The 922746-nt window shown below is 35.8% G+C and carries 836 protein-coding genes, 29 tRNA genes, 3 rRNA genes, 8 pseudogenes, 3 riboswitches and 8 other annotated features (1 of these 887 only partly in view); of the genes and pseudogenes, 712 read left to right on the top strand and 164 right to left on the bottom strand.

Annotation, left to right across the window (positions count from 1 at the left end):
- The first annotated feature begins 87 nt into the window (after nt 1-87).
- The 3 genes from AC4BB7_RS17060 to AC4BB7_RS17050 all read left to right on the top strand — a co-directional run bounded on the left by AC4BB7_RS17060 (nt 88) and on the right by AC4BB7_RS17050 (nt 2167).
- Nucleotides 88-510: an Rrf2 family transcriptional regulator gene (locus AC4BB7_RS17060; protein ID WP_490483864.1), complete on the top strand. Its 423-nt coding sequence runs from the start codon at nt 88-90 to the stop codon at nt 508-510.
- Between the two features lie 70 nt (nt 511-580).
- The gene (locus AC4BB7_RS17055; protein ID WP_490483863.1) at nt 581-1204 is read left to right on the top strand and encodes an NAD(P)-dependent oxidoreductase; all 624 of its coding nucleotides are present in this window, start codon (nt 581-583) and stop codon (nt 1202-1204) included.
- Between the two features lie 174 nt (nt 1205-1378).
- A complete protein-coding gene (locus AC4BB7_RS17050; RefSeq protein WP_490483862.1) occupies nt 1379-2167 on the top strand; it encodes a TraX family protein in 789 nt (262 codons plus the stop codon).
- A gap of 61 nt (nt 2168-2228) precedes the next feature.
- Here AC4BB7_RS17050 and AC4BB7_RS17045 read toward each other — a convergent pair whose 3' ends face one another.
- Nucleotides 2229-3407, bottom strand: a complete 1179-nt coding sequence (locus AC4BB7_RS17045) for a hypothetical protein (RefSeq protein ID WP_490483861.1) — start codon at nt 3405-3407, stop codon at nt 2229-2231.
- 178 nt (nt 3408-3585) lie between these two features.
- Here AC4BB7_RS17045 and AC4BB7_RS17040 point away from each other — a divergent pair, with 178 nt between their 5' ends.
- From AC4BB7_RS17040 to AC4BB7_RS16985, 12 genes are all read left to right on the top strand, one after another.
- Complete coding sequence (locus AC4BB7_RS17040) at nt 3586-4833, top strand: competence/damage-inducible protein A (RefSeq protein WP_490483860.1); 1248 nt, start codon at nt 3586-3588, stop codon at nt 4831-4833.
- 107 nt (nt 4834-4940) lie between these two features.
- Nucleotides 4941-5990, top strand: coding sequence for a recombinase RecA (gene recA, locus AC4BB7_RS17035; protein ID WP_086314634.1), 1050 nt, complete (start codon nt 4941-4943; stop codon nt 5988-5990).
- A gap of 258 nt (nt 5991-6248) precedes the next feature.
- Nucleotides 6249-7805 carry a ribonuclease Y gene (gene rny, locus AC4BB7_RS17030; RefSeq protein WP_086314633.1) on the top strand — a complete coding sequence of 519 codons (1557 nt, stop codon included), beginning with the start codon at nt 6249-6251 and terminating at the stop codon, nt 7803-7805.
- Between the two features lie 162 nt (nt 7806-7967).
- On the top strand, nt 7968-9620 hold the full coding sequence (locus AC4BB7_RS17025) for a peptide ABC transporter substrate-binding protein (protein WP_490483859.1): 1653 nt from the start codon (nt 7968-7970) through the stop codon (nt 9618-9620).
- A 147-nt stretch (nt 9621-9767) separates the two neighbouring features.
- On the top strand, nt 9768-10652 hold the full coding sequence (locus tag AC4BB7_RS17020; RefSeq protein ID WP_490483858.1) for an ABC transporter ATP-binding protein: 885 nt from the start codon (nt 9768-9770) through the stop codon (nt 10650-10652).
- A complete protein-coding gene (locus AC4BB7_RS17015) occupies nt 10649-11401 on the top strand; it encodes an ABC transporter permease (RefSeq protein ID WP_490483857.1) in 753 nt (250 codons plus the stop codon). The genes AC4BB7_RS17020 and AC4BB7_RS17015 overlap by 4 nt, the downstream gene beginning before the upstream one ends.
- Nucleotides 11402-11410: 9 nt before the next feature.
- Nucleotides 11411-12529: a sensor histidine kinase gene (locus AC4BB7_RS17010; protein ID WP_490483856.1), complete on the top strand. Its 1119-nt coding sequence runs from the start codon at nt 11411-11413 to the stop codon at nt 12527-12529.
- Complete coding sequence (locus AC4BB7_RS17005; RefSeq protein ID WP_086314628.1) at nt 12522-13121, top strand: response regulator transcription factor; 600 nt, start codon at nt 12522-12524, stop codon at nt 13119-13121. Before AC4BB7_RS17010 ends, AC4BB7_RS17005 begins: the two co-directional genes overlap by 8 nt.
- Nucleotides 13122-13310: 189 nt before the next feature.
- The gene (locus AC4BB7_RS17000) at nt 13311-13898 is read left to right on the top strand and encodes an LPXTG cell wall anchor domain-containing protein (RefSeq protein WP_490483855.1); all 588 of its coding nucleotides are present in this window, start codon (nt 13311-13313) and stop codon (nt 13896-13898) included.
- 784 nt (nt 13899-14682) lie between these two features.
- On the top strand, nt 14683-15393 hold the full coding sequence (locus tag AC4BB7_RS16995; RefSeq protein ID WP_490483854.1) for a hypothetical protein: 711 nt from the start codon (nt 14683-14685) through the stop codon (nt 15391-15393).
- A 289-nt stretch (nt 15394-15682) separates the two neighbouring features.
- Complete coding sequence (locus AC4BB7_RS16990) at nt 15683-16354, top strand: hypothetical protein (RefSeq protein ID WP_490483853.1); 672 nt, start codon at nt 15683-15685, stop codon at nt 16352-16354.
- Between the two features lie 15 nt (nt 16355-16369).
- Nucleotides 16370-17902: a C47 family peptidase gene (locus AC4BB7_RS16985; RefSeq protein WP_490483852.1), complete on the top strand. Its 1533-nt coding sequence runs from the start codon at nt 16370-16372 to the stop codon at nt 17900-17902.
- 186 nt (nt 17903-18088) lie between these two features.
- Here the strand turns inward: AC4BB7_RS16985 and AC4BB7_RS16980 are convergent, their stop codons facing one another.
- Nucleotides 18089-18601 (bottom strand): DUF6933 domain-containing protein, encoded by a 513-nt coding sequence (locus AC4BB7_RS16980; RefSeq protein WP_490483851.1) that lies wholly within the window; start codon nt 18599-18601, stop codon nt 18089-18091.
- Between the two features lie 362 nt (nt 18602-18963).
- Here AC4BB7_RS16980 and AC4BB7_RS16975 point away from each other — a divergent pair.
- From AC4BB7_RS16975 to pepG1, 3 genes and pseudogenes are all read left to right on the top strand, one after another.
- A pseudogene (locus AC4BB7_RS16975) lies at nt 18964-19527 on the top strand (recombinase family protein).
- 216 nt (nt 19528-19743) lie between these two features.
- Entirely contained in the window at nt 19744-20352 is a 609-nt protein-coding gene (locus AC4BB7_RS16970; protein ID WP_490483850.1) for a hypothetical protein, read from the top strand.
- A 151-nt stretch (nt 20353-20503) separates the two neighbouring features.
- Nucleotides 20504-20659, top strand: coding sequence for a type I toxin-antitoxin system toxin PepG1 (pepG1, locus tag AC4BB7_RS16965; RefSeq protein ID WP_490483849.1), 156 nt, complete (start codon nt 20504-20506; stop codon nt 20657-20659).
- A gap of 275 nt (nt 20660-20934) precedes the next feature.
- Here the strand turns inward: pepG1 and AC4BB7_RS16960 are convergent, their stop codons facing one another.
- Nucleotides 20935-22824 (bottom strand): BglG family transcription antiterminator, encoded by a 1890-nt coding sequence (locus AC4BB7_RS16960; protein ID WP_490483848.1) that lies wholly within the window; start codon nt 22822-22824, stop codon nt 20935-20937.
- A 190-nt stretch (nt 22825-23014) separates the two neighbouring features.
- On the opposite strand from AC4BB7_RS16960, the gene AC4BB7_RS16955 reads away from it, so the two are divergent.
- The 20 genes from AC4BB7_RS16955 to AC4BB7_RS16860 all read left to right on the top strand — a co-directional run bounded on the left by AC4BB7_RS16955 (nt 23015) and on the right by AC4BB7_RS16860 (nt 47861).
- On the top strand, nt 23015-23332 hold the full coding sequence (locus AC4BB7_RS16955; protein WP_207695286.1) for a PTS sugar transporter subunit IIB: 318 nt from the start codon (nt 23015-23017) through the stop codon (nt 23330-23332).
- A gap of 23 nt (nt 23333-23355) precedes the next feature.
- A complete protein-coding gene (locus AC4BB7_RS16950) occupies nt 23356-24597 on the top strand; it encodes a PTS sugar transporter subunit IIC (RefSeq protein WP_490483847.1) in 1242 nt (413 codons plus the stop codon).
- Nucleotide 24598: 1 nt separating this feature from the next.
- Nucleotides 24599-24922, top strand: a complete 324-nt coding sequence (locus AC4BB7_RS16945) for a PTS sugar transporter subunit IIA (RefSeq protein WP_490483846.1) — start codon at nt 24599-24601, stop codon at nt 24920-24922.
- A 4-nt stretch (nt 24923-24926) separates the two neighbouring features.
- Nucleotides 24927-26348, top strand: coding sequence for a glycoside hydrolase family 1 protein (locus AC4BB7_RS16940; protein ID WP_490483845.1), 1422 nt, complete (start codon nt 24927-24929; stop codon nt 26346-26348).
- A 1175-nt stretch (nt 26349-27523) separates the two neighbouring features.
- The gene (locus tag AC4BB7_RS16935; RefSeq protein WP_490483844.1) at nt 27524-29506 is read left to right on the top strand and encodes an immunoglobulin-like domain-containing protein; all 1983 of its coding nucleotides are present in this window, start codon (nt 27524-27526) and stop codon (nt 29504-29506) included.
- Nucleotides 29507-29846: 340 nt separating this feature from the next.
- The gene (locus tag AC4BB7_RS16930) at nt 29847-31013 is read left to right on the top strand and encodes a glycosyltransferase (RefSeq protein WP_490483843.1); all 1167 of its coding nucleotides are present in this window, start codon (nt 29847-29849) and stop codon (nt 31011-31013) included.
- Nucleotides 31000-32310, top strand: coding sequence for a polysaccharide biosynthesis tyrosine autokinase (locus AC4BB7_RS16925; RefSeq protein WP_490483842.1), 1311 nt, complete (start codon nt 31000-31002; stop codon nt 32308-32310). Before AC4BB7_RS16930 ends, AC4BB7_RS16925 begins: the two co-directional genes overlap by 14 nt.
- Nucleotides 32311-32465: 155 nt before the next feature.
- On the top strand, nt 32466-33710 hold the full coding sequence (locus AC4BB7_RS16920; RefSeq protein WP_490483841.1) for an O-antigen ligase family protein: 1245 nt from the start codon (nt 32466-32468) through the stop codon (nt 33708-33710).
- The gene (locus tag AC4BB7_RS16915) at nt 33697-34575 is read left to right on the top strand and encodes a hypothetical protein (RefSeq protein ID WP_490483840.1); all 879 of its coding nucleotides are present in this window, start codon (nt 33697-33699) and stop codon (nt 34573-34575) included. Before AC4BB7_RS16920 ends, AC4BB7_RS16915 begins: the two co-directional genes overlap by 14 nt.
- A 1-nt stretch (nt 34576) precedes the next feature.
- Complete coding sequence (locus AC4BB7_RS16910; protein WP_490483839.1) at nt 34577-35368, top strand: glycosyltransferase family 2 protein; 792 nt, start codon at nt 34577-34579, stop codon at nt 35366-35368.
- Entirely contained in the window at nt 35365-35970 is a 606-nt protein-coding gene (locus AC4BB7_RS16905) for a sugar transferase (RefSeq protein ID WP_490483838.1), read from the top strand. The genes AC4BB7_RS16910 and AC4BB7_RS16905 overlap by 4 nt, the downstream gene beginning before the upstream one ends.
- A gap of 57 nt (nt 35971-36027) precedes the next feature.
- Nucleotides 36028-37149: a glycosyltransferase gene (locus AC4BB7_RS16900; protein ID WP_490483837.1), complete on the top strand. Its 1122-nt coding sequence runs from the start codon at nt 36028-36030 to the stop codon at nt 37147-37149.
- A 54-nt stretch (nt 37150-37203) separates the two neighbouring features.
- Nucleotides 37204-37695 (top strand): acyltransferase, encoded by a 492-nt coding sequence (locus AC4BB7_RS16895; RefSeq protein WP_490483836.1) that lies wholly within the window; start codon nt 37204-37206, stop codon nt 37693-37695.
- A 98-nt stretch (nt 37696-37793) separates the two neighbouring features.
- Nucleotides 37794-39242, top strand: coding sequence for an oligosaccharide flippase family protein (locus AC4BB7_RS16890; RefSeq protein WP_490483835.1), 1449 nt, complete (start codon nt 37794-37796; stop codon nt 39240-39242).
- On the top strand, nt 39199-40509 hold the full coding sequence (locus AC4BB7_RS16885; protein WP_490483834.1) for a nucleotide sugar dehydrogenase: 1311 nt from the start codon (nt 39199-39201) through the stop codon (nt 40507-40509). Before AC4BB7_RS16890 ends, AC4BB7_RS16885 begins: the two co-directional genes overlap by 44 nt.
- A gap of 159 nt (nt 40510-40668) precedes the next feature.
- A complete protein-coding gene (locus AC4BB7_RS16880; protein WP_086314600.1) occupies nt 40669-41466 on the top strand; it encodes a TIGR00282 family metallophosphoesterase in 798 nt (265 codons plus the stop codon).
- A gap of 185 nt (nt 41467-41651) precedes the next feature.
- Entirely contained in the window at nt 41652-43160 is a 1509-nt protein-coding gene (locus tag AC4BB7_RS16875) for a helix-turn-helix domain-containing protein (protein ID WP_490483833.1), read from the top strand.
- Between the two features lie 280 nt (nt 43161-43440).
- Nucleotides 43441-45846 (top strand): MucBP domain-containing protein, encoded by a 2406-nt coding sequence (locus AC4BB7_RS16870; RefSeq protein ID WP_490483832.1) that lies wholly within the window; start codon nt 43441-43443, stop codon nt 45844-45846.
- Nucleotides 45847-46135: 289 nt separating this feature from the next.
- Nucleotides 46136-46720: a WxL domain-containing protein gene (locus AC4BB7_RS16865; RefSeq protein WP_086314596.1), complete on the top strand. Its 585-nt coding sequence runs from the start codon at nt 46136-46138 to the stop codon at nt 46718-46720.
- Between the two features lie 82 nt (nt 46721-46802).
- Nucleotides 46803-47861: a WxLIP family cell surface protein gene (locus AC4BB7_RS16860; RefSeq protein WP_490483831.1), complete on the top strand. Its 1059-nt coding sequence runs from the start codon at nt 46803-46805 to the stop codon at nt 47859-47861.
- 857 nt (nt 47862-48718) lie between these two features.
- Here AC4BB7_RS16860 and AC4BB7_RS16855 read toward each other — a convergent pair.
- Nucleotides 48719-48991, bottom strand: coding sequence for a hypothetical protein (locus AC4BB7_RS16855; protein WP_490483830.1), 273 nt, complete (start codon nt 48989-48991; stop codon nt 48719-48721).
- Nucleotides 48992-49936: 945 nt separating this feature from the next.
- Here AC4BB7_RS16855 and AC4BB7_RS16850 point away from each other — a divergent pair.
- From AC4BB7_RS16850 to AC4BB7_RS16775, 16 genes are all read left to right on the top strand, one after another.
- Nucleotides 49937-50227 carry a TIGR04197 family type VII secretion effector gene (locus tag AC4BB7_RS16850; RefSeq protein WP_490483829.1) on the top strand — a complete coding sequence of 97 codons (291 nt, stop codon included), beginning with the start codon at nt 49937-49939 and terminating at the stop codon, nt 50225-50227.
- A complete protein-coding gene (locus AC4BB7_RS16845) occupies nt 50224-50598 on the top strand; it encodes a hypothetical protein (RefSeq protein ID WP_490483828.1) in 375 nt (124 codons plus the stop codon). Before AC4BB7_RS16850 ends, AC4BB7_RS16845 begins: the two co-directional genes overlap by 4 nt.
- Entirely contained in the window at nt 50588-51907 is a 1320-nt protein-coding gene (locus tag AC4BB7_RS16840; protein ID WP_490483827.1) for a T7SS effector LXG polymorphic toxin, read from the top strand. The genes AC4BB7_RS16845 and AC4BB7_RS16840 overlap by 11 nt, the downstream gene beginning before the upstream one ends.
- 18 nt (nt 51908-51925) lie before the next feature.
- The gene (locus tag AC4BB7_RS16835) at nt 51926-52312 is read left to right on the top strand and encodes a hypothetical protein (protein WP_490483826.1); all 387 of its coding nucleotides are present in this window, start codon (nt 51926-51928) and stop codon (nt 52310-52312) included.
- 239 nt (nt 52313-52551) lie between these two features.
- Nucleotides 52552-52920 (top strand): YlbF family regulator, encoded by a 369-nt coding sequence (locus tag AC4BB7_RS16830; protein ID WP_490483825.1) that lies wholly within the window; start codon nt 52552-52554, stop codon nt 52918-52920.
- Nucleotides 52921-52922: 2 nt separating this feature from the next.
- Nucleotides 52923-55490 carry a DNA mismatch repair protein MutS gene (gene mutS, locus AC4BB7_RS16825; RefSeq protein ID WP_490483824.1) on the top strand — a complete coding sequence of 856 codons (2568 nt, stop codon included), beginning with the start codon at nt 52923-52925 and terminating at the stop codon, nt 55488-55490.
- 35 nt (nt 55491-55525) lie between these two features.
- Nucleotides 55526-57619, top strand: coding sequence for a DNA mismatch repair endonuclease MutL (gene mutL / locus AC4BB7_RS16820; protein WP_490483823.1), 2094 nt, complete (start codon nt 55526-55528; stop codon nt 57617-57619).
- A gap of 27 nt (nt 57620-57646) precedes the next feature.
- Nucleotides 57647-58204 carry a Maf family protein gene (locus AC4BB7_RS16815; RefSeq protein ID WP_086314578.1) on the top strand — a complete coding sequence of 186 codons (558 nt, stop codon included), beginning with the start codon at nt 57647-57649 and terminating at the stop codon, nt 58202-58204.
- A gap of 28 nt (nt 58205-58232) precedes the next feature.
- Entirely contained in the window at nt 58233-58727 is a 495-nt protein-coding gene (locus tag AC4BB7_RS16810; RefSeq protein ID WP_025871723.1) for an acyl-CoA thioesterase, read from the top strand.
- A gap of 98 nt (nt 58728-58825) precedes the next feature.
- The gene (gene msrB / locus AC4BB7_RS16805) at nt 58826-59263 is read left to right on the top strand and encodes a peptide-methionine (R)-S-oxide reductase MsrB (protein ID WP_490483822.1); all 438 of its coding nucleotides are present in this window, start codon (nt 58826-58828) and stop codon (nt 59261-59263) included.
- Nucleotides 59264-59449: 186 nt separating this feature from the next.
- Nucleotides 59450-61123 carry a peptide ABC transporter substrate-binding protein gene (locus AC4BB7_RS16800; protein WP_490483821.1) on the top strand — a complete coding sequence of 558 codons (1674 nt, stop codon included), beginning with the start codon at nt 59450-59452 and terminating at the stop codon, nt 61121-61123.
- A gap of 172 nt (nt 61124-61295) precedes the next feature.
- A complete protein-coding gene (gene ruvA, locus AC4BB7_RS16795) occupies nt 61296-61907 on the top strand; it encodes a Holliday junction branch migration protein RuvA (RefSeq protein ID WP_086314575.1) in 612 nt (203 codons plus the stop codon).
- A 12-nt stretch (nt 61908-61919) separates the two neighbouring features.
- Nucleotides 61920-62930: a Holliday junction branch migration DNA helicase RuvB gene (gene ruvB, locus AC4BB7_RS16790; protein ID WP_086314574.1), complete on the top strand. Its 1011-nt coding sequence runs from the start codon at nt 61920-61922 to the stop codon at nt 62928-62930.
- A gap of 295 nt (nt 62931-63225) precedes the next feature.
- On the top strand, nt 63226-63801 hold the full coding sequence (locus AC4BB7_RS16785) for a TetR/AcrR family transcriptional regulator (RefSeq protein WP_490483820.1): 576 nt from the start codon (nt 63226-63228) through the stop codon (nt 63799-63801).
- Between the two features lie 108 nt (nt 63802-63909).
- Nucleotides 63910-65604 (top strand): oleate hydratase, encoded by a 1695-nt coding sequence (locus AC4BB7_RS16780; RefSeq protein ID WP_086314560.1) that lies wholly within the window; start codon nt 63910-63912, stop codon nt 65602-65604.
- Between the two features lie 327 nt (nt 65605-65931).
- Nucleotides 65932-67455 (top strand): helix-turn-helix domain-containing protein, encoded by a 1524-nt coding sequence (locus AC4BB7_RS16775; protein WP_490483819.1) that lies wholly within the window; start codon nt 65932-65934, stop codon nt 67453-67455.
- 2 nt (nt 67456-67457) lie between these two features.
- Here the strand turns inward: AC4BB7_RS16775 and AC4BB7_RS16770 are convergent, their stop codons facing one another.
- On the bottom strand, nt 67458-68957 hold the full coding sequence (locus AC4BB7_RS16770) for a helix-turn-helix domain-containing protein (protein WP_490483818.1): 1500 nt from the start codon (nt 68955-68957) through the stop codon (nt 67458-67460).
- A gap of 258 nt (nt 68958-69215) precedes the next feature.
- On the opposite strand from AC4BB7_RS16770, the gene AC4BB7_RS16765 reads away from it, so the two are divergent.
- The 15 genes from AC4BB7_RS16765 (at nt 69216) to AC4BB7_RS16695 (ending at nt 85564) form a co-directional block, all read left to right on the top strand.
- Nucleotides 69216-69935: a winged helix-turn-helix domain-containing protein gene (locus tag AC4BB7_RS16765; RefSeq protein ID WP_490483817.1), complete on the top strand. Its 720-nt coding sequence runs from the start codon at nt 69216-69218 to the stop codon at nt 69933-69935.
- Between the two features lie 247 nt (nt 69936-70182).
- Entirely contained in the window at nt 70183-73101 is a 2919-nt protein-coding gene (locus AC4BB7_RS16760; RefSeq protein ID WP_490483816.1) for a MucBP domain-containing protein, read from the top strand.
- Between the two features lie 14 nt (nt 73102-73115).
- On the top strand, nt 73116-73511 hold the full coding sequence (locus AC4BB7_RS16755) for an EF2685/EF0750 family sortase-dependent surface protein (RefSeq protein WP_490483815.1): 396 nt from the start codon (nt 73116-73118) through the stop codon (nt 73509-73511).
- Complete coding sequence (locus AC4BB7_RS16750; protein ID WP_490483814.1) at nt 73492-74292, top strand: WxL domain-containing protein; 801 nt, start codon at nt 73492-73494, stop codon at nt 74290-74292. Before AC4BB7_RS16755 ends, AC4BB7_RS16750 begins: the two co-directional genes overlap by 20 nt.
- A gap of 31 nt (nt 74293-74323) precedes the next feature.
- Nucleotides 74324-75109 carry a WxL domain-containing protein gene (locus AC4BB7_RS16745; RefSeq protein WP_086314554.1) on the top strand — a complete coding sequence of 262 codons (786 nt, stop codon included), beginning with the start codon at nt 74324-74326 and terminating at the stop codon, nt 75107-75109.
- A gap of 111 nt (nt 75110-75220) precedes the next feature.
- Nucleotides 75221-76285, top strand: a complete 1065-nt coding sequence (locus AC4BB7_RS16740; protein WP_086314553.1) for a WxLIP family cell surface protein — start codon at nt 75221-75223, stop codon at nt 76283-76285.
- A 43-nt stretch (nt 76286-76328) separates the two neighbouring features.
- A complete protein-coding gene (locus AC4BB7_RS16735; protein ID WP_490483813.1) occupies nt 76329-76994 on the top strand; it encodes a hypothetical protein in 666 nt (221 codons plus the stop codon).
- Nucleotides 76995-77021: 27 nt separating this feature from the next.
- Nucleotides 77022-77702: a signal peptidase I gene (gene lepB, locus AC4BB7_RS16730; RefSeq protein WP_490483812.1), complete on the top strand. Its 681-nt coding sequence runs from the start codon at nt 77022-77024 to the stop codon at nt 77700-77702.
- A gap of 24 nt (nt 77703-77726) precedes the next feature.
- Nucleotides 77727-78299 (top strand): signal peptidase I, encoded by a 573-nt coding sequence (gene lepB / locus AC4BB7_RS16725; protein WP_490483811.1) that lies wholly within the window; start codon nt 77727-77729, stop codon nt 78297-78299.
- A gap of 24 nt (nt 78300-78323) precedes the next feature.
- A complete protein-coding gene (locus tag AC4BB7_RS16720) occupies nt 78324-80900 on the top strand; it encodes a YfhO family protein (RefSeq protein ID WP_490483810.1) in 2577 nt (858 codons plus the stop codon).
- 60 nt (nt 80901-80960) lie between these two features.
- Nucleotides 80961-81938 (top strand): DUF5067 domain-containing protein, encoded by a 978-nt coding sequence (locus AC4BB7_RS16715; protein WP_086314549.1) that lies wholly within the window; start codon nt 80961-80963, stop codon nt 81936-81938.
- A 22-nt stretch (nt 81939-81960) separates the two neighbouring features.
- Nucleotides 81961-82698, top strand: a complete 738-nt coding sequence (locus AC4BB7_RS16710; protein WP_490483809.1) for a hypothetical protein — start codon at nt 81961-81963, stop codon at nt 82696-82698.
- Between the two features lie 32 nt (nt 82699-82730).
- Nucleotides 82731-84425 carry a hypothetical protein gene (locus AC4BB7_RS16705; protein WP_490483808.1) on the top strand — a complete coding sequence of 565 codons (1695 nt, stop codon included), beginning with the start codon at nt 82731-82733 and terminating at the stop codon, nt 84423-84425.
- 135 nt (nt 84426-84560) lie between these two features.
- Complete coding sequence (locus AC4BB7_RS16700) at nt 84561-84782, top strand: hypothetical protein (protein WP_086314546.1); 222 nt, start codon at nt 84561-84563, stop codon at nt 84780-84782.
- Between the two features lie 347 nt (nt 84783-85129).
- Complete coding sequence (locus tag AC4BB7_RS16695; protein ID WP_490483807.1) at nt 85130-85564, top strand: hypothetical protein; 435 nt, start codon at nt 85130-85132, stop codon at nt 85562-85564.
- Between the two features lie 127 nt (nt 85565-85691).
- Here AC4BB7_RS16695 and AC4BB7_RS16690 read toward each other — a convergent pair whose 3' ends face one another.
- From AC4BB7_RS16690 to AC4BB7_RS16660, 7 genes are all read right to left on the bottom strand, one after another.
- The gene (locus AC4BB7_RS16690) at nt 85692-86429 is read right to left on the bottom strand and encodes a class A sortase (protein ID WP_086314544.1); all 738 of its coding nucleotides are present in this window, start codon (nt 86427-86429) and stop codon (nt 85692-85694) included.
- Between the two features lie 206 nt (nt 86430-86635).
- On the bottom strand, nt 86636-87010 hold the full coding sequence (locus AC4BB7_RS16685; RefSeq protein WP_490483806.1) for a hypothetical protein: 375 nt from the start codon (nt 87008-87010) through the stop codon (nt 86636-86638).
- Nucleotides 86979-88355: a T7SS effector LXG polymorphic toxin gene (locus AC4BB7_RS16680; RefSeq protein ID WP_490483805.1), complete on the bottom strand. Its 1377-nt coding sequence runs from the start codon at nt 88353-88355 to the stop codon at nt 86979-86981. The genes AC4BB7_RS16685 and AC4BB7_RS16680 overlap by 32 nt, the downstream gene beginning before the upstream one ends.
- Nucleotides 88356-88370: 15 nt before the next feature.
- Entirely contained in the window at nt 88371-88736 is a 366-nt protein-coding gene (locus tag AC4BB7_RS16675; protein WP_490483804.1) for a DUF3958 family protein, read from the bottom strand.
- Nucleotides 88737-88739: 3 nt separating this feature from the next.
- Nucleotides 88740-89015, bottom strand: a complete 276-nt coding sequence (locus AC4BB7_RS16670) for a TIGR04197 family type VII secretion effector (RefSeq protein WP_490483803.1) — start codon at nt 89013-89015, stop codon at nt 88740-88742.
- 135 nt (nt 89016-89150) lie between these two features.
- On the bottom strand, nt 89151-90473 hold the full coding sequence (locus AC4BB7_RS16665; RefSeq protein WP_490483802.1) for an SMODS domain-containing nucleotidyltransferase: 1323 nt from the start codon (nt 90471-90473) through the stop codon (nt 89151-89153).
- Nucleotides 90460-91044, bottom strand: a complete 585-nt coding sequence (locus AC4BB7_RS16660) for an SLATT domain-containing protein (protein ID WP_490483801.1) — start codon at nt 91042-91044, stop codon at nt 90460-90462. Before AC4BB7_RS16660 ends, AC4BB7_RS16665 begins: the two co-directional genes overlap by 14 nt.
- 183 nt (nt 91045-91227) lie before the next feature.
- Between AC4BB7_RS16660 and AC4BB7_RS16655 the strand changes: the two genes are divergently transcribed.
- The 11 genes from AC4BB7_RS16655 (at nt 91228) to AC4BB7_RS16605 (ending at nt 96058) form a co-directional block, all read left to right on the top strand.
- Nucleotides 91228-91869, top strand: a complete 642-nt coding sequence (locus tag AC4BB7_RS16655) for a recombinase family protein (RefSeq protein WP_490483800.1) — start codon at nt 91228-91230, stop codon at nt 91867-91869.
- A gap of 227 nt (nt 91870-92096) precedes the next feature.
- Nucleotides 92097-92507 carry a hypothetical protein gene (locus AC4BB7_RS16650; protein WP_490483799.1) on the top strand — a complete coding sequence of 137 codons (411 nt, stop codon included), beginning with the start codon at nt 92097-92099 and terminating at the stop codon, nt 92505-92507.
- Between the two features lie 27 nt (nt 92508-92534).
- On the top strand, nt 92535-93233 hold the full coding sequence (locus tag AC4BB7_RS16645) for a hypothetical protein (protein ID WP_490483798.1): 699 nt from the start codon (nt 92535-92537) through the stop codon (nt 93231-93233).
- Nucleotides 93234-93269: 36 nt separating this feature from the next.
- Nucleotides 93270-93638, top strand: a complete 369-nt coding sequence (locus tag AC4BB7_RS16640; protein ID WP_490483797.1) for a hypothetical protein — start codon at nt 93270-93272, stop codon at nt 93636-93638.
- A gap of 38 nt (nt 93639-93676) precedes the next feature.
- A complete protein-coding gene (locus AC4BB7_RS16635) occupies nt 93677-94108 on the top strand; it encodes a hypothetical protein (RefSeq protein WP_490483796.1) in 432 nt (143 codons plus the stop codon).
- 212 nt (nt 94109-94320) lie between these two features.
- Nucleotides 94321-94449 carry a hypothetical protein gene (locus AC4BB7_RS16630; protein ID WP_490483795.1) on the top strand — a complete coding sequence of 43 codons (129 nt, stop codon included), beginning with the start codon at nt 94321-94323 and terminating at the stop codon, nt 94447-94449.
- Nucleotides 94450-94475: 26 nt separating this feature from the next.
- Nucleotides 94476-94847, top strand: a complete 372-nt coding sequence (locus AC4BB7_RS16625) for a hypothetical protein (RefSeq protein ID WP_490483794.1) — start codon at nt 94476-94478, stop codon at nt 94845-94847.
- Nucleotides 94848-94878: 31 nt separating this feature from the next.
- Nucleotides 94879-95340 carry a hypothetical protein gene (locus tag AC4BB7_RS16620; protein ID WP_490483793.1) on the top strand — a complete coding sequence of 154 codons (462 nt, stop codon included), beginning with the start codon at nt 94879-94881 and terminating at the stop codon, nt 95338-95340.
- Between the two features lie 21 nt (nt 95341-95361).
- Nucleotides 95362-95526: a hypothetical protein gene (locus AC4BB7_RS16615; RefSeq protein WP_490483792.1), complete on the top strand. Its 165-nt coding sequence runs from the start codon at nt 95362-95364 to the stop codon at nt 95524-95526.
- A gap of 1 nt (nt 95527) precedes the next feature.
- Entirely contained in the window at nt 95528-95854 is a 327-nt protein-coding gene (locus tag AC4BB7_RS16610; RefSeq protein WP_490483791.1) for a hypothetical protein, read from the top strand.
- A 78-nt stretch (nt 95855-95932) separates the two neighbouring features.
- A complete protein-coding gene (locus AC4BB7_RS16605) occupies nt 95933-96058 on the top strand; it encodes a hypothetical protein (RefSeq protein ID WP_490483790.1) in 126 nt (41 codons plus the stop codon).
- A 592-nt stretch (nt 96059-96650) separates the two neighbouring features.
- Here the strand turns inward: AC4BB7_RS16605 and AC4BB7_RS16600 are convergent.
- Entirely contained in the window at nt 96651-96992 is a 342-nt protein-coding gene (locus AC4BB7_RS16600; protein ID WP_490483789.1) for a hypothetical protein, read from the bottom strand.
- 159 nt (nt 96993-97151) lie between these two features.
- On the bottom strand, nt 97152-97682 hold the full coding sequence (locus tag AC4BB7_RS16595; protein WP_490483788.1) for a hypothetical protein: 531 nt from the start codon (nt 97680-97682) through the stop codon (nt 97152-97154).
- A 274-nt stretch (nt 97683-97956) separates the two neighbouring features.
- Here AC4BB7_RS16595 and AC4BB7_RS16590 point away from each other — a divergent pair, with 274 nt between their 5' ends.
- From AC4BB7_RS16590 to AC4BB7_RS16550, 9 genes are all read left to right on the top strand, one after another.
- Nucleotides 97957-101151 (top strand): P-loop NTPase, encoded by a 3195-nt coding sequence (locus tag AC4BB7_RS16590; protein WP_490483787.1) that lies wholly within the window; start codon nt 97957-97959, stop codon nt 101149-101151.
- A gap of 129 nt (nt 101152-101280) precedes the next feature.
- Nucleotides 101281-101589, top strand: coding sequence for a hypothetical protein (locus tag AC4BB7_RS16585; RefSeq protein WP_490483786.1), 309 nt, complete (start codon nt 101281-101283; stop codon nt 101587-101589).
- Between the two features lies 1 nt (nt 101590).
- Complete coding sequence (locus tag AC4BB7_RS16580) at nt 101591-101836, top strand: hypothetical protein (RefSeq protein WP_490483785.1); 246 nt, start codon at nt 101591-101593, stop codon at nt 101834-101836.
- A gap of 225 nt (nt 101837-102061) precedes the next feature.
- Nucleotides 102062-102274, top strand: coding sequence for a hypothetical protein (locus tag AC4BB7_RS16575; RefSeq protein ID WP_490483784.1), 213 nt, complete (start codon nt 102062-102064; stop codon nt 102272-102274).
- A gap of 1 nt (nt 102275) precedes the next feature.
- Nucleotides 102276-104504 (top strand): type IV secretory system conjugative DNA transfer family protein, encoded by a 2229-nt coding sequence (locus AC4BB7_RS16570; RefSeq protein WP_490483783.1) that lies wholly within the window; start codon nt 102276-102278, stop codon nt 104502-104504.
- 170 nt (nt 104505-104674) lie between these two features.
- Nucleotides 104675-105523 (top strand): replication-relaxation family protein, encoded by an 849-nt coding sequence (locus tag AC4BB7_RS16565; RefSeq protein ID WP_490483782.1) that lies wholly within the window; start codon nt 104675-104677, stop codon nt 105521-105523.
- A 1-nt stretch (nt 105524) separates the two neighbouring features.
- Complete coding sequence (locus tag AC4BB7_RS16560) at nt 105525-106472, top strand: DNA-methyltransferase (protein ID WP_490483781.1); 948 nt, start codon at nt 105525-105527, stop codon at nt 106470-106472.
- A 262-nt stretch (nt 106473-106734) separates the two neighbouring features.
- Complete coding sequence (locus tag AC4BB7_RS16555; protein WP_490483780.1) at nt 106735-108375, top strand: recombinase family protein; 1641 nt, start codon at nt 106735-106737, stop codon at nt 108373-108375.
- A 272-nt stretch (nt 108376-108647) separates the two neighbouring features.
- Nucleotides 108648-109430, top strand: coding sequence for a hypothetical protein (locus AC4BB7_RS16550; RefSeq protein ID WP_490485164.1), 783 nt, complete (start codon nt 108648-108650; stop codon nt 109428-109430).
- A 61-nt stretch (nt 109431-109491) separates the two neighbouring features.
- Here the strand turns inward: AC4BB7_RS16550 and AC4BB7_RS16545 are convergent, their stop codons facing one another.
- Complete coding sequence (locus AC4BB7_RS16545) at nt 109492-110259, bottom strand: MurR/RpiR family transcriptional regulator (protein ID WP_490483779.1); 768 nt, start codon at nt 110257-110259, stop codon at nt 109492-109494.
- Nucleotides 110260-110475: 216 nt separating this feature from the next.
- Here AC4BB7_RS16545 and AC4BB7_RS16540 point away from each other — a divergent pair, with 216 nt between their 5' ends.
- From AC4BB7_RS16540 to AC4BB7_RS16530, 3 genes are read left to right on the top strand one after another with little or no spacing between them, the layout of a single operon-like run.
- Complete coding sequence (locus AC4BB7_RS16540; RefSeq protein ID WP_490483778.1) at nt 110476-111858, top strand: glycoside hydrolase family 1 protein; 1383 nt, start codon at nt 110476-110478, stop codon at nt 111856-111858.
- Nucleotides 111859-111881: 23 nt separating this feature from the next.
- Nucleotides 111882-113207 carry a PTS sugar transporter subunit IIC gene (locus AC4BB7_RS16535; RefSeq protein WP_490485163.1) on the top strand — a complete coding sequence of 442 codons (1326 nt, stop codon included), beginning with the start codon at nt 111882-111884 and terminating at the stop codon, nt 113205-113207.
- Nucleotides 113208-113227: 20 nt separating this feature from the next.
- Nucleotides 113228-113470: a hypothetical protein gene (locus tag AC4BB7_RS16530; RefSeq protein ID WP_086314541.1), complete on the top strand. Its 243-nt coding sequence runs from the start codon at nt 113228-113230 to the stop codon at nt 113468-113470.
- Nucleotides 113471-113494: 24 nt separating this feature from the next.
- Here AC4BB7_RS16530 and AC4BB7_RS16525 read toward each other — a convergent pair whose 3' ends face one another.
- From AC4BB7_RS16525 to AC4BB7_RS16505, 5 genes are all read right to left on the bottom strand, one after another.
- Nucleotides 113495-113893, bottom strand: a complete 399-nt coding sequence (locus AC4BB7_RS16525; protein WP_086314540.1) for a DUF1622 domain-containing protein — start codon at nt 113891-113893, stop codon at nt 113495-113497.
- A 24-nt stretch (nt 113894-113917) separates the two neighbouring features.
- On the bottom strand, nt 113918-114661 hold the full coding sequence (locus AC4BB7_RS16520) for a class I SAM-dependent methyltransferase (protein WP_490483777.1): 744 nt from the start codon (nt 114659-114661) through the stop codon (nt 113918-113920).
- Between the two features lie 109 nt (nt 114662-114770).
- Nucleotides 114771-114998, bottom strand: a complete 228-nt coding sequence (locus AC4BB7_RS16515) for an ACT domain-containing protein (RefSeq protein WP_490483776.1) — start codon at nt 114996-114998, stop codon at nt 114771-114773.
- Nucleotides 114999-115143: 145 nt separating this feature from the next.
- A complete protein-coding gene (locus AC4BB7_RS16510; protein WP_490483775.1) occupies nt 115144-115611 on the bottom strand; it encodes a GNAT family N-acetyltransferase in 468 nt (155 codons plus the stop codon).
- Nucleotides 115612-115797: 186 nt separating this feature from the next.
- On the bottom strand, nt 115798-116163 hold the full coding sequence (locus AC4BB7_RS16505) for a hypothetical protein (protein ID WP_086314536.1): 366 nt from the start codon (nt 116161-116163) through the stop codon (nt 115798-115800).
- A gap of 242 nt (nt 116164-116405) precedes the next feature.
- On the opposite strand from AC4BB7_RS16505, the gene AC4BB7_RS16500 reads away from it, so the two are divergent.
- From AC4BB7_RS16500 to AC4BB7_RS16490, 3 genes are all read left to right on the top strand, one after another.
- Entirely contained in the window at nt 116406-117170 is a 765-nt protein-coding gene (locus tag AC4BB7_RS16500; RefSeq protein ID WP_086314535.1) for a C39 family peptidase, read from the top strand.
- A gap of 145 nt (nt 117171-117315) precedes the next feature.
- Entirely contained in the window at nt 117316-118014 is a 699-nt protein-coding gene (locus AC4BB7_RS16495; RefSeq protein ID WP_490483774.1) for a glucosamine-6-phosphate deaminase, read from the top strand.
- Between the two features lie 122 nt (nt 118015-118136).
- Nucleotides 118137-118703, top strand: a complete 567-nt coding sequence (locus tag AC4BB7_RS16490; RefSeq protein ID WP_490483773.1) for a DNA-3-methyladenine glycosylase I — start codon at nt 118137-118139, stop codon at nt 118701-118703.
- Between the two features lie 60 nt (nt 118704-118763).
- On the opposite strand, the pseudogene AC4BB7_RS16485 reads toward AC4BB7_RS16490, so the two are convergent.
- Nucleotides 118764-119254: pseudogene (locus AC4BB7_RS16485) on the bottom strand (DUF4865 family protein).
- A 165-nt stretch (nt 119255-119419) separates the two neighbouring features.
- Here AC4BB7_RS16485 and AC4BB7_RS16480 point away from each other — a divergent pair.
- On the top strand, nt 119420-120196 hold the full coding sequence (locus AC4BB7_RS16480; RefSeq protein WP_490483772.1) for a LysR family transcriptional regulator: 777 nt from the start codon (nt 119420-119422) through the stop codon (nt 120194-120196).
- Between the two features lie 16 nt (nt 120197-120212).
- Nucleotides 120213-120974, top strand: coding sequence for a MurR/RpiR family transcriptional regulator (locus AC4BB7_RS16475; protein WP_490483771.1), 762 nt, complete (start codon nt 120213-120215; stop codon nt 120972-120974).
- A 121-nt stretch (nt 120975-121095) separates the two neighbouring features.
- Here AC4BB7_RS16475 and AC4BB7_RS16470 read toward each other — a convergent pair whose 3' ends face one another.
- A complete protein-coding gene (locus AC4BB7_RS16470; RefSeq protein ID WP_490483770.1) occupies nt 121096-123642 on the bottom strand; it encodes an LTA synthase family protein in 2547 nt (848 codons plus the stop codon).
- Between the two features lie 808 nt (nt 123643-124450).
- A complete protein-coding gene (locus AC4BB7_RS16465; protein WP_490483769.1) occupies nt 124451-125914 on the bottom strand; it encodes an AcpB/EbpR/MafR family transcriptional regulator in 1464 nt (487 codons plus the stop codon).
- Nucleotides 125915-126304: 390 nt separating this feature from the next.
- On the opposite strand from AC4BB7_RS16465, the gene AC4BB7_RS16460 reads away from it, so the two are divergent.
- Nucleotides 126305-127783, top strand: coding sequence for a lytic polysaccharide monooxygenase (locus AC4BB7_RS16460; protein ID WP_490483768.1), 1479 nt, complete (start codon nt 126305-126307; stop codon nt 127781-127783).
- 250 nt (nt 127784-128033) lie between these two features.
- Here the strand turns inward: AC4BB7_RS16460 and AC4BB7_RS16455 are convergent, their stop codons facing one another.
- Nucleotides 128034-128384 (bottom strand): DUF4260 domain-containing protein, encoded by a 351-nt coding sequence (locus AC4BB7_RS16455; protein ID WP_490483767.1) that lies wholly within the window; start codon nt 128382-128384, stop codon nt 128034-128036.
- A gap of 11 nt (nt 128385-128395) precedes the next feature.
- Nucleotides 128396-128809, bottom strand: a complete 414-nt coding sequence (locus tag AC4BB7_RS16450; RefSeq protein WP_490483766.1) for a MerR family transcriptional regulator — start codon at nt 128807-128809, stop codon at nt 128396-128398.
- A gap of 148 nt (nt 128810-128957) precedes the next feature.
- Between AC4BB7_RS16450 and AC4BB7_RS16445 the strand changes: the two genes are divergently transcribed.
- Nucleotides 128958-129578 carry a GyrI-like domain-containing protein gene (locus tag AC4BB7_RS16445; protein WP_490483765.1) on the top strand — a complete coding sequence of 207 codons (621 nt, stop codon included), beginning with the start codon at nt 128958-128960 and terminating at the stop codon, nt 129576-129578.
- A gap of 154 nt (nt 129579-129732) precedes the next feature.
- Here the strand turns inward: AC4BB7_RS16445 and AC4BB7_RS16440 are convergent, their stop codons facing one another.
- The 3 genes from AC4BB7_RS16440 to AC4BB7_RS16430 all read right to left on the bottom strand — a co-directional run bounded on the left by AC4BB7_RS16440 (nt 129733) and on the right by AC4BB7_RS16430 (nt 134992).
- Nucleotides 129733-131406 (bottom strand): glycoside hydrolase family 13 protein, encoded by a 1674-nt coding sequence (locus tag AC4BB7_RS16440; protein WP_490483764.1) that lies wholly within the window; start codon nt 131404-131406, stop codon nt 129733-129735.
- Nucleotides 131407-131565: 159 nt separating this feature from the next.
- Nucleotides 131566-133206: a glycoside hydrolase family 13 protein gene (locus AC4BB7_RS16435; protein ID WP_490483763.1), complete on the bottom strand. Its 1641-nt coding sequence runs from the start codon at nt 133204-133206 to the stop codon at nt 131566-131568.
- On the bottom strand, nt 133127-134992 hold the full coding sequence (locus tag AC4BB7_RS16430; protein ID WP_490483762.1) for a glycoside hydrolase family 13 protein: 1866 nt from the start codon (nt 134990-134992) through the stop codon (nt 133127-133129). The genes AC4BB7_RS16435 and AC4BB7_RS16430 overlap by 80 nt, the downstream gene beginning before the upstream one ends.
- A gap of 374 nt (nt 134993-135366) precedes the next feature.
- On the opposite strand from AC4BB7_RS16430, the gene AC4BB7_RS16425 reads away from it, so the two are divergent.
- From AC4BB7_RS16425 to AC4BB7_RS16415, 3 genes are all read left to right on the top strand, one after another.
- Entirely contained in the window at nt 135367-136602 is a 1236-nt protein-coding gene (locus tag AC4BB7_RS16425; RefSeq protein WP_490483761.1) for an extracellular solute-binding protein, read from the top strand.
- Nucleotides 136603-136714: 112 nt separating this feature from the next.
- Nucleotides 136715-138070: a carbohydrate ABC transporter permease gene (locus AC4BB7_RS16420; RefSeq protein WP_490483760.1), complete on the top strand. Its 1356-nt coding sequence runs from the start codon at nt 136715-136717 to the stop codon at nt 138068-138070.
- Nucleotides 138071-138078: 8 nt separating this feature from the next.
- Nucleotides 138079-138918 carry a sugar ABC transporter permease gene (locus tag AC4BB7_RS16415; RefSeq protein WP_010772099.1) on the top strand — a complete coding sequence of 280 codons (840 nt, stop codon included), beginning with the start codon at nt 138079-138081 and terminating at the stop codon, nt 138916-138918.
- 33 nt (nt 138919-138951) lie between these two features.
- On the opposite strand, the gene AC4BB7_RS16410 is transcribed toward AC4BB7_RS16415, so the two are convergent.
- Nucleotides 138952-139587 (bottom strand): NAD(P)H-binding protein, encoded by a 636-nt coding sequence (locus AC4BB7_RS16410; protein WP_490483759.1) that lies wholly within the window; start codon nt 139585-139587, stop codon nt 138952-138954.
- Between the two features lie 85 nt (nt 139588-139672).
- Here AC4BB7_RS16410 and AC4BB7_RS16405 point away from each other — a divergent pair, with 85 nt between their 5' ends.
- Nucleotides 139673-139846: a hypothetical protein gene (locus AC4BB7_RS16405; RefSeq protein ID WP_490483758.1), complete on the top strand. Its 174-nt coding sequence runs from the start codon at nt 139673-139675 to the stop codon at nt 139844-139846.
- A 356-nt stretch (nt 139847-140202) separates the two neighbouring features.
- Here AC4BB7_RS16405 and AC4BB7_RS16400 read toward each other — a convergent pair whose 3' ends face one another.
- Nucleotides 140203-141051, bottom strand: a complete 849-nt coding sequence (locus tag AC4BB7_RS16400; RefSeq protein WP_490483757.1) for a helix-turn-helix domain-containing protein — start codon at nt 141049-141051, stop codon at nt 140203-140205.
- A gap of 325 nt (nt 141052-141376) precedes the next feature.
- Between AC4BB7_RS16400 and wgkB the strand changes: the two genes are divergently transcribed.
- The 3 genes from wgkB to wgkD are packed head-to-tail and all read left to right on the top strand — an operon-like array spanning nt 141377 to nt 144121.
- Entirely contained in the window at nt 141377-142492 is a 1116-nt protein-coding gene (wgkB, locus tag AC4BB7_RS16395; RefSeq protein ID WP_490483756.1) for a radical SAM/SPASM peptide maturase WgkB, read from the top strand.
- Nucleotides 142486-142818, top strand: coding sequence for a PqqD family peptide maturation chaperone WgkC (gene wgkC, locus AC4BB7_RS16390; protein WP_490483755.1), 333 nt, complete (start codon nt 142486-142488; stop codon nt 142816-142818). The genes wgkB and wgkC overlap by 7 nt, the downstream gene beginning before the upstream one ends.
- Before the next feature lies 1 nt (nt 142819).
- Nucleotides 142820-144121: a tryglysin-associated MATE efflux transporter WgkD gene (gene wgkD, locus AC4BB7_RS16385; RefSeq protein WP_490483754.1), complete on the top strand. Its 1302-nt coding sequence runs from the start codon at nt 142820-142822 to the stop codon at nt 144119-144121.
- Nucleotides 144122-144400: 279 nt separating this feature from the next.
- Here wgkD and AC4BB7_RS16380 read toward each other — a convergent pair whose 3' ends face one another.
- Together AC4BB7_RS16380 and AC4BB7_RS16375 are read right to left on the bottom strand one after the other, a co-directional pair.
- Complete coding sequence (locus AC4BB7_RS16380; protein ID WP_490483753.1) at nt 144401-145222, bottom strand: endonuclease/exonuclease/phosphatase family protein; 822 nt, start codon at nt 145220-145222, stop codon at nt 144401-144403.
- 85 nt (nt 145223-145307) lie between these two features.
- Complete coding sequence (locus AC4BB7_RS16375; protein ID WP_490483752.1) at nt 145308-147485, bottom strand: PTS transporter subunit IIBC; 2178 nt, start codon at nt 147483-147485, stop codon at nt 145308-145310.
- A gap of 183 nt (nt 147486-147668) precedes the next feature.
- Here AC4BB7_RS16375 and AC4BB7_RS16370 point away from each other — a divergent pair, with 183 nt between their 5' ends.
- The 4 genes from AC4BB7_RS16370 (at nt 147669) to AC4BB7_RS16355 (ending at nt 154488) form a co-directional block, all read left to right on the top strand.
- On the top strand, nt 147669-150008 hold the full coding sequence (locus AC4BB7_RS16370; RefSeq protein ID WP_490485162.1) for a glycoside hydrolase family 65 protein: 2340 nt from the start codon (nt 147669-147671) through the stop codon (nt 150006-150008).
- Nucleotides 150001-150675 carry a beta-phosphoglucomutase gene (gene pgmB / locus AC4BB7_RS16365; protein ID WP_490483751.1) on the top strand — a complete coding sequence of 225 codons (675 nt, stop codon included), beginning with the start codon at nt 150001-150003 and terminating at the stop codon, nt 150673-150675. The genes AC4BB7_RS16370 and pgmB overlap by 8 nt, the downstream gene beginning before the upstream one ends.
- 134 nt (nt 150676-150809) lie before the next feature.
- Nucleotides 150810-151820 (top strand): LacI family DNA-binding transcriptional regulator, encoded by a 1011-nt coding sequence (locus tag AC4BB7_RS16360; RefSeq protein WP_490483750.1) that lies wholly within the window; start codon nt 150810-150812, stop codon nt 151818-151820.
- A 202-nt stretch (nt 151821-152022) separates the two neighbouring features.
- On the top strand, nt 152023-154488 hold the full coding sequence (locus AC4BB7_RS16355) for a heavy metal translocating P-type ATPase (RefSeq protein WP_490483749.1): 2466 nt from the start codon (nt 152023-152025) through the stop codon (nt 154486-154488).
- Nucleotides 154489-154596: 108 nt separating this feature from the next.
- On the opposite strand, the gene AC4BB7_RS16350 is transcribed toward AC4BB7_RS16355, so the two are convergent.
- From AC4BB7_RS16350 to AC4BB7_RS16340, 3 genes are all read right to left on the bottom strand, one after another.
- A complete protein-coding gene (locus tag AC4BB7_RS16350) occupies nt 154597-155268 on the bottom strand; it encodes an NAD(P)H-dependent oxidoreductase (RefSeq protein WP_490483748.1) in 672 nt (223 codons plus the stop codon).
- Nucleotides 155269-155372: 104 nt separating this feature from the next.
- Entirely contained in the window at nt 155373-155732 is a 360-nt protein-coding gene (locus AC4BB7_RS16345) for a winged helix-turn-helix transcriptional regulator (RefSeq protein WP_490483747.1), read from the bottom strand.
- Between the two features lie 106 nt (nt 155733-155838).
- A complete protein-coding gene (locus tag AC4BB7_RS16340; RefSeq protein ID WP_490483746.1) occupies nt 155839-156846 on the bottom strand; it encodes a serine hydrolase domain-containing protein in 1008 nt (335 codons plus the stop codon).
- Between the two features lie 726 nt (nt 156847-157572).
- Here AC4BB7_RS16340 and AC4BB7_RS16335 point away from each other — a divergent pair.
- The 3 genes from AC4BB7_RS16335 to AC4BB7_RS16325 all read left to right on the top strand — a co-directional run bounded on the left by AC4BB7_RS16335 (nt 157573) and on the right by AC4BB7_RS16325 (nt 160051).
- Nucleotides 157573-158775, top strand: a complete 1203-nt coding sequence (locus AC4BB7_RS16335) for a multidrug effflux MFS transporter (protein WP_490483745.1) — start codon at nt 157573-157575, stop codon at nt 158773-158775.
- A gap of 146 nt (nt 158776-158921) precedes the next feature.
- Nucleotides 158922-159830: an AEC family transporter gene (locus AC4BB7_RS16330; RefSeq protein ID WP_490483744.1), complete on the top strand. Its 909-nt coding sequence runs from the start codon at nt 158922-158924 to the stop codon at nt 159828-159830.
- Nucleotides 159831-159946: 116 nt separating this feature from the next.
- Nucleotides 159947-160051 (top strand): IS3 family transposase, encoded by a 105-nt coding sequence (locus AC4BB7_RS16325; protein ID WP_490483743.1) that lies wholly within the window; start codon nt 159947-159949, stop codon nt 160049-160051.
- Nucleotides 160052-160130: 79 nt separating this feature from the next.
- On the opposite strand, the gene AC4BB7_RS16320 is transcribed toward AC4BB7_RS16325, so the two are convergent.
- Nucleotides 160131-161648: a UDP-N-acetylmuramoyl-L-alanyl-D-glutamate--L-lysine ligase gene (locus AC4BB7_RS16320; RefSeq protein WP_490483742.1), complete on the bottom strand. Its 1518-nt coding sequence runs from the start codon at nt 161646-161648 to the stop codon at nt 160131-160133.
- Between the two features lie 460 nt (nt 161649-162108).
- On the opposite strand from AC4BB7_RS16320, the gene AC4BB7_RS16315 reads away from it, so the two are divergent.
- The 5 genes from AC4BB7_RS16315 (at nt 162109) to AC4BB7_RS16295 (ending at nt 167092) form a co-directional block, all read left to right on the top strand.
- Nucleotides 162109-163758, top strand: a complete 1650-nt coding sequence (locus tag AC4BB7_RS16315; RefSeq protein WP_086314507.1) for a putative polysaccharide biosynthesis protein — start codon at nt 162109-162111, stop codon at nt 163756-163758.
- A gap of 115 nt (nt 163759-163873) precedes the next feature.
- Nucleotides 163874-164593 carry a pseudouridine synthase gene (locus tag AC4BB7_RS16310; RefSeq protein WP_490483741.1) on the top strand — a complete coding sequence of 240 codons (720 nt, stop codon included), beginning with the start codon at nt 163874-163876 and terminating at the stop codon, nt 164591-164593.
- A gap of 143 nt (nt 164594-164736) precedes the next feature.
- Complete coding sequence (locus AC4BB7_RS16305; RefSeq protein ID WP_490483740.1) at nt 164737-165624, top strand: ABC transporter ATP-binding protein; 888 nt, start codon at nt 164737-164739, stop codon at nt 165622-165624.
- Nucleotides 165621-166442 carry a DUF2705 family protein gene (locus AC4BB7_RS16300; RefSeq protein ID WP_490483739.1) on the top strand — a complete coding sequence of 274 codons (822 nt, stop codon included), beginning with the start codon at nt 165621-165623 and terminating at the stop codon, nt 166440-166442. Before AC4BB7_RS16305 ends, AC4BB7_RS16300 begins: the two co-directional genes overlap by 4 nt.
- Nucleotides 166442-167092: a TetR/AcrR family transcriptional regulator gene (locus AC4BB7_RS16295; RefSeq protein ID WP_490483738.1), complete on the top strand. Its 651-nt coding sequence runs from the start codon at nt 166442-166444 to the stop codon at nt 167090-167092. The genes AC4BB7_RS16300 and AC4BB7_RS16295 overlap by 1 nt, the downstream gene beginning before the upstream one ends.
- A gap of 3 nt (nt 167093-167095) precedes the next feature.
- Here the strand turns inward: AC4BB7_RS16295 and AC4BB7_RS16290 are convergent, their stop codons facing one another.
- A complete protein-coding gene (locus AC4BB7_RS16290; RefSeq protein ID WP_490483737.1) occupies nt 167096-167947 on the bottom strand; it encodes an NAD(P)H-hydrate dehydratase in 852 nt (283 codons plus the stop codon).
- Nucleotides 167948-168098: 151 nt separating this feature from the next.
- Here AC4BB7_RS16290 and pepV point away from each other — a divergent pair, with 151 nt between their 5' ends.
- From pepV to AC4BB7_RS16265, 5 genes are all read left to right on the top strand, one after another.
- Nucleotides 168099-169514: a dipeptidase PepV gene (pepV, locus tag AC4BB7_RS16285; RefSeq protein WP_490483736.1), complete on the top strand. Its 1416-nt coding sequence runs from the start codon at nt 168099-168101 to the stop codon at nt 169512-169514.
- 413 nt (nt 169515-169927) lie between these two features.
- On the top strand, nt 169928-174148 hold the full coding sequence (locus AC4BB7_RS16280) for a WxL domain-containing protein (protein ID WP_490483735.1): 4221 nt from the start codon (nt 169928-169930) through the stop codon (nt 174146-174148).
- Nucleotides 174149-174342: 194 nt separating this feature from the next.
- Nucleotides 174343-175296, top strand: a complete 954-nt coding sequence (locus AC4BB7_RS16275) for an ABC transporter ATP-binding protein (protein ID WP_490483734.1) — start codon at nt 174343-174345, stop codon at nt 175294-175296.
- Between the two features lies 1 nt (nt 175297).
- Nucleotides 175298-176815: an ABC transporter permease/substrate-binding protein gene (locus AC4BB7_RS16270; RefSeq protein WP_490483733.1), complete on the top strand. Its 1518-nt coding sequence runs from the start codon at nt 175298-175300 to the stop codon at nt 176813-176815.
- 1478 nt (nt 176816-178293) lie between these two features.
- Nucleotides 178294-179913, top strand: coding sequence for an ABC transporter transmembrane domain-containing protein (locus AC4BB7_RS16265; RefSeq protein WP_490483732.1), 1620 nt, complete (start codon nt 178294-178296; stop codon nt 179911-179913).
- 144 nt (nt 179914-180057) lie between these two features.
- On the opposite strand, the gene AC4BB7_RS16260 is transcribed toward AC4BB7_RS16265, so the two are convergent.
- On the bottom strand, nt 180058-180339 hold the full coding sequence (locus AC4BB7_RS16260) for a hypothetical protein (RefSeq protein ID WP_490483731.1): 282 nt from the start codon (nt 180337-180339) through the stop codon (nt 180058-180060).
- 217 nt (nt 180340-180556) lie between these two features.
- Here AC4BB7_RS16260 and AC4BB7_RS16255 point away from each other — a divergent pair, with 217 nt between their 5' ends.
- The 5 genes and pseudogenes from AC4BB7_RS16255 (at nt 180557) to AC4BB7_RS16235 (ending at nt 183273) form a co-directional block, all read left to right on the top strand.
- Nucleotides 180557-181606, top strand: coding sequence for a radical SAM protein (locus AC4BB7_RS16255; protein WP_490483730.1), 1050 nt, complete (start codon nt 180557-180559; stop codon nt 181604-181606).
- A 1-nt stretch (nt 181607) separates the two neighbouring features.
- Entirely contained in the window at nt 181608-182198 is a 591-nt protein-coding gene (locus AC4BB7_RS16250; protein WP_490483729.1) for a hypothetical protein, read from the top strand.
- 22 nt (nt 182199-182220) lie between these two features.
- Entirely contained in the window at nt 182221-182361 is a 141-nt protein-coding gene (locus tag AC4BB7_RS16245; protein ID WP_490483728.1) for a hypothetical protein, read from the top strand.
- 15 nt (nt 182362-182376) lie between these two features.
- Nucleotides 182377-182649: pseudogene (locus AC4BB7_RS16240) on the top strand (LMxysn_1693 family intestinal colonization protein); the annotation flags it as partial.
- A gap of 27 nt (nt 182650-182676) precedes the next feature.
- A complete protein-coding gene (locus tag AC4BB7_RS16235) occupies nt 182677-183273 on the top strand; it encodes a CPBP family intramembrane glutamic endopeptidase (protein WP_490483727.1) in 597 nt (198 codons plus the stop codon).
- Nucleotides 183274-183429: 156 nt separating this feature from the next.
- Here the strand turns inward: AC4BB7_RS16235 and AC4BB7_RS16230 are convergent, their stop codons facing one another.
- Both AC4BB7_RS16230 and AC4BB7_RS16225 read right to left on the bottom strand, forming a co-directional pair.
- Nucleotides 183430-184413 carry a LacI family DNA-binding transcriptional regulator gene (locus AC4BB7_RS16230; protein ID WP_086314485.1) on the bottom strand — a complete coding sequence of 328 codons (984 nt, stop codon included), beginning with the start codon at nt 184411-184413 and terminating at the stop codon, nt 183430-183432.
- Nucleotides 184414-184426: 13 nt separating this feature from the next.
- Complete coding sequence (locus AC4BB7_RS16225; RefSeq protein ID WP_490483726.1) at nt 184427-185908, bottom strand: sucrose-6-phosphate hydrolase; 1482 nt, start codon at nt 185906-185908, stop codon at nt 184427-184429.
- 249 nt (nt 185909-186157) lie between these two features.
- Here AC4BB7_RS16225 and AC4BB7_RS16220 point away from each other — a divergent pair, with 249 nt between their 5' ends.
- Together AC4BB7_RS16220 and AC4BB7_RS16215 are read left to right on the top strand one after the other, a co-directional pair.
- Nucleotides 186158-188119 carry a sucrose-specific PTS transporter subunit IIBC gene (locus AC4BB7_RS16220; protein WP_490483725.1) on the top strand — a complete coding sequence of 654 codons (1962 nt, stop codon included), beginning with the start codon at nt 186158-186160 and terminating at the stop codon, nt 188117-188119.
- Entirely contained in the window at nt 188109-189722 is a 1614-nt protein-coding gene (locus AC4BB7_RS16215) for a glycoside hydrolase family 13 protein (RefSeq protein WP_490483724.1), read from the top strand. Before AC4BB7_RS16220 ends, AC4BB7_RS16215 begins: the two co-directional genes overlap by 11 nt.
- A gap of 125 nt (nt 189723-189847) precedes the next feature.
- Here the strand turns inward: AC4BB7_RS16215 and AC4BB7_RS16210 are convergent, their stop codons facing one another.
- Nucleotides 189848-192034, bottom strand: a complete 2187-nt coding sequence (locus tag AC4BB7_RS16210; RefSeq protein WP_490483723.1) for an alpha-galactosidase — start codon at nt 192032-192034, stop codon at nt 189848-189850.
- 88 nt (nt 192035-192122) lie between these two features.
- On the opposite strand from AC4BB7_RS16210, the gene AC4BB7_RS16205 reads away from it, so the two are divergent.
- The 4 genes from AC4BB7_RS16205 to AC4BB7_RS16190 all read left to right on the top strand — a co-directional run bounded on the left by AC4BB7_RS16205 (nt 192123) and on the right by AC4BB7_RS16190 (nt 195723).
- A complete protein-coding gene (locus AC4BB7_RS16205; protein ID WP_490483722.1) occupies nt 192123-192920 on the top strand; it encodes a helix-turn-helix domain-containing protein in 798 nt (265 codons plus the stop codon).
- A 152-nt stretch (nt 192921-193072) separates the two neighbouring features.
- Nucleotides 193073-193528, top strand: a complete 456-nt coding sequence (gene argR, locus AC4BB7_RS16200; RefSeq protein ID WP_086314480.1) for an arginine repressor — start codon at nt 193073-193075, stop codon at nt 193526-193528.
- A 37-nt stretch (nt 193529-193565) separates the two neighbouring features.
- Nucleotides 193566-195074 (top strand): phosphohexomutase domain-containing protein, encoded by a 1509-nt coding sequence (locus AC4BB7_RS16195; RefSeq protein WP_490483721.1) that lies wholly within the window; start codon nt 193566-193568, stop codon nt 195072-195074.
- A 118-nt stretch (nt 195075-195192) separates the two neighbouring features.
- Nucleotides 195193-195723: a DUF5067 domain-containing protein gene (locus AC4BB7_RS16190; protein ID WP_490483720.1), complete on the top strand. Its 531-nt coding sequence runs from the start codon at nt 195193-195195 to the stop codon at nt 195721-195723.
- A gap of 114 nt (nt 195724-195837) precedes the next feature.
- On the opposite strand, the gene AC4BB7_RS16185 is transcribed toward AC4BB7_RS16190, so the two are convergent.
- The 3 genes from AC4BB7_RS16185 to AC4BB7_RS16175 all read right to left on the bottom strand — a co-directional run bounded on the left by AC4BB7_RS16185 (nt 195838) and on the right by AC4BB7_RS16175 (nt 198762).
- Complete coding sequence (locus tag AC4BB7_RS16185; RefSeq protein WP_490483719.1) at nt 195838-196698, bottom strand: RluA family pseudouridine synthase; 861 nt, start codon at nt 196696-196698, stop codon at nt 195838-195840.
- A 32-nt stretch (nt 196699-196730) separates the two neighbouring features.
- The gene (locus tag AC4BB7_RS16180) at nt 196731-197465 is read right to left on the bottom strand and encodes a methyltransferase domain-containing protein (RefSeq protein WP_490483718.1); all 735 of its coding nucleotides are present in this window, start codon (nt 197463-197465) and stop codon (nt 196731-196733) included.
- Nucleotides 197466-197805: 340 nt separating this feature from the next.
- Nucleotides 197806-198762 carry an endo-beta-N-acetylglucosaminidase gene (locus tag AC4BB7_RS16175; protein ID WP_490483717.1) on the bottom strand — a complete coding sequence of 319 codons (957 nt, stop codon included), beginning with the start codon at nt 198760-198762 and terminating at the stop codon, nt 197806-197808.
- Between the two features lie 520 nt (nt 198763-199282).
- Between AC4BB7_RS16175 and AC4BB7_RS16170 the strand changes: the two genes are divergently transcribed.
- The 3 genes from AC4BB7_RS16170 (at nt 199283) to AC4BB7_RS16160 (ending at nt 203641) form a co-directional block, all read left to right on the top strand.
- On the top strand, nt 199283-201445 hold the full coding sequence (locus AC4BB7_RS16170) for a PBP1A family penicillin-binding protein (RefSeq protein ID WP_490483716.1): 2163 nt from the start codon (nt 199283-199285) through the stop codon (nt 201443-201445).
- 68 nt (nt 201446-201513) lie between these two features.
- A complete protein-coding gene (locus AC4BB7_RS16165; RefSeq protein WP_069654996.1) occupies nt 201514-201855 on the top strand; it encodes a YlbF/YmcA family competence regulator in 342 nt (113 codons plus the stop codon).
- Nucleotides 201856-202135: 280 nt separating this feature from the next.
- A complete protein-coding gene (locus tag AC4BB7_RS16160) occupies nt 202136-203641 on the top strand; it encodes a helix-turn-helix domain-containing protein (protein WP_139844059.1) in 1506 nt (501 codons plus the stop codon).
- Between the two features lie 27 nt (nt 203642-203668).
- On the opposite strand, the gene AC4BB7_RS16155 is transcribed toward AC4BB7_RS16160, so the two are convergent.
- On the bottom strand, nt 203669-205177 hold the full coding sequence (locus AC4BB7_RS16155) for a helix-turn-helix domain-containing protein (RefSeq protein ID WP_490483715.1): 1509 nt from the start codon (nt 205175-205177) through the stop codon (nt 203669-203671).
- Nucleotides 205178-205416: 239 nt separating this feature from the next.
- Between AC4BB7_RS16155 and AC4BB7_RS16150 the strand changes: the two genes are divergently transcribed.
- The 17 genes from AC4BB7_RS16150 (at nt 205417) to AC4BB7_RS16070 (ending at nt 222667) form a co-directional block, all read left to right on the top strand.
- On the top strand, nt 205417-206007 hold the full coding sequence (locus AC4BB7_RS16150; protein ID WP_170923012.1) for a winged helix-turn-helix domain-containing protein: 591 nt from the start codon (nt 205417-205419) through the stop codon (nt 206005-206007).
- A 78-nt stretch (nt 206008-206085) separates the two neighbouring features.
- On the top strand, nt 206086-206748 hold the full coding sequence (locus AC4BB7_RS16145) for a hypothetical protein (protein WP_490483714.1): 663 nt from the start codon (nt 206086-206088) through the stop codon (nt 206746-206748).
- A gap of 29 nt (nt 206749-206777) precedes the next feature.
- Nucleotides 206778-207887, top strand: a complete 1110-nt coding sequence (locus AC4BB7_RS16140; protein ID WP_490483713.1) for a DUF3324 domain-containing protein — start codon at nt 206778-206780, stop codon at nt 207885-207887.
- 10 nt (nt 207888-207897) lie between these two features.
- Complete coding sequence (locus AC4BB7_RS16135; RefSeq protein WP_375179514.1) at nt 207898-208236, top strand: EF2685/EF0750 family sortase-dependent surface protein; 339 nt, start codon at nt 207898-207900, stop codon at nt 208234-208236.
- Nucleotides 208237-208240: 4 nt separating this feature from the next.
- Nucleotides 208241-208465 (top strand): hypothetical protein, encoded by a 225-nt coding sequence (locus AC4BB7_RS16130; RefSeq protein ID WP_375179513.1) that lies wholly within the window; start codon nt 208241-208243, stop codon nt 208463-208465.
- A 95-nt stretch (nt 208466-208560) separates the two neighbouring features.
- On the top strand, nt 208561-209376 hold the full coding sequence (locus AC4BB7_RS16125; protein ID WP_490483712.1) for a hypothetical protein: 816 nt from the start codon (nt 208561-208563) through the stop codon (nt 209374-209376).
- 167 nt (nt 209377-209543) lie between these two features.
- Nucleotides 209544-210089, top strand: a complete 546-nt coding sequence (locus AC4BB7_RS16120; protein ID WP_490483711.1) for a hypothetical protein — start codon at nt 209544-209546, stop codon at nt 210087-210089.
- 22 nt (nt 210090-210111) lie between these two features.
- A complete protein-coding gene (locus tag AC4BB7_RS16115; protein WP_490483710.1) occupies nt 210112-210639 on the top strand; it encodes a hypothetical protein in 528 nt (175 codons plus the stop codon).
- A gap of 122 nt (nt 210640-210761) precedes the next feature.
- Nucleotides 210762-213194, top strand: coding sequence for a hypothetical protein (locus AC4BB7_RS16110; protein WP_490483709.1), 2433 nt, complete (start codon nt 210762-210764; stop codon nt 213192-213194).
- Nucleotides 213195-213595: 401 nt separating this feature from the next.
- Nucleotides 213596-214201, top strand: coding sequence for a CDP-alcohol phosphatidyltransferase family protein (locus tag AC4BB7_RS16105; RefSeq protein WP_086314455.1), 606 nt, complete (start codon nt 213596-213598; stop codon nt 214199-214201).
- Between the two features lie 21 nt (nt 214202-214222).
- Nucleotides 214223-215092 carry a phosphatidylserine decarboxylase gene (locus tag AC4BB7_RS16100; RefSeq protein ID WP_490483708.1) on the top strand — a complete coding sequence of 290 codons (870 nt, stop codon included), beginning with the start codon at nt 214223-214225 and terminating at the stop codon, nt 215090-215092.
- A complete protein-coding gene (locus AC4BB7_RS16095; protein WP_490483707.1) occupies nt 215085-216215 on the top strand; it encodes a metallophosphoesterase in 1131 nt (376 codons plus the stop codon). The genes AC4BB7_RS16100 and AC4BB7_RS16095 overlap by 8 nt, the downstream gene beginning before the upstream one ends.
- 170 nt (nt 216216-216385) lie before the next feature.
- Complete coding sequence (locus AC4BB7_RS16090; RefSeq protein WP_490483706.1) at nt 216386-217618, top strand: metallophosphoesterase family protein; 1233 nt, start codon at nt 216386-216388, stop codon at nt 217616-217618.
- A complete protein-coding gene (locus AC4BB7_RS16085) occupies nt 217615-220311 on the top strand; it encodes an ATP-binding protein (protein WP_490483705.1) in 2697 nt (898 codons plus the stop codon). Before AC4BB7_RS16090 ends, AC4BB7_RS16085 begins: the two co-directional genes overlap by 4 nt.
- Nucleotides 220312-220313: 2 nt before the next feature.
- Nucleotides 220314-221258, top strand: coding sequence for a 3'-5' exoribonuclease YhaM family protein (locus AC4BB7_RS16080; RefSeq protein ID WP_086314450.1), 945 nt, complete (start codon nt 220314-220316; stop codon nt 221256-221258).
- An 18-nt stretch (nt 221259-221276) separates the two neighbouring features.
- A complete protein-coding gene (locus tag AC4BB7_RS16075; protein WP_490483704.1) occupies nt 221277-221735 on the top strand; it encodes an ASCH domain-containing protein in 459 nt (152 codons plus the stop codon).
- 86 nt (nt 221736-221821) lie between these two features.
- On the top strand, nt 221822-222667 hold the full coding sequence (locus AC4BB7_RS16070) for a PhzF family phenazine biosynthesis protein (RefSeq protein WP_490483703.1): 846 nt from the start codon (nt 221822-221824) through the stop codon (nt 222665-222667).
- 217 nt (nt 222668-222884) lie between these two features.
- On the opposite strand, the gene AC4BB7_RS16065 is transcribed toward AC4BB7_RS16070, so the two are convergent.
- The 3 genes and pseudogenes from AC4BB7_RS16065 to AC4BB7_RS16055 form a co-directional block, all read right to left on the bottom strand.
- The gene (locus AC4BB7_RS16065) at nt 222885-223916 is read right to left on the bottom strand and encodes a peptidylprolyl isomerase (protein WP_490483702.1); all 1032 of its coding nucleotides are present in this window, start codon (nt 223914-223916) and stop codon (nt 222885-222887) included.
- A gap of 302 nt (nt 223917-224218) precedes the next feature.
- A complete protein-coding gene (locus AC4BB7_RS16060) occupies nt 224219-224560 on the bottom strand; it encodes a YtxH domain-containing protein (protein ID WP_490483701.1) in 342 nt (113 codons plus the stop codon).
- Nucleotides 224560-225003 (bottom strand): annotated as a pseudogene (locus AC4BB7_RS16055) (HIT family protein); the annotation flags it as partial. The pseudogene AC4BB7_RS16055 and the gene AC4BB7_RS16060, both read right to left, overlap by 1 nt.
- Nucleotides 225004-225123: 120 nt before the next feature.
- Here AC4BB7_RS16055 and AC4BB7_RS16050 point away from each other — a divergent pair.
- The 5 genes from AC4BB7_RS16050 to trmB all read left to right on the top strand — a co-directional run bounded on the left by AC4BB7_RS16050 (nt 225124) and on the right by trmB (nt 229596).
- Complete coding sequence (locus tag AC4BB7_RS16050; protein ID WP_086314444.1) at nt 225124-225861, top strand: ABC transporter ATP-binding protein; 738 nt, start codon at nt 225124-225126, stop codon at nt 225859-225861.
- A gap of 1 nt (nt 225862) precedes the next feature.
- Nucleotides 225863-227080 (top strand): ABC transporter permease, encoded by a 1218-nt coding sequence (locus AC4BB7_RS16045; protein ID WP_490483700.1) that lies wholly within the window; start codon nt 225863-225865, stop codon nt 227078-227080.
- Nucleotides 227081-227082: 2 nt separating this feature from the next.
- Complete coding sequence (gene dat, locus AC4BB7_RS16040; protein WP_490483699.1) at nt 227083-227952, top strand: D-amino-acid transaminase; 870 nt, start codon at nt 227083-227085, stop codon at nt 227950-227952.
- Nucleotides 227953-228056: 104 nt separating this feature from the next.
- Nucleotides 228057-228836 (top strand): phosphotransferase family protein, encoded by a 780-nt coding sequence (locus AC4BB7_RS16035; RefSeq protein ID WP_086314441.1) that lies wholly within the window; start codon nt 228057-228059, stop codon nt 228834-228836.
- Nucleotides 228837-228951: 115 nt separating this feature from the next.
- On the top strand, nt 228952-229596 hold the full coding sequence (trmB, locus tag AC4BB7_RS16030; RefSeq protein ID WP_086314440.1) for a tRNA (guanosine(46)-N7)-methyltransferase TrmB: 645 nt from the start codon (nt 228952-228954) through the stop codon (nt 229594-229596).
- Between the two features lie 68 nt (nt 229597-229664).
- On the opposite strand, the gene AC4BB7_RS16025 is transcribed toward trmB, so the two are convergent.
- Complete coding sequence (locus tag AC4BB7_RS16025) at nt 229665-230006, bottom strand: PepSY domain-containing protein (protein WP_086314439.1); 342 nt, start codon at nt 230004-230006, stop codon at nt 229665-229667.
- Nucleotides 230007-230245: 239 nt separating this feature from the next.
- Here AC4BB7_RS16025 and pepA point away from each other — a divergent pair, with 239 nt between their 5' ends.
- The 4 genes from pepA to ytpR all read left to right on the top strand — a co-directional run bounded on the left by pepA (nt 230246) and on the right by ytpR (nt 232965).
- Entirely contained in the window at nt 230246-231322 is a 1077-nt protein-coding gene (gene pepA / locus AC4BB7_RS16020; protein WP_086314438.1) for a glutamyl aminopeptidase, read from the top strand.
- Between the two features lie 10 nt (nt 231323-231332).
- Entirely contained in the window at nt 231333-231647 is a 315-nt protein-coding gene (locus tag AC4BB7_RS16015) for a thioredoxin family protein (protein WP_086314437.1), read from the top strand.
- A 63-nt stretch (nt 231648-231710) separates the two neighbouring features.
- Nucleotides 231711-232172, top strand: coding sequence for a universal stress protein (locus AC4BB7_RS16010; protein ID WP_490483698.1), 462 nt, complete (start codon nt 231711-231713; stop codon nt 232170-232172).
- Between the two features lie 175 nt (nt 232173-232347).
- Nucleotides 232348-232965 carry a YtpR family tRNA-binding protein gene (gene ytpR / locus AC4BB7_RS16005; RefSeq protein ID WP_490483697.1) on the top strand — a complete coding sequence of 206 codons (618 nt, stop codon included), beginning with the start codon at nt 232348-232350 and terminating at the stop codon, nt 232963-232965.
- Between the two features lie 56 nt (nt 232966-233021).
- Here the strand turns inward: ytpR and AC4BB7_RS16000 are convergent, their stop codons facing one another.
- Both AC4BB7_RS16000 and AC4BB7_RS15995 read right to left on the bottom strand, forming a co-directional pair.
- Nucleotides 233022-233306, bottom strand: a complete 285-nt coding sequence (locus AC4BB7_RS16000) for a hypothetical protein (RefSeq protein ID WP_490483696.1) — start codon at nt 233304-233306, stop codon at nt 233022-233024.
- 154 nt (nt 233307-233460) lie between these two features.
- Nucleotides 233461-234777, bottom strand: a complete 1317-nt coding sequence (locus tag AC4BB7_RS15995; protein ID WP_086314433.1) for a S1C family serine protease — start codon at nt 234775-234777, stop codon at nt 233461-233463.
- A gap of 424 nt (nt 234778-235201) precedes the next feature.
- Here AC4BB7_RS15995 and rlmH point away from each other — a divergent pair, with 424 nt between their 5' ends.
- From rlmH to AC4BB7_RS15950, 9 genes are all read left to right on the top strand, one after another.
- A complete protein-coding gene (gene rlmH / locus AC4BB7_RS15990; protein ID WP_490485161.1) occupies nt 235202-235681 on the top strand; it encodes a 23S rRNA (pseudouridine(1915)-N(3))-methyltransferase RlmH in 480 nt (159 codons plus the stop codon).
- Nucleotides 235682-236502: 821 nt separating this feature from the next.
- The gene (locus AC4BB7_RS15985) at nt 236503-237480 is read left to right on the top strand and encodes a tyrosine-type recombinase/integrase (RefSeq protein WP_490483695.1); all 978 of its coding nucleotides are present in this window, start codon (nt 236503-236505) and stop codon (nt 237478-237480) included.
- Nucleotides 237481-237788: 308 nt separating this feature from the next.
- Nucleotides 237789-238541: a signal peptidase I gene (locus AC4BB7_RS15980; RefSeq protein WP_490483694.1), complete on the top strand. Its 753-nt coding sequence runs from the start codon at nt 237789-237791 to the stop codon at nt 238539-238541.
- Nucleotides 238542-238626: 85 nt separating this feature from the next.
- Complete coding sequence (locus AC4BB7_RS15975) at nt 238627-239859, top strand: hypothetical protein (protein ID WP_490483650.1); 1233 nt, start codon at nt 238627-238629, stop codon at nt 239857-239859.
- Between the two features lie 37 nt (nt 239860-239896).
- A complete protein-coding gene (locus AC4BB7_RS15970) occupies nt 239897-240655 on the top strand; it encodes an LPXTG cell wall anchor domain-containing protein (protein ID WP_490483693.1) in 759 nt (252 codons plus the stop codon).
- 25 nt (nt 240656-240680) lie between these two features.
- A complete protein-coding gene (locus tag AC4BB7_RS15965) occupies nt 240681-241493 on the top strand; it encodes a hypothetical protein (protein WP_490483692.1) in 813 nt (270 codons plus the stop codon).
- Between the two features lie 87 nt (nt 241494-241580).
- A complete protein-coding gene (locus AC4BB7_RS15960) occupies nt 241581-242111 on the top strand; it encodes a hypothetical protein (protein ID WP_490483691.1) in 531 nt (176 codons plus the stop codon).
- Complete coding sequence (locus AC4BB7_RS15955; RefSeq protein WP_490483690.1) at nt 242112-245153, top strand: hypothetical protein; 3042 nt, start codon at nt 242112-242114, stop codon at nt 245151-245153.
- Nucleotides 245154-245578: 425 nt separating this feature from the next.
- The gene (locus AC4BB7_RS15950) at nt 245579-246301 is read left to right on the top strand and encodes a winged helix-turn-helix domain-containing protein (RefSeq protein ID WP_490483654.1); all 723 of its coding nucleotides are present in this window, start codon (nt 245579-245581) and stop codon (nt 246299-246301) included.
- 228 nt (nt 246302-246529) lie between these two features.
- On the opposite strand, the gene AC4BB7_RS15945 is transcribed toward AC4BB7_RS15950, so the two are convergent.
- Entirely contained in the window at nt 246530-246790 is a 261-nt protein-coding gene (locus AC4BB7_RS15945) for a helix-turn-helix domain-containing protein (protein WP_490483689.1), read from the bottom strand.
- 762 nt (nt 246791-247552) lie between these two features.
- Here AC4BB7_RS15945 and AC4BB7_RS15940 point away from each other — a divergent pair.
- From AC4BB7_RS15940 to AC4BB7_RS15900, 9 genes are all read left to right on the top strand, one after another.
- The gene (locus AC4BB7_RS15940) at nt 247553-248761 is read left to right on the top strand and encodes a TPM domain-containing protein (RefSeq protein WP_490483688.1); all 1209 of its coding nucleotides are present in this window, start codon (nt 247553-247555) and stop codon (nt 248759-248761) included.
- 255 nt (nt 248762-249016) lie between these two features.
- Nucleotides 249017-249907, top strand: coding sequence for a helix-turn-helix domain-containing protein (locus AC4BB7_RS15935; RefSeq protein ID WP_490483687.1), 891 nt, complete (start codon nt 249017-249019; stop codon nt 249905-249907).
- A 652-nt stretch (nt 249908-250559) separates the two neighbouring features.
- Entirely contained in the window at nt 250560-250982 is a 423-nt protein-coding gene (locus AC4BB7_RS15930; RefSeq protein ID WP_490483686.1) for a hypothetical protein, read from the top strand.
- A 24-nt stretch (nt 250983-251006) separates the two neighbouring features.
- Nucleotides 251007-251309 carry a hypothetical protein gene (locus tag AC4BB7_RS15925; RefSeq protein ID WP_490483685.1) on the top strand — a complete coding sequence of 101 codons (303 nt, stop codon included), beginning with the start codon at nt 251007-251009 and terminating at the stop codon, nt 251307-251309.
- 9 nt (nt 251310-251318) lie between these two features.
- Nucleotides 251319-251993: a DUF5081 family protein gene (locus tag AC4BB7_RS15920; protein ID WP_490483684.1), complete on the top strand. Its 675-nt coding sequence runs from the start codon at nt 251319-251321 to the stop codon at nt 251991-251993.
- Entirely contained in the window at nt 251983-252279 is a 297-nt protein-coding gene (locus AC4BB7_RS15915) for a hypothetical protein (protein ID WP_490483683.1), read from the top strand. The genes AC4BB7_RS15920 and AC4BB7_RS15915 overlap by 11 nt, the downstream gene beginning before the upstream one ends.
- Nucleotides 252280-252319: 40 nt before the next feature.
- Nucleotides 252320-253630, top strand: coding sequence for a deaminase domain-containing protein (locus AC4BB7_RS15910; RefSeq protein ID WP_490483682.1), 1311 nt, complete (start codon nt 252320-252322; stop codon nt 253628-253630).
- Between the two features lie 15 nt (nt 253631-253645).
- On the top strand, nt 253646-253987 hold the full coding sequence (locus AC4BB7_RS15905) for a hypothetical protein (protein ID WP_490483681.1): 342 nt from the start codon (nt 253646-253648) through the stop codon (nt 253985-253987).
- On the top strand, nt 253988-254365 hold the full coding sequence (locus AC4BB7_RS15900; RefSeq protein ID WP_490483680.1) for a hypothetical protein: 378 nt from the start codon (nt 253988-253990) through the stop codon (nt 254363-254365). It begins immediately after the preceding gene.
- Between the two features lie 247 nt (nt 254366-254612).
- Here AC4BB7_RS15900 and AC4BB7_RS15895 read toward each other — a convergent pair whose 3' ends face one another.
- Complete coding sequence (locus AC4BB7_RS15895; protein ID WP_490483679.1) at nt 254613-254957, bottom strand: helix-turn-helix domain-containing protein; 345 nt, start codon at nt 254955-254957, stop codon at nt 254613-254615.
- A 176-nt stretch (nt 254958-255133) separates the two neighbouring features.
- Here AC4BB7_RS15895 and AC4BB7_RS15890 point away from each other — a divergent pair, with 176 nt between their 5' ends.
- The 10 genes from AC4BB7_RS15890 to AC4BB7_RS15845 all read left to right on the top strand — a co-directional run bounded on the left by AC4BB7_RS15890 (nt 255134) and on the right by AC4BB7_RS15845 (nt 260053).
- Nucleotides 255134-255532, top strand: coding sequence for a hypothetical protein (locus tag AC4BB7_RS15890; RefSeq protein WP_490483678.1), 399 nt, complete (start codon nt 255134-255136; stop codon nt 255530-255532).
- Nucleotides 255525-255779 (top strand): Fic family protein, encoded by a 255-nt coding sequence (locus tag AC4BB7_RS15885; RefSeq protein WP_490483677.1) that lies wholly within the window; start codon nt 255525-255527, stop codon nt 255777-255779. The genes AC4BB7_RS15890 and AC4BB7_RS15885 overlap by 8 nt, the downstream gene beginning before the upstream one ends.
- Before the next feature lie 56 nt (nt 255780-255835).
- Nucleotides 255836-256114 carry a condensation domain-containing protein gene (locus AC4BB7_RS15880; RefSeq protein ID WP_490483676.1) on the top strand — a complete coding sequence of 93 codons (279 nt, stop codon included), beginning with the start codon at nt 255836-255838 and terminating at the stop codon, nt 256112-256114.
- A complete protein-coding gene (locus tag AC4BB7_RS15875) occupies nt 256093-256332 on the top strand; it encodes a hypothetical protein (protein WP_490483675.1) in 240 nt (79 codons plus the stop codon). The genes AC4BB7_RS15880 and AC4BB7_RS15875 overlap by 22 nt, the downstream gene beginning before the upstream one ends.
- 14 nt (nt 256333-256346) lie before the next feature.
- Nucleotides 256347-256685: a hypothetical protein gene (locus AC4BB7_RS15870; protein ID WP_025871991.1), complete on the top strand. Its 339-nt coding sequence runs from the start codon at nt 256347-256349 to the stop codon at nt 256683-256685.
- Between the two features lie 215 nt (nt 256686-256900).
- Nucleotides 256901-257326: a hypothetical protein gene (locus AC4BB7_RS15865; RefSeq protein WP_490483674.1), complete on the top strand. Its 426-nt coding sequence runs from the start codon at nt 256901-256903 to the stop codon at nt 257324-257326.
- 238 nt (nt 257327-257564) lie between these two features.
- A complete protein-coding gene (locus AC4BB7_RS15860; protein WP_490483673.1) occupies nt 257565-258608 on the top strand; it encodes a hypothetical protein in 1044 nt (347 codons plus the stop codon).
- A gap of 3 nt (nt 258609-258611) precedes the next feature.
- Entirely contained in the window at nt 258612-258992 is a 381-nt protein-coding gene (locus tag AC4BB7_RS15855; RefSeq protein ID WP_490483672.1) for a hypothetical protein, read from the top strand.
- Nucleotides 258993-259195: 203 nt separating this feature from the next.
- A complete protein-coding gene (locus AC4BB7_RS15850; RefSeq protein ID WP_490483671.1) occupies nt 259196-259516 on the top strand; it encodes a DUF960 family protein in 321 nt (106 codons plus the stop codon).
- A 48-nt stretch (nt 259517-259564) separates the two neighbouring features.
- Nucleotides 259565-260053 (top strand): JAB domain-containing protein, encoded by a 489-nt coding sequence (locus AC4BB7_RS15845; RefSeq protein ID WP_490483670.1) that lies wholly within the window; start codon nt 259565-259567, stop codon nt 260051-260053.
- Nucleotides 260054-260202: 149 nt separating this feature from the next.
- On the opposite strand, the gene AC4BB7_RS15840 is transcribed toward AC4BB7_RS15845, so the two are convergent.
- Nucleotides 260203-260751, bottom strand: coding sequence for a GNAT family N-acetyltransferase (locus AC4BB7_RS15840; protein WP_490483669.1), 549 nt, complete (start codon nt 260749-260751; stop codon nt 260203-260205).
- Nucleotides 260752-261013: 262 nt separating this feature from the next.
- Between AC4BB7_RS15840 and AC4BB7_RS15835 the strand changes: the two genes are divergently transcribed.
- From AC4BB7_RS15835 to AC4BB7_RS15760, 16 genes are all read left to right on the top strand, one after another.
- Nucleotides 261014-261520: a hypothetical protein gene (locus tag AC4BB7_RS15835; RefSeq protein WP_490483668.1), complete on the top strand. Its 507-nt coding sequence runs from the start codon at nt 261014-261016 to the stop codon at nt 261518-261520.
- Between the two features lie 3 nt (nt 261521-261523).
- Nucleotides 261524-262645 (top strand): cysteine desulfurase family protein, encoded by a 1122-nt coding sequence (locus tag AC4BB7_RS15830; protein WP_490483667.1) that lies wholly within the window; start codon nt 261524-261526, stop codon nt 262643-262645.
- A gap of 111 nt (nt 262646-262756) precedes the next feature.
- On the top strand, nt 262757-263410 hold the full coding sequence (locus AC4BB7_RS15825; RefSeq protein ID WP_490483666.1) for an ArsR/SmtB family transcription factor: 654 nt from the start codon (nt 262757-262759) through the stop codon (nt 263408-263410).
- Nucleotides 263407-263727, top strand: a complete 321-nt coding sequence (locus AC4BB7_RS15820) for a DsrE/DsrF/TusD sulfur relay family protein (protein WP_490483665.1) — start codon at nt 263407-263409, stop codon at nt 263725-263727. The genes AC4BB7_RS15825 and AC4BB7_RS15820 overlap by 4 nt, the downstream gene beginning before the upstream one ends.
- Nucleotides 263728-263747: 20 nt before the next feature.
- Nucleotides 263748-264665 (top strand): thioredoxin-disulfide reductase, encoded by a 918-nt coding sequence (gene trxB / locus AC4BB7_RS15815; protein WP_490483664.1) that lies wholly within the window; start codon nt 263748-263750, stop codon nt 264663-264665.
- A gap of 56 nt (nt 264666-264721) precedes the next feature.
- Nucleotides 264722-264967 (top strand): hypothetical protein, encoded by a 246-nt coding sequence (locus AC4BB7_RS15810; RefSeq protein ID WP_490483663.1) that lies wholly within the window; start codon nt 264722-264724, stop codon nt 264965-264967.
- 314 nt (nt 264968-265281) lie between these two features.
- A complete protein-coding gene (trxA, locus tag AC4BB7_RS15805; RefSeq protein WP_490483662.1) occupies nt 265282-265593 on the top strand; it encodes a thioredoxin in 312 nt (103 codons plus the stop codon).
- Between the two features lie 1202 nt (nt 265594-266795).
- The gene (locus tag AC4BB7_RS15800; protein ID WP_490483661.1) at nt 266796-267773 is read left to right on the top strand and encodes a tyrosine-type recombinase/integrase; all 978 of its coding nucleotides are present in this window, start codon (nt 266796-266798) and stop codon (nt 267771-267773) included.
- Between the two features lie 325 nt (nt 267774-268098).
- The gene (locus AC4BB7_RS15795; RefSeq protein ID WP_490483660.1) at nt 268099-268854 is read left to right on the top strand and encodes a signal peptidase I; all 756 of its coding nucleotides are present in this window, start codon (nt 268099-268101) and stop codon (nt 268852-268854) included.
- An 83-nt stretch (nt 268855-268937) separates the two neighbouring features.
- On the top strand, nt 268938-270170 hold the full coding sequence (locus AC4BB7_RS15790) for a hypothetical protein (protein ID WP_490483659.1): 1233 nt from the start codon (nt 268938-268940) through the stop codon (nt 270168-270170).
- Nucleotides 270171-270207: 37 nt separating this feature from the next.
- Complete coding sequence (locus AC4BB7_RS15785) at nt 270208-270969, top strand: hypothetical protein (RefSeq protein WP_490483658.1); 762 nt, start codon at nt 270208-270210, stop codon at nt 270967-270969.
- 25 nt (nt 270970-270994) lie between these two features.
- Entirely contained in the window at nt 270995-271807 is an 813-nt protein-coding gene (locus AC4BB7_RS15780) for a hypothetical protein (RefSeq protein ID WP_490483657.1), read from the top strand.
- Between the two features lie 16 nt (nt 271808-271823).
- A complete protein-coding gene (locus AC4BB7_RS15775; RefSeq protein WP_490483656.1) occupies nt 271824-272426 on the top strand; it encodes a hypothetical protein in 603 nt (200 codons plus the stop codon).
- Complete coding sequence (locus AC4BB7_RS15770) at nt 272427-275465, top strand: hypothetical protein (RefSeq protein WP_490483655.1); 3039 nt, start codon at nt 272427-272429, stop codon at nt 275463-275465.
- A gap of 448 nt (nt 275466-275913) precedes the next feature.
- Complete coding sequence (locus AC4BB7_RS15765) at nt 275914-276636, top strand: winged helix-turn-helix domain-containing protein (protein WP_490483654.1); 723 nt, start codon at nt 275914-275916, stop codon at nt 276634-276636.
- 385 nt (nt 276637-277021) lie between these two features.
- Nucleotides 277022-277960 carry a hypothetical protein gene (locus AC4BB7_RS15760; protein ID WP_490483653.1) on the top strand — a complete coding sequence of 313 codons (939 nt, stop codon included), beginning with the start codon at nt 277022-277024 and terminating at the stop codon, nt 277958-277960.
- Nucleotides 277961-278180: 220 nt separating this feature from the next.
- Here the strand turns inward: AC4BB7_RS15760 and AC4BB7_RS15755 are convergent.
- Both AC4BB7_RS15755 and AC4BB7_RS15750 read right to left on the bottom strand, forming a co-directional pair.
- Nucleotides 278181-278921, bottom strand: a pseudogene (locus AC4BB7_RS15755) (transposase).
- 202 nt (nt 278922-279123) lie between these two features.
- Nucleotides 279124-280552 (bottom strand): annotated as a pseudogene (locus AC4BB7_RS15750) (IS1182 family transposase).
- 1073 nt (nt 280553-281625) lie between these two features.
- Between AC4BB7_RS15750 and AC4BB7_RS15745 the strand changes: the two are divergent.
- The 8 genes from AC4BB7_RS15745 to AC4BB7_RS15710 all read left to right on the top strand — a co-directional run bounded on the left by AC4BB7_RS15745 (nt 281626) and on the right by AC4BB7_RS15710 (nt 291610).
- Complete coding sequence (locus tag AC4BB7_RS15745; protein ID WP_490483652.1) at nt 281626-282603, top strand: tyrosine-type recombinase/integrase; 978 nt, start codon at nt 281626-281628, stop codon at nt 282601-282603.
- 390 nt (nt 282604-282993) lie between these two features.
- Nucleotides 282994-283746 (top strand): signal peptidase I, encoded by a 753-nt coding sequence (locus AC4BB7_RS15740; protein WP_490483651.1) that lies wholly within the window; start codon nt 282994-282996, stop codon nt 283744-283746.
- 85 nt (nt 283747-283831) lie between these two features.
- The gene (locus tag AC4BB7_RS15735; RefSeq protein WP_490483650.1) at nt 283832-285064 is read left to right on the top strand and encodes a hypothetical protein; all 1233 of its coding nucleotides are present in this window, start codon (nt 283832-283834) and stop codon (nt 285062-285064) included.
- 37 nt (nt 285065-285101) lie between these two features.
- Nucleotides 285102-285860, top strand: coding sequence for an LPXTG cell wall anchor domain-containing protein (locus AC4BB7_RS15730; protein WP_490483649.1), 759 nt, complete (start codon nt 285102-285104; stop codon nt 285858-285860).
- Between the two features lie 25 nt (nt 285861-285885).
- Nucleotides 285886-286701, top strand: a complete 816-nt coding sequence (locus tag AC4BB7_RS15725) for a hypothetical protein (RefSeq protein WP_490483648.1) — start codon at nt 285886-285888, stop codon at nt 286699-286701.
- A 14-nt stretch (nt 286702-286715) separates the two neighbouring features.
- Nucleotides 286716-287318, top strand: a complete 603-nt coding sequence (locus AC4BB7_RS15720; protein ID WP_490483647.1) for a hypothetical protein — start codon at nt 286716-286718, stop codon at nt 287316-287318.
- Entirely contained in the window at nt 287319-290462 is a 3144-nt protein-coding gene (locus tag AC4BB7_RS15715) for a hypothetical protein (RefSeq protein ID WP_490483646.1), read from the top strand.
- 425 nt (nt 290463-290887) lie between these two features.
- Nucleotides 290888-291610, top strand: a complete 723-nt coding sequence (locus tag AC4BB7_RS15710) for a winged helix-turn-helix domain-containing protein (RefSeq protein WP_490483645.1) — start codon at nt 290888-290890, stop codon at nt 291608-291610.
- 902 nt (nt 291611-292512) lie between these two features.
- Here AC4BB7_RS15710 and AC4BB7_RS15705 read toward each other — a convergent pair.
- Together AC4BB7_RS15705 and AC4BB7_RS15700 are read right to left on the bottom strand one after the other, a co-directional pair.
- The gene (locus tag AC4BB7_RS15705) at nt 292513-293814 is read right to left on the bottom strand and encodes a sensor histidine kinase (RefSeq protein WP_490483644.1); all 1302 of its coding nucleotides are present in this window, start codon (nt 293812-293814) and stop codon (nt 292513-292515) included.
- Nucleotides 293801-294568 (bottom strand): LytR/AlgR family response regulator transcription factor, encoded by a 768-nt coding sequence (locus AC4BB7_RS15700; RefSeq protein WP_490483643.1) that lies wholly within the window; start codon nt 294566-294568, stop codon nt 293801-293803. Before AC4BB7_RS15700 ends, AC4BB7_RS15705 begins: the two co-directional genes overlap by 14 nt.
- Before the next feature lie 356 nt (nt 294569-294924).
- On the opposite strand from AC4BB7_RS15700, the gene AC4BB7_RS15695 reads away from it, so the two are divergent.
- From AC4BB7_RS15695 to AC4BB7_RS15660, 8 genes are all read left to right on the top strand, one after another.
- Nucleotides 294925-295950, top strand: a complete 1026-nt coding sequence (locus tag AC4BB7_RS15695; protein WP_490483642.1) for a WxLIP family cell surface protein — start codon at nt 294925-294927, stop codon at nt 295948-295950.
- Nucleotides 295951-295963: 13 nt separating this feature from the next.
- The gene (locus tag AC4BB7_RS15690; RefSeq protein ID WP_490483641.1) at nt 295964-296314 is read left to right on the top strand and encodes an LPXTG cell wall anchor domain-containing protein; all 351 of its coding nucleotides are present in this window, start codon (nt 295964-295966) and stop codon (nt 296312-296314) included.
- A 356-nt stretch (nt 296315-296670) separates the two neighbouring features.
- Entirely contained in the window at nt 296671-297354 is a 684-nt protein-coding gene (locus AC4BB7_RS15685; protein WP_490483640.1) for a WxL domain-containing protein, read from the top strand.
- Between the two features lie 137 nt (nt 297355-297491).
- Nucleotides 297492-298196 carry a WxL domain-containing protein gene (locus AC4BB7_RS15680; RefSeq protein ID WP_490483639.1) on the top strand — a complete coding sequence of 235 codons (705 nt, stop codon included), beginning with the start codon at nt 297492-297494 and terminating at the stop codon, nt 298194-298196.
- A 52-nt stretch (nt 298197-298248) separates the two neighbouring features.
- Nucleotides 298249-298953, top strand: a complete 705-nt coding sequence (locus tag AC4BB7_RS15675) for a WxL domain-containing protein (protein ID WP_490483638.1) — start codon at nt 298249-298251, stop codon at nt 298951-298953.
- A gap of 14 nt (nt 298954-298967) precedes the next feature.
- The gene (locus tag AC4BB7_RS15670) at nt 298968-299996 is read left to right on the top strand and encodes a WxLIP family cell surface protein (protein ID WP_490483637.1); all 1029 of its coding nucleotides are present in this window, start codon (nt 298968-298970) and stop codon (nt 299994-299996) included.
- A 149-nt stretch (nt 299997-300145) separates the two neighbouring features.
- A complete protein-coding gene (locus AC4BB7_RS15665; protein ID WP_490483636.1) occupies nt 300146-303031 on the top strand; it encodes a hypothetical protein in 2886 nt (961 codons plus the stop codon).
- A gap of 249 nt (nt 303032-303280) precedes the next feature.
- A complete protein-coding gene (locus AC4BB7_RS15660) occupies nt 303281-303994 on the top strand; it encodes a winged helix-turn-helix domain-containing protein (protein WP_490483635.1) in 714 nt (237 codons plus the stop codon).
- Between the two features lie 1107 nt (nt 303995-305101).
- Here AC4BB7_RS15660 and AC4BB7_RS15655 read toward each other — a convergent pair.
- Together AC4BB7_RS15655 and AC4BB7_RS15650 are read right to left on the bottom strand one after the other, a co-directional pair.
- Complete coding sequence (locus tag AC4BB7_RS15655) at nt 305102-306397, bottom strand: sensor histidine kinase (RefSeq protein ID WP_490483634.1); 1296 nt, start codon at nt 306395-306397, stop codon at nt 305102-305104.
- Nucleotides 306398-306426: 29 nt separating this feature from the next.
- The gene (locus AC4BB7_RS15650; RefSeq protein WP_490483633.1) at nt 306427-307179 is read right to left on the bottom strand and encodes a LytR/AlgR family response regulator transcription factor; all 753 of its coding nucleotides are present in this window, start codon (nt 307177-307179) and stop codon (nt 306427-306429) included.
- Nucleotides 307180-307599: 420 nt separating this feature from the next.
- Between AC4BB7_RS15650 and AC4BB7_RS15645 the strand changes: the two genes are divergently transcribed.
- From AC4BB7_RS15645 to AC4BB7_RS15560, 18 genes are all read left to right on the top strand, one after another.
- Nucleotides 307600-308715, top strand: a complete 1116-nt coding sequence (locus tag AC4BB7_RS15645) for a tyrosine-type recombinase/integrase (protein ID WP_490485160.1) — start codon at nt 307600-307602, stop codon at nt 308713-308715.
- A gap of 273 nt (nt 308716-308988) precedes the next feature.
- Complete coding sequence (locus AC4BB7_RS15640) at nt 308989-309702, top strand: signal peptidase I (protein ID WP_490483632.1); 714 nt, start codon at nt 308989-308991, stop codon at nt 309700-309702.
- A gap of 62 nt (nt 309703-309764) precedes the next feature.
- The gene (locus AC4BB7_RS15635) at nt 309765-310964 is read left to right on the top strand and encodes a hypothetical protein (protein ID WP_490483631.1); all 1200 of its coding nucleotides are present in this window, start codon (nt 309765-309767) and stop codon (nt 310962-310964) included.
- Nucleotides 310965-311025: 61 nt separating this feature from the next.
- Nucleotides 311026-311715 carry a hypothetical protein gene (locus AC4BB7_RS15630; protein ID WP_490483630.1) on the top strand — a complete coding sequence of 230 codons (690 nt, stop codon included), beginning with the start codon at nt 311026-311028 and terminating at the stop codon, nt 311713-311715.
- Between the two features lie 25 nt (nt 311716-311740).
- Entirely contained in the window at nt 311741-312553 is an 813-nt protein-coding gene (locus AC4BB7_RS15625; protein ID WP_490483629.1) for a hypothetical protein, read from the top strand.
- 19 nt (nt 312554-312572) lie between these two features.
- Nucleotides 312573-313220, top strand: a complete 648-nt coding sequence (locus tag AC4BB7_RS15620) for a hypothetical protein (RefSeq protein ID WP_490483628.1) — start codon at nt 312573-312575, stop codon at nt 313218-313220.
- Nucleotides 313221-313234: 14 nt separating this feature from the next.
- Nucleotides 313235-313456: a hypothetical protein gene (locus AC4BB7_RS15615; protein WP_490483627.1), complete on the top strand. Its 222-nt coding sequence runs from the start codon at nt 313235-313237 to the stop codon at nt 313454-313456.
- Nucleotides 313457-313683: 227 nt separating this feature from the next.
- Nucleotides 313684-318552: an isopeptide-forming domain-containing fimbrial protein gene (locus AC4BB7_RS15610; protein WP_490483626.1), complete on the top strand. Its 4869-nt coding sequence runs from the start codon at nt 313684-313686 to the stop codon at nt 318550-318552.
- Between the two features lie 295 nt (nt 318553-318847).
- Nucleotides 318848-319438, top strand: coding sequence for a DUF1307 domain-containing protein (locus tag AC4BB7_RS15605; RefSeq protein WP_490483625.1), 591 nt, complete (start codon nt 318848-318850; stop codon nt 319436-319438).
- A gap of 382 nt (nt 319439-319820) precedes the next feature.
- The gene (locus tag AC4BB7_RS15600) at nt 319821-320540 is read left to right on the top strand and encodes a winged helix-turn-helix domain-containing protein (RefSeq protein ID WP_490483624.1); all 720 of its coding nucleotides are present in this window, start codon (nt 319821-319823) and stop codon (nt 320538-320540) included.
- A gap of 707 nt (nt 320541-321247) precedes the next feature.
- The gene (locus tag AC4BB7_RS15595) at nt 321248-321535 is read left to right on the top strand and encodes a TIGR04197 family type VII secretion effector (protein WP_025871987.1); all 288 of its coding nucleotides are present in this window, start codon (nt 321248-321250) and stop codon (nt 321533-321535) included.
- Complete coding sequence (locus tag AC4BB7_RS15590; protein WP_208930124.1) at nt 321535-321921, top strand: DUF3958 family protein; 387 nt, start codon at nt 321535-321537, stop codon at nt 321919-321921. Before AC4BB7_RS15595 ends, AC4BB7_RS15590 begins: the two co-directional genes overlap by 1 nt.
- The gene (locus AC4BB7_RS15585) at nt 321911-323335 is read left to right on the top strand and encodes an LXG domain-containing protein (RefSeq protein ID WP_490483623.1); all 1425 of its coding nucleotides are present in this window, start codon (nt 321911-321913) and stop codon (nt 323333-323335) included. The genes AC4BB7_RS15590 and AC4BB7_RS15585 overlap by 11 nt, the downstream gene beginning before the upstream one ends.
- 25 nt (nt 323336-323360) lie before the next feature.
- Nucleotides 323361-323786, top strand: a complete 426-nt coding sequence (locus tag AC4BB7_RS15580) for a hypothetical protein (RefSeq protein WP_490483622.1) — start codon at nt 323361-323363, stop codon at nt 323784-323786.
- Nucleotides 323787-323933: 147 nt separating this feature from the next.
- Nucleotides 323934-324254, top strand: coding sequence for a DUF960 family protein (locus AC4BB7_RS15575; RefSeq protein WP_490483621.1), 321 nt, complete (start codon nt 323934-323936; stop codon nt 324252-324254).
- Between the two features lie 387 nt (nt 324255-324641).
- A complete protein-coding gene (locus AC4BB7_RS15570; RefSeq protein WP_490483620.1) occupies nt 324642-325790 on the top strand; it encodes a PD-(D/E)XK nuclease family protein in 1149 nt (382 codons plus the stop codon).
- A 44-nt stretch (nt 325791-325834) separates the two neighbouring features.
- Nucleotides 325835-326446 (top strand): hypothetical protein, encoded by a 612-nt coding sequence (locus AC4BB7_RS15565; protein WP_490483619.1) that lies wholly within the window; start codon nt 325835-325837, stop codon nt 326444-326446.
- 180 nt (nt 326447-326626) lie between these two features.
- Complete coding sequence (locus AC4BB7_RS15560; RefSeq protein ID WP_490483618.1) at nt 326627-327136, top strand: DinB family protein; 510 nt, start codon at nt 326627-326629, stop codon at nt 327134-327136.
- A 63-nt stretch (nt 327137-327199) separates the two neighbouring features.
- On the opposite strand, the gene AC4BB7_RS15555 is transcribed toward AC4BB7_RS15560, so the two are convergent.
- The 3 genes from AC4BB7_RS15555 to AC4BB7_RS15545 are packed head-to-tail and all read right to left on the bottom strand — an operon-like array spanning nt 327200 to nt 329263.
- Nucleotides 327200-327970, bottom strand: a complete 771-nt coding sequence (locus tag AC4BB7_RS15555) for an ABC transporter permease (RefSeq protein ID WP_490483617.1) — start codon at nt 327968-327970, stop codon at nt 327200-327202.
- Nucleotides 327963-328898 carry an ABC transporter ATP-binding protein gene (locus AC4BB7_RS15550; RefSeq protein WP_490483616.1) on the bottom strand — a complete coding sequence of 312 codons (936 nt, stop codon included), beginning with the start codon at nt 328896-328898 and terminating at the stop codon, nt 327963-327965. Before AC4BB7_RS15550 ends, AC4BB7_RS15555 begins: the two co-directional genes overlap by 8 nt.
- Entirely contained in the window at nt 328895-329263 is a 369-nt protein-coding gene (locus AC4BB7_RS15545) for an ArsR/SmtB family transcription factor (protein WP_490483615.1), read from the bottom strand. The genes AC4BB7_RS15550 and AC4BB7_RS15545 overlap by 4 nt, the downstream gene beginning before the upstream one ends.
- Before the next feature lie 272 nt (nt 329264-329535).
- Here AC4BB7_RS15545 and truA point away from each other — a divergent pair, with 272 nt between their 5' ends.
- Complete coding sequence (gene truA, locus AC4BB7_RS15540; protein WP_490483614.1) at nt 329536-330273, top strand: tRNA pseudouridine(38-40) synthase TruA; 738 nt, start codon at nt 329536-329538, stop codon at nt 330271-330273.
- Between the two features lie 395 nt (nt 330274-330668).
- Here the strand turns inward: truA and AC4BB7_RS15535 are convergent, their stop codons facing one another.
- Both AC4BB7_RS15535 and AC4BB7_RS15530 read right to left on the bottom strand, forming a co-directional pair.
- The gene (locus AC4BB7_RS15535; RefSeq protein WP_490483613.1) at nt 330669-331574 is read right to left on the bottom strand and encodes an ROK family protein; all 906 of its coding nucleotides are present in this window, start codon (nt 331572-331574) and stop codon (nt 330669-330671) included.
- Nucleotides 331575-331610: 36 nt separating this feature from the next.
- Nucleotides 331611-332483 carry an alpha/beta hydrolase gene (locus AC4BB7_RS15530; protein WP_490483612.1) on the bottom strand — a complete coding sequence of 291 codons (873 nt, stop codon included), beginning with the start codon at nt 332481-332483 and terminating at the stop codon, nt 331611-331613.
- Between the two features lie 309 nt (nt 332484-332792).
- On the opposite strand from AC4BB7_RS15530, the gene AC4BB7_RS15525 reads away from it, so the two are divergent.
- The 11 genes from AC4BB7_RS15525 to AC4BB7_RS15475 all read left to right on the top strand — a co-directional run bounded on the left by AC4BB7_RS15525 (nt 332793) and on the right by AC4BB7_RS15475 (nt 343412).
- The gene (locus AC4BB7_RS15525; protein ID WP_490483611.1) at nt 332793-333392 is read left to right on the top strand and encodes a helix-turn-helix domain-containing protein; all 600 of its coding nucleotides are present in this window, start codon (nt 332793-332795) and stop codon (nt 333390-333392) included.
- 126 nt (nt 333393-333518) lie between these two features.
- Nucleotides 333519-334169 (top strand): DUF998 domain-containing protein, encoded by a 651-nt coding sequence (locus tag AC4BB7_RS15520; protein ID WP_490483610.1) that lies wholly within the window; start codon nt 333519-333521, stop codon nt 334167-334169.
- A gap of 326 nt (nt 334170-334495) precedes the next feature.
- The gene (locus AC4BB7_RS15515; protein WP_490483609.1) at nt 334496-334885 is read left to right on the top strand and encodes a DUF1307 domain-containing protein; all 390 of its coding nucleotides are present in this window, start codon (nt 334496-334498) and stop codon (nt 334883-334885) included.
- Between the two features lie 432 nt (nt 334886-335317).
- Nucleotides 335318-336223, top strand: coding sequence for a phosphatase PAP2 family protein (locus tag AC4BB7_RS15510; protein ID WP_490483608.1), 906 nt, complete (start codon nt 335318-335320; stop codon nt 336221-336223).
- A gap of 306 nt (nt 336224-336529) precedes the next feature.
- Entirely contained in the window at nt 336530-337456 is a 927-nt protein-coding gene (locus tag AC4BB7_RS15505) for a DUF4767 domain-containing protein (RefSeq protein WP_490483607.1), read from the top strand.
- Between the two features lie 270 nt (nt 337457-337726).
- Nucleotides 337727-339040: an NCS2 family permease gene (locus AC4BB7_RS15500; RefSeq protein WP_086314405.1), complete on the top strand. Its 1314-nt coding sequence runs from the start codon at nt 337727-337729 to the stop codon at nt 339038-339040.
- A 172-nt stretch (nt 339041-339212) separates the two neighbouring features.
- A complete protein-coding gene (locus AC4BB7_RS15495; protein ID WP_490483606.1) occupies nt 339213-339581 on the top strand; it encodes a MarR family winged helix-turn-helix transcriptional regulator in 369 nt (122 codons plus the stop codon).
- A gap of 86 nt (nt 339582-339667) precedes the next feature.
- The gene (locus AC4BB7_RS15490; RefSeq protein ID WP_490483605.1) at nt 339668-340771 is read left to right on the top strand and encodes an NADH-dependent flavin oxidoreductase; all 1104 of its coding nucleotides are present in this window, start codon (nt 339668-339670) and stop codon (nt 340769-340771) included.
- 389 nt (nt 340772-341160) lie between these two features.
- Nucleotides 341161-341436 carry a hypothetical protein gene (locus AC4BB7_RS15485; RefSeq protein ID WP_490483604.1) on the top strand — a complete coding sequence of 92 codons (276 nt, stop codon included), beginning with the start codon at nt 341161-341163 and terminating at the stop codon, nt 341434-341436.
- A gap of 210 nt (nt 341437-341646) precedes the next feature.
- A complete protein-coding gene (locus AC4BB7_RS15480; RefSeq protein ID WP_490483603.1) occupies nt 341647-342102 on the top strand; it encodes a GNAT family N-acetyltransferase in 456 nt (151 codons plus the stop codon).
- A gap of 113 nt (nt 342103-342215) precedes the next feature.
- Complete coding sequence (locus AC4BB7_RS15475; RefSeq protein ID WP_086314400.1) at nt 342216-343412, top strand: AbrB/MazE/SpoVT family DNA-binding domain-containing protein; 1197 nt, start codon at nt 342216-342218, stop codon at nt 343410-343412.
- A gap of 71 nt (nt 343413-343483) precedes the next feature.
- Here AC4BB7_RS15475 and AC4BB7_RS15470 read toward each other — a convergent pair whose 3' ends face one another.
- Together AC4BB7_RS15470 and AC4BB7_RS15465 are read right to left on the bottom strand one after the other, a co-directional pair.
- The gene (locus AC4BB7_RS15470) at nt 343484-344341 is read right to left on the bottom strand and encodes a sce7725 family protein (RefSeq protein WP_490483602.1); all 858 of its coding nucleotides are present in this window, start codon (nt 344339-344341) and stop codon (nt 343484-343486) included.
- Nucleotides 344341-345012, bottom strand: a complete 672-nt coding sequence (locus AC4BB7_RS15465) for a hypothetical protein (RefSeq protein ID WP_490483601.1) — start codon at nt 345010-345012, stop codon at nt 344341-344343. The genes AC4BB7_RS15470 and AC4BB7_RS15465 overlap by 1 nt, the downstream gene beginning before the upstream one ends.
- A gap of 332 nt (nt 345013-345344) precedes the next feature.
- Here AC4BB7_RS15465 and AC4BB7_RS15460 point away from each other — a divergent pair, with 332 nt between their 5' ends.
- The 3 genes from AC4BB7_RS15460 to AC4BB7_RS15450 all read left to right on the top strand — a co-directional run bounded on the left by AC4BB7_RS15460 (nt 345345) and on the right by AC4BB7_RS15450 (nt 351938).
- Nucleotides 345345-349799, top strand: a complete 4455-nt coding sequence (locus AC4BB7_RS15460; RefSeq protein WP_490483600.1) for a bacterial Ig-like domain-containing protein — start codon at nt 345345-345347, stop codon at nt 349797-349799.
- Between the two features lie 105 nt (nt 349800-349904).
- Entirely contained in the window at nt 349905-350507 is a 603-nt protein-coding gene (locus AC4BB7_RS15455; RefSeq protein ID WP_086314396.1) for a bacterial Ig-like domain-containing protein, read from the top strand.
- Nucleotides 350508-351938: a helix-turn-helix domain-containing protein gene (locus AC4BB7_RS15450; protein WP_490483599.1), complete on the top strand. Its 1431-nt coding sequence runs from the start codon at nt 350508-350510 to the stop codon at nt 351936-351938.
- Nucleotides 351939-352192: 254 nt separating this feature from the next.
- On the opposite strand, the gene AC4BB7_RS15445 is transcribed toward AC4BB7_RS15450, so the two are convergent.
- Nucleotides 352193-352780, bottom strand: a complete 588-nt coding sequence (locus tag AC4BB7_RS15445; RefSeq protein ID WP_490483598.1) for a helix-hairpin-helix domain-containing protein — start codon at nt 352778-352780, stop codon at nt 352193-352195.
- Nucleotides 352781-352995: 215 nt separating this feature from the next.
- Between AC4BB7_RS15445 and AC4BB7_RS15440 the strand changes: the two genes are divergently transcribed.
- From AC4BB7_RS15440 to AC4BB7_RS15375, 14 genes are all read left to right on the top strand, one after another.
- Nucleotides 352996-353727, top strand: coding sequence for a GntR family transcriptional regulator (locus AC4BB7_RS15440; protein WP_086314393.1), 732 nt, complete (start codon nt 352996-352998; stop codon nt 353725-353727).
- An 18-nt stretch (nt 353728-353745) separates the two neighbouring features.
- Nucleotides 353746-354156, top strand: coding sequence for a PTS sugar transporter subunit IIA (locus AC4BB7_RS15435; protein ID WP_490483597.1), 411 nt, complete (start codon nt 353746-353748; stop codon nt 354154-354156).
- A 12-nt stretch (nt 354157-354168) separates the two neighbouring features.
- The gene (locus tag AC4BB7_RS15430; protein WP_490483596.1) at nt 354169-354921 is read left to right on the top strand and encodes a BtpA/SgcQ family protein; all 753 of its coding nucleotides are present in this window, start codon (nt 354169-354171) and stop codon (nt 354919-354921) included.
- Nucleotides 354914-355387 carry a PTS sugar transporter subunit IIB gene (locus AC4BB7_RS15425; RefSeq protein WP_086314390.1) on the top strand — a complete coding sequence of 158 codons (474 nt, stop codon included), beginning with the start codon at nt 354914-354916 and terminating at the stop codon, nt 355385-355387. Before AC4BB7_RS15430 ends, AC4BB7_RS15425 begins: the two co-directional genes overlap by 8 nt.
- Before the next feature lie 29 nt (nt 355388-355416).
- The gene (locus AC4BB7_RS15420) at nt 355417-356187 is read left to right on the top strand and encodes a PTS mannose/fructose/sorbose/N-acetylgalactosamine transporter subunit IIC (RefSeq protein WP_071879278.1); all 771 of its coding nucleotides are present in this window, start codon (nt 355417-355419) and stop codon (nt 356185-356187) included.
- On the top strand, nt 356171-357013 hold the full coding sequence (locus AC4BB7_RS15415) for a PTS system mannose/fructose/sorbose family transporter subunit IID (protein WP_490483595.1): 843 nt from the start codon (nt 356171-356173) through the stop codon (nt 357011-357013). Before AC4BB7_RS15420 ends, AC4BB7_RS15415 begins: the two co-directional genes overlap by 17 nt.
- A 378-nt stretch (nt 357014-357391) precedes the next feature.
- Entirely contained in the window at nt 357392-358939 is a 1548-nt protein-coding gene (locus tag AC4BB7_RS15410; protein ID WP_490483594.1) for an ABC-F family ATP-binding cassette domain-containing protein, read from the top strand.
- 12 nt (nt 358940-358951) lie between these two features.
- Nucleotides 358952-359323 (top strand): FAD-dependent oxidoreductase, encoded by a 372-nt coding sequence (locus AC4BB7_RS15405; protein WP_490483593.1) that lies wholly within the window; start codon nt 358952-358954, stop codon nt 359321-359323.
- Between the two features lie 59 nt (nt 359324-359382).
- Complete coding sequence (locus AC4BB7_RS15400; protein WP_490483592.1) at nt 359383-360219, top strand: GNAT family N-acetyltransferase; 837 nt, start codon at nt 359383-359385, stop codon at nt 360217-360219.
- Nucleotides 360220-360413: 194 nt separating this feature from the next.
- Nucleotides 360414-361226, top strand: coding sequence for a helix-turn-helix transcriptional regulator (locus AC4BB7_RS15395; RefSeq protein ID WP_490483591.1), 813 nt, complete (start codon nt 360414-360416; stop codon nt 361224-361226).
- Between the two features lie 137 nt (nt 361227-361363).
- Nucleotides 361364-361681 carry a PadR family transcriptional regulator gene (locus tag AC4BB7_RS15390; protein WP_086314384.1) on the top strand — a complete coding sequence of 106 codons (318 nt, stop codon included), beginning with the start codon at nt 361364-361366 and terminating at the stop codon, nt 361679-361681.
- The gene (locus tag AC4BB7_RS15385; protein WP_490483590.1) at nt 361674-362261 is read left to right on the top strand and encodes a DUF1700 domain-containing protein; all 588 of its coding nucleotides are present in this window, start codon (nt 361674-361676) and stop codon (nt 362259-362261) included. The genes AC4BB7_RS15390 and AC4BB7_RS15385 overlap by 8 nt, the downstream gene beginning before the upstream one ends.
- Complete coding sequence (locus tag AC4BB7_RS15380) at nt 362258-362413, top strand: hypothetical protein (protein WP_170923010.1); 156 nt, start codon at nt 362258-362260, stop codon at nt 362411-362413. Before AC4BB7_RS15385 ends, AC4BB7_RS15380 begins: the two co-directional genes overlap by 4 nt.
- 189 nt (nt 362414-362602) lie before the next feature.
- Entirely contained in the window at nt 362603-363697 is a 1095-nt protein-coding gene (locus AC4BB7_RS15375; RefSeq protein ID WP_490483589.1) for an acyltransferase family protein, read from the top strand.
- 67 nt (nt 363698-363764) lie between these two features.
- Here AC4BB7_RS15375 and fabI read toward each other — a convergent pair whose 3' ends face one another.
- Nucleotides 363765-364517 carry an enoyl-ACP reductase FabI gene (gene fabI, locus AC4BB7_RS15370; RefSeq protein ID WP_086314381.1) on the bottom strand — a complete coding sequence of 251 codons (753 nt, stop codon included), beginning with the start codon at nt 364515-364517 and terminating at the stop codon, nt 363765-363767.
- Nucleotides 364518-364820: 303 nt separating this feature from the next.
- On the opposite strand from fabI, the gene fabF reads away from it, so the two are divergent.
- Nucleotides 364821-366059, top strand: a complete 1239-nt coding sequence (gene fabF / locus AC4BB7_RS15365; RefSeq protein ID WP_490483588.1) for a beta-ketoacyl-ACP synthase II — start codon at nt 364821-364823, stop codon at nt 366057-366059.
- Nucleotides 366060-366061: 2 nt separating this feature from the next.
- Nucleotides 366062-366496: a 3-hydroxyacyl-ACP dehydratase FabZ gene (gene fabZ / locus AC4BB7_RS15360; protein WP_010762460.1), complete on the top strand. Its 435-nt coding sequence runs from the start codon at nt 366062-366064 to the stop codon at nt 366494-366496.
- 92 nt (nt 366497-366588) lie between these two features.
- On the opposite strand, the gene AC4BB7_RS15355 is transcribed toward fabZ, so the two are convergent.
- Complete coding sequence (locus AC4BB7_RS15355) at nt 366589-368265, bottom strand: PucR family transcriptional regulator (RefSeq protein ID WP_490483587.1); 1677 nt, start codon at nt 368263-368265, stop codon at nt 366589-366591.
- A 170-nt stretch (nt 368266-368435) separates the two neighbouring features.
- Here AC4BB7_RS15355 and AC4BB7_RS15350 point away from each other — a divergent pair, with 170 nt between their 5' ends.
- The 9 genes from AC4BB7_RS15350 (at nt 368436) to AC4BB7_RS15310 (ending at nt 378710) form a co-directional block, all read left to right on the top strand.
- Nucleotides 368436-369323: an oxamate carbamoyltransferase subunit AllH family protein gene (locus AC4BB7_RS15350; RefSeq protein WP_490483586.1), complete on the top strand. Its 888-nt coding sequence runs from the start codon at nt 368436-368438 to the stop codon at nt 369321-369323.
- 174 nt (nt 369324-369497) lie between these two features.
- A complete protein-coding gene (gene fdrA / locus AC4BB7_RS15345) occupies nt 369498-371048 on the top strand; it encodes an acyl-CoA synthetase FdrA (protein ID WP_490483585.1) in 1551 nt (516 codons plus the stop codon).
- Entirely contained in the window at nt 371045-372469 is a 1425-nt protein-coding gene (locus AC4BB7_RS15340; protein WP_490483584.1) for a YlbE family protein, read from the top strand. Before fdrA ends, AC4BB7_RS15340 begins: the two co-directional genes overlap by 4 nt.
- A gap of 20 nt (nt 372470-372489) precedes the next feature.
- A complete protein-coding gene (locus AC4BB7_RS15335; RefSeq protein ID WP_490483583.1) occupies nt 372490-373632 on the top strand; it encodes an ankyrin repeat domain-containing protein in 1143 nt (380 codons plus the stop codon).
- A 24-nt stretch (nt 373633-373656) separates the two neighbouring features.
- On the top strand, nt 373657-375099 hold the full coding sequence (locus AC4BB7_RS15330; RefSeq protein WP_490483582.1) for a cytosine permease: 1443 nt from the start codon (nt 373657-373659) through the stop codon (nt 375097-375099).
- Entirely contained in the window at nt 375096-375572 is a 477-nt protein-coding gene (locus AC4BB7_RS15325; RefSeq protein ID WP_086314373.1) for a nucleoside deaminase, read from the top strand. The genes AC4BB7_RS15330 and AC4BB7_RS15325 overlap by 4 nt, the downstream gene beginning before the upstream one ends.
- A complete protein-coding gene (gene arcC / locus AC4BB7_RS15320; RefSeq protein WP_490483581.1) occupies nt 375569-376525 on the top strand; it encodes a carbamate kinase in 957 nt (318 codons plus the stop codon). The genes AC4BB7_RS15325 and arcC overlap by 4 nt, the downstream gene beginning before the upstream one ends.
- Before the next feature lie 314 nt (nt 376526-376839).
- Nucleotides 376840-377403, top strand: a complete 564-nt coding sequence (efp, locus tag AC4BB7_RS15315) for an elongation factor P (RefSeq protein WP_010772247.1) — start codon at nt 376840-376842, stop codon at nt 377401-377403.
- Between the two features lie 143 nt (nt 377404-377546).
- Nucleotides 377547-378710, top strand: coding sequence for a cation:proton antiporter (locus AC4BB7_RS15310; protein ID WP_086314371.1), 1164 nt, complete (start codon nt 377547-377549; stop codon nt 378708-378710).
- Nucleotides 378711-378767: 57 nt separating this feature from the next.
- Here the strand turns inward: AC4BB7_RS15310 and AC4BB7_RS15305 are convergent, their stop codons facing one another.
- Nucleotides 378768-380237: a peptide MFS transporter gene (locus tag AC4BB7_RS15305; RefSeq protein ID WP_490483580.1), complete on the bottom strand. Its 1470-nt coding sequence runs from the start codon at nt 380235-380237 to the stop codon at nt 378768-378770.
- Between the two features lie 188 nt (nt 380238-380425).
- Between AC4BB7_RS15305 and AC4BB7_RS15300 the strand changes: the two genes are divergently transcribed.
- From AC4BB7_RS15300 to AC4BB7_RS15270, 7 genes are all read left to right on the top strand, one after another.
- Entirely contained in the window at nt 380426-380803 is a 378-nt protein-coding gene (locus tag AC4BB7_RS15300; RefSeq protein ID WP_490483579.1) for a YbgA family protein, read from the top strand.
- A 214-nt stretch (nt 380804-381017) separates the two neighbouring features.
- Nucleotides 381018-381854 carry an ABC transporter permease gene (locus tag AC4BB7_RS15295; RefSeq protein WP_086314368.1) on the top strand — a complete coding sequence of 279 codons (837 nt, stop codon included), beginning with the start codon at nt 381018-381020 and terminating at the stop codon, nt 381852-381854.
- Entirely contained in the window at nt 381847-382626 is a 780-nt protein-coding gene (locus tag AC4BB7_RS15290; protein WP_086314367.1) for an ABC transporter permease, read from the top strand. Before AC4BB7_RS15295 ends, AC4BB7_RS15290 begins: the two co-directional genes overlap by 8 nt.
- 57 nt (nt 382627-382683) lie before the next feature.
- Nucleotides 382684-383724 carry an ABC transporter ATP-binding protein gene (locus AC4BB7_RS15285; RefSeq protein ID WP_490483578.1) on the top strand — a complete coding sequence of 347 codons (1041 nt, stop codon included), beginning with the start codon at nt 382684-382686 and terminating at the stop codon, nt 383722-383724.
- 27 nt (nt 383725-383751) lie between these two features.
- Nucleotides 383752-384816 (top strand): ABC transporter substrate-binding protein, encoded by a 1065-nt coding sequence (locus tag AC4BB7_RS15280; protein ID WP_490483577.1) that lies wholly within the window; start codon nt 383752-383754, stop codon nt 384814-384816.
- A 22-nt stretch (nt 384817-384838) separates the two neighbouring features.
- Nucleotides 384839-386578, top strand: a complete 1740-nt coding sequence (locus AC4BB7_RS15275; protein WP_490483576.1) for an adenine deaminase C-terminal domain-containing protein — start codon at nt 384839-384841, stop codon at nt 386576-386578.
- Entirely contained in the window at nt 386562-387884 is a 1323-nt protein-coding gene (locus tag AC4BB7_RS15270; RefSeq protein WP_490483575.1) for an amidohydrolase, read from the top strand. The genes AC4BB7_RS15275 and AC4BB7_RS15270 overlap by 17 nt, the downstream gene beginning before the upstream one ends.
- Before the next feature lie 112 nt (nt 387885-387996).
- Here AC4BB7_RS15270 and AC4BB7_RS15265 read toward each other — a convergent pair whose 3' ends face one another.
- On the bottom strand, nt 387997-389100 hold the full coding sequence (locus AC4BB7_RS15265; RefSeq protein ID WP_490483574.1) for an NAD(P)/FAD-dependent oxidoreductase: 1104 nt from the start codon (nt 389098-389100) through the stop codon (nt 387997-387999).
- A 229-nt stretch (nt 389101-389329) separates the two neighbouring features.
- On the opposite strand from AC4BB7_RS15265, the gene AC4BB7_RS15260 reads away from it, so the two are divergent.
- Together AC4BB7_RS15260 and AC4BB7_RS15255 are read left to right on the top strand one after the other, a co-directional pair.
- On the top strand, nt 389330-390976 hold the full coding sequence (locus tag AC4BB7_RS15260) for a peptide ABC transporter substrate-binding protein (protein WP_086314361.1): 1647 nt from the start codon (nt 389330-389332) through the stop codon (nt 390974-390976).
- A gap of 29 nt (nt 390977-391005) precedes the next feature.
- On the top strand, nt 391006-392070 hold the full coding sequence (locus AC4BB7_RS15255) for a C45 family autoproteolytic acyltransferase/hydrolase (RefSeq protein ID WP_490483573.1): 1065 nt from the start codon (nt 391006-391008) through the stop codon (nt 392068-392070).
- 25 nt (nt 392071-392095) lie between these two features.
- Here the strand turns inward: AC4BB7_RS15255 and AC4BB7_RS15250 are convergent, their stop codons facing one another.
- Genes AC4BB7_RS15250 through AC4BB7_RS15240 form a run of 3 tightly spaced genes read right to left on the bottom strand, consistent with a single transcriptional unit; the run spans nt 392096 to nt 396301 of the window.
- Nucleotides 392096-394291, bottom strand: a complete 2196-nt coding sequence (locus AC4BB7_RS15250; protein WP_490483572.1) for a transglutaminase TgpA family protein — start codon at nt 394289-394291, stop codon at nt 392096-392098.
- Nucleotides 394281-395357, bottom strand: coding sequence for a DUF58 domain-containing protein (locus AC4BB7_RS15245; RefSeq protein WP_490483571.1), 1077 nt, complete (start codon nt 395355-395357; stop codon nt 394281-394283). The genes AC4BB7_RS15250 and AC4BB7_RS15245 overlap by 11 nt, the downstream gene beginning before the upstream one ends.
- A 2-nt stretch (nt 395358-395359) precedes the next feature.
- Complete coding sequence (locus AC4BB7_RS15240) at nt 395360-396301, bottom strand: AAA family ATPase (protein WP_490483570.1); 942 nt, start codon at nt 396299-396301, stop codon at nt 395360-395362.
- Nucleotides 396302-396716: 415 nt separating this feature from the next.
- Here AC4BB7_RS15240 and AC4BB7_RS15235 point away from each other — a divergent pair, with 415 nt between their 5' ends.
- Together AC4BB7_RS15235 and AC4BB7_RS15230 are read left to right on the top strand one after the other, a co-directional pair.
- Entirely contained in the window at nt 396717-398210 is a 1494-nt protein-coding gene (locus AC4BB7_RS15235) for a MucBP domain-containing protein (protein WP_490483569.1), read from the top strand.
- Between the two features lie 148 nt (nt 398211-398358).
- Nucleotides 398359-399423, top strand: coding sequence for a zinc-binding alcohol dehydrogenase family protein (locus AC4BB7_RS15230; RefSeq protein ID WP_490483568.1), 1065 nt, complete (start codon nt 398359-398361; stop codon nt 399421-399423).
- 118 nt (nt 399424-399541) lie between these two features.
- On the opposite strand, the gene AC4BB7_RS15225 is transcribed toward AC4BB7_RS15230, so the two are convergent.
- Complete coding sequence (locus tag AC4BB7_RS15225) at nt 399542-401506, bottom strand: MucBP domain-containing protein (protein WP_490483567.1); 1965 nt, start codon at nt 401504-401506, stop codon at nt 399542-399544.
- 312 nt (nt 401507-401818) lie between these two features.
- Between AC4BB7_RS15225 and queG the strand changes: the two genes are divergently transcribed.
- Nucleotides 401819-402964, top strand: a complete 1146-nt coding sequence (gene queG, locus AC4BB7_RS15220; RefSeq protein ID WP_490483566.1) for a tRNA epoxyqueuosine(34) reductase QueG — start codon at nt 401819-401821, stop codon at nt 402962-402964.
- 87 nt (nt 402965-403051) lie between these two features.
- On the opposite strand, the gene AC4BB7_RS15215 is transcribed toward queG, so the two are convergent.
- Nucleotides 403052-403351, bottom strand: coding sequence for a hypothetical protein (locus AC4BB7_RS15215; RefSeq protein ID WP_010762485.1), 300 nt, complete (start codon nt 403349-403351; stop codon nt 403052-403054).
- Nucleotides 403352-403589: 238 nt separating this feature from the next.
- Here AC4BB7_RS15215 and AC4BB7_RS15210 point away from each other — a divergent pair, with 238 nt between their 5' ends.
- From AC4BB7_RS15210 to AC4BB7_RS15200, 3 genes are read left to right on the top strand one after another with little or no spacing between them, the layout of a single operon-like run.
- On the top strand, nt 403590-404291 hold the full coding sequence (locus AC4BB7_RS15210) for an NAD-dependent protein deacylase (RefSeq protein WP_490483565.1): 702 nt from the start codon (nt 403590-403592) through the stop codon (nt 404289-404291).
- Between the two features lie 16 nt (nt 404292-404307).
- Nucleotides 404308-405147 (top strand): chorismate mutase, encoded by an 840-nt coding sequence (locus tag AC4BB7_RS15205; protein ID WP_490483564.1) that lies wholly within the window; start codon nt 404308-404310, stop codon nt 405145-405147.
- 19 nt (nt 405148-405166) lie between these two features.
- Nucleotides 405167-405685, top strand: coding sequence for a transcription repressor NadR (locus tag AC4BB7_RS15200; protein WP_490483563.1), 519 nt, complete (start codon nt 405167-405169; stop codon nt 405683-405685).
- Nucleotides 405686-405749: 64 nt separating this feature from the next.
- On the opposite strand, the gene AC4BB7_RS15195 is transcribed toward AC4BB7_RS15200, so the two are convergent.
- Nucleotides 405750-406730 (bottom strand): L-lactate dehydrogenase, encoded by a 981-nt coding sequence (locus AC4BB7_RS15195; protein WP_086314348.1) that lies wholly within the window; start codon nt 406728-406730, stop codon nt 405750-405752.
- 348 nt (nt 406731-407078) lie between these two features.
- Between AC4BB7_RS15195 and pth the strand changes: the two genes are divergently transcribed.
- The 52 genes from pth to AC4BB7_RS14935 all read left to right on the top strand — a co-directional run bounded on the left by pth (nt 407079) and on the right by AC4BB7_RS14935 (nt 442433).
- Nucleotides 407079-407645 (top strand): aminoacyl-tRNA hydrolase, encoded by a 567-nt coding sequence (gene pth / locus AC4BB7_RS15190; protein WP_086314347.1) that lies wholly within the window; start codon nt 407079-407081, stop codon nt 407643-407645.
- A 51-nt stretch (nt 407646-407696) separates the two neighbouring features.
- Complete coding sequence (gene mfd, locus AC4BB7_RS15185; protein ID WP_490485159.1) at nt 407697-411212, top strand: transcription-repair coupling factor; 3516 nt, start codon at nt 407697-407699, stop codon at nt 411210-411212.
- 192 nt (nt 411213-411404) lie between these two features.
- Nucleotides 411405-412988, top strand: coding sequence for a putative polysaccharide biosynthesis protein (locus AC4BB7_RS15180; RefSeq protein WP_490483562.1), 1584 nt, complete (start codon nt 411405-411407; stop codon nt 412986-412988).
- A 5-nt stretch (nt 412989-412993) separates the two neighbouring features.
- Complete coding sequence (locus AC4BB7_RS15175; protein WP_086314345.1) at nt 412994-413269, top strand: RNA-binding S4 domain-containing protein; 276 nt, start codon at nt 412994-412996, stop codon at nt 413267-413269.
- Nucleotides 413270-413332: 63 nt separating this feature from the next.
- Nucleotides 413333-413794, top strand: a complete 462-nt coding sequence (locus tag AC4BB7_RS15170) for an FtsB family cell division protein (protein WP_086314344.1) — start codon at nt 413333-413335, stop codon at nt 413792-413794.
- A 43-nt stretch (nt 413795-413837) separates the two neighbouring features.
- On the top strand, nt 413838-414311 hold the full coding sequence (locus tag AC4BB7_RS15165) for a S1 domain-containing RNA-binding protein (protein WP_025873388.1): 474 nt from the start codon (nt 413838-413840) through the stop codon (nt 414309-414311).
- Nucleotides 414312-414409: 98 nt separating this feature from the next.
- Complete coding sequence (gene tilS / locus AC4BB7_RS15160) at nt 414410-415792, top strand: tRNA lysidine(34) synthetase TilS (protein ID WP_490483561.1); 1383 nt, start codon at nt 414410-414412, stop codon at nt 415790-415792.
- A 201-nt stretch (nt 415793-415993) separates the two neighbouring features.
- Nucleotides 415994-416539, top strand: a complete 546-nt coding sequence (hpt, locus tag AC4BB7_RS15155; protein WP_086314342.1) for a hypoxanthine phosphoribosyltransferase — start codon at nt 415994-415996, stop codon at nt 416537-416539.
- Nucleotides 416540-416639: 100 nt separating this feature from the next.
- Entirely contained in the window at nt 416640-418802 is a 2163-nt protein-coding gene (ftsH, locus tag AC4BB7_RS15150) for an ATP-dependent zinc metalloprotease FtsH (RefSeq protein ID WP_086314341.1), read from the top strand.
- Between the two features lie 132 nt (nt 418803-418934).
- Entirely contained in the window at nt 418935-419831 is an 897-nt protein-coding gene (gene hslO / locus AC4BB7_RS15145) for an Hsp33 family molecular chaperone HslO (RefSeq protein ID WP_010772279.1), read from the top strand.
- Nucleotides 419832-419843: 12 nt separating this feature from the next.
- Nucleotides 419844-420848, top strand: coding sequence for a tRNA dihydrouridine synthase DusB (gene dusB, locus AC4BB7_RS15140; RefSeq protein ID WP_490483560.1), 1005 nt, complete (start codon nt 419844-419846; stop codon nt 420846-420848).
- Between the two features lie 94 nt (nt 420849-420942).
- Nucleotides 420943-422439, top strand: coding sequence for a lysine--tRNA ligase (gene lysS, locus AC4BB7_RS15135; protein WP_490483559.1), 1497 nt, complete (start codon nt 420943-420945; stop codon nt 422437-422439).
- A 720-nt stretch (nt 422440-423159) separates the two neighbouring features.
- Nucleotides 423160-424720: ribosomal RNA gene (locus AC4BB7_RS15130) — 16S ribosomal RNA — on the top strand.
- A gap of 283 nt (nt 424721-425003) precedes the next feature.
- A 23S ribosomal RNA gene (locus tag AC4BB7_RS15125) occupies nt 425004-427915 on the top strand.
- Between the two features lie 95 nt (nt 427916-428010).
- Nucleotides 428011-428126 (top strand): 5S ribosomal RNA (gene rrf, locus AC4BB7_RS15120).
- The 16S, 23S and 5S rRNA genes sit together here with 25 tRNA genes alongside, the layout of an rRNA operon.
- Before the next feature lie 14 nt (nt 428127-428140).
- Nucleotides 428141-428213, top strand: a tRNA-Val gene (locus tag AC4BB7_RS15115).
- Between the two features lie 6 nt (nt 428214-428219).
- A tRNA-Lys gene (locus AC4BB7_RS15110) sits at nt 428220-428292 on the top strand.
- A gap of 12 nt (nt 428293-428304) precedes the next feature.
- Nucleotides 428305-428386 (top strand) — tRNA-Leu (locus AC4BB7_RS15105).
- 35 nt (nt 428387-428421) lie between these two features.
- A tRNA-Thr gene (locus tag AC4BB7_RS15100) sits at nt 428422-428494 on the top strand.
- Nucleotides 428495-428502: 8 nt separating this feature from the next.
- Nucleotides 428503-428574 (top strand) — tRNA-Gly (locus AC4BB7_RS15095).
- Nucleotides 428575-428588: 14 nt separating this feature from the next.
- A tRNA-Leu gene (locus tag AC4BB7_RS15090) sits at nt 428589-428674 on the top strand.
- A 10-nt stretch (nt 428675-428684) separates the two neighbouring features.
- Nucleotides 428685-428758 (top strand) — tRNA-Arg (locus AC4BB7_RS15085).
- A gap of 10 nt (nt 428759-428768) precedes the next feature.
- Nucleotides 428769-428842: transfer RNA gene (locus AC4BB7_RS15080), tRNA-Pro, on the top strand.
- A gap of 10 nt (nt 428843-428852) precedes the next feature.
- Nucleotides 428853-428925 (top strand) — tRNA-Ala (locus tag AC4BB7_RS15075).
- Between the two features lie 18 nt (nt 428926-428943).
- A tRNA-Met gene (locus AC4BB7_RS15070) sits at nt 428944-429017 on the top strand.
- A gap of 20 nt (nt 429018-429037) precedes the next feature.
- Nucleotides 429038-429111 (top strand) — tRNA-Ile (locus AC4BB7_RS15065).
- Nucleotides 429112-429148: 37 nt separating this feature from the next.
- A tRNA-Ser gene (locus tag AC4BB7_RS15060) sits at nt 429149-429238 on the top strand.
- Between the two features lie 134 nt (nt 429239-429372).
- Nucleotides 429373-429446, top strand: a tRNA-Met gene (locus AC4BB7_RS15055).
- A 55-nt stretch (nt 429447-429501) separates the two neighbouring features.
- Nucleotides 429502-429575, top strand: a tRNA-Asp gene (locus AC4BB7_RS15050).
- Nucleotides 429576-429587: 12 nt separating this feature from the next.
- Nucleotides 429588-429658: transfer RNA gene (locus AC4BB7_RS15045), tRNA-Gly, on the top strand.
- A 4-nt stretch (nt 429659-429662) separates the two neighbouring features.
- A tRNA-Ile gene (locus AC4BB7_RS15040) sits at nt 429663-429736 on the top strand.
- A gap of 20 nt (nt 429737-429756) precedes the next feature.
- Nucleotides 429757-429844, top strand: a tRNA-Ser gene (locus AC4BB7_RS15035).
- Between the two features lie 9 nt (nt 429845-429853).
- Nucleotides 429854-429925 (top strand) — tRNA-Glu (locus AC4BB7_RS15030).
- Nucleotides 429926-429943: 18 nt separating this feature from the next.
- A tRNA-Ser gene (locus AC4BB7_RS15025) sits at nt 429944-430033 on the top strand.
- Between the two features lie 51 nt (nt 430034-430084).
- Nucleotides 430085-430158: transfer RNA gene (locus tag AC4BB7_RS15020), tRNA-Met, on the top strand.
- Nucleotides 430159-430214: 56 nt separating this feature from the next.
- Nucleotides 430215-430288: transfer RNA gene (locus AC4BB7_RS15015), tRNA-Asp, on the top strand.
- 14 nt (nt 430289-430302) lie between these two features.
- A tRNA-Phe gene (locus tag AC4BB7_RS15010) sits at nt 430303-430375 on the top strand.
- A 17-nt stretch (nt 430376-430392) separates the two neighbouring features.
- Nucleotides 430393-430463, top strand: a tRNA-Gly gene (locus AC4BB7_RS15005).
- 12 nt (nt 430464-430475) lie between these two features.
- Nucleotides 430476-430549, top strand: a tRNA-Ile gene (locus AC4BB7_RS15000).
- Nucleotides 430550-430560: 11 nt separating this feature from the next.
- Nucleotides 430561-430632, top strand: a tRNA-Glu gene (locus tag AC4BB7_RS14995).
- Nucleotides 430633-430886: 254 nt separating this feature from the next.
- Nucleotides 430887-431726, top strand: a complete 840-nt coding sequence (gene licT / locus AC4BB7_RS14990; RefSeq protein WP_490483558.1) for a BglG family transcription antiterminator LicT — start codon at nt 430887-430889, stop codon at nt 431724-431726.
- A 148-nt stretch (nt 431727-431874) separates the two neighbouring features.
- On the top strand, nt 431875-433776 hold the full coding sequence (locus AC4BB7_RS14985; RefSeq protein ID WP_086314260.1) for a beta-glucoside-specific PTS transporter subunit IIABC: 1902 nt from the start codon (nt 431875-431877) through the stop codon (nt 433774-433776).
- Between the two features lie 75 nt (nt 433777-433851).
- Nucleotides 433852-435285 carry a 6-phospho-beta-glucosidase gene (locus tag AC4BB7_RS14980; protein ID WP_086314259.1) on the top strand — a complete coding sequence of 478 codons (1434 nt, stop codon included), beginning with the start codon at nt 433852-433854 and terminating at the stop codon, nt 435283-435285.
- Between the two features lie 16 nt (nt 435286-435301).
- Complete coding sequence (locus tag AC4BB7_RS14975; protein WP_490483557.1) at nt 435302-436123, top strand: histidine phosphatase family protein; 822 nt, start codon at nt 435302-435304, stop codon at nt 436121-436123.
- 132 nt (nt 436124-436255) lie between these two features.
- Nucleotides 436256-437017, top strand: coding sequence for a tyrosine-protein phosphatase (locus tag AC4BB7_RS14970; RefSeq protein ID WP_490483556.1), 762 nt, complete (start codon nt 436256-436258; stop codon nt 437015-437017).
- Between the two features lie 27 nt (nt 437018-437044).
- Entirely contained in the window at nt 437045-437527 is a 483-nt protein-coding gene (locus AC4BB7_RS14965) for a nucleoside deaminase (protein WP_490483555.1), read from the top strand.
- Between the two features lie 170 nt (nt 437528-437697).
- On the top strand, nt 437698-438015 hold the full coding sequence (locus AC4BB7_RS14960; RefSeq protein WP_490483554.1) for a cupin domain-containing protein: 318 nt from the start codon (nt 437698-437700) through the stop codon (nt 438013-438015).
- Nucleotides 438016-438037: 22 nt separating this feature from the next.
- Nucleotides 438038-439675 carry a peptide ABC transporter substrate-binding protein gene (locus AC4BB7_RS14955; RefSeq protein WP_490483553.1) on the top strand — a complete coding sequence of 546 codons (1638 nt, stop codon included), beginning with the start codon at nt 438038-438040 and terminating at the stop codon, nt 439673-439675.
- 132 nt (nt 439676-439807) lie between these two features.
- Complete coding sequence (locus AC4BB7_RS14950) at nt 439808-440524, top strand: DUF1003 domain-containing protein (protein ID WP_086314254.1); 717 nt, start codon at nt 439808-439810, stop codon at nt 440522-440524.
- Nucleotides 440517-441053, top strand: coding sequence for a GrpB family protein (locus tag AC4BB7_RS14945; protein WP_086314253.1), 537 nt, complete (start codon nt 440517-440519; stop codon nt 441051-441053). The genes AC4BB7_RS14950 and AC4BB7_RS14945 overlap by 8 nt, the downstream gene beginning before the upstream one ends.
- Nucleotides 441054-441062: 9 nt before the next feature.
- On the top strand, nt 441063-441521 hold the full coding sequence (locus tag AC4BB7_RS14940) for a GNAT family N-acetyltransferase (RefSeq protein WP_490483552.1): 459 nt from the start codon (nt 441063-441065) through the stop codon (nt 441519-441521).
- Nucleotides 441522-442001: 480 nt separating this feature from the next.
- Complete coding sequence (locus tag AC4BB7_RS14935; protein ID WP_086314251.1) at nt 442002-442433, top strand: hypothetical protein; 432 nt, start codon at nt 442002-442004, stop codon at nt 442431-442433.
- A gap of 160 nt (nt 442434-442593) precedes the next feature.
- On the opposite strand, the gene AC4BB7_RS14930 is transcribed toward AC4BB7_RS14935, so the two are convergent.
- Nucleotides 442594-442929, bottom strand: coding sequence for a hypothetical protein (locus AC4BB7_RS14930; protein WP_490483551.1), 336 nt, complete (start codon nt 442927-442929; stop codon nt 442594-442596).
- 317 nt (nt 442930-443246) lie between these two features.
- Between AC4BB7_RS14930 and AC4BB7_RS14925 the strand changes: the two genes are divergently transcribed.
- From AC4BB7_RS14925 to AC4BB7_RS14875, 11 genes are all read left to right on the top strand, one after another.
- Nucleotides 443247-443936: a winged helix family transcriptional regulator gene (locus AC4BB7_RS14925; RefSeq protein ID WP_490483550.1), complete on the top strand. Its 690-nt coding sequence runs from the start codon at nt 443247-443249 to the stop codon at nt 443934-443936.
- A gap of 326 nt (nt 443937-444262) precedes the next feature.
- Nucleotides 444263-447619, top strand: a complete 3357-nt coding sequence (locus AC4BB7_RS14920) for an isopeptide-forming domain-containing fimbrial protein (protein WP_490483549.1) — start codon at nt 444263-444265, stop codon at nt 447617-447619.
- Between the two features lie 21 nt (nt 447620-447640).
- Nucleotides 447641-447994 (top strand): LPXTG cell wall anchor domain-containing protein, encoded by a 354-nt coding sequence (locus AC4BB7_RS14915; protein WP_490483548.1) that lies wholly within the window; start codon nt 447641-447643, stop codon nt 447992-447994.
- Nucleotides 447991-448800, top strand: a complete 810-nt coding sequence (locus AC4BB7_RS14910) for a WxL domain-containing protein (protein WP_086314246.1) — start codon at nt 447991-447993, stop codon at nt 448798-448800. The genes AC4BB7_RS14915 and AC4BB7_RS14910 overlap by 4 nt, the downstream gene beginning before the upstream one ends.
- 51 nt (nt 448801-448851) lie before the next feature.
- Entirely contained in the window at nt 448852-449625 is a 774-nt protein-coding gene (locus AC4BB7_RS14905) for a WxL domain-containing protein (RefSeq protein ID WP_490483547.1), read from the top strand.
- A gap of 113 nt (nt 449626-449738) precedes the next feature.
- Complete coding sequence (locus AC4BB7_RS14900) at nt 449739-450809, top strand: WxLIP family cell surface protein (RefSeq protein WP_086314244.1); 1071 nt, start codon at nt 449739-449741, stop codon at nt 450807-450809.
- Between the two features lie 78 nt (nt 450810-450887).
- Nucleotides 450888-451550 (top strand): hypothetical protein, encoded by a 663-nt coding sequence (locus tag AC4BB7_RS14895; RefSeq protein WP_086314243.1) that lies wholly within the window; start codon nt 450888-450890, stop codon nt 451548-451550.
- 12 nt (nt 451551-451562) lie between these two features.
- Complete coding sequence (lepB, locus tag AC4BB7_RS14890) at nt 451563-452261, top strand: signal peptidase I (RefSeq protein ID WP_490483546.1); 699 nt, start codon at nt 451563-451565, stop codon at nt 452259-452261.
- 150 nt (nt 452262-452411) lie between these two features.
- Nucleotides 452412-452553: riboswitch (SMK box riboswitch) on the top strand.
- Nucleotides 452551-453738, top strand: a complete 1188-nt coding sequence (gene metK / locus AC4BB7_RS14885) for a methionine adenosyltransferase (protein WP_086314242.1) — start codon at nt 452551-452553, stop codon at nt 453736-453738. It overlaps the preceding riboswitch by 3 nt.
- 545 nt (nt 453739-454283) lie before the next feature.
- Nucleotides 454284-455747 carry an MDR family MFS transporter gene (locus AC4BB7_RS14880; RefSeq protein ID WP_490483545.1) on the top strand — a complete coding sequence of 488 codons (1464 nt, stop codon included), beginning with the start codon at nt 454284-454286 and terminating at the stop codon, nt 455745-455747.
- A gap of 244 nt (nt 455748-455991) precedes the next feature.
- Nucleotides 455992-456780 (top strand): alpha/beta hydrolase, encoded by a 789-nt coding sequence (locus tag AC4BB7_RS14875; protein ID WP_086315726.1) that lies wholly within the window; start codon nt 455992-455994, stop codon nt 456778-456780.
- A 51-nt stretch (nt 456781-456831) separates the two neighbouring features.
- Here the strand turns inward: AC4BB7_RS14875 and AC4BB7_RS14870 are convergent, their stop codons facing one another.
- Nucleotides 456832-457479, bottom strand: coding sequence for a TetR/AcrR family transcriptional regulator C-terminal domain-containing protein (locus AC4BB7_RS14870; RefSeq protein ID WP_086315729.1), 648 nt, complete (start codon nt 457477-457479; stop codon nt 456832-456834).
- Between the two features lie 225 nt (nt 457480-457704).
- On the opposite strand from AC4BB7_RS14870, the gene AC4BB7_RS14865 reads away from it, so the two are divergent.
- The 3 genes from AC4BB7_RS14865 to AC4BB7_RS14855 all read left to right on the top strand — a co-directional run bounded on the left by AC4BB7_RS14865 (nt 457705) and on the right by AC4BB7_RS14855 (nt 462253).
- A complete protein-coding gene (locus tag AC4BB7_RS14865; RefSeq protein ID WP_086315727.1) occupies nt 457705-459426 on the top strand; it encodes an ABC transporter ATP-binding protein in 1722 nt (573 codons plus the stop codon).
- A complete protein-coding gene (locus tag AC4BB7_RS14860) occupies nt 459419-461188 on the top strand; it encodes an ABC transporter ATP-binding protein (protein WP_490483544.1) in 1770 nt (589 codons plus the stop codon). The genes AC4BB7_RS14865 and AC4BB7_RS14860 overlap by 8 nt, the downstream gene beginning before the upstream one ends.
- A 249-nt stretch (nt 461189-461437) precedes the next feature.
- Nucleotides 461438-462253 (top strand): hypothetical protein, encoded by an 816-nt coding sequence (locus AC4BB7_RS14855; RefSeq protein ID WP_490483543.1) that lies wholly within the window; start codon nt 461438-461440, stop codon nt 462251-462253.
- A 71-nt stretch (nt 462254-462324) separates the two neighbouring features.
- Here the strand turns inward: AC4BB7_RS14855 and mnmM are convergent, their stop codons facing one another.
- The 5 genes from mnmM to AC4BB7_RS14830 all read right to left on the bottom strand — a co-directional run bounded on the left by mnmM (nt 462325) and on the right by AC4BB7_RS14830 (nt 466348).
- Nucleotides 462325-462894, bottom strand: coding sequence for a tRNA 5-(aminomethyl)-2-thiouridylate-methyltransferase MnmM (gene mnmM / locus AC4BB7_RS14850; protein WP_490483542.1), 570 nt, complete (start codon nt 462892-462894; stop codon nt 462325-462327).
- Nucleotides 462894-463862, bottom strand: coding sequence for a tRNA modification radical SAM protein MnmL/YtqA (gene mnmL / locus AC4BB7_RS14845; RefSeq protein WP_086314239.1), 969 nt, complete (start codon nt 463860-463862; stop codon nt 462894-462896). The genes mnmM and mnmL overlap by 1 nt, the downstream gene beginning before the upstream one ends.
- 15 nt (nt 463863-463877) lie before the next feature.
- A complete protein-coding gene (locus AC4BB7_RS14840; RefSeq protein ID WP_490483541.1) occupies nt 463878-464528 on the bottom strand; it encodes a phosphatase PAP2 family protein in 651 nt (216 codons plus the stop codon).
- Between the two features lie 130 nt (nt 464529-464658).
- Nucleotides 464659-465690: a DUF4097 family beta strand repeat-containing protein gene (locus tag AC4BB7_RS14835; protein ID WP_490483540.1), complete on the bottom strand. Its 1032-nt coding sequence runs from the start codon at nt 465688-465690 to the stop codon at nt 464659-464661.
- A gap of 1 nt (nt 465691) precedes the next feature.
- Nucleotides 465692-466348: a DUF1700 domain-containing protein gene (locus AC4BB7_RS14830; RefSeq protein ID WP_490483539.1), complete on the bottom strand. Its 657-nt coding sequence runs from the start codon at nt 466346-466348 to the stop codon at nt 465692-465694.
- 296 nt (nt 466349-466644) lie between these two features.
- Here AC4BB7_RS14830 and AC4BB7_RS14825 point away from each other — a divergent pair, with 296 nt between their 5' ends.
- From AC4BB7_RS14825 to wrbA, 11 genes are all read left to right on the top strand, one after another.
- Nucleotides 466645-468711 carry a muramidase family protein gene (locus tag AC4BB7_RS14825; protein ID WP_490483538.1) on the top strand — a complete coding sequence of 689 codons (2067 nt, stop codon included), beginning with the start codon at nt 466645-466647 and terminating at the stop codon, nt 468709-468711.
- A gap of 51 nt (nt 468712-468762) precedes the next feature.
- Nucleotides 468763-469005: a binding site (T-box leader), on the top strand.
- A gap of 155 nt (nt 469006-469160) precedes the next feature.
- Entirely contained in the window at nt 469161-471674 is a 2514-nt protein-coding gene (gene leuS / locus AC4BB7_RS14820; protein ID WP_490483537.1) for a leucine--tRNA ligase, read from the top strand.
- 73 nt (nt 471675-471747) lie between these two features.
- Nucleotides 471748-472149, top strand: a complete 402-nt coding sequence (gene fosX, locus AC4BB7_RS14815) for a FosX/FosE/FosI family fosfomycin resistance hydrolase (protein ID WP_490483536.1) — start codon at nt 471748-471750, stop codon at nt 472147-472149.
- 447 nt (nt 472150-472596) lie between these two features.
- Nucleotides 472597-474198: a ribosomal protection-like ABC-F family protein gene (abc-f, locus tag AC4BB7_RS14810; protein ID WP_490483535.1), complete on the top strand. Its 1602-nt coding sequence runs from the start codon at nt 472597-472599 to the stop codon at nt 474196-474198.
- Between the two features lie 329 nt (nt 474199-474527).
- Complete coding sequence (locus AC4BB7_RS14805; RefSeq protein ID WP_490483534.1) at nt 474528-477179, top strand: fibronectin type III domain-containing protein; 2652 nt, start codon at nt 474528-474530, stop codon at nt 477177-477179.
- A gap of 10 nt (nt 477180-477189) precedes the next feature.
- Nucleotides 477190-477717 carry a hypothetical protein gene (locus tag AC4BB7_RS14800; protein ID WP_490483533.1) on the top strand — a complete coding sequence of 176 codons (528 nt, stop codon included), beginning with the start codon at nt 477190-477192 and terminating at the stop codon, nt 477715-477717.
- Nucleotides 477718-477780: 63 nt separating this feature from the next.
- A complete protein-coding gene (locus tag AC4BB7_RS14795) occupies nt 477781-478437 on the top strand; it encodes a hypothetical protein (protein WP_490483532.1) in 657 nt (218 codons plus the stop codon).
- 23 nt (nt 478438-478460) lie between these two features.
- Nucleotides 478461-478784, top strand: coding sequence for a hypothetical protein (locus tag AC4BB7_RS14790; RefSeq protein ID WP_490483531.1), 324 nt, complete (start codon nt 478461-478463; stop codon nt 478782-478784).
- 441 nt (nt 478785-479225) lie between these two features.
- Nucleotides 479226-480692: a glycoside hydrolase family 1 protein gene (locus AC4BB7_RS14785; protein WP_490483530.1), complete on the top strand. Its 1467-nt coding sequence runs from the start codon at nt 479226-479228 to the stop codon at nt 480690-480692.
- A 183-nt stretch (nt 480693-480875) separates the two neighbouring features.
- Complete coding sequence (locus AC4BB7_RS14780) at nt 480876-481187, top strand: rhodanese-like domain-containing protein (RefSeq protein ID WP_086314226.1); 312 nt, start codon at nt 480876-480878, stop codon at nt 481185-481187.
- 256 nt (nt 481188-481443) lie between these two features.
- Nucleotides 481444-482052 (top strand): NAD(P)H:quinone oxidoreductase type IV, encoded by a 609-nt coding sequence (gene wrbA, locus AC4BB7_RS14775; protein ID WP_170922985.1) that lies wholly within the window; start codon nt 481444-481446, stop codon nt 482050-482052.
- A 34-nt stretch (nt 482053-482086) separates the two neighbouring features.
- Here wrbA and AC4BB7_RS14770 read toward each other — a convergent pair.
- From AC4BB7_RS14770 to AC4BB7_RS14755, 4 genes and pseudogenes are all read right to left on the bottom strand, one after another.
- Nucleotides 482087-483515: pseudogene (locus tag AC4BB7_RS14770) on the bottom strand (IS1182 family transposase).
- Nucleotides 483516-483658: 143 nt separating this feature from the next.
- Nucleotides 483659-484477 (bottom strand): amino acid ABC transporter substrate-binding protein, encoded by an 819-nt coding sequence (locus AC4BB7_RS14765; RefSeq protein ID WP_490483529.1) that lies wholly within the window; start codon nt 484475-484477, stop codon nt 483659-483661.
- A gap of 12 nt (nt 484478-484489) precedes the next feature.
- Nucleotides 484490-485125: an amino acid ABC transporter ATP-binding protein gene (locus tag AC4BB7_RS14760; RefSeq protein ID WP_086314224.1), complete on the bottom strand. Its 636-nt coding sequence runs from the start codon at nt 485123-485125 to the stop codon at nt 484490-484492.
- 157 nt (nt 485126-485282) lie between these two features.
- Nucleotides 485283-485924: an amino acid ABC transporter permease gene (locus tag AC4BB7_RS14755; RefSeq protein WP_490483528.1), complete on the bottom strand. Its 642-nt coding sequence runs from the start codon at nt 485922-485924 to the stop codon at nt 485283-485285.
- Between the two features lie 64 nt (nt 485925-485988).
- Nucleotides 485989-486235, bottom strand: a binding site (T-box leader).
- A 147-nt stretch (nt 486236-486382) separates the two neighbouring features.
- Nucleotides 486383-486611 (bottom strand) — a binding site (T-box leader).
- 254 nt (nt 486612-486865) lie between these two features.
- Here AC4BB7_RS14755 and AC4BB7_RS14750 point away from each other — a divergent pair.
- From AC4BB7_RS14750 to AC4BB7_RS14725, 6 genes are all read left to right on the top strand, one after another.
- A complete protein-coding gene (locus AC4BB7_RS14750) occupies nt 486866-487588 on the top strand; it encodes a gamma-glutamyl-gamma-aminobutyrate hydrolase family protein (protein WP_490483527.1) in 723 nt (240 codons plus the stop codon).
- Nucleotides 487589-487726: 138 nt separating this feature from the next.
- The gene (locus AC4BB7_RS14745; RefSeq protein ID WP_490483526.1) at nt 487727-489370 is read left to right on the top strand and encodes a peptide ABC transporter substrate-binding protein; all 1644 of its coding nucleotides are present in this window, start codon (nt 487727-487729) and stop codon (nt 489368-489370) included.
- Between the two features lie 257 nt (nt 489371-489627).
- Entirely contained in the window at nt 489628-490191 is a 564-nt protein-coding gene (amaP, locus tag AC4BB7_RS14740; RefSeq protein ID WP_490483525.1) for an alkaline shock response membrane anchor protein AmaP, read from the top strand.
- 13 nt (nt 490192-490204) lie between these two features.
- A complete protein-coding gene (locus AC4BB7_RS14735) occupies nt 490205-490420 on the top strand; it encodes a DUF2273 domain-containing protein (protein WP_490483524.1) in 216 nt (71 codons plus the stop codon).
- A 38-nt stretch (nt 490421-490458) separates the two neighbouring features.
- Nucleotides 490459-490929 carry an Asp23/Gls24 family envelope stress response protein gene (locus tag AC4BB7_RS14730; protein ID WP_086314218.1) on the top strand — a complete coding sequence of 157 codons (471 nt, stop codon included), beginning with the start codon at nt 490459-490461 and terminating at the stop codon, nt 490927-490929.
- 36 nt (nt 490930-490965) lie between these two features.
- The gene (locus tag AC4BB7_RS14725) at nt 490966-491214 is read left to right on the top strand and encodes a GlsB/YeaQ/YmgE family stress response membrane protein (protein WP_490483523.1); all 249 of its coding nucleotides are present in this window, start codon (nt 490966-490968) and stop codon (nt 491212-491214) included.
- Between the two features lie 291 nt (nt 491215-491505).
- Here AC4BB7_RS14725 and AC4BB7_RS14720 read toward each other — a convergent pair whose 3' ends face one another.
- Nucleotides 491506-491826 carry a DUF960 domain-containing protein gene (locus AC4BB7_RS14720; protein WP_069646433.1) on the bottom strand — a complete coding sequence of 107 codons (321 nt, stop codon included), beginning with the start codon at nt 491824-491826 and terminating at the stop codon, nt 491506-491508.
- Nucleotides 491827-492005: 179 nt separating this feature from the next.
- Nucleotides 492006-492617, bottom strand: coding sequence for a 50S ribosomal protein L25/general stress protein Ctc (locus AC4BB7_RS14715; protein WP_086314216.1), 612 nt, complete (start codon nt 492615-492617; stop codon nt 492006-492008).
- Between the two features lie 527 nt (nt 492618-493144).
- Here AC4BB7_RS14715 and AC4BB7_RS14710 point away from each other — a divergent pair.
- Both AC4BB7_RS14710 and AC4BB7_RS14705 read left to right on the top strand, forming a co-directional pair.
- Complete coding sequence (locus AC4BB7_RS14710; RefSeq protein ID WP_490483522.1) at nt 493145-493900, top strand: 16S rRNA pseudouridine(516) synthase; 756 nt, start codon at nt 493145-493147, stop codon at nt 493898-493900.
- Complete coding sequence (locus AC4BB7_RS14705; protein ID WP_086314214.1) at nt 493890-494573, top strand: YjjG family noncanonical pyrimidine nucleotidase; 684 nt, start codon at nt 493890-493892, stop codon at nt 494571-494573. The genes AC4BB7_RS14710 and AC4BB7_RS14705 overlap by 11 nt, the downstream gene beginning before the upstream one ends.
- 54 nt (nt 494574-494627) lie before the next feature.
- Here AC4BB7_RS14705 and AC4BB7_RS14700 read toward each other — a convergent pair whose 3' ends face one another.
- Entirely contained in the window at nt 494628-495080 is a 453-nt protein-coding gene (locus AC4BB7_RS14700; protein WP_086314213.1) for a GNAT family N-acetyltransferase, read from the bottom strand.
- Between the two features lie 145 nt (nt 495081-495225).
- On the opposite strand from AC4BB7_RS14700, the gene udk reads away from it, so the two are divergent.
- The 35 genes from udk to lepB (AC4BB7_RS14525) all read left to right on the top strand — a co-directional run bounded on the left by udk (nt 495226) and on the right by lepB (AC4BB7_RS14525) (nt 530943).
- Nucleotides 495226-495855: a uridine kinase gene (udk, locus tag AC4BB7_RS14695; RefSeq protein WP_086314212.1), complete on the top strand. Its 630-nt coding sequence runs from the start codon at nt 495226-495228 to the stop codon at nt 495853-495855.
- A 178-nt stretch (nt 495856-496033) separates the two neighbouring features.
- Complete coding sequence (locus AC4BB7_RS14690; protein WP_490483521.1) at nt 496034-496702, top strand: response regulator transcription factor; 669 nt, start codon at nt 496034-496036, stop codon at nt 496700-496702.
- Nucleotides 496693-497784, top strand: coding sequence for a sensor histidine kinase (locus AC4BB7_RS14685; protein ID WP_490483520.1), 1092 nt, complete (start codon nt 496693-496695; stop codon nt 497782-497784). The genes AC4BB7_RS14690 and AC4BB7_RS14685 overlap by 10 nt, the downstream gene beginning before the upstream one ends.
- A gap of 57 nt (nt 497785-497841) precedes the next feature.
- The gene (locus AC4BB7_RS14680; RefSeq protein WP_490483519.1) at nt 497842-499191 is read left to right on the top strand and encodes an ABC transporter permease; all 1350 of its coding nucleotides are present in this window, start codon (nt 497842-497844) and stop codon (nt 499189-499191) included.
- A 50-nt stretch (nt 499192-499241) separates the two neighbouring features.
- Nucleotides 499242-499865: an ATP-binding cassette domain-containing protein gene (locus AC4BB7_RS14675; protein WP_490483518.1), complete on the top strand. Its 624-nt coding sequence runs from the start codon at nt 499242-499244 to the stop codon at nt 499863-499865.
- 94 nt (nt 499866-499959) lie between these two features.
- Nucleotides 499960-501444, top strand: coding sequence for an ABC transporter permease (locus AC4BB7_RS14670; protein ID WP_490483517.1), 1485 nt, complete (start codon nt 499960-499962; stop codon nt 501442-501444).
- Between the two features lie 12 nt (nt 501445-501456).
- Nucleotides 501457-502131, top strand: a complete 675-nt coding sequence (locus AC4BB7_RS14665) for an ABC transporter ATP-binding protein (RefSeq protein WP_086314206.1) — start codon at nt 501457-501459, stop codon at nt 502129-502131.
- Nucleotides 502124-503629, top strand: a complete 1506-nt coding sequence (locus tag AC4BB7_RS14660; RefSeq protein ID WP_490483516.1) for a PASTA domain-containing protein — start codon at nt 502124-502126, stop codon at nt 503627-503629. Before AC4BB7_RS14665 ends, AC4BB7_RS14660 begins: the two co-directional genes overlap by 8 nt.
- Nucleotides 503630-504157: 528 nt before the next feature.
- Nucleotides 504158-504499 (top strand): type II toxin-antitoxin system PemK/MazF family toxin, encoded by a 342-nt coding sequence (locus AC4BB7_RS14655; RefSeq protein ID WP_025873157.1) that lies wholly within the window; start codon nt 504158-504160, stop codon nt 504497-504499.
- Between the two features lie 385 nt (nt 504500-504884).
- Nucleotides 504885-505853 carry a Gfo/Idh/MocA family protein gene (locus tag AC4BB7_RS14650; RefSeq protein ID WP_490483515.1) on the top strand — a complete coding sequence of 323 codons (969 nt, stop codon included), beginning with the start codon at nt 504885-504887 and terminating at the stop codon, nt 505851-505853.
- 639 nt (nt 505854-506492) lie between these two features.
- Nucleotides 506493-508361 carry a BglG family transcription antiterminator gene (locus AC4BB7_RS14645; protein WP_490483514.1) on the top strand — a complete coding sequence of 623 codons (1869 nt, stop codon included), beginning with the start codon at nt 506493-506495 and terminating at the stop codon, nt 508359-508361.
- 5 nt (nt 508362-508366) lie between these two features.
- Nucleotides 508367-508705, top strand: a complete 339-nt coding sequence (locus AC4BB7_RS14640; protein ID WP_490483513.1) for a PRD domain-containing protein — start codon at nt 508367-508369, stop codon at nt 508703-508705.
- A gap of 59 nt (nt 508706-508764) precedes the next feature.
- Nucleotides 508765-509118: a glycine-rich SFCGS family protein gene (locus AC4BB7_RS14635; RefSeq protein WP_010771052.1), complete on the top strand. Its 354-nt coding sequence runs from the start codon at nt 508765-508767 to the stop codon at nt 509116-509118.
- A gap of 146 nt (nt 509119-509264) precedes the next feature.
- Nucleotides 509265-509639: a DUF4312 family protein gene (locus AC4BB7_RS14630; RefSeq protein WP_490483512.1), complete on the top strand. Its 375-nt coding sequence runs from the start codon at nt 509265-509267 to the stop codon at nt 509637-509639.
- The gene (locus AC4BB7_RS14625) at nt 509640-510422 is read left to right on the top strand and encodes a DUF4311 domain-containing protein (RefSeq protein WP_086314200.1); all 783 of its coding nucleotides are present in this window, start codon (nt 509640-509642) and stop codon (nt 510420-510422) included. It begins immediately after the preceding gene.
- A gap of 24 nt (nt 510423-510446) precedes the next feature.
- Nucleotides 510447-511109, top strand: coding sequence for a DUF4310 family protein (locus tag AC4BB7_RS14620; protein WP_086314199.1), 663 nt, complete (start codon nt 510447-510449; stop codon nt 511107-511109).
- Between the two features lie 123 nt (nt 511110-511232).
- A complete protein-coding gene (locus AC4BB7_RS14615; RefSeq protein ID WP_010771056.1) occupies nt 511233-512552 on the top strand; it encodes a PTS sugar transporter subunit IIC in 1320 nt (439 codons plus the stop codon).
- Between the two features lie 54 nt (nt 512553-512606).
- Nucleotides 512607-512858: a hypothetical protein gene (locus tag AC4BB7_RS14610; protein ID WP_490483511.1), complete on the top strand. Its 252-nt coding sequence runs from the start codon at nt 512607-512609 to the stop codon at nt 512856-512858.
- A 5-nt stretch (nt 512859-512863) separates the two neighbouring features.
- Nucleotides 512864-513952 carry a DUF871 domain-containing protein gene (locus AC4BB7_RS14605; RefSeq protein WP_010771057.1) on the top strand — a complete coding sequence of 363 codons (1089 nt, stop codon included), beginning with the start codon at nt 512864-512866 and terminating at the stop codon, nt 513950-513952.
- Between the two features lie 8 nt (nt 513953-513960).
- The gene (locus AC4BB7_RS14600; RefSeq protein WP_490483510.1) at nt 513961-515070 is read left to right on the top strand and encodes an amidohydrolase/deacetylase family metallohydrolase; all 1110 of its coding nucleotides are present in this window, start codon (nt 513961-513963) and stop codon (nt 515068-515070) included.
- Nucleotides 515060-516154: a DgaE family pyridoxal phosphate-dependent ammonia lyase gene (locus AC4BB7_RS14595; RefSeq protein ID WP_490483509.1), complete on the top strand. Its 1095-nt coding sequence runs from the start codon at nt 515060-515062 to the stop codon at nt 516152-516154. The genes AC4BB7_RS14600 and AC4BB7_RS14595 overlap by 11 nt, the downstream gene beginning before the upstream one ends.
- Nucleotides 516155-516182: 28 nt before the next feature.
- A complete protein-coding gene (gene dagF / locus AC4BB7_RS14590; RefSeq protein ID WP_010770858.1) occupies nt 516183-516926 on the top strand; it encodes a 2-dehydro-3-deoxy-phosphogluconate aldolase in 744 nt (247 codons plus the stop codon).
- Nucleotides 516927-517104: 178 nt separating this feature from the next.
- Nucleotides 517105-518115: a sugar kinase gene (locus AC4BB7_RS14585; RefSeq protein WP_490483508.1), complete on the top strand. Its 1011-nt coding sequence runs from the start codon at nt 517105-517107 to the stop codon at nt 518113-518115.
- A 192-nt stretch (nt 518116-518307) separates the two neighbouring features.
- A complete protein-coding gene (locus tag AC4BB7_RS14580) occupies nt 518308-519318 on the top strand; it encodes a DNA topoisomerase IV subunit B family protein (RefSeq protein ID WP_086314194.1) in 1011 nt (336 codons plus the stop codon).
- Nucleotides 519319-519341: 23 nt separating this feature from the next.
- Complete coding sequence (locus AC4BB7_RS14575) at nt 519342-519800, top strand: YaiI/YqxD family protein (RefSeq protein ID WP_490483507.1); 459 nt, start codon at nt 519342-519344, stop codon at nt 519798-519800.
- A 316-nt stretch (nt 519801-520116) separates the two neighbouring features.
- Nucleotides 520117-521193, top strand: a complete 1077-nt coding sequence (locus AC4BB7_RS14570) for a D-alanine--D-alanine ligase (protein WP_086314192.1) — start codon at nt 520117-520119, stop codon at nt 521191-521193.
- Nucleotides 521194-521321: 128 nt separating this feature from the next.
- The gene (locus AC4BB7_RS14565) at nt 521322-522689 is read left to right on the top strand and encodes a UDP-N-acetylmuramoyl-tripeptide--D-alanyl-D-alanine ligase (protein ID WP_490483506.1); all 1368 of its coding nucleotides are present in this window, start codon (nt 521322-521324) and stop codon (nt 522687-522689) included.
- Between the two features lie 333 nt (nt 522690-523022).
- Nucleotides 523023-524561 carry a degradosome RNA helicase CshA gene (cshA, locus tag AC4BB7_RS14560; protein ID WP_490483505.1) on the top strand — a complete coding sequence of 513 codons (1539 nt, stop codon included), beginning with the start codon at nt 523023-523025 and terminating at the stop codon, nt 524559-524561.
- Between the two features lie 322 nt (nt 524562-524883).
- Nucleotides 524884-525237, top strand: a complete 354-nt coding sequence (gene acpS, locus AC4BB7_RS14555; protein WP_086314189.1) for a holo-ACP synthase — start codon at nt 524884-524886, stop codon at nt 525235-525237.
- A gap of 136 nt (nt 525238-525373) precedes the next feature.
- Nucleotides 525374-526492 carry an alanine racemase gene (gene alr, locus AC4BB7_RS14550; protein WP_490483504.1) on the top strand — a complete coding sequence of 373 codons (1119 nt, stop codon included), beginning with the start codon at nt 525374-525376 and terminating at the stop codon, nt 526490-526492.
- 15 nt (nt 526493-526507) lie between these two features.
- Entirely contained in the window at nt 526508-526888 is a 381-nt protein-coding gene (locus tag AC4BB7_RS14545; RefSeq protein WP_010763889.1) for a type II toxin-antitoxin system PemK/MazF family toxin, read from the top strand.
- A 409-nt stretch (nt 526889-527297) separates the two neighbouring features.
- Nucleotides 527298-527999, top strand: coding sequence for a hypothetical protein (locus AC4BB7_RS14540; RefSeq protein WP_490483503.1), 702 nt, complete (start codon nt 527298-527300; stop codon nt 527997-527999).
- 32 nt (nt 528000-528031) lie between these two features.
- A complete protein-coding gene (locus AC4BB7_RS14535) occupies nt 528032-529384 on the top strand; it encodes a coiled-coil domain-containing protein (protein WP_086314186.1) in 1353 nt (450 codons plus the stop codon).
- A gap of 32 nt (nt 529385-529416) precedes the next feature.
- Nucleotides 529417-529809 carry a LysM peptidoglycan-binding domain-containing protein gene (locus AC4BB7_RS14530; RefSeq protein ID WP_086314185.1) on the top strand — a complete coding sequence of 131 codons (393 nt, stop codon included), beginning with the start codon at nt 529417-529419 and terminating at the stop codon, nt 529807-529809.
- A 285-nt stretch (nt 529810-530094) separates the two neighbouring features.
- Nucleotides 530095-530943, top strand: a complete 849-nt coding sequence (gene lepB / locus AC4BB7_RS14525) for a signal peptidase I (RefSeq protein ID WP_490483502.1) — start codon at nt 530095-530097, stop codon at nt 530941-530943.
- A gap of 223 nt (nt 530944-531166) precedes the next feature.
- Here lepB (AC4BB7_RS14525) and AC4BB7_RS14520 read toward each other — a convergent pair whose 3' ends face one another.
- Nucleotides 531167-532648 (bottom strand): AcpB/EbpR/MafR family transcriptional regulator, encoded by a 1482-nt coding sequence (locus AC4BB7_RS14520; RefSeq protein ID WP_490483501.1) that lies wholly within the window; start codon nt 532646-532648, stop codon nt 531167-531169.
- Nucleotides 532649-532830: 182 nt separating this feature from the next.
- Here AC4BB7_RS14520 and AC4BB7_RS14515 point away from each other — a divergent pair, with 182 nt between their 5' ends.
- The 9 genes from AC4BB7_RS14515 (at nt 532831) to AC4BB7_RS14475 (ending at nt 544684) form a co-directional block, all read left to right on the top strand.
- Nucleotides 532831-534174: an FAD-dependent oxidoreductase gene (locus AC4BB7_RS14515; RefSeq protein WP_490483500.1), complete on the top strand. Its 1344-nt coding sequence runs from the start codon at nt 532831-532833 to the stop codon at nt 534172-534174.
- A gap of 208 nt (nt 534175-534382) precedes the next feature.
- Nucleotides 534383-534610 carry a hypothetical protein gene (locus AC4BB7_RS14510; RefSeq protein ID WP_069646395.1) on the top strand — a complete coding sequence of 76 codons (228 nt, stop codon included), beginning with the start codon at nt 534383-534385 and terminating at the stop codon, nt 534608-534610.
- Between the two features lie 255 nt (nt 534611-534865).
- A complete protein-coding gene (locus AC4BB7_RS14505; RefSeq protein WP_490483499.1) occupies nt 534866-537532 on the top strand; it encodes a YhgE/Pip domain-containing protein in 2667 nt (888 codons plus the stop codon).
- Between the two features lie 259 nt (nt 537533-537791).
- The gene (locus tag AC4BB7_RS14500) at nt 537792-538955 is read left to right on the top strand and encodes a cation diffusion facilitator family transporter (protein ID WP_170922983.1); all 1164 of its coding nucleotides are present in this window, start codon (nt 537792-537794) and stop codon (nt 538953-538955) included.
- A gap of 148 nt (nt 538956-539103) precedes the next feature.
- The gene (locus AC4BB7_RS14495; protein WP_086314177.1) at nt 539104-539430 is read left to right on the top strand and encodes a hypothetical protein; all 327 of its coding nucleotides are present in this window, start codon (nt 539104-539106) and stop codon (nt 539428-539430) included.
- Between the two features lie 123 nt (nt 539431-539553).
- Nucleotides 539554-541215: a MutS-related protein gene (locus AC4BB7_RS14490; protein ID WP_490483498.1), complete on the top strand. Its 1662-nt coding sequence runs from the start codon at nt 539554-539556 to the stop codon at nt 541213-541215.
- A 246-nt stretch (nt 541216-541461) separates the two neighbouring features.
- On the top strand, nt 541462-543285 hold the full coding sequence (locus AC4BB7_RS14485; RefSeq protein WP_490483497.1) for an amino acid permease: 1824 nt from the start codon (nt 541462-541464) through the stop codon (nt 543283-543285).
- Between the two features lie 142 nt (nt 543286-543427).
- On the top strand, nt 543428-544336 hold the full coding sequence (locus tag AC4BB7_RS14480; RefSeq protein ID WP_490483496.1) for a prenyltransferase: 909 nt from the start codon (nt 543428-543430) through the stop codon (nt 544334-544336).
- A 141-nt stretch (nt 544337-544477) separates the two neighbouring features.
- Entirely contained in the window at nt 544478-544684 is a 207-nt protein-coding gene (locus tag AC4BB7_RS14475) for a hypothetical protein (protein WP_490483495.1), read from the top strand.
- A gap of 180 nt (nt 544685-544864) precedes the next feature.
- Here AC4BB7_RS14475 and AC4BB7_RS14470 read toward each other — a convergent pair whose 3' ends face one another.
- From AC4BB7_RS14470 to AC4BB7_RS14455, 4 genes are read right to left on the bottom strand one after another with little or no spacing between them, the layout of a single operon-like run.
- Nucleotides 544865-545539, bottom strand: a complete 675-nt coding sequence (locus AC4BB7_RS14470; RefSeq protein ID WP_010771082.1) for an ABC transporter permease — start codon at nt 545537-545539, stop codon at nt 544865-544867.
- Nucleotides 545539-546471 carry an osmoprotectant ABC transporter substrate-binding protein gene (locus AC4BB7_RS14465; protein ID WP_010771083.1) on the bottom strand — a complete coding sequence of 311 codons (933 nt, stop codon included), beginning with the start codon at nt 546469-546471 and terminating at the stop codon, nt 545539-545541. The genes AC4BB7_RS14470 and AC4BB7_RS14465 overlap by 1 nt, the downstream gene beginning before the upstream one ends.
- Complete coding sequence (locus tag AC4BB7_RS14460) at nt 546471-547106, bottom strand: ABC transporter permease (RefSeq protein WP_010762608.1); 636 nt, start codon at nt 547104-547106, stop codon at nt 546471-546473. Before AC4BB7_RS14460 ends, AC4BB7_RS14465 begins: the two co-directional genes overlap by 1 nt.
- Nucleotides 547107-547110: 4 nt before the next feature.
- Nucleotides 547111-548304, bottom strand: coding sequence for a betaine/proline/choline family ABC transporter ATP-binding protein (locus AC4BB7_RS14455; protein ID WP_490483494.1), 1194 nt, complete (start codon nt 548302-548304; stop codon nt 547111-547113).
- 300 nt (nt 548305-548604) lie between these two features.
- On the opposite strand from AC4BB7_RS14455, the gene AC4BB7_RS14450 reads away from it, so the two are divergent.
- The 6 genes from AC4BB7_RS14450 (at nt 548605) to AC4BB7_RS14425 (ending at nt 554682) form a co-directional block, all read left to right on the top strand.
- Nucleotides 548605-550593 (top strand): glycosyltransferase family 2 protein, encoded by a 1989-nt coding sequence (locus tag AC4BB7_RS14450; RefSeq protein ID WP_490483493.1) that lies wholly within the window; start codon nt 548605-548607, stop codon nt 550591-550593.
- 18 nt (nt 550594-550611) lie between these two features.
- On the top strand, nt 550612-551301 hold the full coding sequence (locus AC4BB7_RS14445) for a hypothetical protein (protein WP_086314170.1): 690 nt from the start codon (nt 550612-550614) through the stop codon (nt 551299-551301).
- Between the two features lie 38 nt (nt 551302-551339).
- A complete protein-coding gene (locus AC4BB7_RS14440; RefSeq protein WP_086314169.1) occupies nt 551340-551876 on the top strand; it encodes a hypothetical protein in 537 nt (178 codons plus the stop codon).
- 188 nt (nt 551877-552064) lie between these two features.
- Nucleotides 552065-552382 carry a PadR family transcriptional regulator gene (locus tag AC4BB7_RS14435; protein ID WP_086314168.1) on the top strand — a complete coding sequence of 106 codons (318 nt, stop codon included), beginning with the start codon at nt 552065-552067 and terminating at the stop codon, nt 552380-552382.
- 8 nt (nt 552383-552390) lie between these two features.
- On the top strand, nt 552391-553938 hold the full coding sequence (locus AC4BB7_RS14430) for a DUF4097 family beta strand repeat-containing protein (RefSeq protein WP_490485158.1): 1548 nt from the start codon (nt 552391-552393) through the stop codon (nt 553936-553938).
- A 231-nt stretch (nt 553939-554169) separates the two neighbouring features.
- Nucleotides 554170-554682 (top strand): hypothetical protein, encoded by a 513-nt coding sequence (locus tag AC4BB7_RS14425; protein ID WP_490483492.1) that lies wholly within the window; start codon nt 554170-554172, stop codon nt 554680-554682.
- A 198-nt stretch (nt 554683-554880) separates the two neighbouring features.
- On the opposite strand, the gene AC4BB7_RS14420 is transcribed toward AC4BB7_RS14425, so the two are convergent.
- Both AC4BB7_RS14420 and AC4BB7_RS14415 read right to left on the bottom strand, forming a co-directional pair.
- A complete protein-coding gene (locus AC4BB7_RS14420; RefSeq protein WP_490483491.1) occupies nt 554881-555012 on the bottom strand; it encodes a hypothetical protein in 132 nt (43 codons plus the stop codon).
- Nucleotides 555013-555668: 656 nt separating this feature from the next.
- Nucleotides 555669-556559, bottom strand: coding sequence for a VOC family protein (locus AC4BB7_RS14415; RefSeq protein ID WP_490483490.1), 891 nt, complete (start codon nt 556557-556559; stop codon nt 555669-555671).
- Nucleotides 556560-556719: 160 nt separating this feature from the next.
- Here AC4BB7_RS14415 and queA point away from each other — a divergent pair, with 160 nt between their 5' ends.
- Nucleotides 556720-557751: a tRNA preQ1(34) S-adenosylmethionine ribosyltransferase-isomerase QueA gene (gene queA, locus AC4BB7_RS14410; protein WP_490483489.1), complete on the top strand. Its 1032-nt coding sequence runs from the start codon at nt 556720-556722 to the stop codon at nt 557749-557751.
- Between the two features lie 151 nt (nt 557752-557902).
- On the opposite strand, the gene spx is transcribed toward queA, so the two are convergent.
- Complete coding sequence (gene spx / locus AC4BB7_RS14405) at nt 557903-558301, bottom strand: transcriptional regulator Spx (protein ID WP_086314163.1); 399 nt, start codon at nt 558299-558301, stop codon at nt 557903-557905.
- A gap of 459 nt (nt 558302-558760) precedes the next feature.
- Between spx and AC4BB7_RS14400 the strand changes: the two genes are divergently transcribed.
- The 5 genes from AC4BB7_RS14400 to AC4BB7_RS14380 all read left to right on the top strand — a co-directional run bounded on the left by AC4BB7_RS14400 (nt 558761) and on the right by AC4BB7_RS14380 (nt 564504).
- The gene (locus AC4BB7_RS14400; RefSeq protein ID WP_490483488.1) at nt 558761-559498 is read left to right on the top strand and encodes a MerR family transcriptional regulator; all 738 of its coding nucleotides are present in this window, start codon (nt 558761-558763) and stop codon (nt 559496-559498) included.
- Between the two features lie 7 nt (nt 559499-559505).
- Nucleotides 559506-560117, top strand: coding sequence for a GNAT family N-acetyltransferase (locus AC4BB7_RS14395; protein WP_490483487.1), 612 nt, complete (start codon nt 559506-559508; stop codon nt 560115-560117).
- A gap of 88 nt (nt 560118-560205) precedes the next feature.
- Nucleotides 560206-561123: an alpha/beta hydrolase family protein gene (locus AC4BB7_RS14390; RefSeq protein WP_490483486.1), complete on the top strand. Its 918-nt coding sequence runs from the start codon at nt 560206-560208 to the stop codon at nt 561121-561123.
- Nucleotides 561124-561354: 231 nt separating this feature from the next.
- Nucleotides 561355-564249: a type 2 lanthipeptide synthetase LanM gene (lanM, locus tag AC4BB7_RS14385; RefSeq protein ID WP_490483485.1), complete on the top strand. Its 2895-nt coding sequence runs from the start codon at nt 561355-561357 to the stop codon at nt 564247-564249.
- Between the two features lie 81 nt (nt 564250-564330).
- Nucleotides 564331-564504 carry a hypothetical protein gene (locus AC4BB7_RS14380; protein WP_170922980.1) on the top strand — a complete coding sequence of 58 codons (174 nt, stop codon included), beginning with the start codon at nt 564331-564333 and terminating at the stop codon, nt 564502-564504.
- Nucleotides 564505-564558: 54 nt separating this feature from the next.
- Here the strand turns inward: AC4BB7_RS14380 and AC4BB7_RS14375 are convergent, their stop codons facing one another.
- Nucleotides 564559-564891 carry a hypothetical protein gene (locus tag AC4BB7_RS14375; RefSeq protein WP_086314158.1) on the bottom strand — a complete coding sequence of 111 codons (333 nt, stop codon included), beginning with the start codon at nt 564889-564891 and terminating at the stop codon, nt 564559-564561.
- Nucleotides 564892-564910: 19 nt separating this feature from the next.
- On the bottom strand, nt 564911-565165 hold the full coding sequence (locus AC4BB7_RS14370) for a helix-turn-helix transcriptional regulator (RefSeq protein ID WP_010762625.1): 255 nt from the start codon (nt 565163-565165) through the stop codon (nt 564911-564913).
- A 708-nt stretch (nt 565166-565873) separates the two neighbouring features.
- Between AC4BB7_RS14370 and AC4BB7_RS14365 the strand changes: the two genes are divergently transcribed.
- The 14 genes from AC4BB7_RS14365 (at nt 565874) to AC4BB7_RS14300 (ending at nt 586496) form a co-directional block, all read left to right on the top strand.
- A complete protein-coding gene (locus tag AC4BB7_RS14365; RefSeq protein WP_086314157.1) occupies nt 565874-568510 on the top strand; it encodes a cation-translocating P-type ATPase in 2637 nt (878 codons plus the stop codon).
- Between the two features lie 499 nt (nt 568511-569009).
- Nucleotides 569010-571019 (top strand): KUP/HAK/KT family potassium transporter, encoded by a 2010-nt coding sequence (locus AC4BB7_RS14360; RefSeq protein WP_490483484.1) that lies wholly within the window; start codon nt 569010-569012, stop codon nt 571017-571019.
- Nucleotides 571020-571230: 211 nt separating this feature from the next.
- The gene (locus AC4BB7_RS14355; protein ID WP_086314155.1) at nt 571231-572529 is read left to right on the top strand and encodes a hemolysin family protein; all 1299 of its coding nucleotides are present in this window, start codon (nt 571231-571233) and stop codon (nt 572527-572529) included.
- Between the two features lie 265 nt (nt 572530-572794).
- Nucleotides 572795-573712, top strand: a complete 918-nt coding sequence (locus AC4BB7_RS14350; RefSeq protein WP_490483483.1) for an L-lactate dehydrogenase — start codon at nt 572795-572797, stop codon at nt 573710-573712.
- Between the two features lie 69 nt (nt 573713-573781).
- Complete coding sequence (locus tag AC4BB7_RS14345; protein WP_490485157.1) at nt 573782-574477, top strand: epoxyqueuosine reductase QueH; 696 nt, start codon at nt 573782-573784, stop codon at nt 574475-574477.
- 154 nt (nt 574478-574631) lie between these two features.
- On the top strand, nt 574632-576896 hold the full coding sequence (gene metE / locus AC4BB7_RS14340) for a 5-methyltetrahydropteroyltriglutamate--homocysteine S-methyltransferase (protein WP_490483482.1): 2265 nt from the start codon (nt 574632-574634) through the stop codon (nt 576894-576896).
- Nucleotides 576897-577760 (top strand): methylenetetrahydrofolate reductase [NAD(P)H], encoded by an 864-nt coding sequence (metF, locus tag AC4BB7_RS14335; protein WP_490483481.1) that lies wholly within the window; start codon nt 576897-576899, stop codon nt 577758-577760.
- 611 nt (nt 577761-578371) lie between these two features.
- Nucleotides 578372-579274 carry a signal peptidase I gene (locus tag AC4BB7_RS14330; RefSeq protein ID WP_490483480.1) on the top strand — a complete coding sequence of 301 codons (903 nt, stop codon included), beginning with the start codon at nt 578372-578374 and terminating at the stop codon, nt 579272-579274.
- 86 nt (nt 579275-579360) lie between these two features.
- Nucleotides 579361-580608: a hypothetical protein gene (locus AC4BB7_RS14325; RefSeq protein ID WP_490483479.1), complete on the top strand. Its 1248-nt coding sequence runs from the start codon at nt 579361-579363 to the stop codon at nt 580606-580608.
- Between the two features lie 39 nt (nt 580609-580647).
- The gene (locus tag AC4BB7_RS14320; protein ID WP_490483478.1) at nt 580648-581379 is read left to right on the top strand and encodes an LPXTG cell wall anchor domain-containing protein; all 732 of its coding nucleotides are present in this window, start codon (nt 580648-580650) and stop codon (nt 581377-581379) included.
- Between the two features lie 16 nt (nt 581380-581395).
- Nucleotides 581396-582238: a BsaA family SipW-dependent biofilm matrix protein gene (locus AC4BB7_RS14315; RefSeq protein ID WP_490483477.1), complete on the top strand. Its 843-nt coding sequence runs from the start codon at nt 581396-581398 to the stop codon at nt 582236-582238.
- A gap of 13 nt (nt 582239-582251) precedes the next feature.
- A complete protein-coding gene (locus tag AC4BB7_RS14310; RefSeq protein WP_490483476.1) occupies nt 582252-582872 on the top strand; it encodes a hypothetical protein in 621 nt (206 codons plus the stop codon).
- A gap of 141 nt (nt 582873-583013) precedes the next feature.
- Nucleotides 583014-585443, top strand: coding sequence for a C-type lectin-like domain-containing protein (locus tag AC4BB7_RS14305; protein WP_490483475.1), 2430 nt, complete (start codon nt 583014-583016; stop codon nt 585441-585443).
- A gap of 345 nt (nt 585444-585788) precedes the next feature.
- Complete coding sequence (locus tag AC4BB7_RS14300) at nt 585789-586496, top strand: recombinase family protein (protein WP_490483474.1); 708 nt, start codon at nt 585789-585791, stop codon at nt 586494-586496.
- 71 nt (nt 586497-586567) lie between these two features.
- Here the strand turns inward: AC4BB7_RS14300 and AC4BB7_RS14295 are convergent, their stop codons facing one another.
- The 3 genes from AC4BB7_RS14295 to AC4BB7_RS14285 form a co-directional block, all read right to left on the bottom strand.
- Entirely contained in the window at nt 586568-587719 is a 1152-nt protein-coding gene (locus tag AC4BB7_RS14295; RefSeq protein WP_490483473.1) for a pyridoxal phosphate-dependent aminotransferase, read from the bottom strand.
- Between the two features lie 97 nt (nt 587720-587816).
- Nucleotides 587817-588539 (bottom strand): amino acid ABC transporter ATP-binding protein, encoded by a 723-nt coding sequence (locus AC4BB7_RS14290; protein ID WP_086314142.1) that lies wholly within the window; start codon nt 588537-588539, stop codon nt 587817-587819.
- Nucleotides 588532-589995 (bottom strand): ABC transporter substrate-binding protein/permease, encoded by a 1464-nt coding sequence (locus AC4BB7_RS14285; protein WP_086314141.1) that lies wholly within the window; start codon nt 589993-589995, stop codon nt 588532-588534. The genes AC4BB7_RS14290 and AC4BB7_RS14285 overlap by 8 nt, the downstream gene beginning before the upstream one ends.
- 224 nt (nt 589996-590219) lie before the next feature.
- Between AC4BB7_RS14285 and AC4BB7_RS14280 the strand changes: the two genes are divergently transcribed.
- From AC4BB7_RS14280 to AC4BB7_RS14240, 9 genes are all read left to right on the top strand, one after another.
- Nucleotides 590220-591308, top strand: a complete 1089-nt coding sequence (locus tag AC4BB7_RS14280) for an iron-containing alcohol dehydrogenase family protein (RefSeq protein ID WP_490483472.1) — start codon at nt 590220-590222, stop codon at nt 591306-591308.
- Between the two features lie 166 nt (nt 591309-591474).
- On the top strand, nt 591475-592620 hold the full coding sequence (tgt, locus tag AC4BB7_RS14275) for a tRNA guanosine(34) transglycosylase Tgt (protein ID WP_010771116.1): 1146 nt from the start codon (nt 591475-591477) through the stop codon (nt 592618-592620).
- An 82-nt stretch (nt 592621-592702) separates the two neighbouring features.
- Nucleotides 592703-593065 (top strand): preprotein translocase subunit YajC, encoded by a 363-nt coding sequence (yajC, locus tag AC4BB7_RS14270; protein WP_490483471.1) that lies wholly within the window; start codon nt 592703-592705, stop codon nt 593063-593065.
- Nucleotides 593066-593428 (top strand): post-transcriptional regulator, encoded by a 363-nt coding sequence (locus AC4BB7_RS14265; protein WP_339099117.1) that lies wholly within the window; start codon nt 593066-593068, stop codon nt 593426-593428.
- Nucleotides 593429-593618: 190 nt separating this feature from the next.
- On the top strand, nt 593619-596216 hold the full coding sequence (gene adhE, locus AC4BB7_RS14260; RefSeq protein WP_490483470.1) for a bifunctional acetaldehyde-CoA/alcohol dehydrogenase: 2598 nt from the start codon (nt 593619-593621) through the stop codon (nt 596214-596216).
- Nucleotides 596217-596306: 90 nt separating this feature from the next.
- Complete coding sequence (locus tag AC4BB7_RS14255) at nt 596307-596738, top strand: GNAT family N-acetyltransferase (protein ID WP_490483469.1); 432 nt, start codon at nt 596307-596309, stop codon at nt 596736-596738.
- Between the two features lie 393 nt (nt 596739-597131).
- Nucleotides 597132-598307: an RtcB family protein gene (locus AC4BB7_RS14250; protein ID WP_490483468.1), complete on the top strand. Its 1176-nt coding sequence runs from the start codon at nt 597132-597134 to the stop codon at nt 598305-598307.
- A 31-nt stretch (nt 598308-598338) separates the two neighbouring features.
- A complete protein-coding gene (locus AC4BB7_RS14245) occupies nt 598339-598857 on the top strand; it encodes a GNAT family N-acetyltransferase (RefSeq protein WP_490483467.1) in 519 nt (172 codons plus the stop codon).
- A gap of 105 nt (nt 598858-598962) precedes the next feature.
- Entirely contained in the window at nt 598963-599823 is an 861-nt protein-coding gene (locus tag AC4BB7_RS14240; protein ID WP_490483466.1) for a VOC family protein, read from the top strand.
- A gap of 233 nt (nt 599824-600056) precedes the next feature.
- On the opposite strand, the gene fni is transcribed toward AC4BB7_RS14240, so the two are convergent.
- The 6 genes from fni to AC4BB7_RS14210 all read right to left on the bottom strand — a co-directional run bounded on the left by fni (nt 600057) and on the right by AC4BB7_RS14210 (nt 606256).
- A complete protein-coding gene (gene fni / locus AC4BB7_RS14235; protein WP_490483465.1) occupies nt 600057-601103 on the bottom strand; it encodes a type 2 isopentenyl-diphosphate Delta-isomerase in 1047 nt (348 codons plus the stop codon).
- Nucleotides 601087-602184, bottom strand: coding sequence for a phosphomevalonate kinase (locus AC4BB7_RS14230; protein WP_086314130.1), 1098 nt, complete (start codon nt 602182-602184; stop codon nt 601087-601089). Before AC4BB7_RS14230 ends, fni begins: the two co-directional genes overlap by 17 nt.
- Complete coding sequence (gene mvaD / locus AC4BB7_RS14225; RefSeq protein WP_490483464.1) at nt 602181-603179, bottom strand: diphosphomevalonate decarboxylase; 999 nt, start codon at nt 603177-603179, stop codon at nt 602181-602183. The genes AC4BB7_RS14230 and mvaD overlap by 4 nt, the downstream gene beginning before the upstream one ends.
- Nucleotides 603179-604123, bottom strand: coding sequence for a mevalonate kinase (gene mvk, locus AC4BB7_RS14220; protein WP_490483463.1), 945 nt, complete (start codon nt 604121-604123; stop codon nt 603179-603181). Before mvk ends, mvaD begins: the two co-directional genes overlap by 1 nt.
- Nucleotides 604124-604531: 408 nt before the next feature.
- Nucleotides 604532-605167, bottom strand: a complete 636-nt coding sequence (locus AC4BB7_RS14215; RefSeq protein ID WP_490483462.1) for a pentapeptide repeat-containing protein — start codon at nt 605165-605167, stop codon at nt 604532-604534.
- A 30-nt stretch (nt 605168-605197) separates the two neighbouring features.
- On the bottom strand, nt 605198-606256 hold the full coding sequence (locus AC4BB7_RS14210; RefSeq protein ID WP_086314126.1) for an FUSC family protein: 1059 nt from the start codon (nt 606254-606256) through the stop codon (nt 605198-605200).
- Nucleotides 606257-606596: 340 nt separating this feature from the next.
- Between AC4BB7_RS14210 and AC4BB7_RS14205 the strand changes: the two genes are divergently transcribed.
- On the top strand, nt 606597-608273 hold the full coding sequence (locus AC4BB7_RS14205) for a peptide ABC transporter substrate-binding protein (RefSeq protein WP_490483461.1): 1677 nt from the start codon (nt 606597-606599) through the stop codon (nt 608271-608273).
- Nucleotides 608274-608351: 78 nt separating this feature from the next.
- Here AC4BB7_RS14205 and AC4BB7_RS14200 read toward each other — a convergent pair whose 3' ends face one another.
- Nucleotides 608352-608699, bottom strand: coding sequence for a DUF3899 domain-containing protein (locus tag AC4BB7_RS14200; RefSeq protein ID WP_086314124.1), 348 nt, complete (start codon nt 608697-608699; stop codon nt 608352-608354).
- An 81-nt stretch (nt 608700-608780) separates the two neighbouring features.
- Here AC4BB7_RS14200 and opp1B point away from each other — a divergent pair, with 81 nt between their 5' ends.
- From opp1B to AC4BB7_RS14110, 18 genes are all read left to right on the top strand, one after another.
- Nucleotides 608781-609722 (top strand): oligopeptide ABC transporter permease Opp1B, encoded by a 942-nt coding sequence (gene opp1B, locus AC4BB7_RS14195; RefSeq protein WP_010771133.1) that lies wholly within the window; start codon nt 608781-608783, stop codon nt 609720-609722.
- Nucleotides 609722-610774 carry an oligopeptide ABC transporter permease gene (gene opp3C, locus AC4BB7_RS14190; protein WP_086314123.1) on the top strand — a complete coding sequence of 351 codons (1053 nt, stop codon included), beginning with the start codon at nt 609722-609724 and terminating at the stop codon, nt 610772-610774. Before opp1B ends, opp3C begins: the two co-directional genes overlap by 1 nt.
- Nucleotides 610775-610779: 5 nt before the next feature.
- A complete protein-coding gene (gene opp1D, locus AC4BB7_RS14185; RefSeq protein WP_010771135.1) occupies nt 610780-611841 on the top strand; it encodes an oligopeptide ABC transporter ATP-binding protein Opp1D in 1062 nt (353 codons plus the stop codon).
- Nucleotides 611841-612800 (top strand): ABC transporter ATP-binding protein, encoded by a 960-nt coding sequence (locus AC4BB7_RS14180; protein ID WP_490483460.1) that lies wholly within the window; start codon nt 611841-611843, stop codon nt 612798-612800. Before opp1D ends, AC4BB7_RS14180 begins: the two co-directional genes overlap by 1 nt.
- A gap of 360 nt (nt 612801-613160) precedes the next feature.
- Nucleotides 613161-614285 (top strand): RNA-guided endonuclease TnpB family protein, encoded by a 1125-nt coding sequence (locus tag AC4BB7_RS14175; RefSeq protein WP_490483459.1) that lies wholly within the window; start codon nt 613161-613163, stop codon nt 614283-614285.
- Nucleotides 614286-614553: 268 nt separating this feature from the next.
- On the top strand, nt 614554-615339 hold the full coding sequence (locus tag AC4BB7_RS14170) for a Cof-type HAD-IIB family hydrolase (protein WP_490483458.1): 786 nt from the start codon (nt 614554-614556) through the stop codon (nt 615337-615339).
- 15 nt (nt 615340-615354) lie between these two features.
- Complete coding sequence (locus AC4BB7_RS14165) at nt 615355-616155, top strand: Cof-type HAD-IIB family hydrolase (protein WP_490483457.1); 801 nt, start codon at nt 615355-615357, stop codon at nt 616153-616155.
- 311 nt (nt 616156-616466) lie between these two features.
- Nucleotides 616467-616988: a translation initiation factor IF-3 gene (gene infC / locus AC4BB7_RS14160; protein ID WP_010762696.1), complete on the top strand. Its 522-nt coding sequence runs from the start codon at nt 616467-616469 to the stop codon at nt 616986-616988.
- 111 nt (nt 616989-617099) lie between these two features.
- Nucleotides 617100-617300 carry a 50S ribosomal protein L35 gene (gene rpmI, locus AC4BB7_RS14155; protein WP_010762697.1) on the top strand — a complete coding sequence of 67 codons (201 nt, stop codon included), beginning with the start codon at nt 617100-617102 and terminating at the stop codon, nt 617298-617300.
- 78 nt (nt 617301-617378) lie between these two features.
- Nucleotides 617379-617738 (top strand): 50S ribosomal protein L20, encoded by a 360-nt coding sequence (gene rplT / locus AC4BB7_RS14150; protein WP_069639337.1) that lies wholly within the window; start codon nt 617379-617381, stop codon nt 617736-617738.
- 232 nt (nt 617739-617970) lie between these two features.
- Nucleotides 617971-620898: a glycoside hydrolase family 3 C-terminal domain-containing protein gene (locus tag AC4BB7_RS14145; protein ID WP_490483456.1), complete on the top strand. Its 2928-nt coding sequence runs from the start codon at nt 617971-617973 to the stop codon at nt 620896-620898.
- A 174-nt stretch (nt 620899-621072) separates the two neighbouring features.
- Nucleotides 621073-622176 carry a UDP-galactopyranose mutase gene (gene glf, locus AC4BB7_RS14140; protein WP_490483455.1) on the top strand — a complete coding sequence of 368 codons (1104 nt, stop codon included), beginning with the start codon at nt 621073-621075 and terminating at the stop codon, nt 622174-622176.
- A 38-nt stretch (nt 622177-622214) separates the two neighbouring features.
- Nucleotides 622215-622922 carry a LytR/AlgR family response regulator transcription factor gene (locus tag AC4BB7_RS14135; RefSeq protein WP_086314110.1) on the top strand — a complete coding sequence of 236 codons (708 nt, stop codon included), beginning with the start codon at nt 622215-622217 and terminating at the stop codon, nt 622920-622922.
- Complete coding sequence (locus AC4BB7_RS14130; protein WP_490483454.1) at nt 622919-624232, top strand: ATP-binding protein; 1314 nt, start codon at nt 622919-622921, stop codon at nt 624230-624232. The genes AC4BB7_RS14135 and AC4BB7_RS14130 overlap by 4 nt, the downstream gene beginning before the upstream one ends.
- Nucleotides 624233-624354: 122 nt before the next feature.
- On the top strand, nt 624355-626808 hold the full coding sequence (locus AC4BB7_RS14125) for a glycoside hydrolase family 3 C-terminal domain-containing protein (protein ID WP_490483453.1): 2454 nt from the start codon (nt 624355-624357) through the stop codon (nt 626806-626808).
- Nucleotides 626809-626851: 43 nt separating this feature from the next.
- Nucleotides 626852-627301, top strand: a complete 450-nt coding sequence (locus AC4BB7_RS14120; protein ID WP_170923008.1) for a GtrA family protein — start codon at nt 626852-626854, stop codon at nt 627299-627301.
- 2 nt (nt 627302-627303) lie between these two features.
- Nucleotides 627304-628314: a glycosyltransferase family 2 protein gene (locus tag AC4BB7_RS14115; RefSeq protein WP_490483452.1), complete on the top strand. Its 1011-nt coding sequence runs from the start codon at nt 627304-627306 to the stop codon at nt 628312-628314.
- Between the two features lie 161 nt (nt 628315-628475).
- Nucleotides 628476-629144, top strand: a complete 669-nt coding sequence (locus AC4BB7_RS14110) for a CPBP family intramembrane glutamic endopeptidase (RefSeq protein ID WP_490483451.1) — start codon at nt 628476-628478, stop codon at nt 629142-629144.
- 174 nt (nt 629145-629318) lie between these two features.
- On the opposite strand, the gene celB is transcribed toward AC4BB7_RS14110, so the two are convergent.
- Nucleotides 629319-630641, bottom strand: coding sequence for a PTS cellobiose transporter subunit IIC (celB, locus tag AC4BB7_RS14105; protein ID WP_490483450.1), 1323 nt, complete (start codon nt 630639-630641; stop codon nt 629319-629321).
- Nucleotides 630642-631101: 460 nt separating this feature from the next.
- Here celB and psiE point away from each other — a divergent pair, with 460 nt between their 5' ends.
- Entirely contained in the window at nt 631102-631554 is a 453-nt protein-coding gene (gene psiE / locus AC4BB7_RS14100; RefSeq protein ID WP_490483449.1) for a phosphate-starvation-inducible protein PsiE, read from the top strand.
- A 70-nt stretch (nt 631555-631624) separates the two neighbouring features.
- Here the strand turns inward: psiE and AC4BB7_RS14095 are convergent, their stop codons facing one another.
- On the bottom strand, nt 631625-632671 hold the full coding sequence (locus AC4BB7_RS14095; protein WP_086314102.1) for a YeiH family protein: 1047 nt from the start codon (nt 632669-632671) through the stop codon (nt 631625-631627).
- A 106-nt stretch (nt 632672-632777) separates the two neighbouring features.
- On the opposite strand from AC4BB7_RS14095, the gene AC4BB7_RS14090 reads away from it, so the two are divergent.
- From AC4BB7_RS14090 to sapS, 12 genes are all read left to right on the top strand, one after another.
- Entirely contained in the window at nt 632778-633602 is an 825-nt protein-coding gene (locus AC4BB7_RS14090) for a LysR substrate-binding domain-containing protein (protein ID WP_490483448.1), read from the top strand.
- Nucleotides 633603-633821: 219 nt separating this feature from the next.
- Nucleotides 633822-634178, top strand: coding sequence for a DUF7006 family protein (locus tag AC4BB7_RS14085; protein WP_086314100.1), 357 nt, complete (start codon nt 633822-633824; stop codon nt 634176-634178).
- A 359-nt stretch (nt 634179-634537) separates the two neighbouring features.
- Nucleotides 634538-635341: a PTS mannose/fructose/sorbose/N-acetylgalactosamine transporter subunit IIC gene (locus AC4BB7_RS14080; RefSeq protein WP_086314099.1), complete on the top strand. Its 804-nt coding sequence runs from the start codon at nt 634538-634540 to the stop codon at nt 635339-635341.
- Entirely contained in the window at nt 635334-636152 is an 819-nt protein-coding gene (locus tag AC4BB7_RS14075; protein ID WP_086314098.1) for a PTS system mannose/fructose/sorbose family transporter subunit IID, read from the top strand. The genes AC4BB7_RS14080 and AC4BB7_RS14075 overlap by 8 nt, the downstream gene beginning before the upstream one ends.
- Nucleotides 636153-636183: 31 nt before the next feature.
- Nucleotides 636184-636660, top strand: coding sequence for a PTS sugar transporter subunit IIB (locus tag AC4BB7_RS14070; RefSeq protein ID WP_490483447.1), 477 nt, complete (start codon nt 636184-636186; stop codon nt 636658-636660).
- A gap of 19 nt (nt 636661-636679) precedes the next feature.
- Nucleotides 636680-637531, top strand: a complete 852-nt coding sequence (locus tag AC4BB7_RS14065) for a MurR/RpiR family transcriptional regulator (protein WP_490483446.1) — start codon at nt 636680-636682, stop codon at nt 637529-637531.
- Nucleotides 637532-637540: 9 nt separating this feature from the next.
- The gene (gene murQ, locus AC4BB7_RS14060) at nt 637541-638449 is read left to right on the top strand and encodes an N-acetylmuramic acid 6-phosphate etherase (protein WP_490483445.1); all 909 of its coding nucleotides are present in this window, start codon (nt 637541-637543) and stop codon (nt 638447-638449) included.
- Between the two features lie 15 nt (nt 638450-638464).
- Nucleotides 638465-638884 carry a PTS sugar transporter subunit IIA gene (locus tag AC4BB7_RS14055; protein WP_490483444.1) on the top strand — a complete coding sequence of 140 codons (420 nt, stop codon included), beginning with the start codon at nt 638465-638467 and terminating at the stop codon, nt 638882-638884.
- A 168-nt stretch (nt 638885-639052) separates the two neighbouring features.
- On the top strand, nt 639053-639580 hold the full coding sequence (locus tag AC4BB7_RS14050; RefSeq protein ID WP_490483443.1) for a MepB family protein: 528 nt from the start codon (nt 639053-639055) through the stop codon (nt 639578-639580).
- Between the two features lie 1106 nt (nt 639581-640686).
- Nucleotides 640687-640896, top strand: a complete 210-nt coding sequence (locus AC4BB7_RS14045; RefSeq protein WP_490483442.1) for a hypothetical protein — start codon at nt 640687-640689, stop codon at nt 640894-640896.
- A 132-nt stretch (nt 640897-641028) separates the two neighbouring features.
- Complete coding sequence (sapR, locus tag AC4BB7_RS14040) at nt 641029-641703, top strand: two-component system response regulator SapR (protein ID WP_086314084.1); 675 nt, start codon at nt 641029-641031, stop codon at nt 641701-641703.
- Nucleotides 641704-641716: 13 nt separating this feature from the next.
- A complete protein-coding gene (gene sapS, locus AC4BB7_RS14035) occupies nt 641717-642742 on the top strand; it encodes a two-component system sensor histidine kinase SapS (RefSeq protein WP_490483441.1) in 1026 nt (341 codons plus the stop codon).
- Between the two features lie 230 nt (nt 642743-642972).
- On the opposite strand, the gene AC4BB7_RS14030 is transcribed toward sapS, so the two are convergent.
- The gene (locus AC4BB7_RS14030) at nt 642973-643767 is read right to left on the bottom strand and encodes a hypothetical protein (protein WP_490483440.1); all 795 of its coding nucleotides are present in this window, start codon (nt 643765-643767) and stop codon (nt 642973-642975) included.
- A 280-nt stretch (nt 643768-644047) separates the two neighbouring features.
- Nucleotides 644048-644341, bottom strand: a complete 294-nt coding sequence (locus AC4BB7_RS14025) for a hypothetical protein (protein ID WP_490483439.1) — start codon at nt 644339-644341, stop codon at nt 644048-644050.
- A 1364-nt stretch (nt 644342-645705) separates the two neighbouring features.
- On the opposite strand from AC4BB7_RS14025, the gene AC4BB7_RS14020 reads away from it, so the two are divergent.
- The 6 genes from AC4BB7_RS14020 to AC4BB7_RS13995 all read left to right on the top strand — a co-directional run bounded on the left by AC4BB7_RS14020 (nt 645706) and on the right by AC4BB7_RS13995 (nt 654443).
- Nucleotides 645706-646569, top strand: a complete 864-nt coding sequence (locus AC4BB7_RS14020) for a GRP family sugar transporter (protein WP_490483438.1) — start codon at nt 645706-645708, stop codon at nt 646567-646569.
- A gap of 83 nt (nt 646570-646652) precedes the next feature.
- Complete coding sequence (locus tag AC4BB7_RS14015) at nt 646653-648041, top strand: amino acid permease (RefSeq protein WP_086314081.1); 1389 nt, start codon at nt 646653-646655, stop codon at nt 648039-648041.
- Nucleotides 648042-648176: 135 nt separating this feature from the next.
- Nucleotides 648177-649541 (top strand): class II fumarate hydratase, encoded by a 1365-nt coding sequence (fumC, locus tag AC4BB7_RS14010; RefSeq protein WP_490483437.1) that lies wholly within the window; start codon nt 648177-648179, stop codon nt 649539-649541.
- A gap of 30 nt (nt 649542-649571) precedes the next feature.
- Nucleotides 649572-650750 carry an NAD(P)-dependent malic enzyme gene (locus AC4BB7_RS14005; RefSeq protein ID WP_490483436.1) on the top strand — a complete coding sequence of 393 codons (1179 nt, stop codon included), beginning with the start codon at nt 649572-649574 and terminating at the stop codon, nt 650748-650750.
- Between the two features lie 267 nt (nt 650751-651017).
- A complete protein-coding gene (metG, locus tag AC4BB7_RS14000; RefSeq protein WP_086314078.1) occupies nt 651018-653027 on the top strand; it encodes a methionine--tRNA ligase in 2010 nt (669 codons plus the stop codon).
- 183 nt (nt 653028-653210) lie between these two features.
- Entirely contained in the window at nt 653211-654443 is a 1233-nt protein-coding gene (locus tag AC4BB7_RS13995) for a hypothetical protein (protein ID WP_490483435.1), read from the top strand.
- Between the two features lie 68 nt (nt 654444-654511).
- Here AC4BB7_RS13995 and AC4BB7_RS13990 read toward each other — a convergent pair whose 3' ends face one another.
- Nucleotides 654512-655102, bottom strand: a complete 591-nt coding sequence (locus AC4BB7_RS13990; RefSeq protein WP_490483434.1) for a hypothetical protein — start codon at nt 655100-655102, stop codon at nt 654512-654514.
- Nucleotides 655103-655265: 163 nt separating this feature from the next.
- Nucleotides 655266-657440: a HelD family protein gene (locus AC4BB7_RS13985; RefSeq protein ID WP_490483433.1), complete on the bottom strand. Its 2175-nt coding sequence runs from the start codon at nt 657438-657440 to the stop codon at nt 655266-655268.
- A 152-nt stretch (nt 657441-657592) separates the two neighbouring features.
- On the opposite strand from AC4BB7_RS13985, the gene AC4BB7_RS13980 reads away from it, so the two are divergent.
- From AC4BB7_RS13980 to AC4BB7_RS13875, 22 genes are all read left to right on the top strand, one after another.
- Nucleotides 657593-658363, top strand: a complete 771-nt coding sequence (locus tag AC4BB7_RS13980; protein WP_490483432.1) for a TatD family hydrolase — start codon at nt 657593-657595, stop codon at nt 658361-658363.
- Nucleotides 658360-658926, top strand: coding sequence for a ribonuclease M5 (gene rnmV / locus AC4BB7_RS13975; RefSeq protein WP_490483431.1), 567 nt, complete (start codon nt 658360-658362; stop codon nt 658924-658926). Before AC4BB7_RS13980 ends, rnmV begins: the two co-directional genes overlap by 4 nt.
- Before the next feature lie 26 nt (nt 658927-658952).
- Complete coding sequence (gene rsmA, locus AC4BB7_RS13970) at nt 658953-659834, top strand: 16S rRNA (adenine(1518)-N(6)/adenine(1519)-N(6))-dimethyltransferase RsmA (RefSeq protein ID WP_490483430.1); 882 nt, start codon at nt 658953-658955, stop codon at nt 659832-659834.
- Nucleotides 659835-660020: 186 nt separating this feature from the next.
- Entirely contained in the window at nt 660021-661214 is a 1194-nt protein-coding gene (locus AC4BB7_RS13965) for an MFS transporter (protein WP_490483429.1), read from the top strand.
- Nucleotides 661215-661256: 42 nt separating this feature from the next.
- The gene (locus AC4BB7_RS13960; RefSeq protein ID WP_490483428.1) at nt 661257-662246 is read left to right on the top strand and encodes a linear amide C-N hydrolase; all 990 of its coding nucleotides are present in this window, start codon (nt 661257-661259) and stop codon (nt 662244-662246) included.
- 27 nt (nt 662247-662273) lie between these two features.
- A riboswitch (glycine riboswitch) is annotated at nt 662274-662377 on the top strand.
- Between the two features lie 185 nt (nt 662378-662562).
- The gene (gcvT, locus tag AC4BB7_RS13955) at nt 662563-663648 is read left to right on the top strand and encodes a glycine cleavage system aminomethyltransferase GcvT (RefSeq protein WP_490483427.1); all 1086 of its coding nucleotides are present in this window, start codon (nt 662563-662565) and stop codon (nt 663646-663648) included.
- Between the two features lie 24 nt (nt 663649-663672).
- Entirely contained in the window at nt 663673-664056 is a 384-nt protein-coding gene (gcvH, locus tag AC4BB7_RS13950) for a glycine cleavage system protein GcvH (RefSeq protein WP_490483426.1), read from the top strand.
- Between the two features lie 3 nt (nt 664057-664059).
- The gene (gene gcvPA, locus AC4BB7_RS13945) at nt 664060-665376 is read left to right on the top strand and encodes an aminomethyl-transferring glycine dehydrogenase subunit GcvPA (RefSeq protein WP_490483425.1); all 1317 of its coding nucleotides are present in this window, start codon (nt 664060-664062) and stop codon (nt 665374-665376) included.
- Complete coding sequence (gcvPB, locus tag AC4BB7_RS13940; RefSeq protein WP_490483424.1) at nt 665373-666806, top strand: aminomethyl-transferring glycine dehydrogenase subunit GcvPB; 1434 nt, start codon at nt 665373-665375, stop codon at nt 666804-666806. Before gcvPA ends, gcvPB begins: the two co-directional genes overlap by 4 nt.
- A gap of 173 nt (nt 666807-666979) precedes the next feature.
- Complete coding sequence (gene lpdA / locus AC4BB7_RS13935; RefSeq protein WP_490483423.1) at nt 666980-668362, top strand: dihydrolipoyl dehydrogenase; 1383 nt, start codon at nt 666980-666982, stop codon at nt 668360-668362.
- 137 nt (nt 668363-668499) lie between these two features.
- Nucleotides 668500-669687: a M20 metallopeptidase family protein gene (locus AC4BB7_RS13930; RefSeq protein WP_490483422.1), complete on the top strand. Its 1188-nt coding sequence runs from the start codon at nt 668500-668502 to the stop codon at nt 669685-669687.
- A gap of 26 nt (nt 669688-669713) precedes the next feature.
- Nucleotides 669714-671378 carry a formate--tetrahydrofolate ligase gene (locus AC4BB7_RS13925; RefSeq protein WP_086314065.1) on the top strand — a complete coding sequence of 555 codons (1665 nt, stop codon included), beginning with the start codon at nt 669714-669716 and terminating at the stop codon, nt 671376-671378.
- Nucleotides 671379-672061: 683 nt separating this feature from the next.
- A complete protein-coding gene (locus tag AC4BB7_RS13920; protein ID WP_490483421.1) occupies nt 672062-673162 on the top strand; it encodes a tyrosine-type recombinase/integrase in 1101 nt (366 codons plus the stop codon).
- A gap of 539 nt (nt 673163-673701) precedes the next feature.
- Entirely contained in the window at nt 673702-676506 is a 2805-nt protein-coding gene (locus AC4BB7_RS13915) for an isopeptide-forming domain-containing fimbrial protein (RefSeq protein WP_490483420.1), read from the top strand.
- Between the two features lie 16 nt (nt 676507-676522).
- Nucleotides 676523-676873 carry an LPXTG cell wall anchor domain-containing protein gene (locus AC4BB7_RS13910; RefSeq protein ID WP_490483043.1) on the top strand — a complete coding sequence of 117 codons (351 nt, stop codon included), beginning with the start codon at nt 676523-676525 and terminating at the stop codon, nt 676871-676873.
- Nucleotides 676870-677679 (top strand): WxL domain-containing protein, encoded by an 810-nt coding sequence (locus AC4BB7_RS13905; RefSeq protein ID WP_490483042.1) that lies wholly within the window; start codon nt 676870-676872, stop codon nt 677677-677679. The genes AC4BB7_RS13910 and AC4BB7_RS13905 overlap by 4 nt, the downstream gene beginning before the upstream one ends.
- Nucleotides 677680-677747: 68 nt before the next feature.
- Nucleotides 677748-678581, top strand: coding sequence for a WxL domain-containing protein (locus tag AC4BB7_RS13900; RefSeq protein ID WP_490483041.1), 834 nt, complete (start codon nt 677748-677750; stop codon nt 678579-678581).
- Nucleotides 678582-678693: 112 nt separating this feature from the next.
- Nucleotides 678694-679773 carry a WxLIP family cell surface protein gene (locus tag AC4BB7_RS13895; RefSeq protein WP_490483040.1) on the top strand — a complete coding sequence of 360 codons (1080 nt, stop codon included), beginning with the start codon at nt 678694-678696 and terminating at the stop codon, nt 679771-679773.
- Nucleotides 679774-679797: 24 nt separating this feature from the next.
- A complete protein-coding gene (locus tag AC4BB7_RS13890; protein ID WP_086314058.1) occupies nt 679798-680475 on the top strand; it encodes a hypothetical protein in 678 nt (225 codons plus the stop codon).
- A 13-nt stretch (nt 680476-680488) separates the two neighbouring features.
- Nucleotides 680489-681115 carry a signal peptidase I gene (gene lepB, locus AC4BB7_RS13885; RefSeq protein WP_490483039.1) on the top strand — a complete coding sequence of 209 codons (627 nt, stop codon included), beginning with the start codon at nt 680489-680491 and terminating at the stop codon, nt 681113-681115.
- Between the two features lie 25 nt (nt 681116-681140).
- Nucleotides 681141-681827 (top strand): winged helix-turn-helix domain-containing protein, encoded by a 687-nt coding sequence (locus tag AC4BB7_RS13880; RefSeq protein WP_339099090.1) that lies wholly within the window; start codon nt 681141-681143, stop codon nt 681825-681827.
- Between the two features lie 160 nt (nt 681828-681987).
- A complete protein-coding gene (locus AC4BB7_RS13875) occupies nt 681988-682620 on the top strand; it encodes a hypothetical protein (RefSeq protein WP_490483419.1) in 633 nt (210 codons plus the stop codon).
- Between the two features lie 51 nt (nt 682621-682671).
- Here the strand turns inward: AC4BB7_RS13875 and AC4BB7_RS13870 are convergent, their stop codons facing one another.
- Nucleotides 682672-683781, bottom strand: a complete 1110-nt coding sequence (locus AC4BB7_RS13870) for an ABC transporter ATP-binding protein (RefSeq protein WP_086314054.1) — start codon at nt 683779-683781, stop codon at nt 682672-682674.
- Nucleotides 683782-683966: 185 nt separating this feature from the next.
- Between AC4BB7_RS13870 and mgsA the strand changes: the two genes are divergently transcribed.
- Nucleotides 683967-684389, top strand: a complete 423-nt coding sequence (mgsA, locus tag AC4BB7_RS13865) for a methylglyoxal synthase (protein ID WP_086314053.1) — start codon at nt 683967-683969, stop codon at nt 684387-684389.
- Nucleotides 684390-684462: 73 nt separating this feature from the next.
- A riboswitch (THF riboswitch) is annotated at nt 684463-684551 on the top strand.
- A 295-nt stretch (nt 684552-684846) separates the two neighbouring features.
- Complete coding sequence (locus AC4BB7_RS13860; protein ID WP_490483418.1) at nt 684847-685383, top strand: folate family ECF transporter S component; 537 nt, start codon at nt 684847-684849, stop codon at nt 685381-685383.
- A 70-nt stretch (nt 685384-685453) separates the two neighbouring features.
- Here AC4BB7_RS13860 and AC4BB7_RS13855 read toward each other — a convergent pair whose 3' ends face one another.
- Both AC4BB7_RS13855 and AC4BB7_RS13850 read right to left on the bottom strand, forming a co-directional pair.
- Complete coding sequence (locus tag AC4BB7_RS13855) at nt 685454-687217, bottom strand: ABC transporter ATP-binding protein (protein ID WP_490483417.1); 1764 nt, start codon at nt 687215-687217, stop codon at nt 685454-685456.
- Nucleotides 687214-688938, bottom strand: a complete 1725-nt coding sequence (locus AC4BB7_RS13850) for an ABC transporter ATP-binding protein (protein ID WP_490483416.1) — start codon at nt 688936-688938, stop codon at nt 687214-687216. The genes AC4BB7_RS13855 and AC4BB7_RS13850 overlap by 4 nt, the downstream gene beginning before the upstream one ends.
- Before the next feature lie 207 nt (nt 688939-689145).
- Here AC4BB7_RS13850 and AC4BB7_RS13845 point away from each other — a divergent pair, with 207 nt between their 5' ends.
- Both AC4BB7_RS13845 and AC4BB7_RS13840 read left to right on the top strand, forming a co-directional pair.
- Nucleotides 689146-689991, top strand: coding sequence for a putative ABC transporter permease (locus AC4BB7_RS13845; RefSeq protein ID WP_490483415.1), 846 nt, complete (start codon nt 689146-689148; stop codon nt 689989-689991).
- 228 nt (nt 689992-690219) lie between these two features.
- Nucleotides 690220-691392 carry a 3D domain-containing protein gene (locus AC4BB7_RS13840; RefSeq protein ID WP_490483414.1) on the top strand — a complete coding sequence of 391 codons (1173 nt, stop codon included), beginning with the start codon at nt 690220-690222 and terminating at the stop codon, nt 691390-691392.
- Between the two features lie 25 nt (nt 691393-691417).
- On the opposite strand, the pseudogene AC4BB7_RS13835 reads toward AC4BB7_RS13840, so the two are convergent.
- Nucleotides 691418-692846: pseudogene (locus AC4BB7_RS13835) on the bottom strand (IS1182 family transposase).
- Nucleotides 692847-693091: 245 nt separating this feature from the next.
- Here AC4BB7_RS13835 and AC4BB7_RS13830 point away from each other — a divergent pair.
- Nucleotides 693092-693661 (top strand): GNAT family N-acetyltransferase, encoded by a 570-nt coding sequence (locus AC4BB7_RS13830; protein WP_490483413.1) that lies wholly within the window; start codon nt 693092-693094, stop codon nt 693659-693661.
- 16 nt (nt 693662-693677) lie between these two features.
- On the opposite strand, the gene AC4BB7_RS13825 is transcribed toward AC4BB7_RS13830, so the two are convergent.
- Complete coding sequence (locus AC4BB7_RS13825) at nt 693678-694193, bottom strand: LURP-one-related/scramblase family protein (protein WP_490485156.1); 516 nt, start codon at nt 694191-694193, stop codon at nt 693678-693680.
- 42 nt (nt 694194-694235) lie between these two features.
- Entirely contained in the window at nt 694236-695105 is an 870-nt protein-coding gene (locus AC4BB7_RS13820) for a Cof-type HAD-IIB family hydrolase (protein WP_490483412.1), read from the bottom strand.
- A 197-nt stretch (nt 695106-695302) separates the two neighbouring features.
- Between AC4BB7_RS13820 and AC4BB7_RS13815 the strand changes: the two genes are divergently transcribed.
- The 5 genes from AC4BB7_RS13815 (at nt 695303) to AC4BB7_RS13795 (ending at nt 699748) form a co-directional block, all read left to right on the top strand.
- Nucleotides 695303-695986 (top strand): uracil-DNA glycosylase, encoded by a 684-nt coding sequence (locus AC4BB7_RS13815; RefSeq protein ID WP_086314044.1) that lies wholly within the window; start codon nt 695303-695305, stop codon nt 695984-695986.
- A gap of 152 nt (nt 695987-696138) precedes the next feature.
- Nucleotides 696139-697119, top strand: coding sequence for a phosphate acetyltransferase (gene pta / locus AC4BB7_RS13810; protein ID WP_086314043.1), 981 nt, complete (start codon nt 696139-696141; stop codon nt 697117-697119).
- A 126-nt stretch (nt 697120-697245) separates the two neighbouring features.
- Nucleotides 697246-697719: a tRNA (adenosine(37)-N6)-threonylcarbamoyltransferase complex ATPase subunit type 1 TsaE gene (tsaE, locus tag AC4BB7_RS13805; protein ID WP_490483411.1), complete on the top strand. Its 474-nt coding sequence runs from the start codon at nt 697246-697248 to the stop codon at nt 697717-697719.
- Nucleotides 697716-698237, top strand: a complete 522-nt coding sequence (locus tag AC4BB7_RS13800; protein WP_490483410.1) for a GNAT family N-acetyltransferase — start codon at nt 697716-697718, stop codon at nt 698235-698237. Before tsaE ends, AC4BB7_RS13800 begins: the two co-directional genes overlap by 4 nt.
- A gap of 182 nt (nt 698238-698419) precedes the next feature.
- Nucleotides 698420-699748 carry a 6-phospho-beta-glucosidase gene (locus AC4BB7_RS13795; protein ID WP_490483409.1) on the top strand — a complete coding sequence of 443 codons (1329 nt, stop codon included), beginning with the start codon at nt 698420-698422 and terminating at the stop codon, nt 699746-699748.
- A gap of 25 nt (nt 699749-699773) precedes the next feature.
- Here the strand turns inward: AC4BB7_RS13795 and AC4BB7_RS13790 are convergent, their stop codons facing one another.
- The 3 genes from AC4BB7_RS13790 to AC4BB7_RS13780 are packed head-to-tail and all read right to left on the bottom strand — an operon-like array spanning nt 699774 to nt 701562.
- The gene (locus AC4BB7_RS13790) at nt 699774-700526 is read right to left on the bottom strand and encodes a MurR/RpiR family transcriptional regulator (RefSeq protein WP_010771198.1); all 753 of its coding nucleotides are present in this window, start codon (nt 700524-700526) and stop codon (nt 699774-699776) included.
- A gap of 17 nt (nt 700527-700543) precedes the next feature.
- A complete protein-coding gene (locus AC4BB7_RS13785; protein WP_490483408.1) occupies nt 700544-701068 on the bottom strand; it encodes a GNAT family N-acetyltransferase in 525 nt (174 codons plus the stop codon).
- A 20-nt stretch (nt 701069-701088) separates the two neighbouring features.
- Nucleotides 701089-701562 carry a GNAT family N-acetyltransferase gene (locus AC4BB7_RS13780; RefSeq protein ID WP_490483407.1) on the bottom strand — a complete coding sequence of 158 codons (474 nt, stop codon included), beginning with the start codon at nt 701560-701562 and terminating at the stop codon, nt 701089-701091.
- A 252-nt stretch (nt 701563-701814) separates the two neighbouring features.
- Here AC4BB7_RS13780 and AC4BB7_RS13775 point away from each other — a divergent pair, with 252 nt between their 5' ends.
- The 14 genes from AC4BB7_RS13775 (at nt 701815) to AC4BB7_RS13710 (ending at nt 714644) form a co-directional block, all read left to right on the top strand.
- A complete protein-coding gene (locus AC4BB7_RS13775) occupies nt 701815-702024 on the top strand; it encodes a hypothetical protein (protein WP_490483406.1) in 210 nt (69 codons plus the stop codon).
- Nucleotides 702025-702051: 27 nt separating this feature from the next.
- Nucleotides 702052-702561 (top strand): phage major tail protein, TP901-1 family, encoded by a 510-nt coding sequence (locus tag AC4BB7_RS13770; protein WP_490483405.1) that lies wholly within the window; start codon nt 702052-702054, stop codon nt 702559-702561.
- 49 nt (nt 702562-702610) lie between these two features.
- On the top strand, nt 702611-702952 hold the full coding sequence (locus tag AC4BB7_RS13765) for a tail assembly chaperone (protein ID WP_490483404.1): 342 nt from the start codon (nt 702611-702613) through the stop codon (nt 702950-702952).
- 95 nt (nt 702953-703047) lie between these two features.
- Nucleotides 703048-703305: a hypothetical protein gene (locus AC4BB7_RS13760; RefSeq protein WP_086346281.1), complete on the top strand. Its 258-nt coding sequence runs from the start codon at nt 703048-703050 to the stop codon at nt 703303-703305.
- A gap of 41 nt (nt 703306-703346) precedes the next feature.
- On the top strand, nt 703347-704900 hold the full coding sequence (locus tag AC4BB7_RS13755; RefSeq protein WP_490483403.1) for a phage tail protein: 1554 nt from the start codon (nt 703347-703349) through the stop codon (nt 704898-704900).
- A gap of 13 nt (nt 704901-704913) precedes the next feature.
- Nucleotides 704914-705681 (top strand): distal tail protein Dit, encoded by a 768-nt coding sequence (locus AC4BB7_RS13750; protein ID WP_086314034.1) that lies wholly within the window; start codon nt 704914-704916, stop codon nt 705679-705681.
- A complete protein-coding gene (locus AC4BB7_RS13745) occupies nt 705678-708440 on the top strand; it encodes a phage tail spike protein (protein WP_490483402.1) in 2763 nt (920 codons plus the stop codon). Before AC4BB7_RS13750 ends, AC4BB7_RS13745 begins: the two co-directional genes overlap by 4 nt.
- Nucleotides 708441-708465: 25 nt before the next feature.
- Complete coding sequence (locus AC4BB7_RS13740) at nt 708466-709341, top strand: phage baseplate upper protein (RefSeq protein WP_490483401.1); 876 nt, start codon at nt 708466-708468, stop codon at nt 709339-709341.
- A complete protein-coding gene (locus AC4BB7_RS13735) occupies nt 709341-709571 on the top strand; it encodes a hypothetical protein (protein WP_010771210.1) in 231 nt (76 codons plus the stop codon). Before AC4BB7_RS13740 ends, AC4BB7_RS13735 begins: the two co-directional genes overlap by 1 nt.
- Entirely contained in the window at nt 709568-709888 is a 321-nt protein-coding gene (locus AC4BB7_RS13730; RefSeq protein WP_086314031.1) for a collagen-like protein, read from the top strand. The genes AC4BB7_RS13735 and AC4BB7_RS13730 overlap by 4 nt, the downstream gene beginning before the upstream one ends.
- On the top strand, nt 709888-710406 hold the full coding sequence (locus tag AC4BB7_RS13725) for a hypothetical protein (RefSeq protein ID WP_490483400.1): 519 nt from the start codon (nt 709888-709890) through the stop codon (nt 710404-710406). The genes AC4BB7_RS13730 and AC4BB7_RS13725 overlap by 1 nt, the downstream gene beginning before the upstream one ends.
- Before the next feature lie 158 nt (nt 710407-710564).
- A complete protein-coding gene (locus AC4BB7_RS13720) occupies nt 710565-711029 on the top strand; it encodes a MarR family winged helix-turn-helix transcriptional regulator (RefSeq protein ID WP_490483399.1) in 465 nt (154 codons plus the stop codon).
- Entirely contained in the window at nt 711026-712762 is a 1737-nt protein-coding gene (locus AC4BB7_RS13715; protein WP_490483398.1) for an ABC transporter ATP-binding protein, read from the top strand. The genes AC4BB7_RS13720 and AC4BB7_RS13715 overlap by 4 nt, the downstream gene beginning before the upstream one ends.
- Entirely contained in the window at nt 712755-714644 is a 1890-nt protein-coding gene (locus AC4BB7_RS13710; RefSeq protein WP_490483397.1) for an ABC transporter ATP-binding protein, read from the top strand. The genes AC4BB7_RS13715 and AC4BB7_RS13710 overlap by 8 nt, the downstream gene beginning before the upstream one ends.
- Nucleotides 714645-714708: 64 nt before the next feature.
- On the opposite strand, the gene AC4BB7_RS13705 is transcribed toward AC4BB7_RS13710, so the two are convergent.
- Nucleotides 714709-714782 (bottom strand) — tRNA-Arg (locus AC4BB7_RS13705).
- A gap of 172 nt (nt 714783-714954) precedes the next feature.
- Nucleotides 714955-715034 (top strand) — a sequence feature (ribosomal protein L21 leader region).
- Between the two features lie 19 nt (nt 715035-715053).
- Between AC4BB7_RS13705 and rplU the strand changes: the two genes are divergently transcribed.
- From rplU to AC4BB7_RS13675, 6 genes are all read left to right on the top strand, one after another.
- On the top strand, nt 715054-715362 hold the full coding sequence (rplU, locus tag AC4BB7_RS13700; protein ID WP_010762829.1) for a 50S ribosomal protein L21: 309 nt from the start codon (nt 715054-715056) through the stop codon (nt 715360-715362).
- A gap of 34 nt (nt 715363-715396) precedes the next feature.
- Nucleotides 715397-715741 carry a ribosomal-processing cysteine protease Prp gene (locus AC4BB7_RS13695; RefSeq protein WP_086314026.1) on the top strand — a complete coding sequence of 115 codons (345 nt, stop codon included), beginning with the start codon at nt 715397-715399 and terminating at the stop codon, nt 715739-715741.
- 12 nt (nt 715742-715753) lie between these two features.
- The gene (gene rpmA, locus AC4BB7_RS13690) at nt 715754-716041 is read left to right on the top strand and encodes a 50S ribosomal protein L27 (RefSeq protein ID WP_010762831.1); all 288 of its coding nucleotides are present in this window, start codon (nt 715754-715756) and stop codon (nt 716039-716041) included.
- 164 nt (nt 716042-716205) lie between these two features.
- Nucleotides 716206-716673, top strand: a complete 468-nt coding sequence (locus tag AC4BB7_RS13685; RefSeq protein ID WP_086314025.1) for a DUF2798 domain-containing protein — start codon at nt 716206-716208, stop codon at nt 716671-716673.
- A 166-nt stretch (nt 716674-716839) separates the two neighbouring features.
- Entirely contained in the window at nt 716840-717244 is a 405-nt protein-coding gene (locus AC4BB7_RS13680; RefSeq protein WP_086314024.1) for a pyridoxamine 5'-phosphate oxidase family protein, read from the top strand.
- Nucleotides 717245-717498: 254 nt separating this feature from the next.
- Nucleotides 717499-717645 (top strand): hypothetical protein, encoded by a 147-nt coding sequence (locus AC4BB7_RS13675; protein WP_490483396.1) that lies wholly within the window; start codon nt 717499-717501, stop codon nt 717643-717645.
- 125 nt (nt 717646-717770) lie between these two features.
- Here AC4BB7_RS13675 and AC4BB7_RS13670 read toward each other — a convergent pair whose 3' ends face one another.
- A complete protein-coding gene (locus AC4BB7_RS13670; RefSeq protein ID WP_490483395.1) occupies nt 717771-718580 on the bottom strand; it encodes a metallophosphoesterase in 810 nt (269 codons plus the stop codon).
- A gap of 174 nt (nt 718581-718754) precedes the next feature.
- Here AC4BB7_RS13670 and AC4BB7_RS13665 point away from each other — a divergent pair, with 174 nt between their 5' ends.
- The 10 genes from AC4BB7_RS13665 (at nt 718755) to recN (ending at nt 727857) form a co-directional block, all read left to right on the top strand.
- Nucleotides 718755-719819 carry a M24 family metallopeptidase gene (locus tag AC4BB7_RS13665; RefSeq protein WP_490483394.1) on the top strand — a complete coding sequence of 355 codons (1065 nt, stop codon included), beginning with the start codon at nt 718755-718757 and terminating at the stop codon, nt 719817-719819.
- A 263-nt stretch (nt 719820-720082) separates the two neighbouring features.
- On the top strand, nt 720083-720508 hold the full coding sequence (locus AC4BB7_RS13660; protein WP_010771224.1) for an Asp23/Gls24 family envelope stress response protein: 426 nt from the start codon (nt 720083-720085) through the stop codon (nt 720506-720508).
- A complete protein-coding gene (gene nusB / locus AC4BB7_RS13655) occupies nt 720501-720950 on the top strand; it encodes a transcription antitermination factor NusB (RefSeq protein WP_170922974.1) in 450 nt (149 codons plus the stop codon). The genes AC4BB7_RS13660 and nusB overlap by 8 nt, the downstream gene beginning before the upstream one ends.
- Nucleotides 720951-721282: 332 nt before the next feature.
- Nucleotides 721283-722128, top strand: a complete 846-nt coding sequence (locus AC4BB7_RS13650) for a bifunctional methylenetetrahydrofolate dehydrogenase/methenyltetrahydrofolate cyclohydrolase (protein WP_086314019.1) — start codon at nt 721283-721285, stop codon at nt 722126-722128.
- A gap of 9 nt (nt 722129-722137) precedes the next feature.
- On the top strand, nt 722138-723481 hold the full coding sequence (xseA, locus tag AC4BB7_RS13645; RefSeq protein ID WP_086314018.1) for an exodeoxyribonuclease VII large subunit: 1344 nt from the start codon (nt 722138-722140) through the stop codon (nt 723479-723481).
- Nucleotides 723482-723485: 4 nt separating this feature from the next.
- Nucleotides 723486-723725: an exodeoxyribonuclease VII small subunit gene (locus tag AC4BB7_RS13640; RefSeq protein ID WP_490483393.1), complete on the top strand. Its 240-nt coding sequence runs from the start codon at nt 723486-723488 to the stop codon at nt 723723-723725.
- Nucleotides 723725-724615 carry a polyprenyl synthetase family protein gene (locus AC4BB7_RS13635; protein ID WP_490483392.1) on the top strand — a complete coding sequence of 297 codons (891 nt, stop codon included), beginning with the start codon at nt 723725-723727 and terminating at the stop codon, nt 724613-724615. Before AC4BB7_RS13640 ends, AC4BB7_RS13635 begins: the two co-directional genes overlap by 1 nt.
- 13 nt (nt 724616-724628) lie before the next feature.
- Complete coding sequence (locus AC4BB7_RS13630) at nt 724629-725444, top strand: TlyA family RNA methyltransferase (RefSeq protein WP_086314015.1); 816 nt, start codon at nt 724629-724631, stop codon at nt 725442-725444.
- A gap of 254 nt (nt 725445-725698) precedes the next feature.
- Nucleotides 725699-726148, top strand: coding sequence for an arginine repressor (locus AC4BB7_RS13625; RefSeq protein WP_086314014.1), 450 nt, complete (start codon nt 725699-725701; stop codon nt 726146-726148).
- Between the two features lie 17 nt (nt 726149-726165).
- Nucleotides 726166-727857: a DNA repair protein RecN gene (gene recN, locus AC4BB7_RS13620; RefSeq protein ID WP_086314013.1), complete on the top strand. Its 1692-nt coding sequence runs from the start codon at nt 726166-726168 to the stop codon at nt 727855-727857.
- Nucleotides 727858-728003: 146 nt separating this feature from the next.
- On the opposite strand, the gene AC4BB7_RS13615 is transcribed toward recN, so the two are convergent.
- Entirely contained in the window at nt 728004-728117 is a 114-nt protein-coding gene (locus AC4BB7_RS13615) for a DUF4044 domain-containing protein (protein WP_490483391.1), read from the bottom strand.
- A gap of 71 nt (nt 728118-728188) precedes the next feature.
- Complete coding sequence (locus AC4BB7_RS13610; protein WP_490483390.1) at nt 728189-729145, bottom strand: magnesium transporter CorA family protein; 957 nt, start codon at nt 729143-729145, stop codon at nt 728189-728191.
- 185 nt (nt 729146-729330) lie between these two features.
- Between AC4BB7_RS13610 and AC4BB7_RS13605 the strand changes: the two genes are divergently transcribed.
- The 17 genes from AC4BB7_RS13605 (at nt 729331) to ileS (ending at nt 747553) form a co-directional block, all read left to right on the top strand.
- Nucleotides 729331-729702, top strand: coding sequence for a DUF3397 domain-containing protein (locus AC4BB7_RS13605; RefSeq protein ID WP_010764034.1), 372 nt, complete (start codon nt 729331-729333; stop codon nt 729700-729702).
- Nucleotides 729703-729984: 282 nt separating this feature from the next.
- Complete coding sequence (gene mraZ, locus AC4BB7_RS13600) at nt 729985-730416, top strand: division/cell wall cluster transcriptional repressor MraZ (protein ID WP_010762855.1); 432 nt, start codon at nt 729985-729987, stop codon at nt 730414-730416.
- 13 nt (nt 730417-730429) lie between these two features.
- The gene (gene rsmH, locus AC4BB7_RS13595) at nt 730430-731389 is read left to right on the top strand and encodes a 16S rRNA (cytosine(1402)-N(4))-methyltransferase RsmH (RefSeq protein ID WP_490483389.1); all 960 of its coding nucleotides are present in this window, start codon (nt 730430-730432) and stop codon (nt 731387-731389) included.
- 16 nt (nt 731390-731405) lie between these two features.
- A complete protein-coding gene (ftsL, locus tag AC4BB7_RS13590; protein WP_086314011.1) occupies nt 731406-731807 on the top strand; it encodes a cell division protein FtsL in 402 nt (133 codons plus the stop codon).
- Entirely contained in the window at nt 731808-733679 is a 1872-nt protein-coding gene (locus tag AC4BB7_RS13585; RefSeq protein WP_490483388.1) for a peptidoglycan D,D-transpeptidase FtsI family protein, read from the top strand.
- A 59-nt stretch (nt 733680-733738) separates the two neighbouring features.
- Nucleotides 733739-734704, top strand: coding sequence for a phospho-N-acetylmuramoyl-pentapeptide-transferase (mraY, locus tag AC4BB7_RS13580; protein WP_086314009.1), 966 nt, complete (start codon nt 733739-733741; stop codon nt 734702-734704).
- Nucleotides 734705-734976: 272 nt separating this feature from the next.
- Nucleotides 734977-736347, top strand: a complete 1371-nt coding sequence (gene murD, locus AC4BB7_RS13575; protein WP_490483387.1) for a UDP-N-acetylmuramoyl-L-alanine--D-glutamate ligase — start codon at nt 734977-734979, stop codon at nt 736345-736347.
- A 7-nt stretch (nt 736348-736354) separates the two neighbouring features.
- Complete coding sequence (gene murG, locus AC4BB7_RS13570) at nt 736355-737446, top strand: undecaprenyldiphospho-muramoylpentapeptide beta-N-acetylglucosaminyltransferase (protein WP_086314007.1); 1092 nt, start codon at nt 736355-736357, stop codon at nt 737444-737446.
- Nucleotides 737447-737539: 93 nt separating this feature from the next.
- Entirely contained in the window at nt 737540-738505 is a 966-nt protein-coding gene (locus AC4BB7_RS13565; RefSeq protein ID WP_490483386.1) for a cell division protein FtsQ/DivIB, read from the top strand.
- A gap of 162 nt (nt 738506-738667) precedes the next feature.
- A complete protein-coding gene (gene ftsA, locus AC4BB7_RS13560; protein ID WP_490483385.1) occupies nt 738668-739990 on the top strand; it encodes a cell division protein FtsA in 1323 nt (440 codons plus the stop codon).
- Between the two features lie 26 nt (nt 739991-740016).
- Nucleotides 740017-741267 (top strand): cell division protein FtsZ, encoded by a 1251-nt coding sequence (ftsZ, locus tag AC4BB7_RS13555; protein ID WP_086314004.1) that lies wholly within the window; start codon nt 740017-740019, stop codon nt 741265-741267.
- A gap of 15 nt (nt 741268-741282) precedes the next feature.
- Nucleotides 741283-741960 carry a YggS family pyridoxal phosphate-dependent enzyme gene (locus tag AC4BB7_RS13550; protein WP_490485155.1) on the top strand — a complete coding sequence of 226 codons (678 nt, stop codon included), beginning with the start codon at nt 741283-741285 and terminating at the stop codon, nt 741958-741960.
- Nucleotides 741961-741973: 13 nt separating this feature from the next.
- On the top strand, nt 741974-742582 hold the full coding sequence (locus AC4BB7_RS13545; protein WP_086314002.1) for a cell division protein SepF: 609 nt from the start codon (nt 741974-741976) through the stop codon (nt 742580-742582).
- 10 nt (nt 742583-742592) lie between these two features.
- Nucleotides 742593-742862, top strand: a complete 270-nt coding sequence (locus tag AC4BB7_RS13540; RefSeq protein ID WP_249921845.1) for a YggT family protein — start codon at nt 742593-742595, stop codon at nt 742860-742862.
- A 25-nt stretch (nt 742863-742887) separates the two neighbouring features.
- Nucleotides 742888-743670: a YlmH family RNA-binding protein gene (locus tag AC4BB7_RS13535; protein WP_086314001.1), complete on the top strand. Its 783-nt coding sequence runs from the start codon at nt 742888-742890 to the stop codon at nt 743668-743670.
- A 19-nt stretch (nt 743671-743689) separates the two neighbouring features.
- Nucleotides 743690-744394 carry a DivIVA domain-containing protein gene (locus AC4BB7_RS13530; protein ID WP_086314000.1) on the top strand — a complete coding sequence of 235 codons (705 nt, stop codon included), beginning with the start codon at nt 743690-743692 and terminating at the stop codon, nt 744392-744394.
- A 369-nt stretch (nt 744395-744763) separates the two neighbouring features.
- Nucleotides 744764-747553: an isoleucine--tRNA ligase gene (gene ileS, locus AC4BB7_RS13525; RefSeq protein ID WP_490483384.1), complete on the top strand. Its 2790-nt coding sequence runs from the start codon at nt 744764-744766 to the stop codon at nt 747551-747553.
- 87 nt (nt 747554-747640) lie between these two features.
- Here ileS and AC4BB7_RS13520 read toward each other — a convergent pair whose 3' ends face one another.
- The 3 genes from AC4BB7_RS13520 to efaR form a co-directional block, all read right to left on the bottom strand.
- Nucleotides 747641-749809, bottom strand: coding sequence for a GH25 family lysozyme (locus tag AC4BB7_RS13520; RefSeq protein ID WP_490483383.1), 2169 nt, complete (start codon nt 749807-749809; stop codon nt 747641-747643).
- A gap of 17 nt (nt 749810-749826) precedes the next feature.
- Complete coding sequence (gene zwf / locus AC4BB7_RS13515) at nt 749827-751344, bottom strand: glucose-6-phosphate dehydrogenase (protein ID WP_490483382.1); 1518 nt, start codon at nt 751342-751344, stop codon at nt 749827-749829.
- A gap of 67 nt (nt 751345-751411) precedes the next feature.
- Nucleotides 751412-752059: a transcriptional regulator EfaR gene (gene efaR, locus AC4BB7_RS13510; protein ID WP_086313996.1), complete on the bottom strand. Its 648-nt coding sequence runs from the start codon at nt 752057-752059 to the stop codon at nt 751412-751414.
- 443 nt (nt 752060-752502) lie between these two features.
- Here efaR and glpK point away from each other — a divergent pair, with 443 nt between their 5' ends.
- The 4 genes from glpK (at nt 752503) to AC4BB7_RS13490 (ending at nt 755684) form a co-directional block, all read left to right on the top strand.
- Nucleotides 752503-754008, top strand: a complete 1506-nt coding sequence (gene glpK / locus AC4BB7_RS13505; protein WP_490483381.1) for a glycerol kinase GlpK — start codon at nt 752503-752505, stop codon at nt 754006-754008.
- Nucleotides 754009-754039: 31 nt separating this feature from the next.
- Nucleotides 754040-754819: a DUF6597 domain-containing transcriptional factor gene (locus AC4BB7_RS13500; protein ID WP_490483380.1), complete on the top strand. Its 780-nt coding sequence runs from the start codon at nt 754040-754042 to the stop codon at nt 754817-754819.
- Between the two features lie 42 nt (nt 754820-754861).
- Nucleotides 754862-755239, top strand: coding sequence for a VOC family protein (locus AC4BB7_RS13495; RefSeq protein WP_490483379.1), 378 nt, complete (start codon nt 754862-754864; stop codon nt 755237-755239).
- A gap of 82 nt (nt 755240-755321) precedes the next feature.
- On the top strand, nt 755322-755684 hold the full coding sequence (locus AC4BB7_RS13490; RefSeq protein WP_086313992.1) for an MmcQ/YjbR family DNA-binding protein: 363 nt from the start codon (nt 755322-755324) through the stop codon (nt 755682-755684).
- 66 nt (nt 755685-755750) lie between these two features.
- Here the strand turns inward: AC4BB7_RS13490 and AC4BB7_RS13485 are convergent, their stop codons facing one another.
- From AC4BB7_RS13485 to AC4BB7_RS13460, 6 genes are all read right to left on the bottom strand, one after another.
- Nucleotides 755751-756656 (bottom strand): NAD(P)-dependent alcohol dehydrogenase, encoded by a 906-nt coding sequence (locus AC4BB7_RS13485; protein WP_490483378.1) that lies wholly within the window; start codon nt 756654-756656, stop codon nt 755751-755753.
- 30 nt (nt 756657-756686) lie between these two features.
- Nucleotides 756687-756884 (bottom strand): helix-turn-helix transcriptional regulator, encoded by a 198-nt coding sequence (locus AC4BB7_RS13480; protein ID WP_212637419.1) that lies wholly within the window; start codon nt 756882-756884, stop codon nt 756687-756689.
- An 18-nt stretch (nt 756885-756902) separates the two neighbouring features.
- Nucleotides 756903-757340 (bottom strand): hypothetical protein, encoded by a 438-nt coding sequence (locus AC4BB7_RS13475; protein ID WP_490483377.1) that lies wholly within the window; start codon nt 757338-757340, stop codon nt 756903-756905.
- 273 nt (nt 757341-757613) lie between these two features.
- Entirely contained in the window at nt 757614-758357 is a 744-nt protein-coding gene (locus AC4BB7_RS13470; protein ID WP_490483376.1) for a TraX family protein, read from the bottom strand.
- A gap of 122 nt (nt 758358-758479) precedes the next feature.
- A complete protein-coding gene (locus AC4BB7_RS13465) occupies nt 758480-758992 on the bottom strand; it encodes an NUDIX hydrolase (protein WP_086313987.1) in 513 nt (170 codons plus the stop codon).
- A 73-nt stretch (nt 758993-759065) separates the two neighbouring features.
- Entirely contained in the window at nt 759066-759800 is a 735-nt protein-coding gene (locus tag AC4BB7_RS13460; RefSeq protein WP_490483375.1) for a dihydrodipicolinate synthase family protein, read from the bottom strand.
- Nucleotides 759801-759958: 158 nt separating this feature from the next.
- On the opposite strand from AC4BB7_RS13460, the gene AC4BB7_RS13455 reads away from it, so the two are divergent.
- The 12 genes from AC4BB7_RS13455 (at nt 759959) to hisE (ending at nt 769086) form a co-directional block, all read left to right on the top strand.
- Nucleotides 759959-760426 (top strand): hypothetical protein, encoded by a 468-nt coding sequence (locus AC4BB7_RS13455; protein WP_490483374.1) that lies wholly within the window; start codon nt 759959-759961, stop codon nt 760424-760426.
- A gap of 328 nt (nt 760427-760754) precedes the next feature.
- A complete protein-coding gene (locus AC4BB7_RS13450; protein ID WP_086313984.1) occupies nt 760755-761555 on the top strand; it encodes a MerR family transcriptional regulator in 801 nt (266 codons plus the stop codon).
- Between the two features lie 181 nt (nt 761556-761736).
- Nucleotides 761737-762186, top strand: a complete 450-nt coding sequence (locus AC4BB7_RS13445) for a GyrI-like domain-containing protein (protein WP_490483373.1) — start codon at nt 761737-761739, stop codon at nt 762184-762186.
- Nucleotides 762187-762313: 127 nt separating this feature from the next.
- Nucleotides 762314-762585 (top strand) — a binding site (T-box leader).
- Between the two features lie 68 nt (nt 762586-762653).
- Complete coding sequence (hisZ, locus tag AC4BB7_RS13440; protein ID WP_490483372.1) at nt 762654-763844, top strand: ATP phosphoribosyltransferase regulatory subunit; 1191 nt, start codon at nt 762654-762656, stop codon at nt 763842-763844.
- Nucleotides 763841-764476, top strand: a complete 636-nt coding sequence (gene hisG / locus AC4BB7_RS13435; protein ID WP_490483371.1) for an ATP phosphoribosyltransferase — start codon at nt 763841-763843, stop codon at nt 764474-764476. Before hisZ ends, hisG begins: the two co-directional genes overlap by 4 nt.
- A gap of 1 nt (nt 764477) precedes the next feature.
- The gene (gene hisD, locus AC4BB7_RS13430) at nt 764478-765758 is read left to right on the top strand and encodes a histidinol dehydrogenase (RefSeq protein WP_490483370.1); all 1281 of its coding nucleotides are present in this window, start codon (nt 764478-764480) and stop codon (nt 765756-765758) included.
- 36 nt (nt 765759-765794) lie between these two features.
- Complete coding sequence (gene hisB, locus AC4BB7_RS13425) at nt 765795-766379, top strand: imidazoleglycerol-phosphate dehydratase HisB (protein ID WP_086313979.1); 585 nt, start codon at nt 765795-765797, stop codon at nt 766377-766379.
- Nucleotides 766380-767006 carry an imidazole glycerol phosphate synthase subunit HisH gene (gene hisH / locus AC4BB7_RS13420; RefSeq protein WP_490483369.1) on the top strand — a complete coding sequence of 209 codons (627 nt, stop codon included), beginning with the start codon at nt 766380-766382 and terminating at the stop codon, nt 767004-767006.
- Nucleotides 766984-767709 carry a 1-(5-phosphoribosyl)-5-[(5-phosphoribosylamino)methylideneamino]imidazole-4-carboxamide isomerase gene (gene hisA / locus AC4BB7_RS13415; protein WP_086313977.1) on the top strand — a complete coding sequence of 242 codons (726 nt, stop codon included), beginning with the start codon at nt 766984-766986 and terminating at the stop codon, nt 767707-767709. Before hisH ends, hisA begins: the two co-directional genes overlap by 23 nt.
- Entirely contained in the window at nt 767699-768454 is a 756-nt protein-coding gene (hisF, locus tag AC4BB7_RS13410; protein WP_490483368.1) for an imidazole glycerol phosphate synthase subunit HisF, read from the top strand. The genes hisA and hisF overlap by 11 nt, the downstream gene beginning before the upstream one ends.
- Nucleotides 768451-768756, top strand: coding sequence for a phosphoribosyl-AMP cyclohydrolase (gene hisI / locus AC4BB7_RS13405; protein ID WP_086313975.1), 306 nt, complete (start codon nt 768451-768453; stop codon nt 768754-768756). Before hisF ends, hisI begins: the two co-directional genes overlap by 4 nt.
- An 18-nt stretch (nt 768757-768774) precedes the next feature.
- Nucleotides 768775-769086, top strand: a complete 312-nt coding sequence (gene hisE, locus AC4BB7_RS13400) for a phosphoribosyl-ATP diphosphatase (RefSeq protein ID WP_490483367.1) — start codon at nt 768775-768777, stop codon at nt 769084-769086.
- A gap of 58 nt (nt 769087-769144) precedes the next feature.
- On the opposite strand, the gene AC4BB7_RS13395 is transcribed toward hisE, so the two are convergent.
- A complete protein-coding gene (locus AC4BB7_RS13395; RefSeq protein WP_086313973.1) occupies nt 769145-769543 on the bottom strand; it encodes a DUF4828 domain-containing protein in 399 nt (132 codons plus the stop codon).
- A 221-nt stretch (nt 769544-769764) separates the two neighbouring features.
- Here AC4BB7_RS13395 and sfsA point away from each other — a divergent pair, with 221 nt between their 5' ends.
- From sfsA to AC4BB7_RS13325, 14 genes are all read left to right on the top strand, one after another.
- On the top strand, nt 769765-770502 hold the full coding sequence (gene sfsA, locus AC4BB7_RS13390; RefSeq protein ID WP_490485154.1) for a DNA/RNA nuclease SfsA: 738 nt from the start codon (nt 769765-769767) through the stop codon (nt 770500-770502).
- An 8-nt stretch (nt 770503-770510) separates the two neighbouring features.
- A complete protein-coding gene (locus AC4BB7_RS13385; protein ID WP_086313971.1) occupies nt 770511-771521 on the top strand; it encodes a Gfo/Idh/MocA family protein in 1011 nt (336 codons plus the stop codon).
- 16 nt (nt 771522-771537) lie between these two features.
- Nucleotides 771538-772821, top strand: coding sequence for a DEAD/DEAH box helicase (locus AC4BB7_RS13380; RefSeq protein ID WP_490483366.1), 1284 nt, complete (start codon nt 771538-771540; stop codon nt 772819-772821).
- A 38-nt stretch (nt 772822-772859) separates the two neighbouring features.
- Nucleotides 772860-775574 carry a sigma-54-dependent transcriptional regulator gene (locus AC4BB7_RS13375; protein WP_490483365.1) on the top strand — a complete coding sequence of 905 codons (2715 nt, stop codon included), beginning with the start codon at nt 772860-772862 and terminating at the stop codon, nt 775572-775574.
- 150 nt (nt 775575-775724) lie between these two features.
- Nucleotides 775725-776045: a PTS sugar transporter subunit IIB gene (locus AC4BB7_RS13370; protein WP_010764085.1), complete on the top strand. Its 321-nt coding sequence runs from the start codon at nt 775725-775727 to the stop codon at nt 776043-776045.
- 35 nt (nt 776046-776080) lie between these two features.
- Nucleotides 776081-776401, top strand: coding sequence for a PTS lactose/cellobiose transporter subunit IIA (locus tag AC4BB7_RS13365; RefSeq protein WP_010764086.1), 321 nt, complete (start codon nt 776081-776083; stop codon nt 776399-776401).
- Nucleotides 776402-776534: 133 nt separating this feature from the next.
- Entirely contained in the window at nt 776535-777989 is a 1455-nt protein-coding gene (locus tag AC4BB7_RS13360; RefSeq protein WP_086313968.1) for a PTS sugar transporter subunit IIC, read from the top strand.
- 76 nt (nt 777990-778065) lie between these two features.
- A complete protein-coding gene (locus AC4BB7_RS13355) occupies nt 778066-778284 on the top strand; it encodes a hypothetical protein (protein ID WP_086313967.1) in 219 nt (72 codons plus the stop codon).
- Nucleotides 778285-778307: 23 nt separating this feature from the next.
- Nucleotides 778308-778508 carry a DUF3188 domain-containing protein gene (locus AC4BB7_RS13350; RefSeq protein WP_086313966.1) on the top strand — a complete coding sequence of 67 codons (201 nt, stop codon included), beginning with the start codon at nt 778308-778310 and terminating at the stop codon, nt 778506-778508.
- Nucleotides 778508-778921, top strand: coding sequence for a DUF3284 domain-containing protein (locus AC4BB7_RS13345; RefSeq protein ID WP_086313965.1), 414 nt, complete (start codon nt 778508-778510; stop codon nt 778919-778921). The genes AC4BB7_RS13350 and AC4BB7_RS13345 overlap by 1 nt, the downstream gene beginning before the upstream one ends.
- A gap of 205 nt (nt 778922-779126) precedes the next feature.
- Nucleotides 779127-780320, top strand: a complete 1194-nt coding sequence (locus AC4BB7_RS13340) for a GNAT family N-acetyltransferase (RefSeq protein ID WP_490483364.1) — start codon at nt 779127-779129, stop codon at nt 780318-780320.
- 176 nt (nt 780321-780496) lie between these two features.
- A complete protein-coding gene (locus tag AC4BB7_RS13335; protein ID WP_086313964.1) occupies nt 780497-780619 on the top strand; it encodes a hypothetical protein in 123 nt (40 codons plus the stop codon).
- Nucleotides 780620-780719: 100 nt separating this feature from the next.
- A tRNA-Arg gene (locus tag AC4BB7_RS13330) sits at nt 780720-780793 on the top strand.
- 462 nt (nt 780794-781255) lie between these two features.
- Nucleotides 781256-782122, top strand: coding sequence for a hypothetical protein (locus AC4BB7_RS13325; RefSeq protein ID WP_490483363.1), 867 nt, complete (start codon nt 781256-781258; stop codon nt 782120-782122).
- Nucleotides 782123-782174: 52 nt separating this feature from the next.
- Here AC4BB7_RS13325 and AC4BB7_RS13320 read toward each other — a convergent pair whose 3' ends face one another.
- Together AC4BB7_RS13320 and AC4BB7_RS13315 are read right to left on the bottom strand one after the other, a co-directional pair.
- Nucleotides 782175-782819: a uracil-DNA glycosylase gene (locus AC4BB7_RS13320; RefSeq protein WP_490483362.1), complete on the bottom strand. Its 645-nt coding sequence runs from the start codon at nt 782817-782819 to the stop codon at nt 782175-782177.
- Between the two features lie 62 nt (nt 782820-782881).
- Complete coding sequence (locus AC4BB7_RS13315) at nt 782882-784120, bottom strand: aminopeptidase (RefSeq protein ID WP_490483361.1); 1239 nt, start codon at nt 784118-784120, stop codon at nt 782882-782884.
- Nucleotides 784121-784375: 255 nt separating this feature from the next.
- Between AC4BB7_RS13315 and AC4BB7_RS13310 the strand changes: the two genes are divergently transcribed.
- Nucleotides 784376-784948, top strand: a complete 573-nt coding sequence (locus AC4BB7_RS13310; RefSeq protein ID WP_086313960.1) for a TetR/AcrR family transcriptional regulator — start codon at nt 784376-784378, stop codon at nt 784946-784948.
- 69 nt (nt 784949-785017) lie between these two features.
- Here AC4BB7_RS13310 and AC4BB7_RS13305 read toward each other — a convergent pair whose 3' ends face one another.
- Nucleotides 785018-785461: a flavodoxin gene (locus tag AC4BB7_RS13305; RefSeq protein WP_086313959.1), complete on the bottom strand. Its 444-nt coding sequence runs from the start codon at nt 785459-785461 to the stop codon at nt 785018-785020.
- A gap of 350 nt (nt 785462-785811) precedes the next feature.
- Between AC4BB7_RS13305 and map the strand changes: the two genes are divergently transcribed.
- The 53 genes from map to glmS all read left to right on the top strand — a co-directional run bounded on the left by map (nt 785812) and on the right by glmS (nt 852604).
- Entirely contained in the window at nt 785812-786576 is a 765-nt protein-coding gene (gene map / locus AC4BB7_RS13300) for a type I methionyl aminopeptidase (protein WP_490483360.1), read from the top strand.
- 18 nt (nt 786577-786594) lie between these two features.
- Nucleotides 786595-787509, top strand: a complete 915-nt coding sequence (locus tag AC4BB7_RS13295) for a YihY/virulence factor BrkB family protein (protein ID WP_086313957.1) — start codon at nt 786595-786597, stop codon at nt 787507-787509.
- 132 nt (nt 787510-787641) lie between these two features.
- Complete coding sequence (locus AC4BB7_RS13290; RefSeq protein ID WP_086313956.1) at nt 787642-788778, top strand: glycosyltransferase family 4 protein; 1137 nt, start codon at nt 787642-787644, stop codon at nt 788776-788778.
- A 249-nt stretch (nt 788779-789027) separates the two neighbouring features.
- On the top strand, nt 789028-789810 hold the full coding sequence (locus AC4BB7_RS13285; RefSeq protein ID WP_086313955.1) for a glycosyltransferase family 2 protein: 783 nt from the start codon (nt 789028-789030) through the stop codon (nt 789808-789810).
- Nucleotides 789810-790643: a glycosyltransferase gene (locus AC4BB7_RS13280; RefSeq protein WP_490483359.1), complete on the top strand. Its 834-nt coding sequence runs from the start codon at nt 789810-789812 to the stop codon at nt 790641-790643. The genes AC4BB7_RS13285 and AC4BB7_RS13280 overlap by 1 nt, the downstream gene beginning before the upstream one ends.
- A complete protein-coding gene (locus AC4BB7_RS13275; protein ID WP_490483358.1) occupies nt 790644-791357 on the top strand; it encodes a glycosyltransferase family 2 protein in 714 nt (237 codons plus the stop codon).
- A 129-nt stretch (nt 791358-791486) separates the two neighbouring features.
- Nucleotides 791487-792356 (top strand): glucose-1-phosphate thymidylyltransferase RfbA, encoded by an 870-nt coding sequence (gene rfbA / locus AC4BB7_RS13270; protein WP_086313952.1) that lies wholly within the window; start codon nt 791487-791489, stop codon nt 792354-792356.
- A gap of 13 nt (nt 792357-792369) precedes the next feature.
- A complete protein-coding gene (gene rfbC, locus AC4BB7_RS13265; protein WP_086313951.1) occupies nt 792370-792942 on the top strand; it encodes a dTDP-4-dehydrorhamnose 3,5-epimerase in 573 nt (190 codons plus the stop codon).
- A 24-nt stretch (nt 792943-792966) separates the two neighbouring features.
- Nucleotides 792967-793995, top strand: coding sequence for a dTDP-glucose 4,6-dehydratase (rfbB, locus tag AC4BB7_RS13260; protein WP_490483357.1), 1029 nt, complete (start codon nt 792967-792969; stop codon nt 793993-793995).
- Between the two features lie 201 nt (nt 793996-794196).
- On the top strand, nt 794197-795039 hold the full coding sequence (rfbD, locus tag AC4BB7_RS13255; protein WP_490483356.1) for a dTDP-4-dehydrorhamnose reductase: 843 nt from the start codon (nt 794197-794199) through the stop codon (nt 795037-795039).
- A 47-nt stretch (nt 795040-795086) separates the two neighbouring features.
- Nucleotides 795087-797030, top strand: coding sequence for a DUF2142 domain-containing protein (locus tag AC4BB7_RS13250; RefSeq protein WP_490483355.1), 1944 nt, complete (start codon nt 795087-795089; stop codon nt 797028-797030).
- Between the two features lie 30 nt (nt 797031-797060).
- Nucleotides 797061-797789, top strand: a complete 729-nt coding sequence (locus tag AC4BB7_RS13245; RefSeq protein ID WP_490483354.1) for a glycosyltransferase family 2 protein — start codon at nt 797061-797063, stop codon at nt 797787-797789.
- On the top strand, nt 797789-798130 hold the full coding sequence (locus AC4BB7_RS13240) for a DUF2304 domain-containing protein (RefSeq protein WP_490483353.1): 342 nt from the start codon (nt 797789-797791) through the stop codon (nt 798128-798130). Before AC4BB7_RS13245 ends, AC4BB7_RS13240 begins: the two co-directional genes overlap by 1 nt.
- Complete coding sequence (locus AC4BB7_RS13235) at nt 798130-798474, top strand: hypothetical protein (RefSeq protein ID WP_086313945.1); 345 nt, start codon at nt 798130-798132, stop codon at nt 798472-798474. The genes AC4BB7_RS13240 and AC4BB7_RS13235 overlap by 1 nt, the downstream gene beginning before the upstream one ends.
- A gap of 152 nt (nt 798475-798626) precedes the next feature.
- The gene (locus AC4BB7_RS13230; RefSeq protein ID WP_086313944.1) at nt 798627-799421 is read left to right on the top strand and encodes an ABC transporter permease; all 795 of its coding nucleotides are present in this window, start codon (nt 798627-798629) and stop codon (nt 799419-799421) included.
- A gap of 18 nt (nt 799422-799439) precedes the next feature.
- Nucleotides 799440-800657, top strand: coding sequence for an ABC transporter ATP-binding protein (locus AC4BB7_RS13225; RefSeq protein WP_086313943.1), 1218 nt, complete (start codon nt 799440-799442; stop codon nt 800655-800657).
- Nucleotides 800647-803790, top strand: a complete 3144-nt coding sequence (locus AC4BB7_RS13220; RefSeq protein WP_490483352.1) for a glycosyltransferase — start codon at nt 800647-800649, stop codon at nt 803788-803790. The genes AC4BB7_RS13225 and AC4BB7_RS13220 overlap by 11 nt, the downstream gene beginning before the upstream one ends.
- A gap of 32 nt (nt 803791-803822) precedes the next feature.
- The gene (locus tag AC4BB7_RS13215) at nt 803823-805967 is read left to right on the top strand and encodes a glycosyltransferase family 2 protein (protein ID WP_490483351.1); all 2145 of its coding nucleotides are present in this window, start codon (nt 803823-803825) and stop codon (nt 805965-805967) included.
- Between the two features lie 43 nt (nt 805968-806010).
- On the top strand, nt 806011-807972 hold the full coding sequence (locus tag AC4BB7_RS13210; RefSeq protein WP_490483350.1) for a DUF7657 domain-containing protein: 1962 nt from the start codon (nt 806011-806013) through the stop codon (nt 807970-807972).
- Between the two features lie 28 nt (nt 807973-808000).
- On the top strand, nt 808001-809155 hold the full coding sequence (locus AC4BB7_RS13205) for an EpaQ family protein (RefSeq protein ID WP_490483349.1): 1155 nt from the start codon (nt 808001-808003) through the stop codon (nt 809153-809155).
- Between the two features lie 153 nt (nt 809156-809308).
- Nucleotides 809309-810703: a sugar transferase gene (locus AC4BB7_RS13200; protein ID WP_086313939.1), complete on the top strand. Its 1395-nt coding sequence runs from the start codon at nt 809309-809311 to the stop codon at nt 810701-810703.
- 14 nt (nt 810704-810717) lie between these two features.
- Nucleotides 810718-811542, top strand: a complete 825-nt coding sequence (locus tag AC4BB7_RS13195; protein ID WP_490483348.1) for a glycosyltransferase — start codon at nt 810718-810720, stop codon at nt 811540-811542.
- Between the two features lie 422 nt (nt 811543-811964).
- Nucleotides 811965-814697, top strand: coding sequence for a GW domain-containing glycosaminoglycan-binding protein (locus AC4BB7_RS13190; protein WP_490483347.1), 2733 nt, complete (start codon nt 811965-811967; stop codon nt 814695-814697).
- Between the two features lie 267 nt (nt 814698-814964).
- On the top strand, nt 814965-816527 hold the full coding sequence (locus tag AC4BB7_RS13185; RefSeq protein ID WP_490483346.1) for an ArnT family glycosyltransferase: 1563 nt from the start codon (nt 814965-814967) through the stop codon (nt 816525-816527).
- 327 nt (nt 816528-816854) lie between these two features.
- The gene (locus AC4BB7_RS13180; RefSeq protein ID WP_490483345.1) at nt 816855-817739 is read left to right on the top strand and encodes a LicD family protein; all 885 of its coding nucleotides are present in this window, start codon (nt 816855-816857) and stop codon (nt 817737-817739) included.
- Complete coding sequence (locus AC4BB7_RS13175) at nt 817740-818444, top strand: IspD/TarI family cytidylyltransferase (RefSeq protein WP_086313935.1); 705 nt, start codon at nt 817740-817742, stop codon at nt 818442-818444.
- Between the two features lie 9 nt (nt 818445-818453).
- Entirely contained in the window at nt 818454-819509 is a 1056-nt protein-coding gene (locus AC4BB7_RS13170) for an NAD-dependent epimerase/dehydratase family protein (RefSeq protein ID WP_490483344.1), read from the top strand.
- 1 nt (nt 819510) lies between these two features.
- On the top strand, nt 819511-820491 hold the full coding sequence (locus tag AC4BB7_RS13165) for a glycosyltransferase family 2 protein (RefSeq protein ID WP_490483343.1): 981 nt from the start codon (nt 819511-819513) through the stop codon (nt 820489-820491).
- Between the two features lie 16 nt (nt 820492-820507).
- Nucleotides 820508-821866, top strand: coding sequence for an O-antigen ligase family protein (locus AC4BB7_RS13160; protein WP_490483342.1), 1359 nt, complete (start codon nt 820508-820510; stop codon nt 821864-821866).
- A gap of 19 nt (nt 821867-821885) precedes the next feature.
- A complete protein-coding gene (locus tag AC4BB7_RS13155) occupies nt 821886-822710 on the top strand; it encodes a LicD family protein (RefSeq protein WP_490483341.1) in 825 nt (274 codons plus the stop codon).
- 24 nt (nt 822711-822734) lie between these two features.
- Complete coding sequence (locus AC4BB7_RS13150) at nt 822735-823703, top strand: glycosyltransferase (RefSeq protein WP_086313930.1); 969 nt, start codon at nt 822735-822737, stop codon at nt 823701-823703.
- Between the two features lie 11 nt (nt 823704-823714).
- Nucleotides 823715-825139, top strand: coding sequence for a lipopolysaccharide biosynthesis protein (locus tag AC4BB7_RS13145; RefSeq protein ID WP_086313929.1), 1425 nt, complete (start codon nt 823715-823717; stop codon nt 825137-825139).
- 167 nt (nt 825140-825306) lie between these two features.
- Entirely contained in the window at nt 825307-827706 is a 2400-nt protein-coding gene (locus AC4BB7_RS13140; protein ID WP_490483340.1) for a C39 family peptidase, read from the top strand.
- Nucleotides 827707-827721: 15 nt separating this feature from the next.
- Nucleotides 827722-828237 carry a hypothetical protein gene (locus AC4BB7_RS13135; protein ID WP_490483339.1) on the top strand — a complete coding sequence of 172 codons (516 nt, stop codon included), beginning with the start codon at nt 827722-827724 and terminating at the stop codon, nt 828235-828237.
- A 156-nt stretch (nt 828238-828393) separates the two neighbouring features.
- Nucleotides 828394-829368, top strand: coding sequence for an NAD-dependent epimerase/dehydratase family protein (locus tag AC4BB7_RS13130; RefSeq protein WP_086313926.1), 975 nt, complete (start codon nt 828394-828396; stop codon nt 829366-829368).
- A 133-nt stretch (nt 829369-829501) separates the two neighbouring features.
- Nucleotides 829502-830242, top strand: a complete 741-nt coding sequence (locus tag AC4BB7_RS13125; RefSeq protein WP_490483338.1) for a glycerophosphodiester phosphodiesterase — start codon at nt 829502-829504, stop codon at nt 830240-830242.
- Between the two features lie 5 nt (nt 830243-830247).
- A complete protein-coding gene (miaA, locus tag AC4BB7_RS13120; RefSeq protein WP_490483337.1) occupies nt 830248-831168 on the top strand; it encodes a tRNA (adenosine(37)-N6)-dimethylallyltransferase MiaA in 921 nt (306 codons plus the stop codon).
- A 3-nt stretch (nt 831169-831171) separates the two neighbouring features.
- Nucleotides 831172-832413 carry a GTPase HflX gene (hflX, locus tag AC4BB7_RS13115; protein ID WP_490483336.1) on the top strand — a complete coding sequence of 414 codons (1242 nt, stop codon included), beginning with the start codon at nt 831172-831174 and terminating at the stop codon, nt 832411-832413.
- A gap of 173 nt (nt 832414-832586) precedes the next feature.
- A complete protein-coding gene (locus tag AC4BB7_RS13110; protein WP_490483335.1) occupies nt 832587-833909 on the top strand; it encodes a DUF6056 family protein in 1323 nt (440 codons plus the stop codon).
- 73 nt (nt 833910-833982) lie between these two features.
- Nucleotides 833983-834606: an alpha/beta fold hydrolase gene (locus tag AC4BB7_RS13105; RefSeq protein WP_490483334.1), complete on the top strand. Its 624-nt coding sequence runs from the start codon at nt 833983-833985 to the stop codon at nt 834604-834606.
- 361 nt (nt 834607-834967) lie between these two features.
- A complete protein-coding gene (locus AC4BB7_RS13100) occupies nt 834968-835351 on the top strand; it encodes a MerR family transcriptional regulator (RefSeq protein WP_010764139.1) in 384 nt (127 codons plus the stop codon).
- A gap of 44 nt (nt 835352-835395) precedes the next feature.
- A complete protein-coding gene (gene glnA, locus AC4BB7_RS13095; RefSeq protein WP_086313920.1) occupies nt 835396-836736 on the top strand; it encodes a type I glutamate--ammonia ligase in 1341 nt (446 codons plus the stop codon).
- A 216-nt stretch (nt 836737-836952) separates the two neighbouring features.
- Nucleotides 836953-837261, top strand: a complete 309-nt coding sequence (locus AC4BB7_RS13090; RefSeq protein WP_490483333.1) for an antibiotic biosynthesis monooxygenase family protein — start codon at nt 836953-836955, stop codon at nt 837259-837261.
- A gap of 130 nt (nt 837262-837391) precedes the next feature.
- Nucleotides 837392-838411, top strand: coding sequence for a DUF3114 domain-containing protein (locus AC4BB7_RS13085; protein WP_490483332.1), 1020 nt, complete (start codon nt 837392-837394; stop codon nt 838409-838411).
- A gap of 196 nt (nt 838412-838607) precedes the next feature.
- Nucleotides 838608-842282, top strand: a complete 3675-nt coding sequence (nifJ, locus tag AC4BB7_RS13080; protein WP_490483331.1) for a pyruvate:ferredoxin (flavodoxin) oxidoreductase — start codon at nt 838608-838610, stop codon at nt 842280-842282.
- A gap of 159 nt (nt 842283-842441) precedes the next feature.
- The gene (cdaA, locus tag AC4BB7_RS13075) at nt 842442-843329 is read left to right on the top strand and encodes a diadenylate cyclase CdaA (RefSeq protein WP_086314324.1); all 888 of its coding nucleotides are present in this window, start codon (nt 842442-842444) and stop codon (nt 843327-843329) included.
- Complete coding sequence (locus AC4BB7_RS13070; protein ID WP_490483330.1) at nt 843326-844474, top strand: CdaR family protein; 1149 nt, start codon at nt 843326-843328, stop codon at nt 844472-844474. The genes cdaA and AC4BB7_RS13070 overlap by 4 nt, the downstream gene beginning before the upstream one ends.
- A gap of 90 nt (nt 844475-844564) precedes the next feature.
- A complete protein-coding gene (gene glmM, locus AC4BB7_RS13065) occupies nt 844565-845920 on the top strand; it encodes a phosphoglucosamine mutase (RefSeq protein WP_086313915.1) in 1356 nt (451 codons plus the stop codon).
- Between the two features lie 217 nt (nt 845921-846137).
- Nucleotides 846138-846995 carry an SAM hydrolase/SAM-dependent halogenase family protein gene (locus AC4BB7_RS13060; protein WP_490485153.1) on the top strand — a complete coding sequence of 286 codons (858 nt, stop codon included), beginning with the start codon at nt 846138-846140 and terminating at the stop codon, nt 846993-846995.
- A 10-nt stretch (nt 846996-847005) separates the two neighbouring features.
- The gene (locus tag AC4BB7_RS13055; protein WP_086313913.1) at nt 847006-847557 is read left to right on the top strand and encodes an ECF-type riboflavin transporter substrate-binding protein; all 552 of its coding nucleotides are present in this window, start codon (nt 847006-847008) and stop codon (nt 847555-847557) included.
- 132 nt (nt 847558-847689) lie between these two features.
- Nucleotides 847690-849399, top strand: coding sequence for an ABC transporter ATP-binding protein (locus AC4BB7_RS13050; protein WP_490483329.1), 1710 nt, complete (start codon nt 847690-847692; stop codon nt 849397-849399).
- Nucleotides 849396-850229: an energy-coupling factor transporter transmembrane component T family protein gene (locus tag AC4BB7_RS13045; protein WP_490483328.1), complete on the top strand. Its 834-nt coding sequence runs from the start codon at nt 849396-849398 to the stop codon at nt 850227-850229. Before AC4BB7_RS13050 ends, AC4BB7_RS13045 begins: the two co-directional genes overlap by 4 nt.
- 563 nt (nt 850230-850792) lie before the next feature.
- Nucleotides 850793-852604 (top strand): glutamine--fructose-6-phosphate transaminase (isomerizing), encoded by a 1812-nt coding sequence (glmS, locus tag AC4BB7_RS13040; RefSeq protein ID WP_490483327.1) that lies wholly within the window; start codon nt 850793-850795, stop codon nt 852602-852604.
- Between the two features lie 80 nt (nt 852605-852684).
- Here the strand turns inward: glmS and AC4BB7_RS13035 are convergent, their stop codons facing one another.
- Nucleotides 852685-854193: a HAMP domain-containing sensor histidine kinase gene (locus AC4BB7_RS13035; protein WP_490483326.1), complete on the bottom strand. Its 1509-nt coding sequence runs from the start codon at nt 854191-854193 to the stop codon at nt 852685-852687.
- Nucleotides 854183-854881, bottom strand: a complete 699-nt coding sequence (locus AC4BB7_RS13030) for a response regulator transcription factor (protein WP_490483325.1) — start codon at nt 854879-854881, stop codon at nt 854183-854185. The genes AC4BB7_RS13035 and AC4BB7_RS13030 overlap by 11 nt, the downstream gene beginning before the upstream one ends.
- A gap of 128 nt (nt 854882-855009) precedes the next feature.
- Between AC4BB7_RS13030 and AC4BB7_RS13025 the strand changes: the two genes are divergently transcribed.
- Nucleotides 855010-855354, top strand: a complete 345-nt coding sequence (locus AC4BB7_RS13025) for a hypothetical protein (RefSeq protein ID WP_490483324.1) — start codon at nt 855010-855012, stop codon at nt 855352-855354.
- A gap of 243 nt (nt 855355-855597) precedes the next feature.
- On the opposite strand, the gene AC4BB7_RS13020 is transcribed toward AC4BB7_RS13025, so the two are convergent.
- The gene (locus AC4BB7_RS13020; RefSeq protein ID WP_490483323.1) at nt 855598-856491 is read right to left on the bottom strand and encodes a C40 family peptidase; all 894 of its coding nucleotides are present in this window, start codon (nt 856489-856491) and stop codon (nt 855598-855600) included.
- Between the two features lie 389 nt (nt 856492-856880).
- Here AC4BB7_RS13020 and AC4BB7_RS13015 point away from each other — a divergent pair, with 389 nt between their 5' ends.
- The 6 genes from AC4BB7_RS13015 (at nt 856881) to AC4BB7_RS12990 (ending at nt 862149) form a co-directional block, all read left to right on the top strand.
- Entirely contained in the window at nt 856881-857462 is a 582-nt protein-coding gene (locus tag AC4BB7_RS13015) for a TetR/AcrR family transcriptional regulator (protein ID WP_086313905.1), read from the top strand.
- Nucleotides 857463-857606: 144 nt separating this feature from the next.
- Nucleotides 857607-858698, top strand: coding sequence for an ABC transporter permease (locus AC4BB7_RS13010; RefSeq protein WP_490483322.1), 1092 nt, complete (start codon nt 857607-857609; stop codon nt 858696-858698).
- 3 nt (nt 858699-858701) lie between these two features.
- On the top strand, nt 858702-859373 hold the full coding sequence (locus tag AC4BB7_RS13005) for an ABC transporter ATP-binding protein (RefSeq protein WP_086313903.1): 672 nt from the start codon (nt 858702-858704) through the stop codon (nt 859371-859373).
- 207 nt (nt 859374-859580) lie between these two features.
- Nucleotides 859581-859871 (top strand): hypothetical protein, encoded by a 291-nt coding sequence (locus tag AC4BB7_RS13000; RefSeq protein ID WP_086313902.1) that lies wholly within the window; start codon nt 859581-859583, stop codon nt 859869-859871.
- Between the two features lie 134 nt (nt 859872-860005).
- The gene (locus AC4BB7_RS12995) at nt 860006-860983 is read left to right on the top strand and encodes a tetratricopeptide repeat protein (RefSeq protein WP_490483321.1); all 978 of its coding nucleotides are present in this window, start codon (nt 860006-860008) and stop codon (nt 860981-860983) included.
- A gap of 1073 nt (nt 860984-862056) precedes the next feature.
- The gene (locus AC4BB7_RS12990) at nt 862057-862149 is read left to right on the top strand and encodes a hypothetical protein (RefSeq protein WP_490483320.1); all 93 of its coding nucleotides are present in this window, start codon (nt 862057-862059) and stop codon (nt 862147-862149) included.
- Nucleotides 862150-862223: 74 nt separating this feature from the next.
- Here the strand turns inward: AC4BB7_RS12990 and AC4BB7_RS12985 are convergent, their stop codons facing one another.
- Entirely contained in the window at nt 862224-862781 is a 558-nt protein-coding gene (locus AC4BB7_RS12985; RefSeq protein WP_490483319.1) for a hypothetical protein, read from the bottom strand.
- A gap of 1000 nt (nt 862782-863781) precedes the next feature.
- Between AC4BB7_RS12985 and AC4BB7_RS12980 the strand changes: the two genes are divergently transcribed.
- On the top strand, nt 863782-865029 hold the full coding sequence (locus AC4BB7_RS12980; RefSeq protein WP_490483318.1) for an acyltransferase family protein: 1248 nt from the start codon (nt 863782-863784) through the stop codon (nt 865027-865029).
- 207 nt (nt 865030-865236) lie between these two features.
- Here AC4BB7_RS12980 and AC4BB7_RS12975 read toward each other — a convergent pair.
- Nucleotides 865237-865308: transfer RNA gene (locus AC4BB7_RS12975), tRNA-Arg, on the bottom strand.
- 60 nt (nt 865309-865368) lie between these two features.
- Here AC4BB7_RS12975 and rpoN point away from each other — a divergent pair.
- On the top strand, nt 865369-866694 hold the full coding sequence (gene rpoN / locus AC4BB7_RS12970) for an RNA polymerase factor sigma-54 (RefSeq protein WP_490483317.1): 1326 nt from the start codon (nt 865369-865371) through the stop codon (nt 866692-866694).
- Between the two features lie 79 nt (nt 866695-866773).
- Here the strand turns inward: rpoN and AC4BB7_RS12965 are convergent, their stop codons facing one another.
- The 3 genes from AC4BB7_RS12965 to AC4BB7_RS12955 all read right to left on the bottom strand — a co-directional run bounded on the left by AC4BB7_RS12965 (nt 866774) and on the right by AC4BB7_RS12955 (nt 867858).
- Nucleotides 866774-867268 carry a GNAT family N-acetyltransferase gene (locus tag AC4BB7_RS12965; protein ID WP_490483316.1) on the bottom strand — a complete coding sequence of 165 codons (495 nt, stop codon included), beginning with the start codon at nt 867266-867268 and terminating at the stop codon, nt 866774-866776.
- A 59-nt stretch (nt 867269-867327) separates the two neighbouring features.
- Nucleotides 867328-867651 carry a YrdB family protein gene (locus AC4BB7_RS12960; RefSeq protein ID WP_490483315.1) on the bottom strand — a complete coding sequence of 108 codons (324 nt, stop codon included), beginning with the start codon at nt 867649-867651 and terminating at the stop codon, nt 867328-867330.
- Nucleotides 867652-867785: 134 nt separating this feature from the next.
- Nucleotides 867786-867858 (bottom strand) — tRNA-Thr (locus AC4BB7_RS12955).
- A gap of 191 nt (nt 867859-868049) precedes the next feature.
- Between AC4BB7_RS12955 and AC4BB7_RS12950 the strand changes: the two genes are divergently transcribed.
- The 7 genes from AC4BB7_RS12950 (at nt 868050) to AC4BB7_RS12920 (ending at nt 875887) form a co-directional block, all read left to right on the top strand.
- A complete protein-coding gene (locus tag AC4BB7_RS12950) occupies nt 868050-868310 on the top strand; it encodes a zinc-ribbon domain-containing protein (protein WP_086313897.1) in 261 nt (86 codons plus the stop codon).
- Nucleotides 868311-868379: 69 nt separating this feature from the next.
- Nucleotides 868380-868614, top strand: a binding site (T-box leader).
- Nucleotides 868615-868690: 76 nt separating this feature from the next.
- Nucleotides 868691-868942: a binding site (T-box leader), on the top strand.
- Nucleotides 868943-869012: 70 nt separating this feature from the next.
- The gene (locus tag AC4BB7_RS12945; protein WP_490483314.1) at nt 869013-869861 is read left to right on the top strand and encodes a MetQ/NlpA family ABC transporter substrate-binding protein; all 849 of its coding nucleotides are present in this window, start codon (nt 869013-869015) and stop codon (nt 869859-869861) included.
- Nucleotides 869858-870928, top strand: coding sequence for a methionine ABC transporter ATP-binding protein (locus tag AC4BB7_RS12940; RefSeq protein ID WP_490483313.1), 1071 nt, complete (start codon nt 869858-869860; stop codon nt 870926-870928). The genes AC4BB7_RS12945 and AC4BB7_RS12940 overlap by 4 nt, the downstream gene beginning before the upstream one ends.
- Nucleotides 870929-870949: 21 nt before the next feature.
- A complete protein-coding gene (locus AC4BB7_RS12935; RefSeq protein ID WP_490483312.1) occupies nt 870950-871630 on the top strand; it encodes a methionine ABC transporter permease in 681 nt (226 codons plus the stop codon).
- A 22-nt stretch (nt 871631-871652) separates the two neighbouring features.
- Nucleotides 871653-872486, top strand: a complete 834-nt coding sequence (locus tag AC4BB7_RS12930) for a MetQ/NlpA family ABC transporter substrate-binding protein (protein ID WP_490483311.1) — start codon at nt 871653-871655, stop codon at nt 872484-872486.
- 16 nt (nt 872487-872502) lie between these two features.
- Nucleotides 872503-873702 carry an amidohydrolase gene (locus AC4BB7_RS12925; protein WP_490483310.1) on the top strand — a complete coding sequence of 400 codons (1200 nt, stop codon included), beginning with the start codon at nt 872503-872505 and terminating at the stop codon, nt 873700-873702.
- A gap of 646 nt (nt 873703-874348) precedes the next feature.
- On the top strand, nt 874349-875887 hold the full coding sequence (locus AC4BB7_RS12920; RefSeq protein ID WP_490483309.1) for an ABC-F family ATP-binding cassette domain-containing protein: 1539 nt from the start codon (nt 874349-874351) through the stop codon (nt 875885-875887).
- 93 nt (nt 875888-875980) lie between these two features.
- On the opposite strand, the gene efaA is transcribed toward AC4BB7_RS12920, so the two are convergent.
- From efaA to AC4BB7_RS12900, 4 genes are all read right to left on the bottom strand, one after another.
- Nucleotides 875981-876910, bottom strand: a complete 930-nt coding sequence (gene efaA, locus AC4BB7_RS12915; RefSeq protein ID WP_490483308.1) for an Mn/Fe ABC transporter substrate-binding lipoprotein EfaA — start codon at nt 876908-876910, stop codon at nt 875981-875983.
- Nucleotides 876907-877764 (bottom strand): metal ABC transporter permease, encoded by an 858-nt coding sequence (locus AC4BB7_RS12910; protein WP_490483307.1) that lies wholly within the window; start codon nt 877762-877764, stop codon nt 876907-876909. The genes efaA and AC4BB7_RS12910 overlap by 4 nt, the downstream gene beginning before the upstream one ends.
- Nucleotides 877761-878516, bottom strand: a complete 756-nt coding sequence (locus AC4BB7_RS12905; RefSeq protein WP_490483306.1) for a metal ABC transporter ATP-binding protein — start codon at nt 878514-878516, stop codon at nt 877761-877763. Before AC4BB7_RS12905 ends, AC4BB7_RS12910 begins: the two co-directional genes overlap by 4 nt.
- Before the next feature lie 185 nt (nt 878517-878701).
- A complete protein-coding gene (locus AC4BB7_RS12900) occupies nt 878702-879898 on the bottom strand; it encodes a serine hydrolase domain-containing protein (RefSeq protein WP_490483305.1) in 1197 nt (398 codons plus the stop codon).
- Between the two features lie 243 nt (nt 879899-880141).
- On the opposite strand from AC4BB7_RS12900, the gene AC4BB7_RS12895 reads away from it, so the two are divergent.
- The 5 genes from AC4BB7_RS12895 to mnmA all read left to right on the top strand — a co-directional run bounded on the left by AC4BB7_RS12895 (nt 880142) and on the right by mnmA (nt 885121).
- Nucleotides 880142-881107 (top strand): ribose-phosphate diphosphokinase, encoded by a 966-nt coding sequence (locus tag AC4BB7_RS12895; RefSeq protein ID WP_086313886.1) that lies wholly within the window; start codon nt 880142-880144, stop codon nt 881105-881107.
- A gap of 130 nt (nt 881108-881237) precedes the next feature.
- The gene (gene rarD / locus AC4BB7_RS12890; RefSeq protein WP_086313885.1) at nt 881238-882134 is read left to right on the top strand and encodes an EamA family transporter RarD; all 897 of its coding nucleotides are present in this window, start codon (nt 881238-881240) and stop codon (nt 882132-882134) included.
- A gap of 84 nt (nt 882135-882218) precedes the next feature.
- The gene (locus AC4BB7_RS12885; protein WP_490483304.1) at nt 882219-883361 is read left to right on the top strand and encodes a cysteine desulfurase family protein; all 1143 of its coding nucleotides are present in this window, start codon (nt 882219-882221) and stop codon (nt 883359-883361) included.
- Nucleotides 883362-883446: 85 nt separating this feature from the next.
- A complete protein-coding gene (locus AC4BB7_RS12880) occupies nt 883447-883788 on the top strand; it encodes a DUF1831 domain-containing protein (protein ID WP_086313883.1) in 342 nt (113 codons plus the stop codon).
- A 208-nt stretch (nt 883789-883996) separates the two neighbouring features.
- Complete coding sequence (gene mnmA, locus AC4BB7_RS12875) at nt 883997-885121, top strand: tRNA 2-thiouridine(34) synthase MnmA (RefSeq protein ID WP_086313882.1); 1125 nt, start codon at nt 883997-883999, stop codon at nt 885119-885121.
- Nucleotides 885122-885146: 25 nt separating this feature from the next.
- Here mnmA and AC4BB7_RS12870 read toward each other — a convergent pair whose 3' ends face one another.
- Entirely contained in the window at nt 885147-885539 is a 393-nt protein-coding gene (locus tag AC4BB7_RS12870; RefSeq protein ID WP_490483303.1) for a hypothetical protein, read from the bottom strand.
- 225 nt (nt 885540-885764) lie between these two features.
- On the opposite strand from AC4BB7_RS12870, the gene AC4BB7_RS12865 reads away from it, so the two are divergent.
- Nucleotides 885765-886130, top strand: coding sequence for a DUF1033 family protein (locus AC4BB7_RS12865; RefSeq protein WP_086313880.1), 366 nt, complete (start codon nt 885765-885767; stop codon nt 886128-886130).
- A 45-nt stretch (nt 886131-886175) separates the two neighbouring features.
- Here AC4BB7_RS12865 and AC4BB7_RS12860 read toward each other — a convergent pair whose 3' ends face one another.
- The 3 genes from AC4BB7_RS12860 to AC4BB7_RS12850 form a co-directional block, all read right to left on the bottom strand.
- Nucleotides 886176-886556 (bottom strand): hypothetical protein, encoded by a 381-nt coding sequence (locus AC4BB7_RS12860; RefSeq protein ID WP_490483302.1) that lies wholly within the window; start codon nt 886554-886556, stop codon nt 886176-886178.
- Entirely contained in the window at nt 886557-886763 is a 207-nt protein-coding gene (locus AC4BB7_RS12855) for a helix-turn-helix transcriptional regulator (protein WP_010771364.1), read from the bottom strand.
- Nucleotides 886764-886915: 152 nt separating this feature from the next.
- A complete protein-coding gene (locus AC4BB7_RS12850; RefSeq protein WP_490483301.1) occupies nt 886916-887629 on the bottom strand; it encodes a DsbA family oxidoreductase in 714 nt (237 codons plus the stop codon).
- A gap of 189 nt (nt 887630-887818) precedes the next feature.
- Here AC4BB7_RS12850 and AC4BB7_RS12845 point away from each other — a divergent pair, with 189 nt between their 5' ends.
- From AC4BB7_RS12845 to cydC, 7 genes are all read left to right on the top strand, one after another.
- Nucleotides 887819-889900 carry a DNA topoisomerase III gene (locus tag AC4BB7_RS12845; protein WP_490483300.1) on the top strand — a complete coding sequence of 694 codons (2082 nt, stop codon included), beginning with the start codon at nt 887819-887821 and terminating at the stop codon, nt 889898-889900.
- A gap of 131 nt (nt 889901-890031) precedes the next feature.
- A complete protein-coding gene (locus tag AC4BB7_RS12840; RefSeq protein WP_490483299.1) occupies nt 890032-890508 on the top strand; it encodes a nucleoside deaminase in 477 nt (158 codons plus the stop codon).
- 27 nt (nt 890509-890535) lie between these two features.
- Nucleotides 890536-890835, top strand: coding sequence for a nucleoside triphosphate pyrophosphohydrolase family protein (locus tag AC4BB7_RS12835; RefSeq protein WP_086313875.1), 300 nt, complete (start codon nt 890536-890538; stop codon nt 890833-890835).
- A 505-nt stretch (nt 890836-891340) separates the two neighbouring features.
- A complete protein-coding gene (locus AC4BB7_RS12830) occupies nt 891341-892756 on the top strand; it encodes a cytochrome ubiquinol oxidase subunit I (protein ID WP_490483298.1) in 1416 nt (471 codons plus the stop codon).
- The gene (gene cydB, locus AC4BB7_RS12825; RefSeq protein WP_490483297.1) at nt 892753-893778 is read left to right on the top strand and encodes a cytochrome d ubiquinol oxidase subunit II; all 1026 of its coding nucleotides are present in this window, start codon (nt 892753-892755) and stop codon (nt 893776-893778) included. The genes AC4BB7_RS12830 and cydB overlap by 4 nt, the downstream gene beginning before the upstream one ends.
- A complete protein-coding gene (cydD, locus tag AC4BB7_RS12820; RefSeq protein ID WP_086313872.1) occupies nt 893775-895505 on the top strand; it encodes a thiol reductant ABC exporter subunit CydD in 1731 nt (576 codons plus the stop codon). The genes cydB and cydD overlap by 4 nt, the downstream gene beginning before the upstream one ends.
- The gene (cydC, locus tag AC4BB7_RS12815) at nt 895505-897265 is read left to right on the top strand and encodes a thiol reductant ABC exporter subunit CydC (protein ID WP_170922967.1); all 1761 of its coding nucleotides are present in this window, start codon (nt 895505-895507) and stop codon (nt 897263-897265) included. Before cydD ends, cydC begins: the two co-directional genes overlap by 1 nt.
- A gap of 93 nt (nt 897266-897358) precedes the next feature.
- Here the strand turns inward: cydC and AC4BB7_RS12810 are convergent, their stop codons facing one another.
- Nucleotides 897359-898339, bottom strand: a complete 981-nt coding sequence (locus AC4BB7_RS12810) for a polyprenyl synthetase family protein (protein WP_490483296.1) — start codon at nt 898337-898339, stop codon at nt 897359-897361.
- Nucleotides 898340-898458: 119 nt separating this feature from the next.
- Here AC4BB7_RS12810 and AC4BB7_RS12805 point away from each other — a divergent pair, with 119 nt between their 5' ends.
- The 16 genes from AC4BB7_RS12805 to rlmN all read left to right on the top strand — a co-directional run bounded on the left by AC4BB7_RS12805 (nt 898459) and on the right by rlmN (nt 915084).
- Entirely contained in the window at nt 898459-899364 is a 906-nt protein-coding gene (locus AC4BB7_RS12805) for a prenyltransferase (protein WP_490483295.1), read from the top strand.
- Nucleotides 899365-899393: 29 nt separating this feature from the next.
- Nucleotides 899394-900605: an NAD(P)/FAD-dependent oxidoreductase gene (locus AC4BB7_RS12800; protein ID WP_086313868.1), complete on the top strand. Its 1212-nt coding sequence runs from the start codon at nt 899394-899396 to the stop codon at nt 900603-900605.
- Between the two features lie 14 nt (nt 900606-900619).
- Nucleotides 900620-900840 (top strand) — a binding site (T-box leader).
- 69 nt (nt 900841-900909) lie between these two features.
- Complete coding sequence (nhaC, locus tag AC4BB7_RS12795; protein ID WP_490483294.1) at nt 900910-902298, top strand: Na+/H+ antiporter NhaC; 1389 nt, start codon at nt 900910-900912, stop codon at nt 902296-902298.
- A 111-nt stretch (nt 902299-902409) separates the two neighbouring features.
- Nucleotides 902410-904782, top strand: coding sequence for a DNA translocase FtsK (locus AC4BB7_RS12790; RefSeq protein ID WP_490483293.1), 2373 nt, complete (start codon nt 902410-902412; stop codon nt 904780-904782).
- A 450-nt stretch (nt 904783-905232) separates the two neighbouring features.
- Nucleotides 905233-905631, top strand: coding sequence for a hypothetical protein (locus AC4BB7_RS12785; protein ID WP_490483292.1), 399 nt, complete (start codon nt 905233-905235; stop codon nt 905629-905631).
- A 3-nt stretch (nt 905632-905634) separates the two neighbouring features.
- Nucleotides 905635-905763, top strand: coding sequence for a hypothetical protein (locus AC4BB7_RS12780; RefSeq protein WP_283936094.1), 129 nt, complete (start codon nt 905635-905637; stop codon nt 905761-905763).
- Entirely contained in the window at nt 905760-906173 is a 414-nt protein-coding gene (locus AC4BB7_RS12775; protein ID WP_086313864.1) for a hypothetical protein, read from the top strand. Before AC4BB7_RS12780 ends, AC4BB7_RS12775 begins: the two co-directional genes overlap by 4 nt.
- A 2-nt stretch (nt 906174-906175) precedes the next feature.
- Nucleotides 906176-907372: a hypothetical protein gene (locus AC4BB7_RS12770; protein WP_490483291.1), complete on the top strand. Its 1197-nt coding sequence runs from the start codon at nt 906176-906178 to the stop codon at nt 907370-907372.
- A gap of 13 nt (nt 907373-907385) precedes the next feature.
- Nucleotides 907386-907694 (top strand): hypothetical protein, encoded by a 309-nt coding sequence (locus tag AC4BB7_RS12765; RefSeq protein WP_086313862.1) that lies wholly within the window; start codon nt 907386-907388, stop codon nt 907692-907694.
- Between the two features lie 12 nt (nt 907695-907706).
- Nucleotides 907707-907976, top strand: a complete 270-nt coding sequence (locus tag AC4BB7_RS12760) for a hypothetical protein (protein WP_086313861.1) — start codon at nt 907707-907709, stop codon at nt 907974-907976.
- 350 nt (nt 907977-908326) lie between these two features.
- Nucleotides 908327-909100, top strand: a complete 774-nt coding sequence (locus tag AC4BB7_RS12755; RefSeq protein WP_490483290.1) for a helix-turn-helix domain-containing protein — start codon at nt 908327-908329, stop codon at nt 909098-909100.
- Nucleotides 909101-909164: 64 nt separating this feature from the next.
- Nucleotides 909165-909521, top strand: coding sequence for a VOC family protein (locus AC4BB7_RS12750; RefSeq protein ID WP_086313859.1), 357 nt, complete (start codon nt 909165-909167; stop codon nt 909519-909521).
- Nucleotides 909522-910056: 535 nt separating this feature from the next.
- Nucleotides 910057-910758 (top strand): GntR family transcriptional regulator, encoded by a 702-nt coding sequence (locus tag AC4BB7_RS12745; RefSeq protein WP_490483289.1) that lies wholly within the window; start codon nt 910057-910059, stop codon nt 910756-910758.
- A gap of 254 nt (nt 910759-911012) precedes the next feature.
- On the top strand, nt 911013-911762 hold the full coding sequence (locus AC4BB7_RS12740) for an ABC transporter ATP-binding protein (RefSeq protein WP_086313857.1): 750 nt from the start codon (nt 911013-911015) through the stop codon (nt 911760-911762).
- Nucleotides 911752-913575 (top strand): ABC transporter permease, encoded by a 1824-nt coding sequence (locus AC4BB7_RS12735; RefSeq protein WP_490483288.1) that lies wholly within the window; start codon nt 911752-911754, stop codon nt 913573-913575. Before AC4BB7_RS12740 ends, AC4BB7_RS12735 begins: the two co-directional genes overlap by 11 nt.
- A gap of 420 nt (nt 913576-913995) precedes the next feature.
- Nucleotides 913996-915084, top strand: coding sequence for a dual-specificity RNA methyltransferase RlmN (gene rlmN / locus AC4BB7_RS12730; protein ID WP_086313855.1), 1089 nt, complete (start codon nt 913996-913998; stop codon nt 915082-915084).
- An 89-nt stretch (nt 915085-915173) separates the two neighbouring features.
- Here the strand turns inward: rlmN and AC4BB7_RS12725 are convergent, their stop codons facing one another.
- The 3 genes from AC4BB7_RS12725 to AC4BB7_RS12715 form a co-directional block, all read right to left on the bottom strand.
- Nucleotides 915174-916103 carry a LysR family transcriptional regulator gene (locus AC4BB7_RS12725; RefSeq protein ID WP_086313854.1) on the bottom strand — a complete coding sequence of 310 codons (930 nt, stop codon included), beginning with the start codon at nt 916101-916103 and terminating at the stop codon, nt 915174-915176.
- 164 nt (nt 916104-916267) lie between these two features.
- A complete protein-coding gene (locus AC4BB7_RS12720; RefSeq protein WP_490483287.1) occupies nt 916268-917035 on the bottom strand; it encodes a DeoR/GlpR family DNA-binding transcription regulator in 768 nt (255 codons plus the stop codon).
- Nucleotides 917036-917815, bottom strand: coding sequence for a hypothetical protein (locus AC4BB7_RS12715; RefSeq protein WP_490483286.1), 780 nt, complete (start codon nt 917813-917815; stop codon nt 917036-917038).
- A gap of 198 nt (nt 917816-918013) precedes the next feature.
- On the opposite strand from AC4BB7_RS12715, the gene ulaG reads away from it, so the two are divergent.
- From ulaG to AC4BB7_RS12685, 6 genes are all read left to right on the top strand, one after another.
- The gene (gene ulaG, locus AC4BB7_RS12710; protein WP_490483285.1) at nt 918014-919078 is read left to right on the top strand and encodes an L-ascorbate 6-phosphate lactonase; all 1065 of its coding nucleotides are present in this window, start codon (nt 918014-918016) and stop codon (nt 919076-919078) included.
- Between the two features lie 15 nt (nt 919079-919093).
- Nucleotides 919094-919552, top strand: coding sequence for a PTS sugar transporter subunit IIA (locus AC4BB7_RS12705; RefSeq protein WP_490483284.1), 459 nt, complete (start codon nt 919094-919096; stop codon nt 919550-919552).
- A gap of 15 nt (nt 919553-919567) precedes the next feature.
- Nucleotides 919568-921046 carry a PTS ascorbate transporter subunit IIC gene (gene ulaA / locus AC4BB7_RS12700; protein WP_086313849.1) on the top strand — a complete coding sequence of 493 codons (1479 nt, stop codon included), beginning with the start codon at nt 919568-919570 and terminating at the stop codon, nt 921044-921046.
- A gap of 28 nt (nt 921047-921074) precedes the next feature.
- Nucleotides 921075-921374, top strand: coding sequence for a PTS sugar transporter subunit IIB (locus AC4BB7_RS12695; protein ID WP_069634574.1), 300 nt, complete (start codon nt 921075-921077; stop codon nt 921372-921374).
- A 77-nt stretch (nt 921375-921451) separates the two neighbouring features.
- Nucleotides 921452-922090, top strand: coding sequence for a 3-keto-L-gulonate-6-phosphate decarboxylase UlaD (locus tag AC4BB7_RS12690; protein WP_490483283.1), 639 nt, complete (start codon nt 921452-921454; stop codon nt 922088-922090).
- A gap of 5 nt (nt 922091-922095) precedes the next feature.
- Nucleotides 922096-922746, top strand: the 5' portion of a protein-coding gene (locus AC4BB7_RS12685) for an L-ribulose-5-phosphate 3-epimerase (protein ID WP_490483282.1). The gene runs 210 nt beyond the window's last position; the window shows 651 of its 861 coding nt (coding positions 1-651); its start codon is at nt 922096-922098; the stop codon falls past the right edge of the window.

Below are 922746 nucleotides of genomic sequence, written 5' to 3'. Positions count from 1 at the left end.
AGCGAAGTTTATCTATTGACATTTCCAATGAATCGCAGTATGATTCAAATGTAACTTAGAATGTTACTAAGAGTTGGAGTGATAGACATGGCCATGTCGACGAAATTAAGCGTGGCGATCCATATTCTCAGTTTGATCGAAATCGGTCCGCCCGATCGCGTTAATTCTGAATTGATCGCATCAAGTGTAAATACGAATCCAGTCGTTGTCAGACGATTGATGAGCAAGCTAAAAAAAGCTGGACTCATTCATACAAGCAGAGGGGCAACCCAAACATACTTGTTGAAAAAGCCAGAAGATATCTCCCTCTATGATATTTATGAAGCAGTTGAATTAGATCATGAAGTATTCAATATTCACCAAAATCCTAATCCAAACTGTTTAGTAGGAGCAAATATCCAAACGGCTTTAGAAGAACAATATACAAAAGTACAACATAGTATGGAATCAGAATTAAAAGAGATTGCTTTGGCTGATGTAATCCATCAAATCAAGCAACAAGAGACCTAGACGTGTCTCTTCTCTTTTTAGATTTAAATGTAACAAAAAAAGTTTCATTAATAGAAAGGAAGAATAAAACATGAAAGTAGCAATTTTAGGAGCAAACGGTAAAGCAGGTTCAGCAATTTTGAAAGAAGCTAAAAAAAGAGGTTTAGAGGTTACAGCGATCGTTCGTGATGCAGCGAAAATCACCGATGGTACCCCAGTCATTGAAAAAGATGTTTATGGTTTGACTACAGATGATGTAAAAGGGTTCGATGTTTTGGTCAGTGCGTTAGGTTTTTGGGGCGATGTTAGTGAGTTTACTGGATCGACTCAACATTTGATCGACATTTTAACAGGTCAAAAAACTCGTTTGTTAGTTGTTGGAGGGGCAGGAAGCTTATTTGTAAACCCTGAACATACTGTTCGTTTGAGTGAAACACCTGATTTTCCAGAAGCATTTAAGCCACTCGCTACAGCAATGGGCAAAGGGTTAGACTTATTAGAAGGTTCTAAAGATGTTAACTGGACATATATCAGCCCAGCGGCAGAGTTTGATGCTGAAGGTGCAGCGACAGGTAAATATGTTGCTGCTGGAGAAGAGTTAGAAACAGATAAAGAAGGCAAAAGCTATATTTCGTATGCAGATTACGCAGTTGCAATGGTGGATGAAATTGAAAAAAATGTACATCCTAACCAACGCTTCAGTGTTCATCAATAAATAGAAATAAATGGATGAGTTAAAGCAAGACCTTGAAAGGTTTTGTTTTAGCTCATTTTTTATTTGGCTTAACGATTGAACATGACAAAATTGATAGATTCTTGAAAGATGATTCTAAGGTAAAAAAGGACCTTTTATTTTATAATACGTTAGGTTAGTAAGGAGTGTATTATAATGGATAATGTAACAATAGGTAAGTTTAAAGGGTTTACGACATTCGACTTAAAAATAATCGGGATCGTTTTGATGTTCATCGATCATATTCATCAAATGTTTGTTCCAATGGGAGCACCTAGTTGGTTGGATTGGTTCGGTAGACCCGTTGCAACGCTGTTCTTTTTTGTCAGTGTGATTGGTTTTAGTCATACGAGAAGCAAAGAAAAATATATGTTGCGTTTGTACCTAGGGATGGTACTAATGACTCTGGGTAGTTTCTTTTTACAAAAAATTGTAGGTTATGAAGAAGTTCAGTTGATGAACAATATTTTTCGTGATCTTTTAGTGGGAACATTGATGATGTATGGTATCGATAAACTTTCAGAAGGGTTCGCAAATAAAAAATTTGGAAAGATACTATTTGGGATCGTCATGATAGTATTTCCAATCATTTCGTCAGGCATTTTACTTTCACTTATGTCAAATCCAAGTACGATCATGGCGGCAGTTTGGGGAGCGAATTTTATTCCAGCATTATTGTTCGCTGAAAATAGTGTAATGGTCTTGTTGATTCCATTGATGTATCTAGCTAAAAACCAACGTTGGCTGCAATGTGTGCTGATTGCCTTGGTTGCGGTGCTGTTCTTTTTTCAAGGTTCAACACAATGGATGATGATTTTTGCTGTGATTCCGATTATGTTGTTCAATGGAGAAAAAGGACGAGGAATGAAAAATTTCTTTTATGTCTTTTATCCACTGCATATTTGGATTTTGTATTTAATTTCTGCTTATGTGTATACGCATTGATTTATTGGTGAAAAAAAGGCCTTCCTATGATTGGAAGAGCCTTTTTTTATCTATGATGCGTTTAATAGCATTTGGAACAAGGCGTCAGACCTCTCGCTTGGGCCTCTTCTAATGTCGCTGGCGTATAGGTTCCATTGCCGCATTTACGATTGTGATATTTTGATCCAGTTGGCGTAACTAAGACTGTTTGCCCAGTTCCTTGTGTATCTGGGGCTGGGGTTTCTGGTGTTTGAGCGGCAGCGGCGACTTGTGCTTGTTGTTGTTCCTCAGCTGCTTTTTGTGCTTCTTGCTCTGCTTTCTTTTGTGCTTCGGCCACTTTTTTTGCTTCTTCTTTTTGAGTAGCAAGTGTTTGTTTGACATTGTTTACGCGGTTTGTTAATTCACTATTGCCGTTTGGTAGTTCTTTGATTCGGGCAATTGCTTGATTGTAATGCTCATCTGTGGGTTCCTGTTCAGCTTTTTCTACGGCTTCACGAGCAGAAGCGATTTGTTTTTCAGTCTTTTCTTTTTCTGTGATTTTTTGTTGAACGGTTGTTAAACGTTTTAGTAAATCTTCTTTATTTAAAGTTGCTTTGGCTACTAAAGCTGTGGCTGAATCAACATGTTCTTTAGTTTGTTTGGTTTCAGCTAGTTCCACAGCTTCGTAAATCGGTACGTTTTCTTTTACGATGGCTAATCGTTTGGTGAAGTCCTTTTGCTCCTTAGTTAATGAAGTAATACGTGTTGCAGCCTCGTCATAATTTTTTTGAGTGGGTTTACTTTCAGCTAGTGTTAAAGCAGTTTCGGCTTTTTTCAGTGTTTCTTGGTCTTGTTTTTCTTCATTTAAAAATGCCACGAAGGCTTTTGATGGTTTGACTTCGATTGTTTCAGCTTTGTCCTTATCGCCGATAGAAGCGACAAATGTTAGTTTTTGCGGCTGGTCGTCTTTTAACGTAACTTTATACGTAAATTTGCCGTTTTCTGTTTCGATTTTTTCTCCATCCAGGGTGATGCTACTTTCGTCATTGGTTTTCCCCTCGATTACTGCGGTTCCTTGGTCGTTTGTTTCTATTGATTTATCCGCAATGTCAACGCGTGGTGATGCTGGTAACGCAAAACCTGCTCCGATCATCAGGATAAAACTAGCTCCTGTTAAAAGTAAGGCTTTCTTTTTCGGTTGTTTTTTGAAGAAGGCTTTCAATGAAAGAACGCCTCCAACTATAATTCCTAAAAAACTTATAAGTGCAATAAATCCTAGCATACTTTTCGTTTCCTCCTTTTTAATCAACATACAAATTGTATCATATTATTATATAAAAGATAATTATATTGACGTTTGAAATATAAATCCAACAAGACGTTTGGCAGTAATAAAAAAAATTCCTGTGATAAAATGAAATAAGAATCATTTACGTATCTTATTAGAGAAGAGGAGAAAAATGAAAGCAGAGATCATTGCAGTTGGTACAGAGTTACTGCTGGGACAAGTCGTCAACACAAATGCGACTTTTCTATCAGAAGAGTTAGCAGATTTAGGAATCGAGGTGTATTATCATACCGTTGTAGGAGATAATCCGCAGCGTTTGGAACAACTATTAGTTGAGGCGGAAGAGCGTAGCGACTTGATCGTTTTGTGTGGCGGATTAGGTCCCACAGATGATGATTTGACCAAAGATACCGTTGCTGCACATATTCAGCATTCTTTGGTGCAAGATGAACAGGCGCTTATTCGTCTTAATGAATTTTTCACGTTTTCAAAACATAAAATGACAGAGAATAATTTAAGACAGACATTGATGATCGATGGGGGAATTGCGGTTCAAAATCCTACTGGACTTGCAGTTGGGACATTGATCACCGAAAATAAAACGACTTATCTGTTACTACCAGGACCTCCCAATGAGTTAAAACCTATGTTTCAGCAAAACGCCCGTCCGTTGCTAGAAGAGCTTTTCCCACAAGCGGAGCAGTTGATTTCCAGAGTTTTGAGGTTTTATGGGATCGGCGAATCGCAATTAGTGACAGAATTAAAAGAGCTGATCGATACGCAAACCAATCCTACGATCGCGCCTTACGCTAAACCAAATGAAGTAACATTACGTTTAACAGCCAAGATAGCTGATGAAAGAGTTGGTCAGGAGTTATTGGATAACTTGGAAAATGCGGTCATGGATAAAGTAGGGGAGTATTTCTACGGCTATGGTGACGAGAACAGTTTAGTAAAAGTCACCGTTGATGCATTAAAAAAACACGGAAAGACTGTGACCGCAGCAGAAAGTCTAACAGCAGGTCTTTTTCAAAGTACGTTAGGAGATGTTTCAGGTGTTTCAGAAGTATTTAAGGGCGGTTTTGTCACGTATTCTGCTGAGACAAAAGCTCGTTTTTTAGGCATCGATCCTGCAATGCTTGATAAAGAAGGAACAGTGAGCGAGGCTTGCGCGGTTGCAATGGCCGAACAAGCAAGACAATTAGCGGATGCCGATTTTGCGGTATCATTTACAGGAGTAGCAGGTCCAGATGAATTAGAAGGACAACCAGCAGGAACAGTCTGGATCGGCTTAGCAGAAAAAGGACAGCCGACTATTGCTGTTCTGCAGCATTTTAATCGCGATCGGCATTATATTCGTAAAAGTGCCGTTATGAAAGGCTTAGATCTGATTCTAAGAGCCGTAGAGAAGAAAAAATAAAAAGGCGAATGTTTGTTCGTTTTTCTCTTGCTTTTTTTAAATAAACCAGTTATGATATATTTATTGAAAAGGAATTTAAATCGTTTATATATAAGGAGGATTATCGATTGGCAGATGATCGTAAAGTGGCCTTAGATGCCGCACTAAAAAAAATCGAAAAGAACTTTGGTAAAGGTTCAGTAATGAAATTAGGGGAGAAGATCGATCAACAGATCTCAACTATTCCTAGTGGTTCTCTAGCATTAGATGTTGCATTAGGTGTTGGTGGGTATCCCCGCGGACGTATCGTTGAAGTGTATGGACCAGAAAGTTCTGGTAAAACGACAGTTGCATTACATGCGATCGCTTCTGTACAACAACAAGGCGGAACAGCTGCATTTATCGATGCGGAGCACGCTTTAGATCCTCAATATGCCCAAGCATTAGGTGTAAATATCGATGAATTACTTCTGTCGCAACCAGATACTGGTGAACAAGGCTTAGAAATCGCAGATGCGTTAGTTTCCAGTGGAGCGATCGATATCGTGGTTATTGACTCTGTAGCAGCTCTAGTACCTCGTGCGGAGATCGATGGAGAGATGGGCGCCAGCCACGTTGGTTTGCAAGCACGTTTGATGTCACAAGCGTTACGTAAGCTTTCAGGATCTATCAATAAGACTAAGACGATTGCGATTTTCATTAACCAAATTCGTGAAAAAGTCGGCGTAATGTTTGGTAACCCTGAAACAACACCAGGTGGTCGTGCCTTGAAGTTCTACGCGACAGTTCGTTTAGAAGTAAGACGTGCAGAACAATTGAAGCAAGGAACAGACATTATCGGGAACCGCACTAAAATCAAAGTCGTTAAAAACAAAGTGGCACCGCCATTTAAAGTCGCTGAAGTAGATATCATGTATGGTCAAGGTATTTCTCAAGAAGGAGAATTGCTAGATATGGCTGTGGAAAAAGATATTGTGGATAAGAGTGGCGCATGGTATAGCTATAAAGAAGAACGAATCGGTCAAGGTCGGGAAAATGTTAAGGTCTACATGACTGAACACCCAGAAATGGTAGAAGAAGTTTCAAAACGTGTCCGTGATGCATTTGGTATCGGTGATGGAACAGCATTTGTTGAAGAAGAACAAGCACAAGAGGAACTTCCTCTTGACGAAGAATAATATAGAGTAAAAAGCAAACCAATGAACGCTGTCAAAAGCATTTTATTGGTTTGCTTTTTTATGTAATAAGGATTCTTTTCAAGATAGAAGCTCTTTCAGTCAGAAAGGGCTTTTTTGAGTTGACACACTGGTGTACAAACATTAGAATAAAGTTGTGTGCAAAACACGTATGCAAGTAGGCATATTGATAATTGATTATAGTTTATCAGAAAACTACATGAATATTGAAAATTTGAAGATAGTACGGAGGTGGAAACAATGGTTTTAGGAATTCTCCTCGCTATCATCGGTTTAGTTGTCGGTCTTGGTTTAGGGTTAGTCGTTGCAAAATCACGTCATGAAAAGGCAATAGATGGTGCAAAGTCCTCTGCAGAAGGTATACTCGAAAGTGCCAATAAAGAAGCAGAGACTCTGAAAAAAGAAGCTTTATTAAAAGCTATGGAAGAAAACCAGAAGTATCGGTCAGAAATTGAAAGTGAGTTGAAAGAAAGCAAAGTAGAACTTAAATCTCAAGAAAATCGTTTATTACAAAGAGAACAAACGTTAGATCGTAAAGATGATTCTCTTGAAAAACGTGAAAACTCACTGGAAGAAAAAGAAGAGAAACTTGGTGCTAGACAGCAATTAATTGATGAGCGAGAAAAAGATGTAGAGAAACTAGTTGAAAAGCAACATCAAGAAATAGAACGTATTGCTTCACTATCTAAAGACGAAGCAAAAGATATTATTATGAAATCAACAGAAGAAGAATTAAGTCATGAGTTAACAGTAATGGTTAAAGAATCTGAGCAACGTGCCAAAGAAGAATCAGATCGAAAAGCCAAAAATTTACTTTCTCTGGCAATTCAACGCTGTGCCGCGGATTCAGTTTCTGAAACAACGGTTTCTGTTGTTAGTTTACCAAACGATGAAATGAAAGGAAGAATCATTGGGCGTGAAGGACGTAACATTCGTACATTAGAAACCTTAACAGGAATCGACTTGATTATTGATGATACGCCAGAAGCCGTGGTACTTTCAGGATTTGATCCAATTCGTAGAGAAATTGCTCGAATGACTCTTGAAAAATTAATTCAAGATGGTCGAATCCATCCAGCACGTATTGAGGAAATGGTTGAAAAATCTCGCAAAGAAATGGATGAACGTATTCGTGAATACGGTGAGCAAGCTGCATTTGAAGTAGGTGCACACACGTTGCATCCTGATTTGATCAAGATTTTGGGACGCTTACGTTTCCGTACAAGTTATGGTCAAAATGTATTGAATCACTCAATTGAGGTTGCTAAATTGACAGGCGTCTTGGCTGCAGAAATTGGCGAAGATATTCAATTAGCGAAACGCGCAGGGTTATTACATGATATTGGTAAAGCGCTAGATCATGAGATCGAAGGCTCACACGTTGAGATTGGTGCAGAATTAGCTGCTAAATACAAAGAGAATTCAACAGTTATCAATGCGATTGCATCCCATCATGGTGATGTCGAAGCAACTTCTGTTATTTCTGTATTGGTTGCTGCAGCAGATGCTTTATCAGCTGCTCGTCCAGGTGCCCGTAGCGAGTCAATGGAAAATTACATTCGACGCTTAGAAAACTTAGAAAACATTTCTAATGGATTTGAAGGAGTTGAGTCTAGTTTTGCCGTTCAAGCTGGACGCGAGGTTCGCGTTATGGTCAAACCAGATGAAATCACAGATTTAGAAGCTGTTCGTTTAGTTAGAGATATTCGTAAGAAGATCGAAGACGACTTGGATTACCCAGGTCACATCAAAGTGACCGTTATCCGAGAAACACGTGCAGTAGATTATGCGAAATAAATTAGAAAGAAGCGAGCCCTTTAGGAGCTTGCTTCTTTTTTTACTCTAAATTAGAAAAAATTCAGAATATTTTTACTAAACCGCTTGTAGTATTTTAATTACGACCAACTTCTTTTTTTGATATATTCTTTGTAGTTTTTATTAAAATCGGGGGGTTTTTATATGAAATTAAAGAAAAGTGCCTTACTAGGCTTAATCGCAGTATCAAGCATAGCTCTAGTTGCATGTGGCGGAAACTCTAAAAGTGCGGACAACGGATCTGGCACGGATGAAAAAGTATTTAGATTTATTGAAAGACAAGAAATGCCTAGCGCAGATCCTTCATTAGCAACAGACGAAGTAAGCTTTGTAGCATTGAATAATGTTTACGAAGGAATTTATCGCTTAGACAAAGACAGTAAACCTCAACCCGCTGGAGCAGCCGAAATGGCAGAAGTCAGTGAAGATGGATTGACTTACAAAATTAAATTAAGAGAAGATGCAAAATGGACAGATGATAAACCAGTAACTGCAGCAGATTTCGTATATGGATGGCAGAGAACGGTTGATCCAGCAACTGGATCAGAATATGCATATATGTTCAATTCTGTAAAAAATGCTGAAAAAATCTCTAAAGGTAAAATGAAAAAAGAAGAACTTGGCATAAAAGCGATTAGTGATCATGAATTAGAAATTACGTTAGAAAAAGCAACACCTTATTTTGATTACTTATTAGCGTTCCCTTCCTTTTTACCACAAAGACAAGATATTGCTGAAAAATATGGCAAAGATTATACAACAGCAAGTGATAAAGCGGTCTATAACGGACCATTTACTTTAACTGATTTTGATGGACCAGGAACAGATACAAGCTGGTCTTATACAAAAAATGAAAAATATTGGGATAAAGACACTGTTAAATTAGACAAAGTCGCAATCGATGTTGTAAAAGAAGCACCAACTTCATTGAACTTATTCCAAGATGGTCAAGCAGACGAAGTACCGCTTTCAGGTGAATTAGCACAACAAATGAAAAATGAACCAGACTATATTGTCTTAAAAGGTGCCTCAACGTTTTATCTTGAACCAAACCAAAGAGAAGCCGACTCACCTTATCGTAATGTGAATTTACGTAGAGCCTTATCTTATGCAATCGATCGTAAAGCGTTAGTTGAGCAAATTTTGGCTAACGGTTCAGCTATTCCGACAGGACTTGTGCCAGAAGGTTTAGCTGCTGATCCGAAAACAGATGAAGATTTTGCGAAAGAATCAGGAAACGAAATTGTTTACGATGTTGATAAAGCAAAAGAATCATGGAAGAAAGCAAAAGATGAATTAGGGATTTCTACATTATCAGTAGATTTATTGATTGATGATACCGATAATGCTAAGAAAATGGCTGAATATCTTCAAGGTTCATTATCTGATACTTTAGAAGGCTTGAAAGTATCTGTTAGCCCAGTGCCATTCTCTGTTCGTTTGGATCGTTCTAACAAAGGCGATTTCCAAATTGCTGTTAGTGCTTGGGGCGCCGATTATGCTGATCCAAGTAGTTTCTTAGACTTATTTACAACGAATAATTCTTATAACAGAGGCCGCTACTCAAATCCTGAATATGATAAACTAGTAGAAAGTGCTGCAACAACTAACGCAAACAATCCAGAAGCACGTTGGAAAGATATGTTAGATGCTGAAAAAATGATCACGGATGACATGGGTGTTATTCCATTGTATCAAAAAGCCGAAGCACACCTTCGCTCTGACAAAGTCAAAGATGTTGTGTATCACTCAACTGGTGCAAAATACGACTTTAAATGGGCTTATATCGAAGAATAAAAATAAGTAAAAAAACTCTTTCAGAGGTGATCTGGAAGAGTTTTTTACTGTTTACATGACAAATGTCATAGAGATTCATGACAAGAACATCTAACACAATCCCCAAGCGTTAGGTAAGATAAATACATAAGTAAAGGGGAGAAAAAAATGATTACAGTAAATAATCTAACAAAAACAATCAAGAATAAAACAATCTTAAAAAATGTATCACTAACTGTCGATAAAGGAGAAATCATCGCTTTAGTCGGACCCAATGGCGCAGGGAAAACAACCTTGATCAATTGTCTAACGGGGCTGATTCGCCTAACAAGTGGTGAAATCGAACTCTTTGGGAAAAATCCAATGAATAAAAAAAATAAAATCAATCTTGGTGTCATGCTTCAAGAAAGCACGACGTTAGAAAATGTTAAAGTCAAGGAACTGTTTACGTTATTTCGCAGCTTTTATTCTCAGCCGTTGTCACTAGAGGAATTATTAGAGTTGACAGGCTTAAACGAACATCAAAATACCTACACGACTAAATTATCCGGCGGACAAAAACGTCGTTTAACCTTTGGATTATCTATTATTGGCAACCCAGAACTGCTTTTTTTAGATGAACCAACAACGGGAATGGATGTCACTAGTCGTAAAATTTTCTGGGAAAAAATCAATAAGCTAAAAGAACAAGGCAAGACAATCATCTTAACCACGCATTACTTAGAAGAAATTGAAAAAGTAGCCACGCGGATTTTACTAATGAAACAAGGGGAAATCGTTCATGATGGTACATTGAAAAGTATTCAATCTGAAATGCTGCAAAATAAAATGAGCTTTCAGTTACTAGACAAAAAAGATGAAGCGAAGCTAGCTGAGTTACCTCACGTTTCAACAATCGAAAAAGAAACCGAAAAAATCACGCTTTATACCACAAATAGTGATGAAACACTGTTGGAAATAGTAGCAACTAAGATCAGTTTTAAGGATTTACTGATTATCCCAGGGAATTTAGAAACAGTTTTTAACACATTAGTCGAGGAGGAAAACAAATGAACGCACTTGTTATACAAACGAAAATAGATTTAAACCGATCATTACTTAGAAGCAAACCATTTATCTTTTTTTCACTAGGAATGCCAGTGGGGTTCTATTTACTGTTTACTAAAGTATTTAATATGGGGATTCCAGCAGAACATATGGCTACTTTTTACAAGGAAAGTATGATTCAAATGGCGACATATAGCGTGATGATCAGTTCTTTATTTTCATTTTCTATGACCTTGATCGAAGATCGCAAGCAAGGGGTCAAACAGTTTTTACGATTATCACCGCTTCCAGAAAGTATCTACTATACTAGCAAAATTTTTACTCAATTTCTGATCAATATTTTATTGCTGATCGTTATTTTTTTAGTAGGTCATTTTGTTAATGGCGTGGAAATGAATGCAGTCGCTTGGCTGACTAGCGGTTTATGGATTTTATATGGTTGCTTACCGATTACAGCTCTGGCTACGATCATTAGCTTAGTGAAAGATCCTAATACTGCAAGCGTATTGAATAATATGGTGTTGATGCCATTAGCTATCATTAGCGGATTATGGTGGCCGATCGAGATGTTTCCAGACGTGGTTCAAAAAATCGCCGCATCTCTACCGACATTTTACGCAGCACAAGGAGCAAAACAATTGGCTAACGGACAACGACCAGATGTAAAAGGAATTTTGATCATTTTCGTTTATTTCATTGTCCTTATGGTATTATCAATATATCTGAATGGGCGCAAAGAAGAAGTAAAACGTTAGGGGAAAGTTATGATTGGTAAATTTAGGTTGTATCCAAAAGAAGATGGTTTTGTAGCATTTATATGGTTGATTTTTATATTGATTCCGATTATTGCTATGTTTCCGTATGATAATGTTGATAAGCAGTTGGCATTGGTGCTGTTGGGTATTTTTGTGGTGACGTATCGAAATTGTTTGTTTAATGGGAAGTGGTTTCCGTTTTGGATGGGGTTGATGTATGTGATATCCCTGTTTTATACGCTGTACTTTGGTTATATCTATTTGTTCATCTATCCAGCGTGGATGATCGGTTTCATGCCAATGAAGAAAAAGGTATTTCGCTATTATTATATTGCCTTGTTATGTATGCTGGTGCCAGTTCCTTTTGCATTGAACCAATTGCCAGAATATATGACAAATGAGCTGCGAATCACGATTTTTGTCTATGGATTTTTTATCTGTGCCGCTCCTTTTGCGGGGCGTTCAATTCGTAAACAAGCGCAGCTACGTAAGCAGATGTATCAATCAACGCAACGAATGGAATATGTTATTAAACAAGAAGAACGCTATCGAATTGCCAGAGATTTGCATGATACTTTAGGACAATCCTTATCCATCATGACAATCAAAGCGGAACTTGCTGGAAAGCTTATAGATAAAGATCATGAGCTAGCCAAAAAAGAAATGACGGAAGTGGCTGACACGTCAAGAGGGACCTTGCAGACGGTGCGGGAAATTGTTTCAAGTATGCGTTATGTTTTGATTGTTGAAGAAATGATCACGATCGAAAAAAATTTACGAACAGCAAAAATCATCTTATCCACAGAAGGAGAAGAATTAACAGAGGGGATTCCAGCTGATATTCAAAATACAGTGAGTTATTGCTTAAGAGAATGTATCACAAATGTGATTCGTCACAGTAAAGCGGGGCAGTGTAAAATTTGTATAAAAAAAACAGCAACGGATTATCTATTTATTGTTGAAGATGATGGTCGTGGAATGGGGCAATCAATACAGGGCAATGGCCTAACTGGACTAAGAGAACGAATTGAGAGTGTTGATGGAGAACTGGAATTTACGCAAAAAAATGGAACGAAGGTTTTATTCACAGTACCTGTGAATAAAAAAGAGGAGACAATCAATGATTAAACTGATTATTGCAGAAGACCAAGGCTTATTGTCTTCTGCCTTGGCGACGATTTTAAGTTTGGAAGAAGATTTAGAGGTTGTGGGGATTGCTAAAAATGGTGTGGAAGCATTAGAATTGATAGAAAAACATCAACCAGATATTTGTTTGACAGATATTGAAATGCCGTTAAAAACGGGACTGGATTTAGCGGAAGCGTTAAAAGGTCAAGCACAAAAAGTTATGATCTTGACGACATTTGCCAGAGAAGGCTACTTTGAACGTGCGGTGAAAGCGAATGTAGCGGGTTATCTCTTAAAAGATACACCGACGGATGAATTGATCGGAAATATTCGGGCAGTCATGCAAGGTAAAAAGTTTTATTCACCTGAACTTGTAACAGGTCTATTTTTACAACAAGACAATCCGCTGACTGAGCGAGAACAAGAAGTGTTACTAGCAGTTGGTGAAGGCTTGTCTTCTAAGGAAATTGCTGCAAAATTATTTTTAACTAGTGGAACGGTACGAAATTATATGTCGGAAATCTTGAATAAATTGGACGCAAAAAATCGGATCGAGGCAGTGAGTATTGCAAAGGAAAAAGGGTGGATATAGGCAAAGAAAAGATAATTAAGTGATGATAGATGGTTAGGTTTTACACGGGATAGTTTAACCAGTCGCAAAAAATGAAAAAAACCCTTATTATTTATTAATTTTTTTATAAATAAATTTTAATTAAATATGTTTTTGTTTTTTTATCATTTATTATATGAAAGTATGTTTTAAAATAGAAGGAGTTTAATTATGAAAAAGACTATCATCAGTTTATTTACTTTGGTAATGGCACTATTCTTGGTGCCTTTATCAAGCGAAGCGGCCCAGATCAACTTTTACGATATTGACTATCTTAGTCCACAAGAACAAGCTGCTATTATTAAGGAAAAACCTTCAGTAAGTGGAAAGTATGAACAGTACAATCTTATTTACCAAAAAATATCAGCTGCTGCAACACCTAACGATAATTCTAATTCAGGATTATCCATTGGGTCAAAGAATGACGGGATGACTGCAAAACCAAGCAGTCAGTCTCAGTTGCCAAAAGCAGGAGAGTTTGAGCATTCTAACTTGTTGTTATATGGAAGTGGGTTTATAGTTGCGAGTTTGTTTATTTTTTATAAACGGAGAAAGTACAGTAAACTATTACTTATCATTATGATTCCAGCAGCTATAAGTAGTTCATCGATGATTGCCTTAGCGGCAGGAGAGCCTTTGCTTCCGAAAGAAAATATCTCGATTTCTAAAGACGAAACAAAAATCATTGAGCCAACTCTGATCGAAGGATATGAATATGTAGGATACTATCCAGACGCTGAAGTGGTTCCGCTGAAATAGGCTATGTAAGTTCTGCAATTCCTGAATCATAGGTAAGAATAGTCTGGGCTAGGAGCAGTTAAAATTATCAAAGAAACCAAAAATAAGCTTCTTCGATACGTGTAGAAGAAGCTTATTTTGGGTTTGAGATCATTTAAGCATGTGGGGAACCAAGTAAGAAAATTTTACATAGAATATGAAATTTCTCGGTACTGTTTTAGTTGCTTAATAAAATAGGAATCTCTTTTCTTAATAGTGATAGCTGGAAAGGTGCTGGGGATAAAAAAGAGTAATCAAGAGAGCAAACAAATGGGTAATATCACTAGATTAGCCATTTCTAGGAAAGGATAGAATTGTCCTTTTGTTTTATTTTTTTCGTGTAAATGGTGTAATTTTTATTTTTAAATGGCGTATTTTTTATATAGAAAAATAGCACAAACCTAAATTATTTCGGGAAAAAATCTATTTAATAAAGTTTATTCGTTTACTTTGCCAAATAATTTTAGAAAAACTGTGTCATTTAAATAAACAAATTACAGTAACTTTATAGTGTTAATTTTTAATGTAAATTAATTTTAGATTGTAGGACTGATGTCCGAAGTTAAAAGCATGAAAAAACACTGTGATGAAATTCATATTGTTTTTCCATGCGTTTGTATAGGAATTTGAAAGAAAATTTAAAGTTTTGTATATTATGCTAATAAACATATTTTTAATATTAATGTTTACAAATAATATAATTAATGATAAGTTTGCAATACGTTATGTATAACGCTTACAAATTCAAAGTGTGGAGGTTAGTCAAATGAAAAAAATGTTAGGATTAGTAATGTGTACCATAATTACATTAGGTTTTGCAGCACCCACAGTATCATTCGCAAATGAACAATTAGAGCCACAGTCTGAGGTTTCGGTATCAGCAACTGAAAATCCTCAAGATACTTTTGAGAATTTTAAAAGTTTCGTGGATAGTAAGATCAGTTTTGATGGAAATAAATATGTTCTTGATGATCCTATGGAAATTAAGGAAGTTTTGATTCAAAATGAGAATCAAATCAGTCTAGAAATTAATTCAGAATTTTCAGGTGTAGCGTACTTTAATAATATTACAAAAAATATTGAAGATATGAATGCCAAGCTAGCTGGTGGGAATTATCATAAAACAGGAGATAATGGAATTGAAAAAAATATTCCTTTAACTCGTCAAGCGAAACCGGAAAAACCATATCAAGCAACATCTCATTGGTGGGGGGTAAAATTTCAATCTTTTGGACCAAAAGGAACTATAGATTTGAGGACTATGTTTTTAAATAGTACTTTAGTTCAAGGTGCTTTAGTTGCAGTTCTTGCTTTCACCCCAGCTGCGGTATTATCAGTGTTTCCAATTTTATCGGGAGCGTATGATGGAATGGTTGCAAACTCAATACAAGGTGAAATAGATAAAGGAACAGATAAAAAAGGTATATCAGTGGATGTAAATAACTGGGTACCTACATACTCTGTGTATCCAAACTAATTATGAAATCGAATAAAATTGTCAGTCTTATGCTTTTTATCGCAGCTTTATTTTTTTTATACATGTATATAAATGTAAATTCATTCTTTGTATTCTTAATTATTTCTATATTGTATTTTTTTGTTTCAGTTTATTTGTTTCAAAAAAAAGATTAAAAATTACAGGTATTAGACAATAGAAATTTAAATAGATACAAAATTACAAATTTAACAAGAAAAATATAAGGTATCGACAAAGATCAATAGATTTTTTAGATTCTTATATTTTTTTAATTAGAGGAGGAGAAAAAATGAACCAAAGAAAATGGGCAAAAAAAATTTTTTTATCAGGTATTTTTTTTCTATTGTTTTTTTCGTTTTTAACAAATAGCAAAACTGTGCAAGCTGATTTTGTTCCACCTGAAGTAGAAACAGTTGTGATACCAGAATATAATCAACCATTCAATAAAGTATTTACTATGCAACCTACACCACTATCAGTAGTGAATGTATTAAATTTTGTGGAAGGTTCAACTAGCAGAAAACCTAATCAATTACTTAAATATGTTTATCCAAATTATAGCGATGCGCAATTAAATTCTGTAACTGCTAATTTGGAACAATCAAATAAATTTTTGAACAATCAAAGCTATAAAACGAAAATTAGTGTTGGTCAACTGAATCTGACTTTATTGAAAGAAGAACTATCAAACCGGAGACCAGTTATTGCCTATTTATCTGCAAATGGTGATTATTGGATTGAGCAAGAAACGTCAATAATTATATACGGGTATCAAAAGATTACTTTTCCTGGTAGACCTTCTCAAGTTGTTTACATGTATCGGAGTGTGAATCATGGAAATGGTGCTATATACAGCGGTGGTGAGAATGCAATACCATTATTACTCAAAGAAAGTCAAACAGATCCTACTGCAAATATCACCTTTAAATGGGTTTCTACATTATATGGGTTTAACAAATAAGGGAGTGGAATACAGATGAAGAATGTAAAACGTTTTGGACTTGGATTGTTTTTGACTGTTGGCTTTATGTTGAATGTAGGAGTAGCAACAAAAACTGATGCTGCTTCTTTGTATATCGAATCAACTGATGTCCCAAATGAAACGACTGTACTTGCTACGCAAAATTGGCAAGACTATCTAAATAAAATGATGCTGGCAGATAATGGAAGTAGTGCAGACTATTATCTAGGGCAACCTTTTACCATTAGTTACCCTGAAAGTACGACCTTTAGTTATCCTATTGTAGCGAAAGAAAACAAGCAGATAGCTTATCTTTTACAAATTGATTCTTCAGATAGTCAAAATCCTGATAGTTTCATGCTATCAAAGGCGTTAGCAAAAAAATTAGAAGATGTTAGTTTAACAATTACTACGAATAATGAGCAAGCAATTCAGTTAGATGGTTTAAATCAAAATGTATTCTATAACTATATGAATACAAAACAGCCTTTGTTAACGATCAATACTACAGATATTCCAGTTGAAATCCCCATCAGTCAACCTGTTAAAACAATTGATATAACAGAGCCGACAGCACAACCAAATTTGAGATCAGCAAGAGCTTTAGTAGAATTTGATACAAATATTCTTCCCTGGAACGTCTATGAAACACAGGGAAACCAGCCGTGGTGTCAAGATTTTACTATGGCTGCAGTAATTAATCACCAAGCAGGTAAACAAATTACCTCAGCTAATGATATCATCCATAAGACTTATCCTAAGGCAACAGAAGCACAATTGATGGACAGTAATTGGGTTACTAAACAAAATTTGTTTGATACAATAAATTATGTGAATAAAACATACAAGTATTCACTTAAATTTGAGAGTAATGTCTTACCCTTCTCAATGATAAAGAATGAAATTGGTAAGAATGCACCTATTATTACAAATTTGAAATCGACTACGACTGCTGGACATTCAATTGTTCTTATGGGATATACTGCACCTAAAAATGGAGATACTGCGTCCTATCCCCCATACTATTTTTACTGGAATCCATGGTGGGAAGATACCTTTATTGTCTCAAGTAAATCACAATATATGACACTTGGGCAAATAAATTATGAATGGAACCAAACAATCTATAATTTTAGACAAGGAAAGTATCAAGATAAGATAGATACCATTGTTACCTTGCAATCCTTTGCATCGCAGTATCAAACTGGTGGTAATATTCCTACAAATCTTAGAGGTAAAGAATATATCATTAAAGATGTAAAAGAAGTGAAACAATCTAATTCTAAATTAGCTTATTATCTTGAAGGGCTTAATCAGTGGGTATTAGAACAAGATGTAAAGCCTTATGCAACACCTCTATTAAATAAAAATGTATTATTATTATCGAAAGCAAGTAATGCTCAGACTGGAGAGTTTATCGATCCGTCCTTGAGGAATAAACGATACTCAGCAATACGGGTGAAGCCAGTAAGACAATCCAATTCAAAATTGGCTTACTATTTAAATGGACTGAACAAATGGATTTTAGAGCAAGATCTTTCTCAATAAAAAATTCATTTTCTTAAGTGTTACTATCTAAAATAATAACTACGTGCAAAGAGCTTAGACTTATGTCGCAAGCTCTTTGTTTTGAAATAGTTCAATGAGGTATAGGCAATTGACCATTTTATGAACGTTGATTTGACAAGATTATTCAGTGTTCAATAGAGTTGCCCAAAAAAAGAGTTAGATAAGCTATAAGCTTTCTAACTCTTTTTTTACTACGTCAATGCTAAACGTATATTCAGGTGTCATACTACGATATGGCGTTTTAGCAAGGAAATCCATTACAGATGTCTGTAGCCGTGAATTCAGGTCAATGTCTTCAGGATAAGAATTCAACATTTGAATCATATTGTTATTAATGCCGCTGATTGAACGGTTATAGGAATAAGAAATTTCCATTCTGCCAGCTCTAAGAAAATATTTTTTTAGTTGATAAGGTTTGTTTGTACTATAGCCAAAAACATGTTCAATGCCTTCTTTTATGTAAACAGAAAGCTGTTGTTTGTTTTTAGCGTTAATATCAGCCAAAACGATTGGAGAAAAGGACAGATCATTTACCAAAACTAAAACTTTTTTTCTGTCTAAAGTAAAATAATTTGCATGCCAAGAGAAAAAGGATCGTTCAGTTGAGCTGGATGTAGTAGTAGAAACTGGAAATTCACTAAAAAGTGGTAATGATTTTTTTGTAGGTACAATGATCATAAGTAAACTCCTTTTACGTTAATCATGAGTACAGTATAACATACACAGAGAAAATAATTTGAAATACAAGGCGTACTTATACCAAAAACATTGGTTTTAGGTGAAGGAAAGAATGATTTATTTTATATCAAATTAGCAAGTAGCTAAAAGTGATTTTACGCAGAAGCAGCGAGATCACTTATATATATGTGACTGGTCATCATTTGCTTAATTAGGTAATTCCAAAAAACAGTCGTTTTTAGGGCAAGAAGGATAATTCTCAATTACCCTTTAATATTTTAAATTTTCTTTCCCAAAACTTACAACAAAATCTATATGTCAATAACTCCTGCTTATGGTACAATTTTAGCAAGAGTGATGACATGAAATACACAGGTTATGCACGAATCAGTACAAAGTCACAAGAACTGAATCGGCAGCTTGATATTTTAAAAAAATACAATTGTGATGGAATTTTGACTGAAAAAATTAGTGGGACTAAAGCAAGTCGACAACAACTAGATACACTGAAAGAGTCTGTTCGAGAAGGCGGTACTTTAGTGTAGAAAGTTGGAGAAGATCAGAACGTAGTACAAGGGAGCTTTTAGAGTTAGTTGATTTCTTTTCTAAAAAAAACGTACAAGTGATTAGTGACAAAGAAAAATTTGATACGTCCACACCACAAGGCAAGGTAATACTGACCGTCTTTCAAGCTTTTGCAAAATTTGAGAGGGATTTAATAGTTGAAAACGTACTAGAGAGGGGCTTAAAAGTGCAAGAGCAAGAGGACGTGTTGGTGGTCGTCCTAAAGTGTTAGAGAAAAAAATTCAGGAAGCTATTAGTCTATAGATATAAAACAGTATTCAGGAAAAGAAATATATGAAATGACAGGGATTTCTTCTTCAACGTTTTATAGATACCTCGAAAAAAGAAATTACAGTGACTAGAGAATCATTCTAATTTTATGTGGATATCTATATATTGTAGATTAGACGATTAGTTTCAGCAAAAAAATAACACGGAATAAGGACAGAATTGAAAGCCTAACTAAAGTAGATCAACATCTTTTTAAAAGTGAAATTGAAGAACATAAGGAAGAAAACAAGCTTCTACAGTCAGAACTAGAAGTTTTTATATAGTAATATCAAAAATAACCAGTAAGGGTGAAGAAATATGAAAAATTTTTTTTAGTTTTAGTTTCAGCTGTACTATTAGCAAGCTGTGCTAGTAATCAATCAACCAGGTCTGTAGATTCAACTAATCATTCGGTTACTAATAACACCACTCATAAAAAAGAAGAAACCTCATTATCAAGTTCGAAAAAAAAAGAATCAATAGAAACTACTCAAAGTTCACTAGCAACTACAAATTCTGCAGAAGCCAAATATCCTAAAATTACAAAGATGTTGCTTAATGGAAAATCTTGGTATGAAGGAAATTCTACTAGTGTAGAGAACCAACCAAGACAAGGTTTTACTGAAGATAAGCTTCATGATCTGTTCGGGAATGAATTGGAGTATGAAATTATTATTGATGATAATGAACAAACATATAGAGTTCTTGATTATAGAAAAAATGAACTTGTCGATATTAAACTTAAAACAAAAATTAAAGTGAACAAGCCAACGGTTGATGGCACCTATAGAGACGTATTCTACTATTTATATTATAAATATGACGGAACATTGATGATTGCACGAGAAGAAGCTCCGTCAGAAGACAGTGATTTAACAAGTTATCCTTTAGAGGAAATAAATATTTGGGATAATTAGAGTGAATGAAAAAATGATTTATTCCCAAAAGTGACAGTTATAATATAATCAAACATTTATCAAAAATGATTAGAATAAAATGGATTAAACAATCTCAAGTTAATCAATGTAGAAAAGTTATGAAGGTGACACTCTATAGGAGTTGGTGCATATGATTGTATATATTGAATCTAACGAAAGGAGAAGTCTTTTGGCCGCATTAGAAACAATTCAATTGATTCTAAGCTTTGGTATGTTTACCATTGCGCTCGTTAAATTGATTGTAGATATGCTTAAGAACGACAAAAAAATAACCGTCAAAATGTAGTGACCCCACAAAGTTAGACTTTTTTGGGTCACTACATTTCATACCTTATACACCTTTTACAAGAAAAAAGAACTACAAATCATCGTTGAAATTACGTTTAACTACGCATACTCAGCCGATCATAGAAGATTATTTACCTGAAGTCTCACCCGTAGGTTAAAATCAGGACAAGAATTTTTGAAAGAAATTGCTATGTCGCATGATCAAAACGGGACATTCAGAGAACTCTATACAGAGATTTCCGATCAGAGATAATGGAAGTTTTCAGCAATAAATCAAAACCTAAACGAATCCACCAAACAACTCACAAACTCTTCATAAGAAGCCGCTTTTAACAATGCCTCGATCGTCTCTTGATTATCCAATGATTCAACAATCAAATTAAATATTTTCCGAAATTCTTTTCGTTCAGACTTGTTCATGGCCATCATCACGACGATTTGTACATATTCTTCGTCCCAAAGCAGCGGCTCTTCATTGATCACAAAGTAGAGGGACGTTTTTAATGCATTCATTTCCATCGAATGAGGCATGGCCAGACCGTTTCCAAAGCTTGTGGAGGACATTTTTTCACGCCTAAGGATTTCTTCTTCAAAATTTGGCTTTACTCGGTTTAACTCAGTTAAGTGTGCGGACATGCGATGAATCAGCTGATATTTCGTTTCTGAACGTTGATTTTTTTCAAATAACTCTTTAGAAAAATATTGTTCGATTATTTTTTTCATTTTTAGCTGTTGCATACTTAAATTTATTTTTTTGACTGCTTGTGTGAGGATCTCTTTATCCTTTTCATTGAAAAAAGGTGTGATTTTTACATATTCTACATTGGTTGGTAGTATGATCGTAGAAATAATCAGCTCTTGATTTAGGTTAGAAATCGGCGCATCAACCTCTGTAATGATTTTTTTTATGTCTAATTGATAATCAAACGCGGCTAAAATTTTCTCAGAAAGATCGACATGCATATCGTAATAACTAGGACAAATCAACGTAGCGAACAACTTACTTTGGTTTATTTTAGCATGTTCAAAATAAGCACCTAGATGAAAAGCTAAGTAAGTGATTTCATCTTCCGCAATTTCTGATCCTAAGTATTCTTCCAATTCATTAGAGACAAAAACAGCTAAATCATAAACCAATGGATAATTCTCTTTGATCTCTTTGGTCATCGGATTTAAGGCAACTTGTTTTTCCCGATTACGGCTCAGCAGGTTTTGTAAATGTAGGGAAAATTTGATGAAGAAGTCTTCATCATCTAAAGAAAGTAAAAATTCTTCATTGATTTTCTGTAAAATCCGATTAGACAATTGAATACTTTCGTCTGCGATATACTCTTTCAAATCTTCTTTGATATCTGCGTAATTCAATAAGGTTGTTTTACTTTTTAAAAGAATCGTCATATAAGAAATTTCACTTTCTTTTAAGGGAATATCATAAGTATGCTGAATGTAGTTCGCAATATCAATGGCTGAGCGATGTTCTGCTGCTAGACGCGCATCGATTTCTGGAATAGCTGTCTCTACGATTTGATTGCTGTCGTAGATTCGTTCCATGGCAACTACTATGTGTAAGATAATGCTATTTAAAGTATAGCCGTTGATATATAAGTTGTTTTCTTTAAGAATTTGGGTGATCGTTAGTTTCAACTCATCCAAGTCATAGCCGTAAAAGGCAGCTTGAATCGTTGCTAGATGGAGAAAATCAGCACTTGTTTCGTGATAAAATTGTTCTCTGATCCACGCACGTTTCTTCTCTTCAGCTCCAGATAAATAAACACTATTTTCTTGACTGATGATTTTCAAGTGAAATTTACTCAATTCCTTATTTGCTTTACTGATCGTTCGATCTAAAGTAGAAAGGCTGATAAAAAGCTGTTCTGCTAAATCGTATTTATTGATAGGAGTGATTAAATAAATGAGCTTTTCAGTCAATATCTGTTCTCGACTGACTTCTTTTGAAGATAGGTCGACTGATTCATTTTGGTCGATAACATACCCTTTTGATGTCGCTTGAATCAGTTTTTGAGTCTGGCGTGCATTGATTTTTTTGATATAGTTTTTAATCGTTCTAGTTGAAACCGAAAAAGCATGGGCTAACTGACTAGAAGAAGTAAGACCGTTTACGCGAAGATATTTTATCAATTGTTCTTCAGATAATTTTTTCATCGCACTTTCCCCCACAATCTTTGTTTAAACATATGCTTCGATCATTCTTGGCTTCATTATATAGTCTTAGATCAAAACCCACAAATCACACTTTTTCACCGTAAGTGATTACTAGTGCAAAAGGTTGGATTGCTTACGTGACAGAAAATCGAGATAATTTGAGTGTAAAAGATCAAAGGAGGAAATGAATATGACCAAGAAAAATATTTTATTAGTTTGCGGTGGTGGAGCATCCAGCGGTTTTTTAGCTCAAAGTATGAAAAAAAGTGCTAAGACACAAGGGCTATCAGTAACGGTTGAAGCGGTTGGAGATTCTGAAATTGAAGATTATATCGATGAAAAAGATGTAGTGTTGTTCGGTCCACATTTACGTTATATGGAAGCTGAATTAAAAGAAACGATGAGTGAATTTGATTCGATTCCTTATGATTTTATTCCAGATGAGTATTACGGTGCGCTAAACGGGGAAGGGACATTGAATTTTGCTTTGTCATTAATGGCAGATTAGATTAAAAATTAGGTGGGAGAAAAATGAAAAAGATTATTGATTGGATGACAAATGTTTTTGCGCCAAAAGCCAATAAAATCACGAAAAATCCATGGATTGGCGCTATTCAAGAAGCAATGACAACGGTAATGCCAATGATTTTAGTCGGTTCACTAGTGACGATTTTTGCTATTTTTGAAGAATATATTCCAAATTTTCCAGATATTTCGCCAATTAGCAGTTTTAGTTTTGGTTTAGCATCAGTCTTCGTGGCTTTTTTTATTCCTTATCTGCTGTTGGAGAAAAAGAAGAAACATAAATTAAAAAAACAAGCTGGGATGATTGGAATCGCATTTTTCTTGATGTTGGTTTTTCCGACATTTAATGAAGAAGGTGATATCATCATCGAATTTGCTAAATTAGGTTCTGGCGGTATGTTTGCAGCAATTGTTGGGGGATTGTTTGTAGCATTTGTAATGGATAAGTTTTCGAAATTTAGTTTATTTAAGGAAGATACCATGATGCCGCCATTTTTAGTAGAAGGATTTGACAGTATTGCACCAACATTTTTGATTTTAGCGATTGGCTGGGTAGCGATTTTTATTTTTAATATTAATCTGTATGATGGCATTTACTGGATTCTATCTCCCTTAGTTAATGTGTCTCAAAGTTTCTGGGGATTTGTGTTGATTATGTTTATTCAAGCGTTCCTTTATTCATTTGGTATCAGTAGTTGGGTTTTAGAGCCGCTGTATGTGCCAATTGGGTTGCAGGCAGTGGGACAAAATGCGGCAGATCTAGCACGTGGTGTTGATCCATCGTTGATTTTGACTAATGAAACATTGCAAGGATGGGTTTGGATCGGGGGAGCAGGTTCTACGTTAATGCTTTCTATATTTATGTTATTCACGAAGTCAAAACGTTTGCGGGCTATTGGAAAGTCATCGATCGTTCCTTCATTGTGTAATATCAATGAGCCCTTGGTATATGGCGCACCAGTCGTCTTTAATCCAATGTTGATGGTGCCGATGTGGATTTCAGGCATTGTCGTACCAGCGATAACCTATCTTTCTTTCCAACTTGGCTGGGTTAGTATTCCGACAAAACCATTTGCTTTATGGTATTTACCAGTGGGTATCCAAACTTGGCTGATAAATGGTGATTTAAATGGGCTAATTTTATTAGGGGTATCGTTAGTTTTAACAGGATTTATCTACTATCCATTCTTGAAAGTATATGACAATCAAATTTATAAAGAAGAATTGCTAAAAGCGGAGGAAGCCTAAGATGACACAAGAAGAAATAAATGAAGTAGCAATGCAAATGATCTTGCATGCCGGCAATGGTCGTAATTTGATCAAAGAAGCACTAGAAAAAATGGATGAAGATTATTTTATCGAAGGAGAAGAGCTGTTAAAAGAAGCTAAAAAAGAATTAAACTTAGCACACAATGCTCAAACAAAAGTTGTTCAGTACAGCATGGAAAACACAGTTGAAATCAATTTATTGTTCACTCATGCGCAGGATACGTTGATGACGATTTTAAGTGAATATAATATTGCCAAACACTTATTTAAATTGTATTACAAAATCAGTAAAATCGGAGGGTGATCAAATGCCTTCTTTTCCAAATGAATTTTTATGGGGAGCAGCGACTGCGGCGTATCAAGTGGAAGGGGCTTATTTAGAAGACGGGAAAACATTGTCTGTTGTGGATGAAAGTATTGCTCCTGAATACGCAGATACAAGTATTGCTAGCGATCATTACCATCGGTTTGAAGAAGACATTCGCTTGATGAAAGAATTAGGCTTGACGGCCTATCGTTTTAGTATTGCTTGGACGCGAATTTTGCCTGATGGTAGAGGGAAAATCAATCAGGCGGGGGTTGATTTTTATACTCAGCTGATCGATGAATTGCTTAAAAATAAGATAGAACCCATTGTGACGATCTATCATTTTGATTTACCAGTCGTTTTACAAGAGGAGTATGGCGGTTTTAGTTCAAGGAAAATCATTCCTGATTTTATTGAGTATTGTCGCGTATTATTTGAACAGTTTGGTGATCGAGTAAAGTATTGGCTGACGATCAATGAACAAAGCAATATGTTTTTATTGCCGTACCTGATTACGTTTACTGAAGAGAATGAGCAATCGTTATTAAAGCAAAAGTATGAAATGAACCATATCATGACTTTAGCACAAGCTAGTGCAGTAAAATTATGCCATCAGCTTTTACCCGATGCAAAAATTGGTCCAGCGATCGGGATCTCACCCGTGTATCCCAAAACCTGTGATCCAAAAGATATCTTGGCTGCCGAAAAAGCAGAAGAGTTACGGAATACCTTCTTTTTAGAATTATATTGTAAGGGAAACTACTTACCTGCGATGCAAGCTTATATGAGAGAACATGACTGCCAGCCAACGATTGAAGCAGGTGATATGGAGCTGATAAAAGAAGGGCGCTGTGATTTTCTTGGACTTAATTATTACGATAGTAAAACGGTCGAACATGTAACAGCGCATGATCGTGGTAAAGAATTAGTGATCAATAAATCAGGTGAAGTTGGTTCAACTGAAAAAGAAGTTATCGAAGGAATTTATAAAGGTTGCAACAATCCTTATTTGGAAAGAAATGATTGGGATTGGGAAATCGATCCGGAAGGGTTGCGGATAACCTTGAATCGAATCTATCAGCGTTATGAAGTCCCTTTGATCATCACTGAAAATGGTTTGGGTGCAGTCGATACACTGACTGTGGACAAACAAATTCATGATGAGTACCGTATTGATTATTTGAAAAAACATCTTGAGCAAGTTCATTTAGCGATTGTACAAGACGGTGTAGAAGTATTTGGTTTTTGTCCGTGGTCGTTTATTGATTTAATTAGTACGACTAGTGGGTTTAGAAAGCGATATGGTTTTGTTTATGTAGATCGAACGGATACAGAAATCAAAGAGTTGATTCGATATAAGAAGGACAGTTTTTATTGGTATCAAGGAGTTATTAGGAGAAATAGACAAGGGTTTGAATTATAGAGCATACTATAGAGAAGGTTATATTTTTGAATATAACCTTCTTTAGTGTGTTCATAAATCAACTATTCTATACCAACCAAAAACTTCTAATGTCTAAGAATAAAAGCAGGTCAGGATTAGCTAGCTATGACAAAAGAATCAAAGAGTCTAAAGAAGCAATCAAAAAGATTATTTACCTATTATGAACAATGCAAGGGGGTTAAAAGTAGAGCAAGAATTTCTGATCAGAAATAGGCATAACATACTAAAAAAGTAAGTTTTTAGGATTCATTTATCAAAGATATAAGCTGTAGTATAAAATTGTATAAATAAAAAGAATATTAAGGAAGCTAGCTCTATTATCAACTAAATATGAGCTAGCTTCCTATTTTTATGAAGGCTTATTCTAATAATAATAGCTATCAACATGACTTTTAAAAGTACTGTATGGCATCTCCAATAGCATTAGCTTGTTCACATTAAGAAATTAAAGTTAGCTAGATAGGACAAAATCATTTATTTCCGAAGTTTTTTTACCACGTCAGTTCAAATTTTCAGGAAGTGAGGTATAACTCAAAAGGGTTTCTTCATGGTTATAAACAAGGAAAAATCATTAGAAATAAAAAAATATTATTTTTATTAAAATAACGATGTGTATTTTTTTTGTGAGTGGAAAATATGCTGTTTATTTCATAAAAAGGATATGTTTTATAATTTTTCTATTTATTATGATTATTTATTTAATAATTATTTAAGTAAGAAAGATTGTTTTTCGGAAAAAGGGCTATCGATTTTCGAATCAAATAGACGTAGAAAAAATAGGGGGACGAATGTAATCCTTAATGGCTATTTTTCCTATTAATTATAGAAAAATAATTTTTTTTAGTTGAGGGAAATAGAAAAACAAATTGATTTAACTGTGTTCATGGTTGTTATATCAGTTATTTATACTGTATATATATTTATTTTTTATTAAAAAACGATTTCGTTATATTATCATTGTCTATATGGAAATAAAAAACGATATATAGTTTGATATAAATCACAAATGGTGGTAATCTCTTCGTGAAATGAATTTTCCGAAAATTGACAATATTTATTTTTATAAAGGAGGGTAGTTATTTGGAATGAATCATTTCAATCATACCTAATGGAAGGTAGCGGAATAAAATCAGAAATAAAAAGGAGTAGTAATGATGAGAGAACAGACACAAAATCTTAAAAAGTTATTGAAAGGAGGTATGGCGGCAGTTCTTTTTAGTGGTGTATTAGCTTCTGGGAGTCCAGCTTTAGCTCACACTGTTGACAATATTCAAGAAGATCAATCGGTAAACGAAGTTGAGCAATTACAATCACCCCAAGATGTGATGGATGAAACCTCTCCTTTATTGTCGAATAGTTATGAGATGACGGTTGAAAACTATAACATTTCTACAGATGAAGTAGTCAAAGGGACGGTCAGTCCAGCGACGGCTCGAGTTAAATTAGAAGTGGACGGTGTTCTTGTCCGTACGTTTATTCCTGTGGATAATCAATTTGGTATCTATGCAAAAGATAAGGTCAAGTCTAAAGATCAATCAGTATTTATAGTTGCCTATGATAGCAAGGACAATGAACAAAATAGAATCAGGGTCAATTTAGTTGATAGTGCGCCGATTTTACATGGACTAGAGGATAAGAGTATTGAATTAGGAACGATATTCGATCCATTAGCTGGCGTTACAGCTACAGATGCTACAGGAAAACTAGATTTGACAGCGATGATTGTCGTGACTGGAACGGTTGATGTCGCGAATGCGGGTGAGTATAAATTAACTTACTCAGTTGTTCAAGGTAGTAATACAACGAGTCAAACAATCACAGTCAAAGTAACGGTCAAAGAAACACTAGTGGCTCCTCAAGTAGATCCATTTTCAATTGATAAAGTGACTGTCACAGGTACAGTGCCAGGAAGTGCAACACAAGTAGGAATCTATGTAAATGGTGAATTAAAACGCACCGCAGCGGTTACAGCTGATCGTAGGTTTGAAATTTATGTAGCTGATTTAGGTGTGGGAACACCAGGCCAAATCACCGAAGTGGCATTGATTGGAGAGGATGGCACCGTTGGAGCTAAGACTCCAGTAACAGTCGTGCAACCTGAAAAAGTTGAAGTATCTGCGAATGAATATAATATCACCACAGATAGTTATATCAAAGGGACAACTAGCTCTGTTGATTATAATATTAGATTAGAAGTGGACGGTAAAATCGTTCGTAACTACTCGCCTAAAACCGCGGATTATATTATCTATGCTAGAGATCATGTAACATCAGTCAAACAACAAGTTTATATCGTTGTATGCGATTCAGCTCATGTAGAAAAAGCTAGAACAAAAGTTAATTTAAAAGAAAATGCACCAATTCTAACCGGTGTAGCAGACAAAACGATTGAAATCGATAGTTCATTTGATCCTCTAGCAGGCGTAACTGCAACTAACTATGACGGAAAAATTAATTTAACCGATCAAATCAAAGTATCCGGAGAAGTTGATGCAACAACCACGGGTGATTATCCAGTGACCTATACCGTTGTTTATGATGGAATTACTGTTTCTAAGACGATCATAATTAAAGTGGTTGAAACAATTCCAGCGCCTACAATCGATACGTATTATACACATCATGTTTTTGCCACTGGTAAAGTAGGTGGATCAGCGAAAACAGTAGGCGTTTATGTAAATGGTAAATTGAAACGTATCACTGCAGTACAAGAAGATGGGACATTTAAAATTTATACTGGAGATTTGGCGTTAACCGCTGAAGGAAAAACATTTGCAATTTCTGCTTTTGGAAAAACGGGTACTGAAGGTCCAAAATCAAAAAGTACAGTAGCAGCAAAACTTTATGAAGTGACTGCTCAAGAATTTGACTTATCAAAAGATGTTTACGTAAAAGGAACTGTGAATGAACATGTTGCTAAGGTAAGTTTAGAAGTAGACGGTAAAATTGTCAGAAGTGCCAGAGCTCCAGGAACAGATTATATTATTTATGCCAATGACGTTTTACATTTAGCTGGCCAAAAAGCATATGTGGTCGCACATGATTCAAGAGGGATTGAGAGAAGCCGAGTACAAGTGAACTTTTCGGGGAATACGCACGAATCGCCGACTAGACTTCTTTTGAATAACTTGTTTTAAAGTCAGATATCCACAGTGGATATTGAGCAACGTTATTCGGTAAAAAAAACTCTTTACAACTGTTGATACGGATGATGAGTTTAGCAAATTACTAGTTACAGCACCAAAACGAGGTTGGGACAGAAGCGGTTGACTCTAAGGCCAAGGTAGGTATTGTGCAACATTCCTTTATTCTATTCATTGTGTGTTACAACAATCCCAGCTTATTTGCGAAGACATTGCTTTTGCTCCAGCCGTTTATTCGGATTTCTTGAGGCTGGGATATGACTCGTGGAGTTATGTCCCAACTTTGTGTAATTAGTAAAAAAATAAGGGCTTTTCGTATAAAAAGGAGAGTGTCATGGACAAGCAGTTAAATCAGCATAAAATTTTTATGTTTAGTTCAGTTCATTTTTGGCAGGATACACGAATTTTTTTTAAAGAAGCTAAAAGTTTATCAAATAATGGGTGGGACGTTTCCTTTTTTGCTGTAGGACAAACCGAAGGGTATGAACAAATAGAAGATCACAATCTCACTATCTGTTTACTGCCGAGAAATAAAAGTAAATTTAGATTCCACCAGTGGTTTTTTTTATATAAAAAAGCCTTGGAAAGTGATGCTAAATATTATCATTTTCATGATCCAGAATTATTGCTTGTTTCTTGGCTCATTAAAAAAAAGAAGCCTGATGTGATTACTATCTATGACATGCACGAAAATTTTCCGAAACAGATACGCACAAAATCATGGATACCAAAATTACTACGGCTCCCGTTATCGATTTTTATCAAATCTACAGAAAAAATTTTTTTAAATAGTTGTGATCAAATTATTTTTGCTGAGACCTCTTATAAAGAAGACTATCAAGGGTTAGCAGTAAATACGATCGATATTTTAAATTATCCTTTACATGTAGAAGATGATTCCTCAGAAAAAACAACTATGATGCCTACGCTGATTTATGTAGGGGATATCACAGAAGATCGAAATATTTTCGGGATGATTGAAGTTATTCATCGAGTGGTAAATAAGTTTGGCTGTATGTGTTGTTTGAAATTGATTGGGCCGATTGAAGAAAAATTAAAACGTAAAGTCGATCAACTGATCAACAACTATCAGCTAAGTCATTTGGTCCATTGGTATGGAAGAATTCCTTATGACGAGATTTGGCCCCATTACTATCAAGCAGATATTGGTTTATGTCTATTGCACCCAATTCCAAACTATCAAAATTCGTTAGCAACCAAGTTATTTGAATATATGGCTGCTCGATTGCCGATTGTGGCATCAAACTTTCCTGATTGGGAAGAATTAGTACATGAGTCAAATTGTGGTATTACAATAGATCCTTTAGATCATAATCAAACGGCAGTCGAAATTGTTCGGTTGTTGAACAATCCAGAATTACTGAAAAGGCATGGGAATTCGGGTAGAAAAGCGTTTGAAAAACAGTTTAATTGGTCTAGTGAGGAAAAAAAATTATTGTCTATTTATGACCAAAGGAAGTACCTTGATGGGAAATGTTAGAGTCACTCATTACTTAGAATTTTTAAAGAAATACGTTTATCTATTACTTTTGTTTCCAGTTTTGGTTTTGATGCTGGTTTATTTGCTTAATCAGTTTTTTATACCGGCTAAATTTTCGACGAATTCTCAGATACTTGTGAAATTCGATCAACAAGCTAGTCCGAATCTAGAAATGTTAAAAGCAAGTATTCAGTTAATTCCTACATTCTCATCGGTAATTCAAAGCAAAGAAATTGAAGATGAAGTAGAACAGAGATTAAACAGACCGATTCATGAAAAACTAGCTGTTCAAACTACGGAAGGTTCATTGCTTGTGACGATTGCTCTAACGGGTGAGGATCAAACAGAAGTTGTTCGTGTGGCGGATACTTACACTGAAGTGATAGCGCAAAGATTTCCAAAGCTATTTGAAGGCAATGAAATTTTAGTGTTGCAAAAAGCAGCGCCAGCTGTGAAAGCTTCGAAGCTATTTCACTACATATTAGCTCTTTGTATTGGGGAATTAGCCGCATTATCATTTGTTTGTTACTTATTATTATCGGATCCTATTATCTTCGATAAGCTGAGTATACAAGAGATGGGGGTGACCTTTTTAGGAGAGGTTCCTCCGACCAAATTGGCTAATAAAATCAGTACAAGAAAAGAAGAACGTTTATTAGGGCCGCTACATCGGAAAAAGCAAGTTCATAAAAATGTGAAGATTTTGGATGAAAAAAAGGGAATAGTGCCGATCATTTTACAGAATTGTTCTGTATTTTCAGGGAACCCGCAAGTCTATATTATTACATCACCGAATGAAAGAGACGGAAAAAGTGTTGTTTCGTTTTATCTCGCTAAAAAATTCAGTGAAGCTGGTTATAACACATTATTAATAGACTTCAATATAAATAATCCTGAATTATCTGAACAACTGACATGCTTGAAAAAAGAAGGTGTAACGGACTACTTAAAATCAAAGAAAAAGGTTAAAGATTTGTTTGGATATATTCATTCGACTACAGTGGAAAACTTATCTTTTCTATCGATTGGAAGCGCATCAAAATATCAGAATAGGCCTTATCGAATGAATCGAACGAGAAAAATGTTTGCTCTACTGAAAGAAAATTTTGACGTGGTAATCGTTGATACTCCAACCGTATCTACTAGTAATGTTGCTAGGGTCTTAGGACGTCAAGGTGATAGAGTTATTATGGTGGTAAAAAGCAAGCAAACGAGAAAAAAAGAGTTAACGAAGGCAGTCAAATTGCTAGGAAAAGTTGAGAAGGACGCTTTAGGTGTACTTTTAAACGAAAACTAGAATGAGAAAAAGAATAGTTATTTTAAATAACGGAAAGATGAATCATTGTGAGACGAAAAAATAGTATGGTTTTCCTTTTGTTCCTCTTTATTGCTGTAGGGCTATCTTTTCTGCATCTCTATGGAATCCTCTTCGTATTACTTGTTGGAGGTGGGGTGTTAGTCTTTCAGAAAACAACTTTAAATAAAATAGAATTGATTTGGCTAATTACGTTAGGTTCTGCTTTTTTAGGATCTTACTTAGGTATACCAGGACGGGAGAGTATCTTTTTATTTAGAATTTTATTAGTTGTTTTTCTTTGTCTGTGTCCTTCTTATTTTTTGAAGGAATATAAGGGGAGGCAGTCTGATAAAATTGTGTTGTCATTGTTGATGGTTTGGTTGATTGGTTGCGTGTGCACATTATTTTGGTCCAAACATCTAGTGTTTGCATTGAGGCATTTTTATTACACTCTTGAGGCTAGTAGTTTGGTTTTTTTGACTTCTTATTTTTTAAAATCTAAAAGGATCTTTCAACAAGTTTGTCAAATTATAACGGGGATTTATGTTCTGTCTATCGGCCTTGGTTTTTTTGAAGTTTTTTTTGGGATTCACCTTAAGTTTTCAGGAGCTTTAGTTTATGAAACAATGACTAGTCAGTTTCAACCAACAGGTTTTTTATTTAATACAAATGACTACGCTATTTATTTAGCGCTATTTTTACCATTTGTTTTTAATTATTTGTACACTATATTAAATCGTAATTGGAGCAAACTAGCGGCAATCTTTTTATGGTTAAGCAGTATTTACTTGATTATTTCTTCTTATTCTCGTTTAGGAATAATTTCAATTGTACTAGTTAGTATCGCCATTTTTGGTTACTACTTTTATAGATATACCTTTATGCTTTTGTTAGGAGTCGTCACAGGTTTCCTGATAGGAGATCGGTTTTTCGAGAAATTGACTAGAAAAATTTTTTTAAGCTTTACGACAAAAGGAAGGTCTTCTGAGGATCGTTTAGATTTATATCGTATTTCGGTAGAAATTGCGCGTGAAAATCATTTTTTAGGTGCTGGTTTAGGTTCAGTTCCAGTAGAAATTGCTGAAATACGAAAAGGATATGAGACATTCCCCGTGGTCATCGCTGCACCGCACAACTTTTTTTTGGAACTTATAGGAGAAATGGGCATTTTTTCACTATCTTTTTTTCTATTACTTTTAGTTGCACTGTTTCAGGCTGGCCAATTTGTGTTGAGAGGAAAACTGTTTTTTTATTGTATTCCTTTGTTGATGTTACTAGTGTTTTTATTTGGTGGAGTGGCGCTAAGTACAATTATAGAGCAACGTTTCTTGTGGATCGGATTAGGCATCATATTGGCCATACCTAATATTGAATGGATGGATAGCAATGGACATCGTTAGATATGTAGTAGGAGTTGTGTGTATTGTTTTGTTTAGTTTGGTGATTTATTTCTTTTTATATAAGTCAAAAGGAATTGAACGGATAAGGGTTTTGGAAACCGTTAAAAGTAGTTTCAGTAAAAAAATTCAGCAACCCAAACTAATCATTATGGGAGGCAGTGATGTGTTATACAGCTTTCGTACAGATTACTTGGCAGAACAATTAAATATGCCTGTTGTCAACTTTGGAACCAATGTTGGATTAGGTCTGGGTCATCTGATTGATTTTACAAAAGAACATGCCAAAGCTGGTGATACAATTGTCGCCTGTGTTGCGTATTCTTTGTATAGTAACCCAGCGTACCATATTTTTGCTTTTGAGTATTACCGAATGTTTGCTAGAAGAAAGCTGAGATATTTCAGCTTAAATCGATTGATTCTCTACTTTTTCGGGAATCTGAAATTAAATATAACGTATGTTCAAAAAAAATTCGATCTTGATCCAAGTGGTTGCTATCTGAATGTGATTGGAACGGATTTTCCAGCTGAGAAAAACAAACCGTTATCCTTTCCAAAAGAGTTTGTAAAGACTGAAGCCCTTCAAAAATTGGAGGACTTTAGAGATTACTGTAAAGAAAAAAACATAGATTTTTGGCTCACATTTCCATCTACTTTGAAATGTGAGAATTATTCCAGTGAACCTTATTTGAAGAAATTGGAAAAATACTTACGGGAAAATTATCAAGTGATCGGTGCACCAAGTGATTATTATGTTGAAAAAGAGGAGATTTATAATTCTATTTATCATATAAATGAAAAAGGCCAACTTTCACGGACAGAAAAAGCAATTCAGGAATTTAACCAAATTTTGAATGGAGGTCAATGATATGTACAATAACGATCGTGTAAGTGTAATTGTCCCTTGCTACAATCCGGATCAAAATTTAAAAATTTCGATTGATAGCATTTTACAACAACAATATCATGATATAGATATTTGGGTTATTGATGATGCTTCGACGAAGGCCGATTGTGATTTCCTTGAACAATATATTTCTGAGAAAAAAATCAACTATATTAAGCTAACTAAAAATGGCGGTCCAGCTAAAGCGCGAAATATTGGACTGAAAAAAAGTTCAGGAAGATACGCCGCATTTTTAGATGCCGATGATTTATGGTTACCAAACAAGTTAACTGTCCAAATTAATCAAATGAAACAAAAAAAGATCGCCCTTTCATATAGTGGCTATGCGGTGATTGATGAACAAGATAGTAAAATAAAAAATATCGTCAAAGTACCAGAAAAGTTAACGTATCATCAACTACTTAAAAATACGATCATGGGGTGCTTAACGGTTATTGTAGACAGGAAAAAAGTAGGGGACTTTTACATGCCTGAAATTTTGGGTGGTGAAGATACGGCTACCTGGTTAAATATTATGCGAAAGGGATATGTAGCTATTGGAATTCCCCAAGTATTAGCGAAGTATCGCTTAACGCCAAATTCCTTTTCAAGAAACAAAGTAAAGATGGTTGTGAGAACGTGGAACATGTATAGAAAAACACAGAATTTATCTGTATTAGGCACTGCTTATTATTTTACTTTTTACTTGAAAAATGCTGTTTTAAAGCGAATGCCAGAAAGTAAAGAACTCTTGGAAGTGGAGATGTTCCAATGAAGATGGGAATAAAAAGACTGATGGATATAGTACTAAGTATTATTTTTTTAGTCATGGGGATGCCTATCATGATCATCATTAGTTTATTGATTAGGATTGAAGATCATGGTCCCATTTTATTTCTACAAAAAAGAGTAGGTTTAAACAATCAGCCATTTATCATTTACAAATTTAGATCGATGAAAAAGAATACGCCAGTTAAAAAATATGAGTTCAATGATACTGGCGTTCCAGATGATTTTATTTTTAAGAAATCTTGTGAAAAAGATGTGTATGTCACTAGAGTTGGGAATATTATTAGAAAAACAAGCTTAGATGAATTGCCTCAACTGTTCAATATATTGATCGGTAATATGAGTTTTATCGGACCACGCCCGGAAATTCCAGAAATTGCTGACTATTATAATGATTATCAGAAAAAGCGTTTATTAATGAAACCTGGACTAAGCGGATTAGCACAGGTCAGTGGTCGTAGTGATATCACAAATGGCAGAAAAATTGAATTGGATATCTATTATATTGAACATTACTCTTTTTTATTGGACATAAAAATCTTTTTTCAGACGATAGCAAAAGTAATTAGATTTGAAGGGGCTATGTAATCAGCCAAACGTGTGTAGAGATGAGTAGTGATCTTATTTGTAAGAAGGTGAAATTTTTTGAGAAAAAAAATAGTACTTGTTTTGGAAAGTTTGGATATGGGAGGAGTATCAAGAGTTGCTTGCGTTTTAAGTGATTACCTACAGCACACACATGATATAACGATCTACTCTACATTGAGTAATTACAGTTATTATCAGACACGAGCGTCCATGTATTTTGCCCGTAAAAAAAAGCGATTCATTACATTAGTCAGAAAATCAACAGCAAAAACAAAGTTTTTATTCTTTAAAAAAGAAACGGATCCGATCTTCGTAGGAAAAGAAGAAGTAGCTGAATTGCTTGAGTATATAGAAAAAGAACAAACTGAGGTTGTGATTTTGACTTCACGTTCCATTTCCTATGCCAGAATTATTAGAGAAAAATTCCCTCATGTTAAGCTGATTGGCTGGGTCCATAATAATGCTTCTGTCTATCTAGAGCAGTATTATCTTGGAATCCGTACCTATTTTATAGAAAGTTTGTCTGCTTTAGATAGGCTAGTTGTCTTAACTCAATCTGATAAACAAACCTTTTCATTCTACATGGATCATGTTATCTGTATATATAATCCTCTAACGTTGGAGAATGAAAAGGGGGTTTCTCATTTAAAAAATAAAACGATTAGCTTTGTTGGTCGTCTAGATTTTCAGCATAAAGGCATTGATTATTTAGTTCAAGCTGCTCGTGCTTTGCCAGAAGGTTGGCGAATTAAGATAGCAGGGACAGGGGCAAAGGGAGAAGTAAAAAAATTTTATCAGCTTCAAAAAAAATACCAACTCGCCGAAAAATTAATCATGGAAGGACAGAAAAATGATGATGAGCTGAAACGGCATTATCTAAATAGTTCGATGTACTTAATGACTTCTCGTTGGGAAGGGATGCCATTAGTATTGGCTGAGGCGATGAGTTTTGGGTTGCCTATCCTTGCGTTTGACCAAACGGGTGCAAACGAAGTACTTGATAATGGCAAATACGGTATTTTGGTAGAAAATGGTAATGTTCCTGAACTAGTAGAACAAATGCTGGGACTGATAGAAGATATAGAAAAAAGACTAGAATATCAAAAGCGATCATTAGAACGATTAGAAAAATTTAAAATCGAGTGTATTGTTCAGCAATGGCTAACGATTTGTGAATAAAAAGAAGGAGGAAGTGCAATCAATCAACTAAAGTGGCTGTTAAAAGTATTAAAAATGATTTATATCAGGATTTACATGAAGCTTCGCTGCTTATTTGGTGAATCAATTACAGTTGGCAAACACTTTTATTATCGTAAATGCTTTTCGTTGATTACCATTAATGGTGGAAAAGTAGTGATAGGAGAGAGCGTCTTTTTTAATACAGGTTGCTCGGTCAATTGCTGTATCTCCATTGAAATTGGGAACAATGTCATGTTTGGTGAAAATGTTCATCTCTACGATCATGACCATAAATATGCATTAAGTAATAAAAATTTTGCCGAGCAAGGATATGTGATGAAACCAATCGTTATTGGCAACAACTGCTGGATTGCGACAAATGTAGTAATTCTTAAAGGTGTCAAAATCGGGAACAATGTAGTGATTGGCGCCAATTGTATTGTTAATACAGATATTCCTGATAACTCAGTCGTTGTAAATGAATCAACATTAACAATTAAACCAAACACCAAAAAATATTCTACTACCGCCTATTATGATGTTTAGACTGCGTAACCGCCTATAGGAGTTAGGACAAGCCTTATAAAAAGACTTGTTGAGCAGAGCTAAATGGTGTTGAAAATGAAAATAACGGAGAGTAACAAATGAGAAAAAATTATTTTTCAGTGATGCTGTTTCAATTGTTAACGGTTATCGCTCCGTTGGTATCCATGCCCTATATTGCCAGAAAATTAGGACCTGAGATGATTGGTAGGGACGCTTTTGTCGGATCGATCGTACAAATTTTTTTAGTTGTTGTCATCCTAAGCGTTGATACTTATGGAAAAAAACAAATCGCTCAAAGCGAAAACGCAAACGATGTATTTCTGGAAGTGTATAGTATTCAACTTTTCAACACACTGATTGTTATGTTGGTTTATTTTCTCTTTATTTTTGTCTACCAAAGATATACTTCTTTATTTTTATTTTATAGTATTACTCTATTTAGTACAGGAATTGATTGCGCTTGGTATTTTATTGGGAAAGAACAAATATCACGAGTGATGTATCGCAATATTTTTATTAAATTATTAAATTTATTGGCGATCTTTTTATTTATCAAAGGTAGCGGTGATTTATGGTTATATATTTTATTGAATGGGTGTTCATTACTTATTGGCCAAGTTGTTATTATTAAAGAATTGTTGAATGATGTAGGTAAATTTCGTTTAACGACCAACAATTGGAAAAGCCATTTTCCTTTTATTCTTACGCTATTTATTGTGCCTTCGATGGGGCTGATCTATACATCTGTAAATAAAATTTTGTTAGCTTTTTTTGTTAGTGAAATTGAGATGGGATACTATAATCAAGCCTATAAATTATATGTGATGATCGTAGGTTTTATGACCGCATTTTCTTCCATCTTGATTCCTAGGATTGCTCTTCATTTCATAAAAAAAGAGCATAATCACGTAAAAAGATACATTGATCTTTCTATACAGTTAGTATTACTCATAACCCTACCGTTTATTGTAGGTGTTTTCTTGTGCGGTAAAGAATTTATTGAACTCTTTTTAGGGGAAAGTTTTTCAGCTACTTATCAGGTGTTGATCATCTTTGCTCCTTGTTTCTTAGTGAAATGTTTAGTGGATATTTTAGGCGTTCAGTATTTGGTTATAGCAAATAGGCAAAAAGAATACGCAGCTTCAGTTGTATTAGGGGCGATTATGAGTGTGAGTACCTGTTATCTTTTCTTATCTATGGGATTAGGTTTTCGGGCACCAGCAGTGGCTTTATTAATAGGAAATGTTTGTACATTACTTAGCGAATTGTATGTAACAAGGAGGGTCTATTCTATTCGTTATTTATGTAAAATGTTTTTGAAGTATGGCAGCATTAGTTTGTTTATGGGTACTTTTATTTATCTGTTAGGAACACAGCTTACAGAATATACAACTTTGAAGGCCTTTAGTATAAAAGTTTCATTAGGTTTGGTGATATATGTGGGAACTTTATTGCTGATTGGAGATTCAAGTATAAAAGTTTTATTTAAAAAGGATGAAAAAAATGAAAAACAACCTATTAAAAAAAATAGAGAACCGTACTGCTAAGATTGGTATTATTGGACTAGGCTATGTTGGTTTGCCGTTAGCAGTAGCCTTTGCGAAAACAGGCTTTATTGTTCAAGGCTACGATCAAGATGCTCAGAAAATAGCTGTGTTAAAAAAAGGTGAATCAGATGTTATCGATATTCAAGCAGAACAATTAAAACCGCTAATTCTTAATAAGCAACTAAAAGTAAGTATGTCAAAAGAGTCTTTATCAGGTATGGATGTTCTCCTTATTTGTGTACCTACACCTCTAAATGAGCATTATGAACCGAATGTATCAGCGATCGAAAGCGCTGTTCAGACAATTATTCAAGAGTGGTCAGATGAGATGCTTATCATTTTAGAAAGTACAACGTATCCTGGTTCATCTAGAGAACTTATTTATGATGTGTTATTGAAAACAGGCAAGTTGGACAAAGACTTTCTGGTTGCGTATTCACCAGAACGAGTTGATCCTGGCAACCAAACATTTAATGTTGAAAATACGCCAAAAGTTGTTGGCGGCATCAATCAGGATTCTTTAGAAGTGACATCAGCTTTATATGAAACGATAGTTGAACAGGTGGTTCCAGTTTCTTCAACCGAAGTTGCTGAGATGAGTAAGTTGCTTGAAAATACGTTTAGAACAATCAATATTGCCTTTGTAAATGAAATGCTGCAGCTTTGCGAAAGTTTCGGAATCGATGTTTGGGAGGCAATTGATGCGTCAAGTACGAAACCGTTTGGCTTTATGAGGTTTTTACCCGGACCTGGTGTGGGGGGACATTGTATTCCTTTAGATCCGATGTATCTGTCGTGGAAAGCCAAAGAAAATAATTTTTTTAGCAAATTTATTGAAATTGCTCATGAAATCAATCATAAAATGTCAGATTATCTTATGGTAAAAATTATGGAGCTGTTAAATAAACAGAAAAAATCAGTGAAAGGATCAAAGATTTTATTATTGGGAATGGCTTATAAAGAAAATATAGATGATTTGAGAGAGTCGCCTAGTTTGGAAATCTACGAAAATTTAACTAAGCTAGAGGCCGTTGTCGATTTTTGTGATCCTTTAGTAAAAGAATTTCGTGATAAAAAAGGGGCGATTCAAGAAACGATTCCGTTGGATTATGATGTATTTGGAACCTATGATTTGGTCGTTGCCCTGGTCTCTCATGATTGCTTTGACAAAAAGGCCGTAATCAATAAAGTAACCTTGATTTTGGATACAAAGAATATTTTTAAAAATGAAGAATCTAATAATGTAGTGAAAATGGGTGGATCGTAAGTCATGAATAATAGTAGAAATACCATAAAAATTTTTAGAAAATAATAAGGAAATGAACGCAGGGAAAAGCTAGTATAACGCAATAAAGGACCAGCCCTTTCCTTCCATCCCAAAAACCTCTATAATAACAATAGAAATCAAAAGAGAAGAGGAAGTTTTTTGCGTATATTATTTATAGGAGATGTGGTAGGTTCACTAGGCCGAGATACGATCACCACTTATTTACCCAAGCTGAAGAAAAAATATCGTCCCCAAGTAACGATACTGAATGGGGAAAATGCGGCAGCAGGTCGAGGCATCACGGGTAAGATTTATAAGAAGTTTTTACAAGACGGCGTAGATGTTGTCACATTAGGTAATCACACGTGGGACAATAAAGAAATCTTCGAATTTATCGATGACGCTAAAAAAATGCTTCGGCCAGCTAACTTTCCAGAAGGCACACCAGGCCAAGGCATGGTTTTTGTCAAAGTCAATCAGCTAGAATTAGCTGTCATCAATATGCAGGCGCGTGTTTTTATGGCAGATATCGATGATCCATTTCGTAAAGCAGAGGAATTGGTAGCTGAAGCGCGCAAGCGGACGCCATTGATTTTTGTTGATTTTCATGGAGAAACAACTAGTGAGAAGCAAGCAATGGGCTGGTTTTTAGATGGACAAGTCAGTGCAGTTGTAGGCACGCATACGCATGTCCAAACGAATGATGCTAGAATTTTACCAGAAGGCACGGCTTTTCTAAGTGATGTGGGGATGACCGGACCCTATGACGGCATATTAGGGATGAAGCGCGGACCGATTATTGAAAAGTTCAGAACGGCGTTGCCAAAACGTTTTGAAGTTGTTGAAGAAGGCCGGAGTGTCTTATCAGCTTGTGTGATTGATATCGATGATCAGACAGGAAGAGCGAAAAAAATTGAACCCATCCAGATCAGCGAAGATCGTCCATTTGAAGAATAAGTAGCTTAATTGATTGAAATACAAAAAAAGAGACCGAAGTACAAACTCCACTCAATAAAAGGAGTTGCTTCAGGCTCTTTTTATTTGAGTTGGCAAATCTGTGAGCATTTATGAACCAGAGTGTAGCAATTTGCTTTATAATGAAGAAAATAATCAGAGTACAAAGACTAAGACAGGAGGCATCTATGCGAAATTCATTTATGGGGAAAAAAGAACGGATGAAGTTTGATCTATTCAAATCGATTGTTTTCTCGAAAAATGGGTTGAGCTTTAATGAGTTGATGCAAAAGCATACTCTTACGAAAAGTACCTTGAGTAGATATATCAATGATTTAGCGCAGGAGGTAGAAGAGACCTTTGATGGACAAGTTCATTTAGTCCAAAATGCTCAGACTGGAACATATCAAATCGAAACATCTGAACCGTACAGTATTGGCTATCTGGTGGACTATATTCATTTGTTTTTTGTCAAAAAAAGTGGTGTTTTTTTCATTTTAGATGGGATGTTAAAAAATCATTATAGTTCAATTGAGGCAATGGCTCTTGATTTTCATATGAGTAGTTCAGCGCTCTACAAACAAATACGGGAGCTAAAACAAATGTTAGTTCCTTTTGGCGGGAAAATTTCATTTGATAAAGAAGCTAGTCCATTGACAGGTAATGAAGTCGGGATTCGTCTTTTTGCTTTTTATTCATACTGGTCAATTTTTAAATCAACGGAGTATGATAATAAGAATTACTCAGCTTCATGGTGGGAAATCAAAGAATTTGAGGAATATTTTGATCATACAGCATCATTATCAGAATCTCAACGAGCGAAATTGCGTTTTATTCAATTGATTACATTAAAAAGGGCTGTCAGGCAAAAAAATCCTATAGAGATATCAGAAAGCTTTTTATCTGATATTGTCTATTTTGATACGAAAGATTCGGAATTGTTGCCAGTGCTGAAGCAACGATTATCAATGGAGGATTACCATAAAGAACGAGCGTTATTGCTATATGCGACTAGAGGTTTGATTTACAATTTGGATTCAATGGAAACCAAAAAGAAAATTGTTGAAAACTATCAACAGTCATCACTAGAGATTGCAGAATACACGACAAAATTAATGGCAGAGATTCAAAAAGAATTCAACTTAGAATACAGCGAAGAAGGATATGTTAATTTTTATTTTTATCTGCTTATTTTATTGATCTATATCAAACATATCAATATTGATATTTCCGGCTACTATAAAAATGGATTGTCGTTTCATTCCATCATCGATTACGATGAAACGAGCGTGGAAATTTTCAGTAAGATTGAGAAAGTGATCGAGCAGCAGGAATTTTATTCTAAAATAAACAAGAAATCGTTGAAAGGTGTCATGTCGATTCTTACACTAACAATCTACTCAGGTATTTATTTAAATAAAAAAGCGGGGAGTATGTCAATTTGTGTTATCTTTAACAATAACTTGATCTTGGCAGATGGTATCAAAAAAATTATTCTAGATATTTATAATCGGGAACGAATTATTTTTACGAACGACGTATTGACAGCTGATCTAGTTATTTCGGATTCATATGAGATTGTAAATCCTAAGACAGAATATTTTTATTTTGATGAGCAGTTGAATCCTGAACAATGGGGGAAAATGATCGACGCAATCAATGATATTTTTTACAAAACGATTTTTTCTGTGTCGTAGACAATACTTGTTAAAAGTGGAATGTATATTATTTATCGCTGAATTCTCACTATTTTATCTTATTTTTAGAGTTGGAACAGAACAGTTGAATGTTTTGTTTCAGCTCTTTTTTGCATGCTGTTAAAGGGTTTTTGAATAAAAAACCGTTGTTTTTTTAATTTTGAAACAGATTGTTTCAGAAATATATAAATTTTTTCTGAAAAAAATTGTATTATTTCATAGTAGTCAAGAAGTTGCTTAGCAGGTATTGCTTAATGAAATAAGCAGATAGGAGAAATCGATGAAAAAAAACATGTTTCGTTTACTCATTTTGTTTTTCTGTCTTTTATATAATGTAAGTTCGATGGATAAGGTTTTCGCTGAAACGACTGTACCACCTGATAGCTATCCACTAGGTGTTTCAACAAAAACGAATTTGACGGCTGGCGGTACACTTTATTTTAATACCGATCAATTGCAAGACAAACAGCTTGTAGGACAATTTCTAGCAAAAAATATAACGTCTAATGGCTCCTCTGGTTTGTCAGACGGTGGCTTTCAAAATTACCAACATTCACTACGTCAGTGGGACTTGGAACAAATCGATCCGGGAGTTGTTTCTGAAACGGTCACGGGGAGTGATATCATTCGTTGGTATGCTAACGCAACAAGTTTTAAGTATGTTGATGGTCAAGATTTACATTATTATATAGGAAGTTTACCAACGGAAAAGGAAATGAATGATGCATTACAATATTATCCTGCTTTGCGGGAAAATTTTTCGAAACGAATATATAAGGACTCACTTGACTCATTTCCATCATTCACGGATAACGGCATTTCGAACTTTTCCCAAGTGACAGGAAATATTCAGAGTGTCAGCGATTATTACGCAGCACTGACCGATACAGAACAGTCAACGGTTTATAATTCGGCAGTTCAAACAGCTGAAATAAACACCGAGCAAAAAGTAGTGAACCCGAATGACTGGGGCGGACAGTCATCTATTCAGATCAATATCGCCTTGAAAAAAGGGGCGACGGAACAGGCAGTGGTGATTGTCGATGTGGATGGACAAATCGATCATTTCAAAACGGCACAGGATATTTCGATCAATTATACAAATTACGATCCAGATACGATGTTGCCGCCGTATTTATTTATTAACTATAAACATTTTCCATCTTTTAATTTCAGTGGCAGTACCTTCTTTCATGCGACAGCCTATCCTAGTTTGCCCGGTGATGAAGAATACAGTTTTGAAGGAAATAAAGGTGTCTTTTTTGAAAGAAAATATGCGGACAAAGCAATGCCATTGATAAAATCAGATAGCCATACAATTTCTGAAGAGTTAAAAGAAAAAACGTATAAAACGGCAACTCATCTTGTTCACAATTTTAATGATGAAGAAAAAGAAATTCAATTTAGAAGCAACGCTTCATTATTTATAGGAACAGTCTTAGCACCGCGAACTTCTGTGACCCTTGATGATACACAGGGACGAGTGTTAGGAAGCGTGATTTCAGGCTACGATATCCATACGAATATGTCGATTGATACGGAAGAAAGTACAGCGATGTTTGATTATGATGATTTCCCAGGATTGGGAGACATTGCAGGTGGTGAAGAGCTTGAAGCACCAGTGAAAACTGGGGACCATTTCACTTATACAGGGAATGACAAGCGACACTTATACACGATTGCTCAAAAAATTCCGGCTTATTCATCTCGATTTCCGATTCAATCAGTCAAAATCACAGATGCTTTATCAAATTTACTAGACGTTTCATCAGAGGACATTACGATCAATGATGAAACAGGAAATAACGCTATTGATTATTTTTCGTTTAGTAAAAATGCAGAAAATGAACTACAGATTGAAGCAAAACCAGAAAGTTTAGCGGATGAAGCCTTTTATGGAAAGACCTATACGATTGAGCTGAACGGCACTTTAAATCCAACTCAAGAAGATATATCTGATCCTAGTGTCAACCAACTTCTGATTCCAAATACAGCCATAACGACTGTAAATGACGAAGTTAAACTTAGTAATGAAGCGCAACTTGAAGCTGACTTTGTTCAAGGCGAACCAGTTGTTGTAACCTATTTAAATGAAGACGGACAAGAGATTGCGCCATCCGAAATATTGAATGGCAAAATCAGCCAACCCTATCAGACTGAAGCAAAAGAAATTCCAGGCTATACGCTGACAGCCGCACCACCAAATGCGACAGGGACTTTCTCGAGCGAAGGACAAACAGTGGTGTATAACTATCAAGGACACTTAAGTTTTTCTACTGTACCAACGAAAATTAGTTTTGGAACCCATGCATTATCTAGTAAAGATGAAGAGTATAAGATTGAATCTAAGGATCAAGACATCATCGTAAAAGATACACGGACCTTAGGCTCCAATTGGCAGTTAAGAGCGACTTTAACCAAACCACTGACTGGAAATAAAACACAGCATACACTGAGCGATGCTTTATTTTATGTAAAAGACGGGAAAACAGTGCCAATCCATACAAACACATCTGCGATCATTGAATCAGCAGTCACAACGACTCATGAGGATTACAACATAAGTCATGACTGGGAAACCTCAAATGATGGTTTGAAAGTATCTGTGAAATCAGGGGACGCATTAGCTGATCAATATTCTGGAGAAATCAGTTGGGAACTTTACGATGTTGTTGCAAATGATTGAAAGGTGCCAAACTGTGAAAAATAAGAAAAGAAAATGGCTCAAACTATTCGTAATCAGTGGTTATTTGATCTATTTCAGCATAATGGACATAAGTTATGCAAAAGAAAATTCAAAAACTACAGTTGGATTTTATGAAGTGAACGAAAAAGAACCAGACAAAACGAGTCTGTTGCCCCAGACGGGTGAAGATCCAACGAATAATGTGTTTCTAATAAGTGGAATATCCATTCTGTTGTTTATAACAGGGATGATATCATATAGAATTTTAAAGAATGAGGAGAGAATTTAAATGAAAACAAACAAAATTTTAGTAGGAATTGCCGCAATATCAATGATTTTTAGTACAAGCATGGTCGTAAATGCAGAAGAAATGGTAGACCAAGAATCAAAAAGTGACATTGGCTTCACTGCACCAACCGAAGGCGCTTTGACACTATTAAATGTGGCTGATTTTGACTTTGGATCAAATCCAATTTCGGCAAAAGATGAAGTTTACAAAAGCAAAACAGATACAGCAACAACTGTTCAAGATATCCGCGGAACAGAAGCAGGTTGGACAGTACAAGTTGCTCAAAACGGCCAATTTAAAGCAGATAAAAAAGAATTGACAAACGCTCAAATCACATTGAAAACACCAACGATCTCAGACAAATCAACAGGTTCTGCCACTGCTAAAACAGATGTTGTGCTAAATACAGACGGTTCAAGCGCAACGATTTTAGATGCAGAAGCAGGCTTTGGTAATGGGGTAACGATCGAAAGTTTTGGTAAAGATGCTGCCGTTTTAGCCGTTCCAGGTGAAACAGTCAAAGTAGCAAAACAATATGAAACAACCTTAACATGGACATTGTTAGATCAACCAACAAATAGTTAATCGAATTTAGAAAATGGAGCGGGTTAAAAAAAGTTTATCCCGCTCCAAAACATACATAGAAATAAAAAATGGAGGAATTTACATGTTAAAACGAACACTTAAAGTTGCATTGCCGCTGATCGGGTTTGTATTCGGATGTCTGGTAGGAACACTGAATGTTTGGGCTCAAGATGCAGACTATGAAGTAAAAGCGATTCCTTCGATCAAGCAAGTAGATAAAACGAAAACCTATTTTGATTTACGACTTACTCCAGAAGAAACCCACACAGTAAAGGTCAAGGTAACAAATAAGTCCGATCAAGAACGAACGATCAATACAAAAGTTAAAACAGCCACGACTAATTCCAACGGAGTGGTTGAGTATATCAATAGTGACCAAAATCAATCAATCGATTTACCTTATGATCTAAGTAAGCTGGTCAAAGCAAATACACCTGCAATCACGTTAGCGCCTCATGAATCAAAAGAGGTTGACTATGCGATTGCAATGCCAAAAAAAGATTTTTCAGGCATCTTATCTGGTGGAATTATTTTCACAAGTGACAGTATGGAAGAAAAATCAGCAGAATCGACCGCTGATGTTGCAATCAAAAATCAATTTGGCTATGTGATCGCCCTTGTTTTACATGGTGAGAAGGAAGTCACACCTGACTTACAATTATCCAAAGTAAATCTAGGACAAATCAACAATAGAAATACCGTGTTTGCACAATTGACGAATCCTAAAGCCGCTTATTTAAACAAACTGAACGTAAATGTAAAAATCAGCAAGAAAAACACAGATAAAGTTCTCTATGAAACAGAAAAAAGTGACCTACAAATGGCGCCAAATTCTGTGTTTAACTATCCAGTAAGCTTACAAGAAACAGAATTTAAACCTGGAAAATATGTATTAGCAGTTCATGCAGAATCAAAAGGAAAAACATGGGATTTTGAAGAAGAATTTGAAATCAAAGCAACCGAAGCAAAAAAACTAAATGACCAAGCCTATATTCATCAAGATAAAAACAACTATTTGCTTTATATCATCTTATTGTTCGTTCTGTTCGTGTTGATTCTGCTTTTTGTTTTATATAGAAGAAGACAACAAAAAATCAACGCGTTAGAAGAACAATTGGCAGAGTTGAAGAAAGAGAAGTAGGAAATAGAATCGGAGGAGTGGAGACTGAGACAAAGTGTTTAGCTCTGAGAATCAAGTAGGTGCATCTACAGCTACCATTAGTCTTCGCGCAAAAATAAATGGTTCTAAACTCAATGTTTCTGTTTCAACTTAAGAATCAGGTGTATAGATTACTTCGATTCTTTGATCTCACAAGAGGTAGTCACCACCCATAATAAATGTGAAATACAAATTAATTAGAATGCAGCACATACTTACAATGTTAATTAGCATGTAAAATGTGTTGCTTTTTATTCAGTTTCATAATAATAGGTGCAAGAAATAGACTTAATGGAGCAGAGGTATTTTATGTGTGGGATTAACAGTAGCTATAGTAGATTTTTCTGGGATGTTCCTCTATTGGTCAGTAATAATGTAAAGGGAGGGAATACTGTTGAAGAAAATAAATTCAAACAAAATAATTTTATTTATTAAAGATAATTCCTTTCTAGAAACTTTCATTCCACTATTGGTCATCGTGTCTATTTACTATCTAAAAAATATTGAAAATAGTCCAAATGAGAATTTAAAAATCTACGATATTCTGTTACTTATTTTAACTTGTTTAATACTAATTCCTATTTTTATTTCTCTTATTTTATCAAGATAAATAATTTGTATCTAAAAAAACAACTTACTTGTACTTTCTCTTATTTTGATAAATTTGGGAAATATAGTAATTATAAGTATTTATTTTTAACATTTTTTTACCTTCAAAGTAAGAAAGTGACTGGAATAATAATCAGATTTTTTCTGACTATTATTCCAGACTCAGACTCTCATAGTTATGAATAAAAGCAAGACAAATACATTTAGCTTCTCTTTTATTATGCAAGTGGTCATTCGGTACTTGCTTCTTGTATTTTCGATAGTTGTTTTTTAGCAATTAAGTTGAGTTTTTCAAACTCTGTATTAAATGTTTGGAAAATCTTTGAACACGCATAATATTGCTTAACGACTTGTTTTTTATTGATCGGCGTATTCGGATTCGTAAAATACTTCTCCAAAATCGCTAATGGTTCTTGCCATGATTGTAATTGTTCAAGTGTCTCCCTAAGATCAATAATCTCTTGATAAGGAACAGCTTTGACACAAAGTGCGGGATTTTTCATAAGTGAATTCTCCTTTGTTCTAATGAATTTAAGCAACAAACAACAATTGAGAAAAAGAAAAACGATAGAGGTTGCCGCCTCCATCGTTGGGATGACTAACAGACTACAGCACGCTTCTTCTCCCATCTTGAAAAAATTTTCCGAACTGTCTAGAAATTCTTACAAAAATTAGGTACAATAAAGAAGCTAGTGCTACGGTACTAGTAATCAGGCAACTTGGATAGATAGGTCGTAATATCTATTCGGGGCTTCATTTACTGGGTGGTACCAGTGGATGAAGTGCCTATTTTTTTATTCTTTTTCTCAAATTTTATAGGATAGCAACAAAAAAACGATCACAGACTCCCTGCAATCGTTGACAATAGGCACATCAAAGAACAGCTATTTTTACTCGTTTGTACTTGGAAGGAGAAGAGTTGTGGTCTTCTGGTAGACAAAAGTATGTAAAAATAAGAATTTGATGTACACTATTGGCGATTTGCTTAAGCAGGTCGTACTGTTTAATCAAAACTTCTCTAGTTTGGTTGGTAGCCAGATCAGGAAGTGCCAATTATTTAGTTTTATCTTTAGAGGTAATAGCCACAAATCCACTCAGTTCTGGCTAAGTAAATCATTGCTCTATTCCTTGTTAATTATTTCTATCCTATGGCTATTAGTATACCCAAAGAAACAACTGTTCGCAATAAAAATTCTTACATTCCTAGATTAAATAACACTCAAAATCCTCTCCCTTATATATAAGGAAAAATAACAAAATTAATTTTTAAATACCTCCATTTTAACCTGCTTAGTAATACGATTTTTTTATCATTTGTTTGTAAATATATCCTAAAAGAAATTCAAATATGCTTAAAAGTTTTGTTTAAAAACTAAAAAGTTATATATTTCTTCATTTATGTTCGCTATAATAAAAAGATAATGATAGAAATAAAAGGGTGTATATGTATGGCAATTTCAAGTAATACAAGTATTGCAGGAGTCATTTCAGCTTCTTTCAGTCAATCCGCTAGCGCATTAAATAGTGTCAGCGCTTCAACTGTTTCATCGGGTACGAATGTTTTGGGCAATGCCAAAGCGAAACAAGCAATGAATAAATATGAGCAAGGGTTAAAGCTTTTATCTTCAAGCGTCGTTTCTGCGGGGAATAACATTCATTCCGTTGCAAAAGAATTTGAAAAAGTCGATCAGAATATTGCTCAACTAACCAACTTGAATAATTTTGGAGGTTTTCGATGAGTGATAGAGAGTATGATCAAAAAAAATATCAATTTCGCTTGCGCATAGAACAATTGCAAGAGGATCAGCTAAACAGCAAGAAAGAACAACGCCAAGTAGAAGAGCAACAAGAAGCTTTTTTCTACCTCCAACAAAAAGAGCAACAAGCCTATGAATTTATTTTAAATAGTTGTGAAGCAGAAGAACGTACTTTTTACCAAGAACGAGGAGATGAAAGCCTTTATCTAGCTAAAAAGGCGCAACGAGAGCTTGAAGAACAACAAGTTGAATTACAAAAAGAATATCGCTCGTTGTTAGATCAAGAAGAATCAATAAATGCAGAACAAACTTCTTTTTGGAAGCAAAAGGAGGGCGAGTTGAGTGGGCCTTAATTTTTATGTGAGTGAAGTTCAAGCGCAAGCCAATCAAGCATCTCGAATGAATAATCAAGCAAGCCAAGCCATTGCTTCACTACAAAGAAGTATTCAGTCATTTTTATCAGCGCCTTTATCTAGTAAAGCGTATGATTCAGCGAAAAGCTATTTCATGGTGGCTTATACACCGTTGTGTCAATCTGCTATAATGACAGGAGAAGCGCTAGAAAGTGCGAACAAACGCCTGCTTAGTGACTATCAAAGCATGGTTTGTGGAATCAATACGATCGAAGATGAAATCTTGGAACAAATCGCTCGTTTCGAAGAAGTAAAGCGAGATATTGAGCAACAAATGAGTATGGTAAAAACAACACGCCCTGATTTAGAACGGCGTTACGTGAATGCCTGTGAGACTATTGAGAAACGCCGAGAGAAATTAAGAAAGTTCCATGAATATAATACCCATTCAGCGAGTATCTTTTCTGATTACGAAGCCAGTGAAGCAGAATTTAGTACAGGTTTGAATCAAGTAGCAAACTGTAAAGCATGGAATCCAGCAACAGGAACGTTTGATATGACTCGTTTAAATATGAGTTGGGCGAAACCGATTCATAATCGGTGGCAAAAACGGGAGAGAATGAGACAAGAGAAACTGAAAAAAATTCAGGGGAAACTTGACGAAGATGTGATTCCTAAAAATAAAAAAGAATTATTTGAACATTATTATTGGTCAACAAATGCTAATGCATGGATATCTAAAAAAACTGGAAAACCAGTTCCAGGACTTTCTGGTGTAGTTAATAAAATGATGCGGACTGAACCGCCAAAGATGAATAACGAGCTATTGGAATATTATAACAGGATGGTGACAACAGGCATTGATCCGTTAACTGGTAGAAAGTTAATAGATTGGGAAATTCAACAAGCAAGACTATTACAGATAGCCACAGCATTAACACCCGCTTATCAAGCAACTGTACTTGCGAAAATGGCACCAGAAATTGAGGGTTATGGAAAAAAGAAACCAAATCCTGTTCCAGAAGCAGTTCCTAAATTAGATAATTTAGCGCCTGCTGAAATTAACCAAATGTCATTAGAGCAATTAAGAAATAGTATTCCAGAGGGGTGGAAAATTTTTGAGAACAATGGACGTGTTCATGTAAAAGATGCAGGTGGGCAAATGCGAGTACGTATTGATCCACCTGATACAATAACAGATTATCAACATATGCATGTTTATGATGATTTGGGAAATCCGTTAGATAGATTAGGGAGTATAGTTGATAGAACCAGTCCAGATGGTCATTTACCATGGAATGACAAATAAAAGATAGGAGCTATTTTTATGATGAATGAGATTCAAAAAAAAATTGATGAAATAAATTACTGGGATTTACTAGTTTTAGATGTTCAAAGTAAATATTTTGGTGATGAAGTATACGTTTATATTGAAAAAAATGATGAGTATTGTTGGAAAATAGAGTTTACTTCTTGCTATAAAGTTGCCTATGAAACTGATGCGAATTGGCGAGGTGATTTCAAAGTTAAAGATACAGGACCGAAATCTGGTTATTACGCACAAGACATTTCGTTGAACAAATACATGGAAACCGAAGGATTTACTGAATGTTCTCTTGATTTATCTATCATGACAATGACTATCATTTGCAAAGATATCATTGTTGAAGAAGCAGAAATGAAAGATGTAGCTTTTTTCTGGCAAGACAAGTAGATTTAAAAATAAATTAGATAGTTGCCGAGGAAGCACGAATTCACTAACAGCGTAACCTAACTAAAAGGGCACGCTGTTTTTCCATCCACTATTTCCAATTTCAACTATTTGCCATAAAATAAACAACAATAAATAGATTCTGTTTTCTTTTCCACAAACTGTTGATTCTGCTGGAATTATGTTAAAATAAGTAGACTTGTTTTACAACAAAATCTTACCCAGAATAAAGGTGTGAAATCATGGAGCCATCCATTGAAGATAAAAGAATCAACGAAGAATTAACAAAGTTACTGACCTTACTTGGCGAGGATGATTTGATCAAGCGTTACAAAGAACTAGAAGAAAAAGTTCAACATAACGAGAAGCTCACTGAATTAGTTGAGCAAATCAAAGCAGCACAAAAAGATGCGGTTCAATTTGCACATTATGATAAACCAGAAGCAGAAAAAGCGGCAATCAAACGAGCGGACGAACTAACGAAAGAATTTGATGAGCATCCTTTAGTTGTAGCATATCGAGAGCAACTGATGGAAGCAAACGACCTCTTACAACACGTCACAGACATGATCCAATATAGAATTAACGAAGAACTAGAGAAGGAAGGGTAACAATGCCTCAAAAAACGAAAAACACACCCATGATGGAACAATACTTAGCAATCAAAGACCAATACCAAGATGCGTTTCTATTTTACCGATTAGGTGACTTTTATGAAATGTTTTATGAAGATGCGATCAATGCGTCGCAGGTATTGGAATTAACCTTAACTAGCCGCAATCGTAATGCTGATGATCCGATTCCAATGTGCGGCATTCCCCATCACGCAGCTCAAGGATATATTGATACCTTGATCGAAAAAGGCTATAAAGTAGCGATTTGTGAACAAGTAGAAGATCCTAAAACAACAAAAGGAATGGTCAAACGAGAAGTTGTTCAGTTGATCACACCTGGAACCGTTATGACCAGCAAAGGCTTAGATGCAAAAGACAACAACTACCTAACCGCGATCGTTGAGGAAAATGGTACGTTTGGTTTAGCGTATGTTGATTTAAGTACGGGAGAATTAAAGACGGCTGTTTTGAGCGATGAAGATGGTGTCATCAATGAAGCATCAGCTTTACAAACCAAAGAAGTCGTATTAGGAAGTCCCTTGTCGGAAACTCTAAAACAAACATTGAAAGATCGTTTGAATATTATATTTTCTGAACAAGATCAAGCAGAAGAAAATGCTGAATTTAGCTTCTTGACGAGTGAACTGACACACCCCCTAGAAGTGGAAGTCACAGGCAAGTTACTGACATATTTAACGGTGACTCAAAAACGAGGATTATCTCATATTCAAAAAGCTGTAGAATATCAGCCAGATCACTTCTTGAAAATGGATCATTATTCTAAATTCAACTTAGAATTGAGCCAATCGATCCGAACAGGTTTGAAAAAAGGGACGTTATTATGGCTGCTAGATGAAACAAAAACCGCAATGGGCGGCCGTTTACTAAAACAATGGCTCGATCGTCCCTTGATCCAAGAAAAACAAATCCAAATGCGTCAAGAAATGGTGCAATCGTTACTAAATGCCTATTTTGAACGTGTGGATTTACAATCGACTTTAACAAAAGTCTACGATTTAGAACGGTTAGCTGGTCGTGTCGCCTTTGGGAATGTGAATGGGCGCGATTTGATCCAACTGAAAACATCGTTAGAGCAAGTCCCATTGGTTCGTGAACTGATCGTTGGAATCAATCAAGGTGAGTGGAATGATCTGCTATTAGATTTAAACCCAGCTGAAGATATCGTGGAACTAATCAATACGGCCATCAACGAAGAAGCGCCGCTTGCGATCACAGAAGGAAATATCATCAAAGATAATTACAATGAAAAACTAGATGAATACCGCGATGCTATGCGCCATGGAAAACAATGGTTAGCAGAGTTAGAAGCAAAAGAACGTCAAGAAACAGGAATCAAAACGCTAAAAGTAGGCTTTAATCGAGTATTCGGTTACTATATCGAAGTCACAAAATCAAATTTAGCCAATCTAGAAGAAGGCAAATACGAACGCAAACAAACGCTAGCAAATGCGGAACGTTTTATCACCCCTGAACTAAAAGAAATGGAAACCTTGATTTTAGAAGCAGAAGAAAAATCAGTGGATCTAGAATATCAATTATTCCTAGAAGTCCGAGAACAAGTCAAAGCCAATATCGAACGTCTGCAAAAACTAGCAAAAACAATCAGCGCAGTCGATGTTTTACAAGCTTTTGCCACAGTCAGCGAACGATACCAATATGTTCGACCTACCTTGAAAAGCAATAGCAAAGAGTTGCACATCGTGGAAGGGCGTCACCCTGTTGTAGAAAAAGTCTTAGGGCATCAAGAATATATTCCAAACAGTGTTCATATGAGTAAAGAGAACATCATTCTATTAATCACAGGACCAAACATGTCCGGTAAAAGTACCTACATGCGTCAATTAGCACTAACGGTCGTGATGGCTCAAATCGGTTGTTTCGTGCCAGCTGAATCTGCTGATCTACCAATTTTTGACCAAATTTTCACTAGAATTGGGGCATCGGATGATTTGATTGCGGGGCAAAGCACGTTTATGGTAGAAATGATGGAAGCCAATCAAGCCTTACGTCATGCCACACCAAACAGTTTGATTTTATTCGATGAGCTTGGTCGAGGAACAGCAACCTATGATGGCATGGCATTAGCACAAGCAATCATTGAGTATATCCATCGAGAAGTCAAAGCCAAAACATTATTCTCTACCCATTATCATGAATTAACGGTCTTAGACGAAAGCTTGACTGGCTTGAAAAATGTTCATGTCGGGGCAGTGGAAAAAAATGGCGAAGTTGTCTTCTTGCATAAAATGATGGATGGACCTGCTGACAAAAGTTACGGGATTCACGTAGCGAAAATTGCTGGCCTACCTAGTGCGTTATTAGAACGTGCGGCTACGATTCTTACTGCTTTAGAATCAGACGAGCAACCGCTTAAAACAGTTGAATACAAAGACGAGATCAAAGAAGATACTGAACAATTATCTCTATTCAAAGAAGTATCCACAGATGAATTAGGTGTGATCGATACCTTGAAGAAAATCAATTTATTAGAAATGACACCAATGGATGCTTTAAATAAATTGCATGAACTGCAAAAAAGAATCTAAATCCAAAAAAACTGAGCAATGAAAGGATCGTATAGATGGGAAAAATACAAGAATTATCAGAACAACTTGCCAATCAGATCGCTGCTGGTGAAGTAGTAGAACGTCCTGCATCAGTTGTCAAAGAACTTGTAGAAAATGCGATCGATGCTGGAAGTACACAAATCGATATTTTTATTGAAGAAGCAGGACTTAAAACGATTCAAGTCATCGATAATGGTGAAGGCATCGCAAAAGAAGACATTCTAAGTGCATTTAAGCGTCATGCCACAAGTAAAATCCATACAAGAGACGATTTATTCCGCATTCGTAGTTTAGGGTTTCGTGGAGAAGCCCTGCCCAGTATCGCCTCTGTTTCAGAAATCATCGTAGAAACAGCTGTTTCCGAAGAAGAGGAAGGCAGTTATGTTCAAATGAAAGGCGGCAAGGTCGAAGAACACCGTCCGGCTGCTTTAAGAAAAGGAACAAAAATCACTGTTTCAAATTTATTTTTTAATACACCAGCTCGTTTAAAATATGTCAAAACGATCCAAACTGAACTTGCTAATGTAGGGGATATCGTCAATCGCTTGGCATTAAGCCATCCTAAGATTGCTTTTCGTTTAGTTCATGATGGGAATAAAATGATGAATACAGCTGGCAATGGCGATTTGAAACAAACGATTGCCGGAATTTATGGGATTGGCACTGCAAAAAAAATGTTGAAAATCGAAGCAGAAGATTTAGACTTTAAATTGACAGGCTATGTCTCATTACCCGAAGTGACTAGAGCAAGTCGAAACTATTTATCAACGATCATAAATGGCCGTTATATCAAGAATTTCGCGCTGAATAAAGCAATCGTTGACGGTTACGGCTCAAAATTAATGGTAGGACGTTTTCCACTGGCTGTATTAGAAATTGAAATGGACCCATTGCTAGTGGATGTCAATGTGCATCCCACAAAACAAGAAGTTCGTTTGAGTAAAGAAAAAGAATTGATGCTCTTGATCAGTGAAGCCATTCGTGAAGTGTTGAGTCATCAACAACTTATCCCCAATGCTGCAGACAACCTTCAGTTTAAAAAGAAAGTCGAACAGCAACCTAAAGTGGAACAAATGGAGATTCCATTAACAGAGCAAGCAGAAACGAGCCAACCAATTCGAAAACCAGGCAGTTTAGGCTATGATCCAACTAGCGGCAATTTCTTTGTCAAAGAATCATCGCCAACATTTCAAGCGCAAAAGCCTACTAGTAATTGGGTAAAAGAAACGAAACCTCAAACCAAAGAAGAGCTTGAAAAAGAAGCATTGATGGCCTACGCCTTCAGTTCACCAACGGATGTTGAGGAAGAGACTCATTCAGCAAACAGTCATTTGGACGAACCTGCAGAACCATTAAAAGCAGAAGAAATCCCTCAAGTGGAAGAGAAGCCAACGATTGATGAGAAAGTGTATCAAGAAGAATTAAGCCATCATCCAGAAGTTGATTTTTCAGCACAAGGTGCTCAAAATGACTTAAATAAAATGTTGAACAAACTAGCAGATGAAAGACCCAAAGAACGTTTTCCTGAATTAGAGTATTTTGGTCAAATGCATGGCACGTATCTATTTGCTCAAAGTAAAGATGGTTTATATATCATCGACCAACATGCTGCTCAAGAACGAGTCAAGTATGAGTATTTTAGAGAAAAAATCGGCGAAGTGACGAATGATTTACAAGAATTATTAGTACCGATCGTGATCGATTATCCAAATAGTGATGCATTGAAAATCAAAGAACAAAAAGAAACTCTGGCAGAAGTCGGAATTCATTTAGAAGACTTCGGTCAAAATAGTTTTATTATTCGGGCGCATCCAACGTGGTATCCTGCTGGTGAAGAAGAGACGATCATTCGAGAAATGATCGATATGTTTTTGACTACAGGTTCAGTCAGTGTGAAAAAATTCCGTGAAGCAACAGCGATCATGATGAGTTGTAAACGCTCGATCAAAGCCAATCATTATTTAAATGAACAACAAGCTCGGGTTTTATTGAAGGATCTTGAGACCTGTGAAAATCCTTTTAATTGCCCGCACGGCCGACCTGTTTTGATTCATTTTACCAATTCAGATATGGAAAAAATGTTTAAGCGTATACAAGATCCACATTAAAAATTATGGGAAGAAGGTTTTATCCTAATGGCAGTTATTCTTGCCTCACAATCTCCTCGCAGATGTGAGTTGCTGAGTCGAATTATTTCTGATTTTGAAGTGGTGCCAGCAGACATCAACGAAGAAGTCAAAGACTATTTCACTCCAATGGATTATGTGTTAACGATGGCAGCACAAAAAGCGATGCATATCGCCAAGCAATACCCCAATGATTTAGTGATCGGTTCCGATACCATCGTGACGATCGATAATGAAATATTGGGTAAACCAACTTCCAGAGACGATGCTTTTCGTATGTTAAGACAATTAAGTGGTAGAACGCATAAAGTATATACCAGTGTGGTCTTGATGAAAGACGATCAAGAATCTTCAGCGACGGTTCCAGCAACAGTCGAATTTTATGATTTGACAGATGACGAAATCAATCGTTATTTAGATACAAAAGAATACCAAGATAAAGCTGGAGCCTATGGAATTCAGGAACAAGGGGCTTTACTAGTAAAAAGTATTCAAGGCGATTACTATTCGATCATGGGGCTGCCAATTGCGACACTCTATAGAATGTTGCCAGCTTTTGACGAGTAATCGTACGATGAAAGAAGGAAATACATCCATGAAATGTTCTCAAACTAGAGCAATCCAAACACATATGATCACATATCCTCACTTGAATTTTCATAAAACTTTATTTGGCGGTCAATTAATGGCTTGGCTAGATGAAACAGCTGGACTTTCGGCTGTCCGAGTATCTAGAGCGGCAATTGTCACAGCTTCTGTCGATCATTTAGATTTTTTGGCACCTTTAAAAGCAGACCATTCTGTTTGTATCGACGCTTATGTATCAGGCGTTGGTACACGTTCAATGGAGATTTTTGCAAAAGTCATCGGTGAAGATTTATTTTCAGGAGAGCGTTATTTGGCTGGTACCTGTTTTATGACGTTTGTAGTGCCTAAAGGAGCTACTTTACCAGAAACGATCGAGCCTGAGACAAAAGAAGAACGATTTATTTGTCAGGGCTATGAAGCGCGAAAACAATTCAGACAAGCCAAACGACAAGAAAGTATCGATCTTGCTAAAAATGTCGATTTAGATATTCCGTGGAACTAATAATAGACGTAAACACTCACTTTCTAAACAGAAGCTGAGTGTTTTTTTATCAATGATGCTATGATAAGAGTAACTAAAATGTAAGGGTGTGATTTGTCATGGAAAAACCATCAAAAGAAGAGTTGAAGGAAAAGCTATCCGATATTGAATATGCCGTAACACAGGAAAATGCGACTGAACGACCTTTTACTGGTAAATATGACGATTTTTACCAAGAGGGAATTTATGTTGATGTGGTGAGTGGCGAACCACTTTTTAGCTCGAAAGATAAATATGATGCAGGCTGTGGCTGGCCAGCATTTACTAAACCCATTGAAAAACAAGGTGTTAAAGAAAATTCAGATTTTTCTTTAGGTATGCGTCGTGTGGAGGTTCGTAGTAAAGAAGCGGATTCCCACTTAGGTCATGTTTTTACAGATGGACCACAAGAGCAGGGCGGCTTACGTTATTGCATCAATGCAGCAGCGTTGCGGTTTGTTCCAGTACAAGAATTAGAAAAAGAAGGTTATGGAGAATATAAGTCTTTGTTTGAATAGAAATTTTTGCTTATCTGAGTAGCAACATCTACTCAGATAAGCTTTTTTTTACTATTTTAAAGGGGAAAAACTGGTTACGTTTTTATTACATAAAATAGTTGCTATTTGTCTGTATTTTTAGTAATATAAGAATATTCAGAAAATTAAAATTTGAAAAGAAAATTATTGATTATTGAGGAGAATAGAATGAAAAAGACGAAGAAGACGAAATTAATAAGTGTTATGATGCTCTCGACATTAGTTTTAGCAGCCTGTGGTGGCGGCGGTAAGACTGGTTCTACAGATAGTAGTAATGAAGGTAAAAAAGCAAGTGGGGAACAGCTTTTTAAACTAGTCGTACAACAAGAAATACCTACGGCGGATCTATCATTAGGAACAAATACCATCAGTTTTTCAGCATTTAATAATATTTATGAAGGATTATACCGTTTAGACGAAAAAAGTAAGCCACATGCAGCAGGAGCCGCAGAAATGGCGAAGAAAAGTGAAGATGGTTTGACGTATACTTTCAAATTAAGAGAAGACGCCAAGTGGTCTAATGGTGATCCTGTAGTTGCTGCGGATTATGTCTATGGATGGCAACGAACAGCCGATCCTAAAACAGCTGCTGAATATGCTTATATGTTTGAATTAGTAAAAAATGGAGCGGACGTTTCTGCTGGGAAAAAAGGTCTTGATGAATTAGGAATCAAAGCAATCGGTGATTATGAACTAGAAGTAACATTAGAGCAAGAAACACCATACTTTGATTACTTATTAGCGTTTCCATCATTTTTCCCGCAAAATAAAAAAATAGTCGATGAAAAAGGCAAAGACTACGCTTCAAACAGTGAGTCTTCTGTCTACAATGGTCCATTCACATTGACTGATTTCGATGGTGCAGGAACAGATACTGAATGGTCTTACACAAAGAACGATCAATACTGGGACAAAGATACTGTTCAATTAGATAAGATAGAGGTAAAAGTAGTTAAAGAAGCACCAACATCATTGAACCTTTTCCAAGACGGACAAGCTGATGACGTGATCTTGAGCGGAGAGTTAGCGAAACAAATGGCAGATGATCCAGAACTTGTGATCGAAAAAGATGCGCGTACTTCTTATCTTGAGTTCAACCAACGAGATGAGAAATCACCCTATCACAATGCAAATTTAAGAAAAGCTATTTCTTATTCTATTGATCGTGACGCGGTTGTTGAACGTATCTTAGGAGACGGATCAGTAGCTTCCACAGGACTTGTTCCAGAAGGCATGTCTTATTCACCAAAAGACAACAAGGACTTTGCAGATGAGAATAAAGACTTATTGAAATATGACAAAGAAAAAGCCAAAAAATATTGGGAAGCAGCAAAAAAAGAATTAGGGATCAGTACATTCAAATTCGACATTGTAGGAGATGATACAGATTCTACGAAAAAAATCTTAGAATATATCCAAGGAGCAGTCAAAGAAACATTAGATGGCGTGGATGTAACAGTTACAAACGTACCGTTTACTGTTCGTCTAGACCGTGGTAAAAATGGTGACTTTGAAGTACTCATGGGTGGCTGGGGAGCTGACTATGCAGACCCAAGTAGTTTCACTGATTTATTCCTAACGGGTGGATCATATAATAGAGGGCGCTACTCAAACGAAAAATATGATGCATTGGTCAAAGCGTCAGGTAGCAAAAATGCTTCTGATCCAGAAAAACGCTGGACAGATATGGTAGATGCTGAAAAACTACTGATGGATGATATGGGTGTTGCACCTGTGTATCAAAAAGCAGAAGCACACATGCGTAGTAAAAAAGTCAAAGGTGTAGTGGCTCATGGAGCGGGCGCACGATATGACTATAAATGGACGTATATTTCTGAATAAGAAAATAAGCCAGTACGAATGGATTCATAATTCGTATTGGCTTTCTTTTTATCAAGCTACTGATTTTCCCAAATCTGTGCTAAAATAGAAACGTATGTGCGTATCAAGCATAAGAACGTTGGCGCAAAAGAATCTATCCGCTAACTTTAATGGAATCGAGAAAGGTGAAATTATGTACGAGTATATCATTGGTAAGGTTACATTTATCAGCCCTTATTATATTGTAGTAGAAACAAATGGCATCGGTTATCAGGTTTCTGTAGGCAATCCCTATCGTTATTCTGGCAAAACCGATCAGCAAATTAAAATTTATATCCACCAAGTCATTCGTGAGGATGCCCATCTATTATATGGGTTTGGTGATTTAGATGAAAAACAACTCTTTTTAAAACTAATCAGTGTGTCAGGAATCGGACCAAAAAGTGGGCTTGCGATCATGGCATCAGATGATCACGGTGGTTTGATCAATGCAATTGAGAGTGAAGATGCTGCGTATCTAACAAAATTCCCGGGCGTAGGTAAAAAAACAGCACAGCAAATGATTCTAGACCTAAAAGGTAAACTTGGAGAACTGGAAACGTCAGAAGCGGCTGTTGAAGCAATGGCTAAAACACCAACTGCCCAATCAGTAAATCAATCACTAACAGAAGCGTTAGAAGCTTTGAGTGCGCTAGGCTACAGTGAAAAAGAAATCAAACGAATTACACCGAAATTAGAAGAATTAGGTAGCCAACCAACGGATGAATACTTGCGTAATGCACTGAAATTCATGATGAAACGCTAAGGAGGAATCGCTATGACAGAAGATGAAAGACTGCTTTCCGCTCAAACAAGCGAAGGGGAAGAATCACTGGAAAAGTCACTGCGCCCCCAATTTCTCGAACAGTATATCGGTCAAGATAAAGTCAAACAAGAGCTTACAATTTATATAGAAGCAGCTCGTAATCGAGAAGAAGCGCTAGATCATACGCTTTTATACGGACCGCCAGGACTTGGTAAGACAACCATGGCTATGGTGATTGCCAATGAAATGCATGTTAATATTCGAACGACTAGCGGACCTGCAATTGAACGAGCTGGTGATCTTGTTGCGATTTTAAATGAATTGGAACCAGGAGATGTTTTGTTTATTGATGAAATCCATCGTTTACCTCGTGTAGTGGAGGAAATGCTGTATTCCGCAATGGAGGATTTTTATGTAGATATCATGGTGGGACAAGGGACAACGGCTCATCCCGTTCATTTTCCGTTGCCGCCATTTACCTTGATCGGTGCCACAACTAGAGCAGGGATGCTATCGGCGCCACTAAGAGATCGCTTCGGGATCATTTCTCATATGGAATATTATGAAACACAAGACTTAAAAGAAATCGTATTGCGTTCTGCGGATATTTTCCAGACAGAAATCGTAGAAGAAGGTGCTTTTGAAATTGCTCGCCGCTCTCGTGGTACTCCTCGTATCGCCAATCGTTTATTAAAACGTGTCCGTGATTTCGCTCAAGTTCAGTCAAATGGCACGATTGATCGCAGTATTGCAGATCAGGCATTGACCTTACTGCAAGTCGATCATCAAGGACTGGATTATGTCGATCAAAAATTATTGAAAACAATGATCGAATTATACGGTGGAGGTCCAGTTGGTTTAAGCACCTTATCTGTGAATATTAGTGAAGAAACTGAGACGGTCGAGGATATGTATGAACCGTATTTGATCCAAAAAGGTTTTATTAAGCGAACGCCAAGAGGACGGATTGCAACAGCTTTAGCCTATGAACACTTTGGTTATGAATCTTATTATCAGGAATAAAGAAAATAGTAAAATATAAAGCGAGGATGAAGCAAGCTAGTAATAGTTTGTTCCATTCTCGCTTTTTTTCTAAATTTTGAAATATGATATATCTCAACGATATATTTATAATTGATTACCAAAGGAAACCCATCTTTATAAGCAGTGGAATTAGTTCTATCTGTTCCTTCAAAAATCACTTCATGAGTTCCATTTTTCCGTACTATTAACAATCCCTAAAAATCCCTCAAAACCTTATATTTCTTTCCATTTTTTTGGTATGATAAACCTATCTAAAAAAAGTGAGGAAAAAATCATGAGCGAATCACAAATAACCAAAAAAGCCATCTCGTCTGCATTGATCGAATTATGCGACAAAAAGCTATTCAGTAAAATCAGCGTGCAAGATATCACCAAAGAAGTCGGCTTAAACCGCCAAACATTCTATTATCACTTTACGGACAAACAAGATCTGTTACGTTGGATCTACACCCACGATGCATTGATCTATCTAGACTCATCAGACGTTAGCATCGACAATTGGGAAGAGCAAGCCTTAAAAATGTTAAAAGCGATCCAATCCAAAAGTGATTTCTACTATAATACTGTTAGTTCAGATTCAGATATCCTAAGAAAATGCTTTTCGGCAATCACAAATAAACTCTTCATTAATTTATTCGATCAAATGGATAAAGAAAATCAACTACTTCCAGAAGACAAACTATTTTACGCGCGATTTTTTTCGTATGGCTGTAGTGGTGTCTTGATCGATTGGATTTTAGGCAGTTATAAAGAATCACCATTAGAAATCGCCACACAGTTATTCCGTTTAGCCAAAGATACAGAATTTTTCTCTTATCGTCTGTATGCGCAAGAAAACGAACTATTATGACAAATTGTCCATTCTGTCTAAAAAGAAGACGGAATGGAAAGGCTATCACAAGACATTTACATGGAATCATTGTACGCTAGGTTCATAAATTGAATCGGGGGGATTTTCATGAAAAAAAGACATATTGGATTAGCCGCAGCAGGTGCATTAGGTGCAGCTTTCCTTGCTAAAAAAGTATCCGCTGAAAAGAAAGTAGAAAAAGTTGCTGAGATAGAAGAAGAGATCAACAGCCGTTATTATGGAGACAAACAGGTTTATCTAATTGGCGGCGGAATCGCTACAATGGCAGCAGCGGCTTACTTGATTCGTGATGCAAACTTTAATGGGAAAAATATCCACGTGATCGAAGGCATGAAAATTCTGGGCGGAAGCAATGACGGAATCGGTACCAACGAAAAAGGGTTCGTTGCTCGCGGGGGTCGAATGTTAAATGAAGAAACGTATGAAAACTTCTGGGAATTATTTAGTAGCATCCCTTCACTTGAATGGGCAAATCACAGTGTAACAGAAGAAATTTTGAACTTTGATCACTTACATCCAACACATGCTCAAGCACGCTTAGTGACAAAGGACCAAGAAATCCTTGACGCACATACAATGGGATTTGACAATGAAGATCGTTTAGCGATGACAAAATTATTAGCTGCTTCAGAAGAAAGTTTAGATGGCGTAACGATCGAAGAGTGGTTTGGTCCACATTTCTTTGAAACCAACTTCTGGTACATGTGGCAAACAACTTTCGCTTTCCAAAAATGGAGCAGTGCCTTTGAATTACGTCGTTATATGAATCGAATGATTTTAGAATTTTCTCGTATCGATACATTAGAAGGCGTAACGCGTACACCTTTGAATCAATATGATAGTGTAATTTTACCGTTAAAAGCCTTTTTAGAAAAACACGGTGTTGATTTTACTCTGAATGAAGATGTGGTTGATTTAGAATTTAAACCAGGTGCAGAAATCACTGTTACAGCATTGAAGCTGGGGAATGGTGAAACTATTGAACTGAATGAAGAAGACGTCGTGATCATGACCAATGGAACCATGACTGATAGTTCGACAGAAGGGGATTGGAGTACTCCAGCGCCAGAGGTTACAGAAGAATCACGCTCTGCTCGTCTATGGCGCAATATCGCCAAGAAAAAAGCAGGATTAGGGAATCCGGAACCATTCTTCGGTAATGAAGCACAAACTAACTGGGAAAGTTTTACGGTTACTTGCCGCGGTGATAAGTTATTAAAACGAATCGAAGAATTTTCTGGCAATATTCCAGGATCAGGTGCATTAATGACGTTGAAGGATTCAAGTTGGTTGATGAGTACCGTTGTCGCAGCACAACCTCATTTTAAAAATCAAGATCCTGATACAACGATTTTCTGGGGATACGGGATTTATACAGACAAAGTCGGCGATTATGTGAAAAAACCAATGCGTGATTGTACAGGAGAAGAAATTTTATATGAGTGGATTTGTCAAATGGGTTGGCAAAGTGATTGGGAGGAAATTCACAAAGATGTGGTAAATGTGATTCCTGCCTATATGCCATATATTGATGCGCAGTTCCAACCACGCAAAATGGACGATCGTCCCCAAGTCGTTCCAGAAAATAGCACGAACTTTGCGATGGTCAGTCAATTTGTTGAAATACCAAAAGATATGGTCTTTACAGAAGAATATTCAGTGCGTGCAGCTCGAATTGCAGTGTATACGTTGTTTGATATTGATAAGGAAATCATTGCTGTGACGCCGTATAATCGCGATCCTAAAGTGTTAGCTAAAGCTGCACAAACAATGTTTAGATAGAAAAAATCACAATTTTATAAAAAAGAAGGACAACAAAAAATAGTTGTTCTTCTTTTTTTTAGTGTATTTAGGACTATTACGTTCAAATGATATTCAAATTATAAAGATATAATTTCGTGTTTTTACTTTTTTTTGATACTTTTTATTCTGAAAAAAAATAATAAAAAATATGTGAAATATTGCATAATGATGATGTTCACAAGTTATTTCTTTTTTTACTGGAAAAAGAGGATAAAAAGAAACGGGAAAAGAAAAAAAAAGTATATTATTTGTAAAAAGAGATGTTTGGGGAAGCGAAACAAAAACAAAAAAGATTTGGGGATACTAATGAGAGCTTTTTTAGATGAAACATATGATAGACAATTGAAAATTCTAAGTTATATAGATAACAAAAAAAAGATAGTCAGTGTGAAGCAAATATCTGAAAACACAAATCTTTCTGAAAAGACTGTTTTGCAAGTGATCAGAAGATTTGAGCAAGAATTTTCTTTTTCTGACAATCAATTTCAAATTATTTATGCAAACAAGACAATTAAAGGGATATATGCAGAAAATTTAGATTTAATGAGCATAGCATCCGAGTGTATAAAAAAATCAGTACTATATAAAATAATTCGTACTATATTTTTATATGAAAAAGTAGACGCAAAAAAATTCTGTGACTTAGAGTACATAAGTCCGCCTACATTTTCTCGTTATCGTCAAAGACTAGCCGCGATTTTAGAAAAGTTTGATTTACAATTGACACGTGATAATCAGATTCAAGGGAATGAATTAAAAGTCAGAAACTTTTTTTATCTATTTTTTTGTTACTCATCAAGTAAATGGGAGTTTAGTGAACAAGAATATCGTGAAATAGAAACAACGATCTATAAGTATGTTGAAAATTGGCAGACGCTTAATCAAGTTCGTCAACGAAAAATTTGTTTGCTTATTTATATTAGCAATATTCGTTCTTCGCAAAAATACTATTGCAAGAATGATGTTTTGACAAAGCTAACGAAGCAAGGGTTATTTGAATATAAAAATGTATTGGTCGATTACTTCAATTCAAAAAAAAATAGAACTATAGATCAAGTGTGGCATGAGGTAAGTTTTGTTGAATTATTGATGTACAAGGAGGACTTAAGTTTACGAGAAATCGATTATGATCGCTACGAATTATTTTATAATGATCATAATTTCCCCTTTATACAACAAAGTAATCTATTGACTGAAATAATTATTCAAACTTTTTTTTCAGGAGCCTCAAGAGAAAATAAAGAACTTTTTTTACAAATCAGACAGGAAATAGACAAAATGCATCTAGTTTTTAATACTTGCTATGCTGATTTGAGTATCTTTTATTACGTATATGATACTAGTAATTTTTATTATCGTGATGAAGCAGAGAAGAAAATCATCGGACAAGTAGAAAGAATTGTGGAAGAGATAACGACTTCTACAATTTATCAACCCTGGTGGGAGGTACTTACTATCTCTAAAGAAGCGTTTGTTAATTCCTTGTATCTACTTATCTATGCATTGCTCAATAAGTTGCATGAATATAAATACGAACCTGTAAAAATAATGGTTCAAAACTCAAAGGTATTTATCGAAGAGATAATTGTCAATAAGTTAGCTTTGATTTTTGGTGATAGGATTCAATTAGTACCGACTTTTCGAGATTCTCCAGATCTTTTGGTTACGGATATTCAATTATTAGACACTCCAGAACAAACACGAGAAATATTTGTCACGTCCTTTTCGGATTATGCTGATATCAACAATGCAATCTTCGAAATTCAAAAGGAGATTATCCAAAATTATGGTCAACGAGAAATTACTCAGCAGCTAGTCAGTTTAAATTGACGCTACTTAAATGTAGAAGAATTATGGATACGATAATTGATAAATTTTGATAGTTCCGCCCAAGTTTGGGAATCAAAAGGATTATCAAAGAAAAAAAAGTCTTGATTGTTGATATCTCCTTCATAACAATCGGAGATAACAACATCTGCGTTAAGAATATCTGCCGTAAATTGAATGGTTTGAGTGCCGAATGTGGACAATAAGCTACTTTTAATCTGATCTGTTGTATAGAAATCTCTAGAGTATTGACAGAAAATAATCAGTGGCTCTACCTTTCGAGAGGTATCGATCACATAATAAAGGACATTAGTCATATATGTGATCAACCCTCTAGAGACTATTTTTTTTAAAAAAGAATCGGTTTTAAAAAAATTGGTGACGAAGGCATCCAGCTCTTTCTCCATCTTAGAGAATGTTTGTTTTCCTCCATCCAATGACGATAAATGTTTTTCATTTTCCACCAAAGGATCATAGTCAACTTGAATATAATGAACAAAAAGAAGAGCTACAAACACATGGTAGTAGAAAAAAAGATAAGATTCGTCTTTGATAACAAGGTCGTATTTTTTTTGCAAAAATTTTAATAAATTTGTGCAGCTATTCGTTAAGGGAAGATTTGAATCAATCAATAATTGTGCAGTCTGCTGTTTGGTTTCTTTTGTATCAATATTAGGAATAAAAAATCTAGCTAAGAAACTAAAGTACACTTGTTCAGCTCTGATTTCATCATGTGATAGGACAGTAGTGAAATCTAAAGTAAATATAGTAGGATTTTTTTCATTCAAAATAATTAAATAGGAGAGAAAGGCATCATCAATAGTGATTTTTTCTTGTAAGTACAAAATCCTCCAATAGGTAATATTTTGAAAATAGCGTAGTCTAGTTAATTGGGATGGTGCTAAAGTCGTCTTGATTGGAATGGGTAACTGTTTAAAATAATCAGGAGATCTGTGGAAAGGCCATATCGCTCCTTTTAAAATATTCCAATAAGCATAAAAGAGAAAAAAGCGAATGTCGGTTTCAGTTCCTTGAAGATTTTCTTTTCTGTTCAAATCGCCAAAGGCAATTTTGACTCTAAAATAAGCCAATCGTTTATTTAAAATTTTTAAAGTTCTATAGGCATATGAAGGACTCAAATTGATAGTTTGGGCCAGAGATTCCAACGATATATGATTTTTATCAGCGATAGCTGAAAAGATCAAGTACTCTGGCGAAATAGAGATATAGCTGAAACGTAAAGTATTAATAGCGTAGCTCACATTCAAAGAATCGGGTAATACGATGGAAAAGATAGTATTCTGTTGTTCTATTTTTATTGGTGTTTCGAGAAACAGATGGCTCAAATCTTCGTTAAGTTGTTGTATATAACGATAAGTGGTACTCTTGGAGTCTTTACTCTCCTGAATAATTTCTTGAATACCGATTCCTTTAGTACTAAACAAAATTTTTTTAAATAGTTCGAATTTTTTTTCTTCGTTTTTTTTAATAAACTTTCGTTTCATACACTCACCGCATTCCTTTTTAAAATGAAAAACCAACAAAAAATGTTGGTTTGTTTTATGAAAATATAACATATAACGTGAAAAAAATACAAAAAAGTGTTGTTATATCAAAAAAAATGACGATATTTCAAAAAAAACTAAAAAAAAAGGATTTTACGTAATTTAAAACGAGATTTAAAAGATATAATTTTAGTATAAATAAGATTTCGATTTAACTTAAGAGATGAACATTTATATCAATAGAAAGGATAGAAGATTATGTATAACATAGGAATTGTACACACACGAGAATCAAACGACGATACATACGCTAATCATTTAAGTAAAATAACATATCGATTATATTCGCTATCCAGAGAAGATGTATTGAATGAAGCTTCTAAGATGGATGCATTAATAATTGAAGACTCTTCATCTTCAGGGTTAAAGCATACATGTGAACTAATTTTAGAATTAAGAAGACGTTATGAAATGTTGATTTGGGTTGTTTCTAAAAATTTAACAAAAACAAGTAAAATTGTTTATTTGCAACTTGGTGCTGATGGGGTAGTTGATGCAGAGCACGAGCAAGAAGAATCCATTTTACAGTTTTCAAATATCTTAAATAGAATTAGTAGAGAAAAAGGAACAGTTTTTCCTAAGGAGCCTTATGAAAAAGGAACATGTAGTAGTGAGCTGGAACTAAACCCTACTAATTTGAGTGTGATTCTTGAAGGAAAAACTGAAATTGGTTTGACCAGACTGGAATTCCAAACAATTTCATTTTTGCTAGCGAATGTTGGAATTGCAGTTACATATGAAGAGATATACGAAAATGTCTGGAAAGATGACTTTAATAGTAATCGAGATGGAAATAAACAGTATCGAGTTAGCAATCTGGTTTTTCATTTACGCAAAAAAATAGAAGAGAATCCTAATCAGCCAAAATACATTAAAACGGTACGTTCTAAAGGGTATATGGTAAGTACTGTAATGTAAGGGAGAAAAACGATGTGTCATGGCGTTTGATTAGGATACATTCCGAATCAAAGACGGTGACAAATATAGCTTAATTTCTTTTTTTTATCATGCTTGGAAATCGACACGCCAAATTAGAAGCAAGTAAGACTTTCTTTATAAAATGAATCAGCTTCATTTTAAGAACCAACTGCTGTCGATAACTGGTACATTGCAAGATGAAAAATTGAAATAAATGTACACAACTATTGAAGAAAGGAGGATAAAGATGAAAAATAAAAAAGGCATGCTTTTATTTATGAGTATGAGCGTTTTAGTAGTGATGAGCCTTGTTCTTGGGTGGCATACTTCTAGTATTAAAGCACAGGAAACAAAAGGGGATCAAGTTGCTGAAATAACAGAACAGTCACAATATCCACCGTTATTTCAACCATACGCGTTAGAGAGTATGAGAGATTGGGAGGAAGTTTCTACTCCACGAACCGCTACGATTGACCTTAGTCCACCTAAGGGATATTTCAAGGAGGGTGTTTCGTTTGGAGGCTTACCGATCGACAAAGATACGAAAGAATTGGAAAAACTAAAATTAATGATACAGTATACTCTTCGATTCAGTGGCTTACAATACCTAAATGTGTTGAGATATGATGGAAGCTTCGTTGGTCTGACACACGATAAACGAGGAGTTACTGCGAGTTCTGCACCATTAATTTTTGTTCAAGGGGATAAAGTAATTGAGCCCTTAAATGAATTCGGACAAGGTGGAGGAGATAGTAAACCAGTCTCATTAGTATCTAATATAAAGCATTATCGTGCTGATGTAGTATTGAGACCAAACGACCCAATATCGCCTTCTTACAATCGATCAGTCAAAATTGAATATGAATTGAGAAATAATCCTGCAGTAGTGACAGAAAATACATTTGATTATCATGTGAAAGTAATGACTGAATTTGTTATTGCGCCAACAGGGAAAACAAGATATGCTACAAAAATTACCAATTTAAGTAATGTACCATTACAAAATTTTGTGTTGGGTGGACGATATGATGTGGATTTATTAAGTTCGAGCCCAACTATACCGCGCGGAGATAACATTATGCCTGTTAAGTTTCTAGGTTCTAATCTGGGTGTTAGTTACGATAGCTATGGTGTAGATGCTAAAGGAAATCCCGATGCATCAGAGTCACATGCATCAGCAAATTTTTATTTTGATACAAAAGATCGACCAGATAGCTGGAGCGTTAAACAGATGATGCCTAACGGCCAACCAAGGGATTTCTATAATCCAAAAATTACTGGCTTTTCAGATGCTTACAGTACAGGGCAAGAAGTGTTGAATGCCCCATCGGGAGATATAGCGTATTCAAAAGAACAAAATGAAACAGCAGATGTTTATGATACGGCGTTATACGTGAAAAATAAACCCGTTGATATAGACCAAGGAGAATCTACTGGCTATGTGATGTCATTTTCTGCTAAACCACAGGGTGAATCGTTGCCAATGTTGGATTTAGATGAAGAAAATGTTTTTTATGATGGCGTTTCTCATACCGTTACAGGTACAATTATGGACTTCGGCACAACAACCAAAGAAGATATTTATTATTCAATGACAGGTACAGCAGGAACATTTAAACTTGTTAAAACAATTAGTCCCTACGTTCCAGGGACGAATGTTGAATTTTCATTTGATATTCCTAAAAGTGACTTAGGTTCTAAAGGAAATAAGTCAGTTTATGTTTATACCAGAAATAGTAGTGGAAAAGTATCTAATACAGTAGAACAGAAATTGACTTACAACTCGCCGCCAGAAATTACAATAGCGGATAAGCAAGAGTGGTTTATGACGGGTTCAGATTATAATCTGGCTGGTAAGTGGAAAGATGCTGATGATACAGCTGTGGATATTAAATATTCACTTGATGATGGTGTGGTCAAAACGCTAAGTCGAGGAGTAGCCAACAGTCCAGTAAACACCTTACGTGATTTTACGGGAGTGATCCCAGCCTCTGTACTTGGTGATACTAGTCATGAATTATCGGTTTGGTTGACAGATGCTCGTGGAATGGATTCAGCTCCAGAAACTTGGACGATCGGTCCCCACACTGCACCAGATGTCTCAGCGAATCTGACGATTGGCAAAGCAGAGATTTTGGAAAGTGAAGCAGTAGAATTTACTTCAACTTTTCAAAATAAAGCCTTAGCACCATCAGTTTGGAATAATGTTCTTTATGAAACAACAGAAGCATTCCCTGCCAATGTTACAGTCGATAAAACATCCGTTAAATTAAACGGAACTACTATCGCAGCTAGCGATATTGAGTTCAGTGCAGATAGAAAGTTAAAGGTAAAACTTGGGAAAATAGCACCTAGTGCGGTGATGAACTTAACTTATAATGTTGTTTCCCAAATTGCTGAACCGCCTATTGATAAAAATATTGAAGTGAAACAAGCCTATAAAGTCAGTGGAACAACAGCTGATGGTACAACGGTAGAAGCGTCTTCTGGCGCGTTAAAAACGTTCATTATCAAACCAAGAATCGCTGATATCACGGTATTATATTTGGAACAAGATTCAGAGAGAGAGCTAACTGAAGAACCTTCTCTCACTGGGTTGATCGGTGAAGAAGTGACAATTTCAGCTAAAAAAATTGATGGCTACGTGCTGAGCAAAGTAGTTATTGATGAAGAAGAACAACCAGTAGTTTCTAGCGAAGTAACAGTGAAGTACGGTGAAAACTACCTAGTGGAGTTTTACTACACTGGTGTATTAGAGATCAAGTCGGCGCCTGTTGGCTTTGATTTTGGAACAGTCACTTCCAGTTATAAAAAAATCCGAGTAGATAGCGCCGAGATTACAGATGATCCGTTCGTTATAACTGATAATCGATTAGGTAATCAAGTTTGGACCTTAAAAGCCGCTCTGACGACACCACTATCAAATAAATCAGGAAAAATTTTGAATGAAGTGATCCGCTACAAAAATGGTAAGGATGAAATTATCTTACGTAATGATTTTTTACCAATAGTTTCTCGTAAAACAACGAATGCTGGAGATTATAGTATTAGTGATACTTGGAGTTCAACGGGTGATGGATTTAAGATGGAAGTTGCACCAGGAGCGGTTAATGAGTTAGGCAGTTATCATGCTGTCATTCAATTTCAACTAGGAATTACACCATAAATGGAGGGGAACTCATGAAAAAAAATAATCATGTATGGTACACGTTGCCCTTCATTCTCGCCTTCATTCTGTTTTTTGGTCTATTCCAAACAGTTGAGGCTACAGAAAATGGTGGAGCGGTTCAAACCAAAGGTCAGATCACTTTTCTTGAAAATGATTCTTCTTCAAGTGATAGCACAACAGACTCATCTTCTAGTAGCGAATCTGTTGCTTCAAGTTCAACAAACTCTAGTCAGTCGAACTTTCCAACTAAACCCAAAGGTAGATATCCATCTACTGGTGAGTTAGTAAAAAGAAGTTTATCTATAAGCGGCATATTATTGCTGCTGATTGCTTTCATTCTGTATTTGCTGAAACGTAACAATCAAGCAAAGCGGAGGAGGGGGGAGAATGAGAAAAATGAAAACTAAAAAGGTGATCATCGTCGTTCTCTCTTGCTTAGCTTTTACAGCAACTGCTCAGACAGCTTTAGCTGAAGGAGTGGGAGTCGGGGCTGAAATTCAATTTTCTGATCGTCCAGATGAAGGAAATGGCATTAAAGACCCTGAAAATCCAGACGTAATTGTAGATCCTAGCATTATCAATGGATCACAAGGCTCGTTGCGGATAGACTTTGTTCCAGAACTCAACTTTGGAGCAAGTAAAATTGCAGAAAAAAACATTGTTTTTCCAGCAAATGCACAGCAATTTAAGGGAGAAACAACAGCAAGAGGGCAATTTGTTCAAGTATCAGATTACCGATCGAACCCAACTGGCTGGACCTTGCAATTACGTCAAGAGGAGCAGTTTAAGAAGCTCGAAGAAAAAAAACATATTCTAAAAGGAGCAGTCCTGTCTTTTGATAATTCTTGGACAAACTCCAAAAAAGCTCAATCATTGTCGCCAAAAGTTTCAAAAGAAGTGATTCGATTGAATAACATTGGTGAAACATACAATTTGGCTGAAGCTGACTTGGGAAATGGCGGAGGAACCTGGAGCATCGTTTTTGGTGCTTCTGATGAGAATACTAGCGGACAAGCTGGTACTCTGAGCCCTAAGCTAGATGACCAAGGAAAATCAATTATTGATGAAACCGTAAATAAAAATGCATTCATCAATAATGCAGTACAATTAGCAGTTCCAGAAGCAACAGAGAAAAAGGCTGGAACTTATACAACGGTGTTAACTTGGATTATATCCGAGCTACCATAGATAAATCACAATATATTAGGAGGAAACACAAATGAAATTAACACACAAATTATGCGGAGCAGCTTTATTAGCAGCAGTAGGTATCGCAGTAGCAGTACCAAATTCAGTAAAAGCAGCACCAGGAGCAGCACCATCAGCAGGAATGGATATCCAATTTACTGCTAATACAGGCGACGGTACAACAAATACTCTTACTTCTGGTGACGGTAGTGGTGAAGGAACAATCACTAGTGGACTTGTAACAACAGACGCTGGAACTTTTGGTGTTAGAGCAATCACACCTCTAAACTTTGGATCAGATAATTCAGCAGCTTCAGGAACTGGACGTCATTTCTTTGCGAAAAACTTTGTTGCGAATGGTCAAGAAGGTTCTACAGATAAAATGATCTCACCTAACTATGTTGAATTTGTGGATGATCGTACTGAATTAGAGCACAAATATGAAATCACTGCACAAATCACAAGCGAATTAAAAACAACTGTTGGAGCATCTAATACAGAGAAAAAATTAGACGGCGCAACATTACAATTCTTAAATGGACGTGTTAAGTCTGAAACTGATCCAACAAATACGTTAACACCAACAGAAGCAGTTGCAACAACAGCAGTTGAGTTTGGTCAACCAACACAAATTTTAGGTCATGAAGACGCTACTAAAGGCCGTGGTAAATTCAAAATGTTATTTGGAACTTACGCAGCAGGCGATGCAACTGATTCAGAAAAATCTGTAAAACTAAATATCAAAGATGAAACTGAATTGTTCATAGACAATGGCTACCATGGTGAAATCACTTGGTCAATGAACGTTTTACCATAAGCTGTAAAACGCTACTTGATTTAATCAAAATATAAACAAACTGATGAAATTAGTCTGCCGATCTTGAGGAGCGGCGGACTGTTTCTTAGTGAAAGAGTAGGAAGGTTAAAAATGAAAAAATTTAAATTAATTTACTTTATTTTATACATAGCTTGTTTCGGAATGACCGCAATAAATACATACGCAGCTGAAGCTGAGGATGTGGGGAATTTCAATTTTAAAATGATTCGTCCAGAGAATCAGATAGGAGATGCTGGTTATTTCAATTTGAAGATGAATCCTGGTCAAAAGCAGACTGTTCAAATTGAAATGACCAATATCACAGACAAAGAAGTCACTGTAGAAATTAAGTTAAATGGAGCTAAAACGAATTCAAACGGTGTACTTGAGTTCGGTCCAACAACGCTTAAAGATGATCCCTCTTTAAAAAATAAATTTCAAGATATTGTCAAAGGTCCAAAAACAATTAAAATTCCGGCAAAACAAAAAATTCCATTGGATTTAGATATTTCAATGCCTGCAGATTCCTATGATGGAATCATTGCTGGTGGGATTCAAATGCAAGTAAAAAAATCAGATGAACAATTAGAAAAAGAGAAAAAAGAAAAACAAATCGTTAACCGTTATGCTTATGTTTTAGGCATGGTATTAACTGAAACAGATAAAGAAGTGAAGCCTGATGTCAAATTCGAAAAATTTTATCCAGAATTGGCCAATTATCGTAACGCTATATTCGTAAATTTTTCGAATATCCAAGCTGCATTTTTGAATGATATGACGATTGATATGCAAGTGATGAAAAAAGGTTCATCCGAAGTTCTTTATGATACTAAGAAGACAAATATGAGAATGTCTCCTAATTCAATGATCGATTTTCCAGTTGAAATGAATGGTGAACGTATGGAAGCCGGCGAATACACAGGGCATGTCCTTGTGACTAGTGGTGATCAAAAATGGGAATGGTCAAATGATTTTAAGATTACAAAAGAAGAAGCAGACAAATACAATGCACAAGATGTCACTTTAGTACAAGAGCAGGGGATTGATTGGAAACTAATTGCGCTGATCATAGGTGGAGTTATTCTTGTTATAGGGGTTATCTTTGTCATCGTTCGTGTCATCTCTCAAAAAAAAGCTGCTTCTAAAAAAAGAAAAAAGAAAAATAAAAAGAAATGACAGTAAAAATTCTATATTTGTTAGTTAGAGGAGGACAAGTAGAGTGAGTATATTAGATTGGCTATTTATCTTAATGTTATCAACTTCTGTTCTTTTCCTCTTTTTTGGATTGATTTGTCTTATCTTATCGATAAGCAAGCAAAAAAAATATAATTCGCTGAAGAGTAAGAAAATTAGAAATAAACAGAAAAAGAAAAAAATCAAACGAATGCTTTCGAGAATCAAGAAACAACAAAGGAAAAATACACAAACAAGTCTACTGTTATTTGTTCTAGCTACTGCAACACTGAGTGGAGGAATCTATGCTCGCCATTATCAACAAACACATCTAGAAACAGAAGATGCCAATGCTATTGTACAAAGTTATTTTTTAGTTGAAGAAATTGAAAAGGACTTACAAGGCCTTTCTGAGGGCAGTGATGCTGGGAGAGTGAATGAGAAGCTAGCTGATATGACCTCTTTAATGATTACTTATGGAAATAAAAACGCTTTTGGTGGGTTGAGCACAGACGGTCAAAAGAAGTTGAATCGTTACTATGCGCTAGTGCGTGAGTTCGGTGTGAATCTAAGTAACCGTACACTTGAAAATTTAAATGATTCTACATATGTCTCTAACTATCTAGAAGATATCAAGAAAATTAAAAAAAGCCAAAAACAAATTTTTGAAGTCTTTAAAGTGAATGAATCTGCATTAAAACAAAAGAAATAGTTTTAAAGAAAGTATCAGGAACAGACAATGACAAAATCAAAAAGAAGGAAACCATCATCAAACGAAAGAATACGGACCACCTCGAAAAAAACTAGAAATCACCATAAAAGAAAAGCAACTGCTGTTAGAAAAAAAACAACTAGATATGGAAGAAAGCGAAAGAGAAAAAACTATAAAAAGATTATGTTAGAACTGACGATCACTCTCATTATTTCTAGCATTCTGTTTTTACTGTTGAGTTTTTTTACATTTTCACTACCAAAAATGGAAGGCTATTCTATGATGACCACTTTGGAAGATAGAGATAGGTTATTTGTAAATAAATTAGGTGCAGTGAAACGTTTTAGTTTAGTTTATTACAAAGACCCAGTAAGTGGAGCCAAATCTATCCGACGGATTATAGGATTGCCTTTTGAATCGCTTTATTATAAAAACGATCAGTTATTTATCAATGACACAGAGACTGTCGAGCGTTTTATAGAAAAACAGTTAACCACATCAAAAAACAGCAATAGTACTTTCACCAAAGATTTTTCGTTGAATGAAGTATTAGGAAACTTGCAAGTTCCAAAAGGAAAATATTTTGTTTTGGGAGATAATCGCTCCTACGCGACAGATAGTCGAACTTTTGGTTATATAGACGAAAAAGACATCATTGGAGTCATTGAGTTGAGAATTTTCCCATTACATCGGATGACTCATTTTTAATTAGGGAAGAAAGGAAAAAGATCAATGTATAAAGAGAAAAAGAAAATATTATTGTTCTTTAGAAATAAAACTAAGCTTTTCTCCTTCTTCTTTATGATAGTTTGTCTTTGTTTTTTGATTTTTGTAAAAACACATCAAGTGGATGGACATTCTATGCAGCCCACATTAACAAATGGGGATCGAATTTTAGTACTGAAAGGGAAAAAAATGACATCCCATGATCTAATTACTTTTAACCCCAAAGATGATCCGCGAAAGATATATGTGAAAAGGGTCATTGGAGTTCCTGGCAATGAGATTCGGATTGATGAGAAACGCTTGACTATTGTGACTACTAGTAATCAAGATGAAAAAAAGAAACCGCTATTCGACGGCGACTTAGCAAGTGGAATCACTGAAGTATCGGTAACAAAAGAGGTTTCTCGGCTACTAGAACATATGACAACAATACCCGAAGACAAATATTTTGTTTTAGGAGATAATCGCAATGATTCTAGGGATAGTCGGCAATTAGGATTGATCGATCGGTCGCAAATAGAAGGAATCGTGGTCTATCGTTATTATCCCATATCTAAAATGGGATTTTTAAATGAATAAATTGTAGAGATAAGTGAGGTAACTATGGAAAAACTCAAAAAATTTATGAGAGTAAATTGTTGGTCAATGTTAGCAAGTGTTATTGTTCCTATACTAGTTTTAGCGTGGGTTTACTTTCAGCAAGGCATTTATTTAGGAAGTGAAACGACACTCTTAGCTAGTGATGCTTTTGCGCAATTTTCCAACTTTTATGCTAGTTTTAATAACATGTTACATGGAAAACAGGATATGTTTTATACTTGGTACGGTTCTTTAGGATTAAATTACTGGGCTTTGATGAGTTATTACTTAAATGGAGTGTTTACTCCGATTGTCTTTTTCTTTGACAATTTACATATACCAGATGCCATGTATGTTATTACGTTACTAAAATTTGGCTGTATGGGACTTAGTTTTTTTATTTTTGCTCACTATACCTTTAAAGTACCTCAATGGATAAAAGTGGGTTTGAGTGTTAGCTATGCGTTAATGAGTTATGGTATTGCTTATTCACCAATGATTATGTGGTTAGATGCCTTGATTTATTTACCATTAATCGTTTTAGGTATTCACCGTTTAATGGATAAAAAAAAGCCTACATTGTTGTTTATCAGCTATCTTTTCTTATTTTTATCAAACTTTTATATGGCATTTATGGTAGGAATCTTTACATTTTTATACTTTTTTGCAAGAAGTTTTACAAAATGGGGACAGTATAAAAAATCGATTTCCATGTATTTAATCACCTCTATTCTTGCTGGATGTACGTCGATGATCACGATTTTACCCACCATTTTCGATTTAAGTAATAATGGAGAAGGTTTAACAGAGATCAATCGGTGGATAACACCAGATGTAGGTACATGGGATATGGTCGTGAAGAGTACGAGCGCTGTGTATGATACTTCTAAATATGAGGCTGCGCCATTCTTTTATGTGGGTATTTTACCGTTGCTATTTTGTCTTTTTTATTTTGTAACGAAACGAGTGCTACTACAGGAAAAAATTATTTATGGAAGTTTAGGCATTTTTTTGGTAGCAAGCATCTATATTCAGCCATTAAACTTATTCTGGCACGGATTACATTCGCCAAATATGTTTCTTTTTCGATTTAGTTTTTTATTCTCCTTTTTTATTTTGCTCTTTGCTGGCTACGGTATTGAGAAGATGGAAAAACAAGAGCTGAATCGACTTGTGAATATAGGAATCGTTCTGCTGGTCATCTTTACTAGTGCATACATTTTTTCCAATAAAAAAAGATATGACTATATCACAAGAGAGTCACTGATTTTATCATTATTCTTTTTAGCAGTGTATGTTGGTCTTTGTGTTGTGTACTATACAAAAATCAACTATCGGAAATTTCTTCCTGCAGTAGTATTGATTGTAGTAGGAATCGAATTAGTATTTAATGCACAAGCTATGATTGCTGGAGTTAGAAAAGACTGGAATTATCCTAAAAGAGAACTATATACAGAATATTATCAAGATATTAAGACGTTGACTGATGAGACGCATTCATTGACACCTGGTTTTTATCGAATGGCGAATGTTGATCCTATTTCTCATAATGAGAGTTTTAATTATGGATATAGCGGTGTTTCGATGTTTTCATCAATTAGAAACCGCCATTCATCTAGTTATATGAATCAACTAGGATTTCGTTCAACAGGGACAAATCTGAATATCGATTATAAGAATAATACAATTTTGATGGACGCATTGTTAGGAATCAAATATAACATTGGTAGAGAATCACCTATGAAATATGGGTTTAATAACATTAAAAATAGCGGCAGTTATGATTTGTATGAAAATCAATATGTTTTACCTTTAGGAATCTTGACGGACAAAGGTATTTATAAAAAAGAAGCTTTTCAAAATCAAGAGAGTTTAATTAAGCATTTGGCTGAAAGTAAACAACCACTTTTTTATTTTAAAGAGCCAAAAGAAGTCAACAAGGAAAACTTGATTGTGCAACAAGAGGGAGATATTTTATATCTTTCAGAAGAAAAACCATCTGCAGACAAAATCATGACCTGGTCGGTCGATGTACCAGCACATTCTCAAGCCTATCTGAATCTACTTGTGGAAAATAGTGGAGCTATGCGTGATGCGGTAGCGGAAGTAACAGTTAATGGTATTAGCAGGGCATCTGATATGCCTAGAACAGGGCAATATTATAATTTGGGCTATTATGAAAAAGCCACAACGATAACCGTAAAAGTTGCTTTTCGAGGTGTTTCTGTTGTGAAAATGCTGCGGCCGGATACGTTAATATTGAACACTGAAAACTTTAAGTCCATGATTCAATCTGCTCAAAGTAAAGGAGTAGAGTTTGAAGGGAAAGGAAGAAAACTAAAAACAAGCATCAATTCGACAAAAGAAAATGTACTCTTTACAACAATTCCTTATGATTCAGGCTGGAAAGCTTATCTGGATGGAAAAGAAGTACCAATAAAAGCTGTAGAAGAAGCTTTTTTAGCTGTCACGGTGCCAGCTGGTGAGCATGAGTTATCACTAGTATTTCTTCCGCAAGGATTCACTATAGGAGCTAGTTTATTTGTTATTTGTCCGATCTTATTTTTATTGTTTGTTTGGATCCGATCTCGAAAAAAATGAAGTAAAAGGAAGGTTTTAGTTGATTGTTTTCACTTCAACTGAAATAGAAAGGATTAACGAATGAAACGTACGTATAGAAAAATCTTTATGATCTGTTTTTTTATGATTTTGTTGACAGGTTGCTCAAAGAACTTGTCTAAAGAAGCGACGACATTTTCTGGTCAAGGAGTAACCTATGAAATTAATTTGCCTTCCTCATGGAAAACAGATGAGGCGGGGAAAGAAGCATATAATCGGCAAGCAGTATATGGGGGAGAAGACACTAAAAGTAATTCCCATGTATTTATTTTGACGTATTTAAAATCAGAAGTAAACCGTCAGGATTTTGCCAAAAAGACTAGGGTTGAATTGCAAAAGCGATACAATTACAAAGAATTGTCTGGTGTATATATGCAAGAGTATCAAATTAATAAACAGCCAGCGGTAAAGTACACTCTAAATACTAAATTTAAGGACAAAGATGTTTGGGCACATTTTTATTATGTCGAAACTAGCCATGGTTTTGTAGAAATGATTTTTTATTCTGCAAATGATGGCGATTATAAAGAAAGATCTAAAATAATCGATGCTAGTGTGGAAACTTTAGTTGAAAAAGATGCTAAGGCAGGGGATTCATTGACTACTGAACAAACTGAAGACTCCGAAGGTGGAGATGAAATAAAAATTGAAAATGAAAACATGTCTATTTTGATTGATGGAGTAATGAAATTGCCAGATGGAGATAAAAATTCTCTTTTAGTGATTCGCTATCGATTCACCAATAAAAAAGAAGAAGCCATGATTCCTGAGGAAAACCAAAAACTGATCACTGCTACGCAAGCTGAACAAGTATTGACTAAAGGAAATCTTTCAAAAGAAAATCCTGAATTAGATGTCAAGGAGCTGATTAAAAAAGGCGCGGAACCTGTTGAGAAAGACCAGATGGTAGAGGCGGCATTTGTTTATGAATTAGCAAATGATGATAAGCGAGTTGTATTGAACTTTTCAAAAGAAGAATTTAAAGATCATCCAGCACAACCCATTGATTTACCAGAATAATGACTGTTAGAGAGGATAAGTTATGAAAAAAAAAATAAAAATGGTGCTGTTTGTCCTTCTGATTCTTATGTTAAGTGGATGTACAGCATCCAACGGTCATGACATTTTGAATGCAAAAGACAAACCTTTAACATGGCAAGGAGAAAAAGAAAAACCATTTGGGAAATTTGAGTATAGAAAGTTAGATGAAAAAGAAGTGAAAAAATTACTGAAAGAAAAATTTTCAGTAGAACTACCAAGCTACTATAAGGATATTCAAATTGTCTTTGATAAGCATTTTGTGACAGCGAATACTTATTTAGCGCCAACCGAGTATTCAATAACAACAGATGGAGAAAGTCTTTATTTTAGAGGAATCAATAAGTATTATCAGCAAGATGAATTGAAAATATTTACTTATATCGATTTTGACTACCAGTTTGACCAGAAAAAAAAGCTAGTTACATTAAAAAATCAAACATTGACGATTTCAAATCCATCTAAAGAAAGACAATTACCTAAAAATGATCTAGATGAAACAATCAAGGATGTTAGTAGTTTAATAAATATAAGTCTTGGAAAAAATTTGGATGACCTTCATGCGTTGATGAAGAAAGATAAAGGGAAGCTAAAAGGTTCTGTTTTACAAGTTTATGAAAACATTGAAGCGGCTAAAGACGCTAATGAATTACAAAAATCGATAGCTGTAGAACTTGATAATGAGGAACATATCAATCAATTATATTTCTATATCACGGATGTAATTGATGAAAACATATAGAAGAAATATAAAAAAAGAGTAGGGGGGATAAATTGAAATCTATTAAACAAAAGAAAACTCTTTTTCTCCTATTACTATATAGCCTGTTCTTAGCCTTGAGTATCAGCAGTATTTATCTATCAATGATTCATCAACAACAACTATTTTTAGGGGATGACATTCAGTTTCATCTAGGGCGTATTGAAGGATTAAAGATGTCGATAGTAAGTGGAGACTACTTTCCTAAAATCAATTACTTTTTCTTGAATGGTATGGGGTATGCCTCGAATATTTTTTATCCAGATTTACTTTTATACCCAGCTGCATTACTAAGACTAACAGGATTAACGATCTCTCAATCATATGTCGTCTATCTAATCGGAATCAATTTTCTAACGTTTGTTATAAGTTACCATTCTTTTCATTTGTGGAGTAGAAATAGACAAAAAAGTATATTATTTGCATTGCTTTATAGTTTAGCTTCTTATCGTATAAGTGATGTGATTTTTAGGGCAGCTTTGGGAGAAGTTTTAGCGTTAATGATTCTTCCAATCGCATTTATTGGACTGTTGAAAATTGTTAATGAAGACTACAAGCAGTTTTACTTTTTGATGATCGGAATGACATTGATGTTTGCTAGCCACTTGATTACAGCTTTTATCTTTTGTTTGTTTATCATCGTATTTTTGCTTTTAAACTGGAAAAAATTAATACAGGAGAAACAAAGAATATTGTATTTGGTCATTACCGCATTTAGTACACTTTGCTTAGTTGCTATGTATTTCTTTTCCATGCTGGAGCAACTGCAATTTCAAAAATTAATGGTGCAAACAGATCCGATGTTTTATTTAGAAAAAACAGCTCGTTCGTTACCCTATTACTTAAAAAATGCATGGCAGAATATCGGGTTTAATAATTTAGGAATCTTTAATTTTATTATGATGGCTGTCTTTTTGTTCAAGGGAAAAAAACTTTCATTAACAGGGAAACAATTATTGTTTATTAGTTATCTATTTTTATTTTTATCTACCAGTTATTTTCCTTACCGCTTGTTTAATCAGACGCTACTAAATAGTATTCAATTTCCTTGGCGTTTCTTTACGATCGTAACATTGTGCATGAGCTGGCTTATTAGCGAAGAATTAGAGCAGTTGCTTCCGCAAAAAAAGATAATTCAACGATCGTACTTACCTGTAATTGGGTTACTACTTTTTACTTCATGCCTCTTTTATCAGGTGGGATTAAAAACAACAATGTTTGAAAAAGGTCGGCATGTTCCTTATTCGTTTTTTGCAAAAGTAAATCCGGAGATAGTGGGATATGGGCGTGAATATTTGCCTAGTGGTTTTAAATATATGATGAATCCTCACGAGTTAATCATTGAACCATCTTCATCTAAGGTTAATAATCTAAAGCGAAATTATGATGCCATGACACTGGATTTTCAAGAAACGAAAAAAACAAGGTTGCTCTTTCCGATTGTTTATTATAAAGGATATCAAGTAGAAGTCGAAGGTCAAGCTACGGTTAGCCAAATAAAGAAAAGCGAGATTCCGTATGGTTTTTGCGAAGTAGAGGTGAATGGGACTGGACGCTTAACTTTTAAATATGAAGGAACTACAATTCAAAGAGTATCTTCTGTCGTAACGCTTGTATCCGCGTTATGCCTATCCGTCTACATTATAAAACTAAATAGTCATAGTTTGAATAAACAAAATGGCGAAAAGAATAAGGGCAGTACAACGTGAAGATCAAATTGCTTAGATGAATCTCAGACCATAGATGGATGTATCTCTCAAGAAAAAAAAGTACAATGAAATAGTAGAAAAAAGACAAAGAGAGATACCACTAAATAAAGTCAAAAGAGATTGGGGAAATGAGTTATGAAGCGTTTGTATAAAACAGTAGTATTTGAGATGAGTGTATATTATGGGGTGCTAGCAATCGTTATGCCGTTGATTTATGCTGTTACTAATCACATATCATTCATTTCTGTATTCAGCTTAGAATGGCTTGCTGTCACGTTATTTATGTACCCAATCGTGTTAATCTTATCAATGATCCGCTATAGTTATTACCGAATGAAAAAAATGAGTCACTTTTAACCAAAAAGATCAGAGCATTCAATCAACAAAGAATATTTTGATCTTTTTTGGTATGGAATAGTCGATTCTAAAAACTATTCAGCAGTTTATTAGCTAAGATATCCATGTATTTATAAAGGTTTATAGGATAATTAATCATTGAATATTGAATAAAAAAACATATAAATATAATTTAAAAAGTGTTTGATGGTATTTTTTTCTCTATTCTATGGCGATTCAATTTATTTTTTTGTTCTTTTAATTATTTTTTGATTTTAAGGGTAAAAATAAACTAATAAAATGTAAAAAATATATTGATTTCGAGCATGTTTTTTGATATTATTAAAAAAGAAAAAGGAGGTGAAATAATGAAAAAAATTATTGTTATTTTAGGTTTGATTTCTCTTTTTGGCTTAGGTAATCTTGCGTTATTACCGAGTCAAGCACAAGCAGCTGTAAAAGTTTCTGAGACTATTCCTGCACGTCGTGGACAGTATTTTTCTGCGAATGATGTGAATAATAGTAGAGCGGTTAATTCTGAATTAGTAGTATTAAAATTAACTAAAAAGAATGCTAATTTTGATTTAGTTGTTGGTGAATTTGACTTTTTTGGTGGTGCAGGTTTTAATAACTTCGAAAAAGCTAAATTAGAACCAGTCGTTGTACCTGGAAATGCAGCTTTAACAGGTTTTTACAATGTAAAAAACTATAAAGTTTCAAAAGGAAAATGGTTTATGTTTGCTTATGTAGATAAGAGCGGGACGATTAAGGATTACTTTTTCTTGACTCCTGAAAAATATTAAACTGTTTTAGAGCCGAAAAAAACACGGAGCGATTGTCAGAGAAATCTGATGATTGCTCTTTTTTTTGCTAAAAAATAGAGGATAAAACCAGAACTAGCCGATTTTATCCTCTATTTGTAAGCCTATATTACAAGGTTAATTGTTCCATATTAAACGCATCTGTCATAGCTTGTGTAGCTTTTTTCATCGGTGTTACGGACTCTAATTCACCTTGAACGGCAATACGTGTTGTAGCGTACATATCACCACACGTAATTAAAGTAATCATCTTTTTACCTGGAACATCATCGATCAACTCTACTCTAGAAGGATCGATTTTTTCTACATAAGTGATTTTATATGTATAAACATTATTTAAATCAGTCGTATAAATTAATTCCCCTGGTTTTGAATACTCCAATGGTGAGAATAAAGAAATCATATCCTGCACTCGATGACTGGCTAGAGCGTAATTTCCTTTACCCATTTCTTGGTCAGGTTTCATTGTCCCTGCACCAGTTAATAAAACAACATTGTCTAGTCCTCTAAAAATCGGTAAGTTGATTTTTACATCAGGCAATGCGACTGCACCAACAACTGGCAGGTTCTTATTAGCTAGCTGGGCTTTTAGAACTGCTTCTGTACTGAGAGATTCAACTGCTTCAAAGTCAAAAGAAGTGTCCGTTTGATTATTTTTTGCAACGATTTCAGGTGTCAATTTCTCCACGGCATATTCTTTTCCGTTTTGTTGAATCAACCAATTTCTGATTTGTGTATTAAAAACTAAAGCTAAACCAACAATCAATAATAAGAATAGGAAGATATTGATCAGCCAATTTCTTTTTCTTGATTTTTTCTTTTTAGGGCGTTCTTTTCTTGAGGCCATAAGCTTCCTCCTTTTTTTATTTAAGTGTATCATAAAACAATTTGAAACCCTAGTTTAAAATCTTTATTTTTTTATAATAAGCAACTTCCATAAAACAACTTTTAATAATAAAATTTAAACTCAGTGAAAGATGAGCTTTTACAAATTTAAGAATTTTAAGAAAATGAATAAATAGAGATTGCAATAATCGCAATCTCTATTTATGTTTAGTCATTATCTTCAACTTTAACGTTAGACATAATAGTTGAATCAGTTTTATTTACTACTCTAATGATATATTTTTCGCCAGCATTAAGTCTATGGGAGTATAAAATTTGTTTTGTGCCAGCTTGTTTTTCCAATTGATTGATATCTCCGTTTTCTCTAACAAGTTCTACTGTAAGGTTTTCTCCAGTTTTTTTGTCCACATAAACACGTACTATAGCTTCAATACTTTCTTTATGTATTACCCCTTTAATCTCTTTTTCTTCATGGGGAAGATATTTAGCTCCTTGATATTTAGGAACCAAAAAGAAGACAAGTGAGAAAAGTAAAATGACTATAACAACACTACCTGTTTTTATTGTATTTTTTGAAATCATTTATACCCTCCTGAACCATATCCCCATCAGCGGAGTTATCACCATAGCCAGTATCTTTCCAAATTTTTATAGCTTTGACCGGCCCAACATTAATAAGAAGTGCGGTATATGCTATTAACTTATTGGGTTTTCCTTTGTTAGCATCACTTAGGATTTGAGCACCACCAGCTCCCATTTTGAGGGTTTCATCACCTAGAAGAAGACTTCCTTGACCGTAATATCCAAATAGATAATTACCTAAATAATCAGCAGAGTGATTAACGTCTATTCCGTCTTCTTTAATAATGAAATCTGGTGACCATTCTCTTGACCAGAGAGAATAATTTTTATCGCTAAATCCACGATTTTTTAAATCTAATGGTTTAGCTGTATTTACCATATCAACAAACTGCAAATACTTTAATGTGTTTCTTCCAGATACATCTATTGCATCATCACCAAGTCGTCTAGCAACCGCTTTTATATCCACATCGAGACCTTGTAAAAATTTTCCTAATCTGTTTTCAGCATCTTCCAACTCTTTATCAGTTGAGTTAGGATTAAGCCTAACTTTATCATATTCATCAAAAGCAGGTTTTGCCAAAGAATAAAGGTAATTTTCATATACACGAGCGATTTTCTCGGCTTTTTCGGTAGGAGACAAACTTTTATCATCTTTAATCTCCTGAACGAGTTTTGCATAGTCTAATGGCAAAACAAAGTTATCTTTCCATTCCTTATTAATACTCTTTGCCCAGTCAAGTTTTAGCTTAGAGGTGCTATACATGCCGTTAGAACCATCAAAGCAGTTCGTACTAGAGAGTGCAGATAGACCTTGGCTGACATTATCTAGTAACGAATCAGCCGTAGTATATAAATCAGAACAAGAACTCTCTAAATCATGTAAAGATTGTATTTCTTCTCTAAGTTGATGAATTTGAATAGTAATTGAATTAGAACCATCATCGGCATTAACGTTTCTTGTACCAAATGACGGACTATTAGTCATTAAGCTATTTCTGTATAAAATTGATCGTCTTTGTTGCTCTAAACGTTCAATAATTCGGTTTAATGCATCTTCATCAATTTCTTCATTTTCAATTTTTTCAGCTATACGACTAGCAAACGTTAGATTATCATTTGTAATTTCATCATTTGCCCGAACTTGACCTCGCAAAAGTGGAATGTGGGCAGTTTCAGCGTAGCTTTTGGCAGCCGACCACGCATCACCAGTTAACTCTGGCGCTCCAATAAAGCTTTGCATACCTTGCATGATTTGATTTAAGCCGTCATTCTTAGTAAATAAAGAGTTATTTATCTGATCTAAATAACTAGTTATTTCACTTACTCTAATTTTTAACCCCAATAATAGAACCTCCTTTTAGCGACTCTCTTGTTTTAGTTTCAACTGTTTATTTAGTAAATCTTCTTCTTTATTAACTAATGCTTTTTGTTCTTGCTGTAAATTTGAATGGACACCATCTAAAGTTCTCATGGTTTGCTTGTATTCATGTTCGTTGTCTTCATGAGCCATATGTAAAAAACGATTTGCTTTGTTGCCTTTCCAGTAATAGGCGAGTTCGTCCAAGATATCAGTATTTTCTTTATAGATTTGATGGGTAATATCGTCAGCTTCTGTAAGTTTTTCAGCTTGTTTTTTATTTTCATCTAAATCGTCAGTTAGTATTTGCAGTTCTCGATTAATCGCAATAATCTCGTCTAAATTATCTTTCTTTTCTTCTGCCATTTTTTAACCCCCATTCGCAATTTGTGCATCTTTTTCAGCGAATGTAGTTGCAATTAAAGTGAAATTCGCTAAGTCGTTAGATAACGCACTACCGTATTGGCTAATACTTGTTAAAGATTTACCATTTACACTTTTTACTTTATCGGATGCCGAAAGATTAGAAAAGCTAATTGATGAAGAGTTAACACTGGTTTCAAGCGCTGAATCTTTTGCGCTTGAGATAGGGGTAATATAATTAGATGCTACACCTACATCTGAACTAATTGTTCCGTTTGACATTTGCTTCACCTCTGCTTATTTATTCTATATTAAGTTTACCATTATTTACATTTTGCTACAATCTGAACTTTTTCATTTTTACCTATACAGAAAGGGCCTATTAAAAGCCCTTTCTACATAGTCTTTATTTTAGAATTAGTCAATTCCATAAGTTATATCGATTGGGACACTAGCACGTCCCTTAGCAATCATCCGTTTGTCAATTACCGCATAACATTCCACATAATGATTCCCAGTAAAGTCTGTGGGTTCTTGATGAGTTTTAGCGCCTCTTCTGATTTGTCCACGCTCACAATTTTTTCTTATAGCTTCTGATCCAACATTCCTAACTTTCCAATACCACTCTATGTTGGGTAATAAGTAATCAGGGATGTCTGTACTTTCAATGTAGAAATTTAATTTTTTTCTGGCTTTCAATTTGAATTTATTTTTTATAAAAAATGACATTCTTTTTGGCCTAAACCCATCTTGCTCAACTGTATAATCAAGTTTTAGGTTATACCGAACATCTACAATAAATTTATTTTCAGGTAATTCTTCGTTTGGAGCTAATTGAGCAGATAGAGAAGCTTTATTTTCTTCAACTGTTTTAGCAAATTCTTTTCCTAGTAACTCACGCAATTTTGTAATTGCGTCTTCAGAATCCTCAGAAACATCTTTCAGCTTATTGTAAGCTTTTTTTGCTTTCTTTATAAACTTGCCTTTATCGTTATTTGTTATCTGTTGATTGCTTCCTAGTGCATACCAATAAGCGCAATCTGCATTTTGTTCAGATAAAAATTTAAAAAAATAAACAAGTGAATCATAATAATTGGAATATTTCAGATTTTTTCTATCATCATCTTCATCAAAAAAGTTTTTCGCCATAGTATCAATGAGTAACCCCTTAAACTTAAAACCAATTTCATTTTTCCATTTCCTCATCAATCTACAAAAATTTATATAATGATTTTCAGTTGTTTTAGCCATCCATTCGGCTTCCTCAATCTCTTCTAGAGGTTTTGTTATTTTCCAAGAGCCTCCATTATTAGAATCAGGGTACTTGAAATTATCGTCACTTTGTCTAAAGGCAGGCACTAATTCGACGTCCCCATCACTAAATGAAACAACAACGACCTGTCCATCACCTTTAACTTTGGTGCTAGGGTACCTTAACTGTATTTCTTTTTTTACTTCTTGAAGAAGCGCAGACTGTCCATTGCCAGAATGGTTATCAAATTGTTTAAATTTTTCTGAGGGTAACTCAAAAATACAATCATAATCACTCACATTGTGAATAGCAGTTCCACGCCCAACACTTCCGACTATGAGTATATTGTCTTCATTGCTCGAACTATCATAATACTTTTTATTAAGTTTTTTTGTAATTTCTTTTATCCGATCAGTCCATCTTTCAATCTCATCATTATCTACGGTGATTTCTTTGCAAAAAGCTTCAAAATGGTTACTTAGTGTCATCAACACTATCCTCAACTTTCAACTCTAATAGTTCAGGTGCTATAAACTTGATATAATCACTTGAATAGTCATTGTCTTTTCTTTCGTTTATCATTTTACATGCTTTATTTACGGTTCTATTTGGAACATTTAATAATCCGTCATTATATTGTTTTCTGAGTTTCTTTAATTCTGCTAGTTGCTTCTCAATTTTATCCATATTTTTTGTATTAAAGGTGGTATCATGAAGTAACGATTCTGCTTCAATCCTTAGCTCCCAGAAATTGTTAGCATCTGTTTTTTCTTTTAAGGACAGTTTGTCAAAATCGACGGCTTTATCCAGACCATTCATGGCAAAGGTTGCAAAAGAAAGAAGAGCAGTAATAAGTTTTAAGATAAAAGCTTCTTGATTGAACAAAATTCCGACTAGCCCAGACGACGTCAAGCCAGCAACAACTACTCTGACTACTTTAAAAGCAAATGAATAATGTGAGTATTCATCCGATCGAACGATATGAATTTTATGAGTCCATCCAACGTTGACAATAAAATTTTTTAACTCTTCATGCAACTTTTCTTGTTTTTTTGACATTTTCCGACCCCCGTAATGTGTATTTAATTATTAACATTATATCAAATAATTCATTGTTTCACTAATCAGTTGATAGTTATGAACTATTATCATTATGATGTTTTAATCATGCTCATTTTTTTATTTTGTATTTCCATATACCATATAGTAGTAACATAAACTAATTATATGGAGGTTTTTCAAATGGAAAAACAGCAAGAAAATAAGCAAATCAACTTAGAGAAAATGGAAAGAGTAAAGATTGGCTATGCGAGAGTTTCTAGTCAAGAAGACAAACAACGGCTTGGTATGGAGGTTCAGAAGGCTGCGTTAAGTGACTGTGATGTTCTATTTACAGAAAAAGAAAGTGGTGGGAAAGATAATCGGATAGAGCTCGCTAATGCCATTACATTAGCTAAGGAACTAGCAAGTAAAAAAGTAGATGTTTCAATATGCGTTTACCGACTAGACCGATTAACTAGAAGAATGTTTACTCTAATCTCTTTAATAGAAGAATTTAACGAACATAATATTCGACTTATCAGCTTGCAAGAAAACTTAGAAACAAATACTCTTGTAGGTAAAATGCTTTGTATCTCACTTGGTTTCGTGGCCGAAATGGAGCTAGATAATATTAGGTCAAGAACTAGAGATGGACTGCAACGAGCCAAACTAGAAGGAAAGAAATTAGGTAATAAAGGGTTACCGAAAAAGACAGAGGAAAAAATCATTGATCTATATATTCTTAACTCTATACCGATTAGGGATATTGCGAAAAGATGCAACGTAGCTGAATCTACGATATACAATGTAGCCCGTCGCAATAACCTTTCAAGAAGAAAATAGACAAAAATACCTTTAAATGTCTAACAAAATATGTTAAGCTTTACTCAACCAATTCTCTACCTAACCAACGTTTCGTAGAGGTCTAAAATACATATTTCATTAAATTTCAAACGCTGATTCTATAAGGTTACTACCTTTTAGGATTGGCGTTTTTGCGCTTTCTTTTAGCTATCTATTTATCCTTGGTTCGGTGGAGCTATTGGAAACAAAAAAGGAGGATCTTATCTTTGAAAAAGTTAAGAAAAATTGTTGCTGCATTAGGGGTTGTTACATGTATAACACTACTGGTAGCTTGCTCTGCTAACAAGCAGACTGCCAATAGTAGTTACGAGGATTCGACCACGCCTACGCAAAATTCAACAAAAGAAATAGAGGAAAAAACTATTGAAAGTAGCGTAGAGGAAGCTAAATATGATTATTCTGGAAAGATTATTACTTTTAAGCCTATTTCTAGGACACCAAAAAATGGTTCGGATTCAATATTAGAGTACAAATTTCTTTTGGAAGAAATAAACGCAAATTCTGGCGTATCTACGACGATTAAAGAGTTTGTAACTTATGAAAACCTGAACCAAAGCTTAAATCCAAAGGGAGGAACCATCAGACCATATTTTGATGAAAACACTATAAGTAATTGAACATATTTTGATGCTGATTTTGACAGATTGGTTTATACAGAGTCATTTGCGGATGGTTCTGTTCACGTTGGCTGGTATGATATCGATGGAAATAAAACAGACATAACAAACCAAATCAGCAATCAGGGCGGATTTTCTGATTCTGTACCTAAACACTATAACCCACGATTCGTAGGTGAAAACTTTTATTTTCTTGATGGACTCGACACTGATAGCAAAGTGATGTACGTGCCTGTGAACAATGTTTCTCTAGAAACCTTAGCCGAATTTGTAGCCCCTGAAATAGAATTTAAAGAAAAGACCTATAGTGTTTACCCATCAATTAATGGTGGTTATACCAACTACGAAGTTTCCATTAATTCTCTAACAAATACAATAACCATTAAAGTACAATCAGAAAAGCTACTAAGCGGAGCTGAGGCAACTGGTGATTTTGTTTCTTGGCTTGATGAAACTCATTATTTAACTATTGGAGCCGAATCAAAAAATAGCGAAACCCAAGAAACAACAAGTCTATTACCAGATAACTCAAGGAGGAACGAGAGTTTAATAGCTTCCTCTGATGGTAAGGAAATCCTATTTAACTCTCGACTTGGTACAGATAAACCCGAAGCTTATATTGCTTCCATAAATGGTGGAGAGCCTCGTAGACTTGGTAGCTATCAAGACTCAAAATATGGAGATATTACTGAAAAAAGACACTTCATTCAATGGACTGTCGAATAACTTTAGTAGACTATGAAATAACAGGAGGAGATATTTTTGAAGAAAATGCAAAAAAGGCTGTTAGTAACAGTCTTGTTATTAGTTGGTGTTGTTTTGACTGTAGGGTGTACGAAATCATTTAGCATTGTTGGTATGTGGAAAAATTCAAACGGCACAGTTGTTTCATTCGATGATGGTTCAGTCAGTGCTTCGTTATTCGGTTTCAATGGTGGACCAGATGGTAGTTATTCTCTTTCAGAAAAAGCGGATAGTGATGGGAAATATACTTTGCATGGTTCACATATTACAGGTGGCGAAGTTGACTATCTGGTTGAAGTGAAAAATAATAATGAAATTCTATTAACTTCGACTTCAGAATCAAGTGCTACTTTTGCACCGAAAGTATTGTCGTTAAGAAGACAATAATACGAATCATCTATCAATCAAAAGGAGGTACCCTTTATATGATCTTTAACGGCAATGACATGAAGAAGCATAAAAAGAAATCGATCATAATATTCATCACTTTAATAGTTGTACTCATTGGATCTTTTGGAGTATACAAATATAAACAGGTCTATGAATCTAAACATATATATGATGGGAAGATAGTTGTGTCTATGAGATTGGGGTCATCTGAACAGGAAATGATTTCAATGTTTAATGAGCTATTCGAAACAGAGACTTTAGACGAAATCACTTATTCTAGTGCAGATGCCCAATTTGAAATGTATTACAAGACTACCCCAGAGCCAGGAACTAATCCGTTTTACAGCATCTTTATATGTCTTCCAAAATCTAGTTTGAACTATGACAAGGTATATGCGAAACTGAAAAAATTAGAGACTTCCACGAACTTTTGCGATAGGGTTTCAAATGGCGGAAAATCTCGTTAATATTCTAAAATCTTTTGAAGAAGGAAAAAATGTAAAGTAACAATCGTTTTAATTTGTTCTATCAGTGCCAATTTAGGAGCAAGTTTATTAGTTAAAACATTAAAAAATTTGATAAAGAAAATAGTTTAAACCTAATCACCGTTTCGCCTTCTGAATTGAATAATATTTTAGAAAAGAATAAAGTATCTACAGTTTTACTTGGTCCACAAGTGATGTTTTACCGAAAGCAATTGGAACAAAAACTTGAAACAATTCCTGTAGATATTATTAATAGAGCTGATTATGGGCGAATGGATGGAGAAAAAGTATTTGCACAGATTAAACAATTATTAGATTTTTAGATGAAATGAGAATAAGGAGAAAGCTAATGGAAAGATTCGAACGATTAGCAAGTAAAACCAAAACATATTTAGTCATTGCAGTAATATCTTGTATATTGACACTATTTTTGGGATTCAGGAATGCAGGAAGTATAAATTATCGGGGACATACCTATGACGCTGGCAGTGTGTTTAGTCATGAAGAATATTCAATTTCAGGGTTTGGCTCTGGGTTTGACAATCGGAATTATGGCGAAGTTGGAAAAAATTTTTGGGGTGATCCTGAAATGCTGAATAAACAGTTAAAAGATTTACGCCAACCTAATTTTATCTTTGTAGCTGTTTTTGGAGTAAGTACAGTACTATTTATGTATCTACTATGGAAAGACGAAGAAGTCTTTGATCTTTTTGTTAAATAATTTTTAAATCAATTAAAGGAGGTATTTTTCAATGATAATTAAAATACTAATAATCTGTGTTGTTGGTGGAATTGCTATAGCTGTAAACAATGCAAAGAAGAAAAAACTTACTGATTCAGGGGAAATAAAAGAACGCTCTAATCATTTTATGCGTCAGGAACACGTTTTTAATACTAATATTCAAACGTTCGAAGAACTTTATGACGTCTTAGATTTATCACCTGTCCATGCTAGAAATATAAAAATGGTTCTTCTAGAAGGCAAAGGAATTCAATTTAAGTATGAGAAATTTAAAAGTGAGTTTACCGCCTATCTGATTTATGAGGATACGGGAGAGATAACTTTTTTCATTGATGAAACAAGAAATGAAATCAATCCACTTGACCCTAATGTCATATTAACGGCCGTAGAGAAAGCTGTTTTTGAACTAGATGAAAATGCGAGCATCAAGCGTGAACTAATTGATTACAAGCAGAAAACTAGTATTTTTTAAATAGTTAATGGAGGATTTATCATGAAAGAATTTTTAATATTAATCGGTTTAATGCTGTTAGTGTTCTCTCGACCAATACTCGGAGTACTAGTTAATAAGGCAGAACATTTTGTCCAGAAGAAAATGGATAAACGTGCACAGAAAAAGGAAAATGAAGAACATATGAATACTAAGGAGGATAATTGAGTTGGGCATTATAATAATCGTATTAATTTTAGGTAGCGGACTGTATCTTCGGAGAAGAACAGTAAAAAAAGTTCATGGGTTAATGGACATCATCGAAGACCTTTGTCTAGAGTTGAACGTCGCTGTTCGTTCGGGTGATTTTTCTTCATTAGGATTCATAATAGAAAAATCGGAAGAAATCAGAAAAGCTTATCCATTCATAGCCAGATTTGGTGACTTTAAACCCCTTCGTGCAGATTTTTTGAATCATTACAATCAGCTACTCACACAGATTGATTCTGTTCATAGAGAACTGGAAATCCAAAGGCGCGTGGATGAAATCAGCTAACCAAAGCGTTTATCAAACTTGAGGGGAGGTGAAACACCGTGGTACAACACACGTATTACTTAGAAGGTCAATTTGGGTATGACCCAAGTAAACCAAGAAAATGCCCAAAGTGCGCTGGAAAATCGTACAGTTCCAATCAGATTTCTGGCACCGCTAAATGCCCACATTGTGGTCATTTATTTTAACATCAACTACTTGTTTTAAGATTGGGGCAGAAGCGTTTATTTCCGAAAGAGTTGCTTCTGTCTCCACTGTTTATAAGATGCGAACCGTAGAGCTATTGGCCAGCCTCTTTCCTACGATTAATCAAGTAAATAATACATCACCATAAAGACAAAACAGTAAACTAATAACATAGAACTTACTCACAGGCAAAAGAGGTTTTCAGCGTATGAAAACCTCTTTTTTGTTCCATATACACAAATTCAAATATTACACTAGTCTCACTTATATCGTACAAAAACTGCCAAATATAGATAAAAGAAAAACGTCCTTACTTATCGCAAAGACGTTCAAAGGTGCTGTTTAAGATGAATTAATACTTAGTCTTTTGGAGCATGACTAGAACGTAATGGTCAGCATATAACAAGAAATTTTTGCTAGTTTTGGTGAAATATAAGTATTAGGGGCTTTCGAGATTTCTCTCAATCGTTCATTTAGGATTGAAATAACCAAAGACATAAGTTGATGTTTTTCTTCAGTTCTTTTTCATTCAATATTTGCCAACTCATTTTCATTGAAAGAAGTTTTTTTAATCGTATTATACGTTTACTTTCTTTCTAAGGCGTTTTTTAAGTTATTCATGAATGAGACTCTTTATCTCTTTGATTTGATCTAAAGTTAGCCCCGTAGCGATACTCATTTTCTTGATTCCTATACGTTTTTTCAAAAGAAGTCCTATTTCATCGATAGTATGAATCGCCTCTTGTTTTTGTAATTTCGCAATATCATTTGTTCTAACCTCTCCGTTATTCATCTGTATAGGTAATATATTATCGAAATCAACACCTAAAAGACTAAGACATCCGATAGTTCTATTCCGAGAATCATACCATCTACCTCTGTCAGCCGGATGCAATGTTTGAATGACGGCAATAATTAGTTCGTTACTAGCTTCTTCTCCATGTACTCTTTTCATAACAAATCAGTCCTATTATAAAATTAACCCCTTCCGTCGCTGGAATAGGTCATTAATAAATTTCCTACCCAGCGACGGGATTAACTTTATCTATGTTAAGCTACGAAAATTCATCTTTCTGTTTGTGAATTATATCACAGAAAGATATTTTGTCAATATTTATTGGAGATTTGAAGGGAATGAAATTTTCTTATCAGATAATTTTAATATGATTTTACTTAATTCTTCTATGCCAACAGTATGGAGCAGTAGAACGTTATCTATGCTAATTTGAGTGTTTTGACAATATTTTTTCCGTCTTTGAATAAGTGTAGGAATATTTGCATAGTCGTCGGATAACGCTAAACTCATTAGTAATACATCTTGAATTTGCTGGTCATCAATAAGACTGATTAAAAATAGCAACTTATCTTTAATCAAAGAAAAATCATTCAGCTCAGCTGATATAGCCTTTTTTAAGGTTATGGTATTCTGCATTCGAGTTACTTTCAGACCGTTAAATTTTGAAATTGTCGAAAGTTCATCTTGTAACGAATACAATATTTGTTCAGAGTCCATAGTGTTCATACTTCCTTTCTTATTTACTATAGGAAATAAACAAAGTAAGCTTATTCCTGCAACAATCCATTTGTAGCCCATTAAGGACAAAATGATACTTATTACTTCTAAAACTAATTTAACTTTTTTCATTGTTAACCTCCATGAAATTTGCAAAATTTCAGGCGCCTGAGTTTAAATTTTGATATACTATATATTGAATTAATTCATACATTTATATTACTAAATATGGTCTTGGAAAGATAAGACATAAAAACTACAATATAACTTTTACACTTTATTTTATGCTACCTCTACTTTTACTTAGGTGTTTAGCAATCGTTAGTTGTTTATTATGATTAAATAAGTACTAGCACTGCATGAAGTCTACAGAAAAACTATAAAAAGCAATAGGGGGAATGATAACATGGTTGAGGATATTCAGGAGCGAGTAAATTTTAGTGGTGTATGTAAAATCATAAAGATATTACATGATTTTTCTGATGAGAAACTTATCCATACAATACAAGATATGGTCTCTTCCACAGATATTGATATTATTTATGTGAACTCTGGAGAGGCAAATCTAGTAGTACGAGGGATAAGGAAGGTTAGCCCGTCAATAAAGAATCAAATTGATTCAGATAGAGATAAAGCAATTTTACAAGTTAAAAACTATTGTGATGATAAAAATAATAAATTCAAGGTAGAAGCTGTTTCCCAAGAAATAGATGCTTTATTGACGAGCAAGGAAGAACATTTGCCTCGTTTATTTAATAGAGGCACTACAGAAAAACTTATTAGATTCTACAATAAAGAACAATATGCAGAGTTTTTTGCTGAGATTTTGGTTCTTGTCATTGAGGAAGATTTAAACCAAGCTAATAAATATGACAAACGTGTACAAACACTATATAAGCCAAATAATAGCTTGTTATATTCCAAAATTAAAGAAAAGTTTCTTTTAGAGACTAATATTTCTTGTCGCCTCAAGTCTAACCTTACATATATTACTAATGAGTATAAAACTAAATATAGTGAACAAAAAATGGACTTAATTACCTCCTTTTATACACGTATCAATAGTGATTTTGGAATTTTATCTACAGTTATCTACAATGAGGCGGATGTGAGAGACGAAGAGTTAGTATCTTTTTGCCTCAATAATTTAGCATCCGATTCAAATGCGCCACTATTTCTATATGGTGCTGGCGGTAGTGGAAAGACAACTCTATTATTAACTCTTGCGATTGACCTATCTGATAATGAAGACATTGCTGTGTACATCATATCTCTTGATGATAATATAGATATGAATAATATTAGAGAGGATCTAGAACTAATTAGTGCCCAAAATAAACAATCATATATTTTTTTAGATAGTCCTTTTGCTAATCATGACATTGTAAAATTAATTTATAAAAATAGTATTGATAAATTTCAAAATATAAAATTTATTTTTTCTGAAAGAACAAACAGATTGGAATTACTCTTCTCCTCCCTCCAGCTTACCTTATGGGAAGATGAAAGTATTGGTATTCATTTGTCAAATAGTGACAATCCACAGAGAAGTCATGGTTTTGGGATTTTTTTAGAGGGGCACACATTAAACTATCTTTTGAATACTAATTGGAAAAAAAAGATCATCAATAAAATGCTATCATTTCTGAGTGATAAGTTGCAGCTTGATTTACAAGGTTTAACTAAAGAAAACATAGAAAATTATAGTCAATATTCTATTGTTGAGCTATTTTATTCCATCATTTATAAATATAATAAATCATTATCCAAAGAGAATAGTGTCACAATGAAAACATGGTACCCTTTTGACTGGTCTGAATGGGAAAGATTAATGAAAGATGTAAATAGAAAACTTTCCCTATCTTTTGCCTATATTGCAACACTATCTTATTTTAATATTCCAACTCGAGTTCAACTTTTGGCGAATTTTTCCGAAATAACTGTTTCCTTACTCTTGGATGATTTCAAAAAAATAAGACTTGATTCAACAAACGAGCCTGTAAATTGGGACATAAATAAAGGAGAAATCACTCTAAAGCACGATATGGTAGCTGATATGTTTTTTCAATATAAATCTGATAATAGAAATATTCAGTCATATATAGAAGAACTCATTGATGGTAATTTTATGGACGAAGAAACGATTATTGAATTTGAAAAGAATGTATTTAGTCTAAAAAGAATAGTGCGCTCTCCCGATAATATTGATTTTAGAAGGTTGATTAAAAAATTTTCTAGTAATGATTTTTATATGAAACTATTACAAAAGAAAGAAAGAGAATATTCGCTTGATCTTGCTTGGATATATACTCTTGATAAAGAGATTGGTCGGGAGAAAAAAAATAATGAGTGGCGAAAGCTTATAAGAAAATATCCACAAAATATTGATGTTATGGCAGCTTTTCTTATAGAAAATAACTATTTTCCTATAGAGAAAGCTTATAAATATGCTTACATGTTATTTCAGCATTATGAAAGTTATGAAAAAATCTTGGATATTCTTAGAGATGGAGATATAGTACTATCAGATTTATCTGTTGATATAGATGGGCTAGTAACGAAAGAAAATTATCAATTAATAAATAGTACAGCTTTAAGTTTAACTAAGCGTAAACACAATAAAATCGCTAAATACCTCTTTGAAAAAATAGCTGGATTAATTAGTAATGATGCCCAAAGCGTAAATGGTCTAGCAAAAATTCATGAAAATGATAAGGAATATTCAGAAGCTCAAAAATTATATAACAAAGCCTATGAACTTGATAAAAATAACGTTTCAAATATTAATTCATTGATAAATTTCTATCAGAAATATGGAAAAGATTTAGGAAAGTCACGATGGGATGTTCAGGAAAAAATAGAGAACTTATTTAATGAATCTTTAAAAATTGACGAAAGAAATCTAATCACTAGAAGACAACGGTTAAATTTTCTTTTGAAAGAACGGCGAGACTTTGATAGAGCTGAAAAAGAAGGAATTGCAATATTAGAAAACTATCCAAAAGATGGGATAACATTGAATTTATTAGCAATGCTTTATTGTAGACCAGACCGAGAAAACAGTACTTTCGACTTTAAAAAAGCAGAACTTTATTTTGAAAAAGCTAAAAAACATATTTTGTATAGGGATAAATTAGCAAATGTTACCCACTATGTTACTTATGGGAATATGAAGTTTTTAAAAGGAGAGTTGAATGAAGCTAAAGCATTATATGAGAATGCTTTGAAAATACACCCCAACGACAAGAACGCTCATAAAGGAATTGATATAATTAAGTATGAATCCAATATTTTGGATTATTTATCATCTTGTGATGAAATAAAATTTGTTGATAATATTCCAATATGTAGAAGTAATGTTTGGAAATATTGTATTTTTATATTTTGGGAGCTAAAGAAAGATAGCCCTAGGTTTTGGAAAATTCAAAAAATAATTAGAACTTTTAATCAGCAAGGTGTACATTCCCTTTATCTCTACAGGATAAGGCAACAAATTTCACTGCCAAAGTATTATCAGAAATCAACAAATGTAGTTCAACTTTGTTTTAAAAAATTTCCTATTGAAAAGATGGGCATACCGTCAATAGTTGAGCAGAAATAATAAATGTAAAATTTTCCTATTTTATACTTACTTTTCACCACTTTTATCTATAAAGGTGGTGTTTTTTGTATTATGATCTCAAGCAGTTCGCGAATGCTTAAAAATAAAAATCGAAAAGAGGTCATAAAAATGAATAATCAAGAACAAAATGATTTCTCCACTGTATTGTCACCAAGCAACTTTTCAACTGAACATATGCCACTTGCTACGAAACGTCAAATACACAAAGACTCATGCGAGGTGGTGCGTGCCGTAACCCTTAAGAATGTTATAGAAAATGGCATGGCTTTAATAACAAATACAGCAATGAACAATATCGCTAATTTATCCATGCTAGAGCAGCAACTGTCTGACATGGCACCAACTGCTGAACCACGTCTCAAGATGATCGTAGATGAATACACTATTCGAGCAAATCAAAGATTGGGAGGAAACTAATATGCACTTTGATATCGTAACTGCTTTAATGTTCTTCTTTTTAACGGCTGGTGTTATTAGTACTGGAATAATTGTCTATTTGTTTATTTCTGACTTATTCACGAAAAATAAGCCAGTAGATAATGAACCAGAGTATACCGAAGAAGAACAATTCTATGCTTCTTTGCTCCAACAAAAATCTGACTTAGATGCAGATGCTTTTGCCACCCGAAGAGCTATGATAGATGAATTTTTACGTCATAAATAAAAAATGAAATATAGGCGCGACGCTCAAAGTTGCGCCTATATCCTTAAAAAGATAATAAAAATAATTTCTACAACATCGTGTTTTGGATACCCTTAAATGTAATTTTCTCTTTAGTCGCCCTTGTCTAACCGCTACAAAAGTAGCCAAATTTTACCATTTTCAATTTTGCTTTTGTGTGTTGAAATGGAAAAAGTTATTCACTAAAAGAAAGGATTGATATGAATAATGACAAAACAAAATCAAGACAAAGAAAAGGACGTGAACCCAGTAAAAAAACTGTTTTCATACGCCGTTATGTTCGCTGTGGGCTGTGGCTTAATCAATTACGGTATACGGCTACTGTCTGCCGTTTGGCTACCACTACTATTTTTAGGAATTTTCGTGGTTCTACTAACAGTTATCTGGCGAATCAGAAAAGCCCAGAAATGGAGAGAATAAGATGAAGCATAAGATTGATACGCTTGTTTGGCATGAGCTATTCTGGCGTCGTCCTTTTGAATTTGACGATGTTATAGGTCTAGTCAATCATCTCGCGACAACTAAAAATCGCAAATCACTCATTTTTGAAGTTCGTGCTACTAGCGATAAAATAAGCTTTCTTTTAGGAACTGAAGCAACAGAATTTCCTAAAATTGCCAAGCTATTTCAAACACATGGGAAAATTGATTTCGGACAAGAATTAAAATCAGATACTTGTAAAAGAAAGCCTGTTACTGTCGCTAAGCGTCTTACTATGACTCGTCCGATACTTTCTCTCAAAACAGATAATGCCGAAGCCCTAGCACGCACTACGCTTGCTACAATGGCACAAGTAGCTAGTGGAGATAAGATTGTTTTGCAGATTGTACTTGCTTCAAGTATTGTGCCAGAAAATCTACCGAAAAATCTGCCTAACCCTTCAACTTCGTGGTGGAAAATCGTAGCTGGAAATGTACCAACTGCCACCAGTGAGATAAGAAGCTCCGTTAAAAGCAAAGTCGGTTCACACAGAATAAAGACGGTTATTCGGTTAGGCGCATATTCCAAAGACTTAGCTAAAGCTCAAAGCTATATTTTAAGCGTATTATCTGCCCTTAAAATGCTGGAATCTAGCGGGATAAATATGAGCATTCAACCAGAAGAACTACAAGCCATTAACCAAGCAAAAACACTTTGGCGTTACCCATTAAAGCTATCCGTTGCCGAACTTGCCAACCTTATGTTACTGCCAACTGGTGAAAGTGATTTTCAGGGAATCGAGCCACTTCATCCGAAAATCTTACTACCACCAAAAAACTACCGGAATCCTACAAGAAATATCCGAGCATTTGGTGAAACTTTAAACGAGAATCCAGAAGACAAACGACTACTGAATATGTCTGTAGATAAGAGTTTACGCAATCTGCATACACTCATTACGGGACCTAGTGGCTCAGGTAAATCCGTAGTTTTAGAAAATTTGATTTTACAGGATTGCTCTTTGGGTGGGAGTAACGAAAAAAGTAAAAAAGACAAACGTGGCGTAATTGTGATTGATCCAAAATTTAGCCTGATTGAATCAATCGTGCAGAAAATACCAGAAGACCGACTTAAAGATGTAGTTATTTGGGATATTAGTTCTAATCAACCACTAGGAATTAACGTTCTATCTTATATTGACGGAAAAAGTCCTGAACTAGTAGCGGAAACAGTATTGAGTAGCTTACGAGGAATTTTCCCTGACTTTGGCATCTTTACGGAAGAACTACTTACTTGTGGCTTGCTCACACTAGCCCGAAATAAGAATATGACATTGCTTCATTTGCCACTGATTTTTACAAATTCCGATTTTCGCCACAAATTAACTGCAAAATTAGATGATATATATTTAAAAAGCTTTTGGGCGAACTTTGAAGCACAATCCGAAAAAGACCGCAACCAACAGCTTGCCCCACTTTTAAGACGTTTAAACGTACTATTAATGCGTTCCGCGTTTCGTGGTGCTTTAGGGCAAGCACAGCCAAAATTTAATTTAGAAGATGTATTCAAGGGGAAAATCTTACTCGTTCCGCTCAACTCAGGAATGGTCGGAGATACAGTTGCGAAGCTTTGTGCTAGTTTGCTAATAAATTCAATTTGGAATATTGCTTTGCGTCGTGCTGAACTTCCAGAGGACAAGCGAGCCACTTCTCAAGTAATGCTCTATATTGACGAATTTCAACAATACATTGCGAAAAGTGGTTCAGCTTTTGAAAATATGCTGGAAATGGCGAGGTCTTTAGGCTTAAACTTCATTTTCGCCCATCAGCACCTCGGACAATTAAACAAAGAATTAAGAGAATCCGTATTAAGTAATACGAAATCAAAAATAATCTTCTCACCAAGCAAAACGGACGCGAAAGTTTTTGCCGACCTCGCGCCCGAATTAACTGAGATAGATTTTATGAGCCTACCTCAATATCAAGTGTATACCACTTTAAATGAAAAGAAAATTGCTAATGTTTGGTTAAGCGGAAAAACTTTTCCACCAAAGCCAAGTTTACGACTACCCGCTGAAGTTTTTGCGAGTTCTGCTGAAACTTATGGGCGAGATATTGATGAAATTGAAAAAGACTATGTGGACTTACTAAACCAAAATGAGCCACAAAACGACAAATTAAATAACGAAGAAATAGAGATAAATTTAGGTAAGAAAAAACGAAAAACCTAAGAATTGCTAAGCTTTTTCGCTGACGATTCGCCCGACGACTCCTGTTAAGGAACGAGGGCTTATTAAAAGCTGAAAAACAACCAAAATACTAATTTAAGGGAGATGCCTCTATTATCTTGAATTTTCTTTAAAAATGTCAAAATAATATCTCTCCCGAGGGGGAAAACATTATGAATGAGGAAAATAAAAAAAGACGTTCTAAAAATGAACTGAAACTTATTGCAAAAAAACTGGAAGAACGAGAAATGGAAATCTTAGAACATTTGCACAAAGTAAAATTTGCCACCAGTGACCAATTGCGCCGAGTGTTCTTTACTGAAAACAAAAACGAAACAGCTAGTTTACGAGCGTGTAACCGAACAACTAAACGAATGAAAGAATTAGGAATCATCGACCACCTAGACCAACAAATCGGTGGAAAACGTGGTGGGTCATCCGGAAAAATTTGGACATTCTCAGCGAGTGGGTATAATCTGCTGAAATTAGGAAACACGAAACTAAAAGCCGGTCGTAAAAGACTGTATGAGCCTACCAGTATTTTATTTTTGGAACATATGTTGGCAATCAATGAAATTTGTACAAAATTACTGGAACTTGACCAACAAAAGAAAATCGAATTGCTGGAGGTGCAACATGAGCCTAGGTGTTGGCGAACATTCTCAGAAAGAGGTATTTCTTTTTACCTCAAACCTGATTTATTTGCTTCACTTGTCCCAGCTCATGAACGAGAATTTGAGACTGTCTATTTTCTGGAAATCGACCGAGCTACCGAAGCACCAATCAAAGTAATAAAGAAATGCAAACAATATATAAATTATTTCAATTCTGGAATTGAGCAACGACAAAATAGTGTTTTTCCGTTTGTGGTATGGATCACACCAAACGAGAAACGATGTGAACAATTAACTCGCTATATCCATGAAAACTTACCAAAAGCAGAAATGTTATTTCGTGTAATACCAATAAAAGAATTTGACACGCTTATTCGCGGTATGAAAAAACAACAGGAGGACAAATAAAATGACCTATAAAATCATTCACGAAAATTGTTTGGATGCAATGAACGAGATGGAGAGCGAAAGTATTGATCTAATGGTAACATCGCCACCTTATTTTAACGCACGAGAATATAGTCAGTGGGAAAATTTAGAAGCGTATCTATTTGACATGAAACAGATTTTCTCGGAAGTGTTCCGAATAATAAAAGCAGATAAAAACATAATAGTAAACATCGGAGATGTTTTGGGAAGAACCAATAAAACTTCTGCTAGTCGGCGTCGAATCCCTCTTGGAGCGTATTTTATTACTATGTTAGAACAAATCGGCTTCACGCTTCAGGAAGATTTCATTTGGTATAAAGGCGAAGTTCATTCTAAACGACATTTAGCGGGCAAACCTTATCCATACCAAAAACACCCAATTAATTGCTATGAACATATTTTAGTTTTTACGAAATGTTCCATAGAAACGAAACGCTTGAATTGTCCAAGATGTGGCAACGGTAAAACCTATAAAAAAGGCTTTTCATCAGGCATTCAAATGTTTGAATGCCGTAATAAGTCATGTAAGAAACCGAGCAACAAAGGCTATTACACTTTTTCAAAGAAAAGTCAGCTAAGAGAGCGATATGAAAAACCAGAAAATGAAATCGACAAAGAGACTCTTAACTTGTGGCGTAAAGATGTTGCACGTTTTCCAGCGACCATGAATTATCGTAAAAGCAAACACAATCAAAATGGACATACTGCTCCTTTTCCTGAAAAAATTCCAGAAATGGCGATTAAATTTTATTCTGGTGTTGGTGATATAGTTTTAGACATCTTTTCAGGCTCGGCAACAACAGGTGTTGTCGCTTTGAAACTGGACCGAAAATATATTGGCATGGAAATTCATAAAGAGTATGTGGAGCTATCCCAGGAGCGATTAGAGGCAACTAAAAAGCAATTAATAGAAAGTGAAGGTGTTTAAAAACGAAAACCAAGAAAAGCAATATACGCCAGAAAGAACCTTAAAAATTGGTAATACTGTTTTCATTTTATCAACTAACTTTACTCCATCTGAAAGGAATAAACAAAATCTATTAAAAGCCATAAAACGCCTAATAGAAAACTATGAAATAAGTCAGTAAAACCTTGAAATAATGGGCTTTTCTCCTCTGTTATTTCCTCATCCTCTGATATAATAGAAGATGTAAAAGCTCATCTTTTCACTGAAGTTAGGAGTGATAGAGATGAAAACAGCAAATAGACCTTTGACATCAATAAATAGTTCTGAACTTTCAAATAATTTAACGGATATTACGGTGCTTTATGCGAGGCTTTCGGCAGACGATGGCAGTTTAGGCGATTCTAACAGTATTATCAATCAGAAGGCAATGCTCGAAACATTTGCCTTTGAAAGTGGGCTTAAAAATCCTGTTTTCTTCGTGGATGATGGTATTTCTGGAACGACTTTCAAACGACCAGCTTTTGAACAAGCGATTGAGTTAGTCAATAAAGGACGAGTTAAAAACTTTATCGTGAAAGACTTATCCCGTTTTGGGCGTGATTATCTAAAAGTTGGTATGTTTACAGAGATGATGTTTCCTGAAAAAGACGTCCGTTTTATCGCCATCAATGATAATGTAGACAGCAATAATGAAGATGATAACACCCTCGCACCGTTTCGCAATATGTTCAATGAGTGGTATGCTCGTGACTGTAGCAAGAAGATAAAAGCCGTCAAACATGCCAAAGGTAATGCAGGCGAAAAGATGTGCGCCAATCCTCCGTATGGATACTTCAAAGACCCAGAAAATAAGAAAAAATGGATTGTAGATGACACGGCCTCTAAAATTGTGAAGCGAATTTTTAGTGACTACAAAAAAGGTTTTAGTCTAACGCAAATAGCTAAACAATTGAGACAAGAGCAAATTTTAACACCGAGTTGTTACAAGAACAGTCTAGGGATTAAAGCTAGAAAAATTAGACATGCTGATCCTTATTTTTGGAATGTAGACATAGTAGGAAAAATCTTAGCACGACAAGAATATTGCGGACATACAGTTAACTTCAAGACTTACAAGAAATCGTATAAAACCAAGAAACTGTTATTCAATCCAGAAGAAAAACGGAAAGTTTTTTATGATACTCATGAGGCAATTATTGCCCAAGAAACATTTGACCTTGTGCAAAAAATGCGTAAAGCTGGGCGAAGACGACGAACAAAACACAATAAAGTCGGTTTGTTTTCTGGGATAGCTTATTGTGTAGATTGTGGCTCTCGTCATCTATTTAGCGCTGGCCAAGATTATTATGCCTGTGCAGGTTCAAAATCTAGACTCATCGATTGTAATAATGCTCATGGAATTAGTGAAAAAACGTTATCTAAAGTGGTTTTAGATGATTTTAACCACATTTCACAATTTGTGGTGAATCATGAGAAAAAGTTTGTGGAAAATATGCAAAAGCAATTTGAACTGAGTAATGCTAAAGCTATGAGGCAAGACAAACAAGTGTTAGAAAAAGCTAAAGTCCGTTTTTCTGAATTGGACAACATTATCCAGAAGCTTTACGAAGATAACCTAAACGGAAAAATCTCAGATGAGCGTTTTATGAAGTTAAGCGAAAATTACGAGAAAGAACAAACAGAACTAAAATTGTTTATTGAAAAAGCTAACCAGCGACTCGATGAACAAACAAAACAGAGTAAAGACATCTCACAGTTTGTGGGTATCGTCAAGAAATATTTTGAACCAAAAGAACTCACACCAGAAATGATGCGAGAGCTGATTGAAAAAATCGAACTTGGACAACCTGAAAAGATTGACGGCGTGCGCCACCAAACTGTGAAAATTCGTTACAGATTTGTGGATGAACTAACAATAAACTAAATTAAGGACATGACAAAACCCTTATATGTAGCGGTTTACATACTTTAAAGGGTTTTGTTGTTTTACGGAAGATGCTATAAATATGATTATTTAAAAGGAACCTTAAAAATACAGCATTTGCTCATTATTTTTTAGCATATAACCGCTAACTGATGTAGAAAGTGGGCACTTTTAACTCTTTGTAACTGAATCTTAAAATAAAAGACACAAGCTTTTCTTTACGAAATATTGTAGAATGTAATAGAAGACAAACGATGGGGGTGATGGAACAAATGTTGGACTTGATTTATGTACATATTGATATGACAAGTAACGCAGTATTATCAAAAGGGATCACACATACGGACTTTACCCGCTCCATTGTTCATCACCCTAAGAATCTGCTCTTACTAAATCCTTCTGCAGAAGAAGGAGAGTATGATATGCATAGTGGCTTGAAGATTATCCGTGGACAAGAGAACGTAGATCAATATTTTGCGACTGCTCATCGGCGGAAAATGAATGAAGAGATCAAATGGATCGACTTCTCAGATGTGACAATGCTTAAAGAATTGACGCCTTTGGAAATTTCAGAGCTTCTTTATTTTGGGCATATGAAAACAAGTCTGCACTCACCTTTCTTTTATAAATTACAAAATGATTTTGTCTTTTTTGAATTTGTTGATCATATGACAAGGGTCTATTATCGTTATATTGATGAGTTTTATCGAATTTTAGCGGATAAGATCACTCGAGTGATTTTGGAGAAAGTCAATGATCGCAAAACGTTTTTCAAAAGAGGAATTCCAGTTGAGAAGCTAGATGGTGAATTATTAAAAGAAATGAAGCCGATTTTACAAGAAGGTGTTGTTTTTTGCTTTGATCAGATGGATATCAAAGGTAAAGAATATCATATTCCAATACATGTAGTAGAAGATTCTTTATGGAAAACCAAAAACTTTGCCTACCTAAATGAACCAGTGATTGCGATTTTGATTTACAATACAGCGAAACGCACATGGCGTCTGATGCAGGAAGATGAGTTTGGCTTTGCTGAGTTACCAAGGCAGGCATAATATAGAAAAAACAAGCAGGAGAAAGTGAAAAACTTTTTCTTGCTTGTTTTTTTGGTTTGCTTTAGATATTTTTCTGTAATCGTAAACGTTTAGCGATTTTTTCAATCAGAAAAAGTGCAGGCAACTGTGAAGTTAACTCAATCGTTTTATCATGATTGTCACTAGTTTTATAAATAGTTTCACGATTGATGGTATAAGGAATATTCAAGTCGGACATACGGCTGATAGTTGAACTGTCGCTATTCGTGATCGAAATGATCGAGCATTTTTTTGTATTCAAGCGTTTGATATAATGAATGATTTCTTTGGTTTCACCAGTAACAGAGAGAGCAATCACGCAAGTCTGAGCTAATATATCATCTGGAAACCACTCGATCGGATAGTTAGAAGGATCTTCAATGCGTAAAGCCGTTTGAGATAAGTTAGTGAAATAAAGAGAACCATAAGCGGCAATCGGCTCAGATGATCCGGAACCAAGGAAAAGAACTAATCCTTTATCGGATAATAGCTGAACTGCCTGATCAATTTTGTGATCGAGAAAGGGTTCATTGACACGTTCCAGAAAATGAATATGTTGGGTTTCATCTACATCTGCGATTTGAGCTTGATTGAGCGATTCATAGTATAACTGAAGCTTTACCTTAAACTCAGAAAAACCATTGCATTCAAATTTGTGACAAAAACGTAAAATGCTTGCAGTACTAGTGTGTGTTTCATCTGCTAAATCTCTGATTCGCATATAAGTGACGATCTTCAAATGATTGGCGATGTAGTGGTAGATCTCGTATTCTAAAGGGTTTAAATCAGGAACATAGTCTAAAAAAAGCATAGCGTCCTCCTTGTGGTTACAAACTGTGACAAAATTGTGAAAAATGACAAAAAACGTCACTTATCACAAAGGAATGAAAGCGCATAACAAAACATTATAATCAATGCTATACTCCAATTATAGATTGTGAAAGCGCAATCTGCAAGGTGGTTTGGTAAGAACCAGCAAATGCCTGCCAAGTAGTCAAATTTAGTTTAAGAAGTGGAGGAACTGTTGATGAATAGAACATTTCCAAAAACATTTTTCTGGGGAGCAGCGTCTAGTGCAACACAAGCAGAAGGGCGACAATCTGGGGATGGTAAAGGGGAAAATATTTGGGATTATGCATCAAAAGAATACAATCATCGCTTTTATGATGGAGTTACGACAGAAAATACTTCTTTGTTTTATCGCGATTATCAACAAGACATTCAAAAAATGCAGGATATTTCTTTTAACTCATTTCGGACATCGTTATCTTGGTCACGTTTGATACCAAATGGTACAGGTGCAGTCAATCCGGAAGCGGTCACGTTTTACAATGGCATGATCGATGAATTGATTGCCAAAGGCATAGAACCGTTTATCAATCTGTATCATTTCGATATGCCGATGGTGCTTCAGAAAAAAGGCGGATTTGAGAGTAAAGAAGTGGTCGATGCATACAAACAATACGCTAAAACTTGCTTTGAGTTATTTGGGGATCGAGTGAAGTATTGGTTTACTTTCAATGAACCGATGATTCCAGCAGAAGCAGGGTATCTGCATGATCGTCATTATCCTTATGTTGTTGATTTTAAACGGGCAGCGAATGTGTTGCACAATATTATTTTAGCCCATTGTGAAGCAGTTGGGGTTTATCGTGAAATGAATTTGGCTGGGAGAATTGGAATTATTATGGATGTGATACCTGTTTATCCCCGCAGCCAAAATCCAGCAGATTTATATGCTGCTGAAATGGCCGATTTGTTTTATACGAAAAGTGTCAATGATGCTATTTTGAAAGGAAAGTATCCAGAACGTTTGAGAGAAGTTTTAGAAGAATATGACCAACTGCCCAATGTGACAAAAGCGGATCTTGACCTTATTGCATCTACAAGAATTGATTTGCTAGGAATCAATTATTATCGACCAAGAAGAGTCAAAGCCAAGGAATGCCTGCCAAATCCCCAAGGCGTTTTTTCACCAGAATGGTTCTTTGATGAGTATGTGATGCCAGGCAGACGAATGAACACGTCACGTGGGATCGAGATTTATCCTAAAGGAATTTATGACATTGCTAAAAAAATTCAGACAGAATATGGCAATATTGATTGGTTTGTTTCTGAAAATGGAATCGGGATCGAAGGTGAAGAAGCCTTTATTGAAGCGGGAATGGTTCAAGATGATTATCGGATCGACTTTTTGAAAGAACATTTGACGTATTTAAATCAAGCAATGGAGGAAGGAAGTAATTGTTTAGGCTATCATATGTGGACGTTTGTAGACTGTTGGTCGTGGGGCAATGCGTATAAAAATCGTTATGGTTTTTATCGAATGGATCTAGCGACAGGAGCCAAAACAGTGAAAAAATCAGGTTTATGGTTTAAAGAATTGATTGAAAATAATGGATTTGATTAAAGAAAGGATGACTGATTCTTATGATGAAAACGTTGGATAGTTTAGCGATGAAACTATTACCGATTGCAAATGCGATCGGTAATCAAAGGCATCTACAAGCGATTAGGAATGGTTTGATCACGATTCTCCCCTTAACGATCGTTGGCTCGTTTTTCACGATTTTGTTAAATCTACCAATTCCTGGATATTCTGAAATGATTGCACCATACTTAGCTGCGTTAGATGTTCCGTTTCGTTTTACGGTTGGGTTGATGTCCTTGTATGCAGCATTTACGATTGGTTCATTTCTTGGGAATACGTATAAATTAGATAAAATCACTAGCGGCTTTCTTTCGATGCTAGCAACACTTTTAATGGTCATGCCGGTCAATCTTCAAGAAGGTGTAGATATCGCCGGAAATGCAGTAGCAGGTGGCCGTTATATCCCAATTACACCACTTGGCTCACAAGGGCTGTTTGGCGCGATTGTAGCAGCGCTGATTTCAGTTGAGATTTATCGTTTTACAAAGGAGAAGAAACTAGAAATCAAAATGCCAGAAGGGGTTCCTCCTGTTGTTGGCGAGTCATTTGCAGCGTTGTTGCCAACGTTATTAGTGATTTTGGTTTTCTGGATTCCTCGTCATTTCTTTAACTTCAATTTGAACGACCTACTGAGTGTGGCAATTTCACCTTTGAAAGTCTTTTTGACCGGCAATAATCTTTTGGGCGGTATTATTACTCAATTTATGATTTGTTTATTCTGGGCTTTAGGCATTCATGGTCATGCTGTTTTAGGACCGATCATTCGTCCTTTTTGGGATCAAGCGATTATTGAAAATGCGGAGTTATTTCAAAATGGAACGAGTGCTTTTCAATTGCCAAATATTTTTACGGAACAATTTTATCAATGGTACGCGCAAATGGGCGGAACTGGGGCAACATTAGCACTTGTTTTCTTATTCTTATTCTCTAAATCAAAGTATTTAAAGCAATTAGGCAAATTATCGATTTTACCAGGAATTTTCAATATCAATGAGCCTGTGATTTTTGGAACGCCGATCGTGATGAATCCACTGCTTGCGATTCCCTTTATTACGGTTCCAATCGTGAATACTATTTTGGTTTATATCGTTACCGCTCTTGGCTGGATGCCGAAAATGATGGTGAAACCGCCGTTTTCGATCCCAGCACCTTTAGGAGCATTGATTACTTCTAATTGGAATTGGGTAGCGTGTGTGATGGTTTTTGTTTGTTTTGCGGTTTCGTTAGCAATTTATTATCCATTCTTTAAAATGTTTGAAAAAATTCAAGTTGAGCAAGAGCAGCAAGTTGAACAAGAAGAAACTGTTGCGACAAGTGAAGAGGTTTGACGTAAAGAGGAGGCGAATAAATGATTTATGCTATTAGTGGCTGTATTATATTTGGCACACATTATTTATTGAAAGAAAATCAATGGTTACTTAAAAAGAAACTATGGCAGTTGATTTTTGGTGCCATCTTGATAGTTGGTGTCGCAGTCTTATTAAGTACGTGGATTGGTTCATTATTTCCAGTTATTGGCGTAACATTGGTGTGTGCCACAATGCTTCAAATCAAGTACACACATCAAGTAGTTAGTCAACGGTTAGGGTAGAAAAAAAGACAAGCGGATACAAAATCAGCTTGTCTTTTTTTCTTCGATCTCATTTTCTTTATCTTTCAACGCATCTTCAATTTCTTTATGCAAGAAGTAAGAGATTACTGTTCGGATCACTACTAAAATCGCCAGCTTTAAAATATCTTGGAATGTTGGTTTAATGATCGATTCAATAATATCAGCGGCAATCAGAATTTCTAAGCTTAGTAGAATATAGCTGCCTAGAAAGCTTTTGATAAAATTATTTTGTCGAGCCATAACGATCCGATTTCGATCTGTTCGCTCACTTTTTAGAAAATCAATGCCAGCCATAATGACGCCCCAAATCAAAACAACGATAGAAAAAATATTCAACGCCAAAATGAAGAGATCAAAGAAGGGAATCAAGTTTTCCATGATGTTTTGGGCTAGATCATGCATTTAGTGTACCTCCTTTAAAGTTGCCTATTTTGATTCATTGCTTTTTTTAGCAGAAACTAGCAACATCATTGGTCTGCGAAGTTCTTGGCGCATCTCAGCGCTTACTTCCAACATCTCAGGAGCGGGCATTGGTTCCACTAAACGAGTAATTTGAAAGCCATTTGTTAACAATCCGTCTAAATAGCTAGTTAAGGTTTTGTGGTATTTCATCACCGTTTCCCCTAAGAAAGTTGTTTCGCGAATACTTTCATCAAAGTAACGGTCAACTGGCCAATAAATCGGCTCGCCTTTTTGATCATAGATCCAGTCTTCTGTTCCTTGTGCTGTAAAAATCGGATGCTCTGTTGAAAAGACAAAAACACCACCAGCATTTAAACAATGATTGACTTTTTTAGCAATTTCATCAAATGAAGGAACGTAATGAAGAGCTAAAGAACTGATTACGATATCAAAGGTTTCATCTAAGCCATCAATTTCTTCCATGCCCATTAAATGGTAACTGATTTTTGAAGAATTCGTCATTTCTTTGGCTTTCTCGATCATTTTTTCAGATAAATCGATTCCAACGACTTTTTCTGCACCATTTTCAACTGCATATCGGCAATGCCAACCGTAGCCACACCCAAGATCTAAAACAGTCTTTCCAGTGAAATCAGGCAGTAGCTTTTTTAACTCATGCCATTCGCCGGCTCCTTCCAGACCTTTTCTAGAACGATCCATTTGGCTATATGCTTCGAAAAAATTAGGATTATCGTATTCGTTTTTCATTATATATCTCCTTTTATCGAATTTCCTTTTGTCTCTTTTATTGTAGCAGATTGTCAGTAGAATACCCATAAAATAGCATGTAACAAGACTTAGAGAAAGGAGGGGAGATTTATTGAAAAGTATGCCCGTAATTACGTAATACCCTCACAGCGTTTTCTTTATCCTTGTTTTTTATCAGAAGATAGTCTGTATTGTAAGTGGACAAAGCAAAAATTGAAATCTGGTTTTCAGCTAGTGGATTGGCTAATTGACTTAAGATCCCAACTAAGGAAAAATCCAGTTCTCCGACGACTTGAATAATGATCCAATCGTTATCAAAGGAGCAATAATAGAACATTCATCTTTTGTGTAAGTAATGCTTTTAAAGGATTTTAGCTCATAAAAAGAAGTTGGGATTTCAGTGTGAGCAGGGAATTTCATAATGCTGTAGTTTTGTTTATCAAGTAATTTTAACTGCATTGAGCGGTCTCCTTTTCTTTTTTTTAAATAGGGATTTGTAAAAAAACTTGAGATCCATAAACGTGGGAGAGCTTATGGCCCGTATCTGTAAATCCTGCTTCCATACGTAAAGCTTGGGTAAATTCTTTGTCTTCGTTCACAATGATCGTAAGTTGATCGATAGTTGAAAAATGTTGGTGAACGAATGCTGGTAATAGCTGGACTGCTTGTTTGATATAGCCATTACGTAGATGCCGATAGTCTGTTGAAAGGTCTTGCACTAATAAGCAGTTTGGATTGTCAGAATAAGGACTACTGCCTTTTGCTTCAAAAAGGGTTAAGAAGGCCACTAAATGCTCACCTTCAAAAACAAGAACAGCATGACGTTGAGGGTCTTTTTTTATTAAAGAAAGGGCTATTTTAGGCTCGCGAACGTAGCGAAGTTTCCTTTCTGATAAGCAGTAATTATTAATAAGTGTTTGGTGTTTATCGTCATACATTGTCAGATACATGATTTTTCCTCCTGCCTCGCATGCTAATTTTCCTGATGAGACTATAATAATTCATTGATATTTATAGTATAGCTTGTTTGTGTGCTCTTGTGCAGGGGCTTTATAGTCTTTTTTGTGACATAAAAATAATAAATGAAAAAACAACCAGAGGATGAAACATAAACGTTTGCGCTCTGGTTGCTTTATTTATTTGATGAGGCGTTTGTCATTTTTAGATAAGGTACTTACTTTTTTTATATGTTCGACAGTAATCATACGGATTTGTTGATTGTCTTCTTGTAACCTTAACATAATCGAATCGCCTATGCTTTTAGAAACGATCCATCCAGAAACTGTTTCAAATTTTTGAGAAGTAGGCACTTCTTTTAATTGTAAAACAACTAAACTTTTTTGAGCAGAAGCAACTTGTAATTTCTTAAGAATTTCTTCACGCTCTTTATTTTTGCTCTGCTTATCTTTAGAGTCATCTAAAAATGCCGAAAAGAAACTTTGGGAAGATTGGCTGATCAATTTTGAAATGCTTTTCATTGTTGATTTATGGTTATTGTCCATTCTTCTACCTCCTTTACGAATTCACTACTACTATCAGACTCTGAACAATCAGATACTACTATTCTACCTAATAAAGGTAAATAATTCAAGAAAATATGTTCGTAATAATTTTGTGAATAATTATTCCTACTTGCTTTTTTTTCTAGATTCAGTAATATTAGAAGTACCGATTACTATCTATGTAACTCGTTTGGAAGTGAAATAAACAGCAAACACTTTCAACTTAAAAGAGGGAGATATTCATGAAACAAAAAAATACTGAAAAATCGAAATTGTATACCATAGCATTATTAGTAGTAACAGCATTCGCAGGAGCCGTTTTAGCTAAAATAGCACCTATGGAAGAAGGACACGGTTTTTCATCTCTATTCAGTGATGGCAAGGCTGACGAAGTGAAAATAACAGAAACAAGTGAAAGTAAAAAAGAACCAGAAAAAGTCAAAAAACTAACGTATACTGAACAAATCAATCAAGAGTTGAATCAAAGCAAATTTACGAACAGAATGCCAATCAATCTATTACTACAAACCGATGATAAATGGAAATCAACACCGTACGGTATGGGGAATCCTGATGGAGATACTTTAGAAATCAATGGATGTGCGATCCTTTCGTTGGCGATGGTATCCTCTTATTTAGATGGTAAGTCCTATACACCGCAGGATATTCTAAACTGGTCAAAAAATGATTACTTTGTAGAAGGGGAAGGGACTGCATGGTCTATATTCTCTGATTTTGCAACGGTCAAAGGCTATCAATTTCAAGATCTTGAAACAGATATCGCTTCAGTAGAGGAACACTTAAAACAAAAACATCCTGTGATTATCTCCGTAAATCCTGGTTTGTTTACAGAAACTGGGCATATTATGGTACTTAGTGGTACAAATAACGGGAAATTCTGGGTGAATGATCCGAATGATTCAGAAACAAAAGGCCATTCTAAAAAAGAATTTACGGCGGATGAGTTAATGAATGAAGCAGCCAACTTTTGGGTAATGTATAAATAAATGAGTGAAGCTGACCTTTATTTGAGGTCGGCTTTTTTTCATATTCAGAAAAAGAAAACGGTTTATTTATTTACTTTGACATATTGACATGGGATGGTTCCCACATTATACAATTGAGGTATAAAAAGGAAATGGAGTGAACCAAATGAAAATTATCATCGAAAAAAACTTTGAAGCAATGAGTGAAACAACTAAAAATATTTTATTAGGTCATATGAGTCAGGATAAACGCGTCAACTTATCGATTACGGCTGGCAATACTCCTGTTGAAGTTTATAAAAAAATGGTGGAAATCGTAAAAGATTCTCCAAACTATGCCAATGTTCATTATTATAATTTTGATGAAATCCCTGTAGAAAATCAAGCAGAAGGTGTAACAATTACTGATTTACGAAAATTGTACTTAACTCCTGCCAATATCAATGAAGAAAATATTCATCCATTGACAGTAGAAAATTATGCAGATCAAGATAAACGTTTAGCTATGGATGGCGGTCTAGATGCCATGTTGATTGGTTTAGGCGGAGATGGACACTTCTGTGGAAATATGCCGACGACAACAAGTTTTGAGAATTTGACTTATAAGATAAAAGTTTCTGGAGAAGAACCGTGGTTTGTACCTGACATGATGGAAAGAGGATTGGAATTTGTGACTATGGGGCCAGTTAGTGTGATGCGGGTAAAACACTTGATTTTGATCGTGAACGGTGAGAAAAAAGCAGAAATGGTTAAGAACGTGCTGCAAGGACCAGTTACAGAAGAATATCCAGCATCCGTTTTACAACTGCATCCTAATCTTACCGTCATTTTAGATGAAGAGGCAGCAAGTAAGTTAGATAGATAAATAGGCTGAAAAGTGGTTGGGATGTGACTCATAGAGTTATGCCCCAGTCATTTTTTTGTTCGGTTTACAAACGTACGTTCTCGTGTTATTCTTAAGTAAAATAAAACAGATCGGAGTAGGATATGGAGAGAATTCGATGCGATTGGGCCAGTAGCAATGAACTTGAAGCAAAATACCACGATGAAGAATGGGGAACGGCGGTACATGAGGATCAAAAGCTGTTTGAAATGCTGATCTTGGAAAGTATGCAAGCTGGATTGAGTTGGTCAACGATCCTTAAAAAGAGAGAAACGCTGACTCAAGCATACGATCAATTTGATTACGTGAAAATCGCAGAATATACACAAGAAAAAATTGATTCTTTACTAGAAGATCCAGGGATTATTAGAAATAAATTGAAAATCAATGCAACGATCAATAATGCAAAAGTCTTTATGGAAATTCAAGCGGAATATGGAAGTTTTGATCAATTTATTTGGCGTTATGTAGATGGAGAACCAATCAAGAATCATTGGGAAAATATCAAAGAGGTTCCAGCATCCACAGCGTTATCTGATAAAATCAGCAAAGATTTAAAGAAACGAGGATTTAAGTTTTTAGGTACAACGACTGTTTATGCTTTCATGCAAGCAACGGGCATGGTGGATGATCATCTAGTACATTGTTTTAAGAGACAAGGTATAAAGTAATAAGTTATCGCTCTCTAAGGAATAGCAATGCTTAGGGAGCGATTTTATTTTACCTACGTTTTAAGGTGCAGAAATATGAAGTATTTCATAAAGAGCAGCGTCATTTTGTACGGGCTTTTCAGCATAAAATCCAAATACGGCAGCCTGCCATTTGTCAGGATTATAAATAATCAACTTCCCTAAGCTATTTGCAGGTAAGGTTTCTTGAATTTTCAGTAGCTCTTTTGGGACATCGCACATAGATAATTGCTCATTGATAAGGGTATTTTTTTCTAGTAAGTAGCGCTTGTAAAACACTCTGGTTGATCTATTATTAAAGGAATACCTATTTGGATTGCTTGCCAGCCGAAATCGTTAATAATATTATCGTAGAATCCTTCAAAAATAAATTGATTCATTCCATTGGCACTCTTCCATGCATACAAAGGGGCATAAGAATTTGAAATTGCCCCTTGTACTTTTTCTGAAATAAGATAAGCTTTAAATAATAGATCATGGAAATTATCTGTTTTTGAACCATTTTTTTTGACTCGGTTTCTAATCAGTGTCATATCATAATCATCTGGTAAAGTAATTTTATATTGCATAGCGTTCATTTTAAATCAGCTCCTATTCTTGATAAACCCAGTATATTCTTTTTAAAAAGTGTTGCATAATACGAAAAAATGATATACGGTATCGGTAATTGTGATAGCAAGAAACGGATGGATGGTAAAATGGAATTGAATGATTTGAAGATTTTTCAATGTGTAATAAACGCAGGTTCTATGTCGGAAGCTGCCAGAATGATGGGATATGCTCAGTCCAATATAACTGAACGGATTAGATTATTAGAACAAGAATTGTCCGTTAGACTATTTGAAAGAACCAATCGAGGTGTTAGGTTGCTTCCAGAAGGTGAAAAATTATTAGAGTACGCAACGATAATTTTAGCTCAAGTTGAAGCAATCAAAATACATTACGAGAAAATGCCAATAAAAATCGGTTGTACGCAAACAATTGCTTCTAATTATTTTGAGTTATCCGATGTTATTGACTATCAACCTAAAATCGAGTTATTTATTGATACAATCGATCACTTAGAAGGAATGTACAAACGAAAAGAACTTGATATTTTGGTGATGAACAAAATGACTTCTTTTAGAAACAACCTTTTGCTTAATGAAGAGGTTGGCTGGCTGTCTGCAACAGGTGCACGCGATATTTACCTAATCAGCCGGGATAAAGAATGTCCATATAGAAAGATGATGCTATCTTTGATCAATCCGCAGACATGTAAAATTGTTGAAGTTGATTCTATTTACTTGATGATTGACCTGATTAAAAAAGGAGCAGGCCTATCGATTTTACCTAAGCGTTTCTTTCAAGAGAAACAGAATCAATCGTTGCTTTTCAAAAAAATAGAGCAGCAAGTTCCTATTTATATCGTTGGAAATGAATGGAATAGTCAGCAAGTTCGTTTATTTTTGGAGCATAGCAGCGGTTTGAGATAGAGAGGATTTGATTGTTGTGAATGATATTTATAAGGTTATCTATTCAAATTATGAAAAATTATCAGAAGCCGAACAGGAAGTCATTGATTTCATTTTAAAATTTGAAAATATAGAAACATTGAAATTAAAAGATATTAAAGATGAGCTCTATGTATCAAATGCTACCGTCATCAGAGCTTGTAAGAAATTGAACTATGCGACGTTTAATGAGTTGAAGAATGCATTTACGCTATCCAGAAAAGAAAAACAAAGTGGTCATTCAGCAGAAGTTGATTTCTTTCAGATAGTTAAAGGAATAAAAAAGGATCTGTTAACAACATTGAAGTTAGTGGATGAAGAGAATATCGAGCAAATATGTGATTGTTTGATTCAGGCAAGAAGAATTTTTTGTGTTGGAACTGGTTCGAGTTCTCAGGTGGCAGCTGAATTTAATCATAACTTAAACGTGTTGGATCTTTGGACTAGCGATTGTTCAGATGCATTTTCAACTGAACGCATACCGAATATTAGTACGGAGCAAGATGTAGTGATTGTTTTTTCTTTGAGCGGTGAAGTTGAGAGCGTCAACGAAATCTTGGTAAAAGTAAAGAGCCGTGGAACAATAATTATCGCGGTTACGAATATGTCATCTAATGAACTAAAATCAATCAGTAATCACTCTTTATTGATGTATAGCAGTCCTCGGGATCGAGCAAAACTTCGTTCGGGACTAATGTTACATGTGATGGGTGCCTTAATCTATGAAAAATTAATGATGAAAATGTCGACATTGGTGTAATAATTCTCACGTCGGATATCTTATTCTTTAAAGACTATGTACCTGAAATGATCTTTTCATTTAAAAAGACCTCCCCACAACGAAAGAATCGTTGCGGGGCGGTCTTTTTTATCGCGAAGGATCACTTTTCAACTTTTTGTTCAGCCCACTTTGCAGCGTACTGCTCTCCGGCCACTAAATCGTACTGAATATACTTATAATCATCTAGGATTACTTTCTGTTCTTTTGTCAGATCCTTTTCCAAAATTATTTTATTTTTGTCAGTAACAAAGACTTGCTTCCCGTTATAACGATTGGAAACACTTTCGACTGGATCGATAGTGGATGCGGGTAGTTTATTTGTTACTTGTGTTAATAATGCGTAGAAAGGAGTCACCTTTATATTTGCTTGCTCAAATGCCAATGCATTAAAGTTAAGAGGGGAAACAACTTTCTTGTTCAGTTTTTTTGTTTGCTCGCGGCTGAAAGCGTTGCTATAAATAAAGTAATCAGTTTCATGGTGCTCTAAACCGTATTTTTTCAGATCATTGCCACTATATATAGAAGGTAAGTGATCACCATAAAAGACAAAAGTAATTGGTTTTTGAATAGTATCTAGTTCTTCTAAAAAGTCTTTGATCGCTTCATCGGTATAGTGAAGACCCTGCATAAATGTCGATAATTCACCTTTTCTACTATCCAAAACAGCAGTTCCTTCCGCACTGTAATCCAGTTGGTCATAGTAATCATCATAAGGCATATGATTTTGCATGGTCGATAGTTGGATGAATTGAGTTGTTTCAGTATTACTTTTTAATACTTTTAACGTTTCTTTATATGCTGATTCATCAGAAATTCTCGGACTTCTACCGATTTTATCAGTATAGGTCAATTTGTTTGGGCTATCAATGTAGTAAAATTTGTCGAAACCGAATTTTTCAAAAACATCTTTTCTTTTATATAATGATGCGGTAAAAGGATGAATCGCAATTTTTTCATCAAATAAGTTTGTAATATTAGGACTTACTTTTTGAGCATCAACTAATTGGGTATAAGGTGTTACTAGAGAAGCGGATAAACTGCTGATGTCTAAGCTAGTCAACCCTTGCCATTCCATATTTGCAGTCCCACCGCCATAACCTACAGATAGCATGATGCCGCTAGTATTATTTGACATGACTTCTTTAATAGTTGGAATTGGCTCATTCAAGACTTTAAGATTAGGGATTCGAGCAGGATCACTAAAGCTTTCGCTTAAGTTTAAAATCAGAGTTTGGTTTTCTAACCAGTCATTTCTTGTTTGGTTGATTTTGTTTGCTTCTTTATCATATTTATTCATGATTTGTTCAATTTTATTCTTTGAATAATTTTCAGGTGTATTCATTATTTTTATATCGATATTGTTCAAAAATTGAATAATAGGGCCATTTTCTTTTACTGCAGAACCTTGCTGAATAAATGTTTTATTCACTCTAAAAAGGTTAAAAAGAAAATAAGAAGGCGATTTTTTATGATTGATAAAAAAGACTCCGGAAAATAGGATCAATAAAGTAGCAATCCAAATGACTCTTCTTTTCCAATTGATTCTAAGTGAATACTGACGTTGTAATTTCCTTTGAACTACAATACTGGAAACTGTCAAGAATAGTACTAAGACAATACCAACCCCAATCAAAATAGGGCTGACCATAGAAAGTAGTTCAGATATGCTGTTTAACATTTTTAAATCAGAAGGAAAAACAGGTTCTTCTCGTAAATTAACTTTGATAACACTAGAAACTGTCAGTAACAGATCAACAGTTAGGATTAAAGTGAAAACATACCAAAAACGATTGGTAAGTAATAGGAGTAATAAGAAAAAGCCCATGATAATCATCGTTGTTAAAAATAGAATAGATTGTCTTTGAGTAAATATTTTAAGAAAGACTTGGAAAGTCTGAGCCCAACCTTCTTTTTTCTCAAGTAGAAAGATTTGTAAGAATGTAAAGAAGTAAAAGAAAATACCTACATTAAAAATTGCTCTTCTTTTGTAAATCCACGACAATACAGACCGTATTTTCTGATAAAATTGAGCAGGTGAATCGACTATCAAATAACGATTCAGTTTTTTGAACGGTGCTGATTTTTGGAGTAATAGGCACACTATGGTCAAAATAATAGCTGAGATTAAATACAAACCTATAAATTGGAAGATATCTAAAAGCCAATTTTTGCCAGAGTCTGGAAAAGATTTCTTTTCAAACGTGGTAATTCGATAGGTCGTTAATGGCCAGTTCGTAAGAATTTGAGTGACGATTAGGTTAACGGCGACTAAAGAGCCAGTCACTTTGACTCCTAATTTTTGTGAAATCGACTCTGAAAAAGCAAATAAACTTAACGTATAATACAGCGAAAATAAAGAGAATGGGACAGAAAAACGATTTGCTGTAGAAGCATCTCCTCTAACGAACAATGAAATTTGTGTCATCAGTAAAATTAACCCAAAGAGAAGACCTAAACTAATGCATACGTGTAAGAACTTAAATTTGAATTTCTTGTCAAACTCTAGCTGTTTAAAAGCAAAGCCAACCAAGAATAGATAGAAGATCCAGACAATACTTTTTCCATCATGAAATCCCCAAAGGTCTTTACTAAATAAAGTAGGTAGAATGACGAAGCCAATCGTCAACCCCAAAATTATTTTTTTCAAAAGCTCCGTCGAGAATGACAAAAGCCAATTTACTAGTGTAGGAATACTACATAATAACAGTACGCAAGACACAGCATAGGTGAAATAGTTTTGACTAATCGGGAATAATATGATCCAGTAATGCCGAAGATTTAATGTTGAAGATTGAACATAAAAAAAGACATTGCTTGTCAGTGCGATCACTACATATAGCAGAAAAAAACCGCTCAGATAACTGAATATCTTTTTTCTGACTATTTTTTGATAGTGATAGCCCATGTATAAAGGAACAAGACCGAGACCAGCTACAGTTGCGACCTTCATAAAAGAATAAAGGTAAAACCTTCCAGGGTTTGTCGCATACTCAGGTATAGTGGTCGCAGAGAGTAATACTCTTTGTACGATCATGAGAAGACAAGCTATCAAAATTGTTAAATAGTCAAATTTTTGAGATTCATTTTTTTCCAAAAAAACACCTACTCTATAAATATTTAAAGATACTTATTCAGAGAATACTGAATAGATATCGCTAATCCAAATTTTATAGTACCGTAGAATACACTTGATTACAATCCTTCAAATGGGAAATGGACTAGATATATATTTATTTTAGATCAGAAAATAGATAATGCAGCCTGGAAACAGGTTTTAAAAGAATACTACTTACTATGATAATTTAGTTGTCTGTCCTAAAAAAGTGATTGAGCCGTAACTCTTCGAGTCACATCTCAATCACTTGGAATCCATATAAACGTTGAAAACAGAAGCATGTATATGGAAATGACTTCTGTTCCAACATTGTTTAAGCTACTTATTATAGAAAGAGAAATTATTTCTTATCAAAATAATCTTCATAAACCAACATCAACTTATCAAAACTCTTAGCATCAGGGATTAAAGGGATGACAATGATTGGAATATTATTGATATAGATTTCAGGAATATTCGTAATGATGCAATCATATTGAGAAGATTCTTTTTCAAGTTCTTCTAATGAAGTGACTTGCAATGGTGTACAAGAGAAACGACCACGCAAATAGTAAGTGATTCTTTCTGAGAGCATATTCATATAGTCTCTTCCTGAGTTGAATAAAAGACACGCCTTCATCGTTGGTGTGGAATACTCTAAGCGGTCTAGTAAGTTTGGCCATTTGGTAAACAATATAGAGATGGCTTCATAAATCATATACTCTTTATATGGATTTGAATAAAAAATTGCTTGCAAAGAGTGAATCAATTCCATTGGGAAATGACCGTATAAGTTTTTGATACTTGTCAAAAACTCTTTGTTTTTATTGTGTAAAATATATGTTCTTCCGTGAATTTGACAGTCTAAATTGTAGAGACTCATAAAAATATCATCAAAATTATCACATTTACAGCCCATCTTTTTCTCGATTTCTTGTAAGAGGTTTTCGATTTTTTGATATTTTAGAAAAGCATTGCGATCAACTTTAATCAGTTCACGTGCAGTATCAAGTGAGTCAACATATTGATCACTAAAAAATAAGTAGAAAAAAGTATTTAAATTGACAGGAGATAAAGGTAAATGGAATTGGCTATAAAACTCATCACAAGCATATGTATCATTAAGAATTGAAAATTCTTTTTCTGGCAGATCGTGAAGTTGATTTTCACTATTATGTTTCAATAAGTTGATAATTGTGTAAGTGTAAAAACGTAGGCGATTTAATAGAGAAAAGTCTAAGTTATACGATGGCTCATTTGGAACTGCTTGCTTCACGATTTGGAGACCAACCTGATCTAAAATTGGCAACTGAGCAGGAGTCAACAGACTTTCGGCAACACCGTACTTCTCATAAAAATAATGTTGCATAAAATTACAAATGCTATGTGGATCGCCAACAAGTTGCATTTTTTTCAAGTTGATCGTGAAACCTTCAATTTGAAGTAATTGATTAACTCGGAGAACAATCCGCTTGATTGTTGAGACGCTAGTATAAAGATCGTCTGCTAAATCAACAATGGTAGAAAAATTATGTAAGAAAATCTTTTCGATCAGTTGAAATTCAACACTATTTTTGATGAATTTCTGGTAGATACTTGTTTTACAGAAGCCAAAATTTGTTGCAAGTCGAATGCCATATTTTTTTGAGGATTCGATCGTAGCGGGAGCTAGTAATGTTTCCAGTTCAATAATATCTGATTTTAATGTTTTAACAGGAGCATTTAATGTTTCTGATGCGGTGGTAAAGGTGACCCAATCGTTGTCGGCCAATAGTTCCATTAGCTCTAACTGACGTTTGGATCGTGAGGAGAGGATTTCTTTCATAGTATCAACACTTTCTTTTTTTATGTTATTTTTTAAATTTGTTCAGAATGTAATGAAATAAAGTTCAATACATTGCTTATTTTAACTTGAAACGATCCGTTTTGTCTATATAACAGTAAATAATAATAGATGTTTTTTTACAATAATTTAAATTATATAGGTCAATTTTCTCTTTTTAATAGAAAAATATGACCTTTAAACGATGGTTTTTTTTATAACATTTGTGATTTTTACTGTATTTTGTTTAATCTTTATTTTTATTTTCAAACAATAATCTAAATGAATCAAGTATTCCTTTTTTGTGACTATTAATGACCCTTTTTTTTCTTACATAACGTTTAAACTAATGTTAAGCCAGTCGAAGGCGAAACAATGAATGGAGGACAATTTATGAAGAAACAGTTATTAGGACTAGCATTGATGTCAACAATTATTTTAGGCGGAGCGGGTTTGTTACATGCAGACGAAGCAGATGCCCATGGATATGTAGAAAAACCAGCGGCTCGTGGTTATCAAGGGTCACTAGATAAAAATACAATTGGTTGGGGACCAGCGTTAGAGAAATACGGAATGGTTATTACGAATCCACAATCTCTAGAATACGATAAAGGATTTCCACAAGCAGGACCAGCAGATGGTCGTATTGCTTCTGCCCAAGGTGGTAAAGGTCAAATTACTGATTTTGTAATGGACAGCACTGGTGCAAACCGTTGGACGAAACAAGATATTAATACTGGATTAAATACGTTCACTTGGAAATATACAGCACCTCACAGCACAACTAAATGGCACTACTATATGACAAAAGTTGGTTGGAATCCAGAAAAACCATTAGCAAGAGCTGATTTTGATTTTCTTGGTGAAGTGAAACATGATGGTTCAGCTGCTTCAAATAATAAATCACATCAAATCGTTGTTCCGGAAAATCGTTCAGGTTACCATGTAATCTTAGCAGTTTGGGATGTAGCTGATACAGCGAACGCATTTTATAACGTAATTGATGTAAATGTAAAAGGTAAAGGTGAAATCGTTCCTCCAGTTGAAGAAGCACCAGCTAAACCAACAAATGTAAAAACATCAGAAGTAACAACTTCTTCTCTTAAATTAACTTGGGATAAAGTGGCTAATGCAAAAGAATACAATGTTTACCGTGACGGTAAAAAAGTTGCTACAATTGGCGGCACTCAATTTAATGATGCGAACTTAGCAGAAAACACAACGTATTCTTATCAAGTAGAAGCAGTTGGAACAAACGGCAAAATCTCTGAAAAGAGTGCAGCGGTGAAGGCAACAACGCAATCATCAGCAGTAGAAGACAATCAAAAACCAACAGCACCAACAAATGTTCACTCAATGGGAACTACAGAAAACTCAGTAGATTTAATGTGGACAAAATCCACACATTTCTTAGGTGTTAAAAGCTATGAAGTTTACCGTGATGGTAAAAAAGTTGCTACAACAGAAAAAACAAGTTTCAAAGATACTGGTCTAAAAGCCAACACAACATACAAATACACAGTCAAAGCAATTAGCGTTGGCGGCAATGTATCTGAAACAAGTGCAGCATTTTCAGTGAAAACAAAAGAAGCGCCAAGCGGACAATCTACATGGGTTGCTGATAAAGTGTATAACACTGGGGATAAAGTTCTCTTTGATGACTTAGAATACGAAGCAAAATGGTGGACTAAAGGCGACCGTCCAGATAAAGCGGATGCTTGGAAATTGCTTTCAGATAAAGTGATGAACTGGGAAACAAGCAAAGCATATAGTGGCGGAGATGAAGTAACATTCCAAGGTAAAACATACAAAGCCAAATGGTGGACACAAGGAAACCAACCTGGAACTTCACCAGTATGGGAATTAGTTTAATTGTAAATAATACCTGTATGACATAGTAATAAACAAACAATCATCACGACATAGCACTAACAAAGGAAGCCTGACTAAATGTGTAAGCATTTAATCAGGCTTCCTTTGTTTTACTTATATAAAAAGGGTGAAAGTCAGTGTCAATATAAGCACGCAGAGTAAATGACAGCCTTCGTAAATTTTAGTGAAAGGACAGCTCTATTGAGTATCCTTTACAATTGACGGTGTCAGATTTACCAAGCTCTTTCAATTACAGATTTTGAATATGTGTATGTTTAAATTCATCTGAGTATTTCAGACCATATCCTAATGTCCGATCCATGAAAATATGTGCAGACCAAACGATGGCGATCGGCAATAAAAGCGCGATGTGAGTGAAGAGATAAATGAAAATCAGTATTATCGGGAAAACTAAATTATGGGCTAGGTTGTATATCGTTGCGCCAAGAGCTGGATTTTTCAAATAGCCAATCATTGAAATATCAGGTGATAAAAGAAAGAGAAAAAAATATAAAATGGGGTAATCCAGATAGATAAAAAGTGTCAGGGCTAAAAGAAAGAGGGCACTGTTTTCTAGTTGTAAAATGGTTTTGTTGCTCATGTTTTTTCCTCCTATAGTCCGTAGTAAGAGAGTTGATCGATCAAAATAGATAATTCAGTTTGATTTTCTGCGTAGTTATTATGTTCGATTGTTGTTTTTAATTTAAGTAATAATTGATAAGCTGTTTCATAAAAAGTAATTTTTTGTTTGATATAGTCGATTTTGTTGGTTAAAAATTCAGTGGAGTCATTATTGCATTTGATAGAAATTGGCTGCCTTTTTAATTCGAGTAAATAATGGATTTCTTTGATTGAAAAATCTAATTCTTTTAAGGCCAAGATGATTTTTAAATCGTACATGTCCGTTTCTGTATAGATGCGATAACCATTAGCCTGTCTTTTAGGTTGAAGTAAGCCAGCTTTTTCGTAAAAGCGAACTGCATCAGTAGATAGATTAAATTGTTGAGCAAATGCGGTAATATTCATTAGATAGCCCTCCTTTAGAACAAGTGTAACATTGGATATAACTCCATGGTCAAGAGGAAAGAACGATGGATGATTTGTGTGAAACATTGTATTATAATTAAAAGAAGAGCTACTTATTAGAAATATAAGCAGAATAGGAGATGATCAAATGAAATTTGAATGGCGCAAACAAGAAAAAAATCTTTATTTACCCAAAACAAATCCAGTTGAACTGACTGTACCGAAGCAGAAATTTTACACGATATCAGGACAAGGAGACCCAAACGGTGTTCAATTTGGGGAAGAGACAGCGGCTTTATATGGAATGTCGTATGGGATTAGGATGATGCCTAAAAATGGTGTTACCCCCGATGGCTATTTTGAGTATACAGTTTATCCGCTGGAAGGGATTTGGACATTGTCAGATGAAGCAATAGCGGATGGTAGGGCGTTTGATAAGGCAGATTTGGTCTATAAAATAATGATTCGTCAGCCTGATTTCGTCACTGAAGAATTAGCATTAGCGAATATGGATCAGGTCAATAAAAAGAAACCCAATCCGAATAACTCCAATGTGAAGTTTGAAACGATTGAGGATGGGAAATGTGTACAAATGCTGCATCTAGGTTCTTATGATGATGAATTTAAAACATTTGAAGTGATGGATTCGTATTGCGAAGAACATCAGTTGAAGAGAACAACCTTAGCTCATAAAGAAATTTATCTTTCTGATCCTAGAAAAGTTGCACCAGAAAAAATGAAGACGGTATTGCGTTATTTTGTTGAATAGAAAACCAAAAATGGTTTAAGTTTGGATAGCTGAATGTTAAGGGACTGAGAAATGACTCTTCGAGTTATACATCAGTCCCTTAACAAGTGAATAAGTACTTTTGTTCTATCCTGTTTTTGAAAAATTGCTGAAGAGTTTGACTTTTTTAGTTCACTTAAACTAGTTTTTCTCGATAAACATGAGCTTCATAATCAGAAAGAGTCATTTGTTGGTTTAATGGGTTAATGTTTGCAGTAGTTAGTAGTTCTTCCCACTCAGAATAATTCCAAGAGGCAGGGAAGGAGACGGATGTTGCTTTTCGGTCTAGTTGAACCAAAACAAGCCAACGTTCTGTATCGGTTGTGCGTGTATAACAAAAAACGGTTGGATGTTCAGGTAAAAGTAATTCAAATGTGCCGTGAATAAGAGCATCTGTTTGTTTTTTCAAACGAATCAAGGTTTGATAATGATGGAAAATACTACTGTTTTCCATCTCTTTCTGTGCAGCATTGATAATTCGGTAATTTTCATTGACTTTCAACCAAGGCTCAGTTGTTGAAAAACCTCCGTGTGAGGCGTTCTCCCATTGAAAAGGGGTGCGCCCGTGATCTCTGGACCAATTTACTGCGATTTTTAAAGCTTCGTTGGTCATCTTTCCTTGCGCTAATAGTGTTTGGTAAAAATGGATCGTATCAGCGGCGTTGATTTCTTCTATCGAACGAAACGGATAATTAGTCATTCCGACTTCTTGACCTTGATAAATAAAGGGTGTTCCTTTTAGTAATAGTAAGACAGTAGCCAAGGCTTTAGCAGCTTCAGGTGAATCATCTCCATAAACTGATACGCTGCGTGGGGTGTCGTGGTTTTCTAAATAGAGAGCATTCCAACCGTTGTGTTCAAGACTTGTTTGCCACTCATTTAAAGACTGTTTTAAATGCGGGATAGAACCTTTTTGGCTGCCTAACTCACCAATGCGCTGGCAATGCTCTAGTTCGAAAATCATATTGAAATAACCATGGTCACCCGTCCATGCATCCGCTTCATGATGGGGTACGCCGCTAGCTTCACCGACAGTCAGGATGTTGTATTCGTTAAAAATAGCCCTTAATTCTTTTAGATATAGTTCGATACCAGCAACATTCATAAATGGAGCCCACTGATTATCTGTAATTTTAAAATCCCAAGGTTCTTTTTGGATGTGACTGATCGCATCAATGCGGAAACCGTCGATCCCAAGATCAAGCCACCAACGGATCATTTGATAAATTTCATGACGGACATTTGAGTTTTTCCAATTAAGATCAGGTTGTTCCTTAGCGAAGACATGAAAGTAGGATTGCTCTGTTGTTTCATCGTATGTCCAAGTAGAACCGCCAAAAAAAGATTGCCAATTGTTAGGTGGTACTTCGTTTGTTGCGTCAGCCCAATGGTAATAGTCGCGATAGGGATTATCTAATGATTTTTTTGATTCGATAAACCAAGGGTGTTGATCGCTAGTGTGGTTGACGACTAAATCCATGATGATTTTTAGCTCCAGTTCATGGGCTTCTTTGAGTAAAGCTTGAAAATCATCCATTGTGCCGAAATCCTCATGAATAGCCTGATAATCAGAAATATCGTAGCCGTTGTCTACGTTAGGAGAGGCGTAGATAGGGTTGATCCAAATGAAATCAATGCCTAGTTCTTTTAAGTAAGGTAATTTTTGACGGATACCATTTAAATCGCCGATACCATCGTGATTACTGTCCTTAAAACTGCGAGGATAAATCTGATACCCCACAGCCTCTTTCCACCAACTATTTTTTTCTGTTTTCTTCTTTTGTTTTGTTTGAACAGCTAAATCAGCCATATGCATCTCCTCCAGAATTTAAAGTGTAACAGGATCGTTCAGTGCCGACGGTAAAATAGGGAAGTAGAAGAATGACGTTAGTTGCCACTCTTCTACTTCGGCATTTTCGCGAGAAGTTAGTGTGTGAAATTAAATAGATTTAAAGTGTACTAGTTTACTTTATCTGGATAGACAGACTACGAACGCCTCGTACGGTTCTAAGATTCTGTCAGAAAGATCGAAGTACTTTTTTTCTGTATTTGCGATAATTGTTTTAGTAGTGGTTTTCTCCAATGAAAATGGCTGTTCTTGATTTGAAAAATTACAAACGATCAGCCAAGTTTCACCTTGATAATGACGGTAATAAGCAAATACTGTTTCTGGCGTATTTGTTAGTAACTCAAAGCTGCCCCAGATGATCAAAGGATAGTTTTTGCGAAGTTCAATCAGTTTTTGATACGTATAGAAGATTGAATTTTTATCAGCAAGAGCATTGGCAACGTTGATGTCATGATAATTATCTTGAACTGCTAACCAAGGTTTACCTGTTGTGAAGCCAGCATTTTCAGTGTTATCCCATTGCATAGGGGTGCGTGCATTGTCACGCCCTTTCGCATTGATAGACGCGAAGATTTCTGTTTTAGTGTATCCTTTGCTGATTCGATCTATATACATATTCTTACTTTCGATATCTTCGACTTCTGTGATATCCTGAATCACACGATTGGTCATCCCGATTTCTTCGCCTTGATAAATGTATGGCGTCCCTTTTAGCATATGCAGTAAAATTGCGAGCATTTTAGCACTTTGAATACGGTAGGTACTATCATTGCCCCACCTTGAAACAATGCGAGGTAAGTCGTGATTATTCCAAAATAGTGAATTCCAACCTTGGTCATCAAGTTCAGTTTGCCATTTTGAAAAGACTTTTTTTAGTTCGGCTATTTGTAAAGGACGTAGATCCCATTTGCTTTTTCCTGGTTGCTCATCTAAGCCGACATGCTCAAATTGAAAGACCATTGAAAGTTCATTTCTTTTAGGATCAGAGTATAATTTAGCGATTTCTGGTGTAGCGCCCCAAGTTTCTCCGACAGTCAGTAGGTCTTTGCCGCCGAAAGTTTTGGCATTCATTTCTTGGAGATAATCGTGCAGTTTCGGTCCGTTACCAGTGATTTTTTGATCTGGAATTTTCCCAACAAGGTCGATGACGTCCATTCGGAACCCGCCGATTCCTTTGTCGATCCAAAAGTTCATCATATTGTAAATTGCATTCCGCACGTCAGGATTTTCCCAATTCAAATCAGGTTGTTTTTGGCTGAACAAATGCAGGTAATATTCGCCGCTAGACTCATCGAATTGCCATGCAGAGCCTAGAAATGTTGATTCCAAATCGTTCGGCTTTTCCCCGTCAAGACCTTTACGCCACACGTAGAAATCACGATAAGGATTATCTTTAGATGAACGAGATTCAATAAACCATGGATGTTCATCACTAGTGTGATTGACCACGAGATCCATAATGATTTTTATCTCTCTTTGTTGCGCTTCGTGGATCAGTTGTTCCATATCAGCCATCGTGCCGAATTCTGCCATGATTTGTTCGTAGTCGCTAATATCATAGCCGTTGTCGTCGTTTGGTGAACGGTAGACCGGGCTAAGCCAAATGGCGCTAATTCCTAATTTCTTCAAATAGTCCAAACGTTGGATGATTCCAGTGAGGTCACCGATTCCGTCGCCGTTGCTATCTTGAAAGCTCCGTGGATAAACTTGATATACGACGGCTTCCTGCCACCAGTGCTTGTTTGTTTTTAGATGATTCATTTTGCTCAATCCTTTCCATCGTGTCTACTGATACGGCAAAACCGTAAGGCGCTAGTTCAATGATATTTTTATCTAATGATTGCATTTGTGTAGAGAATAAAACATGTTCTTTTTCAATATAAACAGGTGCTTGTCCAGTGTTAAAAATGCTGCGAATCATTGTTCCTTCATATTCGTAGGCAAAATCGATAATTCCTGTTTGCTCGTCGATTTCCTGCCAACGTAGTTTGCCTTCTGATAGGAGTGGTTGATGTTCTTTTCTAAAGGCAATCAACGATTTGACGAATGTATACATATCTAAATCTTGTTTGTTTGAGTCCCAAATCATACATTTACGGCAATCTGGATCACCAGCGCCATCCATGGCGTATTCGTCACCATAATAAAGACACGGCACGCCTTTTTGCAAGTAAGTAAATGCGAGAACTTGCTTCATAAGCGCTTTGTTATTTTGGGCGATCGTCAACAAACGTGGTGTATCGTGTGAATCTAGTACGTTAAACATGATTTGGTTGGTTTGCTCGCGATAAAGCATTAATTGGTGATTTAGTTCAGAAACCAATTTGCTCAATGGAATCGTTTGATAGACAAAGTAAGAAAGAATTGCGTCTGTAAAAGCGTAATTCATGACACCGTGAAATTCATCTCCTTGCAGCCAAGCTTGAGAAGAATGCCAAATTTCCCCTAAAATATAAATATCTGGTTTGGCCTCTGTACAAACATCATGGAATTTACGCCAAAAGCGATGATCTACTTCGTTGGCCACATCTAATCGCCATGCATCGATATCAAATTCTGTGATCCAGTAACGAGCAATCTCCAATAAATAGTCTTGCACTTCTTTATTTGCTGTATTTAATTTCGGCATATGTGGTGTAAAGGCAAACGTATCATAGGTAATATCCTCTGAGAATTCAAAATTGTCGGTTGGTGTGTAAGCAACTGGGAATTTATGAATATGGAACCAACTAGCATAAGCAGATTTTTCCCCGTTTTTGATTACATCTTGCCACTGAGGTGAGAAGTCGCCCATATGATTGAAGACAGCATCAAGCATGACGCGAATCCCGCGCTTATGACATTCTTCTACCACTTTTTTAAAGAGTTCTTTATCTCCAAACGCAGAGTCGATTTCAAAGTAATCGATCGTATCGTATTTATGATTGCTGGCTGCTTGGAATAATGGGCAGAAGTAAATACCGTTGATGCCAAGATCCGCCAAATGATCCAAATGATCTAAGACTCCTTGCAAGTCGCCGCCAAAAAAGTCATCGCGTCCAGGATGTTCTTTGCTTCCCCAAGGTAAAGTCCCTTTGGGGTCGTTTGTTGTATCCCCGTTAGCAAAACGCTCAGGGAAAATTTGGTACCAAATCGTTTCTTTCACCCATTGAGGCGCTTTAAACCGGTCTGTTTCGTGGAAATAAGGTAATTTAAAATAATTAGCCGCTGTTTTTAAAGTGGATTCTTGATAAGGAAAGAATCCGTGGTCACCGTAAAATAGAATAGTTCCGTCCATGCCTTCTATCTTGAATGCGTAACTTAGACGTTTAAAAGGAGCAGAGGTTTCCGTCGTCCAGTAATCGTGGGTCGCAGTAGATAAGTATTTTTCCATTGGAACGGTTACGTTGAACCATTCGCTATGCTCAAGTTGGTATGGATCGCCGTTTAATAATTCAACACTCTTGATATCTCCTCTACCTGTTCTTAATCGGATGTGCATCTTGTCTGATGTGTATAGATAAGCGAATTCGCTTTCTGGTTGGTGGTGGATTGCTGCAGTATTCATCTAATTTGTCCCCCTGTAATCGACTCAGTATTTTTTCTAGTCACATATTTCTAAAAACCACCCATATTATGCCATATAAGAAAAACGTTTTCAATCTATTTTTCGCAATCGATTGCATTTTGTTTTGTTGTAGTGATTATTTACTTGATAATAAAGGAGAAATCTGTAAAATGGCTAATTTACGTCATGATAAAATTATAATCATTGGTTAATAGGCTGTTTTTTTAAAACTCGGAATAGATGTCTTATAGTTGGAATTTGTTCGAGGGATGAAATTTTTTTCAAAATCTTTATATTTCTCTTGACATTTTACGCAAACGATTGCACAATGTAGGAGAATAGAACAGCAAAATAATTCCTAGGAGGAACAAAAGATGAAAAGAAACATGAAAAAGCTTTTGACATTAGGGGTAACAATGACAGCGGCGGCATTTGCGCTTGCGGCTTGTGGCGGAGGTTCATCAGATAAAAAAGCTTCTGATGGAAATGAAAACGCTTCTATAAAGTTGTGGGTGGATGTAGCGTTTGTAGATACGTATAAACCGTTAGTGGAACAATTTGAAAAAGAACACAAAGATTGGAAAGTTACGATCAAGCCAAGTGAGTCTGCTACAGCCCAAGAAAATCTAAAAAAAGATCCTAGTGCCGCAGCAGATGTTTTCATGATGCCTCATGATCAGTTAGGTCAAATGGTGGATGCTGGAATTATTTATGCGAATACGAAATACGAAGATAGCATTAAAGAAAATAGTACTGAAAGTGCTGTAGAAGCTGCAACTTATGATGGTAAATTATACGGTTACCCATATGGTGTTGAATCACAAATTTTATATTATAACAAAGAAAAGTTAGCTGAAGGCGATGTGAAGAGTTGGGAAACGTTGACGGCTAAAGGAAAATTAGGTGCGAACTTTGGAGAAGCTGGCGCAAACTATATTTTCACACCATTATTCATGTCAAATGGCGATGAATTATATGGTAAAAACGGTGAAGATATCAAAGGAACGAATTTTAACAATGATAAAGGTGTACAAGTCTTAAAATGGATTCGCGCTCAAAAAGATAACGCTGGTGTCGTTCAATCGAATGCGGATGCACTTTCTAACTTAGGCAATGGTAAAATCGATGCTTTCTTATCTGGTCCGTGGTCTAAACTAGATGTAGAAAAAGCGTTAGGTGATAAGTTTGCAGTAGCGCCATACCCAACAGTTGATTTAGGCAATGGCGAAGTACAGCAAAAAGCATTTTTAGGCGTGAAATTATTCGGAGTGAATGCTTCAACTAAAAGTCCAGTAGCAGCAATGGCTTTGGCTGATTTCTTAACAAATAAGGAAAATCAATTAACTGTTTTTGAAAAAAATGGAACAGTGCCAGCAAATAAAGAGGCACAAGCGGATGGTAAAGTGACATCTGATAAAGTAGCAGAAGCGGTCATGACAATGAGTGATGCTGATCATTCGGTTGTAATGCCGAAACTTCCAGCGATGGTTTCTTTCTGGGGACCAGCTGATGCGGTAATCAATGATACCTATAATGGCAAAATCGCTGAAGATCAATACTTACCAAAATTGGATAAATTAGTTCAAGATACTAGTAAATCCGATAAATAATCGATAAATTGCAGCAAAAAATAGAGGCTGAGTAGTCAGGGAGAAACTGAAAAAGTTTTAACTTGGCTTCTCAGACCTCTTGATTTCAAAGAAGAACAGGAAGTGAAATGCTATGAAACTAAAAGCAAAAGCCGATGGGCCGATTTCTTTTAGAGAGTTGTTTAAAAAGGGAGATACCTCGATCAAGCTTTCTTATATTTTTATGGGAATGGCGAATATCTTGAACGGACAAATCATCAAAGGGCTGACATTTTTAGCGTTGCAGATAGGATTTGTGGCGTGGTTAGTCGTAAATGGTTTTCATGCGTTGTCGATGCTGCAATCATTGGGGACGAAAGCTCAAGGTTGGGTCATGGATGAGTCGCTAGGAATCGAAGTGCAACAGCCAGGTGACAATTCGATGTTACTGTTGTTGTTTGGAATCGCTGCAATTATTCTTATTTTACTTTTTATTTTTATGTATATCGTGAACCTAAGAAGTGCGCGTAAAATTTTTACGTTAAAACAAGCTGGGCAGTCTCTACCGACATTGAAAGAAGATTTAAATAGTTTGTTGAATGAAAAATTTTATATCACACTGATGAGTATTCCGTTGTTGGGTGTATTAGCGTTTACGATTTTACCATTGCTTTATATGATTTCTATTGCGTTTACTAGCTATGATCACAATCATTTACCGCCTAAAAATTTATTTCATTGGGTTGGTTTTGCTAATTTTAGCAATGTGATTACAGGTGATATTGCTGGAACTTTCTTCCCAGTGCTTACTTGGACGTTGATTTGGGCAGTTTTAGCGACCGCGACAACGTTTTTCTTTGGCATTCTATTAGCATTATTAATTAACGCTAAAGGGGTGAAGGGAAAAAAAGTTTGGCGGACGATTTTCGTCATCACGATGGCTGTTCCGCAATTTGTCAGTTTATTATTGATGGCTAACTTATTTAATGGGTCAGGACCCGTTAACGCGATGTTGCAAAATTGGGGACTGATTGATCAGCCGATTCCTTTTTTAACAGATGCTCTACTTGCGAAAGTCACGGTTATCTTTGTTAATATGTGGGTCGGGATTCCTGTAACGATGTTAGTTGCAACGGGGATCATTACGAATCTACCGACAGATCAAATAGAAGCAGCGGAAATCGATGGTGCGAATAAATTTCAAATTTTTAGAAATATTACCTTCCCACAGATTTTATTTGTAATGGCACCTAGTTTGATCCAACAGTTTATTGGAAATATCAATAACTTCAATGTGATTTTCTTGTTGACTGGCGGACAACCAGCGAACAGTAATTTTCACTCTGCTGGTGAGACGGACTTGTTGGTAACATGGTTGTATAAATTAACGGTAACTGCGGCTGATTATAATCTCGCATCTGTGATTGGGATCATTATCTTTGTTCTTTCAGCGGTCTTCTCGTTATTTGCTTATACACGAAGCAGTTCATTTAAAACGGAAGGGGCGTAAACAAGCATATGAAATCGAAAAAAAGAAAGAATTTAGTTTTGCATTATACGTTATTGACGATTTTATCGATTGTCTGGATCTTTCCGATCGTTTGGATTGTTTTGACTAGCTTTAGAAGTGAAGGAGGAGCGTTTGTAACGTACTTTATTCCTAAACAATTTACTTTTGAAAACTATAAAATGTTGTTGACAAGCTCTACGTATCCTTTTGTGCAATGGTTTTTAAATACGTTGTTTGTAGCAGTTTGCAGTTGTATTTTATCGACGTTGATCACGATTGCAATGGCGTATTCTTTAAGTCGTTTGCGCTTTAGAGCACGTAAACCATTTTTGAAATTAGCATTAGTGTTGAATATGTTTCCAGGTTTTATGAGTATGATCGCTGTGTATTACATTTTGAAGGCGATGAATTTAACAGGTAGTTTGTTGGCATTGATTTTAGTGTATTCATCTGGTGCAGCGTTAGGTTTTTATATTGCAAAGGGATTCTTTGATACGATCCCGATGGCGTTGGATGAATCTGCGATGATCGATGGGGCGAGTAAGTTTGAGATTTTCACAAAAATCACGTTGCCGTTGAGTAAACCGATCATTGTGTATACAGCGTTGATGGCATTTATGGCGCCGTGGATGGATTTCATTTTTGCGAAAATCATTTTAGGCGATAATGTTAATAAATATACAGTGGCAATCGGTCTGTTCACAATGCAGACGAAAGATAAAATCGATCAATACTTTATGGCATTTACAGCAGGTTGTGTGCTGATTGCGGTTCCGATCACGTTGTTGTTTATCTTTATGCAAAAGTACTATGTAGAAGGTATTACGAGTGGTTCAGTTAAAGGGTAAAAGAAAAAGCATTTCCTTAGCGGAGATGCTTTTTTATGTCTGCCTTTGAGTGTAGGCAGAGGTTTTTCCTTCAATCACGTTAGAAATTTCTATTGCTAGCTTTTCTCTGGAAATAGGATCATAGCTGCGGACAAGTTTTTTGATTCCAGGGATGCCTTTAAGTGAGCGGATCATTGCTGCGCTAATAACGGAAAAATACCGTTGTTTGTCTACAACTAGACTTGGATAAATGATAACGTGATGTTGCGGATTTTCTTTGATGAGTTGTTCCGCCTGGAGCTTAGCATCCATGTATTTTCTTAAAGGAAATGGAGCGCTATTGGCTGATATAAACAAGAAATGAGCAGATGGATTGTGTGTATTCAGATAATCTAAAATCAATTGAACAGGTGTCAAAATAAAGCGGTCATAGGTGATTTTTTTGCGTGGATGTTCAAAAAGAATACCTATTGTATCAATGACCCAATCAGATTTATGGACAACTTGATGCCAGTACGTGTCGTTTAAGATATCGGAATGAAACCAGTGGACTTTTTCTGACCAAGAACTTGATAGGTCCGCAGGTTTTCCTTTTCGTGAAATGCTGGTTACATTATGCCCTCTGGTGACTAGTTCTTCGGCAAGCTTTTGTCCGATAAAGCCGCTTCCGCCAAAAATCGTTATTTGCATCTTTTCTTCCTGCTTTCTTGAAATTATTATGATAAATCCGTATGATAGCTAGTTTATCATTATCTATCGGAAAGTACGTTAAGGAATGCTTGAGGGAGAGAATGAAGAATTACTATCCATTGTATTTAGTGTTTCAATTTTCTTAGTGGTTATTTTAGTAGCAGCCTTTTCTTTGGATGATGAATTTTGTCTTTTTATTGTGATTGTTGGCATAGTTTTATTGACTTCAAAAATTGAGTTGTTGAATCGATCATTTTAGAGATCCCAAAAAAGACCGTTTTTGGAAGGTATTATTGAGCGAAAGGCATCTAAAAAAATCAAGGGAACGTTTATTGAAGAACTATTTCTGCATGCAAAACTATTACAGGCTAAGTAATTTTAGCCTATAGATTAAACAGTGAGTTAGATAGTGATGTGGGATATTGTAACAATAGCATTTAGGGGGGAGTACCGCTTGACTATCCCAAAAACATTCTTTCTTAAGACAAACAAAAAACACCTACGAATTATAGATGTTTTTGTCTGTTTTCAATTAGCATACAATAAACATTAAGCTTGTTCTTAATTGGCATAAATCCCATTAAAAAGTTAGAAAAGTCAATAAAATGAAAATACTCAAATGATGAAAGTGTCTACTTCCTCTTTAACAATTTTATATAAAGGATCATCATTTAAAAGTTTTAATATTTTCAATCCATCATTAATTTTTCCTTTTTGATTAGACAGAAGTCCATACCTTATTAATGATATGGAAATATAATCAATTCTTTTACTCTGGAAGGATCTATCTAGTGCTTTTTCAGAAAAAAACAGAGCAGATTTTTTATCGTTTTGTAGTGAAAAAAGGAGTGTTAAATTTAGATATATAGATGTTTCTAACAATATAATGTTAGAAAAATTCTTGTACTTATCTAACGATTTAATTAATTGTTTGCTTATAAGGGGATAGGTATTTGGATCAAAAAAGTGTAGACAGCAATTAATTATTTTTATATCTAAAATAGTCCAAGAATCAACTTTAGATAGTTCATCCCAAACATCTGCAGCGTATAGTTTAGATTGACAATTTAATTTACTGTTAGTTGAATCTGCAATGTGTTTTAACATATACAATGTACTACGGATACACTTAATTGACTTACTGAAATTGTCATCTAGGTAGTTATCACAAAGTGCAATTAAATTATCAAGATATTTTAAGTCGCTATTAGAGAAAATCTTATTAAATAAATATATAATTTGTTCTTTATCCTTATAAGAGTATCCGTTTTCAATGAAATTAAACTCTTCAAATGAAACATCAATAGAATTAAGTAAATAATTAAAATTAGCCATAGACAACATTATTTTATTATTTTCAAACTTTGATAAAGTTGTCCTAGATATTTTTTGTTTACAAATATCTTTTTGTGTTATATTTCTTGACTGTCTAATATTTTTAAATGAACTTCCCTCATTAATCATAATATAGCCTCCTTTTAAATATAAGATGTGCTTATAGTTTACATCATAAGTTATGAGATTCACAATAGGGTATTCTTTGTAAGAAGGAGGATAAAAAATCATGAGAAAATTATTTAGAATTGTTTTATTTGCATCAATTTTTTGGATAGTTGGTGGTTAGTTTATCTTCTAAAAAAATAGTGGAGGTTTTTCTATGGAAAAGAAAAAAGAATTTAAAAAGATTCGTTTTGCTAATGTTGCTGCTTGGGGTAAACATTAATTTTTAGTAAAAGGAAAGATGAGAAATTTAAATTTTCATCTTTCTTTTTTTAAAGGAGGAATAAAAATGAGGAAATATTATTATAAACCTATATTAGTAGATGTATGTGTGACTAATAGGTGTAATTTAAATTGTGATTATTGTTCAGCCGAATCTGGCCCATTTGCAAGTAAAAAAGGAGAATTAACAATACAAAAATTGTCTGAGTTATTTCAAGAAATGGATGAAATTAAAGTTCCGAGGGTTGCTTTAACAGGTGGAGAACCATTTATAAGAGAAGATATTATTGAAATTTTGTATGAATTCGATAAATACAATTTCACAAAAGTTTTGAACACTAACGGAAATTTAATTAGAGATAAACAGGCATTAGCGTTATCAAAGTTAAATCTGGATAGAATTTGTGTTACATTAGATGGAAGCAATCCCGAAGTACATGATAGCTCTAGAGGTAAAGGTTCATTTAAAAAAGCAATTGAAGGTATAAGACAATTACAAAAATACAATCTACCAGTATCAACGCTATTTACCCTAGGTAAACATAATGTTAATGATTTAATTAATACCATAAAATTAAATGATAAACTGAATATAAATTTTATGTCTGTCATGGTTATTTGTCCAACTGGTAGGGCTAATGATGGAAGTGTGTTAGCAGACAAAGAAAATTGGTATCCTGTATTTTTAGAATTATCAGAAAGAATAAAAAATAAAGAATTTAAAGTTAATTTTAAAATAGTACCTCCGAATGAAAGTGATATATTTTGGACGCATTATTTTCCTTTGGAATACTATAATCGATTAGATTTATTGCAAGTTTGGGGTGTGGAACTAGAGTCATACAAAAATAGAGTAGATAGAGATATTTCTTGTCAAGCTGGAATCAAAGCATGCTCCATTTCTCATAAAGGAGATGTTTATGGATGTGATTTGATGAATGGGATTGATGAATTAGTTGCAGGAAATATAAATGAAAGTAATTTAATGGAGATATGGAATAACTCATCTGTATTTAGAAAATTTAGAGAAATGAATTTTAATGATTTATCTGGTAAATGTTCTATCTGTCCTCATACATGGTGTGGTGGTGGTTGCAGATGTAGTGCATTAGAGTTAGATGGTTCTTTATTAGGATCTGACTTATCATGCTTTTATGAGCCGATGGAGGAAATGGAATGTTAGTTAAAAACTTTTATATTGATGGTAAGAAAAAACTGTATTTTGAAAAAGATGAAGAAATGAATTTCTTAACTTTTGATCCAATAAGATTATCTTATTTTGAAGTTAGCAATATTGGTGCAGAAATATTATATTGTATTTCTAAAAAAATGAAATTAGAACATATAGTAGAGTTAATAACAGATGAATATGAAATTAGTAAAGAGGGGTGCATTTCGGAAGTGATAGAATTTTTAAATTATATACCTATTCAAGATATAATTTATACTAATTTAATTCAATCAGATGTGTATTTATATTTAGAACCTTTTAATAAGGAAGTTAGATAACATGAGAAAAAGAATTTTTATAGATATTAATAAATTCTCATTACCATTAATATTTTCACAACTAATAACGACTATTATAGGGCAGAAAGCGTTCTCTATAGCTGCGAGATTAGGAACTGATAATTTAATTGCTATGAATACAATTGATAACTTAATTTATTCTGTAACAGGAGTTTTAGGGGTCATTAGTGTAGCATTTAGTATGCTAAGTTCAAAATCTTTAGGAGAAAAAGATACAGATAAGTTCAAAAAATTAGTTAGTTCTGTAATGCATGCAAATGTAATCATAGGTTCGTTATTTTTTTTCATAATTCTATTTTTTTCAAAAATCTTTATTAGTGCAATATATAAATTTTCTGATGAACTACTGAGTGTGGCAACTACATATCTATATTCAATGAGTTTCTATGTTTTATTAACGTTAATCACATTTACTCTTACGAATTTATTAAAAGTCGAAAAGAAAACGAATTATATATTAACGATATCTATAATATCTTCACTGATTCAAGTGCTTTTGAGTTATATATTTATTAATGGTATAGGAAATTTTTCAGGTTTAGGTGTGTTTGGTGCAGGGATAGCATTAAATATTACATTACTAATAACAATTTTGTGCTATCTGATAATTGTAAGAACTACCTTTTTTTCATGTTTAAAGTTAAAGCCAATATATATAAAAGATATATTGATAAGGAGTATTCCTTTAGGGATTCAAGAATTACTAGAAGGAATAATATTTTTGATTTTTTTTGATGCAATGATTGCAAGACTAGACACAATGTCTTTGAGTGTGTATTCCATTATCAGTCAAGCATTAGTATATTTAAAATTACCAATGTTTATGTATGGTAATGCAGTTACAATATTTGCAAGTGAATACTTTGGAGAGAAGAATAAAAATAAAATCATAGTGGTAAAAAGAATATCTACATACATGTCTATCTTTTTTTATGTATTAATAGGAATAGGTATATACTTAATGATAGTTCCTTTTTCTAATTTATTCACTTTTGATGATAAGCTGATAAACGAAACAACTAAAATGATACTACCATTATTTTTTTTAGTTAGCCCAATAATGCTATATGAAATAAATAAATATATATTACAGGTTATAGAAAACGGAAAATTTGTTGTGAAATGGACTCTTATAATAAATATAATTAGTATGGGAATTATATTGATGTTTCATTTTTACGGGTCTTTAGATTTATATTATATATATATGGTGTATTTTGGTAATTATCTGATTTTATCTGCATTATTTGAATTGAAGTTTAAAAAAGTTTGTATTAAATAATGATGTTTAGTTATTAAACTCCTTAGTCAACATAATCCGAATATAAAAAAGTGCCTACCAGTTCATTGATTGGTAGGTATTTTTTGTGAAATGGAATTGGTTTATTTTTAACCCTATAGAACTCATTCAATTTTGAACTTAAAAAAATTGTTAAAAATATGAAAAGTTGTTATATTTGATTCTATTGCGAAGTTTGATTTAAACTTCTTCAATTTCTCATGACTTTAGTCAGGAAAGGTTGAACAGATGAGCTGTCACTATAAAGATAACAAATTGATTTTATTGGATAATAGCTGATACGCCGAAATGGTCGCTGATAAGAGGTGTTTCTTTCCCGTTAAAGACGATCTGATAATCGGTGATTACGAATTCTTGTGAAGCAAAAATATAATCAATGCGCAATTTTTCCTGATTTTCCCCCCAGCCATCGATGGCTTTTTCAACGGTGTGTTCTCCGATTTTTTGATCTGCTGCTAAAAAGCTATCTTGCAACTGCAATGAGCTAGTGAGAACAAGGTCGTAGCCGGTTTTAGCGACTGAAGCGGGATTGTTGAAATCGCCCATAAGCAATAGTGGTGAAGAGTAGTTTTGTAATGCTTGCTCTGTTTGTTTCCACTCGTAAGAAAAACCACCAGTTTCTAGCCACCAAGAGTAATGACAACAGACTGCCGTTATTGGTTTTCCCGCTAATTCTGTTTGGCCGATAAGTAAAACTCTAGTGCGGTAGTCATTTGGATTTTGTTCTTCGGAAACTACAACTGTTTTTGGGTGGATCGGCTGTTTTGAAAGAAGGGCAACGCCTTCGTGATAGGTGGAGTAACCAATATGATTGTAAGCCCAACTCCAATGATATTCATGTCCTTGTTCTTTTAAAAGCTGAACCAAAAGGTATGCAAAATTATCTTCGTGGATCGGCAGTTGATTTTCAGTCGGGTGAAAGTTGTATGGTGAAACAACTGGTAAGCTATCAATGCGTTGATTAACTTCTTGTAGAGCAATCAGGGCATATTCTTCTTGGATGATTTGGGTTGCCAATTGTTGTAATTTTTCTAAGGGTTCATTTTCTAACCAACTGTGGGTGTTCAATGTTAGTACCTTCATATTTATTCCTCCTGCAGTGATAAAAAATAGGGGAGTGATAAAACTCTGCGAGCTTTACACCGCCCCTATTTAGGATTTGTTCTGATTAAATATCTAAACGACCAATGGCAGTTCCAGGATCTTGATTACCAACTTTATCTAAATGAAAGGCGTTGATTTTTTCGCCATTTGTAAAGACGACGATCATGGTTGTTTGTTTACCAGCTGCTTTGATTTTTTCTAAGTCCGCTGTGGCGATTTTTTCACCTGCTGTTACTTTTTGTCCTTCTGTTACGAGGATCGTAAAGGCTGACTCTTTCATTTCGATTGTATCTAATCCCATGTGAATCAGGACTTCAATACCTTCTTCTGTTTGAATACCTAATGCATGTTTAGATGGGAAAATACTGCTGATCACACCATCGATTGGGGCGTAAATCGTTTCGTTTGTAGGATTAACGGCAAAGCCATCACCCATCATTTTTTGTGAAAAGACAGGATCGTTGACTTGATCGATAGCGATTACTTCACCATTGGCAACAGGCACGATCGTTTTTGTGAGACCAAGATAATCTGAGTTACTTGCTGTTATAGCGATCGTTTCGGTTTGCTTAGGCGTAGGAATGGCAGCGCCAGAATCCAGTAAATCTTGAATATCTGACTTTAACACATCTGCTTTTGGTCCGTAAACGGCTTGAACCCCATTATCTTTTACGATCAATCCCATAGCACCAGCTTTTTTCCAAGCATCCTCTGTGCCGACTTTGCTCTTATCAGTGACGCTAACACGTAAGCGCGTCATGCACGCATCCACATCTACAATATTTCCTTTTCCGCCTAGCAGATGAATGATGTCGATGATTTGAGGATCGATTCCATCTGTATTTTGAGTGTTGCTTGTTGTTGCATTTGTTAGTGTTTCATTGTTATCGTAGTTGCCATTTCTACCTGGTGTCGCGAAGTTGAATTTTTTGATCATGAAATTGGCGATGAAATACGTCAAAACGCCAAATGCGATTGTACAAAGTACGAAATTCAGTAAATCACCACCTAAGCCAGCTTTTATGGCTAAAGGTGTTCGGGTCAATAGTTCAATATTTCCAAATGAATGAACACGTAAAGCAACGATATCAGCCATAGCAAATGCTGCTCCTTGGATAATAGCATACACAACATATAGTGGCACTGCTGCAAACATAAACATGAATTCTAAAGGTTCTGTAACCCCGGTTAGGAATACAGCTAAAGCGGCTGAAAGATACATTGATTTATAGTTTGAACGTTTATCAGGATCGACATTACGGTACATCGCAAGTGTCATTCCCATCAAAATACCAGAAGCACCGATCATTTGTCCAACTTTGAAACGAGCAGGCGTCCAGTTTGCCAAGACATAATTGTATTGAGAGGTATCACCAGCTCCTTTTAAGTTGACTAAATCAGTTGCCCAAGCTAACCATAATGGATCTTGTCCGAATACTTGCGTTCCAGCTTGTGCGCCAGATAAGATTTCATAAGTTCCGCCTAATTGTGTATAGTTGATCGGAATCGTCAACATATGATGTAAACCAAATGGCAATAGTAAACGTTCTAAGGTTCCGTATAAAAATGGGGCTAAAACTGGTGCTGTATCTTGAGATTGAGCGATCCAAAGGCCAAAATTATTGATACCCGCTTGAATATAAGGCCAAATAATAGCTAAAAGAATTGCAACGATCGTTGACCAAAGAATCACGACGAAGGGAACAAAGCGTTTTCCGTTAAAAAACGAAAGAGCATCGGGTAATTTACGGTAATTATAATATTTATTAAAAGCCATTGCGCCGACAAAACCAGCGATGATACCAACAAAAACCCCCATATTTAAAGCAGGTGCTTCTAATACACTGGTGAAGAAACCTTTAACCATGATTTTTGTACCAAATAAGGTATGTGTAAAAGCTTTGTCATCCGCTAACATGTCACTAGTGACGCCGAAGATCGAACCGGTTATTCGGTTGATTAAAATAAAAGAAAGTCCGGCAGCGAAAGCCCCGCCAGCACGCTCTTTAGCCCAACTTCCACCAATCGCAAGTGCGAACAAAATATGTAAGTTGCCGATGACGCCCCAACCAATATTTTCGATAACACCACCAGTTGTCGCTAGTGCTGCCCAATCTGGATTGATCAGTGGGATCGTTTTACCGATACTGATCATTAATCCAGCAGCTGGCATAACGGCTATCACGACCATTAGGGCTTTACCGAACTTTTGCCAAAACTCGAAACTTAATAATTTTTTCATCTTTTTTCTCTCCTTTGCAATAATTGCGCAATCGTTTTCGTTGACTGTAGTATAAAGCAGTTTTTTATTTTTGTAAACCCTTAAATAAAATCAACTCTTTTTTATTACTGCTAAAACGATAGTATCATTATAGATAAAGAATTTTCAACTAATAAGCAGTGAGCAACAAAGAAATGTTTGACAATGCAATCGGTTGCGTTTATTATGATGTTAAGAAGCAAAACATTTACAGGAGGAGAGAAAATGAATCATTTATTTGAAATAGACCCATGGAAAATTGCTACGCATCAATTAGAACGTAACGAACGTCGTCTTCAAGAGTCGCTGACCTCAATGGGGAACGGATATATGGGAATGAGAGGGAATTTTGAAGAACACTACACAGGAGATCACCATCAAGGAACCTATTTAGCTGGTGTTTGGTATCCAGACAAAACAAGAGTCGGTTGGTGGAAAAATGGCTATCCTGAATACTTTGGAAAAGTCATCAATGCCGTGAATTTTATCACTATGGATATTTTTGTGAATGGTGAAGCGCTTGATTTAGGAATTCAAGAACCAAAAGATTTTTATTTAGAATTAGATATGCATAACGGATTGTTGACACGCACATTTATTCTTGAAAAAGAAGAGACAAGAGTCAAATTCCGGTTTGAACGTTTTTTAAGTATTGTGCAACAAGAACTAGCTGTGATTCGTGTGACAGCAGAAGTGCTTGAAGGAACTGCGGATATTCAAATTATTTCTAAAATCGATGGCGATGTTCGCAATGAAGATAGCAACTATGATGAAATGTTTTGGGAAGCACAACAATCTGGTTTTGAAGAAGCAATCGGTTTTTTAACAACGAAGACGATACCGAATCCGTTTGGCATTGAACAATTTAGTGTAACAGCTGCGATGAAACATGTCACAGAGGCCAAAGCAGGTGTAGCTGAAACGGAACCTTTGAAAGTACAACAATCGTTTCAAGCTAATCTACAAGCAAGTGAATCAATCACGCTAGAAAAACAAGTCATTGTTTTAACAAGCCGTGATATTCCAGAAGCGGAACAACAAGAAAAAGCAGTTCAACTATTAAATCAAACGACTAAAACGTTCGCTGAATTATTGAGTGAGCAAAACGCTGCGTGGAAAAAGCGCTGGGAACTTTCCGATGTTGTAATCGAAGGAGACGAGGCAGCGCAACAAGGTATTCGTTTTAATTTATTCCAATTATTTACAACTTATTACGGTGAAGATGAACGGTTGAACATTGGACCAAAAGGCTTTACAGGTGAAAAATATGGCGGTGCCACTTATTGGGATACAGAAGCTTATGCGGTTCCTTTGTATTTAGCATTGGCCAAACCAGAAGTGACAAAAAATCTATTGAAATACCGCTATAACCAATTAGAACAAGCCAAACATAACGCTCGCCAGCAAGGATTAGCAGGAGCGCTCTATCCAATGGTGACATTTACAGGAATTGAATGCCACAATGAATGGGAAATCACCTTTGAAGAAATCCACCGCAATGGTGCGATTGCGTATGCTATCTACAATTATGTGAACTATACTGGAGATAACGAGTATTTAAAAAATGAAGGATTACAAGTTCTCACTGAAATCGCACGTTTTTGGGCGGACCGCGTTCATTTTTCTAAACGTACTGGAAAATACATGATCCATGGCGTGACAGGACCAAATGAATATGAAAATAATATCAACAACAACTGGTATACAAACACGATCGCCACATGGGTATTGCAATATACCTTAGAAAATTACGACAAGTATCAAGCAGAAACACCAGTTAAAATTTCAAAAGAAGAACAAGTGCATTGGCAAGAAATTATCGAAAATATGTACTATCCATTTGATGAAGAGTTAGGCGTTTTTGTTCAGCATGATACGTTTTTAGATAAAGATTTAATGCCGAGAACAGCATTGACCTCAGCAGATTTACCTTTGAATCAACATTGGTCTTGGGATCGTATTTTACGCTCTTGCTTTATTAAACAAGCGGATGTATTACAAGGTATTTATTTCTTTGGCGAACGTTTTTCACGAGCGGAAAAAGAACGTAATTTCTTATTTTATGAGCCGATGACGGTTCATGAATCTTCTTTATCACCAAGTGTTCACGCAGTTTTAGCGGCAGAATTAGGGATGGAAGAAAAGGCAGTAGAAATGTATCAACGGACAGCTCGTTTAGACTTAGATAATTACAACAATGATACCGAAGATGGGTTGCATATCACGTCAATGACAGGGAGTTGGCTTGCGATCGTGCAAGGATTTGCGCAAATGAAGACGGCTGACGAGCAATTAAGTTTTGCCCCATTCTTACCAAGCACGTGGACAAGCTATGCCTTTCATGTGAACTATCGTGATCGCTTGCTTTATGTGACGGTGGATCAAGAAAATGTTCGTTTGCAACTTGTTTCAGGAGCAGAATTACCACTTACTTTATATGGAAATAAGCTGGTTTTAGCAGATGAATTAGTAATCGAGATGGAAAAGGTGAATCCTCATGTTTAAAGGTGTGTTATTTGATTTAGATGGTGTTTTAACGGATACAGCAGAGTATCACTATCAAGCGTGGCAACGGTTAGGAAAAGAAATCGGCATTACGATGGATCGTACGTTTAATGAAGAGTTGAAAGGGGTTAGTCGTGAAGACTCATTGACCTTATTACTCGCTCATGGCGGCAAAACAAATGACTTCACTTCAGCAGAATTTGCTGAACTAGCCAAGCGGAAAAATGAGTATTATGTAGAGATGATCCAACAAGTTAGCCCAAAAGATGTTTATCCAGGCATTCTGGATTTGTTAAATAATTTAAAAAAACAAGGAATTAAAATTTCTTTAGCTTCTGCTAGTAAAAACGGTCCCTTTCTGTTAGAGAAAATGGCGTTGATGCCCTATTTTGATGGAATTGCTGACCCGAGCGCCGTTGCAAAAGGAAAACCAGATCCAGAGATTTTTCAATTAGCAGCTAAAAATGTTGGACTACAAGCAGCAGAATGTATCGGAATCGAAGATGCAAAAGCGGGGATTCAAGCCATTATTGCAAGCCATGCCTTACCGATCGGGGTAGGACGTTCAGAAGATCTGGGGGCAAATATTGCGCTTGTTTCTTCCACGAAAGAATTAACGTTTGAATTCTTGTTATCTGTCTGGCAAACAGCAAAAGCAGATAGTTGATTTCACTGTTTATTTAAACGACTATGCTTGAAAGAAAAAGACGATAGCAACAAAGCATCAATCTATGGTATTATTTTCTACGATGGAATGATTTATTAAAATTTGTATGATTAATCATGAAAGGAGGAGAATAGATGACAATTACTGTTAAAGATGTTGCTAGAAAAGCTGGCGTGGCTACTTCCACTGTTTCCAGAGTGATCAACGACCACTCAAGTATTTCAGATGCTACGAAGAAAAAAGTCTATAAAGTAATGGAAGAAATGGGGTATGTCCCCAACATTGCTGCTAGAAATTTAGGCAAACGTTCATCGGGAGCAGTCGGTGTGATTTTACCGCCGTTAGATTCTCGTGAGCGGATGGGAAATCCATTTTATTTGGAAATCATCGAGTCGATCAATGATGAAGCGCGTAAACACAGTATGACAACGGCAATTGCCACGGCGCAATCTTTTGAGACGTTGTTAGAAAATGTTCAGCTGATGCATCGTCAAAAGCAAGTCGATGGATTCATCTTGCTTTACTCAGATAAAGAGGATCCAGTCATCGATTATTTATTCGAAAATCAAGTTCCCTTCTCATTGATCGGTCAGCCGTATACAAATGAAGATAAGGTCATTTACGTGGATAATGATAATCAATTACTAGGCAAACATGCCACCGATTACCTAATCGAAAATGGGCATAAAAATATTCTGTTTATTACGAATACCACCCATGAAAATGTCTATTATGAACGCTATTTTGGCTATCAAAAGGCGATGATGTTAGCGAATTTGCCGGTATTACCTTCAGTAGATATGGAAAAACCGGAAGATTATGTAGCTTTTGAACAACTTTTGAAAGAGACGAAGGCTACAGCCGCTGTTGTCATCGATGATATCTTCGCGATGCGAATGATTCAATTAGCACAAATGTATGGCTATCGTGTGCCAGATGATTTTTCGGTGATCAGTTTTAATAATTCGATTTATGCGACGTTAGTTCATCCTTATCTGACAAGTATTGATATTGATATTGCGGAATTGGGTAGAATGGGCATGCAAAAACTGATTGAGTCACTGCAGGAAAAAGAAGCAACAGGGGTTCGGATGGTGATTCCGCATAAGTTGATTAAGCGGGAGACGGTACTGTCTTTGAAATAATAACGGATGAAATAGTTTTGAACATTCTACGGAAAGGATGTTCAAAACTATTTTTTTTATTAGTTCATAAAATGACCAGATCTTTAGGTTGACAAATAGAATATTCTATTTTAATATAAAGGAGAAATGATCCGACTACAAATATAGTCGTTTGGGTTATAAACATAAAAAATGATGTAAATAGAAAAAGGAGATGGAAAAGATGGAAGCAAAAACATTTGATATAGAAGGGATGACCTGTGCTTCATGTGCGCAAACGGTAGAAAAGGCAACGTCCAAACTAACAGGCGTATCTAAAGCAACAGTCAACCTAGCAACCGAAAAGCTAAACGTTGAATATGATGAAAGCAAACTTTCAGAAAGCGACATCCAAAAAGCTGTAGCAGATGCAGGATATGAAGCATTGAGCAATGTCCAACAACGAACATTTGATATAGAAGGAATGACGTGTGCGTCGTGTGCGCAAACAATCGAAAAAGCAACGGCTAAATTGAACGGTGTTACAAAAGCATCCGTCAACTTAGCAACAGAAAAAATGGTCGTTGATTTTGACCCAGCGATTCTAAATGTCTCAGATATTACCAAAACAGTAGCTGATGCAGGTTATGGCGCAGTGGAACAAATTGATTCAGCCGATACGGTAGACAAAGACCGTGAGAAAAAACAAAAACATATCAAAGACATGTGGCAACGTTTTTGGATGTCTGCAGTCTTCACTGTTCCATTATTATATGTAGCAATGGGGCATATGGTTGGCTTGCCATTGCCATCATTTGTAGATCCAATGATGCATCCTGAAACATTTGCTATGGTTCAGTTGATCTTAACGATTCCTGTATTATATTTAGGTAGAAGTTTCTTTATCGTTGGGTTTAAAGCTCTATTTAAAGGACACCCTAATATGGATTCATTAGTTGCTCTAGGAACGAGTGCCGCAGTAGCATATAGTTTGTATGGAACAGCGATGATTTTTGCTGGCGATCCACAATTCACAATGGCATTGTACTATGAATCTGCTGGTGTGATTTTAACATTGATCACGTTGGGTAAATATTTTGAAGCTGTTTCAAAAGGAAAAACGTCAGAAGCAATCAAAAAATTAATGGGCTTAGCACCGAAAAATGCCCGTGTTTTCCGTAATGGTCAAGAAATGGAAATCCCAGTAGATAGTGTTCAATTAGACGATACGATCATTGTTCGTCCTGGTGAAAAAATTCCAGTAGATGGTGTTGTGATCGAAGGCTCATCTGCAATCGATGAATCGATGCTGACGGGTGAAAGTATGCCAGTCGAGAAAAAGGTTGGGGATAATGTCATTGGTGCAAGTATCAATAAAAATGGTAGTTTCCGTTTTAAAGCAACAAAAGTTGGGAAAGATACAGCATTGTCTCAAATCATTAAATTAGTTGAAGATGCACAAGGGTCAAAAGCACCAATCGCTAAAATGGCAGATAAAATCTCTGGTGTTTTCGTACCAATCGTAATGGTATTATCTGTTTTAGCAGGTTTGGCTTGGTATTTCTTAGGGCAAGAATCTTGGGTTTTCGCCTTAACGATCACAATTTCAGTACTAGTTATTGCATGTCCGTGTGCGCTAGGTTTAGCAACACCAACAGCAATTATGGTAGGAACTGGGAAAGGCGCTGAAAATGGCGTATTGATCAAAAGTGGTGATGCATTAGAAACAACCCATAAGATCCAAACAATCGTTTTCGATAAAACAGGAACGATCACAGAAGGAAAACCAAAAGTTACAGATATTGTAACAGCAAATGGTATGGCACAAGATGAGTTACTCCGTTTAGCAGCATCTGCTGAAAAAGGCTCAGAACATCCTCTAGGAGAAGCAATCGTCAATGGCGCGGAAGAAAAAAATATTGTTTTCGCATCAACAGAAGCCTTTGAAGCAATTCCGGGTCATGGTATCGAAGTAACAATCGAAGGTAGCCGTTTATTATTAGGGAATAAAAAATTGATGGATGACCGTACTATTTCTCTAGGTGATTTGGGCGATACATCTGATCAATTAGCAGAACAAGGAAAAACACCGATGTATATTGCAAAAGATGGCGTGATTGCAGGAATTATAGCTGTTGCTGATACAATCAAGCCAAATAGTATTCCAGCAATCAAAAAATTACATCAAATGGGAATCGAAGTGGCGATGATCACAGGTGATAACAAACGAACAGCCCAAGCAATCGCTAAACAAGTTGGAATCGACCGCGTTTTAAGTGAGGTCTTACCAGAAGATAAAGCAAATGAAGTCATGAAATTACAAAAAGAAGGTAAGAAAGTTGCGATGGTTGGTGATGGTATCAACGATGCACCAGCGTTAGCACAAGCAGATATCGGGATTGCGATTGGATCTGGAACAGACGTCGCAATGGAATCTGCGGATATCGTATTGATGCGTAGTGATTTGATGGATGTACCGACTGCAGTTGAGTTGAGTAAAGCAACAATCAAGAATATCAAAGAAAACTTATTCTGGGCATTTGCTTATAATACACTAGGAATTCCAGTTGCAATGGGTGTCTTGTATCTATTTGGTGGACCGTTATTGAATCCAATGATTGCAGGAGCTGCGATGAGTTTTAGTTCAGTTTCTGTATTGCTGAATGCCTTGCGATTAAAAGGGTTTAAACCTTCAGCGTTGAAGAAGTAATTAGATGAAAAAATCGACTACTTTCTTAGTAATCAGTAAAAAATACTGATCCTAAGGCTGTTAGTCGATTTTTTTACGATTCAAATCAAGGGATAGAAAGTATTTTTTTTATTCGACAACTGTCAGAATTTCATCAGTCGTTTGGCGTTTTTTCAGTGGTATTTCTTTTGTACGATAACCAAGTCCAAGCATATAAGAAACACCGAATTCATTTGTATCCAACAGTCCTTTTTTACTCAAGTAAGTTTCTACATCAGCGCGATTAAATCCTTCAATCGGACAACTATCAATTTCTAGTAAAGCAGCAGTTGTCATCATATTAGCTAATGCGATATACGTTTGTTTAGAAGCCCAATCAAACAACGAACGTTCACTGTTTAAATCAAAATCTTTTGCCTGAAACTGTTTGAACATTTGAGTTTGCGGAGCGTCTGGTGAAAAGGGGAGACCAAACACATTCTCTACCATATGTTTTACGTGTGGGCTTTCTGCTGTAACATTTTTACGTGCCAAAGCGATGACGAAATGACTAGCCCCATTTAAGCTGTTAACGGCTCCCCACGAAAATTCTTTCAAGTCCTCTTTTATTTGGGTATTTTCTATTAGTAAAAAAGACCAAGGTTCATATCCAAATGAGCTTGGGGATAGGCGTGCAGCTTCTAAAATGGTTTCCCAATCTTCTGTTGGAATTTTTTTAGATGGATCAAAAGCTTTTGTAGCATGGCGATGTTCAAAAGCTGTTAAAATTTCTTGTCGTTTTTCCTTCTTTGTTCTATTCATTTTATCTTCCTGCCTTTACATCATAGTTTATTGCACTAAACAATAAGTGACTTTAGTGTAAAGGAAGCAAAAAGCATTGTAAATCGGGGAATTTTTTTATACCACTACTTAAATGATGATTGTGTATTTAAGTGACGGGAATTAAACGAATTGCCCCAAAGGTACATCGATTCTATCACAGGAGCCAAGCTTCTACCGTACTCAGTTACTGAATAGCTTACGGCTATAGGTTTTTCCTGTATGACTGTCCGTTTGATTAGTCCGTCTGTTTCTAAATCTTTTAATTGCAAAGATAACATCCTTTTGGTGACTCCGGGTATAAAGCGCTGTAATTCACTGTAACGATAAGCTCCTTCAAAAATTAAATGGTACAACAACACGCTTTTCCATTTACCTGAAATGAGCTGTAAGGTCGACTCTACAGAACAGCCATCTAAACAATCATGAATTTTTCGCTTTGTCATCATATCACATCCCAATAGTTATTTTGTTAAAAATGTTCGTGCTAAATTATGTATTATAATAGCATAACTAACATTTTTGGATGAAGTAAACTGTCTTACCGTATACTCAATGTTTTGAGGAAGCATCCTCTTTAGTAAAATAAGCGGAAAGCTCTTTGTGAAGCGCCCAAACATTTTGTTCTAAATTACTCATGATGGTAATGTTCCGATTTAATGAACGATTGTAAGAGGAAATAAATGAAATCCCAGGATCTTGTCCTTGCATGTATGGGAAAGGTTTCTCATTGTTTTTAGAAATCCAAAAGCCATAACCATAATAATCCGATGCTTGCATCGTTTGCATCATATTTACCGCCTGTTTAGAAATGATTTTTCCACTAAGCAATGTCTGCCAGAAACGTTCAAGATCTTTTAACGTTGTGAAGCAGCCGCCAGCACCGGTACCCTTAACATCGATACTATAAATATTACTGTAATATTCTTCTGATTCTTTATCGTAGATATAAGCATTCGCAACATTAGCTGGCAATCGATCCAACGCAAAATAACCAGTAGAAGTCATGCCAGCTGGTTCAAAAATCACTTGCTTCAAGTAGCTGTCAAAATCCTGGCGTGTAAGCTCTTCGATGATCGTTGCTAAAAGAACGTATCCTGTATTGTTATATTGAAATTTTTTTCCAGGAGTATCAACCATTTTTTTATCAAAAAAGAGCGGAAGAAGATCTCTGTTTTTTCGTATTTTATAGTTAGGAAAGTCTTCCCACAGTTCAGCATAGTCATCCATCTCTTCTTCATCAAAATAATCACCGATACCAGAAGTATGATTAAGTAGTTGATGCACAGTGACGTTAGGGTCGATATTAGGCATTTTCTTTGAGAGAATTCGGTTGATTGGTTGATCTATTCCGATCTTTTTTTCTTCAATAAGTTTCATGATGGCGATAGCAACGAAGGTTTTACTGCCAGATGCTGTACCGAAAATGGTATCGACATTATTTTTTATTTGATTAGGAAGATCCCGATAACCAAAGGCTTCAAATAATAAGGGTTCATCATTCGATGTGACGCTGACAAACCCATTGAAGTCAGTGGGAATAAATTGTTTCAAGTTCATGAGTGAAGCTCCTTTATTTAGATTATGTATCTGTCGTTTATGTACTACAATAAGTTTATCATTAATTGATGGATAGATGTTTCATTTTTTTTACTTTCTAAAGAAATTTTGAGTCGATACAATAGTTGAAAATTGAATTGTCAGTGAATTAAAAAGAGAAGCTAGTTAAAGTGCTGTTGGAATTGAAATTGCAATAGAATCTGTGCTACCATAGAGAAGACGTTTAAATACACGTATAGTAAATAAGAAAAGGAAGTGATCAGCAGATGAATACGTATAAATTAATATTGATCATGCTCCCGCCGCTTCCCGGAGAAAGATGTTTTTTTTCAACCCTTTAATTTAATGAACTAGCCACGCGGACTAGCTCTTTAGAAAAAAGATAAAATCAGAATGTGTCAAAAAACGCCACAAACTTATTTTCCTATTTTTCAGACAGAGCTGAATGAGCCCGCTTTGCTTTTAATGTTGTCTAGCGAAGCGGACTAGCTCTTTAGAAAAAAGATAAAATCAGTGTGTGTCAAAAAACGCCACAAACTTATTTTCCTATTTTTCAGACAGAGCTGAACGAGTCCGCTCCGCTTTTAATGTTGTCTAGCGAAGCGGACTAGCTCTTTAGAAAAAAGATAAAATCAGTGTGTGTCAAAAAACGCCACAAACTTATTTTCCTATTTTTCAGACAGAGCTGAACGAGTCCGCTCCGCTTTTAATTTAGGAGGAAGTATTTTGAAAAAAAGCATCATAACTCGTGGACCATCTTTAGTATTATTGATTGTTTTAGTGGGATTTCCACAAATCAGTGAAACGATTTTTACTCCGTCATTACCGGATATTGCGCGTGACTTTCAAGCACCAATGGCAACGGTTCAGCTGACGTTGAGTATTTATTTTCTAGCCTTTGCGCTAGGTGTGTTTTTTTGGGGCTGGTTGTCTGACTTTATTGGACGGCGTAAAGCTATGCTTTATGGCTTATTATTTTACGGAATTGGCAGTTTCCTTTGTTTACGTTCTTCGACGATCGAACTGCTGTTATTTGCTCGATTTGTTCAAGCTTTTGGCGCGAGCACGGGTTCTGTTGTGACTCAGACGATTTTGCGGGAAAGTTATTCTGGCAATCAGCGTCATGCGTTGTTTGCTCAGATTTCTGCGGCACTGGCATTTACTCCAGCAATCGGTCCATTAATTGGCGGCATCGTGGATCAATATTGGGGATTTAGAGCAGTTTTTCTGGTATTGGTATTGATGAGTGTGTTGATTTTTTGCTATGCATTTTTGCGTTTGCCTGAAACTTTTGAAGTAAGTAAGCGAGTACCAATAAAATTAATCCCAATCATTAAGCGTCTTTTAACGAGTCCTAAAGTGTTGACTTATGGTTTTTTGATAGGGGCGATCAATGGTGTATTGTTCAGCTATTATGCTGAAGCACCATTTATATTTATCGAACAGTTTCATTTATCAACGGCGATGTATGGCTTTTTAGGAATCGGCGTAGCTGGGGCTTCGATTTTAGGGGCATTATTGTCCAAGCGGTTACTCCCGATTTATCAACCAGAGAAAATTATTTTAATTGGAATCAGAAGTATGTTGTTTGGGGCTTTTTTCCTGCTTGTTGCCAGTGCAGCAACTGTTCTTCCAGAAATGATTCAGCTTTGGTTGATGCTGATGGGGATTTTCATCTTGCTGACAGGGACGGGAACAGCGTTGCCTAATTGTCTTAGCTTGGCATTGACCGATTTTCAAGATGTGATCGGAACGGCTGGGGCGGTCTTTAGCTTAGGCTATTATTTGTTGGTCAGTCTATTCACGTTTGGTATGAGCAAACTTCACAATGGTTCATTGCTGATGATGCCTTTATATTTTCTTGTTATAGGTTGCTTGATGCTATTCTTAACGCGAAAATTTTTGTGGACAAAAGTTCAACCTAAATAAGAAACAGCTTTAAAGAAATAGAAATAGAAAACATCTGCGCAACTAAAAAAACTAGCGTAGGTGTTTTTTATTGAAAACCTTTTGAGATAGCGTTTTTTGTTATAATCTAGGATAATAGTAGAAATAAGAAGTGAGGGGCGAGTTGGGTGAAAGAAATTTTATTACAGGCAATTGGTTTTTGTTTTGTCATATTTTTAGGCTATTTAATGAAACGGATCGGCTTATTGAGTAAGGCAGATGGCGGTATGTTGTCAGTTATTATTGTAAATATTACTTTGCCGGCAACGGTGATCGTTAGTTTAGCAAGTGTTGTTGTGTCTGGAACATTATTTTTCTTGCTGACAATGGGAATCGTTTTGAATATTTTGGTGATTCTGATAGGCGGTCGAGTCAGTAAAAAACGTGCTGTTTTGGAACAGAAATTTCAAATGTATTCGATGTCAGGTTATAATATTGGAAATTTTAGTTTACCATTTATTCAGGGCTTCTATCCTTTAGCTGTGCCTTTTCTTTTGATGTTTGATATCGGGAATAGTGTAATGTTGACAGGTGGAAGTACATTGTTGATCGATAAAGTAGTTGGCTCTAAAGAAGAGACGACGTTGAAAAAAATTGTTTTGTCATTATTTAAATCTGCGCCTTTTACAGCGTATATGGTGATGCTGTTGTTGCGGATTGGACAGATTGGATTACCGATGGAAGTGTTAGGGGTACTAGAAATGATCGCTAAGGCAAATGGTTTTTTATCGATGTTTATGATTGGTTTATATTTTGAGCTTAGATTGCCTAAAAAAGCGTTGCACTTAGTAAAAGAAGTTCTGGCGTGGCGTTATCTATGTGGAGCGGCGTTTGCATTGTTATTTGCTTTTGTTATTCCGCTTGATCCTTTATTACGAATCGTTTTAGTTGTGTTGAGTGTGGCGCCAATGCCGACATTTTCGGTGATCAATAGTGTTAAAGCAGGAATGCCGGAAGAAACAGTTGGCTTTACATCGTCTGCAAGTATTTTGATCAGTTTAGTATTGATGACGCTGATCATGATGTTTATGGGGTAGTAATAGAAAAAGAGTAAGGAAAGAATGAAGTGCGCCCCTTAAGTTAGACCAGAAAATCTAACTTAGGGGGTTTTTTATAGTGGCTAAATATGATTATGACTTTAAAAAATCAGTAGTTGAAGCGAGCAATTAATGAGTGGATTAATTACTATAATCATCACCGAATCAAAACGAAACTCGGCTGCAGTCCCGTTAGATATCGCGAACGGATGACCGCATAAAAAACCGACCAAATTTCTTCGGTCGAGTTATGGTCTAACTATTGGGTCTCACTTCAAAAGAACTCCCTACTCTTTTATTTTATTCACGTATCAAACGTTCAGCGATATAGAAGTCGCCCTCATACGGTGTATCTTCTCCGCCAACTTTTTGGTACAAATCAGCACCTTTTCCAGCAAGTACCACTGCATCTTCTGTTTGACTCATTGCTAGTGCAATTTCGATAGCTTCGCTACGATCAGCAACGATTTCGACTGGAATATCAGTTGAAATGTAAGACTGTATCTCTTCGCAGATGGTGATTGGATTTTCATCCGCTGGATCATCTGTCGTTAAAATCGCAACATCAGCCAGTTCAGATAAAACAGTACCGAAATCCTTTCGTCTAGAGATCGCTTTATTACCTGTGCTGCCGATGACGACCAGCAAACGACCATTAGGATGTTCTTCTTTGACAAACGTTAAAAGATTCTTTAAACTATCATAATTGTGCGCATAATCTACATAAACTTTTGCACCATTTTTATTCGTTAACAATTCCATGCGACCAGGAACTGTGGTTTCCTTGACGCCTTGTTGACAATCGTTGCGTGTAGCACCAACTAATGCGCTGGCAAGAACAGCACTTAATGCATTCCCTTTATTAAAATCACCGCCTAAACGTAAGTGATACTCACCAGAAACGGCTAACGTATCATTTTCGGTGTTGATAGAAAATGCGAGAGAGTCGTCAGGACTTGTTTGATAAATGTAATCTGTGTCTTTCGCTGATTGATCTCCATACACAATATAAGGAACAGTATAAAGTTCTGCTGTTTCTTTCAGTAATTGAAAATAGTCTGATTCACGATTGAAAATCATGGTTTTGGAATGCTTGATTAGTTGCCGCTTGCAATAAAAGTAATCATCAAATGTTGGATGCTCGATCGGACTGATATGATCTGGCGTAATATTTAAAAAAATGCCAACATCAAAAAATAGACCGTACACACGATTCGTTTTATAAGCTTGCGATGAGACTTCCATAATAAAGTGGGTCATCTTGTTTTTAACAGCTTCGGCCATCATTTGATAAAGATCAAGCGATTCAGGTGTAGTTAAATGGGATTTGAAGAAAGTTTTTCCATCTAAAGTAGAATTCATGGTAGATAGCATTGCTGTTTTTTTATTTGTTGCTTGATCTAAAATAAATTTAGTAAAGTAAGCAGCCGTTGTTTTGCCTTTTGTACCAGTAAAGCCGATCAATTTTAATTTTTCTTGCGGATAATCATAAAAAGCCATACTGATGACCGCCATTGCCTTTTTGATGTCAGTCACAATGATTCCTAAGGCTGCAGGTACATCATACGGCTGTTCAGCCACATAAACAGCAAGACCAGACTTGACTGCTTTGTCTAAGTACTCGGATTTGAAATTTAGCCCTTTGCAGAAAAAAAGTGTGTCAGTATTTACAGTACGGGAATCATAAGAAAGAGTATCAAATGTTTTATCATTCAGCGCGATAGGCAAGCTTAAAGACCAGCCTTCAGCTGAAATAAATTCTTTTAAAAGATGTTCTTCTAGTAAACATTCTCGGATTGTTTCTAAAGAAATAGTCATCATTACGCCTCCAAGCAGTATCTAAAATCATAATATAAGATTTTTAGTATAGAAAACTTTAGAAATTCATCATACAATTTAAACGTTAAAACTTCAAGGCGCTTGCTGGTGAGTGGAAAAAAATGTTAGAAAATGATTGATGCAAGTATAATGAATTCGAATTTTTAAGAGTTATTAAAATAACAAATACATAATGATCATATTTTAGTGAAATATTAAAAAAATATAAAATAAAAGAGATATTTAGTGCTGTTTTTCTTTGTTAATAAACAAAAAACGAATAGTTATAAATGAAGTGTTTATTTGGTTTTTAGATATTTAAAAAATGAAAAGCACTGTTTTTTTATAAAATCTGTGAGGAAAATATAAATAAGTTAATTTATTCAAGAAAGTCGTTGCATATACTTGATTTAACAATTAAAATAAAGAAAGCATGTTCAAAGAAAGTTGGAGGAGTTAAATGATAAATCAACCAAATCCTGCTGATCAACCGATCTTGACTAACCAAGAGAAAATGGTTAAAGGATCTGCTTGGATGACAGCTAGTAATATAATTTCTCGTTTGTTGGGTGCGGTCTATATTATCCCATGGTATGCATGGATGGGGGAACACGCCAACGAAGCAAATAGTCTATCTTCAATGGGATATACTGTGTATGCTCTCTTTTTATTAATATCTACAGCGGGGCTTCCAGCAGCTATTGCGAAGCAGACCTCTTATTACAATTCATTGAATGAATACAAGATAAGCCGGCAGCTCTTTTATAAAGCTCTTCAATTGATGGCTATTTTAGGTGCTATTTTTGCAATCATCATGTATCTTGCAGCGCCACTTTTAGCGAAGTGGTCAGGCGGCGGAGAAGAATTGATTCCAACGATGCGTTCCCTAAGTCTGGCTGTATTGATTTTTCCTTGTATGAGCGTCGTTCGAGGCTATTTCCAAGGAAATCAAGATATGATGCCGTATGCTTTGTCACAAATCGTGGAACAAGTAGCACGTGTTTTTTATATGTTGTTGACAGCATTTATCATCATGAAAGTAATTGATGGGAATTATGTTGATGCTGTAACGCAATCTACACTTGCAGCATTCGTAGGGATGTTAGCTAGCTTAGTTGTTTTACTTTTCTATATTCGTAAACAAAAACCAATGTTCGATTATCTCGCGGCGCATAGTGCGAATGAACATGAAGCGTCAACAAGAGATTTATTGACGGAAACGTTAAAAGAAGCCATTCCTTTTATTATTGTTGGTTCAGGTGTGACAGTCTTTAAATTAGTCGATCAATTTACTTTTTCTAATTTTATGAATACTTTTACTACGTATTCCGGTAGTCAATTGAGAACGCTATTTGCTATTTTTAATGCAAATCCAGACAAATTGACAATGGTAGTCATTGCGTTGGCTACATCTATTTCAGCTACAGGATTACCATTGATCACGGAAGCAATCACATTGAAAAAATATCGTGATTTATCCAAATTGATCAGTAATAACTTTCAACTATTTATGTTTGTAATGTTTCCTGCAACATTTGGTATGATCGTTTTAGCCAAACCGCTGTATACGATGTTTTATGCACCAGACGCTTTAGGCGTATCAGTGTTGGTTCAAGCCTGTATTGCTGGCTTGTTTATGGGCTTGTATATGTTATCATCAACAATGTTGATGGGGATGTATGAAAATAAAGCTGCAATCAAATATTTTGGTTTAGGGTTAGCGTTGAAATTGATCGTTCAGTATCCAAGCGTGCGTCTTTTTGAAGTCTATGGTCCATTGATTGCTACAATGATTGGATTTACCTTGTCGTGTGTATTGATCATGAGAAAAATAAAAAAAGTCAGTCACTTCAATTTTGGGTTGACATTACGACGTGGTTTACTGATTTTCTTGATCACGTTGGTTATGATGATCGCTGCAATAGTGATGAGGCAGTTCTTGTATCTATTCCTAGATCCAACTCGTAAATTCCAATCTTTCATGATTATTATCATCGTAGCGGCATTTGGCGGAGCAGTCTATGGCTACATCACATTAAAACTACGTTTAGCGGATAAACTATTAGGAGCAAGTGTCGTGAAAATTCGTCGTAAGTTGAAAATAAAATAAAAATAATCCATAGCGGAACGTAAAGTTCCGCTATTTTATTAAGGAAAATAAACTAACAGACAAAGTTAAGGTTAAAAGAGCTTTTTCAGTTTTTTTAAATAGGAGGATTAATCATATGCGTTTAGATAAATTTCTTGCAGAAACTGGAATTGGCAGTCGAAAAGAAGCCAAACAACTATTGAAAAAAAGTTTAGTAACTGTCAATGATCGTGTTGTTAAAGATGGCAAAACACAGGTCGATGAAACACAAGATAGTATCAAATTTGCTGGAGAAAAGCTTACTTATCAAAAATATCATTATTATATGCTACATAAACCGCAAGGGGTGATTTCTGCAACCGAAGATAAATGGGATCAAACTGTTGTCGATTTATTAAAAGATGAAGATTACCGGGAAGATTTATTTCCAGTCGGGCGTTTGGATAAGGATACGGAAGGATTGCTACTGTTAACGAATGACGGTCAGCTTGCGCATCGATTATTATCACCTAAAAAGCATGTGGACAAAGAATATTTCGCTAAAGTGCAGGGAATTGTAACAGATGCTGATATTCTTCATTTTGCAAAAGGATTTGCCTTGACCAATAAAGAGCAAGTCAAACCAAGTAAACTGGTGATTGAGTCAATAGATGAAATCGATCAATCTTCAGAAATTCGCCTGATTATTCAAGAAGGAAAATTTCACCAAGTCAAGCGCATGTTTGAAGCCGTAGATAAAAAAGTTGTCTATTTGAAACGATTACGAATGGGTAGTTTATGGCTAGACGAGACATTAGCTTTAGGCGAATATCGTGTTTTGACTGAGGACGAACTTGAAGGACTAAAGAACAATTGACTCTTAAAATGATGGAAGAAACCTAAACAAAAGTTTATTGCTGTATTTAAAACAGTAAACGTTGTCTAGGTTTCTTTTGACTAGACAGTCAATACAGGTATATACTTCAATTGACTAACTAGTCAATGAGGAGGAATAATAAAATGAAGGCCATTGAACTTAAAGGACTAACCAAATTATATAAACAACAACCTGCCATCGATCATGTGGATCTATCCGTAGAAAAGGGCGAAATATATGGTTTTATCGGGCCAAACGGCGCTGGCAAATCAACAGCGATCAAAACGATGTTGAATTTCATTTATCCAGATCAAGGAACGGCTACTTTACTTGGATTGGATAGTATCAAAGATGCTAAAGAAATTCGTAAACGAACGGGGTATGTCTCTAGTGATGTTCGTTTCTATCCCAATATGACAACGATCGATGTGCTAAAATATGTGGCTGAATTTCATCAACTAAAAAATAGTAAACAGCAAATCGATCATTTTGTTGAGTTATTCGATATCGATGCTCGAAAAAAAATGTCTGATTTGTCGCTTGGAAATAAAAAGAAAATCGCTATTATAGCAGGGATTTTACCTAATCCAGAATTGCTGATTTTAGATGAACCTACGAATGGTTTAGATCCGCTGATGCAGCATCGTTTATTTGAAGAGTTGGAAAAGTACAATAAAAAAGGAATGACGATCTTTCTATCCAGCCATGATTTAAATGAAGTGCAGCAACACGCGCACAAAGCAGCGTTTATTCGACAAGGAAAAATTATTACGGTGCAAGATATTACTAAAGAAAAATCTCTAGGCAAAGTCATTACCTTGATTGGCGACCATATTCCGCTATCTTTATTTGAAAAAATGGGTGCAGCGATTTTAAAACATCAAGGGAATGAAACACGTTTATTATATGAAGGGGATTTACATAAAGTATTGCCGCTTCTAAGCGATCCCTCGATTCAAGATTTTACGGTTACGAATCCAGAACTGGAAGATCAGTTTATGGCATTGTATGAAGGAGGCGATGGAAAATGATCACTGCTAAAATAGAAACTAAAGGACTTATCAAAGGCTTGATTATTTGGACCATTTTATTTGCTGTCATTATTTTTGGTTTTAGTGCGGTGTATCCTCAAATGCATAGTTCTGCAATGAAAGACCTTCTAGATGCGAAATTGACTGGGCTTTCTCCATCGTTATTGAAAACCTTCAACATCAGTGTGAATGGTCAATCAAGTTTTTTAGTGGCGGCAGGCTTTTTTGCTTATTATTTTCAATATATGTTTTTAGCCGCTTCGATTTATGCTATGATGCTGGGAAGTCAGGCGTTAATTAAAGAAGAAACTGATGGAACGATTGAATTTTTATATGCTCAACCTGTGACGCGTATTGGAATCGTGACAAGTAAATTTGTCGCGAATTTCTTGATTTTAGCTATTTTCTGGCTTATTTCATTTGGGGTATCTGTCGGGTCAACATTATTGTATCGTCAATCAACAGATTCGGCGGCAACGATCACAAAAGAGATCAGTAAGATTTTTACTCAAGAAAGTCTGATTTTGCTGTTTTTCTTAGCACTTGGCTTTTTTGTTTCAACATTTTTAAAATCAAGCAAGCAAAGCACAAGTGTCTCTTTAGGGATTGTTTTCGGTTTTTATTTGATCGGGATTTTTTCTGATTTGAATGATTCGTTTAGTTGGGCGAAGACGATTTCTCCAACCCATATGGGGATTCCAAGTAATTTATTGGACAAAGGTTTATCGGCAGCAAATGTAGTGTTATTGAGTATTTTGATTGTTTTATTCCTAGGTGGAACATACATGGTTTACCAACGGAAGGATTTGAAAGTCTAGTGAAAGAAATCAACATCGATCAACAAAAATATGATCGGATTCTAGCGGCGGCTTTAAAACATTTTTCAAAATATGGCTATCAAAAAGCCAACACAGATGAAATAGCAAAAGAGGCGGATGTGTCTAAGGGCTTGATTTTTCATTATTTTGGCAAAAAACAAGTGCTGTATGAACAGACAATCAGCGAAGTGATCGACTTTTTAAATGAACAGTCCAAAGTGCTGTTCACAAAGAAGTACACAGACTTAGTAGATGTAGTGATCGTAGCAACTCGACATAAAATAAAGTTAGAGCAAAAATATCCAAATCAAATTCGTTTATTGATCACAGCCTATGCGCAAAAACAGCATTTACCAAAAGAAATCCAAGCAAAATTAGCACACTATATGGATGAAAATAAGGCGATCACCCAACAACTTTTGACGGGGATCATTGAACAGTTACCAATCAAAAAGCAAATCGCAAAAGAAGATGTTGTTCAGTTGGTATTAAGTGTATTTAATCAAATTTCTGTGGAAAGTCTACAGTTTTTAAAGACTCACCCAGAAGTAGCGGAAGTCAAACAAATGCAGTTTTTGGCTGAACGAGCTGAAATTTATATGGCTATTTTACAAACAGGATTTCTAGAACATAAGACAGCGGGAAAATGATACTCATTTTTCCGCTGTCTTATTATTTAAACGCTCAAATCGTTTCATATAGTGGGGCAGGTTTTTACTGATTTCCGTCGGTAATACAACGTAGTTTTCCTGCCCTAATTCTTCTCCAATCAAGCTATGAAGATAAACAGCTGCGCAAATGGCCCCTTCTTTGTCTTTAAATTGAGCCAAAAAGCCTGTAATCATTCCTGCTAAAGTATCACCCATGCCGCCTGTTGCCATAGCAGGTGTTCCTAATGGATTCTTGTATTGAACATTTTGCATATAAAGCTCTGTTCGATGGCTTTTTAAAATAATCGTTGCGCCCAATTGTTTTTGCATCGCTTGATTATTCTCAAAGGTTTGTTCGTCGATCTTTAGTCCGCTTAATCGTGTCCATTCCATTTGATGAGGCGTGAAAACAACTTTTTCTGGGTAAGGTAAAGCGTAATGATTTTGAGCAATCAAAGTAATAGCGGAACCGTCGATCACGAGCCACTGTCCAGGTTTTTGCCTCTGTAAGACTGTTTCTAAAAGCTGCTCACTGTGGGCAGACAAACCCAACCCAGGTCCGATCAAAAGCACATCCGCTGTATCGACTAAATCATTGACTTCTTGCGTGAGAGTCCAATCCAACACCATCGCCTCAGGTAAACGAGCATGAAGAGCTGCATGATTTTTCTTTGTCGTAATGACAGAAGTTAAACCGCAGCCTGATTTGAGACAAGCTTCTGCACTCATGATGATCGCACCGCCATAAGTCTCATTTCCACCAATCAAAACAGATCGTCCAAAGGTTCCTTTATGAGAATGTTGCGGCCGAGGTTGAATCACAGTAGTCAGGATTTCTTGTGAGAGTTCTTTCAATTAGAGCACCTCCTTTAGTGATTTAGCTTCAGTATAAATCTGTTTTGAATGAAGCGCAAAATATTACGGAAAAAACTGTTCCCGCCTTTTTCTTTTAAGTCAGTTAGTGGTATGATGGGAAGGTAGAATAATGAATTGGAGTGACTAAAAAATGACAATTGATTGGCAAAAAGAAGTAGACGCACGTAAAGATGCGCTATTAGAAGATTTACAAAATTTATTACGCATCAACAGTGAGCGCGATGACTCAAAAGTAACACCAGATGCACCTTTTGGACCAGGACCTGTAGCAGGCTTAAAACATATGTTAGCGTATGGCGAACGTGATGGTTTTGTTGTGAAAAACGTGGATAACTATGCTGGACACATCGAATATGGTGAAGGCGATGAAACATTAGGAATTTTCGGACATATGGACGTGGTTCCTGCCGGCGACGGTTGGGATACGGATCCTTATGAACCTGTTATCAAAGACGGCAAAATCTTTGCTCGTGGTTCAAGTGATGATAAAGGTCCAAGTATGGCTGCTTATTATGCCTTAAGAATCATCAAAGATTTAGGAGTGCCATTATCTAAAAAAGTTCGCTTTGTCGTTGGTAGTGACGAAGAAAGCGGCTGGGGCGATATGGATTATTACTTCAAACATGAAGAAACACCTGACTTTGGTTTCTCACCAGATGCAGAATTCCCAATCATCAATGGTGAAAAAGGGAACGTAACAATTCGATTGACTTTCAAAGGTGGAAACGGCGTGGACTATCAATTAGTTAGCTTTAAATCTGGCTTACGTGAAAATATGGTTCCCGGAACTGCAACGGCAATCGTAACAGCTGCTTCAGCAGATGATGCAGCATCTTTAACAGCATCATTTGAAACATTTATTAAAGAAGAACAAAAAATTTCAGGACACGCGGAACTTTCAGATGAAACAGTTACCTTCCATGTTGTTGGGAAAGGTGCACATGGCGCTAGTCCACAATCAGGAATTAATGCTGCTACGTTCTTAGCAACTTTCTTAAATAATTACAGCTTTGCTGAAGGGGCCTATAGCTTCATCAATACATTAGCAGAATTCGTTCACGAAGATTTCTACGGTGAAAAATTAGGAACTGCATTCGAAGATGGAAAAATGGGCAAATTAACAATGAATGCTGGTATTGTTAATTTTGATCCTGCCAACCCAGAAAATAGCTTAGTGACATTAAACTTCCGCTATCCAAAAGGAACATCAGCAGAAGAATTACAAGAAAAAGTGCAAAAAACAGTGGGGGGAAATGTAACGGCCACACAAGGTGGACGCAACCAAGAACCACATTATGTTCCAGCGGATGATCCGTTGGTTGAAACGTTATTACAAGTCTACGAAGATCACACTGGTCAAAAAGGCCATGAACAAATCATCGGTGGCGGAACATATGGACGTTTACTAAAACGTGGTGTAGCTTACGGTGCAATGTTCCCGGGTTATACGGATACTATGCACCAAGCGAATGAGTTTATGGCACTGGATGATTTATTCCGTGCGACAGCAATTTATGCAGATGCGATTTATCGTTTGGCTAAATAGTAAACATCAAAGATTGTCTGAACTGTTTTTCAATTAATCTTTATAAGTAAAATTGATTACATTAAAAATAAGGTAGAATATCGCTAACGAAACTAGTGATATTCTACCTTATTGTTGGTTTAAAGAACGAAAATCTTCAGCCGATGGTCATTTTTTTGAACTTTGGGCGAAAAACTGTTAAAGCGATAACCTCATAAAAATGATAAAGGTCACGCATCTATATGTTTTTTGAAAGCGCTTCCTTGCTGTTTTTTATATTTAGAAATAAAGGTATCATGAATAATGATATCTTGACTTACAGAAGTTGAGATGGTTAAAAATAAGAAATGTTTCTAAAAAGTCGTATGAGAGAATGTTGGATTTTTTCTATCTCCCCACTAAATAGTTAAAAGAAAGAAGGATGTGCAAAATTAATGAAAAAATTTTTTCGAATTTTAAGTGTCTTCCTTGTAGGAATAGCGACGGTAGGTTATTTTCATTTGAATAATACAAGTATCAAAGCTGAAGATGAACCTGAGCAGCAGACACAAGTACATAGAAGCACAGGAACAAGTAGAGCAACATTTGAAGGTGAAACTAGGCAAGTTTCTACTAGAGAGGCAATGAGAGATGCGATAAACAATGATAAGGTGTCACAAATCGAAATGCTAAATAATATAACTATGGATTACACTGTTAGACCTAAAGCCATAAGTAGAGATCTGGTTATTAGAGGAAATGGTTTTGCTTTGCAAATGACAGGAAGCGCTTCTTGGGAGGTAGGTTACGGGAAGCATACCTTTAGGTTGGAAAATATGAAACTAGGCTCTAATTCTAACGGGGCAATGTTTAAGTATCCTTCTTATTCTTCTTCTTTTTCTAAAAGCTATATGGAAATGGAAAATGTAAGTGAGACAGCAAACAATAAGGGAAATATCACTGATTTAGGTTCTTCACATGTTGTTTTTACTGGTGGAAAGAATGAATTTAAGTCTACCAGTGCTAAATCCTATTTATTTGCAATGACAAGTATGACACTTAAAGGTGGTGCAGAAGTTTATATAGAGCAGCCTGACATCACAATAATAAAAAAAAATGAAGGTATTAACGCAATGTCATACGATTTGAACATCACAGAAAATTCAAAGATGATTATCAATACAAAACAAAGTGGCACCCCTCAATCACCTCTAAGAGGGCTGAGATATATCAACGTAAAAACTGACTCCTCTTTAGAAGTCAATGCTTTAGCATCAGATACGTCAACTTCAGTGCCTGTTGTAGACTTTGATACTAATCCTATCGATTCCAGTGGTTTATTTGTGAGTGGCAACAGTAAGGTATCTATTTCTGGAACAGGTAGTCGTATGGGGATCAATCTTCCAGGAGAAATATATAGTACAAGCGTTAGTGCTACCAATAAGTCAACGTTGAATGTGAAAACGAACCTTGGGCCTAATGTTGTTGTAGGCAACGGAAAGGATACAATAATTAAGGCGACTGGAGGAAGTCAAATAGATTTTGAAGGGACAGGAGAAAAAGTAATAGATGTTACTGCAGTGTCACCTCAAATTAATGTTTCACAGAATAGTAGAATCAATGTCCAACATAATACCAACACGGCAGGATCAAGTATCAACTTGTATGGAAAGGGGACTTTATCTATACATAAAACGGCAATTAATGTAACCAATTCTAGTGAGTTGAATATGCAACGTAATGGAGGGGACGCTGGATCAAATATTTATTTAGAAGGCACTCTTCCAATGGTTAATGTGACAACTGGGAGTAAGACTACTTTAAAAAATTCGGGTATAAGTTCTTTGTGGATGAAAGGAAGTAATACCCAGTTTACTGTATCTGAAAGTGAATTTAATCAGGAAAGTACCTCACAAACTGGGGGGATGGCAGCTGGCGGAATTTACATGGTTGGAAATGCACCAAATATGATGGTAGAAAAGAATAGCTCTGTAAAGTTGAATGGATTAACCTCTCCAACCATTCAACTGGATGGAACAGGGGCTAAATTATCAGTCACTGGCGGGTCAAAAATGAGTAGTAAAGTTGGCGATACAGACAGTATACGTTTGCTTGGAAATCAACCACAGTTAACTGTTTCTGGGGTGGGAACATCGTTTGTGTCTGAAAGCAATCGTCAAAGATTCGTAGATGGAGCAGGTACGATTTACTTAGGAAATCTTGATGCTGACAAACTGTCTACAGGTGCAGCTATTACGGTAGAGAATCAGGCGGAGGTAAACTTGATATCTAATTTATCAAGTGCAATGGCTATGCAGTCAAGCTATGGCGTGTTTAATCTATCCTCTGGTGCCATGATAAATCTTACGTCAGGGCCTACGGATGGCTATGGTTATAATGCAAATGCAACTTTAAGATTTATGAGAAGTGGTTATGGAAGCAGTCAAAATGGCCATTATCTATTTAATATTGATAATGCGGAAATGAACATTGAAAAAAGCGGTGGAAGCGCTGCTGGTGTTAGATTATTTGGTCATGGCAATCGAGTGAATGTAAAAAATAATGGGAAGTTCACGATAAATAATCCTGGAAACGGCACTCCTAATGACGGTGGAGACGCGGTAGGAAATCAAGGGGTTCACTATACAAAAGCCTCTGATATAACAGGAGATAGGAATGAATTTAATGTAACTGGACAAGGTTCAGAAGTAAGAATTGCTGCTAATTCAGGTCCAGCAATTGATATGCATGATCAACCAGGCTTAATTACTGCTTCAAATGGTGGTTACTTTGAAGCTAGAGGGAAGACCGCTACGACAAATACAGGAATTTTTAGAACATCAAATCGTTTAGATGTTGTATTTGATAAACCATTATTCATGGACTTTACGAATACTCGAGGAAATGGTGGGAACATTTTCACAGTGAATAGTAGCTCAACATTAACGGCTACTAAGAGTGACTTATCTTTATGGAAGAAAGGAACTGGCGTAGAGCAAGATCCGGACTTAAATTTTATTGATTTAAATTATGCGTTCAAAGGCTCTAACTTTGACACGCTTGGTACGACGAATAGACCAGGTGATTTCAATACCAATACAATTGGCACACAAGGATTAACGAACTATACTCGATTAAGTAGTAATAACGCTCGCTGGGCTGTGGCAGATGTCCTTCGGGTGCCAACGACTGCGGACAAAAAAATTCATGGTCGATTGAGTGTACCAGTAGGACTGAATCGAACACGACCAGCATGGGATAATGAAGTAGAAGCTACTGTAGAAGTACAGAGAGCAAGCGGAGAAAAAGAAATTTATGAAAAAGTGAAATCAGTAGGGGATAGTAAAGCGAAACCTGGTATTAGTATTTATGGAGAGAAACCTCAAGGAGGACTTTTTGAAATTGATACAGGGAAATATTTTGAAGTTGGAGATAAAGTTACCATTACAAAAGTAAACTTAACAAGTGGGGAATTAACGCCAGGATTTGATAATCAAATTTTGACAAAAACAGTCGAACCATTCCAAATCATACCTCCAAAGCCTGTTACGGTCGAAAGTAATGCGATTAACAATCAAGCCACAAGTATCAAAGGACATGTGGAAGATAGAACGGTAGAAATTACGGCTACATTAAACGGACAACCTCTGGATACATCTAGTGTAGTTGTTGATGAAATGGGGAACTTTGAGCTGTCTCTGGAAGCTATGACGTTAAAAAAAGGGGATGAAATTCAACTCTTTGCTAGAGACCATGAAGGGTCAGCACTAAAAGCAGGAATAGTGAATCCACCGATAACGAACAATGATACAGGGAATAGTAACCCTAGCCAAAAATTGACTTTTCATGATACATTATTTGAAGCTGCACCTACAATTAATGTGAGTGAGCTCATGCCTTTAAGCGTTCTATTCCAAGATGAAAATGGCCGGGCGATCCATAAAACGTTGACAATGTTCAAAGAACCAAATGAATCGGTTGATTTAACGAAGGAAGAGCAGATTACAAGCGCGATTCAGACATTAAAAAAACAAGAATACAATCTATTAAAAAAACCGAAACCAGAAGTAATCATAATGAACGAGGGAAAGGCTGTCGTTTATCAATTTATGGGCCCAACAGAAGAACTGATCTCAGACAAAGAACCGCAGACAGATGAATTTACGATTCGGGCCGTTTCTGATTTTAAATTCCCACATGTTCCAATCGGGACAACGCGGGCATCCAAATTAGATAAAGTAACGCTTGAACCATGGGAAGGTGCAAAAGGCTATAGTTCAGGAATTGAAGTGGTCGATATGTCCGGAACTGCCAAGGGGTGGAATGTGAAAGTAGCCATGACAACCCCCTTGCAAACAACTGAGGGGAAAGAACTAAAAGGCTGGAAATTATATATCCCAACTGAAAAAGTAAAATCTGGTGGGGTAGAAACCCAAGAAGCGATTGGACATGCGGTGACCGTGACTAAAGAAGGCGCAACAGGATCTGTCTTTAGTGCGGCTCAAGGTAGAGGCAAAGGCCGATTTACAAACATATTTGAAACCTATACAGAAGAAGCAACAACCGAAGAAGGACTTACACGGAAAAAAGGTGTTCAATTGACTGTTCCAAGTGGTGCGTATAAAGGTGCATATCAAGGGAAATTGACTTGGACGTTGCAGAATGTACCAAATTAAACAATTTAATGAACTATTTTTAGAACAATAATCAAAACCTGACAGACAGTTGTCAGGTTTTTTTCTGTACAATAGAAACAAGTCGTTAGAAACATCAGACATTTTCAAGTATACTTATAAACATACTTAAAAATAAGGAAGATTTTTCTAAAGATAGATAGCAGAGCCACACAAGAAAAAAATGAGGTGAACAAATGATTGATTTTCAAAACGTCTCCAAAAAATACAACGACCAATTCGTTTTAAATAATTTTGATGTCTCAATTGAAGACGGCGAATTTTTTGTATTAGTAGGTCCTAGCGGTAGTGGGAAAACGACCACCTTAAAAATGATCAATCGACTGATTGAACCAACCGAGGGGGATATCTACTTTAACGACAAACGACTGATCGATTACAATCTGAAAGAACTAAGATTGACCATCGGCTATGTCCTGCAACAAATCGCACTTTTTCCAAATCTAACCGTTGCTGAAAACATCGAATTGATCCCAGAGATGAAACACTGGAACAAAGCGAAAAGACGAGAAAGAACGGAAGAATTACTAAGAAAAGTCAGTTTGCCACCAGAAGAATATCTACACCGAAAACCTGCTGAATTATCTGGCGGCGAGCAACAACGTATTGGCATTTTACGAGCGATTGCAGCGAAACCTGATATTATTTTAATGGATGAACCATTTAGTGCATTAGATCCGATATCGAAAGGTCAGCTACAACAATTGATCAAAGAGTTGCATAAAGAACTAGCAAGTACAGTTGTTTTTGTAACCCATGATATGAATGAGGCGTTATTTTTAGGTGATCGAATCTGCGTCATGAAAGATGGGGAAATCGTACAAACAGATACGCCAGAACAAATCAGAAGCAATCCAGCCAACGATTTTGTAGCGCAATTTTTCCAACAAGATCATTCTAACCTAGAAAATTATTGTGCGGCTGATTTGTTAGCATTAGAGCTTGTGGAAGATGGACAAGTCAACAGCGAAACAATTGTCGATCTAGACACGACATTACCTAAAGTGATTCGTTTACTTATAGATGGGAAAACCGTTATACTAGCAGATGAGAAAGGACCTATCGGTGAAATTACAGATCGCGCGATTTTACGCTTCTTAGAGACAAAGATAGAAAAAGGTGATCATTAATATGGGAAAACTGATCGAAACATTTATTGCCCGAAAAGAAGACTTTATTCAAGCGGTTGTCGAGCATATTCAACTCTCGTTACTGTCATTACTGATTGCCATTCTTATAGCGATCCCGCTTGCGATTCTACTGACAAATTATAAAAAAGCGGCTGAATTTGTATTGCAAATCACGGGTATTTTCCAAACGATTCCGTCACTTGCTTTGCTCGGGTTATTGATTCCAATTATCGGTATCGGCAGTCCGCCTGCAATCGTTGCGTTGGTGATTTATGCGTTATTTCCGATTTTGCAAAATACCTACACAGGTTTGACCGAAATCGATCCTTCCTTAGAAGAAGCTGCCGAAGCATTCGGGATGAATAAACGGGAAAAACTAGTCAAGTTTGAGTTGCAGTTAGCTTTACCTTATATTATTTCAGGTATTCGTACAGCGACAGTAATGATTATTGGGACGGCCACACTTGCTGCCTTGATCGGTGCAGGCGGGTTGGGGACTTTTATTTTACTTGGAATCGACCGAAACAACGTGTATCTGATTTTGATTGGTGCGATTTCTTCTGCTGTTTTAGCTGTTTTGTTTAATTTTGGGATTCATTTGTTGGAGAAAGCTACAGTGAAGCGAATTGTAGCAGCCTTTATGGTCTTACTCGCTTTGTTAGTTGGATCGTTTGTCTACACCCATCAAGAAGCGGAACAAAAAGAAATTACCGTCGCAGGAAAATTAGGGGCGGAACCTGATATCTTGATTAACATGTATAAAGAATTGATTGAAGCAAATAGTGATATCCACGTAAACCTAAAATCAAACTTTGGGAAAACCAGTTTCTTATTTAATGCACTAAAATCTGGTGAAATCGATGTCTATCCTGAATTTACTGGCACCGTTCTAGAAACCTTTTTGAAGGACAACAAAAACACATCCAATGATCCAAGAGAAGTATACGAATATGCACGAGATCAAATCAAAAAACAAGAAAATATGGATTATCTAGAACCAATGCGCTATGAAAATACCTATGCTGTTGCTATTAAACGCTCATTTGCAGAAGAAAATGGATTGAAAACAATCGAAGATTTGAAAAAAGTTGAAAGTCAGTTAAAAGCTGGTTTTACCCTAGAATTTATCGATCGTGAAGATGGCTATAAAGGGTTACAAAAATTATATAACTTGAATTTCGATGTGAAGTCGATGGAGCCATCGTTACGCTACCAAGCAATCAATAATGGCGATGTCAATGTGGTGGATGCTTATTCGACAGATAGTGAATTGAAGCAGTATGATTTGGTGATTTTAAAAGATAATAAACAGCTATTTCCACCCTATCAAGGTGCGCCATTGCTGAAAGCTGAGACGCTTGAGAAATATCCAGAATTAAAAGAACTATTGCAGCCTTTGGTTGGTAAGATCACGGAAGAAGAAATGAGTGAGATGAATTACCTAGTCAATGTGGAGCAAAAAGATCCAGCGACGGTTGCGCATGATTATTTGGTGGAGCATAAGATGTTGGAAAAGTAGTAATTGATAAATGAACAGATACAACGAGGGAGATGAATCGTTATCTTCCTCGTTGTATCTGTTCTGACTATCATAAGTTGTTTTTTGCATGCTTTATAAGGTATAATAAATAAGAAGGTGATCATTATTTATTGTGATTACAAAAAAGCCAGTGCGGAAACACTGACTCTTTAGTTGAATATTGACTAAAGCTCGAAAGTGTATAACATCGCCACTATCTTACTTTGGTCGGGCAGATAGTGGTCTTCTTTTACTCAAAAATAGAAGTGATAAAGAGTTTAATCACTTCGACAATATAGTAAGCCACAAGCGTGACGACTATTTTCGAAGCGATATCTTTTAACAAATCTTTCAAGGACCGCTTTTCCAATGTATTAAAGCAGGACAAAAGCGATAAAGACATATCTTTATGGCATCAACTCCTTTTTCAGAGCTTCAGCCGTTATTCAACTAGTTATAGTAAATCAAAGATTGTATCGATAGTGTATTAAATATTTTACAAAATAGTAATGAGCAAACAGTCAGCCGTGAAGAATGTTTATTTGATTGAATGCTACGTATTCTGGTAGATAGCATTCTTTCTTACTATACGCATTATTGACCTTGGCAACTTGATTTATCAGTTCATGCTGATTGTTTTTGGCTTCAAAATACTAAGTGACCGCTTACTATTTTGAGGTGTCGGCTGTTTCCTCGTTACTATCGTGGCTGCAAGGACCTGTCATAAAAAAGGCTTGCTCCGTCAAAAGTTAGCACAAAATCAACAGATCATTACAGCAGGTGACGCATGGTGAGAGAAGTCAGATTTGCGGTAACTTCCTCGAAAACGATTGTTCAATTCTAAAAAAAGAGTTGCGCAACCGTAAAATAGAACGAAAAAAAAACGGTTCCGGACACCTGCCGAAACCGCGCTAAGTACAATTAAGAAGCATTGACCTGTTTTTATCGATAAACTCAGAACATCAGAAAAAACACTAGTAATTTCATGAAATATTGAGTAAAATAAAAACAGTCAATGAAAATTGACTAAGGGCAACTTGTACATTCAGGTGAACTCTGATTGTATAAGGCTCTGTGGGATGACGACCAATCTTCCTGCAGAGTGCCTTTTTATTTTGTCTAGCTGAACGACATTCGTTTGGCTAGATTTTTTTTCGTTCTATCTCATTCCATTTTAATTTAAGTGAGGTGGAGAGTCAATGGGGGAATGTAAGTTTGTGTGAAAAAATTTTAAAATTATTCTTTAGAATAATTACTTAACTTTTTGTTTGTTTTTGATATAATGATAAAGACCGTTGTTTTTCTGTAAAAGTTCTAACTTAAGTAGAGTTGAGAATAGTTTCTATAGTTTTTGTAATAGATATAAAATTACTTTTCTATAATGGCAGTGATAATATTGTGAAATTAGTAACAATGTTGTTCGATACAAAATTATTTAATTTTAGGTTAGCATTCAAGACGTTATGAGGAGGAGTATTATGAGCCTATTTTTAGAGTATTTGAAGACAAGAAAAAATTGTTTTCTTTTGCTAGTAATCTTTACCTTACTGAATTCACTGGGGTCAATACCGATACCATATCTTTCGAAATATCTCATTGATGTTATTCTTATCGAAAAAGAATATAATAATATTTGGAAATATCTAATTATTGTAACTTTTATAATAATAGTTCAATTAATTACAGGAAAAATTACTGTAAAAGTTTCTGCAAATTTTTTTCAAAAATTCTTATTTGAAACTAGAAAAAGAATTTTTGCAAGTAATTTTTTTACCAATGACATAGATAAAACATCATTAAATACAGTTATATTTAATGATTCAGAACTTTATACTACTAATATTCAATTAATTATTACTACAATACTTTCAAATGTGTTTACAGGAATTGCTTATATTGTTGTAATGCTGAGGCTTGATTGGAAACTATCGGTTATTACCTTTACTTTTATTCCAGTTTATATTATTTGGATAGTATACGTAAGTTCCAAATTGAGTATACTCAGCAAGCAACAACAACATGCTAAAGACGATTTATTAGCTTCTGTTAATAACGCTCTTTTGAATTTTGAAGTTATAAATATTTATAATTTTACAAAAAGAATAGTTAAGTCTTTCGATTCGATCATTGATAAGAATCAGAAATTAAATATTAAATTTTCGATTTATCAAAATTTTATTAACATAGTTGCAGGTGTAATTATTACTACTGCATCGATTATTCCATTCATAATCGGAGTTAACTTTGTAAAAAATGACAACCTTACTATCGGAAGTTTAGTGGCTTTTAATTCGTATAGTGGTTTGTTATTTGTGCCAATAACTCAGTTGGTTGCGATAATATCAACTATTAAGATATCTAACGTTTACCAAGCTAGAATTGACTATTTTATTAATGAGGGCACTATTTTAGAAGAGAAAAGAATTCCAAAAATCGGAAGTATTTTACTGGAAAATTTAACTGTTTATTCAAACGATGAAATAGTTTTAAAGAATGTAAATTTAAGTATTTCATCAGGGAATTGGATACGTCTTTCAGGAGCAAATGGTAGTGGCAAATCTTTACTTTTGAAATCTATAGCAAAACTCTACAAGGAATATACTGGAGAGATTGTACTAAAAACTAGCAAAAATAAAACTATTAACGTCGCTGAAAATGTTTACGTAAGCTCAAATGAAATCATTTATGTGTCAAATCAACAAAGTTTTCCTTTAGATAACTTGTTTGAAGAATTTACAATAAAAAATGAAATGACAACCGATGAGATAAATGATATTTTGAATATAGTAGAGATTGGTGAAAAAATATCTTCTCTGAGAAACGGTATTTATACGCCAAACATTGAGGTGCTGAATGAGTTCAGTACGGGGGAAGTGCAAAAAATAAGATTAGCTAGAGCACTTGTAAGAAAACCAAGTTTTCTATTTTTAGATGAAATATTCTCAAACATTGAATTAGAACAGAGTATTAGCATATTAGAAAATATATATCAACAATATCCTAAGATATCTTTAGTAGTTGTAGAGCATCATTTTCCAGATACTATATTATTTAATCAAAAATTTTCTATACGGCAAAAAGAAATAATTGTTATGTGAAACTATTTGTAGAGTAAATCTTAAAAATATAGGTAGCCTATTGCCAGATTAAGGATACAAAATAAGGTTAGAAGTCATTTGCTTCTAACCTATTTTAATACTTACAAAAGCTTAAAGGTTTTAGTATAAAGAGATAGTTAACCATTAAGTTATCCATGTAAATAAACTTAAAATTGACGTAATAATTCCAGCTATAAGAGCTAAAATTCCAGCTAATAGAGTTACATTTTTTCCAACTTCACTTGTCGGTGTAGATGTAGGTATTGAAAGTAAACTTGATTTTTTTTTGATCAATAATAGATAAGATGAAACAAATAAAAAAACTGCTATCAAAAGTAATTCTACATAATTAGGAAGTGAAAAAGTGAGCAAAATTAAAAGTAAAACAACTGCAACAGATATATATATAAGTTTGTCTTTATTCATTTTAATCCTCCTAGCTGTTTATACTATATATAATATCATACTAAACTAAAAAATGTACATTTTGAATTGAAGAAATAATATTTTTAATGAGATTATTTAAGTACAAAATTATAAGTAAGTTCATCTAAATGTTTAAATCGTATTTTTGTTTGTTCAAATAATCACAATTGTATGCTATAATGATGGAAAATACATTATGTAAAAAGGAGTTTTGATAATGAAAAGACCTGGGGTAGTAACAGCTGCTATAATAACTACTGATAAATGCTCTGCCGCTTGCAAAGAATGCTGTTTTCAATGTAGCCCTAAAAAAAATAGCAGATTGAGCTTAGAAGAAATGAAAACGTTTATCGACAATCTGGTCAGTGATTTCCCAGAGATCAATTCAGTGGTTTTTACAGGTGGCGAATGTTTTTTACTTCAAGAAGACTTGTACAGCATTATAAAATATGCAACTTCTCAGGGATTAGCAACTAGATGCGTTACAAATGGATTTTGGGGTAATAATAAGTTGAATGCCGCAAAAGTGGTACAAAGATTGAAAGAGTGCGGATTAGTAGAATTGAATTTTTCTACTGGAGATAATCATCAGGAGTGGGTAGCTTTTCAAAGTGTTGTAAATGCTGCTTTAGCTGCATTGCAGTTAGGAATATCTGTAGTTATTTCTGTTGAAAATCATAACGCGACAATATTTAAAATAGAAGATGTCTATAAAAATCCAGAGATAGAAATGTTTATGAGAAATAATAAAAAACCAGAGCTATTCAGCGTAATCAGTTCTTTATGGATTCCATTTCATAAAGAGACAAGATATTCTTATAATTTCAAAATTGATAGAAAAGAGTTAGGAGAAGAACAGATTACTAAAGGGTGTGATTCTATATTAGAATATGTTGGATTGAATCCTGACAATCAAGTGATTTCATGCTGTGGCCTGACAATATCATATATTGATTCAATGAATTTAGGAGAATTGAAAGGTAAGAGCTTATTGTCATTATATGAGGAACAACTTGATGATTTTTTGAAAATCTGGATATGGGTTGATGGAGCAGAATATATTTATAATTATGTTACTACAACATTTAACGTTGAAAGGAATAAAGACTTAGTTCATCCCTGTCAATTTTGTGCCGAATTGTATAATAATAAAGAGCTCATATCATGTTTGTTCAAATTAGATGAAAAAGTTATTTTTGAAGTATTAAATAGATACCATGTGAAGCTGAAAACTATAAATAAATCGATGATTAGAAGGAGTGTATGAAATGGACAAAGAATTAAGTTATCTAGAAAAAAAGGAAAGGAAATTAGTTATTCCTGTGAATAAGGAAATAGCTTTAGATTCTGAACGGTTTATAGAAAATAAATTCAGTGATAAAGATTCTTTATTGGAATATGTGTCTTCTATTGATCAAAAGCATGAAGTTTTTGAAGGATTAATATTGTTACAGAATAAAGAATTTGTAGAGATATTGGATTCTCGTGATATAGAAGCTATTGTAAATTATATAGCTAAAGAAAACAATTGGATGGCTACAACTGAACCAGATTCTCCTCAGCCAAGAGCAGTTGCGGTTCCTATGACAGCGGTTGCATTTTTCTTCGTAGCGGTTGTGGGAGCAGTTTATTTTGCAGGTGCAGCTAAAACAGTCACTAAAACTATTCAATTTTCAGGCTTAGATAAGTTTTATTCTCCTATATTTTTACCAGAAACTGAATGTATTTTACGAGCAATTGGAGAATATGTGGATAGTAATTTTGCAGTTGAGGTGGATAAACATATAATAAATATGGCTACTGAAGATATCAAAGATAGATTTTATTCTGGAATATCCAATAACAAATTAGCTTTTTAAAAGTTGTAGCAAGTAGCTTCACATGGTTTTTTTATTTGGTGTTATTGGGTTTGGAGCTATCTCAGAAGCCTCAGAGCTAGAAAATAATGCTGAAACTCCTGTTAATGTAGTATCAGAGGATGATGAATTTTATTATGTTATTGATGACAATAATGCTATTTAATCCAGAACATGGTCAAAAACACAAAATTATAAAATAAAAAAAGGAGCAAGAACCTATTTAGGCACTTATACAACCAATCGTAAATCCACTGTGCAAATTAAATTTATGGTAGGTTCTGCTGAAGTAAAATTAGGAAGTTCTTATTCTGAAAGTGGTAAATTTAAAAAATACAAACAAAATGTTACTGTAACAGTAACTTACAAGAGATATAGAAAAATAGATAATAAGTATGTTGATACTAAGACAGTAACGTCTAACACATCCTATACCGATTACGAAGCGATTTAATAAAGCATAATGAATTGAGTGAGAAAAGTGATTCTTAAAGTTATCTACATTTTAATCTATTTTTTAATAATGGAAGTAATCCCATCTGTCGGAGTCAGCTGGGATTTATCTAATCCAATAATTATACTCAGTCAAAAGGTATTTTTCGTATTATTAGCGATGCTCTTATTTAAAAATGATTTATGGCTTGGATTGAAAGAAGTGAGACTAAAGCAAACGATTATTCCAATTTTCGCTACATTTTTATTTATGTGTTTAACATATCTACTTGTAGTTAAAACTTTAGGTACAGGTTTAGCTATCGGTAAATACAATGTGAGTTTCATACTGATTTTAGAAGGAGTTCTTATTACACCATTTGTTGAAGAGATAGTTTTTCGATATTGCTTTATTAACGCTCATAAAATTTATGTGATGATTGTTCAAATGCTACTATCTAGTATTTGGTTTATGTATGGTCACGCAGCAGCTGCGAATTACAATTATATATTATTAATCCCTTACTTTGTATTGGGTATTCTTTTAAGTTTAATTTATATAAGAAAAAATAATATTTGGTACAGTATTTTGGTACACTCTAGCTATAACTTTGTGGTAATAGTAATTTCTACAATTATGAACTAGTAAAATAGTACGGGACGATTATTAGAAAAAAGTTTCAAATTCTTTTGTCATAAAGAATTTGAAACTTTTTTCGTGCTAGCCATACAGACAAAGAGCTTCAATTTTTTAACCAAACCTATCACAACAGATAAAAGAAACCCCGTTCAACCCAAACCATCAAGTTGTCTGCCCCTGAATTAATTTTACAGGCAACAGATAATTCTTCTCCAATTTTTTTTCAGGATTTTGTATCCTCTGCAATAAAAGATCAACTAAAATATCCGCATAATCAGCCATCGGTTGAGCAATCGTCGATAATTGGGGAAAATAGTTCTGAACAAATTTTGTCCCATCATAGCCAATGATCTTGAGCTGTTCAGGAACATTTATCTTTAATTGCTGACATTGATTATAAGCAAGAATAGCCGTTAGATCATCTGTGCAAAATAAGCTGTCAATGTCCTCCGTCTCCAAAATATGCTTAATCTCTAAGTTTTTTAGCGTTGTTGAGCGAGCCGTCGTTTGAATATGAAAAATTTTAGGGGTCAATTCATGTTCTTCTAAAAAGTTTAAATACCCGTTTAAACGAAAATTTGTTGGGGAGTTCGATTCGTGTGAACCTGTCAGGATCGCGATTTTTCTGGCTCCTCTAACATATAAGGTCTCAGTCGCTAAATACCCGCCTTGGAAATTATCACTGCCGATAATGGGAATAGTATTCCCTAAAAATCGATCAAAAGAAACAATCGGAAGTTCAACATCCTCATATTCTGTGATCCCTAAGTTGTGCGCACCAGCAATAATACCATCAACTTTATTTGCAGCAAGCATATTTATATAATGACGTTCTTTTTCCTTATTATTGGCACTATCACACAAAATAACCCGATACCCCAAATCAAAGAGTTTCTGTTCGATTCTTTCCACCAACTCTCCAAAAAATGGATTTGCAACAGTTGGGAAAATAAGCCCGATTAATTGTGTGTTTTTTCCTTGTAGTGAACGAGCCAAAGAGTTTGGTTGGTAATTAAGCTCTTTCATCGCACGATTTACCTTATCGATTGTTTTTTTACTTAATGAGCCGTAATTATTAATAACACGGGAAACAGTCGTAGGAGAGACACCAGCTTTTTTTGCTACATCTGTTAATTTGACGACCATACAATTCCATCCTTTATTGGTTAGTTTTCCGCAGTTGCCAAAATTGTCCTTGATAGTCTCCGTCACACGTTAAATGAAATCCTGTGTGACCTGTTCCTGGGAATGCTCGCATGGTTGCTACTTTTTCGCCATCGTTGATAAAAAGTTCAACAACGGAAGAATCGACAAAAATTTGTACATTCAATGGTTTTTGTTCGATAGAAAATGATCGTACAACGCCATAATCTTCTCCAAAAGGAACACCAGCATGACTGCGGTCTATTGTCATTTTACCACGTTGGGAATCAAAATGAATCGTTAATCCTTGATTCTGTGCTTTATCAGCATATAAGGTAAGGGTTCCAGTGGCTAGAGAATCAAATGATAGAGCTAATTCATAATGATTTGTTGCAGTCTCATGAAAAGAATCCTTGCTGTTATCAAAATGTATTCCTTCGTCTATACGTAGTTGTTTCATCTCTGCAACAGGACGTTGATATAATTTTTTATCCTCTACAATCAATTCCTTCACGATGCTTAAGCAATGTGCCCATTCCTCTTGGTCAGTGGGATAATCAATTTCCGGCAATCCAATCCAGCTGATCGATAATAAGCGCTCGTCGGGTGCTTTAAATGCTTGTGTAGCGTAAACGTCAAAGCCTTCATCTAAGTTTTTCAAGCTAGAAGGGTTTGTTAAGCGGTTTGATTCAGGCTGATAAGAGTCGCCAATGACATACATATTTGGATAGATATTTTGATAAGGGCAAACATCAGAATCTAACCCTTGTGGACAAAAAATAAGTAGAGCGAATTCGTCCGTTAAAAGTAAATTGGGGCATTCGATCATAAATCCCATGTCCTGATCAGTAAACCCTAATTCACCGATACAATGCCAAGAAAGTAAGTCAGAACTTTGATAGGTTAGAATTTTGCCTTTTTCTGCTTCATCTTGCGCTCCGATCGTCATTAGATAGCCAGATTTATAACGAAAGACTTGAGGGTCTCTGAATTCAGACGTATAACCAGCTGGAGGTGCAGCGATCAGCGGCTCTTCGATTTTTTTTATGCTACCTGATTGATCCATCCAGGCACCTAATTGATACGAATGACGAGTCCAATCATCATCACGAACGTTACCTGTATAAGCAAGAAATAACTGATCAGACATCGGCAGAGCAGTTCCAGAATAAACGCCATGGCTGTCGTATAAGCTATCTGGGAATACTTTTGTTCCCTCTTCTTTCCAATCAATCAAATTATCAGAGGTCATGTGATACCAAGATTTTATACCGTGAACGGGGCCCATCGGATAAGACTGATAAAAAACATGCCACTGATTATTGAAAAATGAAAAACCATTTGGGTCGTTTAGTAAACCTGTAGCAGGTTGAATATGATAACCTAAACGCCAGATTGACGTGTCTATTTTCTGTTTTAGTGAGGCAAGATATTCTGGCTCCCATTTTTCATAGGGCTGATAACGTTCTTCTCTAGACCAAACTTTTTTTTCGGACATATATATTCTCCTCGTAAGTGTATTCTCACATATAGTGTAACGATTTAGCGTTATAATGTCAAACGTATAACAATTATTAATCTATTTAAAGAAAGGTATATTTTGTTTGTTTAATTAAAATTGATATACGTTTGACAATCCATCAGAATCGTGGCATACTTTGTATGTGAAAAAGCGATTACATTTTTGAAACACAAGATAGTTTCTTCTATTTCAGTAACGCTTAAATGACAATTAGGGGGAAAGAAGATGGATTACAAAAAAGTAGCAAAGGAAATCAATGAAGCACTCGGGAAAGACAATATTCAGGCTGCCGCACATTGCGCAACACGTTTAAGGCTTGTTCTAAAGGATTCAAGTAAAGTGGATCAGAAAGCTTTAGATAATAACGACGCTGTGAAAGGAACGTTTGAAGCCAACGACCAATTCCAAATTATCATAGGTGCTGGCGATGTAAATAATGTATACGATGAACTTATAAAAATCACCAATGTGAAAGAAGCGTCTACCGCTGACCTAAAAGCTGTTGCATCGAATGGTAAAAAAAATAATCCTATTATGGCATTTATTAAGGTATTATCTGATATTTTTGTTCCGATTGTCCCGGCATTAGTCGCGGGTGGGTTATTGATGGCATTAAACAATGTCTTGACTGCTCAGGATTTATTTGGTCCTCAATCAGTCGTAGAACTATTTCCGAATGTAAAAGACTTTGCGAGTATCATTAATCTACTAGCTTCCGCACCATTTGCTTTCCTACCTATCTTGGTCGGCTTTTCTGCTACGAAGCGCTTTGGTGGAAATCCTTATTTGGGTGCTGCAATGGCAATGGCGATGGTGATGCCTGATTTAGTTAATGGCTATGGTGTGGCAAATGCGATCGCAGATGGAAGTATGCCTTATTGGCATATTTTCGGAATGGATGTTGCGCAAGCCGGCTATCAAGGTTCTGTGTTACCCGTATTAGCAGTTTCTTGGATTTTAGCGTCTTTAGAAAAATTTTTCCACAAACGTATTCCCAACGCGTTTGATTTTACATTTACACCAATGCTAGCCATTATTATTACTGGTTTTTTAACATTTATCGTTGTGGGTCCGATGATGAGAATTGTATCAGACGGTCTGACGAATGGACTTGTTTGGTTGTATGATACAACAGGAGCACTCGGCTTAGGTGTCTTCGGTCTATTTTACTCACCGATTGTCATCACAGGATTGCATCAAAGTTTCCCAGCCATTGAAACGACTCTGCTAGCAGACGTAGCGCGAACTGGCGGATCATTTATTTTTCCAGTCGCTTCTATGGCCAATGTAGGGCAAGGGGCAGCAACGCTTGCCATCATGTTATTAACGAAAAATAAAAAACAAAAAAGCTTAGCAACGTCAGCAAGTATTTCTGCTATGTTAGGTATTACTGAACCAGCGATTTTCGGAGTCAATTTAAAACTTAAATTTCCATTTATTTGTGGCATGATTGCCTCAGCTGTAGCCTGTTTATTTATCGGTGCTTTCCATGTACTTTCAGTAGCGATGGGACCAGCAAGTGTGATCGGATTTATTTCAATCGCACCAAAATCAATTTCCTATTTCATGATCGGTATCGTTATCAGTATCTGTGTAGGATTCGTGACAACGTATGCATACGGAAAACGTCATATGGAGGTTTTTGTAGGTGATGATGAAGCAGCTGGAGAAGTTGCCGTTGAAATCAATGAAGATCCTGAAGCAAGTGTAGCGGCTGTTCAAGATGAAGTGTTGGCATCGCCCGTAAGCGGTACTCCTATTTCACTAAAAAAAGTAAATGATCCTGTATTTGCACAAGAAATGATGGGAAAAGGGATTGCAGTGATTCCAGAAGAAGGTACTATTTATGCACCTGCTGATGGAGAATTAACCGTTGTTTATGATTCAAAACATGCATATGGACTTAGGACGACAAATGGTGCAGAAGTATTGATCCATATCGGAATCGACACAGTCGGATTAAAAGGCGAAGGCTTTGAAACAAATAGAAAATACGGTGAATTATTAAAAAAAGGAGATGTTTTAGGGACAGTTGATTTAGAGAAAATTAAACAAGCTGGTTTAGATAGCACCGTAATGATGATTATTACAAATACGGATGTCTATGCGGCTGTCGAAGCAATTAATCTACAAAAAGTGGATGGAGGCCAAGATCTATTGGCGGTAAGTGCACATTATGAAAACTAATTGGTGGAAGAAAGCCACGATCTATCAAATTTATCCACGCAGTTTTCAAGATACAAACGCTGATGGTATTGGGGATATAAAAGGGATTATCCAGCGTTTAGATTATCTGGCCTTACTAGGAATAGAGGCGATTTGGCTCAGTCCTGTTTATCAATCACCCAATGAAGATAATGGCTACGATATTAGTGATTATGAAGCGATTGGCTCAGAGTATGGCACCATGGAAGATATGGATAATCTGATTGCTGAAGCACAAAAAAGAAATATCAAGATTATTATGGATCTGGTCGTGAATCATACGTCATCAGAACATCCGTGGTTTCAGTCCGCACTGCAAAATCCTGCGAGTGAATATCATGATTTTTATATCTGGAGAAAAGGAAACGAACGTGAAAAACCAAATGAACTTCAATCAAATTTTGGTGGTTCTGCGTGGACTTTTGTCCCGACGCTCGGGGAATATTATTTTCATTTACATGCGAAAGAACAGCCTGATTTGAATTGGGAAAATCCTGTGATGCGTCAAGAAATTTATCGTATGATGAATTATTGGATTGAAAAAGGCGTTGGCGGTTTTCGTTTAGATGTTATTGATTTGATAGGAAAAGAACCAGATCAGTTGATTACTAAAAACGGACCAAAGCTGCATGAACTTTTACAAGAAATGAATCGAAATACATTTGGAGACTATGACTTAGTTACAGTCGGTGAAACGTGGGGCGCAACGCCAGAAATCGCTCAGCTTTATTCTGATGAGAGCCGAGAAGAGTTATCAATGGTTTTTCAATTTGAACACATCAATTTAGATAAACAAACAGGCAAAAGAAAATGGGATATCAAAAAATTAGATCCTAAAGAATTGCATCAAGTGTTTTCTAAATGGCAAACAGAATTAGCTGGAAAAGGGTGGAACTCGCTGTTCTGGAATAATCATGATTTACCTCGGATTATCTCTCGTTGGGGCGATGATGAGAAGTACCGAGTGATCAGTGGGAAAATGCTAGCCATCTACCTTTACTTTCTTCAAGGAACACCTTATATTTATCAAGGAGAAGAAATCGGCATGATCAATTATCCGATTAAAACGATTGATGAAGTTGATGATATAGAAAGTCGCAGAATGTATGATGAACGTATCAATTCTGGTTATACGGAAGAAGAGATCATAGCGTCAATCAATGCGAAAGGGCGAGATAATGCACGTCACCCGATGCAGTGGGATAATTCTGAACAAGCAGGTTTCACAAAAGGGCTTCCTTGGCTTCCAGTAGGAAACTCAAATGAAATCAATGTGGAAGCAGCCTTAAATGATCCAAACTCTTTATTTTATACGTATCAAAAACTGATTCAGTTGCGTAAAGAAATGCCGATTATTATAGAAGGAACATTTGAAAGTATTCCGACTGCTGATGCAACAGTTTTAGCCTATATTCGCGAGTATCAAGGTGAAAGAGTACTCGTTGTCGTCAATTTCTCTGATCTGCCAGCACATTTTGCATTAGGAAAAACACGAGTGATAAAAGAAACGCTCATCCATAATTATGAAAAAGAGATTACAGACGAACTGCTAGCTTATGAAGCGTATGCAGTATCTCTAAAATAAGCAAGAGAGAAAAAGTATATAGCTCAGAAAAAAGGGTCAATGTCTGCAAGGATAGTAAAAAACATTATTGTAGACGTTGACCTATTTTTCTGGGCTGTTTTGATTCTGAAAATGTATTGTAGAGACTATTTAGTTAGTTCATCAAGCACAGTCCAATGTTTGTAAAAGCATTGGAAATCGCCTTTTATTCTTGGAACGAGTATTCCGGCATGATTTAATTCACTACCGCTGTATATGTTTCCCGTTTCCGTGTCTTTGTAGTGTGCAGATGCGTCTAAATAGTTTGTCTTTACATATTGTACAGGTTGAGCGGGCTCAGCAAGACCATTGGAGTAAACAAGTAATGCCTCTGTTTCATTTTTAAATAACCAAGCTGTAGCATAAGTCGAATCAAATTCTTTGATTCGATAGAATTGCCCAAATTGCAATAATCTCCGATGTTTTTTATAAAAAGTAATTTGATCTTTTATTTCTGCTAATACTTCGGGAGACTGTTTTTCTATGGCTAGTTCGTAGCCGAAATTCCCACTCATTGCAATTAGGAATCGGCTTTCTAATGGTGTATTTCGGCCTAATTGATGGTTGGGAATATCTGAAACATGTGCCCCCATCATAATAGGTGGATAAAGATAGCTGTATCCGTATTGGATTTGTGTCCGACATAATGCATCCGTATTGTCACTTGTCCATGTTTGAGGCATATAGGCGACCATCCCAGGATCAAATCGTCCACCGCCGCTCGAACAATTTTCAAATAATACGTGTGGAAATTGTTTTGTTATTTCAGATAAAATATGATACAGTCCTAAAACATATCGATGACTCACTTCTTTTTGTTGATCATTCGGTAAAATAAAACTACCAACTTCAGTCAAGTGTCGATTCATATCCCATTTTACATAATCGATTTTATTTGAAGAAAGATAATCGCTTAATACCTGAATAAGATAATCTTGAACTTGGGGTAAACTTAAATTTAAAACAAGTTGTTGTCTTCCTTGGGTTTGAGGATAGTCAGGTACTTGTAAACTCCACTCAGGATGCACTTCAAATAAACGACTTTTCACAGAAATCATTTCTGGTTCAAACCATAAACCAAATTTCATATTCTGTTGATGTAGAATATCTGCAAAATGTTCAATGCCATTGGGCAGTTTGGTTTTATTGACAAACCAATCGCCTAAAGACGTAGTATCATCTTCTCGTTGACCAAACCAGCCATCATCTAAAACAAATAATTCAATCCCTAAATCATGTGCCTGTTGTGCTTGGTTAATTAAGTCCTTTTCTGTAAAATCAAAATAATTCCCTTCCCATGAATTAAGCAAAATTGGTCGCTCCTGTTCTTGCCAATATTCAGGTATTAAATACGTTTGGTACAATTTATGAAATGTTTGAGAAAGTTGGTTAAATCCTTGGGCACTAAAATTTAGCACGACTTCTGGCGTTTGAAAACTAGATTCAGGCATCAATTTCCACTCAAACGTTTCTGGATTGATTCCTATCTGAATACGTGTACTTCCATATTGTTCAACCTCGGCTTGAGCCACAAAATTCCCGCTGTAAATAAAATGAAATCCGTAAACATGTCCTTGATCTTCATTTGTATAGCGGTCGGCAAGTCCTAAAAACGGATGATGTTGCGGACTGCTCGTTCCTCTGGTCGAACTTATTTTTTGAATACCTGGATGAAGTGGTTGCCGATGAATCATCGCTTCATTGGTGTGTGAACCATTAAGAGTTAATAGATCAAAATCAGAACGTGGTAAGTCTAGCAACATGGAGCCTGCATTTTCCAAATAAATAGGCTGTAATCCATTATTTCGATACTCAACATTGCGCGTAATGACTGGGAGATCGTCATAAATTGTATACCGAAGAACCATTTCAAGGGATTGGACAGGATCGATAAGGTAGATTTCTAACGTTTGCTGTGTTTCTCCTCGTAATGAAGGTAACTCATTTAAAGGAGACTTCCCTTGCGAAATTTCAAAGCGATCATACACAAAATCTGTGATTCGAAAACCTTCTGAATTTCGAAATTGATAATTACTCACCCGATAATCCAAACTTCCTTGTGTGCTCGTTTCAAGAGGCAATGTGTTTAAAGAAAATGTTCGTTCTTCACTGATCGGATTTGTAGCAAAACCGCGATCGATATGTTGTAACTGGTTGACTTGATGATAGCTGCTTAAATAAGGTCCAAAATATCTATGGGTAAGATATTTTCCTTTTTCGACACCTATAATATAACTGATTGTATTGTTGCTTAGATGGAAAATGTTTTGTTTGTTATCGAAAGAGATAGTCATGTCAATCATTCCTTTTCGTTTATTATATACATAGTATCGAGTACAATAGGAATCGACAAGACGAAATAATTTCAAGGAGGGTAATAAATTGCAGAATTTTGTTCGTCAATTCCATTATACAGATGATCACCATTTGCCGATCATTCGTGGAGTTGGTATAGGTGAGGGCAGTAGTACTTATAATTGGGATGCTCGTATTCGAAAAGAACAGATGATTGTTTTGCAGGTGACATTAACAGGTGAAGGTTTCTTAGAAATGGGCGGGAGAAAAATTGCTCTCAGGGAAAACAACGCTTTTTTTGCTAAAATACCTGGCAATTATCGCTATTTTGGTGAGGAGTGGCGTTTTTTATTTATCGAATTTTCAGCTATAATGACGCAATGGTTGGATACATCGATTTCTATTATAGAATTATCAATGGATTTGCTTGAAAGGCTTAAAAGCGTTGTGATTGATCTAAAAGATCGTGAGTTGAGTGCAGTACAAAATGCTAAAATATCATTTGCGCTTTTTTTGGATATTAAGGAAGCAATCCAGAAAGAAATTCAACAAAAAACGGATGGAATTCAGGCAGTAAAAAAATATATTGATACCCATTATTTTGAAGACATAAGTTTAGATTTCCTATCTGAGAGATACATGATATCAAAGTATACATTGATTCGTCAGTTTGAAGAAGTCTACAAGTCATCCCCCATAAACTATTTAAAACAGGTACGAATTATTCAGTCCCTGTCTTTATTATGGGAAGAAGAAGCAATTGGCCAAGTGGCGAAAAAAGTTGGGTTTTCAACGGGAAATTATTTTAGTAAAGTGTTTAAAAAGGAGATGGGGATGTCTCCAAGTGAGTACAGAAACCAAAAAGAAATTTATTTTCCACAATAGTCAACGAATCGGAAAGTGAATGCTGTAAAGTTAAGTTGTAGTGAAGGATTTTCTTATTTTTTCATAAATAAAGTAATTTTTACCAAAAAGAAATGCAATTTTTCTCGACTTTCGCTATAATAAAGAAAATAACCAAAACAGGAAGTGGACACATGAAAAAAGCAGACCGACAACGCTTGATCAAACAACTAATCACAGAAAATGAAATAGAAACCCAAGATGATCTGATTGCACGTCTTGAACAATCTGGCGTTAAAGCAACCCAAGCCACTGTTTCAAGAGATGTACGCGAGATGAGTATCGTTAAAACCCACGGCTCAGATGGTCGCGTGAAGTATGCTTTATTCTCTCAACAACAAGCATCCAGCAGTGAAGATAAGCTAAAGGAATCCGTGAAAGATTCAGTGATTCGGATGGAACGTGTTCAATTTATGGTGATTGTTCACACAGATATGGGTGCAGCAGATGTCGTTACTAATTTTTTAGATGAAGTCAGTTATGAAGAAATTGCAGGGACTGTTGCAGGAGTTGATACAATCATTATCATTGCTCGCTCAGAAGATGACGCGATCGCTGTTGTTGAACGTTTTGAAGCGATGATGGATTAAGCAAAACCAATCAAAAAATGAAGGGAGATTTGGTTACATGGATTTGAAAGCGTTACAAAACGGGTCAGATATAAGAGGGATAGCAGTAGATCATGAGGAGAAAATCGCGAACTTAACCCCAGCGCAAGTCGGGGAAATTGCAGTAGGAATGGTTCATTGGCTTCGTGATGAGAAAAACTTAGCTGAAAAACATCAATCGGGAACATTAACAATCGGTATCGGTCATGATAGTCGTATATCAGCAGATAGCTTAAAACAAGCGTTAATCGACAGTTTCGTTGAGCAAAATGTCAAAGTGTTAGATTTTGGTTTAGCGACAACGCCAGCCATGTTTATGGCTACTCAATTTCCGCAATATGATTGTGATGCAGCAATTATGATTACAGCGAGTCATTTGCCTTATTATTTTAATGGATTGAAGTTATTCACGAAATCTGGCGGATCAGAAAAAGCGGATATTGCCTATATTTTAGAACACGCAGACAAACCTGCACTTGTTGCAAAAGGTTCTGTAACCAAAACTTCGATTTTAGATGATTATTCCGCTGATTTAACGAATAAAATTCGTAAAGGCATGAAAACAACAGAAGCAAAACCTTTATCTGGTTTTCATATTATAGTGGATGCGGGAAACGGCGCTGGCGGTTTCTTTGCTGAAAAAGTCCTAGCCAAACTTGGAGCGGATATCACAGGTTCACAATTTTTAGAACCTGACGGCATGTTCCCAAATCATATTCCAAATCCAGATAATAAAGAAGCCATGACAAGCATACAGCAAGCAGTCTTGAAAAACAAAGCTGATCTAGGTGTGATTTTTGATACAGATGTGGATCGTTCTGCCGTTGTAGATGCATCTGGCGAAGTGATCAACCGAAATAATCTGATTGCTGTTTTAGCGACAATCGTTTTGGCTGAATATTCAGGTAGCAGCATTGTGACAAACTCACCAACTTCAAGTCATTTAAAAGAGTTTATCGAATCCCTTGGCGGTAAACAAGTGCGCTATATTTCTGGTTATCGTAATGTAATCAATAAAATGATCGAACTCAATGCTGAAGGAATCGATACACAATTAGCAATTGAAACAAGCGGACATGCAGCTTTTAAAGAAAACTACTATTTAGATGATGGTGCCTACGTTATTGCTAAAATCCTGATGCTGTTACCTAAATTAAAAAAAGATGGTTCTACGCTAGGGGAGTTGATCAGTTCATTAAAACAACCCGCAGAAACCCAAGAATTACGGTTTGAAATCTTGGACAGTCATGTTCGTGATTATGGTGAACAAGTGATTCGAGATTTAAGTGGTTTTGTTACAAGTCAACGAGGGATGAAAATCGATCCTGAAAATCATGAAGGAATTCGAGTCAATGTTTATGATGAGTATGGCAGTGGGTGGTTTTTACTGCGGATGAGTTTGCATGAACCATTGTTGGTTTTACAAGTTGAAAATGATCAAGCTGGGATGAATCGAAAGGTTTTAGAAGACTTAACTGGTTTCTTTGAAGGGTATAAACAGTTGGATTTGACGAAATTAACAAGATAGTTGTCGCTGGAAAAGAAGCATGCTACCTATTTGCGCTTATGACTTTCTTAAGGTGTTCTAGTTCTTTCCTGTTTAATTTGATACAATTTAATTTAAAATATCAAAAAGGAGTGAGAACATGAACCACTTGAAAAAAATAAGTTTGTTTGGACTTCTGAGTGTATTTTCACTGATAGTTGTTGCATGTGGTATATCTACTAGTGAAGTTGGAAGTGGTCAGGGAAGAAAAGACAAAATGCCTCTGATAAATGAAAAAACGGGTGAATCTATTACGAGCATCTCGGGTAACCTTGGAGAGTATGAAGTAACGATTTACGATGACTACGAAGTTCTGGAGTATTACGATGACTCATATATTATCGCAGTTACCTATGACTTTACAAATAATAGTGAAGAAAACACTACTTTCGTATCTGCAGTATCGGATAAAGCCTTTCAAAATGGTATTAGAATAAAACGAGCACGTTTAATCGACTTGCTAGAACCAACTAAATTTAATGGAGCGAGTACAGAAATACAACCAGGAGCTACAATTACAATCCGTGAGGCATATAAATTAAGAGATACGACTTCACCAGTTACGATCGAAATTGGACAATCTATAGTCTTTGGAAAACCTGAAATAAGCAAAGAGTTTAAATTGCAATAATAAAACAGTGGTGAAAAAACAACGACTAGATGGTGCACAATATAAGGTACTTTTGTGTTACCCATAAGTAAAAAGCTAGGAGAGAACAATAAAGTTCTCTCCTAGCTTTTTAACTTACCATAGACTTGGTTCAGCAATTGCCACAATTGTCTCTCCAGTAAATGGATGGACTAGGTGCATTTCATAAGCATGAAGCATCAAACGCCCAACAGGATTTGGATGGTACAACGGATCACCAATGATCGGATGCCCAATACTTGTTAAATGTACGCGAATCTGATGGGTTCTTCCAGTTTCCAGAACGCAATAAACAGTTGTTTGATTTGATTGTTTCACATAAGAATCAACGTCAACATGAGTCACAGCTATATCTCCACGTCGTTCATCAACCACACGTTTTCGGCGATCATGCCGATCACGCCCGATTTTTTTTCGAATGGTCAAAGATTCTTTTAGATTACCTGAAACCACCGCTTGATAACGTCGATAGATTTGTTTGCTTTCCAGTAATCGTCCTAAAATCGGTAAAACGAAAGGATTTTTAGCAAATAGTATTGCGCCGCTAGTTTCTTTATCCAGTCGATGAACCACATATGGAATTTGTTTTTTTGGTGCCAAATAAGCAGCTAAATGATTAAGGAGCGTATCATGTTCATCAGGCTGGTTAGGATGAGTTTTCATCCCGATTGGTTTATTTAAAATAATTATGTGTTCATCTTCGAATAAGACCTCAATGTTAAGCTTGTTTCCTAAAAGAATCGTTGGTGTTGGATAATCTTCTGGTTCAAACTGTAAAGTAACAATATCGCCACTTTTTACAGGGAAATGAAACAAGGCTGACTCACCATTGATTGAAACGTTTTTTCGAGTGCGTAAAAAGTGTCGTACTTTGCGAGGAACAAGCCATTCTTGTTCAAGTAATTCTCGAACGGTTTGCTCTTTAAAATTTTTCGGTAATTGGATGGATAATTCCATTTGTTTTCCACCTTTATTGTAGTTTAACTAATTTATATTTTTTGAAAAATCAAGTGATTAAAAAAGGCTAAAGGAATAAATTCAACTCTGTTACAGACTTGTAGTTCTAGCTTCAACATATTTTCATACCAATTTTTTGTGTATTTTATCTGATTATTTTGGCTTAAAGCATAGAAATTTCTAATTCCCATGACCTCAACCAACTTCATTGAGCTGGGTGCTAGCCACTGAGCTAATTCTTCTTGGGTATAATAGTTGATTTTTCCGAAGCTTGTTTGAGTAGGAAGGCCATCTAGTTTTTTCAATACTAGTTCAGGATCATCATTGAAGACAGCGTCATTGACAAGGTGTCCTAGTTTTTGATGTTTAATGATTGATATTTTTCCAGTAGGTGTTAAAAATTTAGATAGACTTAAAATAACTTCTTCTTGATTTTCAATATAATCAAGTACATTATGGCATAAAATTAAATCAAAGGATAATTTGCAATCAGTTAAGAAGCGAATGAAATCTGTAAAATCCATATGTAGTTGTTGATAATTCTGGTCTTGGTAGGCATATTCAAGAATATCTCTATCAGGTTCATAAGCGTATACTGTATGATATTTAGCGTAATAGTTAGCTGTTTTGCCAAGACCGCTACCAAAATCAAGTATCTTTAAATTAGTCTTTGTATGCTCTTTTAGTTGGGAAAATACAATATCATAAAATAATTTCCCCCAAGGTGTTTGATCGACCATGTTAAAATAATTTTTTGCATTATTCATGTTTATCTCCTTTACTTTTAAGTTTATCAAAAAAGTAAAATCCGTCAACGTGAATGAGGAGGATGTAATAGAGCAAGTTTCGGAAAGAGAAAATTTCGCTTCAGTCATTAAGTACATTTATAAAGTAGCTTGTTAATATCAGATGTAATAATTTAAAGCAAAAAAATACCCACTCTTTGGGGAAGAGTGGGAAAGGAGTTAAAAATGAAAAAGTGTTTTGTTAGGGTTGTTTGTTGGTATACATATATAATACAAACCAAATATGAATTTTTTGTGTATTAAGTTATCTGAAACTGTAAAACTTTTCTAAAGTGTTTAAGTTTCACACAAAATTTGTTAACTAGTTACCATTCATGGTATTGATCAAGCGTTTTGTCCAGTTAAAATCGGTTTTGGTGATTGTATCATCGCCAAATTGTTTCCCGTCTCGATCAATTGCGTAAACAAACATTCCGCCTTTTTGACCATCTTTTGGATTCCATTTCGCATAAGCGTAAGCTCGGCTTGTTTGATAAGGTTCCACTGTATCATTCCAACGATTATGATCTTGTTCTTCTGGGAAAGAAATTCCAGGAAGGAACTGTTGTGGTGTGATCGACGTTTTATACGTATTCCACGTAGTGTCTAAAGAAGCAGCAGAGCGACCGTAAGCTTGGACGAATAGGTAATCAAAGTAAGAAGCTGTTTTTTTGAATAAAGAATGATTATCTTTATTTGTATCATAAATCAATAACTTTCCAGTATTGGAATTTGGGCCTAATTTTTTAGACAAGGCTTTGAAAGTCCCAACAGCCATTTCTTCTTGTTTAGCAGTCAAACTAGATTCCATGTCAACATCCAACCCATCTAAATTCCATGGTGTCAGATAAGTATCGATCAATTGTTGAGCGTATTTGTCATATTCCGCCGCCGTTGGTGTCGTACCTACATGTGGGACATTCCACACTTCTCTAATATCGATCGTGCGAATCACGCGGGTTCCTCTTGCGTGTAAAGTAGGCACATAAGTATTTTTCAATGTATCCCAAAATTTCTGTTGATCAGTCCCTGGATTTACATAATGGAAAACAGAAACAATATCTACACCTTCTGGAATATCTGTCATAGCTGTAACATTTTGATCAGGCAAGGTTGAATTTGCATCGTGAGGCATGGTAACATCTCGCCAAGTGCGATAATAAGCCATCATGATAGGATCTTTTTGATTGACTTGCGCTGCATTAGATTGATTCGGCAATAGGCTAAAACTTAGTAAAAAGAAAATCGGAATAAGTAAAAAAGTGAACTTCTTAGACATAAAAACACTCCTCTTTCGTTTTTTTGTAAAGCGTTTACATTTCGAAAAAAGTGTAGCACAAAAAAATCTAGAATAACAATTAGAGTGCTTTTTATTGGCCATCTAGGTATAAGTTTCATTGTTTTCCATTTTGCTTGAAAATTTTCTCAAAAAAAGAGACCCACTCTTTGGGGAAGAGTGGGAAAAAGGAGTTAAAAAATGAAAAAGTGTTTTGTTAGGGTTGTTTGTTGGTATACTTGTATAATAAAGGAGAAATATGAATTTTTTATGATCAAAGTTATGCTAATTTAGCACTTTTTTTTAACGAAAGTAAGAATATGTACTTCTAAACGCTATTTTAACAAGCGAAATCATCGATTTCTTGATGGATTCTTAAACTTTTCTACATAAAAATAAAAGAAAAGCATGGTAAAATAAGCAAAACAAAATCTATGTACAATATTCATGCTAAAGCCGTATGAATAAAAGCTATGATCTATGTTAAAATGGCTTAGAAACTTTTATATTAAGAGGGAGCACTATGGACTTTAAGACAATTATGGGAAAAATAAAATCTGGTTTTCAAAGCTTCTGGGCTTGGATCAAACCATACCTTGTTCGTTTTCACCATTGGCGGAAGCGAATTTGGAAAAAATATCAAATCAATAAAATTATTTTGCTTTTAGGGATGGTCGTGGTTTTAGTGGCCAGTATTTACTTATTTACACTAGCTAAATCAGCAAATGTAGGAGCACTAAAAAAAGGGCTGGAAGAATCTACTGTTATTTATGATAAAAATGGTGATGAAGCAGGAAAATTATTTGGTCAAAAAGGAACGTTTGTTACTATTGATCAAATTTCGCCTTATGTTAAAGATGCATTGATCTCAACGGAAGATCGAAACTTTGAAAAACATCATGGATACGATATTAAAGGACTTTTACGGGCGGTTGTCGGAAAACTAAGTTTAGGCATGATCGGTGGCGGTGGTGGAGGTAGTACGATTACACAACAACTAGCCAAAAATGCCTACCTTACACAAGAACAAACAATGACTCGTAAAGCAAGAGAGTTATTCTTAGCAATCGAAATCGAGAAAAAATATGATAAATCGCAGATTCTAGAAATGTACCTGAATAATTCATACTTTGGTAATGGTGTTTGGGGAATCGAAGATGCCTCGCATAAATATTTTGCTGTGAGTGCGAGTGAACTTTCAGTCGGTCAAGCAGCGACCTTAGTTGGTATGTTGAAAGGACCAGGTATTTATAATCCAATCGACTATGTTGAAAATGCCGTGAATCGCCGTAATACAGTTTTACAGTTGATGGTAGATAATGGCAAATTATCTCAAGGTGAAGCCGATGCTCAAGCAAATATTGACATGGGCAGTATGCTGATTGACAATTATTCTGATCAAAATTCAGATTACAGATATCCATATTACTTCGATGCGGTCATCGATGAAGCGGTCAATAAGTATGGCTTAAAAGAAGAGGATCTTTTGAATAAAGGCTACAAAATTTATACAGCATTAGATCAAAATTATCAAAAGGCGATGGAACAAACCTATGCCAATGATGCATTATTTCCACCAAATGCCGAAGATGGCGCAATGGTTCAAAGTGGTTCCGTTGCACTTGATCCAAAAACTGGTGGTGTCCAAGGTGTTGTAGGTGGTCGTGGAGAACACGTATACCGTGGCTTTAACTTTGCGACTCAAACTAAACGTTCTCCAGGATCATCCTTGAAACCTATTTCGGTGTATACACCAGCATTAGAATCTGGAATGAAACCAAATAGTATTTTAGAAGACAAACCGCAAGATTACTATCCTGCTGAAAACTATAGTCGGACGAATAGCGGTGAAGTAACGATGTATCAAGCATTAGGTGAAAGTTTGAATTTACCTGCTGTTTGGACATTGCATAAAATTGGATTGGATAAAGGTTTTGAGAAGACTGAAAAATTCGGTATTCCGTTAGCCAAAGAAGATAAATATTACGGTTTAGCACTTGGTGGTTTGAAAACAGGGGTTTCTCCGTTGACGATGGCGAATGCTTACAGTGCGTTTGCTAATGGCGGTGTCCAATCAGAGGCACATTTAATCACAAAAATCGTTGATTCAACAGGAGCAGTTATTGAAGATAACACGAATGCCAAAACGAAACAAATCATCACAAAAGATACTGCGGATCAAATGACAAGTATGCTCTTAGGTGTCTTTAGCTCAGGAACTGGGATGAATGCTGATCCAGCAGGATATGTTATGGCTGGGAAAACTGGAACGACAGAAACAAATTTTGATACAGATAAAACCAATGACCAATGGGTTGTCGGCTACACACCGGATGTGGTGGTTGCAACGTGGTTAGGCTTTGAACAAACAAGTGAAAGTCATTATCTACAAGGGAGCAGTGCTACACATGCTTCCACCGTTTTCAGCAGCCAAACGCAAGGGATTTTACCTTATACAGCGCAAACACCATTTACCATAGCTGATGCTTATGCAACAGGTGGTGTTGTACAGCCGGCAGGCGAAGTGCCAACGAATGAAAACAACGATGCTTGGAAAGAAAGTGTCAAAGATATCGGTGGCCAAGTGAAAGAAGGTGCCAAAGATATCGGTGGAAAACTTAAAGAAGGCTGGGACAATGCTAAAAATGGTTTGAAAGACTTCTTCGGTGGTTTGACAGGACAATAATCGGTTTGAAAACGAATCAAAGAATGGTACAATCAAATAGAAGAATTTATAGAAATGAGGGAGATTGAATGAGTAATATTTATGATACAGCCAATCAAGTAGAACGCGAAATCCGTGAAATGGAAGAATTTAAAGCGTTAGAACAAGCATACGCAGATGTAAAAGCAGACGAAGAAGCGTACAAATTATTTAAAGAATTCCAAACCTTCCAACAAGGATTACAAGAAAAACAAATGCGCGGTGAAGAATTTTCAGAAGAAGATGCAGAGAAAGCTCAAGCACTAGCAACGGAAGTTCAAAAAGCAGAAGTCATCAACCAATTGATGCAAAAAGAACAAGCTTTCAGCTTGATCGTAAATGATTTGAATCGCATTATCATGACACCGATTCGCGATTTGTATAACGATTAATTAAAAAGACGTTAAAGTATTAAGTGGATTGAATCCATATATTACTTTAACGTTTTTTTATCAAATAAAATGTAGTAAATCCCACTTCTATGCGGGATTATTTTTTTTTGTTCAAAAAAATAGTATTTTTTGAAAAAAATAAAGATATAAAATAGATTATTATTACGAAAGATTTCAAAAATATCTTCGGGTGGTGATAAATGAGAAATGGAAAATGAATTTAAATGTATATCATTAAGATATAGATAAAATTTTAAAAAAGCGAGGTGAAAAAAATAAGTTGAGATTATTTTTAGATGAAATCTATGATAGAAGGTTAAAAGTATTGAGCTACATCAATAATAGCAAAGAACCAAAGAGTGTTAAAGAAATAGCGGAAGCGACAAATTTGGCTAAAAGAACGGTATCGATGTTTATCCGACAATTTGAGCAAGAGTTAGATGTTTCTGAAAAAGTGTTTAAAATTCATTATGTCAACCAGACAATCAATAGTGTATCTATTAACAATCTGGACCTAAACAGCATTGGAAGTAATTATTTATTGAACTCTACAATTTATAAAATAATCAAGCATATTTTTTTATTTGATAAATTAGATGTCGCTAAATTTTGCGAAGCAGAATTCATAAGCGCTGCAACATTTTCTAGACACAGAAAAAAATTACGTGAAATTTTATTAAGATGTGGGCTAGATTTATCCAGGGAGAATAGTTTCATAGGAGATGAGTTTAGAATAAGAAATTTCTTTTTTCTTTTTTTCTTCAACGCATCTAATACATGGGAATTTGATAAACAAGAATACATGGAAACATACACTTATTTCTCAAAGAATTTATCAGGTTGGGAACAACTAGATAGTATCAAACAACTAAAAATCATTCTTCTTGTGTACATCAGTTTAATTCGTTCGAAACATAAAAATTATGCTGAAAATCAAACACTAATAGAGTTATCAAAAAAAAGAGCTACGCATCAAACATTTACCCTTCTATTCAATTATTTTTCAGCAACTAAAAATAAAACGACAGAGCAGGTTTGGGGAGAGACTAGTGCAACAGCATTTTATATTTATAAAGATGACATACTATCAGAGCCTATTGAAATAGAAAGCTACGAAGAGTATTTTTCCATGTATTATTTTCCGTTTATCGATTTTAGTAAGGAAGTTACGAATCAAATCATCAACACTTTTTTTGCTGAATCTGATAATAAGGAATTGTATTTGAACGTTAGAAAAGAAATTGATCGTTTTTATTTAGTACGCAACATCTCTTTCATTGATTATCGAATTTTTTACTATGTTTATGATGAAGAACAGTTTTATTATGCGGATACACTTGAAACAGAAATGAAAGAGAAACTACTCTCTATTTGCCAACAACTAGGCGTATCTGAACAATATGATTTTCAAAAATATGAAACACAAGAAGTATTGCTGGATTATTTGTATCTGATTGTTTATACACTGCAGATCAGGTTTAATTCAGTGGAATATATACCTGTTCAAATCTTTATTCAGAACACAAAACTGTTTATTACGGATATTTTAATCCAGAAGGTGTCATTATTTTTTGGCGATCGTGTTCGATTTGTAGAAACTCTATCTCCTTCAGTCGATCTTATCATTACAGATATAAAAGTAATCGACGAAAAGAACCAAGTTGAGCAAGTATATGTATCAACATTTTCAGATCTCTCAGATATGTCCTATTTGTTTGAGCAAATACAAAAAAAGCTTCTGGAAAAATATAGCCAAAGAAAAATGTACTTACAAAACGATAAATAATATACCAATACAAGAATAAAAGATGGCTCAGTAAAGTAATTGGCTGATGGATTTGAGCAGTTTATGCCATTCATCTTGATCATAGGGATATTCAAAATAGAAAACGATAGCTTGTTCATTTTCTGACTTTGTATGTTCATAGGAATCTGAAATAATAATATCCGCTTCTTCCATATTATAGGTAAATGTAATAGCAGATTTGGAAAAAAAATTACTTAATCTATTTTTTATTAAATCATACCCGTAAATCGTTTTTGAATACTGAATAAGAATCTTTAATTTTTTTTGATGACTGGAGCTGTTATAAACAAACCATAGGATTTTTGCAAGATATTCTACTAATGAAGATGATTTTGAAATCATAGGGAAAAGGTCAAAACTTAATTTTTCATATGCAAATTGAATAAACTCTTCTTTTTTTGAATCAAATAGATCAATGGAAGGGTCACAAAAAGGGAACTTCTCATTTTCTATTTGTGAAAAAGGAACATTTATGCCAAAAAATTGAATATAAAGCAAATTGAAAATAAGTTGATAATAACTTAAAACAAAGTTTTCTTCAGATAATATAAGACAATTTTCAGCTATAAAATCATTCAAGATTGTTGTTGCAAAGGTAGTAAGTGGTAAGCCTGAATGTATCAAATTATTCACAATAAGAAATTTGTCTTCTATAGAATCGATATTTGCAATATAAAAACGGGTTAAAAAGCCAAAATAGTATTCTTCAGCTTGAATTACATCATCGGGTACTTGATTTTTATGTAGAGCTTCTTTTATAGAATCAGGAAAAGAAACAGGAGAGATTTCTTCAAAAATAGTTAAATAATCTAAAAATTCTTTCGATAACGAAACGAATTCCTTTCTATATAAAATCTGCCAATAAGTGTAGGTTTGAAAGTAAGATAATCTCATCTTTTGAGAAGGTGAGAGTAAATTGGATTTAATAGGGAAAGGAAGTTCACAAAAATTCTTTGGTGCATGGTAAAAAGGCCAGTGAATTCCTTTATAAATAGTCCAATAGATGTAAAACATAGTCATGCGCACATTTTTTTCATCACCAACAACATTAGTACGATTTCTTTTTGCTGGAAATTCGATACTGAGATTGAAGGGCTCAAAAGAATCATTCATCTTGTTTAGTATTTTATAAGTATGTGAAAGACTAAGATTTACTTCTTGTGCTAAAGCTTCCACACTAGCGTAACTACCATAGAATAAGGCATCGGATAAATGGTATTGTTGAGAAATTTTTAAGTAATAAAGGCTCATCAGATCAATTACATAGCTTGTGCAAAGCGATTTATCAATATAAATAGAAAGGTAACCATTTTTTTTTGATAATATTACTAGATTTTTTTCAAATACTAAAGATAAATTATCTGCGAGTTGCTTTTGAATACGATAAACATTATGAAGTGAGATGTTAAACGAATCCATGATTTCTTGGTTCGTTACACCATTTTTATTCCGTAATAATTGTTTTAATAATTCAAATTCTTGTCGCGCTGTCCGTTTCATTAATAGAGTCTGCATCCATAGACCTCCAGTAGTTAAGATGACAGGGGGTTCCAACATCTTATTTCGATAAGCTCATTATACGATGATGTTTCTGAAAAAAACAGGGTAGTTTATTAAGTTATAATAAAAAAGAAATAAAGTTAGGAGAAAAAATGTTTAATATCGGAATTATACAATTTAAAGAAAGTTATATAACTAAAAAATACGAAAAATATTTAAGTCATAAATACGAGCTGGTGTCATCAGAGGATACTATGTCTAATTTAAATAAGTTACAGGCTATCGTAGCTTTTGAAAATGAAATAAGTGATGTAACAAAATTGTGCGAAATGATTTTGGCAGTGAGGGAACAATCAGATTGTTACATTTTCATTGTTTCTACCAATCCCAATGATACAGGGAAAATGATCTACTTACGTTTAGGAGTAGACTTTGTTTTTACTGAGAATCACCATGAGTTAGAAGAAATTTTATTGGTTATGAATAATACATTTAGCAGAAATCGAAAAGAAGTTATCAGAGTAAGTAATGAGGACAAAAAAGAAATGAAGTCTTCAAAACTATTTTTGATTCATAGTAATTTTAGCGTATTAATAGAAGGAGTTAGAGAAGTAGCGTTAACAAGGTTAGAATTCCAAACACTAAACTTGCTTGCTGAAAAACCTAAGGTAGCCTTCTCGTATGAAGAAATTTATCGAGAACTTTACCAAGAAAAGCTAGAAGGGAATCGAACATATAGAGTAGCGAATATTATTTTTCATTTAAGAAAAAAAATTGAAGTATCAACGAACAGACCAATGTATATCAAAACAGTTCGTTCCAAAGGTTATATGTTGGATATTTAAAGCTTAAAAGGAAGTAAAATGAATCTGCTTTTATGCAAAAACAGATGAAATCAAAAGGAATGGTGGTTAGGTATCGTTATGCAAGGGTTCAAAGAGAACTTTCGTAAATATAAACTGTATTACATCAGTGAAGGAGTATTTTTAATCAGTTGGCTGATTTACTTTGTATTATTTTTTCAACTGTATCAAGAAGCGTCATTTTATGTAGATCAGGGAGCTAAGTATATCATTCAGTTATTGTTTCTTGTGGAATATTATTTTAATAGCCTATTCATATATTTCATAATGAGTTTCCTATTATTGGTAGCTAATCTTTACAGCATTCTACTTTATTCCATCAAGATGAAGCAAGAAAAGAAAAAAATACAGTTTAAGTTTTCTATGCAAGTCTTCATGGGACTATACATTCTTTGTGCAGGTGCTTTATTACTAACAAAACTATGGGTCCTCTTCTTGTTGTTGATTATTCTTGCGGTAACGATTGTTTATATTACTTATGCTATGACGAAAAATCAAAAAGATAATGACACGGTCTATGAAGAAAATGAAGTCGTGAAACAGTTGGGATCTTTCTCAACAGCTGAAGAAGCACAGAGCCGTGTACAGGAATTTGCTACTCATTGGCAAGAGGAATTTCAAGAGAATGGATATACGTTAGGTAGCGATATTTATAATGAGAAAGAGAATGAATATACTGTTGATATTTACGTAAAGTCAATTGAAAAAGATGAAGTAAGATAAAGATTAATTAAGTGAGGGGTATTTTTGCTTTGAAAAAGAATATATATGTATTAATACTGGGATGTGCGCTTGTGATAGCTTCGTTCGTTACCCCATTGACTGCTTTTGCAAAGAAGGGAAACAAATCGGAATCTGAGTTGCTGGGGTATGCAGTAAAGGCAGTACTTCCAAGTACGCAGCTTGATACCAGTAAAAGTTATTTTTACGTACAAACAATACCTGGAGAAGAGCAAACACTAGAAATAAAAGTGAAAAGTACTCGCCCAGAGCCAGTGAAGTTAAAAGTAACAATCGAAGATGCTATGACAGCAGATAATGGAGAGATTGGCTATAGAAGTCCTAACGATAAATCAGTGATTTTTGATGAAACATTAAAAGAACCGGTAAGTTCCATGCTCAGTATAGAAAATTCTGAACTAACAGTTGCTAATTTTGAAGAAAAGGCAGTTCGCTTAAAAGTAAAACCTACAAAAGAACATTATAAAGGAGTGAAAATAGGATCGGTTTCTATAAATCTAGCAGAAGAGGAAGGCAAAGGAGGTGTTAAGACAGGGTTTGGCTATGAGATAGGCGTGATTTTTTCTGAGACCGGAGAAGAATTTAACAATTCAGAAGTTTTAGAATTAAAAAGTGTAGAACCAAAATTGTATTACGGAAAAAAAACAGTCTTAGTTAATCTACAGAACCCAGAGCCTAAAGTGCTAGAGAATTTAACAATTAGTGCAAGTGTTAAAGATAAAAAAACGAGTAACACTATCAAAGAGAAAAAAGTTCAAGGATATAGGATGGCTCCAAACAGTAATCTTAATTTTTCAATGGATTGGGGAATTGCAGCATTACCTTCAGGGATTTATATTCTTGAAATGGATGTAAAAAATGAATTTAATAATTGGTCTTTCAAAAAGGAATTTCAAATTACTAATAAACAGGCGAATGAAATAAATTCTCAGAGTCCTTTTGCAGTAATTACACCTTTGATTGTTCAAATAGCCTCTGGTATTTTAGGTATTTTAACTATCATAATCATTGTGCTTCAGATATCTAGAAAAAGGAAATGGGAAAAACGTTGGGGGAAACTAAAACTTTCTAGAAAGAAAAAAAGAAGAAGGAACAAGCGGAAAGTAATTGGAGAAAAGTAGGTGAGAGCGAATGAAAAGACTGATAAAGATTCTCGTGTTTATAGGTTTGTTTGTAGGTATTGTAATGGTTTCACAGGTAATAGCTCTAGCAGATAATGGCATAACTGATAATGATTTGAAATCAGAAGTAGGGATTGAATTTAAAAAAGAAAGTCGTGACCCATTCAAACCAATACCGCCAATTTATGATCCTCCGATTCGTCCTATTGAAAAGCCAAGAGGACAATTACCCCGTACGGGAGAGTTGCTGACATCGTTTATCATTTTATTAATTGGGATATCTATTTTAATTGTGTTTGTAGGAGTTGCTAATTTGCAACGAGTTTATTATATAGAATTATTGGAGTGAGAGAATGAAAGAATACTTATGGGTTTATATACTAGGTGCAATTGCAATGATTTCTTTTCTATGGTTTGTCATAACACTTTCCAGAGATATCTTTTTAGTGAAAAAATTAAAGGTAAAGAAAATGAATTTTATCCTGAATTTTTCGCTAATGTTAGTTTCATTGACAAGTGTAGGTCTGATTATATATCTATTTGCGTTGCTTAAAGAACAAATAAAAGTGTTAAGTTAATGAATAAAATAAAAAAATGAACAATTTAAGACAGTAACTGTCGCCGATCTATGAACTATTTATCTTTAGCACACAAATAGAAGGGTGATTTAAAAATGAAAAAAATGATTTTTGCGGCGTTGTTAGTATCAACCGCTACTTTAGGATTAGCTGGAAAAGCACATGCAGCAGATGATGTATACGAAGATAAAATTGTAACAAAAGAAGCAAAAACAGATGTAGGCATCCAATTCCAGTCAGATGGACCTATTTCTCAAGAAGATGGACCTTTTGCTGATCACTTGGCGATCGTTTTCAAACCAGTAACATTTAATTTCGGTAAGGACGTAACAGCTACAGTAAATGACGTCACATATAAACAAGAAAGACCTGCCACAGTAGCAGGGGAAGAATTTAAAACTCAACAAAGTTTAGTTGTTAATGATGACAGAAAAGAGGTACCAAACGTAGCACCTGGTACAGCATGGACTGTTAAAGCTAAATATTCTGGTTTGACATCAATTGATGCGAATAATGTAACGACCAACTTAGCATCTACAATCAAATTAGATCTAGATGCTGTTAATACTTATCACATTGGTGATAAGAGAGATCCTAAGACTAATGATATTATTCCTAATGACCCATCTGAAGTTGAAGCGGCATTCTCACCGATGGATAAAGCGGATCAAGATATGTATGTTATTGGTGGAGTAATTGGTTCTACTGCCAGTCAAACTGTGGCGTTAAATGAAAACGAAGAGACTGTGATTTTAGCGAGACAAACAGATGATAAGTCTAAAACTGGTGGTGTTGCTACCAAAATTAACAATGTTACATTAAATATTGTTGATGCTAAAGGTAAAAATGCAGCGGGTAAAGCGTTTAATGGTTCTGTTACTTGGAAATTAAGCGATACTTACCAACCATAATACAGGAATTAAAAAAGAAAGTTTACTCGAATAAACAAAATAGATAAATAGTAAAATAGATCAGGTAGAGAGTTATTGTCTTAAATTGTTCATTTTTTCAAACTGATGGTGACGAACATAGGTCTACGTCAGTTTGTTTTTTATTTAATAGGTTAGGAGCGTGTGAAATGGGAAGGGAAAAGAAACTCTATATAGTAATAGTAGGATTATTGTTCTTGATTTTTAATGTACCCATAGATGAAGTCTTGGCAGAAGTAAGAAGTACAAAAATTATTTATTATAACGGTAAAAATATCGTAGATCCTGACAATCCTCTTGAGCCGGATTATGTAATTACCGTGCCGGCTGATTTAAGTTTTACTGAAGAAGAACGACGAATCGATGCGAGTGTTTCGATGAATAACCTGAAAGGTCAACGTTACTCAGGGGTGAAAAAAGCAAGAGTTACTGTTGAATCAAAAAACAATTATGCTTTGGAACACACAGATAATTTTAAAAGAATTAGTTATACGTTATTAAAATATGATACTTCTGGCAAGGGAATTCTACTCCATAATACTACGCCTACTGGTGGGGACAAATCAGAAATTGGTGAGTTTAGTAAGGATAATACAATGGTTAAATCAGAAGCTATCTTAGGTGTAACCACCATTGCTCAAAAAAATATTGGAATATATTCAGATGTCCTGACTTATGTTGTTGAAAACTTATAAAGAATAATTGGAGATCAAGCATATGAAACAAAATAAGATTAATAAGAAACGAAAAACGAAAAAAAATATTGCTAAATTGAAGTATCAGATCATTGGTGGTAGTTTTGGTTTAGTTCTCTGTATTGTTGCGATTTTATTTTTCTTCATTTCTCAAAGATCAGAAGAATCTTATGCAATTGATGGTGATGCAGTAAGCTATGAGGCTGCGATCAAAAAGCCTGATGGGATTGCAGCGAACGCTATTACATTTCCGGCATATGCTGACACAACAATAAAGAAAAATGCGGAAGTTTTTCCAGTAGTACTAGTCAATCCTGAGTTTAATAAAGCATATATTCAATTTATCGTAACTATTGATGATAAGAAGGTTCCTCTGTTAACTACAGGTCTAATTGAACCTGGTAAAGCAATTATCGGAGTGACTTTACCAAAAGATTTAAAAGAAGGAGATCATAAGATCCATTTAGAAATGTTAGGGTATTCTAAAAGTAAAGAGCCTACGAGATTATCAGGTTCAAAAACTTCGTTCACGTTAACAATTGTTGAGTAGGACCATTTTATAGGCTGCTATAGTCAGGATGCTTGCATTTCTTTGATAAATAGAAAGAATTGATAAAAGAAGCATTCTCTATAAGAAGATCGTTACGATGAAATAAGAGGAGGAGTTGGAGTATGATAAAACGGTTTAGGCATAAACGAAAAGGTAGCATACTATTTTTTCTATTTGTCATGATACTTTTTATAAATTTAAACGGTAAAACTTTCTATGCTGAGCAAAAAGAAGTTCCAAATCCAGAAGTGAGCTTAGCTTTAGTAGAAGAGAACAAAGCAGTAACTATTGATGTGAAACAAGCGATTGATTCAGAAAAATTAAAGAAGAGCTCAAAAGATTTAGTCATATCAATGAACATTGAGGAATACAAAGTATCGGATAGTCAAAAGTTATTAGATACTTTACAAGTAAAAAGTAAAAATGGTACAGATTATTCAGCGGATGAGAGAATAGAAAAGAAAGCCCCAAAAGATAATCAATTTATATTGAAGGTACCTAAGGAACTCGTAGAAGAACTTGCACAAGAAGAAAGTACAAGTGTTAGTTTATCATTGAAAGAAGAAGTAACAGATAAGACAGCCGGGAATTTAACGGCTAAGTTAACGAATAACTTTAATTCTGAAACTGTGAGTAAAAAGGTGGAACTAAGAGCTGAACCGCCTATTCCTGAAAATATGACAGATCGCTTACGTACGTATAAAAATCTGACTACTGTAAATCCGGATGGTTCTTTTATTTCTGGGAAACCTCTTCCAGATATGAAAGGGAAAGATCTAGCTTTTCTGAAATATCGAGGGGTGACTGGAAGCGAGTATATAAGAAGGGTGATAAAAGTTAATGGAGGTACACCAAACTGGGAAAGACAACCTGGTAGTTCGGCTATAGTTTACCAATTCAATGTACCAGCATTGGCAGGGGCCGATCATGGAATTGTTGAAATGTCGAATGTAGGAGTGTATAAAGGTCGTGAATTGACAGCTCAATTAGTGATTCCAGTAAGTAGAGAAATGACGACAATTCTTAGAGAAGCTGGAAACGCAATAGAGGTAGCTTCATTTAAGACAGGTGTTGACTCTTCTAAGGAATTTAAAGTAAATATTCTCTATTCAGATACAAAGGAGCCTATAGAGAAGGATGCAATAGTTATTATTCCATTCCGTTATTCATTATATTGGTCTAGTGGAGCAACTGTGTTTGCCAATCAGCGAGATATAACGAATTTAGTTATAGGAGAGAATTTTTGGTCGAACGGATGGACAAACCCAGATTATGGTTTCTACACGATAGATCCATTAGATCCAGATGGATTTAGTATGGGGTTTACATCGAATCCTAATGGAGGGAATGATTATAGATATAATATTATTTATAGTGGCACGGAAAATATATATGTTGGAAAGCGGATACCATCTTTTGCTACAAGTCTTACTATGTTCGCAAGTTATGAGAAGATGCTGATAGAACGTGGATTTGTACCAACAAGTATTCAAGGAACTAAACAAAAAACAATGAAAATAGCTGGAACATTGCTTCAAATGGTGCCGGAACAACCTGCAGCTTCCTTATATAAAGAGATGTCTATTTACTTTAAAGTAGAAGGCTTAGCAAGAAAATTGACAAGGGCTGATTTAAAATTAAGGAATAATGATACCGGACAAGATTATACGAATCATCCAAGTTTAGTTGGTCAAGAGTTAGAATATGATGAAGCTACCAAAACCTATAAGTTAACATTTCCAAAGACGTTTACCCAGGGAGTTATTACGTCAACATCTGGGGATATTAACTTAGCAATTGATTTTGAAGGTCCGGCAATAAGCGATTCATCCGTCATGGCTTATTATAAAGGGAATGAAGACCCTTCAACGCCTTCGTTCCAATTCCCAATTGAAACTTGGAATTCAGATACCCTAGTAAGTACGAATGAAAGTGTCCATGGTTATACAGAAATAGAAATGCAAGCTCCTACTGGAACACCAGCAGTGGGGCAAACCGTAGCTTATAAATCGACTTCAGATGCAATAAAAGATACTGCGCGCTTTTTCAAAGATGACGTAAAAAGTATGTTAGACTTTGATGAAGTGGAAGTGTTGTTTGCAGAAAATTATACGTTTGACACACTAGGTTTTCAATTACCTTTTAATTTTTTATTGAAGAGTAAAGTTACAGGTGTTGTAAGTCAACCAATCCAAGTGAAGATAGATGTCATAGAGAATCCGATGGCTTTTGTTACGGTCCCAGATGAAATTAAGTTGAATAAGACAAATCAGCTTGTAGCAGGAGAAGGTAAAATTGCATATACAGGTCCATATAATGTTAATATTGATGTAGAGACCGAACCTACTGTTAAATTAAAAAGCTTGAAAGAGCAGGTTAGTACAAATTTGAATGTGTTCAAAAAAGATGATACTTTATTGAAAGCAGGGGAAATATTAACTACCTTAAATCAAGCAAATACTGAATATATGTTTAAATTAAAGGCAAATGCAAAAGATTTTACTAAAGTAGATATATATGAAGGGCTATTGAATTTCAATTTTACTGTTAAGTAAAAAATAGAGTAAATTGAGTAACTAAACGAATAATGATGAATGATAAATTAGTTGAAAAACCTAGAGGAAAACGCCTCTAGGTTTTTTCCTCTAGAGTGTGAAATAGTATTCAGATATAACGCTTATTAGATAGAATTTCTGGCTCTTTACCAAGGAAGATGGAGCGGAGTCACTTTTAAAGGGGGAATCAGGGAATGCTTTTTGGAGATAAAAGTAAAAAGTGAAAAAAAACCATCTAACTCAATTAGTAAAAAATAACGAAATGATTATTGGATAGTCGTTTTTTTAGTCGTTTTCATGCGGTCAATAAAAAAATACAAAATCTCCGAAAATCCTCCCCAATGACTCTCTTTTAATGATATAGTAATACTAAATGAAAAAAGAATTGGGGAACAAAAAGTATGATTGGTATTTATGATTACACAGTTATCCTAACTTATGGAAATGCAATATTTTCAATAGTTGGAATGTATTTAGCACTTACACAACACATCGTTGAAGCTATTTTTTGTTTAGTACTCTCAGGTATTTGTGATATGTTTGATGGATTTGTCGCAAATATGAAAGAACGTACCAAAAGTGAGATGTGCTATGGTATTCAGATCGATTCACTTGCTGATTTGATTAGTTTTGGGGTTTTCCCAACTGTTTTAGGGTATGCATCAGGTTTGACCCAAGGAATTTATTTGCCATTATTCGTCTTTTATATTTTAGCAGCTTTGATTCGGTTAGCGCACTACAATGTGACGGAAATGGAGAGAAAAGAGCATTGCGACACGTGTCGTGAATATTATGAAGGATTGCCTGTTACGAGTAGTGCTGCCTTGATTCCATTGTTATTTTTCATTACAGGACGCTTGCATATCGCCTTTACATTAATCTATCCAGCTGCGTTATTGATCATTGGTTTTTTATTTATCTCGAAAGTCAAAATCAAAAAAGTCGATCCTAGAAAATTAGCTTTTGGAGCATTTGTAGGAGCGGTCGTCGCATTTTTTGTTCGTTAAATTTTTCAAAGGGGTAACTACATGGAGCAGCAGTTTAAAACAAAGGCTATCACTGAAAATGATAGTGGATCATTACGTTTTTTATATAAAAATTCGATTGGACGATTTATTTTAAAAGGGCTTATTCAACCACCGGTGACAAAAGTTGCGGGAGCTTATTTAAATAGCTCGTTTTCAAAAAGGATGATCCCTCGTTTCATCAAGCAAAACAATCTTCAAATGGACGAATATGAGCCTATGACGTATCGTTCATTCAACCATTTTTTTATGCGGGAAATCAAACCGAAAGCACGCTTATTATCACAAGATGAGCTCTCTTTGGGAGCGCCTTGTGATGGCAAAATCACGGTGTATCCAATCAATAAAAAACAAACGTTTAAAGTAAAAAATTCAGAATATGATCTTGCAGAATTACTTGATAGCACAAGCCTTGCAGAAGAATGGCAAGGAGGATGTGCTGTTATTTTTCGTTTGACTCCTGATGATTATCATCATTATTATTTCATTGATGAAGGAACCATTAGTCAGCATCAGAAAATAGCAGGTGTTTTTCACACTGTGCAGCCGATTGCAGTCCATAATGAGCCAGTCTTCTCTAGAAATGCAAGAGAGGTTACAGTTATTGAAACGAAAAATTTTGGAAAAATTGCTCAAATTGAAGTTGGTGCATTGATGGTCGGAAAAATCAAAAATGTAAAAGAGTCAGGGAACTGTCAGCGTTTTGAAAAAAAAGGTTGGTTTGAATTTGGTGGTTCAACAGTGATTTTATTATTTCAGAAAAACCAAGTAAGGATCGATCCAGAACTTTACTCTAACACTGAAAATAATCTTGAAACGATCGTGAAATTTGGCCAAGTTTTTGGGAGGAAAATGGGGGGAATGCATGAATAAGTTGGCATTTTTAGTTATTGGTGCATTATTCCTTCTAGGAAATTTTTATATCGGTAGAAAGTTTATTTTCATATTCGAACAATTTTCATTTTTTAAGTATCCATTGATTTTATGGGTGATTATTGGTCTATTGGCACTCACATCGCTGCTGACGATGTTATTATTTGATGTTAATGTGGGCGGATGGATTGGGAAAATTGGCAGTTATTGGCTGTCATTTTGGTTTGTATCATTAGTTATTTTTGGCTTGACTGATTTGACCTTGAAGATTACAGAGAAAATCACCTCAATTCAGTCAAAAACCTCCCTAAACGTGTGGCTAGGTTCAATGCTGCTGGTTGTTATTTTATTTTGTTATGGTTCGTGGCAAGCACAGCAAGTCAAAACAATTAATTATCGAGTAACGATCGATAAAACAGCAAACAATAAACTAAAAAAATTAAAAGCTGTACTGATCAGTGATTTGCATTTAGGCTATGTGAATGATGTGAAGAAGCTGGAAAAAATCGTGACGAAAATCAATCAAATGCATCCAGATATCGTTTTTATTTCGGGGGATTTGTTTGATGGGAATTATAAAGCATTACAGGATACATTAGGTATACAAAAACAATTCAAACGACTATCTTCCACTTATGGAACATACATGTGTTGGGGGAATCATGATGCTGGCGAAACCTTTGAAAAGATGAAGGCACTTGTTGAAGCATCAGATATTGTTTTACTAGAAGACGAGATGACGGTTGTTGGTGAAGAAATTTTAATAGTAGGTAGAAAAGACAGCCGACCGATCGGTTCGCAAGATGGTGATAGAAAAAATCTTAAAGAGCAATTTAAGAAAGTGGGCAATCAAATGCCAAAAATCATCTTAGATCATCAGCCATCAAACATAGATGAATATAATCAGGCTAATGAGTTGATCCTTTCAGGACATACGCATCAAGGGCAGATTTTTCCGTTTAGTTTAGTGACAAAAGCGTATTTCACTGTGGATTATGGATACTATCGTAAAAATGAACAGAGCCCGCAAGTTATTGTGTCTTCTGGTGTTAGTACATGGGGACCGCCAATGCGAATCGGTACTCAAAGTGAAATCGTTCAAATAGAGATTATAACAGAATAAGTATGAGCAAATAGAGGCTGGAATAAAACTCACAGAGTTGAATTTCGGGCTCTTTTATTTTATCTCTTCAAAAAAATGAAAAACGAACAAATTTTCGTATGTTTTTACTGACCGCTTCTAAATAAAATGATATGATTAAGGAAACGAATTAGGGCGAATAGGAGGATCTAATGAAAGTATTGCATACGGCAGATTTACATCTGGATCGGTCTTTTGAAGGCCTAAAGAATAGTTCAACGCAAATTTCTGAAAAATTACAGCAAGCCAATCATGAAGTCATTACAGCGATTGTTGATATAGCAATAAGGAATCAAGTGGATGCAGTTATTTTAGCTGGAGACACTTTTCATCAAAGCCGGACATCGATCCGAACACAAGCGTATTTTATCGATGAAATGAAACGTCTAGATCAAGCTAAAATCCCTGTGATCATGTCATTTGGCAATCATGATTATTATGTGGCAGAGCGCTATTGGTTCGACTTTCCTAAAAATATGTTTCTTTTTCAAAAAGAGCAAGTCGAAACACATTATTTTATGACGAAGAATCAAGAAAAGATAGCAGTTACAGGGTTTAGTTATGAACATCCTTGGATCAATGACGATAAACTATCAGCGTTCCCTACAAAAGATGCAGCAGCAGATTTACATATCGGAATTTATCATGGTGATACGACAAATAATGGTCAGCAGAATTACGCACCGTTTTCATTTAGTGAGATGAAAACCAAAGGCTATGACTATTGGGCCTTGGGGCATATACACCAGCCTCAGGTAGTTAGTGCAGATCCTTTGATTGTATATCCGGGGACACCGCAAGGACATACAAAAAAAGAACGGACTGTTCAAGGTGTCGCAATCGTTTCAATAGAATCAGGTCATGCGACGGTTCATTTCGAACCCGTAGCCAAAGTTACTTGGCAGGTGGAGAAATACTCATTGAGACAAGCTAAAAGCCTGCAGGAAGCGTTAAGTCTTCTTACGGAGCATCTTTTAAAAGAAGAAACGCGCGGCGGACAACTGATTTTAACGGAAATCAAGTTAACCGATACAGAACAACTAGGTGAGGAATTCCGAATATCCTATGAAAATGGTGAGCTACTTCACTATTTACAAACAACATTGCTACAACAGACAAATCACTCATTATTTTTATTCCAAGTAGAGGTGATGACGGATGATCTGGATAAAAAAGTAATGATCACTGCCGATCCTGAGTTGTTGAAGCAATTAGAACATAACTATTTACAACCGGAGATATTTTCAAATACGTTACAAGAACTAATACAAAATCCAGTATTTTCTTCGATTGTACAGATAAACGAAGAGTGGCGTGAGCGTAGTATTGAACAAGCAGATCAAAAAATCAAAGCAGATTTTGTTATTCAGGAGGATCAGCCATGAAACTCATTGCAATAGAGCTTGTTGGATTTGGTAAATGGCAACAGCATAAGATTGAGTTCTTACCAAAAAATCAATTATTTTTTGGGACAAATGAAGCTGGAAAGTCAACAATCTATCAATTTATTCAAGCGATGCTTTTTGGCTTTCCACCTAAGGGCAAGCGAAAAAAGGATTATCAACCGAAAAATGGTGCAGCATACGGCGGACGCTTGTGGTTTTCTCATCCAATTTATGGGGAAGTCCAAGTCGAACGTTTCAAAGGTCAAAATAAAGGACAAGCAAAAGTCTATTTTAATGATCAAATAGGTGATGAGTCAACGTTGGAGAAGATGCTCCATCCATTGACTAAAGAGTTATTTCAGTCAGTTTTCACCTTCCAGCAAGAACAACTTAGTCAGCTAGAAAAATTGTGTGAAGAAGAATTACAAACGTCGTTACTCTCTTTAGGTTTATCTGGAAGTCAGCAGTTGTTAGTTAGTCGAGAAGATTACTTCAAGCGCGCTCAGGTAGTTTACAAGGGCAAAGGAAGCCAACCGCCATTAAACCAAAAACTGAATGCGTATCAACTTTTACAGCAAAAAATCAATGAGAAAGAACAGCAGGAACGTCCTTTCCAACAATTGATCGCTGAACTAGCAGGTACAGAGCGATTGATAGCAGAAAAACGTCAAAAAGCGCAAGAATTGAAGACACAGTTGGCGCTGGTGGAAAAGCAAGTAATGAATTTACCTTTGTATGAAGAGCTACAATCTATTGAACATACAAAAACAGATACCGTCTTAACTCCTGACGAAAAAGAGACCTTACTTTCAATTTATCAGCAACATCGTTTTTTGAGTGAAGAACTGACACGGTTGAACCAAAATATTGCCGCACAAAGTGAGACAGAAGCGCAAACCGAGGATTACCAGTTTTACTTAAAAGAAGAAGGACATATACAGCAATTACTCAATCAACGTTATGAGATCGATAAATTGCTTTCAGAGATCAATTGGATGACCCAATCCTTACAACAAAATAAGCAAGAAATGCTTCCTTTAGAAAAACAGTGGGGATGGAACTCAAAGACACCACCGCAGTTGACTTTTGAAGAGCAAGCAGTCAATGAATTGCGAGATGAGATTGTCGCACGGACAGTCAAATTACAAACAACTCAAACTGATTTGAAGTTATTGGAAGAAGAAATTGCAACACGTGAAGAAAATTTAAGTACTTTTGAAACAATCAATAAAGAAATGTTCCGAAAGAATCATCGACAAACGAAAAAAACAGTCAATTTACTTTTTTGTGGTGTTGCAGGACTCTGCTTATTGTTGAGTTTCTTTTTACCAACGCCGCTTAGATATGGAACATTCTTATTGAGTGCAGGATTTTTGATTGCGGGGTTATTTCCATTATTTTATCAGCCAAAAGATACCTATGAAGGTGAAAAAAGGCAATGGCAGGAAAAATTATCTCAATTGGATTATTTGAATGATCAGCTATTAAAGATAAAAGCTGAAATCAAAAAAATCAATGAAGAAGAAAAAGAAATGTCTGAATATATTGCTCAAAAAGTGAAAGAAAACCATTTAGGTCGTATGGATCAAGTTGAGTTTTGGCTGACTCATCGCACAGATATTACCCGTTATTTGATTTTACTTAATACGAATCAAGAGCTGGAAAATCAGCTGAAGGAAGACCAGAAACGGATGACCAAGTTAGCTGAGCAGACGGAGCGATATACGGCACGATTGCCGATAGCTGGAACTTCACTGGGAGAGAGAATTCGTGTAATCAGTAATTTTGCTGATAAGATGGAAAAAGTTCGTTTTGCACAAGAGTACCAGGCAGACGCTTATACACGTCAAACAATTCGAGAGGTCAAAGAAAAGCAACAGCAAGTGACCGATCAAGCAAGACCATTGTTGCATCGTTTCCAGATTGCTTCTATAAATGAAATTCCAAATAAAATCAAAGGTTATCAAGAAGCTAATGCGAATTATAAGCGAAAACAAGAATTACAAAGGATGCTAGTAGGAGTATATCCGGAATCGAGTGATCCTAAACAACTGCCTTCCAGACAAATAGCGCTAACACAAACACTTGATGACGTAGAAGAAAGTATCCAACAATTGCAGGAGAAAGAACAGAAACTCCTATATCAGCGTCAACAAATGTTGGCGGATGGAACATTAGATGAACTTTATCAAAAACGTGCAGAACTTATGACTGAGATAGAGGAACTTGCTTTAAATTGGTCAGCTAATCAATTAGCGGGTCAAGTGTTGATGGATCTATTAACGGAATTATCTGAAAAGCAATTACCTAATTTGCTGAAAAAAGCAACGGATTATTTCAAACTTTTGACACGAAATACTTATCGAGCGATTCAATTACAGGAAGAGCAATTGATCGTAGTTCGTGAAGATCAACAGCGTTTTATGCTGCATGAGCTATCCACTGGGACAAGAGATCAAGTCATAATGGCAGTTCGGTTTGCTTTTCTTTATTTACAGGAACATCGCAGTTTATGCCCAATCATGATCGATGATGGTTGGCTGCATTACGATAGTCAAAGAAAAGAGCAATTAGCACAACTGTTTGCTGTTTTTTCCGAACATCAACAAGTCATCTGTTTTTCTTCCGATCAGGAAATGGTAAGCTATTATAAAGAGTTGAAACAACCGATTATAGAATTAGAAGGAGCATGAGTATGAAAAAAATCCGTGAACTAACTGTAGATGAGACATTTGAATTATTTCTTTTGATCAAAAACGCCGATGTTCGTATGGCGAAAAACGGGAAAAAATTTATTGCGTTTACTTTTCAAGATACATCTGGCACAATCGACGGGAAATACTGGGATGCATCAGAAGAAGAAATCAGCCGATTTACAGCAGGAAACGTTATTCTTTTGAATGGAAAAAGGGAAGTATATCAAGGAAATCCCCAAGTGAAGATCATGCATATGCGTGTAGCACGTCCAGATGAACCAAGTCAACCGACGTTATATATGGAACGTGCACCATTAAAACGGGAAGATATGGTTGAAGAAATCAATCAAATCGTTTTTGAAATCACCAATGCCCACTGGCAACGTATTGTTCGTTATTTATTGACGCAATATCAAAAAGAATTTTTTGATTATCCGGCAGCGAAGAGAAACCATCATGCATTCGCAAATGGTTTAGCGTATCATACAGTATCTATGCTTCGTTTAGGAAAAGCAATTTGTAAAGAATACAATGAATTGAATGCGGCTTTGCTTTATTCTGGAATTATTTTACATGATTTAGGCAAGGTCAAAGAACTTTCTGGTGCGATGACTACGGAGTATACACTATCAGGAAACTTGATTGGGCATTTAGTGCTTGTAGATGAAGAAATTACCAAAGCATGTATTGCGCTGAAAATCGATGAAAACGATGAAGATGTGATCGTGTTGCGTCATATGGTTTTAGCACATCATGGTTTATTAGAATATGGTTCACCAGTTCGCCCACGAATTATGGAGGCTGAAGTGTTACATCAAATCGACAATATTGATGCATCGATCCAAATGATGTTAGGATCAGTTCGCCAAACAGAACCAGGTCAATATACAGATCGAATTTTTGGATTAGACAATCGTAGTTTTTATGTACCAAAGGATATTTAAGTGAGTTAGGAGAAAAAAATGAACCAATCAGTGATAGATTTATGGTCACAGTTCAAAACACACTATTCGCTTACACATGATACGTATGACGCTTGGGCCTTCGGTAATTCACCAGAAATGGCAGATGAGCTATTAGCACATGTTCTTAAAGGAGAAAAGACTGGCACGTCTTCGTTATATATTTTATATGAATTAGAGCAAGAACAGGTTCCTAAAGTAGAGAGTTATAGCGTGTTACTGGACGGAAATGATCAAGCGCAAGCGATTATTTGTACGAAGGTAGTAGAGATTCTCCCGTACTCTCAAGTATCAGAAGTTCATGGATATCTTGAAGGGGAAGGGGATCGTACATTGAACTATTGGCGTAGTGTACACCAGCCTTTTTTTGAGCAAGAGTTAAAGAAGTATGGGCAAACATTTTCTGAGGATCTGTTGATCGTTTACGAACTCTTTGAATTAGTTTATCAAAAAAAATAAACAAGAAAGAGCTGGATCTAGTCTCTCAGATATACGTAGTGTTTCTTATACTACAATTTATTATTAAGTGAGGAAGGCAGTGTCTTATGAAAATATCGGTTTATGTTGCAAGTGGATTTAGCAAGAATCATAAAGGTGGCAATAAGGCAGGAGTGGTATTGAATGAGAATACATTGACCACTGCTCAAAAAATGGCAATCGCCAAAGAATTAGGGTATGCAGAAACCGCATTTATAACTGAATCTAAAATTGCTGATTACAAATTTGAGTATTTTACACCAAAAGAAGAAGTTGATTTATGTGGTCATGCGACAATTGCCTCGTTCGCAGTATTGATGCATTTAAATAAAATTTTAAGAACTCACTATACAATTGAAACGAACAGTGGTGTTCTGACTATTACCATAAAAGATGACACCATATTCATGGAGCAAAACAAACCGATATTCTACGAGGTTGTGCCGGTTAATCAGCTGATTGACTGTTTCGATATTGAAGCTATAGATACTAAATACCCAATTCAAATTGTGTCTACAGGATTAAAAGATATCTTAATTCCTATAAAAAGCGAAACACAATTACATGGATTACAACCTGATTTTGAAAAAATCAAAAAAATCAGCAAGTATTATAATGTTGTTGGGATGCATCTATATACGTTTAATAATGATCGAATTATCTGCAGAAATTTTGCACCACTTTATGATATCAATGAAGAAGCGGCTACAGGAACGTCAAACGGTGCTTTAGCTAGTTACCTTTACCAACAACTCAACTTGCAAAAAGATGAGTATGTATTTGAACAAGGTGATTCTCTACAATTGCCTTCCGAAATATTCGTTAGATTAGCTGCCGATAGCAAGAATGAAATAGCAAAAGTTTATGTTGGTGGTACAGGTTATTATTGTGAAACTATCTATTTAGATGTATAAAGCACTACGTAAAATAGATGTTCATGAATCAAAGACTTCAAACAAACTCCTTAAATGAGAGAGTTTGTTTAAATTTTTTTTATGGGGTTATAACCTAAGGTTTTTAGTGATTCTTCTGGATGAGAAAATAGGTTATGAAGGATAGTCATCTTAGGTACTCTGTTTCTAAATACAAAAAAAGGGGTTGACAATCAAGTCAACTCCTTTTTTATTTAGATTATTTAGAAGAATCTTCTGTTTTACTTGAAGATTCTTTAGATTTTTCAGAATCACTTGATTTAGAATCTTTTTCTTTAGAAGAAGATTCTTTTTCGTCTTTCTTAGAAGAGTCGCTTGATTTAGCTGAATCTTTTGTTTCAACTAAGCCAGCTAATACATCTTTAAAGGCGTCATCTTTGATTTTAACATTTGCTGCAGTTAAAACTTCAGATGTTACTTTTTGAACGAATTCTTGATCGTTTTGTTTAGCTGTTTCAGCAATTTTCTTCAACTCTTTTTTGTAAGGAGCCATGTCGTTGCCTTTTGCTTTGTTTTTCACCATTTTTACGATAGTGAATGTTGATTGGTAACCAGTTGCGTCAGTTGCTTGGATTGGTTCAGAAACTTCACCATCTTTTAATTTGAAAGCAGCTGTTTTTACTGGTTCAGCAATTGTTTCTGTTTGAGAGTCAAATTTTACTTTGCCGCCATCTTTTTTAGTTGCTTCATCTGTTGATTTCTCTTTAGCGATTTTTGCAAAGTCACCGCCATCATTTAATTGTTTCTTGATTTCTTTTGCTTCATCTTCTGTTGCAACTTGGATAACTTGCGCTTCTACTTCAGGATGGAATGTTTCCCATGCTGCTTTTAAATCTTCATCAGTGATTTTGATGTGTGCTTTGATTCCAGCTTGATATGCAAGACTTTGTTTAATTGTTTCTTTATAACTTTTCTCTGTAAGTCCAGCGCCTTTTAATTGTTCTTCAAAGTTTCCACCTTGATCTTTGATGTTTTTCTTTGTTTCATCAACTTTAGCTTGTACATCTTTGTCTGAAACATCTTTGCCGTATTTTTGATCGAATACTTTAAAGATAATCATTTGTTGAACAGTTTGTTGACTTTGTTGGCTTGCTTTTGTTTGGTTGTAGAAATCTTCAACAGTGATTGTTCCGCCTTTCATTGTTGCGATATCTTTTGATCCGCCTGAACAAGCAGCTAATGCAAAGATACTGAATGCGCCGGCTGCGGCTAAAATTAGTTTTTTCTTCATTTTTGTAAGCACTCCTAAGTTTGTTTTATTTTTTATTATGTAGAAATAATTTCTCACGGTTATAACTATACCACACTATGTTTCATAAAAGAAATACGTAAGTGATAGTTTCAAAGAATTTTCGAATTTAGGACACAATTTAATCTATAAAAACGGTCGATTTTAAGAAATTTAGCCTAAATTGAGAGAATAATCGCTTAAATAAACGAGTTACGAGTATCGAAAAATAGCAATTATTTGAATTTAATTGAAAAAAGAGGCTGAGCTATAACTTTATGAGTCACTGCTCAACCTCAATTATTCTAATCTTCCGTTGGCATTTCAGGTAATTCAGATTGAATTTTTTCAACTTGTTCTTGGATTTGATCAAGTCTTGGTTCTACTTGAAACATAAAGTTTTCAACGTCTTGATTGATCCCATCGATAAAAGGCTCGATATACATATCTGCTGCAGCTTGTAATGCTTGTGCAGATTCTTTGAAGTAGTCAAGTTTTTCATTAAAATCTTCTTTTAAATCAGACCAGTCTTCTAATTCATCCACAAATTTTTGTCGAGTCGCTTTACCGCTTCGAGGCGCAAAAAGCAAACCGCTAGCAGCTCCAACGACTGCGCCAAATAAAATTCCTTTAGAAAATTTACTCATTATTGTTCCACCTGCTTCATGATTTTTTCAGCTATCTCCTGCATTTCCTCAGAAGAATAGATTCCTTGGTTGTTTCCAAAGTGAATGGAGAAGTCATCGGTTTTACCGTATCTAGGTATTAAGTGAATGTGTGAATGAAAAACGGATTGATAAGCAAGTTCTTTATTATTGTTGATGATGTTTAGTCCATCCATTTCAGGAAATGCTTTTTCTAAAGCACGTGCTACTTTAGGAACGCGTGCAAAAACTTCTCCAGCAAGTGTTGGCTCATACTCAAAAATATCGGTCACATGTTCTTTAGGAACAAGTAAAGTATGGCCTTTGGTCACTTGAGTAATGTCTAAAAAGGCATAAACCTTATCATCTTCATAAACTTTGTAGCTCGGAATTTCGCGATTGATGATTTTACAAAAAATACAGTCTGTCATGGTTTCCCTTCTTTCTTTTTGCTGTTTCTTTTACTTTACCATACCTTGAAATTTATTTGGGAGGAAAAGTTCATGAAACCTTCAAAAAGTTCGTGGTATAATAGATTCACGATAAAAAAAGTTGGAGGTACATAAATGAGCTTAGTAATTGAGCATTTAACAGGAGGCTATGGTCATATACCTGTTTTAAAAGATATTAATTTTGAAGTGAAATCTGGTGAAATGGTGGGCCTGATAGGTTTAAATGGTGCTGGAAAGAGTACGACGATCAAAAATGTGATTGGGTTATTAACACCGCAAAAAGGAAAAATTTCTATTGATGGAGAAACATTGAAGCAACAACCTGAAAGCTACCGTAAAAAAATCGGTTATATTCCTGAGACTCCTTCGTTATATGAAGAGTTAACATTAAGAGAGCATATCGAAATTACTGCAATGGCTTATGATATTCCGATTGAAGAAGCGTTCAAACGTGCAGATACTTTATTAAAAACTTTCCGTTTAGAAAATAAGTTGGATTGGTTTCCTGCTAATTTTTCAAAAGGGATGAAACAAAAAGTAATGGTGTTGTGCGCCTTTTTAATTGAGCCAAGTTTATATATTATTGATGAACCATTTTTAGGGTTGGATCCCTTGGCAATTCATGCATTATTAGAATTAATGGACGAAATGCGCAATCAAGGAGCAGCTATTTTAATGTCGACACATATTTTAGCGACAGCAGAACGATATTGTGATCGCTTTGTTGTCTTACATGATGGGGAAGTTCGAGCAGTTGGTTCGATGGAAGAGTTACGTGAAGAATTTAGTTTACCTGGTTCTTCTTTGGATGATATTTATATCGCATTAACGAAAGAAGAAAAGGTGGGGTAGTATGTCTGGATTTTTTGGCATTCGTTTAGCACGCCATTTGAAAAAAATGATGAAGTATATGCGGTATGTTTTTAACGATCATTTTATTTTGGTTTGTGTCTTTTTATTGGGCGGCTTGGGTTTTTATTATTCGCAAGTGTTAAAAACATTACCAGAAAATTTTGTCTGGGGTAGACCGATCGTTTTAGTATTTTGGCTTGTGTTGTTACAGATCGGTCGTATCGCGACATTGGCTGAGGAGGCAGATAAGGTATTCATTTTACCGAAAGAACCTGAGATGAATACTTATTTGAATCGAGCTATACGCTACTCATTTTGGTTACCACTTGTAGCCTTGTTCTTGATGGGCGGTATGTCAATGCCGTTAGTAGTAGTTTCGACAGGATGGGCCTTTTCAACATTTTTCTATTTTATTGTCATGTTGGGCATTTTAAAGGCCAGTCATTTGCGGTTACAAAAATATGAGTTGTATCAAATCACGTCACGTGAACGTAGTTTGTGGTTTGCAGTGTGGTTAGCGACAAGTATTGTAGCGATTGCGCTTAGTTTGTATGTGTTACCTTTAGTTGGACCTTTGGCAGCAGGGTTACAGGCTGCATTATTTTATCTTGTATTGAAGAAAAAAGAAGCAGCTGTGTCCTTAGACTGGGAACTGATGGTTCAAAAAGAAAAAAATCGGATGCATCGTATTTATCAGTTTATCCACTTATTTACAGATGTACCAGAAATTTCTAGTAGTGTGAAGCGTCGGAAATTCCTTGATCCATTATTGAATAAAATCAAGAAAACGAGTCAAAATACTTATTTATACTTGTATGCCCGCAGTTTTTTAAGAGGTTCTGAGTATAGTGGCTTATTCATTCGGTTGGTGCTCGTTGCAGGAGTGATTTTATTTTTCTTAAAAGAGTTTTGGATTTCAATGGGTGTGTCGGTTTTATTTATTTATCTGATCGGGTTCCAGTTGATTCCAATTTATACGCAATTTGATTACATGGTAATGACGCATTTGTATCCTGTGCCAAATGGACAAAAAAAACAAGCAGTGGGGAAACTTGTAACAGTGTTGTTGCTTGTAGCAGCGATTTTGTTCAGTATCTTTGTTTTAATTGCATTACCTGACTTTAAAGAAGCAGCGATGGTCGTTGTTGCGTTGATAGTTGAAGTATTGTTATTTGCTAAGTTTTATGTTCCGTATCGTTTGAAGAAAATGGAGGCTTAAAGATGCATATTTTATGGAATGACCAAATTGTTGAACGTGAAGAAGTCAAAATCGACATTGAAGATCGTGGTTATCAATATGGTGATGGTTTGTATGAAGTGGTTCGTGTATATAACGGTCATTTGTATATGATGGAAGAACATTTGGATCGACTTTGGAGTGGTGCTGAAAAAATCAGAATGCACTTGCCTTTTTCAAAAGAATCGTTAACGGCCAATTTGAAAAAACTAGTTGAAATTGAAGGAATCAAAGATGGAAAACTTTATTTTCAAGTAACAAGAGGGATTGACTCACCGAGAAATCACGCCTTACCGAATCCTGAAAAAGTCAAAGGGGTTTTAACGGCTAATATTAGACCGTATGAGCGTCCTATACAAAAGATGGCAGAAGGGATCTCTGTTGCTGTAGTTCCTGATACACGTTGGTTGCATTGCGATATCAAGTCATTGAGTTTACTAGGCAATGTGTTGTCATTGGATGATGCCCGCCAGCAAGGATTTGATGATGCCGTACTTGTGCGTGATGATAAAGTAACAGAGGCGTCAGCTGCAAATTTTTGGATAGTCAAAGAGGGCACTGTTTATACACATCCAGATGGTAATTTGATTTTACCAGGAATTACCAAAATGAAAATTATAGAATTAGCAAAAGAGCTAGAAATTCCAGTCAAGGAAGAAGCAGTGTATGAGGAAGAATTATTTACAGCAGACGAATGTTTTGTTTCTGGATCACTAACAGAAATCGTTCCAGTCGTAAAAGTGAATGAGCATATCGTAGGAACAGGAAAACCTGGAAAAATTACGAAACAGCTAATAAATGCTTATATTGCGAGTGTTGATATGACGTGTGGCACGTCAGAAAACGAATTTTAATATTAAAAGAACAAGAGAGATGCTTGACGTTAAACGCTATGGAAGCTAAAATGATACTTACTGCAAATAATTATTAGAAGTTGTTAAGATAGGAGATAATTTCCATGGCATTTCAGTTGGATAAAGAATGGCGCTTGCAGCCAATAAAAGGCGCAACTGGCCAAACTTTCATGGGTATACGTGCGACTGAAAGAGTATTTATTAAACGAAATACTTCTCCTCTTTTGGCCGCGTTGTCTAAAGAAGGAATTGCCCCTAAGCTAGTTTGGACGAAACGGACAGTGACAGGCGATATTTTAACGGCACAAGAATGGCTTGATGGTGAAGTACTTAAAGCCCAAGAGATTGGTCAAAGAAACGACGTTGTTGACGTGCTTTATCATTTACATCATTCGCATATGCTGAAAAGTATGCTTGGAAAAATCGGCGGTCAGATCCAAACGCCTGAAATGATGCTTCATGCATATGGCGATAGATTGCCTAAAGAACTTCAAAATAATTCGTATCTTGCCAGAGTTTATCATTACTTGCAAGAGAATATACCAAATTATTCTATTCATAATTATATGGTCGTTCATGGGGATGTTAATCATCGTAATTGGATCGTGTCAAATAATTATCTGTATTTAGTTGACTGGGATTCTGTAATGATTGCTGATCCAGCTTTAGATTTAGGGATGTTGCTAGGACATTATGTCCCGCGTGCAAGTTGGAACAAATGGCTATTATCTTATGGGATGCGTCCGAGTGAGGAAGCGTTGACGCGAATCAAATGGTACGCACTATTTAATTTTCTCCAAGAAATTTTACGGCATTATCAATCAGGAGAAAAACGGGAAATGAATGCAGAGATCTTGAAGCTAAAGCGAGCTTTTGGGTATTAAAAAAGGTGAACATTTGCTTTTACCGTGAACTTAAATAGATAGAGGGCAGCGCAAAACGAATTCTGTTTTGTCCTACCCTCTTAAAATTTGTTATTAAAGAAAGGAAACACAAAGTATGAGAATGAGAAAAAGACCTGGAGCAGCTGAACTTCTGGCTAGTCATCCCGAATTAGTAGTTGACGAGCCTTCTAAATGGCAAGGACGTTGGGCTGAACGATTTGGGAATGATCATCCTATTCATATTGAAATAGGCTCAGGTAAGGGGCAATTTGTAGTAGGAATGGCAAAAGCCAACCCAAAAATCAATTATATTGGGATCGACATGCAACTAAGTGTCCTTTCGATTGCTTTAGAAAAAGCTTTGAAAGAAGAGTTGCCGAACTTGCAATTACTTCATGTCAACGGAGAAGAATTGACACAATACTTTGCAGAGAACGAGATAGATCAAATTTACTTGAACTTTTCTGATCCATGGCCAAAGACCAGACATGAGAAACGTCGTCTGACGTTTAAATCGTTTTTAGCAACAGATGAAGAAATTCTAAAACCGAATGGAGAAATTCATTTTAAAACAGATAATCGTGGTTTATTCGAGTATTCATTAAGTAGTTTTTCAAAATATGGTATGGTTCTGGAACAAGTTTGGCTAGATTTACATGCTAGTGATTATGAAGGAAACATCATGACAGAGTATGAAGCAAAATTTTCTGCAAAAGGGCAGCCGATTTATCGTGTAGAGGCACGATTTCAATCTGAATAAGACCAAAAAAAGGAACAGTTGAAACAGCACAATGTTATACGTGCTTGTTTCAACTGTTCTTTGTATTCTTAATCTTTGATTCTTTTAACGTCGATTACAGTTCCAGTAAAGGCATCAGCGGTGAATTCATACTGAACCATAGTACCGTCTTCTAAGCGTGAAATACCGCCATTGTAGGTTTTTGAATGAACGGCAAATTTTCGTAGTGGTTTTTTCTCAAATTCGATCCAAGATCCTTCGATGGGTCCTTCTTTCAAAAAAGCTGCTTTGACATTTTCTAAAACCAAATCAGCATCCAATGTCCGTTTTTTCTGATACCATAATGTAGAAGCAATACCACTTATAATTCCTAAACTTACACCAATTGCTAAGCCACCTTTAAAATAGCTTAATTCATTTTCTTCATTCATGGGGAATAACCTCCGAGTATTTTCAAATGTTTGCTAAAATCATTCAGCGTTAACTATATTCTAACACATTGTATGAAAATATCGAAAAACAAAAAACGTGGGCAATTGAAAAATTTTGCGTTATAATGAATGTGAAATCATATGAAAGGAGTATCTGCCGTTTTTGTTTGAAAGTAATGTTATTTTTAGCAAACAGGAATAAGTGATCCTAAGCGGGAGAACTGGCAGATAATACAACGATGGAAGAAAAAACATTTCAACGCATCAAAGAACTAACAGAATTACAAGGAACAAGCGGATTTGAAGATGATATTCGTGCGTATATGAAAAAAAATATGGCCCCATTAGTAGACGAGATTCAATATGATGGGTTAGGTGGGATTTTTGGTCTAAAAAGAGCGAAAGAACAAGATGCGCCACGTGTTATGGTTGCGGCTCATATGGATGAAGTCGGCTTTATGTTGACACAAATCAAAGACAACGGATTATTCCAAGTTGTTCCTTTAGGCGGCTGGAATCCTTACGTGGTTTCTGCACAACGTTTTACTTTAAAAACAAGTAAAGGCAATTATCCATGTATCTCTTCTTCTGTGCCACCTCATTTATTACGTGGCACAAGCGGTCAAAAACAGTTAGAAGTAACAGATATTCTCTTCGATGCTGGATTTGAATCAAAAGAAGAAGCAGAAAGTTTCGGTGTGCGTCCAGGTGATTCGATCGTGCCTCAAACAGAAACGATCAAAACTGCTAATGGCAAAAACATTATTAGTAAATCATGGGATAACCGCTACGGTTGTACATTAGTCTTAGAAGCATTAGAAGCACTGCAAAATGAACAATTAGGTCATACGCTGATTGCTGGAGCAAATGTACAAGAAGAAGTTGGTTTACGTGGTTCTAAACCTTCTGTGCACAAATTTAATCCAGATCTATTCTTTGCAGTAGATTGTTCTGCTGCAGATGATATTCAAACGAAAAAAGGCACATACGGTCATTTAGGTGAAGGAACATTATTACGTATTTACGATCCAGGAATGATCACATTACCACGTGTACGTGAATATTTATTAGACACAGCAGCAACACATAACATTCCTTACCAATACTTCGTTTCTAAAGGCGGTACGGATGCAGGTGCAGCTCATACAACAAATAATGGTGTACCAAGTACAGTTATCGGCGTTTGTGGACGTTACATCCATACACATCAAACAATGTTCAATATCAAAGACTTTGAAGCAGCTCGTGAAATGCTGATTCAAGTATTAAAAGGTCTAGATAAAACAACTGTTAATACGATCATTTACGGAAAGTAGAGGATAGTTTATGATTATTCCAACATCATATGAAGAACTGGCAGGTTATGTCTCAGAAGGAAAAAGTGTCTTTTTCTTCACTGCAGATTGGTGTGGTGACTGCCGTTTTATCAAACCAGTAATGCCTGAAATCGAAGCTGAATTTCCAGATTTTCGTTTTATTGAGGTAGACCGTGATAAGTTTATGGATCTGGCTTCTGAGTGGACTATTTTTGGAATTCCAAGTTTTGTAGTCACTGAACAAGGTAAAGAGCTGGGGCGTCTGGTCAATAAAGACCGTAAAACGAAAGAAGAAATTACAACCTTTTTAAAAAGTGTAAGTTAAGTTTTAATCAACAATAATTAGCCGATTCAAAAGAGAAAATAAAACAATCGGGAGATGGATACTATGTTAACACAAACGTATAAGACTATTTTAGTTGGTGTAGATGGTAGTGATCAAGGGAATTTAGCCTATCAGCAAGCAATTGAAGTAGCTAAAAGAAACAATGGTCGTGTGATTGTCGCTCATATTATAGAAAATAAAGTCTATACAATGATGGGATATTCCTCTTTGAATGATAGTTTATTAGATCAAGAAACGGAAAATGCAAGAGAATTACTGGATGACTGTAAAGCATATGCTAAAAATGTTGATTTTTCTCAAGTAGAACCTGTTGTTGCTTATGGTTCAGCAAAAGAAGTAATGTGTAACGATTTGCCAGAGAAATATAATGTTGATTTGATCATGGTAGGACAATCAGGCTTAAATGCTGTAGAGCGTTTAATGATCGGCAGTGTGAGCAGTTACATCATTCGTCACGCACCATGTGATGTTTTGATCGTTCATCCAGAGAAAAAGAAAAAATAAATAGCCAATGTAAAATAGGTGAAGCAAGGCGTAACCGTTTTGTTTCACTTATTTTTTCTTTATTGAATATTGAAAAGAAAAAATATCATGCAGGCAAACTGTTTTTTTGTTAAGATAAGACAGAAGATATAGAGATGGTATCTTGAAAAATGATAAAAATGGAGTGAGTTAAAAAATGATTTTTGCTTATAATAAGGAGCATGTCGGCGATGTCTTGATGGTCATCGTAGCAGATGATAAAGGACAAGAAAATCGTGTGGAGCGTAAGGGCAATGTAGCACGTGTAAGTATAGCAGAAGACGGCCAAGTAGTTGCTTGGAACATCTTTGAAGCATCAACGCTTTTAGGTGAAATTGCAGGCGTAGGCCAAATTGAATTGACTAAGGAGCAATTAACGAAGGTAAATCAAGAACTTGGACAAGCTGGTTTTACTGAAACGCTAGTGGAAGAAAATGAGCCGAAAATCGTGATCGGTTTTGTAAAATCTTGTAAAAAGCATCCTGATTCTGATCATTTATCGATCACACAAACAGAAGTGGACAATGGTGAAGTTCTACAAATCGTTTGTGGTGCACCAAATATCAAAGCAGGGCAAAAAGTAGTTGTCGCAAAACCTGGTGCCATGATGCCAGATGGGTTGATGATTTGGCCTGGTGTTTTACGCGGTGTAGAAAGTTTTGGTATGATTTGTTCTGCTGGGGAATTGCGTTTACCAGATGCGCCAACTAAAAAAGGAATTTTAGAATTACCATTTGATGCGATAGTAGGAGAAGCATTTCCTGTAGGGAAATAAAACAATAAACCCGTAACAAAACAGAAAAAGGTTTTGTTACGGGTTTATTGTTATTGCTAATCGCCATTATATTCAGCGAAGCTTGGACCGTTTGAACGGACTTTATTTTGTTCTGCTTCCTCTAAAGCGGTGAACAACGTGCTGTCATTCAAAAAAGTATTCCACTCAGCATACATCATGGCATTCAACTCATCCACAGAGCTATGGCCTAAAACCTCAGTATCTTTACCTTCATCTGTAACAAAATTCCCAGATTCATCGTGTTTTGCTTTTTTTAATTCCTCTAGATCGTGTTTTTTACTGAATAATTTATCCCATTCTTCACGTAATTTATGAGCCATAGTAAATCCCTCTTTCTAAAGTTTTATTTATCTTCATTTTATTATACTCTTGAATTTATTGCTCATATAAAGGTATGATTTTATAGCAAAAAACTAGGTTAAATGCTTTCCAATTTGAAGAGGAATACATCACCTAGTTTTTTACTTACTATATTTATGGATTTTGTGAATTGTTTGAGTTAGCTGAGTTTTGTTTAAGTGCTGATTGGTCAATGGTTAATTCTACATCCACACTTTGTTCTTTTCCATCACGATAGAAGGTGATTTTCATTTTATCGCCGACTTTTTTCTTGTAAAGAGCACTTTGCAAATCAGTTACAGAATTGATCTCTTCACCATCGATTTTAGTGATAACATCATATCTTTCAAGTCCTGCTTTATCCGCTGGAGTGGCAGTTTGAACGGTACGAACAAGCACACCCATTTGAACTGATTCAGGAAGTTTTAAGATTTCTTTTCTTTGTTGTGTGGATACATTTGTTAATTCTTCCATTGAAATACCTAGCGCTGGCCGTGTTACTTTGCCTTCTTTTTCCAATTGATTGATAATATTTACCACATCATTACTTGGAATCGCAAAGCCCATTCCTTCAACACTTACTTGGCTTTCAGATTGCACGATTTTAACAGAGTTGATCCCGATTACTTGACCTTCGATATTGACTAAAGGACCGCCTGAGTTTCCTGGGTTGATCGCAGCATCTGTTTGGATCGCATTGATATTGATCGCTTGACCGTTATTTTCGTTTTGGATATTTCTATTTAATGAAGAAATGATCCCTTGTGTTACTGAATTGGCATAAGCAGAACCTAGAGGTGAGCCGATAGCTAAAGCTGGTTCTCCGATTTTTAGCTTATCAGAGTTACCAAATTCAGCAATTGAATCTACTTTATCAGATGAAATCTTGATTACAGCAAGGTCAGTATAAGAATCTGTACCAACTAATTCTCCTTGAACTTTCGTACCATCGTGTAAAACAACCTCCAAGCCTTTCGCTTGATCTACTACGTGATTATTCGTAACAACGTAAGCTGTTTTTCCGTCTTTTTTATAAATTACGCCGCTACCTTCACTGGCAGCTTGCAAATCACTGTCTTTCGATTCAGCTCCATTCGATTCAGTACCGTCATTACCACCGAAGATACTGCCAAAACCACCAGCATCCGTATTTTGACTAGGGCTTTGTAAGTTGATAACTGAAACAACAGAATCTTTTACTTTATCAACAGCTTTAGTCACATCACTCGTTACATCTAAACTAACATTGGTCACTTTGGTATCGCCTTTGTTATCTTTTACTGAGTTTGTTGTTGGTGTATTAGATGAAGGTGAATTTTGCCCTAGAAGAGTATAAGCACCACCAAAAGCGAGTGCACCTCCAAGTAATCCCCCAATTAAACCAATCCCAAATTTTTTAAATAATCCATTTTGCTTTTTATCTGAATCAGGTGTAACGTCTTTCTTTTGCATACAAGCAACCTCCTAATTAATTATCATTATTTATTATATTTAGTATAGTCTTTCAAGACACCTTTAGTCTACCCAAGAGCTTTGAATTTTTTATGAACAAGTTGGGGAGAAAAACAGATACAAATAATGAAAAAATGATAGTGCTGAAATACTTATACACAGTAAAGTGTGAAAAACTTTTGAAAAATAGAGGAAAAGTTCTGTGAAAAAGTTATCCACAAAATGTGGATAATGTGGATAAATATATGGGAATATGTGTTTGTATCTCAAAATACTATGAAATAAAGGATAATTCAGTACAAACCTGTGGATAAGTCTGTGCATATGTGCATAACTTTGTGGGAAAGTATGTGGAAGACTCAAAACATTCATGATAAAATTGTTAACAAGTGAAAGAATTAAAACCGAAAGAGACGTGAATCTGTTGAAAATAAAAATTATTACTGTGGGTAAGTTGAAAGAGAAATATTTGGTTCAAGGAATAAACGAGTATTTAAAACGGCTGCAAAGTTATGCAAAAGTAGAAATCATTGAAGTATCGGATGAAAAAGCACCAGAAAATTTAAGTGAAGCAGAGATGCTTCAGGTCAAAAGAAAAGAAGGCGAACGGATTTTAGCCAAAATTTCAGATCAAGATCATGTTTTTGTTTTGGCAATTAATGGGAAGCAGTTTAGCAGTGAGGAATTTTCTAAGGAAATCGAGCAGTTGGGTATTCATGGGAAAAGTCAGTTGGCGTTTGTGATTGGCGGTTCACTTGGTTTGAGTGATGAGGTATTGAAGAGGAGTCAGCAGCAGATGTCTTTTGGGAAATTGACTTATCCACATCAGCTGATGCGATTGGTTTTGGTGGAGCAGATTTATCGAGGGTTTCGGATAATGCGGGGGGAACCGTATCATAAATAGGGGTATTAAAAGACAGGATTATAATATACTAATATAAAGTCAAAATAGTCCAACTCTATGCAGATAGAGTTGGACTATTTTTTTACTACTTATTCTGTATGGAAGAAACTAGGGATAAAAAAAGAATAATTTTAGTTAAATAATGCGTAGGTCATTTTATACTCATTCAAAAAATTACTAAATAGTCCTCATTTAAAAAAAATAAATAGAAACAATAGTAAAAAAATCTATTTTTGAGTGAGTCAGTTCGAGTGCCGATGGCTCTCGAAATACCTAAAAAGCCGTCAGATATGACTTTATTCTTGGCTAGCTAAAAAAGAATCAATGCGGTCTAGAAAACCTTTCGTACTGAGAATACATTCTTCTCCATAGTACATCAAGGGTATCGGTAGGAAACAAAAAAGACCTGTAGGTCATTTTGTTGAATAAACTAAAAAAATTTCTTAGAACTGTTCCTTCTAAGAAATGAATAATTTATAGTTTTCGAGATAAATAACGAATTTAATAGCTTACTTTTTTTATTTTAGTATAAAAAACAACAAAAGTCTATAGGTTAAATTATATTTTTTTCAAAAAATAGAAATTAATCATTGTTTTATGATAAAAAACGGTTGAAATAAACGGGATAATTTCTTTTAGCCGTCAAACCTACCGTCAAAAAAAATAGAAAGAAGGGGACCCTCATTACTAAAAAAGGTGAAAATATCTATAAACGCAAAGATGGCCGTTGGGAAGGCCGGTACAAAAAAGCCCGAAATGAACAAGGAAAAATTATTTACGGCTATATATACGATAGTAAATATAGCGAAGTAAAGAAACGATTGGAACGACTCAAAGGCAAATACAGTTATGTTACCTCTGATCGCTTACTTTTTCAAGGAACGGTTGAAGAGTGGTTAAACTATTGGGTGAATACATTGATTTGCGATCAAATAAAGGTATCCACTCAGGCCGCGTATCTTGCAAAAATGAAGCAACATATTTTCCCCTTAATAGGAAAGAAGAAATTAATGGAACTCACCGATGGAGAGATCGAATTATTTTTAAAAACATTATCGAATAGAGGGCTCAGTACGACAAGTATTCACACGATTTATATTATTTTAAAAAGTGCATTGTCTAAAGCCTGCTTAGAAAAAGTCCTTCTGGAAAACCCTTGTGATACAGTGACCGCTCCAAAAATAAAAAAGAAAGAAATCACGGTATTAACACGAACACAACAACAACGATTAGAAGAGCTTGCGATGAAAGAAACCACTTGTTCTGCGATCATTCTCTCTTTATACATGGGTCTTCGAATTGGTGAAATTAGTGGATTGACTTGGGCTGATATTGACTTAGAAAATCGGACGATTAGTATTAAACGAACGCTTCAGCGTGTCTCCATTCCCAATTCACAAACAAAAACCAAAATAATCTTCGGGACACCGAAGTCAGAAAGCTCGATTAGAACCCTGCCGATTGCCTCAAATTTGGGCACCTATTTAAAGAAGATGAAAGAACAGAGTACAAGCCAATTTGTGATTGGCAACAAAGATAAATTTGTAGAACCAAGGTTGATCAATCATCATTTCAAAAAAATCGCCAAACAAGCGAATCTGGAAATGATTCACTTTCATGCGTTGAGACATACCTTTGCGACACGCTGTATTGAACAAGGCATCGACAGTGCGACATTAAGTAAATTATTGGGGCATAAATCCACAAAAATGACATTAGATACCTATGCCGGTTCATTGTGGGAAACGAGAGAACAAGCCATCTCATTACTCGATACACGGCTACATATTCTAAGCTAATAAGCGAAGAATAGTCGTCAAAAAATGGTCAAGGATAGAGCGGAAAACGGTCTATATCAATGAAATTGCGCTGTTTTTCTTAGAAGGAACAGTTCTAAGAAATATTGGTGAAGAGAGGTTGAATGGAGTGAGTCTGAAGGATTTAGGATACCCTCTCATTATACATGAATGGAAACTGAATTCATAAAGATAACAATTGAGCGAATCGCACGGTAATAGTGTACTTATGAAACAAAATAAAAAAATTTTTCAAAAGTTAAGACGGGAAATACAGGCGTCGGACAACTTTTACGTAGAGAGGGAACCAAATGAACCAAATTGAGGAAGCTGAAGTAATTGATCGTGTGACACCAGGGCATTCAGTTCGTCCGCAACCAAAAAAGAAAAAGAGACCCCCATCACCTCCTGGTAAGGGAAAAAAGAAAAAGAAGCGCCGCCCCCCGCCAAAGCCGCCAAAGTGGAAAACAGGTCTTCAAAAATTCTTTGACTTACTCTTTTACTTGGTGATGTTACTGATTATTGGAGGGGCATTGTTATTTGCGGCTAATAGAGATAGCAACAAGTCATTCTTTGGGTATCGTTTTTATACCGTTAAAACGAACTCCATGGCACCACAAAAAGAATCACCGCCTGGTGGGTTTTATGCAGGGGATGTCATCTTTGTCAAAATGACTTCTTATAAGCAAGTAAACGAAGGGGATATTGTCACGTTTCTTGTGGGGGATGATGCGTATTTGACCCATAGATTGAAAGAGAAGTTGCCTGAACTGAATGGAAAAACAGGGGACTATATGATCACGCAAGGGGATGCCAATGGTTCACCAGATCCACCAGTAGATGGGGAACGATTAATTGGGAAAGTTGACTTTGTATTACCCTATGCGGGAACGGTCTTTCAGTTTGTCCGTACGCATACAGTGGTTTGTATTGTCTTTGTTTGTTCTTTGTTCGGCTTTATCTGGCTCACACGTTATTCTTTAGCACAGCCAGTCTGGTTAACCAAAAAGAAGAAAACAGGTGCCGGCCGAAAGAAAAAGAGCGGACCGCCTAAAAAAATATAAGCTTACAGAACGACTGACTTACGTTATGAGGTTCCATTATAGGAATTTTATATAAATAAAACAATTTTAATAGGAGGAACACAAAATGAAAGCTAGTACAAAGAAAAAGGGATTAGTGGCGGGTGCTGCTGGTTTAGCAATGGTTACATTATTTTCAGGAACATTTGCATGGATTAACTTAACAGAATCCCGTGTGAACCACATGAAAGGGGAAGCATTTGATAAAGATAGTGTCAAAATCAATGAAGTTTGGGAAAATCCGGACATTTTTGAACCTGGAAAGGAATATGAAAAGAAAGTTTCTGTTAGTAACACAGGGTCAATGCCAGTGTACTTACGTGTATCTTATGAAGAGGCGTTTGACTATTATGAGAATTTGGCCAATCAAGTGACCAAAGCAACAGGATATGATGGGACAGAGGGTGTTTATCCAGTCAATGCCAAAGAAGGGGCATTTGCCGAGTGGACTGAGGTCAATAAAGCCAATATTACAGGAAATATCCCAGCGAACCTAAAAGTATTTGTAGACGGAAGCGTATCAAATGGGAAAGCGACCTATGAAATTGCCGGAATTTATAACTACGGTACAGCAGAAGCACCTAAATATCAAAAAGCGAAAATAACAAAATCCGCTTTAACAGCACAACCAGGAGCAGAAACAGCGGTTTCAGAGTGGAAATTTACGATTGATCCAGCCAACGTAGATTATTACTACTATGAAGGATTAGCGCAAACAGGGGTGGACTGGGCAGGAAGCAACATGGTTCTAGGGCAAAGTTCAGTGACTGTATTGAATGAAGGGGACCATGACTTCAGTATGTATAAAGATACGCCAATTACGCCAATGAGTGCAGAAGGCGGACCACGCTTAGTAGGTGAACGTTGGGAAAGCTCAATGTTAGCGGATGCGGCATTAGGCTCAAACTTTAAAACATTCTATAATTCTGGCGCAATGATTACACCAGCGTCTCTTGGTGAAGTGACAGGAACCGGCGCTAAAAAATGGCTTTACAACACAGAGGATGGCTACTTCTACTACTTAGATGTGTTAAAAGGTGGGGAAACAGCACCAGATTTCTTAGAGGGTGTGAAGTTAGACGATAGTGCGGGTGCCTCAGCAATGGCTGCGTATGCCGATCTTCACTATGACTTGATTGTCAACATGGAAGTGATTCAAGCGACTGCCCCAGCGTTGTCAGATGCGGTTACCTCTGATGAACAAGGCAACAACAATGGTGGTTGGGGAATGGACCTAACAAAAACAGGAACCAAAGCGATTTATGACCATTTAGCAAAATTAGCACCAAACAGAGGATAAGGTAGTGTGAGGAAAGAAACGATGAGGAGTATAGACGATGAAACAGAATAATGTAAGACCGTATCTTGCTCGCGTCCTGTTCAGTCTGATTTTTCTATTCTTCTTCTTTAGTGGTCTCTCTGCGTATGGAGAGACCCTTCCTCCTGGGTTATTGATCGGGGATTTAAAAGGGATTAAGATCGATAGTGAAGGTGAGTATTTTATTGATCTGCCCAATATCAAACCAGGTGAGGTGTATACTAAAGAATTGGCAATACGAAATGTTGATAAAAAAGAAGGCTTTGATGTCCGAATTCTGGTAGAACCAGGAAAAGGAACGGGGCCAATTGATTTCACAAAGGCTGTGACCGTCAGGTTAGAACATAAAGGGGGAGAAGTCCTCTATGAAGGTGGCCTATTGGGGACCTCGTCTTTTGATTGGACGAAAGACCAAGTCATGTTGGGTCATTTTTTACCTGGATCAGAAAGTACGATAAAAGCAACCTTTACACTATCAAAAGAGTTAGGGTTAGCTGATTATGCGGAAGCAAGTGAGTATCACTTTAAGTGGTCTTTTATAACCAATTCGAAAGAGAACACCACGTCAAGTACAACAGGCACAACGACAAGCAGTCGTACACCAACCGTTATTCGACCGGCAACTGAGAACCAAAAACCAACTGGCTTTTTACCGAAAACAGGAGAAGAATGGGAATCGCTACTCTATAAACTATGTGCAGGGTTGTTTCTGATCATTATTGTGTTATTAGTTTATAAGAAACGTCGAATCGATGACCAAAACGGAAGCCGCAACTAAAGTAGTTGTGAAGGAGAGAGGATCGATGAATAAAGGAAAGAGGCAAAGAGGAAAAAACGGGCGCTCTAAGTTAGTGAGCTTAGGGGGATCCCTCGTATTGGCGGGTGTCATTATCATAGGGAGTACGTATGCCTGGGTAACGTTTGCGGATAATAGAGTCAATCATATGACAAGCGGTCGAGTTGAGATAGCGCTTGAAGGCACGTATAGCCCGGTTCAATTAACCCCATCAAAACAAGAAAGTTTAAGGGAATTAACTGTTCGAAACGAAGCCAGTATGCCCGCAATCGTTCGGGTATCATTAGAGGAAGTCCTGTTAACCTTTGAGGTAGACCCTACAGACCGAATCGGAAATGGGCAGTTAAAAGAACAGACGACGGCATCGCTAACACCAATCAAGCTGGAGGATACCGGGACTTGGCAGCCAGGAGCGACTCTAAAGCAAAATGAAGCGAGTCCAACTTATGTGATAGGGAAGGAACGTGTTACGTATGATTGGGCCCTAGAGAGACTCCGACCAGAAGTGTTGCAGAACAGTATAAGTGTAGAAATGCCGCACGTTGTAAAGCCAACTGACCCGATACCCACTGGCGGTTACTGGTTGTACTACGAGGGGTATTTTTATTATTCAGAAGCCATCGAACCGGGAGCCAGAAGTGCTGTATTGGTCGCTTCGACTAGGCTAAAGGAAAGAGCACCGAACCGAGTCAAGGGAAGTCTCTATGAACTAACAGGTACAGGAGAAGGCTACAGTGCGACGTTATCAAGTATTGTCTACGGATTTGAGCTGCCAGATACAAGTCCAGTCTATCAACGAATGAAAGACAAACTCTATTAGGAAGGGGATAAGAGCATGAGCAACAGAAGGAAGCCGCTCTATTTGTTTCTAATTGCGTCTGTTACCCTGATTCTAGTAGGGAGTTGGATGACAATTGAGGAAACAGGGGCAAATTTTTATTCAAAAGATACCAAAGCGTATCAAACCGGCCGTGGAGATTTACGCGTAGAATTGGCAGATAAAGAGACCATTCCTGCAACAGTGGCGGTGAATCAAGTGTCTAAAAGAGAAGTGACGATAAGAAATAAAGGGGCAGTGAGTCAATTTATCCGCGTCTTGGCACTGCCAGTTGCCAAAAACACTCACAATCTGTCGGTCGCATCACCACCAGAAGCCTTTTTAGAGAGCCTGAATACAAGTGAGTGGAAAAATGGTAAAGATGGGTATTTCTATTACTTGAACAAGCTGGAAGAAGGGCAAGAAACGCCCCCGTTATTTAAAGGGGTAAAAAGTACTACTCCGGGAACGGTCACGATTGCTTTAAAAGTAGAAGCAGTCACCGCTGAAAACACACGTTATGTAGAGGCGTGGTGGAATGGAGGGGTTCCGAGCAATCCGCCGGAACTGGGCCAAATCAATCAAGTCTTGAAGCCACAAACAGAGGAGGTGCAGCCTTAAATGATGCACAAACAAGAGACAGATAGAACAACATCAAGCATGAGGAAGCCCCTAACAAGACGCCGCTTCTTGTTAGGAGGATTCCTCGTAGTTGTCTTACTAGTAGGAATCGTTTGGTTCACTGCTAGTGAGAAGATTCAAGGGAAACCTAATGATGGGACGCCTATTGTGATTGATAAAGATATTCCAGAGTTAAAGTATCCATTGCCATATGATGGGGGTTCCGTGTTTGAACCAGAACTAGCTAGCCAACCTAATTTTTTAGATTATGTACAGGGGATGGATCCGTTTAAACTCAATTTATCAAAGAATCATATCAAAGGATTAAATACTAAAGTAAATGATTTTCCATTAATGGCAATTAATACTGAAAATAATAAAGTGATTCAGGTGGTTCAACACTCTAATTTTATTCAAGCTTCCCCAGACTTAATTTTTGGAGAGCTTCTATTGATTAATGAAAATAGTGATATTGAGAAGAAGATATGGATTTCAACTAAAGAACCAAAGTGGGTTGATTCAAGATATGATTTATCATATTCAAATGTAAGTAATTTTTTCGATAATCATGATGGAACATATTCAGTATTCTATACTGGGATGGTTGGGTTAGGTCAATATAGAGAGTTCGACCTTAAGATAGATGAGGATTTAAATGTATTGAGCCGTAGCGAGATTGATAAATCTAAATATACGTACGAGCGACAAGCTACTAATGCGATTAACAGTGATTACAATGGTGACCTCTATATGTATGGATATATAGATCGTTTAGCTCCGGAACAGGATTATTATTATGTATATGATATTGTTGATGATACAGTTGTAAATAGAAATGAACTAGAGTCAATGACTAATATCGTAGGTTATGAAAATAAATTGGGAGAACCAGCACCAGCAGATTGGTTTGATTCTATAGGGGCATTGGTTAGTGATCAGAATGGTGGGTATGTTGGTATGAGTCAATTTACAAATACAACTCATAGTAAGCCAGAATTTTCTTTTATAAATCATTGGAATAAAGAAGGAAAACTTATTTTTAAATATGATATTGATGATATAAAACCTGGTACAATTGTGTCTTACCTAAAAGAAATTTCTAATTATGATGAATATTATTTCATTTATTCAACAAAAAATAAAGTTTATTTAAAAAAATATAATGTTAGTGATAGAGAAGTTGTAGATATTAAGGAATATCCTTTAGGGACTACATTAAACTTTCAAAAATATGATGATCTATTGAATTTCTATGGGTATATAGAAAATTTTGAAGATGAATTTGCTGGATATGGTAATGAGTCAGGGATAGTGATGGGGTACATGAAAGAGAATTTTGATTTATTGTCATTATCATCATTACAGTCAATAGATAAAGTTACTTTGAAGACAATGATTCCTTTGAATAAAGATCAATACTATATTTCTGGGCAATCTAATGGGACAAGTATTTTTGATTCTATTAATAATGGAAATAATGTAGAAGAAAAACAAGTACCTGGCATGCAAAACTTTTTATATGGTATGTTGATATCCGTACCTGACTATTTACCAGTAATTAAAGCAGAAAAAGATCTAATCTTAGATCAAACAGATCCAGATTGGTTAGATAAAACTAAATTAGAAAATATGCTTTTAACAGGTAATAAAGCAGGTGATAAGACACATGCTAGTGCAGTAAAGGTTTATGATAACTTTGACTTCAATTATAGCTTAGATCCAAAAGATGAGTCTTGGTTAGATACTAGAATTAATCGTAACCCATTAAAGCTAGATCAGCCAATTGATTGGAAAGAACTAGGATTGGATTTAACAAAAACTGGCCCACAGCGCGTAACCTATTTTGTTACAGATTCACAGCTCCAAACAACTTCTACTTCCAGATGGATTAATGTTTTTGGTCCAAATACGGTTAAAACAGATGATTTTGCTCTTCGCGCAGAGAACTTTGCTATCTCCGTTGACCAAGTGGCAGATATGACTGGATTAACTGCAAAGCAAAAAAGTAATTTTCAACTATGGAAACTGTTTGATGACCATGAAGTCATTGATGATGCTACAAATGAGCGTAGCCAAGTAAAAGTGGATGAAATAGAGTTGAAAGCTATTCAGAAGGTGAAGGAGCGATATGAAGCAGCACGTGCAGCTTCTGCCAATCCAGATTACGAGTCTTATGAAGAAATTCTTAAACCCTATCCACTAACAATGAGCTATGAGTATGATAGAGATGGGAAGAAGCAGACACTTAAACATACTGTAACGGTCTTTATCACCAATGAAACAACCCATGTGGATAAAGAAAATAAAAAAGTAATCTATGGATTTAACTTCCGTTATCCCCTAAAAAAAGCAGCGCAACTAACAGACGAACAGCTTGCTTCATTATCTCATGCAACAGTCTGGGACTATAATGCAGTCTGGGGCACAGATGGAGGACACTCTACAGTAACCAGTAACAGACAAGCCCCTTATCAATCGGGAGTAAATGAACCAAAAACTGGGGTAAACAATGCGCGAACACCACGGAAAGACTATCAGCTCCAATTAACTGATCCAAATGGAGGAAGTACGAATTCGTTAGTAAAAGTAGAGTTGTATGAAGAGCCTGTCACCCTTCACGTACGACAAATTGTATTAGCCCCGAACGAAGAGATGGTTGTCCCAGAAACAGGGTATTACCGTTGGAATAACACAACAAATGCAAAAGTCGGTGTGAATTTTACAGTAAATGCGATAAGTTCATCCGGAACGAAAGAAACAGAAGTCCCTTATGAGACCTATACATTACCTGTATCGTTTGACAACTACTTTTACCACACCGAAGCAGTTATACCAGAGTATTATAAGGATGCGGGGTATAAATTAAGCAAAACAAAAGACGCACAAGGGGCCTTAACACAAGGCACTGTTTATGTCGATTATACAGGAGATAATAATGAGTATTGGCTCACCTTTTATATCCAGCCAGATTTTGTTAATCAGGCAGAACCAGACTTTTATGGCTGGAACTATGGACAGACAGGAACCTATCACGTTAAGTAACCGATAGATTGGACTAAAAGAATAGAGAAAATAGATCTAGAAGAAGCGGGTCTAACAAAAGAAGAAGTAGAAGAAAAAAGTCGTCCAATACAGGTACAATACCAAGGAATTAGCGGTATAAACGTAACGTCTGCGCTGCCTAAAAGGGAATAAAGGAAGTCAAGAGGAATAAAGGATGTTAAAAAGGGAATTGATAGAAAGTATCAAAAAGAGAATAAACAAACGATAAAGGATTGGCTCACGATTATTTAATAGTAAGCAATGAACGATAAAAGGGGAATAAATGAAACAAAGTGACCTACAATGAAAGAGAAGGGTACGTCACTTTGTTTATTTAAAACAGACGATCTACTTAAACAAGTTAAAAAGAGCTAAACATATTAAGAAAAAGAGTATACATAGGAATGAATAGAGAGGGAGAGAAGATGATGTATCATGTGGGAATTGCGAGTAGTATAAGTGAAGAAGAGAATGTCAATTATTGGGGAAAATACAGTCCAAAAGAATGGCATATAGAGACGCTTCAATTAAATGAAGAAATGGATGAGGAAAAAAATTTTGATTTATTTATTATTTTAGATGAAGGAAAAGAAGAAGTAGGGGAAATTTGTGAAAAAATCATTCAAATAAAAGAACAAAATGAACCCTTGATTTGGGTCAGGACAACTGAACAAAATAGTAGGAATCGTCTAGTGTATCTAAGGCTTGGGGCAGATGGTGTGACGAATAAAGAACAAATGCCAGAAGAATGGTTTCTAATGATGAATAATGCGTTAAATCGACACAAAAAAGAAAAGAATACAAAGCGTCCATTGTTAGACCGCTCCTCTATCAGAGAAGAACCAGAATTAATTCTGGCACTCAATCCAATCAATAGCAGTGTACTAGTTGAAGGGAAAACAGAAGTCGATTTAACAAGGCTAGAGTATAAAGCCCTATCGTTATTACTTGAACAGCCAAATGAAACAGTCACGTATGAAGAAATAAATCTGGGCTTATGGGATGGAAAATACAAGGAGATTAACTATCGAGTAAGTAATATCATCTTCCATCTTCGTCAAAAACTGGATCCTGTTTGTAAGGCACCAAGTTACATTAAAACGATACGAGGAATAGGGTATCTATTCTACTGTAAGAGAAGTGGCTAAGGGATAAAATCGCTTGATGGACATTTCTGATAAAAAAACTATATCTTATATCTAAGAGGATCAATCATCTTAAGTGATGGTTGGTCTAATTTGTGTTCAAATAGGATGATTACATTTTAATACTAATAGTGATTGAAACCTTGTCTTTAAACGAATGAACTAATTCTATAAATATTTTTGCTTCTACTTCCTTTCCAACTCTTTGTATTTTTTTAAGACATCAATCTCTTACTTTAAATACTTATTTTCCTGTTTCAATCGTTCTTCAGAACTTAGTTCCTCTCTTCCTTTACCGTAACTGCATTGTTTCCCTACTTCTTGTGAGAATCGATAAGATTCTCCTTTTCTGTACCATTGCCACCACGTTTTCACTTGTGTTTCATTTCGGATATTTAATTCTGTCATGATCTCTCTCGTTGTTTTTCCTTCCAACATCATTTGTATGGCTGCTTCTTTAACTTCTAATGGGTATGAAATTCTTTTGACCATAAAAATACACCTCCGTTTTCTTCATTTTACATGAATTTAACGAGGGTATTTTTATATTTGTCTCAACCTATGGGGGCAGTTCAAATAACTATGTTTCACTCTTTTTTTATGCCGTAAGTAGGAAAAATCACCACATTTGGTAGAATAAAAGTGGATAATTCTGGAAAAGAAACTTCAAGATCAGGATTGTTAAAAATAGCTAAAATGAAATTTACTGATTCACTTATGAGTTTAGCAGAAAAAATTATTTTGAATGGATGAAAAGAAGTGTGCAACCTCGGGATATATGTATTCATTATAATGGGGTAAGGACTGTTCCAAATCCCACATTAGGCGGTAGAGTATATTTTAAACATATTTCAGATACAATATTTAAAACACCTGTGAATAATGAAGAGTGGCCAGATTATCATACGGATTTCTATTATTATAAGGATGTTATAAGGTATAGAGATTTATTTTATAATTATTTCTTTGATGTTATGGAAATAACTAATGAAAAAGAATTCAATTTTTCTAGATAGCATTTTATTTCAACATTTGAAGTAGAGAAATACAAGGAATTCAAAAGGAAAGTCAGGATAGAGAATAAAAGTTGAATCACATGGAAAATACTCTGTAGGGAAATGGGATATGTAAAAAATCTCTGAGATTAAACCGTATTATAAAGTAAAAAAAATCTAATTTTTGAATTTATTTACTATCATTCACTTCCGATAAGCAGAACCGTATCATAAGTAGGGATATTTTAGGGGGAAGTAAATGAAAAAAGTGAAAAAGAAACAACATTCGGTTTCATTAAATTGGTATAAGCGTTATAAAAAACGCTTTAGTATACAATATATTATTGCTTGGATTAGCCTAGTTATAGGGATATTATTTTCTATACTACTATTTTTATTAGTGCTAGTAGCAATATCAGATTATAATGACTCAAAAAAGCAAATAAATGAATTAACAAAAGAATGTTCTGCACTTAGAGAAAAAATTCAGCACTCGGCAACAAATGATCAATTGAAAAAATTTGAACAAACGCAAGCTAGTTTAACAAGTGGATGGTCAAACAATGAAGATAATTACATTGTAGAGGTGGACGGGCAAGAAATAGCTATTGACCGCAATAATATTTTTGTTTCAGATAATGCAAAGGTACTGAAAAATGATACCAAAAAGAAAATTTATCAGATAAATAAAGAATTTTCTCAGTTTAATGATGGCCAACAATTCATGATTGTAACAATTCAATCGCTACCTGAGTATACGACCATAGAGACTTTTGCATCAGAGGTTTTTAATCAATTAGGAATTGGACAAGTTGATAAGAATAATGGGATTTTGTATGTGATGTCAATTGATGATCGCAAAACTAGAATAGAGGTAGGCTATGGGTTAGAAGCTACAGTATCAGATGCACAGGCTGGTTCAATTCTTGATGATGAAGATACGGTATCTGATTTTAAAGATAAAGCTTATGATCAAGGAGTTAATCGTATAATAGATCAGTTGTACGCCCAAATTGGTTCTATTACGCCTGAATATGATTCGAAAATAAAGGATGCCAAAGAGCTATTAAGTAATGCGAAAGCTGCAATTATTGTTTTTGTTATCTGTATTTTTATTTGTTTATTAACTGGCGTTTTATTTATGATACAAGCGAAGAAATTAAAGCAACGAATGAATCAATTATCAGACAAAGAGATCTATTACTTGTATCTGTCAGCTCCTATTTTTATTTTCACTATTCGTGGTCTTAAAAAAATGATCAGTACTGGACTGGTCATGTCGAAACATGCAGGTGCTAAACGTAAAGGGACAAATGTCCTAGTAGGAAATCGTTTATATGATTCTAGTGGCTATATAATCACACGAGATTACACTTCATATAGTTCTTCTTCTAGTAGTGGTGGTTCATCAGGTGATTCATTTGGTGGCGGTTCATCAGGAGGTGGAGGAGCTTCTGGAGGTTGGTGACAGTTAGCGAGTGAACACATTTAAAAAGTGAAACAGCCCATTGTATCGTAAAGACACAATGGGCTGTTTGCAAAATAACTAAACAGTTATTTCATAAAATTGCAGTTTTATTAAATGTTAACCCAAATAAAAACTGAAATAGTAACTGCAGCAGCAACTGTAATCATAGCGATCCCTCCTTTCAAAAACAGAATATTTTAAACAATTTATATATAATAATATGCTATACTCATACAAAAGGGGAGTGGAATTATAATGAATGTAGAAGAAGCACTTTATTTTTTTAGAAAAAATAAAAATTTAAAGCAAAAAGATATTCTTACACATACTGATACTTCCGTCTATTCCAAAATTGAAACAGGAAAAAAGATTCTAAGATTTTCTGAGTTAACAGATATTTTAGAACGTTTCTCTATTCCACTAGACGAATTTTCAGAATATTTAGAAGATAGCATGGAACAAAAAAAGTATCGCAGGCTGTTTAAACAGTGTGGTAATGATCCAACTGATAACTCAAGTAAACGAGAGCTACTTAACTACTACAAACAATTAACCTTTTCTAAGGATATGCATCTTAGAGAAATGGCAAATTTTATCGGGATAAAAACATTGTTCTCCAATTTTTGGAAAGAGATTTCTCCTGTAAGCCAAGAAGAATTAAACCAAATCTATGAACTTCTAATGGAAAAAGAGTATTTTTTTCAGTATGATTACGCTGTATTATCCAATACAATTTTTCTGTTTAACAATAAGCAAATCAAGCACCTAGCTAAAAAAGCGTTGCCTGTTAAAGATATTGAAGTCAGAAATGTGGAGACAACAGAATTTATTAAAAACATGATCAACAATTTAATCACAACGTTACTACGTAAAAAAGAATATGAAGAAAGTCGTTATTACTTAAGATTAGCCGCTACAAAAGAAGGCAATCTTACATTTGATTATAAATTAGTCATTCTATACTTGGACAATTTAACAAACTATTTAATTACTGGAGACGAGCGTTATAAAGAAAATATTTTTGACTATATCCATTTATTAACAAAGCTTGGAGAGCAAAATTTTGCGAAAAGTATTGAGCGAGAAGTTCGCTCGATCCTTTCAGAAAGCAAAGATGTTCCGATCTTTATTCAAGCGGATATGTAATCTACGTGCTACTATAGCAATTATCATTACTTTGGCTAACAATTCGTTTAAGAAATTAGCTATTCTTAAAATAAGATTATAAGTATAATGTCCCTAGCTTATGCACTTTTTGGCGAGGGAATGATAGAAGACTTTTCAAAGGGTTTGTGCGCCTTTTTGTAGTTTTTACTACGCTATTAGCATACCACATTATTTATATTTGTTTCACTCAAATTATAAATAATGTGAGTTTATCTTTGTAATCTGTCTTATTTCTCATGATTCGGTCGATAAGACATCCTTAAAGGCACTTTTTGAGTGTCTTTTTTTGTTATGCTAAAAAAGGTTGGCATAAAAAAGTAAAGCAAACCATTTTCAAATGAAGTAATTAGATATAACAGAGTAGAAAGGAATTGCTGAAGTTGATTAAAGACTTAAAAAAAGTTAAAAGATAAGCGTTTATAGTATCACATCTTTGGTTGAGTAAAAGAGCACCTAACAAGATGTTTTTGTTAAAGGATATATTTTAGGTGTTCTTTTGTATGCCTGACAATTAGAAAGTGCAGAAATATTATCAAAAAATCTTGTTTGAACATTATCCTGTGATTGTTATTAGTCATTAGGTTTGGTAAACTTTTATATAGATACTAACTTTATGTAAAGGAGTAAATACATGTTTTTAACCAGTGAATATCTAGAAAAGAAGCAGAAGTATACCACACTTAAAACAGAATTATCGACTGCTTTAACCGAGCATTCCTCCTATTTAGAGCAACTGGAAACCACAATCACTTCAGCGGAAGGAAAGTTTACTAGTGTCTCTACCACAGATGGAATTCCGAATCAAGACACGTTGAATAAAGTCAGCGAGCTGATAGAAGAACTACAGTCATTAAGTAAAAAAGTAAAAAGTCGAAATGACAATATCTCAGATGGTGTCACTACAGCAGAAACAAAAGCGCAGTACTATGGAGATCTTTATACAGCAGAGAAGAAGCGTGAGGACGACTATCATCAAGAGATAGCGAGACAAACACAAGAGAACATAAGAAGACAACAGGAAGCACTTAAAAATAATGAAATTATCCCAAGATAGTTAGAGTGAGGAGGGCATACACGAATGAGCAATATTGAAATAAAGTCAGGTGGGCTTTCTGAAGTGATCAGCAGTGCATCAGAAGCAGAAAGTGCAATGCGTGCTTCTCTAGATGTAGCAAAAGCTCTTGTTTCCAGCAGCGGTGGCTATGATCAGACATGGACAGGTGAATCGAAAGATAGCTATCTGATGTATTTAGGAATCGTCAAACAATACCATGAAGACTTGGCGAAATGTGTGAAGAGTTATAAAAAAGCGGTCACAGAACTACAAAAGGATATTGATTCGTTTGATTCGTCGAAAATGGGCGAGATACGAGGGATTTAGGAGGAAAGTATGACGATTTTTTCTGAAGAAGAGCTAGTAGTATTAGCCGATATGGTGGAACAAGTCGAACTATTTGGTGTGCCACAACTAACAGCCTATCGCTTAAACCACACGACAGTTGTGCCGAAAGGCATTGAACGTTTGGAAAAGAAAGAGCTGTTAGCAGAAGGAAAGCTAACCCAAAAAGGCTATTTGGTTGCTTCACTAATTGAGCGCTATGGGCAATCGGAAACCTATATCTGTTTAGATAAAACGTACTATGTCGCTACAGGTGAGCAAGCGATCGTTTTAAAAAGAGAAGAAGAAGGGTATCGATTGACCATTCAAGAACCAGAAACCCTTTTAGGACAATGGCTTGTAGAGTATTCTATTTTGCGTAGAGAAGGCACAGAAGAGGAAAAGGATTTTCGTTCAAGGCGAGCGCGACTAACCTTAGAAGAGTTGCAGAAACAGGGAATTGATGCTGGAGTCGTTCTAGGTAGCATTCAGAAGCAGGAGAAGAACTTGGCTAAAGCTGAATACGCTTTGTTATTGTCTCAAGGGACGTTGTATCGATTGGACAGTGAGCAATTAAAAAGAGTCAGTCAGTTTTGGGTCAATAAATGGGTAGTCGACCAATTAAAAATTCCTTATGAAGTACCAAAAAATAAAACAGAAGGGCTGGCGAATTGGTTTGGCAGATAAAATCACAGTAGATCCTGGTGAGTTATCAGGTATTACAAGTAAGATTCAAAGTGTTGTTAGTGAATTAGAATCATCCTATAGTTCTTTGCAAACAATTACAGGAAGTGAGTATTATGTGGAAGGAATGGCGCAAGGACAAGTCGCCCTGTTCAATGTTGTAACGGCTCGCATGGAAGAATTGATTTCACACTACTCTCGATTAGGAGAGTATGTGACCTATGCAGGAGAAACCTTTGTGGATTTGGATCAATCTGTCAGTAACGACATAAAGTCAAAAGAGAAATAATAACAAGCAGATGTATTAGATTTAGGAAATGAGGATAGGTATGAAAGATGTAAAATATAAAGAGGGTGAATGGCAATCTCTGTCTGAAGGAATCGTACTGTTAACAAGCTCAGGCCTATTCCAATGGATCACAGAAGCAGATCGTATCAGTGATGATGCAAAAAGCTCTTGTGACACATACGATGTGGATCACGCTATAGACATAGATACAGCAAGTAATACAAATTATGAAGAAACAGAACATCGGTTGACCTTGTTACAACAAGCCATTCAGCATGTACCAGATACCCTTTCTGGTAGTGTAGATCAGCCATTTTACAATGCTATGGATTCCTTGATGGAAAAGTTAAGTAACATGAATATCATGGGGTATGAGACAATGGCAAGAGGATCATTTTCTAACGGCGTAAATAGTGCGGGTGTCGCTATGCCTAAAATGAAAGTGACGTTAGAAGATCTTTTAGGAAATAGTTCTCCCCTGACTGACTATCTTCGTGTAGAATATAATCAGATGAAGCAACAAATCGGGGATGTAAGTTTTGAAGACTATAAGAAGATGGCTTTTGCGGATAGCTCCTTTGATTATTATTCTAGAAATGAAAAAGTAAAAGGGTTGGCCGTGACCTTAGTGATAAATGGTGCAGTTCTAGTGATCGGAGGAATGTTGCCATGGCCACTGATGATAGCGTTGGGACTGACTTCTGGTGGAAAGAATATCAGTGAGGCTTGGCGAGGGAAAGATCTATTTACAGGCAAAGAACTGTCTACAGGAGATCGTATTCTGCGAGGATTATCAGGAGTTGCGGATGTAGCATTAGCGGGATATGGAACGTATAAAGGGCTTAGACCAAGAAAAGGAACAACGAAGGTTGTTGTTCCAGAGAAAGCCAGTGGACTTACCAAAGCACAAAAAGTTGAGAATTTCCAAAATAGAATTAATGATATTAGAAATAAAATGCCTAATAATCCGTTGAAAAAAAGAGGTAATATGGCAGCTGCTGATGTAAATATAAAAGGATTACCAGAAGAGTTTGTAGCTCATAGTAAAATTAATTCCCAACTTGATAAAGGTGCTGATGTTGGAAATTTTTCTACATTAAAACCTGAAGGAGAAAGAATTTTTAAGAATTATGAACCTTCTGCATCAAGTATAGATGGAACTAAATTTGATAGGTTTCATGATACAGAAGCTAAAATTCTAGAGGATATTGCTTCTAAAATTAAAGATCCAAATACTTCTGGTTCAATTGATTTATTTACAGAGCTACCAGCTTGTCAAAGTTGTTCTAATATAATTTTAGAATTCCGTAAGAAATTCCCTAACATTAAATTAAACATATTTACTAAATAGAAGGAGCGAAAATTTATGGAATTGAAGTATGAAGAAATAAAAGAAGATTCTGCTGATATTTATGAAAGTTTGCATATAAATGCTAAATATTCTCTAAAAGATACTTTCTATGCATTTCTAAATGATTATGAATTAAATGAAAATTATGATATAACGGAAGAAACTTCACTATATGTAGCGTTTTGTACATTATTGATTGATAAAGAACAAAATTTTGATTTTTTAAGAAATAAGTTAGCTAATCTAATGTCTAATAAAAATTTAGAGAAAGTTACTAATGATTTGAAATCAGATGAGCTTGTTCAATTTTATAGTGATGTTGATATCATAAAAAAAGAAATTAACATTGAGAACTAAATGAAAAGTTTAAGTTATTCAGAAGCAACAGAGTTAACTTTAGAGGATTATGAAGATTTTATTGAAGATGAAGGGTTTAGTCCGAGTCAAGCAATAGCCGCAACTTTTGAAGACTCTGTGTTAATGATGAAAAAAAGTCATAAAGTTTATGTATCGGTTATGATAAATCTTTCAATTTTAAGTTTAAAAGAAGATTTCATACCAGATTATCTATTAGAGAGACAAGAAAATTTATCTAAACTCGAAGGCTTAAATGAAGAGGAACAATCAGCCTATAATTGTGATATTAATGCTTTGAATCGATTATTAAGTAATCAAAATTTTGAGATTGATAAAGATGAAGAATACAGATTAAGAGTAAACATGCTGCTAGGGTAATACTCTAAATGAAAAGATTGGATTTTTAATCTGCTATTTTGCTAGATTCTGAGGGTGAAATAGAAAAGGCTTGAAAAAACAAATTCAAATATTAATGCAAACAGTGGGCATGTTATGCTGAAAAGGCTCGAGGGACAAGTCAAGGTACTAGCTATTTCGTGAGTTCCTCGGGCACTATCAAAAGTACATGACCAATAAAGAAAGTCAGTAGAGACGTTAGGAGAGCCTAGCGGTATATTGACTTTCTTTATAGTGTTTTACGGATTATAAGAGTCATTTTTCTCTTTTTCTGGGCTTCTTTTAGAAATTGTTTTATGACAAGTACTTTCATGGCTTTCATTTCGTCATCTGTCATATTAAATTTCTCTTTTCCAGCTTTAAGAATAGTGTCCATATTTTGCATTAATAAGGCTGATAATTCCTTTGCTTCCTCTTTAGTTAAATTCCGTATATCCTCGTTAGAAGTATCCAAAAGGTTAATATCAGAATTTCCTAGCAAGTAATCTACTGTAGTGTTCAGTTCTGTCGCAAGTTCTACAACTTTATCTAGTTCAGGCTCTCTCTTTCCGTTTTCCAAATTAGTATAAGTCACTCTATGTACTCCCACTAAGTCAGCAAGCGCCTGTTGTGTCATTTTTTTCATTTCGTCGTAGTTTAAGACGTTCTGGAAATTTTGACATGGTCATCACCTTTCAAAAAAAGTATCAATATTAGATGATTCACAGAAATGGGACTTGATAAATAAAATAGGAACAGGAGATTTAAAAGATGTGTCAGAAATTGCAAATATTCTTAAAGGAAAATAAAGCTAATTTTTTAATAAAGTATGATTCTGTTAGAGAAAATAATAAGTATACAGTTATGTTATTTGACACTGAAAAAAAAGAAAGAATTGCTGGTGGAGATACCAACTCTATAAATGAAGCAGAGAAAAACATATTAAATGACACCAGAAGCGATGTGGATTTTGATGAGATTAATAAGTTATTCTATAAAATCCAAAATTCGCAAAAAAAAGATGTTGATTATGTATTAATGCTATCTATGAATTACTCTGAAGAATATTTAGATTATATTATATATGTGGATGAGTCAGGGAATATTAGTCATAATAAGTTTGATTCTTATAAAGAGTTAGAAGATTTTGTAAGAAAAGGTTATGGATGAGCAACTGATAATTGATATTAATAATTACCTGCAGAAATTAACAGAAGATGTTGTTAGATCTATGTATGGTGTAAGAGATAAAAGTTCAATACATTTGATTTCTAAATCATTGGATCAAGAAGTTTTTGGGGTAGCACTATATCCTACGATTTTTGATAAAGAAGCTTATTTATGGTATGTCATCTCTAATTATCATTGTTTTTATAATGGAAATAAACGTACTGCTTTAGTAACAGCTTATCTCTAATTGAAAATAAATGGTTACTATCTAGAGATGGATAGTTTTTTTGATATTTCCTTATAATGTCAGAAAAAACAAAAGCTGAAGACATGATAGTTGGAATTCCTGTGTCTGGTAGACATTATCCTGGTGTCGAAAAGGTGATGGGATTATTCAGAAATTCATTACCAATAAGAGCTAAAATTAAACAGTCAGACAGTTTGTTAGAAGTTATTAAAGGAGTTTACACAAATTGTTTAGAAGCAATGGACCATCAAGATTTTCAAACATATGAGATAGAAGCAGCTATGGAAAACAAAGCTATGCTGTCGGACAATTCGTGGCGAATTTATCTTCATTAGTTCAAGGCGGAGCAGAAATTGTTGTTGGTGGTTTGTGGGCATTTGGAGGTTCAGCAGCTTCCACGTTCTTTTCAGGTGGTGTAGGTACAGTTGCAGTTCCTGCAATTAATGCAAGCGCTCTTGTAGTAGCGGGCCATGGTGCAGAAAGAGTAAATGAAAGAGGAGGAATTGTCTCTTTACATTCTCCAGCACCAAAAGGGAAATATATACCAAAGTAGGAGTGAAAAAATCAATGATAGAACTATTTAAAAAAATTTCAGAAGAAATAAATCATGAATATGAACCAGGAATTGGATCAGAGATTAGATCATTTATGGAGTATCAAGAAGAGAGTATAAAAAAATTTAAACTTTCTTTTGATGAAATAAATAAATCGTTTATTCTTAAAATTTATACTAATGAGCTGAAATTAGATGATATACAACAACTTTTTATGAAATTAGTCTTTTTTTTAGAATATCCTTATGTAACAGTCTATACTACGAATAGAACTGAAGAATCAATACACTATCAACTTATTTCATATGCAAAAAATAATATAGGTTTTATATTAGATGTAGAACTGTTCTAAAATGTTGAATAGAATAAAAAAGAGCTAATCAATAAATTGATTTGTTCTTTTTTTACATGTCAAAAAATGTTTTTTAGGAAGAAAAGTTGGATCATAATTTGTTATTGGTGAATTATGAACGTCTAATGGTTTAACAGCTGAAGGGTGGGCTACTCCAAATGGTTCTATTATTTCATTGGGAAAAACATGATTATTTTAAAAGGAGATAGGGTTTTATGGCATTAGTACATGAATTTACAATTTTTAAAAATGAAGAAAATATTGATTACAATAATGAGACAAAAAAGCACATGATAAAAATAGAGGATTATCTTATTCTTTATTTATCCGATTCTCTAAAGTGGGTTCCGTCACATTGGGAAAATATGTCAAATCAAAAAGAAGGATTAAACTATTATGGGACTACTATATTTGATGGAGTAGGAATTAAAAAATTTTTGAATATCATAAAATCATGGAAAAATCTATTTGAAAATGCGCCCGATAGTATTGAACTTTCAACCGAAGTATCTGTAGAAGATGGTATTTATTTAAAGGAAAATATTGAAACAAAAAAAATATTGAAACAATTGGATACGCTTATTTCACTATCTGAAAATGCTTTGAACGAGAATGGATTATTAGTTCATTTTGGAATTTAATATTTCTATCAAAAATGATTATCTATTGAGATTAGAGTTTAAAGATTACAAAGTAAAAAAGAAGTAAATAACTATATATTATATCTATGAAGATCAATTATCTTAATCAATAGGTGGAGAAGATATAGATGAGGACAAAATTCAAGCAGAGATTGATCAATATCAAGAGTTATTACACACGATTGACGACTTGATTCACGATGCGAAAAGGCCGCGACCAGACTTAGAAAGACGTTCTATGAACGCTTATGAGGCCATGCAAAAGAGAAAAGAAAAACTGGAGAAATTACGGACATACAGCGCTCAGTCAGCAAGCTTTTTTAGTGAATATAATTCTTCTCAACAAGAATTGAACACAGCGATTAATCAAGTAAAGGATTGTAAAGCGTGGAATGCCTCTACAGGGACTTTTGATCTCAAAAAACTAGATATGAACTGGGCAAAAGCTATTTCTAGTCGATGGGATGAAAGAGCAAAAAAAATGGAACAAGAGCATGCGGCTAAATTTAAAGAAGCTATGGAAGGGAGAAGGTATGTCCGTGTTCAGATAGCACCAGGTGTCTATGAATGGATGTGGGTAAAAGATCCGTTAAGAGTATCACAAGCAGATTTTGAATTTAATGAGTCATACAAAGACTATCTTGCAATTTTGATGAATCCGAAAGAAAATGGTATACTGGATGACTATTTTGCTACAATGGCAGAAGAATTACGTACAGGAATTAATGCAAAAACAGGGAAACCGTTAACAGATTTAGAAAAGGCCCAACGGTGGTCAACCGTATTGAGTGCCATATCTGTAGTTGCTATTGGTGCTTATTATGAGGGGAAAGGGTTAACGTCCAACAACAAAAATACACCTAAGAAAACCAGTGGGACTAACCCTACTAAAACAGATTTTGGCGCAGAGAATCCTGTCTCTGGAAAAGACTGGAATGATTACTTTAAAGATAAATATGGTGCTGGAAATGTTAATTGGAAACCTAACTCGTTAGAAGATATTATTTCTAATCCTGAAAGATTATACGGAAGTACTAAAAATGAAATCAAATCTATCCTAGGAGAGGGATGGACTGAAGCGTCATATGGTTCAGCAGGTACTGGTTGGAAGTTTACTAATGATGGTGATGGGATGGTATTCTATCACCCTGGCGACGGAATACATGGAGGTTCATATTATGGATTTTCAACGGGAGACACCGGTAAAGTTAAAATTGTTGGAGAAGATTATATAGATTTTTCAAATGATAAAGCAACTATTATAAAGTTTGGAGGTGAGTAGTAGTTGAAAAAACTATCTTTAGGTGGAAAGTTTGATTGGTTTATAGATACTTTGAATAAAAGTGGCCTGTTTATTTTAAATTTATCTGATAAAGAAATAGAAACATTTATTTTTGAAGATTTAATTGTGGGTGTTACTTCTTTTTTTAGTAAAAATAATTTAATTGAGCTGAAAGAGAATGGATTAATTGATGAAGAGATTGAAGAAAAGGCTTATCTTCTCAGAAAAAAAATATTAAATATTGATAATACAAATTTGTGGAATATTGATAGTGTAAGACAAAGTTCTGAGTGGCTAGACATATTTGAATTATCTGATGAGTTGAAGAAAAAGCTTCATGAAAGATGGTCAGATGAAGAAATAGAATACTTGAAAACAATATAAAATGAAACTTCCCTATGCCAATCGTATAGGAAAAGATAACTTGTAGATGAGTGTTACACCTTAGAAGAGTGAAACGAATTTATAATAGTATCATGAAGGTAAACTGATGTATCTAACTCAAAAACAACTATATATTATATCTATGAAGATCAATCATCTTAAATGGTGGTTGGTCTATTTTTGTGTTTTAAGGAGGGAATAAAATGTTTGATAACAAAGAAAATCGTTACATCACAAAGGGAGTGAACGAACAAGTACCAAAAGAAATCCAATTATATTGCTGGAAATTAATCGACAAAAAAAGAAGTGAAGCAGAAACAGAATTAGACTACTTACAAATATTTGAATTCAATCCAGATAACCAACGCCAAGCAATTGAAGTGATTCATCGACAAGAAGAACCTTTTTTCATTGATTATCATATCTACACCATAAAGGAAAAGATAGCTGCTTTCCAAATTAAAAAAATATGGGCGATCGATGATGGTAGTCATCAAACGATATTATTACCAGAAGACTATTAGTTGGCATTTTTCTAAGAACCAACCACAACAATCAAAAAGGAGAAAGACATGAAAACAAACCAACCGAGAAAGCGTGTAGCTATCGTCAGTCTTGAACTAGTGAAAGAAGCCTCCACTTTTTACGCCGCTAGAACCTGTACTAGCCCTCAAGCTGTCTATGAGTTATTCGCTCCGTTTATTGAAACAAAAGATCGAGAACATTTGGTGGTCGCTGGTTTAAACGTAAAAAATGAACCAACGGCTATTCAAGTTGTTCATATAGGAACCATCAATCAGTCATTAGCTTTTCCAAGAGATATCTTAAAGATGGCGCTGTTGTCAAATAGTGTGTCTATTTGTGTCGGGCATAATCATCCTTCAGGTAGCGTGACCGCTTCATTAGCGGATATTGAATTTACTGCGAAGTTAGAAAAAGCCTGTCGACTACTTCAAATCAATTTACAAGATCATCTGATAATTGGTAGTGATGGAAACTATTTATCTATGAAAGCAGAAGGCTATATAACCGATAGTAAGAACTGTTATGGAGGTGCGTAACGATAATAAAGATATTGATCATTACATGAATTTATTCCATAAAAGATATTATTTATTTGATTATCGTAGCATTCGTATTCATTGTCACCAAGCAAATAGTTACCAGTTTTATTAAGAAGCTGAATGGTTGCCATTTAAATTAAGTATTTTCAATCTTTTTCATTAATTAGTGAATAGATAATATGGTCTTCCCAGGAGCCGTTGACACAAAACATTTGCCTTGCGATTCCTTCCTTTTCAAAGCCTAGTTTCTCAATCAAAGCAATAGAAGCCTGATTTGTAGGCATAATTGGTACCTCTATCCGATGAAGCTTTAACCCTAAAAATGCGATATCAAGAGCTTTTCTTAAAGCTTCGCTCATATATCCTTGTCCATTAAATTCAACGTCCAGATTATAGCCTAAGATACAAAATTGGGCAATTCCTCTAGCTATTTGATTAAATGTTAAACTGCCAATAATTTGACTGTCATTATCTTTTGGAGATAGCCATAGCTTAAATATTCGTCCTTCTCGAATAGCTAGAGCTTCATTTTTTAGTGCTAGTTTTTGGGTTTCTATTTGATAAAAGGACGCTTCTCTTTCAGCTTCCCATTCCTTAAAAAATAATTGATTTCTTGAATAAAAATCCAAAACCTTCTCTGCAAGTTCTTCAGTACTTGGTTTTAACACAAGTCTTTCTGTAAAATAGTTATTCATTTAATATTCATTCCGATCTTGAGTATTTAGTTGAATTGTAACATAGTTTTTTTTGATAGAAAAGAATCCTTCTAATATGCAGACGAGAGATAAATACTAGAAGGAAAGAAATTAATTAATGCATAAATTTAAATAAACTATTCAACTATTTGGTTTAGTAGTTTATAATATACGTTAGGCTTTGAAAAAAGAAAATTTTCTAGAGTAATAAAAATGGGAGGGATGGAATGAAAGAGGAGAAAAAGATAGGACAAATTCAACAATGGACTTGAAACATTCAGCTGATTATTCTACAGAAAGTATGGAAGAATTATTGATATTTGATAATTCACTTAATCAAACTCTTAATGAGGAGATAGTCAGAGAAGTTCATTTTTTGAAACAATTGGCAGAAAGAACACCAATTCCTTTAGTAGGGTTATTATTAGGAGTTTCCTCAACAGGGAATCTCTTTCCAGCTTATCGTTGGATATTTGGGATAATAGCTGCATTCCTATTTTTGTTAACGTTGAACAAGCTTCTGTTCGATCAAAAGGGCATCAACGTTGAATTTACCAAGAAAGCGTCTATCGGAATCATGTGTACTTTTCCAACAGTTATTACTGGCATTGCAATGAATGCTGTTTATCTGTACATGATAGAGAATGAGTTTGATGGCGAAATACTTTATTCTTTCTCAGTGATTGCAAAATGGCTGGCGTTATTTTTCGTTCTACTTGTCTTGTTTCATTATTTGCTCTATCTTTTTACTAAAAGCAAAGGAGTATAAGTGATGATTTATCTTGATTACAATGCAACTACTCCAAGTGATCCAACCGTTTATGAAGCGATGAAGTCCTATTTTGAAGAGCAGTTTGGTAATCCTTCCAATACTTATGCTTTAGGACAGATGGCAAAAAATGCTGTGGAAAAAGCCAGACATCAGGTTGCAAGCTTGATCGGTGCAAAAACGAATGAAGTTTTTTTTACCAGCTATGGTAGTGAATCCAATAATACAGTTGTGAAGGGTGTTGCTTTTAGCAATAGAGATAGGGGCCGACATATCGTGACTTCAGCGATTGAGCATCCAGCAATTTTGAAACCTTTAGCTTTTTTAGAAACCTTGGGCTTTGAAGTCACTTACTTACCAGTGGATTTAAAAGGAAAGGTTTCTGTTGAAGATTTTGAAAAAGCCATTCGGCAAGATACGATTTTAGTTACCATTATGCATTCAAATAATGAAACCGGCACGCTGCAGTCAATTACTGAAATTGGAAAAATCTGTAAAAAATACAAAGTTCTTTTTCACACAGATGCTTCACAATCAATGGGGAAAATTCCTGTAAATGTTAATGAACTAAATGTTGATTTTCTAATGATTGCTGGTCATAAGTTATATGCTCCGAAAGGTATCGGTGCTTTATATATTCGTGAAGGCCTTCAAATTGAACCCCTGCTTCATGGTGCCAGTCAAGAGTGTAGTGTGCGTGCAGGAACAGAGAATGTTCCTTACATCGTTGGTTTGGGAACAGCAGCTGAATTGGCTCAGGAAGCTTTGAAAACCAATCACTTTATCGAATTAAAAAAATATTTTTATCAACAGCTTCAAGCAGAATTTGGGGATAAAATTTGTCTTAATGGTGAATTTGAAAATAGTTTACCTAACACCTTGAATATCAGTTTTATTAATCAAAGTGGAAATGATATTTTGGCAGCAATTCCTGAAATCAGTACCTCTACAGGTTCAGCTTGTCATTCTGGAGAAAAGACAATCTCCCCTGTGCTGGCTGCTATGGGAATAGAGCAACCAATTGCTTATGGAGCGATTCGTTTTAGTGTTGGTCGTTTTACAACAAAGGAGGAGCTTGATCAAACGGTTCAATTACTTGCAAATACATTATCAGCTTTAAAATAAATAGTCATTTTTTAGACCTTTGTTATCGTTCACTTGACAGTTGATTGACAAGGGATTTCTTATCAGTTACTATTCAACTAGATAGTCGAATAGAAATGGAGGAATTAAGAAATGCAAGAGTTAAATAGCTCTTTTTTTGAAGAATATGCCAAAATTGGTAAAGCTTTATCTAACAAAAATCGTTTAGAAATTTTAGATTTATTGCTGCAGTCTAAAAAAACAGTAGAAACATTGGCTAAAAATACTGGCTTATCAGTTGCCAATGTTTCTAAACATTTACAAGTTTTATTAAAGGCTCGAGTGGTGATTAATGAAAAATATAAAAACTATATCTTTTATCAGATTGCCAATCCAGTGATTGAGGACCTTATTACCCATTATTTCGAGGTTGCCTATAAACAAATAGAAGCAGAGCATTCGTTGATGGATACTTTCCTTCATTCAGATATGGAAACTGTAGCAATTACCTTAGAAGAAATGGAAGAAAAAATGGCAAACAAAGAAATCTTTTTGATTGATGTTCGACCAGATGAAGAGTACGGCAATGCCCATATTCCTGGTGCAATCTCTATACCAATTGAGGAGCTGGAGGCACATATTACCAGCTTGCCAAAAAATATGACGATTGTCGCTTATTGTCGTGGACCTCATTGCTTACTTTCAAGTGAGGCGATTGAGATTTTAGAAAAACATGGTCATGCTGCTGTGCGTTTGACACAAAGCGTAACAGATTGGAAAAAATATAAAGAGGAGGATGTACGATGAAATTAGGAATTATTATTGAAACAAAAGAACATGAGAAAGCTTGGAATGCCTTTCGTTTTGGTGTTGCTGCGTTAAGAAAGAAACATGCAGTGAAAATCTTTTTGATGGGTGAAGCTGTTGAATGTGAAGAAATTGAAGATAAACAGTATAGTGTACCAGAAGAAATGAAAAAATTTGAAGAATTCGGCGGGGAATTACTTGCTTGCGGTACTTGCCTAAAATCAAGACAAGTGGAAGATCATACTGCCTGTCCTATTTCAACAATGTTTGACTGTGTCGAAATGGTGGAGTGGGCCGATAAAATGGTAACCTTTTAATTAGTGGAGTGGATGGAATAATGTATGATGTTGCGATTATTGGTGCAGGTCCAGCGGGGTTAACCGCTGCTTTATATGCGGCAAGAGCAAATCTATCTGTTGTGTTATTGGAACATGGATTGCCGGGAGGACAAATGAACAATACGGGAGAAATTGAAAACTATCCTGGTTTTGAATCGATTTTAGGTCCAGAACTTTCAGAAGAAATGCTTAAAGGTGTGAATAAATTTGATGTAAAAATTGCTACAGACAGTATTCAATCTGTTAAGCAGTTGGAAAATAGTAAAGAACTTGTTGGTATGTTAGGTAATTATCAAGCCAAGGTGATTATTGTTGCCTCCGGTTGTGAGCATCGAAAACTGGAAGTGCTTGGAGAAGATACCTATTCAGGTAGAGGTGTGTCTTATTGTGCTGTTTGTGATGGTGCTTTCTTTAAAGAAAAAGAATTGATTGTTGTTGGTGGCGGTGATTCTGCGGTAGAAGAAGCAATTTATTTAACACAGTTTGCTTCTAAAGTAACGATTGTTCATCGTAGAGATGAGCTACGGGCACAGAAAATTATTCAAGAACGGGCTTTTGCAAATGAAAAAATTCATTTTGAATGGAATACAGTTGTTGAGGAAATTTTTGGTGATGAAAAGGCTGTGACGGGAGCAAAACTAAAAGACACAAAAACGGCTGAACTTCGTGAAATTTCTGCAGATGGTGTGTTTGTTTATGTGGGAGTGACACCAAACGCCGTAGCATTCAAAGACTTAAAAATTACAGATGCTTCTGATTGGATTGAAACGAACGAAAAGATGGAAACCTCTGTTAAAGGAATTTATGCTGTCGGTGATGTTCGAGCAAAAGTTCTACGTCAAATTACCACGGCTGTTGGAGATGGCGGGATTGCCGGTCAGGAAGCGTATAAATTTATTGAAGAAAATTATTCTTAAAGTAAGAGTAGGTTATTCCAATTCAAAAATACTTAAAAAAAGAAGAACAGCAAAAGATGTACAATCGAACGATGAAAATCATCATTCTTTCTCAAACATTGGGTGGGTTAGGCTTAGCTGCTGGAGTCACTGTGGGTGCTTTGATTGCTCAAGATTTATTAGGTCCAGATAGTCTTGCAGGTTTACCTTCTGCCATTTTTACTCTAGGTTCATCTTTAACAGCCTATGTCGTTGGACGCTTAACTCAGCTTTATGGAAGAAGCAGTGGTTTAGCTATCGGGTTTATTCTAGGTGGTATTTGAGCTTTAGGTGTAATTTTTGCTACAGCTATTGAGAATGTGTTTTTACTTTTTCTATTTCTCTTTGTTTATGGCTTTGGTTCATTTACTAATCTACAGGCCAGATACGCTGGAACGGATCTGGCTTCACCTGAAAAAAGTTCTGTAGCAGTAAGTGTAGCTATCTATGGTAGCAACTACTTTTGGTGCTGTGCTTGGACCTAATTTGAGTGGGGCTATGGGAGATTTTGCTGATTACTTATCTTGTGCCACCAGCGTCATTAGTGTTATCAATTTATGTAATTTTGTTTATTTTAAAAGAGAAAGGGCGAGTGTAGTTGCTAAAAGAAATTATGGATGAAAGTTTTGAAATAGAAACTAATCAAGAATTGGTTTTAGTTGATTTTTGGGCACCTTGGTGTGGACCATGTAAAATGCAGATGCCAATTTTAGAACAGCTGGCTGAGGAGTTAGGTGAGAAAGTTAAGTTTGTCAAAATGAATATTGATGAAAACCCAGATACTCCACCAGCTTTAGGAATTATGAGCATCCCAACGATTCTAATCAAGAAGAATGGACAAGAAATGGCTCGCTTTACAGGTGTTCAACCGAAAGAACAGCTATTGGTAGCTCTAAAAAAGAATTTGTGAAACAGATCAGGGCAATGTAAGAATCTAGATAGGAAAAGCTTGGAAAAGTAAATGAGTTTTCATAAATAGACTTGTAGTTAATTATAGTTAAGTTATCAACTGATATTCGAAGAATTCTCTGTTATTATTAGAGTCTAAGAATATCAGTTATTTATATTGCAGATATGCGTATCGTTCTTGGAGTTCAGTACAGAAATTGAAGAAATAATGAGTGTTATCAGATTTTACGGATATCATTCACTCATGATACGGACATGCATATCATAAATAATGCGGTTTTTTTTAGTGATGAGGGTTCGGAACAAAATTGAGGAAATGCTTGGTAGTGTAGGCTTTCACGAATATCCTTCACTTACGATACGTGGAACCGTATCATAAATAGGGGTATTAAAAGACAGGATTATAATATACTAATATAAAGTCAAAATAGTCCAACTCTATGCAGATAGAGTTGGACTATTTTTTTACTACTTATTCTGTATGGAAGAAACTAGGGATAAAAAAAGAATAATTTTAGTTAAATAATGCGTAGGTCATTTTATACTCATTCAAAAAATTACTAAATAGTCCTCATTTAAAAAAAATAAATAGAAACAATAGTAAAAAAATCTATTTTTGAGTGAGTCAGTTCGAGTGCCGATGGCTCTCGAAATACCTAAAAAGCCGTCAGATATGACTTTATTCTTGGCTAGCTAAAAAAGAATCAATGCGGTCTAGAAAACCTTTCGTACTGAGAATACATTCTTCTCCATAGTACATCAAGGGTATCGGTAGGAAACAAAAAAGACCTGTAGGTCATTTTGTTGAATAAACTAAAAAAATTTCTTAGAACTATTCCTTCTAAGAAATGAATAATTTATAGTTTTCGAGATAAATAACGAATTTAATAGCTTACTTTTTTTATTTTAGTATAAAAAACAACAAAAGTCTATAGGTTAAATTATATTTTTTTCAAAAAATAGAAATTAATCATTGTTTTATGATAAAAAACGGTTGAAATAAACGGGATAATTTCTTTTAGCCGTCAAACCTACCGTCAAAAAAATAGAAAGAAGGGGACCCTCATTACTAAAAAAGGTGAAAATATCTATAAACGCAAAGATGGCCGTTGGGAAGGCCGTTACAAAAAAGCTCGAAATGAACAAGGAAAAATCATTTACGGCTATATATACGATAGTAAATATAGCGAAGTAAAGAAACGATTGGAACAACTTAAAGGCAAATACAGTTATGTTACCTCTGATCGCTTACTTTTTCAAGGAACGGTTGAAGAGTGGTTAAACTATTGGGTGAATACATTGATTTGCGATCAAATAAAGGTATCCACTCAGGCTGCTTATCTTGCAAAAATGAAGCAACATATTTTTCCCTTAATAGGAAAGAAGAAATTAATGGAACTCACCGATGGAGAGATCGAATTATTTTTAAAAACATTATCGAATAGAGGGCTCAGTACGACAAGTATTCACACGATTTATATTATTTTAAAAAGTGGGGTGTCTAAAGCCTGTTCAGAAAAAGTCCTTATGGAAAACCCCTGTAATACAGTGGCTCCGCCCAAAATAAAAAAGAAAGAAATTACGGTATTAACACGAACGCAACAACAACGATTAGAAGAAGTGGCGTTGAAAGAACCCACTTGTTCTGCGATCATTCTCTCGTTGTATACCGGCCTTCGAATTGGTGAAATTAGTGGATTGACTTGGGAGGATATTGATTTAGAGAATCGGACGATGAGTATTAAACGAACGCTTCAACGTGTTTCCATGACCAATGCGCAAACAAAAACCCAACTAATCTTTGGGACACCAAAGTCAGAAAGTTCGATCAGAACGCTCCCAATTGCCTCAAACTTGGTCACCTATTTAAAAAAAATGAAAGAACAGACAACGAGTAACTATGTGATCAGTACGAAAGAGAAGTTTGTAGAACCAAGGTTAATCAATCATCATTTCAAAAAAATGGCCAAACAAGCGAATCTGGAAATGATTCACTTTCATGCGTTGAGACATACCTTTGCGACACGCTGTATTGAACAAGGAATCGACAGTGCGACATTAAGTAAACTATTGGGCCATAAATCCACCAAAATGACACTAGATACCTATGCTGGTTCATTATGGGAAACGAGGGAACAAGCCATTTCACTACTGGATACACAGCTGCGTATTCTAGGATAATCCTGTAGGAATAGTCGTCAAAAAATGGTCAAGGATAGAACGGAAAACAGTCTATATCAATGAAATTGCGCTGTTTTTCTTAGAAGGAATAGTTCTAAGAAACATTGGTGAAGAGAGAGTGAATGGATTTAGTCTGAAGCGTTTAGGATTAACCCCCATTATACATGAATGGAAACGAAATTCATAAAGATAACAATTGAGCGAATCGCACGGGAAGAGGGGACTTAACTACCCCCTTTTCTGTTGAGTGGCTTTTGAATAAGGAAGGGACACTACAGATCGTTACGCGTGTGATCAGACAACTTTTAAGTAGAGAGGGAACCAAATGAAACAAATTAAAGAAGCAGAGGTTATTGATACTGTAGTACGTGGTTATTCTGAGCATCCACAACAAAAAAAAAAGAAAAAAATAGCCTCAAAAACGAACGTTGGAAAGAAAAAAAAGAAGCGACGCCCCCCACCAAAGCCGCCAAAGTGGAAAACAGGTCTTCAAAAATTCTTTGACCTCCTCTTTTACCTAGTGATGTTATTCATTATTGGCGGGGCATTGTTATTTGCGGCTAATAGAGATAGCAACAAGTCATTCTTTGGGTATCGTTTTTATACCGTTAAAACGAACTCCATGGCACCACAAAAAGAATCACCGCCTGGTGGGTTTTATGCAGGGGATGTCATCTTTGTCAAAATGACTTCTTATAAGCAAGTAAACGAAGGGGATATTGTCACGTTTCTAGTAGGAGATGATGCGTATTTGACCCATAGATTGAAGGAAAAATTACCTGAATTGAATGGCAAAACAGGGGACTATATGATTACGCAAGGGGATGCCAACGGCTCACCAGATCCACCAGTAGATGGGGAACGATTAATTGGGAAAGTTGACTTTGTATTACCCTATGCTGGGACTGTCTTTCAATTTATCCGTACGCATACAGTGGTTTGTATTGTCTTTGTTTGTTCTTTGTTCGGCTTTATCTGGCTCACACGCTATTCTTTAGCGCAGCCAGTCTGGTTAGCCAAAGGGAAGAAGAAAAAAGGCTCCGGCCGAAAGAAAAAGAGCGGACCGTCTAAAAAATCATAAGCTTACAGAACGGCTTACTTACGTTATGAGGTTCCTTACAGGAACTTTATATAAATAATACTATTTTATAGGAGGAACACAAAATGAAAGCTAGTACAAAGAAAAAGGGATTAGTGGCGGGTGCTGCTGGTTTAGCAATGGTTACATTATTTTCAGGAACATTTGCGTGGATTAACTTAACAGAATCTCGTGTGAACCATATGAAAGGGGAAGCCTTTGATAAAGATAGTGTCAAAATCAATGAAGTTTGGGAAAATCCGGACATTTTTGAACCTGGAAAGGAATATGAAAAGAAAGTTTCTGTTAGTAACACAGGGTCAATGCCAGTGTACTTACGTGTATCTTATGAAGAGGCGTTTGACTATTATGAGAATTTGGCCAATCAAATTACCAAAGCAACAGGATATGATGGGACAGAGGGTGTTTATCCAGTCAATGCCAAAGAAGGGGCATTTGCCGAGTGGACTGAGGTCAATAAAGCCAATATTACAGGAAATATCCCAGCGAACCTAAAAGTATTTGTAGACGGAAGCGTATCAAATGGGAAAGCGACCTATGAAATTGCCGGAATTTATAACTACGGTACAGCAGAAGCACCTAAATATCAAAAAGCGAAAATAACAAAATCCGCTTTAACAGCACAACCAGGAGCAGAAACAGCGGTTTCAGAGTGGAAATTTACGATTGATCCAGCCAACGTAGATTATTACTACTATGAAGGATTAGCGCAAACAGGGATGGACTGGGCAGGAAGCAACATGGTTCTAGGGCAAAGTTCAGTGACTGTATTGAATGAAGGGGACCATGACTTCAGTATGTATAAAGATACGCCAATTACGCCAATGAGTGCAGAAGGTGGACCACGCTTAGTAGGCGAACGTTGGGAAAGCTCAATGTTAGCGGATGCGGCATTAGGCTCAAACTTTAAAACATTCTATAATTCTGGCGCAATGATTACACCAGCGTCTCTTGGTGAAGTGACAGGAACCGGCGCTAAAAAATGGATTTACAACGCAGAGGATGGCTACTTCTACTACTTAGATGTGTTAAAAGGCGGGGAAACAGCACCAGATTTCTTAGAGGGTGTGAAGTTAGACGATAGTGCGGGTGCCTCAGCAATGGCTGCGTATGCCGATCTTCACTATGACTTGATTGTCAACATGGAAGTTATTCAAGCGACTGCCCCAGCGTTGTCAGATGCGGTTACCTCTGATGAACAAGGCAACAACAATGGTGGTTGGGGAATGGACCTGACAAAAACAGGAACCAAAGCGATTTATGACCATTTAGCAAAATTAGCACCAAACAGAGGATAAGGTAGTGTGAGGAAAGAAACGATGAGGAGTATAGACGATGAAACAGAATAATGTAAGACCGTATCTTGCTCGCGTCCTGTTCAGTCTGATTTTTCTATTCTTCTTCTTTAGTGGTCTCTCTGCGTATGGAGAGACCCTTCCTCCTGGGGTATTGATCGGGGATTTAAAAGGGATTAAGATCGATAGTGAAGGTGAGTATTTTATTGATCTGCCCAATCTCAAACCAGGTGAGGTATACACTAAAGAATTGGCAATACGAAATATTGATAAAAAAGAAGGCTTTGATGTCCGAATTCTGGTAGAACCAGGAAAAGGAACGGGCCCAATTGATTTCACAAAGACCGTGACCGTCAGGTTAGAACATAAAGGGGGAGAAGTCCTCTATGAAGGTGGGATACTAGGAACTGCTTCCTTTGATTGGACGAAAGATCAAGTGATGTTGGGTCATTTTTTACCCGGATCAGAAAGTACGATAAAAGCAACGTTTACGTTATCAAAAGAGCTAGGTTTAGCTGATTATGCGGAAGCAAGCGAGTATCATTTTAAGTGGTCTTTTATAGCCAACGCAAAAGAGAGCACCACCACGTCAAGTACAACGGGCACAACGACAAGCAGTCGTACGCCAACCGTGATTCGACCGACCACTGAGAACCAAAAACCAACTGGCTTTTTACCAAAAACGGGCGAAGAATGGGAATCACTACTCTATAAACTATGTGCCGGCTTGTTTCTGATCATAATTGTGTTACTAGTTTATAGGAAACATCGAATCGATGAACAAAACGGAAGCCGCAACTAAATTAGTTGTGAAGGAGAGAGGATCGATGAATAAACAAAATAGGCAAAGAGGAAAAAACGGGCGATCTAAGCTAGTAAGCTTAGGGTTATCCCTCGTATTGGCGGGGGTCATTATCATAGGGAGTACCTATGCCTGGGTAACCTTTGCGGATCAACGAGTCAATCATATGACAAGTGGTCGAGTCGAGATAGCGCTTGAAGGCGAGTATAGTCCTGTTCAATTAACCCCATCAAAACAAGTAAGTCTAAGGGAATTAACTGTCCGAAATGAAGCAAGTATGCCCGCAATCGTTCGCGTATCTCTTGAAGAAGTCCTTTTGACGTTCGAGGTGGATCCTACAGACCGAATAGGCAATGGGCAGTTGAAAGAACAGGCGACGGCATCGACAACACCCATTACGTTAGAGGATACCGGGACTTGGCAGCCAGGAGCTACTCTAAAACAACATGACGCTATTCCTACGTACGTCATAGGGAAAGAACGTGTTGCGTATAGTTGGAACTTAGAGATACTTCGACCAGAAGTGTTGCAGAACAGTATAAATGTAGAAATGCCGCACGTTGTAAAGCCAACTGATCCGATCCCAACCGGCAGTTACTGGTTGTACTACGAGGGGTATTTTTATTATTCAGAAGCGATCGAACCAGGAGCGAGAAGCGCTGTCTTGGTTGCTTCAACCAAGCTAAAGGGAAGTGCACCAAACCGAGTCAAGGGAAGTCTCTATGAGCTAAAAGGGACAGGAGAAGGCTACAGTGCGACGTTATCAAGTATTGTCTACGGATTTGAGTTACCAGATACGAGTCCGGTGTATCAACGAATGAAAGACAAACTCTATTAGGAAAGGGGATAAGAGCATGAGTAAAAGAAGGAAACAGCTCTATTTGTTTCTAATTGCGGCTGTCACCCTGATTCTAGTAGGGAGCTGGCTGACAAATGAGGAAACAGGGGCAAATTTTTATTCAAAAGATACCAAAGCGTATCAAACCGGCCGTGGAGATTTACGAGTAGAATTGGTGGATCAGGCAACCATTCCCGCAACAGTGGCGGTAAATCAAGTGTCTAAAAGAGAAGTGACGATAAGAAATAAAGGGGCAGTGAGTCAATTTATCCGAGTCTTGGCGCTTCCAGTTGCCAAAAATGATCACAATCTGTCTGTCGCATCGCCACCGGAAGCCTTTTTAGAGAGTCTGAATACCACTGAGTGGAAAAATGGCAAAGATGGGTATTTCTATTACTTGAACAAGCTGGAAGAAGGGCAAGAAACGTCCCCATTGTTTAAAGGGGTAAAAAGTACTACTCCGGGAACGGTTACGATTGCTTTAAAAGTAGAAGCAGTCACCACTGAAAATACAAGTTATATCGAGGCGTGGTGGAATGGAGGGGTTCCGAGCAATCCACCGGAACTGGGCCAAATCAATCAAGTCTTGAAGCCGCAAACAGAGGAGGTGCAGCCTTAGATGATGCACAAAGAGAACGATAGAACAAAATCAAGCATCAGAAAGAAGCAAACAGGATGGCGCATCTTGTTAGGTGGATTTCTCGCCGTTATTTTACTAGTAGGAATCGCTTGGTTCACGACAAGTGAGAAGATTCAAGGGAAACCTAATGATGGGACACCGATAGTGATTGATAAAGAGAGTCCAGAGTTAAAGTACCCACTGCCATATGATGGGGTTTCTGTGTTTGAACCAGAGCTAGCTAGTCAACCTAATTTTTTAGATTATGTACAGGGGATGGATCCGTTTAAACTTAATTTAACAAAGAACCACTTCAAAGGATTAAATACTAAAATAAATGATAGACCAGGTATAGGACTTAAGACTGGAGATAACAAAGTGATTCAGGTGGTTCAACACTCTAATTACAATCAAGCTTTCCCAGAATTACATTTTGCAGAGCTTCTATTGATTAATGAAAATAGTGATATTGAGAAGAAAATGTGGGTTTCACTTAATGAGCCAGAGTGGGTTGATTCAAGAAATGATTTATCATATTCAACTGCTCATAATCTTTTCGATAATCATGATGGAACATATTCGGTACTCTATACTGGGATGGTTGGTTTAGGTCAATATAAAAAAATAGACCTTAGAATAGATAAGGATTTAAATGTATTGAGCCGTGAAGCTATCGATATGTCTAATTATACGTACGAGCGGCAAGATGCTAATGTAATTACTAATGATTATAGTGGCAGTATTCATCTTTATGGATATATAGATCGTTTTGCTCTGGAACAAGATTATTACTATGTATATAATATTGTTAATGATAAAGTTGTAAATAAAAATGAACTAGAGTCAATGACTAATATCGTAGGTTACGAAAATAAATTGGGAGAACCAGCACCTTTAGATTGGTACGACCATCTTACATCATTAGTTAGAGATCGGGATGATGGATATGTCGGTGTTAGTTTTTTTAGAAATCTAAGTGGTAGTAAGCCAACATTTTCTTTTATAAATCATTGGAATAAAGACGGAAAACTTATTTTTAAATATGATATTGATGATATAAAACCTGGTACAGCTGTGTCTTACCTAAAAGAAATATCTAATTATGATGAATACTATTTTAGTTATTCGACAAAAAATAAAGTGTATTTAAAAAAATATAATGTTAGTGATAGAGAAGTAGTAGATATCAAGGAATATCCTCTAGGAACTACATTAAACTTTCAAAAGAATGATAGGCTATGGAACTTCTATGGGTATATAGAAAATTTTGAAGATGAATTTGCTGGATATGGTAATGAGTCGGGGATAGTGATGGGGTACATGAAAGATAATTTTGATATATTATCATTATCATCATTAAAATCAATAGATAAAGTTACTCTTAGTACGATGATTCCTTTGAATGAAGATCAATATTATATTTCTGGATATACTAGTGGAGTAAACATTTTTGATTCTATTAATAATGGAAATAATGTAGAAAATAAACAAGTATCTGGAATGGTAAATTTTTTATATGGTGGACTAGCATCAATACCAGACTATGCTCCGATAATCAAAGCAGAGAAAGATCTAATCCTAGATCAAACAGATCCAGATTGGTTAGATAAAACTAAATTAGAAAATATGCTTCTGACAGGGAATAAAGCAGGTGATAAGACACATGCTAGTGCAGTAAAGGTTTATGATAACTTTGACTTCAATTATAGCTTAGATCCAAAAGATGAGTCTTGGTTAGATACTAGAATTAATCGTAACCCATTAAAGCTAGATCAGCCAATTGATTGGAAAGAACTAGGATTGGATTTAACAAAAACTGGCCCACAGCGCGTAACCTATTTTGTTACGGATTCACAACTCCAAACAACCTCTACTTCCAGATGGATTAATGTCTTTGGTCCAAATACGGTTAAAACAGATGATTTTGCTCTTCGCGCAGAGAACTTCGATATCTCCGTTGACCAAGTGGCAGATATGACTGGATTAGCAGCAAAGCAAAAAAGTAATTTTCAACTATGGAAACTGTTTGATGACCATGAAGTCATTGATGATGCTACAAATGAGCGTAGCCAAGTAAAAGTGGATGAAATAGAGTTGAAAGCTATTCAGAAGGTGAAGGAGCGATATGAAGCAGCACGTGCAGCTTCTGCCAATCCAGATTACGAGTCTTATGAAGAAATTCTTAAACCCTATCCACTAACAATGAGCTATGAGTATGATAGAGATGGGAAGAAGCAGACACTTAAACATACTGTAACGGTCTTTATCACCAATGAAACAACCCATGTGGATAAAGCAAATAAAAAAGTAATCTATGGATTTAACTTCCGTTATCCCCTAAAAAAAGCAGCGCAACTAACAGACGAACAGCTTGCTTCATTATCTCATGCAACAGTCTGGGACTATAATGCAGTCTGGGGCACAGATGGAGGACACTCTACAGTAACCAGTAACAGACAAGCCCCTTATCAATCGGGAGTAAATGAACCAAAAACTGGGGTAAACAATGCGCGAACACCGCGGAAAGACTATCAGCTCCAATTAACTGATCCAAATGGAGGAAGTACGAATTCGTTAGTAAAAGTAGAGTTGTATGAAGAGCCTGTCACCCTTCACGTACGACAAATTGTATTAGCCCCGAACGAAGAGATGGTTGTCCCAGAAACAGGGTATTACCGTTGGAATAACACAACAAATGCAAAAGTCGGTGTGAATTTTACAGTAAATGCGATAAGTTCATCTGGAACGAAAGAAACAGAAGTCCCTTATGAGACGTATACATTACCTGTATCGTTTGACAACTACTTTTACCACACCGAAGCAGTCGTACCAGAGTATTATAAGGATGCGGGGTATAAATTAAGCAAAACAAAAGATGTACAAGGGGCCTTAACACAAGGCGCTGTTTATGTCGATTATACAGGAGATAATAATGAGTATTGGCTCACCTTTTATATCCAGCCAGATTTTGTTAATCAGGCAGCACCAGGTTTTTATGGCTGGAACTATGGACAGACAGGAACCTATCATGTTAAGTAACCGATAGATTGGACTAAAAGAATAGAGAAAATAGATAAGGCTACTCTATGGAACTAAATCTGGAAAAAGCAGGTCTAACAAAAGAAGAAATAGAAGAAAAAAGGCGTACAATACAGGTAAAATACCAAGGAATTAGCGGTATAAACGTAATATCTGCGCTGCCTAAAAGGGAATAAAGGAAGTCAAGAAGAATAAAGGATGTTAAAAAGGGAATTGATAGAAAGTATCAAAAAGAGAATAAACAAACGATAAAGGATTGGCTCACGATTATTTAATAGTAAGCAATGAACGATAAAAGGGGAATAAATGAAACAAAGTGACCTACAATGAAAGAGAAGGGTACGTCACTTTGTTTATTTAAAACAGACGATCTACTTAAACAAGTTAAAAAGAGCTAAACATATTAAGAAAAAGAGTATACATAGGAATGAATAGAGAGGGAGAGAAGATGATGTATCATGTGGGAATTGCGAGTAGTATAAGTGAAGAAGAGAATGTCAATTATTGGGGAAAATACAGTCCAAAAGAATGGCATATAGAGACGCTTCAATTAAATGAAGAAATGGATGAGGAAAAAAATTTTGATTTATTTATTATTTTAGATGAAGGAAAAGAAGAAGTAGGGGAAATTTGTGAAAAAATCATTCAAATAAAAGAACAAAATGAACCCTTGATTTGGGTCAGGACAACTGAACAAAATAGTAGGAATCGTCTAGTGTATCTAAGGCTTGGGGCAGATGGTGTGACGAATAAAGAACAAATGCCAGAAGAATGGTTTCTAATGATGAATAATGCGTTAAATCGACACAAAAAAGAAAAGAATACAAAGCGTCCATTGTTAGACCGCTCCTCTATCAGAGAAGAACCAGAATTAATTCTGGCACTCAATCCAATCAATAGCAGTGTACTAGTTGAAGGGAAAACAGAAGTCGATTTAACAAGGCTAGAGTATAAAGCCCTATCGTTATTACTTGAACAGCCAAATGAAACAGTCACGTATGAAGAAATAAATCTGGGCTTATGGGATGGAAAATACAAGGAGATTAACTATCGAGTAAGTAATATCATCTTCCATCTTCGTCAAAAACTGGATCCTGTTTGTAAGGCACCAAGTTACATTAAAACGATACGAGGAATAGGGTATCTATTCTACTGTAAGAGAAGTGGCTAAGAGGATAAAGTCGCTTGATGGACATTTCCGAGATGTCTAGTTATTCTATGGTTTCATCGGTTGGATTTTAGTGACACAAGTAGAAATTATCGCTATTAAGTAAAGCGACTTTTTATATGAAGATCAATCACCTTATGGTTAATAAAGATCTACGAAAAGATGGATATGATTTTGACTACTATGCAGCGTGACCATATTCTTGTTATAAATTTTAAGTGCAAAGAAAAAGTTCCTAAAAAAAAGTCGTTTTTGACATAGAAACGTAATAGTGTTAGATTAGTTTATTGATAATGGAAATAAATTAATACATTCACTCTTTATTTATTTTCAAAATAGATTATACTATCAAATAAAGGTTAAAAATGATTAAAAGGAGAAAATATAAATGGGCACGTTTAAGACAATTATGGATTTTAGTGAAGAAAATATCAAATATCAACAAATGTATTGTAAAAAGATATCTGTACGCTATAATAACTATCCTGAAGAGGATTTACAATGTGTATTTAGTGCATTTTTTACCCCTTCTGTTTGGGAGGATGCACCTAAAGTTTATGAAGAGGTTGTTAATTCAATCTCATTTTTAGATGGTGAGATTCCTGTACTATTTATAGGTGGTAGATCACAAAATAAAATTACTAGAAAAAATCAATCAGTAGGTTTTTTTATAACAGATCATACAATTTATGTCTTAGAGCCAAGTGTTTTTTCAGATACTCTTCCCAAAAAATTTCCATATGATATATCAATAAACAAAGCTACTCAAACAATAAATAAAGCTATTAATTCATTTGAATGGGAATATCTAGAGTCTATTTTGCCTAAGAATGGTAAGGAAGAATTAAGTCAATTAATTTTAGAGGCTGTTACGGATATATTAACATTGAAAAAAGATTTTAATATAGATCATATGGAAGTAAAAAAATCTAAGCATTTGTCTGGTAGAATTATAGACTTGGGATTAGCAAATGATTCATGTATAAAGATTGGTGATTACAATAAATATCAAAAACATTTTAGAAAAGTTCATAAAAAATTTGGTATATCAGATAGTGAATATATTCTATTTGGAGTTACAGAATCTACCTTGGTTGGACCATATGGATTAGTTATAACAGAAAAAAATGTGTACTCAAAAGATTTAATGGAGAAACCTGAATGTACTAAAATAAGTGAACTTTCTGGTGATTATCCCACAAGTATAATAGAAAATAGTATTAGGTTAGGGGATAATATTATTCATATTCTCCCGTCTAGTGTAGAGAATAAAGAGAGCGTAAAACAAATTATAGTAGAGCTTATTAACAAAGAAATAGTAATATAAAAATTACGGAAGAGAACGGTCAAGAAGTTGATTGTTCTCTTTTTAATTTATTTACTTTTATTGAAAGGATAGGTGGGTTTGGCAACTAAAGTGTACAACTGACAAATCTAAGAACGAAAAAGAACATTCAATTATTCTTAACCAACCTTTGGCTAAAGGGGATAAGAAATAAACCTTGTCGAAAAGGAAAATTTGATGTTCTTTTTTGATGTACCAGTGACTAGGAAATATATAAGCTATAAATGTTGATGCGCTCAGAAAACTGTTTATTAGCTATTAATTGATTTAAGACCATTGACCAATTGGGAATAAACCCAGCTTTCCATTTCTTTTCCAATTCTGTTACTCGTAGATAAAGAAGCTTTAAAAAAGGGGGGGGCATTTGGAAATACACCTTTTTTAGTTACTTTTCTAAAGCTGGACTGAATACTTTCAATAGCATTTGTTGTGTACCTAATTTTACGCACTGCGCTACCATAATCATAAAGTTGTTCCACATGAGAAAAATTCCGTTTCCAAACCTATACAGCACCAGAGTAGTGAGAGCAACGTTTTTGAAAGGTATAAAAAGTAATCTGACAAGCTTCTAACGAAGGAGCATCATAAAATTTCTTCATTTTCCTATTCAAGACCAGAAACATCATCCATAGACATAAAGAAAATATCCTATTCACTGTGAGATTTCAATTCATCAAAAATCTGTATCTAGCGGTTTTTACTTTCTTAGAGCCAAATCCATTTCTTCGATTGCGCATTTCTTTCTCCTGTTTTGAGTGGCTATCGTAGCCTAAATGATGCGTCTGCCTTGAAGCATTTGTTCAAATAGGGGACCAAAAATATCTTTTAGAGCGTCGAGCATGTCATCGACATTTTCAGGATTATAGCTTTCCAAAATGGTTTTTGCTAATGCAACAGTTTTAGGTTTTTTTTTCTGTCTGGCAATATTCTCGCATCCTTTCATTTTTATTTTTATCTGAATGTCATTTATACGAAAAGAAAAACTGTACAAGCAGCTTATCTAGAATTAGCTACTTACACAGTTTATTTTACACTCTCTGTAGATGTGTCTTCATTGAACCAAGAAGAGTTAAATCGAATCTATAAACTCCTAATGGAAAAAGAGTACGTTTTTAAATATGATTACGTTGTATTATTTAATACAATCAGACTGTAGACAAAAAGGAGTTGGTAATTAAACCAGCTCCTTTTGGCTATCCTATACTTAATTTTGAAACGAAAAGCTATAGGCTTTTCTTCTTTCCATAGCCATGTAGCCAGTTTCTTTAAATTCATGGTAGCAAACGTAAGCATCGTATGCGTGGCGACTTTTTCAATCCCTCGATAGTTCGTCCAACGCATCCCATGCTTCTCTTTTGCATCTGCAAATATTCGTTCAATGGTTTGTTTTCTCTTTTTGTAGATTTCTTTATTCAACGCTGTATGGCGCTGGTGCTCAAGTTCGTCCATCAGATCAGCCCAAATATGTCGAGTCACAACTTTTTGATGTGTTGCGCTCAATGTACAAGTTTTAAGTAACGGGCAGCTCATACAGAATTTTGGATTTGATTTATATGTCCTATAGCCCTCACGAGTAATTGTTGAAAATAGCAACGGTTGATTATTAGGGCATAAATAACAATCAAAATAGTCATCATAGACAAAGTCATTTTTACGAAACATCCCTTTCACACCATGAGGTGCAGTATAGGGAAGAACTGGATAAAGGTTCAAGTGTGTCAGAAAATGAACAAATTTCGGATTTTTATATCCCGCATCAGCGACAACACGTTTTATATTTGGAAAAGCTCTTTTTGACTGTTTAACCAGAGTAATTGCGACTTGACTATCATGTACATTTCCTGGTGTGACTAGCGTAGATAAGACAAATCCATTGTCATCGCAAGAAGTGTGTGCAGAATAAGCAAATTGTTTTTCTCGTTCGCTTTTAACATAGTAACCACTTTCTGGGTCTGAATAACTTATTTTTCGAAGACTCAACTCACTTTCTGTGTCCCATGTAAAAGGGCGTTTTCCCGTCGCAATACGTTCTTTATTTATTTCATCTTCTAATTCATCTTGATAGGCTTTTGCTTGACTGTAGGTCATTTCTTTCGTGAATTTATGTTTATTGGCATTTGCTTTGATATGAGTAGAATCAATATAAAGGTTGTCTTCCGTAACAAAACCAGCTTTTACAGCTTGTTCTAGAATATGAGAGAAAATGTCTTCAAACAAAGTGGTTTCTCTGAATCTTCGGACATAATTTTTACCGAATGTGGAGAAATGAGGGACTTTTTCGTTAAAAGAAAAGCCTAAAAACCAACGATAAGCAACATTTGTTTCGACTTCTTTAATTGTCTGTCTCATCGAACGAATACCAAATAAATATTGGATAAAAACTAATTTAATTAAGATCACCGGGTCAATACTAGGGCGACCTAAGGTCGAATAGGTAGATTCTACAATGGGATAAATAAAATCAAATTGAATCGCGGCATCAATTTTTCGAACTAGGTGATCTTTCGGTACAAGATCATCAAGCGTTAACATAGCAAATTGATTTCTACCTTCAACAGATTGTTTTTTCATCATTAGAATCACTCCCAAAATAGTTTATACAATTAGTATAAAACAAAAAAACTGTAAACAACACTCCAAATTTAGGCGTTTGTCTACAGTCTGGTTGTATTATTTAATACAATTTTTCTATTTAATTACAACCCAATTAAGCACCTAGCTAAAAAAGACCTACTTGTTAAAGATATCGAAGTCAGCAATGTGGAGATAGGTGAAACAATGTTTTTATTAATAGCATTACAAAAATCATTTACTTCCGATACGCAGAACCGTATCATAAATAGGGGTATTAAAAGACAGGATTATAATATACTAATATAAAGTCAAAATAGTCCAACTCTATGCAGATAGAGTTGGACTATTTTTTTACTACTTATTTTGTACGGAAGAAAATAGGGATAAAAAAAGAATAATTTTAGTTAAATGATGCATAGGTCATTTTATACTCATTCAAAAAATTACTAAATAGTCCTCATTTTTTTTAAAAATAAATGGAAACAATAGTAAAAAATTCTATTTTTAAGTGAGTCAGCTCGAGTGCCAATCGCTTTCAGAATACCTAAAAAGCCGTCAGATATAACTTTATTCTTGGCTAGCTAAAAAAGAATCAATGTGGACTGGAAAACCTTTTGTACTGTCTTTTCCATAATATGGCAAGGATATTAGTAGGAAAAAAAAGAGACCTGTAGGTTATTAGACTAAAAAAATTTCTTAGAAGTGCTCCTTCTAAGAAATGAATAATTTATAGTTTTCGAGATAAATAACTAATTTAATAGCTTACTTTTTTTATTTTAGTATAAAAAACAACAAAAGTCTATAGGTTAAATTATATTTTTTTCAAAAAATAGAAATTAATCATTGTTTTATGATAAAAAACGGTTGAAATAAACGGGATAATTTCTTTTAGCCGTCAAACCTACCGTCAAAAAAATAGAAAGAAGGGGACCCTCATTACTAAAAAAGGTGAAAATATCTATAAACGCAAAGATGGCCGCTGGGAAGGCCGGTACAAAAAAGCCCGAAATGAACAAGGAAAAATCATTTACGGCTATATATATGATAGTAAATACAGTGAAGTAAAAAAACGATTGGAACGACTCAAAGGCAAATACAGTTATGTTACCTCTGATCGTTTACTTTTTCAAGGAACGGTTGAAGAGTGGTTAAACTATTGGGTGAATACATTGATTTGCGATCAAATAAAGGTATCCACTCAGGCCACTTATCTTGCAAAAATGAAGCAACATATTTTTCCCTTAATAGGAAAGAAGAAATTAATGGAACTCACCGATGGAGAGATCGAATTATTTTTAAAAACATTATCGAATAGAGGGCTCAGTACGACAAGTATTCACACGATTTATATTATTTTAAAAAGTGCATTGTCTAAAGCCTGTTTAGAAAAAGTCCTTATGGAGAACCCCTGTGATACAGTGACCGCTCCAAAAATAAAAAAGAAAGAAATCACGGTATTAACACGAACACAACAACAACGATTAGAAGAGCTTGCGATGAAAGAAACCACTTGTTCTGCGATCATTCTCTCTTTATACACGGGCCTTCGAATTGGTGAAATTAGTGGATTGACTTGGGCTGATATTGATTTAGAAAATCGGACGATTAGTATTAAACGAACGCTTCAGCGTGTTCCCATTCCAAATTCACAAACAAAAACCCAAATAATCTTCGGGACACCGAAGTCAGAAAGCTCGATTAGAACCCTGCCGATTGCCTCAAATTTGGGCACCTATTTAAAGAGGATGAAAGAACAGAGCACAAGCCAATTTGTTATTAGTAACAAAGATAAATTTGTAGAACCAAGGTTGATCAATCATCATTTCAAAAAAATCGCCAAACAAGCGAATCTAGAAATGATTCACTTTCATGCGTTGAGGCATACCTTTGCGACGCGCTGTATTGAACAAGGCATCGACAGTGCGACATTAAGTAAATTATTGGGGCATAAATCCACAAAAATGACATTAGATACCTATGCAGGTTCATTGTGGGAAACGAGAGAACAAGCCATTTCATTACTCGATACACGTCTACGTATTCTAAGCTAATAAGCGAAGAATAGTCGTCAAAAAATGGTCAAGGATAGAGCGGGAAACGGTCTATATCAATGAAATTGCGCTATTTTTCTTAGAAGGAGCACTTCTAAGAAATATTGATGAAGAGTTGTGGAACTAATTTATTCGGAAGAGTTTGTGGTCAAAAGCTATTATACATGAATATAAACTAAATTCATAAAGATAACAATTGTGAGAGTAACAGGGTGAAAGCGTCCTTAAATAGTCGGAAAATATAAATCGTACATACATCATGTTTAGTAGCTATTGAATACGTAAGCAAAGCTATAAATTGTTATTAGTGTGAAAATAAATAAAAAATTTTTCAAAAGTTAAGACGGGAAATACAGGCGTCGGACAACTTTTACGTAGAGAGGGAACCAAATGAACCAAATTGAGGAAGCTGAAGTAATTGATCGTGTGACACCAGGGCATTCAGTTCGTCCGCAACCAAAAAAGAAAAAGAGACCCCCATCACCTCCTGGTAAGGGAAAAAAGAAAAAGAAGCGCCGCCCCCCGCCAACGCCGCCAAAGTGGAAAACAGGTCTTCAAAAATTCTTTGACCTACTCTTTTACCTGGTGATGTTACTGATTATTGGAGGGGCATTGTTATTTGCGGCTAATAGAGATAGCAACAAGTCGTTCTTTGGGTATCGTTTTTATACTGTTAAAACGAATTCAATGGCACCGCAAAAAGAGTCACCACCTGGTGGGTTTTATGCGGGGGATGTCATCTTTGTCAAAATGACTTCTTATAAGCAAGTAAACGAAGGGGATATTGTCACGTTTCTTGTGGGGGATGATGCGTATTTGACCCATAGATTGAAAGAGAAGTTGCCTGAACTGAATGGAAAAACAGGGGACTATATGATCACGCAAGGGGATGCCAATGGTTCACCAGATCCACCAGTAGATGGGGAACGATTAATTGGGAAAGTTGACTTTGTATTACCCTATGCGGGAACGGTCTTTCAGTTTGTCCGTACGCATACAGTGGTTTGTATTGTCTTTGTTTGTTCTTTGTTCGGCTTTATCTGGCTCACACGTTATTCTTTAGCACAGCCAGTCTGGTTAACCAAAAAGAAGAAAACAGGTGCCGGCCGAAAGAAAAAGAGCGGACCGCCTAAAAAAATATAAGCTTACAGAACGACTGACTTACGTTATGAGGTTCCATTATAGGAATTTTATATAAATAAAACAATTTTAATAGGAGGAACACAAAATGAAAGCTAGTACAAAGAAAAAGGGATTAGTGGCGGGTGCTGCTGGTTTAGCAATGGTTACATTATTTTCAGGAACATTTGCATGGATTAACTTAACAGAATCCCGTGTGAACCACATGAAAGGGGAAGCATTTGATAAAGATAGTGTCAAAATCAATGAAGTTTGGGAAAATCCGGACATTTTTGAACCTGGAAAGGAATATGAAAAGAAAGTTTCTGTTAGTAACACAGGGTCAATGCCAGTGTACTTACGTGTATCTTATGAAGAGGCGTTTGACTATTATGAGAATTTGGCCAATCAAGTGACCAAAGCAACAGGATATGATGGGACAGAGGGTGTTTATCCAGTCAATGCCAAAGAAGGGGCATTTGCCGAGTGGACTGAGGTCAATAAAGCCAATATTACAGGAAATATCCCAGCGAACCTAAAAGTATTTGTAGACGGAAGCGTATCAAATGGGAAAGCGACCTATGAAATTGCCGGAATTTATAACTACGGTACAGCAGAAGCACCTAAATATCAAAAAGCGAAAATAACAAAATCCGCTTTAACAGCACAACCAGGAGCAGAAACAGCGGTTTCAGAGTGGAAATTTACGATTGATCCAGCCAACGTAGATTATTACTACTATGAAGGATTAGCGCAAACAGGGGTGGACTGGGCAGGAAGCAACATGGTTCTAGGGCAAAGTTCAGTGACTGTATTGAATGAAGGGGACCATGACTTCAGTATGTATAAAGATACGCCAATTACGCCAATGAGTGCAGAAGGCGGACCACGCTTAGTAGGTGAACGTTGGGAAAGCTCAATGTTAGCGGATGCGGCATTAGGCTCAAACTTTAAAACATTCTATAATTCTGGCGCAATGATTACACCAGCGTCTCTTGGTGAAGTGACAGGAACCGGCGCTAAAAAATGGCTTTACAACACAGAGGATGGCTACTTCTACTACTTAGATGTGTTAAAAGGTGGGGAAACAGCACCAGATTTCTTAGAGGGTGTGAAGTTAGACGATAGTGCGGGTGCCTCAGCAATGGCTGCGTATGCCGATCTTCACTATGACTTGATTGTCAACATGGAAGTGATTCAAGCGACTGCCCCAGCGTTGTCAGATGCGGTTACCTCTGATGAACAAGGCAACAACAATGGTGGTTGGGGAATGGACCTAACAAAAACAGGAACCAAAGCGATTTATGACCATTTAGCAAAATTAGCACCAAACAGAGGATAAGGTAGTGTGAGGAAAGAAACGATGAGGAGTATAGACGATGAAACAGAATAATGTAAGACCGTATCTTGCTCGCGTCCTGTTCAGTCTGATTTTTCTATTCTTCTTCTTTAGTGGTCTCTCTGCGTATGGAGAGACCCTTCCTCCTGGGTTATTGATCGGGGATTTAAAAGGGATTAAGATCGATAGTGAAGGTGAGTATTTTATTGATCTGCCCAATATCAAACCAGGTGAGGTGTATACTAAAGAATTGGCAATACGAAATGTTGATAAAAAAGAAGGCTTTGATGTCCGAATTCTGGTAGAACCAGGAAAAGGAACGGGCCCAATTGATTTCACAAAGACCGTGACCGTCAGGTTAGAACATAAAGGGGGAGAAGTCCTCTATGAAGGTGGCCTATTGGGGACCTCGTCTTTTGATTGGACAAAAGACCAAGTCATGTTGGGTCATTTTTTACCTGGATCAGAAAGTACGATAAAAGCAACCTTTACACTATCAAAAGAGTTAGGGTTAGCCGATTATGCGGAAGCAAGTGAGTATCACTTTAAGTGGTCTTTTATAACCAATTCGAAAGAGACTACCACGTCAAGTACAACAGGCACAACGACGAGCAGTCGTACACCAACCGTTATTCGACCGGCAACTGAGAACCAAAAACCAACTGGCTTTTTACCGAAAACAGGAGAAGAATGGGAATCGCTACTCTATAAACTATGTGCAGGGTTGTTTCTGATCATTATTGTGTTATTAGTTTATAAGAAACGTCGAATCGATGACCAAAACGGAAGCCGCAACTAAAGTAGTTGTGAAGGAGAGAGGATCGATGAGTAAACGAAAAAAACAAAAAAGAAGGTATTGGCAATCGAAGGTTCTGACTCTGTGTGTTTCTTTATTATTGGCAGGCGTAATTGTCATAGGCAGTACGTATGCCTGGGTAACTTTTGCGGATAATAGAGTCAATCATATGACAAGTGGTCGAGTTGAGATTGCATTGGAAGGGGATCATAGTCCAGTCCAATTAACCCCATCGAAGAAAGTAAGTTTGAAAAATTTGCAGGTTCGTAACGAATCCAGTATGCCAGCAATTGTTCGGGTCTCGTTAAAAGAAGTCTTATTAACGTTTGAGTTAGATACGACAGATCAAACAGGAAACGGCCATTTAAAAGAACGAGCAACAGCTTCGGATCAACTTATTACACTAGAAAATTCAGCGACATGGCAAACAGGCGCAACATTAGAGAAAAGTGAAGAAGAACAAGTTACGTATCTCATTGGGCAATTACGAACAGACTATGATTGGACATTGGAAGCTGAACGAGCTGAACGATTGAAACAAAGTATAAGTGTTAAGATGCCACACGTTGTCATGCCAACTGACCCAATTCCAACAGGAAGTTATTGGTTGTACTACGAGGGGTATTTTTATTATTCTGAAATGATTGAGCCTGGGGAAAGAAGTGAGTTGTTAGTTTCTTCTGTCCAACTCGCTCCCCATGCCCAAAACACGATTAAAGGGAGCTTGTATGAACTAAGTGGTGTGGCAGAAGGTTACAGTGCGACCTTATCAAGTGTAGTAAATGGGTTTGGGTTATCCCAAAGTAGTCCAGTGTATCAACGATTCCAAGGAAAACTCTATTAGAAAGGGATAAGACTATGAGAAAAAGAAACAAGTACCTCTCTTTATTTCTATTAACGTCCACGACCCTAATTCTAGTAGGGAGTTGGTTGACGACTGACGAGACAGGGGCGCACTTTTATTCTACTGATGAGAAGTCCTACCAAACGGGACGAGGAGATTTAAAGGTCATGTTGGTGGATCAAGAAGAAATACCTGTAACATTGGGCGTGGATCTAGTGTCTGAACGAGAAGTTCGGATTCAAAATAAAGGAGAAGTTAGCCAGTTTATTCGTGTGTTGGCATTACCAATTGTCAAAGATAGTCAGAATTTATCTGTAGACTCCGCCCCAGAAAAATTTTTAGACACGCTGAATACAAGTGAGTGGCAGAGTGGGAAAGATGGCTACTTTTATTATTTAAAAAAGTTAGAAGAAGGCCAAGAAACCCCGCCACTATTCAAAGGAGTTAAGAGTTCTGTGAAAGGAACGATAACGGTTGCGTTGAAAGTAGAAGCGGTTACAGCTGAAAATACGGATTATATAAAAGCTTGGTGGAATGGGACCGTTCCGAATGAACCACCAGAACTAGGTCAAATTAACCAAGTATTAAGTCAACAAAAAGAGGAGGTAGAGCCTTAGATGTTATTCACGAAAGAAAAGAATAGTCAGAGGACTACACCACAAAAGGGAACAAAACAACAGAAGGTTAAACGAGGTATAGTCGGAGGTGGTCTTCTAGCGGTAGCGTTTCTAAGCATAGGAATTGGTTGGTTGACTACGAGTGATAAAATTCAAGGCAAACCCAATGATGGCAACCCTATCGTGATTGATAAAGAGGATCCAGAGTTAAAGTACCCACTTCCTTATGATGGGGGAAGTATCATTGAACAAGAATTAGCAAATCAACCAAAGTTTTCAGAGTATGTACAAGATGATCAATTTTCACTGTCTTTAAGTAAACAAGAGATGAATGGTAAAACTATACAGACCACTGCCTTTTCGAGCGAAATAAGAAATTTATTTAAACAGGGGTTTGAAACAATACATGGTAATTATATATTTTTGCAAGAATTTACAACAAATCCTTATGGAACAGGATATCTTGCTATAAATTCTGCAAAAATAGTATTAGTATCAGGTAGTGGGGAGATATTAGATTCTATATGGGTATATAAACAGCCTGAAAGTAATACAGTAGCAACTGGACTTTCTTCCGTTACTAATACAGCTTTTTTTAAACAAGATGAGAATGAATTTCTAGTAATGTATACTATACTAGGTTCAGCTATTAATACTACAATCTTAAGGGATGAGGGAGATAAAATTGGAATCATTTCACCACATGAATCAATAAATTTATCAGGAGTTAATAGCTATGTCCAAGAACTACAGAATCATTCGGTTACTGAGGGTGATAACTCAATATATACGAGTGGTGTGATTAGAACAAGTTCTACAGATAAAGAATATTATACAGTGCTTAAACATTCTGATGGAACAATATTAGATCAATATAAGTTTGAAGCCTCACCTGGAAGTAATAATCAGAATAGCATTTACCACTATTCTTTAATTCAAAGTAACTCGTTACTCCAAAGAGGAAATACTTATTATGGTATTGAGCGGGCTTCTTTAGTAAATGGGACTCGCTATACATTTAGTAAATGGGAATTAGATTCTGAAACGAAAATAGCTAAAAATACAGTTCTCTATCAAGGAGCTTATAATGATTTCATAGGTTATCAAGATAGATTAATAGAAGAAAATAGTGTTACTCTACAGCATAGAACAACTAAGGTAGTCAATGATGGGACTTTATTCTACGACAATTTTATCCATTATAATTTGCAAACAAATGAAGAAACTAGTGTTTATACTGTAAGGGATAGTGCGGCTAATTTGAATTTTTCAAAATTAGGAGATAATTTAATTCAGTTTACTGGTACCATCTATAAATATATAGATGATTTTGAAAAATGGAAGAGAGAACCAGGTTTTGTTGTAGGTTTGATGGATAAAAACTTTAAAATTTTGAGTCTAGATACTATTGGATTGAAATTTCCGGATATTATAGGAAATATAAATCTTACCCCGATTAAGAGTAGTAAAACTAATAAAATGGTATATTTTGGTAGTATTACTGATCGTGAGATGCAATTTGTCGATAGGACTATAGGGAGGCAATTTCCAGGAGATGCTGAATTACCAGCTACTGGTTGGTTAACTCAAAGTAAATCACCAGCAAAAGGAAATGCCTTAGTATCATTTTTAGAGACTAAAGATGACTATGCACCAGTAATCAAGGCAGAAAAAGATCTAATCCTAGATCAAACAGATCCAGATTGGTTAGATAAAACTAAATTAGAAAATATGCTTTTAACAGGTAATAAAGCAGGTGATAAGACACATGCTAGTGCAGTAAAGGTTTATGATAACTTTGACTTCAATTATAGCTTAGATCCAAAAGATGAGTCTTGGTTAGATACTAGAATTAATCGTAACCCATTAAAGCTAGATCAGCCAATTGATTGGAAAGAACTAGGATTGGATTTAACAAAAACTGGTCCACAGCGCGTAACCTATTTTGTTACAGATTCACAACTCCAAACAACCTCTACTTCCAGATGGATTAATGTTTTTGGTCCAAATACGGTTAAAACAGATGATTTTGCTCTTCGCGCAGAGAACTTTGCTATCTCCGTTGACCAAGTGGCAGATATGACTGGATTAACTGCAAAGCAAAAAAGTAATTTTCAACTATGGAAACTGTTTGATGACCATGAAGTCATTGATGATGCTACAAATGAGCGTAGCCAAGTAAAAGTGGATGAAACAGAGTTGAAAGCTATTCAGAAGGTGAAGGAACGATATGAAGCAGCACGTGCAGCTTCTGCCAATCCAGATTACGAATCATATGAAGAGATTCTTAAACCCTATCCACTAACAATGAGCTATGAGTATGATAGAGGTGGGAAGAAGCAGACACTTAAACATACTGTAACGGTCTTTATCACCAATGAAACGACCCATGTGGATAAAGCAAATAAAAAAGTAATCTATGGATTTAACTTCCGTTATCCCCTAAAAAAAGCAGCGCAACTAACAGACGAACAGCTTGCTTCATTATCTCATGCAATAGTCTGGGACTATAATGCAGTCTGGGGCACAGATGGAGGACACTCTACAGTAACCAGTAACAGACAAGCTCCTTATCAATCGGGAGTAAATGAACCAAAAACTGGGGTAAACAACGCGCGAACACCACGGAAAGACTATCAGCTCCAATTAACTGATCCAAATGGAGGAAGTACGAATTCGTTAGTCAAAGTAGAGTTATATGAAGAGCCTGTCACCCTTCATGTACGACAAATCGTATTAGCACCTAACGAAGAGATGGTTATCCCAGAAACAGGGTATTACCGTTGGAATAACACGACAAATGCAAAAGTCGGTGTGAATTTTACCGTAAATGCGATAAGTTCATCGGGAACGAAAGAAACAGAAGTCCCTTATGAGACCTATACACTCCCTGTATCGTTTGACAACTACTTTTACCACACTGAAGCAGTTATACCAGAGTATTATAAGGATGCGGGGTATAAATTAAGCAAAACAAAAGACGCACAAGGGGCCTTAACACAAGGCGCTGTTTATGTCGATTATACAGGAGATAATAATGAATATTGGCTCACCTTTTATATCCAGCCAGATTTTGTTAATCAGGCAGCACCAGGCTTTTATGGCTGGAACTATGGACAGACAGGAACCTATCACGTTAAGTAACCGATAGATTGGACTAAAAGAATAGAGAAAATAGATCTAGAAGAAGCAGGTTTAACAAAAGAAGAAGTAGAAGAAAAAAGTCGTCCAACACAGGTACAATACCAAGGAATTAGCGGTATAAACGTAATATCTGCGCTGCCTAAAAGGAAATAAAGGAAGTCAAGAAGAATAAAGGATGTTAAAAAGGGAGTCGATAGAAAGTATCAAAAAGAGAATAAACAAACGATAAAGGACTGGTTCACGATTATTTAATAGTAAGCAATGAACGATAACAGGGGAGTAAATGAAACAAAGTGACCTACAATGAAAGAGAAGGGTACGTCACTTTGTTTATTTAAAACAGACGATCTACTTAAACAAGTTAAAAAGAGCTAAACATATTAAGAAAAAGAGTATACATAGGAATGAATAGAGAGGGAGAGAAGATGATGTATCATGTGGGAATTGCGAGTAGTATAAGTGAAGAAGAGAACGTCAATTATTGGGGAAAATACAGTCCAAAAGAATGGCATATAGAGACGCTTCAATTAAATGAAGAAATGGACGAGGAAAAAAATTTTGATTTATTTATTATTTTAGATGAAGGAAAAGAAGAAGTGGGGGAAATTTGTGAAAAAATCATTCAAATAAAAGAACAAAATGAACCCTTGATTTGGGTCAGGACAACGGAGCAAAATAGTAGGAATCGTCTAGTGTATCTAAGGCTTGGGGCAGATGGTGTGACGAATAAAGAACAAAGACCAGAAGAATGGTTTCTAATGATGAATAATGCATTAAATCGACACAAAAAAGAAAAGAATACAAAGCATCCATTGTTAGACCACTCCTCTATCAGAGAAGAACCAGAATTAATTCTGGCACTCAATCCAACCAATAGCAGTGTACTAGTTGAAGGGAAAACAGAAGTCGATTTAACAAGGCTAGAGTATAAAGCCTTATCGTTATTACTTGAACAGCCAAATGAAACGGTCACGTATGAAGAAATAAATAGGGGCTTATGGGATGGAAAATACAAGGAGATTAACTATCGAGTAAGTAATATCATCTTCCATCTTCGTCAAAAACTGGATCCTGTTTGTAAGGCACCAAGTTATATTAAAACGGTACGAGGAATAGGGTATCTATTCTACTGTAAGAGAAGTGGCTAAGGGGTAGAGTTGCTTGATGTAGGGTTCTGAGAAATATAGTCAATCTAAAATAGCGATATATTATATCTACGAAGATTGATTATCTTGGTGGGAGATTGACCTATTTTTGTGTCTTGAAGAGGAAATGAATGATTGGTAAGAAAGTTTAATGAAAAGATAGGTGGAGGATAGAACAAGCTAGGTAGACTTAAACAATAGAAAGTAGTGTATCTAAAAAATATACCACTAGAGTTTCACTTGAAGTAGTAGATTAGTTTTGAATAATAAAAGTAGGTTTCTCTTTCAGATAATCATTCTCTGTAAAATTTTTGTTCTAAAAGGATATCTATTTAATTTGGAGTAGCATTATTCAACATATATTGACGAAATATAGATTCTTTTACGAACTAGATTTTTTAAAGAAACAATCTGGCGATTGTTATCTATGCTTGAATTGATTAGGAATATAAATATCAACTATGTGTCGAGTTATATTGCAGAAAAGAACATGACTAGATTTGAACACATATCATGTTTTATTGAGAGGGAGAAAAAATATAAATACAATAATTTTTTGATGAAAACTAGTTTAAATAAGGAGGCGAAGATGAGTAAATCAAGATAAAAAATCCTAGTAAATTTTATATTTACTTTAGTATTCAGAATAAAACAGAAATAAAATCAAATTTTTGTGAACTTTGATTTTATTTCTGAAGAGTCTCTAGCAGGTATTTTGAAATATTGTTCACTTTAAAAAAGTAAATAAAGAATTAATGATTTTTTTGTAGTTTAAGATAGGAATAGTTTAAAGTTATGTATAAAAAAATATTAGACTATCAAGTTGTAACAAAAGTACTTCACTCACAGAAACAAGTGTTTAAATGTTTATAAATTTCAACTTACTACCAAATGAGAATGTTGGCTCAAAATAGATTAGTGGTAATTTTTACAAGGACACTAAATTTTCCTATTTCTTTATTAATTGTATAATGAACATTATTATATTGATTGAGAATTTTTGAAAGAATATAGAGCCCCATTCCTTTATGATTTTTCTTAGTAGAGAATTTTTTTTTGAAAATGGATTGATAGGTTTTATCTTCTATAGGTAAAGAAGAATTTGTTACAGTAATTATTGTATTTTCCTTACTTTTTGAAAAATTAATAGAGATAAATGGTGAATCAGTTTGTTCTGCTGCTTCAAGTGCATTGTCAAACAAAATAGATAGGATGCGAATTAAATCGACGGTACCAATGTTTATATCAGTAATAGGATTTAAAATAGTAAGATCAACTAAAATATTTTTTTCAAGGCAAGTGTTGATAAAATTATTTAATAAGCCTTGAATAGGTGGTATCTCAATAAGAAGAATAGAGTGAAACAAGTTTGGACTAAGGACATCAGTAGAATAGCTTGTTATATCTTTCAATAAATGAATGGCCTTCTCATTTTGGCCAGTTTCTAAATAGTTTGTTAGACTTATCAAAATATTTTTATAATCATGTCGAAATTCTTCTGATAATAATATGCGTGTTTCTTCTTGTTTAAATGCATTAGAGAGAGCCATTGTATGTTCTTTTTCTCTATGATATTTACTGATAAAGTAATAGCCAATAATCAGAGAGAAGGTGAAAAAAGAGAGTATGGCACAAATTATGTAGTACAAAATAGGATAATGTTCTGTAATAAAAAATTGTTCAATAGTTATAAAAAAAGCAATCAATACAAAAACACTTAAGGATGTTAGTTTATATGGCTTTTTTATAAGATAAATAGTGTGGAAAAAATTACATTTACTATCGAAATAGTCTGTTAATTTAATAAGAATGAATAAGAGAATCTGTTGTAAAAAAACAAAATATATTAAAAAGTTTAAATATACTTCCTTAGATATTATGTTTTGTATGAATAACATACTCCATAGGTCACAAGTAAACATCCATGAAAACATCATTAAAGTTATTTCTATCGCACTAAAAATTGCTGAGAGTATCCAAGTATGGTCTCGACGGATTAATAATAAAACTTGTAATAAAAAAAAAAGTGAGAAATTTGGAGTATAAGGGAGAATTGAGTACCCTGCACCACTAAGAAACTGTACAAATAGAACACTTGATAAGAGAACCTTCCTTTTAAAAGACAGTGCTCTTTTGTAGAATGTTAGATTCCAAAATAAAAAATAATTAACAGAAATTAATGAAGTAAATATATTAAATGGAATCATCTCGATACTCCTTTGTTGCTTGAAAAATTTTATTAAAGACTTTTAATCCAACAAGCAATTGTTCAGAATTCTTAAAAATAATTGCATTTACACTTCGATTGAACCCCTGTATATTTTCAAGATTTATTACAAAAGACTGCAAACTTGTAAGCATGTATTTTTTATCAATATGTTTTTTTATATTTCCGATTCTCCAATTGATTAATTGATTCTGGTTTAATGTTTTGACCATGATCTTACCTCTACTTCCTTTAACTGATTCAATATATAGAATATCTGAATAGTTATAAAACATCGTTTCATTACGAGTGGCTAGGGTTAAAACATCTGTGTCATCTTGCCTTGGAAGCAGTGTTTGTTCTAATTCTAACAACAAATCAAATATATGTTCTTTTAAAAGTTTACTATCAATCTCCTTTACAAGATATCTTTTTGCATGAATGGATTCGTTAATAATTGTAATAGCTTGATTTGTTAAGCGAGTTAAAAATATGATTGGACAATGACTATTTTTTTCGCGGATAATTTTAGCAATATCGATCCCAGTGAAATTTGTTTGTAAATCAATATCCAAGAAAAAAATATCAGTATCAGCGATATCTTTTGTTGGTATTTGCTGTATAAAATCTAAATAATTATGTGGTAGTGGAAATGTGAAAGATATCCTATCAGAAGGATATCTTTTTATTATGTTTTTGATTTTATTTCTGTAGTCGTTATCATTTTCTAATATATATATATTTGTTTTGAACATTATACCACCTCTTTCTTCATAGTATTATATAAAAATAAAACACATTATTTCAATATTTTTTGGAAGAAAAAATAAAAAACGTATCTTTTTGATCCGAAAGCATATCGTTAAGCGCTTACAAGTGTGTTTTGAGTAGTCTAAATAAGTGTTAAGATAAACGTGTTAGAAATTGTTCAGTTTATAAAAATAGAAATGAATTAGAGAAAATAAACATAAATTGGTATGGAAATGAAACATAAAATATATAATGATTTAGGTCACATAGAAAGGTAGTTGAAACGGTTTTGAAGTTCAAGAAAATCACTACATATTATAAGTACGTTCTATTATTTTTTATATTGGCATTTGGGTCACCGATGCATTCATTGGCAGTAGATCAAAAAGTAGATCCGCTAGGTTTTACTGTTCAAGCAATTAGACCAGATACACAAATTGCAACGAATAAAACATATTTTTACATTGAAACAAAGCCAGGTGAAGCACAAACATTACGTGTAAAAGTGAAATCGACTCAACAAGATCCAATTACGATACTAGGTCGTGTAGTAAATGGAACGACTGGTAAGGGAGGCAGTATTGAATATGATACGTCAGTAACAACAATAGATGAAACGTTAAAACAGCCCCTGACAGAAATCGTTGAAGCGAGAGAACCAGAGTTTACATTAGGAGGCTTTGAAGAAAAAACTGTTGAATTTGTTGTCACACCTCCAAGTGAAAGCTACGAGGGAGTAAAATTAGGCGCTATTGTTTTTGAATCAACTGAACAAGAAAAAGCTAAAAAACAAGTAGTGAATAATAAGTTTGAATATAAGATCGGGTTAATCACCAGTGAGACTGAAGAAGATTACAAAAATGCGACAAATTTAGATTTAACATCAGCTAAGTTTGCTTTAAATTCAGGAAACAAACAAGTTTCTGTCAGTATACATAATTCAGATCCTCAAATAGCTGATGAATTAAAAATTGAAGCAGTAATAACTAAAAAAGGTTCTGAAAATGTTTTAAAAAAATATACATTAAACGATGGGAAATTTGCGCCAAATAGTACTTTTGAATTTGCTATAGATTGGGGAGTTGAAGCGATAAAAGCTGGAGACTATGTTGTCAAAGTGCATGCTCAAAATAGTGAACAAGATTGGAATTGGAAAAAAGATATTAATATCACCGCTGATAAAGCTAAAAAAATGAATAAAGAAACAACATTCGTATTAACTCCACCTAAGTGGTTGCCATATATTGTTGTACTTGTTGTTGTACTGATTGTTCTAGTTGTTGTGCTTTTAACAATTAGAAATAAGCGCTGGAAAAAAATTGTTCGTACACGTGCTAGAAAAAGAAAGGCCAAACAGACAACAACTAAAAGGAAAGCTAACAAATGAAGGAGTGAAGGAAATGAAACAAAATGTTAGTAGGATATGGAAGCCTTTATTTATAAGTCTATTCATAGTGGGAATAATTATTTTCTCTACACCAATTGCATATGCAGATTCTTCAGAAATTAATGGAGAGAATGTTGATGTTGGGATTGGTTTTGAAAATACACAAGGGGAGCTTCCAAAACCCTCTGAACCTCATAATAATACACCTACTGCTGGAACACCAAAACCGACAGGTAAAGAATTTAGCTTGCCAAATACTGGTGAAATAGTAACACGGTTAGCAATATTAGCTGGAGGGATGATATTAATTGTTGTTGCTTTCGTAATGATATTAGATAAACAAATTAGAGTGAATACAGACTAATGCTCACAGGCAGAATAAGCTTAAACTGGCTAAAGGAGATTATTTTTTATGAATGTTTATATCTGGCTATATATATTAGGAGCATGTAGTGCAATTTCGTTAGGAATGTTTCTCTTCTCCTTAAATCAAGATAATATTTTATTAAAAAAATTGAAATTAAAAAAAAGAAAAATATTAGTGAATTGGATACTTCTTGCTATATCTATCATATGCATTGCTTTACTGATTTATGTATTTATGTATATTCAAAAACAAGTCAACTTCTTCAATACATTTTAGAAGAGTAACTATAGTTATATTTCAACAGTTTACTACGGTAACTTCCTTAAGAATAAATTATGATAGGAGAAAAAAGAATGAACAAAAAAGTTTTAGGGTTATTAGTTTTAGGATTATCAATTAGTGCGGTATTATTACCACAAGCAGCTCAAGCTTCAGAAAGAGAAGCTGATACAGGAGTAGGTATTGGATTTGCTACTGATGATGACAATACTATTATTGAAGGACCTTATGATAAAGCATTAAGCTTAATCAATAAACCTACCGCATTCAAATTTGGTAAAGAAAATGAATTAAGCGATAACGGTGGCATGTTCTACAACCAAAACACGGATAAACAATATATTGCAGTATATGAAGATCGTGATGCAGACAAACAAACTGGTTGGGAACTAAAAGCAAAAATGTCTGAATTAACTAATCCAAAAGATTCAACACAAAAATTAAGTACAACATTAAGCTTTAATGCAAAATCATTGTCTACTTTTACAATTGATAAAGTAGATGGTAAAATCCCAACACCAGAAAAATTACCTGATGTGTTGGCTGCATACACTGGTGTTAATATTACTGGTTCAGATTTAGTAGAACTTAAAGCAAATGAAGAGAAAGCAGTTATGACTGCTACAAAAGCTGAAGTTGGCGGTATTGCTGCTGAAATTAAAGATGTACAGTTAGCTGTAGCGAAAGCTCAAAAAGATTTGGCAAGTGGAAATGAATTCACTGGTACTCTTCACTGGTCTTTAGTTGATGCTGAATAGTAAACATATAAGTAGTTAAAAGTATTATAACATAAAAAAAACACAATAAATAATATTTTATTCTTAAGGGAAGTTGTCGTAGTAAGCTGTTGAAGAAATAATAGTAAAAGATCAAAGGATTATCGGGGGAATTTAATATGAAAAGAAAAGTACTAGCAAGTTTAATAGTCGCTATGACGTTTGGAGCAACATTATTACCAGTTAGAGCACAAGCAAAAACAGATGGAAACAGTGCACTAGAATCAGATGTTGAGGCAACTGTTACAGCAGGTGATGGGACGGGAGAGCCGGAAGAACCTATAACGGATAAACCAGGTCGTAATGGTACGTTTACTATTAAGGCTGCTTCTGATTTTAAATATGCAGCGATTCCACTTGGACAGTCAGCACCAGCTGATATCGCCGATGGTAGAAAGTTAGGTGTTGAGGTAGTGGACGAGTCTGGGGACGGTAATGGTTGGAATGTCAAAGTATCAATGAAGTCTCTAGCAGTAAAATCTGGCGAACATGCTGGTGAAGAGTTAAAAGGTTGGACACTAACATTTCCAAAAGGCACAGTTACTTCAAAGGAAGCATCAACAGAAGCAATAGCTGCACCTACTACTAAAGGACTAGTCATAACTGCAAATACTAGTGGGTCAATTTTTGGTGCTGAAAAAAATAAAGGGATGGGGCGTTATACAAATATTTTCGAAACATCTGAAGATGCGAAAAAACCAACAAGAAAAGGAGTAGAATTGTCTGTACCGAATACAGCACGTAAAGAAAGCTACTCTGGAAAATTAAAATGGGAATTGTCTGACACTCCTGGACCAGTAGATGTTGATCCACAACTTCCGTAAACCAATTAAAATTTAGACAGTCGTTAAAGAGACCAAGGGGAGGATAGATAATATGATACAATCAAAAAAATATAGAGTGGTTTTATTTAGTACTGTCTTATTTTCCATCTTTTTTGGAGTTGAAACAAGTTCAGCAGGAGGATTAAACCCAGATTCTTTAGAATCTGATATTGATGTGACAGTTATCGAAGGGAGTGAAGCTCCCGTCCCACCAGCTTTTGGAGATGATCCAGAAGATCCAGCAAATAATGGAACAAATAATTCAGGGTTGTTAAAAATTGATAGAGTACCTAATTTTACTTTTGGTAAAGTAGTCAGAAGTGGGTTGTATCAACAGGAGTATGCAAAGAATTCAAATCCGTATATCCAAGTATCTGATTTAAGAGGAAGCTATAGTGGTTGGACATTATATGCCCAAGTTTCCAATTTTGTTTCTGAACCAACTGCGGATGATAAAAGGAGATTTGTATTATCTGGTGCAACATTATCAATAGTACAAGGTGATATTCAGGAGTATCAATCAGAATATGCAGCACCTCCCAAAAGTTATTCAGTTTCATTAAATGAAGAGAATCAAAAAATAATGACCGCTGATAAAAATGCAGGACAAGGAGTTTGGGCTGCAAAATGGGAAAGTAGAAAAGAGTTGAATAAAAAGGTGAAGCTAGATATTTTGCCTAATACTGCCAAGTCTGGAAGAGATTACACTGCAACCATTACTTGGAGATTAGCAGATATTCCAAGTATAGAAGGGTAGATGGAGCGTAGTTAATGACATTTTTTAAAACAACAAAATATTTTTTTGCAACCTTGTTACTAGTTGTACTTGTCAGTATTTCTGATAATGCATACGCAGATGGAATGGGTTATTCAGTTCAGGCTATCATTCCAGAAAATCAAATAGATAAATCTAAAACCTATTTTGATTTACAAATGACTCCAGGACAAATTCAAAATATAGAACTAGAAATTAAAAGCTCTAGTAATGAAACATTAAATTTATCGGTAGTTCCTTATGTAGGCACTACTAATCAAAATGGTGAGCTAGAGTATAGTGTGGAACCCAAGAAAAATGATTCCACACTACTTTATCCTATTACGAATCTACTTTCTGGAAAACAAACAGTCACTCTAAAGCCCAAAGAGACAAAACGAGTAACTTTCCGATTGAAAATGCCTGATAAAGCATTTCACGGCAAAATTGTTGGTGGTTTTAATATCTCTGATAAAGCAGATGAAGAAGCAGCAGTAGATTCAAAAACAAAGAAGAATGATGTTCAGATCAAAAATGTTTTTTCTATTGTGCTAGGGATTCAATTACGAGAAAAAATAGAAGAAATTAAACCTGAACTTAAGTTAAATGTAGTTAAGGCCAATCTATTTAATTATAGAACAGCAATTACTGCTAATATTCAAAATACAAAACCAGAATTTATTGGTGGTCTAAGTATAACAGCGAAAATTAGAAAGAATGGCTCAAAAGAAGTACTCTATCAAACAGAAAAGTCAGATATGGCAATGGCACCAAATTCGAATTTTGATTTTCCAATTTCGTTAGAAAATCAAGAATTAGTTTCAGGGAACTATGAACTAGAATTAAACGCACATTCAAAAAAAGATGATTGGCAATTTACTAAGAAATTTAGGATAACAGAAGATGATGCGCTTGAACTAAATGAAGAAGCTGTTGAATTAGAGGAAAAATCAACTAGTAAATGGGTGATAATCATTTCCATTATTGTAGGGATGGTAATTCTTTTGTCACTTTTAGTTAATATAATATTATGGAAGAAAAGATGAGGGTGAATGGTAGCTTTATTACTAATAGCATCTACCTAAAAACTATAAATTTTGTTTTTATATCAATGGATGGTTTGATAAGAGATTATGTAAAAATGTACCAAATAATAACCATGTAGGTTAAATAATTAGAAAGGAGTAAGATAGAGGTGAATAGAAAAAAGTGTATATTAATACTAGTTATAATTGCTAGTTTTATAATGATGATACCAGATAAATCTTTTGCTCTAACTAACGAAGAATTATATTCAGAAATTGATAATTATGGTTATTATAAAGATGGAAATAGAAAGCCACCTAACTATGATAAGCTTGTAGTTAGACCAGGTTATGTTGGGAAAAATGTTTTAGAAGATGTGATCGGCCCTACAGGACTATTTGAAGATTACTATGGTAATAATGATACTAGCCATACTGCATATCAGTGGGGACAACCTGTTTATGTTGGTAAAAATACAATTTTTAGGAAACTAGGATTTGTTAATGAGAAATCAATTGCCCTTAAAATTGGCTTTTCTAATCCAAGGGGGGGAAATCAAAAGTATGCTGCAGTAACTAAAAATGGTTCACTTGCGATAGAAAATGTGGATTCTAGTATGGAGTTTCAGGTAGTTTATGATGATGGAGTATTCCAAACACCAGTTGAAAATATCTATGTAGAGTTGCCAATTGCTACTGGAGCGACTTCTCGTAATACAGCTTACAATACGTATAGTCATTATGCAGTAAAATCTGATAATTTGATTAGATTTATTCTTAATGAACCTGTACTCCCTGCTACTGCAACCAAAGTCGTGAGTAGAGAGAATTACAATGATTTTAAGTCTGTAGTTGATGGTAGTTCTTATTCATCTGATGCTTTAAAAGTCGAAACTCAGTTTGAAAGTCGAAATAATAGTACTATTAGAGATTTTAATAATATTATTATTTTTGATAATTCTACACCATTAGTTCTTAGAGAGTTTAGATCAATGGGGATGCTTCTGGATAGTTTTCTCTTTGAGAGTGATATTAAGACGCCAGGAGATATCCAATATTTGCCGCCACGCGCAAATGGAGTCAAAAATACAGATAAATTTATAGCCTATTATGATATTACTCAAGTTGTTACTGATAGTTATCAACAATATTTTCCTGATGAATTATCAATTGTAATGTTCGATGGAGAAAATGTATTTAATGCACTTGATGTGAGTGACGTCTCGATTAAAGCTACTGATAAGAATAAAAAGGATATTTCAAGTATGATTGAAATTGTTAAAATTCATGATCATAGAATAGAGTTTAGAGTTAAAAAGAACGATTTAATCAAATTAGCATCTAATCAGATTAATATCGAAATTGCAGTGGAAAATTTAAATAATCAGGCAGTACTTGACCGGTATGATAGTGCTGCAGACCACTATAAGGTTCCTATGACCTTTTTCAATTATAGTTTAGATGAGTATGCGGGACCAGAGCGTGAATCTGGCAAAATAATAGGAACAGCTACTATATCGCCAAATATATATGGTGAAGCAGCTGATGAAGTTATTGCAAGATATAATTCCTATAGTGGAGATTTAGATGTGAATAAAATGCTTAAAAATACGATATCAACAATACCTGGGGATACCTTGCAGAAGGAAATCGTTGATAAAAATATACATTTTAATCAGTTGAAAACGTATAATGTAGATGTTGAAATTTCAAGTCGAAAAACGCCAAGTAAATTTAAAACGATTACTGTGCCTGTACGAGTTATAAAGGATCCACTTACGTCTGAATATTTTGAAAATCAATCATGGCTTATTAATGAAATTAACAATCAACTTGCCCCTAAAGAAATTGATGAAGATGTCTATCCAGAGGATTTGTTGAGGATAACAACTATTTCTGATCAAGTTGTAGGAAAAACATTTGAGGGGCAACATATTCCTAAGACGATCAATTCATTAACGAACTTAGAAATACTTGATTTAAAAAATAAGAAGTTGTCAGGAAGCTTACCAAGTGAATTAGGAGATTTAAAGAAACTAACTAACTTAGCAGTGGTTGGCAATACTTTTTCAGGTGGTATTCCAGAATCACTAGTTGGGTTAGGAAACTTAAAAAGTTTAATTCTTGATCATAATAATCTTAGTGGAACTGTTCCAAATGGACTCGGTACAATGGCGAATTTAAAGCAAATTTATCTCAATAATAACCCTCTAGTAGGGGCTATGGAACCATTTATATACGGGCCATATACTTCTTTTGATATTAGTAATACGCAACTAACCTATAATTCCTCTATAGCCCCTGGGTTCTTTACTGCTATTGATAAAACCTTTGTAGCTAGTGCAAAAAATGGATTATCATTAACAGGTACAAAGAGTTTGCAGATTATTGATAATGGAACAAAAATAAAACCTTTTGATCCTACAAATATAGGTTATCTTAATTTGCGTGCCAATGAAACTATTGAACTTTTATCAGGACATACTTTTAAAATTAAAAATAAGGTAAGTGGCCAAATCTTATATGATGGATTCGCTGATATAACTAAAGAAATTGTTGTTGACAGTGGTGAGACTTATGTCGTGATAATGGATGATGCGGATAAGAATTCAAATAATCAGTTGGAATTTGAAACGGTTATAAGAGAGTTTAAATTAAAAGAAGTACCTAAGAAACTTTCGTTAAGCTTAAATGCAGGTAAATTAGATTTAACACCAGTTAAGATTTTAAGCAGTGATAATTTAATTGTGTTTGATAATCGACTAGATAGTAAATGGGAATTAAAGGTAAAACCTAGTGAACTTAAAAATGCGACACAAACGATAAAAGGAAGTTTTTATTACAAAGAAAGTGCAGCAGCTGTGCCAAAAGAATTGACTGCGAATAGTTCTGCATCAGTTACAAATGGTAATAGTTCGCCGACTTCTGGGGACTTTAATATATCTAAAAATTGGAATGATAGTGTAGGTTTATTTTATAAACAAACCATTACGGGGAACTATAAAAATGAGTATTCTGGGACACTAGGGTGGCAATTAGCTAATGTTCCGAGCTAAACATAGGGAGAAAGAATTAATAGAAAGTATTGTTGTTTAGGGTTTTTTCATTAATTATCTTAAGAAGAACACCAAATTAGATCAATACTCCTAAATTTTAAAAAGATTTAGGAGTATTGTGAAATTTAGTGTAGCAAAAATGAGGTGAAGCATACGGTTTTTATTTTGTATGTTGTTCACCCTTTTTCTATGTGAATAAATTTTTTTACATAAATTAGACAATAATCAATAATGATAGGAGGTAATTGTATGTATTATTTAGGATTTATATCAAATGATGAAATAGATCAATCTTTGATTGAGATATTTCAAAAATATGATTTTACTTTAAAACGTTTGAACGAAGCTGATCTAAATCAGAAAAGTTTCGATTTTTCAGGAATTATCATCAAAGAAGATCGACAGCAATCAGTAAATACAACTTGTGAGTGGATTATGAAAATAAAAAAAATAAGTTGTACTTTTGTATGGGTTGTTTCTGAAGTTTCCGATACTATGATAAAACAAATATACTTACAAATGGGGGCAGATGCTGTTTTTGATATGGTTAGTTTACCAGAAGAATTTATTTTGTTTATTAGAAATAGTATATATAGAGAAGAAAAAGGGAATAAAGTTAGTGAGAAGAGTACTAGTAATCGTATAGATGAAAACAAAAAAATACTGAGCATAAATCAGGTTAATCGCTCTTTGATGGGATTAGCGAACGACAATACAATAAAAGAAGTAGAGTTAACCCAAAGAGAGTATCAATTAATGAATTTACTTTGTAGTGAACCTGGGAAAGTCTTTAGTTATGAAATGATTTATAAGACTATCTGGGGAGCGACATATGATCATAGTCAAGTGTCTTTAATAGCAAATGTCGTTTTTCATATTCGAGAAAAATTTAAGCATGCGTCGATTAATGTCGACTTCTTAAAAACAGTACGTTCTAAAGGATATATGGTGCCATATAAATAAGCTATTTATTGAAATTAGTAGCAAATATAGCTAGTTTATCCCGTTAAGTAACTGACAAATATATGAAACTAAAAAGTTTATGTTTTAGTAAAGCGTAGAATCAGGAGCAGATAAAATAATTCAAAGAGTTAAAGAAACTATTAAGACCGAGGTCAGTTTCAAAGAGTTTAGCTCATTCAGCTTATTTTCGAACTCTTCAATTCTTACTACTTTAGCACTTAGAAAATAAGGGAAGTAATGTATTTTTAGATAGTTTATATTTTGCATCATCGAAGCACAGCATAATAGTTACTGGTGCTCCACTGTTTATTTGGATTTTAGAAGGGAGGAATAATCTGGAGAGTTATTATGCGAAAATGAAAACTAAAAAAACAAATTCAGATCCCCTCCTCCCTAATCGATAGTTTAATTTGGCCTAGAACACTTTAACATATATCTGTTAGAGTGTTCATTCTATTTTATCAATAACTTCTGACAAGTTTATTATATTGGTACTTATTAGAAAATATTTGATAAATACTACGTAATAATATCTGGACCAGAAGATATTTTGGAGTGCTTCTTGGTTCTACTAGAAGAATTTTTAAAAGATAGTGGGGAATAAAATAATTCATAAATTATTTAAATAATGAAGCAATAATTGAATGGATGAATTAAGTGGAAAAGAAGTTACTTATGGATTACAATCAAATAACATTTTCTAAAGTGATATGTCTTAGAGAATGGTAAATTTTATCGGTAGAATAATATTGTTCTGCAATTTTTGGAAAGATGTGTCTTCATTGAACCAAGAAGAGTTAAATCGACCCTATAAACTCCTAATGGAAAAAGGGTACGTTTTTTTATATGATTACTTTGTATTATCTAATATAATTTTTCTATTTAATTACAACCCAATTAAGCTCCTAACTAAAAAAGCCCTACCTGTTAAAGATATCGAAGTCAGCAATGTGGAGATAGGTGAAACAATGTTTATATTAATTGCATTACAAAAGTCATTTATTTCTGATATGCAAAACCATATTATAAGTAGCTGTGTCATTGAAAGAAAGGAAGATGTAGAATGTTATAAGTAAAAAAAGTTTAACCCTAGGTAGGTAGAGTGTACTAACTAGTCTGTGGTAAAGAAAAGCTTGTGGTAAACAAGCCGTTATCATATTCAAAAGAGTAATGAGCATCATGATATTGTTTCAATAGTTTACTGAATATATAAAGACCTTTACCATTATGCTTGTCTTTAGTTGTATAATTTTTTTTAAGTATATTGCTAAGAACTAATGTACCTGTAAAAGTATTTTGAATTTTAACTATAAGACGTTGGTCTTTTATCATAAAATGAACAAAGATAGTGGCTCTTTTTTCATTGATGGAAGCTTCAAATGCATTATCTAAAAGAATAGACAAGCATCTAATGAAATCAATAAGATTAATTGTAATGTCTAATTCAGAAACTTGTTGATTTGCTGAAAAGATAACAGAAATGTTTCTTTTTTTGCATTGTTCAAAAAAATTTAAAAGTAGACCTTGAATAGAAAGTACATTTACAATAGAAATTTTTTTAAAAAAAGTTTCATTAGTCACAGAACTTGAATAATTTGTAATTAAAGCAAGGTAATTACGTGCTTGCTCAATATCATTCTGGTTAAGATAAGTATTTAAGCTTAATAGGATGTTTCGATAATCATGTTGAAATTCACTTACTAAAGAGACTTTATGTGCTTCTTCTTGAGATTTTTTAGAAAGATAAATGATAGTTTGTTGTTGCTGGTAAAAGCGACCGATAAGATAAAACGTATAATAAAACACACTGGTCAATGCTAATAAAATAAAAGTAAGATAGAAGTAGACTTCGTAATTCATTTCCAAGCGACTAACCCGTTTATTAATATTAAAAAAGAAAAGTATAACGAGACAAAGTATTGATGATAGTGTATATTTTTTGTGGAGTTGAGTAATTGAGAGTAATATAGAGTATTTATTATCAACACAGCGGCCTAATAAAATCATCAGAATTAACAATAGTTGCTGAAGAATAATTATGATAGGTTTGAGTAAAGTAAATAATGGTAATCCAATATAATTATTAGTCCATGCAAAATAAAAAGTATACCAAGTAAGAAGCCAAGATAGGATCATCAAAGAGTTTTTAAAAAGATAAAATAAAGCAATTATGTGCCATCGTTTAAACTGCTGATAAATAAAGAAAAGCTCAATCAAAATAAACAAAATAAAAAAAGTAAATGAGTTAAAATTTTGAAACAGTAGACTGATAGTGATTAAAATAATAAGATAAGTAGTCAAAAAAATCGTTTTCTTTAAGAAGTAGAAATTTTTATATCCTATAAGCCAACAAATGAAAAAATAGTTAATAGCAAATAAAATGATTTGTAAGTGTAGTGTCATAAATACTCCTTCAGCAAAATATAATGTGTTTAGAGCCTCTTTTTTAATTTATATATAATTTTTTCCCCTACCTCTAACTCCGTTCCATCATCAAAAATAACGAGTCCAAGTAAATAATTTAAGGAATAAACATGAAGAAGATTAATAATGAAAGAGCGCAATTCTGTATAAAAGAAGTCTGATTGCACTTTTTTCTTCATTTTATTAATTGAACCATCCACTAAGTTTTCTGAATAGGTTGTTTTTATAATCAAGGTATTTCGCATACCTTTAACAGATTGAATGTAAAGAATATTCTTATACTTGATGTACATTGTTTCCCCAGCTTTTTTCACGGTTAGATATTCTTCATCACTAAGAATTCGGGCGCCTATTTCAGATTCAATAGAAATAAATAACTTTTTAAAATTATTTTCATCTAAAGAAGTTCCTTTTAATATGTAAGAGGCCGCATTGATTTTTTGATTGACAACCTCTATTCCCTTATCTGTTAGATTAGTTAAAAATACGATAAAACAGTGATTATTTTTTTTTCGGATTAACTTTGCAAAATCAATTCCAGAAAATGATACTTGTAAATCAATGTCAATCAAAAAGAGATCATTATCTTTTATTGTTAAATTTTCTATTTCTTTATAAAAAGTAATGAAATTTTCAATTGTAATAATTTTAAAAGATGATTTATTTTTTGAATTATTTATGGAATGGATAACTTTTTGTAATTCAGATCTATAAGCAATTTGGTCCTCAAGTATATAAACAGATGTTATGTGTGGCTTCATGATGTCCCCCTCCTTATAGTATCCTAATTATAAACTAAAAAAGCACTAAAAGCGGAATGAAAAGGCTTTAGTGCTGAGAAATTACATTTTTTTTATATTAAAATAATTTTATTGATATCAGGTAAAACCAGAAGGAAATTATTGATCAATTTATGTTGGATAAAATAAAAACTAATTTTTCTTAGAAGTATTCCTTCTAAGAAATGGATAATTTGTATTTTTTTTAAAAAACTATCAATCAAATAGCTTTATTTTTTATTTTAATATAAAAAACAACAAAAGTCTATAGGTTAAATTAAATTTTTTTGAAAAACAGGGGTTATTCATTATTTTAAGGTGAAAAAATGATTAAAACAAACCGAAATAATCTTTTTTAGCCGTCAAATTTACCGTCAAAAAAATAGAAAGAAGGGAACTCTTATTACTAAAAAAGGTGAAAATATCTATAAACGCAAAGATGGCCGTTGGGAAGGCCGGTACAAAAAAGCTCGAAATGAACAAGGAAAAATCATTTACGGCTATATATACGATAGTAAATATAGCGAAGTAAAGAAACGATTGGAACAACTCAAAGGCAAATACAGTTATGTTACCTCTGATCGCTTGCTTTTTCAAGGAACGGTTGAAGAGTGGTTAAACTATTGGGTGAATACATTGATTTGCGATCAAATAAAGGTATCCACTCAGGCCGCGTATCTTGCAAAAATGAAGCAACATATTTTCCCCTTAATAGGAAAGAAGAAATTAGTGGAACTCACCGATGGAGAGATCGAATTATTTTTAAAAACATTATCGAATAGAGGGCTCAGTACGACAAGTATTCACACGATTTATATTATTTTAAAAAGTGCATTGTCTAAAGCCTGTTTAGAAAAAGTCCTTATGGAGAACCCTTGTGATACAGTGACCGCTCCAAAAATAAAAAAGAAAGAAATCACGGTATTAACACGAACACAACAACAACGATTAGAAGAGCTTGCGATGAAAGAAACCACTTGTTCTGCGATCATTCTCTCTTTATACACGGGCCTTCGAATTGGTGAAATTAGTGGATTGACTTGGGCTGATATTGATTTAGAAAATCGGACGATTAGTATTAAACGAACGCTTCAGCGTGTTTCCATTCCAAATTCACAAACAAAAACCCAAATAATCTTCGGGACACCGAAGTCAGAAAGCTCGATTAGAACCCTGCCGATTGCCTCAAATTTGGGCACCTATTTAAAGAGGATGAAAGAACAGAGCACAAGCCAATTTGTGATTAGCAACAAAGATAAATTTGTAGAACCAAGGTTGATCAATCATCATTTCAAAAAAATCGCCAAACAAGCGAATCTGGAAATGATTCACTTTCATGCGTTGAGACATACCTTTGCGACACGCTGTATTGAACAAGGCATCGACAGTGCGACATTGAGTAAACTATTGGGGCATAAATCCACAAAAATGACATTAGATACCTATGCAGGTTCGTTATGGGAAACGAGAGAACAAGCCATCTCATTACTCGATACACGGCTACGTATTCTAAGCTAATAAGTAAATAATAGTCGTCAAAAAATGGTCACTGACAGAATAAAAGACTGTCTACATTACTGAAATAGACACTTTTTCTTAGAAGGAATACTTCTAAGAAACATTTATAGGGAAACTATAATCTGAATAACCTAAGGTCAAAAGCTATTATACATGAATAGGAACTAAATTCATAAGGATAACAATTGAGAGGGATTATGGTAAGAGCATGCTTAGTCATTCTCAGAGGTATCACTAAATTAATTATTATTGAAAATGGAAGGATTTTTTAGAATGAAGCAGCAAGTAACAAAGAGAAAAGGAGTTACTACAAAAAATACTAAGTCGCAAAAAAAGAGAAAAAAAATAAGTAGTAAAAAACAATCTAATAAAAAGCAAGCAATTTTTTCAAAGCGGACAGTCAAATTAATGAAAGCCGCTAGTAACTTTATGTACTATGTAGTTATTGTTGCTATCTTGCTATTCTCTACTATGTTTATTCTTAATAAAGATGTAAATAAGTCATATTTTGGCTATCGATTCTACAATGTTCTTACTAATTCTATGGTTCCGCAAAAAGACTCTTTACCTGGAGGCTTTTACGCAGGGGATGTAACGATTGTAAAGATGATGGATGGAAAAGATGCTCAAGTTGATGATATTGTTACATTTACAGCTGGAGAAGATGGTCAGTCATTTTTAACTCACCGTTTACGTGAAAAATTGACAGAGTTGAATGGTCAAGAGGGAGATTATATTGTAACAAAAGGTGATGCAAACAATACCGATGATCCACCAATACCTGCGGATAGAATAGTAGGGAAAGTAGTAATGGTTATACCTAAAGTTGGTATTATTTTAGAGTTTTTCCGAAATAATTTTATTGTTTGTCTTGTTTTCCTGTTTTGTGTGTTTGGTTTTTTCTTTTTTATCAGATTTTACTTTAATAGTCCACCAAAGAAAGTTGGATCTAAATCATCTAATAAAAAGAAAAGACAACGAAATTAAAAGTTATCAACTTCTTCTTACTAAGAAGTTTATATAAATATAATAAGGAGGTTTTCATTAAAATGAAAAAGATGAAAACAAATAGTCAAAAGAAAAAAGCTGGGTTATGGATTGCATTGTCTTTCTTAATTATCGCATCATTAAGTGGAACGTTTGCTTGGACAAAGTATAATGATGAGCGAATTAACCGCTTCAAGACAGAGGCTTTAGCAGATGGAACAGTATCAATCTGGGAGAATTTTACACCAGTAGATACGTGGCCAGCAGGCACAGATCAAACGAAAGAAGTTGCAGTTCAAAATACTGGGAAACAAGACGTATTTGTTCGTTTATCTTATGAAGAAGTCTTAGAAATATATTCTAACGGTGGTGCACATAAAGAAACAGCAACTCCTACAGTTGATAATCCTTCAGCAGCAACAGAAGTTATTTACCCTGTAGAGTATTCAGTTGGAGTTATTTCTGGCCCTGAGTGGAGTACTATTTCAACAGCAAATATACAAATGGCGGATGGTTCTACTATTCCAGGAAATTTAGTTGTTAAAAGAGCTGAATCAGTATCTCAAGGGAAAGTTACTGGTCAATATGCTATGTACTATGTATATCAAGATGCTGGTGTAGAGAAGTATCAAAAGGTATCAGGAACAGTTAAAGGATTAGCAGTTACAGAAGCTAATAGTGCTACAAGCACATATGAGTTATCAGATGTAAAATATTTTACTTATCATGGAAGAGAACGTATTGCTAAAGATTGGGCAGATAATAAAAATACATTATTTGGAAAATCTGGAACGGCATACGGTGTTCCTTATGATTATACAGAATTAAACCCAGCTGTTGTTCCATCAGATGATGTTAATTTTCCAGCAGCTATGCCAACTTTAACAGAGGGGAACGTAATTGGAAATATCCAAGCTGACTATGCAATGGATAATGGAAAAATGATTACAATTGATTACAATACTGCTGCGATTGCCAGTGATATGGATCCAGCTACAGCTAGCAAGGGTAAATGGTTCTATAACAAAGCTGATGGTTTCTTCTACTATGTTGGAAAACTAACATCAGGTACTACAACTGCTCAATTAATGAAAAAACTTAATTTATCAGGTGATGCAGGTGACGCATATTCAGGTATTCGATTTGATTTGAACGTTGAATTAAATGCAATTGCTAATATTAAAGAAGCAATCACTGAAGAGTGGGGCTATAAAGCAGGAGACATGGTATATGACATGTTATCTAAAGAGGCTGCTTTCTAAGAACCTATAGTGAGAAAATTCTATAGTAAAAATTAAACCGAAAAGGGAGGTCAGAAAACTGATGAGAAGAAATTTAAAAAAATGGCTAGGTTCTGTTATTTGTTTGATAAGTCTCTTTTTTTTAGGAACAGTTGCATCAGCTGATGAGCTCCCTGCGGGTTTAATTATTGGTGATAGTGATGGATTATTTGTTCAGGAAAATGGTAAATATTTTGTTGACATAAGTGAAATGAAACAGGGAATCCCCTACATAAAAGAGATCAAAATTTTAAATACTCTTAAAGATAGTCCGATGAAGTTGGAATTAACTAGTACAACGAAAGAGTTAAAAGGAAAACTTCGTTTAGATAAAGAAATACAAGTAAAGATTGAAAAAGATAAAACTATTTTGTATCAGGGTGACTTAGTTGGAGATGGAAAGTTTGACTGGTCGAAAATGCCTTTAAAATTAGGTGATATAGGTTTTGGTGAAGAGATGGACATTAAAGCGACTTTCTTTTTGCCAGGAACTATCAAACAAGAGGCATTTAAAGAATCAAATGAAGCAAAAATTATCTGGAATTTTATTGCATCAAAAGAAATGAAACAAGAAAAGAAGTCGAAGAAATCTATCAAGGACTCTGGGTGGAGAGGTTTACTACCTCAAACTGGTGAGGAATGGTCAGGATTTTTGTATAAAGTTTGTGCAGGATTATTTTTAATCGTCATCATTTTATTAATTATAAAGAAACGAAAAGAGGAACCGAGTTAAAATAGTGAAAAGGGGATAGCAAAATATGATACGGGGTAAAAAAAAGAAACAATCGCGGCAAACAAAAAGATTTATCATTACCATAACCCTATTATATAGCGTTGTGATGCTTCTTGGAAGTACATACTCTTGGTATACGAGAGCAGAAGAACGTACGAACCGTTTTGAATCAAAACCTTTAGCTGTAAAATTGACTGGTGATTTTTTGCCGTTTTTTGAATGGGTACCTAGCACAGTTGTAGAAAAAAATATAGCAGTGGCGAATATCTCAGAGAGTCCAGCAGTTGTCAGAGTTTCTTTAGAAGAAGTGATGTTGTTATTTGAGATAAATACAATAGATTTATCAGGGAATGGAAATATAAAAGAGATTACAGAGCCTGGTACGCCAATTAAGCTAAATGATGTTACATCATGGCAACGTGGTAATACCATAGAGACTGCCAAAGATAGTGGCCGCTATTATCGAGGAAGTAATCGCTTATCAGCAAAAATTGATTATAAGCAACTTTCATCAAGACCAATGCCGTTTTTGGATTTAAATTTCAATCAGGCTTACATTAAGTTATCCGTACCACTGGAAGAAGAAAGTCAGTCTGCTTATTGGTTATATGAAGATGGCTATTTCTATTATTCAGAAGTAATTCAACCAGGAGAAGAAAGTCAAATTTTATTGAGCTCAATTGCAGTCCCAGCAGATATTCCCAACTATCTAAAAGGAAGGTTATATCAACTCAATGGAGATGTTTTAGCGTATACCCAGTCTAAAAATGCCTTAACATTATGGCAATTAGATCCATCTAATGAAGCATATAAAATGCTTGTTGGGAAGCTATATTAAGCAGAAAAGGAGGATAGACATGAAATCATTTAAGATAAAAATGGCTATTTTAGTATTGTTCATGTTTATTATGCTGCTTTTGGCAAGTATTAGAATGGATGATACTGGAGCAGAAATAAGTGCACGAGATGATAAAGAGTGGTTGAGTCAACAATCGGATTTTAAAATTCAGTTAGAAAATGAATTTGATCAACCTATTTTATTAGAAAATAATCAGACATATAAACAAGAAGTAGCTGTAACCAATAAAGCAAATGCAGCTGCCTTTGTGCGTGTATTGGCAATGCCTACCTTTATGCGAAGTATTACAGCAGATGAGAGCGTAATCTTAGTTGCCAATTCTGATGGTGAAATGCCTAAAGTGACTTTAGATATAGTAGATAAAAACGTGTGGATGTCAGGCGATGATGGCTATTACTACTATTTAGCAGCATTAAAAAAAGAGGAGACAACCCCTTTCTTATTTAAAACAGTTTCATTAACTATTCCAGCTGAAAGTCAAGAAGAATATCAAGATATACAATTTAAATTAGAATTAAAGACCGAAGGGATCAGCGCACAAAGTGATGCTTTTGAGATTGCTTGGTGGCATGGAGAATCGCTCTCACCCAGTCAAAAAGTAATTAAAACTAAGTTAGATGAGATTTGGAAAGCATCTAACCCATAGTAGGGAGAAAAGTGATGAAAAAAACAAATAAAGAAAAAAAAATTGGTGTTGCTCTTCGTTATTGGAAACTTATCCTAATCATTGTATCGGCACTTATTTTTACATTAAGTATCACTTTTTTTGTTATACAGAAAAAACAAAAACTGACTCATGAGCCTAATATAGAAAAAAAATCTAATGAGATGGATAAGATTGAAGTAAAGTCCAATGGAGCAACTGTAATTATTGAAGAATAAAGAACGCTTAGCTATTAAGAATAGTTTTAATAATATAGGTATTTATTAATATAATAGAGCAACTATTTTTGTATGAAAAATTGAGTAGATAAAAATATAATTATAAGGTGTTAGTCAATGGTTTAAATTATTTTATTGATGAATATAAAATTAGTTTATGAAATAGTTACATAGGTATTCTTTGAACAATTAGGAAAGGTTACTCGATAAATAGGGGGATAAGGGGAATGAAAAGTCTAAGATCAAAAAGGCTTAAGAATAAATGGCGGTTAGGAATACTTATCAGTATCTGTATTTTATTTTTAGGTATTATTGTATTAAAGCCATCTGAAAAAATATCAGCAAATGATGATGAAAATCCGATCATTTTAAATAAGTTTCGCTTTGATGTACAAGCCGAAGCCAATGTTATTACTGGTCAATATATTACATCAGTAATTTATGGTGATAATCCAGGCTATGACTCTTCACGAACAAATAATATTGTTAGATCAAATGATACAATTACCTATTTTTTTAGTGTAAATGCGGCATCAAAAGATGGACAAAAATATGAGGATTTAAAAGTACGAGTAAAAAGTGAAATCAATGATGCGGCGATACCGTATAAACAATTTGTATCAGAAAATACAATTACACGTACATCTAGTTTTGAAGGAAATGATTACATTCAATATGATAACTTTATCATTTCCAGAACAGGCTCCCTTACTCAAATAAAAATAGATATAAAAAATTATTTTGGCATCCACGGGTTTCAAATTAAACCTAAATTTTCTATTGCTGTCTCAGGTTATGGCGATCAAGTGGTTCCTGAAAATCAACAGGAGTGGATTCCGTTTGAAGAAGATATTCCAGAAATATCGGTTTCCAGTGTGGAAAACTATACTGCAGAGATTAAAACAAATCATAGACCATCTAATGGACTACCTAACGAACTACAATACGGTGAGAGTAGTGGATTAGAAACTTTTAATAAGTTAACGAATACATTAGATGACCCAAATGGGCTGATTACAACTTTAGGAATTCACATACATATGGCTCCAAAAGAAGGGATGAATGTTTCTGGTGTTGGGGGAGAAATGGCAGGGCTAGCGTACCCTGTTATTGAAGAGGGACAGGACAATACTTTTCGATTTGAACTTGATTCTGCTATAAAGGTAGCAGATGGTTCATCTAAATATGAACCTTATGAACCAGGAGAGCGGGTGCCAGAAGTGTTTCGATTTGGTTATCCTCGAGGAGTCTACCTTCATTCTGCTATGAAAGGAAGTATTGATAAATATGCCTCTTATTATGCTCCAGGTAACCCTAAGTGGAATTATTTGAGCAGTATTGAATATACTTCACGACACACATCCTATTATGGAGAGTACCAATCATTACCAGTCATAACTGAAGATGGGACAGGAAAGATAAGTGTTGAATTTCCTATGAAAAAATTTGAATATGAAACTAGTCAGCCATTCAATAACCTAAGTAAGGATATTGTTGCTGGGGAATTTTATCTACGTTTGCCGATAGATCGTTATCAAAAACCAAAGGGGTTAAATTTTAAATTTTTTGCGGCAGATGCAATGACTTTTAATGGTCGTGAAGTTATGGCAAAGAATAACGCTAAAGAGGGGAATTTAATCTATATAAAATTAGAAGATGAACCATTACCACCAAGCTGGACCCCATCCCCTAAATTAGCTGAAGGTTTTACATTTGATAAAAATAATACTGCAGATGGTATTTATAATGTAAGTGATCTGATCACTCTGAAACCAAATACGTACGATGGAAGGCATTTAGTAGCACCTGAAACTCTAGTTAAATTTACCAAAGGATTATTTGAGAGTGTTTCGGTCACTGGTACTCCAAGCTATACGATATTAAATGAAGAAACAGGAAAAGGAGAAGGTTGGGCAAAGGCTGTTGTTCGTTATGGTGTTTTAAAGAAAGAAAATGAAGGGCCTGGTGCTTATAGTCCTGAAAAATTAGTAGCCTATCGTGCTGATCATTATGATTGGTATAATACACCATATGAGGCTAATTTGATGGGTTCTATCACGGCAGTTAATTATAGCACTGAAAGTGATCGCCGGATAACTAGTTCCTTCAACTCAAATAGTAATATCTATGGAAGGCCTGCATTTACTGGTGCCTATACGAAAGATGGGACAAGAGCAAGTGTCGCTACTTATCGAAGTGGTTATAAGGATTTAGAGAAAACAAAACTGATTGAAAGTGATAGCAGCAGTCGAGATGTATTAGGTACTATTACGGGAAATGGTGAGATTAAAAAGCCGAAAACGACTAAAGATTTTCTTTATGATCAAGATAGCGTATTTGTAAAAAGTAGTAAACTAGAGCAAGCATTTTTTCTTGGTACGACTTATCTTAGTTTAGAAGAGTATCAAAAGGCGCAACCAACTGCTAGCTTTCAAGCTAAAGTGACCTCCGCTAGTTTGGGTGAAAAAAAACCAATGACATTTACAGCAGAGTTAACCCCAGGAGAACACTACAAACCAGATACGGCAAGCTTTTCTGGGGCAGACTTTGAAGCTGATAGTCTGGAACCAGAGATAACGATGGTAGGGAATAAACAACTCTTAAAGTGGACAGGAGTTCTTACAACTGATACAGATTTGAAAGGTGAACTTACTAAGATATATACGATCAATCTTACCTATAAAATTACCCAAACAATTGAAGTATTCGATGATTATTTTTCGCAGTATGGAGTAAAAAATTATAAAATGAAGGTAAAAGTGGATGATGGCATTGATTACCAATTGCCAGAGCTATCATCCAGTAATATAGTTTATTGGGGGCAACAAGACTGGACGATAAATAAAAGTAGCAATCGGGAGTTTATAGGTTTGAATGATACATTTACGTATACTTTATTGACACAAGTGAGAACTACAGGCGCACAAGAAAATATTAAGATTCTAGATGTATTACCTAAAAATGGTGAAGAATCAAGTCAATATCATGGAACGTATCAGGTTAAACATATAGAAAAAACGCGTGATGATATCATAATTTATTATACATCTAATCAGATGATTCGTCGTTCTACAGATCCAAATGAAATTGACTTAACAAATGGTGATTGGAAAGTATATACGTCAGGCGCTTTACCAGTAGATACAACCGCTATATTCGTTCACATAGTAGACCCTGTTCCAAGTTTACGACAAGGTGGTATGCAACAATCAGTTAAACTTACTGTTCAGGCAGATAATAACCAAAGTGGGGATGTTTACGTCAATACTGTAGGTGCCAACTCCGCTATGAATTCAAAAGTTGATAGTAATGTATCAAAGGTATCAACAGTACAAAATGATATCAGCGGTGTAGCCTTTTGGGATCCTGCTTATGCAGGGATATCTACTCAGGCTAGCAGCCAATATGCATATCCTAATGTTCCCGTATCTCTCTATCGACTGGTTGAGGGGGAACGACAATTGGTTACAAAAAATAGTAAAGGAGTCGATTTGACTGAGGTTGTAACGAACCAAGAGGGGGCATATCTATTTTCTGATGTTGTAGATGGTGAGTATCAAGTTGGCTTTAATTTAGGCGAGTTAAATAGCCGTAATGAGTACATCACGTTGTTACCTGAAGCTGAGGATCCTTATGGACGCCCTACAAATAGAGTCGACCCAAGTACGGAAAAGGCTCCCATTTATTATACAAAAAGCTTTAAAATAAGTATTGAAACCGCAACTAGCGCTCTTAATTTAGTGAAGAATAAAAGCGTTGGTATCACGAAAGCTCCAAAATTAGAGGTTGTAAAAAAAGTATTGAATAGTAATGGGCAAGATATCAATAATCAAGTAGTAAAGGTTGGTGACACAATAACCTATACAATTGATATTGCTAACTTAGAAGGTAAATCTATCGTTAAGAAGGCACAATTAAGTGATACGCTACCAGAAGGAATAGAATTTGTGCCAGGTAGTTTAACAATGAATACTTATAAAATATCAGATAGTTATTTTGAAAATCAAACATTGAATTTCCCCTTAGGCAACATACCTGGGGTGAATACGGGACAACCAATGTACAAGTTCAAATTCCAAGCGGTCATTACTAAGAAGGCTTCAGGAAAGTTGACCAACATTGCGAAAGTAGAAGGATTCTCTGTTCATGTAACTGAAAAAGATCACAAAGAATCAGCTGTGGACAATGATGCGCAACCAATCCCCAAAGTGACTAAAGTGGTGACAAAAGATGGAAAACCAGTGACTAGTTTAGTTTTAGGTAATCGCTATGAATATACAATAACTCTTGAAAATCTAAAAGGTGCAGGTATTTGGAAAAATATTACCTTGGAGGATAATTTACCGACTGAAGTGAGTTATGTACCAAATTCAACATCTGTAGATGGGCAAAAAATGGAAGATGCAGCAATTTGGTCTAAGGATAACGAGGGATATTTGTCTGGTATGAGTTATAGCTTATCTGAATTAGCAGAGCAAGAGAAAAAAGTCATCACATTTTCGGTAAAACTGAAAAATTTAACAAATACGCTAGAAGTGGTCAATATTGCTAAGGCAACAGGAAGTAATAAAGATGGGAAAAACTACTCAGCTGAAGGGAAAAATAGTACTCAGTTGAGTTACAACTTAATTCATATTCGTCAAGTGATTCTATACCCAATGGATTACTATCTAGTAGTACCAACCAAAGGCTACTATCACTTACTTAACAAACAGTCTAAAGAAAGCCAACTGGAACCTTCACAATCAGTGAGTACGGTATCACGGTCTGGGGTGCTGAAACCAACTGTAACTAAAAGTGATTTTGATAGTTATTATATTAGACAGTTTGAAGGGGATACGGGGATTCAAATTCAAGTTACAATACCTGAATATTATCAATATTATGGGAATACTCAAAGCTTTAATGGAAATTCGTTAACAATAGATCATGATCCTAGTAGACGAATTCAGCTTAAAGAATCTCCGTATTTAGATCTACGTTCAACTAAAGAAGTATGGGTGACCGTTTATTTAATGCCTAAAACTGGTAGAATAATGGCACCTAGTCCATATAGCTGGGATGCCAACCAGAATAATTTTGGTGTGCTTCCATAGGATATATGCTGAATGTATTAAGAAATTTATTTTTTTATGCAGATGCTATACTTAAGTTACTAGACTTTACCTTATTATCATAGGTTCTGTAGATGTGTAAACCTATTTCAGATAATAATGAGCACTAGCTAACTTATTTTACCCAACCAGATTTTGTAGATCAGTTAGCCCCAAGTTTTTATGGCTGGAACTATGGACAGACAGGAACCTATCATGTTAAATAACCGATAGATTGGAATAAAAAAAGTATAGGAAATCGACAGAGCTATTCTGTTGAAGGGAAATAGGAGATTAAATGAAAAAGATACTGATTTACGGGTTGATTACTTTGGTTTTAGCGGGGTGTCAAGGAACAGCTAAAACAACAAATACAGCCTCTACACCGACAGAAACAAAGACAACAGGCAAGTCATCCGATCGTGATATAAAAGAAAAAAAGCTAGATATGCCAGATTTTATAGAAGAGGATAATGTGTACCATTCAGATTTTGTTCTGTCAAACAAAGGGGTTACGATACGAGCGACTTTTTATGCGAGAGAAGAGGAAGAAACAGGGAATGATCTGTTAATTTACCAAGTAATGACAACGGAAATAGATATGGAAGAAGCGGGCCTAACAAAAGAAGAAGTAGAAGAAAAAAGTCGCACAACACAAGCACAATACCAAGGGATTAGCAGTATAAACGTAATGTCTGAGCTGACTAAAAAAGAGTTAACAGAAACAGTACAAATCGATTATACAGGGGAAGACTTTAAAGAGGTATTAAAGCTGATGAATCCGACTGTAACAGAGGAACAATTAGAAAGTATAAAAGGGCTGCCCGTAGATGCAATGGAAGAAAATCTACTAAATGCAGGTTTTCAGGAAGTATTCGATGAAGACTAGTCAAAAGTAAGCCTATCTAAGGGAATAAAGGACCGATTCACGATTATTTAATAGTAAGCAATGAACGATAACAGAAGAGTAAATTAAACAAAGTGACCTACAATGAAAGAGAAGGGTACGTCACTTTGTTTGTTTTATAAACGAAAGAAATAGTTGTATGATGATTATCATAGGATTAGCAATCAGACTATCCTCTTAAGAGAAAAATTAGGAAGAAACAAACATATTAAAAAAAGAATATACATAGAATTAATAGAGAGGTGACGTAAAGGAAGCGGTATGTGTCCTTTAGATCAGGCGGACTAATTAAAAGAAGTAAGAAAGATAGTAAGAATGTAGTCAAAGTGTAAAGGCAAAATACAGGAGAGGGAGAGAGGGCAAGATGTATTATGTAGGAATTGAGGGTAGTATAAGTGAAGAAGAGTACATCAATTACTGGGAAAAATACAGTCCAAAAGAATGGCACATAGAGATGCTTAAATTAAATGAAGAAATGGACGAGGAAAAAAATTTTGATTTATTTATTATTTTAGATGAAGGAAAAGAAGAAGTAGGGGAAATTTGTGAAAAAATGATTCAAATGAAAGAACAAAATGAACCCTTGATTTGGGTCTGGACAACTGAACAAAATAGTAAGAATCGTCTAGTGTATCTAAGGCTTGGAGCAGATGGTGTGACGAATAAAGAACAAATACCAGAAGAATGGTTTCTGATGATGAATAATGCGTTAAATCGACACAAAAAAGAAAAGAATACAAAGCATCCATTGTTAGACCATTCCTCTATCAGAGAAGAACCAGAATTAATTCTAGCACTCAATCCAACCAATAGCAGTGTACTAGTTGAAGGGAAAACAGAAGTCGATTTAACAAGGCTAGAGTATAAAGCCCTATCGTTATTACTTGAACAGCCAAATGAAACAGTCACGTATGAAGAAATAAATATGGGCTTATGGGCTGGGAAATATAAGGAGATTAACTATCGAGTAAGTAATATCATCTTCCATCTTCGTCAAAAACTGGATCCTGTTTGTGAAGCACCAAGTTATATTAAAACGGTACGAGGAATAGGGTATCTATTCTACTATAAGAGAAGCGACTAAGAGGATAAAATCGCTTGATGGACATTTCCGATAAAAAAACTATATATTATATCTAAGAAGATCAACCATCTTAAGTGATGGTTGGTCTAATTTGTGTTCAAATAGGACTATTACATTAAGAAGTAGATCATCATGATTCCCAATTACTTGAATAGTATAGGAAAAAAGCTATACTACAGTTAAAGAAACTCTGTCTGTTTGTAATGAGCTCATTAACCCGTCAGATAATTTACATTTGCTTGTTCAATTGAAGTTTATTAATAATTTGGTCGATCTTTATTTAGGTTTTTCTTGCTCTCAATCAAAGATAAAAGCATTATTAGATACACTGAATTCGATTCTCTCATCAGAATCAAAGTTCTATACTATTATTTTTCAGATCCATTAGGAAAAGGCTAGAAATTATTATGAGAGATATAGATAAACACGATTTGAAAATTTTTTGATATTTAAGAAAGTAATATAATTTTTATAGTTGTTTCAAAATTAATAGAGTAACAAGTAGCCTACTCATTAGCTAATCAAAACGCTAGAGGAATTGGTAGAAATGAATATTGAAGATATCATTCACTTATGATACGTAGAACCGTATCATAAGTAGGGATATTTTTTTGCTTATTAACAAAAAGTATAGAAAATAGATATGCTCTTTGGTAAATTTAAATAGACACAAAGTTAATGACTTGTTAAAAAAAGGAGAGTACAGCATGTCGATTAATAGTAATTCTACTATTGCCAGTGGGGTTTCAGCCTCATTTAGTCAATCAGCTAGTGCATTAAATAGAATATCCGTTTCTGTCAGCTCTGGACAAATCAACGTGGCTGGTAATAGCACTGCGATTGAAAGTTTTTCAACCTTTCAATCTAGTCTAAAAAGTGTCTCTAACAGCATTGTAAAAGCAGGGGACAATATAAATTCTGTTGCGAAAGAATTTGAACGCATTGACCAAAAAATTGCGCAGTTACCTACTCTTTCAATTGGAGGGATAAGGTAATGACGTTAACTTCGCAACAACGTTTTGACGATCAAAACTACCAGTTTCGAAATCAACTGGAAGAACTTCAAGAAGCCCAACGAGATAATAAGAAAGACCAACAGTTTATTGAACAACTGCAAGAACGGTTCTATGCGTTACAACAACAAGAACAACGAATCTATCAGGAATCTCTAAATGAAGTAGAATCAGAAGAGAGAGCTTTTTTCGAGGAACGACAGGATGATAGTTTTCACTTATCACGACAAGCATTACAAGAATTTGAAGAGGAACAAGAACAGTTAGCGCAAGACCGTAAAACTTTGTTAGAAAAAGAAGACTCGGTTCGTTCAGCACATCGAAACTTCTTAAAAACAGAAGAGAAGGAGATGTCGAATGGGACTTAAATTTATTGTGTCAGAAGCACAAGCTAGAAGTTCACAAGCAACACAAGTTAGTAGTCAAGCACAACAAGCTGTGTCTTCCTTACAACAAAGCATCCAACTGTTCTTATCTGCGCCTTTATCCAGTAAAGCCTATGATTCGGCTAAAAATTATTTTATGGTGGCGTATGCGCCCATTGGGCAGTCCATTATCATGACTGCGGAAGCTTTTACCAATGCGCATAAGAAATTTGTAAGTGAATATCAAGCTACTGTAGGTGGAGAAGATATAGATGAGGACAAAATTCAAGCAGAGATTGATCAATATCAAGAGTTATTACACACGATTGACGACTTGATTCGGGATGCGAAAAGACCTCGACCAGACTTAGAAAGACGTTCTATGAACGCTTATGAGGCCATGCAAAAGAGAAAAGAAAAACTGGAGAAATTACGGACATACAGCGCTCAGTCAACAAGCTTTTTTAGTGAATATAATTCTTCTCAACAAGAATTGAATACAGCGATTAATCAAGTAAAGGATTGTAAAGCGTGGAATGCCTCTACAGGGACTTTTGATATCAGTAAGTTAGATATGAACTGGGCAAAAGCTATTAGTAACAGATGGAAAGATAGACAAGAAAAAATAGATGCAAAAATAAAAGCGTATAATCTTGCTAATCAAGAAATCACGACAAAATTTGATGACTATGGTAATGTGCTAGGTGTGTATGTTGATGGAAAATTTGATGCTGAATTAACGAGTACATTACAAGAATCGATTAGAACGAAAAATTTTGATATGATTAAAGGATTCGGCTCAGGGTTTATTGATCAATTAGCAAATAATAATGGAAAATCGTTACTAAATGAATGGTTTGGGGAAAGAAAATTTGGTGCAGAATTTGACGGAAAACAAAGCTATGCTGTCGGACAATTCGTGGCGGATTTATCTTCATTAGTTCAAGGCGGAGCAGAATTTTTTGGTGGTGGTTTGTGGGCATTTGGAGGTTCAGCAGCTTCCACTTTCTTTTCAGGTGGTGTAGGTACAGTTGCAGTTCCTGCAATTAATGCAAGTGGTCTTGCAGTAGCGGGCCATGGTGCAGGAGTATTTACTAGTGCATGGAATAGTTTAGGAAATGGCTATTCCTATGAAGATAATAGCTATACTAATAAAAATGGTGAATGGGGTGCAGGAGGTACAGCCTCGTCTGAATTGAATGTTCAAAAACATTTTAAAAAACATGGAGATGAAGTTGGAGCAAGCACTATAGATGAATATAAGAGAAAAGCCGCAGAATTTGCTCGAACTGTAAAAAAAGGAGTTAAACCATCTAATGTAGGTGGAGCTACTCCAGGAGTTCGAAGATATAGAAAAAATGGAAAATATATTGATTTAGCTCCAGATGGTTCTATTATTTCATTTGGAAAAACATGATTATTTTAAAAGGAGATAGGATTCTATGGCATTAGTACATGAATTTACAATTTTTAAAAATGAAGAAAATATTGATTACAATAATGAGACAAAAAAGCACATGATAAAAATAGAGGATTATCTTATTCTTTATTTATCCGATTCTCTAAAGTGGGTTCCGTCACATTGGGAAAATATGTCAAATCAAAAAGAAGGATTAAACTATTATGGGACTACTATATTTGATGGAGTAGGAATTAAAAAATTTTTGAATATCATAAAATCATGGAAAAATCTATTTGAAAATGCGCCCGATAGTATTGAACTTTCAACCGAAGTATCTGTAGAAGATGGTGTTTATTTAAAGGAAAATATTGAAACAAAAAAATTATTGAAACAATTGGATACGCTTATTTCACTATCTGAAAATGCTTTGAACGAGAATAGATTATTAGTTCATTTTGGAATTTAATATTTCCATCAAAAATGATTATCTATTGAGAGTATAGTTTAATGATTACAAAGTAAAAAAGAAGTAAACAACTATATATTATATCTATGAAGATCAATCATCGTAAGTGGTGGTTGGTCTATTTTTGTGTTTTAAGGAGGAAAGATAATGTTCGTTAACAAAGAAAATCGTTACATCACGAAGGGAGTGAACGAACAAGTACCAAAAGAAATTCAATTATATTGCTGGAATTTGATTGACAAAAAAAGAAGTAAAGCTGAAACAGAATTAGACTATTTACAAATCTTTGAGTTCAATCCAGATAATCAACGCCAAGCAATTGAAGTGATTCATCGACAAGAAGAACCATTTTTCATTGATCATCATATCTATACCATAAAGGAAAAGATAGCTGATTTCCAAATTGAAAAATTATGGGCGATCGATGATGGTAGTCATCAAACGATGTTATTACCAGAAGACTATTAATTGGCATTTTTCTAAGAACCAGCTACAACAATTATAAAGGAGAAAAATATGAAAACAACTCAACCGAGAAAGCGTGTAGCTATTGTCAGTCTTGAACTGATGTGAAATAATAGAGTTTATTTTTTATAATTGTAAATAGAATTCTTTTTTCATTTTTTTGTAATAGCTATTACTGAATTTTGTATAAGATTTTATCATCATAAGTTCGTCTGGTGTACGAAAGGCATAAAATATTTATACTTACGCTCCATAATTCTTTTGATAGAACTATCTTGAATGCTTTACTACTGGCTTGTGGTTATCTAGTCTAATTTTACAATTGACGTGTTTATAAAGTTTATTTTGGTTGATATAATGTATAAAGAAACTACTTGTCGGGAGGAAAACATGGAACAAACAATTAACAATAAAGTAAAACAAAAAATTATTGAATTAAAAAAGTCACCTCTATTCGCAATATCTCTAAGTGGGAAAGAACTTTTTCATTCTAACTTTTGGGCTTGGCTGCTTGAACAAAAATCAAGTGATGGTAAGCATCCATATATAGAAGTTTTTATGCCTGAATTTTATGCTAGGGGATACAGTTTTATTGCGGTTGAAAGAGAAAAAAAGAAAATGGATGTATATGTTACTTATTCGGACGAGAATGGTGCCGAATCTGTGTGTGTAATAGAAAATAAAATAAAGTCTATCCCAAATATGGAACAACTAAAAAACTATGAACATAAGTTAAAGAAGAAAGATATATTCGGAAAAGGTATCCTAACAGGATTAAAAGAGACCCTAAACATTGAAGAGTTAGATGGTTGGGATTTTCTAAGTTATATAGAAATAGCTAATAGAATTTTAGAAATTAGAAATAAATATTTGAATATGCAATATTCCGATTATGTTGAACAATATGTTGAAGATGTCATTTGCTTAAACTATATTTTTGAAAAGAAACTTAAGGATTCTAATGGTAAATACATACATACTGATCCTGACCTTGAAGAAATCAGATTTTCAGATATTCTTATAAAGTTAAAAGGCTCAGAATTTGTGGATAAAATAAATAATTGCTTGAAAGATATGGATGATGAATTAATGGTTAAAGGAGATTGGTCTTTTCCTATAGCTGAATTTAGCTTTAATAATAAAAAGCCTACCATAACTGTTGTTTATAAAGAATTAAAAGACAACCAGCTGTATAGCGAATATGGGAGACTGGGAATTCAAATTGAAGGGAATGCATTTAGAATTTATGGTGGAGGTTCAAAGCTAGGTATTAATAACGAAGATGAGGTTTATAGCAGATTGAGTGAATGTAACTATTTAGATTCAAAATTTAAAGACAAGATACATACTAATGGAGATACTACTAGAATGAGAAAGGATTATTGTAAGTACGGTGGGAAACCAAGTGATGAATATTGTCACGTTTATCAGTATTGGAATCTAGAAAAAAATGATTATGATGATCTAGTAAAAAAAATCATAACTCAAATTAAAATTGCTAAATTAAAGATAGAAGAAGGTTTTACTTTTAAAAAATGATAAGTTGGTAATGAAAGCCAGGTATCCGACGAAGGAATGAATATATGAATAATAGAGAAAAATACTTAAAAGAGTTTACGCGACCTAGACAATGGAGTTTAAGAGACGAAATGGCTGCAATTCAAGTTTCAAAATATCAAGACAACATGACAGCAGAGAAGCACGTGAATCAAGTTAAAAAATCTATACAAGAGTGGATAACAAGAGAAAAATTGGACCAATTGAAGAGTGCTGATAATCTTCCGATACTAGTTTCTGATATGAACAAAGAAGAAGTAAAAAAAGAAATAATGACATGGTCCGGCGACAGAGAAAAATATCACTATCTTTGGGTTTCATTCAGAGATAATGGAATGATCGTTACTATTGGAAGAACCTCGTTTTCTAAAAAATCTGGTTATGGTGATTTGTTTGATAAATTTGATGTTTTTGGTACAGGAACTCAAAAGCTAATATTAAAATTTCTGATTGATTCTGAAGATAGCTCAAAAGAAATGGAACGATTAAATGCTAAAATGAATACTTTTACTACCTATGCTTTAATCATCCCTGTAAAATCTGACGATTCAAAAATGGTAAATAATTTAGAGAAACAGCTGGGCGAATATTTGATAAAACGATACCCAGTGTTCAATTATTATTCGCATAATTGGTAATCCTGATGTTGATTCTTAAAAGGAAAATTATTCAAGTACGTTACAGTCTTTATCGAAAAGAGTCCAATTGTTTAAAAGAACAGGTTTGGAAATTTGAAGTTGCACAATCTCTGTAGTACAGTATTTAGTAGGTATATCATGCAACTTGTTTTCATTTTAAATACCAAAGGAGAGGTTTCAATGAAAAGCACACAACTATCCATGGATACTTTAAAACGAGCAGAAGAACGGTTTGAGGATACCCTTGATCAAATGCAGCTAGATGAGGCAAATACCATGCCAGCACCATTGATCAAATCAGTTACTTGGCTGATTTGGCATACGGCACGTGAACTTGATTATCAAATTTCAGAACTTAATAACACTAAACCATTATGGCTAGAATCAGGTTGGAATGAGCGATTTGCATTGGATTTACCTGATGATACAGAAGATTGGCATCATACGCCAGAACAAGCGGCTAAAGTTGTAGTACAGGATAAAAAATTATTGTTAGATTATTTAAACGCTAGTGTTGAATTTACGAATACGTATTTAGAAAGTCTTGCTGAAGAAAGTCTTAGTGACGTGGTCGACAAAAGTTGGACGCCAGCAGTTACACGTCAAGCGCGAATTGTTTCTGCAATTGATGATGCGGTGATGCATTCAGGGCAAGCTGTGTATACAAGAAGGTTGGTTATTGGGAAATAATCACGGACTCATTTAAAAAGAGCTGGATTTGAACATAAATTTGTTCAAATCCAGCTCTTTAGTTTAACTTCTTAACCCACGACCGCGATCAATCAAATACCAGCAAACAGCATAAAGTACTGAGATAAAAAGTACTAAAATGAGCATAGAAAAAATGATCGGTACATCGATCGTACCAAGAAAGCCGTATCTAAATCCTGAAATCATATAAACGATCGGATTGATTTTTGAAATGGCTTGCCAGATCGGAGGCAACATTGATATCGCATAAAATACCCCACCAAGATACGTTAAGGGCTGTAAAACAAAAGTTGGCACAATCGATACATCATCAAATGATTGGGCAAAAATCCCATTTAACAAACCTGCCAATGAAAATAAAATAGCAGTCATAAGAAGTGTAATGATCACAATTGACCACGAATAAACGTGAAGTGGTACAAAAAATAAAGAAATAATAGTGACTAATGTGCCGACTAGAACACTTCTGCCAAGTCCTCCAATGACAAATCCCCAGATAATGATATGTGTAGGCACTGGGGCAACCAGTAACTCTTCAATATTCTTTTGGAATTTTTGTGAAAAGAACGAGGAAGAGACATTAGCATAAGAACTAGTGATGACCGACATCATGATCAGTCCAGGCACGATAAATTCCATATAGGAGAATCCGTCCATTTGACCGATTCGTCCACCAATCAAGTTTCCGAAGATAACAAAATATAATGATGTGGTAATAACTGGTGGTACCAAGGTTTGAACCCAAATCCGCAAATAGCGGTTAGTTTCTTTTACTGCAAGGCTTCTTAAGGCTGTGAAATATAGCTTAAACATTTTTTTCCCCCACTTGACGTTTTTCTTCGGTGATTTTTAGAAACAGCTCTTCTAATCGATTGGATTTGTTGCGAAGAGAAAGAACTTTGATCCCTTGTTTAGTGAGCTGGTCAAATAATTCGTTGATTCCTTGATTGCGTTCAACTTCTACAACCAGTGTCCGTTCGTCTTCAAAACTATTCTTATAGCCTATGATTTCAGGCTTGTTCTCAAATTCCTCCAAATCAAAAATAAACGTTTCGAACTGTAATTTTGCTAGAAGAGACTTCATGCTCGTATTTTCAATCAATTCCCCTGATTGAATGATTCCAATATTGCGGCAGAGCATTTCTGCTTCTTCAAGATAGTGAGTCGTCAGAATAATCGTTGTGCCGTTTGCATTCAATTCTCTTAAAAAATCCCACATTTCCCGTCTTAGTTCAATATCTACGCCTGCTGTAGGTTCGTCTAAGATGAGTAGTTTTGGTTCATGCATCAAAGCACGAGCAATCATTAATCGACGTTTCATCCCGCCAGAAAGCATTCGGGCGCGTACATTGCGTTTTTCCCATAAATCGGATTGTTTTAGATATTTTTCACTGCGCTTCAACGCTTCTTTTCGTGAAACACCATAATAGCCAGCTTGATTGACAACGATTTGTTCTACCGTTTCAAATGGGTTAAAGTTGAATTCTTGGGGAACTAGTCCAATTTGTTGCTTAGCAAGAACCAAGTCTTTATCAAGATCGTAGCCAAAAACATTTACTTTCCCTGATGTTTTGTTAACAAGAGAGGTGATAATTCCGATGGTTGTTGATTTTCCAGCACCATTTGGGCCTAAAAGTGCATAAAAGTCACCTTCTTCTACGACCAAATTAATCCCCTTTAACGCTTCAACACCTGTTGCATATACTTTTTTTAAGTCTGTTATTTCCAATGCATAAGTCATTTAATAATTTTCTCCTTATTGGTATGATTCCTTAGTGTTTCATCTGATTTTGTTGAGGTATCTTCCTTTTTTTGACACAGGCAGTCTGTGCCGCTATCAGAAAGTAATTGTGCCATGGTGCTCATAAAGTCTATGACAAATTCTTCTTGTAAGGTGTAGTAATGCCATTGTTTCTGCTTATTGACTGAGACGATTCCAGCTTTTTCTAGAACTTTCATATGGTGAGAGAGAGTTGGTTGAGTAAAGTCAAAATGTTTCAACACGTCGCAGGCGCACATGCTGCTGTATGAAAGAAGATCGATTATTTTCATTCTATTAGGATCAGCCATAGCCTTGAGTATCAATGAAAGTCTTTCATAATTCATGCATATCCCTCCTTTATATAGATGAGTGCCTATGTTTAATATAGATCAGTATAAATGTAATGTCAATAATCTGATTGTTTAAAATAGTGAGTCCACAAAAGAATTTTTACTACTACCGACTCTGGTGTATATTGAAATGGGGAGACATAGTCACGGTAAATAAAGAGAGTCGGCTAATTTCTGGTATTCAGATTCCTTAGAATTAGATATAATAACTGTGATCCTTATGGATAGACTCAATGACAAAAAAACGTTGATAAGAGGAGAAAAATATGAGAAACATTAAACTAACAATTGAATATGACGGTACGAGATATTCCGGCTGGCAAAGGCTTGGTGATTCGGATAAAACAATTCAAGGTAAAATCGAGAACATTCTGACACAAATGACAGGAACAAAAACAGAAATTATCGGTTCCGGTAGAACCGATGCAGGAACACATGCCAGAGGACAAATCGCTAATTTTAAAACAAGTGCTGCCACAAGCTTGCCTGAGATGCTTGAATTTTTAAATCGTTATCTTCCCCGTGATATCGTTATAAAAAAAGTAGAGGAAGTTCCTGAAAGATTTCATGCTCGATATAATGCAACTGGGAAAAAATATAGTTATTATATTTTGAATGCTGGAGTTCCTTCTGCATTTGAACGTAACTATAGTTTTCATTATTCAGATGAACTAGATTTTGAATTAATGAATGCGGCTTGTCTAAAATTGATTGGAACACATGATTTCATTGGCTTTTCTTCTCTTAAAAAGACGAAAAAATCAACGACGCGGACAATTGATGAGCTTTCAATTCAAAAAGAGGGGGATATGCTGCATTTTACCTTTGTTGGTAATGGATTTTTGTATAAAATGGTGCGAATCATCATGGGGACTCTTTTAGAAATTGGCAGTGGAACGATGGATATAGAAACAATTGATGAAATATTTGAACGCAAAGATAGAAGTGATGCTGGAATGACGGTTCCTTCCCAAGGACTTTTTCTTGATGAAGTTTATTATTAGTAATCAATTTATCCGTCTGAAGTGAGTTGCTTCCAAATTTTCTGTCCGTTCGTTTAAATCATGGACAGAGAATACGGAGTAGTGGTCGACCTTCCCTAAGAAATTACTAATATTCAGGATTTTCGCGCAATTGTTTATGCTATACTAGCAAATGTGAAAATAGAGACTCAGTTCGTTTTAATCAGTAAAGGGAGTTATAGGAACGTAAGAAAAGTCAGTAAGGCTAAAGTATATTTCAATAATTATGGCTTGTTTGTTTATGATGATCCAAAGGGCGTTGCAGAGTAGGAGAACTATCAAGAAATAAATAAAAATCGACTTATAAAACATAAACAGGAGCTGCTAGTATGAATCACTCAACTTCATACTAGCAGCTCTTATTTTTTTTAAATGTATCAACTAAGCGTTTCATCAAGCTCAACAAACAATTGGTACAAAGCGCCTAATAAATTTGCAGAGTTCTGGAAGGCACAAGCTTCGATAATAAGTGGGGAAAAAGTTTGACCTAGCAGGGTTTCTTCTTGTCTAAGATTGGAATATTGGGTTTTAATCATTTTGATCAAACTATTTTGTGCACTGATTCCACCGCCAATCACAATTTTTTCTAAGTCTAGTAAGACCTGCATATCAATTAAAAGAATCGCAATATCTCGACAATAATTTTCAAATAGGCTAGTCAAAGCAATCGATGATCGATCTGATATAGCTTTAAAAATAGCTATGTGATCTTCTTTTGGAACGTCTACAATAGAAGCAGCTTCCGCCATGAATTTTACAGCCGATCCGTGAAAACCAAAGAGTTGTGGTTGTTTTGGATTCGGTGACTGTCGAATTAGAAAGCTAAGTTCACCCGCTTGAAAATTAGGTCCTTGGTGTAAATGATTATCAAGAATCAATCCACCACCAATACCAGTTCCTAAAACGACTGCTGCACCGTTTCTAACATCTTTCAAATTACCGATCCACCATTCAGCTAAAGCTGCTGCTTTTCCGTCATTGATTAACGCAAATGGCAAGTCACTAACACTAGCAATCCACTCTTTCATAGGGAAATCATAAAGAAATAGCAAAGCACCACCTGTGTGAACATAGCCTTTAGCTGAATCGATTCTGCCCGGACAACTCATGGCGATTCCTTTTATTTTTCCTTGTTGTGTTTCTAATTGAGAAACTATCATTTTTTTGAACGATTCCAACGTTTTGGGTGTTGGTTGGCGCCATGTTTGGATAAAATTTCCAGCCCGATCGATCAGTCCATATTTGATATAAGTTCCGCCAATGTCAATACTTAAATAATACATTGTTCAACCCTCCGAGTATCCTATCAATATTTCAACTTAAAAAAAACGCTTGAAAAAAGTAATTTCGTCTTCGTTACACTGTGTAGCGATCTCACTTTTTTGATTGAGATGAAAAACATGTCCAAGCTCAGTATGATCTTGATTAGCATAAATTTTACAGGTTGTTTCGATCCCCTTGGCTATCAATAAGTCAGCAAAGGGTTGCGCAGCATCTTTTAGAAAATCATGTGAAGCTGTTGCAACAAAAGCGGGTGGGAAATCAGCCGTAATATAGCTTTCAACTGGAAATTGTGCTTCAAGTGCAGGCGTCACTGTTTCGCCAAAGTAAAATGGGAAATCTTGATTGATTGCGCTGTTTTGACCAATAAAATAGGCACCACAATTTAGGGCGACTGCTTTAAATTGGACAGAGGCTATTTCAAATGGAAATTTTTGCGCGTAGGCAGTATTACTGATGAGCACTGCATATTGTTCAACTAACTGACCGCCAGCGCTATCACCAACCAAGAAGAGCCGATCTAAATCGACATAATATTTTTCACCATGTAGCATCAACCAATTCATCAAAGCATTAATATCTTCCAAAGGTGCGGGATATTGATGATCTGGGGCTAATCGATAATTGAAGTTTACCACGGTAAATCCTTGTGTTGCTAAATACATTGTATAAAAGCGGTAAAGTTCTTTATCACCGTAGAAGAAACCACCGCCATGAATATTGACGATTGTCGGTAGACATTGGTCAGTGTTTTTTGGATAGTAAATATCAAAAGTATTCTCAATACCATAAGGTCCATAAGATAAGTTTTTGATTTTTTCTAGTGAATCTGGTTCAGTTAACCCTGCATCACGCTTTTCGTCAATTTCACGTATATTCTTCCTCATTGTTGGAATGTCAAAATTTAGCATAGTTATTACCTCCTAATTAATTTCTTTGCTACTTGTATTATAAATGCAAGCGTTTGCTTATGGAAGCTAGAAGATGATATATGTTCAATTTTCTAATAGCAGTAGTTTACTTGAAAGTGGAGAAGAGAAGTTTTGTGAGTAATACAAGTAGTGAAGTAAAAATAAATTACGAAGAATTTTTTTTTGAAGTTTATTGCTATAATAAGTATATATACCTTCATTTTTATAAATTCAACCAACAGTTGAGTGGAAATAACGATGATTCAACCAATTGTTGATTGCTCAAATTTACGTTAGGAGGCTATGCTTGTGGTAGCAATAGGAAGTAAATTAAAGGAATTGAGAGAATCAAAAAAAATAACTCAAAAAGAATTAGCTGAATTTCTTAATGTCACACCTCAAACTATTTCGAAATGGGAACGTGATAAGAGCTACCCAGATCTAGATACCTTGGTAAAACTTAGCAAGTATTTTCAAATTTCTACAGATAAGCTTTTAGGAAATAACAAGCACTCTTTTTTTGAGACTCTCTTTTCAAAGAAGGAAGGAAAAGCGAAAATGAAGAAAGAAATTAGGATGGATGATGAGTCGATTTATGGAAAGGAAAAAATTCTGGTTTTCGGCATTACTAGTATGATGACCGATTATGAAGTGTACACGGGATTATTAGTGACAAAGATGAATAATCTAGCAAGAACCAATAATCTTGGGGTAACGATTCAAGCGTATAGCGTTTCTAAAATAGATGAAGAAGGCAAGGAAGCTGACCGGATTTTATTATGTCCAGAACTTAGTTATGCGAAAGAGGAAATCAAACGTAAATTTCCTGAAATTCCAGTGACAGTCATTCCTAAGAAAGAGTATGCTGCGTTAAATGCTGAGAAAATATTGAAGGAGGCGTTAGCGTAGTGCGGCCATGTGCTTTACGTTTGATTACTGCAATCAGTAATCAAGGACAAGATTGTTCAATTACCCTGTAATTACGTATAATTGAAAGTGTAGGGTTGTTGTAAGGCTTTGTTGAGGAGGTTCAAAATGACTGTGTTAAAAAAATATGGTGTTCACTTTTTATTGTTAGGTGCAATCAGTGATTTTCTCACGCCTTATATTCTAGGTATTTTTTATCCTGAAATGAATCAAATGACAATGGTGATTAGTGTATTCGGGGATATAGCAAGCCCAGTTCGACAAGAATTTTTGATTTGGTCGGTGATATCAGGAGTATTCTTTGTTTTAGCAATTCCTGCTGTATATAAGATCTTTAACAACACTTCGACAGTACTGGCTTGTTTACTAGCGCTGGCTATTGGCTTGTATGGTGTGGGGGATTGTATTTTTACGGGATTATTTAGCATTGATACTGAGCAATCAACTTGGAATCTTTCTACGTGGATCCATAATATTGGTTCAGGATTAGGCTATGCTGGATTTTTGATTTTCCCTTTTCTTTTATTTTTACTTTATCGAAAACAAGGAAAAATGACCCATAGTAAACTGTATTTAATTTTATTGCTGATCAGTGTTCTTTTTGCGAGTATTTACGGGCTAGCTCGTATTCCTGTGATCAATCAATTACCAATGCTGAGTCAAATTGGATTTTGGCAACGGGTTAGTTTTATTTTTAACTATTTGCCAATTGTGGTTTTTGCTTTAGATCAAATCAAAAATGGAAAAGGGACAGTTTAGATTCTATTCAATGAGGCATCACTTTGTACGTAATTGATCTATCTCTAAATTAAAACAGAAGCCTTGTTAAAGAACGGTTTCTGTTTTTGTCTAATATTTTCTTTGGCTAATCTTGAGTTGCCTTATGAAATTGATCCCCTAATTCCAACGATTTATTTTGGAAGTGACGATACGCTTCTGATATGGCTTCGCGCCCAAAATAGAGTTTTTTTGATCAAAAATAGAGGAAAAAACTTTATAATTAATAGATAAAAACTGAATACATCTGTTGTTTTATCTATGAAATTGCTATAATAGAAAACGTAACTAAAATTAAGGAGGATAACATGAAAAAATTTTTAGGGGTATTTTCAGTATTGGTAATGGTATTTGTTTTAAGTGGATGTGGTAAAAAGGCTGTAACGGATACATTTACGCAATCACCCATGGCAGGAACGGAAGTTTCGATCATTGTTGAACATGAAGGGGATAAAGTAACTAAAGTCTCTTGTAAAGCGGTATTTGATAATGAAAAATTACAAATCACAGACGAAGATGCTGCAAAACAAGTAACAAAAGCATTTGAGACATCTTCAAATTTAAAAGATGCTAAGATGAAGTATACAGACAAAGAAACAGTGATTACGTATGATGCACCAGCTGATAGCGTAAAATCTGGCAGTAGCTTTAAAGAAGGCGAAAAACAATTGACAGACATGGGCTTTGAGAAAAAATAAACGTACATGCTAATTATCTACAAACTAGTGAGTCAAAGAACTTCGGAAAAGAAATTTTTTCTGAGGTTCTTTTTTATGATTAAAAGATTACAGGAGAAGATTAATGTCTTTTTATTCTTATAAAAACGAACAAAATGTATGATATTTAAAACTGATAAATGATAAACTAATACTTGGAAGTGATTTCTGGATATTTAGCGTTAAGGGCTAATTCTTCATATAGAAAGAGAAATTATGATTGAGGTAAAAGGCCTCATCCTTACTTTTCTATCAAGACTGAACGAGCCTGATACGCTTTTAATGGTATCTAGCTTCAAGAGCTAGCCTTACGGGAAAAAAATAAATGAGATAAAGAGTAGCTCAGTCAATTTTCCCTATTTTCTGTCAAAGCAGACCAAGCTCTTTCAGCTTTCAAATTTAGGAGGATTAAAAATGTTGGAAAAAATGTCAGATAGTAGAAAAATTACAATTGTTGTCGCCATATTTGTGGTTTTACTTGGGATTGGTACGTTTGGGGATTTAGCAATCTCAAATGCAGTGATGAGTCAAAATTCATACATTGCAACATTCTTACAAAACTACGCTTGCTTTCCAGTAGGTGTCGTGATTATGATGAGTGGGGAAATTATCATACATTACGGGGTTCGATCGAGCCAGCCTGTGATTGCGAAATTATTGATTGCTGCCGCAGGGGTGGGACTTTCCCTGTATGGAATTTGGTATTATTTAAAATTTGCTATCCAGTATACACTGTCTTCAATTCAAAATGTAGAACACAATCGCCCAATCGGTCAAGCGAATAATGATGGTGGCGTTAATCCTACGCTACCAACGTTTATCAATATCATTATTTGTATCGTGGTTTTTGCCATAGCAACATTAATTGTTCAAAAATGGTTAAGTCGTAAAACGTCGGAAGAGCTTGAGCGTTTGATGCGAGTAGCTATTTTAGGCATTGCAGTGGCTTTTGTTTATCTAATGTGCGTAGAAGAAGTCAAAATTTTATGGGGACGTGTTCGTCCGTATGAACTAAATGCTGCTCAAGATAATTTTACACCATGGTACAAAATGAATGGTCCGACGGGTCATAAGTCATTTCCTTCAGGACATTCTTGTGAAAGTATGTTTGCTGTTTTTTTCCCGTTATATGCTAGCCCTAAAAATACTAAGTTACGTAAGCGATTATTGATTTTTGGCGTGACATGGGGAGCCATTACGGCAATCAGCAGAGTACTATTAGGTTGTCACTTCTTTAGTGATGCAACGATGGGGGCATTCATTATTCTATTTCTTGTCTTTGTTGGAACGAGATGCGCACAGTTAAAGCTTATAGACTAAAAAAATAAAATAAAACCTGAAAAAACGAGTAGATGATTACTTGCTTTTCAGGTTTTTTGAGTTGGTAAGCTATACGTAAAGGATAGAATTAATAGATGGTATCAAATGTCTAAAATAATGCGTATGATTCTGATTGTGTTAATTACACTTAGCTGGTACAAAAAAAGCAGAACAGTTTAACCTTGAAGAGTAACACAATAAAATACATTTCATTTGAAAAAGCGGCAACAAAGCTTGCCATAGAGAGAGCAGTAATAGATAATGAAAAGAGGAGAGATATGAAGAATAAAAAGGAGTGTTTATGTATTGAAAAAGGTATTGATTGGGGTAAGTTCATTTTTACTTGTTGGTTTGGTGACTGGGTGTTCAAATTATAATAGGACAACTTCAACGACTAGTGAAGTCACTGCTACAACGACAAGTGATAAAAAGCAAGCAGAGTATGATTCAGCTATGGCTAAAGGGAAAGAAGCTATAGTAGATAAAGATATGTCTAAAGCAATAGCGGCTTTCCAATTAGCATTAGAATACAACAAAGACAGTAAAGAAGCGCCGACTTTAATCGAACAATCTAAACTTTATAAAGAGATTGTTTCGCTGAAAGAGAAAAAAGATTACTCTAAAGCATTGAAAAAGTTAATAGAATTAACGGATGCTGAGGATGGCTCACAGGCACTAAAACAATATGGCAAAGAGTTGACTGAAGAGATCAACAAAGAAGTAATCAAAGAACGCGAAGAGAGCAAAAAAGAGTCTGAAAAAGAAGCTGTGCCAAAAAAAGAAGCAGCTGAAACAAAAACGACAGCAGAAGAGACTATTACTCCTAAGTGGAATCCGCAGAAAAAAGCAGAATTAGCTGCTTTTATGGCTAGTTGGGGAACGACAATGGGACAAAATTATCGAGAGTACTATCCTGGTAATGAAGTTAGTTTTTATGGGACATATTATCCAAGTGTTCTTAACAATAATACTTATGATGGGGTGCCGATCCAATGGTCTTACGACGGTATGACAGCAAATACCCATAATGTAGTAGGAATTTATTCTGATATTGATACGGCTGTACCTAGAAAAGAGATGGGGAACCATCTTTACTTATTTGTTTTATATAATGGTCAGCCTTCAGTACTGATTACTATGCAAAACCAAGGAAACAATGAAAATGTCTTGTATTTCGATCAAACGCAAAATGCAGATTTGATAAATGGATTTGCTCAAATCGTAGGTAACTGATAAAGACTGGATTAAACAAGCGTAAATCATATAGATTAAGATTAGAGGCAAGGTCATCAACGATGACTTCATTCTCTAATCTTAGTCTATTTTTGTATCAATTATCTGATTAGTGATAACATGAATTTAATGTTCGTATTTAGAGGATATTTAAACTTTTTTATTTACTTATCGTTTCGTTTATTATATGATTAAACACGTTGTTTAAGTAATTTATAGCACTTTTTCCGAACTTTTTCTTTATTGTTCGAACGTTTAGGAGGATATTGAATGAAAGAAAAAATTATTTCTTATTTTGAGATTGAAAAATTGAATACAACTGTGAAACGTGAGTTTCTAGCTGGATTTACGACCTTTATTTCGATGGCGTATATTCTATTTGTAAATCCAACTGTATTGGGCGCTTCTGGAATGGACGAAGGTGCCGTTTTTACTGCGACAGCTTTAGCAAGCGCTTTGGGATGTATTCTGATGGGGATTTTTGCGAAATATCCGATCGCAACAGCACCAGCACTAGGGATCAATGCCTTTTTTGCTTATTCTGTTTGTGTGGGAATGGGTGTGCCTTGGGAAACAGCATTAGCTGGTGTTTTTGTCGCATCTTTAATTTTTATTTTGATCACGATTTTTAAATTACGTGAATTGATCATTGATGCGATACCAGCAGATTTAAAATATGCTATTTCTGGTGGGATCGGTCTTTTCATCGCTTTTCTAGGTTTAAGTGAAGGCGGGCTCATTGTTTCCAATGAATCGACATTAGTTGCATTAGGGCCGTTGAACGTTGGTTCGACTTGGCTGACGATTTTTGGTCTAGTGATCACGGCCATTATGATGGTGCGTCGTGTGCCAGGTGGTATTTTTATCGGAATGACAGCAACAACTATTTTGGGATTAGTAACGGGTTTGATCGAAGTACCTACTAAAATCATCTCAGGTGCTCCTAGTCTTAAACCAACTTTCTTAGTCGCTTTAAAACATGTGGGCGATATCAATTCTCTACAACTATGGGTTGTGGTGTTAACGTTCCTATTAGTGACATTTTTTGATACGGCTGGAACGCTTGTTGGTTTAGCGAATCAAGCTGGCTTCATGAAAGACAATAAAATGCCTCGAGTTGGAAAAGCGCTAGCTGCGGATTCAACAGCGATGTTAGCAGGTTCTCTTCTAGGAACTTCTCCAGTGGGGGCATATGTAGAATCTTCAGCTGGTATTGCTGTTGGAGGACGTTCTGGATTAACAGCTGTGACAACAGGATTTTTCTTCATCGTTGGGCTATTTTTCTCTCCATTACTTTCAGTCGTAACGTCTCAAGTAACGGCGCCAGCACTAATTGTTGTGGGTGTTTTGATGGCTCAATCCCTTAGCCAAATCAAATGGAAAGAAATGGAAATCGCAATTCCTTCATTCTTGATTCTTTTAGGAATGCCTTTGACTTACAGTATTTCTGATGGAATTGCCCTTGGTTTTATTTTTTACCCAATCACAATGATCGCTGCAAAACGTGGGAAAGAAGTGTCACCGATCATGTACGCTTTATTCTTTGTTTTTGTAGGATTTATGTGGATTTTAAACGCTAATTAAGAGACGAGGCCGGGACGAACACCACAAGAGAGGTTGTCCCGCTCACTTAAAGTCATGTGACTGTAGTCCATGGCTTTTTTTATCTGAAAATTTCTTAAAATTTTGACTTTTACATTAAAAACAAGCAAACTATAACTAGTTAAAGAGAAAAAAATCTGTGAGGGATGATTAAATGGAAACACCTCTTATATCACAATGGTTGGATTATGCAAAGAAGCAATCCTTAATTGAAAAAAAATTAGAAGTAGTGTTAAAGAAGAATAGTCAGCTGACAACAAGTGAGTATTACGCCTTGTACCAACTTAAACAAAATGGTTGTCACATGAGGTTAAATGATTTAGGAAATTATCTATGCTTGAGTCAAAGCGCATTATCTCGTCTGATCAACAGGCTAGAAGAGAAGAGTCCATCGGTTATTGAAAGAAGGATTTGTACGGATGACAAACGTGGAGTGTATATAGATCTGACTGATGAAGGAGCAAAGCTATTGTCTGATGTGGAACATGATGTAAAGAGTATTTTAAAAGAATATTTTATTTAGAAGACTATAAAGTTGCTTTTTAGTCTTCTTTTCTTTATTATGAATATAGTTGCATGCGCATGCATTTGATAAGGAGGAGAAATTTGATGAAAAATTTAAGCACAGGTTTAACATTTAAAAGAGGACTACAGTTGAAAAATAGACTTGTTGTTGCTCCGATGACTACGAAAATGTCTTTTTTCGATGGTGTCATAACCAATGATGAAATCGATTATTACGCATTACGGACTGGTGAAGTGGGGGCATTCATCACTGCAGCTGCTAATGTTCATGAAGGGGGAAAAGGTTGGGATGGAGAGCTAGGTGTATATGATGATCGCTTTATACCAGGCCTTTCTAAACTAGCTGCAGCAATCAAGAAGAATCATACAAAAGCAATTTTACAAATTTTTCATGCTGGACGAATGACAGATTCCAAGGTCTTGCATGGCCTTCAACCTGTTGCACCAAGTGCAGTTGCGGCTGAACGACCAGATGCACAAATTCCGAGAGCATTAACGGAAGAAGAAATTTTTGAAATGTTAGAAAGTTTCAAAAAGGCGACTGAAAGAGCAATCAAAGCAGGTTTTGATGGTGTTGAAATCCATGGAGCAAATACTTATTTGATCCAACAATTCTTCTCTCCGCACTCTAACAGACGGACCGATGATTGGGGCGGTTCACTAGAAAAAAGAGTTAGATTCATCAATGAGTTGGTTGACGGTGTAACAGAAGTTGTCGATCAGTCAGGTGTGAAAGATTTTGTTGTTGGATATCGTTTTTCGCCTGAAGAATATGAAGAGCCTGGAATTCGTTTGAGTGATACCTTATTTTTAGTAGATCTATTATCTAAAAAGCCGTTGGATTATTTACATTTGTCTGTTAATAATTATAGAAATCACTCAGTTAGCGATGGGTTTAAAGAGAAACCAATTATTGAGTATATAAAAGAAACGATCAAGGATCGTCTACCATTGATTGGTGTGGGGGATGTTAGAAATGGAGTAGATGTAAAAGAAATTTTGGCTACTGCAGACTTAGTAGCTGTAGGTAGGGCAATGTTGATTGATCCACACTGGGCACAAAAAGTTTTAGACGGTCAAGATCATTTGATAAGGACGGAGCTTTCTCACTATGACCAAGAGGATTTAAGAATTAGTAACGGTGTTTGGGGATTTCTAGAAGGTATGATGCCGGAACGACTTAAATAAAAATGCAGCTAAAATTAAGAGGGAAATCTATCTTCTTCAACTGATACAGTTGGTTTTTTCGACTAAGCTATTGCTCTTTGAGTGATATCTTAGTCTTTTTTTGTTGAAAGTGGATAAATAATTGTACTCAAAAGTATGTTATTGTTTCTAACTAAAGGAGGGGCAATGCAGCATTACTGTTATCGAAGAGTGCTTAATAATGAATAATGGTGAGGCAAATTTTAGTAAGAATTAACACTATTGTGCAAAGAGAAACAAACGAGTTGATTTTGGTGTAAAGAAATTTTAGGTATTGAAAATAAGTTGTTAATTAACGGAAAATTTAGTACAATTCTTGTATGAAGAAAAATATTTTTTTGAACTAAATAATTATTAGGAGGTTGGCTGTAATGAGTAAAAAGTATCTGAACTATGTAGGCGAAATCATCACCGATGTTGAATATCACGGATTAGGAGATCCAGAGGCATTTTTAGAAGTTCATATGGACGTTGAACTACCATTTAGGCTATATTGCAGAATGGGAAGTAAAGATTGGGAAGAGGTTTCAGAAAAAGAGCGGTTAGAGTTAATAGATCAATTACAAGATAAGAAATCAAAATTTTCTAAAAGTGATTATCGTTTTTACACATTGGACTTTTATCTAGCGAGTTTAGGTGGTTTATAGTTTTTTTGAAAACGCTTAACTTTAAAGCGGATCAGAAAGAATTTATAGGATGATTTTCGCTGCGATTGTGATATTGTTAACAATGGAAAGTGCTATAGCAAAGACCGCTTGTCAAGGCTGACAGGCGGTTCTTTGTTATTACTTTGAGTTTTGAGTGGGAGTGCAGTAGAATTATACTATGAAGATGAATGAAAAAAGTAGAGGTGTTTAATGATGATCGAAGTAAAGCAAGTAGCTATAACGAATCAAGAGTTATCAGAGTTAATAAATGAATTAAATGAATTTTTTAATGAGGAATGGGGGGCAGACGTAGCGCAGAACTATCAAAGTCACCATAATTTGGCGGAGATGGCATGTGCAATTGTCGCTTACGAGGACGGAGAAGCAGTTGGTTGTGGCTGCTGGAAACTTTTTGACGATCAAACACCAGAAATAAAAAGAATGTATATTAAGAAAAAAAGTCGTGGAAATGGGGCTGCGGGGAAAATTATCCAAGCATTAGAAGCTGATATGTTGGAGAAAGGCTATCAGCAAGCCGTTCTGGAAACAGGGAAGGACATGTCAGGGGCAATTAAATTTTATGAAAGACATGGCTATCAAATCGTGCCAAATTATGGGGAGTTTATTGGAGATGAATTATGTATTTGCATGAAGAAGCAATTTTAAAAAAGACAAACGATCTTTAAACGAGTTTAAAAGGAAGATCATATTGATTGCTTTTAACTGCAAGAAATCTATAATATTTATGAGATGTTAAGTTATGTGTAGGGGGAATGGGTATGGAAGAAAAGCAGTTCAGTATCACGCTGCCGGAAAAAATAGTGGAAGAATTTGATTTAGAGAATGAAACAGAAGTCACATTAAGTATTAAAGATCAAAAAATAGTGATCGAACCAAAAAAGAAAGCTACTGGAAACCAGACACTTTCTCTAAGGTGGTTTTTAATACCAACAACGATCGTTAGTATTTTGTTTTTAGGTTACCTATTTTATGCGGACAAAACACAGATCGCGCTGGTAGGCGCTTATTCAATTGCGAATTTTGTTCTTTCCTTTGGAGTCTTAAGTGGCGTTTTCAGCTTCGTCCTTTTTTTTATTAAAGGAAAAAGAAATCAGGTTACGACTAAATCAAAAGATATTTACTGGCGTAATTTTCCAACGATATTATTATCATTTATTGTTATATTAGTTTTCTCATTATTAGTATTTTTCAAGGTCATCGGTTTAGTTTTTGTTGGAGCAACCTTTGACCGTTATACAGCAACATTGTTATTTTTTGTATTTGTAGGGTTGGTTAATTATTTTATGATCTATTCGGCGCTGTCGATCACGCCTGCTAAACTGACTAATTTGTTGATATTTGTGATCATTGGTGGTGTATTACTTGCAATGATTACAAATAAAGATTATCAATGGTGGCAATTTAATTTCAGTTTTTTAGGTACGATCGAGGCTAAGAGTAGTTGGCAGTTTAATGTGACCTTGATGTTTTCTTCGTTATTGATGGTTGCACTGATCGACGGGTTATTTGTCGAACTGCAAAAAGCAATTCCTCACAGCAAACGTTTGACCATTCTGCGTATTCTTTTGACATTAACAGCGCTTGATCTGGGGGCTGTTGGATTATTTCCGTATACAGAAACAGGTCCTTTTCAAGGGGTTCATAATCAAGTTGCTGGTTATTTAGTTTATTTGATTGTGATTTTGATTGTGGGAATTAAATGGCTATTACCAAATGTAACCAAAGAATTTTTGTCGATTTCTTATATAATTGCGGCGACTTTGGTTGTAGTAGTTGTATTATTTCAATGGACAAGTTATCTTTCGTTGACGGCATTTGAATTACTATCATTTATGTTGGCATTCAGCTGGATCGTCCTCTTACTTCAAAACCTCCAAAAAATGGCGCAAAATATCAATAATACATTTCAGGTCAAGATTAATCTTGAATCTGAAATACAAGTGAAGGATGATTAAGAACCTCTTTTTGAGAATGATAGAAAAAATAAGGTTAGAGTGAAGCCCTAAGGGTGCACTCTAACCTTTTTCTATCTATCAAGATAACGAGACATCAATTCCATATGGTGCATTACAGCCGCTTTTCGCATGACCCCCATTCCAGGGAATTTATCTTTGGAAATTGCTTCAAATAATAACTCAAGCCCTAAAGTTACATGGTCACCGCATAAGACGTTTTTCCATTCTTCAACTTCTTTCATAAGTTCAAAAAATTTATCTTTTTGAGTAGGCAACTCCTCGCTTGAAAGAAAATGATGGATACGTAAATGATCATTTTCAAAATAAACAAGATGCAAGCTCAATATTCTTGAAGGGTAGCTGTGTTCATAGTAAATACGGCTATCAATAGAGAAATCACTGAATCCTACAAAGCCGCTTTTTTGAAAGGTCAAATGGGTATCTGAGAAAAATTCATCGGAACATTCTTGGTAAAAACTGGATTTAGGTAGTCTAGTGAATGGATCTTGAGAAATGATTTTTTTACCTTTGACTTTTTTTAGTAAGCGGAATTCTTTTGGTATCAGGACCTTCGCCTGGTTTTCTTGCCAATCACTTTGTAAGGCAGGCGTTGCGTTGTTGATCACAAATAATTGAGATTCTTCGCTCAAGGTTTCGATAGGCTGCTCAATGATTACTGCTTTATCTAAGGGTAATGAGTTTAGATAAAGGAGCCCTTCTTCCGTTAAAAAATCACCAGCTTGAGGATTTTGAATAAGGTAAAAAGGGTGATCTTCCTTTTGAAATAAATTGATACATTTTTTTAATGTATTGGAGTTTTTGACAGGTTCAATGATGGGGATAATTTGTGAAGATAGGTAGTCATTTTCCAGCAATGAAGTTAAAGCTAGTAAATCAAATTGTTTACCGCGAAAATAGGGATAATACATTAGTTTTCCTCCAAAAGACGCTGTTCCAATTCAAGATAGGCCTCACGCGTTGCGTCTAATTCACTTTTTAAGGCTTCAACTGCTTGGTCACAAATTTCGTCAACAAAGCGATCATAAAAATTTACTCCACCACCAAACAAATCATAATCTGGTTGTCGTTTTTTTAGTTCTTTGTAAAGTTGATCGGTCGAAAAAACTCTTAAGCCGCGCGCTGTTTGTTTGGCTTTACCGACTTCACGTGCTTGGGCTGTAATCAATCGAAAAAGCAATTCTTGTTCATTGACCAAAAGCTCTTGTTTTTGCGGTTTTTTATCTATTGTAAAATAGCCTGGTAGCATTTGGTCATCAGTTGAAAGGTATTGATGATAAACCATCACACCGATATGATTAGGGATTTCTTCTTTTATTTTTTCAAAGAGAGCTTCAGGTAAAACAAAATAATTATAGTGACCAATAAAAGAAAGCTTAGCTTTTGAACGGAAATCAGCTTTACTGACTTTTAGTTCATAACAGCGCCACTCAAATTGATTCTCAGCGGTCAAGCGGCAACTCAATGTATCAACTATACCTTGTTCGTCCGGCATAGTCACTTCTTCTACCACGATATCTCCATGTTCTCGACAGTAGTAATAAAGAACTTCTTCCATTTGGGTCGTTAATGACGTTTTCATAGCTAACTCCTTTTTTCTTTTATTCTACTATAAAACGTATGTTCGTAAAAATAAAGTGTTTTTTGCATTTTAAATCAAGTAAATGATTTTTTTTGGAAATCACTCGTTGTAGATTGCGATTTTTATATATAAAAAATATATTTATTTAATAAAAACGAAATGTGGTTTTATTATTATTTTTCAATTTCAAATGAGGTGAAGAAGGACAGAAGGGGACTGAAACAGCTGATATGTTTTTATTTTTTATTAAAACGTAAAAAAATAATCATAATAAAGTTCGAAAAAGTATATGATAGAATTATATAAAAATATTAAGATAGAGGAGTTTGTTCATGAAAAAAAGAAAATTACATATATTTATGCTTGCAGTACTACTTGTACATAGTTTTGGATCGACCGTAAGTGCTTTCGCAATGACTGGCAATAGTGATGAATCTCCGAATGGACAGGAGACAAATGCACGAACAGAAGACAGCGTGGCAACGGATTTATCAAGTGGCGAAATCGAACAATCAGCAGAAAATCAAAATGAAACGACAGTTGAAACGAGTGAAGCAATTGAAAAGGATGCCTCAACACTAAAGCAAGAGGAAGCATCGGAGCAGCTAAAAATAGAAAGCGCCTCCGTCTCCGAAATGAAAAAAGCAGATGCAAATACACCGATTGAAGATGAAATCCTTGCAAACATGACACTCACCACTATGGAAGGAGCTGAGTATAGCCAAGTCTCTACAAATAGAGTGCTGAATACCACTCCGGTCACTGCGAAGTTGCATTTTGTAGTCGAGGACAAAGACTACGCACCAGGATCAGTGTATACAATGACATTACCTGATCACTTAGGGTATTCAGATATCAGCGGAGAGGTAGCAAATGTTGGAGCTAAGTGGTCAGTCGATGCACTAAGTAAGACCTTAACGATCACATTTACGCAACGTGTTACAGAAACGCAGTTTAATCTGGATTTAAAGAGTTATGTATACACAGATGCCGAACCATTAGTAACGATCAAAACATCAGGTCAAACAGTAAATGAGTATCGCTTTGATTTATATGAAGAGGTTGCACCGATCAAGTATGAAGAAACCACTAATACTTATGGAATCACAGGCAATATCTATTACAACTTGGATAGAGCATTATCTGGTAGTCAGACAATAGAATTATTAATGCTAGGTACATCAGAAACAACTTTTGGTACTACGTCTAAAAAGCAGATAGATGTTTTTTCGTACGATGTGGATATCATGGGCAATGTGATTGCAAGTTCAAAACAGCTTTTAGAAAAAGACAAAGATTATACAATTAGCGAAGACAATACTAATCGAGTAGCAATCACGATCACAAATATGGAGCAACAAAAAGCGTATGGTTTATCAGTTGATCGTACACTAGCATTGGAAAGTGTTTCAAATTATTCCTATAGTTTTTACAATCAATATCCTACAACTAAACTCGGGTCTGTCAGATTGAATAGTACAACTGCCCCATATGGTGGTCTTGAGTTTACTGCTAAAACAAGTAAAGATAAAAAGGCATTAAAAGAAGCAAGCCTAGGTTGGTTTCAAAGTGCGAATTTCCGAGAAAAAGGAAACTATTATGTCGATGTTTACAATATACCAACACAAACTAAAGCAGGAGAAAAAATAGTTTTAGAAAGTAAAAATGGTCAAGCCATTTCCGAGTATAACATTTCAGCCTCTGATGCTGAATACAAAGTAGCACAAGTAACTGATTTTTTTGACGTAAGTAAAGAAAATAATAAACTGATTTTAACAGCGACAAAAGATAGCGTATTAAGATTATATGTAGACAAGTTGCTCATCCCATTTGATCAGAAAGACATCGATATAACCGTGAGTACACCTGTTATCAGTGGTGGTAAAGAGATGATGCTTGTATCTGACCAATATCTTCAACCCATTTCGATCATTAATTCTACTAATGTGGAAACCGCCTGGGGCAATTATGATGGGAACGGTGCTTACTTTGGCGATACGATGATAGCGATAGAAGGAAGTACTAAAAATCCAGTAAAGAATGCAACGATCAAAATTGAACATCCAAGTTACTTGCAGCTGAGAGCACCTAAAGGAGAGTACGATTATTACAAGCTAAATAAGGACTATACGATAACAGCGGTCGAAGGTGGTTCACTTATAAAATTCACAACGCCGGTCGTTCATTCATTTAATTTAGATTTAGGATTTAACTATGTGCCGGATAGTTTAGAAAAAAGTAAAAGTATCCCGATCGACACGCTTGCAGTTACCTTAAGTGCAGATGATTATGAAACAGTTGACACCACTGTTAGAACAGGAAGAAAGATGTATTCAGAACGAACGCTGCAAGCTAGTAAAAATCAATTTTTAGTAAATGCAAGAAACGATTCGTTTGATGATTTGAGTATGACTACTAAAATTCCTGCGGGGGTAGACGTGGTTTTTGATATTTATGATGTGTCAAATGATCAAGTGGCATCAATTTATCCGCAATACTGGGATCGAGGTCAATATTTTGAGAAACCGCTAGCACCGACTAGTGCTGCTTATCCTAAAATTACATTCGATGAAGCAACGAACAGCTATAAATTCGATTTTGGTAAAACGTCTAAGCGTTACCTTATTGAATACAAATATGCCAATGGCTGGATCGATACGAAAACGATCAATGTAACAGGAAGTGCTGCGGAACCGTTATATGGTGATCAGATAATGTCAGCATCAGTTTCTGTAAATAATGAAGGTGCGGAAATCTTATCAGCTACTCAAACAAGTCATGAGTCGTTGAAAAACGTAACTAAAAATGAAGTGAAAACTAAAAACATCAATAATGGGACACGAAAGGTCAAAAATCCTACTTTCGATATTAAGACGAAAGGGACGACAAATGCCGGAATTGATTTAAATTCGATTACGATAGAAAATGTTCCAAAAGATGCCTATACTGTTAAACAATCGACAACAGGGGCTCAAATCATTTTCGAAGATTATACGTTAACGGAAAATATTACGATAACCTACAATACAGTTTCAAAAAATGCTGGACAGATTTCTACTGAAACTATCATTAGCGCGGATAACTTAGATCAAATGACAGAAACCCGTAGAACAGTGAGCACAACACCTCTTGTATTGAGATTCTCTGATGGAGATGCAGAAGGAGTCGTATATTTGGCGCAAGCGCAATTTCACACGTATAATGAAAAAGATCAAACACTAAATGTTCCAAATGTCTCGTTTGAATTAGTCGATAATGTGACACATAATCGAACGGAGTTTGTGACAGATCAAGACGGAAAATATAAATTTGATGCAATCATGTCAGGAGAATACACATTAAGAGTGACCGATATACCAACAGATTACACGATTGCTGAAGACTACATCAATGGTAAAACAACTGTATTGAAGAAAGAAACCAATTCAATCGAAATTCCACTTAAAGAAAAATTAGATCAAACGAGTGTCAGTGCAAAAGATTCCACGATTTATGTCGGGGCAACATGGCAACCAGAAGACAACTTCACAGGAGCAACTGATAAAGATGGAAATCCAGTTATGTTTGATCAAATCTCCGTAAGCGGAACAGTGGATACCGCAAAAGTCGGTGATTATGAGGTTACATACCATAATCAAGAAAAAGAAGCGAAAGCAACTGTTTCTGTTGTTACCAATCAGGAGACTTTAGTAGTGAGAGACTCAACGATTTACGTAGGTGATACTTGGCAAGCTAAAGATAATTTTGTGTCAGCGACAGATGAAAATGGAAAAAACAGCCCATTTGAAGAGATAACATTTTCTGGGGCTGCAGACCTAACAAAAGCAGGTACTTATGATGTAACGTATCGCTTTGGTGGACAAACAGAAGTTGCTAAGATAACAGTTTTACCGAATCAAACGGCAGTTCGTGGAAAAGATTCAACGATCTATGTCGGTACAACGTGGCAAGCAGCAGATAATTTTGTCGAAGCAACAGACAAAACTGGAAAACCTATCTCTTTGGATCAAATTACTGTAACAGGAACAGTAGATACAAGTAAAGTTGGTGATTATGAAGTCATATATGAAAACCATGATCAAAAAGATCAGGTGACCATTCATGTTGTTGATACGCAAGAAACCCTTGCTGTTAGAGACTCTAGCATTTATGTGGGCGATACGTGGCAAGCAGCAGATAACGTTGTATCAGCGACAGATAAAACTGGCAAAACGATTCCAATTCAAGATATCAACGTAACAGGCACTGTAGATACAACAAAAGCAGGAGTTTATGAAGTAGTTTATGAAACAGGCACCTTAAAAGAGAAAGCCAAGATCACAGTAAAGGCTGATCAATCCACTTTAATTGTAAAAGATTCTACAATTTACGTTGGAGATGATTGGAAGAGTGCAGACAACTTTGTGTCAGCAACTGATCGTGATGGCAAATCGATTACTTTTGAAGAAGTAGAAGTGACTGGAAACGTTGAAACAAAAGAAAAAGGAGAGCACCAAGTATCTTACTCAGTCCAAACAACTCAAAAAGCTGAACCAAGTAAAAAGAAAAAAACGACAAATACTGGAAAAAGATTGACGGCTACCGCAACAATCACAGTCCTTGAAAAAAATACACCTAAGCCAAATGAAACAAATAAGAATCAAATGCATGTTTCTAAACCAGACAAACAAGGAACGTATCCGAAAACAGGTGAGCAAGTCAACCACGCGTCCCCTTGGATTGGAGTGTTAGCCATATCGATCACGATCATTAGTGTGATCCGATTAAGAAAACGAAGAACAGATTAGCTGAACTAAATGAATGAGCAGGGCTGGGACAAAATCAGAGTATAAACTGATTTTGGCTCATCCCTCTATTCGATTTTATCAGCAACCTAGGAGGCATATGAAGCGATGACAAATAAACCTTTGCTATTAGGAACGGCCTTGCTGTTTTCATCGGCACTTTTTTTTCATTTTGAGACATTTTACGGGGAAGAGGTAACAACTCCTGGAAAATATAAAATGACCTACGAAGTAGATGGAAAAGTAGAAACAGCGACAGTTGAGGTAAAAGAAAATCAGACGGAACTTTTACTAAAAGATATCATCATAGGGCAAAATGAAAAATGGTCTCCTTCAGATAATGTCGTTTCATTAAAAGGTAAAGATGGTGAACCACTACAATTAGAACAAGTGACAGTCAAAAATAATGTGAATACTCAAGAACCTGGAATTTATTTTGTCAAATTTTCATATGAAAATTATGAATCTACTGCTAAAGTATCGGTTAATCAATTTACCAGTTCTGACTACAAAAAAAGAGTAATGAATCGCTATTCCCCAAATGACTCTCAAACAAGAATCATGCTGAACGATGAACTACTAAAAGAAAAACCTAAACAAATGCTAAACACAAACACTTCTGGAGCAGGGTCTCAGATGGGATCCACAAGCTTTGGAGATATGTTGGGTTCTCTGTCAGGAACACTGCTGTATGGGACAAGGAGAGTATAAATGGATTTTTTGTTATTAGATGATCGAACAAATATAAAACTAGCAATTATTAGAAAACTAGAACAACACTATTCATTTTCGGAACGTAAAGATACGTTGTGTGAGCAGTTAACTATCTCTCAATATCTTTTAGAGCGAAGTATTTTGGAGATAAATGAAGATCTAAAAAGATTTGATTTAAACGATGAAATGGAATTGATCGAACAAAGTAATGAAATCATTCTGTTTCAAGAGGCTCAAATATCATCAAGTGTTGTGGAGGAAAATTATTTAAAAGATTCTCTAGAGTTTACATTACTACAAACAATCTTTTTCAATCGATTTAAGTCGATCAAAAAATACGGAGAAGAACATAACATGAGCCGGACGGTCGTTTATAAAATTATAGACAGAATTCGGCAAGAGCTTGCTCAATATAGTATAAAACTATCTAAAACATTTCAATTAGTCGGAGATGAAATGAAAATTCGTCAGTATTTTACGATGCTTTATTATCGAATTTATAAGGATTCAGATGAGTTATATAATCAATCGGATATTCTATCAGTGAATGAAATTTTTTCTGAGATTAAACCTTATTGTGAAGAAATAAACACCTTTTATCTGTTTAAACATTATTTATTTGTGATGCTAGAACGAGTAAAGAAAAAACGTAAATATTTTTTGTCTAGTACTGTTTATTCCGCAAGCTTTGATACAGAAAATAGAGTATATCAAGCAATTAATCACTGGATTCGTCAGATAATAACAGGAACAAATCGAGAAATTGAAGTCGAAATAATGGGGATCATTAGTCAATTTTCTGTTTACCAAAGTGAATTGTGTAATTTTGAAAATGAGCTAGTCGACACATATACTCTACAGTTGAAACAACAAATTCTTATGTATCCACAACTGACAATGAAAAGTCAGGAGCTGGAAAACAAGGTGAGTAGAACGATTTATCAACATCAATATATTACACCCTTGATAGATCTTACGTTACGAGTGATGGATTTAGATTTTTTTCAGGAACGCTATCCAATTATTTTTGAAGTCTGTCATATCTTTATCTATCAATTGAAAAAAGATGAATTTAAATTTAGTAAAAAATCACTGTTCTTCAATTTACTACTAGTACTTTCGGAACAATATGATGAAGAAAGTGAGAAAAGCACGATTAATATCCATGTGAATTTTACTCAAGGTGAAAAGTATAATCGATTTATCAAAAAACAAATTCAAATTTTTGATTCTTTTAGTATCAATTTTCAATCAGTCATCCGTCCAGATACAGATTTGATCGTCTCTGACTATCTCCCAAAAACCACTTTTTCAGCACGAACGCTGATTTGGCTGGCACCACCTAGAGCAAGTGACTGGCGCAATTTTGGTAATGAAATCGTCCAAATCAATAAAAATTTACAATTGAATAGGAACAGAGCTCAATAATGACCAATAGATATAGAATGAAAAAGTAAGTTAAAGACTATTTTCTAAATTCATTGGTTGTTAATCGAGATACAAAAGAATAAAGCAGAGGCCGAGATAAAAGTGTTTAGCTCCGAGAAATAAGAAGGAGCTGCTTTTTTCTCGCTGTTTATTTGAAGTTAAAGCCCGAAACAAAACTGATTTTTAGTTTTGTCCTGGGCTCATTTTTTTATTATATGGAAATAGAAGGCTAAAAAAACTGGTGTGCAAAAATCTTACTGGATCACAAAAGAAGTGATTTCAGAAATGGGGGCATCTTTTTGATTACTTTTAAATCGTATGATATCTGAAAAATAGACTTTATTCCCTGTTTTGGTTGTAAGAATCCCATGAGCTGAACCTTCTTTTCCGTGGGTTAATATAGACTGGATTTCTAAGGTACTAAGTTCTTTTTTTTCTTTGAGTACAGCTTTAATAAATGCTGCTTTATCTTCTAAGGGCAGTTCACCAGGTACAATCCAGCGAAATGAATCAGAAAGCAACGACTCTAGTAATGACTGATTTCCAGATGCTGCTGCAAGCAAATAATCTCGAATCATTCTTCTTTTTGGTGCATTGTCACAATTTAATGAGCAGATAACTGCAAACTCTGTTTGTGGAAGGTGATCATTAACTGACTGTTCTTGAAAGGTTAAATGGTGACCAGTTAAGGCTTTTTCCAAGATGCTGATTGCTTTGGGTCCCACACCGTGCATCTTTAATAGCGTAGTTTTGTTCAGTGTACTGACTTGTTCAAGCGTTGTAATCCCAACTGATTTAAGTGCATTTGTGGCAGGTTTTCCGATATTTGGTAATGTAGTCATAATAACCTCCTTGATGGGTCTGTTTAGTTATCCTTATTATATATCTATAAGCGGAAGTTTGGAAATAATCATAAACAGTCTGTCAAGCTGAACCTTCTGGAGAATTATTTCGTACTTTGTTTTATCCTAAAAAAAGAACGCCAAAAAACTATTGACAACTTTTGGAAAACGCTTTATTATAAGACGTATTAAGACGTATTAAAAGGAGCGGGGAAATGGAAAAATTAGAATCTAAAGCATTAGCACCGTTATATAAACAGTTATATGAATCATTACTGTCCAAGGTGAAAACTGGTGAATACAAAGTCGGTGACAAGATTCCTTCTGAAGAACAATTAATGGGAATCTATGGTGTAAGCCGTGTCACTGTTCGAAATGCGATCAAGCAGTTAGTCGATGAGAATGTTTTAGTGAAAAGACATGGAAAAGGAACGTTTGTCTCGATGCCTGCTTATGTGGAAAGTATGACAGCTGGCGGTAGCTTTACAGAATCTGGTCTCCAAATGCAGAAAAAACCTGGTACAAAAGTGATTTCTATCGAAAAAAAACCAGCAAGCGGACATGTTGCGCAAGCTTTAGGAATCGAAAAAGGGGAGACGATCATTGCTATAGAACGGATTCGCTCATTGGATGGATTACCTGCAATTTTTGAAATCGATTATTTTAGACACGATTTTGATTTCATGCTGGATTTGAATTTGACTGATGAATCATTATTGGATGTTTTACGAAATCATGGCGGTTTGATTGCAGCTTATTTTGACAATATTATTGAAATTGCGTTGGCAGATGAAAAAATAGCTGCTGGTCTGACCATTGACGAAGAAGAACCATTAGTTAAGATTCATCAAACGGTCATTGACAATGAAAATCAGATTCTTTATTTCAATGAACAATATATTAGGAGTGAGGTATATAAAGTAGCGATCCGCTCTTATAACAAATAAATAACTGAGGTGAACCACATGAGAAAAATTTATATTGCGACTCACGGCGATTTTTCTAAAGGATTGAAACATTCTTTAGAAATGATTGCTGGAGACAGTGCTAAAGAGATCGAGACCTTTAGCTTATATCCAGGTGCAAGTGCAGCAGATTTTGCCCAGAAATTAAGGAAAGAGCTTTCTTTAAATGACGAAGATGAATATATTATTTTAGGTGATTTATTTGGTGCAAGTGTTGTCAATGCATTGTTAGAGACGACTTCTTTTGAGCATGTCAGATTATTGGCAGGGGTGAATTTGAACTTAGCACTAGAGCTTCTTTTAGCTGGACCAAGTAAATTAACGGATGAAGAGCTTGAAGAAATCATTGTGAACGCCCAACAAGGGATTCGCCGTGTCACGATTGAAAAACTAGAAAATGAAGAGTTTTAAGGAGGAAGCATGATGAGTCAAAAAGATGAATTTTTAGCATTGTTTAACAAAAAAAAACCAATTATTGGGGTTATTCATTTGAAAGGGGTTACAGATGAAGAGGTTCTAGGGCGAGCAAAAAAAGAAATCAATATCTATGTAGAAAATAATGTTGACGGTATTTTGATGGAAAATTACTACGGAAATTATGAGCAATTAGAAGTGGCTATCCAATACATCAAATCGTTAGGTTTGACGATCCCAATTGGCGTCAATGTTTTAAATGTCGATTCACTTGGATTTTATCTTGCGAATAAATATGACCTAGACTTTATGCAAATCGATTCAGTCGTAGGTCATGTGAAACCTCGAGATGAAGTTTCCCTTAAGGCATTCTTTGATTTATATCGAGGTACGTGCAAAGCCAAATTGATTGGTGGTGTTCGTTTCAAGTATCAACCTATGTTATCTGAAAATACAGTAGAGGAAGATTTACAACTCGCTACAGAACGTTGTGACGCGATTGCGGTGACAGAAAATGCTACAGGAGAAGAAACGTCTATGGCAAAAATCGAACTATTCCGTAAAGAGTTACCTGATTTCCCTCTAATTGTCGCAGCTGGAGTAACAACTGAAAATGCAAAAGAGCAACTAGAAATTTGTGATGCGGCCATTGTAGGCAGCTATTTTAAAGATACTAGAAAAGATACGGGTGATGTCAGTGCAGAACATGTGGCAGATTTTATGCGTGTGATAAAAGAATTGAGGAGTGAGTTAAATGATTAAAATGTTACGTGTAGACCATCGATTGATTCATGGGCAAGTTGGATTTACTTGGACAAAATTTTTAGATGCAGACTGTATCTTGATTGCCAGTGATGATTTAGTGAGCGATGATTTGAAAATGAGTGCTATGAAAATGGCAAAACCTTCAGGCGTCAAATTAGTAATGAAAACGATCGAGGACTCAGCGAAAGCGTTAAATTCTGGTGTGACGGATAAATATAAATTATTTATTTTATGTGAGTCAGTGGAAGACATGTATCAGTTGGTGAAAAAAGTACCAACGATTCAAGAAATCAACTTAGGTGGAATGAAAAACGGAGCAGATCGTAAACAAGTCTCGAAAGCTGTTCATTTATCTGAACAAGATAACGAAAGAATCAAGGAATTGATTGCAGATGGTAAGAAATTAACGGTTCAACTAGTACCAGATGATCCTGCTGTGGCTATCGAAAAGTTGTTATCGTAAAAGGGCGAAAATACTGAGGGGGAAAAAACATGGAAGTCACGTTTATGAGAGTATTTTTGATGTTTATCATTGCTTTATTTGCTTATCTGCATAGTTGGTTTGGGTCAACAATGTGGAATCGCCCAATTGTGGTAGCACCGCTAGTGGGTTTAGCTTTAGGTGATATTGAAGCGGGGATCAAGTTAGGGGCGACCTTAGAACTCGTCTTTATGGGGGCATTTCCGGTAGGCGCTAGTAACCCACCTGATTTTGTTTCAGGCACGATCATTGCAACGGCCTATGTGATCATGAGTGGACAATCTGTGTCTAGTGCTGTTGTTTTAGCGGTACCGATTGCAACCTTAGTTCTGTTGATCGACAATCTTCAAATGACATTCCTACTAACTGGGGCAAGTCATTTAGCAGACAAAGAAGCCAGCAAAGGGAATATCAAAGGTGTTGAAAGGATTCAAATAATCGCAGGTATCGGCAATAAAATCTTATTAGCTTTGATTGTAGCACTAGGCTTTTATCTAGGTGTTCCATTTATTGAAAAAGTTCTTTCTTATGTACCTGAATTTGTAACGCATGGACTAGATATAGCTGCTGGAATTATTCCTGCTATCGGTTTTGCCATGCTTGCTCGAATGATGCTGACGAAAAAAATGATTGCGTTTCTTTTGTTAGGTTTTCTATTAGCGGCATATTTAAAAATCTCAATTGTCGGAATTGCATTATTTGGTATCGTCGTTGTGTTGATCTATATGAATTTCAGTAATAACCAACCGAAGGAGGCGTATGTAGATGACAACGAATTCTAAAGAAAAAATAAAGACGATTTCACATGATTCAGTCATTACTAAACGAGATTTTTGGTCTGTTTTCTTCCGTTCACTGACATTGGATTCTTCTTGGAACTATGAACGAATGCAAAATTTGGCTTATGCCTTTGCGATGGCTCCGATTATTCGCAGGCTATATAAAACACCTGAAGAACGAAAAGAAGCGCTAGAGCGTCATTTAGAATTTATGTCTGTTACCCCTCATATCTCAACACTCCTTTTTGGAATTTCTGGTGCAATGGAAGAAGAGAATAAAAAAAATCACAAGTTCAATCCAGCGAGTATCAACGCGGTGAAATCAAGCCTAATGGGGCCGATGTCTGGGATCGGAGATTCTTTTTTCTGGGGGACGTTAAAAGTTATTGCATCAGGTGTCGCGATTTCTTTAGCGAAAGAAGGCAATATTTTTGGTCCAATCGCATTTTTATTGATCATCAATGTTCCCCACTTTATTTTAAGATATATTTGTTTGGACAAAGGTTTTAAACTTGGGGCAAAATTCTTCAGTGATGTTGGCGATAGTGGCATTATTGAAAAGGTGACCAATGCAGCCTCCATTTTAGGACTGATGGTCATTGGCGGAATGACAGCTTCAAATGTGGTTTTTGAATTAACTGCTAAAGTTGGAAGTGGAAAGATAGCAGCACCTTTACAAGAATATGTAGATCAAATCATGTTAGGTTTTTTCCCTGCTTTGTTATTCTTGATCATTTATTGGTTGTTAGGTAAAAAAGTGAAAACAACGACTTTACTTGTTGGTGTAATTGTCATTTCCATTCTCTTTGCTGCAGTAGGTATTGCCTAAGTAAAGGAAAAAAACAGCTTTGTAGAGCAATTGAAGAGAATTGTCAACTATTGCTGGATTTGACTATTTTTTTTCAAAATGGTAGAGTAACACCTGAGGAAGGTGTTTCAAATGTACGTATTATATATTTCAACTCTTAGCTCCCTACAACTTATTTTTGATGAAGTGTTGTATGGAGCTTAATCGAAAAGCGAAGAGCTTTTCTTATTCATCAGTAAATCAAGCATATTAAAAAAATAGCACATGGTTGCTATGTTTTTAGTTTGCTTATTTACTGAAGGATATATAGATTAAAAGGCCCTAGACATTTTGTCTATGGGTCTTTTTTGTATGTTCTTTAGTAAAAATAAACGAAACCACATGAAAGAGGAAAATAGAATGGAATTATTACAAGTTAAAGATTTAAGCTACGCAGTACCAGATAAACAGCTTTACGAAAACAGTTCGTTTACATTAAGAAGCAAAGAGCATATGGGGATCGTTGGGAAAAACGGCGCTGGTAAAAGTACCTTATTGAAGATGTTGTTAGGCAATGTATTGCCAGATGAAGGATCAATTACGTGGAATCCAGCAGCTACATTAGGCTATTTAGATCAATATGTAGATATGGATCAATCTCTTACGATCAATGAATTTTTAAGATCAGCGTATCAAGAATTATTCGACACAGAGAAAGAGATGCTGAAACTTTACGAAACATATGGGGAAACAGGCGACGACCAATTACTGGCAAGAGCTGCAACCTATCAAGAACAACTGGAGATCAAAGGTTTGTATCAAGTTGAAAATGATATCAGCAAAGCGATCACAGGTCTTGGAATCAGTGACGGGGACGCAGACCAAACATTGAGTGAATTGAATCGTGGCGACCAAATCAAGGTTATCTTAGCCAAATTACTACTAGAAAAACCATCAGTCTTGATCTTAGATGAACCGACGAACTATTTAGATCAAGAACACATTGAATGGCTGACAGAGTACTTAAATGCTTTTGAAAATGCCTTTATCATAGTTTCCCACGATACTGACTTTTTAAGCAGTATCGCAACCTGTATCTGTGATATTGATTTTGGTTCGATCAAAAAATATCACAGTAACTATACAGATTTCTTAAAACAAAAAGCACATCTAGCAGAAGCTTACCAAAGTCAATTTGAAGCGCAACAACGAAAAATCAAAGAAACCGAAGCGTTTATTCAAAAAAATATAGCGGGTATCAAAACAAAAATGGCGCAAGGCCGCAGAAAGCATTTGGAAAAGATGGATCGTTTGAAAGAACCCGAAAAGAAAGTCAAATCGAATTTCTCCTTTAAACTAATGCCGCAAAGTTCTCCTAATGTGATGACGATCGATGAACTTACTGTTGGCTACAAAGAACCCTTGCTGACTGTACGTGATCTGCAAGTCAAAAAAGGGGAGAAGATAGTCATTACTGGCGCAGATGGTTTAGGAAAAACAACATTGGTGAAAACACTTCTTTCAATGATACCCGCAATTTCTGGAAAAGCTCAATTTTCACCTCAAGTCGTTGTAGGCTATCATTCACAAGAAATTGAATGGGAAAATACTGAGTGGACACCGATCGAAGCGTTGGCGAATAAATACACGAAACTTACTTATGAAGACGTTCGACGAGAATTGGCAAAATGCGGTTTGAAACGCGAAATTGCTTCAAAAAATTTGTACATGCTAAGCGGTGGGGAACAATCAAAAGTGAAGCTATGTGATTTAACCATGCAGCCAAGTAATTTCCTGATTTTAGATGAACCGACCAATCATTTAGATGTTGATTCAAGAAAAGCGCTTCAAGAGGCTATCAAAGCATTTAGAGGCAGTGTCTTATTGATTTCAAATGATGAACAGTTTTATTCGCCAATTGCTGATCATATTTATACTGTCGCGGATAAACATCTTATTAGACAATGAGGTGAGCTTAAAATGAACTTTACAGGATATAAAGAATGTCATTTGTATCAGCTTCCTGTTGTGAAACGTGAAGTGACAGAACAGCAGTTGGATCAACGGATTTTAATTATAGGCAGCAATGTTTCAGAATGCATGATGGCCATTGATTTAGCAAAGCAAGGAAAAGAAGTTACTCTTATAGAACGTTCAGATGAAATTCTTTCAGATTGTTTAGCATCTCCCAAAAGAGCCAAACTTATGCAAAAGCTGGAAAACTTAGTTGTGACGATTTTTTTAGAAACCACTTGTATGAATGTAGAGGGAAACGAAGTTTGTTTAAGTAATCTAGAAGGATTTAAGACATTTTTGACTATTGATAACATCATTGTTTCTAAAAAACTATGAATATTCTTAAATTCGTTTATAGTTAAAGAAATAGAGTCAAAAATGGAGGGAGAACCATCATGTTTATATCTATAAATGAGGCCGATTTTCAACAAGTAGTAGAAACCTGGAATCAAGGATTTAGCGATTATCTAGTACCGATCCATATCGATCAAGAAGCTTTGGAACAAAGAATCCAGTCGTTGAAGCTCTCAAAAAGACTTTCAGCTGTATTCTCGATGGAAGGGGAATTCGCTGGTATCATTCTTTTAGGGATTCAAACCTTTAAGCAAACCAAAATAATGTGGATCGGTGGAATGGCTGTGAGTCCTCCTTATCGCAGAAATAAAGTGGCTTCTAAATTAATCGAGTATGCAGAAAAACTGGCAATGGAAAATCAATGCGATAATCTGATGCTTGAAGTGATTGCTGCTAACGAAAGAGCTAAAAAACTGTATGAAGCAAAAGGATTTCAACTTGTGAACGAGTTAGCCGTTGGTACTATGGTTTTACCAATGGAATTCAGTGGAGCAAATGAATGTCACTTTAAAACTATTTCACCACAAGAACAAGCGAGAACTGAAAATCAATGGACTCCTTGGCAAAATCGTTCTATCTTTTCAGATAGAAATTACGCTATCTATCAAGATGAAACGAAAATTGGATCAATTAGTTTTAATTTAGTGGAAGAATCTGACGGTAAAGTGTTGATTATCAAACAATTACATTGCCTTAACCAAAATGATCGATCATGGATAACCGATAGTTTACTTGCATTGAAAAAACAAGAGGATGTTAAAACTATCAAATTAAGCAATGTTGATATGACCACATTTGAATATACTGAGCTTCACAGAATTGGTATTGAAATGCAGCTCACACAATTTCAATTAGGGAAACAACTGAATAATAAATAGTTATATCTGATTCAAATTAAAAAAAACGCTGCAACATTCATGAACTAAAAGTGGATGTTGCAGCATTTTTTTGTACAGAAAAGCAGTTAAATCAACAAGCAACGTATCGTTGCACAGGGCTTTATTGTATAATAAATGAGAGCAACGCATTTGTGCGGCAAAAAGGATAGACGTCAGAATAGGAGTGGCTTATAGTGACTGTAGAAATTGGTAAACAAATTAAAAAATTCCGTCAAGAACAAGAAATCTCCCAACAGGAATTAGCAGACTACTTGAACATTTCACGTCAAACAATATCCAAATGGGAGCTAGGAAAAAGTCTTCCAGATTTGGAGAATGTTGTGAGACTTTCTGAGTATTTCAATATCAGTGTGGATGTTCTATTAGACCGTAAAAAGACTGGTTTCTTTAGAGGATTGTTCTTAGGAAAAGAAAGAAGGCAAAGCCACATGAATCAAAATAGAGGAGAAAAAAATGGTACAGCATTCTACAGTGCCTACGTTCAAGATGTTCAACCGCTATTTTTAGAAGGAAAACGAGTGAATACCTTTATAAAAATCGAGGAAGAGATTTATCCTAAAGCAACTTTTTCAAAAATGATGGGGTATGCAAACTGTTTATGTAGTTTTGTGGACAAAACAGTTTCAATCGATCAAATTGGAAAATTTAAATTGGCAGTCAATATTCCTATAGAGCAATCCATTGCTCTATTTTCCTTACAGGATATAGTAGAAATCAACTTGGGATTTGGAAAATATTTCCGAAATATCGGGGGGGATTTTGTGACATTGATCGATCTTGTGACAAAAGATCAAAACTACCATTTATGGGTAGAGTCTTTAACTGTCGCACATGCAATTTGGCATCACGAAATGTTTACTTCAGTACAAATCAATGTAGAGCAACCCTTTCAAAAAGCATTAGATCTAGAAAATGAAGAAGAAGCTGTTGAAGCAATCCGTGATGATGCAGAAAATATCCCATTGTTTTATGGAACAGCTGAATAATAATTGTTTATTCACTGCTAGTTATTGCAAATAGTATAAGAGTAAGAGAACGGTAGAGGCCGTTCTCTTTTTTTAGAATATACTCCTTGACGCATAATACTATGTAATGTATAGTAATACGTGTCAGGAGGTATAATATGGATTCTCAATTAAAAAAAGGTTTGTTAGAATACTGTATTTTAGCTATTTTAAAGAAATCTGATTCCTACGGTTATCAAATCATCAAAGATTTATCAAACGTGATAACAATTTCAGAATCAACATTGTATCCTATCTTAAAGCGTTTAGAAACAAAAGAAGAATTAGAGACATATTCAATGGAGCATAATAGTCGTTTAAGAAAATATTACCGAATTACAGATGTTGGTAGAGAGAAAATAAAAACATTTATTCAAGAATGGGACGAAGTCATGAAAGTGTATCATTTTATTGAAATGGGGGAGCAAAATGAATAAGCAGGAATTTTTGTATCAATTAAAAGAAGGGCTGATTCGCTTAGATGAAGTAGAAAAAAGCCAATTTATTCACTATTATGATGAACTGATCGAGGATTATCTAGAAGATGGTGCGAGTGAAGAAGAGGCAGTGGAAAAATTAGGAAAGCCATCGGTCATAGCTAGTAAAATTTTGGAAGATGCTTTTGAAGAGGGAGACTTTCAACCACGGAAAAAGGTTAGTCCGTTGATTGTTGTATTATTGATTTTAGGTTTTCCATTATGGGGTAGTCTTTTAATAGCACTGATCGCAATGATTCTATCTGCCTATATTGTTATTTGGTGTCTGCCTTTTTCGACTGTAGTTTTTGCGGTAGTAGGTTTAGTTGCTTCAGTATTTAGTATGTTTGCGAGTATCTTTGCAATGCAAGATGGTATTCATGTGGCGGTCACTCAGTTAGGTTTTGGTGTCATGGTATTAGGTCTAGCTATACTTAGTGGCATAGCAACAATCAACATGGCAAACTATTTTATCAACATATCAAGAAAGTTCTCAAACAAAGTACTTCATCTGATTCGAGTGAAGGAGTTATTATTATGACAAATAAAAAAATACTGATTAGAATTGGCGTTGGTTTAACGGTTATTGGCTTAATTATTGCGTTGGCAGGTTTTACAATGGCAGGTTTTCAACTCGACAAATATCGAGAAGAAGGAACTATTTCTTGGTATCGAACCATTCGATTTGATTAGAGAGTATAGAGACATCAGACAGGGGAAAATCTTGACGATGTTTCTATTTTTTATTTTAAGACAGAATCATCGAAAGTAGATGTGGTTACTAAAGGAGTATCAAAATATCAGTCTTAGTACCGATAAATTAAAAAAGCTGCTTTGCTATAATAAAAGTTAAGAGGACTGAAATGGGAAGTGGGTATTGGTATGGGGATGGAAAGTATCAACAGATTAGTAAAAGAAAAACAGATAAATACAAAGGGAATTGATATAGTTAAATATGCAGCGGCGATTTTAGTTATTTGCTTTCATTGTGAAAGAGTTTTTCAAGATCCTGCAATCAATTATTTATTTAAGAATGTTTTATGTCGATTTGCGGTTCCCTTTTTTTTAATTTCAACGAGTTATTTTGTTAGAAGAGGGCAGAATCAATCAGCTAATTACATAAAACAGTATCTAAAGTCGTTAGCAAAATCGTATTTATTTTGGAGCCTGATCTATTTACCAGTTGGGTTTATGTGGATTCAAGAAAACTATTCTCTTAGCCCAGGATTGTATCCAGTGGCTCTAGTGGCGGGATTGCTTTATACGGGCACCTATTATCATCTTTGGTACATCCCAGCAGCGATGTTTGGAATCGTTTGTGTCCAGTGGCTGCTCAAAAAAACAGGATATCTTGTTTTGTTCAGTGTAGCTACGCTGATGTACGCTTTTGGCTCGTTAGAAACCTACTATGCTTATATCGGGAATGGGCAGTTGAAAGCTTTTTTTGATCAGTATATGAGTATGTTTATTACTACTCGAAATGGTTTGTTTTTCGCATTGATTTTTGTAGCACTTGGTTTTTTCTTATGGGATCATCGGGAAAAAGTGATTAGTTATCAAAAATACTTAGGATTGTTGGTCGTACTGACTGGGAGTCTTTTAGTAGGAGAAGGAATTATTGTATATTCTAATGTTGGAATCGATAAGAATTTTCTGTGGATGCTTGTTCCGTTTACTAGTTGCCTTTTCTGTTGGAGTTTATTTATAAAGGTGGAAGAGAAGATCGATGTAAAACGGTTGAGAGATTTAGGGAAATACTATTTCTTTATTCATCCATTATGTATTTTGTGGACAGCAAATTTAGTGCACAGCTATGAATTTTTTGCGAATAGTTGGTTACAGCTGATCGTAACTTTGGTCGCAACACATTTATTGAGCTCTCTGGTAATCACGATGAATCAGCAATTGCCTTATTATTATTTTGACTTACAATTGATGTTAAGAGTCAATCGTGGTTACATTCAAAGATGGATATAGAAAACAGAACTTAAATAAAAAGATGAGGCTGAGAGAAAACTTTTTTAATTTTCTCTCAGTTTCTTTTTTAAGTAAGATGAACGCCTTTATCAACGTAAATAATATCTCCGACAATACCAGCAGCTAGTTCACTAACTAAAAACGCGCAAGTATTGCCTACTTCTTCGATCGTAACCCCTGCTTTATCTGGTGTACGGCCTTCTGAGATTTTGATCAATTGATCGTAATCTTTCACACCCGTTACTGCAAGTGTTTTGATAGCACCAGCTGAAATACCGTTCACACGGATTTTGTCTGCTGCAAATTCATAGGCTAAATATTTTACAGCTGTCTCTAAAGAAGCTTTAGCGATTCCCATCATGTTATAGTTTGGGATGGCTCTTTCAGAACCTAGATAAGTCATTGTAACAATTCCTGAACCAGGATTCAGCATTGGTTTTGCATGATGTGCAACAGCTAAAAGTGAGTAGCTGCTGATATCTTGAGCCAATAAGAAACCTGAACGGCTGATGTCACTTACATTACCATCTAACTCTTCTTTGTTAGCAAAGGCAATAGCATGCACTAAACCATCGATCTTGTCGTATTTTTCTTGGATTGTTTGGAATGCTTGGGCAATTGAGTCATCAGAGGCTACATCGCATTCTACAAGTAAATCAGTTGGTTCTGCTAATTTTAACAATTGTTTTTTCATGCGTTCGTTTTGGTACGTATAAATAATATCAGCGCCTTGCTCTTTTAATGCTTTGGCACATCCCCAAGCAATACTTCTTTTGTTGGCTACGCCCATTACGACGACTTTTTTATTTTTTAGAAACATATGGATTTTCCCCTTTTAAAATTATTTTTAGTGTGTGAAAAGTGTCTCAGATCTTAATAAAAACTAAATATCTAATTTTATTTAAGTTGACGGATAAAATTGCAACTGGTATTATCTGTTGTGAGAATGATAATAAAATTCTCTGACAAATAAACAACACCCATACAGACATTTTATCGGATGTCTGAATTATTAACTAAAATACTTTGAAAGTCAAACTATTTTACTTAAATTTAAACAAAAAAGTGGTGTTTACGCAAGTTTTTTTTAATTTGATAGTCAAAACAATAGTGGAGGTGCACGATGAAACGAGTTGTAATTACAGGGATGGGAGCGGTGACTCCTTTAGGAAATACTGTAAAAGAGTATTGGCAAAATTTAGTTAATGGAAAATTAGGAATCGCTAAAATTACTAAATTTGATTCTGAAGATACAGGTGTGGCACTTGCAGGTGAAGTGAAAGAGTTTGATCCAAGTGAGGTTCTTGATCGGAAAGAACAAAAGCGGATGGATCTATTTTCACAGTATGGTTTAGTTGCTGCAATGGAAGCTTGGAATATGAGTGGTTTAACTCAAGATACAATCGATCCAAAACGTTTTGGTGTGATTGTAGGTAGTGGGATCGGCGGTATGACGACCTTGCAAGATCAAGTTAGAGTGATGGATAAAAAAGGGGCTAAACGAGTAACACCTTTCTTTGTACCAATGGTGATCGCGAATATGGCATCAGGAAATATTTCCATCAAATTAGGTGCAAAAGGACCTTCTCAAACAATCGTGACTGCTTGTGCATCTGCAACAAATGCCATCGGTGAAGCCTTCCGTACAATTAAGTACGGTTTAGCTGATATGATGATCACAGGTGGAACAGAAGCAACGATTTGTGAAATCGGAATTGCTGGTTTTGCTGCTTTAAGCGCGTTAAATACAACAGAAGATCCAACGAGAGCGTCGATTCCGTTTGATAAAGAACGACACGGTTTTGTGATGGGAGAAGGTGCCGGCATGTTGATGCTTGAAGAGCTTGAACATGCTAAAAAACGTGGCGCAACGATTCTAGGTGAAATCGTAGGTTACGGTAGTAACTGTGATGCTAGTCATATGACAGCGCCATTAAAAGATGGAAGCGGCGCAGCAGATGCAATTGAATTAGCTTTAGCAGAAGCGGCAATTGATGCCTCTGCGATAGGTTATGTTAATGCACACGGTACATCAACACCAGCCAATGATGCCGCTGAAACAGCAGCATTAAAACGTGTATTTGGTGAACGTGCCCACGATATTCCAATCTCAAGTACAAAGAGTATGACAGGTCACCTTTTAGGTGCAGCTGGTGGAATAGAAGCAATTGCTTGTGTGAAAACACTACAAGAAGGTGTTGTGCATCCAACAGTGGGATATAAAGTAGAGGATCCTGAATGTGATTTAGATTATGTAACAGCTGGTTCACGCTCCGTACAAGCAGAATATGCAATCAGTAATTCATTCGGCTTTGGCGGTCACAATGGCGTTATTTGTATCAAAAAATGGGAGGAAAACTAACAATGACAAGATTAATGAATGCAACAGAAATTATGGAAATGATTCCAAACCGTTATCCAATTTGCTTTATCGACTATGTGGATGAAATCATCACGGATAAAAAAATTATTGCAACAAAAAATGTGACGATCAATGAAGAATTTTTCCAAGGACATTTCCCTGGAAACCCAACAATGCCAGGTGTTTTGATTATTGAAGCATTAGCACAAGTTGGTTCGATCTTGATTTTGAAAATGGATCAATTTAAAGGTGAAACAGCGTACATCGGAGGAATCAACAAAGCGAAATTCCGTCAAAAAGTTGTTCCAGGAGATGTCTTGAAGTTGCATTTTGAAATCGTAAAAATCAGAGATTATGTCGGCATCGGGAAAGCAACTGCTTTTGTTGAAGATAAAAAAGTTTGTGAATGTGAATTGACTTTTATTGTAGGTAGATAATAAGTTAAAGAATAAAAAATGAGATAGAAGTTATTATCCATATCTAAGTAGACTAGAACATAGCTTATTGAGTTATGTTCTAGTCTACTTTTTTAGTGGTGTAATTCATATAATTTCAGTGCTAATTGCAATGCAAAGGTATTTTTCTCTTGTTCCAAATCTACTGGTAGTAGTCCTTTGATCTTTTCAATCCGATAAAGCAACGTATTTCGATGAATAAATAAGGCTCTAGATGTTGTAGCGATATTTAAATGATGAGCTAGATAAGCTTTTAATGTTGGCGTGAAGCTAGTCTTGTTTTCCAGATCGTAAGTCAGTAAGGTGCTTAAATAGTGAGTGTAAAATTTTCTTCCTTGTTCTTTTGAAATGGAGTCAACTAAAAAGGAATCAAAATAAAAATCATTAAAAAAATAAATTTTTTCTTCTTTTGCGTCATCTTCTAATAGTTGGATGACTTTTTTTGCTTCTTCAAAGCTTTGAGACAATTCAAGAACGGGTAAAGTAGAACCGATGGTGCAGAAAATGTCTCGTTCCGATTGACCTTGCTGTTCTAAATGTATCCGAATCCGTTCTGCTGTATCGGATACTTCGTTGTGTGTTTTTAATGCGCTCAATTTAGGATCAGTTCCTAATAGTATTACTAATTGATTTTTTCGGCTAAATAGATGGAGATGGGGAAACCGATTGGATGTATAAGTTGTCAGGGACGACAGTAAGCTTTTCATTAAGCGATCTTCTGATTGTTTCTTTTCCATTAAGGAATCTGACGTATGACCAATTGTTTGGATGGAAAGGATCAAAACCGTATAGTTTAAGTTTGGATCGATCGTTGTATCATAAGTAGCCAAAGCCGCTAAGTCTTTGATTTGACCTGATAATAATTGATCGAAAAAATCACGGCGAATTCTATTTTCCGTCCGTTCAATTTCTAAAAGCCGCATTTGTTCTAATGCAAAGGCCATTGAACCATTTTCTAAGGCAACATAATCAAGGTCTGTCAGCGGACGTTCTATTAGATAAACTAAAATAAAGCCATAGTGGATCGTATCAAAATAAACAGGCATGATCACGCAAGGGTATTCCTGTTCCTCAAAAGAAAGAGCGCGAGTGATTGGTTTTTGGATTCGTTCAAAATTAGTAGGTAAGTCTGTAATTGTTTGGATTGGAAAAGTAAGGGTAGTTCCATTTTTTTTGATGATTTCTTGGATCAATGGTTGTTTTTTGTCACTGATAGCTGTCACTGACCAGTCAGTATCTACTAATACAACTGGATTATTGACCATTTCCGCTAAACCAGAAGCAATTTTTTTCATACCGCCACCATGTAGAGAAATCTCAAAGAATTGTGAATGAATATCCAACGACGCTTGGTTCAACTCATTCATTCGGCCAGAAATTTCGGCCATGACAATATTCATGATCTTTGAAAAGGCGATCCCATAAGGAATTTCTATAAGAGGTAAACCAAGTTCATCTGCTAATTTACGCATGGATTCAGGAATTCCTTTTAGATAGATGTGTGGTTTGATACAAATCGCAGAACAATTGATTTCTTTAAAACGTTGGATAAAACGACGTTGGATTTCGGCATTTTCGCTAAAAAAATACCCAGAGGTAATTAGTAGTTCGCCTGCAGACAACCAGTCAGAAGCATCGGGATTATCTAAAATGTTTACGCCCGTGATCTTATTATCCAGGCCTTTTTCCCCAGCGACTAATTGGAATGTTTTGAAAGGAGAAAGCTGCAGGAAGTTTTTGACCGTTAACATGGATACACCATCTTTCTAAATTATAATTTCGTCACTTTAACTATACGGTAATTAGTTAAAGTGTACAACTGAAAAAGAAAATATTCGGCTACTCTATCTGTATATGAAAAGGCTTTCTTGATGTAAATTGAATAGTGTAAAGAAGATAAGTAGGTAAGGAAGTGAGTGAGATGCGTACGTACCAATCCCTTTCTGGTTCTAGCAATTTTTTATTTGAGATTCAAAATAGGCAATGGGAAGGAGTGATTCATAGTGTATTTAACCGAACTGTAAATATACTTTGTGATTCCGGTGAAATATACACGATAGCGGCGGAAGAATTGGACAATGCGCCCAATACGTTAAGGGTAACTGAATTGTTTTCCAATCAGCCGAAGCTACTTGTAAAAACACCTGTTTTCTCTCAAAAAGGGCGGTTAGTGATTGGTGAGATCGCTGCAATCAATACTCGGAATGCCAAAGAATGGCATTATCCCACAATCAATTTTCCAAAGAAACAAGAGTATTCGAATATACGTATACGTGTTGAGCAACTTAACGAATGGCTGAGTCAAGTCGAAAATCATGGCGGCTATTTATTAAACAATACTCAGAGGACAAAATACGAGCAAATGATCCATACGATGCTTTTGAAAGAATCAGAGCAACTATTGGCGTATTTAAAAGAAAAACAGTTATTTCAAGCGATGAAGCAATTAAATCGAGTGATTGGCTTAGGTCCAGGGTTAACACCATCCGGTGATGATTTTCTAGTCGGATTAGCGCTTATATTTACCACTACTAATTATCCATATCATTCATTAAAACAGTGGTTGATAAACAGTCGGAATGAGATGAAAAAAAGAACGAATATTATTAGTTTTTCCGCGTTAGATTGGGCAATCAAGGGAGAAGCACGAGAGCGGATCGGTTCATTTTTAAATGAATTATTTTATGGAGAAGATGAAAATGCTTTGAAATCAAAAATGTTAGCTGTTTTAGCGATCGGATCAACATCTGGCGGAGATATGCTGACAGGAATGTTGGCCGGAATAAAATTAACGATGGACTTGTATTGAACTGTACCAATGTTTGATAAGGATGTTGAGCTATGTGTTATCTAGCTTTGCGGGCTACACTCTCGGAAAAAAGATAAAAAATGATTGTGGCTAAAAGCGCCACCCTCATTTTTTCCTATTTTTCAGTCGAGTGTGGACGAGCCCGCTACGCTTTTATATTAAGGAGGAATCTACATGACAATCAGTATCAAAATTCAGCCTAACACCTATATTGATTCGGTATCATTAATGGCTTTATCAACGAAAGCGAATCAGATAGCAGGTGTTGATCAAGCGATTATTGCAATGGCAACCGAAATGAACAAAGAAGTGATGAAGAATGTTGGCTTATATACAGATGAAATTGCGCAAGCACAAACGAGTGATCTAATTATCGCTTTAGATGCCAAAGAGGAACATGATTCAGTTGAATTGATCCAAAAAATCGAAACGCTGATGACTGAGAAAAAAGAAAAGACAACGAATCAAACAACGGAAAGCTATACAACGATTGAAACGGCAAAGAAAGCTATCCCAGAAGCGAATATAGCCGTGATTTCTGTTAACGGTCAGTATGCCGCTCGTGAAGCGAGAAAAGCCTTGAATAATGAGTTGCATGTGATGATGTTTAGTGACAATGTTAGTGTAGAAGATGAGATCGAATTAAAAGATTTAGCGCATGATAAAGGCCTACTAATGATGGGACCAGATTGCGGAACGGCAATCATCAACAATGTTGGGTTATGTTTTGCCAATAAGGTTCGAAAAGGAAGTATAGGTATTGTTGGTGCTTCTGGAACAGGCAGTCAAGAAATCAGTGTTCGCATTCATGAGTTTGGTGAAGGTGTTTCTCAATTGATCGGAACAGGCGGACGAGATCTTAGTGAAGCTGTAGGTGGAAAAATGATGCTGGATGCCATTGATGCTTTAGAAGCTGATGAAGACACTAAAGTGATCGTTCTGATTTCAAAACCACCAGCAAAAGTAGTTGAAGAAAAAATCCTTACAAGAGTAAGAAAAGCTGAAAAACCTATTGTCATTTGGTTTATCGGCAGCGACGTGAGAGAAAATGAGACAGGTATTTACTTTGAAAAAATGTCTAAAACTGCGGCTTTAAGAGCGGTGACCTTGGCTGGAATCGATCAAAATAGTTTAGATATTCATCCGTTGAACCTACCTTTGATCGATGAAGTTCGAGCAAAATTAAATCCAGAACAAAAATACATTCGCGGGTTATTCACTGGAGGAACGCTTTGTGATGAAGCGATGTTTACTGCAAAAGAACGCTTTTCAGATGTGTATAGCAACATCGCAACAGACCAAGATCATCTTTTACATTTCGGTGATGTCAGTAAAGCACATACTTTTATCGACTTTGGCGCAGATGAATTTACCAACGGCAAACCACATCCTATGATCGATCCTTCTAATCGAATTGCTCGTTTTAAAGAAGAAGCAGCTGATCCAACAGTTGGCGTGATCTTGATGGATTTTGTACTAGGTTATGGCGCTCATCTGGATCCTGTTGGTGTAATGATACCAGCAATGAAGGCAGCAAAAGAAACAGCTGCAGCAGAAGGTCGGCATCTTGAAATCATCGGATACGTGTTAGGGACAGATTTAGATAAACAAAATATCAATGAACAAGTCGAAAAGTTGACCTCGATCGGTGCAACGTATGCTAGTAGCAGTCAAAATGCTGGATTATTGGCAAGAGAATTTGTTGTGAAAGGAGTAGAACAATGAGCAAAATCACTGAATTATTTAAAGAAGAACCTGTAATCATCGATCTTGGGATCGAGTCGTTTCAAGAGGAATTGATCGAACAACAAGTACAAGCGACCTATTTAAATTGGGCACCTCCAGGTCGAGGAAAAGCAGCTATTTTAGCAGCACTAGAGAAAATTGAAACACCAGAAAATCTAGAAAAAATAAAAAAAGCCAATGAAGAAGCCGTGCATCGAATCATTTCTTCGCAAATTTCATTGATCGGCTATGATCAAGCAATCAATGTTGTGCCAGGAATGACTAAAAATACGATTTTACATGCTGGACCACCGATCACTTGGGATAGAATGAATGGTCCGATGAGAGGGGCTGTCAAAGGAGCCTTAGTTTTTGAAGGCTTAGCTAAAGATTTAGATGACGCCGAAAATGTTGCGGCTTCTGGCGAAATCATCTTCTCACCATGCCACGAACATCAAAGTGTCGGTTCGATGGCAGGAGTAACGTCTGCATCTATGTTTGTCCATATCGTGGAAAATAAGACTTATGGCAACTTAGCGTTTACGAATCTAAGTGAGCAGATGTCTAAAATTTTGCGAATGGGTGCCAATGATGAGAGCGTCATCGAACGATTGATTTGGATGAGAGATGTTTTTGGTCCGATTTTAAGAGATGCGATGAAATTATGTACAGAAGGGATCGATTTGAAACATATGTTAGCTCAGGCATTGCATATGGGAGATGAATGTCATAACCGTAATAACGCAGGAACGACATTACTGATTCAAGCACTGACACCTTACATTATCCAAACAGATCATTCCATCGAAGAGATGAAAGAAGTCTTTGATTTTGTTGCCAGCAGTGATTATTTCTCAGGACCGACTTGGATGGCAATGTGTAAAGCAGCTTTGGATTCCGCGGTGGGTATTCCATACAGCACAGTTGTAACGACAATGGCTAGAAATGGAACAGAATTTGGTATTCACATTAGTGGTATCGAAGGAAACCCTTGGTTTGTTGGACCTTCTCAAAAAGTTATTGGACCAATGTTTGCAGGTTATAAACCAGAAGATGCAGGTCTTGATATTGGCGATAGTGCAATTACAGAGACATATGGAATCGGTGGTTTTGCAATGGCCGCAGCTCCTGCAATCGTCGCTTTAGTTGGGGGAACAATTGAAGATGCCTTACGTTTTTCTATGGAAATGCAAGAAATCACAACCGCGGAAAACCCGAATATCACGATTCCAACATTAGACTTTATGGGAATTCCGTCAGGGATCGACAGTTTAAAAGTTATCCAAACGAACACATTACCGATCATCAATACGGCAATCGCTCATAAAGAAGCGGGAATCGGCATGATCGGAGCTGGAATCACTCATCCGCCAATGGAAGCTTTTGAAAAAGCAATCATTGCTTTTAGTGAACAACTATAAAAAAAGAAAGGAGAACGATCATGGATACAGTAAAAGCAACGAAGTCACTGCTAAAAGCAGTAGAACTTGAGCAAAAGGAACAAGTTTTACAGTTATTAAATGAAGGATGTGACCTTTCGTTAACGGATGAAGCTGGACGATCTCCGTTGATGTTAGCAGTCCAAAGGAATAATTTGATACTAGTTAAAGAGCTGCTAGCATTTGGGGCGGATGTGAACCAGCGTGATAATACACAACTTACTCCTTTCATCTGTGCTGCAGCGAATGGATTTGACGAAATAGTCAGCGAAATACTTCAATCCGGACGCGCCGATTTAGCTTCTGTCAATCGCTTTGGCGGCACAGCCTTGCTTCCATCAAGTGAAAAAGGCTATTTAAGAACGGTTCAATTGTGTTTGGCTGCAGGAGTACCAGTTAATCATGTCAATCGTTTAGGATGGTCAGCGTTGCTAGAAGCAGTAATTTTAGGTGACGGTGGTTTCTTATATCAAGACGTGATTCGTGAGTTGGTTCAACATCGAGCAGATGTTATCCAAACAGACGGTACTGGTAAAAATGCTCTTGACTATGCCAAAGATACAGGAAACGAATCATTGATTGCGATTGTGGAGAAAAAGGAAGTCGAAGAATTGATTTTCCGTGAGGTACGAACGTATCTAAGAAAAGGAGAGTTAATACAGGCGTTAAAAGTGTTAGAGGAGCAAGAACAAACAGATTTAGAAGTGCTGTATTATCTTGGCTATACCTATCAGCGCTTAAAAGAGTATCCGACAGCGATTTCTTATTATAAAAAAGGCTGGAAAAAAAGTGAGCAATTTGCTTTCTATGTCGGAAATAGTTATCGTATGATGGGAGATATAGACAATGCATTACAAACTTATGATCAAGCAATCAAGGAAGATCAAAGCTTCTTTTACCGCTACCATAAATCTAATTTTTTAAGAGAATTAGGTCGTCATGAAGAAGCTGTCAAAATGATGGATAACTTGTTGAAAGACTACCCTGAACGAGTTGATTTCTATTTTCATAAAGCCAATAGTCTTCGTAGTTTGAATCGGCATCAAGAGGCCATTACTGCGATGGAGCGCGCAATTCAACTCGATCCAGAAAATCCATTATTTTCAGAACACCTTGCACAATCACTTCAGTTAGTAAAAAACTAAAGAAATGTATTGGAGGAAAATACAATGGAATCAGTAGAAAAACAAGCCATCGTGACAACACCGACCTATTCAGCAGAATTACTGCCAAAAACGGGGGCAGATAAAAATTGGGGTATCTTCAACTATGTGACATTATGGATGGGTGCGGTGCATAATATTCTTTCTTATATGACTGTAGCAGGCTTTTTCTTACTAGGTTTAAATACAAAACAAGTGTTGGCGGCTGTTATGTTATCGGCTGTAATTGTATCGATTTTTTATGTATTAAATGGTGTTGCCTCTGCTAAATATGGGTTGCCGTTTCCAATGTTGCTACGTTCAGTGTTTGGCGTAAAAGGAGCGATCATTCCCTCGTTATGTCGTGGATTGATCGCAGGTGTTGTTTTCTTTGGGACACAAAGCGTTGTAAGTGCTCAATCGCTAGACGTTTTGTTTAGTCGAATCTTTCCTGATTATATGACTATTGGCGGAGGAATGACGATTCTTGGAATGCCTGCACCAACGATGTTGAGTTATTTAATTGTTTGGTGTGTGACAGTTGCACTATTTTTAGGCGGAACAAAAGTCTTGGATAAATTTGGTAACTGGTCTTCACCAATCGTTTACGTTTTTATTATTGGAGCGGCTGTTTGGACGATTCAAATTGCGGGTGGTTTCGGTCCGATATTGGCTTACTCTCCAGCGAATGCGACAACGAGTCCGATTGTTTTTATTGCATGTGTAAGTGCTTTGGTTTCAAATTGGGCAGGTCCGATCGTGAATATCGGTGACTTTACGCAAAAGGCTAAAAAGCCGAGAGACATGATCATTGGCTTGCCGTTAGGTTTTATTCTTTCTTATATTTTGTTTGCGGTTACATGTGTTGGTTTGATTGCAGGAACTCAAATTGCTTTTGGTGAACCGATTTTCAATATTGTGAATGCGTTTGATAAAATCAATAATACATTTGCCGTATTTGTATTGATTTTGGCCTTAAATATGGGGGCTTTAGCGTTTGTTGTATTTGGCAATTTATTTCCAGCTGGGTTGCAAATGTCATCATTATTTCCTAAATTTTTAGATGTGAAAAAAGCGGGAGTCTTAACGGCTATTATTGGTACGATGATTCTACCATGGAAACTAGTAGAAAATGCGTCCACATTATTTTATTTCTACAGTTTCATTGGTTCGATGTTTGGTCCCATTGCTGGGATCATGTTAGCTAGTTTTTATATTGAACATAAGCAAGTAATCAATTTAGAAAATATCTATGTTGAAAATGGCGACTTAGGTGAATTTAAATCAGGCTACAACAAAAAAGCGATGATTACCTTAGCGACTAGTTTTGTGATCACGATGTCTGGTGCATTTTTACAGTCTGTTCCATTGTTGAAAACGATCAATGACTTTGCTTTCTTTTCAGGGTTGATCTTTTCATTTGTTGTATATAGTGTTCTAAGTAAAGTAATGAAGGGGGAAAAATCATGAACTATATGAAAATGGCGGCGGATGCAACTGTTGCTGGAATGGAAAAGAAATTTGGCGGTCCATTTGGAGCAACCTTAGTTAGAAATGGCGAAGTGATCGTTTCAGTCAGTAATACAATGATGAGAGACACTGATCCATCAGCACATGCAGAAATGGTTGCTGTGCGTGAAGCGTGTAAAAAGTTAAATACGATGGACTTATCCGACTGTGAAATCTATGCAACTTGTGAACCTTGTCCGATGTGCGTTGGGGCAATTTTATGGGCTGGGATCAAAACCGTTTATTATTCAAATACTAGAGAAGATGCTGCAAAACATGGCTTTTCGGATATGCATTTACGAAATTATTTAGACGGCACAGATCAATCGACCTTAGCGATGATTCATACAGGCGGATGCCCTGAATGCGATTCTTTATGGCAAACATTTGATGAAATCAATTCAAATGATGTGGAGAAAGTAGGCGGAAAATGAAACGTGTAGTGGTAGCATTAGGCGGGAATGCGATTTTGGAAAGTGATCCCACAGCGGCGGCACAACAAAAAATCGTTCAAGAGACAGCTGAATCACTTGCAGCTTTATTGACTGATGAAATGGAACTCGTGATTGTTCATGGCAATGGTCCTCAAGTTGGGAATCTAATGTTGCAACAAGCAGCATCTGATTCGGTAGAAAACCCAGCAATGCCTTTGGATACTTGTGTCGCTATGACAGAAGGGAGCATTGGGTATTGGTTGGTCAATGCACTGACTAATGCCTTAGAAAAAAGAAAAATCACTCGCGATGTTGCATCGATCGTAACACAAGTTGAAGTATCGCAAGATGATGAAGGGTTTGCTCATCCAAGTAAACCAATCGGACCCTTTTTATCAGAATCCAAAGCGCAAGAATTGATGGAAATGACAGGTGCTTTATACATGGAAGATGCTGGAAGAGGATTTCGTAAAGTTGTGCCTTCCCCAAGACCGATCGCAATCAAAGAAAGTAAGACCATTCAATTATTGCTTGAAAACGGAGTTGTAACGGTTGCCGGAGGTGGCGGAGGAATTCCGGTTGTTCAATCAGGCGATGGCTTACAAGGAATTGAAGCGGTCATTGATAAAGATCTTGCGGCGGAAAAATTGGCGGAGTTGATTGAAGCAGATACGTTGATTATTTTAACGGGTGTAACCAATGTGTTCGTTCACTATAACCAGCCAAATCAAAAAGCTTTAGAAACAGTCAGTATTTCTGAAATCGAACACTACATCAAGGAGGGTCAGTTTGCCCCAGGTAGTATGCTCCCAAAAGTTGAAGCGGCAGTTCAATTCGCTAAAAGAAGACCAACAAATAAAGCCGTAATCACGTCACTAGAGAATCTAAAAAATTTTGGTAAAGGTGAACAAGGAACTGTTGTTGTCCAAAAAGAGCAGATGGCGATTCGTTAATCTACTGATGTAAAAGAAATTATGGGGATAATAGTATTTATCTAGTGTTCATGTGATTGAAAGATAGCTCAATGAGTTATCTTTCAATCACTTTTTTTTGCTAAATTGGATTTTACAAGTTTTTACCACAAAAAAAAGACACTCAGACAACGTATTCTCTAGAATATCCGCTTGTAATCTGCTACAATGGGTGAGAAGAATTTTTTTAAGAAGTCTCTCTACTATAGAATCAATGTAATCTAGATATAGAGGCACTACACTAACGTTTCGACCAAACGTTTCGGTCGAACCTTAAAGAAAGAGGAGAAAACAACATGATAGCAGTAAGCGATCTTAAAGCAGGTATGACTTTTGAACAAGACGGTAAATTAATCCGTGTAATGGATGCTAGTCACCACAAACCTGGTAAAGGAAATACCGTTATGCGTATGAAATTAAAAGATGTTCGTACAGGAACAACAACGGATACTACAATGCGTCCAGATGACAAAGTAAAAAAAGCGTTTATCGAAAATAAACCTGTACAATACCTATACAGCCAAGATGATACAGCCAATTTTATGGATTTAGAAACATATGAGCAATACGAAATCCCAACTTCTGTGATCGAAGAAGAACTAAAATATCTTCTAGAAAATATGGAAGTAAAAATTCAATTTTACGGATCAGAAGTAATCGGGATCACATTGCCAACAACGGTTGTCTTAAAAGTAAAAGAAACGCAACCATCGATCAAAGGCGCAACTGTTTCAGGTTCTGGAAAACCAGCAATCATGGAAACAGGCTTAGTAGTCAATGTTCCTGATTTTATTGAAGCGGATGAATCACTAGAAATCAATACACAAGAAGGTACGTATTTAAAACGTGCTTCAAAATAATTAAAATGAGTGAGCTGGCAGGTAGTAAACGACCTGTCAGTTTTTTTATGCGCAATGTTGGCTAATCTTTTGGTCACTACTAAAACTAGTTACCATGGTACAATAAGTTATATGTTTTTTTTATAGTAGAAAGGGAGAGAAATATGGGTTTTTTATTAACATTGTGTCTGGTCTTACTATTCACTAAACTTGCTGGACATTTTTGTAATCGAGTGGGCATTCCTTCTGTGATTGGAGAATTATTAGTCGGAATCTTAATTGGTCCAGCTATTCTAGGTTGGATCAAGCCAGATGATTTTATGCATTACTTTTCTGAAATCGGCGTTATTATTTTAATGTTTATTGCTGGTCTGGAAAGTGATTTGGAATTATTAAAAAAATATTGGCGACCAGCCTTGTCAGTTGCACTTTTAGGGATTGTTTTTCCTGCGGCGATGGGGTTTGGTGTGGGGGAAGCTTTTCAGTTTTCCGTACAGAATTCCATTTTTTTAGGTGTTTTGTTTAGTGCGACATCTGTGAGTATTTCCGTACAGGTATTAAAGGACCTAAAGAAGATCGACAGTGAAGAAGGCGCGACAATTCTTGGTGCAGCTGTTGTGGATGATATCGTTGTGGTATTGATTTTAGGAATCATGTTGAGTTTGATGAACCGATCGACACCAGGCGGAAGTTTACCGATGTGGGAAGTTTTACTGCTGAAGGTTTTCTTCTTTATTGTGATTTTTGCAGCTAGTAAATGGTTGGTCCCGTGGTTACTGAATTTGAGTAAAAAATTGATCGCGATTGAGGCTGTTTCGGCAATCTCTTTAGTTATTTGTTTAGGCTTTGCTTATTTTGCAGAAATGCTGGACATGGGTGCTATCATCGGAGCATTTTTTGCAGGTGTAGCAATTGCACAGACAGATTATCGTAAGCGAGTAGATGAAAAATTAGAGACGATCGGGTATACCGTGTTTATTCCGATGTTTTTTGTTTCTATTGGTCTAAATATGACGTTTGCCGGTATGTCAAAGCATTTTTTGTTTATTATTGTTTTAACGATAGTTGCAGTTTTGTCGAAATTGTTAGGCGGTGCTTTAGGTGCACGCGTAACGGGTTTCAAAGGTGTGTCTACTCTGATCATTGGGTCAGGTATGGTTTCTAGAGGTGAAATGGCCTTGATCATTGCTCAAGTGGGCTTGACCTCAAGTTTTCTTTCAGAAGAGTATTATTCTTCTGTGATCATTGTGATTATTGCGACAACGATCATTGCGCCGTTATTGCTAAAAGCAACGATCATGAAACAAGAAAAACAACTTAATTACTAGAATAAAAACAGTTTCCGTCAAAGCCTTATGAAACATGCTTTGACGGAAACTGTTTTTTTAGTGGATAGACCCCATTAATTTTTTGATAGGATTTTTAGAAAGAATCAAGATAATACCAGCAATCACAGCTACGAATCCTACAATTCCAAAATACGCTGATTCAGTTTGAGGTGTATAAAAACGAGCGATTTGAGCATTGATTGCTTGTGAAGCAGCGTCAGCCAACAGCCAAATTGCGACAGTTTGCGATTCAAAAGCTTTAGGTGCAAGCTTTGTTGTAATCGACAATCCAACTGGAGAAATACACATCTCCCCTACGATCATAATGAAGAAACTAAAGAACAACCATAAAGGACTAACTCTTGTATTAGTGCCATAAAGCAATCCAGGCAGCATCAAAAGAACAAAAGACAGACCAGCAAAAACCAATCCCAATGAAAATTTGACGACTGTTGAAGGTTGCTTCTTTCCTAACCTTGTCCATAAAGTCACGAACACAGGTGTTAAAACAACAACAAAAATTGGATTTAATGATTGGAACCAACTAGGTGCAATGGAAAAACCGAATAAGGTATCATTTGTCCGTTCATTCGCAAATAATGCTAAAATTGAAGAACCTTGTTCTTCTAGGGACCAAAAGACGATTCCTGCTAAAAATAAAGGAATGTAACCAAGTACTTTAGGTTTTTCTTCAGCGGTCACATTTTTTGAAGTCAGCATCTTAATAAAATAATAGACAGGCAGTAAAATACCTAAGAAACTAACACTATTAATAAAGAATCCAATTGTTAACTGTCCCATAATATAGGCACCGCCAAAAAGAACGATGACAAAAACAAGAGCAAGTAATAACGAGCGTATGAACTTTTTCCGTTCTTCTGTACCGATTGGATTCGTTGGTTTTAAACCAATACCGTCTAGTGATTTCTTCCCTTGTAAATAATATTGTAACAAGCCGAAAAACATACCGAAAGCAGCTACTGAGAACCCAACATGATAGTTATAAGTTTGACCTAATGTTCCAACGACAAACGGTGCCAGTAACGCACCAATATTGATACCCATATAGAAAATAGAAAAACCAGCATCACGACGTGTGTCTGTTTTCGAATAAAGATGTCCGACCATGCCAGAGACATTAGGTTTTAGCATTCCTGTACCGATCACGATCAGAAGAATGGAAAGGAATAATGCGGCAATTCCAAACGGTGTCGCTAGAACAATGTGACCGACCATGATGAATACGCCGCCAAAGAAAACCGTTTTTCTAGCACCTAACACTCGGTCAGAGATCCAGCCGCCAACGATACTGGACATAAAAACAAGCGATCCATAAATCGACATAATTGCCAAAGCTGTTTCTTTGGGTAAACCTAACCCGCCATTTGCGACTGTATCATAAATATAATACAGTAAAATTGCCCGCATACCATAGTAACTAAATCTTTCCCACATCTCAGTAAAGAAGAGTGTAGACAATCCTTTGGGCTGTCCCAAAAACGACCTGTCTAACTGCTGATCATCCATAAATAATAACCTCAATTCTTTTTAATATTCAGATAATTTATTTAACCTAGAATTACTGAAAAAAGTATATAGCATATATTCTAAACTTTTAGTCTTTTAAATATCATAAATTTTCATGAATAGACTATAAGAAAATTGGTGTTTTTATTCATTTTTTTATCATATAAGAATAGAAAGGAAGAGTTTTATTGAAAATAATAGCACAAAGACAGCAAGAGTGGCGCTCGCTGAAGTATTTGATTTTGTCAAAGTCTCAACCAGATTATAGAGCAATCAGGAGATTGTTTACGGATAATGAGTGGGATGAAAGAAAAGAACAAGCATTTCGAGGTTATCTGCAGCACGCATTAGCTCAGCCGCCAAAAAAAGGCAATCTCCTAAATGCGTATCAACACGTTTGGGGGTATTTTAAAAACATAGCGACAGCGACAGAGCGACAAAAATATGAAGAACTGATTGAAACATTTTCTATAGAGCAGGATGAATTACTCCCTTTTTTAAAAGAACTCACGTTAAAATACAAAGAACAATATCTACTACAGTCAAAACTCCTCTTTCCTCAATAGGGCAAATAACTAAATAATTAGCAAAAAGCGATTCAAACGGCGAATTATGGTTTTAAGTTCGTTATAAATGTTTGAATTCGCTTTTTTTGTATGTATAAATACAATTATTTGTCAATACACGAATGTTTATTGTTTTAATTTAAAAAAACATATTGAAATTGGTTTGTAAAATGAGTATACTGAATCAGTGGAAAAACGAACGAGGAGTGTATAAATGAACAAGAATGTTCCGTATTTTATTGTAGCACCTGGAATGATTTTATTACTATTTTTCTTAATGATTCCTTTGGTTACCAGTATTTTGCCAACTATTTTCTCAGATCAAGGGGTAACATTAAGCAACTACCTCGATTTTTTTAAAGACGAATATAATCTATCGATCTTTTGGCGCACGATCAGAGTTTCGCTGATTGTTACGTTTATTTCAATTTTACTGGGAATTCCAACAGCTTATTACATCGCTGGAGTTAGTAAAAAATGGCGTGGGATTTTAATGGCGATGACCTTGTTTCCGCTGTTGACCAATTCAGTGATTCGTAGTTTTGCTTGGATCAATATTTTAGGGAAAACAGGTGTAGTCAATACGTTGTTATTGAAAACAGGTTTGATTGCTCAGCCGCTGAATTTACTTTATACAGAATTTGCTATTATTATCGGCTCTGTTTATCTTTTTTTACCAACGATGATCATGACGCTTGTAGGCGTTCTGGAAAATATTGAAGGGGAAATGTTGGAAGCAGCCGAAACGTTAGGTGCAAGTCCATTCACGGCTTTTCGGAAGGTTGTATTGCCGCTTTCGATTCCTGGAACGATTGTTGGGAGTATCTTAGTTTTTACTGGTACACTGACTGCCTACACCACACCGCAATTATTAGGTGGGAATCAGAAAATGATGATGTCGACCTTTTTATATCAAAAAGCCAATACATTAGGAGATTGGAAAGCAGCGAGCGTTTTAGCCTTGATTATGATCGTTGTTACGTTGATCGTCATGAAAGGACTCGATGTAGTCGCTAAAAAAGTTGATAGGAGAGAAGCCAATAATGCGTAAACAAAAAGGGATGACGCTGATTGCGATCCTAGTATTTTTATTTTTATTCTTACCCCTTTGCTTGATTGTTGTTACGTCCTTTGGAACCGAAGCAGCTATTCAGTTTCCAATTAAAGGATTTACATTAGATTGGTATGCAAAAGCCATACAGTCAGATACGTTTATGAGCAGTTTTAAATTGAGTTTGATCATCGGTGTACTAGCGACTGTTTTAGCCTTGATCGTTGGGATTCCAGCGTCGTATGCATTAGCACGTTATTCAGTAAGAGGAAGAAACTTTATCAAAAGCTTCTTTTTATCACCAACTGTGATTCCAGGTATCGTGGTTGGGTACACATTATTTCAATATATTGTCATCAAATTAGGGTTGCCGATTTTTCAAGGCTTGCTGATTGGGCATTTTTTGATCAGCTTACCTTATATTATTCGTGTTGTAGGTTCAAGTATGGAGCAGCTAGATTATTCAATGGAAGAAGTAGCTTGGACACTAGGCTGTACGAAGATTCGGGCTTTTATCAAAATTGTTTTACCGAACGTATCATCAGGGATTTTTGCTGCATTTATGCTAGCCTTTGTCAATTCATTTAATAATGTTCCTGTTTCGATGTTTTTATCTGGACCAGGAGTTACCATGTTGCCGACTTCGTTACTTAGCTACATGGAATACAATTATGATCCAACTGTTTCAGCCATTTCAGTAATGCTGATGTTACTGACAATGGGCTTGATGTTTTTGATCGAAAAAACATTAGGACTAGCTTCGATTGCATAAATAAAAGAGCGATTAATCGTAGATTTCCGACTTAATAGGTAGAAAGAGGAGAAAATTTTGACTTTTGTTGATTTAAAAGAAATACGTGTCAGCTATGATGGCAAACAAGATATATTAAAAGATTTAAGCATTTCGATGGAAAAAGGCGAACTGGTTTCATTGCTAGGTCCAAGTGGATGTGGGAAAACAACCACGCTTCGAGTGATCGCAGGATTGATCAAACCAAACGACGGTTCTTTTGAATTAGATGATGATGATTTAACCAAGGTTCCTGTGCACAAACGAAATTTTGGTATGGTATTTCAAAGTTACGCCTTATTCCCTCATTTGACGATTGCTGAAAATGTTGCTTTTGGATTGAAGTTAAGAAAAGAAAGCAAAGATAGTACAAAAGAAAAAGTAGCAAATATGCTCCAAGTTTGTGGCTTAGAAAATCTTGGTGATCGCTATCCGAAGCAACTTTCAGGCGGACAAAGACAACGCGTGGCTTTAGCTCGTGCCTTGATCATTGAGCCTAAGCTGTTACTATTAGACGAACCTTTAAGTAATTTAGATGCAAAATTAAGAGTAGCGATGCGGATCGAAATCAAGCGGATTCAACAACAACTAGGTATAACGACCGTATTTGTAACCCACGACCAAGAAGAATGTTTTTCCATCTCTGATAAGGTTGCGATCATGAATAATGGTGTGATCGAACAATACGATTCACCAGAAATGATCTACCGTTTGCCAAGAACAAAATTTGTAGCTCAATTTATCGGTTTTGAAAATTTCTTTGCTGTAACAAAAACTGCGGAAGGGCGATACAAAAGTGAAAATGGTCAACTTTTTACGACGACTAACCCACAGCCGGAAGCAACTGAAACTGTTGCAACAATTCGTCCAGAAGACATTGAAATTTTGAAAGAGGCAACACAAGAATCCATCGAAGGAACAATTATTGTTCGGACTTTTTTAGGGAAAAGTTATCAATATGAAGTAACAACACCGCTTGGAAAACTATTAGTCAATGGAGCGAGTGAGCAAATCTATGAAACTGGAGACAGAATCAACCTTGTTTTTCCAGCAGATAAACTAGTTGTTTTAGAAAAATAAACGATAGATGAAGGGGATAGAATCAAGATGAAAAAGAAGTTAATGATCGGTGTTTTAGCAACAGCAACGCTACTAATGGCAGCTTGCGGAAACAGTGAGGCGAATACAAAGAGCGATAGCAAAAGCGGAAGCAAAGCATTAGTTGTTTCAACCTTCGGCTTGAGTGAAGACATTGTCAAAAAAGATATCATAGCCCCTTTTGAAAAAAACAACGATGCTAAAGTTACTTTAGAAGTAGGAAACAGTGCAGATCGTTACACGAAATTACTGAATAATCCGAATGCTGGAATTGATGTGATCGAGCTTGCACAAGCCAATGCAACCCAAGGAAACAAAGAGAAGTTGTTTGAGCAAATAACAGAAAAAGAAGTACCAAATATCAAAGATTTAACGGCTGGAGCAAAAGAAGTATATGAAAGTGGAGCTGGTATCCCGATTGCTGTTAATAGTATCGGTATTGTTTATAACAAAGAAAAAGTCGGGAAAGAAATTACTAGTTGGGACGATTTATGGTCAACAGATTTTAAAGGTAAAATTTCTGTTCCAGATATTTCCACAACAGCTGGTCCCTTGATGTTATATCTTGCGAGCGATCATGCAGGTGTAGACATCACAACGGATAAAGGCAAAGCTGCTTTTGATGCAATGAAAGAGCTAAAACCAAATGTGGTTAAGACCTATTCAAAATCTTCAGATCTTGCCAATATGTTCCAATCAGGTGAAATCGAAGTGGCGGTTGTTGCTGATTTTGCTGTAGATATTATTCAAGGCGCTTCAAAAGAGGCAACATATGTTGTTCCTGAAAGTGGTACCTACGCAAACTTCAATACAATTAATGTGCCAAAAAGTTCTAAAAATAAGGAATTAGCGTATACCTTTGTTAATGAACGTATTAGTGAAGTATCACAAAAAACAAAAGCAGTGTCATTAAATGAAGGACCAACCAACAGTAAGGTGACACTTGACGAAAAACAAGCAGAAAACAAAACATACGGAAAAGTAGCAGATCGAGCAAAAACAGTTGATTTTTCATTTATCAATGACAATTTAGCTAATTGGATCGACCAATGGAATCGTACAATGAACCAATAAAAAAAGAAGAAAGGCGATAAGCATGAAAGTAGATATGATTATCCAAGATGTTTTGGTTTTTCAAACACCAACGCAATCATTTGTTAAAAAAAATGTTTCAATCAAAGATGGCAAGTTTTACTATATCAGCACTACAGAAATGAATAACTTAACGCCTACAACAGTTATCAAAGCCGAGAATCAATATATGATTCCCGGCTTGATTGATGCCCATATGCACATTGAAAGTTCAATGACAACACCAACGATATTTTCAAAAGCTGTGTTGCGTTATGGTGTAACAACGGTTGTGGCAGATGCCCATGAAATGGCCAATGTCTTTGGGCTAGAAGGATTAGAGGAATTTATGAAGGCGGAAACCGAATTGGATATATTCCATGCGATTCCTTCTTCTGTACCTTCAACGACCCCTGAATTAGAAACCACTGGTGGTATTATCGGACTTCCAGAAGTTGCAGAGTTATTGAAAAATCCTAAAATTGTCTGTTTAGGAGAAGCCATGAATTTTAAAGGTATTGCCTATGAACCTGAGTCCTTGATCCGACAAATTATCGATTTATGTAAATCAGAGCGACCAACGATGCCGTTAGAAGGCCATTGTCCAAAAATTTACGACGAAGAGCTAGCAGCTTTTTTATTTAGCGGTATCACATCAGATCATACCCATCAATTTCCAGAATCATTAAAAGAAAAAATCGAAGCAGGTGTTTTCATTCAATTCCAAAATAAATCGATCACACCTGAAAATATGAAGGTCATTGTAGAAAATCAGTTTTATGAATATGCTAGCATTATTACAGATGATGTAATGGCAGATGATTTACTAAAAGGTCATTTGAATGAGAACGTAAAGAAAGCCATAAAAGCAGGCTTACCAATTGAAAAAGCGATTTATATGACAACCTACACGCCAGCAAGACGCATGGGCTTTCATGATCGGGGAGAAATTGCGCCAGGGCGTGTAGCTGATTTTATTTTATTGAGCGACTTAAACGAGTTTACGTTTGATACAGTTTATAAATCTGGAAAAAAAGTATATGAAGGTGGAGCAGCTATCCAATATCCTACAGTTGTCGAACAATTTCCAGCTCGTTATAAGCACTCTGTTCACTGCAAACCACTAACCGTTGCTGACTTAGTTATCAAAGTAGAAACAAATAAAGACAGTGTTCGCTGTAATGTGATCCAAAAACAAGAAGTAGGAACATTTACCGAGCGAATCACGAAAGAAATTCCTGTGAAAAATGGACTCTTACAATGGCAAGAAGCAGACTGCGCGTTATTGGTCGTAATGGAACGATATGGCAAAAATGCAAATATCTCACTTTCATTGATGGACAAACCAATTACCGAAAAAGGCGCAATCGCCACAACGTGGGCGCATGATCATCATAATGTGATGGTCATGGGCAATACAGTAGAAGATATCGTGCTAGCACAAAATGAATTACTTGCGATCCAAGGTGGCTACATTGTTGTTTCAAATGGAAAAATCACAGGAAAATGCCCTCTGCCTATCGGCGGCATTTTATCTCAAGCCCCAATCGAAGAATTAGGCGGAGATTTGCAAAAAGTCCGTACAAGTATGCAAAAATTAGGCTACAAAAATATGAATGAGATTATGTCTTTTTCTACATTATCCCTTCCAGTTTCACCTGCGATCAAGGTCACCGACATGGGGATGATGAATACGAAAACGCAAGAGTTTTATCCATTGATTTTTCCAGAAGATGGAGTGTTGTTGAATGAATACACTCATTAAAAATGTTCATATACTGTCAATGGATGAACACTTTTCAGAAGTGAAAGATGGGTTTGTATTGATTGAAGGAGAGACGATCACTAAGATTGGTCACAGTTCTGAACTTGCTTCGTTGGCAATTCAGGCAGATAAAGTGATTGATGGGAAAAAAGGGTTATTGATCCCTGGTCTGATCAATACCCACACACATGCAGGAATGATTCCTTTTCGTTCGTTAGGAGATGACGTGCCAGATCGACTGCGCCGATTTTTATTTCCCTTAGAGCAATATATGACAAAAAAGTTGGTGAGAGCAAGCAGTGATTATGCCATTGCTGAAATGTTGTTGAGTGGTGTAACGACGTTTTGTGATATGTACTATTTTGAAGATGAGGTCGCAAAAAGCTGTGAGGGGATGGGCATTCGCGCGCTTGTTGGTGAAACGATCATTGATATGCCGACCTGTGACAGTCCAAAACCATCTGGCGGATATGAATATTGCGAAACTTTTTTAGAAAAATGGCAGAATGATCCATTAGTTACACCGATCATTGCCCCACACGCACCCAATACAAATAATTTGGAAATGCTAGAGAAAATCGTGGCACTTAGTGAAAAATACAATGCGCCGATTACAATGCATGTATCTGAAATGACCTATGAAATTGAGGAGTTTCAAGAAAAATACAACCAAACACCAATAGAATTTTTACAAACATTAGGGTACTTTGAACGCAATTTTATTTTAGCTCATTGCATTTTAACAACCGAAAACGATTTAGATATCATTGCAGCCTCAAATGGAAAAGCCCGTGTGGCTCATTGTATCGGTGCGAATACTAAATCAGCAAAGGGGATAGCTCCTGTCAAACAAATGCTTGAAAAAAATATCGTAGTAGGCCTAGGAACAGATGGACCAAGCAGCGGCAATACCTTAGACTTATTTAGCCAAATGCGCTTATTTGCCAACATGCATAAAACGCATAATCAGGATCGTGCCCTTTTTCCTGCAAAAGAAATTGTTCGTCTTGCAACAATTGGTGGTGCCGAAACGTTAGGGTTGGCGAATCAAGTAGGGTCGATTGAAATCGGAAAAAAAGCGGATCTAACTTTGATTGAAACAGAATCTGTAAATATGTTTCCGATTTTTGATCCATATGCAGCGATTGTTTATTCAGCGAATGCCAGCAATGTGGAGGCGGTTTGGGTAAATGGGCAACAATTAGTGAGTGAGAAAAAAATGCTCAAACAAGAGTTGAATAAAATCAAAGAAACGTTATACCGAGAAATGAAAAACTTTGTCTTGGAAGCAAAAAAATTATCATAAAAAGCATGAGGTTTGGTTAGAAGTGTTTACTTCTGATCCCACCGTTTATCCAGATTTAGAGCCCGAAACAAAACTGATTTTTAGTTTTGTTTCGGGCTCATGCTTTTTCAGTTTATTTCGATAGGTAGGTTTCAATTGGTTTTTGATAATCCTGCCAATCGCTTTTGGCTTCATTGAAATACTGTGCTAATAAAAAGCCGATATATGGACCCGTTGTTAGACCCGAAGACCCTAATCCGCTGGCAATGACTGCGCTAGGTGCATCTGGCAAATAATTAAAAAATGGAGCGAAATCTGATGTGTAGGCACGAGTTCCAACACGATAAACAGCTGGATAATTTTCAAAAAAACTGGATTCAGCGAGATAAGGGGCTGTTTTTTGCCGAAGCAGGGAAAAAGCTTCTTCTGTTGGCGTTAAATCAAATCCACCATCATTCTCATGTGTTGCGCCGACAAGAATTTGCCCATCTTCAAACGGAATCAAGTCGCTTTCACCATCCAGCATTGCAACTGGCCAACTACCACTTTCTTTGAACGGTGTATCAAAAGCCAATAATTGTCCTTTTTGCGGTCGAATATCCGTTGTATAACCGAGAGAACCTAACAATGAAGGCAAACCAGGACCGGCACATAATGCAACGGCATCGAATGATTCAGTTCCGTTAGGTGTCTGAATAAGCCATTGCTCATGGCTTCGGCTAAGATTAGCTGTATCAGCTTTTATGGTAATCATATTTGATAGTGCACGTTGTCTCAAGGTTTCTAAGTAGCTAGCACCATCCAATTTCCCTCCGCCAGTAATAAACAAGGCGGGTTGTGCTTTTAATAAAGGCAGTTTTTCTGTGACTTGTTCGGCAGTTAATAATTCGATCTCTCCGATCTCAGGTGCAGTTTGTTTTCTTTCTTGCGCTAGTTGCATAAGAGAACTAAGCTCACCGTCTTTTCTAAGAATCAAGGTGCCCGTTTGCTGATAGACACTTGTAGGTAAAGAAAAATCTTGTACGAGCTTCGTATAAAAGGCTGCTCCATCTTTTGCTAATTGATACCATTTTTTATTGCGGCGCTTAGAAAGCCAAGGGGAAATGATCCCCGCGCTAGCTTTGGTAGCTTGTCCAACAGGATTATCGTAAATCGTTACGCTATACTTCTCTAAATCAATATAGTTGGCTAAGGTCAAACCAATGATCCCGCCGCCGATAATGGCTAATTTTTTCATAAGTAACTCCTTTTATATCCTTATAGAATCAAATAATTCATTTTTACATAAGTTTGTTTCGGATGCAAGAAATTTCGGAGTGTTGCGTCTTCATAAAAGATTCTTTCTAAAAAAATAAAGTTTGGTAAAAGAATAATATGGAAATGATGAGAAAACGCTTATTTTTATGGTATGATAATGAGTGTTCTATTTTTAGAAAATAAGGTTTAAACACATAGGAGGTTACTAAATGAGCAATACAAAATTAGGGTATTTACTAGCCGCTGCAAGCTGTATCATTTTGCTTGGGGGATGCGGTTCTGGTAAAGAAAAGACTGGCGAAACTGGTCAAAAATCAGCAAATAGCGAACAAACATTTTCAGTTGTAGCAAAACAAGAAATTCCATCGATCGATGCCTCGGTCACGAATGATGTTGTCGGCTGGGGTGTACTGAAAAATACAGGTGAAGGATTATTCCGTGCAGATAAAGCAGGGAAATTGGTTCCAGCAGGTGCGAAAGAAATGCCGAAAGTCAGTGAAGATGGCTTGATCTATACGTTTAAACTACGTGAAGATGCGGTCTGGTCAAATGGTGATCCTGTTGTTGCAAAAGACTATGTGTATGGCTGGCAACGGACAGTAGAACCGAAGACTGCTTCAGAAGTTGCTTATCTATTTGAATCTATCAAGAATTATCAAGCAATCATGGACGGCAAGAAACCAGCAAAAGAATTAGGGATCAAAGCATTGAACGACCATGAACTAGAAGTAACACTAGAATCGCCTGTACCATATATAGAATCATTATTGTCCTTACCACCATTTTTCCCGCAAAATGAAAAAATCATCAACGAAAGTGGCGAAAAGTATGCTAGTTCAAGTGAACATATGGTTTACAATGGACCGTTCACATTGAGTGATTTTGAAGGAGCAGGAACAGATACAAAATGGTCGTATGTAAAAAATGAGAAGTATTGGGATCAAGACAATGTTACAATGGAAAAAATCAATTTTGATGTAGTCAAAGAAGATGCGACGGCATTAAATCTATTTCAAGATGGTCAAACAGATGACATCGTTGTGACGGGTGAACTAGCTCAGCAAATGGTAGATGATCCAGCATTTTTCTCACAAGACATGTCAAATGCGACTTATGTGGAATATAATCAGACCAAAAAAGAATTTCAAAATGAAAATCTCAGAAAAGCAATTTCTTACGCTTTAGATCGTCAAACCCTAGTAGACCAAGTCTTAGGAGACGGATCGATTGCAGCAACTGGTTTAGTTCCAAAAAACATGTCATTTAATCCTGAAACAGAAGCTGATTTTGTGAAAGATTCTGGTAATCATTTGAAATATGATCCAGAAAAAGCCAAAGAATACTGGGCTAAAGCAAAAACAGAATTAGGCATCGACACGCTTAAAATCAATTTACTTTCATCAGATGCCGATTCTGCCAAAAAAGTGGTAGAATACATGCAAGGTGCGATTCAAGGAACCTTAAAAGGTGTGACTGTTGAAGTTTCATCAGTACCACTTTCCGTTCGTTTAGAACGTGGTAATAAAGGTGATTTTGATATGATTTTAGTTGGATGGGGTGCAGAATACAATGATCCTAGTGTGTTTCTAGAATTATTTGCATCAGATAATATCAATAATAGTGGTAAATACGCTAACAAGGAATTTGATAAATATTTGAAAGCTTCTGCTACAACGAATGCAGGCAATCCAACAGCTCGTTGGAATGACTTGATTGAAGCTGAAAATGTTTTAATGAATACGATGGGTGTTTGCCCAGTCTACCAAAAAGCTGAAGCGCATTTACGTAATCCAAAAATCAAAGGGATATTGCCATCTGGTCCGGAGTACGATTATAAATGGACATTCGTTGAGTAGTGATATAAAGTAGAAAAGGCGGGGAGTAAATGATTCATCGTTATATAGAAGTAACAGGATCGGCATTTGAACGTGGAGTCCAAATCGGTGAAGTGTTAAAAATGCAGATTGAAACAAACTTGTCTAGTCAAAAATTATTTTATAACGATCCAACTGAGATCATAATCAAATGGTTGGATAAGGCTCAGACCTATCTTGAATATACAGAAAAATTTGCACCAGATGTGGTTGCTGAAATGCGTGGCGTTGCGAAAGGCAGTGACTTAGCTTTTGAAGAAATATTATATCTATATACAGTTTATGAACGATCGTTTTTTGATGAGTTGATCAGTGACAAATGTACGTCATTTGCAGCGGCAGGAAATGCTACTTTTGATGGTTCTGTGATCTGTGGGCAAACAAATGATGAGCGTCTTGATGAGTATCGATCTGAAGTTGATTGTGTTGTGCATCATCATGATAGTGAATCTGATTTCGAATCACTGATTTATAGTCATCCAGGTATTCCAGCTTATATGGGAATGAACAATTATGGCTTAGCTGTTATGTGGACATATATCGATAATGGACAGCGCCAAAACGGTGTACCTACAGCTGGTATAATTAGAGAGTTGATCAACAAGAAAAGTCTCAAAGAGGCACGCGACTATCTTTACAGTATCCCTCATGCAGTACCAAATCAATTTAGCTTATCTCATGCTAATGAAGGAATCGCAAGTTTTGAATGTTTTCCAAATAAAATTTACGAACACGAGCCGGCAGATGTAATGATCCATGCAAATCATAATAGTATTGCACTGGAAGAACCAGAAGAAGGCGGTTCTAAGACATCCCATTCCCGTTTTGAAGCGATGGAGGCAATCGTCAGTGAAAATTACGGAATTATCGATGCACAACGAGGGAAACAATTTTTAGCTAACCATCGCAATTTTCCCAAAAGTGTCTGTAATCATCCGTCGCCAGAACATCCATTATCCAAATCATTAGCTTCGATGGTTTTTGATTTAGGCAAAGGGGAAATGCATCTAGCTTTTGGGAATGCTTGTGAACAACCATTTCATACCTACCGATTCAATCAATGGTTCGGTCAATAAAAAAGAGTCCGAAACAAAACTGATTTTAGTTTTGTTTCGGCTCTTTTTTATTGTAAGTATTTCTTTTTAAATTTGTTAACAAACGTGCCGTATGCATCAATAATCCAGCATAATTAGCTTTTTTAGGCTGAATACCGCCATAAAAAGTACACTCATATAATTCTGTCAGCTGAATAAAACTACCATGGAATTGAGGATAATCTTTCTCGAATCGTTTTGCGTAAATAGTTAAAGTTTCATTTGTTTGCCGACATAAAATCCGCTCTGATTTGCGTAATATTATACTGTAGGCATGAGTGAATCGATCAGGATAAAGACTTAAATAGAGCCTAAAATGCAGCAGGAAAAAGTACCTTTTCAACAAGAAACTAAAAACTGCTAGCAAAATAATAGCTAAGGCAAATGCTATCTTACGTAAAACTGGAAGCCATTTAATAAGCACCGAATTTTGATTGTCTTCTTTAGTTGAGCTTTCTGTAGTAGTAGAAGCGGCTTCTTTTGTTTCTTTTGTTTCAGCAGTAAGGGGTGATTCACTACTATTATTTACAGGTTTACTCTCTGAGGTAGAATTACTGGTTGCAGTAGATTGCCGAATATCGTTTGTAAAACCAGGTGTCGGTTCAAAAGGAATCCATCCATATCCTTGGAAGTAAACTTCAGGCCAGGAGTGAGCGTCACTATTTTTGATAGTATATTCTTGATATTCGGCGTCTTTATTGCTCGTAATGCTGCCAGAAGAAAAGCCTTTTGCCCAACGACTAGGGATTCCGATCGAACGAAGCAAGAGAATCATTGCACTAGAAAAATTATCACAATAACCGATTTTTGACTCAAAAAGAAAATGATCGACATAATCTTCATTTGGTGGAGTGAAGGGTGTATCGATTTTTGAATAGCGATAATTGCCTTCTTGTTTGAGATAGCGCTCGATTGCTTTGACCTTGCCTAAAAGAGTTTCTTGATTTTCTGTTAATGAAACAGCCAGTTTCTGAACACGTTCTGGTGTCGTCATAGGAACTTGAGTCATTTGAATATCTTGGGAAATCGCATAAGGCACTTGTTGCATTTCTTCTTGTGTAAAGCTCGGTTTTGTCCAAGTAAGATTGATTTTTTCTGATGGAGTTACAAGGTTGATACGTTCTTTTTCTTTGATTTGTTCTGTCCGGCCGATCTCGTTAAATAGAATTGAGATCTTTCCGTACGGATAAGGCAAATACTCTGTAGCTTCCATGAATGATAATGTAATCGTAGTGTCAGCACCTAAATTACCCTGATATTCTGGATTTGTTGAGATGCTCAGTGGTTGTTCATCAGAAACAGAAACAACTTCAGACGTATTTTTCCAGCCTTTTCCAGTAAAATAGTTTTTAGTTTCCACTCGCCAATAGTGCCCGCTTGTTTGCTTTGCGGTAAACAGAATAGTTTGATCGTCTGAAATCGGACCGCCTAGTTGTGCATCATTTTGACTAAAGCCTGTTCTAGATGCGGTACTTGAACCATAGTCTGCGATTTGACGATAGATTCCTTGGTGATTCATATAATTACGGATGGGAGCCGTTTGAGTAAATAAAAAATTCTGAGCTTGAGGAAAGACCATTGGGAGTAGAAATGAGCTCCCTGCAACTAAAAATAAAATCAAGCCGTTCGATAGAAACAACGTTCTTTTTTCTTTTTTACTGGCAGTTGGCGGAGCATGCTGTATCCCATAAAAAAGAATGGCAAAAACTGTGATCAAAATTACCTGAATCCCTAAATTCAAGTGATTAAAAACTGCCAGCATGAGTAAGTAACTAATAAGCAGTAGATACCCCATTATCCAACGTTCATAACGAATAAATAAACTATTTAAGATGATCAATAAAAACAAAATAATAGGTAAAGCAAAAAAATCAGGTAAATAATTGATTTCGCCACTAAGCATTTTAGGATAGCTTTGTAATAGTTTCTGAATAAAGCTAGCAAACCAAGTAATACCAAACGATTGCCCAGCTGGAAAATAATGATAAAGTGTAAACAAGTAACTAAGAATATAAAGAGGGAAAATGATTATATGTCTTTTAATAAGTAGTGTTAGACAACTAATCAGAGCAAGCATCCCTACAAAAAACAGCGTATTTTCTTGAGCTAAATCATAGACACTTAAAAAAGGTAAGCCAGCAGTTACGAGTATCAAAAAACTTAGTACTGCAAAAGCCCATTTTTCTTTTATCCTATTTTTCAAGAGTAAGACCTCCTTTAGGGAGAGAGCTGACTTGATCTTTCCAATGTAGACAGAGATCTTCACCCTCGAATGCAATTAAAAAGACCTCATTCTTTCTTTTTAACGCAGTCAGTTGTTCTGAGAGTTGATTTGTTTTAGTTGTGGCAAAGATTACTAGTTTTTTATTGGTGAAATTTGGCAAAAGACATTCTTCTAACAACGGAGTCATTGCCGAAAATATATGTTCTTTCTGTATGGAATGAGGGAGATCTGCTAGGATTGTTTGCTGAAAAGATAGTTTATTTTCAACAAGGCTGATAAAGGAATAATAAATAGAGAGAAGTTCCTCAAATTTTTCATGCGACAAACCATAAAATAAGAAGTGCAGATCTGTTTCAGCCTCATACTCGTATTCTTTAACGATCAATTCATTTCGTTTTCCAGACTGTTTCCAATCAACTGAATTGAAAGAGTCGCCTATTTGATAGGTGCGGAAATTTCGAATCGAAAAAGTTGGATTGCCAAAAGAGCTATCAAAATTAGGTTTAGCTTGCAATAAATGTTTGTATATCTGTTCTGCTAAATCTAACTCTAGTGTAGGCAGGACCACAAAAGGACCTGTTACTGTCGAGTTAGATTGCTTAGAAAAAATCTGAAATAAGTCAGAACTAATGAGAACAAATGAAAGCTGCTGAAAGACCCCTCTTTGCGTAGGGCGCCACTCAAAAGTCAATTCTTGCCGTTGACCAGAATAGCGTGATAAGTATATTTTTTTCGTTGATCGATGTTTTTTGAAAACGACCGTTAGCAGAGGTATTTTAAGCAGTGTTGGGCGGTGCCGAAAAATCTCTAGCTTCATTTTATTCGGTCGATTGACTTCATAGCGGCTACTCTCTAATAACTGAACTTGAATTTTTTTTAATGGTAGAATCAATATAAAGGCATCCCAAACAAACAGCATTGTCAAAAAGAAAAATAATACCCAACCGGTTGGGTTGTTGAATGTGATTGTGTATAGAAAAATAGCAAAGAAAAAAATAAAAATACTCAGAGCACGTATGAGGTTATTAACCATATATCGTTTCATAGCTATTTCCTGACTGGAACGGGTACACGCTTGAGAATTTGTTCCAGAATTTCTTGTAATTGTACAGACGGCACTGTATAGCCGCCTTTTAATAACAGACGATGCCCGAATGTTGCTGGTAAAATTTGCTGTAAATCATGAGGTGTGACGTAATTTCTTCCTTCAGTCAAGGCAAATGCTTTAGCTGCTCGAATAAATGAAAGCGAGCCGCGAGGGCTGATCCCAAGAACGATCCCATCGTGATTTCGTGTTGCATGAACCAATTGCAACGCATATCTAGCAACAGCTGAATCAACGTAAATATCATCCACGATTCTTTTTAACTGACTGATTTCAGAAGAGGATAAAATTTGCTGAACGAGGTTCAATTCATTCCCTGTTTGGTTCATTAGTAGATTCAATTCATCTGTAAATTCAGGATATCCAATACTTAATTTAAATAAAAAACGGTCTAGCTGAGCTTCAGGTAATGGGTAAGTTCCTTCATATTCAAGTGGATTTTGGGTTGCTAGAACAAAAAAATGATTGTCTAATGGGTATGTGTGATTATCAATCGTTACATGCTTTTCCGACATTGCTTCTAACAAAGCAGCCTGAGTTCTCGGTGTGGTTCGATTGATTTCATCCGCTAATAAAACGGTTGTAAACACAGGTCCATGATGAAACTCAAACATTTGAGTTGCTGTATTGTAAACTGAAACACCTAAAATATCACTAGGAAGTAAATCTGGTGTAAATTGAATTCTATTAAATTGCCCGTGGGTTGCTTTTGCCAAGGTTTTGACCATCATTGTTTTCCCAACTCCAGGGATATCTTCAAATAAAACATGTCCACCAGCCAAGAAAGCGGTCACAGTCAACTGTAGGATATCGCGTTTTCCTAAAATAACTTTTTCCATTTCATCAATCAATAGAGTAATTTTTTTGTGGGCTGTTTCAAGCATATTGAGTAATCTCCTTATTGTAAAAGCTAAGCAAAAGGATTAGAGAATCAGTCTGCAAAGCTAGATAACATGTGTTTTCATTTTATTGTATAGATAACATACGTCCAGTGCAAGGTATCGTAAGATTTTCTTAATATAGTGAGTAAAAGTTTGGTGAACAAGGTTATGAATTTGAATCAAAAAAAAGATAGCTTTAATGAAATTGTTAAGACTTTAAAAATGCAATAACCATGCTGTGTTCAAAAGATAGGGCTTACAATTTCGATTTTGAAAAAGTGAGAAAATGATTGCAAAATTCTCATAAAATTTGTTGATGGGCGAAATATGTGAGAATTTTTGTGTCTAGGCTGTGATATGCTTAAATTTAAGAATGGGTGGAACATTCTTTTTAAACTAATTGAAAGAGGGAAGTAGAATGGAAAAATCATTAAAAGGGATTGTTTTAGCTTCACTGATCAGTACTCAAGTTTTAGCAGCACCTATCTCTGCTTTTGCAGTAACTGCTGAACCAACTGAAACTAGTGAGCAAGTTGGACCTCACACTGTTGAGGAGGCTGTTGGAGAAGTTGCGGCTTCAAATACAGCAGAAGAAACTTCAAAAGAATCAGTTATAGCTGAAGCACCTCAGTCAGAAGAACTGGCAGAGACAGATGTAGAAGAAAAAACTGAACTGCCTGTATCTGAAGAAGCACCAGAGGCTCCAATAACACCTACAGAAGAGACGCCTGTTACAAGTGCAAGTGAAGAAAAAAAACAAGCAGTTAGAGAGAAAATCGCTAGTGCACAAGCTGTCCTTGATGAGGGCACTTACATGGCAGAGACAACGATTCCATTAAGAGCAGCAATGGCTGCAGCAACAGCGTTATTGAGTGAAGAGGGAGTAACGGATGCCCAACTTGATGCTGCGATAGCTGAGATTGAGACAAGAGTCGCTGGTTTAGTTAAAGCGGAAGTTGAATTGAGTTTTGCAAGAAATTTAATAATGGCAATCGACGAAGCTACTCAGATCATCAATAATACAGATGACTTTAAGGATGTTTATACACCTGCATCTGTCGCTGCTAAAAAAGCTAATATTCAACAAGCTATTGATGAAGGAAAAATTATTTTGGCAGAAGTTGTTGATGCAAATGGGAAAATCATTCCAGATTTAGCTGTTAACAATAGACAGAGCATCGTCACAGCAGCAGATGCAATCATTGCTGCAATCCACGATGGTAATGGTTTAGTTCATAGAGGTCATTTAGCTGATATTTTATTAGAAGCTAGTCGACTAGAAGGAGCAAAAGTAGCTTCCGATGAGGATAAGGCAGATTTTGAAGCAGCACTCAAACAAGCAGCGCAAGCATACGACAATGCCTTGACTGACGCTGAGGCCGATGCGGCGGTGAGCGCTTTGAGAACTGCGATGGATAATTTGCGATTAGTAGTTGTTGTATCAGCGGTAGATGAAGAGGGACGTTTGATTATGAACCAAGCAGACACATCATTGAATGGACTATACAAAACAGCTTGGACGGTTGAGCCGCCAGTGATCGATGGATATGAGTATGTTTCTTCCAACAATGAACCACTTACAGTTGCTAGAACAGCGGGTCAATCAGTATCAGGAACGTTTGGGGACGGTACTAATGACTTGACATTTGTTTATAAAAGCGTTGACTCAGGGTTTGAGTTGCCGTATATGCCAGCACCAAAAGCTCCTGCTGACGACACTGGTGAACCAGGTATTATCGGTGTGGCAAATAATGTAGGTAATAATACACAAAATACTGCGAATAAAACTTACTATTCGAAAAACAAATTGCCTAAAACAGGTGAGCAAAAAAACGCAATGGGAAGTTTTGGACTAATGGCAGTAGCCGCTAGTGCGTTAGCATTTTTCAAAAAAAGAAAGATCAAAGAGTAAGATACTCAATTGAGCAATAAGAAGTAAGCTATCAAAAAGAAGCGACGGTTATTTACCCTTGCTTCTTTTTTTGTATCTAAGACAAATAAATTTTAATCTTAAATGATTGGGTTCATACTAGTTATAAAAGTAAGTGGGGGGAATAACGATGAATGAGAAAAAAGAAATGAAAGCAATCGGCTTTTTTGAAGGATTACCCATTGAACATGAAGCTAGTTTCCTAGACGAATGGAAGAAGATTCCAATACCTGAACCCAAAGATATTCTTGTAAAAGTCAAAGCGATTTCCGTAAACCCTGTAGATACAAAGTTAAGACAAGTGGCGAAGAAACAAGAACAATTGCAAGTTCTAGGGTTTGATGCTGTTGGAGAGATTATTGCTATTGGTAAAGAGGTAAAAAAATTTACTATTGGGGATCGCGTGTATTATGCTGGAACAACTAAAAGAGCTGGGAGTAATCAAGAATTTCAATTAGTAAATGAAGGAATTGCGGCATTAGCTCCAAGTAATTTAAGTGACGAAAAGGTAGCGGCACTCCCATTAACATCGTTGACTGCTTATGAATTGTTGTTTGAAAAATTCGGTCTGATGCCAAAAGAAAATGCGAATAAAGGGAAAACGATTTTAGTGATCAATGGAGCAGGTGGTGTGGGATCGATTTTGAATCAACTTGCGCATTGGGCTGGAATGACCGTCTATGCTACTTCTAGTCCAGCTAATTTTGACTGGCTAAAAAAAATGGGGGTAGATTATCCTCTCGACTACCATCAAGATCTTAAACAGAGTTTAGAAAAGCTAGGCGTTAAAAATGTTGACTATGTAGCAGTTCTATTCAATATTCTTCCGTACTATGAAATAATAGCTGAACTGATTACCCCTTTTGGACATGTAGGAACAATCGTTGGTTTGGAGGAAGAACTAGATATCAGCCGTTTGAAAAATAAGTCTGTTAGCTTTGATTGGGAGTATATGTTTGCTAAAACAGATTTCGAGTATCAAATCAAAACCCAAGGAGAAGCACTAGCTTTGATCTCTCAACTGATAGAGCATGACAAGATAGAATCTACTCTAGGAAAAGCTTATACAACTGGAATCAATGCTGCAAACTTGAAAAAAGCTACAATAGCTATTGAGGCAGGTCATATGAGAGGGAAAGTCGTTGTCAGTGGACCGTTTAACGGAGATGTTAAGAGCGATAACTCTGGCAACTAAGTGAGAAGCCTCTGAAGGAAATGAGTAAACCAAAATAACTGGAGCCTTGAACGTTAATTCGAAAATCTAACGTTTGAGGCTCCAGTTATTGATGAAAAACACTAAAGATTTATTTCTCTTATTTTCTTTTTTTTAAACTATACTGATAATTCACGAACCCAATCAAAGCAAGTCCGAAGAATAGCCAGATAAAGTTTGTTTGCTCACCCGTAGCAGGCAATTTCTTTTTGGTAGCTAGATTAGTATGAGTTGCTGTTGGCGATTGACTGTTATTGTTAGAATGGCTTGGCACTTGTTCAGTAGAATCCGTTGTTGTTTTATCAGATGTTTCTTTTTCAGTAGTGGAAGTAGTTGTTCCTGTTGATTCAGTTGAATCAGTAGATGTGGATGGGTCTGTTTTATCGTCATCTTTCGTAAAAACATACGTTACTTCTTGGTCCTGTTCAGAGAATAAACCGCTAGTTGTTCCTTTTACTTCTTTAAAAGTGAAACCTTTGATGACTGGTTTCTCTGTATTGAAAGTATCGCCAACGGTTCCAGTCAATACAAAGTCATCCTGAATCGTTTTATTATGAGTATCTACATAATGGACAATCACTTTACCTGTTGGTTCAATGATCGGTGCAGATATTTTTTTGTAAATAAATACGACAGTTTGCTCCTGATCGCTGAAAGTACCAGAGGGTTTACCTTGAGTTTCCACTAGCTCGTAATCAGGGATTGCTTGAACTGGAATGTCAAAAGATTGCCCAACTAAGCCTGAATAAGTTTCGCTATCTAGTAATTTGTTTCCGTCAGTATCTTGATAATGAATGGTTACAGGCTTTCCGTCATTAACAACGTTGAACTGGTGTAAATAAGTTCCAGATGAAATTGCATAGAAAGTAAAACCATCCGGCTGAGCATATGTTCCTGCTGGATTATTTAGACGAGCGTTATATTCAAAGCTAGAAAGATTTGCAAATTCATCTTTAGTCACGCCTAAAACAGTGATTCCTTGCTCCGTGATCTGTAAACGATTTGCAGGCAATTGTTCACCGTTAAAATCAAAATAAGTATTACTAGCAGAATTAGATGTTGTAAAGGGTGGAACGTAACCATCAAAGTTGGTCAATCGATTAGGCATCATCGAAAATGGAATAAATAAAGTTTCTTGATCAAAATCATAGTTTAGGGAAGAGCGGCCGATTGTTGTAGGCAGATCATTTCGTCCTGTATTTTGTCCAAACGCTGATAGATCACTCAGTGTAGGAAATTCATTGATAACAGTAAAATCTGTGATACCACAAAATTGTACAGAAAGTGATTTTAGATTAGGGAGTACTTTTAAAGGTTCAATGGTTGTAACATTTATATTAGAATCCATATAAATGCGTGTTAATGATGTTAACTGAGCAATTTTAGGCAAAATAGTGTTATCAATGCTAGTAGAGCCTAACCCCAGACTTGTAATCCCAGTGCTTTTGCTTAAATCAGGGAAGTTGTCACTGTTTAAACTTTTTGTTTGTAGTGTAACGTGCGTTAGAGAAGAGAGCTGTTCTAAAGGGCTAAAATCAGTTATATTATTATTTGTATTAATATAGATAGAACTTAGGTTTGTTGCATATTCCAATCCTGAAAGACTGCTGAGCTGAGCAGAATTTATAGAAAGATTGGTCAAACGTTCCATATCAGCTGCAGTTAAGTCGCTATTTGCAGGTAAACCTAATGTTGAAAGAATCGCTTGTTTTAAAATCGGGTCTGCAATAGTGAGTGTATCTACTTTTGGAGCAATCATAGTTGTTGCTTCTTCTTGCGCAACTGCAGTATCAGTTGTTGAAACGGTCGTTTCATGATCTGTTACAGTAGACGATACTTCTTCTGAGATAGAGCTGTCTAAAGTTGTAGAAGATTCGACAGTTGCTTCTGTTGTCTCCGTACTTTCTTGCGAGTGAGATGAATTAGTTTGTTCAGTTTCGGTTGCTGTATCTTCCGCGAAAACAAAAGACGGTGAGAGAAAAGTCGGGGCTAAAAGAGCAAACAGCATGATTATGTGGAGCGATTTTTTCTTATGTACTGATGGTACATTAGTTCTGTGTTTCATATGTATTTCCTCCGTATTCAAAATAAAGTGTGTGATGACAATAAAAGAATATTATCACAAACTTATTTTATCATAAAAATGTGTATAATATTTAAAAAATATTTGAAAAAAGTGATTATTTTGTTAAAAATCATAAATATTTTCCGATGAATATGGTTTTTTGACAAATGAAAGACTGGAAAAATATTATCAGTATGAGAGGAAATAGACGACAAGATTTAAACGAGTAGACTATAATGGAATAATCTGGTGAATGAGGAGAAGAGTATATCTTTGGTTTTCATTCAGCTTTTAAGATGAGGAGTATATAGAATGACTTTAAAACAAAAAATCATTGCAGAAAGCAAACGCTTAGGAATCGATAAAATTGGCTTTGCGTCAGCTGAGCCTTTTTATGAATTAGAGGATTCCTTGAAAGAACAAAGAGAAAAAGGGTTTAACTCTGGGTTTGAACATCAAGTGATCGAAGAACGGATTTATCCAGAAAAAACATTTGAAAATCCCAAAACGATTATTTCCATTGCCCTAGCATATCCAACTAAAATTGAAGGGAAAGTTCCTCGAGATGAAAAAAGAGGAATGTTTGCAAGAGCTTCTTGGGGAATTGATTATCATGATGTTTTACGCGATCGATTAAGTAAATTGATCGATTTTATTCAATCACAAGCTGAAAACTTAGAAGAAACAGAAAGTTGGCGTTTTGCCCCTCAAGTAGATACGGGGGAATTGGTTGATGTAGCTGTTGCACAACGGGCAGGACTAGGTTTTATCGGAAGAAATGGGTTGTTGATTACAGAAGAGTTTGGTTCTTTTGTTTATCTAGGTGAGATTGTTACAAATATTGATTTTGAAGTGGATAAACCTGTTCCTTTTGGCTGCGGTGATTGTACACGTTGTGTTACAGCGTGTCCCACACAAGCACTTCTAGGAAATGGTAGTATGAATGCTAAAAAATGTTTATCTTATCAAACTCAAACGAAAGATATGATGCCAGAAGAGTATCGAAAAAAAATGCATAATGTTATCTATGGCTGTGATATTTGCCAGTTAGTTTGTCCATATAACCGAGGAAAAGATTTTCACTTTCATAAAGAAATGGAGCCGGAAGTTGATACTGTGTATCCTAAGTTAAAGCCAATGCTGAGTCTGTCAAATAAAGAGTTTAAAGCTCAATTCGGACATCTTTCTGGATCGTGGCGAGGGAAGAAACCATTGCAACGGAACGCTTTGATTGCACTAGCTAATTTGGGAGATCGCAGTGCGTTGCCAGAGATTTATGTGTGTGCAACAGAAGACGTACGTCCTGTGATCCGAGGGACAGCTATTTGGGCAATCGGAAAACTAGGAAATAAAGAAGCAGAAAAATGGTTAGGGATTTTATATGATTTATTGGAAGTAGAGCCGGAAGAAGAGGTACTTGAAGAAATCAGAAATGCCATCAAGCAATTAGAAAAATAAATGTAAAGTATAAAAAAGTTTCAAACTCATAGAAAAAGCACCGAAAAGAACTTCTTTTCGGTGCTTTTTGATAGTCAACTAGTAAAATTAAGCTTTTGCAGCTTCTTTTGGTTCGCGGCCTAAAATAGCTTGTAAGACTGTTAACACGCCATATGAAGCTAAAATTGTGTAAATCAAGCTTGAGTAAGTTAGGATATCGAAGTCCCACGTTTTGTAAATAACTAAAACAATTGCTAAAACAATACCTGCAAGAACGTTGAAAAATGCGAATGCCCATAGATTTCCGTTTTCTTTACGTGAAAGATAATAGATCGAAAACCATAAACTTAAAACGCCCCAAGCGATGCAGACTAAAATAGCTGCCCAATAAATAATAAATGCTACCACGAAGTTTCACCTCACTTTTATACATTAAGTATTCTATCACGTTCTCTTTTGTTTGTCATGAAAAGACAGTGAAAAAGCTAACATTCTTAAAAGCTTCTTACCTAGTTTTTAAGTGGGTATATTTTTAAGGTAGCTATAAAAATAGTTATGAAAAAATGAACTCTTAGGCAATTTATACGAATATATTTTCTATCAGGCGCTCATTTAGGCTATAATGAAACCATTAGGAGATGAAACTATGTTAGTGATCGATGGACAAAAAGCTGGAAACTTGATCAATGAAGCGCAAACGATCGTTTTTTTAACTGGTGCAGGGGTATCGACTGCTTCTGGTGTACCAGATTATCGTTCTTTATCAGGTATTTATCATGGAATCGAGCGGCCAGAATATTTATTAAGCCAAACTTGTTTAGTGGAAGAGCCGGACAAATTTTATTCATTTGTGCAAACCTTGTATCATCTGGATGCTAAACCTAACACGATTCATTTAAAGATGGCAGAACTTGAAAAAGTCAAAGACACGTGGGTCATTTCTCAAAATATCGATGGGCTGCATTCAATAGCAGGAAGCCAGAATTTAGTAAACTTTCATGGGAATTTATATGATTGTTATTGTAGAAAATGTGGTCAGAAGATACTTGCTAAAACTTACTTGCAGTCTGATCATCATAAGTCTTGCGGTGGTCAGATTCGCCCTGACATCGTTTTGTATGAAGAAGGATTAGATGAACAAGCCATTGGTACGTCAATTGAGGTTATTGCTCAGGCAGAATTGATCGTTATCGTTGGAACTAGTTTTCAAGTTCATCCGTTTTGCGACTTGATTCATTATGCAGCAGATACAGCAAAAATTTTAGTGATCAATCAAACACCGATTCAACTAGACAGAGAAGCTTATTTTGTTCAAGAAGATGCACTAAAAATCTTTGAAACTATTTAGATAAAGGAGTTTTAATATGGAAGAAATGAAGTCAGAGCGACAAAAAATGATCGATGGTGAGCTTTATTTTGCAGCAGATCCAGAATTAGTAACAGCTCGAAAATTTGCTAGAGAGCAAATGAAATTGATCAATAGAGAAGAAGACGAACAAGTTCGCCGTCAGTTGGTGGAAGAAACATTTGGTTCGACTGGAACAGGCAGTTATATCGAACCCACAATCAGCTTTGATTATGGATTTAATATTCATGTAGGCAAAAATTTTTATGCTAATTTTAATAGTATTTTCTTAGATATTTGTCCGATAATGATTGGTGATAACTGTATGTTTGGACCAAACGCTCAATTATATACAGCAACACATCCACTACATCCTGCTAAAAGAAATAGCGGATTAGAATATGGTAAACCAATTACTTTAGGTGATAATGTTTGGCTAGGCGGCGGTGTTGTAATCACACCTGGTGTTACGTTGGGAGATAATGTAGTTGTTGCTGCAGGTGCTGTTGTAACAAAATCTTTTCCAGATAATTGTGTGATCGGAGGAAATCCTGCCAAAGTCATCAAAGAAATTGAATTGAATGAAAAACGTCCAGCGCTCACGATTCAACGAGATAAAATCAATACAATAGACAAACAAATCGTTGCATTATTAGAAGAACGCATGGATGTAGTGGAAGCGATCGCTATGATCAAAAAGACATCAGACACACCGATTTTAGATGTTTCAAGAGAACAAGAAGTATTAACAAAAATCGAAAGCTATGTTAACAATAATATGTATAAAGAAGTGATCAAAGAAACTTATCAAGGCATCATGGATGCTTCAAAACAATATCAGCAAAAGAAAATGAAGTAAGAAGGCAGGTGGAAGCTGAATGGACGGTGAAAAAAGACGAGAAATGATTTTGCTCCAATTAGAAGCAGCAGAGAAGCCAATCAGCGCTAGTCGTTTTGCGAAAGAGTTTAAAGTCAGCCGCCAGATAGTGGTGGGAGATGTGGCGCTGTTAAGAGCAGCTGGCTACGGAATAATTGCCACAGCTAGAGGCTATTTGCTTGAAGTTGAAAAGGACAAACAGGGAATTACGAGAAAAATTGCATGCCAGCATAAGCCTGATCAAACAGAAGAGGAGCTTTCAATAATTGTCTCCTTAGGTGGGGAAATTGTCGATGTAGTCGTAGAGCATCCTATTTACGGAGAACTGACGGGCGGATTACATATCCATACAGAAAGAGAAGTAAAAGATTTCATAGAGGCTTACGAAAAAAGTCAAGCATCTTTGTTATCTGAGCTTACTGAGGGAATCCATCTGCATACAGTTCGCTGTGAAAATGAAGATATACTGCTACAAATTAAAGAAGCTTTGACACAAAAAAATATTTTATATAAAGGATAGCTGAACTATTCTTTATATGTTATAAAAAAGAATCGCAACCAGTAGGCTGCGATTCTTTTTTAGATTAATTACTTTCAGCTTCAAATTTCTCAAATGCTGATTTAATGACTTCTTTCAAGGCATTAGCAGAAGCATTCATACGATCTTTTTCTGAATCTGTCAGTGGGATTTCAATGACTTGCTTGATTCCTTGACGGTTAATCACAGCTGGTGCGCCGATGTAGATATCGTTTTGTCCATATTCACCATCTAAGTAAACAGAAAGTGGGAAGACAGAATCTTCATCATCTAAGATTGCTTTAGTTATCCGAGCAAGAGCAGCAGCGATTCCATAGAATGTTGCACCTTTTTTCTCAATGATCGAATAGGCTGCATCTCTTACATTGAAGAATAGATTGACCATCGCTTCTTCATCAACTTCTGGGTTATTTTTGACCCATTCATAGATTTGTAATCCAGCAACATTGGCATGTGACCAAACTGGAAATTCTGTATCACCATGTTCGCCTAAAATATAAGCATGTACGTTACGGGCATCTACATCAACTAATTCCGCGATTGCTTGACGGAAACGAGCGGAATCTAATGAAGTTCCAGAGCCGATAACACGTTCCTTTGGAAATCCTGAGAATTTCCATGTAGAATAAGTTAAAATATCAACTGGGTTCGCAGCAACTAAGAAAATCCCGCTAAAGCCAGAATCAACAATTGCAGTAACGATTTGTTTGTTGATCTTTAAGTTTTTATGAACTAAATCGATTCTTGTTTCGCCAGGTTTTTGTGCAGCGCCTGCGGTCAACACAACAAGGTCAGCATCGTGACAGTCATCATAAGTAGCTGCATAAATCTTTTTAGGGGAAGTAAACGCTAATGCATGAGATAAATCAGCAGCGTCTCCTTCGGTTTTCTTTGTATCTATATCAATAATACCAACTTCTTGAGCAATATTTTGAGTGACTAAGGCAAAAGCATAACTAGATCCGACAGCGCCATCTCCAACTAAAATTACTTTTTGGTGGTCTTTATTTCCAACTGCTGCAGTCATGTGTATCATTCCTTTCAGATAATTGTTTTATCACAATGATAATACCATCGTTTGTGATGTTTGTCACGTTTTTTGTTTTTTATATTAATACAGTTTTTAGGGGTGTTTCATAAGAAAACTCTTTCATGTGCGTTCTTTCACTATTTATGATCTTAGCAATTTTTTTCCTCTTAAAACGAGTAAATGAACCTTACGGGTTTTTTAAGAATTTAAAAGGGACGGCAAATACTTGTTTTATGGTATAATTATAAAAAAACTGGGCAAGGGATTCTCCTGCCCAGATATTTTGTGTTGGAGAATGAATAAATGGTGGTAAAGAGCACCTCTTATTAAGGAGACTATAAATAAATGAAAATGATCGTCGGATTAGGTAATCCAGGAAGCAAATACCAAGAAACAAAACATAATATCGGTTTTATCACCGTTGATGAAATCGCTCATCGTTATAATGCAACGTTTAATAAAAGTCAATTTGAAGCGGATATCGCTGAATTTTTTATAGGAACAGAAAAAATCATGTTGGTCAAACCTCTTACATTTATGAATGAATCTGGTCGTTCAGTAGGTCCTTTAATGACCTATTATGGGATAGAAGATACGGAATTGATTGTTATTTATGATGACCTAGATTTAGAAATCGGCAAAATTCGTTTACGTGGAAAAGGGAGCGCTGGCGGACATAATGGTATGAAGAGCTTGATAGCACATCTAGGAACAAATGTGTTTCCAAGAATCAAGATTGGTATCGGTCGCCCAATTGGTAGCAACACAGTCGTTCATCATGTATTAACTGGTTTTCCTAAAGACCAGCATGAAGAGATTTTGCTTGCAGTTAAAAATGCAGCAGATGCAGCGATCTATGCTTGTGAGGGACACACATTTGTTGACACAATGAATCAATTTAATGGGAAGTAATCAGAATAAAGAGTATAGAAGGAGGAGCCTGACGTGAACATCGTGGAACGAATTGGTGCAAGTGAATTAGCCCAAAATTGGCAAAAGCAACTAACAGCAAATACCCGCCAGTTGATTACAGGTTTAGCTGGTTCTGCTAAAACATTAGTTATGACTAGCGGGTTCAAGGAAAAAAATAAAAAAATCGTCGTGGCTGTTCCAAATCTTTATTATGGAAATCAGTTAGTGGAAGATTTTCGTAATATCTTATCAGATGAAGAGGTTTATCTATTTCCTGTGGACGAAGTATTATCTGCAGAAATGGCTTTTTCTTCACCAGAAGCAAGAGCGGAAAGAGTAGCTGCGCTTAATTTCCTTTTGACCGATCAAGCAGGAATCATTGTAGTTCCTGTAGCAGGTCTGAGAAAATATTTACCAAGCAAGCAAACATGGCAACAAGCGCAGCTTCATTGGGAGATCGGTGGAGAAATCGAGCTCGATACTTTAGCGCAGCAATTAGTTTTAATGGGGTATGAACGGCAATCATTAGTCGGCAAGCCTGGTGATTTTAGTATTCGCGGAAGCATCGTCGATGTTTATCCACTAAATGCAGAATATCCGGTCAGAGCAGAGTTATTTGATATCGAAATTGATTCTTTGCGTTATTTTGAAGCAGATACCCAACGGTCTGTTGGCGCTATTGAATCTGTGACGCTTTCGCCAATGACAGATCTCGTATTTTCAAAAGAAGATCTGATCCATGGTGAAAAAGAACTGACAAAAGCACTAGCAAAAAGAATGGCGATCGCTAAAGATACGACCGAAAAAGAATTTCTTCAAGATTACTTTGGACAGCTATCGACATCGTGGAGTCAAGGGATTCCTACTGATACAGCCCATTATTACACAGACCTTTTATATGAAACTAAAACGACCTTACTTGATTATTTATCTGAAGACAGTTTAATTTTCATTGATGATTATGCGCGTATTTTAGAAGCTGAACGTGAAATTATTCGTGAAGAAAACGAGTGGCAAGTTCTCAAATTAGAAGAAATGCGCGTCTTTCCAGAGCAGACATTTGGCTTGGAATTCCATGAACAAGTAAGAAAAATGACATTTGCAACAACCTTTTTTTCGTTATTCCAAAAAGGAATGGGAAATCTACGTTTTCAAGCAATTCATAATTTTCAGTATCGTTCAATGCAGCAATTCTTCGGTCAAATGCCACTATTAAAAACAGAAATGGATCGTTGGCAAAAACAAGATCAGACAGTTGTGGTTTTTGTACCAACGAAAGAACGAAGTCAAAAAGTCGAAGAGTTGTTTCGTGATTTTGACATTTCAAGTGTAACGGCATCTGAAGAGAAATTAATTGAAGGGAAAATTCAAATCGTCGAAGGCTCATTGCAGTCTGGTTTTGAATTGCCAGTCGAAAAAATCGTTGCCATCACAGAAAAAGAAATTTTCCATACTACAACGAAAAAAAGAGCAAGACGCCAAACCGTTTCGAATGCAGAACGACTAAAAAGCTATAGTGATCTGAAAAATGGAGATTATGTTGTTCATGCAAACCACGGAATCGGTAAATATATTGGTATGCAGACATTGGAAGTTGACGGCGTTCATCAAGATTACATCACAATTTTATATCAAAATGATGATAAGCTATTTATTCCTGTTACCCAGCTGAACTTGATCCAAAAATTCGTAGCTTCTGAAGCCAAATCGCCTAAAGTAAACAAATTAGGCGGCAGTGAATGGAGTAAGACCAAACGCAAAGTTTCTTCTAAAATCGAAGATATTGCGGATGATTTGATTCAACTTTATGCTTCAAGAGAATCAGAAAAAGGCTACGCTTTTCCGCCAGATGATGCATACCAAAAGGAATTTGAAGATGCTTTTCCCTATAGTGAAACAGATGATCAGCTACGTAGTACGGCTGAAATTAAACATGACATGGAAAAAACAAGACCAATGGATCGTTTACTAGTCGGTGATGTGGGCTATGGGAAAACAGAAGTCGCTTTGCGTGCTGCTTTTAAAGCAATCAATAACAATAAACAAGTTGCTTTTTTAGTTCCTACGACTATTTTAGCGCAGCAACATTACGAAACGATGCTTGATCGTTTTGAGGGTTTTCCTGTGGAAGTAGGCTTGTTGAGCCGATTTAGAACGAAAAAACAACAAAATGAAACGATCGAAAAAATCAAACATGGTCAAGTGGACATTGTAGTAGGGACTCACCGATTGCTTTCCCAAGATGTGAAGTTCAGTGATTTAGGGTTATTAGTTATCGATGAAGAACAACGTTTTGGTGTGAAGCATAAAGAACGTCTAAAACAACTTCGGGCCCAGGTTGATGTTTTAACGTTGACGGCAACACCGATCCCGAGAACGCTGCATATGTCAATGCTTGGGGTTCGTGATCTTTCGGTTATTGAGACACCACCGGAAAATCGTTATCCAATTCAAACTTATGTTATGGAGAACAATCCAGGCGCAATCAGAGAAGCGATCGAAAGAGAAATGGCTCGTGATGGACAAGTCTTTTATCTCTACAATCGAGTGGATACGATCGAGCAAAAAGTCGAAGAAATCCAAGCATTAGTACCAGATGCCAGAATTGCTTACGCGCATGGTCAGATGACTGAAGTTCAATTGGAAAACACCTTATTTGATTTTATTGAACGTCAATATGATGTTTTAGTTACGACAACCATCATTGAAACAGGCGTAGATATTCCAAACGCCAATACGTTATTTGTAGAAAATGCTGATTACATGGGATTATCGACTTTGTACCAATTGCGAGGCCGAGTTGGTCGAAGTAATCGAGTTGCATATGCTTACTTTATGTATGAGCAGCAAAAGATTTTGAATGAAGTGAGTGAAAAGCGTTTAGAAGCAATCAAAGACTTTACTGAGTTGGGTTCAGGATTTAAAATTGCGATGCGGGATTTATCGATTCGTGGGGCGGGAAACTTATTAGGCGCCCAACAGCATGGCTTTATCGATTCAGTTGGATTTGACATGTACTCACAAATGCTTTCAGAGGCTGTTGCCCGCAAGCAAGGGAAAAACATTCAGGATCAAAAAACATCTGTTGAGATCGACTTGGGTATTGATGCTTATTTACCAACAAGTTATATTTCAGACGAACGTCAAAAAATTGAGATTTATAAACGAATTCGTCAGTTAGAAAATATGGATATGTACGATGAACTAGAATCAGATCTCCTTGATCGTTTTGGTGAATACCCAGATGAAGTGGCCCACTTATTGACGACGGGACAAATCAAAATGGACGGTGATCGTGCGTTGCTGGAAACAATTCGTAAAAGACAGCAAGAAATTACATTTACCTTGAGTAAAATCGGTACAAAAACCTATAGTGTAGAACAATTATTTGAGGCACTAGCTCAGACTCAGCTAAAAGCAGATCTTGCTGTCGAGAATGAAAAAATGTCCGTTCGTTTAAAAGTACCAAAAGATATGAAAGAAGCTGCTTGGCTACAAGAAGTAGCATCCTTTACTACAGCTTTAAGACAAGAAAAATACAAGACGGCAGCTGTTGAGGAAGAGTGAGTTGAATGTATCTAGCTTTACGGGCTAGCACTATGCTCTGCTTCGATCTCAACAATTCCTAAGAGCTAAAGCTCTAAGGATTGAAGGTCTTCGGAAAAAAGATAAAATATGAATGAGGTAAAAGACACCTCAGTCTTATTTTTCTGTCAGAGCTGGGCGAGCTCATTCAGCTTTAAAATAGGAGGTCAACCAATGGCACACAAAGAAATGCGATCGATGATGCAAGGTGCAGCTATTTTAACTATTGCATCATTTATTGCCAAAGTGCTGAGTGCAGTTTATCGGGTGCCTTTTCAAAACTTAGTTGGTGATGAAGGATTTTATGTTTACCAGCAAGTTTATCCAATCTATGGTATTGCGATGACTTTAGCGTTATCGGGGTTGCCGCAGTTTATTTCAAAAATCGTAGCAGAGCAACCTGATATTAGTGGACAGAAGAAGGTGTTACAGCAACTCTTTCCGTTTGTCTTTATGATCGCGAGTTTGTGTTGGGCATTTTTCTTTTTCGGGAGCCATGAAATAGCCTTTATGATGGGCGATGCTCAACTGGCTACTTTGATCCAAGTGGTCTCTTTTACATTCTTATTAGTGCCCATATTATCCTTTTATCGCGGTAATTTTCAAGGACATCTAATGATGATTCCCAGTGCGGTTTCACAAGTGATGGAGCAACTTGTTCGAGTAGGTGTGATTTTGGTTGCAGCTTATTCTTTTAGTCGGTTTGGTTGGTCTGTTTATCAAACTGGCACGATTGCTATGGGTGGAGCTTTATTTGGTGGTATCGTTGCTGCAGGAATTCTTTGGTATTATGATCGGAAAATTCGAGTAGGAAGTTCAGCGTACTTGACCCAGTGGAAAGCTGAAAAAAGCTCAGGAAAATTATTTGGACGTTTACTAGTTGAAGGTGGAATGGTCTCTTTATATAGTGCCTTCTTGATTCTTTTTCAATTAATCGATTCCTTTTTTGTGAAAAACACCTTAGTTGCAGCAGGTATCAGTGATTCAGCGGCCAAAATCGATAAAGGGGTGTACGATCGTGGTCAGCCCTTGGTTCAATTGGGGTTAGTTGTTGCGTTAGCACTAAGTTCAAGTTTTTTACCAGCTTTGACAAAGTATTTCATGAGTCAAGAGCAAGGAAGATTTTTACAAGCCGCTAAAATATTCTTACGTTTGACCACAACGATTGCAGCAGCAGCTTCAATAGGGTTGATGTTATTGCTCCCTTATATAAATTTTGCTTTGTTTAAAGATTATAACGGGAATGGTGTTTTAGGTGTGTATGTTTGTTCCATTGCATTTATGGCAGTCATTCAAGCTTATCAAAGTATTCTACAAAGCCGTAACCAATTTTTTGTATCTATGCTTTCAGCTGGAATTGGATTGTTAGTCAAGTTGTTCTTAACTAGCCCCCTAACGTATACCTGGGGAACGCTTGGTACTAGTGTGTCAACGATTGCAGGGTTAGTGGTTACCTTATTTATATTGATACTTTTTTCAAAAAAAGAAATTAATCGCTTCGCTATAGAGAATCATTTCTCTAGAAAATTAATGATTAGTTTAGGAATGATGGGAATTGTGTTATTCTGTTATCAGGGTGTCATTGCAATTTTCTTAGGGACTGTCGAACATCGTGGACAGGCCTTAGTCGTTGCTTTAGTGGGAGTCTTGGTTGGTGGTGCTACATTTGTTTTCACCATTATTAAAATAAAATTATTTACGGTTCGGGAATGGCTGACATTACCGTTTGGAGCGAAAATATTAAGAATGAAGAGGTAAGGTTTATGCGCTTAGACAAATTTTTAAAAGTTTCACGTATCATTAAGAGAAGACCTGTCGCTAAAGAAGTTGCTGATAAAGGAAGAATTCAAATCAATGGAATTCTCGCAAAATCATCAAGCAATGTGAAAATTGGTGATCAAGTTAGAATTCAGTTTGGAAACAAAATCTTAGAAATCGAAGTACTTGAGCTTCGTGATTCAACGAAAAAAGAAGATGCAGAAAAGATGTATCAGATTGTTTCAGAGAAAAGAGTCGAAAATAGTGACAATTTAGATTAGACAAGCTTCTTAGATGTTGGTATAATGAGACAGACAAACCAAAAAACGAGTGGAGCGGAAAACATGGGCAAAAAGAAAAAAGACATGGAAAAAGTTGCTGCATTAGATAATGAGTATACAAAAGAACAGTATGCCGAATTTCAAAAACAGCAAAAGCAGTTGATTTTCAGGCGTCGACGTCTGGCGGTTGTTTTTCTCGTGGCGTTTGTGATTTTTATTGTTTCAGGTATCCAGTTAGTGAAGGACTACCAGCAACTGAATGCTTTCAAAGAACAGCAAGCACAAGCTGTAGCTGAATCTGGCGAAGCAGATAAGAAATTAAGTCGTTTAGAACAAGATGTTGCTCTTTTGAGAGATGACGATTACGTGGCGAAGTTAGCCCGTAGCCGCTATTATGTCTCCAAAGAAGGCGAACAAATCTACAACATTCCGGAGTTAGGCGGAACGACTAGCTCAAGTAATGAACAAAAATCATCAGATAGTCAATCACAGTCTCATTCATCTGAAAAACAATCAGGCGAATAACTGCAGATATAATAGGGTAAATAATAGGAGGAACATTTTTTTTATGTCAATTGAAGTAGGAGCGAAGTTGCCAGGAAAAGTGTCTGGTATCACTAATTTTGGTGCCTTCATCGATTTAGGTGAAGGAAAAACAGGGTTGGTTCACATTAGTGAAGTATCAAATGGATTCGTAAAAGATATCCATGATGTATTGACCGTAGGGGATGAAGTGACTGTAAAAGTTACCTCAGTCGGTGATGATGGGAAAGTAGGCTTGTCGATTCGCAAAGCGCAAGAACAAGCAGCAGAACCCAAGCGTGAATATCAACGTCGTGATAACAATGAGCATCAAGGAAATCGCGATCGCAACTCACGTCCAGCGCCTAAAAAACAATTTACAAGAGCGCAACCAATGAATTCAAAACAAGATTTTGATTCATTGATGAGTTCATTTTTAAAAGATAGTGATGATCGTTTAACTTCATTAAAACGTAACACTGAAGGCAAACGTGGTGGACGCGGCGGACGCCGTAACTAACGAATGAATAAATAACTGAAGCTGAGCGAAAGCTCGGCTTTTATGTTTGGTGCATTTTTTATGAGAGTCTATAAACTAAGATACAAAGAGGTGAGTAGATGTTTCAAACATTTTACGATCATTGTAAAAGAAACGATTATTGGCTACCAAACCAAAAAATTTTATTGGCTATTTCTGGTGGCGTTGATTCAATGGTATTGTTGGAGTTAATGCGGACTGCTGCTAAAAAAGATCAACTAACATTAGTAGTAGCTCATATTGATCACCAATTGCGGACGGAATCAGCAGCAGAAGCTAGTTATCTGAAAAACTATTGTGAGAAACTAGAAATACCATACTACAGTAAAGTATGGGGAGAAGCAGATAAATCCCAGAATACCGAAGCACGTGCACGTAGATTCCGCTATGACTTTTTTTCTGAAATCATGGCGCAAGATGGAATTCCCGTTCTTATGACGGCACATCACAGTGACGATCAAGCTGAAACGATTTTGATGAAGCTTACGAGAGGAAGTGTGCTATCTAATTTAGTTGGAATTAGAAAGAAGCAGTCGTTTGGAACAGGGGAATTGATTCGCCCCTTCTTAATTTTTTCCAAAGAAGAAGTGCGACAGTTCGCAGAAAAAACGGGAATTGTGTATTTTGAAGATCAGACTAACCAGAGTGATGCTTACATGAGAAATCGCTTGAGACATCAGGTTATTCCAGTTTTGAAAAAAGAAAATCCAAAATTTTTGGAACACATGGCAAGTTTTAGTGAACAGGTTACATTAGCTGATGAACTCATACAGACAGTGATAGAACCAAAATATGATCGGTGGGTAGAAAAGACAACAGATGGCTGGGTGATTCAATTATCCGAGTTGAAACGAGAAAAAAGAAGTATCCAAACTTTTTTCCTAATAGATTTGTTTCAACGAACGATCATACCAGAAGGTGTGGCAATCAGTCAGTTACAGATTAAACAACTGATAAATATGTTTGATCAGTCAGCACCTCAGTTATCCATGGATATTGCGCAAGGATGGCAAGTTGTAAAAGAATACAATAAGTTTCATCTGACAAAAAAAGAATCAACTTATGAAGGGGAAACGACTTATTTAGATGTAAATCAACATGTTTTTCTTTCTGAAAATGAATGGTTAGCTCTAGAAAAAGTAGAAGAGACACTCGAATTACCTGAAACCGTAAAAGGTTGGACAGAATATTCTCTGCTTATAAGCGGACAAATACCATTACCGCTAACGATTCGTCATCGTCAAAATGGAGATAGAATTTCGCTTACATCAAGCTTGACTAAAAGATTAAATCGTTTTTTTATTGATAGAAAAATCCCTAATTCTAGCAGAGAAAAAGCTTGGGTCGTTCTTTCTGCTGAAGGTGAGATTATTTGGGTTCCAAAATTTGTAAATTCATATTTGAGTATTCCTAAAGAAACTGATAAAATACTCTACAGGCTCCTTTATAAAATAAAAGAGTAAAACCAAAAATTACTTTTATTCAAAGAAGCAAAATAACATAAAATAATAACTAAGGACCTCAAAGGAGAAAGAAAGCCGTTGCTCTTGCGAATTTATTCGCTTAAAGCAAGGGACACTACACTAGCGTTTCGATCGCATCAACTTCTAAGTGCTCCAGCACTAAGAGTTGCAGGACGGACCTTAAAGGAAAAGGAGAGCAATATGTTAGAGAACGATATTAAACAAGTTTTGATCACGAAGGAACAAATTCTTGAAAAATCAGTTGAACTCGGGAAACAACTAACAGAAGATTATAAAGGGAAAAATCCTTTAGTGATCGGTATTTTGAAGGGTGCAATACCTTTTATGGCTGATATCACACGCTGTATTGATACTCATTTAGAAATGGATTTTATGGCTGTATCTAGTTATGGAAACGCAACAGTGTCATCTGGCGAAGTGAAGATCATCAAAGATCTAGATACAAATGTTGAAGGTCGTGATATCTTGATTGTAGAAGATATCATCGATAGCGGACGCACGTTGGCTTATCTAGTTGATCTTTTTAAATATAGAAAAGCAGCATCTGTGAAAATTGTCACGTTGTTAGACAAACCAGAAGGTCGTGTTGTTGATATCGTCGCAGACTATGTTGGTTTCGATGTACCCAATGAGTTTGTTGTAGGGTATGGTTTGGATTATGCAGAAGCCTATCGGAATCTCCCTTATGTAGGCGTATTGAAACCAGAAATCTACGAATCAAATTAATATCTCTCTTAGATTTAGTTATGTTACAATGTAATGGTCAGAATTGATAAAAAATAAACCGTAAAATTAAATTACGCACAGTAGTCAAAGGAGGACAGGCATGAATAAAAAGAATAGCGGCATGAAAAATGGCCTTTATTATGTATTACTGATTTTGGCGATGGTCATGGTTGTTTATTTCATCTTTGGAAATAACAATCCCCAGTCACCAGATATCGAATACTCAACCTTCAGTACCCAGTTAGACGAAGGTAAAGTGAAAGAACTGACGATTCAACCAACCAATGGTGTGTATAAAATCACAGGTCAGTACAAAGAAAAACAAGAAATTAAAAATACTGGTGGTCTTTCATTATGGGGATCGACAGAAGTTTCTACAAAAGCATTTACTACGCTTGTCTTACCAAGCGATATCACATTATCTGGTATCCAAGAGTTAGCCAAAGACAATAATGTGAAACTTACAGTGAAAGAACAATCATCAAGCGGTGCTTGGCTTTCGATCTTGTTTAGTTTCTTACCGATCGTATTGTTCATCTTCTTATTCTATATGATGATGGGACAACAAGGCGGCGGTGGCGGTGGCGGCGGCCGTGTTATGAACTTTGGTAAATCAAAAGCCAAAGAAGCAGACAAAAAAGCGAACCGCGTACGCTTCTCTGATGTAGCAGGAGCGGAAGAAGAAAAACAAGAACTAGTGGAAGTGGTCGAGTTCTTAAAAGATCCTCGCCGTTTCGTTGAATTAGGTGCAAGAATTCCTGCTGGTGTTCTATTAGAAGGACCTCCAGGAACCGGTAAAACATTACTTGCTAAAGCCGTTGCCGGTGAAGCAGGCGTACCTTTTTATTCTATCTCAGGTTCAGACTTCGTTGAAATGTTCGTCGGTGTCGGTGCGAGCCGTGTCCGTGACTTATTTGAAACAGCGAAGAAAAATGCTCCAGCGATCATCTTTATCGATGAAATCGATGCAGTAGGTCGTCAACGTGGTGCTGGTATGGGTGGCGGACACGATGAACGTGAACAAACTCTTAACCAATTGTTAGTTGAAATGGATGGATTTGATGGCAACGAAGGCGTAATCGTCGTAGCTGCAACAAACCGTTCAGACGTGTTAGACCCAGCGTTATTACGTCCAGGTCGTTTTGACCGTCAAATTTTAGTTGGTCGTCCTGATGTTAAAGGTCGTGAAGCGATTCTTAAAGTTCATGCTCGTAACAAACCGTTGGCTGATGACGTTGATTTAAAAGTTGTTGCACAACAAACACCAGGTTTTGCTGGTGCTGATTTAGAAAACGTATTGAACGAAGCTGCATTAGTTGCTGCTCGTCGTAATAAAAAGAAAATTGATGCATCCGATGTGGATGAAGCAGAAGATCGTGTAATCGCAGGACCTGCGAAAAAAGATCGTGTAATCAACAAAAAAGAACGCGAAATGGTTGCTTACCACGAAGCTGGACATACAATTGTTGGTTTAGTCTTAAGCCGTGCTCGTATCGTTCATAAAGTGACGATCATCCCTCGTGGACGTGCTGGCGGTTACATGATTGCTTTACCAAAAGAAGATCAATTCTTGATGACCAAAGAAGACATGTTTGAACAAATCGTTGGATTACTTGGTGGACGTACAGCGGAAGAAATTATTTTCGATGTTCAATCAACAGGTGCATCTAATGACTTTGAACAAGCAACAGGTATTGCCCGTAGCATGGTAACTGAATATGGAATGAGCGACAAATTAGGTCCTGTTCAATATGAAGGGAACCATCAAGTCTTTGTTGGCCGTGACTATGGTCAAACGAAAGCATATTCTGAGCAAGTAGCATTTGAAATCGATCAAGAAGTACGTCGTATCTTGATGGAAGCTCATGATAAAGCACGTGAAATCATTGAATCTCACCGTGCTCAACACAAACTAATTGCAGAAAAACTGTTAGAGTATGAAACATTAGATGCTCGCAGCATCAAGTCATTGTTTGAAGAAGGCGTTATGCCCCAAGATGTTATCGACAGCCAATTCCCTAGTGAAAAAGCTCAAACATTTGAAGAAGCAAAACGTGCATTAGAAGAAAAAGATGCGCAAAGACAAGCAGAAGAAAAACAAGACTTTGAAGATGCAAAAAAAGAACTACATGACGAAGCAGAAGAAGTAAAAGCGGACAGCGAAAAAACAGAAGAAAAAGTTCAGTCAGAAACTAAATCTGATGATGAACGTAAAAATGATTCTGAATATGACCGTAATAACTTTGACGATCGTTACAAATAAAACATTTAGAGCATCCCTTTTACGGGGTGCTCTTTTCTTCAAGTTGAAATTATTTAGTTGAAAAAATAGCTAAATCCTAGTATTATCTGATAATGAGTCAAAAAACGAAGCAAGTGAGAAGAGGAAAATAAAATGGAAGATTACTTAGTAAAAGCATTATGTTATGAAGGATCAATTCGCGCTTATGCAGTTTGCGCAACAAATACAATATCAGAAGCACAAAAACGTCACGATACATGGAGTTCGTCAACTGCAGCATTAGGTAGAACAATGGTTGGTGCGCTATTATTAGGTGCTACTTTAAAAGGCGATGATAAGCTAACTGTAAAAGTCCAAGGTAACGGACCAGCAGGAGGAATCGTGGTTGATAGCGATGGTAGTGGGAATACTAAAGGATACATAAAAAATCCTCATGTTAGTTTAACGTTGAATGAAAGTGGCAAAATCGATGTCCGTGGTGCTGTGGGAACTGAAGGGATTTTCACTGTAATCAAAGATTTAGGCTTGAAAGAAACATTTTCAGGGCAAACACCAATCGTTTCTGGTGAAATCGGTGAGGATTTTACCTACTTTATGGCTGTTTCAGAACAAATTCCATCTGCAATCGGTTTGAGTGTTTTAGTTGATACAGATGAAAGTGTAAAAGCTGCTGGCGGTTTTATGATCCAAGTCATGCCTGGAGCCGATGAAAAAACGATCGACTTTATCGAACAACGTTTGCAGGAAGTACCAATGATTTCTCGCTTGATTGATGAAGGGGAATCACCAGAAGGGATATTAGAACGTCTACTTGGCAAAGATGAAATTGAAATCTTAGAAAAAATGCCTGTTCAATTTAAATGTAACTGCTCAAAAGAAAAATTTGGCACAGCAATCATTGCAGTTGGTCTAGATGAAATCAATGCGATGATCGAAGAAGACCACGGAGCAGAAGCGGTTTGTCAATTCTGTGGTAACAAATATCACTATAGTGAAGAGGATTTAATTGAACTACGAGATGAAGCAATCAAAAATACGCGTGAAAAGTAGGAGAGATGCACTATGTGGAAAATAGGAAATGTCGAAATTCCAAATCGTGTTGTAGTAGCCCCGATGGCGGGGATTAGCAATGCTGCTTTTCGTGTAACGGTCAAAGAATTTGGTGCAGGCCTTGTTGTCTGTGAAATGATCAGTGACAAAGGCATACAGCAAAGAAATCAAAAAACATTAGATATGCTCTATATAGATGAGAAAGAATACCCGTTAAGTGTACAGATTTTCGGTGGAGACAAAGAAAACTTGGTGGAAGCAGCAAAATTTGTAGAAGAAAATACAAAAGCTGCAATCATCGACATCAACATGGGCTGTCCTGTAAATAAAGTGATCAAAGCAGAAGCTGGCGCTAAATGGCTATTAGATCCGAACAAAGTTTATGAAATGGTAGATGCCGTTTCTTCTGCGATTGATTTGCCCGTTACGGTAAAAATGAGAACTGGCTGGGATGAAGAACACTTATTTGCAGTTGAAAATGCGTTAGCTGCTGAAAAAGCAGGAGCCTCAGCTATTGCAATGCATGGGCGTACAAGAGTTCAAATGTATGAAGGGCAAGCAAATTGGGATGTTTTAAAAGAAGTGAAACAACATCTAACGATTCCTTTTATGGGAAATGGGGATGTACGCACACCAGAAGATGCCAAACGTATGTTAGAGTATGTGGGGGCGGATGGTGTGATGATCGGTAGAGCTGCTTTAGGAAACCCTTGGATGATTCAACGTACAAAACAATACCTTGAAACAGGAGAGCTAATGCCAGAACCGACTCCACGTGAAAAAATCGAAACGGCTAAAGTTCATTTACAACGACTAGTTGATTTAAAAGGTGAAAAAATTGCGACAAGAGAATTCCGTCAACATGCTGCGTACTATCTTAAAGGTATTCCGCGTGCTGCAAAAGTGAAAGCTGCAATCAATCAAGCAGAATCCCAACAAGCGATGGTTGATCTGTTAGAAGCCTTCGAAGAAAAAGCAGAAAAACATGCAGAAAAAGAAGCAATCGAAATAATCTAATAAAAAAAGCAGGCTGAAACAGAAATTCGGCTTGCTTTTTTTTGTTTCAATGTGGCATTATAAGGGTATGTGATTTCAGAATGGAGGAAATACAGTGGCAGATGAACAACAAGCGCATCAAGAAGATCTGAATGATCAAATGCTTGTGCGTCGTGAAAAAATGGAAAACTTACGTGAAGAAGGGATCGATCCTTTCGGGAAGCGTTTTGACCGAACACATAATTCAAAAGAATTACATGAACAATTTGACCAACATTCAAAAGAAGAATTAAATGAAATGGATTTATCAGCAAGTGTCGCTGGTCGTATGATGACTAAACGTGGTAAAGGTAAAGCTGGATTTGCTCATTTACAAGATCGTGAAGGACAACTTCAAATCTACGTGCGCAAAGACCAAGTCGGTGATGAAGCATATGAGTTATTTAAGCATGCTGATTTAGGTGATTTCTTTGGTGTAACGGGTCAGATTATGAAAACTGATACAGGCGAAGTGACAGTTAAAGCGAAAACAATTGTTTTGTTAACAAAAGCATTGCGTCCATTACCAGATAAATACCACGGTTTAACAAACATCGAACAACGTTACCGTCAACGCTATTTAGATTTAATTAGTAATAAAGATAGTTTTGACCGTTTCATGAAACGTAGCCAAATCATTAGTGAGATTCGCCGCTACCTTGACAGCAATGGCTATGTAGAAGTGGAAACTCCTGTTTTGCATAATGATGCTGGTGGTGCCGCAGCACGTCCGTTTATTACCCATCATAATGCATTGGATATGGACTTATATTTACGAATCGCTTTGGAATTGCATTTGAAACGCTTGATTGTCGGAGGAATGGAAAAAGTCTACGAAATCGGTCGAGTATTCCGAAATGAAGGAATCGATACAACACATAACCCTGAATTTACTATGCTAGAAGCTTATACTGCTTATACAGATTACAAAGATGTGATGGACCTAACAGAAGGAATCATCCGTAATGCAGCAGAAAAAGTTTTAGGAACAACAACGATCACGTATGATGGGCAAGAAGTTGACTTAGGCTCTGAATTTAGACGTGTACACATGGTTGACGCGATTAAAGAGCAAACAGGTGTTGATTTCTGGAAAGAAATGACTGTTGAGGAAGCTCGTTCTTTAGCAAAAGAACATAATGTAGAAATCAACGATAATATGTCAGTTGGGCACATTTTAAATGAATTCTTTGAAACATTTGTTGAAGAGACACTACAACAGCCAACGTTTGTTTACGGACATCCAGTAGAAGTTTCTCCTTTAGCGAAGAAAAATCCAGAAGATGGTCGTTTTACCGATCGTTTTGAACTATTTATAGTAGGAAAAGAATTTGCCAATGCATTTACTGAGCTAAATGATCCTATCGATCAGCGTGGACGTTTTGAAGACCAAGAAAAAGAACGTGAACAAGGAAATGATGAAGCTCATGGTGTAGATGAAGACTTTATCGAGGCCTTAGAATACGGATTACCGCCAACCGGTGGGCTAGGAATAGGAATTGACCGTTTGGTAATGCTCTTAACAGATGCTCAATCGATTCGTGATGTACTATTATTTCCAACAATGAGATAAAGTATGAAAGAGTAGATTATTTATTGATAATCTACTCTTTTTTATTTTCTGAAAAAATCCAGATAAAAGGTATAAAAACTAACTATTCGAAGTGTTAAAAACGAACAATAAAGAACGAAAGTAATAAAACAATCGGTAACGAAAAAAAGTTTGAAAAAAGTGCAAATTTTAGTTGACCTAAGCGTATAATCTTGGTATATTATATCTTGTCGCAAGGCACTGATGAAACACGCCGAACGATAGGAATAATATAACAATCCAAGTTTGAAAAAAACTTTGGAAATCAGGTGAAAAACTTGTTGACAAACACTGATTAACCTGATAAAATAGTGAAGTTGTCGCAAGAAACACAGACAGCTGAACGAAAAATAGAATAACATTTCAGGTTTTAAAAAAACTTGAAAAATCAGGAAAAAGTTGTTGACAAATAACAAACAACCTGATAAACTAATGAAGTTGTTGTGAAACATTCGATAACATCAAGCAGAAAAAAACTTTGAAACTTTTTAAAAAAAGTGTTGACATCAAATCGAAGATTTGATATGATATAAAAGTTGCTGCGAGGTAACATAGTAGACCTTTGAAAACTGAACAAAGTAAGACGAACCAAATGTGTAGGTTGTTTTTACAACGGTAAAAACAAACAACAATTTTTAACAAAGCGAAGCAATATGCTAGCAAACAAATGAGCTTAACAATCTTCGGATTGTGTTCAACTTTTATTATGAGAGTTTGATCCTGGCTCAGGACGAACGCTGGCGGCGTGCCTAATACATGCAAGTCGAACGCTTCTTTTCTACCGAGTGCTTGCACTCATTTGAAAAGAGGAGTGGCGGACGGGTGAGTAACACGTGGGTAACCTACCCATCAGAGGGGGATAACACTTGGAAACAGGTGCTAATACCGCATAACAGTCGACACCACATGGTGTTGATTTGAAAGACGCTTTCGGGTGTCACTGATGGATGGACCCGCGGTGCATTAGCTAGTTGGTGAGGTAACGGCTCACCAAGGCCATGATGCATAGCCGACCTGAGAGGGTGATCGGCCACACTGGGACTGAGACACGGCCCAGACTCCTACGGGAGGCAGCAGTAGGGAATCTTCGGCAATGGACGAAAGTCTGACCGAGCAACGCCGCGTGAGTGAAGAAGGTTTTCGGATCGTAAAACTCTGTTGTTAGAGAAGAACAAGTAGGAGAGTAACTGCTCTTACCTTGACGGTATCTAACCAGAAAGCCACGGCTAACTACGTGCCAGCAGCCGCGGTAATACGTAGGTGGCAAGCGTTGTCCGGATTTATTGGGCGTAAAGCGAGCGCAGGCGGTTTCTTAAGTCTGATGTGAAAGCCCCCGGCTCAACCGGGGAGGGTCATTGGAAACTGGGAGACTTGAGTGCAGAAGAGGAGAGTGGAATTCCATGTGTAGCGGTGAAATGCGTAGATATATGGAGGAACACCAGTGGCGAAGGCGACTCTCTGGTCTGTAACTGACGCTGAGGCTCGAAAGCGTGGGGAGCAAACAGGATTAGATACCCTGGTAGTCCACGCCGTAAACGATGAGTGCTAAGTGTTGGAGGGTTTCCGCCCTTCAGTGCTGCAGCTAACGCATTAAGCACTCCGCCTGGGGAGTACGACCGCAAGGTTGAAACTCAAAGGAATTGACGGGGGCCCGCACAAGCGGTGGAGCATGTGGTTTAATTCGAAGCAACGCGAAGAACCTTACCAGGTCTTGACATCCTTTGACCACTCTAGAGATAGAGCTTTCCCTTCGGGGACAAAGTGACAGGTGGTGCATGGTTGTCGTCAGCTCGTGTCGTGAGATGTTGGGTTAAGTCCCGCAACGAGCGCAACCCTTATTGTTAGTTGCCATCATTCAGTTGGGCACTCTAGCGAGACTGCCGGTGACAAACCGGAGGAAGGTGGGGATGACGTCAAATCATCATGCCCCTTATGACCTGGGCTACACACGTGCTACAATGGGAAGTACAACGAGTCGCTAGGCCGCGAGGTCATGCAAATCTCTTAAAGCTTCTCTCAGTTCGGATTGTAGGCTGCAACTCGCCTACATGAAGCCGGAATCGCTAGTAATCGCGGATCAGCACGCCGCGGTGAATACGTTCCCGGGCCTTGTACACACCGCCCGTCACACCACGAAAGTTTGTAACACCCGAAGTCGGTGAGGTAACCCTTGTGGAGCCAGCCGCCTAAGGTGGGATAGATGATTGGGGTGAAGTCGTAACAAGGTAGCCGTATCGGAAGGTGCGGCTGGATCACCTCCTTTCTAAGGAATATTACGGAAACTTACACATTCGTCGACACTTTGTTCAGTTTTGAGAGGTTTACTCTTAAAAAAAAAGCGAATCGCTTGATTTTCTTTTTTATATGATTTCTCTCAAACGAATTGTTCATTGAAAACTGGATATTGAAGTAAAAAAGTAATCAAAACAAACCGAGAACACCGCGTTGAATGAGTTTTTTAATTAAAATAGTTCGAATGCTTATTTTATTGGTGACGCCTCTATCGCTAGAGAAACGAACCAAACAAACTGACCGTAAGGTCATAAGGTTAAGTGAATAAGGGCGCACGGTGGATGCCTTGGCATTAGGAGCCGATGAAGGACGGGACTAACACCGATATGCTTTGGGGAGCTGTAAGTGAGCTATGATCCAGAGATTTCCGAATGGGGAAACCCAACATCTTTTATAGGATGTTACTTGCCAGTGAATACATAGCTGGTTAGAGGTAGACGCAGAGAACTGAAACATCTTAGTACCTGCAGGAAGAGAAAGAAAATTCGATTCCCTGAGTAGCGGCGAGCGAAACGGGAAGAGCCCAAACCAACAAGCTTGCTTGTTGGGGTTGTAGGACTCCGTTGTGGTAGTCTGTCAAGATAGTCGAAGAATCTGGAAAGGTTCGCCAAAGTGGGTAATAGCCCCGTAGACGAAATGTTGGCAACACCTAGGAGGATCCTGAGTACGGCGGAACACGAGAAATTCCGTCGGAATCCGCGGGGACCATCCCGCAAGGCTAAATACTCCCTAATGACCGATAGTGAACCAGTACCGTGAGGGAAAGGTGAAAAGCACCCCGGAAGGGGAGTGAAATAGATCCTGAAACCGTGTGCCTACAACAAGTCAAAGCCCGTTAATGGGTAATGGCGTGCCTTTTGTAGAATGAACCGGCGAGTTACGATTGCATGCGAGGTTAAGGTGAAGAGCCGGAGCCGCAGCGAAAGCGAGTCTGAATAGGGCGAATGAGTATGTAGTCGTAGACCCGAAACCATGTGATCTACCCATGGCCAGGTTGAAGGTGTGGTAAAACGCACTGGAGGACCGAACCCACGTACGTTGAAAAGTGCGGGGATGAGCTGTGGGTAGCGGAGAAATTCCAAACGAACTTGGAGATAGCTGGTTCTCTCCGAAATAGCTTTAGGGCTAGCGTCGAAGTTAAGAATGATGGAGGTAGAGCACTGTTTGGACTAGGGGCCCATCTCGGGTTACCGAATTCAGATAAACTCCGAATGCCATTCATTCATATTCGGCAGTCAGACTGCGAGTGATAAGATCCGTAGTCGAAAGGGAAACAGCCCAGACCACCAGCTAAGGTCCCAAAATATATGTTAAGTGGAAAAGGATGTGGGGTTGCACAGACAACTAGGATGTTGGCTCAGAAGCAGCCACCATTTAAAGAGTGCGTAATAGCTCACTAGTCGAGTGACCCTGCGCCGAAAATGTACCGGGGCTAAACATATTACCGAAGCTGTGGATCACACCTCTGGTGTGATGGTAGGAGAGCGTTCTAAGGGCGTTGAAGGTCGATCGTGAGGACGGCTGGAGCGCTTAGAAGTGAGAATGCCGGTATGAGTAGCGAAAGACGGGTGAGAATCCCGTCCACCGTATGACTAAGGTTTCCTGGGGAAGGCTCGTCCGCCCAGGGTTAGTCGGGACCTAAGCCGAGGCCGATAGGCGTAGGCGATGGACAACAGGTTGATATTCCTGTACCAGTTGTTTTTGTTTGAGCAATGGAGGGACGCAGGAGGCTAAGGAATGCATGCGACTGGAAGTGCATGTCCAAGCAGTAAGTCTTGAGTAGAGTCAAATGCTTTACTCTATACGGACAAGCTGTGATGGGGAGGGAAATAATAGTACCGAAGTTCCTGATGTCACACTGTCAAGAAAAGCTTCTAGTGAGAAAACAACTGCCCGTACCGTAAACCGACACAGGTAGTCGAGGAGAGTATCCTAAGGTGAGCGAGCGAACTCTCGTTAAGGAACTCGGCAAAATGACCCCGTAACTTCGGGAGAAGGGGTGCTGACTTCGGTCAGCCGCAGTGAATAGGCCCAAGCGACTGTTTATCAAAAACACAGGTCTCTGCAAAATCGAAAGATGAAGTATAGGGGCTGACGCCTGCCCGGTGCTGGAAGGTTAAGAGGATGGGTTAGCTTCGGCGAAGCTCAGAATTGAAGCCCCAGTAAACGGCGGCCGTAACTATAACGGTCCTAAGGTAGCGAAATTCCTTGTCGGGTAAGTTCCGACCCGCACGAAAGGCGTAACGATTTGGGCACTGTCTCAACGAGAGACTCGGTGAAATTTTAGTACCTGTGAAGATGCAGGTTACCCGCGACAGGACGGAAAGACCCCATGGAGCTTTACTGTAGCTTGATATTGAGTGTTTGTACCACATGTACAGGATAGGTAGGAGCCGATGAACCCGGAACGCTAGTTTCGGTGGAGGCGCTGGTGGGATACTACCCTTGTGTTATGAACCCTCTAACCCGCACCACTTATCGTGGTGGGAGACAGTGTCAGGTGGGCAGTTTGACTGGGGCGGTCGCCTCCTAAAGAGTAACGGAGGCGCCCAAAGGTTCCCTCAGAATGGTTGGAAATCATTCGCAGAGTGTAAAGGCAGAAGGGAGCTTGACTGCGAGACTTACAAGTCGAGCAGGGACGAAAGTCGGGCTTAGTGATCCGGTGGTTCCGCATGGAAGGGCCATCGCTCAACGGATAAAAGCTACCCTGGGGATAACAGGCTTATCTCCCCCAAGAGTCCACATCGACGGGGAGGTTTGGCACCTCGATGTCGGCTCGTCGCATCCTGGGGCTGTAGTCGGTCCCAAGGGTTGGGCTGTTCGCCCATTAAAGCGGCACGCGAGCTGGGTTCAGAACGTCGTGAGACAGTTCGGTCCCTATCCGTCGCGGGCGTTGGAAATTTGAGAGGAGCTGTCCTTAGTACGAGAGGACCGGGATGGACTTACCGCTGGTGTACCAGTTGTTCTGCCAAGGGCATTGCTGGGTAGCTATGTAGGGAAGGGATAAACGCTGAAAGCATCTAAGTGTGAAGCCCACCTCAAGATGAGATTTCCCATTTCTTTAAGAAAGTAAGACCCCTGAGAGATGATCAGGTAGATAGGTTGGAAGTGGAAGTGCAGTGATGTACGGAGCGGACCAATACTAATCGGTCGAGGACTTAACCAAAGAAACGAAATAAAAAAGTTTTTCGGAATGTTTGATTACTACTTCAATCCAGTTTTGAGTGAATAATCACTCAACTTAATAGCAACAACACCCAGTGTGGTGGCGATAGCGAGAAGGATACACCTGTTCCCATGCCGAACACAGAAGTTAAGCTTCTTAGCGCCGATTGTAGTGAAGGGTTTCCCTTTGTGAGAGTAGGACGTCGCCACGCTAAAGTGTTGTCTTGGAGGTTTAGCTCAGCTGGGAGAGCACCTGCCTTACAAGCAGGGGGTCGGCGGTTCGATCCCGTCAACCTCCATTTTTTGAGCCGTTAGCTCAGTTGGTAGAGCATCTGACTTTTAATCAGAGGGTCGCAGGTTCGAGCCCTGCACGGCTCATAGAAATATTTTGCGGGTGTGGCGGAATTGGCAGACGCACTAGATTTAGGATCTAGCGCCTTACGGCGTGGGGGTTCAAGTCCCTTCACCCGCATTTTTAGTCTCGTTTTAATACTAGGCGATTATAACGCCGGCTTAGCTCAGTTGGTAGAGCATCTGATTTGTAATCAGAGGGTCGAGGGTTCAAATCCTTTAGCCGGCATCCAGACTGCGGAAATAGCTCAGTGGTAGAGCACCACCTTGCCAAGGTGGGGGTCGCGGGTTCGAACCCCGTTTTCCGCTTAGCTTGTTCTTTCGCCGGGGTGGCGGAACTGGCAGACGCACAGGACTTAAAATCCTGCGGTGAGTGATCACCGTACCGGTTCGATTCCGGTCCTCGGCATAGAAATGTAGCACCCATAGCTCAACTGGATAGAGTGCTTGACTACGAATCAAGAGGTTAGGGGTTCGACTCCCTTTGGGTGCATTTGTAAATACGGGAAGTAGCTCAGCTTGGTAGAGCACTTGGTTTGGGACCAAGGGGTCGCAGGTTCGAATCCTGTCTTCCCGATTTATTTTGTGGGGCCTTAGCTCAGATGGGAGAGCGCCTGCTTTGCACGCAGGAGGTCAGCGGTTCGATCCCGCTAGGCTCCATTAGTACTTTTATATTTTCGCGGTGTAGCTCAGCTGGCTAGAGCGTCCGGTTCATACCCGGGAGGTCGGGGGTTCGATCCCCTTCGCCGCGATATTTCTTTTTAAGAGCCAAGGACCTTTAGCTCAGTTGGTTAGAGCAGACGGCTCATAACCGTCCGGTCGTAGGTTCGAGTCCTACAAGGTCCATTGTAGTGACGATATAATTAATAGTACTTTTTATTTCGGAGGATTACCCAAGTCCGGCTGAAGGGAACGGTCTTGAAAACCGTCAGGCGGGTAAAACCGTGCAAGGGTTCGAATCCCTTATCCTCCTTTACTGAGAATCACTGTGATTGGCTTTGCCAGAACAGATGATGAACAGTACTTGGCGAACAAAGTGAGCGAAGTATCCTTACTAGAAATCACCAAGGATAACACCTTTATATAGTCAATAAAGACTATAATTATCGCGGGGTGGAGCAGTCAGGTAGCTCGTCGGGCTCATAACCCGAAGGTCGTAGGTTCAAATCCTGCCCCCGCAATTGCTTTTAATATTTAGTTAAAGGCGTAAGTAATAAAGTGATGCAATACATTTTTGGTTTGGTAGTTCAGCTGGTTAGAATGCCTGCCTGTCACGCAGGAGGTCGCGGGTTCGAGTCCCGTCCAGACCGTTTTAAAGTATTGCGGGTGTAGTTTAGTGGTAAAACCACAGCCTTCCAAGCTGTTGTCGCGAGTTCGATTCTCGTCACCCGCTTTATGGGCCTATAGCTCAGCTGGTTAGAGCGCACGCCTGATAAGCGTGAGGTCGATGGTTCGAGTCCATTTAGGCCCATTTTTTTAAATTATTTTCTTGGGGAAGTACTCAAGTGGCTGAAGAGGCGCCCCTGCTAAGGGTGTAGGTCGGGAAACCGGCGCGAGGGTTCAAATCCCTCCTTCTCCGTTTCATAGCGGCCCGTTGGTCAAGCGGTTAAGACACCGCCCTTTCACGGCGGTATCACGGGTTCGATTCCCGTACGGGTCATTTTTTAATATTTATACCGGAGGATTACCCAAGTCCGGCTGAAGGGAACGGTCTTGAAAACCGTCAGGCGGGTAAAACCGTGCAAGGGTTCGAATCCCTTATCCTCCTTATTTTGAAATTTTAAGTTCTTAGATACTTGAAATAGTCAAATACTATTATCGCGGGGTGGAGCAGTCAGGTAGCTCGTCGGGCTCATAACCCGAAGGTCGTAGGTTCAAATCCTGCCCCCGCAATTGCTTTTAGAGTATTTAAAAGCGAGTGTAACATAGTGATGCAATACTTTTACCTTGGTTTGGTAGTTCAGCTGGTTAGAATGCCTGCCTGTCACGCAGGAGGTCGCGGGTTCGAGTCCCGTCCAGACCGTTTCATTAATTTTTGGCGCAGTAGCTCAGTTGGTAGAGCAACGGATTGAAGCTCCGTGTGTCGGCAGTTCGATTCTGTCTTGCGCCATTTCAAAGAAGAAACATGCGGGTGTAGTTTAGTGGTAAAACCACAGCCTTCCAAGCTGTTGTCGCGAGTTCGATTCTCGTCACCCGCTTTTTTTCTTTAAGGGCCTATAGCTCAGCTGGTTAGAGCGCACGCCTGATAAGCGTGAGGTCGATGGTTCGAGTCCATTTAGGCCCATAAATTCAAAAGGCCCGTTGGTCAAGCGGTTAAGACACCGCCCTTTCACGGCGGTATCACGGGTTCGATTCCCGTACGGGTCATGTATTCAAAACATTTTGCTAACGGCGGAATGTTTTTTTATTTTTTTAAAAATAATTTTATGAAAACGTTGACATCATTGCTGTAATAAGGTATTCTATGCTTGTACACAACAAGTAAATAAATGGATAGTGATTGTTTAAATACAAGCTAAACCTAATTTTTCCAATGAGGAGGAGATTCTTCTTTTTTGGAAAGGTTGGGTTTTTCTTTTTTTACAATTAAAGGAGATAGATGCGAAGAAGGGAGTGAAAAGATGATTATTCAAAAAATTTTGAATAATAATGTTGTGATTACGTTGGATGTGAATGAACAAGAACAAATTGTGATGGGACGTGGTATTGCATTTAAAAGAAAAATTGGCGATTTTATTCCAGAAGAACAGGTTGATCAAATATTTTGTTTGGCTAATCAGGATGTTTCATTGAAGTTTCAAGAGTTGTTGGAAGAGTTGCCTTTAGAAGTAATGCAGTTATCGGATGAAATTATTAAGTATGCCAAGACAAAACTTGGTAGAAAGTTAAACGATACGATCTTCATTTCTCTAACCGATCATCTTCATACAGCTTTAGAACGAATAAGGCAAGGAATAGAAGTGAAAAATTTTTTGCTATGGGACATTAAACGTTTTTTTGCAGATGAATATTTTATTGGCAGTAAGGCTGTAGAGATGGTCAAGGAAAAATTTGATGTACAACTAACTGAAGATGAAGCTGGATTTATCGCTTTACATCTGGTCAATGCGGAGATGGATGAAGAAGTTGGCAATGTTTATGCACTAACAAAAATTATGCAGGAAATTACGAATATTGTTAAATACCATTTCAAGATTACTTTTAATGAGGATTCTGTCTATTTTTATCGTTTTAGTACTCATTTAAAATTTTTCGCTTACCGTTTATTAAATCATAAAGAATTTCATGGTGAAGATGATGGAGAATTGTATGAAGTAATCAAGAAAAAGTATCGTAATGCATATAATTGTGTAAATAAAATTTCTGAGTTCTTAACTGAAAGTTATCACTATAGTGTTTCTAAGGAAGAGAAAATGTATTTGATCATTCATATTGCACGGGTAGTGCATACGAATCGTTAGCAAGGTTACTAAATCTTAGCATAGATTACGAATAGGATGAAAGGTGGGTAGGATTATCAACAAAAGAAAAAATTTGGATAGTGACATTAAGTTGGCTAAACCTTCAAAAGTAAAGTATTAAAAAAACGAAACTTTGGAGGAACAAAAAATGGGAAAATATCATGATTTAGCAGAAAAGATTGTTAACAATGTAGGTGGAAAAGAAAATATTAATAGTTTGACGCATTGTATTACACGCTTACGTTTTAAGTTGAAAGATGAATCAAAAGCAAATGACGATGTTCTAAAAAATATGGACGGCGTTGTGACTGTAATGAAGAGCGGTGGACAATATCAAGTGGTAATTGGGAATCATGTACCAGCCGTTTATGAAGATGTTGTAACTATTGCTGGGATTTCAGCAGATGCAGAGCAAGAGTCATCTGGGGGCAATCTATTCAATCGGTTGATTGACATTTTAAGTGGGTGTTTCCAACCATTCTTAGGAGCGTTAGCTGCAGCAGGGATGGTAAAAGGTTTAAACGCATTACTTGTTTTCTTGAAATTATATTCAGCTACTTCTGGAACTTATACAATGTTAAATGGTATTGGTGATGCGATATTTTACTTCATGCCAGTGATTTTAGGTTATACAGCAGCTAGAAAATTCAATTTAAACCCAATGGTGGGTATTGTGATTGGGGCAGCTCTTTGTTACCCTACAGTGCAAGGAAGCGCCTTACAAGCAGCATTTGAAACAACTGCTGGGGCTGGTGCAGCAGCGCCTTATAGTTTATTAGGCTTACCTGCTTATGATACATTTTTAGGTATTCCTTGGGTAGGTGCTGGTTATACGAGTAGTGTTGTACCAATCATATTCATTGTTGCTTTTGCAGCACAAATTCAAAAACTATTCAAAAAACTTATTCCTGAAGTTGTTCAAACTTTCTTAGTACCATTCTTTGTATTATTGATTGCATTACCAGTTGGTTTCTTAGTAATCGGTCCAATCATCAGTATGTTGACAGATTTACTAAGTGCTGGGTTCCAATCTTTGATGGGCTTCTCACCAGCATTATATGGCGTTATTCTTGGTTTCTTCTGGCAAGTATTGGTTATTTTCGGTTTACACTGGAGTGTTGTACCACTAGCTATTATGCAAATTACACAAGAAGGAGCAAGTCAAGTATTGGTTGGTTCTTTTGCAGCAAGTTTTGCACAAACAGCAGTAGTTATGGCAATGTTCTTTAAATTAAAAGATGCAAAAATGAAAGCGCTATGTCCTCCAGCAATCATTTCTGGAATTTTTGGAGTAACTGAGCCTGCAATTTACGGTATTACTTTACCAAGAAAAACACCGTTCATTTTTTCAATGATCGGAGCAGCAGTTGGTGGTTTGTATTTAATGATCAATGGGGTAACTTCTTATACAATGGGCGGATTAGGAATTTTCGGTGTGTTAAACTTTATCAATGGTGATGATGCGAGTGGAATGATTCATTCTTTCGTTGCAATCTTGATTGCTGTTGTAATTGGTTTTACATTAACATTCTTCTTCTGGAAAGATGATACAGTTGTAGAAGAAGTAACTGAAAATAAAAAAGCTCAAAAAGCAATAAAAGAAGCCGTTTTAAGTCCAGTTAAAGGACGTGTTTTACCATTAAGTAAAGCAAGTGACCAAGCATTCGCACAAGGTGCTTTAGGAAAAGGTGTTTTGATCGAACCAACAGAAGGCGTTGTTAGAGCACCATTTGATGGCACAGTTATGACATTATTCCCAACATTACATGCGATTGGTTTGATATCAGATCAAGGGATGGAATTATTGATTCATATCGGTATGGATACAGTTCAGTTAGAAGGAAATGGTTTTGAAGGAAAAGTAGCACAAGGCGATAAAGTGAAAAAAGGACAAGTCTTAGTTACATTTGATATCGAGGCGATCAAAGCAGCTGGTTATAGTGTTGAAACACCAGTGATCGTTACTAATACTAGTGACTATTTAGATATCGTTGAAACACAAGAAGGTGAAGTAACTTCAAACGATACATTAATTACTGGATTAACTTAAAAAAATAGATGAGAGTGGAACCTGCAGTAAGACAGGATAGTTTTACTGCAGGTTTGGAAAGAAAGGAATTTTGAAATGGCATTTAGAAAAGACTTTTTATGGGGCGGCGCAACAGCTGCCAATCAATGTGAAGGTGGCTATAACGAAGGCGGACGTGGGTTAGCGAACGTGGATCTTGCCCCTGTTGGACCAGATCGTTTCCCAGTAATCACTGGTGAAAAGAAAATGTTTGCTTTTGATGACGAACATTTTTACCCAGCCCAAAATGCAATCGACATGTACCATCGCTATAAAGAAGATATCGCGTTGTTTGGCGAAATGGGCTTTAAAACCTACCGTCTATCGATCGCTTGGAGCCGTATTTTCCCTCTAGGAGACGAAACAGAGCCGAATGAGGAAGGGTTGAAGTTCTATGAAGATTTGTTCAAAGAATGCCGCAAACACAATATAGAACCCCTTGTAACCATTACTCACTTTGATTGTCCTATGCACTTAGTGGAAAAATATGGTGCATGGCGCAGTCGTGAAATGGTTGGCTTTTACGAAAATCTATGTAATGTGATTTTCAATCGTTATAAAGGCTTAGTAAAATATTGGTTAACATTCAACGAAATCAATATGATTTTACACGCACCATTTATGGGGGCTGGTCTTTATTTTGAAGAAGGCGAAAACAAAGAACAAGTCAAATACCAAGCAGCTCACCACGAATTATTAGCAAGTGCGATCGCAACGAAAATCGCTCATGAAGTCGATCCAGAAAACCAAGTCGGCTGTATGTTAGCGGCTGGGACAAACTATGCGTATACATGTAAACCAGAAGATGTTTGGGCAGCTCGTAAAGCAGACCGTGAGAATTTCTTCTTTATCGATGTCCAATCTCGCGGAGAATATCCAGCCTACGCTCTTAAAGAATTAGAACGCGAAGGCATTGAATTACCGATTGAGGATGGAGATCTAGAACTACTAAAAGAACACACAGTCGATTTTATTTCATTCTCGTATTACTCATCACGTGTACAATCGACGGATCCAGCAATCAATGAAAAAACAGCTGGCAATATTTTTGCCTCAGTGAAAAACCCATACTTGGAAGCAAGTGAATGGGGCTGGCAGATCGATCCACTAGGCTTGCGTACAACAATGAATGACTTATATGATCGTTACCAAAAACCATTATTTATCGTTGAAAACGGCTTAGGAGCAGTGGATACACCAGATGAAAACGGCAATGTGATCGATGATTATCGTATTGAATACCTGGCAGCACATATCCAAGCGATGAAAGATGCGGTAGAGCTAGACGGAGTTGATTTACTAGGTTATACAACATGGGGCTGTATCGATTTAGTCTCTGCTGGAACAGGCGAAATGAAGAAACGTTATGGCTTTATCTATGTCGATCGTGATAACGAAGGCAATGGTACGTTGAAACGTTCGAAGAAAAAATCATTTGATTGGTATAAAAAAGTCATTGCGACAAATGGGGAAGATTTAACGAACGCGTAGAAAAGGTGGGAATAAAATGAAAAAGCTAACAAAACTGATAGGGGTTTTAATGTTAGGATTATTAATAGTTGCAGGGTGCGGTAATGGTAACGCAAAAAAAGAGGACACATCAACTGCTAAACAAACACCAGAAGAATTGACATTATATATCGTCCGCCATGGGAAAACAATGTTGAACACCACTGATCGTGTTCAAGGATGGTCGGATGCTGTTTTAACTAAAGCGGGCGAAGAAGTCGTAACAGCAGCTGGTATTGGTTTGAAAGATATTGATTTTCAAAATGCGTACAGTAGTGATAGTGGTCGTGCCATTCAAACAGCTAATCTAATCGTAAAAGAAAACACAAAATCATCTGACTTAAAAGTCATTACAGATGAACGATTAAGGGAATTCAACTTTGGAACCTATGAAGGTGATTTGAACCACACTATGTGGCAAGATATTGCAGATGATCAAGGGATTACCTTAGAGGAATTTTTGAAAAATATGACACCAGAATCTTTTGCCAATAGCGTAGCTAAACTAGATGCTAAAAATGTAGAAGAAGCTAAAATCAACTGGCCGGCAGAAGATTATAAAACAATTACGACAAGGCTGAAAGCAGGTCTAGATGAAATCGTTGAAAAAGAAATGAAAAATGAAGGCTCAGGCAATGTTTTGATTGCATCACACGGACTAAGTATTTCTGCATTACTTGATACATTGTTTGACGACTTTAAGATTCCAGAAGGAGGCTTAAAAAACGCAAGTGTTTGTACAGTAAAATATAAAGATGGAAAATACACATTAGATAAAGTCAATGATCTAAGTTATGTTGAGGCAGGACAAAAAAAGTAGAATAAAATTAAGCTGCAGAGAATAGTCTTATTATCAAAGTCAGCTTCATTTATGCAAAAATTCGATCAAAGAAACATTTTTGATCGAATTTTGTGTATAATAAGAACAAAAAGAAGGAAAAGGGATAAAATTATGGTGACTATTACAAATTTCCGTGATATCGGCGGAATCAAAAACAAAGAAGGCAAACAAGTTAAAAAGAATGTTTTTCTAAGATCAGGAGAGCTATCAAATTTAACAAAAGACGATGAGCAACGTTTAGAAGCGAACTATCGTTTAGGGAAAATCATCGATTTGAGAAGTGAAGCTGAGGTAGAAGAAAGACCTGATATGTCTGTTCCTAAAGCAGAATATATCCATATTGATATTCTGGAGGATATCCAAGATGAAGGAGCTTCAATCGAGGATTTTGTTAAAATTGGATCACCAGAAAAGTCAGCTTCTTATATGGAAAAATTATATGCGGATATTGCTTTAAACACAACTTCACAAAAGGGATACAATAAATTTTTTGAAGAAATCTTAGCTTTGCAAAAACAAGAAAGCATTTTATTCCATTGTTTTGCTGGAAAAGATCGTACAGGAATTGCAGCTTTATTAGTATTAGAAACACTAGGTGTACCGAGAGAAGCAATTTATGCAGATTATCTATTAACAAATGAGTTAAGAAAAAAAGAAAATGCTCAAATTTTAGAACAAGCAAAGAAAGTGCAACTGGAAGCTGCTAATTTAGAAGCATTGCATGTTGCTTTAAATGTAGATAGCAGTTATTTGGATAATTTCTATCAGACTGTAGAAGCACAGTATGGTGATATTTCAACCTATTTAAAACAAGCAATTGGTATTGATAAAGGGATGAAAGAAACATTGAATCATCGTTTTGTGTTAAATTAGAACGTATGGAAAGAAAAGGAGTTAGTTATGACAAACAATCAACATATTGACTTATTAAAGCGCTGTGTCGACATTTCCCGCAATGCTCGAGAACATGGTAATACCCCTTTTGGTGCATTATTAGCTGATAAAGAGGGAAACATTCTTTTAGAACAAGAGAATATTGAAATTACAGAAAATATTTGTACAGGACACGCAGAAACTACTTTAGCAGCAAAGGCTTCACAGAAATATAGCAAAGAATTTTTATGGGAGTGCACGTTGTATACGACAGCTGAACCCTGTGCAATGTGTACGGGAACAATCTATTGGGGCAATATCGGAACGATTGTATATGCAATGACCGAAAAACGATTACTGGAACTAACTGGTGACAATGAACAAAATCCAACCTTTGATCTGCCTTCAAAAGAAATATTAAGCCATGGACAAAAAAATATCCAAGTGATTGGGCCATTTCCAGAAATAGAACAAGTTGCTGCTGCAGTTCATCAAGGTTATTGGAATTAATTGGAAATGTAGAAATGATTCGTTTTTTTGAATCATTTCTGTTTTTTTATTTTATAAATCAATTAAAAAGTAAAAAGTCAGAATTTTCTAAAATGTTATTGACTTATGAGTGAGTTAAGGCAATAATAGATAAAATCACCTATAAAAAATAGAAGGAGCTGGTATAAATAATGATCATCAAACCATCGCTACCGCAAGAAATGACGATTTTTTTCGATGCAGAAAATCAGCCGAATGAAAATGTCCAAATGGGCGTAATTGTCCTACAACCAGGAGAAAAAAGACCATTAGAAGGATTTGCAAGACATGATCAAGATGAGTATTCTTATGTTGTTTCGGGAGAAGCTCATACGATTTTAGAAGACGGTCAAGATTTAATAGGAAAACCTGGCGATGCTCAATTGATCGAATCAGGAGAAGGACATATCAACTACAATGACGGGGAAGAAGCGGCAGTTGTCGTTTGGATGTTAGTTGAACGCACATAAAACAAACATAGGGGAGAAACGTATGAAAAAAATAGTCAAATCAGTCATTGGATTAGCAGTGATAATGACCATCATTTCGGGATGTTCTGGCGGTAAAGAAGCAAAACAAACACAAGAAATGAAACCATTGAATTTAATGTCACCTTCAGAATTAACTACGTTAGATACGTCTGTTATGCTGGATTTTCCAGATGCAATCGTCCAAACGGCAGCTTTTGAAGGGTTGTACGCACTGGATGATAAAGATCAACTAATTCCAGCAGCTGCAAAAGAAATGCCTAAAATTTCTGAAGATGGTAAAACTTATACAATCAAGTTAAGAGATGATGCTAAATGGAGTAATGGTGATCCAGTGACAGCAGCAGATTTTGAATATGCTTGGAAAAAAATGATCGACCCTAAAAATGGGTTTGTTTATAGTTTCTTAGTAGTAGATACGATTTTAAATGGGGAAGAAATTTCAGAAGGAAAAAAAGCTGTGGATCAACTTGGAGTCAAAGCAATTGATGATCAAACACTAGAAGTAAAGCTAAAAGAAGCAAAACCATATTTTACCTCAGTTCTTGCTTTTCCAACATTTTTCCCGCAAAATCAAAAATTCGTTGAAAAAATGGGAACGGATTACGGAACAACGAGTGAAAATGTTGTTTATAATGGACCATTTACTGTAGAAAACTGGAAACAAACAGATTTAAGTTGGGATCTAAAGAAAAATGAAACATACTGGGATCAAGCAAATGTAAAATCGGATAAAATCCATTATGAAGTAGTTAAAGAAGCATCAACTGCAATGAATCTTTTTGAAGATGGGCAGCTCGATGTAGCGACCATCACAGGAGAATTAGCGAAACAAAATCAAAGCAATCCAAACTATCATTCTTACCCAACAGCAACGATGAACTATATTCGTTTGAACCAAAAACGCAAAGGCAAAGATACTCCTTTAAAAAATGAAAATCTAAGAAAAGCCTTAGCTCTGGGAATTGATAAAGAAAACTTAGTCAATAATATTATTGCAGATGGATCAAAGCCATTATATGGCGCTATTACCAAAGGCTTTGTAAGTAATCCTGAGACAGGTGTAGACTTCAGGGAAGAAGCTGGAGATTTGATGACTTATAATAAAGAAGAGGCACTGAAATATTGGGCATTAGCCAAAAAAGAGTTAGGCGAGAAAATTACGCTTGATTTAATGGTAACAGACGATGGCTCTTACAAAAAAATGGGTGAAAGTCTTCAAGGCAGTTTAGAAAAACTATTTGATGGTTTGACAATCAATATGACAGCATTACCAACGGAGACAGCATTAAATCTTAGTCGTGAGAGTGACTATGATATGTTCTTGATTTACTGGACACCAGATTATCAAGATCCGATTTCTACACTGAATATGTTGCGAACAGGAAATGATCGTAATTATGCCAATGAAAAATATGATGCCTTGTTAGATGATGCCTCACAAAAATATGCGACTGATCTAGAAGAACGCTGGGAAACATTGATCGCCGCTGAAAAAGAAGGCATTGAAACTACAGCAGGAATGATTATTATCAGCCAAAATCAGCAAGCAGTTTTACAAAATGAAGACGTTAAAGGACTAAATTATCATACATTTGCATCGCCGTTAACCTTAAAAAATGTATACAAAAGTACTAAATAATAATAGCGCTAAAAGCCTTTCAAAAAGAAAGGCTTTTTTAGTCATATTAATATCTGAAATTGCTTTCTCGTTGTATGATAAGATTATAAAAAAGATCTATTGATATCAAATAAGAAAGAGGAGTGGAGTCGATTGGTTAAACATGCACATGATAAACATGTTGATAATAACGAAATACTGTTAAAAAATGTGGAAGAAGAAATTCGGCAATTTATTTTAAATCAACGTCCTGATTTAACAGAGGATTCAGCAGTTTTTTTCCCAGAGCTTTTAAATTACCGTTTAGACTATATAAAGACAATGATCAAAAGTGATTCACAGACCATGGAGAAGCTGAATGAAACAATCGTTCAAAATATCAAAGACAATGAGACGATTTCCAATAATCTAAATACGACTGTGGAGAAAAATTTGACATTAGGGCAAAAAACAGCTGATAGTATAGCAAAATTTGGGGGAAGTTGGCCATTTATTTTCTTATTTATTGCGGTGTTAGTTATCTGGATCATTATTAATTCGACTCAATTGTTGGGAAAACCATTTGATAGTTATCCATTTATTTTATTAAATTTAGCCTTATCCTGTTTAGCTGCAATTCAAGCACCAGTTATCATGATGAGCCAAAATCGTCAAGAAGCCAGAGATCGGGAACAGGCAAACAATGACTATAAAGTAAATTTGAAAGCAGAAATAGAAGTAAACTTGTTACATGAAAAAATGGATTATCTGATCAATAGTCAATGGCAGCACTTAGTACAGATGCAGCATCTACAAATTGAATTGCTAAGTGAGTTACAGGAACAAATCAATGAATTAAGTGAAAGAAAGCGAGCGGACGAAGATGAGTAGGAAAGTAGAAGTGATAACCGCTCAAAAAAATTGGAAGGAGAAATTTAAACAAGAAAAAATGCTCTTAGAAAGAATTTTTACGAAACAAATAGTCTCGGTCAATCACATTGGTAGTACAGCAATTAGAAATAGTAAAGCAAAACCTGTGATCGATATTTTAATGGTTGTCAAAGAGCTTCAAAAAGTAGATGCATTTGATCAAGTGATGCAAAAAAATGGTTACGATTGTCTTGGTGAAAATGGCATTCCAGAGCGGCGCTTTTTCAGTAAAGGAGGAGCTAATAGAAGCCATCATCTTCATGTATTTCAAGAAGGAAATAAAGAAATCTCACGTCATTTGATATTCAGAGATTTCATGAATGACCATCCACTAGAAGTAATAGAGTACAGCCAATTAAAACTAGAATTAGCGAATCAATTTCCTTATGATATTGATTCGTATTGTAATGGAAAAGATGCTTTTATCAAAGAAATCGATGTAAAAGCAAAGATATGGTATGATAAAAAACAAAACGACAATAAGATTTAGGAGAATAACATGAATGATCATCAGGCAACCAAAAATGAGTACGATAAGCTCGTAGAAATTTGGGCACGATCTGTAAAAAAAACACATGATTTTTTACAAATAGAAGATTTTGAAAGGATCAAAAGAGACCTACCAACCTATTTTCCGCACCTAGATGTAAGAGTTTGGGCGGATGACAGTGAGATTATTGGTTTTTCTGGCGTAGATGGAGATAAATTAGAAATGCTTTTTCTGGATCCAATATTTATTGGCAAAGGCTATGGTAAACAGATAATAAGGACTTTACTTAAAGATAGTGCTATTCAATTTGTTGATGTCAATGAACAAAATCAGTCTGCAAGAGCATTCTATCAAGCGATGGGGTTTGAGGAAATGGCTAGAACAGAAGTTGATGAAGCAGGAAGACCATATCCTATTTTTCATTTAAAAAAAAGAGACCATTCCAAACTGTCTAACTCTGAGAAATAAGCTGGATCATTTTCTTAGGAAATTTTATCCGTTGTTTTTCATTCAAATGCTTCATAAAAAACAATAAAGAATCTATTTTCCCTTTTTTTAGAAAGTTATTATAATCTTGTTGGTGAGTGTTATTATTTCATCTATACATTAATAATGTGTATAATTCTAATTAAGCACTTTATTCAGGTTTTTTATTAGTTCTAATCAGAAAAGCCTCTTATTTTAGAAAAAATGGATAATAAAAAAAATCGGTAAAATAATTTTATAGAAATAATTATATATGAATAAAAAGAGCTTGATTCCCTTGCAAACACTGAGAGATGGGCTTTTTTTTTGTTTAAAAGTAGAAAAAAAATAGACATAGGAATGAAAAAAATGACAAAAAAATTTCAATTTAATAGCATATTACTTGATATAAGAGATTGAGAGATACTATAATAAACATAAGTCAGCGGTTTTAGCTGCTTAGTTATGGGAGGAGAGAGCATTATGTTTAGTTATACAGATATGATTTTGTCAGTAATGCAACGAGTTGAAGTCTACAATGAGATTTTTAATGCCATTTCTAAGGAAGTACAAGAGAACAGCTGTAGTCAAGCCATTAACAGAAGGGGCAAAGATACGTATGCATTTTGCCGAACTAATGTTAATCGATTCTTTGTGGAAGAAGCAAGTTTTAGAAAAAACTTAGTATTTTATGGCGAAAAAGAAGCAACAAAAATCTTGTTAGAAGGCTTAGATACCTATAAAGAAGGAATCTACTTTTGGCTGGAAGCATTAAACGACAAATGTGAAGTAATTGATGAAATCAAATACAAACGTGGGTTAAATAGTACTGAAAGTTCATTTAGATTGATCAACCAAGCCTGTAAAGAAGCTTGTGGTGGTATTCAAAGTGCACATAGCGTACATAAAATGTGATTGAAGACTATCATAATAGGACATGAGATAAATAATATTTAATTTCTTTTTCAAAAAAAACTAGTTAAACGAACTATAGAAGGCAATATCTATTATATGATTTTTATTTCATTCATTTTGTTTAATTAAAATAAAAAAACTAAAATACCAAGACAATTACTTATTGAGTCTTGGTATTTTTTGCTGCTTGTATGAACTTTTCAATCAAGTTATCTAATGCACTATCGATTTCATGGGCATTTAGAGTATCTCTATCTAAAAACAATGGTGGAGAAGAATACATATCAATTAATTTTGTTCCTATTAGCTTAGTTTTATTCAGCGAAACGGTAATTTGAGGATGAGCAATTGTATCTCCGCAAGGGCCAGCTATTAGATAAGCTAACTCCACTGTCCGTTCATCAATCGTTCGAATTCTGTAATAACCATCAATAATAAATCTTTTTTCCTCAGTAAAAATGTTCATTAACTCATCGATCGTTTTTTTTAAAGTCATTTTTGCACTCCTTTTAACTTATTCTATCACACTTTCACTTAGCTGATTAACTTTCAATAAAATTAAAATCAGTGTTATAAACGATATAATTCTGACATAATTCTCAAATATTTAAGTTATATATCAAAAAAGTGATAAAAAAAAGATTGAATTTGTGTAGACTTAGCAATTGAAATGAATTAAACTTATTTTAGTTTTGAAATATATAAAAATTATATCTTATTTATAACTGTTTGCAATTTTTTATGAAAATTAAAATACAAAAGTTTAATAGAGAAGGTCAATTTTCTAACAAAAATTATAAAGGGGAACACCGCATGTACAACATAGGATTTGTCATACTTGGTAACACAGAGGAGCAACAATACATAGAGTCATTAAAAAGTGAGCAGTTAAAGGTAACAGTACTCGATAAAAATGAAGCGATTGAAACAACAGAACAATATGAAGGGATTGTTATCAAGGAACATCATTCGCAAAATATCAGTTCGATTTGTGAGTTGATCATTCTGTTGAAGAAAAATTATGACACCTTTATTTGGGTGATTTCAGAGAGAGCTAATAAAATGAATCATATCGTTTATTTACAACTTGGTGCAGATGGAATACTTGATAATGATCATGAAACGGAAGAGTCAAAATTACTAATGATAAATGCTTTGAACAGATACAATCGGACATATTCAATTACTGAAGAACGTGGAGGAAAATCGAAACCTGATTCGGGAATACAATTACGTCCTTGTAATTTTAGTGTCCTATTAAATGGGAAAGAGATCAGCTTGACAAAACTAGAATTTAAAACTATTGAATTTTTACAGACACAACAAGGTGTAGCAGTTTCTTATGAAGAGATTTACAAAAATGTCTGGGAGAATGAAGGGAATGATAAGCAGTACCGAGTATCGAATTTGATTTTCCATTTAAGGCAAAAAATTGAAAAAGATGCTGCGCATCCTAAATACATTAAAACAGTACGCTCAAAGGGCTATAAGTTAATGGTATAAATTTTTTTCTAATTGAGTAGATACATAAGTATGTCATGGCGGTCGTCCCTAAAAAGACGATGACGGTGACGAAAACAAAATATGTTTTCTCTTTTTTAAGCCGATTGTTGATCATAACAAAATAGAGAAAATCAGTGCTCGTTTACTAATAGCCATATAGAGAACAGGCATTCTCCATGGAATAGTAAAAAGAAATGAGCGCTAATTTTCCCCTGCATTGTGAATGTATCAAAAATTTAGACAATTGGCAAGAAAAATAGAAATAGATTGTATGTTCTTTTAAGACAGACATACAAAAAATTGTTTTGGGGAGGAGTTGAGAATATATGAAAATCGGAAAAAAGTCTTATTTTATTGGACTAGGTCTTTTTCTACTCAGTGTGTTAGTGGTTATTTTATTTAACAGCTCTAACAAAATTAAAGCAGCTGAGGAACCTTTGATAGGGAGTAGTGATTCCTTTAGTTTGTTGAAAACCGAAGAAGATCTGCATAATCAAGAAACGATTACTATATCTCAAATGGAAGCGTATATGGATGGGACTAATTATCTGCCAGCTCAGAAAAAAATTGAGAATAAAATCACTGGAAGCATGACAAATGAACAATATCAAACACAATATGCTGATTTGAATGCTCAGCAAAATCAGGCATGGAACGCTCAATATAATTTCCGACCGGATACTAATGCGGTCCATGTATCAACTTGGGCTGAGTTTAGGTCAGCTTTTGAGAATAATAAAGTCTCAAAAATTATTCTTGATGCAGATATTTATTATGCTACAGCGATTGCTATTTCTAGAGCAGAATCAATTGAAATAGATGGACAAGGACATCTACTTGAGATGAGAAACGGTTCTATCAATGTCGATGATTTAAGTTCTTTGGCAAACTTTGGTAAAGCATTTTCAGATGTACCAGTGTTCCATATGCATGATATCCAAATTGCGAATAATACTGGCTATGGAGCGTTAGAGGGAAACCTTGGAACAGCTTGGTCATTTGTTAATGGTAAAGGTCAATGGGGAACAGGCGGCTCAACTGGTTCAAATAGAAGGTTATGGCGATACAGAATTGGAAATATCTACACTCCTTATGACACTAGCAAAAAAAATGACAACCAACGTGTTGGTGGACGTTTAATCAGTGCTCCTCGTGCTGAGATCAGTATGTATGGATACAATATTATTGTAACAGGTGCAGAAAATTTCTATACAGGTGGAATGACATTTGAACCTAGTACTTTTTATAAAGGTACGAATGCTGAGTATGATTACTCCGTAGTTTGGTTTATGGATAACACTGGTAAAAATGGTGACACTGATTCCACTGGGACAAGGAAGTTTGATATTGGAGAAGGTAGTTTTGTGTATTTAAATTACACGGCTAACGGAACTAATTATCCGGCTGTATATAATTTCTTTGATGAATTAAGGGTTGGGAAAAATGCAACTTATAATGCAAACATGCCAGGATCTGCAGCATACTTTAATGTGGATGATGCTAGTTTTATAGCCGAAGAAGGTTCGACAGTCAATTTGCTTTCTCGTGCGGGCAGCCGTGCTACCGTTCAATCTGGTGCAGTAAATGCTACTAACGCAGGTTCACAAGCGAACCCTAAAAATACGAAATATGAGTTTAAACCGAAATCCAATGTTTTTATTGTTGGGAATAATAATGGCGGGGTAGTTGCCTATAACTCAACAAATGGAGGAAACCAGTTTATATTTGATAGTCCGGAGTCATTTGATATTCGGAATTCGTATAACAGTACAACAACATCAAATGCTTTTCTTGGTGATACTACGTCGAATAGAGGAACAAATAGTTTCACTATAAAAAATTCTGATATATCAATTTGGAACAATCAAGCCGCCATCGATGGTTCTCCAACGTATGATTATTCAAACGTTGCAGATTTCACAGTAACGAATGCTTCTGCTAATGGAGGTGTTACGAGTTCTGATCCAACACTTCAAAGTCAATATATTCGTCCGAATTTTAAACGGATTTCAGGAATGAATAGTACGCCTGAATTAACATGGACACCCGTAACAGATGCAGATTTTGATCAACGCACGCGCATTTTGATTGGGTATACGGCTGTTGGTGGTAGTGATCCGTTTGATGAAGATGGTAATGCTAAAACAAAACCAGTCTATGCAGATAGCGTACGTAAGGCGTATGTCGATTTCACAGATACTCTAGGAAATACCTATACAGGAACAAGTACAGATGATAACTATGTACATTGGAAAAAAGCCAATCACGTGATACCAGGATTTCAACTTGCCAAACAAGATATGTTTGGAACACCTTATCGTGCATCATTTGTCAATAATGTTTTGACTCCTTACCGAATCGGGGAAAAGACGCAAACAACAGTAATTGATGTCACGCCACCTGAACCAGCAGTTGTTACAGGTGGGAAAGTGACCAATGGAATGAAGCAATTGATTGGTAAAGATGCTGAACCAAATGCAAAAATCTACGTTGATCTCAATGGCACACGTCAAACAACTGTAGGGACAGTCAATGAAGATGGTACATGGGCATATAACTTACCTAGATATTTAAATACAGGTGAAACAGTCCAAATTTTCTTAGAAGATAATGCTGGGAAAATTACAGAGATTCTGGATCCTGCTGTACCGTCAACCAATAATACTAATGGAAATATCAATCCAGCAACAGAATTGAAGTATCGTGATGCAACATTTAAACCTGCTGCGAAGTATACCGTGGAGGATGTCTTGCCTGACAAACCGCTGATGGAAAAAACAGTTGTTTCTTCAGGCGGTCAAACCACGCAAGTCGGAGATACTTTGACCTATACACTGACAGCTAAAAATAATAAACCTTCCACTTATACTACTAATTGGGAAAACGTTGTGATTACAGATACGCTTCCAGCAGGTTTAGACTTTGATCCAGAAACAGCAGAGATCAAAATCAATGATCGTGAGGCAATCAGTCCGACTGACTATACGTATGATGCGGATTCTCGTTTATTAACAGTTAATGTAGGGGATTTAGCAACTGGTGTAACAGCCAAAGTGACGTTTAAAACAACGGTTGCTGCTAATGCTGTAGGATCAATCATTACAAACAAAGCAAAAGCCATCGGTGAATCGCCAAGAGAAACACCATTTGTCGAAGGGGCTGTTGATCCAAATGCAAAGCGTGAGACTTATGGAGCAGAATCGCTTGATGTAGATAATCCAGGTGGAGCAGTCTTTGGTGTTTTAGAGTTAGCATCTGCACCGACGGAAATTGATTTCGGCAATGTAAAATACCAAGGGAAAAAGACTCGTATAAATGCTGCCGAACATCATGGCGCTGACCTAATTGTCAAAGACAGCCGAGCTAATAAAAAAGGCTGGTCTTTAACAGCAAAAATGACGACACCAATGACAAGTACAACACCTGATACTCCAACCTATACATTGGATGGAGCACTAAAATATGTCTATAAAAATCGAGAAATCACACTAAATGGTGGTGCTCAAGATATTATGGTTCAAGATGCTGTTGTAGGCGGCGGCATTGAAGGTGCTACTTACAATATTAGTGATACGTGGTCTGAATCTGGAGATGGATTTAAATTTGAGGTTTCTGCTGCCGATGTGAAGACCCTAGGTACTTATCAGGGAGAAATTCTTTGGGAATTGGGCGATACTCCATAAAAGTAAAGGAGATTCTTACGTATGAAAAAAATAATCAGCTTTTTAATACTCTCCTTTGCTTTTGTATTAACGCTAGCAATCAGTAATCCATTGAATGCTGCGGCTAATAATGGAGGAGAGGTGCAGACCAGTGGTGTAATCAGCTTTTACGAAGAGAGTTCTTCAACAGAGCCGTCAAGTACTACTGAACCTTCATCAAGTACTCAGCCATCAACTAGTTCTGAAGCAACTATAAAACCAGTTGGGCGCTACCCAAGTACTGGTGAAATGGTAAAAACGAGTCTTATATTCAGTGGGGCAGCCTTAATCATTATCGGCTTACTACTATTTTTCTGGAAGCGTAAGAAAGAGAAAGAAGGGCGGGATAACACATGAGAAAATTAAAACAGAACATCAAATTTCTCGTTATGCCTGTTGCCGTGATTTCTGCATTAGCTCTGAATAGCGCTAATGCATTCGCAGAATCAGAATCATTGAGCGGGCCTGGAAAAATCAAATTTTCAGGCGAATACCCGCAAGAGATTGTTGATCCAGAAAAACCTGGAGAAATAGTTGATCCTGGAGAAACGCCCCAATTAAAGGGAGATTTAAGAATCGACTTTGTTCCAAAACTGGATTTTTACCAGAATAAAATTTCTGATAAAGACGAAATTTATTACGGAAATGCACAAAATTTCTTTGGTGCAACTAAACCTAGAGGGAATTTTGTACAAGTGACTGACTTGAGACAAAAACCGACAGGCTGGACCTTACAGTTGCGTCAAGAGATGCAATTTACAAACAAAGATACTGAACACAGTGAGATAAAAGGAGCCATGTTATCGCTAGATAAATCTTGGGTAAGTTCAACAAAAGATCTTAGCAATGCTCCTCAACTATCAAAAGAAATCATCAATATAGACAACGTTGGCGCTTCTTATAACTTAGCGCAAGCTAATGCTGGTCAAGGCGGGGGCACATGGACGATTTCTTTTGGGGCATCTGTAGAAAATCAGAACAACCAAAAGAATACGTTGGAACCAAGGCTTGATAAAAATGGGCAAGCAGTTCTTGATCCAGTATTTGATAACAAACCCATCTATTTGAATAAAGCTGTTTCACTATCGATACCAGGAACAACTATTGTTGATCCGGTACCTTATACTACGGTGTTAACTTGGGTATTAGCCGAGTTGCCATAAATAGAAATACAAACACACACACAAACACACAAAAACTAGGAGGAAACACACATGAAAACAAAAACATTATGTTCAGTAGCATTATTAACTTTATTAGGAGTAAGCCTAGCAGCACCAGCTGCAGCTAATGCTGAAGCAAAATCATTACCAACAAACGGTAAAATCAAATTTACAGAAGACAACGATCCTAAAGACGTTGTAGACCCAGAAGATCCAGAAAAACCAGTTGTAGATCCAAAAGAACCAATCATCGTTAACCCAGATCGTGGTTCATTCAGTATTGACGCTGTAACAGAATTAAACTTTGGTGAAGATAAAGTGAAAGCTTTTGCTTCTAACCCAGAATATTTTGCAGCAGCAATTCCAGTAACAACAGCTGATGGCGATGTTACTCGTGGAAACTTCGTACAATTTACAGATGTACGTGGTGTTGCAAACCATAAATACCAAGTAAGTGCACAATTAACAAAACAATTTGAAGCAAATGCAAATACTGGAACATTCTTGAAATCAGCTACAATTGATTACTCAAATGCAGCAATCACATCTGCAGATCCAGCAGCTCAATGGCCAGCAACTACTGTTGCAGGATTCCAATTAGCAGCGGATGCAGCTGGAACAGGTGCTGGTTCATCAGTAGTTGTTTTAGATAACAAAGATGCTTCTAAAGGTATCGGAACATACACAATCGAGTTTGGTCAATACGGTGATGGAACTGCTGATACAACTGCAGAATCTGTTAAATTAACTGTACCAAACACAAACGTTCTATTGGCTGACGAATACACAGCTGAAATCACTTGGACAATCGCTGAAGTATTATAATTTAAACTCAATAATAAGTTAATTATAGAGCATACTTTAAGTAGTCATGTTCAAATAAATGGCGAGACAGAAAGAAAATTTCTGTCTCAGCCTTTTTAAAGAGAGGGATAGCGATGAAGAAAAAGCATCTATTATATTTAGTAGTTACAGTAATTTTAGCTGTGCTTATGCCTATAAAGACATCTGCACAAGACAACAGTAGCGGTAACGCAACTGGATTTACATATGAAACAATCAAGCCGGATAACCAAAAAAGTCAAGATGTCGGCTATTTTGATTTAAAGATGACTCCTGGACAACAACAAAACGTTAAAATCAAAATCAAAAATCTAGCTTCAGAAGAAATAGAAGTTTCAGTCAAACTGAACGGGACAAAAACAAATGCTAATGGAGTTATTGAATATGGGCCAACCACGATCAAGAAAGATAAATCATTAAAATATGATTTTGAGAATATCGTTAAAGCACCAGAAACAGTTAAAATACCTGCAAACGGTGAACAGGATGTCGACATAGAAATAACAATGCCCGAAGCATCATTTGATGGTGTAATCTCAGGTGGGATCCAACTTCAAAAAATCGAAAAAGATGAAAAATCAAAACCAAAGAAAACAGGTGTTATCAACAAATACGCTTATGTTATTGGGATGATTCTTTCAGAAACTGACAAAGAAGTTCAAGCTAATCTTGAGTTAAATAAAGTATATGCAGAATTGAATAATTTTAGAAATACATTTTTTATCAACTTCTCAAATATCGAACCAGCTTATCTCGAAAATATGTCTACACAAGTTCAGATCATGAAAGACGGCAGTGATGAAGTTCTATATGAAACAAAACGTTCTGGCATGAGAATGGCGCCAAATTCATTGATTGATTTTCCAGTTAGTATGGAAGGTGACCGAATGGTTCCGGGAGATTACCGAGCTAAAATTTTAGTAACCTCTGGTGATAAGAAATGGGAATGGGATGAAAAGTTTAAGGTTACCGATGAAGAAGCAGATAAATTCAATAATCAAGATGCTGGTTTAGAAGATGTTCAAACATTCAACTGGCAATTGATTGCAGGAATCGTGGGTGGTGTACTTGTATTAGCGATCATCGTTTTTCTTGTAATTAGAACAATCAATAAGAAAAAGCAAGCGAAGAAAAAGCAAGCAAGAAAAAAGAGACCTAAGAAATAGTGGCTGACGAAGCAGATTCTATTTTTCAGTTTAGACTGAGAGAGCTCTTTCAAACAAAAAAATTATGGAGGTAAAGAAATGACGATATTAGATTGGTTTTTTATTGTTTCTTTGTCCTTGGCAAGCATAGGAATATTGTTTGCAGGGATCTCCTTTTATCTGATGTTTAAAACGAAGAGAGCTTTAGAAAAAGTAAAAAGAACGAAAGTCAAAAAGAAAAAACAGAAACAAAAAAGACGAAAAATCAGAGATCTCAGGAATAAAAGCAAAAAGCAGCGGACATGGGGAATCGTTTTAAGTCTTCTCGTTGTAGTGTCAAGTATAACTGCAGGTTATTCTTTGTATTACCAATCCATGCATTTGAGCCAGAAAGATTCGAAGGCTGTTATTCAAGGCTATTATCTCGTGGAAAATTTTGAGAATGAATTAAAAGAAGCTAAAACAACCGAGAATGACGTAAAAGCAGGGAAAAATATTAAGTTACTCGCAGGGCAACTATCAAGCTATGGTATTTATAAAGCAACGATAAGAAATACAGAACAAGGGCAAAAAGTATTGAATAAATACTATAAATCAATGAAGGAACTAGGGATCAACGTCTCCTCACAAACAGATGGATTTTTCAAAGATGATGCTCTTTTAAATGAATTTGAAGCAGATCTCGCAACAATTAAGAAAAACCAAGCAGCGGTTGTCAGCTACTTCAAAATCAATGAAAAAGCGTTGGTAAATAAAAAATAACTCGGTGATTTTATGGAAAAAGCAACGCATAAAAAAAGAAAAAAGAAACAACCGAATCAAAGGCCGACCTCAAATAGGCAACAAAAGACAATAAAGAAAAAACCACCTATGAAAACAACTAAAGTGCTTAAAAAGCGAAAGAAAATAAATAAGAAAAAAAGAAGATTAAAGAAATTGAATGTTCTTTTTTTAGAAATAGCATTGACTTTGTTTGTGACTTTTGGCGTTGTTTATATTCTTTCCCTTTTTACATTTTCTTTTGCAAGGGTAGAAGGCTATTCTATGAGCGATACACTTGAAGATAATGACGTTGTCGTTGTCAATAAATTAGCAAAAATCAAACGGTTTGATCTTGTTTATATTCGTGTTCCTAATTCTAAAGATAAATCAATTCGAAGAATCATCGGTCGTCCGGGAGAAAGTCTGTACTATAAGAACGGTCAATTGTTTATCAATGAAGAGGAAAAAGAAGAACGTTTTATTGCAGAGTATAAAAATCAATTTGAAAAAGATGGTATGATGTTTACAGATGATTTTACGCTAAAATCATTAACAGGTGAGTCTAGGATACCTAAAGATAAATACCTGGTTTTAGGAGATAATAGACCTTATGCAACGGATAGCCGTTACTATCAGTTGGTAGATGAAAAAGAAATGATCGGTACAGTAGAAATGAGAATTTTACCGTTACATAAATTACAGAAATTTTAATAGTATAATAGAAAACACCTTATTTTTTTAGATTGATAGGTGTTTTTATTTTATAAATTAATCGTTTTTGTACCAGTAACCAAAATACGAAGAGTTTTACTTGAAAAGAATAAAAAGTAAGTTTTTTATTGATAAATCTGTTATACTAATAAGCGTTACAAGTTCCCGAAAGGATTTGTTGTAAAATTGTAGTTTTTTCGCAGAACGATTCTTTTTGAATTGGAAGCGAATGGAGTTGCATTTTATACAAAGATGCCTTGTAACCGAATATAACTAGGGGGAATACATTATGACAGAGAGATATTTATTTACATCAGAATCTGTTTCTGAAGGACATCCAGACAAAGTTGCCGATCAAGTGAGTGACGCAATACTAGATGCGATTTTGGAACAAGATCCACTAGCCCGTGTGGCTTGTGAAACAAGTGTAACAACAGGTTTGGTTTTAGTTTTTGGAGAGATTTCTACCACAGCTTATGTAGATATCCAAAAAGTTGTTCGACAAACATTGAAAGATATTGGCTATACACGAGCTAAATATGGATTTGATGGCGATACTGTCGCAGTTCTTGTGGCAATTGATGAGCAATCACCAGATATTGCACAAGGTGTGGACGATGCACTAGAAACACGTGGTGAAAAAGATACGAAAGATGACATTGGTGCTGGAGACCAAGGCTTGATGTTTGGTTTTGCAGTTGATGAAACACCAGAATTAATGCCGTTACCGATCTCTTTAAGTCATAAACTTGTTCGTCGTTTGACGCAACTGAGAAAAGAGGAAAAGCTTCCTTATTTACGTCCAGATGCAAAATCTCAAGTGACTGTAGAATATGATGAAAATGGTAAACCACAGCGTGTAGACACCGTTGTAATCAGCACACAACATGATGAAGAAGCAACGCTGGAACAAATTCAAAAAGACGTGAAAGCCCTCGTCATTGATGAAGTGATCCCAGCCGAATTATTAGATGAAGAAACAAAATACTTTATAAATCCGACAGGTCGATTTGTTATTGGCGGACCGCAAGGCGATGCAGGTTTGACCGGACGAAAAATCATCGTCGATACCTATGGCGGTTATGCTCGTCACGGTGGCGGTGCCTTTTCTGGAAAAGATGCTACAAAAGTCGATCGTTCTGCAAGTTACGCAGCACGGTATATTGCAAAAAACATCGTTGCAGCTGGCTTAGCTGAAAAAGTTGAAGTTCAACTAGCTTATGCAATTGGTGTAGCACAACCTGTATCGATTTCGATCAATACTTTTGGAACAAGCGAAGTATCTGAAAGCAAATTGATTGCAGCTGTTCGGGAAAACTTTGACCTGCGTCCAGCAGGAATTATAGAAATGCTTGACTTACGTCGTCCAATTTACAAACAGACGGCAGCATATGGTCATTTTGGTCGTACAGACATTGAACTACCTTGGGAGCAGACAGATAAAGTCGATGCAATCAAGAAAAGCTTGATGGAGTAAACGAGGCGGCGCTACTAATGAAAATTAGTGGCGCCGTTTTGCTGTGAAACACTGCGACTGCTGCGCAGAGCAGATGTTGAACAGTACTTGGCGACCAAAGGGAGAGAAGTTACCTTACTAGTGAAACACCAAACGCTGTAATCCCAAGTAACAAATAGAAGTTAGCAACCAAAGTGCTTGAAAGCACCAAACGCTGTAATCCCAAGTAACAAATAGAAGTTAGCAACCAAAGTGCTTGAAAGCACCAAACGCTGTAATCCCAAGTAACAAATAGAAGTTAGCAACCAAAGTGCTTGAAAGCACCAAACGCTGTAATCCCAAGTAACAAATAGAAGTTAGCAACCAAAATGCTTGAAAATACCAAATGCCATAAACCAAACAACAAATAAAAGTCAACAATCAACAAAATTAGTCATGACTAGATTACAGCAAACCTAAAAAATCTGATAGTAATATAAAAGCTCGCAACAGTACCAACAAAACTCTGTAAATGAATTTATAAGTAACTTTATTAAACTAAAAAAATATCAAAAGGATGGAGATACATGGAAAGAAAAACAAATGTCAAACTTGTAACAATCAGCGTTTTCGTTGCAACATTTATGACAGCAATTGAAGGGACGATCGTTTCAACAGCGATGCCGACAATCGTAGGATCATTACACGGTATGGAAATCATGAACTGGGTATTTTCTATTTATTTATTAACAAATGCGATGTTAACACCAATTTATGGTAAATTAGCAGACAAAATCGGACGTAAGCCGATATTCATGATTGGAATTATTATTTTTATTATCGGTTCGTCACTTTGCGGCTTAGCTCAAAATATGATCACCTTGATTATTGCCAGAGCAATTCAAGGAATTGGAGCAGGGGCGATCATGCCAGTTGCTTTGACGATTTTAGCAGATATTTATTCAATAGATAAACGTGCAAAAATGTTAGGTCTGAACAGTGCCGCATGGGGAATTGCCAGTATTTTTGGTCCGCTTGCAGGTGGATTTATTGTAGATACTGTTGGTTGGCATTGGATTTTCTTCATTAACGTACCAATCGGACTTGTATTGATGGGCTTGATTGCTTACTTTTTAGTGGAGCCAAAAAGAGAGAAATCTAAAGTACCAATGGATATCTTAGGTAGTGTTCAGCTGATGTTTGTTTTATTAACGCTACTATTAGGTTTTCAATTAATTGGTGATGGCGGTTTTGATTTAAAAGTATTCCTATGCTTGGGAGCATCTGTTTTATTTTTCATTGGCTTTATTTTTGTGGAAAAAAGAGCAAAAGATCCAGTGATTGATTTGATGCTGTTTAAAAACTCTACTTTTGTGATTGTTAATATTGTAGCGGCTTTGATCAGTGGATTTTTGATGGGGGTAGAAGTGTATATCCCAATGTGGATGCAAGGTGTGTTAGGAAAAAGTGCAGGAATCGGTGGACTTGTTTTAGCGCCAATGTCGATTTTATGGATGGTTGGCTCCTTTGTTGCCAGTAACCTAATGGAAAAGCACTCAACGAAAAAAGTACTGACGATTGGTTTAAGCATTACGCTATTGGGTGGTATTTTCTTAGTGTTAGTTCCAGCAACGATTTCATTTGTTTGGTTCTTCGCCATTTCGTCTGTTTTAGGAGTTGGTTTTGGGATTACAATCACAACCACAACTGTGACTGCTCAAAGCAGTGTAGATCCATCTGAGATGGGAGTTGCAACGTCATTCAATACATTAGCTAGAACGATTGGTCAAACCTTGATGGTGTCGATTTTTGGTGTCATCATCAATGCTGTAACAACTTCAGAATTAGCGAAAAGTACATTGAAAGTTGACTCAGATGTGATGAATCAGCTTGTTAACCCACATACAGCTAACACGATTCCGGCAGATTTATTAAAACCATTACGCGGTATGTTGTATGCTGGACTTCATAATGTGTATCTAGTTGGAATTGGCTTGATCATACTTGCGATTATTTTAAATATAAGTGTTAAAAAGAAACTTACGAACTAGAGGAGTCGTTATTTCTTTATAAAAAATGACAATAGAATACGAACATTTGACATAAAAAGTTCATATTTACTTTGTATGATATGGATATACCAAAAGCAAACAACTTAAGTAATGTTTTTTTCATTTTTAACTCCTCCTCTGCTCGTTCTTCTAAGAAGAACGAGTTTTTTTGTTTTATATATTTAGTCAAAAAATAATCATTTTAGTGCTACAATAATAGAAAACAGAAAAAGAGGGATGTTGTATGGCTTTTTTGCAAGCGAGTATTTATTCAAATGTATTAGAAATGGAAGTATCAGTGAACGTAATTTTGCCTCAAAAAACAGAGAAAAAAATCGGTACAGCAACAAAAGGAAACGAAACAGATGTCCCTGTTATGTACTTACTTCACGGAATGGGTGGAAATCATAGTGTATGGGAACGACGAACATCGATAGAACGTTATGTCTCAGATTTAGGCTTAGCTGTGATCATGCCATCTACAGATCTTGGGTGGTATACGGATACGACCTATGAAATGAACTACTGGACATTTATTTCTGAGGAATTACCAAATATATGTCATGAGTTATTTCCACAATTGACAACAAAAAGAGAAAAAACATTTGCGGTAGGACTTTCAATGGGGGGATATGGGGCTTTAAAACTTGGATTAGCTAAACCAGACAACTATGGAGCCGTGGCATCCTTATCTGGTGCCGTGAATCTTGCTGACAGAATAGAAGATTTATTAGCAATTAAAGGAAGAAAGTTTTGGGAAGGAATTTTTGGTCCTCTAGAAAATGTCCAAGGATCGATCAATGACCCAATGTTTTTACTTGAGCAGCTTGTTTCAAGCGGGGAACATGCACCAAATATATTTCTTTGCTGTGGGGAAGAGGACTTACTTTTACATGGAAATAAAAGAATGTCTAATGCATTGACCTCACATAATATAGAACATAGATTTGAAACAGGACCTGGCAATCATGATTGGGTCTTTTGGGATGCCTGGATTCAACGAGTATTAGAATGGTTGCCGTTAGAGAAATAAAAATTAAAAGCGCAGACAAAAAAATGTCTACGCTTTTTTTCGTATTTACTATTAGACAAACGTATCCAAGCCATTTAAAAAGACGCGTAATGTTTTCATAAAAAAATCTTTTTGTTTTTCTTTTTGCCGATATTGAATACTTTCGCTAATATTTTTCAGCTCATGTTCTTGAACATATTGCTTCATCAAAATAATTTGCTTTTTCAAGTAGTCATCACCAGCCATGACTTTATTATATAATTTCTTTTCTTCCGAAGAGTCCATCAGCATGCCGAACAGCAAGTGTTGTAAAGAAGTGATTGTCATATAACTTAATTCTATCGAAAATCCAGCCTCATTCAGAATCCCCAGGATCGCATCAAGATTTCTTAGTCGCGATGGATAAGAAGGAATCGTTTGAATTTCGATTTCGATAGCGCAAGGGTATTGCTGGTATAGTTCATAATAATTTTCCATATAAGCATAGATTGTTTCTTTCCAGTTTTCTTTAGGTTTAGGAGCTACAAAATGATTTTCTATCTCTTCGGCCATACTTTGAAGTAATGCCTGTTTATTTTCTACATGCCAATAAATTGCTGGGGCTTGGATGTTAAGTTTTTGAGCGACTTTACGCATGGATAATTTTTCTAGTTCAGGGTTTTCTCTTAATAATTGAAATGCAGCCTGAACGATTTTTTCTTTTGATAATTTTTCTTCCAAATTTCTCATCCTTTTATATAAAAAATAGAAGCTAACTCCTTGAATTTCGTTTCTAAAAATGGTAAATTGTTATGCAGCCTAATTTTACAGTGTTAAGTTTGTGAAGTCAATGAAGGAGAACGTACCTCATTCACCTAGCTATTATCACATCATAACACTAAATGATCGTTGAAAGTTGCACAATGAATCAAGTAAGGCTAGTTTTACAAAGAAAGTTGGGATTACATGAGTATTATTATGGAACATGTCAAAAAGTACAAGTTGGAAGTTACCATAGCATTGATTAGTGTTGTTGTCATGGTCATGTCGGCTTTATGGCAGCCTAAACTATTACAAAAAGTTTTAGAAGCAATTATTAAAGATGATAAGAGTCAAATGAAAGAACTTGGATTATATCTGATCGGCATCGCTGGTCTAGGCTTGATTGCAGGGGTATTCAATACGATTTATTCTGCAAAAGTCGCACAAGGTGTCAGTGCGGATATTCGCGAAACAACATTTCGTAAAATTCAAACCTTTTCATTTGGAAATATTGAAGAATTTTCAGCTGGGAATTTAGTAGTTCGTTTGACGAATGATGTCACTCAAATCCAAAATGTGATCATGATCGCATTACAGTCGTTATTTAGGATTCCGATTCTATTTATTGGTAGCTTTATCTTAGCAATGATGACCTTGCCGCAATTGTGGTGGGTGATCGTTCTATTAGTTGTCGCTGTCTTTATTATCACGGCATTATCGTTTTCTCAAATGGGTAAACATTTTATGATCATTCAAAAGTTGATCGATAAAGTAAACGGCTTGGCAAAAGAAAACCTGTTAGGGATTCGCGTAGTTAAATCATTTGTTCAAGAGAAAAATGAATTAACTCGTTTCACAAAAGTTAGTGAAGAACTGACAAAACATAACTTGATTGTGGGAACACTTTTTTCTGTGATGATCCCTTCATTTATGTTGGCAGCTAATCTAGCGGTTGTAGGTTCGATTTTTCTTGTTAGTAATTTAGTGAAAGATGATCCGACTGTTATTGGTAGTATTGCGTCATTTATGAGCTATTTGATGCAAATCATGATGGCAATCATTATCGGCGGAATGATGATGATGATGACTTCGCGTGCTGCAGTTTCGATTAAACGTATCAAAGAAGTGATGGATACTGTTCCAGCACTCACTTATAAAGACGTGCCGGAACAAAACTTAGATGGTAGTGTTGTATTTGATCATGTTAGTTTCCGATATCCAGGGGATGAAACTGATACGTTGAAAGATATTTCATTTTCTATCAAACCGGGTGAAATGATTGGAGTCGTTGGTGCCACAGGTGCTGGTAAGTCAACATTGGCACAATTGATTCCTCGTTTATTTGATCCTTCTGAAGGAACCGTGGAAGTCGGCGGAGTAGACTTGAAAAACGTGAATGAACATAGCTTACGTCAAGCAGTTTCATTTGTTTTACAAAAAGCGATTCTCTTCTCAGGTACGATTTCACAAAATTTACGTCAAGGTAAAAAAAATGCCGATGAAGCTGATATGGTTCATGCGACTGAAATCGCTCAGGCAAAAGAATTTATCGAGAAATTAGCATTGCGATATGAAGCGCCAGTGGCTGAACGAAGCAATAATTTTTCAGGTGGGCAAAAGCAGCGTCTATCTATTTCACGAGGTGTGATTGGCGATCCTAAGATTTTGATCTTGGATGATAGTACTAGTGCTCTTGACGCTCGCTCAGAACGTTTAGTTAGAGAAGCCTTAGACAACGATCTTAAAGAAACAACAACGATCGTGATTGCACAAAAAATCTCTTCTGTTGTTCACGCTGACCGTATTTTAGTTTTAGACAAAGGTCAATTAGTGGGCGAAGGCACTCACGAAGAATTGGTGAAAACAAGTCCAATCTATCAAGAAATCTACGAAACACAAAAAGGAAAGGATGATAATAATGACTGATTTAGTAAGAGCAAGTAAATTCTTTTTTCATTATTTAAAGCGTTACAAACTTTCCTTCTTGTTTATCTTTGTGACGATCGTCATTGCAACGTATTTACAAGTTAAAGCACCACAATTTGTTGGTGAGGCCATCCAAGAATTGGCCAATTATGTGGGCGCTTTGATGCAAGGAACAGATGATAAGAGTAAGTTTATGGATATTATCTGGAAGCTACTGATTTTTTATGTGTTGACTAGTGCTGCTAACTTTATCTACAGTATCTTATTTACACAAGTAGTTGGTAAATCAACGAATCGGATGCGTATCGGCTTATTTAATAAATTAGAAAAACTAACGATTCGTTTCTTTGACTCTCATCAAGATGGTGAGATTTTAAGCCGTTTCACTAGTGATTTGGATAATATTCAAAACAGTTTAAATCAGGCATTATTGCAAGTGATGACAAATATTGCGTTGTTTGTTGGAATTTTGATCATGATGTTCCGTCAAAATGTCCAGTTAGCTTGGGCAACGATTGCCTCTACCCCAGTAGCTATTTTGATTGCAGTAGTTGTTATTAGCAAAGCTCGTAAATATGTCGATATCCAACAAGATGAAGTTGGAAAATTAAATGGATATATGGATGAAAAAATCAGTGGACAACGTGTGATCATCACAAATGGTCTGCAAGAAGAAACAATCGATGGTTTCTTGGAACATAACGAAACTGTGCGTAAAGCGACATTTAAAGGACAAGTTTATTCTGGTCTACTATTTCCAATGATGCAAGGAATGGCTCTGGTAAATACAGCTATCGTGATTTTCTTTGGTGGTTGGTTGGCATTGAATGGCAGCTTGGAAAAAACAGTGGCTTTAGGCTTAGTTGTAACATTTGTTCAATACTCTCAACAATATTACCAACCATTGATGCAGATTTCTTCTGGGTACAGTATGATTCAGTTAGCGATCACAGGAGCTCGTCGCTTGAATGAAATGTTTGATGAGCCAGATGAAGTCAATCCAAAAGATGGGAAACAAATTGAGGGTATCAATGAGTCCGTTTCCTTGAACAATGTTGATTTTGGTTATGACCCAGAAGTACCGATTTTAAAAGATGTTTCAATTAATGTAAGCAAGGGTGAAATGGTTGCTTTAGTTGGGCCAACAGGCTCAGGTAAAACAACTATTATGAATCTATTGAATCGTTTTTATGATGTAAATAGTGGCTCAGTGAGATTTGATGGAATGGATATTCGGGAAATTGAATTAAGTAGCTTACGAAACCACGTCGGTATCGTTTTACAAGATTCGGTTTTATTCTCTGGAACGATTCGTGCTAATATTGCTTTTGGTAAACCCGAAGCGACTGAGGAAGAAATCATTGAAGCTGCTAAACAAGCGAATATTCACGAATTCATCATGGAACAAGAAAAGGGTTATCATACTGAAATCTCTGAGGAAAATAACATCTTCAGTACAGGACAAAAACAATTGATCAGTATTGCTCGAACGATCATCACTAATCCATCATTATTGATTCTGGATGAAGCAACTAGTAACGTAGATACTGTAACAGAGGCGAAAATCCAAAAAGCAATGGATGAAGCAATCAAAGGAAGAACTAGCTTTGTTATTGCACACCGATTGAAAACAATTTTGAATGCAGACCGTATCGTTGTTTTAAGAAATGGTGAAGTGATCGAAGAAGGTAGTCACCATGAATTGTTGAAACAAGAAGGATTTTATTCAGAACTTTACCATAATCAATTTGTATTTGAGTAAAAGAGCTAAAATAAAACAAACTAGTTTTCTTTACTAATACAAGATTGTCCAAAAATGACTTGATTCTTTTATTACAGGAGGATCAAGTCATTTTTTTTGTCATACAAACTAACATATCAGATTGCTCAATAAAGAGATAGAATTCAGGGTATATTTGTTTTATATTTTAAAAATATTTTATTTATAACATATTGTTATTATTTTTTGAATAAGATATAATGATTATATGTTAAAGAAGGGGATGGTAAGATGAAAAAGTGGGTTAAAATTTTTAGCGTATTGACAATTGTTGGGATGGTCTTAGGAGGTTTATTTTATACTACTAATGGTAATGCGAATGAAGAAAGTGCGTATATACCAGATCCTATAGTGAGAGAAACATTGATAAAAGCGATAGAAGCTAGTGAAGAAAATCTAGTTGTTGAAAATGAGCTTCCTACAATTTCGCAGTTGGAAAAAGTAAACTCATATGTTAATGTGCATGGCGAGCAAATTCGCTCACTTGAAGGAATGGAATACTTAAAAAATGTGAAAGAGTTGCAAGCTGTTCAATTAACGAATGTTATGGATTACAGACCAATAGGCGGTATGACTTCATTAGAATGGATTAACTTATATCAGCCTAGTGCAAATCTAGAAGGAATAAATGAAACATCTCTTTCCTTTGTTAAAAACTTAAAGAACTTGCAAGGCTTTCATGCGGCAAATTTCAATACATTTGATCTGACGCCGTTTAATGAGTTAGACAATGTGACGTTGATTTCAGTTATGGGTGATGAATATAGAACGGATATTCCACAGATTATTTCAAAATCTGGAAGAAAAGTGAACATAGTGAATCCCGTTAAATTATCTAGGCAATTCGAAGGGGCACTAATTGAAGTAGAAGCTTCTGATGAGCAAGGAGAGTTAGCACCATCATATAAAAATGAGATCATCACAATACCTGATGTCAATTTGGAAAGTTCATCGGTGACAGTTAGAATTAATGCTAACAAAAATACAAGTGTTGGAGAATATAATTATAGCATCTCCTTCAATATACCTTTAAAGTGGCAAGATTGATTTAAAAAAATCCCCTGAAACTAATAGTAGTTTCAGGGGATTTTTATTATAGTACCAAGAGCTATCACCTATTAAGAGTTCTTTTTCTCAATACAAAATAAAATCGGTGGATTGTTTTTCTGATTAATAAACTGATAAGTTAAAACACTATATTCTTCTTGGGGTAACTGTTGAGAAAATTCTTGTACTAGCGCTAATTCTACTTCACCGCCAGTATGCCCATAATAAACAACTAAAATAATCCGTCCTTTTGGTTTTAATCTAATCAATAGAGCATCCAAAGCCATTTTTGTTGTATCTGGTTTGGTGATGATCTGCTTGTCGCTTTTAGGTAGGTATCCTAGATTGAAAATAGCCGCACTTAGTGATTCTTCTTTAGCAATAACTGTTTCAATTGTTTCATGACCTTGTTGTAATAAGCGAACTTGCTCTCTTAGTCCTAATTCATCAAGCCTTTTTTTAGTATTTAGCAAAGCCTGTTCCTGAACATCAAATGCATAGAGTAAGCCATTTGACCCAACGAGTTCTGCGAGAAAAGCTGTATCATTACCGTTACCCATCGTAGCATCAACAACTGTATCACCAGCTTGAATCACTTCTTTTAAAAGAGTATGACTAAAATGTAGTGCAGTTTGTAACATCAGATAAGAACCTCCTTGGTATTTCGTACATTATAGATTCCTTGAACACTATTACGACGCTTCATTTCATCATCAATCGCATTTAAGACTTCCCATTTTTTTAGGCTCCACATAGGACCAACTAAAGTATCAGTCGGAGCATCACCAGTTAAACGATGAATGACGATTTCTGGCGGGATCATTTCCAATTGATCGCAAATAACAGAGACGTAATTTTCTCGTGTCATCAATTGCAGGCGCCCTTCATGATAATCTCTTAGCATCCGTGTATTCGTCATTAAATGTAATAGATGTAATTTAATACCCTGAATATCTGAATCAAGGATCGTTCGGCGAACATTTTCTCTCATCATATCGAGACTTTCACCAGGTAAACCATTGATTAGATGAGTACAGACGCGAATATTATGCTTACGTAATTTTGCTACGCCGTCCAAATAAGTCTGATAATCATGTGCTCTATTGATTGTATTGCTAGTGTCTTCGTAAGTCGTCTGTAAGCCTAGTTCCACCCATAAGTAGTATCGTTGATTTAGTTCGGCTAAATATTCGACAACATCATCTGGAAGACAATCAGGCCGGGTTCCAATCGAAATACCCACGACACCTTTTTCATTGAGCACCTGTTCAAAACGATGGCGAATTACTTCTGCGGGTGCATGTGTATTGGTGAAATTTTGAAAATAGACAATATATTGGTCAACTTGGGGCCATTTTTTATGCATCATCTGTACTTCTTTTTGAAATTGAATCGGTAAGGGATCTTTTGGCGCCACAATCATATCGCCTGATCCTGAAACGCTGCAAAAAGTACAACCACCTTTTGCTACTGTTCCATCACGATTAGGACAATCAAATCCTCCGTCTAAAGGCACTTTGAAAATTTTCCCGCCGAACTGCTGACGTAAGGCATAGTTCCAAGTATGATAGCGTTTATTAGGGTCTTCAGTATATAAAAATTTAGACATCTTTTTATCTTCTTTCTATAATTGTTTACTTTTAAAGCGCCAAACAAAGCGTTTTTCTAAATAAATCGGATAGGTCATCAACAACCATGCTAAACCAAAACAAAAACCGCCAACAACATCACTAGGGAAATGAACACCAGCATAGATTCGGCTGATACCAATTAGGAAAATACCTAGACCTAAGAGGATTTGTAAACTTAAACAAAGCTTTTTCTGTTTAATAAATTGCGGCAACAATAAAATAATCGTTCCATACAAAAGTACGCTTCCAGTAGAATGTCCGCTAGGGAAGCTGTAACTATGTTCCGTTACTAAATGATTTAAAGTTGGGCGTGGTCGCATGAAGACTAACTTGATCAAAGGGTTTGCGATACCAGCGATCAATCCAGTATTGATCAAAAGCCAAAGTGTTTCAGTATAATATTTTCCTCTAAATAATACAAAAGCGGTGGCTAAAGTAATGATCCCGACAGTCAATGGATCGGCAAATTTTGTGTACCAAATAAAAAATTGATTTGCCGAAGGATAGGGGATTCTTACGATGGTTGTGATCGTTTGGTCAAAGCTTTCTAACCAGCCTGGATAAAAGCGCACCACATATCCCAAAAACATAAAGACAACCAAGAAGCAACTGCCCGCAAATTGATAATATAATTTATTTTTCATAAAAGATCCTTTCCAAACTAGATAGAGTTTATTATAACATCAAATAAATAAGAACACATCTGAGAATCAATTAAAAAGCCTATACAAAAACTTTGAAAGTTTCAGTATAGGCTTTGAAATCAAAAGGGAATTAATCCTCTTCCCCATCATCATAGTCTGAGGGGCCTTCAACAGAAATGTCCCCAGAATTGCTTCGTAAGTCGAACGATTTTGTTCCTTTTCCTCGTTTGTAGGAGGTCCGTTCCTTACCAAAAATCGTACTATCACCTAGCTTGGTTTTGGTTTTGATCGTCACATCATATAAAATTTCTTCTGTATAAAGTTGAATGCTTCCTAATTGTGTTTCAACTAGTAATTTCTTGGGAATTTCTGTTCCATATAGTGAAAAGTCGCCATTAGTACTTCTGACTTCGGTCTCACCTTTAAGATTAGTTGCCTGAATTTCACCGTTGCTTGTTTCTATTTTGGCAGTCCCTTTGACAGTATTCAAGTAAATATCGCCGGATGTGCTAGTTGCAGACCAGTTTGAAGCGGTGAAATCGTTGATTTGAATCTCACCATTTGTTGTTTTGAATGTTGCTTCATTAGTACGAACATCACTATTAATACGAAGATCGCCACTTGTCGCTTCGATTGTTAAATTCTCAGAATTGATAGCACTAACGTTGATATCACTATTACTGAGCTTAATGGCTAGATCCTTTGTTTTAACATTTGAGAGGTTGATATCCCCGTTTGTTTGTCCATCTATAACTAAACGTTCAGTATTTTCAGGAATGGTTAAGGTTACAGCAGACCCTCGATCGAAGAGATCAAATTTCAATCCATTCATTTCTTGTCTGTTCTTATCACTACGTGCTGAAATAACGAGTGCATTATTTTTTTCCTTAACGTCTAAGGAACTTTTAAGTGAAACAGGCATAGAGCTTCGCGTATCCATTACAACCTTAGTTGAATTTTCAGTTAGAATATAAAAATCGGCATTTCCAGAAAGGTCAAGATGTATTTCTTTTGTACTTTGTTTATTTTTTATTTCATATGTTTGATTTTTTGTATCTGTCATTGTGGTTTCAGCGCGTCTAAAGTAAACGGCACTGCCAATTCCACCAATGATCATCGCTAAAATACCAATGGACAGAAAAAAAGCAGTTGTCTTTTTCATATTAAATCTCTCCTCTTAAAACTCGGATATTCCATTGTAGATAACGTCTCAATGCTTTTCCGAAAAATTTTGTTAATGGCGTTAGAATCAATAAGCCGATGATTCCAGAACCCGAAAGAAAAACACTGACAAACAGTTGGAACATCGTACCGTCATTAAAGCCTGAAAAGACCGAAATACCTCCTAAAATAGGTGAAAATAAGAAAACAATAGCTACTAACCAACAAGAAAATAAAACCATCGTAAAAGCAAAAATAAGCCAAAACATCAAAAGAAAATTAAAGGAAAGAACGCCGGCAACTTGGAAAAAACGCGTAAAGCCACTGTGACGCGGACGTTCATAGGAACGATAGGCATCTTCATAAGGATGTTCTGGTATTTCTTCATAGTAGTAGTCATCATTTGCAACTGGTTGAAATTCTTGCCAGCCATCTCGTTCAAGTTTTTTTTCAGGAACAGTGATGTCAAACTCTTGTAAGATTTCCTCAGCGATTCCTCGTGGTTTACCTAAGCTCTTGGCAATTTCTTCTTCTGTTTCACCAGCAGTTGAGCGTTCCTCAAAAATTGTTTCATATTTGTTCAAGATAAAAGCTTGTTGTTGAGCAGTCAAAGGTTTTAAATAGATCTTTAGTTCAATTAAAAAGTGCTCTTTATTCATTTTTTTCCCCCATTTCATTTTACGAACTTGCTACTTCTTATTCACTATAATTTTTTTTTGAAGGAATAACAAGTGCTTGACCAAAAAATCAGCCTAAGGTAAAGAGAGTAATCAGTCCTGAGACCTAGTCCTAATGAAAAAGAAAACGGATAGTCTACCAAAAAAAAGCAAGAGAAATCATATTTTTATTTCTATTAAATTAGTGAAAGAAAATAAAAAAATATTTCTATTTTCTTTGAAAAAAGGGTATACTATAATTCAAAGAATACTTTTTTAGGAAATTCGGAGGATATACTATGGAGAAGCACAAAACATCAAGAAAAGAGCGGAGGAAAGCTGAACAGAACAAGCTTGCTTATGATCAGTTAAAAAAAGGAACCACTGTGCTTAGCTCTGCGATCGTTGTATCGTCAATTGCCGCACCGATTGTTGCACCCAAAATAGCTGAAGCGTCAGAAGATAAAACACCAAGTGAACAAATAAGTTACTCAGATACGATGACACATACAGAAGCCGTTCAAACACAAACAACGACGACTGACTCAAACAATTCGATGACACAAGAAACACAGACAACAGAAACTGAAGCATCTTCAAGTGAAGAAACGTCTGGAACCCAAGAATCATCAGAATTAAATACATCAGAAACAACACAAAGTACTGAGAATACTGAATCTACAGAAGAAACAACAAGCTCTTCAACCACTGAAACAGAAGAATCAAAAACACCGGAACTTACGATGCGTTCAGCATTTTCAGCACAATCTAGAAGTATCGATACAAACACCTTCATCGCTGAAATAGCAGGACATGCTCGATCCGTTGCAGCAGCAAATGATCTTTACGCTTCTGTAATGATGGCTCAAGCAATTCTTGAAAGTGATTGGGGAAGAAGTACTCTATCAGTAGCTCCAAACCATAATTTATTTGGAATCAAGGGAAGTTATCAAGGACAATCTGTTACGATGAAGACGTGGGAAGTTCTTAATGGACAATGGGTTCAAGTAAATGCTGCATTTAGAAAGTATCCGTCTTACTCAGAATCATTTGGTGATAATGCCTACGTTTTGAGAAATACTTCATTTCAAGCAGGGGTATATTATTATTCAGGTGCATGGAAGAGTAACACAAATTCATACAAGGACGCGACAGCTTGGCTAACAGGACGTTATGCAACAGATCCTGGTTATAATTCAAAATTGAATAATATTATTACAACATATAACCTAACCCAATATGACACTCCTTCATCAGGCGGTGGTAACACTGGCGGTAATAACGGTGGCAACACTGGAGGAAACAACAATGGGGGCAATACTGGAGGCGGCACAAGTACCCAAGATGTGACGCATACAGTAAAAGCAGGAGATAGTTTATGGGCATTGTCGGCTAAGTATGGCACATCAATCGCGAATATCAAAAGCTGGAATAAACTTTCTAGTGATGTTATTTATGTTGGGCAAAAACTAATCGTGAAAAAAGCTTCTGGCAATACAGGTGGAGGCAATACAGGCGGTAATAATGGCGGCTCGTCTGGTAATACAGGTGGTTCTGGTAATACTGGAACTTCAAACTCTTATTACACAGTAAAATCAGGAGACTCACTATGGGCGATAGCCAATGCAAATGGTATAAGCATCGCGAACTTACGTCAATGGAATAATTTAAAGGGTGATATCATTTATCCAGGACAAAAATTGATCGTGAAAAAAGGTTCTGGTAACGCTGGTGGAAATACCGGAGGCAATACTGGCTCAGGTGGCAATACAGGTGGCTCAAACAATGCTGGGACAAGTAATGGTTACTATACAGTAAAAGCAGGAGATTCTTTATGGGCGATAGCCAATGCAAATGGTACAAGTATCGCGAACTTACGTCAATGGAATAATTTAAAGGGTGATATCATTTATCCAGGACAAAAATTGATTGTGAAAAAAGGTTCTGGTAACGCTGGTGGAAATACCGGAGGCAACACTGGTTCAGGCGGTAATACAGGTGGTTCAAGCAACGCTGGAACAAGTAACGGTTACTACACAGTAAAAGCAGGAGATTCTTTATGGGCGATAGCCAATGCAAATGGTATAAGTATCACTAATCTAAGACAATGGAATAATTTAAGCGGAGATATTATTTATCCGGGTCAACGTTTGGTCATTAAAAAAGGCCAAGGAGGATCGACGGGTTCAACTAATTCCTCTGGAAATCAAGGCGGTAGTCAAACATCGGGTTCACACACGGTGAAAAGTGGGGATACTTTATGGGGACTTTCTCAAAAATATGGATCAAGTGTTCAAAAAATCAAACAGATGAATGGTTTATCTAGTGATACAATTTATATTGGTCAAAAATTGAAAGTTAAATAAAACAATTGAAATTGATTGAAATATTTGGTAGTATGATAGCACATGATAGATATACAAACAGTGAGAAGGAATAGTAGAAAGAACCATGTTTTAGAGAGCGTATGGTTGGTGAAAATACGTACAGAAGCTTTTGAACTCACCTTTGAGTTATTTTACTGAATGAGTAATAGATGATGATTCGATAATTATCCCTACTTTACTAAGTAAGATCGGTGGTGGCCGTTACAGCACTGAGGCTTGTAATTATACAAGTAAAATTAGGTGGTACCACGTTGTTGATCACACGTCCTATAGGAACTTTTTCCTGTAGGACTTTTTGTTTGTTGTGAATCATTGCGGTCGGCTATGCCAGAGCAGATGATGAACAATACAAGACGTACAAAGAGAGCAACAATCCAATCACTATCAAATATCATAATAAAAAGGTACTTAAACAGGAGGAGAAAAACGTGAGTTACGATCATAAAAAAATCGAGAAAAAATGGCAAAAATATTGGGCTAAACATAACAGCTTTACTACTCATGATGATCCAAGTAAAGAAAAATTTTATGCTTTAGATATGTTTCCATATCCTTCAGGACAAGGACTGCATGTCGGACATCCAGAAGGCTATACAGCAACAGACATTTTGTCTCGTATGAAAAGAAGTCAAGGCTATAGTGTTTTACATCCAATGGGATGGGATGCATTTGGGTTGCCAGCTGAACAATATGCTTTAGATACCGGAAATGACCCCGCAGAGTTTACGAAAAAAAATATTGAAACATTCAAACGTCAAATCAATTCTTTAGGTTTTAGTTATGATTGGAACCGTGAAATCAATACGACAGATCCAGAATATTATAAATGGACACAATGGATTTTCACTAAGCTATATGAACATGGATTAGCTTATGAAGCAGAAGTGGCAGTTAACTGGGTACCAGAACTTGGAACAGTGATTTCAAATGAAGAAGTTATTGATGGAAAAAGTGAACGTGGTGGTTATGATGTTGTCAGAAAACCAATGCGTCAGTGGATGCTAAAAATTACAGCTTATGCCGATCGTTTACTAGATGATTTGGATTTAGTTGATTGGCCAGAAAGCATCAAAGATATGCAGCGTAATTGGATTGGGCGTTCAGAAGGGGCAAATGTTACGTTTAAAGTAGCCGGATCTGAAGAGGAATTTACTGTGTTTACGACTCGTCCAGATACATTATTTGGTGCAACTTATACGGTTTTAGCACCTGAATTAGAATTAGTGAAAAAAATTACGACACCTGAGCAAAAAGAGGCTGTGGAGGCTTATATTGATGCGGCTTCTAAAAAATCTGATTTGAATCGAACTGATTTAGCTAAAGAAAAAACAGGCGTCTTTACAGGAGCATATGCAGTAAACCCAGTGAATGGTGCTGAAATCCCAATCTGGATTGCCGACTATGTCTTAGCTTCTTATGGAACAGGAGCGATAATGGCGGTTCCTGCTCATGATGAGCGTGATTATGAATTTGCGAAAGCATTCAATATTGACATTATTCCAGTATTGGCGGGCGGTAATATTGAAGAAGCACCATTCACAGGTGATGGCGTTCACATCAATTCTGACTTTTTAGATGGTTTGAACAAAGAAGACGCCATCTCTAAAATAAATGTATGGTTAGAAGAAAAACAAGTAGGGAAAAAAGAAGTCAGCTATCGCTTACGTGATTGGCTATTTTCTCGTCAACGCTACTGGGGTGAGCCAATTCCCGTAATCCATTGGGAAGATGGAACAACAACGACAGTTCCTGAATCTGAACTGCCATTGAGATTGCCAAAAACAGATGATATCAAACCGAGTGGAACAGGAGAATCACCACTTGCCAATATTACGGAGTGGATCAATGTTGTTGACCCTGAGACCGGAAAAAAAGGGAAACGTGAAACGAATACAATGCCGCAATGGGCAGGAAGCTCATGGTATCATTTGCGGTATATCGATCCTCATAATAAAAATGAAATTGCAAACTATGAGAAATTAGAAAGATGGCTGCCTGTAGATATCTATATTGGCGGAGCAGAGCACGCAGTACTCCACTTGCTATACGCTCGTTTCTGGCATAAATTCTTGTATGATATCGGTGTTGTACCAACGAAAGAACCCTATCAAAAACTCTATAATCAAGGAATGATCTTAGGTCAAAGCTTCCGGGATAATCGTGGTGTACTAGTTCCTACAAATATGGTAGAAAAACGCGACGGAGTCTGGGTCAATGTTGAAACAGGTGAAGAGCTAGAAGAAGCACCAGCTAAAATGAGTAAATCATTGAAAAATGTTGTAAATCCTGATGATGTTGTAGAAAAATATGGTGCCGATACATTAAGAATGTACGAAATGTTTATGGGTCCGCTTGATGCATCTATTGCTTGGAGCGAAAATGGTCTTGAAGGAAGTCGTAAATTCCTAGATCGCGTATGGCGTTTGATTGTGGATGAAAATAATAAAATGCGTGACCGTATCACAACTATCAATGATGGCCGTTTAACTAAAGTGTACAATCAAACAGTCAAAAAAGTCACAGAAGATATGGAGAACCTACACTTTAATACAGCAATTTCTCAATTGATGGTCTTTGTTAATGAAGCAAATAAAGTCGATGTTTTGCCATACGATTATATTGAAGGATTTGTTCAATTACTAGCACCTATTGCACCGCACATTGGGGAAGAGCTATGGGCGATCCTTGGAAATCAAGAAAGCTTAACCAATGCTCCTTGGCCAATTTACGATGAGGCTGCGTTAGTTGAAGATGAAGTTGAAGTGGTCTTCCAAGTTAATGGAAAAGTTCGTGCGAAGCTGAATATTGCTCGAGGATTGAGCAAGGAGGAACTAGAAGAAAAAGCTTTAGCAGCAGAAGAAATACAATCCTTTATTGAGGGGAAAACAGTCCGTAAAGTGATTGTCGTTCCAGATAAATTGGTGAACATTGTAGCGAATTAATAGAATCGAAATAGAGATCCTGAATAAAATCAGGATCTCTGTTTTATTATAGACTGGAAGAGGAGGAAAGAAATTGATTAGTCATTTAACCTTTATCGTTCAAGATTTAGAAAGAGCAAGCTCATTTTTTGAAACCGTATTTGCTGCAAAAGAAGCCTATTCAAGTGGAGCAGATACATTTTCAATAGCACAAGAAAAATTTTTCTTAATCGATGAACTTTGGATTGCGATCATGCAAGGGGATCCCTTGCCATCAAAGACGTATAATCACATTGCTTTTAAAATTCAAGAAAGTGAGTACGATAGTTATTTAAATAAAATTAAATCTTTAGGATTAGAAATAAAAGATGGACGTTTACGTGTTCCAGGAGAAGCAACATCTATTTACTTTTATGATTTTGATAATCATTTATTTGAGCTGCACACAGGAACTTTAGATGAGCGATTAGAGTACTATCAAAAACAAAAGAAATAAACTCACTTTGCGCATTCTCAAGCATCATGCTACAATATATTTAAGAAATGACGAAGGTGGTGAATAAGTACAATGGTCAACATGCCAAAAATAACAGCAAGTTTTTCATATATCATAGCATACTTAGCTTTTTGTCATGTTATTATTTCCGTTTTTTTATCTCAAGGGACAAGTGTGTCCAAAAAGGGATAAAAAATTAAATAAAAGAGACCATTCAGACTTATTTACTTATAACGAATCAGTCATAAAATAACAAGCAGGTAGTGAGTTGATTTCACCTGTTTGAATCAGAGCAGCAGGAATCTGCAATTAGTAAGCAGTAAATAGTTGAAGGTTGAACAGGAATTATGTTCAGCTTTTTTGTGCATGCCAAAATTTTTTTAACCACTAGTTACAACAATAATGTCGATCGTTGTTAATCTGTCTGAATGGCAGAAAGAGGAAAAGATGTTAGTACAATTACAAAAAATAACTAAAAATTATGGAACAGAACCGCTGTTTGAAGAATTAAATTTACAAATAAATAAAGGCGAAAAAATAGGGTTAATAGGTACAAACGGCTCAGGAAAATCAACAATATTGAAAATCATTACAGGAATTGAATCTGTTGATTCAGGTGTGGTTACCTGTCAAAGAAGCAGTCGTATTGGCTATTTGGCTCAGTTGCCTGAAGAGTGTGAGCAACAAGTAAGGGCGTATTTACTAGAGACCTTCACACGATTGAACTCGATTCAAAAACAATTAACACAGTTGGAAGAGCAGATGGCGATTTCGGAATGTGATTTAGATAAGCTATTGACTCGTTATGGTCAAAAACAAGAAGAATTTCAACAAGCAGGCGGCTATGAAATGGAAAATAGATTAGAGATGATCGCAAATGGTTTAATAATCAATCATTTACTAACCAAAAAACTTTCAGAACTGAGTGGTGGTGAGCGGACAATTGTCGCTTTAGCAAGAATTCTACTTCAAGAAAATGATCTTGTATTACTAGACGAACCAACCAATCATTTAGATGCAAAAAGAATTGCATGGTTGGAAGGGTATTTAACTCATGAGAAAACAGCTTATTTGATTGTTTCTCATGATCGCTTGTTTTTAGATCATGCGGTAGAAAAAATTATAGAGATCGAAGATGGAAAGATGCAGGAATACAAAGGGAACTATTCAGCATATAAACGACAAAAAGAAGAACAACTTGAAAAACTGAGAAAAGATTTTGAACAGCAACAAAAAGAAATACAAAAAATAAAATTGGCAATTCGTCGTTTTCGACAGTGGGGACACGAAGGAGATAATGAAAAATTCTTTAAAAAAGCGAAACAGCTTGAGAAGCGTTTAGAAAAAATCCAGAAGATTCCTAAGCCTAAAGATGAAACAACCAAAATTGGAAAGAAATTTAAAGAAACTGATCGCTCTGGTAAAGAAGTTCTTCGATTTAATGGAGTTAGTAAACAATACGATGATCGAATATTATTTGATAAAGTAGAATTTTCTTTATTTTGGCAAGAACGGTCAGCAATTATTGGGGAAAACGGTGTAGGAAAAAGTACGTTATTAAAACTTGCTTTAACATTAGAAGGGATTGATGGTGGTGAAATCAAGCAAGGAACTAATCTTAAAGTTGGGTATTTACCCCAAGTTATTCATTATGAGAAGCCAAATCAAACGGTCTTACAATCATTCAGTGAAGCCTGTTCTCTAGTAGAACAAGAATGCCGCAGTGTGCTCGCCAAATATTCATTCTATAGCGATGACATGATGAAACAGGTTCGGTTTTTAAGTGGTGGTGAAAAAATTCGATTAGAATTAGCTAAGTTGATGCATAATGAAGTTAATTTTCTAGTGTTGGATGAACCGACTAATCATTTAGACATCGAAACGAGAGAAGAAATAGAAGAAATACTAGAAGAGTTCAAAGGAACAATGTTAGTTGTTTCGCATGATCGATTCTTTTTACAAAAAATGTTTGATACATTTTTAATTGTTGAACAGCAGAAAATTAGGAAAAGAGTAGGAACTTACGTGGAGGTACTTACTTCTAAATAGCCTAAGCACGTAAAAAAGCGGAATAAAAATGCCTATCATTTTTATTCCGCTCTTTTTTTATCACATCGAGTAGATCATAAACTATCAAAAAACAGGTGAATTTTGAAGAACTTTAAGAAAACTTAATATTTGTGAAAATATAAACAAACGTGCTGAAACACTAGTAAAGTTATATAAAGTTAAAAATAATTTATCGTAAAATATAAAATAAATATATAAAATATAAAAAACTGATGTTATTAAATTGAAATTAACGTCGAATTACAATACAATAATAAAGACAAGTACAGTTTTCAGTCTAATTTCTAAAAAAGTAAGGGAGGACTGGTATGAAAAAAAATATTCACTTGATAGTTGTTAGTTTTATTATTCTAAGTATTTTTCCGATTGATTGGTCCTATGCTTTAGAAATAGATCGAACTTCGGAAGAAACGTTATCAACAACTGAGACCACAGAAGAAACGATTGTTTCTGATTCGTCGGAAATTCCTGTCAGTGATTCTTCTTCTAGCCAAGAATCAATTGTGGAAGATGAAATGATAGAGAATGATAAAATAACAGATAATAATGATATAAATAGTTCGGTAGATGAAGGTGATTCTGAAAAAAATCGACAAAGTATGATTAAAGCAGCTTTTGTACAAGATGCAGATGGTTTTTGGCTAGTCGATTCAGCAGCTACCTTGACTGACTACTTAAAGGACAGTCAGAAACTAAAATTTCGTTTAACTAATGATATTGACTTAGGCTCGGCTGGCTATCAGCTAAAAGATAGTATGATCATCGATGGAGCCAATCACGTGATTACATACAACAAAGGAGCTTCTGCTACTAGCGGCTTTTATGCAAATCAAGCAAATGCAGTAATAGAAATTCGTAATACGCAGTTTGGTAATAGCGATGGGACAGGTGCAGTTGGCTATTATGGGTTTTTATCTGGAGGATCGGCGTCTAATATGACATTTATCTTTAATAGTGTCGATTATTATTCAACAAATGGTCAAATGATCTATAACATAAACGGGTCGGTCATCATGCGAGGGCAAAATACGATTGATCAACGAGGAACGAGTACATATTCCCAAGAATGGGCAGAAATCAATTACGTAGAAATTCAAAGTGGACATACTTCGATCCAACATTCTTCCAATAGAACTGAAGCATTTATTTGGTCAACAAGTAGCACTTCAGCAAATCCTTATGCAGGTAAATCCCAAATCGTAGTGAGAGAAGATGCACAACTTGATATTAAAACAAACAGTAATATGACATATGGTACTTTAGCACCTAGTTATATTGTTGAAAAAAATGCTGTTTTTAATTTGGATAAGGTGACACTTGCAACAGGTGGTTCAAGGAATCAATTTTTTGCCTCTAATCAAACGCAGCCAGCAGTATTTGACTTTCAGGAGAATGCTAAAGTAGATATCAAATTACCTTTACCGATAAATCTTTATAACGCTAAAGGTGGGATGTCGATTGCTGAAAATGCAACTGTTTCAATTGATGTTGCCAGTGGGGGAATCTTCACAACATCTTCTTCTAGCACATTTGCAATCAGTATGGATAAAGCAAAGCAAGTTTCATTTTCAGGAACAAGTCTTGGAACTATTGGTTTAAATGGTGCAAATGGCGTAAATAATTTATCTTTTACAAGTAACTATTTACAAAAAATAGAGACATTCTCAAGTAAAACAAATAGCATGCCAACGCAAGAAATATTTAAAGAAGCCTCAGATCTAAGTGTTCAAGGAACAAACTTTACGAATATCGCAGGTACACCAGATTCTTTTTCGGCTCAAGAAATTTTAGCCTTAAAAAATTCGCAGAAAATCGTTTTTAGTGAATTTATAGATGTCCCAGATCAGCTAGCGCTAATTGCAGCTGATGAAACAGACACATCCGTTTCTTTATACGGTTCATCGATCAATAATGGAAGTTCTGCTTCAACGGTAAAATTTTTCTTATTTACTGCGGAAGCAGATACAGATGACTTACGAAAAGCCAAACATATCGTCACATTGAATAATTTTGATGATCAAGAAAATACAATACTGAATTCAATGTATAAAGTGACAGTAGATGATTTAAACCCAAATACAAATTATTGGGCCCAAATGGTCGTCATGAATCAAGCAGGAGAAAGTGATTTTTCGAATGCTGCTAGATTTACCACAAAACCGCAGCTAAAAAATATCACAGCAGATGTTACAACGACCTCAGCAGTTATCAATGGTGAACTAGCTAGTGATACAGGAAAGTGGACAGATTATTCAAATGGAGAAGAGTTAGCGTTACCTGGTCAGCAGGCCTATTATGGTGGTAATTACCAACAAGTCACAGTGGAATATAGCAAGAACAAAGACTTTCCTGTTCAGGAAACAAAATCACAAATCGCGGATCTTTCTGGTGACAAAAATCAAAAATTTACGACGAAATTAAAAGGACTTGATGGAGATGTGACGTATTATGTTCGTGTGAAAGTCACTGGGATTTCTGGAATAGAAACTATCTTAGCGATGTCACCTCTAACTCAATTTCAAACGGTAACAGAAATCATCAAAGTTGAAGTTCCTATCGAGATGGCTTTTCAAACACAGAACAAAGATCTAGGTACCTTACAAGAAGGGAATATATCTTCAGCTGAATATCATGTTGTGAACAAAGGGAATGTACCCACAAAAGTCTCAATAACTAATCTCACGAAGGAAAATGTAGCTGCAAATCAACTACTATTATTAGATCACTTTTCTGGCAATTTAGGTCAGGATGAACTGGCGTTACAAATGATAATAGACAATAATCAGCAAGAATCGCTTTTTTTGACTAGTGATTTATCGAACAATCCGTTAACAGTTGGCGTTTTGAACGTGAATGAACAAAAAAGTTTGAGTCTCGAAGGTAAGTACTTTAATCCAACGAAACAAGCAGTGTTTCCGCTATATAAAATGACTTTCAAAGTTGAGAGAAATGAAGAATGAGAGGGATTCTATGGACAAAACAAATGAAGAAAAGAAAAAGAAACGATTACTGATTGTACTGTTGCTACTATTATTAGCTGTAGCTGCGGGCGGTGTGTACTATTATTTCACGACTAAGACGGAACCTGTCCAAGTTGTGTCAGGTGATTATCTACCAGATGCAAAAGGTGCTAAAAAAATGAGTGATAAAGAAGTTAAAGAAGCCGAACAAAAAGCAGTAGATGCTAGCAAGTTCAATATGGTCATCAAATCAGAAGCTGTATTTGAAACAAGCGACAGTGAAGGTAGCTTATACATTCAAAATCCTATCGAAAATGGTTATCCGATCAATGTTGTAATTCGTTTAGACAGTAACAATGAACAAATTTATTCATCGGGAGCAATTCAACCTGGTTATGAAATAAATGGAGCAAAACTAGAAAAAAAACTTGCTCAAGGAGATCATCCAGCAACAGCCACATTTGACATTTATGATTCAAAAACAAACAAAAAACGTGGTCAAGTTCAAGCTGGAATTACAATTCGTGTCAACAACTAAAAATGTTATTTAGCAGATTTTCTGTTAAAAATAAATCATCTTACACATAGAAGGAGAAACAATATGAAAAAAACAAACTTTTTACTTGCTGCAATGATGCTAGGTTTAAGCGTATCAGGACTAACACAACTAGCCTTAGCTGAAACGATCGATGGAGAAAATTCAGCAGATGTGATCATCAACGGAACGATCGGTAAATTAGATAATACAGATCCAGATACAACGATTCCAGAAGGCTCTGATGAGTGGATCAATGTTACCGTTGATACTGCAACAGCCTTTCACACAACAACAGCAAGTGCCCACAAAAATATTGAGTCAGCTGATTACAGTATTGTGAATAATTCGGGTCGCGGTGTTGCAGTGACATTGAATAAAATGGAGGGAACTCCTAAATATGTTGATAAATTAACAATCAATGCTAAGGGAAATGGCTTAGTGGCAACACCTGCTGCAACTAATTTAGTAGAAAGTAATGCTTTAGTTGAGTTGGCAAGTGCTCCAGTTTGGATGCGTTTAGCCAATAAAGATGGTCGTTTGAATATTGATACAGATGCGGCTTTAGCCTATGCTAATTCTGCTAAGTTCAACTATACAGGTACAACAGTGGCAAGTTTACCAACAGATGTTAATGAAAATGCAGCAGCAGAAAACTATACGCTGACATTGAAATTTACATCGATCCAAAAAGATGGTGTAACGCTTGGTGTAACACCATAATCAAATAAAGGCTGTGATAAACAATGAAGAAATTTAGTTGTCACATCATCATGTTCATTCTTTTGACGAGTTGTCTTGGTTTATATCAAGATTTCGCCTATGCTGCCACTGATGTAGAGATTCATGGGCAAATTGGCGGAACTGAAACGAACACACAGCCGTCAAAAGAACTAGAATTAAAAACAGATACAAAATTAGCACAACCAAAACAAACACACATAGAACTAAAGAATTTTCCCAATACTGGTAGTATGATTGAAAAGCTAACACCAATCGGTTTGGTGCTGCTCTTGTTTTATATACTGCTTAATAGATGGAAAGCACATAAAAATAGGCGTATGGGGTAAAGTGGATAATTTTATGATATTTATTTAATCATCATAGGTTGAGGATGGGATGACAGCTTCTGGTTCCGCTGTTTATCTGGATTTCACATGAGTGGGATATGACTTGTAGAGTTATGTCACACTCATGTTTTTGAATAATAGAGATAAATCGTAAAAAAGTTTGACTTCAAAGAATATCTATTTTTCTTAGGCTATAGTAAAATAGTTGATTAAAATAAATTTGACAGCGCTTTCGGTTATGCTATAATTATAAGTAACGGAATGTAACTGAATTTTCAGGCATAACCATAATATAGTAAAGATGACAATTGATTTGTTGTGTTTATTTTATTATGGTTTTTATATTTTCTCGCAAAAGGTGAATTATAGAGTGCGGATAATCGGTTATTTAAAATGATTAGACCAAGATTCTTAAAAATTTAGAGTAAGGAGAAATGACTAATGAGCAAATCAATATTTCCAGAAAACTTTTTGTGGGGTGGTGCAACAGCCGCTAATCAGTATGAAGGTGGTTATCTTTCAGGTGGTAAAGAGCTAAGTACATTAGATGCAATCACAGGTGGCAGCCATACAACTCCAAGAATGATCACGTATAAAACGAAAGAAGGTAAAGTTGAAACTTGTACCAGAGGAGAGGCTTTACCAGAAGGAGCGATTGGTTATGTTGATCCAAATCAATATTATCCAAGTCACGTGGCAACAGACTTTTATCATCATTATAAAGAAGATATCGCTTTATTTGCAGAAATGGGGTTTAAATGTTTTAGACTTTCGATTGCTTGGTCTAGAATTTGTCCGAAAGGAACGAAGGAAATCAATGAAGAAGGGTTAGCTTTCTATGATAAGGTTTTCGATGAGTTATTAAGTTATGGGATCGAGCCGATTGTTACAATTAATCATTTTGATATTCCGATGTATCTAGCAGATGAATTGGATGGTTGGTCAAGTAGGCAAGTGATTGATTACTTTTTATTTTTCTGTGAAACGTTGTTTAAACGCTATAAAGATAAAGTTAAATACTGGATGACCTTCAACGAAATCAATTTCCTGCGCAGCTGGACTCAAATTGGTATTCATAAAAATGATAAACAAGCGAAGTATCAAGCAGCACATCATTTATTTGTGGCTAGTGCCAAAGCTGTTAAATTAGGTCATGAAATCAATCCTAATTTTAACATAGGGATGATGGTGGCCTATATACCAAGTTATCCTATGAGTTGTAATCCAGAAGATGTCATGGAAGCAGTCAAATTTAATCGGGAGCAAGAGTTTTACATTGATGTGCAAGTTAAAGGATACTATCCAGCTCACAAAATAAAAGAATTTGAACGAGAAGATGTTGTGATCCAAAAAGAAGCTGGGGATGATGAAATCATCAAAGAGGGAACCGTTGACTATATTGGCTTTAGCTACTATATGTCCACAGTTTCTGCTGCCAATCCTGATGAGGTGAAATATGTGGGTGGCAATCAAATGCCGGCAGTCAAGAATCCCTATTTACAAGAATCAGACTGGGGATGGGCTGTAGATCCTCTAGGTCTACGCATTTCTTTGTGTAAACTATATGATCGTTATAATGTTCCTTTATTTGTTGTAGAAAACGGTTTTGGAGCAGTAGATAAAATAGAAGCTGACGGCACGATTCAAGATGATTACCGGATTGATTATTTCAGTAAGCATGTAGCAGCGATGAAAGATGCTATTGAATTAGACGGTGTCGATTTGATTGGTTATACGCCTTGGGGCTGTATTGATCTAGTTTCAGCTGGAACTGGTGAAATGAAAAAACGTTATGGTTTTATCTATGTTGATATGGACGACGAAGGCCATGGCACATTAAATCGTTCTAGAAAACAGTCATTTTATTGGTATAAAAAATTAATTGCTGCTAATGGTATGCAAGAATAAAAAAGGACTTACCTCAATTTTGTTGAGGTAAGCCTTTTTTTAATAAAATTCACAAAATAAGGGGTAAAAATGTTGTGGTAAAAAGGAACAGTGGTATACTTCTAATGAGGCAAATTTGCTGATTATGGAGTTGGATGAGAGTAGTCAGATGGTTGAAAAAGCCGTAGGAGGAATAGTAATAAGATGAAAAGAGTATCGATCAAGGAATTAAAAGAATTAATTGAATTAACAGTCAATGAACCAGTTTCAATCATTGATGTTCGAGAAGTTGAAGAATATGCAGCGGGGCATATCGTTACAGCAAAGAACTACCCGTTATCTACATTGCCTGAAGCAATGTCCGAGATTGATCGAGAACAGCCCCACTACGTTATTTGTCAACATGGTGTGCGTTCAGAACATGCCTGCTCTTTTCTTGAGAATTATGGCTATAATGTTGTTTCTGTTTCAGAAGGTATGTCTGTTTGGGATGGAAAAGAAAATAGTTATCATTAAAAAAGTGATTAAGACAAAAGGATTTAGCTTAAATAGTTAGGGAAAAGTTGTTTCTGCTCCTATTGTTTATCGGAATGCCAAAAGATTGGATCATAACTCAAAGAGTTATGATCCAATCTTTTTTTGAAGAAAGAGATCTAACTAGGAGTTTTTTAGAAAACTTATTTTTAGTAAGTAAAAACTCTTGCAAGTTTACTTACTTTTTGTTAGTATATAAATGTAGATAAGAAAACAACAGTTATTGGAGGAAAAAATCATGACAACAAAATTATTAATTGCATACTACAGTTCAACAGGAACAGGAACACAAATGGTAAAATGGGCGAAAGAAGCAGCTGAAGCAAATGGTGCGGAAGTTCGTTTGAGAAAAGTCCATGAATTAGCACCAGATGTAGCCATTGATTCAAATCCAGCTTGGCGTAAAAATGTTGAAGCAAGTAAGGATATTCCAGAAGTGACAAGCGATGACTTATTATGGGCAGATGCTTATATTTTCTCTTCACCATCACGCTTTGGTGTCATGGCTAGCCAATTAAAACAATTCTTTGATTTACAAGGTGGACTATGGGCACAAGGTAAATTAGCAAATAAATTTGTCACAGCATTCTCTTCTGCACAAAACCCAAATGGTGGACAAGAACAAGTGATTCAAGGCATTTACACAGTAATGCAACATTGGGGAGCAATCATTGTACCAGCAGGCTATGTAAATCCATCAACTTTTGCTGCAGGTGGTAACCCATATGGAACAAGTGCTTCAATCGACGGAGAAGGAAACATGTTGAAAGCGGATGAAGTAAAAGCAGCAATTCAAGATCAAACGAAACGTCTAGTTGATGTAGCAAGTAAATATTTAAGTGAATAGAGCAGATAAAAAAACCGTTAGATTAATCTAACGGTCAGACTGTAGACAAAAAGGAGTTGGTAATTAAACCAGCTCCTTTTGGCTATCCTATACTTAATTTTGAAACGAAAAGCTATAGGCTTTTCTTCTTTCCATAGCCATGTAGCCAGTTTCTTTAAATTCATGGTAGCAAACGTAAGCATCGTATGCGTGGCGACTTTTTCAATCCCTCGATAGTTCGTCCAACGCATCCCATGCTTCTCTTTTGCATCTGCAAATATTCGTTCAATGGTTTGTTTTCTCTTTTTGTAGATTTCTTTATTCAACGCTGTATGGCGCTGGTGCTCAAGTTCGTCCATCAGATCAGCCCAAATATGTCGAGTCACAACTTTTTGATGTGTTGCGCTCAATGTACAAGTTTTAAGTAACGGGCAGCTCATACAGAATTTTGGATTTGATTTATATGTCCTATAGCCCTCACGAGTAATTGTTGAAAATAGCAACGGTTGATTATTAGGGCATAAATAACAATCAAAATAGTCATCATAGACAAAGTCATTTTTACGAAACATCCCTTTCACACCATGAGGTGCAGTATAGGGAAGAACTGGATAAAGGTTCAAGTGTGTCAGAAAATGAACAAATTTCGGATTTTTATATCCCGCATCAGCGACAACACGTTTTATATTTGGAAAAGCTCTTTTTGACTGTTTAACCAGAGTAATTGCGACTTGACTATCATGTACATTTCCTGGTGTGACTAGCGTAGATAAGACAAATCCATTGTCATCGCAAGAAGTGTGTGCAGAATAAGCAAATTGTTTTTCTCGTTCGCTTTTAACATAGTAACCACTTTCTGGGTCTGAATAACTTATTTTTCGAAGACTCAACTCACTTTCTGTGTCCCATGTAAAAGGGCGTTTTCCCGTCGCAATACGTTCTTTATTTATTTCATCTTCTAATTCATCTTGATAGGCTTTTGCTTGACTGTAGGTCATTTCTTTCGTGAATTTATGTTTATTGGCATTTGCTTTGATATGAGTAGAATCAATATAAAGGTTGTCTTCCGTAACAAAACCAGCTTTTACAGCTTGTTCTAGAATATGAGAGAAAATGTCTTCAAACAAAGTGGTTTCTCTGAATCTTCGGACATAATTTTTACCGAATGTGGAGAAATGAGGGACTTTTTCGTTAAAAGAAAAGCCTAAAAACCAACGATAAGCAACATTTGTTTCGACTTCTTTAATTGTCTGTCTCATCGAACGAATACCAAATAAATATTGGATAAAAACTAATTTAATTAAGATCACCGGGTCAATACTAGGGCGACCTAAGGTCGAATAGGTAGATTCTACAATGGGATAAATAAAATCAAATTGAATCGCGGCATCAATTTTTCGAACTAGGTGATCTTTCGGTACAAGATCATCAAGCGTTAACATAGCAAATTGATTTCTACCTTCAACAGATTGTTTTTTCATCATTAGAATCACTCCCAAAATAGTTTATACAATTAGTATAAAACAAAAAAACTGTAAACAACACTCCAAATTTAGGCGTTTGTCTACAGTCTGACCGTTAGATTAATCTAACGGTTTTTTTGAACTTATTTTCCAAAAGGGAAGGTTCATTTAGTTACATCTTCTCCAAACCATTCTTTAGAAATAGCGGCTAATTGGCCAGATTCTCTTAGTTGTTCAAAGGCATGATTGATTTTATCTGCTAGTATTTTATCAGATTTCCGCAGCCCAACAGCAAATGCTTCGCTGTCAAAACCACCACTAATAATTGAGTAGTCAGCTAAATTATCTTCATGAGACAAATAATAATTTGCATAAACACGATCGATCAATAAACCATCGATTCGACCAGATTTTAAATCCATAAACGCTTCATTAAAGCCATCGTATAAAATAGCTGTTTGGTCTTTAACAAAATTTTTCAAAATCTCAGGCTGAGCTTCAAAACTAGTGTAGCCTGAGGAGCCGTTTTGAGCACCTAAAACTTTGCCTTTCATATCTGAGAAGTTATTGATATTATTCTTTTTTAAAGAGACGACGACTTGTTCATTTTTCATATATTCATCGCTAAAAAGTACTTTTTCTTCCCGTTCAGGGCTTTTAGAATAACCATTCCAAATCAGATCAATTGTTTGGTTTTGTAATTCATTTTCTTTCATCGACCAGTCGATAGATTGAAAGTCGACTTTGATATCATATAAATCAAAAACTGCTCTAGCCAAATCGATATCAAAACCAATGATTTCACCGGACTTGTTTTGAAAACCCATTGGAACAAAGGAATCATCCAGGCCTACAATAACTCGCTTTTCAGAATTGATTCGTGACCACTGATCGGTGTCTGTTTTTTTTCTGCCACAACCTGCTATTGATAAAATAGCAAGTAAAGTAGCTATGGTTAGTACTAGATAGTTTTTTTTCTTCATAATGTATCCTTTCTACTGAACTGGTTTCACAGTTAGTAAGTTATCGGCAATATTTTCAGCAAAATTCATATCGTGAGTTACAACGATTTGTGTCATCCCTTGCGCTTTAAGTGTTAAAATCACTTCTTCAACTTGTTGGCGAAGTTCAGGGTCAAGAGCACTAGTGGGTTCGTCATAACCTAAAACTTTCGGCTTCATAGCCAGAGCTCGTGCTAGTGCGACTCGTTGTTTTTGACCTCCTGATAATTGGTAAGGATAAAGATTTTCTTTTCCACCTAATCCAAATTTTGTTAGTAGATCGATCGCTTCTACCTCGCTAGCTTCTCTTGTTTGCTTTAAGGCGAGAATGGGAGCTAAAGTGACATTATCCAGTACAGAAAGGTGAGGAAATAATTGGAAATCTTGAAAAACGATCCCAACAACTTGATCGGCATTGTCCATTTCAACAGGATTAAAAGGAACGCCATCCATTATAAGTTCGCCAGAATCAATCGTTTCTAGGCCCGCTAGGCAGCGTAATAACGTTGTTTTCCCACCACCAGATGGTCCCACGATCGTTAGAATCTCACCATCTTTAATTTCTAAATTCAATTGATCGATGATCCGACGACCATCAAAGCTTTTGGTCAAATTTTTAATTAGTAACATAATTTTCCTCCTAAATTTAAAAGCGTAGCGGCTTGCTCAGTCTCATAGAAAAATAGGGAAAATTGATTGAGACGCTTCTTGTCTCACTCGATTTTTATCTTTTTTCCTAGAGTCTAGTCTGCGAAGCTAGATATGATATATGGTAATAGTTATTCTTTTATTTATAATATTGGTAGTGTTTTTCTAATTTTTTCGAAGCTAGAGTCAAAATTGCAGTTAATAATAGGTAGATAACGCCAACCAAAACTAACGGCAGTAAACTTACATCACGACTCATCGCAATTTTTCCTGCTCGTAATAAATCTCCTAAACCGAGCACATAAATCAAAGAAGTATCTTTGACTAAATTAATTACTTCATTTCCAATAGATGGCAATACGACTTTGATTACTTGAGGTAAAATAATTCGTGAGACTGTCTGAAATCGTGTTAAACGCAAAACTTTTGCTGCTTCATATTGTCCTTCTGGAATCGATTGAATACCACCTCTGAAAATTTCTGCAAAATATGCTGCATAATTCAAAATGAATGCAAATAGCGCTGCATCATAGCGTTCAAAAACGATTCCAATCAATGGTAAACCATAAAAAACAAAAATAAGTTGTAGTAATAACGGTGTTCCCCGCATTAACCAAATGTAGATATTGATCAGAAAATTTAATGGTTTAAAATTGGTTTGCAAGGCAAATGCTACTAAAATCCCAAGGGGAATCGAGCCCAATAGTGTAAAAATAAATACTTTCAATGTCATGATTGCACCGTCTAGTAAAGCCGGCATGATTTCTAAAATGTAGTCCATAGTTTTTCCTCCAGTTTTTGATTTTTTGTAAGAATAAACAAAAAAGTCCTCTTGACTAATTAGCCAAGAGGACGAAATAATCGTGGTTCCACCTCAATTTGTTAATCCCTCACAGGATTAACCTCATGGAATCTTTAGCTCAGCTAAAGATTCTTTTCTGATAACGGAGAATACCGCACCTTCTTACTTGATTCAGAAAATGTCTGAAACAGATGTGTTCATCAATGGTTTCCAGCTTTTTCTCTCAGCGAATAAAAAAGTCTCTGTCAGGAAGTGGTCAATTGAGTACTTGTTCTGTTTATGTGATTTAGTCGTATTTAAATTTGTACTTGTAAAATTACTAAAAAGAAAGTTACCTTTAAGGTGCTCTTGGTATTGTGTATCATTGAAACCTATTGTTCATTGCAGGTTGCAACAATGCTGCATGATGAAAAACAAAAAGTCCTTTGGCAATTAAGCCAAAGGACGTAAAATCGTGGTTCCACCTTTTTTCATTATCGTCTCGCAACGATAACCTCATGAAGTCATAGACTTCTAAAGCTGTAACGGGCATACCCGAACTTTCCTACTAATCCATTCAAAAAGTTAACTCCCAGATGTGGTTCGCTTTATTTTTTTGTCTTTTTCCACCAGCCAAAGACTCTCTTTTAGAAAAAATAAAGGTACTCTTCTGTTCTTTGTTTTGTATAACTTTACCACCAGTTTTTCTTCTTGTCAATAAGTCTAGGTTTAGAAAATTCAGAAAATAGTGATCTTTAAGCATAAAAGTTACTGATTAAGTAAAGTTGAGGTAAAATAGAATTAGTTGTTTACTGTTAAAAAGTAAGTAAATGGCGATAGCGAAAAACTATCGCACCGTTTCTATTTATACTATCCTTTCACATATATATCTGATAAACTATGTACAATTATTGTCGGAAAGTAAAAAGGAGTGGTGTCGATTGAGGCGACCGATTATTGGGATTGCAGCAAATGAAATTGAAGATGCAGGAGCTCGATTGTATCATTTACCAATCAGCTATACTCCTTGTGGTTATGTAAAAGCAGTCCAATTGGCTGGCGGTTTACCGTTGCTTTTGCCAGTTGGGTCTCCAGATTTGGCTAAGGAGTATATCGCTCAAATTGATAAGCTGATTTTAGCTGGCGGACAAAATGTATCGCCAAGATTATATGGAGAAGAGATTCAAGTTGAGGAAGCTTCATTATCAGAAGAAAGAGATCAATTTGAATTAGCACTGATTGAAGAAGCTGTTGCGCAAAAAAAACCGATTTTTGCAGTTTGTCGTGGCTTACAGTTGGTCAATGTGGCATTTGGCGGTAGTCTATACCAAGAGATCAGTCACATAAACAATAACCAATTTTCCCATATGCAGGTACCCGTATCTAGAGAAATTCCGACTCATATGATCCATACAGAGGACAGGAGTATTTTACGTAAAGTTTATGGTGAAAAAACAACCGTCAATTCGTTTCATTTTCAAGCCGTAAAAAAGTTGGCTGATAAACTAAAAGTCACAGCTTTTAGTGAGGATGGTATCATTGAAGGGATAGAAAGTGAAGATCCAAATCTATCATTTTTAGGGGTGCAGTGGCATCCTGATTTTGCTTATGATCATTCAGAACAAGAAATGGCTGTTTTTCGTTATGTCGTTGAAGAATTATAAATTATCTAGCTTTACAGAATAAGCACCACGATAATTAGCTAAATCACCTGAAAGTCAAAAACGACCGTAAGTTGGTAGTCTAAATTACTCAAGGACTAAGTGTTCAGTTCAGCTTTTAAAAAGAGGAGGAATTAGGTAATGAAGAAAAAGTTTGGTATTTTTGTTTTGGCAGCTAGTTTGTTATTGACAGCTTGTAGCGGAGGGAAAGGAACAAGTTCATCTGGTGAAAAAACAGATAGTGATAAAACAACACAACAAGTGATCAAAGTTGCTTCTGGTGGGGAATTATCGACTCTGGATAGTGCGCATTATACAGATGTGTACAGTTCTGATATGATCGGTCAGGTTGTTGAAGGGCTTTATCGGATGGACAAAAATCATGATCCAGAATTAGCAGTTGCCGCAAGCGAACCGACTGTTAGTGACGATGGATTAGTGTATACATTCAAATTAAAAGAGACAAAATGGAGTAACGGTGATCCTGTTATAGCCGGCGACTTTGTTTCTGCATTTAGAAATGTTGTTGACCCAAGCTTTGGTTCAAGTAGTAGTAACCAAATGGATGTTTTCAAAAATGGTCGGAAAATTCGTGAAGGACAAGCTAAACTAGATGAACTAGGGGTAAAAGCTATTGATGATCAAACGTTAGAAATGACGTTGGAATACCCAATTCCTTATTTAGCGCAAGTTTTAGTAGGAACGCCATTTATGCCCAAAAATGAAAAATTTGTCAAAGAAAAAGGCGAAGCTTATGGGACTTCTGCAGATAATTTTGTAGGAAATGGTCCGTTCGTGATTTCTGGTTGGGATGGCAATACAGAAAATTGGAAGTTAACGAAAAATAAAGATTATTGGGATCAAAAAAATGTCAAATTAGATACGATAGATGTTCAAGTAGTGAAAGAAATTGGTACAGGAACAAATCTGTTCGATGCAGGTGATTTAGATTATACTGTTTTAGCAGATACGTATGCATTGCAATACAAAGATTCACCTCAAGCTCATTTTACCCCTAAAGCAATGGTTGGCTATTTAAGCCCAAATCATAAACGAGAAGTAACGGGAAATGTTAACGTTCGTAAAGCAATTTTACAAGGGATCGATAAAGAGACCTTTGCCAAAGATATATTAGGAGATGGCTCGACTGCAATCAATGGTTTTGTGCCAAAAGATTTTGCAAAAGATCCTGAGACAGGTGAAGATTTCCGAAAAGAAAATGGTGATTTTCTACCATTCGATTTAAAAGCGGCTCAAAAAAGCTGGGAAACAGCGAAGAAAGAGTTAGGCAAAGATGAAATTGAATTAGAATTGCTTTCAGCTGATTCAGCGCTTGCGAAAAAGACGATCGAATATGTCCAAGGACAGTTACAACAAAATCTACCAGGCTTAAAAATTACATTAAAATCTGTTCCATTGCAAAATCGTTTAGACTTACAAACAGCGAGTGATTTTGATTTAGTTTTTGGCACTTGGACACCAGATTATGCTGATCCAATCAATTTCTTAGAATTTTATGATTCTAAGAGCGGGTTGAATACTGCCGGATACAACAATCCTGAATATGATAAAGGATTGAACGATGCCAGAATCACTTTAGCAAATGAACCAGAAAAACGTTGGGATAAATTGAAAGAACTAGAAGAAACACTTATCGAAAAAGATGCAGCTGTATTGCCTCTTTATCAAGGTGCAATCGGCTATTTAAAATCCGATAGATTAAAAGAGTTACAAGTTTTTCCGTTTGGACGGACTATTTCATATCGTTTAGCTTATGTTGAATAACATTTGAAAAAAATTGAAAAGCAAGTTGACTTATAAGAGAATTTTCTCAGAAGTCAACTTGCTTTTTTTGTAGTTGAAAAAAGATGCTGATTGTATTCATACGAGTATTTATAGAAGGTGAGCTGTCGGTAATAAATTCAGGGAGCGGAAAAGAGCATGCGTATCTTTTGTAATTGTTGGATAATGAGTTTAACATAAAATGTATAGACAGGAAGAAACTATAGAAAAAGAGTAAACAATATTGGAGGGAGAAAACGATGCGAGTGATCAAAGGACTGGTCTCTTTACTGTTAATAGCTGGTATTTTTGGGATCGCCGGTTTGTATTCTCAAATGCTGGATCTAGGTGTTATAAGTACTTTTTTCAATAATTTACTATTTCAATTTGATTGGTTGTTTTACTTTTATCAAGTTGTCCTTTTTGGACTATTAGCTGTATTGTTTTTGATGTTTTTAATGGTTTTATTCAAACCAATCACTAAAAAACAAATACAGATAAAAAAAGACGTCGGTCAGGTAAATATACCGTTGAATACAATGGAGTCAATAGCCAAATCTTCATTACGCAAAATTGTTGATAGCAATGATACACAGGTGAAAGTAAGGTTGACAAAGAGACAGACAGCAAATGTAGAAGTGATGATAGCGGATGAAAAACAACAACATCTTTTAAGTAAAGGGAAACAAATGCAAGAATTGATCCCGCAAGCATTACAAAATATGGCAATGATCGAGACAAATAAAACGAAGATCATTTTCAAAAAGAAAAAGGAAGAGTCAGCCTTACTGCCAAGTGGTAAGAAAGAATCTCGTGTGGTTTAAAGGAGGAAGCATAATGAAAAATCGAATGATAATGGCTCCTTACCGCAATCAAATTATATTTACAGGTCTTTTTGTCTTAACAGCTATCTTGTTTATGACAATTGGCTTTTGGAAAACAGTTTTACTAATTGCTTTAACTGCAATCGGTTATTTGATTGGTAAAATGCAAGATGAAAAACGTTCTATCTCTTCAATTATAGCTTCTATACGAGCTTTTTTTGAAAGATAAAAATATATTGAATTAAAATCAGAAAGGTTGAGAAGAAAATGGATAACAAAGCAAATGGAAACACAACTGAAGGAACAAACGCAAATGGCATCAAAACGAAATTAACATTTGACGATCAAGTCGTGAAAAAAATTGCTGGTATCGCCGTATCAGAAATTCCTGGTATTTTAGGATTGAGCGGAAATGCCATTACAAACTTAACCGACAAATTTACAAATGGAAACAATCCAACTAAAGGAATCAGCGCAGAAGTTGGAACAAAACAAGTGGCCATTGATTTAGATGTAATTGGGGAATATGGAAAAAATATTGCTCAAGTATTTGATACAGCAACGAAAAAAGTTGCAGAAGAAGTGAAGAACATGACAGGACTTGATGTTATTGAGTTTAATATGAATGTTGATGATATCATGACGAAAGAGCAATACGCAGAGAAATTCGAAAACAAGAAAAAAGATGAGAACGAAGAAGATAAAAATAACGAGAGTAATGTACGTACGTTGGAATAATAAACACACAAAATCAAATCAGAGGAGGAAACGAATATGCTAAGTTTTATTTGGTCATTGATTGTCGGTGGTGTGCTAGGTGCCATTGCCGGAGCGATTTTAGGTAAAGATGTACCTGGTGGTGTGATCGGTAATATTATTGTCGGATTTATCGGAAGTTGGGTAGGTACAATGCTATTAAACAACATTGGACCAGTCATCGGTGGTTTTCCAATTATCTCAGCGTTGATCGGTGCCGTTATCTGTATAGCAATCTATTCATTTATTGCGAAACGAATGGCGTAATAGAAAAAAGAGTGTGGGGCAATAATCAGATTTTTTTCTGACTATTGTCCCGCACTCTTTTTTATTTCCGTGAATTGCTAAAGAACTAAAATTTGGAGGCTACGGAAATAAGCCGAAATTGCAGTGACACACACCGAGGCATGAGTTGATGTAGAATAACTCATGCCTCGATACAAAATTTTGAAGAACACCAAATAGGTACCAATTATCGTGAGTTCCTTCTTAGCTCTCGGAGCGAAACGTTTATGTCTCGGTCCCATTTTAAACTAATGAGTTATTGGAGGATTTTTGCTATTCCAACATTTCTGCGGGAAGCAAAATCGTTTCTTTATTGCCATCATCAAAAGCGAAAACTTGAGATGGATACTCTTCAGAATAAGGGAAAGGCAAGTCAACGGCCATTTGAACGTCGCTTATTTCCTGTGAAAAATGAACAGTTACTTTTCCACCATTATCGATCAAATCAAAATAAAGCATATTCGTAAGCGGAATAACTCCTTTTAAATCCAAATCAATAATTAACCAGATACTGTCAATTAAAGCACTAGGCAAGCTCTCAACCACACCTAGAGAGGCATAACGACTACGTTCACTATCAAAACTTTCAACCATTTTTTTGACCCCCTCTATCTATCTAATATCAATAGTATACCTCATTTAGACAAAACTCGCTTCTGTGATGTTTCACGAAAAAAAGCAACTATAAAGCTCAAAAAACAATTTTTGATCGGTAATCAAAAGAAGACAAGGTCAAAAGACCTTGCCTCTTTAAATCTATATTAATTGAGTGTTTATTCTGGTTTTTCACCAATTACTGTAGGTTCTGTTGCTTCTTCTGTGCTTTCTTCAGTTGCTGATTTAGCTTCTGTAACGGCTACGATTTGTTCTTCGCCATCAGTAATGATATCATAATCTTTATTTTTTGGTAAATCAGCGACAGTAATCGCGTCACCAATCGCAAGTTTAGTAATGTCAACTTCTACACGCTCTGGTAATTTATCTGGTGTAGCTGAAACTAAAACATTGTATAAGTTTTGCGTTAACTCCCCGCCAACTTTAACACCTTCAGATTCACCAACAAGAACGATTTCAGCTTCTACTTCTGTTGCTTCTTTCATGTTTACAGCTAAAAATTCAACGTGTTTGATTTTACTTGTAAACGTATCTAATTGCGCTTTATACATCAATGTGTTGATTTTTTTACCGCCAACATTCATTGTAATAACAGCATTAACACCATTATCGCGCAAAACTTTTGTTAATTCTTTTTCATCAACGGAAACTGGAGTGCTTTCCATTTCAAACCCATAAACAACGGCAGGAACTTGACCAGTGTGACGTAGTTGATTTCTTAGTGAACGTGGACGGACAGCTCTTTCTTTAACTTCTAATGATACTGACATAACCTAAATCCTCCTTAAAATTTAAAAGCTGGACAAGCTTGTTTAGTCTCAGATGTTTAAGAGACGAACTTGTGAAGCTAGATAAATCAAAATGAATTCATATTTGGTTATCTACAAAACGCAACATGATGGAAAAAAGGAGTTTTGCTGACGTTTATGGTAAACATGTAAAAGCTTAAACTTAGCTAGGGTTATCCTGTTCAGATATAAAACGAACAAGTAGCTTTTACAGAAACATACTGCAAAAACAAAAAATCCCGAATAATTGTGCACAATTATCCAGGGGAAAATTCCATATGATACCTTATTCTCTCCCAGGTCATTACGCTGTTTTTGAGAAACCTTATTCACTTTCTATATCAACCATAACGCGAATCTAAACTTAAGTCAAGGGAAGTGGAGAAAGAAGAGACGTCTTTTAATTTTTACTTAAAGTTTGATCTGATATAATTATACCATTTTTAAACTTGTTTGCTTTTCATTCGATACAGTTTATACTAAAATATTAATTGAAATGAGGAGAAGGAATGCGTTTAGATAAATTATTGGAACATGAGAAAATCGGGTCTAGAAGAAAAGTCAAAGCCTTGATTCGCAGTAAACAAGTGACTGTGGATGGACAGATCATTATGAATGAAAGTCTAAACGTAGATGCTGCTTTACAAAATATTTTTGTTGGAGATACAAAAATTCAGCAAAAAACCCATGTCTACTATATGCTGAATAAGCCTCAAGGCGTTGTGACAGCAGTCAAAGATGCTAAACATCAAACGGTGATCGACTTAATTGAGAAAAATGATCAAAGAGTAGGACTATATCCAGTAGGACGTTTAGATCGTGACACAGAAGGATTGTTATTACTAACAGATAATGGTCAGTTGGGCTACCAATTATTATTGCCTCATAAAAAAGTCTCAAAGCGTTATGAAGTCACCGTGAATGAAGAATTAACAGCGTTAGACTGTCAGGCTTTTTCTGAAGGTATTGTCTTTTCTGATGGAAAAAAATGTAAGTCAGCAACGCTAACGATTCTATCTTCAAAAAAAGATGAGAGTCATGCCTATTTGGATATTACAGAAGGAAAATTCCATCAGGTCAAAAAAATGTTTTTAGCGGTAGGAAAAAAAGTTATTCACCTAAAACGAGTATCGATGGGACCGATCCAGTTAGATTCAACACTTTCTTTAGGAGAATACCGTCCTTTAAACCAATCGGAATTACAGGCTTTATTGCCTTATTTTACTATTCATAAAAAAGAAAAGAGTGTAGAAGATGAAATTTAAAACATTATTATTTGATGTAGATGATACATTGCTAGATTTTCAATTAACAGAAAAAAAAGCTTTACAAGCACTTTTTCAAGAAGAGGGACTCTTTTTGACAGATGAAATAGAAGCGACCTATAAAAAAATCAATAGTCAATTATGGCGCGAATTTGAGCAAGGAAAAATAAATAAAGAGACGGTCACGGATACTCGTTTTAGTTTACTATTTGAACGGCTGAATAAGCATGTTGACGGGAAAAAAATGGGAGAACAGTATCGTCATCATTTAAGCCAAGGACATGATTTGTTAGGGAATAGTAAAGAAATTATTGAGCGTCTCCACTCAGAGTATGATTTGTATATTGTGACAAATGGTATCGCCAAAACACAATATCAACGATTGAATGATTCTAACATGACCTCATTTTTTAATGATATTTTCGTTTCAGAAGAAGTTGGGTATCAAAAACCGATGAAAGAATATTTTGATTATGTTTTTGAGCGAATTCCTAGTTTTGACCGAGAAAAAACAATGATTATTGGGGATTCCTTGGTTTCAGATATTCAAGGAGGAAACCAAGCGAACATTCAAACACTTTGGCTAAATCCAACCAAGCAATCAACGGTACCAACTATTCAGCCAACCTATGAAATCAGTCGTTTAGACGATATTTTTAGTGTATTGGAATAATAAAAAAACAGTAACCAAGACGTTTTTTCAACATCTTGGTCACTGTTTTTACTTTTATAGATCTAAACTTAATCGAACCATATCTTTCAAAATAAGTTTATTTTCAACAATTTCTTCTTCGTAATGACGGAGAAAAAAGTCATGATCGATACTCGTCATGCGAAATCCACATTTCTGATAAAGGTATAATTGGCCGAAACTAGTACTACCAGTACCAATCTCGACGGTTTTATACTGATTACTAGAGGCATAAGCTAATGCAAAGCGAATCAGTTTTTCACCCAGACCTTGACCTTGATTGTTTTCGGACACAGCAATATTGACGATTTCCAATGTTTCTGGTCTGGTCGGAAGTAAGACCAGAATACCAGTTATTGTCTTATTTGAAACCAGTTCAAAACAAAAACCACGTTGTAAATAATCGTCCACTAAACGTCTCTGAGGATCAGCTAGTAATAATAAGTCATAATGCCTTGGTTGAATTTTTTTGATTTCTCTAATGGTCATGCTATTTTTTCCTTTCTGACAAACGTATCTACTAAATGAACAACTTTAAAAAATAAATAGATAAAATTGTAGCTTTCTCGCTCGTTTCTATTATAATAGAAAAAGGTTATTATGACTATTACAGATAAGAGAGAGGTTTCGTTGAATGAAAAATACTCAACCAATCGTGATTGGTGTTACTGGTGGTTCAGGAAGTGGGAAAACGAGTGTCAGTCGGGCGATTTTCAATCAGTTTCCCAATCATTCTATCATGATGTTGGAACAAGATTCTTATTATAAAGACCAGAGCCATTTGAGTTTTGAAGAAAGATTATCAACCAATTATGATCATCCATTTGCGTTCGATACGGATTTACTGATTGAGCATTTACAGCAATTGATAGATTATCAACCGATTGAAAAACCAGTGTATGACTATGTTGCGCATACAAGAAGTTCAGACATTATCGTGCAAGAACCAAAAGAAGTCATCATTTTAGAAGGCATTCTGATTTTGGAAGATACTCGTTTGAGAGAACTGATGGATATTAAATTATACGTGGACACAGACGATGACATCCGCATTATCCGCAGAATTAAACGGGACATGGAAGAGCGAGGTCGAACGTTAGACTCTGTTATTGAACAGTATTTGACAGTAGTAAAACCAATGTATCACCAATTTATTGAACCAACGAAACGTTACGCAGATATAATCGTTCCAGAAGGTGGAGAAAATCATGTAGCTATTGATTTGATCACAACTAAAGTTGCTAGTATTTTAAATGAGGTATAAAATTTGATAAATAAAAAAAAGCATTGCTCGTCTTTGGAAGTATCCAGTTCGAGTGGTGTTTTTTTGTTATTTTATTTTAGCTTAGAAAAATGAAACATAGACAAATCATTCTTAATTATAGTATCTTATGAGATAACTATCATGAGACCGTCAGTCAACTTAGAGAGGAACGAATGAGATGAGAATTTTAATTATTGAGGATAATCGTGAACTGGCAATGTCTGTTCAAAAGGGCTTAGAGCGGGAAAAGTTCTTGGTAGATCTGGCATTTTCTGGCATGGAGGGAGAAGAAAAAGCTTATGTAAATAGGTATGATGCTATTTTGTTGGACTTGAATTTGCCTGATAAAGACGGATTATCAATTTTAAACTTTTTAAGAGAATCCAATATCAATAGCCCAATCATTATTATTACAGCTAGAGATGAAATTGAAGAAAGAGCGAAAGGTCTTGATTTTGGAGCGGATGATTATTTGGTGAAACCATTTGAGTTATTGGAATTGGTTGCCCGTATTCGGGCGGTTATTCGGCGTTTCCACGGACGAACTTCACCTTACATAAAAATCAATCAGTTAATGATCGATCCAGTGAAACGTTTTGTACGCTATGATGACACAGAAGTGGTATTGAAACCCAAAGAGTTCGATATTTTGTTATGTATCGCACAACAACATCCAGCAGTAGTTTCTACAGAAGAGATAGCTGAGCATGTCTATGATGAAAACTTTGATCCGTTCTCTTCTGTTTTACGCGTTCACCTTGCTCGATTAAAGAAACAACTTGCCGAAGCTTCCGGAAAAGAGTTGCTTAAAACGATTCGATCGAAAGGATACCAATTATGCGAGTAAATTTTAAAATTAGTTTAACAGTATTGGCCTTTGCTTTTTTTGTCATGTTGATTCTTAGTGGTGGTTTTTTTGCAGTGAAAAGTAACTGGAGCTCGCTTAATATAGGTCAGTCAATTGGCTCAGCTGTTTATGTTGTCAACGATGCAACTAAACCAGTTGCACAACCTGCTGAGACAATTGAACTTAAAGCCTCTGAGTTGGTTAGTACAGAAGCACTAGATAACATTTACTTAAATGGTTTATTGAAGTATTTACCAATGGTTATTTTAGCAGTTTGCTCGGCTATTTTAGTGTTGACCATGACATTATGGTTTGTTTTACGACGGATTTATACAAAACAAATGGTCTCGATCATTCACGATTTACAGTTTTTAGAAAAATTCTCAGAAGAACAGGTTGAAGATAGATCAGTTGCTAAAGCATTTAAACAGTTAAAAGAGAAATTTGATGGCAATCTAGACGATTATAAAAGGCTCAGTAGTTATCTTACACATGAACAGAAAAATGCTATTGCGATTTTGAGAGCTAATTTAGAATTAGAACAAGATGAAAACAGGAATTTGCATATTCTAGATCGCTTGACTGATAGTATCGATGATATTTTGACACTTTCAAACAGTACAGAAGAAGCGATGAGTGAACAGGTTGATGTCTCGTTGATTTGCGCGGAAGTTTGTGATGCGTATCGTAAAAGCTATCCCAATCTCACCTTTTACTTTGATGAAATCGAATCAACCTTGATTTTAGGCAAAAATCGTTGGATTTATCGGGCTGTCTCAAATTTAGTGGACAACGCAATAAAATATGGTGATGGCAAACCTATAGAAGTTTCTGTCAATAACCGAAAAGGTAGTATTATTGTAGAGATTAAAGACTTTGGCAAAGGAATCGATCCCAAAGTCCATGCAACTATTTTTAATCATAATTATCGGATCAACGGATTGAAGCAAGATGGTTATGGCATTGGCTTGTCCGTTGTGTCACATGTTTGTGACTTGTGCCAAGGCTTTGTTTATGTTGAAAGTAAAAAAAATCAAGGATCTACTTTTTATCTATCATTTCCCAAAATAGCTGAAAGTTAACATTCAGTTAACAATTGGTTTGGTATTGTAGTATCAAGAAAGGGGGAGAGTAGGAACATGTTCGTCTTTAAACATGCTTTCTTAAATCTTAGAAGACATATTTGGAATTATTTACTAGTCGGTATCATTTTATTTCTTTTGATTTTAGGCACAATAATTACAAATACCATCTATACTTCTGCTAAATTATTTACAAAAAATTACAATAAGCAGTTTATGATCGTAGTAACGATTCTAGAACCAGATTTAAGTAATTTACCGCATGAAAAAAAACTAACAAAAGAGCAGTATCTCAAATTTGGAGAGTCTAAGTATGTAAATGGAATGAAGCAGGTCGGTAACGTTCCAGTATCATTTGAAACGTTAAAATCACTCCCTCTTCCAAGTACCATTCAGTTTCAAAAAATGGAAGGCAGCACAATTGAAAAGAATGACTACAAAGCAAATGCTAATTGGTTTGGTGCTGAATCAGAAGATCTTTTAAAAGAACTTACCGAAAGTGGTATGGAGATCAAGACAGGAAGTGCTGATCTAAAACTTAATGAATGCATAGTCAGTAGTGAATTTGCTCAATTGAATCAACTTAAAATAGGTGATTCAATTCAAGTGAATTTAACAGGAAATGAAGCAACTGAGCAACAAACACTACTGATTGCTGGAATGTATCAATCAAAAGAACCAGTTCAATCGGATGAAGCAAGTCAGATCGTAAAAATTCAAAAGAATGATATTTTTACGAATTTGGCAACCTTGCATGCTATGGAAAATTATGATCTTTTAGGTTATGACAGTATATCGTATGAATTAAAAAGCGGGGCTGCTTTTGATAAATTTTTAAAAGAAATAAAAGCAAAAGGGTTGCCAGATGAGTATCAAGTGATGACGAATGAAGTCAGTATGAACCTACTTTTGAGTCCCGTTAATGGAATGGGAACACTAGCTGGAACGACTCTTTTAGGTTTAGTGATTTTTGGGAACTTTGGTTTGGCATTGTTTTCAATGCGGAAGTTTAAACAAAGGCAAACAGAAATCTATATCATGCGCAATATAGGAATAACACAAAAGCAATTGATCAAGAGTTGGATGATTGAATTAATGATCGTTACATTTTTTAGCTTTAGTTTAGCATTCATGATTGCAAGACGACTCGTACAACCAATCGCAGATTGGCAATTACTGAATCAAAAGCAACTGATGGGGAATGTTGATCAGCTATTTAGTGTTATTGCAAATGAAAAAAATGCCCCCATAATGTCTATTCCTATGTTGTTAGATACTCCGTCTTTTATCACCATTTTTGGGATTACTAGCTTATTCTTGGTAACAATCATTGTTATTGATAGTTATAAGCTTTTCAAATTTGAACCAATTGAATTTTTGTTAGAAAGGAACTTAGACGAGCGATGATTCTCTCTCTTAAAAATATAGTATATACGTATAAAAAAAGTAAAGTGACTGTGCTGAATGGTATCACGATTGATTGTTCACCAGGGAAGGTTTATGGCATTTTAGGAAAAGCAGGAGCAGGAAAGACAACCTTACTTGCACTGATTGCAGGTCTGGACAAGGTTAGCTCAGGTGAGATTTTTTATAAAAAAGACAACCTTAAAGAAATCGATCGTGATCATTACCGTTTGCAGGAAATAGGTTCTATTTTCCAGCAGTACAACGTTCTTGCCAATGAAACAGCTTTGACCACACTCAAGCTATGTACAACAAACTCTGCCGCAAAAGGAAATGCTTATTTTTATGAGGCACTAAAAAAAGTAGGAATCGATGAAAAGGTAGCAAATCTGAAAATCAAGAAGTTATCTGTTTCTAATCAACAGCGTGTTTATTTGGCCAAAGCAATCATTAATGATCCTGAAATCGTTTTGATCGATGAACCTTTTGAATCGTTAAGTGAACTTTCATTAGCCATGGTCATGGAGTACATACGTATATACGCAAAAAATGAAAATAAGTGTATCATCATCAGCTCTCAATCAAAATCGATTGCTGCGTATGTTGATGAACTATGGGGATTGAATGGTGGGAAACTATCATTTATCAAAGACAATGTAGAACAGGAAAAAATTTAGCTTATATCAAAGCTTGTTGTGGACTTGACTAAATAGCGTGATGATATCTGTCTAAGCCATTTCTTCATTGTTGTTAAGTAGGAAGGAAGAATATATGAACTATTGGAATCGAGCGCTATGTAGTGTGACAAGAAGAAAAGGAAAATCGGTCATTTTATTTGCAGTTATTTTTATTTTAGGCAATGTTATTGCTGGATCAATCGCTATTCAGCAATCAACTGCTAATGTAGAAAAGAAAATCAAACATGATTTAGGTGCAACAGTCAGTGTGGATTTAGATTATCAAAAAATGATGGATGAAGGCACATCATTTTCACCTTCAGCGTTAAAAGTAGATGATATCAAAAAATTAGGTGAATCTTCTTATGTTAAAGAATTTGACTACAATGTGAAAACAAGTCTTTTCGTAAAAAAAATCAAAACATACGAAATGGAAAATGCTGCAACGATGAGCGGTATACCTAAAACGTTGAGTCTTAAAGGAAATAACTTGCTTGAACCATTGGATTTTAAGGATAAAAAAGTAAACCTGGTTGAAGGTCGAACATTTAAACAAGACGAAATCAACAGTGGTAAAGACGTTGCAATCATTTCAAAGAAATTAGCAGAAGCAAATGGGTTTAACGTAGGAGATAAAGTCGTTTTAGATAGCTCAGTCATGGATTTTAAACAGGATGGGGCAACAGAAGAGTTAGCATCTCAAGATCATCCAGTAGAGATTATTGGCATCTTTGAACCGACAAGTGTTGAAAAGAAAAAATCAGATGGCAAAGATCAAAAAGGGATCGAAGAGCAATTCATGGAAACAGAGCAGTTCAACACAATCTATATGCCAAATGATGCTGTGATGAATATCAACAAAGTAGAATTTGAAAAAGGCAAAGAATTAGTACCAGACCGCTATAAAAAAGCGGATGGAACGGAAATGGCGATGGAAGATATGAATCAAATCATCCCTGTATATGTGCTAAAATCACCAGAAGATGTCGAAGCCTTCAAAGAAGAAGCGAAGTCATTGATTCCAGAGGGGTACAAATTATCAGCATCGACCGATCAATATGATCAAGTCGGCGGAACGTTCAAAAAAATGTCTCAAATTTCTGGCTATGTAGTACTTTTAGCTATTGGTGCGACCCTACTGATTATTTCATTAGTTGTTATTCTCTTTTTACGTGATCGTAAACATGAGTTAGGAATTTATTTATCTTTAGGAGAAACAAGAACCAAAGTCATGCAACAGATTTTAATTGAATTGTTGCTGATTAGTCTAGTAGCGATGTGTCTGTCTTTAGTTACAGGGAATATTCTTGGGAAAATGGTCTCTGAATCCTTGATTGCCAGTGATGCTTTTTCACAAACCAGTGATGCAGCTAGCAATGGTGGCACGATGATGATTGGTGGTAACAATTCTAGTATGTCGACATTAACGACAGAAGATGTTTCCAGTGCGTATGAAGTGAAATTCTCAATTAGCTATATCGTGACGTTCTTGATTGCAGGATTAAGTACAGTTCTATTATCTGCGGTTTTACCTTTGACGTATGTCTTACGGTTAAATCCGAAGAAAATCATGATGTAGGAGGAAACCAATATGACAATTTTACAAACAAAAAACGTAAGCTACTTTTATCAAGATGGCGATAAACGCCGTATGATTTTACAAGATACATCGATTAATTTTGAAAAAGGGCAGTTTTATACGATTCTAGGTCAATCTGGTTCGGGAAAAACGACCTTTCTTTCATTGATCAGCGCCTTGGATGAACCAAAATCTGGTGAAGTTTTATATAAAGGTCAAAATATCAAAAAAATAGGGTTAGAAAAATATCGTAGAGATGATATCAGCATTATTTTTCAAAGCTACAATTTAGTTCCATATTTAACTGCTTTAGAAAATGTTTTGGTGGCAATGTCGATTACAGATAACGATATGCCCAAAGACAATCGCGAAGTGGCTTATAACTTATTGGATTATATTGGCATCAATAAAGCCAAAGCAGATCGATTAGTGGGACAATTATCCGGTGGTGAGCAACAGCGTGTAGCGATTGCCAGAGCTTTAGCCACAAACGTTGATATTATCCTTGCTGATGAACCAACAGGAAATTTAGATGAAGGTATGGAACAAGAAATCGTTGATATCTTTAAGGATTTGGCTGAAACGCATAATAAATGTGTGATTGTTGTGACCCACTCGAATGAAATAGCAAAACAGTCAGATAAAACCTATTTTCTTAAGCAAGGTGAGTTGATGTTGAATGAGTGATTTTTTATCTAATTTCAATAAATCGAATTATGATAATACCAAAGAAAAAAAGTTGCGGGATGATTCTGGTACGAATGAAGTGACGAAACGAGAATCAGAAATACCGTCTTCAGATGAACAATTAATCGAAAAAACCAATGAAGAGCAAACAAAAATAGGACCAGCAGCTATTGCTCAACCAAAAAACAATGCTCCTAAAGCATCCTTTAAAATAGAAGACGAGACCACTCAAACTCGTAGAAGCCAATCAGAGGATGAAACAGAAATAGATCCAACTTACCATAAAAAAAGAAAAAGAAAATTTTTACTGATAGGGATCGGAATCGTGATGGCACTTTGTTTTTTATATTTTGGTTATTATCAAATGACCCATGTTAAATTGCCTGATTTTACTGGCAAGGAACTAGCAGAAGCACGAGCATGGGCGACAGAAAATAAATTGAAATTAAAAGTAGATTCTCGCTACAGTAAAGATATTGAAGTGAACAAAGTGATTTCGCAAAAGTCAGAAAAAGGGAGTAAAATCAAAAAAGGAACTGAATTAACTGTTGAGTCAAGCTTAGGTGCTGATCCAGAAGAAAAGTTGACATTGCCAGATTTTATGACAATGAAAAAATCAGAAGTAGAAAAATGGATCAAAGATAACAAAGCAGACAATCTCTCTCTTATTGATGAATATAGTGACACCTTAGAAAAGGGGAAACCTGCTCGCTTTGAAATTGTCAATAAAGAAGTCACAAAGGAAAGCTACAAACGCAAAGATAAAGCGAATATGTACTATTCAAAAGGAAAAGAAACATTTGAAAAAAATATTTCAGTTCCGGATTTTACGAAAAAAATGAAAACGGAAGTTGAAAGCTGGGCTAAGACAAATGAGATAAAAGTCACGTATGAAGAAGCTAGTTCGGCAGAGATTCCAGCAGACAGTATCATTTCGCAAAGTATTGCCAAAGATCAAAAAGTGGCTAAAAAAGATAGTTTAACTGTGACTGTGTCTCTAGGGAAAGGCTTTATGGTACCAAACTTTGCGGATTATACACAAGAAGAAGCTGGAACAGCTGTCGAAGGACTGACAGTCCAAGTCAAAAGTGTTTTTACAAACAACGTTCCGTATGGCCAGTTGATTTCTCAAAGTGTTGAAGCAGGAACTCAGTTGACCAATAAAGATGATTTGAAAGTAAAGGTCTATTATTCTGCTGGTCAGCCATACATTAAAGATTTAAGAGGAAATACATTAGAAGGAGATTTACAAAAACAATTTTATGATGAATTTCAATCAAAAGGTGCGAACATTCAATACACTGTTAGATATGTCGATTCAGCTGAGCCAAAAGGCACGGTTGTAGGCATGAGTGCCTATAATTTGTATGTACCATTGGACTATACAGTAACATTAGATATCAGTTTAGGTAATTTAGCTGGCGCATCAAATTATGCCCCTAAATCTTCTGAAAAAAATTCCAATAATGAGGCTGACTCAAAAGATTCACTTCCATAAAATAGTCAAAAAGAAAGAAATCAGGAAAGCAATTTGTCCTGGTTTCTTTCTTTTTTATAAATTTCAGATGAGAAAAAAGTAAAAAAACAATGAGGGTGTTTTTTTGAGAGTGTGGATTAATAAAGTGACTATAAATTTTTTTAATTAGATTATTTAAATAAGAAACCTTTTTTTTGGCTAAATACAAAAATATAAAAGATTTTTGTGTTTCTAAATTTCATTATTATTTTTAGTTTTAAACCTAAAAAAACATGGCTTTACACAATGATCTATAATTTTTTTAGTTGTAAAAACAGATGTTTATATTATTTAAAAGATAAATTAAGTATATATAAAATGTTGTTTTTTGTATAATATACGTTTTTCCAGGAATGGAAATTTTATATTTTTCTCTCATAGAATCTTCGCTTTTACAGAGTTTATCAAAGTTTTCAGGGGTTGGCACAAAATATTGAAAAATTTTTCTATAAAAGCATGATATAATTTACACAGAATAAGTTTTTGTTAGTTAGGGGTGATTAAAGTATTATGATGCGAAGGGGAGAAATCTTTTATGCAAATCTCTCACCTGTTGTTGGTTCAGAGCAAGGAGGAATTAGACCAGTATTGATTATTCAAAATAACAAGGGGAATTTATTTAGTCCGACGTTGATTGTTGCGCCTATTACGAGGAATGTGAATAAGAAAATGCAGCCAACACAAGTCAAGGTGGATATACCTCATGACGATCGAATGACACCGTCATTGGTATTACTAGAACAAATCCGAACATTGGATAAAGAACGAATTCTTCACAAAATTTGTCAGTTGCAAGAAGACGATATGCTGAAGGTCAACCAAGCACTTAAAATAAGTATTGGTATTCGTTAATTTGGGAGTAGTACATAGGTAAAGATATACATAAATATTCGTAAACATCGGATTGAAAAAAATAGGGTAGAAATCATGCCAAAATGATTCACGAATATGCTTTTTTGACGATGAAAGAAAGAGTGAGATTGGGACGAAAGTGGTTTATTCCCAAAGCCTTCAAATCATAGTGCTTTAGCACTTAGAAGTTGATTTGATCGAAGTGTAACGTAGTAGCTGCTTTTTCCATCGTTATTCGAATTTTAAGGGGCTGAGACATAACTCAAAGAGTTATGTCTCAGCCCCTCTTTCTTTTGATTCTTGATAAAGAGACGTAGACAAGGGAGAATCCTTTTGAAGTTTTCAGATTTTCTCGCTATAGTATAAACAAAGGAGTCGAATAAGAATGAAAAAAATCCGTTATGGCATTTTAAGTACAGCTCAAATCGTTCCCCGTTTTGTAAAAGGAATCAACGAAAGTAGTATAGGAGAAGCGGTAGCAATTGCTTCAAGAAGTTTGGATAAAGCAGAACAAATGGCAAAAAAATTGAATATACCGCAAGCATATGGCAGCTATGAAGAGCTGTGTAAGGATGAACAGATAGATATCGTCTATGTCGCAACGTATAATAAAGGACACTATGAAGCAGCGAAAATGGCCTTGACCTGTCATAAACATGTCTTAGTTGAAAAACCATTTACGTTGCAGCTGGCACAAGCAGAAGAGCTTTTTGATTTAGCGGAAAAAAATGGTTGCTTCTTGATGGAAGCGCAAAAGGCTGTTTTTTTACCAATCAGCTTTCAAATAAAAAAAGCAATCCAGCAAAATAAAATTGGCAAAGTTCATTGGGTGCAGTCTGTGACTTCGTATCCTAGTACTGATCATATCTCTTGGTTTCATTCGTTGGAAGCAGGAGGTGGAACATTACACGGGTCAGGGAGCTATCCGTTACAGTACATGCAGTTTGTGTTGGATCAGTCAATTAAAGAATATCGTGGCACTTCTACGAGGGAAAAAGGGGACACGGATGACCAAGTAAATCTTTCTTTAAAGTTTCACAATCAAGCTTTAGCAGATATTTTTATTTCAGTGAAGATAAATATACCAAGTAAAATGATCGTTTATGGTGAAACAGGCCGTATAGAAATTCCTTATTTTTGGAAAACGAAGCAGGCAATTATTTACTATGAAGATGGGAGGCAAGAAGTATTGAATGGTGAGTTTGATAGTGAATTTGTTTTTGAAGTAGATCATGTCAATGATTGTCTCCAAAAGCAGTTATCAGAAAGTCCTGTTATGACTAAAAAAATGACCTTAGATACTGTACGTTTAGTAGAGCAACTTTATACTGAGTGGCTGAAAGAAGATGTATAGCGAAAGAAGCAGTTGCAATCAATGTTGATCTATGTTAAAGTAATCCTCATGCGACGAGTTGACTCAATCAGATAGCTTCGGCTGTTCCGTTTTGACGGCTAGTGATTGACAAAACAGCAGAGGCACATATGTTAAATCATACCTACCGGATGTAGGCGTGTCGGATAAATATTTTTGTGGAGAAGATTTTATCTATTTATTTTATAAATACTGCGACAAAAAAGAAGACTTCGGTCTTCTTTTTTGTTTTGAAGAGAAAAAAGGCATGGCTTAAAGGGAGCAGCAACGAAACGAATAGAGTTTTTTTAGGTTCAACCACTTGGTCTTCTTGAGTGAGAGATGATCTTGGTATGTTGTTATATATTACTACTACAAAAAATGATTGCATTTGTTGGTGCAAAAAGCATTCAATAATAGATAATGTTTGTTGCACTAAGGGAAAAAAGCTATAAACCCTTCTATTTCGCTCAAAATAAGTGCAGGAAATTATATAAAATAACGTTTTATGGATTACAAATTTTCCAAATAAAATAGTATACTAATAAAGTTGCACTTGTGTAAGTGCAACTTTTTTGTGTTGTTATGCAATAAAAATCAAGCTATAGTTCAAGTGTAAGGGAAAGAAAGTTGGTGAGTAGGATGTCACTGCACTTATCAAAAAGAGAAATAAAAATTTTGTTATTGCTTTTGGATTTAGAAGACAGTGTTACAACAAAAGAATTGGCTGAAACCTTTCATGTTAGTGTTCGTACGATCAAATATGATTTGGAAAACGTTCGAGACTGGTTCAAAGAACAAAATGTCGTATTACAAGCACGTCGCAATAAAGGAATTTGGCTAGAGATACCTGATTCGGAACGACTAACTTTGAAAAATGAAATTATTGAAGTTGAGCGGTTTGAAACGTATCCTGATCAGGAGTTAAGAGTAAATCAATTGATTTTTCGTTTACTTTTAGCAGAGAAGTCGTTAACCTCACAAGAGCTAGCGGATGATCTGCAAGTGAGCCGCAACACAATCGTCAGTGACTTAGATCGCGTGGAAGAACTAATTCAAGTTTATAGTCTTGAATTGATTCGTCAAAGCCGTCAAGGGTTTTCGATCACCGGAGAAGAAAGTAAAATTCGTTTGTTGATGGAATACATTACGCAAAAAGAAATAACGGAATATGATATGTATCAAATCATGAGTTATTTTGTTCAATCGGGACAACAGAAAAAAATGCAGGAAGTACATGTTGGGGTCAACACGATTTTTCAAAAAATTTATCAAGTTGCTTTGAAAGAAATGACGAAACTTTTGGATCCATCATTATTCGATCAATTTAATTATGCGGAGATTCTGTCAATCACTTTACGTGTCGCAATCGCCACTTCCAGAATGCAATTGCATCATACGGTTGGTGGCTATAAAATGCTGACAAATCAAAAAGTACTTCAACAAAAACAGGAATTACCCTTTTTATTAATGAAAAAAGTATTCGATCATTATGAGCTGCCGCTTTTGGCAGATGAGTATCTTTACATTTATAGTGATGTATTTGTAGCTAACAATCAACAAGACATTGTTGGCTTGACAGAAGAGTTGATCAAAGATGTATCGGAAGAAATCAATTTTCCTTTTTATCGGGATCGTCAATTGTTTACGAATTTGTTTGCTCATCTCTCTTTGCGTTTAACCAAAAAGCATCTTTTTATTAATGAGTATAATCCTTTTGTTGATGATATCAAGGCGAAATATCCACAATTGTTTTCAGCTATCCAAATTGCCAGTCAAAGTGATATTGTTGGCTCTGCGTTATTGATCAATGATTCGTTTATTGCCTACATTGCGCTACACTTTCTAGTTGCTTACGAAAAAAATCTCCATGAAGTCAATGTGGTACGAATCGTCTACGTTTGTTCAACAGGCTTAGGTGTAACAAGCTTGATCGAACAAAAAATTCTAGAAGAAGTGTCAAATGTTGAAATCGCAGGATTTGCTTCGGTGCTGAATGCAGTGGAAGTGATAGAAGAAAAAAATCCAGACTTGGTTTTGAGCATCTTTCCTATTGAAATAGTTAATCGGCCTTTTATCAAGGTAAACCCTTTGCCAACAACAGCTGATATTCACAGCATCCAAGAAGAAGTCAATAAAATTTTGACTCATACTCAATCTGGTAAAGTTCCTCGTTTGATCCCTCGTCAGCAAATCAAGGAAAAGCAAGGAATCGAAGCTGAAAGTCGGGATATCATCGTACGAACATATGTAATCTATGAAGAGTTACTCAAAACATTTGCAGAAAAATTGACGCAAGAATATAGAGAAGCTTTTTTGCTACATGTCATGTTGATGGTTCACCGAATCACTTTTGACAGTCAATATGAAAATGAGGGCAATATTGTGAAAGAAACATTATTAGCTCAGCAGGAATTAGTAGAACAAATCGAACGTATTTTTGCAAAAAATGATTTAATGGTGAATCAAGCAGAAATTACTGCTTTACTGAATTATCTAAGGGAGGAGTAGCATGCATGAAGTTAAATGACGATGCTCAAAAAATAATTGATGAGAGTCCGAATAAAGTTGAGTTAGAAGCATCACTGGACAAAATTAGTGAATTACTAGCAACACAATCGATTCAACCAACAGAATTACAATGGACGATTTTGATTAATCATGTCAATGAAATGATCAAACGATCAAAAGCTAATGAAAAAATGTCTGGTGTTGATCCAGTGATGTTTGAAGAAGTTTCTAAAGAAGCATTAATGATTGCCGATAAAGTCGTTCAGCATATTGGGAATCTGCCGCAAGATGAAATGTATGTCTTGTCGATCCATTTTGAAGCAGCAAGACAAAACGAAGTGTAAGAAAAAAGAGTTGAAGCAGTCATTATCAACTTTTAAATAAAAAATTGGAGGAATTATACATGATAACAGTAGTCATCGCAGATCGTTTAGGTAAAGGTCAAAATGTTGCAAAAGGAGTAGAAGCTGCAGGAGGTAAAGCCGTTGTTGTTCCTGGCATGGGTGCAGATATGCGTTTGGGAGATGTGATGCAACAGGAAAATGCTGATTTAGGGATTTCATTTTGCGGAAGCGGTGGCGCAGGGGCCTTAACAGCTGCTACAAAATATGGTTATCCAGAACGTCATGGTATGCGCTCGATCGATGAAGGTGTGACAGCTATCAATGATGGCAAAACAGTGTTAGGTTTTGGTTTTATGGATCAAGAAGAATTAGGTAAGCGCATCGTTGAAGCTTATATGAAAAAGAATGGCTAATCAGTGAAATTATCTAGTATTACAGGCTAGTCTCTCAGAAAAAGATAATACCTGAAGGTGACTAAAGGTGTTACAAACATGTTTTCCTATTTTTTGTTGAGACGGATAAGCCTACTACGCTTTTAAATTACGGGGAGGAAAATCCAATGGAAAAAGTAACGATGAAGAAACGTCAGATCATTCAAGTCGAAGGAATTGGAAAAGAAAAAAATCTGGCGTTCGCTAATGCATTGAATCAAATCCATAATCGTGTGTTGAAAGAAAAAAGTGATGTGATCGTTCGTATTGAACCGCTTGATATCCAGATTGTCAAAGCAGAGCAAGAAACATTCACAGAACGCTTCTTATTTTTCTTCTTACCTCGTACACGTGTGGATTATCGCGTGTTGTTAGATGTTGAAGTGGAGATCACGCTGATCGAAATGGAGACAGTCGCATTTGTGGAAAAAAGAGTTACCGATCCAAATGGTCTTCCTATTCCTTTTGGAAAGAAAAAAAGAATGCATAAGGAGGCAAATTAAATGGACGTTTTAGTCGTTTTACTCAAGTCATTATTGATTGGGGGAGTAGTTGGATTTGCGGCAGGAGCAGGGGCTGCAAGAATGTTCCATGCACCTAGTACACAAGGGTTAGGTGCTTTTAGAACATTAGGTGAAATGAACGCTTGTGAAGGAGATGCTGCCAGTCATTTTTCATTTGGACTAGGATTCTTCTTTAATGCTTGGGCATCAACAGTTGGAGCAGGAGCATTTACACAAGATGTGGATCACCGTGTCATTCCAAACTGGGCCGCTGCGGCTTTACTAGTAAAAAATAAAAATGTTGCTGAAACAATGCATAATCCTAAAAAAATGGGAATCTCAGGTGCGATTGTAGGGATGTTGGTCGTGGCTTTCTTGAATACAACAGCTTCAGCAATTCCAGAGTCATTACAAGTAACCGCTGTTGCAGTTTTAGTACCCGCAGCTAATTTATTGATCAACACAGTGATGCCAGTTTTATTCTGGTTAGCGGCGATCGATGCTGGAAAACGTTCGGGGCTTTGGGCAACGATTTTTGGTGGACTTGCAACCATGATCATGGGTAATGCCGTTCCTGGTGTTGTATTAGGAATTTTAATTGGTAAAGGTGTCGATGAAATCGGCTGGAATAAAGTGACTAAAAGTATGATGGCGGCAGTTATTCTATTATTTGTCTTTAGTGCCTTTTTCCGTGGCTTTGATTTGCAAATGATCGAAAGCTTCCGATTACAAATTCCAGGGTGGTTACAAAATATGCATGATGTTTTCAGTATTGGTAAATAGTTGAATAGAAAGTGAGGGTCTGTAATGGATGAAATAGTAGAATTAGAAAAAAAGAATTTTTGGTTTGCTGACTGGTCATTTCCGATTTTAGTTGGTTTGTTGTCCGCCGGTGTCTTTGCGGGAACGCATATGTATATTGAGCATGGCGTGGGAGCGTTTAATGAAGTGGCAATTGTTGCAATGTTGAAAGCTGGCATGGACGGTGGTTCATATGGTGCAGCAGCAGCTTTTGGAGCAAGTTTCTTATTCGCCCGTATTTTAGAAGGTTCACTTGTTGGAATTTTGGATATTGGTGGTGCGATTTTAACGGGTGTTGGAATTGGAGTTCCTGCGATTTTATTAAGTATGGGGATTACAGCGCCAGTTGAAAACTTTGGACTGTCTTTATTAACTGGAATGATCCTCGGTCTGATCATTGGTGGAATTATTATTATGATCCGTAAGTTTACGATCAATCAGTCGAATTCTACTTTTGGGGCAGATGTTATGATGGGAGCAGGGAATGCTTCTGGTCGTTTCTTAGGACCTCTGATCATTATTAGTGCATGTGGAGCCTCTGCCCCAATCGGTATTGGTTCAATTATCGGTGCTGTGATTTTCTATGTCTGGAAAAAACCTATCGCTGGTGGCGCTATTTTAGGCGCAATGATCTTTGGTGCAATATTCCCGGTTGATTTACCTAGTTAAGATCGATTAAAGTTGCACTTTTCTTTTGAAAACCGTTTACATTATAATGTTACCATGTTATTATGAATGAGAAATAAGTTGATTTTTTATTCATACTACTATTTTGAACGGGGGACAAAAGAAATGAATGGTTTTGTGCAGTGGATGGAAGTAAAATTGATGCCGGTTGCGAATAAATTTGGTTCGCAGCGGCATATGACAGCGATCAGAAAAGGACTTATCGCAACGATGCCTTTGACGATCGTAGGTGCCTTTTTTACAGTATTTCAGAATATTCCAATTGATGCGTATATGAAATTTATTGAACCGTATCAAGCAGTTTTGGATATTCCGTCACGTTATACAATGGGGATCTTAGCTCTTTATGCAACATTTGGTATTGCTTCTTCTTTAGCGACGAGTTACAAGTTGGATTCCTTAACGTGCGGGATTTTAGCAGTGATGGCCTTTTTAGTCACAGCAGCACCTCCAACACGTGTTTTTGAAGACGTGAAAGATGTTATTGGTGCAGGGCGTTATATTAATTTAGCCAATATCGGTTCTGCTTCATTGTTTGGCGCGATCGTTACAGCGCTTGTTTCGGTAGAAATTTATCGTTTCTTTATTCAAAAGGACATTACGATAAAAATGCCTGATGGTGTTCCACCAGAAGTGTCTAACTCATTTATTGCGTTGATTCCTGGAGCGGTGATTTTATTACTATTTTGGGTGATTCGTCACGTTATCGGTTTTGATTTAAATGGATTTTTAAGTACATTACTAATGCCTTTGAAAGATACCTTAGCTGGGAATAGCTTATTTGGTGGATTACTTACAGTCTTCTTGATTTGTTTCTTCTGGGTTTTAGGGATTCACGGACCAGCAATCATGGGACCTGTGATCAGACCGTTTTGGGATATGTCGATTGCTGAGAATACACTTGCTTTTCAAGAAGGTGCCTCAGTTCATAATTTACCGAATATTTTCACTGAACAATTTTTACAATGGTTTATTTGGATCGGTGGAGCCGGTACTACTTTAGCGTTAGTCGTTTTAATGATGTTTTCTAAATCAACATACTTGAAAAGTTTAGGACGTTTGTCCTTCTTGCCAGGATTATTCAATATTAATGAACCTGTGATTTTTGGTACACCGATCGTGATGAATCCGATTTTGGGAATTCCATTTATCGTGGCACCACTGATCACGACAACATTTTCATATTTTCTAACAGTGACCAATGTGATTCCAATGATGGCAGCGCGTTTACCATTTGCAATACCTGCGCCGATTGCTGCTTGGATGAGTACAAACTGGAGCGTTCCAGCAGCACTGCTTGTCTGTGTCAATTTCGCGATTACTTTGGCGATTTACTACCCGTTCTTCAAAGTATATGAAAAACAACAATTAGACAAAGAAGCAGAAGAGTTGGCAGCAGAACAAAAAGCAAAAGCAGCTGCTTAATTGAGATAGAGAGGGAGGGGAGTAGCTTTACTGCCCTCTTTGGTGATGAAGGTTATGATAATTTGGTTCATCGTATTTTTTATTTTTAGTCAAGTAATGATTGAAAGAAAATGGCTGCCTGAAAAATTTACGGATTTAAGACTACTGCATCTATGTGTTGCTTCAATTGGTTTGATTTTCATAGCGATTGTGGTAGGAATTTTAGTCAAGCAACCAATAGTTGTAGTAGGAACCGTCACTATTTTTTGTAGTTCAGTCCTTTCTTGGAAATATCGTAATAAATTCGACCATATAAAGCGAGGGTAAAAGAAATGAAAAGAGCATTAGGTGTATCTGTTTATCCAGATCATAGTGATATAGAAAAAGATAAAGCTTATTTAAAAAAAGCCAGTGAATGTGGATTTTCACGGATCTTTATGAGTATGTTAGAAGTAACAGAAGGCAAAGAAGTCGTAAAGGAAAAATTTAAATCATTGATTTCTTATGCAAAGGGCTTAGGTTATGAAACGATTTTAGATGTGGCACCAAACATTTTTGATGAGTTACAAATTTCATATGATGATTTAACATTCTTTTATGAAACTGGAGCAGACGGTATCCGTTTAGATGCAGGCTTTGACGGAAACAAAGAAGCGAAGCTAACATTTAATCCATTCGAGTTAGCCATTGAATTAAATATGAGTAACGATGTAGCATATCTGGATAATATTTTAACTTATGAAGCAAATGTTCCGTTTCTTTATGGGTGTCACAATTTTTATCCGCAAGAAGGGACTGCTTTGCCTTACGATTTCTTTGAGCGGTGTAGTGTGCGTTTTAAAAAACATGGAATTCGGACAGCAGCATTTATCAATTCACAAGCGGGTAAAATCGGTCCTTGGGATGTTAATGATGGCTTACCAACACTTGAAATGCACCGCCATTTACCAGTAGATGTCCAAACAAAACATCTATTTGCAACGGGTTTGATCGATGATGTGATTATTGGCAATGCCTATGCATCTGATGAAGAGTTAGAATTGTTAGGCAGTTTAAATCGCTATCAATTAGAATTAGCAGTTGAATTTACTGAACAGGCAAGCGAGCTTGAAAAAGAAATCGTGTTGACGGAACAACACTTCCGTCGCGGAGATATCACTGATCAAGTAGTTCGTTCAACCGAAGTTCGTAAAAAATACAAAAATGATGCCAATCCTGCTCATGACAATACACAAGAATTTCAAGTCGGAGATGTTGTGATCGGCAACGATGCATTTGGGAAATACAAAAATGAGCTGCAAATTGTTTTACAGCCGCATTCAGACGACCGTAAAAACAAGGTAGGTCAAATAACAGAGAAAGAATTGTTGTTGTTGGATTTTGTAAAACCCTGGACAAAATTTAGATTTAAAGAAAAGTAGGGGATAAAATGAGTTACGACTTAATTATAAAAAATGGGAGAACAATTGAAGGTAAACCAATAGAAATAGCAATAAATGCTGGGAAAATCGCAAAAGTTGCGGATAAAATCGAAGCAGATGGGAAAGAATTGATCGAACTATCAGCTGATACCTATCTATCAGCTGGTTGGATCGATGATCATGTTCACTGTTTTGAAAAGATGACTTTGTATTATGATTTTCCAGATGAAATTGGTGTGAAAAAAGGCGTAACAACAGTAATCGATGCAGGTACAACAGGCGCTGAAAATATCCATGAATTTTATGACCTAGCCAAACAAGCAAAAACTAATGTCTATGCGTTAGTGAATATTTCGAAATGGGGCATTGTTGAGCAAGATGAACTGGCAGATCTTAGTAAGGTAAAAGAAGAGCTCGTTCATAAGGCGTTGACTGAATTGCCTGATTTTGTTGTAGGGATCAAAGCGCGTATGAGTAAAACAGTGATCGGTGACAATGGGATCACTCCTTTAGAGATGGCGAAGAAGATTCAAAAGGAAAACAATGACCTGCCGCTTATGGTGCATATTGGATCAGCTCCTCCAGAGCTAAACGAGATACTAGCTCATATGACAAAAGGGGATGTGTTGACCCATTGCTTTAATGGAAAACCCAATGGTATTTTAGATCAGTCAACAAATAAAGTTAAAGATTTTGCTTGGGCTGCCTATAATAAAGGTGTTGTATTTGATATTGGTCATGGGACGGATAGTTTTAATTTCCATGTTGCTGAAACAGCTTTAGCAGAAGGTATGAAAGCAACTTCGATCAGTACAGATATTTACATCCGTAATCGTGAAAAAGGTCCAGTTCATGATTTAGCCACTACGATGGAAAAATTACGTGTGGTTGGCTATGAGTGGCCTGAAATTATTGAAAAAGTGACCGCAGCACCTGCTGAAAACTTCCGTTTTGAGACAAAAGGTCATTTAAAAGAAGGTTATGACGGAGATATCACAATTTTTACGATTGAAGCAGGCCAAAAGACATTGACTGATTCAAACGGATTTACCAGAGAAGCAAAAGAATTGATCAAACCTGTAAAAACCATTATTGGAGGAACAGTTTATGACAATTAGTTATGAAAAATTCAATCTAAAAGAAGTCATCAATGCCTCAGGGAAAATGACGATCTTAGGCGTATCGAAAGTTTCAGAGAATGTCTTAGCCGCGCAAAAATTTGGTGGGGAACATTTCTTTGAGATGAGTGAGTTAAGCATTCAAACAGGCGCTTACCTAGCTAAATTATTGACTGTCGAAGATGCGCAAGTCGTTTCATCCGCATCTGCTGGCATCGCCCAAAGTGTGGCAGGCTTGATCGGTGAAGGTTCAGCTTATCACGCTTACCATCCATACACAGATAAAATCACCAAACGTGAAATCATCTTACCTAAAGGGCATAACGTCGATTACGGCACGCCTGTTGAAGTGATGGTCGAACAAGGTGGGGGACGAGTGGTGGAAGCAGGCTATGCCAATATGTGTTCACCTGAACACATTGAAATGATGATCACAGACCAAACAGCCGCGATTCTCTACATCAAGAGCCACCATACTGTTCAAAAAAGTATGTTAAGTGTGGAAGAAGCCGCAACCGTGGCCAAAGCGAACAACTTGCCGTTGATCGTTGATGCCGCAGCGGAAGAAGACTTATTCAAATACATCGAAGCAGGCGCAGATCTTGTGATCTACAGTGGAGCCAAAGCCATCGAAGGCCCAAGTGCCGGACTTGTGATCGGCAAAAAAGCCTATATCGAATGGATCCGCCTACAAGGAAAAGGCGTCGGCCGCGCAATGAAAATCGGTAAAGATAATATCTTAGGCTTTACTCAAGCAGTAGAAGATTATGTGAAAAACGGCAGTGAAGCAGGGGCTTCTATGCAAGCACGCTTAGCCCCATTTATTGAGGGACTAAATACTATCACAAATATCGAAGCCAAAGTCGTTCAAGATGGAGCTGGTAGAGATATTTACCGTGCCAGTATCAAAGTCAGTGGAGCGAAATCAGCCAAAGCAGTCATCCAAGAATTAAAAGCTGAAAGTCCCGCTATTTATACCCGAGAATACCAAGCTAACAACGGAATCATCGAATTCGATATCCGTTCTGTCAATGAAGAAGAAATGAATAAAATCGTGACTCGTTTAAGCGAAATCATGAATTAAAAAACTACTAAACAGGAGTGAATCAACCATGACATTAACACCAAACTATTTAGAAGACCGTATTTGCCTAAACGTTTTAGCCAACTCAGTAGAAAACGCAAAAGACTGTTACGAAGCTGCCGAAGGGCATATCGTTTTAGGTGTTTTATCTAAAAACTACCCAACCGATGAAGCCGCAATCGAAGACATGAAAAAATACGCCGCAGAAACTAATAACGCATTATCAGTCGGCTTAGGCGCAGGGGATCCAAACCAAAGCCAAATGGTGTCAAGAATCTCAAAAGAACTACAACCGCAACACGTCAACCAAGTCTTCACAGGCGTTGGGACATCTCGTGCTTTATTAGGTCAAAATGACACGATCGTTAATGGCTTAGTCTCACCAACAGGCAAAGTCGGCATCGTCAATATCGCCACAGGTCCCTTAAGTTCCCAAACACCAGCAGGTGAAGTAACGATCGAAACAGCGATTCGTTTATTACAAGATATGGGCGGCAGCTCCATCAAATTCTTCCCAATGAAAGGATTAGCACATATCGAAGAATACAAAGCAGTTGCAGAGGCCTGTGCAAAATATGATTTCTACCTAGAACCAACAGGGGGCATCGATTTAGAAAACTTTGAAGAAATCGTACAAATCGCAGTGGACGCAGGCGTGAAAAAGATCATTCCTCACGTATACAGCTCGATCATCGACTCAGAAACAGGCGATACAAGACCAGAAGATGTGAAAACATTACTAGGTATGATTAAAAATACGTTGAACAACTAAAAGCTGAATGAGCTCGTTCAGAGCTGACAGAAAAATAGGGAAAGTTGACTGTGGCGTATTATGTCACGGCCCACTTTCATCTTTTTCCCGAAGCACTAACTCATGAAGCTAGATAAACTAAAAGCTGAATGAGCTTGTTCAGGGCTGACAGAAAAATAGGAAATAGGCAGGGATCGAGATGAGAATTGCAGCGTTTGGTGAAATAATGATGCGTTTGACACCACCAGAATATCTGATGTTGGAACAAACTAAGGATTTACGTTTAGATTTTACAGGTACAGGAGTCAATATTTTAAGTAATCTCGCTCATTTTGGCTGTCAAACAAGCTTATTGACAAATCTTCCAGATAATCGTTTGGGCGAAGCAGCAAAAGCAAGTGTTCGTCAATTAGGTATTCAAGATCGTTGGATAGGTTCTTCTGGGGATCATATAGGCTCTTATTTTGCTGAAATGGGATTTGGACCAAGACCTACACAAGTTACTTATCAAAATCGTCGAAGTAGTTCTTTTGGTGTGAGTAATGCATCTAGTTATGAGTTTGATGCATTTTTAGAAGAAACAGACTTGGTTCATATTTGCGGGATTTCATTAAGTTTGACGGAAGAAACGCGCGATGCAGCTTTTACATTAGCAAAAAAGGCGAGTAATTCTGGAAAAAAAGTTTGTTTTGATTTTAATTTTCGTCCTAGTTTAAACACGGATCATGGTGTGGCATTTATGAAGGAACAATATGAAAAAATATTACCGTATTGTGATTTAGTTTTTGGCAGCCAACGTGATTTAACCGACTTATTAGGGATGAAATTGGATGAATCATTGGATTCTTCTAAACAATTTGAAGAGTTAGTTCAGCGATTTATGTTAGAGTACAAAATTACACACTTTGCAGGAACCGTTCGTCAAGGTAAAGGAGATAAACATTATTTAAGCGGTTTTTTATTTGATTCAAAAAACTATGTTCAAGCTGCGCCACGTGAGATTATTAATCTAGATCGAATCGGTGCGGGTGATGCATATGCTGCAGGTGTTTTACTTGGCGTAATTGAAGAGTGGTCATTATTGGAAATAGTAGAGTTTGCAACGGCTAACGGTGTTTTAGCTCATACGATTCAAGGGGATATACCACTAACGACGCGCAAACAAGTTAGACATATCATGGAGCAGCCAACAGTAGATTTGATCCGTTAAAGGAAAGAGTAGCATGAAATAGTGTAAATGCATTTATACTACTTTCGTTCTACTCTTTTTTTCATTATAATAAGTAGAAGTAGGGAATTTAGCGAAACCATTTACGTGACGAAGATAAATTGGTATGCTTAGGAAGTGTAGCTATTATTTTATTTATTATAAAGAAAAGTCTGTTTACAGGAGGAGATCGACATGACCGATGAAAATATTTGGAAAGCACTAGACGATGATGTTTTGAAAGATAGTATTCGAAAACGACCAGGTATGTACATTGGCGGGATTGGTCCGACGGGCTTGGAAAGCATGGTATTGCAAGTGCTTGATCATTTGTTGCAATTGGCAGTTGATCTAAAGCAGACAGAACTTTCAATCGAGCTTTCAGAGAAACAATTTATTTTTTCTTTTTTCAGTAAAAAAGGTTTATTTTTAGATAAAATGCCAGAAGAACAATATACGCCGCCTTATCTTTTTCTTTCGATCGTCAATGCTTTGTCAGAACAATTAGGTTTTGGTGTGGAAAAATCAGGAAAACGGACAATTCAAATCTATCAAAACGGACAATTAAATAAAAAGGCATTGATCCCTTCAGAAGATGAAGGACAAAGAATCGAGTTGGCATTTACACCCGATGAAACGTTATTCGGCAATAAAGCATTATCCTATTTTATTTTATTTAATCGTTGCCAAGAATTAGCGATGTTAAATAGTGGTCTGACGATTTTGCTGACTGATGGGAAAAAACAAAAAAATTATTTTCATTATGAGCAAGGGCTAGTTGATTATATTTTTCAAAAAGATGATAGCATCACGCGAAGCGGTCAGCCATTGATCATCAACACGATCAGTGAAGGTGTGACGATCCAAGCAGTCATCTCAAAAAACGGTTCGACTAGTATTAAGGACAGTTTTGTTAATGGTCATTTGCCTTCTGATGGAGGAACGCATCTTGATGGTTTTGTTCAAGGGACAGTAGATGCCATCAATCAGTTTTTAGAGGAAACGAATCGTTTGAAGTATTTAACAATAGATAATTTTTCTGAGCGCTTTGATGTTGTCCTATCAATCAGGGTAAAACGACCAAGATACACTGGCGCAGTCAAAAAGAAAATTAGAAATCCTGAGCTGTATAAAATTGTGAAAGAAGCTGTATTTACTGAAGTTTCTACTTTCCTCAAACGACATCCTGCTTGGTATTTGAATTAGTAGTCAGCTGAAAGGGAACGATTATGAAAATTTTTATTGATGGTGACGGTTCACCGGTAAAAGATGCGACAATTGAAGTTGCACTAGTTTATTCTCTTGAGGTTGTGATCGTAACAAGTATTGATCATTATTCTTTGAAAGAGTATCCTAAAAATGTTTCTTTTGTTTATGTTGATAAGGGAGCTGATGCAGCTGATTATAAGATTGTTCAACTAATCAAAAGTGATGATCTGTTAGTAACACAAGATTATGGGCTAGCTTCATTGGTTTTGCCTAAGGGCGCGTGTGTACTTCATCAGCTGGGGTATCAGTATACAGCGGCAACTATCGATGGCTTATTGGAGCAACGTTATTTTAGTGCAAAAGTTCGTAAAAGTGGTGGTCATACAAAGGGACCTAAAGCTTTCACCGCTGAAAATCGTGAAATATTTAAAGAAAAATTGATTGAAGTGCTAGAAGCAAAAAAAGAGAATGAACGCTGAAAATAAGGTAGACTTAACGGAATGCCTTATTTTTTATTCAAATTTAAGTAAATGAAAGGATTATTTTTATTAAAAAAAACATCTCAGCTAAAAAAATCCTCGATTTAATGATTTGTTTCTATTCGGACTAACGCTTTTATGCTAAAATATGAAGGAGCTATTTTGAGTTTCTTTGTTGAGAACAACAATTTAAAAATTATTGAGCTTTAAGAGTTAGCCATTCAAGGAAAGGATAAAACCATATTAGTCAATTTTTTGATGGCTTTATCAAGGGTACATAAGCTCTTTCAGCTTTAAAAATTAGGAGGAAAAGCATTTGAAGATTACTTTGCTATATGGTGGGAGAAGTGAAGAACATGATGTTTCGATATTGTCTGCCTATTCCGTTTTAAATGCGATCTATTATAATTACTATCAAGTTCAACTGGTTTTTATTAGCAAAGAAGGTCAATGGGTGAAAGGACCGCTCTTGTCAGAAAAGCCGGAAAGCAAAGAGGTTCTTAATCTGACTTGGTCTGATGATGGGGAAATAGATAAATGGGGCGAATTTACAGGTAAAGTGATTCGACCTTGTGATATTCAAGAAGAAGATACGATTGTTTTCCCTGTATTACATGGACCAAATGGTGAAGATGGAACAATCCAAGGCTTTTTAGAAACGATCGGAATGCCATATGTGGGAGCTGGCGTCTTAGCTAGTGCGAATGCAATGGATAAAATCATGACCAAATACTTGCTTCAAACAGCAGGCATCCCTCAAGTACCGTATGTTCCAGTTTTGAAAAACAATTGGAAAGAAAACCCAAAGAAAGTCTTTGAACAATGCGAAGGTTCATTGATTTATCCAGTATTTGTCAAACCGGCGAACATGGGTTCAAGTGTTGGGATCAGTAAAGCGGAAAATCGTGAAGAATTACAAAATGCTTTGGAAGAAGCGTATCGTTATGATTCTCGAGCAATCGTTGAACAAGGAATCGAAGCACGTGAGATCGAAGTGGCGGTTTTAGGAAATGAAGATGTGCGGACGACACAACCTGGTGAGATCGTAAAAGATGTTGAATTTTATGATTACAATTCAAAATATATCGACAATCAAATTACAATGCAGATTCCAGCTGAAGTCCCTGATGAAGTTCACCAAAAAGCACAAGAATATGCTAAAAAAGCCTATACATTATTAGACGGAAGTGGTCTTAGCCGTTGTGATTTCTTTTTAACAAGTAAGAATGAATTATTCTTGAATGAACTGAATACGATGCCAGGTTTCACCCAGTTCAGTATGTATCCATTACTATGGGAAAACATGGGCTTGAAGTATAGCGATTTGATTGAAGAACTGATTCAGTTAGGGCTAAATCGCTTTAAACAAAGACAAAGTTTTTTTGAAAGATAAATGATGAGAGGGAGGGGATAAAACGTTGGACGTTTTGTCTCAGCCCTTTTATAGTTATGCATATGAAATTGTGTGTATGAAGAGTGAAATCGAGATCGAATAGACAATTAGAAGGAGGAGGAAATACAATGAAATTAACTTTTTGGGAAGCTGCTCAAGCAACCAAAGCAACCAATAATTGGAAACAATGGCCCGATTTTGATTTAACTGGGCTTGAATTTGATAGTCGTTTGATTCAAAAAAACAATCTATTTGTGCCGCTAAAAGGTGAAAATGATGGACATTCGTTTATTCAAAGTGCGGTAGAAAATGGTGCAGGTGCGGCATTTTGGAGTTCAGTGGAGAAGGCTCCTGATGATCTGCCAGTTTTACAAGTTGTAGATACTTTAAGTGCTATGCAGGATTTAGCTGTATATTATTTGAAAAAAATGACACCAACTGTCATTGCGATTACAGGAAGCAATGGGAAAACAACTACAAAAGATATGACAGAAGCTGTGTTAGCCCAACAATTCAAGACATATAAAACACAAGGCAATTATAATAACGATATCGGTTTGCCCTATACTATTTTACATATGCCTGATGAAACAGAAAAACTAATTTTAGAAATGGGCATGGATCATGCAAATGAAATTGATTTTCTATCAAGATTAGCTCATCCTGATGTTGCTGCGATTACGATGATCGGTGAGGCGCATATTGAAAATCTTGGTTCAAGAGCAGGGATTGCTAAGGCAAAAATGGAAATTACGGCAGGGCTGATTGCTAACGGTTTGTTGATCATTCCAGCAGATGAACCTTTATTAATGCCGTTAATTAAAAAATTGCCGCAAACGGTCAACACATTTGGGTTAGAAAAAGCGGATTGCCAAGCCGAGATCATAGAAGTGCAAAAAGAATATACAACGTTCAAAATCAAGGGCTCAAGCACGTTATTCACTATTCCTGTTCCCGGAAAATATAATGTCGGTAATGCCTTGATCGCGATTACCATTGGTAAATGGTTTGAGGTGTCAGAAGAAAAAATCCAAGCTGGGTTAGCAGATTTTCAATTAACCAAAAATCGGACAGAATGGTTAAAAAGCAGTACTGGCATTGAGATTCTAAGTGATGTGTACAATGCAAATCCAACGGCGATGAACTTGGTACTGGATAGTTTTAGCCAGATGCCCACGCAAGGAAAACGAGTGGCTGTTTTAGGGGATATGCTTGAGTTGGGACCTGACTCTGCCAACATGCATGCTTCGGTTAATGAACACTTAAATTCAACAGAAATCGCAGAAGTTGTTCTCTATGGAACTGAAATGCATGCTTTGTATAAGATACTTACAAGTAAATATCAGGAAAAACAAATCCATTACTTTAAAAAAGAGGAAAAGGAAGCCTTGATCAAAACAGTAAAATCCATACTTGAACCAGAGGACATGGTTGTTTTAAAAGCAAGTAATGGGATGGGGTTAAATGAAGTAGTGACGAAACTTCTCGAAATTTAGCAAGCTTTCATAAAACTTGCTGAAAATGTAAAACTATGCTAAAATAACCTATTGCCGAAAGATCGAAGTAGATAAAACGAAAGTACCTATTGAAGATACTTTTCTATCATATAAAGATTAAAAAAGCTGAACGAACTCGTTTGGCTTTTCTAGTGCCTGTAGCTTCATAAGGTGGATTTTTCGGTAACACTAATCAGAAAATAAATGAAACCTATGTAGAAGGTTTATAGACGCCATCAACATTTTCGAAATTAGTGAAAGTCAAATCACCTGTAACACCATTTTTAGAAGAATTTAGTTCTTCTGCAACAAACATTATTAGGAGGATATCATTTGAAATTTAAAGAACTTGGCTTAGAACCAGATTTATTGGCAGCAATCGAACGCTCAGGATTTGAAGAAGCAACACCGATTCAGGAGGAAACAATCCCTCTAGCATTACAAGGAAAAGACGTTATTGGACAAGCTCAAACAGGAACTGGTAAAACAGCGGCTTTTGGTCTTCCAATGTTGCAAAAAATCGACACGTCAAACCGTGTATTACAAGGAATCGTGATTGCACCAACTCGTGAATTAGCAATCCAAACACAAGAAGAGTTATACCGTTTAGGTCGCGACAAAAAAATTCGTGTACAAGCAGTATACGGTGGAGCAGACATCGGTCGCCAAATTCGTGGACTTAAAGAAAATCCGCATATCGTTGTAGGAACACCTGGACGTTTATTAGACCACATCAATCGTCGCACTTTAAAACTAGATACGATCGAAACGTTAGTTTTAGATGAAGCAGATGAAATGTTGAACATGGGATTCTTAGAAGATATCGAAAAAATCATTTCTAAAATTCCATCAGTTCGTCAAACACTATTATTCTCAGCAACAATGCCGCCAGCAATCAAAAATATCGGCGTGAAATTCATGAAAGACCCAGAACACGTGAAAATCAAAGCGAAAGAAATGACTGCTGATTTGATCGATCAATACTATGTGCGTTCAAAAGATTTCGAGAAATTCGATATCATGACGCGTTTACTAGATGTTCAAACGCCAGAATTAACAATTGTTTTTGGTCGTACGAAACGTCGTGTAGATGAGTTAGCCCGTGGTTTAGAGGCTCGTGGTTATAAAGCTGAAGGAATTCATGGAGACTTGTCACAGCAAAAACGTATGAGCGTTTTACGTTCATTTAAAAATGGTAATTTAGATATTTTAGTTGCAACAGACGTTGCAGCCCGTGGTTTAGATATCTCTGGCGTAACACATGTCTACAACTATGATATCCCGCAAGATCCAGAAAGCTACGTTCACCGTATTGGTCGTACTGGCCGTGCTGGTAAAGGCGGAATGTCTGTGACTTTTGTTACACCAAACGAAATGGGCTATTTACATGTCATCGAAGAGCTAACTAAAAAACGTATGACACCACTACGTCCACCAAGTGAAAAAGAAGCGTTCAAAGGACAATTAGGTGCAGCAATCGAAACTGTTGAAGAAAAATTAGCAGAAAATGGTCTAGAAAATTACTTGCCTTCTGCTGAGAATCTTTTAGAAAAATATTCTGCTGAAGACTTAGCAGCATTGTTGTTAAAAACTATTTCTAAAGATCCATCAGATGCTGTTCCAGTTAAAATTACACCAGAACGTCCATTACCATCAACTAAAAAAGGCTTCAACAAAAACAATCGCGGCGGTGGCGGCGGAAACAGCCGTAATCGCAATAAAAACGGTGGCGGCGGCTATCGTGGCAATAAGAATAACAAAGGGGCTGGCAGCACTGGAAATGGCGGCTATAATAAGAGCAAAGATAATCGTTCAGCAAAACGTCATAACGATAAAAAACGCAGCTTTGTTATTAGAGATAACTCAAATTAATGAATCCATAATAGAGAGAAATAAGAATTTAGTTGTTTCTATCTCATCACTAATTGGATTTCGGGAGGGTGAGACAAGGCATAAAAGCTTTGTTTCATCCTCTTTTATTGAATCAAATCGCGTTAGTCTTTTCAAGTTATAGTAATATAATTAGGATTTAACTCAAAAAGTAGTACTATAATCACCTATTTATTGAGTTTTTTGCCGAAGCTAGACGAGCTGTTCTAGCTTTTTATTAATTTTTACATTATTATGTGGAAAAATTGCTAAAATTTGATAGAATAAGAGTAATTTATAAAATAAAAAAAGAGGGCTTGAAAGAATGATAAGAGGAATTGGTATAGACATGGTAGAACTTTCAAGAATCGAAAAAATTATCGGAAATAAATCTTCTTTTATACAACGAGTTCTTACTGACGATGAATATGCACTTTTTCAAAAATTACCACACAAACGACAAGTAGAATTTTTAGCGGGGCGTTTTGCGTGTAAAGAGGCTTTTTCTAAAGCATGGGGGACAGGGATCGGAAGTTTAGGCTTACGTGATGTTGAAATTTTAAAAGAAGATAATGGTGCTCCTAAGGTTACAAAATCACCTCATGAAGGAAATGTATTTGTGTCGATTTCACATACAGACACCTATGCAGTTGCTCAAATTATTCTGGAAACAGTTTAAAAGAGGAATTGTTTAACTACAAAATTTGAATAACGGTCGAGACCAAAGCTTTTGATTAGACATCACTTGATTTTTTCCAATTTGAAATAAATCACTTGAATAGTTTGATTCGACTGTAAAAGAAAGAAGGACACATATGGCTGTAGGATGGCATCGTCCCACAAAACTAGTAATCGATACACAGGCAATTAAAGAGAATGTTTGCAATGAAGTAAAGCGAATGCCGCAAGGGACGGAATTATTTGCGGTCGTTAAAGCAAACGGTTATGGACATGGAGCTGTTCAAACGGCTAAAGCGGCTATTGAAGGAGGCGCTACGGGATTTTGTGTAGCAATCTTAGATGAAGCCATAGAGCTACGGGAAGCCGGCATAACAGAGCCAATCCTCATTTTAAGTGTCGTGGATGTTTCTTACATAGAATTGCTGCTAAAGTACGATTTATCTGTTACAGTAGCAACTCAAGAATGGCTGGAACAAGCAATTGAACAACTGAACCATATAGGGACACAAATACCACTGAAAATACATATAAAAGTTGATACAGGTATGGGACGCATTGGATTTATTACGCCGAAAGAAGTAAAACATGCTGTGGAATTAATAGCATCAACGAAAATGCTTGCTTGGGAAGGATTGTTTACCCATTTTTCTACTGCTGATGAAAAAGACGTAAGTTACTTTGAAAAGCAGACGCAACGTTTTCAAGCAATACTATCAGTGCTTCTTGAGTTGCCGAGATATGTGCACGTAAGTAACAGTGCAACTGCTCTTTGGCATCCAGATAATGTAGGAAACATGATTCGTTTTGGTATAGCTATGTATGGGTTGAATCCATCTGGGCGAGTATTGCCGGAAGTTTATCCGTTAAAACCTGCATTGAGTTTGGTATCCAAGTTGATTCAAGTGAAAGAACTTTCCGTAGGTGAAGGCATTGGCTACGGTAACACTTACACGACAACTGAAAATGAATGGATCGGCACTGTACCGATTGGTTATGCCGATGGATGGTTACGCCGCTTACAAGGTTTTTCAGTACTAGTTAACGGCGAAAAATGTGAAATCGTTGGAAGAATCTGTATGGATCAGTGTATGATCCGACTGCCTAAGCAAACGGCAATCGGAACAAAAGTCACATTTATTGGAAACGATCACGGTGAAGAGATCACAATGCAGATGGTCGCAGATAAATTAGAGACGATTCATTATGAAGTAGCATGTACGTTTTCTGAACGTATGCCAAGGGAGTATAAATAGAATAGGAGGCTTCAAATGGTCAAAAGGGGTGACATATATTTTGCAGACTTATCCCCTGTTGTAGGATCAGAACAAGGGGGAGTACGTCCAGTACTAGTCATACAAAATAATTTAGGCAATCATTTTAGTCCAACCATCATCGTCGCTGCGATCACAGCAAAGATGGCTAAACCAAAACTGCCGACACATATAGGAATTAATTCAGAAGAAACAGGCATTGAACGCGATTCGGTCATTTTATTGGAACAGATCCGTACTATTGATAAAATACGTTTAAAAGAAAAAGTTTGCCACCTGGGGATAGAAATCATGGACTCTGTTGATCGTGCCTTGGGCGTTAGCGTTGGAATTTTGGAAGCAGAACTGGAAGAAGAAAATCTTGGTACATATCGTTAAAGTATCAGATATTTTAATGGAAAACATAAGACCTAACCTGTTTTTATTAACATTAGGACGACCGTTTGCAACAACATAATTCTAAATAGGATTACATTGTTCGTTACTTATACATTGTTATTTTTAATCGTTTAGTTGTTACTAGTAAAAATGCTGAAACCAAGTACGAGAAAGTATAAATTAATCACATATGAACCCTTTCCTTTTGTTTAAATAATAAAAAAATGCTAAATTTTATGAATAGCCTAGTTGTTTTATTGACTTTTGCCAGAGTTTATAAAAAAAAGTTGGCAATAACGTAACGTAATGTTACAATAAACTATGTATAATTGGGTGGAAAGTGGATAACTTTCAAAAAAGTAGATATATTTAGTGTTTTTTTATTAAGGGATAAAGGAGTTTATATTTAATGACAATTTTCATGTTCGTATTAGTAGTAATACTGTTTCTTTTTTTCAGTTATCAGTTATATGTTCGATTCCAACTGGAGAGTTTAGATTCTGATAGTCCAAAAATGAAACGCAAGATTAATTTTTATAAGTATCAAGAGAACAATCGATCACTATTGTTTTTGATGATTGCAGCAATTATTTTTTGCTTAATACTTTTTGGGATACTTTATAATCAAGATACTTTAAGAAAAGATAATAAAGATCTAGAATTGAAGATAGAAGAGATTAAGGATGCCAAAGGCGGAGCTTCTGGTGCAAAAATTGAGAGCTATAAAGAAAATGCATTAAAATTGACTGAATTCCCTTGGAAAAAAGTCGTAGAAAGCAGAGATGCTCAAGCACTAGATAACTATGAACTTCAATTTTTGAGAGATTGGCAGCCCTTTTTTGGAGAAGCAAATGTGTCAATCATGATCAGTCAGAAAACGGAAACATTGACTATCTCAGTTTTTCCAACAGCATTGACATTTAATGATTTCCAAACAGCTGAAAAAAATATTGAAACCTTTATTAAAGAGCTACAACCAGTAAAAGAAATCAAAATGATTGATTTTAACTTTACATATCGAGATAAAACAAACAAACTATCTAAAAAATCGGTTGTTTATACAAGAGAATCGACTGACAGTAACTTAGAAAAAGTAGTATTAGACAAATAGAGTAGAGAAATAAAAGATGGGGTGTAAAACACATGGCAAAGAGACGGTTAATTAAGAAAATTAACGAGGTTTCCGAAGAGGAATTAACACAAGATGTAGACTTTAATTCGGAAAGTGAACAACGACCTGCTCCTATAACAACAAATAATAGCAATTTATTAGCTGAACAAGAGCAAGAGATCACACGATTAAGAGAATTGATCGAAGAATATAGAATGCAAGAAGCTGAATTCGAACAAAACAAAGAAGAGAACTTCCGTTTATCTCAACAAAATAAACAATTAGTCCTTAAAGTTGAAAGCAATCAAGATGAACTTGAATTATTAAAAGAAAAGAATGATGAGTTAGCCACACAACTTAACCAAAAAGAAACAGAACTTTTTGAATTAGAAGATGCGACAGAATCTGCTGATTCTTCAGAAGAAATCAATCGTTTAAATGCACAAATTGCAGAATTGAAGAAAGAAAATATCAGTGGGCAAGAACAAATTGCTTATCTTGAGACAGCGCTTGTTGAAAAAGACAAAGCTTTGGAAACGCAAATTCTCGAAAAAGAGAAAGAAATACAACAATTACAAGCTGATTTAGCTGCCCGAGGAACAATCGGAGAAAAACAAGAAGCATTGGAGACGGTGAAGATGGAATTAGAATCATTGAATGAAAAACTTCAAACTACTGATAAAGAAAATCAAGAATTAACACAAAAACTTGCTGATCTTCAAGAGCAAATGCGCCGCCTACAACAAGAAAACCAAGACTTAAAAGACAAAGAAATTACTTTAGCAACAACTAGTGATGTTTCTGTCGATAACAGCCGCGTTGACGAGTTGAAAAAAGAATTAGAAACAGTACTAAAAGAAAAAAGTGAGTTAGAAACAAATCTAGGCCGTATCCAAGGGCTAAATGATAAATATTCTATTCAAAAGAATGTATTTGAATCTGAATTAGCTGGTTTGAGAAGTATCTACAAAGAAAAAGAAGAAGAACTAGAAAACTTAAATGCTGAACTTGAAACAATGCGCAGCATGTCTGCAACTGGCGAAGCTACAGGAAATCAATTAGCAGAGTTGTTACAAGCTAAACAACAAATCAACGACCTATTATTGAAAAATCAATCATTACAAGAAGAAGCATTGAAATCACAACAAGAAATCGGTGAAGTAATGGTTTCTGCTAAGAAAGAAGCAAATCGTATTATCAGTGAAGCGCAAGTTGAAGCAAAACATATGGTCAACTCAGCTGAACTTGAAATGCTAAATATTGGAAACCGTGCGAAAAATATTTCTAATGAAGTAGAAGAATCTAAGAACGAGGTAATGACGATTTATCGTGAGTTAGAAGAACGTTTGAGTAAATTGTCACGTTTAGATAAATCTGGAAACTAATTAATCATAGAACAAATGAAGGGAAGAACAATATGAAAAAACGAATCAATAAAACATACACTATACTGTTGATTTTTTCTGCAATATTGTTTAGTACTGCTATATACTTTATGTCTAGTTCTTTGGTCTTAGGAGCATCTGTAGGCGGATCGGTAGCAACACCAGAAACTGCAGGTGAAGCACCGATAGCAACACCTACTCCAACTCCTTCAACTCCAGAATCAGATCAACAGAAAGCAACAACAGAAAATACGATTACTGAAAAACAAGAAAAAGAGGTACCCAAAGAGGTCTACGTTGTAAAAAAAGGTCAGACTTTATGGGAAATCGCTCAAGATTCTGGGTTATCGATCCAAGCATTAATGAACAGAAATCAACTTAGCAATAGTGTGATTGTTGAAGGGCAAGAATTAGTGTTTGAGTGATCGTCTAACAGTATTACTTGAGGAATAAAAAAGTAGGGATTGAATTTTAGGTGGGTGGAGTAAAACTTTTAGAGTTTTGCCCCGCTCACTTTTTTGAATGTAAGAACATTATCACAGCAAAAGAATTAAGAGACGCTGAAACTAGTCGGTAACAAAGAGCAAGTTCATTAGTTGAGAAGTGAAGTCGTGCGGTACTTTTTACGACTAGCTAGTTTTATATGGAAAAATACACGGCAGTCTGTTATTCTTAATTAAGAGTATTAATCGGTATGATTGAGGTGTATCATGGATGAGATAAGAGAACGTTTTGAACGACTAAAACGCCAACTAAAAAGAAAATTCAACAAAAATAAAAAGCCAAAAAATAGAGCTAAAAATAGAAGCAGAAAACACCCAAATTCTGAACAAAGAAAGAAACAGCTTAAGTCTAGAGAGCGAAGCGAACTTGTAAAAGAAGCAGCAAGAGACAAGCAAAGACCCAAAGAAGGGGTAGACAGAAAAAACGCACCAACGAATAAAAAAAGAAAAAAGAAAAAAATAACTAAAGAAGAATTTGAGAGAAGAAAAAAGAAAAAAAGAAAAGAAAACATTATTGAAATCGTTAAATTCATGCTGCCAGTTGTATTATTTGCAGTCTTTGTGTTTTTCTTTATCTTAAATACCTCTCCTCATATGGTTGATGGGGATTCGATGAGTCCAACTTTATTAAACAAAGATCGGGTCATTGTTCGACGAACAAAAGAACCAAAAAGATACGAAATCATCACCTTTAAACCACCAGTCAAAAGTGATTTCCAATATGTAAAACGAATCATAGGCATGCCGGGAGACTTGGTTTGGACAGAAGGCAGTGACTTATTTATCAATCATCAAGCAGAATCATTACCAAAGGTGTCAGAACTATCTGCTGCGAATGAACTTCCTGATGGGACGATCAAAGTAAATGTGTCAGAGGATTGTTTAGATCAAATGTCACAATTGAAAAAAATTCCCAAAGGACATTATTTTGTACTGGGAGATAATCGAAATAATTCTAGTGATAGTAGAGCTTTTGGATTAGTTGACGGTCAGGCTATTGAGGGAGTCGTCTCCTTTAGATTTGCTCCGTTCGATAATATTGGATGGATAAAATAAAAAAACGATAAATTTATATCGTTTTTTTTATTTTTATGAATAAACAGAAAAAACATTATTTTTTGTGAAAATTATAAAAATAATAGTAAATCAAAAAAGGAAATATTTTGCCCGAATTTGTGATTATTCTCATTAAATTTAATAGTTGTCAAGAAAACGGAGAACATCAAGACGGTATTCTCTGCTATAATTTCAATTAGTAGTAGATGTAACAACAAATATTTTATCTTGTGTCAATCAACTGAATGATCAGTTTTTCAATTTCAGTCATATCGTAACTGTTACCAATATCTGAAAAGATATAGACTAATTCTTGTTTTTCAGATATGACCTCACTATAAATGTTAGAGAGTAAAATATCATAATGGCTTTCTTCCTTGAAAGCTTCTGCTTTGATTGGGTATTTGTGTCCTAAAACATTTGTTAAATGCTGAATAACTAATTCACCAATAAAAGGATTCAATGAATGATAGACGCCAATTGCGATTTTTTCTTCATTCAATTCAGCAATATGGTTTAAGATGATCGTATAGTGAATTTCAGTGAATTTATTTTTATAACTTCCTTTTTCACCATCTTGATCAAATTTCTTAGTTGCAATATCCATCAACTCAAAAACCTCATTGCCAGAAAATGGATGACGGTGAGCATTGACAATAGATTTTACGGTCCAGCTATCAAAAGCTAAGATAAAACCATCAAAATAATACAGTTGGGAATGAAGCTGGAACAAGAGGTTTTCAATATACAATAATCGGGCAGACGAAGCATAGCTCGATAAATATCCCTGTTGTTTCAGATATTTTAAGATAACTTTATTCATATAGTTTAAGTAAGAACTTTCCCTGCGTTGTTTTTCGGCCAATCTAAAAGCAAAAGAAGAGTTGGGAGAAAAATTATGCATGGAACAAAAAAAGTCGTAAAACATGTAAGCTTCATAAATAGTATATGGACGGTCGATTTTTTTCATATATGTATGTAAGGCCAAATTGATTTCTTCAAATAGCGGACGATCGGGATAATCATAGTTTGGGCTGATGACAGGATTGTATTCAGTGGTCAGTCGCCTGAAAGATATTTTCATCCACAATTTAATTTGCAACACTTCAGTTGGATCAAATACTAGATTAAGAGAGTCTTTCAAAATATCTACAAAACCAAGATATTGATTAGCTGTCTCTTTTTCCAAACTTGATTTATCTTCAAAAAGAAACCAAAAGAAGCTAAAGAAAAAATAGCGAATTTGTTTTTCTTCTCCGATGAGTTTGCCTCGTTTGATTTGCAGGCGGAATTCCTTTAAAAGGTCATTGAGTTCAGTGATTTTACGATAATAAGTTGCAGAACTGATTGCATAATTCAACTGAAAATAATCACATGTCAGTTCGCCTTTTGTAAATAACTGATTGACCATTTGAAATTTAATTGATTTTTCCAAAAAAAGGACAACAACTTTCTTTAATGGAAAAGTTGGTTGCTTTTTTAATGAAATATTTTCACCTTTTAATGTTATTTCTACGTATTCGTTTACCTGATTTTCTTCAAGAAAACTTTGTAAAAAAGACAAATATTCATTTAATGTTGGTAAGCTAATTTGAAATTCGTTGACTAGCTCATTTTTTGTCGCTTTGCCTTGATTGTTGTATAAAAATAATAGTATATCATTCATATAATCGAAGGGCTTTTCTAAAAAATCTCGTTTTAGCATAATAGACACCTCACTTTAAGGATACTTGATTCATAACAAAATGGCAATACGCAACTTATAAAAAGAAATTTACTGTTTATTATTATATAAAAAAAATGAAATTATATATATAATGGATTAGAGTGTAGTTCATATTTATCGAATAGAATGAAGTTTATTAGACTGGAAGGAGAAGAACCTTAGTGAAAGTAATCATCATAGGAGCCTCACATGGTGGGCTTCAGGCTGCGTTAACATTAAAGAAATTAAATCCTCAAACTGAGGTTATTCTAATTGAAAAAAGAAGTGAAATCAGTTATGTATCAAGTGGAATCATATTGAGAATGAATCAATTAGTCGATGAATTAGATAAAGTGAGGTATCTTACATCGGAAGAACTGAATAAAATGGGTGTAGATGTTTTACTTAATGCTACAGTTACTACCATAAATTCAGATAAAAAAACAATTATTTATGAGGATGCTAATAATAAAACAAAGGAAATAGGTTATGACAAATTAATACTTGCAACGGGATCAAATCAATTTTCAACGAATTTGACATTGCCAAGTAAAGATAAAGTAACTGTATTTAAAAGCTATCCAAGTTCTGTAGAGGCTTTAGAAAAATTAGAGCAGTCCCAATCTATCTCAATCGTTGGAGGTGGATACATTGGTGTAGAGCTTTGTGATGCTTTGAAAGACCAAGGAAAAGAAATTCATTTAATTGAAAGTGCTGACTCAGTTCTTTTTCGTTATTTAGATAAGGAAATATCCTTATTAATTGAACAAAAAATTCGAGATTCTGGAATAAATCTCCATTTGAATGAGAGTGTTATTGGATTTTCAGATATCGATGAAGACCTATTTATCACTAGAACAACGAATGAAGAAATTAGAAATGATTACGTGATCGTGGCAGTTAATGCTCGTCCAGATACCACATTAGTCAAAGATTTTTTAGATTTGAATGCAAACGGAACCGTTCGTGTTAATGATCATATGCAAACAAGTGATCCAAATATTTTTGCTTTAGGTGATGTTATTTCTTATCCTGTTCGTAATAGTTATCGCAAATCGTTCATTCCTTTAGTGAATAATGTCGTACGAAGTGCAACAGTTGCGGCAATGAATGTCTTAGGACATCCGATGAAATACAATATGACACAAAAAACAACTGCAACAAAAATTTTCAATAGTTATGTTGCCAGTACTGGTTTAACAGAAATTGAAGCTAAGTTTGAAGGAATAGAAGTTGAAAGTATCTTTTTAACATTACCATGTCAATTACCATACCTTGCATTACAAGAAGAAGTACATATCAAAATGGTCTTCGAGAAGGGATCACACAAATTAATTGGCGGCCAGTTGATGTCTGAAAAAGATATTACACAATCGATCAACACCTTATCATTAGCAATTGATAAAGAAACAACATTGGAAGAGTTAGTCACGATGGATTTTTACTTTAATCCAGGGATCAATCAACCGATGGGGATTATTAGCCGTGCAGCATATGAGTTTTTAATTGAAAAGTATAAAGTGTGATTATAGTATAACGAATGTTATTGCATTGTGGCTTAGACATAGGAATGAATGTAAAATAATAAATGAGCAAATAAAGTTTTTATTGATATTTCTTGAAACGGCAAGACAAAGATAGTTTGTTATTGCTTTATTTTATAAAAAAAGCAAATTGCTTCTCCTTATTATTATTTAAGTTTATAATAGAATAAAATTCTAGGAGGCATAATCGATGAAAGCAGACGAAAAGAAATTTTATGACTTCATTATGGATCGGACTAAAGCTGATCATCAAGAAGACATGAAACATTTGCTGGCGGAATTGATGGAAAGAAGATCAACGGATAAGCTTGATAAGATGTATCTTATGAGTGTGGTTCCTAGAGCGCTTTCTTACTTAGATCCTGATTCAGTAAATGAAGTGAAAAAAGTGGTATCAGAGTTTTCAGCAAAACTATAAGCAGTAAAAAACTAAAGGCAAGCTGATTCATTTGGATGAGTTTGTCTTTTTTTAGGTGTCAGAAAGTTTCATAACAATAGAGGAAAAGTTGGGAAAATAGGTTATTTAAGTTGTATAAATAAATACATAGAGGAAATCTCTACGACAATTTCAGAAACCTGTCGTAGAAATAGACAAAAAATGGATTTTTCATTTGTTATTGATAAAACGATTATGCTAAAGTAAATCAGTCATTAAAAAGAGTAGGTGAGCAGGATGAAACACATAAAAAATACATTGAAGTTATTTAAATTAGATTGGCAACGCATTTTTAAAAACCCGATCGCTACATTTTTGATTATTGCACTGATGATTATTCCATCACTTTATGCATGGTTCAATATTAAAGCATTGTGGGATCCTTATGCAAACACAGGAGAGCTGCCGATTGCGGTATATAGCGATGACCAAGCAGCAACATTCAAAGACAAAAAAGTGAATATTGGTGAGGAAGTCCTGAAAAACCTCCATGAAAACAAACAATTGGGTTGGCGGTTTGTTGACTCTAAACAGGAATTAGACAAAGGAGTAAGATCAGGTAAATATTATGCTGGTATTTATCTGCCAAAAGATTTTTCTAAAGACTTATTAAGTTTCACGACAGGAGAAATCACTAAGCCTAAAATAGACTATTCGATCAATGAGAAAATCAATGCGATTGCACCGAAGATTGCAGAGAAAGGGGCCTCTTCTTTACAAGCCCAAATCACAGATGAATTTACTAAGACAGCTAGTGGTACCTTGGTTAGTGTGTTTAATGATATTGGCTATAATTTAGATTCTAATTTAGTCAGCATTACAAAAGTGAAAAATATGATCCTTTCAACAGATGAAAATATTGCGCAAATCGATAAGTACACACAAGAAGTCGTAGCATTGCATGGCAAGATGCCAGAATTGAAAACAAAATTAGCGAAAGCCAATGAATTTGTTGAATACTTGCCCGAAGTGGATGCATTAGGGGCCAAATTAGTTGATTTAAATAATAAGATGCCAACGATCAAAGAACAAGCCAAAGTTATTTTAACATTACAACAAAAAATTCCGGAAATTCAAAATGCCGGTAAACAATTGGCAATGATCGATGAAGATTTTGCTTCAGTTGAACAAACAATGAACGAAGGAATCAATGAAGCCAAACAAGGCTTAACGATCATTCAGCAAGTTCAAACCGCTCTTCCTGATATTGAAAAACTTGGAAATCAAGCAGATCAATTAGCGACAGCAACAAGTGAAGGGGCAGCAAAATTACAAGAAGCTTTACCTGGTATCACTAGTAGTATGAAAGTGACCTTACAAGCAATTGGAACAATCAGTTCCAGTGTTGCATCTGTTGTTGAACAATTGAGAGATAATCGTTTGACGCCAGATGAACGCGAAATGTTGAAACAACAGCTATCAACTAGTTTAGGACAACAGCAAGCAGTCATTCAACAACTGATCCAAACTTTGACACAAATCCAAGAAGCTGCTGGAAATCAAGAGTTACAGCCGACTATTGATAAGTTAACAACCGTTAGCAACTTGATTTCGGCTTTAAAATCTAAAGTCGATAGTTTAGATGTAAATGCCATTACTGATGCTGATTTAGAAGCCATTCAAAATGCAGCAAATGAAATTGCTGCTACAGCATCAAGTATTGATGTCGATGCAGTTTCAACGATGGTCAATGATATTTTAACGAAACTGATCGCAACGATCAGCACAGCTCAAGGTTTGCTTAACCAAGCGAAGCAAATTGATTTTGCTTCATTGTTAAACTCAACAGAAGCGACTGTCTCAAATGCAATCGGCATCTTAGAAAAATACCAAGCAGAGTTACCTGCAATCAAACAAGAGATTCACGATGCCAATATTTTATTGAATGGTCATATGGACACGATCGTAAATGGTATCAACAAAGGCGCTGAACTTTATAATAATGAGTTACCTGTAATAGAAGATAAACTTGGATTAGCCGCAAATTTCATTCAAAATGATTATCCAGGAATCAGAAACAATATCACAGATACTTTAAATACAGTCAATGACAAAATGCCGGATTTGGAGTCTGCTTTAGATAAGGCCAATGACTTAGTTCAAAATGACTGGCCAAATATCAAGACAGGCTTGCACAAAGCAGCAGAAGCAATCCGAAAAGGTGAAAAGGATGTTGACCTTGGTCAAGTGATAAAACTGCTTAAACTGGATGCTAACGCTGAAAGTGACTTCTTTGCTAAACCAGTTGAAGTTTCTGAAAATAAAATTTATCCGATTGCGAATAACGGATCAGCAAGCACACCATTTTATACAGCCTTGTGTTTATGGGTTGGAGCTGTTTTATTTTCAAGTGTTGCAACAACTGATTTTTATTTAGATGAAAAAGATCGTGGGAAATTTTCTAAACGAGAACAATTTTCTGCAAGAATGTTAACATTCTTAGTAATGGGCTTGGCTCAAGCGCTGATTGTTACGTTAGGGAATTATTTCTTATTAGGTGTAGATGTCAGACAACCATTTTATAGTGTTTTGTTTGCGCTATTGATCGCCTTTGCCTTTATGATGATGGTCTATGTTTTAGTAGCGCTTTTCGGTAATGTCGGAAAAGGTGCAGCGATCATTATCTTAGTATTGTCTATATCTGGTGGTGGGGGAAATTACCCAATACAGGTATCTGGGAAATTTTTCCAATTTATTAATCCGTTTTTACCATTTACCCATGCAGTGAATTTATTGAGAGAATCGGCTGGCGGAATTTACTGGCCAAATGCTTGGAAGGCAATCATTATCCTAAGCGGTATTGCGATCGTCTTCTGCGGATTAGGTATTTTCTTATATCCTTATATCGAGGAAAAAACGAAGAAATTAGCGAAGGTCTCTCACGAGAGTCGTATCTTCCATTAAAAATGAACAATGAATAATAGCAAAAGATTGAGAGGAGCCTTTAATCGGTGATGGTCAATCTTTTGCTATTTTGTAACTATGGGTGAATAGGGCAACTGTACTTCAAGGTACCCCTAACAAAAAAACGAAGAATGCCCATCAATCAACTTGGGGTATTCTAAACAATAAAAAGTCACTAATAAAAGTAGCTTTTCACTATACAAACTCTTGAAATCATTTTATAGTCTTAAGATATGCTAAAAACGAGGTAGGGGTTATCATGATAAATTTTTTAATTGAGCGTTTTGAAAAAAGACAACAAAAAAGTTCAGATATTCGAACAGCATTTGGGATTTTTGCCGGAATCGTCGGCTTGTTATCTAACTTGCTGCTCTTTGTAAGTAAGCTATTGATTGGATTGATTTCTGGTAGTGTGTCGATCATGGCAGATGCGATGAATAATTTATCGGATACGGTGTCATCAGTTCTAACCTTAGTTGGATTTTATATTTCTGGTAAACCAGCAGACGAAGAGCATCCATATGGTCATGAACGATTTGAATATATCAGCGGCATGTTGGTTTCATTGTTGATCACGTTTGTTGGGTTTCAGTTTTTTATGACGTCAATCGACCGAATCAAAGATCCGCAGAGTATCAAAGTAACTCCTGTGATCTTGATCGTGCTGTTGTTGTCTATTTTAATTAAGGTGTGGCAAAGTGTTTTTTATAAACGAGTAGCTAAAAAAATTGATTCTAACACTTTAATTGCAACGGCTAAAGATAGTTTGAATGATGTATTTACAACGATTGCTGTTTTAGTTTCAGCGACAGTCGAAGGGCTTACAGGACTGAAAATTGATGGAATTGTAGGGTTATTGATTGCTTGTTATATTATTTTTAGCGGATTGCAGTTGATTCGGGAATTTGTGAATGAGTTGATGGGATTACGTCCAGATCAAGCGGCAATTGATCAGATGAAGCTGTATTTATCCTCTGTTCCAGATATTGTAGGCTACCATGATTTACTGATCCATCAATATGGACCGAATAAAACATTTGCTTCAGTTCATATCGAAATTGATGACCGCTGGGATTTAACACAAGCGCATGAAACGATCGATGAGATCGAAAAGAAATTTAAAGAACAATTAGGCGTGGATCTTGTTTGCCATATTGATCCGGTGAATTTACATGACCAAAGACAACAGTTTATTCACCAAGAACTAAAGAAAATCATTAAAGGAATCAACCCAGATCTTAAAGGACATGATATTCGGTTAGTAGATCATGGTGGAAGGCCTCGTATTTTATTTGACTTAGTTGTGCCAAATCATTTTAAGGCAACAGATCAAGAACTAAAAATCCGCCTACAAGAACAGGTGTACAGAAAAATTGGTGATTATACAGTAGAAGTAATCTTTGATCATAATTATTTACTTTAAATCTATCGGTAGTTATACAATAATTATATTAATTTGGTTGTTTTTCTCAAAAAAATATATAAAAATAGTTATTTTTACTAAAAAAATGAGAAAATCCAGACTTCTAACATGGTAACATAGGGATGGAGTGTTAGGAGGAATTATAAAAATGGATACTAATTTAGTATTGGTACTATATTTTCTGGTTGTAGTAATCGTTGTGTTAACGCTAGTTATTGTCAGAGACAAGCAATTTTTAAGGAGTTTATTGGGGAAAAAAGATTTACAACAAGAAGAGATCACGGATTTAAAGTTAGAGAAAGTCCGTTTAAAACATATTATAAAAATGCAGGACGAAACGATCTCTCATATGTTGACTTCAAATGCTCAGTATACCAAACCGATCAGACTTGAGTATCTAAATCAAGATACGCCTTCAGAGCAAGAATGGCATTTAGATGAATACGAGAGCCTAAATCGAGAGTATTATCAATAGGAAAAACAGCTGAGAGCGGACTTAAAGAGATCGCCCTCAGCTGTTTTTTGAGTTTCAAAAGGGATTTTTTCTTGTAACGAACGCTATAAGAACCTATACTGAAAGAAAAAAGGGGGATGTTGGATGGAGGCTCAATTGATCGTATTAGGATTTGTTGGACTGATTATTTTTATTATTATCGTAATGGAAATTTATAATCGCTTAAAATTAAAAGCAATGGTCAAAAGTAAATGGGGAGCATTTCCTAGCGCACGTTTTTTTGATAAAGAAGAAAGTTTAAAGGAAGCTTGGCGTAAGGCTAAAAAATACAGAAGTTATGACAGTGAGATCGATGATATTACTTGGTATGATTTAGATGCCTTTACATTATTTGAACGGATTAATGGCACGTATTCAAGTGTAGGAGCGGAAGCTTTATATCAACGATTACGTAATTTTAACTTCTCTGAAAAAAGTCATGATCGCTTAGAAATATTGATCGACTATTATAAACAAAATCCAACGATTCGAGAAGAAATTCAATTTCAGTTTGCCTGTTTGGGGAAACAAGATCATAATCATGTTGAAAGTTATTTAAGCGAAACAAGAAATCAGGAATTACCAAATACAACATTTTATTTATTTTGCGGATTATTACCGATTGCCGCTTTGCTTTTTGTGCTAGTGTTCCCAATGACTTGGTCCGTTCTAGTACTTTTAGGGTCAATATTGTTTAATGTTATCTATTATCAGATAAAGAAGGAAAAATTACAGCGAGAATTGATTTGTATGGGGTATTTGGTGCAAACGGTCGTTTGCGCAAAGAAATTAGAGAAGATAAAAACCCCATTTCAAGAAGAACTAACGAAAAATCTTAAACCTCTTGCCTCAATGACGAAATTTGGTATTTCTTTTAGAATGAAGTCTAATAGTGAGGCTGAAATGATGTTTGATTATTTAGCAATGATTTTCATGTTGCCTTTTATTTCGTATAATTTTGTTTTGAAGAAGCTAACAAATTATGAAGTGCAGGCGAAAGAAATGTGGCGTTTGCTTGGAGAATTAGAGGTGGCAGCAGCTGTGCTAAATTTTAGAACGGTAATGCCTGATACGAGCCAACCAATATTTTCAGAGGAAATTGTGGTGACTGGAACAGAAGTATATCATCCTTTATTGGCAACACCTGTGCCAAATGAGGTGAATTGGACTAAAAACACCCTTGTAACGGGTTCTAATGCTTCAGGGAAGTCAACCTATGTCAAGAGTGTAGCCATCAGCTGCATCCTTTCTGCGACGATCCACACGGCCTTAGCTACAAAGTTCCAATTACCATTTGGGCATATCTTGACCTCGATGGCAGTTGAAGATGATATCTTTGAAGGAGACAGTTATTTTGTGGCAGAAACAAAATCTGTTAAACGAGTGCTGGATCTTGCTGAAACGAAAGTGCCTTGTCTATGCTTTATTGATGAAATATTAAAAGGAACGAATACCATCGAACGAATCTCCGCCTCATCTAGTATGATTCATTGGTTAGGAAAATACCCATCGCTTGCTTTTGTTGCCACACATGATATCGAGTTGACAGAAATTTTAAAAGAGTCATGCGATAATGTTCATTTTGAAGAACAAGTAACGAAAGAACAAGGCGTGACGTTTGATTATCTCTTAAAGCAAGGGCCAGCCACGACGAGAAATGCTATTCAGTTATTACATGTACTGAATTATCCGAAAAGTGTTGTTGAACTGGCGAAAAGAGAAGCGAGCTACTTTGATGAACATCGCACGTGGCAAACATTAAAATAGAGGTCAAGACAAGAACCGCCAATAAGGTGGTTCTTGTCTTTTTTTCTGAAAAGAGGGGCTTGATAAAATAAAGCCCTGAGAGTTTCTTTAATAAAAAAGGAGGAAGGAATGAATATTCAACTAGTTTAACAGGTAAATAATTGACAATCGTAATGTATGAGCGTAGCATATGTGATTGTTTATGGAAAAAGCATGTTTTTTTCTGAAAACAGAAGAGAAATAATCAGAGAAGGAGAGATTGACCAAGTGGACTATTTAAAACGATTGTTTATCGGAAAACCTTTAAAATCTACTGATAATGATGAGCATAAATTAAGCCGATTTGCAGCGTTAGCTTTATTATCATCAGACGCATTATCTTCGATTGCTTATGGTACAGAACAAATCGTTGTTGTACTTGTTACGTTATCTGCTGCTGCTATATGGTATTCATTGCCGATTGCTGCTTTTGTTATTATTTTACTTATTTCATTAACGTTATCTTATCGGCAAATCATCCATGCCTATCCTCATGGCGGTGGAGCGTATGTTGTCAGCAGTGAAAATTTAGGGAAGAATGCAGGGTTAGTGGCTGGCGGATCGTTGCTAGTGGATTATATGTTGACTGTTGCGGTTTCTGTTTCTGCAGGAGCAGAGGCGATCATTTCAGCGGTTCCTGCTTTGTATGGTCATCAAGTAGCTATTTCGATCGTCATTGTTTTGTTGATCATGTTGATGAATTTACGCGGTCTAAGAGAGTCTGCAAGTTTTTTGATGTTTCCTGTGTATAGTTTTATTGCAGTCATCACTTTGTTGATTGCAACAGGCTTATTTAAAATTATTACTGGAGCTGTTCCCTTACATGCTACAGCAATCCCTGGCACTGTAGTTCCAGGGATCACGATTGCTTTGATTTTACGAGCGTTTTCTTCTGGTTCTTCTTCATTGACTGGGGTTGAAGCAATCAGTAATGCGGTGCCTTTTTTCAAAAAGCCTAGAGCAAAAAATGCGGCAGGAACATTAACTTTGATGGCTGCGATTTTAGGGTTTTTCTTTGTTGGAATCACGTTTATCAACTATTGGTATGGAATCGTTCCTAAAACAGAAGTGACAGTATTAGCACAAATTGGAAAAGCAGTCTTCGGACAAAATATTCTTTATTATGTACTGCAGTTTACGACAGCGCTGATTTTAGCTGTGGCTGCTAATACAGGTTTTTCGGCTTTTCCAGTATTGGCCTATAATTTAGCGAAGGATAAGTTTATGCCACATATGTATATGGACCGTGGGGATCGTTTAGGTTATTCAAATGGGATTTTGACTTTGGCAGCTGGATCAGTTGTCTTGTTATTGATTTTCCAAGGGTCAACGGAGCGATTAATTCCACTTTATTCAATCGGTGTATTTATTCCATTTGCTTTATCTCAGACAGGAATGGTGCTTAAATGGCGGAAGGAGACTAAAAAATGGTTGTCAAAATCGATTGCTAATATTATTGGAGCATTGATTTCGTATGGTATTATCGTTATTTTATTCATGTATCGCTTAGGTGATATCTGGCCATTCTTTATTATAATGCCCGTTTTGATTTTTGTTTTTTACAGCATCCATGCCCATTACAAAAATGTAGCGGAGCAATTGCGTGTGGAAGAAACGGCGGAACAGCAGAAATTTTATGGGAATACTGTTATTGTTTTAGTGGGAAACGCAACGCAAGCCAATGTAGGGGCAGTAAATTATGCTCGTTCGATTGGTGACTATGTAGTTGCGATGCATGTATCATTAGACGAAAACAAAGAAAAAGAACAGGAAATTGAAACAGAATTTAAAAAACATTTTCCAGATATACGTTTTTCTGTGGTTCATTCTTCTTATCGGTCGATCACCAATCCAATTCTTCGATATGTAGATATCGTCAGTAAAAATTCTGCGAAACGAAATTATACGACAACAGTGTTGATTCCTCAATTTGTTCCGAATCGGCGCTGGCAAAACATTTTGCATAATCAAACGAGCTTACGTTTACGTCTAAAATTATCTTGGCGGGAAAATATTGTCGTTGCGACCTACAGTTATCATTTGAAAAAGTAAAACTAAAGCTATAAGATTATTCGTTTATTGGATAACTTATAGCTTTTTCATTGTGAAGGAGGGTAATATTATTCTTCTATCTTGAAAGAAGGTATAATCGTTTGTAAGTTATTCATAAAAAAGGGTTTAGATTGGAGCAGAAATGACACTTAAAATTTTATGGGAGTTAGGAGAAATTTATACAACTCCGCTTGATTGGTTTTTGGTCTTATTGGGAATGGCTTATAGCAGTTATGCTCAAGGAAGTTTTTTCAATTGGCGTATTCTTATTTTCTTAATTGTCTTATTTCTTTATCATATCACGATGAATGTGTTTAATAATTATATGGATTATCAAAATGCGAAAGATGATCATTATAAAAAACAAACGAGCACAGTTAGTAAATGGAACCTTTCTCTAAAAACAGTGAAAAGGACTTTTTTATTTTTTCTGTTCATTTCTTTGGTTTTTGGCGCTATTTTAGTTTTTAGTACGGATGGCTTAGTGTTGATTTTGGGGCTTGTAGGATATTATGTTGGTTTTGGTTATTCTTATGGGAGAAGACCGATCAATAGTTTACCAATAGCGGAGACGATTCCATCAGTATTAAGTGGTTTTATGATTCCGATAATCAGTGCTTACTTGGCGAATTATGGGGCGTCTAGTTTAACGTTGCATTCACTTTGGGGCATGCTGATGGCTTTTATGCCGATGTTTTTCTGTATGTTTAATAACTTACTGGCAAATAATACATGTGATCTTGAGGAAGATATTAAAAATGGGCGTAAGACACTTGTCTATTATATTGGCAAGAAAAATAGTGTTTTATTGCTTATCCTGTTAACGTGTTTAAGTTATGTTTCAATTTTGGTAGCCGTTTATTTTAATCAGGCTCCGGTTTTGACCTTAGGGATGATGTTACTATTTCCGATTACTTTAAACGTGTTGCGACCTTATTTTAAACAACAAATAAAAAAACAGACTTTTCCATTAGTCCTTAAAGGGATGTCATTGATTATGCTTGGGTATCCAGTTGTTTATTGGATTGGAAGTTTCATTAATCAGCAATAGCAATAAATGCTTATGAATACTGAGATGAAACTATGAGTTGAGATGTTGGAAACAGATGGGAGCAGTATTGTTTTTTAGTATTGGTGGTACTGCTTTAATTAACTATTAAGTAAAAAATGTAAACAGAAAGGACTTCAATATATGAATACAAAGTTTGTTAAAGTGATTGGTTATGTCATTATTTTTGCATCAATACTGATATCGTTACTATTTAGTTTAAATCCTGATAAAATTCTTGTTGATGGGAATCCCTTAGAGACAGGCTATATGATATCGAAAACTCTTTTTATCATTACTACTCTGATTATCTCAACTATTCTTGGCGTTCAATTGATCAACAAAAAATAGTCTTGTTTTAATAAGTAAGAAAGTTGAGATGACAGAATTTGCTTTATTATCCAATAATAAGGAAAGACATTCACTTCTATTCGGCAATTAATCTGCAGAATAGAAGTGAATGTCGTTTTTTTTAGTATCTAATTTACTTATAAGAGAAGCGCTTCTTATGGATAAAAAAGCTGTTATTGTTTAATTCGTTGAATGTTTACTCGCTGGATCCAAGCGGCGTTCGATTATGCCTAATACCCAGTCCGTAATGATCGCCATCAAAGCAGTCGGTAACGCCCCAACAAGGATGATTGCTGTACCATCCGTCGCATTGGTTCCGCGAATAATGATATCACCAAGACCACCTGCTCCTACAAAAGCACCGATGGCTGTGATCCCGATCGCCACAACTAAAGCATTCCGAATCCCTGCCATGATCACAGAAACTGACAGTGGCAATTCCACCATGTAAAGTCGTTGCCACTTTGTCATACCCATTCCTTTACCCACATCTAAAATATTTCGATCGACCTGAATCATTCCAGTATACGTATTTTTGATGATCGGTAATAGAGAATAGAGAAAGACGGTAACGATAACTGTATTGACACCAAGTCCAAGACCGAGCATTAAAATTGAAAGCATCGCCAATGAAGGGACCGTTTGAATCAAGTTTGCGATACTCACGACCCAGCCAGCCATTTTTCTTCTGCGGGCAATGAAAATTCCAATCGGTATTCCAACAATCGCGGCAAATAATACACCGTAGATGGAAATCAGAAAATGTCGGACAAATTGGCTCAATACGTAGCTGCCGTTTTGTTCAAAGTAATAAATAAACTGTTGCAGTAAATTCATATCTTGTAGATTCTGCATTATTTTCCACCTCCTTCAGATTCGAAGAAATGGTGTTCTTTTAAGAAATTATCGGCTACAGTCGCAGGTTCCATTAAATCGTTGTCCGCTTGATAATTTAATTTTTGCATTGTTTCGGTTGAAATTTTTCCAGATAACTTAGCTAGAACATCATTCAATTCAGGATGTTCTTTTAAAACGGCATCTGTTGCAACAGCACAAGCATCATAAGGCGGGAAGAAATGAAGATCATCTTCTAAAATAACAAGGTCGTAACTGCCGATTCGGCCATCTGTTGAATAACCTAATACGACATCCATCTTGTTCGCCGCAACAGCATCATAAACTAAACCAATCTGCATCGGAAAAACACGCTTGAAGTCAAAGCCGTATGTTTCTGTAAAGCCTTTGTAACCATCCCCTTTACGATCGATCCAAGAGGTATCAACCCCTGCTGTTAGTTGATCGCCGACTTTTTTGAGGTCACTGATGGTTTTTAGATTATACTTTTTAGCGGTTTCTTGTGTAACCATAAATGCATAGGTATTGGCAAATCCGTAAGAGTTAAACCATTTTTGCTGAAATCTTTTTTGAAATTCAGATTGTACAACATCAAAGGCTTTTTTGGGATCTTTGATCGGTTCTAAATTTAATGTAGTTGTTAAATCAGTCCCAGTATAACGAGCGGCTGAAATTTGTGCATCGCCATTCATCATAGCTTGATGATTGATCGTAGTTGTGGCTAAATTATTGATGATCGTTGTTTTTTCGTCCGTGTAATGCTCGATCATCCCAGCAACTAAGCTTGCTAATATTTGAGCTTCTGATGTAATTCCACCTGTAATGGAAATGGTCGACTCATCAGAGTTAGAAGCTAGTCCTGGTAAAGAGCAACCTGATAATAATAAAGCGCTACAAAACGTTATGAGTAATAATTTTAATTTTTGTTTCATCATTCTGCCTCCTTCAATGCTTTAGGAGTTAATTTCTTCTCTAACAAACCTAATAACAAGTCTGCCGCTAAAGCTAAAATAGTAACAGGAATGGTTCCAGCAAAAATCAAATCTGGCTGATAATTATTTAATCCGCTGAAAATAAAGTCTCCAAGACCACCTGCGCCGATGTAAGAGGCAAGTGTTGCCCAAGCGATGACATACACCGCAGCCAGACGAATCCCCGCCATGATGGTCGGCATTGCGATAGGCAACTCGACCATAAAAATCGATTGTACATTCGTCATGCCCATCCCTTTGGCGGCATCTTTATAATCAGAACTGACTTCTTTGATCCCAATATACGTATTTCTTAAAATAGGGAGTAATGAATAAATAAACAAAGCGATGATCGCTGGAATTTTACCGACACCGAAGATCGGAATCATCAATGCGAGTAAGGCTAATGAAGGGACCGTCTGTAAGGCACTGGTCAAGCCGATGACGATGGCAGCTGTCCTTTTAGTTCTAGTTAATAAAATCCCGATCGGTACTGCAAATAAAATCCCCAAAAGGAGTGCGACACCTGAAATGAAAATATGCTCACCGATTTTAGTAACAAGTTCATTTCCTCTTTCTAAAAGAAACTGATTCATTTTTCTACACCTCCGCTTGAGGCTGTTTGACATCAGTTGATTCTGTTTCGTTTGAAGCAGGAGTTACATCTTCTGTTTCTTCTTCACCCCAGATAACGTCGTACACGATATCTACAAGTGAGGCTCTGGTTAAGATTCCAACTACCTTTTGTTGGTCATCCACGACAGGAACATATTTTAAACCGCGTTTTAAGATTCGTTGCAACGTATCTCGTAGTAAGGAAGATTTTTTTACAAAGAAGACTTTTGGATTCATGATATCACTCACACTAGTAGCTGTATTTCTACGACGGTCAAGCGTTTCAACATCAATAAACCCTTTTAAAACACCAGCTCCATCAACGACCAAGAGTGTATCAACTCGTTTTTCTCTCATGAGCTTGATAGCTTCTGATAATGATTTTTCTGGCGTGATCGTGATGGCGTTGTTTAGCATCACTTCACCAACTGTGGTAATATCCGGTTTGGCTTGGATCAAGCGGTCTTCACCAATCAATTCTTCAACAAATTCATTAACTGGATGACGTAAAATATTATCTGGTGTATCAAACTGGATGACTTTTCCTTCGCTCATGATTGCGATTCTATTCGCTAATTTTAGTGCTTCGTCCATATCATGAGTAACAAACACAATGGTTTTTCCTAATCGTTCCTGTAAGTCTTTAACTAAATCTTGTAAAGAATCCCTTGTAATAGGATCTAACGCGCCAAAAGGTTCATCCATCAAGATGATGTCTTGATTGGCTGCAAGGGCACGAACGACCCCGATTCTTTGTTGTTGACCACCAGAAAGTTCATTTGGATAACGGTCGAGCATTTCTCTAGGTAGTTCAACTAAATCGATCATTTTTTCTGCGATCTTGTTCCGTTCTTCTAGGTCGACTTTTAATAACTTAGGTACAAGCACGATGTTTTCTCTGATTGTCATGTGTGGCATCAAGCCGATATTTTGAATAACGTACCCGATTTTTCTGCGTAATTCTACTGGATTGATGGTTTGAATATCTTCACCATTAATTAAGATTTTTCCTTTTGATGGATCCGTCATCCGATTGATCATCCGCATAGAAGTTGTTTTTCCGCTACCACTGGTTCCGATAAAGCAGATAAATTCACCTTTATCAAAAGACAGATTGATGTCATCTACAGCGATTTTACCGCCTTTGTAAATTTTTGAAACATGTTGAAATTCGATCAACTTTCTCACCCCAAATTCTTTTTTCTGTGTCTCGATTCCTAATTGATTTCAGTGTTTCCTAACAAACGTTTCTACTACTAGTATGCTACAAAACAGTGATTTGGACAAATCAGATGTTTTTTTTCATATTATTAGGTTAAAAATAACTCATAAAAGCAAGGGAGGTAAGGGGAATGAGATAAAAAGGTACAACAAGTTCTTGTATTGACTATTATTCTATTGACAATAGCTAGAAAGCTTAGTATATTGTTGACTAGCGACTAGTATTTTATGAATAATAGGAGGTAAAAAGGAGAACACATGGAAAAATTTGGGTTAGGATATTTGGTATTTAGTTTAAGTTATTTATTTTTGTTTTACCTTGTTTCTAAGAAAGATGTAAAGTATCGAAAATTTGTATTAACTGGTTTCGTAATTATTCAGTTTGTTTACTTAGTTTGGCGTTTTCTTTATACGATTCCAAGTGGAAATATTGTCGAAACACTTGCAGGAAGTCTATTGTATTTGGCAGAATTTATGGGGTTTGTCCAAGCGTTTACTTTGGTCATTTTGTTTTGGAAACCGTATAAGCGTGCTGAAAAATCATTAGATGAATTGAAGACGTTACCTACAGTTGATATTTTGATAGCTACATATAATGAAAATATTGAAATTTTAGAAAGAACAGTTGTTGGTTGTTTATCGATTGATTATCCAAAAGAATTATTGAAGATTTATCTTTGCGATGACGGAGACCGTTCAATAGTTAGAAAATTAGCAGAAAAACATCGGGTAGAATTTATAGCTCGTCCAACGCATGAGCATGCTAAAGCAGGAAATTTAAATTATGCTTTGACAAAAACCGATGGAGAAATCATTGTGACACAAGATGCCGATATGGTACCTAAACGGGAATTTCTACAACGAACACTGGGCTATTTTGCTGAGGAAAAAGTTGGATTTATCCAAACACCTCAAACTTTTTTTAATTCAGACATTTTTCAACATAATTTGTATTTAGATAGCGAGATTAATAATGAACAAGACTTTTTTATGCGTAGTTTAGAAGAGGGGAAAGATCAATTTAATGCAGTCCTTTATGTAGGAAGTAATGCCTTATTCAAACGCAGTGCACTTGATTCGATTGGTGGATTCACAACAGGTGTGATCACGGAGGATATGGCTACAGGCTTGCTGTTGCAAAATAATGGTTGGAAAGGCGTATTTGTCAATGAAGCACTTGCCTCTGGCCTTTCACCAGAAACCTTAGCTGATTTTGTAAAACAGCGTGATCGTTGGGGACGAGGCAATGTCCAAGTTGCAAAAAAGTATACCTTAAAGAAACTGAAAAATTTATCATTTATTCAAAAATGGTTTTATATTGATGGTGTCTTGTATTGGTATGCGGGAATGTATAAACTGATTTATTTACTTTGTCCATTTTTATATCTAGTTTTTGATATATCCAGTTTAAAAACGACTTTGCCGCAGTTAGTAGTATTCTGGCTACCTGCTTTTCTGTCTGGAAGTGTGATGTACAAATCAGTTGCCAGAAAAAAATACAATTCTTTTATAAGTAATATTTATGAATTAGTTACTGCACCACAAGTATCTTGGGCAGTTTGGAAAGAAACCTTGTTTAGTCCTAAAAAGAACAAGAAGTTTCATGTGACGATCAAAGGAATTCAAGGCGAAAAGGGCTATTTTGATTGGCGTAATTGTAAAGTACAAATTTTATTATTAGCAGCAAACTGTTTTGCGTTGGTTTTCTATATTTTACAATTAGATTTTGCGCATTTACAGTGGTGGGATATTTTCACTATCAATATTTATTGGTTATTTTATAATATTGTCAGTTTGACTGTTGCAGTCTCCGTAGCATATGAGCGCCCGCGTTTGCCAATGATTATCCCTGTTGATTATCAAGGAGAACTAGTAAAAGAAGACCAAGTGATTCCAGTTCAAATCAATTTTTTAGGTGAAAAAAGTGTAAGTATCACAGTTTCCCAAAAAGATCCTTACTTGAGCGTATTGTTAAATCAAGAAGAAGGTTTTCTTTCTTTTCAAAAAATAAAAAATGTAAAAGCAATTCGTTCGCGTATGATTAATATAGGCGGACAAGTTGAAATTACTTTTAAAATCCAAAAATTTTCACGCAAAAATCACTATCGTTGGTTAGGTCTGATTTATTCAGATCCAAAGTATGGAGTTGGAGACATTCATTCTATCAGAGTTAAGTTTTATACGATTTTTAAATATATAGTCAAAAATAGAAAAGATGCACAAAAAAATCAACAGTTATTGTCATAAAAGGAGCCAATTAGACGTATGAAAAAAAAGAGAATAATTATTATATTAGCTTTTATAGTTGTTGTTTTGACTGGATGCGCAAAGAATGCTGATCCTAAAGATGTTGCCACAGCTTTTATCAATAATGTCATTTATGGTAAAGATAAGGAAGCAGCAGAGCAGTATTTTTATCAATTAGATGCACCTAGTGAAGCCGATTTGGTTCAGGATTTTTCTGAATTGTTTAAACTTTCAAAAGAACAGGCAAAAGAATTAGTAGAGATTTATCAGGAACGACTTGAAAAGGAAACCCATTTTTCTATAACGATGAATGACAGTACATCAAAAAAACAAGAAGCTACAGTAACGGTTACTGGGCTAGATCAGACAAAGTTTGATCAAATGATTGATCAAAAAACGGATGAAGAATTAGTAAAATGGCTACAGAACAAGGGCTATGATAAGCTTAAAAAGTTGGATGATATTGATAATATTTCCGATGAAAAACAATTAAATGGGATTTTAAACGAATTAAATGCATTAAAAGATAAAGACCTTAATCAAATTCAATTTGAAGCATTAAAAGAAGCATTTAAAGAATTGAAAGCAGCAGAGAAGCCAAAAACGATTCGTTTAGAGCTGGAACCAGATAAGAAAGAGAAAAAATATTGGACTATTATAGATGAAGAGAAACGTTTTAATGAATTGCTGGATGCTTTCCAAGGATAACTACAGTAAAGAAATATGTTGATTAAGGAGAAGTTAGAATGAAAAAATTTATAGTATTTTGCATAGCTCTTTTGATGATAGGGATCGGGACCACTCAGACATTAAATACCGCAGATGCTGGATTTTCTAAAGATGAGGTAGTTAGAGCGCGTTTTGCTTTGAAAAGAGAACGGCTCGCTGAAGTCGTATCAAAAAAGATCGCTCATGTTGAAAACTCAATCAAGAAAAAATTGAAAGAGCAAGAAGCAAAGAAAGTTCAAAAACAAAAAGAAGAAACAGAAAAAAAAGCAGCAGCTAAAAAAGCAGAGGAAGAAAAAGTAGTCAATCAAGTTGCGGCTCAAGATGTGGAAAAAGAGCAAACAGCTACTCAGCAGCCGATAGAAGATACACAAGTATCGCCTGTACCAGAAAATGTAGAAGCAGCTGAAGCTGTTTCTGGTGCTTCAGCAAGCGGGCGAGAAAGAGGCCAAAAAAACAGAGAGTGGGGCGAACAATTGAGTGATCCTAATTTGACACCAGAAGAGCGTCAAGGTATCATTCAAGAGAAAAAGAATTACAACCGCAATAACCACTGACAAAGCACTTTGAAGCAAGGCTGATTTTAAGGTCGTTTAGAAAATTGATTTTATATAGACAAGAGGACTCTTTTTTAAGAGGATATCAAGTTAATTTAGTCCTTTTTTCTTAGTCAATTTATTTCAGTGGACAGTTATGGAGATAGCGGGTAATTTGTCAATCAAAACTGTGATAAGGGGATTGAGCGATGAGGGCTTCTAGCCAATTTAAAAAAGGTGCTTTAGAGATGTGTGTGCTTCATTTTATTCAAAAAGAAGATCGATATGGTTATGAGTTAACACAACGAGTGAATCAATTTATACCGATTACTGAAGGGGCGCTTTACCCAGTTTTGCGTCGATTAGTCAAGGAAGAATATTGTGTCATTTATACCAAAGAATCGCCAGATGGTCCTTCCAGAAAGTATTACCAAATGACCAAAAAGGGAATAGAGTATTTGGAAACTTTGGAACGTGATTGGGATGAATTCGTTGAACAAGTGAGTAAACTGAGGGAGGCAGATTAGTGAATACAATGGAAGAATATTTAAACCAACTAAAGGCTGCTTTTGCTGAAGAAGATATAGAGGATTTTAACGAGTTAAAAGAAGATTTACTGGAACAGTTGGCCATTTGTTTAGAAGAAGGACAGACAGAAGAAGAGGTCGTGGCTAGACTTGCACCTCCAGAAGAGATAGCAGCTGATTATTATGCAGATTTAAGTTTGGATGCAGCAATCAATGCCAAGACTTCGGTTGTGCCTAGAGAAGAAATTCAAGATGTATTCATTCAAACACAGAAAAAAAGGATGCAGAAGTTTATAAAAACGGTACTTAAGGTATTAAAACCATTAGTATTACTGTTACTTTTAGCGTTGTTTACTTTTTTTCTGATCTATACAGTAAGAGAATTGTATGAGGAACACAACCTTGCTAGAATTCCAACGATTTTATGTTTATTACTACTAGCTGTTATTTTACAATTAGTAAAGGGATGGATCATCCAAAAACAGAAATTAATCAATGGGTTATCAATTGTTTTTTCAGGATTTGGAGTGGTAATGCTATTGTTCTTTTCGATTACTGGCCAATTGATGTATTCAGGCAGACAGTATTATAAAGAGATTAGTCTGACATCTAATCATCATGCTGCATTTAGTTTTGATTCAGATGCGGATGTGGAGATTACAAGCGTAGAAGTATCCAGCACTGAAAAGCCAAGTCTGATGATCAAAGGTCGTTTTAAGGAAAGTGACATCAAAAAAATTGAAAATGGATCCTATGATAACAAAATAAACTTAACCTTAGATAAAGAAAATATTTTTGATACATTCACACGAACAGGACGTTCTGAAGTGATTTTCTTCATACCAAAAGACACGATTCTTGATGATTTTCATTTAGGATTAAGTCGTGGAGATTTGCGTTTATTAGATATTCAAACAAAGAACTTTGATTTGGACTTAACTGCCGGTGATGTCTATGCGAAAAATATTATTGCAGATGAGGGCAATGTAGATAGTGATTATGGTGACGTAATCATAGAAGAATCTGCGATGAACTTGAAGGTCAATAGTGTTTCTGGGAAAACAGTAATTACTGGTATGCTTGGAAACCTCACGATTGAAGGGAATAAAGGACTTTCTATTTTAAAATTTTTGCGTTCCGATAAGGTGGTATTAAACAACCACTCAGGTCGTATGATTTTAGAAGATTCTGAAACTAAGAAATTAAAAACTACTGCAACGGATGGACAAGTAATTGTAAAACGAACAAAAGGCGATCTTGTGATGATCAATGAAAGTGGAAAAATTGTTTCAGAAGAAAATAAAGGAACACTAGAACTGAAGAATGGATCTGGACCAACAATTGCAATTCAAGAGAGTAAGGTAAATGCGAATGTTTCTAGTGAATCTGGATTTATCAAATGGCTGCAAGATCCTAGTCAATCAGTTGAAGTCGTTGCCAGTACAGGAACTGGTGAACTGAGAAATGATTTTTTAGATATACCAGGCAGCGGAAAATATAAAATTAACGTGAAATCCAAAACAGGAGATGTCAAAATCTTAGAAAAAGTTGAGTAAAATCAGTAAGATATAATTGTTAGAACGATAGCAATCGACTGTTTTAGATGTTATTCACGGATGAATTCCACAAATAATAAAAAAATTAGAAGGGGAGTCAGGCAAAATACTGTGAGTTTTGCTTTACTCTCCTTATTAATGAATAAGGTAGAGATTGAAAGTTTTTACATGCTTACTAGAGTAGAATACTTTTACCTCGATTTTTTGAAAAAAAGTTTTAAGGAGAAAAAGATGTTTAAAAAAGGGAAAATTAAAAAGTGGTTTAGACAAGGTGAGCAAGCTTTAAATGAAAAGGACGAGCAGCAAGCGGTATATTTTTTTAAACTCGTAATTGAAACAAGTATTAAAAATGGCGGCATCCAATTAAATGAGTGTTTCAATTCATTTGTTTTACTTGGAGATATTTATAACAAGGAAATGTGTTTTGAAGAAGCTGATCAACTCTATCGTATGGCTGCAGGAATAGATTTTTCAGCGAAATTTGTTTTACTGAAAAATGAGATTGCCCATGATGATTTAAACTATGAAGTAGATAGAAAAAAATGGTTGAAAAAAAATATGATTGATTTTACCGATATTATCCAAGCAAAAAATGGAAAAAATTGGACTTTCCTAATTGAAGAAGGCGAAATCAATTATCAGACGATGTTCTCTTCAAAAAAAGTAAATCACTCCGAGCAGAATGCAATCAAAGAAGATTCTTTTTGGTTCTATGAAGAGAGTCTTGATACACCAAACCTGTAATCTGTATATGTAGATGATGGAGATCAGAGTAAAACGATGTTTTAGTATTACTTTGAGCGCCTGTTACTGGCCTGTTTTAACTAATAAATAGATTATGTAGGGGAATAAAAAAATTAGAGAAAAATTTTTTATTTTCATAATAAAATAAGCTAAATAAAAAATTTTCTGACACTTTGTTGACTATGAATTTGTTTTTCTTTAAAATGAATAATAGATAGAAACGAAAATAATAAAAAAAGGCACTTCATAAATCAGTTGGCGCTGATCTATGAAGCCCTGATAAGTCAGAGAAAGCTGACCAATCAAGTTGCCCGTGTCAATGCGTAACATCGACATATTCCATTTTACTCAATTTTTGAAGAAATATCTAGAACTTTCTTCTCCAGAATGTAAGATGGGACAGGAGATGCCTATTTGTTGAACATGCAATGGTATTGGTGAAGTTCACCAATACCATTTTTTATTTTGTTTCTATCTAGAGAAAGCAAAGAGCCGTAGCGCTGAGAACTAATGATTGAAGCCGACAATCATCAGTTTATAGGCAATGCAATCTTTGCGATTTCGAAAGAATCAAAGACCAACAAATACTGATAGAATCGTTTAAGTGGTAATGTTCTGTTTAGTAAAAAGTAGTCTTTGGTGTTTCCAGAGGTATGGATAGGGGGAGCTGAGTAAGAATGAAATTGGTTATTCTAGAGGAATCAATTTTAGCTTGTCCCTGTTTGTACCTTTTTCTATGATAATAAAAATTTTACCTGTTTTCTCAGAATTGAATAAATATAGTTAGTTTAAGATTGTAAGTTAATATTATGCGTATAGTCGCTAAATAAAGGGGAATAAAATGGCAGAAAAAGAAATTGTATAGAACGAATGACGATGAATAGGCTGTTTTAATTGCTTCAAAAAACTGAAATAAGAGATCAGGGTTAGATCAGAATAGGAAGCGACTCTCATTCGAAGAATTCCAACTCTTTTACTAAGCTAAATTATTTTTCTTTATAAATATTTCTTTCAATTTCTGCTCGATCTTGTTCTAAAAAAGCTGGTAGAGCAAGTTTTTCTCCTAGATTGTTTAAAGGTTCATCAATTGTGAAGCCAGGTGTTAAAGTAGCAAATTCAACCCGATTGCCACCTGGTTCTCTAATATATAGACTTTTAAAATACCCACGATGAATGATTTGTTCGATGTTCCATCCTTGGTTTTTTGCTTTTTCGTGTAACATTTCTAAAGTTTGTTCATCTTTGACTGAAAAAGCAATATGGTCCATACTTCCACGTCCCATTCGTGTTTTTTTAGTCGTAAATGTTGGTAAGAGACGAATAAAATCTGTATCATTTAGTTGAATATGATCATCTTGACTTTTCCAACCTAACAACTGGTGGAAAAAATCAGCTGTTTTTTCAGGCATTGCAACATGAAAATCAGTAGATAAGAGACCTAAGATTTGTTTATTTCCTGGAATAGAATTTTTCACTTGTCGTTCTTTTTTTAAAGGTCCTTGTTCCACTTCAACCAAATGAATAGCCACTTGATCTTTATCTACAAAATGAAGCGTGCGGTGTTCTTCCATGAAAGGAACGTTCATAGTAGTTAAGTGCTGTTTCCAGAAGTTTAGGCTGTCTTTAGGAATTTTTAACGCGATCGTACTTAAAAAATGATGATTATCATAGCGTTGAGCAAGAGAGGGAACTACGAAAAAAGTTATGACAGAACCAGGTGTTCCAGCATAATCGCCATAATAGTAATGTAGCATGTGGTGGTTCTCTTGATTAACTGTTTTTTTTACGAGACGCAATCCAAGAATATCAGTATAGAATAACAAATTTTCCTCAGCAAATCTTGTTAATAATGAAACATGATGAATAGATGGAAACATTATAAAACCTCCCAATACGTATACTTACTAAAAGTAAGTATACGCGTCAAGAATTGTAATAACAAGTATTTTGACTTTGGGATGAATACTTTCTTCATAGCCAGATAGCATAAAAAATGGTAGAATAGCCAAGACAAATCAAGTAGAAAGAGTGACAAATATGCTTAGTACAGAAGATTTTGATTTTGATTTACCGGAAGAACTGATTGCACAAACACCGTTAAAAGATCGAACAAGTTCGAGGCTTTTAGTTTTAAATCGAGAAACAAAAGAAATGGAAGATAGACATTTTCACGATATCATTGATGAATTGAATCCAGGAGATGCGTTAGTCATGAATGATACGCGAGTACTGCCAGCTCGATTATATGGTGAGAAACCTGAGACTGGTGGACATTTGGAAGTATTGCTTTTGACCAATACAGAAGGTGATACTTGGGAGACGTTGATTAAACCCGCCAAACGAGCAAAAGTCGGTACAAAAATCAGCTTTGGTGATGGTCGATTAACTGCAACTGTTATGGAAGAGTTGGAACATGGCGGGCGAATCGTAACGTTTCATTATGAAGGGATTTTCTTGGAAATCTTAGAGTCATTTGGTGAAATGCCCTTACCACCATACATCAAAGAACGTCTAGAAGACCCAGAACGCTATCAAACGGTTTATGCGAAAGAAAATGGTTCTGCAGCAGCTCCAACAGCAGGTTTACACTTTACCCAAGAATTACTTGCTAAAATCCAATCAAAGGGTGTCAAGCTTGTTTATTTGACCTTACATGTTGGTTTAGGAACATTTAGACCTGTCAGTGTGGATAATATTTCAGAACATGAAATGCATAGTGAGTTTTATCGCCTAACAGAAGAAGCGGCGGCCCAATTAAATGATGTTCGTGAATCTGGAGGAAAAATTGTTGCAGTTGGTACAACATCGATTCGTACGTTAGAAACGATCGGTACAAAGTTCGATGGCCAAATCAAAGCGGATAGTGGTTGGACAGATATTTTTATTACACCAGGCTATGAGTTTAAAGTGGTACAAGCGTTTTCTACCAACTTCCATTTACCTAAATCGACTTTAGTAATGTTAGTCAGCGCATTTGCAGGTAGAGATTTAACGCTTGCAGCATATCAGCACGCAATTGAGGAACGCTATCGTTTCTTTAGTTTCGGCGATGCAATGTTTGTAAAGTAGGATAACATTCAAGAAAAAAACTCATTTTGCTTTTAACTGTGTTAAGCAAGGGAGAAGTGAGCTGCAGGTGTTGCAGAAGACATTTCTATTACTTGTTCAAGTTAGAAGCAAAATGAGTTTTTACTGTTTCCTAGATTCGAGGTAGTAACATTTATAAGCCGCTTAAAAGTAATGTTTGTGATAGTTCTCTTTTGCGGACATCCCTTGGTAAGAAGCAACGAATTTCATCTTCGTTAAAGCCGATTTGTAATCTTTTTTCATCAATCATAATTGGACGGCGTAGTAATCCAGGATTCTCTTTGACCAACTCCAATAATGCATGTAATGGTAATTCGTTAATATCTGTATCTAATTTTTGAAAGACTTTGGAACGGATCGAAATAATATCTTCCGTACCTTCTTCTGTAAGGATTAATATATTTTTTAGTTCGTCTAATGTAATAGGAGTAGTGCCAAAATTCTTTTCTTCAAATGGAATATCATGATCAATCAGCCATCTCCGTGCTTTTCTACATGATGTACAGCTATTTGTCGTATATAATTTTAACATATTTTTTCATATCCTTTCGAAAATATTGGTACATACCTCTTAATAACTATAATATACGAAAAGTAAAGAATTCACAAAATAAATGCTTACAAAATAGCTGTTTATTTCTATCAAAAGGGTGAAATAACTTAAAATTCACAAACTTTTGTTATTTTTTCTGGACAAATTACAATGTTAGCTGATAGATTTGGGAATTAGTGTTGTTATGTAAGATTTTTTCTCGCATAAGTAAATTTTCCAATACTATTTAGAAGCGTTTTCAAAATGATATATGGTTATGTTGTTTGATTATATTATTAAGGGCCTGTTAGTGGGGCTTTTTTTTTTGAGTGTAAAACAAATGCTTGACTGTAGGGTGCTCTTATAGTTTATGCTTATGGAAGAGAGTAGATGAATTATAATCAAAAATGACATGATCATAAGTTTTAGGAGGAGATCAAAATAGCACGCTATTTAACAATGGGACAATTGGCTGAACTAATGGCTATATCCAAACATCAAATTCGTTATAACGAAGAAAAGGGCTTATTGTCGCCAGCCTTTGTAGACAAGAATGGTTATCACAAATACGGAATGGATCAAGTGTATCAGTTGGCAAATATTCTTTTATTGAGAAGTCTAGGTGTTTCGACAGCGCGAATCGACCAGTTTATGAATAATCAGGATACTGTTTGGGCAGAAAAGACTTTGAAAGAAACCTTAAAAGAGACGGAAGAGAAAATTCAACAACTAGTTTTGGCTAAACAGAAAATTGAAAACCTGTTACCAGAAATCAATCAAAAGGAAGAATCTTATTTTAAGTTGCCCCAAAGAAACTTGAGTAAAATTTATTCGTATCCACTGAAGGAGTCTTTAGATCTAGTAAGCTTCTTCAAGTCCGTGAAAAATAGTCAAAAGAATCAGATGCTATTTTCTGAATCGATCTATTATTTATTTAATGATGATCAAGTTGATGTATATGTGTCAGATGATTCTTCAACGGAAAAAGCTTTACCAGCAGGTGACTATCTAGTGAAGAGAATTTGGGTAGAAGAAGAAAGAGAATTATTAGAAGCAATCGATTATTTTAGTAAAGAAGTTGAGCAGCCTTTTTGGAAAGTATCAGAAATCATTGTTAAAGAAGCCGCTTATTCTTCAGTTTTAATGAATAATCAGATTTTATATGAGTTGCAGTATTGTATTTCGATGGAAGGATGAGCGTTGTATGGATAAAAAAATTTATGTAGTGGACCGCGATCAATTAAATGCCAACGAAGAAAAAGATATTTTTCGTTTGCTTTTGGCTTCTTTTTCAACAATGTTTGCACATGTTCATTTAACTTCAAAAGAGAAACTAACTATTTTACTTCATTTCGAACAAAATTATTCTTCACAAGGCAAGCAGTTAGTTGATTATATGGTGAAAGACAGTAATGAAGTTATTGGTGTCTTAACAGTTTCAAGTAAAAGAACAACTTCAAAAAATTTGACCTATCCTTTGGAATTGTCTAAACGATATGGTTATCTGACTATTTTTAAATATGTTCTCTTGTTGAGTGCGTTGGAATATTATCCAAGGGATAAAGAACAGTATATTGAAAATATTGCTGTTCACGAGAATTACCGAAAACAAGGAATTGGGAAAGCTTTGATTTCAGCTGTCCAAGCGAAAGTAAAAAAGGAAGAGCGGTTATCTTTAGTTGTTTCAGTAAAAAATAAACAAGCTTTGAACTTGTACGCCGCATGTGGCTTCACAATTGTTAAAAAGGAAAGAGAATTTATTCTCGGTCTTTTAGCGAATGAACCAGATTGGTTTTTTATGGAATGGGGTAGATAAAATGAGTTGTTTTAGAAAAATCCTCCTTTTTTTGCTAAGTTTGCTCCTCGTTTTTAGTCTTTTCGTTTGGTATGAACATACTTATGAGATGGTTGAAGAGACAAAGTTGATTCCAATAGATAAAGGGAAGTTATCTGCTGTATTAACAAAGCCAGTAGGAAAGCGTTCCAAGGGAATCGTTATACTAGTACATGGAGATGCACCTGTTGATGCTACTAATGAGGGTGGCTACAGACCGATGATGGAACAATTTGCAAAAGCAGGTTTTACCACGATTTCTTGGGCAAAACCAGGAGTTGCTGGATCAACTGGAAACTGGCTATCTCAAACCATGGACGATCGAGCTGATGAAGTTACAGAGGTAATCCAATGGGCAATGGAACAGCCAGAATTAAATACAAAAAAAATTGTTTTATGGGGAGTCAGCCAAGGCGGCTGGGTCGTTCCAAAAGTGGCAGCTCAAAAGAAAGTGCCGATTTCTAAGGTAATCTTGGTTTCTCCAGCAATTAATTGGTCAAGCCAAAATATGTACTATACCGCTCAAAAATTAAAACAAGAAGGTAAAACACAAAAGCAAATCAAAGAAGAACTGCAAAAGGAAGAGCAACTTACTGCGTTGTTGAAAAAAAATATCTCTTATAAAGAATATGTGGCAAACACGCCTGAACAAAAACCGATGTCCAAGGATCGCTGGAATTTTACTAAGAAAAATATAGATTCAGATGTTCAACTGGATTTGGAAAACATTGATATTCCCGTTGATTTATTATTGGCTGACCATGATCGAAATGTTGATACTAAAGATACCGAAAAAACATATCTAAAAAAATTACCTCAAGAATCATTAAGAATTTTTACAATTAAAAACACGGCTCATAGTATGATGTATTCAAATGTTGCTCAGTCTGAATTGTTAACAGCTCTGGTTTATTTAGTGGCTCCAAAGGATTTTTTAGTCAATAAAGATTTTTTACACCAATGCTATTTGTCTGTATCTGGATATTAATAAGGTCAAAATGTCGTCTAGGAGTGAACTGTTTTGAAGGGAAGAGTTTATAACTTTCTATTTGAAGTGTTCCTTACCAATCTTATTGTTTATTCGATTTTCAGTAGAGGTGTTTGTCCCAATCGCTCTGTTTTTTTCAAAAAAATACAACAAAATAAAATTACCATAGTATTTTTGCTACTTTTTTATTATTATTATAAAGAGAGAAACATTATCGAAGGAGAGGGAACGATGAGTGAAGAGCTGACATATAGTTATGCTACAACGATAGCAGAAAGAATCCAGTGTTGGAAAGACTTAAATATAGAAGCTGATACCTACTTAAAACAGTGGCAAGCACGTAAAAGCTTATTGAAATTGTCCGATTACGAAAAAATGTTTCAAAATTATCAGTTGAATGAACAAACGTTTAGTGTTGGACTGCTGCCGTTTACTGAAGAGCGGGCGCAGCTCTTGTTGCCAACTGTTGAAAAGAGTGAGTGGTTCCAATTACATAGACACTTGTTTTTAGAGGAAATACCTGTAAAAGAAATGTCTTTAAAAGCCGCATTGCGTTTTCATCTACATTACTATGAGAAACATATTCAAAGCCTTTCCAGTAGATTTCCGCTGATCCAGATATCAGAAAAAACAATAACAGAGCTGATCGACCAATTATCAGATGAATTCTTTTTTATTGCCCAAAAAACCTTAGTTTGGGATGTTCATCAAATGATTGAAGAGTATCAGCTACAGGCGGAGTCAAAAGAAGAAGAATTTACTAAATATATTGAAGAATTTCTTGGGGATAAACAACGAACCTATCTTTTCTTTGGAGAGTATCCTACACTGGCGAGACTTCTTGCTGTCAGATTGACATTTGCCTGTGAAGTGATCGAAGAGTTTGTTTTTGATTTAACTATGTCAGCAGAACAATTGGCTGAGACCTTTGCCATCTCAACACCAATGACCCTCACAAAGATAGAAATGGGACAAGGAGATAGTCATGATAATGGAAAAACAGTGATTCAGTTTCAAGCGCAGAAAAAGTCATTGATCTTTAAATTTAAGAATCTGGAAATTGGTGAGCGTTTCAATAGCTTGTTAACCTATCTCGAAGGGCTAGCTCCAAACTTAGATTTCTATAAAATCAAGAGAATCGTTCAGCCAACTTTTTCAATTGAGGAAAAAGTCGCCTATCGTGAATGCAACGATGCAGGTGAAGTCACTGATTTTTATCAAAATTATGGTCAATTGTTAGCAATCGTTTACTGGCTAGGAGCAACGGATCTGCATATGGAAAATCTGATTGCTAGCGGTTCATATCCTGTTTTGATTGATGTCGAGACCTTGATTCGACCGGAAATGTTTAAACTAACTAAAAAATTATCAAGACAAACTCGAATAGAAAAACATTCTGTCATCGTTGCAGGTTTATTGCCACAAAAAAAACAATGGAAACGTGAACTAGAAATGGATGCATTGTCTGGCACGAAACAAAAATTACCGAAAAAAGTTAGGAAGTTAAGAAATGAGCGCTCTAGTGAGGTTGCTTTTCAATTGGAAGAAGCTTATATGGAAGGAGCACAAAATATTCCGCGATTAGCTGGTAAAGAAGTGGATTATCTAGTTTACCGCCATGTAATTGAGACGTCCTTTAAAGAAATGAATCAGTTACTACTAAAGAATAAGTCTGAATTCATTGAGAAAGTGAAAGAGTTATTTTCAGGAACAACGATTCGATTGATTTATAGAGACACACAAGACTATGGAAATTTACTGAATTTTACCTTGCATACAGATTGCATGTCAAATTACAGTGAGCGTGAAAAGATCATTGAAAATTTATGGGCTAGCAAAATTATCCCAGAAGCGTTGATTCCTTTCGAAGTTCAAGCGATGATGAATCACGATGTTCCTTTGATCACAGCAAACACGTCGATGACCGATATTTATATTAATGATTGTGAAGTCTCTGAAATGTTAGATAAGACTCCATTACAAGACACGGTGGAGCATATGGAGCAAATAACAGAGAAAACTAGCCATTTCTCCTATCTTTTATTAAAAGAAAGTTTAGGCACTCTAGAATATAGCCTACAAGAAATATCGTTACCTAGAAAAAATAGTTCCATTGAACAACCACTATTACAAAAAGCAGCTGATATTGGGGATAAGATCCTTGATCAGATTGTGGTGAATGACGAAATCGGTGAGCTTGATTGGATGAGTGTACTTCCAGAATCAGCTGATGAGATAGGGATCGCATATCCAGGCACAGATCTTTACGAAGGAAGTGCAGGAATTTATCTATTTTTCGTTTATTTAAATTATTTTGTGCCTAAAGAAACTTATCAAGCAGTGATTGCTTTACTGGAGAAAGAAATTTTTCAAACAGAGTCTGAAAAAACTAGCTATGAGAGTGCTTTTTTTAATGAGGGGATGCGTGTGACAGTTGCTTTTTATGTGACAAGGTTGCTTCATGATGCTAAGCATCTTTCTTATCTGGAGAATAGTTTACGAGCTTTAAAAGAGTGTCAAATAGCAGAGGAAAATCAGTTGAATGAATGGTTGTATGGCAAAGCTAGCTTATTAGCAGTTTTAGCAGCTGTATACCAAACATATCACAAGCCAGAAGCGTATGACCTACTTTTACACTATGCACAAGCAATGACCTGCCAAGAAATGGAAGATAATAGCTTTGCTCATGGCTATGCGGGTGTCTGCTACGCTTTAAGCAAAGCGGAACAAATTCTTAAAGAAACGAAAATCAAGGAAAAATTAGATTGGTATCAAGAAAAATTTGAAAAAAATCTAGAAAAAAATGAAGGCATAAATGATTCTTGGTGCCGAGGTAAAACAGGGATCGAAGCAGTTTGCCAGTTGTTAAATGTTACGTTCATCGATAAAACCTGTGAAAAAGTAGCGGATATGAACAGGGGAGATGATTGCTTATGTCACGGAAGATATGGAAATAAAGACAATTATTTAAATGATATTAATTTATTATTGAATGATGTTATTAAACTGAAATCTGATCCAGCAAGTATCCCAGTAAATCTTTTCTGTGGTTTAGCGGGAGTGGGGTATCAAGTGTTAAGAGCATACGATCCGTTCAATGTTCACTCCTTGTTATTTATAAAGTGACACAATCTGAAAAAAGAACTTTACTTATTTGAGAGAACGTTTTATAATCTAAGTATTAACACAAGGGGGAGAAATATTATCATGAGAAAATTATCGATTGAAAAAATGGAAGCAGCAAAAGATTTGAAAAAAGTAGATGCAGTTGTAGGAGCTTCATTTGAAAGAAGTAAAAATTCTGAAGACACTGTGGATAGATCAGAAACGATTGTTGCGAATACAGTAGGTGGATGGTCTCGTTTGGTTTGTTGGCCATAGGCATAATTGAAAATAATTAAAAAGAACTAACGAAAGTTAGTTCTTTTTTTATTATTAAATTGATTTCTTTAAAACCATAATACAAATAGCTTCAGTACCAGATATAATTAGTACAGCAAAATTCAAAATCCATGAATATGCTAATTCATTGTACGATGCAACATCGTAGAATAAGTTACTCAAAGCAAATAGTATAATTAAAGTGATAATAAAAGAAATAAAACTTGCTGTAGAAATGATTTTCTTCCCACGTTCGTCTTTTCCTTCTTTGCTAAAGAAAAAGTAAATGGAATAAACAATAAATACAATGGACAGTGCAATTACCACCAAACTAGACCAATGATTTACAGGCAAGTTATCAAAAAAAGATTTAAGTGATTCAGTCATAATTTATCCTTTCCTTCCGTTAGTCGGTTTCTTCGTTTGTTTGCTCGTCTTCTGTTAATTTTTTGAAAGTGAAGATTTGTTCAATCGGCACTTCGAAAACGTCCGCTATGTCGTGAGCCAGTAAAAGGGAAGGATTGTACCTATTTCTTTCTAACTGAATAATTGTTTGTCTAGATACTCCCACCTTGTCAGCAAGTTCCTGTTGGGTCATGCGTTTCATGGCTCTGTAGACGTGAATGGAACTCTCAAAAGATGAGTTCTTCTTTTTTGGCAATGCAAATCCCTCCAATAGTCTAATTTATGTATTAAATAAAAAGCGCATAGTCAATATACCATATCTTACTTTCACTTACAAATATCTTGCAGGTATAATATAAAGAAAAAAGCCAAGCTTCTCGACTAGCTTGGCTCTTGTTTCCGGAAGGAATCAGAGTATTGAATGATTTTTTTTTTACTTTTCGTTATACATGTAAAGTAATTAGTTGAATTTCTTGTTCATAAACCAAATGTTGTCTTCATTACATTTTCTACATTTCTTTGCTTAAATTTTTTTTAATCAAACTATCTTTATACGTGTTTTTTTACTTTATTTGGATTGATTTTCCAATTTTTTACACATATTCACTATTTGTAAAGATGTTTTTATGATTTTTATACTTTACATATATAGTTGATGAAAGGTGAATCGTGTTCTGCTAACAATTTTGTGTTTATTCAATCATGCTTCGAGAAATTCTTCAATACAACTGATTTATCCTCCTTCCTTCTATGGTTATAATAGCATATTTGGAAAGCGTTTTCAAGAAAAAAGAACTTTTGATTAAATATTGCTATTGCGTTGATAATTCTTTAGGAAATCAAAAAAAAGAGTGGAAAAAAATGAAAAATTAGCCATATTTATTGAAGTTTGAAAAAAAAACATGGTATAGTGAATATAGATACTATATTAATAGAAGGAAAAAAATAAGAATGGGGGGATAGGATGGAAGCATACAAACAACCTATCGAGACAATTATTAAAGAAGTGAACACCAATAAAGAGCAAGGACTAACAGGACAAGAGGTAAAGAAGCGGCTCTCTGAACATGGAGCGAATAAGTTTCAGGAGGCAAAAAAAGATTCTATAGTAAAAAAGTTTCTTCATAGTTTATCTGATTTTACAACAATTATCTTATTAGTTGCAGCAGCTATTTCATTTTACACAGCGATTGCTACAGATCATGGCGATTATTTTGAAGGGATTTTGATTATTGCAATTGTGGTAATCAATGCAGTTCTTGCAATTGTTCAAGAAGGAAATGCTGAAAAATCGTTAGCTGCGCTACAAAACATGAACAAGCAAAGCAGCTCAGTTTTACGTGATGGTAAAGTCGAGACCATCGATGCAGAAGATGTTGTTGTTGGAGATATACTGGTATTAGAATCAGGCTCCATGATCACAGCGGATGCTCGTTTGATTCAAGCATCACAACTTAGAGTGGAAGAATCAGCACTTACTGGGGAAAGCGAACCAATTGAAAAAGATTCGGAGTACATAGGGAAACAAGATGCACCGATCGGTGATCAGATCAATATGGTCTTTAAAGGTTGTACTGTATCAAATGGTCGTGGTCGAGCGATTGTAACAGCTACTGGGATGCAGACTGAGATGGGGAAAATTGCTGGCTTATTGAATGACGATGTGACGCAGCAGACACCTTTACAAAAACGCTTGAATCAATTAGGCAAGCGAATCAGTTTAATTGCTTTAGCTGCTGCTGCTTTAGTATTTATCATTGGTGAATTACAAGGCGAACCGATGTTGGAAATGTTTATGACTGCAGTATCATTAGCTGTCGCAGCGGTTCCTGAAACCTTGATGGTGATCGTTACATTAACGCTCGCTTATGGCGTACAAAAAATGGCGAAGAAGCATGCGATTATTCGTCGTTTGCCAGCTGTTGAAACACTCGGAACAGCTAACGTTATTTGTTCCGACAAAACAGGAACCTTGACACAAAATAAAATGCGTGTCAGACGTGTTTGGTCTCGTGGAGATGAAGTAACGGACACTGAAGATGCGATGACAGATGAAGCGATGGAAGTGTTAAAAATGGCCTCTCTTTGTACGGATGTTATCGTAGATAAAGAGGGAGACGATTTAGTTATCCAGGGGAATCCCACAGAAGCAGCGATCGTACGTGCCGTAGAGGAAAACTATCATACAAAAGCTGAATTAGAAGAAAAGTATCCAAGAATCGGTGAAATTCCTTTTGATTCTGATCGTAAAATGATGACAACTGTTCATAAAATGGGGAAAAAATATATTTCTGTGACTAAAGGAGCGTTTGACGTCCTATTGACTCGTTTCCGCTTTGGAGATGTTGAACAAGCTGCCGTAGTAAATGATCGCTTTGGAAAACGTGCTTTACGCGTGATTGCAGTTGGTTATGCTATCTATGATGAAGAACCCACAGACATCACTTCAGAGGCTTTAGAGAAGAATCTACGGCTATTAGGATTGATCGGCATGATCGATCCACCAAGACCAGAGAGTAAAGGCGCTATTGCCAGGGCGAAAAAAGCTGGAATCAAAACAGTCATGATCACAGGAGATCACGTAGTAACCGCTGGAGCTATTGCAAAAGAATTAGGTATATTAACAGATAAAAGTGAAGCTTTAACAGGTTCAGAATTACAAAAAATGTCTGATGAAGAGTTGGACTCACGTGTAAAATCACTCTCTGTTTACGCTCGAGTAACACCAGAAGATAAAATTCGTATCGTTAAATCATGGCAGCGTACTGGAGCCGTTGTTGCAATGACAGGGGACGGAGTCAATGATGCTCCTGCCTTGAAAGCAAGTGATGTAGGTTGCGCGATGGGGATTGCAGGAACCGACGTAGCACAAGGTGCAGCAGATATGATTTTGACAGATGATAACTTTGCAACGATCGTTGATGCAGTTGCGCAAGGGCGAGCGGTGTATCGAAACATCCGTAAAGCGGTAAACTTTTTATTAAGTTGCAATATTTCGGAAATATTTATTGTATTGATTGCCATGCTTTTAGGCTGGGGCGCACCATTTACGGCTGTTCAATTATTATTTGTAAACGTTGTAGCTGATGGGCTTCCAGGATTTGCTTTAGGAAAAGAACCTGCTGAAAAAGGAATCATGGATGAAGCGCCGATTCCAAGGAATGAAGGAATCTTTGCGCGTGGTTTGTGGCAAAAAATTGGAATCAATGCGTTTGTCTTTACAGTAATCACGCTGTTTGGATTCTATCTAGGTGCAAATGTTGATTCTGTTTCTTACTTTTTTGAAGCAAGTCATGAAATTGGTCAGACAGTAGCATTCTTGATTTTAGCTTATTCATCGATTTTACATGTATTTAATGTGAGAAGTACAGAATCGATCTTTAGAGTAAAATTATCAACAAACAAATCACTTTTTGAAATGGCTGTGCTGGCAGTTATTATTACGACGGTGATTGCATTATTACCATTTACACAAGAATTGTTCGGTTTAGTTCCGATTGGGATGAATCATTGGTTACTAGTAATGGGTCTATCAATCGTACCGATTTTTGTCAATGAAATGATCAAATTCCATTATTCAGTGGAAGAAGATACAGAATAAAATCATCTAAAAAGCAACGTTTGATGTGTTGATTTCGCCATAGAAATCTCTACGTCAAGCGTTCTTTTTCATAGCGTTTGAATGAGTGAAAGAATATCTTGAAAATACTATTGAATTTATTTACATAAAAGACTTGCTAAAATGTTGAAGGAGTATTATAGTTGTTATCAAAATCAGTTATTTTGTTTTTTTAGCTGATATTTTTTTTAATTAATTATAACTAACAATCAATATTTTTATTTGGATGCCCAAATAAAAATCTTAGGGGAGTAGCAGCATAGTTTAACTATGTTTTTAGATCAACAGCAAGTGTGAAAACACTGGTCTAAGAATGAAATTGCGAGACCTAAGTGTAAGGGCCAAGTGTCGTTTCACTTAGGTCTCTTGTTTTACTTAAAAAGTGGAATTGGGTTTGAAAAGGAATTCTGGCGAGCGATTTTCAGTTTTTGGTCAGAACAGTACGAGCCCCCTGCGCTTTTAAATTTAGGAGGAAAATTTTGTGGTAGAGAAGTCGAAAATTTCGCATCATCAGAAATTGACCGCTGCTGGACTTTTAGTAGCAATGGGGGTCGTTTATGGCGATATCGGAACAAGCCCGCTTTATGTAATGAAAGCAATCGTTGGAGATAATGGCGGTCTTCAGAATGTTTCAGAGAATTTCATTATTGGTGCGGTATCGTTGATTTTTTGGACATTGACGATTTTAACAACAATCAAATATGTTGTGATTGCTTTAAATGCAGATAACCATGGTGAAGGTGGAATTTTTTCTTTATACACTCTTGTCCGTAAAAAAGGAAAATACTTGATCATCCCAGCGATGATCGGTGGGGCAGCATTATTAGCGGATGGTGTATTGACACCAGCAGTAACCGTTACAACAGCGATTGAAGGATTGCGGGGGATTCCAGTTTTCTTTGATCGATTTGGTAGTGACCAAAATATTATTGTTATGATTACCTTAGTCATTATTCTTATCTTGTTTTCTGTTCAGCGTTTTGGAACGGATGCGGTGGGAAAAGCTTTTGGACCGATCATGTTTGCTTGGTTTACATTCCTAGGTGTGATGGGGCTGATTAATTTTGGACAAGATTGGACAGTGCTCCGTGCGTTGAATCCTTATTATGCGATTCACTTACTGTTTAGTCCAGAAAATAAGTTAGGGATATTCGTATTAGGAAATGTCTTTCTAGCAACAACTGGTGCAGAAGCGTTGTATTCTGACTTAGGTCATGTCGGTAAACACAATATTCGTGCCAGCTGGCCTTATATCAAAGTTTGTTTGATCCTCAATTATTTAGGACAAGCCGCTTGGATTTTGAGCGCCAAAAATGATCCGTCAATTTTAGCGATTGAAAACTTAAACCCATTTTTCCAAATGATGCCAAACAGCATTATGTTGATCGGCGTTGTTTTCGCTACAGTTGCGGCAGTAATTGCTTCTCAAGCATTGATTTCTGGTTCATTTACACTCGTATCTGAAGCCATTAAATTGAAATTATTACCAAGATTGAAAATTATCTATCCAGGTGCGAATATCGGTCAAATGTACATTCCGGCAGTTAATATGATGTTATGGATCGTGTGTTCCTTGATCGTAATCACGTTTAGAACATCCACGCATATGGAAGCAGCATATGGTCTTTCAATTACTGTGACAATGCTGATGACAACTATTTTATTGATGTTTTATCTATTGCAAAAAGGTGCACCAAAATGGGTTGCGTATCTTGTTACTTTATTCTTTGGGAGTATTGAGTCGATCTTCTTTGTGTCAAGTATTGCGAAATTCTTCCATGGTGGTTACGTAGCAGTAGGGATTGCTTTGTTGATCTTATCTGTTATGACGATTTGGGAGTGGGGTAATATTATTAAAGAGAAAACATCTGATACAGTTCCGCTTAAACAATATGTAGAACAATTACGGATGTTAAAAGATGATACGTCGGTTCCAAAATCACAAACGAATGTTGTGTTTATGACTCCAGATACAATTGGTGATGAAATTGGACGCCAAATCATTTACTCGATCTTAGATAAACAACCGAAAAGAGCAAATGTTTACTGGTTTGTCAACGTTGAAGTAACGGATGAACCATTTACGAAAGAGTATTCTGTAGATATGATGGGTACTGATTTTATCGTACAAGTTCAGTTATATCTTGGTTTCCACGTAGCACAAGAAGTAAATGTCTATATTCGACAAATCGTTTATGATTTAATGAAGGAAGGGCGTTTACCTAAACAGCCGCAGAAATATTCACTGACACCAGGACGTGAAGTAGGAGATTTCCAATTCATTATCATTCGCGAAGAGTTATCAAAAGTAACTGAATTGAAGAAATGGGATCGTCAAATCATGCAGTTGAAATTAGCAATCAAAAAAAGAACGACTACACCAGAGAACTGGTTTGGTTTAGAATATAGTGAAGTGAAATACGAATCCGTTCCGCTTATCATTGGGGATACAAGAAAGACACGATTACGAGAACGAAAAGTGTTATCATAAAAATGAAAAGAGGTTGGAACAGAAGCGTCTAACTCCGAGAAGTAAAGGGGAGTTGTTTCTGATACCACCGTTTATCTGGATTTCATGGGAGTGGGATATGACTCGTAGAGTTATGTCCTGCTCCCTTTTTTTTGAAATACAATAGTTCCTATTCGCGCTATTTTGAAAGGACAAGTATAATAAATAGATAGAAGAAAATGAGGTGTAAAATATGCTTGCAATAAATTTTTTCATATTATTTTTAATGATTGCGATCACGGCATTTTTTGTGGCGAGTGAATTTGCTTTAGTAAAAATTCGAATGTCTAGATTAGAGCAATTAAAGAAAGAAAATGTCAAAAACGCTGAATTGGCAATTCACGTGACCCATCATTTAGATGCCTATTTATCTGCCAGTCAATTGGGAATTACGTTAACAGGACTGATTATTGGGTGGGTTGGGGAAGGCTCTGTAGCGACGCTGCTTCATCCAGTAATAGGAAATTTACCCATCAGTGCGGCACTTAGTCGTACGATTTCAGTTATTTTAGGTTTTGCTATTGTAACGTATGTAGATGTAGTTGTGGGAGAATTACTACCGAAAAGCTATAGTATCGCCCAAACCGAAAAAGTTGTTTTAGCGATAGTTAAACCTCTGCATTATTTTTATAAAGTGATGTATCCATTTATTTGGTTATTGAATCATTCAGCAGCAAAATTAGGAAAAGTATTAGGAATCAAATTAGTGTCCGAAGGTGAGGAAACATTAACACAAGAAGAGCTGTTATTTGTTGCAGTTGATTCATATAAAAAAGGTGAACTAACAAAGGAAGAATACCATTACATGGAAAATGTGTTTGAATTCGACGATACGCTAGCTAAAGAAATTCAGGTCGATCGAACTTCAATAGAAGTATTTGAAGCAGATGAAACAGTGCAACAAGCTATTCAACATTCCTTAAAGCGTGGTCACACGCGCTATCCAGTGATAGAACAGTCTAAAGACAACGTCTTAGGCTATGTCACGTTACCCTCTTTGATCAAGGAGTCCTTTATTGACGATCAAAGAAAAGTTAGTGAATTAGTAGAAGAACCGATCGTAGCTTTGGCGACTATTCCAATTAAAAGCTTACTAACGATGATGCGAAAAGAAGGGAAACATATTGCCATTTTAAAAGATGAATATGGTGGAACTACTGGAATGGTTACGATCGAAGATATACTAGAAGAACTGGTAGGCGATATTAGAGATGAAACCGACTTAGAAAATGCTTTGATCGCTAAAAAATCGGATAACACCTATATCGTTTCTGGGAAAATTACACTTGATGATTTTGAACGTTATTTTAAAGTAAAAATTCCAAAATTTGAAGTTTCTGAAATGTCTACATTAGCTGGTTTTATCGTAGAGCAAAAGAATAATCAAATTATGGTCGGTGATCAAATCAAAATCGATGATTTTATTTTTGAAGTAATGGATTATGAACATGCGCATATCGATTATTTCAAAGTGATAAAATCAGCTGAATAAAAGATAACACTGAAAATCACATCAACTCTGCTACAGAGCTAAAGATGAAGTTGAGATATAACTCAAGGAAAGTATTTTTTGATAAGAGGCTAGAAAAATCTCCGCTAAGGCAATCGACTTAGTGGGGATTTTTCTATTACTTTCTTTGACTTATCGTATTGATTATACAACTAGGATCGTGTTCTGCTCAATATCGTTCAAATAAGATTGACGGAAAGTGATTATTCAGCTAGGATTAAGAAAAAGTGGAATAGGGTGTGTTTGAATGCGTAAGGTAGGAATCATAGGGTTGGGACATGTTGGTGCAACACTTGCTTATACGTTAGTCTCTGAGAACCTGGTTGATGAGCTTGTTTTGATTGATAAAAATGAGAATCTAGCTCTATCTGAAGAATATGATTTATTAGATGCAGAAGTTTTTTTGACAGGCAAAACGACTATTATTATTCAAGATTATCAAGCATTAAAAGATGCATCGGTGGTTGTTTTTTGTGCAGGTCAAATCAGTGCACTAGGAGATGATGGAGACCGGTTTAAAGAACTTGAAATCACAAGTAAAATCGTAGAAGAAGTGGCACCTAAAATCAAGCAATCTGGGTTTAATGGTATTATCTTAACGATTACAAATCCATGTGATGTGATCGCAACTTACATGCAAAAATTAACAGGATTTGACACAAGTAAGGTGTTTGGGACTGGTACGATGTTGGATACAGCACGTATGAAACAAGCCATAAGTCGAAATGTATCGATTGATGGGCGTAATGTTGGCGGGTATGTTTATGGTGAGCACGGAGACTCTCAATTTGTCGCTTGGTCGACTGTGACGGTTGGTGATCGACCTCTTTTGGAGTGGAACAGTGAGCTTGATTTAGAATCATTAGATGAAGCTGTTCGTGCAGGTGGTTGGAATGCATTTGCAGGGAAAGGCTATACGAGTTATGGAATTGCAACATGTGCCTCACGCTTGATTCGTATGATTTTAAATGATTCAAAAACAATCATTCCTGTTTCAGCATATGATGAACAAGCAACTGTCTATTACGGACAACCCGTTGTGATCGGGAAAAATGGCATAGAATCATATGTTGAGTGCCCGCTGAACGAAAAAGAAAAAGAGTCTTTAAAAAGCTCTATTGAAATCATCAAAAACGGACTGGCTAAGCTGCCGTTTAAGCAATAAAATAAAACGTATTATTCTACGAAAGCTGGAGGCTATTCATTGATAAACTTAACAGAAATAACGGAGAAGATGTCTCCAAACCAAAAAATAAATTATGATCGAGTACTACAAAAAGTGATTGCTGAATGGGAAAAGTCAGCGATTCGGCCTACTATTTTACTTCATAGTTGTTGTGCACCATGTAGTACCTATTCACTTGAATATCTGATACAATATGCGGATGTTACGATTTTTTTTGCTAACTCGAATATCCATCCCAAAGCAGAATATCAGCGTCGAGAAATTGTGCAGCAAAAATTTGTCGAAGAGTTTAATGACCGCACAAATAATCACGTCAAGTTCTTAGCTGCACCATATGAACCTAATAAGTTTGTTCAAATGGTACAGGAAAAAGAACTCACAGAAGAAGCAGAAGGGGGAAAACGCTGTTCTGCTTGTTTTCAAATGCGATTGGATATTGTTGCAGAAAAGGCACAGGAGCTGGGTTTTGATTATTTTGGAAGTGCGTTAACGCTGTCGCCAAAGAAAAATAGTCAATTGATTAATGAAATCGGAATCGACATTCAGAAGTTTTATGCAACGAACTATTTACCAAGTGATTTTAAGAAAAACAATGGGTATAAACGTTCAATAGAATTGTGCAAAGAGTATGATGTATATCGCCAATGCTACTGTGGCTGTATGTTTGCGGCGGTAAAACAGGGTGTTGATTTAAAAACAGTCAATAAAGAAGCCAAGGAATTTTTAATGACTCAAAAAAAATAGTAAGAGAAGAGGACGATTTCTGATAATACGAAGTCGTTGTCTTTTTTTTTGAAATCAATATAGTTTTAAACTATATAAAGTGATAGAAATTAAGTGTTATCCTATATTTGCTTCTCATGGTACAGTAGTTGAAATACATTGAAGGAGGAAACGTATGAAAACATCAATTATCGGGTTCCCACGAGTGGGAGAATTGAGAGAATTAAAATTTGCAACAGAGAAGTATTTTAGAAAAGAAATCACAGCTGAAGAATTAGAAGCAAATGGAAAAGAATTGCGGAAAAAACATTGGCAGTTATTAGTCGATCAGGGAATCGATTTTATTCCAAGTGGCGATTTTTCTTTCTTTGATACAACGTTAGACACAGCAGTCTTATTGAATATTGTACCTGCTAAATACCAAGAGTTAAAATTATCGACTCTTGAAACTTATTTTGCATTAGCTAGAGGGTATCAAGGCGAAGCAGGTGATGTAAAGGCCTTAGCCATGAAAAAATGGTTTAACACGAATTATCATTACATGGTTCCTGAAATTGATGATCACACAGAACTTAGACTGGTTGGGGATAAAATTTTTACCATTTTTAATGAAGCAAAAGAATATGGAATCACTACTCGTCCAACTATACTAGGTCCTTTTACATTATTGAAACTAGCTACATATCATGGAAAAAAACGTGCAGAAGATTTTTACGAAGCAGCGATCATCGCCTATGCTCAAATTTTTGATAGGTTAGCTGATCTTGGTTGTGAATGGTTTCAAATCGATGAACCAGCTTTAGTTTTAGATTTATCTCCAGTTGAAGTCCAACAATTTAAAGCATTGTATCAAAAACTGTTAACGAAAAAAGGAAGCTTAAAGATCTTGGCGCAAACGTATTTCGGAGACGTTCGAGATACGTATCAGGAATTAGTTGATTTACCATTTGATGGAATTGGCTTGGATTTTGTTGAAGGTAGAAAAACATTGAGTTTGCTTGAAGAATATGGATTTCCCAAAGAAAAATTACTCTTTGCAGGGATTGTAAATGGAAAAAACATCTGGAAAAACAATTATCAAGACACATTAACACTACTTGAAAGACTTCAATATGTTCGTCATATCGTGTTGAGTACATCATGTTCATTGTTGCATGTTCCATTTACATTAGCTAATGAGACCGCATTACCTAAAGAAGTGACAAACTATTTTGCTTTTGCTGTAGAAAAATTAGCTGAATTAAATGATTTAAAAAAAATAGTTGCAGATAAAAACAGAAACAAGGATTTATTGAGTACGAACAGTGCCTTATTTGATCAAGAACGTTTTTCCAGGAATGAGCAGGTTGCAAAAAAGGTTAAGGCATTGACTAAAGCAGATTTTATCCGTTTGCCGGCTTTAACTGAACGTGCGGTTATTCAAAAAGAAAAGTTGAACTTACCGATTTTACCGACAACTACGATTGGTTCTTTCCCGCAAACGAAAGAAGTTAAGCAAAATCGTGCGAAATTTAAAAAGGGTGAAATCAGTGAAGATGAGTATACAGCCTTCAACAAAGAAAAAATTGCTGAGTGTGTCGCTTTTCAAGAAGAAATTGGCTTAGATGTCTTAGTTCACGGTGAATTTGAGCGCAATGACATGGTGGAATATTTTGGTGAGAGTCTAGAGGGTTATTTATTTACTGAGAAAGCTTGGGTTCAATCTTACGGAACTAGATGTGTGAAACCACCGATTATTTGGGGAGATGTTTCACGTTCAAAACCAATTACAGTGGCATACTCTAAATATGCCCAAACATTAACGGATAAGCCAATGAAAGGGATGTTAACAGGACCTGTAACGATTTTGAACTGGTCATTTCCTCGTGAAGATATTAGTTTAAGAGAGTCAACGCTCCAGTTGGCATTGGCTATCCAAGAAGAGGTTTTAGATTTAGAAGCTAATGGAATTGAAATCATTCAAATTGATGAAGCAGCTTTGCGCGAGAAATTACCACTACGTCAAACGGATTGGCATTCTGAGTATCTTGATTGGGCAATCCCAGCCTTTCGCCTTGTTCACAGCAGAGTACAGCCGACAACGCAAATTCATACACATATGTGTTACAGCGAATTTGCGGATATTATTCAAGATATCGATAATATGGACGCAGATGTTATTTCATTTGAAGCTTCCCGATCCAATTTAAATATTTTAGATGCGTTAAAAGCAATCGATTTCCAAACACAAGTTGGTCCAGGTGTTTACGATATTCATTCACCGCGTGTCCCATCAGTAGAGGAAATCGAAGGAACGATCCATAATATTTTGAACAAGTTACCGATCGAAAAAGTTTGGGTCAACCCAGATTGTGGATTGAAAACACGAGGAGTGCCAGAAACAGAAGCAAGTCTCAAAAACTTAGCACTTGCAGCAAAAAAGGTGCGTGGAGGGGTGTAAATGAGAACAGATACCTTGTTCAAAGAAAAGACAGTCTTTTCCTATGAAATTTTTCCGCCTAGAAGAACAGCACCGATCGATACGATTTATCATACATTGGATCGTTTGAAAGGGCAGCAACCTGATTTTATTAGTGTGACTTTAGGTGCAGGCGGATCAGGAGCAAATTTGAGTACAGCAGATATTGCTCAGAAAATTCAAGATGAGCAATTTCTGCCAAGCGTGGCACACTTACCGGCGGTGAATTTCTCAAAAGATGAGATCATTGTTATATTAGAAGAGCTGAAGCAAAAAAAAGTAGAAAATATTTTGGCTTTGAGGGGAGATATTTTACCAGATAAGGAACCAAAAAAAGATTTCTCTTATGCCAATGATCTAGTTGCTTTTATTCAAGAACAAGGAGATTTTAATATCATTGGTGCTTGTTATCCTGAAACACATGGTGATGCAGTAAATACAGTTGAGGATATTAGAAACTTAAAAAGAAAAGTTGACGCAGGGACGAATCAATTGATTACCCAACTATTTTTTGATAATCATTATTTCTATACATTCAAAGAAAAGTGTGATATTGCGAATATTAATGTACCGATTCAAGCGGGAATCATGCCAGTAGTGAATAAAAAGCAAATTGAACGCATGGTAAAGATGTCTAATGTAACTTTACCAACAAAGTTTTTAAAAATGATGGAGCGTTATGAGCATAATCCTGAGGCCATTCGAGATGCGGGTATTGCTTATGCGATCAATCAAATTGTCGATTTGGTTGCACAAGGGGTGGATGGGATTCATTTATATACGATGAATAATCCATACGTAGCACAAAAAATTAGAGAGGCAACACGTAGTTTATTTAATGTATAGCTAAAAAATATGAAATTGAGATAAAAGGTCTAAATTAGAAATGTTTATTTCTAAAGAAGTTACTTTTAGGATAACTTTTATTTTTATTTATAGCTCGAGACAAAACGTATTTTCGTTTTGTCTCGATTTTTTTGTATATGATTAATATATTTCTGATTAAACGATCAATATTTTGTGTTTTTTTACGATTATAAAATAACATTAATTTTTATTTTTCGAACATTTTCATGTAAAGTTAAAGTTACTTTTTATAAATAGTATTTTTTGTGAATTTAATTTTTGTTTTTCGTGAAAAATATCGAAGTATGTTTAAAAAGCTATTTTAAAGGGTTTTTTGTTTGTTTTTTTTGAATAAAAAGATTTTTTTGGACAAGGCAAACTTTTAGTAAAAAATATTATGAATAAAGTTACGAGAATCTATTGACATGAAAAATAACAAGATATATAGTTTGTATGTAAGCGTGAATGAAATTATTTAATTTAAATTTATTTTTTATATAATAGTTTGTTTTTTAAGCGTCTACAGCTTGACACTATTTATAGCCGATGATCGATATAGAGAAACAGGCAGAAATGAATTGAATTTTTAATGAAACGAAAGGGGATTGTATATGCCGAGAAAAGCGCCTGTCCGAAAGAGTGATCATTCTAAAGACAAAAAGGTTAGGCGGAGAACCCAAAAAAAGTGTTCACGTGGTTCTATAGAGCCAGAGAAACTATATCGAGAAACCGAAAGAGATGAACCACGCACTATAAAGCGAGGATCACGGCAAATAGCAAGAAACTCTCGTGATGGGTTTTCCGATACAACGGAACGTTCTAGGTATTCTCAGAATCGTGTAAGACCTCGTCGACCAGCGCAAGAACGAAAAGTGAGAGAGGGACAGAAAAGCCCTGTTCAACAACCAGTTGCTAAAAGACCAAGTATCTTGGTGATTTCTTTTCTAGGTAATTTGGTATTTTACGGTATTACAATTGGAATCATCTTTATGGCTTTAATGTTTTCGTTTAGTTCAAAGTCGACAGCATCGATTTTTGGTTATCGCTTTTATACAGTTTTGACTAATTCCATGGTACCTCAAGAAAATGGACCAAAAGGTGGGTTTTATGCTGGTGATATTGTCATTGTTAAACTGACAGATGGTAAAAAAGTCAAAAAAGACGATATTGTCACTTTCGCAGTTGGAGATGGTTCACGCTATTTAACTCATAGAATGGTAGAACGTAAAGAGGAATTAAATGGAGAAAAAGGGGACTACCTAGTTACCAAAGGTGATGCCAATAAAAATAATGATCCGCCGATAACAGCGGATCGAGTATTAGGGAAAGTGATAATGGCAGTTCCAAAAGTAGGTAGCATTACAGAATTTGTTCGAGAAGAATTTTGGGCTTGTTTAGTATGTATTCTGTCATTGTATGGCTTTTTCTTAGTACTGAAAGCCTACTTATTTTCATCGCAAGAAGAAGTTGCTAGAAAAGGCAGAGGTAAAAGACGCCCTGTATATGAACGATGATATTACCACTTTGCTTCATCTTAGAGGAAAGATTAAGGAAAGTGAGAATATATATATTATATTTTTTTATAGGAGGATTATTAAGAATGAAGAAGAACAAGAAGAAAAAGTTGGTAGCAGCAGCATGTCTAGCTTTATTAGCAGCAGCTGCAGGTACTTTTGCATGGATCAATTCGCAAGATCAACGAATTAACCGTGTGAAATCTGCTGCAATTAAAGATGGTAGTGTCAGCGTAGAAGAGAATTGGAATCCTAAACCAATTGTACCAGGAACAGAAGCAACAAAAGAAGTAGCAGTTACAAATTCAGGGAGTACACCGGTCTTTGTCCGTGTCTCGTATGAAGAAGTATTGAAACACTTGACTGAAAAAGGCGCAGTAACTAAAAGAACTTCAGGTTGGAAAGCTAGTGCAACACCAGGCTTATCAGATGATGTGCCTGTTGAGTATGATGGAGAAAAATATATAGACGCAAGTAGCGGTTATACAGATATTACAAGTAAAGTCAAAGACAGTTCAAAAGCTGCCCTACCAGCAGGGGTAAAAGTTTATGCAAAAGGTTCTGTTATTAAAGATCCTGTAACGGGTGACGAAAATACTACATTTAGTTATTCAGCATTTTTTGAATATGCACCAGGTAAATACCAAGCGATGGAAACAGAAGTAGCTGTGGAAACTGGAAATGCAGAAGGAACAGCTGTCGAAACTTGGGAGTTTGTAATGTCTAAAGCTGAATATTCAGTTTATAAAGGCGGCTATAGCCATGCGGTATCAAACTGGGCGGCTTCTTCTTTAGAAGGTGCTTCAACAGAAGCGACAGCTGCTAAAGCTTCTTTATTGGGCAGTGCAGGTCAAAAATATGATATGAATTATGATTATACAATTGCAACGTTAGGATTAAGTGCACTTCCAGCACCAACTCCAGCAACGGCAACAGATCAAATTCCAGTAGCTAATTCAGAGAAAAAAGCTGTACAAACAGATGCAGCTGCGTTAGGTGTTAGCGGAATCAATGTAGAGTATGGTACTGATATGATTACAACAGCATCACTTGCTAATGATAAGTGGACATATAATAAAGAAGATGGCTATTTCTACTTCACAAGTCCTGTTGTTTCAGGTGCTACAACACCACATCTATTGAAAAAACTTGTATTCACAAATAGTGTCGGAACAGAATTTACAAACGCAACATATGATTTGGTTGTGAAGATGGAAGCTATTCAAGCAACTAAAGAAGCGCTAACTGATGCTACTGGTTGGGGATTAAGTGGAGCCGATGGTTCAGAAACGAAAAAAATTACGACTTATCTAGATGGACAGGCGAAAAGCTAATTTCTAGTTAAAGTTCAGGAAAAAGGAAGGGGAAAAACGATGCAGCAACAATCAATGCGAAAACGTCTACCATTTCTGGTTTTATACAGTTTATTAAGTGTTTTTATCACTTTTACCAGCGGAACGCTATTAGCTGTTGCCAGTCAAACCCTTCCTCCAGGGGTAATCATTGGCGATGAGACAGGAATATCTGCTTCTTCAGAAGGAGAATATTATGTTGATTTGCCAAATGTCTTACCTGGAGAAAGTTATGAAAAAACGATTACAATTCGTGGGATGGATATAAAAGAACCTTTTGAGTTAGGAATCTTAGTTACCCCAGAGTCAGCTAAAGGTGCTATTGATTTTGACAAACAAATCACATTGACTTTATCTATAGATGATAAGCAATTATATCAAGGTCCTTTATTGGGAAATGGAAAATTTGATTGGTCCATTCAACCCTTGATTGTAGGAACATGTGAATATGGAAAAGATCAAATTTTAACAGCAGTTTTTGAAGTCGATAAAGATTTGACTCTTGCAGATTATAGGGAAGAAAGCCAGCTGTTATATCATTGGACTTTTGTTGCAACCAAAAATCAGTCCAAGTCTTCAGATACTACAGATAGTAGCTCTTCATTTGAGAAGCCAAAATCTAAAGGACTTTTCCCGATGACAGGGGAAGAAATAAAGCATTTAATTTATAAAACATTGGCAGGACTATTATTAGTGTTAATCGCTATTTTATTATGGAAAAAACGTAAAGATGAACAAGGTAAAGTAGATTAGAGGAAGGGGAAGGCACATGAGTCGAGGAAATAAGCTGTTGAAAACAATTAATCAAAATAAACCCTTTTTGGCTGTGTTTTCTGTATTTTTGAGCCTGCTGCTGGTAGTAGGAAGTACTTATTCGTGGATTACCTATAGTGATGAACAAATCAATCGAAATAAGCCAAATAGTAAAAAACTTTCTGCGGTGATCGATGAAGTCTTCACACCTAATCTGCAGTGGGAACCTGGAGCGATCACTGAAAAGAAATTATTAGTGAAAAATGATGGACAAATGCCAGCAATTGTCAGAGTTTCTTTATATGAATTTCTTGCTCAATTTGAACTCGATATGACTGATGGGATTGGGAATGGTAGTCAAAAAATTGTAAAAAATTCAAGCGGATCTGATCTCATAATGGAAGATGTCAGCACTTGGGAAAAAGGCCGTACATATAAAATTAAATCAGGAAAGTATTTTACGGTGTCAGACGTTTACAAAGGGGACAAAACGGATCCGAATACAGCATATGTTTATAAAGGAATTAGATCAGTCGAAAGTCTTAAATATTTGAACATTCAATTTAATGCTGCTGATATTTATGACGAAAATAATAAACCGATGTCTGGACTGCAGAATTATTGGTACTATTCAAGTGGTTATTTTTATTATTCAGAAGTACTACAGCCAAAAGAGAAAACTAAACAACTGATTCAAAGTGTTACTTTAGACAAAAACTTACCAAATAAGTATAAAAGTTCTTTATATCAATTAATTCCAGTTATGGATGCTCATGATACCACAAAGTCTTTAATAGAGAATTGGAAAATAGATTCTGGTTCTTATTTAGAAGAAATGTATCGTGGAAAAGTTCATTAAGAGGAGATTTAAGATGAAAAAAAAGAAAAAAATTATTCATTTTTTTTTGATACTACCTGTACTTATTGTATGTTTGGTGATTGGAAGTGCAGTTGCATATGCGGCAATGATGGTGAGTGATGAAAAAGCGAATCTTTTCCAGATTGGTAACCTTCAGACTAAAGTTGAAGAAGTTTTCACTGAGCCAGCAACGATTTTGCCAGATACTTCGGTTGAGAAAAAAGTGACTGTAGCGAATATTGGAACTGTTGCTCAATTTGTTCGAGTTATGCTTCATCCTGAGATTCGTATAGAAAACGGGGAAAGTATACGATTATTGCCTTCAAAAATTGGTGAAGAAGTTTTACTAGACTTGAATAGTACAGATTGGAAATTAGGGGAAGATGGGTACTATTATTACTTAAAAAAGTTGAAATCAGGGAAATCAAGTGTTACAGAAAACTTGTTTACACAAGTAAAATTGAAGAGTGGCTTAGGACAAGAGTATCATAAAGCGACGTTTAGCTTATTAATAAAAGTTGAAGCTATTAACTGTGTGAAATACGCTTATCGTGATGCTTGGTGGCAAGGGGTCATCCCTAACAATGGAGAGTTGCAAGAAGTCGACAAGCAGTTGTCTGAAAAAGCAGATTAAAAGTAGGCACATGGAATAAGTATTCCATGTTTGCCTTTTCTGATTTAACACTCATGAAATGAGTGCTTTTATAAGAAATCATTGATTTGATGAGTTTTGAAATAAAAAAATGCTGAATATTGCAGGAAATGGGGTGGGAAAGTGAAAAGAAGTATAACATTAGTTGGGGTATTTTTCTTATTGGCTTTATTAGGTATTATTGGGTACCTGACTATCAATAGAGCAATGGATAAAAGTGTAATAAAAGCTTCAGATACCTTAGTTCAACGGGAGTTTCGCTTAACAGTATCTAATGAATGGAGCGATGAAAAAGAGTGTAGTTTTATTGATTTAGTATGGGATGATATATCAGATTCAGATTATCAGTTATATCGAAGTGAAGACGGTATAAGTTGGGATAAAGTGGCATTAGATCATGAAAAAGTGCTTAAAACATCAAGCGATTTTTCCGAGGTACCCAGCTCAGGTAGTTTAAAGCGTAGAGAAAAATTGTTAGAAAACAGAGCTCAGGATAGCACGATCAATGATGACGTACCTTCTGAATCTCCAAGTGCTGAATTGGAGTACGGAGAAGGAGATCATTTTACTGTAAAACTATCTTCTAAAGATAAAGGTAAGGAATACCAGTGGTATGTCCTAGCAGACACAAAGAAATATGGGATACAAAAATCAGATATCATAAAGAAAGAAGTGACTAGTGAGCTTCAAGGGTATATTTATGTGATCGATAATTCACCAAATACGGTTCCGGTAGTTGAACGTGCTTCTTCTGGAGAGATAACGAATATTGATGTCCGTGCAGATTTATCTGAAGCTACTACTCAAGTTTCGGGAATTGCGGGAGAAAATAGTAGTTGGATGCATGTGTTAGCTGTTGATCGAGCAAATAACGTGAGCGACGTAAAACATATTAATCTAAAAAATAATACCAAAGAAGCTGAATTAAAAGATGTGAATCGTTATGTTGCTTTTAATGTTGAAAGAACAGCTGATACAGCAAAATTAGTCGATGTTGCTTTAGGAAGTTCAATGGAAAAAAAGATGAAGTCTCTTGAAATCAAAATACCAAAAAATTCAGAAATTAAAGAATATGATACATTGGTTCTGCCAACTTCTTGGTATAAATTTCAGAATAGTGACGATGAGGAGTACAAATCATTTACTTTAGCAATGAATGATAATAATGATATAAATACCATTAAGAATTTTTTAGAATCACTACGATTCACCATTAAAAATCCGACTCATGAAAAAGGCAATATTCAAGTGATTTTTCATGAGTTGGTATATACATCATGGGAAGCACCAGACGGGAAGACCCATTATTATACGTTTATTCCGACACAAAAGACTTGGCTACAAGCTTATAATTTAGCCAAAAAAATGAAATATAGAGGTTTGACGGGGTATTTAGCAACTTTGACTTCCTCAGCGGAACATAATTTTGTTTATACAAATATTGCGAAACAGTCTGGCTGGCTTGGAGGTGGCAGACTGGTAAAAACGAATGGTCAAAAAATCAATGATGAAGCAGTGATTTCAGAAACAATTAGCGATTACATTATTACTGGAGCTTTATCCCAACGATGGTATTGGGTTGATGGTCCTGAAAAAGGATTAGTATTTTTTGATAAACCCACTTATAAAGAAGGAGGAAAAGCACCTGCTGGAGTCTATCAAGGATTTAATAACCCTCTAACTGGCGGTGTTGGTGCTGAGCCAAATAACTCAAAAGGGGAATATATATTAGAATTTGCTCAAGCTAGTGCAGGAGCGCCAACAAAATTATGGAATGACTTAACCTATAATCGAACAAGCTATAATACTGGTTACTATATTGAATTTTCTGAGTACGGTTCTCAAAAAGAAACGGAGGAAGAGACAGATGTTTTAGGTAGTAGTGAAATTCCTCAAAAAGTTTCTGTTAAAGCTTTTGATGATCAGAACAACCGCTTGGTTTCTGGTGATTTTATGTTTGACCAACAGTTAAGGATTGGAAAAAAAGAAATTATTGATCCAAAAAATATTGATATGTATGACTTTATTAAGTTAACAGATCTGACAGATAATCAAATTTCTCCTCTTGAATATACAATTGGTAATACGTTCCAAGAAGGAAAATTGATTTACAGTTCTCGGAAACTGACCGTCCATGTTCGACAAGTCATCATGAATAAAAATGATCAAATTGTTTTTCCTAAAAAGGGCTATGGTGTATTAGAAAGTCGCTCGCAATTAGGGGGAAAGAAGGATGAAGTCTCATTAAGTATGGTTTCAACTAGTGATAACACAGCTCTTTTTGACTCGTATGTTATTCGATATCAAATCACTGAACCTTTGTATACGATTGTATCAAAAATTCCAATGAATTATGAATTAATCGGCTATGTATTAACAACTGAAAAGCAACAGCATTTACCAGAGCTTAGTTCTAAATCACCAGTCCAAGTTGATGTATCGATGAATCCAGAAATTTGGCTAACAACATACATTAGACCATCAATAGAGCAGCCTAGCTTATATCATTGGGAATATGAGACTAATAAACTAGGGGAAATTAAGATGAAGTAGGGAAGATATGAAACCAAAAATAAGGGGATTTTATAACTTGAACGATAAGTGATGAGCACTCTTAATTAAAAAATTAAGACCCTAAATTGAATAACAAGGATGATGTAGAGTGTATTTATTATTAGTTGCTTTGGGGATAATTGTTTCTATTCATAGCATACTATTTCTTTTTATCGTACAAAAAAATACAGAATTAACGAATAAGATAAAGCAACTAGAAAAAAAATTTTCGCCTTTAAAGTCCAATATACAGCGGCAGATTTTACAAAAAAAAGAAACAAGGAAGTCTGAGCAAACGCTAAAAAGACGAAAGATTAAACCAATGAAACGAGGAAGTAGATAACGATGAATTTAGGCTATGCTCATGGAACTAAACTAAATCAGCAGCTTGATTTTTTAGAGGCTTATGAACTAGAAGAAATTTTTTCAGATGATGACCATAGCTATGAAGTACTCGAAGACCCTGAAAGTGAGTATCAAAGGTTATTGGAGTATACAGAGCCAGGGGATTGTTTGGTTATAGCATTTTTAGAAGTGATTTCAAGAGATTACCAACAGTTGCTTCTATTTTTGGATGAATTGGAAGATTTAGGACTTGATTTAGTAGTATTAACTTCACCAGAATTGACTTTGTCAGACTGGCGCGAAGTACTTTCATGGGTGATGCGTAATGATCAGTTATTACATCCACGTTTAATTAAAATAAAGTTGAAGCAGAAAAAAAATCAAAACACGGAAACGTACTCTGTATTTAGTAGAGATCCTGAAGCCAAACAATTATATCGAGATGTCGTCTGGCAATTGATCAGCAAACAAAAAATACGAAAAATAGCCAAACAAAAAGGCGTTCCAGTTGAGACGGTTTATCGAATACAGCAAGAATTTAAACGATTGAAGTTAGCTGGGGTATTAGCGCTATGCTTCTTTTTAGCTATTACTACAATCAAAATAACAGAGAGCTTTTCTGATAATGTACTGATTCAAATTGTAGTCTGTGTCATTTCAACTCTGGTTATTCTTTATAATACCCTATCAGATAGTGAACCGCAGTGACAAAAATTAATACAGAGATAATAAAGGGTCCCTTTTACGTAGTTTTACAGAAGAAGGAACCCTTTTTTTATTTAGAAGTCTAATTTTTCGATTCGATCAAAAGCTTCTTTTAAAACATCAATGTTTTGTGTTGCTGCTAAACGTACGTAATCATCGCCAGTTGTTTCGCCAAAGGCTTTACCGGGAATCATCAATACATTCGTTTCCTTCAAGACTTTTTCAACAAAAGGCACTGAGGTAAGTCCTGTTTTAGAAATATTGATGAAAGCATACATGCTGCCTTTAACTGGATGCAATGAAAGAAACGGAATAGATGCGATTCTTTGTTCCAGATATTCTAGTCGTTCTTTAAAAACGGAAACGACAGCTGGTACTAATGTTTCAGCATGATTTAAAGCATAAATACCAGCTTGTTGAGAGGGGCTTGGTGCAGAGTAAGTAATACTTTCATTGATTAATTTTGCTGCCTCATTGATATAATCAGGTGCAATCATGTAACCGATGCGCCAACCAGTCATTGCAAATGCTTTTGAGAAGCTGCTGAACGTGATCGTATTTTCAGGAGCAAAAGTTGCCATTGGTACAAAGTCATCGTAGAAGCAGAAGGCTTCGTAAACTTCGTCAGAGAGAATATAAAAATCATGTTCAATAGCCAAATCAGCAATTGCTTTAAACGTTTCAGAAGAAAAAACAGCGCCTGTAGGATTATTTGGTGAATTGATAATAATGGCTTTGGTTTTATCTGTAATCGCAGCTTTCAATACATCGATATTAATTTGAAAACCATCTTCTTCATAAGTTGGGATAAATACTGGTTTGCCGCCAGCAAAAATCACTTGATCTTTATAAGGTGAGAAGTACGGTTCGTGAATGATGACTTCATCTTCTGGATCTAATAAAACTTGTAAAGTCAAATACATACCATGTAAGGCTCCGACTGTAGCACGCACTTGGTTTGGATCAAAGGTTAGACCGTATTGTTTTTGATAAAACGCAACGACAGTATCAATAAACTCCTGGCTACCTCCAGAAGCAGTATACTTTGTATGGCCGTTTTTTACATCTGTAAAGGCGGCATCGATAATTCGCTCGTTTGTAATTAAATCTGGATCACCTATTGATAAATCTAGTAAATCTGGGACTTGTTTTGCTAAGGTAGCAATATCCATTAAGATATTTTCAGCAGGTTGTTGATGTTTTTTTGCCATGTTTGAACGATCCATGTTGTTACCTCCAATTACTTATTACTCTATTCATTCTACATTATTTTTTTAAGAGGACAAAGCAAGTTATTATACTTGCTTTGTCCTCTTAAACGGATTACAAAACTTTTCTTAAAAAATCTTGTGTTCTTGGATTTTTTGGTTGACCAAAAATTTCTTCTGGTGTGCCTTCTTCTTGAATAATTCCAGCATCCATGAAAATCACACGATCGGCAACTTCACGAGCGAAGCCCATTTCATGTGTTACAACAACCATCGTCATTCCTTCAACTGCTAAAGCTTTCATAACTGCTAATACTTCACCGACCATTTCTGGGTCAAGTGCCGAAGTTGGTTCATCAAATAGCATCACATCTGGATTCATCGCTAATGCACGCGCAATTGCTACCCGTTGTTGCTGTCCGCCAGATAGACTGGAAGGATAGCTAGTGGCTTTGTCTTTTAAACCAACTTGTTCTAACAGAGCTAGCGCTTTTTCTTTTGCAGCTTCGGTTGTTTCTTTTTTGACTTTGATTGGACTGATGGTTAAATTATCTAAGACTGTTTTATGAGGAAATAAATTGAAATTTTGGAATACCATCCCCATTTTTTGACGAAGAGCATCGATATCTGTATCTTTATCCAATAAATTTTTTCCTTCAAATTCAATTATTCCATCTGTCGGTTGTTCTAATAAGTTCAAACAACGCAGAAAAGTACTTTTCCCACTGCCGGAAGGACCGATGATCACGACCACTTCACCAGCGTTTACGTCTAGATCGATTCCTTTTAGGACTTCGTTTTTCCCGAAGGTTTTGTGTAAGTTTTTTATATTAATCACTAGTACTCATTCTCCTTTCAGCAACACCTAGTAGGCGAGAAATAGTAAAGGTTAAAACAAAGTAAATCAATGATACCACAAGGTATGGTAAGAACGGTTTAAAGCTTGCGCCTTGAACATTGCCGGCTTGGAAAATCAGCTCTGAAACCCCAATAACTGAAACCACAGATGATTCTTTGATTACCGTTACAAATTCATTTCCTAAAGCAGGTAAGATATTTTTGATTGCCTGAGGTAAAATGATATAACGCATCGCTTGTGGTTGGTTCATTCCAAGAGAACGAGCGGCTTCTAATTGTCCTTTGTTGACAGCGTTGATACCAGCACGGACGATTTCTGCGACATAAGCCCCACTGTTTAATGCAAGAGCAATACAACCAGCAGCGATTTTCGATAAATCAAGACCTAAAACCCCCGTACCAAAATAAACAATAAAGATTTGTACTAATAACGGAGTGCCACGAACGTATTCAATGTAGCAAATGGCAATACCGCGTAAGATTTTTGATTTAGACAATTTCATTAAAGCAAGTAATCCACCTAAAATTGCACCGAATAATACCCCCATAAAGGCTAAGAAAATCGTATAACCAGCACCGCTGATATAGAATTTCCCGTATTTTCCAAGGAAGCTTTCATCATCTGTAAACATTAATTTGCCCGCTTCTTTTTTATAGCCGTCTAATAGATTATTATCATTGATTGTTTTGATCGAAGCGTTGACTTTTTCTTCTAAGATAGGTGCATTTTTAGGAATTGCAACAGCCGCATCTTTTTCACCCTGTTCAAATGTCACATCAGCAAATGTCAATTCTTTATCACGGTCAACATAAGCTTCCGCGACAGGGCCTTCTAAAACAGCAGCATCCACTTTTTTATTTTTTAAGTTCATAATGATGTCTGGGACTTTTTGTAAAGAGGTTGGAATCGAGCCGATAAGTTCTGTCTTCGCTAATTCTTCTTGTGTCGTTTGTTTTTGAACGCCAACTTTTACATCGTTGAAATCTTTGGTTGACTGGAATTGATCTTTGTCTGCTTTTCTAACGACGACTTTTTGTTGGACGGTCATGTAAGGAGTCGAAAAATTCACTTCTTTCAGTCGCTCAGGTGTTGGCGCCATACCTGAAATGATCAGATCGATCTTACCTGTTTTCAATGCACCTAATAATGCATCAAAACCCAATTCTTCGATTTTTAATTTAACGCCTAGGTCATCTGCGATTTTTTGTGCGATCGAGATATCAAAACCAACAACTTGGTCTTTCCCATCAACGTCTGCATGAAATTCATAAGGTGCATAATCAGCAGATAAGCCAACGATCAGCTCTCCACGTTTCATGATGCTGTCATAGACAGGATCTGGTTCTTCTGCGATTGCTGTAGCTACAGGGATAAAAGTGAGTAGTACCAGCAAGATGGGAATAATAAGAGCTAAAGTTTTTTTACATAATTTCATTTGCTTTTCTCCTTTATATTGGATTGGTAACAGTCAAAAAAATCTAACTGCTTCGATTTTCAATAAATATTCTAAAAAACGTGTATAAATGTATAAAAATTTATTGTTTTTGGATGTGTTTTATCATATCATAGATTAAGGGAAAGGAAAAGTGAATTTTATCAAAGAATTTACAAAAGTTCACTTTTGCATAAAAATTAGTAAAAAATGAAAGGTCGAGAAGAATGAATCAATCATTGATCGTAAGAGGAGCACCCCAAGAATATGAATGCCGAGTTGGCGCGTGGGATGACTTAGAAGAACATTTAAATAGAAGAAAGATCAAACGTGTTATGATTTTACATGGGAAAGACTCATGGGAAGCGGCGAAACCGTATTTTCCTTCTTTAGTGAATATAGATGCATATTTTATTGAGTATGGTGGGGAATGTACAGATGAGAAGACATCTGAATTGAAAAAGATCTTTGACCAAAAAGAGCTAGAGGGAATCATAGCAGTTGGGGGTGGAAAGATTGCAGATTTAGGGAAAGCAGTAGCCAATCAAAGTAATGCGCCTATCTTGATTTTACCAACCTTAGCTGCAACTTGTGCAGCGTATACTCCACTAAGTGTGATATATAAAATGGACGGTTCTATGGATCGTTATGATGTATTTCCACAAAGTAATGCCTTAGTTCTAATCGAACCTAACGTTATATTAGCTTCACCGATTGAACTGATGATCGCAGGAATCGGTGATACTGTGGCTAAATGGTACGAAGCAGATGCAATGATCTCACAATTAGAGGTACAGCCAATTGAGATCCAAGTCTCCGCATTTGCAGCAAAAAAATGTCGTGACGTTTTACTTACGGATAGTCAAGAAGCGCTTAATGCTATGAGAGAACAAGAAATAAATCAAGCCTTTTTGAATGTAGTAGAGACGAATATCTTACTTGGCGGAATGGTGGGTGGCTTTGGTGATGATTACGGTCGTACGGCAGGAGCTCATTCCATACATGATGCGCTGACCATTTTACCTGAGAGTCATCAACAGTTACATGGTAATAAAGTTGCTTACGGTGTTTTGGTTCAGTTAGTCATTGAAAATAAATGGTCAGAAATTGAAGAACTTATTCCGTTTTATCATAGTTTAGATTTACCAATCTCCTTAAAAGAGATGAAAATGAATTTATCAGAAGATGAATATATCCGAGTTGCAGAACGTGCTGCCGAGCCTCATGAAACTATTCATTATATGAAAGAAACGATTACACCAGAAATTGTCAAAACAGCCATGATGGAACTTGAAACAGCCATGAACAACAAATAAGTGAAGTTGAAAAAATAAAAAGAACTGGAGACAAAAGTTTTTTTATCTTGTCTCCAGTTTTAATGTCTAAGGATATGCTAAAGAAAGCCCGTAAAACCTTGCAAATACGAACAAAAAAAAGTATGATGAGGAAAGTGTAAATTTACAAAAGAAAGTAGGAGAATGAATGACAGAACCAGCCATTCGTTATCGTTTAATAAAGAAAGAAAAACATACAGGTGCCCGTTTAGGAGAAATCATCACGCCTCACGGAACGTTTCCAACACCAATGTTTATGCCTGTAGGAACGTTAGCGACAGTAAAAACAATGTCACCAGAAGATTTGAAAGAGATGGGGGCAGGTGTGATTTTAAGCAATACTTATCATTTGTGGCTTCGACCTGGAGATGATTTGATTGCAGAAGCAGGCGGCTTACATAAATTTATGAACTGGGATCAACCGATTTTAACAGATTCTGGTGGCTTCCAAGTATTTTCATTAAGTGATATGCGTAAAATCACAGAAGAAGGCGTTCATTTTAGACATCATTTGAATGGATCAAAATTGTTTCTTTCTCCAGAAAAAGCAATCAATATCCAAAATAATCTAGGTTCTGATATCATGATGAGTTTTGATGAATGTCCGCCATTTGATGAAAGCTATGACTATGTGAAAAAATCGATCGAGAGAACATCACGCTGGGCAGAGCGTGGGTTAAAAGCTCATGCTAATCCAGACCGTCAAGGTTTATTTGGAATCATCCAAGGTGCAGGCTTTGAAGATCTACGTCGTCAAAGTGCCAAAGATTTGATCAGTATGGACTTTCCAGGCTATTCCATCGGTGGTTTATCTGTAGGTGAACCAAAAGCTGAAATGAATCGCGTGTTAGACTTTACAACACCGTTGATTCCTGATAATAAACCAAGATATCTAATGGGTGTAGGAACTGCGGATTCATTGATCGATGGTGTGATTCGAGGGATCGATATGTTTGACTGTGTCTTGCCGACTCGAATTGCCAGAAATGGTACTTGCATGACTTCAAAAGGTCGTCTGGTTGTTAAAAATGCACAGTACGCAAGAGATTTCCGTCCGTTGGATGAGAAATGTGATTGCTATACATGTAAAAACTATACACGTGCTTATATTCGCCACTTGATCAAAGCGGATGAAACATTTGGGATTCGTTTAACGTCTTACCATAATTTATACTTCCTATTGAATCTGATGAAACAAGTTCGTCAAGCAATCATGGATGATAATTTACTAGAATTTAGACAAGCTTTTTTTGAAGAATATGGTTTCAATAAAGAGAATGCGAAAAGTTTCTAAAAAAGTGATCAAAAGACTAGTGTTGTACACGAAATTTTGTTACAGTAAACTAGTGATTATACGATAGAGAGGTGAATAGATAATGGGCGGAGGACTTTCGTTTATTTTACCATTAATTCTTTTAGCAGGAATGATGTTTTTTATGACACGTTCGCAAAAGAAACAACAAAATGAACGTCAAACACTTTTAGATGCAATGAAAGTGGGCGATGAAGTTGTAACGATTGGCGGATTACATGGTGTAATTTCTGAAATCGACACTGACAAGAGAACTGTATTGATCGATTGTGAAGGAATTATCCTTGAATTTGATCGTGCAGCAATCAAAACAGTAAAACCAGGTACTATTGTTACAAATGATAGTGACGTAACGGTTGTTGAAACGAAAGAAACAGTTGTTGAAGAACCAACAACAACTTCTGAAAACGAAGAAACGAAAGAATAAATTCCAGCTTGCTGGAATTTTTTCTTTCTAACCTATCAGGAAAATATACATAGATCATTCTTCAGAAAGAAGGGGAGAGCCATCGAAAAGCTGTCGTGGCATCAAAAGTTCTTATTAAAAAAAGAATTAAAAACGAAGTGCCGATCTTTTCAGCAACTGGGATATTCATCTGTTAACGAGACGGAATTGATGAATTATCTTGTTTCTTATCGTTGGAAAAAGCAATCTCCAACATCGATCAAGGAATGCAAGGAAGATATTCTACATATTGAACCAAATGAATTTTTTGATTATCAACAATTACTTGCACAAACAAGTAGTTTAAAGATCAAAGATTGGCATGATTTAACGGACCTATTCTAGTGGTGAATAGGTCCTTTTTTTCTTTTTGTAAGATAGAAAGCGCTTATATATATTGCGGAGAAAAAAACTTGTTTAAATGTGAAAAAAATCACAATAAAACTATTTACAAGAAAAAAATAATGTTGTATGATGTGTATGTGAAATAGTTAACAAACAAAAATAAATTATTTATTTTTCTAGGAGGATCACAATGGCTAAAACAATGAAGAAAGAAGATACCAAAACAACTGATGTATCAGCAATGATCGACGAGTTAGCAAAAAAAGCAAATGTTGCTTTAAAAGAAATGGAAGACTTCGATCAAGAAAAAGTTGACCACATTGTGCACCAAATGGCAATGGCTGCTTTAGATCAACATATGCCTTTAGCGAAAATGGCAGTTGAGGAAACTGGCCGTGGAATTTACGAAGATAAAGCAATCAAAAATATGTACGCTTCAGAATATATTTGGAACAGTATCAAACATGATAAAACAGTAGGTGTTATCAACAAAGATGACCAAACAGGATTAATCGAAATCGCTGAACCAGTGGGTGTAGTTTGTGGTGTTACACCAACAACAAACCCAACATCAACAACAATCTTTAAAGCATTGATTTCAATCAAAACACGTAACCCAATCGTCTTTGCTTTCCATCCAAGTGCGCAAAAATGTTCTGCAGAAGCTGCTCGTATCGTTCGTGATGCCGCAATCAAAGCAGGCGCTCCTGAAAACTGTGTTCAATGGATCGAACAACCTTCATTGGAAGCCACTTCAGGTTTGATGAATCATCCTGGAATCGCTATTGTTTTAGCCACTGGTGGTGCTGGCATGGTGAAATCAGCATACTCAACTGGTAAACCAGCGCTAGGTGTTGGACCAGGTAACGTTCCTTCATATATTGAAAAAACGGCAAAAATCAAACGTGCAGTCAATGACTTGATCGTTTCTAAATCATTCGATAATGGGATGATTTGTGCCTCTGAGCAAGCTGTGATCGTAGACAAAGAAGTTTATGCAGCTGTCAAAGCTGAATTTGAAGCACATCAAGTGTACTTCGTTAAACCAAATGAATTACAAAAATTAGAAGATGCTGTTATGAATGAAGGCAAATATGCCGTAAATCCAGCAATTGTTGGGTACTCAGCTGAACATATCGCTGACTTAGCAGGAATCAAAGTACCAAAAGGCACTAAAATCTTAGTTGCTGAAATCGAAGGTGCAGGAGCTGAATACCCACTTTCACGTGAAAAATTATCACCTGTTTTAGCGATGATGAAAGCGAAAAATACAGATCACGCATTTGATTTATGTGAAGCAATGCTTGAATTAGGTGGTTTAGGTCATACTGCTGTGATTCATACAGAAGATGAAGATCTACAAGTGAAATTTGGTTTACGCATGAAAGCTTGCCGTATCTTAGTGAACTCTCCATCAGCTGAAGGCGGAATCGGTAATATCTATAACGAAATGATTCCTTCATTAACATTAGGTTGCGGATCTTACGGTAAAAACTCAGTCTCTAAAAACGTATCTGCTGTAAACTTGATCAATGTCAAAACTGTAGCGAAACGGAGAAATAATATGCAATGGTTTAAATTACCGCCAAAAATTTTCTTTGAAAAAAATTCATTACAATATCTACAAAAAATGGAAAACGTTGAACGTGTCATGATCGTTTGTGATCCAGGAATGGTTCAATTTGGCTATGCAGATACCGTTCGTAAAGAACTACAAAAACGTAAAAACGACGTTCAAATCGAAGTTTTCTCAGCTGTAGAACCAAATCCATCTACAAACACAGTTTACGCTGGAACAAAAGTCATGGTTGATTTTGAACCAGATACAATCATCGCTTTAGGTGGGGGATCTGCAATGGACGCGGCTAAAGGTATGTGGATGTTCTATGAACACCCAGATACAGAATTCTTTGGCGCTAAGCAAAAATTCTTAGATATCCGTAAACGTACGTACAAAATCGACAAAGCTGTTAAAACACAATTTGTATGTATCCCAACAACATCAGGTACAGGTTCTGAAGTAACACCATTTGCGGTTATTACAGATAGCGATACACATGTAAAATACCCATTAGCTGATTACGCCTTGACTCCAGATGTTGCGATCATTGATCCTCAATTTGTGATGTCAGTTCCAGCTTCTGTAACGGCTGATACTGGTATGGATGTTTTAACACATGCGATCGAGTCTTATGTTTCAGTAATGGCTTCTGATTACACTCGTGGCTTAAGCTTACAAGCAATCAAATTAGTCTTTGAACACCTAGAAAACTCAGTGAAACGTCCAGATGCTGAAAGTCGTGAAAAAATGCATAACGCATCAACAATGGCTGGTATGGCTTTTGCCAACGCATTCCTCGGAATTTGTCACTCAGTAGCGCATAAAATTGGTGGAGAATACGGTATTCCTCACGGACGTACTAATGCGATTTTATTACCGCATATTATCCGTTACAATGCCAAAGATCCTTCAAAACATGCAATGTTCCCTAAATATGACTACTTCCGTGCAGACACAGATTACGCTGATATCGCGAAATTCTTAGGTCTTAAAGGAAAAAATACTACAGAATTAGTGGATGCATTAGCGAAAGCAGTTTACGATTTAGGTGTATCTGTTGGAATCGATATGAACTTGAAAGCACAAGGTGTTACACAAGAAATTCTTGATTCTACAGTTGATCACATGGCAGAACTTGCTTATGAAGATCAATGTACAACAGCAAATCCAAAAGAACCATTGATCAGTGAATTAAAACAAATCATCATTGATGCCTACAATGGTTAATTGAATAAATTGAGAAGAGCGGCGTAAAAGTTGCTCTTCTTTTTTTATTTAGAGGTATAATAAAGTCAAAATAAATGGGAGTGATACCAAATGACCATCAGAGAAGCCAAGTTAGAAGATGCAGAAGGAATCAATCAATTAAATACCTATCCATTGAATCACGACTATCCATTAGAAGAGACTAGAAATCAGTTGAACTATCTATTATCTTCACCAGTGAATAAAGTATTTGTAAAAATCATTGATGGAAAAGTAGTTGGCTATATCCAACTAAGTGAATACGTCTGTACTTATGGACCGAAGTTGATGAATGTCATGGCTTTAGTGGTAGACGAAAGAATACATGGTCAAGGTATAGGGAAATCTTTGCTCAATCACGCCGAGCAATGGGCAAAAGAAGCAAGGGCAAAAGGCGTTCGACTAAATTCAGGTGTAGAAAGAACTGAAGCGCACAAATTTTATGAACATCAAGGCTATATAAGAGTGAAGAATCAAGTGAATTTTAGAAAATTATTTGATTGAGAGTGGTGTAAATAGCAGTCGTAAAGAATAAAATGGTATGTTGACAAAGTAAATTACAAAATGCTACCATAGAAAAATAACGAAGAAGAAAGGAGGGAGCAAAATGAAAATGTGTCAATTCAAAGCAAGTAAATTGTCAAAAATGGGTTGTAGCGTATTATCTTATCGTAAGACAAGTGCAAAAAGCATGGTTTTTTGCTCTCTCTTTCAGTATATAGAACTAGTTAAGTAGAGTTCTTAAAAAGATAGACCGTCGATCATTTTTTTGATCGGCGGTTTTTTGAAATTTTATGGAGGTGAGTCTAATGAGTGGAACAATAGGAGAAAAACGAAGCGGCTAAGGAATGCAGCCGACATTTTGCATTCCGAATAAAAAAAGAACGAGGAATCAGAATGTTAACAATCAACGGAAAATATAACGAAGCACAAGTATATACAGACATGTTAGATGATAGTACGATCGGACAAATCATGTCTTTATGTAATCAAGAATTTGCTAAAGAAAGTCAGATCAAAATCATGCCGGATACTCACAGCGGATCAGGATGTGTAATTGGCACAACTATGACGATCACTAACAAGGTAGTACCTAATTTAGTGGGTGTAGATATCGGCTGTGGGTTACATGTGGTGAAACTAAAAAAATCGATCAAAACAAATTTTGATAAATTAGATCGAATCATTCGTACAAGAATCCCTAGTGGGTCTCAGTCACATGATAAAAGCCAACATGAATTTGAACTAGGCAACATTCATGCGACTATTCATAAAGGGTGGGCATTAAGAAGTTTAGGTACACTTGGTGGAGGCAATCATTTTATCGAAATCAATGAAGGAACAGACGGTCTGTATTTAGTGATTCATAGCGGCAGCCGCATTTTAGGCAAAGAGATTGCTGAGTACCATCAAGAAATAGCGTATCAAGCGTTAGCTCAACAAAGAAAAACATTAAAAATAGCTGCAACACGCGCCAAAGAAAACGGAGAGACAGAACAAGTAAAAGCGTTACAAGCAGCACGAGAAGCAGTGAAAATTCCTTATGAGCTATCCTATGTAACGGAGGATAATCTGACTAGATACCTAGAAGATATGAAAACCGCTCAAGAATATGCAGCTATGAATCGCAAAATCATGGCTGACACGATACTTAAAGGAATGAAGTGGAAAAAGGCTGTCATAGAATCATTCGATTGTCCTCATAATTATATTGATTTAGAAAATAATCTTTTAAGAAAAGGGGCAGTTTCTGCTAAACTTGGTGAAAAAATCATTGTACCTTTAAATATGAAAGACGGTAGTATTCTAGCAACAGGCAAAGGGAATCAAGATTGGAATCAATCGGGTCCTCATGGTGCTGGAAGATTACTCAGTCGCTCCCAAGCGAAAGCAAAAATCAGTCTTGAAAGTTATCAACATGCCATGAAACACGTTTGGACGACTTCGGTTTCAAAGAAAACGATTGATGAAGCACCAAAAGCATATAAACCAATGAAACAATTAATGGAAGATGTAAAAGATACGATGGAAATTCAAGAAGTGATTCGTCCGCTGTATAATTTTAAAGGCTAAGTTAGTTGAGTTGGATAGGAGAAAAAATAGTATGAGTGAACGAGCGATTATGTGTAAAAAAGTTGAGAAGCAAGAAATAGTCACTATTTCAGCCTATAACTTCTTAAATTGTCCTGAGAATAAGTTTGAATTGAATCAATATTTTGCTCAACACTTTTTAGAAGCATTTAAAGGAACGATCGATGATGAAGGGGAGACTTTGACCGATTGGTTAATTGAGGTTAAAGAAGCTTTTCAAGGAAAATATGGACCAATTATGGAAGAGCATTCTTTTTATATTGAAGAAGAGGGAAAAATTATTGCCAGTACAGTTGTTGCGTTGTTTCGAGGTATTCCTTTAGTTATCTATGTTGCGGTTGATCCTAGGGACAGAGGACGAGGGCTTGGGAAAAATTTATTAAGGAAAATGTTAGACTCTTTTTGTGATTCAATGTATCAAGAAGTCTACTTGGTCGTAACACCAGGCAATATGCCAGCAGAAATAATATATGAGCAGTTAGGATTTGAGGTAGTCGGAACAAATTGGGATGAACTCTTAGGACCGGCATGATCAAGAGCGTTGCTTTTTCAAATAAATCATTTGCTGTATATAATGGAACTAGAGTATGAGAGTTGTCTTTAGTAAGTAATGCCATTTAAGAAAGGATGATCAAAAATGTCCAAATTTTCTCCATGTTTATGGTTTGACGGAAAAGTAGAAGAAGCTGCTGAGTTTTATGTGAACGCCTTTGAGCAAGGAAAAATCAATAAAGTTGACTATTATGTAGATAGCGAACATCAACCGAAAGGGTCAGTTCTGACAATCTCATTGACACTTGCAGGACAGGAAGTGATTTTGCTGAATGGTGGTCCGGAATTTAATTTTACACCTGCAATTTCATTTTTTGTAGAATGTGAGACGGAAGCGCAAATCGACAAGTTGTGGGAAACATTAAGTCATAATGGTGAAGTTTTGATGGAATTTGGGTCTTATCCTTTCAGCAAGAAATATGGGTGGTTAAAAGACCAGTATGGTGTTTCATGGCAACTAGTCTTATCTGAAACACCGCAAACTATTGCACCGAGCTTCTTGTTTGTTGGAGAGCAGTTTGGAAAAGCAGAAGAGGCAATGAACCAATGGATCGAGATTTTTGGTGAAGGTCAGGTAGAATATGTCCAAAAAAATCCAGATGGAACTGTTGCACAAGCTCTATTTACAATGCATGGACAGCCATTTCGGGTGATGGATAGTGGTGAGGCACATGATTTTACCTTTACGATGGCTACTTCGTTTTATGTTTATTGTAAAGACCAAGCAGAGATCGATCGCTTATGGGATGCGGTCACTGCTAAAGGAAAAGAATGGCCCTGCGGTTGGATGGAAGATGAATATGGCGTGTGTTGGCAAACTGTTACAAAGGATATGGATAAATTATTTGATAATTCTGATCCTGATAGGGCCTATCGCGTGATGCAGGAATTGTATAAAATGAAACGGATTGATATAGCGGCATTGAGAAAAGCGTATGAAGGGTAAACGAAGAAAATCAAGTAAGTTCTTTTTCTAAAACTAAAACGATTTTGAAACGCTATTCATTTGTTTGGAGAAATGGTTTGGAAATCGTAGAGGAAAAACTATTTCACGAACACCATCTATACATGTTAAAGAAAACATTGTATTAAAATAACTTGATTAAAAAAGAAGAACTTTTTCAACAAAAAAACTGTATAAGCAGGTCCGATAGACTACCTGCTTATACAGTTTTTTGTTTATTTACTTCTCTTAGCAAACGGCTGATAAGCAATTCCGCGACTTTCGCACCAATGAATGATCTCGCTAGAAAAAATAATATCTGTTGTTGCCAGTTCAGTAGTTGTTTTCTTCCCAAGCAATGTATACATTATTTTAAGCTCATTTTCCCATTGTTGAACAAGTTCGATTGTTTCATCTACACTGTTTGTCATCAGTTGATTTAAAATGGTTCCTGCAACACCAACACTTTTAGCACCTAAACTAAGTGCTTTGACAATATCCAACGACTGACGAACACCGCCAGAGGCTAAAATAGTTAAGTCACGTTGCCAATTCGATGATTCTAAAAGTGAAAGAACAGTGGATTGTCCCCAATCAGCTAAAAAGCCTAACTCTCGTTTTTTGCGACGTGCATTTTCGATTTGTGTAAAGCTAGTTCCACCTTGACCGCTGACATCGACCGCTTTTACACCACGCAAGATTAATTGTTCAATCGTTTCACTACTCATGCCAAATCCAACTTCTTTTACAATAACTGGAACAGTCAGATGGGAAACAATATCTTCAATATTATCTAGCCAACCATGAAAATTTCGATCCCCTTCAGGCATTACTAACTCTTGCGGAACATTTGCATGGATTTGCAATCCATCAGCATGAAAAAGATCAACAGCTCTTTTGGCTTCTTCTAAAGAAAGCCCTGCGCCGATGTTAGCTAAAATCACGCCATCAGGATTTTCTTTGCGCATGATTTGATACGTATCTGCTAGGTCAGGCTCTTTTAATGCCGCATTGACTGAACCTGTCGCTACCATCACACCAGTTTCTCTAGCGATAATTCCTAACTGTTGATTGATGTCTTTCGCTCTTTCACTACCACCTGTCATCGCATTGATATAAAAGGGTTGCTTTAAGGAAAAATCAAGAAAAGACGTTGAAATATCGACGTCATCCATTGCTATTTCCGAAAATGAGTGATGGACAAAACGAATTTGATCAAAGTCATTCGCTTTTTCTTTATGAAAGGCTTTCGCCAAAGAGATATGCTCATCTTTTCGGTTCATTTTTTTCCTGCTTTCCGTAAAAATATACATGTAATGGTAAAGGCGTGATGCCTTCTTTTTCCCAAGAGCTCATTAGAGGCAAAATACCAGATTTTTGTTTGAATAAGACAATTCCGCAATCGCCACCACCTGCACCAGATGATTTCGCAGCACCACCGCAAGTTTGGGCTAAATTACATAATTTTTTTAGAGCAGGAGTTTCGATCGTAACCCCTGTGATCGATGTTAATTGTTGGAGTAATTTTCGATTCTTACGTATTTGTGCTTGAATCAAAGAGATATTTTCTGAGTTGAAGCCTGCGATCATGGTTTCAACGCAAGCTTTGCTATCATCCAGAAATTGTTGATAGGCCGTTTCTTGTATTTCTTTTGATTGATTGACTTGATCTACTAAATCAGAGGTAGAGGCAGGGCTTCCTGTCCAGCCAATCAATAGACGTAATTTTTTAGGAACAGTCAGTGGTTGGATCATTAACTTGGGCCATGTTGCTTGAAGTAGTTCAGTCAATGTTTGTTTTTGAGCTTGGTCGTTGACCCATTGGTGGTCAAAGGTTGAAAAGGCGATCCAGCCGCCGTAACAACTAGCTGCGATATCTCCACAAGAACCGTTTCCTTGCACTTCTAAGTGAGCCAGTGCAGAAAGCTTAAAAATTTCTTCTTCAGTTAATTCTAAACCATAAAAGAGACTTAACGCTTTGACGGTCGCCACAGTCACAGCTCCGCTAGATCCTAAACCGTATTTTCGACCATTTGAGTTATCCAGTTCACTTGTTACTTTTAAATGATAAAAAGATAGTTCTTGATGTTGTTCTTGGGCATATTTTTCCGTCAAACGAATAGCTGCTAGTACGTAATGAAAAGGATTTTCACGAATATCTAACACAAGCTCGTTATTTCTTCTTGTCCAACGTACAGGTAGGGAACTGTATTGAGCAGATTGTATACTACCAACATTTTCTGCTGACTCTAAGGTAACCGTCACAAATTGATCCACTGCCACGATAATAGCTGGATGTCCAGGTTCGACAACCGCATATTCACCAGCAATAAACAATTTGCCAGGTGTGGAAACTTCTATCATAATTCTTCCGACCTTTCTACAGGCATCAAGGTAATTCCTGGACCTGCGTACGCTGTAATCAGCTTTTCTTCAGACAAATGATCCGCTAAAAAATTCTTTAAAGTAGTCAGATTTTTCTTTTCGACTAAAATTTTAACATTCGGTCCAGCATCCATTGTAAAGTAACAAGGCAGACCTTGTTTTCGTGCCGCACGTACTAATTGCATAACGTTCAAGCTTTCAGGTGACCAGTAAGTGAATGGAGGAACTGCAGCAAGTGTTGTACCATGCATACGTAATCCGTTTGCCTCAGTGATTTCTCCAAGTTTAGTAAAATCTTTCTCTCTGATGGCTTGTTTAGCCGCTGCTAAATCAGGTTCGACATTTTCTAACCAACCGGAATAAAAACTGGAGGTTTCAACAGTTCTCTTCATGCCATCTCGACTCGAAATATCTTTTATACCATCATCCACTAACACGAATAACATGGCTAAATCATCTTCCCAATTATTGGAAGGAATCGTTTGGGCAAAAGAAGTTTGATCAGAGTCGCCTTTTTGCCATTCAGCAAATCCGCCGAAAATACTACGGCAGGCAGAACCTGAACCGCGGCGAGCTAAGCGTGATAGCTCAGTTTCAGTCAACTGTAAATTTAATGCTTGACTACAAGCGCCAGCCAAAGCAGCCAAACCGCTTGCAGAAGAAGCAAGACCTGCTGCCGTAGGGACAAAGTTTTGACTATCGACTTTGGCGAATAGAGATAGATTTTGCTGTTTGCGAACAAGATCTAAAAAGTTAGAAATTTTTGCTGTTTGTTTAGGATCTTGTTTTTCTCCATCTAAACAGAACGTATCTTCAGTGTAGCTTTCATCAAAATGGACAGTCGTTTCAGTATAAAAGGCATCTAATGTTAAAGAAAGACTGCTATTCATAGGGAGTATTAGTTGTTCATCTTTTTTTCCCCAGTATTTAATTAGCGCAATGTTTGTATAGGCTCGAGCTTTTCCAGCGTACATTAATTTTTCACTCCTAAAGATTGGATCCAAGTGGCTTTTGCTCCAGTTTCTTCTAAGGCTGCAGCGATTTTTTCCGCTTGTGTCTTAGAATCAGCTAAAGCGATCATACAACCGCCGCGGCCGCCACCTGTTAATTTTGCTCCTAAAGCGCCGTTTTTTAACGCTGCAGCGACTAATTCATCTAATTGGTCGTTGCTAACGGTCAATGCTTTAAGTTGTTCTTGTGCTTGATTCATAACGTTTCCTAATGTAAGAACATCATCTGCTAAAATAACCTTTTTGGCCAGTTTAGTCAAGCGGCCTAGCTCAGTGATATGCTGTGAGACTGCTTGTTTGTCTTGTTCAAAAAGATGAGCAACATCGCGAACCGCTGCTCTTGTTTGTCCTTTGATACCTGTATCAGCAACGATCAAAAAAGCATTGGAAACATTCATAGGGAACGTTTCTAATGGATGACCTTTTATGAAAAAGAGTGGTTCATGTCCACTGGTAGCTGCTGCATCGATTCCGCTAGGATTGCCATGCGCGATTTTTTCTGCACGATTGACTAAGTCGAGTAATATGTCTGGTGTACAAAGAGTGTTAAAATAATCAAATAACCCACGAACGATAGCGACAGCAGTTGCAGCACTGGAACCCATACCACGCTCTGAGGGAATCGTGCTGGTGATAGTGATTTTTAAAGTTGCATCTTCTTGCTGAAGTGTCACCAAGGTTTGGGTGATGGCTTCTTTGATACTTTTTAATTGTAGAGGAACTTCTGACAGTTTTCCTGAAAAATAATGACAATCTATAGTCATTGTAGTATCAGGTTCAACCTTTGTTGAAACGAAAGTCTCTTGGAACGGAAAAGCAATTGCTGGTTCACCATAAACGACAGAATGCTCTCCCATCAATATAATTTTTCCAGAGGCTTGCCCATGGCCGATTTTTTCTATATTCATTTTAATAAACAGTCCTTTTATTTGAAATATCAGCTGTGTAAAGATTCAAGATGTGACCTGAATACATAAAACGACACATGTCCTATTAAGATTACCACAAGCGATTCCTGCTAGCAAAACACTTGAAATAGTGATCAAACCAACATCTTCATAAGTTAATAATAGAACAAAAACAATCAATCAATTTAAATAGTGCTTCATGAAGAAGCTTCTTTTCTAGTACCAGAAGAAATACTCTTATGCTGAGAACTGCTCTCAACCTACACTAGTTTACCAAAAAAGCTTATGAAGTAAAATTTTTAGTTTCTATATTAAGGAAAAAATTAATTTCTTATTAATATCACTGTAAGCAAAAAAAGAAAGACTAGAGAAAAAATACCAATCTAAAGCTCCAGTCTTTCTTTTCACTCAGTCTTCAATCAATAAGCCTAAACCTGCTGCAATTGTAATTGCTTGTTCTTGTGTTACTTTTAGTCCTTTGAGCAATTCTTGAGAAAAAGCGATTTTTTCAAAGGTGCTTTTTGTTAAATCCAGTCCTGCCAGTTTGGTATGGAACCAGTTACTTCCAGTTAATGAACAGTTGTTAAATATCATATTACTCCAAGTGACCTCTACAAACTCTGTATCAGCTAGGCTTGTTTGTTTAAATTGAACCACTTTTTGATTGGTAGCGCTGAAAGATGTATAGTCTGCTAAACAATCTTCAAAAAGACAATCCCGTAAATAACTTTCAGCAAAGTTCGTACCCGTTAACTTACATTGACGAAAATGAACTTGATGAAAACTAGCACCGATCCATTCCGTATTTGAAAGGTCGCAATGGTCAAAGACTACATTACTACATTCAAAACGTTCTAAATGATTTCGATTCATAGTCAGTTTTTCAAAGCGGCACTCTCTGAAAACTAAATTGCGAACATCCTGGTAACTCAAATCTTGTTCTTTAACAGATAGGCCTTCGATGATGATTTCATCATCTATAGAAATAAAGTCAGTTTCAGTAAGCGTAGGTAGCAAAGGGGCTATTGGCTTTTTGATTTTCATGAATAAAACCTCCTAATAAATATATTCGAACTATTCTGTTTCTTTATCTAAATTTTCATTTAGTTGATAGGCACGATTATAAAATTTTAAACACATTGTTAATACATAGGCTCCTAATAAACCTAACAGGCTACCTAAAACGATACCAATCAAACGATAGTTCAGCAAGCTTACTAAATATTGATGGCGAGCCAAATTAGCGAGTAACAAAGACATAGGTGTTGTAAAGAAATTTGCGATCGTATAGTTTCGTTTAATGAAGAATTCTACCGTTACAAAGAAAAAACAGATCAGAAAAATGGTTTCTAAAGAAGAAAATGAAATGCTCAATAAAAGAGCTGCAATCAATAAACCGATCATTGTTCCTAAAATCCTCTGAATGTTGCGGTGCATGATTGCCCGTAAATTATCTCCTTGCAAAACAGCTGCACATGAAACGATCATCCAATAAGCATTAGTCAATTGTAAAGATTGGCTGATATAGGTTGCTAAAAATAAAATAGCCGCATAATGCAGAGCATCAAGAAGCGCCGCTGGATCTGTATATAGACGTTCTTGTAATGAAATTTTTTTTGAGGGTGTAACAGTTTCCCCTTCAATATAATATAAGAAAACTGCGACAACAAGAGAAGTCAAAATCCCTAACAAAACATAACTCATCATAATTGGAACTTTATCTAAAGGGATCTTTGTTCCGCTTCCCATTGCGGTTACCATGACAATAAAAAAAGCCCCCGGCTTAGCAATTCTGTATAACCTGAAAATAATTCTGGCAAAAAATGCAATTATAGCAATAGCAATCGGAATCATCCAAGGAATATGAGTACTCAAGACGCCCACTAAATTTCCGAAAAGTAAAAATCCGCCAACAGAACTTAAACGGATCAACAGTTCCTTTAATGGAAGAGTTTGGTAATAAAGGAAAGTAAAAATTCCCAGTGAGCCGAAACTACCAATCAATAAGTTATTTGAAAAATAACCAATGAATAGTGGCACTGCCATACAAATGCCGGCACCAATCAAGCGAAAAGGTGCTTTTTTAGGTTGATGAAACGTGGTTAATTCTTTTAAAAAAGATGAACGATGCATCTAATCACTCCTTATCTCTTAATATGAAATAGGGCAACTATTCTTCAAAGTAATGGATTTTGATAGTACCTTGAATAAAAAATATTAATTGGTACCCTAATATGTTTCTCCCATTACTAATCTAACATACTTTTTTATAAGAAGACAATCGCTTTTTAACGGCATTTCTAAGAAATGGCTTCTAATGAAGAGATAATTTAATGATGTGCGTATTAAAAAAAAATAAGATTATTCTTGATTTTTTAATTTAAAAATTGTAAACTATACCTCAGTACAATAAATAATTATTAAATTCTGATTTTTCAGAAAATACTTAGGGTCATTTAGGGAGGAAAAAAGAATGAAGTTAAAGAAGTCATTTGCTTTTGGATTCATCACTTTATTTAGTTTAACACTCGCAGCGTGCGGTAACGGCGGCGGAAAAACAGACGATACAGGCAACTCAAAAGAAGCTGGTGGAAAACCTAGCGGAGAGCAAGTATTCCGTGTCAATGTTTTACAAGAAATGCCAAGTGCTGATTTATCAGTAGCGACAGACGTTATCAGCTTTACTGCTTTAAACAATGTGTATGAAGGAATCTATCGTTTGAATTTAGATAATAAGCCAGAACCTGCAGGAGCTGCTGAAAAAGCTGAGGTCAGTGAGGATGGCATTACTTATAAAGTCAAACTAAACGAAAAATCTAAATGGTCAGACGGAAAACCTGTAAAAGCAGAAGACTATGTCTATGGATGGCAACGTACAGTTGATCCAGCGACAGCTTCAGAATATGCCTACCTTTACGAATCTGTGAAAAATGGTGCAGATATCGCAGCTGGTAAGAAAGATAAAGCAGAACTAGGAATCAAAGCGGTTGGTGATTATGAATTAGAAATCACATTAGAAAAAGCAACACCATATTTTGATTATCTATTAGCTTTCCCATCATTCTTCCCGCAAAGAAAAGATATCGTGGAAAAATACGGTAAAGACTATGCTGCAAATAGTGATAACTCAGTCTATAATGGACCATTTGTCTTAGATGGATTTGATGGTGCCGGAACGGATACTGAATGGTCATATAAGAAAAATAAAGAATATTGGGATGCAGATTCTGTAAAATTGGATGAAGTAAAAACGAATGTTGTGAAAGAAGCACCAACTTCATATAACTTATTCCAAGATGGACAAGCAGATGACGTAACATTAACTGGTGAATTAGCGCAACAAGCAGCGAATGACCCAACACTTGTGATCCAAAAAGAAGCGTCAACTCAATATATGGAATTAAATCAAATCGATGAAAATTCACCATATAGAAATGAAAACTTAAGAAAAGCAATTTCTTATTCAATCGACCGTAAGTCTTTAGTTGAAAAAATCTTAGGTGACGGTTCAGTTGAGCCTAAAGGCTTAGTTCCAGCAGATATGTCTAAATCTCCAGACGGAAAAGAAGACTTCACTGAAGCGGCTGAAGATAAGATTACTTTTGACAAAGAAAAAGCAAAAGAACATTGGGAAAAAGCGAAGAAAGAGTTAGGAATTAAGACATTAGATATTGATATCTTGTCTTCTGATGCCGATTCTTCTAAGAAAACAGTTGAATATATTCAAGGTGCAATTCAAGAAAACTTAGAAGGAACTAAAGTAACAGTAAGTCCAGTACCATTTGCTGTTCGTTTAGATCGCTCTAACAAAGGTGACTTTAAAGCTGTTATCGGTGGCTGGGGAGCTGACTATGTAGATCCAAGTAGCTTCTTAGATCTATTCCAAACAGGCGTTCCATATAACCGTGGACACTACAGCAACCCTGAATACGATAAATTAGTAAAAGCTGCAGCAACAACAAATGCTAATGATCCTGAAAAACGTTGGGAAAATATGGTTGATGCAGAGAAAACAATCATGGGTGACATGGGTGTAATTCCTCTTTATCAAAAAGCTGAAGCACACTTACGTGCTGAAAAAGTTAAAGATGTTGGTTTCCATCCAGCGGGTGCGCAATACGATTATAAATGGACATATATTTCAGAATAGTTTGAAATAGCTGTCAATAGCAAAAAGGACCTTTGCCCTCTTTGAATAAAAAGGCAACGGTCCTCTTGCTATCTTTGCTCATAAAAAGTAAAATAATAAAGAAACAATAGAGACGATCAGTAAAATACCCCCAGTTTCAAGCCAGTAAAGCTGATGAGCTTTGCCGATTTCTGAAAATGGAATGAATTCTTTCGGTTCATTTTTCTTTTTAAAACGAAAATGCATTTTCATAAAACGTTGGAAATTATCAAAAAATCCTGAGGACATGATCCATAAGGCTAAGCCGATAATCAGAAAGAATAATGAAACGATAAAAAAGGTATCAGATATAGAACGGATAGTCAGTGACTGTTTTACCAATAGGTAAGTGAAAATACCGATGCTTGAGACCGCTGAGGTAATCAAGGGCCATTTAAAGTTTTTCATGTGCTCATCCTTACTTAATTTTCTATCCTTACTTTATCGAAAAAAACTGATGAAGTCAAAATAATCTCGGAGGTGTCATTCTTGAACAGTTTTGGAAAATATTTTCTTAAACGGGTCTTTTTTATGATCATCACATTGTGGCTGATCGCAACGATTACGTTTTTCTTAATGCAATTATTACCAGGTACTCCTTATACCAACCAAGAAAAACTTAGTCCAGAAACAATTGCTATGTTGAATAAGCAATCTGGTTTAGATAAACCCGTGATCGTTCAATATGGAATTTACTTAAAAAATCTGCTAGTTGGTGACTTTGGTATTTCATTCCAATTTAAAAACCAACCTGTAGCAAAACTTTTAGCAGGTCGTATCGGACCATCAGTCCAATTAGGTGCACAAGCTATCATCTTTGGTACACTAGTCGGTATTTTACTAGGAATCATTGCAGCGATGCGCCAAAATACATGGGTAGATACACTGGCGACGTTGATGGCAATTTTAGGACGTTCAATTCCTAACTTTGTTTTTGCGGTGTTATTACAGTATATCTTCGCTATGAAATTAAAAGTGTTGCCAATTGCAATGTGGAATGGTTTTGCTTATACGATTTTGCCAACAATAGCATTAGCTATGAGCCCAATGGCCGATTCCGCCAGATTTATACGAACCGAAATGGTTGAAGTTTTACATAGTGACTATGTAGAGTTAGCTCGTGCCAAAGGTTTGAGCCGTTGGCAAGTGGCTGTGAGACACGGACTTAGAAACAGTTTGATTCCTCTGATCACATTACTCGGCCCGTTAGCTGTTGGGTTGATGACAGGATCTTTAGTTGTTGAAAATATTTTTGCTATCCCAGGTATTGGGGAGCAGTTCGTAAAATCAATCATGACGAATGACTATCCAACAATTATGGCAGTGACGATTTTATATTCTGCTTTGTTAGTATTTGTAATCTTGATCGTTGATTTACTTTACGGATTGATCGATCCAAGAATTCGTGTTTCAGGAGGTGCCAAAGGTTAATGGAAACAGTTGACTTAAACAATGTCCCAGAGAAAATCAAAGAAATACCTGCAAAAGAATTCCAACCTTTGGATACATCAACAACAAAGGAACGTGAACGAATTGCAACACCGTCATTGAGCTTTTTACAAGATTCTTGGCGTCGTTTGAAAAAAAATAAAGCAGCTGTGATTTCCTTGATTTTACTCGGAATCATCATCTTTATTTCAATTATCACTATTTGGGTCTCACCTCATGACCCAACACAACAAAATGTAGCATACATCAACTTACCACCGCGTATTCCATTTTTAGATAGTATCAATGGATTTAACGGTACAGCAAATGTTGCTGGTAAAATGGTAGACAAATACGCACAAGCAAATGTCCCTGATAATGTAAACTTTTATCTTGGAACTGATGGACTAGGTCGTGATGTATTAAGCCGCTTATTCATGGGAACGCGTATCTCATTATTGATCGCATTTATCGCAGCATTGCTTGATATTACGATCGGTGTAACGTATGGTTTGATTTCAGGTTTATTAGGTGGACGTGTGGATACAGTGATGCAACGTGTCTTAGAAGTTCTTTCTGGAATTCCTAACCTTGTTGTGATGATCTTGATGCTGACTGTTTTTGATCCAGGTATTTTATCAATCGTGTTAGCGATGGTTATTACTAACTGGATTTCAATGGCCAGAATCGTTCGGGCTCAGACCTTGAAACTAAAAGATCAAGAGTTCGTTTTAGCTGCCCAAACATTAGGTGAATCTCGTTTGAAGATCGCCGTAAAACATATTTTGCCGAATATCTCAAGTGTGATCATCGTTCAAATGATGTTCAGTATTCCGTCGGCAATTTTCTTCGAAGCGTTTCTAAGTTTCATCGGTTTAGGATTAAGACCGCCGACCGCTTCACTTGGAACATTATTAAATGAAGGATATAAAACGTTCCGTTTCCTTCCATATTTGATGTGGATTCCTGCCGTAACTTTGTCAGTCGTAATGATTTGTTTCAACTTGTTAGCTGACGGACTACGTGATGCCTTCGATCCTAAGATGAAAGAGTAGAGTGAATGACTATGGAAAAAGTATTAGAAGTAAAAGACTTACAGATTTCTTTTGATACGTTTGCTGGAAAAGTAAATGCTATTCGTGGTGTGAGCTTTGAGCTGTTCAAAGGGGAAACTCTTGCAATCGTAGGGGAATCTGGTAGTGGTAAATCAGTAACTACAAGAAGTATCATGCGATTATTAAGCAGCAATGCAAACATCGATAACGGAGAAATTCTGTTTAAAGGTGAAGATATCGTACACAAAACGGAAAAACAAATGCAAACCATTCGTGGGAAAGAAATTGCAATGATTTTCCAAGACCCAATGACATCATTGGACCCAACGATGCCGATCGGCAAACAAGTTGCGGAATCGTTGATCAAACACAATAAAGTTTCTAAAAAAGAAGGCTTGGATCAAGCGTTAGAACTATTGAAATTAGTAGGGATTCCAAACGCCGAAAAACGTTTGAAAAATTACCCTCACCAATTCTCAGGCGGACAACGTCAACGTATCGTGATCGCGATTGCTTTGATTTGTTATCCAGAAGTTCTGATTGCTGATGAACCAACGACTGCTTTGGATGTTACGATTCAAGCGCAAATTTTAGAACTATTGAAAGATTTACAACAAAAAATCAGCACATCGATCATTTTTATCACCCATGATTTAGGTGTGGTAGCGAACGTTGCTGATCGTGTAGCTGTTATGTATGGTGGACGTTTAGTTGAAGTGGGAACATCAGAAGAAATCTTCTACAACCCGCAACATCCATATACATGGGGCTTACTTGGCTCAATGCCAACAATGGAAGGAACCGAAGATAAGCTATATGCGATTCCTGGTTCACCTCCTGATTTGCTAGATCCGCCAAAAGGAGATGCTTTTTATCCGCGTAATGAGTTTGCAATGAAAATCGACGCAGAAGAAGCACCGCCGTATTTTGAAGTATCACCAACTCATAAAGCTGCAACGTGGTTACTAGCACCGCAAGCGCCAAAAATCACTCCTCCAGCTGAGATTGTAAGACGTTGGGCGATTTACGCTGAGCGCCATAATACGACTGCAGGAGGCGTTAAATAATGAGTGAAAAAAGAAAAGTACTTTTAGATGTTAAAGGATTAAAACAATATTTTAACGTTGGACGTCCTGATGAAGTTAGAGCAGTTGACGATATCAGTTTTCATATCTACGAAGGCGAAACCTTCGGATTGGTTGGAGAATCTGGTAGTGGTAAATCAACAACCGGTCGTAGTGTGATTCGTTTGTACGATCCGACTGCAGGAGAAATCGTTTTTAATGGTGATGATATTAGTAAGATTCGTTCAAAATCAGCGATGCAAGCTTTCCGTCGTGAAGTGCAAATGATCTTCCAAGATCCATATGCGTCATTGAACCCAAGAATGAAAGTCAACGATATTATTGCTGAAGGAATCGACATTAATCACTTGGCGAAAGATAGCGTCGAACGTGAAGCTAAAGTCAATGAATTATTAAAAGTCGTTGGTCTTGATCCGAGTCATGGTACACGTTACCCACATGAATTTTCAGGTGGTCAACGTCAACGTATCGGAATTGCCAGAGCGTTAGCTGTTGATCCTCGTTTTATCATTTGTGATGAGCCGATTTCAGCATTGGATGTATCGATCCAAGCGCAAGTAGTTAATTTATTACAAGACTTACAAAAAGATGCAGGCCTGACTTACTTGTTTATTGCCCATGATTTATCAATGGTAAAACATATCAGTGACCGTATTGGTGTGATGCATAGTGGTAGACTGTTGGAAATGGGTTCAAGTGATGATGTGTATAACTTTGGTGTACATCCGTATACTGAAAGTTTATTATCTGCTATCCCGTTACCAGATCCAGATTATGAACGGACGCGTAAACGTATCGTTTATAAACCACAGCCAGAAGACAATAAAGAACGTAAACTAAGAGAAATCACACCAGAACATTATGTGTATTGTTCTGAAGATGAAGTGGATGTTTACCGTAAAAAAATTGAAGAGAAAAAAGCCAGAGCGAATCACGAGTAGTCGTTTTGGAAAGAGAATACTAGCTAAGAAAATTTTTTCTTAGCTAGCATTTTTAAACCTAAGATGAATGAATGATTTTTCTTTGTGACGTAATCATTTTGGAAAAGCTTCATGAGCTAGCCTTTCGGAAAAAAGATAAAATCTGATTGTGGTGAAAAGCGCCACCTTCATATTTTCCTATTTTTCAGTCAAGGCTGAACGAGCTCATTCAGCTTTTTATTCAATCTAGCTTCACGGGCTAGCACCTCGGAAAAAAGATAAAATAAGAGTGAGACAAAAAACGTCTCAATCGTATTTTCCTATTTTTCAGTCGGTGCTGAACGAGCCCGTTCAGCTTTTTATTGGTAGGGTGGGATTCAAATGAAGGTATTGAAGGCTTATAAATACAGACTTTACCCTACTGCATTACAAGAAGAGTTCATAAAAAAAACATTTTCTTGTGTTCGGCTTGTGCATAATCTTTTATTGCAGGAAAGAATTCAGCTTTATAAGGAACTGAAAAAAAACCCTGATTTAAAAGTAAAGTTACCAACACCTGCTCAATTTAAAAAAGAGCATCCTTGTTTAAGGGAAGTGGATAGCTTAGCATTATCGAATGCACAGGTTTACTTGGATCGAGCCTTTAAAAAATTTTATAGAGAAAAGTCAGTTGGTTTTCCGAAGTTAAAACAAAAGAAAAACGCTGTTCGTTCTTATACAACGAATAATCAAAGTGGAACAATCAAACTTATTGATAAGAAATATTTAAAAGTTCCTAAACTGAAATCGTTGATTAAAATAAAAATGCATCGTCCAGTAATGGGGAAAATAAAGTCAGCGACGATTTCTTTGACTCCTAGTAATAAGTATTTTGTTTCAATTCTCTGTGAAGAGGAAATTCCAACAGTTGAGAAGACATATTCGGCAGTTGGAATAACGTTAGGGGCTTCAGAGTTTGCTGTATTATCAAACGGTAGACGTATCGATAATGATAAATTTACGAAAGACTTTGAACAGCGGATCACGAGAGAAGAAAGAAAATTATTAAGACGAAAAGAAATTGCAAAATTAAAAGGGAACGAGCTTTCCCAACAAAAAAACTATCAGAAACAAAAATTAAAAGTAGCAAAAATGCGGGAAAAATTAATGAATCAACGCGTTGATTTTCTGAATAAAATCACTACAGAAATTGTTAGAAAATATGATTTGATTTGCATAGAAGATATTCATCAAGCCGACTTTTTCAGAAATAACAAACTGCATAGAGGGATTTCGGATGTATCATGGGCATTGTTTGTTTCAAAGCTTGAATATAAAGCGACTTGGTATAACAAAAGATTAGTGAAGGTCACTTCGTGCGGAGAAAGTTCTGAACATTCAGATAATAATACGTTGAGCAAGATATTCACTCAGGATATCAATGAAATAAAAGGTCAGAAAGATCCTGAGACTGCTGCCAGTATTCAAGTATTGATTAAAGGTTTGAGAGATACAAAAAATGGTTAAAAAATGAAGAACTGTAGGGACTACAGGGATAGCCTAGGGCATATAAGGTAGATATAGCGATTAGTCGATCATTTATCTTTTTCTAGGAAATTTCTAGTTGAATAGAAATAGTTCACTAATTATTAGTTGATAAACAATAAAAATTGAACTTCGTTCTAAAAATTTAAGTATATATTTACTTGAATAAAATAGAACGAAGTTTTTTGTTCTATAGACAAAAAAGTATAGTACAATATTAATAGGCGAAACAACAAAGAGGAGGCAAATAATGAAAGAATATAAAGCACTCGTCTTTTTTGATTTAGATGGTACGTTGTTAGATACGGATTCAAAAATTTCTAAGCAAAACCGTCAGGCGATGATCGATTTAAAAAGGAACAATATATTACCTTTGATTGCAAGCGGACGTTCTCCAAAGGAAATCCGAGAAATTACTGCTGGAACACCAATTGATTCATATATAAGTTTGAATGGACAATACAATGTGGTCGAAAATGAAGTGGTCTCCAAACACGCAATACCCGTTCAAGCGATTGAAGAATTGATGGCGTTTTCTCAAACATTCGTTCATTCCTTAGCCTGCTATACAGCAGAAGAATATGCGACTAGTTATACAAATGAGAGTATGAAAAAATTGTATCAGATAGACAATGCACCACTGCCAAAAATAGCGCCTGACTTCTATAAAGAAAAGGAAATCTATATGCTTTATCTTTTCTCAGAGGAAGAGGATAAGGATCGATTATATAGAGAACGATTTTCCGAAATATTTACTTTTTTTAGAGATAGTCCTTATTCAATGGCAGTTGTATTAAAAAAGCGATCGAAACAAGCTGGTATCAAAGAAGTTGTCAAAGCATTAGGTTTGGTTAATGTGCCCACATATGCATTTGGTGATGGCAATAATGATATAGGGATGTTTGAAGCAGCCGATACTGCAATTGCTATGGCTAATGCGGTTGACTACGTGAAAGAGCAAGCGGATTACATTACAAAATCCCACGTGGATGACGGCATTCGATTTGGGTTAAATTATTTTGGCTTACTAGGATAGAAAGGAAGTAAAAAGATGACAGTAAAGATGATTGCGGTAGACATGGATGGTACATTTTTGAATAGTCAGCAGGACTATGATCGGGAAACATTTAGTGAACTATATCAAGTAATGAAACAACAAGGCATCCGTTTTGTTGTGGCTAGTGGAAATCAATATTACCAACTTAAATCCTTTTTCCCAGAAATTGAAAAGGAGTTATCATTTGTAGCAGAAAACGGTGCCTATGTTGTTAGTGAGGGCAACGAAATATTTACAGGCGAAATCGATCCTGAGGTTGTACATGAAGTTCTAACGATCTTAGCTGAGTTCAAGCAAGGACATACGATTCTTTGTGGTAAAAATAGCGCGTATGTTTCCCAATCTGAACCAGAATCCTTTATTGAGCATGGCAGAAAATATTATCATCGATTGAAACAAGTTCCAGATTTATTTGAAGTCAAAGATGATACGCTGTTCAAGTTTGCCTTAAGTTTTCCTGTTGAACAAGTAGCAGAAGTACTAGAGCAATTACATGCGGTCCTGGGCGATAAGGTGATTCCTGTCTCAAGTGGGCATGGCGATGTTGACTTGATTATCCCAGGGATCCATAAAGCTCATGGATTGCTGAAATTACAAGAGTTATGGGGCATAAAAAATCATGAAGTGGCAGCTTTTGGTGATAGTGGTAATGATCTTGAGATGTTGAAACACGCGGAGTACAGTTATGTCATGAGTAATGGACAACCGAATGTTAAAGTAGCGGCTAAAGAAATTATCTTATCAAATGATGAGAACGGTGTTCTTGTGAAAATAGCAGAACTACTTGGAATCTAAAAATAATGATGGAGGCAGAAACCGATGTGTTTAAAACGCACGGTTTTCTGTCTTACTTAAAAAAAGCATTGACAAGACTTAATAAATATCGTATACTGTTAAAGTTGAGAAATGAAAGCAGAAGCACCCGCTTCTCGCCTTAGCTGACAATGTCACTGGGCTAGATATTGGATTCTTTATATCAAACGATATGAGTCCGAAAATCGCGGGATCTGTATACAGAGCCTGTTTTTTATTGTATTTATATAAGATAACAGACTTTTGGAATAAGAGTTTCAGCAACGATTTTCTCTTAAAAAACTTGGAGGTGAATGACCATAGCAAAGGATATGATGGTGAACGACGGCATTCGTGCACGCGAGTTACGTTTGATCGGACAAGATGGCGAACAACTAGGTGTAAAAACAAAAGTGGAAGCATTACAAATTGCTGAAACAGCCAATCTAGATTTAGTTCTAGTAGCGCCTACTGCAAAACCGCCTGTTGCGCGAATTATGGATTACGGTAAATTCCGTTTCGAAACGCAAAAGAAAGAGCGTGAAGCTCGTAAGAAACAAAAAGTGATCAACGTAAAAGAAGTACGTTTAAGTCCAACAATTGATTTAAATGACTTCAATACAAAACTTCGTAATGCACGTAAATTCTTAGAAAAAGGCGATAAAGTGAAAGCTTCGATCCGTTTCAAAGGCCGTGCCATTACCCATAAAGAAATTGGTCAGAAAGTTCTTGATCGCTTAGCGGAAGAAACTGCAGATATTGCTACAGTGGAACAAAAAGCGAAAATGGACGGACGCAGCATGTTCCTAACGCTGGCACCGAAGAATGAAAATTAAGCTAACAAGCTGATAACTAGTTAATGAAAATTTTTGAGGATGCTAGTTCAACTTTTTCAACTAATTTAGTTGAACTGTATGCGAAATGAAAATGTAGGAGGAAAATTAGTCATGCCAAAACAAAAAACACACCGCGGATCAGCAAAACGTTTCAAACGTACTGGTAACGGCGGGTTAAAAAGATTCCGTGCGTTTACAAGTCACCGTTTCCACGGCAAAACAAAAAAACAACGTCGTCAATTGCGTAAAGCAGGAATGGTTTCATCAGGCGATTTCAAACGTATTCGTCAACAATTAGCAAGAATGAAATAAGCAAGCTGAAAAATTCTTGTACTAACCTAGCAATTAAAATAACTCATAGAGATAACAGATATTTAGGAGGAATTAACCATGGCACGTGTTAAAGGTGGCGTAGTAAGCCGTAAACGTCGTAAAAAGATCCTTAAATTAGCGAAAGGCTATTACGGATCAAAACATACTTTATTTAAAACAGCAAAAGAACAAGTAATGAAATCTTATAGTTATGCATACAGAGATCGTCGTCAAAAGAAACGTGATTTCCGTAAATTATGGATCGCTCGTATCAATGCAGCGGCTCGTATGAATGGCTTGAGCTATTCTAAATTAATGCACGGTTTGAAATTGGCAGAGATTGATATCAACCGTAAGATGTTAGCTGAATTAGCAGTTAACGATGCAGCAGCATTTACAGCATTAGCTGACCAAGCTAAAGGTGCTTTAGCTAAATAATTAAATTCTTGTTGATGTATCAACATGTTTACCCACTCATTTAGAGTGGGTATTTTTTTTCTTTTATATTTTGTGTGGGTGTCATTGATCGACCAAACAAGTTATGAATGAAATGCTACAGTTTGCGAAGGAAACGTTTTCATGTGGTGCTTTGCTAGATATAATCTTGTTGTAATTAGAGAAACAATTGACGATACGATCGGTATTCTCTAAAGAACAAGGAGGAAAACATGTGAAAAAGCTAAAAATGACTAAAAAGAAATGGGCAATACTGGGAGGCTGGCTTGCGATTGTCGTACTTATTTATCTTTATTTATTTAACCATGGCAAAGCGAGTGGAAATAACCCATCATTTGGTATTAATGTACAATTTTTGGTTGGCTGGATTACTAAAATCATTTTCGTACTAAGTATTTCTTTGGTTGTCTATTCTATTTATAGAATTATCAAGATTCGCAAAACAAGGAAGATTTTATATGTCTTATCCTGCTTATTATTGGCTGTACTAATTATCTTTAATGGGGCAGTAAATCAATATGCAATGATCATCAATACTTATTTTTCTGCTTCACAAATCGATCAATCTGAAGTAAAGAAAACGAAAGAACAAGCCATGGCTTTAACTGAAAAAGTGGCAGGAGAAGGTTCTGTTCTTTTAGAAAACAAAAACGAAGTATTACCCTTACAAGGAAAAAATGTCAACATATTTGGCTACGCATCTAGAAATGTTGTTTATGGCGGAACTGGTTCTGGCGGCGGTAAAGAAGATAACAATATCGATTTACAAAAAGGACTAGAAAATGCCGGCTTCAAAGTAAACGATCAACTAACAAAATTCTACGATGAGCGATATGTTCCTAGAGAAAAAATCAACATTCATAAATTAGTCGGTGGTGATTTCAATATTCATGAGCCAAAAGTGAGTGAATATAGTGAATCGCTAATGAAATCAGCAAAAGAATTTAGTGATACAGCCTTAGTCGTTTTTTCTAGAAATAGCGGTGAAGGTGCTGATATTACAAATGAAATGAAAGATTACACCGGTGGAACAAAAGGGAAACATTATCTAGAACTTTCAGATAATGAATCAGCTACCCTTGATTTAGCAAAAGAAAATTTTGATAAAGTTGTCGTGATTCTAAACTCATCATTCCCGATGGAACTTGGCTTTTTAGAAGATGAAAAAGTTGACGCTGCCCTTTGGATCGGCGGTCCTGGTTCAACTGGGTTTAATGCAGTAGGAGAAATTCTATCTGGAGAGATCAATCCATCTGGTCGATTAGTCGACACATATGCGTATGATGAAACAAGTGCCCCTTCTTTCAATAACATTGGAGAATTTCCTTATTCTAATTCAGAATTTGATTACGAAAAAAATACTTGGCATTATAAATATGTAGACTATGCTGAATCTATCTATGTAGGTTATCGTTATTATGAAACACGTTACATCAACAATGAGACTGGAAAAATGGACGAAGCAGCTTATGAAAAAGCAGTCCAATATCCATTTGGCTATGGTTTATCCTATACTGACTTTAAACAGGAAATCTCAGATTTTAAAGTAGATGGTAAGGAAATCAACATGACGGTCAAGGTGACCAATACTGGGAAACATTCAGGAAAAGATGTAGTACAATTGTACTACACGCCGCCTTACACGATTGGTGGACTTGAAAAATCTCATGTTGTATTATCTGGGTTTGCGAAAACGAAGGAGCTAGCTCCAAATGAGTCAGAAGAAGTCAACCTTTCTTTTGATGTAGAAGATATGGCTAGTTATGATGAAACACAGCACAAAGCTTATGTTCTTGAAAAAGGAACATACAACATTAATTTAATGAACAATGCGCATGATGTCATTGACTCAAAAAATTATGAAGTACCAAAAGATCTTGTCTTTAATAAAGAAAATAAACGTGAAAGCGACCAACGTTCAGCAACGAATCAATTTGAAAATGCCAAAGGAGACGTCCAATATGTATCTCGTTGGGATTGGGAAGGCACACTACCCAAAGAAATGGCAAAACCAAAAGTTGCTTCTAAAGAACTTTTAAAAGCGTTAAAAGATCAAAGTGTGAAAGAAGAAAAAGCAGATCCTATTAAATTTAAAAAATATGGATTAGAACTATACGATCTAAAGGGTGTTGATTATGATGATCCAAAATGGGATCAGTTACTAGAACAATTATCTGTAAAAGATATGGAGAACCTAATCACGTATGGCGGTTTCCAAACACCGGCTATTAATTCGGTGAAAAAACCAGCTACAATCGACGCTGATGGACCAGCAGGAATCAATCATTTAGTTAGTCAAGCGCATGGTAATCAATATACTAGTGAAGTAGTTGTAGCTTCTACATGGAATACAAAATTAGTAGAAGAAATGGGTGAAAGTCTTGGCAAGGAAGCAAAAGCTTCAAATATTACCGGTTTATATTTACCTGGCGTAAATATCCATCGTTCTCCGTTTGGCGGACGAAATTTTGAGTATTATTCAGAAGATGCATTATTATCTGGAAAAATCGGCTCTAGTTTGTCTAAAGGAGCGATGGATCAAGGAAGTTATGTCTTTATGAAACATTTTGCAATGTACGATCAAGAAACACGAAGATATGAATACCCAACAGGTGCTGCGACTTGGTCGACAGAACAGGCAATGAGAGAAGTATTCTTAAAACCATTTGAAATTGCCGTGAAAGATTCAGGAATCACAGGTATTATGTCTTCTTATAACCGAATTGGACCTAAATGGGTTGGTGAAAGTGATGCTCTGTTACAAAACGTTTTGAGAGACGAATGGGGCTTTAAGGGAACAGTGATTTCTGATTTTTACAAACCGCAATATATGAATGTGGATCAAGGGTTGAGTGCAGGAAATGATTTAGTCCTTTACTTGTTACCGACGAAACTAAACAAAGTGACGACAGGAACAGATTGGGGACAACAAAATATGCGGAAAGCTAGTCATAACATTCTTTATACAGTGGTCAATAGCCATGCATATGAAGTAGCTGAAACCAATGTTCCGAACTGGATATACTTACTCGTAACAATCAATATCACGGTATTCACTTTCTTGATTTTTTGTTTTACAAAAACAACGCATAGAAAAAAGCCAGCAAGAAAATTTAATTTTTTTAAGAGGAAAAAACCATAAATAATAAGTTCTTTTAATAGAAACTGAGAAATCACTTTAAAAGGATTTCTCGGTTTCTATTTAGTAAAAAAACACGCAATGGTATAAAAGTCGCTTTTTAATAGAAGGATGCGCTTGATATAAAAGATTATATCCTCTATTATTTAAAACTATATGCATGAAAGGCGGATTAGATTGGCACATTACTTAGTTGTAGGCTCAGGACTATTTGGTTCTGTTTTTGCCCGCGAAGCAGCAATCAAAGGACATAACGTGACAGTCTTAGAAAAAAGAAATCACGTAGCTGGGAATATTTATACAAAAGAGATAGAAGGGATACAAGTTCATCAATATGGGGCACACATTTTCCATACCTCAAAAGAAAACATTTGGACATACATCAACCAGTTTGCAACATTTAATCACTTCATTAATGCACCGATTGCTAGTAGTAGGGGGAAAATCTATAATTTACCCTTCAATATGAATACCTTTTCTCAAATTTGGGGAACGACAACGCCAGAAGAGGCACAGCAAAAAATCCGTGAGCAGCAACAGGTGTTACAAGGGAAAAAGCCGAGTAATTTGGAAGAACAAGCAATTTCTCTTGTTGGCCGTGACGTATATTTAACGTTGATTAAAGAGTATACGGAAAAGCAATGGGGAGAAAGTTGTACGAACCTACCGCCATTTATCATAAACAGATTACCTGTCCGTTTTGTATATGACAATAACTATTTTAACGATAAATATCAAGGAATTCCTAAAGAAGGCTATACTGCGATAATTGAACGAATGCTCGATCATCCGAATATAACTGTTCATCTAAATGAAGATTTTTTAGTGAATAAAGCAAAATGGAAGGCGGACTCAGATAAGATTATTTACACTGGAATGATCGACGAATATTATGATTATTGTTTTGGCAATTTGGATTATCGTTCATTGACTTTTAAGCACGAAGTAATAGACCAAGAAAATGTGCAAGGAAATGCTGTTGTGAACTATATTGATAAAGAAATTCCCTTTACTAGAGTGATTGAACATAAACACTTTGACTTTGGGAAACAGAAAAAAACAGTGATTACAAAAGAGTATCCGATTGCGTTTAAAAAAGGCTTGGAACCCTATTATCCAGTGAACAATCCTTCGAATTCGCTACTATATAAAAAGTATAAAAATTTAGCAGAAGCAGAACCAACTATTATTTTTGGTGGAAGATTAGGCATGTACCGCTATCTTGATATGGATGACACAATCGAACAGGCCTTATTATTAGTGAAAAGAGAACTTTCGTAGTAACAGGTAAAATTTTAAATAAATGCTTGGGGGAAAAGATGAAAATAGCTATTTGTGAAGACAATCAACAAGAACGAAAAAGACTAAAAGAATTTATTCTCCGATATAGTGAAGAAAAGAATCTGTTGGTCAACATCGATGAATACACTGATGGAATTGAACTGATCGATAATTATAATAAGCTTTTTGATATTGTTTATTTAGATATTGAAATGGCAATGATGGACGGCATGTCGGCAGCCGAAAAACTGAGGAAGCATGATGAAAATGTCATGATAGTTTTTGTGACGAATTATGTTCAATACGCCATTCGCGGATATTCAGTGAATGCATCAGATTTTTTATTGAAACCACTGACTTATTTTAGTTTTGAAGAACATTTTAAAAAAGTTATGTATCAGTTTGAGAAAAAGAAAGAAGTATTTATCTCAGTAAAAACCAACAATGAAATGAAGCGTATCGATGTGGATCAAATTTTATTTGTAGAAAGTCAAGGACACTATCTCTATTTAAATTTAAAAGCAGATATTTTTACTATCCTGGATACCATGAAAAATATGGAAAAGCGCCTATCAGACAAAGGTTTTTTTCGATGTAACAATGGTTATATTGTTAATTTAAAATATGTCAGGAGTGTGGATAAGAATATCGTTGATGTCGGAGGACATTTATTAACGATCAGTCGACCTAGGAAAAAAATATTTATGGAAGCATTAACTGATTATATTGGAGATGATTTATTATGATCGAGAATATTCCCGGTATTCCCAGAATTTATACTGCTTTATCAGAATGGCTTGCCTGCTTAATTATTATTCTACCTTTTTTAAGAGGAAGATGGACTTTACTTAACGCGTTTACGTTAGTTGGCACATTAGTTATTCAGATTTTTTTTCAATTAGGAGCAGGTATGCTGCCAATCATCTTGTGGATTCCTGGAATGATTGTCAATGTTTTGTGGATGTATATTACTCTAAAATACTTCACAAGACAAAGTTTTAAAGCAACAATCTTTTTATGCTCCAAGGCATTTATACTTGCAGAATTCTCAGCGGCGATTTGCTGGCAGTTATTCTATCAATTTTCACTAGGGCAAGATGTAGAGAAAGATAGCTCATTTCCTTATATGATCATAGGGTTAGTCATTATTTTTTTCATATTCTTGATTGTAGAATTTCGAACGAACCAACAAGAGGTCCCGATACAGCTTCGGAATAAAGAAACATTAATGGCGATTTTGACAGCGCTGATTATCTTTATTTTAAGTAATAGCGGCTATTGGTTATCTGATACACGTGTTTTTTTTGGAAATGCAGTAGGTATTTTTTCTGTCCGTTCGTTTGTCAATCTTTCTGGTATTTGTTTATTATATCTTCAAGAAACGCAGCGAAAAGAGGATTATTTGAAGAAAGAATTATTATCGATCAACAACGTATTCCAAACACAGTATCAACAATATGTTGCCTATAAAGAAAACAGTGATATTGTGAATCGAATGTGTCATGATTTGAAACATCAAATAGACGTGATTCGAGCAGAAGACGATCCAGTTAGACGAGAGCACTATTTAGAAGAAATGGAAAAAGAAATTATCGACTTTGAGTCGCCAGTGGAGACTGGACATCCAGTATTAGACACTATTTTGACAAGGAAAAATCAATTTTGTTTAGAACATGGAATCAAGTTGTCATGCTTTGTTGATGGGCAGTTGTTGTCGTTTATGAACGTCATGGACATTTGTAGTTTATTCGGTAATGCGCTAGATAATGCGATCGAGTCGGTTCAGGAATTGCCGAATAAGGAACAGCGTTTGATTCATTTACGAGTAGATGAAAAAAATGGATTTGTGATCATTAAGTTGAATAACTATTCTGTCAATCAAATAGATATCGAAGATGGTTTACCAGAAACCACGAAAAAAGACAAAATGAGACATGGCTACGGTCTAAAAAGTATCTCACAAACCGTTGCTGTCTACGATGGTACAATGACGATTTCTACAAAAGAGAATTGGTTCATTCTAAAGATTTTATTACCCAATAAAAGCATTCGTTGATAAAAAATGGGCGTACAAATTACGTATGAATCAACACAATCTGTGAGGAATCTATGCTGTCTTTTATGATCCATTGTTAGAATGAGGGTAAAAGATGAATACCTATTTTGAAAGGAGTATTTATGGAAAATCGTGAACGAATTGAAAAAATGACATTAACTGAAAAAGCTAGAATGATGTCCGGGGCATCTATTTGGAAGAGCGTAGAGCTTCCTGATTTGGATATCCCAGCACTTTTTCTTTCAGATGGACCAACTGGATTAAGGAAACAAAGTGGTTCTGGCGATCATCTGGGGTTGAATGCTAGCATTCCCTCAACTTGTTATCCAACTGCGGCAACGATTGCCAACAGTTGGGATCTAGAGTTAGCTGAAACGATCGGCAGATTTCTTGGAGATGAAGCATTAGAACAAGGAATCGATGTTATTTTAGGGCCAGGATTGAATACAAAACGCAGTCCTTTGTGTGGTCGTAACTTTGAATATTTTAGTGAAGATCCTTATTTATCAGGTAAAATGGCGGCTGCGTATATTAAAGGAATCCAAGAAAATGGTGTGGCTGCTTGTCCTAAACATTTTGCGGCGAATAGCCAAGAATTACGACGAATGGCAAATAATTCAGTTGTAGATGAAAGGGCTTTAAGAGAAATTTATTTGACTGGGTTTGAAATAGCTGTAAAAGAAGCAAAACCAAAAAGTATCATGACAGCCTATAATCGAATCAACGGCATTTATGCTAATGAACATCACTATTTACTTCGAGAAATTTTAAAAGACGAATGGGGATTTGATGGTTTTGTCGTATCTGATTGGGGCGGCAGTAATGATCATGTGGACGGTGTAAAAAATGGTAGCCACTTGGAAATGCCTGGAACAGGAAATGCGGGTGCTTTAGAAATTGTTGAAGCAGTCGAATCTGGCGTTCTTAGTGAAAGTATTCTTGATGAGCGAATAGATGAACTGTTAACCGTTACTCTAGCTATCCATGATCAAAAACAAACGCAACAAGTTAAAACAACAGCCAAAGAACGCAATGCATTTGCTCGAACAGCTGCAGCGCAAAGTGTTGTGCTACTTAAAAATAATCAAGAAACATTGCCATTAAAAGCGTTGGAGAAACTTGCGATTATTGGTGACTTTGCCAAAGATTCAAGATATCAAGGCGCAGGTTCATCACTAGTAAATCCGACAGAAGTTGATACGATATTGGAAGCTGTTTCTGACTACGACCTTGAAATCGTTGGTTTTGCCCAAGGCTATGATCGGAAAAATAAGTTGGATAATGGATTAGTGAACGAGGCTAAAATTGTAGCGGAAAAATCAGATATGATTTTACTCTTTATGGGATTGACTGAGATTAGTGAAGTAGAAGGACTGGATCGAGAACATATGAAGCTTCCAAAAAATCAAGAAGTTTTACTGCACGAATTAGCTAAGCTGAATAAAAAGATCGTTGTTATCTTGTCTGGCGGTTCTGCTATTGAAATGCCTTGGCTAGAAAAAGTCGATGCAGTGATTCATTGTTATTTAGGAGGACAGGCGGGTGCACACGGAGCGTTAGATGTCTTAACTGGCAAAGTAAATCCATCAGGTAAACTTAATGAGTCTTATCCACTCAGTTATTCAGATACGCCAGCAGCATATTATTATCCAGGAAAAGAATACGATGCTGAGTATAGAGAATCTATTTTTGTTGGCTATCGTTACTATGATAAGGTGAAAAAAGAAGTGCTATTTCCCTTTGGATTTGGGCTAAGCTACACGAACTTTTCTTGTACAGATTTTGTCGTAACAGAGCAAGGTATTTCATGTTCAGTAGAAAATAATGGGAAACTGGACGGAGCCGAGGTGTTGCAGCTTTATATAGGGAAAAAGGATTCAGCGATTTTTCGACCGACCAAAGAGCTAAAAGGATTTAAAAAAGTATTTTTGAGACAGGGTGAAAAAGCCACAGTCACTATTCCGTTTGATATATACACATTTAGATTCTTTAACCCAGAGTCGAATCAGTGGGAAATTGAAGCCGGAGAGTATGCGATTTCTGTTGGGACGAGTAGTCAGGATTTACCATTTGAAACGACTATTGAGCGAGAAGGTGTGACGTTAAAAACGATTTACGACAAAGAAAAATTAGCGCCGTATTTTAGTGGTGAAGTGAATCGTTTATCTAAAGCTGATTTTGAAGTTCTTTACCAACATGAAATTACAGGAAGTATGTGGGATCGGGAAAAAGAATTAGGCATGAATGACACGCTTAGCCAAATGTTTTACGCAAAAAGCATGCTCGCAAGAGGGATCTATAAGATTTTAACTAGAATGAAAGACAAGAGCATAGAAAAGGGTGAACCGAATTTAAATATCTTATTCAATTACAATATGCCGTTTCGTGCAATGGCTAAAATGACTGGGGGCAATATTAGTCAATCGATGGTAAAAGCGATTCTGCTGATTGTAAATGGTCATTTATTTAAAGGAACGAATAGATTGCTGAAAGGCTATTTTCTAAATGAAAAAGTGAAGAAAATAAAAGATTTAACCAAGCTTGAAAGGAATTTAGAAGGTGAAAAAAGAAAATAGAGTAGTTCAAGCATTCAAAAATTGGAAGAAAAAACATCCTGAAATGTATGAGTTCCTCTTATTTAATGTGATGAGTAATGTTGCGACTATTACGAATTTCGCAGTATTATGGATAAGTTCAGGTTTACTGCCGATGTTTATTAAAAATTCAGCTTTCCAGTGGTTTATTTTTAAGTACCCAACTTCTGAAGGGGGAGTAGTTGGTTTTATCAGTTTTTTAATTGCGTATGTTTGCGCGCAGATCGTGAATTTTATTGTACAAAGAAAAATTGTTTTTGGCTCAACAAATAAAATAGGAAAGGCTTTGCCGTGGTATATTTTGACGGTAGTTGTAGCTGGAATTATTTCTGTTTGGTTGCCACCGCATGTGATCGGGTTGATAAAACCTGTAACAGGGAATGTTGCACCAACGATTGCTAACTTTGTGAATATCATCATCCAAGTGGTGATCAATTACCCAATGATGAAATTTGTGATAATGAAGAAGGATTGAAAATGAAAATACTAAGTGTAATTGTTCCAGCTTATAATTCAGAAGATTATCTTCACCGAGCAGTTGACTCTTTATTGAAGGAAGCTGCCAATGTAGAAATTATTATTGTAAATGATGGTTCAACGGATAAGACAGGAGAAATTGCCAACCGCTATAACCAGCATTATCCCGATACAGTAAAAGTTATCCATCAAGACAATGGAGGACATGGAGCTGCAGTGACAACAGGGTTACAAGCTGCTACAGGTCATTATTTTAAAGTGGTAGATAGTGATGATTGGGTGGATAGCACGGCTTATAGTCGTGTTATCCATCAATTAAAGCAACTAACGAATGATCGAAAAATCGATATGTTGGTGACAAACTATGTTTATGAAAAAGTTGGCGCTTTTCGTAAAAAAAGAGTGTTGTACAAACGGGTCATTCCAGAAAATAAAATAGTTGGCTGGAGTGATACAAACTTCCGACAAGGAAACTATTTATTAATGCACTCCATCATATTCAACACCGACTTATTAAAACGAATCAATCTTCGTTTACCTAGACACACTTTTTATGTGGATAATTTATTTGTTTTTGAACCAATGCAGTATGTTAGAAAAATCTATTATTTAGATGTAGATTTTTACCGCTATTTTATTGGTAGAGAAGATCAATCGGTCAATGAAAATAAAATGATCAAACAAATCGATCAGCAACTTTTAGTGAATAAAAAAATGATTGAGCTGTATAGCTCTAACCAGATCGAAGATGAATCGTGTAGGCAATATCTTTTTCAATTTCTAGAGATTGTCACGACTGTGTCTTCAGTATTGGCATTGAAGAGTAATACTGAAGAGAATCTTTGGAAAAAAGAAATGTTGTGGCACTATATCGAAACGATTGATCCTACTTTATATGAACAGTTAAGAAAAAGATTTTTAGGCGCTTTGCTGTCACGAAAAGGATTTGGTATTCGCTATTTTGTTTTGCGTATCTATAAAACCTGTCAGAGGATCTATGGATTTAATTAAAATAAAAACAATAAACTACCCGATGAATACAGTGCGCTTAATGTAAACGGAGTTTTCTAGGCGCACATTCATTTTACGTGTATCCGTTTTACTACTCAATCATAGTTTGTTATTATGAAAGGTATACTCAAAAGTATATCTAAAAAAAGGAGAGTAATGGGATGACGTATGTTAAAAATTTTTTTATTTTGGTTGGATTGTTTCTATTAAGTCAAATTAGTATGACCGCATTTGGGGTAGCAAAAGGAATTTCTCAAAGAATCGGCGAAGCAAATTTATCTTTGTTTGTATCTATTTTGCTGATACTGATAGTAATCGGAAATATCTGGCTTTTGATATTTTTAGGGAAAAAACTTGGGTTCTTAAGCTTAAAATGGAATTTTTTTACTAAGAAAAATGTTGGGATCATTGTAGGAGGATTTATTTTAGCAAGAGTGATTGCTATTGGCGGAACGCTTTTATTAAATACTCAAGGATCAGAAACTACTGCAAATGATGCAGCTATTCAAACAATGTTTACAGGAGAGAATCCTCTATTGATCGTATTATTGATTGGGATCTCAGCACCAATCATGGAAGAAATTGTATTTAGAGGTGGAATCATTGGTTTTTGGCTAGAAAAATTTCCGATGATCGGTATCGCAATTAGTTCAATTTTATTTGGTTTGATTCATGGTCCCACTAACCTGATCAGTTTTTTGATTTATGGATCGATGGGCTTGATTCTTTCTCTGGCTTATTATAAAACTCAACGTTTAGAGATCAGTATGTCTATTCACTTTTTAAATAATATATTGCCTGCGATTATAATAGCTCTTGGAATGATCTAGTTAATAAGGGCAATAAAAGAGGATGGGACAGAAGTGTTTATTTCCGATAAGATTGCTTCTGCTCCCACCGTTTATCCGGATTCTAAGTGAGTGGGACATGACTCGAAGAGTTATGTCCCACTCACTTTCATATTCACAACTAGGCTGTCAAAGAATGTATTCTCTGAGTTCCAGTTAAGCTTTCTCAGTAATCTCTACTTCTAGTTCCCCGTCATATGCTGCTTCACCTTCCATTTCAATCTTATATGCTTTTGCATCTTCCATCTTAAAAAATGGATAATACAATCCAATACTTAATAAAATTTGCACAACTTGTAACAAAGCACCTCGCCAACCACTAACCATCAATCCAGCAATGATCGGAGGCATGGTCCACGGTAAGTTAACCCCATTAGCTAAAGGAACGATCCCGGTTGCCATGGCTAGATAAGCTACGATACACATCAAAAGTGGTGCAATGATAAAAGGAATCAACATCATGGGATTTAAAACAATCGGAATGCCAAAAACTAAGGGTTCATTAATATTGAAAATTGCAGGAGCAAAGGAAAGTTTTCCTAGCGTTTTAAACTGAGAGGATTTTGCAAAAAATAAACAAGCAATTGCCAAACCAATTGTCGCACTAGAGCCGCCAAGTTTAACAAAATTACTATAAAATTGATAGTTGACAATATTCGGTAGTTTTTCTCCAGCTGCAAAAGCTTGCGCATTTTCTACGGTCAGAGCAATCCAAATCGGCTGCATCACAGCGCCAACGATATTTGAACCGTGGATACCAAACGACCATAATAATGCTTCAAATAATAATATGATCAATGTCGCAGGCAGTGAGCTTCCTAGAGCCAGAAGCGGTGTTTGCAGGACCTCGAAAATAAAATTTTGAGCAGTTTCATATGAAGTGAAGGTAAAACCAATCCGAATCAAATTAAAAACGATCACTACGAAAAATCCCGGAATCAATGCTGAAAAAGATTTTGCAACATTAGAAGGAACTGAATCAGGCATTTTGATCGTCCAACCTTTTTGAATAACCCAACGAAAAATTTCAGCAGCTAGAATAGCAGTGATCATACCGACAAATAGACCTGATGCACCAAAGTTTCCTAAAGGTAAAAATGAACCATTATCAGTCACAGTAATCGGTGTTAGCACTAGAAAAGCAACTAGAGAAATTGCTTGAGTAGAGCCTCGGTCTACAGAATAATACTTAGCCATCTCACTAGCAATGCCTAAGATAACAAATAAAGTCATTGCATTCATCGTCATATTGTTGACTTGTAAAAATAGTCCCATCCAATCTTTGCCTAAAACAGATTCCATAAAATTAGTATACGGCTCTATCGGTAATTGTGTAACGAGTAAAAACATAGAACCAATGATCAATAAAGGCATAGCGACAAAGAACCCATTTTTAATGGCTGAAAGATAACGATTAGAATCAAGTTTGTAAGCGATCGGACCTAATTTTGCTTGAAGTTTATCTAGAAATGTATTCATGTTATTCCTCCTTGCATAAATTTTTGATAAAATATAAGTGACTAGTACTTCTTTTTTTGTAACCCCTTATATTTGTGGAGGGAAAAAAGATGTATAAATTTATTCTATAGTATGCCGATGTCAAAATCAATATATCAAAGTTGTTTTCTTTAGATAAAAAGACTGATATAGTTTATAGTTGTATTGAATCGTACTCCTAGCTTTATAACAGAGTAAACTACCTATGATTGTATTGATTTTTAAGTGAAATACTCCCAATAGTTTGTTTTGTTTTCACAAAAAATGATTCCAAGTCATTGTCGTGTCTGCTTTTCTTTCAGATTTAGATTTTTACATCATATAAAAAAAATGTTATATTATTCTTATAAGGGAAGAATAGTATTCGTCTTAAAGAAGATTGGCGGAACTAAATTTTTTTATCTAGCTTAAAGCTAGCGCTAAAAACAAAAGGAGGACGAAAATGAAAGAAGAGCAGAGATTTGGGATAATGAAAAAATATGTCAATTGGGTTTTGGACGTTGTTTTAGGCGCACTTGCCCTACTTATTTTGATTTTTATGATACGTCAATTATTTGATATCAGTACATTTATCACAAAACCGATGACACCCAAAAACTTATCGATCGTGATGCAGGAAGTTGTGGCATTTTTCATGTTATTTGAGTTTATCATGATGGTGATTCGCTATATTCAAGAAGGACATCATATTCCAATTAGATATTTGATCCTGATTTGTATTACGGCTATTTTAAGACAGTTAATGGTTTTACATGGCGATGCTGTCCAAACTTTATTATTATCAGTATCGATTTTATCACTGGTGATTGTATTATTCGTACTTAATCTGAGCGGTAATAAATCCTATGTTGGATTTAAGAGCCATATAGATGATAAGCATGAGTCAAACAAATAAAATTAGGCAAAACATAGAAAGGGAATGTATCAATCAGATACATTCCCTTTCTATGTTTTATTCATTTAAATTAAATAGCTAGTAATGCAATCAAAACGATCGCTAAAACCACTTGAATCAAACCGACCGATAAGCCATAAATCAAAAACCGTTTTCCTTCTTTGAAGAATTTTTGAAAATCTAAACGTAAGCCGATGGCAGCCAATGCAGTGATTTCAAACCAACCGCTGAAAAAGTGGGCTGTTTCGCTTAGACTTGCTGGTAAATGAATCAGACTATTTATAACACAAAACAACACAAAACCTACAACGTACCACGGTAAAGCAGAACTCTTTTTTTTAGGGGAAGTGTTAGTAGTGGCTGAAATGTCAGATCGTTGATGTTTGAATTTGCCAAAAAGATAAACGACCACCACAAGCAGCATGATCCGCATGATTTTAAATAGCATAGCAAGCTCTACGACTTGTTCATTAACCATACTAGCACTTGCAACCACCTGCCCTACTGATTGCAAAATACCACCGATCAAAGCACTCTTAGTTAAAACATCACTCCCATAAATAAGAGAGCCGATAATAGGGAGCAGCAACATAAGAATCGTTCCTAATAAGTTTACCAGTGTGATGATCTGTCCTTTTTCTTCTTCTTTAGCATGAATAGCAGGTGCAATCGAAGCAACCGCAGAAGAGCCGCAGACCGCATTTCCGCCAGCCATCAATAGGGACATATTATCTGAAAACTGCATCTTTTTACCAAGTACATAAGAAGCAAGAATGGTTAAAGTCATTTGCAAAAGAATAAAAATACCGCCTTTAAAACCAATTTGAGCGATAGTTTGAAAGGTAACGGTTGCTCCTAACAGTACAACCGAGAATTCAAGGAGCTTACCTTCGGCTATTTTGGTTCCTTTTTCCAAAACAGGATTTTTCAAAAAAGTATTGCCTAGTAAAATACCAAGCAAAATGGCGATAGTTGCAGCACCTAAGGTTGGGAGCCAAATAGCTGCAACTTTACTGATGACAGCTACGATAAAGGCTGTCATCAATCCAGGGAGAATAAGCATTGCCTTTGTTAAATATGAGTACTTTGTATTATTGTTTTCCACTAAATCATTCATCTTCTTTCCTTGTCTAACTATACATCCAGTATAACGAAATAATTTGCATTTGAGAAATAAATAGTTAAAATATTATCTATAACTAAAACGAATGGAAAGGGTCTCTATGTTTAAATTACTGAAAACATTCCGCTCTGTATACGAAACAAAAAACTTTTCAAAGACTGCGGAAAATTTATTTATTTCCCAACCAGCAGTATCTAACCAGATCAAACAACTAGAAGAAGAGTTAAATATTCAATTATTTATTAGAAATGGTCGGCAAGAAATCAGTGCGACAAAGCAAGCCGATATTTTATACCATCATCTGCTTAATTTATCGGATGATTGGGAGGATACTTTACATGCGTTACAAATTCAAACGATTCCCAGAGAAACATGTAGAATCGTTGCTTCAAATACATTTGCGGTTTACTATCTGCCAGAATTAATGAAACAATTAAGTCAGCAATTTCCTGCAGTCTCATTTATTTTAGATATGGATAATTCAGAGCAAGTGCTAGATAGAATTGAAAAGCACCAAGCACACTTTGGGTTTATTGAAAAACCGTTAATAACAAACTTGATTATACGACAACAAATTTTAACGGATGAACTAGTTCATGCAGGTGATTTTTCACAAGATTTATGGCTAGTTCGAGAAGAGAATTCTGGTGTTTTTCATTATACAGAGCGCTATTTTTTAGAGCATAATCTGACTCCACAGAAAATGTTGATCAAAAACAATGAAATGATCGTCAGGTGTTTGGAACAAGGTATCGGGCAATCAATCTTATCAAAGAAAGCCTTGACTGAAAAAATAAAATGGAATCCTTTAAGTAAAGAATATCAAAGGAGTTTTTACTTTATCAAAAGCCAGCATATTGAATCAGTTCAATTACGAGAGGTTGACCGATATATCAGTCATTACTATGAACAAAATAATTTGTAATGTATTCAAAATAGTGACAAAAAAAGAGAAAAAGAATAATATCCTTTATTTATGTTGAAAAAATAGCCATTTTAATGGAAAAAAATAGGTTGCTTGTGCTATCTTAGTAGGAGATATTTAATAGGAAATGAAAAAGAATAAGTGATGTCTAAATTTTTTTATTTTATCTGTTTGTTGGGGGAAGAGGAATGGAATAATTGTAGGATGGGAGGAAACATCGTGGAAGCGTTTATATGGAATATTTCGCTAAAAGAGTATGTCGCATCAGTGGACCAAACAATCAAAATCGATCAAGAATTTATTGATTATTATCAATATTTAGAAGCAGAAGCAAGTCAGCTAGTTGAAAAAATAAATTCGACAACTTTGGCTGCTACTTTACCAAAATTGATGGCTATAGATGAAAAATGTACACTGGTGATTTTTTATATTTTTAATGGATATGCTTTAGAAAATGATACAGCGAGCGACACGATCCAATTGATTGAAAAAGAGTATAAAAAAACACATAGGGAAAAATATATTTTTGATATGCCAGAATATGAAACATGGTCGATTTCTCAAAGAATTCAGTGATCTATATAATGACAATTACATAAGAAGTCAGTGGATAGCTATAGAAATATTCTTGATTTTTCTTACCAAGCAGCAAGATAGTTGATGAATGAAGTTGAAATAACTCAGTTTATTTTTTTCTGCTCATTTAGATATAGAACAGAATGTGGAGCAAAACGAAAGTCAGTTTTGCTCCACATTTTTTTGTATTCATTTAATGAAATTTGATTTCTTTATTTTGAAAAAAATAAAAGTGTTGAAATTTGGTTTCTTAAATGGTATTCTGTTTATGAAGAAAGCGCATTCTTTTTTTGTTCATGAGTTACTATTTTTGAGAAAATGAAACAGAACGGTGTTCTATCTACGAGGGGGAATTAAAAATGGAGATTTCTATCGGCATTATTCTTATTTTATGTATCTATACGGCAGTAGGTGTCTTAGATCAAATTTCTATACAAATTGGGCCATATACACCATTATTTGCAGCAACCTTTACAGGTTTGGTTTTGGGTGATGTTCAAACAGGTTTGATGATTGGCGCGACCTTACAATTAATGACGCTTGGTGTGGCAACTTATGGTGGTGCAACAGTTCCAGATTTTCTTTCTGGTGCAGTCATGGGAACGGCTTATGCAATCATTTCTGGACAAGGAGCTGAATATGGGATCGGCGTTGCTGTGCCGATTGGGTTACTCTTGACGCAATTGGATATCCTTGGCAGAATGACGAACACATTCTTTCAACATAAGGCAGATAAATACGCAGAAGAAGGAAATTACAAAGGTGTTGAGCGTTGCAATATCTTGGGCATATTTCCATGGACACTATCACGAGTGATTCCAGTGTTTATTGGATTAACGTTTGGCGAACAAGTTGTAACCGTGATCAATGAATGGATTCCAGTATGGGTCATGAATGGACTAAAAGCAGCTGGTGCAATTTTACCTGCGATGGGAATTGCAATCTTGATGCGCTATCTACCGATTAAAACGTATTGGCCATATTTTATTATTGGGTTTGTATTGTTAGCGTATGGTGCAGCGTTCTTCTCTGTTTTAGGAGTTGCATTAGTTGGTTTAGCATTAGCTGCTATCTATGTTATGAATCAAAACAATAGAGGAACTGCAACTTCTGCTGGAACAGTAGTCTACGAAGACGATGAGGAGGTAGAGATCGATGACTAACAAATTAACGAAAAAAGACATCAAGAAAGTTTACTGGAGAAATCTATTCAGTTTACAATGGGGATGGAATTACGAAAAAATGCAAGGACTCGGTTACTCGTATGTGATCATGCCGGCATTGAAACGCTTGTATAGTGACGATCCTGAAAAAATGAAAAAAGCACTTAAAACTCAAATGGGCTTTTTTAACACAACACCTGCCATGTCTCACTTGATTATTGGTGCTGATATGGCTTTGGAAGAAGAGATCGGGATTGAAGATGATCAAGCAATCACTGGATTAAAAACAGGATTGATGGGTCCGTTTGCAGGTGTGGGTGATACGCTATTTATTGCAATTTATCGTGCAATTGTTTTTTCAATTGCTGCTTATATGGCACAAGGAGGACAAGCCTTTGGTTTAATGATTCCACTTATAGCAGGGGGAGTTGTTCTCTGGGTACGTTATAAGTTTACGTGGATTGGGTATAATCAAGGGAAAAAAATCGCAACTGAATTTGCTGACAAAATGAAACTACTGACGCAAGCTGCGGCAATTCTTGGATTAACGGTTGTTGGAGGATTGATTCCTTCTGTCATAACTTATAAACTAGAGTTGACCTATAAAATGGGTGAAGTGACCTTATCTATTCAAGAAATGTTGGATAAAATTTTGCCAGCGTTGATTCCATTATCGATCGTAATGCTCTCATACTGGTTACTGGGCAAGAAGAAAATGAATTCAACGCGTTTGATCTTCGTTTTGATTTTACTTGGAATGGTTTTAGGGAATTTACAAGGAATTACGTCTTGGATCGGAAATCTCTTTTAGAAAGCAAATTTTAAAAAAAGGATGATGAACAATGTCAATAAAAAATGCACGTGTAGATGAACGTTTGATCCATGGTCAAGTCGCAACAGTTTGGACGAATACCTTAGGAGCTCAAAGAATTATGGTCGTAAACGATTTAGCAGTCAAGGATCAAATGCAAATAGGCGCTTTGAAGATGGCAAAACCAGCAGGCGTTAAGTTGTCGATTTTATCTAAACGAAAAGCAATCGAAAAAATCTTGGCTGGTAATTATGATGATGAAAAAGTTTTCTTGATTACTAAAGACATACGAGATATGGCAGACTTGATCGATGGCGGTGTCCCATTAAAAGCCTTCAATGTTGGGAACATTTCGCAAAAAGCTGGTAGTAAATCAATCAAAAAATCCGTGGCGGTGACTGAAACAGACATTCAGACAATCAAACGTTTAGATGAACAAGGTATAAAAATCACAGCGCAAATGATACCGTCTGAATCAGACGAATCAATATTAAATTTTATTAAATAAGAAGTAGGAGTTGAGCTAGATGGATGCAATCAAAATTATCCGACAAAAATACAAAAACTTTTCTAAGGTCAATCGAAAAATCGCTGATTATATTTTGAAAGATCCCACACTGGTCCTTTCATTAACAGCGAATGAAATTGCATCCAATAGTGAGACATCTCCAGCCTCAGTAACCCGTTTTTCTAAGTTACTGACATTTGATAGTTGGGAAGAATTAAAACTTGCGATTGCGACCAAACAAGGAGCAGATCACGCTCCAAAAAAAATCGATCCGATCGTATCAACGGATGATTCCATCGAAACCTTATGCGCTAAAGTTGAGTCATTGCTAAATACGACAATCGAGGATTTATTTGATCTTGTTGATAAATCAGCCTTAAAACGATCGATTGATGGAATCAAGCAAGCAGAAACTATTTATCTGATGGGCATAGGTTCTTCGTCTTTAACAGCATATGATTTGTATCATAAATTCAATCGAGCTGGAAAAAAAGCCGTATTTAATTACGACGTTCATATGCAATTTGAATTTTTGAATTATTCTAAACCTGACGATGTTTTGGTTGCAATTTCTTATAGCGGTCTTTCTAAAGAAGTTTTGATTGCGTGTGAAATTGCTCGACAAAATAAAACCAAAATCATCTTTATTACTAGAAATGAAAGTGAACGGATCATTGAGCTAAGCGATGAAGTTTTACTAGTACCAGCAAATGAGCATTTACTAAGAGTTGGCGCAATTGCTTCGATTGCTTCCACTATGGCAGTCGGGGATGTGCTGTATTTAGGCTCTATTCAGGATGATTTAGATACGACGATTGAAAAAAATATGACAGATACAAGAAAACTAGTAGAGAAACTGAAAGAAAAGTAGGGATGAACGATGAAGTTAGACGAATTGACAACTGAAACTCGGAATACACGAAGCATGAATATCGATCAGTTATCAACGATCGATATGATAACGATCATCAATCAAGAAGATCAAAAAGTTGCATTGGCAGTAGAGAAAGTGTTGCCTGAATTAGCAGAGGCGATTGATCAAGCTGCTGAGCGTTATAAAAAAGGTGGACGTTTGATTTATTGCGGTGCAGGAACATCTGGGCGTTTAGGAGCATTGGATGCAATCGAGTTGACGCCAACATATAGTGTTTCACCAGATAAAGCATTTGGTCTTATTGCTGGGGGAAAAGAAGCGATGTTTCACGCTGTAGAAGGCGCTGAAGATTCAAAAGAACTGGCTGAAGCAGATTTAAAAACACATCAACTAACGGAGAAAGATGTGCTCATCTCGGTTGCAGCTAGCGGGAGAACACCTTACGCAATCGGAGCTATTGAATATGCTGAAAAAGTTGGTGCGCTGACAATAGCTATCACCTGTAATGAAGCGAGTGAAATGAATAGAATGGCAACTTTTGGCATTGCACCAGTAGTTGGACCAGAGGTGATCACTGGATCAACACGGATGAAAGCAGGGACTGCACAAAAAATGGTTTTAAATATGTTTTCAACAGGCGTGATGGTGAAAGTTGGGAATGTGTATCAGAATTTAATGGTCAATGTTCAACCAACAAATGAAAAACTGATCCAGCGCTCAATCCATATTATTCATGATGCAACAGGAGTTGGTTTAGCCACTGCAAAAGAATACTTGGCACAAGCTCAAAACCAGGTAGCAGAAGCGATTGTCATGATTAAAGGAGAAGTCGAGTTGACAGAAGCCAAAAAGCTATTAAAGCAAAATAATCGACGTATCTCAGATGTCCTTGATGATTTAAAAAAGGATGAGTAAGTGGAGGGAACAACAATGAAACCAAAATTGATTTTGATGAGCCATGGGAACATGGCGGCAGAAACATTGCATTCAGCAAAAATGATCGTTGGAGAGTTAATAGATGCGGAAGTAGTGTCAATGACCGAAGCTGACGGGATGTCTGGTACAACAAAAAAATTAGTACAAATCCTTGACAGCTTAGGGAATCGACAGGTATTGATATTAGCTGATCTAAAAGGTGGAACCCCATGTAATGTGGGAATGATGCAAATGAGCGAGCATCCGAATCTACGCGTGTTATCTGGATTGAATCTGGCTATGGTCATCGAAGCGGCTGTTTCACAAATTGAGCAGATCGATGAACTTACAGATTATTTGTGTGGCATCGGAAAAAATGCCATAGAGAAAATCGAGCTTCCAGAATTAGATGATGAAGATGGGTATGAAGAATAGGTTCAATAAAAAAGCTGAGATTTCACTGTTAGAGTGATGTCTCAGCTTTTTAAAATTCGAATAAAGGCTCTTTTTTTCAAATTGCAAATAGTTGAATGGTATAATCCTTTATGTCCAACAGACCTACATGATAAAATAAAACGAACTCTTTTGGAAAGGAATGGATCTATGGAGTCATTGGAGTATTTAACAAAAATATTGGATAAAATCAGTTGTTCATCCTTTGAAAATATCCAAATTGAAGAACAAAATAAAGAGTACGAAGGAATGACCTTTTCAATAGGAAAACAAACTTTTAGAAGTAGAAAGGCAAAAAAAACGCCCAAGAAATCAGGATATTTTGTTGTTTTTTGGGAGAAAGATGAGGACAATCGAAATCAAGCTTATACTTCTTTGACTGCACCAGATATGCTAGTCATCACGGTATTTGATCAAGAAAAAATCGGACAATTCATTTTTCCTAAAGAGATTTTAGTGAAAAAGCATATTTTAAGCCACGAAGAAGTAATGGGCAAGATGGCCTTGCGAGTCTATCCTGACTGGGCTCAAGGCTTGAACAGCACAGCTGCTGCTACTCAAAAATGGCAAAGTCGCTTCTTTATTGATCTAACAAATAAAATTGATTTTGAAAAATTAGAACAGCTCTATTTTGCTTCAGAAGATTTGCCGGCTAAACAAAAAAGAAACTGGAAATAAGCCTCTGAGCTTATTTCCAGTCCTAATAGTCATCAATAAAGAAAATACAAACAATGATATTCATATAAAAGGAAGTATTGAAAAAGGTTACGTTGGTTTTTAATCATTGTGTTTTCTTAAAGAATACTTGGGAGTAGTATATGACTATTATTTTAAAGAATCACTGCTTACTTACTAAATCATCCAGGAGAATGGGTAAAAGACTGGTTGGGATCAGCTTTTAATATAGTCAATGGTTGGTTGACAGTTATATGTTATGATCTAAAAAGTAAGCAAGCGTTCTTTCAAGATAGAAACGAATAGATAAAAAAATGGCGTTGGATACACATCCAACGCCATTGTAAGTTCAATAAATAAGCATAAACATCCCAAAGTCAGAAAAAACTAGTATAAACCTCTAGAAATTTCTGTCAAAATTGAGTAAAATGGAAGATGTCAATGTATAAATATTGGCTTAAGCAACTTGATTGGTCAGGTGTTCACTGACTGTTCAGGGCTTCATGATTTAGTTGGTAGCTAAATTATGAAGTGCTTTTTTTTGTCCTATTCGTTTCTATCTATCATCCATTTTATAGGAAAACCCTTTTAGGGTCAATAAAGGGTTGAAAAAAAACTAAATAGTTAGAATTATATTTTCAAAAGTCATATTAAATAGCAGCGAATATCTACCCATGCAAAGACTGTAAAACGAATAAAGAAAAGTATCAAAGGTGTTAAGGATAAAATTAATCCTATTGTAATAGTATCAAGAAAGGGGCTTAAATAGTCCCAATATATGTGGAAAATAGTATGAATTAGCAGTAATAATTGTTATACTTTTAGTGAAAATAGTAGTAGGGATCTGGAAGGAAGAGAAGTAGTTGTAATTCATATAGCTTTATCGAGGAGCCACTTAATTTTACTTTGTATGTCTACATAATTTTTTTTTAGAAACATATATAGTATTAAGAATGGCGAGATGATCAAACAGAATGCGGCCATTAATAGGTTTATCACATGTTGAGAGAGGCAAATTAAAGTCTGATCTATTTAAAAGAGATTGTTTCTGATTAATAGTGTAAAATGTAAGTGGATACAAAATTGAACGGGTTTGTGAGGAGAAAAAAATGTTGATAGAACTAGTTATATTGCTAACGATTTTTACATATGGCAGTAATTTTATCTTATATTTGATTCTTAGGACAAAGGAAAAAATCCAAGGAATCGAAAAACTGTCGATCTTTTTTGGTGTGAATATGACAATTTTACTTTTAGATGGTGTTTTTTTGTTCATTGGAAAAGCACTAGCTGATAGCGGAGTTGTTGTGCTGGAGTAAGTATGGAAGGATCAAAAGAACCTTTTGGATTTTACTTCATTTTTTCAGTTGAAATTTCGGCTAAAAGTCCTATATGAATGACGAGGATTTTCTGATAAGGTACAATAGAAAGAAACAACTGGAGGGTAAATGATGGCAAAAATCATGATTATAGAAGATGAAACAACGATTCGTGAACTGATCAGCGAAGAATTGCAGAAGTGGCAATTTGATACATTTGGAACAACAAACTTTAATAATGTTTTAGAAGATTTTCAACGAGAAGACCCGCAATTGGTTTTATTAGATATCAATCTTCCTGTTTTTGATGGCTACTACTGGTGCCAGAAAATTCGCGAGATTTCAAAAATTCCAATCATTTTCATCTCTAGCCGTAATACCAATATGGATATGATCATGGCAATGAATATGGGCGCTGATGATTTTGTTACAAAGCCATTTCAAATCGATGTGCTGATTGCAAAAATCAATGCATTATTGCGCCGTTCATACAATTATTCAGAAGTCGGCAGTGAGATTATGTCACATAATGGAATTACGTTGAATGTTGATAATGGTAGTATGGAGATCAATGGCGAAGTGATCGATTTAAGTAAAAATGAATATCGCCTATTGTATATTTTGATCAAGAAACACGGGAAAATTTTAACGAGAGAGAAATTGTTGCGTGCGTTGTGGGAAGATGAGCGCTTTGTAGATGATAATACCTTGACTGTTAACATCAATCGTTTGAGAAAAAAAATCGAACAAGCTGGACTTGAGGGGTATATCGAGACGAAGGTAGGACAAGGCTATATTGTGCCATAGATAGGAGAAGAGAATGACAATTTGGAAGTATTTAAAAGATCATTGGCTTCTGTTGATTGGTTGGCTGTTTTTTATTGGAGTTACTTGCTTTATTTTATGGCTTTCTCCAGATATGGTCGTGAATCCATCGGTAATCGGTTATTTGGTATTATTGCAAGGATTATTCTTATTACTTTTTCTAGCAATCGATTATTCATTAAAAAAACGTTGGTGGCGCTCCTTGGATATTTCAGAACATCCACCTTCTCTTGAGCTTTATTTAGAAGAAGCTTCAAAAACGGAAGAGAAGCTGGTTCAAAATTATATTAATGGTTTATTGATTGAGCACCAGCAAACGATGCAACAAGCAATCAACAATCAACAAGATCAAAAAGACTATATCGATTCATGGGTTCATGAAATCAAAGTTCCTTTAGCCGCAGTGAATTTGATTTTACAATCAATTGAAGATGACATTCCAGAAAAAAAATATTATTTAGTCGAAAATGAGTTAAGTAAAATCGATGAGTATGTCGAACAAGTTCTTTATTATGCTAGATTGGACAGTTTTTCTAGAGATTATTTGATTCAGGAATATTCGTTAAAAGAAATTGTTCAATCAGTGATTCGTACGCAGGGAAATTATTTTATTCAAAAGAATTTGCGTTTTTCAATTGAAGGAAACGACCAAATGGTATTGACGGATGCTAAATGGGTAGCGTTTATTTTTAAACAATTAGTGAGCAATGCAATCAAATATACACCGGCTGGCGGTGAAATCACGGTTACACTTTCACGGACGAAAGAAGGCGCGTGTTTGTCTTTGAAAGATAGTGGAATTGGAATTCCCAAAGAAGATCAGCATCGAATCTTTGATAAAGGATTTACAGGTGAAAATGGTCGGACAAGTGAGCAGCATTCAACAGGATTAGGCTTGTATTTGGCGAAAAGTCTTGCGGATAAGTTAGGACATCAGCTGACGATGGAATCCGTTGAAGGAGAAGGCACAACGATGAATTTGTTGTTTCCCTTTTTGAGTTATTTTAATGAGCGAAGATAAAAATAGTGTTGGGAAATAATTGATTTATTTCTCAGCACTATTTTTCATAGTAGAAGATGTAAAAAAATATAATTCCCTCAATTTAAAAAAATAAAAACTGGAGTTCATAATAGATTTATAAGTTATACGAAGTAACGTAAATAATATGTAATTTGTAGTTAGCAGACGTTACTTTTGGAGAAGAATTATTGTGTTAAAAAGGGAAATGGATACACTTTTTAACGCAATAATTAAAAAAAATACCGTTCTATGAGTATTCCTGCAATTACTCCAATAACTAGATTTAGTGTATATTTAATTATCTTATACAAAATAGTTTCTTTAAATGCCAAAAACTTTCCTTTTATGCTAGTCCCATAGATTTCACTTTTTTTTGTGTTAGTTTTTAATCTCCCATTAGCCGCAAGGGAAAGATAGTGAGAAAATAGCTCAACTTTACTTGCTGTGGACATATTTACTTTTATATATTCAGATTGTTTTATTGCTTCTGCTTCTTCTTCTCCACTTAAAAAATCTCGCTGATCAATATTATTTATTGACAAGAGATTTTTCATTTTTGATTTTGGAGCATAATTCTTACCGTAAATTTTTACCAACATCCACGCAAAATCAATTTTATTATAATCATGTATAAGTTCTGGTTTACCTCGAAGTGTTTCGTATCTGTGTTCAATGGCTTTGAAACCATAATTATGATCACGCATACTCCAGTGAATCCACTTTTTACTGGAGTTTCGGTTTACAAATTCAAAAAATCTTTTTAAAAGTTCTTTTTCTAAGTTATCAATTTTTTCTTTAATTTTATTAGATGGAATTTTTTTAAGCTCGGCCATTTGGTTTATTGTAAACATTGTAGTTTGACCATCATCTAGTTGCCTAACCGCAATACATACAACTCTTGAGGTTTCACCATTTTCTTCATAAAAACTTTCGCAAGCGTAATGAATAATAAGATAATCCTTTTTATTAGAATCAATAGTTTTTAGCTGTGCCAGTGCATCTTGTCTATCTGAATATAATGTCATTTAATTTTCTCCTAAAGTGTTAGTTAATCTTATTATAAATGTAAAAGGGCAAATAATAAATAGAGAAGTAGAGAATATATGAACTATTTCTAAAAGGAGATTAAGCGCTTTTTAGAGAGAGTTGTTTCACACTCCTAGTTCATTACAATGAGCTGTTAACTCAAATGATAAATATATTAGAAAAAAGTATAAACACAGAATTTTCAAGATACTACGTAGAACAAATTTGTCCTACGTAGTTTTGTGGCTGTCCAAAAATATAGACTGAAAACTCACTTTTTTATTTCTTAATAAAATGAGTTTCTACTTTTTGTTCTCTATTTAATTTTTCGATTTTGGCTTGTTCTGCTTCCATTAAACGGATAAATTCTGTAAAAAAAACGTGGAACAAATGCCCACATGCATAGTATTCTTTGATGACTTTTTTCTTGTTGATTGGACCTGTGCGGAATTGGAAGAAATGATCTAATACAGCGAGTGGTTCTTGCCAAGAGTATAAATGGTCTAGTAAATCTTGTAAGTCGGTAATATCTTGATAGGGAATTGCTTTTAGGTTATGTAACTCTTTTTTCATAATAGTTCTCTCCTTTTTTTGAAGTGCTGAATTTTGTGCTTCAGCACTTCCGAATGTACGCATTGACTTAGGCAACTTTTTTTAACTAGCGGTAGTAATGACTTGTATATGATTAGTGTAAGTCTGGTAGATTTCTATCGCCTTCTTTTTGGGTAAAACAAAAAAACGTTATTGGAGAAATCAGTGATAAAAACTCAACGACTTTTTATCATCCTAAAACTACCAATACCGTTATCAATTATCTAGAAAAAGTCTGCAGACTTTATCAAGTACATGATTTTAACAAAAAGTTTCCAGACGGACTAGAAAAATGTAGTAAAATTGGGTACAATAAAGAATGCTAGGACTTTGTGCTAGCAATTGGCAACTTGTATAGATAGTTGATGTTATCTATGCAAGGCTTCATCAGTTGGTTGTCGCCAAGTGGTGAAGTGCCTTTTTTTATTTGAAGTAAACCTCCTTTACTTGAATTTGTAGAATAGAAAAAACGATATCAGGAAATGTCCCAATATCGTTCACAATAGTCTCTAAGAATCATCTACCACTTCTTCTAAAATAACCCAAAAGTTAACAAACCTATAGAAAAAATAGGCAAGATTTAGGTACAGCAAAAGAAGCTAGTACATGTTATTAACACTATTGGCAACTCGTTTGGGCAGTTGATGCTGTCTTTACAAGGATTCAATTATCCGGTTGTCGCCAGATTTTGAAGTGCCAATTTATTTTTATATTTTGTTTTTAATTTTCTATCCTACTCTTTAAGTATATATGAAAAGAATGCGAATACGCAACCTAATTTTGCTCGTAAACCTTATTAAATAACACGAAAAATTGCTCCCTATATATAAGGGAAAATAACAGAAAAAATTTTGAAGTCATTTCTAATTTAGCCAAAATAGGTACATAAAAGTAAAATAATTCATGCAAAGGGGGTGAGTAGTATGCTATACTTTTTAGTGTAGAGAAGTTATGTTGGTGGCTACTTCTGAAAAGTGGAGGTGCTTATGAATGTAAGTGATGAAATCTCAGAAGATGCAAAGCTCCCAAAGTCGCCTTATACTGTTTAACATCAGCCTATAAAACAAAAAACATCAAATTAATTGTAGATATGCTTACGTCTGAAACGGTTCTACATAAGAGAGATTTCAAGAGGAATTGTAGCACATTATTTTTTTGCTACATGCTTGTATTTAGAATTAGATATGGAAAAGATAGAGTCTATAATGGTTTCTGTATGTATTATTGTTAAAAAGAGTACGCTCTTTCAAGTCACTATTCTCTCAAACTTTTCCCTATCTTATGGTTGCATAGCAAACGCTTTTATTGTTAGACTAAACTTATTATACTTTTGATAGGAGCATATTATGGAATTATTAGTGGCTTTGATCCCGATGTTTGCTTGGGGCAGTATTGGTCTTGTCAGTGGCAAAATCGGTGGTAGCGCCAATCAGCAGACACTAGGCATGACCATTGGCGCATTGTTTTTCTCGATAATTATCTTTTTGGTTGTCCAGCCCGTGATCACTATCCAGATGATCGTGATCGGCATTTTATCGGGATTGTTCTGGAGTGTTGGGCAAAACCAACAATTCCACGGCATGAAATACTTAGGTGTATCTGTAGGATTACCTGTTTCAACGGGAATGCAGCTGATCGTCAATACGATTGCTGGCGCTGTGTTTTTTCATGAATGGAAAGGCAGTCGAGATTTTCTTTTAGGGTTTATTGCACTTGGGTTATTGGTGTTGGGGGCGTATTTAACAGCTCGGCAAGATGATGACAGTGGTGTGAAAACAACGAACAAGATGCTTGATTTTAACAAAGGATTGCGGGCATTGATCGTCTCGACAATCGGTTATGGCGCATATACGATCATTATCAATGCAGCTGGACTTGATCCGATGGGCATTATTTTACCTCAAAGTATTGGTATGGTGATTGGTGCTAGTTTCTTTGCCTTTAAAAAGGTCAAATTGGATCGCTTTGTTTGGCGGAATATGAGTTGCGGTCTTTTGTGGGGCTTAGGGAATATCTGTATGCTATTAACGATGCGTCAAATTGGTTTAGCAATCAGTTTCTCATTGTCTCAAATGGGCATTATTATCTCAACTTTAGGCGGAATCTACCTACTTGGGGAGCACAAGTCTAAAAAAGAAATGAGATATGTTATTATTGGTTGCTTATTCGTTATTTTAGGTGGTATCCTTTTAGGGTATATGAAAGCGTAAATGTCATATTTACGCTTATTTTTATGAGGAAATTTTGCAATTATTAAGACTAGAAAACGGATTGATTTATTGGAGGAAAAGAAATGTCGATGTTTCGGAAAAAAGAGCTGACGGCGGTCTCAAGTGAGCCAAGCTCAATGAAAAAGGATTTAAAAACAATGGACTTGATCATGCTTGGGATCGGTGCGATTGTTGGAACAGGAATTTTTGTCGTGACAGGTGTTGCGGCTGAACAATATGCGGGGCCTGCGTTGTCACTTTCATTTTTAGTTGCGGCAGGTGCGATTATTTTAGCTGGATTGTGTTATGCAGAATTTGCATCAAGAATTCCAGCAATTGGTGGGCCGTATGCTTATATGTATGTTGTGTTTGGTGAACTGGTTGCTTGGATGACAGGTTGGTTAGTGATTTGTGAGTTCTTTTTAGCGGTCTCTTCGGTGGCCTCTGGTTGGTCTGGTTATGTTCATGGCTTTTTAAATAGCTTTGGTGTGGATTTACCGAAAGCGTTGAGCGGAGCATACAACCCAGCGAATGGCACCTATGTTGATTTGATTGCAATGTTGGTTCTGTTAGCTGTTACATTTTGGGTATCGCTAGAAGCGAAAACAGCGTTGCGTTTAAATAATGTGATGGTTTTTGTTAAGTTTGGAATTATTGCGCTCTTTTTAGTAGTCGGTATTTTTTATGTGAAACCTGATAATTGGCAGCCATTTATGCCGTTTGGATTTTCAGGCGTAGTCAGTGGAGCTGCAGTTGTTTTCTTTGCATTTTTAGGTTTTGATGCCGTGAGTATGACCGCAGAAGAAGTAAAAAATCCGCAAAAAGATATCCCAAAAGGAATCATTGGCTCAATCATTATTGCTACTGTTTTATATGTGATCGTAACATTAGTGTTAACAGGAATCGTGCCGTTTGATGCACTTGGCGTGAAAGATCCAGTAGCGTTTGCGATGCGTTTTGTTCAACGTGATGGTGTGGCTGGTGTGATTTCTGTAGGGGCGATTTTAACACTGTTGACTGTGACGATTTCTATGATGTATAGTCTAGCAAGAATTATTTATGCCATCAGTAAAGATGGTTTATTGCCGAAGTTTATGAGTAAAATCGATGAAAAAAATCGTACACCGAAAAATGCAACGTATGTAGCAGGGATTTGCACGATGATTTTTGCTGGTTTAGTCCCGATGGAGTTACTAGCTGAATTGACGAATATTGTGACCTTGATGTATTTGATCGTGATGGCGATCGGGATTATTCGTTTAAGAAAAGTAGCTGGCGATCCTAAACCGGGGGAATTTAAAATTCCATTTGTTCCGTTTGTCCCGATTTTATTAGTCATCGTTAGCATTGGTTTGATGCTGCAATTACAGGCTGCGACTTGGAAGGCTTTTGTAATAGCATTAGTTTTAGGCTTTGCAATTTATTTTGGGTATGGCTATAAACATAGTAATGAAGGTAAGGTTAAAAATTAAAAGTAGAAATCAGTGATCGAAAGGATTGCTGATTTTTTTTCTGTCTTTTTCCTGAATAAAGGATTTTTACTGTAAATCGAGATTGGTTTACAGTATAGTGATAGTAAAGTGTGAAAAAAGGGGAGGATCACAAGCATGTCTTATCGTATTGAACAGGATTCTATGGGAGAAATTCAAGTTCCTGAAACGGTACTTTGGGGAGCGCAAACCGAGCGTAGCCGCCAAAATTTTAATATTGGGATAGAGAAAATGCCAATAGCTCTGATTCGGGCACTAGCATTAGTAAAAAAGAATGCAGCGAAAGCGAATGAAGCAACTGGAAAATTAGACACAGTAATCAGTCAAGCCATCCAACAAGCCGCAGATCAGATCATTAAAGGCGAGGTAGATGAGCATTTTCCATTATCTTTATGGCAAACTGGTAGCGGTACGCAAACCAATATGAATGTTAACGAAGTGATTGCCCATTTAGCAGCTAAATCTGGCGTAACCGTTCATCCCAATGATCATGTCAATATGTCTCAAAGTTCAAATGATGTGTTTCCAACAGCGATTCATGTAGCAGGCGTGCAGTTGATCGAGCAGCAATTATTTCCTGTGATGAAACAAATGCTTAAAACGTTACATACACTTGAAACTGAAAATGAAAAGATCATTAAAATCGGACGGACCCATTTACAAGACGCAACTCCAGTGACTTTTGCCCAAGAAATCAGCGGTTGGCGTTCGGGTCTTGAACACAGTTATCAGATGCTAGAGTTAACGCTGAGTGAGCTTAAACAATTGGCACTTGGCGGCACAGCTGTAGGAACTGGGCTGAATGCGTCTAAAGAATATATTCAATCATTTTTTACTCACTTGAATCAAGAAATGAGCAATCAATTTTCAGAAGATCCCAATAAATTTCATGGTTTAGCTAATAAAGACGCGATTGTTTTTACTTCTGGTGCGTTAAAAGCGCTAGCTGCCAATGCAATGAAAATGGCGAATGATATCCGCTGGATGGCAAGTGGTCCGCGAAGCGGTTTGGGCGAAATCACGATTCCCGCCAATGAGCCAGGCAGTTCTATCATGCCTGGGAAAATCAATCCAACACAATCGGAAGCTTTGACCATGATTGCCATACAAGTGATGGGAAATGATACCACGATTGGCATGGGAGCTTCACAAGGAAACTTTGAATTAAATGTCTACATGCCGGTAATGGCGCATAATTTGATCCAAAGCATTGAATTATTAACCGATGGACTGCGTTCTTTTGATCAAAATTGTTTGGTTGGAATCAAGGCAGATCAGGAAAAAATGACTCAATATGTGGAACAATCGTTAATGCTTGTTACAGCTTTAAATCCACATATTGGATATGATAATGGGGCGAAAATCGCCAAAAAAGCTTTTGCAGAAAATACAACACTAAAACAGGCAGCAGTCACTTCAGGTCTAGTAACCGAAGCAGAATACGAAAGCTGGGTCAAACCAGAGCAGATGTTAGGCAAATAAACAGAGTGATCTTGGAAAGGAAAGAGAAAAATGGCAGATATTTATGAAGAAGCATTGAAAGCACACGCAAAATGGCGAGGAAAGATCGACATTCATTCAAAAGCCAAAGTGAAAACAAAAGAGGATCTATCATTAGCTTATACACCAGGTGTGGCTGAACCATGTAGAAAAATCCATGACAATCCGAATTCAGTGTACGATTATACGTGGAAAGGCAATACTGTAGCAGTCGTAACCGACGGTACAGCTGTTCTTGGGTTAGGCGATATTGGTCCTAAAGCGGCATTGCCAGTTATGGAAGGAAAAGCATTGCTGTTTAAAGAATTTGCTGGAATCGATGCGATTCCCATTTGTTTAGATACGAAAGATCCTAAAGAAATAATTGCGATTATCAAAGCAATGGCTCCAACCTTTGGCGGAATCAATTTAGAAGATATCTCTGCTCCACGCTGTGTAGAAATTGAGCGTACATTAATGGAAGAGCTGGATATTCCGGTCTTTCATGATGATCAGCATGGAACAGCAATCGTAACGATTGCAGCGTTGATCAATGCGTTGAAAATTGTGGATAAAAAAGTCGATGATATCAAAGTGGTTGTATCAGGAACAGGTGCAGCAGGTAGTGCAATCATAAAAATGTTGCATCATTTTGGCGTGAAAAATATCATCGCGTTCAATATTGACGGTGCATTATCCAAAACAATGGATAGATCGATGAATTTTTTAGAGAAAGAAATTGTTGAAATCACGAATCCTGAAAACTTTAGTGGATCTTTAGGAGAAGCCATGGTTGGAGCAGATGTGTTTATCGGCGTTTCTGCACCTAAATTGGTGTCAAAAGAAATGGTCGCCTCAATGAATACAGGTGCTATTGTCTTTCCAATGGCTAATCCCGAATCAGAAATCGATTATCAAGAGGCAATCGATGCAGGCGCGGCAGTTGTAGGAACAGGGCGTTCGGATCATCCAAACCAAATCAATAACGTTCTGGCTTTTCCAGGATTGTTTAAAGGTGCCTTTGTCGCTGGTGCTACGAAAATTACTGAAAACATGAAACTGGCTGCAGCAAAAGCCATTGCGGAAATTATTCCAGAATCAGAACTTACGAGTGAATACATTATCCCCTCTCCTTTTAATCAAGAATTAGTGGATGTCATCATACGTGAAGTCGCTGAAACGGCTGTTCAAGATGGTGTTATTAGAGGGTAAACATAAAAACAGCTAAAAGAGTGCCAGACAAAACTAAAACGTAATAATCGGTGGCCAAAAGTCAGGTTCTTAGGCAATTTCGTAAAAAACGAGCAATACGAAAAGCGTATTGTTCGTTTTTTACGAAATTGGTCGAACCTAAGCGGCTTTTGGCTCAACCTCTTTTTTATCTTGAGAAAATATCAGGATTTCTAGTTCAATAAAGCCAAGTGTGGTATACTATTTAGGAGTAAATTCAAGAGAATGCTAGAAGGAGGATGTTTCTACATGTCAGAAAAAGAAACATTTTATATCACCACCCCGATTTATTATCCAAGCGGACAACTACATATCGGCAATTCTTATACAACGATTGCTTGTGATGCGATGGCCCGTTACAAACGTTTGATGGGCTTTGACGTATTTTACTTAACAGGTGTGGATGAACATGGACAAAAAATTGAAAATAAAGCCTCAGAATTAGGCGTTACGCCTAAAGAATATGTGGATAAAATGGCAGCAGATGTTCAAAAGTTATGGAAAACACTGGATATCAGCTATGATAAATTCATCCGTACAACGGACGATTACCATAAAAAAGCCGTTCAGCAAATCTTTGATCGCTTATTAGAACAAGGAGATATCTACCTTGGCGAATACGAAGGTTGGTATTCTGTTTCTGATGAAGAATACTTTACAGAAACACAATTAGCAGAAGTCTATCGCGATGAAGAAGGTAAAGTGATAGGTGGTAAAGCACCAAGTGGTCACGAAGTAGAATTAGTCAAAGAAGAATCGTATTTCTTCCGTATGAGTAAATATGCGGATCGTTTATTGGCATACTACAATGAACACCCAGAATTTATTCAACCTGAATCACGTAAAAATGAAATGATCAACAATTTCATCAAACCAGGTTTAGAAGATTTAGCCGTGTCACGTACGACATTTTCATGGGGAATTCCATTATCGAATGATCCGAAACATGTGGTTTACGTTTGGATCGATGCGCTATCTAACTATATTACCGCTTTGGGTTATGGATCAGAAGATGACAGCCTATTTAAAAAATACTGGCCAGCAGATGTTCATATGGTCGGAAAAGAAATCGTTCGTTTCCATACGATTTATTGGCCAATTATGTTGATGGCTTTAGACTTACCGTTACCTAAGAAAATTTTTGGTCATGGTTGGTTGTTGATGAAAGACGGTAAAATGTCTAAATCTAAAGGCAATGTGGTTTACCCAGAAATATTAGTGGATCGCTATGGCTTAGATGCGCTGCGTTATTATTTATTGCGTGCGATTCCGTTTGGAAGTGATGGCGTCTTTACGCCAGAAGATTTCGTTTCTCGTTTAAATTACGATTTGGCGAATGATTTAGGAAACTTACTAAACCGTACGATTGCGATGATCAACAAATATTGTGAGGGACATGTTCCCACATACGCTTCAAAAGTTACGCCGTTTGACAGCGAGTTATCTACTACTGCTGCAAATGTGATCGGAAAATACCATGAAGCAATGGAAAAAATGGAATTCAACACGGCGATTGCCGAAGTTTGGACGTTGATTTCACGCGCGAATAAATATATCGACGAAACACAACCTTGGGTTTTAGCCAAAGATGAAGAGAAGAAAAATGAATTAGATAGTGTTATGGTCCATTTAGCTGAAAGTTTGCGTATTGTAGCGATTCTGTTACAACCTGTGATGACTGAGACACCAACAAAAATCTTTGAACAATTAGGGTTAGATCCTGATACGATGAATATGGAAGAGATCCATTTTGGTGAATTTCCAACTGAAGTCAAAGTGGTTGCGAAGGGAACACCGATTTTCCCACGTTTAGAGATCGATACAGAAGTACTTTATATTCAAAAGAAGATGTCTCAAAATGCGCAAACAACAACGGAAGAAATCAAATGGGACCCAGAAGAAACAGAACTTATTTCTACAAAAGAAAAAGAAATCAAATACGAAGATTTTGATAAAGTAGAGCTAAAAGTAGCCGAAGTCATTGATTGTAAAAAAGTCAAAGGTGCTGATAAGTTACTACAATTCCGTCTAGACGCAGGAGATGAGCAAGACCGTCAGATTCTTTCTGGTGTGGCTGAGTTCTATCCAGATCCAAGTGCATTAATTGGTAAAAAAGTTGTGATTGTAGCAAACTTGAAGCCAAGAAAAATGCGTGGTCAGATCAGCCAAGGAATGATTCTTTCTGCTGAATCGCCAGAAGGAAAGTTACAAATCCTCGATGCGCCAAAAGAAATGCCAAACGGGGCAATCATCGCATAATTGAAGTAAGATAAAAACAACCAAAGTGTCAGTCTAGTTCAACTATAGACTGACACTTTGGTTGTTTTTGCTAAACTTAATAATTTGAAAAATATGATTGAAATTTATATCAAAAGAATATAATTTATTGTATCATTATGATAGAACCAAAAAATTTAAGTCAAGAAATAAGGAGAATGTTGGATGAAAATGAAGAAATATCTGTTGGGGATCATCACGGGGGTAGCGATTTTTCTATTAGCCGCGTGTGGATCAGATCCAAGAAAAGATTTTACAAAAGAGTTATTTAGCTCTAAAGGTGAGGAGTATAATGCTTCTAGCTTTAAGATGAAGATCAAGGATTTAACTTACGATGGTGACGATGGCGGGGCATATGTCAAAATGATTGCCAGTCAGCTAAAAGACATGAGCATTGACGGGAAATATGCGATCGATGATAAAAAAGAGATGATGAAAATGGAAATCACAGCCAATCTATTTGGTGAGAAATTACCATTTCAATTTGTTGGAAATGCAGATAAATATTACATGTCCACTAGTTTTGTTTCAGGTCTGATGGATTTAGCAAATTCTTTCGGTTATCCAGTTGAACTTAACAAGAGTGAATTGAATAAACTAAAAGGAAAGTACATCGATCTTGCTAAAGCTGGGGACACTTTAACTTCAGGTGAATTAGAGAAGAAAACAAATCCAATAAAGAATAAGATGTTTACAAATGCTGAAAATTCTAAAATGGGTAGAGAAATCAAAAAGTTGATCGAAAGCTTTGATAAAAAAACATTTACAAAAGACAAAGACGTTGTTACGCATACCTTTACCAAAAAAGAAATCATCCAAATAATGGAAAAAATCGATGAAGTTGCCAAAGAAAATAAAGACTACAAAAAATCAGGCGACCAAAAAGAAATGGAAGATGCGATCAAATCATTGAAGAACGATTTGGATAAAATGGATATAAAAATCAGTATCAATCAAAAAACTAAAGCATTTGATATGGAAATGTCTATAGCTGCGACAGATGAAGAGGAAGCTAAAATGGGCATTGTGATGACAATTGCTGTTACACCAGAAAAAAATAGTAGCAAAATCAAGATGCCAAGCAAAAAAGAAATCATTAGCCAAGATGAATTAGATGCTATCTTAGCGAATATTACTGGAACTATTTCTGATGATTCAGATGTAGATTTAGAGGATGACTCAATCGATTACAGTGATTTAAAAGACGATCCAGAAATTCAAAAGTTGATGGATGAACAGTTAGATGAAATGATTAAACAAATAGAAGCTAATCCAAGTGCTATAACAGAAGAAAATGCAAAAGAAGCGCGTGAAGGTGCAAAAGATATCTTCAATGAAGAACAAATGAAAAAATTAAATGATGCCTTAGATAAAGCATTGAAAGCTGGAACTGTTTAAAGAGATTGAAAAAAGTAGACTGCCTCATTTTTATGTGAGGCAGTCTACTTTTAGTCTATATTTCATTGTTAAAATTTTAGATTCTTATTTGATTTCAATCTACGGAAACGTGTTGGCAAAAGCATGATCAATAGTGAAAAAGGAACACTAATGATCGACCAAGTCAAAGTTCGGCTCAAACTATTATGTTTATATAACCAGTTAAGCAAAAAATGTAGCCCTACTATACTAACAGCAACAAAAGCTAAGACTGCATAATCAGGTTCATTTTTAACAACAGTACGGATGATACCTCCAATTAGAGGCACTAGATAAAAGTACGCACCCGTCAATGAAATTCGCCAACTTTTTGCGACAGTTCCAAGGTTTATTATGAAAAATACAATAGAGAGTAAAATCCCTAACGGTGGGAAAAAAGCGAGTAACGCTGAATAAATAGCTCCCCACAACAGCATCATAGGTCCTTTTACTATCGCTGCAAGAACAATGAAGACGGCAATCAAAAGGAACTGCTGTGTCATGGTTCCATAAGCCAATAGACCAAAAAGAATCAATATTAGCCAATGCCAGACTGTATTAACTTGAGGTTTTCGTTGAATAGTTACGTTCTCTCGGATCGTTGATTTTAAAAAGTCAGATTCTTCAAAGAAATTTTTCAAACAGCATTCACTCCTATCAAATTGAAAATCAGACTGGAGTTAAGTTTACTGTGGAATAGGGAAAAAAACATCGGGCTAAAGTCTGTGTTTTTAGCCCGATGTTTTTAAGAATTTATTACGGAAAATGGAATGATTTTACGATTTAGAGTCTTGAAGAGAATGATTACTCAGTTTTCAACAACTCAGAAATCTCCCCAACATAAGGCAGAAACACCTGTTTCATCCCGCGAGAAATCGCTGTATAAAGAATCTTTTTCTCTCTGTCAGTCGTTCCATAACGTAATTTTGAAGGATCATGGATGATGACATTATCAAACTCTAGTCCTTTAGCCATATCAATTGAAAGAATTTGAGTATCGATCGCGCTATTTTTTTGCGCAAGTTGTTGTTTCAATAATTCTGCATCTGAGGCTGTTTTTGTGATCACCACAGTATCTTCTGCTTTTTCCAATGAAGCCAAAAGGGAAGTTAAAGTATCAAGATACGCTACTTCATCGTCACATTCAATAAAAGCAGGTTTTTCACCATCTTTTCGGATCGATACGATTTTAAGCTTTTCATGATTGGTCACTAAAGTCTGAAATAACTGAGTGATCTCTTTACTTGAACGGTAACTATTTAATAGCTGATAAGACGTAACAGAACGGCTAGATGCCGATAGTAATTCTTTCAACCCAATAAAACTGACTGATGTATTAAAAATCGCTTGATTTTCATCTCCTGCCAAAGTAAAGTTCGCTTGTGGGAATAATTTAAGTAGTAAAAGAATTTGAGCTTCTGTATAGTCTTGGACTTCATCCACTAAAATAAATGCCATTTGTCGATTGGATAAATCCTCAATAAATTTATCTTTAAGCAATAACAAAATCACTACTTCATCTGCAGTATAAACGGTCGTTGTTCTTTGATACGCATCTTGTTGATAATGTTGATATAAAGCTTCAAAAAGTAACCATTGGTCAAACCAAGCAATATTCGTAATCCCATCCACTACTTTGCGGTATTTTTGCTGTAGTCGTTGAAGTGCATACTCCACTAATTGTTCCTCGTCTTCTGCATCAAAAGTTGTGTCAAAGTAGCGTAACTGTTCGGCTTCAGTCAAGTCTTGCATTTGATCGATCATTTGCTTGGATTTTGACTGTTTGATCAAATAACGATTCCACAAACTTGATAGTTTTTCTTTTGTTGCGGAAAGTCGATCTCGGATCGATAAAGTCGTTGGTGTTTCTTGATATAAATTGAAAATCAGTTCAGCCGAAAAGATCGGTTTACGTTTGAATAAAATCGGTTTGAATAATGATTGTTGAATTAGGGAAGCATCTTCGAAAGAGTGAATAAAATCAACAAATTTTTGTGATTGAATCACTCTTTGCTGGGCACTTACCTGTTCAGCAGTGATTCGTTTGAAATAAGCTGATTCACTTTCAATCGGTGTTTTTTCGCGAAAGGTAAATTTAAGGAACTGTAATAAAGTCAAATTCAATGGATTTCGTTCACCTAAATTCGGTAACACCTGAGAAATATAATCAATAAAGGTGGAGTTAGGAGAAAGCAGTAAAATATCATCAGCTGTAATCTTGGTTCGATGATTATACAGTAAATAAGCAATTCGCTGCATGATCGCTGATGTTTTCCCGCTACCTGCAATCCCATTGACTAAAAGCAAAGGATGACGTTCATCTCGAATGATCTCATTTTGTTCTTGTTGGATCGTTGTTGTGATATCTTTCATGTATTGAGAAGAATCCGCTTCTAGTGAATGGAGTAAAATATCATCTTGGATCGCAAGGCTAGTATCAAAGAAATTAATCAAACGATCTTCCTCAATAATCAATTGCCTTTTTAGATTTAACGTAACAGGAATCTCTGTCTTATTGACAAGGTAACTGCTGTCACCTAAAACATTATTATAAAAAAGGGAAGCAATCGGTGAACGCCAATCGTAGATCCGTGATTCACCTTCCAGATTGGTAAAATCATTCATCCCGATATAAAAAATATCCCGATCAGAATCTGCATCTAAGAATGTAACATCAATTTTTCCAAAATAAGGAACTTTCAGTAGTCGTTCGACTTTTTCCAGTTGCTTAGCAGCAGTTGCGTTTTGGATGTTTAATTGGTCGATCTCCCTGTTTTTCATTTCCATCATGGCAAACGTCTCTAAGTTATCTGAGTAACTATCAAAATTTAGTTTTGTATCACCGCTAAATTGCTCTAGTACCGACTTTCCTGTGGTGTTGACTTCATCGATAGCGGTTTGATAGGTGTCTTTTGCTTGAGTTAATTCTTCGTAAACCTGATGTAGATGATGCGTTTCTTGTGTGCGATCGTTTGACATATTGGTTCCTCCTGACATAAATTGCCGTGACCGAATAGTATAAGCTATTTTTTTTAATAAAGCAATTATAAGAAGCTGATAATTTATCGAAGCTGTCCATTCAGCTTTTGGTTAAAATGTGATAAAGTATAGAAGACAAAGGAGGGGTTTACTTGATTTTTGATTCTCATACCCATTTAAACGCAGAACAATTTAATGAAGATATTCCAGAAACAATTGAACGTGCAAAAGAGTTAGGTGTAACGGAGATGGCAGTGGTTGGTTTTGATACGCCGACGATCGAAAAATCTCTAGAACTTAGCCAACAATATAAAGAAATCCAAAGTATTATCGGCTGGCATCCAACAGAAGCTGGAAGTTATACGCCGGAAGTCGAGAAAAAACTTCAGCAGTTATTAACAACACCAAAAGTAGTGGCACTTGGCGAAATTGGTTTAGATTACTATTGGATGGAAGACCCAAAAGAGGTACAAGATCGTGTGTTTCGTCGTCAAATCGCAATTGCCAAAGAAATGAACCTGCCAATCAGTATCCATACACGAGATGCGATGGAAGATACGTATAAAATTTTAAAAGAAGAAGATATTCGTGATATCGGTGGAATTATGCATAGCTTTAGTGGTGATCCTGAGTGGATGGCGAAATTTTTAGATATGGGGATGCATATTTCTTTAAGCGGTGTTGTGACGTTCAAAAAAGCAGTAGAAGTGCAAGAAGTGGCCAAAGCAGTTCCATTAGATCGCTTACTGGTAGAGACCGATGCACCTTATCTAGCACCTGTCCCTTATAGAGGTAAACGTAACGAACCAGGTTATACTCGTTATGTAGTAGAGAAAATCGCAGAATTAAGAGAAGTTCCATTGGAAGAAATTGCAAAGCAAACGACAACGAATGCGCATCGTTTATTTAGGTTAACCGAATGACAGAAAAGTTGAGAATCGAAGAAATCATTGTCGTTGAAGGAAAAGACGATACCAGACGGATTCAAGAAGTTGTTGACGCGGATACGATCGAGACAATCGGTTCAGCGATCAATGAGGATATTTTAGAACAAATCGAGCATGCGCAAGAAACGCGCGGTGTCATCATTTTTACTGACCCTGATTTTTCAGGTGAAAAGATTCGTAAAACAATCATGGAAGTTGTGCCTGATGCTAAGCATGCCTTTCTCTCGCGGCAACTTGCAGCACCTAAAAAGCGTGGCTCAAGTTTAGGCGTGGAACATGCCAGTGATGAAGCGATTTTAGAAGCGCTGGAAAAAATTGTAACACCTATCAATGAGACCGATGACTATCAAGAAATCCCTAGACAAACCTTGATCGAATATGGTTTAATAGCGGGAGCTCGTGCAAAAGAACGCCGTGAAAAATTAGGCGATGAATTGCGTATTGGTTATACAAACAGTAAACAATTAACGAAACGTTTGAAAATGTTTCGGATCACTGAAAAAGAATTAAGAGATGTCATGAATAACTTAAATGAATGACCTAGTGAAAAATCGGAGGAATCAATTTGACAGAATATAAAGAAATAGCCACCCCTTCAAGAACCAAAGAAATTTTGAAGCAACACGGCTTTTCATTCAAAAAAAGTTTAGGACAAAACTTTTTAACAGAACCGAATATCTTACGGAAAATTGTTGAGACAGCAGGAATCGATACGCAGACCAATGTGGTGGAAGTCGGACCTGGTATCGGTGCTTTAACAGAACAGCTAGCCAAAAATGCTGCACAAGTTTTAGCATTTGAAATCGATGATCGCTTGATTCCTGTTTTAGAAGATACGATGAGTCCCTATCCAAATGTCACAGTTGTTCATAGTGATGTGCTTAAAGCAGATCTAGTTGGTACAACAAAAGAGGTTTTTAAAGAAGAACTTCCTATCAAAGTGGTTGCTAATTTGCCTTACTATATTACAACGCCGATCATGATGCACTTTTTAGAATCGGATTTAGCGGTAGAGGAAATGATCGTTATGATGCAAAAAGAAGTTGCAGACCGAATCTCGGCAAAACCTGGAACCAAAGCTTACGGCTCGTTATCGATTGCTGTTCAGTATTTTATGGAAGCAAGCATTGCGTTTATTGTGCCGAAAACTGTGTTTATCCCGCAACCAAATGTTGATTCAGCAATCATCAAATTAACAAAACGTGATAAACCAGCAGTTGAAGTAACGAATGAAAAAGAATTCTTCAAACTAACAAAAGCATCCTTCCAGTTGCGCCGTAAGACATTGTGGAACAACTTGATTCATTTTTACGGTAAAGATGATGAAACCAAAGCTTGGTTGACTAAGAGTTTGACAGAAGCTGAGATTGAACCTTCACGTCGTGGAGAAACGTTGTCATTAATCGAGTTTGGGCGTTTAAGCAATACGTTAGAAAAAAATCGTTAAAAAAGTGGATTGAGAAAAATTGTTTAATTTTTTTCAATCTCCTTTTTTTATCAAGCATTCATAAAGAGAAGAAAAAATCATTTTCTTTTGACTTTATGTAAAATAATTGGATAGAGATATTGACTTTTTTCAAATATCAAGCATAATTATAAATAGAAAGCGCTTTCTTTCGTGAGGAGTGAGACAGTGGAAAATAAGAAAACAAGAAATGTTACGTGGATGCTTGTCGCTATATTTTTGGGATACACCTGTATTTATGTAGACAAGACGACAATTGGGATGTCACTGGTGACGATTGCAAATGATTTAGGTTTTGATCCACAGCAAAAAGGCTTGATACTCAGTGCTTTTTTTCTAGGTTATACGATTTTTCAAATTCCATTTGGTTATTTATCTAGTAAGATTGGAACAAGAAAAATGATGATCGCGTCTGTTTTTCTAGTAGGAATTTTTCTGTTTTTATTTGGCTTCGGCTTTTCTTTGTTGTATTTGATTTTAATTCGATTCATGACAGGAGCCGTGGCTCATTCTGGTTATCCATCTTCTGTAAGTACCTTTATTTCACAAGAATTGCCAATAGAGAAACGAGGACCAGCACAATCGACAATGATTGCTTCTTCAGGTTTTGCAGCAATAGTAGGACCGTTATTGATTGCGCCTCTTTTACTACAGATCGGTTGGCATAAGACCTATTATTTTTTAGGGGCAGCAGTCCTTTTGGTCGCCGTTTTAATGTATTTTGTGATCCCTAAAGAATTTGGTGGAGTGAAAGAGCATTTAAAAAATAAAAAGGTTATCTCATTTAGAGAAGTACTAAAAGATCGAAATGTTTGGATTTTGATATTTGCGGCATTTTTTATAAACGCTGCGATATACGGTTTAAATGGTTGGATGGCGACTTATTTAGTCGAAGCTCATGGTCTTGCCTTAACTCAAACGGCATATGTAGCAGCAATTATTGGCTTTTTCACGATGATCGCAGCTATGTTGGGTGGCATTGTAGTGAATAAATACTTCGTTGGTAAAGAAAAAAATGTGATTTTCATAGCCACTATAGGTGGAGGAATCTTTGCTATTTTAGTCTCTGTTGTCGGAACATTTATCATGAGTATGGTGGCATTAACTTGTGCTGTGGCGTTTGCGAGCTTAGCTTTTGCTACATTGATGAGTATTCCATTAAAAATATTTCCAACAGATGAAGTGTCAGCCAAATATGCAACGATCAACGCAATCGGTGTCTCAGGTGGATTTGTTGCACCGACGATTATTGGTGCGCTGATTCAACTGTCTAATGGTGCTTTCTTTAGTTCATTCTTATTTATAGGGATTTCATTTATTGTTGCTGGAGGAATTACTTTACTAGTGAAAAAAAGTAAATGATCGTAGTTCAGAATTTTGAAAAAATGAGAAGGGTGTGAGAAAATGTGTACAGGAATTACAATTAAATCAATCAAGGGGAATAGTTACTGGGGAAGAACACAGGAATTTAATTTGTTGTTAGAGTATGATGCTGCAATTATTCCAAGAAATTATGATCTAACTGTTTCGTTAGATCACTTTTTAACACGTTATGCTGCGATGGGGGTCTCAATTTCCGGTCAGCCATTATTAGTAGACGGTGTTAACGAAAAAGGATTGGTGGGCGGTTCTTTTTACTTTGGTCATTATAATCGGTATATCGAATCAGAAAAAATTCGCGCAATGGGGAAATTACCTTTAGCAGGCGCTGAATTTGTGACCTATGCGCTAACAAACTATGCTTCGGTCAAGGAATTGAAAGAGCGGGTAAATCAAGAGACTGCAATAGCAATTGTTGATAATCCAGCGGGGATTCCTCAACATTATGTATTTCAAGATGAGTCTGGTGCCTCCGTTGTAGTTGAACCTTCCATCGATGGTGGCTATGAAATTTATGATAATCCTGTCGGTGTTTTTACGAACAGCCCTAAATTTGATTGGCATTTGACCAACCTTCAAAATTATGTTGGACTTAGTGATGCGATAGCACCCGATATTCAGATGGATGACCTTCATGTGATTTCAAATGGTAAAGGTTCTGGGCTAAGAGGAATTCCAGGTGATTTTACACCGCAATCTCGATTTGTCCGTGCAGCGTACCTAAAACACTTTTCAGAGCCAGTAGACGATGAACAAGCAGTGGAACAGATTTTTCATATTTTAGATAGCTTTGATATTCCTAAAGGTGTTGTGAAAGTCAGTTCAGATACAGATGTACAGTATACCCAATATACAAGTGCTTATGACAGTAAAGAAAAACAAATGTACATTCACTTGTATGAAAATCGTATGATTCAAACACTGGCTTTGACAGCTGGTAAATTAGATAATCCAGTACCTCAGTATTTTGAATTAAAGACTAAACAACAGTATTATTCAATGCCTAAAAAATGAACTATAGGCACAAAATAAAGTAGATGGAAGAGAATTACGGGAGAGACTAGTCATAGCACCGAAGGAATAAATAATCAATGGCGCAAACCATTGATCATGAAGATCTCAGGTAAAAGGACCGTAATTGGACATCACTCTGGAAAGCGGAAGCACCGAAGGAGCAACTCTTCAAGAAGAAGACGAATCTCTCAGGTTTTGTACAGAGGAACAGGCATTTTTTTAACATGCCTGTTCCTCTGTTTTTATATAGTTTATACAGCTTGGAGGTGTCATAAATTAAGCACTAAAAATACAAAGAAGCAAAGGAGTAGAAAAGATGGATTTAAAAACACCTTTATATGACGCACATCTTGAAGCAGGCGGAAAAATGGTTTCATTTGCTGGTTACACGTTGCCTGTTCAATATAAAGATAGCGGTGTGATCAAAGAACATTTAGCTGTTCGAAATCAAGTAGGATTATTCGATGTTTCCCATATGGGTGAAGTCGTTTATGAAGGAAAAGATGCTTTAGCGAATTTGCAGTATGTATTAACAAATGATTTTAGTAATTTAGAAGTAGGTCGTGTTAGATATACCTTGATGTGTAATGAAAACGGCGGTGTGATCGATGATCTACTTGTTTATAAATGTAGTGATGAAAAATATTTATTAGTCGTCAATGCAGCGAATCGAGCAAAAGATGTTGCATGGATGAAAAAGCACTTATTTGGTGAAGTCGAATTCTCGGACCAATCGGATCACTTTGTTCAAATCGCATTGCAAGGCGCATTTGCGAAAGAAATTATTGGGAAATTAACGAAAGAAGAAGAGATACCTAAAAAATATTATAGCTTTACTGAACACGCCGATGTTGGTGGTGTGACGTGTCTTTTATCTCGAACAGGTTATACAGGAGAATTTGGTTACGAACTATACTGCAAACCAGAAGACGGAATCAAATTATGGAATTTATTACTGGAGACGGGTCAAGAATATGGGATTATTCCTTGTGGGTTAGGCGCTCGTGATACGTTACGGTTAGAAGCAGGAATGCCGCTTTACGGTCATGAAATGACAGACGAGATCACGCCTTTTGAAACAGATTTAAGCTTTGCAGTAAAGATGAACAAAGAAGATTTCATCGGTAAAAAAGCTCTTATTGACAAAGGCGAACCTAAAATCACTCGAATCGGTCTGCAGTTAACGGATCGAGGAATCGTTCGTGAAGGGGCAGATGTGTATTTTAATGACAAGAAAATTGGTCAAACAACCTCAGGTACAATGTGTCCGTTTATTAATAAAGCATGTGCAATGGCGTTAGTTGAGAAAAATAGTGTAGAAATCAGTTCTCCTATAGAAGTTGAAGTTAGAGGGAAAAGAATTAAAGCAGAAGTTGTAACTATACCGTTTATAAAAAAATAATTGGAAAAGAAGGAGTCGTTTATTATGACAAAAGCTACGGAATTGAAATTTTCAAAATCACATGAGTGGGTACTTTTTGATGGAGATAAAGTGAAAATTGGTCTTTCTGATTATGCACAAGATCAGCTAGGCGATATCGTTTTTATTGATTTACCAGATGAAGGTGATGAGGTTACGAAAGGTGAATCATTTGCAGATATCGAATCTGTTAAGGCTGTTTCAGAAGCCTATTCTCCAATCACAGCCACAGTTACGGCAGTTAACGAAGAGTTGCTAGACAGTCCTGAGCTGATCAATTCAGCGCCTTTAGAATCATGGCTGATCGAAGTGGAAGGAGTAGAAGAAATCGAAGACTTGCTAAGTGCTGAGGAATATAAAAAATTCTGCGAAGAATCTGAGGAGGCATAATGAATGGGTAACTATCTTGGCTCAACGGAACAACAACAACAAGAAATGCTGAAAACAATTGGTTTAAAAAATATGAGTGACCTCTATCAAGATATTCCTAAAGAAATGATTGTAGAAAACTTGGATATCCCCACGGGAAAATCGGAGTTTGAAGTACGGCGTATCTTAGAAAATATGGGAAAGAAAAACAAAGTCTTCTCAAGTATTTTTCGTGGTGCTGGTGCTTACAATCATTATATTCCTGCTATTGTGAAGCAAATTTCAGCGAAAGAAGAATTCATGACGTCTTATACACCTTATCAACCTGAGATCAGTCAAGGGTTGTTACAGTCGATTTTTGAATATCAAACAATGATCTGTGAAATTACGGGAATGGATGCGACAAATGCTTCTGTTTACGATGGTGCAACGGCTGCTGCTGAAGCGATCAATATGTGCTTAGAAAAAAAACGTTTAACAGTCTTGATCTCAGAAACGACCAACCCAATGACGATCCAAACAGCTCTGACTTATTTTAGTTCTAGAGACATTGAATTTATCATGATTCCTGAAAAAGATGGTGTAACAGATTTATCTGTTTTAAAAGAAAAGCTAGATGATACGAGTGCTTGTTTCATTGTCCAACAGCCAAATTATTATGGCGGAATTGAGCCTGTAGAAGCAATTGCTGAAATGGTGCACGAAGCAAAAGCTAAATTTATTATGAGTGTCAATCCTGTGGCGAGTACAGTACTGAAAACAGCTGGTGAAGTCAACGCAGATATTGCTGTTGGTGATTCACAACCATTTGGGATACCGCTAGCTTTTGGCGGACCCTATATTGGGTTCATTGCCACAAAAGAAAAAATGATTCGTAAATTACCTGGGCGCATTGCAGGAGAAACAGTGGATGAAGCAGGTGATCGAGCGTTTGTTTTAACGCTGCAAGCTCGTGAACAACATATTCGCAGAGAAAAAGCAGCTTCTAATATCTGTTCAAATCAAGCACTTTGCGCGTTAACGAATGCTGTTTATATGAGTACGATGGGTGCGCGCGGCATTCAGGAAGTAGCTGAACAATGTTACAGTAAAGCCCATTATCTCTGTGACCAATTAACGCAAATCAAAGAGGTCAAAAGGAATAATGATAGTCCGTTTTTCCATGAGTTTGTGACGACTTTTCCAGTATCGAATGAAGTCGTGCTAGCTAAATTAGAAGAACACGACATTTTGGGCGGCTATCCTACAGAGCAAGGTTTATTATGGTGTGCGACAGAAATGAATACCAAAGAGCAAATAGATGAAGTAGTCGCATTGGTGAAGGAGGCGTGTGAATCATGAAATTAATTTTTGAGCGTAGCGTAGAAGGGTATTATAACGAAATGATTTCCCCGTGTGATGTCCCAACGACAAAGCTTCCAGAAGAAATGAAACGTCAAAAAGAACTCCATTTACCATCACTGCCTCAACCAGAAATCAGTCGGCATTATACAGAATTAGCCGATGCAACATTCGGCATCAATGATGGTTTTTATCCTTTAGGTTCATGCACGATGAAATACAATCCTAAAATTAATGATGAAATGGCGGCTTATCCAGCTTTTGCTAATATTCATCCTTTACAACCAGAGCATACGGTTCAGGGATCGTTAGAAGTCTTTACTACGGCAGAAATGTTGCTGAAAGAAATTACTGGAATGAATGCCATAACGTTTCAACCAGCAGCAGGAGCACATGGTGAATTTACAAGTTTACTGATGATCAAAGCGTATCACGAAAAAAATGGTCAGCCACAAAGGAACAAAATTATTGTACCTGATTCGGCCCATGGAACAAATCCTGCCAGTGTGGCGATGACTGGGATGATCACGGTCAACATTCCATCGGATAAATATGGTTGTGTGGATATTGAAGCATTGAGGGATGCAGTTGGTGAAGATACAGCAGGTTTGATGTTGACCAACCCGAATACAGCAGGGATATTTGATAAAAATATCTTAGAAATAACAAAAATCGTTCATGATGCTGGTGGATTGAACTATTATGATGGTGCCAATTTAAATGCCATTATGGGGGTGGCCCGTCCAGGAGACATGGGCTTTGATATTATTCATTTAAACCTACACAAAACTTTTTCAACGCCCCATGGTGGTGGTGGACCAGGTTCTGGTGCAGTAGGGTGTAAATCATTATTAAAACCGTTTTTACCTAATTATTATCCAGTTAAACAAAAATCAGAAATAAGCTTTACGAAGCCTGAGTATTCGATTGGATTAGTAAAAGGGTTTTATGGTCAATTTTCAGTATTCTTACGTGCTTTGACCTACATTTTATTTTTAGGATCAGAAGGGATTTCGTCTGCGTCTAAGAGCGCGGTATTGAATGCGAATTATATGTTGCATGAATTAAAAGATATTTTTGAAGTGCCATATGGGGACTCCTGTATGCATGAATTTGTGATTAGCTTAGACAAATTGAAGAAAGACACAGGCGTTACAGCGCTAGATATAGCCAAAGGGATTTTAGACCATAAGATGTATCCACCGACCATGTATTTCCCATTAACTGTACCAGAAGCATTAATGGTCGAACCGCCTGAAACAGAGTCGAAAGAACGGATGGATGATGCGATCGCAGTTTACCGTAAGCTTTATGAAGACGCTCATAAAAATCCAGAAGCCTTTCATGAGTATCCGCTACATGCTCAAATCCATCGTGTGGATGAAGTAAGAGCTGCAAGGCACCCAATTGTTCGTTATGATTTTGAATAATCTAGGGTGTAAAGAAACGAAACGTTGTTATTTATATGTTGTCTAGCTATGCGGGCTAGTTTCTCGGAAAAAAGATAAAAATGAAATGTGATAAAGAGCATTGCGTTCATTTTACCTATTTTTCTATTGAGACTATAGGAGCCCGCTACGCTTTTAGGAAAAGGAGGAAAAGTATGCGTTATGATCTAATCATAATCGGGGCGGGGCCTGGTGGGTATGTTGCAGCAATCAAAGCTGCTCAATTGGGTATGAAAGTAGCACTTGTTGAAAGTGATCGTGTTGGTGGCACTTGTTTGAATCGAGGCTGTATTCCAACTAAAGCATTGTTACATTCAGCTGAGCTTGTTCATGAAATGAAAAATGCTGGAGAAAATGGTATTCATATTCGTGATATTCAGATTAATATGGAAGAAATCTACGCAAAGAAAACGAAAGTTGTTGATACGCTAGTTCAAGGAGTCGAAGGACTAGTTAAAGCGAATAAAATTGAGCTGCTCTTTGGAACCGCTCAAATTATCAAAGCAGGCGTAATTGAAGTAGATGGAACAACATATGAAACTGAAAAAATCATCATTGCAACTGGTTCAAAACCAGCAATTCCACCGATTCCAGGTAATGAATTGCCTGGTGTATTAACAAGTAATGAGCTTTTAGAACAATCAAATAATTATAAAAAACTGACCATTATTGGCGGTGGTGTAATCGGTGTAGAGTTTGCAATGATTTTTAATGAGCTAGGTTGTGACGTAACGATTGTTGAAACGGCGGCGACACTGTTACCTAATTTTGATCGTGAAATTTCGAAAAAGCTAGCAATGATTTTAAAAAAACAAGGAATCAAAGTCGCAACAAAATCAATCGTGACCAGCATTTCCAAAGAGCAACAATTAACATGTACCTATACTACTAAAGGAAAAGAACATTCTGTTACAAGTGATGCCGTTTTAATTGCGACTGGACGAAAAGCAAACTTTGAAGGTTTGTTTCCACCGGATTTAAATATAAAGATAGACAATCAAAGTATTTGGATAGATGACTCTTTTGAAACATCTATCAAAGGCATTTATGCTGTCGGAGATGTAGCAAACCGAGGTACACAGCTAGCGCATGTGGCTTCCGCTCAAGGAGTAAATGCTGTTTTGGCGATGAATCAAAAAGCAATGGAATATGATTTAGAGATTATTCCTTCTTGTGTCTACACGTCACCTGAAATCGCTGCTGTGGGGATAACGGAGGAAGATGCACAAAATCAAGGAATCTCTGTGAAGGTCGGCAAATACAATATGGCTGGGAATGGAAAAACGATAATTGCGGGGAACACATTAGGCTTTATCAAAGTCATTGCAGATGAAAAGAACGAAAAAATCATTGGAGCTCAGCTAATGTGTGATCGAGCTACAGACATGGTCAGTGAATTTACCACAGCAATCGTTAGTGGTTTGACTATCGATGAAGTGATGGCAATTGTTCATCCCCATCCAACCTATAATGAAGGAGTAGGCGAGGCATACGAAAATCTTCAAGGCTTAGGAATCCACACAATCCCTAAAAAATAACAGAAAATTGGCAAATAAACTAAAATATTTGGTACTATAATAAGAGAAGTATATTGTCCGTTTGCTTTGAAGGTATTCGTGTTTTTAACAATGCCAACAAAAGTCACTTCGCTTTAAAAAGAAAAGGAGAAAAAATAATGCTGACAGAAAAACAAACAAGGTTTGCTGATAGTTTAGAAGAAGAGTTGATTCAAATTAGAAGACATCTTCATCAGAATCCAGAGATCGGGATGGACTTACCGAATACAGTTGCTTTTGTAAAACAGAAACTTACAGAATATGGTTATGAACCTCAATCTTGTGGAGAATCAGGTATCACAGTAGTTGCTGGTAAAAAGGTTGGAAAAACATTTCTACTACGAGGAGATATGGATGCATTGCCGATTCGGGAACTGACCGATTTGTCATTTAAATCCGAAAATGGCTATATGCACGCGTGCGGTCATGATATGCACACAACCATGTTATTGGGAGCGGCTAAAGTATTAAAAGAATTTGAAGATGAATTAGACGGTCAAGTAAAATTACTCTTCCAACCAGGTGAAGAAATTCTTTCAGGTTCGAAAGTTTGTATCGAAAATCATGTATTAGAAAACCCTAAAGTTGATGCTGGTATGATGATCCATGTTTTCCCTTTTAAAGGACTTAAAGCAGGACAAATCATGCCCACACCAGCAGGAACATTTATGGCCAGTGCAGATTGGTTTGAAATCAATATCAAAGGTCGAGGTGGACATGGCTCACAACCTGAGACTTCGATCGATCCGATTAATGTAGCGGTTCATATTTATACAGCATTACAAGAGCTTTCTGCAAGAGAGATTGGTTCAGAAGAACGCTTTGTCCTGACAATCGGGGAATTCACTGGCGGTACACCAGGCGCTTCCAATATTATCCCAGAAACAACGGTGATGAAAGGAACACTACGAACATTAAAAGAAGATGTCCGCACTCAGGTCAAAGAACGAATGATAGCGATGGCTGAAAATATTGCCAAAGCATTTCGTGCTGAAGCAGAAGTAGTTTTCACGAATGGCTGCACAACGAATGTGAATGATCCCGAGTTGACCGCATTTACGAAAGAATCGTTGACAGAAACATTTGGCGCTGATCGAATCGTGTCTATTCCAACATCTACTCCACTTATGGGTAGTGAAGATTTTGGTGAAATCAGTCAGTTGATTCCAACAACGACTGTTTTATTGGTTGCATCAGAGGAAAATATCAATCTTCATAATCCAGCTATCGTGTTTGATGAATCAGTTTTAGTCGAAGGCTCGAAAGTTTACGCAGATACAGCAATATCTTGGTTAAGCCAAGCATAAAAGTAGGATAAAATGGAGGGAATAGAATGGTTAAATCGGATATCGAAATCGCTCAAGAAGCAACCATGTTGCCAATCTCAAAAATCGCAGAAAAAATTGGTTTAGAGGAAGAGCAAGTTGATTTATATGGAAAATATAAAGCAAAAATCGAAGTGGATAAAATAAAGACAAACAAAGAGGGCAAAGTCATTCTAGTTACGGCAATCACCCCAACACCTGCAGGTGAAGGGAAAACAACGACCGTTGTAGGACTAGGTGATGGCTTAAACAAAATCGGGAAAAATGCAATCATTGCTTTAAGGGAACCTTCTTTAGGTCCAGTTTTTGGTATTAAAGGAGGGGCTGCGGGCGGTGGTTATGCGCAAGTGGTTCCTATGGAAGATATTAATCTCCATTTTACTGGTGATTTCCATGCGATCGGTGCAGCAAATAATTTACTAGCGGCCATTATTGACAATCATATTTTCCAAGGGAATGAGTTAGGTATCGACAATCGCCGAATCACTTGGAAAAGAGCAGTGGATATGAATGATCGACAATTAAGACACGTCGTTGATGGTTTAGGTGCTAGAGTGAATGGTGTTCCAAGAGAAGATGGCTTTGAAATTACCGTAGCTTCAGAAATCATGGCTGTGTTGTGTTTATCCAATGATATTGAAGATTTAAAAGAGAATCTAGGCAATATTATTATTGGCTATACCTATGATAATCTGCCAGTTACTGCTAGAGAGTTAAATGCCCAAGGCGCAATGACAGCGTTATTAAAAGAGGCAATCAAGCCCAATTTAGTTCAAACGCTAGAAAATAATCCTGCTTTGATCCATGGTGGGCCGTTTGCCAATATTGCTCATGGCTGTAACAGTGTGATCGCGACGAATACCGCTAGAAAATTAGCCGATTACGTTGTAACCGAAGGGGGCTTTGGTGCTGACTTAGGAGCAGAAAAATTCATCGATATCAAATGTCGAAAATCTGGTATTCGTCCGTCAGCTGTCGTTGTTGTAGCAACTGTTCGTGCATTAAAAATGCATGGTGGTGTACCTAAAGATCAGCTTGGTACTGAAAATATTTCTGCTTTAACACAAGGGTTACCAAATCTTTTAAAACATATCGAAAATACAACGACTGTGTTTGGCTTACCAACGGTTGTGGCAATCAATAAATTTCCTACAGATACAGATGCAGAGCTTGAACTTGTGAAAAAAGAATGTCAAAAACGCAATGTAAATGTGGTTCTTTCAGATGTCTGGGCTCATGGTGGTGCTGGTGGTGAAGAGTTGGCCAGAGAAGTTGTTCGTCTAGCTGATCAGGAAAATCATTTTGAATTTGCTTATCCAGACGAACTGCCAATCAAAGAAAAAATCAGCGCAATCGTTGAGAAAGTCTATGGTGGAAATGCTGTTCGTTATGAACCGATTGCTGAAAGAGAAATTGCTAAATTAGAAAAACTTGGGTTTGGCAATTTACCGATTTGTATGGCTAAAACACAGTACTCATTTTCAGATGATCAGACAAAACTGGGTAGACCAACTGATTTTGCGATAACAATCAGTAATATCAAGATATCGGCTGGAGCAGGATTTATTGTTGCTTACACAGGAACTGTGATGACCATGCCTGGACTACCGAAGAAAGCAGCCTATGAAAAAATCGACGTTGATTCTGAAGGGAAAATTGTTGGTTTATTCTAGGTCGAAGACAAATGTGAAATCATGAGAAGCCTTATCGGAACAATGTGATGTTTAAGAGCTACTGTTTCTCGTTGTTTATTCGGAATTAGAGAGTGAAACAAAACGATTAGTTCGTGTTGTTTCACTCTCTTTTTTGGGATAAAGTAAATTTGGCTATTGATTTACTTTGTCATTCAAATTTTTTCTCGTGTTTAAGAACCGGAGGATTGGTTAATTTATAGGTTAGAAGTAGGTGTAATAAGCAAATAGATTTCTTATTTTCCTTTTTTTTGAGCAAAAAAAGAAATAAATATTATTTATATACGTTGTATAATATATTTAAATACATTTCTTGTTTTTTCACAAAACAGGAAATGTATTTTATTTGGATTTTAAATAAATGTGTTAACAACATAATTAATTCTATTAGAGTTATTGAGAAAAATCAAGTAGATAAAGCAATAAATATCTCGTTATTATTTTCAATTTTTTTAGTAAATATTTAAATAAATGAGAAAAACAAATAGTTTTGTTGTTTTTAATAAAATAAAATAGGAAACGATGAGGCAGCGACCTCTTATTTTAAAATATAGTCGATTTAATTGCTATTCGGTTAAGAGATTTAGAGGGAAGCATGAAATTGATGGAATATTTTTTTCCGCCGTCAATTTCGCCGTCAATACATAGGAAGGATTTGATATATTTTGGCCAAAGGTGAAAATATTTATAAACGAAAAGATGGTCGTTGGGAAGGGCGCTATCCTAAGGCTAGAAAAAACGATGGTTCTATCCATTATGGTTATATCTACGGACGTTCCTATCGTGCAGTGAAAGAAAAAATGCTTGAGAAAAAAGCACAAGTAACAGCTTTTTATACAAACAGCACAAAAGAATTTCAAGGAACATTTGGCAATTGGGCTGATCTTTGGTTGACAGAAATTATGGCACATAAAATTAAAGAGAGTACTTATGCCAGTTATAGTAATAAGTTACAAATACATATTTTGCCCTATTTAGAAAAGTATCCATTGAAAAAAATTACAACACAGATGATAGATCAACTGGTCAAAAAATTGACGCAATCATTGGCGACAAGTTCAGTTCATATTATTTTTCGTATTGTTAAAAGCTGCTTTGAAGCAGCAAAAAAACGTGGATATATCTATTTAAACCCATGTGAGTACACGACTTTACCAAAGAGTACAAAACAGAAAGTATTGGCACTTACACGTGCGCAACAAAAAGCTGTAGAAGCAGAATGTGTAAAAGATGAAAAAGGGCTGCCTATCTTGTTAGCCTTAGAAACAGGCATGCGAATTGGTGAAATATGCGGGTTGAAATGGAGTGATATCAATTTTGAATCTTCTTTGCTGAGCGTTGAACGGACAAAGCAAAGAGTTTATTTGCCGAACCTTGTCGGACAACGATCAAAGCTTGTAGAAACAGTACCTAAAACAGTGAATTCTACTCGAATTATTCCATTAACAGAAAAACTTAAGAAAACATTACTCTATTGGAAAGGTCAAACCTTATCTGAATATGTTGTATCAAGTGAGAATCGTTCCATTGAACCTCGAACAGTAAGTTATCGCTTTGAAAAGATCAAGAGAAAACTTGGATTGGTTCATGTTCCTTTTCACGCTTTGCGTCATACTTTTGCTACACGTTGTGTGGAATTAGGGGTCAATATTGCTGCCCTAAGTTCTTTACTGGGGCACTCATCAATCAAATTGACACTAGATACTTATACAAATTCATTTTTAGAGGAACAGCGTGCAGCAATTGCAAAATTGGCGTTAATTTAATTTTTTTAGTTTTCATTTTATGAATTTTTATATAAAAAATAAAAAACAATCGTTATTTTAATGGCGGGTTATATAGAATTAAAGCTAGCTTTACTCAGATGAGTAAGGCTAGCTTTTTATTTTATCCGCCGTCAAATTAATCGTCAATTAAGAAGTTTGAATAGCAGTTTTTCAATATTTGTTTAGGTATTTCCTGTTTTGTGAAAAAACAAGAAATGAAAAAAAACTAACTTAGTACATGTTACCTAATCTAAAAATCATGATTAAGGTTGTATCCATTTTTTAATTCCTGTTTTTTACTCTAATTATTGTCAATTTATGAGAACTTATTAGCTTAATAATACTATAAACCAGAAAAATAGAAAAATATTTCGAATACAACTATTCTTTGTTTTCAATTTTTATACCAACCCTCGTTTAAAAGAAGCTAAAACATATAAGGAAGTAACTCTTGTATGGTCGGCAAGGTTTCCTTTAAATGTAGGCTGCTATAAAAAATGAAATATATATTATTATTTACTATTGAAAGGAGGAGAAATGTGAAAAAAAATAAAAATACTCAAAAAATCACTTTCTCTATGATTGCGCTTATGGCTATAGTGGGAATATTCTTCTTAGGAAAAAATGTGTTAGCGCATGAAACAAGTGATGGGGAAAATGACTCAGCACAATTAACAAATAAAATTATGGATTCATTAAGCAACGATAAACTAGCGTTGTCTCCTGGAACAAGGACCAATCTACCAGACTTTAATTGGCGATTGTTAGATACAGACGGTATAGATTTGTCAACGTTTCAAAAAGTAGATGTGAATACCCCTGTTAAATTAACGGGTGGAGCCTTCTCCACTACTCAGAGAGATTATTACATGTATTTCGGTCATCCATCTAAAGGAGAGGTATTCAACCACGATACGGGTAAATTCGAAGGGAGAAATATTTATGCGAAAATAGATATGACAACTGATCGAACTTTAGCATTAACAGGTCCAGCTATGATTGGTGTGAAAAAAGGAACAAGTGGGAAGCAACAAGTGTTTGGCTATGATTATGATTATGCACTTGGAGGATTTGGGGCTTCTAATAGCAGCTTTGATATTGGTGTGTTAGATGATTTAACAGGAAAAATATTTGCATCAGGGGTAGTATTTAAGCCAGCAGTATCTTCCGCTGCACGTGAGTACATTACTGAACAATATGTGAAAGAGAATGAAATTGTTTCATATGGCTATTTTCTACAAGAGATTAGAAGAACTACTCCGTCGAAATATGAATATTTACCAGTAAGAGTTCATGGCTATGTAGCTGATTTTAAAAAGGGTAGAGTTCGTTATGATGTTAGTTTTTATAATCAACGTGGCCAACAGACAAGCTTTGGAGTGACTCACTCTTCCCATATGGATGTTGGTGGGAACCATAGGTCTTCTAGGTTATTTTCATATGGGACAGGGGGGTTATATTTCAATGAACCCGATAAGACAGTCGCAGATGGGATTCCAGCTCGTATTTATTTTTATACAAATATTGGTTATCCAGAAGGTAGTAATATGCCAACAGAATATCTGTGGGGGGATCTAGGTGGCAATATAGACAAAGTAGGCTCCTTTAAGTTTATGATAGGAACTAGTTTTGTTGAAAAGGCTGGAAGTCTGGATGAACCGTATCGTCCTTGGTCCAATAACTACCTACCGATGCATGAGGAATACGTTTTAAAACACCCTGTTTTCATGATGAGGTGGCCAAAGATAACCGTTCCAAACGATAGCGTCGGAACCGCAACTTTAGATATGTCAATCGAAGAACCAGAACTCTTGAAACCTACTGCAGAGAAGTCATACAAGAACACGACATCACTCAATGGAGAGAACATGGTTGGAGATATTCTTGATTTTGAAGTTATAGCTTCAAATGATGGAGACATGAACCCTTGGCAACAAGTGACTTTAGAAGATAAATTACCACCAGAATTAGAACTAGATACTCGTTCACTTGTAATGGTTGATGTAAATGGAATAGAGACATCGTTACCTGCCTCTATTTATGATCCGGGCACACACACTTTTGCAATTGGCAAATATGATATTGAAGCGAAAAAATCAATAGCTATTAAGTATAAAGCAAAAATCGTGGGTGGTGCGCAAACAACGATCATCAATCGTTTTAAAGCATACAATGACAAAAACGATGAAGATGAAGCCGAACTTAGTATTCTAGTGAAAGGAGAACCCGCCAAACCAGAAGCGGCTAAAACATATACCAATAACACGTCAACGGACGGAAAAGATCGAATTGATGACAGTCTTACTTTCGAATTAAGTGCATCAAATGCAGGAGAAGCCTCTTGGCAAGAAGTGGGCTGGAAAGATGAGTATCCAGCAGAATTAGAATTAGATAAAGAGTCCTTCGTCTTAGTAGATGACAAAGGCGTAGAAAAGAAAGTTACACCTATTTTTCATGCATCACTTCCTTCATTTACAGTAAGTGATACACCACTAGAGGTACAACCAGGGAAAAAGATAACCCTAAGATATAAAGCAAAAATCATCTCTGGTGAAGGAACGACGATTACCAATAAAGTTACAGCTTATACAGTGAGTGATTCGACCAAAAAAGCAGAGGCTCAAGTGGCGATTCCAGTATTTCCCAAAAAACCTTTGACCAAAGACCTCACTATCCACTTTGTAAATAAGGCCGGTGAAAAAATTGCGGAGCCGATTATCCGAAGTGAAACGATTGGTTCGATTGTCAAGTTGAAAGAAGAGGCAGAGACTGTCGGTTCAGCTCTTTACAATGCGATCAAAGCGGTCGAAGCGAACCAATTTAAACTCGTTGAGCGCCCCGCGAATGAAGCCTCTGTTGAAATTATTGACGGAGTCAATGAAGTGACCTATGTATTTGATGGAAAACTTCTGCTTTATTCTGCACCCAATAGAATTAATTTCAGTACCCACAAATATGATGGGAAAACCACAAGGGTGAACGCCCCGGCATACGACCAAGATTTGGTGGTCAAAGATGGCCGTTCTGTCAAAGATAAATGGACCTTAACGGCGAAGTTAACAGCTGAAATGACCCATATAGATCCTGCTCATAAAGACAGTGTCTTAAAAAATGCGATTCGTTATGTATATGAAGGGAAAGAAATCATCTTAGACAAGGGTGCTCAGCCGATCATGGTTCATACAAATGAGGCAGAGAAAGAACTCTATAACATTAGTACCACATGGAATGGCACCAAAGCAGGCGACGGCTTCAAGTTAGAAGTTGACCCAGGCGATGTTAAAAAATTAGGCAGCTACCAAGGAGAAATTCTATGGGAACTCGCAGCGACGCCGGATCCGTAAGAGAAGGAGGAGAGATATGAAAAAAAGCTATAAACGACTATTTTTCGCTCTGTTACTTCTTGTAGGAATTGGAGCGGCGAATACCCAAAAGGCCTTGGCCGAGGGTGGCCAAGTCACGACCAATGGTGTAGTTGGTTTCTATGAAGAATCAAGTACTGAACCGACACAGTCTAGTACCAGTGAACCGTCAACGGCAACCAGTTCTTCTAAAGAGTTGCCCATTACAAAACCGAAAGGCCGCTTGCCGAGTACCGGTGAGCTCATTCAAAGTCCGTATACATGGGTGGGCGTGTTGTTGGCTGTCGGAGCCTTGATCTTGTTTCGACGAGCGAAGAAAAATCGGTCAGCGAAGGAGGGGAATCAATGAGTGATTTAAAAACAATTATTCCTCTTTCCTGCTTGGCTCTCTTAGCGCTAGGCTCACCCCTTACTAGTTATGCCGAAAGCAGTGATGTAACAGGGACTGGAAACATCGAAATGACAGGGGGCATCCTGAAACAGCCGATCGATCCAGAAAACCCAGAAATCCCCGTTGATCCGGGGCCAAGCCCGTCAACAGACGGTCCATTACGCATCGATTTTGTGTCATCATTCCACTTTGGACATAATAAAATCGAGGAAAAAAACCGACAGTTTTACGCGAATGCCCAATTGTTTCACGACGGGACAACGCCCAGAGGGAGTTATATCCAAATTACGGATGAGCGTTCGGATAAAAAAGGGTGGACCTTACAAGTACGCCAAGAATATCAATTTAGAAATACGATCATTCAAGAAAAAGAAGCCCAAGAATTAAAAGGAGCGACCTTGTCTTTAGACCACGGTTGGGCCAATAGTGTCTATACGTGGGAAACCCCGCCGATCGTGACGAAAGATACCATTGAAATTTCAGAGTTGGCCATGACGCAAAACATTGCGATTGCCGAAATAGGCAGTGGGAAAGGTCAATGGACGATTGAATTTGGCGCATCGGAAACGAATAAAAACCAACAAAAAAATACTCTATTTCCAAAAACGACCCCATCTGGTGATGCCATCGTAGACCCAGATTTTGAGAATCAACCAGTTTATGGAAACACCGCTATTTTCTTATCTGTTCCAGAGAGAACAGAAATCAAACCAGTGCAATATGAAACAGAATTGACCTGGATCTTGGCAGCCTTGCCAACTTAATTGGAGTTCACTTGTGCAAGCAAGTAACTATATATAAAACACACATATATCTTTAGGAGGAAAACACAATGAAAACAAGAACACTATGTACCGTTGCTTTAGCAGCCATCGTTTCAGCATCACTAGCAGGGAGCGCAACAGCTTTTGCGGATGAGCACTCATTAAAAGGAAAAGGAATCATTGAAATCATTGAAGACAATGGGGACAATGAAGACATCGATCCAGAGAAACCAGGGACAATCAAGCCAGAAGATCCAAACACTGTAGATAAAAACCCAGTCTTTGGTCCAATTACGATTGACCGTGTAGCGGTGTTGAATTTTGGGCAACAAAAAGTATCGACAAAAACAGAAACATACACAGCCGCAGAAATTCCAGTAACAGAAGTGGCTCCAGATGGGACAGAAACAGCAGGAAAAGTACGTGGACCATACGTACAATGGACAGACAAACGTGCTGGAGATGACCACACGTATTCTATCAAAGCTGAAATGACAAAACAATTTACACACACAACAAAAACAACGAAATCACTAGATAAAGCAACGATTGCTTACACAAATGGCTTATTAAATTCAACACAAGAAAATATTAACTATTGGCCAGCAGGAGAACCAACAAACTTCACATTAGGAAATGGCGCAACCAATCCAGGTGCCGGCAAACAGTTGGTCTTTGATAACACAGCGTCTACAGGAGCTGTTGGTTTAGGAACGTATTCTGCGGAATTCGGACAATCCGCTGACTTTACTGCAGCGGGGATTATACGTCCAGGTGCTTCTACTGCAGGTGTTGGTAAATCTGCTAGTTCAGTTTCCTTAAACGTACCAGCTCAAACCATTGAATTAGGCACTTACGAAGCAGATATCACATGGTCAATTGAATACACACCAGCACCTTAATTCGTGATACGAAACTAGGTGAACTACTCAGTTTAGTACTGAGGCGTACAAGCGGTTGGCAGTTTCTAACTGTCAGCCCTTGTTTATCTTATAAGTAAAGGAAGAAGATCGAATGAAATTAAAACGAACATACATGTTATTTTTGATGATGGCAATGATAAGCATCATCAGTACCAATCACTATACATATGCCAACGAACCCTCCGCACAAGATGCACAAGGGGCAACAGGTTTTTATTATGAACTCAATTATCCAGAGAATCAGAAAGAAGAAAATGGGTACTTTGATTTGAAGATGACACCAGGACAAAAACAAGAAGTCAGCCTCTTGATGAAAAATTTAGGGGAGAAAGAGTTAACGATCGGTATCAGCTTGAATGGTACAAGAACGAACTCTAGTGGTGTGATTGAATATGGCCCTAGCCAAATTGAAAAAGATGCGTCGTTAAAATTTGATTTTGTGGATTTAGTGAACGCCCCTGAAACAGTCACCTTAGCGCCTAAAGAAGAGAAAACGGTCCCGATTACGATTACAATGCCGGAAACGTCATATGATGGGATTATTGTTGGCGGAATTCAATTAAAAACGATTGAAGGGGAGAACCAAGAAGAAAAACCCGCAAAAGAAGGGGCGAATATCGCCAATAAATATGCCTATGTCATTGCGATGGTGTTACAAGAAACAGACAAAGAAGTCAAACCAGAACTAGCCTTGAACAAAGTAGAAGTAGGCCAATTCAATTATCGTAATACGATTTTTGTGGATGTCTCCAATACTCAGGCAGCATTTTTACGAAAATTATCAATGGAAGTCCAAATAACGCCAAAAGGCAAAGCGGAAGTGCTATACGAAACCAAGAAATCAAGCATTAATATCGCCCCCAACACCTTTTTGCATTTCCCCGTTACGATGAATGGGGAAAAGATGGTGCCAGGAACCTATACAGCGAATATCCTTGCGAAAGCTGGGGATCAAAAATGGACATGGCAGGAAGACTTCACCATTACAGACGAACAAGCAGATAAATTTAACCAAGATGATGTCGATTTAGTGCGGGAAAAAGGCGTGAATTGGCCCTTGATCATAGGGGTAGCGGTAGGAATATTTGTGATCGTCATTGGTCTTATTGGCGGAATCCGTTTCGTGAATACCAAAAAGAAGAAAACAGAAAGAAAAAACAGAAAGAAATAGACCGAAGTAAGGTAGGGTAAAGAAATGACTGTATTGGAAATAACCATACTCGTCCTTCTAACATTGACGATACTGAGCGGATTGCTTTTCCTTCTGTGCGTATTGATTTCTGTCAAACTAACCAAAGAAGCCAAACAACTGGCAAAAAAACGAGGAAAAGGGGCCAAACGAAAACGACAACTTGCTCGAAAACGGAAACACTTACAAGGACAAAAGAAGAAAAACAAGCGTCGAACACTCCTTTTTTTGGTCGTCACGTTTCTATTTTTTGGGGGAAGTCAATTGGTAGCCTATTACCAATCAATGAGCCTAAGTCATGAAGATGAAGAGTCCGTTGTAAAAAGTTACTTTTTATTGAATGATTTTGATGAGCAGTTGGAAAAGGCGAAAACAGAAAGTGAACGTAAGGAAAAACTAGATGGAAATATCCGCTACTTAGCGAGCGCTATTACGAGTTATGGTGCGAATCGAGCGAGTGATTTGAACACAGAAGAAGGTCAGTTGATCTTGAATCGTTACTATAAGGCGATGTTGGATCTTGGCACGAATGCGATGCGCATGACGGATGGTTTTTATGGGAATGAAGAAGTGATCGCAGGGTATCAAGAAGATATCAACCGAATACGTGGGTACCAAAAGAAAGTCTTTGAATTGTACAAAGTCGATGAAGCAGCCCTAAAAAAAGCCAAAAGCAATTCTTGAGTAGGATCGGATCATGAGCGCAAAAAAACAAACAGGTAAACCGAAGAACAAACGATCTAGAAATAGTCAATCCATTCAGCGAACGAAGAAGAACAAGCAGGCACTAAACAAACTAGTTCGTCGTAAAAAGCGGAATAGACTGTTTATAGAAGTAATCTGTGGTATGGGCCTCCTTATTTTATTGATATATGCACAATCTTATTTCTTCTTCAGTTTAGCGAAAGTCGACAGCTACGCAATGAGTCCCACCTTGAAACTGGGGGAGTATGTCTTGATTGAAAAACAAGCCCCCATTCAGCGTCAAGCGATCGTGTTGATTAAACGCAAAAGTGCACAGAAATCAGAGTTAAGACGTATTATTGGGTTGCCCACAGAAAAAATAGCCTATCAAAATGACCAACTGTTCATAAATGAAGAAGAACGAGCAGAACCGTTTATCGCTTCGGAAAAAAAAGCGGCGTTTGAGAATGGCTTTGTCTACACGAAAGATTTTAGTTTCTATGAATTAACTGGAGTTGAAACCATCCCAAAAGATACCTATTTTGTGATGGGAGATAACCGCTTGTATTCAACGGATAGTCGAGAGTACAGTGTGATAAAAAAAGAAGAGATTATTGGTGTGGTGAATACAAGTCGGTAATAAGAGAGGTGGAGAGGAGAATAAGATGTACAGAGTAGGAATAGTGACGTTTGGAGAAGAGAACCTGAATGACGTACAATGGCCAAACGAGTGGCAAGTGGGAGTCATTGACACACAAGAACCGTTAGAAAAAAATACGTATGATTTACTTCTTTTTTATGAACAATCGATGGAACAGATTGCGAAGATTTGCGAATATATATTGCATACAAGAAAAGTGACCAATGCCTTATTATGGGTTTGGACAACGTTAGAAAGCGAAAGTACCCGAAAAGTTTACCGAAGTTTGGGAGTCGATGGAGTAGTGACGGATCAATTGACGGTAGAAGAGTGGTTACTGACACTGACGAATCATTTAAATCGTTTTAAGACGAAAGGAACGCCCCGAGAGGAAGAGCCTTTTGTGAAAGCACCAGCAGGAGAGATCTTGCTTAATGGAAGAAATAGCACAGTAAAGATCGGGGATCAAAAAGCGATACGGTTAACCCGATTAGAATACCAAGTATTGGACTTATTATATCGAAATGCGGGACAAGTAGTAACGTATGAGGAAATCTGGGAAGAGATATGGCAACAAGACGGAGAAGAGTCTAATCTATATCGAGTCAGTAATATCATTTTTCACCTACGAAGTAAAATCGAACAAGATATCAAACAACCCAAAGTGATTAAAACAGTTCGTTCTAGAGGTTATTGGTTGGATAAGGTTTAAAAGTATAATTCTAGAAAAGTGAAAATAGTTGCTCTATAACGTTGTATGTTACATAGTAGCTATTTTTTAGAATAAAAAACCACGAAAGTGTCTTGACACATTCGTGGTTTTTCCGTAGAATGAATAGTGTCATATATGTCAAGACACATCGGAGGGCAACATGAAAAGAAATTCAGTTAGACATTTAACAATTGCAGCGTTATTGGTTGCTATGGGGATTATTATTCCTATGGTCATGCCAAGAATTACGATAGGACCTGCTTCTTTTACATTAGCGAGTCATGTTCCACTATTTTTAGCGATGTTTTTTTCACCAGGAGTAGCGATTGCCGTTAGTTTAGGTACAGGTTTTGGTTTCTTTCTATCTGCGACACCGATTATTGCATTAAGAGCACTTTCTCATTTACTTTTTGCAGTTATAGGTGCATTTTATTTACAGAAGCATCCCACGATTGTTTTATCTAAAAATAAGTTTGTTTTGTTCAATGGTCGCTTCCAATTATTTAATTTTATGATAGGCTTAATACATTCTGCTGCTGAATTAGCTGTAGTAAGTGTTTTTTATACAATGGGAAATATGCCGGAAACGTATTATACACAAGGATATATGTACTCGATCTTTTTGTTGATGGGAATTGGCGGATTGATCCATAGTTTGATTGATTACAACATTGCTTATTTTGTAGCAAATGCATTAAGCAAACAATTTAATATTCCAATATTTAGTCAGGCTAAAAAATTGGAACAAGCAAAAGTAGACAGTCTTCCCCAAGAGGCTGAAACGCTGATATAAAAAAGATGAGTAGCGAATTTTTACGCTACTCATCTTTTTTGTGCATAGGAATTACGGTAACTTAATCACTTGCTCAGTTTCTGGATCAAAGAAGTGAGCTTTATTGATATTAAATGCTAAATCAACCATTTCTTCTGGTTTGTGGAAATCACGAGCGTCTACTTTTGAGATGAATTCTGTATCGCCTAATTTGGTATAAAGCATTGTTTCAGCTCCTAATAGTTCAGATACAACAACTTCAGAACGGACAACAGCGTCATTCATTGTATCCAAGGCAACTTGTTCACTGTGGATATCTTCTGGTCTGATCCCAAAAATAACTGATTTACCTTCATAACCTTTTTCAACTAATAATTTATTTTTCCCTTCTGGAATCATCAATTCTAATCCATGGCCGTCACGAATGACACCATTGTTCAATGTGACGTTAAAGAAGTTCATAGCTGGCGAGCCAATAAAGCCTGCGACAAATATATTGTTAGGAGTATTATATACTTCTTTAGGTGAACCTATTTGTTGGATAAACCCATCTTTCATGATAACGATTCGATCGGCCATGGTCATAGCTTCTGTTTGATCATGAGTAACATAAACCGTTGTAGTTTCTAAACGACGGTGCAATTTTGCGATTTCTGCACGCATGGCTACACGTAATTTTGCATCTAGGTTAGATAGAGGTTCATCCATCAAGAATACTTTTGCATCTCGAACAATCGCTCTACCTAGCGCAACACGTTGGCGCTGACCACCAGATAAGGCTGCTGGTTTACGATGTAAATAGTCAGTTAAACCTAAGATTTCACCTGCATTTTCAACACGTTTTTTGATTTCCGCTTTATCGTATTTGCGTAATTTCAACCCAAAGGCCATATTATCAAAAACAGTCATATGAGGATATAATGCATAGTTTTGGAAAACCATTGCGATGTCACGATCTTTTGGTGCCACATCATTCATTACTTTATCACCAATAGTAAGTTCACCGTCTGTAATATCTTCTAGACCTGCAATCATTCTTAGCGTTGTCGACTTACCACAACCAGAAGGGCCAACAAAAACAATAAACTCTCGGTCTGCAATCTCTAGATTAAAATCTGTTACAGAATAATTCTCTGCATTATCATATTTTTTATAGACATGTTTTAATGCCATTTCTACCATTGTCGTCACTCTTTTCTTTATTTTGTATCTTTAGTATAAATGAAAGCGCTATACATCCTCAACGGAAGGTTGCACAAGAAAAAATCTATTTATTCGTCAAAGTGACAAACAAGCAATCATTCCTTTAACTTTATAAGGGAAGACTTTGTTATAATGAGGAAAAGAACTGAATTGAGGGATCGACGATGAAAATTGCATTGATAGCACATGATCGAAAAAAAGAATTAATGGTTAAATTAACATTGGCTTATCAACCTATACTGAAAGAACACGAATTATTTGCAACAGGAACCACTGGATTAAAGGTTTCAGAAGCAACTGGATTGCCTGTTCATCGATTTAAGTCTGGACCTTTAGGTGGGGATCAGCAAATCGGGGCAATGATTTCAGAGGATAAGTTGGATATGGTGATATTTTTACGAGATCCATTGGCGGCACAACCACACGAACCAGATGTTACGGCGTTGATTCGTTTAAGTGATGTTTATGAGATCCCTTTGGCAACCAATATTGGGACGGCAGAAATTTTATTGAGAGGATTACAGGCTGGTTTTGCGGATTTCAGAAATGTAGTTCATGAGCTAGATAATAAGCCCTTGTCGTTTTAACTCTTTTTATTCAAACTTAGTTGCAGCAATGTGGGGAATATGCTATATTGCCTTTAGGCTTAGGCCTAAATAAAACAGAGTAGGAAATAAAGCGTTAAGTGCTGGAAGGATGGGATGTTGCCTTTCGGACGAAGAATATATGAAAACAGTGATCTAGCTGTACGAACTAGCTTCTTGGAAAAAAGATAAAATATGATTGTGACCGAAAGCATCACATTCCTATTTTCCTATTTTTCAGTCGAAGCTGAGCCAGTTCGTTACACTTTTCTATGATCTAGCTGCACGAACCATCCCTTTAGGAAAATAGATAAAGTATCAGTGAAACAAAAAGCGTTTCAATGCTACTTTCCTAATTTTCAAAAGAGATAACCAGTTCGTTCCGCTTTTCTATATTCGCGGTTTTGTTTTCGCATTCGCTGCATATTTTGTGTAGCAGCTCTTAGAGGAGATGCTAGAAATGAAGAAAAGAAAAATTGATACCAGAACTATTACGCTGATGAGTTTGTTGATTGCGTTAATGGTCGTTTTCACACGATTTATTTCGTTTGAGACCCAGTTTTTACGAATTAGTTTGACCTTTATTCCAGAATCACTGATGGCCATTCTTTTTGGTCCGTTCTGGACAGGGATTGGTAGTGCAGTAGCTGACACAGTCGGTATGCTGTTATTTCCTAAAGGACCTTATTTTCCTGGTTTTACATTAAATGCCTTTATTTCTGGTGCGATTTATGGGTTCTTTTATTACAAGAAAGATCTAACATGGAAACGAGTAATCATGGCGACATTGTCCGTTACGTTGATTATTCATATGTTCTTGACGCCTTTGTGGTTAGGATTAATGTATGGTGTGAATATCTCCAATCTCGCTTGGTGGGCACCTAGAATTGTGAAGAATATCATCTTTTTCCCGATCCAAGTAGTTGCCACATATTATTTAGGAAATAAAGTTCCGTATAAACAATTTTTGAAGAAATCATTGACTAATTTAAAATAAAAAAGAGCCCTCAACTTTCCAACATCCCAAGGAAGTGTGAGGGCTTTTTGGTATTCTTTGATTTAATGAGTCACAATTGATTTTTAAATTGTGCTTCATATAATGCATGGTAAAACCCATCTTTTTTATTAATCAACTCATCATGACTGCCGATCTCGACAACAGAACCTTGTTCCATCACTAGAATTTTATCCGCATTTTTAATTGTTGAAAGTCGATGAGCAATTACGAAACTAGTACGACCGTCCATCATTTGTAAGAAGGCATCTTGAATCTTTTTTTCGGTCAGAGTATCAACTGAACTAGTTGCTTCATCTAAAATCAACATAGGCGGATCACTAATCATTGTTCTAGCTATCGTCATCAATTGTCTTTGGCCTTCGGAGATTTTGATTCCACTGGCACCAATCAAAGTATCTAACCCTTCAGGCAAACGAGTAACAAAATCAAAGATATACGCTTTTTTCATAGCAGTTTCAATTTGTTCATCTGTTGCACTAGGATTACCATAAGTCAAATTATCCCGAATCGTACTATCGAATAGCCAAGTATCTTGTAAAACCATACCAAAGCTTTTTCGTAAACTGTCTCGAGTGACTTGAGTGATTTTATGACCATCAATTGAAATTTGACCTTTATCTACCTCATAAAAACGCATCAGTAAATTGACTAGAGTTGATTTTCCAGCTCCGGTTTGTCCGACAATGGCAATTGTTTCACCAGGTAAGGCAGTTAGATTAAAGTTTTGGATCAATGGTTTTGACGGAGTATACGAGAAATCCACTTGCTCGAATGTTACTTTTCCAATAACGTCGTTTAAAACGAATGCATGCTTGCCATCAGGTTTTTCTTCAGGCTGGTTGATGATTTCAAATGTCCGATCTAATCCTGCTAAAGCGGTTTGAATTTGGGTCGTGATTCCAGATAATTCGATAAAGGGCTTAGAAAATTGACTGGAATAAATCGTGAAACTAGAAATCACCCCGATCGTGATTGCTTGATTCCCGCTTAATAACAATAAGCCACCGACAAGACCGATTGACAAGTACGCTAAATGATCGATAAAGCGAGACAGTGGATTTGTAAGTGAAGAGGAGAACTGAGCTTTTTGCCCGCGTACATACAATTCTTGATTCAAAGATTCAAAGTGTTGCTGAGAAACATTTTCTTGTTGGAACGCTTTGACTATTTTTTGATTTCCAACCATTTCAGAAACAAAACCAGAAATTTCGCCTACGATTTTTTGTTGAGCAGAAAAATTTTTCTGAGATGATTTTGCGACTGCCCAGTTGACTAGAAAAATGATCGGAGTGGCTATCAAAACCACTGCTGTAAGAATTGGGCTAAGTTTTAACATAAAGAAAAAGGCAATAATCACAACAGATAGTCCTGAAAATAATTGGTTAAAAACAGCAGAGCAAGCTACTGAAATATTATCCATATCGTTTGTAAAGCGGCTGACAATGTTTCCGTGAGAAGTTTGATCATAATAATTTAATGGTAGCCGGTTTAAATGAGCGAATGCATCTTTTCGTAATTCTGCAACAGAAAGATAGGAAACCCAGTTACCTAAACGTTGAATCAACCATTGGCTGATAACTGTAATAATTAAAATTCCTGCTAAAGTACTAAGTAATCGTAATAGCATTATGAAATCAACATTTCCTTCTGCAATCATTGTATCAACGGATTTCCCCATATAATAAGTCATCAAAACCGTGGTCAGTCCACTAAGAATACCAAGAACAATTGCCGCAATCATTTCCTTAGGATATCGGAGCAGATAAGGCATGAAACGATTAAATGAATTGGTAGATATTTTTTTCGTTGTCATGAGTTACTTTCCTCCTCTTGTGAAGCAACGATTTCTCGATAGGCTTCAGAATGGCGTAATAATTCTTCATGGGTTCCTAACCCGACTTGCTTGCCACTAGCCAAAACTAAAATTTGATCGGCTTGTTGTATTGAACTGATTCGTTGAGAGATCAGAATCAATGTAGTTTCTTTTAGATCTTGACGCAAGGCAGTTCGTAAATTTAAATCTGTTTGATAATCTAAGGCGCTCAAAGAATCATCTAAGATCAAAACATCAGGCTTATGGATCAAGGCACGCGCAATCGTCAAACGTTGTTTTTGACCGCCAGAAAAATTTTTCCCACCTTCATAGACTTGTGTATCTAAGCCCGCGCTTAACGTTTCAACAAACTCTTTGCATTGAGCGGTTTCTAATGCTTGCCAACATTCTTCATCCGTAGCGTTTTCTTTGCCCCATTGAAGATTTTCTCGAATTGTTCCTGTAAATAAAATTGCAGTTTGAGGTGTGACTGCGATTTTTTTGCGTAGTTTATCTATAGGCCAGTCACGAACATTGATTCCATCAACAAATAAGTTGCCTTCACTTGTGTCATAAAAACGGGGAATCAACTGAGTTAAAGTGCTTTTCCCACCACCAGTTGGACCCGTGATACCTAGGACAGAATTTGCTGGAATCTTCAAAGAAACATCCGTCAAAGCTAACCCCGCAGAAGGTTGATAACGAAAGGAGACGTGATCGAATAAGATTCCCTTTGTTTGCTCCTTAACAGTGATTTCTGAATTTTTTGATTGAATACTCGGAACAACAGATAGGACTTCACTAACTCTTGAAGCGGATGCTGAGGCTCGAGTAAAAATGATAACCAGATTGGACACAACGATTAAAGCTAATAGCATTTGGTTCATATAATTGATCAAAGCCAACACTTCACCTTGTTGTAATCCTCCAATCTCTACTTTGATACCGCCAAGGTAAAGCAAGGCCAGAATACCAAGATTCATCACTAAGGTAGTGGCAGGTGTAAGCAAAGCTGAAATGTTAGAAACACGAATATAAATAGAAGAAAGGTCATCTGTTACGTCATTGACATGCTTTTCTTCTGTTTTTTTTCTAGCAAAGGCTCTAATGACTCTAACACCACTCAAATTTTGACTGATTTGTCGGTTTAACAAATCCAGTTTTTCTTGAACTTTTTTATATAAAGGCACTGTCGTTTTTATAATGAAATAAAGAATAAGACAAAAAATCGGTAACATAAGAAGAAAAATCAGTCCCATTTGCACATTGATATAAAAAGCCATAATAACAGAACCAATACTTAAAAATGGTGCACGGATTACGAGGCGAATCAGCATTGCCAAAGCCAATTGCAATTGATTAATGTCATTTGTCATGCGTGTAATCAAGGTATCTGTTCCAAAACTGTTTAATTCAGCATGGGAAAGCTGATTGATTTTTTTCATCAATTGATTTCTTAATTCTGTTCCAAATCCTTGTGAAGCAATAGATGAATAATATTGACAGATCATTACACAAATCAACCCGATGATTGACATCAAAAGCATCCAACCTGCCATTTGAAGCACGTAAGACCGGTCGTTATTTCTAATTCCCTGATCAACTAAACGAGCCATAAATAAGGGTAAAACTAATTCAAAACAAGCTTCCAAAAACTTGAAAAATGGACCGAGAATAATTTGTTTGCGGTATTTCTTTGCATATGTGAGTAAACTAAACATGGGTTTCCTCCTAAATTTAAAAGCTGAGCAGGATTATTCAACGAGGCATCTTTCCCCTGATTCAGCAGCGCTCTTTTTTCTGAGAGATGATCTTATAAGATTTCCCTTCTATTGTATATCAATCTCATCTGAGAATAAAGTTGCTCGCATTAAACCACATTTATTTGATACAATAACTAGTAAATGCTATTTCTAAGGAGAAAAAATATGAATGAATTTATCAAAATTGTCTTATTATTTTTCATCTACTCATTTATTGGTTGGCTTTGGGAGACTGTTTATTGCTCAATAAAGGCAAGAAAATTTGTATATCGCGGTTTTTTGATCGGTCCTTATTGTCCGATTTATGGTTTTGGCATTTTAAGTGTTCTTTATTTCTTAGAGCCGTTAAAGCAAGATATTGTGGTTTTATACTTACTTTCAACAATTCTGGTAACTATTTTGGAGTATATTACGAGTTACGGCTTGGAAAAGCTATTTCACGCTTCCTGGTGGGACTATAAAGATGTACCATTAAATATCAATGGTCGTGTGGCATTACCTGTTTCACTTTTTTGGGGAATCGGTTGTGTCTTGATTGTACGTGTCATCCATCCAAAAGTAATGGTATTAGAAGAATTTTTATCTGAAAAATTTGGTATTGTTTTGCCAATTATTTTATTGCTTCTTATTATAAGCGATTTAATCTATACGCTCATCAATATGCAATCATTCAAAAAAGTCACAGCGCAAATCAGTATGGCAGTAGAAGAGCGGAAACATGAATTAGCGGCTACATTGAATGAAAAGCGTGATGAACTTTCAGCTAATTTTACGGAGCTAAAGCAATCTGTATCAGAAGAACTCAATGATAGAAAGCAGCTAAAAACAGCCGAGCATCTATCTTGGTTAGAAGACTTCAAAGATAGTCCAGCGATCAAAAAATTATTGACCCATATGGACTTCAATCAGAAACGTTGGGTGCGAAATTATCCTAATTTGAAGTTGAAAAAGGTGAAAAACTCTTCCGAAGTTCAAGAAATCATCAATAAAAACAAAAATAAAACTGACTAATTTCTGTTTAGTATAACAGTATGTTTTTGTGTGCTATAACGGATATAAACGTTGATATGATTGGTTTTATTCGTAGGTTTTGGAAATGGAAAGGGATAGATGAAAGGCAGGAATGTTACAGAAAAAAGGGTGTTTTCGCTAAAACGTAACAAATTGTAACACTATTGAAATAAAATAAGCTCTATAGATTAGTATAATAGGTGGAGTTGGATTTAGTTAGGAAAGGTGTTGGATTCAGTGAAAGTAAAAAAATTGATACCATTTTTAGCTGCTATCATGCTAGTAAATGTCGCTCTTCCAATTGGTGCCGCAGCAGAGTCATTAGACGAGCTGAAGGACAAAGAAGCACAAACTGCTCAAGCGGGAGAATCACTTAGCGAAGATATCAATACAGCTTTGAATGATGTTAATGAAAAATACGCTGAAATTGAAAAACTCAAAGTAGATATTTCAAAAGCTGAAGAAACAATCAAGAACTCTGAAGCTGAAATTACAGTGACAGAACAAAGCATTGCACGCCGTAAAGAAGTTGTTGGAAATCGAATGAAAGATGTCCAACTAAGTGGGGAACAACGTACATGGCAAGTATTATTAGATGCTGAAAGTGTATCAGATTTCTTTAATAAAGCGTATGCGATGACTATTTTACAAAATGCAGAAAAAGAAAAAATAGATCGACTTTCTAAAGATAAAGAAAAATTGTCTGAACTTCAAGAAACTGTAAAGAATAAACAAGAAGAATTACAAACCAACGAATCAAAATTACAGGATGAAGCATCAGCAATGGATGAACAAGTTGTAGCTTTAAAACAGCAATTATCTGATAATCAAGTAGCATTGCAACAAATTGCTAGCCAAAAACAAACAGAAGAAAAACGCATCAGTGATGAGAAGAAAGCCGCTGCAGCTCGTAAAAAACAAGCTATTGCGGAAGAAGCTCAAAGAAAAGCTGACGCTACTGCTTCTTCAAGTTCAAGTAGCAATTCATCATCAAGTAGCGAGTCAAGTAGCAGCTCTTCAAGTTCTAGCAGTGAAGAACAACCTGTTGTTACACCACCATCACAACCAGATGAAACACCAAATCCTGGTGGAGATACTGGTAATGGAGGCGCTAATGGCCGGGTACTTTACATGCAGTCAACGGCGTATTCATGGAGAGAAGCTGGTTCTGGTTTCATCACAGCAACTGGAATTGATCTTCGTTCACAAAGTAATGTGATCGCAGTTGATCCGAGTGTGATCCCACTAGGATCATTTGTTGAAGTAGAAGGATACGGATTTGCGGTTGCTGGAGACACTGGTGGCGCAATCAAAGGTAACATCATTGATGTACATTTCCCGACAGTTGACCAGTGTTTAATTTGGGGACGCAGAAATAATGTTAAAGTTACGATTCAATAAAAAAACCGTTAGATTAATCTAACGGTCAGACTGTAGACAAAAAGGAGTTGGTAATTAAACCAGCTCCTTTTGGCTATCCTATACTTAATTTTGAAACGAAAAGCTATAGGCTTTTCTTCTTTCCATAGCCATGTAGCCAGTTTCTTTAAATTCATGGTAGCAAACGTAAGCATCGTATGCGTGGCGACTTTTTCAATCCCTCGATAGTTCGTCCAACGCATCCCATGCTTCTCTTTTGCATCTGCAAATATTCGTTCAATGGTTTGTTTTCTCTTTTTGTAGATTTCTTTATTCAACGCTGTATGGCGCTGGTGCTCAAGTTCGTCCATCAGATCAGCCCAAATATGTCGAGTCACAACTTTTTGATGTGTTGCGCTCAATGTACAAGTTTTAAGTAACGGGCAGCTCATACAGAATTTTGGATTTGATTTATATGTCCTATAGCCCTCACGAGTAATTGTTGAAAATAGCAACGGTTGATTATTAGGGCATAAATAACAATCAAAATAGTCATCATAGACAAAGTCATTTTTACGAAACATCCCTTTCACACCATGAGGTGCAGTATAGGGAAGAACTGGATAAAGGTTCAAGTGTGTCAGAAAATGAACAAATTTCGGATTTTTATATCCCGCATCAGCGACAACACGTTTTATATTTGGAAAAGCTCTTTTTGACTGTTTAACCAGAGTAATTGCGACTTGACTATCATGTACATTTCCTGGTGTGACTAGCGTAGATAAGACAAATCCATTGTCATCGCAAGAAGTGTGTGCAGAATAAGCAAATTGTTTTTCTCGTTCGCTTTTAACATAGTAACCACTTTCTGGGTCTGAATAACTTATTTTTCGAAGACTCAACTCACTTTCTGTGTCCCATGTAAAAGGGCGTTTTCCCGTCGCAATACGTTCTTTATTTATTTCATCTTCTAATTCATCTTGATAGGCTTTTGCTTGACTGTAGGTCATTTCTTTCGTGAATTTATGTTTATTGGCATTTGCTTTGATATGAGTAGAATCAATATAAAGGTTGTCTTCCGTAACAAAACCAGCTTTTACAGCTTGTTCTAGAATATGAGAGAAAATGTCTTCAAACAAAGTGGTTTCTCTGAATCTTCGGACATAATTTTTACCGAATGTGGAGAAATGAGGGACTTTTTCGTTAAAAGAAAAGCCTAAAAACCAACGATAAGCAACATTTGTTTCGACTTCTTTAATTGTCTGTCTCATCGAACGAATACCAAATAAATATTGGATAAAAACTAATTTAATTAAGATCACCGGGTCAATACTAGGGCGACCTAAGGTCGAATAGGTAGATTCTACAATGGGATAAATAAAATCAAATTGAATCGCGGCATCAATTTTTCGAACTAGGTGATCTTTCGGTACAAGATCATCAAGCGTTAACACAGCAAATTGATTTCTACCTTCAACAGATTGTTTTTTCATCATTAGAATCACTCCCAAAATAGTTTATACAATTAGTATAAAACAAAAAAACTGTAAACAACACTCCAAATTTAGGCGTTTGTCTACAGTCTGAAGACACTCATTGAGTGTCTTTTTTTGTGCTTATGGAAGCGAGAGAAGGAATTATACTATTTTTTTATTTATTAAAACAAATTAAAAAAAAAGTGAATGTAATGCATTAGAATAAAATAAATGTTACACTTCAATAAAGAAAGTGAGGAATAACAATGATTCGTTTTGCAACAAAAGAAGACGGAGAGGCTATTGCTCCGTTAATTTTAGTTATTTTAAAAGATATGGAATTACCATTATTAGAAATTATTCCAGAAGAAACACTTTTGGCGGTTTTAGCCGAAGCTGTGGCAGATCCAACTTATCGTTATGGCTATAAACGAGGATTGGTTTATGAAGAAGATGGAGAAGTAGCAGGAATTGCATTTGGCTACCCAAATGAAGATGAGCCTATTATTGATGAGCCGTTAAAAAAAGTTTTACGTAAATACAATTTGGATGAAGAAATCAGAATATTCATTGATCCTGAAACCTTGCCAGATGAATGGTATTTAGATTCGATTTCTGTTAATGAAAAGCATCGTGGCTCAGGGATTGGTTCTAAATTATTAGATGCTTTGCCACAAATGGCTAAAAGAGATGGCAAAGAAATTATTGGATTGAGTGTGGATAAAGGAAATCCTAATGCTAAAAAATTGTATAGTCGTAAAGGCTTTAAAGATGTTGCTGAGATGATGATTAGTGGTCATCTTTACGATCATATGCAGAAAAAAATCAGCGAATAATATTCGCTGATTTTTTTTAGCAAGTTCCCCAACCTGCGATCGGTTTATGATGTTGATTTTTCTTCCGATTATATAACCAATAATCCAACACAGCAGCAACACAAATGCATAATGGAGCATCTTCATCGTTTGTAACCACCAAACTAAAATAATCACCAGAAAAAAGAGTGGCTTTACTCATTTCCATAATTTTATGGTTGACCTGGTAGATAGAGTAGCGATGATTTTTTATATCACCTAAAACAGTCCAATGCATATGCTGGATATAATAAAAATCAGCATTTAAATTTAGGATTTTTCTTAAAACGCCAACTTTTTCAAATCCTTTGTATAATTCAAATCTTGATCCAAAGGCAAAAGATGTTTGTCTGATACTTGCAACTAACTCACCGTTCATCGTGTATAAAGAAAGTGCATCGCCACGCGTCCCCCAACGTCCAACAAGTAAGAAAATGGACTTGCCGTCTTCGTCTTTGACAAGGGTTCTAGTGACTTTACTCAATTGTTGTTCTTGGATAAAAAACTCAGACACCATATCTCACCTCTTTTCCTTATTGTTTATTAGCTTAGGTAGTTATAGGTTTTCTCGAATTGCTCGTAAGATGGCTTCGCCTACTCCATTTTCCAGATTTGTCGACGTAATGTATTTGGCATGATCTTTGACCTCTAACTCAGCATTTCCCATTGCAAAACTGACATCAGCCCACTGGAGCATACTCACATCATTAAAATTATCGCCGATAGTCATGACTTCCTTTTCAGAAATCCCACGATCTTTTGCAACATGAGCGACTGCGATTCCTTTTTGGGCATTTTTATGGTTGACTTCAATATTGTTTTGAGCGGATGAAGTAACAACTAAATCTGCTAGTTCTCTGATTTTAACACTTGCTGGAGCCAATGCTTTTGGTCCTTCCATACTGAAACCAATAATTTTTAAAACTTCGATGTCATCTTGTTGAATCAATGAGCGCATATCCTCAATATAAGTGATATCTAGTAGAGATAAATGAGCTGCAGCCATTGCAATTGCTACTTTGTATGTTAAATGGGGCATTGTTGTTGCAATATGTGAAGCAAAGTTTTCGATTCTTTTTTCTTGTTTTTCAGAATAGATCCCTTTATTGGTAGACACTTCAAAATAAATGTCGTTGGCCTCTAAAATATCTAAGATGTCATTTGCAGTTTCTTTTTCAATACCAGCAGTGAAAAGAGAATTACCTGCTTTATCAAATACTTTAGCACCGTTCAAAGTAATCATGGCACACTCGATTCCAGCTTCTTCTAACGCAGGTTTAGCCTCTGCATATGCTCTTCCTGTGGCAACCATAAATTCGATACCTAGACGTTCGGCTTCTTTAATCGCAGAAACATTGTCTTTTGAAATACCCATCTTTGAATCCAGTAGTGTTCCATCCATGTCTGAAGCAATCAGTTTAATCATAAAATTTTCTACACCTCGTTTATTTATCTTATCTATAGTTTACCATGTTTTTTCCATTTCAGTGCAGAAAAAATTCTCTTGTCACTTCTTAATAAATCCGCTATGCTAAAAGTGTAAAAGAAAGTTTTCAGAATAGAAGTTTTAATTATTAATAGTTCGTAAAATATTGAATTAAGCAAATCAAAGGAGGGCGACTAATGAAGGAAATCATTCATAATAGTTGGCAGGAAGTGTTAGAAGAAGAATTTACAAAGGAGTATTATTTAAATCTAAGAAAATTTTTAAAACAGGAATATAGCGATCAAACGATATATCCAGATATGTACCATATTTATTCTGCTTTAGAGTTAACACCGTACGAAGATGTAAAAGTTGTGATATTGGGGCAAGACCCGTATCATGGGCCCAACCAAGCTCATGGATTAAGTTTTTCTGTCCAACCAGGGGTTAGAACACCACCTTCGTTAATGAACATCTATAAAGAGCTTCAAGCGGATTTAGGTTATCCGCCTGTTTCACATGGATTTTTAGAAAGTTGGGCCAAACAAGGCGTTCTCTTATTAAATACTGTTTTAACTGTTCGCAATGGTCAAGCCTATTCTCATCGGGGACAAGGCTGGGAGAATTTGACGGATGCCATCATTAAAAAGTTGAATGAACGTGATCAGCCTATTGTCTTTATTTTATGGGGCAAACCGGCCCAAGAAAAAATCAAAATGATTGATACAAACAAACATATCATTATCAAGTCTCCACATCCAAGTCCTTTAGCAGCACATCGCGGTTTTTTTGGATCAAAACCATTCTCAAAAACCAATCAAGCTTTAGAACAATTAGGCGAAACACCAATCAACTGGCAGTTGCCTGATACAGTGTCTTAAAACAGCGAACTCTGTTATAGTGCAGAAGGACAAGTTTGTGAATATAATATCAGAATCAACATTTTTTACACTAATACAGCTATAAATAACTGTTATTTTCTTGCGGAATGGTGTATGATTAGATTGTATAAATAATCATTGGAGGGTATATCGTGGAATTATTCGATAGCTTAAAATTTAAAGTCATTCGCCGTAACATTAAAATTGTTTTCCCAGAAGCAACAGATCCTCGTATTTTAGGAGCTGCTGCTCGCTTGAAAGCAGAAGAGTTGATGGAACCGATCTTGATCGGTAAACAAGAAGCAATCGTGGAAGCAGCACATGCTCGCGGAATTAAAGCTTCTAACTTTACGATCATCGATCCAGATAATTATGATGGATGGGAAGATATGGTTCAAGCATTTGTTGAACGCCGTAATGGAAAAGTTACAGATGAAGATGCACGTAAGATTTTAAAAGATGTAAACTACTTTGGGACAATGCTAACTTACATGGGACTAGCTGATGGTATGGTTAGTGGAGCGATCCACTCAACTGGAGATACTGTTCGTCCAGCACTACAAATCATCAAAACAAAACCAGGTGTTAGCCGTACAAGTGGTGCGATGATCATGGTTCGTGGTCGCGACCAAGAAAAATATATCTTTGCAGATTGCGCGATCAATGTAAATCCAACAGCACAAGAGTTAGCTGAGATTGCAGTCGATAGTGCAAAAACAGCGGAATTATTCGATATCGAGCCAAAAGTTGCAATGATGAGTTTTTCAACAAAAGGTTCTGCTAAAGCACCTGAAGTTGATAAAGTTGTCGAAGCAACTAAAATTGCTAAAAGTTTAGCACCTGAACTTGAAATCGACGGTGAATTACAATTTGACGCATCATATGTTGCATCAGTTGCACAATTAAAAGCACCTAATTCACCTGTAGCTGGACAAGCAACAGTCTTTGTTTTCCCTGAATTACAGTCAGGAAATATTGGCTACAAGATCGCTCAACGTTTAGGTAACTTTGAAGCAATCGGTCCAATTTTACAAGGGTTGAACAAACCGGTTTCAGATTTATCACGTGGAGCAAACGAAGAAGATATCTACAAATTATCAATCATCACTGCTGCACAAACATTAATGAGCTAATTACATTTACTGGAGAACTCGAATCAAACGTTCAGCGTTTTGTTCTAGTTCTCTAGTTTTTTTTGTCATAATTCGGTATACTACACTACATAGAAACATGAATAGTTTAGATAGGCAGGTGAAAAAATGGATATACTAATTAATAATTCAGGTGAGACAGAAGCGATAGCTAAAATCATTGGTTCTGCCGCAGAGCCTGGTGACACGATCATTCTTTCTGGTGATTTAGGTGCAGGGAAAACTACGATGACTAAAGGGATTGCTTTAGGCTTAGGAATCGACCAAATGATCAAAAGCCCTACCTATACAATTATTCGAGAGTATCAGCAAGGGCGTCTACCGTTGTATCATATGGATGTGTATCGTATTGAAGGTGCCACCGATGATTTGGGCTTAGATGAATATTTTGAAGGGGACGGCTTATCTGTTGTTGAGTGGGGAAAATTATTGGGTGAATTTTTACCGACAGACTATTTAGATATAATGATCGAAAAAGATCTAGAAAATCTGGAAAAAAGAACAATATCATTTCAAGCGATTGGTTCGCAATCACAAATGTTTTTAGAACGTATTCAGAAAAAAATGGAGGAACATGCATGACAGAGGTTGAATTTACAATTCGGGAAGCTATTCCAGATGATGCAGCAGAGATTTTACATGCATTAAAAGTTATTGGCAGTGAGACGCCTTATCTCGTGATGGATGAAAAAGGAATGGAGATGACTCCCGTTGAGATGAGTGAGAACTTAGCAAATCTTTATGAATCATCGAACAACGTGTTGATGGTTGCCTTAGCAGATGGCAAAGTCATTGGTACGGCTTCTGTCAAAGCGTCATCAAAAAAACGTATGGAACACATTGGTGAGATCGGGATCAGTATCTTAAAAGACTTTTGGGGCTTTGGTTTAGGGAGTTTGATGATGGACGAGTTGATTTTATGGGCGAAGGAAAGCGAAGTGATTCGTCGTTTAGAATTAACGGTGCAGCATCGAAATCAGCGTGCGGTCCATGTTTATGAAAAAATGGGATTTAAAACAGAAGCGATCATGCCGCGAGGGGCGAAAACGGACGATGGTGAATTTTTAGATGTTCATTTAATGAGTATGATGATCGATTGAGATAAATAAAGTGTTGGACAGAAAAAGAATTTTGTTCAATGCTTTTTTAGTTACACTACGTTACCTAGATGTCACAAGTTACCTCTTCTTTCATCGTGTAACTACTTTTGTTTTTTCTATATATTGTTTTCTTCGTAAGCGCTATACTGAGGTCAGATAAAACGCTTAAGGAGCTGAACGAAATGTCAAAAGGAATTAAAATCGTTACAATTGGTGGAGGATCAAGTTACACACCAGAATTAGTAGAAGGATTTATTAAACGTTATGATGAATTGCCTGTGCGTGAATTATGGCTAGTTGATATTGAAGCAGGAAAAGAAAAACTAGAAATCGTTGGGGCTATGGCAAAACGTATGGTCAAAGCAGCTGGTGTTGATTGTGAGGTTCATTTAACGCTAGATCGTCGTGAAGCATTGAAAGATGCTGATTTTGTTACAACGCAATTACGTGTAGGATTATTAGATGCTCGTATTTTAGATGAACGAATTCCTTTAAGCCATGGGTTGATCGGTCAAGAAACAAATGGGGCCGGTGGAATTTTCAAAGCGTTAAGAACTGTTCCAGTGATTTTAGATATCGTAGAAGACATGAAAGAATTATGTCCAAATGCTTGGTTGATCAACTTTACAAATCCAGCAGGAATGGTAACAGAAGCTGTTTTACGTTATGGAAATTGGGATAAGGTTGTGGGATTATGTAACATTCCAGTTAACGCAGTATTTGAAGAAGCAGAGTTATTAGGTGAAAATAACCGCGACTTATTCTTCCAATTTGCTGGGATCAATCATTTACATTGGCACACGATTACAGATAAAAACGGGAATGATCGCACAGATGAACTGATCAAAGTGATGTACGGTCAAGATGATGCAAAGTCAATCGTAGCCAATATCAAAGACAATAACTTGATTTGGGAACAAGTTGAAAATTTACACATGGTTCCTTGTCCATACCACAACTATTATTACTATACAGATAAAATGTTAGCTGAAGAATTAGAAGACTTTAAAAACAATGGAACACGTGCCGAAAAAGTGAAAGAAATCGAACATGAATTGTTTGAACTATATAAAGATCCAAATCTAGATTACAAACCAAAACAATTAGCAGAACGTGGCGGCGCTCGTTATAGTGATGCAGCGTGTGAAATCATCAACTCTATCCATAATGATAAACGCACAACGATGACCGTTAGCACTAGAAACAATGGGACGATCACAGATTTACCAGCTGAAAGTGCCGTAGAAGTGACGTGTACGATTACAGGAAAAGGACCAGTCCCTTACAATTTCGGTAGCTTCAAACCTCAAGAACGTGGTTTGTTGCAAGTGATGAAATCAATGGAAGAATTAACAATTGAAGCAGCAGTTACCGGTGATTACGGTACGTTGCTACAAGCATTTACAATGAATCCATTGATCACAAGTGGCGATGTAGCAAAAGAGGTAATGGATGAACTATTAGAAGCGCATAAACAATATTTACCTGCATTCTTTAAAGAAAGTAACTAAACTAAAAAAGCAAGACTGCTCAATTTTATGAGTGGTCTTGCTTTTGTTTTTGCACTTCTTTTGCTAAATACTCAACGGTATAAAGTGCTGGAACTTGAGAGGTAATATCACTATCACCAATTCTTTCTGTTGAAATGTAATAAGGAATATTTACATCAGAAAGAGCCGCAATCGGTGACTTTTCACTATTTGTAATCGAAATGATCGAGCTATCATTTGTAATAAAATGATTCAGATAATTAATAATCGCTTCATTTTCACCACTGACAGAAAGAGCGATCACACAAACATTTTTCGCCATGCTTTTATTAAAAAAGTTAACTGGATGATTGATTGGATCTTCAATATGAAAGGCCATACTGAAAATAGATGAAAAGTACAACGCACCATATTCAGCAATAATATTTGATGATCCTGTCCCGATAAACAAAACAAGATCTTTCTCGGACAACAATTTCGCCGCTGCTTGAATTCGTTCTTGATAAAAAGTTTCGGTCGATCGTTGGATAAAATTAGTAAAAGATGTTTCATCTACAGCATGGGTGGTTACAGGTTCAGCCAATGATTTTCGATATAAATTCAATTTAATTTTAAATTCAGAAAATCCTTCGCAGCCAAATTTTCGGCAAAAACGCAAAATACTAGCTGTACTGCTATGGGTTTCTTTGGCCAATTCGCGAATTCTCATGTACACGACTTCATCGATATGAGAGGCAATATATTTATAAATTTCTAAATCGATGGGGCTAAGGTCAGGACTATGATCTAAAAATAACAAGTTACTCACTACTTTCCTTACTTATTTAAATCAATACTATAAACGAAGTGACGAACTGGTAGACCAGAATAATCTTTATCAAATTGTTTTACAATCGTCATGTTATTTTTTTCAGCAACTTTTTGAGAAGGACTATTGGTATCTCGGATAATCGAACAAATTTTTTCTGCATTTAATACATTTTTGGCATAAGTGATACATAATTTGCTAGCAGAGGTTGCATAACCTTGATTCCAATAACGTTTGTTGACTAAGTAACCAATTTCTAATAAGGAATCATTTTCAACTTCAGAATAAACAATACCACATTGTCCAATAAAATTATTCCTTTTTTTATCGATGATCGCCCACAAACCAAAACCATTTTCTTGATAGCTTTTTAAGTTCCAATTTAACCAATCTTTTACCTTTTCATCTGTGAATACTGATTCATATGCATACATTGTTTCTTCGTCTTGTAAAATCAAACATAAATCCTCAAAATCATTGAGCGTGAATTCTCTTAAATAGAGGTGTTCATTTTCGATTATTTTTTTAATCATTATACGTTTCTTCCTTTTTATCAAACTTCTAACTTCATATTCATGACGAATAGCGGTCCAAATTCTCCTTGGATAATTTTCTCTAAACGCTCAAAACCTGTTTTTTCATAGAGTGTTTGGGCAGCAATGTTATTTTTGTTTACTGCAAGAATGATTTCATTAATATCTGGGAAATTTGATCGAATGTAATCGGGTAGCGATTTTAGCACTGCTTTTGCGTAGCCATGTCCTTGATATCGCTTATCTGTAGAGAAGGTTCTGAGTAAAATAGCTTGTTCATTTGTTGTATATAAAGCAACATCTTTTTTTTCATCTAAAATAAAAAAATTTGTTAATTGTTTGTTTTCTATCCCTAAAATTGGATGGATAAAAGGGTTTGTCTGAGAAATTTGGATGGGTATTTCAGGAGTTCCTGTATAGAGTAATTGCTCATCATTTAATTGATAGTGCTGGATCATTGCTAAAAAATCAGCGGTGTACCGTTGTAAGAGCATGTTTTACACATCCTTTCATACATACTATTCCTGTATCAAAATAGGAAGAACTTCTATTATTTTACCACAGTAACTGGCTAAGACTGCAAAAAATAAGGTTGAAGTGCCCAAATAGTGACAGGAAAATAAAAGGAAGTCGGGATAATACCAACAGAAATCTGGGAGTTTGCACTCATTAATTCCACGTATACTAAGTTCATCAAGTAATAATTGTTGTATAACTTCGATAATCATAGTCGCCCGAGACTTTAAATGAGAGGAGATGTCAAAGCGAAATTGAACGATGTTTTTTTGAATACTAAAACAGATGTATCGTTTGAGCAGCAAGATAAGACAATCAAAAAACAGTTAAAAATTATCCGAAAGCTGCAAAAGCGGGTAAAAGAAGAACAACGAAGAAAAAATCAACTTGCATCTCAATTAAAGCGATCGCTTCAATTATTAGAAGAATTAAAACAGTAGTAACAGACTAAAGGAGGAAATGAACATATGACAGCATTAAGCGGAGTAGATGTAGTTTGGCGTTTTCGTTTAGCCGAAGACGAAGGAAATGAAAGTGCGTGGGGACTAGCCTACAGTACAGAAAATGGTTATTCAAAATCGAAAGAAAGTGAATCGACAGTAACGAAAGACGGTAGTGTTGTAACACCAGGAGCAACTGAAACAACAGTAACTGCTACAACGCTATACAAAATCGGTTCAACTCAAATCGATAAATTAGAAACAGCGATGGATGAAAATAAACGTGTTCAAATCTGGCGTATTAATACCAAAGAAATTGGCACGGGTAATAATGAAGGAAAGTATAAGGCAAAATATTTTGAAGGCTATTTTACTTCCTTTGAAGAAACGGATACAGCTGAAAATAAAGTGGAGTATTCTTTAGAATGGGCAATCGAAGGTGCAGGCAAGAATGGATTTGCTTCACTAGTTGTCGATGCAACAGCGGGTGGAGATTATGAATTTAAGGATACTGTGAAAGTAGAAGTTGCAGAATAAAAAAAGAGATAAGCAATGTTGATCTCTTTCGAACATTAGGAGGGAAATAATGGAACTTACGATCAATGAAAAATTATTTAACTTTAAATTTGGCTATGGCTTTTTAAAAGAAGTAAATCAACGATACTCTGTTGAACGAGGTGGTATGAAGCTTAAACTTGGTGTTGGAGCGATTATCTCAAATTTATTATTGTCTGATGTAGACACTCTTTTTGAAACATTATTGATTAGCAATATGACAGAAAAACCTCGAATTCAAGTCAAAGACTTAGAAGCTTATATAGAAGAAGTCGGTTCGCAAACATTATTCGAAGCGGTTATTGAAGAGCTAAAAAAGTCCGAATATACAGCAGTGATGGTGAACAAAATGTTGGAAGAAGCCGAGATTTAAAATCAGAAGAATCTGACTTTGAAGAAAGCTATCAGCAAGTTCAACTTAATTGTTTACGTTATTTAGATATGGATGACCTAAATGAAATTAATCGAATGACAATTCCCGAATATGAATTAAGAATCAAGGCTCATCAATTAAAGCGTTTGGATAGACACTATGATATTCACTTACAAGCTTGGGCAACTGTGATGGCAGGCCAAACAAAAAAAGGAAAACCAGTTTACCGAACATTTGAAAAATTCTTTAATTATCAAAAGGCTGAGGATAAAATACTTGGAAAACAGTATAGTTCAGTTTCGAAAGGTGAAAAAGATCAACTTCAAAATTGGATTGCTAATTTTAATTCATAGAAACATGGTGCTGACAAAATAAACTAGAAAGGAGGAAGATTATGGATAATAAAAAGGTCGATATAGATACAATGCCCGCTATAAAAGCTTTAGATTTGCTACAAAGTATTATAGAGAATACGGAAACAACTATTAATAAAAATATTTCAAAGATTTCTAATGTCATCAAAAGTGTTGTCAATACTGTAAAAAAAGTGATTGTGCTAACGATAGATGTGCTTTCAAGTGCAGTAAATAAAATCATTAAAGTAATGAAAATACTTAAAAACGCAGCTACAAATATAGTTAAAGGAATAACTTTTATAATGCAGAAGTTCCCTAAGATACTTGAGTCAAGTATGAAAGCTGTAGGTGAATTACTTTCTAAATTACTAGATACTCTTTTGCAAGTTATCGCTCAAAAAATACCGAAATTATCTGAGTTGGGAATACAATTAATTTCAAGTTTGATTGTTGGGTTAAAATCTCAAATTCCAATTTTTACGGCAGTTCTATCAGAATGGTTAGATGCTTTAATTGTAATGCTTAACGCAAGAATTCCAGCGGTTGTCCAATTTGGTTTGGATTTTATAAATCAAATGATTGTAGGCTTTAATATGAGTATCCCTCTATTAATGGACTTGATTAGTGCAACACTGGATTCTTTAATTTTATTGCTTAATACTAAGATTCCAGCGATTGTCCAATTTGGTATGAATTTTATAAACCAGATGATTACAGGGATTAGTGCGATGATTCCTTCCTTAATAAATTTAATTAGCTCAACTGCGGATTCTTTAATTGAGCTACTACATGCAAAAATACCAGAGCTTGTTCAATTTGGTATGGACTTTATAAACCAAATGATTGTAGGTTTGAACACAGCGATTCCCGGACTGACAGAATTGATAGGTTCAATGTTAGATTCATTGGTTATGCTACTCAACACCAAAATGCCAGACATTGTTCAGTTAGGTGTAGGATTTATAGATCAATTAATTAAAGGAATTACTGAAGAATCTCCTATTCTAAGCGATTTAATAGCACAAATTATTAAAGATTTACTTGATAAACTAGACAAATCATCTGAAGAAATTGCAAAAGTTGGAATGAAAATTATCAAAGATCTTAGTAAAGAATTTTCTGAAAATGGCTTTGATATTGGATATAATTTAATGAAGGGACTTATGGACGGTATTCAAGGGGCCAAAAGTGCTGTTCTTGAGAAAGCACATGAAATTGGTAAGGCAATTCAAGATAAATTCTGTAATATTTTCAATATTCATTCACCATCTCGTTGGATGCGCGATAAAATTGGTGCTATGTTACCAGCTGGTTTGGCAATCGGTATAGAAAGAAATGCTCATATTGTTGATAAACCAATGGATGATTTGACATCTAAAGTTTTCTTACCAAGTTTAGATAGCATTGACCAGCAAGTGGATAGTGTCCAAAAACTTTCAACACAATCCAGTAGCAGTAGCACACAAACCTTGCAAGTGGAAAAACAACCAGCAACCTTCAACATCAAACTCGGCAATCAACAATTCAAAGCTTTTGTTTCAGACATTTCAGAAGCAATGGGACAAGATTCTGCTATCAATTTAGCATTTTAGAAGGAGGGAAAAAATGTATTATTTTGAAGACACAACGAAAAAAGTTCACAAAGATGATTTGATCCTTCCTTCGTCAGCTATGCTGTATGACGGCCTTTATCTTGAAAAAATGATCACAGGCTACCGTACACTAGCTGTAACTGGTAGGGAAATGTTATCTCTCAATATAGAAACGCAAGAAACACAAGTCGGTAGTATCAAACTAAATCAAAAGCTACCTGCTAGAACAATCAAAGTAAGCTATCAATTAATTGGAAAAGACGCAAAAGATGTGCAAAAAAAATACCATCAGTTGATGCGTTTACTTTATAAAGAGTCAGATGTTGAGATTCGGTTTAAAGATGAGCTGGATTACCATTATTATGGACAATATATGACCACGGATGATGTACGTGGAGATACAAACAGCATTATTGCAAGTTTTGAAATTCTTTGTGCGGATCCTAAAAAATATTCTGTATTATTAAAAACAGATGGCGCAATCACTACCTATTTGCCTTATCCAACAACCCCTGAAAAAATTGAAGTCATTATTGCAAAATTTGGTTCATTAATGATTTCAAATGGAGATAAAACGATTAAAATTACCAGCTACAATTTAAGTGCTGGTGATCGAGTCATTTTTGATTTCCTAAAAGGAAAAGTTTTTGTAAATAAGCTGGATCAAACTTTTCTACTTGATTTAGAAAGTGATTTTGAAAATTTTACGATCCAAGAAGGTCAAACTATTGGTTGTAGCAATGGATCGATGATTATTTCTTATCGGGAGGTACAGCTATGAATAAAAGTGTTTATTTTTTTGATGAGCGACAGCACTTACTTCGGATCGTGAAAGAAAACGAGCTGATAGAAGTCATTCAGGAAAAAGAAATTACTTCAAATAAAGAAGAATTGATGAATGATACTCTAAATGTCTCCACTGTTTACGATGAAGAATTAAAACAAGCAGCGTATATGGCTGTAAAAGAGGAAGCTTCTTATTATAGCTTATACAGAATTATTTTAGACACTGAATCTGAGAACATTTTATCTTTTGTAGGAATTAGCTTTGCACCTGATGAACTTGATTCTTATGTAGTAAAAAATGTTGAAGCTAAAAACGATTCAATCAAAAATACAGTACAAAAACTTTTAACAGAAACAGAGTGGCGTTTAGGGAAAATCGATGCAAACTTACCTGTCATCACAGAAGATTTTAGTTTCCTCTCTGTGCGTGATGCATTAAAAAATATTCAAACAAAAGGCTGCGAAATTTTATTTAAATACAAAATAGATGGTATCGGTATCACAGATAAATGGCTAGAGATATATCGTGAAATTGGTGAACAAAGTAACCAGCGTTTTACTTACGGTGATAAAGCATTAAGTATCATAAAAGAACAAGATCGCAATCAAGTATATACAAGCCTGATTGGACGGGGCCGTGGTGAAGATGTCGGTGATGGAAAAGGCAAGCGTATTGAGTTTACAAATATAGAGTGGAAAAAAGCAAATGGCAAACCTTTAAATAAACCAAAGGGACAAAATTGGCTAGAATTTCCTGAAATGACAACACAATACGGCATCCCGCTAAAAAATGGCGGCATGAGAAAACGGGAAAAAGTCATCACGTTTGATGAAGAAGAAAGTCCAGAAAAATTACTTCAAAAAACATATGATTCACTCATTGAATATTCACGTCCACTCGTTCAATTTAAAACTGAAATTTTAGGTGGAGATACGATTGGAAATACTGTGACTATCCATAGACATGACCGAAACTATCACTACGAAACTCGCATTTTCAAAGTAAAAAACGATCGTTTGACGGGCAAAGTCGAAGCAGGGTTAGGAGATAATATTTCAAAAAGCATTTCAAAAGCTACTTCGGATTTAAAAGGGAACGTCGATTCTTTGGAAGAAAAGAAAATGACTTTTTATGATTCAGAAGAAATTTCAAAGTGGCAAGATGATATTATTCGTGGAGCCAAAGGCGGTTCTATAAAGCTTATGAACGGGATTGAAACGGGAAAATCAACTAGTCGTGAACCGTATCAAATGGTATGGATGAACAAGGATTCACTTGAGACCAGTGACCATTTTCTAGTTGCCAATAGTGAAGGTATCGGTTTTATTGATGGAGATTTTAATAAAGGAAAATATAAAACTGCTTGGACGATTGACGGAAAATTTAATGCTGATTTTATTCAAGCTGGGACAATTAGAGGTCGAACAATTGAAGGTTGCGAGTTCAAGACGCTAGATGACACATTTCAAATAAAAATTCTAAATGGAAATATTATTTTCAGCGATAAAAAGGTAAATAAAAGATTAGGTTCCATAAGTGCAACGACAAGTGATGGCAAAGTTAATGGATTTGCAGTCATTCAACAACCAGGTTTTATTTTTTCATTAAATTCTGGAAGTAAAGATAAAGAAAATACTTCTAACTATGTTATTCAAATACCAAAAGATAGCACAATGGAAGAGCCTAAGCTAAATTCACGAGCAATTTGGAATCATAATGGGGATTTGCATATTAATGGCAAGCTATTTCTTAATGGCAAAGAAATAACCGGTAACGGCAGTGGAGGATCTGGTAGCATCGGTGGAGGAATACCACCAGAACTAACAACCGACCAAGAAAAAAATGCTTGGGGCATCTGGCAATTCTTTAAAAATAAAGGCTGGAGTGAACAATCGATTGCTGGAATGCTAGGGAATATCCAATCAGAATCGGGGATCATGCCTGATATCGACGAACTAAGTGGCGGCGGCGGTTATGGACTAACTCAATGGACACCTAAATCCAAGCTAGTTAATTGGTGTAATGAAAATGGATTGGATCATCGAACGCTGGATTCCCAATGTCAACGAATACAATGGGAAATGGAAAATAATCAGCAATGGTTTCCAAACTATGAAAGACCAGATTTATCAAACATCTCTTTTAGAGATTTCACTAAGCTTTCGGATGTTAAATTGTCAGCAGAATATTTTATTGCATTTTACGAGCATCCTAAATATCCTAATCAACCAGTAAGGGCACAACAAGCTCAATACTGGTATGACAAGTTAAGAAATTTGAAACCAGGAGCGTCAACGGGAGCTGCGGGACTAGCTCATTTAGACACCTTATATAAGCAACCCTTAGGAAATGGACAGTGTTATGCAGTGCCTGCAGAGTATTCTGGATTTTTAGGTGGTTGTGGTTTAGGCGCAAGTACGGGCTATCCGTTAAGCCATAACATAGGAGACACAGAAGCAGCGGCGGAAATCGGTAGCGCTTATGATTGGGCTGCTGTTGGATGGAAAGTAATATATAACCCATCATATAAGCAGTTAGTACCAGGTGCAATTATCAACTGGAAACGCGGTGGAAACATCGGTGGTTTTAACGTTGACTATACCTATGGTCATACAGGCGTTATTCGAGGGTTAACCCCTGGTGGTTTCCAAACCTATGAACAAAATATCGGATTAGGGCAGGTCGTTGGTAAATATGAACGCCCGTGGGTTGGATCAAGCGAGATCAGTTCGATCGTTATTCCGCCAAAATAATCAATTTTTAGAAAGGAGTGAGTAAATGTCAATCGTATATCCAATTTTTCTATCAACGACACAACCAAACGACAATATTCCAACAATTATGGTTCGTCAATTTGACGAAGGAACCCAAGTCTTGGCTGTGACAATAACAGAACATGGAAAACCAAAAGACATTTCAAATTTAACCCCTTTTTTCTGCGTCAAACAAGGACATCATGCGGGGCTTGGTTTATCCGAGCAAAAGGTCACTAAAATCATCGACGCAAAAAAAGGAAAATTAGAATACACATTAACAAATTACGATATGCAAAATGTCGGAGAAAATACTGCTTACTTTAGTTTTAGAGAATTACAGAAAGATTTAAGCTGGCGACAACAATTTTCAACACGGGATTTTGCTTATCAAGTCAAAGAAAGTATTTACGATGATGGTATCAAAGATAGTAACTATATTTGGACATTTGAGGAAATCTTACGCTATTTCACTGAATGGGTGAAAACATGCCAGGAGATTTATGATGATTGGTATTTAGTAGCACAAGAAGAATTGCAGCGTATTATTGCAGAGTTTCAAAGTTGGATCACAACAAATCAAGAGCGATACGATCAATGGACGACAGTTCAAAGAGCAGAATTCGATCAATGGTTTGCAACGATCAAAGAAATCTTAGATGAAAATGCTGCGGGGAATCTTTTAAATTTAATTGAAGAGTTAAAACAAGCACATTTCACGTTGAAAAGTGGTGAAGCTGGAATCCTTAGAACGATCCGAGATGATAAATTTAGCTTAAATCACGGCGTAACCAAATTAGGAACAGTTACACATAAAAAAGAAGCTTCAGCTTTAGTAATAGCTGAAATTGATAGTGAAAAACAAAAGACTTTCTTCATAAGAAAGGTAGGTTCAGTTTGATGGCAAATGAAGTAGAAATAAAAAAAGTCATGGAAACGGATGAAGCGGGTGTACAACGCCAAGTTTTTCCAGAAACACACGTTAGTGCAATCCTTGGTTTAGATAAAATCGAAACAGTAGGAAGCGGTGTGACTTCGATCAATGGAAAAACGGGAGATATTACGTTGACTGCTAAAGATTTAGGCGTTGAAGGAACAGGAATATCAATAGAGAAGGTGGGAACAGTATGACAGATATCGTCGAATTAAAAAGTGATGGTGTTGTTGTTTATCCTAAAACACACGTAAATGCGGTGGAAGGTTTAACAACAATCAAAGGTGAAAAAGGAGATATAGGTCCAGCAGGTCCGCAAGGAGCAATGGGCGCAACAGGACCTCAGGGCTTAAAAGGTGCTACTGGTGCTGCGGGACCACAAGGACCAGCGGGCGTAAATGCAACAACGACAACTACCGCAACGCAAACAGTCAACGGACTGATGAGTGCAGTAGACAAGAAAAAATTAGATACATTACCAACAATAACGTTTAGTAAGGTGGGAGCAGTATAATGGCAGATATCGTACAATTAGAAGAAAAAGGGAATTTGTTGTATCCGAAGACGCATACAAGTGCTATTGATAATTTTGATGAAGCAGTGGTGAAAAAAACTGGGAATGAAGACATTGCTGGGGTTAAGAATTTTAAGGATGAAATTCAGCAAAATGGTAAGCCTGTCTTAACAGAGCTTCAAAAAGATGCACTATGGACTGGGGGATGGGTTATGAATACTACACAAACAGTAACTCCTAAAAAGAAATTATCAGAATGTCAAACTGGCTGGATTTTAAGATGGCAAAGAATTTTAGGCGGAGAAGTTAAGTTTCAAGAGTATAACTACTCGTATATACCTAAGCAACATGCAACAGATGCTGTCGGCATGGGGATATGTTGTATAATGGACTCTGGGTCTGGTGATTCAAGATCTGTTAAATATATTTACGTTAGAGATGAGAATATAAAAGGTCATGGTAATAATAGTATAAATCCATCGGGTTCGTTCGTTTTGACTAAGGTATTTGAATTCTAAATTTTTAACAAGATTGCGCTAAAAACATAGCACAAAGGTACTCATATTGAGTATCTTTTTTGCTTAGTTAAAAAACTATATTGAAAATTTCCTTGACCTAACAATAACCTTCATCGTACTATAGTTAGGAACCGAACTATTTAATAAGGAGGTAAATCATGGACAGAAAAATCGGTCTAAAAATCAGGATTTTAGCCAACGAACTCAATCGAAAAGCAGCAGAAATTCTAAAAGAAGACGACGGCGAGGCCTCTTCAAGTATCCAAATGCGCATTCTTAATTTTATTCACCGCCGTAATAGTCAACAAATACCCGTCTATCAAAAAGATATAGAGCAAGAATTTGATATTCGCCGTTCTACTGCGACAGGTGTTCTGCAAACGATGGAGAAACGCTTATTCATTGAACGAAGTAGCTGTAAAGAAGATAATCGTTTTAAAACCATAATCTTAACTGACCTAGGGAAACAAAAAGTCAAAGAAAACATCGTGAAGCTACATAAATTTGATGCATTACTTGTTCAAGGAATTACTGAAGAGGAGCTGATAATCTTCTTTAAAGTGATGGGGAAATTATCTGAGAATAGCAAACAAATAAATAAGGAAGGTGATCTGATTACATGATAAAAAAACTAATTTCGAATATTGGTGTCTATAAAAAAGAAAGTATTATTACCCCACTTTATGTAACAGGGGAAGTGATTTTAGATATTATCATCCCTTTAGTTATGGCGATGATGATCGATAACGGCATCGAAAAAGGAAATACCAAAGCGATTTTAATGTATGGCGCGATTTTATTTGTTTGTGCAATTATTGCCTTGTTTTTTGGTGCGATGTCAGGTCGATATGCTGCTGTGGCATCAGCTGGCTTTGCCAAAAATTTACGAGATCAATTGTTTGTTCGTATCCAAGGGTTTTCATTTTCAAACATTGATCGTTTTTCCACGTCAAGTTTGATTACACGAATGACAACAGACGTGACCAATGTTCAAAATGCTTATCAAATGATTATTCGGCTTTTAGTTCGCAGTCCGTTGATCATGATTTTTTCATTAGTGATGGCGTTTAGTATCAACAAGGATCTATCATTGATTTATTTAGGCGTTGTGCCCTTTCTTATGATTGGTCTTGCAGCTGTTATTTATTTTGCACATCCGAATTTTAATAAGGTTTTTCGGATCTATGACAAACTAAATAATGTTGTTCAAGAAAATCTACAAGGGATTCGGGTAGTTAAATCTTATGTAAGAGAAAAGCATGAAGACGAGAAGTTCAAAACAGTATCTAAAGATATCTACAAAACATTCGCAAAAGCACAAAGTATTGTTGCATTCAATAATCCTATTTTACAGTTTGCAGTATATACATGTATGTTACTGATTTCATGGTTAGGAGCAAAATTTGTAGTTGGTAGCACGTTGACCACTGGAGAGTTAGTCAGCATGTTTACCTACACAATGCAGATTTTGATGAGTTTAAATATGTTATCGATGGTTTTTGTCATTGTATTGATTGCACGGACTTCGGCTGAACGGATCACAGAAGTATTATCTGAAGAAAGTGATTTAAAAAATAATGCAAATCCTCTTTTTGAAATACCGGATGGCTCTGTTCGATTTAACGATGTATGTTTTAGTTATGCGAATGATCTTGAAAAATTGGCATTGATGCATGCGAATATGGAGATAAAATCTGGCGAAGTGATTGGAATCGTTGGTGGGACAGGTAGTTCTAAGTCAACATTAGTTCAGTTGATTCCAAGATTATATGATGTGACACAAGGTTCAGTAGAAGTTGGTGGACACGATGTTCGTGAATATGATCTGAAGTCATTGCGAGATCAAGTCAGCATGGTTTTACAAAATAATGTGCTGTTCACAGGAACAATCAAAGAAAATCTGCGCTGGGGAAATGAAGATGCGACAGATGAAGACTTGATCAGAGTCTGTAAAATTGCACAAGCTGATAGCTTCATTCAAGAATTTCCAGATAAATACGATACATTGATTTCCCAAGGTGGAAATAACGTTTCTGGGGGACAAAAACAGCGTCTGTGTATTGCCCGAGCATTGTTGAAGAAACCTAAAATTTTAATTTTGGATGATTCAACAAGTGCAGTAGACACGAAAACAGACCGCTTGATCAGAGAAGGAATGAGACAAGAAATTCCTGGAACGACAACATTTATTATCGGTCAGCGTGTGTCTTCTATTGAAGATTCTGATCGGATTATTGTCATGGACAAAGGCTTGATCAATGCCATTGGAACACACGATGAATTATTAGCGAATAACCAGATTTATCAAGAAGTGTATGAATCTCAAAAGAAAGGATTTGGTGAAGAGGATGCGTGATGAACAAACAAAAGGGATTCAGAAAAATCAAGATCCTTTGAAAACGTTGAAACGACTGTTTTCATATATGTTTAAAAAGTACAAGCTACAGCTCATACTGGTACTGATTCTCATATTACTTAGTACTTTTGCTAACGTTCGTGGCTCGCTCTTCTTACAAGTGGTGATCGATGATTATATTACGCCGCTACTTGGACAAGATAATCCTAATTTTTCTGGACTATTAAAGGCAATTATGACAATGGCACTGATTTATGGGGTAGGAATTATTTCAAATTTGTTGTCTAACTTAATCATGGTACGAATTAGTGAAGGGACTCAAAAAACGATTCGTGATGAGATGTTTACCCATCTCGAAACATTGCCGATTCGTTATTTTGATTCACATTCTGACGGAGATATTATGAGTCATTTTACGAATGATACGGATACTTTAAGGCAAATGATTTCTCAAAGCATTCCCAATCTAGTCATGGCTGTTGTTAGTTTTATTAGTGTGTTTATTGCAATGTTTACCATTAGTGTTCCGCTGACGCTTGTTGTGATTGTTTCTGTTTCTGTGATGATTGTTACGATTCGTCTGATTGCTGGTCGTAGTAGCCAGTATTTCGGGAAACAACAACGTGATTTAGGAAGTGTGAACGGTTATATCGAAGAAATCATGCATGGACAAAAAGTGGTGAAGATTTTTAATCATGAGCCACAAACAATCAAACAATTTAAAGCTATGAATGAAGAACTGCGACAAAGCGCTACTCAAGCAAATAAGTATGCCAATAGTTTGATGCCGATCATGATGAATTTATTAAATATTCAGTACGTACTTCTAGCAGTAGTTGGAGGAATTTTTTCAGTATATGGTGTTTCTGGTTTAACGATTGGGATGATCGCTTCTTTTCTCCAATTAAGCCGCTCTTTGAATATGCCGATCAGTCAAGTGTCTCAACAAATAAATTTTGTTATCATGGCATTATCTGGAGCTGACCGAATCTTTACTTTGATCGATGAAAAGTCAGAGGTAGATGATGGCTACGTGACGTTAGTTAATGTGAATCGACATGGAGATAAATTAGTTGAAAGTGAAACTAGAACGGGTATCTGGGCTTGGAGACATCCGCATAATGATGGTACAGTGACCTATACTGAATTAACTGGAGACGTGCGTTTTGAAGATGTGTCTTTTGGGTATACAGATAAAAACAGAGTCTTAAAGTACATCAATCTCTATGCAGAACCAGGGCAAAAAGTCGCTTTTGTTGGAGCTACAGGCGCGGGGAAAACAACGATCACTAACTTGATCAATCGTTTTTACGATATTCAAGAAGGGAAAATACGTTATGATGGAATCAACGTGAAAAAAATCAAAAAAAGTTCTTTAAGAAGATCATTAGGGATTGTCTTGCAGGATACCCATTTATTTACGGGAACGATTCGTGAGAATATTCGTTATGGAAAATTAAATGCATCGGATGAAGACGTGATCAAAGCAGCTCAGTTAGCGAATGCGGAAGACTTTATCAATAATTTACCTGAGAAATATGATACTGTGATCACAGGTGATGGTGATGGATTGTCGCAAGGGCAACGCCAATTATTATCGATTGCCCGGGCTGCAATCGCAGATCCGCCTGTCATGATCTTAGATGAAGCAACGTCAAGTATTGATACCAGAACGGAAAAACATGTACAAGCAGGGATGGATCGTTTGATGAAGGGAAGAACGGTATTTGTTATTGCCCATCGATTATCGACTATTCAAAATTCAGATGCGATCATGGTGATGGATCATGGACGAATCATCGAACGAGGGAGTCATGAGGACTTGCTCAAAGAAAAAGGAATTTATCATCAACTTTACACAGGAAAAGTAGAACTTTCATAAACATAATAAAAAAACACCAACCGTTTAACAGGTTGGTGTTTTTTGTGATACACGCTTAAAATAATACGCCAAGAGAGATTCGAACTCCCGACCGCTCGCTTAGAAGGCGAGTGCTCTATCCAGCTGAGCTATTGGCGCAAAATGTTAACGCAACAGAGTTTATTATAATGAACATGGAAAACAAAGTCAATCATAAATTAGAAATAACAACAAAGTTTTTTTGAAAAGTAGTTTATATCACTAGATCACTAAGTTTTTATTGACTCTCACTCTTTATTTTGATATGATATTAATGTTGTAATTGTGGACTCCACAGCTACAACCGCACAGAACAAGTTTTTGTAAGCACAACAATCGTTGTCACTTGGGATGGCGAGTCTAAGTCTAGAAGAAGGAGGTGCTGTATAGCATGTACGCAATTATCAAAACTGGTGGTAAACAAGTAAAAGTTGAGGTAGGTCAAGCGATTTACGTTGAAAAATTAGACGTAGAAGCTGGCGAAAAAGTTGTTTTTGACGAAGTTATCTTAGTGGGTGGCGAATCTACGAAAGTAGGAGCTCCAACTGTCGCAGGTGCAACTGTCGAAGGAACTGTAGAAAAACACGGCAAACAAAAGAAAGTCGTGACTTTCAAATACAAACCTAAAAAACACACTCACCGCAAACAAGGTCACCGTCAACCATATACAAAAGTTGTAATCAACGCAATTAACGCATAATTCTTTTAAGTTGCATAGGAAAGAAGGCCTATCAATGATTAAAAGTTCTTTTAAACGAAATGGCGCAGGTCAAATCGTTTCATTTGAAGTCTCAGGGCATGCGGAATCAGGTCCATATGGCAGCGATATCGTTTGTGCAGCAGTTTCTGCTTTAACGATTAGCACTGTCAACGGTATTGATGCATTAGCTGGCTTTGAACCGATTGTTGAAACCAACGAAGATGAAGGTGGTTACCTTTATGTTGAAGTGATTTCAAATACCAATCAGGAACAAACCAACATAGCCCAAATTCTCTTGGAAAACCTTTTATTGGGTCTACAAGCAGTTGAGCAAGAAAATCTTGAATTTATTCAAGTCAAAACCATAAATGAAAAATAGGAGGTGCAGACTATGTTATTAAACATGAATTTACAATTATTCGCCCACAAAAAAGGTGGAGGTTCTACTTCCAACGGACGTGATTCAGAATCTAAACGCCTAGGTGCTAAAAGTGCTGATGGACAAACAGTAACTGGTGGATCAATTTTATACCGTCAACGCGGAACTAAAATTTACCCAGGTGCTAACGTAGGTATTGGCGGAGATGACACTTTATTTGCTAAAGTAGACGGCGTAGTACGTTTTGAACGTAAAGGCCGTGACAAAAAACAAGTGTCTGTTTACCCAGTAGCTCAATAATTTTTGAACTGATTTGCTCTATCTTTTATCTAAGGATAGAGCTTTTTTTGCGCCCTCAGGCACTTATTTCTACTCCAATCAGTATCATTAAAAAATTTTAACTTACGAGAAAAATTATTTTATGGTAGCATAAACTCTGTTATTAAAAAAAGAGGAGTGTATGTATGCCACAAAACAAAAAAGAAGGAATTTTCTTCACAACGATTGTCTGTTTTTCTATGGTGATGTCAATGAGCGCCTATAATCTTTTATTACATGGACAATTTTCATTAAGCAATTTATTTGGTGGATTGATACCAGGATTTATTGTAGCGTTTCTATTTGATGTCTTAATTGTTTCGTCACCAGCTAAAAAAATTGCTTTTGCTTTACCTATCAATAAAGAGAAAAAAATCCAGATGATCATTGCTGTTTCTAGTTGCATGGTTTTAGGAATGGTTTTTTTCATGTCGATGTATGGTGTTTTTATGCAATTTGGTTTCACAGAAAACTTCCTAAGTTATTATGTAGATGCCTTTGCTAAAAACCTTATTATGGCATTGCCGTTGCAGTTATTACTTGTGGGCCCGATCTGTAGAATGATTTTAAGCACGAGCCGACAAAGTAATTGGCTAAAAGAAACGAATGATTAAATAAATTAATAGAAGAGCTTGGATCAAAAGTGGTCATTCCTTTTTGTTTCAACCTTCTATTTTTTTTATTTAGGGGAAAGTTCATTTAAAAGAGGGTCCAGCTTTCCTAAATTGATATAAAATTGTTATAATTAGTAGAAACTTGATTAATAGGGGGCCTTCAATAATGGAAATACATGAGCGAATTGTCAGGTTGTTAAATTCAAGTACCGTATTTTTGATTTCAACAATTGATAAACGTAATTTTCCAACGGTTATTGCTGTTTCTGAACCGTTATGGAGAGAAGGGTTGTTAAAGTTGCAGTTTTATTTGGACGGTAATGGTGAGACTGTCAAAAATATCCAAAATAACCCGAATGGATCTGTTTGCTGTTATGAGGAAATTAAACATGAAAGTCTGCTTTTAAAAGGGAAGTTGACCATTGAACAAGTTGAGTCAGTAGAAGCAATCGAACCTAAATTGTCAAGCTACCAAAAAGAATTAAATCACTCAGAACCTGTACTGGTTACATTTGAAACTTGGACAGCTAGGATACATATGGATAAAAAGACGAAAGATATCATTGTTTAGTATAGAGGAAAATTTAATACAATAGGATATAAGGAGCTGGGATAATGATCGATCTCTGCTCTTTTTATTTTTTCTAGTGTACTAAATATTCTTAATCAAATGTAATTGTTCTTCGTTTTTTCTTAATAAGTATTCATTATTTATTCGAAGATTTTTATGTTTCAGTTAAGTTCTTTTGGTTATAGTTAATTATAGCAACAGACGGAGACAAATTCTGAAAGTTGTTATCCATTTTATAGGAAGGGGGAATGGCGATGTACGCTGTAAAAGTATTACATGGGTATATTGGTAAAGACGGACAACGTACAAGAGATAAAGCGTGTGCTCGAATCTTTCAAACTAAAAACTATGCAGAAAAATTCGCTGAAAAAGTCGGCGGTCGTGTTAAGGTAATAGGATAAGTTTACAAACAAACGTGAGCGGGACATAACTTAAAGAGTCATATCCCGCTCACGTGGAATCCAAATAAACGATGGGAGCAGAAGCAATCCCTTCTGTCCCAACCTCGTTTGTTTGTAAAGAAAATCTAAACATAAAGGTCAAAAACAGCAATTTCTGGTGGAACTCTGAAACGAACTGGGATTTTTGTTGTGCCTAAACCTGTATTAACGTACAAAGTTGTGTCATTTGCTAAAGTATAAAAGCCTTCAAAATATTTTTCAGCCATGACATTTTTGATCGCAAAAAAAGGTAATCTCACTTGCCCACCATGACTATGACCAGATAAAATTAACTGAATATCGTGATCGAGTACTTCATCTGCTTTGTCAGGTTCGTGGCTTAGTAAAATAGTATAGTCACTTTGACGAGCGGCTAAGGTATCATCAATCAAAGAATTTCCTAACATTGAATCATCTAAACCGCCAATGTAGATTGATTTTTCGTTCGAAACTGGCACATTTACGCCAGAATTTTCAAGTAATTGAAAATCCGCTGCTGCTAAAATCTCAGGATAAATCCGAACAGCGCCACCGCCATAATCATGATTGCCCCAAACGGCATATTTTCCTAAAGGAGCATTTAGTCGACCTAATGCAGTAATGACCTCTTCTGTTGGGCCATATTCGGCATAATTATCAAATAAGTCGCCAGTAAACAAAATAATATCTGGTTTTTCGTTATTGACTTTTGTTACGATTTTTTCTAAATGGGAAACAGGATATTTTTCCTGAATATGAATGTCAGAAAGTTGAACGATTTTAATCGGCTTTTGTCCATCGTTGTTTCCTATAGTGTAGTTATGGGTGACAATTCTTTTCGGTTCTATAAAAAAAGCATAGAGAATCATGCCGATCATGGCTAATAAAAATAAATAAAAAAAGTAGCGTTTTTTCATTGGTAACCTCACTTTCAACTATAACTATAACGGAAAGAAATTAAAAAAAGGTAAAATCAGGCTTGTATCATAGAAACTTTAGAATAATTTAGAGGTTGCAGGTCTTCGGTGTTTTTCGAAATCATTATTTGTTATAATAGGAACGAACCTATTTTGGAAAGAAGGATGAAAAAAATGATGGTAAGAGTTAATAAATTAAGAGAATTAATGCGAAAAAATGATCTTTCGGGATTTTTGATCACAAGTCCGTACAATTTACGCTATTTAACAAATTTTACTGGCACAACTGGGCTCGCTGTGATTACTTTAGATAAAGCTTTTTTTGTAACAGATTTTCGGTATACGGAACAAGCAGCAGAGCAAGCACAAGGCTTTGAGATTGTTCAAAATACTGGTCCAATTTATGATGAAGTAGTAGCGATTGCAGAAAAAGAACAATTAGAAAATATGGCATTTGAAGAAACCTTTGTTAGTTTTGCAGAATATAGCTTACTAGAAGAAATCACGCCATGTGACTTAATTCCAGTGGCAGGTTTGATCGAAGAGCTACGTGAAGTTAAAGATGAAGAAGAAATTGCTATTATCGAAAAAGCCTGCAGCATTGCAGATCTTGGTTTTAAGCACATTTTAACAGTTATCAAACCGGGCATGACAGAAATTGAAATTGCGAACCAATTAGATTTTTATATGCGATCTTTAGGAGCTTCTGGTGTATCTTTTGAAACCATCGTTGCAAGTGGTGTTCGTTCCGCGATGCCTCATGGTGTGGCAAGTGAAAAAATCATTGAAAAAGGTGATTTGATCACGTTGGATTTCGGTTGTTATTATCAAGGATATGTTTCAGATATGACTAGAACTTTTGCAATCGGCGAACCGAACAGCAAATTAAAAGACATTTATCAAATCGTTTTAGAAGCACAATTAAAAGTATTGGACGAAGCTAAACCAGGACTAACTGGGATTCAGCTTGATGCGATTGCTCGTGATCACATTGCTTCTTATGGATATGGTGAAGCGTTTGGCCATAGTACAGGTCATGGAATCGGTTTAGAAATCCACGAAGGGCCAAATGTTTCCTTTAGAGCAGATAAACAATTTGTACCTGGGAATGTAATCACTGATGAACCTGGTATCTATTTAGCAGGTCTTGGCGGTGTCAGAATCGAGGATGATCTATTGATTACGAAAGAAGGAAATCGCGTCTTAACACACTCACCTAAAGAATTAATAATATTGTAAAAAATGATAAATGCTTTAGATGAGAACTATTTTCTACAGATAAACCATTTTCGCCCCATTTTCTCATAGTTTTTTTGGTAGCGAAACAAGCTAATTAATGATAAACTAAGAGAGAATGTAAACGTAGATAGGTAAATCAGTAAAAGTTTTGACAGACACGGGAAAGTTTCCTGCGCTAACGTTTGTTCTATCTAACTTTGCAGGCTCGTTCTCGGAAAAAAACAGGACAAGCCCGCATTGCTTTTATTATAAGGAGGATTAAAATGACTGAAGAAAAAAATCTAGTGATCAATACAAAAGATTCTTTAGGCGAAATCGTTATTGCGCCGGAGGTAATTGAAGTCATTATTGGTATTGCAGCATCTAAAGTCGATGGCGTATATGGTATGCGTGGAACATTTGCTAATAATGTAACAGAGTTTCTAGGCCGTGCTGCTCACGGTAAAGGCGTTTATTTAAGAGCGGAAGAAGAAGGCTTAAAAGTTGATATTTACTGTTACTTAAACTATGGCATCTCAGTACCTAAGGTAGCTTTAGAAATGCAAGATCGAGTGAAACAGCAAGTGCTGTTTATGACAGACATCGATTTAGTGGAAGTAAATATTCATGTAGTGGCAGTAGTTCCTGAGAAACTACCTGAACCAGATTTTGATGAATTATTCCCGGAAGATGAGGGAGAAAATGAGTAAGCCAAGTTTCACTCGTCATGAGATTCGTGAAAAAGCGCTTCAAGCGTTATTTCCTTTAGACTTTAATGTTGACTTAACCAAACAAGATGCGATTTCTTATGCGTTGGAGTTAGATAACCAAGAAATCATTAGTGAAGATGGGGAAGAGTTTGTCCCAACTTACTTAGATTTATTGGTAGGCGGCGTTTGTGATCGAAAAGCAGAACTTGACGAGATCATCAAAAAACATTTAGGAAACAACTGGTCGATTTCGCGTATCGCCAAGATGGATCTGATCATTTTACGTATGGCTATTTTTGAAATGCTATATGTCGGTGATGTGCCTAATACAGTTGCTTTAGATGAAGCAATTGAATTAGCTAAAAAGTATAGTGATGACCGTTCAAGAAAATTCGTAAATGGTGTTTTAGCCAATGTAATGAAAGATATTGATTCAAAGTAGAAATACTTTGAATCTTTTTTGTTGTGAATCACTACGACTGGCTCAGCCAGAGTAGATGATGAACAATACTTGGCGACCAAAGGGAGAGAAGTAACCTTACTAGTGAATCCCTACGCCGCGCTTCGATCTCATCAAATTCTAAGAGCTAAAGCTCTAAGAATTGAAGGACTACGACTGGCTCAGCCAGAGTAGATGATGAACAATACTTGGCGACCAAAGGGAGAGAAGTTTTATTGCTATACAATTCAAGGAGATAAGGATTATAGAGTGTTAAGACTAGCTGAATTATGCTAAAATAAAAGAATACAAACAAAAAATGAGGAGTGATCTTAATGGGAGAGTTAATCAATGGCCGCGAACTAGCAGATAAAATGCAGGCGCAAATCAAAGAAGAAGTGCAAGAACTTGAAAAAAAAGGTATCCGTCCTGGTTTAGTTGTTTTATTAGTGGGTGAAAATCCAGCAAGTCAAACATATGTAAAAAACAAAGATTTAGCTGCGGCTAAGATCGGTATTCGCTCGAAAATAGAACGTCTGCCTGAAACGATTTCAGAAGCAGATCTTTTAGCTGTGATCGAACAATATAATCAAGATCCAGACTACCACGGAATACTAGTTCAATTACCGTTGCCAAAACACATTGATGAAGAAAAAGTATTATTGGCTGTTGATCCTAAAAAAGATGTTGATGGTTTTCACCCAATGAACATGGGACAATTATTCATTGGTGAGCCAACGATGATCCCATGTACTCCGTATGGTATTATGAAAATGTTTGAAGCGTATGATATCGATCTAGAAGGCAAACGTGCCGTTGTGATCGGTCGAAGTAATATAGTTGGAAAACCAATGGCACAGCTTTTAATGATGAAAAATGCGACAGTTACGATTGCTCACTCAAGAACTGTAGATCTACCAGCGGTTGCTAGAGAAGCAGATATTTTAGTTGTTGCAATTGGCCGTGGCCACTTTGTGACAAAAGAATTTGTTAAACCAGGTGCAGTTGTGATCGACGTTGGCATGAATCGAGATGAGAATGGCAAGTTGATCGGTGATGTGAAATTTGATGAAGTGTCACCTATTGCAAGTTTTATCACGCCGGTACCCAAAGGCGTTGGCCCAATGACGATCACGATGTTGATGTACCAAACAGTAGAGGCCGCTAAAAAACAAAAGTAAGGTGAGAAGATGGAGCAGCAATATTTAACAGTTACTGCCTTAACCAAATATTTAAAACGCAAATTTGATGCTGATCCATACTTGGAACGGGTTTATTTGACGGGAGAAATTTCTAATTTTCGTCTACGTCCGAACGCTCATCAGTATTTTAGTTTAAAAGATGATGGCGCAAAGATTTCGGCAATCATGTTTAAATCGGCTTTCCAAAAGCTTAAATTTCAACCAAAAGAAGGTATGAAAGTACTGTTGGTTGGGCGGGTGTCGTTATACGAAAGCGGAGGTTCTTACCAAATTTATGTAGAACACATGGAACCTGATGGCGTTGGTGCGTTATACCAAGCATTGGCGGAGTTACGTGAAAAACTAGGGAAAGAAGGGTTATTTGAAGGCCCTAAAAAAATATTACCGAGATATCCGAAACGGATTGCAGTTGTTACCAGCCCTAGCGGGGCGGTTATCCGCGATATCATTACAACTGTAAAACGAAGATACCCTATCGCGCAACTAGTGCTATTTCCAACGTTAGTACAAGGAGATCAGGCAGCTGATGACATTGTCCGCAATATTCAGCGTATTGAAGAATTGGGGACATTCGATACAATGATCATTGGTCGCGGTGGCGGCTCGATCGAAGATTTGTGGCCATTTAATGAAGAACGAGTTGCTAGAGCAATTTATGAAGCGAAAACGCCAGTGATTTCTTCAGTTGGACATGAGACGGATGTGACGATTGCTGATATGGTTGCCGATGTCAGAGCGGCGACACCGACCGCAGCAGCTGAATTAGCCGTCCCTGTATTGAATGAAGAGCTTTTAAAGATTCAAGAACGGCAAACGCGTTTAGAGCAAAGCTTTCTCTATCAACTACAACAAAAAAATGACCGTTATCAACGTTTGAAAAATTCTTATGTATTTAAACAGCCAAATCGCCTATATGAGGGGCAAACAATTAAATTAGATCGAATTACGCAGCGTTTGATACAATCTATGGAAACTGTTTATCACCACAAACAACGGTCCGCCCAAGAGATCATCGCGCAATTTAGACAACAAACCCCGCAAGGTCAAATCAGAGAAGGGCAGCAACAACTGAAGTTTTTGAACAAATCTCTTCATGATCGAATGGAACAATATATGAAAGATAAAGAAAAACGATTTACTTCTGCTGTTCAACAATTAGATTTGTTGAGCCCTTTAAAAATTATGGGTCGTGGGTATAGTTATACCACGAAAGAGCAACAAGTAATCAAATCAGTCAACGAACTGAAATCTAAAGACAAAATTCAAATCCATTATGTAGATGGTGTAGTAGATACGGTGATCGACAAAATATCACCTGCTGAAGAGGAGTAAAAAGATGGCCAAAGAAAAAGCAGTCGAAAAAACATTTGAAGAATCATTAACTGAGTTAGAGGAAATAGTTCAGCGTTTAGAGCGTGGAGATGTCCCCTTAGAAGAAGCCTTAGCCGCTTTTCAAGAAGGGATGGCTTTAAGCAAACAGTGTCAAGATACGTTAGAAAAAGCTGAAAAGACACTGACAAAAGTCATGACAGAAAATAATCAAGAAGTCGCTTTTGAAGAAAGTGAGGAAAATTGATGGAAGCTTTCAATGATTTTCGTAAGCAGAGTTTGCCGCTTATTGAAAAAGAAATGGAAAATTTTATCAATGAATATACTGCAAATGACCACTTAAAAACGGCGATGTTATACTCCATTCATGCGGGAGGCAAACGATTTCGTCCACTTTTAGTATTAGCTGTGATTCGTTCCTTTAATAAAAAAGTACAGATTCATGATTACCAAGTCGCTGCAGCTTTAGAAATGATACACACATATTCGTTGATTCATGATGATCTGCCAGCAATGGATGATGACGACCTACGTCGTGGTAAAGCAACCAATCATAAAGTATTTGGTGAAGCACATGCGATTTTAGCTGGCGATGGGTTACTTACCGCCGCTTTTCAATTAATCGCTATTAGTCAAATTGAGCCGAACCAAAAAGTTTTGTTGATTCAGTTGCTGAGTAAAGCGGCAGGTACCCAAGGAATGGTTGCAGGACAGGCAGGAGATTTACAGGGAGAAGAGCGCTCATTATCCTTAAATGAGTTGGCGGATGTCCATGAAAAGAAGACGGGAGCCTTGATTGAGTTTGCGCTTTTAGCTGGTGGGATTTTAGCAGAACAACCAAAAGAAGTCGTTGACTTATTGGGTAGATTTGCGCAGCATTTAGGTTTAGCTTTTCAAATCAAAGACGACTTGCTGGATGCAACTAGTTCAGAAGAAGAATTAGGGAAGCAAGTTGGTCGAGATGAAGTTTTAAACAAGAGCACTTATCCAAGTTTACTTGGATTAGACGGCGCAAAACAAGCACTGGACGAACAATTAGAAAAAGGGCGCAGTACCCTAGAAACAATAAAACAGACAAGCTCGGAATTTCATTTGGAATTATTACTAGAATTATTAGAACAATTGCAGTTAGGATAGAAAGAAGGCACTTATGAAAAAAGAGCGCGTAGATATTTTAGCGTTTACCCAAGGATTATTTGAAACAAGAGAAAAAGCCAAACGTGCAGTGATGGCTGGACTAGTTTACAACGATAAAAATGAACGATTGGACAAGCCAGGAGAAAAAATTTTGCTTGAGACGCCTTTGCATGTAAAAGGGCAGACACTAGCCTATGTTTCTCGCGGTGGTTTGAAGTTGGAGAAAGCTCTGGAAGTTTTTGAAATTGATGTAACGGATAAAACCATGCTGGATATTGGAGCATCTACTGGAGGATTTACAGATGTTGCTCTACAAAATGGCGCTCGCTTGAGCTATGCGCTAGATGTTGGTTACAATCAATTAGCGTGGAAGATTCGTCAAGATGAACGAGTAGTTGTGATGGAACGGACGAATTTTAGATACAGCAAGCCAGAGGATTTTCAAGAAGGTATTCCAGATATTGCCACGATTGATGTCTCATTTATTTCTTTGAAATTGATTTTACCCCCGTTGCATGAAATTTTAAAAACTGGTGGTAAAGTAGTCGCTTTGATTAAACCCCAATTTGAAGCAGGTAAAGAGTTAGTCGGCAAAAAAGGGATCGTTCGTGAACCTGAGACCCATAAATTTGTTTTAAAGGATATTCTGTCTTTTGCACAAGGACATGGGTATTCAGTCAGCGGATTGGATTATTCACCTATTACTGGTGGAGAAGGAAATATCGAATTTTTAGCTTATTTAACTTCACGAGATGGCTCAGAAATTCAAGATCTTACAACAGAGATCAACACAGTTGTTGAAGCGGCTCACAAGAAATTGAAAAGCTAATTTATAAGATATATCAGTCAATAAAAGACGTAATCAGTAAGATTGAGAGAAAGCGCCCAGCGTTTTATTTCAGTCTTATTTTTTATACTTCCAAAATGAATAAAAATACGCTATGATAAAATGGAAATGAATCGATAAAAGTGTTTTTTTTTCATGACGACGTATGGGTGTAGAAAAGCTGACACTACCTTAAAACTCTAGTGCTGAAAGACTAAGAGTTGCAAAATGGATCGGTAAAAGAAGGAGAAACTATTATGAGGAAAAAAGATCGGCATCGTCTGATTACTCGTTTATTAGCTGATAAAAATATCCAGAAACAAGAAGACTTTGTTACTTACCTGCAAGAAAAAGGAATAGAAGTGACACAAGCAACGATTTCTCGAGATATCAAAGAGATGAAACTGATTAAAGTACCGTCCATAGATGGTGGCTATCGTTATAGTATTCCGGCAGAAACAAAGGAAGATACGTCTGTAAAATTAGAAAAGCTAATGAAAGATGCTTTTGTTTCGGTTGATCAAATGGAAAAGCAAGTTATTTTGCGTACTATACCAGGGAACGCTGCGGCAGCATCGAATTTAATAGAGAAGCACTATAAAGAGATCGTCTTTGCAGCACTCAATGACGATGATAGTGTATTGATCATTGCTCGCACTGAAAAAGATGCTGAATTTTTAAAAAATGAATTTTTCCGCTATTTATAAAATCGAGGTGAATAAGGATGCTGCAAGAACTTTCTGTTAATAATTTTGCGATCATATCTTCTTTACAATTAGAATTTCAGATGGGAATGACTGTTCTAACTGGAGAAACCGGTGCTGGGAAATCAATTATTATTGATGCGATGGGATTATTGACGGGTGGTCGAGGATCGAGTGATTACATTCGTCAAGGCGCTTCTAAATGTACTTTGGAAGGTCTTTTCACAATGCCGAAAAATCAAGAATTAGTTAATATTCTGGAAGAATTAGGGATTGAGACAGATGAAGAATCAATTGTGATTCAGCGAGATATCTCAACCTCAGGTAAGAATGTCTGTCGAGTTAATGGCAGAATCATCAATATCGCAAATTTACGAAAAATCGGTGAATTTTTAGTAGATATCCACGGTCAGAACGAACATCAAGAATTGATGCAGAGTGAAAAACACTTAGGGATGTTGGATGATTTTGGTGGCAAAGAGCTATTTAAGATAAAAGAGCAGTATGAAGGGATTTACTCAGAGTATCGCTTGATTGAAAAAAAGGTTAGAAATAGACAGAAAAATGAAAAAGAATTTGCGCAACGAATGGATATGTTGCAGTTTCAAAGTGATGAGATTGCTACAGCTGAACTTGTTTTAGGTGAAGAAGAGCAATTGATCGAAGAACGAAATAAGCTAGGGAATTTCCAAAAAATTGCGGATGCTTTAGCTGCGAGCTATGAAGCAGTCAATGGGGATGGCGACAGCAGTTTAGACAAGATTGGTTATGCGATGAATGAATTACTATCGATCGAGATGCTTGATCCAGAATATAAAGCGATATCGGAAGCCGTTCAAAATAGTTATTATCTGTTACAAGAAGCTAGTGGCGATTTATCTCGACACATCGATAGTTTAGAATTAGATGAAAACCGATTGAACGAAGTGGAAACTAGACTGGAACTTATTCGACAGATGAAAAGAAAGTATGGCGAATCGATTGAATCTATTCTTGATTACTATCAGGAAATCACACAAGAATTAGCTGATGCTGATTTTTTGGAAGGTCGAACTGGTGAGTTAGAAACGCTATTAGTCGAAAAGAAAAATCAAGTCATTGAAAAAGGGTTGCAATTACGAGAAATCAGAAAAAAAATTGCTAAAAAACTGGAAAAAAACATCTTAAAAGAATTAAAAGAATTGTATATGGAGCGGACGGAATTTGATATCCGTTTTACAGAATTACCAGAGGAACAGTTCACAGAAGAAGGCCTGGAGCAAGTTGAATTTTATATCACAACGAATCCAGGAGAACCGTTAAAACCTCTTGTAAGAGTGGCTTCGGGTGGAGAACTATCTCGTGTGATGTTGGCATTGAAAACAATTTTTTCTAAATCACAAGGAATTACTAGTATTGTTTTTGATGAAGTGGATACTGGGGTCAGTGGGCGAGTTGCACAAGCAATCGCAGATAAAATCTATCAGATTTCTGAAGATTCACAAGTGCTATGTATCACACATCTTCCTCAAGTAGCAGCTGTGGCAGATTATCAATATTTTATCGAAAAAGAAATTATTGGTGAGCGAACAGAAACGAAAGTTAGAAGACTGAAAGAAGACGAACGAGTAGCAGAAATTGCTCGTATGCTTTCAGGTAGTGAGATTACTAAGTTGACGGTTGAACATGCAAAAGAATTATTGAATATGGCTGGAAACGAACGTAGAGGCTAGCGAAAATAAAAAACTCTTTATTGAAGCATACTAAGAGAAGTAGCTGGATAAAGAGTTTTTTTTTGTTGATCTAAAAATTAGTCAAAAAAAGGGAGAAGCAAGGGTGTTAGACACCTAGCTTACTCCTCCATAGTTTATTTAGTTGATTATCTTAAACTCATTATAGCAGTCAGTACTGTTGAGCCGGCAATGGCGATTAGCATCAACCAAACAACGACTTTAGTGACTTTAGAAAACGTGCTTGTCTTTTTATCGTTCATTGATTATACACATCCTTATTCTTTACTTTCTCCATTCTACATCCTTTTGTTAAAATCAGCAACAAGAAATTTTACAAAAGGTTTCGTTTTTTTAGCCGTCGAATCACAAAAATACAGGTTGCGGTCGTAACGATAAAGATCCAGAAAAAGGCATCTTCTCGATTAGCGAAAGGTAATTTTACATTCATACCAAAGATCCCGCCAATAATCGTAGGGATTGTTAGAACGATCGTTAGAGAAGTTAAGATTTTCATTACATTGTTCAGGTTATTAGAAACAATTGCTGAGAAGGTATCGCTAACTTTATCAACAAGTTTGAGCTGAATTTTAGTAGTTGTTGCGGCTTGTTTTGTTTCTACCAAAATATCATGGAGTCGTGGTAGGTGAGCTCTAGGGTCTGTAAAGATCCTGGCGTTGTATAGCATATTTAGAACCTCTAAATTAGAATTTATGGCAGACTCAAAATAGACTAAACTTTTTTGAATATCCATCATTTGATATAGTTGACTATTTTCGGTTGAAACTTTTAATTCACCTTCGAGTTTATTCGTTTGTTTGATTAGTTCTTTTAAAAAACGGTTGTAACAGGTTGATATTTGCCATGATAAATATAGAATCAAAGTTTCTTGGATAGGTAACTCACTATCGGGGACAGCTTGGGTAAAGATTTGTTTTAAGAAATCAGCTGAATTATTGATAACTGTGATCACTTTTCCATCTGTCGTTAAAATAATCGCGAATGGGAACGTATCTAGCTGCGTATATCCACTAGGACTGATTGTTGCGTGAGGATATTGAAGTAGCATCAAAGCAGGTTGTTCTAAAGTGTTTTGATGCAACCCTTCAAATCGAGAATTTTCGTTATCATCCAGTACACCTGTGATATAATCTTTAGGGAGTTTATAGGTCGTGACTAATTGGTTGATTTCTTCTTCAGTTGGTTTTTCTACAGAGAGCCAGACTGTTTCATCTGTGTCAGTTTGAGAAGGAACCAACATACCCTGTTCTATTTTTAAATAATTGATCAAAATGCCACCTCATTTTTTTAATAAAGCTACTCAATTCTATTATAATAGAGTCGGAGTGTTTTTGGGAAGGAAAGCTCTTTTTATTTGGTATTATTTAGGCACGAACTTTTAAACGAAATGAAACATCAGTGTAAAGAAAATAAAGTATAGTTAACACAATGTGTTACGAAAGGAATTGTTAGGAAATGGTGTCGTTTTCAGTCATTATGCTTTTTTGGTATGTTTTTCCAGTTATTGTCTTATTTGCGTGTAATTTTATTATTTCAACGTTTTCGTTGACAGAGCGTTTTAAGGTGAAAGCGCCGGATATTTCAATTCCATTTTTATTCATAGGACTAAATGAATTGTCAAAAGATAGTTATGGGCAATCAATTGTTCCTTATATGGTTATTTCAGTTTTACTCTTAGGGATTTGTGTAGCAGTATTTCAAGCATATTATTACGGAGAGATTTTATATGGTAGATATTTTAAGATGTTTTGGCGCTTAGTGTTTCTTTTGAGCTTAATTTTATATGCAGTACTGATTTTACTGAATATTGTTCATTATTTTTCATAAAAATTGAAATGGTGGAGGAGTGGATCCCCTCCACTTTGTCCCACCATTTTATTTTGTAATATTTTTATGAGAAATTCAACATAAAAATTTGGGATGAAAATCCTTTGAAAGTCAATTACATAGGTATTGATACCGCTTTTTTAGAAAAAGAGTGTCATCTTGAAATATTACAAACTTTTTAAATAACCATTAAAAGAAGGAAGATTTACTGTTTTTGGTGGTAGAAAGTGGCGGGATGTGGTAGACTGTTTCTATCAAGTGGAAAAGTGGGGAAAATTGGCTATGTTTATGGGTGAATTTCAACATAATATAGATGCCAAAGGCCGACTCATCGTACCTGCTAAATTTCGTGACCAATTAGGTGAGAAGTTTGTAGTGACTAGGGGAATGGATGGCTGTTTATTTGGTTATCCAATGTCCGAATGGGAACAACTAGAGGAAAAATTAAAAGAAATGCCTCTAGCTAAGAAGGATGCCCGTACATTTGTCCGCTTTTTTTACTCGGCTGCTACAGAATGTGAGATCGATAAACAAGGCAGAATCAATATCCCTGCTGCGCTTAGAACACATGGTAGTTTAGAAAAAGCTTGTGTGATCATCGGTGTTTCAAATCGAATCGAGATTTGGGATGAAGCTCGCTGGCAAGAATTTTCTACAGAAGCAGAAGAGAATTTTGATGAAATTGCAGAAACAATGATTGATTTTGGTTTTTAGAAAGAGGAGCATTATGACGGAAGATTTTCAGCACTATACTGTTTTATTAAAAGAGACAGTTGACGGCTTACATGTGAAAGAAGATGGTATTTACGTCGATTGCACATTGGGCGGCGCAGGTCATAGTGAGTATCTACTCTCGCAACTTGGCGAACAAGGACATTTATATGCGTTCGATCAAGACCAAAAAGCATTGGATTTCGCAGCACAACGATTAAAAAAATATATTGATCGAGGTATGGTGACCTTTATCAAGTCGAATTTCCGACATTTAAAGCAAGAATTAGCGAATCAAGAGATTTATCAAGTCGATGGTATTTTATACGACTTAGGTGTCTCTTCACCTCAGCTAGATGAAGCTGAACGTGGATTTAGCTATCACCAAGATGCACCGCTAGATATGCGGATGGATCAAGAAGCAGAATTATCTGCTTACGATGTAGTGAATGACTACAGTTATCATGAATTAGTGAAGATTTTCTTCCGTTACGGCGAAGAAAAATTCTCCAAACAAGTTGCTAGAGAAATCGAACGAGTACGTGCTAAGGCACCGATCGAGACAACTGGGGAACTAGTCGAAATTATTAAAGCAGCAATTCCAGCGCCAGCTAGACGTAAAGGCGGACATCCAGCAAAACGGATTTTCCAAGCAATTCGAATTGCAGTCAACGATGAACTGGGTGTTGTAGAAGAATCTCTGGAACAAGCGATTTCCTTATTAAATAAAAATGGTCGTATCAGTGTGATTACTTTTCATTCACTAGAAGATCGAATTGTAAAAAGCATGTTTAAAGAATATAGTACGATGCAGGATTTACCACCTGGACTACCAGTAGTTCCAGAGGAGTTTCAACCAGAATTAAAAGTAGTTACAAGAAAGCCGATTTTACCAGGTGAGACTGAATTGGCTGAGAATAATCGCTCACGAAGTGCAAAATTAAGAATTGCCGAAAAAGTTAAATTAAATTTATAAAGAAAGGGGTAACGACATGGCTGAGTTAAAAAAAGTGGAAGATTTTCAATACGATGTTCCAGTAATGGATGAACCAGTCATTGGTCCAGAAAATGAACCTAAAGTTCAACGAAATATAGACCTACCCCAATCTCCGAAAAGGAAGTTGAGAAATATCTCACTTTTAGAAAAGACTATCGGCTTTTTATTGTTAGTAGCGATTATTGGAATAGCGATTCTCACCATTCAAGTACGTACATCTATTACACAAATGACCAACCAAATTACTGAGACGCAAGCAACGATCCAAGAAAAAGAAGAAGCAGCTTTGAAATTAGAACAACAAAAAAATGAATTATCAAAAGCGGACCGCATCAAGGATGTTGCAAAAAAAGAAGGCCTTTCTGATAACATTGAAAATATAAGGAAAGTGAAATAAATGAGCATAAAAAATAAAATAAAGAATTTTGTCAAAAAGAAGAACTTAAATCCAATGAACAATCGTAAAAAAGTAGGCATTATTTTATTTGCTACGAGTATTGGATTGTTCTTTTTATTTGCCTTTAGATTAACGTATATTGTTGCTGTAGGAAAAGTTGCAGGAGTATCTTTGCCTGAAAAAACAGCGAATCTGTATCAAGGCAGTAGCGTCGTCAAAGCTAAAAGGGGTGCGATTTTGGACCGAAATGGAGTTGTGATTGCAGAAGATGCAACTTCATATTCTGTTTACGCTATTTTGTCAGAAACCTATTTAGGTGAAGAAAATAAAAAGCTTTACGCACAGAAAAAAGATTTTGATGCATTAGCAGAAATCTTGGATAGAAACACAGAGTTGTCCAAAGATGAAGCGTTGAAATATTTGAATGGTGGCGTAAATGAAGACGGTACAGTTAAGTTTCAAGTTGAGTTTGGGAATAGAGGCAAAAATATTACTCTAGAAACGAGACAAAAAATTGAAGAAGACTTGAAGAAAAGTAAACTTACAGGACTTTATTTTGAAGGACATCCCGCTAGGATTTACCCAAATGGAGTTTTTGCTTCTCATTTTATAGGCTATACTGATTCAGTTGATGCAGAAGATGATTCAAAAGGTTTAGTTGGGAAAATGGGGATAGAAGAATCCTATAATGATGTGTTAAAAGGACAAGATGGTAAGATCGACTACGAAAAAGATGTTTACGGTAACCCGCTTCCTGGAACGATTGCCAGTGAAAAGAAAGCTGTCGATGGGAAAGATATCTATACAACGATAGATAGTCGGATTCAAAGTCAATTAGAATCGTTAATGGATCCAGTTTTAGAAGAATACAAACCAGAAAACATGACAGCGATGTTAATGAAAGCAAAAACGGGTGAAATACTTGCTATGTCCCAACGTCCTTCATTTAATCCTGAAACAAAAGAAGGAATAAAAGAATGGCGTAATCTTTTAGTAGAAGATCGGTTTGAACCAGGGTCAACTATGAAACTTTTTACCTCAGCAGCAGCCATGCAAGAAGGGAAATTTAATCCTAATGCAACATTTGCATATCCAGCTGGCGGTTATGTATTAGATGATCGAACAGTAAATGACCATGACTTTGGTGCAGTTGGACCTTTGACATTCAGACAAGCAATCTCTTGGTCTAGTAATGTTGGGATGCTTACGTTAGAGCAATCGATGGATTCTTCTGGTCAAGTTTGGAAAAAATATTTAGAGAAGTTTGGTTTTGGGAAATCGACAAATTCAGGGTTGGCCGGAGAATCTGCTGGGGAACTTCCAGAAGATAACTGGGTCGATATAGCGATGTCATCATTTGGACAAGCGATCTCTGTAACGAATTTTCAAATGATGCAAGCTTATACAGCGATTGCCAATGATGGTTCAATGATCAAGCCGCAATATATTAGTAAGATTGTAGATAAAAATACTGGTGAAGAAAAAGTAACACAACCTGAAAAAGTGGGTCAACCAATAATAACGCCACAAGCAGCAAGTGATATTCGGACATATATGATCGATACAGTAGAAGATCCTAATTACGGTATTGCATATGATGTATATAAAGTCCCAGGCTATCATGTAGCAGCTAAAACAGGGACTGCTCAAATCACTGGAGAAAATGGTTATATGGCTGGGCTAACGGATTATACTTATTCTGTTGTAGAAATGGTGCCAGCTGATAATCCAGAGTATATTTTATATCTTACAATGAAAAAACCTCAAACTTATACAAGAGAGGCTCTTGCAAAAATTGCTAATCCATTGATGAAAGTTGTAATGGATTCAATGGATAGTGAATCAAACACAGTAGTGGAACCTGCTAAATAATGATTAAAATAGAAATGAAAAAGTAAATCAATACGAGTAGAATAATTAGGAGAGATATCATGGAGTGGACACAGATTTTTATTCCCATAGTATGTAGTTTTGCTATAACGGTGGCGGTGATGCCGATGTTTATCGGGTACTTCCAAATGAAGAAACAAGGACAAACAACGCGTGAAGATGGCCCCACTTGGCACAATGTGAAAACAGGAACGCCAACGATGGGTGGTTTAGTTTTTCTAGTTGCAAGTTTTATCACCTCATTATTAGTGGGATTATGGAAACAAGAACTCACTCCGTCTTTACTGATTATTTTATTCATCTTAGTCCTTTATGGATTATTAGGATTTTTGGATGATTTTATCAAAGTATTTAAAAAAAGAAATATGGGATTGAATTCCCGTCAGAAATTGATTGGTCAAATCATTGGCGGGTTAGTATTTTATTTTGTTTATCGTTCAGAAGGTTTGCCTGATACACTAGATTTATTTGGCGTGGTTACGTTGCCATTAGGAATTTTTTATGGCGTATTCGTCATTTTTTGGTTGGTTGGATTTTCAAATGCGGTGAATCTAACGGATGGTATTGATGGATTGGTCGCAGGATTGGGGACGATTTCGTTTGGTACATATGCAATCATTGCTTGGAAACAGCAACAATTTGATGTAGTGATTATCTGTTTAAGCGTGATTGGTGGCTTGTTAGGATTCTTTCCTTACAATAAAAAACCAGCTAAAATTTTTATGGGAGATGTCGGTTCACTTGCCCTAGGTGGTTTGTTGGCAGCAATTTCTATTATATTACGTCAAGAGTGGACATTGTTGTTGATCGGACTTGTTTATGTATGTGAAACAGCCAGTGTTATTTTGCAAGTTGCTTCATTTAAATTATTCGGTAAACGAATTTTTAAAATGTCACCGATCCATCATCATTTTGAAATGTGTGGCTGGTCTGAGTGGAAGATAGATATCATTTTCTGGCTTACCGGAGCAATTTGTTCAGCTATCACATTGTGGATTATTTTTTAAAGAAGTAGGCAGGGACCTAGCATCAAGAAGCAACTCTTAGGAAAGTAGACAATCTTCAACAGGAACAAAGAGCGTTCCAATTTCAGATTCCTAACTTTCTACAAGACTAATCGCTTCTTTTAGCTTTTCTATTATGTCTAGCATCAAGAAGCAACTCTTAGGAAAGTAGATAATTTTGAATTGGAACTGAAAATCGTTCCATTTAAAAATTCCTAACTTTCTACAGAGTTAACCGCTTCTTTCAGCTTTTCTAACGATAAGGAGAATTTATAATGAAAAAAATTACAGATTATGAAAACAAAAAAGTCCTTGTTCTTGGACTGGCTAGAAGTGGTGTTAGTGCTGCAAAACTGTTGCATGAGCTAGGTGCGTTGGTGACAGTCAATGACTTTAAACAATTTGATCAAAACCCGGAAGCCCAAGATTTATTAACCTTGGGTATTCGTGTTGTTACAGGTGGGCATCCAATTGAGCTTTTAGATGAAGATTTTTCTTTGATTGTAAAAAATCCGGGAATCCCCTATACGAATCCTCTAGTAGAGAAAGCACTAAGTATGAATTTACCTGTTCTTACTGAAGTTGAGTTGGCTTATCAAATTGCTGAATGTCCGATTATCGGTATTACAGGAACAAATGGTAAAACAACGACCACTACAATGATTGGGCTACTTTTAAATGCTGATCGCAAAAATGGTACTGCACGTTTAGCGGGGAATATTGGCTATCCTGCCAGTGAAGTTGCTAAGGATGCTAATACAGCGGATGATATTGTTATGGAATTATCAAGTTTTCAATTGATGGGAATTCAAATGTTTCGCCCTCAAATCGCTGTTATTACTAATATTTATGAAGCACATATTGACTATCATGGTTCAAGAAAAGAATATGTAAAAGCGAAGTGGGCAATCCAAAGAAATATGCAGGAAAATGATTTTCTTGTTTTAAATTGGAACCAACAAGAACTGCAAGAATTAAGCAAAACAACGAAAGCTACAATTATTCCATTTTCAACGAAAGAAAAAGTTGCAGGTGCGTATCTTACAGATGGGGAAATTTACTACAAAGACGAATACATCATGTTAGCAACAGAATTGGGTGTTCCAGGTAACCATAATATTGAAAATGCATTAGCAGCAATCTCTGTCGCTAAATTAAAGGGCATTTCAGCAGATATTATTAGAAAAACATTGATGGTTTTTACTGGAGTACCTCATCGTACTCAATATGTGGGAGAAGTAGCAGGACGGAAGTTTTACAATGACTCAAAAGCAACCAATATACTAGCAACAGAGATGGCTCTAGGCGGTTTCGATCCTTCATCACTCATTTTATTGGCTGGTGGTTTAGATCGTGGAAATAGTTTTGATGAATTAGTCCCTTCACTAAAAGGAATAAAAGCGGTCGTTCTTTTTGGAGAAACAAAAGATAAACTGCACAAAGCGGCAGTAAAAGCAGGGGTCAAAACCATCCGATTGACAGAGAATGTCCAAACGGCAGTAAGTGATGCCTATGATTTTTCTGAAAAAAATGATACTATTCTATTATCGCCTGCTTGCGCAAGTTGGGATCAATATCCTAATTTTGAACTGCGCGGAGAGGCATTTATCCAAGCGATGCACCAGCTAAAAGACATAGAAAAGTGAGATAATTATGAAGATATTAATAACTGGCGGCGGAACAGGTGGACATATCTATCCAGCTTTAGCCTTTGTCAACTATGTAAAACAAGTCGATCCTAGTACTGAATTTATGTATGTAGGAACACAAATCGGTCTGGAAAGCCAAATTGTCCCAAAATATAATATTCCATTTAAGACGATTAAAATCCAAGGATTTCGTCGATCACTTAGTCCACAGAATATAAAAACAGTTTACCTTTTCCTGAATAGTATTGGAAAAGCTAAAAAAATTATTAAAGATTTTCAACCAGATGTTGTGATTGGAACAGGTGGTTATGTTTCCGGATCAGTTGTCTATGCGGCTAAGCAGTTGAAAATTCCAACAATTATTCATGAGCAAAATAGTATACCTGGAATGACGAATAAGTTTTTAAGTAAATATGCGACAAAAGTAGCTGTTTGTTTTCCGGATGTTGCTGAATATTTTCCTAAAGAAAAGGTCGTTTTAACAGGAAATCCACGAGCTCAAGAAGTTGTAATGATCAAAAAATCAGATGTTTTAAAAGAATATGGATTAGATCCGGAAAAGAAAACAGTGGTGATTTTTGGTGGAAGTCGGGGTGCACTGAAAATAAATCAAGCTTTTATTGAAGCATTCCCCATTTTTGAGCAAAGAAATTATCAGGTTCTTTATGCGTCTGGAGAGCGGTATTATAAAGAATTACAAGAAACACTAAATCTTTCCGAAAAAAAATTGACAAACATAAGCATTCAGCCTTATATTGATAAAATGGCTGAGGTTCTAGCTGCAGCTGATTTAATGGTTGGTCGTGCAGGAGCAACCTCTATTGCAGAATTTACGGCATTAGGCTTGCCAGCGATTTTAATTCCAAGTCCATATGTCACAAATGATCATCAAACAAAGAATGCTCAAAGCTTAGTTAAATCAGGAGCAGTTGAAATGATTGCGGATCAAGAACTTACTGGGCTCAAATTAGCAACAGAGATCGATGCGATTTTATTGGATGAAACTCGTCATCAATCAATGGCGGAAGCTTCTAAAAAAGAAGGCATTCCAGATGCTGGTGAACGACTTTACAAAGTGGTAAAAGAAATAACGTGATAGGGGGTGTAGAAGATTAGTAAGAAAAAAGAGGACTCAGGGGGTCAAGAAGACCAAAAAGTAGATGCGACTGAACAAATAGACGAACAGAATTTGACCCCGTGGCAAAAAGAAAACTTAGAGTATTTAAAAACGCAAGGCGATCAGCCAGTATGGAATCCTTCTGTAATATCTAATGAAAATAAAGAACAAGAAGCAAAATCTGAGGAAGATGAAGAAGCTGAAACAGACGACTCACTTTCTGAAGAAACTGGAACAGAAGAAAAACAAAAGAAAACTTACGAATCTTTTGCAGACCGCTTACCAAAGATAAAAAAAATACGAAATAAACGATTGTATCGACGATTGACTTTGATCATTTCCGTATTTTTTATTGCAATATTGATTGTACTTTATTTTGTTTCTCCACTTAGTAAGTTAGGGAATGTCAGTGTAACAGGAAGTAAATCTGTTGATAGTGAAAAAATCATTACCCAATCTAAACTAGAGAAAGGCAAGAGTTTATGGGAACAATTTGGCGATAGAAAGATTTATGAAGAAAAAATCAAGCGCCAAATACCGCGCGTAAAACAAGCAAGCATTTCGTTGAATGGAATCAACTCATTTAATATAAAAATTGAAGAATATAAAGTAGTTGCTTTAGAATCTGTGAATAATATTTTTCATCCTATTCTAGAAAATGGGAAAATTTTGCCAGAAGAAATGAATGCGCCTGTAAGCGGTATGCCAGTTTTCAAAAATTTTAAAGATCAGTCGATCATTAAAAGCTTAATGAATTCTTATAATAAATTGCCAGATGATTTAAAGCAAAATATATCAGAAATTCGCTATGCACCATCTAAGGCAAATAAAGAATTGATTAATCTCCACATGAAAGATGCCAACGAAGTAATCGTCAATATTTCTCAATTAGAGGAGAAAATGGCGTATTATAGTAAGGTTGCAAGTCAAATGGAGAAGTCAGGAATCATCGATATGGAAGTCGGGATTTTCTCATATCCTTTTAATAATGGGGAAACTGAGGAAAGCATTGAAGAATCTTCGCAAGCGCTAGAATAAAGTTAAGAAAAATAAAAGAATAAAATAGTAGAATCTGCTTTCTAAAAAGCCTAGTTTTATGGTAAAATTGAAAGAAGTGAGTATTCATAAAAAAATATATATTTAAACGGGCGTTTTATGCCCGCTTACATATTGGAATTAATAGGAGGAGGAACCCCATTCATGGCAAAGACAGGAATGTATGTAGGCCTTGATATCGGTACAACATCAGTGAAAGTTGTAGTAGCTGAGTTTATCGAAGGTCAAATGAATATCATCGGCGTAGGAAACGCAAAATCTGATGGATTAAATCGAGGGATCATTGTCGATATCGATAAAACAGTAAATGCGATTCAAAGAGCAGTAAGACAAGCAGAAGAAAAAGCGGGAATTCAAATTAAAAGTGTGAATGTGGGGTTACCAGCAAACTTACTTGAAGTTGAAAGTTGCCAAGGAATGATCGCTGTAAGTAGTGAGTCAAAAGAAATCACTGATGAAGATGTACGAAACGTAGCATCGGCAGCACTGGTTCGTTCAACTCCTCCTGAACGTCAAATCGTAGCAATCTTGCCTCAAGAATTTACAGTAGATGGATTTGAAGGGATCAAAGATCCTAGAGGAATGATCGGCGTTCGTTTAGAAATGTTTGGAGTAGTTTTCACTGGACCCAAAACAATCATTCACAATACTAGAAAATGTGTTGAAAAAGCTGGTTTAACAGTCAATGAATTAGTTATTATGCCATTAGCATTAACTGAAACAGTTCTTTCAGATGGGGAAAAAGATTTTGGTACGATCGTTATTGATATGGGCGGCGGACAAACAACAACCTCAGTGATGCATGATAAACAATTGAAATTCACTCATGTGAACCAAGAAGGTGGCGAGTTTGTCACTAAAGATGTCTCTATTGTATTAAATACATCATTCAATAATGCTGAAGCGTTGAAGATCAATTATGGTGATGCTTATCCTGAAAGAACATCAGTCAGTGAAGAGTTTCCTGTTGATGTGATCGGTAAGTCTGAACCTATAAAAGTTGATGAACGTTATCTTTCAGAAGTAATTGAAGCCAGAGTAGAACAAATCTTTAAAAAATCTAAAGAAGTATTAGACGAAATTGATGCTTTAGAGCTTCCAGGCGGAGTAATCTTAACTGGTGGCGGGGCAAGCCTTCCAGGTGTTGTTGATTTAGCACAAGAAATCTTTGATGCAAGCGTAAAATTATACGTACCTAATCATATGGGGTTACGTAACCCAGTATTTACAAATGTGATTAGCATTGTAGAATATTCTGCGCAGCTAAATGACATTTACCATATTGCTAAAGGTGCGATTCCAGGTGAGAAGATCAAATCATCACAGCCAATCGCAGTTCAGCAAGAGGTGCAGTACGATACTTATACAGAAACGCCTCAAGATAATTACGACGATTCTGAAATACATGAATCTGGTGAAAAAGTTACTGGCAAAATCAAAGACTTCTTCTCAAACATTTTTGACTAACAATTAAAACAGGAGGAAACGATACTATGGAATTTTCTTTAGATAATAACATTAACAATGGCGCTGTCATCAAAGTTATCGGTGTAGGCGGTGGCGGCGGCAACGCTGTTAACCGTATGATCGATGAAAACGTCAAAGGCGTTGAATTCATCGCTGCAAATACAGATGTACAAGCTCTTAAAAACTCAAAAGCTGAAACAGTGATCCAACTTGGACCTAAATATACTCGTGGTTTGGGAGCAGGTTCTCAACCAGAAGTTGGTCAAAAAGCTGCAGAAGAAAGTGAACAAGTTATTTCAGACGCTTTACAAGGAGCAGATATGATTTTTATCACTGCTGGTATGGGCGGAGGAACAGGAACAGGTGCTGCTCCTGTAGTTGCTAAAATCGCCAAAGAATTAGGCGCATTAACAGTAGGTGTTGTTACAAGACCATTTAGCTTTGAAGGACCAAAACGCGGACGTTTTGCGGCAGAAGGTATTGCTCTTTTGAAAGAAAATGTTGATACATTACTGATTATTTCAAACAACCGTCTATTAGAAGTTGTTGATAAGAAGACACCAATGCTTGAAGCATTCCGTGAAGCTGACAATGTATTACGTCAAGGAGTACAAGGTATTTCAGATTTGATCACAGCTCCAGGGTATGTTAACTTGGACTTTGCTGATGTGAAGACAGTTATGGAAAACCAAGGAACTGCATTGATGGGAATCGGTGTTGCAAGCGGTGAAGACCGTGTGATCGAAGCAACTAAGAAAGCTATTTCTTCTCCATTATTAGAAACATCTATTGATGGTGCAGAACAAGTATTATTAAATATCACTGGTGGCTTAGATATGACATTATTTGAAGCACAAGACGCTTCTGATATCGTAACAAGCGCTGCAACAGGTGATGTAAATATTATTTTAGGTACTTCAATCAATGAAGATCTAGGCGATGAAATCCGTGTCACTGTTATTGCGACTGGAATCGATCCTTCTAAAAAAGATCGTAAACCTCAACGTCAAAATAGACCTACTCAAATCCAAACGGTTCAACAAGCACCAGTATTGGATATGGAACAATCAAAACCATCACAACCGCAACCTCAAGAAGAGACAAGTGCATTTGGTGATTGGGATATCCGTCGTGAACAAAACGTACGACCTAAAGTCGAAGACACAACATTTGAAAATGTTGAGAAAAAAGATTTTGAAACATTTCATCGTGAAGAGCCATCACAAAATAATGACGATGAATTAAACACACCACCATTTTTCCGCAGAAAAAGATAGGAGCGATTTTTGATCATGCTAGTTGATAACTTAGAAAAAATAAATCAAGAAATTCGGCTAGCATGCCAAAAAGCAGAGCGATCAGATAATGATGTAACGATGATTGCCGTGACTAAATCAGTGGAAAAAGACACTGCCAAGAAGCTTGCTGAACTTGGTATTGAGAATATGGCTGAGAACCGAGTCGATAAATTATTAGAGAAAAAAATGGCACTGAAAAATTTTTCATCTATTAAGTGGCATTTGATTGGTAATTTACAGCGTAGGAAGGTAAAATCAATAATAAATGAGATAGATTATTTTCACGCTTTAGATAGTTTAAAATTAGCAGAGGAAATCCAAAAACGAGCAGAGAAGCAAATTTCCTGTTTTGTTGAGGTGAATATCACTGGTGAAGAAAGTAAACACGGATTCAAATCAGATGAAGTAATTGATTTTATTGAACAATTAGCATCATTTGATAGAATCAAAGTCGTAGGTTTGATGACTATGGCTCCGTTAAATGCTTCTGAACAAGTTCTTCACAATGTGTTTTCTCAGTTAAAAAAACTACAGTTAGCAATAAATAATCAGCATCTGTCATATGCACCATGTACAGAGCTTAGCATGGGAATGAGTAATGATTTCCCAATTGCTATTGAAGAAGGTGCAACTTTTGTACGAATCGGAACAGCAATTTTCAGAGGTGCGTAAAGGAGGGGAATCTATGTCAATTTTTAGTAAAAATGCGTTATCGAGCTTTTTTGGATTATCTGGTGAAGATGAATATGATAATTATGATGAATACGAAGAGCAAAAGGTAGTGAATCAACAGCCAAGACAGACGGTTCGACAAACACAAGCACAGGTACCACCAAGACCGACTGCAACTGAGCCTTTAACCGAAAAGCCATCTGCTCGTTATCGTTCAACAGAAACGCATCAAGATAAGAAAGAAAGCCGGCAGGAAACAGCATTTAATGAGCAAAAGGTTGTCTCCATGCGTAGTTCTAATAACTCAAATTCTAAACGTTCGCAAGATACACATAATTCAGGCAAACCAGGTAAAATTACAATAATTGAGCCACGAGTTTATTCTGAAGCGATGAATATTGCAAAACATATTATTGCAAGTGATGCTGTGTTGATTAATTTTCATTTAGTTGAAGAAAATCAAGCAAGAAGAATTGTGGACTTTCTTACAGGAACTGTTTACGCATTAGATGGAGACATTCAACGTGTAGGAGATGAAATTTTTCTTTGTACACCATCAAACATAGAAATCGATAGTGCTACTGCACAATCGTTAGCTAAGAAACAAATGTTTGATTTTTAGTTAGGAGGTAATGAGTATCGCTCTATTTATATTTCTATTATATACAGGTGTTCGAATTTATTCAGGCGTTTTAATTATATATGCATTATTATCTTGGTTTCCAGGAGCGTATGATTCTATGTTTGGCCGTTTGATTTCAAGAATTTCTGAACCTTATCTAAGCCTATTTGATCGATTAAACTTGAACATAGGTATGATTGGTTTTAATGTTATGATTGCCATCATTGTGCTGAATCTAGCTGCAAGTGGACTAGGACGAATTTTACAATCAATTATGTAATAATAAAAGAAAGGATGATTTATCTATGAACGCAAATGTGTACCAACATTTTCGAAAAGATGAGCATCCTTTTATTGATTCTGTAGGCGATTGGTTAGAACAAGTTGAAAGTCAGTATGCTCCTTACTTATCAGATTTTTTAGATCCTAGACAGGCGTATATAGTAGAAACCTTGATTCGTCAGAATAGTGATCTTTCATTTCAATTTTATGGTGGGTATGAACAAGCTGAACGAAAACGTTGCCTGATTTATCCTGATTACTATGAACCAAAGGAAGACGATTTTGAAGTTGAACTACTAGAAATCGTGTATCCTATAAAATTCTCTACATTATCACATGGCAAGGTGTTGGGTACCCTAGTCAATACAGGAATAAAGCGAGAGTATTTTGGTGATATTATTTCTGATAATGACAGGTGGCAAGTATTTGTCGCTAAAGAGATAGCTAATTTTGTAGAAACTCAGGTAGAAAAAATTGGGAAAATATCAGTAAGATTAGAAAAAAGAAAATATACGGAGATGATCCTTCCAAAAGATGACTGGACACATGAGCGGACAACAATAAGTTCGTTACGTCTGGATAATTTGATCTCTAGCGTATATAATATATCTAGACAGAGATCAAAACAATTGATCGAATCTGGAAAAGTCAAAGTGAATTGGACGGAGAATACAAGACCGGATTTCCTAGTAGATCTATTAGATATAGTATCAATTAGAGGTTTTGGACGCATCCAAATTCAAGAGTTAGAGGGGAAGACGAAAAAGGACAAGTTTCGTTTGTTACTGGGAGTTCTACGAAAATAATCCAAAGAGGTGAAGGAATATGGCATTAACTCCATTAGATATTCAAAACAAAAACTTCTCTACAAAAATGAGAGGGTACAACCAAGACGATGTCGATGATTTCTTAGATCAAGTAACGAAAGATTATGAAGATTCTCTTCAAAAAACACGTGAACTTGAAAAATCATTAAAACATGCAGAAGAAAAATTACAGTATTTCAATGAACTGAAAGATGCATTGAATCAATCAATTATTGTAGCACAAGATACTGCTGATAAAGTAAAAACTAGTGCAAATAAAGAATCAGAAGTAATCGTTACGTCTGCTGAAAACACAGCGAACGAAATGATTTCATCAGCTGAAAAACGCTCAAGTAATCTTATTACCTCTGCGGAAGAAAAAGCAAAAGAAATTCTAACAGATGCAACGGATCGTGCACGTCAACTAGCTGCTGAAACAGATGATTTGAAGAAGAAAACACGTGTCTTCCATCAACGTTTAAGTTTAATGTTAGAAGCGCAATTAGAACAAGTGAAAAGCGAAGAATGGAATGAATTATTAAAACCATTCTCAAGTTACGTAAGTGATTCACATACAGTAATCAAAGAAGTTTTAGCGCAAGAACTTGACAAAAGTGATGATGTTGCGGCAGAGCCAGTTGCTGTAGTAGAGGAACCAACACTTGAACAAGCTGCGATCGATCCAAAAGCAATGCTTGATTTATTAAATAAAGATCCTAAATAATTTCGTAAATAAATAGAACAGAAAAGTCAATAACCATTCTTTTTAGCGAGTCAATGATAGTGAAAGTTTGACAGACCCTGGTATTGAAAAGATCCTCTATTTTACTCAAGTTTGAACTAAGTAAAACTTGACGAGTGATTTCGTTAACAATCAACAGAGGAAATAATTGAGTTGATCGATTATTTTAAATTTGGGTGGTAACGCGAGTACTTTCGTCCCTTGGGATGAAGGTACTTTTTTGCTGTGAACGAAGTGAGAGAAGTAACCTTACTAGTAAATCACAAAAATATCAGATGAAACATAGAGCAAGTGATTGTTTTATAAGTGTTCTATTTATCAAAAAGCTACGAATGAAAGCGAGGAAGAAAAATGAAAATGAAAGAAACGTTGCAATTGGGAAAAACAGCTTTTCCAATGCGTGGGAATTTGCCAAATCGTGAAGTAGAATGGCAAAAAGATTGGGAAGAACAAAAAATCTATGAAAAACGTCAAGAACTAAACGAAGGAAAACCAACATTTGTCCTTCATGATGGACCGCCATATGCCAATGGAAATATTCACTTGGGGCATTCATTAAATAAAATCAGTAAAGATATTATCATCCGTTCAAAATCTATGTCAGGTTTCCGTTCTCCATATGTCCCTGGTTGGGATACACATGGTCTACCAATCGAGCAAGTGCTGACAAATAAAGGGATCAAAAGAAAAGAAATGACTTTAGCTGAATACCGTGAAAAATGTGAAGAGTATGCACGTTCACAAGTTGATACACAACGTGCAGATTTCAAACGTTTAGGTGTTGCTGGTGATTGGGAACATCCGTATATTACATTAGACCCTTCTTATGAAGCAGCAGAAATCCGTGTATTTGGAAAAATGGCTGAAAAAGGCTATATTTATAAAGGATTAAAACCAATTTATTGGTCTCCATCAAGTGAATCATCATTAGCAGAAGCGGAGATTGAATATAAAGATGTTAAATCAGCATCTATTTACGTTGCATTTAAAGTTGTTGACGGCAAAGGAATCCTAGATACGGATACTTCATTTGTAATCTGGACAACAACACCGTGGACACTTCCTGCAAACTTAGGAATCTCAGTGAACCCTATGTATCAATATGTTGTAGTCAAAGCATACGGTAAAAAATATGTTGTAGCCAAAGATCTTTTAGACACTGTAAAAGAAGCTATCGGTTGGGATGATGTTGAAATTCTTGAAACGATTTCTGGTAAAGATATGGAATATATGACTGCTCAACATCCATTTTATGATCGTACATCATTAGTGATGCTAGGAGATCATGTAACCTTAGATGCTGGTACTGGTTTAGTTCATACCGCACCTGGTCATGGTGAAGATGATTACATCGTAAGCAAAAAATATAATTTAGATGTTCTTTCACCTGTGGATAATCGTGGTGTCTTTACTGATGAAGCACCTGGATTTGAAGGAGTTTTCTATGATAAAGCAAATCCAATGATCACAGCGTTATTGGATGAAAAAGATGCGCTATTAAAATTGGATTTCTTTACACATAGTTATCCACATGACTGGCGTACGAAAAAACCTGTTATTTACCGTGCAACACCGCAATGGTTTGCATCGATTGATAAATTCCGCCAAAACATCTTAGATGAAGTTGAAAAAGTTGACTGGATTCTTCCTTGGGGCAAAACACGTCTTTATAATATGATCCGTGACCGTGGTGACTGGGTAATCTCCCGTCAACGTGCGTGGGGTGTACCATTACCGATTTTCTATGCAGAAAATGGTGAAGCGATCATTACACCAGAAACAATCGAGCATGTAGCAAATTTATTTGCTGAGCATGGCTCAAATGTTTGGTTTAAACGTGAAGCGAAAGAATTATTGCCAGAGGGCTTTACACATCCTGGTTCTCCAAATGGTGAATTTACAAAAGAAACAGACATTATGGATGTTTGGTTTGATTCTGGTTCATCTCATGAGGCTGTATTGCGTCAACGCCCAGAACTAACATTCCCAGCTGATATGTATCTAGAAGGCTCTGATCAGTATCGTGGCTGGTTTAATTCAAGTATTACGACTAGTGTAGCTATCAATGGTGTAGCGCCTTATAAAGCCGTTTTATCTCAAGGATTTACATTAGATGGCGAAGGACGTAAGATGAGTAAATCACTAGGCAATACAATTTTACCGGATAAAGTAATCAAGCAAATGGGTGCGGATATTTTACGCCTGTGGGTAAGTAGTGTAGATTATGAAGCAGATGTACGCGTATCAATGGATATCTTAAATCAAGTTTCTGAAGTATACCGCAAGATCCGTAATACAATGCGTTTCTTATTAGCAAATACGAATGATTTTGAACCGAAAGAACACACTGTTGCATATGAAGATTTACGTTCTGTGGATAAATATATGGTTGTTCGACTAAACCAAGTAATCAAAGAAATTCGTGAAAAGGGCTATGAAAAATACAATTTTATGCAGATCTATCGTTCTGTTATGAATTTCTTAACAGTTGATCTGTCTTCATTCTATTTAGATTTTGCTAAAGATGTAGTTTACATCGAAGCGGAAGATAACTACCAACGTCGTTGTATGCAAACCGTATTTTATCAAATAGCTGTTTCCTTAACAAAACTATTGACGCCAATCATCCCACATACTTCTGAGGAAATCTGGAGCTTCTTAAAAGAAGAGGAAGATTATGTTCAATTAGCTGAATTTCCAGGTTATGAAGAATTCGCAAATCAACAAGAATTATTGGATACTTGGGCAGCATTTATGGACTTTAGAGACAATGTTCTAAAAGCCTTAGAAGAAGCACGCAACTCTAAATTGATTGGTAAATCTCTAGAAGCTAAAGTAACTGTTTACCCTAATGAACAAATCCATGAGCTATTAACAGCGGTGGATGCAGATATCGCTCAATTGTTGATTGTGTCTGACTTTGAATTAGCAGCTAGAACAGCTGAAGTTCCTGAAAATGTTGAAAAGTTTGATGATATGTCGATTCTTGTAGAAAAAGCAGCAGGTGAGACTTGTGATCGTTGTCGTGCGGTACGTACAGATGTTGGTGAAGATGAAAAATTACCACATTTATGCGGACGTTGTGCTACAATTGTTGAAGAAAATTACCCAGAAGCTGTAGCTGAAGGATTCGAAGAATAAGTATCGTTAAGTGAGCAAAAAAGAGTATGAAACAGATTTTGTTTCATACTCTTTTTTTATAGATTATTTAAAGACTAAGCTAATGAGCTATTTTTTTGTTGCATCGGCGTTTAGATAACCGATCCAAGTTCCTTTATTGTCATAAATTGAATAGTAGAGAGCCCCAGAAAAGTGGTTGTATTTTCCTTTAACAAGATAATTTTTCTTGTAAAGGGTGTTTGTATTGCCTTTTTTTCTAGAAAATTTATCGAGGTCTGCCCAAAGCGTATAGCCTTTTCTTTCAATCGTTACATTTTTATCATATTTTAACCAAGCACCCTGAGCTCCTGAAGCAGCAGTCGCCCCATTAGCATTTAGATAGCCTCTCCATGTGCCTTTATTATCATAGAGTGAAAAATAAGTGGCACCAGAAACATGGTTGTATTTTCCTTTGACTTGAAGGGTCTGTTGAAAAAGATTTGTTGAATTGCCTTTTTTGCTAGAGAATTTATTGATATCGCCCCAAAGCGTTTGTCCTTTTTTAGTCAGCGTCACATATTTGTTTTCTTTTAACCACGTACCTTGAGGACCTGTTGCCAAACTAGCACCCGCAGCGTTCAAATAGCCTTTCCAATTGCCTTTTCCATCATAAAGCGAGTAGTAAACAGCACCGGAAAGATGCTGATATTTCCCTTTGACTTGGAAGGTTTGCTGAAAGAGACTCGTTGAACTGCCTTTTTTTCTAGAGAATTTATTGATATCGCTCCAAAGTGTTTGCCCTTTTTTAGTCAGGGTAACATATTTATTTTCGTTTAGCCAAGCTCCTTGAGGACCTGTTGCACTAGTTGCGCCATTAGCATTTAGGTAACCCCGCCATGTGCCTTTATTATCATAGAGTGAGAAGTAAGTGGCACCGGAAACATGTCGATATTTTCCTTTGACTTGAAAAGTTTGCTGAAAAAGGTTCGTTGAATTGCCTTTTTTACTGGAGAATTTGTTGATATCGCCCCAAAGCGTTTGTCCTTTTTTAGTCAGCGTCACATAATTGTTCTCATTTAGCCAAATTCCTTGAGGACCAGAAGCCTTCGTTGTTGCAGAGGCGTTCAAGTATCCTTTCCATTTGCCATTATTATCATAGAGTGAATAGTAGGTAGCGCCATTCATATGTTTATACATACCACTTACTTTAAACGTTTGATTATAAAGATTCGTTGTAGAATTGGTTGTTGAATTAAAATTAAAGTTTGACCAAATTGAATAATTCTTTTTGGTGATTGTTACGTATTGATTAGCGCCGAGCCATTTCCCTTGGGCGCCATTTTCAAGATAACCAGTATAATCCATGGAAATATCAAAGGGGTGCGCTATACCAGGAATATAATATTGAGAAGACCACTGCCAAGCTGAGAATTCGTTATTCCATTTCATATTAGCAGTTGGTGTATATGGATACTGTGCAACCCACATGTTTTTAGCACCAAATTTGCTTACAGAAAAATATCCGCTTGTAGCGTAAGATCTATTCATATAGTACATAGTATTAGAGAAACCTTTAGACTTTAGCGTGTTAACGAAAGTTGTAGTATTAGGTGTCAAATTAGCATTCAACATTTTTCCTTCTTCAATATCAATCACCATAACTGTAGACTTTGGTAACTTGAACCGATTAGCGAGTGAAACAAAATATGCAGCTTCTTTTGAGGCACTACTGCCAGTTGTATAGTGAGCATAATGATAAGCAGAAACCTTCAGACCAGCAGCCGTAGCATTATTAATCTGTTCTTGAGCATATGGGTTTATATAATAATCGCCCTCAGTGAGTTTCACAACGACGCCTTTAATACCATATGTTTTCATTTTTTTGAAATTCGCAACTGAAATTGAACTATTATGAGACGATATATCAATAAATTGTGACTTGGGTCTGTTGGCTTCGCCTGCATGAACGATATCCATTGAACTGCGGAGTAGGTTACTGCTTCGAGCTACTGGATTTAAATCTGAGCGATTAGATGGAAGATAATAGTCATCAAAATACAATTGCTCAGTCGATTCAATGGATTCACTCGATTCAGTTTCGGTAGAATCAGAACTGCTCAAATCTACTGAAACCGAGTCAACTGTGGTAGTCGTTGTCTCAGTCTCAGTAGTCAGCGTAGTTGACTCAACGAAAGTGTCTGATGTGGAAGCTTCTTCAGCGTATGACTGTGTACTCATTCCAAGTGATAGAGTGAGTAAAGTACCTAAAATTACCCCATTAAATTTTATATTTTTCATTTTTTCCTCCAAAAATCTTAAAGTTTGCCACGTTCACGGTACCAAACGTCAGGTTGCCAATCCCAAGTAAAATCATCTTGTTCTAACAACTCAAATGCTGCTTCAGGACCCATTGATCCTGCGGCATAATTAGGAAACTCAACAGAGGTTTTATCCCAAGCCTGACGAATAATATCAACGATGCGCCAAGATTGAGCAACTTCATCCCAGTGAGAGAAGTTTGTTCCGTCACCATTTAAACTATCCAATAACAATTTTTCATAGGCCTCTGGACTATTTCCAGTTGTTTCTGCGCTATGACGATAATCTAATTTCACAGGTGTAGTTGTAAAACCTTGACCAATTTCTTTTCCATTGAGTGTCATTGAGAAACCTTCTGTTGGTTGAATATAAATGGTTAAGACATTTGGAGGTAAATCGGTCTTTTCACCACATTTATCAATATCATCTTTGAAGACATTGACTGGTACTTGTTTGAAAACGATGTTGATACGTGTACCTTTTTCAGTTAGACGTTTTCCTGTGCGGATATAAAAAGGAACGCCTGACCAACGGAAGTTATCGATCAAAAATTTACCAGCAACAAAAGTTTCGGTTTGAGAATGTTCATCGACATTTGGTTCTTCTCGGTAACTAACAAACTCTTGATTGTCGAGTTTACCGGATCCATATTGACCGCGAACAAAATTTTCTAAGGCTTCTTTTTCTGAATAAAGACGAATTGCTTGTAAGGCTTTTACTTTTTCTGCACGAATTTCAGCTTCTGAAAAAGCAACAGGCGGCTCCATTGCCAATAGTGCTACAACTTGCAAGATATGGTTTTGAACCATATCTTTTAATGCACCACTGTGTTCATAATAACCGCCACGATCTTCAACACCAAGACTTTCTGCAAATGTAATCTGGACATTATCAATATAGCGATTATTCCATTGGGATTCAAAAATGTTATTGGCAAAGCGAATCGCAGAAATATTTTGGATCATTTCTTTTCCTAAGTAATGATCGATTCTAAAAATATCCTTCTCAGGAAAAACTGCACGAATTTCTTCATTTAGTTGATAAGCAGAAGCATAGTCAGAGCCAAAGGGCTTTTCAATAACTAAACGATCAAAGCCGTTATCTGTTAAAATTTCTTGTGATTTTAAGTGTTGAACGATCGTACCGAAAAATTGCGGAGCCATTGCTAAATAGTAAATATGATTGCCACCTAATTGATAGTCATCATTTAATGTATCAGATAATTTTTTTAAGGTATCGTAATGCTCGGAATCATTAACATTATGGGACTGATAGTAAAAGTGACTTGAAAATGTTTCTGCCTCTTCAACTGTTGGATTTAAGTCTTTGATCGTCTCACGAACGATTTCTCGGTAGTGTTCATCAGACCATTCTCTTCTTGCCGTACCAATGACTGCAAAATGCTTAGCTAATATTCCTTTACGATATAAACGGAATAAGGAAGGATAAAGTTTTCTTTTTGCTAAATCACCAGTGCCGCCAAATATAGTAAACAAAGCTATCTTTTCGTTCATTTCATTTCCCCGCTTTCTAGTATGGGCCGAACAGAAAATGTTTCTGCTCCTGCCGTTTAAATCATATTTATAGTCGATCAACGAAAATCGTGCTTGCCGCTTTATAGCTGATCGCTAGTTCTTTTTTATTGTTACTAATACTGATGGGTCCTTCATATGCTGCGATTTCATCGATCGTATATTCTTCGTGAATCTGCAAGTCGATCGCTACTAAGTAATCAAGTAGTTCTTTCTCATCTAATACACGTGCAATGCGGATCTTAGTGCCAATAGGATAATCGATCAAAGTTTGACGTTTTTCTTCGTGGACAGGCTGATCATCACCAGGAATAACACCGCCATGAGGACAAAATTTTGGTTGATTCAAGTACGCAGACAAACGATTTGCTAATGTTTGTGAGGTGACATGTTCTAGTACTTCTGCTTCATCGTGAACTTCATTCCATGAGTAGTTTAAATGTTCAACTAAAAATACTTCCCATAATCGATGTTTGCGAATGAGTGTACTCGCTTTTTTGAGTCCTAGCTCAGTTAGTTGGACACCTTGATAAGGTGAATGCTCAACCAGTTTTTCTTTTACTAATTTTGAAATCATCTCACTAACAGATGCCGCAGAGACATCCAGACCGGAAACGATTTGCTTATTGTTGATTTTATTTTCATCGCCACCTAATTCAAAAATCAGTTTTAGGTAGTCTTCACGATTCGGGGTCATATATTTCATCCTTTCAAAGAAGCCATCAGGATAAGTTTATCAGAAAATTGATTTTTTGACCATTTAATAATATGTTAATCTAAAAAAAAATAGAGTGTTTTTCTTTTTCAATATAAAAATGGAAACAAAACTTGAATTGATAACGTTTTCCGAAGAGTTTTATTTTAAACTTCTATGGTAAGGAAGGAAACTCTCTATAAACAAAAAACGGATTATTAAAAAAAGATTAGAATTTAAAGGGTGGTTCTGTGTGTAAATGCTATAAACCGTTATCTCTATTACATGCTGTAGTTTCCAAAGATCCTGATTTTATAGTTATCAGAAGGATGAACCCATAAAAAATATGCTTTAACTTAGTATCTTTTTTTATTTAGGAAAGAACAGGACTTTTAATGGTACTTTGTTTTATAATAAAAGTATCATTTTCGAGGAGCGAACAAGACGTGAAACAAAACCAATATATTTTATCTATAGATCAAGGAACAACGAGTTCAAGAGCAATTCTATTTAATCATGAAGGGCAGGAAATTGCCAAAGCACAAAAAGAATTTACGCAATATTTTCCAAATCCCGGCTGGGTAGAGCATGAGGCAAATGAAATTTGGAATTCTGTTCAATCTGTCATTGCAGATGTATTGATCGAGTCAAAATTGAAGCCTGCTCAAATCAAGGCAATTGGTATTACAAATCAGCGTGAAACAACCGTTGTGTGGGATAAAGATACAGGGGAACCAATTCATCGTGCCATTGTTTGGCAGTCAAAACAAACCAGTGAAATCGCAGATGAACTCAAAGAAAAGGGCTATCAAGATTTTATTCAAAAACGGACAGGTTTGATCATTGATTCTTATTTTTCCGCAACTAAAGTAAAGTGGTTATTGGATAATGTTAAAGGCGCGAAAGAAAAGGCTGAATCTGGACAGTTATTGTTCGGTACGATCGATACGTGGTTATTATGGAGACTGACAGGTGGAAAAGTCCACAAGACGGATTACACAAATGCTAGCCGAACGATGTTGTTTAATATTCATACATTAGATTGGGATCAAGACATCTTAGATTTATTACAGGTTCCTAGAAAGATGCTACCCCAAGTTTGTTCAAATGCAGAAGTATATGGGTATACGCAAGACTATCATTTTTATGGAGAAAGTATTCCGATCGCTGCGATGGCTGGTGATCAACAAGCCGCATTATTTGGTCAAGCAGCTTTTGAAAAAGGCATGGTCAAGAATACTTATGGTACAGGTGCATTTATTGTGATGAATACAGGTGAAACAGCGATCTTATCTGAAAAAGGTTTATTGACCACCATCGGCTATGGGATTGATGGAAAAGTTACTTATGCATTAGAAGGCAGTATTTTTGTGGCTGGTTCAGCTATCCAGTGGTTGCGAGATGGATTGAAATTAATTGAAAATGCTAGTGAATCAGAAGCGTTGGCTAGCCAAGTTGTTGATTCTGATGGTGTCTACGTTGTTCCCGCCTTTACTGGTTTAGGCGCTCCATATTGGGATCAAGAAGCACGTGGAGCTGTTTTTGGAATCACCAGAGGAACAACAAGGGAGCATCTGATACGAGCAACATTAGAATCGATTGCTTATCAGAGTGCCGATGTAATCAAAACAATGGAGAATGATTCTGGTATTGAAATCAAACTGCTCAGAGCCGACGGAGGAGCATCAAAAAATGATTTGCTGATGCAATTTCAAGCAGATATCATTAATAGACCAGTTGAAGCGGCAGATTTTTCCGAGACAACCGCTTTAGGTGTAGCTTATTTAGCGGGTTTAGCAGTAGGTTTTTGGAACGATTTAGCTGAAATCAAATCATTTACTCATACTGGGAAACGATTTGAGGCAAAAATCACAGAAGAAAGACGAAACGAGCTATATGATGGATGGCAGCAGGCAGTACATGCAACGATGGCTTATAAGGAGAGAGAGTAAGGCTGATAACACAAGTATGGGGGAATGACTCATGAATTATAAACCTAAAGTTTGGCAAGAGATCAAAAGTGAGTATCAAGAAATAAAGCCCGATCACCGTTTATGTTCTCACATTCAATCCTATTGGTTTAGTTATACGGATCAGTTAAATGAACCAGCCCGGATAATTCCAGATTTATGTTCGGATTTAATTGTGCAACTGAGTCCAGAACTGGATATTTTATCGATGAATGTTTGTGGTCCAAACACGAAATTTTTTTATTCCTATGCCGATGAACCAACTATTTATTTAGGAATTCGGTACTATTTAGGTGGCATGTATTCTTTTTTCAATACATCATTCAAAGAACTAAAAAATCAATTAGTTGAACTTAGCTTAATTGAAAGAAGGATGATAAATGATTTAAAAGAGAATGTATCAGGAAAAAAATCGTTCTCAGAGTTGATCGAAAGTTTAGACCTGTATTTTCTAAAACGCTTGAATTGCCTAGAGTTTAAGCGGATTTCAGCACCAGTCCATGAGTTTATCACTAACCACTGTCGCCCGATTGGAATGGAGATTTCAGAACGAAGTTTGCAACGCTTGTTTAGAGAGGAGACGGGATTATCTCCTTATGAAGCATTTGATGTATTGCGTTTTCAAAAAGTCTATCAAGAGTTAATAGTGAACCCTCAAATAAAGCATTTAGATTTAGTTGAAAAATATGATTTTTTTGATCAAGCACATTATAGTCGGAAAATGAAAAAAATGACGGGTTTAACACCACAAGAAATTCGGCAGCATGTCGGTATTTTACAAGACAAAAATTGAGTAGCTGATTATAATAGAGTAACAAAGATGGAGGTTATTCAAATGAAATTAGATATGGTGGGAATCATTGTTGAGTCAATGGAAGAAGCAATTTTATTTTACGAACGCTTAGGATTTAAGGTTTTAGGAGAAACAACGGCTGAGTACGTAGAACTTAATAATGATGGGGTAAGGATTTCATTGAACACTAAAAAAATGATTGAAGGTGTGTATGGCTATCCGCCTAACAATGAAGGTGACAAAATCGAGCTAGCGTTTCTTTGTGATTCTCCAGTAGAAATCGATCAGCTATGCGAAAAAATGAATGGCTTTGGTTATGAGATTTTTAGAGAACCTTGGCAGGCATTTTGGGGGCAATATTATGCGATCATCAAAGATCCAGATGGTAATCTGTTAAGTTTTTTTTGTGACGCTGTCTAGATTTACCGCTAATTCTAGGGACAGATTTCTTTCAAAGTTTAGCGAGAGTCCGTTACATTTTTTAGTTAGGAGGAATCAGTGAATGAAGGAAAGAATTCAGTATTTAAAAGATGAAGCAAAGAAATGGCCAGGAGCAACGGTTGATTATCGGGAAGATTGGGATTGCGATTATTTTGGAATCGAAAAAAAATGTTTTTGTATGCTCGGAACAAATAAAGCTGGAGAACGAGTGATGACAGTTAAGGGTGATCCGGAAGAGAATGAACTGTTACGAGAGCAATATCCAGATGTTGTGCCAGGATATTATGCGAATAAAACCCATTGGAATTCATTTTTGTTGGAAAACTCATCATTTGAAAATGAGCAGCTTGCAGTTTTTTTAAGAAAATCCTATGAATTAGTTCTTGGCAAATTGCCTAAGAAAGTTCAAGCAAAATATAAATAAGTAATTAAAAAAAACGACAAAGTGAAACAGTTTTGAACTGACTTTGTCGTTTTTTGTTGAGAGAAATCATTCTGTGACTACAGTCAAAATAACATTGCCTTTTTTTCGTCCAGTTTCTACATAAGCATGAGCTTTGTCTGCGTCTTTTAAGGGATAACGTTTGTCGATGGCGGCTTTAAATTTTTCTTCTTCAAAGAGTTGTTTGAGCAGATACAGATCGGCTGTCAATTCTTTGACCATTCCGCGAGCTACAGAGACAAATTTGCCATTTTGGTTTGTAAGCTGTTTTGCTTTAGTTTTATTCAATTTTCCAACTGCATCAAAGACAATATCGTAGGTTTCATTCAATGTTTTGAAATGATCAGAGGTGTAGTCAATAACAATATTAGCCCCTAGCGAATGTACTAAATCAAGATTTTGCTTACTACAAACCCCAGTCACATCTGCTCCAAAGTGAGCTGCAAGTTGTACCGCAGCTGTACCGACGGAACCAGAAGCACCGTAAATCAACACTTTTGTCTTAGGGGCTAGGCCAGCTTTTCTTAAAAAATGCAGTGCAGTTGTTCCGCCAAAAGATAAAGCTGCTGCTTCGTCAAATGTCGCATTTTCAGGTTTTAATGAAATAATGCTGTTTTCAGGTAGACAGATATATTCTGCATAACCGCCAAACTTCATTCCTGTCAACGCAAAGACCGCATCGCCAATTTTAAATTTTTTGACATTGGCTCCAACAGCTTCAATGGTACCCGAAAGTTCGGTTCCTAAAATTGGTTGTCTAGGTCGCTTTAAACCAAACATGATCTTCAAGATCGGTCCATATTTTTTTGCGCCTCTCACTACACAATCGCCAGAAGCCACAGTTGTTGCATGGATTCTTATCAAAATTTCGTTGTCTTTGGGCACAGGTTTTGCAACTTCTTGCATCTGAAGTACATCAGGATCACCATATCCTGTACAAATGATTGCTTTCATATTTTTCCTCGTTTCTTTATATATTTACGACTATCCCTTATAGGAAAAAACCTCATCTAAAGGTTGTTCAAATACTTTAGCAATTTTAAATGCTAGTTCCAAAGAAGGAGAGTATTTTTCTTGTTCAAGTGAAATAATCGTTTGTCTTGTAACACCTACAGCATCTGCTAGAGCTTGTTGCGTCATTTCTCCATGCATAAATCGTTGTTTCCGGATCGTATTGCTGATCAAAGACTTTCCCATATTTTAATACCCTCTTTCATAATAGAAAATATAAGAAACATAAGAAATAATGTCTGAGACCAATACAGTAAAAGCTAAAATCGTAAACATTGTGGAGATCGGTTGATGGATTGCAATGGCAGCCATAGCTAAAAAGAAACCAAAAGCTAATAAGAAACAGAAATTTCGAACAGCTCTTAACTCGATCAAACGATCTCGTTCGTCAGAAATGGTTGGTGCTTTATTTTTGCTAAACATATCATTAAGTAGATTAAATACAATCAATACAATGATATTAGCGATAACTAGAATAAACAAAAGTTTTACAAAGAATCCCCCCCACAATGCAAGAAAGTCAGCCGAATGTAAACGTAGTGCATTCAAGTGATCAAAGTATAAATAAAAGAAAATGACCACATTTGAAATCAATAAAACTAGCGCTTTTTTTGATTGGTAAATCATAATATCCCTCCTAAATTAAATGTTGAAAGTACGCATTCACTTTTTTATCTTCTACAGAAAAGCTAGTCCTGAAAACAAGATAATTTTTGATTATTGACAACTTAAATGATCGAATAAGAAGAGCGGTCAAAATATATCGCTAATTTAACACTTTATAGAAACCACTCACGTATAAACGTTTATTCAAGTTGTAAAAGCGTTTATACATAGATTAGCATGGAAAAAGGATCGTGTCAAAGTATTTTGACACGATCCTTTTATTTTTGTTTAACCTTAACTATTCAAAGACCAGGTAATCAAAGTAATAATCCATAAATGTGCAGGATAAAATACATAGAATAAATATTTGAAGAAAGGGCTATTACTACCTTTTTCACCATTATACAAATGGATAAAAGGAATCACAGTAATAAATAAAAAGTCAGAGTTACCTTCTAATTGCACCTTGATCATCTCGAAAGAATAATTGGGTAAGCCAAGAATAGGCATTATAATTAAAGGAATCGCAAAGATAAGATAGGAGATATTTCTCTTTTTAGCATTGTCTCTGAAGAAATAACTAAGCAACATAAATGGAATAACAACAAATTCTCCTTCAGCAGGAATCAAACCTAGAAAAGTTGCTACTGTCAAAATAATTGCTAGAATATTTGCGAGTATTTTAAAGACAGACTCGTGAGCATGTTTTGCATAATCGATTAGTGCTAAAATAGTAACACCAAGAGCCAACGTGAGAAAAATATTATTGTGAATCTGATACATTGGGTTTTTAACGATCATTGTGTTAATAATAGTATTACCAGCAAACATTATTGCTGCCCAGCCATAGAGACGAAACAAATATTTTCTGCGATTTCTAGTATAATGAAGTCCTTCAACCGCCATAAAAGCAAAAAATACAGCAACACAGCGAGACAACATGTGGATTGGCGTGCTAAATTGTGGTGGTAATAGTGGGGTAAGATGATCTAGAAACATCAAGCCCATCATCATAAGTTTTAATTGATTTCCGTTCATTTCATTCTCCTAATTATATGTTTTTTTTAACTTTTTCTAGTATAAAAAAAATGTACGGATTTGGCGTGGGAAACAGCGAACAAATACCTTACAAAAATGAGAGTATAAAGTAAGAAGTATTTTTAATGGAGATATTCACTTTGACTGCGATAAAAATCAAAAATTGATTTCGCATAAATATAAGGAATAAATGTATTCTGACTAAGCATTGTTAAGTACTCTTTTTCAGTTACCCATTTCATTTCACTGACCTCTTCTTCTTGTAAATCTAATTCTTTAAGAGTGACATCTTTTGTGACAAAATAAATTTCATCCCAACCTTCTTCAAAGGAGACAGTTAAGCGACTGGGTGTGTCCTTTAAATCAACAACAATTCCTGTTTCTTCTAGTAACTCACGCTCAGCAGCTTGATACAATTCTTCTCCTTCAATAACAGCCCCACCAGCAGTATAATCCCACCAATTTGACCATACTTTTTTTGTTGATTGCCGCTTTTGGATAAGTAGTTCACCAGAGCTATTAAAAATTAACACTGAAACCACAAAGCGATAGTCATCACGGTTCATTGGGATATCACGGGAGTGGACTTTGGTTGTTTTCTGTTTTTTTGAAGTGTAAACATCCATATATTCCATTTAAAATGACCTCCTTGTATTAAGAATTCTGATTATTAAAGCCAAAGTTAATTTTTGAACGAAGTTCTCTCATTCATATATTTCCCAAAGGACTTCTAGTACTGCCCATGGATATGTTTTCTTTTTTTGATATTTCCTTTTTTAAATAAACTAATGGGCTATCTTCAAATAATTTATCCAATTCTGTTTGTTTAGCAAAGTTTTGAGTTGAGCCGTTTAACAGTGAGTGGAACCATTCTTTTATTTCTAATGGATATAAATTGCCTGCTACAGAAGACAACCTATTGAACCCTTGGTCGATTTTTTCTTTGATACCAATCTCTCCACCAGCATAGATATAGATGGTCTTATTAATTGAAGCTCTTAAATCACGAATGCGAGTGCCATCTCCAACTTCTTTGATACCAATAATATTAGCTTCTTGAAAAATATCAATAAGTGAATCTATTGCTATATCAAATCCTGTTCTCCTGGGATTATTGTAGATAATCATTGGTTTTTTAAGAACTTGAGAAATTTGCTTTACGTAAACAATAGCTTCTTTTTGGCGAATACTAGCTACTCCAAAGAGGATTTTCAAGCTACTATTAATTCTTGATTCTGTTTCTATGGCATTCAAAAGTGAAACCTTTTCTTGTAAAGTCAAACTATGTTGTTCTCCCGTTGAACCACAAACTAAAACTGAACCGATCCCTATATTTTGCAAGTAGAGGATATGTTCGATCGTATCATTTATGTTTAGGGTTTCATCATTATAAAAGGCGGTAGGTACTGCGATATGATAATCATTTACTAAGTTATAGTTCATAATGCACCTTCTTTTTTTATTTAATAATAGCTTACCAAAAAAAAAGCTTCTTTTACAATCCTATTTTGCAGTGCATCTTTTTTCTACAGCAATGATGTATACTTAGATTATATGCTACTAATTAGGCAATAAATGAAATAAGAAGGAAGTGTCTATTTATGACTGGCAATTTTTTGTGTGAATATAAGAAAAATTCAACTGTGATCTCGGAAGAAAAACATCAAGATAAAGTTAAACTTATCCAGCTCTTTGTAGAAAATGGTCTTATGAAAATCGGTGAAACAAGCTATCCGATTGTTTATGGTGATTTATACTTTCTAGATGCCAAACAAAGCTATTGTGTCGAAGAATTGGACGAGGAAATGATTCACAGTACGATCATGGTTTCAGCTGAACAATTAATGGCATTATCGAACATACTTGATTTTGAACTTGAATATCATAAAATTTTTGAAAAAAATGGTCATTTTCATGTTGCTTCCCCACATTATAAAGCAATCGATAAACGATTTAAAGAAGCTTTCAGTGTATCTGAAACTGGAAAAACATTTTCAAAAGCATTATTTTTCTCTAGAGTGATTGAGTTGCTCAATTATGCTGTTGTGACAGTAGAAAAAAGAAAATAAAAAAGGCTGAGAATAGTGTTGACTCTCCCCTTACTGGAACCTATATGATAAGAATGTCTCGAGACAAATAGCTATCAAGTAAGCTGCATGGGCTAACTCTTCGGAAAAAAGATAAAAATGGAATGAGGTAAAAAGCACCTCAGTCAATTTTTCCTATTTTTCAGATGAGTTGAACGAGCCCATTACGCTTTTATGTTATCTAGCTGCATGGGCTAACTCTTCGGAAAAAAGATAAAAATGGAGTGAGGTAAAGAGCACCTCAGTCAATTTTTCCTATTTTTCAGACGAGTTGAACGAGCTCATTACGCTTTTAAATTAGGAGGTAATTATGTTATCAATTGGTGATTTTTCAAAGGTTTCACAAGTTTCACCTAAAACGCTTCGTTATTATGATGAAATCAATTTATTGAATCCGACTTTTACAGATGCAAATAGTGGGTATCGTTATTATGATGTCAGTCAGCTTGAAACGATTCTTTTAATCAAACGATTAAAGGAATATATGTTTTCACTGGAGGAAATCAAGCAGGTTATTGAGAGTGATCAAGATCAAGACTTACTGCAAATGACCATCATCAAGAAGAAAAAAGAAATTAGCCAAAAGATGCAAAATTACTCTCTGTTGTTGGATCGAATAGTTGAGGATCTAACTACATTAGAAAGGGGAAAAAAACTGATGTCTTATTTAAATTCAATCGAAGTCAAACTTACTGAAGTACCTGAAATGAATATTTTATATCTTAGAAAGCAAATGAACGTACAAGAATATGGAAAATATATTGGAGAGTTATTTGGTCGTCTTACAGCAGAACAGTTTACTCCGACAGGACCACCATTGACGATTTATCATAGTCCCGATTTTAATCCAGAAAGTAGTGACATGGAGTTAGCAGTACCGATTGCTGAAAAGAATGAACAAACGAGAACGTTGCCTACAAGTTTGTGCGCAACTTCGACTCATGTTGGATCATATACAGAGATGTCCTCAGTGTATAGTAAAATTTTGAAATGGATCGAGGAAAAAGGGTATAAAATGAACGGGGCGCCGTTTGAAATTTATCAAACGGACCCGAATACTACGGCTCCTGATAAAAATGTAGTTGAGATTTATTTTCCAGTGTCACTTTGAGTAATAATACTTCACAACACCCCGACAGATAATTTTATGTCGGGGTGTTGTGTTACATTTGAATCAGTCAATTAAAAAAGCTTTAAAATAAGTCTTGAAAATTATTTTAATAGCATTTACTCTATGGATGGGAACGACATTGATCAATATCCTCTCAATAAATTGAAGGAGAAGATAAAAGATGAAGATTGAAATAATACCAATTCAAAGAATTTTCTATTTAAGGAGAATCGGATGTTATGGTGAAGAGAATAAGCAATTGATGGCTACTTTAAAAGAAAAACTAAAAGAAGCCAGTTTATTTAATGAAGACACCATTATTTATGGTATTGCTTGGAGTGAGTTGAATACTCCAAAAGAAATGTGTATTTATGATGTTTGTGTTACGGTATCAGCAGAGCAAAACATTATTGAAGAGATGAAGGAAACGGTGCTTGAAGGTGGCAAGTATGCAATTTTTAAAATAAAGCATACGGAAAAAGAAATCCAACGGTTTTGGGAGAAATTTATGCAGCAAAATTTTCAAAAGGAAATGGTAATTATTGCTGATTTGAATCGTCCCATTTTAGAAAGATATACTGGAAGACTAATTGCTGCAGGTTATTGTGAATTTTGCGTGCCGATTGAGTAGCTGAAATTGGTCACCAATGATTCCTATAGTGTAAGAGGAAGAGGGGGCAATGTAAAATATTTAGTAAAAGCTATTGACTATATTTGCAATTCGTGATAAATTGTTTAGAAATAAATGAGAATTAAATGAAAGAACGATGATCAGAATAGTAGGTGAATCGATTCGCTTCAGAGAGTTTCCGGTTGCTGCAAGGAAATAGCGAGCTATCATTGAACACGCCTGTAAGTTGTTTTTCTGAAATAACAAGTTAGTTTAACGAAAATTCTTTCGTTTTCTAAATGAGTAGGAAAAATCGGAGAGTCCGTTATCACTCCATAGTTTATCTAACTAACAGAGGTTTTTACTGTGAAGTAAAAGCAAATCTGAGGTGGGACCACGTGAAAATTTCTCGTCCTCTTGGCTTATTTGCCAAGGGGACGATTTTTTTATTCCAACAATATGGATAGTTAAAATAAGGAGGGAACCGAATGAAGTGGAACCGCAATTTGCCGGCTGGAACGAAAGACAAGTTATTTCGAGAAGCCAATGGGGCGTATCAATTAGAAAAACAAGTGAATGATATTGTGATCAAAAGAGGGTATCAGCGAATCGATACACCAGTGATCGAGTTTGAAGATGTATTTTACAGTGAAGAAAAAAATGAAAAAGAATTTTACCGCTTGTTTGACAATCAAGGTCGATTGCTTGTATTACGTCCAGATATGACGATGCCGATTGGACGTGTGATTGCAACGACTGGAATCCAGCCGCCACTTAAACTCTCTTATAGCGGTAAAGTGTTTCGCTCAAACGATGATATGCTGGGAGAACGAAATGAGTTGACTCAAGCTGGAATTGAGTTGATTGGTTATTCTTCTTTAAAAGCGGAAGTCGAATGTATCACCTGTGCCGTCGAAATTTTAGAAGCACTAAAGATACCCAACTTCCATTTTGAATTAGGCCATGCACAAATTTTTCGTGCCATAGTAACGTCATTAGATTTGGGTGAAGCAGAAAAATCAGAGCTTCAAATCTATTTTAATAATAAAAGTCTGACGGATCTTAAACGGTTTGTGGAGAAACATCCCAGTGAGTTAGATGAATTTATTTGCGCCATTCCAAGACTGTTCGGAGAAGCAGATGAGGTAGTACCAACTGCTAAAAAATTATTGCCCAAAGAATCACGCATCATGACCATCATTGATGAGTTAGAAAGATTAATGACTATTATTGAAACGCATCATCGAAAGATTTCTTTAACTGTGGATTTAGGTTTAGTTGCGTTGATGGATTATTACACAGGTGTTTTATTTAGTGGGTACGCTGATTTGATACCAGATATTTTCTTACGAGGTGGACGTTACGATCATTTAGCAGAACAATTCGGACATTCGGCGATTCCTGCAGTAGGATTAGGGATTAATCTAGATACATTGGTCTCTTTGCAATATCAAATCGGCGAACTAGCTTCTTTAGATCAGCCGACAACATTGGTTCATGGTTCTTTGGCACAAATAACTAAATCAGAAATACTTGTAAAAGAGCATCCTGATTACCAATTATCCTTGTTTGAAACATTGGAAGAAGCTTTGGAATATGGGGAGAAATGGCATTATCAGCAAGTCATTGAGGTAACAGAAGATAAAGTACAGGTGATAAAGGTGGGGACTAAAAATTGACACAATTGACTATTGCTTTGACGAAGGGACGCTTAGAAAAACAGACATTAGCATTATTTGAACAGGCTGGAATCGATGTTTCATTTATGCAGAACAAGCAAAGAAAGTTGATTTTTACTAGTCCAGATCAACGAATCACCTTTCTTTTAGTAAAGGCTGCTGACGTAACGACCTATGTACGTCATGGTGTTGCTGATTTAGGCATTGTAGGGAAAGATGTATTGATTGAGCATCCATTTGGTTACTATGAAATGCTGGATCTAAAGATTGGAGTATGTAAATTTTCGGTTGCGTCTACCCAAAATTATCAACCCGATGATTATAAACGAAAAAGAATTGCAACCAAATACCCAACTGTTGCTTCTGAACATTTCCGTAAAAAAGGAGAAGACGTCGAAATCATTAAGATTGAAGGATCAGTTGAAATTGCCCCTGTTTTGGGATTAGCAGATGCCATTGTTGATATTGTGGAAACCGGAACGACATTGAGGGAGAATGGCTTAGAAATTTTTGAAGATATTTGTTCGATCTCGGCTCGACTAATCGTAAATAAAGCAATGTTGAAACGTAAGCGCCAAGCAATATTCCAATTGTTTGACGCACTGGAATCTGTAATAGAAGGAGGAAAATAACATGAAATGGTTAACTGGAACGACCACGGAGATTTTAACGGCATTAAATGATACTGTTCAGCTGGCGCAAGAGGACAATCAACAAGTGGAAGAACAAGTCCGCCAGATCATTCAGCAAGTCATCATAAATGGAGATCAAGCCTTAAAAACATATTCTAAAAAATTCGATCATGTTGAACTGCAAGACTTATCTATATCAAAGGAGGCAATCGATTTAGGTTTCCAAAGAGTAGAAAAAGAAGTGATTACAGCCTTAGAAGCTGCTAAAGAAAATATTATAAGTTATCACAAAAAGCAAAAGCAATATGATTTCATGGATATGGAAAAATCAGGCGTTTTACGAGGGCAATTAGTGTTGCCGTTAGCTCGAGTAGGTGTTTATGTACCAGGAGGAACAGCTGCTTATCCTTCTTCTGTACTAATGAACGTTCTCCCAGCAAAAATCGCAGGTGTTCAAGAAGTCATCATGGTTACGCCCCCTTCCGCTGAGGGGATTTCTGACGTGATTTTAGCAGCGGCAAAAATTGCAGGTGTGGATCAAATTTTTCAAATTGGCGGAGCACAAGGCATTGCAGCGCTAGCATACGGAACGGAGTCTGTGCCAAAAGTAGACAAAATCGTAGGTCCAGGAAATATTTATGTGGCTACGGCAAAAAAACAAGTCTTTGGTATGGTTGGGATCGATATGATTGCAGGTCCATCAGAAATAGGAATTTTAGCAGATGAAGCAGCCAATCCCACCTATATTGCCGCTGATTTGCTGTCCCAAGCAGAACATGATACGCTTGCCAGAGCGATATTAGTGACGGATTCAGTTGAGCTTGCTAAACAAGTTGAACAAGAAATCTATCTGCAATTAGAAACACTACCTCGCAAAGAAATTGCCGAAAAAGCAATTCAAAATCATGGGATGATCATTATTGCCTCATCTCTTGAAGCGATGTTCACCATCATGAATGAAATTGCGCCAGAACACTTAGAAGTACAGCTGGTGGATGCAATCAGTTATTTACATGAAATCAAAAATGCGGGGTCGATTTTTTTAGGAGAGTATGCATCAGAGCCTGTAGGAGATTATTTTTCAGGAACGAACCATGTCTTGCCGACAAGTGGCACTGCCAAATTTTATTCACCGCTAGGAGTGTATGATTTTGTGAAGTATAGCCAAGTTACTTACTATACAAAAGAAGCACTAAGAGAAGCCAAAGATGCAATTGCTCTTTTAGCTAGAAAAGAAGGATTAGAAGCACATGCTAGAGCAGTTGAATGTCGTTTTGAATAAGTTGGTTAAATAGATTTTTATACTGGAGGAAAAGAAATGAGAACTGCTACTTTAACTAGAGAAACTGCAGAAACAAAAATTGAGTTAAAACTTGATTTAGATCGTCAAGAACCAGTCAGTATTCAAACAGGAGTTGGATTTTTTGATCATATGCTGATTTTATTTGCCCGTCATAGTCGGATTTCTTTAGAAGTAAAAGTCGATGGAGATTTAGAAGTAGATAGTCATCATACTGTGGAAGATGTTGGGATTGTGTTAGGGCAGTGTATCCGAGAAGCTTTAGGTGATAAGTCTGGGATCAATCGTTATGGGACTAGTTTTGTGCCGATGGATGAGTCTTTGGCAATGGCTTCCTTAGACTTAAGTGGGCGCTCGTATTTAGTTTTTGACGCAACGTTCGATAATCCAAAACTTGGTGATTTTGATACAGAATTGACAGAAGAATTTTTTCAAGCGTTTGCTTTTAATACTCAAATGAACCTTCATTTAAACATTTTACATGGGAAAAATACCCACCATAAAATAGAAGCTTTGTTTAAGGCGACAGGGAGAGCGCTAAGGGAAGCAATTACTGAAAATCCGGCCATTCAAGGGGTCAACTCCACGAAAGGAATTCTGTAAATGATTATTATCATTGATTACGATACAGGCAATACTCGCAATGTTCAAAAAGCATTAGATTATGTTGGGCTAGAAAATAAAATTTCCGCTGATCCTGATGACATTCAAAAAGCTGATGGATTGATTTTGCCAGGGGTAGGTGCGTTTTCTTTAGCAATGAAGGAGCTAGAACAACGTGGATTAGTTGAGGTGATAAAAGAGGTTGCACAAAAAGGCACACCGATTTTAGGTGTTTGCTTAGGAATGCAGTTGCTTTTAGAAGGAAGTATGGAAAATGGTTTTACAGAAGGATTAGGATTGATCGAAGGGCTTTGCGAAAAATTGCCGGACGATCCAGATTTACCTGTTCCTCATATGGGCTGGAATCAGCTAATAGTGACCAATGAAATGTTATTAACAAAAGAAGTGAACGGGCAGTATGTTTATTTTGTCCATTCTTATTATGCGGATTGTGAACCTGATGTGATCGATGCTTTAGCACAATATTCCATTAAAGTTCCAGCGATGATTTCTAAGGGAAATGTATACGGCACGCAGTTTCATCCTGAAAAAAGTAGTGAAGCAGGTTTGATGATTTTAAGAGGGTTTAAGGAGGTAGTGGAACATGCATGTTATACCAGCGATTGATATTAGAGAAGGAAAAGCAGTCCGATTAGTTCAAGGTGATTTTCTACAAAAAACGATTGTGAACCATAATCCAGTGGCTCAAGCAGAAGAATTTAAAGAAGCTGGGATTCAAATGATGCATGTTGTTGATCTAGATGGTGCTTTGATGGGAAAAGCAGCGAATGCATCGTTGATCGAGCAAATGAAAAAAGCAACTGGATTGAACATTGAAGTTGGTGGCGGCATTCGCACGCTGGCTCAAATTGATGACTATGTGGCGCTTGGTATCGACCGAATCATTATTGGTTCAGCAGCCTTAAGAGATCCAGAATTAGTTCAAGAAGCTGTTAAAAAATATGGGGATAAAATTGCAGTAGGGATCGATGCCAAAAACGGTAAAGTTGCTATCAGCGGTTGGTTGGATGTTAGTGAAACTGATTATCTACAAATGGCTAAAACGATGGCGAAACTAGGTGTCAAAACAATCATTTATACAGATATCTCTAAGGATGGCACTTTAACAGGACCGACATTTGAAGATTACGCTATGTTATTAAAGGTTGTACCAGATGTGCAAATCATTGCTTCAGGTGGTGTTAGCAGTAAAGAGGATTTAATGAAGTTAGCTGAGTTAGGGCTGTATGGCGCAATCGTCGGAAAAGCCTTTTATAATGGTGATATCACTTTGGCAGATATGTTGGAGGTTGAGGCAAATGTTGACTAAACGTATTATTCCTTGCCTAGATGTAACAGATGGTCGAGTGGTCAAGGGAGTCAATTTCGTTGGGTTACAAGATGTCGGTGATCCAGTAGCCATTGCTCGAGCATACAATGAGCAAGGAGCCGATGAGCTGGTTTTCTTGGATATCACGGCTACTAGTGATGACCGTGAGACGATGATTGAAGTGGTCGAACGAACAGCGGCAGAAGTATTTATTCCTTTAACGGTTGGCGGCGGCATTCGTACTGTGTCAGATATGAAAAAAATGTTGCAAGCAGGAGCAGATAAAATTTCCCTCAATTCAGCGGCAATCAATCAACCAGAATTGATTAAAGCAGGTGCAGAAAAATTGGGGTCTCAATGTATCGTTGTGGCAATCGATGCGAAGCGAATGGAGGATTCGTGGCATGTGTTTGTCAAAGGAGGTCGTGAAGATACAGGGTTAGACGCGATAGAGTGGGCTAAAAAAGCTGTTGATCTAGGAGCAGGTGAGATTTTATTGACTAGTATGGATGCCGATGGAACCAAAGAAGGGTATGATCTTGCGCTAAATCAAGCAATTTGTACAGCTGTAAATGTTCCTGTGATTGCTTCAGGCGGCTGTGGTAGTGCGGCGGATATTGTGGACGTATTTGAACAAACCAACGTATCGGCAGCTTTGGCCGCAAGTATTTTTCATTATGGAGAGGTAAGCATTCCCGAATTAAAAGAAATACTAACGCTAAATGGAATGGAGGTTCGCAAATGAAACCAGATTTTACTAAAGGCTTGTTACCAGCAATTATAATCGAAGCAAAAACGAAAGAAGTGTTGATGCTTGCTTACATGAACGAGGAAAGCTATGAAAAAACGCTTGAAACAGGGACTACTTGGTTTTACTCACGATCTCGTCAACAATTGTGGAATAAAGGAGAAACAAGTGGTAATACCCAACAAGTGAAAAATATCGTAACAGATTGTGATCATGACACATTGCTTATTACAGTTGAACAAACAGGACCTGCTTGTCATACCGGTAAGCATAGTTGTTTTTTCAATGTGATTATCTAATAAAAGGAGGTCATAAATATGCTTGATACACTTTACCAAGAAATACTAGAACGTAAAAAAGTTCCTAAAGAAGGTTCATATACCAATTATTTATTCGACCAAGGGCTAGATAAAATTCTAAAGAAAGTCGGAGAAGAAGCGACGGAGGTAATCATTGCAGCTAAAAATGATCAAGCAGAATTAATCGCCGAAACTTCTGATTTAATTTATCATATGTTAGTGCTATTAGTTGAGCAAGGTGTCACTTTAGAAGAAATCAAAATGGAATTGATGAAACGAGAAGGAAAATTAAGTAAAACGAAAGAACGCAAACAAATCGATGAACTTTAAAATAACTGAAAATAAAAAGAAGCGTCCCGCATAAGCGCATTATGGGGAATCGCTTCTTTTACTGTTCTGTTGGGCACTCTAAAGAATCAGTTGCTTCCAAAACATAAGTGGCATCGTCGGCTTCATCATATAAGGAAGCGGGTTTATCATTTAGACATTGAATAATTAAATGATAGCCATACTCATCTTGAGCAACTAGTCGTTTGTTTGTTAATTCAACTAGCATATAGCGTAATTCTTTACCATCAATAATAATCTGAAGATCATCTTCGATCTTCAACGTATGTTGTGTGGCTTTTTGTTTATTGACAAACCACCAACTACCTAAATAACTTTTATATAAATTAGGAATATCTGAATCAGGCTGCTGATTCGCTTGTTTCTTTTTCAAGAATAATGAGCCAGCAATACCTGTAATAAGCGATGCACCTAAAAATAATGACCAATGTTTTTTCATACTATCATTCTCCTCTAAAACAATCATAGCACGAAATTAAAAAACAAACTATTCGAAAATCTCTTCTTATAAAAAAACTTAATGAAGTCGTAATGATTGTTACATTGGAGTAGCGTTGTCGATTCAAAAACCCTTTAAACATGAGCGGTTTTGTCTGAAAAGTTTGACGATGCTTTTTCATTCAAAATATGGTATTGTTTTGAAGAAAGGGTGTTACAATGATTACATATCCTAACGTGCATATCGCACATTTTATTGATAGACCAAACCGCTTTATTGCCCAGTGCCGTTTGCAAGAAACAGGTGAAATGGTAACGGTTCACGTAAAAAATACTGGTAGATGTAAAGAACTATTTTTCCCAGAAGTGGAGGTTGCGTTATCTTATCAACCTTCACCAAAGAGAAAGACAGATTATGATTTGATTGCAGTCAAGAAAGGAACTGCTTGGTTTAATATCGATAGCCAAGTTCCTAATGCACTAGCTGCTCAAGCCATTCAAGATGGTACGATCATTTTGCCAGAATTAAAAGGGAACATCGTCTCGGTAAAAAGAGAAAAACGTTTTGCCCAGTCACAATTCGATATATTAGTAGAGACAGATACTGGCAATAAAGCGTTTGTAGAAGTGAAAGGAATGACCTTAGAAAATCATACCTTAGGTGCCTTTCCAGATGCTCCAACATTACGCGGCTTGAAGCATGTCACTGAGTTGATCGAAGCGATGAAAGAAGGCTATCAAAGCTATGTGCTGTTTGTTGTCCAATTTGAGAATGTAAAAGTAGCGACGATCCATACAAACATGCAGCCAGCTTTAGCGCAAATGATTGTATCAGGACAAAAACAAGGTCTAAGTGTGATTGCTTACAATTGTTCTATCACTCCTGATACAATAGCAATAGAACATCAAGTACCATTTGATGTCGCAAAAACGTTTGAAGATCCAAATTCAGAAAGGTGAGGGTAAAGATGATTCACTTAGGTATTATTGGAACAAACTGGATTAGTCATCAATTTGTAAAGGCAGCACTGGAAACTAAGCGCTATGATTTAACAGCTGTTTATTCACGAAAGCTGGAAACTGCTCAAAAATTTGGTGAGGAATACGGCGATGTTGAGTATGCAACGGATTTAAAGACATTTTTCGGTATTGCTCATATGGATACAGTTTATATTGCGTCACCTAATTCCCTACATTTTGAACAAGCAAAACAAGGGATTTTGGCAGGAAAAAATATTATTGTGGAAAAACCAGCCTTCTCAACGCCTGCTGAAATGGAGGAGATCATTGAGCTAGCAAATCAGCAAAAAGTCTTCTTTTTTGAAGCAGCCCGCAATATTCATGAGAAAAGTTTCAAAAAAATTGGGGATTTATTACCATTAAAAAATAAAATTATTGGTGCAAACTTTACCTATATGAAATATTCTTCGCGATATGATCAAGTGCTTGATGGTCAAGAACCAAATATTTTTTCGCCACATTTTTCAGGAGGCGCTATGGCAGACCTTGGTGTCTATTTAGTCTATGCTGCTGTTGGTTGGTTTGGTATGCCGAATGAAAGCCATTATTTTGCAAGAAAAATCCCAACAGATGTTGATGGGATCGGTACGGCAATTTTGAGATATGACTTGTTTGATGTAACCTTGCAGACTGGAAAAAACGCAGATTCATTCTTAGACTCTGAAATTTATTTTGATGGGGGAACATTGATTTTAGATAGTGTAAATGCGATTTCTAAAGCCGAATTTCATGATCGCAATCACCAAGAACGTGATATCATTGAGCTTACAACTGAAGAAAATCCAATGATTGAAGAAGCCCATGATTTTGCCGATGTACTTGAAAATCCTAACGATCCAACTATGGGAATTCGTTATGAAGAATGGGTAGAACTATCACGCAATGTAAATAAAGTAGTAACAACATTAAGAAAAAGTGCCGGTATCGAGTTTGATGCGGACAAAGAAAACCTGTTTTAATGAGGAAAGGACTATTATGACATTTATCAAAAATTTACCAGAAGATTGGCAAGAACATTGGCAGGCTTCTGGTTTTAGCGAGCCATCGATGATTCAAGAAAAGAGCTTCCAACCTTTGAAAGAAAAAGAAAATGTTTTGGGGATTTCTCCAACGGGATCAGGTAAAACGTTAGCGTATGTTTTACCACTTCTTTTGAATGTAGAAAAAGACCAAGGCAGTCAGCTATTGATTTTAGCGCCTTCGCAAGAATTAGCAGTGCAAATCAGTCAAGTTGTACGTGATTGGGCGACATTACTTCAATTGAAAACTCAAAGTCTGATTGGTGGAGCCAATGTTGGCCGTCAAATCGAAAAGTTAAAAAAGAAACCAGAAATTTTGGTTGGAACACCTGGGCGTGTATTGGAACTGATCAAAACAAAGAAAATTAAAAGTCATTTGCTGCAGACTGTTGTAATGGACGAAGTAGATCAGCTGTTTCACGAAAAAGAGCTGAATCTAACCAAACAAATTTTAGCTAGTGCACCAACAGAATTTCAGTTAGTCTTTTATTCGGCGACGGCTGATCGAGTAGTAGAAGAAGCCCAAAAACTAACAGATCAGCTGACAATCATTGATGTAATGGATGAAGATCAATCTGGTGGTGTTGTGAATCATTATTTTATGGCACTCTCTCCTAGAAAAAAAAGTGATTTTTTAAGAAGCTTAGCGTATACATCTGATTTTCGTGCGATGGTTTTCTTTAATCAAGTTGCTGATTTAGGTTCAGTCGAAGAAAAACTGATTTATGAAGGGTTAGCAGTAGTAGGGCTTGCTTCAGATCAAAATAAAACACTGCGTAAATTAGCGATCGATCAATTTTCTAAAAAAAGAGCAGTCATGCTTTTAACAACGGATATTGCTGCTAGAGGTTTAGACTTTGAAGCGATTCCTTTTGTTGTGAATGCTGAAGTTCCATTGTCCGAAGAAAGTTATATTCATCGGGCTGGTCGTGTTGGACGTATGGGTGCAGCAGGTTCTGTCATTACGTTTGTGAACGATGCAACCAAAAGAGATTATCAACGATTAATGAAAAAAATAGAGCTTCCTTCAAAGGAAATTTTTCTTTATGATGGCGCAATCCACCTGACTAGGAAAGAAAAAAGTTCTTCTGAAGAAAAAGCAGGAAGTCCAAATGGATCGGCAAAAAAAGAGCAGGCTGAAAAACAAGTACCAACCAAAAAGACAGCAAAGCCTAAAAACCGCCCAAAAAACAATAAAAATAAAGGGGCTAGACGGAAAGCGTCTAAACCTGAGCTATAAATAATAAGTAAGAACGTCATGATTTAAGGAGGCTATCCATGAAATCTAGAAAAGACGAGATTTTAGCAGTTTTAGAATCAAAAAAACAAGGTATGACAGCGGCTGATGTCGCAAATGAGCTGGCAATCGATCGAAGCAATGCCAGCCGCTACTTAAGTGAATTGTTCAAAGAACACAAAATCATTAAAAGCGATGGCCGTCCAGTCATTTATTCAGTTGTAACCGAAGAAGACAAAGTCCATGTCGATAATTCTAGTGAAGTAACATTTGATAACTTAGTTGGAGCGCAGGATTCTTTAAAAGTCAGCATCCAACAAGCAAAAGCCGCAATTTTATATCCGCCTCGTGGCTTACATACAATTATTTTTGGTGAAACGGGAACCGGAAAATCATTGTTTGCGGAATGTATGTACCATTTTGCAGTTGATTCTAAGACCTTAGCAGCTGATGCTCCTTTTGTTTCGTTTAACTGTGCGGATTACGCACAAAATCCTCAATTACTATTTGGGCATATTTTTGGTGTGAAAAAAGGGGCTTATACTGGCGCCAATGAAGATAGTCCAGGTTTGATGTCGAAAGCAGATGGTGGAATTCTATTCCTTGATGAAATCCATCGCTTACCGCCAGAAGGTCAAGAAATGCTATTTACCTTTATTGATAAAGGAGTCTATCGTCCACTCGGTGAAAGTGGTCAAACATATGAAGCATCTGTTCAAATCATTGGTGCAACCACAGAATCATCTGAGAGTTTCTTGACGACTTTTAATCGCAGAATTCCGATGGCAATCACGTTGCCATCTTTAGATGCACGTTCACTTGATGAGCGCTACGATATTATCTCCTTGTTTATCAAGCAAGAAGCAAACCGTTTAAATCAGCGAATCGATATTAAAAGAGAAGCGATTTTGGCTTTTATGCTTTATGATGCAGAAGGAAATATTGGGCAAGTTAAAAGAGATTTGAAACTTGTGTGCGCAAAATCTTTTCTACATTATCGTACACATAATGAATCCAGTTTAGTGATCCAAAAAAGAGATTTACCACTCCAAGTGCAAAAAGGCCTATTAAAAATCAAAGAGGTTTCTGATCGTTTAGATCGTTTTGTTGATAGTAAAAGTAATTATCTAAGTTTTGAGCCGGGAACAAATGAAGTTGTCTGGTCACAAGATCCAGCTCGAGACATGCAAGTCTATAATGAAATTGAAGAAAAAGTTGCGACGTTATCAGCGAATGAACTAGAAAATGTCAATTTAGAACAATTAATTTCTAGTGACATGGATGCTTATTTCCAAACTTATGTAGATGAACTTACACAAAATCCTGTGCATAAAGAATTATTGCCAGAACCAATTTGGAAGCTGACAGATCGTTTATACGATATCGCAGAAAAAAGACTAGAGCGCACATACAATGAAAAGGCCCGCTTTGCTTTTGCCTTACACTTACAAAGTACGATCGATCGAGTGAAAGAAGGACATGTGATAGTCCATCCTAATTTAAATAATGTTCGTAAGAAAATGAAGAAAGAGTTTCAAGTCGCCATGGATTTATCTGCTATCATTGAAGAAGAGAACAATATTGAAATTCCTTTTGATGAGATTGGATTTATCAGTATGTTTTTATCAATCAATGTGGGCAGTAAAGAAAAAGTCCATGAAAATAACGTTGGTGTTGTTGTGTTGATGCATGGCGATTCAACTGCTTCAAGTATGCTGAAAACAGCGCAAGAATTGCTTGGAACAGAAACTGGTGTCGCAATGAATATGCCGCTAACGATGGAAGTTCAGACAATGTACGAACAACTAAAAAGTTTCGTATTGAGTCATCGTGAAAAACTTGTGAACGGGATGTTGCTTTTAACGGATATGGGTTCATTGAATTCTTTTGGAAACCTGATTTTTGAAGAAACTGGGATTCGAACGAAAGCCATCACAATGACTAGCACGATGATCGTGTTAGAAGCGATTCGAATGGCAAGTGTGGGAAGAAGTTTAGAAGATATTTATCAAAACATCCAAATGTCGTTTGAAAGTATCATTAGAGAACAATTCCGCAGTAGTCCGCAAAATCGTGAGGATGTAAAAAAAGCAGTGGTTGTTACATGTTTCACTGGCGAAGGCGTTGCGGCAAAATTATATCAACGCATTTTACCTGTGATCGATGAAAACAAAGTCGAAATTATTCAAATGCAGTTTTTAGAACGTGAAGCGTTTAAAAAGCATATCGATAGTTTAATGGAAGAATATGAAATCAAAGCAATTGCTGGAACAGTTGACGTTGAATATCAGAATATCCCGTTCTTTTCAGCATATGATATCTTTGATGATGAAAAATTAAACGTATTGAAGCGGATTGCAGGTGATGAGGTTCCAACTGAAAAGATTGTCAAATCATTAGGTGGAACGATCACCGCAGTTGATTCGCTGCAAAAGCTAATTGTCATGCTGCAAAAAACAGTACATCAAATTCAGACAGATATGCATATTATTGTTGAACCAGGTGTTGATGCTGGTATTGTAATCCATCTTGCATTTTTAGTAGATGCTATTTTGAAAGGTGAGAAATCAAAAGAATTTGATAACCTTGCTGAATTTATGAAAAAAAATCGCCTAGAAACGGATGTTACCAGAACTAATTTAATGGTAATAGAAAAAGCCTACCGTATAGCATTTACTGAGTCGGATATTGCACATTTGACACTATTATTTTTAGAAAATAAAATAAAAACAACAACAGAATACACACACAATTAATTAGTGTGTAAATGTATTCCTGTTAGTGTGTACACAAGATGTATAGACCAAAACCGCAGAATCACTGAGTTTGGTCTATACATTTTTTTGGCACGCTTCTTGCTTTATATAAAAGTGTAAGTACAACTAATTTAGAAGGAGTGTAATAAAATGGCTAAAAAAACAATTATGTTAGTATGTTCAGCAGGAATGAGTACAAGTTTATTGGTAACAAAAATGCAAAAAGCAGCAGAAGATCGTGGAATGGAAGCAGATATTTTTGCAGTATCAGCATCAGATGCAGATAATAACTTAGAAGCCAAAGATGTAAACGTATTACTTTTAGGTCCGCAAGTACGTTTCATGAAATCTCAATTTGAGCAAAAATTAGCACCTAAAGGAATTCCTTTTGACGTAATCAACATGTCAGATTATGGCATGATGAACGGTGAGAAAGTTCTAGATCAAGCAATTGCTTTAATGGACAAATAAGAAGACAAAATAAAAAATGAACGGAGTTACAAATCGTGGAAGATCAACAAAATTTAGAAGCAGTAATGGGATTGATTATGTATGGAGGGAACGCTAAAAGCGATGCAATGGAAGCGATTGCGGCAGCTAAAGCAGGAGACTTTGAATTAGCAGATCAAAAAATCGCTGATGCAGAAGAATCTTTAGTCCAAGCACATCATTCTCAAACAGGAATGTTAACGCAAGAAGCACAAGGAAATCATATTCAAGTGACGTTATTGACAGTTCATAGTCAAGACCATTTAATGACTTCGATCGCTTTTACAGATTTAGCAAAAGAAATCATTGATTTATATCGTCGGATGGATAACGAGTAATCTGGGCTATTTTCTTTTTTGAACGGAAGAAAATAGAAGTTAAAGTTTTTTGAACGGGACTTTGACAACTTACTTTGTTTTAAAGAGTTTAATGGCTCTTTAAATAAATATTATTTATAGGAGGAATTAAAAAATGGATGGATTAACAGCCTGGATGGAGAAGTACATTCTACCTGTGGCCGGTAAAATTGGTGCGCAAAAACACTTAGTTGCATTACGTGACGCTTTTATCGGAACAATGCCAGCAACAATGGCAGGATCGATTGCCGTAATGATCAATGCGATGATTCGTGATTTACCGCAACAATTTTTCTCTGACTATGCAGCAAACCTTGCTGCAGATAAAGGTATCTTTGCAGTTATTAATGTTATTATTGGAATCAACGGATTTGTTTGGAACGGTACTTTGGCGATTGCCGGTTTGATTTTTGCCTTTTCTTGGGGCTATAACCTAGCAAGAGCGTATAAAGTAAATGACTTAGCGGGTGGTATCGTTGGTTTAGCAACATTGATTCAAGGAATCGCATTTGCTTATTCTAATACATTAGAAACAGCAGTTCCTAAAGAACTAATGAATACAATCAATGAAAACTCAGCAACAAGTGGTTGGTCAGCAACAGCTGAAGGCTTAACAGCAGGCGGTTGGGGTTGGTTGAAACTAGATCACTTAAATGGTAATGCATACTTCACAGTTATGATCATGGGTGCTATTTCTGTTATCATTTTCTGTAAATTAATGTTGGCGAACATCACAATTAAAATGCCTGATTCAGTTCCGCCAGCAGTATCAAAAGCTTTCGCTGCGATTTTACCTGCAACGATCGCGTTATATGTTATTGCAATTATTAACTTTGTAGTAGGTAAATTAACGAACGGACAATTGATCATCGATTTAGTTCAAAAATATATTGCAGAACCATTCTTGGGACTATCTCAAGGTTTAGGTGCTGTATTGATCGTAACGATTTTCGTTCAAATTTTCTGGTTCTTCGGTATCCATGGTCCAAACGTATTGGCACCAGTTTTAGAAGGTATCTGGGGACAAGCACAATTAATCAATATCGACATTTTCCAAAAAGGCTACAAAGGATTGACTGGTACACCAGCTGTCTTGAAAGCCATTGATGATGGAAAAGCTTATATGTGGGTTCGTGGTTCATTTGATGCATTTGCATGGTTTGGTGGATCAGGTGGTACGATCGTCTTGATCGTTGCAATCTTACTATTCTCTAAACGTGCAGATTACCTAACTGTTGGTAAATTATCATTAGGACCTGGTATCTTCAATATTAACGAACCAATCATGTTTGGTTTACCAATCGTGTTAAATGCAATTATGTTTGTACCATTCTTAGTTGCACCAGTAGTTGCAACAACAATCGGATGGTTAGCAACTTACTTCGGATTAGTAGCGCCAGTTTCACAACAAGTAACATGGGTTGTTCCTCCAATCTTGCTATCATTCTTGGCAACAGGAGCTGACTGGAGAGCACCAATCGTAACAATTGTATGTATGGTTGTCACATTCCTTATCTGGACACCGTTTGTTATTGCGGCAAACAGAATGGAACCAACTGATTTCGAATAAAATAAAACTAAATAGTCTGTTACTTTCACCTCTTTAGAGGTGAAAGTAACTGCTTTATTGTTAAGGAGAGAATAAAATGATCACAATTGCGAGTGCAATGCAACAAGAAGAAATCAAAAAATTATTAGAAAGCTATGACGGTGGCGATTTCACTTACACGTTTAAAGAAAAAAAAGGCATCAAATTAGCGTTTGACGTAACTGGAGACAAAGAAGAAGCAGCTAAAAAAGCAAAAGAAATAATCAAAGCACAACCTTGGGGCGGTGTCTTGTTCTTCCAAGCAGCTGCAGTTTAAAAAATAGATTGGATGGATGAAAGATGGTTAGAAACGGCTTATTTATGTGCAGTATTGGCTTCATAATAATTTTATATACAGTAAATCCTGCTTCAATGAAATATGATTTGTTAAGCATGACAACAGGGATTTTCTTAGTAGTTGTTGGCGGTTATTTCTTTTTTAAAGGGAGAAAGATTGAAGAATCTAAAGCAAAGAAACAACATAACGAGGTGAAAAAATAATGGAAATTACAAAAAAATTGAATATTCCAGCGCCTTACTTTTATGAAAAAGTGATTGATTCTGTTCTTTTTGATATTCGCAAGCACACTGGAAAAAGTTTAACAAAAAAACAATTGAACAATTTTGAATATGTAAAATCATTTTCTAAAAACAGCCGAGCAAAAATCAAAGTTGAGAAAATCGTCGACAACTCATCTTATCATTTCCAAACATCAACAACTAAAAATAATTTTTCGGTAGGCTACGAAATTGTACCGATCGATGATAAATCTTGTGAGATTCATTATACAGAGAAGATGGAATCATTCGGATTTTTACAAAAAATAAATGATGCGGTCTTAGGAACGATTTTAATGTATTTTAAAAAACGTCAGTTTCGTAAAATGCTGCAGATGATAGAAGAATCTTATTAAGAGAGTGTCGAGAGGCACTCTCTTTGCGCTTTTCTTTGATTAAAGTGCAGCAAAACATACTAGAGTACTAAGGGATGTTAAACCGTTTTTCTAGAAAATTTTCATATATACATAGATCGATTGTTAAACTATAAAAAAGTCAAATATGTTTAAACTATACCAAATTTGCGTTATCCTTAATTATGAGAGACAAGGAGTGAGTGAAATGAGTGGAGTCAAAAGAATGAATGAAGAACAAGTGGAAGAGATGTTCCAATTAGCTGTGTATGCATTCAATTCAGAAAGTACAGAGAAACGAAAAGAGCGTTTTAAAAAGATTGTAAAACATTCTTGGAATTATGGTTTCTTTTATGAGGATAACTTAGCAAGTCAGATTATTTCTACACCATTTACCGTCGCGTTTCATGGTGTAAATTATCAAATGGCTGGAATCGGCTGTGTTTCATCTTATCCTGAATATCGCGGGAAAGGCGGTATTTCCGCTATTATGAAACAATTACTGGCAGAATTAGCAGAAAATAAAGTTGAACTTTCTTACTTAGCACCATTTTCGTATCCTTTCTATAGAAAATATGGGTTCGAACAATTATTTGAACAAATTAACTATACAATCAAAGCAGCCAATTGGCCAAACGTCAAATCTCAACCTGGCTTGATGAAACGTGTAAATTATGAAGAGGCAAAAGATGTTTGTCAAATGATCTATTCTGTTTCTTCGAATCATCAAAGAGGTGGGGTAATCAGGGAACCTTGGTGGTGGGACTATAAGGTTGGAATGAATCAAGAGTACCAGTTTGCCCTATATGAAGATGAATTGGGAAAGGCACAAGGATACTTGATTTACCAATCTAGTGCAGAGTCTTTTGTCATTAAAGAATGGGGATTTTTAACCAATCAGGCGTTTCAGTCTATCATCCGTTTTATCGGTTCTCATAATGGCTCATCACGAGAATTTCGTTTAGAAACAGGATTTGATGGCAAAAATTTAAGTTATTTAATTCCATCTCCGTTAATAGAGATGGAGATCACGCCATTTATGATGGCAAGAATTGTTGATTTGAACAATTTTTTGGATAAGTATCCTTTTACGCCTGGAATTAAAGAAGTTTATTATCTTAAAGTTGAAGATGAGTATGGTCCATGGAATAACGGGATATGGAAATTAGAAGTAAACGAAACAGGAGAAAGTATTGTAACGAAGTTTGACCAAGTTCCAGAAGAAATAAGAGATGAAGCGTTGATTGTAAGTTCGATCCAAGCGTTGACTCAGCTTTTTATGGGTTATCGTACTGGTAGCGAATTGAGTTTTTATGAGAAAATTACAGGCAATACGCAGCTAATCCAGTCATTAGATGCGCGCTTAGTCAAAGGGAGTCCAGTTTTAGCAGATTATTTTTAAAAGATGGGTTAAGTGAATTAGTCACTTAGTCCTATGTATATCCTTTATTTTTAACATTAGTAAGATTCTATGAGCCCATTATGTATAAGCAAATGATTAGCAGAACTTAGTTAAAATCTTTATAATAAATAATATAGAAACTTATAGAAGTCTGAAAATGAAAGGCAGTGAAGAGCATGAGTAAAACCAAAGAAGAAAAAGTTGCAAGAAACGGTAAAATCGGCAAAACATTAGCTATTGTTGTAGGTGGGCTTTATTTAGTCAAAATGCTGAAAGGCAAAAAAAATAATAGTAAATAAAAAGTTATAGAGCAAGTGATGCTGATTTTAAATCAGCATCACTTTCTTTTTAATTTTCATTGACACTGACTGAAAAGACTTCTAAAATAAACAATGAACTGTTCTCGTAGCTCAGTAGGATAGAGCAATCGCCTCCTAAGCGATAGGTCGCTGGTTCGATTCCAGTCGGGAACGTAAAAAACACCTTTCAAACGTTGATTTGATAGGTGTTTTTTCATTTGTACCAAAAATGATTATAAGTATTTCATGCCAGTGTTAGTTTTCACCAATTTGAGCAATTTAGTTTGTAAATGATGAGTTAGTACTGGAAATTGATACAGGGAATAGTGTTATTTGTACTTAGAGTGCATATCTATACGGATCGCTGTGAATACCATACTGTCTAAGACGAAAAATGAAATTATAGTAAGATGTTTTCATTACTGTCTTCATTTTTTTATAAAGAGAGATTAACAGATATAGCGAATAAAAACTTGATTTTATCCGCCATTTGACAATATCGTACTAAAAGTTATATATAAATTACTTAGAGGTGTGGGATGTAGAAATTAGATACTCTTTTTTTAAAATGACTATTGTAATGTAAGAGCTATATATTATATAATTATTATGTTACAAAGAAAGGATAGTGAGAAAATGAAAAAGGTTAGTTTATTGTTGTTAAGTTTGTCGTTGTCTTTTGTTGTTGGAGCAACCACTGGAAATGCAGCTGAAGAAGAGGTTTCAGTTGTTCCTTTTGGGGAACTAAAAACAAATGATGCATTACAAGCAGAGGATTCGGAGATAGTAGAACCATTTGCGCAAAATGAGCGTGCTGCTGGAGCGCCGACAGTTACTTACCGCACACATGTACAAAATATTGGCTGGCAAGGTTGGAAGAGCAATGGTCAAGTAGCGGGAACTTCTGGTCAAGCCAAAAGATTAGAAGCGATTGAATTGAAAGTGAAAAATTCGCCGTATAGTGGTGAGATTCAGTACAGTACACATATTCAAAATATCGGTTGGCAAGGTTGGAAGAAAAATGGTCAAGTATCAGGAACTTCTGGTCAAGCAAAACGGTTGGAAGCAATAAGAATAAAATTGACAGGTGAATTAGGAAAAAGATATGATGTCTTTTATCGTGTTCATGCACAGAATTTCGGCTGGATGGGCTGGGAAAAAGGTGGAATCCCTTCCGGAACGTCAAGATATGCTTATCGTTTAGAAGCAATTGAAGTAAAACTTGTTCCGAAGAAAAACTACTTTACAATTGATTTCTCAGCTAAAACTTCATATAGAGATAATACTAAAGTAGCTGGTGAATTAGATCCTAAAAAACTAGGCATTCCAAATAAATATTTAGATAATGGGTTAAAACTTTTCAAAGATTCTAACTCAGTCGTGAAATTTGCGGATAAAGAATTGTATGATGCAAACCGTAAAACAATCGCTTATCAAACATATGAATTAAGAAAAAATCTTAAAAAAGTTGGATATACTGTTGAATTTTATTATCCATATTAATAACTAAAAAGAACTGCAACTGATCTTTTAATAGAGATCAGTTGCAGTTCTTTTAATTATATTGCTTAATAAATGCGGCTAGAGTTGACCAATCAGATTCAATGATAGTTTCAAGCTTTTGATTATAAAAAATAGCTGCAGGATGGTACATTGGAAATAATGTATAGGTATTATTTGTCTTAATAAGTTGTTCTTGTTCATTTGAATACATCAGAATCGGTGAGTGGAGCAGTTGCCCATGACACATTGAGATTGTATAATTTTTCCCCAATAAACGTTTTAAGCCAGTATTACCCATTGGTACAAGAATTTTTGGCTGAACCATTTGTATCTCGTAATCCAATAAGGGCGCATAAGCTAATACTTCTGTTTTATTCGGTGCTCGATTAGGATATTTTGTTTCAAAGAATCCAGTTTTTTTATTGAGTTCTTTTTTGATACTAAAAGGTCGACTTCTAACCGTGCTTGTAATATAAATATCTTCCCGGCATAAACCTGATTGTGCTAACCAACCATCCAACTTTTTGCCTGATCTGCCGCTAAAAGGAATTTTTGTTTTGATTTCAGTTCCTCCGGGGGCTTCTCCTATAAGCATCAAAACTGCATTTTTAGGTCCTCTACCAGAAAGAAATCCTTCTAAATTATGTCCGTTCATTTTTTGTTTAACTGCTTCAACTAGTTGTTTAGGATAGTTCATAATCGTAGGTCTTCTCTCTAAAAAAACGCGCTGATTTATTTAATCAGCACGTTCTTTTCATTTTAAGCCCAATCACCATTACGGAAGATTGGAACGCGTGTGCCGTCTTCTCTAATGCCATCAATATCCATTTGATCTGATCCAACCATGAAATCAACATGAGTATGACTGCGGTTTAGACCAGCGTCTTTTAATTCCGCTTCGCTCATTTCAGTTCCACCTTGTAGATTAAATGCATAAGCAGAACCAAAGGCTAAATGATTTGAAGCATTTTCGTCAAATAAAGTATTGTAGAAAATGATTCCTGACTGAGAAATTGGTGATGGATCAGGAACTAATGCAACTTCTCCTAAATGACGAGCACCTTCGTCTGTTTCAAGTAACTTAGCTAGTACTTCTTCTCCTTGTTCTGCTGAAAAATCGATTACTTTTCCATCTTTAAAAGTAAACTTCATACCAGAAATAGTTGTTCCAGCATAACTTAATGGTTTTGTGCTAGAAACAACACCATCAACGCGTCGGCTGTCAGGAGCTGTAAAAACTTCTTCAGTCGGCATGTTCGCCATGAATTTTTCTCCACGCGCATTATCGCTGCCGGCACCTTCCCATAAATGATTTTTTGGTAAACCGATCACTAAGTCTGTACCTGGTGCTGTATAGTGTAACGCTTTAAATTGTTCTTTATTTAGTTCATCTGCTTTTGTAGCTAATTTATTGTCATGAGCTTCCCACGCAGCAACTGGATCTGCTTCATAAACACGAGTTGTTTTAAAGATTTCATCCCAAAGAGCGTCAACTTGCTGTTCACTATCCTTTAAGTCTGGAAACACTTTAGCTGCCCATTCTTTACCAGCCGCAGCTACAACTGTCCAGCTGACTTTGTTCGATTGTGTAGCTTTTCTTAAATTAACTAAGGCTTTGCCAGAAGCTGATTGGAAGGTAGCTACACGGTCCGGATCCACACCAGCTAAAGCATCAGGGTTGGATGAAACAACGCTGATTCGGCTGGCACCTTTATTGATCCAGTCATCAGTTTGATCTATTTTATGTTGTGGAATGTTTTCCAAGTATGTTTCGTCGGCATGTAATAAAAATTCACGCTGAATGATATCGTCAGTCCATTGAACAATTACTTCACCAGCACCTAATTTATATGCTTCTTCGGTAATCAATCGTGCCAAAGGTGCCTGATCAACACTAATTTGTAAAACAATGCTATGTCCTTTTTGAACATTGACCCCTGTCTCAACAATGAGTCTGGCATATTTTTTTAATGTTTCATTAAAATTTGATAATGTCATAGAATAGCCTCCTAGTATTTCGTTCGTGTAATCGACAATATCATAACACGTAAAGCCCCTGAACTCAAACAATCAAACGGCTTTATCTTCTTATTTAATTCTGAAAAAAGTCTCTTGAAAGTCCCGTATAATCAAACAAATAAAATAATATAAATCGGAGGACTAGTATTTTGCAGAATAAACAAATCGTGTTACAATAACTGTAGTATTTATATGGAAGCGTTGTAAAGGATAGGTAGAGGGGATTGAAAGATTATGGCAAGAAAAAAAACAATTACTAAAGATCAGATTTTAAATGCTGCATACGAAGTAGTGGCCACTGAAGGCTTTTCGAAATTCACCGCACGTAACATTGCAACCAAAATGAAATGCTCAACACAACCTATTTATTTAGAATTCAAAAATATGGATGATTTGAAAGAAGAATTATTTGAAAAGATTCATCAATATTTAGCAAAAGAAGTATTTCCGGTGACCCATACGGGAAATACTATTGTGGATTTAGCGTTAAACTATATTCATTTTGCTAAAAACGAAAGTAAATTATACCGTGCGTTATACTTAGAAGAATATGGCGGCGGAAAAAGAATGCAGGAGTTTTCGTATAGTTATTTTTCCAATGCTGTTAAAAAAGATCCAGATTATGAGAAGTTGAGTGATACGGAAATCAATTCTCTTCATATGGGAACTTGGATCGTTGCAACTGGCATTGCGGCATTGATGACTTCTGGCATCATTCATCCAAGTGATCAACAAATTGAACATTTGATGAAAGAAGCAATCGATCAGATATTAGAGCGTGACGAACCAATCGATATCGATATTTAAATTCAATTAAAAGAGGAGGGTGTCATAAAACTCAACGAGTTTTATGACACCCTCCTCTTTTGCCAATGATTATTTTACAGCTTCTGCTAGTTTTTTAGCAAAGGCTTCAAGCTTTTGAATATCTTCTTCTTCAGCAGCTAGATCGACTTTTACACTATCCGCTCCTTTGGTAGCACCGATTTTTGTAAAAACAGCATCAAAGTCATCCACAGATTTACAAAATTCATCGTAAAAAGTATCACCAGAGCCACAAACACCATACGTTTTTCCAGATAAATCGATTTCTTGTAATTCTTCATAAAAATCTACGATTTCATCAGGTAATTCGCCATCACCATATGTGTACGTTGCGACAACACAGATGTCTGCATCTTCAAAGTCTTCAGGATCAACCTGTGTACATTCGTTGATTTCGACTTCAATATTTAAATTCTCAAGGGCTTCAGCAACAATATCCGCGATTTCTTCTGTATTTCCAGTCATGCTTGCATAAACGATTTTAGCTAAGGTCATTAAGTGTTCCTCCTTTAAATAATACAACTTTGATTATATCAGAAGAATGAAGGTTGTGTAAATTACAAAATGAAGAAGGAAAGACAAGAAGTTGCTTATATGACAATGTTTCTGGGAGCTAACTACTAGAAAAATAAATGAAATCTATTTTTAACAACTACTTTTCAGTGAAATTTTCACAAATTATGATAAAATACTCTTATATGAAGATTATCTAGCTCCGCGGGTTAGTCTCTATGAAAAAGGATAAAATATGGCTGTGATAAAAAGCGTCACAAATATATATCCCTACTTTTCTAAAAGATTAGATAGGCCCACTGTGCTTTTAAATTTTAGGAGGACACTATTAAATGATTACACTAAAATCACCAAGAGAAATCGAAATGATGGATGAGTCAGGAGAATTATTAGCGGATGTTCATCGTCATTTACGTACGTTTATCAAACCAGGTGTTACAAGCTGGGATATTGAAGTATTTGTAAGGGACTTTATTGAAAGCCATGGCGGGATTGCCGCTCAAATTGGTTTTGAAGATTATAAATACGCAACATGCTGCAGTATCAATGATGAAATTTGTCATGGTTTTCCTCGGAAAAAGCCGTTAAAGGACGGTGATTTGATCAAAGTCGATATGTGTATCGATTTGAAAGGAGCAGTATCAGATTCTTGTTGGGCTTATGTTGTAGGCGAATCAACACCTGAATTGGATCATTTGATGGAAGTGACCAGAAAAGCCTTGTATCTTGGAATCGAGCAAGCGCAAGTTGGGAATCGTATTGGTGATATCGGGCATGCAATTCAAACATATGTTGAAAGCGAAAACTTGTCAGTTGTCAGAGATTTTGTAGGTCATGGTATTGGTCCGACGATTCATGAAAGTCCAGTTATTCCTCATTACGGTGAAGCGGGTAAAGGCTTACGCTTGAAAGAAGGAATGGTCATCACGATCGAACCGATGGTCAATACAGGTACTTGGCGCATGAAGATGGATCCAAACGGTTGGACGGCTTACACTTTAGATGGTGGTATCAGCTGCCAATTTGAACATACATTAGCTATTACGAAAAATGGACCCAAAATTTTAACTTCTCAAGGAGAAGAATTGACTTATTAATGATTAGAGGAGCATTTTATGAAACTGGTGGACAAAGTAAAAAGCAATGAAAAACTAATGCGATTCATTGAAACAACACAACATCGTATGATTGATTCAGAAATTGGGAATACGTCAGTTGTTGTGGCATACTATTTACTGTTGTCCCTGTTTCCTTTGCTGATTGCGGTAGGAAATCTCTTGCCGTACTTACATATCGATCCAAACGAAGTACTACCTTATATTGCTGAAGCCATTCCAAAAGCTATTTTTGATGATTTGAAACCAGCAATTCAATCACTACTGACCCAACGTTCTGGCGGGTTACTGTCGATCTCTGCATTAGCAGCGTTATGGAGTGCCAGTCAAAGTATCAATGCGCTACAAACGGCAATGAATAAAGCGTTTGGTGTTGAACAACGTAAAAATTTTATTATTGTCCGCATTATGTCTTTACTTGTGATTCTCTTGTTTATGATAGCAATCGTAGGTGTCGTTGGTGTTTTAGGTTTAGGGAAAACGATTTTAGACTGGCTACAACCAATATTGCACTTCTCAACCGACTTTATTGATACCTTCCAAGCGTTAAAGTGGCCGATTACGACTTTGGTTTTATTGGTCATTATGTGTTTGATTTATCGCGTTGTTCCGAATGCTAAGCTGTCTTTTCGCTCAATCATACCAGGTGCAGTGTTTGCAACTGGTGGTTGGATGCTGTTGTCACAAGCCTTTGGATTATATATTAAATATTTCAGCTCAAAAATCGCAAGTTATCAAATCATAGGAAGCTTTATTATATTGATGTTATGGTTGAATTTTGCAGCAACGATCATTATTTTAGGCGGTATCATCAATGCAGTCGTCAAAGAATATATATCAAATGAAAAAATTCAGCATCGGTATGGCTTGATCAACCGACTAGTAGATAAAATAAAGGAAAAATTAAAGAAATAGACCGAACACTCTTGATTTAAATAAAGAAGTCGAAGGTTTGATTTTCACATTCAGTGGAAACACTTGTTCCAACTTGTAAATGCTGAATGATTCGGTATAATATACGATGTACATTAAGAAAGTAGGTTCATCATGTCGATGTTTATTTATGAAATTGTTATCCGTCTATTTCTGACGTTTATTTTATCGTTGATTACAACGCCGATTGTTAAATTATTAGCGTTTAGAATAGGAGCCTATGATGCTCCAGGCGAAAGAAGAGTAAATACTAAGAATATGCCAACGGCTGGTGGATTAGGTATTTATTTTGTCTTTTCATTTTCTTGTTTAGTTATGTTTCAATCGATCATACCGGTCGATTATATATGGCCGATTATTTTAGGTGCAGGAATCGTTGTTGCAACGGGACTAGTCGATGATATTTATGAATTATCGCCAAAGAAAAAAACACTTGGAATTCTGCTAGGTGCTTTAGTCATTTATTTTGTAGCCGAGATTCGAATCGATGCTGTGACATTGCCATTTTTCGGACATATCGATTTACGTTGGGTCAGTTTGCCCTTGACATTATTTTGGATATTGGCCATTACAAATGCAATCAACTTGATCGATGGGTTGGATGGCCTTGCCTCAGGAGTGTCAATTATCAGTTTAGCAACCATCGGGGTCATCGGTTATTTTTTCCTACATGCCAAAACGGTGTATATTCCCATTGTGATTTTTGTTTTAGTTGCTAGTATTGCAGGTTTTTTCCCGTATAATTTTTATCCAGCTAAGATTTTTTTAGGTGATACAGGGGCTTTATTTTTAGGCTTTATGATTGCGGTTATGTCTTTACAAGGGCTGAAAAATGCTACGTTTATTACAGTCATTACACCCATGATTATCTTAGGTGTGCCGATTACTGATACCGTTTATGCAATTATTCGGCGATTAATGAATAAGCGCCCGATTTCTTCTGCTGATAAGATGCATTTACATCATCGACTGTTGTCACTTGGCTTTACTCATAAAGGTGCGGTAATGACGATTTATGGTTTAGCATTAGTCTTTTCATTTGTGGCATTGTTGTTCAGCTATGCAAGCAATGTTGCATCGATTCTGTTAATTGTTTTTAGTGCTATCGGTTTAGAGTTATTTATCGAAATGATTGGATTGGTCGGTGAAAATCATCAGCCGTTGATGTATATTTTACGTATGTTTGGCAATCGAGAATTTCGTCAGCAACAATTAGAAAAACGATTAGGCAAACATTCTAAAAAAAAGTAAAAAATAAATGAGAATCTTTGCTGGGATTTTAAGCTGTGTTATAATTTGTTGATTGAGTAAATTGAGAGAGCGGGACAAAACACTGTACGTTTTGCTCCGCTCTCCTAGAGTACAACTAATTAATGAGTGAATATGCAAATCTTATAATGACAAAGACTTAGATGTTGTTGCTACTTTACCTTTGGTAGAGATGGGCTAGGGAAGTAACAACTAGCTGAACTCATCTTATTTTAAATGAGGGGCAAAAATATGAATGATAGAATAACGATCTCCATTGTTACTCACAATAGCCGTCATATTTTTGATGTGCTGGATAATTTAAAAATTGAATTGGGTCTAAACTCAAATTATGATATACATATATTTGACAATGCTTCTGAGCAACGTTATATAGAGAAGCTGGAAGGATACGGCTCTTTTATCTTCCTGCATAAATCTGAAGAAAATAAAGGATTTGGCTACGGACATAATCAAGTGCTGAAAAATGTTGACACACGTTATGCGGTGATTTTTAATCCAGATGTGTTGATTACAAAAGAGGCTTTGGATAAAATGATTCAGCGTATTCGAGAAGAGGATCAATTAGCGGCGGTTTGTCCCAAAGTATTGAATTCTGACGGTACAACACAATATTTAGTTCGTCAAAAATTGGATGTATTTGATTATATGTTGCGTTTCGTTCCATTTCAATCAGTCAAAAAGGTATTTAATAAGCGTTTAAGTTATTTTGAGTGCAGAGACCTGCCTGATAATCAAACAACCTATATAACCATGGGCTCCGGTTGTTTCATGCTGATTGATATCAATAAATTTAAGCAGATCGGCGGTTTTGATGAACGCTTTTTCATGTATTTTGAAGATAATGATCTGTGTATGAGTTTTGGAAAAGCAGGCTATAAGATCTTATATACCCCTTTTGAAACAGTGATTCATTTATATGAAAAAGGGGCACATAAAAACAAGAAATTATTTAAAATATTTTTGCAATCAATGATTAAATTTTTCAACAAATGGGGCTGGAGGTTTTTCTAGTGGAGAATAAGTTGGTTATTACGATCGTTTTATATCAAACTGAATTCTCACAAACGCCTAGTTATGACTATCTAAAAAGCGTGATCATGGCAAAAAGTACAGTCTACCTATTTATTTATGATAACAGCCCAAAATCGCATGAGGATGAATTATTCCATCTAAAGAATGTTCGCTACATTCATGATGGGGCAAATTCAGGACTTGCTAAAGCATACAATGCTGGAAGTCAGTATCTTACGGAAGTTCAGGGAGACTTGATATTATTGTTAGATCAAGATACTATGCTGGATGAGAAGTATCTGGATACACTTTTAGAGTTGAAATTAGATGCAGCAATTGGCGCATATGTTCCGATTGTTATCTCTCATGGTAGACAAATATCACCAGTATTCTCAGATAAATATATCGGAGCTGGATCAGATTTGCCGAAAGTCGGGGTCTATTCAGAGAAAATCATGTGCATTAATTCTGGGACAGCGTTGCCTAAGTCCACGCTAGATAGTATGGGGGCTTTTAACTTGGCGTTTCCTTTAGACTTTTTAGATCATTGGCTATTTTGGAAAATACATCAATTGAATAAAAAAATCAGTGTTTTAGAGTTTCACCTAGGACATGATTTGTCTGTATTAGATTACCGAATGATTAGTAGCAAACGATATGAATCGATTATTCAAGGGGAAACACTTTTTTATAAGAATTATGATCAAGATAAATTTGATAGCCACAGAAGGCATTTACTTCTTAGAACGGTCAAACAATTTTTACGTGTGAAGAATCGCAAGATTTGGCGTAGAACATTTTCGGAGTATCGATCACTAATGAAAGGAAAATAAATGATCTCAGTTTGTATTGCGACATATAATGGAGAAAAATATTTAGAAGAACAACTTGAAAGCATCTTGCCCCAATTAGACAGTCATGATGAGCTGATTATATCCGACGATGGCTCTAAAGATGGAACGTTGAGGATAATCGATCGCTATGCAGCAAAAGATCAGCGGATAAAGAAATTTAAAGGACCAGGCAAAGGTGTGATTGCTAATTTTGAGTTTGCTATCAATCAAAGTCAGGGTGAATTTATTTTCTTAGCAGATCAAGATGATGTCTGGCTACCTGAAAAAGTTCAAACAATACTAGAATTTTTTCATTCTCACCCTAAAATAGATTTAGTGATCAGCGATTTGGTGATTGTAGATGAACAGTTAGAAGTGATTGAACCTTCTTATTTTGAGTATCGAAATGTGACAATCGGTTTTCTTCACAATATCGTGAAAAATAAATATATTGGTGCAGGAATGGCTTTTCGTGGTAGATTGAAGACAAGAATATTGCCAATCCCTGCTAAAGTTCCTATGCACGATATGTGGATTGGTTTGATTGCGGCTTATCGAAATAAAAGTGCTTTGATCCCGCAAAAGCTCACATTGTATCGCAGACATCATAATAATGCGAGTGATATCGATACAAAAGCCAGCTTTTTTCAGCAACTAAAATGGCGCTGTGCAATCAGCTATGTATTGTTCAAACGAATATTTTTTAATGCGTGAAAAATAGCAACTTTACAGTTTTATAAAATATTCTTAAAACGAATGACAATCATAACTAATAATGCAATAATAGCATTTAGTGATGTTAGTAAATAATAATAAAATAAATTAGTATAAGGAGTTTTTTTCATGAAAGGGATTATCTTAGCTGGGGGAAGTGGAACCAGACTATACCCATTAACTAAAGCCACATCGAAACAATTAATGCCTATCTATGACAAACCAATGATTTACTATCCAATGTCTACGTTGATGTTGGCAGGTATCAAGGAAATTCTGATCATCTCTACACCAGATGACACACCTCGTTTTGAAAGTTTATTCGGTGATGGTAAAGATCTAGGCATCCACATTGAATATGCTGTTCAAGAAAGTCCAGACGGATTGGCACAAGCATTCATTATTGGCGAAAAATTCATTGGCGATGATAGTGTATGTTTAGTTTTAGGTGATAATATTTATTATGGCGGCGGGTTATCTAACATGTTGCAGCGTGCAGCATCAAAAGAAAGTGGTGCTACTGTTTTCGGCTACCATGTGAATGATCCAGAACGTTTTGGTGTAGTTGAGTTTGATGACCAAATGCAAGCTCTTTCAATTGAAGAAAAACCTGAGAAACCAAAATCTAATTATGCTGTGACTGGTTTGTATTTTTATGATAACGATGTGATCGAGATTGCCAAAAATATTAAACCATCTGATCGTGGTGAATTAGAAATCACAGATGTAAATAAAGTTTATTTGGAAAAGAATAAATTATCTGTTGAATTGATGGGACGCGGTTTTGCATGGTTAGACACAGGAACCCATGAATCGTTGTTAGAAGCATCAACTTTTATTGAGACGATTGAGAAGCGTCAAAATTTAAAAGTGGCTTGTTTAGAAGAAATCGCGTATAGAATGAGCTATATTACAAAAGAGGAGCTAATTGAATTAGCACAACCATTGAAAAAAAATGGGTACGGGCAATACTTATTAAGATTGGCAGAAACAGACTAGGAGCGAATAGAGAATGAAAGTTATTGACACGAAATTACAAGATGTAAAAATCATTGAAATGGACGTATTTGGCGATCACCGCGGCTTTTTTACTGAAAGTTATTCTAAAGAAAAATTTGCTGAGCAAGGGTTAGACTTTGATTTTGTACAAGATAATCATTCTCTATCAAGTGAAGCGGGCGTATTACGTGGATTGCATTTTCAAAAAGGTGAAGCAGCTCAGACGAAACTTATACGTGTCGTGACAGGCGCAGTATTAGACGTGATCGTTGATATCCGTAAAGGCAGCCCAACCTATGGACAATGGGAAGGATATATTTTATCTGAGCATAACCATCGTCAATTATTGGTACCTAAAGGTTATGCCCATGGATTTGTGACGTTGACACCAGATGTGAACTTTATGTATAAGTGTGACAATTATTATAATGCACCTGCTGATGGCGGAATTGCTTTTGACGATCCTGATTTAGCAATTGATTGGCCGATTGATATTCAAAAAGCCATCACGTCTGAAAAAGATAAAAATCACCCAACATTAAAAGAATTTGAATCAGAAAATCCTTTTATTTATGGTGAAATCTAAAAAAATTTAGGAGAGATCTTGAAGATGAAAAACATCATTGTTACTGGTGGGGCAGGGTTCATCGGCTCAAACTTTGTTCATTATGTAGTGAACAATCACCCAGAAGTTCATGTAACTGTATTAGATAAATTAACATATGCAGGAAATAAAAAAAATCTTGAAGGACTACCAACTGATCGCGTTGAATTAGTTGTCGGAGATATCGCGGATGCTGAATTGGTCGATCGTTTAGTTCAAAAGACAGATGCAGTAGTTCATTATGCAGCGGAATCGCATAATGATAATTCACTGAATGATCCATTTCCGTTTGTACAAACGAATATCATTGGTACGTATACGTTAATTGAGGCTTGCCGCAAACACGATGTACGTTATCACCATGTTTCAACAGACGAAGTTTATGGTGACTTGCCATTACGGGAGGATTTACCAGGACACGGTGAAGGTGAAGGCGAAAAATTCACAGCTGAAACACCTTATAATCCATCAAGTCCATATTCCTCAACAAAAGCAGGTTCAGACTTGTTGGTAAAAGCATGGGGTCGCTCGTTTGGCTTAAAAGCAACCATTTCCAATTGTTCTAATAATTATGGACCGTATCAACATATTGAAAAATTTATCCCACGCCAAATTACCAACGTGTTAAGTGGAATTACGCCTAAGCTATATGGTGCAGGGAAAAATGTTAGAGACTGGATCCACACAAATGACCACTCTTCAGCTGTTTGGACGATCTTAACCAAAGGAAAACTTGGTGAAACGTACTTGATCGGTGCTGACGGAGAAGAAGATAATAAAACAGTTATGGAACTTATTTTAGAATTAATGGGTCAGCCAAAGGATGCATATGAACACGTAAATGATCGTCCAGGTCACGATTTACGTTATGCGATCGATTCTTCTAAATTACGTGATGAATTGGGTTGGACACCTGAATTTACTAATTTCCGTGACGGTTTAGCAGATACGGTTAAATGGTATACAGAAAATGCAGATTGGTGGGAAGCGGATAAAGCCGCTGTAGAAGCTAATTATGCGAAAAACGGTCAATAAATCGGTATCGTATTTCCAAATGATATCTTACATCAGATTTTAACCGAGTATGATTAAAATAATGAGTTGTTGAGCGTGAAACAAAACTAAAGATGGTTTTGCTTCACGCTCTAAATACGAAACGATAGTGAGAAAGCAGAAAGAAATATCTTTCATCAGCGATTTCTATTCTTGCTTTTTTTCTTGAAGGAGGAAATAAGGATGATACTTTTAACTGGCGGTAATGGACAACTTGGAACAGAGTTACGTCATTTGTTAGATGAGCAAGGTGTGGAATACGTTGCTACAGATTCAAAAGAATTAGATATTACAGATGCAGATAAAACAATGGCTTATATCACCAACCTTAAACCAGAGGTGATTTATCATTGTGCAGCTTATACTGCTGTGGATAAAGCCGAAGATGAAGGAAAAGAATTAGACGAGAAAATCAATGTAGATGGCACACGTAATGTAGCTGTTGCAGCTAAAGCTGTGGATGCTACATTAGTTTATATCAGTACAGATTATGTTTTTGATGGAACAAAAAAAGAGGATATGTACAAGACTGATGACCAAACCAATCCTCAAAATGAATACGGACGTACAAAATTATTAGGTGAACAAATCGTTCAAGAAGTGATGGAAAAGTATTATATTATTCGTACGTCTTGGGTATTTGGTCAATATGGGCATAATTTTGTCTTCACAATGCAAAAATTAGCAGAAACCCGTGATCAACTGACTGTTGTTGATGATCAGTTTGGCCGTCCAACTTGGACCAGAACGTTGGCTGAATTTATGGTTTTTGTTATAAAAGAAAATGTTCCTTACGGTATATACCATCTATCTAATGAGAACAGCTGTAACTGGTATGAATTTGCCAAAGAAATTTTAAAAAACACAGAGGTAGAGGTTTTACCAGTTGATTCAAGCAAATTTCCGCAAAAAGCAATTCGACCTAAATATTCTGTGATGGATCTTAGTAAGACGAAAGAACTAGGGTTTGAAATTCCAACATGGGAAAAAGCGTTAGAAGCGATGTTGACATCTATTGAAAAATAACGAAGATCGTATAAGGAATAGAAAAGGTTAGGGCGTTTTTATTCCTTATGAACTTTGTTACGTCTGCCCTTTATTTAATGGAGAAAAATAATGAAAAGGTATGGTGTAAAATGGCTGTCATTTCTGCAGATAAAAAGAAAAATTTATATAAGCTACTGACGTTACTTTTTGGCTGTATAATTTTTGTATTGTTGATTGAGTTGTTGGTGTTTAATTTTTCCTATTTTAGATATGGACGTGTTAGTGAGGATATAACAAATGTAACACTTGAGAATGTTGAAAAAACGGGAGAAAATACCTATAAACTGATTAACAAAACCGCTGAGGGAAAAATAGTTATCCCAAGTACTAAAAGTGGGGCAACAAAGCTTTCCTTCATATCATCAGTTGATCCAGGTCCAGATGCCATGGTAAAGATTACCAGTCCAGGAACAGATTATGGTGAACGAAAGATTCAGGATTCATTAGAAGTAATTAAAATCATTGATAAAAAAAATCCGTTGACATTAACGTTTCAAAATATTGGAGACCGAGAGTTTCAAATTGCCGATGTAAAACGAACAAATAAATTTCATTTTAACTTGATTCGATTTTTTGTTTCGTTGTCATTAGTTATCTTCATAGTGTTGATTGCTAGTGGGCTATTCAAGGGACGTTATGAGTATTTTTCTGTTTTTGCTATTATTTTATTTGGTTCGTTATTATCTATACTCATGCCAGTCGGCCAAACGATGGACGAACGGGCTCATATTATAAAAAGTATTTCAGTAGCAGAAGGAAACTTATTCTTTGAAAATGGGGACAAGTTACAGTTACCTGCCGGTTTTGAAACGATGTACGTAGAGGAACCTTATACCGCTTATGAAGAATTTAGAGATATGTACAATAAAAACAGTGCCAAAGGAACGTTAACACCAATAGAAGAAAAGAAAGAAACTTCTGCTGTAACGTATCCCTTTTTCTCTTATGTTTTTAGTGGAATAGGTGTAAAAGTAGCAATGTTGTTCCATCTGCCGATGATTTTTTATGTATGGCTTGCCAGAATATTTAATGTCTTGGCTTACGGATTATTAGCATTTTTCGCGATCAAAAAAATGCCTTATGGTAAAAGAGTAATGGCGTTTTTTGCAGCACAGCCAGTGATGTTGTATCTTGCTGCATCCATTGGAGTAGATGCATTACTAGTGGGTGTGGTCATGCTAGGGTTTGCTCAAATTATGCGAATACGCTATCAAAAATCACATATAAAACTATCGGAATTTATCTTGATTGCTGCCTGTTTTAGTATGGCAATTATTATTAAGGTGGTTTATGCACCAGTACTGGTTCTATTTTTCTTATTGGGAAGAGACAACTTTAAAAATAAAAAAGCGCAGTGGATATTATACAGTACATTATCGCTATTGCTCTTTGTTGTCGCTCTCTTAGTTTATAAATACTCATCTGATATGGGGATCAATCAGTGGAAATTACCGAATGTTGATTCTGACAAACAGATGACAAATATTATCAAAAATCCGATAAGCTATCTAAAAATGCTCGTTGTTTTCTTTTCAACAAATAGTGTTGGCTACTTAACCTCAACCTTTGGTTTAATGGGGTATGTGTTGGTGATCAATCCTTTGGTTACTCTTTTAAATATTTGTGTAACAGTATTCTTGTGCCTATTCGATTATCAAGAAGCTCAAACAAAAGAGAATGTTTATTTTAATTTAAAAGAAAAAACTATTGTTGGTTTTTCTATTTTAAGTATGATTATTTTGAGTGCCACAGCACTCTATATCACGTTTACGCCTGTAGGAGCACTTAAGGTTGATGGATATCAGGCACGGTATCTAACACCGATGGCACTTTTGGGAATGTATATGTTGACTTCACGAAAATTAGAATCTAAATATAGTGAAAAGACAATAGATAGAGTAACATTTTTTGGAATTGCGTTATTACTTATATTCGTTTTTATTCAACTATTAATAAAATACTATTTTTAATAGTTATCAACTGGTAAAGGAGGAGTTACTATGCGTGTTCTTTTAGTTATTCCTGCATATAATGAAGAAGAAAATATTTTAAATACAATTATGTCAATTGAAAATTTCAAAAAAGAGAATAATCATAAATATTCTTACACGATCGATTATGTTGTCATCAATGACGGCTCAACGGATAAAACTCAAGAGATTTTAGAAAAAAATGAAATCAATGCAGTTCATTTAGTAATGAATTTGGGGATCGGGGGAGCTGTTCAAACAGGCTACAGATACGCAGAAGAAAACGATTATGATATTGCGGTTCAGTTTGATGGGGACGGGCAACATGATATCCACAGTCTGGATGTAGTAGTACAACCAATCATTAAAAATGAAGCTGATTTTGTGATTGGTTCAAGATTTTTGCCAAATCAAAAAGCTGCGTTTCAAACCACTTTTATGCGTCGTGTCGGCATTAAGATTCTTTCTTTTTTGATTTATCTATCATCAGGTAAAAAAATTTATGATGTGACTTCTGGCTATCGCGCTTGTAACAAAAAAATCATCGGCTATTTTTCAAAAAAATATCCGACGAGTTATCCTGAACCAGAATCGACCGTACATCTGCTGAAAAAGAAATTTAGAATCAAAGAGGTTGCGGTTAATATGATGGAACGCTCTGGCGGTCAATCGTCGATTCGTTCCTTTACTTCAGTTAAATATATGTTTGAAGTAAGTATTGCAATCATCGTTTCAGGCTTTATGCGGGAGGGAGACTAATGAGTTCGATTTTAAGAATTGAGATGCTGATTTTTTCGATACTCTTTTTTGTATATATTATTCGCTCAGTCAACAAGAATATTTTCTTATTAAAAAATGCTATTAGATGGTTGTTTATATCAGCTGGATTAGTGATTTTTGCTATTTTTCCTCGTTTACCAGAGTGGATCGGCAAGCATCTAGGCTTTGAAACAACTTCTAATTTCTTGTTGATCGCTGCGATTTTCGTTTTACTATTCATTGAAATTAAAAATTCTGCTATGTTGTCTAAGCAGCAAAATCAAATAAAACTGTTAATCCAAGAACTTTCAATAATGAAAGATAAAAAGGAGAAAAAATAATGTTCTTATTCTTAATATATGTCGTTTTATCAACCTCAGGCTTGATTTTAGTGAAGCTAGGTTCGCAAGCAAATTCAATTCAGATCACGAATGCCATTTTTTCTTTTTCGATGTCTTTTACAACGATTATAGGTTTTTTATGCTACATGTTTAGTTTTGTCCTGTGGATGGTGATTATCAGTAAGTCAGAAGTTTCTTATATCGTTCCTATGGGAGTAGCCTTTACAAATATTGCTGTTTTAATAGGCTCAAAACTTATTTTGCAAGAACAAGTTTCACTTGGGACTGTTATTGGAACCTGTGTGATTATTTTAGGGATCGTGATCATTCAACTAGCCAAATAAAAAGCCTTTAAAATCAGCTTTTGATCACTAAATCTTAAGAAAATACTTACATAACTTGAAAAAAGCGCGTATATTCTTTAAACTAGTAATGTTATGCAGCTTATTTTTAGTGGAAATATAAAAGCGATGGAATTAAGAAAGGAACAGAATCAATGATACGAGAAACACTATCCATTTTTAAAAATATCTTTAAAAATAGAAAACTGTTGTTACAGTTTTCGTTTAATGATTTTAAATCAAAGTATGCAGGTTCTGCGCTAGGTATCATTTGGGCATTTATTACCCCTTTGGTTACTGTGCTGACATACTGGTTTGTTTTTTCGCAAATTCGTGCACGAGGAGCGAATGAGGAATATCCATTTATTGTTTATTTAGTAACGGGATTGATTCCATGGTTCTTTTTCTCAGACTCATTGTTGTCTGCAACAAATGTTTTTAGAGAGTACAGCTATCTTGTAAAAAAAGTAGTCTTTAACGTACAAATTTTGCCAACCTCTAAAATACTATCAAACCTATATACTCATCTCTTTTTTATTGTGATTGGCTTTGGTATTACTTCATTGACTGGCATTTATCCAACGTTACATGCGTTACAATTGATTTATTACCTATTCTGTTTGATTATTTTCTTAACAGGAATTACTTGGTTAACGGCTTCTACACAACCATTTTTACCAGATATCATGCAATTTATCAATGTGGCGATGCAAACAATTATGTGGACACTTCCAATTTTATGGCAGCCTACTGGTTGGATCGAACAAGTGCTGAAATTAAACCCACTCTATTACATTGTACAAGGGTATCGTGATTCATTTACAGGTAAAGCGTGGTTTTGGGAACATTGGCAATATGGCTTGTATTTCTGGGGCTTTACGATTGTTCTTTTGTTAGTTGGTTCAACTGTATTTAGACGTTTGAAACCTCATTTTTCAGATGTATTATAAAGTATAGGAGAGTAAAAAATGTCAGAATATGCAATCGATATACAGAATATAACAAAAACATATAACATGTATAAAAAACCTTCTGATCGTTTTAAAGAAGCGCTTAATCCAATGAAAAAAACGTATCACGATCTTTTTTATGCATTAAAAGATGTCACTATGCAAATTGAAAAAGGTGAAATGATCGGATTTGTTGGAGAAAATGGGTCTGGTAAATCAACGATCCTTAAAATAATTACAGGTGTCTTAACACCAACTTCTGGTTCTATGAAAATCGACGGGAAAATTTCTGCGCTATTAGAACTGGGGTCAGGGTTTAATCCTGAGTATTCTGGCTATGAGAATATTTTTCTAAATGGTATGGTTCTGGGCTTTTCCAGAGAAGAAATGGAAGAAAGAGTAGACGATGTTATCAAGTTTGCTGATATTGGCGATCACTTATACCAACCTGTAAAAACCTATTCTAGCGGGATGTTTGTTCGTCTAGCCTTTGCTGTAGCGATCAATGTAGACCCAGATATTTTGATCGTGGACGAAGCGTTGGCAGTTGGAGATTTAGAGTTCCAATTGAAATGTATGGAGAAATTCACCGAAATCAAAAATTCTGGCAAGACGATTCTTTTTGTCTCACACGATGTGAATTCTGTCCGTCGTTTTTGTGACCGAACATTCTGGCTAAAAAACGGAGAAGTTGTTGAATACGGTGATACAATGGACGTAACAACAAACTACGAAAACTTCTTAAAGAAAAAATCAATCAAAACAGTCGACCGAGAAAAAACAATTCAAAATGAAGAAACGGTTCCTGATATTATCGAGGTTGATAAAGCAACCTTATTAAATGATGCTCTAGAACCTCTAGAAATAGTCACTCAAGATGAGAAGGTCATTGTAAAATTAGAGTATACTGTTAAAAACGATACGATCAAATCACCTGTGTGTGGGGTAGCGATTCGAACAGTGGATAATAATTATGTGTGTGGACTAAACACGTTGTTAGACGGTGTTAAAATTCCGTGGAAAAAAGGTAAAAATGTCTTTTACCTAGAATATGGAAAAATGTCTCTTTTAACTGGCGAATATTATTTTGATATTGCTTTTTTTGAAGAACACGCCACAGTACCTTTGGTTTATAAAACGAAATACCTGACCATGTTTATTAGCGGTCGCTATGCAGGCGAAGGCATTGTCATTTTAGATCATGAATGGAAGGATACTATTAAAGATGAAATATGATTTTGAAATGGAAGTTGACGAGAGTACTAGTGTTGGTAAAATCGTTGCTCAAATTAAAGAAAACAGTCGAGTATTAGAATTTGGTCCGGGAAATGGGCGAATGACGAAATATTTGATGGAAGAAAAGAATTGTTATGTAGCAATCGTTGAGCTGGACAAAGAATTGTATGATCATGTCAGTGAGTTTTCTAATGACGGCTTTTATGGGAACATTGACGAAGAAGCTTGGACGAAACATTTTGAAGGTCAAACCTTTGATTACATTATTTTTGCGGATGTGTTAGAGCATTTGATGAATCCTAAAAATGCACTTATGAAGGTCAAACCTTTTTTAAGTGCAGGAGGTCAAATCTTGATCACTTTTCCAAATATTGCACATAATTCCGTTTTGATCGATCTATTCAATAATAAATTAGACTGGCGCGAAACAGGATTGTTAGATGCAACACATAAGTCTTTCTTCGTCCAAAGCGGTTTTGAAAAACTTTTCGATGAAATTGGTTTATTTATTGCCAAAGAAGATTTTACAATCAACGAAGTTGGTTATAATGAATTAGAATCCAATTATGAAGACTTGCCAGTGGAAGCACGTGCCGCATTTAAAGCGCGTCCATTTGGGGAAGTCTATCAGTATTTCTACGCACTTTCTGCCGAAGCTGTGGAGCATCCAATCCGCACAATACCAGAGAATTCAAGCTATAGAAAGAATATCCATTTTTTATATGACTGCGGTGAAGAAGAGCAAAAAGAATTTGACGTTCAACTGAATAACGTGTCTGGTGAAAATAAAACCTTTACGATCGAGATACCAGAAAATATCAAATTATTGAAAATTTTCCCGAGTTTGACTGGAACAGTAGTAGATGTAGAATTGACCGTCGATGGTAAGGTAATCCAACCAAGTGCAACAAATGCAGTATATAACAAAGAAACGCAGTATTTTTTCTCTGACACTCAAGTTCCTGTCATGGAAGTAAATAATAAAGCTATCGTTGGAAAAACGATGACGATTACGATAGATTATAAATACGAAGGTAATTTTTCTGATGTGGTTCATGGACTGATTGATTATGCTCTTACACAGCAGGCAGAAAATAATCAGTCAAAAAATACAGAATTAATGGTGAGTGAAAAACAAATGACAAAATACAAAAAAGTTTCAATCAGTAAATTTGATTCACTTGTTTCACTTAATATCGATGACATTGTTCGTCATGTTGAGGAGAAAAAGACCGTGATTCGCGGCTGGGCATATTCTAAAGAAGACAAATTACCAGTTTCCTTTAAAGTATCAGCTGAAACGACTATTGACTATTCTGTAACAACAGAATACCGTAGAGATGTTATCGATATGTTTGAACTAAAAGGTGACCAAGAGTATGGTTTTGTAATCGAGGTGATCGATCCAGAAGATCAGCCGACGTATACATTGAATGTTTCTGCCGATAATGGTCGTAAATTACAATACCGTTTAGAGAAACCAAACATGGTACAACCAGGTAATAAAATCCAACGTGCAATGCGTTCTATGCAGACACGGGGCTTGATTGGCTCTGTGAAGTGGTATTTTAAACGCCAAGAGCAACAAGAAACACCAGTTGATCCGTCGGCGATTTTAGAAGAAATCAAGACCTTTAAATTCCAACCTAAAATTTCTGTAGCTGTGCCAGTCTATAATGTGGAAGAAAAATGGTTGGATGCTTGTGTCTCTTCACTGCAAAATCAATACTATGAAAACTGGGAGTTATGTTTAGCAGATGATGCTTCACCAAGTGATTACATCAAACCATTACTAAAAAAATACGCAGATGCAGATGATCGGATCAAAGTCATTTATCGTGACGAAAATGGTCATATCTCAGAAGCAACAAACTCAGCATTAACGATTGCTACAGGTGATTATATCGGTTTTATGGACAATGATGATGAGCTAGCACCGCAAGCGTTATATGAAGTAGTAAAAGCGTTAAATGAAGATCAAACGATTGATTTTATTTACACAGATGAAGATAAGGTCACTGAAAGCGGCAAACGTTTCAACGCATTCTATAAATCAAAGTGGAATTCTGAGTTGATTTTAAACCACAATTACATTACACACTTCGTTGTTGTAAAACGTTCTTTATTAGAAAAAACAGGTGGATTGAAGACTGAATTTAACGGTGCTCAAGATTATGATTTTGTTTTACGAGCAACTGAAAATGCCGAAAACATCGCTCACATTCCTGGCATGATGTATCATTGGCGTGCCATTGAATCATCAACTGCTTTGAATCCTGAAAGTAAAGGGTATGCTTATGTTGCAGGGCAACGTGCGGTACAAGCTGCAATGGATCGCCGTAATATCAAAGCAAATGTTGAAATTGCAGAATTTTATGGTTCATATAAAATCAATTATATTTACGATACAGTGCCTAAAGTGTCTATTGTGATTACGAATGATACTGCTGATATCAATGACTATTTGAAAAAGCTACTGGAAAAAACAATTTATGAGAACTACGATATTGTTTTGCCAAAATCGATGAAAGAAAGAGTCAAATCATCTAGTAATAAACTTATCTATAGTGAAGGTCAAACAAGAGATGAATTGATCCAATCAAGTACAGGCGAATACACAGTTCTTTTAGATGCTGGCTTAGTCCCAACAAAAAGTAATTGGCTCGTTGAGATGATGAACATGATACAACAACCAACAGCGGGAATTGTAACTGGTCGGGTAGTGGATCATCGTTATCGTATCGAAAATATTGGTATTTCTATTGATACAGAGAAAAAACGTCTGATCTATCCTGAACAAGGAACACCTGGTAAGAGTTTAGGCTATTACTACCGTATCGCTTTACCAAGAAATGTACAAGCTGTATCTGAAGCCTGTATGATTCTCAGAAAAGCAGACTATCTTGCCGTTTCAGGTATCACTGAAGAGTTCGGTAAGGACATTATGGGAGCAGATTTATCCTTGAAAGTTGCGAAAGAACTAGATAAAAAAATCATCTATTGTTCTTATGCTATTTTCAAAGCAGAGGAAAAGAATCAGACGCTTGATAAAAAAGGCAATTTTAAAGCATTAACAGATAAATGGTCTGAACAAGATTTAGTCGACATTTATAAAAATCCAAAACGTCAGTAAGATCAGACCTCTAAGTATAAGGAGAGCAAAACATGAACGATGAGATAAAGATCATTATTGATAGTATCTATCGAGAGAAACAAACCAATAACTTAACGGTAACTGGCTGGGCTTTGAATACAGATTCAAAGTCCTCACCAGTTATTTCAATCAACAATCAAGAGCAAGTAACGTCTTTTGACATCAAACGTGTTTTAAGAGAAGATGTCAACCAAATCTATGAGGTAGAAGCAAATGTTTTAGCAGGATTCGAAATAAAGCTAGAAGGTATCCAAAAGAAGAATAAATTGGAAGTTCGTTTTGATTCGGAAGCTTCGCAATCTAGCAAAGTAGAATGGATCGATTTAGCGAAAAAACATCCTCTGATCCCTGGTACTGAAGATAAAATGGCAAGATTGATGATAAAAGTACATAAAGGCATCAATTATCTAAAAAGAAATGGTATCAAAAGTACGATTCAACGCGTAAAAATCGAAAAAATCAGAAATCAGTCTTCTTATCCGAGTTGGTTGGAAAGAACGGAACATTTTGATTTTGAACAAATCAAAGCTGAAATCAGCGCATTTCACTATCAACCTAAAATCTCAATTGCTATGCCAGTTTATAATGTAGAAGAAAAGTGGCTGCGTCGTTGCATTGATTCTATTTTGATTCAAGATTATTCAAATTGGGAGCTTTGCATGGCAGATGATGCCTCTACGGATCCTAAAGTGAAAGAATTATTGACGGATTATAGTGACTCAGACGAACGAATCAAAGTTGTTTTTAGACCAGAAAATGGACATATCAGCGAAGCAACAAACTCTGCCTTGGCTTTGGCTACAGGGGAATTCGTTGCATTATTAGATAATGATGATGAACTGCCGAGAATTGCTTTTTATGAAGTTGTCAAAGCTTTAAATGAAAATCCTGAATTGGATTTACTTTATAGTGATGAAGATAAAATCGATATGGAAGGCAATCGTTCAGATCCATCATTTAAGCCGGACTGGTCACCAGATTTATTATTAGGAACAAACTATATTTCTCATCTAGGTGTTTATCGTAGAACGATTCTTGAAGAAATCGGCGGCTTTAGAAAAGGCTATGAAGGCTCTCAAGATTATGATTTAGTCCTTCGATTTACTGAAAAAACAACGAGTAAACGGATCAAACATATTCCTAAAGTTTTGTATCATTGGCGTATGTTGCCGACATCGACTGCAGTTGACCAATCGTCAAAAGGTTATGCCTTTGAAGCTGGTCTAAGAGCGGTTCAAGATGCATTAGTTCGTAGAGGAATCAAAGGTCATGCGACTCATGGTCGGGCAAATGGATTGTATGATGTCTATTACGATATTGAATCAGAAGAGTTAGTTTCGATCATTATTCCTACAAAAAATGGTTATAAAGATGTGAAACGTTGTGTTTCTTCGATCATTGAAAAAACAACATATCCAAACTATGAAATCATTATTGCAGATAATGGTAGTACAGATGAAAAAATGGAAGAACTCTATGCTTCATTTAAAGAACGATTTAATGATCGTTTTCGTGTAGTTGTGATCGATATTCCATTTAACTTTTCTAAAATAAATAATATTGCGGCGAAAGATGCTAATGGAAAATATCTATTATTTTTAAATAACGATACTGAAGTGATCAATGCTGACTGGCTAAAATTAATGGTTTCTTTTGGTCAACAAGAACGGATCGGTTGTGTAGGTGCAAAATTATTGTATCCAAACAATACGATTCAGCATGCTGGCGTGATTCTAGGGTTAGGGGGAATTGCAGGGCATGGGCATTATGGTTATCCACACGGCGATTTAGGTTATTTTGGTAAGTTAGCACTGAATGTTGATTATTTGGCAGTTACCGCAGCATGCCTATTGATGAAAAAACAAGATTTTGATGCTGTTTCGGGCTTTGAAGAAGATTTTACTGTAGCGTTTAATGACGTTGATCTGTGTCTTAAAGTGAAGGAATTAGGTCGAGATAATGTTTGGCTTCACGAAGCAGAACTTTATCATTTTGAATCTCAAACACGAGGATATGATGATAAAGGGAAAAAGAAAAAACGCTTTGAAAAAGAAAAGGCGATGATGGAACATAAATGGTCGACCTTGATCGATGATGATCCGTTTTATAATCCTAATCTTACAAGAGAAATACCTAATTTTTCATATAGGGACTAGTAGGAAGAAAAATAATTTTTATGACTATGAAATGGAGTTAGAAATGGAAATTAATCAAGTAGAAGAGAAGAAAAGCAATGGTATAATGCATCAACTTATGAAAGGAATAGATAAACTGATAAAGGCTCGTTTTTTGATTGCTTTACTTATGTTTATTTTAATTTTGATCTTCAAATTACATGGCAGTTCGATCAATATGTGGGATCAATATGTTTCTGACTATACCGAGGGTGCAGATAAACAAGGAGTGATTTTTGGTAAACCGCGACCGATCAGATCCGATGAATGGATGGTTCAAACGCCATATAGTCTTTCTCAAACGCAAACAGGGTTAAAAAATCATAATGAAGTAATAACGATTGATGGTCAAGATATGGTCATAGGGTATAATTCTCCTGCTTTAAATCTAGCTACATTGGCTAAGCCGTTTACGTGGGGTTACGTTCTTCTTGGGAAAGAGCGAGGATTATCTTGGTATTGGGGGCTTAAATTGATTGGCCTGATGCTATTGTCTTTTGAAATAGGGCTGATTTTGACTAAGCGGAATAAGTATTTAGCACTTTTAACGAGTGTTTGGATACCCTTTTCAGCTGCACTTCAATGGTGGTTTGTTTCTCCAGTTGGCGATTTAGTCTTCTTCACTTTCGGTTTTTTAGTCGGGGTTTATAACCATTTTTATTATCATGAAAATAAGCGTTGGCGGATATTCTTTTCTATACTTGCGAGTATTTGTGCATCTGGTTTTATTCTCGTGTTATATCCTGCACTTCAAGTGCCGTTTGGCTACTTAATCTTATTATTTTTAATTGCTTTTTTCATTGAGTTTCGTCATAAGGTTAAATTAGACAAGTTTGATGCTGTCTCTATTGGGTTAGCTGTAGTTATTACAGGTTTGATTGTTACCGTTTCTCTGATCACTTCGTGGGAATCACTTATTAGTGTTATGCATACGATTTATCCTGGGAATAGAGTATCCGTTGGTGGTGATTTTTCCAAAAAAGACATCTTTCTTTTTTTAACGAATTGGAAAATGCAGTTTCAAGATGTTGTCTATGAAAACAACTCAGAATTGAGTAATTTTTACCATTTCTTTTTCGTCATTGTGCTGCTGTCACCTTGGCTATTTTATAAGAAAATCAAAGAGAATATTTACGGCTTCTTCTTATTTATATTTTGTTTGTTTAACTTGGTATGGATGAGTGTCCGTTTTCCCACTTTTTTTGCTAAAATCACATTATGGTCATATGTACCAGAAGAGCGGGCATATCTCGCGTTTGGCTTTTCCGCAATTTTACTAAGTATTTGGTTTATTCAGTTTATTTGGGAGCAGAAAAAATTATCTGTGATCGCTCAGCTTTCGATCATTACGGTGAATTTAGGCTTATATTTCTTTACTTTATACAAAGGAAACTTGAGATTGTATCTGAGTAAAATGGATATTATCATGATTTTATTATTAGCAGGTTTGCTTATTACACTGTTGTTAAATAAACGAAAATATCTGTTTTCATTATTGCTGTTAGGAGTTGTTTTATTCACAGGTAGTGGTGTAAATCCAGTAGTGAAAGGCGTTAATGCTGTTTATGAGAAGAAGATTGCACAGTCGGTCATGGCAATAGAAAAGAAAGACCCAAATCAAGTGTGGGCTGGTGAACGAATGATGCATGCTTATTTACCAATGTTAGGTGTACATACATTCAATGGAACTGCCTTTACACCTAATTTAGAATCATGGAAGCCACTTGATCCTACTGGAAAATATGAGGATGTTTACAATCGTTATTCTCATATTTATGTGGAAGTCGGGAATAATAAACCACAATTTGAATTGTTGAATGCTGATGCATTTGTCGTTAGATTAGCGTTGGAAGATTTGAAAAAATACAATATCAAGTATTTGGTTACTTATGAAAACATTGATAAACTTGCCACAGAAACGATCCAGTTGGAACAATTATATGGACCGGATACAAATGGTGCGTATATTTATCAAGTTAAGTACTGATTGAGAGATCTATTGAAAGGATGTTAATATGGATAAAATCCTAAATAGAGTGAGTAATTTAATTTTGTTGGTTACGATCGCTGCATCATATTTGATGTGGGTGGTTGGAATTGGCACTAAAACGACTTCCTTTATCTATGATAATAGTGTATACCTTTTAGTAGCTGCAATTGCTTTAGTTTTGCTGCTAAAAGTCAGAGAATTAACTAAAGCTGACTGGATACTTATTTTTTTAGCAGGTGGTCTATTTCTATTCTATACCCTGACCTCCTCTATGAGACATAGTAATCGATTTATCAATGCTTCAATTCCGTTGATCATTCTTTTCCTACTTTGTTTTAAAAAGACCCAATTTACAAAACTTGATTTTGGCCTGTTAGGAGGCATAACGGGTATTTCTTTAGGGGTGACCTTATATAGGATCTATACAGAATTACCCAAGTTAGTCCCAGCAGATGCCATTTGGAAAAATAGTAATAAATTAGAAGCGATTTGGATCAATACAAATACTATCGGAATGACGATACTTTTATCAGTGATAATGTTGACGATTTTAATAAAGTCATTCAATATTGGTTATTTTAAACTCCTAGTGATTCCCATCTATATTGTTGGAGTGCTAGCAATTTGGGTCTGTCAGTCAAAAGCCTCATTAGGAGCGTTGGCTCTGTTTATTATCGTTGATAATCTGATACCTAAGAAAATAATGAAGAATAATTATATTCTTATTTCTTGTTTTAGTCTGATGTTTATTTTAGGTCCAATTGTTTTTTATGCTTTTTCAAAATCAGATACACTTAATTTATTTACCGGAAGAGAGCGAATCTGGGCTGAGTTTTTTGAAAAATGGTTTTCTAGCATTCAGAATATGTTGATCGGTATGGAACCTTTCACTGCATCATGGAAATCATTAGGGACTCATAACAGCTACATCTATGTTTTAGGAAACTATGGGATTATTGGGTATATTTTGGCGTTTGGCGTGTTGTTATATTTTTTAAGCTCAAATATAGTTAAGAAAATAAACCTTTCATCTTTTCAGATTAGTTTGTTATTAGGATTTCTAGCTATTTGTGTTCAATCTACGATGGAAGAAACATTGTTGGCTAATTATTGGATACCTATTGTTTATAGTTTTGTGGGAATCGCATTGCAAAAAGCAGAAGAAAATCCCTTAAAATAGAGGGATATTTCTTTATCTGATCATAGTGTTGCCTGTTGATCGGGTGATAAGATTGTTGTTTTTTTTTAAGTCTTAGTGTGGTAACATAAAACTTGAAGTTTTACGAAAGAAATAATGTATCAAAACTTTATATAATTAGGAAGGAAGGTAAAAATGTCAACTAAAAATGAATGGAATAATGCAAAGCGAATTGCGATTATTATTGTAGATGTTTTGGTCTTCAATTTTTCTGTATTGGTTGGATTTTGGATTAAATTTGGATTTAACATTCCTTCATATAATTTTGTCTCATATGAAAAGTCTGCTATTTACATTTCGCTATTTTTTATCTTTTTGAATTTACTATTAGGGGCATACGTTTTTTATAATCGAACGATCAATGACATTGTTTTTGTAACGGTTATTGGGCAGTTTCTAACGATTTTGTTTATTATGACCATTACATTTGCGGGTCGTTGGTTTACTTTTCCAAGATCGGTACTCGTTTATACATTCATTGTCAGTATCTTATTACTAAGTCTTTGGCGCATACTGGTTTATTTTTTATATTTGAAAGTTAGTTCAATAAAAAAAGTTGTGATAGTGGGTACAGAGGACAGTGTAGTCTCAGCTGCTCAAAATTTTGTTAGTCATAAGAATAAAAAACACCAAGTTACAACCGTTATTGTGGATCATTACTATGAAAATCTAACGAAGTTATTGGATCAAATTGACATCGTTTATATTTCCAGTCATATTGATGAGAATGAAAAATTCAAGATTTATAAACTTGTTACAAAAGCTGAAAAGAAGCTTTTCTTAAATACTAGTTTTGAGAATTTAATTATGTTGAAACCAAATATGATGAATTTTGAAGATGAAAGTATTATTGAGGTTTCGGATTTCAGAATCAAAGGCGAAGATAACTTCATTAAACGACTATTTGATATTATGCTATCTTTTGTTTTATTAGTGATTGCATCTCCTTTGATGCTTGTAGCAGCAATTCTTGTTAAAGTAACTTCTCCAGGACCAATTATTTATAAGCAAACAAGAATTACATTAAACCAAAAAGAATTTCCAATTTTAAAATTTAGAACGATGTCTGCAACAGCAGAAGCCAAGTCAGGTCCAGTGCTGTCTACAAGTAATGACAGTCGAGTCACTGCTGTAGGTAAATATTTAAGAGCACTAAGAATAGATGAATTACCTCAGCTGATCAATGTAATCCGTGGGGATATGGCTATTGTCGGCCCAAGACCTGAAAGACCATTCTTCGTTGATCAATTTAATAGTGAAAATCCGCAGTATTACTTGAGACATAATGTAAGAGCAGGAATCACAGGCTACGCACAGGTATATGGAAAGTATGCATCTGACTATAATAGTAAATTGAATTTCGACTTACTATATATTAAAAATTATTCTTTGATGTTGGATCTAAAAATCTTGTTACAAACAATCAAAATTTTGTTTGATAAGGTCTCTTCACAAGGTGTAGAAGAGGTTGAACGTAGCGAAAAAGATCTTTCTTTTCTGAGTGAAAATAAAATCGATTTATTTAAATGAAACGAGTGAAAACAATGCAAAAACTAGCTGTTAGTGTATTAATGTCGATCTATGTTAAAGAGAAACCAGAATACTTTATTCAAGCTATGGAAAGTACGATCAATCAAACAGCTCAACCCGAAGAAATTCTTTTAGTAAAAGATGGTCCATTAACAGAAGAGTTAGATGAAATCATCAAGCAGTATCAAGAAAAGTTAGGGGAACAGCTGACAGTGATCTCGTTGGATGAAAATCAAGGACTCGGAACTGCTTTGGCTATCGGAGTAGAAAAGTGTAGAAATTCCCTGATTGCTCGAATGGATACTGATGACATCATGGCAGAAAATCGATTGGAAGTACAATATCAAGAGTTTTTGAAGAATAAAGATTTAACTATCTTAGGATCAAATATCATTGAATTTGAAGGAACCCCTGATAATGTATTGGCAAGAAAGCAAATGCCTGAAAGTAATGAAGCAATAAGAGCTTATTCAAAACGGAGAAATCCGTTTAATCATATGACAGTAATGTTTAAGAAATCCGCTGTGATACAGGTTGGAAATTATCAGCCTTTACCAGGATTTGAGGATTACTACTTATGGGTGAGACTTTTGAAAAAGAACTTTGTAAGCTTTAATTTGCAGCAGATACTTGTGTATGCAAGAACAGGAGCGGAGATGTATTCTAGAAGAGGCGGCGTGTCTTATCTGGTTCCAGGACTCAAAGCCAGACAGATTATTTATAAAAATGGTTTGGGGAAAATCAATGATTTAGTCTTTGTTTCATTAGTCCACATCGTGATAAGTTTAATGCCGAATAAATTAAGAGGATCATTTTATCAGAAACAACTTAGAAATTAAAGAATCTGTAATAATGGATTTTTTATTATAGTGACCGTGCTTTTTTATGCAAAACAAGTCATTTTTATTAGAGGGTATTCCTTATGAAGACATTTTTATGAGGAACCCTGACTCGTTTTCAGTAATTAATTTGGAAGCTCAATATGCAGAATACAACTAAAAAGTTCTACACAACGAGATGTAAACCGAGCTTCTACATAATATTTAAATAATAATTTGTTTACATATGAAAACTAAATCTTAAAAAAACTGTAACAAAGAACGTATATTATAATTTATAAGGTATAAGGTAGATTTTTAATTCGTTAAACGATATTTAATAGACCGAATATTAGATACAACTGAGTTTAAGAGTGCGATTTTCAAGATGTACATTTTAACTAAGTTTATGGGATGTTAAATAATCAAGAGAGGAAAATTAGATGAAAAAAAGTTTTATTTTAATTGGATTGTTCATAGCCTTAGGTGGCTATAACTCAACTGTTTTAGCAGAGGAAAATGAGAGTATTTTGAGTTCTAGTAAACAGATAAGTGAGCAAACGATACCTAGTAATGAGACTGTTGAGTCAGTGAATAGAGACAAAACAGAAAATAGTGACCAAACGAAAACAGATGAAGCTAATCCAGAAAAAGATATAGAAATAACGGAGAGCAATAATTCCCCTATGGGAAAACAAGGTCAAAAAAATTCGGAGTTCTTAACATTAGACCCTAATAGACGCTCTGATTTAGCAGTGAGTCCACAACTTCGCTCATATGCTTTTGAAGATACTTATTTTGTTGCGAACGAATCGAATAGACCTGCAATAAATTTTATCGACATATCTTCACATAATGGCAATATATCAGTAAATGATTATAATATAATGAAACAATACGGAGTGACAGGAGTGGTTGTAAAATTAACTGAGTATACAACCTATGTGAATCCCTATGCACAAGCTCAGATTGAAAATGCAAAAAAAGCTGGATTGTCAGTTTCTGTATATCATTATAGTTGGTTTTCTAATGCAGCAATGGCAGAAGCAGAGGCAGATTTTTTTGCTAGTCAGGCTGCTGCACTAGGTCTGTCTAAAAATACCGTTATGGTAAACGATGCTGAGCAAGTTGAAATGACTGCAGGAAATGTAACAGCTAACTCAGTTGCGTTCAGAAATAGATTAAATGCTCTGGGCTATAATAAAGTTGCACATTATTCAATGTTTGATTGGTTCAATAGAAAAATATTAGATACAAATATTCTAGGTTTACAAAATAGTTGGGTAGCACAGTATCCATATAATCCGTTAAATAGTAATCTACTCCATACTGATTATGCTGCATGGCAATGGTCTTCAGAAGTAACATTTCCAAATGTTAACACTGGGATAGGCGGCAGATTTGATGTGAATGTTTCATACAACAACTTATTTTTAAGTTCAGGAGATTCTTATGATGTCATTGAATATGAGAAAGCAGTGAACTTTAAAGGGAAAATAAAAGATGGCCAAAATCATGGAATTTATAACAAAATCTACAACACTGAAGGAGATAACCCAAGAATAGGCAGCAGTCCAGCCTATGCCGGAAAAGATGTAGAAATCGTGAGTGAAGCGAAAACATCTAAGGCAACTTGGTATCAATTTACATTAGATGGTAATATAGTTGGTTGGATGGATGCCAAAGGCTTTGATGCCTATGATCAAATAGAGTATGAAAAACCTGTAAGTTTTAAAGGGAAAGTAAGATCGGATCAAAACCACGGAATTTACAACAAAATCTACTATACTGAGTCAAATAATCCAAGAGTAGGCAGCAGCCCAACTTATGCTGGAAAAGACGTAGAAATTATTAGTGAAGCAAAAACATCTAAGGCAACATGGTATCAATTTAGATTAGATGGTACTGTAGTTGGTTGGATGGACGCAAAAGGTTTTGATAATTATGATCCAATTGAGTACGAAAAAGCTGTAACTCTCAAAGGAAAAGTAGCAGCAGGCCAAAATCATGGGATTTACAACAAGATCTATTATACGGAAGGAAACAATCCAAGAATTGAAAGTAGTCCAACACACGCCGGAAAAGACGTAGAAATCATTCGTGAAGCAAAAACATCTAAGGCAACTTGGTATCAATTTACATTAGATGGTAATATAGTTGGTTGGATGGATGCCAAAGGCTTTGATAAGTATGACGAAATCGAATACGAAAAAGCGGTGAGCGTTAAAGGAAAAGTAGCAACAGGTCAAAACCATGGAATTTACAACAAAATCTACTATACGGAAGGGAACAATCCAAGAGTAGGAAGTAGCCCAAGCTATGCTGGAAAAGATGTTGAGATCATTAAAGAAGCAAAAACATCTAAAGCCACATGGTACCAATTTAAGTTAGATGGAAAAGTAATGGGTTGGATGGATGCGAAAGGTTTTGATCATTATGATTCAATTGAGTATGAAAAAGCTGTAGTGTTCAAAGGAAAAGTAGCAACAGGTCAAAACCATGGAATTTACAATAAAATCTACTATACGGAAGGAAATAATCCAAGAGTAGGAAGTAGTCCAAGCTATGCTGGAAAAGATGTTGAAATCATTAAAGAAGCAAAAACAGTAAAAGCCACATGGTACCAATTTAAGTTAGATGGAAAAGTAATGGGTTGGATGGACGCAAAAGGTTTTGATAAGTATGACGAAATCGAATACGAAAAAGTAGTAAACTTTAAAGGAAAAGTAGCAACAGGTCAAAACCATGGAATTTACAATAAAATCTACTATACGGAAGGAAACAATCCAAGAGTAGGAAGCAGTCCAAGCTATGCTGGAAAAGATGTTGAAATCATTAAAGAAGCAAAAACAGCAAAAGCCACATGGTACCAATTCAAATTAGATGGAAAAGTAATGGGTTGGATGGATGCGAAAGGATTTGACACTTATGATGCTATCGAATATGAAAAAGTAGTAAACTTTAAAGGAAAAGTAGCAACAGGTCAAAACCATGGCATCTACAACAAAATTTACTATACAGAAGGCAACAATCCAAGACTAGCAAGTAGCTCAACGTACACTGGAAAAGATGTTGAAATCATAAAAGAAGCAAAAACAGCAAAAGCCATCTGGTACCAATTCAAGTTAGATGGAAAAGTAATGGGTTGGATGGATGCGAAAGGATTTGAAGTCTAGGGTATAAGTGCATAAGTAGGAGATCAGAATGATAAGATAGATGATTTTTTTAACGAATTTTTTTTGAGAAGTTTATAGTTATTTTCTATTAGCGACCATCTCTAGCAAATTCATTTTGTTGGAGATGGTCTATACTGTAAATTTGAACAGATGAGCAAATAGTAAGGGAACGATTGAAGCTATGTTGTCTGAAAAATTACAATCGGAATCAAATACGACGGGATAAACAAGAGGAGTATAAAAATAATTATTATAAAGAGGTAGCAAATGAATAAGTTTTTGAATTATATTTATAAGTTTTTCTTGGTGACAGCTATTTTCACAATGTTATGGGCTCTTTTATCAACAATGTTGACCCCTAGAATAGGCGAAATATTTTCGTTATTTAGAAATGTTCATTCAGTTAAGAGCATTATTATTATTAATATTCTTTGCTTCATTTTTACGTTGCTGTTATATCCTACAGTGGTAGGTTTTCTTAATAGAGGGAGTAAAAAATGGGAACCGGGGAATAAATTCACTTATATTTTTCTAGCAGTGGAGCTAGGGATTTATTTTGTTTCTTTATTATTGTTTCTTCAATTCATGGGTTTTAAGCAACCAGTAGATGATGCTGCAATTACACTAAAATTTTTGGATCAGTTAGTTCAGGGTGAAAAATGGGGATACAATTATATGTACTCTAATCCGCAAAATCTCATGCTTATGTACATTTTTTCGGCCGTGAGATCAGTTTTAGGAACGAACTATAGTTCAATTATTGTTGTTTTTAGTTTAATACATGTAATGACTATTTTGCTAACTTTTTTAGCGCTGAAAAAGTTAAAGCTGAGTAATTTAGTTTCTCTAGCTTCTATTCAGGTTCTTATTTTTGCGATTCAAATTAATTTACATGTTCCTGTTGCCTATACAGATATACTATCGATATTTTTTATGTCAGTAACATTGTTTTTCTTTACGTGTTACTTAAAGACGGTAGATAAAGGACTAAATAAATCTAGTTATATCTATATTACACTAGCATCAATTTTTTGTGTAGTAGGTTTTATTAGTAAGGGAACTATGCTCATATTAGTGATTGCGTTGTCTTTATTTTTGATATTATATAATAACGGGAGCCGAAGGTTGATCGGGTTAATGCCATTCTTATTTTTATTTTTTGGTAACTTTTTATGGAGTCAATTCATTAATTCACAAAATCTCTTTCCAGATAAAAATTACGGACAACCAAATACGCATTATATTATGATGGGATTAAACAAGACACCCATTCCAAAAGAACTATCAGGCAAGGATAAGTATACATGGAGTGTGGGGGCATATTCTAGTGAGGATCAGCGTTTTACTTGGGATATGTTTTTAGATGAACGAATTTCGAAGAAGAAAATTCAAGAGGAACATATCAAGGTTATCAAACAAAGATTGCACAACATGAGTTTTGGTCAAATTGTTGAGGCGCTCAATAATAAAGTTTCAGTAACTTGGAGTTCAGGAGATTTAAAGTCTTCATTTGAGATTTTTTTAGGGACTGGTAGAAATGAAGAAAAGATGTGGGTTTTTAAAAATAATGTTAGTGGTTTGATCATCTACTCAATCATGATGGTTATTCAATATCTTGTTTACTTAGGAATTATTTTGTCCAGCTTCAAATTTTTCAAAAATATGAATCCTTTTATATTTTTCAATAGTATTTATATAACTGGCTATTTTGTATTCTTGTTAATGTGGGAAGCAAGTCCAAGGTACGCTATGGGAATTTTTATACCGGCTATTTTAGCAATTGGTTTGTTGTTACAAAAATCAAGACCAGCTAAAGAAAAACTTGAATAGACTTAGTGTGTATCTATGATAGTAGAGATAAGTTAGAATAAATAATAGTCATATTAGATCTGCATAGCATTTTGCTGATATTGTCTGATATAAAAAAGTTAATAGCTAAAACGCTGAGATTGTTATCAAAGAAATTCTGATACGTTATCTCAGCGTTTTGTTTGAAAATAGGATGTATTTCTAACAACCAAGGACAATTAAGGGACTGTCTTTTACAGTTATATTAAGATATTAGGCAAGTTATTGAAAGTTTTTATTAGATATGAGAGAATGGACAAGGTGTATTTTTGAAAAAATTGAGTGTTTTGAGGAGTTTAGTAGTAAACAATGAATGATGTAGAAAATACAGAGCAAATTAAAAAGATTCAAAAAATAAATTTAGAGATGGCTAAATACTTTGTTAGCTTTTGTGAAAAATATCAACTACTTTGTTATTTTTGTGGCGGTGGTTGCATAGGTGCCGTTAGAAATGAAGGGTTCATACCGTGGGATGATGATTTGGATTTTTTTATGCCGCGTAAAGATTATGAAAAGCTGTATGATTTGTGGACAAAGCATGCTGATTTAGAAAAGTATTCTATATTGAAACCTTCTGCAACTTTTATTGACCATAATTCTTTTACAACGATCAGGGCAAATAATACAACTTTTATTAAACCTTATCAAGAACATTTAGATATTCCCCATGGATTGCCTATTGATATTTTTCCTTTAGATGGTGCGCCTAGTTCAACGTTTAAAAGAAAAATTCAAAAAATATGGGCACTTATTTATGCATTGTTTTGTTCCCAAGTTGTTCCAGAAAAACATGGTGGCATAATGGCGTTAGGGAGCAGAGTGTTATTGAAACTCGTTCCTACAAAAAAAGGTCGCTTCATTATTTGGTCATTTGCTAGCAAACAAATGTCTAAATATGATTTTGATGCTTGTGAACATGTGACTGAACTATGCGTAGGACCACGATATATGGGAAATATATACAAGAAAAAAGATTTTGAAAAGGCAGAGTACCTCCCTTTTGAAGATACATATATGCCTGTACCAATTGGCTATGATCATTATTTGACTCAAGTCTTTGGTAACTATATGGAGTTGCCAGATGAAAAAGATCGAGTTTCACATCATGAAGCAGTCTTGATAGACACTGAACATACGTATAAAAAATATAAAGGAACCTATTATTGCGTGGAAAGTTTGAAGGAGGAAGAATAAATGATTACAGCACTTATTATTGCCGGCGGAGTTGGCAAGAGAATGGGACAAGATATTCCAAAACAATTCATTATGGTGGAAGATAAACCAATTATTATTTATACTTTGGAATCGTTCCAAAAACATCCAATGATCGATCGGATTTTAGTTGTCTGCAAAAAAGGCTGGGAAGATACGCTACAGGCCTATGCAAAAGAGTACCATATTGATAAATTAGCTTGGATCATTGAAGGTGGCAATAGCGGACAAGAGTCTATTAGAAATGGTGTTGAGTTTCTTAAAGAACATTCGACAGATGAAGATACAGTTGTGATCCATGACGGTATCCGCCCATTGGTAGACGAAATTGTGTTGTCCGATGTTATCGTAAAATGTAAAGAATTTGGTAATGCAGTTACTTCTTTGCCGTATAATGAACAAATTTTTGTCAAAGAAACTGAGGAAACAACAAAACAATATATTAATAGAGAAACATTGCGAAGAGTGTCTACACCACAAGCGTATCAATTCGATAAACTTGTCTGGGCTTATGAGAAAGCTTTTAGAGAAGGAATCGGCATTTCAGAGTCATCATATACAAACACTATGATGGTTGATTTGGGAGAGACGCTTTATTTTGCTGTGGGGTCTGATAAAAATATTAAATTGACAACACAAGATGATCTTCAGCTATTTAAAGGCTATCTTCGAATGAAGGAAGAATAGGAGAAAGTTATGTTTTCAAAAAATGCCTATTACCAAAAGGATATAGAAAAAGTTATTTCTGCAGAAATAGATTGGACTCAGCTTCAAGGAAAATCTATTCTAGTTATTGGAGCGTCAGGAATGTTGGGGACTTTTTTGATTGATTGTTTGATGGAGCAAAATATCAAAAAAAATTATAATATTTCTATTTTTGCAATGGGTAGAAATCGTAAAAAGTTAGAGGAAAGATATTCTGATTATATAGCGCATCCTAATTTCCATATATCTGTTGGAGATGTCACAGAGCCTATTACAGTCGAGCAACCAATTGATTATATTATTCATGGGGCAAGTAATACGCATCCATTAGCTTATGCAAACGATCCTATTGGTACAATAATGACAAGTATTCAGGGGACACAACATGTTCTTGAATTTGCTCGTAAGGTTGAGGGAAGTAGAGTATTATTTTTATCTACAGTTGAAATTTATGGCGAAAATAGAGGCGATGTCGAAGCATTTACTGAAGAGTATTGTGGTTATATTGACTCTAATACACTAAGAGCTGGATATCCAGAAGGCAAACGTGCCAGTGAAGCACTTTGTCAGGCTTATATTAAAAAATATGATGTTGATGTGGTCATTCCTCGATTAAGTCGTATCTTTGGTCCAACTATGTTAACAAATGATTCAAAAGCCTCTTCTCAATTTATTATGAATGCAGTGAATCAAGAAAACATAATCTTAAAGAGTAAGGGAAATCAATATTTTTCTTATTGCTATGTTGCAGATGCGGTATACGGAATGCTCTATCTATTGCTAAATGGTAAAAAAGGTGAAGCGTATAATATTGCAAATCCTGCATTTAATTTGACACTGAAAAACCTTGCCACAAAACTTTCTGAATTAGCGGGGACAAAAGTTATTTTTGATCTTCCAGATAAAGAAGAAGCTCTCGGCTATTCTAAAGCAACCAAAGCACTTTTAAATATTTCTAAAATTGAGAATTTGGGATGGCGACCACTTTATACAGTAGAGGATGGTTTAGAGCATACAATTAAAATCATAAGAAATGAGAGAACATAGGATGTGTAAGATTAGCATTATTGTACCTGTATATAATGTGGAAAGATATTTACGTAAGTGTGTAGATTCTATTTTGAATCAAACGTTTACTGATATTGAAGTTATTTTAGTTGATGACGGTTCAACGGATAGTAGTGGCGAAATTTGCGATGAATATGTGTTGCAGGATCAAAGAGTTCAAGTGATCCATAAAGAAAATGGCGGTTTAAGTGATGCACGAAATACTGGAATAGAAAGTGCTCGAGGAGAGTATGTGGGTTTTGTTGATAGTGATGATTATATCGCTTTGGATATGTATGAACTATTGTTTAATAATATTCAAAAAGAAGCTGCTGATTTGGCAATCTGTGGAATATATGATGTTTATGAAAATAAAGAGCCGTTAAAAAAAACTCAGGAATACATGGTTTTGGATAAAGTTGCAGCAATGAAGTTGATCCTAGAAGCAAAAATAGTTTCTGTTCATGCAGTAAACAAATTATATAAAAAGAACATTTTCGATCAAATCCGCTATCCAGTAGGAATGATCACAGAAGATGCTGCAGTGATTTTATCGATCCTTGAAAATACAAAAAAAATTGTAATTGATACCCAGCAAAAATACTACTATTATCATAGAGCAAATAGCATTTCTAGTAATCGTTTTTCTAAAAAAGATTTAGACACTATTCAGGTATGGAAAGAAAATGAGTCCTATATTGAAAAGCATTATCCTGAACTGGCATATGTTGCACATACCCGTGTATGTTGGGCTTATTTTACTGTACTGGATAAAATGATGAACAGCAAAATAGCAGATGAAGACAAACAAAAACAAAAGGAAATTGTTAGTTTTTTACGTGATAATTTCTCTTTTGTTATAAAAAATATTTATTTTACAAGAAATAGAAAAATTTCTATGGTTGCATTGAGGATAGCAGTTCCTTTATACAGAAAAATATCTTTACTTGAAGAAAATCACAGAAAAACAAAAAATGAATAGTTTAGGAGTAATGAGTATGGAGTTAAATAAATTTTTTGAAAAAACAAAACTCCCTTTTTTGGTAGCTTTTGAGGTCATGTTATTATTGAGGACAATAAATATTTATAGTTTACTGCCTAGTAAGCTAGATAGTTTAGTGTTTGGACTATTGTCAGTTTGGGCTGCACTATACATAGCAAATAAGCTATTCTTTAGTATTAAGAACAAGCAGTTTAACTACTTCGATCCTTTATTGATCATTTTTTTAGCAATGATATTTTTATCTGTAGTAGTACATTATGAAACGTATCTTGTAGCAAATATCAAACTTTGGCTTTGGCAAGCAATTTATCTTTTAGTGATTTATCAGATCGGAAAAGAAAGAAACAGAAAAACGTTCGCTATCCTAGAAACAATTTTACTGGTTTCATGGTTTATCTTAGTTGTGATCGCTATTGCGATGTTTCTTGCCCAATACACCTACTCCGCACCATTAGATAAAATATATAATGGGTTACGTGTTGGTTTTTATGAAAATAGATTATATGGTTTGTTTTCAGATCCAAACTTTGCTGCAACGATTTCTGTTGTATCAATCATTCTATCTGTGCACTTGGTATTAAAAAAAGTTGCAAAAAAGTGGACGATTTTACTAGTTATTAACGTTATTTTACAATGGATTTACGTAGTGTTATCTGGTTCTAGGACAGCATATGTGGAATTATTTGTAGTTGCTTTTGTAGGGATCTTTTTTATAGCCTATAAAAAATGGAGTCCAAAAGGATTTTTTATTGGCGTACTCTATGCGGCATTCTCTAGTGTCATTTTTGTCGTTGGAATATACTTGTTTACAATACTGATCGAAAAAGGAATGCTTTATGCATTAGATTTGTTGAGATCAATGAAATCGCATAATGTTCCCGATGTGACGCTAGATCGACCGGATGTCGAGAATAAATCGGATATTTCAAATAATCGATTTGGCTTATGGAAGAGTTCCTTTGAAATATTCAAATCAAGCATGTGGTTTGGTACGTCACCACGTAATCTAGTGACCTACGCTCAAAATGTTTTACCTAATACATTGATTGCGATTAAACAGCAAACTTCTCACAATTTCTTTTTCTATTTGCTGGCGACAACGGGATTAGCGGGTACGATTCCTTTGACTATGTTTTTGATAAATAAGATATTTAATACTGTTAAAGCCTTATTTACGCCCAAAGTTAATATCTTTGATAATTATTTATTGCGTGATACATTGATTGCGTTGACTATTTTAGTATCTGCATTTTTCTTAACGGAATTGATTCTAGTTAATAAAATTGGCACATTTTTATTTTGGTTTTATTTAGGTTCTGTCTCTAGTGCTATAAATAAAAAAAGTGAGATATAACACTTGTTTGGAGAGAAAGATGAGATTATTAACGATTGAAGAAGTACAAGAAGTCAGTACAACTATATTAGTTTATATTGACAAGATTTGCCGAGAAAATAATATTGAGTATTCTGTATACTATGGCAGTTTGATTGGTGTAGAACGACATCAAGGTTACATTCCTTGGGATGACGATTTAGATATTGTTTTGACTCGACCTAATTACGATCGTTTGATCAAACTCTTAGCTGAAGATTCAATATACTTATTATTAAGTCTTGAGACTAGAAAAGATTATCGCTATACATTTGCAAAATTAGTAGACAAAAGAACTTGTGTTAAAACAACTCAATTTTACAATAGTGAAGATCCAGAATTAGGTGTGTTTGTGGATATTTTTCCAATTGATGGTTTTCCGGAGAGCGAAGAAGAAAGAAAAACGTTTGGTCAACAGTGTGAATTATATCGATCTAATATGTTAGCAACACTCAATTCTTCGTATGCAATTTCAAAGTCTAGATGGAAGGCTTACCTTAAACGAGTACTGCTTTATCCAAAATATTGTAAACTACTTAAAAAAGGTGATTATAATTATTGGAAGAACCAGTTTATGAATGAAGTGATTAAGTATTCTTTTGATGAAGCCTCTACGTGTGGTTATATTGAGTTTATTGATGAAGAATGGGGGCTGTTTCCGACAGATTGGTTTAAGCATTATGAAGATGTACCTTTTGCAGGGAAAAAAGTTCGTGCCATCAAAGATCGCAAAAAATTCCTGACTCTGCGTTATGGAAATTATATGGAATTACCACCAGAATCAGAAAGAATCACCCACCATCCTTATACGTTTTATTGGAAATAAACTAGAAAACAAGAGGTAATAGTAGTGGAAAAAAAGATTACGGTTTCTGTTGTTATGGCCACTTACAATGGCGAGCGAAATATTATTGAACAATTGGACTCTCTTAAAAATCAAACAAAAGTTATCGATGAAGTGATAATTTGCGATGATGGTTCTACAGATCGAACTGTAGAAATGATTCAAGAATATATAGCTTTAAATCATTTGAACAATTGGACAATGAAGATAAATAAAGTCAATAAAGGCTGGCGCCAAAATTTTATGGATTTGCTTAACGAAGCCTCTAGCGAATATATATTTCCGTGTGATCAAGATGATATTTGGTATGATGATAAAATTGAAAAAATGAGTACAATGATGAGTAAAAATCCTAAGATAGCGGTATTAGTTTCTAACTATACTGAAATTATTGAAGAAGGTGGACATTCGTCTAAGTTACAACCTTTGAAAACTCAATTAAATAGTTTATATCATCAAATTATTTTTGTTAGAGAGAATGTTATGTTAAAAAGACCAGGTTGCGTATATGCAGTTAGAAAAGATTTTGTCTTAAACGTAACTGATTATTTCAATCAAGCATTGAATTCTGCTCACGATATTTCATTATGGGCCAGTGCTCTTGCTTTTGACCGTTTATATTTACTAGATGAGCCAACTATTGTTTTTAGAAGACACGGACAAAGTACATTTAAAAAAGAAACAATTACATCAAAAAAAGAAAGTAAGTATCAATATAGAATTAACATGTTGAATCGATATAATGAACGATTAAATTCGTTGAATCAATATATCGCTAGAGAAAATGGAATAGAAAATAAGCAAAAAAAAGAAGAAATAATTAAGCGAATGATGAAAATTAATACCAATAGAGCAAACCTTCTTGAAAAAAGAAGCGTTATAAAAATTATTTTTTCTTTTGGCAAGTATGGAAAGCCTTTTGATTATTTTGCAGATATTTATCATGTATTTAAATTAAGGCTTGGAAAAGATTGAGGTAAAAGATTTTGAATGAGAAAGCCAAATCAGTTATAAAAAATTTATATTACACAGTTGCAGCTAATTTTGCTACGTTGGGTATTTCTATTCTTTTAAATTTATTTGTACCAAAACTACTTGGAGTAACGGAGTATAGCTATTGGCAGTTATATGTATTTTATTCTTCATATGTTGGTTTTCTTCATTTAGGTTGGATTGATGGGATTTATTTAAAAATTGGTGGTGAGGAATACGATCAACTAGACAAAAGAAATTTAGGTTCTCAATTTTGGTACCTAGCGATTTTTGAATGTATTGTATCTTCATTGGTCATTATTTGGTCTTTATTTTTCATGCCATCAGGAAATAAGTCTATGATTTTGGTACTCACAGCAGTTGTTTCACTTGTGACAATAGCGAAAACTTTTATCTTGTATATTTTTCAATCCACCAACCGAATCAAGGAGTATGCGCAACTATCTAGAAATGATCGATATTTATACGTATTGTTGATCGGAGCCTATTTCCTTTTGGGAGGACGCAATTTTTTCTGGCTGATTGTTATGGATATTATTTCTAAATCAATCATGACGATTTGGGGAATGTATCGAATCAAAGATATGTTAAATTTGAAACCAATCAGTTTAAGAAAAGTTTTTCCTGAAGTATTGGATAATATAAATATAGGTAGTAAGTTAATGCTTAGTAGTGTAGCCAGTATGTTAATTATCGGGACAATTCGTTTTTTTGTACAAAAAAAATGGAGTATTCAAACATTTGGTAAATTATCGTTTACTCTTAGCATTTCTAATATGTTCCTAACATTTATAAATGCGGTTGGTGTTGTTATGTTTCCGTTATTAAGAAGAACTAACCAGCAGAAGTTGCCAGCGTTATTTGTTACGTTGAGGGATCTATTTGTACCGATTACTTACGCTATTTTAGTTTTTTATGTTCCTGCTAAGTATGTTTTAGCAATGTGGCTTCCTGATTATGCAGAAAGCCTGAAGTTTATGGGCATATTATTTCCGATTATCATTTACGAAGGTAGAATGTCATTATTGATTAATACCTATTTAAAAACATTACGAAAAGAAAAGACAATTCTGTTTGTAAATGTGATGACTTTGGTGTTATCATTGGTGTTGTCGATCATTATTATTTTTGGTTTAGATAATTTAACTTGGGCAGTTGGACTTATTTTAATAAGTTTGGCATTTCGTTGTAATCTTGCAGAGTTTTTCTTATGTAAATCAATGAATATCCGTATTGAAAAATCTATGATTATTGAAACTACCTTGACTGTATTGTTTATATTGAGTAATGTATTTTTTGGTGGTAGCTTTATTAGTACTGCTGTTTACGTTTTATTTTACGTAATTTACCTTTTAATCAATTATAAAAAAATAGAAAGAAGTTTTAAAGAGTTTCGTGGATTACTAAAAGGAACATAAATTAAATAGAGTAATTGGTAAGACATAATTCCAAAACTAATTTTTAGTTTTGAATTTATGTCTTTTTTTGGTTTTAATTAGATTGGAAAGTATTGTTTTTTTGTCGCGTGGACAAGGAGAAATAACTTTGCTACAATTGAATTATTGAAAGATAAGGGGTGGAAAATTTGAAAAAGAAACTAGGTTATTTGTTAATTGGTATTATGGCAAGTTTAATGGTTGTGCCTTCAGCTGCATTGTCAGAAGAAAAGGCAAAAGATACTGAAAGTACAGTTGAAAGCCAAGCTCTCGAGCAAACTACAGACAACGGTATAGGAGTTACCGATGTATCTGAGACACAGTCTACTCAGACAAGTGAGAGTACTAAAGAAAATGAAAGCACTAAAAAAAATGAAACAACTGAATCGGAAAGTGAAAAGCCAATTGAGCAGCCAAAATTAAATTATACGATTCATAATGAAAAACTAGGTTGGCTAGCTGGGCAGGAAAATGGTGAAAGTAGCGCGTTTCCAAATGACAGAATAGAAGCAATTAAAATTGGAATCGATGGGTTAGAGGCAGGCGTAAGTGGAATCCAGTATCGCTCTCATGTGGCCAATATTGGTTGGCAAGATTTTGTTAATGATAATGAAATTAGTGGTGTTGCTGGTCAAAGGCTGGAAGCAATCCAAATTCAATTAAAAGATGTTTTAAAAGATAAGTACGATGTATACTATAGAGTTAAGGTGCAAAATTTTGGCTGGTTGGATTGGGCCTCAAATGGACAAACTGCCGGGACTATGTCATTTGCATATCAAATTGAAGGGATTCAAATTCAATTAAAAGAAAAAGGACAGGCAGCACCAGGCTCAACCAAACGTCCATCGGTACAATATAAACAACCAAACGTGAAGTACCAAAGTCACATTAAAAATATTGGTTGGCAGTCGACAAAAAGTAATGGTCAATTAAGTGGTACAGTTGGTCAAAATAAACGATTAGAAGCTTTGAAAATAGCAGTTGATAATACTCCTGTAGCTGGGGGGATAGAATATAGAAGTCATGTTCAGGATTACGGTTGGCAAAATTATGTAGGTAATAATGTAGTTAGTGGAACAGTAGGGAAACAAAAACAAGTAGAAGCATTATCTGTTCGATTAACTGGAGAAATGGCTAATCATTTCGATTTGTATTATCGAGTACATGCTAAAAATTTTGGTTGGCTAGATTGGGCTAGTAATGGACAAAATGCAGGTACAGCTGGATTTAGTTATCAATTAGAATCGATAGAAATGAAGCTAGTGAGAAAAGGTACTAATATTTCAGGTGCTAAGAATCGCTATTTTGTGCAGTTCAAACAGCCAGATATTTCTTATCAAAGCCATGTCCAAGATCTAGGTTGGCAAGCACCTAGCAAAAATGGTCAGACAAGTGGAACTGTTGGTAAAAGTAAACGTGTTGAAGCAATTAAAATAAAAGTTGATAATGCGCCAGTTTCAGGTGGGATTCAATACAGAAGTCATGTTCAAGACTATGGTTGGCAAGGATATGTATCTAATAATCAATTGAGTGGAACTGTTGGAAAAGCTAAAAGAGTGGAAGCATTTGATATTTGTTTGACGGGAGAACTAGCTAAACACTTCAATGTTTATTATCGCACACATGCGGAATATTTTGGCTGGTTAGGTTGGAATAAAAATGGAGGGATTAGTGGTACTTCTGGTTATGGTTTTAGACTAGAAGGTTTGGATATCATTTTAGTCAAAAAAGAACTAAAAGGTCCTGCTGTGTCAAATAATTATAAACAAGCCCCAGCAGATATAAAAAATTATTATATGAATCCGCCAAAACGAATCGAATTAAAAACGAACCACTACTATACAGATAGATCATTACAAAGAGGCAACGATATATCTGTTGGAACAGTGATTAATGTTAAACGAAGAGTACTAGACAAAAATGGTTATCCAATCCTAGAAACACCTTATGGATATGTGACTGCAGGTAAAAATATTGTAGTAGCAACCAATAAAGGGCAAAAAACATTTATGGATGTTCCATATTACAATCAAATGAGCATGGGTTATCCAAATGGCTGTGAAGAATTTTCTTTATATATGGCATTAGAATATTTAGGAGCTACACATGGGCAAAATGTACACCAAGTGACAAATGCAGTTCCGAAAGTTCCTTCTTGGGGAAATCCACATGAAGGATTTAATGGAAGTCCTACTGATAAATATGGGTTCCATACAATCTATCCAAGAGCATTTACACCATATGCTAGAAGATATGCACCTAATTCAAGAGATATCAGTGGGGTTGACACAAGTCAATTTAAAGAAGAATTGATGAAAGGAAATCCTATAGTAGTCTGGGGAACATATCCTTATTTAGCACCACCGATCATTGATGGAACTTACTATGGTTCTTGGAAAGTTGCGAATTTACATGTTTGGTTAGTAACTGGATTTGATGGAAATAGCTTCCATGTGACAGATCCAATTTACGGAACAATGTGGGTTAGTGAAGGAACAGTGGCACTTTCTTATAGTCCAAATAAAATGGCTGTTTCCATCGATAAATAGAATAGAGGATTAACAATGAAAAATAAAAAACTTTTGTTTTTATTTTGTCTCGTCATTTTAGTAATAGCTGTTGTTGTCTTTGTTAGAATGAATGATAAAAAAAGTACTAAAAATCAAGAAGTAGAGACAAATTCATCTCAAAGCACAGATGTTTTTGATAAGTCGAACGTGATAAATTATTCTAGTGAAACGGAAGTATCCTACAGCTATGAAGAAGTGACTCTTAGTATGGAAGAGATAGGAAAATATAGAAAAGAGATTGAGCAAGCTGGTTTTGACAGTACATTATTTACGGATCAGGAAATTCAAGTAATGCAGTCTAAAATAAAGAAAAATGGTCAATCAATTTCCCAATATTTAAAAGATCAACCTGATAAATCAATCGATGAAACTGAAATAGACAAAGCTCGTGACGAATTAAAAGCAGCGAACATCGATCCAGATAAGATGCATAATAATGAAATTGTTGAGTTGATAAAAGAAGCAAAGAAAGAAAAAAAATCAGTAGTAGAAGTTGCAAAAGGAAAATGATGTTAGCTTCAAATGTATGACTGATCAAACAATTAGGTGAAAAACTAGTTGTCCTCAGGGACAGCTAGTTTTTTAATTAAAGTAGACCTCTTTGAATATCCATGATAAACTAAAGAAGTTAAGAAATTCTATTTAAAAACTAGGAGTTACTACTACATGAATAATATATTAATTACTGGTGGTGCAGGTTTTATCGGCTCTACCTTAGCCAATTTTTATAGTAAGGATCATAAAGTTACGGTCATTGATGATTTATCTATGGGAAGTAAGAGCAATTTAGAAACGACTGCCAACCTATGCTTTATAGAAGGTAGCGTGACGGATCATGAATTAATGACAGAGGTTTTAACACAAACCCAGTTTGATTACATTTTCCATTTAGCTGCAATTGCAAGTGTGGCGGACTCTGTGGCACGTCCGTTGGAGACGCATCAAATAAATTTTGATAGTGTTTTTCAATTGTTAGAATTAGTCAGAAACAATCAATTCGGATTAAAACGTTTGTTGTTTGCTTCATCTGCTGCTGTATATGGAGATGAGCCAACGTTACCTAAACAAGAGGAATCAGTTATTCGCCCATTAACACCGTATGCAATCGATAAATTTGCAGCGGAAAAATATGTGGTTGATTATTATCATTTGTATGATATTCCAACAAGTGCTGTACGGTTCTTTAATGTTTATGGGCCAAAACAAAATCCTGAATCCCCTTATTCTGGCGTTATATCTATTATGATGGATCGTTATAAAAAGCTATTGAATAAAGAAGCGACAACTTTTACTATGTTTGGTGATGGAACCCAGTCGAGAGATTTTGTATTCATTGAAGATGTCATTCAAGCACTAAATCTTATTGCTACATCGCAAGATTCACTAGGAGAAGTGTATAATATTGGCACGGGTGAAGCAATTGACTTAAATAAATTAGTTTCTACTATAAACGATCTGTTAGAAGTTGATTTGCCAATTTGTTATGAAGAGGAACGTTCTGGAGACATCAAACATTCTCTCGCCGACATTTCTAAAGTAAAAGCAGTAGGATACCAACCCAAGTACAATATTAAATCTGGACTTGAAAAGTACGTTTCTTACGAGCTGGCTAATAGAGATAAAGAAGGTTTAGATAACTAAGTATATTTTCCAAATAGAATAGCGAAACAGGCGGGAACTGTGATTCTCGTCTGTTTTTTTATGATAGAATTTTTTTAATTGTTTGATACTGGATGTTATGAGTGATACAATGATTTCGATTGGAGGGAGAACTGTGACGAAAATAATCGCCCACCGTGGGAGCAAAGGAACCCATCCAGAAAATACTTTAGCAGCATTTCAAGAAGCTGTTCGTGTTGGTTCTGATGGAATCGAATTGGATGTTCAGTTATCAAAAGATAATCAATTGATCGTGATTCATGATGAAACGATTGATCGTACAACAAATGGACACGGAGAAGTTGGTCAGCTAACATTAGCAGAATTAAAACAATTGGATGCAGGTAGCTGGTTCAAAGAAAACCCAATGTTTCAGGAAGTGCCTACATTAAACGAAGTGTTGATGTTACTAAAAAAAGAGAATTTTTGTGGTCTATTGAATATTGAAATCAAAACAGATAAGATACATTATGAAGGCATTGAACAGATGCTCGTTCAACTTTTGCAGTCACAACAATGGCCCTTTGAATATATGTATTCAAGCTTCTATTTCAAAAGTTTGGAAAAAATTTGGGAATTGGAAAAAAATCAAAAAATTGCGTCTATATTTTATATCTCCAAAAGAGAGGAACAACGAGCAATTCAGTCAGAATTTATTGAAGGAATCCATCCTAATATTGAGTGGGTAGTCAAACACGTAGATGATTTAGTCGATTTTCCCAAAGCGATAAGACCTTGGACGGTTAATGACGAAGAAAAAATGAAACTATGTTTTGTTCACCATTTAGCAGGGATTCACACAGATTTTCCTGAACTAGCAATAAAAATACGCGAATTGATACAAAATAAAGGATGAAACGATTGAAAAAAGTATTAGTGATTGCAGGACCAACAGCTGTTGGAAAAACCTCTTTAAGTATTGAACTGGCAAAAAAATTGAATGGAGAAATCATTAGTGGAGATTCAATGCAAGTTTATAAACAGCTTGACATCGGAACGGCAAAAGTAACGGAAGAAGAGCGTGAAGGTATTGAACATCATTTGATAGATTGTCGAGAATTATCTGAGACATATTCTGTAGCCGATTTTCAAAAAGAAGGTCGTCAAGCGATTGATAACATTATCGCAAAAGGAAAGTTACCGATCGTTGTAGGTGGGACAGGGTTGTATATTCAAGCTTTGCTTTATGACTTTGAACTGGGAGCTAAGGATGAGTCGCCAGAAATACGTGAAAAATATCAAAGATTTGCTGAACAACACGGCAATCAACGATTATGGGAATTACTTCATGAAAAAGATAAGCAGGCTGCTGAAAGTATCCATTTTAATAACCAAAAAAAAGTGATTCGTGCGCTGGAAGTGTTCGATAAAACAGGTTTTAGTATTTTAACTCCTAAAGAAACGCCAAAAAAATTATACGATTATTTTTTAATTGGATTAGAAACAGAGCGCTCAATGCTTTATGAACGAATCAATAGACGGGTCGATCAAATGGTGACACAGGGACTTTTAAATGAGGCTGAACAGCTTTATAGATGTCAAACAAAACAATCCATTCAAGGAATCGGGTACAAAGAGTTTTTTCCTTACTTTGAAGGTAGGGAAACATTAGTTGAAGCAACAGAGCAAGTAAAGCAAAATTCAAGAAGATACGCGAAGAGGCAATTGACTTGGTTTAAAAATCGCATGAACGCCAGCTGGTGGGATTTAGTACAAGAGCCTGATGCTATTTCAGATTTAGAAAAGGAAATAGAGGACTGGCTGGGTTCTTCGGAAGGATAAAGTATGGACAAAATAGCAGAAAAGGTCATTTTAGTGGGAGTAGAAACAGAAGAAAATTATGCTCGCTTTGAAGGGTCTATGAAGGAATTGAAAAATTTGACTAAGACAGCACAAGGAGAGGTTGTCTTTTGTTTAACGCAAAAACGTCCCCGTGTAGATTCTCAGACTGTGATCGGTAAAGGAAAAGTAGAAGAATTAGTTCAATTAGTTGACGCTTATGAAGCAGATATCGTCATTTTTAACCATGAACTAACACCTAGACAAAATCAGTTGATTGTTGAAGCTGTAGGTGTGAAAGTTATCGACCGAGTACAATTGATTCTAGACATTTTTGCAATGCGGGCACGTTCAAAAGAAGGGATATTACAAGTTGAACTAGCTCAGTTGAATTATTTACTGCCAAGATTGATCGGGCAAGGTAAACAATTATCCCGTTTAGGGGGAGGAATCGGTACAAGAGGTCCAGGAGAAACTAAGCTTGAGTCAGATCGTCGGCATATTCGTAATAAGATCATTGCAATCAGGCGTGAACTAAAGGAAGTAACGGCTCATCGTGAACGAAGCAGACAGAAACGCCAGTCTTCAGATATTTTTCAAATTGGCTTGATCGGTTATACAAACGCAGGAAAATCAACGATTTTAAACTTACTAACAACTGCTGGAACTTATTCTGAAGATCAACTATTTGCAACATTAGATCCTTTAACGAAGAAATGGCAGCTTCCCCAAGGAATGATCGTAACTCTGACAGATACTGTAGGGTTTATTCAAGATCTGCCAACGCAGTTGATCGAGGCTTTTCAATCAACATTAGAAGAAAGTCGAGGAATGGATTTATTATTACATGTAGTGGATGCAAGTGCAAATGAGCGTTTACAACATGAACAAACGGTTGTTGAATTACTAAACGATTTAGATTTAGAACAGATTCCTGTTTTGACTATTTATAATAAAAGTGATCAGATTGATGAGACTGACTTTGTTCCAACCTTGTTCCCTAATGTATTGGTTTCAGCAAAAAGTACTTTAGGCAAAGAGCAGCTAACAAAAGCAGTTCGAGAGAAGATGATGGAGTTGCTCGTTCCATACGAGTTTGATATTCCTTCAAACAAAGGACAACAATTAAGTGAATTAACGCGCCAGACATTGCTTTTATCAGAGGTCTTTGAAGAAGTTGAAAATGTGTATCGTGTTAAAGGATTTGCTAAAAAAAATTCTAAATGGACGAGAGAGCTAGAAAAATAAGTAACAGAATTATTCGCTATACGTAATTGAAATATTAATGTAATTGTATAGTATATAACTGAGTAAAAAAACGTTTATAGCGTTTATTTACTCAGTTATTTTTTTTTAGTCAGTGTAGTTATTTGACTTGTGAAATGCTATACTAAAAAAAAGAGGTTAGGCGGTATTTTAATTTGCAAAAGGTTATTAAAAGTAATAAGGGGTACTATTTATTTTATGTTGGTTTGTTTCTATTGGCGTTGTTATATCTTTTGAATTTTAACGTGGACATGGGTTCTGATGATGGTTGGTTTATGAAGGTGTCTAGAGAGCATACTTTCTGGGGATTTTTGCAATGGCGTTATGATAATTGGTCTGCTCGCTTATTTCCAGAAGCGATGCTGTATTTGATTTTTTTAGTTCCTTTATTTGTTCATCATGTAATTAGCGCCAGTGCCTGGTTGTTATATAGTTATTCATTGGTTCGACTAATCGTAGGAACCGTTAGTCGCAAAAATTTTCTAGTCGCATTTTTATCCCTTGGTTTGATCAATATCTGGGTCATGAAAGACTCGATTTTTTGGATTACTGGATCTATTAACTATTTATGGCCTTTAGCATTAGGTCTGTTTTCAATGATTCCTTATGCAGATAATTTTTTTAGAAATAAAAAAACGTCCGTTTGGCTATATGTGTTGCCTGCATTTATTTTTTCATTTTCAAATGAGCAGTTGATTGCTTGTGTTATTGGTGTTGTTTTGGTTTATCATGGAGCAATGTTGGTTCACAAGCGAAAAGAAAATTATTTTCTTTATATTCCAACTGCATTCTTTATGTTTGGACTTACCTTTATGATTTTAGCTCCGGGAAATAAGCTTAGGATGAAGCAGGAAATTGATATGTGGATGCCGGATTTCAATGAGCTGTCACCATTTTCCAGAGTATTGAGAGGCAGTTCATGGTTATTTGAGGGGTGGCAGACAAAATTATTATTGCTATTTCTCGTTATTCTAGTGATTTCTTTTGTCATTGATTCTTCGAAACTTTTAGCTAAGGTGACAGTGGGGTATACAGTATTTTTGGCTTTACTGATGTATAATTTTCCTAAAAAGCTCACTGATTTTCAGAAGATTAACGAAGGGAATTGGACCCAATCTCTAAAATCAGGAAATCTGTTAAATGGAGGGCTACTTACTCCCTTGTTACCTTATTTATTGTGGGCTGTTTTCTTTGGTTTAGTTATCTCGTTTTCTATATCAGTTGCTAAACAGAAAATTTTTATTGGTTTGAGCTATAGTGCGGCCTTATTTTCTTCATTATTGATGTGTTTTTCTCCGACGATGTACGCTTCTGGTGCAAGAGTATTTTTATGTTCATCGATTTTTTTACTAATGATTTCATTTATACTCTATCAACAAGTTCTAGTACATAGAACTCAAGATGAGAATAGACGATTACTATTTTATGCTTGCTTTGTACCTGTGATAAACTTCCTTTGTGTTCTATGTATATCTTGAAAAGTGTAGATGTTGCTATGAGAATGTTCAGTTGTATTGCAAGAGGAAGGAATAGAACTAGAGGGGGATATTGATGGAGTATGTTTTTATTCATGGTTTAGGGCAACGATCATCCAGCTGGGAGCAGACAATTTCATTTATGAGCGAACCAGAGGAGATAAGATGTCCAGACTTATTTGCACTTCTTGAAAATAAAGAATGTACATATGCTAGTTTGTATGAAGTTTTTTCAACGTATTGCGAGGCTATTCCAGAGCCGTTAAATTTATGTGGACTCTCATTGGGAGGAATTCTTGCGTTGAACTATGCAATTGATTATCCTGAAAAAGTTGATTCACTTGTATTAATTGGAGCTCAATATAAAATGCCAAAGAGACTACTTAAATTCCAAAATATGATTTTCCAAGTTATGCCTAATTCTACTTTCAAAAAAATGGGTATGCAAAAGCAAGAATTAATACAGTTAACAGGCTCTATGAGCGATTTGGATTTTAGTAGTAAATTGAAAGATATTTCTTGCGATACTTTGGTTCTTATCGGGGGAAAAGATCGTGCTAATAAAAAAGCGGCAGAGCGCTTGGCTGAAAAGATAGAGAGAGCCAAGTTGCGTATTGTGCAAGCTTCAAGTCATGAAGTGAACGTAGCGAGACCAGAAGACTTGGGACAAGAGTTAGAAGTGTTTTATAAATCGAGATAAGTAAGACTATCCTTTGCGATAGGTTTGAATAAGCATCAAGATAAATACAGTGCTTTTGAAGTCTGACCTAATTGAGTTAGATTCCAAAAGGCACTGTTTTTTATCTTTTTTGAGGAAAACCACCTGATGTATTTGTTTTTTTTCTTGAATATTTAAAGTTATGTCAGAAAACCTAACATAAATGATTGACAATAGAAAAAAGTATTGATATTCTATATCTAATCTATCAGCTATGCAGGCTAGTTCCTAAGAAAAAAGATAAAATATGTCTGTGGTAAAGAAATACTGCATCCATATCGACCTATTTTTTTGTCAGTGCTGAACAGTTTGCTGCGCTTTTAAATAAGAGAGGGGGGTGGATATGAGAGAGAAGGAACTGAGAAGATCAATGTCGGTTTTTCCAATTGGTACAGTTATGAAGCTGACTGATCTATCAGCACGTCAAATCCGTTATTATGAAGAGCAAGATTTGATTCATCCTGAAAGAAGCGAAGGAAACCGCCGTATGTATTCACTGAATGACATTGATGTATTACTTGAAATCAAGGATTATTTGTCAGATGGTCTAAATATGGCAGGAATCAAGCGCGTCTATGAAATGAAACTGGAAGAACAAATGCATGCACAAGAGTCAAATAAACCGCTGACTGATGAAGACGTTCGGAAAATTTTATATGACGAACTTATTTCTCAAGGTGGACTTACTCAACAAAATCCATTCCAATCCAGAGGACCAAAATTGTAACAGTTGAGCTTTACACAAAAAAATGAAGGACGTGAAGGAAGACAATGACGAAAAAACAAAACACAGTAGAAGATATCAAACGAATAGCAGATGAAGAAAATGTTCGATTTTTACGATTAATGTTTACAGACATTATGGGAACAATCAAAAATGTGGAAGTTCCAGTGAGCCAATTAGACAAAGTATTGAGTAATAAAATGATGTTTGATGGTTCTTCTATTGAAGGTTTTGTGAGAATCGAAGAGAGCGATATGTACTTATATCCGGATGTATCAACGTGGATGATTTTTCCTTGGGAAAGTACGCACGGGAAAGTTGCTCGTCTGATTTGCGATATTTACAATCCAGATGGAACTCCTTTTGCAGGAGATCCTCGTGGTAATTTAAAGCGTGCATTGGCAGATATGGAAGCATTAGGGTTTACTTCTTTCAATCTTGGGCCTGAACCAGAGTTTTTCCTATTCAAATTGGATGAAGATGGTAAAATTACGACAGATCTAAATGATAGAGGGGGCTACTTTGATTTTGCGCCGACAGATCTTGGTGAGAACTGTCGTAGAGATATTGTTCTGGAGCTAGAAAGTCTTGGGTTTGAAGTTGAAGCTTCTCATCATGAAGTAGCACCAGGACAACATGAGATTGATTTTAAATATGCAGACGTCATTGAAGCATGTGATAATATCCAAACATTTAAGTTAGTTGTTAAAACAATTGCAAGAAAACATGGGTTGCATGCGACATTTATGCCAAAACCATTATATGGAATCAGTGGTTCAGGGATGCATTGTAATATGTCGCTATTTAAAGGCGATGAGAATGTTTTTTACGATGAAAATGGTCCAATGCAATTAAGTCAAACAGCGTATCATTTCCTTGGTGGTTTACTAAAACATGCGCGTGCGTATACGGCTGTTTGTAATCCAACGGTTAATTCGTATAAACGTTTAGTACCAGGATATGAAGCACCAGTTTATGTTGCATGGAGTGGTCGTAATCGTTCACCGCTAGTACGAGTTCCTGAATCACGTGGTTTATCGACTCGTTTAGAATTACGCTCAGTTGATCCTTCAGCTAATCCGTATTTAACAATGGCTGTCCTTTTACAAGCTGGACTAGATGGAATCAAAAATGAGATCGTTCCACCAGAAGCTGTTGACCGTAACATTTATGTGATGAATGAAGAAGAACGAAAAGAAGCGCAAATCCATGATTTACCTTCAACGATCCATAACGCGATTAAAGAATTACGTAAAGATGACGTAATGATCGATGCACTAGGTAGTCATATCTATGCAAATTTTGTTGAAGCGAAACGTATGGAATGGGCTGCTTTCCGCCAAACGGTTTCTGAATGGGAAAGAGAGCAATATTTAGAATTATATTAATCACTATGTGAGGTTGGGACAAAAGCGCCTAGCTCCGAGAAATAAGAAGGAAATACTTTTTCACCATCGTTTATTCGGATATTAAGGGGCTGAGATATAACTCGAAGAGTTATGTCCCAGCCCTATTTATTATCGCAACAGCTCGTTAAGAAAAATGAAGTATGCTATAATTGATTGAGAATCATTATCAATTAAAAATGGAAAGGAGAGAGCTGTATGATTGTTCAGACTGTTACTTTTGTTATAAAAAAAGAAGGCAAAGAAATATTTGAAGCAAAAACAAGTAAAGATGTTGCTTCAATGTTAGGATTTTCTGGGTGCCTATCAAGTGAATGTTGGTTTTCAGAGGATAAAAATACCTGTGAGTTTATGCTGGTTTCTAAATGGCAGAGTAAAAAAGACTTTCAAAACTGGCTGAAACGACCAGAACATTTACAAGAGCATCGTGATGCCCACAAGAATAAAGAGACTAAACCGTCCATCGTTATAGAGAAAATTAGAAAAAGTTATGAAGTTTCTGCTTAAAATATACAGTTTCAGGTCCAAGGCAATTTTTATTTGTTTTGGATTTTTTCTTTTTTGCCGTTCAAATTTGTGTAAATTTAACAAAAAAGCAGGTATAGTAGAAGTCAAACAAAGACTAAGGGGAAATGATATGACAGAGGTAGATTTTTCTTCGACGATCCTCGAAAGAATAGAAAAACTTCAGCAACAAGGGTGGGATAAGGCTGCTCTAACTGTCTACATAAATAATATAAAAGAAATTAGTGATCAATCGCCATTTTTTGTTGGTTCTAAGATCTATACAGAAATGTTTAACAATAGTCAACTCTCAGATAAAGAAAAAGTGTTACTGGTCATTGACCATTTAGGTGGTTATCTGGATGAGAGGGGAGATTTACGGCTAGCAACAACTGAATATCGATTTTGCCCCCAAATGCCGCCGGGTGATCTATTTTTTTATAGCTATGCAAAAGCCGTGCAGCGAGCATATCCAACTGGTTTGATAATAGCGCAAGCAGATAAAAAATTAACAAAAGTAGCCCTCAAGAAAAAATACGCAGATGAAACCAGAATCCACCAATTTAGAAATCAATTGGATAGATGTAATATAAACTATGTGGAAAACTACAAAAAAAAATATGGACTAGAAAATGATGAAGCCGCAATAAAAATGATTCTTGGCAATGATTGGTTTTATGCAGATCCTCAATATCATAATCGTGCTCATTTAGACACAGATATATCAACAGAGGATTTAAAAAAAGGAACTAGGACTCTTAAAAATAAAGGGTTAGTAAAGAAAATCAGAAAACGTGGTTTCTATCGAAAGATTTTGTCTGCGGATTATCATAGTGAATTTATTTTAGATGAACACGGTCAGCTTTTAAGTCAATGGAGCGAACGAGTGAAAACAGGCGGTCTTTTAGACAGTGCAATCGTGAATGGTGAATCATTTAACTATGGGGAGCAACCAAAATTTGATCCCGAACATACGCACGATACATTGGATGGCACTCCACCTAGATATTTTGATACAAATAAACGAAATCATCTTAAGCAGAAGTGGCTATCTCCTACAGATAATTTATTTTATCAACTCGTTAGACGCCTAGGAGAAAAAGGGATAAGGTATAAAAGAAAAAGAAGCAACTCAAAGTTGAATAAACAATGACTAAAGTTAGGATTAGCTTGATCCTGACTTTTTTTTCACAAAAAAACTACTTATTTTGAAGTAAGAAAGGTAAATAATCGTTAAGTTTGTGAAATGTTTTCACAAACTGTTTCAAAATTGGATAGCTTCCGTTATAATAAAGAAGAATATGCGTGCAACTATTCTACTTTTAGATAGAAGGATGATGAATATTATTATGCGAAAAATGAAGACGATGGATGGAAATACAGCAGCCGCATACATTTCATATGCATTTACCGAATTAGCGGCTATTTATCCAATTACACCAAGTTCGACGATGGCTGAACTTGTCGATCAATGGTCAGCCGAAGGCAAACAAAATATCTTTGGACAACCTGTTAAAATCGTTGAAATGCAATCAGAAGCAGGTGCCGCAGGTGTGGTGCATGGTTCACTGAAAACAGGTGCGTTAACAACTACATATACTGCATCACAAGGCTTACTATTAATGATTCCAAATATGTATAAGATCGCAGGAGAACTGCTTCCATCCGTTTTCCACGTTGCGAGTCGGGCGTTAACCACGAATGCGTTGAACATTTTTGGTGATCATGGAGATGTTATGGCTGCTCGTCAGACTGGGTTTGCCATGCTATGTGAAAGCAGTGTGCAAGAAGTGATGGATTTATCTGCGGTTGCTCACTTATCATCAATTGAATCCAGTGTTCCATTTATCAATTTTTTTGATGGATTTCGGACAAGTCATGAAATTCAAAAAATCGAAGTATTAGAATATGACGAATTAGCACCATTATTGGATCAAGAAAAATTAGCTAATTTCCGCAGCAGAAGTATGAACCCAAATCATCCTTCCGTAAGTGGAACAAACCAAAATCCTGATATCCATTTTCAACAACGGGAAACGATCAATAGTTATTATGAACAGATTCCACTTGTTGTGAAGAAATATATGGATGAAATCAATGAGTTAAGAGGAACGGACTATGATTTAGTTACGTACTATGGAGCAGCAGATGCAGAAGAAGTGATTGTTTCTATGGGATCAGCTGCTCAAACAATCGAACAAACAATCGATTATTTAACGAAACAGGGCAGAAAAGTTGGGTTTTTGAATATTCATTTGTATCGTCCATTTCCTGTTGAAAACTTCTTAGAAAAAATGCCTAAAACAGTTAAAGCAATCGGCGTAATGGATCGGACAAAAGAACCAGGGGCAGGCGGTGAGCCTTTACTTTTAGATGTACAAAGTGCGATGTATGAATCAGATCTGCGTCCAATGATCATCGGTGGACGTTATGGATTGGGATCAAAAGATGTTTTACCAAATCAAATTATCGCGATTTATGACGAATTATTAAAAGACAAAAAAACAGTAAAATCTCGTTTTACAATTGGAATTGTAGACGATGTGACCTATACTTCACTTGATTGTGGGGAAGCACTGGATCTAACTAATCCAAAAACGTATCAGGCAAAATTCTGGGGTTTTGGCTCAGATGGAACAGTTGGTGCGAATAAATCGGCAATTAAAATCATTGGAGATCATACGGATAAATATGCTCAGGGATTCTTCTATTATGATTCGAAAAAATCTGGTGGACTGACAGTTTCTCATTTACGTTTTGGTGAGACGCCGATTCGTTCAACTTATTTGATTGAGCATGCGGATTTTGTTGCGTGTCATACTGCAGCGTATTTAAATACGTATGACTTAGTGAAAGGGTTGAAAAAAGGCGGCACATTTTTACTGAATACAGTTTGGAATGATGAGCAATTAGAGCGCTTTTTACCAAATAAATTAAAACGTTATCTAGCTGAAAATGACATTGATTTTTATACAATCAATGCGGTTAAGCTAGCCAGCGAAGTTGGTTTAGGTGGACGGATCAATACTGCGATGGAGACAGCCTTCTTCAAATTAGCGGATATCATGCCGTTTGATGAAGTGTTACCGATTTTAAAAGAAGAAGCCTTCAAAAGCTACGCGCGCAAATCGATGTCTGTAGTAGAGAAAAATGTTCAAGCAATCGAACGTACGGTTGAGCTTTTACACAAGGTCGAAGTTCCGGCTGCTTGGAAAACGGTTGAAATAAAACCGAAAGCTCGTAAGGCAAACATCACTGATTACGTGCATGAAATTGTAGAACCAATCAATCGCCAAGAAGGAAATGAGCTTGCCGTTAGTGCTTTCATCAAAAATGATATGACAGACGGGCGAATGCCGCTTGGCACAACTGCTGTGGAAAAACGTGGCATTGCTGTTGAAGTCCCAGAATGGAATAGCGATCGTTGTACGATGTGTAATGAATGTGCTTTTGTTTGTCCACATGCGGCAATTCGTCCGTTTTTAGCAGATGATGAGGAAATGGAAGAAGCACCTGAAGGATACATTGTCAGAGAAATGCGTGGAGCGGATGGATTAAAATACCGCATTCAAGTTTCTATAGAAGATTGCACTGGTTGCGGACTTTGTGTGGATGCTTGTCCTGCTAAGGGGAAAGCTCTGGTTATGAAACCATACGAAGAACAAAAAGAACAAGCAATGAACTGGGCATTCTCTATGACGTTGAAACAAAAAGAAAATCCTGCCAAACCTAACACAGTTTTAGGCACGCAATTTAATAAGCCGCTATTAGAGTTTTCAGGAGCTTGTTCTGGTTGTGGAGAGACTCCTTATGTGAAATTATTGACCCAAATGTTCGGTGATCGGATGATGATTGCAAATGCTACTGGTTGTTCTTCCATTTGGGGCGGAGCGGCTCCAGTGTCTCCTTATACCACAAATGAGCAAGGTCAAGGACCCGCTTGGTCGAATTCATTGTTGGAAGATAATGCGGAATTTGGTTATGGCATGCTGTTAGCTAGTCAAACTCGTCGTGAACATTTAGCGATGAAAATGAGTGACGCAATGCATGTAGCTTCTCCTGAATTAACACTATTGATGGAAGACTGGATCGACCATATGCATACTGGTGAAGGGACACAACAACGAGCGGCAAAACTAAAAGCAGCCTTGCTTGATGAAAAAAATGGTAAACCTTTACTAGAGGCAATTTATGAAGACCATGATTTGTTTGTGAAAAATAGTCAATGGATGATTGGTGGAGATGGTTGGGCTTACGATATCGGTTATGGAGGTATCGATCATGTTCTTGCTAGCGGTGCAGATGTCAATATGCTGGTTTTAGATAATGAAGTATATTCTAATACAGGCGGACAAACATCAAAAGCAACACCTGCGTCTGCCATCGCAAAATTTTCTGCAAGCGGAAAATATGTCTCTAAAAAAGATTTAGGCATGATGGCAATGACCTATGGCAATGTTTATGTTGCTCAAATTGCGTCAGGTGCTAATCAAATGCAGACGATCAAAGCCTTTGAAGAAGCAGAGCGTTTCCCTGGACCATCGATTATTATTGCTTATACCCCATGTATTACCCATGGATTAGCGGGTGGTATGAGTAAAACTTTAGAAGAAGCAAAAGAAGCTGTTAATTCTGGTTATTGGTCATTATATCGCTACAATCCAGAGTCAAGAGAGTCAGGAAAAAATCCAATGACTTTAGATTATAAAAAACCGAATTTTGAAGAAATGCAAGCATTTATGCGTAAACAAGTTCGTTTTTCTTCATTAGAATCTACACAACCTGAATTTGCAGGTAAGCTTTTTGAAAAAACTGTTGAAGATGCGAAAAATCGCTTTTACAATTATGCCCGCATGGCTGGTCAAGAAGAAAAAATTCGTGCAAAACTAGAAAAAACAACAGATGAAGTAGTTGTTGAAAAAGCCCCACGCGTGAAAAAAGAGCGAGTGACGGATCCAGAAGCTGATGCAAGAAGAGCAGCGAGACGAGCTGAACGTGCAGCAAAACGCGGAAAAACAGAATAATAAAAAGTCCGTTTGATTTGGAATGAAAGAAGTGAGATACTTAAATCTACTTCTTTCATTTTTTATTTAAATTTTTCTATCGTTCGTACTCATCCTGTAACCAAGTAAAAGATTATGGTATACTTATTAAGAAATCTTCAGAAAGAGGTGAGGTTTATGATGTCTTTTCAACTTAGTCAATTATTTGATTTAAATTATTGGCGACAATTGATCTCATCTGATTTCTTGTCCCGTGATTATATTATTAATATTATCGATATTCTGGTAGTATGGTATCTTGTCTACAAGTTGATTATGCTTGTCAAAGGTACAAAAGCTGTCCAGCTATTAAAAGGAGTCGCAGTTTTTATTGGAATTCGTGCTTTAAGTGAAATTATTGGTCTACATACATTATCCTGGCTGATGAATCAAGTCATCATGTATGGTGTGATTGCAGCGGTCGTGATTTTTCAACCGGAAGTCCGGCGAGGGTTAGAGCATCTCGGTAGAAGTTCATTTTTCCGCACGACTAAATCTGAGCAGCAAGAAGATGAAAAAATGATTCTTGCCTTTGATAAAGCCATTCAATATATGTCCAAACGAAAGATTGGTGCTCTGATCACAGTGGAAAGAAATACTGGGTTGGACGAATATATTGAAACGGGTATTCCGCTAGATGCTGATATTACTGGGGAATTGCTGATCAATATTTTTATTCCGAATACACCGCTGCATGATGGCGCAGTGATCGTGAAGCAAGGGAAAATCGCCGTAGCAAGTGCTTATTTGCCTTTGTCAGAAAGTAACTTGATTCCAAAAGAATTCGGTACCCGCCATAGAGCAGCTGTTGGTATCAGTGAAGTCAGTGATGCTGTGACGATTATTGTGTCGGAAGAAACAGGTGATGTTAGTTTAACATTAAACAACGATTTAATTCCTAGATTAACTCAGGAAGAGTATTTAAAAATTCTCAGAGCAGAATTAGTGCCAGACGAAGAAAGTAAAGACAAAAAGAATCTTTTGCAACACTTCCTCGAAGGTGTTTCGAAAGGGGCGAAAAAGCGATGAAAAAGCCCTCACAAAGTAATTGGGTATCTGGATTATTAGCATTACTTTTTACTTTGGTACTATTTTTCAATGTCAATTCATCTGGAAATATCTCCAATATGTCAGGTACAACCCAAGTGTATGACGAAATGCTTTATAATATTCCAGTTCAAGTAGAATATGATCAAAGCAAGTATTTTGTATCTGGTTATGAAGAAACCGTTAATGTCCATTTAAGCAGCGCCAACCGTATCCAATTGAATTTAGAAGCGAATGAAGATACTAGAAATTTTCAAGTTGTTGCTGATTTAACGAAGACGCCGCTTGGAACTTCAGAAATCCAATTAAGAGTCAAAGGTTTGAGTACTGCTGTGACAGCTGAAATAGAACCGAAAACGATCACAGTGACTGTCGAGAAAAAAGTAACAAAAGTATTTAACGTAGAAGCTCAATTGCCAGAGTCCATTGAGGCTGAAGGCTATAAAGTGGAGAAAATTGCAGTAAACCCTAAAACAGTAAAAATCACAACAGGTGAAGAGACTGCTAAAGCGATCACTCGCGTTATTGCACCACTATCAAATGTTAAGCAATCCGTTGACACGATCAAACAAACGGTCAACGTTCAGGCTATTGATAGTAAAGGGCAAGTGTTAAGTATTGAAAATCCGGCACCACAAGTAAAAGTTGTCGTTGATTTAACGTTGCCTTCAAAAGAAGTTGGGTTGACAATCAGTCCAACAGGGTCACCACCTTCGGGCGTTGAGCATTATACCTTTAATCTCTCTGAGCAAAAAGTTGAAATTAGAGGAACAAAATCAGTATTAGATGCTATCGACACGATAGAATTACCTGTTGATGTTAGTAATATAAAATCATCAACCAAAAAGAAAATAAAGATTCCGACAAACGCAGAGTACATTGTTTTACCAGAGGAAGTAGAAGTGACGATCAATCCAATCTTTGCAGAAACGAATAATAGTTTTTCTGAAACTGGCGGACAAAGTACAACAACATCTTATTCAAGTCAAGTTTCGCCAAACCCGTTGCCGTCCAGTGAAAAAACAACTAGTTCCTCTAGTAGCTCCAGCTCGTCAAGTTCATCAAGTGTTGAGAGTACCGATGAAGAGGGGACAAGTAATGGGAGTAGTTCAGTTCCTGCAAATTAAGTTGATCGGCATAGGTGATCAGCTGTTTCGTTTGAGTTTTGCTAAATAGAAGTAGCTGTTGCTACCTTAGTAAGTAGAAGGAGAGTTATAATGGGTAAATATTTTGGAACAGATGGTGTTAGAGGGATTGCAAATAAGGAATTAACACCAGAATTAGCATTTAAATTAGGACGTTTTGGCGGTTATGTATTAAGCCAACATGAAGATTCCACACGTCGTCCAAGAGTATTAGTCGGTCGTGATACACGTATCTCAGGTCAGTTATTAGAACAAGCCTTGATTTCAGGATTGTTATCTGTTGGAATCGAAGTTTTTCAATTAGGTGTTATATCAACACCAGGAGTTGCTTATCTAACAAGGTTGCAAAAAGCTTCAGCTGGTGTCATGATCTCAGCATCACATAATCCAGCAGAAGATAATGGTATTAAGTTTTTTGGTTCAGATGGGTTTAAATTAGTAGATGATCAAGAACTTGAAATCGAAGCATTACTGGATGCAGAAGAAGACAATTTACCTCGTCCTTCAGCAGAAGGGTTAGGAACACTTGACGAATTTCCAGAAGGGTTATTGAAGTATTCGCAATTCTTAGTACAAACAATTCCAGGTGATTTGTCTGGTTTGACTGTTTGTATAGATGCTGCAAATGGTGCAACTGCAACCTCAGTCAACCGCTTGTTCGCAGACTTAGAAACTGATTTTTATACAATGGGTACAAGTCCTAATGGCTTGAATATCAATGATGGTGTTGGATCTACACATCCTGAAAAATTAGCCGAAATGGTTGTTGAAAAAGGGGCAGATGCGGGTCTCGCTTTCGATGGTGATGGTGATCGAATTATTGCCGTTGATGAGTTGGGGAACATTGTAGATGGGGATAAGATCATGTTTATCTGTGCGAAGTATCTTGCTGAAAAGAATCGCTTGAAAAAAGATACGATCGTTACAACCGTCATGAGTAATTTAGGTTTCCGTAAAGCTGTTGAAGCAGCTGGAATGAAAGATGTAATCACTCAAGTCGGTGATCGTTATGTCGTTGAAGAAATGCGTAAAAATGACTATAATTTTGGCGGTGAACAATCAGGTCATATGATTTTCTTGGATTATAATACAACAGGTGATGGAATGCTTTCGGGTATTCAATTATTAAATGTAATGAAACAAACAGGAAAAAAATTGTCAGAACTTGCTTCTGAATTGACGGTTTATCCACAAAAATTAGTGAATATTCGAGTGACAGACAAACATGGTGCGATGGATGTTCCTGCAATCAAAGAAATAGTTGAATTGATGGAGACAGAAATGAATGGTGATGGTCGTATTTTGGTTCGACCTTCTGGAACGGAACCATTGTTGCGTGTGATGGCGGAAGCACCAACACAAGAAAAAGTAGACTATTATGTTGATAAAATTGCTGATGTTGTGAAAGCAGAAATCGGCATAGGCTAAAGATATTTGAATAACCTGTCTACATGGAATCATGTAGCAGGTTATTTTTCTGGTTGTATAAATGACGAATAATATTAGAATTATTTTCGTAATCGTTCGATAATTTTATTGACAGAATAAACAGAAAAAGGTACTATGTTTGAGAATTGATGGGAAAGAGCTCCCTATCAATCCATTTTTTATAAACATATGGAACTATGAAGAGAGGAGTAATATGATGGGGAATTACTTAGTTTTACAAACCGATTTTGGACTCGGTGATGGAGCAGTAAGTGCAATGTATGGTGTAGCGCATATGGTGAGTGATGAAATCATCATTGGTGATTTGACACATGAAATTCCTCCCTATGATATCTGGGCTGCTTCTTATCGGTTATATCAAACGGTAAAGTATTGGCCAAAGGGAACAGTTTTCGTGTCTGTTGTCGATCCAGGAGTAGGTAGTACAAGGAGAAGCATCGTAGCAAAAACCAGTTCTGGTCATTATATTATTACGCCAGATAATGGATCTCTAACGCATATTTCCCATTATCAGGGAATTGAAGAAATTCGATCGATCGATGAAGTTACGAGTCGTTTGCCGCATTCAGAAGAGAGCCACACATTTCATGGTCGAGATATTTATGCCTACAATGGTGCGCGATTGGCAAGTGGTGAAATTTCTTTTGAAGATCTAGGTAGTACAGTTGCAATTGATTCTATCGAAAGATTGGCTTTGATTGAAGCAAAACATGATAAACATATTTTAGAAGGTAGTATCGATGTTTTAGATATTCGATTTGGTTCTTTGTGGACAAATATTCCATTGGCTTTTATGAAACAAGAAAATATTGCTCATGACGATCAATTACAAGTAACGATCTATCATCAAGGAAAAAAAGTTTACCAGAATATCATGAAGTTCGCTAAATCTTTTGCAGATGTGAATATTGGAGAACCTTTAGTTTATGTTAATTCTTTGGTGAATATTGGTGTAGCAGTCAATCAAGATTCATTTTCTAAATTGTATCATATTGGAACTGGAACGGACTGGACGATCCAATTAAGGAAAGCGCCAAAGATAATTTTTGAATAGGAGTGGGAATATGAAAAAAGAATTTTCAGTAAAAACAATCGTAGCAATTGGGATCGGTTCAGCGGTATTTGTTATTTTGGGTCGTTTTGTTGTGATTCCAACAGGATTTCCTAATACAAATTTAGAAACAGCTTATCCTTTTCTGGCTTTGATTTCTGTTATTTTTGGACCGGTAGCTGGTGGCTTGATTGGTTTGATTGGGCATACATTAAAAGATTTTACCACTTATGGCAGTGCATGGTGGAGTTGGATTGTTTGTTCTGGTATCATAGGAATGATATACGGCTTTGCTGGTAGAAAAATTGATCTTCAACATGGCGAATTCAATAAAAAAGACATTATTCATTTTAATATTTATCAAGTGATTGGAAATGCTGTAGTTTGGGGCTTGATTGCACCAACTTTAGATGTATTGATTTATAGTGAACCAGCTAGCAAAGTATACACGCAAGGTGTGATTGCTGTTATATTAAATATTATTGCAGTGGGAATCATTGGTACCTTATTGATGGCAGCCTATGCCGCAACGAGAACTAAAAAAGGTAGTTTAACAAAAGATTGATTATGTAGTAAAATGAAGTTAGTATAAATATCTTTTCTGAAATAAAATTAAGGGCGAGAAAAAGCAAGCTTGATTTTAAAGCTTAACAGCCTTTTCTTGTCCTTTTTTACATAGAATAAAGGAGTGGCATCAATGAAAAAACCACTGATAACGTTTAATGATTTTTCGTTCCAATATCATAGTCAGGCTGAACCAACATTACATAATATTGATTTAACGATCTATGAAGGAGAGAAAGTCTTGATCGTTGGTCCAAGTGGTAGTGGCAAATCAACTTTCGCTCAGTGTATCAATGGCTTGATCCCGTACAGCTATGAAGGAGAAATAACGGGAGAAGTAACCATTGGCGACAAAAAATTAACAGACACAAGTTTATTTGATTTATCCTTTGATGTTGGAACTGTTTTACAAGATACAGATGGGCAGTTTATTGGGTTAACTGTGGGGGAAGATGTCGCATTTGCTCTGGAGAATGATGAAGTTCCACAAATTAAGATGAAAGCAGAAGTGGATCACTGGACTGAGGTAGTTGGTTTGAATGGCTTTTTACATCATCGACCGCAGGATTTGTCTGGCGGACAAAAACAACGAGTCTCGATGGCAGGTGTTTTGATTGATGAAGCGCCGATCTTATTATTTGATGAACCATTAGCGAATCTAGATCCCAAAACGGGGAAAGAAACAATCGCATTGATTGAAGAAATCCATCAAAAAACCAAAACAACTATTTTGATTATTGAACATCGCTTAGAAGATGTTTTATATCGTTCAGTCGATCGGGTGATTGTTTTTAACGAAGGTTGTATCGTCGCTGATTTACCTGCGGATGAATTATTGAAGACAAATATCCTCACAGAACATGGAATTCGAGAACCACTGTATATAACAGCCATGAAATATGCAAATGTTGACTTGGAAACAGTAACATATCTATCTACTATTGAAAAAGTTCAAGCACCAAATCTAAAAGAACAAATAGAAAAATGGATGAAAAATCAAACGAAAATTCCAGAGAAAAAGACATTATTGCCATTATTGGAACTAGAAAATGTGACATACCAATATAATCGAACGGATCGTTCTGTTTTAAATGATGTTTCGGTTACGTTTAATCGAGGCGAAATGCTTAGCATTGTTGGGGAAAATGGAGCGGGGAAATCAACATTGAGTAAAGCTATCTGTGGTTTTGTTACACCCCAATCTGGAAAAATGAGTTGGTTAGGAGAAGACTTTATACAATTCTCTATTAAAGAGCGTGCTGATAAGATCGGGTTTGTCATGCAAAATCCGAATCAAATGATTTCCAAGAAAATGATTTTTGAAGAAGTAGCTTTAGGGCTGACTTTGAAGGGTATTCCTAAGGAAGAAATCAATGTACGAGTTGAAAAGGTGCTAAAAATCTGTGGTTTGTATTCATTTCGTCATTGGCCGATTTCAGCGCTTAGTTTTGGACAGAAGAAGCGAGTTACGATTGCTGCAATTTTAGTTTTAGAGCCTGAAATGATTATATTAGATGAGCCAACTGCAGGGCAAGATTTCAAACATTATACTGAGATGATGACATTTTTGGAAGAGTTGAATAAGCTGGGTGTGACAATTGCGATGATCACGCATGACATGCATTTGATGTTGGAATATACAGATCGTGCTTTGGTATTGTATGATGGCAAAATCATTGCAGATACAACGCCTGTGAAGGTTTTGACTAACACTGAGTTGGTTGACCGAGCTTCACTAAAAGAAACGAGCTTATTTACTTTTGCTCAACATTTAGGAATGGATGATCCATTTTTATTTACAGAAAACTTTATGACATATGATCAGGAGGTGCGTTTGAAATGAATGAACATCAAATGTTAGGGTATATTCCTGATCATACAGTTATTCATAAATTGAACGGAACAGCCAAATTAATTTTTTTGATTCTGTTATCTGTCGCTTGTATGACGACCTATGATACACGTTTTTTAATAGGCATGACGATATTTTCATTGGTTTTATTTAGGTTTTCGAATATTAAATGGCATCAGATTTCATTTGTTGTAAAATTTATTTTTGTATTCTCATTATTGAATATTATTGCGGTTTATCTGTTTGCCCCAGAATACGGTGTAGAACTGTATCAGTCTAGAACAGTGATTTGGGAAGGGCTCGGTCGATTTACCCTTACGCAAGAGCAATTATTCTACGAATTCAATTTAGTTTTAAAGTATTTTTGTACGATTCCATTAGTGTTGATTTTTCTATTAACGACAAATCCAAGTGAATTTGCTTCTAGCTTAAATCGCATCGGTGTTAGTTATAAAATCAGTTATGCTGTTGCTTTGGCTATTCGTTATATTCCAGATATTCAAGAAGATTTTATTAATATCTCTCTAGCTCAACAAGCGCGCGGCTTTGAAATGTCTAAAAAAGGCAAACTAAGCCAACGATTGAAAGGAACTGCGCAAATTGTTTTTCCATTGATTCTTTCAAGTTTAGATCGGATAGAGACGATCAGTACTGCGATGGAGCTACGTCGATTTGGAGAGAAGAAGAAAAGAACGTGGTATGCCCAACAGTCTTTTCAAACTTCTGATTTTCTTGTTATGGGATTAGCTTTTTTACTAACTATTATTAGCTTTGCTTTATTTAAAGTGAATGGCGGACGATTTTATAATCCATTTAGTTAACAATTTTAAAGATATTATTTTAAACTCTATGACTTACACTAAAAACCGCACGATGCATCTGATGCATTGTGCGGTTTTTAGACAATTTAGAAAATGAACTGCTTACTTTTTACACTTTGTATTCATTTTTTTTAATTATTTCTATCGTGTTTTATATAGACCAATTTCTGTTTTTAATAAAAAAGTTGACAAATATATTTGTTTTGAGTTATTATTATTGCAGTTTCTATTTGAATTTAAGAAAAGGAGGTCAGTTAGACCAATAATGGAATAGCGCCAGGCCTGAGTAATCAGGTGACGAGGAAAGAGCTTATCGAAAGATTCGGCGGATAGCTCTAGGGACTGTACTCTAAAAGTTGGAAAGAAAAATTAATTGCAAAATTATAACAAAACGCCAACTATGCAGAATAGAAACGCACGATGAATTATCAAGAAAATCAAACGTACTAATAGTCAAAAATCCAAAGTGAGTTTAACAGGAAATAGCTAAGGATTCTGTTAAGTCGTTCATGTTTTTTCTTGATAAATCCCCTAAGACAATTGAGAAAGTAGGATATGGAGATATGTGTGGAATTGTAGGAATTATTGGAAAAGAGAATGCGACAGATATTTTAATTCAAGGATTGGAAAAGTTAGAATATAGAGGATATGACTCAGCTGGAATTTTTGTAACAGGGAAAAATAAGGAAGATCATTTAGTAAAATCCTTGGGAAGAATTGCTGATTTACAGAGCAAAATCAATTCAGACGTTCAAGGTACAGTAGGAATTGGTCATACAAGATGGGCCACACATGGAAAACCAAGTGAAAGAAATGCCCATCCTCATACATCAAGCAATCACCAGTTTATTTTAGTCCACAATGGTGTGATCGAAAATTTTGAAGAAATAAAACAGGAATTTCTTCAAAATAAACAATTAGAAGGCGAGACGGATACTGAAATTGTGGTTCATTTGATTGAACACTTTTCAGAAGCAGGAATGGAAACAAAAGAAGCGTTTAAAAAAGCTTTGACCGTGATTCAAGGTTCATATGCTTTTGCGTTGATCGACAAAAATGATCCAGATACAATTTATGTCGCTAAAAACAAAAGTCCATTACTGATTGGTCTGGGTGATAATTTTAATGTGATTTGTAGTGATGCGATGGCAATGCTTGCTGAGACCAATCATTTCGTCGAAATTACAGATGGTGAAATGGTGATTGTCAAAGCGGATAAGATAGAAATCGAAGATGAAAAAGGCAACCTTGTTTATCGTGAGTCGTATGAAGCGCAATTAGATTTAAGTGACATTGAAAAAGGCACATATCCTTATTATATGTTAAAAGAGATCGATGATCAGCCGACTGTTATGCGTCGAATTATTCAAGAATATACGGATACATTTGGAACAACAGCGATCGATAAAGAAATTATTGAAAAAATAACTGCTAGTGATCGTATCTATATCATTGCTTGTGGTACTAGCTATAACGCTGGATGGGTTGGCAAAGCAATTCTTGAGCAAATGACAAACATCCCAGTTGAAGTCCATCTTTCAAGTGAGTTCGGCTATAATATGCCGTTACTATCCAAAAAACCATTTTTCATTTTCTTGAGTCAAAGTGGAGAAACAGCGGACAGTCGTCAAGTATTGGTACAGACGAATAAACTAGGATTGCCATCACTAACACTAACCAATGTAGCAGGGTCTACTTTATCTAGAGAAGCTGATCATACATTACTTCTTCATGCTGGACCAGAAATAGCTGTTGCGTCAACAAAAGCATACACTGCACAAATAGCTGTTTTAGCAGTTCTTGCTAAAGCTGTGGGAGACAACAAAGCACATCAAGCATCACTGGATTTTGATATCGCTCATGAGTTAAGTGTGATTGCAGCTGTTATGGAGACCATAATCGATGAAAAAATGCTTATTAGTCAGTTAGTTGAAGATTATTTATCAACAACGAGAAACGCTTTTTATATCGGACGGGGCGTGGATTATTATGTATCGATGGAAGCTTCATTGAAATTAAAAGAAATTTCTTATATTCAAGCTGAAGGTTTCGCAGCTGGTGAGCTAAAACATGGGACAATCGCCTTGATTGAAGAAGGAACACCTGTGTTTGGTGTGATTACAGATGAAAAAACGGCAACACATACTCGAGGAAACCTAAAAGAAGTTGAAAGTCGTGGAGCGCATAATTTTGTGATTTCTCTAGCAGCATTGTCTAAAGAAACAGATCAGTTTATCATCCCGGACGTGCATCCCTTATTAACGCCATTAGCTAGTATTATTCCAACACAATTAATTGCATACTTTGCGACATTACAAAGAGGCTATGATGTAGATAAGCCACGTAATTTAGCGAAAAGTGTCACAGTAGAATAAGAAAAAATAAGCTTTGGACAAAACCGATTTTTAGTTTTGGCCAAAGCTTTAAATTCGAAAAAATGGTTTTATTAATTATTTTATTCTTCTTCTTTTATAGTTATCATAACATAAAAAGTTGTTCCTGTTTTTTTATCACTACGAACGTTTAAGTCAAAATGATGACGGTCAGCAATTTCTTTGGCAATTGCTAAACCAAGTCCTGTACCATCTAATTGTTTTTTTGAGTGAACTTGATGGAAACGTTGGAAAATTTCTTTTTGTTCTTTTGGAGAAATATAAGAATCAGGATTATGAACCCGAATGACTAAATGCTCTTTTTCAAGAGTCGATTGAACAGTAATAGTTGCTTTTTTTGGAGAAAATTTGATTGCATTTTCAATCAAGATAACAAAAAGTTGGCGAATTCTACCGTAATCACCATTGACAATAACGGGGTGTTTTAGAAAGTTCTCTAATAATAATTGTTGTTCTTTTTCTGCCGCTTTTAACCGTAAACTTCTCAAACTATCTGACAGAATATCGTTGATTGAAACAGGCTCCATAGCGATTGTAAACTCAGGATTTTCAAGTCTAGACAGTTCTAATAAATCATTGATCAATCGTTCTAAAACAATTGATTCAGTTAAAAGTTGTTGATGATATTGCTTGATTTTTTCGGGTTGATTAATCAGGCCATCATTCAATGATTCGAGGGAACCTCGAATAACAGTTACTGGAGTTCGTAATTCATGAGAGATTGTAGATAAGAAGTTTTTCTGTGCCTGTTCACGGTTTTCTCTCTGAAATTTTGCTTCAGCAAGGCGATTTTTTAGAATTGTTAATTTTTCTCCTAGTTGTCCCATTTCATCTTTTGTATGGATATCTAAAGATTCATCATATTTTTCGACAACAAGGTCTTCAGTGAAGTGACTCATTTTATTGATAGGAGCGATGAATTTTTTTGATAGTAAAATAGAGAGTAAAAGGCCGATGATCCAAGCCATCAAAATACTGACTAAAAGCAGTAAATAGCCTTTACTCTCTTCCTTATGGACAGTAGAGATGGCTGAATGAAGTAAGACTACAGCTAGAACGTCTCCAGTATTATTTTTTATAGGTGCTCCGACAGTCACAGTCGGTTCGCCAATAAAATTACTAAATGCATCACTTGTTGTCGTTTTACCAGTATAAACTTTTCTGATAACGTCTCGAGCGTTATCAGGCAATTCATCATACTCTTTAGTATGCATACCGTGACCAACCGTAATGGTATCAGCATTCTCATCAACGATCCAAATATCGTCCATTGCCAATTGATCCATAAATTTAAGAAATGAAGAATACCCCATGCCCATTTTCATCGAAGAGTTTGAGCCCATCATGCCATGCATGGAAGAACTACTATCATTAGTCGTTTCTTCTTGTTCGGTAAAATAATCATTCAACGTATCCGCGATAACGGTTGCACGTCGAGTCATTTCTTCTGTATGGATAGTAACTGTTTGTCTTGAAAATAACGTACTGAATGCTACACCGATCACTAAAGAAAAAAGAAGTAGCGTAAGCGAAAAGTAAAGAATGAGTTTTCTTGTTAGTTTATTTTTCATTTTTCCCCTCAAATTTGTAGCCCTGCCCCCACACTGTAGCGATTTCCCAGTTTGGATGATCGGCTTCATCTAATTTTGCTCGTAATCGTTTGATATGGGTATCGACAGTTCTTGCATCACCAAAATAATCAATACCCCATAAACTATCTAGCAAGTTGTCTCTAGAAAACACTTTTTCTCGGTTAGCTAAAAGTAACCAAAGAAGCTCTAATTCCCTTTTGGTCAAAAGAATTTCGTACTGCGAGATAGTGACTCTTTTCTCTTCCAAGTAAACAATCAAGTTATCGTAGACTAATTGTTTCATCGTGTGTTGATTTTCTTCAGTACGTTCGATTCTTCTTAGAATTGCTCGAATTCTTGCCATGACTTCGCTAGGTGAAAAAGGTTTAACGATATAATCATCTGCTCCAATATCCAATCCCATGATTCGGTGATAGTCTTCACCTTTTGCTGTGACCATAATGATGGGTACATTGGATGTTTCGCGTATTTTTTTGCAAACGCCAAATCCATCAATTTTTGGAAGCATGACATCCAGTAAAATTAGCTCGATCGAATGGTTAAAAAAAGCAGTTAAAGCTGCTTGCCCATCGGAAGCTACAATTGGATAAAAGCCTTCCTTTAGGACATATTCTTTTAAAACCTCTGTGATTTGTAAATGATCGTCAACGATCAAAATATTTTTCATGAGATTATCCTCCTCGTTTCTACTTTCATTATAGTCAATTATTGTCTATTTGGGGAATTTATTTTCGACACATATTTGACACATGTATTCATTAAACTAAAGTAAAGTCATAAAGGAGGAATTAAGTAATGAAGAAGAAAATGATTAGTGGATTACTTGTAATATCGTGCCTAGGGGCATTAGGTTTTGCCGCTGTTAGTGAGGCTGTGGGAAGTATGGAAAATAGTCGGATGAATAGCTTTGAAATGAGACACAGGGATAGAAGATATCGCGAGTCTAGAAATGATGAAGAAGTTGAATTAGAGAAAAAAACAAGTTATGATGAGGTAACAAAGGACGAAACAAAAGAAATTCCAACTAATAGGGAAGAAGTAAAGGATTATTCATATAATAGGAGGGAAAGTAGAAGCCGAAATCATATGTCTGGCATGAGACAAAGACAGCATGATAGGATGAACAATTCTTGTTGGTAAAACAATAAAGAAGGCAAAAAAAAAGCATTCCCCCATCGGAGAGATGGAGGGAACACAAATCAAATTACACACAACCATAAAATACCATACTTTCTCATAATTCTCAACAATTTCGATCGTTGTATAAAAAAATGAGAATTATTTTAGAGTAAAAATGTATTTTATTAAAAATAGTGTGAATTTCATTGTTGAATCGATATTTGATTTATAAAAATAAATAGACAATCGTGCTGTGGGATCGATTTACAAAACTCTCACAGCAAAATCAGGAGCATAAGAAGCAACTGTTGCGACTTGTACAACATCTCCAGGAACAGGTGCGTGAATATAAGAACCATCACCAGTGGAGATTCCTACATGATAGGTCCCGCCATGACTTCCCCAAAAAACTAAATCACCAGCTTGTGCCTCTGACACTGAAATCGTAGCCCCAGCAGTTTCTTGGTCAATCGTAGTTCGACCTAAAGAGCGTCCTGCAGAAGCAAAAGCGACTTGGACTAAACCAGAACAATTAAATGAATCAGGACCAGCAGCACCATATACATAGGGCTTGCCCAAATGTGTTTTTGCAGCAGCAACAACAGCCGACCGTATGTCGGTTTGTTTTGCTTGTTCTTCTTTTTGTTTTTCTATCTGAACAATTTTTTCTGATAACTGCGTCTCTTGCTTGGTTAATTCAGACTGCTGTTTGGAAATAGCTTCTGTATCTGATTGTAACGAGCTTTGTTTTTGTTTTAATTTCGCTAACTGTTCTTCTTTTTCAGTGGAAGAGTTCTTTGTGACCATGATTGGTGAAAGAGTAGATGTAAGTGTCATGTTCTGACTATTATCAAGTTCTGATAGTTCAGAAATAGTGCTACTGGACTTAATTTTTTCTAACTGATCAAGGTCAATTTTAATTTTTTGAATTTTTTTCTTTATACCTGAAAGCTGCTTGTTTTTCTCTAATTGTTGGGTTGAAAATTTTTGTTTGGTTTCTTTTAATTGTGTTAATTTTTTGGATGATTCTGTAATGAGCTGCTCTGAAGAGGAAGTAGTTTCTGTCGATGTTGCGAAGGCATGGTCGCTTAACAATAGACCGGCAGAAAGAGTTAGGCAGCTGAGAAGAAATTTAGTAATGAATTTTTTGTTTTTCAAAAAAAAAACGCTCCTTAAATAGTTGTATTTTCAGTATTGAATTTTTGAGAATGCTTAAAATAAACTTGTTGATCATGCATCTGCTATTTTAAAGCCAGTTACCATTTAACCACAAAGTGTTTAGAAAGTATGTAAAAGGTAGGTTAAATGTTTGTTTCTTGATTTACAAAAAAGGATCTTTTATTTCAAATAAACAGGTTACTGTAATATAAAGAGGTTTAGATTTCAACAACAAGTGTTTTTAATAGCTAAGTTTAATAAACTTCAACAGCGATAATATTCTATCGATTGCCTACTCATTTTTATTGACTATCTTTTTTTCTGATTTTGATTTAAAATAGTTCGTACAGTAAATAATTACGATTGTATGTAAAATTGGGGGCAAGGACATGAAAAAAGAAACCGTATTTGACGTCACTCATCAATCGATTTTAGAAATTGCGAAGGAACTTTTTTTAACGAATGGCTATAAAAATACTTCTACTCGTGATATTGCCAAAGCAGTAAAAATCACACAGCCGGCATTGTATTATCATTTTTCTAATAAAGAAGTTTTATTTATTGAAATCAATAAACAGATTGGTAATCAATTAAAATACGAAATAGAGCAAATTCAAAAAGAAGCAGATTCACTTGAAAATCAGTTGATTAAATGTACGAATGCATTGCTGAATGTTTATCATAGAGATATTTTTTCTTTCATTCATCAAAGTGCAGCTGAAATGGAGCAAGAAAATAAACAGCAATTGTTTTATATTTTAAATGATTATTATTTAAAACCATTACAGGGGATTTTTGAATCAAGTCCTAGTCCGCTAAACCGTAAAGTATCATCGCAAAAGGCGGCACAGTTTTATTTAATGAGTTTGTCATTGCTATTTTCAACGATTCATCAACTTTCTACAGAGAAAGAACGTTCAGAACAAATTGCTGAATTGATGGACATGGTTTTGCATGGTGTTTTGTCTTAAAGAATTAACCGGTTTTTTATCGAGTGATAAAAAAGTGTTGTTTAATTCTTTTTTTCATGATAGAATTTTTATCAACCGATAAAAAATGTTTGATTTATTTTTTTAGGCATTTTTTTATCAATTGATAAAAAAGAGGTGGAATCAATGTTTTTAGGTTTAGAAGAAATGAAGTTTTTTAAACTTAGGTATACGTTAGTAGTGGGTGTTATTGTATTAGTTGCTTATGTTGCATTTATGCTGTCTGGATTAGCAAATGGGTTAGCACAAGGTGTAAGACAAGGTGTTGATCAGTGGGATGCTACTAGTATTATTTTATCTGAAGATGCGAATAAGAGTTTGAATGCTTCAAGCTTGGTTATAGATGACTTAAATCAAGTTGAAGCTAAGGAAAAAGAGCCACTTGGACAATACGCAGGAGCACTAAATAAGGTGGGGCAAACCAAAGAGACTGATAAGATTAATATTTCACTTTTCGGGGTGACTGAAAATAGTTCGATCAAACCTAAATTAGTTGAAGGACGCTATTTTGAAAATTTAGGAGAAATTATTATTCCGCAAAACTTGGTAGATAAAGGTATCAAGTTGGGAGATAGTGTAAAAATTGGAAAACTCGACAAAGAATTAAAGGTCGTTGGAATCACCAAACAAAATAGTTTTAGCATTGTTCCGTTGATTTATACATCGATCGATCAATGGCAAGAGCTTAAATTTGGCAAGATTCTTGAAGGAGCTAAAGCACCGATCAATGGAATTGTTGTACGCTCTACCAAGACAAATGATATCAAGTTCAAGAATGAGGATGCTCATTTAGCTAAATACGAAATTGAAGAGTTTATTGAGAAACTACCTGGCTACAGTGAACAAAACCTCACATTAAATGCTATGATTTATTTCTTGTTCGTCATTACTGCTGCGATTATTGGGATTTTCATCTATGTGATGACTTTGCAAAAAACAAGTTTGTTTGGTGTGATGAAAGCGCAAGGAATCTCTAATGGATATATTATCAAATCCATTATTGCTCAAACTTTTATTTTAGGTGTGATCGGTGTTGCGATCGGTGTGGTGTTGACGTTGTTGACAAATCTTGTGTTACCTTCTGCTATGCCGTTTGAATTAGATAGCACTAACTTGTTGATTTACAGTATAGTGTTGATCGTAGTTGCTGTATTAGGCGGCGTTTTTTCAATCCGGACAGTAACCCATGTCGATCCGATGAAAGCAATAGGAGGGTAAAAAATGACTGATATTTTATTAATGAATAATATTCGTAAAACATTTGGTAAAGGCCATGCGGAAGTAGAAGCTTTAAAAGGAATTGACTTAAAAGTTAAAGCAGGAGAATTTGTCAGTATTATTGGTCCTTCCGGTTCTGGTAAAAGTACATTTTTAACAATTGCTGGCGGTTTGCAAACACCTACATCGGGCTCTATTATGATCAATGGGAAAGATTTTACTCATTTAAATGAAAAAAAACGTTCGAGATTGCGCTTTGAAGAAATTGGGTTTATTTTGCAAACGTCGAATTTAATCCCATTTCTAACAGTAGAGAATCAGTTCAAATTAGTAGATAAAATTGAAAAGAAAAAAACAGAGACACAACGAATAAATGAGTTATTATCTTCCTTAGATATTGCAGATTTGATCCATAAATTTCCAAGAGATCTATCTGGTGGAGAACGTCAACGTGTCGCTATTGCTCGTGCGTTGTTCAATGAACCAAGTTTGATCTTAGCAGATGAGCCAACAGCTAGTTTGGATACAGAACATGCCTATGAAGTCGTAAAAATTCTAGCAAAAGAAGCACACGAAAAACAAAAGGCAACAATTATGGTGACTCATGATCCAAGAATGATTGAATGGAGCGACAATGTCTATCGTATTGAAGATGGCGAATTGACAAAAGAGTAGTGAAAGATAAGATTATAATAGTTAATTTAATATTATATGACTGGGATATGACTCGTAGAGTTGTGCTCCGGTCATTTCTTTTTAATTTTAAGTGTTATAAAAACTGATTTTAGGTTATGATGATAGTGGAGAAAAGTAAACAGTTAGGTATATATGTAGTTGGTATAAGAGATAAAAGAATCAAATAACAGAAAGAGAGGCAGTACAATGGATAATCGAGTAGAAGTAATGACCTTTTCGCAATTAAAAAAAATTGTAGAAGAATTAGATGCAAACACTGCTATCAATGATAATACAAAAGTATTTATTGATACTGGGTGGGACAGTGTTCAAGAGGTTGAACCAGAGGCTTTCCATGTAGAAGAAGTTGTGGAATTTAAAGTACAAGATGAGTTGACTAAAGAATTTTATGTTGGCTATACATTGATAGAAAAAGCAGAACGAATGCAGGCAAACGGTCAGGCAGAAGCCGCTGTCATTATTAGAAATCTATATTAGAAATTACTAGATTCTATAGTATACTTAGTTTCAAGCAAAAGTCTTTCCTTTTTAAAGGATACACACTATTTCCCTTTTATCTATTATTTATAAAAATAAGTGCTAAAATAGGGGAAATAATCATTAGGAAGGTGGTGTTTCTTTTGACAAATCAAATTCCATTTCCAAAGAATTACGAACGGTTTATTGAGTTGGGACAAGAAGCAGTAAAACAGAATAATTTGATTGAAGCAGTTGACTACTATGAACAAGCATATGCAATCAAACAGGACTTCTCGTTGAATGTAGTGCTGGTAAATATATATTTAGAAATAGGTGAAAATGAGCAAGCATTATCGTTAGCTTCAGAAATGAAAGAAAAGTATTTTTCATATTTAGATTATTTGGAGCTGTACATTCAAATTTTGATCCAAAATCATATGTTTATTCAAGCACATAGCATTATTAATGAACGAATTTTGATAGAACAAAGCGGAGAAATGAGGAAATTGATTTCTTTGAAGAAAAAAATTCGTCATGTTGAGCTAATGTATCAACAGTTTGAAGTTGGGAAAATCAAAGAACTTAAGGAAGAGTTAGATCGTTTAAATACGCATAATTACTATGAACAGTTGGCTATAGCGAAAAAAGCTGGTCAGTTGCCTCAAGATGAATTTATTGCGATTGGAAAAAAGATTTTATTGGATGCACAGGTACATAATTTGGTTCGGTCATGGATACTTGAAGAACTTGTAAGACTTCATGTTAAAGAAGAAGTTGACTTTTTGTGGAGAGATAACAAAAAATATACAGTAGTTCCAGCTTCTGTGGGCACCCCTTTGGATAGTGCAGCATATCAAAGAATTCTTTTGTTTTTAGAAAAAGAATTGATCAATGATGATCCTATTTTATTAGTAGATGTCATGGAAGAAATCAGACTGCATTTTGCATTACTTTATCCTTTGGCGGATGAAGTTATTGAAAATCCTAGGCTGTGGGCAGTGAGTTATATTATTTCCTATAACCATTCAATTGCGCAAAAGTATCAACTTGATGAAGATCGATCAGAAATTGAAAAAATCCAAAAGATCCAAAGCCAGCTTCGTTTTGAATTGGAGACAATGATTTTATAGTAAAAAAGAGTAAAGAGCTGAAAAGTCTCTTTACTCTTTTTTCGTTGAAAATGGCAAAAGCCGATTTACTTTCTAGTCATATGATTTATGAATAATAGCAACAGAAACGAAAGTAGGAAATATAAAAGAATACCTCCTTGGATAAAAGTGATGACTAAAAATAAAAGCTGATAATCAATATTTGTGAACTGATTAAAATAACGGCTAATAATAAACTCTGTAAAAGCTAACAGAAGTGACATAACGAATAACCTTGTGTGACGCTGACTCAATAGTATCAACTACCTAACTAAGATATTATAATAAAAATATATAATAACATATAAAAATAGTTTATTTTTTCATATTTTAAGTTGTATGAATAGATATTTGAGAAAAATATTTTCAGTATGAGTAGGAAGAAGATTGAGAGACAAAAGTAAGATAAACTTTGACGATGATAGGTTTTTATCCTATCTGTTTTTTCTTACCTGAATATATATTAAGGTATTTGGGTAAAAAGAGATTGTTTGCGAATTATTATACTTTTTTAAGAATATAAAAAATGAAGTTGAACAACGAATAAATAAAGAAAATGAATTTGCCATTCGCTATGTCAGGTTGTTTTTATACGGACACAGACTAATTCTCTCTAATTTAGTAGGAAGAATAGCGATCAATGATGCGGTAAAAATAAATAGTATACAAGAAAAAGGTAATCTGTTATTTACAATAGAATGTTTATCTGTTTGTTATGACATCGTTATGGAGGAAAGAGGAGTCATAAAAAAAATATATGTGGAGGACTCTAGAGTTGTGATGTACAAAACACCGATCATACTTTTAGAAGTAATCGATTAGTTTTGACAGGGTTTAACTAAACTTGGGTTGTTAATAAAAAAATTGCTCATCATTTAGTAGAGTAGTCTGGGTATAAAAACCTAGACTTTTTCTTTTTGGAAAAACATTAAAAAGGCATACCTAGCAAGAGTCAATTGACTGATAAAAAATACCCCCTTTAGATTAAGGGGGGAGAGATTAGAAAACGCGCCCGATGACAAGGCAAGCCCAGCACTAACTTTTACAACACTGGTATGGTGATACCGTATGATAGCTATATTATGGCTAATGGTTTTGTGTGGATCAGTTACATTGCTAGTAGTGGTTGTTGCTGTCGGTCCAGATGATGGGTGGATTGATACGATTTGGGGTAGAGGATTTTTTAATTAAATATAGATAGCCCTCTTTTGAGGGCTATTCTTTATGGTCGTGGAGGTCGTGGAGCATCTGGGTCTCTTATTTCATCATCAAAAAATGGTGGTAAAGTTAATGGATCTTCAAAACCAGCATAACCGATGTTCATGCCAATCTTATACGTGACAGCACCAGCTGAATAATTTGTGATTTCGCAACCTAAATCAATCGGACGGTCATATGGTGAATTACGACTAAAACCATATGAGTAACCCAAAAATACATTGTTATTAAACAAAGGATTTGAATCGGAATCAATTGTAAATTTTCCATCTCTTATTTCACCCAAATTATACTTGAATATTTCCAGCTTTCTATCTGCCGTAGATATTCTCATTTTTGCAATGAGTGTGTGCGGATAAATAATAAATGCTTTTTTCTGCATCCTATATGTTTCGCCGTGTTCTAAAGTAACTGTTCTAACGTCAGCTGTAGCTTTTTGTAAAGCACTAGATGGTGTAAAATCAGGTAATGTTTCTACAGTGGTTTCTGCCTGTACTTTTTGACTCAACCCGAAAATACTAACTAATCCTAATACAAATATTAACAACCTAATTTTTTTCATATCAAATCTCCTTCGTGTTTATTTATTGATAGTACTACTTTAGTGTAATTTATATATTTCTAAATGAAAATAGAGTATTATCGGATTTTTATTGAGTTTTAACACATAATTCTGCAATACTATCCTCTAAACTATCAAACTCCCATCGTGCCGATCCGCTATCCTAACAAGCCCTACAATGTTGCTATCTAATATAATTATCCGATTCACATAAAAAAACTCTGACGATAATATACGCAAAGAGGAGAGGGAATTATTTTATGTAATTGATTTTAATGGTTTTAAGACAAATTCTCATATAAAATGATCTGGATTACGAACAAAAAACTTTTCTACAACAAGCTGTTTTCTTCTATATTTACCAATCGTTGACCGCTAGCACACAAGAAATACTGAAACTCTTTGTAAAAGAATAATCCAGCTTCATATTCATCAATTATGTCCATCGGTATCTTTCTTTATTTTAGGTTTCCAATCATCGAATGGGTAATCAATTTTTCTGGTTTGAATTTTAAAGTCTCTTAGTTATTAGTTTGCAATTGCAGATATTGATCCGAATAGGCATATTCAAAGACGATGAAATGGTAATTCTTTTCCAGTGGTAATGCTGCAAGGTAGTCTCGTTTTTTTGACAGGTGGAAAAGACCAAAAGTTGTAACCATTTCTTTCTATTATTCATTTGCTTAGAAGGCACCTTCTTATATGGAATAAGATGCAACGAGTAGAAATATTGAGCAGGGCACACTTGATGCTTTAAATGTGCGGTTTTTACATATCTCATTATTATCACCTGAGAATATCGTGCGAATGTTTGTTTGTATTGTCTGGGATGAGATACTTAACTCAAAGGTGAAATTAAAAAAGCTACTGGTTATCAACAACCATTTTAAATAGTAACGAGATAACAGAAAGAGTGATTTTATTAAACGATGGATTTAATAATATGCCTATGATAATATTAGTAATGGTTAGTTTACATTATTATTATAAGGAGATGCTCATGAAAGCTAAAATAACAAAATCTCGTGAGTCAAATTTTGAACTTTTAAGAATATTAGCCATGTTGGGAATTATTGTATATCATTTGGTAATGCATCACCTAGATTACAACAGATTTGCTTTAGTTCATCCGGAAAAAGGATCTAATTTCTATCATTTAGAAACAATTCAAATTATTTATACTTTTGGACAAATAGGAAATACCTTATTCATTTTAATAACTGGATATTTTCTGATAGGCAAGAAAAATATTAACGTTATAAAGCCAGGAGTTAAGTTGTTAAACCGTTCGTATTTGTTAGCCATTATTTTGTTGGGTGTCTCTTTTTTATTTAGTAGGTTTCAGATGCCATTTTCATCGAGTTCCGACATACATATGGCGCTAAATGGTTGGTGGTTCATAGGTTATTACATTTTTATTATTATATTTGCTAAATACTTTCTTAATGATTTTCTAGTTAAGTTGGATAAGAAAGGTTATCTTAATTTTATTTTAATAACTATATTACTTTTAAGCTTTATGGAATTTTTTAATGTTCTTACGAATTTGAAAATCCAAAATTTTGCAATCGGAATCCTAATGTACTCATTGGGAGGATTCATTCGTCTTTATAACCCCTTGAAAAATGTGAAAACAATTACTCTGATATTATGTATATTAGCATTTGCATTCATTCAAGTTGTACAATACAAAGTAAATTTAAATGTAAATATGAGAGCCTTTTACAACGACCCTAGTGTAATATTTGCTAAATCTCCGTTTACAAATACTCTATGGTCCCCAAGTATTTTGTTTACTATATGCAGCGTGAGCATATTTGAGTTGTTTAGTCGATTAAGGATAGGTAGCATCAAGATTATAAACTATGTATCTGCTGCAACATTCACTGTCTATCTTTTTCACGAATCTTCATTTTTCAGAAGTATGCAATTTAAAGGTATTCCATTGCCGAATAGATTAGGTTTATTAAAAGAAGTTTCAACTAAAATCGTAGATAGCGATCCAATGAAGGGCGCCGTTGTTCCGATAGATAATGTAGAAGGTTGGATAAATTTAAAAGACTTTTTAAATATCAGTCAAGTTTTTCAATATAGAGGGGTTAAACTTGGGTTGTTTTATATGATGATACTAACATTGTTTATATTTATAGTAGGTATCTGTTTTGAGCTTGTTATTAGATTTACTAATAAAGTATTTAAGAGCATTTTTTATAATGATTTTAAAGGAATAAAAAGAAGATTGGAATAAAAAAAGACACTCCTGAATTAACAGAAGCGCCTTGAATTTATTATGTTTTGGCTAACAGATTTTTACACCCAAAAATGCACCTAAATTTTTATTTTTACACCCAAATCCACCCAAAATTTAAATCAATAATCAGTGTTAAAATATGGTATAATCAGTTTTAGAACTGACATAATAGTAAAAATCATGATTAAACTATATTATTAAAAACGCGCCCTGAGGGAATCGAACCCCCGTCTCAAGAACCGGAATCTTACGTGATATCCACTACACTAAGGGCGCAAGCACGTTTACTAGTTTAGCTGATATTTTGATAAATTACAAGGGGGAGGGGAAAAAATAATGAAATTTGAACAACATTTGTCACAACAACAAAAGCAAGTTCAAAAGCTAGCTATGACACAACAATTACAGCAGTCTATTCAAATTTTACAATACAATTCAGAAGAACTTTACGCATACATAGAAGCAAAGTCCTTAGAAAATCCTTTGATTGATGTTCAATCAGAGACAAATTTTGGAGATCTTCCCTATTCCAGTGGTAAAACATATACCAATGAGGAACATAACTATTTAAATCAAATTCCTGATAATCATACATCGCTTTTTGAATATTTGATCGACCAAATTCATTTAAATTATCGAGATACCTATCTGCGAACATTGGTATTATTTTTAGTTGAGTATATCGATTTAAATGGTTATTTGATGATCGACTTAGATGAAGCAGCTCTAAAAACAGGAGCAAAAGCAATTGAAATGCTAGATGCTTTGACGCTGATTCAGCAATTAGATCCAGCAGGAGTTGGGGCAAGAGACTTACGGGAATGTTTGATGTTGCAGATTGAGCGAGATGATACAGCTCCTGAATTGGCGTATATTGTCATTGAAGAAGAGTTTACTCATTTGGCTAATCGAAAATGGGGACTGATTGCGAAAAAATTTGATGTAGCATTGTCAGAAATTCAAACGATTTTTGATTATATTCAGACATTAACACCATCTCCTGGAAGTATTTTTGAATCAACTTCAGGGTTATACATACGTCCGGATCTAACTTTACGAATCGAAGAAAATCAGCTAACAGTTCTTTCAAATAAGACTGGTACACCGACCATTCAGTTTCAGCAAGCGTACTTTGAAAGAATGGAAGCAACGGATGATAAAGAAGTTCAAGAATACATCAAAGAAAAGAAAAATGAATTTGAGTGGCTGGAGAAAACGATTATTCAACGTGGGGATACGATTTTAAGAGTTGGCACGGAAATTGTCCAACGTCAGCAGGATTTCTTTTTTAAAGAGGATCGTCCATTAAAACCAATGACCTTAAAGGAAATTGCAGAATCATTGAACGTACATGAATCGACAGTTAGTCGGTCAGTTAATGGGAAATACCTAGAAACAGAATTTGGGGTTTTTGAGTTGCGTTCATTCTTTTCCCATGGTTTATCAAATGACGATACAGGAGAAGAGACCTCAACCAGCAGTATTAAAAAACAACTGCAAGCTTTAGTTGATAATGAAAATAAAGCGAAGCCACTTTCCGATCAGAAGTTGGTAGACTTGTTAAAAGAACAAGAAATTGAAATTTCCCGTCGCACTGTTACAAAGTACCGAGAAGCTCTGGGCATCCCTTCTTCTTCCAAGCGTAAAAGATATGACGAATAAAACATTAAGAATCGAAAAAGTGTCTAACTCTGAGAAAATAGAGCTAGACACTTTTTTAATTATTCAATAAATGAACGGGTTACGGCTGCCAAACTAAATGTTCCGAAGGTAAACCATCTTCAATACCTTGCCAAACAGAAATAAAGTGATACTTTTCTAATAGGTGCTTTGATGCACCATTTTTAGGATCAATAATGGCATAAAGAGTGGCTTGAGATAAGGTTTCTGATTGTTTTATCAAGTTTAATAGGGCTAAAATGATTTGAGTGGCATAGCCTTTTCCCCAGTGTTCAGGCAAAAGCATATAACCGATCTCTATTTTATTTTCTTCATCCCAAGACAATTTACCGAAACCAATATAGTCTTCTTGATCAAAAAATTTGTAATAGCCTGTTTGATCATTATGGGTTTTATTATAAGTTAAAATTTTGTCGAAATTTTCAATGGCTTCAAGTTCAGGCTCTACCTTTTCAGTGATGTAGCGCATCACACGAATATCTTTGGTGAGAACGGAATACAAGTGTCGATCGTTTTTTTGATAGAATTCAAATAGTAGATTGCTATCATTGAACATTATGATTTACCTCCCAAGTTTTATTGTACGTATTTTTAAATTAAAATATGTTAATCTATTCAAAGTATATGGTCTAAAATAGTATTGACTGTTGTAACTAATAGATAGAGTATAGCAATTTTTTTATTTCCGACGATATAAGAAATGAAACCAACGCCGCCGAATAAGATGATTTCAACAATAATTCGTTCAATTTCAGTTAACCGATCAGGTGATAAAGGAGCCATATATTTGCCCCAAAAAAGAACCGTACAAATGGGAAAACCAATACTGAATATAAGCTTTAGCATGAGTGTATTTATGTTTAAAGCCGCTATTATCATTAAACCGATCGTGATTAATTCCAGTATGAATCGAACGCTGTCATTAAGTGTTTTGACCATGTTAGTCACCTACTTTTTTCTGGATTTTTGTTTGTCTTGTTTAATAATAACATTGGAGTTAAGGGGATAGTCAATACAACTATATCAAAAATGCTGCATCCTTGAATAATAAAAGGATGCAGCATTTATCAGTAAGCCACCTGACGGATTCGAACCGTCGACCCCCACCTTACCATGGTGGTGCTCTACCAGCTGAGCTAAGGCGGCAATATTAGTAATACAGATAACAGGTTACCGTAGATAGTAAGGTTTGTCAATATATTTCCTTGTACAATATAAGAACAAGAATGTTTATAACTTGTTATATAACTAAAGTATAATTCTATCTTATATCAAAATATTCTATTGACACAGAACTGCATGTATTGCTAAACTGAAACAAAGGGGAGAAAATAAATATGTTTATTGTTTGGGGTAGTACAGGATTTGAAAGAGATTTGGGAGATACAGTGATTCAATGCGATTGCAGTCACTGCAACAACGAAGTAATCATGCAAGGAAAGCAAGTAGGACGAAAATTCACGTTATTTTGGATTCCACTTTTTACCACATCGTCTAGTCACTACTTGTTGTGTCCAATTTGTGGATATGGCAAAGAATTATCTAAAGATGTCTTAGAGCAGTACTTAGTTAGCTCTGTAGAAACTATTACTGAGTAGACAAATTTAAAAAAAGGTTTGACAGGGAATTTATTTTCTAGTAATATACAACGTAACAACAAAAAGAATAACAGTCCGTTGAAGAGAAGAGTAAATTTGGACGTGCTTTACAAGAGAGTCTCGGTTGGTGAAAAGAGATAAGCGCATAAGAGTTGAAGATGGCCTCACGAGGACAAGCTGTTGATAGGTAAGCAGCTTCGGGAAAGCACCCGTTATCAAAGCAGCAAGTTATAAGACTTGGTCTAAGAAAAGTAATGATGATTACTTTAAAACAAAGGTGGTACCGCGATTATTCGCCCTTTACTAGTGTATGCTAGTAGAGGGCTATTTTTATGCTCATCATGGAAATAGCGTCATTAGATTTTTTAAACAACTGAATAAATAAAGCAATGAAATGGAAAGTACAGATGAAACGATATCTAACAGAGAGCTTGGGTAGCTGAAAACAAGCGATAAACGAAATCTGGAAAATGGCCATTGAGCAGCGCTTCGAGTGAATCATTCATAAGACAGCGACGGATGTACCCGTTATAGTACTAGAGTATAATCGATCATTGATCGCCGTACTTGATGAGGATATCTATGTGAGTAGATATCAAATAGAGGTGGTAGCACGCAAAAGCGTCCTCAAATGTATAATTTTTATACATTTGAGGACGCTTTTTTTCTTTTTATAAATAACAATAATGGAGGGATAATAGTATGAAGAAAAAGTTATTGTGTATTGCATTGGTATTAGCGGGAATCGTTGGAATTGCAGCGTGTGGAAATACTGACAAGGCTTCATTAAACAAAGAAAAAGAAACGAAAATCATTCGAGTCGGCACATCACCTGGACCCTATAGTGAATTATTTTTAGAAGCCGTCAAACCTATTTTGGAGAAGGATGGCTATCAAATAGAACAAACAGAATTTACAGAATTGATCCAAGCTGATGTGGCACTATCAGAGGGTACTATCGATTTAAATGTTGACCAACATATCGCTTATCTAAACAATTTTAATGAAAATAAAGGAACTCACTTGGTTGGTATCACACCAATTCCAACTGTTCCAGCAGGGCTGTTTCCAGGGAAAAGAACTACGCTAGATGAAGTGAAAGAAGGCGATAAAATTGGGATTCCAGATGATGCTTCAAATACTGCACGAGCCTTCAATCTCTTACAAAAAGCTGGCTGGATCAAGTTAAAAACAGGAATCGATCCAGTAAAAGCAACAAAAGAAGATATTGTGAGTAATTCGAAGAATCTGGAACTGGTCCAAATGTCATCCGCTCAAATCCCTAGAAGTCTAGCAGATTTAGATTTTGCAGTGATTCCAGGAAGTATTGTATACAGCGCCAAGCTTGATCCAAAAGACAGTTTACTTTCGGAAGATGTGTTAAAAGACTACGAATTAGTCGCCACGATTGATGAGAAAAATTCAAAGAGTGATTGGGCTCAAGCTGTAGTGAAAGCTTATCATTCAGAAGAGTTTCAAAAATATTTAAAAGAGCATAACCAAGGAAATTACTGGTTTATTCCAAAAGAATTACAGGGGGAACAAAAATGATCGAATTAAAAAATATAGACGTTACTTTTTATCAGAAGAAACAGCGAATCGAGGCAGTGAAAAATGTTTCTCTAACAATTGAAAAAGAAGATGTATTTGGAATTGTGGGGTATTCAGGCGCAGGAAAAAGTACTCTGGTTCGGGTAATCAACTTACTGCAACGACCAACAGCTGGACAAGTGATCATCAACAACCAAGATATTCTTTCTTTTTCAGCAAAAGAATTAAGAGCTCAACGGAAAAAAATCGGAATGATTTTCCAGCATTTTAATTTAATGAAAGAACGCTCGATTTTTGCGAATGTTGATTTTTCTCTAAAGTATTCTGGATTGTCAAAAGAGCAACGTAAAGAAAAAATCGAACGACTGCTCGACTTAGTAGGTCTTTCAGAGAAGAGAGATGCTTATCCTAGCCAACTGTCGGGCGGGCAAAAGCAGCGTGTAGCTATCGCTAGGGCATTAGCAAATGATCCCGAAATATTATTATGTGATGAAGCAACGAGCGCTTTAGATCCTAAAACAACAATTCAAATTTTAGACCTATTGAAGAAATTAAATAAAGAATTAGGCTTAACGATTGTTTTGATCACTCATGAGATGCAAGTGGTGAAAGAAATTTGCAATAAAGTAGCGGTGATGGAAGACGGACAGGTGATTGAAGAAAATGATATTGTATCGATTTTTAGTCAACCTAAAGAAACCTTGACGAAGGACTTTATCCGGACAGCAACACATATCGATCAAGCATTGGAAACAATTATTCAACATCCTAGTTTGACTAATTTGAGTGGAAATGAAGTGTTGGTGGAATTTTCTTATGTAGGAGAGCAAACAAGCGAACCGTTGATTGCTCAGCTTTACAGTAAATATCATGTGGTGACGAATATTTTATATGGAAATGTAGAAATCTTGCAGCAAGTGCCAATTGGCAATTTGATCGTCATTCTTTCGGGAGAAGAAACTCAGCGAGATAGAGCTTTGGACTTTCTGCAAAAACAGGGTGTGAAAATCAAAGTTTTGAAAAAGAGCGAAACAAAAGAAAGTGTTATCCCATTACATGTTATCTAAATTAAAAAAGGAGTGACCTAAATGCAGTCATTTTTACAACAATATTTTCCAAATGTTTTACTACTAAAACAAGAGTTTATCGATAGTACGATTGAAACACTTTATATGGTCTTTTGGACGGCGGTTATCGCTGGTATTTTAGGAACATTACTTGGCGTCGTTCTAGTTGCAACAGGTCCTGAGGGGATTTTAAAAAATAGTGTTCTGTATAATATTTTAGAAAAAATTATCAACGTTTGTAGATCCATTCCCTTTATCATCATGCTGGCATTGATTCAGCCGATCACTCGTTTTTTAACAGGAACAACGATTGGGACAACGGCTGCGTTAGTGCCGCTGGTGATAGGGGTGATTCCATTTTTTGCTCGCCAAATCGAAAATGCCTTATTAGAAGTCGATCCGGGTGTGATTGAAGCGGCGGAATCAATGGGAACTAGCCCTTTGGGAATTATTTTTAGAGTGTATTTAGTGGAAGGCTTACCAAGTATCATTCGAGTTTCATCGGTTACGATCATTAATCTGATTGGGTTAACGGCGATGGCTGGAGCGATTGGAGCAGGTGGTCTGGGGAATCTTGCAATCACTAGAGGTTATAATCGATTCCAAACAGACGTCACAGTTGTTGCAACGCTGATTATTTTAGTTTTGGTTTTTGCCAGCCAGTTTATTAGCAACACATTGATCAAAAAAACATCACATTAAAAAAACGAAAAGAGGAAATAGAATGAAAAAAACAGTGAAAATTATCGGATTAGCATTAACAATTGGGTTTGTATTAGCAGGATGTTCTGCTGGAAGTGCCAAAAGTGAAAAGAATGAAGTCGTAAAATTAGGTGTAGTTGGTGCGAATAATGAAGTACTAGAATCAGTCAAAGAACGTTTGAAAGATGAGGGAATCGATTTAGAGCTTGTTGAATTCTCTGATTATACACAACCAAACGCGGCCTTAGCTGAAAAAGAAATCGATTTAAATTCATTCCAGCATCAAATTTTCTTAGATAACTATAATTCAGAACATAAAACAGACCTAGTCTCCATTGGTAATACCGTTAGTGCACCACTGGGAATATATTCTTCAAAAATCAAAGGCGTTAAAGAATTAAAAGAAGGTGCTGAGATCGCGATTCCAAATGATGCGACAAACGGAGGACGTGCCTTACTATTATTACAAAGTGCTGGATTGATCAAAGTTGATCCTGCTAAGAAGCAAACACCGACAGTAAGTGATATTACTGAAAATAAATTAAACTTAAAGATCACAGAATTAGATGCTTCACAAACGGCTAGAGCACTTCAAGATATCGATGCTTCTGTAATCAATAGCGGAATGGCTGTTGATGCTGGCTTTGTTCCGGCAAAAGATGCAATTTTCTTAGAGCCTGTGGATAAAACATCTAAGCCCTATGTGAATATCATTGTTGCGCGTAAAGAAGACGAAGACAATAAAACATACAATAAAGTAGTGGACACATATCAACAAGAAGAAACCAAAAAAGTGATTGAAGAAACATCAAAAGGTTCTAGTGTTCCAGCTTGGGAAACATTTGGCAGAAAATAAAAAGGAGGGCGATTAGATGACTACATTGACAAAACAATCGATTCAAGCAGAAATCCAACAAAATACAGATGAAGTGATCGCACTTAGACGTCATTTTCATCAATATCCAGAAGCTAGTTTAAAGGAATTTGAAACAATCAAACGAATCAAAGAAGAACTAAATAAACTAGGTATTCCATTTGAAGAAGTAGGCGAAACAGGTGTACTTGGAACCATTGAAGGAGCAAAACCTGGTAAAACAATTATTCTAAGAGCAGATATTGATGCGTTAGAATTGGAAGATGCTACAGGAAAAGAATACCAATCTAAAAATCCTGGATTAAATCATGCCTGTGGACATGATGGACATGCAGCAGCTTTGTTAGGTGCTGCAAAAGTGTTAAAAAACCATAAAGACGATTTTGCTGGAACCATCAAATTAGCTTTTCAGCCAGCAGAAGAAATCGGAGCAGGAGCTTGTCAATTTGTTGAGGGTGGTTTTGTAGAAGATATCGATCAAGTTTTCGGAATCCATTTAGATTCTAGTGTTCCTGTGGGAAAATTAGTGGCAACTAAAGGGGCAACCAATGCATCGTGTGATATTTTTAAAATTGAGGTCGAAGGACTAAGTAGTCATGTGGCACAACCAAATGTTGGCCGAGATGCTGTGTTGGCTGCAGCTAGCATTGTCGTTGAATTACAGAAAATTGCTGCAAGAGAGGTAAGTCCTTTAGACCCAATTGTTGTTGGCATTGGAGTACTTGATGCTGGAACGAGATATAATATTGTTGCTAACCATGCAAGAATCGAAGGAACAGTTCGAGCATTCAGCCATGAAACAAGAGCGTTCGTTTTAAAACGTGTAGAAGAAATAGCAAATCAAATTGCAGAAGCACACCGAACAAAAATCTCATCTTTTCATATCCATGATGCAGCAGGACCTTTGATCAATGATGATACTGCAACTGAATTAGCACAAAAAGTAGCGGCTGAAATCGTTGGAAGTGAAAATGTTGTCACTGATCATACGAAGAGCTTAGGTGCAGATGATTTTGCGGATTTTTTACTGAAAGCGCCAGGCGTATATGGAAGAGTAGGAACTCGGAATCTAGATAATCCAGATACACAATATGGCCATCACCATGAAAAATTTGATATCGATGAAGCAGGACTAGCATTGGCAACAGAATTTCACGTGCGTTATGCTCTGACTTATTTAAATTTATTTGAATCGTAATATGAAAAAACATAAGTATTGATACTGGAAAGAGTTCAATACTTATGTTTTTTCTTTATGTAAGACCAGTATTATTAAAAGTGTTGACTAGAGATATAAGAAAAATAATTCAATATATTGTACAAAGAGCGAAAGTATCGCTCAACAATATTCTTGCTTTTCAAAACAATTATGGTAGACTATTTTTGTAAAGAAAGGTGATTAAGAATGTTTTTTCTTTCAGATAAATTTGTGAAAAGAAGCAGCTCCCAACAGATGAATGTGATGAAGCATTGTTGTGGAGCCTAATAAAATGAACGCTTCATCGTCAAAATAAAGACTGAGTTTTTGAGACTAAGCGGTAGTCTTATTTAGTGTTGCTTTTGACGATGATCATGATTTTTATAGTGCTGAACAAAGGACAACGTGTTTCGTACGTTGTCCTTTGTCGATATGACAAGGGATAAGATAGGTGAACCTATTTGATCGCTTGTTTTTTTATCTGAATAAACAACAAATGACCTTTACGTTAAACGTACGAAAGCGTTGTGCAAAACAACTTTAATTTTTGAGTAGATAAAAACTGATAGTTACTGAAATTTACAATGAATGAAGAGCAAAGCATTTCAAAGGAAGCTTTGCAAAAATCGAAAAGAGGAATAAAAAAATGAGTTTATTAACAATCGAACATCTAACCCAACGTTTTGGCGAAAAAATTCTGTATGAAGATGCATCCCTTCGTGTCAATAAAGGTGATCATATGGGGCTAACTGGACAAAATGGTGTAGGGAAATCTACTTTAGTCAAGATCTTAACCGGTGAAATTTTGGCAGATGATGGTAGCATTACTTGGCAAAATAATACGAAAATCGGGTACTTGGATCAATACGTTGAGGTGATTGGCAATAGTACGATCAATGAATTTTTACATCAAGCGTACAAGGTACTTTATGAAATCGAAGAGAAGATAAATGAGTTGTACACAGAGTATGGTGAAACTGGTGCAGACAAATTGTTAGAGCGGGCAGGGAACTTACAAACGCAACTAGATGAAAGTGATTTTTATCAAATCGATCCGATCATCAATGATCTTGCGAATGGTTTAGGAATTGAAGCAATCGGATTAGAGCGACCAATGAATGAGTTAAGCGGTGGACAACGATCCAAAGTTATTTTGGCAAAGTTGCTACTAGAAGAACCTGATGTTTTATTATTAGATGAACCGACAAACTATTTAGATGATACTCATATTCAATGGCTGATCGATTATTTAAATGATTTTGATGGAACGTTTATTTTAGTGTCCCATGATTATCACTTTTTAAATGCTGTTACGAATTGTATTTGTGATATTGAATTTGGTAAATTAACGAAATATACAGGGAATGTGGAAAAATCTTTTGCTCAAAAGGAACAAAATAAAGAAAGCTACTTAAAACAATACCATGCCCAACAAGCAAAAATTGAAAAAGCAGAAGCCTATATTCGTAAATACAAGGCCGGCAATCGCGCGACTATGGCAAAAAGTCGACAAAAACAATTAGACCGTGTGGAACGTATGGCACCTCCAGGCAGTTTAATGAAACCACAAATTCAATTTCCCTATCAGCCAATCGTCGCAAGCCTAGCATTGATTACAGACGAATTAGTGATTGGATACAACGAACCATTATTAGCTCCGATCAATTTATCTGTGCATAGTGGAGAAAAAGTAGCCATAAAAGGATTTAACGGCATTGGTAAATCAACGCTGATCAAAACTCTAACTGGTAGAATTCAACCGATCAGTGGGGAGTATCAGTATCCAGCGAATACTAAAATCGCTTATTTCTCCCAAGAGTTGACGTGGGAAAATGACTATTTGACTCCATTAGCCTATTTAAGTGATTGCTTTCCTAAAAAAACAGTGAAAGAAATCCGTACGTATTTAGCGAAATGTGGATTGCCTGATAAGTTAGTAAATCAACAACTACGTCTACTAAGTGGGGGAGAACAAACAAAAGTAAAACTAAGTGAGCTGACAATGGATTCAAGTAATCTTATTTTCTTGGATGAACCAACGAATCATATTGATGCAGCAGCGAAAGACAGCTTGCGTCAAGCGATTCAACAGTATCAAGGAACGATTGTGATCGTTTCCCATGAGGAAGAATTTTATACAGATATCACAGATCGTGTCATCAATATTGAAGAAATGATTCGATAATAAAAGAGGTCGAGACAAAAGGTCTTATCTCCGATTATTCAGAGTTAAAGCCCGTAACAAAACTAACAAGCAGTTTTGTTACGGGCTCTTTTCTTATTTCATCAGTCCATCATGGATCTTATCTAAATTCCATTTCATCATGGCGTAATAACTGTCACCATCTTCGCCTTTTTTAGCGATAGAATCAGTAAAGATCGTACTGTAAATCGGTAAGTCTGTTTCTTTTGAAACTCGTTCCATACTACGTTTGTCTACACTTGTTTCAACAAATAGAGAAGGGACTTTTGTTTTATGAATTTTATCGATGATTTGTTTCATTTGATCTGGTGTTCCTTGACTTTCTGTATTGATTTCCCAAATGTAAGCAGCCGTCAATCCGTATGCTTTTGAGAAGTATTTAAAAGCACCTTCACTTGTGACTAGTAACTTTTTGTTTTCAGGAATATCTGCGAATTTTTCTTTGGCTTCTTTGTCTAAAGCAGACAGTTTTTCAATGTATTCTTTGGCATTTTTTTCATAGGTTTCTTTATTTTTAGGGTCTTTTTTGCTCAATGTATCTCTGATCGATTCTACATAAGCAATTCCGTTTTGGATATCTAACCAAGCATGTGGATCTTGTTCATTTTCTTGTCCAGCACTCGTTAAGTACATTGGTTCAACATTTTTACTAACGGAGAAAAAGTCTTGATCTTCTTTTTTCTTAGCTGTTTCCATTAGTTTGCTGAACCAGCCGTTTCCCCCTGTTTCTAAGTTTAGTCCATTGAAGAATAAAACGTCCGCTTCAGAGGCTTTGGCAACATCTTCCGGTAATGGTTCATATTCATGTGGATCTGTTCCAACTGGGACGATACTGTGTAAATTGACTAAATCTTTCCCCACATTATCGACCATATCAGCAAGAATCGAGTTAGTAGCAACAACATTGATTTTTTCTTTATCTGAGGTATCTGCAGATTTAGACTGACAAGCAGCTAGTAAAAATAAACTAGCTAGTGCCGTAATAAAAAGTATTTTCTTTCTCATAATGTAGGTTCCTCCGTTTTCTGTTTATTGATAAAAAATAAGCCTTTTTTAGGGGAAAATAGAAAAGCGATAATGAAAAATGCTGCTGCGGTTAAAACGATCGTAGCACCTGAAGCTAAGTTATATGAATAACTAAAGAATAAACCGATGATCGAGCTTAGTATCCCAAAAAGAGAAGCTAAAGCAATCATTGTAGGCAAGTGATTCGTCAACAAGTAAGCAGTAGCGGCAGGTGTGATCAACATAGCAATCACTAGAATCGTTCCCACTGTTTGTAAAGATGAAACAGCCACTAATGTTAATAAAAACATCAATGCATAATGGAAAAATTGAACATTTAGCCCATAAGCTTGCGCCATTGTTGGATCAAAAGAGGTGATTTGTAGCTCTTTATAGAACAAGCCAACAAAGATCAACACGATGATTCCAACGACAACAGTAATCAAAATATCAGAATCTCGAACGGCTAAAACATTCCCGAAGAGAATATGATAAAGGTCAGTTGAACTTTTTGCGAATGAGATCATAATGATTCCTAACGCGAAAAATGAACTAAAAACAACACCAATAGCTGTATCATTTTTTAACTGACTTTTTTGAGTGATAAACCCAATCAATAAAGCCGCTAAAATACCAAAAATCGAAGCGCCGAAAATATAATTGACACCAAACATATAAGAAGCAGCAACTCCAGGTAAGACAGCATGAGAGATGGCATCTCCCATCAAAGACATTCCTCGTAATACGATAAACGACCCAATGATTCCTGAAACCAATCCAACGATGATCGAGGTAATCAAAGCATTTTGTAAAAATTGGTAGCGAATCAGCCCGTCAATAAAATTTGTAATCATGCATCAGCCACTCCTTTGATAATGATATCGCCCATTGTTTCACCATATGCTAATTGGATATTTTTATTTGTAAATGTAGTTGCAACGGGTCCACAAGCAATTAGTTTTTTCTTTAAGATGATAACTTCGTCAAAATAGTGAGCGACTTTGTGAAGATCATGATGGACGATCACGATCGTTTTTCCAGCATCTTTTAATTGTTTTAGAATATCCATGATGACTTTTTCACTCGTCATGTCAATGCCGACAAAAGGTTCATCTAATACAATAATATCAGCTTCTTGAGCAAGTACTCTGGCAATAAATACCCGTTGTAATTGCCCACCAGATAACTCACCAATCTGGCGCTTAGCAAATTCTTCCAGCTGTACTGTCTTAAGCGCTTTTAAGGCTTGTTCCTTTTCTTGTTTTTTAGGGCGCTTCATCAATCCTAATTTTGGATAGGTACCTAGAAGAACAACCTCCAAAACATTGATGGGAAAAGACAGGTCTAATGCGCTGCGTTGTTCCACGTAAGCGATTCGTTTCTTTTGAGTATCAAGAAGTTGTTCTCCTAATAAAACTGTTCTTGAATCTGTTTTAAGTAATCCAAGCATTCCTTTTAGAAAGGTAGATTTTCCCGCACCATTTGGCCCGATAATTCCTGTGATTTTTCCAGCGGGAATTTGTAAAGAAATATCGTTTAAGACCTTTTGCCCTTGATAACTAACTGATAAATGTTTGATTGTAAGAATATTATTATTTATAGACATAAAAAAACCTCCTTTTTAGGTTTGCCTTAAAATCAGTATAAGATAAACTTAAATTAAAATCAATCCATTTTTTAGGTTAGCCTAAAAATAAATAAAAAAAGTAAGTGGGACATAACTTTTCGAGTCATATCCCACTCATTTAGAATCTGTATAAACGCTTCTGTTCTAACTTTCATTTCTTACTATCATTTACTTTGATAAGGTCCAAGTAAATTGAAAATCGATTTTGCTAATTCTGAATGTGTGTTATCTTTAGGGTATTGATTGGATAATAAGATTACGGCATTTTGAAGATCTTTTGAAACCATTGCATTTGATTCAAAACCACCTTCTGTACCATGTCCTTTAATATAGTAAGGGAAATTGTAAAGTCCACCCATGTATTTTGTCTCAGTGTCAGGCGTCCAAAGTTCATCGATAATTTGTTGGTCAACAATTTTCCCTTCAAATAAACTAGAATAAAATAAATAAAGATCGCCAACAGTCATCCCAACATTTCCCGTACCAATTTCTTGATCGAATGTTAAGGTATCATCACGGATGATAGAACCAAAATTTTTACCATCAACTTTCTCATAGGCATAGGTTCGGTTACTTGACTTGATGAAGTCATTATAAAAGCAGGTATGAGATAATTTAAGACCTTGGTTGAATGTTTGAGTAAATAAAGTTCGGTAAGAAGTGCCAGTCAATTGTTCTAGAATACCAACTAAAATTGAATAGTTGACCGCCTCATATTTATATTTTCCATAGACACCCATCACTGCATTTGAAATCGAAAATTGAAGAAAGGCATCATCAGACATCATAATTGTCGGCTTGATTTTTTGATATAAGCCGGAAGTCATCGAAAGTAATTGGCGAATCGTGATTTTTTCACTACCTTCAATAGTTGGATAAAAACGATCTAAAGTGTCATCTAATGAGAGCTTCTGTGCTTGTACTTGTTGTAAAATAAGAGAAGCAGTAAAGGCTTTTTGAATTGACCCAATTTGAAATGTAGATTCGTAAGTGTTGGGACGATTTTCCGAAAAATTCGCGTAACCAAACCCTTTCTGCAAAATAATCTGTCCATTGTGAATAACAAGAACGGTACCGATAAATTGTTTATCTTCCAATTCCTGATTTATTTCATTAGCAAAATCAGAAGTGGGTTGGACTTCTTTATTAAAATTTTCTGCTTGTTGTGCATCTGGTGTAAGGGATGTAGAAGACTGTGTTGTCTCTGTGATGGACTCACTTGAACCAGTTTGAGAAGCAGGTGTAGTCCGATTTTGAAAAAATAAAAGATAAAGTTCTATTCCTACCAAAATGATTAAGAGCAAAATAATTAATATGGGCGTATAAGGGCTTCTTTTTTTATGATGTTTCTTGTAGTGCATGTCTTCGACCACCTCCGATTAGTACTTATTTTACTTGTACAATGGAGAAACGCAAGATGATTGTATAGGATTTAACGAACACTTTTGTAAGCACAAATTTAATTCGATTAAAAGTCGTTGGATTTTCATATATTTGTCACAGGAAAGAAAAAGATCCATGATTTTTTATGGAATCAGTGTTAAAATAGAAAATGAAGTGTTTAATTATAAGAATAGAAAAATATCTAGATCACGGAGGAAATCATGACCCAAAAATACCAGGATAAAACATTACGAATCTTTAGTTTGAATGCAAATCGCCCTTTAGCAGAGAAAATTGCTGAAGTCGTCGGGACTGAACTAGGAAAAAGCACGGTGCGTCAGTTTAGTGATGGAGAGATTCAAATCAATATTGAAGAGAGTATTCGTGGGGACCATGTTTTTCTTGTTCAATCAACCAATCTTCCTGTCAATGACAACTTAATGGAGTTGTTGATTATGATCGATGCGTTAAAACGAGCAAGTGCTAAAACAATCAATGTGGTATTACCTTATTATGGGTATGCCAGACAGGATCGGACTGCTAAACCAAGAGAACCGATCACAGCAAAATTAGTGGCTAATTTATTAGAAGAAGCCGGTGCAACGCGCGTACTGACGCTAGATCTACATACAGTTCAAGTTCAAGGATTTTTTGATATTCCAGTAGATAATCTGTTTACAATGCCATTATTTGCCCATAATTATCGTGAGCAGCAATTGACAGGGGAAGATATCGTTGTCGTTTCTCCTAAAAATAGCGGTGTACAGCGTGCGAGAAGCTTGTCTGAATACTTAGATGCGACGTTAGCAATCGTGGATCAAGATGAAGTTGATGGTGTACGCTCAGGTTATGTTATTGGTGAGGTCAAAGGCAAGACATGTATTTTAGTAGACGACATTTTAAATTCCGGCGGTACGATGGCGACAGCTGCAGAGATTTTAAAAGAAAATGGGGCAAAACGTATCTATGCTTGTGCTTCTCATGGGTTACTATCTAAAGGAGCTAAAGAAACCTTAGATGCATCACCAATTGAACAGATTTGTGTGACTGATTCTGTCTTTATTTCTGAAGACCGTAAACCAGTTGCGTTGAATATTGTTTCTTGTGCTGAGCTGATGGGCGAAGCAGTAAAACGAATTCATGAAAATACACCAATGAGTCCGTTATTTCGTTTAGAAGAAAAATAAACATCGTAATCTGTTTAAATCAAGAAAGAAGTTCAGCTATTGCTTTAGACTGGACTTCTTTTTAGTATTTATTTGGTTAAATAAAAGTACTTATTAAAAATGATACAAGCAAAGGAAAGGGGCTACACGTGTGAAAGAACAGAAAAAGGGAGTTTTATTAGGCTTTATTGCATATGTATTTTGGGGGATCATTCCGATTTATTGGAAGTTATTGCCTACAGTCGATCCGTTGGATATATTATGTTATCGCATCGTTTGGTCTTTTCTATTTATGATCGTTTATATTTTAGTGACGAAGAGATGGTCGTTATTTTTAGCCGAGGTCAAAATGGTTATACAAGATAAGAAAAAATTATTTGCTATTATTTGTGCGGCTATTTTGATTTCAGTAAATTGGTTCACCTTTATTTATACAGTTAGTCAAGGGCACGTTACCCAAGCGAGTTTGGGCTATTATATGAATCCACTAGTGAACGTTTTATTGGCAACTCTGATTTTGAAAGAGAAATTAAGTCGTTCAGGGATGATTGCATGCGGATTAGCTTTGCTGGGGGTTCTTTTACTAACGATTCAAACAGGTGAAATTCCGTTAGCGCCACTTATCATGGCTGTGACATTTAGTTTTTATGGATTGATCAAAAAAGGAGTTACTGTGAGTTCGTATACAGGGTTGACGATTGAAACATTTGTCATTTTACCCGTGGCTTTGGTCTATCTACTATTCTTTTCACGACAAGGATTTATGCACTACGAACTATCTACTAATCTGCTGCTGATGGGTGCAGGAGTCGTTACGGCAATTCCTTTATTGCTTTTTGCACAAGCGGCAAAACAGATTTCTTATATTATTTTAGGCTTTATTCAGTATGTAGGACCAACCTTAATGCTGATATCTGCACTATTTTTATACCATGAGCCTTATTCAGCCGATCAATTTATCGCATTTGGTTTTATTTGGGCAGGGATAGCTGTTTTTACGTATGGCAATATTTATACGTATCGAAAAGAAAAACGTTTTGTAAAATAGTTGATAAAAGAATCATTCTTTGAGGAACATTTCCAGTTATGTTAAACTAATCCCATTAAAAAGGATTCAGAAAGGACGAGTTCAGTGGAAACCATTTATTTAGATCATGCAGCAACAACACCTGCGCATACAGCAGTTATTGAGATAATGGCCAGTGAAATGGCCAATACATTTGGCAATCCGTCTAGTATCCATACATTTGGCAGACAAGCCCATCGTAAGTTAGAAGATATCCGTCAAGTGATTGCGGCAAGCCTTGAAGTAAAGCCACACGAGATTATCTTTAATAGTGGTGGAACAGAAGGGGACAACACGGCAATCATTGAGACGGCATTTTCTAGAAAAGAGCAGGGAATGCATCTGATTACAACAGCGATCGAGCATCCTGCTGTTTTAGAAACAATGAAGTATCTGGAAGAGTTGGGGTTTGAAGTGACCTATCTACCTGTTGACATAGATGGAAATCTGTCCATCGCAGATTTTGAAGCTGCTTTGCGGGATGATACAATTTTGGTTTCCGTGATGTATGGCAATAATGAAATTGGTAATTTAATGCCGATCAAAGAAATCGGGGAATTATTAAAAGAACATCCAGCAATTTTTCATACAGATGCTGTACAAGCATATGGCTCTGAGCGGATTTTACCACATGAATTAGGGATTGATTTATTGAGTATTTCTGCTCATAAAATCAATGGACCAAAAGGTGTAGGCTTCTTATTTAAAAATGATGCCATTTCTTTACCGTCATTTTTACACGGTGGAGAACAAGAAGAAAAACGCCGAGCAGGGACGGAAAATTTAGCTGGTATTGCTGGAATGGGCAAAGCAGTCGAACTTTTGACAGAGACTGAAAAAGAAATACGGCATGAAAAGTATATCAAATTTGAACGAATTATTTTAACTGAACTGGATAAAGCTCAGATTGATTATCGGATCAATGGTAATCCTGAAAATAAGCTGGCTCATATTTTAAATGTACAATTTAAAGGCATACCAAGTGATTTATTGTTGATGCACTTAGATTTACAAGGTGTGGCGATATCAACAGGTTCAGCTTGTACTGCAGGCACAGTCGATCCTTCTCATGTTCTACAAGCGATGTATGGCGAAAATGATCCAGCCATCAAGGAATCTGTACGAATCAGTTTTGGATTAGGAAATGATGAAGCACAGATCCAACGATTAACAGCTATATTAGTCGACATAATTCAAAAAATTAAGTAGTAATTAAAGAAAAGTCAGATTAGAACTAGCAAAAAGAAAGCGTACCAACTATAATAAAAGAGACAATAAATAAAGAGGTGGAAAAATGGCATTTAAAGAAAAAGCAACAGTAGAAGGTTGTACGGTATTTTATAAAGTAAATGAACAAGCAAAAAAATACACGTTAAAAGATAATGGCTTCACTGAAACAAATTCAGGGAATTTTCAGTTGATTCGTCCATTGGATGCAACACCCCAAAGTAAAGAAGGCTTTAAATTAAAAATCACGATCGCAGAAGATTTAAAAACATTGAAAATGTCTGTGACAACAGCTAACGGCTTAAAATCAATGAATATCTTCAAAAGTGAATCTCATGCAATGAGTCAAGAGAAGTTTTATTTCTTGATGGATGGTATGATCAGTCGCGGGGTTTTTGAGAAAGCATAATGCTATATTCTGAAAATAAGACAAGATCGACAAGGTCTTGTCTTATTTTTTTGCGTTCAAAATGAAGAATAATTTTACTGAGAAGCAAGTTGTTCACTCTTAATACCTTTACTTCTTCAAAAATACTAGTATAATAAGTATCACTGAAAAGTTACGACCTTCAAATCGTAGATGCATTCAGAATCTAAATTGAAATGATGGTGATCAAATGACAGATAACAGCAAAACTCGTGTTGTTGTGGGCATGAGCGGAGGTGTAGATTCTTCTGTTACAGCACTGCTTTTAAAAGAGCAAGGCTATGATGTCGTGGGTATCTTTATGAAAAACTGGGATGACACGGATGAAAATGGTGTGTGTACAGCTACCGAAGATTACAAGGATGTAGCGAAAGTTGCCGACCAAATCGGTATTCCTTACTATTCTGTAAACTTTGAAAAGGAATATTGGGATCGCGTATTTGAATATTTTCTTAAAGAATATCGCTTGGGACGGACGCCAAATCCTGATGTGATGTGTAATAAAGAAATTAAATTCAAAGCTTTTTTAGAGTATGCGATGCAACTAGGGGCAGATTATGTAGCAACTGGACATTATGCCCAAGTAGAACGAAAAGAAGACGGCACCGTACGTATGTTACGTGGTGTGGATAATAATAAAGATCAAACATATTTCTTGAGTCAATTGTCTCAAGCGCAATTAGCTAAAACGATGTTTCCTTTAGGAGGCATGGAAAAATCAGAAGTTCGAGCAATCGCAGAACGTGCTGATTTAGCAACTGCAAAGAAAAAAGATTCAACAGGTATTTGTTTTATCGGAGAAAAGAACTTCAAACAATTTTTAAGTACCTATTTACCTGCTAACAAAGGGAATATGGTTACTTTAGATGGAGAAATCAAAGGGCAACATGATGGTTTGATGTATTATACGATCGGACAACGCCAAGGCTTAGGAATTGGCGGCGGCAAAGGCTCACAAGAACCTTGGTTTGTAGTGGGAAAAGATCTAGCAACGAACACATTATATGTTGGACAAGGGTTTCATCATGAACAATTATACGCAACGCATTTAGATGCAAGTGAAATTCATTTCACAGTGGATACAGAAATGCCAAGAGAATTTGAATGTACAGCGAAATTCCGTTATCGTCAAGATGATATTCCAGTTAAAGTTGTGTTAACGGGTGATGGAACAACAGCTAAAGTTATTTTTTCAGAACCAGTTCGAGCAATCACTCCAGGACAAGCAGTCGTATTTTATGATGGGATGGAATGTCTTGGTGGCGGTTTGATCGATCAAGCGTATCAAGAAGAAAAAGTGTTGCAATATATTTAATCAAAAAACGAGTAGAGACTTTTTCCTACTCGTTTTTTTGATTATAGTTACGAAAATATGCTCTCGATTCTGGTGAAACAATAAGGTAAAGCATTGAAAATAACTCAACGACACGAAATGCTAGCATAATCATTTTCGGAAACATACTGACCATCATTGGTGGGTAAAAGTACATTAAAAAAATAAATGGAATGAAAAGTATAGAGATGACGTAGCCTTTTTTTCCCCCTGTTATCAATCCAGCTATTTCAATAATATAAATTAGAAAAACAGCTATTTGATACCAAATATCTGATCCAAAGCTTCCATTTCCTTCAACTACAGTTTTCAATGCCAAGATCAACGATAGGATGAGCAAAATATTATTATATAATAGTAAATAAATAGCTATCGAATTCCAAAATACAGGTTTTTTCATAATTAGAAACGTTCCTTTCTATTCTTTTCATATTTTAGCAAATGCTCTTTCTATTCGCAATGATAGAAAGAGAAAAACAAGTTTATTCTTACGGCTATTCCAATTTGTGGTAAACTTAAAATAATGAACGTTTAAACAAAAAAGTATTTCACAAGCACTTAAGTTGAAAGTTTCCCCCTAAGTGACTAAAATAGCTCTTGTAGAAAGAATTGGAGTGATAGATCAATGTACCAAGTGGTTACCATGTACGGCGATAATGAGCCTTGGTGGTTTTTTGAGGACTGGCAAGAAGATATCGAAGAAAATAGAACATTTGACTCTTTAGAAGATGCGGAACGTTACTACATAAAACAATGGCAAGAACTTTCTTCAACATATGAGTACATAAATACAAAAGTGAATTACTTAGCAGCGTTTTGGAACAATGGTGACGAACGCTGGTGTGAAGAATGCGATGAAGATCTGCAACAATATAAAGGATTAGCTTTGTTAAAAGATCTGCAGGCTGTGACATTCGAAAGTGGCGATGATTTTCATGAACGCCATAATGATTGTGCGAAGCCGAAATGTTGTAAATCGAGCTTAGTTTAAAAAAATTAAGAAAAATATAGAGAGTAAGATAATGGGAACATTATCTTACTCTCTATATTTTCGTTTTCTGAAGAAGTAGATAACTGAGAAAATGAGGCAATCAAAAAAGAGTGATTCAAAGTGCCACGGATCATTACTAATAATACTTCTATAAGGTACTCCACTAGAAATGATTGGACGATAGTGAAAGCCACTATTTGGTATCATATTCGCTGCGATGCCAAGAACAAATTGAAGCGTATGCACTATGAAGAGCGTAATCATTGCATAAACTAAGGAGTCTAAAACAGTTTTTTTCTCTAATTCATCCAGACGACCTTTCTTTACTTGAACCAAGGCTTTAATAGCATTAAAAATTGAGCTAATTGTAAAAACCCCTATTAGTAATAAAATAGTGGCTTGTGTTATTTGTAAAGCTGTATTCATTTATTCTTCCTCCTCTAGCTGAAAAATTTCTTCAACATGCATATTAAAATATTTCGCTATTTTTAAAGATAGCTCCAAGCTTGGATTATACTTTGTTTTTTCAATAGCATTCATGGTTTGTCTAGAAACGCCTAAATCAGTGGCCATCTGAATTTGGGTTATTTTCTTACTTTCACGTATTTCTTTGATCTTATTATGAACGTTCATGATAGTAAACTCCTAATTTTTAGTAAAGATATCTTTACTTTATTTTAGCATAGTTAAATCGGTTCGTAAAGATATCTTTACGTTATTTTGAACAAAAAAAGAAAAGCAACGAATAAACTTTAAAAAGTTGCTTTTCTTCACACTAGTTCAGACTAATCTTTACAAACCCATTTTCCATCTTCCATAGTACAAGAACCATTTTCCGATTCACCATTTTCGATCACTTCAATAATCGGTGTCTCTTTTTCTTTGATTGTCTCAATTGCTTGGATGATTTGATCCATTGGCTGGGCGCCGTTGATCAGATATTTTCCATTAACGATCAACGCTGGAACACCACTAAGTTGATAGGCATTTGCTAAACGAAAATCATCTTCAACTAAGGCTAACGTTTCTGGATTAATAAAAGCTTGCTGCCATTTTTCAAAATCAATGGAACTGTTTTTGACGATTGATTCAATCACGGCAATGTCATCAATATTTTGACTATCGACGAATAATCCTGTTTGTAATGCATCAAACATGTCCCAATAACTAGCTTCTCCGCCTACAACTCCTGCCGCTTTTGCAGCCAGTAAGCCATTCATAGAAGTTGGAAAAAGAAAGTCAGCTGCTCTCATTCCTTCAATGTTAAATCGATGAAGGTCATCATTTTGATTCGCATGAACCCAGTGGGATAGGATTTCATTTTTAGCATTTTCTCTAGAACCAAACATCCGCTCATGATCTTCCTCATCTCTAGCTAAAGCAAAAGAGCGATGGATGATGTTTAATTCAGGCATCTCTTTTTGAATTTGTCTCATTCTATACGACATTGGAAAACAGAAACTACAGATAACGTCGTGAAAAAACTCAATTGTAATCATAGTATCTCCTTGATAATCTTTATTTCTATACACTTACAATTAGTAAGTATATAGTTCTTCTATTTACATTTCAATTAAAAAGCTTGAATAAGAGGCGAAAAGAACAAGCCGAGTGTGGTAAAATCAACATATTGACATTTTAGCGATTAATTCAATTGACATATGGAATACAGAAAGTGAGTGAAATAAATGGCGAACAAACAACTGATTATTGCCGAAAAACCTAGTGTTGCCAAAGATTTAAGCAAAGTACTAGGAGCAAATCAAAAGAATAAAAGTTACTACGAAGGCCCTAATGTGATTGTGACGTGGGCATTAGGTCATCTACTAGGACTAAAGATGCCAGAAGACATCAATAAAGAATGGCAATCATGGCAAATGGAAACTCTGCCGATGGTACCGAAAAATTTAGGAATCAAGCCTTTACCAAAAACAGGACATCAATTAAAAGCTATTAAGCAATTAGCAAACCGTAAAGACGTCACAGAAGCGGTGATCGCAACTGATGCAGGACGTGAAGGGGAATTGGTCGCTCGTTGGATTTTAGAATATGTTCATTTTAACAAGCCGGTTAAGCGTCTTTGGATTTCTTCGCAAACAGATAAGGCAATAAAGGATGGTTTCAAAAAACTGAGACCTGCTAAAGAATATGATAACTTATATTATTCAGCTTTAGCTCGCGCCAAAGCAGACTGGTTAGTTGGTTTGAATGTCACCAGAGCCTTAACGGTAAAATATCAAGATAGCCTTTCAGCTGGACGGGTACAGACACCAACACTATCTTTAGTCCGCCAACAAGAAAAAAAAATCGAAGGCTTTAGACCACAAACGTATTTTTCAGTAGAACTACAAGTCCAAAAAGAAAAAGCGAAGCTGGTTCAAAGTAATCCATACGCATTTAAAGAACGTAATGATGTAGAAGCGTTCGTAAAAAAATTAAGCGAAGGTAAAGGGAAAGTAACAGATATCCAAGAAAAAACGAAAACAGAACAAGCACCACTTCCTTATGATTTAACTGAAATTCAAAGAGAAGCCAATCAACGCTATCAATTTTCAGCGAAGAAAACTCTTTCCCTCGTTCAAAGTCTCTACGAATTTCATAAAATCGTGACGTATCCAAGGACGGATAGTAAGTATCTAACAACGGATATGAAAGCAACGATGAAAGAGCGTTTGCAAGCAGTGAGTGATTTTGCACCCGAAGTTAAAACGTATATTAAAGACGGTGGTCAAGTTAAACTGACGAAAGTCTTCCAAAACGAGAAGGTCACAGATCACCATGCCTTGATTCCAACAGAACAGCGTCCTCGTTATGAGAAGTTAAGTGGAGACGAGCAAAAAATCTATAATATGATCGTCACACGTTTCTTGGGGATGTTTGCTGAACCTCACCGCACAAAACAAACAAAAGTAACAGTAAACTTTAATAAAGAACAATTTATTTTCCGTCAAAGCAAAGTAGAAGTTGCAGGATGGAAGCAAGAAAAAGAAGAAGTAGCGCCATCTGTCGACTGGAAATTAGGCATGATCGTACCGCCAAACTTCACCATTAATAAAGAACTAACAGCACCACCAAAACCTTTGACTGAAGGTTCCTTACTAGGTTTAATGGAAAAACATAGCTTAGGTACTCCTGCTACGCGTGCTGAAATCATTGAAAAACTGATCAAATCAGAATTGATGGAACGCACGACAAATGGTTTAAGTGTTTCACCAAAGGGCAAACAATTGCTTGAATTGGTCAATCCATCCTTAGTTACGCCTGAATTAACCGAAAAATGGGAGAAAACATTAGAAGCTATCGCCAAGGGGAAACAAAGCAGTACTGTTTTCCTTAAGGAAATTGAACAAGATACGAAAAAATTAGTCAACGAGATCAAACAAAGCGAAAGCAAATACCAAGATTTTTCTATCACACAAAAGAAATGCCCAGAATGTGGCTCAAACTTGCGTGAGAAAAATACTAAAGACGGTAAAATTTATGTTTGTTCCAATCAAGATTGTAGTTACCGTCGTAGAAAAGACCCGAAAGTGTCCAATCACCGTTGTTCGCAATGCCACCGTAAAATGGAAATTATCGATGGTAAAAACGGTTCTTACTTTAAATGTAAATACTGTTTGATCACTGAAAAAATGCAGGATAAAAAAGAACGCAGTAAAAAACTCACAAAACATGAAGAACGTAAGTTGATGAAGAAATATTCACAAAAAGAAGAACCAGAAGAAAGTGCACTAGCACAAGCTTTAAAAGCGGCTATGAAACAAGACTGATTTTCAATTAAAGACACCGATCATTAGAAATTTTGATGATCGGTGTTTTTTAGTAGATAAGGAGGCATGAAACCGCTTGATTTCATGTTATAATTTAGTCAAAATATTAAATAGAGAAGAGTGAAAGAATTATGGCTGTCAACAATAACCAAGAACAAGTAGACGAAAAATTCATGAAACAAGCACTAGAACTTGCCAAAGATGCTGCTAAAAAAGGAAATGAACCCTTTGGCGCATTACTTGTAAAAGATAATAAAGTTGTCCTAACTGGTGAGAATCAAATTCATACAGAAAGTGACCCTACTTATCATGCAGAATTAGGAATCATTCGGGATTTTTGTTCTAGCAAAAAAATATCAGATCTATCTGAATATACACTTTATACAAGTTGTGAACCATGCTGTATGTGTGCAGGAGCAATGGTTTGGAGTAGTTTAGGTAGAATGGTCTATAGTTTAGGTCATGATGAATTAGCCGAGATTGCAGGATTTAATATTATGATCGGCAGCGAAGAAATTTTTGAAAAAAGTCCAAATAGACCAGAAGTTTCTAAAGGTGTATTAAAAGAAGATTCAGTTCCTGTCTATGTCGATTACTTTCAAAAATAGAAAATTAGAAGAGAAAGGGATAGAAAGATGAGAAAAAATGACTATTTAGCTTTAGTTGCGATGGAAGAGTGTGCAGAAATCCAACAAGCATTATCAAAAGCAATCAGATTTGGTTTTGACGATCACCATCCGTCCAGAGCTGATGAAACAAATGAAGAACAAATGTTGACAGAATTTTATCAATTGACTGCGATGATCGAAGAGTTACAAAAGCAAGGAGTCATTGCAGGCTTTACTCAAGAGAAGATAGAGAAGGTAAAGCAGAGCAAAATAGAGAAAGTCTACAAATATATGGACTATTCGAAGGAAAAAGGGGTATTAGAATAAACGAACTTTTTTTACTCTAATTTTATGCTAGGGCTAATTATAAAAGTTGAATGTGGTTGAGGAAAAAGACATTTTAGGGTTTAAAGCAATGATCATCACATACGCAAATGGATCATCAGCAAAAGTTATTTTCGAAAAAAATGAGCGTTTTATTCATATAGGTAAGCAAAATTTTAAGTTGAGAAAAAGCACTTCAATCGAAGTGTTTTTTTCATATTCGGTCTTTTATCTTCTCTTTTCTTATTTTTCCACAAGAACAAAGGAATATTTTGATGAAAAAAGCGTAGAAACATTTGTAATTTACAATAAAAGGAGTATACTCTAAATTGGAATCATTCTAAATTTAATAAAAAGAGTTTCCACGCAAATAGTGTATTTAGGTTTATTTTATTCTTGGTTTTGATTCATTTTGGCAGTCCCAACCAGCTGTGCAAATGAATCGTTATAATGAATGAAATCAGCTTCTTTCTTTTTGTGGAGACCGTAAAAACAAGGGGGATTATTGATGTTTGATATTGTAACATTAGCAAGATTCCAATTTGCAATGACGACAGTCTTTCATTACTTCTTCGTACCGTTTTCAATAGGATTAGCACTTGTAGTCGCAGTCATGGAAACAATGTATGTCGTGAAAAAAGATGAACGTTATCGCAAAATGGCGAAGTTTTGGGGCAACATTTTTCTATTAAGTTTTGCAGTAGGAGTCGTAACAGGAATTATTCAAGAATTCCAGTTTGGTATGAACTGGTCAGATTATTCACGCTTTGTCGGAGATATTTTTGGTGCTCCACTGGCAATTGAGGCCTTACTTGCATTCTTTTTAGAATCAACATTTTTAGGTTTATGGATCTTTACTTGGGATAAAGTAAGTCCTAAACTACATTTAACATTTATTTGGTTGGTCGTATTTGGTTCAATGATGTCAGCGTTCTGGATTTTAGCTGCCAATAGCTTTATGCAACATCCAGTTGGATATACGCTAAACAATGGTCGTGCAGAATTGATCGATTTTGGTGCAGTCATTGCCAATCCGAAAGTCTGGTATGAATTTACGCACGTGTTAGCGGGTGCTATCGTAATGGGTGGTATGATCGTAGCAGGTCTAGCTGCGTTCCAAATCCTGAAAAAACGTGATGTCAGCTTCCACAAGGTTTCTATGCGTATTGGATTATGGATTGCGTTATTTGGTTCTCTAGGCGTATTACTTGCTGGAGATTTACAAATGAAAGCATTGATTGAAGGACAACCAATGAAGTTTGCAGCCATGGAAGGTTCTTATGAAGATTCTGGGGATCCAGCCGCGTGGACTTTGATTGCTTGGGCTGATGAGGCTGAGCATAAACAGGTCTTTGGGATTCAAATACCTTATGTATTAAGTATTCTATCGTACAATAGCCTTTCTGGTTCGGTAGATGGAATGGAAACAGCAAACAAAGATTTAATTGAAAAATATGGTGATAGAAATTACTTCCCACCAGTTAACACGTTATTCTGGAGCTTTAGAATAATGGCTGGATTCGGCGTATTAATGTTATTAGTAGCTGCTTTAGGATTGTTCTTTACCCGTAAGAAAAAACCATCACTTTATGAAAAACGCTGGATGGTTTGGATCGTAGCGTTATGTACATTTGCGCCATTCATAGCGAATACAACAGGTTGGTTGATCACAGAACTTGGTCGTTATCCTTGGACTGTTTATGGTCTATTCACGATCGAAGATAGTGTGTCACCAAATGTATCTGTGGCTTCATTATTAACATCGAATATTATTTACTTTATTTTATTTGCAGGTCTTGGTTCAGTGATGGTTTACTTAGTTACTGTTGAACTTAAAAAAGGACCAGATTATGAGGAAAAGAAATTAGCAGAGGCGAACTCTACTGATGTAGATCCATTTGATAAGGAGGTCTTTGGCGAATGAGTACGTTACAATTACTTTGGTTTGTACTAATTGGTATTTTATTCTCAGGCTTCTTCTTCTTAGAAGGTTTTGACTTTGGTGTGGGTATGTCGGTTCAAACATTAGCTCATGATGAAGAAGAAAAAGAACAAATCATCCAAACGATTGGACCGGTTTGGGATGGTAATGAAGTATGGTTATTAACAGCGGGAGGCGCGATGTTTGCTTCTTTCCCATACTGGTATGCTTCATTGTTTAGTGGTTTTTACTTGATTTTGTTTATTATTCTAGTTGGGTTGATCATTCGTGGTGTGTCATTTGAATTCCGTCATCGTATGCCGGATGGTAAAAGACGCAGAATGTGGAATTGGACATTATCAATCGGTAGTTTTATCGTACCATTTTTCTTTGGTGTGTTATTCATCAGCATGGTACAAGGTATGCCGCTTGATAAAGATGGGAATATGATGGCTTCTTTTACAGATTACATTAATGTGTTTTCTGTAGTTGGTGGCGTTGCATTAACATTATTGTGCTACCTACATGGGTTGAACTATATTACGCTTAAGACAGAAGGTCCTGTGAGAGAACGTGCGCGTAACTATGCGTCATTTTTCTATTGGATTTTATATGTTGGCTTAGTTGTATTTGCAGCATTGTTGTACTTTAAAACAGATTTCTTCGATAATCATTTAGTCGTGACGTTATTATTAGTAGTAGGAATCGTTGCATTAACTGTTGTTGCTAATGTAAGTGTCTTTAAGAAAAAAGAAATGTTGGCATTTATCGCAAGTGGTTTAACATTGATTCTTTTAGTTGCTTTATTATTCAGTGGATTGTTCCCACGTGTCATGATTGGTAGTGAAGGGTACTATGACATCTTGATCAAAGACGCATCAAGTACTCCTTATACGTTAAAAACAATGACTTGGTTATCATTAACAATCTTACCATTTGTATTAGCCTATACAGGTTGGTCTTACTATGTCTTTAGAAAACGTATCAAACATCCAGCTATTGAAGCTGCGGGGTATGAAGGATGATCGATAAAGCCATCTTAAAAATGCCGAAAATCAAAAATATCATGATCTTGCTTGCAGGTTTTTCTTTCCTGCAAGCAGTATTTATTATAGGACAAGCATTTTATTTATCTAAAGCCGTTGTTGGGTTATGGGAAGGTGGTCATTTACGTGACCAGCTGTTGAATATTTTGGTGTTCTTTTTGTTTTATACTGGCAGACATGTGGTGACGTATCTTCGTGAAAAAATGTTGGATACCTTTAGTTATGAGCGTTCTCGTGAATTAAGAGAAGCGTTGCTGCAAAAAGTTTTTCGCTTAGGTCCAACGGTGGTTCAAAAAAATGGAACAGGAAATATGATTACCATGGCACTTGAAGGAATCAGCCAAGCTGAAAATTATCTTCACTTGATTTTGATGAAAATCATGAATATGATGATCATTCCGTGGATCATTTTGATTTTTGTTTTTACATTAGATATTCGTTCAGGTGTTGTGTTACTCGTTGTCTTTCCGATGATTATCATATTTATGATTATTTTAGGATATGCGGCTCAAAGTAAAGCAGATAAACAATACAAAGCGTTTCAGATTTTATCCAATCACTTTATTGATTCATTACGAGGATTAGATACGCTAAAGTTATTTGGATTAAGCAAAAAATACGCAGGTAGTATTTATAATACAAGCGAGCGTTTCAGAGAAGCGACGATGAGTACCTTGAAAATTGCAATCTTATCAACGTTTGCTTTGGACTTTTTTACAACATTATCAGTCGCTGTTGTGGCGGTATTTTTAGGCTTGAGTTTGCTGGAAGGCGGTATTTTACTATTTCCAGCTTTGACGACGTTGATTTTAGCACCAGAGTTCTTCTTGCCAGTTCGAGATTTTGCAAGTGATTATCATGCAACCTTGGATGGGAAAAATTCATTTCAGGCAATTCAAGCTGTATTAGATTTACCAGAAATGACGGAAACGGATCGCCTTACTTTAGGGGATTGGACAGCGTTGAGTGAATTATCAGCTGAACAATTGACGTTTCAATATGAAGAAGCAGCGCAACCTGCTTTAAAAGGCTTGGATTTTGCTGCAAAAGGGTATCAAAAAATCGGAATCATCGGTGCTAGCGGTTCGGGCAAATCGACTTTGATCAATGTACTAAGTGGATTTTTAGAACCAGATGCTGAAACGTCAAAAATCGAAGTCGATGGACAAGTCATTCCGCACTTTCTGCAAACAGAATGGCAGAAGCAAGTTCTTTATATTCCACAGTCTCCGTATATTTTTCAAGATACCTTAGCAAACAATGTTCGTTTCTATACACCTGAGGCAACAGATGAGCAAGTATTAGCTGCTATTCAGTTGGTAGGATTAGAAACGCTTGTAACAGGTCTAACAGACGGTATAAACACGGTGATCGGTGAAAGCGGGAGAATGTTAAGTGGTGGTCAAGCACAGCGTGTGGCGCTTGCTAGAGCTTTTTTAGATAAAGAACGTCGAATTTTATTATTTGATGAACCGACTGCTCACTTAGATATCGAAACAGAAGTTGAATTAAAGATGAGAATGTTGCCGCTAATGGAAGATCATCTTGTCTTTTTTGCCACTCATCGATTACACTGGATGGCGGAAATGGACTATATTCTTGTAATGGATAAAGGTCAGCTGGTGGAGGCAGGAACTTTAGCTGAATTGACCGAGAAAAAGGGTTACTATGTGACCTTAGTCAATCAAATGAGGGGGACAGAATAATGGAAAATACCCCAACAAATAAAGAATTATACGAAAAAGATCAATGGGTCAGACCGTTCTTGAAAAAGTATAAGGGCTTATTGTATCTAGCATTGATATTAGGTTTTTTGACCTTTTTCAGTGCGGGAGCCTTGATGTTTAACTCAGGTTATTTAATTAGCCGAGCAGCATCACTTCCAGAAAATATTTTGATGATTTATATTCCAATCGTTTTAACTCGAGCTTTTGGGATCAGTCGTCCGGTATTTCGATATATTGAGCGTTTAGTCAGCCATAATTGGGTCTTGAAAATGACTTCTGACTTGCGTTTGAAGCTGTATATGGTTTTAGAAAAAGATGCGATTTTCTTTAAATCAAAATACCAAACAGGGGACATTTTAGGGTTATTGTCAGAAGATATCAATCACTTGCAAAATTTGTATTTACGTACGATTTTTCCAACAGTGATTGCTTGGTTGTTATATATTTTTATTATTATTGGTTTAGGGTTATTTTCTTGGTGGTTTGGTTTATGTATGCTATTGATGTTAGGGGTCGTGATTTTTCTATTGCCTTTGATCTCAGTTTTAGTGAACGGGGCCAGACAAGAGAAACAAAAAGTCTCTAAGAATGAATTATATAAAACACTGACAGATAATATTTTAGGCGTTTCTGATTGGGTGTTTAGCCAACGGGGACATGAGTTTGTTCATTCATATGAAAATGAAGAAGCAAAGTTACGCCAACTGGATGAACAGATCAAACGCTTTAATCGTGCTCGTGATTTTGTGTTACAAGTAGCTTTTGGTGTGATCACTGTTGCAATTTTAGCTTGGACAAGCATTCGCTTTCCTGGTAATCATGGTGGTGCAGCTAACTGGATTGCAGCGTTTACGTTGACGGTATTCCCGTTGATCGATGCATTTGCACCGCTACCTGATGCAGCACAAGAAACAAATATCTATAAAGATTCCATCAAACGTTTGAATGATTTACCAGAACCAGAAGAAACAAAAGCAGTGACAAAAGAATTCACAATAAAAGATACTGAAATTAAGGTCAGTGATGTATCATTTTCTTATGAAGGAACGTCTAAACTCGTTTTAGATGACTTGAATTTAACCATTCATTCTAAAGAAAAACTCGCGATTTTAGGACGTAGTGGTTCAGGGAAAAGTACATTAGCTACCTTGATTCGTGGCGATTTACTACCGGATAAAGGAAGTATTACGCTAGATGGAATACCAACGTCTGAATTTGGCGATCAAATCACGAAATCAATTGGTGTGATTCATCAAGCACCATATCTTTTCCGAACAACAATTCTAAACAATGTCCGAATTGGACGCGAAGAAGCGTCAGAAGAAGAGGTTTGGCAAGTGCTGGATCAGGTTGGGTTGAAAGAAATGATCAAAGGATTACCAGAAGGATTACTGACAATGGTGGATGAAGCTGGTTTACGTTTTTCAGGTGGTGAACGTCATCGCTTGGCATTGGCTCGTATTTTACTTCAAGACACACCAGTTGTCTTGCTGGACGAACCGACGACAGGTCTTGACCCGATTACAGAACAGCAATTGTTAAACACATTCTTTGATACATTAGAAGATAAAACGATTATTTGGATCACCCATCACTTGCAAGGTGTTCACATGATGGATCGAGTGATTTTTATTGAAGATGGTCAGTTGGAAATGAGCGGTTCACCGCAAGAGTTGTTAGAAAATAATTCGCATTATCAACAATTATATGCAATTGATCGAGGAATGAATAAGAGTTGAGTATTGACGAAAGTATTTGTTGAGGAATAAAATAAAAAGATGAGGCAAAACTCTATGAGCTTTGCCTCCAGCTTTTGAAAAATGGATAAATGCTTAAAATGATCGTTGCAGTAAAAGTTGAGTCAATTGAGTCAAGTGTTCTTTGCCTAAACAATCAGGTAGTTTTTCAATATCTGTCAAGGCTTTTTCAGTTACTCGTTTAGCAAAGGCTTTAGCATCATTGACACCGCCTAGCTCGTGAACAAGTTGAGACGTTTCGATTGCTTGTTCTGTTGTGATATCAGAACCTTTATCCAGATAAAATGAGAACCGTTCTGGTGCTTTTCGCATCGCAAAGATCAAAGGTAGAGTGTAAACGCCTTGGGCCAAATCTTCTAAAACAGGTTTTTTCAACGTTTTTACATCAGCTGTGTAATCTAGGATGTCATCATAGACTTGAAAAGCAATCCCGATATGCCGACCAATCCGTCTTGCTAAACGTTGCACCTCAGAAGCAGCAAAACCAAAATGAGCGCCTTCAAGACAACTTAAAGAAAACAATTCAGCGGTTTTTCCATTGACGCTGCGTAGATAGTCTGAGACCGTCATGTTTTTTTTGTAGCGGGTATGCATTTGGTCTAATTCGCCAAGTAATAATCGTTTCATTGCTTGAGCATTCGTATGTAAGAAATCAGAACCGTTCATTGTATCAGCAAGTAATTCAAAGAACTCAGTGAATAATAGATCACCTGTATAAACAGCGATATCTTTACCGTAGCGAGATTGGATCGTTACATTTCCTCTACGAAGAGGCGAATCGTCAATGATGTCATCATGTACTAAAGTTGCCATATGCAGGATTTCGATCGAAGCGGCAATCTTGATTAGTTGTTTATGATCTTGCTTTTGTTCGTCACCGATTTGTGCAAACAAAAAAAAGAATGCTGGGCGTAGTAATTTACCCCCTGAATACGTGAGCTCGATCAAAGCTGCTTCAATTTCTTTGTTTCGTATTTTAACTTGGTGTTTGATCAATTCACAAGTTTCATTCAATTGTTGTTGGATAATAGGAAATTCTTTCCAAAAATCATTCATAACACAATAGTCCTTTCAATCGTTCAATACTATTGATTGTATACGATGTTGGTAAAGAAATACAAGCAAATTATTCCATGAGCATAAAACTAAATTTTGTCAGGAGAGAAGAGTATAATTTGAATAGAGAAGTATTTTTTGAATTAGTCGAACTAAAAGCAAAGACAGCCAGTGTTCTACCCTTTCTTTTAGGGATTTGTTTTAGTTGGTATCATTATGGAAGTTTGCATTTATTTTATGTTCTTATTTATTTTATTGCGATGTTTATTTTTAATATGGCTGTTGATATTTTAGACAATTATAATGATTACCATCATGCTAAAGAAGGGCATGATTATAAAGAAAAGACCAATATTATTGGACGAGAAAATTTATCTCTTAAAACAATTCGCCGTTGGATCATTTGGATGGTGATAATTTCTGCGTTGATGGGGATTGGTCTTTCTACGATTGTTGGCTGGCCATTGTTGTGGCTGGGCCTATATTGTTACTTAATCGGAATTTTTTACTCATCAGGCCCAAAACCCTTATCAAGTTTACCTTTAGGTGAAGTTTTTTCTGGATTTACGATGGGATTTATGATCATGTTGATTTGTGTATATATCAACACGTTCGACTCTTTTCAGTGGACAATGAGTAATCTCGGTAGTATCTTTTTAGTGTCGCTGCCTAACACTTGTTTGATTGCTAATTTAATGTTGGCTAATAATATTTGTGATTTAGAAGAAGATGAGATGAATCATCGTTTTACCTTGGTTCATTATTTAGGAAAAAAAGTTTCAATTGGTCTGTTTGTAGGATTGATCGTGCTTGCATTTGCAGCAATTATTTTGAGTGTTGTTTTAGGCCTAGCACCGATTACTATGCTATTGACTCTTTTGGTACTGCCTTTTATTTGGAAGCAAACGAAGTTATTTTTAAACGAACAGGTCAAAACAAAAACATTTATTTGCGCCATAAGAATTTTAGCAGTCGGCGCACTTGCACAAGTTGTATTTTTCGCCATAGGATTGTGGCTTAAATAATAAAATAAAAAGGTTAAGAGGGGATTTAAATGAGTAAGCACGTCGTTATTTTGGGCGCTGGCTATGCCGGTTTAAGAGCGCTCCATGAATTACAAAAAGGCAATAATGAGTTAAAAATCACATTAGTCGATCAAAATGATTATCACTTTGAAGCAACAGATATCCACGAAGTTGCTGCAGGTATCCAAACATCGGAGAGAATCACGTATCCGATCAAAGATGTTGTAAAATCAGCATGTACGACTTTTGTACAAGGCAGAGTAGAGAAAATCGATAGTGAAAACCAACGCGTTCATTTAAAAGACCAAGAAGCGATCTCTTATGATTATTTGATCGTAGCATTAGGCTATGAATCAGAATCATTTGGTATTCCTGGTGTTGAAGAGTTTTCATTAAAAATGGTCGATATTCCGACATCAGAAAAAGTGTATCAACATCTAACGGAACAAATGGAAGCTTATAAAGAAACGAAAGATGAAAATTGTCTGAAAGTCGTTGTCTGCGGGGCTGGTTTTACAGGGATCGAATTATTAGGTTCACTACATGAAGGTAAGAAAAAATTAGCAGCGATTGCTGGAGTTGAACCTGAAAAAATCCAATTATATTGCGTTGAAGCAGTGACTCGTTTATTGCCAATGTTTAGCGAAAAACTTGGTGGTTACGGCATCGATCATTTGAAAAAATGGGGCGTCAATTTCTTAGTGGGCAAACCTATCAAAGAAATCAAGCAAGATACTGTTGTTTATTTAGATAATCAAGAAACCAACGAATTAAATGAACTGAAAGCTAATACAATCATTTGGACAACAGGAGTTAGTGGTAGTCATGTGGTTGGAGATTCTGGTTTTGCAGCTAAACGTGGTCGTGTCATGGTTCAACCGGATTTAACTGATGCAGATCATAGCAATGTTTATATCATTGGAGACTGTTCTGCAGTCATGGATAAAGAATCAAATCGTCCTTACCCAACAACTGCACAAATTTCACTTAAAATGGGTGAACATGCAGGTAAAAATATCAAAGCGCAATTAAAAGGTGAACCTACCAAAGAATTTACCTTTAAATCATTAGGTTCTGTTGCTTCAATCGGGAACAGCCATGCCTTTGGTGAAGTTGGTAAAATGGAAGTCAAAGGCTATCCAGCTTCTGTGATCAAAAAAGTGATCATGGATCGTTCATTATTTGAAACAGGTGGTATCAAAGAAATGTTAGCAAAAGGTCGTTTTGATTTTTACCGTTAACAGTTATAGTAGTAATAAGCGCGATGAAAGATTCCTAGTAGAGTGTTGTTTTGAAATGACAGAAAGTCAACGGATGATGGAAGTTGACCAAAGCAATGACTTGAATTACAAATCTGGAGCGAAATGATAGAGTCGGGTAAGATCCGTTAGCGTCTTTTGAGAGGAAATTATTTTTTAATTTCAATTATGGGTGGTACCGCGTATAGCTTTTGACCCGTCGCTATTCGTCCCTGACAGTCTTTTTTGATTGTCAGGGATTTTTTTGTTTTCAACAATTAATTTATAAGAAAAATGGGGAAAGTAAATGAAGAAAGAATTAAGTGTAAAAGAAGCATTAATTGTATTTTTGTCATTATTATTGATTATTAGTATTTGTGTGATTGGTGTCGGTATGAGTCCGATTTTTCCAGTCTTATGTGCATTAGGTTTACTGATTGGTTGGAGTAAGTGGCGTGGTGCTTCTTGGGATAAGATTCATGAAGGAATTATTGAAGGGGTGAAAACTGGGATCGTACCGATGGTGATCTTTATTTTGATTGGTGCTTTGATTGCAGTTTGGATTGCAAGTGGTGTCATTCCGACGATGATGTATGCAGGGTTTTCAGTGATCAGTATAAAAATCTTTTTACCGTCGGCTTTTGTTAGTTGTGCGGTTGTTGGAATTTCGATCGGAAGTGCTTTTACAACTGTTTCGACGATTGGTTTGGCTTTGATGGGAATGGGCATTTCTATGGGCTTCAACTCTGCTATACTGGCTGGAGCAATCATTTCAGGTGCTGTTTTTGGTGATAAGATGTCTCCTCTTTCTGATACGACAAATTTAGCTTCGGCTGTTGCTGGGGCAGATTTATTTAAACATATTAGAAATATGATGTGGACGACTGTTCCAGCTTTTGTTATTTCGTTTATTCTATATGCAGTACTTGGATTTCAAACGAAAATTGGACAGACTGATTTGGAAACGAAACAGTTTTTAGAAGTGTTGCAAGATAATTTTGCTATTAGTTGGTGGGCGTTGCTGCCTATTCTATTACTTGTTTTTTGTTCGATCAAACGGGTACCAGCGATTGCATCACTGTTGGTCACAATTTTAGTTTCAAGTGTTATGTACATGATCCAAATGGGAAATGTTGATTTGAAACAATTAAGTACAATTTTAGAAAATGGTTTTGTTTCAGAGACGGGGATGGAACAAATCGATGATTTGCTGACTAGAGGCGGTATCCAAAGTATGATGTGGTCGGTATCACTGATTCTTTTGACATTGTCATTAGGTGGCTTGTTAATGAAGATGGATGTAATCACAGTGCTAATGACGCCGCTTGCTCATAGATTAAGATCAACAGGTAGTTTGGTTGCGGCAACCGTATTTAGTGGAGCATTGGCCAATTTGATGATTGGTGAGCAATATTTATCAATTATCCTTCCTGGTCGTGCGTTTAAAGACAGTTATGATAAAGAAGGACTTGCACCGGAAGTTCTTTCTAGAGCATTGGAAGATTCTGGTACTGTCTTAAACTCACTGATTCCATGGGGGGTAAGTGGCGTGTTTATGGCAAGTACGTTACAAGTTTCTACATTAGACTACGCGCCGTTTAGTTTCTTTATCCTACTATGCCCACTATTATCAATCCTTTCAGGAATAACAGGCATCGGTATTCACAGACAATCACCTAGTGAATCTGTTAATTAAAATTGGGAAATCTACTTAAAATCATTAAATTTTTAAGAGAAACAATGGGGGTACTTTTGTTCGGCTCGTTTTTTAGGTATAATGGATACTGATTGAAAAGAGGGATGTTACATGGCACAAAAACGGAAAAGTGTAAAAAAGAAAAAAACAAAGAAACAACAACAGCAGCAAGAACATCTTAATTTCATTTTTCTCGGTATCTTTTTTATCTTCTTTGGATTATTTGGACTCTTAAAATTAGGATTTCTTGGTACCTTAATTGCCAATGGATTACGTGTGGTTATAGGAAATACATTTTCAATAGCAGCTATTTTACTCATGCTTTACGGTCTTTCTTTAGTTATTTTTGGAAAAGAGTTTCCTATTAAAAAGAGCCGTCCGATGATTGGTGGACTATTTGTTTACTTAGGCGTATTGCTATTTTTACATGCGTATATGTTTCGCAATGTTGGGACACAGACGCCAGATATTATGGGAACAACCTGGGAATTTCTTAGAATGGATTTAAAAGCGAGTACTGTAGCACAAAATGTCGGTGGTGGCATGATCGGTGCTGCATTGTACAGTTTGACGTTCTTTTTAGTTGCTCAATTTGGTAGTTATTTGATAGCCAGTTTACTGATCGTAGTAGGTTTATTCTTGATGAGTATGCTTGACTTTCAGCAAGTGATGAATGGATTGCAGATCATTCGTGAAAGACTTGGGCATTTAAGTGCTAGAAGTGGTGAACGCCAAGTAGAAAAAGAAGCGAAACGTGCAGAAAAACGTGCAGCGAAACAAGCCAAAATGGAACAAATGGCACAAGAACGTCTGAAAAACGATGTACGTGAATTGACACCTGGTGAAAAATTAGCTCAAGAAGCATGGGAGCAAGAAGAAAAAGAACTGCAGGAACCGGAACAGCTTACACTAGTTCCAATCGACAGTTTCCAAAGTCAAACACAAGCGCAACCTGTACCACAAAAAGCAGTTGCCGAGCCTGAAATGGATGAAGGCGGCGAACTAGACTTTGAAATTTCAGAAGAAGCAGAAGATCGTGATTACGAGCTGCCGCCTTCAACATTATTAGATTCGATCCCTTCTGCTGATCAAAGTGGAGAGTATCAAAAAATCGAAAAAAATATCGGGGTGCTAGAACAAACATTCAAAAGCTTTGGTGTAGATGCTAAAGTGGTGAAAGCAAGCTTGGGTCCTGCTGTAACTAAATTTGAAATTCAGCCGGCAGTGGGTGTGAAAGTGAGTAAGGTCGTTAGTTTGACAGATGATATTGCCTTAGCACTTGCTGCCAAAGATGTGCGGATGGAAGCACCGATTCCAGGGAAGTCATTAATTGGGATCGAAGTGCCGAATAGTACTGTGAGTACTGTTTCATTTAGAGATATCATTGAAGCTCAACCTAGCCATCCTGATAAATTATTGGAAGTGCCGCTTGGACGAGATATTTCGGGGATGGTTCAGTCAGCTGATTTAGCGAAAATGCCTCACTTACTGATTGCAGGATCAACTGGTAGTGGTAAATCTGTGGCAATCAATGGCATTATTTCTAGTATTTTAATGAGAGCAAAACCTCATGAAGTAAAACTAATGATGATCGATCCAAAAATGGTAGAGTTGAATGTCTATAATGGTATACCACATTTATTAACACCTGTGGTTACTAATCCTCGAAAAGCTGCTCAAGCTTTGCAAAAAGTTGTACAGGAAATGGAATTTCGGTATGAAAAATTTGCTGCAACTGGGGTTCGTAATATTTCTGGTTATAACGAATTAGTCATTCAAAAAAATCTGGAAGATGGCGAAAACCGTCCAATCTTACCATTTATTGTAGTGATTGTCGATGAATTGGCAGATTTGATGATGGTTGCAAGTAACGAAGTAGAAGATGCGATCATTCGCTTAGCACAAATGGCTCGAGCAGCTGGTATCCACATGATTTTAGCAACACAGCGCCCAAGTGTGGATGTCATTACTGGGATCATCAAAGCAAACGTACCTTCAAGAATGGCTTTTGCGGTCTCAAGCGGAACAGATTCACGAACTATTATTGATAGTAATGGAGCGGAAAAACTTTTAGGGCGCGGAGATATGTTGTTCTTACCGATGGGGGAAAATAAACCAATTCGAGTTCAAGGCGCCTTTATTTCCGATCATGAAGTTGAACGAATCGTTTCCTTTGTAACGGAGCAACAAGAAGCAGACTATCAAGAAAATATGATGCCAACAGAAGAAGAGACTATTGGAAGTGGTAGTGAAGCATCACAGGATGAATTGTATGAAGAAGCGAAAGCATTAGTTGTAGAGATGCAAACAGCTAGCATTTCCTTACTGCAAAGACGTTTTAGAATCGGTTATAACCGAGCGGCCCGTTTGGTTGATGAATTAGAAGATCATGGTGTGATAGGGCCATCCGAAGGTAGTAAGCCAAGAAAAGTATTCCTTGAGCCGGAATCAGAAGGTATGCCGATGGATCATGGTCCTGAATAAAGAGAACTATCGAGGAAAAATCTTGGAGCACAAGCATATTTCGGCTACCTTCAAATCGTAGTGTTTTAACACTTGGAAGATAAAGGAAGCAGACACCTTGTATTGTGTATTATCGATTGGGAATAAAAGAAAAGAGCGTAGACTCCTTTATTTATAAGGGGTCTACGCTTTTTTTTGATATTACGCAATCATTTTACAACCAATCGACCTACAAGTAATTTTATATTTAACCTTAAAATAATTTCATAAATTTTCCTCTACATTATTTTTCCTGGTAAATGATTGCTTTTCCAATAATGAAGATGATTTCTTATAAATTCCTTTCTAACTAATTATCACAATTAAAACATTGACTCTTTTTAATTTAGTTGGGATAATTAGTTGTAGTAATGTTTTTTTTACATATCTGTTCTTGTACTAATGTCTTGATAATTAAAGGAGAGTGAGCCTTTGAAAAAGAAAAAATGGTTTATTGTTTTACTTGTACTTATATTAATTGGAGGTGTTGGCTTGTTTACTTTTAATCAAAATGCGAAGGAAAGAAAAGAACAACAAGTGATAAAGATGGAAACAATAACTGCAAAACAAATAAAAAATACCTTTGCGGATGTAACTGAAATTAGGTTTGCAGAAGAATATGGTGAAAATAAAATGACTGGCTATACGTATACTATGGTTACAGTGTCAACTAGTTATGGAGTAAGTGCAGAAATTGGAGTAAGTATGTCTCCTAAAGATAACATTGATGAGTCCTATTTAGGAAGTGGAGAATTGCCTGTTTTGAAAAAGGGGCTAACAGAGACTAAGGTTATAGTTATTTTCTCTAATAAAGAGGAAAGGAGTTTTTAATCAATGGCGACAGAAAAGGTATTAAAAGACTTAAATCAAGAAGTTTATAAAGTTGATTCTGATTATAAAGACAATGGAAATAAAATTAAATACACTGATAAAACAGATAGTCAAAGGAGCATGAGACTTTGAAAAAGAAAAAATGGTTTATTGTTTTACTTGTACTTATATTAATTGGAGGTGTTAGTTTGTTTACTTTTAATCAAAATGCGAAGGAAAGAAAAGAACAGCAAGTTATAAAGATGGAGACAACTATTGTTAAACTAATAAAAGATAGATTTGCAGATGTGAAGGTTGTAGATTTTATTTCCGAAATGTCGGGAGGATACAATGATAAAACTGGCTATTGGACTTTTACTGTGAATATTACGACCGATAAAGGCACTTCTAGTCCTGGAACAATCCATTTCTCGAGCAATCAACAGAAGGAGTTAGGTGCTTTTGGGCCTATTGATTCTGATTTTGATAAAATTGTCCTGAATGGAAAAACACAGGATAAAGTTAGGGTAATTTATTCAAATGGTTCTGAAAGCGAGGTGTAAACGTGGCTACAGAAGAACAGTTAAAAGACTTGAATGAAATTGTATATTCAGTCGACCCAAATTTTAAAGATAACGGGAAACCAGTTAAGCAATTAGAAAAAAATACAATTTTCGAAACTACTGATAAGCAAAGGTTTAAAGTACTTTCAGTAAAAGATGGTGACTACGGATTTCAAGGGATGGCTGTAGCACCGATAGTAAACGGTACACCAGATATATCTCAAGTAACAGTTGTAGCAGCTGGAACGTATCCTGACGACGGAAGAGATTTTAAAGCTGCTTTAAAAGGTATGTCTCCCAACGGTTCTCCTCAAGATGATGTGGCATTAAAGTATGTTGGTGATCTTATTTCTGATCACCCAGACTGGACGATTAATCAGTTGTCAGGCTATTCTCAATCAGCTTATATGCTAAAGGTGGGAGCTCATTTTCAAATCCCAGCTACAGTGTTTAGTGGCTGGTTTCAATATCGCTCCTTAACACCAGCGGAAGAAAAATTTATGAAAGAAAATCCTCACTTATTTTTGAATTATCGCCAAAAAAATGATGATGTCACACTATGGAATGACTTTAATACTCGTTTTGGAAATAGTGATGATTTTGGAACAATTGTATGGGTAGATGGTAATAGTCATAAATTAAATAGTTGGACATTTGATAAAAAAACAGGACAACTAAAAATTTCAGATAGTTTGGGCAATTCTGAAGGAGCTATGATACAAGCCAGTCATTTTCTAATGCGCGGATTTTTAACTCAATTGACTATGTTAGATCAACTAAAAGCCAAACTAACTGCCAGTGGTGGTGGACTATCAAAGAATGAAAAAATTTATTTAGATGACCAACAGGCGTTACTAGCAGTTAATACAGGGCGAGCAGCTTATCAAAATGCGATGGCTAATGCTATAAAAGTATATCAAAATGCCATTACAGATGCAGAAGATATCTGGCAAGAAACATTACGGGAAGCCCGTTCTCAAATAGAAGTACTGTCTGATAATGAAATGAAGGATAGTTTATCAGCGATAGGAGCTACTGAACAACGAATAGTCGGTGAACCAACCGAATTTTTTCAGCAAAAAATCAATAAGGCAAAAACGATGGATGAAAAATTCGAATCGTTAGCGAAAGAAATCAAAAGTAAAATCGACAAAATAGTTCAAACAGATCAACAACTCGCGCAACAATTAAAGCCTTAAAAGGAGCTAATAGATGAAAGAGGAACAGATTACAGCCGATTATCAGCGAAAACGTCGTGAACTTGAAGAGGATGAAGATATCCTAAAAGATACGCAACGAAAAGGAGAACAATTGATACAAGAAACGTTATCAGATATCTATCAAATTGTTCAACAATCAGCTGTAGATAGCGAGCCTTTTGATTGTGCAAAACAGTCAATTATACAAGTAGAAAATGACTATCACGAAGAGTTATCAAGAGCAAAAAAACAGCTGTATCAACAACAAGAAAAACTGGAACAAGACTATCGAAATGACCTCCAAAAAGCAAATAAAGAATAAGGAGTTGTTCTATTGGAAGAATTAGCAAAAAAGTTATTGAAAGAGTTAAAAAGGAATTTAGAAAAAATACGTGTTCAAGCAATTGGCTCAGCCAAAATACAGAAATCTCATTCAAAGAAACAAGAAGCTAAGAAACAAGGTGAAACAGTGATAGAAAGTGCTAAAAAGGCATTATCTTCTTCCTCCCAAACACTAGAAGGAGCGGTTAAAGGTCAGTTTGGAAAAAAAGTAACAGAGGCTTTTGAGAAGCAACAACAAACTTTAGATAAGCTATCTTCTTAGAATTCAATAATTAAATTGATAACACTCTATTAAATTTGTACTTGTTTTAAATGCTTTTAAGTCCCTTAAAACAGTGTAATATCAGCTATTCAATGTTGTACAAAACTAATTTATTTTTGAGTGGGAATAAGTTGAAAAGTCTTAGAAATCCTTATTTAATTGGAGTTTAAGGCTTTTTCTTTGCTCCTGATAACAGTTTAAATTTCATTAGATTTACAACAATTAAATTATTTTTGTTTGTATGTTATATTGTTAGTAGAAAACTTTTTTTGTGCGAACTAAGTAGTTGATATAGATTATTTATCCAGACGATTTTTAGAAAATAGTGCTCTGAGTAAGGAGGGATGAAAATGAAAACGAAGATGCCTGAAATTTTGTCTTTCATTTCAGAAGAAGCTGTTAATAGAAAAATGACAAGTGAGGAAATTGCCATTCACTTTGGTTATGATAAACATCACTTTAGTCGAAAATTTAAAGAAATAAATGGATTCAGTGTTGTTGAGTTCCTCTCTAGTTTAAAAGTTGAAAAGGCAATTGTTGAATTTGATGAAGAAAAGAGAATCATCGATCTACAAGAACATTCAGGTTTTGAAAGCAGTGGTAGTTTCACGAATACGTTTAAAAAATATACAGGTAGCTCTCCTAGAGCGTACAAAACTGAAATGAGCGACATTTTTTATGATATTAAAAATTTTGAAAATAATGAGAAGGATAAGTCGATAGCGCATTTTGAAGAAAAGAATCATTCTTTTTGCACAGTAACGATCGAAGTACCTGATGGATTTGAAACAGGGATCATATTTATCGGACTTTTCCGTACACTTATACCGAATCATATGCCTCTATCTGGATTAGCTACTAAACATTTAATAGGAAATAAATTGAAAAATATTCCAAGTGGAGACTATTATTTACTAGCTTGTGCGATAAGCCGCTCCAATAATGTTCTATCTTACTTTAACTTAAGCAATAGTTTAAGGGGGAAAGAAGATGAAAGGTTATCTTTTCCAAACTGTTCTGGTAATCATTACACTATTAAGCTGAGAGAACCAATACCAGAAGATCCACCAATATTAGTGAATGTGGGGAAACTTTTGATCTCCCGTTTAAAGAACACAATCTAGAATAATATTATTTGACCGTGAAATGATAAAATAATTGTAAGCTGATGAAATGGAGGAAATAGTTATGACATTAAATGCAAAGAGCATCACTGTAGGTTTACCAGTAAGTAATTTAGAAAAATCTGCTAGTTGGTATGAAAAACTTCTGATGAGTGATGAAAAACTGGTACCTGTTGAAGGTGTTATTGAGTATCCAATTGGTTCTGTTTGGATTCAACTTTTCGAAGAAAAAATAAATGTTTCAGAGAACGTTTTACGTTTAGAAGTGGAAGATTTAGACACAGAATTTGAACGTTTAAAAACACTTGGCGTAATCGTTGACGAAGTGATAGAGGATGTACCAGGTATCATTCGATACGTTGATTTCTCTGATCCTGATGGCAATAAGTTGTCGTTCTACTGGTTATACGAGCAAGAATAGATTTAAACAATACTTATATAATGAATATAATGCTAAAACGACGACGGATAAATGATTCGTCGTTTTTTTAATTTTAGAAAGAATGCTAAGATATGACTCTCCTTACTGGCTAATAATACAGAAATGTATTTTACTCAATTACCGATAGTTGATGTTATGGAAAAAAGGAATAGAAGTAGTTGAAAAGCAAGCTTGTAAACAAATTTTCGTCTTAATATTTAACAAGAAAAGTGATAACACGCTATTAAAATCACATTTATTTCAATCAATTTCAAATCACATCAAATAGCTTTAAATCAACTACTCTATATTGTATGAAACACATTTTTTGATTTTATAGACTTTATTCGGAGTACTGCTCGAAATAGGTTTTCCATAAATGTAATCTTTGGTATAATGTACGAAATACTATTAGATAGACAGAAGGAAAGTTGAATTAAATCATAAATACGATTAGAATTAGGATAATCTAAATGAATAACTAATAAATTTAAATGAAACGATAGATTAAATAATGAGCATAAGGATGGAGCAAATGAGAAGAAAAAGCGTATTATATTTAGATGTAGCAGAGCAAATCAAAGCAGATATCATGAATGGTACATATCCTGTAGGTTCACTATTACCCACAGAAGCAGAACTTGAACAATTATTTGATGTGAGCAAAATTACTGTTCGCCGAGCAATTGAGTTATTATCCTCAGAGGAATTGGTAGAGAAAAAAAGTGGGAAAGGAACCACTGTTTTAAGTAATCGTCCTTATAATAAACTATCAAAAGCGGGGACATTTACAGAATATTTAAATGATTCAGGACAAAAAGTAGCAAAGAAAATTCTAAAATTAGAAACGGTGAGATTAGCATCAGATTCTCCTATTTATTCGTGTCTTGGAGAAAAGGCAGTCAAGGTCTCGCGATTGTATACATTAGATGATCAACCTTACATCTATTTTAATTATTATCTGCCCACCATTTTAGGGGATGTTCCATTAGAAGATTTCGAACAGGAATCCTTATATCGCTTGATGGATCAGCATGGAATTGAAATCGTGAAGTTTGAAGATAGTTTTCAAACAGTTGAATTGACTGCAGAACAACAGAAAATTTTAGCTACTTCTGAAAAAAATGGGCTAAAGAGAATTCGTAAATCATTTGGTATTTCAGGAAAAGTGGTTGAGTATTCAGAAGCAATCTATAATACAGCACTGTACCCGTATGTTATTGAGTATGAAGCATAGAAATGCAGGGACATTGTAATCATAACAACCTAATTAGAGAAGGTCTGTTAGTAAAGCTAGTTGATAGAGGTGTTTCTTTCATTGTTCAAACTATGCATGTTGAAAAAAAAAGACATTCTGGTATGAATAGAGTTACAGTGAACAAAGCTTATAACAAGTTGCTTACAAAAGTGTAAGTAACTTGTTATTTTTTTCTATGGTACGTTAGTTGTAATTAGATTAGACTAACCAAGTAGAGAAAAGGAGCGATAAGAATGTTACAAGTAGAAAATCTAACAAAAACATATGGAACAGAAATTAAATATGAGGCATTAAAAGGTTTGAACTTAACTGTAAATGACGGTGAATTTATTGGAATAATGGGTCCTTCTGGAAGTGGGAAAAGTACGTTTTTAAATCTTCTTGCTACAATCGACCAACCAACATCTGGACACGTTTTATTAAATGGCAAAGATCCAAATCAGTTAAATCAAGAAGAGATTGCCAAGTTCAGACGAAGAGAATTAGGTTTTATTTTCCAAAGCTTTAATCTAATGCCGACGTTGACTGTAGAGGAAAATATTGTGTTGCCGTTGACTTTGGATGGAGAAAAAATTTCTGTTATGAAAAAACAGCTGAATCTACTAGCTGATCGCTTAGGAATTGCTAGTTTATTAAAAAAACGTATTGCAGAAATATCTGGAGGTCAAGCGCAACGCGTTGCTGTCGCTCGGGCAATGATTCATCAACCACAATTGCTACTTGCGGATGAACCTACAGGGAATTTAGATACGAAATCATCGAAAGATGTGATGCAACTGTTACAACAATTAAATGAAGCAGAAAAAGCAACCATTTTAATGGTCACACATGACCCGTTAGCAGCAAGTTACTGTAAACGGATCGTATTTATTAAAGATGGCCAATTGATAGACGAGATCCATCACAATGGGAATCAAAAGATGTTTTATGATGAGATCATGATAAAACTATCCGAGATTGAAGGTGTCGATAATGAGTTTTAGTCAATTTGTTATTCGAAATACATTGAGAAATAAGCATTTATATATGGCTTATTTTCTAAGTACCTTATTCTCTGTAATGGTTTTTTTCACATTTACAGTATTTGCATTTCATCCAGCACTAACTAATGGTCTAAATCAAAAAGTTCAAATGGGGATGCTAGCAGCAGCAATCATTATCTATGGCTTTTCATTTTTCTTTGTTCTATACTCGATGGATGTGTTCATCCAGTCAAGGAAAAAGGAATTTGGACTATTGATGATTCAGGGGATGAGCCCTAGACAACTGAAAAAGATGGTTTTTATTGAAAACTTAGTTATTGGTTTTTTTGCCACAATTATCGGAAGTATTGCAGGAATTGGATTTTCTCAAGTGATTTTGTGGTTGAGTAATAAATTGATGCATGTAAACTTTGGTTTTTATTTTCCGATACAAGCATTTGTATTAACGGTTATTTCTTTTGCTGTTTTATTTTTGGCTATTTCTTTTTTCATTCAATTTCGTTTGCCGAAGTTAAGTTTACAAGAGTTGCTAAAAGCAGGAGACCTTGGAAAAGGGACAATCAAAAGCTCACATGTCAAAACGATACTGGCTGTTTTGTTGATTGGTATAGGATATGCAATTGCGCTAATGGTCAAAGGAATGATAGTACCTTTTGTGATGATTCCTGTGATTTTCTTAGTTGTTGCAGGTACACGTTTTTTATTCAATCAACTAAGTGTGTCAGTGATTGAGCGTTTGAAAAAGAAACAATCTATTTTTTGGAAGAAAACGAACATGGTTGTTTTTTCTGATTTGGCATTTCGAATGAAGGACAATGCTCGCTCGTTTTTCTTAGTATCGATTATTTCAACAGTTGCATTTGCTGCGATCGGTACATTATACGGATTACAAAATATGATTTTAAGTGGGTTAAATCAAAACCCGTATGAGTTCCATGTAACTGGATCATTAGAGGATACTGCATCAATAAAGCAAGAGTTCACCCAGTTGTTGGCAGATAAAGGAATACATGCAGAGCAAAGTGAACTGACTGTCTATATGAATGCCGATCATGTTAATTTTGTTAAAGAGTCTGACTATAATCGTCTAGCAGAAGTAATTAAAAAACCAACGATTAAAACGGAAGGTAAAGTCATTCAGTTACTATCGAATAACACTATTTATGGGCAAGAATCGGTAATAAAAGATGCCAAGTTAGCTGATGGATCAGATTTATCTGTAGATAAATCTGAAAACTCAGATGTTATTTCGACATATGGAGCAACTGTGCTTGTCCCTGATGAGACTAATCTTCAAAATATGGAAAGTACGATAACCACAGTTTGGCAACCGGAAAATTTTCGTTATGATAAACTTGTGGAAATTGGTAAATTCCAAGAAAAAAACATCCCTTTTATGGCTAAAAGCTATTCAAAACAAGCAATCACTGACGAGTATGCACCAATCTTATTTGTTGGAATTTTTATAGGAATTGTCTTCTTCGTTTCAGCTGGAAGTTTCTTGTATTTCCGATTGTATAGTGATATGGATGTGGATGTAGAAAAATTCAAGATGATCTACAAAATGGGATTAACTAAAAAGGAACTGAAAAAAATGATCTATCAGCAGGTAGGAATCCTATTCTTCACACCGATAATCGTCTCTGTGATTCATGGAGCAGTGGCATTGACCGCAATGTATCACATGTTTGATCAAGGAATGCAGGGTACTGGGTGGCTAGTATTAGGAATTTTTATTCTGATTCAGATGGTCTACTACTTAATCGCTCGTATATTTTATTTCAAAAAAGTCTATCATTTAGTGCAAGTGTAATAATGCAAGAAGAGGATAGTGGGACAGCTGTAGGTACTTTACAGCAATAAGAGGCAATTTTAACTTGTTTCCAAAAGAATTGCTTCTGCTTCCACCATGTATCCAGATTTCAAGTGAGTGGAATATGACTCAAAGAGTTATATCCCACTCGCTTCTTTTGCTATTAAGGAAGGAATAAAAGGCGTTGTGTACAGGAACGAAAAGTTATCAGTATTATTATTGATAGCCTTGCGAAAAAAAACTTTGATTTAGGAACAAAATTGGGTAGGAAAATAATCATTGTAAATGTCGTAGAAAACAAAAATGGAGGTATTGAGAAAAGTCTAATTCTGCTAAGTAACCTAGATAACGTATAGACAAATCGAGTACAATAAGTTATAGTATGAAGCGAATGTTTAGAAGAAATGAGGAAGAAAACTAGTGGAAAAAGCATCCATTTATGGTTTAACAAAAGAAGAACTGATCGCATGGTTCATCGAACATGACGAAAGAAAGTTCCGGGCCACTCAAGTATGGGAATGGCTTTATATCAAACGTGTCATGGCATTTAGTGAAATGACGAATTTATCAAAAGATGTAATCAATTTATTAGAAGAAAATTTTATCATCAATCCCTTACGTCAGGTGATCATCCAAGAAGCGAAAGACGGTACCGTGAAATATCTTTTTGAGTTACCAGATAAAAATATGATTGAAACAGTCTTGATGCGTCAAGAATATGGGATGTCTGTTTGTGTAACAACACAAGTTGGTTGTAATATTGGTTGTACGTTCTGTGCAAGTGGTTTGCTCAAAAAACAACGTGATTTAACAGCGGGGGAAATCGTCGCTCAAATCATGTTAGTTCAGCATTATTTTGATGAGCGCGGACAAGATGAACGAGTAAGTCATATTGTTGTGATGGGAATCGGTGAGCCGTTTGATAACTATGATAATTTAATGAATTTCCTACATACGATCAACGATCCTAAAGGTTTGGCAATTGGAGCACGTCACATTACAGTTTCAACAAGTGGCTTAGTACCGAAGATCAAAGAATTTGCTAATAATGGACTGCAAGTGAACTTAGCGATTTCTTTACACGCACCAAATAATGATGTTCGGACATCGATCATGCGAATCAATCGCAGTTTCCCGATTGAAAAGTTAATGGAAGCTGTTGACGAGTATCTGGAAAAAACAAATCGTCGGATTACCTTCGAGTATATTATGTTAAGTCATGTGAATGATCGTCCTGAACATGCGCAGCAATTGGCAGATCTATTGAAAGATAAGAAAAAATTAACGTTTGTCAATTTGATTCCGTACAACCCAGTCAGTGAACATGATCAATATAGCCGCAGTGAAAAAGCGGACGTGTTAAAATTCTATGATGTTTTGAAGAAAAATGGAATTAATTGTGTTATTAGAAAAGAATATGGAACAGATATCGATGCGGCTTGCGGACAACTAAGAAGTAAGCAAATCAAAAAAGCTGATAAAAAAGTTCGACCAGCTAAAACTAGATAGTTTGAATATCAGTGGTTTATGTTCAAATCTTTTTATCCAGATTTTAAAGAGCTGAGATGTAACTCTTCGAGTTATGTCTCAGCTCTTTTTTAGTCGGCATTTAAAATCGTAAATCCATAATCAACAATATGCTCTTTCAAATAGCGTAAGTATTCTTCCCCCATTGGAGATAACGACATTTGAGCAGGATGAATCCAGCCAATCTCCATTGTTTCATCAACCTCTAAAGGCAATGCAACAATATTTTCATCATTCAATTCTCGACTTAATACTCCAGAACTGATTGTATAACCATCAAGACCAATCAAAAAATTGAATAAGGTTGCTCGATCACTGACTCGGATACTTTTCTTACGGTATAGGGTACTTAATATCTCTTCTGAAAAATGAAAGGAGTTAAATTGTCCTTGTTCAAACGAAAGATAAGGAAAGTCTTCCAAGTCTTTCAATGTTACGGATGTTTTCCCCACTAAAGGATTCTTTTTACTGACGAAAACATGTGGATTAGCCGTGAATAAGGGATGGAAAACAAGTTGTTTTTCTTTTAATAATTTTCTGATCACTTTTTCGTTGAATGTATTTAAGTACAAAATACCTAATTCGCTCTGAAAAGTGCTGACATCTTCAATAATATTATTGGTTTGTGTTTCACGAAAAGTGAATTCGTATTCATTTTTTTCGTAAGATCGGATCAATTGTACAAAGGCGTGAACGGCAAAGGCATAATGTTGCGCAGAAACAGAAAATAGTCTTCGGCGAGTCTCAGCTCCTTTATATTTTTCTTCCATCAAATCGACTTGTTCTAAGATCTGACGAGCATAGGATAAAAATTCGGTCCCCTCAGTTGTAAGAACCATTCCTTTTTGTGTTCGTTGAAAGATCTGAATATTCATTTCTTGTTCTAACTCTTTGATCGCAGTTGAAAGGCTAGGCTGAGTAATGAAGAGATGCTTAGCTGCTTCATTAACTGAACCTAACTCAACAACTTTTATAATATAATCCAATTGTTTGATCCTCATGATCCAATCCTCCTTAAATTTAAAAGCGCAGCGAACTTATCCATTTTTGAGAAAATAGAAGGGGTGTAATTTATTTTTGACTAGATTATATCATAAACCACATAGTCTTATTGAATAAAACTATTATGAAAAAAGAGTTGCTCTCGTGGTACGATCTTTGGATGTTAGATTTCAACTTGAATCACTTGTACACCTTGTTTTTCTATTTTTCGAATCACTTCAGGCGAAGCGAATGTGTCTGTAATTAAATAATTGATATCTTTGATATTCCCACTAGTAAAATTAGATGAAAACCCGATTTTGCGATAATCAGCAACAACGATCACTAAGCCATTTGTTCGCTCGATAATCAGTGAATTTATTTTTGATTCATGTAAGACAGGTGTTGTGATTCCATTTTCAATACTAAGACCGGAACAGCCGATAATAGAGATATCAGATGACATTTTCGAAAATGAATCGATAGCAATATCGCCAACTAAGGCTTCTTTTGGAAAGCGAATTTCGCCCCCTGATAGAATAACTGTTGAGTTTGGATTGTGATCCAGATTAGCGACTTTTACATTATTTGTGACGATCGTTACACGTTTATCTTCTAAGTGTTTCAAAGAGGATAGCGCTGTCGAACCTGTATTGATAAACAATGTATTTCCATCCTTAACAAACTCAGCTGCCTTTTTAGCAATCGCATTTTTCAGTACTTCAATTTCTTCATTGTAATCTTCTGTACCAGTTTTCTGCACGATCTTAGCTTTCCCGTGCTCTCTTTGGACTAAACCCATTTTTTCTAAAGCAATCAGATCACGGCGAACAGTTATTTCTGAAACTGTTAGCTCAAGACTGATCTCTTTCACCAATAAACTTGTTTCTTTTTTCAATAATTCCAGTAGTTTATCTCGACGATTTTTGATTGTTTTGTGTGAACTTTTCATTTAAATTCCTCCTCTCTCATTCAGTTGAGCAACTGCAAGTGTATTTCCTAGTGCTTTGGCTTCTTTTAATAAACGATAACCTTCCGATGTCTCATTTAGTTTAAGTAAACAGTGGCCTTTTAGATACAAAACGTAGGTCAGCTCTCGGTTATTCAATCGGTTTTTATCAATCAAATCCAGTTCGCTTAAACATTTTTTATTTCTATTTTGGTGGAAGTATCTCATTCCTGTAATTTCATTCCATGAAAACAAGTTGTTCATTTGCTTTTTTTTAGCATTTTTCAATTTAAACAACTTTTCTAGACAACTTTCTAAATTTTCTTCATCTTTTAAAAAAGAATAGCAATACATTTGCGTATGATAATAAATGAAGAGGTAATCCAATGTGGAATGGAAGAAATGCTGATTCTTATGTAAATGCTCCAAACAAGTTGCATAACTTCCTTCGTCTAACAAAAATAAGCTGTCAAAAATAATAATAGACTGTTTGAAGCCATTAAACAAATCTTTTTTCTGTAGCTTTTGTTTTAAAGCAACCGCTTTTTTTAAATCACAGTCAACAGTCAAAGCATAAATCATTTTTTCATACAGATTTTTTAAATAGTCAAAAAGTATAACAATGCTCAATACAATACATCCCAAGCTACCAAAAATTATTTTTGCGCCCAATGCTTGAGAGCTCGTAACTAGGTAGCAGATATAAATAGCAAATAACAAATAAACAATCCACAATAAACTTTTTTTCCCATAGTAAATACTCTTCCAAGCTAAATTTTTCATATTCCTCACCTCAACGAAACTATATCATAAAAAGATATATATGAACATAAAAAAAGATGTTATGATCGGTAATAAATTCATTTTCGATAAAAACGTTCTTAAAAAAGAATAAACGATCTTATAAATGGATTGAAAACGGTTAAAAATATTGTAGAATGAAAAGTGTAATCGAGATTGAGATAATGTGGAGGGATCAATATGGCAACAATTCATGATGTAACAAAAGAGAGCTGGATTTTAAGTACTTTTCCCGAATGGGGAACGTATTTGAATGAAGAAATCGAACAAGAAGAAGTTAAAGAAGGAACCGTTTCTATGTGGTGGCTAGGATGTACAGGGATTTGGTTGAAGTCACATGAAGGTACTAATATCTTATGTGATTTATGGTGTGGAACAGGGAAGAGATCGCATGGTAACGGAAAGATGAAAAAAGGACATCAGATGATGCGAATGAGCGGGTGCGAAAATATGCAGCCTAACCTTAGAACCCAGCCTTTTGTCATTGACCCATTTGCTGTGACAGATGTTGACGCATTGGTCGTCACTCATATTCACTCAGATCATTTAGATATCAATACGGCAGCAGCGGTTCATCAAAATTGTCCGAATGCACGCTTTATCGGACCAAAAGAAGTAGTTGAAACTTGGTTGAAATGGGGAATCCCGGAAACGAAAACAACGATTGTAAAACCTGGTGACCATGTATCGATCAAAGATGTTGATATCGTTGCTTTAGAAGCTTTTGACAGAACTGCGTTGGTGACTTGTGAAGATCCAGAAATGACGCTAAAAGGAAAATTACCTCAAGACATGGATGAAATCGCTGTCAATTACTTGTTTGAAACAAGTGGCGGCAATATCTATCATGCGGGGGATTCTCATTATTCTAATATGTTTGCTAAACATGGGAACGAACACAAAATCGATGTGTGCTTAGGAGCTTATGGAGAAAACCCTCGAGGAATCACGGACAAAGTCACCTCAGTAGACATGTTACGAATGGCAGAATCATTGAATGCCAATGTTGTGATTCCAGTTCATTATGATATTTGGGCAAATTTTATGGCAGATCCAAAAGAAATAACCGAAATATGGAAGTTTAAAAAAGATCGTTTGAACTATCAATTTAAGCCGTTTATATGGCAAGTTGGTGGGAAATTCACGTATCCAAACGATAAAGACAAACTTGAATTCAATTTTTATCGTGGGTTCGATGATGTCTTTACAACGGATAACGATACACCATTTCCATCATTCTTATAAGAAAGGAGAAAGTGAATGTTAAAGTATTTTTATGATAATGATTTAATTCGATTTTGTGAAGAAACGCCTTCAAATTGGGAAGATGCTGTGATACTTAGTTGTCAGACATTATTAGAAAAAGAGATTATAACGCAACAATATGTGGATGAAATTGTTGAATGTGTTCAAAAATATGGACCTTATATCGTAATTGTGCCAGGTGTTGCTATGCCTCATTCATCAGAAGATAGTCAAGGTGTTTTGGGAACAGCTATTTCATTTACAAAAATGAGTAATGATGTTGTTTTTGAAGAAGGAAATGCTGAGAAAAATGCGCGTTTATTTTTTACATTAGCAGCCAAAGATAGTGAGGCGCATGTAGAAAATATTTCTAAACTGTCAGAAATGTTGATGACTGATGGAATAATCGATGCATTGATGGCGGTAGAGACGATGGAGGATTACCAAAAAGTAATAGCATCTTTTGACAGATAGAAAGAAGGGGAGTAAATGACACAAGTATTAGATTTTCTGATGGGTATTTGGGATTATTTTGCTGCAAATATTTTGACACAGCCAGCATTTTTAATCGGATTTATTGTTCTATTAGGGTATGTTTTACTTAAAAAACCATTGTATGAAAGTATCGCAGGTTTTTTAAAGGCTACTGTTGGTTATTTGATCTTGACAGTTGGTTCAGGTGGATTAGTCAATAATTTTCGACCGATTTTAGTGGGACTAAAGGAACGCTTTGATTTAGATGCAATGGTTATCGATCCCTATTTTGGTCAAAATGCTGTAACAGCAGGAATAGAAGAAACTTTTGGACGAACATTTAGTGATACGATGATTTTATTATTGATTGCGTTTGTCATGAATATTTTATTGGTTCGTTTTAAGAAATATACAAAATTGCGGGCTGTGTTTACAACTGGGAATGTTCAAATTCAACAAGCAGCAACTGCATTTTGGATTTTATTATTCTGTTTTCCTGATTTAGGTCAAATTCAAATATTGTTGATCATGGGACTTATTCTGGGCTGCTATTGGGCAGTAGGATCGAATCTAACTGTGGATATTACACAAGATTTAACTGAAGGTGCAGGATTCGCAATTGCCCACCAACAAATGTTTGGCGTTTATATATTTGCGCGTTTATCTGAAAAAATGAAAAAAGACAAAAACAATCGAAAATTGGAAGATGTCCAATTACCTGGTTTCTTATCGATTTTCAATGAAAATATGGTTGCGACGTCAATCCTAATGCTTTTTTTCTTTGGGATCATATTAGTTGTGTTAGGACCAGCTTACTTGATTGAAGCAGGTTTCATGGTGGAAGGACAAAGTTTCTTTTTCTATATTTTACAGACAGCACTATACTTTGCTGTTTATCTGGCGATTTTACAGTTAGGCGTTCGAACATTTGTTTCAGAGCTGACAGAGTCATTTCAAGGGATTTCCAATACCTTACTACCAGGGGCAGTTCCTGGAATCGACGTCGCGGCAACGTTTGGTTTTGGTTCCCCAAATGCTGTGACGATAGGCTTTTTATTCGGTGCACTAGGACAATTTATTACGATCGGGTTATTGATTCTTTTTAAATCTCCTGTGATCGTTATTGCGGGTTTTATTCCACTATTCTTTGATAACGCAGTAATTGCTGTTTATGCAAATAACCGTGGCGGATTTAAAGCGGCCTGTATCTTCCCGTTTATTTCAGGTGTGATTCAAGTCCTAGGATCTGCTTTGATAGCAGCATTTATCGGGTTATCTCAATATGGAGGATATATCGGGATGTTTGACTGGGCAACTGTTTGGCCAGTGATGACAATATTAATGAAATATTTAGGTTATTTTGGAGTGGCTTTAGTAGTAATTTTACTGTTAGCAATTCCACAGTTCCAATATCGAGCAAATCCAGAAGGATACTTTTTGATTGCAGAAGATTATGATGCGTACGTAAAAAAAATGATGACAAAAGCAGCTTGAGTATATTTAAATTTAGGAGGAAATTAAAATGAGAGTATTAGTATCGTGTGCAAATGGATCAGGAACAAGTTTGATGATGAAAAAAAGTGTAGAAAAAGCACTGAAAGAGTTAGGGTTTAATATTACGAATATTCATCATTGCGCCATTTCAGAAGGAAAAAGTACGGCAGGACAATATGATGTTGTCTTTTGCCCAATGAATTTTTTGAATATGTTTGAAGATGCTAAAAAGAAGGGAATAACAGTGGTCGGTGTCAGAAATGTTATGTCTGCTAAAGAAATCAGTGAACGTGTACAAGAAACTGAATTAGCTGCAAAATTTAAATAATTATAGCAAAAGGAATCAGTCAGGGTGGATAGTTTTTCCACCCTGTTAATGAAAGTTAAAGGTAGGGAGAGAAATAAATGAGTAGACCTAATTTACAGGTAGCTTTAGATCATTCTGATTTAGCTAGTGCAATCAAAGATGTAGTAACAGTTGGTGACATTGTAGACATCGTGGAGGTGGGCACTATCCTTTGTTTACAAGCTGGTGCAGAAGCTGTTCGTTGTATTCGGGCATTATACCCACATAAAAAAGTAGTTGCTGATACTAAATGTGCAGATGCAGGTGGCACTGTGGCAAAAAATTGTCGTGAATCTGGAGCAGATTGGATGACAGTCATTTGTTGTGCAACGATTCCAACTATGAAAGCAGCAGCTAAAGAAGTGGAAGAAGTTCAAGTTGAATTATATGGAGACTGGACATATGAACAGGCACAAAATTGGCTAGATGCAGGCATTACTCAAGCTATTTATCATCAGAGCAGAGATGCACTTTTGGCAGGTGAAACATGGGGAGAAAAAGATTTGGCCAAAGTGAAAAAGCTAATTGAGATGGGCTTTAGAGTTTCCGTTACTGGTGGTTTAGATGTAGAAACATTGAAATTATTCAAAAATCTTGATGTGTATACCTTTATTACAGGACGTGGCATCACAGCTTCTGCTGATCCCAAAAAAGCCGCACAAGATTTTCAAGATGAAATCAAACGCATTTGGGGGTAAGGTTGATGACGACAATAGGAATTTATGAAAAAGCACTCCCAAAAAATATAACTTGGAAAGAGCGTTTATTATTGGCAAAAAAATTAGATTTTGATTTTGTCGAAATGTCTATTGATGAGACCGATGAACGTCTTCAAAGATTGGACTGGACGCAAGAAGAGCGAAAAGTAGTGAGAGAAGCAATTCATGAGACTGGGATTAAAATATTATCGATTTGTTTAAGTGGGCATCGGCGTTTCCCCTTTGGATCTGAGGATCAAGAGAAACGAACAGAAGCATTAGTTATAATGGAAAAAGCAATAAATTTAGCTTCGGACTTAGGGGTACGAACTATTCAATTAGCAGGTTATGATGTTTATTATGAAAAGAAAACATTAACATCTAGAGAGTATTTTATTGAAAATTTAAAAAAGGCAGTTGCGATGGCTGCGGCTAAAGAAATTGTTTTATCAATAGAGATTATGGATGATCCATTTATTAATTCTATCTCTAAATTTTTAAAAATCAAAGAACAAATTCGCTCCCCTTATTTACAAGTATATCCTGATGTGGGGAATTTATCAGCATGGCCAGAGAACGATGTTGGCTACGAGTTAGAAATCGGAATTGACCAGATTTCTGCAATCCATTTAAAAGATACATTGGCTGTAACAGAC

This window comes from Enterococcus sp. AAFC-DPL-5182 (genome assembly GCF_058216605.1).
Note: the sequence above shows the minus strand (reverse complement) of the source record. Positions and strands in the feature narration are given on the sequence as shown.

Coding starts and splice junctions, on each gene's coding strand:
- AC4BB7_RS17060 (WP_490483864.1), top strand. CDS start 88: ATGGCCATGTCGACGAAATTAAGCGTGGCGATCCATATTCTCAGTTTG.
- AC4BB7_RS17055 (WP_490483863.1), top strand. CDS start 581: ATGAAAGTAGCAATTTTAGGAGCAAACGGTAAAGCAGGTTCAGCAATT.
- AC4BB7_RS17050 (WP_490483862.1), top strand. CDS start 1,379: ATGGATAATGTAACAATAGGTAAGTTTAAAGGGTTTACGACATTCGAC.
- AC4BB7_RS17045 (WP_490483861.1), bottom strand. CDS start 3,407: ATGCTAGGATTTATTGCACTTATAAGTTTTTTAGGAATTATAGTTGGA.
- AC4BB7_RS17040 (WP_490483860.1), top strand. CDS start 3,586: ATGAAAGCAGAGATCATTGCAGTTGGTACAGAGTTACTGCTGGGACAA.
- rny (WP_086314633.1), top strand. CDS start 6,249: ATGGTTTTAGGAATTCTCCTCGCTATCATCGGTTTAGTTGTCGGTCTT.
- AC4BB7_RS17025 (WP_490483859.1), top strand. CDS start 7,968: ATGAAATTAAAGAAAAGTGCCTTACTAGGCTTAATCGCAGTATCAAGC.
- AC4BB7_RS17020 (WP_490483858.1), top strand. CDS start 9,768: ATGATTACAGTAAATAATCTAACAAAAACAATCAAGAATAAAACAATC.
- AC4BB7_RS17015 (WP_490483857.1), top strand. CDS start 10,649: ATGAACGCACTTGTTATACAAACGAAAATAGATTTAAACCGATCATTA.
- AC4BB7_RS17010 (WP_490483856.1), top strand. CDS start 11,411: ATGATTGGTAAATTTAGGTTGTATCCAAAAGAAGATGGTTTTGTAGCA.
- AC4BB7_RS17005 (WP_086314628.1), top strand. CDS start 12,522: ATGATTAAACTGATTATTGCAGAAGACCAAGGCTTATTGTCTTCTGCC.
- AC4BB7_RS17000 (WP_490483855.1), top strand. CDS start 13,311: ATGAAAAAGACTATCATCAGTTTATTTACTTTGGTAATGGCACTATTC.
- AC4BB7_RS16995 (WP_490483854.1), top strand. CDS start 14,683: ATGAAAAAAATGTTAGGATTAGTAATGTGTACCATAATTACATTAGGT.
- AC4BB7_RS16990 (WP_490483853.1), top strand. CDS start 15,683: ATGAACCAAAGAAAATGGGCAAAAAAAATTTTTTTATCAGGTATTTTT.
- AC4BB7_RS16985 (WP_490483852.1), top strand. CDS start 16,370: ATGAAGAATGTAAAACGTTTTGGACTTGGATTGTTTTTGACTGTTGGC.
- AC4BB7_RS16980 (WP_490483851.1), bottom strand. CDS start 18,601: ATGATCATTGTACCTACAAAAAAATCATTACCACTTTTTAGTGAATTT.
- pepG1 (WP_490483849.1), top strand. CDS start 20,504: ATGATTGTATATATTGAATCTAACGAAAGGAGAAGTCTTTTGGCCGCA.
- AC4BB7_RS16960 (WP_490483848.1), bottom strand. CDS start 22,824: ATGAAAAAATTATCTGAAGAACAATTGATAAAATATCTTCGCGTAAAC.
- AC4BB7_RS16955 (WP_207695286.1), top strand. CDS start 23,015: ATGACCAAGAAAAATATTTTATTAGTTTGCGGTGGTGGAGCATCCAGC.
- AC4BB7_RS16950 (WP_490483847.1), top strand. CDS start 23,356: ATGAAAAAGATTATTGATTGGATGACAAATGTTTTTGCGCCAAAAGCC.
- AC4BB7_RS16945 (WP_490483846.1), top strand. CDS start 24,599: ATGACACAAGAAGAAATAAATGAAGTAGCAATGCAAATGATCTTGCAT.
- AC4BB7_RS16940 (WP_490483845.1), top strand. CDS start 24,927: ATGCCTTCTTTTCCAAATGAATTTTTATGGGGAGCAGCGACTGCGGCG.
- AC4BB7_RS16935 (WP_490483844.1), top strand. CDS start 27,524: ATGAGAGAACAGACACAAAATCTTAAAAAGTTATTGAAAGGAGGTATG.
- AC4BB7_RS16930 (WP_490483843.1), top strand. CDS start 29,847: ATGGACAAGCAGTTAAATCAGCATAAAATTTTTATGTTTAGTTCAGTT.
- AC4BB7_RS16925 (WP_490483842.1), top strand. CDS start 31,000: ATGGGAAATGTTAGAGTCACTCATTACTTAGAATTTTTAAAGAAATAC.
- AC4BB7_RS16915 (WP_490483840.1), top strand. CDS start 33,697: ATGGACATCGTTAGATATGTAGTAGGAGTTGTGTGTATTGTTTTGTTT.
- AC4BB7_RS16910 (WP_490483839.1), top strand. CDS start 34,577: ATGTACAATAACGATCGTGTAAGTGTAATTGTCCCTTGCTACAATCCG.
- AC4BB7_RS16905 (WP_490483838.1), top strand. CDS start 35,365: ATGAAGATGGGAATAAAAAGACTGATGGATATAGTACTAAGTATTATT.
- AC4BB7_RS16895 (WP_490483836.1), top strand. CDS start 37,204: ATGATTTATATCAGGATTTACATGAAGCTTCGCTGCTTATTTGGTGAA.
- AC4BB7_RS16890 (WP_490483835.1), top strand. CDS start 37,794: ATGAGAAAAAATTATTTTTCAGTGATGCTGTTTCAATTGTTAACGGTT.
- AC4BB7_RS16885 (WP_490483834.1), top strand. CDS start 39,199: ATGAAAAACAACCTATTAAAAAAAATAGAGAACCGTACTGCTAAGATT.
- AC4BB7_RS16875 (WP_490483833.1), top strand. CDS start 41,652: ATGCGAAATTCATTTATGGGGAAAAAAGAACGGATGAAGTTTGATCTA.
- AC4BB7_RS16870 (WP_490483832.1), top strand. CDS start 43,441: ATGAAAAAAAACATGTTTCGTTTACTCATTTTGTTTTTCTGTCTTTTA.
- AC4BB7_RS16865 (WP_086314596.1), top strand. CDS start 46,136: ATGAAAACAAACAAAATTTTAGTAGGAATTGCCGCAATATCAATGATT.
- AC4BB7_RS16860 (WP_490483831.1), top strand. CDS start 46,803: ATGTTAAAACGAACACTTAAAGTTGCATTGCCGCTGATCGGGTTTGTA.
- AC4BB7_RS16855 (WP_490483830.1), bottom strand. CDS start 48,991: ATGAAAAATCCCGCACTTTGTGTCAAAGCTGTTCCTTATCAAGAGATT.
- AC4BB7_RS16850 (WP_490483829.1), top strand. CDS start 49,937: ATGGCAATTTCAAGTAATACAAGTATTGCAGGAGTCATTTCAGCTTCT.
- AC4BB7_RS16845 (WP_490483828.1), top strand. CDS start 50,224: ATGAGTGATAGAGAGTATGATCAAAAAAAATATCAATTTCGCTTGCGC.
- AC4BB7_RS16835 (WP_490483826.1), top strand. CDS start 51,926: ATGATGAATGAGATTCAAAAAAAAATTGATGAAATAAATTACTGGGAT.
- AC4BB7_RS16830 (WP_490483825.1), top strand. CDS start 52,552: ATGGAGCCATCCATTGAAGATAAAAGAATCAACGAAGAATTAACAAAG.
- mutS (WP_490483824.1), top strand. CDS start 52,923: ATGCCTCAAAAAACGAAAAACACACCCATGATGGAACAATACTTAGCA.
- mutL (WP_490483823.1), top strand. CDS start 55,526: ATGGGAAAAATACAAGAATTATCAGAACAACTTGCCAATCAGATCGCT.
- AC4BB7_RS16815 (WP_086314578.1), top strand. CDS start 57,647: ATGGCAGTTATTCTTGCCTCACAATCTCCTCGCAGATGTGAGTTGCTG.
- AC4BB7_RS16810 (WP_025871723.1), top strand. CDS start 58,233: ATGAAATGTTCTCAAACTAGAGCAATCCAAACACATATGATCACATAT.
- msrB (WP_490483822.1), top strand. CDS start 58,826: ATGGAAAAACCATCAAAAGAAGAGTTGAAGGAAAAGCTATCCGATATT.
- AC4BB7_RS16800 (WP_490483821.1), top strand. CDS start 59,450: ATGAAAAAGACGAAGAAGACGAAATTAATAAGTGTTATGATGCTCTCG.
- ruvA (WP_086314575.1), top strand. CDS start 61,296: ATGTACGAGTATATCATTGGTAAGGTTACATTTATCAGCCCTTATTAT.
- ruvB (WP_086314574.1), top strand. CDS start 61,920: ATGACAGAAGATGAAAGACTGCTTTCCGCTCAAACAAGCGAAGGGGAA.
- AC4BB7_RS16785 (WP_490483820.1), top strand. CDS start 63,226: ATGAGCGAATCACAAATAACCAAAAAAGCCATCTCGTCTGCATTGATC.
- AC4BB7_RS16780 (WP_086314560.1), top strand. CDS start 63,910: ATGAAAAAAAGACATATTGGATTAGCCGCAGCAGGTGCATTAGGTGCA.
- AC4BB7_RS16775 (WP_490483819.1), top strand. CDS start 65,932: ATGAGAGCTTTTTTAGATGAAACATATGATAGACAATTGAAAATTCTA.
- AC4BB7_RS16770 (WP_490483818.1), bottom strand. CDS start 68,957: ATGAAACGAAAGTTTATTAAAAAAAACGAAGAAAAAAAATTCGAACTA.
- AC4BB7_RS16765 (WP_490483817.1), top strand. CDS start 69,216: ATGTATAACATAGGAATTGTACACACACGAGAATCAAACGACGATACA.
- AC4BB7_RS16760 (WP_490483816.1), top strand. CDS start 70,183: ATGAAAAATAAAAAAGGCATGCTTTTATTTATGAGTATGAGCGTTTTA.
- AC4BB7_RS16755 (WP_490483815.1), top strand. CDS start 73,116: ATGAAAAAAAATAATCATGTATGGTACACGTTGCCCTTCATTCTCGCC.
- AC4BB7_RS16750 (WP_490483814.1), top strand. CDS start 73,492: ATGAGAAAAATGAAAACTAAAAAGGTGATCATCGTCGTTCTCTCTTGC.
- AC4BB7_RS16745 (WP_086314554.1), top strand. CDS start 74,324: ATGAAATTAACACACAAATTATGCGGAGCAGCTTTATTAGCAGCAGTA.
- AC4BB7_RS16740 (WP_086314553.1), top strand. CDS start 75,221: ATGAAAAAATTTAAATTAATTTACTTTATTTTATACATAGCTTGTTTC.
- lepB (WP_490483812.1), top strand. CDS start 77,022: ATGACAAAATCAAAAAGAAGGAAACCATCATCAAACGAAAGAATACGG.
- lepB (WP_490483811.1), top strand. CDS start 77,727: ATGTATAAAGAGAAAAAGAAAATATTATTGTTCTTTAGAAATAAAACT.
- AC4BB7_RS16720 (WP_490483810.1), top strand. CDS start 78,324: ATGGAAAAACTCAAAAAATTTATGAGAGTAAATTGTTGGTCAATGTTA.
- AC4BB7_RS16715 (WP_086314549.1), top strand. CDS start 80,961: ATGAAACGTACGTATAGAAAAATCTTTATGATCTGTTTTTTTATGATT.
- AC4BB7_RS16710 (WP_490483809.1), top strand. CDS start 81,961: ATGAAAAAAAAAATAAAAATGGTGCTGTTTGTCCTTCTGATTCTTATG.
- AC4BB7_RS16700 (WP_086314546.1), top strand. CDS start 84,561: ATGAAGCGTTTGTATAAAACAGTAGTATTTGAGATGAGTGTATATTAT.
- AC4BB7_RS16695 (WP_490483807.1), top strand. CDS start 85,130: ATGAAAAAAATTATTGTTATTTTAGGTTTGATTTCTCTTTTTGGCTTA.
- AC4BB7_RS16690 (WP_086314544.1), bottom strand. CDS start 86,429: ATGGCCTCAAGAAAAGAACGCCCTAAAAAGAAAAAATCAAGAAAAAGA.
- AC4BB7_RS16685 (WP_490483806.1), bottom strand. CDS start 87,010: ATGATTTCAAAAAATACAATAAAAACAGGTAGTGTTGTTATAGTCATT.
- AC4BB7_RS16675 (WP_490483804.1), bottom strand. CDS start 88,736: ATGGCAGAAGAAAAGAAAGATAATTTAGACGAGATTATTGCGATTAAT.
- AC4BB7_RS16670 (WP_490483803.1), bottom strand. CDS start 89,015: ATGTCAAACGGAACAATTAGTTCAGATGTAGGTGTAGCATCTAATTAT.
- AC4BB7_RS16665 (WP_490483802.1), bottom strand. CDS start 90,473: ATGACACTAAGTAACCATTTTGAAGCTTTTTGCAAAGAAATCACCGTA.
- AC4BB7_RS16660 (WP_490483801.1), bottom strand. CDS start 91,044: ATGTCAAAAAAACAAGAAAAGTTGCATGAAGAGTTAAAAAATTTTATT.
- AC4BB7_RS16655 (WP_490483800.1), top strand. CDS start 91,228: ATGGAAAAACAGCAAGAAAATAAGCAAATCAACTTAGAGAAAATGGAA.
- AC4BB7_RS16635 (WP_490483796.1), top strand. CDS start 93,677: ATGATCTTTAACGGCAATGACATGAAGAAGCATAAAAAGAAATCGATC.
- AC4BB7_RS16630 (WP_490483795.1), top strand. CDS start 94,321: ATGTTTTACCGAAAGCAATTGGAACAAAAACTTGAAACAATTCCTGTA.
- AC4BB7_RS16625 (WP_490483794.1), top strand. CDS start 94,476: ATGGAAAGATTCGAACGATTAGCAAGTAAAACCAAAACATATTTAGTC.
- AC4BB7_RS16620 (WP_490483793.1), top strand. CDS start 94,879: ATGATAATTAAAATACTAATAATCTGTGTTGTTGGTGGAATTGCTATA.
- AC4BB7_RS16615 (WP_490483792.1), top strand. CDS start 95,362: ATGAAAGAATTTTTAATATTAATCGGTTTAATGCTGTTAGTGTTCTCT.
- AC4BB7_RS16605 (WP_490483790.1), top strand. CDS start 95,933: ATGACCCAAGTAAACCAAGAAAATGCCCAAAGTGCGCTGGAAAATCGT.
- AC4BB7_RS16600 (WP_490483789.1), bottom strand. CDS start 96,992: ATGAAAAGAGTACATGGAGAAGAAGCTAGTAACGAACTAATTATTGCC.
- AC4BB7_RS16595 (WP_490483788.1), bottom strand. CDS start 97,682: ATGAAAAAAGTTAAATTAGTTTTAGAAGTAATAAGTATCATTTTGTCC.
- AC4BB7_RS16590 (WP_490483787.1), top strand. CDS start 97,957: ATGGTTGAGGATATTCAGGAGCGAGTAAATTTTAGTGGTGTATGTAAA.
- AC4BB7_RS16585 (WP_490483786.1), top strand. CDS start 101,281: ATGAATAATCAAGAACAAAATGATTTCTCCACTGTATTGTCACCAAGC.
- AC4BB7_RS16580 (WP_490483785.1), top strand. CDS start 101,591: ATGCACTTTGATATCGTAACTGCTTTAATGTTCTTCTTTTTAACGGCT.
- AC4BB7_RS16575 (WP_490483784.1), top strand. CDS start 102,062: ATGACAAAACAAAATCAAGACAAAGAAAAGGACGTGAACCCAGTAAAA.
- AC4BB7_RS16570 (WP_490483783.1), top strand. CDS start 102,276: ATGAAGCATAAGATTGATACGCTTGTTTGGCATGAGCTATTCTGGCGT.
- AC4BB7_RS16565 (WP_490483782.1), top strand. CDS start 104,675: ATGAATGAGGAAAATAAAAAAAGACGTTCTAAAAATGAACTGAAACTT.
- AC4BB7_RS16560 (WP_490483781.1), top strand. CDS start 105,525: ATGACCTATAAAATCATTCACGAAAATTGTTTGGATGCAATGAACGAG.
- AC4BB7_RS16555 (WP_490483780.1), top strand. CDS start 106,735: ATGAAAACAGCAAATAGACCTTTGACATCAATAAATAGTTCTGAACTT.
- AC4BB7_RS16550 (WP_490485164.1), top strand. CDS start 108,648: ATGTTGGACTTGATTTATGTACATATTGATATGACAAGTAACGCAGTA.
- AC4BB7_RS16545 (WP_490483779.1), bottom strand. CDS start 110,259: ATGCTTTTTTTAGACTATGTTCCTGATTTAAACCCTTTAGAATACGAG.
- AC4BB7_RS16540 (WP_490483778.1), top strand. CDS start 110,476: ATGAATAGAACATTTCCAAAAACATTTTTCTGGGGAGCAGCGTCTAGT.
- AC4BB7_RS16535 (WP_490485163.1), top strand. CDS start 111,882: ATGAAAACGTTGGATAGTTTAGCGATGAAACTATTACCGATTGCAAAT.
- AC4BB7_RS16530 (WP_086314541.1), top strand. CDS start 113,228: ATGATTTATGCTATTAGTGGCTGTATTATATTTGGCACACATTATTTA.
- AC4BB7_RS16525 (WP_086314540.1), bottom strand. CDS start 113,893: ATGCATGATCTAGCCCAAAACATCATGGAAAACTTGATTCCCTTCTTT.
- AC4BB7_RS16520 (WP_490483777.1), bottom strand. CDS start 114,661: ATGAAAAACGAATACGATAATCCTAATTTTTTCGAAGCATATAGCCAA.
- AC4BB7_RS16515 (WP_490483776.1), bottom strand. CDS start 114,998: ATGTTCTATTATTGCTCCTTTGATAACGATTGGATCATTATTCAAGTC.
- AC4BB7_RS16510 (WP_490483775.1), bottom strand. CDS start 115,611: ATGTATCTGACAATGTATGACGATAAACACCAAACACTTATTAATAAT.
- AC4BB7_RS16505 (WP_086314536.1), bottom strand. CDS start 116,163: ATGGACAATAACCATAAATCAACAATGAAAAGCATTTCAAAATTGATC.
- AC4BB7_RS16500 (WP_086314535.1), top strand. CDS start 116,406: ATGAAACAAAAAAATACTGAAAAATCGAAATTGTATACCATAGCATTA.
- AC4BB7_RS16495 (WP_490483774.1), top strand. CDS start 117,316: ATGAAAATTATCATCGAAAAAAACTTTGAAGCAATGAGTGAAACAACT.
- AC4BB7_RS16490 (WP_490483773.1), top strand. CDS start 118,137: ATGGAGAGAATTCGATGCGATTGGGCCAGTAGCAATGAACTTGAAGCA.
- AC4BB7_RS16480 (WP_490483772.1), top strand. CDS start 119,420: ATGGAATTGAATGATTTGAAGATTTTTCAATGTGTAATAAACGCAGGT.
- AC4BB7_RS16465 (WP_490483769.1), bottom strand. CDS start 125,914: ATGAAAGAAATCCTCTCCTCACGATCCAAACGTCAGTTAGAGCTAATG.
- AC4BB7_RS16460 (WP_490483768.1), top strand. CDS start 126,305: ATGAAGAAACAGTTATTAGGACTAGCATTGATGTCAACAATTATTTTA.
- AC4BB7_RS16455 (WP_490483767.1), bottom strand. CDS start 128,384: ATGAGCAACAAAACCATTTTACAACTAGAAAACAGTGCCCTCTTTCTT.
- AC4BB7_RS16450 (WP_490483766.1), bottom strand. CDS start 128,809: ATGAATATTACCGCATTTGCTCAACAATTTAATCTATCTACTGATGCA.
- AC4BB7_RS16445 (WP_490483765.1), top strand. CDS start 128,958: ATGAAATTTGAATGGCGCAAACAAGAAAAAAATCTTTATTTACCCAAA.
- AC4BB7_RS16440 (WP_490483764.1), bottom strand. CDS start 131,406: ATGGCTGATTTAGCTGTTCAAACAAAACAAAAGAAGAAAACAGAAAAA.
- AC4BB7_RS16435 (WP_490483763.1), bottom strand. CDS start 133,206: ATGAATCATCTAAAAACAAACAAGCACTGGTGGCAGGAAGCCGTCGTA.
- AC4BB7_RS16430 (WP_490483762.1), bottom strand. CDS start 134,992: ATGAATACTGCAGCAATCCACCACCAACCAGAAAGCGAATTCGCTTAT.
- AC4BB7_RS16425 (WP_490483761.1), top strand. CDS start 135,367: ATGAAAAGAAACATGAAAAAGCTTTTGACATTAGGGGTAACAATGACA.
- AC4BB7_RS16420 (WP_490483760.1), top strand. CDS start 136,715: ATGAAACTAAAAGCAAAAGCCGATGGGCCGATTTCTTTTAGAGAGTTG.
- AC4BB7_RS16415 (WP_010772099.1), top strand. CDS start 138,079: ATGAAATCGAAAAAAAGAAAGAATTTAGTTTTGCATTATACGTTATTG.
- AC4BB7_RS16410 (WP_490483759.1), bottom strand. CDS start 139,587: ATGCAAATAACGATTTTTGGCGGAAGCGGCTTTATCGGACAAAAGCTT.
- AC4BB7_RS16405 (WP_490483758.1), top strand. CDS start 139,673: ATGCTTGAGGGAGAGAATGAAGAATTACTATCCATTGTATTTAGTGTT.
- AC4BB7_RS16400 (WP_490483757.1), bottom strand. CDS start 141,051: ATGATTAATGAGGGAAGTTCATTTAAAAATATTAGACAGTCAAGAAAT.
- wgkB (WP_490483756.1), top strand. CDS start 141,377: ATGAGGAAATATTATTATAAACCTATATTAGTAGATGTATGTGTGACT.
- wgkC (WP_490483755.1), top strand. CDS start 142,486: ATGTTAGTTAAAAACTTTTATATTGATGGTAAGAAAAAACTGTATTTT.
- wgkD (WP_490483754.1), top strand. CDS start 142,820: ATGAGAAAAAGAATTTTTATAGATATTAATAAATTCTCATTACCATTA.
- AC4BB7_RS16380 (WP_490483753.1), bottom strand. CDS start 145,222: ATGAAGGTACTAACATTGAACACCCACAGTTGGTTAGAAAATGAACCC.
- AC4BB7_RS16375 (WP_490483752.1), bottom strand. CDS start 147,485: ATGAAAAAATTATTAAGTTTCGAGTTTTGGCAAAAGTTCGGTAAAGCC.
- AC4BB7_RS16370 (WP_490485162.1), top strand. CDS start 147,669: ATGCAATCGGTTGCGTTTATTATGATGTTAAGAAGCAAAACATTTACA.
- pgmB (WP_490483751.1), top strand. CDS start 150,001: ATGTTTAAAGGTGTGTTATTTGATTTAGATGGTGTTTTAACGGATACA.
- AC4BB7_RS16360 (WP_490483750.1), top strand. CDS start 150,810: ATGACAATTACTGTTAAAGATGTTGCTAGAAAAGCTGGCGTGGCTACT.
- AC4BB7_RS16355 (WP_490483749.1), top strand. CDS start 152,023: ATGGAAGCAAAAACATTTGATATAGAAGGGATGACCTGTGCTTCATGT.
- AC4BB7_RS16350 (WP_490483748.1), bottom strand. CDS start 155,268: ATGAATAGAACAAAGAAGGAAAAACGACAAGAAATTTTAACAGCTTTT.
- AC4BB7_RS16345 (WP_490483747.1), bottom strand. CDS start 155,732: ATGACAAAGCGAAAAATTCATGATTGTTTAGATGGCTGTTCTGTAGAG.
- AC4BB7_RS16340 (WP_490483746.1), bottom strand. CDS start 156,846: ATGAACTTGAAACAATTTATTCCCACTGACTTCAATGGGTTTGTCAGC.
- AC4BB7_RS16320 (WP_490483742.1), bottom strand. CDS start 161,648: ATGACTATTTCTTTAGAAACAATCCGAGAATGTTTACTAGAAGAACAT.
- AC4BB7_RS16315 (WP_086314507.1), top strand. CDS start 162,109: ATGATAAATCAACCAAATCCTGCTGATCAACCGATCTTGACTAACCAA.
- AC4BB7_RS16310 (WP_490483741.1), top strand. CDS start 163,874: ATGCGTTTAGATAAATTTCTTGCAGAAACTGGAATTGGCAGTCGAAAA.
- AC4BB7_RS16305 (WP_490483740.1), top strand. CDS start 164,737: ATGAAGGCCATTGAACTTAAAGGACTAACCAAATTATATAAACAACAA.
- AC4BB7_RS16300 (WP_490483739.1), top strand. CDS start 165,621: ATGATCACTGCTAAAATAGAAACTAAAGGACTTATCAAAGGCTTGATT.
- pepV (WP_490483736.1), top strand. CDS start 168,099: ATGACAATTGATTGGCAAAAAGAAGTAGACGCACGTAAAGATGCGCTA.
- AC4BB7_RS16280 (WP_490483735.1), top strand. CDS start 169,928: ATGAAAAAATTTTTTCGAATTTTAAGTGTCTTCCTTGTAGGAATAGCG.
- AC4BB7_RS16275 (WP_490483734.1), top strand. CDS start 174,343: ATGATTGATTTTCAAAACGTCTCCAAAAAATACAACGACCAATTCGTT.
- AC4BB7_RS16270 (WP_490483733.1), top strand. CDS start 175,298: ATGGGAAAACTGATCGAAACATTTATTGCCCGAAAAGAAGACTTTATT.
- AC4BB7_RS16265 (WP_490483732.1), top strand. CDS start 178,294: ATGAGCCTATTTTTAGAGTATTTGAAGACAAGAAAAAATTGTTTTCTT.
- AC4BB7_RS16260 (WP_490483731.1), bottom strand. CDS start 180,339: ATGAATAAAGACAAACTTATATATATATCTGTTGCAGTTGTTTTACTT.
- AC4BB7_RS16255 (WP_490483730.1), top strand. CDS start 180,557: ATGAAAAGACCTGGGGTAGTAACAGCTGCTATAATAACTACTGATAAA.
- AC4BB7_RS16250 (WP_490483729.1), top strand. CDS start 181,608: ATGGACAAAGAATTAAGTTATCTAGAAAAAAAGGAAAGGAAATTAGTT.
- AC4BB7_RS16245 (WP_490483728.1), top strand. CDS start 182,221: ATGGTTTTTTTATTTGGTGTTATTGGGTTTGGAGCTATCTCAGAAGCC.
- AC4BB7_RS16230 (WP_086314485.1), bottom strand. CDS start 184,413: ATGGTCGTCAAATTAACAGATGTAGCAAAAAAAGCTGGTGTCTCTCCT.
- AC4BB7_RS16225 (WP_490483726.1), bottom strand. CDS start 185,908: ATGTCCGAAAAAAAAGTTTGGTCTAGAGAAGAACGTTATCAGCCCTAT.
- AC4BB7_RS16220 (WP_490483725.1), top strand. CDS start 186,158: ATGGATTACAAAAAAGTAGCAAAGGAAATCAATGAAGCACTCGGGAAA.
- AC4BB7_RS16215 (WP_490483724.1), top strand. CDS start 188,109: ATGAAAACTAATTGGTGGAAGAAAGCCACGATCTATCAAATTTATCCA.
- AC4BB7_RS16210 (WP_490483723.1), bottom strand. CDS start 192,034: ATGACTATCTCTTTCGATAACAAACAAAACATTTTCCATCTAAGCAAC.
- argR (WP_086314480.1), top strand. CDS start 193,073: ATGAAAAAAGCAGACCGACAACGCTTGATCAAACAACTAATCACAGAA.
- AC4BB7_RS16195 (WP_490483721.1), top strand. CDS start 193,566: ATGGATTTGAAAGCGTTACAAAACGGGTCAGATATAAGAGGGATAGCA.
- AC4BB7_RS16190 (WP_490483720.1), top strand. CDS start 195,193: ATGAACCACTTGAAAAAAATAAGTTTGTTTGGACTTCTGAGTGTATTT.
- AC4BB7_RS16185 (WP_490483719.1), bottom strand. CDS start 196,698: ATGGAATTATCCATCCAATTACCGAAAAATTTTAAAGAGCAAACCGTT.
- AC4BB7_RS16180 (WP_490483718.1), bottom strand. CDS start 197,465: ATGAATAATGCAAAAAATTATTTTAACATGGTCGATCAAACACCTTGG.
- AC4BB7_RS16175 (WP_490483717.1), bottom strand. CDS start 198,762: ATGTCTAAGAAGTTCACTTTTTTACTTATTCCGATTTTCTTTTTACTA.
- AC4BB7_RS16170 (WP_490483716.1), top strand. CDS start 199,283: ATGGACTTTAAGACAATTATGGGAAAAATAAAATCTGGTTTTCAAAGC.
- AC4BB7_RS16165 (WP_069654996.1), top strand. CDS start 201,514: ATGAGTAATATTTATGATACAGCCAATCAAGTAGAACGCGAAATCCGT.
- AC4BB7_RS16155 (WP_490483715.1), bottom strand. CDS start 205,177: ATGCAGACTCTATTAATGAAACGGACAGCGCGACAAGAATTTGAATTA.
- AC4BB7_RS16150 (WP_170923012.1), top strand. CDS start 205,417: ATGTCTAATTTAAATAAGTTACAGGCTATCGTAGCTTTTGAAAATGAA.
- AC4BB7_RS16145 (WP_490483714.1), top strand. CDS start 206,086: ATGCAAGGGTTCAAAGAGAACTTTCGTAAATATAAACTGTATTACATC.
- AC4BB7_RS16135 (WP_375179514.1), top strand. CDS start 207,898: ATGAAAAGACTGATAAAGATTCTCGTGTTTATAGGTTTGTTTGTAGGT.
- AC4BB7_RS16130 (WP_375179513.1), top strand. CDS start 208,241: ATGAAAGAATACTTATGGGTTTATATACTAGGTGCAATTGCAATGATT.
- AC4BB7_RS16125 (WP_490483712.1), top strand. CDS start 208,561: ATGAAAAAAATGATTTTTGCGGCGTTGTTAGTATCAACCGCTACTTTA.
- AC4BB7_RS16120 (WP_490483711.1), top strand. CDS start 209,544: ATGGGAAGGGAAAAGAAACTCTATATAGTAATAGTAGGATTATTGTTC.
- AC4BB7_RS16115 (WP_490483710.1), top strand. CDS start 210,112: ATGAAACAAAATAAGATTAATAAGAAACGAAAAACGAAAAAAAATATT.
- AC4BB7_RS16110 (WP_490483709.1), top strand. CDS start 210,762: ATGATAAAACGGTTTAGGCATAAACGAAAAGGTAGCATACTATTTTTT.
- AC4BB7_RS16105 (WP_086314455.1), top strand. CDS start 213,596: ATGATTGGTATTTATGATTACACAGTTATCCTAACTTATGGAAATGCA.
- AC4BB7_RS16100 (WP_490483708.1), top strand. CDS start 214,223: ATGGAGCAGCAGTTTAAAACAAAGGCTATCACTGAAAATGATAGTGGA.
- AC4BB7_RS16095 (WP_490483707.1), top strand. CDS start 215,085: ATGAATAAGTTGGCATTTTTAGTTATTGGTGCATTATTCCTTCTAGGA.
- AC4BB7_RS16090 (WP_490483706.1), top strand. CDS start 216,386: ATGAAAGTATTGCATACGGCAGATTTACATCTGGATCGGTCTTTTGAA.
- AC4BB7_RS16085 (WP_490483705.1), top strand. CDS start 217,615: ATGAAACTCATTGCAATAGAGCTTGTTGGATTTGGTAAATGGCAACAG.
- AC4BB7_RS16080 (WP_086314450.1), top strand. CDS start 220,314: ATGAAAAAAATCCGTGAACTAACTGTAGATGAGACATTTGAATTATTT.
- AC4BB7_RS16075 (WP_490483704.1), top strand. CDS start 221,277: ATGAACCAATCAGTGATAGATTTATGGTCACAGTTCAAAACACACTAT.
- AC4BB7_RS16070 (WP_490483703.1), top strand. CDS start 221,822: ATGAAAATATCGGTTTATGTTGCAAGTGGATTTAGCAAGAATCATAAA.
- AC4BB7_RS16065 (WP_490483702.1), bottom strand. CDS start 223,916: ATGAAGAAAAAACTAATTTTAGCCGCAGCCGGCGCATTCAGTATCTTT.
- AC4BB7_RS16060 (WP_490483701.1), bottom strand. CDS start 224,560: ATGAGTAAATTTTCTAAAGGAATTTTATTTGGCGCAGTCGTTGGAGCT.
- AC4BB7_RS16050 (WP_086314444.1), top strand. CDS start 225,124: ATGAGCTTAGTAATTGAGCATTTAACAGGAGGCTATGGTCATATACCT.
- AC4BB7_RS16045 (WP_490483700.1), top strand. CDS start 225,863: ATGTCTGGATTTTTTGGCATTCGTTTAGCACGCCATTTGAAAAAAATG.
- dat (WP_490483699.1), top strand. CDS start 227,083: ATGCATATTTTATGGAATGACCAAATTGTTGAACGTGAAGAAGTCAAA.
- AC4BB7_RS16035 (WP_086314441.1), top strand. CDS start 228,057: ATGGCATTTCAGTTGGATAAAGAATGGCGCTTGCAGCCAATAAAAGGC.
- trmB (WP_086314440.1), top strand. CDS start 228,952: ATGAGAATGAGAAAAAGACCTGGAGCAGCTGAACTTCTGGCTAGTCAT.
- AC4BB7_RS16025 (WP_086314439.1), bottom strand. CDS start 230,006: ATGAATGAAGAAAATGAATTAAGCTATTTTAAAGGTGGCTTAGCAATT.
- pepA (WP_086314438.1), top strand. CDS start 230,246: ATGGAAGAAAAAACATTTCAACGCATCAAAGAACTAACAGAATTACAA.
- AC4BB7_RS16015 (WP_086314437.1), top strand. CDS start 231,333: ATGATTATTCCAACATCATATGAAGAACTGGCAGGTTATGTCTCAGAA.
- AC4BB7_RS16010 (WP_490483698.1), top strand. CDS start 231,711: ATGTTAACACAAACGTATAAGACTATTTTAGTTGGTGTAGATGGTAGT.
- ytpR (WP_490483697.1), top strand. CDS start 232,348: ATGATTTTTGCTTATAATAAGGAGCATGTCGGCGATGTCTTGATGGTC.
- AC4BB7_RS16000 (WP_490483696.1), bottom strand. CDS start 233,306: ATGGCTCATAAATTACGTGAAGAATGGGATAAATTATTCAGTAAAAAA.
- AC4BB7_RS15995 (WP_086314433.1), bottom strand. CDS start 234,777: ATGCAAAAGAAAGACGTTACACCTGATTCAGATAAAAAGCAAAATGGA.
- AC4BB7_RS15980 (WP_490483694.1), top strand. CDS start 237,789: ATGAACCAAATTGAGGAAGCTGAAGTAATTGATCGTGTGACACCAGGG.
- AC4BB7_RS15975 (WP_490483650.1), top strand. CDS start 238,627: ATGAAAGCTAGTACAAAGAAAAAGGGATTAGTGGCGGGTGCTGCTGGT.
- AC4BB7_RS15970 (WP_490483693.1), top strand. CDS start 239,897: ATGAAACAGAATAATGTAAGACCGTATCTTGCTCGCGTCCTGTTCAGT.
- AC4BB7_RS15965 (WP_490483692.1), top strand. CDS start 240,681: ATGAATAAAGGAAAGAGGCAAAGAGGAAAAAACGGGCGCTCTAAGTTA.
- AC4BB7_RS15960 (WP_490483691.1), top strand. CDS start 241,581: ATGACAATTGAGGAAACAGGGGCAAATTTTTATTCAAAAGATACCAAA.
- AC4BB7_RS15955 (WP_490483690.1), top strand. CDS start 242,112: ATGATGCACAAACAAGAGACAGATAGAACAACATCAAGCATGAGGAAG.
- AC4BB7_RS15950 (WP_490483654.1), top strand. CDS start 245,579: ATGATGTATCATGTGGGAATTGCGAGTAGTATAAGTGAAGAAGAGAAT.
- AC4BB7_RS15945 (WP_490483689.1), bottom strand. CDS start 246,790: ATGGTCAAAAGAATTTCATACCCATTAGAAGTTAAAGAAGCAGCCATA.
- AC4BB7_RS15940 (WP_490483688.1), top strand. CDS start 247,553: ATGAAAAAAGTGAAAAAGAAACAACATTCGGTTTCATTAAATTGGTAT.
- AC4BB7_RS15935 (WP_490483687.1), top strand. CDS start 249,017: ATGAATGTAGAAGAAGCACTTTATTTTTTTAGAAAAAATAAAAATTTA.
- AC4BB7_RS15930 (WP_490483686.1), top strand. CDS start 250,560: ATGTTTTTAACCAGTGAATATCTAGAAAAGAAGCAGAAGTATACCACA.
- AC4BB7_RS15925 (WP_490483685.1), top strand. CDS start 251,007: ATGAGCAATATTGAAATAAAGTCAGGTGGGCTTTCTGAAGTGATCAGC.
- AC4BB7_RS15920 (WP_490483684.1), top strand. CDS start 251,319: ATGACGATTTTTTCTGAAGAAGAGCTAGTAGTATTAGCCGATATGGTG.
- AC4BB7_RS15910 (WP_490483682.1), top strand. CDS start 252,320: ATGAAAGATGTAAAATATAAAGAGGGTGAATGGCAATCTCTGTCTGAA.
- AC4BB7_RS15905 (WP_490483681.1), top strand. CDS start 253,646: ATGGAATTGAAGTATGAAGAAATAAAAGAAGATTCTGCTGATATTTAT.
- AC4BB7_RS15900 (WP_490483680.1), top strand. CDS start 253,988: ATGAAAAGTTTAAGTTATTCAGAAGCAACAGAGTTAACTTTAGAGGAT.
- AC4BB7_RS15890 (WP_490483678.1), top strand. CDS start 255,134: ATGTGTCAGAAATTGCAAATATTCTTAAAGGAAAATAAAGCTAATTTT.
- AC4BB7_RS15885 (WP_490483677.1), top strand. CDS start 255,525: ATGGATGAGCAACTGATAATTGATATTAATAATTACCTGCAGAAATTA.
- AC4BB7_RS15880 (WP_490483676.1), top strand. CDS start 255,836: ATGTCAGAAAAAACAAAAGCTGAAGACATGATAGTTGGAATTCCTGTG.
- AC4BB7_RS15870 (WP_025871991.1), top strand. CDS start 256,347: ATGATAGAACTATTTAAAAAAATTTCAGAAGAAATAAATCATGAATAT.
- AC4BB7_RS15865 (WP_490483674.1), top strand. CDS start 256,901: ATGGCATTAGTACATGAATTTACAATTTTTAAAAATGAAGAAAATATT.
- AC4BB7_RS15860 (WP_490483673.1), top strand. CDS start 257,565: ATGAACGCTTATGAGGCCATGCAAAAGAGAAAAGAAAAACTGGAGAAA.
- AC4BB7_RS15850 (WP_490483671.1), top strand. CDS start 259,196: ATGTTTGATAACAAAGAAAATCGTTACATCACAAAGGGAGTGAACGAA.
- AC4BB7_RS15845 (WP_490483670.1), top strand. CDS start 259,565: ATGAAAACAAACCAACCGAGAAAGCGTGTAGCTATCGTCAGTCTTGAA.
- AC4BB7_RS15840 (WP_490483669.1), bottom strand. CDS start 260,751: ATGAATAACTATTTTACAGAAAGACTTGTGTTAAAACCAAGTACTGAA.
- AC4BB7_RS15835 (WP_490483668.1), top strand. CDS start 261,014: ATGGACTTGAAACATTCAGCTGATTATTCTACAGAAAGTATGGAAGAA.
- AC4BB7_RS15830 (WP_490483667.1), top strand. CDS start 261,524: ATGATTTATCTTGATTACAATGCAACTACTCCAAGTGATCCAACCGTT.
- AC4BB7_RS15825 (WP_490483666.1), top strand. CDS start 262,757: ATGCAAGAGTTAAATAGCTCTTTTTTTGAAGAATATGCCAAAATTGGT.
- AC4BB7_RS15820 (WP_490483665.1), top strand. CDS start 263,407: ATGAAATTAGGAATTATTATTGAAACAAAAGAACATGAGAAAGCTTGG.
- trxB (WP_490483664.1), top strand. CDS start 263,748: ATGTATGATGTTGCGATTATTGGTGCAGGTCCAGCGGGGTTAACCGCT.
- AC4BB7_RS15810 (WP_490483663.1), top strand. CDS start 264,722: ATGTACAATCGAACGATGAAAATCATCATTCTTTCTCAAACATTGGGT.
- AC4BB7_RS15795 (WP_490483660.1), top strand. CDS start 268,099: ATGAAACAAATTAAAGAAGCAGAGGTTATTGATACTGTAGTACGTGGT.
- AC4BB7_RS15790 (WP_490483659.1), top strand. CDS start 268,938: ATGAAAGCTAGTACAAAGAAAAAGGGATTAGTGGCGGGTGCTGCTGGT.
- AC4BB7_RS15785 (WP_490483658.1), top strand. CDS start 270,208: ATGAAACAGAATAATGTAAGACCGTATCTTGCTCGCGTCCTGTTCAGT.
- AC4BB7_RS15780 (WP_490483657.1), top strand. CDS start 270,995: ATGAATAAACAAAATAGGCAAAGAGGAAAAAACGGGCGATCTAAGCTA.
- AC4BB7_RS15775 (WP_490483656.1), top strand. CDS start 271,824: ATGAGTAAAAGAAGGAAACAGCTCTATTTGTTTCTAATTGCGGCTGTC.
- AC4BB7_RS15770 (WP_490483655.1), top strand. CDS start 272,427: ATGATGCACAAAGAGAACGATAGAACAAAATCAAGCATCAGAAAGAAG.
- AC4BB7_RS15765 (WP_490483654.1), top strand. CDS start 275,914: ATGATGTATCATGTGGGAATTGCGAGTAGTATAAGTGAAGAAGAGAAT.
- AC4BB7_RS15760 (WP_490483653.1), top strand. CDS start 277,022: ATGGGCACGTTTAAGACAATTATGGATTTTAGTGAAGAAAATATCAAA.
- AC4BB7_RS15740 (WP_490483651.1), top strand. CDS start 282,994: ATGAACCAAATTGAGGAAGCTGAAGTAATTGATCGTGTGACACCAGGG.
- AC4BB7_RS15735 (WP_490483650.1), top strand. CDS start 283,832: ATGAAAGCTAGTACAAAGAAAAAGGGATTAGTGGCGGGTGCTGCTGGT.
- AC4BB7_RS15730 (WP_490483649.1), top strand. CDS start 285,102: ATGAAACAGAATAATGTAAGACCGTATCTTGCTCGCGTCCTGTTCAGT.
- AC4BB7_RS15725 (WP_490483648.1), top strand. CDS start 285,886: ATGAGTAAACGAAAAAAACAAAAAAGAAGGTATTGGCAATCGAAGGTT.
- AC4BB7_RS15720 (WP_490483647.1), top strand. CDS start 286,716: ATGAGAAAAAGAAACAAGTACCTCTCTTTATTTCTATTAACGTCCACG.
- AC4BB7_RS15715 (WP_490483646.1), top strand. CDS start 287,319: ATGTTATTCACGAAAGAAAAGAATAGTCAGAGGACTACACCACAAAAG.
- AC4BB7_RS15710 (WP_490483645.1), top strand. CDS start 290,888: ATGATGTATCATGTGGGAATTGCGAGTAGTATAAGTGAAGAAGAGAAC.
- AC4BB7_RS15705 (WP_490483644.1), bottom strand. CDS start 293,814: ATGATTCCATTTAATATATTTACTTCATTAATTTCTGTTAATTATTTT.
- AC4BB7_RS15700 (WP_490483643.1), bottom strand. CDS start 294,568: ATGTTCAAAACAAATATATATATATTAGAAAATGATAACGACTACAGA.
- AC4BB7_RS15695 (WP_490483642.1), top strand. CDS start 294,925: ATGCATTCATTGGCAGTAGATCAAAAAGTAGATCCGCTAGGTTTTACT.
- AC4BB7_RS15690 (WP_490483641.1), top strand. CDS start 295,964: ATGAAACAAAATGTTAGTAGGATATGGAAGCCTTTATTTATAAGTCTA.
- AC4BB7_RS15685 (WP_490483640.1), top strand. CDS start 296,671: ATGAACAAAAAAGTTTTAGGGTTATTAGTTTTAGGATTATCAATTAGT.
- AC4BB7_RS15680 (WP_490483639.1), top strand. CDS start 297,492: ATGAAAAGAAAAGTACTAGCAAGTTTAATAGTCGCTATGACGTTTGGA.
- AC4BB7_RS15675 (WP_490483638.1), top strand. CDS start 298,249: ATGATACAATCAAAAAAATATAGAGTGGTTTTATTTAGTACTGTCTTA.
- AC4BB7_RS15670 (WP_490483637.1), top strand. CDS start 298,968: ATGACATTTTTTAAAACAACAAAATATTTTTTTGCAACCTTGTTACTA.
- AC4BB7_RS15660 (WP_490483635.1), top strand. CDS start 303,281: ATGTATTATTTAGGATTTATATCAAATGATGAAATAGATCAATCTTTG.
- AC4BB7_RS15655 (WP_490483634.1), bottom strand. CDS start 306,397: ATGACACTACACTTACAAATCATTTTATTTGCTATTAACTATTTTTTC.
- AC4BB7_RS15650 (WP_490483633.1), bottom strand. CDS start 307,179: ATGAAGCCACACATAACATCTGTTTATATACTTGAGGACCAAATTGCT.
- AC4BB7_RS15640 (WP_490483632.1), top strand. CDS start 308,989: ATGAAGCAGCAAGTAACAAAGAGAAAAGGAGTTACTACAAAAAATACT.
- AC4BB7_RS15635 (WP_490483631.1), top strand. CDS start 309,765: ATGAAAAAGATGAAAACAAATAGTCAAAAGAAAAAAGCTGGGTTATGG.
- AC4BB7_RS15630 (WP_490483630.1), top strand. CDS start 311,026: ATGAGAAGAAATTTAAAAAAATGGCTAGGTTCTGTTATTTGTTTGATA.
- AC4BB7_RS15625 (WP_490483629.1), top strand. CDS start 311,741: ATGATACGGGGTAAAAAAAAGAAACAATCGCGGCAAACAAAAAGATTT.
- AC4BB7_RS15620 (WP_490483628.1), top strand. CDS start 312,573: ATGAAATCATTTAAGATAAAAATGGCTATTTTAGTATTGTTCATGTTT.
- AC4BB7_RS15615 (WP_490483627.1), top strand. CDS start 313,235: ATGAAAAAAACAAATAAAGAAAAAAAAATTGGTGTTGCTCTTCGTTAT.
- AC4BB7_RS15610 (WP_490483626.1), top strand. CDS start 313,684: ATGAAAAGTCTAAGATCAAAAAGGCTTAAGAATAAATGGCGGTTAGGA.
- AC4BB7_RS15605 (WP_490483625.1), top strand. CDS start 318,848: ATGAAAAAGATACTGATTTACGGGTTGATTACTTTGGTTTTAGCGGGG.
- AC4BB7_RS15600 (WP_490483624.1), top strand. CDS start 319,821: ATGTATTATGTAGGAATTGAGGGTAGTATAAGTGAAGAAGAGTACATC.
- AC4BB7_RS15595 (WP_025871987.1), top strand. CDS start 321,248: ATGTCGATTAATAGTAATTCTACTATTGCCAGTGGGGTTTCAGCCTCA.
- AC4BB7_RS15590 (WP_208930124.1), top strand. CDS start 321,535: ATGACGTTAACTTCGCAACAACGTTTTGACGATCAAAACTACCAGTTT.
- AC4BB7_RS15585 (WP_490483623.1), top strand. CDS start 321,911: ATGGGACTTAAATTTATTGTGTCAGAAGCACAAGCTAGAAGTTCACAA.
- AC4BB7_RS15580 (WP_490483622.1), top strand. CDS start 323,361: ATGGCATTAGTACATGAATTTACAATTTTTAAAAATGAAGAAAATATT.
- AC4BB7_RS15575 (WP_490483621.1), top strand. CDS start 323,934: ATGTTCGTTAACAAAGAAAATCGTTACATCACGAAGGGAGTGAACGAA.
- AC4BB7_RS15570 (WP_490483620.1), top strand. CDS start 324,642: ATGGAACAAACAATTAACAATAAAGTAAAACAAAAAATTATTGAATTA.
- AC4BB7_RS15565 (WP_490483619.1), top strand. CDS start 325,835: ATGAATAATAGAGAAAAATACTTAAAAGAGTTTACGCGACCTAGACAA.
- AC4BB7_RS15560 (WP_490483618.1), top strand. CDS start 326,627: ATGAAAAGCACACAACTATCCATGGATACTTTAAAACGAGCAGAAGAA.
- AC4BB7_RS15555 (WP_490483617.1), bottom strand. CDS start 327,970: ATGTTTAAGCTATATTTCACAGCCTTAAGAAGCCTTGCAGTAAAAGAA.
- AC4BB7_RS15550 (WP_490483616.1), bottom strand. CDS start 328,898: ATGACTTATGCATTGGAAATAACAGACTTAAAAAAAGTATATGCAACA.
- AC4BB7_RS15545 (WP_490483615.1), bottom strand. CDS start 329,263: ATGAATTATGAAAGACTTTCATTGATACTCAAGGCTATGGCTGATCCT.
- truA (WP_490483614.1), top strand. CDS start 329,536: ATGAGAAACATTAAACTAACAATTGAATATGACGGTACGAGATATTCC.
- AC4BB7_RS15535 (WP_490483613.1), bottom strand. CDS start 331,574: ATGTATTATTTAAGTATTGACATTGGCGGAACTTATATCAAATATGGA.
- AC4BB7_RS15530 (WP_490483612.1), bottom strand. CDS start 332,483: ATGCTAAATTTTGACATTCCAACAATGAGGAAGAATATACGTGAAATT.
- AC4BB7_RS15520 (WP_490483610.1), top strand. CDS start 333,519: ATGACTGTGTTAAAAAAATATGGTGTTCACTTTTTATTGTTAGGTGCA.
- AC4BB7_RS15515 (WP_490483609.1), top strand. CDS start 334,496: ATGAAAAAATTTTTAGGGGTATTTTCAGTATTGGTAATGGTATTTGTT.
- AC4BB7_RS15510 (WP_490483608.1), top strand. CDS start 335,318: ATGTTGGAAAAAATGTCAGATAGTAGAAAAATTACAATTGTTGTCGCC.
- AC4BB7_RS15500 (WP_086314405.1), top strand. CDS start 337,727: ATGAAAGAAAAAATTATTTCTTATTTTGAGATTGAAAAATTGAATACA.
- AC4BB7_RS15495 (WP_490483606.1), top strand. CDS start 339,213: ATGGAAACACCTCTTATATCACAATGGTTGGATTATGCAAAGAAGCAA.
- AC4BB7_RS15490 (WP_490483605.1), top strand. CDS start 339,668: ATGAAAAATTTAAGCACAGGTTTAACATTTAAAAGAGGACTACAGTTG.
- AC4BB7_RS15485 (WP_490483604.1), top strand. CDS start 341,161: ATGAGTAAAAAGTATCTGAACTATGTAGGCGAAATCATCACCGATGTT.
- AC4BB7_RS15480 (WP_490483603.1), top strand. CDS start 341,647: ATGATGATCGAAGTAAAGCAAGTAGCTATAACGAATCAAGAGTTATCA.
- AC4BB7_RS15475 (WP_086314400.1), top strand. CDS start 342,216: ATGGAAGAAAAGCAGTTCAGTATCACGCTGCCGGAAAAAATAGTGGAA.
- AC4BB7_RS15470 (WP_490483602.1), bottom strand. CDS start 344,341: ATGTATTATCCCTATTTTCGCGGTAAACAATTTGATTTACTAGCTTTA.
- AC4BB7_RS15465 (WP_490483601.1), bottom strand. CDS start 345,012: ATGAAAACGTCATTAACGACCCAAATGGAAGAAGTTCTTTATTACTAC.
- AC4BB7_RS15460 (WP_490483600.1), top strand. CDS start 345,345: ATGAAAAAAAGAAAATTACATATATTTATGCTTGCAGTACTACTTGTA.
- AC4BB7_RS15455 (WP_086314396.1), top strand. CDS start 349,905: ATGACAAATAAACCTTTGCTATTAGGAACGGCCTTGCTGTTTTCATCG.
- AC4BB7_RS15450 (WP_490483599.1), top strand. CDS start 350,508: ATGGATTTTTTGTTATTAGATGATCGAACAAATATAAAACTAGCAATT.
- AC4BB7_RS15445 (WP_490483598.1), bottom strand. CDS start 352,780: ATGACTACATTACCAAATATCGGAAAACCTGCCACAAATGCACTTAAA.
- AC4BB7_RS15440 (WP_086314393.1), top strand. CDS start 352,996: ATGGAAAAATTAGAATCTAAAGCATTAGCACCGTTATATAAACAGTTA.
- AC4BB7_RS15435 (WP_490483597.1), top strand. CDS start 353,746: ATGAGAAAAATTTATATTGCGACTCACGGCGATTTTTCTAAAGGATTG.
- AC4BB7_RS15430 (WP_490483596.1), top strand. CDS start 354,169: ATGAGTCAAAAAGATGAATTTTTAGCATTGTTTAACAAAAAAAAACCA.
- AC4BB7_RS15425 (WP_086314390.1), top strand. CDS start 354,914: ATGATTAAAATGTTACGTGTAGACCATCGATTGATTCATGGGCAAGTT.
- AC4BB7_RS15420 (WP_071879278.1), top strand. CDS start 355,417: ATGGAAGTCACGTTTATGAGAGTATTTTTGATGTTTATCATTGCTTTA.
- AC4BB7_RS15415 (WP_490483595.1), top strand. CDS start 356,171: ATGACAACGAATTCTAAAGAAAAAATAAAGACGATTTCACATGATTCA.
- AC4BB7_RS15410 (WP_490483594.1), top strand. CDS start 357,392: ATGGAATTATTACAAGTTAAAGATTTAAGCTACGCAGTACCAGATAAA.
- AC4BB7_RS15405 (WP_490483593.1), top strand. CDS start 358,952: ATGAACTTTACAGGATATAAAGAATGTCATTTGTATCAGCTTCCTGTT.
- AC4BB7_RS15400 (WP_490483592.1), top strand. CDS start 359,383: ATGTTTATATCTATAAATGAGGCCGATTTTCAACAAGTAGTAGAAACC.
- AC4BB7_RS15390 (WP_086314384.1), top strand. CDS start 361,364: ATGGATTCTCAATTAAAAAAAGGTTTGTTAGAATACTGTATTTTAGCT.
- AC4BB7_RS15385 (WP_490483590.1), top strand. CDS start 361,674: ATGAATAAGCAGGAATTTTTGTATCAATTAAAAGAAGGGCTGATTCGC.
- AC4BB7_RS15380 (WP_170923010.1), top strand. CDS start 362,258: ATGACAAATAAAAAAATACTGATTAGAATTGGCGTTGGTTTAACGGTT.
- AC4BB7_RS15375 (WP_490483589.1), top strand. CDS start 362,603: ATGGGGATGGAAAGTATCAACAGATTAGTAAAAGAAAAACAGATAAAT.
- fabI (WP_086314381.1), bottom strand. CDS start 364,517: ATGTTTCTAAAAAATAAAAAAGTCGTCGTAATGGGCGTAGCCAACAAA.
- fabF (WP_490483588.1), top strand. CDS start 364,821: ATGAAACGAGTTGTAATTACAGGGATGGGAGCGGTGACTCCTTTAGGA.
- fabZ (WP_010762460.1), top strand. CDS start 366,062: ATGACAAGATTAATGAATGCAACAGAAATTATGGAAATGATTCCAAAC.
- AC4BB7_RS15355 (WP_490483587.1), bottom strand. CDS start 368,265: ATGTTAACGGTCAAAAACTTCCTGCAGCTTTCTCCTTTCAAAACATTC.
- AC4BB7_RS15350 (WP_490483586.1), top strand. CDS start 368,436: ATGCGTACGTACCAATCCCTTTCTGGTTCTAGCAATTTTTTATTTGAG.
- fdrA (WP_490483585.1), top strand. CDS start 369,498: ATGACAATCAGTATCAAAATTCAGCCTAACACCTATATTGATTCGGTA.
- AC4BB7_RS15340 (WP_490483584.1), top strand. CDS start 371,045: ATGAGCAAAATCACTGAATTATTTAAAGAAGAACCTGTAATCATCGAT.
- AC4BB7_RS15335 (WP_490483583.1), top strand. CDS start 372,490: ATGGATACAGTAAAAGCAACGAAGTCACTGCTAAAAGCAGTAGAACTT.
- AC4BB7_RS15330 (WP_490483582.1), top strand. CDS start 373,657: ATGGAATCAGTAGAAAAACAAGCCATCGTGACAACACCGACCTATTCA.
- AC4BB7_RS15325 (WP_086314373.1), top strand. CDS start 375,096: ATGAACTATATGAAAATGGCGGCGGATGCAACTGTTGCTGGAATGGAA.
- arcC (WP_490483581.1), top strand. CDS start 375,569: ATGAAACGTGTAGTGGTAGCATTAGGCGGGAATGCGATTTTGGAAAGT.
- efp (WP_010772247.1), top strand. CDS start 376,840: ATGATAGCAGTAAGCGATCTTAAAGCAGGTATGACTTTTGAACAAGAC.
- AC4BB7_RS15310 (WP_086314371.1), top strand. CDS start 377,547: ATGGGTTTTTTATTAACATTGTGTCTGGTCTTACTATTCACTAAACTT.
- AC4BB7_RS15305 (WP_490483580.1), bottom strand. CDS start 380,237: ATGGATGATCAGCAGTTAGACAGGTCGTTTTTGGGACAGCCCAAAGGA.
- AC4BB7_RS15295 (WP_086314368.1), top strand. CDS start 381,018: ATGAACAAGAATGTTCCGTATTTTATTGTAGCACCTGGAATGATTTTA.
- AC4BB7_RS15290 (WP_086314367.1), top strand. CDS start 381,847: ATGCGTAAACAAAAAGGGATGACGCTGATTGCGATCCTAGTATTTTTA.
- AC4BB7_RS15280 (WP_490483577.1), top strand. CDS start 383,752: ATGAAAAAGAAGTTAATGATCGGTGTTTTAGCAACAGCAACGCTACTA.
- AC4BB7_RS15275 (WP_490483576.1), top strand. CDS start 384,839: ATGAAAGTAGATATGATTATCCAAGATGTTTTGGTTTTTCAAACACCA.
- AC4BB7_RS15270 (WP_490483575.1), top strand. CDS start 386,562: ATGAATACACTCATTAAAAATGTTCATATACTGTCAATGGATGAACAC.
- AC4BB7_RS15265 (WP_490483574.1), bottom strand. CDS start 389,100: ATGAAAAAATTAGCCATTATCGGCGGCGGGATCATTGGTTTGACCTTA.
- AC4BB7_RS15260 (WP_086314361.1), top strand. CDS start 389,330: ATGAGCAATACAAAATTAGGGTATTTACTAGCCGCTGCAAGCTGTATC.
- AC4BB7_RS15255 (WP_490483573.1), top strand. CDS start 391,006: ATGATTCATCGTTATATAGAAGTAACAGGATCGGCATTTGAACGTGGA.
- AC4BB7_RS15245 (WP_490483571.1), bottom strand. CDS start 395,357: ATGAAACGATATATGGTTAATAACCTCATACGTGCTCTGAGTATTTTT.
- AC4BB7_RS15240 (WP_490483570.1), bottom strand. CDS start 396,301: ATGCTTGAAACAGCCCACAAAAAAATTACTCTATTGATTGATGAAATG.
- AC4BB7_RS15235 (WP_490483569.1), top strand. CDS start 396,717: ATGGAAAAATCATTAAAAGGGATTGTTTTAGCTTCACTGATCAGTACT.
- AC4BB7_RS15230 (WP_490483568.1), top strand. CDS start 398,359: ATGAATGAGAAAAAAGAAATGAAAGCAATCGGCTTTTTTGAAGGATTA.
- AC4BB7_RS15225 (WP_490483567.1), bottom strand. CDS start 401,506: ATGAAACACAGAACTAATGTACCATCAGTACATAAGAAAAAATCGCTC.
- queG (WP_490483566.1), top strand. CDS start 401,819: ATGACTTTAAAACAAAAAATCATTGCAGAAAGCAAACGCTTAGGAATC.
- AC4BB7_RS15210 (WP_490483565.1), top strand. CDS start 403,590: ATGTTAGTGATCGATGGACAAAAAGCTGGAAACTTGATCAATGAAGCG.
- AC4BB7_RS15205 (WP_490483564.1), top strand. CDS start 404,308: ATGGAAGAAATGAAGTCAGAGCGACAAAAAATGATCGATGGTGAGCTT.
- AC4BB7_RS15200 (WP_490483563.1), top strand. CDS start 405,167: ATGGACGGTGAAAAAAGACGAGAAATGATTTTGCTCCAATTAGAAGCA.
- AC4BB7_RS15195 (WP_086314348.1), bottom strand. CDS start 406,730: ATGACTGCAGCAGTTGGAAATAAAGACCACCAAAAAGTAATTTTAGTT.
- pth (WP_086314347.1), top strand. CDS start 407,079: ATGAAAATGATCGTCGGATTAGGTAATCCAGGAAGCAAATACCAAGAA.
- AC4BB7_RS15180 (WP_490483562.1), top strand. CDS start 411,405: ATGGCACACAAAGAAATGCGATCGATGATGCAAGGTGCAGCTATTTTA.
- AC4BB7_RS15175 (WP_086314345.1), top strand. CDS start 412,994: ATGCGCTTAGACAAATTTTTAAAAGTTTCACGTATCATTAAGAGAAGA.
- AC4BB7_RS15170 (WP_086314344.1), top strand. CDS start 413,333: ATGGGCAAAAAGAAAAAAGACATGGAAAAAGTTGCTGCATTAGATAAT.
- AC4BB7_RS15165 (WP_025873388.1), top strand. CDS start 413,838: ATGTCAATTGAAGTAGGAGCGAAGTTGCCAGGAAAAGTGTCTGGTATC.
- tilS (WP_490483561.1), top strand. CDS start 414,410: ATGTTTCAAACATTTTACGATCATTGTAAAAGAAACGATTATTGGCTA.
- hpt (WP_086314342.1), top strand. CDS start 415,994: ATGTTAGAGAACGATATTAAACAAGTTTTGATCACGAAGGAACAAATT.
- ftsH (WP_086314341.1), top strand. CDS start 416,640: ATGAATAAAAAGAATAGCGGCATGAAAAATGGCCTTTATTATGTATTA.
- hslO (WP_010772279.1), top strand. CDS start 418,935: ATGGAAGATTACTTAGTAAAAGCATTATGTTATGAAGGATCAATTCGC.
- dusB (WP_490483560.1), top strand. CDS start 419,844: ATGTGGAAAATAGGAAATGTCGAAATTCCAAATCGTGTTGTAGTAGCC.
- licT (WP_490483558.1), top strand. CDS start 430,887: ATGATTATTCAAAAAATTTTGAATAATAATGTTGTGATTACGTTGGAT.
- AC4BB7_RS14985 (WP_086314260.1), top strand. CDS start 431,875: ATGGGAAAATATCATGATTTAGCAGAAAAGATTGTTAACAATGTAGGT.
- AC4BB7_RS14980 (WP_086314259.1), top strand. CDS start 433,852: ATGGCATTTAGAAAAGACTTTTTATGGGGCGGCGCAACAGCTGCCAAT.
- AC4BB7_RS14975 (WP_490483557.1), top strand. CDS start 435,302: ATGAAAAAGCTAACAAAACTGATAGGGGTTTTAATGTTAGGATTATTA.
- AC4BB7_RS14970 (WP_490483556.1), top strand. CDS start 436,256: ATGGTGACTATTACAAATTTCCGTGATATCGGCGGAATCAAAAACAAA.
- AC4BB7_RS14965 (WP_490483555.1), top strand. CDS start 437,045: ATGACAAACAATCAACATATTGACTTATTAAAGCGCTGTGTCGACATT.
- AC4BB7_RS14960 (WP_490483554.1), top strand. CDS start 437,698: ATGATCATCAAACCATCGCTACCGCAAGAAATGACGATTTTTTTCGAT.
- AC4BB7_RS14955 (WP_490483553.1), top strand. CDS start 438,038: ATGAAAAAAATAGTCAAATCAGTCATTGGATTAGCAGTGATAATGACC.
- AC4BB7_RS14945 (WP_086314253.1), top strand. CDS start 440,517: ATGAGTAGGAAAGTAGAAGTGATAACCGCTCAAAAAAATTGGAAGGAG.
- AC4BB7_RS14940 (WP_490483552.1), top strand. CDS start 441,063: ATGAATGATCATCAGGCAACCAAAAATGAGTACGATAAGCTCGTAGAA.
- AC4BB7_RS14935 (WP_086314251.1), top strand. CDS start 442,002: ATGTTTAGTTATACAGATATGATTTTGTCAGTAATGCAACGAGTTGAA.
- AC4BB7_RS14930 (WP_490483551.1), bottom strand. CDS start 442,929: ATGACTTTAAAAAAAACGATCGATGAGTTAATGAACATTTTTACTGAG.
- AC4BB7_RS14925 (WP_490483550.1), top strand. CDS start 443,247: ATGTACAACATAGGATTTGTCATACTTGGTAACACAGAGGAGCAACAA.
- AC4BB7_RS14920 (WP_490483549.1), top strand. CDS start 444,263: ATGAAAATCGGAAAAAAGTCTTATTTTATTGGACTAGGTCTTTTTCTA.
- AC4BB7_RS14915 (WP_490483548.1), top strand. CDS start 447,641: ATGAAAAAAATAATCAGCTTTTTAATACTCTCCTTTGCTTTTGTATTA.
- AC4BB7_RS14910 (WP_086314246.1), top strand. CDS start 447,991: ATGAGAAAATTAAAACAGAACATCAAATTTCTCGTTATGCCTGTTGCC.
- AC4BB7_RS14905 (WP_490483547.1), top strand. CDS start 448,852: ATGAAAACAAAAACATTATGTTCAGTAGCATTATTAACTTTATTAGGA.
- AC4BB7_RS14900 (WP_086314244.1), top strand. CDS start 449,739: ATGAAGAAAAAGCATCTATTATATTTAGTAGTTACAGTAATTTTAGCT.
- AC4BB7_RS14895 (WP_086314243.1), top strand. CDS start 450,888: ATGACGATATTAGATTGGTTTTTTATTGTTTCTTTGTCCTTGGCAAGC.
- lepB (WP_490483546.1), top strand. CDS start 451,563: ATGGAAAAAGCAACGCATAAAAAAAGAAAAAAGAAACAACCGAATCAA.
- metK (WP_086314242.1), top strand. CDS start 452,551: ATGACAGAGAGATATTTATTTACATCAGAATCTGTTTCTGAAGGACAT.
- AC4BB7_RS14880 (WP_490483545.1), top strand. CDS start 454,284: ATGGAAAGAAAAACAAATGTCAAACTTGTAACAATCAGCGTTTTCGTT.
- AC4BB7_RS14875 (WP_086315726.1), top strand. CDS start 455,992: ATGGCTTTTTTGCAAGCGAGTATTTATTCAAATGTATTAGAAATGGAA.
- AC4BB7_RS14865 (WP_086315727.1), top strand. CDS start 457,705: ATGAGTATTATTATGGAACATGTCAAAAAGTACAAGTTGGAAGTTACC.
- AC4BB7_RS14860 (WP_490483544.1), top strand. CDS start 459,419: ATGACTGATTTAGTAAGAGCAAGTAAATTCTTTTTTCATTATTTAAAG.
- AC4BB7_RS14855 (WP_490483543.1), top strand. CDS start 461,438: ATGAAAAAGTGGGTTAAAATTTTTAGCGTATTGACAATTGTTGGGATG.
- mnmM (WP_490483542.1), bottom strand. CDS start 462,894: ATGTTACAAACTGCACTACATTTTAGTCATACTCTTTTAAAAGAAGTG.
- mnmL (WP_086314239.1), bottom strand. CDS start 463,862: ATGTCTAAATTTTTATATACTGAAGACCCTAATAAACGCTATCATACT.
- AC4BB7_RS14840 (WP_490483541.1), bottom strand. CDS start 464,528: ATGAAAAATAAATTATATTATCAATTTGCGGGCAGTTGCTTCTTGGTT.
- AC4BB7_RS14835 (WP_490483540.1), bottom strand. CDS start 465,690: ATGAAAAAGACAACTGCTTTTTTTCTGTCCATTGGTATTTTAGCGATG.
- AC4BB7_RS14830 (WP_490483539.1), bottom strand. CDS start 466,348: ATGAATAAAGAGCACTTTTTAATTGAACTAAAGATCTATTTAAAACCT.
- AC4BB7_RS14825 (WP_490483538.1), top strand. CDS start 466,645: ATGGAGAAGCACAAAACATCAAGAAAAGAGCGGAGGAAAGCTGAACAG.
- abc-f (WP_490483535.1), top strand. CDS start 472,597: ATGTTAGTACAATTACAAAAAATAACTAAAAATTATGGAACAGAACCG.
- AC4BB7_RS14805 (WP_490483534.1), top strand. CDS start 474,528: ATGAAAAAAAATATTCACTTGATAGTTGTTAGTTTTATTATTCTAAGT.
- AC4BB7_RS14800 (WP_490483533.1), top strand. CDS start 477,190: ATGGACAAAACAAATGAAGAAAAGAAAAAGAAACGATTACTGATTGTA.
- AC4BB7_RS14795 (WP_490483532.1), top strand. CDS start 477,781: ATGAAAAAAACAAACTTTTTACTTGCTGCAATGATGCTAGGTTTAAGC.
- AC4BB7_RS14790 (WP_490483531.1), top strand. CDS start 478,461: ATGAAGAAATTTAGTTGTCACATCATCATGTTCATTCTTTTGACGAGT.
- AC4BB7_RS14785 (WP_490483530.1), top strand. CDS start 479,226: ATGAGCAAATCAATATTTCCAGAAAACTTTTTGTGGGGTGGTGCAACA.
- AC4BB7_RS14780 (WP_086314226.1), top strand. CDS start 480,876: ATGAAAAGAGTATCGATCAAGGAATTAAAAGAATTAATTGAATTAACA.
- wrbA (WP_170922985.1), top strand. CDS start 481,444: ATGACAACAAAATTATTAATTGCATACTACAGTTCAACAGGAACAGGA.
- AC4BB7_RS14765 (WP_490483529.1), bottom strand. CDS start 484,477: ATGAAGAAAAAAAACTATCTAGTACTAACCATAGCTACTTTACTTGCT.
- AC4BB7_RS14760 (WP_086314224.1), bottom strand. CDS start 485,125: ATGTTACTAATTAAAAATTTGACCAAAAGCTTTGATGGTCGTCGGATC.
- AC4BB7_RS14755 (WP_490483528.1), bottom strand. CDS start 485,924: ATGGACTACATTTTAGAAATCATGCCGGCTTTACTAGACGGTGCAATC.
- AC4BB7_RS14745 (WP_490483526.1), top strand. CDS start 487,727: ATGAAGAAAAAGTTTGGTATTTTTGTTTTGGCAGCTAGTTTGTTATTG.
- amaP (WP_490483525.1), top strand. CDS start 489,628: ATGCGAGTGATCAAAGGACTGGTCTCTTTACTGTTAATAGCTGGTATT.
- AC4BB7_RS14735 (WP_490483524.1), top strand. CDS start 490,205: ATGAAAAATCGAATGATAATGGCTCCTTACCGCAATCAAATTATATTT.
- AC4BB7_RS14730 (WP_086314218.1), top strand. CDS start 490,459: ATGGATAACAAAGCAAATGGAAACACAACTGAAGGAACAAACGCAAAT.
- AC4BB7_RS14725 (WP_490483523.1), top strand. CDS start 490,966: ATGCTAAGTTTTATTTGGTCATTGATTGTCGGTGGTGTGCTAGGTGCC.
- AC4BB7_RS14720 (WP_069646433.1), bottom strand. CDS start 491,826: ATGGTTGAAAGTTTTGATAGTGAACGTAGTCGTTATGCCTCTCTAGGT.
- AC4BB7_RS14715 (WP_086314216.1), bottom strand. CDS start 492,617: ATGTCAGTATCATTAGAAGTTAAAGAAAGAGCTGTCCGTCCACGTTCA.
- AC4BB7_RS14710 (WP_490483522.1), top strand. CDS start 493,145: ATGCGTTTAGATAAATTATTGGAACATGAGAAAATCGGGTCTAGAAGA.
- AC4BB7_RS14705 (WP_086314214.1), top strand. CDS start 493,890: ATGAAATTTAAAACATTATTATTTGATGTAGATGATACATTGCTAGAT.
- AC4BB7_RS14700 (WP_086314213.1), bottom strand. CDS start 495,080: ATGACCATTAGAGAAATCAAAAAAATTCAACCAAGGCATTATGACTTA.
- udk (WP_086314212.1), top strand. CDS start 495,226: ATGAAAAATACTCAACCAATCGTGATTGGTGTTACTGGTGGTTCAGGA.
- AC4BB7_RS14690 (WP_490483521.1), top strand. CDS start 496,034: ATGAGAATTTTAATTATTGAGGATAATCGTGAACTGGCAATGTCTGTT.
- AC4BB7_RS14685 (WP_490483520.1), top strand. CDS start 496,693: ATGCGAGTAAATTTTAAAATTAGTTTAACAGTATTGGCCTTTGCTTTT.
- AC4BB7_RS14680 (WP_490483519.1), top strand. CDS start 497,842: ATGTTCGTCTTTAAACATGCTTTCTTAAATCTTAGAAGACATATTTGG.
- AC4BB7_RS14670 (WP_490483517.1), top strand. CDS start 499,960: ATGAACTATTGGAATCGAGCGCTATGTAGTGTGACAAGAAGAAAAGGA.
- AC4BB7_RS14665 (WP_086314206.1), top strand. CDS start 501,457: ATGACAATTTTACAAACAAAAAACGTAAGCTACTTTTATCAAGATGGC.
- AC4BB7_RS14660 (WP_490483516.1), top strand. CDS start 502,124: ATGAGTGATTTTTTATCTAATTTCAATAAATCGAATTATGATAATACC.
- AC4BB7_RS14655 (WP_025873157.1), top strand. CDS start 504,158: ATGATGCGAAGGGGAGAAATCTTTTATGCAAATCTCTCACCTGTTGTT.
- AC4BB7_RS14650 (WP_490483515.1), top strand. CDS start 504,885: ATGAAAAAAATCCGTTATGGCATTTTAAGTACAGCTCAAATCGTTCCC.
- AC4BB7_RS14645 (WP_490483514.1), top strand. CDS start 506,493: ATGTCACTGCACTTATCAAAAAGAGAAATAAAAATTTTGTTATTGCTT.
- AC4BB7_RS14640 (WP_490483513.1), top strand. CDS start 508,367: ATGAAGTTAAATGACGATGCTCAAAAAATAATTGATGAGAGTCCGAAT.
- AC4BB7_RS14635 (WP_010771052.1), top strand. CDS start 508,765: ATGATAACAGTAGTCATCGCAGATCGTTTAGGTAAAGGTCAAAATGTT.
- AC4BB7_RS14630 (WP_490483512.1), top strand. CDS start 509,265: ATGGAAAAAGTAACGATGAAGAAACGTCAGATCATTCAAGTCGAAGGA.
- AC4BB7_RS14625 (WP_086314200.1), top strand. CDS start 509,640: ATGGACGTTTTAGTCGTTTTACTCAAGTCATTATTGATTGGGGGAGTA.
- AC4BB7_RS14620 (WP_086314199.1), top strand. CDS start 510,447: ATGGATGAAATAGTAGAATTAGAAAAAAAGAATTTTTGGTTTGCTGAC.
- AC4BB7_RS14615 (WP_010771056.1), top strand. CDS start 511,233: ATGAATGGTTTTGTGCAGTGGATGGAAGTAAAATTGATGCCGGTTGCG.
- AC4BB7_RS14610 (WP_490483511.1), top strand. CDS start 512,607: ATGATAATTTGGTTCATCGTATTTTTTATTTTTAGTCAAGTAATGATT.
- AC4BB7_RS14605 (WP_010771057.1), top strand. CDS start 512,864: ATGAAAAGAGCATTAGGTGTATCTGTTTATCCAGATCATAGTGATATA.
- AC4BB7_RS14600 (WP_490483510.1), top strand. CDS start 513,961: ATGAGTTACGACTTAATTATAAAAAATGGGAGAACAATTGAAGGTAAA.
- AC4BB7_RS14595 (WP_490483509.1), top strand. CDS start 515,060: ATGACAATTAGTTATGAAAAATTCAATCTAAAAGAAGTCATCAATGCC.
- dagF (WP_010770858.1), top strand. CDS start 516,183: ATGACATTAACACCAAACTATTTAGAAGACCGTATTTGCCTAAACGTT.
- AC4BB7_RS14585 (WP_490483508.1), top strand. CDS start 517,105: ATGAGAATTGCAGCGTTTGGTGAAATAATGATGCGTTTGACACCACCA.
- AC4BB7_RS14580 (WP_086314194.1), top strand. CDS start 518,308: ATGACCGATGAAAATATTTGGAAAGCACTAGACGATGATGTTTTGAAA.
- AC4BB7_RS14575 (WP_490483507.1), top strand. CDS start 519,342: ATGAAAATTTTTATTGATGGTGACGGTTCACCGGTAAAAGATGCGACA.
- AC4BB7_RS14565 (WP_490483506.1), top strand. CDS start 521,322: ATGAAATTAACTTTTTGGGAAGCTGCTCAAGCAACCAAAGCAACCAAT.
- acpS (WP_086314189.1), top strand. CDS start 524,884: ATGATAAGAGGAATTGGTATAGACATGGTAGAACTTTCAAGAATCGAA.
- alr (WP_490483504.1), top strand. CDS start 525,374: ATGGCTGTAGGATGGCATCGTCCCACAAAACTAGTAATCGATACACAG.
- AC4BB7_RS14545 (WP_010763889.1), top strand. CDS start 526,508: ATGGTCAAAAGGGGTGACATATATTTTGCAGACTTATCCCCTGTTGTA.
- AC4BB7_RS14540 (WP_490483503.1), top strand. CDS start 527,298: ATGACAATTTTCATGTTCGTATTAGTAGTAATACTGTTTCTTTTTTTC.
- AC4BB7_RS14535 (WP_086314186.1), top strand. CDS start 528,032: ATGGCAAAGAGACGGTTAATTAAGAAAATTAACGAGGTTTCCGAAGAG.
- AC4BB7_RS14530 (WP_086314185.1), top strand. CDS start 529,417: ATGAAAAAACGAATCAATAAAACATACACTATACTGTTGATTTTTTCT.
- lepB (WP_490483502.1), top strand. CDS start 530,095: ATGGATGAGATAAGAGAACGTTTTGAACGACTAAAACGCCAACTAAAA.
- AC4BB7_RS14520 (WP_490483501.1), bottom strand. CDS start 532,648: ATGCTAAAACGAGATTTTTTAGAAAAGCCCTTCGATTATATGAATGAT.
- AC4BB7_RS14510 (WP_069646395.1), top strand. CDS start 534,383: ATGAAAGCAGACGAAAAGAAATTTTATGACTTCATTATGGATCGGACT.
- AC4BB7_RS14505 (WP_490483499.1), top strand. CDS start 534,866: ATGAAACACATAAAAAATACATTGAAGTTATTTAAATTAGATTGGCAA.
- AC4BB7_RS14500 (WP_170922983.1), top strand. CDS start 537,792: ATGATAAATTTTTTAATTGAGCGTTTTGAAAAAAGACAACAAAAAAGT.
- AC4BB7_RS14495 (WP_086314177.1), top strand. CDS start 539,104: ATGGATACTAATTTAGTATTGGTACTATATTTTCTGGTTGTAGTAATC.
- AC4BB7_RS14490 (WP_490483498.1), top strand. CDS start 539,554: ATGGAGGCTCAATTGATCGTATTAGGATTTGTTGGACTGATTATTTTT.
- AC4BB7_RS14480 (WP_490483496.1), top strand. CDS start 543,428: ATGACACTTAAAATTTTATGGGAGTTAGGAGAAATTTATACAACTCCG.
- AC4BB7_RS14475 (WP_490483495.1), top strand. CDS start 544,478: ATGAATACAAAGTTTGTTAAAGTGATTGGTTATGTCATTATTTTTGCA.
- AC4BB7_RS14470 (WP_010771082.1), bottom strand. CDS start 545,539: ATGCAGAATCTACAAGATATGAATTTACTGCAACAGTTTATTTATTAC.
- AC4BB7_RS14465 (WP_010771083.1), bottom strand. CDS start 546,471: ATGAAACAAAAATTAAAATTATTACTCATAACGTTTTGTAGCGCTTTA.
- AC4BB7_RS14460 (WP_010762608.1), bottom strand. CDS start 547,106: ATGAATCAGTTTCTTTTAGAAAGAGGAAATGAACTTGTTACTAAAATC.
- AC4BB7_RS14450 (WP_490483493.1), top strand. CDS start 548,605: ATGGAAAAATTTGGGTTAGGATATTTGGTATTTAGTTTAAGTTATTTA.
- AC4BB7_RS14445 (WP_086314170.1), top strand. CDS start 550,612: ATGAAAAAAAAGAGAATAATTATTATATTAGCTTTTATAGTTGTTGTT.
- AC4BB7_RS14440 (WP_086314169.1), top strand. CDS start 551,340: ATGAAAAAATTTATAGTATTTTGCATAGCTCTTTTGATGATAGGGATC.
- AC4BB7_RS14435 (WP_086314168.1), top strand. CDS start 552,065: ATGAGGGCTTCTAGCCAATTTAAAAAAGGTGCTTTAGAGATGTGTGTG.
- AC4BB7_RS14430 (WP_490485158.1), top strand. CDS start 552,391: ATGGAAGAATATTTAAACCAACTAAAGGCTGCTTTTGCTGAAGAAGAT.
- AC4BB7_RS14425 (WP_490483492.1), top strand. CDS start 554,170: ATGTTTAAAAAAGGGAAAATTAAAAAGTGGTTTAGACAAGGTGAGCAA.
- AC4BB7_RS14420 (WP_490483491.1), bottom strand. CDS start 555,012: ATGTTACGCATTGACACGGGCAACTTGATTGGTCAGCTTTCTCTGACT.
- AC4BB7_RS14415 (WP_490483490.1), bottom strand. CDS start 556,559: ATGTTTCCATCTATTCATCATGTTTCATTATTAACAAGATTTGCTGAG.
- queA (WP_490483489.1), top strand. CDS start 556,720: ATGCTTAGTACAGAAGATTTTGATTTTGATTTACCGGAAGAACTGATT.
- spx (WP_086314163.1), bottom strand. CDS start 558,301: ATGTTAAAATTATATACGACAAATAGCTGTACATCATGTAGAAAAGCA.
- AC4BB7_RS14400 (WP_490483488.1), top strand. CDS start 558,761: ATGGGACAATTGGCTGAACTAATGGCTATATCCAAACATCAAATTCGT.
- AC4BB7_RS14395 (WP_490483487.1), top strand. CDS start 559,506: ATGGATAAAAAAATTTATGTAGTGGACCGCGATCAATTAAATGCCAAC.
- AC4BB7_RS14390 (WP_490483486.1), top strand. CDS start 560,206: ATGGTTGAAGAGACAAAGTTGATTCCAATAGATAAAGGGAAGTTATCT.
- lanM (WP_490483485.1), top strand. CDS start 561,355: ATGAGTGAAGAGCTGACATATAGTTATGCTACAACGATAGCAGAAAGA.
- AC4BB7_RS14380 (WP_170922980.1), top strand. CDS start 564,331: ATGAGAAAATTATCGATTGAAAAAATGGAAGCAGCAAAAGATTTGAAA.
- AC4BB7_RS14375 (WP_086314158.1), bottom strand. CDS start 564,891: ATGACTGAATCACTTAAATCTTTTTTTGATAACTTGCCTGTAAATCAT.
- AC4BB7_RS14365 (WP_086314157.1), top strand. CDS start 565,874: ATGGAAGCATACAAACAACCTATCGAGACAATTATTAAAGAAGTGAAC.
- AC4BB7_RS14355 (WP_086314155.1), top strand. CDS start 571,231: ATGCTTGCAATAAATTTTTTCATATTATTTTTAATGATTGCGATCACG.
- AC4BB7_RS14350 (WP_490483483.1), top strand. CDS start 572,795: ATGCGTAAGGTAGGAATCATAGGGTTGGGACATGTTGGTGCAACACTT.
- AC4BB7_RS14345 (WP_490485157.1), top strand. CDS start 573,782: ATGTCTCCAAACCAAAAAATAAATTATGATCGAGTACTACAAAAAGTG.
- metE (WP_490483482.1), top strand. CDS start 574,632: ATGAAAACATCAATTATCGGGTTCCCACGAGTGGGAGAATTGAGAGAA.
- metF (WP_490483481.1), top strand. CDS start 576,897: ATGAGAACAGATACCTTGTTCAAAGAAAAGACAGTCTTTTCCTATGAA.
- AC4BB7_RS14330 (WP_490483480.1), top strand. CDS start 578,372: ATGCCGAGAAAAGCGCCTGTCCGAAAGAGTGATCATTCTAAAGACAAA.
- AC4BB7_RS14325 (WP_490483479.1), top strand. CDS start 579,361: ATGAAGAAGAACAAGAAGAAAAAGTTGGTAGCAGCAGCATGTCTAGCT.
- AC4BB7_RS14320 (WP_490483478.1), top strand. CDS start 580,648: ATGCAGCAACAATCAATGCGAAAACGTCTACCATTTCTGGTTTTATAC.
- AC4BB7_RS14315 (WP_490483477.1), top strand. CDS start 581,396: ATGAGTCGAGGAAATAAGCTGTTGAAAACAATTAATCAAAATAAACCC.
- AC4BB7_RS14310 (WP_490483476.1), top strand. CDS start 582,252: ATGAAAAAAAAGAAAAAAATTATTCATTTTTTTTTGATACTACCTGTA.
- AC4BB7_RS14300 (WP_490483474.1), top strand. CDS start 585,789: ATGAATTTAGGCTATGCTCATGGAACTAAACTAAATCAGCAGCTTGAT.
- AC4BB7_RS14295 (WP_490483473.1), bottom strand. CDS start 587,719: ATGGATCGTTCAAACATGGCAAAAAAACATCAACAACCTGCTGAAAAT.
- AC4BB7_RS14285 (WP_086314141.1), bottom strand. CDS start 589,995: ATGAAATTATGTAAAAAAACTTTAGCTCTTATTATTCCCATCTTGCTG.
- AC4BB7_RS14280 (WP_490483472.1), top strand. CDS start 590,220: ATGAATCAATCATTGATCGTAAGAGGAGCACCCCAAGAATATGAATGC.
- tgt (WP_010771116.1), top strand. CDS start 591,475: ATGACAGAACCAGCCATTCGTTATCGTTTAATAAAGAAAGAAAAACAT.
- yajC (WP_490483471.1), top strand. CDS start 592,703: ATGGGCGGAGGACTTTCGTTTATTTTACCATTAATTCTTTTAGCAGGA.
- adhE (WP_490483470.1), top strand. CDS start 593,619: ATGGCTAAAACAATGAAGAAAGAAGATACCAAAACAACTGATGTATCA.
- AC4BB7_RS14255 (WP_490483469.1), top strand. CDS start 596,307: ATGACCATCAGAGAAGCCAAGTTAGAAGATGCAGAAGGAATCAATCAA.
- AC4BB7_RS14250 (WP_490483468.1), top strand. CDS start 597,132: ATGTTAACAATCAACGGAAAATATAACGAAGCACAAGTATATACAGAC.
- AC4BB7_RS14245 (WP_490483467.1), top strand. CDS start 598,339: ATGAGTGAACGAGCGATTATGTGTAAAAAAGTTGAGAAGCAAGAAATA.
- AC4BB7_RS14240 (WP_490483466.1), top strand. CDS start 598,963: ATGTCCAAATTTTCTCCATGTTTATGGTTTGACGGAAAAGTAGAAGAA.
- fni (WP_490483465.1), bottom strand. CDS start 601,103: ATGAACCGAAAAGATGAGCATATCTCTTTGGCGAAAGCCTTTCATAAA.
- AC4BB7_RS14230 (WP_086314130.1), bottom strand. CDS start 602,184: ATGATAGAAGTTTCCACACCTGGCAAATTGTTTATTGCTGGTGAATAT.
- mvaD (WP_490483464.1), bottom strand. CDS start 603,179: ATGTACGCTGGAAAAGCTCGAGCCTATACAAACATTGCGCTAATTAAA.
- mvk (WP_490483463.1), bottom strand. CDS start 604,123: ATGAATATAGAAAAAATCGGCCATGGGCAAGCCTCTGGAAAAATTATA.
- AC4BB7_RS14215 (WP_490483462.1), bottom strand. CDS start 605,167: ATGAAAATCAAAAAGCCAATAGCCCCTTTGCTACCTACGCTTACTGAA.
- AC4BB7_RS14210 (WP_086314126.1), bottom strand. CDS start 606,256: ATGCATCGTTCATCTTTTTTAAAAGAATTAACCACGTTTCATCAACCT.
- AC4BB7_RS14205 (WP_490483461.1), top strand. CDS start 606,597: ATGAAGTTAAAGAAGTCATTTGCTTTTGGATTCATCACTTTATTTAGT.
- AC4BB7_RS14200 (WP_086314124.1), bottom strand. CDS start 608,699: ATGAAAAACTTTAAATGGCCCTTGATTACCTCAGCGGTCTCAAGCATC.
- opp3C (WP_086314123.1), top strand. CDS start 609,722: ATGGAAACAGTTGACTTAAACAATGTCCCAGAGAAAATCAAAGAAATA.
- opp1D (WP_010771135.1), top strand. CDS start 610,780: ATGACTATGGAAAAAGTATTAGAAGTAAAAGACTTACAGATTTCTTTT.
- AC4BB7_RS14180 (WP_490483460.1), top strand. CDS start 611,841: ATGAGTGAAAAAAGAAAAGTACTTTTAGATGTTAAAGGATTAAAACAA.
- AC4BB7_RS14175 (WP_490483459.1), top strand. CDS start 613,161: ATGAAGGTATTGAAGGCTTATAAATACAGACTTTACCCTACTGCATTA.
- AC4BB7_RS14170 (WP_490483458.1), top strand. CDS start 614,554: ATGAAAGAATATAAAGCACTCGTCTTTTTTGATTTAGATGGTACGTTG.
- AC4BB7_RS14165 (WP_490483457.1), top strand. CDS start 615,355: ATGACAGTAAAGATGATTGCGGTAGACATGGATGGTACATTTTTGAAT.
- infC (WP_010762696.1), top strand. CDS start 616,467: ATGACCATAGCAAAGGATATGATGGTGAACGACGGCATTCGTGCACGC.
- rpmI (WP_010762697.1), top strand. CDS start 617,100: ATGCCAAAACAAAAAACACACCGCGGATCAGCAAAACGTTTCAAACGT.
- rplT (WP_069639337.1), top strand. CDS start 617,379: ATGGCACGTGTTAAAGGTGGCGTAGTAAGCCGTAAACGTCGTAAAAAG.
- AC4BB7_RS14135 (WP_086314110.1), top strand. CDS start 622,215: ATGAAAATAGCTATTTGTGAAGACAATCAACAAGAACGAAAAAGACTA.
- AC4BB7_RS14130 (WP_490483454.1), top strand. CDS start 622,919: ATGATCGAGAATATTCCCGGTATTCCCAGAATTTATACTGCTTTATCA.
- AC4BB7_RS14125 (WP_490483453.1), top strand. CDS start 624,355: ATGGAAAATCGTGAACGAATTGAAAAAATGACATTAACTGAAAAAGCT.
- AC4BB7_RS14120 (WP_170923008.1), top strand. CDS start 626,852: ATGTATGAGTTCCTCTTATTTAATGTGATGAGTAATGTTGCGACTATT.
- AC4BB7_RS14115 (WP_490483452.1), top strand. CDS start 627,304: ATGAAAATACTAAGTGTAATTGTTCCAGCTTATAATTCAGAAGATTAT.
- AC4BB7_RS14110 (WP_490483451.1), top strand. CDS start 628,476: ATGACGTATGTTAAAAATTTTTTTATTTTGGTTGGATTGTTTCTATTA.
- celB (WP_490483450.1), bottom strand. CDS start 630,641: ATGAATACATTTCTAGATAAACTTCAAGCAAAATTAGGTCCGATCGCT.
- psiE (WP_490483449.1), top strand. CDS start 631,102: ATGAAAGAAGAGCAGAGATTTGGGATAATGAAAAAATATGTCAATTGG.
- AC4BB7_RS14095 (WP_086314102.1), bottom strand. CDS start 632,671: ATGAATGATTTAGTGGAAAACAATAATACAAAGTACTCATATTTAACA.
- AC4BB7_RS14090 (WP_490483448.1), top strand. CDS start 632,778: ATGTTTAAATTACTGAAAACATTCCGCTCTGTATACGAAACAAAAAAC.
- AC4BB7_RS14080 (WP_086314099.1), top strand. CDS start 634,538: ATGGAGATTTCTATCGGCATTATTCTTATTTTATGTATCTATACGGCA.
- AC4BB7_RS14075 (WP_086314098.1), top strand. CDS start 635,334: ATGACTAACAAATTAACGAAAAAAGACATCAAGAAAGTTTACTGGAGA.
- AC4BB7_RS14070 (WP_490483447.1), top strand. CDS start 636,184: ATGTCAATAAAAAATGCACGTGTAGATGAACGTTTGATCCATGGTCAA.
- AC4BB7_RS14065 (WP_490483446.1), top strand. CDS start 636,680: ATGGATGCAATCAAAATTATCCGACAAAAATACAAAAACTTTTCTAAG.
- murQ (WP_490483445.1), top strand. CDS start 637,541: ATGAAGTTAGACGAATTGACAACTGAAACTCGGAATACACGAAGCATG.
- AC4BB7_RS14055 (WP_490483444.1), top strand. CDS start 638,465: ATGAAACCAAAATTGATTTTGATGAGCCATGGGAACATGGCGGCAGAA.
- AC4BB7_RS14050 (WP_490483443.1), top strand. CDS start 639,053: ATGGAGTCATTGGAGTATTTAACAAAAATATTGGATAAAATCAGTTGT.
- AC4BB7_RS14045 (WP_490483442.1), top strand. CDS start 640,687: ATGTTGATAGAACTAGTTATATTGCTAACGATTTTTACATATGGCAGT.
- sapR (WP_086314084.1), top strand. CDS start 641,029: ATGGCAAAAATCATGATTATAGAAGATGAAACAACGATTCGTGAACTG.
- sapS (WP_490483441.1), top strand. CDS start 641,717: ATGACAATTTGGAAGTATTTAAAAGATCATTGGCTTCTGTTGATTGGT.
- AC4BB7_RS14030 (WP_490483440.1), bottom strand. CDS start 643,767: ATGACATTATATTCAGATAGACAAGATGCACTGGCACAGCTAAAAACT.
- AC4BB7_RS14025 (WP_490483439.1), bottom strand. CDS start 644,341: ATGAAAAAAGAGTTACATAACCTAAAAGCAATTCCCTATCAAGATATT.
- AC4BB7_RS14020 (WP_490483438.1), top strand. CDS start 645,706: ATGGAATTATTAGTGGCTTTGATCCCGATGTTTGCTTGGGGCAGTATT.
- AC4BB7_RS14015 (WP_086314081.1), top strand. CDS start 646,653: ATGTCGATGTTTCGGAAAAAAGAGCTGACGGCGGTCTCAAGTGAGCCA.
- fumC (WP_490483437.1), top strand. CDS start 648,177: ATGTCTTATCGTATTGAACAGGATTCTATGGGAGAAATTCAAGTTCCT.
- AC4BB7_RS14005 (WP_490483436.1), top strand. CDS start 649,572: ATGGCAGATATTTATGAAGAAGCATTGAAAGCACACGCAAAATGGCGA.
- metG (WP_086314078.1), top strand. CDS start 651,018: ATGTCAGAAAAAGAAACATTTTATATCACCACCCCGATTTATTATCCA.
- AC4BB7_RS13995 (WP_490483435.1), top strand. CDS start 653,211: ATGAAAATGAAGAAATATCTGTTGGGGATCATCACGGGGGTAGCGATT.
- AC4BB7_RS13985 (WP_490483433.1), bottom strand. CDS start 657,440: ATGTCAAACGATCGCACACAAGAAACGCATCATCTACATCAGGTTTAC.
- rnmV (WP_490483431.1), top strand. CDS start 658,360: ATGACAGAAAAGTTGAGAATCGAAGAAATCATTGTCGTTGAAGGAAAA.
- AC4BB7_RS13960 (WP_490483428.1), top strand. CDS start 661,257: ATGTGTACAGGAATTACAATTAAATCAATCAAGGGGAATAGTTACTGG.
- gcvT (WP_490483427.1), top strand. CDS start 662,563: ATGGATTTAAAAACACCTTTATATGACGCACATCTTGAAGCAGGCGGA.
- gcvH (WP_490483426.1), top strand. CDS start 663,673: ATGACAAAAGCTACGGAATTGAAATTTTCAAAATCACATGAGTGGGTA.
- gcvPA (WP_490483425.1), top strand. CDS start 664,060: ATGGGTAACTATCTTGGCTCAACGGAACAACAACAACAAGAAATGCTG.
- gcvPB (WP_490483424.1), top strand. CDS start 665,373: ATGAAATTAATTTTTGAGCGTAGCGTAGAAGGGTATTATAACGAAATG.
- lpdA (WP_490483423.1), top strand. CDS start 666,980: ATGCGTTATGATCTAATCATAATCGGGGCGGGGCCTGGTGGGTATGTT.
- AC4BB7_RS13930 (WP_490483422.1), top strand. CDS start 668,500: ATGCTGACAGAAAAACAAACAAGGTTTGCTGATAGTTTAGAAGAAGAG.
- AC4BB7_RS13925 (WP_086314065.1), top strand. CDS start 669,714: ATGGTTAAATCGGATATCGAAATCGCTCAAGAAGCAACCATGTTGCCA.
- AC4BB7_RS13910 (WP_490483043.1), top strand. CDS start 676,523: ATGAAAAAAAGCTATAAACGACTATTTTTCGCTCTGTTACTTCTTGTA.
- AC4BB7_RS13905 (WP_490483042.1), top strand. CDS start 676,870: ATGAGTGATTTAAAAACAATTATTCCTCTTTCCTGCTTGGCTCTCTTA.
- AC4BB7_RS13900 (WP_490483041.1), top strand. CDS start 677,748: ATGAAAACAAGAACACTATGTACCGTTGCTTTAGCAGCCATCGTTTCA.
- AC4BB7_RS13895 (WP_490483040.1), top strand. CDS start 678,694: ATGAAATTAAAACGAACATACATGTTATTTTTGATGATGGCAATGATA.
- AC4BB7_RS13890 (WP_086314058.1), top strand. CDS start 679,798: ATGACTGTATTGGAAATAACCATACTCGTCCTTCTAACATTGACGATA.
- lepB (WP_490483039.1), top strand. CDS start 680,489: ATGAGCGCAAAAAAACAAACAGGTAAACCGAAGAACAAACGATCTAGA.
- AC4BB7_RS13880 (WP_339099090.1), top strand. CDS start 681,141: ATGTACAGAGTAGGAATAGTGACGTTTGGAGAAGAGAACCTGAATGAC.
- AC4BB7_RS13875 (WP_490483419.1), top strand. CDS start 681,988: ATGAAAAGAAATTCAGTTAGACATTTAACAATTGCAGCGTTATTGGTT.
- AC4BB7_RS13870 (WP_086314054.1), bottom strand. CDS start 683,781: ATGGTAGAAATGGCATTAAAACATGTCTATAAAAAATATGATAATGCA.
- mgsA (WP_086314053.1), top strand. CDS start 683,967: ATGAAAATTGCATTGATAGCACATGATCGAAAAAAAGAATTAATGGTT.
- AC4BB7_RS13860 (WP_490483418.1), top strand. CDS start 684,847: ATGAAGAAAAGAAAAATTGATACCAGAACTATTACGCTGATGAGTTTG.
- AC4BB7_RS13855 (WP_490483417.1), bottom strand. CDS start 687,217: ATGACAACGAAAAAAATATCTACCAATTCATTTAATCGTTTCATGCCT.
- AC4BB7_RS13850 (WP_490483416.1), bottom strand. CDS start 688,938: ATGTTTAGTTTACTCACATATGCAAAGAAATACCGCAAACAAATTATT.
- AC4BB7_RS13845 (WP_490483415.1), top strand. CDS start 689,146: ATGAATGAATTTATCAAAATTGTCTTATTATTTTTCATCTACTCATTT.
- AC4BB7_RS13830 (WP_490483413.1), top strand. CDS start 693,092: ATGATTCGTTTTGCAACAAAAGAAGACGGAGAGGCTATTGCTCCGTTA.
- AC4BB7_RS13820 (WP_490483412.1), bottom strand. CDS start 695,105: ATGATTAAACTGATTGCTTCAGACATGGATGGAACACTACTGGATTCA.
- AC4BB7_RS13815 (WP_086314044.1), top strand. CDS start 695,303: ATGAAGGAAATCATTCATAATAGTTGGCAGGAAGTGTTAGAAGAAGAA.
- tsaE (WP_490483411.1), top strand. CDS start 697,246: ATGGATATACTAATTAATAATTCAGGTGAGACAGAAGCGATAGCTAAA.
- AC4BB7_RS13800 (WP_490483410.1), top strand. CDS start 697,716: ATGACAGAGGTTGAATTTACAATTCGGGAAGCTATTCCAGATGATGCA.
- AC4BB7_RS13795 (WP_490483409.1), top strand. CDS start 698,420: ATGTCAAAAGGAATTAAAATCGTTACAATTGGTGGAGGATCAAGTTAC.
- AC4BB7_RS13785 (WP_490483408.1), bottom strand. CDS start 701,068: ATGATTAAAAAAATAATCGAAAATGAACACCTCTATTTAAGAGAATTC.
- AC4BB7_RS13780 (WP_490483407.1), bottom strand. CDS start 701,562: ATGCTCTTACAACGGTACACCGCTGATTTTTTAGCAATGATCCAGCAC.
- AC4BB7_RS13775 (WP_490483406.1), top strand. CDS start 701,815: ATGAGAGGAGATGTCAAAGCGAAATTGAACGATGTTTTTTTGAATACT.
- AC4BB7_RS13770 (WP_490483405.1), top strand. CDS start 702,052: ATGACAGCATTAAGCGGAGTAGATGTAGTTTGGCGTTTTCGTTTAGCC.
- AC4BB7_RS13765 (WP_490483404.1), top strand. CDS start 702,611: ATGGAACTTACGATCAATGAAAAATTATTTAACTTTAAATTTGGCTAT.
- AC4BB7_RS13760 (WP_086346281.1), top strand. CDS start 703,048: ATGACAATTCCCGAATATGAATTAAGAATCAAGGCTCATCAATTAAAG.
- AC4BB7_RS13755 (WP_490483403.1), top strand. CDS start 703,347: ATGGATAATAAAAAGGTCGATATAGATACAATGCCCGCTATAAAAGCT.
- AC4BB7_RS13750 (WP_086314034.1), top strand. CDS start 704,914: ATGTATTATTTTGAAGACACAACGAAAAAAGTTCACAAAGATGATTTG.
- AC4BB7_RS13745 (WP_490483402.1), top strand. CDS start 705,678: ATGAATAAAAGTGTTTATTTTTTTGATGAGCGACAGCACTTACTTCGG.
- AC4BB7_RS13740 (WP_490483401.1), top strand. CDS start 708,466: ATGTCAATCGTATATCCAATTTTTCTATCAACGACACAACCAAACGAC.
- AC4BB7_RS13735 (WP_010771210.1), top strand. CDS start 709,341: ATGGCAAATGAAGTAGAAATAAAAAAAGTCATGGAAACGGATGAAGCG.
- AC4BB7_RS13730 (WP_086314031.1), top strand. CDS start 709,568: ATGACAGATATCGTCGAATTAAAAAGTGATGGTGTTGTTGTTTATCCT.
- AC4BB7_RS13725 (WP_490483400.1), top strand. CDS start 709,888: ATGGCAGATATCGTACAATTAGAAGAAAAAGGGAATTTGTTGTATCCG.
- AC4BB7_RS13720 (WP_490483399.1), top strand. CDS start 710,565: ATGGACAGAAAAATCGGTCTAAAAATCAGGATTTTAGCCAACGAACTC.
- AC4BB7_RS13715 (WP_490483398.1), top strand. CDS start 711,026: ATGATAAAAAAACTAATTTCGAATATTGGTGTCTATAAAAAAGAAAGT.
- AC4BB7_RS13710 (WP_490483397.1), top strand. CDS start 712,755: ATGCGTGATGAACAAACAAAAGGGATTCAGAAAAATCAAGATCCTTTG.
- rplU (WP_010762829.1), top strand. CDS start 715,054: ATGTACGCAATTATCAAAACTGGTGGTAAACAAGTAAAAGTTGAGGTA.
- AC4BB7_RS13695 (WP_086314026.1), top strand. CDS start 715,397: ATGATTAAAAGTTCTTTTAAACGAAATGGCGCAGGTCAAATCGTTTCA.
- rpmA (WP_010762831.1), top strand. CDS start 715,754: ATGTTATTAAACATGAATTTACAATTATTCGCCCACAAAAAAGGTGGA.
- AC4BB7_RS13685 (WP_086314025.1), top strand. CDS start 716,206: ATGCCACAAAACAAAAAAGAAGGAATTTTCTTCACAACGATTGTCTGT.
- AC4BB7_RS13680 (WP_086314024.1), top strand. CDS start 716,840: ATGGAAATACATGAGCGAATTGTCAGGTTGTTAAATTCAAGTACCGTA.
- AC4BB7_RS13675 (WP_490483396.1), top strand. CDS start 717,499: ATGTACGCTGTAAAAGTATTACATGGGTATATTGGTAAAGACGGACAA.
- AC4BB7_RS13670 (WP_490483395.1), bottom strand. CDS start 718,580: ATGAAAAAACGCTACTTTTTTTATTTATTTTTATTAGCCATGATCGGC.
- AC4BB7_RS13665 (WP_490483394.1), top strand. CDS start 718,755: ATGATGGTAAGAGTTAATAAATTAAGAGAATTAATGCGAAAAAATGAT.
- AC4BB7_RS13660 (WP_010771224.1), top strand. CDS start 720,083: ATGACTGAAGAAAAAAATCTAGTGATCAATACAAAAGATTCTTTAGGC.
- nusB (WP_170922974.1), top strand. CDS start 720,501: ATGAGTAAGCCAAGTTTCACTCGTCATGAGATTCGTGAAAAAGCGCTT.
- AC4BB7_RS13650 (WP_086314019.1), top strand. CDS start 721,283: ATGGGAGAGTTAATCAATGGCCGCGAACTAGCAGATAAAATGCAGGCG.
- xseA (WP_086314018.1), top strand. CDS start 722,138: ATGGAGCAGCAATATTTAACAGTTACTGCCTTAACCAAATATTTAAAA.
- AC4BB7_RS13640 (WP_490483393.1), top strand. CDS start 723,486: ATGGCCAAAGAAAAAGCAGTCGAAAAAACATTTGAAGAATCATTAACT.
- AC4BB7_RS13635 (WP_490483392.1), top strand. CDS start 723,725: ATGGAAGCTTTCAATGATTTTCGTAAGCAGAGTTTGCCGCTTATTGAA.
- AC4BB7_RS13630 (WP_086314015.1), top strand. CDS start 724,629: ATGAAAAAAGAGCGCGTAGATATTTTAGCGTTTACCCAAGGATTATTT.
- AC4BB7_RS13625 (WP_086314014.1), top strand. CDS start 725,699: ATGAGGAAAAAAGATCGGCATCGTCTGATTACTCGTTTATTAGCTGAT.
- recN (WP_086314013.1), top strand. CDS start 726,166: ATGCTGCAAGAACTTTCTGTTAATAATTTTGCGATCATATCTTCTTTA.
- AC4BB7_RS13615 (WP_490483391.1), bottom strand. CDS start 728,117: ATGAACGATAAAAAGACAAGCACGTTTTCTAAAGTCACTAAAGTCGTT.
- AC4BB7_RS13605 (WP_010764034.1), top strand. CDS start 729,331: ATGGTGTCGTTTTCAGTCATTATGCTTTTTTGGTATGTTTTTCCAGTT.
- mraZ (WP_010762855.1), top strand. CDS start 729,985: ATGTTTATGGGTGAATTTCAACATAATATAGATGCCAAAGGCCGACTC.
- rsmH (WP_490483389.1), top strand. CDS start 730,430: ATGACGGAAGATTTTCAGCACTATACTGTTTTATTAAAAGAGACAGTT.
- ftsL (WP_086314011.1), top strand. CDS start 731,406: ATGGCTGAGTTAAAAAAAGTGGAAGATTTTCAATACGATGTTCCAGTA.
- AC4BB7_RS13585 (WP_490483388.1), top strand. CDS start 731,808: ATGAGCATAAAAAATAAAATAAAGAATTTTGTCAAAAAGAAGAACTTA.
- mraY (WP_086314009.1), top strand. CDS start 733,739: ATGGAGTGGACACAGATTTTTATTCCCATAGTATGTAGTTTTGCTATA.
- murD (WP_490483387.1), top strand. CDS start 734,977: ATGAAAAAAATTACAGATTATGAAAACAAAAAAGTCCTTGTTCTTGGA.
- murG (WP_086314007.1), top strand. CDS start 736,355: ATGAAGATATTAATAACTGGCGGCGGAACAGGTGGACATATCTATCCA.
- ftsA (WP_490483385.1), top strand. CDS start 738,668: ATGGCAAAGACAGGAATGTATGTAGGCCTTGATATCGGTACAACATCA.
- ftsZ (WP_086314004.1), top strand. CDS start 740,017: ATGGAATTTTCTTTAGATAATAACATTAACAATGGCGCTGTCATCAAA.
- AC4BB7_RS13550 (WP_490485155.1), top strand. CDS start 741,283: ATGCTAGTTGATAACTTAGAAAAAATAAATCAAGAAATTCGGCTAGCA.
- AC4BB7_RS13545 (WP_086314002.1), top strand. CDS start 741,974: ATGTCAATTTTTAGTAAAAATGCGTTATCGAGCTTTTTTGGATTATCT.
- AC4BB7_RS13540 (WP_249921845.1), top strand. CDS start 742,593: ATGAGTATCGCTCTATTTATATTTCTATTATATACAGGTGTTCGAATT.
- AC4BB7_RS13535 (WP_086314001.1), top strand. CDS start 742,888: ATGAACGCAAATGTGTACCAACATTTTCGAAAAGATGAGCATCCTTTT.
- AC4BB7_RS13530 (WP_086314000.1), top strand. CDS start 743,690: ATGGCATTAACTCCATTAGATATTCAAAACAAAAACTTCTCTACAAAA.
- ileS (WP_490483384.1), top strand. CDS start 744,764: ATGAAAATGAAAGAAACGTTGCAATTGGGAAAAACAGCTTTTCCAATG.
- AC4BB7_RS13520 (WP_490483383.1), bottom strand. CDS start 749,809: ATGAAAAATATAAAATTTAATGGGGTAATTTTAGGTACTTTACTCACT.
- zwf (WP_490483382.1), bottom strand. CDS start 751,344: ATGAACGAAAAGATAGCTTTGTTTACTATATTTGGCGGCACTGGTGAT.
- efaR (WP_086313996.1), bottom strand. CDS start 752,059: ATGACCCCGAATCGTGAAGACTACCTAAAACTGATTTTTGAATTAGGT.
- AC4BB7_RS13500 (WP_490483380.1), top strand. CDS start 754,040: ATGAATTATAAACCTAAAGTTTGGCAAGAGATCAAAAGTGAGTATCAA.
- AC4BB7_RS13495 (WP_490483379.1), top strand. CDS start 754,862: ATGAAATTAGATATGGTGGGAATCATTGTTGAGTCAATGGAAGAAGCA.
- AC4BB7_RS13490 (WP_086313992.1), top strand. CDS start 755,322: ATGAAGGAAAGAATTCAGTATTTAAAAGATGAAGCAAAGAAATGGCCA.
- AC4BB7_RS13485 (WP_490483378.1), bottom strand. CDS start 756,656: ATGAAAGCAATCATTTGTACAGGATATGGTGATCCTGATGTACTTCAG.
- AC4BB7_RS13475 (WP_490483377.1), bottom strand. CDS start 757,340: ATGATTTACCAATCAAAAAAAGCGCTAGTTTTATTGATTTCAAATGTG.
- AC4BB7_RS13470 (WP_490483376.1), bottom strand. CDS start 758,357: ATGAACGGAAATCAATTAAAACTTATGATGATGGGCTTGATGTTTCTA.
- AC4BB7_RS13465 (WP_086313987.1), bottom strand. CDS start 758,992: ATGGAATATATGGATGTTTACACTTCAAAAAAACAGAAAACAACCAAA.
- AC4BB7_RS13460 (WP_490483375.1), bottom strand. CDS start 759,800: ATGAACTATAACTTAGTAAATGATTATCATATCGCAGTACCTACCGCC.
- AC4BB7_RS13455 (WP_490483374.1), top strand. CDS start 759,959: ATGACTGGCAATTTTTTGTGTGAATATAAGAAAAATTCAACTGTGATC.
- AC4BB7_RS13450 (WP_086313984.1), top strand. CDS start 760,755: ATGTTATCAATTGGTGATTTTTCAAAGGTTTCACAAGTTTCACCTAAA.
- AC4BB7_RS13445 (WP_490483373.1), top strand. CDS start 761,737: ATGAAGATTGAAATAATACCAATTCAAAGAATTTTCTATTTAAGGAGA.
- hisZ (WP_490483372.1), top strand. CDS start 762,654: ATGAAGTGGAACCGCAATTTGCCGGCTGGAACGAAAGACAAGTTATTT.
- hisD (WP_490483370.1), top strand. CDS start 764,478: ATGAAATGGTTAACTGGAACGACCACGGAGATTTTAACGGCATTAAAT.
- hisB (WP_086313979.1), top strand. CDS start 765,795: ATGAGAACTGCTACTTTAACTAGAGAAACTGCAGAAACAAAAATTGAG.
- hisH (WP_490483369.1), top strand. CDS start 766,380: ATGATTATTATCATTGATTACGATACAGGCAATACTCGCAATGTTCAA.
- hisA (WP_086313977.1), top strand. CDS start 766,984: ATGCATGTTATACCAGCGATTGATATTAGAGAAGGAAAAGCAGTCCGA.
- hisF (WP_490483368.1), top strand. CDS start 767,699: ATGTTGACTAAACGTATTATTCCTTGCCTAGATGTAACAGATGGTCGA.
- hisI (WP_086313975.1), top strand. CDS start 768,451: ATGAAACCAGATTTTACTAAAGGCTTGTTACCAGCAATTATAATCGAA.
- hisE (WP_490483367.1), top strand. CDS start 768,775: ATGCTTGATACACTTTACCAAGAAATACTAGAACGTAAAAAAGTTCCT.
- AC4BB7_RS13395 (WP_086313973.1), bottom strand. CDS start 769,543: ATGAAAAAACATTGGTCATTATTTTTAGGTGCATCGCTTATTACAGGT.
- AC4BB7_RS13385 (WP_086313971.1), top strand. CDS start 770,511: ATGATTCACTTAGGTATTATTGGAACAAACTGGATTAGTCATCAATTT.
- AC4BB7_RS13380 (WP_490483366.1), top strand. CDS start 771,538: ATGACATTTATCAAAAATTTACCAGAAGATTGGCAAGAACATTGGCAG.
- AC4BB7_RS13375 (WP_490483365.1), top strand. CDS start 772,860: ATGAAATCTAGAAAAGACGAGATTTTAGCAGTTTTAGAATCAAAAAAA.
- AC4BB7_RS13370 (WP_010764085.1), top strand. CDS start 775,725: ATGGCTAAAAAAACAATTATGTTAGTATGTTCAGCAGGAATGAGTACA.
- AC4BB7_RS13360 (WP_086313968.1), top strand. CDS start 776,535: ATGGATGGATTAACAGCCTGGATGGAGAAGTACATTCTACCTGTGGCC.
- AC4BB7_RS13355 (WP_086313967.1), top strand. CDS start 778,066: ATGATCACAATTGCGAGTGCAATGCAACAAGAAGAAATCAAAAAATTA.
- AC4BB7_RS13350 (WP_086313966.1), top strand. CDS start 778,308: ATGGTTAGAAACGGCTTATTTATGTGCAGTATTGGCTTCATAATAATT.
- AC4BB7_RS13345 (WP_086313965.1), top strand. CDS start 778,508: ATGGAAATTACAAAAAAATTGAATATTCCAGCGCCTTACTTTTATGAA.
- AC4BB7_RS13340 (WP_490483364.1), top strand. CDS start 779,127: ATGAGTGGAGTCAAAAGAATGAATGAAGAACAAGTGGAAGAGATGTTC.
- AC4BB7_RS13335 (WP_086313964.1), top strand. CDS start 780,497: ATGAGTAAAACCAAAGAAGAAAAAGTTGCAAGAAACGGTAAAATCGGC.
- AC4BB7_RS13325 (WP_490483363.1), top strand. CDS start 781,256: ATGAAAAAGGTTAGTTTATTGTTGTTAAGTTTGTCGTTGTCTTTTGTT.
- AC4BB7_RS13320 (WP_490483362.1), bottom strand. CDS start 782,819: ATGAACTATCCTAAACAACTAGTTGAAGCAGTTAAACAAAAAATGAAC.
- AC4BB7_RS13315 (WP_490483361.1), bottom strand. CDS start 784,120: ATGACATTATCAAATTTTAATGAAACATTAAAAAAATATGCCAGACTC.
- AC4BB7_RS13310 (WP_086313960.1), top strand. CDS start 784,376: ATGGCAAGAAAAAAAACAATTACTAAAGATCAGATTTTAAATGCTGCA.
- AC4BB7_RS13305 (WP_086313959.1), bottom strand. CDS start 785,461: ATGACCTTAGCTAAAATCGTTTATGCAAGCATGACTGGAAATACAGAA.
- map (WP_490483360.1), top strand. CDS start 785,812: ATGATTACACTAAAATCACCAAGAGAAATCGAAATGATGGATGAGTCA.
- AC4BB7_RS13295 (WP_086313957.1), top strand. CDS start 786,595: ATGAAACTGGTGGACAAAGTAAAAAGCAATGAAAAACTAATGCGATTC.
- AC4BB7_RS13290 (WP_086313956.1), top strand. CDS start 787,642: ATGTCGATGTTTATTTATGAAATTGTTATCCGTCTATTTCTGACGTTT.
- AC4BB7_RS13285 (WP_086313955.1), top strand. CDS start 789,028: ATGAATGATAGAATAACGATCTCCATTGTTACTCACAATAGCCGTCAT.
- AC4BB7_RS13275 (WP_490483358.1), top strand. CDS start 790,644: ATGATCTCAGTTTGTATTGCGACATATAATGGAGAAAAATATTTAGAA.
- rfbA (WP_086313952.1), top strand. CDS start 791,487: ATGAAAGGGATTATCTTAGCTGGGGGAAGTGGAACCAGACTATACCCA.
- rfbC (WP_086313951.1), top strand. CDS start 792,370: ATGAAAGTTATTGACACGAAATTACAAGATGTAAAAATCATTGAAATG.
- rfbB (WP_490483357.1), top strand. CDS start 792,967: ATGAAAAACATCATTGTTACTGGTGGGGCAGGGTTCATCGGCTCAAAC.
- rfbD (WP_490483356.1), top strand. CDS start 794,197: ATGATACTTTTAACTGGCGGTAATGGACAACTTGGAACAGAGTTACGT.
- AC4BB7_RS13250 (WP_490483355.1), top strand. CDS start 795,087: ATGAACTTTGTTACGTCTGCCCTTTATTTAATGGAGAAAAATAATGAA.
- AC4BB7_RS13245 (WP_490483354.1), top strand. CDS start 797,061: ATGCGTGTTCTTTTAGTTATTCCTGCATATAATGAAGAAGAAAATATT.
- AC4BB7_RS13240 (WP_490483353.1), top strand. CDS start 797,789: ATGAGTTCGATTTTAAGAATTGAGATGCTGATTTTTTCGATACTCTTT.
- AC4BB7_RS13235 (WP_086313945.1), top strand. CDS start 798,130: ATGTTCTTATTCTTAATATATGTCGTTTTATCAACCTCAGGCTTGATT.
- AC4BB7_RS13230 (WP_086313944.1), top strand. CDS start 798,627: ATGATACGAGAAACACTATCCATTTTTAAAAATATCTTTAAAAATAGA.
- AC4BB7_RS13225 (WP_086313943.1), top strand. CDS start 799,440: ATGTCAGAATATGCAATCGATATACAGAATATAACAAAAACATATAAC.
- AC4BB7_RS13220 (WP_490483352.1), top strand. CDS start 800,647: ATGAAATATGATTTTGAAATGGAAGTTGACGAGAGTACTAGTGTTGGT.
- AC4BB7_RS13215 (WP_490483351.1), top strand. CDS start 803,823: ATGAACGATGAGATAAAGATCATTATTGATAGTATCTATCGAGAGAAA.
- AC4BB7_RS13210 (WP_490483350.1), top strand. CDS start 806,011: ATGGAAATTAATCAAGTAGAAGAGAAGAAAAGCAATGGTATAATGCAT.
- AC4BB7_RS13205 (WP_490483349.1), top strand. CDS start 808,001: ATGGATAAAATCCTAAATAGAGTGAGTAATTTAATTTTGTTGGTTACG.
- AC4BB7_RS13200 (WP_086313939.1), top strand. CDS start 809,309: ATGTCAACTAAAAATGAATGGAATAATGCAAAGCGAATTGCGATTATT.
- AC4BB7_RS13195 (WP_490483348.1), top strand. CDS start 810,718: ATGCAAAAACTAGCTGTTAGTGTATTAATGTCGATCTATGTTAAAGAG.
- AC4BB7_RS13190 (WP_490483347.1), top strand. CDS start 811,965: ATGAAAAAAAGTTTTATTTTAATTGGATTGTTCATAGCCTTAGGTGGC.
- AC4BB7_RS13185 (WP_490483346.1), top strand. CDS start 814,965: ATGAATAAGTTTTTGAATTATATTTATAAGTTTTTCTTGGTGACAGCT.
- AC4BB7_RS13180 (WP_490483345.1), top strand. CDS start 816,855: ATGAATGATGTAGAAAATACAGAGCAAATTAAAAAGATTCAAAAAATA.
- AC4BB7_RS13175 (WP_086313935.1), top strand. CDS start 817,740: ATGATTACAGCACTTATTATTGCCGGCGGAGTTGGCAAGAGAATGGGA.
- AC4BB7_RS13170 (WP_490483344.1), top strand. CDS start 818,454: ATGTTTTCAAAAAATGCCTATTACCAAAAGGATATAGAAAAAGTTATT.
- AC4BB7_RS13165 (WP_490483343.1), top strand. CDS start 819,511: ATGTGTAAGATTAGCATTATTGTACCTGTATATAATGTGGAAAGATAT.
- AC4BB7_RS13160 (WP_490483342.1), top strand. CDS start 820,508: ATGGAGTTAAATAAATTTTTTGAAAAAACAAAACTCCCTTTTTTGGTA.
- AC4BB7_RS13155 (WP_490483341.1), top strand. CDS start 821,886: ATGAGATTATTAACGATTGAAGAAGTACAAGAAGTCAGTACAACTATA.
- AC4BB7_RS13135 (WP_490483339.1), top strand. CDS start 827,722: ATGAAAAATAAAAAACTTTTGTTTTTATTTTGTCTCGTCATTTTAGTA.
- AC4BB7_RS13130 (WP_086313926.1), top strand. CDS start 828,394: ATGAATAATATATTAATTACTGGTGGTGCAGGTTTTATCGGCTCTACC.
- hflX (WP_490483336.1), top strand. CDS start 831,172: ATGGACAAAATAGCAGAAAAGGTCATTTTAGTGGGAGTAGAAACAGAA.
- AC4BB7_RS13105 (WP_490483334.1), top strand. CDS start 833,983: ATGGAGTATGTTTTTATTCATGGTTTAGGGCAACGATCATCCAGCTGG.
- AC4BB7_RS13100 (WP_010764139.1), top strand. CDS start 834,968: ATGAGAGAGAAGGAACTGAGAAGATCAATGTCGGTTTTTCCAATTGGT.
- glnA (WP_086313920.1), top strand. CDS start 835,396: ATGACGAAAAAACAAAACACAGTAGAAGATATCAAACGAATAGCAGAT.
- AC4BB7_RS13090 (WP_490483333.1), top strand. CDS start 836,953: ATGATTGTTCAGACTGTTACTTTTGTTATAAAAAAAGAAGGCAAAGAA.
- AC4BB7_RS13085 (WP_490483332.1), top strand. CDS start 837,392: ATGACAGAGGTAGATTTTTCTTCGACGATCCTCGAAAGAATAGAAAAA.
- nifJ (WP_490483331.1), top strand. CDS start 838,608: ATGCGAAAAATGAAGACGATGGATGGAAATACAGCAGCCGCATACATT.
- cdaA (WP_086314324.1), top strand. CDS start 842,442: ATGTCTTTTCAACTTAGTCAATTATTTGATTTAAATTATTGGCGACAA.
- AC4BB7_RS13070 (WP_490483330.1), top strand. CDS start 843,326: ATGAAAAAGCCCTCACAAAGTAATTGGGTATCTGGATTATTAGCATTA.
- glmM (WP_086313915.1), top strand. CDS start 844,565: ATGGGTAAATATTTTGGAACAGATGGTGTTAGAGGGATTGCAAATAAG.
- AC4BB7_RS13060 (WP_490485153.1), top strand. CDS start 846,138: ATGGGGAATTACTTAGTTTTACAAACCGATTTTGGACTCGGTGATGGA.
- AC4BB7_RS13055 (WP_086313913.1), top strand. CDS start 847,006: ATGAAAAAAGAATTTTCAGTAAAAACAATCGTAGCAATTGGGATCGGT.
- AC4BB7_RS13050 (WP_490483329.1), top strand. CDS start 847,690: ATGAAAAAACCACTGATAACGTTTAATGATTTTTCGTTCCAATATCAT.
- AC4BB7_RS13045 (WP_490483328.1), top strand. CDS start 849,396: ATGAATGAACATCAAATGTTAGGGTATATTCCTGATCATACAGTTATT.
- glmS (WP_490483327.1), top strand. CDS start 850,793: ATGTGTGGAATTGTAGGAATTATTGGAAAAGAGAATGCGACAGATATT.
- AC4BB7_RS13035 (WP_490483326.1), bottom strand. CDS start 854,193: ATGAAAAATAAACTAACAAGAAAACTCATTCTTTACTTTTCGCTTACG.
- AC4BB7_RS13030 (WP_490483325.1), bottom strand. CDS start 854,881: ATGAAAAATATTTTGATCGTTGACGATCATTTACAAATCACAGAGGTT.
- AC4BB7_RS13025 (WP_490483324.1), top strand. CDS start 855,010: ATGAAGAAGAAAATGATTAGTGGATTACTTGTAATATCGTGCCTAGGG.
- AC4BB7_RS13015 (WP_086313905.1), top strand. CDS start 856,881: ATGAAAAAAGAAACCGTATTTGACGTCACTCATCAATCGATTTTAGAA.
- AC4BB7_RS13010 (WP_490483322.1), top strand. CDS start 857,607: ATGTTTTTAGGTTTAGAAGAAATGAAGTTTTTTAAACTTAGGTATACG.
- AC4BB7_RS13005 (WP_086313903.1), top strand. CDS start 858,702: ATGACTGATATTTTATTAATGAATAATATTCGTAAAACATTTGGTAAA.
- AC4BB7_RS13000 (WP_086313902.1), top strand. CDS start 859,581: ATGGATAATCGAGTAGAAGTAATGACCTTTTCGCAATTAAAAAAAATT.
- AC4BB7_RS12990 (WP_490483320.1), top strand. CDS start 862,057: ATGGTGATACCGTATGATAGCTATATTATGGCTAATGGTTTTGTGTGG.
- AC4BB7_RS12985 (WP_490483319.1), bottom strand. CDS start 862,781: ATGAAAAAAATTAGGTTGTTAATATTTGTATTAGGATTAGTTAGTATT.
- AC4BB7_RS12980 (WP_490483318.1), top strand. CDS start 863,782: ATGAAAGCTAAAATAACAAAATCTCGTGAGTCAAATTTTGAACTTTTA.
- rpoN (WP_490483317.1), top strand. CDS start 865,369: ATGAAATTTGAACAACATTTGTCACAACAACAAAAGCAAGTTCAAAAG.
- AC4BB7_RS12965 (WP_490483316.1), bottom strand. CDS start 867,268: ATGTTCAATGATAGCAATCTACTATTTGAATTCTATCAAAAAAACGAT.
- AC4BB7_RS12960 (WP_490483315.1), bottom strand. CDS start 867,651: ATGGTCAAAACACTTAATGACAGCGTTCGATTCATACTGGAATTAATC.
- AC4BB7_RS12950 (WP_086313897.1), top strand. CDS start 868,050: ATGTTTATTGTTTGGGGTAGTACAGGATTTGAAAGAGATTTGGGAGAT.
- AC4BB7_RS12945 (WP_490483314.1), top strand. CDS start 869,013: ATGAAGAAAAAGTTATTGTGTATTGCATTGGTATTAGCGGGAATCGTT.
- AC4BB7_RS12940 (WP_490483313.1), top strand. CDS start 869,858: ATGATCGAATTAAAAAATATAGACGTTACTTTTTATCAGAAGAAACAG.
- AC4BB7_RS12935 (WP_490483312.1), top strand. CDS start 870,950: ATGCAGTCATTTTTACAACAATATTTTCCAAATGTTTTACTACTAAAA.
- AC4BB7_RS12930 (WP_490483311.1), top strand. CDS start 871,653: ATGAAAAAAACAGTGAAAATTATCGGATTAGCATTAACAATTGGGTTT.
- AC4BB7_RS12925 (WP_490483310.1), top strand. CDS start 872,503: ATGACTACATTGACAAAACAATCGATTCAAGCAGAAATCCAACAAAAT.
- AC4BB7_RS12920 (WP_490483309.1), top strand. CDS start 874,349: ATGAGTTTATTAACAATCGAACATCTAACCCAACGTTTTGGCGAAAAA.
- efaA (WP_490483308.1), bottom strand. CDS start 876,910: ATGAGAAAGAAAATACTTTTTATTACGGCACTAGCTAGTTTATTTTTA.
- AC4BB7_RS12910 (WP_490483307.1), bottom strand. CDS start 877,764: ATGATTACAAATTTTATTGACGGGCTGATTCGCTACCAATTTTTACAA.
- AC4BB7_RS12905 (WP_490483306.1), bottom strand. CDS start 878,516: ATGTCTATAAATAATAATATTCTTACAATCAAACATTTATCAGTTAGT.
- AC4BB7_RS12900 (WP_490483305.1), bottom strand. CDS start 879,898: ATGCACTACAAGAAACATCATAAAAAAAGAAGCCCTTATACGCCCATA.
- AC4BB7_RS12895 (WP_086313886.1), top strand. CDS start 880,142: ATGACCCAAAAATACCAGGATAAAACATTACGAATCTTTAGTTTGAAT.
- AC4BB7_RS12880 (WP_086313883.1), top strand. CDS start 883,447: ATGGCATTTAAAGAAAAAGCAACAGTAGAAGGTTGTACGGTATTTTAT.
- mnmA (WP_086313882.1), top strand. CDS start 883,997: ATGACAGATAACAGCAAAACTCGTGTTGTTGTGGGCATGAGCGGAGGT.
- AC4BB7_RS12870 (WP_490483303.1), bottom strand. CDS start 885,539: ATGAAAAAACCTGTATTTTGGAATTCGATAGCTATTTATTTACTATTA.
- AC4BB7_RS12865 (WP_086313880.1), top strand. CDS start 885,765: ATGTACCAAGTGGTTACCATGTACGGCGATAATGAGCCTTGGTGGTTT.
- AC4BB7_RS12860 (WP_490483302.1), bottom strand. CDS start 886,556: ATGAATACAGCTTTACAAATAACACAAGCCACTATTTTATTACTAATA.
- AC4BB7_RS12855 (WP_010771364.1), bottom strand. CDS start 886,763: ATGAACGTTCATAATAAGATCAAAGAAATACGTGAAAGTAAGAAAATA.
- AC4BB7_RS12850 (WP_490483301.1), bottom strand. CDS start 887,629: ATGATTACAATTGAGTTTTTTCACGACGTTATCTGTAGTTTCTGTTTT.
- AC4BB7_RS12845 (WP_490483300.1), top strand. CDS start 887,819: ATGGCGAACAAACAACTGATTATTGCCGAAAAACCTAGTGTTGCCAAA.
- AC4BB7_RS12840 (WP_490483299.1), top strand. CDS start 890,032: ATGGCTGTCAACAATAACCAAGAACAAGTAGACGAAAAATTCATGAAA.
- AC4BB7_RS12835 (WP_086313875.1), top strand. CDS start 890,536: ATGAGAAAAAATGACTATTTAGCTTTAGTTGCGATGGAAGAGTGTGCA.
- AC4BB7_RS12830 (WP_490483298.1), top strand. CDS start 891,341: ATGTTTGATATTGTAACATTAGCAAGATTCCAATTTGCAATGACGACA.
- cydB (WP_490483297.1), top strand. CDS start 892,753: ATGAGTACGTTACAATTACTTTGGTTTGTACTAATTGGTATTTTATTC.
- cydD (WP_086313872.1), top strand. CDS start 893,775: ATGATCGATAAAGCCATCTTAAAAATGCCGAAAATCAAAAATATCATG.
- cydC (WP_170922967.1), top strand. CDS start 895,505: ATGGAAAATACCCCAACAAATAAAGAATTATACGAAAAAGATCAATGG.
- AC4BB7_RS12810 (WP_490483296.1), bottom strand. CDS start 898,339: ATGAATGATTTTTGGAAAGAATTTCCTATTATCCAACAACAATTGAAT.
- AC4BB7_RS12800 (WP_086313868.1), top strand. CDS start 899,394: ATGAGTAAGCACGTCGTTATTTTGGGCGCTGGCTATGCCGGTTTAAGA.
- nhaC (WP_490483294.1), top strand. CDS start 900,910: ATGAAGAAAGAATTAAGTGTAAAAGAAGCATTAATTGTATTTTTGTCA.
- AC4BB7_RS12790 (WP_490483293.1), top strand. CDS start 902,410: ATGGCACAAAAACGGAAAAGTGTAAAAAAGAAAAAAACAAAGAAACAA.
- AC4BB7_RS12780 (WP_283936094.1), top strand. CDS start 905,635: ATGGCGACAGAAAAGGTATTAAAAGACTTAAATCAAGAAGTTTATAAA.
- AC4BB7_RS12765 (WP_086313862.1), top strand. CDS start 907,386: ATGAAAGAGGAACAGATTACAGCCGATTATCAGCGAAAACGTCGTGAA.
- AC4BB7_RS12755 (WP_490483290.1), top strand. CDS start 908,327: ATGAAAACGAAGATGCCTGAAATTTTGTCTTTCATTTCAGAAGAAGCT.
- AC4BB7_RS12750 (WP_086313859.1), top strand. CDS start 909,165: ATGACATTAAATGCAAAGAGCATCACTGTAGGTTTACCAGTAAGTAAT.
- AC4BB7_RS12745 (WP_490483289.1), top strand. CDS start 910,057: ATGAGAAGAAAAAGCGTATTATATTTAGATGTAGCAGAGCAAATCAAA.
- AC4BB7_RS12740 (WP_086313857.1), top strand. CDS start 911,013: ATGTTACAAGTAGAAAATCTAACAAAAACATATGGAACAGAAATTAAA.
- AC4BB7_RS12735 (WP_490483288.1), top strand. CDS start 911,752: ATGAGTTTTAGTCAATTTGTTATTCGAAATACATTGAGAAATAAGCAT.
- AC4BB7_RS12725 (WP_086313854.1), bottom strand. CDS start 916,103: ATGAGGATCAAACAATTGGATTATATTATAAAAGTTGTTGAGTTAGGT.
- AC4BB7_RS12720 (WP_490483287.1), bottom strand. CDS start 917,035: ATGAAAAGTTCACACAAAACAATCAAAAATCGTCGAGATAAACTACTG.
- AC4BB7_RS12715 (WP_490483286.1), bottom strand. CDS start 917,815: ATGAAAAATTTAGCTTGGAAGAGTATTTACTATGGGAAAAAAAGTTTA.
- ulaG (WP_490483285.1), top strand. CDS start 918,014: ATGGCAACAATTCATGATGTAACAAAAGAGAGCTGGATTTTAAGTACT.
- AC4BB7_RS12705 (WP_490483284.1), top strand. CDS start 919,094: ATGTTAAAGTATTTTTATGATAATGATTTAATTCGATTTTGTGAAGAA.
- ulaA (WP_086313849.1), top strand. CDS start 919,568: ATGACACAAGTATTAGATTTTCTGATGGGTATTTGGGATTATTTTGCT.
- AC4BB7_RS12695 (WP_069634574.1), top strand. CDS start 921,075: ATGAGAGTATTAGTATCGTGTGCAAATGGATCAGGAACAAGTTTGATG.
- AC4BB7_RS12690 (WP_490483283.1), top strand. CDS start 921,452: ATGAGTAGACCTAATTTACAGGTAGCTTTAGATCATTCTGATTTAGCT.